The sequence below is a fragment of the Cohnella herbarum genome (assembly GCF_012849095.1).
GTDB lineage: Bacteria > Bacillota > Bacilli > Paenibacillales > Paenibacillaceae > Cohnella > Cohnella herbarum.
This window is the reverse complement of sequence record NZ_CP051680.1, coordinates 403,700-1,326,445: the sequence shown is the minus strand read 5'-3', so window position 1 is coordinate 1,326,445 and position 922,746 is coordinate 403,700. Positions and strand designations below refer to the sequence as shown.

Below are 922,746 nucleotides of genomic sequence, written 5' to 3'. Positions count from 1 at the left end.
ACATGGAAAGAGTAAAGGAATAGATAAAGGAATGAAAATACGGAAGGATGAAGCCTTTCGTACTCGTACAAAGAAAACCGTTGTGTGACAAGACACCTTCAGAACCTATAAAGGCGTCGAACCTGTTTCGGTGTCAGACAGAACTTTTGCGCTGGAAAGTTCAGCCGATATGAGCGAGTCTTGTTGTATTATAAAAAAGTTTAGCGGAAAGTTCTCTATACCAATAAAAAGCAGATCAAGGAACGTAAAGTTCTTTGATCTGCAACGGATATGCCTTATTCCAATAATCCTATCTTATCGTAAACTGCATTCGAAACAATGCCATCCTGAATCAGATTATGATCACGTTGGAATCGTTTCAATGCATCGGTTGTACTTGCACGAAACTTTCCGTTGCAACTGCCACTGAAATAACCGGCACTCTTTAATCTGGATTGTATAAGTAAAACGTCAACTCCAACATCCCCTTCAGCTAATTTCCGCGGTTCTCTTAATAGTTCCCCTAATACATGCCCATAAATCGTTACTTTTGTACCGATTGGGATCAGGTCAAATAACTTAAGGATATCCTGGTTGCGCATTCGGATGCAGCCGTGACTTAGATGTTGACCAATGGAATTAACTTTATTCGTACCGTGTATTCCATATATCCCCCAAGGGACGTCAAGTCCAAGCCAACGAGGTCCGAAAGAAGGTCCCCAATTCTTACCCTTGGATCTTATTCTGTACTCACCGACCGGGGTCGGTGTTAAGGGAGTACCTACGGACACAGGGTAGACCTTGATTGTATGGTCTTGTGACTTCACAACCAGTCGATGTTGTTGGGGATATACCTCAATCGTAAGTTTTTCTTGTTCCGATGTGATCGGAAGAGTTGGAGCGGCATAAGCAGACCGATCTTCCAGCCCAAGACCAATACAAAATAAAAACATCATTATAGAAATGCCAGCGGTCGAAAGACGTTTGTTATTCATTTAAAGTACGTTACCGCTTCATCTCCTTCACCGGTTGCTGATGATCAAGTTGGTAAACAGACAGGCGTTATCGACGTTAATCAGATTTTCCATTCATGCCTTTATTTATTCGAGAGATGAGTTGATAAAACTGAAAATATAGGGGTATCTTATCCATGGTCTGTACTCGTACTAAAAGGAGGATGATTGATGTGACGAATATTCGCGATATTATGAGTAAGGATCTCAAGACCGTAGACTTAAGTAATAATGTGTTCGACGTCGCTATGCTGATGAAGAACCATGATATCGGTTTTGTACCCGTAGTGGATAAGGGCAAACTGATTGGCGTCGTGACGGACCGCGACCTTGTAATACGCGGCTTTGCGAACAAGAAAACAGACGTATCGACGATCGAAGAAGTGATGACCAAAGGGAATAGGAGTATTTCGCCGGATATGAGCATTGAAGATGCTGCCGATCAAATGGCCAAGCAAAAAGTACGTCGCCTAACGGTAGTTGAGAACGGCAATTTGGTCGGGGTCGTGGCACTTGCGGACTTGGCCGTTCGGCAAATATCCGAAGATAAGGCGGGGCAAGCGCTTAGCGAAATTTCCGAGAATGTAGATCACTCTGTTCTTCAATAACCCCCCTATCGTATGTCAATGGCTAAAAGCCCTCGAAACCTCGGGCTTTCAGGCTGTCGAGAAAGTCTCAACGGCCTTTCACCGACCGCGTTCCTGACCATAAGACGATTAGCTATAGCTAAGGAGCTTGCCGAGTGGCGGCTCCTTTTTCGTTTGTTGAAGTAACTGGCAGGTTACGATGTTCGCAAAGAACGGTTTATTCCACAATATTCATAAAATCGTATTGCACTCATTCCGTTGATAAAATCGTTATTTTCTGGCTCGGGCAAATCTTGTCTTCGGCGGTTGTGATCGATCAGAAAAGGCTTGGCGAGGCAACTCCCGTTCGATGGTCGGCACGATCACGGTACACGATGTTCAGGCTGCTGTCGTATCTCGATGAAAGGCTGATGACCGCAGAACCAGCGGAGCTTGACAAGCAATTGTTCTATGATTCCGTATTGCGTGAGCCGTCCGACTTAATTAACGTAACGCATACGGTGTTCGATCACCCTCGGTTGCTGCAAAAACCGCACAGCATAGAGCAGTCCGGCTCGACGATGCGGATCATCCCGTCCTCCGAGTTTGCGATTCGGGCGAAAACGCCCCTGCAGAAGGAGGCATGGAAGCTGCTCAGCTTCCTCCTGTCCGACTTTTCGGTTTGACAAGAATACCGCTTTTACGTCGTCGAGATCGACGCCCCGATATGAATGGGCGAACATGAGCGATATGAAACGATGAATTGACGTCGAATGGTGTAAGAAATCATAAGACTCTATCGACAAAATGATTCTACTCAAGTAGAATGTAAATATGTGATTCTACAGCAGTAGAATAAATATGGACGAGGTGCATTCATTTGGTTATGAAGCTATTCGATAGCGAGCTTAATATTATGGAAATCTTGTGGAAAGAAGGCGCTACCCCCGCAAAGAGAATTGCAGAAATTACAAAAGAAAAAGTGGGTTGGAGTAAAACAACAACATATACCATCATCAAGAGATGCCTTGATAAAGGGGCGATCGAGCGGCATGAGCCTAATTTCGTTTGCCATGCGCTTGTTACACGAGAGCAGGCCCAAGAACACGAAACTACGGAACTTATTAATAAAATGTATGATGGTGCCCCCGATAGACTGATTGCTTCATTATTGGGACAGAAACGACTGTCGACTGAAGAAATCAGCCGCTTGAAACGTCTTATCGATAGCATGGAATGAGGTGAGGGAATGTCGTTACTTCAAATAAGTATCTCGGCTTCCGTCTTTATTTTTGCAATTATTTTCTTACGTTCCTTGCTTATTCACAAGCTGCCCAAAATGACCTTTATGTTTCTTTGGGGTGTTGCACTAATTCAATTGCTTGTACCTGTTTCAGTTCAATCGCAATTTAGCATTTTTACGGCTGCGGAACATTTAAGCAGAACGTTTACAGCGCCAAAATTGATTTCTACGCCGGAAAGTTCAACATTTGTTAATGGAACTACGGTCATCATGCCACCAATTACAGAACATGTGACCGCGCCCATTATGCCATTGAAGGCGGCTTCACGAATATCGCCTATTGTATGGGTGTGGTTAGTTGGTTTTACGTTGTGTGCTTTATTTTTTATCATTCCGCATTTAAGGTATCGCAAAATCTACAAAATGGCTGTTCCTATTAGAAACGATTTTATTAGAAAATGGCAGCATTCGAATTTATTATGGCGAGATGTTCAAATCAGGCAACTAGATATTATTTCAACTCCGCTTACCTACGGTATTTTTCAGCCTGTTGTACTCTTGCCGAAAAATTTAGATTATGACGATGAGAAACAACTTGCGCTTATCCTGACCCACGAACTTACGCACATCAAGCGATTCGACATACTGAAAAAATGGATTCTTGCCGCTAGCGTATGCGTCCATTGGTTCAATCCTTTAGTATGGATCATGTATATTCTTGCCAACCGTGATATCGAGCTATTCTGTGATGAAACAGTCATACGGAAATTTGGAGAAAACACGAAACCTACCTATGCTAGGGCCCTTGTACGTTTGGAAGAAAAGAAAATCCGTTTGTCGCCGATGATTAGTAGCTTTTCCAAAAACTCAACCGAAGAAAGGATTATATCGATTATGAAAACCAAGAAAATCACTACTCCCACGATGCTGCTCGCTATTGGGCTTGTAGCCGGTGTCGTTATTATCTTCGCGACTTCTGCATTGGACAAAACGGATGTCGACAATTCTACAGCCGAACCTTCAGCCGAAATCGTGCCCGCATTATATCAAGGGGCCATCACTACAGCAATAGTGCCCGCATTATCTCAGGGTGCCACCATTACGGATTTAATGCCGCACGATTTAACATTCAACAAGAAATACGATGTACCGAAGTTGATAGATAGCCTTATGGCTTCAAAGTATCGCGCGGTTTATATGGACAACGAAATATATTTACGGGTCATGATGGATAACACAATACAGATAAGCAAAGATCATGGCGCGGTTTGGAAAAAATATGAAACGGATGAAGTCGATGCAAAAGATTTTGCTAAATGGCTGTTGATAAATGATCCGATTCCGGGCTATTCCATGAAAGAAGTTCAGAGTCGCTTGGCAAACGGGGCAGAAGTAAAACATTTAGTGTTTGAAAATATAAAGGAAATGTATTTCATAATCGACAGGAACGGCGTACAGATTGAACTTGTGCAGCCTGAAAAAATATCTTCCGTTCTGATCGACGGTCAAAGAATGATGATTACTTCCGCTATATCAGCCCAGATGCTGAAATCATTTTATGACTTGTTAGTGTCGAACAATATACTTTCGGAAACTCATGCAGATCAAGATTATTCGGAAAGAATGAAGTATCTTGAAAAAAATCTCCCAAACTTTATAATGACGAAATAAAGGGGTTACCGTTTTTTGAAGAACTAATGTCGGACGTCAAGAATGTGTACAGATTAAGGCCCGCGTAAATCGCTGGTTTTTCTGTTTCACAGAGAACCAACCGATATTCGTCCATATTGTGCAGCTAAGTAATGATTTAATGAAATTTTTAAGTCAAAATGATATCAAATCGGAAATATGAAAATCTAAATATGTGTTTTATCTCTTGATAATGAACCATTTTTATTACTGGCTAAAATTGGCGGGGAAGAACGTTATAGCGACAACGAAAAAGTATATTTCTATAATCTGTTGCCAAGACATTGCAAAACTTCAGAAGAAGTGAAATAGCGAAATACCAACCCTAACCTGATGAATCAAACGGCTTGCATGCTGTTGATTCGTGAGCCGCAGGGCGGCTTACAACCTTTCTGGACGTTGAAGACAGGAATTCTGTTCAACGATAGTGAAATATAAGAAAACAATAATATGAAAGAGGGAATGTAAAATGGGGAAAATTGTCGCTTCGATCTATCTATCTCTGGACGGAGTCATGGAAGAGCCGGGGGGTTGGCACATACCTTATTGGGATGATGAAATGGCCAATTTCCAACGTGATGTGTTCTATCCGAGCGACGCGCTTCTTCTTGGGAGAATTACTTACGAAGGTTTTGCCGCAGCGTGGCCCAAGGAAAAGGGGGAGGGGGCCGACGAGATGAATTCCATGCCCAAGTATGTGGCTACAACAACGCTAGAAGAACCCCAATGGAATGCATGTTTCATTAAAAACAACATTATAGAAGAAGTGACCAAGCTTAAGGAGGGAATTCATCAGTTTCTGATTTATGGTAGCGGTCAATTGATACGCACCTTGATGAAGCACAATCTTATCGACGAGTATCACTTTATGGTTCATCCAGTAGTATTAGGCAAGGGTAAACGACTCTTTACGGAACAGGATCAAATCGACTTGCAACTGATAGGCGTTAAGACAACATCGACTGGTGTGGTCATTTTATCCTATCAATCCGCAAAATGAGTTGCCTGAGCAGTTCAAGGTGAGGCTGCTGCGACGGTCTTAACCGAAAGACAAGCATAGGCAAACCTTTCGCTGATATAGAATTTCAATCGATCGTGCACACCAAAATGGAATTTAGAATTAGGCTGCCTATTGGTGGCCTTTTTAATTAGAAGGGGGCCTGGTGAACGTTATTTAATCGGTACATATTCTTGACACCCGACACTTGTCCATTGCTGCTGCTATAGAACAACAACTATCGGGGGACAAGAACATACAGGGGCTCGATTTTTGAATTCTTGAATGCACCATTCAACTCCAGGCATCCACTGTTCCATACTTCGCTGGATTTCATTATTTTTTTGTACAGTTACCTGAGGATTTTATCACGTTTATTACGTTTTCCCAAGTGTTTCCATCCACGATATAAAAGTTATTGTGACATAAAGTATAAATCCCCTCAAGAGACGAGGGGACAACCATGCTCAGATTTTGAGACTATATACAGACTTACTCGATATGGTGGGTTGTTCCTAAAGACGTAAGAAAAATGACATTTTATGAAAAAAATAATATAGAAAAGGTTATTTTTTGGCTAATCCCTCTGGGACAAAAACCTGGAGAGAAAGAGAATTACTTCATCACCACATTCATGCCCAGGCGTTGGGTAGTGATAGTGCTTCGCAATCTAATGAAACAATCAATATACGAACTGAAAAGCAATAAGTGGTTACTAAACTTTACTGCTGAGCCTAAGAAATGGCTTTGTAAAAAATGGAGTGTCTCGATATGATGGATTTGAACAAGGAGGCGCTCTTGTTATGAAGTTTAAGCAATCAGACGCACAACGGATCGAGCAGATTATCCTTTCGCATCTCGTAGTAGTGATCGACATGGCCAAAGAAACTCATATGGAAATATTATAATTTTTTTCATCAGATTTTCCGACAAGAGAGCACCAGGAATCCAAATCGATGTGAGTTTAGCCACCATGCCAGACAGGGGTGGTTTTTTCAATTTGAAATATTTTACTTATTTTTTTAAGAACCATACTTTAGTAGGTAGTGAGGCCTTACACAATTCGTTATGTTGAATCTATGTTCAGTGGAAGGAGAGTCAATGAAAGCAATTATACAAGAAATATATGGACCAGCTAGTGTGTTAACTATTTACTTGAATAGGGATTACAACTTTTAATTTATGAATGGAGATTAATATGAATACACAAAATAAAGCACAAAATGCACTGGAAGACATCAAAGTCAGTTCGAAACTGAAGATTGCTACGCTGTGGGCGAGTTTTATGTTTCTCTATATTTATGTTGATTATTTCGCCTTATATATGCCGGGCAAAATAGAAGGTATTCTGGCAGGAAAAATATTTATATTTGACATTTCTTATGTCTTTCTATTGATAGCACTGATTTCGGTAACAATTCCAGCTCTTATGATTTTCCTTTCTGTTGCCCTGCCGGCAAAATTAAGTCGCTGGGCAAATATCATTATTGCAGCGGTGTATATTCCCTATACATTGTTTAATTTGACAGGAGAGGCTTGGGTGCACATGGTGTTTGGCGCTGTTGTAGAAGTCGCTCTTCTTTGTCTAATAATCTGGTATGCATGGAAATGGCCTTCTTCGTTGGCCAAATAGATAGAAACAATAATAGCTGGACTAAGGGGCCACTGAAAAAGTTCAAAAGTACGAAAATATGCAGACTGTCGAGATTGTTTCGGCAGTCTTTTTTAATTTTTCAAATGTTTAATGCGGCCTTACACGGCGCTATACGACCTCATCGTGCCTAAGGATAACATGCTGCGGAAGATCAACGAACTGGAGGACTTCTCCTTCGTCTACGACGAACTGAAAGCAAACTACTGCTTGGATAACGGCCGCAATGCCATCGACCCTCTGCGGATGTTTAAATATTTGCTCCTTAAGCTATTTTGGTGAATTGCATCCGCCTACGCTGCATGCGATTGACGCACCAAGGCGCAAGATTCAGAAAATTGGTGATGCTGCTCAAATGACAATCTTGCCTTGCAGCATTTCGGATTTGCGTAATATTCTTACGTCCGACGCAAAGAATGATGCCATGAGAACTTGACGATAGGCGGGTAGAGAGATACCATAATAGTGGAATATATCCTTTATCTAGGAATTGTGGTTTGTGGTGAACAACAATTTCTCCATTAAGGTCGGATGTCCTCTTTCTATTTATCCTTTCGACGAAGCTTCTAAAATCCTGTCTTTAACTTAGTTTTGTCGACAGCGAGATTTTTGCAACACTCAAGCAATGTAGTCACTTCTCGAATACGAAGCAAGAGTAAAAGTAAAGTTCAGAGGTTTTCAATAGAATTGAACTAACGGAGAACAAGAAGTAAAGAAGTACTATCCACGAGAGAAGGGAATGCTTTTTGCTGCAGAGATACTTTAGATCAGACCAAGAACAATTGGAAGAGTTCATGAAAATTATGTATGATTCCAGAGGATATGTCTTTGATCCTGACGGGTCGCACTCAGATATTAGAAGTATTGAACTTCTATATTTTGAAACAGGGGGTGGATTCTGGTTATTAAAGGAAGGACATAGCGTTATTGGGACTATTGGGTTAAAGGGTATTGATTCTGAAAACAGAATCGGGGAAATAAAAAGGTTCTTCGTCTTACCTGAATATCAAGATAAGGGTTACGGCAAAAACATGATGAGCCAAATAATAGAATTTGCAAGACAATGTGGATTAATAAAGCTGAGGTTGGACACTGAGAAACAATCATATAAAGCGATGTCTGTATTTCGAAGTTTTGGCTTTTATGAGATACCAAAATACAATGATAATGATACTGCTGAAATATTTATGGAATTATCCATTGTGTCATAACGAATTTGAATTATTAACACGATCGTGCTAAATTTTTATCCATGAGTACTAAATCCTGCTTATTTATTCGGATTGAGGCTGTCCGCTTCATTGCATATTTGCAAGCTTGAAGCCGGGCTTCCTCCAACCTGATCATGGACAAGCTGAGACAATCCAAACGCCGCGCGCTTCCCGTTGACCTGTTCGATCCGGCCGTCTCCCGACTTTGGGGCAATCCGGAGGATCGGCTCGTCCGCAGAGATACCCTTCGACTGTGCTTCATCGCACTCCTGCAGACCTTGCCTCCGCGGCAGCGTGCGGTACTCATTTTGAAGGATGTATTTGAATGGTCCTCCAAGCAGATCACGGAAACGCTGGCAATGTCGCCGGCAGCGGTGAACAACGCCTTGCAAAGAGCTCGAGAGACGATGGACCGGGCGCAACTTCGCTCGCACGTTCAAAACTTCATTCATACGCCATTATTTTCGCGATTTGGGCTGCCTGAGCGAATTGACCGATGAATTTCATCATTGGCTTACGTCTATATCATTGAGAATAACCAAACGACGAATATCTTGAGAGAGGTGTCTATTTAAAATGGAAACGAGTCAACCGACGAAAGTAACCGTGCAAGCCGTCATTCAAGCCCCTGTCGAGAAGGTATGGCGCTATTGGACCGAACCGGATCACATCACGAAGTGGAATCAAGCATCCGAGGACTGGCATGCGCCGAGAGCCGAAAACGATCTGCGGGTCGGCGGCAAGTTTCTGACACGGATGGAAGCGAAGGATGGCAGCATGGGCTTTGATTTTGGCGGTGTCTACGATGTCGTGAATCGGCATGAGGCGATCGGCTACACCATGGAAGACGGAAGAAGAGTGGATATTACTTTCGTTGATCAAGGGAATGAGACGAAGGTCATTGAAACGTTCGATGCAGAAAGCTCCAATCCCGTCGAGTTCCAGCAAGCAGGCTGGCAAGCCATCATGGACAATTTCAAAGCCTATACCGAACAAAACTAATCATCGCGAAGAAGACGCCGGGGAAGATGCCCGGCGTCTTTCTTTTTGAACCCTAGCTAGTACGAGCGTGCTCTCCGTTAGCCTTAACCTTGTGCCGCATCCATGTTCATGTAGTTAATGGCCCACAGATGGCCGTCCAAGTCCACGAAGCCCCAATGATACATGAACCCATGATCTTCAGGACTATGATGATCGACATAGAGGTACCGATAATCTTGAAAAGAAAGTATTTAATGAAATCTATGATAGTACAAAGTTGATGTATAATGCAGTAAGCTCACATTTACTGAAAACGGTTCTTAGGGAGCACAAGTCTTGCATAAAAAGATTATTTAATTTTGATGTAGATGCAGAACCATTATGTCCGTATGCCTATGCCTATGTTCACTGGAGAAAACATCCACGTTTTACGTGAATGGGAGAGATTAAATGATTATTCAAATGGACGAGAGGAGGTACCTGTTAAGTTTAGGTGTCTCACAGCAACAAAATGGATAGTTAATCATGTTTGTACCTTTTGGTTATGAACCATTTTAATAATTGGTTGAAGTTTGCTGGAGAAGAAAGAAATCTTAATAAAGAACGCGTATATTTTTATCACATGTTGCCAACTCAATTCAAATATAGAGATGTACCTTACTACCTAATTCAAGTTCCGAATAAAAGCACATCCAACAATTCAATCGTGATGCATTGGTGGATTGAAAATGATCTAAGCAACTAAAATATCCATGTCCGTTTAATACGGTCAAAAAACGTCGTCACAGACATACCAATAGTAAAGCCGATAACGGACAATTCTGATCTCAGGAGAGTCGTTCTTTATCCTAAAGGTTTCGAACGGCTTCTCCTATGGCTGTTAATTCTGAGACTTGGACTAGGAACTATTTTGATCGTACAAAAGAACATGAACGAGTGAAATACAAAGCTTCGGACAAACATTAGTTCAAATGAACAGCGACAGTCTAGGACTTTATTTTCTTGTACTTTGCTGTCGCTGTTTCAACTTTTAGGGTCAGTCTAAAACTTATTTTATTGAGACTGACGGTATAACAAATCAAAAAGCGCATAGGACAATGGTGTCTAGTCTAATACTTTATTTTCTGGTGACACGAGTAACGCAACATGGTTCATAGGTGAAACCATTGCTACCTTTCACTCTCGTAATCTATATAGCAATGAGTTTTGATGATACTGCTCGTCGATAGACGAAGACTGGTCATGTAACTTGTGACCAGCCTTTTTTATACGTTAAGGGTGTACTTGTGGAATTATGGAACCGGATAAGACAAGCCGTCATAACCTGTGGATACGAGCGGTCATGAACGCTCGATTAAAGCATGGGGGTGTATGATGACAACTCAAGCGAAAAGCGTATCGTATCAAATCGATCTCGCCGAGTTCGGAATCTACAATGACGGGACGCAGGCGGAGGCAACGACGGCTGGCATTAACGCAGCGATTACGTGGGCGGTCTCGGAAGGCTACAATCATGTACTACTACCGGCGGGTCATTACAAAGTGAAGATGAGCTGGACGAATTTGTCGGCGATTGTAATGCCGAGTAACCTTCATTTTGAAATGGCCAAAGATTGTGTCATTGAAATGGAAGGCAACTCTTCTCCGAACTATAATGTTTTTCAACTTAGGGGAGTGCAGGACTGCCAAATCTCCGGAGGGAAGGTTATCGGGGATAAAACAACGCACATTTACGACCTATTGATTGGTTTCGAGCGAGGTGGCGTGAATGCGGATGGTTCCTTAAATAGCGACCCGAATTGGATTCGCAGCCAAGTGCTCGACCGATTCGAGCATCCGGGGTTGTTAGCCTCCTTCCGGTTATGGAATACGGCGGGATTGGCAGTATCGGGCTATTCTTTCTATCAATACAAAGATACGATATCAAGCGCGACTTTCGTCGGGTCTCGTAATAACGGGCAATTCGCACCGGGCTCGCCTACGGGTCGAGGTTGGTTTCTGAATCCCGACATGACCGCTAACAACAAAATGATCTACGCAATTAACATCACGGGTCTTGGACTAACTGATCCGGAGATTGCCGCTCTGAGTTTGAAGGTGGATAACTCCTACTTCACGCATGAAGGTGGCTACGGGTTCGGTTTATTTGGCGCGAATGGGGTAGAAATCTCCGGCGTGGAAATATCCAATTGCACAGGCGACGGGATTATGACAGGCTGGCTGCAGCATCATAACAATCCGGCGGACTACATCCAAGAAGAGATGGGTTCGCGTATTATCATTAGCGAATGCGACATTCACCATTGCCGGAGACAAGGCATTTCGTTGTGCGGCTCGAACGATGTTCGGGTACAAAACAATTCGATCCATCATATCGGATTTGCCGACGATGGCGTGACGAGTGATTTTCGTAACGGAGTAGCGCCGATGTTCGGCATTGACGTTGAATCGATGGTCGGAGAGACGAACATCCCTTACAAGACGCCGGACCAACCGATCGGTTTAGAGCTGAATTATCGCCTTTATATCGATAATAACCATATTTACTCCAATAACCGCGGTCATTTCGTCAATTGCGACGGTTATCATATTACGCTGGAGAACAATATTTTCGAAGGGTACAATGTCGGGGGCATCAGCTCTTACTCCAATCACCGCTACGTAAGCTTCCTGAACAATACTTTTATCGGGTGTCAACTTTCCGTACAAGGGGATAACTTTGTGAATGGCGGAGTGTTTCACAATGCCAACCTGAGAATGGCGGATGTGCGCGGAGCGGTTGTTCAGAACATTCAAATGATAGACAGTAACTTCTATGGGACGAGCATATACGGATATTTCGGAACTCCGTCTGTAAATGTGGCAACGGGTACCTTCACCTATACAACTGCCCATGAAATGGGAAATGGCGCCCAAATTTGCTTTGAACAATGGGTGGGCAGAGTACCGGCGGGAATTAGCGTTGACAAGCTGTATTACACGGTTAATATTACGGCTAATAGCTTCCAAGTGTCGGAGACGAAGGGCGGAGCAGCTGTCGTCATTACGGATGCGGGCGAGGCAGGGTTCAATATTAGCAGATACAATTACGGACGATGTTATATTTCCAATGTGTCCATTGAACGGGACTGGCGTTCCGATAATGCGTTAACCCCTCAGTTCAGCATTACGATGACTGGTGCTGTTATCCGTAACATCACGGTGAAAAACTACGATGTAAGCGTGATGGTGCCCCAGAACTATGTTGGGCGTCCGAACACGGTTGAAGGGTTGACCTTAATTGAAGGCACGGCTCGCTTCGAAGGCACCGAGATTTCCAACAGCCAATTCATGCGGGCGAAGAGCACGGCGCTAGGTGCGATAGACGTCATACTAGGTGCTAATATGAGTCAATTTACACGCAGAGTACTTGCACAGGGCTGTCGTTTCCATCGGCTTGGCGTCGTGCTGGACGGCAATTCGCTCGTGACGGACTGTCAGTTCGTGAAGTCTGCTATCGGTAAGGCGAATAACAGCAATAAGGCGATCGTCGCCAACAGTTATATTGAGAACACGAATGTGAATGGCCACTGGCTTACGCAGGCGGATTCGCTGACGCTTGCTAATAACGTGTTCAACAATGTCGTTGTGCAAGGGACGAGCCCTAATGTAAAGCTGGTTGGGAACAGTGTTTTGTAGAACACACATGAGCGGATCTATCGCCTTATAAGACAAACCACCAACCTTCCCAAGAGCCATTGGGATACGGTTGATGGTTTTTTTTCGTACGATTGCCACCTTTTCATTAGAAGCTGATTCCTTGGAACGCAGGCGATCATAAACTGGGTTCCCTTGAGAGAGGCGATAAAATCGAGTCGTGGCTTTATACAATGGCCAAGCGCAAGTCGATCGATTTTGTTTGAACATCATCTTGTTTCGAATTTTAATAACAGGTACTCACCGATTTTGCCTGGCAATGAGTGGCCTCGGCCACTTTCCAGCAGTCGAGATCGATTCGTCCCCACAAAGATAAGCCAGAATAGCAACTGAAAGACAGCGAGCGCTGAGAGGCCAAAAGACTTGCGAATGCCAGCCGCCAGAAGCAGTTTTCCGACTTTCGAAGATGTAAAAACAGACGAAAACCGAGGCTGGTCAGACAGGGAACGATGGTGTACCATAGATTTCTAGAGAAAGAAAAAACACGATTTATCCCTACAGCCACAGGGGATTCAAGCTAATTTCGCGTTGCTAAAGCTGAGTTATTAATTTAGAGCTTTTTTTGGGAGGAATAAACTGTGATTGTAAGTACAAAATTTCAGATCCCCCATATACGAAATACTCTTGTTTCCCGTCCGAAGCTGATACGCAAGCTTAACGAGGGGATGAAAACCAAGCTGATGCTTGTTTCCGCGCAGGCTGGTTATGGAAAGACAACAGCTTTATGTGAATGGGTGAAACAATGCAGCGCGCTTGTTGCGTGGGTCTCTTTAGATAAGCATGACAATGAGTGGATTTCATTTTGGAGTTGCGTAACGGCCTCCATTCAGGAGAGAATCCCTAGCTTTGGCCAAACGATTGGGTGTCTTCTTGAGAAAGGACCTTCGGAACCTCCAGCGTCTATGATTATGGAACTTTTGAATGAATTGAATCATATAACCGGTGAACTGGTAATCATACTCGACGATTATCATGTCATTGAACTCCCCGATATTCACCAATCATTGAGCTACCTACTGGAACATTTACCTCCGCATATTCATCTTTATATCGCTAGCCGTACCGATTTGCCGATTCCTACTACCAGACTTCTGGCGAAGGGTGAAATGCATGATATCCAAATGCATGATTTGCGCTTTGAACTGGATGAGGGGTTTGTATTTTTTCGAGATACGACGGATTTATCGCTAACGAAAGGGCAAGTAACCGAGCTGTTCCATCAAACTGAGGGTTGGGTCAGCGGATTGCAGCTGGCGGCAATCTCTCTGAAACGCAGTACTAATATAAAGCAGTCCATCCGGCAATTTACGGGTCAACAGCATCATATATCCGATTACTTGTTGGAAGAAGTGTTCCTGCATCAGTCGGAAACAATGCGTTCCTTTTTATTGGAAACGTCCATTTTGAGTAGAATGAACCATTCTTTATGCCAAGCAGTAACGGGTCAAATGAACAGTCAAGAGCAATTGGAGAGACTGGAGCAGCTAAATTTATTCATTATACCTTTAGACGAGGGACGGAATTGGTATCGATACCACCATTTACTTTCCGATTTCTTGCGACAGTTAGGGTCCAGAACGGATTCGGACAAATGGATTCAAGTGCACATCCGCGCGGCGAATTGGTTGGAAAAACATGGGCTCGATGAAGAGGCGGTGGAGCATTATTTAGAAGGCCAACAGTTTGCGGATGTTATTCGGTTGATCGAGAAAAATCCCCCTGCCTTGATGCAATCGAAGAGTGCTGCGTTGATGAGGTGGGTAACTGTTTTACCTGAAAGCTCCTTTGCGGAGAAGCCAATGATTGAAATGTTTTATATAGCCGTAATGATGCTAGGAGGTAAGTGGGAAGCCGCTTTTCAGAGAATGGAGCAAACCAAAGTCCGGTTTGAAGCACTGCAAGGGAAATTATCCGATGTAGATTGGAATAAGGTTATGGGTAATATCTATTTCTATTGTGGTATGGCCTCTTATATCCAAAATGACTTTGTGCGAGCATCGGATTATTTGGCCCTTACAGAACGATATATGCCGGAAGGAAGCTACTTTCAGGTGATGGGGGTAAACCGGTATGAAGGGTACAGTAAGAATTATGATCAATTAACTTTAATCAAAGATCTGTATGCGGCGGAAGACTTCATTTTGAAATGGATTAAAGTATGGGAGCATAAAAAGGATTATCCTTTTATCGGATATTTTTATTTGGCATATATCCATTTGCTGTATGAGTGGAATCGGTTGGAGGAGGCGGAATTTTACTTCAGTCAGTCATTGGGGCGCATAGACCATCAGCCTCTTGCACGAATTATGATCCAATTGGGCATCGCTGCATCGCGGATTGAGCAAGCCAAGGGAAATCCAAAGCGAGCGTCCGAACTATTGGTGCAATTGAAGTCGAAAATTGATTCACCCGATCATGCTTTATTTATTGTGAAAATCGAAACGGAACAAGCTTATCTATCTTTGCTTCAAGGCTCGCTCCAAGATGCGCTTGATTGGTTGCAAAGGTGCGGTCTTGCGCACACGGATGAGGTTTCGTTGAATCTTTTGGCAGAGCATCTGATTTTGGCTAGAGTGCTTGCGGCGTGCGAACGAATAGAAGAAGCGCTGTACCTGTTGGAAAGATTATATCTCTTGGTGAGCAAGGGCGGCTGTCTCCGTGATCGCACAAAAGTATTAATTGTGCAAAGCGTGACGCTATGGCATTCGGGTCAAATGGAGGCTGCGCTCATTCAATTGGGCACTGCTTTGGATTTGGCCAAGCCAGATGGATATATTCGTAGTTTTATTGACGAGGGTATTGTAATGGCGGAGATGCTTAACGCTTATTCCAAGGTTCAGCAAGATAGCAATTCTTCTTCGGGTTCCTATGTAAAGCAACTGTTGCGCGCTATGAATGATACACCAGAGGTTGATCAATCACCGAAAGGAATACTGACAGGGCAGGAATATAAAATTTTGCTGCTAATCATAGATAGGTTGATGAACAAGGAAATTGCCGAGAGTCTGAATATTACGGTAGATACCGTGAAATTCCATATTAAAAATATCTACAAAAAGCTTGAAATAAACAATCGTAAACAAGCACTGCTACTTGTAAAGCAATTATAGAGACTTGGTTAAAATCCCTATCCTGTTTTTAAAAAACCTACCCCTGGCGGGTAGGTTTTATTTTGTTTATTTTATTTTATAGTAGAGGAGAATATTCGAATCTAGACAAAGGTGAGTGAAACCATTATGAACAAACGTTGGATTGCTTTATTAATGGCATTAATTATTCTATTTGGGATGATCCCTACTTTTGCTAGTGCTGCTTCTACTGATCATTGGGTTAATCGGAAACCTGATAACCTTGTTACCAGTAATCAGGCCGTCTGCTACGGCAACGGCAAGTTTATGGCGGTGACTGATGAGGGAGCCATCTTAACCTCGAGTGACGGAACAAGTTGGACGACTTACAAACCGGCAACTACATTCAATCTTTCTAGTATCAGTTGCGATAATGGCAAGTTTGTGGTTGTGAGTAGAGCTGGAGATGCATCGTCCTCTAGTGATGGAGTGAACTGGAAAACTGGTTATACCATAGGTACTTATGTACAACTTTGGGGCGTTAGCTACGGCAAAGGCCTGTATGTGGCAGTGGGGAGCAAAATTGTTGTTAATAGAGTAGGAGCCATATACACCTCTACGACTAGTGAGACGCCGGACTTATGGACGGATCGCAATGTAAACACCACGTCAATACTTACGGGCGTCACCTACGGCAACGGAAAGTTTGTGGCGGTGGGGCAATATGGAACGATACTGACCTCCAGTGACGGAGTGAGCTGGTCGAGCCAAAATTCGGGCATTGCGGCAGATCTTAAAGGCGTCAAATACCTAAATGGTAAGTTTGTGTCCTGGGCACGAGACGGAAAAACGATACTGACCTCCGTTGACGGAGTGAGCTGGAGTAAGATCACCACGTCGGGCATTATCTGCGCGGAATGTGAGATGATAAATTCTGGTGTCCTTCTGAGTGTCTCCTACGGAAATGGTACGTATGTGGGGGTGGGACCCGTTAATTCTATCTATACCTCCAGCGACTTAGTGAATTGGACGAAAATCTATGGGGGTAGCGGGTCTCTTAATGGCGTCACTTACGGCAACGGCACGTTTATCGTGGTGGGTAACAGAGGAGACATATTTCAAAATATTGATATGTACAAGATTACTTATAACGGTAATGGCAGTACGGGAGGAACCATGCCAACGGATAGCAATCCGTACGCGCAAAATGCAACGGTAACCGTATTAGGAAACACGGGAAGTTTGGTGAAGACGGGCAACACCTTCGCAGGTTGGAACACGGCAGCCAACGGAACAGGAACACCCTATGTGGCAAATGCAACATTCGGCATGGGAGCGGCGAACGTGACGCTGTACGCGCAGTGGAAGGCCAACCCGACATACACCGTAACGTATAACGGCAATGGCAGTACGGGAGGAACCGTGCCAACGGATAGCAATCCGTACGAGCAAAATGCAACAGTAACCGTATTAGGAAACACGGGAAGCTTGGTGAAGACGGGCAGCACCTTCGCAGGTTGGAACACGGCGGCCAACGGAACAGGAACACCCTATGCGGCAAATGCAACGTTCGGCATGGGAGCGGCGAACGTGACGCTGTACGCGCAGTGGACGGTCAACCCGACATACACCGTAACGTATAACGGCAATGGCAGTACGGGAGGAACCGTGCCAACGGATAGCAATCCGTACGAGCAAAATGCAACGGTAACCGTATTAGGAAACACGGGAAGCTTGGTGAAGACGGGCAACACCTTCGCAGGTTGGAACACGGCGGCCAACGGAAGTGGCACAAGCTATGTGGCGGGCGCTACTTTCACCATGGCAGCGGCGAACGTGACGCTGTACGCGCAGTGGACGGTCAACCCGACATACACCGTAACGTATAACGGCAATGGCAGCACGGGAGGAACCGTGCCAACGGATAGCAATCCGTACGAGCAAAATGCAACGGTAACCGTATTAGGAAACACGGGAAGCTTGGTGAAGACGGGCAGCACCTTCGCAGGTTGGAACACGGCGGCCAACGGAACAGGAACACCCTATGCGGCAAATGCAACGTTCGGCATGGGAGCGGCGAACGTGACGCTGTACGCGCAGTGGACGGTCAACCCGACAAACACCGTAACGTATAACGGAAATGGCAGCACGGGAGGAACCGTGCCAACGGATAGCAATCCGTACGAGCAAAATGCAACGGTAACCGTATTAGGTAACACGGGAAGCTTGGTGAAGACGGGCAACACCTTCGCAGGTTGGAACACGGCGGCTAACGGAAGTGGCACAAGCTATGTGGCTGGCGCTACTTTCACCATGGCAGCGGCGAACGTGACGCTGTACGCGCAGTGGACGGCCAACTCTGGTGGCGGTAGCGGTGGCATCCCAACACCACCAGATGACAGCAAAGTAATCTCAGAGAATGGTGAATTATCGCTTCCCGCAGGCAAAACGGGTGAGGTTAGTTTGGGAAATGCAATCACAATAGATATTCCGGCAAATGCAACGGACAAAGAACTGAAATTAACTATTAAACAACTTACTGGAACTCAAGATCTTCTAACGGATGAAGACGTTCTGGCTAGTCCGATCATCGAGATTCTAAAAAATTTCTCAGAGAACTTCAGTAAACCGGTATCACTGACTTTTAAGTTTGATCCGACAAAATTGAGCGGTAATAAAAGAGTAGTCGTGTTCTATTATGATGAAGTGCAGAAGAAATGGGTAGAAGTTGGCGGAGTTGTTAGGGGTAATCAGATTACCGCAGAAGTTACCCACTTCACAAAATTTGCGGTAATGGTTGTAGGGCAAGCAACAAGTGAGCCAGAACCAACGATTAACTTTAGCGATTTATCCGAACACTGGGCGAAGGCAAGCATCAAGCAAGCGGTAAGCAGCGGAATCGTCACTGGATATCAGGACGGCACGTTTAAGCCGGACAAAACCGTGACTCGTGCGGAATTTGCCGTCATGCTGATGAATGCTTTGAAGACGGAAAGAGCGGGAGCGGCTCTGACGTTCACAGATACAGCGAAGATCGGAAGCTGGGCGCAGAAAGAGGTCGCACAAGCGGTACAAACAGGCATTATTAATGGCTATGAGGACGGTACTTTCCGTCCAGCTGGGGAGATTACACGTGCAGAGATGGCAGCGATGATTGCGCGTGCTTTGGGTAAATATAGCGAAGCGAATGCCACAACTACTAGCTTCGCAGACGACAAGGACATTCCAATGTGGGCAAAAGCTGCGGTTGCTTATGTAAAGCAAGCAAGTATCGTGCAAGGGAAAGGCGACAACCAATTTGCCCCTGGAGACCATGCAACAAGAGCTGAGGCCGTAACTGTTCTGCTGAACATGCTGGCTCAAAAGAGCAAGTAAAGTAAAAGGGTTATCCTTAAAGCGGTTAAATTAACTGCTTTGGGGATAGCCCTTGCCTTATTTCGGCGAGGCATTTAGCATTTACGCCCTGGCAAAATGCGATTTCTTCAACAACCCCGTTTCCGAAAACGGAGCGTGAAACCGCAAGGGAACGCCCCGTTCCTCTATACGGAAGTCGAGGCGACTTAAGTCTTTTAGAAGAGAAAGAGTAAGTTAATAATTATTGTTGCTTCAAAAAAAAAAATTACAATCAAATACCTTGTCATTGGTTCTTATGTGACATATGTATAAAATACGGGTTTTGTGAATAAGACTTAGCAATAAGTAAAAGGTGTGTGTCTGCAATAAACCATTTGATGAATCGATTCTATAAAGCCCAGCTTCCAGCTTTGGTTGGGCTTATATTTTTTCCACCATCAACATCTCCATTATTTTTCTGACGACATGCTTAGTCCGCTTTGAATGTCCGTATTAACTGAATGAAAGCATCTGCTGTCGATCGTTCGAAATCTATAGTCGAGACGATGTTCCCGCCGGTTGCAACGAATGCCCCGTTTCCACCAACCATAGGGTAATGATGCATATGAAGCGGTATGACCGGCAACAAATCGCGAATAGGTCTAGCGGAGGCGAAAATAATTTCAAACCCTTCCTCGGCAAGACGATCTAAAGCGTTTATCATCATTTTAGTTAACGGCTTACCTTTAAAACAAATCGTCCCGTCCAAATCAAATACAATTTTCACTTATTTGCCTCCTTCGTTTTTCTTATCATATCAATTTCTTGTATGATAAAAAGGACAGATGTCCAAAAAGGAGCAAAATACGCATCTATGAAACTCATTGTCGAACAGTTTACATCGCTATTTCTCCATGTTCCACCTTGATCAATTTTTCTCGCGCCCGGAATCGCTTCCTATTCAGATTCGCGCTTACGAGCGAAATGAACGGGTACTAACAGAAGGCGATGAATTGGACGGGCTGTATTTTCAGGTCGAAGGCCGCACGAAGGTATCATCCAGCGTGATTACGGGAAAAACGTTACTTTTGCGTTTTTGTTATCCGTTATCTATTTTTGGCGATATCGAATTCTGGCAAAAAGTCGTTGTGCAATCTCAAGTGGAAGCCGTTCAACCCTCGACGTTCTTATTCATTGACAAGCGCATCGTTGAAACGGAACTCATGAAGGATCCTGTTTTTTTGAATAAACTATTGTTTCATCGCATCAAGAATCAACTTGCTTTCTTCCGTGGAAGAAAGATTGGCGAGTTATTTGTTAACGACACGACTTAAGAACGATTTCGGAAAAGAAATAGCGACCTCGGATTATTACGAGATCGCATCTCTAATCAAAAGTTAAGAAAACATTAGTCGTATTAGATTGGAAGCGATTGGATGAACTCTCGAATGGGCTTCGTTATGAGTAAACATCGCGACTCGTGTTTATAGATAGCGATCCGATGACCGATCGCCGCGGCTAACTTCCTTATTAATAACCCATTTCCTTTAATATTCTGGATAATGTACGCAGTCTTTCACCGATCATCTCGCCATCATCGCTTAGCGCCTGGTTAAACAGCTTAATGTCTTCGCGAATGTGTTCGTTGTCCGTGCACACTTCGACGGTCATCGCATCCCCTTGTAGACCGATCCTGTCGATGACGGGTTTCTCGGGATCGTATAAATTATCGTACCGATAAGCGTCTTGAAAATGTTCAATGGTCCTGCAGATCAGAATGGATAAATCTAGAACGCGATGAAGCGGCAACTCCTCCGATTGTCTGGACCATTTTTCCCCCGTGTATCTCCATACTTTGGCGGATATATCGATCTTCCCTCTGTCGTTCCATTGGGCGAGTCCTAGAGAAATCCCCTTAGCGTCCGTATTTCGTGCGATTCTGCCGTCGATCTGCTCGTAGTTTTCCGACACGATTACGGGTTTATGTTTCAATGTGGTTGGTATTTTCATGTTTATCCCTCTTTTGCATTCACTGATTTACTAAATTACTAAGTTACTGAGCAACAAATTCATTTTATACGGTTACGCTCCTTACGTCAATTCAGTTGGGCAGCATAGCTTTTGGCAAGTGCGGATGAATATTCCGATCCGGAGCTGGTACATGGTTTCAGATTCACCGTAAACACAAATGTTGCACCTGCCTCATCGGCCGTCGAATCCATTCGTAAGCTACCGCCCATAAGGTTCACTAGCGTATTACAGATGGCGAGCCCTAATCCCGTCCCCCCGTATTTACGGTTTATCGAAGCATCCGCTTGTGAAAAGGGTTGAAACAGCCGTCCTACGATATCAGAGGGAACTCCGATTCCTGTATCTTTAATCGTAAATTCGATCAAAACAGAGTTCTGCGTCTCTCCGATCTTGCTAACGACAAGATACACGCCTCCCTCATCCGTGAATTTGATCGCATTACCGACTAGATTCAGTAGAATTTGCTGTAATCGGTTAATATCTCCTCGAATGAATTGCGGCAGTTCCGGATCTATTACATAAACCATCTCTAACTGTTTCTCCTGAAGCTGGGAAGTAAACATATCGCGGACTTGTTCCACGCACGCGGTGAGTAGAAATGACTCTTCCTCCAGCTCAAGACGCTCCGATTCCATCTTCGAGAAATCGAGCACATTGTTCATGATGGACAACAAAGTGTTCCCGCTATTCATCACCACTTCAGCCAGCTCATGTTGCTTCTCCGTAAATCCGGAATCGAGCAAAATATCTATCATCCCGATTACGCCATTTAATGGCGTACGAATCTCATGGCTCATGATCGCGAGAAAATCCGTTTTGATTCTAGAAGCTTGTTCCGCCATCTCTTTCGCTTGAAATAATTCCGCTTCTCTTAATTTCCGATCGGTAATATCTCGAACTGTACACGCGAGCAAGGAAGAGTTTTCATTAGATTCGCCCAATTGAATTTCTGCCGGAAATGTGGATAAATCTTTTCGGTGAGGCGTCACTTCTCTTACCGTTCCGATCCAATCTTGATAATTGCTCCCTAAGGTCGGAAGTAATAGCTTGATCTCTTGTCCAATCAATTCCTGTCTGGAATATCCGAACATTTCTTCTACGGCAGGATTCGCTTGTAAAATGGTTCCTTTGGAAGTAAAGATCATCATCGAATCGATGGATGTTTCCATGATAACGCGCGCTTGAGCTTCAGACTTTCTCAATTGCTCGGTTGTTTGCACCAAGTCACGGTTAATGATCTCAAGTTGGTTAGACTGTTGTTTTAACGTTTTTTGTACATCATACAACTGGACGAAACCTTGGATCTTGGATTTTAACACATAGGGGATAAACGGTTTGACCATATAATCAATTGCCCCGGCAGAATAACCGGCGGAAAAATGCTTGGATTCATTGCTTGACGCGGTAATGAAAATGATCGGAATACTTTTAGAATTGTCGTAAGCTTTAATATGACGCGCCGTTTCGAAGCCGTCCATTCCCGGCATCTGGACATCGAGTAAAATAACTGCAATTTCATTCCTTAACAAACAACGAAGAGCTTCGGGACCGGAGTAAGCGCGTATCAATCGATAGGGTTCGCTCTCCAGCACTGCTTCAATGGCCAGCAAGTTTTCGGGATGATCATCGACTAACAAAATATTAATGGGATAGTCACGTTGCATAGCCGTCGCCCCCCTCCTATTATTTCTCTTTCCGATATAGCTTTTCTTTAATATCGATCGATTCGTAACAATCCTCATATCCGCTGAATTGGATGGACTCCCGGTCGCCTAATGCTAGAAAGCCAAACATGCTCAAACTTTCATGAAATAAACGATGGACTCGGTTCTGCAAGTTCTTATCGAAATAAATCATCACATTCCGGCAGAAAATGACGTTAAACTCATTAAATGACTGATCGGTCACTAAATTATGCCGAGCAAACACGATATTTTTCATCAAGGAGGGGTTAAAGCGTGCCGCATTGTAATGTACGGTATAGTAATCCGAAAAGAATCCCGTTCCTCCGGATTGAATGTAATTTTGCGTGTATGCCTTCATATTTTGTAAAGGAAAGATTCCCGATTTGGCTTTTTCTAACACGTTCTCATCAATATCGGTGGCGTAAATACGCGCCTTATCGTAAAGCCCTTCTTCTTGAAGAAGGATCGCCATGGACAACACTTCTTCGCCTGTTGAGCAACCTGCGTGCCATATTCGGATATGGGGATACGTATGAAGAAACGGCACAACCTTTTCCCGGAAAGCCAGGAAGAGGGAAGGATCACGGAACATTTCCGTGACATTCACCACCAAGTTAGGAAGCATTAGCTGCATTTTATCCGAATTATGCAAGATCTGCTCGATAAGGGCAGCTATATTGTTTACTCCAATATTGCGCATTCCATGTCGAATTCGGCGCCTTATCGAATCATAGGCGTAGTTCCGAAAGTCATAGCCATACATTCGGTAGATGGCTTCCAACAGTAGCTCCACTTCAATTTTTTCACGGTACTCCTCTTCCATTGTCTTCAATTCATTCATAATTCCTACGGCCTCCTTACGCGTACAACCATACCTTCAACAAAGATAGCAATTTCACGGTATCGATCGGTTTACTAATATAATCGGACGCTCCAGCATCCAGACACTTCTGGCGATCCTCTTTCATTGCTTTGGCCGTTAATGCGATAATCGGAAGTTTCTCGAAATGGGGCATCGCCCGAATCTCCTTCATCGTTTGGTACCCGTCCATCTCCGGCATCATAATGTCCATCAGGATCAAATCGAAACTTTGATCTTGCCGCAGAATCTCTAATGATTCTTTACCGTTTTCAGCAAAAGTAACGTCCAAGTTATAAGCGCTCAATACATTGGATAATGCGAAGATATTACGCATGTCGTCTTCTACCAAGAGAATTCGTTTTCCGACAAAAGCGGTTTCGTTGCTATACAGCTTTTTCAACATCTTACGCCGTTCCTCAGGTAAGTTCGCTTCCACCCGATGAAGGAACAAAGCAGTTTCGTCAAAGAGTCGTTCTTGCGATTTTACGTTTTTGATAATAATACTTTCCGCGTACTTCTTCAGTTGGATTTCTTCTTTTCTATCCAATTCCTTGCCGGTATATATAATGATCGGAAGCTGCAGCAACCTCTCCGTATGTCTTATCAGATCGAGCAACTCGAAGCCCGAAATATCAGACAATCCCAAATCCATGACCATACAATCAAAGTGTTCCGTCTGAAGCTCCTTGAGCGCTTCCTGGCCAGTGGAAACGGCGGTAATGACTACGTCGTCATGTCCAATCAGTTCCACCATGCTATCCCTCAAGACAATATCGTCTTCGACGATAAGAAGACGCTTGAGATCACGTTTCATGAAGGATTCGATTCGAGTGAATGCCTTGTCGATAGTTTCTTTATTGACCGGTTTCTTCAGATAAGCCATCGCTCCCATCATCAGTCCTTGCTGCGGTTCATCAATAATGGAAAGGACATGAATGGGAATATGCCGAGTGTCCGGGTGTTGCTTAAGACGTTCAAGAATCGACCAGCCATCGATAACCGGAAGTTGAATATCCAGCATGATCGCGTCTGGTTTGTACGCATGGGCAAGCGCCATTCCCGTATCGCCTTGCAACGCGACGATTCCCTTGAACTCGCGGGATCGAGCCATTTCCAGAATAATCTTGGCAAAATGGATATCGTCCTCGATAATAAGCAGCACTCTGTCGCCTGGCTTGATCTCCGCTCGGTCGTCTTCCACTTCCGAACTCAGAAGCAGTTCCGGGTTGTTTAGTTCAATTCTTGGAAGTAGTATTTCATCTGCAAGCGGAGCGACAATGGATCCCGATGCGGCTGTGCTCACTTCCTCTGAAGCAAAATGAGGAGAACTCATCCGGGACTCCGGTATATATAGGGTGAAGGTGCTTCCTTCTCCTTCATTGCTTTCTATCTCAATGCTTCCCCCTAACAGGGCAGAAAGCTCGCGGCTGATCGTAAGTCCTAAGCCAGTTCCGCCGTACTTTCGACTCGTCGTACCGTCAGCCTGCTGGAAGGCTTCGAAGATGACTTCTCTCTTATCCATAGAAATGCCAATTCCAGTATCGGTAACGGAGAAAGCGATGAAATGATCGTGTTCGGAAGAGTTGCCTACGGACGTACCCGATCTATGTATTCGTAGCGCGACATGACCTTGATTCGTAAATTTAACGGCATTAGATAATAAGTTTTTCAAGTTTGCCGGAGACGATGACCATCCGTGTAGATGGCTTCAGGCAAAGATTGTTCGAGATGAATGTGGAAATCGATGCCCTTGTCATTCGCCATCGGTTGAAAAACTCCCCAAAGGCTGTCTTTAATCTCTTCAAGGAATACGGGCTCCATTTCGACGATCATTTGACCGGATTCGACTTTGGATAAATCCAGAATTTCATCAATAAGCCGAAGCAAATCGCTTCCTGAAGTATGAATGGTTTTAGCAAAATCGATTTGCTTCGGATGAAGATTGCCTTCGATATTATCAGCCAACAGCTGTGACAAAATAAGCAAGCTATTTAATGGCGTCCGCAGTTCATGCGACATATTAGCTAGAAACTCGGATTTATATCGGGTTGCCGAAATAAGTTCGGCTTTCTGTTTTTCAAGAACGGCATTTTGTATTTCTACCTGCTCGTTTTTTTCTTCCGTTTCCTGATTGCTCAGCAGCAATTGTTCCTGTTGGCGTTTCAGGCGCTCTTCGGACAGCTTTAGCGAATCATTGGAAGCTTTAAGCTCATCTTGTTGGGCGATTAATTCCTCCGACTGAGCTTGCAGCTCTTCTGCTTGTTGCTGCAACTCTTCGGTCTGGGCTTGCAGTTCTTCCGATAAGGCTTGCGAATCCTCCAATAAACGCTGAACTTCCATCTGAGTAACGACGCTGTTCATCGCAATGCCCAAGGTTTTCGAAGTTTGCTCTACCAGTTGCTGTTGTAAGGGAGTGAATGCTTCCAAAGAAGCTAACTCGATGACGCCTTTTATTTTGCCTTCAAACGCAATGGGCACGATTAGAATGCTTTTCGGTGAAGATTGTCCTAATCCCGTAGTAATTTTAATGTGATTTTCCGGAACCGAATGTAACAGGAAGGTACGCTTCTCAAGCGCGGCTTGTCCCACGATCCCTTCGCCGATTCGAAATCCGGCTATCGAATGAACGTCTCCGGAAGCTGCAAAAGAAGCGATCATCGTTAGATTATCTTCAGAACGACGATAAAATACGCCATGCGAGACATTCAACAAGTAGGCCAACTTCGTAATAGCCGACTGCGCTAATTCAGAAATTTGCGAATGTCCTTGGAAGGCCGTTCCAACTTCAGCAATGCCGGTTTGAAGCCAATTCTGACTTTCGTGACTTTGCAATAGCTGATTCGTCGCTTCCCCAAGATCCTGGATCTCGTCTCGGGTCGTAATCACGATTCTTCTTGCGCTTAAGTTCCCTTCCGCGGAAGCAATGTCTACGATGGTTTTGGCGACTTGTTTAATCGATTTAACAATCGTCCCTGAAATGACATAGGAAACCACAAGGGAAATTACGGTTACGATTAGTAAAATGAGAAACAGGACTACTTTCAGATCCGCATTTCTTTGATTCAGAATATCAGACCGTTGCTGGGTTAAAGCCTTTTCTATCATGCGGAAATCGTTCAGTTGGGATGAAATCCGATCCAGAATTACTTTTCCCGTGTCCGCCTTGTACAAGCTCAAGATTTCCTGCTCTTTGTTTTCATTCTTGAGTGCGATAATCGGCTCACCCATCGTTTCAATCCACTGTTCGATATTGGTTTTGATTGCATCTAGGTTCGTTTGTTGACTCGGATTATCGGTTACGAGCTGGAAGAGCTGCTTATAATCGGCCACCCACATTTCCTTGGCCATCGTATAGGGGTCCAAATACCTCTCTTCGCCCGAAATAATATATCCTCGATGTCCCGATACCATATCCAATACTTGTTTTTCAATTTGATTGGATAAATTATGGACTTCGATATCGTGGTTTGTAATAAACTTAATCTCTTTATCCATCGAATCGATTCGATCGCTTAGAATAAAAATAGATAACCCCAGGCAAATGATGATAACAAGATAACCTAGTACGATTTTGGAACGAATGCTGAATCTCGTATTGAACATCCTACTCTACTCCCCTATGCCGCTCAGGTATGATGATCTTTGCTATGGTCAAAGACCGTTTATATTATATCATTAACAACAATACGAAAGTACGGAGTGGTCAAACATCTTCACAGCTTAGTCCTATCTAATTCGGGTGCCAAAATAGAAAATGCACCAAGCCAAAACTTTGGCTTAGTGCATTATTTAGTGGTACAGCATCTCCATCAGATCATTGTATTCATCCGATAGTAGCTAATCGTATAATGAGAGAAGGAACTAGAACCCATTAACCTGAAGCGTAAAGCTGGGAGGAATTGATATGACCGCGGAACCATACGATGTTTCACCCCGAATACGGGCTTATTTGGATCGAATACAATATGCGGGCTCCGTTGATGCCAGCCTGGCTACGCTAACTCGACTTCAGGAGCGTCATGTGCTTGCAGTGCCCTATGAGAATCTCGATATTATCAACGGCACTCCTCTTTCTTTAGAGCTAACGGATCTCTATGACAAAATCGTTCTTCGTCGCCGCGGAGGCTATTGTTTCGAACTAAATGCGCTGTACGGCTGGTTGTTAAGAGAGCTTGGTTTTACCGTTACCGATCTGTTTTCCCGCTTCTGGCGAGATGTGCCGGTAACTCCCCCTCAACGCAGACATCAAATCTTAGTCGTGCAATTGGAAGATCACCGTTATCTATGCGACGTTGGAGTCGGCGGAGTCGCCCCTCGCCAACCGATTCGATTAACCGAAGGGCTGAATCAGCAACAAGGCGATGAAATCTATCGATTAATGAGAGACGAGACTTACGGCTGGTTGTTGCAAGAACGCAAAGACGAGCAATGGAGATTGATTTATTCCTTCACGGAAGAACCGCAATTCCCTACGGACTACATTATGGCATCCTATTGGTGCGAGAACTCCCCGGATTCCAATTTCAACAAGGTACCGATAGCCGCTATCCGCACTCCTGAAGGCCGTCATTCGTTAACCGGTAAAGAATTCCGCACATTTACGGACTCGGACGCCACCATTTACACCGCTCAAACGCAAGAAGAGTTTACTTCGGCATTACGAACGTATTTCGGTATCGAGATTGCCGCTTCGACTCGACAGTTCGACTAGACGTTGGGAGGCTATCTCGGCTAACAATGCGGATCCTAGCGGAATACATTCCTCGTTCACCGTGAATTTCGGATGATGCAGGCCGTAAGCCCGATCCGCATTCGTCTCGGGGCCGGACCCCAACCAGAAGAAGCATCCAGGCACAAGGGCTAGATAGACGGAAAAGTCTTCTCCCGCCAACGTCGGCTGAGCGGTCATTCTACGGTCCGAACCGATCACGGTATCTACGACGGCATCTACATGGAGAACGGGGGCATCGTGGTTAACCAACACAGGCACTTGGCGAATGTAGGTTAACCGGACCTTGCATCGATATCCTTCAGCGATTCGATTGACGATACGTTCGATTCTCTCGGGTATTTGCTCTTGAACGCGAGGATCGAACGTACGTACGGTTCCGGTCATTTCGCAAGTTTGCGGAATGACGTTATTCGCGTCTCCCGAACGAATGCTTCCGATCGTTACGACGACAGGCTCGAACGGTGAAGCTTCTCTGCTGATGATCGTTTGCAGCGACATCACGATGGCCGATGCGCATACGATCGGATCAATGCTTTGATCGGGAATCGCCCCGTGTCCTCCTTTCCCTTCGAGAGTAATTTCGATTCGATCGACGGAGCCCATCATCGCCCCGTGTCGGGTCGCGACCATTCCCGCGGGTAAAGTCGGAAGATTATGTAGTCCGTAGATCTCGTTAACGCCGTCCAATACCCCTTGCTCGATCATGGCTTTCGCCCCGGCATTGATTTCCTCCGCCGATTGAAAGATCAAGCGGACCGAACCGTGCAGTTTCCCTCTGTCTTCCGCAAGCAGCTTCGCAGCTCCTAACAGGATTGACGTGTGCGCGTCATGTCCGCAAGCATGCATGATTCCCGGACGTACCGAGCGATAGTCGAGTTCCGTTTCCTCCTGAATAGGCAACGCATCCATATCGGCTCGCAGCGCAACAATCGGGCCTGGCTGCTCGCCGCGAATGTCCGCGACGATTCCATGGCCGCCGACTCCTTCTCGATAGGGAACGCCGATTCGCGTAAGCCGTTCGGCGACTTTGGCTGCCGTTTCGCTCTCTTGAAAGCTTAATTCGGGATGGCGGTGCAGATCTCTTCTGAACTGGATCAACTCTTCCGCGATCGCCTGGCCTCTAAGCAAAATACTCATGACTTAGTCGTGCCTCCCTTACCGTATAGTCGATTCATGATTTTACGGCCTGTGGGCGTTTGGGCTAGACCGCCTTTCGAGGTTTCTCTATGTTTCTCCGGCATGGCCGTACCGACCTCAAGCATGACCCCGATGACTTCATCAGAGGGAATTACGCTGCGCACGCCGGCGAGCGCCATATCCGTCGCGGCCAGCGCGGTTACCGCACCGAAGCCGTTTCTTACGATGCACGGGATCTCTACGAGTCCGCCGACCGGGTCGCAGATGAGACCTAACGAGTTTTTGAGCGCCAAACCTACCGCATGAACGGCTTGCTCGGGCGTTCCTCCGCGAAGCTCGGTAAGCGCTCCGGCCGCCATGCCGATTGCGGAACCGACTTCGGCTTGACAGCCTCCTTCGGCTCCCGACACGAAGGAGTTGTTCGCGATCACGTAACCGATAGCGCCGGCGGCGAATAGCCCATTCACCAAGATCGCATCGTCCCAGCCGAATCGGATCTGAGAGCTGACGAATACGCCGGGGATGATTCCGCAGGAACCCGCCGTCGGCGTAGCGATAATTCGTCCCATCGAGGCGTTCACTTCGGAGACGGCCAGCGCGTAGGCCAGCGCCGAGCAGGCTTCCGAGCCTAACGAAGACGTGTTGTTCTGCAAATGGTTCATAACGCGCTGCGCATCTCCGCCTGTAAGTCCGCTTCGGGATGTCGTGTCTTCTTCGAGTCCCTTGCGCACCGCTTCCTTCATGACTTGATAATACGATGACATCTGTTCAATCACGTGCAGCTCGGTCTTTCCCGTTTCCTGGGCTTGCTCCATGACCATTAATCGTCCGATGGACACCGATTCTTCCCGGCATAACTCAACCAGTTGCTCCAAGGTGGAGAATCTCAAGATGACCCCTCCCTGTTCGTAAGATCGATCACGCATACGCGTTGCACGTTCGATAAACTTTCAATTCGCTCGATCACAGGGCCGGGTATCGCTTCATCACTCTCGATCACGGTCAAGACGTCGCCATTCCTGGATTTGCGATCGACTTCCATATACCCGATATTCATCTTCCCATCCTTGACGATTTCCGTCATCTCCGCGATCATGCCCGGCCTGTCGGCGTGAAAGATCAACAACGTCGGATACACGGCCGTGAATTTCACTTCAAAATGATTGACGTTCAGGATTTCGACGTTGCCTCCGCCGATCGAGCATCCCGTGACTGTTACGGTTCGATCATCGCGCTTCAGAACCATTTTCGCGGTATTCGGATGAACTCCCATCGCTTGTTCCTTATGAAATCTTATGTTGATTCCCGCTTCGGAGGCTAACCGAAGAGCCTCCCTGATCCGCTGATCGTCGGTATCGCAATCCAATAAACCGGCGGCTATGGCGAGGTCCGTGCCGTGCCCCCGGTAAGTATCCGCGAATGATCCGTAGAAGTAAATATCCGCTTCCTCGGGTAATCCGCCGACGATTTGTCTCGCGATTCGTCCTAACCGAACAGCGCCGGCGGTATGTGAGCTAGAGGGTCCGATCATGCTCGGACCGATAATGGAGAAGACGTCCTTGAATCGCAATGCTGAACCCCCCACCCAAGTAAGAACTATTCGTCGGCAAGCCATTCCTGCAGATGAGCGGCGACAAACTCATCGTCATTCAGATGCGGATATTGCGCGTATACGCGATCGATATCTTCCGATTGGCCCGGAGACAGCTTCTCGTCCGGATTAAGGCACCATGTCCCGTTCAATAAGCCTTGCCTTCGCAATACTTCGTGTATACCGGGTATGCATCCTTCGAAATGATGAGCGGGATCGAAGAACGCCGCATTAGAGTCTGTGACTTGAATATTACGCGTGAGCCATTCTTTGGATAATTCCGGGTTGTTCCGAACCGTCTTGATCTCTTCCATCAGCTCGACGGCTTTGTTCGTCCATACCGCCCAATGTCCAAGCAATCCGCCCACGATCGCTTTTTCCACGGGTCTGCCGTCGATATCGAAACGGTAAGTCGTCAATAAATCGGCGATGATATTATCGTCGTTCCCCGTATAGAGGGCAATCTCGTCACGCCTGCTCGAATAACAGACCGCGCGAACGACGTCGATCGTCTGGTAGCGGTTAAACGGCGCCATCTTGATCGCGACGACGTTAGGGATCTCTGCGAATTCGCGCCAAAAATCATAGCTGAAGATTCTGCCGCCGACGGAAGGTTGCAAGTAGAAGCCGATGACGGGAATCAATTCCGCGACGCGCCGAGTTCTCTCCAGAATATCCCGTTCGCTCAGGCCCTTGAGGCCGCCCATGCTGAGAAGCGCCGCTTCATAACCAAGCTCTAACGCGATCCGGGTTTCGTTTAAAGCTTGCTCCGTCGGTCCGCATATTCCCGCGACTTTAATGAACGGGCGCTCAAGATTAGCTTTCGTCACTTCTTCCGCCGCTAATCTCAAGATCGTCTCGTAAAGATCGTGTTCCTTGTCCCGAATCTCGAATTGCGTGGAGTGTACGCCTACCGCGATTCCTCCCGCTCCGGAAGCCATATAGTATCGGGTTAGCGCCCGTTGATGTCTCGCGTCCAGCTTACGATTCTCATCCAAGGCTAGAGGATGAGCCGGAATAACGAGTCCGTCATGAAGAGCTTCGAACAATTCCCGTGACAATGCGTTACCCGTAGCCATTAGAATTTCCCCTTCCGTTCTTGGAAATGAGTCGGCTTGTTCCATGTCGACCCGCCATGTTTCACCCATTCCGCCGTCCAATCGATCATCTGCAGCAAAGATACGGTCGGATAGCCGAATAGTTGATGGGATTTCGATGCGTTGTTCAACAACGCGGTATCCGACTCGACTCCTTCGAAGATCGCTTCCTTGCCGATTCGTTTCGCGAATTCATTAGCCGCCCAGCGTATCGACAAAGTCTCCGGACCGGTAATGTTCATAATGGAAGGCGGGTTGGTGCATTGCGTTAAGCACCTTAGCGCCATCGCGTTGGCATCTCCTTGCCAGATTACGTTAGCGAAGCCCATCGATAGATTAATGCTCCGCCCTTCGTTAATCGCTTTAGCCAATTCCAGAAGCACGCCATAGCGCATATCGATCGCATAATTCAAACGGTACATCACCATCGGCGTTTGGTTCTTATTGGAGTGATATTCGAAGATTCGCTCCCTTCCGAGACAGGATTGCGCATACTCGCCTAATGGCTCGGGCGAGACGGATTCGCTGGCTCCTCCTCCGCTAACGGGCAGGAACGGGTAAATATTGCCGGACGAGAAAACGACGATCCGGGATTCCTTAAACTTCTCCGCTACCCTGCCGGGCAAATACGTATTCATCGCCCATGTGAAATGTTCGTTGCCCGTCGTCCCGAACTTATTGCCTGCCATGTAGATGACGTTCTCGACGTTCGGAAGTCCCTTCAATGCTTCATCGTCCAACAACTCGCAGGAAATCGTTTCGACGCCTGCCTCTTCCAGTTCTCGGCGCGCTTCCGCATTGGAGAAACGGGAAACCCCGATGACGCGTTTGGCTAGATCTCCTTCGCGAATGGCGTTCATTGCGAGCCTGGCTAAGCTCGGGCCCATCTTGCCTCCAACGCCTAACAGAACGATATCTCCATTCACTTTAGCTAAGTCTCTTATTAACGCTTCCGAAGGCTCGGCTAGTTTGGCTTCCAATTCCGCTACCGTTCTCATCGTTCATTCCCCCTATAGATCGTTCATAGCCCTATGATACGACTAAGTTTTATATAAAGACAGGTCTTTATGTTGTCTTTATATAGCCAAGGAAAAGCTCGGGGACGTTTTATAGAGACTTATCCATCAGGAAGGAGAAACGATAAATTTGCCGCGGTCGCCCCTTCGGAACTTTCTCTATTCCGGCGATCTCGACTAATCCGTTGTCGGTCCACAACAGTAACAGACGATGGGCGCTTCTTACGGTGATGTTCAGCATCGAAGCAAGATCATGCACCTTATACTCGTATTTACTGAACTTGGCCATGTGAGTGAGCAGCTTGCTTAAATAAGCGCTAGTCATTCCGGCATCCTCCGCCTTCTTGATCAGCTCCGCATCCGTCGGGGATAAGATCGATTGCACCGGGTCCGCCATCTCGAGCGGGCCGATTAACGTCGAATCTTCCCGTACGATAAAGCAGCTGTTCCCTCCCGCTTCCTTGGCTTTGCGTAGCGCGTTTCTAGCGTTCGTGCCCGCTTCGTTCGCGGAAGTACCGAACCCGATACCCAAGCTTAGAGATAATCCGTAAGATTTATTCGCATCCTTAGCTAGGGGAATCGTCTTGTAACCGCCGGTTTCCCTTTCGAAAATCCCCCTTGTCGTAAAGAACAGGTACTCGTCTCCGCCTAGCGACGTTAAATATCCGTCCAGAGACTCGACGTACCCTAGCACCATTCGGTGAATGTCCAGCTTCAGCTTCTGAATCTCATGTTCGCTCCCTCGCTGCATGACCAGCTTGCCGAAGTCGTCCACGTTAATCATCCCGACGACGATCTGCGATTCTTTCCCCCTGCGAGACTCCGTGGATAGCAACGCTCGTTCCAGCGTTACGATGATGTCTTGTTCGGACGGCACCAACCATTCGTTCGGCGCTTGCATGTCGTTTAACCGATCGGCGACATCCTCCGATCCGGTCAAGGCGATGGTGCAGTTCCCGGCATCCATCTGTTGCTTATGAAACGAGACGAGCTTCTCGGGAGAAGAATACGCAGGTCCATCATGGACAATGACCCGCGTATTTTCCAATCCTAAGTCCTTCAACGTTCTTATGACCATCGCTTTCGTGAGCGTATCCACGGATATTCCGCCTTCAAGCTTTCCCAATTGCATGGCACGGAATAACGCTTTGTATAACCCTGCGCCCGTAAGCGGAATGTAGTGTACGGGCATCGAATGCGGCAGCTTCTCTTTTACGCTTCGATGGGGCAAAGGCCCGGACAGAAGGATGACTTCAACCTCGGAGCTCAGTTGCTCGGCAACGAGCGGCGTCGACTTCTCATGCTCCACAATGCGGACAACGGGCAAGAACGTCGGAAATGATTTAAGGACCGAAAGCGTTTTGTCCACGACCGTCTGCGTTCCGATAATGCCTATCTTGATTTGCAACTACATTCCCCTCCATCGCCTTGCGTGATGTTCACCTTGAAAATGAAGATACTTGCTTAATATAGCGGGATCTGATCAAAAGGAAGTAAATCGCTTGAATGAGAACGAATGTTCCCAATACGAGAAACGATTCCTTGATCAGCGAATACTCGAACATCCGTTGCATGGAGGTCAGGGCAACCGCGCCGTGAACGAAAGCGACGCCGATCGGTACGAAGAATAAAATCAGCAGTTGTTTTGTCAGAATGGAGGATAATTCCCGATCGGTCAATCCTAACTTCGTAATCGCTTTGAATTTCGCCTTGTCATCCGGCATATCGGCGTATAACCGGAAGTACAGGAAGCTGCCGGAAGCAACGAAGAATACCGCGCCGATAAACAAACCGATGAAGAGGATGATTCCGAACACTTGGTTGATCTGGGCCAATTCATAGGCGGCGGATATAAACCGGTCGCTGCTTCCCGAGAACTTCTCCTCCAGCATCTTGCCGATATTTTTCGTTTTTTTCCACTCTGCGACGTCGAACGCATAGAACGTGTCCATGTTCTCGTGCTTCAGTCGTTCGAATCTCTCATCCGATAAGACGTAGTAATTTTCCGAAATCGGATAAGTGACGGAAGGTTGAATGCTGACGGGCACCAGTTCTTGCCCATTCTCGAGCACGACGGTCATCTTCGTAAGAAGTTCGTCTTTCGAAGGATTATCATAATACACCATGACCGTCTCGTCGCCCTTTAAGTCGACCGGTTTCTCGCCAGCCGCAGTCGCAATGGCGTTGAATTCGGCCGCTTTGACTGCATATACGCTGCCCTTCGCATTGGCTAACGACTGAGTAGACATCGAAGCTTGCAGCAGCTTGTAATCGTAACCCGCTTCATTCAGCGCTTTCTCAATCTCGCTTACAGCATTCTGCGCTTGATCTTTAGTCGATCCGGATGCCGTATATTCGAACGCGAACGGTTGTTCCGATGCGAAGGTGTTCGTGACCATCGTCTTGAAGCCGACCAGCGAACCGATAGCCGAGAATGCAACGGTAGATAGGATCGACACCATGAAGAACGTTCTAGCATTATCCTTCATGCGATAGGCCAGATCGGACACGAACAGCATATTCGTTTTGCGCCAGAAGAACGAGCGGTTGTTGCGGCTCTTGCCGATAACGTACACGCTAAGCTGCGTGAATAAGAAATAGGTTCCTACGATCACCATTAACGTGACGGGAATCATCACCATGAATACGACCATTCCCTTGGCGATTAAGGCCATCGCGTAACCGGCGCCAAGCAATACGATTGCGAACAAACTCAGGAGCCTCGATGCTTTCGGCTCTTTCTTCGGCATGTTGCTGCCTTTAATCAAGTCGATCAGCTTGTTGCCGCGAAGGATGATCACGGTAAACATCGAAATGACGACGAACAAGACGAGGAATGCGGCAAAGGTGAGCCCCAAGGCTTCCAAAGGCATATAGAACGGCAACGATTCGTCCAGACCAAGCAAGTTTTCGGCCGAGAGCAGCATGAGTTTGGCCATAACAAGCCCGAGCCCGATGCCCGTAACCGTAGCCGATAAACCGATTAAAACATTTTCAAGGAAAACCATTCCCCTCAGCTGCGTATCGGTCATTCCGAGCATAACCATCAAACCGAATTCTTTTTTTCTCGTCTTCAGAAATGCGCTCATCGAAAACAGCACGAAGAAAAACGAGAAAGCGTAGATCAATCCTTCGGCGAAATGCATAGCCGTCGAGACGTTGTTGTGGACGTTCCCGTTTTCCATATCCGGATGAAAAGCGAACACGGCATAGACGAAGAAAGCCATGACGGAGAAGGCGCTGCTTAGAAAATAGGCGGCGTACGTTCGCTTGTTGCGCAGGACGTTGTTAAACGCGAATTGTCGAAAGGTCATGCGCGTTGCCTCCCATCAGCGACAATACGTCGATAATCTTCTGGAAGAACGCTTGCCGGCTTTCCCCACGATTAACCTCATTAAATAACTGCCCGTCTTTGATGAAAATAACCCGATGACAATAGCTCGCCGCAACCGCATCATGCGTGACTAGCATCATCGCCGTTCCTTCATCGCGATTAATTGAGCTTAACGTCTCCATGACGTCCTTGGCGGCTTTGGAATCCAAGTTTCCGGTTGGCTCATCCGCAAACAAAAATTTCGGCGAATGAATCATTGCCCTGGCGATTGCGGTCCGCTGAGCTTGTCCCCCGATATTTCGTAAGTCCGTTTCTTCAGAATCGCTTCAATCCCCAGCTTCTTGGCGATCGCTGCGACTTTCTCCTCCATAACCTTGACCCGTTCGCCCTCTAACGTAAGGGGCAAGACGATATTTTCTTCCACCGTTAACGTGTTCAGCAGATTGAAATCCTGGAATACGAAGCCGAGTTCCTTGCGGCGAAAACGGGCAAGCTCGGCTTTCTTAAGCTTGTGGGGGTTACTGCCGTTAATGAGAACTTCGCCGGTCGTAGGCGTATCGATCGCGGCCACCAGGTTCAGCAGCGTCGTTTTCCCGCTTCCGGACGGACCCATGATGCCGACGAATTCACCTTGTTCAATCGATAAGCTAATATCGGTCAGGGCTCTGGAAGGAATCTTACCGCCGTAGATTTTGTTTAACTGATGTACTTTAAGCATCTCCATTTACGTTCTCTCCTCTAGCGTTAAGCAGCTCGTAGTCCGCTTCTAAACCGAGTGTAACGGATGGAATAAAACCGCTCTATCGATTTGCCTTTCATCTCCCTTACAGCTATGTAAGGTATGAATTGAAGGTAATGCGAACTAACGTTCCCTCTCCTACCTCCGACTCAAGCTCTATTCCGTGGCCAAGGCGGTTGGCGATCTCTTGCGCGAAATAGAGTCCCATTCCGGTAGATTCCCGATATTGGCGACCGTTATCCCCCGTATAGAAAGGTTGAAAAATGCGTTTGCGGTCGGATAGCGGAATGCCGATCCCGTAGTCGCGGACTTCCAGGTAGGCTTCAGAGCCCGTAACGGCCGAAGTAAAAAAAACTTTCTGATGGGATTCGGCCGAGTATTTGATCGCGTTCGTGACGAGCTGACCGATCATGAAACCGAGCCATTTCGCATCGCTCTCGACGGAAAGCCCGGGGTCCACTTTCAGATCGGGGTACACCTTGCTGACGATAAACAAACGTTTGTTCTCATGTATGACATTCTCGATCAGCGCACGCAGGTTGACAGGTTCGACCTTGAAGTCGCGTTCGAACGTTTCTAGCCTTGCCGCGTACAGAACCGTTTCGAACCCCTTCTCTAATCTGTCCGTTTCCTCTAAAATGCTTGCCGCCCGCGGATCGTTCCCTTCCTCCATCATTAACCGAATGACCGATAACGGAGTTTTCATCTGATGCACCCACTGATTCATGAACGCCAGATGATCGTTGCGGGATTTCTCCGCTTGCTTGAGCTGCTGTTGGTAATGTCCGTATTGCGCTTGAAGCAGCACGTCGACCGCTTCGGATAACGGCGCCGTACCGCCTCCGTGAATGGATTCGTCTAACGTTTCCATAGGAGAGGAAAGTTTAACGTAGAGCGATTTGTGCGTCGCGTATCGGTACATCAAATAACCGGAGAGCAATACGAGTCCAAGGAAGATCGAATAAAGACCCGTTAACAGATTGCGATAACCGTCCAACCAGTAAATCAGGAGAATGATGAACAATTGAATGATATGTAGAAAGACAAGCGGCAGATGCTCGCGCAAGAACAGCTTCATCGGTTACTTCCTATTCTCCCATACGGGCAAAAGTCTGTAGCCGGATCCCCTGACGGTATCCAATCCATCCTCGATGCCGAATTCCTGAAGCCTCTTCCGCAAGCGGGTAATGTTCACGTTTAACGTATTCTCGTCAACGAAAGCCTGATCGTCCCATAGTTTCTCCAACAAAACTTCCCGACTGACGACGCGCGGGGTTTCGGATAAGAGAATCTCGAGCAGGACGGATTCTTTCTTCGTTAACGTCGAGCGGTTACCGTTAAGCTCTAACTCCAATCGTTCCGGATAGAGCACCAGACCGGAGTGCTTGACCACCCGCTCCTCCGTATTCGTCGCGTATTCGCCGTAGGAGCGTCTTAATTGACTGCGGATCTTAGCCATTACGACTTCCAAGTGGAACGGCTTCGTGACGTAATCGTCTCCGCCGTATTCGAGCGCCATCACTTGATCCATTTCTCCCGATCGCGCGGATAGAAATAAGATCTGACACATGGAGACGGAGCGGATTTGCCTGCACCAATAGAACCCGTCGAATTTAGGCAAATTGACGTCCATCAAGACGAGATGCGGATCATAGGACTTGAAAAACTCAAGAACGTTGCCGAAATCTTCGACGACGCCCGTATCGTAACCGTACTTCTCCAAGTTCGTCTTCAGAATATCCGAGAGCTTCGGATCATCCTCGCAGATCATGATGCGATGCAATGCGGTCACCATCCTTTCCTATGTAGGAGCAAGTCCCGACGGAGGTCGGGGTTTCTTCTCGACTATCGTCTTGAGAAATAACTCAACTTTGGTGCGTTATCCGGCTAACGCGATTGCATTAACATGAGGTTATATCCATTGTTCGCCAAGAAGGAGTTGCCTTCAATGAAAGAAGAAGATATCTATATCGTGTTGACCGGTACGGGAACTCTGTTCAGTCAGACGATCAAATGGTTTACTAAAGCTCCTCTGAACCATGCCTCCCTTTCGTTCGACCAAGATTTAAAGGAAGTATATAGCTTCGGAAGAAAGAAGGTCAACAATCCGTTCTTGAGCGGCTTCATACAAGAGAATTTCCAAGCGCCTTTCTTACATCAAGCGCACTGTGCAGTATATCGTTGCAAGGTTGGATCCCATAACTACGAGAGGATGTATCAATTCGTAACCGAGATGAGGAAAAATCGGGAGCGGTATAAGTATCATCTGCTGGGATTGATAGGCGTTCTGATCAACAAAAGAATACCGCGCCAGGATGCGTATTTCTGTTCGCACTTCGTCGCTTCGGTCTTAGAGCAAAGCAGCTTTCGCCCGTTGAATAAACCGGCGCATTTCGTGACCCCGGAAGACTTCGCGAACACGTTATCATCGAATGAAATCTACCGAGGCACGGTTTCGGGATATTTTAATCAATTTCACAATGAAAGACAACGTGTCCTAACCGCGTAGTCGGCAAACTACATTGGCGATTACGCGGATCAACGGTCTTTGAGCTTTTGCTCCACCGATTGCAGCTTTTGCTCCATCGTCCCATGCTTGTCCCTGCGATCGTCGATCGTAATCGAAGTGGATACTCTCATAGCGCCATTCTCGAACGGAACTTCATGCATTCGTCTAACTACGCTTAATAAATCCTCCAAGTCTCCCTCGATAATCGTGCTCATCGGCGTTAATTGAAATTTGACCCTTTCGCTATTTTGCTCTAACACCTGGTGTACGGCAGCAACGTAATCGCTGACGCTTGGAGTACCTGTTCCTAAAGGAACGATCGTCACTTGCACGATGGCCATGATTAAATCTCCTTTATCGCTCTACTGTTGATTATGATACGGGCATTGCCGGGCTACAAAATCGGGTTTAACTTCTCTCTCCTTTAATTCGCCCCGATTCCAGATCGGAGTCGCTGCCGGAGACATCGGCGGAATTAGCCATGACCAACGCGCATTTACGCTACGGCCATTCTCTTCTTCGCGCTTCATGAACCTCATGAACTGCTCCGCGGCCGTATGGTGATCGACGATACTTACTCCGTTCGACTTATAGGAGTGAATGACGGCCGCGTTCAATTCAAGAAGCGCTCGGTCTTTCCACAAGGTAGTGTTCGTGCTCCGGTCCAATCCGAGCTTATCGGCGATAGCCGGCAGTTCATCGTAACGATCGGCGTCCGACAAGTTGCGCGCCCCGATCTCCGTTCCCATGTACCAACCGTTAAACGGCGCAGCCGTATAACGAAGACCGCCGATATCCAGCACTTGGTCCGATAGAATCGGAACGGCGTACCACTTTAAGTTCAATTCCACGAAATTGGCGATCTCGGGATGCACGATTTCAACTTCTTTAATATAAGCTTCCGGTATCGGGAACCAACGGGGCTCACGCTCATTGATCTGCACGACAAGCGGCAAAATATCGTATTTCGTTCCTTGTCCTCGCCAACCGAGCCGCAAAGCTTCATTCGTAAAAGCAATGGAAGCGGGATCTCCGACGATGCCGCTCGGAGTGTTGTAACCCGCGTATCGGATAAGCTGGTGGTTCCATATCCGAATGCTTTCGCCATGCGCTTGCTCGGGAGAGAATACCGTAAGAGTCGGCTTTATTCGGCCGTTGTTCGTGGCGTAAGCTATATGTCTTAACAAGGCATCCGCTACGGCTTCCTCCGTAGTCGCGCCTCTCTCGTCGATCACCTCTAAGGATTCCCAGAACAATCTGCCGATACAACGGCTGTTGTTGCGCCAAGCCAATCGTGCTCCATAGGTAATTTCTTCGATCGTATGGCGGTATGTTCCGGTTTCTCTGAGCGAACGCGCGACTTCTGTCAGTCTGATCTCGCAATCTTCCGAGCTGCGCCCCGTCTCTTCATGGAACAAACGAATAAATTGTTCTGCTTCGCGTTCTATCGTTGTAGTGTTGGTATTCATATCATTAATGGCATTAATCATGTCGTCGTCTCCAGTTGGTTTACATAACATAAGTTATGATCTATTGGTTAACATAATTTTTATTATGAACATTATCTGTTTTGGTTTTTCTTAAGTTTTCGTCGATCCCAGTAACTAAGAAGGATCCACAGGATCGTACCTGCGATGTAGATTGGAAAAACGATAACGATTAACGTCGCGAAGTCTCCGAGGTCATCCCATTCCCCCGTATTCCGCAACACCGCGTTAAGAAGCACTACGATCCCGATCGCATAGATCAAGAATGGCCACCATTTTCTTTTCCATGCGGCAATCAAGGGTAACAACAACATAATCATCCACGTCACGACGTATACAGGACCGTTCATCGTATCTCCGCCCTTTCGTCTTGCGGAATCGCAGGTCCCCTTCATTGTATCAAAATCGAGCATGCGTCGCATCGGATCATGGGTAATGATGAAATATCGTCAATAGTCCGATTATTATTGGGGGCCACTACTCTTGAATATTTCTATAACACCCTTTACAGTTAAAATATACCGAACGAGGTGAACCGAACCAATGAATCTGCAGAAGCGCAAAGACCGAGAAGAACTCGACCAACGAATTCCGAGGATGCCTTGGTACGTAGAGAAGTTCATGAATTATAAGCTTCCCGATCTCTCCCCCTCCTCCTTATTGGAGTATATCAGAGATTACGAAGCCTTTCTGTCGTGGTTAATGGCGGAAGGCTTAACTGCTGCCGATAAAATGTCCGAGATCCCGCTTATCGATCTGGAACGACTGCATATGGACAGCGTCGATAACTTCCGTATGTTCCTCGCGACGAAACGGGACAATGCCAACACGAAGACGACGATCTCTCGCAAGCTCTCCTCCCTGCGTTCGTTGTTCCATTATTTAAGCCAAATTGCCGAAGACGAGGAGTTTTATCCGCTCCTCAAGCGCAACGTCATGGCTAAAGTATCCGTTAAACGAACGCAGAAGCCTAAGGATACCGCCGCTAAGCTGGAAGGAAAATTGCTGCAAGAACAAGAAATCATCGAATTTATTAACTACATTAAACAAGATTACGCGCACGATGTGGCTACGAACAAACAAGCCATCTATTCCCATGAACTCAACCGGATCCGCGATTGCTGCATCGTCAGTCTCATTCTTAACTCGGGGCTTCGGGTGTCCGAGCTCGTCAATCTGAACTTGGATGACGTCGATTTCAAGAAACGGCTAGTTTACGTCTATCGCAAAGGGAAGAACGACGATACGTTCAAGACGCCCGTCTACTTTCGACAAGATGCCATCAGCGATTTAGAGGAATATCTAAATCAACGGGAGTCGCGTTATAAAGCCCCGAAGAGAGAAAAAGCGCTGTTCTTAGCGATCGCTAACGGGAAAAAAGAAGGTTCTCGCATGACCAAACGCGCTATTCAGGAGATGGTCATGAAATACGCGAGACGGTTCGGCAAGCCCTACCTTTCGGTACATAAGCTACGGCATTCTTTCGCCACCGACTACTATTTAAGCAATGATCTCTACAAGACGCAGGAGCAGCTAGGCCATGCTTCTCCGGAAACAACCCAGATCTACGCGCATCTCACCGACAAAACGATGGCCGAAGCGATCGATCGCCGCAAAGCGGAGGATGGTCAGCGCTGAGTTTGATTTTTTAGAGAACCCACTTCCGATTTATAGAAGTGGGTTCTTTGGGTGTGGGTTTTCTTTGATAGATTGACGTATTAATACGATTATGCATAAACGCAACTGTGCGATAAAGCACACCTTTATTACTCAATTACCGCACCATAGTTTACATAATTAAAATTATGATCATATGTTGTCTTCATGCTAGAACTATTGAATGACTCAGATCGCCCGAACCAACCGGATCATTTCCAAGCTTCCCTTCAGCGCCATAAGTACAATCATTATCTTCAGCCAAGAGATCACGTCCGGCTGATAGATGGTTGCAATATGCCATACCGGCACGACTTGAGTCATGCTCAATGTCAGAATAATAAACAGACCTGCAAAATTCAGAACAATTTTTGATATCACTTGGATCGATAATTTATAATAGCCGGAATTGTCAGAGCTCAACGGTCCAAGGCAGCGCTTCGCAGTTCGTGCGGTCGTGTACAGTAACCATGCGCTAAGTAAGAATATTAAACCGTTTACAAGCCAATATTTCTGCGAAATGCTTAGAAAAGATCCTCCCGTCGGTTGATCATTCAGCATGTTTATCACCCCGGAAGCGATGTGCGTAGACGTGATGATGTGCGATTTGAATAAAGTGGAATCGATCGCGTCTAGCACGTTAGCGAACACGATAACTCCCAATTGTTGTTCGGGTACGATATACGTTTGGGCTTGGAAACCGATCGAGCCCCCCGGTTGACCGATAACCGGCATCCCGTTAATGCGACCTGTCATCCAACCCATGGCGTACGTTCCCGGAACAGGCTCGGTCTGCATAAGTCGAATACCCTCAGAAGAAAGCACGGTATGATCTTCATATCGGCCGCCGTTCATTTGAGCAATCAAGAAATGGCTCATGTCCTCCGCGCTTGTATAGAGATAACCGGCCGGCGCATCCCCCGGAATATAAACATAGGGGCCGTCGTAGGGAACATTGTAACCGAATATTCGTCTGTATGGCGTAGCCAGTCCATGTTCGGATGCTTCATCCAGCGTGACGAAGCTGTTATTCATAGACAAAGGACTGAATATATGCTCCTTCACATAGTCGCCATAGGACTGTCCGGATACTTGTTGCACGATATAGCCGAGCAGAACATAATTCGCGTTCGAATACCTGTAGGGGTGTTCGGTTTGCTTGGCGTGTTTTAAAAACTTTTCAGCGTAAGACAAAGCGTTATTCTCAATAGCATCTTCTTTTTGACCGTTGACGCTTGACAGCGTGTTGCTAAAAGTCGAGATTTGGGTGAATCCGCTTGTTTGGTTAAGTAATTGACGTACCGTAATGAACGCTGCACCGTTATATTTAGTGGGGATGTAGCGTTGTATGGGCGCATCCAAGTCGATTTTTCCTGCTTCGGCAAGTTGCAGAACGGCCATAGCGGTAATCGACTTGCCTATCGAACCTAATCCGAAAGGGGTTTCGACTGTTACGGGACGGCCCGATGAATCGGCTTTACCATATCCCTTAAGGTAAAGAATGCGATCCTTCTGTACAATCGCGAGAGCCAGCCCCGGAATGCGTTGTCGTTTCATTTCACGAGCGATATATGCATCTAACTCGGAGTAGACTGGAGTTCCTGGTCGCTCTACTTGCATGTTTCCATCGCTTCGCGTCGAGGCGAATAGAGGGAAAACGAACAGACCGCATAAGATTATAGCAATTATTCTCTTTCTCGTTTTCATTCCATCCGATCCCTTCTTACCTTACTGTAAATTACCCGAATTTTACCGAATTGCATAAAAGCTCTGAAGGCTAATGCCGCAAATCTTTCTTGCGAATCAGAACCAGACAAAGCACGGCGCCGATTGCCAGAATCAAAGAGGCGATCTTGATAATATCGATCGTTCCGTCCACGAAGGATTCGCGAGCAATGTCGCGGTATGTGTCAAACAGCGGGTCTTTCTGGAAGATAGCGGCAAACTCCATGCCCGCCAGACCGTTGCTGCCTGCAATCGGGCCTGCCGACTCGATCGCTTGAATCGCTTGCTCCTTCGCCGATTCATCAAGCTGGCCGTTCTGCAAAGATTGGATTCGGTCCGTAACAAGAGAAGTGAATCGACTGGACAGTATGGCCCCATAGAGGGCAATGCCGAATGCGCCGCCCATCTGCCGAGCCACATTGCTCATGCCGGATGCCATACCCGCACGTTGCGCCGGTACCGTTCCGATTGCCAAGTTAGAGATAGGCGGATTAATCAATCCGCTCCCGATTCCGGCAATAATAAATCCGGGCAATAGAACAATCCAATGGGCGGGATCGTTATGATGCGATAGGAATGACATCGAATAAACCCCGATCGCCAGCAATGCCATAGAGACAACGACGAGCCGTTTCGGGCTTGTTTTGCCCATCAATGCGCCGGACAACGGACCGAATAGCAGAGCCATTGCGGTAAACGCGATGAGCTTAACGCCTGTCTCCAGCGCATCCAAGCCAAGAAAGCTTTGCAGGTAAATGCTGAGATTGAACAACAACGCATACATACCGGCGCTCAGACAAAAGGCGGCAATCGCGGAACCCGTAAAGCTGGGAATTTTGAATAAGCGAGGATCGACCATCGGGTGCTTTAATCGCAGTTCGCCTAGGATGAATACGACGAGAGCAAGAATGGAAACTCCGAGCAGCCGCCACACCTCCGGAGAGGTCCAGTCGTTGCCTTTATGATTGACCTGTATCAATCCGTAGATGAGACAAAACATGAAGACGGTGAAGGCAATGAACCCGAACAGATCGATTCGGCGAGCTGCAGTCTCGTCCTTGGACTGCTTGACGGCCCATAACGAGAGTAGAATCGCCACGATACCGACGGGAATGTTCACATAGAAGATGGATTCCCACCCGATATGCTTAACCAGAATACCGCCAATTACCGGGCCGATCCCCGTAGCCAATCCGCTTACGCCGCCCCATATTCCGATTGCGATTCCGCGCTGCTTCCCGCTGAACGTCGCCGAGATTATCGCCAGCGATAACGGCGTCATTGCGGAAGCTCCTAGACCTTGAATGCCTCTCGACAAATTCAGCATCGTAATATCGTCTGATAATCCGCATAACAGCGATCCGATTGTGAATACGGCTATACCCAACATAAATAGCGTCTTCCGTCCGAATATATCGCCCATCCGGCTCGTTGTAACCAGCGCCACGGCAAATACTAAGGTATAAGCGTTAAGTATCCATTCCAACCCGGAGAAATCCGTTTGAAGATCGCTTTGTATAGCTGGCAAAGCGACATTCACGATCGTAACGTCCAGCAAAGCCATGAATAATCCGAGACATACGGCGACGAGCGCCCACCATTTTTTCTCCGCGTCCTTATCCGCCTTACCAGTCGTCGGCATAACCATTCCTCCTCATCCCCGCTTTAAATCAAATGTGTGACATGCTAAAATGAAATTGCATGTATCGATTATAAAAAAATGGTGGTGACATGTCAAATGCATTTTACCTATTACGAGTCGTTATCCGTAAATCTCGCGGTCGACCTCATTAATACGCTTTGTCCCGTCACGGATACGGATAATTTGTCGACGCCTGAACAATTAACGCAATTTCTCGTCGAGAGCGAGAAGCATGTGCTGGATTTGGTATCGGAAAAGAATAGAGGCTTGGATGGGGATGCCGTCATCGCTGTCCTTCGAAATACCGTTCAATCGTGGCACGTTCGTTCAGAGGATGTTGAGAACGTGCGAGCTCTCAGAAAATCCTTGCGCACGGCGTTCGAGCTGGCCAAAGAACAGAAAGCACAGGATATTGCGGTGCTCTTGAACGAGCGGTTGCGTTTGAGCGGGGCGACGCCAAGAATTAGCTGGCACCATGGGCCCTACCATCTGCATTTCGAATCGGCGGAGGATGGGTGCGCTCATTGGTTGGCTACGACGACCGCAATGGGGCTCGCTTTTGTATTGATTGAATTCGGAACGGAGAGATTCGGAATTTGCGCCTCTGCTTCTTGCCAGAAAGCCTATATCGATACATCCAAAAATAAATCCAAGCGTTACTGTTCCGAGGCATGCGCTCACCGTGAGAGCGTGGCGGCTTTCCGTAAACGCCAACGTTCCAAGAACTAGACATGACCCGCTTACCTCTATAAGGCCGACTCAGTGTTACTTGCAACTGCTTTCCCCGACTTCTTGATTGCAAACTGTTGAACGGAAAAGCCAAAGAGGGCAGCAACTACAACCTGTTGCTGCCCTCCGACCCGCATCCGGCGGCGGGCCTCCTTGTCAGTTAACCGTAATCTTCGATTAGCGATATTTTTCCTTCTTCAATTCGAAATACGGATTTCCCTTTCAGTTGCATCCTATCCCCCGCTATTAATCCATTCGGCAAATCAACGGCCAGTATACCTTCATAATCAATTATCGCTTCAATTTTGCCGTCTATGGCACGCCAATCTATGATTGTCTGACGACGGCTTGAGAAAATCTTAGTCGAATTTTCCGCGAGCTTTCTAAACTCTTGGACACCATGGGTCTCCACGTTCACTACACCATTCGAAAAATTTCTGAACAAGATATCCTTATGTAAGAGATTAATCATCCCCGGGACATCTAACGAATTATAGGCCTCGACATAGGTATCAATGATTTCTTTGGTCTCTGAACAAATGAAAGTCATAATCGCTCCTTAATGAAAAAGAATATATAGAAAGATGAGATATAAAGATGCTCGATCTCTAATTTCGACCAGAAATCATTTCTTTCCTGCCGCTGCGGCCATAGTTTTCACTCAGTCATCCGCCGTTCCCCCTGCATCCTGCTGCCGTCTCCACAGCCGGGCATACAGGCTATTATACGTAAGCAATTCGTCATGACGGCCCTGCTCCACGATCCGCCCCTGATCCAGCACGACAATCCGGTCGGCATTCTGCACGGTCTTGAGCCGGTGAGCGACAACGATGACGGTTCGGCCTCGAACAAGCCGATCTATCGCTTTCTGAATCTCCGCTTCGTTTTCGGGATCGAGAGAAGCCGTTGCTTCATCGAGTAGAATGATCGGCGCGTTTTTCAGTATCGCCCTGGCAATGGAAATTCGCTGTTTTTCGCCGCCCGAAAGCGTGCTTCCGCCTTCTCCTACCCTCGTGTCGTAACCGTTTGGCAACTTTAGGATAAAATCGTGACAACATGCAAGGCGCGCCGCCTCCTCGATTTCCTCGCGCGTAGCGTCGCTTCGTCCGAACCGGATATTGCCTTCGATCGTATCCTGAAAGAGATACACATCCTGAAACACCATGGATACTTTGCGCAGCAACGCTTCCGGGTCCATGGCTTGAATATCCTCTCCGCCCATCGTCACTGTCCCCTTTTCCGGGTCGTAAAACCGGGCAATAAGCCGAAGAATCGTACTTTTACCGCTACCCGAAGGTCCGACCAATGCGGTGAAGGAGCCTGCAGGCATGCTTACGCTCACGTTTCTCAAGACCGGTTGATCCCGATAGCCAAACGTAACCTGTTTCAATTCGACATCATGATCCGCTGGGGGCTGCCGCTCTCCTTGCATGATCGGCTCCCGCAAAAGCCGCACGATGCGTTCGCCCGCTTGCTCGAGATAGCGAATCTCCGCATATCCGGCGAGCGCTGTCGTCAGCGGATCGAATATTCGGGTTCCGATGATCAGGAATGCCACGAAGGTGACGACATCCAGACTTCCGACGAGCAGCAGATGAACGCCGGCCATGACCATCAAGGTCAACCCGGCACGAATACAGGTAACCGCCCCTATTACGATCGGACCCAACATTCCTTCGAGGCGGATGCTCTGCCGCATCAATTCCCTGAAAGACCTTTCAAGTCGGGCAAACCGTACACCGGTCAAGTTATAAGCTTTGATCACCCGGATTCCGTTCAAATATTCTTGCAGCCTATTGGATGCTTCTATCTTGGCTCGCATATGCCGCTTACCGAGTTTGCGCTGAATCCCCGAAGTCAAGAGCACAAGCAGGATGGCTACCGGAAGCGCCGCGAACAGGCAAAGCGCCAGGCGCCAGTCGAGGAAAAACAGGCCGATCAAGGCCAGAACCGGCATGACGGCGGCTCCGATCATCTGCGGAACCAAGTGGGAGATGCCATGTTCCAGCATCGCGAAGTCGCCCACCAGCATATTGGATAGCTCGCCCGGATCTCGCTTGTTCAGGTACCCGAGCGACAACTTGCGCAAATGCTCTGCAAGCAGCGATCGTCCGTCCGCCGCCGCGCTATACGCATCGCGGTATTGGGCACGATAGGCGGGAATTTCGCAAACGAACAAGAGAATAAGCGAAACCGCCAGACCGCCGCACACCCACCAAAGCCGTGCCGTATCGAGCGGCAGATCGGGATGGACAAACGGGTTAAAGATCAATTTTGCAGCTCCTACGAGCAGCATAAATGGGATTACGCCAGCCAGATTGGCAGTGGTCGTGTAAAAAACAGGTTTGATCAACGAGCGCGGATTATCCGCCGTAATGTTGTTTAGCACGCTCATGTTCATCTTCCACCTCCTCTTTACCCATATGCCATTGTGCCGCTTGGCTATAGGAACGCCACATACGTCCGTACAAGCCGTTAGCCGAGATGAGGGTTTCATGCCTTCCCCGCTCGACGATTCTCCCGCTTTCCATCACGAGAATTTGCTCCGCATCCCGAATGGTGGACAGGCGGTGAGCGATAACGATGACCGTCTTGTTTTTCATCAACGCTTTCAACGCCAGTTGCATCTCATGCTCGTTCTCGGGATCGGCAAATGCCGTAGCTTCATCGAGCATAAGGACGGGAGCGTTTTTCAGGATCGCTCTGGCCACGGAGATTCGCTGTTCTTCTCCGCCGGACAAATACACGCCTCCTTCTCCAATCAAGGTGTCATATCCGAGCGGGAGGTTCCCGATGAACGCTTGGCACTGCGCCGCCTTCGCCGCGGCGTACACATCTTCCGTCGACGCGTCCGGCCTTCCGATCGCGATATTGTTGTACACGGTGTCGTAAAACAAAAACGATTCCTGAAACACGAACGCGACGGTGTTCATCAGATCAGAAGTCGCGATTTCGCGGATATCCACATCGCCGATGCGAATCTCCCCCGAGTTCACGTTCCAAAAACGAGGCACTAGGTTGGCCACGGTCGACTTTCCCGCTCCGGACGGGCCGACGAGCGCCGTCACTTCCCCTTGGCGGGCGGTGAAGGAAATGTCCGTAAGGGCATCGTTATTCCCCAAGTCCTTTCCATACGAAAAATAGACATGATCGAATGAAACATCGAATGAAGTCGGTTGCCGCGAACGTTCAGGTTCCGGAACTTGCCCTTCCGACAATATGCGGTCGACGCGCTGAACGCCTTCATGAATATCCCTGAGCGTTTCGGCAAGGAACATGATTTTGAACATCGGGGTAGATATACTCGGAGCCATGACCAAGAAAAACAGCAGAACGGAGGCGAAGGCGACGCCCCCCGGATCGCGGCTCAACAGAAACACCCCGACAGGCAAAATAAACGCGGCAATCGAGCCGAGCATCACTTTGAAAATCAAAGTTCCCGTTTGAAACTGATTCGTTAATTTCACGCCATAGTCACGATAGCGAATCATGTCCTGATAAAACTGTCGAAACGAGTGCACGGTTTGCCCGAACACTTTGACAGCCGGCATCCCCCGCACATATTGGACGGCGGAAGCATTCATCCGTTCCAACGAATCATGGCATTGTTTGAGATTTTCTCTCGTCGTTGACCCGCTGATCAGCGCGATCTGAACCGTGAAACCGACGATAATCGGCAAGATGCACGCCAGCGCCAGCCAAACATTCAGCGTAAACATTACGACGAACATCAACATCATGGTCACGGCAGCATGAACGAGATCCGGCAAATGATGGGCAATGAACGTTTCCGTTTTCTCCACGTTTTGTTCCAGCGTTTTCTTGATGGCACCCGTCGATTTGCCGTTTAGCCAGCCAAGCGGAAGTTTGCCGATATGGTCGGCAAGCTTGACTCTGAGACCGTAAAGAATACGAAAAGCGGCGATGTGCGCAATCATTCCTCCCGCGTACGTCGTGATCAAGCCGGTTGCAAAGCCGATTAGAGCGATAATGCCCCAACGGATCATTTTCTCTCCGTCCGCCGAAGCCGGGAACGCCGCGTGTTCCAACAACTCTTTCAGAATGAAAAAGACGGAAGCGTAAGGCACCAGCATGCAAACGGCGCTAAGCGAACATAACAAACCGGAGACGATCATCAGTCCGCGCTTCTCTCCGGCGATTTCCAGCAATCGGGTCATCCCCGTTTTATTTGACATTATTCTCTTTCCCCTCAGCGGCGGTTTAACTCGGCTAAGTCGCCTACGGCGCCAATAACGGAAGCGTATCGCATGGTTTGTCTCTGAATCGGCTCATAAGACGGCCATGGGATGGAGACGCCCGGGTTGCCGGTTCGAATAAATCCAATCCAAGCGCTTTGAATAACGGACGTTAAATCAGCAACAACCTCAGGATTAGCGCCTTGCAATATCGGTACATTCTTGTAGGATTCGAAATTCCCGAATATAAACGGCAGTTCTAGCCCATGGCAGGCTTTAAAAGGAGAACCGAACGGTGCCCAATCCAACTGATACACCCAAGTACGCGAGCCGGTATTATGAATGGCATCCGCTAACCTTAGAGAGGGAAGCAGGAAAGTATAGTCAGTAATCAAGTCAGATACCAGATCGATAGTCGTACTGCCGGGTCGTCGACGGCGGTATCGCTCGATTACTTCTGCTTTCCCGGTCAAAGCAACGAAACGCTCGTTAACCAAAGCCGGATCGAGGACTTTAACGTTTCCCAGAAGAATATTTGCTTCCTCTCTATTGGTACCCAAAATGAGATCAATACCTGCTTCGCCGGCACCTATTGCCGACATCTCGATAAATCGATCTACCGTAGAAAGGGAATCGATTACAGGCATAAAAGGGAGATTAATTTGACCGAAGCGCTCAATTTCCTGAGCCAATTTTACCGTTGCTTGGATGATCCGAGTAGGTGACAAGGTATTCAATTGAGCGATAATTTCTTGCGGATTACTCTGATTCACATTTAAGATTTCCAGCAACCGGCTCCCATTTTCAGTTGCTTTTGCTACCGATAATGGAGCAAGACTCGCGGGCGCGCTCTGTAAAATCGCTCTTTGGAAAAGACCTCGCGCCTCTCCCATGGCCAACAGGCACATAATGGCATGGGCTCCCGCGGATTGCCCCATGACCGTAACCCGATCGGGATCGCCGCCAAAATGCGCAATATGATCCTGAACCCATTTGAGAGCCTCGAGGATATCGGAAATTCCCATTTTCCCATCGCTAACCCCCGGAAAATGCAAGAATCCAAAAGCGCCGAGCCTGTAATTGACGCCTACGGTAACTAGATTTCCATCCTTGGAAAGCTCCTCTCCATCGTACCAGTCCAGCGACCCGGCCCCGGTCATATAATGTCCGCCATGCAACCAAACGACAACGGGACGTTTCTCATGATCTATGGCAGGGGTTGTGATCGTGAGCGATAAGCAATCTTCCCCTTGAGGCGGCTCGGAAGATTCTCCGATGGCTTGACGTAATGGAGAAGGCGGTTGCGGAGCGATAAAGCCATGATGACTTGCATCTCGAATTCCGGTCCATGCAGAAACAGGGCGTGCCTGCGAAAAGCGATACTCTCTCTCGGGCGCGTCGGCATATGGAACTCCGCGAAACTGAATGACCTCATTTTTTCGAATCCCTTGAAGCGAGCCAAGAGAAGTTTGTACGATACATGATTCGTTTTTCATAGAAGGGTGCTCCTTTTCTTAAAATGATATAGACGTTCCGCGATTACGGATAGAAATCGTGGATTAAAGTCTCCTTTCGCAACCGATACTACGGAGCCTATGTGAACTTAACATGAACCAAATGGGATTAAATGTTAAAAAGACGAACGGATTGTTCGCCTTTTCTCTCAGTCGGAATTCGATTGTAGGGGTCGAGTTACATGGCCGGCAGATAAACGGAAACCTCCGTGCCTTTGCCTGCGGTGCTGTCTATCTCGACCCGGCCTCCGTGCAATTCGACAACGCGCTTTACGATCGCGAGTCCAAGCCCGCTTCCCCCCGCTTCGCGGTTGCGTGATTTATCGGCCTTATAGAAACGTTCGAAAATTCGCTTGCGGTCATCAACGGCAATTCCGATTCCCGTATCCCGAACGACGACTCCGATTTCGCCGTTTCCGGATTGAAGCTCGATGGAGATATCGCCGTCCTCCGGAGTAAATTTAATGCAGTTGCCGAAAATATTGAGCCATACCTGGCTCAGCAGATCTTCGTCCGCATGGATTGCCGTTTTGGGCAGCTCGAGGTGAATATTTAGGCGTTTGGCTGCCCATTGCGGCTCCATGGCTACGACTATACCCCGCAGCTGCCTGTCAAGCCGAACGAGCGACGGATGGAACGGATGAGGGTTCGAATCCATCGTGGTCAAACGGAGCATGTTCTCGCTAAGCCGTGACAGCCGCATGCTTTCGTGCCGAATGATGTTCAGGCAGCGCCGTTGTTCGGCTTCATCGAGACCGTTTGTTTGCAAGATGGAGACAAAACCCGAAATGGACGCCAAAGGCGTTTGTAATTCGTGGGACACGTTGGAAACGAACTCCTGCCGCATCCTCTCGACTTGGTTCAGCTCGTCGGCCATTTGCTGAAATTGCTCCGACAAAACGCCCAATTCATCTTTGCTTTTCGTCTGAAGAGCGATGCTAAAGTCTCCTTTGGCGATTTTTCTGGTTGCGGCCGTCAATGCTTTTAAGGGCTTCACCACTACGCTTGTAAAGAGAATGAACTTGGTATTGGCAATCACAATCGTGACCAAAATCAATACGCCCAAAATCATGAACAGCAGAGAAATTTGAGAACCTTCCGGATGGATCACGAGTGCCATCTGCTCGTCGGCCGTTTGTAAAGGGAAACCCATATGCAAGCTTGTCGGTAGGGGCAGAACGGATGTGCGCCTAACGACTTCGGCACCGTCCTGTACGCGGCCTATATCCTCGTCGGAAAGGTTGGGCTTGCTTGTGGAGCCATATGCGTAGCGCAATCCGTTCCGATCGTATACCCATAAGGATATCTTCTGCTCGTCGGACAAATGTTTAAGAAAGCGGCCGCGTTCGTTCGGCTCCAATCGGGAAAAAACTTCCGATATTAACCCGTTACGCACCGAGTAATCGTGATGTATGGATTGCGTGATTTGATCTTTAAACAAATAAACGGTAATCGGAATGGCACTTCCGAGACCTATCGCCACCGCGACGAAAAAGAGCAATACGATTTTTAAGTATAAGCTCTTAATCATAGTTTTCCATCTCTAACCGGTATCCGAGACCGCGAACCGTTACAATTCGAAAATGATGGGTATAGTCGGCAAACCGCTCACGCAGCCGCTTGATATGAACATCGACCGTCCTCTCGTCCCCTTCGTGGTCGAATCCCCATACCGCTTCGATGATCTGATCTCGCATAAAGATTTGGCCGGGATAGCTTGCAAGCTGATATAACAACTCGAATTCCTTAAGCGGCAAATTCCAACTCGCGTTGCCGTCCGATACGGTTCCCCGAAGCCGGTCCAGCTTAAAACCGCCTAATTTCACCATCTTCTCGGCCGTAATCCGGTATCGGCGCATCACTGCTTTAATTCGGACCACCAGCTCCTGCGGATCGAAAGGTTTAACCAGATAATCGTCGGCGCCTAAGCCGAATCCCTTCACCTTCTGACTCGTTTCATGCTTGGCCGTGATCATGATAATCGGTAATTCGGAGTTCATAAGCCGCAGCTCGCGACATAAATCCCATCCGTCCATTACGGGCATCATGACATCAAGCACGACCAAATCCGCAGGCGAGCTTTCCATTTCCGCAAGCGCCTCTTTGCCGTTTATCGCGCCACGTACGCGATATCCTTCGTGTCTTAATAGGATTGAAATCATTTCCAGCAAATGCGAATCATCTTCAACTACGAGTACGCTTGTCATAACTAATGCCTCCTTAATAATCCAGCCCAATTATAGCATTAGGGGATTCGTTGCGTAATATCTGTAAAATATCAGTCAAGGTGATAGAAATGCTCTTACGAAGAAACCTCTTCGTTAGGTCGGATACTTCAACAAAAAAAACTGCCGCAAGTTGCGACAGCTCGTTATCGATGATTTGATTGCGATTATTTGGTAACATGGATATCGATTCCGCTCTTCGATGTGGAATCCGTCCCTACGTATGCGGTCAATTCGCAGGGCTCAAGCATGAACTTCATGTCGCGATTCCAGATCGAGAGCTGCTCTTGATCAAGACGGAACGTAACCGTTCTGACGGCTCCCGCTTCTATTACAACTTTCTCGAAAGCTTTGAGCTCCAACAGACGACGGGTTATGCCGGATTTCCGGGATTGGATGTAAAGTTGAACGGTCTCCGCTCCCGCCCTATCTCCGGTATTCGTCACTTCTACGCTTAGCTCGAACGCTTCTCCTTCTTGCAGTTCCTTCACGGTCATCGACGGCTTGTTTACGCGAATGTCGCCGTATTCATAAGACGTATAACCCAGTCCGTATCCAAAGGGAAACAGTGCCTCGGATGGCATATCGACGTAGGGTCTAGGCCGCCCCGGATTTTTCTGATTATAGTAGACGGGCAACTGCCCCGAAGAACGCGGGAGCGATACGGGAAGCTTCCCGCTCGGAGCGACCTTGCCGAATAATATTTCCCCGATTGCCTGTCCGCCTTCCTGCCCCGGATACCAAGCGCACAGCAGAGCATCACAAGAATCGACGATATCGGTCAGCGCGTGAGGTCGTCCTTGGATCAGCACGACGATGACGGGCGTTCCGGTTGCCTTCACTTCACGGACCAATCTTACTTGCCAACCTCCTAGCCGGAGATCGGCCAAGTCTACGCCTTCGCCGCAATCCATCTCGGAACGATCGTTCTCCGAAACGATAGCTTCCCCGTTACTATCGAACTCGCCGCCGAATTGACGAGCACTGCTGCCTCCGAGTACCAGTATCGCGACATCCGCATGGTTAGCGGCTGCAACGGCTTCCGCTATATCGCTTTCCGCTTTATCTTGTATTCCGCTGTCCGACTTATCCCGTATTCCGCACCCAAGTCTATACTCGATAATGGCATCTGAAGGAGCGTTATTCTTAATCCCTTGCAATATGGTAGATCCGGCGTCTTTGCGTTGAACGCTCGTATAGTCCCCGAGTTGATTATAGATACGATCCGCGTTAGGGCCAATTACTGCTATTCTTTTGTGCGAACCGTTGAGCGGTAATAGATGATTTTCGTTCTTCAGCAACACGATAGACTCGCGAGCGACCTGAAGATTAATTCTGCGAAAATCGGGATTGCCTACTACCGATTCAGCCAGTCGCTCATCCGTATAGGGCTGATCGAACAGCCCGAGTCTGAACTTCAAACGCAACACCCGCTCGACCGCGCGATCAATGTACGTTTCTTCAACTTCGCCCTGCTTCACGGCTTGCTCCAACGTCGTGAAGGCGGTATCCCACAAGCTCAGATCAACCCCGGACGTCAGCGCCAGAGCCGCCGCGGCTTCGTAATTGCCGGTTAGCGCAAGCAATCTATCCAGCGCGCAACCGTCCGCCATCACGATACCTTCGAATCCCCACTCTTCGCGGAGGATACCGGTAAGCAGCTTCTCGTTCACATGGCATGGTATGCCGTCGATTTCATTGTAAGCGGCCATGCATCCGGCAGCACCGGCTTCGATTCCCGCCTTCGCTGCCGGCAAATGAATTTCCCTCAGCTCCCGCTCTCCGATCGAAGCCGGACCGGCGTTGCGACCTCCGAGGCCAGTCCCTTGCGCGCATAGATGCTTAAGAATCACCGCTACTTTATCGGGGGACTTCAATTGCTCGCTATCCGTCCCTTGCATGCCTATTACGACAGCCGAGGTCATTCGCGACGCCAGATAGGGGTCTTCCCCATAACATTCTTCCGTTCGCCCCCATCGCGGATCATGCAAAATATCCAACGTCGACACCAAACCGAGATGGGCGCCGCGCGCGCGAATCTCCGCGGCGACATGCGCATAGGCTTGCGCGATCAAATCCGGATTCCACGTAGAACCGATTCCCAGATTCACGGGCAGCAGAGTTCCGTCAAGCGCTTGATGGCCATGCGGGCTTTCTTCCGACAGCAGAACGGGAATGCCCAGACGCGTATTTTCCATGACGTATCGTTGCACCCGATTGGCGATTTTGGCATTGTCGGGAGTCGGAATTCCGTTCTCGAAATGAACCTCGGACCACGGATCGGCGCGGAATAAACCGTAGAGCGCCCCCATACCGTCTCCGAATTTCACTTGGTCCTTGAATTGTTCCGTTAATTCGATCCCGTCTGCATTCCGTCGGTAAGCATTCCATCCGTACATTTGCTGGTTGAGCTGTCCGACCTTCTCCTTCAACGTCATCCTGGGAAGGAGGTCGGCGATCCGTTCCTCCGTGGAATACGTGCTGATCTTGTATTTAGGTAACACGATTCGGTTGGCCTCCAATCGACGTCGTTTTAGTGGTTCGCTTTTAACATCCTATAGTCTTTGGGCGTCATTCCCGTATAGGTCTTGAATACCGTAACGAAGTACTTGTATTCCTTATAGCCGACCTGTTCGGCGATCTCGAACACCTTGTCTTGGGTAGTCGTCAGCAATTGCTTGGCATGCTCGATCCGAAGCTCGTTCATATATTCCGAGAAGCTCTTTCCCGTGCCTTGTTTGAAAATATAGCTGAAATAACTAGGGGTGATTTTCAGCCATGCGGCGACTTCGAACGCTTTCAAGTCGTTGCGGTACTGGTCGGCCAAATATTTCTTTACTTTCTCGATGATCCAATAGGACCTATCGACGCCGTTCTTGTCGATGAGCCGAAACAGTTGTTCCATCTCGGCCATAACGACCGCTTCAACGAGTTCATAGGAGTTGTACGAATTGAGATCGGGAGGATCCCAGCGCCCGTGCTCCACATCCATTATTCCGCTTTGGCGCAATCTCTGGCGCAATAGGGTGAAGAGCTCATCGCATCCGGCAATGATTTCGTTTAGTAGAAAGCGATTTTCGCGGTAGTACGTAAACATGATCTCGTTAAGCGACTTCAATTCGCTTAAATCTTGTTTGAATAACAACGGAACGAGCAGTTGAACACTCTTGGCATGATTATAGTTAGGCAGAACGCGACTGCTGTCCATCGGATCGCGGTATTCCGGCAACAACAGAGCTACGTCTTCGAGTACATGATAACGGAGGATTTCCTCCGCTTCTTTACAAGCTAGTCCGGTCGTTTCCGAATGTTCGCTAATTTCGGACACCCCGCAGTAGAGAGAATGTTCTCCCTGCCATGACCGGAGCATTTCTTCGAGCGCTTGATTCCATTTGGCCGCGCTGAGTTCTTCGTTCGATACCGCCAACGTATACAGAAGATTCGGATGGTCGAATACGGATATGCTTCGGATGGCAAAGCTCTTCAGGCAGCTCTGCACATGGTTGATCCATTGCTGCTGAATGTTCTCGTATTGCAAGGCGGACAATTCGGCTTGCCAGTCATTGAATTCCGCGATTTGCGTCGTTAAGATTCGATACGGTTTCCCCGCTAAAAAGGCGGGCGGAGATTCCTTGACGTAAGATAACGAGTTGTGAATGCAATTGGATAGCCACAGCTCGTCCTCTTTCTCCGAACTCGAACCCTTCTCGTCGCGAATACGTTCCAAGACTCGGCTGACCGTACCGATGAGTTCATCGATTTCTACCGGCTTGAGCAAGTAATCGTCGACGTTCATGCGTAACGCTTGTCGCGCGTATTCGAAATTTTCGTATCCGCTTATGACGATGACATGTACGCCGGGGAACTTCTCGTTTAATTGCTCCGTCAGCTTTAGTCCGTCCATTCCATCCATCCGGATGTCGGTTAACAGCAGGTCGACCTCTTCGCTTTCGACCTTCCGCAACGCTTCTTCGCCATCATAAGCTTCTCCGACGACGTGGATTCCCAAGCTGTCCCAGTCGATCGTATATCTTAGTCCTTCGCAAATGATCGGCTCGTCGTCAACGATAAGCATCTTGATCTTATCGGCGTCCGCGGAGCGCGTATTACTCAAGATCATCGCCTCCATTGAATTCCTTGTAGGGAATCTTTAATCGAATCCATCCTCCGACTCCCGAATGCTCTACGACCTCGAGGCCGTAGCTTTCGCCGAAATGTATCGATAACCGTTCATGGATATTTCTCATTGCTCCAGATCTGCCTTCGTCCTCTTCCGCATGCGGATTCAAGTTGCGAATCGTATGAACCGTATCCTGACGGAAGCCTTTGCCGTTATCTTGAACGTCGATCCATATCGTATCGTTAACGACATAACATTTCACCGTGATGACGTTTAACGGTTTTTTTCTGTCATACCCGTGTTTAAGGAAGTTCTCGACCAAAGGCTGTATCGTCGCTTTAAGCGTGACCGCTTGCGAGATCGTAGATTCGGTGAAGAGCGAATATCGGAACTTGGCAGCCCCTAATCGCTTTTGCTGTAAGAACAAATAAGCATGAACGAACTCCAATTCCTGCAGAATCGTCGATTCGTAATTACCGTTACTGAGACCTAACCTGAAGAATTTGGAAAACATCTCGATGAGATGACTCGATTGCTTCGCTTTCTCTAACCGCGCCGTCCAGCGGATCATATCTAATGTATTGTATAGGAAGTGTGGATCCATCTGGTTCTGCAGAAGCTTAAGCTCGGATTCGCGTTCCCTAAGCTCGAGCTTGAATTTGTGTTCGATCAGTTCTTTAATCGTGAGCACCATTTCATTGAACTTCCGGTTAAGCTCGGAAATTTCGTCATTGGATTTGATCGGCACATGAGCGTTGAAGTCGCCGAGCTTGACGCGATTCGTCTCGATCTTAAGACGAAGAATGGGACGGATGATCGTATATTGGAAGCCGATCAAACCAAGCCATCCGAAGAGAAGTATCGCCGCCAAAATCAAGTTCATAATGAGCTTAACGCTGCGGAATTGATCGTTAACGATCTTCTCCGGGATCATCGCGAAAATTTTCCAATTCGTATTCTCCATCGGATGGTAGAAGGTTAGCATCTTCTGTCCGTTAACGGAGGAAGTTACGAAATCTTTGTTATTGTCATTAAATAATCCGAGAAGCTTCTCGTCCGGCCTATAATTCAAATCGCCGGTTGAACGGGATTGGAGGATATTTTCTCCGTTCTCTCCAATCACGTACAAATAACCGGATTCCTTCGCTATCCCGCTTTCCAGCAACTGAATGACATTGGATTCGTCGAGTCGAATGACTAGACGGCCGAGCGGAAGCGTAATTTGATTGTAGGAATTTAGTATTCTGAACATGGAGACGAGCCTGACATCCCCGGTCCAGCCGCTATAACTAGGGTATCCCTCGCTCCATACGATTCCGCCCCTGCGGGTTTCCGCCTTGCGAAACCATTGATCTTCTTGTCCGATGATCGGCTCGCCCATCTCGACGGTATTGCCGTTAAACCCGGTAATGGAGATCGACTTGATATAATTTTTGTTCATTAATTGAAAAGTAAGGAAATTCTCGATATTGCGTTTGTGATGAACCGCTCTCTCCGCGCTTAACGGAGGATCGATCCGCAGTAACTCCTGCATGTCCGGATTAAGGATCATATAGTCGGCGATATTCTCGACCAGGCTAGTCTGTTCTTCCAGCCGTCTTGTCACGGAATCCAAGTTCCGCTTCGTGCTTGTTATGAATTGATCGAGCAACACTTGATTAAATCGAAGCTGAACGAGAACTCCGACGCCTAACGTAGGTAAGATGATGAAAAGCAAAAAGATGAAGAACGCTTTCTTCTGCAGACCGAAATTTCTGTTTTTCCAAGGAGTAACCCGCATTGCCTGATTCCCTTCTGCTTCGGCCAATACGGGGATCTGACGATCAACCCTTAACGGAGCCTGCAGTCATTCCGTTCACCAATTGCTTCTGTAACAGCAAGTAGAAAATAAGAATCGGAATAAGCGCAATCGTTATTGCCGCCATCTGCAACGTAAGGCTTGCCGTCTCGACGCCGACGAAATTGGACAATCCAAGCGGCAACGTCTTCAGCGCGGATGAGCTAAGCAGTACTAGCGCGAACAAGTATTCGTTCCAATTGTAGATGAAGTTCAAGATGATAACCGTCGCGAGAGCCGGTCTCGTAATCGGTAGAATAATCGACCAGAAGATCCGGAATACGCCTGCGCCGTCCATGACCCCGGATTCTTCCAAGTCTTTCGGAAATCCTCTCATGAACCCTTCCAAAATAAAAACGGTCAAGGAAAGATGGAACGCCGTATAAGGTAAAATGAGCGATAGGTGAGTATCTAGCAAATTGATTTCTTTCATGATCATGAAGATCGGAATAAGCGTCGCATGAATCGGTACTAGCATACCCAACAAGAACAACGCATACGTAAATCCGCGAAGCTTAAACTGAAATCGTGCCAAGAAATACGCCGCCAGCGCTCCCAATAATACCGTAACGATCAAAGATACGAAAGTAATGATAATACTATTTACGAAATAAGTGCTCATATTCGCGACTTCCCAAGCTTTGGAGTAGTTCGAGAATTGCAGTATTTTAGGGAACGAGAACGGGTTAGCGGCGTACTCCTGCTCCGTCTTGAAGGAATCGACAACCATCCAGAATAGCGGGAATACGTTAACGATCGCGAACAAACTCAGAAACGAATATACGAATACTTTGAACGTCAAAGACTTTTTTTCCACTGGGAATCCCCCTTTCTTCAAGCATCCTTCTCTTTGGCCACCCGGTTTACGATGCTTACGACGATCAGGCTGAATAGAAGAATCAAGACCGATACGGCGCTACCGTATCCGAAACGCATATTCATGAACGCGTTGTTGTACATGTAGATCGTCATGACTTCCGTGACGTGCGCAGGGCCGCCGCCTGTCATGATTTGAATCAGATCGAACACGCGGAAGGAGTTGCTGATGCTGTATACGGCCGTAACTAGAATCGTCCCGCGAATCATCGGAATCGTAATAAGCATTGATTTCTTAAACCCGGTTGCCCCGTCTAATTCGGCAGCCTCGTTAACTTCTGTAGGAATGTTCTGCAACGCGGCAAGAAAAATAACCATGAACAACCCGCAGTTCTGCCAAATGTACGTGATGCTGATCGAGATTAGCGACCATGAAGTATCGCCTAGCCAGTTCTGACGCCAGCTCTCCAAGCCGATCGAACTAAGAATGCTGTTTAACATCCCGTATTCCGTGTTGTACACCATCCCCCAGATGAGGGAAACCATTACGGACGAAATGACGACGGGCAGAAACCCGATCGTACGGAAAAATCCCGCGCCTCTCATCTTGCGATTCAGTAGTAACGCCAAAAATAAACCCGCCGGAATTTGACCGACAATCCCGGTTAACATGATGAATACGTTATTCTTAACGGTCATCCAGAAGATGTCATCTTTGAAGATTTCCGTGTAATTGTCGATGCCTACGAATGCCATCGGCTGGATCCCGTCCCAGTTCATCACCGAGTAATAGGCTGACATCCCTATTGGGACGACGGCAATTCCCAAGTATATAATTAACGCGGGCAACAGACCGAAAAAAATAGCGTATTTCGTTCCTTTAAGCGTATGCACAACGAGATTCCTCCTTCTCTTTAACAGCCTTAGTGGATTGGCCTATGGAATGAAGAAAACCCGGGTTACGGGTTTTCTTCTACCATTGTTTTTGAACGATTCAGAACAGTGCGACTGGGTTAAATTACTTTAGGTTATCTAGCGCCGTTTGAACGTCCTGAGCGACTTTCTCCGCAGTCGAGACGCCGACCGTAATCGCTTGAAGTCCGTTCTGCATGACGTCCGTTATTTGCGTAGGAATGACGCTATCGAATACCGGGGACGTACCGTTGCCCGTCAATGCGATCATTTCCTTCAGATACTTACTGGCGTCTTCCGGAATGTCGACTTTAGCGGGAACGACTACGCCTTTGCTGATCAGCTCTTTATAGAGCTCTTCGTTCACGAAAAATTTCATGAATTCAAGGGCGGCTTGTTTCTTCTTCTCGTCTAATTCGCTGTTGATCGCGATTCCGAATTGTACAACACCGGCGCTTTTCTTGGCGTCGCCCAAACCGCCTTCGACGCTTGGCATCAATGCGATACCGAATTTGTCGCCTTCCTCGTTCGTAATCCGAATACGGGAGTCGACCGTGGAGGAAGAAATATGCATCGCGGCTTTGCCTTGAATGAAGTAATCTTGCGCTTGCACGGAGTCCATGTTGTTCGCGTCCGTGTTGAACGCTTTCAGTTTCGTTAATTCTTCGATGACGCTAAGCGCTTTGACGTATTGCGGATCCGTGAATTTCGCTTCTTTGTTCAGCACCTTCTGCAAGAAATCGCTACCTACGAAACGTTCTTGCAACGTGGACAAGATGGAGGATTGAAGCGGCCATTTCTCTTTATTTCCGAGCGAAATCGGCGTAATATTTTTTTCCTTCAATTTCTTAACGGCATCAATGAATTTATCGTAGGCGTCCGGGAATGCTTCGTAACCGATGCTTGAGAACATTTCTTTGTTGTAGTACACAATGTCGACGAAGGTTTGTTTCGTTGGGATCGCATATTGCTTTCCGCCTTGATTAAACCCGGCTAGAGCGTCTTCCGGCAGGATAGAGCTCCAATTCGCCATCTCGGAATCGATCGGCAAGAGCAAATCGCCGGCTACGAGCGGTTGCAGATCCGCGCCCGGCCATACGACGTTAATATCCGACAAGCTGTTAGCCGCCGCTAGCGTACGAAGCTTGGTTTTATACTGAGCGGAAGCAACGCCGTCCTGTTTTATGACGATATTCGGATGGGTTTTCTCGAATTCGGCGATACGAGCTTTGTAGACTTCGTTGTCCACGTTCGGCGAAGTCCAAGGATGCATGAAGCTAAGAGTGACTTTGTCTCCGGAATCCCCGGAGCTCTCCGCTGCGTTGTTTCCGTTGCCGCATGCAGAGCTGACTAACGTGGTTAAAGCGACCGTACCGACCAGCATGACCTTTTTCATCTTTTTCGATGTTCTCATGTTTTACCCTCTTCTCTGTTGTTGTTCACTGCCGATAAAGGTTACAAACGATGGCCTATTATCTGTCGAACCTTGTGACAAGCTTATTATAATGCGCTTTCTTTTCCTGCCATATCCGACGAGATCAAGATAACATCCGAATTATTTAAGTGATTCTTGAGGAATTAGATATTATCGGATATTCATGGATACCTTAACTGGCATCCGGTCCTTTTCCAAAGCGAAATCGCTTACATCGTCGACTTAAGAGAAAATAGCGTAATCGAACGCTATCCCTCTCTTCTCGTTTATTGCGGCTCGTTCAAGATGTACTCGACCAGCTCGTCCAGCGGCACGGTAGCAAGCGCGATCGCCGTATCCGTAACGCCGTAATAAATATAGAGCAACCCGTCCTTAACGACATTGCCGGTCGGGAAAATGACGTTAGGAATTTGGAAACCGAACTTCTCGTAATAGGTTTCTGGCTCCATGATGAAGTTATTCGTTCTCGCGATCACTTTCTCGGGATTGTCCAGATCGAGCAACAAAGCGCCGACTCTGTAGACCGTGTTGCTATCCACTCCGTGGTATAGAACCAACCAACCTTTGTCCGTGCGGACCGGCGGCGTAGAACCTCCGATTTTCTTGGATTCCCAGCTTTGATTCTCGGCTTTGGCTAGCAATTTCGGTTCGTCCCAGTTGATAAGGTCGTCCGAATAGCTAATCCACATGGCCGCTTTTTCCGTACCGTAAGCTTCGCCGACATATTCTTCGGGACGACGCAGAAGAGCGTATCTTCCGTTGATCTTCTCGGGGAACAGGATGTTGTCGCGATCATTAATCTCGAGCGGGGTCGTATCGCACAGATACTCCCAATGGATAAGATCCTTGGAAGTCATAATCCCGGAGCGCGTTAACCAATGCTCTTCCTTCTCACCCCACCCGTCCGGATATTGCGGGATAGAACGTTCCGGAATGCCGGCGCCGGTTGGATAATAATTCATCGCGCAAGGACGGAGCGCATAGTTCAAATAGAAAGTATCGTCGATTTTTACGATTCGCGGATCTTGAACGCTTCCGTAGGGAAAACCTAACATATCCGGCGTTACGATCGGCTCATCCTTCACGTGGGTGAAGTTAACTCCGTCGTCGCTTTCCAATAGACCAAGGAAATTCTTGCAAGGAGTAAGCGAGCCCGCGGTTCTCTCGATCATATAGAACTTATCGTTATCGATAATTACGGCAGGGTTGAATACGGTTACTTTACGCCATTCGAATAGGCCGGGAACAACGATCGGATTGTTCGGATGTCTTGTGATTTGCATGGAATGCCTCCTGAAGGGAAATGGTTTCGACTTAAATCGACTGTCTCTCCCTGATTATAGCTTGGGGCTCAGACGCAAAATATCCCATGGATTACAGAAAACATCCGAAGAATAGGAATGAAATATAAAGCCGAATCGAGGTGCGCTATGGAATATCGAATCGAGAAAGATTCATTGGGAGAAGTGAAAGTTCCCGCGGATAAGCTGTGGGGTGCGCAAACGGAGCGAAGCTTGGCCAATTTCAAGATCGGCACGGAGAAAATTCCGTTGGAACTGATCCGCGTGTTCGCCCTGCTTAAGAAAAGCGCGGCCATCGTTAATCTGGAGCTCGGTAAGTTACATCGGGCGAAAGCCGATGCGATCGTAACCGCCGCGGACGAGGTCATCGAAGGCCGTTGGGACGACAACTTCCCGCTGGCCGTCTGGCAAACCGGAAGCGGGACGCAATCGAACATGAACGTGAACGAGGTGATCGCTTACCGGGCGAATCAGTTGCTCACCGAGCAAGGCATCGACGAGCGCGTTCATCCCAACGATGACGTGAACCGGTCGCAGAGTTCCAACGATACGTTCCCGACGGCTATGCATATCGCCGCGCTAATCGCTGTCGAAGATCAAGTTTTACCGGCGATCGAGAAGCTGAAGCTCACATTGGAGAACAAGAGCAAACAATTTTCCGACGTCATCAAGATCGGGCGAACGCACTTGCAGGATGCTACGCCGATTACGCTCGGCCAAGAGATAAGCGGTTGGGTACACATGTTGGAGAAGACGCATCGGATGATCAAGGAAAGCTCGGAGAGCTTACGCGAACTTGCCATAGGGGGAACCGCGGTCGGCACCGGAATTAATGCCCACCCGTCTTTCGGCTCGAAAGTGGCGGAGAAACTAAGCGAATTATCGGGGAAATCTTTCTTGTCCGCGGATAATAAATTCCATGCGCTTACGAGCCACGACGAGCTTGTCTACGTTCATGGCGCGCTTAAAGCGTTGGCGGCGGATCTGATGAAGATCGCTAACGATGTCAGATGGCTGGCAAGCGGGCCAAGGAGCGGAATCGGCGAGATTACGATCCCCGCGAACGAACCCGGCAGCTCCATAATGCCGGGAAAAGTGAATCCGACCCAATCGGAAGCGATGACGATGGTCGTCGCTCAAGTGTTGGGGAACGACGTGACGATCGGGTTCGCGGCGAGCCAGGGGAACTTCGAGTTAAACGTGTTCAAACCGGTTATCATCTTCAACTTCCTGCAATCCGCAAGGCTGCTCGCCGATGCGATTCATTCATGGAATGACCATTGCGCGGTAGGAATTGAAGCGAATTTGTCCGTTATCCAAAGCCTCCTGGAGCGCTCCCTCATGCTCGTAACCGCGCTGAATCCGCATATCGGATACGAGAACGCCGCATCCATCGCCAAGACGGCGCATAAGAACGGGCTCACGCTTAAGGAAGCGGCACTGCAAAGCGGATTGCTCACGGAAGCGCAATTCGACGAAATCGTACGCCCCGAGCAAATGATCCATCCCAAATAAAGCGAGGGGCTGATGCCCCTCGCTTTACCTACATAGATGACTTTTAGAGATTGAAGGTGACCTGAACCGCATGAACAGAATTAAGATGATAAGGATTCTATGCCTACTCCTAGTCTTCTGTTCTCTATGGCCATTGGATAAGAGTGCGAGCATTCAAGGGATTCCCGTTGCCGCAGCGGCTCGCGCGCTCCAACCTGAATATGCCAAGTGGGGCCGGATCGCGATGATGCATACGAAGGAAAAATATCGAACCGCCGACATCGTCGATTATTTGCATGTCGGACGTACGCAAGTGAGCCCTGCTATCGCGGAAGAAGTATTCCAATTGTGGTTAAAAGACGGTTCGCGCGAGTTCGGCGTTCGGGTAACTATTCGATTCTATTCGGCGAACGACCAGGTAATCTTCATTAGCGATCAAGAAACGTCGAGTTAATTCGTGTCCGCCTCCGCTATCCTTTCATAGAAAGTAAGCCTATTCCCGAATGGGTCCGTCAGAATCATACCCCCTTTAAATTAAAGAGATGACGACTTATTTTTTATCGCTTGCGTAGAGTAATGGCCATTCTCGTAAATGAGGCAGTTCAATTGCATGCCGTAAGCGCATCCGCCGTCAATGCCGATCTTATCCTCTTGAAACCAAATATCGGAAACGCCGTGAATTTCCATCGCTCTCGTATGACCGAAGACGACTTTCTTATCCACCTTAGTCTTCGCGCGTATAAAATCATTCTTAATGTACATGAAGTCCAGTAGCGGCTGATCCTTCCAATTCGGATAATGGGGATTCAGACCTGCATGGACGCAAATGTGGTTCTCGTCTTCGTAATAGTAAGGAAGCTCATTCAGGAAATGGATATGATGCTCGTAGTGGGCTCGGATATGACTTCTAGCTTGCAACATCCGCTCTACGTTCATATTATCGCCTATGAAATCGCAATAACTATGTAAGGTCTGCAGCCCGCCATGCTCCATGAATTTGGCTTGGACATGCGCGTCTTCCGTCAGAATGAGATCTACCAATCTCTGATCATGGTTTCCCCGTAAGGCAACCGCGCCGTAATCTTGAACCAGCTCCATGACCCGCTCGACGACCTCTCTGCTCCTAGGGCCTCTGTCCACGTAATCCCCTAATAGAACAAGCTGATCGGACGAGCTATCGAACGCGATTTCTTCCAGTAACCGATTTAACGGGACAATACAACCGTGAATGTCGCTAATCATGATCGTTCGCGTCATAGGCTCACCTGTCCCTCGACCGCTTTTCTCATTCCGACTCCGGCAATTTTACCTTGATCATAACTCTCTATGATTCTGAGATCGAACGGCGTAAACCCAAGCTTATGGTAAAATAATAACGCTCTCGTATTCGTGTTATGGCATACCAAGTTAACCGTCTTAGCTTGGTGCTCCACCGCTGCCCTGTTGAGCATCGCTTGGATGAGATAACTTGCGGCACCTGTTCCTCTGCTCTCCGAACATACGATAACATTGCCGATCCAGCAATCTACACCTGCGTTCACATCGTACAGATTGCTATAACCAACAACCTCGTTCGAATCCGTAACGACAGTCAGAGACTTTCTCTCGGTTGCCGCGGCGGTCAATTGTTCGGCTGTTAGCGGATAATTTCCCTTAGGATACATGTAAAATAGTTCATCTCGATTTCGCGGAAAAGAGGCGATTCGATGAAAATCCGATAGCGTCGCATCGCGATACTGAAACATGGCGGCCTCTCCTCTTTCTCTATTAATGATATTAATAACCTCTTCATAAATTATTCAATGTCGAATGGAATATCCCTTCAAGATCAACTAGGTTTTATCGGCGAGAACGCGATAACTAACACAGCGAGTAAGGCTAACCCGGCAAAGCTAATCTGCCAATTCATCCATTCGGTTACCGGTGGGCTTTTCTCGTGATCGCGGAGCTCACCAAAGAGCCGGTAAGATTTAAGCAGCTTCAAAGATCAAAACACAGTCTCGAACGGACACATTAAGGCTTCTAGAGGAAACGGGAGTCATTCGAAGAGAAGTATTCCCAACCGTCCCGGTTACGGTTGAGTACTCGCTAACGCAAAGCGGGATCGGGTTTCAATCCGTGTTAAAGGAAATGGACATTTGAGCGACGAAATGGGGCAAACCTGCGGATAAGCCGAGTTGAACGCATAACGAATAAACCGCCCACTTCTTCATAGAAGAAATCGGCGGTTTATTGAATTTTGTTCAAGTTTATACGTTTAATTCCTTAACGAAAAATAGTTCGCCAATGCCATCATTAATGCCATTAATAATACCGCATTCCTTGAACCCTGCATGCCGATGCCAATGTTGCGGGTCGGCTTCATCCGCTTGCGAAGAACTATATAGCTTGCTGATTCCGCGCTCTACTAAGTCTTTCTCGACGAAGGCTAATAGCCGCTTGCCGATCCCTTGTTTCTGATGAGTCGGGCTGACTCGAATTAAGCCGATGTACGGGAACTTGGACCAAAGATACTCTAAACGAATAAATCCAACCAGCTCGTTCCGGAAAAGCGCGATAACGAATTCCTTGTTCTGCAGCTTCCATTGTATCTGCTCCGCGCTTAGAGCGGTATCCGTCTCTATTACTGCGTTAAGATCCGAACTATCGGCGAAACGTATCAAATACGATATCGGAGTCTCCTCCTTTCTGACTTACATTAGGCTTCCGGGAAAAGCGGTGTCGACAGGTATCGTTCCCCCGTATCCGGTAGCAGCACGACGATCTTCTTGCCCTTGTTGGCAGGTCTCTTGGCAATTTGCAGAGCGGCGAATACCGCGGCGCCGGATGAAATGCCGACCAATAATCCTTCGCTTCTAGCTAGCTGTCTGGCGGTTTCGAAAGCATCCTCGTTTTTGACGGGATAAACCTCGTCGACGACCGATGCATCATAGTTGTCCGGGATAAAACCGGCGCCGATGCCCTGAATCTTGTGAACGCCTTTGGTCCCGCCGGATAACACGGCGGAATCGCTTGGCTCAACCGCAATGATCTGAACGGAGCTTTTGCGCGATTTCAGAGTTTCTCCAACGCCCGAGATCGTTCCTCCAGAGCCAACTCCGGCGACGAAGATATCTACTTCCCCGTCCGTATCTCTCCAGATTTCTTCCGCGGTCGTCGTTCTATGAATGGACGGGTTAGCCGGATTCTTGAATTGTTGCGGCACGTAAGCGTTAGGAAGCGAGGCTGCGATTTCATCCGCTTTTCGAATCGCGCCCGCCATTCCCTCCGTAGCCGGGGTAAGAACCAATTGGGCGCCAAGAGCTAACAAGAGCTTCCGACGTTCCACGCTGAAGCTCTCGGGTAAAGTAATAATGAGCTTATAACCGAGGGCGGCAGCCGCGAAAGCAAGTCCAACCCCAGTGTTACCGCTAGTCGGTTCAACGATAACGGACTCTTTGTTAATGACCCCTCTATCCTCGGCATCTTTAATCATCGCGAATCCGATTCTATCTTTAACGCTTCCGGCCGGATTGAAGTACTCCAGCTTTGCGATGAGAGTTGCCTCTATTTCATGACGATTTGAGAAGTTGAATAACTCCAATAAAGGCGTGTTGCCGATCAAGTCCGTTAGATTCTTAGCGATTTTAGTCATGTGTCTACTCCGTCCGAAATTATTCCAACTATTTTAGTCGGTTATAATATCAGTGTAGCATTGTAGGCGGACCTAATCAATGAACCTGCGGTTATGGACAGGGCAATCGCTTATGACACTGTTTAAAAGATGAGTCATCCTCGAAGGGATAACTGTAACTGTTCCCTCCTAGCTGGAGAACAAGCGAAATAGCGGTGCCCAGCACCCTTATTCCTCCAGAAACCCGCTCACGGAACGAAATAGCGGTGCTCAGCACCCTTATTTCTCCAGAAACCCGCTCACGAAGCGAAATAGCGGTGCCCAGCACCCTTATTTCTCCAGAAACCCGCTCACGAAGCGAAATAGCGGTGCCCAGCACCCTTATTTCCAGAAACTCACTCGCGGAACTAACCAGTGGTGGGTTGTTTCGATTTCGTAAGCGATTCCCCTGGCTTATGGACGCATGAATCCTCCTTATATCCGATCAACTTCCTGCAGCTCTTCCTTGCGGCAGTCTCTTCATGAATCGATTCGGATCATGTTCGAAACCATATTGTTCATATAAACCGTGCGCATCCAATGTTCCCAGTAAACCAAGCATCCACTCGTAGTCCTCGTTGCCGACAATCGTTTCGATCAACTTTTTGCCAAGCCCATGTCCTTGATACTCTTTTAAAATAAAAACATCGCACAAATAAAACATCGTAGCTCCGTCCGTAATGATTCGCGCGAAGCCTACCTGATTATCGCCATGATATACGCCGTAACAATCGCACGCTGCTATCGCTTTTAACGTTCTTTCCGGCGCTCTCTTATTCGCCCAGTAACTCGTTGCAAGAAAATCAAGGATGACTTGGGTATCGAGTTTGCTTTTATCGTTCGAGATGCTGTATTCATTGAATTGAACTTCAATCATGCGATCACCTGTTTCGATAGATTTAAGCTTAGAAGTTACAATAATTATCCGTTGTCCCGGGACTCCAAGTCGTTCCAATAGTCTAAATCACCATATTCAAATACACGATTCCCCTCTTGATTCACTGCCGTAAACGTTACTGGACTATGTAGACTCTCTTCCATGAACGCATACCAGATCTTCTCGCTACCGGCGTCTATGACAGTCGCTTGTTTGTTATTTTCGCTTACGATCGTAATCCGAGAGATCTCATCGTCCTGGACGATTCCGAAGAGCAAGTGAATCTTCTCCTGCGCTTGAACTATGCCAGACCATGCTATGCCGCTATCCGGGTAAGGAACAACGAATCCCACATGTTCAATCGCCGAATAACGATAAAACCGTTTGCTCACGGATGCAACATACACGCCTTGCGTTGTTGTTGTCGTATAGAATGCCAATGTCTTCTCATTATCTTTATGGACGTGTAATAACTGATTAAAATTCGGAACCTTTTTGGCAAGCACTTCATTCAATTGAGTGGTTATGGGTTTGCTAGTCTGCGACCAAAAGTAGATAACCACGGACATAAGAGTCGCGATGGCGAGCACGTACGTACGAAACTTTATGTTTCTCATCCAAGCCTCCTTAACCCTTCACCCTACCTCCGGTTCTAACCAACCATTCCCCGGTTTCCCAATCCGTAAGCTCGGCGGACGTCGGTCGATAATACAAGTCGAATCTAAAGCCGATGTCGTCCTCCCAAGGGTGGCGAACAACGACTGACCGGAAGATATCCGCTAGTCCAGGAATTGCAAATCCGATCGGTTCCGGTAAAATAAGCTCCATTTCCTCCCTAGTGACATCTGTTTCTAAGGCGAATTGGAAGATCGGTTTATTCGTATACGTGTCATAGACCAGCTCGAATTTGGGCGTTCTTTTCACATTGAACTCAGTGATCTCCGTAGCATATTCGGTTTCGTCCGCTGGAATGATGAAAGGCCAAGGCGCATCCGGATAATAATAGAGGTTGCATACCTCCGAAAGCCCGTTTATGAATTCGTCCCAGACAGTAGGCGAAATGATTGTGGCCGGAATGTTAACGCCGGTATGATCGATTCCGGTGATTCTTCCTTTCAATTGTTCGTAGAGATAAGGAAGCGTATTACCACTTGCTACGTTTGAGGTGCCAGCAATAGGAGTTATTGGTGCATTCTCGGTTTCTATTAAGCTGAAATTAGAGCCCTTACTCGTTATGGCTATGTTGCCGAAGCTTAAATGAATGTTCTGATCAACAGCTAGTTGGATTAGCGGGAACGGATGGGTTCCTCCTTCAAACCGGGTACTTGGCAAAGCGGTTTCCGCGAATGAAGGTTCAAATCCTTGGTTGCGATAAGAAGGAATTCCGGAAAGTAATCGAAGAAACAAGCTATTCCATTGCCGCTCTTTTTCATTCGTGTTCGGAAAAACAAGGCTAATCTGCTGAAGACGCACCATTAGATTGGACCTCCCATTTTTTACTATCTATCCGACTAATGCAAGTATTAGACCAATTGTACCTTAGAATCGAAGCAGCGGCAGCCATATATGGAAAAATAATGTCCAAGACTGTCGCTCCAAAGTTGAACTAGCGTGCCTGTTATTGGTATGACTTTCTTAATCAGCGAGAGCACGTTTTATGTTCGCTTTTGCTTCATCGATTAACCTTTCATCATGATCATCTATTGCCTGCATCATGATTAAAATCGGGATATATATGGCAATTAATCGAGCTAATATCTTCGTTTCTTCATCAACTTCCCCGTATTCTTCGAAAAAGCTTGAACGCGCATCCGGAGGTAAAAAGCTATATACGACATTCAAATCGCAAGCGGGATGTCCTATATTGATATCTCCCCAGTCAATAATCCCCGAGACTTTGCCATTCTCATCGACCAGCATATTTTTAAAATGAAGGTCACCGTGAAGAAATACATCCTTTTGCTTCACCTTTTCAGTCGTTAGCTGTTCCAGATAATTCGATAATGCACGATATTCTTCTTCGCTGAAATGAAGGGCAATGTCGGAAAGGAATTTCTGCATCTTTTCCTTACGAGTCGCAATATCGGTTAGATTTCTATGGTCATGTTGCACTCCGTTTTCTTGGGCAATTTGCACGGGGAATGCATGCAAGCTTTTTAAGAATATCGCGAGCGTTGATGCTGAAAGCTTACGCTGCTTGTCAGTCAATCCGATTGGAAATTTTCCGGATAAATAAGGGTAGCCTAGGAAGGGTGCTGGAAAATCATAATTCCCTGCACCAAAAAATATGGGCTTCGAGTATGCAATGGATAAATAATCTTTAAGCTTAGGCAGTATCTTTCCTTCCATCCTTAAAGAATGAATGGCAACTTCTCTTCTTGGAAATCGAAATACATATTCGGTTCCTACAAGATAAACCGTGTTATCCCAGCCATGCCCTAGCTTTTTTACGCTTTTTGAAGCTAACTGCGGGAACTGACTGGTTATTAATTTATGCGCCAAATCATCCGACACTTCCCATTCTGCATCCCATTGATTCGAACTTCCCATATCCCTTTATCGACTCCCTTGCAATATAGTAAATCTGCTCACCTGACTTTGACCTATTTACCACATGATACCATGGATATTATCTTCTGTTTATGAACGACCTCACCGCTCCCTATCAACTTGCCAGTTTGGAGAGGCCGCCGCGTGAGTCTAAGTCTTTATTTTCAGCGCACAAATCGTTTCGTATTAAAACTATTAAGCCCCCTAAATGAATTGGAGAATGGCTAGGGAAATAAGGTAGTATTTCATTAGGGGGGCGAGCGGAAATGAGACAGCGAAATAATGCCTTTAAGGAAGTACGTTACAAAGCAGCACAAGAGGCTCTTGCGGGAATGAAAGCAGGCGTGCTGGCCAGAAAGTATGACGTGACTCCGAAAACAATTAGAGCATGGGTAGTGGAATATCAAGAGACGTTTGGGGCAGATTCATTGCCAACGATCGACGAACGAGTTATGGAGTCCAAGCGACTTGCAGATCTGGAAGAAAAGTACGAGCGTGCATTAAAGGCGTTAGGGCAAAAAGAGTTAGAGATCGAGGTGCTGCGCGAACTCGTAAAAAAGACGAACCCTGCCTCAATGACAAACTCGACGTTGCCCAGACGTTCATTGAGCAGGGACATACAGTAGCTAACATCTTAAGCATTGTGGGGGCCGCGTCTTCGACGTACTACGAACGAAAGAAAGCATCACGTGAGGATACAACTACAGAAACAAAAATGCCACTCCGAGGACGCCCTGTAACTAAGCATTCTCTAACGGTTTGCGGAAACGTAATAAGTAATGCACAGATTGAAGAGTGGTTAATGGAGCTGGTGTCTGGCGAAGAGCATAGCTACGGCTATCTGTTGTTAACAGAATGCTTACACGTACAGCGCCAACTCATCATCAATAAGAAAAAAGTGTACCGCCTCTGTAAGAAGCTCGGTATTCTTCATCCGCAACGACGTAAGAAGGTTCACTATCCAAGGCGCCTAGCACGCAATCACACGATAACAGGTTCCAACCAAGTCTGGCAGCTCGATATTAAGTATGGATACGTTGCGGGGTATGATCAGTTTTTCTACATCGCAGATATGATCGACGTTTACGATCGCAGTATCGTCGGCATCCATATCGGTACGAATTGCGAAGCCAAACACGTATGCGAAGCTGTGAAAAAGGCGTTACAGTCACGTCTAAAGCCCGAAGAGAGCAAGCCGATCATTCGCACCGATAACGGCCCCCAATTTATCAGCAAGGCGTTTGGAGAGTTATGCGAAGCAGAGGGAATTATGCATGAGCGCATTCCTCCAAAGACACCTAATATGAATGCATACATCGAGTCCTTTCATGCCACCCTTGAGCGAGATCTGCTTGGAAAAGAGAGCTTTGAATCTTTTCAGGAGGCACACGAAGCTGTACGGAATTACATTGATTTTTACAACAACCGCCGCATGCACAGAAGCCTGGGAAAACGGTCCCCAACGGCTTTCATGAAGTGGGTGGAGCAAACGACTGATTCTTTAGAAAAGTACACTCGAGCCGTTTAAGAATCGAAATCCTGAGGAAAACGCTAGTAAACCAAGTATTTTTACGACAGCAACGTATTTCATCAGTAATACTCCGGATTTAGGGGGTCTAACCGAAAATGGGCTTCGGAAATACAAAAAAGGAGCCACCGAAGTGACCCCTTGCTGCTTAGTACAATTTCTTAAGCGCATCCGCGCTAAACGGAACGAGTTCCTCGAATTTCCCCGTACGGACCTTCTCCGCCCACGCCGGATCCACCAGCAAAGCGCGTCCGACCGCGACCAGATCGAATTCTTCGTTCTCCAAGCGGGTCAATAGCTCGTTAATATCCGAAACGCCGGCGTTATTCCCTCTGAATGCGCCAAGGAATTCCTCATCCAGCCCGACCGAACCTACTGTAATCGTCGGTTTGCCGGTCAACTTCTTGACCCAGCCCGCGAAGTTAAGGGTTGAGCCTTCGAACTCGGGTTCCCAGAAGCGACGAGTCGAGCAGTGGAAAATATCGACGCCCGCGTCGACCAGCGGTTGCAAGAGCTGAGCCAGTAGTACTGGAGTTTCGGCAAGTTTAGCATCGTATTGGGCCGACTTCCATTGCGACATCCTAAGAATAATCGGAAAGTCCGGTCCAACCGCTAGGCGGCAAGCTTTGACGATCTCGACCGCGAAGCGGGCACGCGCTAACATGTCTCCGCCGTATTCGTCCGTACGTTGATTCGTTCTTTCCCAGAGAAACTGATCGATCAAGTAACCGTGCGCGCCGTGCAGCTCGATTCCGTCAAATCCGATTCTCTTCGCATCCGCAGCCGCTTGCGCGAACGCTTGAACGATGTAGTCGATCTCCTCTTTCGTCATCGGATCGTTCACTTTCTCGCCGTTGAGGTTAAGACCGGAAGGGCCGATGGACGGCGCATCCGGATGCGGTAAAGATCCGTTGCTTCGAGTCATTCCGACATGCCATAGCTGAGGAACGATTTTGCCACCCGCCTCGTGAACGGCGGCAACGACATGTGCCCAGCCTTCAAGCGCCTTCTCGCCATGGAAATTCGGTACGTTAGGATCTCCGGAAGCCGCGGGATGATTAATTAAAGTCCCTTCGGTAACGATAAGACCTACTCCGTTCTCGGCCCGACGTTTGTAATAGGCTGCCACATCGGGACCCGGCACTCCGCCTGGCGAGAAGCTGCGAGTCATCGGCGGCATAACAATTCGGTTAGCTAGCTTCAATTTCTCCGATATAAAGGGTTTAAACAATGCGTCAACGGTTTGCGATTGTACAACAGAGTTCGATTTCTCCACGTATTTCCCTCCAAATTGGTTTTCTGTTTATCGTATATCCAAATATACATAATTATAGATATACGTTCTTAAAGAAATTAGCTTAGAATGAATTCCAAGCTATATCTCCTCGAGGAGTCGATCCTTGAATTGCTGAATACCCTTCTCGTCGCGCCGGTAATAAGTCCATTGGCAATGTCGCCTGGACTCCAACAAACCGGACTTCTGCATTTTGACTAAGTATCCGGATATCACGGACTGCGCTAATCCTGCTTTATCCGCGATAGAGCCTACGCAGATTCCGCCTGGAAAATCGCAATCGCTCGGCAAATGGCTTTGAGGACCGAAATGAACCTCGGGTTCCTTCAGCCATTCCAGAATCTTTAGTCGCGTCTCGTTCGAGAGTGCTTTGATAATCAATAAAGTATCCATAAACAGAGTATATCTATTTTTATAGAAATGTAAATACCCAGTTGAATTTTATTATGTTTGGGCTAACATAATAATACCTGCGGTTATCGATACCGAAGCGAGGATGCGACCTTTTCCTTGACGTTCATGTAAAATAAAGACCCCCATCAACGTACCGAAGACGGTTCCGATCTCCCTCATTGGCGCTATCTGCGAGACAGGCATAAGCTCAAGCGCCTTTAGGAACAGAATATAACTCCCCGGTGCAAGCAATCCGCCTAACAAAATGGTTTTCCAATTTACCTTCCATTCTTGGCGAATACCTTGCGATCTCATCACGATAGTCGTCAAAGCTAACAAATTACCCACGTTGGACGCCCAGTTAAGCGTAAAGGACGGAAAATACTGCAGCGTTACCTTGTCCACGATCGTATAGGAAGTCGTCATCACTCCGACTAGTAATGCGATTAAGATCGTTTTATCGACAATTTTACGAAAGATTCTCCCCTTCGCTTCGCCAATAAGAAAAATGCCGGAAACAATGCACACGATTCCGATCCAACCAAGCAGAGAAAGGGATTCGTTGAGCAGAAGAACGCCAAATATGGGCACAAGCAAGGGACTCGTCCCTCTAATAATCGGAAACACCTGCGATAGGTCTCCGATCGTATACGATTTAGCCAGCAACAGGATGTAAACGCCATGAAGGATCATACTCGCCGCGAGTAACAGCCAACCAACGAAGGGCACTTGACCGATCGTGGGAAGTTCGACAAGGACGAATGGAAGAAAAATAAGGATAGCCGCCCACTGGCAAAACCAGAGAAAGACGTTTTTGTTGATGCTCTTCTTCGTAAAGAGATTCCATACTGAATGGGCTAAGCCCGATAAAATAACGAGACCAACGGCGAGATTGAACAGTGTCGGCACCTTCTTAACGCTTCATTTATTATCACCCGTAAGGGGATCGGCTAACCGTTCATTCAACCGTTGAATCCAGAGTCCTTTATCATCGGCAATTAAAGTGTCCCATTGCAGGTCTCTTGGGGGAGCAGATTCTTCTCTTGATCGTCAACGAATAGAAATCCATTCCCAGAAGTCTTCTTCTTTTATTTTCCCGCACCATAATGAATCTCTGACTTCTTGTTTGAATTTGGATTTAAGCCGTTCATAAGAAACCCCTGCGGTTTGTGCGAGTTCATCCCAAAAGCCTGGAGAAAGATTCGATAGGAGAACTCCTGCGACATCTATGACGAGATTATATTTAACCATATTAATAACCTCCAGGCGGACCTTACGGGATCAAAGGGGTTGAAAGAACTCGAATAAGATCCTGCAGTTTCCTAATCGTAAACTTAGGATTATGCTCATCGGTCATTCGTTCGTCCGTTCTGTTATAGAAGCAGAAATCGACGTCAGCATTTTTCGCGCCTTGATAATCGTAGGCCAAGGAATCTCCGATGAACAGAACTTCCCTGTTGCTTAAACCGAGCTCGCGCAATGAAATATCAAAAATTTCTTTTCTCGGCTTGCCAACCCCAACTTCGTCTGAGACTACGATGGAATGAAATAACTCATAGACATTCCCTGCCGTCAGCCTCTTCTTTTGCGCTACGCTAATCCCATTGGAGATAATACCAAGCTTATATTGGGATCCCAGAGAATGAAGCACTTCTTGGGCCCCGTCTTCGAAATAACAAGTATTGCAAAAATAATTCCAATAGGTGTTGGTAAGCAATTCATGCTGAGAAGGAGACAGATTAATCGAATCGCGGAATGAGCTTATTAGCACCTCTTCAATCGATTTGTGGGAACCTCTCTTATTCGTGAAATCCATCCAATGTCTAAAGTTATGTTTGGTGAATGACTCCCAAAACGCTTCCCACATGGTGTCTTCGTCCACGAATAGATTGTGATCGCGAACGGTTCTCTTCATTGAATCCAACTCGCTGAACGAATAATCTAACAGAGTATTGTCTAAGTCAAATATGATCGCCTTGTACATAGTCTCCTCCTCGCTTGTAATGCTCTTCTCCAAATTCGGTATCTAATAATCTACACTAGCGACAATTATTTTGTCTATATTTAACATTAACGTTTATTGGAAAATGCTAACAGCGCAGGCTCTGCTTTTACCGATTATTGCGGATTTTTTTAATTCTGAAACATGATATAATATTCGTAATCTTGTCAAAACGGCTCAGATGGAGGTGAACTTGGCTGGACAATTTATTCGACTTGCTTCACCTAGCACTCTCGATCGGACTCATCTCTTCCGTATTGTTTCTTCCGATCAATTCCTTTTCTACGCAAGAGATTCGCTGGAGTCGTAAAGCTGCCGCCGCCGGTTCAACTTTGTTTGTACCTGCCAGACAAGCGCACCCCAACGGTATTCAGCGCTGGATAGCACGCGCCGCCCGACGAAAAGAAGCGCCTGATGAAGATGCCAATAGTCCTTTCCCACATTGATATTCATACATTCAATTAGGGAGGACTATTGTGAAAAAGATATTGAAGCTACAAAAAATGGCGAAACATATTCTCGTCCTATTAATCGGAATGATTCCGGTCTTTCTGCTCAGCGGATGCTCGGCAGGATCCCCGTCAAACCCGATTAATTCCGAATCGCATGGGATATTTAACCACTACTTTATTTATCCGTTTTCGATATTGATCAAATTTTTCGCGAATGCGTTTCACGGAGACTACGGTTTATCGATCGTTCTGATGACCTTGATCATTAGATTCGCGATTATGCCGCTCATGATGAATCAAACGAAGAAACAAATAGCCATGAAGGAAAAAATGGCCGTCCTCCAGCCGGAGTTAAACGAACTTAAGATGAAGTATAAGAACGACGTTAGCGCCGAAGCCAAAAAGCAACAGCAAGCCGAGATGATGCAGCTCTACCAGAAGCACCAATTCAATCCCTTAAATATAGGCTGTTTGCCGATGCTTATCCAATGGCCGATCACTCTCGCATTCTATTACGCTATTCGTCGTACGCCAGAGATTGCAGCCCATGACTTTTTATGGTTTAGCTTGGGGAAACCGGATATGATATTGCCGTTTATTGCAGCTGCGGTTTATTACGTTCAATTCCGCGTATCGCAGTCCGTTTCGTCGCAATATCAGCAAAATCAGAACAACCAATTGGCTTTCATTGGATTGTTGTCCCCGATTATGATGGGTATGTTCTCTTTTGCAATGCCGGCCGCGTTGCCGTTATATTGGGCGGTTGGCGGTATATTTATTATCGTACAAACGATTGTACTCAATAAAATGTACGCAAAGCCGATGCCGCAAGTAAAAGCCTCTCTAGCGGAGTAGACGATTAGTAATAACAAAAGCCTAATCCACCGCCATTATGCGGAAGGGATTAGGCTTTTGTTGTATGGGCGTTTGATTCAGTCGTTAACCTTGATTTCTAGAAAACAACGTCGGAAAATATGGACCCTCGAATTTCTGTCCTTTCTTAGGACGGGGGCCGAGGAATTTAGCATTATCGTGAGCTTGGACTCTTCCATTATAAGCGGTTTCTCCAGGCATTAGATGAGCGACGATAGACAATCTCGGGTCATCGGTAGAGTTTGCTCCGGAGCCGTGGAACGTTAATGCGTGGTGAAAGCTTGCTTGACCGGCCTTAAGTATGCAGGGCTCCTCCACCCAATCTCTTCCGTCGGAGTATTTATTCCGTAAGTGGTCCATGTCCTGATTAAAGAAAGCGTCGCTGTCCGGCACAAGACCCCATTTATGAGAACCGAGAATGGTCATCATCCCGCCATTAGTCAAATCCGTATCTTGCAGCGCGATCCACACGGTTACCATATTCGTCGTGCTGGCACATTGCCAATAGCCAAAGTCTTGATGCCAACCGACGTTTCCAACTCCTGAAGTTCTTTTTCCGATACCGGGCTTATAGATAACCTGATCGTGCCACAATCGAATTTCTTCCACTTCGAGTAGATCTGCCGCCCATTCCCCCATAAGCGGATCCGTTACCGTGTCGCGTACCTCGTCGTTAATCCACCATCCATTATCGAATTTGCGCAGGGCGTCCGGGTTCGCTCCGGGCTTATAGGCATGCATCGGGTATCCGTCGCCATCGTAATCCCCCGACCAGATTCGTTCGTGAGTTTCGCGCAGACGTTCGATCTGATCATCGGATAACAACCTCGGACTTATCCAGTAACCATCGCGGTTAAACGTAATCTTATCCTGTTCGGTTATGCGGTATTGCCTGTTTGCTAGCGTCATGATCGTTTCAGGCCTCCTAAATTCGAGTGGTTTCGTTCTCATCATAAGCCACTCAGCCCCTATTGACGTTCGCACGATTGGAAAGTAGATTTAGAAACATGGATAGTTAGAAAAACATTGGACGGGGGCACGGCAGTGCGAATAGCGGAAAGAAGATGGACTTGGGGGGAAGCAGTGAACGAGGTCCCTGAATTTGTTATGCTTGGGCATGACGACCTCCTAAGAGCGATGCCTCTAGTCGATCACGCTCATCCCGGCTGTTACGAATTCGTATTTATCGAACGAGGCAAAGCCAGTTGGGAAGTCGGGGACGAACGTTTCGATACTCAAGCAGGGGACGTATTTCATAGCCGTCCGGATGAAATTCATCGCGGCGGATTCCATGTTATCGAGCCATGCAAATTCTGGTGGTTGATCATTCGCGAACCGAATCCGCGGGATTGGCTCCGGCTTACCGAGGCAGAGAATCGAGACCTCGCCGAGACTATGAGCGCTTTGCCGCGTGTGCAACATGCGGGCTTTCAACCTCTTGAGGCTTTTCGCGGACTGCGTTATGCGCTTGAATCCGGAATGAATCTCCGCAGCATGGCTGTTCGGCAGGCAATCCAGCAATTGCTGCTTCAAATTACCGTGCCCTACTCCGGCGATATAGCGATTGCAAGCGATTTGCTCGGCCAATTCGATAGATTGATCCGACGAATGGAAACGGAGCCGGAATGGAGACCGACGGTTGAACAACTCGCCGAATCCGTAGGGATCAGCGTTTCTCATTTCCATCGCACCTTCCGAGCCTATACAGGTTTCCCTCCCACCGCGTTTATGGAGAGACAACGTCACAAGCAAGCATGCCGTCTGTTATCGGAAACGAAGGAACCGATCACGGATATCGCTTTTTCCCTCGGCTACCCTTCCAGCCAGCATTTTGCCACCGTCTTCAAACGTTTTTACGGTTTAACGCCGACTCAGTGGAGAAGTCGGTCTTACAGCAGATAGGTCTAGCTGTGTCTTAAGCTTGAACTGAAATGTGTTTTTGTCTTAATTCCGACCCCTTCTGCACGCGGGTGTCATTTTCTAACGGCTGCCACGGCCGCTATTTTGACGAAATCTAGTGTAATTAATTTCTAACGGAGCTGTGCGCCTCTATTTATGCTCAAAGGGCATGTTTTTACTAGAAAACAAGCAAATAAGAGCGCTCATTTCCGTCCCTCGTATTTAAGGGTTTTTCTCACGAATGCTCACTCATTCGCAGGATTTCAATGACTTAGATGTCAGGTGGGTCGATAGGGGCGTAGGGCTGACGGCCGTCGATGACACGTTCGGGTATGCGGGAACAGAAGTCGCGTTATATCGCACTTCGCATTAACGCTCTGCTGCACGCTCCACTTGTCCCCTTGGAGGTTCACCCTCCCATGACTCAACGGGTCTTTGCCCTTACATTCCTTCGTTGTACCTGTCCAAGGCGTGGAGACCGATTACGTTTAGAAGACGGGTCAATTGCCCTGACGGAACTGATACTCGGTTCTCTGTGCGTTCTTTGTCATTGAAGTCCCACGAATGGGTCAGTATTCGTAAGTTGTTCGGTGTGCTGGGTGTTGCTTGTGACTACGCGACCAACGTATCTTGCGATCCGCTGCTATACATTTCTCCACGTTGAATCATGCCAATTAAAATGCGTGCGAGCTTTCCAATGAGCTTGAAGATGGAATACATCTTCGACATGCCTTTAAGCTGGTTACGGGCGTGCCAATGTTTGAAGTCTGAATTCTGCCGCACTAAGCTCAGCATCCCTAAGTACAAATACTTGCGCAGCATGCTGTCGCCCCGCTTGGAGAGCTTAATCTGGCCCTTGTGTTTTCCCGATGTTCGTTCCGCCAGATTGAGACCGGCTCGGCGCAGCAGTTGCCTTCCATGGGCGTAGTGATGCAGACCGCCTGCGCAGCCAAGCAAAGAGGCAATGGTGATCGTGCCTAGACCGTGTAAGCTGCGGAGTTGCTGCACAACGGGCACCTGCTCCAAGAGCGCCTCTATCTCTCGCTGCATCTCTTCGAGTATGAGTTGCGTCTCTTTGTAGACATGCAAAAGGCGAAAGATATCGTGCCGCGCGGCATCGTTTGTATTGGATTTCCCAACACTGTGTGCTGCCGCGTTCAGCAGTTCTACAGCCTTTGCTTTGCCACTGGCTCCAGCTACGCGTCGCATCCCCTGGCTTCGCCATCCCTCCATCACCTCGTCAGCATTCAGTTGCTGTAGATCGACAGGCAGTGGAAAAGCCTTTAATGTTGCTAACGACCGGACACCGTCCCATTCTAGGAATACGCTTCGGAACTCAGGAAAGTACAAGTCTATCCAACGCACGATGCGATTACCTAAGGCGATGGACTGCCCCACCCAGTATTCCCGAGCGCTCATCGCGGCCTTGATTCCGTCAAATACAGGCTCTTGCGGCGCGTAGTTTGTGTAGTAGCCTCGGCTGACGACATCGGCGATGACGAGCGCGTCCTTCGGGTCGTTCTTAGATGGACTGTTGTCGCGGTTTTCCTTATTGCGATGCGTCGTTACCGGGTTCACCAGCACGACCTCGATGCCTTGCTTTAGCAGCCAGTCAGCGAGATTATGCCAGTAGTGGCCTGTGGGCTCCATGCCGACAAGGAAAGAAGTTTTGCCATGTTTGGCCCCCGCCTCCTGCATCCAATGGAGCAGCTTCTGGAATCCGGCTTCTGTGTTCGTAAAGGAAACGTGGCGCGGCGTTAGCGTCCGCCCGCGAAAATCCGTAACCTGTGCGGCATGTACATCTTTAGCGATATCGATCCCTACGATTGCATGATGACTGGTAATTCGTTCAATACGTTGATTTGTAGCGTCGTTTCGAGTAGACTTCATTTTAAGCGCCTCCATGATGGGTTTTAGGGCATTGACCCGTGACACCCCCATCATACGAGGCGCTCCTGTTTTTGTCTAAGTCCAAATCCTAGGCCCTACAGGAATGTTTAGATTTTGAAAAGAGCCTTTTTGAGCAATATAACGGCTACTGGCTCCGTTAAAGAAAAACAGTATGAGTACAATCCCGTTATCCACCCAACCTCTTCCCCTACATTTCGACGATTTACCCAACATTCCCTTTTATGGATATCTCGCACCCGCAAATAAAAAGACGCATCCGCTCAAAAAGAGCCGAATGCGTCCCGCCATAAACCATTGATCTTTCACCTTACAAGGTGTCTCAAGCTAAGCTGCAACAAATCGTCCTCAATCCGCTCCAGCCTCCGAAGCCCTTCATACGCGGATCTGATCTGCTCCCCAAGTACATTCTCGCCGTCCACTCCATCGAGATAACGTCCAAGAAAATGCAGAAATACGTCCAGTATTCTGAGCTGGACAAGAAGCGGAACCGCTTCCGCTTCCGCCTTCTCCAACGTCAACTGTTCTCCGACTCCGCGCAGAAACAGTTCTACTGTGCCTAGAGCTTCTTCATCGCTCAATAACCCCGATACGATAACCGCGAACTCCATCGCTCTTAAATCCCAGGTACAGAATTCAAAGTCAAGAACGGCCGCAAGCCGATCATCGCTGCCATCGCCACTGACTAACGAGTTAGAGTGATTAATGTCTCCGTGAATGAGCTGATGCGGAAGCGTACGGAAGCTCGGCAAGTAACTTCGGTATCGCTGCAAGGCTTCGCCAATGGCAAGTAATGCATCAACTAGGGCTTCCTCCCGGAACTCAATCGGTGGCGCGAAGCAGAACGCCGAGACTGCGTCGGGCGTACATAAAGGATGTGCCGAATCCATCTCGTAATACGGTGGATAGATCGGTTTGCCAACATCGCTTATCTGAGCCAAGGATCTGCTCAATTGTCCTGCCGCAACACCGAATGCATACCCAATCTCCGCTTTCCCCTCTTCCGGTCGTTGCCCCTCGATATAGCTAAAGAGGCAAGCAATCCGTTCGCTACCATCCTCAAGCCGGACAATGGTACTCCCATCGAAGCAACGAATAGGCATCGGAACCTTAAAGGGCATGTCCACCTTATTTAAGGCCATTAACAATCCGTGCTCATAACGGATTTTATCCTCGTCTTTATGAGTCTCGTAAATTCGAAGAACCCACCGTCGCCCTTCGGCCTCAATGAATCGCGTCGTATTGTTCCAGCCGGATTGCCCCTCTTCGATCGTCCATTCCCCGCTGGCAAAATAATTACGCAAGACGTTCTCGAACGGCAACTTACTTCCCTACTTTCTCTACGACTCTATCGATGGCATTGGCGAATTCCTGGTTATACAATGTCAATCGCCAGAATGAAGCGCCTTTCAGTCCATAACGCTTGGCTAACCCCAGCTTATCGTCGACAGATTCCGCCGTTTCGCTCCCTAGGCTGATCCCAAGAATCAACTTGTCAGCCGGAATCCCGCTGTTCAAGAGCAGTTCGATGGCTTGCTCAACTTTATCATTAGGTTCGGGAGTGCGGATCGGCGTTCCTTTGGCATGGTAGTCATGAGCCATTATGACAAGATCGTCGGCGTATTTCGCTAAAGTGGCGTAATCATAACCTTTGTATGCGCCATTGGGGGGAGGAACAGCCACAGAAAGCTTCACTCCGATAGCCTCCAATTTCGCGTCAATCTCTTGAACGTACTCGTTCAACAATTTCTGTTGCCCGATCGGATCAAGCTTTAATCCTAACCCCTCGTAATCGAGCAATACGCCGCCGAAGCCGGTATCGGATGCCAATCTTACAATGTTGTCGATCGAATGGTTCCGCAAAGTCTCGTCGCTAAGCATCTTCGTTAACTCGCCCTTGCCATCTACCGAATAGACCATGAGGTAAGGACTTGCCCCTTGAGCGGCGGAACTCGTCACGAGCGATTCCGGCGTAATCTCTCCGGCAGCTTCCGGCCAATTATAATCGACGCCTTCGAGCGTTAATTCACCTTTCTCGTCTATCCGCGTCCAGCCGAATGCGACCGAATCCATCGCCGCGATTCTATCGCGGTTCGCGAACGAACCCATCGCATAGAAGGCGCGAAGATGTATCGCTTTTTTCGCGGAGACGATCGTCACCGTTTGAGTAGCTTTGCTCCAGCCCACCTTCGCACCGAATTGCGTGCCGAAGAAATTCAACGGAATGAGCACCTGCTGGTTCACGACGAGAGGCGCGGCTAACAACTCCACAACCGTGCCGTCTACTTCCGCTTTTGGCTGCCCTAATCGCAAAACAACATTTTTATTAACGCCATTAACTTCACCCGCCGCCTTTACGGTCTTCATTTGGCTATCCCACGTCACATTAATCCCTAATGCGCGAGCCAACGACCGAAACGGAACCATAGTCACGTTGTTCTTAATGACCGGAACGGCTCCCAGCTTAAGCGGAACGTCATCCAGTACGACTTTGATTTCAGCATTAACAGCTCCGGCCGGCGAAGAACCGAGCGTGGAGCTGCCTAGAAAAGATAATCCCATAATGATAGCCGAAGCCGATTTTCCCCATCGATTCATCGCTTATTCTCCTAATTCCTCTTGCTAGAATAGGAGAATTATAGCAAACCTTCCTAATAACCGTAACCGCCGGACGACCTATTTTCCGAACTCCGGTTTTACCCAATAACGCTAACTTTCATTTTCAACCACGCCCAGTAACGGCGAATACATCATGAGCGAGTGATTTTCCGTAATCTCATCCTCCCGCAACCAATCTCCGTCCAATGCATAGACGTCCCGATATAACGTATTATGCCGAATATATCCGCCCCATGGCTCCGAGGTGATCAGATGATCTTTTTCCTTCACCTCGTAACGATATCTCGAAGGCTGCTCAGCAAGCCAGCTCCCGAACAAATACTCTCCATCCAATCGCAGCCGTAACTGATAAGTGACGGACGTGTCATTCGTTATGCGTAAATCCCGATAGTTATAGGAACAGGTTGCACCGCTACCGAAAGGCTGGGTTCGGCCTGCATCCGGAAATACGTCGTAGCTATGCCGGTGCCGTTCCGTTACCGTCAGCTCCGTGTGCAGCGTCATCCAATAGATGAGGTTGGACAACTGGCACAAACCGCCCGCAACCCCGGTACGAACCTCTCCGCAAAATAAGATCATCCCGTCCACGTAACCTTTGCGTCTAGTCGGTTTGCCAAGCAAACGCCAGTAGGAGAACGTCTCTCCCGGGCGCAGCAATATTCCGTCTAACCGCGGTACGGCAACTTGAAGATTAACGATTTTATTGCGTTGCAGCCACATCTCCGTGTTCGCGAGTTTCCTTACAAGCGGCGTCCGATGCCGCATAACGGCATATGGCAGTTCATCGACGCTCTTCTCTCGGGCAAATGTAACGTTTCCGAAAACCCATTCCAAATACCGTCTTGACGTATAAGCCCACTTGCCGACCCGAAGCCGGATGGGAGATCTGGGGATCGGCCGAAGCTCGGGCATCATTGCGTATCTTCCCCTTCACCGTTCCTTTTTCCAGCCCAGGAAGCCTGCTCTCCTCTGGCCATCTTCCAATCGGATTTCAGAATTCCCATCTGAATGACGTCCGAGTATTTCCCGTTTTTGTACTGCCTTTCGCGCTGGCGTCCTTCCTGGATAAATCCGCAGTTCAAGTAACTCCGAATGGCTCGTTCGTTGAAATCGTACACTTCCAGTTCCAGTCGGTTCAGATTCATCTCGAGAAACGCGAAGTCGATCAACAGCTTCATCGCTTCCGTCCCGTATCCGCGCCCGAGGTTCTCCGTCGACCCGATTACGATTCCGATCTTGCCTACGCGATTTTTCCAATCGATGGAATCCAGGTTCACTTGTCCGATATACGCCTCCGTAACGGGATCCGCAATAACGAAACCTCTGCTGTCCGAGCTGCCGTCAAGCATAGCGTCCAAATAAGCTTCCGTAGATTCCAAGGCGTGCGGATAGAGGAAAATATCCGAGAGGTGCATCACGATTTCCCTATCGTTCACCCATTGGCGCATCCAAGGAAGATCCTCGCTTCGATATTCCCTCAGCATGACTAACGTCCCTTGAAGTCGCGGCATCGTTACACCTCCTTAGCGATCGGATCGTCCAGCAGAATCCCCTGATCAATCGATCTCTGCACGATTTCTTGAGTAAATTTCCATAACGTGTCCGATGCTTCTCTGACCGGATCTAGCCTCTTTAGCACCTGCGACTTTACGATTCCGTTCTTCAGCCAGCTTACGCCACCGGTGTAATGATTATGGATGACCGGCTGCAAGCGATCTAACGCGGCAGCGTATTTCGCTTCCTCGGTCAGTCCGTCTTCGAATTCCCGCCACAGCGACATCCATTCTTCTCTTTGATCTTCCGGAAGCATTCCGAATAGTCGGTCTGCCGCTGCTTGCTCTCTCTCTTCTTTATCCAAATACCCTTGCGTATCGTAAGCGAAAGTATCGCCCGCATCGATCTCGACCAAATCGTGAAGCAGCAGCATTCGGATAATCCGATGCAGATCTAATTCGGGGTCGTTCGCGTGTTCCAACAAGACAACGGCCATAAGCGACACATGCCAGCTATGTTCGGCGGTGTTCTCCAGACGGCTTTTATCCATTAGAAAGGTTTTGCGAAGCACGTTCTTGAGCTTGTCGATTTCCACGAGAAAAGATATTTGCCCTGTTAAGCGTTCATTGTCTATCCATTGGTTTGCCATATGCGATTTCCCTCCGTCTATTCTGTCCAACCATTGTAACATGGTTACTTCTTCTAATCACCGTTGCGATCATCGATCTCTTTCTTTCGAGCCTTTGCTATCGTTCATATTTAGTTCATATAACGCAATCATAATAAACCTCATAGCCGTAGAACTGCATCCCTGCAAAAAAACACCCCAAGGTATGATGGATTTCGCTTGAAAGGTTCTCCATAATGGAAGAATAAACCTAGACGATCGAATAAACCCCTTGTAAACTTCATCTTCCATAAGAAACGAGGATTCGCCAAGCCATGTCACGAACAAGTAAATCTACGGATCAATCCGCCAAACCGATAAAGTACAATTGGAAATCATTCATCACGCTCATCAACAAAGCCAAGCCTTCCAAGCCGATGCTTGCCGTCGCTCTCTCCTTCAGCCTGATCTCGACCGTCGTCGGTCTATTCGTCCCGTTATTTACGAAAAATCTCGTCGACGGGTTTACGTTGGATTCCCTGGAAAGTTATCAGATCATCCTCCTCGTCTGCGTGTTCGTCGCCCAGACGATCGCGAGCGGCTTGTCGATCTATCTGCTGAACAAATTCGGTCAGCAAATTCTATCCGGCTTGCGCGATCTGCTCTGGCGGAAGCTGCTCTATTTGCCGGTCGCCCATTACGACAAGGAAGAAACCGGAGGGTTGATCAGCCGGGTAACGAACGATACGAACGTAGTGAAGCAGGTCGTCTCCGAGCATATGTCCGGATTTATTAACGGGATCATCTCGATCGTCGGCTCCATCATTATTTTGTTCACGTTGGATTGGCAGATGACTCTGCTCTTGTTAGTTGCCATCCCCCTTACGTTGTTCATCATGATGCCCCTTGGACGCAAGATGCATCAGATATCGCGTAACATGCAGAACGAGACGGCAAGCTTCACTTCCGTATTAACCCAAGTTCTGTCCGAAGTCCGCTTGGTCAAATCCTCGAACGCCGAGCCCATCGAATACGAGCGGGGCCGTTCAGGAATCGATAAGCTATTCAAGTTAGGCGTACGCGAAGGAAAGATTCAAGCGTTCATTGCTCCGCTTATGGGAATCGTCATCATGACCTTAATGGTCGTCATTATCGGTTATGGCGGATTGCGCGTATCCAATGGATCGATTTCCGCAGGCGAATTGGTCGCTTTCATCCTTTATCTCATTCAGATCGTGATGCCCTTAGGACAGATTACGGCCTTCTTCACCCAATTGCAGAAAGCCATCGGAGCTACGGAACGCATGATCGATATTCTCGGTCAAGATGAGGAAATCCATGATCTAGGTTCGCAAGTCCCAACGGAGGATTCCGCCATTCGGATGAAGGAGTTAACCTTCTACTACGACCAAGGCGATCCGATCTTGAAGAACGTCAACTTCTCCGTACCTTCCGGTAAAATAACGGCGCTCGTCGGTCCGAGCGGTAGCGGGAAGACGACTTTATTTTCCCTGATTGAACGGTATTACGAACCCCAGCACGGGAGTATTGCTTACGGTCAGCAGGACATTAACGACTATTCCCTGACCTCATGGCGCAGCCAGATTGGTTACGTTTCGCAAGAAAGTCCTCTGATGTCCGGTACGATTCGGGAAAATATTACGTACGGACTAGATAGACCCGTCAGCGACGAAGAGCTTAGAGAAGTTGCGAGGATGGCTTACGCGGACGGATTCATCGATGATCTGCCCGATCGATTCGATACGGAGGTCGGAGAACGCGGAATGAAGCTATCCGGCGGCCAACGGCAACGGATCGCAATCGCGAGAGCTTTGCTTCGCAATCCGCGCATTCTGATGCTGGATGAAGCGACTTCCGCGCTGGACAGCACTTCGGAGAGGGTCGTTCAGGAAGCGTTGAACAACCTGATGAAAGGCCGCACGACGCTAGTCATCGCGCATCGCCTGTCGACCGTCGTCGACGCGGATCAGATTATTTTCCTCGATAAGGGCAGTATTACGGGAATCGGCACGCATGAGCAATTGGTCGCCAGCCATTCGTTGTACCGGGAATTCGCGGAACAGCAGCTTCGCTATCAGGAGCAATTAAGTTAATCGGGTTACTTAAGGAAAGGTGGGGATGAACATGACTCGAATTCTCGTCGTCGACGATGATCCGCATATTCGCGAGCTTGTGAAGGTATTTCTCGTACAAGAGGGGTTAGAAGTTACGGAAGCGACGGATGGGAAACACGCCCTCCGCCAATTGGAAACGATGGCGGCGGATCTCGTCATTCTGGACATCATGATGCCTAATATGGACGGATGGGAATTATGCCGCGAATTACGCGAGCATTACGAGATCCCTCTGCTTATGCTCACAGCCAAAGGAGAAACGGCGCAAAAGCTTAAAGGTTTCCAGCTCGGAACGGACGACTATATGGTTAAACCGTTCGAACCCGTCGAACTTGTCGCGCGCGTTAAAGCTCTGCTCAAGCGCTACAAAATATCGATCTCCCAGAACGTAGCGGTCGGGAGCGTTCAATTGAATCGTCAAACCTTTTCCTTATTGGCCGATTCCCAACCGGTTACCATTCCGCTTAAGGAATTCGAACTGTTGTTCAAGTTGGCCAGTTACCCGGGCAAAACGTTCTCCAGAGAACAGCTTATCGAACAAATCTGGGGATATGATTACGAAGGCGACGAACGTACCGTGGACGTTCATATTAAACGACTTCGCGAAAGGTTTCCCGATGGGCAATACGGCTTCCGAATTACGACGATTCGCGGTCTTGGTTACCGTTTGGAGGTATCGTCATGAGGCAACAGCGGAACCGAAGTCACCATGATCGCCATCCTCGGGAGCATAAGGAGCACCAGGAGAATCAGCCGTCCGGGAGAGGTTGGCGGTTAGGCTTCTATCGCGAGAGCAAGGAACAGCGACAGCGGATGAAGGAGATGGGCAAACAATTCAGGCCCCCGCGGAAACATATATACATCATTCTCGTGTTCATTCATGCGGCCATCGCCTCCTGTTGGGGGATTGCTTACGTTATTATGGGAGCCATCTATCGAACTTGGTTTCCGCAATTCGGACACGGTCTGCTACGTCAATATTTAACGGTATTCCTATGCTTCTTCGTCCTCTTCCTCTTGATGACGTTGGTTCGCTTGTTCTACGCTCCCGTTCGCCAGCAGATGGATTGGTTCTTGCAGATGATCAATGCGATGAAGGAGCTATCCAAAGGGAATTTTAACGTTTCTCTGGAAATGAACAAGAAGTTCATCGGACAATTCGGACCGCTGGTTTCCGGCTTCAACGAGATGGCTGTGGAGCTTAACCAAATGGAAACGATGCGTCAGGAATTCATTTCTAACGTCTCGCACGAAATTCAGTCGCCTCTTACTTCCATTGCCGGCTTCGCCCGCGCGTTGCAGAACGACAGCTTATCGCCGGAAACGCGGAAGCATTACTTGGACATCATCGAGACGGAAAGCAAGCGGTTGTCGCGGATTAGCGATAATCTGCTCAAGCTGACCTCGCTGGAATCCAATCAGCACCCCTTCGAAGCCAAACCCTATCGGTTAGACCGACAAATCCGTCATATCATCTTGTCGTGCGAACCGTTGTGGCAAACGAAGTCGATCGAGATGGACGTCGAATTGCCCGAGCTTACGATTAGCGCGGACGAAGATTTAATGAGCCAAGTATGGGTGAATCTGTTGCACAATAGCATTAAATTTACGCCTGAAGGCGGTACGATTCGCTTGCGGCTCGCCAGGAAACAGGATCTTATTCAATTGGATCTCATAGACAGCGGCAAAGGAATTTCGGATGAAGCCCTTCCCCATTTGTTCGAACGGTTCTATAAAGAAGACAAAGCCCGCGATCGTTCCGGTGGCGGCAGCGGACTGGGGCTGTCTATCGTACAGAAAATAGTCCATATGCACGGAGGAGAAGTATTCGCCGGTAACGAACCGGGATTAGGCGCTATTTTCACGATTCAACTCCCCCTGAAATAGAACGGTCACCCCTTCGTCCCGCAAGCTTCCGCCGACAGATTCGCCGGAAGCTTCTGTAGGACGAAACGAATAAATAAAGCTTGAAGCTCGCGCATCGAATTCGTTCTTGTTTTGCCTAACATACACCTGAAGCGACCTTCCAATTCTTGAACAGTGCTTTGCATAATCTTAGCGATTTCCTTGTCCTCGAATCCGAACAGCAAGTAAAGCCGCAGCACTTCCTTCTCGCTCCCCGTGAAATCGTACCTATCCCCGAACGCATCGTAGATTTCCCCCGCTGCCGTTTCCGGCTCTTCTATGACTTGCCATTCCATCATGTTCTTAAACAAATTCCTTAACACCTCCATCGCAATTAAAGTTGGGTCTGTCGATTCATGTCTTCATTCGTTATGATAGAGACAAAGTATTAAAAGATTTCCATAACATGTATTTGTTTTCTATGAAAATTGCTAATAGTGCGAGTTCAAAAAGTCCGGTTTTCAGCACCGAGAAGGTTGAAAGAAGCTTAGGGACTGAGGAACGGAGCGTAGGAAGAACCTACGTGAGTACCGAAAGGCCCGGCTGAATTCAAGATTCGATGTCGAATCTGCTCCCAGCCTAAGCTTCGTGATCAAAATTGGACTTTTTGAACAACCTCTAATCGTGCGAGTTCTGTCTGATCAAGTTCATCCGGGGGTGCTTATACGCATGTTTCGATCCCTTCACTTAAAGATTGCGATCGTGTTGGTCTTGATAAACGTCGTTTCCTTCGCTTTGATCTCCCTTATCCAATACGAAACTTCCATTAAACAAATGAATAATCAACTTATCCGCCACAGCTTGGCGAATCTAGAGAGTACCGTCGCCAACTTGGATACTTTGCTGGACTTACGGGTGAAACAAGCAGAGCTTCTGAGCGAGTCTATCCCCCAGCTCTTGGAAACCACCGAACTCAAGCTAGCCTTTCTACGAGATAAACTGAATCAAACGGACTTTTCGATGGAATGCATCGGAATCGCCGGCCAAGACGGAACGATGAGCCTGGTAGATGGAACGGTTCAGCAAGTTGCCTCAATGGATGCCTACCAGCAAGCGCTTAAAGGGATCGGCTCATTCTCTCCAATGATGCTGGATCCGCACGGCAAGCCCATCTTATGGCTTATGGTCCCGCTGCATAATTCCAGCAACGGCATCGTGGGCGTCGTCGGCTTGGTGCTGGATCCCGCGCAATTATTCGGAGAGCAATTAACGCTGAGCTCCTCCGATTATACGGATAGCGAAGTCATTCTGATCGATCGGGATACCAACCTTCTCTACTATAGGGATACATCCTTAATCTTGAAGCGCAATTATATGAAGGACGAGCCCGCTCTGCGAGACTTCGCGGTACGACTCCAGAACAGCGAGGAAGGATACGGAGAAGCCAGCGTATTCGGTCGCGTTCTCAAGATGTTTTACGTGAAAATGCCGGACAATGATTGGTATGCCGTATTCTCGGTATCCAAAAAAGAGTTCGAGGCACCTCTTCGACATGCGATATGGTTGAACTTGGGACTCACTGCGTTAACGGAAATCATTCTCGGTATTTGCCTCTATTTTATAAGCCGACGTTACATTCTTAATCGATTGAAGCAAGTCGTATTGGTTACGAAGAACGTCGCGGCGGGCAACTTTTACCCCGAACCGCTACGTATCGAAAGCCTTGACGAGATGGGTATGCTGGCCAGCTCCGTCAACGGCATGATCGATAATTTGCAGGATTTATTCGAGCCCTTCCAAGCTTTCATCCGTCACAATCAATATGCTATGATTGTGACGGACTCCCAATTCGTCGTGACTTCTTTCAATAAACGTGCCGAGGAGATGCTAAAGTACGGGGAAAACGAGATCATCGGAAGAAAAGCTCTGCTGCAATGGCATGATCATGACCAGTTGCTCGCGAGAGCGAAGTTTTATTCGGACAAGCTAAAACGTACGATCACGCCGGACGAAGCAGTGTTGTTTGTGGATTCCCACAAAGGCTTTATACCCAATTGGGAGTGGACATGGATCAACCGCGACGGCGTCAGAATGCTAGTGTCGTTGAATACGAGCATGATGCGATATCCGAACGGCAAAATTAAAGGTTACGTACTGATTGCGAGGGATATTAGCGAAATTAAGAAAGCCGTCGAGACGAATACCCGGTTATCGGAAATCTTGGAAAGCGCGCATGATATGATCGCTTCTTTCGATATGCGCGGAAGCATTTTCTATCTCAATCAGGCCGGTTATTCCTTCCTGGGTATCGAATCCTTGAACGAAAACAACAATCGCTTAAGTCAATATATGCCTATTCCGACAACGGTCCGATTCGCCGACGGGTTATCCGAAGCCCAGAAGCTCGGGTATTGGCAAAGCGAGATTGAAATTATCGGTGCTAACAACCGGTCTCAATCTGCGTCGATCACGGTTGTTTCCCATCAGACGGACGATGGACAGGATACGTTCTTCTCCACGATCGTCCGAGACATCTCCGACCAGAAGGAAATCGAGAGACAGCTCGTCAAAGCCAAAGATGAAGCGGATGAGGCTAACGAAGCGAAGAGCTCCTTCCTAGCCCGGATGAGTCATGAAATCCGCACCCCGCTTAACGGGATTATCGGATTAACCTACCTTCTTCAGCGGACGGAGCTAACGGAGCTTCAAACGGATTACCTTCGTCAAGTATCCGAATCATCGCAGAATCTGCTGCGAATTCTCAATGACATCTTGGATTTCTCCAAACTCGAAGCAGACAAACTCATTCTCGAGCAAGTGCCGTTCCGTTTAGAAGAAACTTTACATCGTCTAAGCGGCATCTTCTCCGTTCTTCTCGGCCCGAAACCTGTCGACTTCATTATTCATTTAGACCCTCGAATACCGGAATGGATCATCGGCGATCCGACACGCCTTGAGCAGGTGCTATTGAATTTGGGCGCTAACGCGATAAAGTTTACGAATTTCGGGTTAATAGAGTTAATGATCATACTCGTTCGGATGGACGAGGGGCAAGCGACTCTCCACTTCAGCGTGAAAGATACCGGAATCGGCATGACCGATCAGCAACGCGAACAATTGTTCATGCCGTTCGTTCAAGCCGATCAGAAAACAAGCCGTAAATTCGGCGGAACGGGGCTTGGACTGGTCATCTCGCATACTCTGGTCGATCTGATGGGGGGACGGATAACGATCGAGAGTGCAATCCATGTCGGCAGCGAATTGAGCTTCGAACTCGTTTTCCCCGTAAATAGTCAGAAATCGATGCCGATAACGTTGCAGCCTTTCGAGCTTAAAGTCGTCGTGCTCGAGGATCATGATCGCGTTGCAGAGCATTGGCGCGTTCTACTCTCATCGTTCGGATGCGAAGTTGTAACTCTCTGCAGTTGGGACCAAGCGATGCTCTTGTTGAAGGAACGGAAATGGGATTTGTTCATCGTCGATATGGAAGCGGAAATCATGCATGGAGAAGAAACTTGGATGAACTGGAAGTCTCTATTGGATGAGCACGGCGTCCAAGTCATTTCGTCTACGAGTTTGCTTGGTAGAGACGCATTGCAGCAATTGCCCGACGAATACAAACCCGCTGCCGTATTGGTTAAACCGGCTTCGTCATTACACGTTCGGCAAGCGCTGCAAGTGATACGCAATCGAACAATGGAAATCTACGACAAGGAACGGTACGCCCCATCTTCCCTATCGGATGGATCGGTGGAATCCGCCCGCTCGATCGACTCTTATGGGACAACTCGCAGACCGCGCATTATGGTCGTAGACGATCAAGTGATTAATCGATTGGTCGCTAATCAAATCTTGGTGGCGCATGGGTTCGATGTGGAACTGATCGAGAGCGGCGCCGATGCTTTGGCTTTCCTTGAGGCGTATCCGTCGCGAGTGGATCTCATCTTGATGGATCTTCACATGCCGGATATGGACGGCATTGAAGCAACGACATTTATTCGCAGAACATTCAGCGCGGAAGATCTTCCTATCGTTGCGTTAACTGCCGACATGACGAAAGATCGGCATGTGAAATGCTTAAACGCGGGAATGAACGATATCGTTACGAAACCGATTAAACCGGAGGTCCTGTTCACGGCTCTTGGCAAATGGCTTCCTTCCCTCCCTCATCCATCTATCGAACGCGTTACGCAACTCGACGAAACCTGGGAAGACACGCCTTATCTTAAGGTATCGCTTGCCTTGCAGCAATTAAACGGCAAGAGTGCCTTGTATTTAAGACTACTGGACAAATTCCTTCTCCAGTATTCGGACATGGAAAATAGTCTTAACGCTTTGCTGAACGATAAGGATAGCATAGGTGCAATCCGTCTCGTTCATTCTTTAGGAGGGGCCGCGGGTCACCTCGGAGCGCTGGCCATTCAAGAAGCGGCAACGAAATTGGAAAGCGCTCTCTTAAAAGGGGAAACCCCGACATTGGAAAAGACCGATCTCCTAAGGTCGTTTAATGAGGGAGTAGCCTCTATGCAGCAACTCTTGTTCCTAAAAAGGAGTTAGACGAACGGCTTTCGACAATATATAATAGATTTGCCAACCCAAATGTTAGCAAAGTATGAGTTTTCTTAACAATTTGTTAAAGGGTGTGCTAATGATGACGAGAGTACTTGTTATTGAAGATGATCCTATCATCGGAGAAATGCTCACCCTATATCTCACAGAGGAGAATTTCGAAGTTCAGCGCGTAGAATCCGCGCGCGAAGGAAAATTCTCTCTTGGAACCTTTAACCCGGATATCTTGCTGCTCGACTTGATGTTGCCGGATGCTAGCGGGACGGAGCTATGCGCTGAATTCCGGCAACTTACAGCGATCCCCATTATCGTGATCTCCATGAAGCCGTCGGTAACCGTACGCATTCAAGCGATCAGCAACGGCGCGGATGATTTCCTGGTTAAGCCTTTCAGTATGCAGGAGCTTAAAGTTCGCATGGATGCCGTATTAAGACGCACCGCTAATTTGCGCACGGTTCCGACGAGTCTCGCTCATTCGCGCGAAACCTCGCAGAGCGGAACGGAAGCGCAACGTGGACTCGTGTTGGATTTGGAACGAAGAACGATTGTCTTGGACGGCGAACATATCGAGACGACCTTCTCCGAATACGAGATTATGAAACTGTTCTATCAACATCCTAACCGCGTATTCAGCCGCGAAGAGCTAATCAATGCCGTTCGAGGCATCGATTCGTTCATTAACGACAGGGCAATCGACGTTCACGTTACGAATTTAAGACGCAAGCTGGAGAAGAATCCGAAGGAACCGCAGTTTATTAAGACGGTATGGGGAGTCGGTTATAAATTTATCAAACAATAGACCATACATAATCGAGAAAGGACTCCTAGCATTAGGGAGTCCTTTCTTTATTTTCCATCCTAATATTTGTCCATTAACTTTCTAAACTTTTGGATGTCATACTATAGGGATCTAATTGGCATGGAGGAATGTTGGTGCTCGGTTGGAACAGTATGATGAGTCTGATTCACAATGCCGTTGCGCATTATGCGTATAGCCTAGCAATCCTCTTCTTTATCGCGTCCGTTCTATTCCTTTATTTTATGAACGTGCAGAAGATTCGACGACGCGGGCTTGTTTTCGACGGTCTCCCGGGGGTGCTCCACTCTAAACCTTTCACCCTTCAGCTTCGGAAGAAACTGAAAACCCGTGCCCCCTTTTATTTAATCCTATTAACAATAGATGAAATCAAGACGATAAACACGAATGGCATTGGAGTAAGGAACGAGTTGCTGCAACAAGTCGGCCGACGATTGACGAATTGGCTTCCTCCGAGCGGTTCCGCTTGCCGGCTCGAAGGTGGCGAGTTCTTAATTTGTCTCCCGTTCCCTTCCGCGAAAAAATTCAAGTTTACCGGCGTTGAATATTTGCAAGAAATGGAAACGCTTTTATCCGCACCCTATCTGATCCAGCATAAGCTCCATCATCTCTCAATGAAGACGGGAATGGCGAAATACGCAGGAGAAAAGCTGACGATAGACCAACTTTTGTCGCTTACCTACTCGTCATTGCATCAAGATACAGTTAACGGAATGAACCATGCCGTCCTATACCATGAGAAGTACGCAGAGCAAATCCGTCGTCGCACGCTTATCGAGGTTTATCTTAGGGACGCCCTGCTGGAAAATCAATTTTCCATGCAATATCAACCGCAGTTTGAGTTGCATAGTGGAAAGCTCAAAGGATTCGAAGCGGTGCTGATCTGGATTCACCCGGAGCTGGGGAATATCGCGCCGGACGAATTCATGCCGATCGGCGAAGAGAAGCAGCTCCTTCTCCCCATCTCGGATTGGATGCTCCGACAAGCTTGCCATATGCTTCGACGCATGACGACCGGATCATCCCCGATCACGATATCCGTTCCGATCTCGAGCTCGCAATTGTCGAATCAACGATTTGCGGAACAGATCGAAGACTTATTAAAGGATACGGGCTTGAGGGCTGAACGGCTTGAATTAGAGTTGATGGAAAGCATGCTGATGCATTCGAAGGATATAGCGGATAGCCAGTTGAATAGACTGCATCAATTAGGCGTCCGATTGGTATTGAATGGAGTCGGAAACGAATATTTCAAGATGAAGGAGATCAGCAAGCTTCCGTTCTGCCTCCTCAAGATCGACGGGAGCTTCATTCGGAACATCGGACACCCATCCGAACAACAAGAGTTCGAATCTTTAATTCATTCCGTTAAGCAGAATCGTTACGAGGTCCTCGCGGAAGGTCTCGAAACTTACGAACAGCTCGTGTATTTGAAGAAACTCCGTTGCGACTTCGCCCAAGGTCTCTTGTTCAGCAAACCTTTGCCCGAAGCGCAACTTCCTTCCCTTATTCATGCGGTTATTCGAGAATAAATCCTAGGAGAGACCGGCGTGCGCGTTACCAGCCCATTCGCTTACGAAGGGAAGTAATATGCGCGACATGATGACGACCGTGCCAAGCGTAGGAACCGAGAGCGTAATCTAACCGGATCGTTAGCTTCGATCCCGGATGATAGAACGTTCTTGCATAGTCTTGCTCGGACATCGAACGAAGCAACATTACCCAGCGTTCATGCAATGCCGCGATCAACGTTGTCGACAGCTCAACCGGCGCTTTCGTCGTATCGTCAAGAAGCGCCCAGCGATCTTCGTAATAGGGCCTGATCGTAGGCTGCTCTTCCGTCAACGCGAGCTTAAACCGGGTGAAGCTATTCAGATGGCTATCCGCGATATGATGGGCGACCTGCCTTATCGTCCAACCATCCGGCCGATAAGGCGTATTCAATTGATCTTTGCCGAGACCTTCTAACGCGGAAGCGAGCTTCGTCGGCAAGCTAGAGATTTCGGTGATCCATTCCTGCCTCCGTTGGGGCGTGATCTCATCTTCATGTTCGAACTGTCCTATCGGATACCTTAAATCTTGAATCATCGTTCGCGTCACCTTGACTTTCCGTTCTAGAAGTATTTTCTCGATAAAATCCGCTTTCGCTTCGGAATAAGCTTCCCGATCGCGCCTAAACCGTTCGGCTAATCCAATCTTTAATTCCCCGTAAGCCATAGCCCAGTCTCTTCGTTCAAGAAGAGCGTCACGGAATGCAAGCTGCTCCTCATAACGAGGCTCCCCGACCGGGAAAAGATGAAGATGCGCTACCCTTCTATCCTCGGCGGCTTTCACGAAAAATCTGCGGTACGGTCTTAAATCCAATTCCGGCGGGACGTAATTCCACCCTTCAGTCCTTAAGGTTTCGGCAACCTCAAGTATTCGGTCATATGACGAGATTCGAGCCATAATGTCGATGATCGGCTTCGCGGGTAAACCCGGAATCGCCGTGCTTCCGACGTGCTCGAAGTCGGTAACTCCAGAGGATTGCAATAAATCTTCCAATCGGGCGATCATGCTCTCTCCTGCTGCTATCCATCGCGGATTCGCATCCGCAAGCCATACTTCCTCCATGGCCCATTTCGGCCACCGGTCTGAAGAGTTAGACATTCATCCATCCCCTTTACGGCTTACTTACTTATGGTCAAGCTTTCATGGCCTCGGTTTGCAGAATCGCCTTCACCGCGGAGACGAACGCTTCCATCTCCTCATCGGTACCGATGCTAACTCGCAAGTATTGATCGATCCTCGGTTTATTGAAATAGCGGACGAGGATTCCCCTGCTCTTCAATGAAGCGAACAATTCCGGCGCCGATCTCTCGGGGTGTGTAACGAAAATAAAGTTAGCCTTGGACTCGATGGCTTGAAATCCAAGCGGTTTCAAAGCCTCTATCGTCCATTCTCTAGTAGCGATCACTTTCCGGTTGGTATTCTCGAAATAGGCTTGATCTTCGATGGCCGCAACCGCTCCCGCCAACGCTAACCGATCTAACGTGTAGGAATTAAACGAATTTTTAATTCGATTTAAGCCCTCGATCAAGTCCGGATGCCCGACCGCCATCCCAACGCGAAGTCCGGCCAGCGAACGCGACTTCGATAACGTCTGGACGACTAACAGATTGTGATAGCCGGCAACTAAAGGCACGACCGATTCTCCTCCGAAGTCGACATACGCCTCGTCTACGATGACCACCTGAGATCGATTGGCTTCAAGAATCGTCTTAAGTTGGTCTACAAGCATGAACCGTGCCGTCGGCGCGTTAGGATTCGGTATAATGATGCCCCCGTTCGGGATGCCGTATTGCCGCGCATCGATGTTGAACTGTTCGTCCGTTGGAATCGTTTCGTAGTTGATTCCGTACAGTTTCGCGTAAACCGGGTAGAACGTATAAGTAATGTCCGGAAATAGAATCGTTCGATCCGCCGAGAAAAATGCCGGAAAAGCAAACGCCAGAATTTCGTCAGAACCGTTGCCGACGAAGACGTGTTCCTTGGTTAACCCGTAGTATTGGGCCAAAACTTCTCTTAAAGGCTCGCAGGTCGGATCGGGGTACAACCTTAAGTCGGCGTTCGTCGCCGCTTGAATCGCCTCTATTACTTTAGGAGACGGCGGATAAGGATTTTCGTTCGTATTTAGCTTTATATAACGTTGGTCCTTCGGCTGTTCGCCGGGCACGTAAGGAACCAGGGATGCCGTTAATTCGCTCCAATATTGGCTCATGATTTCGCCCTCCTCGCATGAAGTTCAACTCATGTAGATTATACAATTTCACTGAATCCAGGTCTACTATTAACCGATGAACTGGTTGACGATATACAAACATTATTATATATTGTCTATTGTTAGATAAACATTATTGGGATGTGTTTGATTCGTGAGTATTTCGGATGTTTTCTGGAATTCATCGTTGGAAGAGTTGAAGCAAGGCTACGTCAAGGATTCCGAATTTTTCGTTTGTTTGCTGTGCGGCAAGAGAACTGAGAACGGAATTGTCTATCCGGATGACGGCGTCTATTACGACGCGGAGAAGTATATGCGTAAACATATCGAGAGCTCGCATCATTCGGTGTTCGACTATCTTATCGGATTGGATAAAAAGCTTACCGGACTTACCGATCACCAGAACGGTTTGCTTCGGTTGTTCCACCAAGGTAAGAGCGACGGCGAAGTTCAGAAGGAGCTTGGCATCGGCAGCGCCTCAACGATCCGTAATCACCGCTTCGTGTTGAAGGAGAAAGAACGCCAATCCAAAGTATTCCTCGCATTGATGGAATTGCTGAAAGACAAAGACCGGCATGCGCCGGCAATCGTCAATGTTCATAAGACCGCTAGGATGGTTGATGAACGGTATAACGTCACTTCGGAAGAGGCCGATAAAGTTTTGAAGAAGGTTTTCCCGAATGGTACAGACGCTAATCTGTTTACCTTCGATCTTCAGGAAAAGCATAAGCTCATCGTATTGCGGGAGGTTGCCAAACGTTTCAGCGCCGATCGTATTTATACGGAGAAAGAAGTCAATGAAATCCTCATGACGGCTTATGAAGATTATGCGATATTGAGAAGATACTTGATCGAGTACGGATTTATGGACCGCGAGAACGATGGGAGCCGGTATTGGCTTAAAGAATAGGAGTCGATGACAATGAAAAGCAAAGAAGAGCGCGCGAATCTGGTTGAACAATACTCGAAAATTCCGATCGAAGGCGGAGTATTCCAGATCAAGAATACGGTTAACGGCAAAATACTCGTCGACAAAACCCCGAACTTCAAGTCTCTTAACGGAAGAGCCGTCTCGCTTCGGTTAGGAAGCGAGACGAACAAAGCTCTACAGAAGGAATGGAACGAATTCGGCGAGGATGCTTTCGTAATGGAAATTCTGGAAGTGCTTAAACCAAGCGACAATCCCTTCGTCTCTCAGAAAGACGAGCTGAAGAAATTGGTCGAACATTGGATCGATAAGCTCCAGCCTTTCGGCGACCGGGGTTACCATACGATCAAACCGGAGACAAATAACGGCCCGAAATAAGCTCGGTTTCCACCATTTTCGCGCCCGATTGTTTCAAGATCTTAAGGTTCTCTCCTTCAGCCCCCATCCACTTTACGCCAAGGACGATTCCTTCCGTTGATCGGGCTGCGAATAGAAAGCTGAACATTTCCGGAGAGATCTGAGCTTGGTCGTCTACTCTCCAAGTCGAGTTTTCGTTGTAAACGGCTGGGTAATCCATGAATATCCATTGCTCCTTATCCCGAATAACCAAGCTTGCCAGCATCTGCTCTCCTTGTCTGGCGAATTGCACGAGATAAATCTGCTGCCCTTCATCCGTTGTAGCCATATGCCAGCTATGATCGATCGCCCTATCCTTGGCCTTGGAAATCTGTTCCGTTACGGAATTCGACGGAACCTGATCGCTGGCCGGGGATAGTTTCGTTAACGATCGGATTTCGAACTGAGCGTCGTTTACTAACAAATAACTTTGATTCGGCTCCGCCTTTCCCTCAACCGCCTCGAATATATCGCCCTCTAAGTGATTGAAATTTTGCGCCGATTGCCGGCCGTTATCCCCTTCGGAGCTTGCTTGATGCCGTCTGTAACGGATGGAAATCACGGCGCCGTTCTCTCCTACAGCCTTGTTTAATTGTTTCAGAACATCATCGCTTAACGTTGTCTCCTGTTCCGATTGACTCGGCAGCGTAATCATCATCTTACCTTGGCTATCCGCAAAACCGAAAACGCTCTCCACCTTACTCAGTTCGAGCAATTCCGACTTTTCGGGCGAGGGTTGCGAAGATGAGGTTGGGGACGCGGATTCGGTCGGAGTTACCGATGATGGTACCGTTGCGGAAGGCGTTTGACCGGATGAACTCTCGTTCGGTGTCGCGGTCCCGTTACATCCTGCAATCGCAATCAATAAGACGGACATCAACAATTTATGGCTGAGTTTATTCATATGCCCTCCATGGTTCGCGAAATGATCGTTTCAATATCGAAAGTTGATCCCTAACCGTTAGTATACCAGTTAAACGGAGAAACATTGTTCATATTGAGTTTTAACCTTCCTCCGGCTTATAATAACAATTAGTGTGCTAAAACGATGACTAAAGAAAAGGTGTCTAATCATGAGTATTTTAACCGTAACAAAATTAACTCACGGTTTCGGCGACCGTGCCATATTCAACGATGTTTCGTTCCGCTTGCTTAAAGGCGAACACGTCGGCTTGATCGGCGCTAACGGCGAAGGCAAGTCTACGTTCATGAATATTATTACCGGAAGTCTGGAACCGGACGCGGGTAAAGTCGAATGGTCCAAAAAAGTTCGCGTCGGATATCTCGATCAGCATTCCGTGTTGCACAAAGGGATGACGATTCGCGACGTTCTGCGCGGAGCGTTCCAGTATCTCATGGATCTCGAGACGGAAATGAACGAAATGTACGACAAGATGGGCTCGGCCACTCCGGAAGAACTGGAAGCGTTGCTCGAAGAAGTCGGTACGATTCAAGATACGTTGACGAATAACGACTTCTATCTGATCGACGCTAAGGTCGAGGAAATCGCCCGCGGTCTTGGACTCGGCGATATCGGATTAGACCGGGACGTTCACGATCTGAGCGGCGGACAACGCACGAAGGTGCTCTTGGCAAAGCTATTGCTGGAGAAGCCCGACATTCTTCTTCTCGATGAGCCGACCAACTACTTGGACGAACAGCATATCGAATGGCTTAAGCGTTATTTGCAGGAATACGAGAACGCGTTTATTCTCGTATCTCACGATATTCCGTTCCTCAATAGCGTAATCAATCTTATTTATCATATGGGCAATCAAGAATTGAATCGATACGTCGGCGATTACGATAACTTCGTTCAATTGCACGAAGCCAAGAAACAACAGTTGGAATCCGCTTTTAAGCGCCAACAGCAAGAGATCGACGATCTGAAGGATTTCGTTGCCCGCAACAAGGCACGCGTCTCCACTCGCAACATGGCGATGTCCCGCCAGAAGAAACTCGACAACATGGACATCATCGAATTGGCGAGAGAGAAACCGAAACCGGAATTCCGCTTCAAGGAAGCCCGGACGTCCGGACGACTCATCTTCGAAGCGAAAAATTTGGTTATCGGATACGAAGAGCCGCTATGCCGGAATATCGATTTGCTTATGGAACGCGGACAGAAGATTGCTATCGTCGGAGCGAACGGCATCGGTAAGACGACGTTATTGCGGAGTCTTCTCGGGCAGATTCCTCCTCTATCCGGTACGGTGAAGCAAGGAGACAATCTGTTTATCGGTTACTTCGAACAGGAAATCAAAGGCGGAGCCGACGAAATCTGTATCGAAGCCGTGTGGAAGAACTTCCCTTCAATGTCTCAATTCGAAGTGCGCGCCGCTCTGGCGAAGTGCGGACTAACGACTAAGCATATCGAGAGCAAAGTATCCGTGCTAAGCGGCGGCGAGAAAGCCAAAGTTCGGCTCTGCAACCTGATTAACAAGGAATCGAACCTGCTCGTGCTCGATGAGCCGACGAACCATCTTGACGTCGATGCCAAAGATGAGCTGAAGCGAGCTCTTCAAGCCTACAAGGGAAGCGTCTTGTTGATCAGCCATGAACCTGAATTTTACCGGGATGTCGCGACGGAAGTGTGGAACTGCGAATCTTGGACGACAAAAGTGTTTTAAAACCGAAGGGACTGCCCGACAAGCCTTATGCTTGCGGAGCTAGTCCCTTTTGTCTTCGTATTATCGCCGAACGTTAATATGTCTTTTCTTTCTGATTATGATAATCAACAATGTCATTTCTTGCGTTTCCCCCTCATAATCAAGCTAAACCTTTTTCCCCATCATAACCAAATCTCTTTCTATTCCGTCCATGTTCGCAACCCCGGGTAACAGTCCCCACTGCTCGAACCCGAATTTACGCAACAATGCCAAACTCGGTTCATTATGTCCGAAGACCAGCGCTACAATATTGCGGATATGTAATCTCGGGCACTCCTCGATTGCTTTCTGCAAGAATAGACTCCCTATCCCTTTCGATCGGCTCTTAGGAGAAATATAGATGCTGATCTCGGCTGTCGCATCATAGGCGGCTCTTGCATGAAATTTAGAGAAACTTAACCAAGCAATAATCTCGCCACCGGACTTCATCACCCAAAGAGGTCTATGCTGATCGTCGTGCTCCTCGAACCATTGAATCCGGCTTTCGACCGTTACGGGCGCTAAATCCGCGGTAACCACTCGGCTTGCGATAGTCGTGTTGTAGATCTCCACGATGGCATCTAACTCGTCTCTCGTTGCATGAACGATTTCAAACGGCTCTTGCATAAGCTGTTCCTCCAATAAAGTTACGCTGGGATGGATCGTCAACAACTTGATTATAGCCTTTCCATCAAGCTTGCTCAACGGATTCGATTCTCGGATTCTTAACGACTTATCCGATTCCAACCCCGAAATGATAGAGACTGATGAACGCGAATATGGCAAGCACCATTGCTGATCCATAGTTAATCCATTTGAGCGCATGCGGAGTAATCGTCCTTTTTATTAGCCCTACGACTAAACATAAGATGACCCACCATGCGGCTGATCCCAAGAACACGCCGAGCACCAGCCATAGCGACGCGCTTGAACCTTCGGAGAGGTTCATTCCCGAGAAAATACCCGCGAAAGAGACGATCGTGATCGGGTTCGTCATCGTCAGCATGAACGTCGTCGCATAGGTCGGCCAATATCTTCGTCCCGGTAGCTTTACGGTTTCAACCGTCGTAACGGGGGCCTTCGCGGTACTATAAGCCAGATAGAACAAGAATAAGGCGCCGATTAGATTCAACGCAATCGCTTGATCGGATACAAAATTCGTAACCATCGTAAGTCCTAACGCCGCGATTAGTCCGTAACACGCATCCGCCGTGGCGGCTCCTAAACCGGAAACTAAACCGAATAAACGGCCTTGATTTAACGTTTTTCGAATACAGAGAAGTCCTATGGGGCCGACCGGCGCCGCTATGGAAACCCCGATAATCAATCCTTTAACGATTGCCGACATTGCCAACGCTAACCCCCGGACGACTATTTTATCTTGCGAAGATACGATCATTCTATCAACTCAACGTAAGATAAGCATAATGTATCATAATCGCTAATAAACATCATCCGTTTCAACAGTCGACTTACCCCAGCATCGCGGCTTGCCGTTTGTACTGGTCCTCTAACACCAAACAAGCCATCGCTTCAACCACGGGTACTATTCTCGGGCAAATACACGGGTCATGGCGGCCTATGGTCTGAATCTGCTGCTCTTCCCCTCCGTCGTTAATGGTTCTTTGCGGAACGGAGATGGACGAAGTCGGTTTAACCGCAATCCGGAAAATAATTTCCTGCCCCGTGCTTATTCCGCCGAGAATTCCTCCCGAGTGGTTGCTCAGAAAGCCGTCGGAGTTCATCTCGTCGTTATGTTCGCTGCCGAGCATGGAAGCCGCGGCGAATCCCTCTCCGAACTCTATCCCTTTCACCGCGCCGATGGATAACATCGCTTTGGCCAACTCCGCGTCCAGTTTATCGAATGCCGGTTCTCCTAGACCCGGGATAACTCCGCGAATACGGCACTCCACGATACCTCCGCAACTGTCGCCCTTCTCCGCTAGTTGCTCGACTTTCTTGATCATCTCAATGGCGGCGACAGGATCGCAAGCTCTCATTGCATTATTCTCGATGGACTGCTCCACGAAGGATCGGCAAGCGATTCCCCCGACTTCTTGCGTATAAGCGACCACGCTCACTCCCCTGCGCTCCAACAGTTTGCGAGCCACAGCCCCTCCTGCGACTCTGCCGGCCGTTTCTCGACCGGATGCCCTTCCGCTGCCTCGATGGTCACGGATACCGTATTTCCGTAGATAAGTGAAGTCCGCATGCCCCGGGCGAAAAGAGTGTTGAATGTCGTTGTACGCATCCGGCCTCATATCGTGATTATTCAATAAAATAAAGAGCGGCGTCCCCGTCGTTTTCCCCTCGAATACGCCAGACAGAATGTGAATGATATCATATTCCTTGCGGGGAGAGGTCACCGAAGATTGACCCGGTTTTCTGCGATCCATTTGCTTCTGTATATACTCCGTATCCAGCTCGACCCCCGGCGTCACTCCATCCACGATGACGCCTACCCCGGCTCCATGCGATTCCCCGAAAGTCGTGATTTTAAACGTTTCCCCGAACGTATTCCCGGCCATAATGATTATCCTCCTTCAGATGAGTTCAATACTTAACTTGTATTCCCAGTGCGGCAATTCGCTCGAAATAATCGGGACAAGTTTTCGAGACGCAGCCCGGATCCCCGATTTGAACACCATCCACCTTTGACCCGATTAGAGCAAGCGACATCGCCATTCGATGGTCGTCATGGGTATCTACGGCCGCTGGCAACGGTTGACCAGGATATACGGTCAGTCCGTCATGATGCTCGTCAATCCGAATGCCCAGGTTGCGAAGCTCCGAACAGATCGCGCTAATGCGATCGCATTCATGATGTCTAATATGAGCGGCATCCGATAACGTGATCGGAGCATCGGCGAAAGGTGCCATTGCCGCGAGCGTTAGCGTCTGATCCGAAAATTTTCTCATACTCATCGTAAACCCACCCTTTAACTTCTCAGGCCCCTGAACTTCGACGAAGTCTTCTCCTCGGTAAACGGAACATCCCATTCGTTCCAATACATCTAGAAACTCGATATCGGGTTGACGAGTTCTCGCGGCATGAATGCCATCTATCCGCACGCGTCCAGCCGTGAGTGCGGCGAGCGCCCAGAAGTAACAACATGCGGAAACATCCGGCTCGAGCGAAATGGATCGGGCTTTATACTTGCCTGTCGGGATTATGATCGACTGTCCGTTATCCGATACTTGCGGCGATATGCCGAATGCGTTCATCATTTCGAGCGTCATCTCCACGTATTCCCGCTGTACGACCTCTCCGTCTATTTGGACGGTTACCGGTTGTTTAGCATAAGGTGCTGCGAGTGCTAATCCGCTAATAAATTGGCTGGAAACGGAGCCGGATATTCCGACTTCGCCACCGGTTAATCCCTTAGCTTCAAGCGTGAAAGGCAAATAGCGCCCCGCTTCCGGGTATTCGACGTTCGCACCTAATCGTTCAAGCGCGTTCAACAAGGGAGTAAGCGGTCTTTCGCTCATTCTCTTGCTCCCATGGATTGTCCATGCGCCATTCCCGATTGCCAACGCTCCGGGTAGGAAGCGCGCAACCGTTCCTGCCGCGCCAACGTACAATTCGCCGGACGGAATAGGCCAAGCACCGCCACAACCCTCGATCGTTACGGATTCGTCCTCGATGTCCACTTTAATGCCGAGCTTGACTAGACAATCTATACACCAATAAGAATCGTCGCTTCGTAACATTCCTTCGATTCGCGATGTACCTTCCGCTAACGCGGCAATTATCAATGCGCGATTTGTCAGACTCTTACTCCCCGTTAACCTGATCGTACCGTCTATCGCTCCCTTTGACGGACTAATCATCACGTTTCGTTGATCATTATTCGTACACCATGGAGAACGTTCCTTGCGGATTGGCATTTGCGGGTGCGGATCGACATCCATTTCATCCACCTCTTCGTTGTTCGAGTGATTTAACTCGAGTATAATGAGTGAAATGAAATAAGTGAAATCACGAATTTCGCGATATGACATAGAGAGGAGTTATACCAGATGTTTAACTTGGAATGGTACCGCATATTTCTGCATACCGCGCGAAGCGGCAACTTTACGAAAGCCGCGCAACAATTACACGTCACGCAGCCTTCCGTCAGTTACGCGATTAAACAAATGGAAGAGACCTTAGGGCTAAAGCTGTTTCATCGGTTATCCAAAGGGGTCGAGATGACAGAGGAAGGACGGGCATTGCTGCAGTACGTAGAGCAGTCGTTTGCGCTGTTGGATGCCGCAGAGAAACACGTGCTTGATCTGAAACAGCTAACGGAAGGCGAGATTCGTATCGGGGCAAGCGATTCGCTGATCAAGCATCTATTGCTGCCTCAGCTTAATTTGTTTCATGGCGAATATCCCAACATTCGTATTCGTCTTACGCACGGGAAGACGCCCGATATCACGCAACGTCTTAAAGACGGGCTGATTGATTGCGCGATCGTACATATGCCTATCCATGATCCGCAGGTGACCGTGCAGAAATTAGCGATGCTGGAGGATTGTTTCGTGGTTGGGGAGGTCTATCGGGGAATAGCGGGAGCTCGGTTATCGGCTAACGAACTAGCGGAGCTTCCCTTGTTATTGCACACTCCGGGAAGCAGTACGCGAGAATTCATCGAGCAATGGTTTGCCGTTAAAGGATTATCGATCAAGCCGGACATTGAGCTGGGGAGCGTCGATCTGCTCGTGGAGTTCGCGAAGCAAGGGTACGGCGCGGCGTTCACGTCTCGTTCTTTCGTGGAGCAAGACCTGCTTGACGGCAAATTATTCGAGCTCCGAATAGAAGACATGCCCCCTCCTCGTAGCATTGGACTTGCCGTTCGCCGAGACATGCAATTATCGATAGCGACCGAACGATTCGTGCGGCTCCTCCAAGCGATGACGGAGCGATAGATCTTTCTTGAAATTACTTAATCTCCGGATGGATTATTTATTCCAAGACAAGCGAGGAGGATTGCTTGTTGCACGTGAATCAGATCGCGCTTGAACGCATGACCGGCGAAATAGTCGGAGTTAATCGCATCATCGCTCACTTCTTCGTTCCTGAAGAACGGCGGGCAAGGATTCAGCAACGCACCTTCATTCGCCAATTTCATTCTGTCCAAAGTGATCTGGTAACGATCGATATATGCTCTTGTTCTAAAAGGTGCAGGCAGAGAATCCGTTAGCACGATATCGCTATTCTCCAATACGGCTTCTAGCTCCGTATGAAAACGATAGTTAAGGTTATCCAAGCTTAACCGTTCGCCTTCCACGCACGCATGGTTAAAGTTCAAATCCATTGCTTGAGCGATATGTCTCCATGAATTGCAAATATTCCCCGCCGGACCTACGAATGTATAAACCAATTTTCGATAATCGCTTCTCATTCTACTGATCCGGTATAAGTCGCTTATAATCTCGCAAGGATGATTGACCGAACTCATCGCGTTAATAACGGGGATCGTTGCCTGTTCCGCCAGTTCCTTCATTTTGTTGAAATCGGCGTGCCTTACGATTACGCCATCGCCCCAATTCTGGATATACTGCATGACATCCTCCAGACTCTCCCTCTTGTCCAACGTTTCCGGAGGAAACAGAATACTATCGCCCCCGAGATCTTTAATTCCTTTCTCGAAAGTCAATCGGGTACGAATGCTGGATTCGGGGAAAAAGAGCACGAACGTGCGACTGCTTAAGATAGACGAGTTCCTGTTCCGTTTAAGTTGGTCGGCAGCATCGAAGATGCCCAGGATCTGTTGTTCGGAAAGTTGATCGATGTTCAAAAAGTGCATTTTCATTCCCCACGCTCCTTCCTCCGGAGTTTCCATGAAGGGCTCTCCCCTATTCGAATTTCTTCCCAAATCACCATTTCTCCGCAACCGCGAGGTCTAAGCCGAATACTTCCAAGAACAACCGGTACAATCGTTCGCAATTGCCATCCCCTCCGCAGAACGCGGGTGATAAGGCGACGGTAATCAGATCATAGGAATAGAGATCTCTTAAATATTCGAGTTCCTCTCTTATCTGCCTATCCGGTTTCAACTCCACGTTAGCCGGATCGCTCGGATCGGCTTTGAATACGTCCAAATCCAAATCTAAAATGACGGAATTAGCAGGTTCAAATACCCGCAACCTATCGGAATCGCTTGAGATCATCGCTTTGAATTCCGCGATCGACTCGAATCTCTCCCCCGCATAGTCTCGCTCGGCTAGTATTTCTTTCACAGGCTTCAATTGTTCGCCGTTCATATTCCAATTGGACAGATCGAACGGATCCGATTCATCCGCTTCCTTAGGGCAGACGTAGATAATCCGATCGATCAACCTTGCCGCGAAACCGGCCCAAATGAAATTATCGATCTCAAGTTCGCCGGCCACTCGCATATAATCCGATACGTCGTTCATATGCTGCAGGCCCGGAGCGACGACGCCATCCCATGTATCGTCCAGATGAGCGTCGACATGCAACAAAGTCGTCCGCGGGCCTATCCACCCCGCCTGCTTCGCCATCGCCCAAGCCGCGAAAGCCCATTGGTGGTTTCGGGTAATATAAACCCTCCTCCTCGGAAAACAGACCCGATAATCGTGCTCGAACATACCTTTTCCTCCTGAGAACTAACCTTCTCCTCTACAACTCTAGTTGATCCAGGTTAATATCCCTTATCGATGTCACGACTCGATCCGCCGCGGTCAAATCTTGATTTCCCGAATTTTCGTTCACGTACCCGATACACTTCATTCCCGCTGCTTTCGCCGCTCTGATTCCGTTCCTGGAATCCTCAATCACGACGCAATCGCTTGGCGACACGCCTAAGAGCTTCGCGGCTTCAAGAAATACATCCGGCGCCGGCTTTCCATTCTCGACCTCTTCGCCGCTTACGATGCTGCTGAAGTAATGTTCGATTTGAAATTTAGATAGAACTTCGGCAATAAACAGCCTAGGCGATGAAGAAGCTAGGCCGATCGGTACGTTAAGCTGCTTCAATTCGCGAAGAAGATCCACGATTCCATCAATAGGCGCAATAGGACTTTCCTTCAAAATTTTGATTTTTGTCGAGAGCTGGTAGTCTATTATTTCCGCTACGGACTGAGACAACTTATATTCCTCGATAAGAATCGTCCACATTTCCGGATTCGTCATCCCGACGAATCTTTCCAACTGTTCTTTGGAAATCTCTGTCCGATAATGCCGCATCGTGAGAATATCGACTTCGAAATGAATCGGCTCGCTATCTATGATAACCCCGTCCATATCGAATATAAAAGCTTTGAACATGAACAACTTCCCCATCCCATTCGTCTATTTGCGCTTAGGTTTCGCTCTGTTTATGTAGGCATCTCCGATGATGCTCTCGATCTCTTCCCACCGCGCGTCACGATCCAATCTTATTCCAATCCACCCTAGATGCGCAACATATGCCGGCAAGAAATAGACGTCCGGATTGGATTGAACGAGTATCGTTTGAACGTCCGAATCCGCAGCGCACCATAACGCGATTCTACCGTCGCCGTGGTGATTGTCGTGGTATTGAACGAAGCTTTTTTTCTCCTTGTAGAAGAACGTCGGAGCGCCATGGCTTAATCTTTCGCTAACATTCGGGAAAGACAAGCACAATTGCCTAATCCGTCTAAGCAAATCTTGGTGGAACGGCGAATCAACGCCAAGCTTGTCCGTATCTGCCATATAACTCTCTCCCTTTTCCTTTCTGTTTCATACACCGATTCTATCCTACTCGTTCCTATGGTATAATTTTCTACAGATTAGCCAGAACAAAGGGGAACGAATTCATGGAAGGAACTGAAAAAGAACACTTGCGGATCTTGCTTGCCGACGACCATCCGATGTTACTCGAAGGCCTGATCTCGATTCTTCAATCCGAAGAAGGATTTGAAGTGGTCGGGCAAGCAGCGGACGGGCAGGAAGCGATAAGATTAGCCGAGCAGCTACAGCCGGATGTTATCTTGATGGATTTCAAGATGCCCGGGAAATCCGGCGTCGATGCGACCCAAGAGATCATTGCGACATCGCCTCATATCGGCATTCTAATCTTAACGATGTTCGACGACGATATGTCCGTCTTCTCCGCTATGAGAGCGGGAGCCCGCGGTTACCTGTTGAAGGGAGCCCGCAGGGAGGAAATCGTCCGCGCCATTCGTACGGTCGGAGACGGAGAGGCGATCTTCAGTGCGACGATCGCTCGCAAAATGATGTTTTACTTCGACGCCATGACCAAAGATATGCATAGAAACGCCCTATTCCCGCAATTAACGGAACGGGAAAAAGAGATTCTGGAATGGATCGCGATCAATCTCAGCAACCAGGAAATCTCTCAACGATTAGGGTTATCGCTGAAGACCGTCCGGAACAACGTTTCCAATATTCTGAATAAATTGCAAGTCGCGGATCGCACGCAAGCGATCATAATGGCCCGCGAGGCCGGACTCGGGAACGGTTCGGGAGCTTAGTCCGATGCCTTAAAGATATCCCCGACCTGACTGGAACGATCCCACTCGTTAACCTCTCTGGTAATATCCGCCCCGCCCTGCTCGTTCCACTGACGAACGAAGTCATCGAAGGATTCGATGGGGACGTTCCCGTAGATCATCTTAAGCATCGTCTCCTTCTCGAGCTTCTGCAGCAACGCCCATTTGAGAGTCATCGTCGGCGTATAGGGTCCTACGAATTGATTGCTGTGCGAATATTTCACTTGGCTCAACGTAACGAGTTGCCCCTCCAGGAAATTGCGGGAAGTCGTGCCTGCCATTTTCCTCTCAAAGGGGGTGTTGTTGTTGCCTTTAAGCACCCTGCTTTCTATGCTTTCCCCCTGCATGACGCCAGGAGGCGTGCTACCAGGCGCAATTAGGAAAAAATTCGCGATCGTGTTCGTTGCCCCGTCAAATTCATAATCGTATTTCCCGTCCTTTAAGAGATAATCGTAACCATCCGCGTAACCGTTGGCAAAATCGGATTCCAAATCTTCGATCAACACTCCGTACACCTGATCCATATAAGCGAACATAGCATCCATATAGGAAAATCCCTTACGGAAAAAATAAGCTCCGTAAGAAATCTGGGAACCGATCTTCCCGATCTTGCCGTCCGGTCCGGCCGGATATGGAATCGGCTTGATCTCGAAATCGGGTTCGTCGATTTTCATCTCCTGTAATGGCCACCCCCCCATCCATCCGGGGCCGGATATGATACCCGCTTTACCCGACATGAATAGCTGAACCGCCTCCTGCTCGTCGTGCGTGCCGAAGTTCGGGTCCAGGTAACCTAGACGGTACCATTCATTCAGGTGCGACAAAGCTTTCTTGACCGAGGGTTCGACGGATCCGTAAGCAAGCGATCCATCCGCCTTGCGATTCCATTGGAAGGGTTGATCCCCGTACATACCGAATAACAAAGAAGCATCGCCCATCCAACCGTTTAACGTGCTCTTGCCGGAAAGCGCGAAGCCGATCGTATCTTGTTTGCCGTTGCGATCGGGGTCGTCATAGGTGAAAGCATGTAGAACCTTCTCAAGTTCCTCGATCGTCGTAGGCGGAAGCAGCCCGAGCCGATTTAACCAATCTTGCCTGATCCATAGGATAGGCGAGCCTACCTTTTCATCGGAGATTTGCGGAATGCCCCAGATCTTCCCTTTATACGTTACCGTCTTCCACACATCGGGATTTTTATCGTAAGCCTCTTTAATGCGTGCCGGGGCAGAGGTACGGAAAGCCTCTTCTATATCCATTACCTTCCCCGACTCTACCAAATCGCCCAGTAGATCCGGAATACTCTCATGCATGACGAACAGCACGTCCGGAAGCTCCTCGTCATTAGATAAAGCCAGCTTGATTCTCGTAGACAACCCCTGATTCTGATCCGATACAACCCACTTGTTCACCTGGATAACGCCAAACCGGTCTTTAGCCCATCGCGTAATCGGGTTATTTTCCATCGTATCGTCAAATCGTAATATGTCGTAGTCTCTCAAGGCCTTCGCCGTGGTGACGATTACCGGAGGATCGTATTTGACTTGCGGTATAGCTTCCAATGGTCCTATTGTCTCAGTCACCGAAGATGTGCAGCTCCCAATGAAAAGACACGAAGCCATCATGAGGAAGGGGACCGTTTTATTGAACGATTTAATTTTCATCCTAACACCCGCTGCCTACAATGGAATTTGTAAAGTCAGAAGAGAGCCGACGCGTTCATCCTGGCTCGCCTTAAGTTCCATATTGCCGCCAAGCTGCTTAACCCGTTCACGCATGCCGGTTAGCCCTAAACCCGGTTTCTCCCCATCGAACGAAGCCCCGTTATTCCACAGCTTAAAAAGCAATCGTTCGTCCTGGAAAGTCAGATCGAATTCGAATTCGTTCGCTTTGCCGTGGCGCAAACCGTTCGTTATCCCTTCCTTAAGAGCAAGGCTAACGATTTTGATACACAAAGGATCTATGATCGTAAAAGGCAATTCGATGGAAGACGTTATCGAGACGTTAGCCAATGCCTTGACTTCGGATAGGTAACGCTCAAGTTCGACTTCAAGATCAAGACCTTCATCCTTGCTCTTCATCGTGCTTAGCGCTTGACGAACGTCCGCAAGTCCTTGCCTTACGAGTTCCTGCGTTTGCTTCACCCGCTCCAAGCCGCCTTCTTTCTTCGTTTCCAGCAGCCTTTCGGCAATTTCCAACTGCACGATCGTGTTCGTCAGCGTGTGTCCCAGAATATCGTGCAGGTCGTATGCGATTCTTCTGCGTTCCTCCAGCACCGAAATTTCAGAAGCCTGCTCCAACCATTCCATTCGGGATCGCTCCAACATCTTTCTTCTCTGATTGTTCAAGAGATCGCTAACGAGCGGCAACAATTCCTCATCCCGAACCGGCTTAAGCAAGTAATTCGATGCCTGCAATTCGATCGCGCGCCTGGCATATTGAAATTCCGCGAAACCGGTCAGCAGAATACAATCGATATCAGGCCAGCCCTCGCGCACTTTCTCGATCAGTTCGAAACCGGACATGACGGGCATCTGAATATCCGTGATAAGAAGATGGATCTCCTGATTGCTCAGAATATTCAACGCTTCAATTCCCGAATGGGCTCCGAACACTTGACTCACCCGGTACTTCTCCCAAGGAATGGTCGTCATCATACTCTCGACAAGATGCTTATGATCATCCACTATCAATATTGAAAAAATAACGATTCCCCCTGCTAAAGCTTTTTCCATCGCAATTCGACCTTCAAACCGCCGCCGTCCGATGGCGATACTTTAACGCCTGAATCCGAGCCGAATTGGTAGCGCAGCCGTTGATTCACGTTCCACAACCCGACATGTCCATCGTCTTTAACGGAACTGTCCAGTCGCAGATTGATCTCCGCGCATTCTTCTTCCGATAATCCCATTCCATCGTCCGTCACCGTAATCGACCACCATACCTCCTCTTCGATACCGGCAATTCGAATGGAGCCGCCTCCGAGCTTGGACTCCAACCCATGAACGATCGCGTTCTCGACGATCGGTTGGATCAATAACCTCGGAATCGGCATATCCAACAACGAATCGGGGACATCGACGGAATACTGAATGTTATCCAACTGATAATTCATAATATCGATATAAGAAGTAACGAACGCGATTTCATGCCGAACCGTCGTCGTCATCGTGACGTTACGCGTCGTATATTTATAATAATCGGCCAAGCTATAGGCCATAGAGATGACCGGCTGCGTTCGATTCATTTTCGCCATGCTCACGATATACGCCAAACTATTATGTAGGAAATGAGGATTAATCTGCGATTGCAATTGTTTCATGACCGCTTCGTTCGAACGTATCTCTTCCAAGTAAACTTTCTCGACGAGATGCTGAATCTGCTTAGCCATTTCATTGAATTGGAAGACTAGCACTTGGAATTCCTTGACCGGTTTCTTGCGGAAGCGCTCCGAGAAATTTCCGCGCTTCAAGCTCAGCACGCTCTCGGTTAAATGTTTAATCGGAAGCTGTACGTTCAGATGCAGCAAAATAACGCTTACAGCGCCGAACGTCAACAGAATCGCCACGATAATGTAGAAGAGCTGGCGACTCTTCGTCACGGGTGCCAAAATGTCTTGCAGCGGCACGTAATCGATCACGGTCCAGTTCAGCTTCTCCGACTTGTTGAAATAGACAAGAAATTTCTTGTCGTCTAGCCGTATCTGCTCGTGATTGGCAATAGCCGACGATTGCTCGAAATCATAAGATTTCGTTATGAGCTCGGCCATCTCTACGTTCGCCGAGTCGTTATATACGAATTGGTCGGAGTTATCGTAGAAGAAAGGATCGTTGTTCCCCTCGAGCTTATATTCATCCAGCAGCGAAATCAGATTATCCTCCATGAGATCAACTTCCACGATGATGGTTGCCTTATCCGGATTAGAGAGGCTCTGGTAAGGCTGAACAAAATGACGGGTAAACGCCCGTTTGGTTATTCCGCTGTCCGTAATCGTTCTTAACGTCCAACGGGTGCTTAAGTTATGCTTCAAATACTCAGCGTCGTAAACCAGGGGACCGTCCGAGGAGACTGCGTGTCGCGAAGGCGGTAAATAGACGTTAATTCGACTCATTTTGTTAACGGATAGGCTGAACAACCCGAGTTTTTGTTCTATCGTCTCTAGTAAGGTAGCATATTCAAAGCGATTCATCGTATTCGAATATAAGGCGAATTTGGTGAAATCGGGATCTTTCGAAATCAAGTTCGACAGGTTCGACACCTGGTCCATCATTCCTTCGATTTTCAGCATGAACTGACTTAGCCGATCCTCGTTGGCAATGTTGATCTGGTTCGTGATGACTTTAGTGCTGAGTTGAGTGGAGTATACGAACAATAGAATAACCGGGGTCATTAGAACGAACAGAAGCAAATACATCTTGGTTATGAATTTCATGAATCCTCCCGGATATCCGGCTTGGATGTAGAGATATCTCGAGTATACCATATCGAATATGCCGATAGAATAAATTGTTATTCGGAGCTATTTTCGCACAATTACTTCCAGTAATTAGTATTGAATCTCCTCGTCCTTTTTCACCCGATAACCGACCGTAATGCTTCCGATCATCCCGTTATCTTCCGTTACCGATTTTCCCTTATCGAAATCATTTAAATATTTGTCGTTCCATAGTTGTACGTAGTAAAGTCCTCTAACAAAATAATACTTAGTCCGATCCTTTGCGACTTGACTGAACCCCTGATCTGCTAGAATCTCTGCGGCTTTCTCCATCGGATCGCCGGCTTTGAAACCGAATAAAATATCGGACGAGTCGGCCGTTGTCATCGTCTTCACCAAAGACGACCGACCTAACGTTTCGGAATATCGGCCGGATACGTCTAGCTTGGGATATATAAAATTCATCTCGCAGCCGAAACATCCAACCGTCGGGTCTCTTCCCATTCCATAGCGATTTACGATCTCCGATCTGTCCATGAAGAGATGAATGCCGTTAAATTCAATACCGATCATTTTCTGCTTGAATCGATAGGCTTTCGTTTGTTGCAGAACTTCATAGACTCCATAGACAAGCAAAAGAACGATCAAAACCGCGCATGTAACGATGAAGCTTTTGCGCTTCAGAAAATACAACTGGGGAGAGAGCCGGAACGGTTCCGGTTTCTTAGCAAGGTTGCCGTTCCCGTGGTCAAGTCCGCAACTCCAGCAATAGACCGGATAATCCCTATGATTGCATCGCAAGCACAAGGGCTTATCGCAATGACCGCATCTGAGGAGCGACGCTTCCGCCGGATGATAGTAACAACTCTCCATTCCCTCATCTCCCCCGTTACCTCTATCCCTTACCTCGCAGGCGAACAGCCTACGCGATCGAGACGACGTTTGGCTTCCTCGTACACTTCAGCCGATAATGAACCTTTAAGTGCATAACGAACGTTGTCTTCCAAATGTTGCGGATTTTTCGTACCGACGATCGTCGTCGACAATTTCGGATGCGTTAGGGTAAATCTCAGCAAAAAACCCGTACGGCTCTCTCCCTCGTCTAACAGTTCGTCCAAATTCGCGAGCTCCCAGATCGACCAACGATCCATCGAACCTAATCCGGCACCCGGTTCGCCGCGACCGACTCCTCCGCGCACGATCACTCCGGCCCCTTTTTCCCCTGCCTTGACGATGATCTGTTCGTGCTCCCTCTCCAATGCCGAATACGGGATTTGGAAAGTATCGAAATCTCCCGTTTCGATATAGGAAATAATGTGCGGCAGATAGGTCGATATCCCGATCGAACGAACCTTGCCCGTGGCCTGAATTTCCTTCAGAACGTCTACGAGTCGGCCCTCTTCCGTCTGTTGCAAGGTCGGTCCATGAAGTTGCAACAGATCTATGTAATCGGTTCTCATCCGCCGCAAGCTCGTATCGACGTTATGCAACAGATTATCCCTTGTCCACACATGCGGAGTTTCGTCATGATCGCCGTGATCGACCAACGTACATCCGCACTTCGTCGCCAGGATATATTCGTGCCTCCGATGACTAATATACTTGCCGATCAACTCTTCGCTTCGACCGTAATCGTACGAGGTATCAATGAAATTAATCCCTTGGTCAAGCACCGCGTTTAGAATCCGTTCCGATTCCGAATCGGTTACGGGTCTGCCGTTCCATACCCGGGGACCGCGAATTTCCATCGCCCCGAAACCTAGCTTGGTGACTTGCAAATCCGTTCTGCCCAATTTCGCTTTTTCCAACACTCTAATCACGCTCCTCTTTTCCGTTTTGTTCCTAGTTTTATTGTACTGGAAAACTTTACGTAAATTAAAGCTAATTTCATTGGTGGATAGACGATGACACTGAATACTTAATCAAAGTTATCTACATCCTAATCCGAAGCAAGCCTGTTCAAGGAGAGGAGAAGTCGAATGTCGACAACCGCGAATAATTGCGATTTCTCGCCAATGAAGAAAATCATCAAAGAAGATATCCAGCAAATGATCGAGAACTTGGGCGCCTTGATCGAAATTCTCGATCAAGACGGAGATTGCCTGCTGGGCGATTTCGAGAAAGTCAAAAAAAACTTTCAGCATATCGAATCGAGCGCGGCCACCTTTTATTTGAACTGTTATCTCTCGCCCTACATAGAACGGTATACGGATCTGTCCCTTTCCATCCGCAGTTTGTCCGACAGAAGACATGGCGCCTTGATTGCCGTCGAACGCAGCGATCCGCTGGATAGCTTGCTTCAGCCGGGCATTCCGATAGGCGCTCCGATCACGCACTCCCTGCTGGAATCCATATTCTATCCCGGCAGTCCGTTGCATGACGGAGCCGTGCATATTAAAGCCAATCAAATCGTCTCCGCCAAAAACATACTCCCCTTGACGGGCGCTCAAGGAAATGACCGGATAACGGGCACTCGTCATAGAGCCGCTGTAGGTTTGTCGGAACTTAGCGACGCCATTGTGCTTGTCGTTTCGGAGGAAACAGGCAAAGCCTCCTTCGCGAGCAAAGGACAGCTCTATTCGGTGATTTCACCGTGAGAGACGCTTAACCGGGCAACCTTTTCCGATGTTTAAACCTCGTTTCCGCTGACAATACTACATTGCGTAATCAATAATGCCGACCGGAATAGATGGATATCACCCTACTCAGGTTGATGGTGGAGGAACACGATGGAAGCCCGCAAGAAATGGGATCTACTCTCGATAGCATCGATTCCTTTAACGATGACGCTTGCCAACTCGATGCTTATTCCGGTATTGCCTGCGATGCAGAAGGCACTGCGCATCAGTTCCGTGCAAGCAAGCTTGATCATTACGGCTTACGCTGCCGTTGCCATCTTGTTTATCCCGCTGGCGGGCTATTTGTCGGATCGGTTCAGCCGAAAGGCGGTTATTCTTCCAGCGCTGCTTCTTGTGTCCGTTGCCGGTCTGGGCGCAGGTTTAGCCGCATTATGGATAGATCGGGCTTATTACTATATTCTGGCGGCCAGGTTGTTCCAAGGCTTAGGTTCGGCAGGATGCTTCCCCGTCGTCTTGCCGCTGGTTGGCGACTTGTTCCGCAGGGAAGAAGATGTCAGCAGCGGATTGGGCTTAGTGGAAACCGCGAACACGTTCGGGAAAGTCGTCAGCCCGATCCTCGGAGCGACGCTGGCGATCTGGTCGTGGTACATTCCTTTTTTCGCGATTCCCGTGTTTAGCATGCTTTCGTTCGTGCTCGTTTTGTTTTTGGTCAAATCGCCGTCGAAGGATAAAGATGCCCCTCCCGCCAGCCTAAGAAATTTCCTTAAGTCCCTCTTCGCTATCCTTCGGTTAAAAGGCAAATGGCTGTACGGCATCTTCGCGATCGGTTGCATTAGTATGTTTATCGTCTTCGGAAGCTTGTTTTATTTGTCCGAGACGTTGGAAAATCTGGGTACGAAACCGATCATTAAAGGGTTAATTCTGGCGATCCCGCTAGCCGGGTTATGTCTCGTCTCGTATTTAAGCGGCAAATGGATCGGTCAGAACAAGCGAATCATGAAGTGGACGAGTTTGCTTGGATTAGTACTGTCCTCGGCTTCGTTGTTCGCCTTAGCTCTCATGGACCGGGAGCAAACTTGGTGGATCGTGCTCCTGCTAGCCGTCGCATCCGCCGGTATCGGCGCCGCGCTTCCGAGCTTGGATGCTCTCATCACCGAAGGAATAGACAAAAAACAACGAGGCACGGTTACCTCGTTGTACAGCAGCATGAGATTTATCGGAGTCGCCGCCGGGCCGCCGGTCAGCGCATTGTTAATGCGAAATTCGATGTCGAGCTTGTTCCTCGTCATCGCTATTGCAAGCTTGGGCGCCGCGCTTATTAACGCTTTCGCGATTCGACCCGGACAGAAGAAAGATTGATCGAGCTTTGCGTTGTAACTTTTTTCATGAGAAGTTAATAAAATCGCTAATTACCCGAAACAACAATTCCTTCTCCGTGCTTCTGATATTATGACCCGACCGGGAGAACTGTTGTACCTTGAGTTTGCCGTTCATGGATTTGTATTGCTTGATTCCCTCGTCGTCTAACAGACTGCCTTCAAGCATTCCTCGCAGGACGAGCATTCTCTTATCGAAAGGGTAAGCGAGCGTTCTCTGAATCGATTCGTTTCCGATTCCCCTCACGGCCTCCGGACGAATGTTTCTTTGTCTCGAGAACGGAATCAAATATTGATGGATGTATTCATCCACCCAACCGGCGGGCATCTGCTTGTGTTCCGCTGGATAATCCTGCAAGACCAATGACATGATTTGCGAAGCGTTGTTCCCGGCATATCCGAGCGCATAGGATACGCCTCTCGAATATGCGAAGAGATGAAAGCGATTCAATTGTGCATCCCTAACCACGGCTTCGATATCCGATATATGCGGCTTTAGATCATACCCCGAATCAGGCGTACTGCTCTGTCCCCTGCCGCGGAACGACAAAGCGACGCACGTCCTGGGCGATAAATATTCCATGAGCTCCATGTATTCTTCGGCTGTTTCGGACAAACCCGGACAGATGAGGACAGGTACGGACGATGAATGCTCGTTTGCAACTAAATAATGGATTCGAACTCCATCGTGATCGACGAAACTAGACCGTACCTCCAATGACGCTCACCTCAGCCTTCATGGATATCGTTCGCAATCGTTTGCTCGCGCTCGCGTTTATTCTTTAATTTCTTTCTCCATAATAACACGATTACGATAATGGGAACGGCTATGGCGAAAATATACAAGCTGACGTCGTGAACCATGTTTTCCGCCGCTTTGCCGTAGAAATAGAACAAAACACCGACCGCATAGAATTTAACCGCTCTTCCGACAGCAGCGTAGATCAATAGCCGCCAGAGAGGAAAATTCATTGCCCCGGATAGGATGGTGAACACTTTGAATGGGATCGGCGTGAAGGAACCGATAAGAATGGCCGTCTCCCCGCTTTTTTGAAACATTTTCGTCGCGGAATCGACCCATGACTTCTTCAGTAATTTATACAATACGGAATGGCCTAACAGCTTCCCGAGCATGTATCCGAACGGCGTTCCGATCAAACAAGCGATGTATCCTACGGTAGCCAACCATAGCGCGTTCGAAGGGTGAAGGAGACTAAGCGGAACTTGGAGAAAAAATGCGGGAACCGGGAAAAAAACCGCGTCGGCGAAGGAATGGATAAACAACCCCCACACGCCGAAATCCAGTAAATAATCGATGATGTCCTGAACCATGGCTGCATACTCCTATCAAAGCTTCTCTCATTTTGTAGAACATCACGCGTTTCGTTATCGTAATAAATGAAATGTCCATATAAGCATACCGATCGAGCTCGACATACACAATGATTCTAAGTCCAGACCTTAACTAAGACCTAAGACGGGTTATAGGCAAAAAAAGACGACTCCCTATACTACGGGAATCATCTAAATAAGTTACAAAAATTTTAAATGGACGGCATGACGTTGCCGCCGCTGACCGGTACGTAAGCTCCCGTAATAAAGCTCGCCAGATCCGAAGCAAGGAAAGCGACCGCGTTCGCGATCTCCTGATCCGTTCCTCTACGCTTGAGAGGTACGGTTTGCTCATAGGATTCGCTGTGCTCCGTTTTGTTCGCGCGATCGCGCTCGCTGATCGTCCAACCCGGCGCCACTTGGTTTACCGTAATTTGGTGTTCGCCGATTTCCTTGGCCAGAACGCGGTATACGCCGTCCATCCCCCTCTTGCCGGCAATGTATGCCGATTGGGTCGGGAAATTTTGCATTACGCATTCCGTATTAATTCCTACGAATCTTCCCCATTTCTGCTCCATCATGGCCGGAGCGAACGCTTTAGCTAAATATACGCTCTGCATGACGCATGAATCGAATTGGCTCGCGTAGTCTTCCGGCGCCTGTTCGAGAATGCTCGTCCACTGGTACTGCACGACCGCGTTAGCGACGACGATATCGACGGTACCTAGGTTTTCTTCGATAACGGCTTTCATTCCAAGGATAGATTCCAGGTTCGTAACGTCCGCCTGCACGATGACAGCACGACTCCCGAAGGAATGTATCTCATCCTGCAATTCGAGCGCTTGCGCTTCATTGCTGCGGTAATGGATCGCGATGTTAGCCCCGCACTTCGCCAGCGTTCTTGCCATTACCCGGCCAAGTTGCCCGGTGGCTCCCGTAATTAACGCCGTCTTATTCGTCAAATCGATCTGCATGGAAGGAATCCCCTTTCTCTACTCTCCTTCCATGATAGGCAATTTTAAGCTAAAAAACAACAAAAGCCGCGAGGTCGCGGCTCCCTGTCTTACATATATTTGGCGATCAAATTTTCGTAAACCGCCTTCGGGCGAAGCCCGACCAGCTTCTCGACCGGAACGCCGTTGTGAAACGCGATCACGGTCGGCATCGACATCACGCCGAACTCGGATGCAGCATCCGGCGACTCGTCGCAGTCTACTTCGAGTACGGTTAGTTTGTCGCCATACTCGTTGCCGAGTTCATCCAGAATCGGCTTCAGCACTTTACACGGCGGACACCATGTCGCCCCGAAATCGACCAAAGTGACGCCTTGTTGTTTCAAGTTCGTCTGTAACGTGTTCTCATTGACGGCTAACATAGTCATTCCACTCCTCCAATACCGGGTTTATAGATCTTCCCGTATCGATCGAATTCGGTCCTCCAGGTTCGATTTGATCTGGCTTAACAAATGAATTTGATCGTCGATTTCCTTTAGCTTCGAGTTGAAGATGGGCAGCACTTCTTCGCAGAACGCTTCCTTGTTCTTCAATACGCAAGTGAGGAAACTGGCGATTTGTTCCGTCGAGATGCCAAGCGCCAAATAAAACCGAATCGTACGGACTTGTTCTTCCGCCAAGGGGGAGTATTCCCGGTAACCGTTATCCATCCGAATCGAAGTCAGCAGCTTCTGCTGCTCGTAATATCTTAAGGAACGAATGCTAACTCCGGTTCGCGCGGACAATTCCCCGATTTTCATCTTAGTTCCCCCTTCGGCGATCGATACAAACCAAGTATAAACCCTGACATTACTGTCAGGGTCAAGCGGAAATATTAATCCCTTTCGTAGATCGAACCCGAGCGGCTAGCGAAAAATTCGGCGTATACTTTCTCGGCGTAAGCATCCGTCATGCCCGAGATATAATCGGCCGCAAGCCTTTCCCATGGCCATTTTTCTTTCTGCGCCTCGTAGCTTTCCACCCAATCCGGCGGAATGATCAAGCGACCCGTCTCCTCTTTCTTGAAGCTCCCCCATAGCCGTTCGATCATCACTTCGCTTCGCTTATGGAGCCGCTGAACCCTGAAATCTTTAATTAACGTCACCCACGCAAGCTTCTTCAAGATTTCGATCGTTCGCATCAGCTCCAAGTTTTGTTTGCCTTCGCGGACTAACGTAACCTTCTTCCATCCCGTCTCGGGATCATCGATGATGCCGACTTCGCTCGCGAATCGGCGCACCCACCGAGCCTTCATTTCACGCCGCGTTCGCGAGGGCTCGCGATCGCACTCCGCGTATATCGTTTCCCATTGCTCGAAGTAATTCATGAGAACCTGCTTGACCATTGCGGCTTGATCCACGTTGTCCCAATTCGACTCGGAATAGCTCGGGTCGTCCGTTATTTCTTTAAGCACGTGAGCGACAAGCCGGTCGTCTTCGAAAAACACCCGATCCATCTGAATCTTGCCTGCCCGGATTCCGTCTTCCAGATCGTGGGTGGAATAAGCGATATCGTCGCACAAGTCCATGAGCTGAGCTTCCAGCGTCGCCATGTTGCCTGGCATCCCCCATACTTGGCGCAAGTGCTCGATTCCTTCCCATTCCTTGCGATAGACGCCTTTCAGTCTCCCGGGCTCATCTATGCATTGCGGATATTTGTTAATGGCAAGCAGCACGGAAGCCGTTAGGTCCAAACCGCTGCCGCTTCCCGCCCGTTTCTCCAGAAACATCAGAATCCGGAAGTTCTGCGCGTTACCTTCGTACTTCAAACCATGCTCTACCTGAAGAAGGCGGTTCAGCACCTCTTCCCCCTTGTGGCCGAACGGAGGATGGCCTAGATCATGAGCCAGCGAAGCGCACTCCACCACATCGGGGTCGATCATCAGGCCCGGGTGCTCCTTCTTCGACAAGTACTCGAATTGTTTAACCAATCGACGCGCGACTTCTCTGGCAATCTGGGATACCTCGAGCGAATGGGTAAGTCTCGTTCGGTAGTAATCCCCGGATCCCGCGCCGAACACTTGAGACTTGCCTTGCAATCTTCTGAACGCCGGCGATTGAATGAGTCTGGCATAATCCTTCTCGTATTCGTCGCGGTCTTCGCCAGAGTAGATATTTTCCGTATCGTACAGCCTCATTTTGCGTACGTTCATCCCGTTCCCTCTTTCCTACATATGCGTGTTCAAAAAATCAGGTTTTCAGCATCGTCTATAAGCCGAAAATGTTCGTTTTCTTCTCCATGAACTGGTCTTGGATAATATAGGTCCACGTACGGGAAGGCACCTTCAACCCTTCCTTCTCCCAATCGATCTGATCCTGAGAGTCCTTGGCGTTCAGCTTGCTTAACGACTTAGCCGTTTCCTTCTCTATCTTATCCGGCAACTGTTCGAATGCGTGAATGATCCGGTGATGGAATTCGTCGACAGGATTTCGGTTCGCCAAGCTTTCCAAGTGAATTCCCTCGCGAATATAGGAAACGTATGCCAGATGATCCGACCAGCCCCGGTCGATGTGGTACAGTCTGGCGTACTTCTCCGCTGCGCTCATCGAATCGTCGTTGTGCAATACCTCTTCGCGCTGCAGCTGATGAATCCGGCGCTGCTCTTCGACCATGTCGGAGTACTTGTTTAACGTCTTGCGCATCTCGAAATTTTGCCCCATGACGACCCGTTGAATGTGGTCCGTCTTCTTATGGAATACGGACGCTTCCAGTTGTTCGTCCTGTTTCTTCGTCCGATAGCCGGCTGGAATCGCCTTCTCGATACCGAAACGGCTGATCAGCTCGTCCTCCAAGCAAACATAGAAGCGAGACGAACCCGGATCTCCTTGCCTGCCCGCGCGGCCTCTTAATTGATTATCGATCCTTGCGCTCTCATTCATATGCGTGCCGATGACGTATAGACCGCCTAACTTGGCCACTTCTTCCGCTTGCTTCGGCTCTCCGCCGCCTAGCCGGATATCGACGCCGCGTCCCGCCATGTTCGTGGATACCGTTACCGCGCCTAGCTCTCCGGCCTTGGCGACGATCTCGGCTTCCTTCTCGTCGTTCTTCGCGTTCAACACGTGGCAAGGGACGCCCGCCTGTTTCAATTGCTCTGCCAATTGATCGGATTCTTCGACGCTGCTCGTTCCGATCAATATCGGCCGCTTCGTGGCATGTACTTCGGCAATCTCTTTCACCAGCGCTTTAAGCTTCGCTTCTTTATGGGTATAAATACGGCTTTCGTAGTCGATGCGGATTCTTGGCCGGTTCGGCGGAATTTCGACTACGCTTAAACCGTAGGTTTCTTCGAATTCGTCGGCGGAATCCTGCGCGGTCGCGGTCATTCCGCTGATCTTAGGGTACAGACTCAGCAAATGCTGCAGCGTGATCGTTCCCAATATTTTACCGGACGACTTCGTTACCATGCCTTCCTTCGCTTCCACGGCGGCTTGCAGGCCATCCGGCCAATGTCTGTTCTCCGCGATCCGCCCCGTATAGAGATCAATCAGTTCCAGCTTTCCGTCGCGAATCATGTAGTCCACGTCTCGCTTTAACAACGATTCCGCGTGTAGGGCACAATTTAATGCCGTTAACAAATGACTATTATGCGATTCGTATAAGTTGCCGCTTCTTAAGAGCTGCTCGGCTTTCTCGGCTCCGGCTTCCGTCAGGAACACGTTGCGCTTGTTCTCGTCGAAGTCGTAATCCTCCCCGAGCGTCAGCTGCCTCGCCAAATTAGCCATTCGGCTACCGTCACCGCCCGTCGTAGCGACTTCTCCTGCGATCACGAGAGGGACTCTCGCTTCATCGATCAAGAGCGAATCGGCTTCATCCACGATCGCGTAGTGAAACGGACGATGGACGATATCTTTCGCATTCATCGCGATCGTATCGCGCAAATAATCGAATCCTGCTTCCTTGGCCGTCACGTAAGTAATGTCCGCTGCGTAAGCTTGCTGTTTCTCTTCCGTAGACATCCCATCCTTAACGAAACCTACGGTTAATCCGAGGTAGCGATAGACCGGGCCCATCCACTGGGCATCCCGCCCCGCCAAATAATCGTTGAACGTAAGAACATGTACGCCTTTGCCTTGCAGAGCATTCAAGTATGCAGGCATAACGGCGGCAAGCGTCTTGCCTTCGCCCGTTTGCATTTCGACCAAATGTCCTTCGTGAAGGGCGACGCCCGCCATATATTGCACGTCGAACGGCCGCATTCCAAGCACCCGACTGGCCGCTTCTCCGGCGAGCGCGTAGGCTTCCACGAGAAACTCGTCCAATGGAACTCCGCTTTGCGCTTTGCTTTTCAGCTTTAACGATTCGGCCTGCAATTTATGATCGTCCCATGATTGCATATTCAATGCGCCGATATCCCGCAGTTTGTCCGTATACGATTTGAGTTTATGCTGCACGAAACGATCTTTGACCTTCTGAACTAGCTTGCTCGCGAAATTCATCGGCTTTAATCCTCTCTGTAAAAAACGATAATGACTTTATTATAGAGATTACGTCAAACATTTCATAGCGTTGCAACGAACGCCAATATTTGTCGAGCTTTCATTAACAATGAAGCATCCTACCGGGATCGATCATTGCGCGTTTTGCAACCAAATCTCTTTGAAGTCCATCCACCCTAACGAGTTAAGCCCTACTCCCTTGACCGAAGGATGACTAAAAGTACTTTGCTTCTTATGAAGGAGGAAACAAACATGCGATTCCTCCCGCAGTCGATCTTCGATGCCGTCTAAGACGCGACGCCGGAATTGCGGATCCCTGCTAGCTAGCGATAGGTCGATCTGCTCCAAAATCCATTGATGCATTCGCGGATGAAGATGCTCCCTCAGAAAATTCCCCGACTGTTCGTAGTTCTCGATCTCGCATACTTCATCTACGGCGAAGATGACATTAAACAGTATCCCGTCCACGTTAGGCACCACTCTCGGTTTCCTTACGGTAAAATACGTCTCCGTCTGAACTTTCAGATTAATTCCGAATTCAGCGCAACGTCTTTCGATCCATCTCGCGTCCGTTTCATTGGATCCGTAAGTACACAGGATAATCTCCTCGCCAACATAGCCTGACTCCGCTAACAATCTTTTCGCTTCATCGGCGTCCGACTCTTCTTCCATGTGAGGAGTAAGCTCGGTAGGGCGGAAACCTCTCGCCGGATACATTCTTTCCTCGCCCAGATCTTCGATCAACTGCTTCCTGTTCAACATGAGTTCGAAGGCGCGTCTAAATCCATAGGCTTGTTGAGGCCCTTGCTTCTTCATATTCCAAGAAATCATCATGCACCCGCGACATAAGGACTCCAGCTTGTTCCACCTGTCGCTGTCGCTTTCGCTTTGATCCATCTGATTCTGATTATGAACGAGTTGCTGCCAATGGGCGCCCTTGGAAAGTTTCGCGGTTTCTTCCGGCATGAAAGCGATAATCACGCGATCAAGATGAGCGCGGCCGGAATAATAGTCGGGGTTAGCCGCCAACTCGCAGCAATCCTGTGTCCATTGGATGAACCGGAAAGGTCCCGTTCCTATCGGTTTATGCCAGAATGCCGCTTCATCGGCTTGCACTAACTCTTGCGGCAAGATCGATAGCCCCGCCGTGCCGACATACCTCAGAAAGATATGATTCGGGCGATTCAATACGATGCGAACCGATCGCGGGGAGATGCAATCCACTCTAAGAAGTTCGCGCGTTAACCACTTCTGCGGAGTGTCATCGCGTACCCGTTCCAGCGTAAACTTCACGTCCTCGGGCCGAAGCTCCCTGCCATGGTGGAATCGAATGCCTTTACGAAGGTGGAACGTCCATTCCGTTGCTTCCAAGTTGGATTCCCATGCATGAGCTAAGCCGGGTAGGATATTGCCCGTATAATGATCGTACTCTACCAGACGATCGAACACTTGCCTAATGACGTGCGAATCGAAAGCGCAGTAGACTCTCGACGGATCTGTCGTCAATAACGGCATATATACCGGAAATCTCAACGTGTCCGCCGAATGATTGCCGTTCGTATGCTCGGCTTGATAACCGAAATGATCGTTGAGCCAATGAACGAATCGATCGGTCGCCATCGTTCCGTCGCTGTTCGATCGCAGCAGTTCGAACGCCTGCTTGTACTCTCCTTTACGCGCCATTTCTTGTGCCCAATTCATCAAGAGTTCGTTCTTATCCCCTAGAAACGCAAGCCGCGAAACATTGCCTCGCCCTCGGCCGGGATGCCAAGAAATCAAACCTTCATCCACGAGTTTGCGGATAATGATCTTCGCGTTTCGAGGCGTGCAGAACAGCGCGCTTGCGACTTCGTCGGCCGAAACCTCAATCTCGGCGCGGCTTTCCGCGTTTATCCCCCATTTATTTAGCAACATTAAATACTTTTCCGCCGAATTGTGCATCAATGGAAAACCTCCCCCGTATCGGGTTCATTTTCGACATTTCGTAAAAGGGGAAATAGGAAACCGGAACTGTTCACTTTTTTTCCTCTTTTACTTACAGCATAATCAAATTCATAAAGCATCGCAAGGAGGCAGTCAATATGTTTAACCATTATCAAGACTTACGAGACTTGTCGGAGCAACGTCACGCGGAATGGGAACGGTTGATTCAAGAGCAATCGGATCGGCAACAGTGGGAATCGGAGCATCGTTACAATCGGGGAGCTCCCTTACGAGGACTATCGAAAATACTCCCTTCGAATTGGTTTAATCGGATCGACAGAAACCAATCCGCGAATGCAAAAGAGGGCAACTCTCGTTGCCCTGCGACTTTGCCGAATCACTGAACATCCTAACAAGAAGATCATGATCGTTATTGATCGTTATTGCGCCACACTCTAATCGTCCTTAGTCATCGCCTTAGTGTTATTCGCCTTGCTCAATCGTAATCGAATAGGTTGCCGGCTCCCAATCCACTTTAGCCCCAATCGTCTCTCCGATCACCCTTAGCGGCACCATCATGCTTCCTCTTAAGGAAATCGGCTTCTGATCGGAGGGAATCACTTTGCCGTTAACCGACGTTTCGCCCGTTACGGAGTTCAAGACGATCGTCGTATCTCCTTTGCTCGCCATTACCGATCTTGTAGGAACGTCCCATTTTACTTTTACGCCTATTTTCTCGAAAACGCCCCGAAGAGGCACGTAGGTCGATTGATTGACGACGATCGGCGGAACCGGCATAGTTACTTCTTCGCCATTCAATACGATCCGAATCGGATTAGGAATCGGTTGAGGCGTTTCGATCCTTTCATCTATTACGCCTAAGCCTGTATTGCCAAAAAAATTCTGTCCCCAAGACATCACGCGTCCGTCTTCCAACAATGCGAAATGATGACTCCAGGCATCGCTTACCTTTGCGGCTTTTTCAATTCCGCTAACCTGTTTATACGTACCGCCGTTTTGGTCATTTTGCCATTGCCAGACTGTGCCGTCCGATTTCACGGCGGAGTAGGAGGATATCGAGATGATGTCCGATAGATCTTTCACTTGAACCGGCTGCAATAGAACGGTTGATTGATCGGGAGAATAATTACTCCACGTCCATACCGTACCATTAAAGCTTAACGCAACTCCCTTATCTCCGGCATCGGCAACCGCGGCGAATTCGCCGTTACCCGTTAATCTGGCAGGCGGGCGAACTTCATCGGTCGCGTTAGCCGTATATTTCTTAATGCCCCAGGACCAAATCACGCCGCCGTTATCAAGCGCAATCGACCCGAATTGACCCGCATCGAGCGCGACAATTGGTGGCAAACCCTCGACCTTAACCGGTAGTAGCGCGTTATTACGAGAATCGATGCCTAGTTGCCCTTGATCGTTTCCTCCCCATGCCCACACCTTTCCTTCTTCGTCTATTGCCAAACCGTGAGTACTACCGGCGGAAATAGCTTTAATGCCCGATAATCCTTTGACTTGAATAGGCTCAAGACTTATATTGTCGTTTTGTACGCCGTTTCCGAGCTGACCATGTTCATTCGCGCCGCTTGCCCATACCGTTCCGTCTTTTTTCAATACTAAATAGAAGCGATCGCCCCTCGAAATTTGTTTCACTTGCTCGATAGGTAATTTGACCGGCGAGAATGCGGATGAATTCGCGTAATAAACTTTGGACGCATTATACGCCCCCCACGCCCAAGCGCTCCCGTCTTCCTTTACCGCAAATCCGTCGAACTGCCCCGCTTCTATCTGCGTTACATTCGAGAAGAGCTTATTGGATGGAGTCGATAACTCTTTCCCGCTCGCATTGGAGGACCAGGGAAATCCCCATTCGGCTAAAAAGGCTACGATCAGCACCAATATCATTTTCCATGACCAAGTTTTACTTACTTCCACCTTCGACCACTCCGTCCTATTTCTAATTTCTAGTCTCTTCGATATAGACGTAAATTTTCCAGAAAAGTTGTAATGCGACTAATAGACTGAACGAAGAAAGCTAGGCTTGGTTTCTAACGGCAACCACAGCCCCTATTTGGTCGAAAACAAGTGTTTTAAAATTCTAATGGAGATACGAGCCCCTATTTATGCTCAATGAGCAAGTTTTCACTAAAAAACACGCAATAAGAGCGCGCATTTCCGTTAGATTTTGAAAAGAGCCTTTTTGAACAGAATAACGTCTGCTACCTCCGTTAGATGGAAGCTGGTTTAGCGAGCCCAAAATACTAAGCGAATCCTAATGCGATTTCCCTACGGGGGAACGTTAATTCGGTAAAAATTTCAGAAATAATAAGCGAAATTTCTAGAACACAATTTCTGGAACAAAAAAAACGAGCCCGGTTGCTCAGGCTCGATCGCACGCTTCATATATATTTCATCAGAATGTTCTCCACATGCTGCAAATGCTGCTTCATCGTCTGAGCCGCAAGCTCGGAATCCCGATTCCGAACCGCTTCGTAGATTGCAAGATGCTCCCGGTAAAGCTGCTCCGCGACCCGTTGATTCGAATAGAGCTCCACTCGGCGAATTTCCCGGATCGCGGTTTCCAACTGGTTCGCGATCGATTCGAACAAACGAAGCATAATCGAGTTGTGAGTCGCCCTGGCTAACGTGAGGTGGAAAAGGAGATCCGTTCGTTCGCCTTCGAGATCGTGTCCGACCGATCCTTCCATCTCTTGAATGAGCGCGGCGAATTCCGCCAGATCTTGATCCGTCCTCTTCGTCGCCGCGATCGCCGCATTGGATACTTCCAACGATTGACGCGCTTCCAGCAACTCCAATAAGGTGCTTCTGTTCATCCGCAAGGAATCCAACTCGGGCAGCGAAATATCCGTCGTAGACGTCGGCGCGTTGTTGATGACCCGACACCCGCCGCCCTGGCGGATTTCGATAAGCCCCATCGCTTTAAGAGCGCTTAAAGCTTCTCTTGTCGTCGAGCGTCCCACGCCGAAGCTCTCGGACATTTCTTTCGTCGAAGGAAGCTTGTCGCCGACTTTAAGCTTGCCGTCCACGATCATCCGCAGCAACTGATCCTTGATTTCCTCATAATGATTCCGCTTCGTTAACCGGGTCATCTCCAACCGATCTCAACCTCCGTCTCATCCAACGATCAGCGCGTATACGACTCCGGGACCGTGTACGCCGATCGTCAGATCGTTCTCGATGTCCGAGGAACGGCTTGGGCCGGAGATGAAATGGATACCTGCCGGCAAACTCTCGCGCCCGCCTTCGTCGAATCGAACCATTACTTCGCCCATTCGTGTCTTCAACCGATCGACGGGAATAATCGCCATTAGTACCGTAGGCAGCAAACTGACGGAACGCCCTTTGTTCTCGGCCGACAACACGACCATCGAGCTCGTATAAGCAGCCGCGTGATCCACGAGCACGACACCAATATCCGCTTCGGCCGCTCTCGCTTTCCACTGCTCTTCGGGATCGGTATTCCATACCGATATTTTAGCGTCGGGCAGCTCGGATTCCAGTCCGAGAGCCTCGAGCTCCGGTTGATTCTGCCGAATGAGATAGTGAGCTCCCATCTCTGTCGCTTTGTCCGCGATAAAACGGCGAACATCCTCCATCGAACCCAAGCGCTCCACGTGACCGCCTACGCTTTTGAAATTTTCCGTAAACTTGTCGATTCTTTCTTGCTCGTTCCATTCGTAAGCGTTCCAGAAGTCGGGAGATCCCCGGTATGGATGGCGCGGAGGCTCGGAAACCATCGGTCTTCTCAGCTTGGCGGAGATGCCGTCCATGAAGCTGATCTGCTTGGAGCGAGATTTCGCTTCCATTTCCTTTAACCACTCTTGATGGGCTTTAGCTGTGTCCATGTCCGTCGTGGCCTCCTTTCGCGCGATCCTTAACGATTTGCTCCATCCGGTTCTTCATATCCGGAGCCATTTCCTTCAGACCGTTGCGAATTTCCGCGTCGAGCGTTCCCCATTGATCGCGGAATGATTTTTTCGGCAAACTCGGCGTAACCCTGTAAGTGTTCCAGCCCTTCAACGGGCCGACCTTCAGGCGAATTTCGCCATCGCGGGCAACGAGCTTCTGACCGAATTTACCGAGCTTCAAGATGGTTTTGAACCGTCCGGATTTAGACAACAACGTCCCGAAGCCCGCCATGCCGGCTCCCTCGATCTTATTCCCGTGGCCTGCTTCCACTTTGCGCCTGCGCAAATAGACGAGCATATCGTGCAGCGGAATTTTCACCGGGCACGCTTCGTAACAGGCTCCGCACAAACTGGAGGCGTTCGCGATATCGTCCCATTCGGCAATGTTCTTCTGCAGGGAAGGAGTCAAAACGGCTCCGATCGGTCCGCTATAGGTTCCCCCGTAAGCATGGCCTCCGATATGACGGTAAACCGGGCAAGCGTTCAAACAAGCGCCGCAACGGATACAGTTCAGCAGCTCTTGAAACTCCGGGTCGCCAAGCTGTAGAGATCGTCCGTTATCGACGATAATGATATGCATTTCATCCGGACCGTCCGCATCTTCCGTCCGGCGCGGCCCCGTGATCCCCGACATGTACATCGTCAACTTCTGTCCGGTCGCGGAACGAGGCAGCAAAGTCGCCATGACTTCCAGATCCGCCCAGGAAGGAATAATCCGTTCCATTCCCATAAGCGTAATCTGCGTTTTCGGCAGCGTGGTAACCATGCGCGCGTTGCCTTCGTTCTCGAACAAAACCATCGAACCCGTCTCGGCGATCGCGAAGTTGCAGCCCGTCATTCCGATATCCGCTTCCAGGAATTTGGCGCGTAATCTTCTACGAACGTAACCGGCTAGAACCTTCGTATCCGCTTCCAGCTTCTCTCCCGCGTCTTCGGACAGCAGATCCGCGATCTGGAAGCGATTCTTGTGTATCGCCGGAATAATAATATGAGAAGGCGCTTCTCCGGCCAATTGAATAATGTATTCGCCGAGATCCGTCTCGATCGCCTCGACGCCGATCGATTCGAGGGCATGGTTCAGATGAAGCTCTTCCGATACCATCGACTTCGATTTCACGACGGATTTGGCGCTTTTTCTCTCCGCGATCGATAGCGAGATGTCGACCGCGTCTTGAGCGGTATCCGCAAAATGAATATGAACGCCGTTCGCGCGGGCATTGTTTACGAACTCGTTGAGATAGTAATCGAGATGGGCGATCGTGTGAAGACGGATTTGCCGTCCGCGCTCGCGCCACTCTTCCCAATTGCCGTGCTCTTCCGTCGCTTTCAGCTTGCCGTTCTTTAACCTCTCGGTCGTAAACTTAACGGCCTTGCGAAGAAAATCGTTATTCAGCGCTAACTCCGCGCGCGCCTTAACCGTCGCTCCATCGGGATGCGCCGTTGCTCCGTGACCCATGCTACTTCACCCCTTCGTATAGAAGCTCCGCCAAGTGCATGACTCGGACCGGTTCGTTGCGATACCGCAGGTTGCCGCCGATATTCATCAAGCAAGCCATATCCAGCCCGACCAACACCTCGGCTTCCGTTGCTTTGACGTGATCGGCTTTCTCCGTGACCATGGCGCCGGAAATGTCCGACATCTTCACGGCGAACGTTCCTCCGAACCCGCAGCAATCTTCCGCATGCGGCAAGGGGACGAGTTCCATCCCTTTTACGTGGCTCATCAGTTCCATCGGTTCGTCTTTAACGCCGAGGATTCGGCTGCCGTGACAAGAAGGATGGTAGGTGACTTTGTGCGGGAACGTCGCTCCGACATCCTTCACGCCCAACACTTGAACGAGAAATTGCGTAAACTCGTAGGATTTGCTCTGAAGCTTCATCGCTTTCTCGTACATGACTTTATCGTCCTCGAACAGCTTCGGATAATGGTGAATCATGCCCGTGCAGGAGCCCGACGGGGAGATGACGAAGTCGCAATCCTCGAACGCTTCGATGATCGTCGTCGCGGTTGCGCGCGCTTCCTTCCAATAACCGCTATTATAGGCCGGCTGTCCGCAACAAGTCTGCACTTTAGGAAATTCCAAATGAACGCCGTATCTCGCCAACAACCGGACCATCGCTTCCCCGACTCTCGGGTAGATCGCATCGCTTAGGCAAGTTATGAATAAGGAAACTTTCATGCTGCACCTCTCTTAATCAGCTATTAGTTTCATATTATCAGGTTATCAGACATGTTTAAAGCGAAAAATGCGGAAAACTTAACGCGAGATTTAAAGGGAATCGCACCTGATACGTTCCACGTTACGATTCCCTTTATAGCTTGCTTAGTATACCGTTCAAGAGTCCTAAACCGTAATGACGGTGATTCCTTTGTTTTCGAGCTGTTCGATCGTCTCCGCTGCCATCCTGCGATCGGTAATAATGACATCTACGTCGGATAGATCGGCAACGTGAGTAAACGCCTGCACCCCGAATTTGCTGGAATCCGCCAACAAAATAACCTCGTCGGCCATTCCGATCATCCGTTGCTTGATACGCGCTTGCAGTTCGTTGGATTCGCTGATTCCCCGGTCCAGGTGAACGCCTTTGCACGATAAGAACACTTTATCGACATGGTAAGCATCTAACGACCTTTCCGCTAGAGGGCCGACGAAGGATAACGAACGCTGGGCAAGGATGCCCCCCGTCGAGATCACTTCGATCTTCTCCTTGCTGCTAAGCTCCGTCGCGACTTTGATCGAATTGGTTAACACGGTTAAGAAGTCGTCCGGTACGTCCGTTGCCATATACCAAGCCGTCGAGCTTGCGTCGAGCAGAATCCGATCTTTGGGTTGAATCCGCTTGATCGCTTCCAGCGCGATGCGTTTCTTCTCGTCCGCGTTCGTGATTTCACGAACGGCGTAAGGAATTTCCGGATGCAACGTCGCATCCTTCACGCTCACCGCTCCTCCGTGGGAGCGGCGAAGCCGCCCCGCTTGCTCGAGGCGATCCAGGTCTCTGCGGATCGTCTCTTCCGTCACTTGGCACAGATCGCTCAACTCGGATACCCGTATGCTTCCTCTTTCGTTCACCAGGCCCACAATTTTCTCATAGCGCTCCGCAACTAGCATGTCTGCCCTCTTTTCACGAACCTATATTATTCAGTCACACCCGTTATCGTAAGGAACCGGATATATGCCGCGTTCCAAGCTTCGCTTTCCTCCGGTTCGTACACGGTGATCGGGAAAGATTCCCGAATCGCTCTGCGCGCTTCCCAGATGTCCGCGAACTCGCCCCGGGCAATCCATTGTACGACCAAATTCCCGATCGCGCTACCCTCGGAAGGTCCTGCCCACACCGATTTGCCGATCGCGTTAGCCGTCCATTGACAGAGCAACGTATTCTGAATGCCTCCGCCGACCATGTGCAAACCGTTAAAGCTCTGTCCAGACAACCGTTCCGTCAATTCGAACACCTGCCGGTATTTCAGCGCCAAGCTTTCCAGAATGCAACGAACGATCTCGCCCGTAGTCTCGGGAGCCTGTTGGCCGGTTTGTTGACAGTATTGCGCAATGCGCGACGGCATGTCGCCCGGCGGAAGGAACAACGAATCGTCGGGATCGATGAAAGCAGCGAACGACTTCGCGCCCGAAGCCATCTGAACCAATTCGGGGAACGAATAGGATTCTCCTGCTCTTTCCCATTCCCGGCGGCATTCTTGTAAAATCCACAAACCCATGATGTTCTTCAGCAGCCGGTAAGTATCCGCCACGCCGCCCTCGTTCGTGAAATTCAGCTTCAAAGCGAGATCATGAAGAACAGGCTTATCCACTTCCGTTCCCATAAGAGACCATGTTCCGCAGCTCAAATACGCGAAGGACTTCTCCGTAGCCGGAACGGCCGCAACCGCGGAGCCCGTATCATGCTCGGCTACCGCATACACCGGAATCGACGGAATGCCAAGCTCCTCGCAGACGGAAGGTTGAATCGAACCGGCTTTTTCCCCCGGTTGCAATACATCCCCGAACCAGGATCTTGGAAGGTCCAGCAGCCGCAGCAACTCGGAATCCCATGTCCCTTCGATAGGATTGAACAATTGCGTCGTCGTTGCGTTCGAGAATTCGTTATGCATTTCGCCGGTCAAGAAATATCTCAGAATATCCGGAATCATTAAGAAACGGTTGCCGTCCTTGAGTAACGGCGATTTTGCTTCTTTTAGCGCGTAGAGCTGGTAGATCGTATTAAACGGCAGAAATTGAATTCCCGTGCGGGCGAAAATGACGTGAGGAGGAATTCGCGTAAACAAGCTCTCCATGGCGCCTTCCGTATGACGGTCCCTATAATGATAAGGGTTTCCGATCAATTCTCCGTTCTTGCCGATGAAACCGAAGTCGACGGCCCACGAGTCGATGCCCATGCTATGCAGCGATATGCCTTGATGCTTGGCTTTCAGGAGCCCTTGTTTAATCTCATGATAAAGCCGCAAAATATCCCAGTACAGGCGGTCGCCCACTTGCACCGGATCATTGGAGAAGCGATGAAGCTCCTCCACCTCGATCTTGCCGTCCGTCAGACGGCCAAGCAACGCTCTTCCGCTGCTTGCGCCAAGATCAAACGCGAGAATGTCCGACATTAAGATCACCCTTATGTTATGTTAAACTCCGCGTTTCAGCAGCACTTCATTCTCGTAGCTTTTCACTTCGGCGAGCCAATCTTCGCGAACCGGAACGCCCTTCTTCGCGCAGTAATAATCCCATATCGCTCCGAACGGATACGATTTGAATTCTTCCGTCAAGGCGAGACGAGTCGTGTAATCCCCTTCGAGCTCGGCTTTCTTCAGCGCTTCGATCGGATCAAGCATACCGCGAAGCAATGCTTTGATCGTATTGCGCGTTCCGATTACCCATGCCGCGACGCGATTGATGCTTCCGTCGAAGAAATCAAGGCCGATATGGGTTTTACCCAGTAAATCGCCGCGAACGAGTTCCCGTCCGATCTCGATCAACTCGTCATCGAGCGTAACGACATGGTCGCTGTCCCAACGCATCGGGCGGCTCACGTGAAGCAAGATGCCGTCGGCGAACAGAGACAGGGAGCTTAGCTTGTTCGAAATGACTTCCGTCGGATGGAAATGACCCGCATCAAGGCAGATCAACTTGTTGTTCCGAATGCCGTAACCCATGTAGAACTCATGCGATCCGACTACGTAAGCTTCCGAACCGATACCGAAGAGCTTGCTTTCCACGGCATCCAAGTTATGCGCCGGGTTCAACTCTTCCGCGAACACCTCGTCAAGAGCGGCCTTAAGACGTTGTCTTGGCGCTAAGCGGTCAACCGGAACATCCTTGAAACCGTCCGGTACCCAGACGTTCGTCACGCAAGTTTGTCCGAGCTGCTCGCCGAAGTACGCGCCGATCTTGCGCGAAGCTTTGCAGTGATCGATCCAGAACTTGCTGATCTCCGGATCCGGGTGGCTGAGGGTAAATCCGTCCTTGGACTTCTCGTGCGAGAAACAAGTCGGGTTGAAATCCATGCCTAACCCTTGCTCCTTAGCCCAATCGACCCATTTCTGAAAATGCTTCGGTTGAAGCTGATCCAGCTCCACCTTCTCGTCCGTGTCCGCGTAGATCGCGTGAAGATTCACTTTATGTTTGCCCGGGATCAAGGAGAACGCTTTCTCGAGGTCGGAACGAAGTTCATCCGGCGTCGTAGCCGCTCCAGGATGATTTCCCGTTACCGAAATTCCACCGGTCAGATCTTGATCCTTGTTCAGAAACCCTTTAACGTCGTCCCCTTGCCAACAGTGCATCGAGATCTTAATGTTTTCCAGTTGCGCCAGCACCTGGTCTACGTCGATACCATGCTGTGCGTACAATTCTTTGGCTGCTTCGTAGTTGCGAACGATTTTCTCTTGCATGCGTGATCCTCCTTGACCGATCCGGTCTACTTAATTGGATGTGCCATAACGGACATCAAGGCGTTCTCGGCTTGTGTCGCGTCCAGCCGACTATATTGCACGATAATCGGGATATCGCTTTGAACTTCGATAGCGTAGGGAACGCCGACCGGAATCAGCGTCCCTTCTTGGTGTAGCGAGCTTGTTCTAATATGTTTAGTGCGTCTAGCCGCAACGACGACCATAATATCTTCCATCGGATCGCGATCTTCGAAGTAAATCGAAATTCGCAGCAGTGCATCTTCCGAAGCCGTATTCAGTACGCAAATCGATTCATGACTCGTTAACTGGCCTGAGCTGACCTCGGGAATGTAGCCGTCCGGAATGTACCAGAGCTTTTCCCCGCGTGGTCTATGCATGTGCGATCCCTCCGATTTATCGAGTAAATGCCGCCGGTACTCCGCCGTCGATCGTCAGCATGCAACCCGTCGTTTTGTCGGACTTGGAAGACGCGAAGAACGCGATGCCTTCCGCGATGTCTCTCGGGTAAATGTTGACGAGCAGCGTCGTGCGTTTGCGATAGTGCTCTTCCAGTTGATCCGGCTCGATTCCGTAAGCGGCCGCGCGCTCGGTTCTCCAGCTGCCGTTCCAGATCGCGGAGCCTTGAAGGATCGCATCCGGCAAAATCGTGTTGACGCGAATGCCGAACTCTCCGCCTTCCGCGGCAATACAACGCGCAAGATGTGCTTCCAAAGCTTTAACGGAGCTATATGCGGTTGCGTTCTTACCTGCGTAGATAGAGTTTTTGGAGCCGATGAATACCATGTTCCCGCCGATAGCTTGCTCTTTCATCATTTTGAACGCTTCGCGCGCAACGAGGAAATATCCCGTTCCAAGCACGTTCATGTTCAAGTTCCACTCTTTAAGAGAGGTTTCTTCGAACGGGCTGGAAGTCGCAAGACCCGCGTTGTTAACGATGATGTCGACGCCGCCGTAAGCTACGGCCGTTTCCGCGTATGCGGCTTGGATGAGCTCTTCGCTCGTTACGTCTACTTTAACCGCAAGCGCGCGGTTCTCGCCATACTTTTCGTTAATTTCCGCCGCAACCTTCTGCGCGCCCTCGAGATTCAAGTCCGCAAGCACGACGTGAGCGCCTTCGGATACGAGTCTGCGAGCCGTTTCGCTGCCGATTCCGCCTGCTCCGCCGGTGATGAAAGCAATTTTGCGGGAGAATTCCGCCTCTGCGGGAGCAAGGGACAATTTGTAAAGCTCAAGCGGCCAATATTCCACGTTGTAGGATTCGTTCTCGACTAGGGAAACGAATTTGCCAAGCGCGGTTGCGCCTCTCATAACCGCGATCGCGCGGTGGTACAACGCTCCGCTCACTTGCGACATCGCCCAGCTCTTGCCGGTATTGATCATCCCGACTCCCGGAATGAGGATAACGCGAGGAGCCGCTTCGAACATGACGTCTCCTTCGTTCTTGTTGCGTTCGAAGTAAGCTTTGTACATTTCTTTGTATGCCGCTACGCCTTCTTTAAGCTTAGCTTTAAGTCCTTCGACGTCGTCCGCGTTAGGAGCCCAATCGATGAACAACGGAACGACTTTCGTGTGGACGAGATGATCCGGGCAAGCCGCCCCTACTTGGGATAATGTCGCGGAATCTTGACCGCCGACGAATTGCAGCACATCGTCCGCATCGTCGAAGGAAAGAATCATTTTCTTCGCGTCGCTTACCGCGCCGCGAATCGTAGGCATCACTTGAGCCGCGATGCTCTTGCGAACTTCCGCTTCGAGCGTCGGATGTTTCACGCCGCCGAATACTTTCGCTTCGTTGATGCGAGCTTCGATGAAGTCTTCCGCTTCCGTGATGATCTTGATCGTTTGTGCGTAGCACTCTTCGGAAGTGTCTCCCCAAGTGACCAAACCGTGTTTCTCCATCAGAACGAGCTCTGCTTTCGGGTTGTTCAGCACGCCTTCCGCGATCATTTTGGACAATGTGAATCCTGGACGAATGTAAGGCACCCATACGAAGCGATCGCCGAAAATTTCTTCGGCGAGTTGTTTGCCGTTATCCGCGCAACAAAGGCTGATGATGGAATCCGGGTGCGTATGGTCTACATGTTTGTATGGAAGGAATGCATGAAGCAAAGTTTCGATCGAAGCGCGGGGATGTTTAGCGTCGATCATACAATTCACTAAATAGGCAACCATATCTTCATCGGACATTTCCGATTTTTCGAACAAAGGACGGATATCATCTAGGCGAAGGCCGGTGAAGTTGCTCGCCTTCATCGAAGCCAAGTCGGATCCGCTGCCTTTTACGTACATAACCTCGGTATCGCGACCGCGGAAATCTTTGACGATCGTTTTCGTCGATGTATTGCCGCCGCCGAAATTACATACGCGACGATCCGCGCCAATGATGTTGGAGCGATATACGAGTTGATCCAATCCGCTTTGCTTTTCTGATGCTTTCGATGATTCCCACAAGCTCTGTACCATGATGATACCTCCGAATTTGTTGTTTATTTAGGCTTGATTTCAGTTTATCATACCCGTTTGTGTTTGAAAACCATAAATACAAAAACAAACAAAGATTTTGAATCACATTCAAAAATGTAATGTGAATGGATGCAAAAAAAATAGAGCTAACCGTAAGGTCGATTCGGACCTCAAAGATTAGCTCTATTCATAAGCGTATAATAGCGGATTACAGCCCTTTTTTGTTCGGCAAATAATGAAGCGCCCTAATGAATCTGATCGTTCTCGTCTTGGCGCGCATGACGATGGAGTGGGTTTCCGCGCGGTCGTCCGGCAAATATCTTACTCCGCCTAGGAATTCCCCCGGAGTGACGCCGGTCGCCGCGAATATGACGTCGTCCGTTCCGATCATGTCTTCCATCGTCAACACTTTATAAGGATCGTCGATTCCCATCTGCAAGCAACGTGCGTATTCGTTCGCATCGGAAGGCATTAATCGGCCTTGAATTTCGCCTCCCAGACATTTCAACGCGGCAGCGGCGAGCACTCCCTCAGGCGCGCCTCCCGATCCGACGTACAGATCGATGCCGGCTTCAGGGAACGCCGGAGCCATCGCCCCCGCGACGTCGCCATCGGACAGAAATTTTATTCTGACTCCGACTTTACGCAACGTCTTGATCAACGCTTCATGCCTGACCCGGTCGAGCACCATAACGGTAAGTTCGGAGACGTTCTTGTTCAAGATGTCCGCCGCTTTGGCCAACGTCACTTCCATCGGATCCGTCAGGCGCAGTCTTCCGACCAATTGCGGACCGACGGCGAGTTTCTCCATATACATATCCGGCGCATGCAACAGATTCCCCTTATTCGCGATGGCGATAACGGACATCGCGTTGTTCAAACCCTTCGCCACGATTTCCGTTCCTTCCAGCGGATCGACCGCAACGTCGACCTCGGGACCGTTCATGCTGCCGACTTGCTCTCCGATATAGAGCATCGGAGCTTCGTCCATCTCTCCCTCGCCGATAACGACCGTTCCGTTAACCGATATCGAATCGAACATCGCCCTCATCGCCGATGTCGCCGCTCCGTCCGCATTGATTTTATCTCCACGGCCCATCCATGGCGCGGATGCCAATGCCGCCAATTCCGTAACTCGTACGATCTCCAATGCTAACTCTCTCTCCATATAACGCCCTCCATATCGCGAAATCAACTTATATAATGTATATCATATTATTATTTATGTTACAATATTAAAACAATAATCCGCATAATTGAGGCACAAATTGGGCCTAATTGCACAATAGTATACCTGCGATATGAGACTTCCGCTCTCTTAGTCGGAAATTCCGACTATGGTGGGGCAAATCAAAAAACCTAAAAAGGTTGGTACAAGACTAATCCCTTGTACCAACCTTTTTAGGTTAATTCGCGCTCAAACGAGCTTAATATGAAGCAAGATCATTTCGGAACGGCTGCCAATCCGAATCGGCGGCCCCCAGGATCCGAAACCCGAGGATACGATGACATGCATCGCCCCTTTTCTCATATAGCCCCAATCGAGCTCGAACAGTCTCTTCGTGAACAAGTGGTTCGGAGCGAATTGTCCCCGGTGGGTGTGACCGCTCAGCATAACGTCCGCTCCCGCTTCCGCGGCTTGGGCGAACTTCGTCGGCTGGTGATCGATCAGAATGATCGGTTTACTGCCGTCCAGCGGACGTGTTAGCTCGGCAACGCTCTTTCTCGAGCTATCCATGGACTCGGCGGTTTTATCTTTGCGTCCGACCACGAACAGCTCTCCACCGATGTCCGCCGTTTCGTCTTGCAGTACCCGGATGCCGATCCGTTTCATTTCTTCGACATATTGATCGATATGACCGCCGAAATATTCATGATTACCCAGCACGGCAAATACTCCGCGCTTCGCTCGTAACTGTCCAAGCACCTCGCCCATCTTGTTTCTTATGAACGGTTCGATAGAATCGTCGATCACGTCTCCGGGCAACAAAACCAAGTCCGGCTTTACGTCGTTCACCCATTTCACGAGTTTGGCGAGATGTCTGCGACCGACCACGTTACCCAAGTGAATATCCGATGCCATCGCGATCGTCCATTCGCGTTGGCCGCCTTCGACCGGCGGCTTGGCGATTTCCAACTCGTATTTGCGCACGATCGGACTCCAAGCGTTCCATGAACCGATCGCTGTCAGCGCGATCAGAACAATGACGATAACACCGTTCGCGTACAGCGCGTAATCTTGAAGGTTAGCACCCGATATCCATAAAACGAGTTTAATCAAATCCGATACGGCGAACAGGATCAATCCGGCTTCCATGATGAAAATATAATAGGAACCGATCACCTTCAACAATCGGCCGACAGGTTTCGCGAATTCGGGTAACGGAAAACGTCCGGCAATGTAACCGTAAGCGACAATTCCAAACGTAATCCAGAATAGCCAAGGCGATACCGTGATATTGACGTCATCGAGCCATTCCGTCAGATGCCATCCGATATAAAAGTTAATGCTAGAGTATACGATAATTAGAAAAACGAAGAGCACGATCATTCGAGGATGGATTTTCATCTGCGCGGCAATCTCCCTACTCTCTCTATTAAAATACTGAGAAGATTATAACACAGATAGAACCCCGAACCGAAACGGCTCGGGGTTCTATACGTTTAACCTTGGGAGAGTATGCCTTGCGGCCGATCTTGCATGATCGCTCGAGACCAACGCTCTACGTCATAATGGATAATCGGCCGACTTATTTTTAACTCGTGCCGTTGGCGCAGAAGATCCCGGGTACGGAACAGAACGGATTTGACCGTCGGAATCGTGCTTGCCATGTCCGTTGCGATCTCCTGCATCGAATACCTGAAATACGTGAACAGAAGCCACATCTCGATATTGCGCCTCGGGAACCTCTCGGACAGCCATTCAATCGTGCTGCGGATTTCCACGTAATCGTTATCCGTATAGTATGCTTTTGACGAATCGACGACAGCGACCGCTAACCCTCTCCGCCTCTGGCGCTTCCGACAATCGTCGATCCACAAGTTTCTGGCCACCCTGACGAGAAATAGCTTCACGTCCAAATACGGCGCGGAATGCACGAAGAATACCATCGCTTTTAATTGGGTCTCCTGAAACAAATCCTCCGCGTCCCATTTCGACTTCGTCAAATAGTGGCAATATTTTTTTAGATCCACCAAGTGCGGGGATACCCATGTATCGAATATCGTATTTACGTCCATGCGAGATCCCTTTCCTTCAAGTCATGATTTCGGAGCGATCCCTACGGTTTGTCCGTCTTTCAACGCATGTTGACCCGAAACGATCAAACGATCGTCTATCTTCAAACCTTCCAATATTTCCTGATATGGCCCGTTGATCCGTCCCGGCACGATTTTCCGTTTTTCCGCCTTGTTCCCGTTGAGCACGAATGCAAAGGTTTCCGTGCCTTCCCTTACGATGCTGAGTGAAGGAATGGCTATGACGCTTTCCTCCTCCGGAGTCGTAAGTTGAATTTGAACCCGAGAGGCCGGCTTCAAGGACCGGTCCGTATTCTCGACCTCTAATTCGAAATCGTACAATTTCGTGCCCGCGTCGGGAAGCTCCGACAAATAAACGACTTTCGCTTTCCTCTGGCTTTCGCCGTCGCCAGCGTTCTTGAATACGATTTCCCGTTTGTTGCGCGCTAATTGCGCGGCCGTTTCCGTTAATTGCGCCTTGAGCTTCACTTTCTCGGTGTTCTGGACGACGCCGAACGCGCTTCCGGCTTGAATATTCGACCCCGCATCGGCCTTCACGTCGGTAAGAATACCGCTTGCGGGCGCTTTGATTTCTCCATTCCCCCAGGAGTGAGCTGCCTGTTCCAGACTTAGCCTCGCCGTCTCCACGTTCGCTTTCAAGGCTTCGGAAGCTTGGTTCCCTTGTAAAGCTTCCAATTGTTTAAGCGCAACGGCTAAACTGCGTTTCGTCTCGTCCTGTTCGGCTTCCGTGCCTTCCCTAGCCTGCATCTTCAGCTTATCCTTGATCGAGTTCACCGTATTGGTCAGCTCCAATCGTCTCGCGGATAACTCCGCTTCCGAGTTCAGAAGCGATGATTCCGCGTTCTTAAGAGCCGCTTCGGCTCTTTCCTTCTCGATAAAAGCATTCTTGTTGTCGATAATGGCAATGACGTCTCCCGCGTTGACCTTATCCCCGTTTCTCTTGACCAAGCGCAGCAACATCCCGCCGGCTTCCGCCGTAATGTCTACCCGCGACGATGCGCTAACTTCCGCTAGCTGCTCTCGCGGTTCTCCCATGCTTATCTTGGCAACCGCCTCTACCTTAACGAGAGCTTCTTCGCTCACCGCCGCTGTCGGTTGTTCCGCTACGTTGGCGGAAGTGGAACATCCGGAGAGATAAAAGGCGCTGGCACTTAGAAGCAATAGAATAATCGTCTTCTTATTGTTTAACTTCGATTGTCGCTTTCGCGTTTCATGAATCCACATAGATCGTGACTCCTTTTTTATAAGCTTATATCCTCGCCGGCAGTCGTTCTGTTCTTACGATTAAACATTCGGTTTAATCTCGCTTTGAACGATTCGATCAGCTCATAGATGATCGGAACGACGACTAACGTTAATATCGTGGACGTGATCAGACCTCCGATGACGACGACGGCAAGCCCTTTGGAAATGAGCGTGCCATGCGACAGTCCAAGAGCCAACGGAACCATGGCCGCAATCGTAGCGCCGGCGGTCATGATGATCGGACGCAGTCTGACTTTGCCCGATTCGATTAGCGCATGACGCGCGAGATACCCTTCTTTTCTCAGTTGCTGGGTACGATCGAGCAAGACGATCGCATTGGTGACGACGATGCCTATGAGCATAAGGAACCCGATGAGAGAAGTAATATTGATCGATTCCTTCGCGATCCACAATCCGAGCAAACCGCCGATAACCGCGAGCGGCAAGGAAAACAAGATGGCGAACGGCGTGCCCGCGTTCCCAAAGCACAGCACCATGATCAGATACACGATCGCGATTGCCGCGCCCATAGCGGCGAACATCTGCGTGAAGCCTTTGGCCATATCGAGGCTAACGCCGCGAATCGTCGTGGATACTCCGGATGGAAGCTCTAGCTGTTCGAGCTGGCTCGACACTTTCGAGCTAATCGCCGCTTTGTCGTTCGAATCTATCTTCGCCGTTATGCTGACCATCAGCCTTTGACTCTCGCGTTGCAACGATAACGGAGATTTAACCTCTCCTAGCTTGGCGATCTCGTTCAAGTGAACGATGGTGCCGTCCGCAGCTTGAATCGGCATTCGGCCTAATTGATCCAACGAATCTTTATCCTTCGACGCAAGCTCGACAGCCGACTTGAATAAAGTGTTATCCAAGCGAATATTGCCTAATTCGTACTTGGCGATCCATTCCGCGACAAGACGCTGAACGCCCGAAACATCTAATCCGAAGAGATTCGCTTTGGAAGGAGAAACCGCGATTTGAATTTCCGTTTTCGCGTCCCCCAAGCTATCTTTGATTTCCTTCAGCTCGGAAAATTGTTTCATTTCGTTCTTGATCGTCGCGGCTGCTTGTTCAAGCATCAACTGATCCTCGCCATAGATCACGTACACGAAATCGACCGATGATGAACCGCTTCCCCCGGCCAGAGATCCGGACATGACTTCGGAGCCTTTAGGAAGTTGATCCGCGATCAGCTTGCGATAACGCTCCTTGACCGTATCGGGGTCGACGTCATCGTTCACTTGCGTGATCAGCTCGATCATGTACGGGACGCGCTCTTCAGACCAGCCGTAACCGACCAACGATTCCACGAAAGTAAACATCGACCGATCATTCTCGTCCTTCGCTTCCAGCAACATCGTTTCAAGCTGTTTCGCCTGCAGATCGGTGCTGTCGAAGGAGGTTTCATAGGGAAGCTTGATCGAATAATTCATTTGTTTAACGGGCGGGCCTTCAGGGATAAACCCTTTAGGAAGGTTAGGCACGGTAAAGACGATCGTTAGGATGAACAGCAATCCGGAAAGAAGCAACGTTTTCATTCGATGGGTTAGGCACCAAACTAACGTTCGTTCATAGAACGAAACCAATTTGCCTCCCTCATGCTCTTTCGTGCCCATTGCCTTGGCGTTGCGAAGCACCATCAATTTCGCCATCATCGGGATAACCGTCAGCGAAACGAGCAAGGAAGCCAACAACGCGACGGATACCGTAACCGCGAACGGTCGGAATAACGCTCCGATAATTCCGGTTACGAAGGCGATTGGCAGGAACACGCCGACCGTAACGAACGTAGACGAGCTTATTGCCATAGCCACTTGTTTAACGGCCAGAAGAACAACCGACTCGTTCCTTTTCTGCGCTTTCTGGAGATTCGCGTAGATACTCTCTATGACTACGATACTATCGTCCACGATCCGTCCGACCGCGATGAATAGTCCGCCGAGAGACATAATATTTAAGGTGATGTTCAAGTAATTCATAACGACCAGCGTCAACAAGACGGACAGCGGAATGGACACGATGACGATAAGCGTCATTCTCATATTCCGCAGAAATACCAAGATCATCAAGGAAGCCAGAATAATGCCGAGAAAGCCTTCCTTTAGTAATCCGCTAATCGATTGTCTGACTTCGTCCGCGCTATCGTACACCGTATTAAACGAGATCCCCGGAGTAGACTTCTCCCAGTCGCTGATCTTTTGTTTCGCTTCATTGGAGAAATCGACCGCGTTCGTGCCTCGCGACATGTACAGGTGAATACCGATAGCAGGCTTATCATCCAACCTCGCGATAAAACTGGATTCATTAATCGCTTCGATATCGGATATATCCTTGATGAGCAACGTTTGCCCCGTCGGCGTCGAGATTTCCAAGTTCTCCAGATCGTAAAGACTGTTCAACTCCCCCTTCACGCGGGCGATCTGCGAATTGCCGTTGAACTTGACGATTCCGACCGAACCGTTCGTCATCGCGGATTGTATCGCGTTCGTAACCATGGATGGCGTTAACCTATAAGCGGCCAACGCTCCTCCGTCTAACCGGATATCGAGAGAGGACTTTCGGGCACCGATCGTATCGATATGATCGATCCCGCTTATCGATTCGAAACCGGGCTTTAATTCCTTGTCGTATAGCTCATCCAGCTCGGTCTGAGTCATTGAGTCGTTCGCATGAACGGCCAAATAATACGAAGGAAAAGAGGCGTAACCCACGGTCGCGACTTTCGGTCTTCCGGCTTCCTTGGGCAGGCCGACTTCCTGAACTATGCTCTCTAGGTCTTGCTTCGTCTTCTCGACGTTAATGCTTTCTTTAAACTCCAGGTTAACCGTCGAGTATCCGTCGTTCGACGACGAACTCATCATCGTTAACCCGGCTATGTTGGCAATCTTGTCCTCGATCGGTTTCGTGACCAAGTTCATTACGTCTTGCGGCGAGGCTTGATACTCGGTAACTATGTAGATAAACGGAAAAGAAATATCCGGCATGTTCTCTACTTTAAGCGAGCTGCCCGCGTAACTTCCGGCCCCTAGCACGATTGCGATCAAGATAAACATAGCCGCTACTTTGTTCATGGAAAACTGGATTAGTGCCTTCAACAGGTAACCCTCCTGCAAATTCGATTCGTTATCTTCGTCATTTCCCTGGCAGAACTTCCCTCCCTCTCCTGCTTTGCACAAGCTTAATACAGAAATATGAATAAACTATGACGAAATGGAGGCCTTCCTTTTTTTCGCATAAAAAAACGTCGGTCCAAAGGTTTCCCTTTGCCGACGTTTTTTTGTTTATGGCATTAAATACGATGAGGCAGCATAACGGTAACGATCGTTCCCCCGCCCGGGTTATGATTCAGCGTGACGGTTCCCCGGTGCCTAGTGACGATCTTCTTGACGATCGCAAGCCCCAAGCCGCTGCCGGGTTGGTTCTTGTTGTGCGATTGATCCGACTTGTAAAATCTTTCGAAAACTTTCCGTTGATCTTCTAGCGGAATTCCGATCCCGTTATCGGCGACGAACACTTCGATCAAATCCATATGCTGAACGATGCGAATATGAATAATACCGCCTTCCGGCGTAAATTTAATACTGTTTCCGATCAGATTAATCCATACTTGATTCAATTGGTCTTCGTCGGCTTTGATTTTCGTTTTAGGCAAATCCAGACGCCATTCCAACGACTTAGCGGACCACAGCGGTTCGCTGGACAAGACGGCTTTGCGAATTTGCTCGTCCAGATCGTACAAGCTAGGTTCGAAAGGATGACGCTGCGAATCCAACGAAGCCAGCTTTAATAAATTGTCGCTAAGTCGGGACAATCTCTCGCTTTCGTTCTGGATAATGGTCAAATAAAGCTTTCTTTCGTCGTCGGTGAGGTCGTCCCGTTGAAGCGCCTTGGAAAATCCCGAGATGGAGGTGAGCGGCGACTGGATTTCATGAGAAACGTTCGATACGAAGTTCTGCCTCATCGTTTCGAGTTGCTTCATCTCGCTTGCCATATAATTAAAGCTCTTCGCCAATTGTCCCAGCTCGTCTTTCCGCTTCTCCCACTTGAGCTCGATATCGAACTCGCCTTTGGCCATTCTCTCGGCTGCCGCTTTCATCCCTCTGAGCGGTTTTACCAAGTACCTCGCACCTATGAAAATAATAAAGCAACCAACCAGCAGATTAAATATCAAAGCTATAAAGAGCATTAGCAGGGAGTAATAGACTACGGTTCCCTCGGAGATTTGGATAAACAGAGCGTATTTCTCGCCCGACTCCTCGTGAGGAAGCCCAACGACAAGCTCGGTCGGCGCAACTTCCATGCCCCTGTAAGTTCCCCCGTCCAACACGGAGCGTACGACTTCATCCGAGATAATATACAGATCGGCCGGCGGATTGCCTACCTCCGTCTTCAACTTCCCGGTACTGTCGTAAACTCTAACCTCGTATTTCTTTTTGAGCTTTTCTTCCTCTAATGCGATTTCAGCATGATCGATACCGTTGGCTCGGTAAAGTTTCTGTATGCTTATCCCGTCTTTCATCAGATTCCTTTGCAGCCTATTGGCATACTGATCCCCTATGGTCTCGATGAGGGAAAGCGCAATATAGAAAGTACTGACTAGTCCGATGATTACGGCGACCAAATAGGTGAGCACAACCCGAAAATATAGCGTTTTGATCATTCGTGAACCACTAGCTTATATCCAAGCCCACGTTTGGTCTCGATCGCGAACGAACCGTTCAGTTCGGCAAACCGATCCCTTATCCGTTTAATATGTACGTCTACCGTTCGGTCGTCTCCAAAGAAATCCGCCCCCCACACTTGCTCGATCAGATCGTTCCGCGTAAAGATCTGACCCGGATAACTGGCAAGCTTGAACAAGAGATCGAATTCCCTTAACGGCAGAGATATAGGTACATCATCGATGACCGCCTCGTACCGATGTTTATCGAGCAAAACTTTACCGATCTGTAGCTTCATGGCGGTATGAATCTTGTATCGTTTAAGCAGCAGCTTTACCCTCGCCGCCAACTCCAACGGATCGAACGGCTTAACGAGATAATCGTCGGCGCCGAGATTAAAGCCTTTGAGCTTATGATTGGTTTCGCCTTTGGCGGTCACCATCAGAATCGGCATCTCCGGATAATCTGCCTTAAGTCGGCTGCACAGCTGCCATCCGTCCATCTTCGGCATCATCACGTCTATGATCGCCAGATCGATCTTCGTTTGACCGACTGCTTCCAACGCCTCGATGCCATGGCATGCCTTCGAAATCTTAAAGCCTTCCCTTAACAAATAAAACCGAATCAGTTCAAGAATGTCCGGGTCGTCGTCGACGATCAGGATGTTGGCCATCTCTATAATCCTCCCGTATGCGAATGCTCCACTTCTTATACGGTAGACTATGGATTCAGGTTCCCTACTTCCTCAACCTTTCGACAGAAGCCCTTGAGGACGGTCCTGCATGATCGCGCGCGACCAGCGTTCCACGTCCAGATGGATGACCTTGCGGTGATCGGCGAGACCGTTTCTGTCGCGAAGCTGTTCGCGAGTTCGGAAAAGCACCGATTTAACCGCGGAAATCGTACAATTCATCGCTTCGGCGATTTCTTGCATCGAGTAGCCGAAGTAGTTAAACAAAAGCCACGTATCGATATTCCGTCTGGGGAACCGCTCGGCCAACCATTCAACGGCGCTGCGAACTTCTACGTAATCGTTATCGCTGTAATATGCGTTAGAAATATCCGTATGCATATATCGCCTTCTTTGCCGTTTACGGCAATCGTCGATCCATAGATTTCTAGCGACGCGAACCAAGAAAGGCTTCACATCCAAATACGGTTCCGTATGCAGGAAAAAAACCAAAGATTTCAACAGAGTATCCTGGAACAAATCTTCCGCGTCCCATTTCGACCGCGTCAAGTAATAACAATACTTTCGAAGATCGTCCATATGCGGCGCGATCAGCCGTTCGTATTCCGGAATGATGCCCAAGCGATTTCCCCTCCTTCCCATGAGTCTGAGCCTGAAGCAATATCCCTTATTCGAACCGCAACGCTTCAATCGGCTTAAGCTTAGCTGCCTTATTCGCCGGGAACATTCCGAAGACAACTCCGATCGCCACGGAAAAGACGAACGCTATAAGAATAATGTTGGCCGAGAATACGATGTCCATATCGAATGCCGAAGAAGCGCCCTGCGCGGCTCCGACGCCGATTCCTATGCCAAGCAAACCCCCGAGTCCGCTTAGTACCATCGATTCGATCAGAAATTGGATAAGGATATCCCGTCTCTTGGCTCCGATAGCTTTGCGAATTCCGATTTCCCGCGTTCTCTCCGTTACGGAAACGAGCATAATGTTCATAATTCCGATTCCCCCGACGAGCAGGGAAATTCCCGCGATTCCCGCTAAAGCCAGCGTTAACGTATCGGATACCGAAGTTAGCGTCGACAGCGCATCGCTTTGATTAAATACCCGATAACTATCGGTGTTCCCGCGGAAATGATCGCTCAACTCGGCTTCCAACCCGGTCACGACCGCATCGATCCCTTCGGTAGATTCGACCTGAACGTAGACAGTCCGTACTCCTTTGGATTTGAACAACCGCTCGGCCGACGTTTGGGGAATCATCACGACTTCATCGTTCGAGCCCGTCGTCGTGCTGCCTTTCTCGGCCAGTACGCCAACGACTTTATAGCGCGTTCCTTGGATCAAAATATACTCGCCCACGGGACTCGCGAAGCCGAAGAGGTCCGTCGCCGTGGTCGAGCCGATAACGGCAACCTTCTGGTAAACGTCGAGGTCGATTTGCGCGAGGAATCGTCCCGAAGCGACCTCGTATTCCCTCACATTCGCATAATCCGCATTCGTGCCTACAACGTTTACGGTTACGCTGGTCGTTCCGTACTTCACCGAAGAACTCTGCGTGCTAGCGGGAGCGATATATTGAATCCCTTCCACTTTGTCCGCGATCGCGACGGCTTCGCTCGCTTTTAACGTATTGGTCGAACCCCGGCCGACAATGCTCACCGTGAGCAAGTTCGTTCCAAGACTTTGCACTTGCTCGGTCACCGATTTCGTCGCTCCTTGCCCCAGAGCGACGAGAGCGATAACGGCCGTAACGCCGATAATGATTCCGAGCATCGTCAGCAGCGAACGGAGTTTATTGGACAGAATGCTCTTCATGGCCATCTTAAACGCTTGAAAGAAGTTCATTCCGTCCGCCCTCCTCTTCGTTCAACATCCCGTCCATGATCTTCACGACCCGTTTCGCTTGCCGCGAAATGTCCGGATCATGGGTAATGAGCACGATCGTGTGGCCGAGGGAGTTCAGATCCTTAATGAATCCCATCACTTCCTTGCCGGTTCTCGTATCCAAGGCGCCGGTAGGCTCGTCGGCAAGCAAGATCGGAGGATTGCCGGCTAGCGCTCGCGCGATCGCCACGCGCTGCTGTTGTCCCCCGGACAACTCGACGGGACGATGGTGAATCCGCTCCTCCAGTCCGACTTTCCTAAGCGCTTCGATCGCTTGCTCCTTCCGCTCCTTCGCGGACACTCCCCTGTAGATCAGAGGCAGCTCCACGTTCTCGATGGCCGTTAGTCGGGACAACAAGTTAAACCCTTGAAAAATAAAGCCGATCTTACGGTTGCGGATTTCCGCGAGTTTGTTTTCCCTTAATCGGCTAACTTCTTCGCCGTCTAACCAATACTCCCCGGAAGAAGGCGTATCCAAACAGCCGATCACGTTCATAAGAGTCGATTTCCCCGAGCCCGAGGGACCGATAATGGCAATAAAATCTCCTTGATTAACGGTTAACGAAACGTTATCCAATGCGTTAAGCGTCTCTCCGCCCATGCGATACTGTTTACTTAATCCCTTGATTCGGATCAAGGGAGCTTCCGGCTTCGGCTTCGTGGTCATTAGCGCGCACCGCCCGCCGCTGCACCGCCGCCTCCGCCGGTAGATTGACGGCCGCCTCCGCCGCCCTGGAAGCCGCCTCCGCCACCGGGGAACCCTCCGCCGGCACCGCCGCCGAACCCTGCGCCGCCAAAACCCGGAAAGCCGGCTTGCATGTTCGAGTTAGAGCTTGAACTAGCGACCGTCGGAAGCACGACGAGGTCGTTCTCGCTTAGCCCAGATAGGATTTCGATCTGATCCTCGTTATTAATGCCGACCTCGACCTCGACTCTGCGAGTCGATGTAACGCTGCCGGACGCATTCGCGTTAGCTCCGCCCGCTCCCCGATTCGCCATGAACTGCTCGCGCATAGCCGCGCGTTCCTCTGTGGTCATGTTCTGGAAACGATCGGCGTTTCCACCTTGCCCGGCTTGGCCTTGCTGACCTTGTTGCCCTTGTTGACCTTGCGGTTGCGGTTCCTGTTGCGGAGGTTCGCCTTCGGCACCCTGCCCGGCTTGGCCTGCTTGCCCTTGTTGCGGCCTCGTCCCCGCATTCGCTCCCGCGGTTTGCGAGCCGTTCGTTGAAGCGCCTGTTCCTCCCGCGCTCGGAACCATGACGAAATATTTCCCCTGCGAAGATTGCACCGCTTCCACAGGAACATAGAGGGCATCCGTTTTCTTATCCGTCATGATGCTGGCTTCCGCGGACATTCCCGCCTTTAAGTTTTTCGCTTCCGATAGAATAATCGTTACGTCGAACGAAGCTACGCCGTTGCTCGCCGTGCCTTCGTTCGCGATCGCTTCCACTTTTCCCGTGAACGTCTCTTCCGGCAACGCTTCGACTAGAATCTGAGCTTCTTGCGCGAGCTTCACCTTAGGAATATCCAGCTCGTCGATGCCGACGACCATCTTCAGCTTGGCGAAATCGACGATCTCGCCAAGTTCGCTATTCGGGCTAATCGAGTCCCCTGCTTGTACGTTGAAGGTTTCCAACACGCCGTCAATCGGAGCAACGATAGGATCGATGCCTTCTTCCGTCTTCAGAGAAGCGATATCCGCCTGAGCCATCTCGATATCAAGCTGCTGCTTCTGAATGCTCAACACGAGCGATTCGCGTTCCTTGTCATCGGCTGCTTCCTTATACTTCGTTTGCAAATCCGTAAGCTCCAGCTTCTTCTTCTTTAGATCGATTTCCTTGCTTCGTACCTGATCGGAAGTATCGTCGTTCTCGTATGTAATTAGCACTTGTCCTTTCTTTACGCTGTCTCCTTGCTTGAAATTCACTTTCAGCGCTTTTCCCGCCGTGCTCGCTTTCAGGGTTTCGCGCGCGAAAGGCTGCACGCTGCCCGTACCGCTGACTTTCACTTCGATCGTGCCCTTGCGGACTTGCGTTGTCGGGAAGCTTGCGGCCAATTGCGTGTCTTTCTTATCGAAGAACCGGAGACCACCCCAAGTTCCCGCCCCTAGTACGATGACTAGAGCAGCTATCCATATGATCTTCTTCTTCATCCGAATGCTTCACCTTCGCTTTTTATCGTCTTAGCGAACATTATGGAAGATGAACCTTAGTTCAAGATGAGTGCCCGCTGAATGTTTTCTGAATGCCTTCAGGTAACCCTCAAGAAAAAGAAATTCAGTATTCTTTCAGTTTTCTCTCAGCCAAAGTTAAGCAAATTAGCTCATAATGGTAGTCATAGCGTAGAGATCGGGTTGAAATTCGCGTATTTTGTTGGAGGAATGAACATGTCGCAGCAAGGAAAAGGAATCAAAATCATGGTCGTGGACGACGAGCCGAACATTTTGCAGTTTCTGGAGCTTGGTTTAACGAATGAAGGCTATCAAGTGGCGACCGCGCAAGATGGACAAGAAGGCATTGCCCTCGCCGAGCGATACAACCCGCACGTGGTCGTTCTGGACGTCATGATGCCGGGGATGGACGGCTTCGAGGTTTGTCGGGCTTTAAAGGCCGATAAGCCCGTAGCCGTAATCATGCTTACGGCCAAGGAAGAGATCGAGGATCGGGTTAAAGGCCTTAATCTCGGAGCGGACGATTATATGTCCAAGCCCTTCGGCTTCGGGGAATTGCTTGCGCGTATTCAAGCGCGCGTGCGGAACCAATTTCCTCACCTGCTGAGCGAGGTTGCGATCGGCCCGTTCGCGATCGATGCCGTTCGCAAAGAATTTCGATACCGGAAACGTATTCTCGATCTGTCGCCTACGGAGCACGAATTGCTTAAGTATCTCGTGTTAAACCACGGTCACGTGCTCAGTAAAAGCGTAATACTCGATCAAGTGTGGGGCTATGATTTCGGCGGTGAGGAGAACATCGTGGAAGTGTACATCCGATCGTTAAGAGATAAGCTCCAGGATCGAGAGCATAGAGTGATCAGGACGATCAGGGGAGCGGGCTACCGGGTGGATCTCCTATGAATCGATGGAATAACGCGTTCAGCCGCATTCGAGCGATCGTATTTCCCCGCTCTCTTCGCTACCAACTGTTATCCCGCATTTTGTTTATCTTAGCCGGTCTGCTGCTGGTCATCGGGCTTTTTCAATATTTTTTCATGGAACGTTTTATATATCAGAATCGGGCTGCCGGCATACAAAGACAGATTCAATCCGTTCCCGGGGAGTTATGGGAAAGAGTTAACCCCCAAATGCGTAGAAGACCTGCAGAAGCGTTCATTTTCTTCCCTTCCGCTTCCGTCGCTTATATGAACAAAGAAGGCAAATTCACGGTCATATCTCCAATGAACGCGACGTCAACGGACTCCGTTCCTCGTTTGAGTCAAGAAGTGTATAACGAAGCTTTTAATCACCCGCGAAGAGGCAAGGTTATTTATTCGATCGTACGCGATTCAACCCTTGGACAGCAGTTAGTGGTCGTGCAACCGGTCCGTTCCTTCTCCGGCATTGACGGAGTCGTGCAAGTTAGCATGAGCACGAAACCTATGACGAACGAGCTGAACCGACAATTTCTGTTGTATCTGGCACTAGCATTGGCGGCTATCTTCGGCGGCCTCTTTACGTTCTTGCCTGCCATTCGCAGAACGTTAACCCCGCTATCCCGAATGGTAACTACCGTCGAACGCATCGATTCGGGCAAACTGAACGAACGGTTACCGGAGAACGAGCAGCCGATGGAGATCGATCGGTTGTCGCATTCTTTTAATCGCATGTTAGAGCGCCTCGAGACTTCTTTCCGCGCCGAGCAAGAAGCGAAGGAGCAAATGCGCCGTTTCGTCTCCGATGCGTCGCACGAGCTTAGAACTCCGTTAACATCCATTCACGGCTTCCTTGAAGTGTTGCTCAGAGGCGCGGCTGCCGATCCGATCCAGTTAAACAAGGCGCTTAGGAGCATGCATGGAGAGTCCGGAAGAATCAATAAATTAGTCGTCGACTTGCTTCAATTAGCGAAGCTGGACAGGGAGCCCGAGATCAAACGATCGCCTTGCGATCTTGGAGAGCTGGTTCGGGAGATGGAAGAGCAACTGCTCTTGTTGGGAGAAGAGCGCGAGGTTACGATAGAGGCGGACTCGGGTATTCTCATCCAGGCGGATGGCGATAAAATCAAACAAGTGTTGCTGAATTTATTCCAGAACGCAGTGCAGCATACCGATCCGCATTCCGGTAAAATACGGATCAAGGTTATTCGGACGGATGACGGAATCGAGACGACTGTCCAAGATAACGGAACGGGAATTTCGGCCGAGCATCTTCCCCATCTGTTCGAGCGTTTTTATCGCATCGATAGCTCTCGCGCGCGTAAATACGGAGGGGCGGGCCTTGGACTCTCCATTACGAAATCTCTAGTCGAACTTCACGGGGGAACTTTAAACGTAGAAAGCCGCCTTGGGGAAGGCAGCTTGTTCCGGGTCACTTTCCCTTTATGATCTCTCTAGCTGTTGCACGCCCTCGAATAGGGTAGCGATATAGAGATGTTGGTCATCCACGTCCACATCCGTCACTTGGACGCCGATTTTTAAGGCCATTAATGAAATCTGATTTCCGATCCGACTAACGCGGTACAATCCGCGATCCGAGCAAGCGTACACTTCGTCGTCCCGCGTAACGACGGAGAATATGAACGTATTGCCCATTCTGTAACGCTCGAACCCGCCCCGCTGGTTCCCCACGAGGAGATCTCCATGTTCGGTCGCCCCGATAATTCTACCGTGGGAAACGGCCAGGCTGGTCACAGCGGACCCGTATTTGAAATTCATCCAAGTCGTCGTGAGACGATCCAGAATCGATATTCCCTCATTCGTTCCGAGAACGACATATTGCGGCAAATACAAGAAATCATAGACGATGAGATCCGAGCGCATCATAAGATGCCACTCCGCGCCTTCTGTGAACCATAGTCCGCAAGACGTTCCGGCAAGTCCGACTTCGCCGAATTCTTTATACTGATAACAGCCGACGGCTAACTCCGTTGAATTCCATAATCCGTCCTCGTTATAGAACAATCCTTTATTCGAACAGGCATACAGCCTATCTACGTACACTTGCAAGCGATTAATATGCGTCTGGTGCGGCAGCCCTTCGTTACTCTCCGTCCATTCGCTATCTATTTGCCTCTTATATACGACGCCTTGTCCAAGCGGAGCGGCTGCCAGTAAGTCGGAAGACATTTTCTTAACCGATGAAAAATGAAACACGAGTCCCCCAGCGTTCGCGGATACTTGCATCGAATGAACCCAACTCCTTCAACCGGGCAACGGTGTATGATAGTGTTCATTTTAATTGATAATGATTATCAATGTCAAATATTTTGAAAAGAATTGTCTTTCTGCGTCAATAAAAAAACCGTTCCGGGCACGATTTTCTCGCGCCGGAACGGCAGATTCTACTTCTTACTTAAGCTCAGGCATAGGTAAAAATAATAGATTGATAGGCAGCATGCTGCCGTTCGCAGGCGTGAACGTGATATCAACCGATTCTACGGTATCGCCCGACTTATAGAGCATCCCGACTTCGTTCGGGTTTCGCAATATACTATCGTTCGTTGCGTAAACAACTTTACCGTTAATGGTAAAGGCGCCTGCATAATGTCCTCCGCGCGGATTAATCGCGATCGCGGTATGCGGTTGGACGTTGCTTAACCGAATCGTGTACAGAACGCCATAGTTCCCCATGTTCAGCACCGACGTTCCCGTCGTTTTATCGATTCCGGTCAACCGGGTATCTTCTACGTTATCTGCTAGAATCATCCGGCTTTTCACGTCGCCGATCGTCTGGTTCACGTACATCATCCGGTTGGCGTTCTCAAACGTTCCGCGAATGTGTCTGTCGTTGCTAGGCAGCACTTTCAGGTATGGCAACATGCTCATGACTTCACGGTGTTCATCGACTACGATGACTTGGAACTTGAGATTCGAGTTCATTTGAACGTCCGCGAACATGGAGTATACGTCGCCCGGACGAACTCTTTTGTCGCTATATTCTTGAAAGATCAGTCTGCTCTCTCCAGCCGGAATCTGCAAATAGGAATACGTCGGATTCAATACCGATTCGAGGAATCTCCCCGTAACCATGCGGCCTACTTGCGATACGATCGGATTAGGTCCGCCGATCCCTTTCGCTCCCATCCTTACTGTAGCCGTTTCGGCGTTCTCGTTCGTTAAGAGCACGTAGATTTTGACCGGATTCGAACGGCCGTTCAGATTATGGAGCAGGAATCTTACGTTGCCGCTTACCGTGTCTTCATAATAAATTCCTTCTTCAAGAATCGTTTCCGGACTATTCGCCCTAATTAACGTTTGTTGACGGTCATTAATCGAGTAAGGCATCTTAGGCAAAGATAATACGGATGGTCCGCTAATTCCGAACTTGTCTCCGATTGCCGTATATAGCAGATCGAACTCTTCTTTCGTGTAATGCGTTTCTTCCGTGATCGTGATCGTTTTCGTATATTCGTTCACGGCACCGTTAGCATCCGTTACGGTTAAAGTGATGTTCTGCGGTCCCGCTACGAAGAACCCGCGTTCGTTATTCGTCCATACCGTGCTGGCGATCCGATTCTCGTCGTCGGTACTTAGGTCGGTATACGTAATGAATTCTCCCATTTTATACGTATCTTTGTCCGTATTAAATTGAGCGACGGGAGGTTGATTCGGCGGTCTGACCGTAATCGTAACCGTATAAGGATCACTCCAAGTTCCTCTTTCATCTTGAACCCAGTGGCTTATCGTATAGGTTCCCGCTTGGTCGAAGATCGCGTTGTTGTTCTCCCAGCGTTCGTCGATAATCTTAAGGCCGCTTGGATGGTACGACTGATTCGTATATTTAACTTCCGTTTGTTGCGCGTATGGATTCGTATCCGATACCGAGAAATTCGCAACCGGTTTGGAAGCCCATGTCAGTACGACTTTCTTCTCTTTAGGAAGGTTCGTCAACGTCAATCCGAAGCTCTGGGCTACTGTGCGCAACGGAATCATAAGCGTGCCTTTGAGCAAATAAGGAGCGCCGGCGTTAGTCTTAACGACTCCGTTTAACGTATAAGAAGGATTGCCTGCCAACAATTTAATTTCATTAATACCGTTAGACAACGTGTACAGCTTGCTCTTGGAATCGTATGCGATCGTTCCGTAAATCTCGTTCATGATAGATCTTGCCGCGACGTAAGATACGCCTTTCGTTGCTGTAAGAGGTTGTGTCGCCGTTACGGTCTTGCCGTTGTGTACCATGATTTTCGAGCCTTGCGTCAGTTCTAGCTTGTCCAGTCCGTTAGCGCTATCGGCGGCATGAACCGGGAGTTGAATCGAGAATAACAAAAGTGCGGAAAGAAATAACAACAAATACTTTCTTTTCATAGCGTGCTCCTTCTAATCTAGTCGATTATGTGTGTCTGTAACATTTAATCATAAGTATTTACGACAATACCGGACAAAGGTTGCTATATTCATAGAATTTAAACAAGAATGAAATAAACGGCGAGATCGGCAACGTCGGATTACAAGCTCTTGCGCATGCGTACGTGCCAAATATTCGCATCTAAGAAAGGCTCTGCCGATTCCGTCACATAACCTAACTTCCGATAAAAATCTTCCGCAGTGCATTGCGCGTCCAGCAACGATTGTTTGTACTCTTGCCGCTTAGCTTCCTCTTCCATCTCCCCTAGAAGCACCTTCCCTATCCCCTTGCCGCGATAAGATTTCAGGACGGCAATTCTCTGCATCTTGGCAACGCCGGGTTCGAACGTCTTGAAGCGCCCCGCCGCAATCGGCACATCGCCCTCCAGGACGATGAAATGGCTGCACGATTCAGGCGATTCGTCATATTCGTCCATCTCAAGCTCCCTCGGTACGCCCTGCTCGTTCACGAATACTTCGACGCGAACATCGAAGGCTTGTCGTAATTGCTCTTCCGTCTTCACATGTACGATTCTCATATCGTCAGCCTTTCTATGTTTGATCGACTTCTGCGGACAAAGCCCGGACGCTCGTCTATCCAGCATACCGGATAGGCCATAAGCGTTCAATGCATTTGTTCGCTCCAATTTATAGCATAAAATCGGCATAGCTAATCCATAATAATGGAAATTGCGAGAAGAAGGGAGCTGCGACATGCCGCAAGCCAAGATTAATGTGGTACAGGCCATGTTTCTGTTTAATTTGGCCGTAGGCATTACGAACCATGTCATCGTCGTTCCTCTGATCTTGCAAGCCTCTCATCGCGATGCGTGGATCAGCGCTTTGTTCGCTATTCCGCCGCTCATCCTGTGGACGATTATCTTGTATTACATAATGAAGCTCACGAAGCAGCAATCCTTGTTCGAATGGTTCAGAAGTCATTACAATTCCGTTGTGGCATGGACCGTCATCCTGCCTCTCATTCTGTTATGTATCGCGATCCTATTCGTTACTCTCCGCGATACGTCCGCATGGACCAAGATTACTTACTTGCCAAGAACTCCATTCCCCATCACCGTCACATTGTTTGCCCTGAGCGGCATCATTGCGGCGATATCCGGCCTGAGGACGGTTACGATCGCGGCAGGGATCTTGCTGCCGGCGGTGATTCTGTGCGGCCTATTCGTCATGAGCGTCAATTATCAATTCAAGGATTACTCCTATTTGAAGCCGATCTTTACGCAAGGATATGCTTCCATTCTACATGGCACGGTATATACTTTAGGCGGTTTGGTCGAATTCGTGCTCCTGCTCGGTCTGCAACAGCATCTCAACAAGAAATTCCGATTGTCCTCGCTGCTGGTGCTTACGGTTGCCGTAACCGGATTGGTATTCGGACCGATCATCGCTGCGATCTCGATCTTCGGTCCCTACGAATCCGCCGATCAGCGGTATCCGGCATTCGAGCAATGGCGCATGGTTCTTATCGGCAAGTTCGTCTCTCACCTTGATTTCTTATCGATCTACCAATGGATCTCGGGATCCATGATTCGAATTTCGCTCGCCTTTTACCTGTTGTTCGATCTCCTGCAAATGAGCCGCAACAAATGGAAAAGCGCCTATATGCTCTTGACGGGGGGCGTACTTATTTTCTGCGTTTCCCAATACAAGCTTAGCGACTCGCTTTTCTACTCATTTCTTAAGCAGCTCTATTTTCCTATTGTTATGATGTTTTTCTATGTATTCCCGTTCGCGTTACTTCTGCTCATTCTCATTAAACGAGGTAAACCCGCATGAATATGAATAAATTTTTTCGTAAAACGTTTTATTACGGCAATGACAAATCCAGCCATGGGAATGAAAAAGAAAAGGCCGATCTCGCATTAGACGACTTGGATCATTCGAAGCTGTTCGAATTGTTCTGCGATGCGGAAGATGTCAACATCCATTCCTATTTCAAGGAGAACGATTCGGAGTATCCGAATCCTCTGTTGATATACTGCGATGGCATGATCGATTCCAAACAGCTTAACGATTTTCTGTACATGCAGTTAAGGAAGCTGCTTACAATTCCGCCTTCGGACGACACTAAGCGTTTATCGGACATCCCGTTCGAAACTCAGAATATGCATCGCATCGTGGAGCCGCATGCCGTTGAAAACCTTGTACAGCAAGTGTTCTCGGGTAATTTGGTGTTATTCTTCGAAGAAACGCGCGATCTGTACGCGATTCAGATGGCAAGTCCGCCTCAACGCGCGCCAAGCGAATCCAATACGGAAATTTCCGTTAAAGGCCCTCGGGACGGATTTACGGAATCGATCGATACGAATGTCGCGCTTATTCGCAAGCGTCTTAAGACGACTACTTTAGGCATTGAATATTTCCAATTGGGAAGTCGAAGCAAGACGTCGATCGCGCTCCTATACATGACCGATATTACGAACCAAGACTTGCTCAACGAAGCGAGAACCCGATTGCAGAAAATAGAAGTAGACGGCGTCCTCTCCAGCCAGCTGCTCGAAGAAGGATTATCCGATGCCTCCTATTCCCTGTTTCCGCTGATCGAGTATATCGGAAGACCCGATTATATTACCGACAGCTTGCTTAGGGGACGTTTCGCGATTATCGTAGACGGCTCGCCCATGGTTCTGATCGGACCTACGAATTTATTATCGCTGGTCAAATCCCCGGAGGACATTCACCTTCCGTTTTATTACGTCACATTGGAAAGACTCTTAAGATTAATCGGTTTGTCCGTCGCCTTGTTCTTGCCCGGCTTTTATGTAGCGATTACCTCCTTCAACTTGGATCAGATCCCTTTTCCGCTACTTGCCACGATCGTTATAGCCAGGCTCGGCCTTCCGTTATCGGGACCGGTCGATCTGTTTCTCATGATCGGGTTGTTCGAGCTATTCCGCGAAGCGGGCATGCGTCTTCCCAAAGCGGTCGGCCAAACCGTTGCCGTCGTCGGAGGTTTGATCGTCGGCGAAGCCGCGATATCCGCCGGAATTACCGGACCGACGACGCTTGTCGTCTCCGCGACGACAGCGGTTGCGACTTTTACGCTTGTGAATCAGTCGCTGAGCGGTTCGGTAACGGTCATTCGATTCGGCGTGCTCGCATTAAGCTGCATGTTCGGGATGTTGGGCTTTTTCCTTTCCGTGTTTTTGCTGGTCGTCTATTTATCGTCGCTCACCTCGTTCGGAGTTCCGTTTATGTCGCCTCTATCGCCGATACGGTTCAGGGATGTCGTCCATTCGATCGTGTCGTTGCCTTCGAAGATGTACAAGAAAAGACCGGCTACGTATTCTCCCGACGACTCTACCCAGCAGGGAGATAACTCTTGATGAGGCGCTTAAAGTTGATCTTGCCGTTCCTTGGCTTGAGCCTGCTGCTCACCGCCTGTTGGGATATTAAGTCGTTGCAGGACGTCAACTACTTCACGGGCATCGGCATCGATTATTCGGACAATACATATAAAGTCTACGTCCAACAGCTCGATTTCGCCAGCGTTGCCAAATCCGAAGGCGGCGGCAAGAGCGATAAACCGGCAACGGTATGGATCGGCAGCGCCGAAGGAAAATCGATCTCTCAAGCGATCGTCGAGTTATACCAGACGACGCAGCAAACCGTATTCTGGGGACACTTGAATGCCATCGTGCTCTCCGAGAGCACATTAAAACATGGTGAGCTTCTTGGCGTTATCGATTCCTTGATCAGATATCCGGAAATCCGTTACACGCCTTGGGTGTACGGAACGAAGGCCGATATTAGCGATCTGTTCACGACGAAGCCTTTTTTTAACTTGTCGCCGATCAACTCCATCCTGCATTCTCCGGAAACGAATTATAACCAACGGCCGATTATCGCTCCCATGAGATTATCCCAATTTATTAGGGAAATGAGGGAACCGGGACAAACGGCTCTCCTCCCCTCGCTGAACGTTTCCGATAAGACATGGAAACGAAACGAAAAGCCGGATCCCAAACTGGAGATTGACGGGATCTTTGCCATTCGTAATGTTGGTTACACTTCTTGGGTAAATGACAAGGAACTGCTCGGCATCAGATGGCTCGTAAACAAGTCGCAAGGTTCACGAATTACCCTTAATCAGGGCGATCAAACGATTGCCGAGCTTAAGCTTGCTAAACCCAAATCCAAAGTGCGGGTCGACATGGTCAACGGAGCGCCCGTATTTAAAGTCGGTATCAAGGTAAGCGCAGCGATCATCGAACTATGGGAGATGAGGAGCGAGGCAGATTTGGAACAACTTGCCGGACAACTTATCGCCGAACAAGTGCGAACGGCTCTTCGGGTAGGGATAAACAAGAAGGTCGATCTCTTGAACTTAGAACATGACTTTTACAGAAAAAAATACAACGATTGGAACAAACTAACCTCGGCAGGCAAATCTCCTCTCCTACCGATTAACCTAGGAGAAGTGAAAGTGTCCGTTAAGATCGTTCAATCCGGCATGTATAAATTCAAGAGAAAAATGACTCCTTACTAAGCGATCAAGGTGCGATCAAGGTATCGAGACGCTCAAGCTGCGCAACGAGATCGGATTGGGAGAAACCTTCTCCGATGAACACGGCTACGTTATTCACGGCTTTCTGAGGAGTGATACGAAGAAAATCAACTTCTCGATACGCATATTGGAACAAGAAGAGACTAGCCGTATCCTGAAAGGCGACAATGCCTTTGGCGCGATAAACGTTATCGGGAAGTTGCTTCAAGAAGGCTTCGAACCGTACGCTATCCACGCCTCCTTTGAAAAAGTAGGTCACGACGTTCACGTGGTCATGCGGCGACGCATGATCGTGAACATGACGAGTATGATCGTGATCGTGAGAATAATCGTGATCAAGGTCGCAGTGCTCATCTTCGCAATGTTCATGGTGGACGGAGTCGGCGTCCGTATTCAAATCGATCGCTCCGTGATCGGCATATAACACTTCGGGAGCGACTTCGCTTCTCGTCGTCTGGACGATAACCGCATGCGGGTTCCAATCTTCAAGCGCGTTTCTTAGCTCTTCGAGATCGTCCGAATGCACCAAATCGGTTTTGTTAAGAACGAGCACGTTCGCCGCGCGAATTTGCTCCTTCATCAGTTTGAAGGTTTTTCCCGATCCGATACGAAGCTTATCGAGCAAATGGCGACCATCCACGACGGTGATGACATTCTTTAGCTCCAATTTGGCGTACAAGGAAGCCTCCGTAACGCCATCCATGATCTCGAGCGGCTGGGCTACGCCCGTGGACTCGATCCAGATGACGTCCGGACGGTTTTCCTGCGCCAACTGCACGAGTTCAAGCCCTAAATCCCCGCGGCTCGTGCAGCAGATGCAGCCACCGAGCAGTTCGGACATTGGAATGTCTTTCTCTATAAGTTGACCTTCCACGTTCACGTCTCCAACCTCGTTCAGCAGTATGGCCGGCTTCAAACCCCGACTTTTGGCATCGTCCAATATTCGATTTAACAGCGTCGTCTTGCCGCTTCCCAGAAATCCGGTTAACACATAGACCGGGATGACTCTGTCCATCATGATGTCTTGCTCCTTCCGAAATTTAGAAACAACCGGGGTGCATACCGGTCGATATAGCGATGCGATTCCAACTATTAATGACATTAATCGCCATGATGATATTCCAGTTGATGGAGAGTGACGAATATATCCTGGACGACATCTTCCGCTTCCGCTACCGTGCCTAACATCCGGTAAGCAAGCTTAAATAAATCCTCTCGATACATCGGATATAATTGTTCGATTTGCATTTTATCCCATCCTTAGAATCATCGGATAATTCCGCGTGCGGTTCCAATAGCAAAACCTCTCCGATAATACCGGAGAGGCGATGAACCGGATTCATCCGTAAAGTTCGGACTTACTCCGCGTCTTGCGGATGTCCCGTTTCTACGAGTTCGACCGCGGCTGCATTCGCTTCCACTTGCGCGATATCCTTGCAGCCTGGTATTACGCAGGTAACGGCCGGATGATTCAGACACCAAGCGAGCGCCCACGCGGCCATATCCGTGCCCTGTGGAACCTCATCCCGTCCGATCGCTTGCACTTCTAGCATCTGCTGCTCGAGTTGAGCGGCATCCCGTCGCGATCTGACGTCATCGGTAGCGAACGTTGCCCCCGGCTTATACTTTCCGCTTAATAAACCGCTGGCAAGCGGAACGCGGGCCAATACGCCCAGATTCTGCTCAATGCAGGAAGGGAACACTTCCGTCTCCGGTTTGCGATCCAGACGATTGTATACGACTTGTATAACTTTCGCGTTCACGTTATTCGCTTGCGACGTTTGATGAATATTCTCGTTAGAACCGATCGAGATACCCAGATGACGGATTTTGCCGGCTTGGACTTGCTTGTTCAGCGTTTCCCACAGCTCGCTCCGATCGAAGGAAGCGTCAGGACCGGAATGGAATTGATATAGATCCACATAGTCGGTCTTCAGCGCTCGAAGAGACTGCTCAAGCTGATTAACGACTTCCCGCGAATCGAATTCGTCCGTTCGTTCGAAGTTTCGATGGAAATGGTGGCCGAACTTCGTAGCCAGTATCCATTCACCGCGGTTCCGGCTAATGGATTCGCCGATAAGCGATTCGGACAAGTGATCGCCATAACATTCCGCGGTATCGATGAGGTTAATTCCTAGCTCCTGAGCTCGGTTTAATATGCCATCCGCTTCCCGTTGCGAATAAGTTCTTCCCCATTCGCCGCCGAATTGCCAAGTTCCTACGCCTACGACGGATACCTTCAAGCCTGTTTTTCCCAGCCATCGATATTTCATTCGGCTTCACTCCCTAATTAAGACTCGACGCGAACGGCCGTACCGCTGACCGCAACCATCAGCATACCATCCCGAATGACCTCGTAATCGATGTCTACGCCGACAACCGCGTTCGCGCCTAAGCTCTTGGCTTGATTGGTCATTTCGCCGATCGCGATATCCCGCGCTTCCTTCAGTTTATTCTCGTATGTACCCGAGCGTCCTCCGACGACATCGGTAATGGAAGCGAGGAAATCCCGGAAAATATTCGCCCCCATAATCGTTTCTCCGTTAACCAATCCATAATAGGAAGTAATGCGATAACCTTCCACGTTGGGCGTTGTCGTAACGAGCATACGATAATTCCTCCTTCGGATATTTAGACTTAAGCTTCCTCTATTTTACCATAGGCATTTAACCGCACCAAATGTTAGGACAGATATCGGCTGTTTCCGTAAATGAGCAGAAATTGCTCCTTCGCCCTTTCCCGCATCTCGTCGTCGAACCCTCGAAGTTCGTTCAACAGAGCAAATCGATCCCCTTGCGACTTCTCCCCGCCGGCATATAGCAACCACTGAGCAAGATCATCCGTCGCGCGCAGACGGTCGAAGGAATGATGATACCATATAGAAGCTCTTTGCAAATAAGCTTGCGCTTCGAACGGATTCAGTTCGATCACTTTCGTGAAGGAGTCGATAGCGTCGTCATGCCGGTCGAGATGATTATAGATCAACCCCAGGTTAAAATGCCCTTGAGAGTCGTCCGGCAACAACTTGGCATAGGTTAACGAATCGATCAAAGCCGCTTCATGATCGTCTAACCGATATTGGATTAATCCCCTTAACCATGTCAGTCTGGCATTGTTCGGATCGAGCGACAGACCGCGATTGCAATCCTCGAGCGCATCGGTCAGACGGTCGGCCGCCATACGACAGCGCGCCCTGCGGTCGTAGATTTGCGGATTATCAAGTTCTTGCGCCAAGGCTCTCGAATACTCGACCTCGGCTAAATCCCAATTTCCCATCCCGACGTAAAGCTCGCCCAGCGCGTAAGCCGTCTTGCTTTCCTTCAGCAGGTTTTCGTCCAGCTTAATGGCGGATTGAATGTCCATCATCGCCTCTTCATAGCGATCGTCCATATATCTTGAGAAGCTGCGACGCATATAGAAATCCGCCGTTTCCTCAAGCTGCAACGCTCTCGTGTAAGCCTCGTCCGCCTCTTGAAAGTTATTGGCGTCGATCGCGATTTCCGCCCGTTGCTTCCAGTTGAGCGGATCATCCGGCTCCATATCGGTTAACTCCGCGTTTTCCGAACGCGCTTCCTCGTAGTGTCCCGCTTCGCGCAAGGCATCCGCAAGCCAGTATCGGACAACCGTATTTTCCGCGAAATGGCTTTTGGCCGATTTAAGTACTTGTATCATTTCCTCATACAATCCTTGCGCGCGATGCGCGGCGCTCAGTTCCAGATAGGCGGGCAACCATAACGGATTATTGTCCTTCAGTCGATGGAGCAAATCCGAAGCTTCTTCGTAACGTTCAAGCTGCCTGAGCAGATTGCCTTTACGTAATTGAAGCTCCGCTGCTCCCGGGAACGACTGCAGAGCAACATCGATTGAATTCAACGCTTGGGTTAACTCGCCTTTAATCTCGTGCAATCTGGATTCGAACAACCGGAAGCCGTATTCATCCTGCGCGCCCTTAATGAAGCTCGCTACCGCAGCAAGAGAATAATTGGTTCTTTCTTTCAGAATAGCCGCACCGCGATCATTCAGCTTCTGCCATTGTTCTTGCAGCTTGACGGCTTCGGAAAGAGCGGTTTGCGCTTCTTCCACCCGATTCATTTGCTCCAGCGCCTGGGCTTGCCTGTAATAATAGTGCGGTATCGCATTCGAAGGTACGGAAGCCGCCTGTCTATAACAGTTTTCAGCATCCTCGAAGCTGCCTAGCTTCATGTATACATTACCTAGCTCATAATAGGTGGACGCTTTCGAGTCTTCCCTTCTTCCAAGAGCCTCTTTGAAATCGCGAACCGCTTCCTTATATTCTCCCCTGTCATAATGGGCAATCGCCCTAGTGTACCAATAAATATACGGCTCCGAGTCGAGCTTGATCGCCGCGTTCAAATCCGAGATCGCTTCATCCTCTTTACCCATCTCGTTATAGATATGCGCGCGACGTTCGTACGCCGGCGGATGTTCTTGTTTCTTTAGCAACGACGTCAACACTTTGAGAGCTTTATCGGAATGACCGTTATCGTGCAACAGTCCCGCATAGTTCACGCGTTCGTCGATCGTCATCTTCTCGACGCCCCATTTTTCGTACCAACGGAGAGACTGAGTCAGCTTCTGTTGTTTATGAAGTCTTAGCGCCATCCAACGGGCAAAGGAACTAACCAATAACATCCCCTCCTATAGAAGCAAAAGCCGCCGAGAACCTCGGCAGCTTTCTTATTCTGTGAATTCTCCCGTCGTTTCCATTCCTTCTTCGACGGCGAATTCGAAATCGTCAATGTCGAACAGTTGTACGGGAATCGCGTTCTGCACGACTTTATCCTGAAATTCGATTTGATCGGTGAGCACCGGACTTTGCAAGCGAAGCGACATAAGTAAGATTTCCGTTTCGATCGGATCGAACAGTTCTCCGTATTGCATATTCTCCGCCGCGTTCACGATGACTAGCGAGACGTGATCATTGATAGGCAGAGGCGGACTTTCTCTCCATGGAGCCATAAGCGCGCGCTCTATCTTCTTTTTATTAAACGGATCTTCGAAAAAGCTAATCATTTCGCCGATCTTAGATTTCACGTACGCATCGTCGTCCGCTTCCGGCATGACCGGTTCGGGACTGTCTTTCATATCGTAAAGCTCCATGACCGAAGTATAGGGTAATCTATATTCGACTGGACGCTTAGGCAGAAGCAACTGCCCGTAGATCGCGATCATAACCGCTTCGATAACAAAACGCCGACTCATCTTTGTATTTCCCTCCCATAAAGCTTCCGCGGTCTTGCGCATTGTTTCTCATTATATCATAAAATGCCGAGCGTATTGCCACACCGTACGGTATAATATTCAAAGATTGTTGCCATATTATCTCTGTTAAGGAGCTGTAAGGGATGTCAGAGTCGACCTTCCAACATTATATGCAACTCGATCGGCAAGAAGATGAGCAAACGTTCGGTTTAACTCTGGAAGCCGCAGGATATTTTTCCTTCTATACGTTCATAGACGACTTCCGCAACGGATTGAAAAAATATTCGGATGACGAAGCGGAGCGTTATCGGTTAAAGCTTGCTAGGGCGCGCCAATTGTTTCCTTGGCCCGAACGGTTTAGCCCGTCGTGGAGCGAAGTGTGGGAGGAATTCGACCTGATCCTGCGCTCGAAGAACGATGTGCTCGCTAACATTCCGGCTTCCCGTAGGGACGGCGAATGGCAAATCCTGCTCGATAATCCCTATTCCCATCAACAAGTCGTTTGTTATCCAAGCCTGCCTTTTCTCGAAGCGGCTTATATGTACGGCTATTTTCAGCGGGAGCTCAAGCCTCACGAATGTTTGAAGCTGCAGAAGGTGATGGAGCTCATGAGCACTAACGGGCGTAAGGAAGCTTCTATATTTCCGGATGTTTAGTCTGTAATCCTATATTGCAAGCATAAACGGCTTCCGCTGTCCTTTAGGATGGCGGGGGACAGCGTCGTAAATACCATTCGGAGCAAGCTTGCCCGTCATGTTATGCTAGTAACAGGTGGCTCTAGCAAACTTAATATCGAGAACAACAGCTTCTTCATAATATTATTCTCCAGGAAAAGATTTAAATTGTTGACTTACCTACTTCGTGCCAATCGTACTCGAGAAGAATAGGAGGCATATACACGGGCATCAGCCAATGATATTGAGCATCTTCCCCAAGCTGACCTAACCAGAATCTGCCTTTCGAATCTAACTGCATTTTCCATTTACCACTGGCTACAGCGATGCCACTTAGGACTTTTGTCACTGCTACTTCATATGAAAATTCAGTGCCTTTGTCTTTTTCGATTTGTTCCAATGTAAATTGAGAAGTTATTTGCTTCTCCGTTTCCATTTCATCGGTTTGTTCGGAGTCCCAGAGTTCTATAAACCGACAACCTTTGAGTTTATGCTTCTTCACTAGATTTACGAATAAGTCAGTAACATAAACATCTGTTTCACTAGTTTCCGGTAGTTTAAATATTAAAGTGTCATTGGGAATCTTTTCTGGTAAAAACACATGATTTAAGTAACAAATAAAAGCGCCAGTTGAGAGTCTTTTTGCAGTAGACTTGTCTGAGTTCACGCAATCAATAATATTAGTAACATTAACCAGCAACAGATCAAGTTCTTCATGCGCTACAGGTAAGAATTCAGCTTGATAACCAATTTCGTAGCCAATCTTCACAAAAGTCTCTCTTGTGCATACCGGAACACCATCCCTGAAATTAGGAAAATCTACATATTTCCCGTTCTTCAAAGTAATAAATTTAATAGGCATCCAACTTTCCTTAATGGGACTTCCATTAAACTCAGTCCTTATTGGGTGCCCTAGTTCCTTGGCTTTTTTCTTATCGTATGTTAGCTTTTTACTTTCATCATCCGCAGTTAACTGCCAAATTTTCATATCTAATCAACCTCCAGATAATTAAAGGTTTCCAATGGAAAGTTTACCTTTCAATAGAACATTTCTAAATTCCTCAAAAGCCTTAAGTATTCCATCTTTGCCTGTTATTTCCCCAGCTTTGATTGCATTGTAGACATATCTAAAGTACTCATTAGTATGTTCTACATTGTGCGTTGCAAGAGTTTGGCCATCGATAACTACTTTAGATTGTCCAGGCATTTTAGGTAGATAAACACCATTTGCAGAAGAATTAAAATCTATCTGGTACTTTTTATCAAGATGAATGTCAGCAAACTCATTTGAATGGTTGAAAGCAACAATATGATGTGCATGCCAACCAGCCGGCTTTTCAATTCCCGTCATTTTTTTCTCAGCTTCGAGAACTTTACTCGGTTCACCCTTTATTCCAGACTTCAAATCTGGTGATACATTAGCATACTTTTCTAATCGACAAGCATCCAATAGATTGTGAGTTAGATACCCTGTTTGGATATATAATAAGTATGGTAGTCTCCGACTGTGGATAGTTGGAAAATGTCTTTATCAGCATTCAATTCCATTGAAACATAATTCTGATCTTCAATAGATTTATCTTTGAAATAATCGAACTTATAATTAGTATCAAGTTCAACCGCAGAGTCGTAAGGAGTCAGGTAATTACGTATGTTACTACACTCGAATAACTCCCAAAGTTACTGGAAGTATGAGTAAGGCCGTTAATTACAGGTTCGCTAACCTTAAAATCGCGCTTAATTCGGATAATAAATTTGCCTTTAGGTTTATTACTGTATACACTCTTCGTAACGTTAGCTTGATCATATTATTCCTCTCTTTTTAACAATTGTTGAAATTAAGTAATATTGTCTAATTAGATGAAATTTCGTAGTACATAACCAATTTTTTCCTATTTTTATCCTTAAGGAACTCTCAATCATTAGGAGTCTAATGTTAATGTCCAAAATACCGCCCCAACTCACTTTGAATCTCAACTATTTATCGCAACAAGTACCCAAATCGAAGATCGACTACTGCGAAGTTTTCCTGCGAGATCGAATCGTTTTTGCCCATGCGCGTAATTCCCACTCGGCGGATAAACTGCATAAGATCAACTCGATTACCAAAAGCGTCCTCTCCCTGCTTATCGGAATCGCGATCGAACGCGGAGAAATTCCGAGCATCGATACGTCCATCGCCGATTATTTCCCCAAAGCCCGAGGCACGCCGAAGGAAAAAGTCACGATCGAGAATTTGCTCACGATGACGCCGGGATGGGATTGGCCGGAGATGGGAGACTGGGGCGGGCTGCCGAATCCGATGATTACGAGTCCGAATTGGGTTGACTTTATATTGTCTCGGCCGATGCTCCATTCCCCCGGCACGCGGATGTACTACGATTCGGGAAGCTCGCACCTCTTAAGCGCAATCTTGCAGAAAGCTACGGGGATGACAAGCGCGGAATACGCGGAAACTTTTCTGTTCAAGCCGCTCGGAATCGAGCAATACCGTTGGTACTCCGATGCCAAAGGCATCATAATCGGCGGATTCGGTCTGGAGCTGAGAGCTCCGGATTTGATGAAAATCGGACAGCTGTCGTTAGGTAACGGCCGATGGCATAGCGAACAAGTCGTTCCCGAGCTTTGGATTGTAGAGAGCACGAAGCCGCGTTTTCATACTTATGATCATATCGGGTCTTATGGCTATCATTGGTGGAGCATGTCCGACGAAAACCGAGAGCCGTTGACTCCCGTTGTTTACTTTGCCATGGGGTATGGCGGCCAGTATATTTTCGTCGTTCCCGAGCACGAGATTATCGTTACTTTCGCGAGTACGTTATACAAGCAAACCTTTCTTCCCTATCGGCTGTTCAAGCAAGTTTTGGGAATATATACTAACTAAATCCATCGTCCCGATGGAAAAACCCGCTACACAGACTACTTGACGCTACCAAGAATCTGGCCTAAGTGCTGGAATTAGTCGATTTTTTCGAGTAACTCTCGTAGAAACTAGCTACCGCGCTGGAATTAGTCGATTTTTGAGGCTGTCGATTTAATGTATATAACTCATTTAGGATCAAGGATCTATCCTAAAAGTGGCTGCCAGATCAATTGATAGCGATTTTCTTTTTAAGAGACGGCTGACCTCAAACAAAAATCGATTTAAAGCGGAGTGTGAATCGGGTTATCCCCAGTTAATCGACAGCCTCTTTTTTCGAGTAACTCTCGCAGAAACTAGCTACCGCGCTGGAATTAATCGATTTTTTCGAGTAACTCTCGCAGAAACTTGCCACCTCGCTGGAATTAGTCGATTTTTTCGAGTAACTCTCGCAGAAACTAGCCACCTCGCTGGAATTAGTCGATTTTTTCGAGTAACTCTCGCAGAAACTAGCCACCTCGCTAGAATTAATCGATTTTTTCGAGTAACTCTCGCAGAAACTTGCCACCGCGCTGGAATTACTCGATTATTTCGAGCAACTACGAAAAACAAGCGCCCCGGGAGTTCAACCTCCCGGGGCGCTTGTTTACTTATCCGTTACCCGCAGACTCCGTCGCGGAAATGACTCCGTCGCGATAATAAGCGACTCTGCGAGGGTCGTTGCGCAGCTTGACATTGGCCATCTTCGCTTCATGCTCGGTCAGCTCCAGCGGCGACCACTCCGTCACATCTCCAGCCGGATCATCCGGAGCAATGCCCGCTTCAGCTAAAGCCTGCGAGATTTCTAACGGTCCCGAAGCGGACTCCGTCAATACCAGGCCGTAATAAGCAAGTTTATAACCGTTTCGCTGAACGCAGGAGAGCAGCGTCCCCGTCGGCGCGTGTATGAAAGCGTAAGGCATGCCCTCCAACCCCGTTCCTACAAATACGGATTTTCGTGCTTCGCCTTCAGCATGTTCCAGCGCCGTTCGATCTCATTCTCGAACTCCCGCAACGTCTCCGCGTATTCCGGCTTCGATAGATGTTTCGTTTTGCCCATCATCTTCAGCCAATCGCCAACGGGCACCCTTTTCCCTTTTTCCTCGGGGTTATAGGTAATCGTCGTGACCCCTCTCTCTACCTCGTAGAGCGGGAAGAAACAAGTGTTCACCGCGTAATCGATAATATCCGCGCCGTCCTTATCTTCCGATAACCAGTTCAACGGACAAGTAATGAGAATTTTACCATAGACCATCCCCACGTTTTGCGCGTACCACTGGGCTTTGGCCCCCTTCCTTACGAGATCCACGGGACTTGCTTCGCTCCCCGTGAATACGTAAGGGATGTTCGTCGCGGCCATGATCTGCGCGGTATCCTTGTGATGGAACACTTTACCGCCTTGATGTTTACCGACGTTGGAAGTCGAAGTGCGGTGACCCATCGGCGTCGAATAGGAAAGCTGGGCTCCCGTATTCATGTAGCCTTCGTTATCGTATTCGAGAATGATCATTCGATGGTTACGGAGGGCGGCTCCGATCGCCGGTCCCATTCCGATATCCATTCCGCCGTCGCCGGTAATCATGACGAAAGTAAAATCATCCTTCAAGCCGAATTCATCCAGCTCTCCCCGGCGTTTCCGCTCATGGAACATCTCGACGACGCCCGACATCGTAGCCGCGCCGTTCTGGAACAAGTTGTGGATGTAAGTCGCTTTGTGCGCCGAGTAAGGATATCCCGTCGTAACGACCATCGCGCAGCCCGTATGGAACAAGGCGACGATATCGCCCTCGATTCCTTTGAAGAACAGCTCCAAACCGGAGAAAATACCGCAACCCGGACAAGCGCCGTGCCCCGGCGCAATCCGTTTCGGCTTCTTCGTCAAGGAACGAAGCGGCGGCACCCTCACGTTCACCTTACCCGTCGTTTCGTCCTGCGTCACCGTGATCAGACCCGTTTTCAGATCCTCGTACTTCATCGGCTCCAGCACCCTCTTCGGTGCTTTGTCCGGATCGCCCGCCGTAATGCCATGGTAATCGTACGGCTTCTCGACGAAACCTTTGTCCATCGCTTCGATCGCGAACTCGAACATTTTCAAGCCGTCCTCGGCGTAGAAGTCCTTGCCGCCCAACCCGTATATCCGGCTAATGACCAGAGTCGTCGAATTGCCGTATTGCTGCAAAGCCGCCCGCACTTCCATGACCATGTTGCCTCCATGGCCCCCATAGGAGTCGGAACGGTCGCCTACGGTGACCGCTTTGACGTTCTTAAGCGCGTCCGTAATCGCCTTAGCCGGGAAAGGACGGATAATATTCGGCGAGATCGCGCCCGCTTTAATCCCTTGAGCGCGAAGCTGATCGACGACGTCCTTAATGATCTCCGCCGAAGAATTCAACAGGAATACGGCGACATCCGCATCCTCCATCCGGTACAATTCAAGAATCGGATATTCCCTGCCCGTCAGTTCCGCGTATTCCTTCTGGATTCTATCGAACACGGCTTCCGCGCGATACATCGCCAAGCTCTGTTGATAGCAGTTGTTAATGTAATCCGGCTCGTTCATATAAGGCCCGACCGTAATCGGGTTATTGCGATCGAGTACGTGCTTGAAGCCTTCCGGCGGACGTTCGCCCACGAACTTCTGAACGTCTTCGCGATGCGTGAAGGTCATTACCCGGCGCTTCTGATGGCTCGTAAAATAACCGTCGGACGCGACCAGCACCGGCAAGCGAACTTCCGGGTCTTCCGCGAGCTTAAGCGCGATAATGTTCATATCGTACACGGCCTGCGGATCGCGACAGAGCACGATCGGCCAGCCGGTATTTAACGCGAAGTATAAATCCGAGTGGTCGCCGTGAATGTCGAGAGGACCCGACACGGAACGGCATACGAGATTCATGACCATCGGAAACCGCGTTCCGGATTGTACCGGCATCTGCTCGAGCATATACAAGTAACCGTTAGCGGACGTCGCGTTGAATACGCGGCCTCCCGCAGTCGATGCCCCGTAACATACGCCTGCCGAGCCATGCTCCCCGTCCGCGGGAATCAAGACGATATCGTGCTGACCGTTCGCTTTCATTAAATCGAGAAACTGCGCCACTTCCGTCGATGGCGAAATCGGGAAATACCCCATTACATGATAGTTAATCTGGTGTGCGGCATATGCGGCCATCTCGTTGCCTGATTCATAGACGATTCGTTGCTCCACGGTACCTTGACGGCCCATTTCCTTGCGGATGTCGATCGACATTTCAGACTCCACCTTTCCTATCGGTTTCTCGTTGAACGAAACGCTAGAAGCTCTATCTCTTAGAGAAGCTGTTTAAATCGCCAAGTGAAACTTATGAGGCACTCGATGACCGTCCGCGTAGCCGTCTTCCTCCAGTTCCGAGGACAGCGCTTCCGTCGGGCAAGCTTGCACGCATTTCAAGCAGCCTTTGCAATATTGATAATCGATCCCTTGCAGGAACATTTGCGGTCGGCCTTTCTTGTCCGCCTGCTCCTCCCACACGAAGCAGAAGTCCGGGCACACGTTGTCGCATGCCGCGCAATGAATGCACTTGTCGTCCGCGAAGTGCGGCATCATCCCCGCTCGCGAAATGCTTAGATCCTTCAGGATGCTGTTTCCCGGATTGACGACCAACCCGCCGATCGGCTGCGTCTCGTACCCAAGCACCGGCGTGTCCATTCGGATGAAATCCGGCATCGCGTCTCCTTCCGCTAACGAATACGATTGAAATTTCACTTCGTCATACCCGCGTTGGAACGTGTTTAAAGCCGGTTGTACGGCCGCCGGGTACTTTTTCTCCAAGGATTTACGAATAACGCCTTTCATGAACTCCGCGTCCAAAAATCCGCATAACCGGAACAATCCGCCTAACATAGCCATGTTCACGCGATTGTTCTCGCTCATGGAGATCCCGGTCGCGTCGACCACGGCGATAATGCCGCCTTTCAGTTTGAGCTGATCTTTAAGCTGAGCTGGCGATTTCTTGGAGTTGACAAGCACGATGCTGTCTTCGTACATCCCGGAAATAACGTTGATCGTCTTGGACAGGTTTTCATGAAAAATGCCGATCACATGCGGTCTTTCGACTGGTGACGTATCCCGAATCCGCGTATTGATATCGCAGAATCGAATGTGCGCTTTCACCGGCGAGCCTTTCTTCTCCGAACCGTAAGAACTGAAGCTGACTCCGTTCAATCCGACTCCCATGACTCCCGCTTCCGCTAGCATCTTACCTGCCAGATTGGCACCCAGCCCACCGATGGACTCCAGACGAATTTCAAAAAAGCCGAGCTCGTTTACCTTAGGCAGCATAACCATGACGTTCTGTAATCCCCTTTCGCGAGTAAATGGAGGATAATTCAGAAAATTGGCAATATACAAACATTAATTATTTCGCTATAAAAAGCAGAAATCCTCCCGTCGATGTGAAAATACGGCAAATCTTGCTGTCTTTCTCATACGGACAAGCTTGCTTGCAGATTCTGAAGGTCCTTCCATCCGATAAGTCTGACACGCTCTGCCTCGAGAGCCTCGCGAACCTCCTCGTCTTGCCAGAAGGCGATCTCCATTCCCCTTTTATCCGGATGACCGTGGAAAGCTCGAAGTTCATCCGTTGGCCGTGCCGGATGAGAGATCCACTCCGTTACGCCCGGCAATAAATTACGGATTAATTGGACGCCTTCCATCTTAACCGATTCATATGTTTCTCCCCAATTGAGGCGATATTCGGGGCCAAGCACGTAATCGGGAAGCACGATTCCGCGGTCGTCCGCTTGGCGTACCCTGATCTTAGCGCGATCGCTAAGCTCCGTCGGGATGACTCTGCCCCCAACCGGCATGAGAAGCCGAGGCAACCGGAAAGGAAGACCGTATCGCGCGCAGACGTCAAATGCGATCGGCAACAGATCCTTCCCCGAATGAAATCCGTATAAGCTGCCCATATGATTGTCGGCGTGCGATAACGTCAGACCCGATCTTAGCGCCGCTTCCGTCTGGGCGATCAATTCGTGCCGTACTTCTTCGGGGTCCGCTCTTCGCTCGACTTCGGAGATCGTTTCGGGAAACCATCCATCCCGCCCGCTCAAGCTACCCGTCGCACGGCTTCGGCAAATCGGCCCCCATCGATAGAGAGGCCATTCGCTAGTTAACGTCCAGTGAACCCCGACATCGGCATCCGGGGCGACGGATTGAATAAGCGCGGACGCATCCGCGGACCAAGAGCAGTTCATCATAATCGTAGTAGAGCTAATCTCCTTGTTCGATAATAGCTCGACAATCGTCTCGTTCACGCTGCGGCAAAGCCCGAAATCATCCGCATTCACGATCAGCAACTTTTCCTCTTTTCCGTAACCCAATCGCTGCGCCGTGTTCATCGTCCATCGCCTCCCTGCTACTATTGTATGATCGCGGAAGGCAGCATTAACCATTATGGAACCCAATATTATGGGAAAAGAGTCGGAAAATAAAAAGACGGAGAAAGTAAAAGCACTTTCTCCGTTCACGATATGCGATACTAACTCGTCTTCTCCGTCGAATCGAATCCCGCGCCTTGTTCCAGTTCGACCCGGTTCCTCCCGGAGCGCTTAGCTCGATACATAGCCTCATCCGCTAGACGGAAAAGTTGATCCGCATTATGGGCAAACCCCGGATAGTGAGAGACCCCGATCGAAAGCGTCACCGCGGAGCCTGTAGGACTCTTCGTTTCCGCCATAAATTTACGAATCAATTCCGCGTCCTCGATCGCCTTATTAAAATCCTCGTCCAACACCAGAACGACGAATTCTTCGCCGCCGAATCGGCAGCAAACATGATTTTCGCCAAACAAACGTTGCAAGGAGGACGCTAGATACTTGAGCACATCGTCGCCCTTGTCATGCCCGTACGTATCGTTAACTTGCTTAAAGTTATCCAAGTCCATAACCAACATGGAGAAGGAAGCTTTCTGCGCTATCCAATTTTGTACGAAATGATCCATCGTCCGTCTGTTGAATAACCCCGTTAACGGATCCGTCTGCGCTTCGATAGACAAGCTCTCGAATTGATAGCGGAAATGGCGTATCGCTCTGGCCAACGCTTTGTGGAGTACGTTAGCTTCATAGTTCCACGCGTTGATCTTAGGCAGTTCGTCCGAGCTGCTTTGAGTCGGAGACAGCAAGGTTGCAAACTGCGCCAATTTGGAAAAAGGAGCAGCGACTTTGCCAACGATCCAGTAGATAACGGCCATGAAAATTAGCAACGCAGGTAACATGTATAGCACGATTTTCATTACGAGTTTGCGGGTCGAATTCAAAACGACATCGGTTGGCGTCTGGGATACGATCCCCCATCCCGCTTCCTGAATGTAAGAATAGCTAGCCAGCATGTCGTTACCCTTCGTGTTGATAATGCGTTTCGTACCGCCGTTGCCAGCCATCAAGTCGTTAATAACTTCATTGCCGACGACGAGTTCGCCGATCCGATTCGGATCCGGATGGTAGAGCAAACGACCGGATGAGCTAACCACGTACGCATAAGTACCGTTATCTTGAGAAGGCGCGGTTCCGAGTATCGTCTGAAAAATATTAGTTTCGTGAAGGCGGATAGAACCGCCGATATAACCCGCATATTGGCCGTTGGCATCCTTGATCGGTTGACTGATCATGACGATTAATTTATTCGTCCCGGATAAGTAAGGCTCCGATATGAGCGGGCGCTGCTCCTTAATCGCTTGCAAAGTGCCTACTGAATTGACCTTGGTACCCCTCGCGCTCGGTTCTACGTTAGAGCCTTCGACAATGTGGCCGTTACTATCGACGATGAATACCGCGTTAAAAGAAGGATTGCCGCGTTGGAACCGTTCCAATTGCTCGTGAAGATCCTCTCGGGTTAAGTCCTTAGATAAATATTCGCCGGTGACTTGCAAGCTTTGTTTCATATTTACGAACAAATTGTTCACGGTATCCGATATTTTCTCCGTATACACGTGATTCAATTGAAACGTCGTTCGGGTAAGGGATTGCTTCTCGCTCCTGTAAGCAATCACCGTGCTAATCACAACCGTTGCCAATACCGCAATCAGAACGATGGTGTTGACCGTTGATCTTAGCGTCAAACCTTTCTTCGCTCGCATCTCTCCGTTAATCCCCCGTTAGCAATTTATTCGAAGATTCGTCTTCCGTGTCCGACTCGACAATTCGACGAATTTCTACAAGACCCTGCTCATTATTCAAGTTCATCATAATCCTCATCTATAATAACAGACATTGTCTTCTTTGGGTTGACGTTATGCGTTAATAATTGGAATTGATCCGGCATAATTAAAAATTTTGAATTTTTTTGTCGATCTCCTATAACGCGACAAGCCCCCGCAAATTTCTTCGGGGGCTTGTCGTCTTGCTATACTTCTTTATTCGTTCACGAGTCGTTCCAATCTTTTCGAGAACGTATTTACCCAGCTAGCGGACAACGCGTCCACGGCTAATAATTTGCGCAACCCATCGATGTCCTCGCGATCCTTATGCATGACCCGGTTAGCTTCCTCGACCGTGATCCTGTGCGGATGAACCTGAAGCGGGAGCAATTCGTCGCCCGTCTTCACTTCGCCTTGCTTCAGCACGCGGAAGTAAAATCCCGTCGCGCCGCTAGTCGTAACGAGCAGCGGAAGCTCGTCCAAGCCCCACCGCATGGCCAGTTTCCAGCATGGCTGGCGAGGCTGACTGATCTGTACGACCGCAGTCCCGATACTAAAGGTGTCTCCAATATGAACTTGCGATTCGTTCATATGCGCAACCGTGAAATTTTCCCCGAACGCGCCGTATTCCAAGGAACGATCCAGCTTGGCTTCCCAGTGCTTATAATGATCGTAACTATAAACGCAAACGGCTTTGTCGACCCCGCCGTGATGAACGAGATCGGCTTGCTCGTCTCCTTCGAACCCAAGCTCGCCGAGCGCTAGCGCACGGTCGACTTTACGCTTATCGATTCCCGACGTCGTTTCCTTGCCTTTGTAAGTACCCGACCGTACTTTACCGATATTTAATGATATTAACGGGTATGCGGATAACAATAATTCGTTGGTTTCCAAGGGTAATCGAATCTCCTTCACGCGATTTGTCCAGTCGATTGAATAAGCGCGGCTCGCAAACGCCACGCTAACTCATGTAACATCATCGATGAACGAAAGGTGGACGGGCATGCCTACTTCCAAACGACGAAGAGAAAGCACTTGGAAAAGCCGCAAGCAGAACCAACAACCTCACGGTAAAATCACTTCGCTGCATGAGTTGGCGAACGAAACGAATCCGGAGGGGAAAACCGATCCGACATCGTAGTTACCGAGCAAGCAAGACTTGACGCCAACAGCCTTAATCATCTGCTGGCGTCGGGTTTTTACGTTAATCGGATTTTCTCGGAAGCGGTTAATCTTCTTCCTCTGATGTTGATAATGAGCCTGCCGTCTTGCATCCCCCATATTTCGTCGGCGAATTTCTCGGCAAGTTCCACGCGGTGCAACGCGGCGACGATCGTCGTTCCTTTGTCGTGGCACAGCTTCTTTAACGTTTTCATCATTTCTTCCGACGTATGCGGGTCCAAGCCGGATACCGGCTCGTCCGCAAGCACAAGGCGTGCGCCATGGACGAGCGCGCGCGCGATGGCGATCCGTTGGCGTTCTCCCCCGCTCATCCTCTCGACCACTTGCGAGGCGCGCTCCATCAGGCCAACATGTTCAAGCATATCCATAGCGCCCATATGATCGTCACTACGCACCATGCCCGTAACTCTGCGCCATAGAGGCGTCTGTTCCGAGGCTCCGATCAGCACGTTTTTGAGCGCCGTCTTTTTCTCGTACATAAGCGGCTTCTGTTCCAGATAAGCGATTTGCCGGCGAAACTTCATCTTGGCGAAGAAGCTGGCCTCCATGAGATCTTTACCGTCTACCTTGTATTCCCCCGAAGTCCATACTTCCTTCAGGGCAAGCGCCTTCAGCAATGCCGACTTGCCGCTGCCGCTAGATCCGACGACCGCGATGAAAGTGCCCGGTTCAAGACGAGTATTCACATGATCCAATATCGTTTTACCCTCGGGAATTTTACGTGTTAATCCAGAAATTACGATCATAGCTGCCATTTCCCCTCAATCAATATAAATCTAGTTTAAGCCATTATGTAATCTCTTGCCATACGAACAAATGTTTGCTATAATCAAAACAAGAACACATGTTCTAATTCATGTTTCTAATAGGTGGGATAATGGATGGTGAAATGCGAACATCTCCGTTACTTGGAACCTGCAAGAGGTTCCAGACCGTCTCGAGACTTAACCTTCAAATTTTACGACGACGGCAAGCTCGTCATCATCGACAACGACACCGGGAATACAATGAGCCCCCGCGAATTAACCGGGGGCAGCTACGACTTCTATGTCCGGCAACGCATACGTCTGATTAAACGCAACTTAGCCGAGAAGATTGTTAAATATGCTTAACGCTTGTTTTACGGAAGGTTTTTATTGATCCCGTTCAGGCTTGGCGGATATCGAAGCATCTTTCCGATTTGCGCTGCTTGCTCTGTGTCTTTAGCCTTCATGTTGTTCCGTTGCTCGATCTGACTTTTGTTTTTAGTCATTCGTTATCACCTCCAGCCCTTCGGTGAACCGAGGGGTTTCTTTGTAGTTTTCCTCTTTCCTCTCATTTACAAACCCGATTTATCGCGCCATAATGAAAAAGTACAACAAAATAATGCATGATTACCGGCAGCCGACACGTTTAAACCGACCTCCGGATATTCTGATTGATGTCGGATTTCGCATTAGAGTTAGGAGCATCCGTATGAAACAAAAAATCATGTTCGACCTTGACGATACGTTAGTCCATTGCAATAAATACTTTCATTTCATTTTGGATCAATTTGCCGACTTGTTGTACGCATGGTACTCTTCTGCCGGAATTACTCGCGCGCAGATCATAGCTAAACAATTGGAAATCGATATCGCCCGGGTTCAAGTTCATGGATTTAAGAGCGAGCATTTCCCGCAATCCTTAATCGACACTTACCGTTACTATCAGAACGTAACCGGGCGCTCGGCCTCGCCTGTAGAGGAAGATAAGCTGTGGAAGCTCGGAAACAGCGTGTACGAGCTTGACGTCGAACCGTATCCAGCTATGGATGAGACTTTGGACTCCCTTGCCAGCAGCGGTCATGAACTGCATCTGTATACCGGCGGCGATTCCCTTATCCAATATCGTAAAATCGAGAGCATGAATCTTGAACGCTATTTCCAAGATCGGATCTACGTCCGACTGCACAAAAATACCGATGCGTTAGAACAAATATTGAAGGATGGCAAGTTCAATAGAGCGACTACGTGGATGATCGGAAATTCGATCCGTACCGATGTTCTCCCTGCCCTCCATTGCGGCATTAACGCCGTTTATTTGAAACAGGAAACGGAATGGACGTTTAATGTGTTACCGATCGACGCCAAACCCAGCGGGGCGCTATTGACCTTAACGGAGCTGCCTCAAGTTCCTCCCGCCATCGACGATTACTTGAACGAGTTCGGGATGAGAATATCCGGTTAAGCACCGCGAACCTAAGACGATTCCCCTTTCCCCTAACGACAAAGCCGGGCAAACTGCATGAGCAGTTCGTCCGGCTTTGTCGTTACTGGGATTTAGGTAGATTATTTAATTTATCGAATATTTTTCGAACGCCTACCGACCATAGAGGATCCTCGGCATACGTTTTATTAAACCAAGTAAACGGATCATGTCCTTCCGGTCGGCTTTTGGCAAGCTTCACGATAAGTCTGGATGCGATTCCCGCGGAATTATGAATGTCGGTATTATATTCCATCCAACTGTGGCCAACGTTAAAAGGATTGTTAGCGATCAGCTTGGCGTCTTTGCTCGTCTTAGGAACGAATCCTTGCTCCTGCCCGGTAATCGCGAACAGCAATAGCGGATGGATGTCGTATTCCCTCGCGTTGTCTACGATTGCGCTGAAATAAGGATCTTCGGCGAGCATCGAATCTCTGCTATTCAAGTAGGCTTTTAATACCTTTGCGTCGATTTCCGTATATTGTAGCCGTTCGGGCATACCGACGTCCGGCAGCGGTTCAGGCAACTTGGCGACGACCTGCGGCACGATCATGCTCTCGGATTCCGCGGCTTCCGGTTTCTGGATAACGAAGCCGATACCCGTACCGCCAATTACGATGATCGCGGCTAACATAGCCATTACGGGGATCTTGGTTAACCATTTGCGGAGCGTCGCTCCGGATGGCGGATTACCCTGCTCGAGGACGACCGGCAACTCTTGCACCAGAGCTAATCCATTAGCCGAGCTTCGGACTAATCTGGAAGCCAATTGTTCTTCGTTCCACTTGCCCGGGGCGCGTTCGTTTACCCAGATAAGAATAGGCTCTAATATTTGTTCTCCGAAGGCGCTATCGTCCGAAAATAATTCCGCGCACAGATCCAATACGTCCTCAGGCTGTACGTCTCTCTGTTCGCCTAGCAAGCAGCGGGCGATCAGCCGGTCTACCATTTGATTTTTCATCGCATCCGGTACTTTAGGCAAGCGCTGCTGCAACGTTCTGCGAATGGCGTCCGCCACGATTTCCGCCCTGCGATTGCCGGGAAGAGGTGCATACTTCGTATGTACGTATCGACGAATCGTATTAATATCCGTCGGCGTAAGCACCGCCGCGCTATCCATGACTTCGCCCCCAGTCGACCAATGAATGCTTCATCAGTGTACCATAGAGGAAAGTTTTGGGGGAAGCCTGTCCATCGAACCATTTGCAGACGGCATACGTGAATTAACGCGACAAGTCGCTAAATCCCGACGGTAGATGCCGCGGAGGTAATCGCCGAATGAACTTCTTCGGACCGAATAAACGCGTTAATCTGATCTTTCTCCCATTCCGTCAATTGGTATTCGCAATCGCAACCTTCATCCAACGTGACCAGCTGTATCGGATGACCGTCGTGCGTGCAGATCGCCATGATCGTAAAATCGATCAAATCGAGCGGAAGCGGCGTAAGCTCCGATGTCTCCACCTTTATCGTGACATCGACCCATTGGTTATCCCGGCGCTCCGCTTCGAATTGAAATCCGATAAATTTGAGCTCTTTCCATTCTTCGTCACCGTATCGAATCATGCGTATTGCTCCTTTCTCGCGAGAAGAGGCCGTTCCAAGTCTGTCGGAACGACCTCATCTGCTCGTTACATTGCGATTGCGATTAAGGAAGCTGCGTGCTTCCCATCAAGTACTTGTCGACTTCGCGAGCCGCTTCGCGACCTTCGTTGATCGCCCAGACGATCAAGCTTTGTCCGCGTCTCATATCGCCCGCCGCGAATACTTTATCGACGTTCGTCGTATATTTGCCGTATCTTGCTTTAACGTTCGTGCGACGATCCGTTTCCAAGCCAAGCTGGTCGATGATCGTACGTTCAGGTCCTTCAAAACCGACCGCCACGAGAACTAGATCCGCTGGCCATACTTTTTCCGAACCCGGAATTTCTTCGTAAATTTTGCGACCTTGCTCGTCCACGTAACGGCGAATTTGCACGGTATGCAGCTCTTTCACGTTACCGTTCTCGTCGCCGACGAATTTCTTCGTCAACACGGAGAAGGCGCGGGGATCTTCCCCGTACAAAGCTTTCGCTTCCTCATGCGCGTAATCCAAAGTATACACGTTAGGATATTCCGGCCAAGGATTGTTTGCCGCATCGCGCTCTAACGGAGCTTTAGCATGAGTACCGAATTGCGTAACGCTTGCGCACCCATGGCGCAATGCGGTTGCCACGCAATCCGTTCCCGTATCTCCGCCGCCGATGACGATTACGTTTTTATTGTGCCCGGAAATATAAGTTCCTTCCTGCAGGCCGTTGTCCAGATAGCTCTTGATCGTGCTATTCAAGTAGTCCATCGCTTGGTAGATCCCTTTAAGCTCATGCCCTTCGACGTTACCGATCGGCCGGGCTTTCGTGGCGCCGCCGCACAGTACGACGGAATCGAATTGCTCAAGCAGCTCTTGCGAAGAAATATGTTTGCCGATTTCCGTGTTCACGACGAATTGCACGCCTTCCGCGGCAAGCAAGTCCACCCGACGCTGAACGATATCCTTTTCCAGCTTCATGGAAGGAATCCCGTACGTCAGAAGTCCGCCGACGCGATCCGCTCTTTCGTAGACCGTTACGGTATGACCCGCTTTGTTCAGTTGGGCTGCCGCCGCCAATCCCGCAGGTCCCGAACCGACTACGGCGACCTTCTTGCCGGTGCGCGTCTTCGGAGGCTGCGGAACGACCCAGCCTTCCTCGAATGCGCGGTCGATGATCGCTTGCTCGATCGTCTTGATCGTTACCGGATCGCCGATCAGCCCGACCGTGCAGGAGCCTTCGCAAGGAGCCGGACAAACGCGTCCCGTAAATTCCGGAAAATTATTCGTCTTGTTCAGCCGTTCGTAGGCTTCTCTCCAAAGGCCGCGATAGATGAGGCTGTTCCATTCAGGTATCAAGTTATTGACCGGGCAGCCGGAGACGCTTCCCCCAAGCTCTATTCCGGTATGACAATAAGGGGTCCCGCAATCCATGCAACGAGCGCCTTGCGTGCGAAGCTGCTCTTCGGAAAACATCCGGTGAAATTCTTTCCAATCCTGGATTCGAGTAAGCGGGTCGCGGTCGCTAGGAAGTTCCCTTTTATATTCCATAAATCCCGTAGGCGTGGACATCTTCTTTTCCTCCATCTGTCGGTTTCTTCGCTTGTGCGTCTTTGCAACATTTGTTGTCGATGATAGAACATCCTATCAAAAGAAACATGCAGTCAGAATGGATTATCCGTAATATTGTTTGTACTATTTCGCAATTGCCCGTTCATAGACGCAAAATGCAAAGGGCAGAAGGTTTTTATCGTCTTGCGTTCCCACTTCCCGAGAGACGAGCTTCCATTCCTCACGGTCGAAAAAAGGAAAATAAGTATCCCCTTCGAAATCCTGGGCAATCTCCGTCAATTGCAATCGATCCGCGATTCCAAGCGCCTGTTTATAGATATCCCCGCCGCCGATGACCATTAACTCGTCCTCGCCGTATTTGGCGATGGCTTCGGGAATCGTTCTGACCAGCTCGCAGCCTTCCGGAGCTTCTTGGAGCGTCCGCGACAAGATGACGTTAGTCCGGTCTTTCAAGGGTTTCCCTAATGATTCAAAGGTTTTACGGCCCATTAAAACCGGTTTGCCGATCGTATGTTGCCTGAAATATTTCATGTCGGCAGGCAAGCGCCATATCAATTCGTTATTGTTGCCTATTACCCCGTTGGAGGCAACCGCCGCTATTAAAGTAATGGTCATTTGTCGCCCTCCTCGTCCGCAAATTGTTCATTGCGCATTTAACTATCGGAAATATCAATTAAACGGCTACCGGAGCCTTAATTCCCGGATGATGCTCGTAACCGACGAATTCGAAATCCTCGAACTTATAATCGAAGATGGAGTCGGGCTTACGTACAATATTCAGTTGAGGCAACGGAAGCGGATCCCGCGTTAATTGCAGCTTCACCTGCTCCAGATGATTGCTGTAGATGTGGACGTCTCCGCCGGACCAGACGAATTCTCCGACTTCCAGGCCGCATTGCTGGGCGATCATATGGGTTAACAAGGCATACGAAGCGATATTAAACGGTAGCCCTAGGAACGTATCGACGGAACGCATCGTAAGCATGCACGACAGTTTGCCGTCCGCGACATAAAACTGGAATACGAAATGGCAAGGGGGAAGCTTCATTTCATCGATGACCGCGACGTTCCACGCGCTAACGAGATGCCTCCGGGAATTCGGATTATTTTTAATCCCGTCCACGACCTGCTGAATCTGATCAATGACTCGGCCGTCCGGAGTTTCCCAAGCACGCCATTGCGAGCCGTATACGGGACCTAAATCTCCGTTCTCGTCGGCCCACTCGTCCCATATCCGCACTCCGTGCTCTTTCAGATAATGAATATTCGTATCGCCTCTCAGAAACCACAACAGCTCGTGTACGACCGATTTCAGATGGATTCTTTTAGTAGTGACAAGCGGAAATCCTTCCGATAAGTCGAACCTCAATTGCCTGCCGAATACGGATAACGTCCCCGTACCCGTCCGGTCTCCTTTTGACGTGCCGTTGTCCAACACATCTTGAAGTAAATCTAAATAATTGCGCAAGGAAAACACACCTCGACGTAGGATTTTGTTGTTTATTGTACCATCCGGCTTGTCACTCTGTCGACGAGAACCGCTGGGACCGCCTTTTCTTGCGTTGTTCGTAACGCTCGGGCGCGCTGTCGAATAGCTTCCGCTCCGCTTCGTTATCGGGGATTACAGGCGGTACGGGAACCGGTTTGCCATTCTCGTCTACCGCTACGAACGTGGAGAAGGCCGTGCAGGTCACCCTTCGGTCGCGCGTGAACAGGTTTTCCGCCCGAACGACCACGTATACCTCCATGGAACTGCGGTTCGTCGAGGTAACGAACGCTTCCAATTCCACGGCTTCCCCCATTCGGATCGGCGCCAGAAAATCGAGGCTATCCGTGGAAGCCGTAACGACGGGTTTGCCGCAATGTCTCATCGCGGAGATCGCGGAAATTTTATCGATGTATTTCATTAACGTTCCGCCGAACATCGTCCCATGATGGTTCGTATCCGTCGGGAAGACGAGTTCCGTCATAATCGACCGCGATCGGCTGACCGGTCTTGCTTCCTCGCTCATAAGCCATCTCTCCTTTGGCGAATGCCACTCTTTAATCATATGAAATAAACCTTTATGAAGGAGCTTCGCGCAGCGCGAGAAGCCTTCCCTTCATAAAGGTTCTATGTTAATCGCTTAAGATTTAGGAGCCAAAGTGTGGATCGGGTGACCCATGGCAAGCTCGGCCGCATCCATCGTAATCTCGGCCAATGTCGGATGCGCATGAATCGTCAATGCGATATCCTCGATCGTTGCGCCCATTTCGATAGCGAGTCCTAGCTCGGCGATCATATTGGATGCTTCTACGCCGGCGATTTGCGCGCCGAGCACTAAGCCGGTATCTACGTCGTGAATGAGCTTCAGGAAGCCGTCCGCGCCGTTCAGAGTTACCGCGCGACCGTTGCCGCCGAACGGGAACTTGCTGGACTTCACTTTAAGCCCTTTTTCCTTCGCTTCTTTTTCCGTGTAACCGACGCTTGCGCATTCCGGATCCGAGAAAGCAACGGCAGGAATGCACTTGTAATCGACTTTGGACGGCAATCCGGCAATCGCTTCGGCGGCGACTTTCGCTTCGTAAGAAGCTTTGTGCGCTAGAGCAGCTCCAGGAACGATATCGCCGATCGCGAAGATGTGCTTGATGTTGGTGCGACATTGATCGTCGACCTCGATCAGGCCTCTCTCGCCGACTTTAACGCCGATCAGTTCCAAACCAAGCTCTCCGTCCGTATTCGGACGGCGACCGACGGTCACGAGCAAGTAATCGGCCGTAACCGACTTCTGCTCTCCGCCGACTTCGTACGTTACGGTAACTTCTTTGTCGGTTTGTTCCGCGCCCTTGGCGAGCGCTCCGTTCACGATGTCCACGTTGGACTTCTTCAACTTCTTCACGACAAGCTGGCTCATGTCTTTGTCGAAGCCCGGAAGAATCGTATCCGCGCCTTCCAGCACGGTTACTTTCGTTCCGAATTTGGAATACATCTGACCAAGCTCGATGCCGATGTATCCGCCGCCGATGACGATCAGGCTCTTCGGCAATTCAGGCAAGCTGAGCGCCTCGGTCGAAGACAAGATACGGCCGCCGAACGGGAAAGGCTTCAACTCGATCGGACGGGATCCGGTCGCGATGATGCAATTCTTGAAACGGTAACGAGGCGCTTCTTGGTCATTGAACAAACGAGCTTCGTTCTCGTTGATGAACATCACTTCGCCGTTGAACATTTCGACCTTGTTCGCTTTCAGCAGCATTTCCACGCCGCCCGTCATTTTGTTAACGACGGAAGTTTTGTACTCCTGCACTTTACCGAAATCCACGCTGACTTTCTCCGCGGACAATCCGAAATCGGAAGCATGAAGCATCGATTCGTAATGATGAGCGGAGTTGATCAGAGCTTTGGATGGGATACAACCGACGTTCAAGCAAACTCCGCCGAACTTGGCTTTATCCGCGATGATGACTTTCTGTCCTAATTGCGCGGCACGAATCGCGGCTACGTAACCGCCAGGTCCGGCGCCGACGACTAACAAGTCGATATCTAGAGAAGCGTCCCCTACGACCATGGATTACACCTCCATAACAAGCAGTTCAGGATCGCTGAGCAGCTGTTTAATGTAATTTAAGAAATTTTGCGCCGTAGCGCCGTCGATGATACGGTGGTCAAAGCTTAACGACAAGGCCATTACGGGAGCGGCAACGATTTCGCCGTTCTTGACGACCGCTTTCTCGGTAATGCGTCCCGTTCCGAGGATAGCGACCTCCGGGAAGTTAATAACCGGCGTGAAGAACATGCCTCCGGCAGATCCGATGTTCGTAATCGAGATCGTGCTGCCTTTAAGCTCGGCCGCGGTTAATTTGCCATCGCGACCGCGGGTTGCAAGATCGCGGATTTCATTCGCGACGGACCAAACGTTCTTGCGATCCGCATCGAAGATCACCGGAACGATCAAGCCGTTGTCCGTGTCGGTAGCGATACCGATATTGTAGTATTTCTTGTAGACGATCTCGTTAGCCGCTTCGTCGATCATCGCGTTCATCGCCGGGAATTCGCGGCAAGCCGCCACCAGCGCCTTAACGATAAACGGCAAATACGTCAGCTTGACACCCTTCTTCTCGGCTACGGGTTTAGCTTTCGTGCGAAGAGCTACGAGACCCGAAACGTCGACTTCGTCCATAAGCGTCACGTGCGGAGCCGTATAGACGGATTTAACCATCGCATTGGCAATCGCTTTGCGGATGCCTTTGAACGGAACGCGCTCTTCGACGCCCGGTCCGCTAACGGACGCGGCAGCTTTCGGAGCCGCGCTAACGGGAGCAGCAGCGTTAGCCTCCGACGCGGAAGCCGCTTCGGCTGCTTTCGGCGCTCCGCCGGAAGCGAATCCGAGCACGTCGTCCCGAGTGATACGTCCGTTCTTGCCGCTGCCGGCTACTTCGGATATCGCTACGCCCTTCTCGCGAGCAAACTTCCGAACGCTAGGAGTGGCAAGAACCAATCCTCCGCCGGACGATGGAGCCGCAGGCGCTGCAACAGGGGCAGCAGCTGGCGTCTCAGCCGGTGCTTCGACCGCCGATTGTTGCGCCGGTTGGCCTTGCGTATCCGCTCCGCCCGTTGCGCTGTTGCCGCTTGCGCCGCCAGCCGCTTCGGCATGCGATTCGGTTGAAGGTCCTTGATCCGGAACGTCGCCTTCCGCTTCGATGATCGCGACGACTTCGCCTACGTGCATAACCTGTCCGTCTTTGGCGCGCACTTCGACGACCTTGCCGTTAACCGGGCAAGGAACTTCTACGATCGCTTTGTCGTTCTGTACTTCCATAATAATATCTTCGTCTGTTACCGTCTGTCCCGGCGCGATATGCATCTTGACGATTTCGCCTTCATGCAGCCCTTCGCCGAGCTCCGGGAACCGATATTCGAATCTAGTCACACGGAACCCTCCTCAATTAGAACTGAAGAACCTGATTTGCGGTTTTCACGATACGCGCGACCGACGGCAACCAAGCATCCTCGATTTGCGCGAATGGATACACCGTATCAGGACCTGCGCAACGAAGCACGGGTGCTTCCAAGTGCAGAATTGCTTTCTCGTTGATTTGGGCAATGATTTCCGCTGCCGCTCCGGAAGTCTTTTGCGCTTCCTGAACGACGATTGCCCGGTTCGTCTTCTGAATCGATGCGACGATCGTATCGATATCTAACGGTAATAGCGTACGCAGATCGATAACTTCGGCGGAAATGCCGTTTTTCTCGAGCTCGTCCGCAGCCTTCAGCGAAGTATGCACCATCAAGCCATAGCTCAAGATCGTGATGTCTTTACCCTCGCGAACGACTTTCGCTTTGCCGATCGGCACCGTATACTCGCCTTCCGGAACTTCGTCGCGGAAAGCATGGTACAAGTTCAAATGCTCCATGAAAAATACAGGATCGTTATCGCGAATAGCAGAGATCATAAGACCTTTGGCATCGTATGGATTGGAAGGGATTACGACTTTGATTCCCGGGGTTTGGATCGCCAAGCCTTCGAGAGAATCCGTGTGCAACTCCGCCGCTTTAACTCCGCCGCCGAAAGGTGTACGGAATACGATCGGAGAATGGTAACGTCCGCCGGAACGATAACGCATCCGAGCCGCTTGTACGAACATTTGATCCAATGCTTCATAGATAAAGCCTACGAACTGAATTTCGGCAATCGGACGAAAGCCTTGCGTTCCGAGTCCGACCGCCAGACCGCCGATCGCGGATTCCGCGAGCGGCGTATCGAATACGCGCGTTTCTCCGAACTCTGCTTGCAATCCTTCCGTCGCGCGGAATACGCCGCCGACTTTACCGACGTCTTCTCCGAATAGAATGACGTTAGGATCGCGTTTAAGCTCAACGCGCATTGCGTCGCGAATCGCTTCTTTCATATTCATTTGAGCCATGCTGCTAAACTCTCCTCGCCAAGAGCGATCTGTAGCGTAAGCGATCGATCGTCGCCCGCCAGTCGACTCGTAGATTTATTGGAAATCGGCTTTTTGCTCTTCAAGATGCGCAGGGGTCGTTTCGAACATCGAATCGATCAAGCCCGCCACGGTCATTTTTTCCGTTTGCTCCGCTTTCTTGATATGCTCGTTTACCGCGTTTTTCGCTTCTTCTTTCACGCGAGCCGTATCTTCTTCGGTCCAGAGCCCTTTTTTCTCCAAAAACTTGCCGAAGCGAACGAGCGGATCCCTCAAACTCCACTCTTGCTCTTCTTCTTTGGTACGGTATTTGCTCGCATCGTCAGCCATGGAGTGCGGACGGAAACGGTAAGTCAACGCTTCGATCAACGTCGCGCCGCCGCCGTTGCGACCGATTTCCGCTGCTTCTTGTACGGCGGAGATGACCGCTAACACGTCCATCCCGTCGATCTGTTGACCGCGAATCCCCGCCGCTAAAGCTTTGTGCGCGATGGATTGAGCGGCTGTTTGTTTAGCGAACGGCGTCGTAATCGCATAACCGTTGTTTTGCACGAAATAAACGACCGGCAGGTTAAACGAACCGGCGAAATTCATGCCCTCGTAGAAATCGCCTTCCGATGAACCGCCGTCGCCCGTATAAGTAATCGCGACGCGTTTCTCGCCTTTAAGCTTGAAGCCCATGGCAATTCCGGTTGCGTGCAAGATCTGAGCGCCGATAATAATTTGTGGCATCAACACGTTAACGCCTTCCGGAATTTGTCCGCCGTGCTGATGACCGCGGGAATACAGGAAAGCTTGATAGAGCGGTAAGCCATGCCAGACAAGCTGAGGCATATCGCGGTAACCTGGGCAAACAAAGTCTTCTTTCGTCAACGCGTACTCGCTTCCGACCATTGTCGCTTCTTGTCCGGATACCGGAGCATAGAAACCAAGACGGCCTTGGCGACCGAGATTAACGGCGCGATCGTCCCATGTACGGGTGAAAACCATGCGATACATGATTTCCTTTAATTGATCGTCGGACAGCTTAGGCATACGTTCCGGATTGACGACTTCGCCCTCCGGAGACAATACTTGCAAGGGTGTAACGTCTTCGGACCTAACTTCGTGCGATTGGGCTCCGGTTTTGACGACCGGTGCTTCCGTGGATACTTTGCTCATAAGGTTCACCTCATCTTTAATTGTGGAAGAGGGCTTTCTGTTATAGAATTATTATATCCCTGTTTAAGTGATTTGGTCAAAGAAAAACTCGAAAAATCCTTTATTTATATAGCTTTTGCCACAATCATGTTTGTATAACAGGAATGTCATTATTGTAATACAGTGTAATACACTCGATCCGCTTCAGTCTTCAATTGGTTTGCCCATGCCCGTGATTTCCCATACCTATCAAGGAGGTTTGTCCGATGAGCGACAATCCGTTATACAAAAGAACGATCCATAAACATGAAATACCAAGCGAATTATTACCGGAAGGAAACCGCACGATTCGCGTATATTTACCGCCCGGTTTTCAACAATGGATCAGTTATCCTGTCGTTTATTGCCAGGACGGTGAAGATTTTTTCAATTTCGGACGCATTGCCACTCATTCCCAGCGCCTAATCCTGGAAGAAGACTGGGAGCCGTTCATCATCGTCGGCGTCGATGTGGACAAGAAGCTGCGTACTTCGGAGTATACGCCGGATGGCGACCGTTTCTCTCTATATACCCGTTTTTTCGCGGACGAACTCATTCCTTGGGTTGAATCTCATTATCCCGTCCGCGACGTCCCCGGGCAGAGAATTCTGATCGGAGACTCTTTGGGAGGTGCCGTTTCATTATCGCTAGCGCTCGCTTATCCATCGTTATTTAACCGGATCATCTCGCTCTCCGGAGCCTACTACGAAACTTATATCGCGCAAATCGATCAAGCTTCTACATTAGACCACTTAACCCTTTGGATGTTGGTTGGTCTGCAAGAAAACGAATACACGACCGATAGCGGAACTTACGACTTCGTAGCATTAAATCGGGAGGCCGTACGACGGCTTGAACAAAAAGGGGCTAAGCTGAGATACCTAGAAAAAGACGGGGAACATAAGTGGGGGTTCTGGCAAAACGAAATACCGGAAGCGCTGGCCGCTTTTCTCGGACCAACGCCTCTGTTCGAATCCTAATCGTGCATCAACCTTACTCCGTACGAGGAGGAAGATGCTTGTCCATCCTATCAAGCAGACGCTTTACATCCTCCTCGCTACGGGATCCTTGTTCGCGAAAGGCCAACAATTGTTCCCGAACGAAAGCTTCCGTCTTCGCATAGTCCGTCTCGTCCTCGATAGCTCCGTTCGGATCGTACCAGACGAATCCTCCATGGGGTCCGTTGCGAAGGTAAGAACGGTCCCACTGTGTCGGATATTCGATAAGCGGCGCGCCAAGCGCGAGCGCGATCACGTCATCATGCTCTAGCGGAAGTAAATGATGGTACTCTTCCTCCGCGCCGCCGCCTGCCACATGAATATGATAAACCGCGTAATGCAAATAATGTTCTCCGGTTTCCGTATCTTTGATGACCCGGTATAGCTCCGTCTTATCCTCTTGCAACGTTTTTACCGGCTCCGAACGTCGGGTAAGTTCCTCTTGCGTGACAAGTCTGATGTTCTTAAAGGACACGGGCAACGGCGCGGAAGGGCTACTCTCCGATTGATCAGACCGATTGTCCATCTTTCAGCCTCCCCTTGATCGACTCGAGCAGCTTCGCGCTACCTTCCTTGACCATCTCGTACACTTCTTCGAAATTTCCCGAATAATACGGATCGGGTACGTCTTCCATCCCCTTCTCCGGCAGCAAGGACAGAAACCGAATAACCTCAGCGCGAGAAGACACGCCAAGCTTGTCCCGAATATCCCGTTCGTTCTTCGTATCCATCGCCACGATAAGATCGAAATTCCCTCCGTCTTCGACGGCAATCTGTCTCGCTCTCATATTATCGTAGGAAATCGAATACCGGTCGAGCAGCTTACGTGTCCCTTCATGCGGCGGATGCCCGATATGCCAATCTCCGGTTCCGGCCGAATCGACGTATATTTCGTTCTCTAAGTTTTCCTTCTTAACCAAATCGCGAAACACCGCTTCTGCCATCGGCGAACGGCAAATGTTGCCCAAGCAAACGAAAAGCACGGAATAACTCATGACTGACCTCCTGATGAACCGCGCAACGAACGGCGCGGAAGCTTCCATTTATAGTAGACGGATAACATCCTGAACAAGACGACGAGCATGAACAACGCGAATAATTCCCACGGCTTCTGCAGATCGGCCAACCCGATCGCCAGTCCCGCTCCGATTGCCCACATCGCGTAGATTTCGTCGCGCAGAACGAGCGGTTTGCGGCCGGCCATAATGTCCCGGACCATCCCTCCGCCGATCCCCGTGAGCATGGCAGCCACCATGACCGCGCTGAGCGGGAGATTCGCCTTGACGGCGTACAATGCGCCTTGAATCGCGAAAGCGGCCAACCCGATCGCATCGAAGAAGGCCTCGCCCTTTTTCCAATGATGAATTAATTTGATCGGCATGAGGAAGACGATAAGAATAGCGATACCCGCGGTTTTCAGAAACAAGCCCTGGCTCCATAGCGTCGTAACGGGTACTCCGATCAGCAGGTTACGTATCACTCCGCCTCCGAATGCGGTAACAAGACCTAATACGAATACGCCCAAGATGTCGTATTCCTCTTCCATCGCAACAATCGCTCCGCTGGCGGCGAAGGCAATCGTGCCGATCAAACTAAATACGTGAAATACGTCCCATTCCAACTTAAACTCTCCTTCGTACGCTACAATGCCTGCCAACTACCGTTTACCCCGCTCATGGCTCGCGACAAATGTCGATTCCTATGAATTCTTACTCATTGTAGCGGGTAGCCTAGCTATTCCGCAACGGTATTTTTCCGTTATACTGATTGAGATGATTTTCCTATTTGAAAGCACTTCAGGAGGTACCTGCAAAATGTCGGATACGAGTCTCATGCAAGCCCGCGCGCTTATATATACCGGAGGTCAGCTAGGGAAATGGGCTTTGGATGAGCTGTCGGACGGCGATTATATTATCGGTGCCGATCGCGGAGCCGATTTTCTCGTTCAAAATAACGTAACTCCCCACCTTGCCCTCGGCGATTTCGACTCCGTCACTCCGGATCAAATGAAGCGTATTTCCGAAACGGCGATAGAGTTGTTCACCTGCGATCCGATTGACAAAGATTGGACGGATACCGAACTCGCGGTTCGGCAGGCTATCAAGCGGGGTTTCCGGCGAATTGTCCTCTTGGGCGCCTTCGGAACCCGCTTCGACCACGGATTAGGTAACGTGCATCTGCTACGGCATGCCCATCAACAGGACTGCAGCCTTACCATAATCGACGAGAATAACGAAATTCGGTTATGTACCGATCAATTGAGGGTAGAACAAAACCCTCGGTTTCCCTATATTTCTTTATTGCCATTAACGATCGAGGTAGAGGGCGTGACTTTGGAAGGGTTTCGCTATCCGCTCCATCAGGCAACTTTACGAATCGGATGGTCTCTCGGGATTAGCAACGTGCTGGAAGCTCCGGTCGGAACGATTCATATGACGAGCGGTTTGCTGCTCGTCATTCGCAGCCGCGATTAAACAAGGAGCTTCATCCCTGTCACGGCGAGCTGAACGCTTGGCGGGAGCCCGTAATCCTTATGAACGTCCACGTCATGAGACAGATGGGTAAAGACGACTTGTTCGGCCTTCGTTTCTTCCGCAAGCTTAAGCCCTTCTTGCATGTCGTATACGGATCGCGTATCCATAGGGTATGGTTCCATCGCGAAGCTCGTTCCCAGTATCAGTAACGAGAGCCCGTTCAAGGGCTCTTTTTGCGCTGGGGTCAGATTAATCGCATCCGAGCAATAAGCCCATTTCACCCCGCTCAGCGCATTCTCGAAATGATAAGCATAAGAGTTGCCGTTTTTTCCGTGATTGACCTTCCATGGCGTAATCCTCCAATCGCCATACATCATGCCCCCGTCATTATCGGTCATCGCCAGCTGTTTTTCGATCCACGGGAACCGGGAGCGTATTTCAGCGAATACTTCGCCGGGAGCATATAACCGCGCCGTCTCCTCGCTCCACCGGCATGCGTCCGCCCATTCGGTCAATCCGCCGATATGATCGAAATGCGCATGGGTCAAGAGTGCTTGGGATATCCGTCTAATCCCCAGCCCCTCCATCTGCGCCCGCCAATCCGGTCCGCAATCGAGCAACAGCGGCGTCTGCCCCTCGTCCTCCAACATAAGCGCCGAACGAAATCGGCGGTTCCCCCCGTCGTGCGTGCTTCCATGCATACCGGACATTCGCAATAAACTCTAGGCGTTCCCATTGAATCTCCCGTGCCAATAAACGTGATTCGCATTCAAGTGCTCCTTCGTGAACCGTATATTTTCTAACCGGATAGGAAAACATTTACAAGAACTTTTATTCATTCTAACTGGGGAGGAATTTTTTTGAAAAATCAAACCTTCTCCCTGCTGCAAGTCAGTTTCATCCTATTTCTATTCATAGGCATGTTGAATCACGTGCTTGTCATCCCTTTGTTGCTCGATGTATCGGGAAGGGATTCGTGGTTATCCGCGATTATGGCCTTCCTGATCCTGATCCCTTTTTTCCTTCTGGTTGCTTTTATTTCAAAGTTAACTAAACAACAACCTATCATGTCTCATATCGCGCTGCGTTACGGACGGTGGGTGTCCCGGTCGGCCTGCTGTTCCCGATCTTGGAGAACGGTACTAGCGAAGTCTGGAGGGGAATCGCCTATGCGGGTTCGGGATTAACCGAAGTACTGTTATTATTGTTCGCAGCATCGTATTTCTACTTCGATCAAGAAAAGATACGTCGTTCTGATCGGTTTCCTGCTCGCAGGCTTAACGACAGGCCGCTTAATGGGAGGAATAGCCGAATTCGGCCCGATCGAAAGCGCACTGCAACGTTATCCCGCTTTCGAAGAATGGCGATTGGTTAAAATCGGCGCGTTCATCAGATTGAGCTTTACTTTAGTGCTTATATCGGAATTTTTCAACAACAAAAAGGCCGTGCTTCCGATCGTCTGCTTACTCCTCTTCTGCACGATCCTTCTTCCGGTAGGAGATATTACTTTTATTGGATTTCTGCAGAACTATTATTTTCCGTTAGCCTTCTACACTCTCTTGATGATGAATTTGATCCTCCTGATGCTCTCGGCAATTCCCCACAAATCAAAACAGGTGGAAACCTCATGAAGCAATACAATACGATTCAAAACATAGCCGATAGCTACTCGCATTGCGACGACGTTAAGCGGGAGATCGTTCCGTTCACGAAGACGACTCAAATGACGCTTCTGTATTGCCATGCGCTCTGCGACGAGAAAATGATCAGCCGAACGATCCTTCCCCAGATCAGGCGCCTCTATCAACAGAAACTGTTAGAAAACCCGGAAGACTTCGAAAAACCATATCGGACTTCAGATGAGCATCTTGGAACAAACGGACGTGTCCAAGACGAACGCTCTCCTCTTCTGCGGTTCCATTCTTGTAGGGTTCTCTCATATCGATAAAATCTACTCTTTCTATATCCCGGATATCCCGGCTCGCCAGACGGAAGAAACGAACATCGAAGTATCGATCAGAGGACCGAAGGATGGATTGGTCGAAGCCATCGCGACCAATTACGGGTTGATAAGAAGAAGACTGCCGGTGGAGACCGTTGCGTTCGAGACGAGAGTCATCGGCACCAAAACGAATACCAAAGTCGGTTTGATATACGATGTCGAGAAAATAGCCCCAGAAACCTTGCAGCTTATCCGAACGAAACTGGAGCAACTCGAGGGACAAAAAATCGAAGAATTAATCAGCGCGACGCGGCTTTAAGGGCTTTCTTCAAACGGATGGCTATTCAGGTTACAATGACGTGCCAGATATCATATAAATCGGGTGTTTTTCGCATGCAAGGCGTTATTTTGATGAAGCGATCAATGCGTTGCCTGAGTCAAACAGCACTGCTCCTGTAGCTGCGAAAGAGGGCTTGAACTTATGTAATCAATTATTTGCCATTGAACGCGATATCCGGCATTTATCTAATGAAGAGCGATATACGATACATTTAGAACGAAGTCGACCCGTGTTGGTTGCTTTTTCAACATGGCTTCATATAGGGTTTTGGCAGCTCGCTTGAGTGAGTACTGTTTTTATGGGTTAGCTTGGCTCCGTCCCTTTTTTGCCATTTCCACGTCCTGCGGGTTGGTCGCAAAAGAAAATACATAAGCGTAGGCCGTTTGAAGAGCAATTTTGAAAGGACGGGTCGATTTGCGGGTCTTGGTTAAGAGCTGCCCTCCCTGTAGACTGGTTATAACTGCACAAGCTAGTTCAGCCGGGTCAGTCTCGGCCCGAAGATCACCCCGCTCTTTCATCTTGCTAAATCCATCAATAAAGTACTGCTCCCATTCATCAAAAGAATGCACCAGGGCCACCCTGGCTGTCTCGTCCTGATCGGCTAGTTCGCTAGCCAGTGAACCGATCGGGCATCCTCCCAAGCTCTCGCTGCTTTCCTTTAAGTCTATAATCGTCGTTCTCCATTTTTCTAGGTTTTCCCAGGTGTCCAGATGTTCCAGGAGAGGCAGTTGCGCACCCAGCACATTGACGGTTTGCCGCTCAATAACCGCCAGGACCAATTCTTCCTTATTAGCAAAATAGTGATAGAGCTGGCTTTTACTAACAGAAGCTGCGACCCTCATATCGTCCATACTGGTACCCCGGACGCCTTTTTCGTAAACAAGTTGGGCTGCCTGATTCAGAATACGCTCTCTACTGTTCTGCCCGCGTGAAGTTAAAGACCTGTTGTTTGGCATAAGCTTTCTTCCCTCTTCCTTTCTTATTCTTTTTGCAGTAATCTCCTATCCTGAAAGTATAGCACGATTTTCACCAATATTATACCATGTACTGGACTATTCGGTCCATTAATGTTACTATGGACTAAGTAGTCCATTTTGCATCACACACAGTTCAAAATCAGCAAAGCAACCCTAACCTAGAAGGAGAATACACATGGAACATTCGATCGCACTCGTCACAGGCGCCACCTCCGGGCTCGGTTATGCGGCAGCCCGCAAGCTCGCCATCGAGGGCTACCGCCAGGTCATCGTCACCGGGCGCAGCCTGGCCCGGGTTCAAGAAGCGGCCGCTCAACTCGCGGCTGAGACCAAGACACAGGTTTTCACTCCGCTAGAGCTGGATCTGGACGCACCGACCAGCGTTCAATCCGCCCTCGCCGAGCTGGTCAAACGAGGTCGGCCGGTTGATTTCTTGCTGCTCAATGCGGGGCTGGTTCCCTTCAAGCAGCGCGAGATTACCGCGACGGGCGTCGAGGCATCTCAGGCCCCGCTCATTGGTCATCATGAACTGACTGTCGGGTTGCTCAATACCAACCTGCTGAGTCCCGACGCGCGGATTGTTATCGCCGGCGCGGAGCCTGCCCGAGGGGGCGTGCCCATGTTCAAATACACCGACCTGCCCGCCTTCGCGGCCAAGTACCATCAAGGCGACCGAACCGCCGCTGTTGAAGCCCTGATTCGCAACGGGCCGAACGTGAAGTACGTGCCCAACAATGCGTATGCCGACGCGAAGCTGATCATCGCTTGGTGGGTCGCGGCGTTGGCGCGCCGGCTGCCGTCCGGCATGGCTGTGTACGCTGTATCGCCCGGTGGGGCGACCGCCACCAACGTGAAGCGAAGCGCTAGCCCTCTGTTGAAGTATGTGTTTATCCCAATCGTGAACCTCATTCCCGGCATGAACCAGACGCCGGAGACCGCGGCCAGTCGCTACATCCAGGCGTCGGAGTTCGGAACCGACGTCTCAGGGCAATTCTTCGCCTCGGCCAAAGGGAAGTTCTCAGGCCCAATCGAGGTGCAGCTCGAGCCCCACCTCCACGATCGCGCCAACCAGGAAGCCGCGTGGCAAGCCGTTGTCAAGGTCTCCGGCGTCGACTTGTCTTAGTGTCTCCGGCGTCCTTGTCTTATCGTACTAAACAGTTCACAATCAGCTAGGCGTCGCTGGCGTCGCAAGGAGAGTACGCATGGAACGGTACAAAGCGAAGCGGGCGGTGATCATTGGCGGCACGAGAGGCATAGGGCTCGCGACGGCGAAGATGCTGAAACGCATAGCGGCGCACGGTATCCTCAATTACTAGGTAAGCGTCAAATATCCCCTTATCCGGAATTCCGGATAAGGGGATATTTGACGCTTACGAGAAAGAAATGGAAGCCATGATCCGTAAATCGCCACTCGGATTGGAAGAAATATATTCGCGACCGTGGAGGCGTAGGCGCTACGAATATTTCCACGATCGCGGTCGACGTGAAATTCAGCCACTCAGGCAAGTACAAAGCGCGTACTTATTAGGTTACAAAGGCAGAAGAGCGACTTCATCTCTTTCTCCAAGCTCTCCGACCATATCCACCCATTCCTTGGGCTTATTCGGAAGAGCGGAATAATATTGTTTAAGGAATTTAACGACCAGCGATGAGGGCAATTGCCGTAACGATTCGTCCGCCGGGAAGAAGCCGAGGTCCAGTTCGGTAACCGCCTTGCCTTCATGATCCCATGAAGGATGCACGTAGGGGAAATCCAGCTTCTGGTATCCCAGGTGCGACAGCACCTCCCGCCTCACGGCCGGATGCATCGGAAGGACATTCCCGAATTTGAACGACGTTACCGCATGCGGCCGATAAATTTCCGCGAACATGCCGATCGATTCCGTTCCGCTCTCGCGTTGCAGCCTTTGCAAATCCTTGGCTCGCTGTACATATAAGAAACGGCCGATTCCTAAGCCCATCGTTCCGATAATCGTAAAATCGGTCATTGCCACTCGCATGTCGGGATAATAACGATATTCCGTCGCTCCGACGACATTACCGTTATGCAAGGCAACGTATACGTGAATGTCCGGATCCTCGATTGGTTCCTTCCATAGTCCGAATTCCAGCACTTCCTCGGCAGGAAAAATCGAACTCATCAGTTGGTGCATTGCCGCAAAATTCGGATCCTCTATCGAACTTACTCGAATGTATTCCATCGTTATCTCTCCTCGTAGGTTGAGTCAGTCAGACGATTCCGTTTACCCGGCTTTACCTTCGCTAAGTCCCCCCTTAACTCGATTAGACATGACTAAATACCCCGTACTCACTTCCTATATTATAGGAAGTCGTCGACAAGGGGCAAGTCCAATGATTCACGTAATCTGTTCAATTTGAGGAAATGAGGAAGAAATGCACAGCGGATGAGAAAATTCTCATTTCATTCTAAGAATGCGCTTCTAACCGTTCCGACGCGCTGTATTGCTCTCTTCTTGGTAATCATTAGGGGAAGCGAATTTTGTTATACTCGGGAATAGGTGACAACTGAATAACGATTACGATGGAGGTAACAACATGAGCTTCACACACACACTCGCCCGTAAAGTAGCCGGCGTCAGTCTATGCGTCGCCATCGGCTTCGGCGGCCTTGCCATGGGACAAGCCCCGCAAGCATCCGCTGCAACGAAAGCCGATAAAATCATATCGCTTGGCAAAAATTACTTAGGAGTTAAATACCGGTTCGGAGCCCCTTCCGGCTCTACGTCGGCATTCGATTGCTCCAGCTTCACCCAGTATATATACGGCAAATACGGAGTTAAATTACCGCGCGTCTCCAGCTCGCAAGCCAAGAAGGGTTACGCCGTCGCGAAGAGCAACTTGAAGAAAGGCGATCTCGTATTCTTCAGGGTTGCTCGTACAGGCAAAAACATCGGCCATGTCGGCGTTTACGTCGGCAATAACAAAATGCTTCATACTTACGGCAAACCGGGAGTAACTTATTCTTCGATCAATACGAGCTATTGGAAATCGCATTACGTGACTGCCCGCCGCGTACTTTAATTCCAAGCTCTCATCTCTCACTTTAATTAACGTCTGCTCGTAAATATAAGTTGCATTGAAAAACCGGCAAATATCGGTAATATCCGATATTTGCCGGTTTTTGGTTTGTACGGTCCCATTAGATTTTACGCGGGAATTGGATGGAAATCGTCGTGCCGTTGCCAGCCTTGCTGTATACTTCCACGTTCCCTTCGTGGATGTCGATGATCTTCTTCGCGATCGATAGACCGAGACCGCTCCCGCCCGTCGAACGGTGGCGAGCTTCGTCCACCCGGTAGAATCGTTCGAACATATAGGGAATCTCGCTTTCCGGGACGCCGATGCCGTAATCGGTCACTTCCAGCTTAATTCCCCCCTTCTGCGAACGAATCCGCACATCGATCGGTTCTTTGCTGTACTTGATCGCATTATCGATCAAGATCAACAGCAATTGCCTTATTTTCTCCTTGTCGCCCCTCATATGGACGGAATGATTATCGGAATGTACCCTGATCTCTCTCTGGAACGTTTTCCCCAGCACTTCCGACAGCTCCCGCACGACTGTTGTCACGTCGAACCGGGAGACGTCCAACCAATTGTCCTGTTCCGCCTCAGCTAAGGTCAGCATCGAACGGATCAGATTTTGCATGCGTTCGCTTTCCTTCGAGATCGCTTCGATGGCCTCGTCCCGAACTTCGGCGTTGTCCCTGCCCCAGCGCTTTAACATATCCGCATAGCTGGATATGACCGTAAGCGGAGTTTTGAGTTCATGGGATGCGTCGGCTACGAAATGCTTCTGATGCTCGATCGTTCGATCCAGGCGATCGATCATCTGATTAAAGGCTCTCACCATCTGCTGCAATTCGACCGATTCTTCCCGACCGTTCAGCTTAACGCGGTAAAGCTTACCGCTTCGGTCGATCTCTCGCATCGTCTGCACCATCTGGCCGATCGGTCCCGTTAGACGGGAAGTGAACCAATAAGTTCCGAAGATGGCGAACACGATCGCTCCGATGCTCGTTACGCTTAATGCCCCCAACAAAATTTGCAAATAACTATCGAGAACGGTCAAGCGACGAGCCGCCTCTACCGTGCCGATCAAGTGTCCTTGATCAAAAAAAGGCATCGATAAATAAAGGACCCGTTGACCGTTAATTTGGCGAGTTTCGGATTGATTGTAAGCTTGCATTTGCGCTGGAATCGAGAGCAACTCTTCATCCGTGCCGACCTGATTGACGATTCGGACGTCGCCGGTTACGATTCTCAGCATTTCGTTGTAGTTGTACATATCGCTCAGTAGCTTCGGATCCTCGAACCCTCGCATTCCCTGCTTGCGCAACGTCTCGATGACCAGATCGGCTTTATTCGTTAGCAGTTGCAGTTCGCCGCGCGTCGTAACCCGGATCACGAAAAAATAAACGAAGATGTTGTACAAAATCAAAATGAAGATAAGCCAGAAAACCGTGAATAGAGTAAACCTCGATCTTAGGGTCATGCATCCGGCTCCTTCAGCATATAACCGACGCCGCGCACCGTGTGCAGAAGCTTATGTCGGTAACCTTTGTCCATCTTTTGCCGCAAGTAACGGATATAGACGTCTACGACGTTCGTATCCCCGATATATTCGTAACCCCATACGTCGGACAAGATCTCGTCTCGCGTTTTCTCGGAATTTTTGTGTCTTGCCAAATATAGCAACAGCTCGAACTCCCGAGGGGTTAAGTCGATGGAATGATCCTTCCGGTATACTTTGCGGGTCAAGAGCTCTATCGACAAATCCCCGATCCGGATGACGTCTTCATTCTCTCCTTCGCGGGAAGCTTTGAATATTCGCAGCAAGTTACGAACCCTCGCCAACAGCTCCTCCATCGCGAACGGTTTCGTAATATAATCATTCGCGCCATGCTCGAAGCCGCTTACTTTATCCGGCACGGTATCTCTCGCCGTTATGAGGATTACGGGAACCGCTCCGTCGTTCTGCCTTAATCTGCGCAGCACCTCGATCCCGTTCAGCTCGGGCAGCATAACGTCCAGCAATATGAGATCCCATTCCCCTGAATTCGCCATCTCCAAGCCTTTGCGGCCGTCGGCAGCCCGGCCAACGTTATACCCTTCATGCTCCAGTTCCAATTCCAAAATTCTCGCGATCGCATCTTCGTCTTCGATAATCAATATATTTTCATTGTTCATATCCGTCACCTCATGGTTAAAAGTTCAAATTCGTTAGCCATCACAAGACCGCGGCCGTAACGATAACGACCGACCGGCAACGTGGCGTTCTATGGGCGCGCAATCGAGTGGTCGGCCGCGTTAGATGCCGTTTCCTCCCCGTATTTAAGCGATTCTCCCAACTTTATTGTACCACGACTGTCAAAGCCTTGGAAAATCCGTCGAATAGAACCGTGAGCATGCTGAATTTGAACCGTTCTGCTTATCATCGCAAGCTAATCGATTCGACCCATTCTGAGCACGCCTCGTCGATTTTGTTCGCCGCGCGAGAGTCCGAAGGCACGCCTTCTCCACGCCATAAAGCATTTAACGTCGCCGATCCCGTAAGATCGGGTAAAAGAATGTCCGGCTTGACCGGAAACAGATTAAGCCATTGTTTCCGGTCCGGAAACGGTTGATCCCGATTGGCGATCCAAACGTTCCGAATTCGGCGTTGCTTCGTTTGACTAAGCAACTCCATGCATGAGGCTTGTCTGCGGGCGGACCATTTCGCGGGATAACAATCCGCTACCATGGCAAGCTGATCGACCGATCTGATCAACCATTCCTTTAGAAGAGGCTGATCCCATCGGCTGGACATGTCGAGCAAGACGATAGGCGAGCCGAGTTTTCTGAGCCATTTCGCGAAGGCGCTATCGGGTAACGGATTGTTCGCCTCGTTCGGATTAAGCGGGTAATAAGTCGCTTTCCCACTGCGCCATGCGGGAACGGCTGCTTGCTGACCGTTCCCGTGCGCGAAGACGGCGCCTCTAGGCATTCTTCTTTCCCCGTTCAAATAGGCGTAGAGCTCCGAGTCGCTTCCCGGACACTCTACCATCGAATGGGGTATCCCTTTCCTGGCAAGCGCGGACGACAGAGCAACCGATGCGAAGGTCGCTCCTGCTCCCGCATAGGCCGAAGCAACGGCGATTACCGTTACTTTGCCGTTGTTTCCGTAATCTTGCGGGGCATAACGATCATGTATGAACTCGTGAGAGGAACGACGGGCTCGGGTGCCTTCCTCCGCATCCCGTTGGATCGCCTTGATCTCGTCAAGCAACTCGAGGGCGGATTGCGGCCGACCCTCTGGCTGACTAGCCAATAAGCGATCCAACAATAAAATAAACGCAGCCGGGACATCGTCCTGAACGACTCGCTTGAATTCACCCTGATGACGGATCGCAAACTTTCCCCCGGAGAGCAGAAAATAGGCAAGAGCTCCTAAACCGTATATATCGGTACGGCTATCGGATTGCTCTCCCCGAAGCTGTTCGGGAGCGGCGAAGCCCGGCGTGCCAAGCTGCAACGTGTCGTTCGACATATGTTCCCGATATCTGCGGGCAATTCCGAAATCAACGAGAATCGCTTTATTGTGGCGGTCCAACAAGACGTTAGCCGGCTTCAAATCCCGAAACACGATCGGCGGGGTTTGCGAATGCAAATAGATCAGCACCTCGCACAGATCGGCCAGTACTCCGAGCACGAAGGCGAAGGATAACCGATAGCCGTAACGTTCGAATCTCTCGGCTATCGTATCTCCCGCGATATAATCCATGACGATGCAAGCGACCCCCTCCGCGTTCGGAGGGAAATAATCGACGATCGCCGGCAAATTCGGATGATCTAACACGCTTAGCAACTGCGCTTCGGGCAAGAACGATCTCCGTTCTTCCGGAAGCGGACGCGTCAGCTTAAGCGCTACGTTCTTCCCGCCGAGCCGAATGTCCTCCGCCAAGTAAACGCGCCCCATCCCTCCTTTGCCGATCGGCATAGCGATTCGGTACCGCTCTGCGAATAGCTGTCCAGGCAGTAAAACAAGATCCGCTTCAAGACGTTCTTCCATCCTCGTCCCCCATTTCTGATCGAGCAAATAAAAAAACCGCACACGGAGCGGAGCCTTGACGTTGCAAGGTTTCGCCCGTATGCGGGATGCTTTCCCGGTACGATTGCTTATTTTCTCTTCACCCACATTGTAACTTCTTCCCGGTTATGAAACAACTGCTTTACTTTACGGATATCGAACTCATGACTGTAATCCTCCATGAGATCCTGGATGCTTTGGAACGGCTTGCGATACATTAACTTCAACGTGATGATTCCGGTGGCTCCCGCCGAAAGGACATGAGCCAGCTCCGATACGATGCGAGCCGTATGATGAGGATCCCAGCTCATATCGCATACCATCAGATCGAACGTACCCGGAGCGAAGGAAACGTCGGCCGCATTGCGCCGGATATGGCGCAAACTCGGATGAAGCTCCAAGGACGGATCCATCTCGGCGGGATCGACCGCGGTAACCTTCAGACCTCTCTCGAGCAGCACGGACGTCCATCCCCCGGGCGCGGCGCCCAGATCGAGCGCGTTCGAGAATCGATCCAGCGGCAAGTTAAACGCGCGCTCCGCTTCCAATAGCTTAAATGCGGCGCGAGAGATCAGGCCTTCGTCCTTCCGGAATCGAACCGCTCCTCCCGGCCAATCCGACAAATTATCGCGCGGCAGCGAGCAGCCCAGATACAATTTCTTCTTCGTCGCATAGACGGAAACAATCCAATCCGCTTCCCGCGCCACCACTTCCCCACCCAGCTCCTTAATAACCGGTGCGATAACGTCTCGGCCTTCCGCGGACGTATAAGGGAACGGGCTATTCTGTTCCTTGCGAACTTGGATTGCGATCTTCTTGCCTTGTGCTCGATTACCCAACGTAGCCGCATACGCTTGAAGCAATTCATCCGTTTGCTCGGGGCTACCCGTCAGTTCATTCTCCGCTTCTACGGGGAACAAGTGCCGCAGGAAAATCGGTTCCTTGCGGCGCAACTCGGTCAGTAACGCTTCAGGATCGTGGTCGCCGCTCGTGAAGGAGAAAGTTTCCCCCGGCGCCAAGCCCGAAACCTTAGTGCCTCGTATGCGTCTCCGCAGCTCTTCCATAGCATAAGGAGAGAAGCCGGGATTCGCCGTTCCGACGTAAGTGATCATCGAGATTCCACCTTCCCGACCTCTATCCAAGGCCGGTCATCCCTCCATTTGATATCGATAGGAAGGTCGTAAGCTTCTTGTAGATTGTCCGGCGTAAGCACATCCCGTTTGTTGCCCGTCGCGACGAGTTGACCATCGGCCATTAATGCCACGTGGGTGAACAAAGGTACGATTTCTTCAATATGATGCGTTACGTATAGCATAGACAAGTTATGAGTAGATAACTCGGATAAGGCATGCAAAAATTTCTCCCGTTCGAACAAGTCTAAACCGGCGCAAGGTTCGTCCAAAATGAGAAGCTGAGGAGAAGCCATCATCGTTCGGGCCAACAGTACTTTCTTGCGTTCGCCTTGCGAAAGAGTACCGAACGGTTGCTCGGCCAAGGAACGCAGTCCAACCCGCTCCAGCTCTATGTAAGCCCGTTCCTTCACTTCATCCGCTACTTGTTCGTAAAAACGCAAATAAGCGAAAGCTCCGCTTGCTACGATTTCCCATACCGGGTCTCTTAGCGTCATTTTCTCGATCAAAGAAGGACTGATGTATCCAATTTGCTTGCGAACTTCACGTACGTCGACTTGCCCGTAACGATTGCCTAACACGTCGATCTTGCCCGAGGTCGGAAACAAATACCCCGTAATCATCTCCAGAATCGTGGACTTTCCGCATCCGTTGCGTCCTAACAATGTCCAATGTTCACCCGGATTGACCTTCAGGTCGACGCCGCGAAGAATTTCCCGTTCACCTCTGCGAAATGTTAAGCCTTGTAAATGGATCATCTGCGATCTCTCTCTTTCCTTAACTGGTCCACGATCTCCGTGACGGAGGGGAACCTGTATTGTTTAATCCAACTTCCGTTATTGCGCTTAATCAATAGACAAGGCACGCTTTCGATCTGGAACATCTGGGCCAAGTCCGGCATGACGTTAATATTCGCCGACCTCAATTGCACCTCCGGCACGATTTCGGTCGCTACCGCCAACATGCGGCGTGCCGCCAAGCAAGTTCCGCAAAGCGGCGTGTGGACGAATAGCGCGAACGGCGCGGGAGTAAACGTCCATTCCCGTCTCCAATTCGCCGCCTCCCATTCACGCATGGCCGCTGCCCCCCGATGCGATGGCTTGAAGCAAAGCAACGGGCATCGGACCGTCGTGAATCGTTGCGCCTTGAGGATTGGCAGCCCTTAGTGCTTGCACCATCTGCGATCTGCCCATCATGCTGGAAGAATGAACGAATATTCGTTTCGGGTATTTCCCGCTAACCACGATACCCTGAACGACCGCTAGACCGTTCGGCTGGCCGTACCCCAGCTCGAAATCGAGCGATAACACGTCGACGTCGCTGACGGACAGCAGCAATAAACATTCTTCTGCCGAACGCGCGACGACGAATCCGCGCGGGCACGGCCTAATGTCGTCTAAATACACGTTAATCATCCCGACGCCTCCCCCGACAATTGCCGTACAAGCTTTAGCTGATCCCGATGCGGTGCGGTTTCCCCCGCGGGCGTTTCCAATACGAACGGCACATCCCTTAGTTCGGGCGTAGCGAACAAGCTGACCAAACCTTCGCGGCCGATCCACCCTTCCGCGATCGCGGCGTGCCGATCCTTGCGCGACCCCGACGGATACCGGGAATCGTTCAAGTGAACCGCGCGAACCGCGTCCCAGAACCCGAGCTTCCTTGCCCGGTCCGCGAAATCAGTCCAGCCTCCCGGCTTCCATTCGCCGCTAGCGAACAAATGACAAGTATCCAAGCAGAAGCCGACTTTCTCCGGCTGCTCGACCAAAGAACGGATTTGCATCAATTCCTCCGGCGTCGTCCCCATCGACCCGTGATCTCCTGCTTGATTTTCCAACAGAATTTGAGCCTGTCCGTTCCAAAGCGCATTAACGCTATTGATCCATTGTATTACATTTCGATAGCCCTGTAACGGATCTTTCCCCTTGTAATGGCCGAAATGGACGACTACCCCGATGGACCCGCATGCTTCGGCGATCTCTAGATCGTTAAGCGTACATAAGGCCATGCGTCTTGCCGCATCTCCCTCCGACGCGGGATTAACGGGATAGGGCCCGTGGGCAATCGATTGTATCCCGTTCAACCCGCACCATTCCGCGCATTTCGCGGCATCGGTTTTATCGAACGATTTTAGTTCTAAAGTACGAGGATTTTTCGGAAAATATTGAAACGCCGTTCCCCCGATGGCTACCGCGTTTTCCGCGGCTTTGCGATATCCGTGCCTGGTGCTAACGTGGCTGCCCGCTCTGATCATTTAAGCTTCCCGCTGACAATTCGGACAGTAAAACATTTTGCGACCCGTTAGCGTTTCGAATTTAATTTCCGTGCCGCATTCGTAACAGGGTTCTCCCTTGCGATCGTAAACCCGGAATTGCTCGTTGTATCCTCCGGTTACCGTGTCGTCCGGGGTTAGCGGATGCTCCATGTAACCTCCCGCTTCCTTAGCCACGGTAAGTACTTTCCGCATCGAGTTATAGAGGCGTTCGGTCTGCGAATCATCCAATCCGTTCGCGGCGGCTGCCGGATGAAGGTTCGCATCGAAGCAGATTTCATCGCTGTAGCTGTTGCCGATGCCCGCCAAGAAACGTTGATCGGTTAGCGTCGTCTTCAACTTGCCTCTTTTCCCGGAGAGCCGCTTCCGAAACGCTTCCAAGCTCAATCGAGGATCGAATGGATCCGGACCGAGCTCCTTCAACTGTTCGATGGCCGCCTTGGCCGTAATACGGTGCAAGTACCCGAGTCGCAATCCGCCGAAGTAGAGGGAAGATCCGTTCCCGAAAGTTAGGATGACTTGAAAATGACTGTCCTTCTTCGGTCCTTGTTCGCCGTAAGCTAACCACCCGCCAAGCATGAGATGTAGATGCAAGCGGTGTCCGTCATCCAAATGGAACAACAGATGCTTCCCTTTGCGTTCCACGAACAAGATCGTTTTGCCGATCAGCGCGGCGATAAACACATCCGCGGGTTCGTTGATCGTAGCTTCGCGATTAACGGTCGCCCCCGTTATTCTCTGACCGCACAGCAACGGAGATAATTGCGAGCGATAATGTTCCATTTCCGGTAATTCCGGCATTTGAGTTCTTCCCTTCTGGTCGTATATGCATCGCTATTCAAGCCACATAAGCAAAGTTATGAGAAATCTACTTCATCACTTCGTTCAACAGTCGTTCCACTTGCTCGGGCCCGTCGCAGACCGCATCGGGCGTTACTCCGGCCGCCTCGCAATGCTCCTGCCAGTTCTCGATCGTACATAACCCGGTTAACACGAGTATGGAAGGACATCCGGCGTTACGGGCCGCTGCGAGATCCGTATAGGGATTGTCGCCGATAACCCACGAACGGTTCGGAGCGGTTCCGGCTATCTTCAAGGAGAAATCCATGATGATGTTAGAAGGTTTGCCTATGACGATCGGCTCGATACCCGTCGCGGCTTGCAATACCGCTCCAAGGCTCCCCGCACCCGGGAGGAAGCCATCGTCCACGGGCAGAAGGCGATCGGGATTCGTTTGCACGAATACGGCGCCATCCAGCAGATGTTTAACCGCGATTCTAATCTGTTCATAGGTCAATTTGCGGTCCAGACCTTGTACGACCAACGCGGCGCGACGATCATCCGACGGAGAATCTCCAAGGAGATGAAGATCGGCCGCTATAAGCGCTTCGCGAAGTCCTCTTTCACCTATAACGTATGTATCGGCACCGGGATAACGCGACTTTACATAATAGGCAGCCGCCGAGGCGGATGTGACGATCTCCTCTTCTTTCGCCGAAATCCCCATGACTGCCAAATGGTCCGCTACCTCCAACGGGGTTCGGGTCGAATTGTTGGTCACGTATAGGCAGGGTATTCCTCTATTATGCGCATTGGCGATTAATTGATCGGCACCCGAAATCGGTTCGTGCCCGCGGTATAACGTACCGTCCAGATCGAACAATAACGCTTCGGGTAACGGTAAATCCTTGCTTAGTTTGCTATTCGCCAAGATGCTCATGCTTACTTCCTTTCCCGTGACACTTTGTCCCGCAATCTTAAGACTCTGTGCTGCAACGATTCCTTCTCTTCTTTGCGCTTCGCGGCATCGCTATGCAGCCGCGCTCTACGATGTGCCAATTCCAAAGCTTTCTCCGCATAAGTTAACGCCATTAATAATTGTTTATCGCGGTGCTCATAGTAGATGGCCAGTTCCACATGCGCATCCAGTTTAGGTACCGCGGAGTTTTCCGCAATCTCGGCCCACTTTCTCCACAGAGGCAAAGCCCGATCGTGCCGTCCCGCGCGTTTATGTCTCGCCGCCAAAGCCAACGGCCAACCGCTCCCGTAGGCAACGTCGTCGTCCATCCCGCTTAACAGGGCGTACAACCGCTCGGCCTCTTCCGTTACGCCATGGAGTTCAAGCCAGCTTGCCGTCCGGAACAGTTCTTCTCCCTCAGTCGTCTGTATCGTATCGGGATCGGGTACCCCGCTTAGCAATAAACCGAAATGGACCGAAAGCGAAGCCAACGTCAAAATGTCCTTCTCGTTATGCGCGTACACGCCATGGAGGTGAGAAGCGTTGCCGTCGCTTAAATATTGAAAATACAATGCGGGAGCAAGGGAACCCGGCACATCGTGGCCTCTCTGAATGCCTAATCTGGCTTCTTCCACCATGCTGAGCCGACAAGAAGGCAACGTATTGCGCCACAATGCCCGCGACGGATGAAGAAAGTCGAGATGTCCCGGTTCCTGGCCGCTTTGCCGCCACCCGTTCAGAATGAAGCGGTTGACGAGTACAGGCCAATCGAACGTCCTTCCATTATAAGTAACCAGATGGGTTTTGTCTTTCATATGCTCGAGCAAATAAGTCAACATCGCCCTCTCTTCGCCCGGATTGCGGATCAAGGTCTGCTCGACGATGAAAGCTCGATCGGTGTAATAGCCGAATCCGATCATGAACGGTACGTTGCCCGTGCCGACGCCGAGTCCCGTCGTTTCCGTATCGAGGAATAACAGTCGCCGAGGTTCTATCGTCTCGGGCTGATTTTGCCGATTCTGCCGCATCGCGATAGCGCTTAAATGCGAAGCGCATTCCAGCAAGTCGGTCAATTCATGTTTCCCGTGGCGATAAGGCAGCGGATATTCGATTGTCCTCAATAAAAATTGGCCCGCTTCGTTCTGTTTAAGTTCGACTCCGATTTGTTGAAATTCCGGCGATAGTTCCGGAACCTCCGTCTGAATCGTCCGTTTTTCAAGAGCCTCTACAGGTTCCGCGGACGCGGTCGTATCCGTAGGCGGAGTCGGAACGCCGGAGGATCCGGAAGAACGCAGCCGACCGAGCTTCTCCCTTAATCCGCTCATAAGCTTGTCCTCGTCCCTTGCAGGAGCGCCATTGCCCAATCGTTGCCGAGATTCATGATAATAGATTTAACAACTGAACGCCTTTTTGTTTCCCGTTGATTCCGGCTATCTCCATTCCGATGCATGATGGACACCCCTCCTTGCATGGGCATTTGCGAATCAGATTTTTGGCCGCGTCCCTTACGTCGTCGAATCTCTTGTACACGTCGTCAGCCAGGCCGATACCTCCAGGGTAATGGTCGTAAATAAATATGGTAGGCAGTCCTGACTGGGCTGCTTTAATTTGCGGGGTGACATGAATATCCCCCCGGTCGCACATGACTAACACGGGAACGATATGCTGCAAAACGTTCGCAATTCCTAATAGCAGTTGCTCCAACGTCTTCGTTCCCAACTCCGGGTCTACCTCTTTCAATTCCAACCATGCAGCGCTGGTATGCAGTTCTTCTTCCGGTAAATGGATTTTCCCGGAGCCGATATTTTCGAAAGTCGTTAATTTGATTTTCTTAAAAATCGTTGGGATCATATTAACGGCGACATCGCCGAAATTTACGGCAGCCCGTCCCCTGTCATTCGTCCTGTCGATCTCGAGCACTTTCAAATTGACGGCCAGATTTGCGTCCGTGTAGTATTCTACGTCAACCTCGCGTACGTAGGCCTTCTTGTGCTCCCAGTCCAATTTCTCTACTTGGAACTGGACGCCTTCATGCAAATATATCGCTTCGTCGTGCAACAAGGTCATCGCGCTAAACCGATCCATTTCACCTATGATCTTCACGGCGGCGACATTCGACTGGTCAATGATTACGACGTTTTCCTGGGAAGCCGATCGTAGGCTTATCTCGCTTGCTGGGAACGATTGCGATGCCCAATGGAAGGTATCCCCGTTTCGATGCAAGACCCTCTCTTCTTGTAAATATTCCAGAATGTCCGTAACATCCAGCGGGCCGAATTCCTCGGTCGTCTTAAAAGGCAGCTCATACGCGGCGCAACGCAAATGATCGACTAGAATAATTAAGTTCTCCGGATTAATCCTCGCGTGCTCCGGCGTACGGTCGAAGAAATATTCCGGGTTTTGCACGATATATTGGTCAATCGGCGTCGAACTGGCCACCATAATGATTAAAGCTTCCCCATGCCTGCGCCCAGCGCGACCCGCTTGTTGCCATGTGCTGGCGATGCTACCCGGGTAGCCCGTCATCACGCAAACTTGCAGTTGCCCGATGTCCACGCCCAACTCTAGCGCGTTCGTGCTGACCACGCCCAGAATTTCGCCTTCCCTTAAACCTCGTTCGATTTCCCTGCGTTGCTTCGGCAGGTAGCCGCCTCGATATCCCCGAATGGACTTCGAACCGATTTCATTCTTAACCAGCTCTTGAATATGGCTCAAGATGATCTCTACCCGCACGCGGCTGCGCGCGAACACGATCGTTTGGATTTTATTTTTCAGGAATTCCTTCGCCAGTTTGTTCACTTCGACCGTTGAACTCTTTCGAATGTTCAACGCGGCGTTCACTATGGGCGGATTGTAAAAAACGAAGTGCTTTCGCCCGCGCGGCGCCCCATTATCGTCGATTAGTCGCATCGGGCTGCCGGTAAGCTGTTCGGCCAATTCCTTCGGATTGGCGATCGTAGCCGATGTGCAGATAAAGACAGGATCGCTCCCGTAAAATCGGCAAATGCGCTTCAGCCTGCGGATGACGTTGGCCACGTGACTGCCGAATACGCCACGGTACGTATGCAGTTCGTCAACGACGATAAATTTCAAATTTTCGAACAGGCTAACCCATTTCGTATGATGCGGTAAAATGGCGGAATGCAGCATGTCGGGATTCGTGATGACGATATGTCCGGCAAGCCTTACGATCTGCCTGATCGCCGGCGATGTGTCGCCATCGTATGTATAGCTTTTAATGTCGATGCCCATCTCGTCGATGATTTCGTTTAGTTCGCTTTTCTGGTCTTGCGCCAACGCCTTCGTCGGGAACAGGTACAACGCACGGCTTGTATCCTCTTGCGCGATGGCCTGCAATACCGGGAGATTGTAGCATAACGTTTTACCCGAAGCGGTAGGCGTTACGGCAACGATATTATCCCCTGCGTTAACCGCTTGGAATGCGGAATGTTGATGCGTATATAGTTCACGAATGCCGCGCCTGTGAAAAGCGTCCTTAATACGCGAGTCGACATGGTCGGGAAAAGGCATCGATCGGGCATCTTGAGGCGGGATTTCATGCCAATTTATAATATTCTCGTTTGTTCTTAATTCCTGTATTAAGTCAGGTAACGTTTTTCGATTCAACATTTCAACGGCTCACCTCGTATACGCTCCATTTTAGCGAATATCTGTTCGGATATCCAGTTGAAAATGTAACATCCTTCGCTTCCGCCCTCGATTTCAACGACAAAAAAGAGCCGTTTATCGGCTCTTTCGAATGGAACGGCAAAATCGAATCTTTGGTTCTGTTGCATGTTGCCCTGCGTTTACGCCGCAATCGGTTACGAAGCTTACGAAACGCCGATCAGATCGAAATAATCGACGATCAGCCGGCCGTCGGCTTCCCCCAGCACAATATCGTTGCTGCCCGCATTCAGCCGAAGCGCGATATCCAGCGTTACGAATTCGTCAGGCTCGGTCGACGCCGCCGACAATATCTCGGCTTGCCCGCCATTTGCCAACACGTTGAAAGCAACGCCCTTTCCTGAAGGATTGGACACCGAAAACCTAAGCGCGTAAGTTCCCGATATCGGCACGTTGACGTTCGCGAACGTAGCCGAAGCGTCCGCGCCGTTCATTTCCATAACGCCCCAACCGGATGCCCGGAAATTCACTTTGGACTCTGATCCCCCTCCAGCCTGGGCATTCTCCGCTTCGAACCGGACGACTTCGATCGCCTCGATCTCGACATCCGATTCGCCGGATCGCAACGATATCGCATTAACTCCTTTGTTCAGCATGGCGGTAACATAGGCGTACCCCGTACGTTCGCCCTTTGTGGCGGTCAATTCAACGACCTTCGTCGCGCCCCCGTTTACCTTAATATCGACGGTTTGAACGGCGCCGGAAGCGTTCCGGTAATGAATGAGCAACGGCGCATCGGCATCTATGCCGGACGGAACGTCCTCGAACGTCAGCCACTCCCCCGAACGGTCGGCGTGCTCCGCGAGCATCACCCCAGAGCCTGCCGGCACGCGTATGGCCGTGTCCAGCGACAACGGAGCGCCGAAATGCGGCGTTCCGTCTTCTTGCCACGTCACCTTCTGCGCGCGCGCTTTGCGATTGTTCCACCCGTCGGTCATTCGCGTCGTCGCATGATAGACGATCCAATCCTCCGAACCGTCCGGAGAAGCGACGAACGAGTTATGGCCCGGACCGTATACGCCGGCTTCCTCGTCCATCTTCAACAGCGGCTGCTCGGATTTACGCCAATTGGCAGCCACCAGCGGGTCGGCGCCAGGTTCGAGCGCCAGCATGCCCAAGCTATAATACGGCGTCCAGCTTCCCGCGCCGGAGTATACGATAAATACTCGCCCGTCTTTTTTCAATATCGCTTGCCCTTCGTTAATAGGTCCGCCGGCTTGTTCCCATTCCAGCGTCGGTTCGCCGAGCAGCACGCGCGGGCCGCTAATCGTCAGAGGATCGCTCATCGGCGCGATGTACGTGTTCTGGCTGATGCTCTCGTCGCCTTCCCAGCCGGACCATACGAAATACAGCTTCCCGTCATGCTCCATCGCAAGGCCGTCGATCGCCCATTTGTTCGTCTCGTCGGCAATTTGTCCTTTGAACGTATACGAGCCGAGCGGATCGTCGGTATCCGCTGCGAGCGCATACATCCGGTGATTCGCGTTGTCCCCGTCGTCGGCCGCGAAATAGATGTACCAATTGCCTTGAATAAGTTGAATTTCCGGAGCCCACAAATTCGACGAGTACATCGTTCCCGCAGGGGACTGCCAGACTGCTTTGCGCTGGGCTTGGACGAAATCGATCGTCCTCGATTTCAAAACCATAATGGCTCCGCTTTTCATAACCGTCATATAATAGTATCCGTCTTTGAAGACGACGCTTGGATCCGGCGTGTCGAAGTCGGCAATCGCGCTTTTGACCAGCGTGTTCTTAAAGGTTCCTCCGAATCCGTTATAAGCAACGATAATGTCCTCTGCCTTGTCCTCCATGGAATCGCCCCTTACCCAGTACGCCGCGCCGATACCCAGAAGCAAGCAACACGCAACGATCCATAAGATGAACTTCATCTTGATCGATTTCAACGGACATCCCATCCTTTACTTCCATTTTCAGCGATTATTACTCCTTCAGCGAACCGAGCATAGCCCCTTTGACAAAGTATTTTTGCAAGAAAGGATACACCAACAGGATCGGAAGCATGGCGACGATGATGATGCCCGCGCTCATCATTTCCGGCGTCGTAGCCAAGTTCAAGTTCACGTCCGTGTTGCCCATCATGTTGTTGATATTCTTTTTGACGACCAAATTTTGCAGCAGCACTTGAATCGGCCACAATTCCTTGGAGCGCAAGTAAATCAAAGCTCCGAAATACGAATTCCATTGTCCGACGGCATGAAAAAGGCCGATCGTCGCGATCACCGCGGTCGACAATGGGAGTACGATCCGCCAATAGATGCCGGCTTCGCCGCAGCCGTCGATTTTGGCCGCCTCCACGATTTCTCCGGATACGTTCTGGAAAAAGGTTTTCATGATAATGATATTGAACACGCCCGTCAAACCGGGAATCATGAGCGCCCACAGCGTATCGAGCATGTTAAGCGATTTGACGAGCAAATATTCGGGAATGAGCGGCACCGGGAAAATAAACGTGATAATCAAAAATCCCATCGCCCATTTCCGATACGGCATAAAAGGACGAGAAAGGGCGAAGGCGGTCATCGAAGTCACGATCAGCGTCAGCAACGTGCCGAACGCCGATATGTACACGCTGACGCCCATCGATCTCCAAATTTCTTTCATCGCGAATATTTTCTCGTAGACGACGACCGAAAACCCTTTCGGCCAAAAAGAAACGAGCTTCGCTTGCGCGTAGATCGGATCGCTCAACGATACCGCTAACAGATGGACGATCGGAGCGAGCATCATTAAGCCGACTACGGCAAGAAGCGTACCGTTTACCGATTGAAATACGCTTTCTTTTCTGCGCATGACACCCTCCTAATACAGGCTTTCCCCTGTCGCTTTGCGGCTGAAGGCGTTGAGCGCCACAAGCAAAGTAATGCCGATCACGGCTTTAAACAGCCCGATGGCCGTCGTATAGCTGTACTGTCCGCCTACCAGTCCGATATTATAAATGTAAGTATCGAGCACGTCGCCGACTTCGAAAACGAGCGGATTTAGGAAAATGAGCAATTGTTCAAGGTTCGAATTCATGACGCCGCCAACCCACAACAATAGCAGGACGACCATCGTCGGGAGCAAGCTTGGCAGCGTAATGTACCAAATCTGCTTCCATCTGCCGGCTCCGTCCACGACCGCGGCCTCGTATAAATTCGGATTGACTCCGGACAGCGCGGCCAAATAAATAATCGTTCCCCAACCGACTTCTTTCCAGATGCCCGTACCTACCAGAATCGCGATGAAATGGCTCTTGGAAGTGACGTAATCGATTTTGGGCAAACCCAGCAACCCGGCCCACTCGTTAACCAAACCGTTGATCGACAGTAAATTGATGAACAAAGAACCGACGATAACCCATGACAGAAAATGCGGCAAGTAAACGATCGTCTGGATCGATCGCTTGAACGCCATCGCCCTTATTTCATTTAGCATCAATGCTAAAAGGATGGGAGCGGGAAACCCGAATAGAATGGAAACGAAGCTTAATCGGATCGTGTTCCAAGTGATACGATAGAAATCCTCATGGGTAAACATTCGCGCGAATTGATCCAGACCGACCCACGGACTGCCCCATAATCCTTGAAAGATGTTGAATTCTTTGAACGCGATGATGTTTCCGACCATCGGAACATACTTGAAGATAAGAAAATACAATAACCCCGGCAACGCGAACAACAACACGACTGCCTTATCGTTCCTAGCCGCCACCTTGGACATCGGGATCACCCGTTTCGCTCGATGTGATGAACGGGAAGCGGTCTCCGTTCGGTTCCGCTCCCCGTTCGAATGCTTTAGTTATTTGTTGCGAGACTCGTTATACCACTTCGTCGCGTCTTCGATCGCTTGGTCCCCGCCGCGTTTTTTCCAATTCGCGACGAATTTATCGAATTCGTCGATGCCTTTTTCCCCGGTCATCACTTTCAAGAACATTTCTATGAACAGACTGCCGAACGGGTAAAGTTCCGGTTTTTCCTCGAACGTTTTGAGCGTCGGAATGCCGATCACGTGATCCATGACGAGGGAGTCCGACAGTTCGTAACCGGCTACGATCTTGTCGCCTTCCGGCAACTGCTTCACGACGTCCGGATTGTTCAACCCGATCTCGCGCGTATTCAGCGTCAACTGATACATCTGGAATGTGTCGTTATCCGAGTTTTCTTTGCTTCCGACGTCGTATTTGACTTCGCCGTTCTCTAACGTGTAGTTGTGGCCCTCGATGCCGAATTTGAAAAAGCGGTCGGCCTCCTCGGATGCCCATGTCCAATCGAGGAACTTGATGATCTTTTCCGGATTTTTCACGCTCGACGGAATGACCCAGACGAAATAGATGCCGTCGCCCTTCATTCCGTATCCGGTTTGGCCGCGCGGTCCTTTCGGCGGAGCGATGAACGATACGTCCACTTGGTCGGGCTGGTTGACGAACCATTTCGGACCGTTCGTTTTGCTGTAGGAAGGGTTGTATTGATACGTTTCTCCCGCCCAGCTTCCGACTTTGCCGTTATAAATATCCGCGCGGAAATCGCTCTCTTTTTTGGTGACGAAGTCCGGATTGACATACCCTTTCTCGAACAGCGTGCGGTAGAATTGGACCGCTTCTTTCATTTCGGGGCGGATCATATCCGGGATCAACTGTCCGTCGACTTCGTGCCAGACGCTTGGGTGAACCCCGAAGCTTTGGAAGAAAATCTCGCTGAACCACATGTTCTCGAACATTTCGATGCCATACTCGTCGTTCGGATCGCCGTTGCCGTTCATATCTTCCTTCTTTACCGCTTCATAATAATTGAGCCAGTCGTCCAGCGTTTCAGGAGACTTCATGTTCAGCTTGTTCAGCCAATCTTGGCGGATAAAGGCGATCCTAGTATTGCCTGCCCCCATCAATACCGGAATGCCGTATATTTTACCGTCTTTGCTCACACGCTTGTCTTTCCATATTTCTTCCGGAATGTCGTTCTTGAGGTTAGGTCCGTATTGGTCCAGCAAAGGACCGATTTCGGTGAACGCGCCGTTATCTACGGCACCTTTATGTTCGCCGGCTTCGATGGATGCGGTACGGATCAGATCGGGCAATTCGCCGGAAGCGAACCGCAAGGAAAGCTGCTGGCCGTAATCGGCATGGCCTAAAATTTCGATGTCCAGATCATACCCGGACAGCTCTTCGAGTTTCTTGATATACATGTCGTTTTTAGCGTCCGCTTGTTTCGCGTAAGCCGCCTCGGAATGCGATAATACGATCGATATTTTATTGTCGCCCGACACGCTAGCGCTGTTTTTCGTTTCTTCATTCGATCCCGCGCTTGCGGTTTCCTTGCTACCCGTTGTTCCCTCGGATTCGTTTTTATTGCCGCTCGCGCATCCGGCCAATAGAGCGATTACGACTAACATGATAAATAGTTTCTTCAAGGACTAGACACCCTTTCTCGCATTAAGATGTTCGAACCGTCTCTTTCCCTTATCGACCCCGTTAGTCCTCCTCCCTCTGAAAGCGCCTACATTCACTTCACACAAATCTTAATCTTAATTCGGAAGGCGGATAGGACTTTTTTTGCAGAGCGAAGACATTATTTTCTAAGCCCATACAAAAAAATAGACCTACTCCCGCCCTAAATGAAGCTCATCCCGATCATTTTCGACAAATGGGGCCGTTAAGCTCGTTAAGGATACCCCCGGTTCCCAACGATTAATGGAATTGCGACAATCCGTGTCGGCTCCTGCGCTTTCCCGGGAAACTATTTCGCGTTTCCGGAAATACGAAAAAAACCGCCTTCGAAGCCCACTCCGCTTGGAGAAGGTTCAAAAGACGGTTCATATACTGCCGATGGCATTTATACGTATGGGGCTTCCCACGTTTTCTTGTACCAGCCGATTCGTTCGTTTACGACGTTAAGTTGGTCGTCCAACTTCACTTCCGCTCGATAAGGCCAATCTTTAGCGCGCCAGAATCTAAGATCCGTCCAGATGACCAAATACCCGCCGTCCGGTTCACGCGTCCAACTTACGTATTCTCTTTTCGCGAATCCATGAAGCGTTCTTACCGAGCTGACATGACGAGTAGCCTCGATGCAAACATGCGGAGAGATAAGAGGCAAACGTTTGGTAGGAAGCCAACGTCTCCCTTCGATGAAACCCATTTCGAACCCGTCGTCCGTCTGAACGACGTATTGCCAACGAAACCACCATAATCCCGGAAGAACATGGACGGCACGCCAACGTCGGTATCTTCTTCTCACTCTTCGCAATACGACCCCATGGTGCAGGAATCTCCAAGCGATATAGAAGAGCGTTGTCCCCCATGCAATCGCGCAAGCCCATAACGCATAACGTTGGCCTCCAAAAATTCCGAAGGCAACCGCCGAAACATGGACGACCACCAGAAAAGGATCCGTTAAACACAATATATCCAAATGAAGCCATTCTTTGCGAAAGGGCAGCAGGCATTGTACCCCGTATGCATTCGTCCAATCGAAAAAGACATGCAGGGCGACGGCGGCGAACGCAAACAGGGTCAGAAGCAGCAATTGATCCCCAACGCCCCAAGCCCAAGAGGCTAGCGATCCGATAAGACCTGCCCATATGAACCAAGCAGGGATCGAATGGCTAGTTCCGCGGTGATGCTTAAGATACGAATCCTGGCTTTTGAAGCGTACGACGGAATCCAAATCGGGCGCGTGCGATCCGACGAGCGTAACGGTTAGAACGGCTGCCGCTAGATGCGGATCGGATGCGACCTCAGGACTCATAAACCCCAATCCCGCCAACGTAGCTCCGAATAACAAATGTGAACCGGTGTCCATCCCGATCCTCCTCCCTTCATTCCCGCTAGCATAAGCGTAACGGATAACTGTTAGGGAGAGATCAACACTGCGTTCGCATTTCATTATTTCGTGCATTCGCATTTCACCGGAAATTTCTTTCAACTTAATACGACGATCTTATACTTTCTCAACGTTAAAATATTGCGCTTCCGGATGGGCGAATACCATCGCGGACACGGATGCTTCCGGCTCCATCATGAAGCCTTCGGTCAAATGAACGCCGATATCTTCCGGCTTCAACAGCTCGAAGAGCGGGCCTTGATCCTCGAGATCCGGGCATGCCGGATAGCCGAACGATACGCGGATGCCTTGATAGCGGGCTCCGAAACGTTTCTTCATCGTCATATCGGCCGGGTCCGGGAATCCCCAATTATCCCTCATAATCTGATGCACCCGTTCCGCGAGTCCTTCGGCGACTTCGAGAGCCGTGGCAAGCAACGCATGGGAACGCAAGTAATCTCCGCTTTCCTTCCACTTCTCTCCCTGCTCTCTCGCGCCTTGACCGGCCGTGACCACGAGGAAGCCGACGCTGTCCATGATCCCGCTCTCTACGGACTTCAGGAAGTCCGACAGGCATAGAAACGGCTCGACCTGTTGGCGCGGGAACGAGAATCGCTTCAGCACGCGGGAACGGTCTTGCGGATCGTAGATCAAAATATCGTTTCCTTCGGACTGCGCCGGGAAAAAACGGTACATCGCTTGAGGATTTAACCAGCCCTCCGTCTGCGACTGTCTCATGATGTCGTCTACGGTTGCCTTCAGATTGACGGTCCGCTCGTCGCCCGCGGCAAGCTGCTCTTCGACGTTGCCCTTTAACCCGAGATGATGTCCGAGCAACATTTGCATATTCACGTAAGGCATAACGTGAGCCAACGGGTAGTCGCGCAACACGTGGCGGTCGAAATCCGGCGGAGTAAAGATCGGAGCATCAGGCGAGATGTTGGAACGTCTCGCTCTCGTCAGCTCCGGAAGCACCTTCGCCGGCTGATCGGCTTCTTCCGCCAGCTTCGCTTGCGCCGCCCAGTGCTCTTCGATTATTCGAGCCCGATGACCGGGATCGCTAAGCTTATTCGCGATGTCCAAGCCATCCATCGCGTCTTTCGCGTATAGCACGACGCCGTCATATTCCGGCGCGATGCGGTTCTTCGTGAATTTGCGCGTTAACGCCGCTCCGCCGACGAGGATCGGAGCATCGATTCCCGCGCTGCGCAAATCCTGAGCCGTGATGACCATCTGTTGCGCCGATTTCACGAGCAAGCCGGACAATCCGATGGCGTCCGGATTTTCCCTGCGGGCAGCTTCGATGATTTGGTCCGGCGGAACCTTGATGCCGAGGTTTATGATTTTATAGCCGTTGTTGGACAAGATGATCTCGACGAGGTTTTTCCCGATATCGTGCACGTCGCCTTTAACCGTTGCGAGCATGATTTTCCCTTTGACCGCCGACTCGTTTTTCTCCATATGCGGTTCTAACTGGGCAACCGACGCTTTCATGACTTCCGCGCTTTGCAGCACTTCCGCTACGATAAGCTCGTTGTTATTGAACAAGCGGCCGACTTCTTCCATCCCGGCCATCAGAGGTCCGTTGATGATCTCGAGCGGCGCGTATTTGCCCAGTGCTTCGTCTAGATCGGCAACCAATCCGTCTTTGGAGCCTTCGACGACGTAACCGGATAGGCGCTCCTCGAGCGTAAGATTGTTTACTTTCTCCTTCTTCTGGGCTTTCTTATCCCGGAATGCGGCAACGAACGCCGCCAGCGTCTCGTCGTTCGTATCGTAGATCAATCGCTCGGCAAGATTTCGCTCTTCTTCCGGAATCGAAGCGTAACGTTCCAGTTTCTCCGTATTCACGATGGCATAATCCAAGCCCGCTTTCGTGCAATGATACAGATACACGGAGTTCAGAACTTCCCTGCCCGCATCCGGCAACCCGAACGAGATGTTGCTGAGCCCTAGAATCGTTTTCGCTTTCGGATATTTTTCCTTGATCATCCGGATGCCTTCGATTGTCTCTACCGCGGAACCGATATACTGCGGATCCCCGGAACCGACCGGGAACATATTCGGATCGAAAATAATATCCTCTGGGTTCATCCCGTATTTGTTAACCAATAGTTCATAGGATCGAGTCGCGACTTCCATTTTCGCTTCCCTGGATACCGCTTGCCCCCGCTCGTCGATCAGAATACAAACGACGGCCGCTCCATATTGATGAATTAAGGGAAGAATCTTCTCGAATTTCGATTCTCCGTCCTCAAGATTAATGGAGTTAATAATCGCTTTTCCTTGAGAGTATTTCAACCCTAACTCGATGATATGGTCATAGGTCGAATCCAGCATAAGCGGAACTTTGATTTTCTTCGTAACCATCGGCAAGAACTCGTTAACCGCATAAGCCTCGTCGATATCGGTATCCTGCAAGTTGATATCGATGACGTGGGCTCCGCCTTTCACTTGAGCGCGGGCGATATCGGAAGCTTCGTCGAATTTGCCTTCCTGAATCAGCCGTTTGAACTTGCGCGAACCCGAAATATTCGTTCTTTCCCCGATCATGATCGGACGATTATCTTCTTCAATGTAGACAGTCTCGATACCGGATACCGCGGCCGGATGCTCGCCTGCGATTTTCCTCGGGGCTATGTCTTTCATCGCTTCGGCCATAGCCGCGATATGGGCAGGCGTCGTTCCGCAACAGCCTCCCGCGATATTGATCCAGCCTTGCTCCGCGAAACCCTTTAGCTTCTTCGCTAACGATTCCGGAGATTCGTGATAGTGTCCGTTCTCGTCCGGCAATCCGGCATTCGGATAACAGCTAACGGCTGCATTCGCCAAGCCCGACAACGTCCGGATATGATCGCGCATGAATTCGGGTCCCGTAGCGCAGTTAAGTCCCATCGAGATCGGTTTCAAATGTTCTAGCGAAATATAGAACGATTCGATGTTCTGACCGGCCAGCGTCGTACCCATCGGTTCGATCGTGCCGCTGATCATGATCGGAAGCTCATATCCCATCGTCCGGAAAGCTTGCCGAGTTCCGATGCTAGCCGCTTTAACGTTCAGAGTATCTTGGCAAGTTTCGATCAAGATGCAATCGACGTTGCCTTCCATAAGAGCCAGTACTTGCTCCTCATAATCTTGGATTAGTTGGTCGAACGTCACGCCGCCCGTAACGGAAAGCGTCTTCGTCGTTGGACCTAGCGCTCCAGCTACGAAACGGGGTTTTTGCGGAGTCGAATATTTATCGCAAGCCTCTCTAGCCAATCTAGCCGCGGCTAGATTAATCTCTCTGGCCTTCTCGGGGATATCGTACTCCGAGAGTACGACTGCCGTCGCTCCGAAAGTATTCGTCTCGATAATATCCGAGCCTGCTTCCAAATAAGCTTCATGGATTCGGGAGATCACGTCCGGGCGCGTCAGTACCAGGATTTCGTTACAACCGTCCAGATCGTCGCTGCCGAAATCGTCCGCGCTTAAATCCGCTTGTTGGATCATCGTGCCCATCGCGCCGTCCAAGATGAGAATTCTCGAATTCAAAGCCTCTTGCAGAGACGGTTTATTTTGCGTTAAAGTCATAATTGAGTCTCTTCCCCTGTCTGTCAAATCATTAAACTCTATAGTACCAGAATCATCACGGGACGAAAAGATGTATAGTCGACAGCTATCCGGAATTGGACTATAATAAAGGCACAAATTCTTATTGGGAAAAGAGGAATTAACGATGGCACAAATTCGTATTCGCAATACTAACGAACGTATCGAAGGTGAAGACCAAGTGCTTGAGTTCCTGACAAAACAAAACGTTTTGTATGAGCACTGGGATATTTCCAAGCTCCCCGAACAACTTCATAATAAGTTTACGTTAACGGACGAAGATAAGAGCGCGATTCTTGCCGCTTACGACGAAGAGATTCGTGAAATTGCCGGAAGGCGCGGCTACAAGGTTTGGGATATCGTTGCCCTTTCGGAGGCGACGCCGAACCTGCCGGAAATTCTGAAAAAATTCGAGCAAGTCCACACCCATACCGAGGACGAAGTACGCGCCATTACCGCCGGTCGCGGAATCTTCATTATTAAAGGCGATGAACAAACGGGTTACTTCGACGTCGAGTTAACGGTCGGGGACGTCATCTCCGTACCGGAAGGCCAACCACACTTCTTCACGTTGATGGATAATAAAGCGATTGTCGCGGTTCGCCTCTTCATCGAGCCGGCAGGCTGGGTAGCGGATCCGTTCGAAGACCCATCATTCGTTAAGTAATAATCATACGCTCCTATCAGATATGGAAAAGCGCCCCGTTGGGACGCTTTTTTCTTTACGCTTGCCTATTTAACGTATTCAACAGCTCATGAAGCTCGGTAAGACTCTTAATCTCATACGTCGGAATGATTTCGTCATTACGTACGGCGTCATGGCGATTAATCCAAACGGACGTCATGCCAATACGGTTAGCGCCTAGAATATCGGTCGTCAACTTGTCTCCAACCATAATGCCTTCGTCTGCCTGGATGCCGATTTGCTCCATCGCGTGCGCGAAAAGCTTGGAAGATGGCTTGCCTTCGCCGAAATTTCCGGAAATCACGATGGAATCGAAGTAAGGAATAAGATCGGGCATGCCGTCCAACTTTTCCTGTTGAAGGTCCGGTGATCCGTTCGTCAGAAGCAGCAATTTATATTTGCCTTTAAGTTCGTCTAACACGGAGAACGTTTCTTCGTATACGTATTTCAGTTGGCGTCTTTGCGAGAAAAAGTTTGCCGCCAACCGGCTGCCAAGCTCGGGATGGTCAACGCCGAGCGCCGCCAGCCCTCTCGTCCAAGCCTGAACGCGGTATTCCGGAGCCAATTGCTCCAGCTTGCGGAACATCGGATGCTCGCCTCGCTCGAATTTCCCCCATAGCGCCTCGAAAGGGTTAATCCCGATCATTTGCGTAAAACCGTAAGTTTCATACGTTTCGTAGATCGCTCTTGCTTCACGGCGAACGGATGCTTCAAGCTCGTCTTCATTAACGCCTGCCTCTTCCGCGGCCAACCGGCAAGTATGCTTAAAAGCTTCGCTAACGCTACGGTCATCCCATAGCAATGTATCGTCTAAATCGAACATAACCGCCTTAACCGACATTGAGCTTTCTCCTCACTTTGCTTTTACTTCCCAATCAATATGATGAAGATCCGTGAACGTCTTTAATCTATCGGCCATTTTATCGATCGGATAACGGTTCATTAACCGGGAAAACACCCAATTCGCGCCTTTAACGGATTCCACGATGACATAACCCGGCTGAATCGTGATTTTGCGGATTTCCGTAGGACGCAAGGTTTTGTAGCCGGTAAATTTACGGGTCTCCAGCGTATCGCGCGATACTGCCAAATACGGACGGCGAAAATAATAGAAAATACCAAGAACGATGTAACAGCTGACCGTCACCCAGAACAGCGTCGGATCTTGCATGAAATTATCCGACCAAGGCTGCGCCAGCGTAATATAAACGATAATCAGCATCAACAACAAGATCGGAACGATATAGTTCCGTCCTTGAAATCTGTCGATTTGAGGAGTTTTGGCGCCGATCCCCTTCTTGCCTTCTTTTCTGCGACGCTTGTTGATGACTTTAGAATTTTTCTCTACCATCCGTTCCCATGAGCGGGACATAAACTTCCTCCTTATTAATGCTTAATTGTAGGTTCGCTCGACTCGTCAACGATTTCGATGCGATCAAGCTCTTGACGGAAATTTTGCTTAAATATTGAAATATATTGCCGACGGAGTTGATCGCGTTCTGCAAGCTCGCTCTCATTTAAGCCCTCGGTTTTATTTTTACGTGAGAGTTCGTTAATTCTGTTAATAATTTTGTCCATTTCCATAGTCCTTACACACCCCTTTCATCACCTACTCTACTTTGCCACTTTCGCCGATAGATTGTCAAGAAGAGCAGAACGACAAAAAAAGACCGAAAATGCCCGGTCTGGAAGTGATGTAAAATAAAGGCTAAAGCCTAAGGTAGAATATCCGCTGGAATAATCAGTGCTTGACCGACCTTCACTTCCGAGGAAGTCAATCGATTCCTCTGAGTGATATCATGTACGGCTTGACGGGTATCTAAGGAATCCTTCATATGAAGCTTCGCAATATGCCAAAGCGTGTCCCCGCTGTCCACGGAGACAACAATCTCCTCCGCTGTTGCAGGCTTAACTTCATTAGAGGAAGCGGATGTATGGATAAGCGTAAAGCCGCTAAAAAGAATCAGAAAAGCGAGTAAGAAAAACAATGACCTCGCGAACTTCCAGCTACGAATAGAAGCAGCACGCGATCTAACAGAACGCCCCGACGAATAAGGAGCAGGTTTATGTATTGCCGAAACCGATGATGATCCGACTGCAACCCATGAATGCACCATAATCTTCACCCCAAACATTTGTTCTGGTGTTATCGTAACACGAACGTATGTTCATGTCAAACAATTTTTGGAACATTTGTTCTGAGGAACGAATGTTTGTGCGAACTCGGGTTCTGTGTTATAATTTGTCATCATGATCTAATACATAGGGAGGGCTCGGCGTGTCCAAGATGTCCAATCGCCAGAATTCCATACTCGAATTCATCAAGAATGAAGTCAGGGAGAAAGGGTATCCCCCTTCCGTTCGCGAGATCGGAGAAGCCGTAGGGCTCGCTTCCAGTTCCACCGTCCACGGTCATTTGGATCGCTTGGAGAAGAAAGGCTTGATTAGGCGCGACCCCACTAAACCTCGGGCAATCGAGATTCTCGGGGACGAGGACGACTCGGTGTACGGAATTTCTTCGTCCGTTCGCCAGATTCCCCTCCTTGGTAAAGTAACGGCGGGCGTTCCGATCACGGCCACGGAGAACATCGAAGAATATTATCCGTTGCCCGTGACCATGGTCGGCGATCAGCCCGTATTCATGCTCTCCGTAATGGGAGACAGTATGATCGAAGCCGGTATCCATAACGGCGATTACGTTATCGTGCGTCAACAACCGACGGCGATGAACGGAGATATCGTCGTGGCGATGACGGACGAGAACGAGGCTACGGTCAAGACCTTCTACAAAGAACGGGATCATATCCGTCTCCAACCGGAGAATTCCAGCATGCAGCCGTTACGTCTAACGAACGTCAGCATCCTGGGCAAGGTAATCGGATTAATTCGCTCCTTCATGTAAACGTAAGATTAATAAGGGCACAACGAACAAGAGCTGCAGGGTTGGCCGGAATTCCGACCTCCATGCAACTCTTGTTTTATTACTATCGCGCGCCTACTTTGCCGGTTCTTCATCAGCGTTCTCCAGCGCGGGAAGTTGAATAACGTAACTATCCGACATATGAAGAAGATCTAACGCCGTGTTATACTCTTTCTCCGACAGTTTGCCTCCCGTTCCCGAATTCGGATTTAACGAATAGGTCGTTCCGTCGTCGTAAGCGATTCCCGGGATGAAAAGGACTTCCCCGTTTATTACCGAGCCCGATGGCAGATAATAACGTTCAGGCAATAAGTTAACCCTGTTATTCAGTAAATCTTGACCGAAATGGATTTGATTCTCCAAGGAAACCCCTAACAAATTCGCGATGGTCGGAAGAACGTCCACCTGTCCGCCCGTTTGCGTAAATTCGACAGGCTGAGTTTTGCCGGGCGCCGCGATCACTAACGGGATATTAATCATATCCGTATAGCCGTATGGGTGTCCGTATATTTCTTCCATCAGTTCCTTATCGTCATCATCCAACGAATACATCGGCAATCCAAGATGATCTCCATATACGACGATCAAGCTGTTGTCCCATATTCCCGATGCTTTCAGTTCATCAATGAATTGACCCAGAGCATAGTCCGCATAGCTTTGCGAACGGATGTAATCGCCTACGAACGTTCCTTCATATCGCTCCGGGAGTTCGATTCGATCTTTTTCCTCCGGCGTCGTAAACGGGTGATGCGCCGTCATCGAAATCACGTGAGCGTAGAACGGATTGCCCGACTGAGACATTTTGTCCAGCTCGGCCGCCGTTTTCTCGTATAACACCTCGTCCGATGACCCGAAGAACACGGAGTCTTCCGTACCGAAGAAACTTTTGTCGTAATACCTGTCAAAGCCTAACGCTTTGTACAACTCTCCCCGATTCCAGAACTCGACCACGTTCGTATGGAAAGTCGCGGTGTCGTATCCTTGGTCTTTCAATAACTTCGGAAGACTCGGCAATTGTCTGTCTACGTACTTCATCGTAGCCGCTCCGCTCGGGGGAATGTAAGTCGACGTATTGACGACATACTCCGCATCCGAGGTGTTTCCTTGACCGACTTGCTGATAAAATTTCGAGAAGTACATGTTTTCTTTAGCCAGTCGATTGAGAACCGGCGTAACTTCCTGCCCGTCCAACTTTAACCCGACCAGAAAGTTCTGGAACGACTCCAACTGAATGACGATGACGTTACGTCCATTCGCCAACCCTTCGTACGCTTTAACCCCATTCGCTCCCTCAACGGAAGTGACCCCTTTTAACCGATTGATCGATAGTTGGTTGATCTCTTCTTGTTCCAGCGGTTCCGGTTCTTTGTCGCCGATGAGCGTATAAGCCTCGTAATTCAGTATGCCCATGACTTCGGCTTTCTTGATTTCGTTCATGCTTGCCCGGTTAGGGACAACGTTAAACAAACATACGGCGAGAGAAATCACGAACAACGCCAAATATACTTTGCGGTTGCTCCGTACGGCCGTGCTGCTTTTCCATACTTTAGCCGCCTTGCGACGAAACAATACATACGCCAGTACGAGCACGTCGGTAAAAATAAGCAAATATTGCGGGTCCAACAGCGAAATCACGCTATTGCTAACCGCAGTAACTTGATTCACTTGTTCCAATGCATGATAAGTGGCTATAACGCCATAATATTTGTAATACATGATGACCGAGAAAAATAATAGTGTCAGCAGTAGATTAACTAAAACATAGATTGCTAGCTTTCTTTTGGTCGCGAACCATTCGATCATACAAAAGACAAGCCACATAAACGGGAGTTCCGTTGCTATCGTAGCCCAAGACGGACCGCTCTCGAACACGACCATCCAAGCGAGTTGACTCTTAATCAGTAAAATGATCGAGAACAGAACAAAAGGTTTTCGGTATAACTGCGTTAAATCCATAGTACCTCCCCCTTTCCTCAATCACTTATTATGTAATCCATTTTTCGATTAGTCAAACATGAACAACCGAAAAAAACGGCACTGTATACGCCGTTTAAGCGAATACAATGCCGTTTATCTGTAACTCTCAGCTTAATACATCGTCAAGTACTGATCGCGTTCCCACTGGTGGACTTGCGTACGGTACATATCCCACTCGATTTCTTTCAGCTCGTAGAAATGGCTTAGAGCGTGATCGCCTAACGCTTCGCAAATGATGTCATCGCGCAGCAGTTCGGCCAACGCTTCCTTCAGGTTGATCGGAAGACTAGGAATACCGGCGTCCTGACGCTCTTCTTCGCTCATCACGTAGATGTTGCGGTCTACCGGAGCAGGAATCGACATCTTGTTGTTAATTCCGTCCAAACCGGCTTTCAGCATGACCGCTAGCGCCAAGTAAGGGTTAGCGGCCGGATCCGGGTTACGAACTTCGATGCGCGTGCTAAGACCGCGGGAAGCCGGAATCCGAATCATGGGACTGCGGTTGCTGGCGGACCATGCGACGTAACATGGAGCTTCATAGCCGGGAACAAGACGCTTATACGAATTGACGGTCGGATTCGTGATCGCCGCGATACCGCGGGCGTGACGAAGCACCCCTGCCATGTATTGACGGGCAATGCTGCTTAATCCGAGTTTGTCGTTCGCATCGAAGAACGCGTTCTCGTCGCCGCGGAACAACGATTGGTGGCAGTGCATGCCGGAACCGTTCATGCCGAACAACGGCTTAGGCATGAATGTCGCGTGCAAACCATGCTGGCGCGCGATCGTCTTCACGACGAGTTTGAACGTTTGAATTTGATCCGCCGCTTTAATGGCTGGGGCGTATTTAAAGTCGATTTCATGTTGACCCGGAGCGACCTCGTGGTGGGAAGCCTCGATTTCGAAGCCCATTTCCTCGAGCATCAGAACGATATCGCGACGGCAGTTCTCGCCTAAATCCGTCGGCGCTAGATCGAAGTATCCGCCTTGGTCGTTAAGTTCCATCGTCGGGTTGCCTTTGTCATCGGTTTGGAATAGGAAAAATTCCGGCTCGGGACCGACGTTCATCGTCGAGAATCCCATATCTTCGGCTTCTTGAAGCGCGCGCTTCAGAATACCGCGCGGATCGCCCGCGAACGGCGTGCCGTCCGGCATGTAGATATCGCAGATCAGACGGGCGACTTTGTTCTCGGTTACCCAAGGGAACACGACCCATGTGCTAAGATCCGGATACAAATACATATCGGACTCTTCGATGCGAACGTAACCTTCGATCGAAGAACCGTCGAACATCATTTTGTTATCGAGCGCCTTCTCCAACTGGCTGAAGGGTATTTCCAAGTTTTTGATCGAACCGAGCAAGTCGGTAAATTGCAAACGAATGAAACGAACGTTCTGTTCTTTGGCAATCCGGGTAATGTCCTCGCGTGTATAGTTCATGACAACCTCCTAGGATGCTTCATTTATCGTTTTTATTTGTTTTTGAAGAAACGGGAAAGCTCGCCTTGAATCAATGACACCTGACCGGGTCTCTTGCCGGTCATCAGCTGTTGCTTGAGCATCCGGTGAAGCTGGGAATCGCTCATCTCGCGGCGCTTGACTTCCGACACCTCGTTGATGATCGTTCCGTCGTTCTCGTCCTGACCGACAGGATTCATGACTTGTTTAATCCCTGCGATATTTACGCCCTTCTCGATCAACGACTTGATTTCCATCAAGCGCTCTACGTCGTTGAAGGAGAACAGACGTTGGTTGCCGTCCGTACGGGCAGGCTGAATCAGTTCGTGCTGCTCATAATAGCGAATTTGGCGGGCGGTCAGGTCGGTCAGCTTCATTACGATGCCGATCGGAAACAACGCCATATTCCTGCGAATCTCGTCGCCCATGTCATACCAACCTTCCAACTTATCATGTAATAATTGAAATCACTTACATTGTACCCTTGCCCCCAAAACATGTCAAGGCATGTAAGGTTTCTGGCGGCGAAACTCACAAATATCCGCGTTTCCGAAATTCCCGCAACGTTCCCTTTACAGCGAACTTCACATGGGCGTAAGTTAAGCCCCCCTGCATATAGGCAATATAAGGTTCGCGTACGGGAGCGTCGGCGGATAATTCCAAGCTGCCCCCCTGAATGAAGGTGCCGGCGGCCATAATAACGGGATGCTCGTAACCGGGCATATCCCATGGCTCAGGAACGACGTGAGCGTCCACCGCGGCCGCTTTCTGGATCGATTGCACGAAATGAACGAGAGGTTCCGCCGCGCTGAACCGGATCGCTTGAATCAAATCCGTCCGGGGATCGTTCCACCTCGGGTGCGTTTCGAAACCTAATCGTTCGAAGATCGCCGAAGCGAAAATGCTCCCCTTAACCGCTTGTCCTACGAGTAACGGGGCAAGAAATAATCCTTGGAAGATCGAACGGGTCGTACCGAGCATAGCTCCGACTTCCCCGCCGATTCCCGGAGCGGTCATCCGATACGCGGCAAGCTCGACCAACCGCTGCTTACCCGCAATGTAACCTCCGCTCGGAGCCAGTCCCCCTCCGGGGTTCTTGATCAGGGATCCTGCCATCAGATCTACGCCGACCTCGGTCGGTTCTCGTTGTTCCGTGAATTCTCCGTAACAATTATCGACGAATACGATTCCGTCCGGTTGAATCGCTTTAATCCGGCTAACCATATCGGCGATCTGGTCGATCGTGAACGAAGGACGCCAATCGTAACCCCGAGAACGCTGAATAGCGAACACTTTCGTACGCTCCGATACGGCAGCGCCGATCGCTTCCCAATTCACGCTACCGTCCTCTAATAAGGGAACGATCTTCGTATGTACGCCCCAATCCGCGAGCGAACCTAATCCGTCGCCAGGCTTGCCGATAACCTTATGCAACGTATCGTATGGCCGACCCGTAACGAACAAAAGCTCGTCTCCAGGACGTAAGCAGCCGAACAGAGCGGCGGATATCGTATGGGTTCCGGAAACGAGATGAGGTCGAACGATCGCCGCTTCCGCTCCGAATACGTCCGCGTACACCAGATCCAACACCTCGCGTCCGCTGTCGTTATAACCGTACCCGGTCGACGCCGCGAAATGAAAGTCGCTTACCCGATGCTTCTGGAAAGCGTTAATGACTTTCTCCTGGTTGTTCTCCACGATCCGATCCATTGCGCGAAGCCGAGACGACGCTTGCTCCTCCGCGGCTTCCGCCCATTGTTCCCATAGGTGTTCGAAATCTACATGATCCTGATCCAGCATGATGCTCTCCCTTTCAAGACAATTCAACCGTAATATCGCAGGAATTTACTCCGAAGCTCTAAAGGCCTCTAACGCCCGGCCTGATTTCTCCATATCCGCCGGGTTGAGCCTGACCGTAAGGAGAAGCCAATCCTCATCCGTCTCCTGACCCAATACTTCTCCCACGCGATAGGCTAAAGCGGCTAAATCTCCGCGGGATGCCGGAATGCGAAACTCCGCGACTTCCCCGAGAATGCGATCTTCGATAGCTTCCCTTAGACGCGACATATCCTGTTCGACGAAGGCGTTCACGCGGATCGTGTCCTGCCCCCCGGTAAGCATGGATAACGCGGTCTCTGAACTCAGATCGATTTTGTTATAGACGATCAACATAGGCTTGCCGCCCGCTCCAAGTTCTTGCAACACTTCGTCTACGACTTTCTGTTGCCTAACGCGCATCGGCGAGGAAGCGTCCACGACGTGCAGCAGCAAATCGGCTTCGGCCGCTTCCTCCAACGTAGCGCGGAAGGCGGCTACGAGATCATGCGGGAGGTTCTGAATGAATCCTACCGTGTCCGTCAGGATGATTTCCTTGCCGCTTGGCAAGGTCAAATTACGGGAAGTCGGGTCCAATGTAGCAAATAGCTTGTCCTCCGCCAAGACGTCCGCGTCCGTAAGCTGTCTAAGCAACGTCGATTTGCCCGCGTTCGTATAACCGACAAGCGCGACCTGAACCGCGCCGACTTTGCGTCGGCGCTCCCGGTGCAGATTGCGATGGGCCGTTACCGTTTCTAACTGTCGCTTCAATTCCGTGATGCGGTCCCGAATGTGCCTGCGATCGGTTTCCAGCTTTGTCTCTCCGGGACCTCTCGTACCGATACCCCCGCCTAAACGCGACAGGTTCTTACCGTGACCGGACAATCTCGGCAGCAGATAGGAGAGCTGAGCCAGCTCAACCTGAAGAATCCCTTCCCGCGTTTTGGCTCGCCCAGCGAAAATATCCAAAATAAGCTGAGTGCGGTCAATGATCTTCATATCCAATACTTCTTCCAGGTTTCTCACCTGCGCTCCCGAGAGCTCTTGATCGAATATCGCCGTCATCGCGCCGGTCTCTTCGGCCATCTCGCGGATTTCTTGCGCTTTGCCTTTACCGACGAAATATCTTTTATCCGGTACGTCCAGATTTTGCATGATCGAATCTATAACTTCTACGCCCGCCGTTTCGGCTAGCGAAGCAAGTTCTTCCAACGAATGCTGCGGATCGGCTCCCGATCTTCTTACGTGGTCGGTTACCAGGCTGACGAGCAGAGCTTTCTCCTGCTCCCCGGCTCCCGTATCATAGCTGCTTTGTCGCATCGGCGGCCCTCTTTCTTTCTGGTTCGTATTATAAACTCCGTACGTCTTCCGGACGCAACGCCATGAGCTCAAGCCGCCCGGGAGATCCGGCCGGATATTGAGAGAGCAATCGCACGGCCTGATATCGGATAGCCCGCTCCAACACGTTGCGAACGTATCTCGCGTTGCTGAAATCGAAGATGGACTCCGACTTTTCATGAATAATCAACTGGCGCAGCTTAAACAAAGTCTGCGGCATCAACGTATAATCCCGATCCTTGGTCATCCCTTCGGCAATCAGCATAAGTTGATCGACCGTATAATCCGGAAATTCCATTTGAATCGGAAACCGCGAAGGCAAACCCGGATTCGTCATCAGGAAAGACTCGATTTCCAACGTGTACCCCGCCAAAATAAGCACGAATTGATTTTTGTAATCTTCCATCGCCTTAACGAGCGTATCGATCGCTTCTTTGCCGAAGTCCTTCTCGCCGCCGCGGGCCAAGCTATAAGCTTCGTCGACGAACAACACGCCGCCCAACGACTTCTTAACCAATTCCCTAGTCTTCTGTGCCGTATGGCCGATGTATTCGCCGACGAGGTCGGCTCTTTCCACTTCGATGAGATGTCCTTTCGCGAGCAACCCCATACTCTGAAACAGCTTCGCGATCAGTCTGGCGACCGTCGTTTTCCCCGTACCTGGATTCCCTTTGAAAATCATATGAAAAACTTGCGCCTGGGCTTGGAGGTTAGCTTCATTCCGGTACTGCATGATTTGCAATAAGGCGTATATTTCGTATACGAGCTCCTTAATGTTGTCTAACCCGACCATTCGGTCGAGTTCCTTCTGCCACTCCACCCACGGACCGGATTGGGGCAAAGATTTGGCGTTGCCGGCGATATCCGCCGCGATTCCCATACCGGAATTCATGTCCGGATCCGCATTACGCAGAACGACGTTGATTTGCCGAGATGGTCTCTTCTGCGCGGCCGAAGCTTCCCTCGGTTCCGATGTGCTTGTTTTAGCGTTCATCAAGCTTCACCCCATATGGCTTGTGTCGACGAATTTGCCGCAATACCAATGTATTCCGTTCGTCCGATCCCTAGTCATAGGAAGAGCTTCGTTACTAGCCATTTCGTATAAGCCAGAACTTCCCTCGATTGATGGTAAGCCATGTTCAGCACATGCGATTCCGTTACGCTAACTTGAACGGGCTTCAACCCGACCTTCTTAGCGATATCGGCCGCCCTTGAACCATGGTAGTCATGCGTAACTACGACCGCTTTAGACCAATCGTGCTGCCGCATGATTTCTTGCGCGAAAATAAGGTTCTCATACGTGCTTCGCGACAAAGAATCCATAATGATCGAAGCTTCGGGAACGCCTTGCCCGACTAAATAGTCGCGCATGCCTTCCGCTTCGGTGATCGTGGCGCCGCCGCTATCCAAACCTCCGGTTACGATGAAGTGGCTGAACGTGCCGTCGCGGTATAATCCGAGCGCATGGTCCAGCCGTTCCCGCAATCCCGGACTCGGTTTGTCGTTCCATAACCTTGCACCAAGAACTATGCCTACATCCGCGCTTATCGGGGTTCCCGGTTTAGGCGTACCCTCGAATTTGGTAATGACGAAATAAAGCGATAGACACCACGCTAGCAAAGCCAATAACCCGATCGACGATACCCATAACAATGGGCGAAACCACCGCGATCGGCGATTACGCGACCGGGATATGGAAGATGAAATAAGCGGCTTCCCCTTGGCGAATCCGTTCATTAAACGGTTCCTTTCTCCCACCCCAACTTATCCAGCAACTGCTTTCTATGCGTTAAGCTCAGGTCGAAATACGGGAATTTATTTTGATTGATCAAATCTAATAAACGAGCCGCGGTCTTCTGCGCCATCGCCGAATCGCGCGGAGTGATCTGGCCCTCGTCCAACGCTTCTTCCAACTCGTCTTCGTCCAACAACAGTTTCTCTCCGGTCGGCAGAACGACGATGTCCAGAAACAAATCATCGAACCACGGCACTTGTTGATCGGTCAGTCCTTGTACTTTGCAAATATCGATGTACCACTGCACGACCTGGTCCTTGTCGTCGAACATCGTCGTCACCACGAAGTGCTCTCCCCGCGGAAAATGCTGCATCCATAAATATCCGCGATCCGCTAAACACATTCTTCGCCCGTTGTATTCCTTCCATAAGGGATCCCTCAGCTCATGGATTCGATACATCGTTACGAAACCTCTGAACTGAGGCTCATCCATCGGTATGCACGCATAACTCTTCTTTAATATTCGCCGCCAATTCGCCCGATCCGAAAATTTACGTTTCATCACGTCTTTCCTTTCCTTCAGTCCAACGTTATATTCTGAACACGCGTTGCCCGCACGGCAACTCAATATAATCAAAGCTTACCACAACTTGCCTTCTCGAACCAGTTTCGCTCTCCTTTCGCAGGGCAATCGCATCTAACATCTCCATTACCGTTTAAAAACAAAAAAGCGTTGGTAAAGGACTATGTCCTTGAACCAATGCTTTTTCGTATTAAGCTTAAGGCAACGGAATTTCTTCTGCCGGCGTATCCGAGCTAAAGCCTTCAACCGGAGTATCGGTCGAAACCGGCGGTTGCGTTTCCGGCGGCGTAGGCGTCGGAGTCGGCGTTGGGGTTGGCGTCGGAGTCGTCCCAGGAACCTCGATTTCGATCGGCGGAAGCGTCGCTCCCGGCTCGCCGGTTTCGCCCGGCGGCGGAGTTTCGCCACCCTCTCCCGGCGACGGAGTCGGTTCCAAGCCGGTAGTAACGGTCACCGTAACGGTCTCCGAAGGCTCGCTTTCCAACTTCTTGTCTGCCTGATAAGCCGTTACGTAGTAACTGAACGTTTGATCCGGCAAAATCGCAAGATCGTCGAAAGTCTCGCTCTCAACCTGGGCTAATAGCTTGAATTCGGCCTCGCTAGCCTCCTTGCGGTAAACCTTATAAGTGACGTCTTTGCCTTCGACGGCCGCCCATGTCAGTTCGACCGAAACGAATTCCGGAGAGTAAGCCGCGATCAGACCGCTAACGCCCGGAAGCTTCTGTTCCTCCTCTTCCTTCATGCCGCTAGGCGTAGGGAAGCTCTTACGCTCCACTCCTTCAAGCGCCTTCGACATGACGGCCGAGAAGAGCTGCGCCGATTTACTGCTGCTGGAATCCAGCAGATGATCTTTATCCGTTTTGTCATAGCCCATCCAGACCGCTGCCGTCCATTCCGGCGTATACCCGACAAACCAGGCGTCGCGGTTTTTGCTCGTTTTATATCCCGGAATCCCGGCTTGCGTCGTACCGGTTTTACCGGCGACCGTCCGGCCGCTGATGCTGGCCTTCGTCCCGGTGCCTCCTTTTTGCGTGACCCCCTTCATCAATTCGGTCATATAATAGGAGGTATTCTCGTCCATGACTTGCTTCGCTTTCGTACTCTTATACTCGTATACCGGTTTTTTCTGGCTATTCTCGATTTTCAGAATGCTGTGGGGATCCTGCAACGTCCCCCCGTTAGCGAACGCGCCATAGGCTCTTGCCATCTCAAGCGGGGTAACCCCGCGAGTCAGACCGCCTAACGCGGTCGAGAGATTGCGGTCTTCCTTCTCGAGCTGGAACCCCAGCTTCTCCGCGAAATCGAGCCCTTTGCCGATGCCGATTTCATTCAGCAACCACACCGCGGAAACGTTACGCGATTCCTTGATCGCTTCCTTCATCGGAATGGCTCCCTTATAGCCGTTCGTATTGGAAGGACAATAATCTCCATAGCACTTTTTAACGTCCTGCACGAGCGACCAAGGGAAGAAGTCTCCCGTCTCGACGGCAGGGCCGTAATCCATGATCGGCTTAAAGGAAGAGCCCGGCTGGCGTTGTTTCGTTACGCGGTTCCAGCCTTGCTTCTGGTAATCCCGTCCGCCGACCATCGCGATCAATGATCCGTCATGCTGGTCCATGATCACCATGGCTCCCTGCACGATGATATCGTCCTTGCTCTTATCGAATCGGTCGGCATTGGCGAATTCATTCTCCATGGCGATCTGAGCTTTCGTATTGATCGTCGTCGTGATCCGATAGCCCGCGCTGAGCAGCTCTTCCTCGCTCTTGCCCGTTTTCTCCATCGCTTCGTCCAATACGTAATCGATGAAAGTCAAATATTTCGAATTAGCGGTTTTCGTGGCCGACGTCGGTTTGTAAACCACTTTAGCCGCCTTTTCCTTCTCCGCTTCCGTAATCAGGCCTTGGTCGAACATCAGCTTCAGCACGACCGCTCTGCGATCCATCGACTTCTCCGGATTTTTGACCGGATTATTAGCGCTAGGAGCCTTAGGCATGCCGGCTAAAGTTGCGATTTCCCATATTTCGAGTTTATCGAGCGGTTTATTAAAATAAAACTTCGCCGCCGTTTTGACGCCGTATTGACCGTTACCGAAATAAATCCGGTTCAAGTACAGCTCGAGAATTTCCGGTTTCGTTTTTTGCTGTTCCAGAGCCAAGGCGATCGATGCCTCGGTTCCTTTACGGAACAACGTTTTGTCTGCATTCAAGAATAAGTTCTTGGCAAGCTGCTGCGTAATCGTACTGGCGCCTTCCACCGCGCTCCTCGCGATGACGTCCTTCACGAGCGCCCGTCCGATGCCTAACAAGTCAACGCCGCTGTGTTCGTAGAACCTCTTGTCCTCCGTCGCGACGAACGCTTGCTGAACGAGCTCGGGAATTTCTTTGATCGGCACGAATTCCCTGTTGCCTTCGGCCATCGATAGCTTACCGATTTCCTTATCGTTCTTATCTACGATGATCGTCGATTGAGCCAAATTCAATTTATTAATGTTGGCGCTAAGAATGCGTTCTCCATTCAAGATGATAAGCAAGTATCCGACGACCGCGCATACGATCGCGAACAAGGCTACGAAGAACAACCAGATAAGTGCGGCTTTTTTTCTCCCTTTGCGAGGACCTTTTCCCTTCCCTTTGCCCTTGGCTTTACTGGTGTTGGAACCTCTGCGACTACTGCCCGATTGGCTTGGAACTTCAGGATGGTTCATCTTGTTCTCCCCTTCTATCCATACTCTCTCTAATCTCTAATTTACCCAACATAAACGACTTCACCCATTGACGGATAAAGAAAGAACAACCCGGTGACGGGTTGCTCATGTGCCGGCCTATTCTGTTAGACGCTTCTCTGTAGAGAAAAGTTTCACATGCGCTTGTTCGTGCAATCCACGCCCCCAAGCGGGGAGCGATATACGCGGTTGGAATCGCAGGCTCAGAACATTTTCCTTGCGACGAGATATCAGTTATCAGAACCGCTATCTTGCTGCATGAGAGATACGTTTCGCTGCGGCATAAACGTGCTGATCGCATGCTTGTATACCATTTGCTGGCGTCCCTCGCTATCGATTACGATGGTGAAGTTGTCAAAAGCGCGGACAACGCCGCGAATTTGAAACCCGTTGGTCAAATAAACAGTGACCGGAATGCTGTCTTTGCGAAGTTGATTGAGAAATGTATCCTGGATGTTAATGGACTTGTTCATTGGCCGTAAACCCCCATCGCCACAAATATTTATGAACAAATATATTCAATGTCAATCTGAAACTTTCCTGCTATTATAGCACATATCCTCGGGAAAAGATCGCTGTTTTTTCCGTCTTCCCCAATATCGACCCACTCTAACGCTTTCATGTGACGAAACCAGCTCAGCTGACGCTTGGCGAAATGCCTCGTATCCCGTTTAAGAATCGCGACCGCTTGCCCGTAATCGGTTTCCCCCGCCAAGTATGCCACGATCTCTTTGTAGCCGAGCCCGCGCATCGAAACGGCGTCTCTGGGCACTCCCGCAGACAATAACGCTTGAACTTCTTCGACGAGACCGGCATCCATCATTTGATCGATTCGTTGCTCTATACGCTCGTACAATTCCGCCCGATCCATCGTCAGTCCGATGATGCAAAGCCGATAGGGGGACTTCTTGTCGTCACCCCGCGACTGGTCTTGCGTTTCGGATAGCGGTTTACCCGTTAGATGAAACACTTCGAGCGCGCGAATCACTCTACCTTCATCGTTCGGGTGCAGCTTGGCCGCCGTGATCGGATCAACGGCTTCCAATCGATCATGCAACGCTTGGGCTCCCTGCTCGCGCGCGAAAGCTCTCATCTGTTCCCGGAATGCCTCATCCGCTCCGATATCCTGAAATTGAAATCCGTAGCAGACGGACTCTACGTATAATCCCGTACCCCCCACGATAAATGGAATTCGGCCTCGGCCATGGATTTCTTTGATTTTCTCGGTACACAAGCTCTGAAATTCGGACACGGAAAAAGAGTGCTCCGGTTCGCAAATATCGATGAGATGATGAGGAACGCCTTCTCTCTCGTCAGGCATGAGCTTTGCCGTGCCGATGTCCATACGGCGGTACACTTGCATCGAATCCCCGCTGATGATTTCCGCGTTTAAGGCATGCGCTATTCGCAAGCTTAACGCCGTCTTGCCAACCGCGGTCGGACCGACCAGGACAAGCAACGGAGGACGATCGTCCCTCGTTTCGTTATTCAATGTCTATCACTCCGTATGCTACCGAGGATGCGGACGCCCGGGCCAGGCGGAAGCCTAACCGTTCGAACTGGCCGCTGGCGCGATGATCTTTAAGCACGACTTTCTTGCGGGCTACCCGCTTCGCGTCCCGGACGGTTTCTGCCGACAGGGCGGCGCGCAGAGCCTGCGATCTTAGCGGGACCATCGAACTGGAAGTCGTAACCGGCCGATCGAACATCGGATCGAAGTATACGACGTCCGCGCTGTTGTCTTCCATTCGGGACAAAATCTCTTCATGATGGCCGAGAACCGGTTCAATCGTCCTCATCGCGCGATCGATATCCGCCAAGCCCGTTTCGTATACGCGCAGTCCCTCTCTTACGATCGCGTGCAACACGTTCGAGGCTTCCATCGCAATGACTCTGCCTTTTTCTCCGACCGCGTAACTGAACACTAACGAGTCCGAGCATAGTCCGGCCGTACAATCCAGCACCATATCACCCGATTGAACCCCGGACACGGTCAGCAGCGTATCGTTCCCGCCGGATCTTAGTCTCTTCAATCGTACAAGCGCCATGCTCGGATGAAAATAAAACGGTTGTTGCCCTTCCAACATGAGCCGTATTTCTTTTTCTCCGACGACGACGATTTCGTCGTCCTCCCACTTCCCGTGCATCGACCGAATCGTCTTGTTGGAGCGCGGAACGTAACGCCCCTCCAACTCGGCCGCCAATCGAATCGCCCGGTCGACGATGACGGCTTCCGGATGTTCCGATGTCGTTACGATCAAGACGTCACCCGCTTAAACATTTTCTCCAGCTCGTAAGTACTAAAGCTCACGACGATAGGTCGTCCATGCGGGCATGTGTACGGTTGACGGCAAGCCGCCAAGCGTTGCAACAGCTTCTCGCCCGACTCCCTCGTTAAAGCTTGATTCGCTTTAATGGAGGCTTTACAGGAGCACATAATCGCCGCCTTCTCCCGCAACGCGTGCAGATCGACGCTTCGTTCTTGAATGATCCATTCCGCCATTTCGCGTACGACCGCCGCCTCGTCGCCTCCGGGAAACCAATGAGGCACCGCGCGGATAATAAAGGTATTGCCGCCGAAATCCTCCATGTATACGCCCGCGCTCTCGAAAGCGGCCAATCGCCCGCGCAGAACCGCGCATTCGTCCGGAGCGAACTCCAACGTTACGGGAAGAAGCAGCTCTTGGCTGGCTTCCTCCGGGCGTCCGAATTTATCGTAGTAGAATTCGTAGTGAATGCGTTCGTGCGCGGCGTGCTGATCGATCAAGTATAAGCCGTTCACGTTCTGGGCGACGATATAGGTTCCATGCAGTTGTCCGATCCAGCTAAGCTCCGGAAACTCCGGAACTCGCGGCTGAACGTCCGGAACGGCAAAAGCCGATTTCCAAATCTGTTCCGGAACTTTCTCCACGACCGGTTTCTCCGCCCACGGCGACCCTCCCGAATTATCCGAGCCGTAAGATGTGCCGGGTTTATTGGAGGAGTACGAATCTTTCGAGCCGTTATAGGGCTTGGAAGGATTGGCAGTCCTCTCTATCGGATCATTCAGAGCCGCATAGTTGTCGGATTGATTTGACGGGAAGAACGAAGGACTTGCGTATCCGGCTTTTGTTTCGGCAATGAGGGACTCCATCGCTTCGAGCTCCGACGCTGCCGCCAGTTCCGAAGATACCGGTTTAAGCGAAGGCTCCACGGCGGGAACTTGGAAACGGATCTGATCCTGCACCCACGTATTCGTCTTAGGCGCTCGCACAGCCGCTCCTGACGGGATATAAGCTTCGGTGCTTAAGGCTTTCTTAATCGCGCTTTCGACGAATGCCCGCAATTCGTTTTCCTTGCTGAACCTGACTTCCAACTTAGCGGGGTGAACGTTCACGTCCACCAGCGTAGGATGCATCTTCAGATCGAGCACGGTTAGCGGATAACGGTGCAGCGGCAGCAACGTATGGTAAGCCTGAAGCAGAGGCTGAGCGACCGCCTGGCTGCGGACATATCGTCCGTTGACCAGAACGGTGACCGCGTTGCGGTTCGCTCTCGTTTCCGTTGGCATGGCAGTCAGCCCGATTAGGGTATAGTCGGGACTTTCTTCATTGACGGCGATCATCGCTTTCGCCGAAGCCGTTCCGTATATGGCGGCCACGACTTGGCGGAGATCGCCGTTCCCCGGCGTTCGAAGCAACAAATTCCCGTTGTGGGAAAAAGTGAACGCGATGTCGGGGCGGGCGAGCGCTTGACGATAGACGACGTCGGACAGATGGCCCAGCTCCGTCTGGATCGTCTTCATGTATTTCAGTCTTGCCGGCGTGTTGTAGAATAAATCCTTAACAACCATTTCCGTGCCCTTAGGAGCGTTCGTATCGCGATTGGCCAGCATATTGCCGCCTTCGATTTCAAGCAGTCTGCCTAACCCGCTATCATCGGTCGCGCTTACGCATTTAACTTTGGCAACGGCCGCGATACTGGGCAACGCTTCGCCCCGGAATCCGAGCGTCGCGATCTGAAACAGATCCTTGCCGCTCGATATTTTGCTCGTCGCGTGACGCTGAAAGGCGAGCAGCATATCGTCCGGCTGAATGCCGCTGCCATCGTCCGCTACCCTAAGCAGGTTAAGGCCGCCCTCTTCCGCCGATACGTCGACGCGCGTCGATCCCGCGTCGACGGCGTTCTCGATTAATTCCTTCAGTACGGAAGCCGGCCGTTCAACCACCTCTCCGGCCGCGATCTGATTCGCTAAATGTTCATCAAGCGGGCGAATGATCCCCATGCCGACTCACTCCTTCGGGACGATGACGCCCATCTGTTAATAAGGCTATTCTAGCTCGCGGCTAACTTGATCGTCTCTCCCGCGGCAGAGTAGGTAAACCCGGCAAACCATTTTTTCAACAAACTGACGTCGATGTTCGATTGTCCATCCTTGATCTTCAGACGAGAATCGTTCGTCTTGATCGTTTGAACTTCGTCGCCTTTAGTCAGTGTATACGTATGTTTCTTGGAATCGTAAGTCAGCTTAGCGCCGATGATCGACGAGGCCAGCTTGAGATTCAGGAACCAAGTGGACTTATCCTTCCAAGCCGCATCCGGTTGAGCCATTCGGACCCCATTGATCGTTAATATGCCTTTGCTGGCCGTAAGCGACAGTTTCTGTCCGCCCGCCAATCGGAACGCTCCGATTAATTGTTGCGCGGCTCCGTTTAATACGAGATTGGGCGTTAAGCCGACTTTGTCCACTTTCTTGCCCGTCGGAGTATAATACTCTTGAATCGTCACCTTCAACATACCGCCGCTCTGGACGGGAATAATCGATTGCACGACGCCTTTGCCGTACGTCTTCGTACCGACGAGCTTAGCGACACCGTACTCCTGAAGGGCGCCCGATAGCAGTTCCGAGGCGCTTGCCGAGTTGCCGTTAACGAGCATGACAACGGAATACGGCTTAACGGACCCGCTAATATCCAGCGGATGATCGACGCCGTCCCGATCGCGAAGATGGGCGAGAACGCCTTCCTCCACGAACAAACCGGCTATTTCTTTGGCGGCATCCACATAGCCGCCCCCGTTGTTGCGTAGATCGAAGACCAGCGACGTTAATCCGTTCTTCTCGAGCTTCTCCAATTCTTCTTTCACTTTGGTACCCGCATCCATGGTAAACCCGGACAATGCGAGGTATCCGACGCCTTTCTCGAGCATCTTCGTCGTAACGACCGGCATCTGTACCTTCTTGCGGGTAATTTTGAATTTCAAGGCTTTGCCTCCGCGGGAGATGCTAAGGGCGACTTCCGTGCCCGCTTCCCCAAGAAGCTCTTTCTGAATTTCCGCCGTGGATTTTCCTTTGAACGATTTGCTGCCGGAGCCGACAAGCAGGTCTCCGGGCTGTACGCCCGCGGTTTCCGCCGGGCTGCCGGAAATCACGTCTTCGACGTATACGGCACCGTCTTCTTCGACCATGACGATTCCGATTCCTACGAACGTTTGCTCTAATGAAGAATTAAAAGATTCCCATTGCTCGTTGTCGAAGTATTGCGTATAAGGGTCGTCTAACGTTTTGACCATCGCTTCGATTTCTTTGTCGGTTAACGCTTCTTCGTTAGGCTTGCTCAGATGGTATTGCTCGAGAAGCTCGCGAACTTCCTCCACTTGATCCGTGGTGGCTCCAAGCGCGGCCGGCGCCCCCGTTGCAATCAGAGCTAAGGCAAGTACGAACGAAAATATAAGGCGTAATCTTCTGATCGAGTTCATGTATGTTCCCCGCTTTCCGTCAATTGGTTCCTCGCGTCGTTTAACCATTCCAACGCTTGCATCGGCGTCATTCTCATGACGTCAAGCTTGCGAAGCTTGTCCAACAGCTTATCGTTCGCGGTCGATTTCGAAGATTTGACCGCAGGCGCGGGTTCGCCGAACATAGCCAACTGAACGACGTCTTGAGCTGGAGCTGAGGCTGGTGCTGGTGCTGGCGCAACAATCACCGGAGGTGTCCTAACCGCGGAATCCGTATAAGCCGCCGCCGTTTCCTTCACGACCGCCCGATCGGGAGTAAGTCCGATCTCGAACGATCCATGTTCGTTCAGCAACGTATATGCCCGCGATACGATCGTCTCGGGCAACCCCGCCAGCTGCGCGCAATAGATCCCGTAGCTGGAATCCGCGGCGCCGGGCACGAGCTTCCGCAGGAAAGTGACTCCGTCGGCGCTTTCTTTGACGGCCATGCATCCATTCCTTAACCCCGTTAAAGATTGCTCCAGATGAGCCAATTCGTGAAAATGGGTCGAGACGAGCGCTTTGCAGCCGATATGATTATGTACGTATTCGATTACCGATTGGGCGATCGCCATCCCCTCGTCCGTCGAAGTACCGCGTCCAAGCTCGTCGATGATGATCAAACTTCTCTTCGTTGCTTGTTCCGTCATCACTTGAATGTCCTTCATCTCGACCATGAACGTGCTTTGTCCGCCGACGAGATCGTCCGCCGCCCCGATTCGCGTAAAGATGCGATCCACGAACGGCAACACCGCCCGCTTCGCCGGAACGAAGCAACCGATCTGCGCCATCAGGCAGATCATGGCCACTTGACGCATGTACGTGCTCTTACCCGCCATGTTCGGCCCCGTAATGAGCAGGATGGAACCCTCGGAAGCCGTTAACGACGTTTCGTTAGCGATGAATACGCCGTTCTCGTTCACCGATTCCACGACCGGGTGACGGCCGTCCTCGATTGTCAGATCGTATCCGTCGCCATCCGTCCAGCTAGGACGGGCATATCTGCGTTCCGCGCTCGCCTCCGCGAACGCTTGAAGCACGTCGAGCGCGGCAATGCTCTCCGCTAGCCGTTGCAATCTTGCCATCTGGCCCGCGATGCTGTCCCGCAAAGCAATGAAGCTCTCGTACTCCAGATCGAACATGCGATCTTCTGCTTCTAATATGAGCGCTTCCTTCTCTTTAAGCTCCGGCGTAACGTATCTCTCGGCGTTCGCAAGCGTCTGCTTCCTCTCGTATCTGCCTTCGGGCAGATTTACGAGATTCGCCCGGGTCACTTCCAAATAGTAGCCGAACACTTTGTTGAAACCGATCTTGAGCGATTTAATGCCCGTAGCTTCCCGCTCCTGGCGCTCCAATTCGGCGATCCATTGCTTGCCGTTCTGGCTGGCCTCGCGAAGCTCGTCCAGCTTTTTGTCATAGCCGGGACGAATGATTCCTCCGTCCTTCAGCGTCACCGGAGGCTCGTCCGCGATCGCGAGTTCGATCGCTTGGGCGATATCGTCGCAGGAATCCATTCGGTCCGCGAGAGCGTTAAGCGGCGTCGCGTTTAATCCCCGGCAAGATTGCTGGATAGCCGGAATACGCTTCAACGAATTTTTCAGCGCGTTCAAATCTCTCGCGTTCGCCGTTCCGTACGCGATTCTCCCGGCGAGTCTTTCTAAGTCGTACACCTCGCCGAGATCGTCTCGAAGCTCCTTGCGTTTGATCCAATCGCCGTGCAACGCCTCTACGGCATCCAATCTGCGTTCCGCTTCCGCCTGGTTAAGCAAGGGCTGATCGATCCAACGCTTAAGCAGTCTAGCGCCCATCGCCGTCCGCGTGCGGTCTAGTAGAGAAAGCAACGAACCTTTGCGCGAGCGATCGCGTACGGTTTCCGTAAGTTCAAGGTTTCGCCTAGTGAAAGCGTCCAAGGACATATAGGATTCCGAATCGTAAGCTTTGATAGAACGTAGATGGGTGAGCGACCTCTTCTGCGTTTCATCCAAATAAGAGATTAAGCGCGCTACCGCTTGCTGCCTTACGGGTTCGTGCACGCTCCACGGTTCTTCCGGAAATTGATCGGCCAATCTCCTCAGATCCGCTTCTTCCCGCACAGTAGTGAGGACGGCGCGCGACGTTGGATTTAGATCCGCGTTAATCGCGGCGATCGAAGCTTCGTCGCCGACGGCTTCCGACGGCCTGTAGACGTTCATGATATTTTTGACGGCTTCGTTCGATTCCGCGAAAGAGGTCACGTACAGTTCACCCGTCGTCAAATCGCAAGCCGCGATCCCGACTCTCGCGCTTTGCCGAGCGGCGCCCACGATAAAATTGTTCGAGGCGTCTCCGAGCATTTTCGAATCCATGACCGTCCCCGGCGTAACGATCCGAACGATCTCGCGTTTCACGACGCCCTTCGCGCTCGCCGGATCTTCCACCTGTTCGCAGACGGCAACTTTGTAGCCTTTGTCGATTAGTCGAGCGATATAACCTTCCGCGGCATGATGGGGAACTCCGCACATCGGAATCCGTTCTTCTTGCCCGGCTCCCCGACCCGTTAACGTAATTTCCAACTCCCTCGAGGCGGTTATCGCATCCTCGAAAAACATTTCATAGAAATCGCCAAGGCGAAAAAACAGCAAAGCATCCTTCGCGGTCGCCTTCACCGATAAATATTGTTCCATCATGGGGGTATATCCAGCCATGGTCTTCCTCCCGGTATCATAAGCAGTGGCTAACAAGTTCAATATCTCATTATACCAAAAATGAATTGTGCCGGGACAGTTCGTGTCCAAAAAGATATGGCTAGTTCATTCTCAGCAACCGTTCCGTCCGGCTTAACTGGCTCATATTGGCGGCGCCGATACCGAACATCGCTGCTTTCAGCTCGAATTCCAGCCTATCGAACAGTTCCGACAACCGTTCCGCGGAATGTAGCGCGGGAGCAAGCAGAGATCTGCCGAAGGAAGCCAAGTCGGCGCCGAGGGCGATCGCTTTCGCGGCATCCACGCCGTTCGCCAACCCTCCGCTCCCGATCACGTAAGCATCCGGTACCGCCGCCCTCGTCTCCGCGATGCATTCCGCGGTCGGCGTTCCCCAGTCCTCGAACGCCTTGGCGGCCTCGCGCGTTAAGTGATTTGCGGAACGGTGCTTTTCGACTTCGATCCAAGAGGTGCCGCCCGCGCCCGCAACGTCGATGAACGATACCCCCGCGTCAGCCAGCTTGCTTGCGGTATCTCCGTCGATTCCCCATCCGACCTCTTTCACGCCGATCGGAAATTCGGCTTCGCGACATAAGCGCTCGATCTTATTCAATAGCCCGCCGAAATTGTTATCCCCTTCGTTCTGGAACAATTCCTGCAAACCGTTCAAATGCAAGACGAGCGCATCGGCATCCGTCATTTGTACCGCTCTGCGGCATTCCTCGATTCCGAAGCCGTAGTTTAACTGAACCGCGCCCAAATTCGCCAGCAGCGGTACGTTAGGCGCATGTTGACGGACTTGATAACTCCGCGCGGTAGAAGGATTAGCGATCGCCGCGCGAAGCGAACCGAGTCCCATCGCCCAGCCTTTGCGTTCCGCGGCTTCCGCCAATCTCACGTTTATTCGGCCGGCTTCGTCCGTTCCGCCGGTCATGGAACTGACCATGAACGGAACTCTTAACTTGCGATTAAGGAATTGGGTTGAAGTATCGATTCCGTTAAAGTTGACTTCGGGTAGCGCGAGATGACGGAATCTATACCTATCGAATCCCGTTCCTTCACCCCTGCCTTCCACGTCTTCATGCAGGCATATCTCGATATGTTCTTTTTTCCTGCGGCCGATATCCGGCTTTTCCCCCGGTACTTGCCCCGTCTCTGAATTCTTGATCGCCCTCGCACCTCTCGAATAAGTAACTGTTAAATTAAGCTTGTCCAACAAAAGCGGGAAACTACACAAAAGCTTGTTTTCATTCTAGACAACCTGGCATAACAACGACCGTCTTAAAGAATCGGGATTCGCCACTTCAACCGGATATCGCTGCTCTCGTCCCAGCTTCTTCCTCGTTCGATCGAATCGAACAGAAAATCGATCGGCTCGCGATAAGCGAGATAACCGTTCGTGCGAGCCAATACTTGTCGAACCCGTTCCATAGCTACCAATAATAACGTACGATCGCCTTGATAGAAAGCATCCCGATATCGCTCTTCATCCAGCGGTCGGTCCGATGCGAGTTCCCGGGAATGTTCCGCGGCGACTTTGGCAAGGGCGAATGCCCCCAGCGCAAGCCGCGGAGAAACAAGCCAACTCGGCGGCGTCCGATATTCGAAACCTCCATGCGACTGGCTTCTAGCGTCACCGAGGAAGCCGTATCGAGGACGTCTTCGCGCGGCCTCTCGCGGTTCTAGCAGACGCAGCGGCAACGCTAGGGCATTGTCGAGCGCGCGTAACCGCTCGTTCGTCAAAGCCACTCCGCTGAGATGGACGTGCCCGCCGAGCGGCAATCCGGGAACGGGTAAAGCTCCGGCTTTCCAAGTGAGGGAGCTCCCTATCGTACGCTCGGCGGCGACTTGAAGCAATCTTCTCACGTCCGAGGTCAAGCTTTCCGGATAGAGAGTCGGTCTAGGCCTTAGTTCGACCAACGGCCAGCGTTTCTCGCCGCGAATCCGGACGGAATCGGCTCCCGTGTCTCCTTCTGGCGTAAAATAACGAGTAGCCGGGACGACCCGCCCTTCCGGCGAAAGCAGCACGAATTCGGGGTCGGCTCCGAGCTTTGCCCGAACGCCATTCGACGTCTCCTCGGCCCAAACGGCCGAGAAACCGCGTATGACTTCATGAAGGGTAGGGATAACTTCTTCTCTCGCCTCTTTCAGGAATGGCGATACTCCGGTAATGCTAAGTTTCCCGCCTTCGGTTAGTAACAAATCGACTTGACCGTAATCAAGCCCTAACATGTACAGCGCGCGAACGGATAGTTTTTCGGCGGGTTTCCAAATGGCATGCTCGCTAGTGATTTCGGACTTATCCCAAAGATTTCGTTTATATTTTACGTCATTAAATTTTTTGGCATTCGGGAATACGCGTCTCATTTCAATGGCTGCGCGCCCCCATACCGATACCGAGATCGGCGTTCCGTCCCGCTTCCCTGCACCGAATCTTGCTGGCAAGCCCTCCCTTCGCAAGCGCCGTTCCAACTCCTCGCGCGGCAATGAGGCGACTCTGGAAGCGGCAGCGTTCATGAGCCAAGGGGATACGGACGAAACGACCGGGTTCATGGAACCGACAGCCGCGCCCTCGGATTCTCCGACGATCATCACGCAGTCGTTCGGCTTCGCGAGCCGGAGATCGCGTATTTCGGGAAGCTCTAATCGCTCTAGAGCCGATCTTCTATTCCCGCTCTTGCCGCAATAGATCCACAAGGTACCCGCTTCCGACCTATTAACCACTTCGCGTCCCCCTTACGCAACACGGGAAGGGCCGTCCCGCAGGCGGCGCATGAACGCCGAAGCCGAATGACCCTTCCCTATGTTTGCCGCTGCTGCAATCAGGCTTATCCCGTTGTTCCGACAGGGCATTCGCCCTCGACTATTGTTCCGTCTCTGCATAGACTTAAGTACCGGCCGATGACCGAACCGATTACAAATCGTCTTCCAGTAAATCGGAATCGAGATCCTCGAAATCTCCATCGTCACCAAGGCCGAAGTCCACTTCTTTCCCATCGTCGTCGAATCCGTTCGGATCGACTACGACGCACACCTTAGTTTCCGCCACCATCTCCACGGCGAATTCCCGTTCGACGCGGATGATTACGGATGAACCATTGGAACTGATCGTCGCTTCCACGCAATTCGGTTCCTGCGTCGCTTCCGCAGATACCTCTTCCGTGGAAGAGCGATGTTTCGGATCTACGTACGAGAGGGGAACGAGCTCAACATAAGAGATCGTTTCTTTCGCGACATCGGTTTGAGAGTTTTTGTTGTACGAATACCAGATGTTAATATCGTAAGACCCGATTACTTCGATTCCGTCCCCTGATTTCACCGCTTCATATTGATGATTGATGATCCACGCGCCCAGAATACTGGTCGGGTGGTGCGGCGGCGTTACGGTGTGGGTAATCGTCGAGAACTTACGGCCTTTGCCGCAAACCGCCTTCGTGATGATTTCCCTGCGCTGCAGCCGTTTATCCGCAATAGCCATTTCAGTAGACCTCCTCCATACGATCAAGTCACTTAAAGTCTATGCAGGACATTCGTCTAGAGTGACAAAAATGTATCGAAGCAACCCGCAACCGTTTCCCGGCGCCGTTGGATTCGTTCGCCGAGATAGACTTTACTTTTCATTGTATGATCGCATGGGCAGAAGTTGACTTCCGTTTTTTTTCCCGGCTGGCAATCTCTAAATAACGACTTAATTCGCGGGTTAACTGGAACAACGAAGATCGGATCTCGAACTCGTCCCTCGTCTGCGGCAACGGCAGCCCCCTGAAGCTTTTCTCCAGCTCCGTCAGCATCCGTTCGGTTTCGCCCTCGTAATAGTCCGACTTCACGTCTTCGGTCAAGCGATCGAACAGCACCGCTATCAGATCCGCTTGCGGGACGTGCCTCGAGACGAAAGCTACCGACTCCATCATCAGTTGAATAGATTCCAGTTGTTGGCGCCGCATTTGAAAGTAAAGCTGCCAAGGCTCGTCCTGGGGGATCAGCCTGTTTTCACGCGCCCGTTGCGCGACTTGAACCCCTTCCTCGATCGCCGAGCTTGTCATCAGCACTTCCTCGCCATCCCATAACGTATCCGGAAACCGCAAATGCATGGCCAAGTGCCGGAAAATATCCGAAAATCCTTGCTCCGTCCGCTCCCGAAGCGTTATTAGCGTTTTATTCTCCTTAGGCATATACACGAGATTAAAGATCGTAGCCCAACCGAGTCCGATAGCGAGCAGCTTCAGCTCCGTCAAGATCGCAACCGTCGTAACGTCTCCGAACGCGAAGAGATGGAACACGATGACGGATCCGGTTATGATTCCGTCCTTGAGCCCGGTTCTGGCTAACAAGGGGTAAGCTAGAATGATGTATAAGGCTAATACCCAGAAATAAAATCCGATAAATTCGAACAATGCCGAAGCTAGCATCAATCCTAATAAGGAAGCCGTAAACCGAGCGAATACGGTCTTGATTCCGCGCCAACGCGTCGTATCCACGCCTAAGATCGCAAGAATGCCGGCGGACAGCGAATTGTCTACCCCTAAGAGATAGGCCGTATAGATCGCCGCCAGCGTAGCCAATGCCGTTTTTATGACGCGAAAGCCCATCTTGACTCCTCCCGGCGAGTACCTCCCATGCAACGGGACGGATATGAGTTTCCTCGTCTCCGCCCCGTTCTCGAGCTATTCCAATCGATAGATTTCCCGATATTTATTTTCCAAATAATCGCATAGATAGGAAGATTGAAGCGATTGTCCGCTAATGCGCTCGATAATCTCCGCTGGCCGCTGCAGCTTACCGTATTGGTATACTTGCTCCGTCAGCCATTCCTTAAGAGGAAGCAGCTGCCCTTCGGAGATTTGCCGATCCAGATCGGGTAGCTTCTGGCGCGCGACATTCATCATTTGCGCCCCGTACATATTGCCGAGCGAATAGGAAGGAAAATATCCGAAAGCTCCGCCGGACCAGTGAACGTCTTGCAGTACGCCTTCGGCGTCGTTAGGAGGAGTAATGCCGAGCGCTTCCGAATATTTCTTGTTCCACACTTCCGGCAGGTCGCGAGGGTTCAAATTTTCATTAAATAACATCTTCTCGATCTCGTAACGGATCATGATATGTAAATTATAAGTCAGTTCATCCGCTTCGATCCGAATCAGCGAAGGCTGAACGACATTGATCCCCCGGTAGAAGGCTTCCGCGGTAACCCCGTCCAATTGACCCGGAAAATGCGCCTGCAAATCCGGCAAATACCGTTGCCAGAATCCAAGGCTGCGCCCGATCATATTCTCCCATAGCCGCGACTGCGACTCATGGATGCCCATGGAAGTTCCCGTGCACAGAGTCGTACCCGCGAGGTCGGAGCTAATATTTTGCTCGTACAAAGCATGACCGCCTTCGTGAATCGTACCGAATAACGCGCTCGTAATGTCGTCGGGCAAATACCGCGTCGTAATCCTTACGTCTCCGGGACTCAACCCCGTCGCGAACGGGTGGACGCTCTCGTCGAGCCTGCCGGCTTCGAAATCGTAGCCCATTTCCTTCAGAATCAGTTTGCTGAATTTCTTCTGGGCTTCCTTATCGAAGGTCCCTTCCAAGAAGGAAGTATCCGGTTGATGTTCGGATTGCGCGATTCGCTCCGCGAGCGGCACTAAACGTTCCCTCAGCTCTCCGAAGAGACGATCCAACTCGAGCGTCGTAAGACCCGGTTCGTACATATCCAGCAATGTATCGTATGGAGTCGTTTTCACTCCCCATAGTTCGATGAATTGGCGGTTAATCGCAATGATTTTCTCTAAATAAGGCACGAACCCCGGAAAGTCGTTGTTTTCCTTCGCTTCTTCCCACGCGGATTCCGCTTGCGAGGTAAGGACGACGTATTCCCGGTACAACTCGGGCGGAATTTTACGGTTGCGTTCGAATTCCTTGGCCGTCTCCTCGACCAGACGTCGATCGATTTCGCTTAATTGACTATGTTGTTCGGGTTCGCTCAGCTTCGCAAGCAACTGTCCCATTTCCGCAGAGGTAGATAGTCTGAACGTCTCCGAAGAAAGCGCGCCGACGGCTTCCGACCGAAGCTCGATTCCTTTACGCGGAGCGCCTGTTCTCATATCCCAATATACAACGCCTAAAATTTCTTCGTATTGTTTGATTTGTCCGATTAATTCCCGAAAACGCTTCACAGGGGAAACTACCGCTTGTTCCGAGGCGCTCATGAGAACACGTCCTTTCCATGCAGAATATTGTCAACTTGATCATACCTTCCGCAAAATTTATAATCAACTTACCTGATCGTTTTTCCTGCAAGTTGCGCCAAGTCTTAAACGAAGGAGAATCCTTAATATGATCATCCAATGGAGCGAACAAGCCATTGCGGAAGTACAAACCAGATTCGGCGAAGACGCTCTTACGTGGAAACTCGTTTCAGACTCCGAAGGTTGCGGATGTTCGATGAACGGAGTCGCGACGTTATGGGCGATCGACGCGCCCCTGGATGACGATCTGCCGACGCAAAGCAATCGGCTAGCGGTTTGGTACGAGAAGCGTCACGAAGTGTTTTTCGACGACGTCATGCGCATGACATACGATCCGGACAAACGCGCTTTCAAATTAGCGAGCGATGGACAAATCTACACTAACCGATTAATGCTCATCGATAAAAGAACGGCAAAAACCTTGATCTAGGTAAACCAGGAGGAACCACTGTGCGAAAAATGGATGAAATTATGGCTTATAATAAAGAATTCGTACAAAGTAAAGGGTATGAAGAATACCTCACAACGACGAAATTTCCGGAAAGACGTATGGTTATCGTCACTTGCATGGATGCCCGGTTAACCGAGCTTCTTCCCAAAGCGATGAATTTGAAAAACGGCGATGCCAAAATCATCAAAAACGCCGGCGCAATCTTGACGTCCCCTTTCGGTAATATTATGAGAAGTATTCTTGTCGCGTTATATGAATTAAACGCGCATGAAGTGTTTATCATCGGTCACCATGAATGCGGCATGACGGGGATCGATCCGAACAACGTCGTCGCGCACATGGAAGCACGCGGCATAGAGAAGCAAGTGATCCATACGCTTCGCCATTCGGGAATCAATCTCTTCCGTTGGCTAACGGGCTTCGACAGCGTCAGGGAGAGCGTCGAGAGCAGCGTCGATATCGTTCGGAATCATCCTTTGCTTCCTCCGAATACGCCGGTTCATGGTCTCATCATCCATCCCGATACGGGCGAACTCGAAATGGTCACCGATGGCTACGTTTATCTGGAAGCTCACGGTTAAGCGCTTTGCGCTTAGCCGATTCCGCCCTCGCCAGCACGACTTCGCTTCGATCCCGCGTGAGGTGGCGGTGAATGACGTCGTTCCCTGCCTCCAACCCCGGAATCCCCCACCGATAGCCAAGCTCCGAACAGCGTTGCTTAGCCGATTCTAGCAAGCCGTCATCGCGAATCGGCAACTCGATATCCGAATAAATCGATTCCGCGTTCGTCCATTCCTCTATCTTTTCCCTCAGCTTAACGACGAGCTTCTCCCCATCAATGCCTAACTCGTCGAAGAGCCGGGGATCGGCTTCCTCTACCGCTTTACCCATCAGTTTAACGGCACCCTTCCGATTTCCTCTCCGGGCATGATACAAGCACACGGGTATCCGAATGAGAACGAGCCAACAAGAAACATAAGCGGATTCCGGGTGCTCCTTCCAGTACTCCTCCATAATCTCATGGCATTCGAAGTAATCGCGTGAGCCGTTGTACTCGGCTAAATATTGAATATATTCATCAGGATACCGGGTCGTCTTCATTGTCTTGCTCCTTTTTTATTCGTTAAAACGTTCGTTAAGTTAAGCATACCGCAAAATCGATTCGCGGGCATCCACTTAAATCGTTGAAACCGGATCGGCTTTCATCCGTAAGTAATAGGGTAAGATTTCAACTTATCAACAGGGGGAACAAACACGATGTGGAAAAAAGCACTGATCGTACTCAGCCTATTTGCCTTTACGTTTGCGATAACGGCGCCTGCCGATCACGCCGACGCAAAACCGAGATCGTTCAGTTCAGGCAAAAAATCGTTTAACAAAACACCAGCGAAATCACAAGATAACGTGAGCAAAAGCTCAACGACAAATAAATCGTCTTCCACAGCCGGAACGCCCAATAAGCCAGGATTTTTTAGCGGCGGAAGCTTTATTAAAGGAATGATGATCGGCGGTTTCGCAGGACTCTTGTTCGGCGGAATGTTCGGTTCGGGTTTCTTCGGCAACATGATGGGATTCTTGATTAACGCTTTGGCCTTGTTCGTCTTGTTCATGGTGTTCAGAGCCATATACGACGCCTTCAAGCGCCGGAGACAGTCTAATTCCTCCAATCAACGCCGTTGGTAACCGAATATGAGAATAGGCATGGATCATATCGTCAACGCCATTTGCCTCCATCTCGCCGAACGCCATGAAGTTCCCGTTCAATCCGTCGAAGTAGAGCTGCTCTACGACGAGGATCGAGGCTTCAGCGCGGAGACGTGGATTCAAGGCCGCAGCCGGTTCCTGATCGAAGCGAACATCAAGGAAGCGATCATCCGCTACGTCTTGAAAGAATTCGGCCAACGCGTCTACCCTTCGCAAATTCGACTGGACGTCGAAGACGAGATTTGGGCCGATATCGAATAATAGACGGACAAAGCCCCGACCGGTCAACCCGGTACGGGGCTTTGTCTATTCGATACAAATAACATCATTAATAATTATACTGTAAATTTACGAACGATCGTCTGAAGATCCTTGGCAATGCCCGATAACATCTGCGAGGATCTTGTCATCTCTTCGCTCGAAGCCAATTGTTCCTCCGTCGAAGCCGCGACTTGTTGCGACATGCCCGCGGTTTGCCTTGCGATGTTGCCCATATTCGCGATAGATGCCGCGACTTCCTCCGAGCTTGCCGCAAGCTGTTCGGCTGCAGCAGCCGCTTCTTGCACCCGAGTAGATACTTCGCCGGAGGAGACGACGATTTCCTTGAACGCCTGCTCGGCATGCTCTACGGCGATGACGCCTTCTTGAACTTCCGCAAGGCTTCTCTTCATCGTATCGGCTGCGGATGCCGTATCTTGCTGAATGGACGCGATGAGCTCGATAATCCCTTGCGTGGATTCATTGCTCTGCGTCGCCAATTTGCGCACTTCGCCGGCGACGACCGCGAAACCTTTGCCATGTTCTCCCGCTCTGGCAGCCTCGATTGCGGCGTTCAAAGCCAGCAAGTTCGTACGATAAGCGATATCGCCGATCAACGACGATATTTCGCTGATTTGCGCGGATTGCTCCTCAAGCTTGCGAATCGTTTGGCTTGCGCGATCGACGGAGCCTTGAACGCGATACATTCTGTCCGTTACCTCTTCTATCTTCTCCAACCCGCTATTCGCGCGAACGGTGGATTGCTGAGACAGCTCGGAAACCTCGCCTGTCGTTTCCGCGATACGCTGAACGCCATCCGCCATCTCATCCATGACGCGTCCGACTTCGGTTGCCGTTACGGCTTGCTCCTCCGAACCTACCGCTACCTGACCGATCGACTCCGATACATGGCGGGCCGCTTCGGAATTCTGATCCGAGCTCGCGTAGAGCTGCGTGGATGCCGTCGCGACGGAAGTCGCGGCGTCTTGCATCTGTCTAACCGACAGTTGAAGATTCGCTAACGTCTTGTTGACGGATTCCATCATGACCCCGAATTCGTCCTTCCGATTAATGACGAGCGGTTCAATCTTCAAATCCCCCGCGGATATTCGATTCATGATTGCGGTAGTCGCCTTCAGCGGCCGAGTCAAGTTAACGATCAAGGCCCAAGCGAGCGCTATAAGTACGATTAAGATCACGATACCTAGATATTGTAGGCTCGATGAAGTGTCCTTATAGATAACATCGCTATCCTTCTGGCTTTGCAATGCACCTTCATGGTTATATACGATCAACGAATCAACGGTCGCTCTTAAATCGATGAACGCTTGCGAGACATCTTTGGTTGCCTGAGCAAGCTCTTCCTTGCTGGCCGTCTTCGATTTACTCGCTTCAAGTCCGACCTGGAAACGCGCCCAGGCTTCCTTAAGCGCTTCGTAGTCTTCCTTGTCGCCGTCGCCAAGCGTTTCCTCGTATTTCTTGATGTTACTATCGATTGAAAGAATATAGGCTTTGCTGGCTTCATCGAGCTTCGCTAGCTGTGCAGCATCTTTCGTAGTTAAAGATTGGTAGTAATTCCCCATATATTGCTCGATGTTCATATTTACTAGACTTATCGTCTCGATCCCGAACATCCAATACGTCGTAATCTCTTTCGTAAACTCTCCCATTTTCTTGATTTGGGTTAGTCCGCTTACTCCAAGCAACACTACAAACGCAAATACGATCAAAAAAGAGCCAAGTAGCTTCGTCCTTACTGATCTCATTATTCTCCCCCTGTTGTTTGACGCATTGGCAAAAATATGCACTAGCTACTGATATCATAGAAGGGACGATTCTAAAAAACCAATAAAATTCTACTTAAATTTACAAATAAAGGGCTTTATCGCAGGAATAAATATTTCCGATTGATAGGATCTCCCGATTGATTGTCCTATCGAATATGATTTTACGAACCGTCCCTTCGAGATTATCGACTTGGATATTTTCGGGGTAACGGGTAATGATATAATGGGATTGTCATGCATGAATCCAAAATCTACGATTTAGGAGTGAATTTAATGGCTATCGATGTATATTTGAATTTTAATGGAAATTGTCGCGAAGCAGCCGAGTTTTACGCCGAGGTATTCGGTTCCGAGAAACCCAATATTATGACTTTCGGCTCATCGCACCCTAATTCGGACTATCCCATTCCCGAAGAGGCGAAAAATTTGGTCATGCATACCCGGCTTAATCTTGATGGAAGCACCGTTATGTTTTCCGATGTTTTCCCCGGGATGCCATTCGTGGAAGGAAATAATATCAGCCTCTCCATCGTGAATAAGGATATCGATAGAATCAAATCGCTTTTTCACAAACTGAAAGAAGGCGGCACCGTGGGAATGGAGCTTCAGGAAACGTTCTGGAGCAAATGCTACGGGAGTCTGAAAGACAAGTTCGGAATCGGATGGCAGTTTAACTATGATAATGGCGAAACGATGGGCATGTAACCGAATAAAAAAAAGAGAGGCTGCCCCGGAAGCGATACGCTTTTGGGGCAGCCTTCCTATCAAATGTGCTGCAAGGAGCTCTTCGCGCCTCCGAAAGGAAAAGCCATCGTAATCACGGCCCCGCCTTCTTTGCGATTGCTCGCCGCAATCCGTCCGCGGCAACGCTCCACGATCGCCCGAGAGATCGCAAGACCTAACCCCGTCTCTCCGTCTTTTCCCTTCACGAAGCGATGGAATAAATAAGGCAACAGAGCGGGCGAGAATCCTGCCCCGTCGTCGGTTATCGAAATTCGGATATCGTCGTGTTCTATCGCTACGTCAACGATTATCCGTTCTCTAGCATAACGCGAAGCATTCGATACGACATTCAGTAACGCTTGTGAGATTTTATCCCGATCGGCCCAAATGTTCATCGGCGATTGATTTTCTTCCTTTTGCTTACCTCCATATTGTATCTGCATCTCGAGACCTTTCTTGAGAAGCAGCGGATTAACTCTCTCGCGAGTTTCCGTTAACAGATCGCGCACGTCCACTTCCGACAGTTGAAAAATATCCTCTTCGCTGTCCAGCTTCGCCAGCAAGGTCATTTCCGTTACGATATTTTTCAATCTGCCGCTTTCGCTTAAGATAACGTTTAACCCTTTCGTTGCGCCCTCGCCTTCGAATACGCCGTCCCGTATGCCTTCGGCATAACCCGCGATCGACATGAGAGGCGTCTTCAGTTCATGCGAAGCATTTTGGAAAAACTGCTTTTGCGCCTGATTATACCGATCTAGCTCTCCTGCCAGATCATAGACGGTTTGCGCCACCGCACCGATCTCTCCTCCGGCCTTAACCAACCGTACTTCCGAAAACTGCCTGCTCTCGACTTTCTTCAGCTCTCCCCTTAGTTTCATTAACGGCTTAATGAGCTTGTTCGTTATCAGTAGGCTCATGATATATACGATCGCTCCCGAAACGCATAGAACGATCAGCAGCCTTCCGAGCAAAGCTTGTTCTATCGCGTTGATCTTGCTCATCGGAGAATATAACGTCAACGTCCCTTGCGGAATGGCCGTCGCCGAAACGACGTACCGGCTGTCTTTCCCTTCTATGAGCTCACGTGCTCCGATCGTTTGGTCCGAGTCAATCTGAACGGCGTTATTCTGAGAGACCGTTAATTTAGAAATCGGTATCCGAGTCAGCGTCGCTGCTTTCGTGGGCACATTCCCGTAAACGACGTTGCCTTGTTTATCCGTTAATATCGCCTCGACGTTATTCGCTACGACCGGTTGAATATCCTGAAAGGTCGCGATCGTAGTTTGCTCGCTTTTCTCTAGATCTACGGATTTCAGACTGGCCGTCATTTGTGCGCCTATCGCCTGCATTTCTTGTTTCTGTACGCCGACGAAATGATCCAACAGCACGTAATGGTTAATGATCGCCGTTACCGCGATAACGAGCGCGATCAACACTCCGAAAGCCAAATTAATCTGGTGAGCCAGCTTCATGCTACTGTTCGCCTCCTTCGTTCCGTAATCGATACCCGTGTCCCCACACCGACTCTATAGGAAGATCGTCCATTTTTTTGCGAATCCGCTTAACGAGGTGATCCACCGCCCGGTCGCTGCCGAAATAATCGTCGCCCCATACCAGAATGAGAATCTCATCTCTCGTGAACGCCCGATTCGGACGCTCGGCGAACATCTTAAGCAACGAGAATTCCTTGCTAGTGACTTCAACCTCTTCTCCGAGCCAACGGACTCGTCTCTCCTCGACGATCAATTCAAGCTGGCCGACCTCGATTCGAGGGGAAGATTGCAGCTCTTGGGCGTTCTCCTCGGAGCCGCGAGACTTGTACCACCGTTGCAGATGGCGTTTAACCCGGGCAACCAATTCGCGAGGGCTGAACGGCTTGACCAAATAATCATCGCTACCCAGTTCCAGGCCGAGGATCTTATCGACCTCGTTGTCGCGCGCGGATATCATAATGATCGGAACCTCCGCTTCGCTGCGGATTCTTTTACAAAATTCGTACCCGTCCATTCCCGGTAGCATGACATCGAGTACCCACATATCCGGCGGATCATCGTGCCACTGCCTTAAAGCTTCTTCCGCGCTTTCTAATCCGACCGTACGGTAATTCTCTTTGCTCAAATAGGCTTCCACTAACTCGCGTATATTCCGATCGTCGTCCACGACCGCTATTAAATAGTTGTTCATGAGTTAACCTCCAGCTTAATTCTAAGCCTATTATAACAAGCGTATGGGCGCAGCTGGGGCTTGCCATCGATTTTCCACAATTCAACCAATGTTGTGCCATCGTTGGGCAATAGACTGAATCTTGTAAGACAAACCAAGCCCAAGAGGAGATGTTGTAAAATGAAAAACACGACCATGTTCAAGAGAATCGCTATGTCCACCATGCTGATGTCCGCCATCGCCGCACCGGCTTTCGCCAATGCCGCAAGCAATCCGATGGCCGATGTTCTGCCCGCCGCTACGATTAAAACGGATAAAGTCGCAAAACTCGTTCCAGCGCTTAAAACGATTCAATTCGCCGATCCGTTGGAAGCCGCACGACTTTACGCTCCCGAGACGCTGGAAGATTGGAAAGTCACGTTGGACAAATACAACAAGCTGAATAAAATAAGCGAAGGCAGAACTATATCCTTAGTCGATGCCAAGGGCACGATTAAACTTTCCGATAACGTCGCGAATGAGATTAAAGTCGTCGATTCCGTTAAAGCAACAGCGGCAAGCGTAAGCATGGAAAAAATCGATCTCGGACAATATGAAATCAAAGAATTACCTTCAATTAAACCCGCTCCTGGTTCCGATGTAACCATTACGTTGTCCAAAAACACCACAGGCAGCACAGTGGGTACCAAAGCTACGCGCATAGACGCTATAAAACTCAATACAGCTAGCGCTGCCGCAGTTTCCGCAACCGATAGCAGCCCGATTTTCTCCGGCCAGGTCGCTTTGTCTAAAGCCTTGGAATCAAAGGATGCCGCCACGATTAAACCTGTGCTTGCGGATCTCCTGCAAGCTTACAAAGATGAGGTCGCGAAACAATAACATAACGAATTTCTTCCGCTCCCGCTCTGCCTATAGGCAGGGCGGTTTTCGCGTTGTTCCCTTCAACCGTCGACAGTTTGCCATTATTATTCCACATTTGAACCAATGTTGTGCCATCGTTAGGGGTTAGACTTGATCCTATAGGACATACCAACCAAATAATCCAAATGGAGTTGATCATATATGAATTCAGTTACCCGGTTCAGAAATATCGCGATTTCAGCATTGTTGCTCTTCGCTGTCGCTACGCCGATTTATTTCGCCAGCGCTGCGAACGGCCCCATGGTCAAGCAATACGTAACGAAGATGGGAGCAACGGAAAAGCATATCGCGAAAGTCAATAAACCCTTTGCTCTCATGAATACGGTAGTTTTAGCTCACCGAGTAACGGATGATTAGGCCCGGACAAAAGAAAGAAGCTGCTCAAAAGATCGCGCTTTTGAGTCAGCTCCGGCTTATTGGAAAAATATTTTATTTCGAACTCCACAGCTCAACGCGGTCTTTGACGTATTTCTCATAGCCGTCTTCCATTTTTTCAACTCCGGCTTTATCCAGATCCTTCATGTAATCATCCCAAATTTTGTCGAAGTTTTCTGGTTTAGCCAGGATTGCTTCGGGAATTCGCTTCCATGTAATGTCCTTCATCTTATTCGCCAGTATAGATACTTCGTCCTCGCCGGGAATCGAGATATTCCATGCCGCGCCGTAGGCTTTAACTTTGAATTCGCTCTCTTTCGGGAATAAATCTTTCCAAGTCGTTGCATTGTAAGCGGCAAGCGTCTCCTTCTCTACGTCGCTATAGCCGATAACCAATTGCTCAGGGAAGTTTTTCGTGTAATAGTTGCCCGTTTCGTCTTTGGCGCCATCGCCGTAGTGAGCCATCATATTCCAGTAGAAGCCGATACCCGTTTCTTTCGTGAACGCAATATTGTCATTGTTTATACGGTCTTGCACCTCTGCCGGAACGACGCGTTTTCCGTTTTCGACGACGTAGTGTTTGCCTTCGATTCCCCAGTTATTCAGAATTTGACCTTCGTCGGAAGCCAAGAAGTCGAGGAATTTAATAATACGAACCGGATCTTTAGCCTTACTGGAAATAGCAATTCCGTAACCGCCCATAAATCCGGTTGGCCAGAACGACGGTTCTTTGATATCTTTCGACATCGTAACCGGATAGTGACCATAGGTTTGATCGAATTTACCAGCCGTTTTCAAGGCTTGCTGAGCGTCATTATAATCCCAATCTTGGTCGATGAGACCAAGAACGCGACCCGTCGCGACTTTGGCTTTGTATTGATCGTACTTCTGAACGAAGCTCTCTTTATCCAGCAGGCCAATATCATTCATGTGATTCAACCAGCGGAAATATTCTTTCTCCTCCGGACGACGGAAGTGATAAGTAACTTCGAAGGTCTCTTGATCGATGTAGTATTCTCCGTCATCGGAAGCTCCGGTCGTAGCAACCGCCGGATTCGTAACGGAAATGTACATATGCCAATCGTCCGCGTTTAAGGATACTCCGATGTTCTTGTTGCCGTTCTCATCCGTCGGATGTTTCTCCAAGTAAGCTTTGATAACGTTTTCGTAGTCCTGCACAGTCCGAATTTCAGGGTAACCCGCTTCCTTGACGACGCGATGCTGAAGCTCGAATCCGCCGCCTGCTACGAATTTTTCTTCTTTGACCGCTGCCCAAGTCGGAATCGCGTAGATCGATTGGTCGGCATTCGTGTATTTGGCGCGAACCATGTACTCGCCGAGTACCTTTTTAATATTCGGAGCATGCTTATCGATGAGGTCGGTCAGATCGAGAACGGCACCCGCGTCGACCAGTTTGCCGATATCGCCTTTCGCCGCGATAATGTCCGGGTATTCTCCGCTTGTCGCAATTAGCGCTACTTTCTGAGCAGGGTCTCCAACAGCGAATTCGGCATCCAACGTTACGCCCGTTCTTCTCGTAATTTCCTTGCTTACGTCATCTTGCATATTGTTCCAGTTCGGATTCGGGTCTTCGCCGAAGTAGGTAAACGTAACCGGGCTTAAATCTTCCTCTGCGGGTTGTTCGCTCGCTTCAGCCGAGTTCGCGTTTGTTTCCGTCTTCGTGCCCGTATCGGACTGGACCTCGTTCGTAGCTTTGTTATTGCCGCTACATCCGGTAATGAGGCCGACGAGCAACGTAATCGTTAGAAAAATAGTAGCCTTGGATTTTAGTCTGAACATCCGTTAAACCCTCCCATATTTTTGTGTTCTATTGTATAAACAGGGCTTGCCTGCGAATACCGAGACGAATACGCCTTAGCTCTTAACTGCGCCTAACGTCATTCCTTTAACGAAATACTTCTGAAGGAAAGGATAGACGACGAGGATGGGAACCGTGACGACGATGGTAATGGCCATCTTGATGGACTCCGGAGATACCTGGGCTATCATCTCGGTCAAGTTCTTGCCTCGGAAGCTATCGACGTTGGTTGTCGTGCTTTGAATGACTTTCATCAACTCGTATTGCAGCGTAGTCAGATGATCTTTGGAGCCGTTATACAAATAAGTGTCGATCCAAGAGTTCCACTGCCCAACCGCAATGAAGAGGGCTATCGTAGCAAGCGCCGGCTTGGTGAGAGGCAGGATCACTCGCCAATAAATCGTGAAATCGTTCGCGCCGTCCAGCTTGGCCGATTCCTGCAATGCGTAAGGAATTCCGTCGATGAATGAACGAATGACGAACACATTAAACGCGCTAACAAGTCCCGGAAGCACATATACGGCGAACGTCCCCATCATGTGGAGATCTTTAATCAAAATGTAGAACGGGATTAATCCCCCGGAAACGTACATCGTAAGAGCGAGAAACGTGGACACGAATTTCCGCCCCTGAAAATCTACCCTGCTTAAAGTAAAAGCGAGCATCGAAGCGCTTATCAATCCGAGAAGAGTTCCGATTACCGTGCGCAGAATGGATATTTTCAAGCCGGTCATCAAGCCCGAAAAAGCAAATATCGTCTCGTAATTCTTTAATGTAAATTGCCGAGGATAGATCGTAATCCCTCCGCGAACGCTATCGATTGAATCGTTAAGCGAGATGGCGAGTACGTTCAGAAACGGATATAAGGTAATGACGGTAACGAAGAGAATGAAGACGTACACGAAAATATCGAAAAGGCGATCCGTCCATGGCGTGCCTCTGGCTAATTTGATCGTTCCCATCGGGCCCCCTCCCTACAAGATGCTTTCTTTTGTTATTTTTTTGAACAATCCGTTCGCGGTAAAGAGGAGTATTACGGCCACGACCGAGTTAAACATATTGATTGCCGTACCGAACGAGTACCTGCCCATTCCCAAGCCGTAATTCAACGAATATAAGTCTAGCGTTTGCGAATAGTCGCGCACTAAATTGTTGCCTAGCAAAAACTGTCTTTCGAATCCGATACTTATCAAGTGGCCGATCGAAATAATAACAAGAATGATAATCGTGGACCGGATACCGGGAAGCGTGATGTTCCAAACCTGCTGCAGCCGACTTGCTCCGTCTACCTTCGCCGCCTCGTACAACTCCGGGCCGATTCCGGCGATCGCCGCGAGATAGATAATGGCGTTCCACCCCGTTTCCTTCCAAATATCGGAAGCGGTCACGATCCCCCAGAACAATTTGCCTTCTCCCATAAACTGAATAGGCTCCTTGATCAAATGAAGACCCATTAAAACATCGTTAACGATGCCGTTGTCCGTCGAAAGCATTTTCGTCACGATTCCCGCCGCGACAACCCAGGAAACAAAGTGAGGAAGATAAGAAATCGTCTGGGCAATTCTCTTAAACACTTGATGTCTGACCTCGTTTAACAAAATGGCAAAAATGATAGGGATAGTGAACCCGGCTATTAATCCCATGACGCTCATCGCGAGCGTATTGCGCAGCACCTGATAAAATTGCTCGTCCTGAAACAGTTCTTTGAAATAAGTCAGCCCTACCCACTTCTGGTCGAAAAACGAAATGCCCGGCTTAAATTTCTGAAAGGCCATCGTCCAGCCCCATAGCGGCAAATAACTGAATACGAATACCCAAGCAACGAATGGCAACGACATCAGGTACAAGTATTTCTGCTGCGCAAACACGTTCCAGAAAGATTTCTTCTTCCGAACCGGAACATAATCCGATGAAGTTGTTACCGCTTTCAACTGGATCCCTCCTTGCTTTATGTATTTATGATATCGGAAATAAAGCGCATACAAAACCCGTATAATTGAACATGAATTCATATGGAAATTGCACAATCGCGAAGCGAAACCCATTACTTTTTACGAAAGGAAGAGGGAGACACGCCCTCGTATTTTCTGAATTTGCTGTAAAAATAGTCCACGTTCGCAAAGCCGACCTTCTCTGCCACCTGAGCCACTTTAACCCCTTGATTCAGGAGCTCTTTCGCTTTCCTAATTCTCACTTTGTCGACAAAAGTATTGAAATATTCCCCTGTCGTCTTCTTGAACACCTTGCCCAAGTAGGCGCTATTATAATTAAAGACATCCGCTAACGTGTCCAGTTTTAGGTTCTCATGGGAGTTGCGTTCGATTAGATCAATCATTTTCTTCATATGAATTTCCATGCTCGCATTTCCTTCGCTAGGCATAAAACCGTTAAGAAGTTGAATCACATACCGTTTAAGGGAGTCGTACGGCGATTGTTTATAGATCTCGAGAATCCCCTCGGACAAAGGCTGTTTTCTTACCTCTATCTCGGGGCCGCTCTCCAGTAACCTCCCTCTTACGAGCGTGATCAATTTCGTGAATTGCAGCTTGATAGATTCCTCCGAGTACCCCTTCTCGATTAGGGTTTGACCCCAGTCCGAAACCAACTTCTCCACAACCTCTTCTTGACCGATCTTAATCGCAAAATAAAGCTTGTCGACAATCGATGCAGCGTTGAGAGGCTCCTCATTTTCGTGCTGAACCGGGATTCCGACGGGAGCGAAATCATCCGTAATCAACTGATCGGCAGCATAGAAAAACCGTAAATCCAGCAATTTTGCGGCCTTCTCATAAGAGAGAGCGATTTCGTGAAGCTGCTTGAAGCTGCCCCCCGAAGCTGCGGCAAACGTCATATCATGAGCCTGAGCTAATGCCGAAAGCTCTTCGTAGATCTTCTTTTTCGTCAAAGGGTGATGTAAATTTTCCTTAAGCATCAAGCAGAAGTAGGGCTCCATCCAGAACGAAATTCCCCTCTCCGCATCGTCGAATCGTTGTGAACAAGCCTGTTTGAACATCGTTCGCCCTGCGGAATCGATTTCTCGACGGTTTCTTCCCTGCAGTGTAATAAGCACGATTTCATAACCGTCCCAGACTAACTCCGCAGTCTCCGCATCTGCTTGATAATGACCGGCTTCGACCTGATCTCCTGACGCCAGCAGGGATTTTACCAGCAGCTCCTTTTTCGATCCTTCGTGCATATCCGCCCTCAGTTTATCCGACCTCTCCGCGTCCAGCACCGTTTTCAGCTGAATCAGATGTTCGGTGAGTTCCTCTTCGTCCACAGGTTTTAATAGATAGCCGGCGATATGCAAATTAATCGCTTTCTTGGCGTAAGCGAAATCGGCATACCCGCTCAAGATCAATACGTGAAATGGAATATCGCTGTAGTTGCGTAAAGCTTGAATAAGCTCTAATCCGCTCATTCCAGGCATACGAATGTCCATAATCAATAGGTTTGGGGCATACTGCTTAAATTTCTGCAATGCTTCTCTGCTATTCGAAGCCACGTCCGCCACTTGAAAGCCGTATTTTTCCCATTCGATTAAATTCCGCAGGCCTTCGCGAATCGTAGGTTCGTCGTCCGTAATTAATACGCTATACATGTAAACCGCCCCCTAAAGGTATCTTAAATCGAATGCTCGTCCCCGACTGCCAGCCGCTCCATATCGTTAACCCGTATTCCGAACCGTAAGACAATTGGAGCCTCATATGGACGTTTCTTAATCCGATCCGATGGAGCTCATCGTCTTCCTTGTCGTCAATGGATTTCAAGAGCGACTCCAACCTTTCCCGAGACATGCCTACACCGTTGTCATAAACTTCGACTTCAACGAATTTCTCGGACAATACGGCTTTAACGCGAACGAATCCTCCTTCTTCCCTTTCCTCTAGGCCATGAATGACGGCGTTTTCCACCAATGGCTGGATAATCAGCGGCAGTATAGGTACCGCTTCGGCAAGAGGATCAATCCGCAATTCATAAGCCAAACGATCTTCATAACGGAATTTTTGAATGTCCAAATAGCACCGAACCATATCGATTTCATTTCTCAGAGGTACGGTCCGATTTCCGGCTTCAAGATTTTTCCTCATCATCTTGCCGAGCAGCCGAACCACATTCGAAATATCGGACTGTCCCTTTAAGTGAGCTTTCATTCGGATCGATTCCAGCGCGTTGAATAGAAAATGCGGATTGATTTGACTCGCCATCATTTTGAATTTAATTTCGTTTTGCTTCGATTGAAGTTGCTCCTTCTGATGATTGGAAATCTTCACCTCGCTAAGCAACTCGTTGATACTGAACACCATAGCGTTAAATTGCCTGGATAGCTGACCGATTTCATCCTTTCCGTCGATATCCATGGCGATATCCAAATTCCCGGTAGCGGCTTTCGTAATGTATTTGCTTAATCTAAGCATTCGCTTGGACAATAGCGTCGAGAAACCGTAAATCATAATAAGAGCGACAAGCAAGCTGATCGATATCACGATAACGGCCATCCGGCTAATATAATTGGCGTCTTTAACGATGCTGCTGATGGAGACGACGGAAATAATGCGTATACCGTTCAAGCTTGAATCCGGATTGAGCGGTTCGATCTGAACCCGCGATGCTTCCCCGTCGATGACGGCTTGAAAGCTTCCGTTCTGCTTATCCATCACGCTGGGGTCGTAATGGATCTCTTTGAGCGTCTTCCCGATTCGCCCTGGCCGGTTGGCCGATACGATAAGGTTATTCTGATCCACGATCATCGTCTCGTAAGATTCTTGATTCAGAATAGAATCGAGCATTCTGGAGTTAACGTTAATAACGAGCGTTCCGTAGTCGTTTTTAGACAAAAAATCGATTTTGCGAATCAAGCTTAAATACTTTTGATGGTCCCGTTCGTCCTCGATGTAATTCCAGCTAATCAGTCCGCTGCTCTTGATCGCGGTTTGATACCAATCGGTTTCGATCACGGATTTGGAAGGTTGAATAAATTCCCAATTGTCCAGCAAAGTTTTATTGCTGATATAGAGACGGATGTTAGAGATTTCTTTGTAGAGGCGAATTTGATCCTTAATATCGGGATAGTTCTGATAAGCTTTAACGACATCGTATACGGTTTCGTATTCGCTCGTTGCCACATTCATCAATCGATTATCGGAGGATAAACGGTATGAGATGTCATACGCGACATTAATGACCTCCGTCGTTCTTTTCTTAACCCGTTCCAAGTTGATCGACGTTTGCTCCAGAGCGTTGTTAAGCGCTCTGTGATGAAGTTCTGTCGTAAGAAATACTCCGACTATCGTAATAGGAACGAATACTACCACTACGAACGATAGAATAAGCTTATTGCGAAGCTTCCAGTTATTGAAAATACCGATTAAGTAATGCATGGTGGCAGCGCTCCGTTTTCATCAGATAGCATTACATTTAATAATAATTTAGATCGTTATTCCCACTAAAGTGTAAGCGCTTCCTAAAATGAATTTTATTTATTGCTAAACCTATCACACAACATATACTCAGAAGTATAAATCAGCATGCTGCCTAAAAAACACTTTAAAATTTGACATGATTTCATATGAAAATTTCATATTTGGTTCCAGGGGAAACCGGTAATTGAATCGATTCATTTCCGTTCGTAAATCGCCTATAATTATTAAGGAATAATTTATTAGGGAGGTTTATTTTGTGGCTAACAAGGAAATGATCCATTCGGTTATTTTTAACCTTAAACATGCTAAAGGATCGGAAGAAGAAACCCGCTTCATCGAAGACGGGCGTTCGATTCTATCTTCAATCCCCGTTGTGAGAGATTTCAAGGTATATCGGCAGACAAGCCCGAAGAACGAATTCGCGTTCGGATTTTCGATGGCATTCGACAACGCGGCGGATTTCGAAGCCTATAACGCCCACCCTCTGCACGAGAAATTCGTCAAGGAACGATGGGAATCCGAAGTCGAGAACTTCTTGGAAATCGATTATCAAGAATAAAGCCTGCAACGCAAAGAGCTGTTCCGCTTAGATCTTCGGGATCTAAAACGGGACAGCCCTTTGCGTTTTATGTACATGGCATCATTTATCGCGATCTCATCCGTTACAGCATTGAATTCGTCGCGGCGATAACGAATTGTTCGAAAAAAGCATCGTCTTCTTCCAATCGTTCGTCTACCGCCTGAATTTCGTCTTCGCTTCCCGGTTGGTTGCTGAAATTCAGCGCGTAGCTCCAATTGTTTCTGCCGTTGTTGCTCTGAATCGTTACTTCGTACGGCTGCTTATGTTGCTCGACTTCGAACTGAACATGGCCGACGTAACCTGAATCTTCGCTTTGGCTCATCTTAGCGTTAAGGATGTTCACCTTCATTTCCTTTCACCCCCTAAACATGATACATTATGTATCCCAATTTTACAATACTCTAATCAATCTTGACATCTTTGGAGGAAGAAAACGACTAAATTACTGAGATAATGTATCATAATAAGCAGAAAACGTTTCCTAACCCCTTGACACGATACATTATGTATCATAAATTACTATTAGATACTCTATCTGGTGTCAAGGAGAAATTACGTATGAATATGGGAGAACGGCTGCGAGAATTGCGGCTTCGCCGCAAGATTTCGCAGGAAGAAGTAGCCCGGCATATCGGCATAACCCGTTCGGCATACAGTCATTATGAGATCAACAATAGACAACCGGTTTATGAGACGCTTATTAAACTGGCTGCCTACTTCGATGTGTCATTAGACTACATTATAGGAGGCAATCAACACAAATCAAAGTCCGAAATCGGCGGTATGCCGGATGCCAAAGAAATTCTGTCTTTATTTCAGCACATGAATCACGAGCAAAGGAAAAAATCGATTAATCTCATTACCGATTTCATGAGCCAAGAACGCAGAGTCAATGACAGCGGATAGCCTGATCCTTACTTAGCCGTCATCGGCAACAAGATTCGAAACGCGCTTCCGCCCTCTTGCGGGTTAAACGCGCTAATGGTTCCGCCATGCAATTCCACGATTTCCTTGGCGATCGATAAGCCTAACCCGCTTCCTCCCGAGGACGAATGACGCGACTTATCCTTTTTGTAGAACCGATCGAAAATGTGGGGCAGGTCGCCAGGCTCGATCCCCGCTCCACTGTCTTCGACTAGCACCTCAACCTGTGAATGAACCGAATCCGTACTCATCGTAATCCGGATGGTCCCGCCGTTAGGCGTGTACCTCACGGCGTTATAGAGCAGGTTCGCGAATACCCGATCCATTCGGAGAACGTCGATCGTGACTGATTCGCTTAGCGTTTCCTCTGGAGCCAGCGCGCACGAGAAATCGATACCTTTGGATTGCATCTCCATCTCGTACTGCTCGGTCAAACGTTCCTTCCAATCGGCTAGCGGGATGTTCTCCAGCGTGAGTTCGACTTTCTTCGCCTCCAGAACGGAAATGTCGAACAAATCCTGAATGAGCGAATTAAGCCCCTCTACTTTCGATAACATTAGCTTTATCGTATTGTCCCGTTGCGCCGGTTCGGAGATAACGTTGTCCTTCAATGCCTCCATGTAGCCTTGCAACAACGTGATCGGCGTCCGCAGATCGTGGGATATGTTACTTACGAGTTGCGTCCGCGATTGCTCCATCCGTTCCAACTCGACTTTCGCTTCTTCCAAAGTCTGGTACGAACGTTGCAATTCTTCCGTCCGTTCTTCGATCTTCTGCTCCAAAGAGTTGTTCCACTCGGTCAATTCGCTCGACATTTGCTCCGCCCGCTCGTACGTTAACGAGAATCTCAACGAAATGATAAAGGAATTCATAACGATGAGAAACAACAATCCGAATGGCAGTAGATCAATGGATATCCACCAGCCGTTATAGATAAGCATGTCGTTCACGATCGTGAGGACTAAACCCGCCACGCCGATTAAAGAAAGCCATGCCCCTTCCCTCTTGCGGTGGGCCGACAGCACTAAGCCTACAAGCGCCTTCGCGCTGAATATTAATATATAGACCTGAAACACCGGCAACCACGAAGTAAACGTAATCGGTTTCAGCAAGAGCACGCTTATGATCAATAGGGCAGCGATCCAACTGCTTAGCTTATACCATATCCGCTTAATCTCGCAGGAATACATCGATTGAAAAAAAGCAAAGCCAGCCCACCCTGCCGTCACGATTGAAATATACTCCAATCGGGTGGCAAACTCCCAGGTCATGACGTCGATCCATTGCAAAACGTACCCTTCGCCCATCAGCCCCATTCTTATTCCGACGAATAGGCATAAGATCGAGAACATGAAGTTCGCGACTTCTTTCCGTCGGACAATATAGAGCCCCATGTGGTAAAAACCGATCATGATCAAGCAGCCCAAGACGATTAATTCCTGAGCGGCATGCTTAGTCTGAAGCTTCTGAATATGATCTACATTGCCGATTACGATCTCTGTTCGGATACCGCCGTCCCTATGATCGAAATTGGCTACGATAAGCTCCAAATCCGTACGGTTATCGTTCGCGTTGAAGTATACGGTCGCAGGCAGCTGATAAGGAACGGTATCCCCGCCGTTCAGGCCGGCTATTCCGCGAGTCAATTCGATTTTGCCGTCGATCAGCAATTGATAAGCCGTAGAGATATTCGGCAATCGTATCGCCAGCATCTCTTTCTGCTTCTTATGCAGTATCGTTAAGCCGTATTTACCGCAACCTTGCCTTTTCAGCTCGGTTTCGTTGCTTGGATTCGTATTCCCCCAGATTCCCGGCACCTCGAGCGTAGACCCCTCGAAGCTCGTCTCCCCATCAAGCTTGGTTGGAGCTATCAACCACTCGAAGCTCCACTCTCCGTTTAGCGGAACGATGCCGTCCTTTTTCCATGACCACGAACTGAGATCGATGATCCCGTTCTCCGCTTTAGGTATCGGCTTGTCCGCTTGCGCTGAAGCCGTACAGCCGCTTGAGACAGCCCACAGAACCAATATGGCCAGCACCCGCCATGACGCCGATAACGCGTTTCGGGACACCTTGCACCCCACTCCTCAGCTCATCTTGACCCAACCGCTGCAATAAGTATTCGAACGTCATTGTAACGGTGCATTGATTACTCGTCAACGCTTTCGTTATAATAAGTCATCAAGACTCTTCAATGTGGGGGGAAAATAATGAAGAGTTCGGAAACTACGATTCTCGTCGTTGACGACGAACGGGAAATTACCGAATTGATAACCCTGTATCTCGAACGGGAAGGCTACGCCGTATATACATCCGATAATGGGTTAGACGCCCTTAGAATCGCAACCTCGCTCGTTCCGGATCTTATCGTATTGGACGTATCTCTAGGCAAGATGGACGGGATCGAGGTTTGCCGCGAGCTGCGCCAGGGAGCTTGCGCCGACGTGCCGATCCTGTTTCTAAGCTGTAAATCCGAGGATAGGGACATCATCCGCGGCTTATCGGAAGGCGGGGACGATTATATTACGAAGCCTTTCAGCCCTAGCCAGTTGGTTGCGAGAATTCAGGCGCATATTCGCAGGCGCAGAACACGGGAAAGAACTCCCGAAGACCAGGTCGCTCAGTTGTGCTTTTCCGGACTGGAGATCGATTTTAACAGTTTGGAGGTTCGATTGGAAGGCGAATTGATCGCGCTATCGGCCAAAGAATTCGAGCTTCTAAGCGTGTTAGCCCGGCAACCGAATCGAGTATTCCCACTGGAAGAGCTCTATCGTCGCGTCTGGCAGTCGGATAGCATGGGCGATACGAGAACGCTTATGGTTCATATCAGCAATTTAAGAAAAAAGATGGAGCTAGACCCTGCTCGACCGCGCTGGGTACAGACGGTACGCGGCTTCGGATATCGGTTCTGCCCGACGAACGCTTGCGACGAGCAAAGCGAAATACCTAATTGACGACAAAAGGACGAATCGAAGATTATGCAAATGGCACAGGATTGGCTAGACTACGAATTAATCGATACGGGTAACGGAGAAAAACTCGAACGCTGGGGCGATATCATTTTGCGGCGCCCCGATCCGCAGATTATTTGGCCGCTCAAGTCGGAACACGCGGATTGGAAACAAGCCGACGGCCATTATCACAGAAGCAGCAGCGGCGGCGGGCAATGGACGTACAAACGCTCCCTTCCGGAAAGATGGAACATCTCTTACGGACCGTTAAAATTCCATATTAAACCGACAAGCTTCAAACATACCGGCTTATTCCCCGAGCAAGCGGTTAACTGGAGTTGGATGATGAATAAAATCCGCGAAGCTAACCGGCCTATTCGCGTTCTTAATCTATTTGCTTACACCGGGGGAGCGACGGTAGCGGCCGCTTCGGCAGGAGCGGACGTATGCCACGTCGATGCGGCCAAAGGAATGGTGCAATGGGCGAAGGAGAACGCGGAGCTTTCCGGACTCGGTTCCGCGCCGGTACGTTATATTACGGACGATGTCTTCAAATTCGTGCAGCGCGAGGAGCGCCGGGGCCGTCAGTACGAAGCGATCATTATGGATCCTCCTTCATACGGACGCGGACCTAACGGAGAGACTTGGAAACTGGAAGAGAATCTATTTCCTTTCTTGGAATCCTGCATGGGAATTTTATCGGATAAGCCGTTGTTCGTGCTCGTTAACTCCTATACGACTGGACTATCGCCGACCGTTCTTAACAACCTGCTTAATCTGTCTATTCGTCGGAAATTCGGCGGCAAGCTAGATTGCGGAGAAATCGGCTTGCCTATTACCCGAAGCGGAATGACGCTGCCTTGCGGGATCTATGGGCGCTGGGAGAGCGAAGATTAAAGTGCCGATGAATAACTGTACGAGCGTGGATATGAAAGCTGAAAGATCGCTGGGGAGCTTCGGCCATAGCGTTAGCAATGTTAAGAGTTTATTGGCGATAAAAAAAGATGGAGTTCTGCGAGGAATGCGTCAAGCCGTGTTTGTCAGCTTCTGGTTGTTAGCGATCGTGCTAACGGCCTGTTCGAACGGCTCGCCACCTTCCTCTGCTCCTTCGCAGAAGCCGGCACTTCCGACGCCGACTCACTCTCAAGCTCCTTCCTCGCCCGCTGTGACGGCTTCGGAGGAGCCTGTCTCATCTCCGTCCTTACCCGCAGAGCCGGAGATCAGAGAAGCAACTTTGCTCGCGGTCGGAGACATCATGGTGCATATGCCGCAACTTCCGGCTTATTACAACGCCGCCAAACAGACGTATGATCTTAAGCCTTGGTTCTCGCAGGTGAAACCGCTCTTCCAACAAGGCGATTGGGTTATAGGCAATCTGGAAATGCCGATCGCCGGCAAGGATTTGAAAATTACCGGATATCCGCGGTTTAATTCGCCGATCGAACTCGCGGATGCGATTGCCGACGCCGGTATTCAAATGGTTTCTACCGCCAACAATCATTCGATGGACCGCGCGTTTCCCGGCGTGAAACGAACGCTTGCCAACGTGAAGAAAGCCGGCTTGGTCCCGATCGGAACGGCTGTTAGCAAGGCCGACCAACAGCGGCTGATCATCGAGGAAAGAAACGGCATCCGAATGGGTTTTCTCGCTTACACCTACGGCACGAACGGTATTCCCGTTCCTGAAGATAAATCGTTTGCCGTTAATCTGATCGATCCGGTCGTCATGAAGAAAGACATTGCGCGTCTTCGCGAAGCCCATGTTGACGTCGTTACGGTCTCTCTGCACTTCGGACTCGAATATCAACGCTTGCCGAACGAGCAGCAGACGAAATTAGTCCGCGAGTTGGTGAAGGCCGGGGCCGATATCATTCTCGGCTCCCACCCTCATGTCGTTCAGCCCTACGAAGAAATCGACATCCCTGCCTCGGAAGCAGATGACGGCATCTCGCGTCGCGGGATCGTCATCTACTCTCTCGGCAACTTCATCTCCAACCAGACCGGCAGCTGGAAAGACGTCGGTTTGATATTCGGAGTAAATCTAGTCAAAACAACTCAGCCGGATGGAACGTCATCGATTCATTGGAATAAGATCACGACCGAACCGACCTGGGTGCATATCGCGTGGAAAAATCAAAAACGGTATTATACGATCGTTCCTATGAACAACGCTCTGGCGAAAAAGAATATTCCCGGGCTCGCCGAGAAAGATTACGCCAAAATAAAGACGCTCTTGAGCGGCATCAACAAGCATCTCAAAGCTCTTCAACCTTCGCAGTCATGACCGGTTCGCTTAGGAGCCCCGTGCGTTCATTCGCTCGGGGCTTTGCTGTGATCCTTCAGAAATGCCCTCGATCCGCCCCGACCGCAATTTAGACTACCTGATGACAAGGAAGAAAAAAAACAAATAACCTGCAAGACCGCAACACGGTCCGACAGGTTATTCGAGCGAGCTCTGTGATTAACTCCTAAATAAAATCGCATTATCAGCCATCAAGATGAGATTGCCGAAGATTCGGAGTGAATTTGCTCGGTCTCTTTGGCCGAATCGGTTGCAACTTCATCCGCATTCGCGCCTGTAGCCGACGCGTTCTTCCGTTCGGTTGCCGCGAGAGACTCTCTTGTTCCGGCTACTTTGCTCATCAAATACACCAGTAGCTGACGGTTATGACTCGATACCAGTTCCAGCGAGCGGTTGACGATCGCGCTGCGAACGGCGACTCCCCTCTCCACTTCGGAGCGTCCCAGCTCCGTCATGGTTACCCATACGATCCGACGATCGCTGTCGTCCCTGTTTCTCTCGACGAGCCCTGCGCGCTCCATACGATCAAGGAGAGTCGTAATCGCGGCAGGCGTCGTTTCCAAATGCGGGAGCAAATCCGATGGCTTCATAGGCTCATGCGCTTGCAACAACTCGAGTACTTCCAGTTGGCCTGCAGTCAATTGCGGAGCAAGTTCCGCTTCCATCTGCGCGTTCCAATCCTTCGTGAGCTTCGTCCAGCTTTTCACAAAATCCGCCGTATTATCCATAGGTATGCCCCTTTCATCCCGAACATTGCCTTCTCCTTTATTATACTCAGGCCCTGTGTCGAAAGATAGATTAATGCAATTAAATATTTACGACATAAATCCGCATAAAAGCGAACGTCGCGACAATTCATGACATATACTGGTTTCGAAATATGGGTGAACGCGGAGAAACCTGCCTGACCACATGAACCGACTTATGCAGATACGGAGAAACCTAACTGGCCTTATCAACCGAATTAAGCCAATGCGGAGGAATCTTCCTGGCCGCTCCGACCGATTTTTCGCCTTAACGATGGCAAATCGGAGGAACTGTAGCTTAAGTCGTAAATAATATTGATCAAGTAAATCCAAGTCGTTACCTTCAAAAAAATCATAAAATTAATAAAATCTTATTCGAGTAAGCTTTGAACGTATAAGGAGGCGAGTCCGATGACCTCTTCGGAACAAAAAATCAAGATGATCGGCCAAATGGCTCAAGACGCGGGATTAATAGAAGACCCACAATGGCTGGAACGGCTGAATGAGCCGGTGACTATGTGGGTCGTATTGGATCTCTTGTTGCGATGGATCGATCGTACCGAGCCGAATAACGGCCCCTACGATTGACGGATCAACATCGCCGTTGCCGTAACATCAAGTGGAGAGCGGTTTAACGAATGCTTCCGTCAGTACGTCTCCGCGATCGACGGCCGTCATCAGCTTGCCTTGCCCTTTGCGATCGTCAAGCGGCGCGCTCTCGGAGACGAATTCGGATACCGAACCGTTTGCCGTTAACGCAAGCAAGCTGACGGCTTCCTTAACGTGGAAAGCGGCGACGAGTATCGTGCCGTTCGGACGAACCCGTTTGCCTTCCTTGAACTCGAAGGTTTGAATGCCTTTGCCGCCTCTGCCCTGTTGCGGGTAATCCAGGACAAGCGAACGTTTCGCGTAACCGTAATCGGATAAGACGAGAACTTCCCCTTCGTCTCCGATCACGGGAATCGCGTCGGCTAATTTATCGCCTTCTTTAAGCGTAATCCCTCTAACGCCCCCGGCGACCCTGCCTTGCAAGCTGACTTCCGCTTGGTTGAAGCGGATGCTCATCCCTTGCTCCGTAACGAGCAATAGATCGTCAGGCTGATCGGACCGGAATACTTTAATGATCTCGTCCCCGTCGGATACTTTGCAAGCCGCGATAGCCATGCTTCGCGTCGTTGCGTAATCGACGAGCGGCGTCCTTTTCACTTGACCGCGTCTCGTGACGAATACGAGCATCGGCCCTTCTCCGTTGACCGATTCGCCTTCCGCTGCCGCAGAAACGAAATCGGCCGATTTGGCCGTTACGATGCCGACAATTCGGTCATCCTTGGCAAGTGGAAGCAAATTCACGATTGCCGTCCCCGTGTCTTTCCACTTAAATTCGGGAATTTGGTGGACCGGCAGCAAATAGTAGTAACCTTTTTGCGTAAACAACAAGAGCGGATCAAGCGTGTTCATCCCCATGCTCCAACGGATGACATCGCCTTCTTTAACCCCGGCGCTGCCGATTTCGCCGCCCGAGCGGGTGAAGGACAGCAGGCTCGTCCGTTTGATATAACCTTCGCGGCTAAGAGTGATTAACACCTCTTCCGCCGGGACCGTCACCTCGAGGTTGACTTTGATTTCTTCGACCTCGCCCTGAATGACGGAACGACGATCAATGCCGTATTTATCGCGGATTTCCGTCAGTTCGTCTTTGATGACATTCATCAGCTTGCGAGGGCTTTCCAGAATCGCGCGTAACTGGGCGATTTTCTTCATCGTTTCCGCGTGTTCCTTCTCCAACTGGTTAATCTCCAGGTTGGTCAGGCGATATAATTGCAACGTAAGGATCGCATCCGCCTGACGTTCGGAGAAACCGAACTTGGCGATCAAATTGTTCTGCGCGTCCATCCGGTTTTTGGAAGCTTTGATCGTCTCGATGATCTGATCCAATAGATTGAGCGCTTTAACGAGCCCTTCCAAGACGTGTGCGCGGTCTTCGGCTTTTTCCAAGTCGTATTGGGTACGGTGGGTTACGACTTCCTTCTGGTGGGCCACGTAAGCTTCAAGAATCTGTTTGATCCCTAACTGACGCGGAGCTTTGTTAACGATAGCCACCATATTGAAGTTATAAGCCGTCTGAAGGTCGGTTTTCTTAAGCAAATACGCCAAAATGCCTTCGGCATCTACGTCCTTCTTCAACTCTACGACAATGCGCAGGCCGTTCCTGCCGCTCTCGTCCCGTACTTCGGCAATGCCCTCCACCTTCTTCTCCATCCGAAGGTTATCGATGGAGTTAACCAGCTTGGACTTGACGATCTGATAAGGAATTTCGGTGATGACGATCTGTTGCTTGCCGCCCCGCATATCCTCGATAACGGTCTTGGACCGAATATAGATTTTACCTTTTCCCGTTTCGTAAGCTTCGCGAATTCCGTCTCCGCCCATAATCAGACCGCCGGTCGGAAAATCCGGCCCCTTGACGATTTCCATTAACTCTTGAACGGTCATGTCCGGTTTATTCATCAGCGAAACGCAAGCATCGATAATCTCGCGCAAATTATGCGTCGGGATTTCGGTAGCGAATCCGGCTGAGATTCCCGATACTCCGTTGACGAGCAAATTCGGATACCGGGAAGGAAGCACGACGGGCTCCTTGGCGGTATTATCGAAGTTATCCTTAAATAAAACCGTTCTCTTCTCGATATCGCGCAGCAGTTCCATTGAGATGTGGGACAAGCGCGCTTCCGTATAACGCATTGCCGCCGGCGGATCATCGTCCATCGAGCCCCAGTTGCCATGGCCGTCTACGAGCATATGCGCCATTTTCCATGGCTGCGCCATCCGGACCATACCTTCGTAGATCGAAGAATCGCCGTGCGGATGATAGTTGCCCATCACGTCTCCGACCGTCTTGGCCGACTTCCGATACGGCTTGTCCGGCGTATTGCCGGAATCGTACATCGCGTACAGAATACGACGCTGAACGGGTTTCAAACCGTCGCGAACGTCGGGAATCGCGCGATCTTGAATAATATATTTAGAATAACGTCCGAAGCGGTCGCCTACGACCTCCTCCAGAAATGCCGGTAAAAATTGCTCAAGTAGGCTCACTTATATATCTCCTTCAGATTTTACGAATTTGAACGATAGGATCGGACACCTGGCATGGAGCCTTTTCCTCCTGATACTATTCTTCATACTCCGTGAAATCAACGTTCTCGATAATCCAACGTTTCCGAGGATCGACCTTGTCGCCCATGAGAGTAGAGACGCGGCGCTCCGCTTTGGCTGCATCTTCGATCTGCACCTGAAGGAACGTGCGGGTCTCGTAGTTCATCGTCGTCTCCCACAGCTGATCCGGATTCATCTCGCCGAGACCTTTGTACCGTTGCAACTCGGCTCCTTTGCCGATTTCCTTCATATAATTGCTAAGCTGATCGTCTGTCCAAGCGTATCGCACCGTCTCTAGCTTTCCCGATTTCCTCGTCAGCTTATAAAGAGGCGGTTGAGCGATGAATACTTTGCCCGCGTCGATTAACGGCTTCATATAGCGATAGAAGAACGTCAGCAGCAACACTTGAATGTGCGCGCCGTCCGTATCTGCATCCGTCATGATAATGACTTTCGAGTAGTTGCATTCCTCTACTTCGAAGTCCGATCCGATACCGGCGCCGATTGCCGCGATAATCGCTTTGTACTCGTCGTTCTTCAGAATATCAACCAGTTTGGACTTCTCGGGATTCATCGGTTTGCCCTTAAGAGGCAAGATCGCCTGGTACTTGGAATCCCGTCCTTGTTTGGCCGAACCGCCCGCGGAATCTCCCTCCACGATAAACAACTCGTTGCGGGTGCTATCCTTGGACTGTGCCGGGGACAGCTTGCCGCCGAGACTTGCGCTCTCGCTCCGCTTCTTGCCGCTACGAATTTCCTCGCGTGCTTTGCGCGCGGCTTCGCGCGCCTTGGAGGCTTGGACCGATTTGCGGATCAATAATTGCCCGACTTGAGGATTTTCCTCCAGGAATACGGTCATCTTGTCCGCGACGATCGCATCGACCGCGCTCCGCGCGGAAGCGCTGCCGAGCTGGTCCTTCGTCTGTCCGACGAATTCCACTTCCGACATCTTAATATTGATAACGGCCATTAAGCCTTCGCGAAGATCGTTTCCTTCGAGATTTTTGTCCTTTTCCTTGAGCTGCGCCGTCTTGCGGGCATACTCGTTCATGACGCGGGTATACGCAGTTTTAAAACCGGTTTCGTGCGTACCGCCGCCGCGGGTCGGAATGGAGTTAACGAACGAAGCCAACGTCTCCGTATAACCGTCGTTATATTGGAGCGCGACTTCAACTTCGATTTCATCCTTCTCCGCCGTAAAATGGATAACGTCGTGAAGTACCGATTTTTCTTCGTTAAGGAATTGCACGAATTGACGCGCTCCGCCTTCGTAGTGGTACGTGTCCGATTTGCCGCTGCGTTCGTCCTTGATGTTCACTTTCAAGCCCGAGTTTAAGAACGCGATTTCCTGCAGTCGTTCCGACAACGTATCGTAGTTCATGCTGACGTGACCGTGGAACACTTTCGGATCCGGTTTGAAGGTAACCTTCGTGCCGGTGCGATTCGTGTTGCCGATCACTTCCAGTCCGGTAACGGGCTCGCCGACATGCTCGATTCCTTTGTCGTCGACCCATGTCTGGAATCTCATCTTATGTATCTTGTTATCCCGGTAAATCTCCACCTCGAGCCATTCGGACAAAGCGTTCGTTACGGATGCGCCAACTCCGTGCAAGCCTCCGGATTTCTTGTATCCTCCGCCGCCGAATTTACCTCCGGCATGCAAAATCGTGTATACGACTTGCGGAGTCGGTATTCCGCTCTTGTGCATCCCCGTCGGGATTCCCCGGCCATTGTCGATAACGGTAACCGAATTATCGGAATGCACGATAACGTCGATTTTCGAACAAAATCTCGCTAAATGCTCGTCTACCGCATTATCTACGATTTCCCACAGCAGATGATGAAGCCCCGACGCCGTCGTGCTTCCGATGTACATCCCAGGTCTTTTGCGTACCGCGGTTAATCCTTCAAGAATTTGAATATCATCCGCGTTATAATCGCCGCCCGCGTTTGCGGCGTTCTCAGTGAATAGGTCGAATTGATCGGTCACGAATGGACCTCCTTGCTCGTCTCTTGCGCTTGCTTACGCAAACGCACTACCCTTCATTCTAATTCAAGATGTCTTGCTTCGTAAAGACGGTGAATGAAACAATAAGCGCCAAGACGCCCCAAACCCCTAATACCGCCAGCGAAAAACCAAGCGTCATCCCCTCGATCGGAGGCGGAGTACCCCTTAAATAAGACGATAATTCCAAATTCACGTTAAACAAATATTTGGCGCTTTTCCAAGAAGAAGCCATGTTCGCCAAGATCGTTCCCGCGATAATCGTCGCCATCATCGTCACGAAACTCGCCGCCGTGCTCCGTACGAGAACGGACACCATCAAGGCAATAATCGCTACGACCATAGCGGAAAACCAGATGAGTCCTGCCTGCATCAGCAAGTAAACGCCTTGGGTAACGGCATGAACGCCGCTCGTATCCACGTCCGCTCCTTGCACCTGAAATCCGACGAACACCGGCTCGCCCCAGCCCTTGTAGCCGAATACTAAACCGGAGATCAAATAACAGAGCAGCACGGTCGTAATCATGATCAGGGATACGTACAAGGTTAGCGAAGCAAGCTTAGCGAACAAAATACGCCACCTGCGAACGGGCCGCGTGAGCAGCATCTTGATCGTACCCGTCGATCGTTCCGAAGAAACGAGATCCGACGCGATAGCGAGAACCATCAGCGGGATAAACAGCGTGACCGCATTATCCATGAACCGGCGGGTGAACGTAACCGCGTTCGGCGATTCCGGATTAATATCGTGATCCAAGTAATATTGCAGCTGCTGCACGAGCGCTCTGCGCCATTCTTTCCATTCCTCCGGTATCCGGTCGCTGCTGAGCGCGTTCGTATTGTCCGTGATGCGGCTTTGCAGCTCCGATCGCCAATCCTCGTGAAATTTATTCGCGCTGTTCTGGGCGATCTTCATCTGGGCATAGACGAAAATCGGAATCAGAATCATTAAGATGAGCACGACGACGGCGAACCTTTTTTTCTTCCATACCTTTAACGTCTCGTTCTGAATCAATGAAAGTAGATTAGCCAATTTTCTCCCCCTCCGTCAGCTTCAAGAATAGCTCTTCCAGGGAAGGCGCCACGCGTTGCACGGAGCTGACGGCGATGCCCGCGGCTACGAAACGGTTAACCCATTCGCTGACGCGTCGCTCGTCCATAATCGTAACGATAGGTTCATGAAGCGTCGACATCAAGGCTTCGTCGATCCGATGAACGTCGTCGGACACGAGTTGTACGCTAGTCTCGGCTTCTAGCATTTGTTTGGCGATAGACGGTTGATCCACCTGCCAAACCGTGTAGGTTCCCGCTTGGGACACCAATTCCTCCACCTCTCCGACGGCGATCACTTCCCCGCGCGCGATGATCGCGACGCGATCGCACATCAGTTGAATTTCGCTCAGCAAGTGACTGGAGATGAACAAGCTCATGCCGCTTTGCGCCAAAGTACGGATAAATTCGCGCAATTCTTTAATTCCTTTGGGATCCAAGCCGTTCGTCGGCTCGTCCAGTATGAGCAGCTTAGGGCTGCCTAATAGCGCTTGCGCGATGCCTAGACGCTGTCTCATGCCTAAGGAATAGTTTTTCACTTTATCGTGAATTCTCTGATCGAGACCTACGATCTCGACGACTTCCGAAATTCTTTCGATCGTAATGCCGGCTTGCATGCGTGCGAAATGCTCGAGATTTTCCCACCCAGTCATAAAGCCGTACATTTCCGGATTTTCCACGATACAGCCGATATGCGAGAGAGCCCTCTCCGGATGAATTCCGATATCTTCTCCGCAGACGATGATTTTACCCGCCGACGGCTTGATTAAATCGACCAACATGCGGATCGTAGTCGTCTTCCCCGAACCGTTAGGCCCTAGAAATCCGAAGATTTCGCCCGCGTATACGTCGAAGGAGACGTTATGAATGATCGGTTTGCGCCCGATGTTCTTCTTTAATCCTTGAACGGACAACACCGTTTCTTTACTCGCTATGCTCATCGTCGCTTAATCACCCCGTTAGTGTTATTGCAGAGCCTGTACGATTCTTTCGGAGATTCGGGTATAGCCTAGGGCATTCGGGTGAAAATGGTCCGAGGAAAGGTACTTCATCAAGCTAAACTCGAATAGATCGTAAGTCGGCACGACCGTCGCGTTGCCGTCCGCTTTAGCGAAACGGAACGCATAATCGTTCCACAGCGCTACCGCTTCGCTTCCTTTTTGATTCATCGCCGGGAGATCATAGAAAGCGTTATATAACCCGACGTATACGATGCGCGCCGTAGGATTCAGCTCTCTGATTTTACGGAAAACGCCCTCTAGGCGCGTCTTCGTCTCCGGTATCCGCTCTAGCAGAAGTTCCGGGGACAAGTCTCCTCCCTCTGCCAGCGATCCGCCGTTCTGGGCAACTTGGAACAAGTCGTTGCCGCCGATCGTAAACAGAATGATGTCCGCCTTGCCGATCGCATTTTTATAGCCGCTGACGTCCAAAAGCTCAAGGAGTTGGTCTGCCCTTTGTCCATTGATCGCCATGTTGTTCACCAAATGAACGGGCTTGTCCAATTGTTTCGACAGTCCCTCGACGACGCGATTAACGTATCCTTCTCCCGTCGAATCTCCCGTTCCTTTCGTCAAGGAATCTCCGAGGGACGTTACGAACAGCTCTTGCTTCTCGTTCCAGTCCCCGCCGGTCGCGGTTTCGGGTTGCGATGCTTTAGGCAAAGCTAGCCCCACCTTCGGGAACCAGGTGTCTTTTAACGCCCATCCGAATCCCGTAATCATGACCAGCATGCAGATTAACGTTGTCCAGCCTAAGATTCGCCACAACCAAGAAGTCGACTTCATGCGATTTCCCCCATTCTTGCTGACTTAAGCATAACCGGAATTTTCCTGCTGATGTCAACGATAACGGTTCTTGCGACAATTTTCAAATTCTCCTCATTAACAAAATAAATAAGCCCGCGCAATAACGCACGGACTCAACAAATCGCAATCAAATAGATCCCACGCTCAAGATTACCAGTCGCTCTGTTCCCACCAACGCACGAATGCTTGGTACAGCGTATTTTCGGTAATCGTCATGGACATAAGGAATAATGCTGCATTCTTCTTTTTCCTAAGCATCAGCAGGATTATGACCCCAGCGGGAACGAAAATCATCATAATGACCATCATTCCGTAAGTTGCTTTATCGTTAGAGTCTATCCCGAACAAAGAGGCTAGAGAGCTCCACATGAAAAATGAGATTAGAAAAGCGAATGGTCCGAAAAGAACGCCAGATACAATCCATTTAAGTTTATTACGCTCGCCCTCCATGGAACACCTCCTCGATGGATCTAATAAATCCATCTTAGAGCGCGGCGCGAGTTTGAAATAGTTCCAACTTTTTATGGTACCGTAATTGCGTAACCTGCTATTGCTTCCCTCTAAACCTGTTATTGCTTCCCCCTAACAGAAGCGGTGGCCGTTATTCTGCTTATAAAGGTTCTTTTCAAAATCTAACGGAAATGGGCGCTCTTATTTGATTGTTTTTCAGTAAAAACATGCCCTTTAAGCATAAATAGAGGCTCCGTTATGTCGCCCCCGGAAGTCGGTTTCCTGTTTCTCAACGGTGGTGAGCACCGTTATTTCGTGCCGGAATCCGGTTTCCGGCTGCTTAACGGTGGTGAGCACCGTTATTTCGTCCCTGAACTCGATTTCCTGTTGCTCAACGGTGGTGAGCACCGTTATTTCGCCCCGGAAGCCGGTTTTCGGCTGCTTAACGGTGGTGAGCACCGCTATTTCGCCCCGGAAGCCGGTTTTCGGCTGCTTAACGGTGGTGAGCACACTGGCGTTGCATTAAAGTTAACACAAAAATATTTACTCTATAAATTACTATATATGTAATTAAATGATGTATTTTCGTGGAGGGAAAACAAAAAATCCCCTATTGTAGTGGTGTAGGTTGCAATCCGTACACCATTACAAAGGAGACTAGCCGTCCTTGAGTGTATCGGATTCTACAACTATTCGTCAATGTTTATCTTTGTTGCCTCTTACTGATTTTACTGCCCTATGCTTGGATTAACGCGTTCGTAAGCTTCGGTGCGCTAACTTACTTAAAGTCTTCGTTGCTGCTCAAATCTGTGGTTGGGATTCTCTACGTCGTATCCAAGAAGAGATTGAAGCCGATCCTCTCTTACAAAATGAGTTTGGTTGCGCCATTAGTGCATCACAACTCAGTCGACGTATCGATGATTTCCCAAGTTGTGTGCTCGAAGCCTTGTTCCATGCGCTTCTTTCACGCATTCATCAGACAGCGGCCCAACAAAAGAAAATACCGTCCAACAAACTCTTCATTATCGATTCCACGAATCTGCGCTTGCCGCATCAGTTGGCCGATTGGACTTATGTCACAAGGCATCGTAGTGGCGTGAAGGTACATACGCGTCTAGTTGTTTTGTCAGACGGGTACTGCTTTCCAGACCGCGTGGTACCGTCGACAGGAAATGTGAGCGACTACGAAGGCTCCGATTTACTTGTCGTCGATCCTGACGCGACATACCTCATGGATCGAGGGTACGTCAGCTACCGCCGAATGGATAGGTGGCTGGAGCAGAACTGTCGATTTGTTCTTCGGATTAATAGCCACCATTTGGTCAAACAGGTGCTCGAAGAATACCCGACAGATCCTTCTGACCCCGGCTTACTTCGTGATGCTATTGTTTACCTGGGCGGGACATTTCGCTGGATGGAGCATCCCGTGCGCATAGTGGAATTTAAGGATGAAAAAGAACGTGTATACCGTGTTGCCACTTCCCGTTTTGATCTCTCGGCTAGGGAAGTTGCGGACCTATACCGCCAACGGTGGCAAATCGAGCTATTCTTTCGCTGGATGAAGCAGCATCTGAAGTTCGCCAAACAGTATAGCTACAAGCCGCAAGCCGTCTGGAACCACATTTTGCTTGCAATGATTGCTTATAGTCTGATGTTTCTGATGCGCATGCAGACACAGAGTGGGAACTGCTACGATTAGTACGCGTGTATGCTTTTCGAAGTTGGAATGCATTTTTAGCCGCTGCAAACAAACGTCCAAGTAGGAAGACGAAAGGTCGCCAAAAAAACAAGCATCCACCGAAACAGCTAAAGCCAAATGGATGCGAAGTTGCATTAGTGAAACCTTCAAAGATGCAAAGACAACAATAAACCCAAAATTTGGATAATGCAACCTACATCAGCTTGCAGGTTCCCTTTTTTGAAACTGGTGCAGCAAGTGTGATGTAAAATATTTCATAAAAGTCCTTATTGAAGAAATTGCAATCGTAGCGTCAAGTTTCATGCAACGCCAGTGTGGTGAGCACCGCTATTTCGCCTCGGAAGCCGGTTTTCGGCTGCTTAACGGAGGTGAGCACCGTTATTTCGTCCATGAAGCCGGTTTTCAGCTGCTTATCGGTGGTGAGCACCGCTATTTCGCCCCGGAATCCGGCTTCCTGTTGCTTAACGGTGGTGAGCACCGCTATTTCGCCTCGAAAGCCGGTTTTCGGCTGCTTAACGGTGGTGAGCACCGCTATTTCGCCCCGGAAGCCGGTTTCCTGTTGCTTAACGGAGGTGAGCACCGTTATTTCGTCCATGAAGCCGGTTTTTCAGCTGCTTATCGGTGGTGAGCACCGAAATCCGGTTTCCTGTTGCTTAACGGTGGTGGCCGCCGTTAGAGCATAAGCCCCAATAACAAGCTCGTTAAAAACAACCGTCCTTCCGGACCCGATGGCCCGAATGAACGGTTGTCGCTAAGCTATGCCGAGAGAAAACGATATTGCGCGTCGACCAAATTGCGATAATGGCCGGGACGTTTCATGAGTTCCTCGTGATTGCCTTGATCGACGATCACCCCGTGATCCAGCACGACGATGCAGTCGGCATGGCGAATCGTAGACAATCTGTGCGCGACGATAAAGGAGGTGCGTCCTTGCAGCAAAGTCGCGAGCGCCTCTTGGATGCGCAATTCCGTCTCGGTATCAATGCTCGCCGTCGCTTCGTCCAGCACAAGAATGCGAGGATTAGCAAGCAGCGCGCGGGCAAAGGATAACAGCTGACGTTGGCCGACGGAAAGAGCGTTTCCTCGCTCCTCTACTTCCGTGTCGTAACCGTTCGGTAAATTCGCTATAAAATCGTGAGCCTTCACCGAGCGGGCGGCAGCCTCGACTTCCGCGTTCGTAGCGCCTGGACGGCCGTAGCGGATATTATCCCTGATCGTGCCGGAGAAAATAAACGTATCTTGAAGCACGATTCCGATCTGGGAGCGCAAGCTCTCGATAGATACGTCTCTTACATCGATTCCATCTAACAACACTCTTCCCTCTACCGTATCATAGAAGCGGCAGAGCAGATTCACGATGGTGCTTTTTCCCGATCCGGTGTGCCCGACCAAAGCGACGGACAAGCCTGCCTTCACGTCCAGGTTGATTCCGCGTAGAGCCGGACGGTCCGTTTCGTATCCGAAAGTAACGTTCTCTAGCTTAACGTTTCCTTTCAGTTCGGGAATAGTAAGCGCATGTTCCTTCTCGGGCACGGCCGGCTTCTCGTCCATGAACTCGAAAATCCGTTCCGCCGAGGACATCGAGATCAATAGCTGGGAATACATGTTCCCCAACCTCGTAATCGGCTCCCAGAAGCTTCCCACGTACGTGATAAAGGCAACGAGCACTCCGACGGTCATCGCACCCGATTGGATCAAATACGTTCCGTACAAGAGCAGGATCAGCGTTCCGATCGCCGAAGTAATTTCGATGACCGGGCCGAACAGCTGATTAAGAGCGGATGCCCGATTCCAAGAGCGAATGTTGCTCGTGTTCATGCGGTCGAAAAATCCGATGTTTTCCTGTTCTTGAGCGAAAGCTTGAGTGACTCGGATGCCCTGTATGCTCTCGTTCAGATGGGAATTGATCCGCGACTGCTTAATCCGGACGACTTGCCACGCCATGCGGATTTTTTTGCGTAACGTGGACGATGCGATGAACATTATAGGCACCGTAATCATGATCGCCAGGCCTAACTTCGGTTCCATAACGAGCAAAATAATCGTAATCCCGATCAGTTGGAAAATATCGATCGCCGTGTTCACGACCCCGTTCGTGAACATATCCTGCAAGGAGTTCACGTCATTCGTAACCCTTACGAGCACTGAACCCGCAGGACGTTTGTCGAAAAAACGAAACGATAGCGATTGAATATGTTTGAATAACGCGGCTCGCAGGTCGAAAATCACTTTCTGGCCGATTTCGTTCGTCTGCTGGATCGTGTACCTCTGAGCCCACCATCGCATACCATACATGGCTAACATGGTAGCGACCAAGATAACCAGCAAGGTGACGTTGCCGTCCCCGTCCTCCGGATGAATGGCTCGATCGATCGCCATGCTCATCAGGAACGGTATCGCGAGCCTAGCCAGCATCCCGAACACCGTCATGACGAAAATAACCCGGGTAACCGCCGATTGATAAGGTTTAACGTATGTGAACAGCCTGCCGATTTGCTTCCAGTTAAACGGTTTTTCGATTAATTCATCGTCTTGGTATACGAACTTGCGACTCATCCCGTCACGCGCCTTTCCGCAGAACTTTCAGAGACTAGGGACGGATTATCCAGCTCTTCCGGACGATCGGCATATTGAATCCGGTACGTCTCGCGATACAGTCCCGGCTGTCGCACGAGCTTGTCGTGCGTTCCCCGTTGGATCGTATGGCCGCGATCCAGTACGATAATTTCGTCTGCTCGGCGTAACGAAGAGATCCGGTGCGCGATCATGAACACCGTGCGACCCGCCATAACCGAACGGATCGCCGTCTGAATTTCATGCTCCGTTTCCATGTCTAAAGCGCTAGTCGCGTCATCCAGAATTAGAATCTTCGGTTTACTTAACAATGCCCGGGCGATCGCGATCCGCTGCTTCTGCCCTCCCGATAACCCCATGCCGCGCTCGCCGACGACGGTTTCATAGCCTAGCGGAAGCTCGCGGATGAATCCGTCCGCTTGCGCTAACCGCGCGGCTTCTTCGATGTCTTCCTGACTCGCTTCGGGGAAGCCGTAGCAAATGTTTTCTTTGATCGTCGTGGAGAACAGGAACGACTCCTGAAAGACGATCGCCGTTTGGCTACGTAAACTGGCGAGTTCAATGTGGCGAATGTCGACGCCATCCAATGTTACTGATCCTTCTCCTACGTCGTAAGCCCTGAGCAACAACCCTACCGCCGTCGTTTTCCCAGAACCCGTGCCACCCAGCAAACCGATGACGGAACCCGCAGGAGCATCGAGATTAAATCCGAGCAACGCGGAAGGCGCATCGTCCCTGTTCGTATAGCGGAAGCTGACGTCATCGAATCGGATATGTCCCTTAACGGCATCCGCGTCCAATTCGAGACTGTTTTTCGTATTTTTCACCGCGATCGGTTGATTCAACAGCTCCAGTAAACGTTCCCCGGAAGCTTTGGATTGCGTGTAGTTGTTAATCTGGAACCCCAACGTCCATAGAGGAGCTACGATAAGGCCTAGCATACCTGTAAGCGCGACCAAGTCGCCTAGAGTCAACGACCCGTCAATGACTCTCCAACCGCCCACGAGCAGCAATGCAGCGACGCTTAGGTTAGCGATAAACTCGATCATCGGAAAATACTTCGCCCAGACACCTGCCAAATGAAGGTGGTTATCGCGGTAATCCACGTTTTCCTTAACGAATTTGTTGATTTCGAACGGCTCTCGCGCGAACGATTTGACGGTTCTAACCCCGGTAATATTCTCTTGAACGCGAACCGTTAGCCGTCCGACCGCGGAACGGATGGAACGAAACACCGGATGGATGTTCTGTTCGAACCGAATGGCTACGTATCCGAGTACGGGAATGACCGCGAAAGTCATCAACGTTAGTTTCCAATCGATGTAGAACATCATTCCGAAGCCGAAGACGAGCAGAAATCCCGTATTCAGCAGTTGAGCGAACCCGAAACCGATAAAGTTGCGAATCCCCTCGATATCGGCCGTCAGACGCGACATCAGATCCCCCGTTCTAGCCGTGTCATAATAAGAAAAAGATAATTGCTGAAGCTTCTCGTAACACCCGTTGCGCAAGCGGTACGCTAGCCGGTTACCAAGTCGCCCGCCGCTAAAGCCGTGAACGTACTGGAAACCCGCTTTCAAGAAAATGATGCCTACTGCCGTTAACGACAGCGCCAGAACGCCTCCGTATTCACCGGGAATGATCATGTCGTCGATGAGCTGCTTGAGCAGCAGAGGGTATACCAATCCGAGTGCAGTTGCAATCGCCAGTCCGACGACGGACCCCCATAGAAAGCCTTTATCTTGCCAGTAATACGATTTCAATGCCCGAAAAATATCCAAAAATGGTCCTCCCCTCACTGCTTTCTACGGCAGTTTAGCTCAATAGCAACTACGCGGCAAACTCGTTAAAAGGCTCTATTCGACACTCCGCCGGAAGCTAGTGCGTTGAAGGCTACACATGCACCGAATATCTCCGAAATCGTCGCTTTTCGTACCGAATATCCCCTGGTTGATACGCGTAACAGAGGAAAACTAAGGCAAATTCAGAAAAGGCCATCTCCTATCCGGAAGACGATAGGAGATGGCCTTTTTTGATTATTATTGCCTGATTTTCCGCCACTGCTCTTGTAAATCCGCTAATATACGCTCTTCGCCCGGCTCGCGAAGCGTTTGGCTCATGCTTAAAGCAAACGCGGCGAGCTGATCCGACCATTGTTGCGACGAGGTTTTCACCGCAAGGAATAGCGTAGACTCCGCGTTATCGTTCCATTTCGGCTGTAACGCTCCTATCTCGGCGTCGATCGTTCTAAACAAGAGTTCGTTAAGCTCCTCCCTAAGCGATGCCGCCCCTTCCTTCTCGAAGAAGTGCTTCGGAGAGCGGAAGGCGCCCCACAGCTGCTTCGTCTCGAAAGTCGGACCGTTTGCGAACAATTCCGGCATCGGCAGATCCAATACCGGACGTTCTGACGCTTCCGGAGAAAAGCCCTCCCTCTCCATGTCGGCAACTCCGGACAACGCGCCCAGCGCCTTCTCCGTCATCGAATGAATCGTTCCTTCCAGGCGCAAGCCGGCCGCCCGAAGCTCCTGAAGCAAATCTTCGCCGAGCGAACGTTTAAGATCCTCGCCGCAAGCCAGGAGCAATTTTTTCAAATCCCGTCCATCGTCTTGGAGCACGGAAGGATGGAATGCCGACTGGAAATGCTCCTTGAACCTGAATTTGAGCCGCTGACGCAAGTGATACAGCTGTTCGCCGATTTCTTGATGCAATGGCTGAACGGTCGCTTCCGGAACGTTATCCGCTCCTTCGCTCTGCCATCTCCGCGCTTGCTCGCGCAGACGCTCCGCTTTCGATTCCCTTGTCGCGGCGTCTTCGTTAGCCGACTGCAGCCAGCTTTCCAGCAACTTATCGACGCGGTCCAGCTCCTTATTAGCCGAAGCGAGCGCCAAGCCGCCGAGCTCCTCTTCGGAGAAGGAACGGAATGCGCTCTCGAACGCGGCAATTCCCGAAGATTGCAGCATTTGCGCGCTCCTCGAACGTTTGGCATGCAAGCCGTTCATGCTGGAAACCGAAAATAACCTCGGCTTGCGAATGCCGTGCTTGAGAAGCTGGGTGGCCACATGCTCGCGTACCGCTTCCAATTCGACTTCGGAGGAAGCTAAGTCGGCCGCGTTAATAATGAAAAACATTTTATCGAGCTCGAACACGTCCTTCACGTTTCCGAGCTGATTCAGGAATTCCCTGTCGGCTTCCGTGAAGGCGTGGTTGTAGTACGTTACGAACAGAACCGCGTCCGCGTTCTTGATATATTGAAAGGCAACTCCCGTATGCCGGGCATTAATCGAATCCGCTCCTGGCGTATCCACGAGCACGGCACCGCTGCGCGTCAACGGAGAGTCGACGAACAAGTCGATCTCGGCAACGAAACAAGAAGCTTCCTCTTCCGCCGCGAACCGCCGATACTCTTCCTCTTGTACCGTAAGCTTCTGCCCTAACAATTGCCCGAACCGGCTCCAGCCTTTGGCCGCTGCCGTCAGGAAAGCGAGATGAGGCCTTCCGCGGGGATGCAGCTCGCTGGCTGTTATCGGGTCCTTCAACGTAAGCAGCTTCGCAATATCCGACCCGGCTTCGGCCAACTTCTGCTTGCTGACGCCGATACGTCCCAAGGAATGCTGAATATCGCTCAAGAAGCTTTCCGACGTCTTCATCGTAACGAGCGCGGTACCGTCCGCATGCTCGCCGGTTGGCGCAAGTATCCGGTTTATCGTAGCCGTTGTCGGATTCGGGGATACGGGCAACGCGGCTTTGCCGACCAACGCGTTAGCGAAGGAAGATTTGCCCGCGCTGAAAGCGCCGAACAACGCGATCGTGAAGCTTCGATTTTTGAATCTCTCCGCTTTGACCTGTAAGCCTTCCGCGACGCCCCGCAGCGCCGGCACTTGGGCTAGCAGAGCTGCAGATCGCTCTAACCTCTCCGCGGCGCCTCTCGGAGCCCCGAGTCGACCGGACGGCTCCGAGCTCTCGATCGGACCCGTCTCCTTGCCGCCGGAAACTCCCTCTTCGGTGTATTCTATAGATAGATCGTCCGAATCATAGGCATGATCGCTCGCGAGCGCGAAGCTGTCGAGACGATCCATTGAAACCGGAGCGGGGGAAGGTAGCGTCAATTCCGCGTTATCCGAAGGGGACGGCAGCAGGCCGAGCAAATTTCGCTCTTCCGAGCGTTCATCTTCTTCCAGTCGCGACAGCTCGTTTGCCGTTGCGTCCTTCTGGGCGACTGCGGCAAGCCGTTGCTCGATCGCCTCTAATCGAACGTTTCGTTCGGGCTGATCTCTTAGCTCAAGTTCGTCGATCCAATGGAACGCGGCTTTGCGGTATACGGCTTTCAACTCGGAGCTGATCTCGGCCGAGTAGTGCAAAGTCGCTTGACCATCCGATCCCGCGCCTGTTTTTACCAACTGCTGAAGCCATTCTCCCGTAATCGGCTTGAATCGGGCTGACAAAGACGACTCAAGCTCTTCGCCCGTTAGACCCGATTGTTCGGCTTCCTTGCGCAAAATCTCCTTCAGATGACCGGTGACGTTCGCCGATACCTGACGGTTGAAATCATCCGAGAGCCGTTCTAAGCGAGCAGCCTTCTCCGCTTCCGTCTTCGAAGCGCTGGCCAACCAGCCCGCCTTAAAACCAGGCTGCATGGCAACCAACACTTCCAGCGCTTTCTCGCGTGTTTCCGCCGGGGTCAGGTTCGCATTGTTCAGCAAGCGTTCCAAGTCCGTCCTTACCCGCGCCTTACGCCGATCTCCCGACGACGTGATCTCCGCCCGGGTATGCTCAAGTTCGTTCCTTAACGTTAATCTCTGTTCGGCTTCGCCATTGTCTCCAAGCTCGCCGAGCAACGCTTCTCTGCGAGTCTCGTTTTTCTGATGCAAGGCGTCCCGGTATTGCTCAGCCAGATGGCGCGCCGATCGGTCGGCGCTTCGCAGCATTAAACCGTTAGCCAGCGGCTGGAGATCACGGATAAGCTGGAGCAGTTGCTCCCATTGGGATAAAGGATGTTCAGGTTCGCGCAAAGATAAGAACAAGGTAGCCGCCGGCGCAATATCCCAATTGCTCAATGCTTGGCCAAGGCTTTCCCGGAATTCCGCGAAAGAAATCTGGTCTTCCCGGTGCTTATCGATCTGGTTAACGATCAAATAGGTCGGTTTCCCCCATCTTGCCATGCTCCTAAGGAAACGGAAGTTGACTTCCGATTGGACGTGATTATAATCGGTCACGTAGAAAACGACGTCCGCGAGATGAAGCGCGGATTCCGTCGCCGCCCGATGGGCGCCGTCCGTCGAGTCGACACCCGGCGTGTCCACGATCGCCATGTTGTCTCCGAGCAGAGGAATCGGATAGGAAACGCGGATCGAAGTCACGCCCTCCCCGTCAACCGCGAAGTCATGAAGCTGTTCGACGCTGATCTTACGCGGCGGGAACACCTTTCCGTTCGTATCGCGGAATTCGGTTTCCGCGAACGGGGCGCCGTTCACGACCGTTACGACGTTCGCGCTCGTCGGAATCGGCGAGGCCGGGAGCAACGTAGCTCCGCATAACGTATTGACCAAAGTTGATTTGCCCGCGGAGAAATGTCCGCAGAACGCGACCGTAAGCCGACCGAAGCCGAGTTTCTCCGACAACTCGCTGAATTTCTCCGCTTGGACCGGAGCATCGTGGGCTGCCGCTCTTGCGGACATCTGTTCCAACGCTTCGCGAAACCGGATAATATCGGATGATTGCCGATGATCTAATGTTTGGGATGGAGCACTTATGCCATTCTGACTCACGAGGTTACGCTCCTTTTCTTCAATGCCGCTTTCATGCGGGATTTGCCTTCCTTGCAATGCTCTAGGAGCGGACAAACTTCGCATTTGGGATTTTGGGCCTTGCAATGATACCTTCCGAAGAAAATCAACCGATGATGCGTGATCGTCCACTCCTCGCGTGGAACTTTGCGCATCAGCTTCTTCTCCACCTCGAGCACGGAATCGTCAGCTTTCGCGATGCCTAGTCTCTTGGAGACGCGCTCAACGTGCGTGTCGACGGCAATAGCCGGAACATCGAACGCATTGGACATGACGACGTTGGCCGTCTTCCTCCCGACCCCTGGCAGCTCCGTTAACTGTTCATGCTTACGAGGGATTTCACCGTCGAATTTATCGATAACTAATCGGCACAGCTTCTGGATGTTGGCCGCTTTATTACGGAACAATCCGATTCTGCGAATATCGTTCTCGAGTTCTTCCAACGGAACGTTCAAATAGTCTTGCGGAGTTCGGTATTTATCGAATAATGTAGCCGTCACTTTATTGACGGTTTCATCCGTGCATTGCGCGGACAACAAGACGGCGATGGTCAGCTCGAACGGATTGCGATGGTTAAGCTCGCAATGGGCGTCCGGAAACATCCCGGCTATCGTATTCAGAACTTGTCGTATCGTTACGGCGTTCATAGGCGCTCCTTCAGGAATGAGAAATTCATAACAAGTTTACCGGAAGTTTCGTTATGCGGCAATATTGGTTTGTCAGGAGCGGGTCAAATCGTGGTTCTATAGCACCGGGAACGGGATAAAATCATATGCTGGCAATAGCTTAGGATGACGGCATGGCAAGCCATTCATGATGTTCTCGGAAAGGGGAGAAATATCCTTGATCCATTATGCCGCGATCGGCGATTCCCTGACCTCGGGCATTGGGGATCTGTTTGGCGGAGGATTCGTACCGAAATATAGCCGTTTCATACAAGACACCTTACACAGCCAGGTCGTTTACGAGAAAATGGGCGTATCGGGGGCTAGGTCGGCCCGCATTCTATCCATGGTCAATTACGACCATTCGGTCAGATCAATCTTACGCGTTGCCGATATCATAACGATCACGGCTGGGGGGAATGATCTGCTTGACGCGGCAAAAGCGTTTTCCTATCAAAGGGACCCGGATGTTTTCAAACAGGCGCTAGCGACAAGCATTCAGAACATCTCCAGCGTTCTATCCGTTATTCGACAATTAAAATCCGGCAGCAAACCCTATTTGATCCGAATGGTGGATCTCTATAACCCCTCGCCCTCTTTCCCCGAATCGGATTACTGGATTACTCGGTTCAATAGCCGACTCGAGAGCTTCGAAAACTGGAATCTGAAGGTCGCGAAAGTATTCGCCGCGTTCCAAGGGAACGAAAGCGAGCTACTCTGGTTGGATCGTTTCCACCCGAACAGCCGAGGCTATCGCGTTATCGCGGAAGCTCTTCATAAGCAAGGCTACAAGCCGCTGGGCTAAGCGAACCCGAACAAACAAACAACACCCCGGTCGTAACGGCCAGGGTGCTGTTTGTTATGAAGGTTTTGAACCTATTTTACGATCTCGAGCACTTTGCCGCGCAAGATGTAAACCACTATCGAATCTTCTTTTTTCAGTTCCGACAAGCTCATTGTCCGGGTTCCTTGATGAATGTACGTTTGCGGAGTCAGCGTATATACGTTATTAGACTCGTTCAAATTCACCTTATACACCGTTAATTTATTTAACAGCGTATCCGTGTGGTAGACCGTTTTGGTTGCGGCCGGAATGATCTGAATGATCGTCCGGTCGTTCTCGTCAACCCGAATCTCCACGCGATCGTCGGCTTTAATCGATGATAACGAGCCTAGCGTGACATTATCCTTCGTCACGATAGGTGCGGTTGCGAACGATTTGGTAATCGTCGATCCCGATGACAACACGAGGTCGATCGAAGAAGCGCCGGCGTTTACGGACGCCACCTTGCCGAACGTTGCGGACACCGCTTTTGCCTTAATCGGAGTTTTACCTTTGAAAGTCACGTTAATCATGGCGACATTCGATTGGTTCAAGGCATTCAGGCTAGTCGCTGCACCGTTCTCGTCCTGGAGGATAATCGGCGTCGCGCCGCTTACATACCACTCATCGGTCGCGCCGGTATCCGTCCGCTTAACGCGCAGTTTATTGTTCGCAAGATCAGCCGGCGTGTAATCGAACTGAACGGTTTTCTCTAACTGGACTTGAATGACTTGCTCCTGGGTTACATAATCCATGACCGCGGTAATTTTATCTCCTACCTTAATATCGAGATAAGAAGTACTGTTTTGGCCATAGATCTCCACGAACATGCCATAAGTAGGATAAGGCAACGTAACGATACTGTTAGAACCTAGATCAAGCTTTATCGTTTTAGCCGTCACGTTATGTTCCAAGACAGTTCCGGAATATTGCGATACGATCGAAATTGTAGCCGCGCTGGAAGAATTAAATCTGACGTTGATTTTTTTACCTTTTGTAATATATTGTTCGGCTTCTTTTCTTGTAATTTTCTTACCGTTCAGATCAAAACGCGTCGAATCGTTAATAACTAACGGGATCGGCTCGTTCTTCTTAGCGGGATCCGTAACGATGAGCACGTTATCCGCAGCTAGGTAGTTGGATACCGTAACGCCGTTCATTGAGTTGAGCGAACGATTAGTAACCGTAATTTCCGATACTTTATCGCTATCGTTTAATTTAAGGGAAACATTATCCCCTTTAACCAAGTCATCGAGCGAAACGTCCGTTAATCCTTCAATCTTGACCACAACGTTCGTGGCCATATCTTTCGCTCCCAGTTTTCCATCGACTCTATACTGGATCGTGTTTCCGACTTTGTCCACGAGAGTTAATTCGCCCGTAATCGGCGGCTGAACCTTCTTCGTTACGACGATGCTCGTAACCGATCCGTTCTTGACCTCGTAAGTGATCGCGTCGCCGACGACAAGCTGATCTAGCGCCAAGTTCGCGTTGTTGTATTTTAGCGTCGCGGTGGCTGACACGGGGTAAGTATCTACGACGCCTGCTGCATCCTTTACCTGCAGAGAAGTTAAGTCGCTCGCATTCCATACCGCAACGGTACCGGTTCCCGATTTGTTCGTTACGGATTGATTCACGGTGAGGGAAATGATTTTGCCATCGGCGCCCGTTGCCGTCGTCTCTACGCTGAACTTCACCGGAACGTTAAGAGGTAGATTAGCTAAGGTCAACGCTTGTCCGTTAATGTCTTTAAACGCAGGCAAGTTTTGACCGTCATAATCGAACTTCTTGTAATCGCTGCCGATTAATACCGTTAGTTTGTTTTCCGCTTCCGTCACAAGAGTTAGCGTACCCTCGTAATTTTTTACGTTTGCCGATTCGCTTGTTTGTTCCGCATAACCGACCGTTCCGTCGCTCTTGCTGATCAAAGTCACGTTGCTATACAACAAGAGATCGGAAATCGTGCCGGTTTGCTCCGATTTGTAACCGTAGATGGAAGCCGTTGGAGACAACGTGTACTCCTTCACGATTCCGTCCGGATGACGCAGAGTTAATTTATTCGCGGAAACAGCCATTAGCGAACCGACGACTTGACCGGAATACGGCGCGGATATTTTGTCTTCGGCGCGGCTGAATAACGTGGATGCCATCTCGCGCGATACGGGTTGAGCGGGTTCGAACTTCCCATTGATACCCGACACGAGTCCAGAGGAAACCGCAACGTTAACGTAACCTTTCAGTCCGGCGCCGATACTCGCGTCATCGCCGAAAGAAGTGTTCTGCGCCTTCGCCAGCTCGGCTTCCGCATCCTTGCCGATCGCTCTTACGAGCAAGCGCGTCATCCACTCCCGCGTAGCCGGACTGCTTCCCCACTCTTTGCCCGTTTCTTTCTCCGCCAAATCCGTTTCTTCGCCGATAAGCAGAATTTTTTTCTTCAACGCTAATTTTATGTATGGCTTATAGTCTTCTTTAATAACGAGTACGGTTGGGAAAACGAGAGCCTCCGTTTTGTTGACTTCTTGCTCTACGCCCATGAACCTAAGCGCTATAATAACCGCTTCTTGGCGAGTGACCGGTTTGGTCGGACTGAACGTTCCGTCCGAGCCGCCCTTCAGTATGCCTTGCAAAGCCAATTTCGTAATATGTTTCTCCGCCCAACCCGGCTTAACGTCCGAGAACGGCGACGCGGCAGAGGCTGAAGATTCGGTCCAGGAAACCCCCGAGATTACGAGCGATGCTGCTAACAAACCGGTAACGCTTTTCGAGATTTTTTTGTTCATCGTCAAAATTGTCCCCTCTCCCAAGATACAGATATACCGGCCCCCTTAGGGGCCGGATGTCTTAAAATAAATTCAACTGTTGCTTAATGCCCGTAGAGATGGCTTGCGCGACGCGATCTTGCAGCTCGTTCGTCCATAATTGCGGCTCGTCGATCTTGCTTGACAAGTAACCGACCTCGAGAAGAATCGCCGGCATCGTCGTTTTCCTGGTCACGCTTAGGCTCTTGTAACGAACTCCGTTGTCCTTAAGGCCGGTGACCGGAGCATACAAGGAATGCATTAAGTTCGCGAAAGCTTTGCTTTCCTCGCGGGTATAATAAGTTTCCGTTCCGTTAGTCGCCGCGGTGTAGCTATTCGCGTGGACCGAGATGAATAGATCGGCTTTCAAGGAATTGGCCAGCGCAGATCGGGAATCCAAAGTCGGGAAAGAATCATCGGAGCGAGTAAGCACTAGCTTGATTCTCTCGTCTCCCGCCAGCAAATCTCTCACTTTAAGAACGACCGATAGATTAAAATCTTTCTCCGGACGTTTCGATATGCTAATGGCGCCGGGATCCGTTCCGCCGTGTCCAGCATCCAGAACGACCGTGTACAACGACTTATCGGGCTGCGGTTTCTTGAGCAGTATCCTCAGTTCGCCGGCCGTCGGATCATTCACGAGCTCGTAATCCCAGTTCTGATTCAGATCAAGCACGAACCTAGGGGATTTCACCGTTTCTCCGAACATCGAATACCGAATCGATTGCAACGCTTCATGTCCCGTAACGGGAAGTTTGCCTTCTTTTGCGAGCGCGAAATCGACCGTAGGCAGAAAACCTGCTATGTATTGGGTATTCGGAATATCGATAACGATTCTCTTAGGATTGTCGAGCTTAAACGCGTTAGGAACGGTAAACCCGTCGTATTTCAGCACGACCGCATCCGTCTCGTAGCGAACCTCATAGAGATTTCCCGAAATCTTCTGCTCGACCGGAGGGATTTCCGGCGTCGTTGGAGGAACCGTCTCGCTTCCTCCGCCAGGCGTTTCTTCTTCCGGATCGACGATGCCGATCAAACCGCCGCCCGGAGGATCGGTAGGTTTGTTCTCTCCGTTGTTTCCGCTCTCCCCGCCGTTCGACGAGTATAGAAAAGCGGATTTAATTTGATTATCCCAGAAAACTTGGACGCCGAGAGAGTCGCCGAGAAATCTAAGAGGAATAAGTATGTTTTGAGAAACCAACAAGGGCGGCTTAACCATTTCCTGCGGTTTGTTATCGAGGTATGCCGTCTTCTGGTCCAACGTCATGACCAGTTGCTTGGAACCGTTCGATACCGTCACCTGTTTTTTCTTATTGTCGTAATCTACCTTGTATCCCAAATTGGATGTCGCGATGCGTACGGGAATCATTACCGTCTGACCCACGACGATCGGAGGGACTTGGGGCTGTAAAGCTTTGCCGTCCAGTATAAGCTTGGGCGTTAACGTCTCCGCTTTGGCGGCGCTAACGATGCCTGCACTCAGGAACAGCATGCCAGTGACGACGAACAACAAGACTAACCACTTCTTCATGCTTCACCTCGATGTAAAAAAAGATTTGCGAACTTTGCCGAATGAAGTACGAGTACCGCGGCTTGTCCACCAACCATTAGACGTCGAGAAACATGAAAAGTTGCGAAACGGAGGAAAAAAAGACCCTTTGTCCCGAATTTTGCCGAATCGGGGACAAAAGGCCTTCCGTACTGCCTGAAGCGGCAATTTATGGCAGGTAACTCGATTAAGCGTTAACCGCTGCGGCGCGTTTCGCTTCGTAAGCCGTGATCGAAGCTTCGTGTTTAAGCGTAAGACCGATATCGTCCAAGCCCTGCAACAGGAACTGGCGGCGATGCTCGTCTAATTCGAACGGAATGTTCAAGCCTTCGTTGTCCGAGATCACCTTGTTCTCAAGATCGACGACCAACTTGTAGCCTTCCGTCGCTTCCGTGCGCTTGAACAGATCGTCGACTTGCTCTTCGCTCAGCTTGATCGGCAGAATGCCGTTCTTAAAGCAGTTGTTATAGAAAATGTCCGCGAACGACGGAGCGATAATGCAACGAAATCCGTAATCCATAATCGCCCATGGAGCATGCTCGCGGGAAGATCCGCATCCGAAGTTGGCGCGAGACAGCAAGACGGAAGCGCCTTGGTAACGCGGTTTGTTCAGGTTGAATTCGGGAATGACGTTACCCTGTTCATCCCATCTCCACTCGAAGAACAAAAATTGACCGAATCCGCTTCTTTCGATTCTTTTCAAAAATTGCTTAGGAATGATAGCATCCGTATCTACGTTAACCCGGTCAACCGGGGCGACAAGTCCGTTTAATTGTACAAAAGCTTCCATAGTGTTGATCCTCCTCAGATTGCTACCGCTAGCCAGCAACGCTAGGTGCGCTCGGTAGTCAAGTTACGCCTTCACTTCGGATTTGAAATCCCACGTGCGAACATCGACGAAACGTCCTTGAACCGCCGCCGCCGCAGCCATTTCCGGAGAAACGAGATGCGTGCGTCCGCCGCGGCCTTGACGGCCTTCGAAGTTACGGTTCGATGTCGATGCGCAACGTTGGCCCGGCTTAAGAACGTCCGGGTTCATCGCCAAGCACATGCTGCAACCCGCTTCGCGCCATTCGAAGCCCGCCTCTGTGAACACCTTGTCCAGGCCTTCTTTTTCCGCTTGAATCTTAACGCGACCGGAACCCGGAACGACGATTGCCGTTACTTTCGAGCTTACCTTGTGTCCGCGCGCTACGGAAGCAGCCGCTCTCAAGTCCTCGATACGTCCGTTCGTGCAAGATCCGATAAAGACGTAATCAATCTCGATGTCGGTCATCGGAGTGCCCGGTTTAAGATCCATATACTCAAGCGCGCTTGCTGCCGCTTTGCGCTCGTTCTCGGTCGGCAGGTTCTCGGGTACAGGTACGGTAGCCGTGATGCCTGTTCCCATGCCCGGGCTTGTGCCCCAAGTGACTTGGGGAATCAGAGCGTCAACGTCGAAGTCGATCACGGAATCGAATTCAGCGCCTTCGTCGGTGCACAGTGCTTTCCATTGCTCGACGGCCGCATCGAAAGCGGCGCCTTGAGGAGCGTATTCGCGACCGCGCAAGTATTCGAAAGTCGTTTCGTCCGGAGCGATCAATCCGGCGCGGGCGCCGGCTTCAATGGACATGTTGCAGACGGTCATGCGCTCTTCCATCGATAACGAACGAATGGCTTCGCCCGTGTACTCCATAACGTATCCGGTTCCGAAATCCGTACCGTATTGCGCGATCAGACCCAGAATCATGTCTTTCGCCGTAATGCCCGGTTTACGTTTGCCGTTGAAGCGGATTACCATCGTTTTGGCTTTCGATTGTTGCAAGCATTGCGTAGCGAGAACGTGCTCTACTTCGCTTGTTCCGATACCGAACGCCAACGCGCCGAACGCGCCATGCGTGGACGTATGGCTGTCTCCGCATACGATCGTTTTGCCGGGATGAGTCAAGCCGAGCTCGGGTCCCATAACGTGAACGACGCCTTGGTCGATCGTGTTCAAGTCGTACAGCTTAACGCCGAATTCTTGGCAGTTGGTCGTTAAAGTATCCACCTGCTGCTTCGAAATCGGATCGGAAATGTTGAAACGGTCTTTCGTAGGTACGTTGTGATCCATAGTCGCGAATGTCAGTTCCGGACGTCTTACTTTGCGTCCGGACAAGCGCAAGCCTTCGAATGCTTGCGGAGATGTTACTTCGTGCACCAGATGCAGGTCGATGTAAAGGATGCTAGGCTTTCCTTCTTCAGCGACGATGACGTGGTTGTTCCAAATTTTCTCGAACATTGTTTGTTTACTCATGTCTCTGTTCACCCCAATAGGAAGGACTCTTTTAAGAAGTAGTTCAAAAATGCTGAAAACCTGACTTTTTGAACACTCACTTTAAGTTGAATCCATCTTAACATTTATTCTTTCATTGTTCCAAGATATAATATCTATAAGGTTAATAGTTCCAGACTATGAAGCACCAATAAACACAGTTAATGAAAAGAGGTTATGGTGATGGAATTCCGTCAATTGCTGTATACGATACAGATCGCGACCGAAAGAAACTTCTCCCGCGCGGCCGAGAAGCTTCATATCGCCCAGCCCTCCCTTAGCCAGCAGTTGTCGAAGCTGGAGAAGGAATTAGGAGTGCTATTATTCAAGCGGAGCACCAACTCCGTAGAGCTTACTCACGCGGGCTCCGTCTTCGTCGAGAAAGCCCAACAAATCGTCGACATGGCGGATCAACTGCGCAAGGAAATGGAAGATATCGCGGATATGCGCAAGGGACGGCTCGTCGTCGGCAGCTTACCAATGACCGGATCCCACGTGCTGCCGCAAGTCCTCCCCGTCTTCCGGGAATCTTATCCGAATATCGAAATCGTGCTGATCGAAGAATCGACCAGACGACTAGAGCAACTAACCGCCAACGGGGGCACGGACGTGAGCTTGCTCTCTCTCCCGCTCGTCGAGCCTTCGCTTGCTTATTTGCCGGTTATCGAAGAAGGCATCTGCCTCGCCGTCCCGCCGGATCATCCGCTAGCCGAGCCCGAGTTCAAGGACGCGATCATTCCGATAGCCAGACTGCGAGACGAGCCGTTCGTTCTATTGAAGAAAGGACAAGGCTTCCGCGCGATCGCCCACGATTTATGCCAATCCGCCGGCTTCGACCCGAGAGTCGTTTTCGAGAGCGGCAATATCGAAACGGTCCAGTCGCTCGTAGCCGCCGGAATGGGAATCGCCTTCTTGCCAAAAATGGTCACCCGCAATGACTGGCAAGGACGTGCCCCGGTATACTTAACGTTGGAGGGAAACCCTACGAGGACGCTCGTTATCGCTTATCGGAAAGGACGTTATTTGTCCAATGCCGCCGAGGCCTTCATTGCGACTTTCCGGGCGACGTTAGAGAAAATCGCGAAGTAGATGAACATACAGAGTGCGCTGAGTTTAGTTACTCGAAGGGGCGACACCTTCACTCGTATATCGCCGGTCTGCGATCCGAGAATACCGGTATTCGGCCCCTGACTTCGTCAACAAGCGCGAGGTCGACGTTCGCGACTAGGATCGTCTCCTTCTCCTCGGCTTCCGCGATCACTTCGCCCCATGGATCGATGATCATGGAATGGCCGAAGAAATTCGCGCCGCCGCTCTCTCCGACCGTATTGCATGATACGACGTACATTTGATTCTCGATTGCCCGCGCTTGCAGCAACGTCCGCCAATGGTGCAAGCGAGGATGCGGCCACTCCGCCGGAACGAACAATATTTTCGCTCCGCCTAAAGCCAGCTTGCGCGCCAACTCCGGGAAACGGATGTCATAACAGATCATCGCCGCTGCCGGGGTACCTTCTAATTCGAAATGTCCGGGAATGTCCCCCGCTTCCAAGTGCAAATGTTCGTTCATGAGCTGAAAAAGATGGATTTTACTATACTCCGCAACCGACGTACCTTCCCTGTCGAATACGTGTATCGTGTTCGTTACCGCATCGCCTCGCAATTGAGCGATGGAACCGGCCAGAACGTTGACTTCGTATTTTCTGCAAAACTCCGAAACGATAGCCTTTGTACGTTTTCCATCCGCATCAGCTAACGTCGCTATTTCCGTTAACGCGTAACCCGTGTTCCACATTTCGGGAAGGATAATCAAATCCGGCTTGGGATCGAGCGCGGCTGCCTCCTCCAGCTTCGCTTCCATTTTCGCAAAGTTCGCTTCGGGATTTCCGGCTTCAATATTCATCTGGATCAGCGCAAGGCGCAATGGGGTTGACATCTCGATTCACTCCTACCGTTTACTTCGCGTTCGCTATGACTCCCATCGTACTGCATAGACGGATATACGGCAACTTGAAACGAGCGAATTAATAATTCCTATCCGTTAACTCAGATTTTTTGTAAAAACATCCTTAAATCCGTTGCCGAGCAGGTTTCATTGTGCTACATTCATCGTATCCAAAACTTATGCATGACGGAGCGTGACGATTCAGCATGACCTTTACTATTGCACCGGCCAAAAGGCTTCAAAAGTTGCCTGAGCAATTTTTCGCCGCATTGGTCGCCAAAGCCAACGCAAGAGCGGCGACCGGAAGCGACGTCATCAATCTCGGACAAGGAAATCCGGATCTTCCGACGCCTCCGACGATCGTTCGAAGACTGCAAAGCGCAGCGGAAAACGCTAAATATCACAAATATCCGCCTTTCCGCGGATTTCCTTTTTTGAAAGAAGCCGTCGCCAAGCGATATTCGGAAGACTACGGAGTAGAGTTGAATCCCGAAACGGAAGTTGCCGTCCTATTCGGCGGTAAATCCGGTTTGATCGAGATCAGCCAATGCCTGCTCAATCCCGGCGACGTATGTCTCGTTCCGGATCCGGGATATCCCGATTATTGGTCGGGTGTAGCGCTTGCCGGCGCCGAGATGTCATTCATGCCTCTTAAGGAAAAGAACGATTTTCTTCCGGACTATAGCGCCATAGCCCCGGCTGATCTCGAACGCGCCAAGCTTATGTTTCTCAACTACCCCAACAATCCGACTTCGGCGACGGCTACGCCTGAATTTTACGAACAAACCGTCGCTTTCGCCAAGAACAACGGAGTTGTCGTCGCTAGCGACTTCGCTTACGGAGCGATCGGCTTCGACGGCAATCGCCCGATCAGTTTTCTGGAGACGCCGGGCGCCAAGGAAGTCGGAGTCGAGTTTTATACGTTATCCAAATCGTATAACATGGCCGGATGGCGGGTCGGTTTCGCGCTCGGCAATCCGGAAATCATCGAAATGATCAACCTTATTCAAGATCATATGTATTGCAGTCTTTTCGGCGGGATTCAAGAAGCAGCGGCGGAAGCGTTATCCGGCTCTCAGCAATCGGTACGCGAGCTGGTTGCTACTTATGAAAGCAGGCGTAACGCGCTCTACGGAGCTCTCGAGGAGATCGGTTGGAAAGCGACCAAACCGGCAGGCTCTTTCTTCTGCTGGCTCCCCGTTCCGAAAGGCCATACTTCGATGTCTTTCGCCGACTTGTTGCTGGAACAGGCCGACGTCGTCGTAGCTCCCGGCTCCGGATTCGGAGAAAACGGAGAAGGTTACGTGAGACTTGGCTTGCTCACAACCGAAGACCGCTTGCGCGAAGTCGCGGCTAGAATCGGAAAATTAGGGCTGTTCTAAACCGTGAACATTGCCCCTCGTTTCTTTACAAGCCTTATGGGGCATGGTATTCTTAGGATAATTCGACGCCGATCGGAATTCGGCGCGGCCATATGAACGCATTGACGGGAAACGAATCGGATTCGGACATGTTCAGAGAGTAAATTTCTAGGCTGAGAGAATTTACCTTGTCCCCCGCTTCCCCCATCCCCGAGCGGACGGCGATGAGCCGGACAGTTCCTGCTGTTATCAGGGTCTTGAGAGGACGGTTGCCTCTATTTACAGGTGCCGTCAATGAAGGTGGTACCGCGGAAGTTAAACTCCCGTCCTTTGTTTAGGACTGGAGTTTTTTGTATGGCTTGATAAGGGGTTGAACTTATGGGAAAACGTATCGTTGTCAAAATTGGAAGCAGCTCTCTTACTTCGGACGAGGGCGGATTAAACCGTCAACATGTTCGATTTTTCGCGGATGAACTCGCCTCTTTGCATGCCGACGGACATCAAGTTCTGTTAGTCACTTCGGGCGCTATCGCGGCTGGTTTCCGCCGTCTCGGGTATAGCTCCCGACCGAAGCTGGTTCACGAGAAACAAGCGGCCGCCGCCGTCGGCCAAGCGCTGTTAATGGAAGCCTACCAAGAGGCCTTAAACGCAAGCGGCGTCATCGCCGCCCAAATTCTGCTTACCAGACCCGATTTCAGCAATCGAAGCCGGGCTCAGAATGCGACGAGAACGATCGAAGAACTGCTGAAACAGCAAGCCATCCCGATTATTAACGAGAACGACACCGTCGCCGTGGACGAAATCAAATTCGGCGAAAACGACTCCTTGTCCGCGCTAGTCGCTAATCTGGTTAAAGCCGACGGCTTATACATCTTGACGGACATGGATGGCGTCTATACCGGGGATCCTCGTAAAGTTCCGGATGCCGTAAGAATCGAACGCGTGGAAGTTCTATCCGACGAGTTGTACCGGATCGCCGGCGGAGCCGGTTCGTCCGTGGGCACCGGCGGCATGCGTTCCAAGATCGAGGCGGCCCGCATCGCGATGCAAGGCGGCGTTCCTCTCTTCGTCGGACGCGTATCCGAGCCGGGCGATCTCCTAGCGGCGGTCGCTGGACACGGCAAAGGCACTTATTTCGCCTCTTCTCTGCATTCCCTGTCCGCCAAGAAACATTGGGTCGGGTTTCTCTCCGTCCCCCAAGGCCGGATCGTCGTCGATGCCGGAGCCGAGGATGCCCTGCTCAACAAAGGCCGCAGTTTGCTTCCCGCAGGTATCATTGCCGCCGAAGGCGAGTTCCACCCCGGAGAAGTCGTGGAAGTCGTCAATTCCGATGGCCGGGTGCTCGGCCGGGGCGTAACGCATTATACCGCATGGCAAATTACCGCCGTTGCGGGCCTATCCAGCGAGGAAGCAATGAAACGAGTCGAGGTCTCGAGAATAGAAGTCATCCATAGAGACGAATGGGTCGTATCAACCATGATCAAGGAGGCCAATTCCCATGAGTGAAGTAAAGACGAAAGCCAGCTCGGCCAAGAAAGCCGCAGCCGTGCTTAATAGATTAACGACGGCACAGAAAAACGAGGCATTGCTTTTGATGGCGGATGCGCTCATCGCAGAACAAGACACGATTTTAATCGCTAACGAAGAGGATCTGGCAAGAGGAAGGGAACAGGGCACCTCATCCTCCCTGCTGGATCGGCTGAAGTTGACGCCTGCAAGGCTGAACGATATTGCCGAAGCGGTAAGACAGATCGTCGAGTTGCCCGATCCGGTCGGCGATTTGCTTGAAACCTATGAACGCCCGAACGGCCTGTTCATCGAGAAAAGACGCGTACCGCTTGGCGTTATCGGCATCATCTATGAAGCTCGTCCTAACGTGACCGTCGATGCAGCCACTTTATGTCTCAAATCGGGCAATGCCGTCGTCCTCCGCGGGGGTTCGGCAGCGATCTCTTCCAACAGAAGCATCATCGCCGTGCTTCGCGAGGCTTTATCCCGTTCCGCGATTCCCGCGGATGCGCTGCAACTGATCGAAGATTCCAACCGCAGCTCCGTAGACGAGATGCTTAAGCTGAACGGCTTATTGGACGTTATTATTCCTAGGGGCGGAGCTTCCCTTATACAGAACGTCGTGCAGAACGCGACCGTACCCGTCATCGAGACCGGCGCGGGCATTTGCCACACGTACGTCGACGAATCGGGCCAGTATGCAATGGCTGAAGCGATCGCCGTAAACGCCAAAGCTCAGCGACCTTCCGTATGCAACTCCATGGAAACCCTGCTCGTTCACGAATCGTTCGCCCGTCTTCATCTGAACGCGTTAGCGAACAAATTCCGCGAGATCAACGTCGAGCTTAAAGGCTGCGGCATCGCTCGGGATATCGTCCCTTGGATAAACTCGGCCACCGATGAAAATTACGCTACGGAATATAATGATTACATTTTGAACATTAAAGTGGTAAAAGATTTAGACGAGGCTTTGGAACATATTCAAAAATTCGGTACCCGGCATTCCGAATGCATCGTCACCGAGAACGAGGCTAACGCGGAACGATTCCTGCAAGAAGTCGACGCGGCAGCCGTCTATCGCAACGCTTCGACCCGTTTCACCGACGGCTTCGAATTCGGCTTCGGCGCGGAAATCGGCATCAGCACTCAGAAGCTTCACGCGCGCGGACCGATGGGTCTTCCCGCTCTTACCTCAACGAAATACCGGGTCGTAGGCTCGGGACAAATCAGATCATAGGAGCGTGCCAAGCCATGTCAAATCGCGATGCCTCCTCTTTGGGGAAAAACACCCTAATTTTCTACGGTGCGGGTTCGATGGCCGAAGCGATATTGCGAGGTTTAGTCGAAGCTAGCTTAACCTCCCCCAACAACATTACGGTCATGAACCGGTCTAATGCCGATCGTCTTCTGGAACTCGAACGCCAATACGGCGTCGTGCCGGCAACGACCGAGGACCTGAAAAAATCCGCTTTAACTTCCGCGGACGTCATTATTCTGGGAATGAAGCCGAAGGACTCGGCGAATGCCATTAAAGCGTTGCAGCCCCTGCTCCGTCCGGAACAGCTTATCGTCTCGGTTATTGCGGGCTTGTCGATCTCCACGATCCATCAGCTATTGGGACGCGAGCAGCCGGTCGTCCGCACGATGCCGAACACGTCAAGCACGATCGGTCTGGGCGCGACGGGAATCAGTTTTTCCGCTTCCGTCTCCGCTAGTCAACGCGAGTTTGCTCTTGCCATGTTCAATGCCGTCGGATTAACGGCGGTTGTCGACGAGCCTCTAATCGAAGCCGTCAACGGCGTATCCGGAAGCGGACCCGCTTACGTCTATTACTTAATGGAAGCGATGATCAACGCGGGCGTTCAGCTTGGTCTAACTCCCGAAGCGGCCAAAGACCTTACCGTTCAAACCGTGCGGGGCGCCGCTGAAATGGTGTTTACCACGGGAGAGAACCCGGGGGAGCTGCGGCGTAAGGTCACTTCCCCTAACGGCACGACCCAGGCGGCCATCGAAACGTTAGATCACTATTCCTTCCAAGAAGGCATGAACAAAGCGATCGTACGCTGCGCGGACAGAGCCCGCGAGATGGGCGACGCGATTCGCGCGGAAGCCGTCGATAGCAAGTAACATCCAGAGTAACAGCCAGTACGAGTCGCATCGTAATCAGCTTAGAAAGAAGGTAGCGCGAAATGAGCAATTCCTATAGTCATGCAACGTACCGTCTCTACGACGATAAAGCCGATTTCGATAAAAAAGCGCAAGGGATCGCGGTAGGTTTAACCGTCGGAAGCTGGACCGAGCTGCCTGAAGCGGCCAAAGATGAAATGCGGAAACACCTTGGCCAAGTCATATCCGTATCCCCTTACGAACCGGAAGGCGTTCAACCAGGTGAACGTTACGCAGACATTACGATTGCATACCCTGACGCTAATTTTAGTCGGGATATTCCCGCTTTTCTGGTGACGGCATTCGGCAAGCTTTCGATGGATGGCAAAATCAAATTAATCGATATGCAGCCTTCTACCGAATTCCTAAGCGCGTTCCGCGGACCGAAGTTCGGAATCCAAGGCGTTCGCGATCTTCTTGGCGTACATGACCGCCCGCTCGTCATGAGTATTTTCAAATCGGTCATCGGCCATGATCTAGCCAACCTGCGCGAACAGTTTCTGCAACAGGCGCTAGGCGGAGTCGATCTCATTAAAGACGATGAAATCTTGTTCGAGAATCCGCTCACTCCGCTCGAGAAAAGAGTCGAGGCTTGCATGAGCGCCGCTCGCGAGGCCGAACAGGTAACCGGACAGAAGCTGCTCTACTTCACGAACTTGACCGGCTCTACTTTCCAACTCAAAGCTAATGCGAAACGAGCCATTGCGGCTGGCGCGAACGGCTTGCTGTTTAATGTACTCGCGTACGGCTTCGATGCCTTGGCGGAACTGGCCGCAGATCCGGACATCAACGTTCCGATCGCCGCTCATCCCGCAATGGCAGGTGCCCTGTATCCTTCCTTGCATCACGGAATTTCGGCTCCGCTCTTGCTAGGTAAATTAATGCGGATCGCCGGCGCGGATCTGTCCCTGTTCCCTTCGCCGTACGGCTCCGTGGTCATGCCGAAAGCGGAAAATCTCGCGGTCATGGAAGCCCTGCTGACCCCTTCTCTTCCGCAGAAGCAGACTTTCCCCGTTCCTTCGGCGGGTATCCACCCTGGCCTCGTCCCATTAATCATGGGCGATTTCGGACCTGAAGTCGTCGTGAATGCCGGCGGCGGCGTACACGGTCATCCAGGCGGATCCGCCGATGGCGGGCGCGCCTTCCGGCAAGCCGTAGATGCCGTAAGAAGCGGTACGTCGCTTGAACGATACGCCGAAGATCATGAACAATTGCGCATCGCGATAGAACGCTGGGGGGTAAGAACATCTTGAGCAACACGACATCACGATTTCCGCGCAAACCCGTATTGTTCTGCGATTTCGACGGCACGATCACGCTGAACGATAATATCATCGCCGTAATGAAGCATTTCAACCCGCCGGGCTGGGAAACGATCGTTACCGATATTTTGAACGAGAGCAAAACGATCCAGCAAGGCGTAGGAGAAATGTTCGCGCTTCTTCCAACCTCGATGCGCGAAGAAGTCACGGCTTATATTCTGAACAACGCGGGAATCCGGGCAGGATTTCCCGAGCTGCTGGAATGGTGCAAAGCAAACAATGTACCCTTCTTCGTCACGAGCGGAGGCATCGATTTCTTCATCTACCCGCTGCTTGAACCGTTCGGAATACCCGCGGATCACATCTACTGCAACGGCAGCGACTTCAGCGGCGATACGATCGAGATCACTTGGCCGCATGCCTGCGACGACGCATGCGATCACGGGGGATGCGGGATGTGCAAGACAGCCGTTATTAGACGGTTTCCAACCGACGAATATTATCGGATCCTGATCGGAGATAGCGTTACCGATTTTGCCGGCGCGAAGATCGTGGATCTCGTCTTCTCCCGTTCGCATCTTACGGAGAAATGCCAACAGCTCGGGCTGCCGCACATTCCGTTTGATACGTTCCACGATATCATTCATCATCTCGGGCAAGGAGGGCTGAAGTCATGAGCGGCTTTACTCGGATCTCCCTGGAAGAAAAACGCCGCGTGCTTGGCGAATTTACCGAAGTGAAGGCCGAGTTTGCTTCCCGCGGTTGGTTCGCCGGTACGGGCGGCAACCTATCGATGCGGATCGGCCCGTATTCGCCCGAACAGTTTTTTTTCGCGGTGACGGCAAGCGGCAAAGACAAAACCCGTTCGACGCCGGAAGATTTCCTGTTCGTCGACCAGGACGGCACTCCCTGCGAGACGACTTCGCTCAAGCCTTCCGCCGAGACGTCGCTTCATCGCGAGATTTACCGTCTGACGGGCGCAGGCGCGATTTTCCATATCCATAGCGTGTTCAACAACATCGTCTCGGAATGGTTCTGGGATCGTCGCTCCGTACCGATCGAAGGCGTTGAATTAATTAAGGCGTTCAACATCTGGGACGAGGATGCCCGCATCGACGTTCCGATTCTAACCAATTACGCCGACGTTCCGCGCATCGTCCCGGAAATCACCGAAAGACTCGATCCTCGGATACCCGGCTTGCTGATCCGCAAACATGGCGTATGCGCATGGGGCAAGGACGCTTTTGAGGCAAAAAAACATCTCGAAGCATTCGAGTTTCTGTTCGAATACGTTTACCGCTGGGAGTTGCTTAACAACCGTAAGTAATCTCTCTATGCATAACAAAAGTCCAACCGTCATCTGCCCCACGGCAGGCAACGGTTGGACTTTTTATTTAGCTTTGCTTTCCTTGTACGCGCGAGTCGATTGTCTCAACCTGAGCAATATTATTTACGCAATGGAATACTCGCACAAGATGAGTATGTCCTCGATCAACTTACTATTCAGCCTCGAATGCCCATCGATCGATATTTTCATCGGCACAGGTAACTCGGCGATATTCGTCTCGGTAGCATATAGCTTCCACTCGCCTGCACCCTGCCCAGCGATCGCAACTTCAAACTCTGCGATTGGGAGCCCATGCAGCAATTCATCGTTTCTCAGGAATGTCGCCGTGATTGAAGAGTCGGAACCCGGCGTGTCAAGCGATAGGATTAGCGGCGATCCGCTGCCTGGATAATTGATGTCCTCCTTCAGCTTCAGGTAGCATTTCAATCGTTCGATTTTCAAGCCGCGTCCTCGGTACTTGTAAGGGAAACGTTCTTTTTCCAGTTTCAACAATAGCGTCTGCAACGTTTCCGTACCGGACGGATTCATGAATCTGTGCCATTCCGTGGAAAATTCGTGGCGGGCGCTGAACAGCCGTTGCAAATTCGGTTGCGCTGGTAGCGATTCCGGCGGATTCATAGTCGTTCCCTGCGGTACGACTTCATCGAACGCTGCGCTTGAGAAAGCAGCTTTTCTTAATGCGTCCCCGCCCTCTTTCGCCGTATAGCTTAAGCGAAGAACAATGTCGGAAATGGAATCGAAGTCGAAAGCATTCGTTTCTGTCGGAAGTTCCAGCCTCCATTCGGAAACGGCTCCCGCCCCTTCGAACGGAAGGTACCTTTCATCCCGAAACGATAATTCGAATAATCCGGCATCGTTCTGAGCATGACTGAAAGCAATCGATTGGACGGCGGAAAAATCGTTCAGGAATCGAGGGTCTTCCGGTTGCTGTTTATAAGGTGCCACAGAACTCTTGCTTATCCGAATCCTGCTCGACATAAGCGTAAGCCGGCCATGAACGCCGGTGTAAGGCCCGGTAACGCAAGGAACGGTTATGCTGATCGATTTAATCCTGCGCATGTAGTGACCGGGATGATCCATGTCGAACAACGCTTCCGGCAGCATGATCGTGCAAGCCCCCGTTTCCCTTAGAGAGATTAGCGCGATCGGGTCCAATTGAACGAGCGAAATCGATTTCGTCAATTCATAATCGCGAGAATTTTGATCCGCGTAAGCGGCCTCCAGCCGTTTCAAGTCTAAATGCAGACGCTCCCCGGCGAGCAAGCCTTTGCGCAAGCTGTCCCAGTAGCCGAACTTGATAAACCCGGAATCCGTTAATCCCCTCTCGAATCTATACGCTTGTTCTGCTCGTTTGGCCGCATTGTAAGCCAATTGATAGGTTTGAAAAAATAAAGTCGTCAATTGGGTGGCCATCCACTGATATAACTCTCGTCCAGTATATTTCTCTTTGAGAAATTGTTCCATCTCCTCCGCATGTTCGATTTGCTTCTCTTGATTGGCGAGTTCGCGTTCCGCGGTAGCTTTACGAATTTCCGCTGCGGCGATCTGAGAATCGATCTGCCCCAACTCCCTGATGGCTAGTTCCGACTGCAGCTTCCATTCTTCCGCTCTTCGTTTATGACCAGCCATCGTTCCGCTCATAGAAGCTGTCGTACCGAGGATGGAGGAGAGCGTGTTCAACGCGCGGCTGAACGACTCACCGGCATTCCCGCCGTGGGAGCCCCCGTACTCCGCTACAGCTACCGGACTGGCAGCCCAACCTGCTGCGCCGACTAGAACGTTCGGAACAGCATGACCGACAGACGAAGCCAGGTTAGCAATTTCCGCTATACCCTGCAATATTGCCGAACCGCCCATCATTGCCAATTGGGCTATCTCGAATGCATTCATGAAATCCAGGTTTTTGTAATGTTTATACCTGTAATCGATGACGTTTCGGGATTTATAAAGTCCTTCCAGCGCTTTATCCGCTTCCTCGATTTGCTTCGTTCTGACTTGACGGATTAACCGATATAGGGTCGTTTCATGTCGAGCACGCAAGGCTCCGAGTTCCTCAGAGTCTTTCTTCTCGAGCGCGGACAGAAGCGCGGCCCCCAACGACTTTACTTCTGCACACAATTCCAAAGCTTTCGGCAGAACAGCAGAGAAACGGTAATAGCCAAGAGGTTGGTTCAAATCCGATAGGACCGAATCCGATCCGGCACCCGCGCTTGCGGCTCTGACAGCCGCGCCGGGATCGATCGGAGCTTCGAACAGGGCTAGTCGACGGGCTACACCATCGAGATTTAAGCCGTTGCGTATTTTATACAGACGATCCTCGACCGTATCCCAATAACCCAATAGCTTATCGTTCTTAGGTATGCCGAAGTATAGCGATCTTCCCACGCCGTATCCGATAGGCGTACCGGATGCGTTAACGGCCGGCTGTACTTTAATATATGGAAACTTATTCTGGACATCGACAAGCGCGTTAGAGAAATCATCCAATCCCGCATAGCGAAGCTGATCATACGATAGAGCCGGCGCTACCGTTAATTCCGGTATCCGCTCCGGCCGCGGTCCTAATAAATTTCCTGCCAAAACATAGAGCTGGGTAGCTTCGTTAATTGATTCCATCGTATCGCGAGAGAATAGATCGTCCGCCCATGCAATGACAGTGTCGATATACTTCATGACGACAGCCTTTTGATAGCTGCTTACTCGCATACGCGCAATCCGGTGCGGCTCGAACGGGTTCGCTCGCCACTCGGAAATTTGGTTCTGCAGTTCCTTCTTGACGTTAGGATCGCCGTTCGGTTCAGCCAGAATCTTAAGCAGCTTCCATATTCTGTTTTCTTCCGTGTTCTCGTTGAAGGGTAAGAAACGCCAATATTTGCCCGGCGAAGATTCGTCCGAATCGATTGTCGGATTAAAGACGTACTGATACCATTTTAAAGCGTCCTCATAACGCTTTTCTTTGGATAGCCGGTCTGCAAGAAACAGCGGGATATGAAAGAATAGCTCCCAATTGTATACCGAGTATGCACCCTTATAATCGAAATCGACGTCCTCGCGAACATCCTGACTAAAAACGACGTTCGAAGTAGGCTTATACATCGATTCGAATATCGTATTCCCAGACGTTTCGTTTGTCTTCTTTTGAGTATTAAGCGATAAAAGTCCATCTACCCCTCGTTCGTTGTACACCTTAACGAAAGCGCGTGTAAGCGGATGAAATAAGATTTCATACTCGACCTTGGGATCAGACGTTTCCTGATACTGCTCGGCATAGTAGGTTCGGTAATAATCCTGCTGAACATACGTAAAATCCTTGCGACTATCGTTGAATGCGTAATCCACTTGATCGTGCGGAACGACCAATCTAAGCGGACGTTGAGCTTCATTCATGATGGGGACTAACCTTTTATAATAATATCCCGTTTTTCCATACGGGATATCTATGGTTGTATTCACGTCCGATTGCAGGAACATACCGGTCATTTGCAGGTTCTCTGGCGCCATTGATCTCACAGTTCCTCCCGCATAGACAACGCTCGTTGTGCTTTTGCGCGTTTCATTAAAGACAATAGTGCCGTGTTGGTCACTTATGATATTACCGTAATAACTTCCATGACTCCCGGTTTCGCGAAAATTTTTCATAATATCAATGCCAAGATTGCCTTGAGAGAATATTCGCGGCGCCAGAAAGTAATTAAGCTTCATTACCTCCTCGTCGTCGTCACGAAGGAGCTTCTGCAAGAAAGTTCCTTTGTCCGATACTCGCTTAGCCGACCAGCTGTTATTGCGAAACTCCGACCACCCTAGCTTCAACAGTAACTGTTCCTGAGTGGAACCCCCACCTTGACTGGTCGGTACGTTGTCCTTGGGCAACGCTGTTTTCTCCGTGATCCCCCAGAACAAATAGAGGCTGGAGTTATATAAGCATGGCACCAAATGATCACCTTGAATGTCCAAGTCTATCTTATTCCATGCCGTCCAGCTTCCCCGCTTTTTCAATCGGTGATAATACACGTGCGGAACCGAAAACGTTCGGGCAAACACATGCACCTGGTCCCCGGTACGGTAAATCGCCCGAACGTCTAATCTCGCGATTTCGTCTAATTGCACCAAATACTTGCCGAACGCCTGCTTGACGTTGTCAGCGTTAATATCGTTTTGTAAAATCTCATTTTCCAACTCTTTGTAAACCTGAGTTTTGTCATCGCGAAGCTCAGGCTCCACCCAATTTTCCGGATAGAGGAAAATCTTGCGATTTGCTTCCCAGTTGCGATAATTTTTCAACCATTCCCATTGTTTGGAATCCAGTGCCTTAGGCAATACGCCAGGCTCCAGATTAAGTAAACTACGCTGCACGAACAGTTGTACCGACGAGATCGCTTGCTTGATTCTGGATGTCTTCATATCCGCGTTCATCTCGACATCGATCAAAAAATATTCGAATAACTGGTTTCCGTTAACGATACCGTTGGACTTTATAGGCTGAAGTTGCAGCACGAAATCGACCAAAGCTTCGCGCCACTGTTCACGTAGCCTATTCTCGATAACGGCTGCTGTTTGGCGCCAAGACACTTCGCTATAACGAGATTTGGCTGCGTTCTTCACTTCGAAAGCGAGGTTCGAGTCCGGTAGTTCTTTCGTCCAGGCAATCCACTTCACGGCAGGCACTCTTAAACGTTCCGTTAGTCGGATGGAAGCATAAAGAGAACTAAGTTTCGCCGGATTAGAAAAATGGGATACCTTTAAGTTCCAACCGTTCGGGCCGCACAATGCCTGGAGATCCGCTTGCTCCCAACCCGTCATCTCCCCTAGTCTTTTTAAGATGATATCAAGCGACATGCCCTGTTGTTTCGCAAGCGCAAACAGTGTAATCAGTTTATGGCTACCCGGAACTAGAACATCACGGATAGAACGATATTGCATCAACAGCTGCCACTGTTGGAATAATGCAAGCAATGGCTCCCCCTGCGGCTCATGCGTAATCGGAAACAGATTGAAATCTAACCCAAGAAAATCTGCCTGTTGGGTATGGAAATAGGAGATTTCTTCAGTCTCAAGTTCCAATCTTTTCACAAGTAGCAATGTTTTATGAAGCTTTAAATAGCTTCCTCGAAAGGCAGGGCTGTCTAGTTTAAGAAAATCTTCAATGATCGCTATTGACGGCTTCTGCTCGTTCGTCGATCTTAATACTTCTACGGTTAAATTCGTAGTGATCGGTACCGAACAATCGAAAACGTCGGCTAAAGTCTGAATAACGAAATTGCGTTTCAAAATCGCTTTTGTCGTATTTTCGCTGTCCTCGACGGAACCCGATTGCTCAATCCCTATGAACCCTGCTTTTAGCGTTTCGGCAAGCTTGCTAATTGCAGTCTCCGCAGGAGCCACAGGCTGCGACTGCGCTTCCCGGTTTCGGTATAGGTAAGAAAGTTCACCAATGCTGAATCCGGACGTCTCAACCTGCTTCCGCCGTTCAATCAACCGTAACGTATCGGAAGGCGACCGGAACGGAGATACTCCCGTCAACCGGATTAGTGCCGCGCATTCGGATACGGAAAGAGAAAGCAAACGGCTTAGCAGTGCGTAACGATACAAGGACGACAGATTGGCGAGTGTCAACATGGCTTTAGAATCTGATAAGCCCGTCTCTAATCGAATCACGCGGAGATCGTTTTCCTTCAATCGAAGCACCGCGAGCAATTGGGTTGTTTTCGATTCCAAAGGTAGCAAATGACCGCGAATTTCCTTACCGCCGCTTAATAAGGAGAAATCCGGATCCGGCGGATTCATAAGCGCTTTGTTCTGGAACACCTTATGGTACAGAGAACCTTCGTCTTGCGTATCGATTAAGCTCCATAGCGCAAGAAGCTCTTCAAGAGATGTCCTCCCAGCTCCAAGCTCATCTTGAACCCGTTTCAAATCTGCCAACTTGACAAGGAAAGACTCCCGTTCACGACCTAGCGCGTGCAGCATTTTATCCAGCTCGCTAATCGTTACCCTGAGCTTACGCCTCAACCTAAGAAACCGGTGAATGTCCCTTAGCGGTGCGAAATTGTCCTTTGTTAAGTTTCGAACCACCGTCTGATCAAGATCGCAAGGATCTGTTTGAGCGGCCAGCAAAATGTTAGGCGAATCGGGATTGGTGTTAATATATCTGGTTTCCAACAGTTCCATCAATTCTTCGTACTTAAGGTCCGTTCGCTTAAGAAATTCCGGGACACGAGCCAGATGTTGATCCCATGATAGCGAATACCTAAGTTGATCGGCGGGAATATGTTCTAAGACGTTGTCGTTTTCCCACTGCAGATGAACCCACGCGGCACTGCCGCCTCCGCATCGATATTCAAGAACGATCGGATATGCTTGGCCTGCTACCATTTGAATGACATTCGATTGGCTATGCGGAGGATTTTCTTCATTATAGCAATCGAACAGCTTCTGCCCGTTGAACCAGAATCGGTGTCCTCGGACCGTATCCACGTGGAGAACCTTTGATCCTGTCTTACTCGGAACGATCGTTCCTGTCCAACGAACGCTGAACTCCGCCGGCAATGTTGGAGCTGGCCGGCCATCGTCCCCCCAAGAGAAATTGAGTTGGGGATCTATTCGGGTAAACACGGGAGTGCCTGTCAGATTGGCGTTCGCGTAATAAGAACCGAGCAGTCCTAATCCCTTAACCGTACTTGACGGATAGCCGAAAAACTCCCAGATCTCTCTTTCCAAACGCCCCATCCATATGTTGCGTTCCGTGGAGGAAAGACCCAGATAATCTCCGGCCATCGCGTATTCGGGATGCTGATCCTTAAATGTAGAGACCAGCTCATATAAATTCGACCCCATACTCGCTAAGTATTCGCGGGTTGTATGCAAATGCCGATCGTAGGGCAGGGTGAATGGGAATACGGCATGCTTAAGGGCCGTCGCTGCGCTATTGGAAATACTCTCGGGAAATGACGAGCTGTATTCCCTACTAACGTTCAAGTCTTCGCCATCGCTGCCTGGCGCCGTATTATTCACGACAGAATATCCGTGAGTAATATAGCTCTCGAGAACCTCGTTAACCAGATCAATGTATGGGATCACGATATTCGTATTCTCGCAAGTGAGTTTAAGATGCTCCAAATCAGGTCTATGTCGGCGTAGAACATCAATCGGTCTCTCCGTCACCCCGCTCGGTAACGTCTTTGGATTCAAAAATTGCAGCAAATCTACGAAATAGGCTGCTGCGCTATACACTGAACGGCATTGTTCGCAATCGCACATGTCAATCCTTCCAAACAACGCTGCCCAGTCGGGCAAATCTTTCCGAAGCTGCTCCGATAATGCCGTGCCGCCCAATGCCGCAGGCATAATATCGTTCATGGCTTGATAAGCGGACGTATACAAGTGGGTAGCAGTCGCATGAATCTGCTCCGCTTGCGCATACACTAGTTTCGCATCCCCATCGCCTCCTAGCTCTTGTTGGAACTGCTCTACGAACGCTTCCTCGCTTAGACTGACGACGTTCATCGCCGAATCAAGGCCGCTTTGCATCAATGCGTTCATGTGATCGACTTGCGGGCTGATCTGATAAACCCGTTGCAAAGCTTTCAATCGAGATGCGACCGCCACTTTCATGGAATTGTCCTCATCGGTAAGCGCCTGCTGATCGGATCCAAGATATTCGTCGATAACGGTTACGTCCAAATCGAAATCGACAGCTTCCTCCAGAAAGCGAGCAAGTCTTTCACGGATCGGATTGCGGAATTGTCCCGTCGTATTTGCTTCCTCCAACGCGACTTCCATATCGAGTTCAGGAAACATGTTCTTTTCCCTGCGAAGCATTTCTTCGTAAGCTAAGTCCCGAACTTCATCGTTTCGGGACTTAGCTTGTTGAAGCGACTGACGATTATGCGTGATTTGCGGTTGAGTGGACAATAGACGGGCTAACTGCAAATTCAGGTTCGTGTTCTCGGAATCCTTACCGTCAGCTTGCTCTGCTTCAAGAAGTATTCCTTTCTCGTGTTTGTCTTTCAAGCTGAATTCTTGAACTCGCCGGAAAGACACTTCAAGTTCCTCGTCATCTGATTCGGGAATTCTATTGTGACGCACCGCGTTATGAAGCGCCTGCTCCCAATCCTGCGAGGATTGAGCGGCCAGACCGTCCATGGAATCCGGCATACCTCCCCGCAATAGTCCGTAATAAGTCGAAGGGGATATGGCTTCGTTCTCTTGATGCAACCGTTGCGAAGCGATCCAAAAAGCCACATGACGAAGCGGTATTCCGCTAGTACCGGATAAATATTCAACTTCCTCCTGCGTGAGCTTGAGGGGATCCGCTTCTGCAAGCAACATCGGTAATGCGGATTGAAGCCGCCCCCATTCCGTTCCTTCTTGTTCGACCGGAAACAACTGGATCGTAAACGATTGCTGTGATTTGGCGCGATAGGCGACTTCCGATTGGTAAGGCTGATAGTCAAGTTCCGGGTGCGATGCACGCACAAGAAGATCGATAGTTTTTCTTTCCCTTAGCCTTGCCGTTTCCCGATCGTAAGTAATCGCGAATCTCCCGCACTCGTCGGTTATCGCACTTCCGATTCGGACTTCCTCCATCAAAGACCGACTGTACAACTCGATAACAACGCCTTCAAGCGCACGGCTACCTTCCGATACGACGCCATAGACGCCATCTTGTGCCGTACTATTCGAGGTTGGATTCATAGTGTTTGCTCCTCTCAAAAAGCATCATGTAATCGTTCTCTCCTTCAACGTAACGGAGTAGTTGGGTAACAGCCAGTGACGCTCGTCACTAAAATTTGTAATTATTTTTCCGTTTTGTAATGTCAACAAACGAATCTGAATAATCTTGAAACTCATTATTTTGTCGAAATAACACGAAATTTTCAATTGAATGCGATTGGATTCTTGTATATTCCCGCGATCGTCATTGCCTCATAACTAGATTTTTGTCGAAAAATGAATGTGACTTCAATGACAAATACAAATAAAACCAAAGGGCTCTGCGGGAATTGATTCGCAGAGCCCTTTGGCTTCGAGATTGCAAGATTTATTCGACGGTTATCCCGGTCACGGATAAAATGCCGGACATTAACGTCCGGCTCGGAATTTCTGGGCATGCAGACGGGCTTCCTCGACGTTCGTGACGCGGTTGCGGCTCCATCCCAACAAAATTCGATCAATGTAATTAAAATGAAGCTTGCCGGCGAATACCGATTCCTTCAGCGCGAACCGAATGAGCTCGTCGGCGTATTGATCCTGGTCCAACCAGCCGTTAATCGTCTCGTATTCGAACGGAGTTAGCGGACGTCCGAACTCTTGTTCGAACAGAACGAATAGATTGCTCGATCCCGACACCGTCGCATTCGGCCTTAGCGCCGATGTTTCGGGTTGAATACGTCCTATCGTTGCTCCGGTTTCCTCTGCCGCGTTCCCCGTATTTCCGCGAATCGGCAACTCCCCGGCCGCCAGCATCTGCCCCATCTTCTGGAACAGTCCGGCAAGATTATACTTCTCGGATTGTACGCCCGTCAGAGGATCGAACACTTCGTCGATCGTAACGAAACCTAGTTTCATCAGCTTCTGCAGCGTTTGCCCCACGATCGCGGGCGAGCATCCTAGACGCTCCTGAAGCTGCTCGATCGTCGGAAAATCATTTTGCTCCAGTTGGCGATAGGCGATCAAATGGAGCAGCAGCATTCCTTCGGTATCGTTCAGCTTAAGCGCGCGATAAGTGCGTAGCAAGGCGTACGGGATACTGACGGAGCCGTCCATAAATGCTTCCGCCATCCCTCTTGCCAGCGAATTGCGATCATTATTCATGGCTAGGACTCCCCTCTCTGTATAATGAACAAATTCAATTTACGGATACAATCGATACAACGTACGCGGGAAAGCAATCGTCTCGCGAACATGATCCAGGCCGCATATCCAAGCCACCGCTCTCTCTAGCCCCAGCCCGAACCCGGAATGCGGAACCGACCCGTATCGGCGCAAATCCATATACCAGCCGTAAGCTTCTTCCGACAGCTCATGCTCCTCGAACCTGCTCGCCAGCAATTCCGGATCGTCGATTCTTTGCGAGCCCCCGATAATCTCGCCGTAACCTTCCGGAGCGATCATGTCCGCGCACAATACGACTTCTGGCCGATTCGGGTCGGGCTTCATATAGAACGCTTTGAAGCTTGCCGGATAATGCGTGATGAACACCGGACGATCGAATTTCTCGGCAATGGCCGTCTCATGCGGCGCTCCGAAATCTTCTCCCCACGGCAGCTCCATTCCGATTTCTTTAAGCAATTCGAGCGCTTCGTCGTAAGTAATACGCGGGAAAGGCGGCAGAACCCGCTCTAATGCCGTTACATCCCTCTCCAGTACCGCTAGCTCGGCTCTGCACTGGCTTAACACTTGGCCGACGATATGAGCGATGAACTGCTCCTGTACAATCAAGTTTTGTTCATGATCGACGAAAGCCATCTCCGGCTCGATCATCCAGAATTCGATCAAATGACGGCGCGTTTTGGATTTCTCGGCTCGGAAAGTCGGTCCGAAAGAATAGACTTTACCTAGAGCCATCGCAGCCGCTTCCATGTATAGCTGTCCACTTTGCGTCAAATACGCGTCTTCCTCGAAATACTTCGTATGAAACAAATTCGTCGTTCCTTCGCACGAGGAAGGCGTTAACACCGGCGGGTCGACTAACGTAAAGCCGCGCTCATCGAAGAAACTTTGAATCGCGGAAATAATGACCGCCCGAATGCGAAGGATCGCACGTTGTCTAGGAGCACGCAGCCACAGATGACGATGGTCCATCAGAAAATCGACGCCGTGCTCCTTCGGCGTGATCGGATAGTCTTTGGCGATTTGAATAATCTTGATTCCGGTAACGGATAACTCGAATCCCGAAGAACTGCGGGGTTCTTCACGGACGATCCCCGTCACGTAGAAGGAGCTTTCTTGCGTCAGCTGCCCCGCCCGTTCCCATACGGATTCTTCGACTTCCGCTTTAACCAGGACGCCCTGGATGTAACCCATTCCGTCGCGAATTTGAAGAAACTGGATCTTTCCGCTTGAGCGCTTTCGGGTTAACCAACCTCCGAAAGTAACCGTCTGTCCGACATAGTCGCCGATCGTAGCCAAATCTATTCGATCCATGACTTCGCCCTCCTCTTTAATCAATCGGATTAAGCTTGCGGTAGTTGGAGCACCAGCTGATAAGTATCCCTAGCGATCAATAGCTCCTCGTTCGTCGGCACGACCAATACGCTAACCGCCGATTCATCGGAAGTGATGCGTCTTGGTTCCGAGGATCGCACCGAGTTCCTTTCATTATCGACGACAACGCCGAAGAAAGTCAGTCCTTTACACACTTCCTTGCGCAGCACGTCCGAATTCTCGCCCACGCCAGCAGTAAACACAATCGCATCCACGCCGTCCATCGCCGCGATATAAGCGCCGATGTATTTACGAATCCGGTAAGCGTACATCTCGAACGCGAGTTTAGCTTGCTCATTGCCTTCGTTCATGGCTTCCACGATTTCCCTCATATCGCTGCTGATACCGGAAATCGCAAGCAAACCGCTGTGCTTGTTCAACATCGAGTTCACTTCGTTTAACGTTAGATCCTCTTTGTTGATCGTAAAAGGGACGACGGCAGGATCCAAGTCGCCGCTGCGGGTCCCCATCATGAGCCCCTCAAGAGGAGTCATTCCCATGCTCGTGTCGTACGATTTGCCGTGCAGAATGGCCGCGCAACTCGCTCCGTTGCCGATATGACACGTGATCAACTTCAATTGTTCAAGCGGTTTTCCGAGATATTCCGCTGTCCGTTTACTTACGTAGTCGTGAGAGGTCCCGTGGAAGCCGTATCTGCGGATCTGATGTTTGCGGTAAAGTACCGTCGGAATCGCGTACAGATACGAGCTCGGCGGCATCGTCTGATGAAAGGCCGTATCGAATACGACCGCCTGCGGAACTTCGGGCAAATTCGCCTCGACCGCCATGATTCCCATCATGTGGGCCGGATTGTGCAGCGGAGCTAGATCGAACAGCTTGCGAATTTCCAGCTTTACGCCTTGATCCACGAGAACCGATCTGCTGAAGGATTCTCCGCCGTGAACGACGCGATGTCCGACGGCCTGAATGTCCTGAATGTTCCGTAGCACCCCGAATTTGCGATGCGTCAGCATATCCAATACCTTCTTGATCGCGGTCGTATGATCCAGTATTTCGCTCACTTCGCGCATTTCCGGTTGATGCTCGACTTCGTGGGTCAAGATCGAGGAATCCATCCCGATTCTTTCCACTCTGCCTTTAGCCAATACGTCTTCGTCCTTCATATTGTAGAGCTGATATTTGAGCGAGGAACTCCCCGCGTTAATTACGAGTATATTCATGAGAGTCGTTCACCATCCTTGTCGTACTTGAAGAAACCTACGCCGCTTTTGATTCCCAATTGTCCCGCTCTGACCTTCTTCTTGAGCAAGAAAGAAGGACGGTATTTCAATTCCCCGTATTCTCGGAACATTTTTTCCAGGGCGGCTAACACCGAATCCAATCCGAACCGGTCGGCCATCTCCAGCGGCCCGTGCTCGAAGCGGTATCCCAAGCTCATAGCATCGTCGATATCTTCGGGGGACGCAACGCCCTCCTCTAACAGATGTAGCGCTTCGTTGATCAGCAAACAGATTAACCGCGTCGTAACGAAACCGGGCGACTCGTAAACCATGACGCCTTTCTTGGCCAGATTATCGACGATAAAAGCTTTCGTTTTGTCGAACGTGGCATCCGAGGTTTGCAAGCCCCGAATAATCTCTACGACGTCGATTCTGAGGGCAGGATAGACGAAATGCATGCCGATAACCCGTTCCGGGTATTGACTCGCCCCTGCTAGCTCGGTCAAGCTTAACGTCGACGTGTTACTTGCGAGAACCGTATCTTTCGACACGATTCCGTCCAGTTGACGCAACACTTCCATCTTGCTTTCCAAATCTTCGCTTATCGTCTCGATAACGAGCTCGCAATCCGCCAAGTACTGCAACGACGTTTCCATATGTATACGATTTAACGTCAACTTTTTTTCCGCCGCCGTAATCGCCCATCTCTCCATCTGCCGATCAAGACTTTGCTCGAGCATTTCCCTTGCCGATTGAAGCTTTTCCGGCGTTTTCTCTACCAGATGCACGTCCAGTCCTTTGACGGCAAGCATCTCCGCTATACTCTGACCCATTGTTCCCGCGCCTACGACGCCTACGATCTTAAACATGATGTCTTTCCCTCCAAACCATTTAAGACGGCATTTGCCGTTAAACTAATAATAAGATGAGTATACCCCGCTCGCATTGAGATTTGTCACAATGCAAGCTTATTCGGGTATTCTCATCTTATCATAATCCGGACTATTCTGCCGAAGTCGCGAACCATTTGCTGAACAACAGCTTCCAGTTCTCGACGTACTTTTCTTGGGTCGCCCATTGCACCATCACGATCGATTCATTCGGTTTAAGGGACAGCGTAACGGTTTTTTCCGTTCGTTCCGTCTGAGGCAATTGGTATGGAATGAGCTTTAGCTCGTTGTCGGTCACGATGATGGCGATATCCTCGTCTTGCGAGGTAAACGCATCTACCGCTTGCGATTCCAAGCTTTTGACTTCATCCCAAGTTAATGCCAGCGGGTCGTCTTTCACGATCGCCTTGGACAACTGAACGGAAACGTTCGGCCAACTCGCGATTTCGGTCTCGTTCGTCAAGAGCGAAGTAGAACCGGGCTGCTTGGCTACCCATGAGCCAGGCTCGCGGGCAATCGCCCATTGGTCGATCTGCAGCTCGGATTCGTTCGTGCCTAGCGCACGGGCAAGGGTGAAATTGCCTTCGGCTAAAGCATTGTTATTCTCATAACGAACGGCCGGGGCGAGATTGGTTACCTGGTTGACCCATACTTCGCTGCGATCGACGGTATTGCCCTTATCTTTCAGGTTTGTCGTCTGCATGATAGACACGAATTCGTTGCCGGCATATAGCAGCTTCTCGCTCTGACTCATAGGCTTCGCCACAAAGGGTTGATTTACTTTCTTTTCTACGCCCGATTTCAGAGCCACAAGCAGTTGGGTTCCATTGCCCATCGAATCCGGAACGGCATCTATTTTCCAGAAATTCGACTTATAAGGCATCCAGATCCCCGAACCGCTCTTCACGAAGGATAGCTCGTTATTCTCGGGAGCGACGAAGATCGTCCGATACTCGCTTGACGTTCCTTGCGCTTCATCCGTTCTTAACCCGATCACGACCGCGGAATGCGGAACCGGATTAATATCGCGATCCTTGCTTGCTTGCGCGCTAGCCGAAGCTTGATCCGTCGGCAAGGTGAGCTTCTGGGAGGAATCTCCCGACAAGCTCTTCCAATTCAATAGGCCTACGACCGCGACAAGCAGTACGAACGCCGCGCTTATGGCTCCCATTCGAGTGTACCAAGGCCGGATCGTTCTACGGCTGGGCTTATCGAGATTATCGTTGATTCTTCGGCGCAAATTGTCGTCGAATCCATTCCGAGTCAGCGGACCGCGCTTAAGCTGTTCGAATAAATCCTTATCATCCATCAGCGGCTCGACTCCTTCATCTTGGATAATTTTTGCCGGGCATGAAACATTCGCGATTTTACCGTCCCTTCCGTAACGTCCAACACTTGGGCGATTTCTTTTAATGAAAGCTGATTATGCGCATAAAGGATAATGACTTCTCTGTACTTCTTAGGCAAATCCAGCACCATTTGCCACATGTCGTTCACGACCGAATTCTCCACGACGTCATGTTCGACGGAATGGCGCTCCCCGTAATCCTCTACCACGTCCGACAAGGTGACTTTGCGGAAGAAAGCGGATCTTTGGAAATCGATCGATGTATTGCGCGTGATCGTGAGCAGCCAAGTTTTCACCGACGCATCCCTGCGAAAGGCATGCATGTTGCGGAATACTTTGATAAATACCTCTTGGGTAATATCATCGGCCATGTCCCATTTGCGGGTAATGCTATAAGCGTAGTTCCAAACGTCTTTACCGTAAGCCGTCATCAATTCGTTCAACAAACCCTTGTTGTCATCGCTCTCAACCATATATTTAAGGAAATCGAAATTACGCTGGGAATCCAATGTTGCCACCTCATCTTCCTTTAGACGATTCAAAAAGGCACTAAGTTCAATGCTATCATAAAAATTATTAAATTTCCTGCTTACATTCTTGCGAAAACCTTAAGAAAACATAAAGAGACTTCCCTTATGGTTGAAAAAAGAGCTCTATAAAAATAAAAGGAACCAAGAAGGCATGTCGCCTTCCGAGTTCCTTTAGCTAGGTACAATTTACCAAGCGACTCAAGCCGCCTGACCGCTCAGAATTTCGCGAAGCTGCTGGCCGGATAAAGTCTCTTCGCGGATGAGATGATCGAGCGAAAGGCTGAACGAATGCTTGTGCTTTCCGAGCAGCTCTCTCGTCCGTTCAGTCAATGCATCCAAGATTTTACCGTTTTCCGCCGACCATTGCTCTTGCGTTAAAGCTTGCGGATGAATGATGCCGAGTTCCGACATCCCGGATTCGATCATCGTTCTGACGATGCTCGTCGCTTGCTCGAAATCTCCTCTGGAGCCCGTGCTGCGGCCGCCGTAGAAAATTTCTTCCGCTACCGCTCCGCCGAGAGCGATCATAATTTGTTCCTCGAGAACCGTGAGCGTATATAAATAACGGTCCTGTTGCGGATGATGGCGAACATATCCTAACGCTTGACCGCGTGGCGTCAACGACACTTGAGCGACGCTTTCGGGACGTACGTTCTCCGCCACGATCGCATGTCCGAGCTCATGGATGGCTACGCGTTCGCGTTCCTCGCGGGTCGTCTCCCGATCCATCCGCTCTCCCATCATCACTTTATCGATCGCTTGAGTCAGATGCGCCGCCGATACCGACTCGGACTCTTCGCGCATCGCGTAGATAGCGGCTTCGTTCATGACGCTTTCGAGCTGCGCTCCGGAAAATCCGAAGGTCTCTTCCGCTATTTGCCCAAGAGAAACGTCCTTGGCGATCGGTTTGTTGCGGGCATGCAGCTTCAAAATGTGCTCTCGGCCGTTCTTGTCCGGAAGATCGACCTGAATTTGGCGGTCGAATCTACCCGGGCGCAGCAAGGCCGAATCGAGCAATTCCTTACGGTTCGTCGCGGCGATGAGAAGCACCCGAACGCTCTCGTCTCCTTGCACGCCATCCATCTCGGTTAACAGTTGGTTAAGGGTTTGATCGTACTCTCTATGCTGACCGCCATCCCTTTTCCCGCCGATGCCGTCAATTTCGTCTATGAAGATAATCGCGCTATTGCGCTTTAGCTTTACGGCTTGCTGCCGAGCTTCCTTGAACAAATCGCGGATTCTCCCCGCGCCGACGCCGACGTACATTTCGACGAACTCGCTGCCGGATGCCGCGATGAATGCCGAATGAGTATACTGGGCAGCCGCTTTGGCCAGCAACGTTTTCCCCGTTCCCGGAGGTCCCGTCAATAGGATGCCCTTTAACGGCCGAATGCCGAGCTTCTGAATTTTGTCGCGATGCACGAGAAAATCCAATGCTTCCGTTAATTCCCTCTTCGGTTGATCTTGTCCGCCTATATCCTCGAACGTCAAATATTCGGGCTTACGCGCGGCCGATTTCTTACCGGCAGCTCCCATCGCCAGGCCGCCTCTGGCACGCGTGAGCATAAACACAGCGCCGAACAACAACAATCCCATCACCATAATGGCCGGAGGCAATCCGACATATAATAAGAAAATAAACAATACGATAATCGCGCCGATCGCCATTTCCTTCGCGTATGACCCTATTTTACGCATTCGGCCACACTCCTAACATCGCCGGTTGTCGCGGCAGAACGATGAACTTCGCCGCATCTCCGTCGCGCATCGAGATATATACGTTATTCTCGTCCATATCCGTCATTACCGTAACGCCCGGGAACTGCTTGGACAAGTTAGCCATCGTATCCCTTATCCCCGAATACTTGCGGTTTTCCATCGCTTCCGCTACGTCGAAGAGCGAATAGCTCCAAGCTTTCTCCAACCGCTCGTTCGTTTGCGAATCATCGCTGGTCGTAGCAGCCAACTCCAACTTCTTGCCGCCGATCTCTCCAGCACCGTTCTGCTTGATCTGGCGATACACTTCGCTTAAATTCGCGTCAGGCGCAAGCTTCACTTTCACTTTCACGATTCCAGACGTCATCTCGACTTCGGCGGATTGCACGCCTTCGACCGATTTGGCAACCCGGTCAAGCGGCTGTTCCACGCCGAAATGACGGTATGCGAACCATCCTCCGAACAGTATCGCGGCCGTTAACGCCGCAGTTATCGTAATGGGCAATATTTTAATTTTATTCATTTACCGATCCCCCTCTAATGTGTTTTCTATGATGGCTTCGGGACTGGTCAGTTTTGGTCAGACAAACGATGCGAATCATTCCGATGTCGTTCATGAGTACAACTAAGAGTATATCAGGTTTTGATAGACGAATCGTTAGAGGATGATTGGAAAACAACCAAATCATCGCCTATTCCAAGCAAAAAATCGCCGAAGTTCCGCCTATGGAAGGCGAGAAATTCGGCGAAATCGGCTATTCCTATGTTGCTTATTGAATGGATAATACGTAGGTCTTAAGTAATTTGCCATCTTGGAAAGAGAAGAAATCCAACGACTGATGCTCTTGGCTCTTCTCGTTCCAATAACGAACTTCCCATGCCGGACCATTCATGAACCATCCGGGTATGATTCGAATCGGAGTTCCGGAATGCTCTTCGGCAAATTTAGCGAGCATCTGTTGCTCGGAAATATTCTCGCTTATCTTTTTCTTAATTAGCTCGTCTTTGCGCTCCCAGATCATCCACTCCGTGCCTTCGGAATCTTTGCCGGTGACGACCCAGACCGTTTCGTCCCACGTATGGCTGACCGCTTCGTCTACTTCCGCGAGTCCTCCCTGCGCCTTGGCGATTCGAATCGCCTGTTTCTCCGCGCTGCGATACTCCGAATCGGCCGAACGGACGAACAGTACCGCCGACACCAAGACGAACACGATAAAACCCGCCAATACGATTAACCATCTTCCGAGCGAAAGCGAAGGCATTTTCCGTTGTCCTTCACTACGGCTTAAATTCATCCCCGTAACCTCTGGAAGCAACGCTCCGCTTCCGCGAGAATTTTCTCCTCGTCAAGCGTTAACAGTTGGCCGTTGCGAAGCAATTGCTTCCCGTTTACCCATACGTGAGCGACGTCAGAGCCCCTTGCCGCATAGGCCAGATGAGAAACGTAATCCGTATGCGGCACAAAATGTGGTTTCGTAAGAGACAATGCGATGAAATCCGCTTTCATCCCTGCTTTAAGCTGCCCTACCGTATCGCCTAATCCAATGGAACGGGCTCCGTACACGGTTCCCATGCGCAGCGCTTCTGCTGCCGGAATGACCGTCGGATCGCCTGAAACCCCTTTATGAAGCAATGCCGCAAGCGTGATTTCTTGGAACAGATCCAGATTGTTATTGCTTGCCGCGCTATCCGTGCCTAGCGAGACGGTTACGCCGGCTTTCAGTAGCTCCGGCACTCTGGCAACTCCGCTCGCGAGCTTCAAGTTGCTGACCGGATTATGAGATACGGCCACATTACGTTCGGCAAGCAGCGCGATCTCTTCATCGTTCAGATGAACGGCGTGCGCCACTAGAGTCGGACGGCTAAACATTCCGAGACGATCCAAGTGCTCTACCGGACGGAAACCATAGTCTCTAACGTTCTGCTCTACTTCCGCAATCGTCTCCGACATATGCGTGTGCATAGGCAAATCGAGATCGTGAGCCGCTTCGACGAATTTCAAAATAAAATCCGGCGGGCAAGTATAGGGAGCATGAGGCGAGATCATAACGCTAACTCGTCCATCCGCTTGACCGTGCCAGTCTTTGGCGAATTGGATAGCGTCGGCGAGCTTAGCCTTCTGCACGTCTTCGGGACATAACCCGATAACTCCTCTTGTTAGGCTAGCGCGAAGTCCCGATTGCTCTACCACTTCCGCTACGCGATGCATATGATCATACATGTCCACGAATGTCGTCGTACCGCTCTTAATCATTTCGGCCGCGGCCAACGAAGAGCCCCAGTACACGTCATCGCCCGTATATTTCGCTTCCGTCGGCCACATGTGATTTTGCAGCCAATCCTGTAGCGCAAGATCGTCCGCTAACCCGCGAAGTAACGACATTCCGGCATGACCGTGCGTATTTACGAGACCGGGCATGAACAGCAGCCCGCTGCCGTCCATGACTTCCGAAGCTAACTCTTTTTCCTTATCCGGTGCCTCGCCCTCTCCCAATCCGGCGATTGTACTTCCTTCTACGGCCATCCAACCTTGAAATTTAGAGAGTTGATCGTCCATCGTGACGAAAGTTCCATTATTAATTAGCAGACGAGTCATTTCGTTTCGTCTCCTTCCGTTGATCCGTTATTATGATCCATATAGTAAGCTAGGCTAAGCAGTTCAGCCGTAAAATCCGCATTGTGAATTCGTACGCCCGGAGACGATTTGAGCACGACGGGAGCGAAATTCAAGATCCCGCGTATGCCGGCGGCAACGAATTGATCCGCTACGTTCTGGGCTTCCGTTGCCGGCACCGTAATGATCCCCACCGAAATATCCAATAGTTCGACCGAGGAGCACAGATCCTGCATAGGCTGAACGGTTAAGCGATTGATAAGCGTTCCCTTCTTGCTTTCGTCCGCGTCGAAAACGGCTACGATTTTCATATTATCTTTGATATACATGCTGTAATTGCATAACGCTCGGCCCAGATTCCCGGTTCCGACCAAGGCAACGTTCATCGTCTTGTCCAATTTAAGAATATGACGGATTTTCTCGATCAAATAATCCACGTTGTAACCAACGCCTTTGCGGCCGAATTCGCCGAAATACGCCAAATCTTTGCGAATCTGCGCCGGATTTAGATCAAGCTTCTCCCCTAACTCCTGAGAGGAAACCGTTTGAATGTTGCTGAAGCTAAGCTCGTTCAGAAATCGCAAATAAATCGGTAATCTTCTAACGACGGCTTCGGAAATTTTAATGGGCTTCATGTTTCTCTCCCTCATCTTGGACGGCGGACGCGGCCGAATTTAACCATGAGCTGACTCTTGCGGCCATAGCCGACGTAGGCAAATGCTCCATCTTAGGACCCGGTAACGAGTATAAGAAATATTTGCCGTAATTCGTATCTATGACCCTCGTATCGTAGAGAATGACGATTCCTCGATCCGTTGCCGTACGGACGAGCCGGCCGAAGCCTTGTTTGAAGCGAATCACCGCTTGGGGAAGCGACAGCTTCATGAAAGGATTTTTGTTCTCGGCCAATAGCTTCTCCGACTTGGCTTCGGCTACCGGATGATTCGGCGGTTGGAAAGGCAATCTTACGATCGCAAGGCAGGTTAACGCATCGCCCGGAAGGTCGATTCCCTCCCAGAAACTGCTCGTTCCAAGCAACACCGAGGCGGGCTGCTTCACGAACTGTTGAGTCAGCCGGCTTCGGCTTCCGCTATCCATGCCCTGGCCTAATACTTGAATTCCGCTTGCCTCAAGGCGATCCTTGAGCGGGCCGTAGACGGTCTTAAGCATGCGATGGGAGGTGAACAGCACAAGCATACGGCCTCCGACCGTAATCGCCATTTCCTGAAGTGAATCGATCAGCGCGCTTATGAACACCGCCTCGCCGTCTCTTCCCTTAATTCCGGGAAAGTCCCGCGGGATAAGAACGAGCGCTTGCTCGCGGTAACGGAACGGCGACGGTAGCATCGCCGTCTTGAGCCTTCCGCCCTTCTCCGCCTCGTCCAATCCGAGCTGCTCAGTGACATAGCGAAATGATTTGTCTATCGTCAGGGTAGCGGAAGTCATAACGACGCTCGACTTGCGGTCGAAGACTCCTTCTTTAAGCAATTCGCTTACGTCCGCGGGAACGCCGTAAATATATACGGATCTGCCCCGGTACTGCGAATGTCCTTCCAGCCAATAAACGAACTCGGGCTTGCCCAATGTAACGAATGATTGCGTATCCGCCCTAATGTTCGCCAAATCTTTTAAGACGCCGCTTAAATCGGTCAACATCCCTTGCATGCTGAGCTCGTCGGCATCTTCGCGCATATCGACGGTTAGCTTCTCCAGCGGCCGAATGAAATCCGATAGAAGCTGGATCACGTTGTTGCCGTCCACGGACAAACTTTCCCATTGCTCGGGCAAGTCCTCATGCTTCAGTCGCAAAGTGAGATTTCCTGTTTCATCCGCTGCGGCGTTGGCCGTAAGCAATTGAAACAATGCGTCCATCCAACGTTCCCATGCTTCCCGAATCTCATGGACTTTAGGCACTAACAATTCGAGTTTCTCCGTCCAAGCACCCGAATCTCCCGTTCCGAGTGACGATACCGAACCGATAAGCTGAGGGAGCAATCCCGTTCTCGCATCTTTCCACACCCGTTGCAACGGTATGGCTAACGAGGAATGCCCCGTCTTCTGACCCAGATGATGACTGGCTACCTCTTCGAGATGATGGGCCTCGTCTACGATTAACCGGTCGTATGCCGGTAACAGCCGATGCTCGGCTCTCAAATCTGTGAACAGCAAAGCATGGTTCGTAATGATTAAATCCGCTTTGCCGGCTTCTTGTCTGGCCCGATGATAGAAGCACCTTCTAAACCACGGACAAGCTCGGTTAAGACAGGACGCCGCATCGCTGGATACCGCGTCCCACTCTTCCTTATTGCGAACGCCGATATTCAGTTCTTCGGATTCGCCTCTCGTCGTTTCGCCAAGCCATACCGTCATTCCCCCGCGGGTCACGGCTTCTTCCCTGCCGAAGGCATGCTCGGGTATTTGTTGACGACTCTCGAACTTCCTCAAACAAAGATAATTATTGCGTCCCTTAAACACCGATGCGCGAAAAGGAACCGGAAGCGCTTGCTGCAATAAAGGCAAATCCCGCTCCCTAAGCTGTTCCTGAAGTTGAATCGTATGCGTGCTAACGACGACTTTTTTTTCTTCCTTCAGACCATAATAGAGGGAAGGCAGCAAGTAACCTAACGATTTGCCCGTGCCCGTTCCCGCTTCAACCAGCAGATGCGAATCTTCTTGCAGCGCATCGAATACTTCCTGAAACATAATATCTTGACCTTCCCTCGACTCATAGGAAGGAAACATCGTTTTCAGATTCGCCTGAACCGCCGCTAAGTATTGTTCGAAATCCATTTCGTTGAGCTGTTTCGCCGTATGCTGGGATTCCTCTTCGGAACGCGAATCTTCGCCCCAATCCCCTACGTTCATGGCGAATTGACGGAAGTGGTGAATACCGTCTTCGGGTATAAGAGGTTGCGTCTCGCGCCAGTTGAGAGTGTCGGCGATGAGCCAGCCCAGATCGTTGCGATCGGGATCGAACATCCCGGACAATCTTTGCAAAGTGAAGAGAGGAAGATTGCGAAGTTTGTTCAAACATAACAGAAACAACTCGGCGGTCGCGACCGCGTCGCTGTCCGCTTGATGCGGCCGGTCATGATCGATGCCGAGCGTCTGCGTAAGAGACGTCAATGCATACGAAGGCTGCGTCGGATAGACCAATTTCGCTAATTCCACCGTATCCAACATTCTGCCCGAGAATGGCAAATAACCGCTCCGATCTAAGGCGGCTTGCAGGAAGTGCGCATCGAATTCTACGTTGTGGCCGATGAGAATAACATCCTGCAGCATCGGGACGATTGCGTTGAGCATCTCTTCAAGCTCCGGCGCTGCATGAACGTCTTCGTCGCGAATGCCGGTGAGACGGGTTATTTCCTCCGGAATCGGCTTGTTGGGGCGTACAAAGCTTGCATACGTGGAACAAACGGCACCCGCATCATCGATTAGCGCGAGTCCCGTTTGTATGATTTCATCTTTATCGGACGACATGCCCGTTGTTTCGAAATCGAGCACGGCAAATTTCATTCCAGACTTCCTTTCCTTCCGGCACGCAGAACGTATATAGCGATGCTGTCGATCCTTAATTAGACGATTAGACCTGAACTAAAGTTTGTAACTCCGCGCTTCCGAATTGCAGCTGCAATTGTCCGTTACCTTGCTGGAGAGATTCCAGGTTCAGCTTGGGATCAGGAAAAGCAGGATCGGTCTCCAACGCTTTGCGGAAATAGCTCTGAGCTTGTTCGAGATGCGCGTAGATCGCTTGAATGCAACCTAGCGCGTTGAACGCGATCGCCTGCAATCTTCGTTCTTCGGCAACGGCGGCGATCAATTGAAAATGCTGTTGGGCTTCGTTCCATTGTTTCATGTGCATGCGCGACATGGCAAGGAACAACCTCGCGCACACGAAATCCGGATACGACGTAACAGCGTCCTCCAACTGCTCCGAAGCGTGCTTAAACATGTGAAGCTTGAAATAGCCTTGCCCTTTGACGAACGAACCCAAATATTTGTGCGGTTCTGGTGCGATGGCCGGTTGCTGTTGCATATCCCGGAACGTTCCCATTTTGTCTTCGAACTGAAGCCATGATTCAATAATATCATCACTTAGCGTTTTGAGCATGTCCCATTGTTGCCGAAGAGCGTTTTTTTCTTCCCCTGTAGCGAGCGGATAGCGATGGATTATAGCGTCGAGCGTCTCGTTCATCGTAGCGAACCATTGTCGAATCATGATCGTTTCGTTCCCCCCTACACGATTGTGTAAACAATCGACCTCCTGAGCGACAGCTTCGCGAGTGAAACTGTACTGCTCATTCTTCGTTTCGAGGAGTACTTTCATACGTGTTACAAAACGGTCGAATGCGGCTCTTCCGCCAACAATTTGACAACATGATTATGTTCATCCATTATCGCGACCCTTGGATGGTGTCGGCGAGCTTCTTCGTCGCTCATTAAACCGTAGTTGATAATAATGACTTTGTCGCCCGGCTGCACTAGCCTTGCGGCCGCCCCGTTCAAACAAATGACGCCCGATCCTCTTGGGCCCGGAATCGCATACGTCTCGAAGCGCGCGCCATTATTATTATTAACGATCTGAACTTTCTCATCAGGCAAAATATCGACCAGTTCAAGCAAATCCTGGTCAATCGTTACGCTTCCGACATAATTCAGGTTCGCTTCGGTTACCGTCGCTCTGTGTATTTTGGCTTTCATCATTTGGCGAAACATACTTCAGCACCTACTTCCGCTGGATTTAGCAGCCTATTATCGATAAGTCGGGTTTTCCCGAAACGGACGGCAACCGCGATAAGCAATTCCTTTTCGACCTTGATTAATGGCCGATTCGTATCCGTCGGGCTTAAATCAGGATACGTCAGAACTTCCGCGTAATCAATATCCGCGAGCGAAACGCCGTTAATTTCTGCCTTTAGACGTTGAACGAGTTCGATAGCTGTTATTCCCTCTTGCATCCAATCCGCTACGTGAGACAACGATCGGGACAATACGAGCGCTTGTTTCCTTTCTTCGGATGTCAAATAGACATTACGCGAACTGAGCGCCAGCCCGTCTTCTTCGCGTACGATCGGACATGGAATAATTTCTACCGGGATATTCAAATCCTGCACCATGTTGGAGATAACGGCGATTTGCTGGGCATCCTTCATCCCGAAATAAGCCCGGTTCGGCTGGACGATATTGAACAGCTTCGTAACGACCGTCGCGACGCCGTCGAAATGACCCGGGCGGCTCGCGCCGCACAATCGTTCGGTCACGTCCGTAACCGTAACGTTGGTCACTCGTTGCCGCGGGTACATTTCCTTCACTTCCGGAAGGAAGACGATATCCGCGCCGGCTTCCGCCGCAACTTGGATATCCCTTGTCTCGTTTCTCGGATATTTATCCAAATCCTCGCCGGGTCCGAATTGAATCGGGTTCACGAAAATACTAAGAACCGTTAATCCGTTATCGGACGCGGAGCGCCGCAGCAAGCTGGCATGCCCCTCATGCAAGTATCCCATCGTTGGGACGAAACCTACTGAGCTGTTGGACGGATCGGACATTCTGAATGCCGCGATTTCTTTTCTCAACACGGCGATCGTTCGAATGATTTTGGGAGTCATTTTCCTTCCCCTCCGTACAATTTGGATAGGTTAGTCGAAGTCGAGGATTGATCCAACGGGAATGAATGCTTTTCTTCCGGAAAAGCTTTCGTTTTCACTTCGTCTACGTATTCCGTAATCGCGTTCCGAATGGTATCTCCGATATTGGCGTAGCTTTTGACCATCTTCTTGTCGCGAATACCGGAGCCGTAGCGGAGAATATCATGAAAAACAAGCACTTGGCCATCGCATCCGCGACCTGCGCCGATCCCGATAGTCGGTATGCCGATGGAGCGCGTCATAGCCGCCGCCAGCTCCTCCGTAACGAGCTCCAGCACGATGCCGAATGCTCCGGCTTGCTCCAACGCTTTCGCGTCTTGAAGCAACTTCTCGGCCTCTCCGCTATTCTTCCCTTGTATTCGGTATCCGCCGATCTGATGCACGGACTGCGGCGTTAACCCGAGATGACCGAGCACCGGAATTCCCGCCGACGTCAACACGCGTATTTCATCCGCCAGTTCGGCCCCGCCTTCGAGCTTAACAGCGTGGGCTCCGCCTTCCTGCATTAGCTTGGCCGCGTTGCGCAAAGTCGATTCGGTTCCCAGACGGTAAGTCGCGAACGGCATATCGGTTACCACCATCGTATGGGGAGCTCCTCTAACGACCGCGCGGGTATGATAGATCATATCTTCTAGCCTTACTGGAACCGTCGTATCGTATCCAAGAACGACGTTGCCGAGCGAATCGCCGACCAAGATGATGTCGACGCCCGCTTCCTCCGCCAGCATCGCGGAAGGATGATCGTAAGCCGTGAGCATGGCGATCGGTTTGTTCTGATCTTTCATTGTTTTCAGTTTCGGTAAGGTCAATGCGCTTTTCATGGGGATATCCTCCTAAGGATTACAGGATATAACAACAAAAAAACCTATTTTGCCCATGAGCAAAAAAGGTCGCCATTCAACATAGAACGTCCTTCACGTCCTTCTGTCTCGGTCCTTTCGGCTCAGAGCAGAATCCGCCGCGAATCATTGACGGTATTCAATTGCTGTTCGTACTTTCATTGTTGATTACATCATTGCATTTCATGCGTTTAAGTTCGGGCAAGTGCGGTTCGCTACGATAGCGATACCACCTTGCACAGCGATTATACCAGATATCGGGTTCGCCGTCTATGATCTGGCATCCCATGATCTGGCATCCCATGATCTGGCATCCCTACATCGGGCATCCCTTCATCAGAGAAACCAAATAACGCTGTCCCCTCACACACTTAATTCCACCAATCGAGTCACTCTAGAGCAATTAGTACCGTCTCACACACCTAATTCCATAAATCGAGTCACTCTGGAGCAATTAGTACCGTCTCACACACCTAATTCCTTAAATCGAGTCACTCTGGAGCAATTAGTACCGCCTCACACACTTAATCCCTACAATTGGATTACTCAGACATACCAAATACAGAAACACTTCTAAACCTAAGCAATTGCGGTGCTCAGCACCCTTGGATTTTTTTCATTTTCGTAGTCAATAATCAATCACCCTAATCCACTCGCGGACCGACTTCTCCGATTTCCGCCGAATAGATCGTGCGAAAGCTTCCGTCCTTCATCTCGACCTGCAATCCGCCCGTTCCGTCCAGTCCGCGCGGTATGCCTTGAATCGGTCCTTGCGGCGTATACAGCAACGTCTCGTTGTTCAACGTAACGGAATGGGCTTCCCACAAAGAACGGATCGGCGCGAATCCCTGTTCCATATAGAGGTCGTACAGCCGCTCGAATTCGTCTAGAATAGTCGCGATAAGGTCGCTACGATTAATCGTTTTTCCGGAGGCCATCTTAAGCGAAACGACTTTCTCTAACAGTTCCTCCGGATAGTCTTCCGCTTCCAAATTTACGGAAATCCCCAATCCGACGACCACGTAGCGAAGCCTCTCGTCTTCAGCGGCCGATTCCAACAATATTCCGCTTATCTTTTTGCCGCCGACAAGCAGATCGTTCGGCCACTTGATTCCGATCTCGACGGGAACTTCGCGAGAAATCGCCCTGCTTAACGCAACCGCGGCCAACAAAGTTAATTGCGGCGTCATTTGAAGCGGTACCGACGGACGGAGCAGCAAACTCATCCATACTCCTTTACCCGACGGCGACACCCAATGACGCCCCATTCTCCCCCGTCCGCTCGTCTGCTGCTCGGCAATGACTAGCGTGCCTTCTTCCGCGCCTTGCTCGGCTAAGCGACGAAGCTCGTCCTGAGTCGAAGGGATAACGTCGAGGAGATGTAGCTTGCGTCCGAACCGTTTCGTCCTCAGCTTAGGAAGCAGCTCTTGCAAGGACAGCCGAGAAGGTTTGCCGGTTAAACGATAACCTAAGCGTGGTACGGCTTCGATAAGATAACCGTCCGCTTCCAGCTTGCGAACCTGTTTCCATACGGCGGTTCGGCTCACGTTCAGCTTGCGGCTGATTTCCTCGCCCGACACGTATTCTCCGGCTTCCGCCTCCAGCAAACTCAGTAAATTTTGTTTACTCATCGGTTCCTCCCGCTTCATCGCACGCGTTCTCCGCAGCCTTCAGCAGAGCTTGCTTCTCGTTAGGAACTTCGCCGAACGCTACCCATTCCAGCAGATCCTTCAGAACTTCCGTTATCCACGGGCCAGGAGCTTTGCCTAAATAGGCGGACAATTCGTTCCCGCGCACTTTAAGATCGCTTATCGCAACGACCGGCATTTCTTCCAACCATTGCTTGGCTTCCGTCCAAAATTCGGTTTCCAGAGCTTCGCTCATGGCCAACCAGTCTTCAGCCAACGAACGGCCTCTAGCTAACACGGTTAGAACCCAACTTTCCCAGAGCTCATCTTCCTCGTTCAACTTTAGCTGCTCGTTCATCCCAACTAAACCCGAGATGCGGGCGACTCTGCGGGCACTAAAACGTAACGCGCGGCATAGATCGGAACTATCTTCTTCATTCACTCCCATGCCCGAGAGCAAAGCCGCCCACCGAAGATCGGGATCCGAAATGGAAGGAAGTTGCATTAGGTTACCCATCGAGCCATCGTCCGTAAAATCCATTCCCCACTTGTCCCATTCCGCAGGCATCCCGTTGAAACGATAACGTTCCGCCGCTTGTCTGAATGTTTCAGGTAAAGTATCCTTCACGTGAACCAGCAGACCGCTTTTGAATAAATAATGACAAGCTTGCTCCGGGCCGCTACCGGCTATCATCTTGTCCCATTCCGCGCTTACCCGCTCCATCGCCACAAGACTCAGCTTCGGACGGTGTTCGATAATTCCCTGCCACACTTCGGGTAAAATCATAAAATCCAATTCGGACGCGAAACGAATCGCCCTAAGCATTCTCAACGCGTCTTCTCCGAATCGCTCCGACGCCTCTCCGACGCAATCCACCACGCCTGCCCGCAAAGCATCCTGACCTCCGAACGGGTCGACGATCTCGCCTGCCGAGCCGAAAGCCATTGCGTTAAACGTAAAGTCCCGCCTAGCCAGATCCTCGCGAACGTCCTGAACGAACGCGACTTGATCCGGCCTGCGGGAATCGGTAAAGCCGAACTCTTGCCTGAACGTCGTCACCTCGTACGAACGCCCGCCTTCCATGACCGTCACCGTGCCATGCTTCAGCCCCGTCGGCAACGTTCTCGCGTACAAAGCAATGACCTCGTCGGGCGTTGCCGACGTCGCGATATCGATATCGTGAAGCGCTCTTCCAAGCAACCGATCTCTGACGCAGCCGCCTACTAGATAAGCCCGGTGTCCGCTCGCTTCGAGCTTGCGGACGATGTCCAGACCTTCCATCCATAATGATTCATCTTGGGTATTCGTTAGTTCCATTATTGTTCCTACCCCTTCGATATTTCGGTCGCATTCCGCGAATTAGACGTTGCATACGGGAACAGATAGCGGGAGGGGCATGCCAAGCACGCGATAATAGATTTCCTCGTATTGCGCGGTTATCAGCTCGTCGCAGAAAACATGATGAGCCCTCTGAATGCAAGCTTCCCTGAATTCGGCATAAAGTTTCTCGTTCGTCAGCAGCTTCACAGCATTTTCAGCCATTTCGTCCGTGTTGCCGATAGTCGACAGGTACCCGGTTTTCCCGCTCTGAACAAGCTCGGGAATGCCTCCCGCGATGGAACCGATCGTCGGAACGCCGCATGCCATCGCTTCCAAAGCGACCAATCCGAAGCTTTCCTTCTCGGACGGAAGCAACATCAAATCCGCGATGGAGATCACTTGCGCCACGTCATCCTGTTTACCCAAGAAGTGTACGCGATGAGACAAACCCATGGCTTGAATTTTAGTCTGAATTTTCGGCAAATCCGGCCCTTCTCCCACGAGCACGAGTCTCGTTGGCGTTCTGGCGTTCACCTTGGCGAAAATGTCGACCACGTCCATCGTCCGCTTCACGGGTCTGAAGTTGGATATGTGCATCAGTACTTTCTCGTGGGGCTCCGCGTAATCCCTGCGCAAGTCCGTACATTCGCGCGGGTAATAAATTCGTTTGTCCACGAAATTGTAGGTCAGATCTATAGGCTCCTGAATATCCAGCAGCTCTCTCGTTTCCTTGATTAAATCGCGGCTGACCGCCGTTACCGCATCGCTCTTGCGAATGCCGAACCGAATGATGTCTTTAAGCGTCTCATCCTGCGCCAGAACGGTAATATCCGTTCCGTGAAGCGTCGTAACGACCTTCAGATCGTCCCCCGCCATTTGTTTGGCCAAGATGGCGCACACGGCGTGAGGAACGGCGTAATGAACATGAAGCAGATCGAGCTTCTGAAGCCTTGCGACTTGATTCATTTTACTCGCTAACGACAGATCGTATGGAGGATAACGAAACACGTAATAATCCGATACTTCCACCTCGTGATAGAAAATATTGCGGTGGAATTTGCCTAACCGGAAAGGCATGCTATGCGTAATAAAATGGATTTCGTGACCTTTCTCGGCCAGCAATTTGCCAAGCTCAGTCGCGACAACGCCCGAGCCTCCAAGCGAGGGGTAACAGGTGATGCCGATTCTAAGCGGACGATTCATATCGATTCCTCCTAGCCCTGAAGCTTCTCTCGTTATTATATTCCGATAGGTTTCGTCATTAGAAGCGTTGAACCGCAATCGGTCCTTTGGAAATAAAACCTTCCGCGAACGGATATTTCATAGCTTGCCCAAGTAAGCGGTCTCTTGCCACGATATTGTCTAAATACGCTCCCGTCAGCGGCGTTTCGACCCAATCCGCTTCGCTGCTTCCGGGCATAAATTGCGACCGATAGGCTTTTAACGCATTCATTTTGATCTCATGAACTTCGCTCACGTCGATGAGCAACTGCGGAGTGTGCGCATCGTTAATGAAGTAGAACAGCAATTGATCTACCGTCCAAGCAGGCAGCTCCGGCATATACCGTCTAAGCTTGGCGTTGAACACCGCTTCCTCGGCCATTCGGCTGCAAGTGACATGGTCCGGATGCCGATCCATATGATAAGGAGCGAATACGAGCCTAGGTCGATACTTCCGAATGGCTTCCACCATCAAATCCGTTTGCTGGGCAATGACGGCAAGTCGACGATCGGGCAAGCCAAGATTCTCGCGCACGGCCAGGCCAAGCACGGATGTCGCTTCGGCAGCTTCCCGTTGCCGGGTTTGCACGTTGCCGTTAGAAGACAATTCGGCGTAGGTGAGATCGATCATGCCGACCCTATATCCTTCGCGAACGTGCTTGGCTATCGTTCCGCCCATGCCGATCTCCGCATCGTCGGGATGCGCGGCGAATACGAGCATATCCAATTGATCGTGATGATTATGACTCATTTTACGTTTAACCTTCTATTCCCGGTTTATATTTATGTACGAGCTCTCGCCATGCGAAATCTCCTCGTTCCAGCGCCTTGACGAGCAATTCTCCCGTGGCGACGTTCGTCGCGACCGGAATGCCTTGAACGTCGCATAAGCGCAACAGCGCGATGATATCGGGCTCATGCGGCTGCGCCATTAACGGATCTCTGAAGAAGAGAATCAAATCCATCGTATTCTCCGCGACTCTCGCTCCGATTTGTTGGTCCCCGCCCAGAGGACCCGACATAAATCGATGAACGTTTAAGGACGTATTCTCCATGATGCGGGTGCCGGTCGTCCCCGTAGCATATAGTCGATGATGTTTCAAAACGTGTTCGTATGCGATCGCGAAATTAACCATTTCTTCTTTCTTGCGATCGTGCGCGATAAGTGCGATATCCATCATGGAAACCAGTCTCTCCTCTTAAGAAAGTTAATCCATCAAGTGCTCGAAACCGTAAACCATGCCGGTCACGTTCATGATTTTCTTGATCGCCGTATTGACTCCGGGCATGTACCCCGCCCTATCGTAGGAATCGTGGCGAATTTTAAGCGTTTGGCCGAACGCCCCGAAGACGACTTCCTGTTGGGCGAACACGCCCGGCAATCGAACGCTATGTATACGGAATCCGTCGTAGTAACCGCCCCTAGCCCCTTCGATCACTTCTTCCTCGTTAGGGTTTCCTTGGCGCAGCTCTTGACGGGCTTCGGAAATCCATTCGGCGGTCTTGATCGACGTTCCCGACGGCGCATCGAGCTTCTGGTCTCCATGGTATTCGATGATTTCCACATGGGGAAAATACTTGGCGGCCATCGCGGAAAATTTCATCATGAGAATAGCCCCGATCGAGAAATTCGGCGCTATCAGTCCGCCTATGCCTTGCTCACGACACTGCTTGTCCAATGCGGCAATCTGTTCCGGAGTGAAGCCGGTTGTCCCTATTACGGGACGAACGCCGTAAGCGAGCGCCGTTTCCGTATTGGGCATGGCCGACTTTGGATTCGTGAAATCGACTAATACGTCAGGACGGTTTGCCGACAACGCATCGGCGAGATGCGGAGTCACGATGACGCCGGAAACGGACTTGCCGACAAGCGTCCCGGCGTCGACCGGACCTGCTGATCTATCTATGGCCGCGACGAGCTGCAACTCGGAATCTTCTAACACCATTTTTACGACTTCGCGTCCCATGCGGCCGCCCGCTCCCGCGACGGCTACGGTAATTTTGTGCGACATGCGATCACCTATTCCTTCTAGAATGATAGTGCGAATATTGTTGTTTGAGAAGGCGTCGCCTCTCGGCGCGCACTTCGTGCAACAATCGTTTGGCCTCTTCGTGCTGCGGCTCCAGTTGCAAAGCATTCCGCAAACAATCGAGAGCAAGCTTATAATTCCGTTGCATCCGGTACAAAATGCCCAGCAATAGATTAGCTTCCGCCGATAGCGGGTCGAGTTGCGATGCTTCCTTTAGCAACGCGATGCTCTTCTCGACATCGGGCGAATCCCCCGCCAGCAAATGCCTCGCGTTGGCTATACGCGCCTTGGACATGATGACCCGAAGATTAAGCATATAGATCGGATCGTTCGGTTTCAATTCTACGGCCCTGTGGGCGTACGTCAAGGCCAACGAGAGCTTGCCGCTCCTTGCGCAGGTAATCGATCCGCTGTGGTAGTAGGCCGCGTTCTCGGGTTCAATCTCGATCGCTTGCCCGAACCAGTGAACGGCTGATTCGAAATCCCCTTGATAGATGGCTTCGTACGCTTGCCGGAGGCACGTTTCCCCGTCCATGCCGACCATCCTCCCTTCGATGTGGGGATAGTTCAGCATATGACTCTTAGCCGTTATCGGTGTGCTTCTTCGTCCATCTGTCCGCATCGCGGGTGTTGAATTTATGCATCACCTTGCGGTGCGCCTCGGTCAGGTCTATCCCTAACGAATTCGCGAAACAAGTGACGATAAACAAAATATCGCCAAGCTCCATCTCGATCGAATTATCGGCTTCATCCTGCTTCTTCGGCTTCTCGCCGAAATGATGATTCACTTCCCGCGCCAATTCCCCGACTTCTTCGGACATCCTGGCCAACATGGACAGCGGGGAAAAATAGCCTTCTTTGTATTGCGAAATGTAAGCATCCACATCGCGTTGAATATCGGCAAGCGTACGCTCCGTCAACGCTAAATCGGTTATGCGAGAGTCTCCCATGTTTCGTTTCCTTTCATGAAGGTTTCTCTCCTATGTTAGCGTAAGACGTTTGCGAAAACAAATGCATTTTTACAAGAATCGACCCATTTGCCGTATGCCAAATAAAAAAGCCGCATCCGTCATCATGACCGGAGGGCTTCCTTAAGTACACAGATTACTAACGATTACTCTAAACGCTCTATTTCTTCCATTTCTTGAGCCATCGTTGCGCCGCGTCTTCGGATTCGATCGTTCGCGATGAACCTCGGCCTTGACTTCTTCCCGTAAACTCTTCGACTTTATATCTTCTCCACCCGACCCAAGTGAGAATTGTCACGATAAAAGTCCCCATCATCGCCGACCAGCCCCATGATGGCGGAGTCATTCCGACGGGAGGCACGAGAGCGGTCGAAGCCGCGTCATCTTCCGGGAACAAACCGTCCAGCGCCTCCTGCAGCGGCGGGATCGTACCCAATAACAGTTCGGCAGAAGGAGATTCCGCGCGGTAGACGCGTAAAGCATAACGGATTACCGAGTCGCTCCGTTCGACTTTCCAAGGTTCGGTTTGAAGGATCGCCGACGTACGAATGAGATCGTAATGCTGCTTTAGTTGTTCGAAAGCGAGCAGCGACGTTCGTGAAGCAAGACCCGCGACCGCCGTCTCGCGAGGCAAAGAATCGCCGAGTCTGACCAAATCGTCCCGTAAAATTTTCCTGTAGCGGTGCCACAAAGGTTTCTCGGAATGAACTATGGCGTCGGCGGCTAGTCTCAGCGAAGCGGCAGCCGATTTCCATTTCCGTTGATCCGGTTCCATAGCGGAAGCCGTTCTCTTCAGCTCGGTTATATTATGGGCTAGAGCCAGTATGCCTTCGGCAGTCGCGATTTGCTTCAGTGGCAAGCCGCGGAACTGTTGCTCCAGTTCGTTCAGGCTGGCTCGCGCATGTTCAAGCTTGCTTTCATTGATTTCTTCGTATAAGGTTTCCGTCGACGTTAAAAATCTTTCATATGCGATGCGGGTAGCCGAATCGCCAGCGGATAGGCGGTTACCAGGATCGGCTTGGCCGTTATCTACGGAAATCTGCCCTCTCGCGATCGAAGGGGCAACGATAAGCAAGCCTAGCGAACAAAGCGTACTTACCAGTATTAACGACACCCAACCGCGCCGCCGCACTCCTATTTTAAACAAAAACACGGACATCCCCTCCTTACCCCATGGATATGAGAGGATGTCCGCGTTTAGAACGACTTGTCCGAGGCGATCTTCTCCTCCGCGAAAACAAACTTCGCTATCGCCGTGGCTAAGACGCTGAGTGCCGTTAATAAGAAAGTAAATAAGCCAACGTAGAAGATATCGTCGTACAATTGCCTTGGCAGATACGGGAACACGTCGTACGTATAATCTACCGTATCGTTCAAGAACGTCCAGGCTGCCGCCGCGAGCAGGGCGATGCCTCCGAAAGTAAAGAAGCGCGCATAGAGCAGCGCCGTTACCGCCATGGCCGTATGTCCGATGATTAACATCCAATCCTCCCATTGCGAGGATGCTCCTTGCGCTTGTCCTGCGAAGATGATTGCAGTCGCCCATATGCCGTACTTGACGGACGTTACGACTCCTAGCGTCTCGATGACGCCGCGGACTCCGTTCACCCATGCTATCCGCGATCGGTTCGGAGAAATCCACAACCAAAGAACGGCGAGCGCGAAAAAAAGAGAAGCGGTCGGGCTATCGGGCACGAACGGGATTTGCCAATGCGGCTGCTCGTTCCATGTCGCGGCCAACTGATCTTTGTACCAATAGTAACCGTATATCGTTCCCGGAACGTAGATCAGCATAAGGATCAGTAAAGTCGTGGGATGCAGCAATATACTACGAGAAATCAGCCATTTCAGCCAACTCATCAGACTACTCCTCTCCAAGTCGCCAACTTATTAAAAAAACCTGACCAATTACGGTCAGGTTTAGAGCAGTGCGAAGATTACTCCGCCGCCTCTGCTTTTTGCTTGGAAAGCCAAGTCGCGATTTGATCGATTTGTTCGGCCGTCAAATCCGCTTTGAACGCAGGCATCATATCGCCTTTACCGTTCGTAACGATCTCAACGAGCTCTTCTTTGCTCAGCGTGTCTCCGATCCCTCTCAAGGCAGGACCGTTCCCGCCTTCAAGCTCGGCGCCGTGACAAGCGATACAAGCCGCTTGCGTCATCGTATCCGTGAACGCCGGATCATCGGCGGCTACCATCGCAGGGATTTTCTCCTTGCCCGGTATCGGACGAGGCAAGCCCTTCTCAACGGCTTCTTCCGCTTTAATCTCGCGTTCGATGTGCTCCGGTACCGTACCGGTTGCTTCCAACTCGTGCTGGTAGTGATCCCACGAAACCCAAGTCAGGTAAGTGACAGCCACCAATGAAACGATCATCAGCGACGAAGCGATCGGACGACGATAGAAGCGACGCTCTTTGCCCGTATCCAAGAACGGAGCCAGCAACAAAGCGATAAAAGGTATACCGGATAAGCCGAGTACGCCAAGGACGATAAAATCTCCCGATGCGTAAGGATATTTCAATAATTGATACAGGAACAGGAAGTACCAGTCCGGCATCGGGATGAACGCGCTGTTCAGCGGATCCGCCGGATAGCCGAGCGGAGCCGGTTCCGCAATGACCAGAGTCAAGAATCCGACCAGTGCGACTACGCCGACCATCCACTCCTTGAGCAGGAAGTTCGGAATGAAAACTTCCGATTTACCCGGAAAAGCAGTGTAGTCCGGAGGCGTCACATTGGAGTAATCGCGTTTGCGAATACGCGAATCACCGACATATAGAATTTTTTCATTTGGATCATGTTTATGTGCCATCGCTAGTCACTCCCCTCTCTTACAGCGGCCCGGAAATGCCCTGTTTTCGAATCATAAAGAAGTGTCCTGCAAGCAATGCCAACAAAGCTCCAGGCAAGAAGAACACGTGGATTGCGAAGAAACGGGTCAGCGTTTGGGCGCCGACGATCGTGCCGCCGTTCATAAGCTCCTTAATATACTCGCCTAAGAAAGGCACGGCTCCCGCAATTTCAAGACCAACCTTCGTCGCGTAATACGCTTTGTTATCCCATGGAAGCAGGTAACCCGTGAATCCAAGGCCCAACATGACGAAGAAAATCAACATTCCGACTACCCAGTTCATTTCACGAGGCGCTTTGTAGGAGCCGGTGAAGAATACGCGCAGAGTATGTAGGAACATCATTACGATAACAAGACTTGCTCCCCAGTGATGCATCCCCCGCACGATCGCGCCGAAAGCGACTTGATGCTGCAGGTAGTCAACGCTGTAGTAGGCGTTGATGATATCCGGGACGTAATACATCGTCAAGAACATCCCCGAGAGGATTTGAATGACGGTGATGAAGAACGTCAATCCGCCGAAACAATAAACGAAAGCGGAGAAGTGATGCGCGGGGTTAACGTGCTCAGGCACCTCGTGATCCGCGATATCTCTCCACATCGGCGTAATATCTAGACGTTCGTCGATCCAATTGTACATGTTTTTGAACATGGGACGAGACGCCCTCCTTCTAAACGCGACTATTCGGTGCTATAGGTCCGAGATATACCCAACCGTTTTCCGTTCTGACTTCGTACTCGTCTAACGGCTTCGGCGCAACTTTAAGTTGTTTGCCGTCTTTCGTGTAACGCGCCCCGTGGCACGGACAGTGGTACTCGTTTGGCGCTTCTTCGCCGCCCCAGCTCACCATGCAGCCCAAGTGCTTACATACGGGTGACAGCGCGTACACTGTGCCATCGTCGCCTTTCGTGATCCAAGCGGCAAGCTTCGGATCGCTTTCGTACCAACCGTCCACCTGGTGAATTTTGAATTTCACCTCGGTAGGTTCCTTCGTTACTTTGCTTTCCTCGATGACTTTGACGAATCCTGCTTTTTCTTTCTTCTGCAATATAGGATCTACGGCAAAGCGGATCATCGGTAAAATGGCCCCGCCGGCCATGAAGGCTGTTGCTCCGCCAAGCGTATACGCTAGAAATTGACGTCTTGACATTTCTTTGCGCTTCGCCGGTTTGTGCGTGGTTTCTTGCTGCTTATTGTGGTCCATTCGTTCTACCCCCTTTGCCACATCAATCTCGCGTCCGGTACGGACTTTAACATTTTGTTCACAAGGACATAACTATAATAGCCCACGCGCTATGGAGCGTCAAGAATAGGGGCGGGACTTTCGTTCGCCGACGGGAATCACACCACTAAAATGTTCTCAAATTGTCACATTTCACCGTGGGCGTGTCTGCCTATTGTTTACTCCGGATAGCCAACCTTATGCGTTAAATGAAGCGATTTTCACGTTATTGCCGTCATCGCTACCCCGAAACCCCGCGCCACAGTTCAGCGACGGCTTTACTTATCCGGCCCGTATCCGGCTCGTCCTCTCCGTCAAGCGGTTGAATGATCAAGTCGGCCTGAAGTTGATCCCCTGCCTCCAACGCTTGGCCGCTTACGACGATCACGTAACGAAACCCGAGTTTCTTCCATCCCGCAATCAGTCGATTAATCGAATCCGATTGCGCCGAACCCTCTTCGTCGTAGTGGAATGCCGGCATCGTCACCGTTCGTCCACGGAACGCTTGCTCCAACGGGGATAACCATTGCCCGGCTCGAGCAACCTTCTCCGTAGCCTCCCAGGGCGCTTCTCCTCCTTTGAGTCCGGACAAAGGAATCAGACAAGTGTCCAAGTAAGGTTGCAGATCCGGCCAGCTATCCGCATCGATTTCACTGAATTTCATGTTTACTGTTCACTCCTTGATTCCATTAAGCCATTACGTTATGTAAGCAATGCTTGCCGCTGTTTAATCGTACTCCAAATCCCTCAACAATTAAAGCGTCTTTTCACGGCCGCAGTAACAGCGCTTACGATCGGACGCAAAAACCCGGCCAAAGATTGGCCGGGTTCATCCGTAGTAAACCGATATTAATCGATCGTATCCGGCTAACTCTGGATCGTCTTCAATTCATCGGTCAAACGCCGAAACGATTCCACGTCTCCTTGCGCAAGCGCATCATCGATCGCATGATATATTTTCTCTGTCCGGTAATTGCGCAGCGCTTCGTCCAGGACCATTTCTGCCGCCAATCCCAGCATCGTCTCATAGGCGACTTTCATGTTGTCCATTCGTTGCACCTCCGAATCCGGCGTTAGGTTCCTATTTAAGCATATTCATCGATGACAGCCTCGTTCAAGACGATAGCCCCTATGCCGATCAATGTATTTTTGCCTATCCGCTTTATACCGTTTAAATTTGCGGTTTGCCCAGATGCAACGTATCTTCGAAGGCCAACGCATTTCCGGAAACGAGCAATTTGCCTTGCGGGGTAATCCTTACCACGCTTGCTCCCTCGGACGTTTCCCCCCAACGAACGATACCTAGATGCATTAGCATGGCAAGCACGCGTCGCTCCAAAACGTCTTTTTGCGTATCGTAATAATAGGATCGGACCAAAGGCTGCAAAATTTCGAAAATGGACTCCACCGTTACCCACTCGGCCGACAATCGCATGATCCATTGCGTCAGGGTAGGCAGATTCGGGACCGCCGCTTTGTACAGGCGAAGCCAAAATCGATATAGCTTGGTCGGATCGGGATGAGTGAAGCCATCCGCGATATTGCGACCGCTCTCAGTTAGCGTTAAGCGCTCCGGTTCTTCGACGATGTACCCTTCGTAATACACGAAATCGTACAATAGAGAAAATCGATCCGGATAATCGCGAAACTTACGGCCGTAACCGAACCGCCAGCCAGCCCGGGTAGGCATTTCCTCATGAACGGAGAGGTTTTCCAGCACCTGCGTAATCTGCCTCTTGTACATGACGCTTTCCGAAGTTAACGGGACGTCGTTATCTCTTACATACCGTAAAAAATGTACGATGTCTTCCATGAACAGGCTTCTCTCGTCTCTATATACCGGCGGTTCTTCCACGATAATCAACGAGGAGCGATATCTCTTCTCCAGCACTTCCCGCAGCCTCAACTTTACGTCTTCCGGTACTTGATACAACAAACGCGTTTGCTGGGAGAATCCGTTGAACAACCAACCGAACTTCTTGAATCTCGAAATGGAATGCCGCGCCGTTTCATCTGGACCGGGAGGCGGCTTTGGAGCGGCGTTTTTCTTTTTACGGGAACGACTTCCGCTTGCCGGCGCCGCAAGCGCGGGATCTTCCGGCGGCTTTGCTTCGATCGTCTTGGAATCTCCGCTCAGCGCTCTAGCCTTTAACTCTTCCAAGCTATAAGCCGTTCTGTCTTCGAAGATTAACGAGTTTAAGAACCTCAAGTCGTTCCCCATCATCTCGCCGACTCTAGACTCCATGACGTCACGCCTTTGAACGGTCGCCAGAATCGATTGGATCAACTCGTTCTTGGAATGGCTGCTGCAAGTACAGTCGTACGTTTCGGCGATCGTTGTCAATTCGGAAATATCCGCATATACAAGCATATCGGCCAAATTCATCGGCATTCCCCGCTTTTGTGGAGGATTTACTGTACAGTATGGGCGCGAGAATCCTGTCTTAAACGTCAACATACCGAAAAGCCGCTGAACGCAACATCCAGAAAACGCAAAAAACCCGGTCGAATGACCGGATTTGTTACTTCGTCGTTTTGATTTCCGCATCCGATAGATGCAACGTGCAATTGTGGAGCAGCGATTTCCAGCCCTCGGGTTGACGTTCAAGTATCGTTAACGACATGTTCCTCAGATGCGAATCTTGGAGATCGCGACATAACGATTGAAGCATTCTGGCGAGGAAGCTTCCATGCGTTACGATAAGCCAAGCTTCTCCCGGGTGTTTCTCAATGAGTTCGTCGACGAACTCATGGCCGCGAGCGCGAATAATCTCGTCGCTTTCTTGATCCGGCACTAGCTGGCGCCAATCCTTGCCCCACCTGGCCAACCGTTCCGCTTCGGTCGTTCCTTCCGCGGCCCCGAAGGACCGTTCTCTTAAACGGATGTCCGTCCGCAGAGGAATTCCCAATCGCTCGGATAAGATTTCCGCCGTCTTCCATGCGCGTTGAAGATCGCTGCAGTAGATGCCATCCCACTGTCCGCCTTCGTTGCTCAAACGCTCTGCCAGCAGGCGAGCCTGAGTTAACCCTTCTTCGCTGAGCGGAATATCGGTCACGCCTTGAATGATGCCCCGTTGATTCCATTCCGTGATCCCGTGTCGCACCCAGCCGATCCGAGTCTCTCTCTTCATGAGCGAACCCGCGAAAACCAGTTCAGGATCAGAAGCGTCATAATCATCCCGATAATGGATAGGGCAACCCAATATTCTGGCATTGCCGGAGAGACGTTCAACATGATCGGATCGCTCAAGCTGGCAACGGGAATGTCGAGGTGAGCGCCGTCCCCGTTCTGATATTTAACCGCAAAAGCATTAGCCCCCGAAGCGTCGCTGCCCGGACCTCCGAATTGACCGAACGCGGTATATAAAAATCCGCAGATAAATAAGGCAAACATAGCCGCTAGTACGCCAGCGACCTTCCTTCTAAAACCGAACGAAAACGAATACGTCCGACGGAGCGTCGGCATATACCATTTCTGTTCGGCGTAAATCCGATTCATGACGTTCTGATTCAACCAAGCCGTCGTTACGACCTCGTCATCCTGTACGTCGCTATTCGGCAGCTCTTGAATCAATAACGCGCTTTCTTCCCAAATGCTGAATTCTTCCGCGCATTCTTTACATTCATGAACATGCAGATCGACGGCGAGTCTCTCGGCGGAATCCTCGGGCAAATCACGATAAATCCCAAACCATTCTCCGGCTTCTTCGCACTTCATCGCAGCTTCATCTCCTCGTACTCCTTCATCATGGCCGGTTCTGTAAAGTACGATTCCAACTGTGTCTTCACACTGGCCCTGGCCCGGAATAGCAACGATTTGACGGAACTGACCGTCTGTCCTAAAATGTTGGCGATTTCCTGATAGTCCATCCCATCGTATTCCCTCAGAATAAGCGCAGATCGCTGTTTCTCGGGTAAGCTGTTGATGGCGTCACGAACCATGGAAACCTTCTCGTTGCGCAGCAAACGCTGCTCGGGTGCCTCTTCTGGAGGGGCGGCTGGTATGTATGTGGAGTCGTCAAGTGAAATATGTGCGGCTTTCTGCTTGCGCAATTCACTTAGAACCGTATTACGTGCAATCGTATATAGCCAGGTAGAAAAGGATGCGTCCACTTCCCGAAAGGAATGTAAACTTCGATAAGCCTTGTAAAAGGTTTCCGAGCTCATGTCCTCCGCCAATATTTCCAGTTTGGCGCTCTTTAGCATATGGTAGACGAAAGACAGAATCTTCTTCTGATATCGTCCCATAAGCGTAGAATACAATTCTACGTTGCCATCTTTAATTTCCCGTATTAATTGGGAATCGGTCATCATATCCGCGACCCTCCCCCCATGTCAGGGTGAACGTTCGCAGCCGGTGGATTAACATATTGTACCGGCCAAAAACGAAAAAGTTGCGCCAATCGGCGCATTGAATTTTTTTTACTATTCAGGAAAGCTTAAACAGTTCATTTCATTCTGAATCTTATCCCGTATAAACGTTCTCCCGCCATCCTCAAGGACCGCATAAATCGTCTGCGCTCGTAAGCCAGTATTTTACAAATACTATATGCTATTGTATCACAGGAATAGGCGTTTGAAGCTTAAAAATTTCTCAAATTTTGCAGAGGAATACGTTTTTTCATGCTTATTTTCTAGTTAGACACGCAAATAAGCGAAACCTCATCTTGTCTCCTTGAGCGAATGAGTCGCATCAAGATACCGGCGACGATTCGGAAACAGACCGTAAACGGATATCCACTGTTAAAAGCAAAAAAAAACCACCCTAATGGGTGGCTGCACATTGTGCAAGAATTGGATAGGAGTGGAGAGAAACCATACTGTACTTTTATTATATGTATCCGTTTACATTTTGTCAATAAGCGTTTTCATTTTATTTTGAAACGCTTTCAAATTGCTTGTAAGCGTTTTACAGCTTAAATGAAAATATCCGCCATCTAAAAGCGATGGCGGATGATCGTTCGTTATTTACATGTGAACGTCATATTGCAATGATTTCAATAATGCCGTTGCCCGATCCAAATCCTCGGATAGCTGGAACGACAGCCGGAGAATGCCCGGTACGTCTTCCCTGCTCTCGATGATTTGCAAGTTGCTCAGATTGATTTTGGCCTGTCCGAGCTCCGTCGCGATCTTGCCGATGATGCCGGGATGATCCGGAACGTCCACGTAACATTCGTAAATAGAAGTAATCATTCCTTTGCGCCGCTCCGGGAGCTGACTCCGGAATTGACCGGCTCTGCGGAATTGTTCCGCGATCCCTTCCCCGTCCTCTTGTTCCAATAGGTCGGCGAAACGATCGATCTCCTCCTGCCAATCGCGCACGAGCTTAAGCATTACGTCGCGATTGCTAAGCAAGATGTCCCGCCAGATCATCGGGTCGCTGGAAGCGATCCGGGTAATGTCCCTAAACCCGCCGGCCGCGAGTCTTCGGTACAATTCGTTCGATTCGTTGTAGCCGGCGATTTGGTTCACGAGCGCGACCGCGATCATATGGGGCAAATGGCTGATCGCTCCTACGATATCGTCATGCTGTACGGCATCGGTCTTAACGATGTGCGCCCGCGTCCATTTCAATAGTTGCTCCAGCTTGCCTACGTCGCTTTCCGAAGTCCCCTCAGCGGGCGTTAACACGTAGAACGCGTTTTCCAGCAGGTGAAGGCTCGCGGCTTCAACGCCGGAACGCTCGGAGCCCGCCATCGGATGGCCTCCGATGAATACGGCACCTTGCAAAGACAGCTTTATCGCGTGATGAACGACGGATGCTTTGGTGCTCCCGACGTCCGTTATGATGCAGCCAGGCTTTAGAGGCAGACGCGACAGTTCGTCCACGTATTCCTCCAGGCGCCCTACCGGGACGCATAAGAAGAGGAAATCCGCGTCCTTGGCCGCCTCCGCAACCGATGTCGTCGCCCAGTCCACGACGCCGCGGGCAACATACTTCTCCGTCGAGGCCAGATTAACCGAATGTCCGACGACTTCGACGCCCGGTCTGCCTTTGAAACACAAGGCTAAAGAGCCTCCGATGAGCCCTACTCCGAATATCGCGATTTTTATCGGGTTCGATTCGTTAAATGCCTTAAAGTCGCTAAACTCTCCGCTCATGCCTTCACACCTTTACCGCGATTTCTTGCAGTACAGCCGTAAGGGCGGCGATGACCTTCTCGTTCTGCTCTTGGTTGCCGACCGTGATGCGAACGTACGTCGGATATAGCGAATGACCGGCACGAATGATGATCCCTTTGCGGAGCAGCGCATCGAACACTTCCTGCCCGGATCTCTTCACGTCAACCATAATGAAATTTCCGTGCGCCGGAAATGCGGTCAAGCCGAGCTCTTTGAATGAAGCATTAAGATAAGCTAATCCTTTACTGTTCTCCTCGCGGCAGAAAGCGATGAATTCCTCGTCCTGCAGGGCGGCGAGCGCAGCGGCTTGGCCGATTCTGGACGTGTTGAACGGCTCCCTGACTTGGTTGATGCTGCGGATTACTTCTGAACGGCCAATACCGTAACCGACGCGCAACGAAGCTAAACCGTAAATTTTCGAGAACGTCCTTAACAGGATTACGTTCGGATATTGTTTCAATAGTTTGATGCCATCCGGGAATGACGGATCGACAACATATTCGCAATAAGCTTCGTCAAGAACGACGAGGACATGGCTTGGTACCTTGGATAGGAACGATTCCACTTCGTCTGCCGAGTTGATCGTTCCGGTAGGGTTGTTCGGATTGCAAACCCAGACGATTTTGGTTTTGTCCGTCACGCGCTCCAGCATAGCCGGGAGATCATGAGTACCGTCCTTCAAGGGAACTTCGATGATCGTCGCGTTCTCTACCTTGGCGTTATGCTTGTAGATCGGGAAAGTCTGATCGGCCATGATCGTCTCGTCCCCGGGCACGAGAAAAGCGCGGGCGATCATCAGAATGACTTCGTCGGAGCCGACGCCGAAAATAATCTGATCGGTGTTCACGCCATGATGCTTAGCCAGCGCATTCGTTAATTCAACGGCCGCGCCGTCAGGATATATGCTGATGTTGTTCTCGATCTCGTGCGCAATCGCTTCCTTCACTTTCGGAGAGCTTCCGAACGGGTTTTCATTGGATGCGAGCTTGATGACTTCCGTCAGTCCAAGTTCCCTCTTCACATCGTCTACGGGTTTGCCTGGCTGATACACGGGCAGATTTACGATATTCGGTTTCGGTTGCATGGGATTCCCTCCTGAGATACGACAAACGGAGCGTTAAGAGTTCAGCCATTGAGGCTGAACTTAGTCGCTCCGTATGGATATGTGTTTTCTATTGTGACACATTGGCGCTGCACTGTACAGATGCCATTTAGAGGTTGTTCAAAAAGTCATCAATTGATCACTAGTCGACCCGCGGCTTTAAGCCAGCTATGAAGTCCTGAACGTTCTTAATCCCTTGTTTGCGCGATGCCGGATCCGGCGCGGTCAACAACGGCAAAGCTTCCTCGACTTGGCGAACGATCGCGCTGCCTACGATAACTCCGTCGCATTGGCCTGCAAACCTTTCCGCATGTTCGCGCGAAGAAATTCCGAAGCCGACGCAGATCGGAACGCTCGCCGCTCTGCGCACCGTGCTCAGGAACGCGTCGATCCCCTCATGGAACGTGGATCTTACGCCGGTGACGCCGAGAGAAGAAACGCAATACACGAATCCTTTGGCATTGGCGGCTATCCGTTCTACGCGCGCTTCGGATGTCGGCGCCACTAACGGAATGAGATGTATGCCGTGCTCTTCCGCTAACGCTCGCACCTCGGAATCCTCCTCCAGCGGCAAATCCGGAATGATCATCCCGCTGAAGCCATGCTCCTTAAGAAGGTCGAAATACCGCCCGAGCCCTAGCTGAAGAACGGGATTGAAATAAGTAAATAATATAAATGGAAGCTTAACTCCTCGTTCCCTGGCTCGAGAAGCGACGGCCATGCAATCCGTTAAGCTGATCTTATTCTTCAGCGCGCGTTCGGACGCGCGTTGAATGACGGGGCCATCCGCCAGCGGATCCGAATAAGGAATGCCGAGCTCGATCATATGGGCGCCGGCTGCTTCGGCCGCCTGAACGAGCTCAACCGACGTATCCAAATCCGGGTCTCCCATCGTCATGAACGGAATGAGAGCCGTTTCCCCTTTCGCTTTCAGCGCGGCGAATACGGAATCGATCGCGTTAAGATTCGGTGCCGTGCTCATGGTTGTTGTCCCTCCTCTAGCGCCAGATAACTCATGATGGACTCTACGTCCTTGTCTCCGCGTCCCGACAAGCTTACGACGATGATCTCGTCCTTGCTCATCGTCGGTGCGATCTTAAGCACTTGTGCGATGGCATGCGCGGATTCGAGCGCCGGAATAATTCCTTCCATGCGGGATAACGTAGACAGCGCGTCTAGAGCTTCTTTGTCCGTAATCGGGACGTATTCCGCGCGTTTAATATCTTTGAGATAAGCGTGTTCGGGTCCGATTCCCGGGTAGTCAAGCCCGGCGGAGATGGAATGTGCCGGGAGCACTTGTCCGCCTTCGTCTTGAAGCACGTAGCTCATCGAGCCTTGAAACACGCCCGGACGGCCTTTGGTCATCGTTGCGGCATGCTCGTCGGTATCTACGCCGCGTCCTGCGGCTTCAACTCCAAGCAAGCGCACTCCTTCATCCTCAATGAAGGGGTGGAAAATTCCGATCGCATTGCTGCCTCCGCCAACGGCGGCCACGACGACATCCGGCAGTCTGCCTTCCGCTTCCAGTATTTGCTCCCTGGACTCGATTCCGATGATCCGTTGAAAATCGCGAACCATCATCGGATAAGGGTGAGGGCCCGTGACAGATCCGAGAATGTAATACGTGTCGTCGACGTGGCTGACCCAGTAACGAAGCGTTTCGTTGCAGGCATCCTTTAACGTCCGGGTTCCCGAAGTAACCGGTACGACCTCCGAGCCCAGCAGCTTCATCCGGAAGACGTTCAGCTGCTGACGCTTCGTGTCTTCTTCTCCCATGAATACTTTGCATTCAAGCCCCATTAATGCGGCGACCGTCGCGGAAGCAACGCCGTGTTGTCCAGCTCCCGTTTCGGCGATGACCTTCTTTTTGCCCATGCGTTTCGCGAGTACCGCTTGTCCGATCGTATTGTTGATCTTGTGCGCTCCCGTATGGTTAAGATCCTCGCGTTTCAAATAAATTTTAGCGCCGCCAAGTTGCTGCGACAGTCTCTCCGCATAATATAGCGGCGTCGGGCGACCCGAGTATTGTTTAAGCAAATAACGGACCTCTTCCAGAAAATCGGGATCGTCCTTATATTTGAGGTAGGCTTCCTCCAGCTCGATTAGCGCGTTCATCAACGTTTCCGGAACGTATTTTCCGCCGAAAGGACCAAAGCGTCCGTGTTGATCAGGTACTTGACTACTCATGTGCTTTTCACCCTTTCTACGAATGCGGCGATTTTGGCGTTATCTTTTACGCCGTCCGTCTCCACGCCGCTGGAGAGATCAACGCCATCTGGATGATAGGTTGCGATTAACTCTTTCGCGTTATCGGGATTTAACCCTCCCGCGATGAACAATTGCAATCCATTGCGGATCGCGGCTTCCTGATAGGAAGGGATAACCTCCCAGCGAAAAGCTATCCCGGTTCCCCCGCCAGCCGTGTCGATGAGAATCGTCGAAACCGCATCTTTGTAAGCTGCTAGACGCTCCGTTCCGAATGAAGGGTCCACGCTATCGTCGATAGCGGGTAACGCACGCCACACGTCGACTCGGAAGCGTTCGCGAACCTCGCGACAGAACTCCGGAGATTCGTCGCCGTGCAATTGAACGACATCCAACGGTACGATGGTCAGCGTCTCTTCAAGCTGTTCCAACGTCGGGTTTACGAACACGCCAACGGCTAAAGGCCGCTTTCCTTCCGCCATAGGTACTTGCCGAGACGCTTCCAGCAGTTCGGCAGCCCGCCGAGGCGTCAATTGCCTTTTACTTCTGGCGAACATGAAACCGATATACTCTACCGGTAAACCCTTCATTCCGTACAGAGTCGCTTCTTCCTTTATACCGCATATCTTCACTTTGGACACTGACGCGGGCTGTTGTACGTCGCTCATCCGATCGCGCCTTCTTTGGCCACCGGACCCAGCAAATCGTTAACCGCATCCTGCACGTTCGCTTGGCGCATGAAGTGCTCTCCAACCAACACGGCCTGCGCGCCCGCTTGGCGAACGAACGCTACGTCGTCCGTCGTGGAGATGGCGCTCTCGCTAACCGCGACGATCCCTTTCGGCATCAAACCGATCAGTTCTTCCGTTACCTTCAAGTCCGTCACGAACGTTTTCAAATCACGGTTATTCACTCCGATTAAAGACGCTTTGCCGATCTCGAGTACCGTCTCGAGTTCCGGACGGTTGTGAACCTCGACAAGCACGTCAAGTCCCAAGTCTTGGGCAAGCGTATGGAACGACGACAGTTGGCTTTTCGTCAGTATCGCCGCAATCAGCAATATCGCATCCGCGCCAATGAGCCGTGCTTCGTAGATCTGACGTTCGTCAATCGTGAAGTCTTTGCGCAGCAGGGGCACATTCACTTGCTCGCGAATTCGTTTCAAATAATCGTTGCTGCCTTGAAAATAATCCGTATCGGTCAGAACCGAGATACAATCCGTCCCGGCTTGCTCATAAGCTTGGGCTAAGCTTACCGGATGGAAATCCGGTCGGATCAGACCTTTGGATGGACTTGCTTTCTTAACTTCCGCTATCAAGCCGACCGGACGGTTACGTCCGATTAGCGCCCACTCGAAGCCAATGCACGACTGAAGATCGGCGATCGTCCTCTCTGCTTGAGAGATGTTTAACGATTGTTTAAGCGCGATAACCTCTTCCCGTTTGGTTGCTACGATGCGATCAAGAAACATGGCTCACTTCTCCCGTCGTTGCGATCCATTGCTGTAATTTACTTTCCGCTTCGCCGGAATCTATCGTCGCGGCGGCGATTTTAACGCCGTCCGCCAATGTCTGAGCTCGTCCGGCGACATAAATGCACGCACCGGCATTCGCTAGAACGACGTCCCGATATGCGCTTTTCTCGCCGCCAAGCACTCTGCGGATAATCTGCGCGTTCTCGGCCGCGTTTCCGCCTTGCACGGCTCGCAAGGATATCGTGGTTAACCCGAGCGATTCCGGCGTGATGTCATACGTCGTCACTTCTCCATCGCGCAGCTCGGAAACTTGGGTCGGGGCCGACAAACTGATTTCGTCCAAACCGTCATAACTGCCTACGACCATCGCTTTTTTCAGTCCGAGGCGCGACAGCACTTCCGCTACGGTCGCCGTCCGCGTCCGATCGTATAAACCGATAAGCTGGCGATCGGCATTAGCCGGATTCGTTAGCGGTCCAAGCATGTTGAATATCGTACGAACCCCGAGTTCACGTCGCGGTCCCGCGGCATACTTCAGGGCAGGATGATACAGCTGAGCGAACATGAAGCAAATGTTCGTTTGTTCCAGACAAGCCGCCGCTTGTTCCGCCGTAAGATTAATATTGACGCCGAGCGCTTCTAGCACGTCTGCGCTGCCGGCTTTCCCGGACATGGCCCGGTTGCCGTGCTTGGCAACCCGAACGCCTGCCGCGGAGGCAATAATCGCCGATGACGTGGAAATATTGAACTTATGAATGCCCGAACCGCCCGTACCGCATGTATCGAGCAGATCGTGGTTTTCCGTCGTAACTCGGTTCGAGAATGCTCGCATCGCTTCGGCAAATCCGGTAATTTCATCGACGGTCTCGCCCTTCATCCGAAGCGCGACAACGGTGCCTCCGATCTGAGCGGGCGTCGCTTCGCCCTTCATAATCGTGGTCATCGCTCCGTATGCTTCATCACGCGTCAAATCGTCGCCGCTCGTCAGCTTCGCGAGAACTTGCGGCAAGCTTACTGTCAAGTCATCCCTCATATCGCCTGATTCCCCTTCCCTTAGTCGTAATCGAGATTCGTCCGACGGTCGCCGGCCAACACGGTCGAGAATTCGCTCGGACTCCGCTTGACGGAACCCGCTGGAGGAAAAGCCGCTTCCGCGGCGCGGATCGCCTTAAGCATTCCCTTAGCCTTGTTGACCGTTTCTTCGTATTCGTTCTCCGGAACGGAATCCCATACGATTCCCGCTCCCGCTTGCACATAGGCTTTGCCGTGTTTGAAAATAATCGTTCGAATCGTAATGCAAGTGTTCAAGTTGCCCGAAAATCCGAGATAACCAATCGCCCCGGCATACGCGCCTCTCGCCTCGTTCTCCAACTCGGCGATAATCTCCATCGCTCTTAGCTTCGGAGCGCCCGATACGGTCCCTGCCGGTAGACAAGATAAGAACGCGTCGTAGAAATCTTTGTCCGGACGCAGTTGACCGGTCACGTTGGAAACGATGTGCATTACGTGCGAGTAACGTTCGACTTCCATATAGCTGTCGCATTTGACGGATCCGAAGGTGGACACTCTGCCCAGATCGTTACGGCCTAAATCTACGAGCATGACGTGCTCCGCGCGCTCTTTCTTGTCGGCCAGCAGTTCCTTCTCGAGCTCGAGATCTTGCTCCGGCGTTCGGCCGCGCGGCCTCGTTCCGGCGATCGGCCGCGTTTCCACTTTGCCGTTGTCGACTTTGACAAGCAGTTCCGGGGAAGTCCCCACTACGACTTCATCGTCTAGTTTAAGCAAATACATGTACGGCGACGGATTCATCGTTCTTAGAACGCGATAGACATGCAGCGGATCTACCTCGGTTTCGATGTGGAATCGCTGGGACAGCACCACTTGGAAAATATCTCCCGAGCGAATGTACTCCTTCGCCTGATTGACGTTATCTAGGAACTGCTCCTTCGTCAGGTTCGAAGAAATTTCCCCGAGATCCGGATCTTGAGGCGGAGCGCCGCGCGACGGTTGTACCGGACTCGGTTGTTGAATTCTGCGAATCGTATCGTCGATCGCGTTTAACGTATCTTTGTACGCAAGCTCGAGCTGCGCATCAGTAGCTTCTTCCGGCACGTGCACGTTGCCGATGACGAGTACTTCTTGCTTAAAATGGTCGAAAACGATCACTCTATCGCAAAACATGAACTGCATATCGTCCATCGTGAGATCGTCTTTTTTGTGCGGGGGCAGTTTTCGCTCGTAATATTGCAGCAAGTCGTATCCGAAAAATCCGATCGCCCCTCCCGTGAACGGAGGCAGTTCGGGAAGCGCCGGGCTGCGATAGGAACGCAGTTTCTCGCGCAGTAGTTGCAAGGGTTCCGTAGTTTGATGAGACTCTATTTTGCCGTTCTGCTCCAGCGTAAGGTGATTTTTCTTCAGCTTCAGCACGAGGAACGGATCCGTACCGATAAATGAATATCGCGCCCATTTCACTCCGCCTTCCACGCTCTCAAGCAGGAATGCCCGCTTATCTCGGCTTAAATGCTGGAACACCCGAATCGGCGTTTCCGTATCCGCCAGCAATTTCCGAACGATCGGAATGACGTTAAATTGTTTAGCCATTTCTTTGATTCCTTGCAGCTCCAGCTGGTCCATGTTCTTCTCTCCTTTGTTAACGATCGTTCGCCTTGTAGCTAAGGCGCCAATCGCATCTTGTTCGCCGGTCTGCCGGGCAGGTCGATATCGGAAAATGCCATTAAAAAAGCACCCCTGCTAGTCGCAGAGATGCGTATCGATCGATAAGTTAAGTTACGCCTCCATCGCGCGCATAATCATGCTGCGCCCAATGAACCGGCTACTCCGCTCATCTCTTCTCATCTCTGCTAGGCTCGCATCCGCGTAAGTTGCCGTCCCTGTGGCCGACCGTTCCGCTCTGCGTAATATGTATCTTAATATAGCATCCCTTCACAATGATCGTCAACACGCTTTTATCGGAAAATGTAGCTTGTTCGCTCATCTCCTCCGCTCATCGAATCTCTCTCCTGTGCATCGGTCCATTCGATCCATTTAATACTCTGCCTACTCTACTTTTGACTATTCGTCTCTGTATCGGGTATCGTTACTTAACTAACTAAATGCCGTTGGTGACTACAACTACAGGCTCCAAGCGGATTAGCCGCTCTATTTCCTCCCAAGGCCCTCTTTGCTCGATTTAAAGCGGCACAGCCGCTCTATTTCCTCCCAAGGTGCCTCTTCGCTCGATTTAAAGCGGCACAGCCGCTCTATTTCCTCCCAAGGTCCCTCTTTGCTCGATTTAAAGCGGCGTAGCCGCTCTATTTACTCCCACGGTGCCTCTTTGCTCGATTTAAAGCTGCATAGCCGCTCTATTTGCTCCCACGGTGCCTCTTCGCTCGATTTAAAGCGGCGTAGCCGCTCTATTTACTCCCACGGTGCCTCTTTGCTCGATTTAGAGCGGCATAGCCGCTCTATTTGCTCCCACGGTGCCTCTTCGCTCGATTTAAAGCGACACAGCCGCTCTATTTGGTGTTCCTCATCTACCATAGAACTTTACTGGCATCTTCTTCTAAAACATACTCGTGATTCCTAGATAGTCCCCCGTGTAGAGGACGAAATTAATTGTTTCGCTTCCAGTTTCCGAAGTATGTCTCTACAGAATTCTGGTCCCTTCTGCAAACATTCCCTAACATCGCTCATACGAATAGGGCGACACAAGTACATTGCATATCTAATTACCTCTCGTTCGTATAAAGAAACAGTTTGATAGGAGACTGATCCGGCATTCGCGCCAAGCCTGCCATATATCTCGTATAGATTTCTTCTGCATTGTTCCGGTTTCTTGTCCATTTCGTCGTAGGTGAAAGGTGTATATTTGATACCGTACGCAACCATTGAACGAATCTTTAGCTTCTCGAAATCGAACCGTGGCCGAGTGATGGACTCCGCATGCGATACAAATCCTTCTCCCTCGAAGCCTAATCGAAATGCTTCTTCAAATGCGTCAATATAAGCTTTAACGCCCGTTAGCGTCACGATTTCCTTTTCCAAAATTAAGCCTTTGAACGTTTTCCGTACTGGCCATATAATGTCCATCAGCAGCTTGCGCTCTCCTTCCCCCTGTTTCTTCAACTGCTCCAAACGCATCCCGGTCGCTTGACGCATCTGATCATCCAACAACTGTTTGTACTCTTTTTCAACTGCCGAGAGGGACATTCCATTCGCTCCTTTATCAGGTGTATTATCAAAAAAAACGCCGTTACCCTCCGAAGAGAGAAACGGCGTGTGCTTCACGCTTTATACAATAAGTTCGATATGAATATAGAGTAACCAACCAAAGCAAAAAGGGCAAGATTAGTTTAATGATGAAGGTCTTGCCGGTCTTGCTCACTACCCTAAGAAAGCCCCTTACTTAGCCGCGAGATCCGGGCGAAGAGCTTGCGCTCTGTTCAGATAAACATGGCGGATTTCTTTCTGGGACGCTTCCGTGTTCACGAGCACCATGAGACGGATGCACTTTTCCAAGCTGCCTTTGACGGGCACTTCGAGAGAACACATCAGCGGAACCAGCTCCCAGCCTGCCATCTGACGAATGGCGCGAGCAGGGAACGTAGCATCCAGATCCTGAGTAACCGTAATAAATACGCTCGCAATATCTTCCGGATCGAAATGATTCACTTCCAAGATTCCGTTCAACAACTCGATCGTCGCGTCCAGAATCGGGCCTTCTTCGTTTAACTCAACCGTAATCGCTCCACGGATTCCCCTTACGCTCATGGCTGTTCATCCCCTTCTCTTAATCCGTCGACAATTTCCGTAACCCACGCGGATGGTACATCATTGCGTATTTCCACGCTTCCGATGGCCGTAGGAACGACAAACACCATCTTTCCTTCCGAGAACTTCTTATCGTGAAGCATCGCGCTCATGATTTCATCCGTACTTAAGCTAGATGGAATACGGACGGGAAGACCGAATTTCCGAAAAATTCGTTCCGTCTCCACGGCAATGTCCGGAGAATAGCCGAACTTCGCCGCCAATCTTGCCGATCCGACCATTCCGATGGCGATCGCTTCGCCATGGAGCAATTCGCCGTAACCGCCGACCGCCTCTAAAGCGTGGCCGATCGTGTGGCCGAGGTTTAGGATCGCGCGCAAATCGTTCTCGCGTTCGTCACGCGAGACGACGATAGATTTGACCTTGCAGCCCTCGTACAAAGCGTAACCGAGAGCTTCAGGTTCTAATGCAAGCAAAGCCGAGGCGTTCGTATCGCACCATTTGACGAACTCTTCATTCCAGATCAGTCCATGTTTGATGACCTCTGACAGTCCGGCGCGAACTTCTCTCATCGGGAGGCTCGCTAGCGTATCCAAATCGTAAAGCACGAACTCCGGTTGATGGAACGCTCCGATAATATTTTTCGCTAGGCGGTGGTTAACTGCGACCTTCCCTCCGACGCTGCTGTCATGCGCCAGGATCGTCGTCGGCATTTGAACGAACCGTACTCCGCGCATGTAAGAGGCTGCCACGAAACCCGCAAGATCGCCAACGACTCCCCCGCCCAACGCGATGACGGTCGACTTGCGATCCAATCCCGCTTGCAAAGCCGCGCCGACCAGTTCGTCCAGCATTTCAAGAGATTTCGAGCTTTCGCCTGACGGTACGACAGCCGTAGTAACCGAGTATCCAGCCGCAGCAAGGGACTCTTCAACCTTCTCTGCATACAAGTCCACGACTGAACTGTCCGTTATGAGCAGGATCGGAGATTTAATGGGAAATCCGCGATCCAGAAAATACTTTCCCGTCTGAGCGATCAAACCTGTACCGATAATAATCGGATAAGAACGTTCTCCCAGATCTACCGTTAACTCTCTCGTTCCGGCCGCCATCAGTATGCCTCGACCTGGCGAATATAGTTGTCCAAGTTCGCCCGAATTTCTTCGATCGAGTCACCGCCGAATTTCTCCAAGAACGCCTTGGCCACTTCCCAAGTCACGACATGTTCCATGACAACGCTCGCAGCAGGAACGGCGCATGCATCGGAACGTTCGACTTGCGCCGTGAAGGGCTCTTTCGTGTCGATATCCACGCTCGCCAGCGGTTTATATAACGTCGGGATCGGTTTCATTACGCCGCGCACGACGATCGGCTCGCCGGTCGTCATCCCGCCTTCGAATCCTCCCGCCCGATTGGACGCGCGGTGGAAACCTTTTTCCGCCGTATGCAAGATCTCGTCATGCACCTTGGACCCGGGAATACGCGCCGCTTCGAACCCGATTCCGACCTCGACGCCTTTGAAAGCATTGATCGAAACGACCGCTTGCGCGATTCTTCCGTCTAGCTTGCGATCCCATTGAACATGGCTGCCCAGACCGACCGGCAATCCGGTGATGATACATTCGACGACTCCGCCGATCGTATCGCCTTCCGATTTCATGCGGTCGATTAACTCTATCATTTTTTGTTCGGCGTCTTTGTCCGCGACTCTTACCGGAGATTCCTCGGTAACGGAGATCAGCTCATCGATCGAAAGATTAGGCGTTGCCGCCACGACTTCCCCTATCGAGACGACATGCCCCGCGACCTTGATTCCGAACGCAGCAAGCAACTGACGGGCAATCGCTCCTACCGCGACGCGCGCGGCCGTTTCCCGAGCGCTCGAACGCTCGAGTACGTTACGCAAGTCTTTAAGATTATACTTCAATCCGCCGTTCAGATCGGCATGTCCGGGACGGGGACGGAACACGCGGCGTTTCGCTTCGTCGCTTCCCTCGACAGGTTCAATGTTCATTACGGAAGTCCAATGTTTCCAATCTTTGTTTTCCACGATAACCGCAACAGGCGCACCGGTCGTGCGGCCATGTCTGACTCCGCCGACGATCTGAGCGGTATCCGTCTCGATCTGCATTCGGCGGCCGCGGCCGTGTCCTTTTTGCCGGCGTTGCAATTGAAAATTAAGAGCCTCGAAATCCAGCTCCAGGTTGCTAGGTAATCCTTCGATAATTGCGGTAAGCTGCGGTCCATGCGTTTCTCCCGCGGTTAAATAACGTAAACTCAACTCAGGTTCCTCCCAATTGGTAAGCCTCGATTAGCCACGCTAGCCGTGAACATCTTTGACCATTATAGTACAGCGTTAAAGCGTTTGACAAGAAAACAGCCCGTCATGTACGGACGGACTGTTTCTTATCGGCTTTCTGACGAACCACTTTAGATTCCCTCATATATCCGAGCAATTCCACATTGTCTAAACCTAATATCTGCGCGCATTCCTGCACGGAAATCAACCCTCGCCGGTACGCGGCAATGACTTTGCGTTTGTCCATGGTTCCCTCCGTGTGGGCTCGAATAGCCTTATTATCGGTTGGGAGCCTATGTAACATACGCTAATTCACGCGGCGGTAAAAAAAAGTGTCGGCCGTCTCCATGCCGTATTGTCCGGGAGAGAAGATTTGTTCGGTGCTGCCGACGAACAATAAGCCGCCCGGTTTAAGCGCTCGAGCGAATTTACCGTACAAGATATGCTTCGCTTCCTCGGTAAAATAAATCATGACGTTCCGGCATACGATCAGATCGTAATGATCTCCGAAATTGTCCAGAAGCAAGTTTTGTTTTTGCAATTTTATCGCTTTCTTCAATCGTTCGGACACCGCGAAGGCACCGTCGCTTGCGGCAAAATATTTGTTCTTGAACGCTGCCGGAACATCCCTCAACGATCGTTCCAGATAGACGCCTTCTTTCGCTTTCGCGAGAACGCCATCGTCGATATCCGTCGCAATCAAAGACGTCCGCTCCAAAGCTCCCAGGGAATCCAATATCATTGCGAGCGTATAAGGCTCTTCTCCCGTTGAACAAGCCGCGCTCCAGATACTGAGGCGAGAAGAGTTCTTCATCATCTCGGGCAGAAATTTCTCCATCAGCACTTGCCAGCGATTAGGATTACGCCAAAACTCGGAAACGTTAATCGTCATCCGATCTAGAAACTCGTTACGCAATCTCGCATCGCTCGATAACACCGCGAAATACTCGTTAAAATTCTGATAACCGTATTTCATCCGCAATGTCGTCAATCTTCGACGCATTTGATTTTCTTTATATTGCGATAGATCGATGGATGTCAGACGTTTGATGTTAACGATGAATTTAGCAAAATCCTCGTCCTCCGAAACGCTTAATCCGCCACTTATATTGGCACGAATGTCTCCCATGACGTTACGCGCTCCCCTGTATCGTTATCAACCGGAATTAGCTTCAAAATCGTATATGACGCGGCTTAAATCCACACTTGAATCGCTTTGTCGTAAGGAACCAATTCCTCTTCGGTAAAAAAGATACCGATCTCGCGCTCCGCGTTATCTTGGGAATCCGAGCCGTGAATCAAATTGAAGTTCGTATGTATGGCGAAATCGCTACGGATCGTTCCCGGGGCTGCTTCAAGCGCATTGGTTTTGCCGATAAGCGCCCGGCACAATCCCACGGCCTGATCGCCCTCCCAAACCATAGCGAATACGGGACCGGCCGTTATAAACTTAAGCAGCATTTCATAGAAATCTTTGCCTTTGTGTTCGGCGTAGTGTCGCTCTGCGCGCTCCAACGAAACGTTCATGAGCTTGGCTCCGACCAGCTTTAATCCTTTGCGTTCGAATCTGCCGACGATCTCGCCGATCAATCCCCGCTGCACGCCGTCCGGCTTAATCATTAAGTAGGTTCTTTCCATCTAGGCCTCTCCTTTCGTTGCATCGATCATTGTATGTTTGTTTAGACCGTATTCCCTATTTTACCATAAAAGAGAGGCGTTAATAACTTCGTTTCGCCACGAATCGAGCGATATCGGCCAAATTTCTCTTCGCCGGAATATCCGGCAGCGATTCCAGGGCTTTGAGCGCTTTCTCTATGTAACGATCCGCCAGGTCCTCTGCCGGCTTAATGCCGCGACTCGAACGCACCAGCTTAACGGCGGGAGCGGAGTTCGCAGGCCCCTCGCCGTCCCTGATCGAATAAATTTCCTTTAGAAGCTGAGGTTTAAGGGAATCATCCTCTAACGCGAACAGAACGGGCAAAGTGATATTCCCTTGACGCAGATCGCTTCCCGGGGGTTTGCCGATCGCTTTCTCGGTACCTCTAAGATCGAGAAGGTCGTCTATAATCTGATAAGCCATTCCCACGTTGTAGCCGAAGCGGTATAAAGCATGACTCGTGCGGGCAGGCGCATCCGTCGCCATCGCTCCGAGTTGGCAGCTTATCGCGATGAGCAAGGCGGTTTTCCGCCTGATCCTGCGCAAATAATTGCGAACGCTTTGCTCCACGTTAAAGAAATCGCGAATCTGCTCCATCTCTCCGATGCACATTTGCACCATCGCACCGGATAAGATCTGATGGATTCTCGGTTTTGCCAGATCCGAAACGACAATAAGAGCTTTCGCGTAAATATAATCGCCCGTGTACATCGCGATTCGATTGTCCCATTTCGACTTAACGGTCAATTGCCCGCGGCGGGTATCCGCATCATCGATGACATCGTCGTGAACGAGCGATGCCATATGAATGAGTTCCAAGGGCACCGCTACTTTTTTGAGCGTATCGATCGAGTAATCGCCGAACTTGCCCGATAGAAGCACGAAAACAGGTCTAATCCTTTTACCTCCCGCCTTAAGCAAATGCAACGACGTTTCGCTTAGTATAGGCAGATCGGAGGTAACCGTTTGAACCATTTGGTCTTCTATCGATTGCAAATCCGATTTCATAGCTGCGTAGAGTTGCATGATTTTCATAAGTTCACCTGCGGTTCGGTAGGTTATCAATAACGCGTGAATCAGGCAGTTCCAAGAGCTCGATCTCGTTCGTCATTAATCCAAGCTCTCTTGCATACCGGAAATAAAGCTGAAGTCCGGCTTTCTGTTCCGTTCCGAAATCATGGCATAAGTTACGGAAGTAATTGTGCCAATATTCCGACGTTCCGCCGATTTGACTCATTGCTTTCGCAATGATCGGATTCATGTCGCGAGCGGACATGCTTTTGCTCTCAAGCAGCCCTTCGTAGATCCCTCGTATCGCTTCCGGATAACGACGAGCCGTATCCTTATGAACGGCCCAAACCGCGTACGTCATCCACTGACCGGTCCATAGGTTCCATACTTCGCCTAGATCCAGCACTCGATAACCATGATTACTCCACGAAGCTCGAATCGCATGGTCTCCTATGAGCAACGCCGCGTCGGCATTTTCGAGCATCTTCTCCAGCGAGGGCTCCGCATCCTCGTAAATCGGCTTGCCTCCATAAAATTTCTCCATGATGATCTTAAGCAGGTTAACGGAAGTCGCGGAAGTCGTCGTAAGAGCAATCTTGCCATGAATCACTTTCTCCAGCGGAGATTTCAAGAAAAGCAAGATCGATTGGACTCTTCCGAAGGAGCTTACGGACAGTTGAGGCAACAAATAGTAAGATTCCGACGATATCCCATAAGCGTATGAAGAAACGGCCGCTATATCGATTTCTCCTGCTCTCAGCTTACGGTTGAGGGTAGCAGGCATGTCGGAATGCACCTCCGTTCGGTACTGGAGAGCATCCGGATCGAAATGATGAAATACAGGCCAGGCGTTCGTATAAGAAATTCGACCGAGCTTAATCGGCCGATCGATTCCATTATTCATTGGGTTGTCCCCATCTTTTATATAGATTATGTTCAATGCCCATGCTATCCATAACTTTGCCGACCAAGAAGTTTACGATATCCTCCAAAGTCTGTGGTCCGTTATAGAACGCAGGCATTGCCGGAATCATCCGTACTCCTAGGCGGGCTAGTTTGAGCATGTTTTCCAAATGGATCGCATGCAGCGGCGTTTCCCTTGGAACGATCAGCAATGGCCGGCCTTCCTTCAGCATGACGTCCGCCGCCCGAGTCAGCAAATTATTCGACGACCCGTTGGCAATGGCGGATAGAGAACCCATAGAGCATGGGATAATGACCATGCCTTCGCATCGGAATGAGCCGCTTGCGATACTGGCGCCAATGTCGTTAAGCGGATGATAAGTCATCCGCCCTTCCGAAACCGCATTTTCGAAATGTTGATTCAAACCGTCCAACCGATGGGAAGCATCCCAGCCCAGCTCTTCCTTCAACACCCTCCAACCCGCGTCGGAGATGACTAGATGCACATGTAAACCCGATTGAAGCAATTGGCGGCAGAGCGTAATTCCGTAGATGGCACCGCTAGCGCCGGTAATACCGACAACCCATCTTGTAGGCCCTTGGTCTTGGCCTGATAAACGTTGTTCCGTTACCATGATTTTACCACCACCAGATCGATGAACGTAAATACGAAAATTACAGCGCTAAGCACGCCGTTCATCGTAAAGAAGGCAGCGTTCAACTTGCTTAAATCGTTCGGCTTCACGAGCCTATGCTCGTATAAGAGCAAGGCTGCCGCGACGATCATTCCGGCGAAATACCACCAGCTTAGATCCGTTATTACGAGCAGCAAGGCAAAGCCTGCAGCCGTAAGCGCATGAAACAACCGAGCGATGCCTAGAGCGCGGGCTATACCGAATCTGGCCGGGATGGAATGCAAACCTTCCTCGCGATCGAATTCCATATCCTGGCACGCGTAGATGGTATCAAAACCGGCAGTCCATAACGCAACGGTAATATAAAGAATGATAGCCGTCCATGACACGCTTCCCGTAACCGCAATCCAACCGCCTAAAGGAGCCAAGCCGATCGTTAAACCTAAGATAAGATGGCAAGCCCAAGTAAATCTTTTGGTATACGAGTAGAAAACTAGGAAAAATACGGAAAGCGGCAGTAACTTGACCGCTAAGCTATTCAACTGCGACGCGGCCCAGAACAATAAAACTAACGAAATAACGATATAAATCAAGACGTCTTTCGATTTCAGCAAGCCGGCCGGTATGGCCCTCATTGCCGTTCTTGGATTCCGGGCGTCGATCGACTTATCGATGACGCGGTTTAACCCCATCGCGGCCGTGCGAGCTCCGACCATCGCGAGTAATATCCACCCGCATTCGCTCCACTCCGGTAGTCGTTTCTCAACGGTTACCGCGCCTAATATCGCGCCTACGAAAGCAAAAGGCAAAGCAAATAAAGTGTGCTCGAACTTAATCATTTCAAGAAAAACGCGAAGCTTGGCAATCATGCGCCTTCATTTCCCTTCGTTCCGATGTGCAGCGCCCCGACCCCGCCAGATAACGGATAAGCCTTCACGTTGCGCATTCCGACCGTGCGAAATAGTTCTGCAAGCTCCTGCAAATCAGGGAAAGTCTTTAAGGACTCCGGTAGCCATCGATATTGATCTTGTCTTTTCGCGAACCATTTACCTAGCAACGGCAGAAGCTTCTCGAAATAAAAATAAAAAATAGCTTTGAAGGGCTGCCAAGTCGGTTTGGACATTTCCAAACAGAAAATTTTACCGCCAGGCTTGACTACCCTTTTCATTTCTTTAAGCGTTTTGACGATATCCGGTATATTCCTGAGACCGAATCCGATCGTAACGTAATCGAATGAATTGTCCTCGAACGGAAGATCCATCGCATTGCCTTGAATGAGCGATATTTGCCCGCCCAGACCCAGCTTATTGACCTTCGCTTGTCCGACGTCCAGCATGTTGCGACTGAAATCAAGACCGACGGTTTTTCCTTTACCGCTAGCCCTTGCAAGGGCTATTGTCCAATCGCACGTACCGCAACAAAGATCAAGCGAAGTTTGGCCTGGCTGAACTTCCATCTTGCGCATCGTGAACCGACGCCATGCCTTATGCCTTCTGAAACTTATAATATCATTCATCATGTCGTACTTGGGCGCGATGCTCTCGAACACCTCGTGTACGTGCTTCTGTTTGGATTCTGCGTCCATCATGATTCGTTATCCCAGCTCCTTCAACACAGTAGCCCGTTGCTGTCCAGTCGCCTGCAGGAATGGCTCGATCAAAGGCTGAAGTTCGCGCATCAACTTGTCCGATTGGAGTTTCTGAAGCAAGGCTTGCAGTTGACTCGTCGATTGGCGCAGCAAACTTCCTAACTTATCCGCAACGTCGTATTTGTGTAACATCGTCAGTAACAAGCTATAGTCTTCCTTGCGATCCTCGAGCAGGCGGCGATCCTCCTCGGTACCCTCTTGAAGGATGTGCCATACGCCCCAGCTTCCTTCCAGCGATGACTTTTTCTCCACTTTGCGAAGCTCCTGCAGCAAAACTTCGCAGCGGCTGAAGCGCTCGACGAGCTCCGGCCAAACCCGTTCATATAACCCGCTCATAATCCCCGTAAACGAGAGGAAAAGCCCAGACTTAATCTCTGCGCCGTAATGGAGATATTCTTCCGCGTTCAATTTCATTTGCTTTACTTTTCCGTAGAAGCTCATCTTAATCCGGTTAATGCTGCATATCGCTTCGCTAAGATGACGCATCGTCTCGATTTGTCCGGCTTGCGATAACAAGTGGTAGAAGCGACTGCTGAAATAATCGCCCGCAAGAACCTTTAACTGCTGAGCGCGCATCCCCCGCATTCCGCTATCGGAAGGTTCAAGCGCGTTCTCGACCGAATCGTGGGTATCTAGCCCCATTTGAACGAGCGAGGTGACGATCGACAACAACTCCTTATGCGAAACCGCATTCGGCTGATGGCTCAACACCGAGTATAGCAAAGAAATCCTGCCATCCGGAAACTCTGGCAATTCCGTATGCAGGCTAATCATTTCATGGTTCATATACTTGTTCGCCATCTGGGAAATCCGAACTCTATTCATTGCTTCCGCCTCCGAACATGCTGCCAGGCCAACTAACATCATGGTTCATTTCAATTATTATAACATAACCTAGTTAGGCTCGCATAAGCCTAGGACTTTGTTCATGAATTTGCAAAATTTGCGATCCAACGCTTGCCGGACGGCGTAATGGAAAGTCTCAAGTTCGATTCCAAATTGGAATGCAACCGGAATTCGTTGTGACTTATCTCCGTCAATTCCTTGTCGGACCAATCGCTCCTGCGGGTTTCCGCTGCCAGCAGCAGAATTCGTTGATCTCCCTTATCCGCAAACGCCCTAATCAGAACTTGTTTGACATTATGTACTTTTTCGTAAGAAAAAATAATCAATTGACCCATATCGACCCAAACCTTCTCCGGATCGTATCCGAGCAAATCGATCGTTAGAATGGAGTGGTCCCATCCGACTTTCAAGATTTGGTTACTCAATTGCAGCTTGGAAACCCGATCCACCAAGGTGTCGTCCGTTAACATATTCGTTTGTTTCGGCTGAAACACGACGACTGCGTTTTTGCGCTGCCGAACGCTCTCCTCGAAGAAAGGCAACCGACTGAGCATGAACACCGCAACGATCCCGATCAATAGCATAACCCCGTATTGTTTGAATCCGAAAACAGGCACGGCGATTTCCCCTTTCTTGAGAGGCTCCTCCTTACCCATTGTACAAACAAAAAGGGCAGGCTATGCCTGCACTCCTAAGAGAGGTTGTTCAAAAAGTCAGAATTTGATCACGAGGTTATTCAGGAAGCGGAATCGACATCGAATCTTGAATTCAGCCGGGCCTTCCGGTGCTCACGTAGGTTTCTCCTACGCTCCGCTCCTCTTTCCCTAGCTTCATCCAACCTTCTCGGTGCTGAAACTCTAACTTTTTGAACTTCCGAATCATTTGAGGTTGTTCAAAAAGTCGGAATTTGATCACGAGGGTATGCAGGAAGCGGATTCGACATCGATTGTCTAAACGTCCGTATCGATCGATCCGTGTTTCGTCAGAATCGTCGCTTTGCCCCTGATTTTCATCGCCGAGGTATGGTCCGTGAATTGAACGATAAGCACCTCGCCCTTATCCAGCTTCTCCGTATGGTGAAACTTCGTATCTTGTCCCCGGGTTAACCCGATGACCTGTACTCCGCTGTCTTTGGCTTTAATCACGATATATTCTTGCTGTTCCGAGTCCATTATCTTAGACCTCCTTCTTAAACTCCATGATGAAGGAAAAGAGTGAGCGATGTCAAACAAAAACTGTCTACTCGCGCGACGAATGCGAGCAGACAGTCAACGGTTCTAATGGTCGGAACGGAGAGATTCGAACTCTCGACCTCACCCACCCCAAGGGTGCGCGCTACCAGGCTGCGCCACGTCCCGTAGGCACCATGCTTCCGCTTCCGCTAGACCGATGGTGACTAAACAAAATAAGTTCGCTATGTAACCGCTTTTCGTAGATACAGCGCTAATTATATCACGCGGCCGAACGCGCTCGCAAGGGTTCGCCGCGCGGTTATTCCGCGTTTAATGCAATCCTATCTATCTCTCGCTACGATTACGAATTTCACGCCTAATAAAACGAAATAAGGCGCACAGCCTAGAAACTAGGCGTGCACCCTATCGTAAATAACGAACGGTCGGATGTAGAGTTTCATTTAAAAAACTAGAAATTCAGCTTATGTAACCCGATCGGACCTATTCGTTATCTATTTAATGCCGTCTTTAAGCGCCTTACCCGGCTTGAATGCGGGGATTTTCCCGGCCGGAATTTCGATTTCCACACCGGTTTGCGGGTTGCGCCCTTTACGAGCGGAACGTTCGCGAACCTCAAAGTTACCAAACCCTACTAATTGTACTTTATCTCCGTTCTGCAGAGCTTCGGAGATGACGTCGAAAACGGCGTCAACCGCTTGAGTCGCATCTTTCTTGGATAGATCGGCCAACTCGGCCACTTTGGTGATCAATTCGGTTTTGTTCATAGCATTCACCTCCCATAACGGCACAATGGCATGTTATCTGTTTATCCGTTTCAACAGAAATTATACACTTGCAGGACGCGAAGTTTCAAGCAGGACGCGTTTTCCCGCCTTTTTCGTCAAGCTTTTCTGCGATTAAGATGGATAAAGGTGACGGCAAGCGCAAGAACGAGCACCGCTCCTTTAATAATATCGTTCGTATAATATTGAACATTCATCATCGTTAATCCATTCACGAGGACGCCCATTAGGATAGCGCCGAAAAAGGTCCCGATAATGTTAGGACGTCCTGCCGCGAAAACCGAATAACCGACGAATACGGCCGCGACGGCTTCCATGAGCATCGGAGTACCCGCATCGACTTGTCCGGATCCGATACGCGAAGCGAACAATATACCGCCGATGGATGCGAAAATACCCGAAGCGACGTAAGCGAGCGTTCGTACGCGCTTAACCTTAAGACCTGACAGCCTAGCCGCCTCTTCGTTGCCTCCAGTCATGATCATCTGCCTGCCCCAACGCGTATATTTGAAGAATACGTGAGCGGCGATGACCGCCAGCAGCATCAGCACGACTGGGAAAGGAACGCCTAATAGCTTGCCTTGACCGATCCAGAGAAACGATTTGCTCATCACTCCCGGAGCGGTCGACCCGTCCGGCATCGGCATATTATTGTAGATCGAATAACCCTTCGTATACGTCTTATGAATCCCGTTGACGATGTACATAACGGCTAGCGTAGCCAACAAGTCCGGAATACGGATCTTCACGATCAACAAAGCATTAAGCAGACCGACCAGCGCCCCGACCGCGATCGGAACGATTAATACGACGATAAGCGGCATCTCGAACCATACCATCATCGTAGCCGTTAGCACGGTTGATAAGGACACCGTCGAACCGACGGAAAGATCGAAACCGTCGACCGTTAACGATATCGTGACTCCGATCGCGACGAAAGTAACGATGGAGATCGAACGTAGGATGTCGGTTAAGTTGCTGTAGGTGAAGAAGTACTCGTTCCTGATCGAGAAAAATAAGATGACCAATCCGATGAACACAAGCGCGCCGTATTTGAATGTAAACGGCAGAAGATGTTTTTTCACGCTAATTCCTCCCGACCCGCGCTGGCGTAGTACAACAGATCCTCTTGCGTTGCTTCACCGCGGTTGAATGATTTTACGATAATGCCGTCGCACATGACCAGAATCCGGTCCGCCAAACCAAGCGCTTCGGCGAATTCGCAAGTTAAGTACAAGATCCCTTTGCCTTGCTGCGCCAGCTTTCCGATAATGCGGAAAATATCGCTCTTAGCCCCGACGTCCACGCCCTTCGTAGGCTCGTCGAAGAGAAATACTTCCGCTTGCGTGCCGAGCCATTTGCCGATCGCGACTTTCTGTTGATTCCCTCCGCTTAAGTAAGCGGTGAGCTGCGATACGGAAGACGTCTTGATTCCCAAATCCGCAATCTGCGAGTTTGCAAACCCCCGCTCCGATTTTCCGGACAGGAACCCGAGCCGGCTAATCGACTTAAGAATCGGCAAGCTTAGATTGTGCAGAACGGACTCCCTTACGAGAATGCCTTCCTTGCGTCGTTCTTCCGGAATTAATGCGATCCCGGATCGCACCGCATCCGCCGGCGTGCCGAGCCGCGCCGTTTGACCCGCTACGCTTACCGTTCCCCCGTCGAGTAGATCGGCTCCGAAGAGAGCGCGGGACAATTCCGTCTTACCGGCGCCGACCAAGCCGACGATGGCCACGATTTCACCGCGCCTCACCTCTAGATTAACTCCTCGCACGCGTTGTCCGGAACGTAAGCCTTGCGCCGTTAGCACGGGTTCTCCGATCTCGGCGGGAAGCTTCGGAAACTCCTCCTCAAAACTTCTTCCGAGCATCGCCTTAACGACTCCGGCCATATCGATGTCCTCTTTGCGTTCGGTCAATACCCGTTCTCCGTCTCGCATAACCGTAATCCGGTCGCAGATTTGAAATACTTCCGGCAATCTATGCGAGATAAAGATGACTCCGATACCTGCATTCTTCAAACCTTGCATAATTTCGAACAGCTTATCCGCCTCTTCCAGACTTAACGGAGCCGTCGGTTCGTCAAGAATGACGTATTTGGCTTTCTCCGCAAGCAACCTCGCGATGAGCACCAACTGCTTCTCCGACAAAGTGAGATCCCTAATCAACGCTTTAGGAGACAGTTTTAATCCGATTTGGTTAAGAACGGCCGCGGCCTCCTCATGAAGGCTCCCCCACTTCAACCAAGCTTTCCCCTTCGAAGTCGCAAGCTGATCAAGAAAGATGTTCTCGGAAACGCTTAAATGCGGAACGAGAGACGTGTCCACCTCTTGATAGACGCAATGAATGCCCGCTTGCTTGGAATCGGAAGGGGACCGGAAGACGTAAGTCCCATCCTCTACTTCAACATTTCCTGCGTCCGCCTCGTAAGCGCCGGACAATATTTTCATCAACGTGCTTTTACCTGCGCCGTTCGCCCCTAACAAAGCATGGATCTCGCCGCTTCTTACGTTGAAATCGACGTTCTTCAGGGCCGAAACGCCGGCGAAAGCTTTCGAAATGCCTTTCATGTTCAATTCGGAGTGTTTACGAATCGTTGTCATAGGTGAGTCCTCTCCTTTCCTGACCGCGTGCGAATAAAAGCTCGTTATGACAGCAGGAAACGGCGCGGTTAATATCCGCGCCGTGCCGTGCATTCCCTAACCTAACTTTATTTCTATCCGATTATTTGGCGCCAACGGAAGCTTCCAATTCTTTCAGGTAATCCGTGTTTCCGAGTTCGCTGCTGCCCCAACCATCAACATATTGGGAAAGCTCCGCGGTCGTAATCACTTTATCCTTCGGAAGAGAGTCGCGGTGTACGAATACCGGCTCAAGCTGTACGACGGCATCCGTCGTGTCGCCGTTTAATTTCTGGTACAAGTATCTCACTTGAACGGTACCAATGGAAGTCGGATCAACCGCAGCCGATGCAACCCATGGGTTAGTCGGATCTTGAATCATTTTCAAATCCTCGTCGCTAAGGTCGATTCCGTATACTTTGATTTCATCGCGTCCGGCTTGTTTAATGGCGTTAGCCGCACCTTTCGCGAATTCATCCCAAGCTGCCCAAACCGCCGTAATATCGCCTTTGTTCGGGTATTGTTTCAATACGGCTTCCAGTTTATTTTGCGTATCGAGCTGCGGATTGCTAGCATCGCCGAAAGCGGCGATTTCTTTAATATCCGGGTATTTCTCGATGAACGCTTTGTACGAAATTTGACGGCTTTCCATTGGAGGGAAACCGGCTACCCATACTTTAACGATATTCCCTTTGCCGCCCGCTTCTTCAGCCAGCTTCTCAAGCGTAAACTCGGCAAGCTGTTGGTCGTTCTGGGCGAGGTTCGTTACGCCTTCGAAAGCTTGCAATCCGGAATCGAACGCTACGATCGGAATGCCGGCCGCTTTCGCGTTGTTCACGCCGTTCGTCAGCGCCGCAGCATCGCCATGGTCGATTAGAATTCCGTCGAACTTCTGGTTAACCGCGGAATCCAAGTTAGCGGCCAATTTAGCAAGGTCGTTATCGGAAGACAATACCGTAACTTCTCCGCCGAATTTAGCGACTTGTTTCTTTACTCCGTCAACGTACTGAGCGGAAAACGTACCTGTGTTGAAACGCATAACGAGCGCGATTTTCTTACCTTTCAATGCTTCCACCGAAGAAGCGCTTTCCGAAGGCTCCGCGGATGCGGATGCCGAAGCGGACGGTGTCTCCGATGCGGATGCCGAACTACCGGCATTGTTCTCTTCCTTATTGCCGCAAGCTGCCAGCACCAGTACCAATACGAGTGCCAATGCAAGCCAAGTGCTTTTGAATTTCCTTTGTGTCATTTCATTATGCCTCCCGTTTCTCTCTAGCTTAATATGATAAAATTACTATAAACAGATAATCCGAGTATGTCAATCGGTTTTTAAGTTTTTATTCCTTATTTAATAGACTCTATCAGTTACGCCATCCATCATTCTAGGGCATTTCCCTATTCATGACAAGAATGATTGTGTGATTTTCTGCGAATCGCCAGCTCGTAAATGCTTACATTTCCTGCAATGGACGTAATCTCCCTAATAGAGCATTCGTACGACACAAAGTCTATATAGACCAAAAAGCGCCAAGCGCTTCGGCGGATTATCTACCGCTTCAGCGCATGGCGCAATTTCTATTCGGAATTAAAGGATGATAGCGATCAAACCGCCAGAACCTTCGTTGATAATACGTCCGAGCGTTTCCTGCAATTTGTAACGGGCATTGTCCGGCATCATCGCGATTTTGCCCTGAATGCCTTCCCTTACGATCGAGTGAAGCGAGCGTCCGAAAATATCGGATTCCCAGATTTTGATCGGATCCTTCTCGAAATCCTGCATCAAATACCGGACAAGTTCCTCGCTCTGTTTCTCGGTTCCGATAATCGGAGCGAATTCGGACTCTACGTCGACGCGAATCATATGGATCGATGGAGCCGTCGCCTTCAGCCTGACTCCGAAGCGTGCGCCTTGACGGATCAACTCCGGCTCGTCGAGAACCATCTCCGCGAGCGAAGGCGCAGCGATTCCGTATCCGGTCGTCTTCACCATCTCGAGCGCTTCCGCGAACCGATCGTACTCGCGTTTCGCGTGGGAGAACTCTTGCATGAGCTGGAGAAGATGATCCTTGCCGCGGATCTCGGTTCCGACCACTTCCATAAGGATTTTATCGTACAACTCGTCGGGCGCATACAGATCGATCTCCGCGACGCCTTGCCCCATGTTCATGCCGCTAAGTCCGGCGCGAGCTACGAAATCGTATTCCATGAATTGCGCGACGACCCGCTCGACATCGCGTAAACGGCGGATGTCTTTGACGGTTTCGCGTACGGAGTTCTCATAGCTCGTGCGAAGCCAATGACCTTCGCTAAGTACCATGACCCAGCTAGGCAGGTTAACGTTGACTTCATGTACCGGGAACTCGTACAGCACTTCGCGAAGCACGCCGATGACTTCTTCTTCTCCCATCGTTGCAGCGCTTACCGCCATAACGGGAATATCGTATTTAGCGGCTAGCTCATTGCGAAGGGATTGCGCTTCTTCGCTCTTGGGCCGCGCGGAGTTTACGATTAACACGAAAGGTTTGCCGACTTCTTTTAACTCGTTAACGACTCTTTCTTCCGCATCGATATACGAACTGCGCGGAATTTCCGCGATCGTGCCGTCCGTCGTTACGACGACCCCAAGCGTGGAGTGCTCTTGAATGACTTTGCGCGTACCGATCTCGGCCGCTTCCTGGAACGGAATCGGATCCTCGAACCAAGGCGTCGTGATCATGCGCGGTCCGCCTTCGTCCTCAAAGCCTTTTGCTCCTTCGACCGTATATCCGACGCAATCCACGAGGCGAACGTTAACTTCCAGACCTTCGGCCACTTTAAGCTGTACCGCGTTGTTCGGCACGAACTTAGGCTCGGTCGTCATGATCGTGCGACCCGCCGCGCTCTGAGGCAGTTCATCGATCGCCCGCACCCGATCCGCTTCATGAGCGATATTAGGCAGTACAACGGTTTCCATAAACCGCTTGATAAAGGTCGATTTGCCCGTACGGACGGCACCCACGACCCCGAGGTAGATATCACCGCCGGTGCGTTCGGCGATATCTTTGAAAATGTCCACTTTTTCCACTGAGATTCCCTCCCATCGTAATCGCGAAACTTTCGTGACCCGCCATCAGGGCGGAACTCGTACACGAACTTGGACTGGTAACATTGTATGTACGAACGCCGGGATTATGACGCTGCACGCACAAAATGTTTGCCCTGCCGGCTTACGCCCGCCGGCGCTCCTGTTGTTTCCCCCATGAGCATATGAAATTAGAGAGAGACGTATGTCTACTTTTTTAATATTTTTTCCAAAATGATAGTAAAGGTAGCAGGTTCAAATAAAAAACCGCATTCCCGATGTCGTATAGACCTTGGAAATGCGGCTTATGCTTGCAGTATGATTCTCTTACTTTATCGGGTTAGAGACTGCCTGAGGTTCTCCTTCTACCCAATGGTAAACAGGCGAACGAACCGGTACGTAATACGACGCTTCAATCAGCACCCGTCTCAGATCGTCTTCCGGCTTTGGAGCGAGCTCCGACTTCTCGACCGCGGTGACGATATCTATGCCATAATCGACGAGAACCTGCCCTTGCCCGTCTACAAGCAAGTTCAAAGATTGTCGAGAATACATGCTTTGAATATCGACGGCTTTAATGGCTAGCTTATCGAAGTCGACCAAGGCGTATCCCGGGTAAACTTCTTCCCCTGCCGGATTTCGATTCGCATTTTTCGACCGATATTCATTCACCTTCTTCTGAACGTCGTTCACCTTCTGAAAGACCGTTAAATCCAACAACTTAACCTGCGGCTTCGTTTCCTCGTCAATGATCAGAAACTGATAAGAACCGCCACTCTCGAAAGCGGCCGATGGAACGCTCGAAATATAACCCATTCTTTGAAGCTTTCCGAAATCCACTTTATATTTTTCGTAAACCGGTACCGATTCCTTGGCGTTCTGGATTGGCAACAGCTCTGTTTGCTCTTGGTATCGGTCTACCGCATCCTGAACCGTTAGTATCGCTTCCCTAGCCGAAACATTGCCGCCCGGCGTTTGATCGTCCGGGTACAGGCAGCCTGTCAAAGAAATCAGAATTAGGCTTAACATCCCTAAAGCTATCGTTCTAGGCAGTTGACGCACCTTCATAATTAATCCTCCTGTAAAGCATTAATTCAACCAATCGTCTTCCTGCTGCTGTTCTGCTAATCTCTTGCGTATGGCAGCCTTTAACGGATCCTCGGGTACGGACACGGTTACCGAATTTCTCGTTCGGGCTTGGCAGGAAAGCCTGACTCCTTCAGCCAACATGGACGAGCCTAGCTTGCGGGATTCCGCAACGGTTGGCGGTTGCAGAAATTCCGCCTGATCTTCCGCAACTTGGACCTTGCACATGAGACAGCCCGCGACTCCGCCGCAACGCGTGCGTATCGTGACCCCCGCGCGTCGCGAAGCGTCTAATAGCGTCGTACCGGGCCGTACGTTGACCGATTTGTTATCCGGCAGAAAAGTAACCTTATGTGGGTTCGTCATCCTTGCTCCTTCCTCGAAGCATGGAGATCAACCTTCGCCTGCCAGCCTTAAAGCCTCCGCCGCAACGCTAAACGAGATCTCGTTTCTTCTTATGAGTTGTTGCAACAGAGGCAAATGCCTCCGCGGATCTTCAGAAATCAAACGTCCCGCTTCGGCGGCACGATCTCCACGCTCGCGAAGTAAATTAAAGATCAGTTCATGGCCTAACGGAATGATAGCGACAGAATGGTAAGCCACCTCGATTCTATCGCTGCCGGGAAACAGGAATTCGTCCACTTCCGTCAAATACTCGGATTGCAACGCGGTTACGCGAAAATCCCCGACCAATTCAACCATCGTATCCTCGATGCGGTAATGCGATAGAATCGAATGATATCGTTCCGTTCTATTCTCGCTCGGTCCGTCTAACCTATAATCACGCAATTTCTCATCCACGGATGCAACCGCATTGCCATCCACATAGATGTCCAAATCGCTAGGAGCACGCTCCAAGATCGCTCCTCGCAGCGCTAAACCGGTGCTGCCTCCGACAATCCAACGAGCCTGGCTACCTTCCAGCATTGAAGCCAATTTGGCAAGCGCGGTATCCGACGCAACGTTCTGCATGCCATCCACTTCCATTCCATAAGCAAGGTTCCAAGATTAGAATACCCTATTAACACCCGCTAACAATTCGATTCAAAAATAAGTTTTGTTTTTCGCCGTTATTTCGCCTTCTTTAACGACGGTCGCTTGACAACCTAACCGATATCCGGCTTCAAGCTCCTCGGGTCCTAGCCTGTCCCACTCGGCATCGTTCACTTCCGACAGCCGTTCGGCGCCTTCCAAGACAATACATCTGCATTTCGCGCACGTTCCGCGAGAGCAATTATATTGCCAATCCACCGATGCCCCTTGCGCCAACTGCAGCAGGCTTTTGCCGATTTGCGATTCCACGGTTTTGGTGAGGGTTCGTCCGGTTAAAGTAATCATAGTATTTCCCTCCGCGCGATTTTACATATAATGCGGCATCCTCTTAGATCAGGGACAGAAGTCCGCAAATAACTCCATATATCAGCATAACGATAGCGACTAGCGTCAAAACTAGACGAATCCAGCCTTTGGTCTTGTTGCGCGCGTATGTAATGATAAGAGCGGCTAACACCATCAAGCCTATGCCGATCATGGAAACCCACATTTTACCCATCGCATCCAACTTGGCGGCGGCAAAGGTTTGTAACATTATGTACATCTATGTCTTCCTCCGTCTTCTTAACAACCTCAAATGCATAACATTATACCATTCTCAACGAAATAAGACAAAAACGGTTGGTAGATAAGCCCATCTCTCCCGAAAAAAAGATGCCCGCCGCAAAATGCAGGCAGGCATCTTCATTCATTTCTTGACCATCATCTTAACGAGCGACTCCAAGCTGTTCAAGTTCATCCCGCTTTTCTTGACGGCGTTAACGATTTCCTTAATCGTTTCCTCCGACACAGGAATGTTAGCCATCGCCGAAACTTGTTTGATCAGAGCTCTGATTTGCGCTTCGCTTTGCAAGGTGCTTGGCGTTACGTTGCTGGCAATCTTTTTGATTGAATTCTCGGAAATATTTTTCCCGGCTTTTTTGTTTACCGCGCCAAGCAGATCTTTAGGAAATTTGTCCATGCTTCCCCTCCTCCGGGTGTTTGCACTGCATCCTATGAGGAGAAGAGGAGAAGCGTGTGGGCGTGTTTCTTGATTAGCCTTTGAACCATTTATCTTGCGAAGCGGTCGCGATTTCCTCGATTTCATGGGTACGAACCCGCCCCATTAGCGCTCCGACAGCTTTCTCCGGAGGAATCCCTTCGAACAGAACGGCATAGAGCTGATCGGTGATCGGCATCTCGACTCCGTGCTGTTCCGAGAGAATGTGGGCCGCCTTCGTCGTTCTGACGCCTTCTACGACCATTCCCATTTTCGTCAACACTTCCGCTAACGGCAGACCTTGAGCGAGCATAGAGCCCGCTCTCCAGTTCCGGCTGTGCTGGCTCGTACAAGTCACGATCAAATCCCCGACTCCGGCTAGACCGGCGAACGTCAACGGATTGGCCCCCATAGCTGCGCCTAACCGCGCAATCTCCGCAAGGCCGCGAGTGATCAGAGCAGCCTTGGCATTATCTCCGAAACCAAGACCGTCGGACAAACCTGCCCCTAGCGCAATAATATTTTTGATCGCGCCGGCCGTTTCGACTCCGATAAGATCGGGATTCGTATAAACGCGGAAGTAGGATTCATTCATAAATAGATCTTGAGCCGACTCCGCGCAGGCGATTTCTTTGGAAGCGACGACAATCGTCGTCGGATGACGATTAATGACTTCCTCCGCATGGCTTGGACCGGACAGAACAACGATTCGTTCCTCCGGCCTGTCGAGCTCCTCTGCAAGCACGGTAGACATTCGTTTCAGGCTGTCGCTTTCGAATCCTTTGGTCGCATGGATGACAAGCGCTTCTTTATGTAAGTGGGGAGCGGCTAGACGAGCCACATCCCTCATAGCCGAAGAAGGCGCAACGAATAAGACGGCTTCCGCGCCGTTTACGGCTACGGCCATATCCGTCGTAGCCGTAATCCCTTCCGGTAATGTCGCGCCGGGCAGATATTTCTCGTTACGTCTCTCGCGGTTGATTTCGTCCGCCTGAGCTTGATTACGAGTCCATAGCGTTACCAAGTGGCCATTGTCGGCCAATACGCGCGACAGTGCCGTCCCCCAGCTCCCCGCAACGATAACGGCAATCTTCTTATGCGCCATGAGGTTCACCTTTCTTGCTGCTCCCCAGCTTGTTCTCCGTACCGTTCAGCAGCTTAACGATATTTTTACGATGACGTACGATCGCCAATACGGCGACGACCAATGCCCCCCAAATATAAGCCGCATCCAGATCGAATACATAAAACAATATCGGAAGCCATACGGCGAAGATCATCGATCCAAGCGACACGTATCGCGTAAATACGATAACCAGAATCGCTACGATCCCCGCGATTAACGTCGGAAGGAACGCCCAAACGATTAAAGCGCCGATCGTCGTCGCGATTCCTTTACCGCCTTTGAAGCGGAAATAGATCGGCCAATTGTGTCCGCCGATCGCCGCAAGACCACAAGCTACCGAAATCCAATCGTTGCCGTCGCCAAGCCATATTCCTAAGCCAACCGCAACGGAGCCCTTCGCGATATCAAGCAAGAACACCGCGATGGCAGGCCCTTTCCCCAATACCCTAAGCGTGTTGGTTGCTCCCGCGTTCCCGCTCCCATGATCGCGAATATCGATTTTACGAAGCCACCGGGCGAACAAGATGCTGAATGAAATCGAGCCTAACAAATAGCTGACAATAACCGCAACGATCGCGATAAACGAATTTAACACGCCGGTCTCCCCTATTCCTGATCTGATTTCTTACGAGTGAACAATCTAAGCGGAGTTCCTTCAAACTCGAATGCCGCGCGAATCTTGTTCTCCAAGTAACGCTCATAAGAAAAGTGCATCAATTCAGGGTCATTAACGAATATAAGCAACGTTGGCGGCTTGACGGCTACCTGAGTCACGTAATTGATACGCAATCTGCGGCCTTTATCCGTCGGCGGTGGGTTAATTGCAACCGCGTCCGAAATAATATCGTTAAGCACATTGGTTGGAACCCTTAACGCATGCTGCTCCGCAACGCGGTTAACGACCGGGAACAGCTTCGTTAACCGATGCTTCGTTAAAGCCGACAAATAGACGACAGGAGCGTAAGACATGAACAAGAAATGATCGCGGATCGTATTCGTGAAGTGCTGCATCGTTTTATCGTTCTTGTCGACGACGTCCCACTTATTGACGACGAATATAGCCGCTTTTCCATTCTCGTGCGCGTATCCGGCGATATGCTTATCTTGGTCGATAATTCCTTCCTCGCCATTGATGACAACGAGAACCACGTCTGCTCTCTCGATCGCTTGCATAGCTCTCATGACGCTGTACTTCTCGGTCGATTCATAGACTTTGCCGCGCTTGCGCATACCGGCGGTGTCGATCAACACGTACTTCTGTCCATCTTTCTCGAACGGAGTATCGATCGCATCGCGAGTCGTTCCGGCGATATTGCTCACGATTACGCGTTCTTCGCCTAGAATAGCATTGACGAGAGACGACTTGCCGACGTTAGGACGACCGATTAACGCGACTTTAATAATATCGTCGTTATACTCTTTCTCTTCCTTAACGGGGAGCTTATTCACGGCGGCGTCAAGCAGATCCCCGATACCTTGTCCATGAGAACCCGATAAAGGTACGGGATCGCCGAAACCGAGTACGTAGAACTCGTAGATATCGTCCATCCGCTGCAAATTATCCACTTTGTTCACCGCAAGCACGATCGGCTTATGGGAACGGAATAACATTTGCGCGACTTCTTCGTCGGCGTTCGTTACGCCGGCTTTGGCGTCTACCATGAATATAATCACGTCGGCTTCTTCGATGGCGAGCTCCGCTTGAGCGCGAACGGAACGAAGCAGGCTGTCTTCTCCATCGATCTCGATGCCGCCTGTATCAATTACGCTAAAGGATCGTCCGTTCCATTCACCAGTGCCATAGATACGGTCGCGAGTGACGCCCGGCTTATCTTCTACGATAGCGAGTCGGTCACCTATGATCCGGTTAAAAATCGTGGATTTGCCCACATTGGGCCTTCCGACGATGGCGATTACGGGTCGTGCCATATTTCCCACTCCTCAACATGTCAAACAGCATTGCCCATCCTTATGATGGATTCATAAAAAAACACTCACAACTTTCATCATATCAAAAATCAGTCGGCTTGGCTAACGAATATTGCCAACTCCCCCTATCCGTCATTGTCTCTTCACGATGATAAATAAATCCTCGTCGATCAAATGCGCCGCGCAATCCATGATTTTCTCCAGCAAATGCGCGATTTTCTGAAGCTCCTCCCGGTCATTCGCGAAGAATATCGGCGATCCTCCCCCGACTTTCTGCCGATTCGTCGTGACGACGCCTACGATTTTAGCCACTTTGCTTCGCCTCCGTGCTCTTCCGGTTCGCTTCCGTCGGCATTCTCACCGCAGCTTCCAGTAAAGGTACGTTGCTTACCGCCTGATAGGCTTTATCTACATCCTTCTCCCGGGGCAGAACCAGTAAACCCAACTTCCCCGTGCGCAATCCCAGCTTCGCGATCGGCATCAGAGCCGGGTCGCCGTCATCGCGATACACGCCTAATCTAGTCGAAACATCATGCAAGATCGCTTGGCGCTGGCCGAGATTGGCGATCGTTACTTTAGCGTCGTCGTTCTTCGGCACGAGGATAAAACCGATTCCTTGCTCCCGGATAATCTCCCTGTTCTCGTCTAATCCAACGTTCATCATATAGACGTCCCCAACGTAAAGATTCGGTCCATCCAATCTGATCGGAGCCATCTCAACATGAGCGATATGGGATATTTTTTTGCCTTTCATGAAATAGTGCGCAACGAGCAGGGATGCAGCCCCGGCTAACAGACCGGCCCACCACCCCACCCACATCACGAATACGCTGACCATGAACGCAGTGAGTATCGCCAAGTAATTACGACCCTCGAATACGACCGCAATCCCTTCAATATAAGCGGCGCCTCGAGGAACCAACTCCAGATGATCGATCGCCGTTAACGTATTCCGCTCCATATTTCGCACTTCACGGAATTGTTGCGCCGCGAGCGAGAGAAACGTGATCGCCGTGTAATCCTTGTTAAACAACGCTGGAACGGCAACCGCCCCCAATGCCCCGGCTATTAACCCGAGCGAGAGGTGGATGATTTTCCCGTGGGGATAAGCGGGATATTGCCTGTAATCGCTGCGGAGCATAAAAATTCTCGCGCCAAGCCCGAAAGCCGCCCCCATAATTACGCACATCATATCCCTGTGGGATTGAAACCATTCGAACATCATAGACGCTGACCCCCTCTTCTCGTGCCTATCTTCGGTATCCATTTTCTCGCGAATTCAATCAGAGCCTTGACGGTCAACGCCCACAGCTGGGAGAATAACAAGGCAATCCACCATCGTTCCATCCATTCCGAAGCTCTCATTTCGAATACGGAACCGGAAGCCGCGATCAGTAACGCCGATATGCCTTCGCTTAAATACAATCCCGCGGATATGGCCAACGCCTGTTCGGAAACGTTGCGAAGAAGAAGCGCCGATAACCATCCCAGGACAATCGCCGCCCCCCACGGGTCGAAATAATGCGATAATCCGGACGGATAAAAAGCCATGCGGCTCATAACCGCATAAATCGAACCGATTAAAACTCCCGTAGACAGCGCAAGCCACCTTCGGTTCGCATTCATCCTGCACGCCAATAGTACAACCGTGATAAACGTCCAGCACCAGGCTCCATTAATCGTTAAACCCGGAATCGCCGTTATCTCGCTTAACCATGCCAATGGCCATATCGCCAGAAACACCCCTACGGCCCAATGAGGGATCTCCGCGGGCGCTTCTTCCCTCCACCCGCTCCACCAAAGAATCGTCGCCATCAACCACAAAAACACAGCACCGAACGCCGGTGGCATTCCCCCACCTCCTCGTCGTTAGTATGCGCCGCAAGGAATGGTAATCATGCCCTTAACGTCTGAATAAATAACGAAAAACGGTCTCCGTAGGAGACCGTCTTTCGAATAGTTAGCAACTTACTTGGAAGTCGCCCGAATTCCGAGCGCCGTAACCATATTGCGGAATACTTGCGTATTATCCATGTAACCCGCGAAAGCTTGCGCTCCCGGGCCGGAAGCGTTAACCGGCACGTCGTCGAAGGTATGAACTTCAACCGATTCGTCGTGCGGAATGTTACCCGGCAGATGAATTCCGTTCGGATCTTTGTCCGGATTAGCGATGAACCATGCTTTATCTTTCACATTCGGATCTTGAATCGTCGGATTAACGGGAACCGGGTTCGTCAAGTAGTCCTCGTTATAATCCGGATGGTTCCCCCAACCTACCGCTATCTTCCAATTCGAATCCGGGTTGTCCGGGAACCCGTCCTTGTTCGCATCTACATACGTCGGAAACTTGGAATCCGCGTACGTACCTACGAGCTCGCGCAATTCATCGGCGCTTTTTCCAGCAGCCGCAGCCGTATCGTAAGTTCCGTTCAGCGTCATCGAATGGCCGTGATCCGAAGTTACGATAATTAATGTGTCCGGATGTTTGAGCGCGTATTGTTTCACTAAACCGATCGTTTTATCGAACTCTATCGTATCCCATATCAATCTTTCGAAATCCATCGGATGCGCCATTTTATCGATAGACGCGGCCTCTACCATTAAAAAGAATCCGTTCTTGTTGTTATCGAGAACGTCGATCGCTTTGGTCGTCATTTCCATCAACGTCGGTTGGTCCGTATCTTGACCGACGATCGCCGTATTGACCGGCTTCGTATACTCCCGGTCGAAGTAGACGTTCATGTTGCCTTTCTTAAACAAGCCGAGCAATTGGTTTTTGTTCGTTACCTTGTTGAGCTCGGTCGCGTTCGTAACGTAAGAATAACCCGAGGACTTAAACGCGTCGATCTTATTCTTCCCGTCTTTACGTTTGCCGCCTTGATTTTCCGGCAAGAACCATTCCAATCCGCCGCCCATCAGAACGTCCGGACGGGATCCCGGCTCCAAGAACATATTCACGATCTCTTCGGACGTGCTGCGTTTGCGGGTATGGGTTGCCATCGCCGCTGGCGTCGCATCGGTGACATCCGCCGTCGTAACGATACCCGTCGCCATTTTCTTCGTGCGTTTCACGAGCTCGACGATATTTTCCACTCTCGGATCGTCCAACGGATCGGACGTATTGTCCGGATATACGCCTTCGGCGTTAACGGCCGTTTTGTGGCCAGTCGCGTAAGCCGAAGCGGAATTCGCGGAATCCGTTACGATGGAATCCATACCCGATGTCGTAATCAAACCCATGTAGTCCATCTTTTCCATTTCCAGCCAGCCCTTGAACTTTCCTTCGTCGATTCCTTTCGATACGACGCGGGCAGCGGTACGGATGTTCGCGCTCATGCCGTCGCCGATGAAGAGAACTACGTTTTTCGCCGTCTTCGCGTTGCCTACCGTTTGATACACTTCGTAACCAACGGATTTGGCAATCGATTTACCGTCTACTTTCGCTGTCGCTCTAATCGTAATCTTTTCCGCTTTAGGAAAGCTTACATTTTTTATCGTGAATTCAGCGCTTTTCTCGTTCGCGTTCGTGCGAACCGCTTTTTTACCGAAATAGGTTTCCGCGTCTTTCCCGTTTACCGTTACCGATAGCGCGTCTTTCGAAACGACCGCATCGTTTAATTCGACTCGGAAATCGAGCTTTTGCCCCGCAAGAACGATTGCCCGATCGATTGGAAGGATCGTGATGGAAGGCTTTGCTTCCGCGGCCGCTGCGGAAGCGATGCCGGATACTGCGGAAGTCACTACGAGCGCGGAACTAACAAATAAGGCCACAAGCTTGTTCTTTAACATGAACACTAATGATTCCCTCCTCATAATAGCTCTTACTCGTCCATTGTAGATGCTCAATGTAAAATCGAATCCCGCTTTAACTTCGGATTGTGTTAAATCCAACAAAAAAAGAGCCAATCTTCAGCCCGTATTACGGGAAAAGATCAGCTCTTCGGATTTGAATCGCTCTTATTTGAATTTGCTCAGCTTGTCGCCGAATTTTTCGCCTAGGTTAAAGCTCATGCTTTCCGCAGGCGGCAGGTTACTTTCTTCGCGAGGAGCGCGCGGAGCACGAGGCTCGCGAGCTTCGCGTTCAGGACGAGCCGGCGCTTCTTCCGTTTCTTTGATCGAAAGGGAAATACGTTTTTCCGCAGGGTTGAAATCAAGCACTTTCGCTTGAACTTCTTGGCCTTCCTTCAACACTTCGAATGGCGTCGCAACGTGACGGTGCGCGATTTGCGAAATGTGAACGAGACCTTCAACGCCGGGAGCGATCTCAACGAATGCGCCAAAGCTAACAAGACGTTTAACTACGCCCGTTACGATGTCGCCAACGTTGAATTGTCCGTTAGCGGAATCCCATGGACCCGGTTGAGCCGCTTTGATGCTGAGAGAAATTTTGCCGAGGGAAGGATCGACTTTCAGAACCTTAACCTTCACGCTTTGTCCTTCAGCTACGACGTCCGCAGGGTGGGCAACGTGCTGCCAAGCCATTTCGGATACGTGTACGAGACCATCGATACCGCCGATATCCACGAACGCGCCGAACGGAGTAAGGCGTTGGATTTTGCCATCCAACACTTGACCGGCTTGCAGGGAGCTCATGATTTGTTGCTTTTGAACTTCATACTCTGCATCCAGCACGTCTTTAGCCGAAAGAATGACCTTGTTGTTCTCGCGGTCGATTTCTTTGACTTTGACTTTTAACGTACGGCCTTTGTAAGAAGCGAAGTCTTCGACGAAATGACGTTCGACCATAGAAGCCGGAATAAATCCGCGAACGCCTACGTCAGCTACCAAACCGCCTTTAACGACGTCGGTAATCGCGACTTCGAACGCTTCGCCGCTTTCGAACTTCGCTTGAAGTTCGTCCCACGCGCGCGGGCTGTCGACTTGGCGTTTAGAGAGAACGAGCGATTCTTTGGCATCGTTGATGCTCACGATCTTCGCTTCTACTTCTTGGCCGATTTGTACCGCTTCGGCAGCATTCTCCAAGTTAACGGAAGAAAGCTCGCGCAACGGAATAACACCGTCGTATTTATATCCAAGGCTAACATACGCTTGGTTATCCTCGATTTTGACTACCGTACCTTTCACGGTGTCCCCTTTCTTCAAGGTCACGAGATTTTCCAGTGCATCTTGGCTTACCGTTTCCGTTGCTGTTTCCGTTACCGGTTCGGCGGCCGCCGTTTCCTGGACGTTGATTTCTTCAGACATGAAAATTACCTCCTCAGTTCTACCCCAACTTTATTTAAACCCGCTCTAGCGGCGCTTAAATCTTACTTACCCTAAATGATGAGAACCAAATAATACCTCTAGTATGAGGGTTTATCGCCGGAAACATGCATCGATTAAGATGCCGGCTGCCCCGTCTTCATCATTTCCCGGATTCGGGACATGATCAACTCGGTCGCTTCCTCCATACTTTCGGTCGTGCCTTGCTCAGCATATGGACCTAGATCAATGGGTGCTCCATACACCGCGAGCATCTTGCGGAACGGACGATACTGCCCAACTAACGCGACCGGGACGATGAGAGCTTTGGAACGGATTCCCATCGTAACGGCTCCCCGTTTCCCCATGCCGACCGATTCGTTGCGCGTACCTTCCGGAAAAATCCCCATCACGTTACCGCCCTGCAATAGAGTGATAGCCGTTCGGATCGCTTCCTTGCTAACGCCCCCGCGTTTAACCGGGAACGCGCCCACGGCTCTTATAAGCGAGCCGAAGAGAGGAATGCGGAACAATTCTTCTTTAGCCATATAATGAACTTTGCGGGGCACCCATACCCCCAAAGTGATGGGATCTTGTAAACTCTTATGATTGCTACATAAAATAACGGGTCCTTCGAGCGGAATATTGGATACCCCTCTAGCTTCCAACCTGTACAGCAGCAAGAACAGCATGCGTAGGATCATCCTGCAGAATCGGTATAACATAATCTACTTCTCCTCCGCCAAAATGGTTCTTGTCGCCGCAAGTCCCCATTGTACGATTTCTTCAGCCACTTCGTCCACCGTTCGACCCGTAGAGTCGATCAGGCGAGCATCAGGAGCTTGAAGGAGAGGCGCGATTTCCCGCTCCTGATCCAGTTGATCCCTTCGGGCGATTTCCGCCTCTAATTGATCTAAAGTAATATCCGCGTCCGGGCCTAACTCCAAAAATCGGCGCGTCGCCCTTTCCCGCGGAGTTGCTGTCAGGAAAATTTTCAATTCGGCATCCGGCAATACGTGCGTGCCGATGTCGCGCCCGTCCATGACGACGCCTTTCTGTTGCGCCATGCGACGTTGGAGTTCGGCCATGCGCTTGCGGACGCCTTCCAACCGGGCGACATATGAAACGTTGCGATTGATCTCCAAAGATCGTAGCCGCGAGGTAACGTCTTCATCGTCCACGATAACGCGCTGCGTATCGGAACCCGGCAGCAATACGATATCCATCTCATGGGCCAATCGTCCTACAAGCTCGTTGTCCTCAGTCGAGAACCCCGATTCGAGCGCTTTAAGCGTTACGGCTCTGTACATCGCGCCCGTATCGACGTAAATATATTGAAGAGCGCTGGCAACCATACGGGCAACCGTGCTCTTTCCCGCTCCCGCAGGCCCATCGATAGCGATATTGATTTTGTGAGAATAAGATCCATTCATGAGATGACGACTAGCCTCCTACACGCCAACAACCTGATGTCACTAGAAAAAATAAGGCAGGCAGAGCCTGCTAAGAATGAGAAAATTATACCACACAGCACCCATGGATGCAAAAACTACGCCGTTCAAGAGCTAATGCGCGATGTCGTGGAAAGGGATACCCTCGGATTCGTCCGTCGTCGTCAGCCAATGCCTCGCCGCAGGAAATTGCAGAACCAACTGAGATACAATCAATAGAACGACGAGCACGGCGATCCCGCGAACGAATAAGCGTTCCAGCCGATCCGACCAAGCCGTAAAGACGGATTGGTATTGCTCGTTCCCGTTATCGTCCATCGTTTCCTTTCCGGCTTCCATGCGAGCATAGCTCCTTCCGGGCTAATCTTTGCGATTATCCAATTGACGCTCGAAACAGAAACGAATGATTTTCTGTTGATCCGAATCGGCGATATCCTGAAACCGCATCATGATTAAATTTTTGTCGGGTTCAATGGGCAAAACTCTCACGACTTCGCCTTCGAATTTCGCGTGCGCGATCGTCCCGCCCTTATAGTTTAATAATAGCCAACAAGTTAGGACGCCATTCTGCACAATCGGTCTATTTCGTTCGCAAGTAAAGGAGACGCCTCCCCCGCCCACGTCTTCGGTAATCGCCAGGAACCTAAGCTTCTCTCCGATCCTCACGGCCAGCTCCAAGTTCGCTTCCACTCGGAGATAGCTTCTGCGCTGATCTTTGGTGATCTCTTCAAGCTCCGGCTTACGAATCGCCACCAGATTAACCGCCTCTTTGCGGTAACCCGTTACAACGCTTGGGAACAAATGCTTGACTCCCTCTTGCGTAAAAAAATAAACTTGCAGCTTCTCTCCCGTTTGGGTTCGATACAATTTACGGCTCTTTTCGTCTAACGGAATCTCGATGTAAATGTTCTGGTTGTCCACATCCGCCACGCGCGAACGCAGCGTTAAGGGTTCTGTATCCGTTTCGGTCTGTATGTACATTGTCTGATTGATTTTCGGAAGCAACTTTGACCCTCCATCCAGCATGATCGGAAATTTATTCCTCTCGTTACGCTTTATTATAGCATGCGAAGGTATTTAGGGGAATGAACGGATCATACAAAAGAGGCCGTCCCTTGACCTTATCAGATCATTCGGGACAGCCTCCGCGGCTACTCGTTTACTTGGCTATCGCTTTGGCGGATTCGGGGATTTCCTCGATATTTTCCTCTAATCCCGTCTCCGCGCTCATGAAGATCCTGTATCTGTGATCGTTGACTCTGCCTACAAACTCATGGCACAGAATCGTCTCGCGCATATCGTTCTCGATAACGGCCAAAGAATAATCCTCCACGCGGAATTCCGGGTTCAACCCTTTCTGCGCTTGTTCCTTCGATATCTTCGCTTTCCCCGGAGTGAGCAGCTTCTTCGCAAAAACGTGATCGGAAGCTTGCAGGCCTACGCCTTCTCCGTTATCGAGAGCTACCCTGACCGTCACTTTGTCCGGATAGATCTTAACGCCGTCGATCGTTCGAACATAGGTGAATACGGCGACATGATCGTACTCGTCGTAAGTGATCGGCGTCATATCCTTATAATCGTGCCTGATCAGGAATTGGGAAGCTTTATTGCGGGCCGTATCGAAATCCAACTTACGGCTCTTTACCTCCCGCGGATTCATGAACCAGAGGAGATGGCCGCCCTTGCGCGTATAATCCAACTGGATATTGGCACCGCCCTGTCCCTTGACCGTTACGGTGTAAGCTTCCATATCCGACTTGCTGCCGTCCTCCGTAACCTTGGCATCCGCTCCTCTGGCTTGATGCCCTAGGAAATCCAATGCCTTCTTTTTAATCTCTTCCATCGTCATGTTTTTGCCGTCTAATCCGGCCGTTGACAGCTTACGGTCGGCAGACATAGCCGAAGGTCCCCAATCCGTCTCCGGATAGGCTCCCATTTGCTTGTCCATGGCCTTAAACCCATCGATGATCGTATTGTCGTTCGGGCTATTCTCGCTAGCCATGGCGACCTCGACATCCATCCAACGAAGATGATCGGAGATGACCGCATCTTGAACTTTACCAAGTTCGAGATTGACCGATTCGGCGGTTTTGTACAGCGACTTCATCGTCTTCAACTCTTCCGGCGTCAGCGGCTGTTTAGTAAGATCCCTCACCGCTGTGCGATAGGCGAAGCTTGATATGCGAGTCAAGAACTCCTCCGCTTTGTTAAACGGGAGCATCGCCAGAGGAAGCTGATTAATCTCGTTCTGCGCTTGGCTGGTTAATCTCCAGACGTTCACCAGTCCTTTGCGTTGCATCCCTTGCGAAGCCGACGATACGGCTAGCGTTTGCCCGAGTTGATCGTGCAGTCGGCCCATATGGTGACTCAAATCATGAAAAGCGCGTTGATACTGATTCTCCGCTTTAATGAGAACCGAGTTTTTCTCCTGATGCTCCTGATATCCCCAAACAATAGCGCCGATAAAGAGCAATGTTGCAATCGGGAACAGGATGGAACTTAAACGAGCATACATGAAACGCCAACCCCTTTCATTCCCAAACGGTATGCCGTTATTGTGGGAAGAAGGTTCCAACTTTATTCGCCCAACGGCATAACGAAAAGAAGAGGAAGCTTCATCTCTTCAGATGAGCGCTTCCTCTTCGATTTCGAAATCTACGGCATTGCTGCACAAGCATTGTTTAAACCCGGTGTCGACGCGTCCTCTTTCCTTGCGTCCCCGCAAAATAAACTTTTCGTTGCACCGATTGCACCTTATCGTAACTTTATGACGCTGAGACAACGGATTGTTCCCCCTCTACCGGATATTCCCACACCCAGTATGGACGGATCGATCACGATTTAATCTCTTCTTCCCTCTTTAAGAACCGGAACGGAGATACGGCATTGGCGCTGTTCACCTTTCGCATTCCGCCGAACCACAATAAGAACATAAACGGAACGACAAGCCAGATCCAAGTCGAAGGAACGGTTAACATCAAGAAATCATATACGCCATGCCATACTGTCGGCAAGAGGAAAGCAAGCCACAGATGGAATCTTACGTCCTTGCCTACGGAGAACTTCGCTTTCCCGAGCGAGTATCCCATGAATACTCCGAACAATGCATGTCCCGAAACCGGCAGAAGCGCCCTCATCATGAGCGTACCGAACGTTGCGGGTTCCAGGAAAGCATACAATACGTTCTCCAATGTAGCGAACCCCAGCGATACGGCAACGGCATAAACGATTCCGTCATACGGTTCGTCGAACTCCGTATGATTGTATATGATGTGATACAGAACGAACCATTTGAAAAATTCCTCTACGCCCGCGGAAATAATAAACGAAAACGTAAATGGAGATTCACCCCACCAAATCATCAAGCTGCGCTGCACGATCATGATCGGCAGAACGATCAACATCCCGGTCAGGAACATCTTGAGTACCATCGATACCGGTTCCGTGTCATAGCGATCTTTCCAATAAAAATACGCCAGCAAAGCAACTCCGGGCGCGATCGCCGCCGCCAGAATCGATACGAGTAGCATCATCCGTTCCCTCCTCTCCGCTTATACCATTATAACAGCAAATCGCGGCGGATAAGAAAAGAACATTTGGTGAAATAGGGATTTTCTTTAAAACGCAAGCATAAACGGCTTTCGCCGTCCTTACGGAAGGCAAAAACCGTTTATGTCGGAGAACGATTCAGAGGAGCAATGCGTATTTTATGCTAATTGAACCATTCGACAAAGCCCCGGAGTCCGGGGCTTTGTCGATATTTGCTGAATCCGTTATCGGTTTCAGTTCGCGAAATTCTCCGCCAATACTTTGACGGCTTTCTCGCCGATAATGATTTTACCGTACTCTTCGAGTACGGCGGGGGTAATGGAGGTGGCTTCCCCATATTCCGCGAGCACGGCGATTAATGCGTGATAACCCGAGCTTTCCAGCCCTGCGGGATCAAAGCAAAGAACCCATTGGTTCTGATAACGGTACATTCTTCCTTCTTCCGTTAAATGACCGACTAACGTCTTCGCGGCACCGATGGCGTCTTCAATGTCCCTGAATCGATATATAATAGCTTCGCTCTGCTCGAGCGTAACTTCCAATTCATAAACTTCTTCTTCATCCTCGGTCGCGGAGTCCCCGTCCCTATCCAGTTTCCCTCTCGTGACGATGACGACCATTCCCTGAGCCGGCATGGCGAATACTTCTACCGCTAACGGGCCGGAAGCATCGAATCCGAGCTCGTTGTACGCTTGATCCATCATTTCGCTGAATAGCTCGTGAACCTTAGGAATTTCTCGCCACATGTCTTCCTTCTGGATCCCGCGCTCAGTCAAATCATCGAACGTGAGGAAAATCCGAATTTTGTCTTGGCTAAGCCGCTCCATCCTCATGACAGGATCCTCCTTCTGTGGGTGATAACAGCTTATGATTAAGCATATAATGCGTGAATGAAACTTTCTTGAAACCATGTTATCACTTCTCCCATCGAAATGCACTAGGGAAAACCCTCGAAAAACAAAAAAACGGCACCGTTCCAACCCCTTGGAGGGAGGACGATACCGCCTTCTTTACGCAAAATTCCCCTAAATTCGATGTTGTCCGTTCTCTTCCAGAATCGAGTTGATTTCATCGCTCGCTTCCGGATCTTGCGAGATCAGCTTCTGTACTTCGTCTAAACCTTCTCCATGCGATGAGGATTTTGACGAGGAGAACGAGGACGAGGCCGAATGACGATCTTTATCCGTTTCTCGCTTGAAGCTACTTGCGAATTTCATGTTGAATGCCTTCTCGATGGCATCGTCTTTCATGTCGTTCATTCGCTGCTTCATGTTATGCCCCACGGTTGATGCTATGGCAGACATCGTTTGATTGCGTTGAATCATCATGACGATGGCCGCACCCGCTAATCCACCCATTACGAAAGTCCCGATTTTCATTTTGCCACCTCCTTATTAACCTTATTGTGACCGGGTTCGGGCAGGACATGCTCCATCAAAATAAGGAAGCGCGTCAACTGTCGAAATAAGGGTAAATTATGTTACAATCCTTTTGAATGAGCATAAAAAGGTGCTGAAAACCTGACTTTTCGAACTTGTATTTAAAATAACGGAGGTTATCCCAACATGAATCGACGGCTTATCGTTTTCTGCTCGACCGTTTTATTAATTAGTCTTGTCGCTACCGGATGCGGAGGTAATAACTCCCCCATCGAATCGGCCTCATCTTCTACACCCCAGACGGAGACGGCTCCCGCAGCGCCTTCCGCTTCTGCGCCAATTCCAGAATCGCCATCGGCAAGTCCGTCCGCTTCCGAATCCGCGCAGCCATCCGCCACGCCGGAGCCGACCGAAATCGCCAAAACTTACAAAATGAACAAAAACTATTTCATCGTTCCCATCGACAAAGAGACGACCGAGAAAAAAGTCGTCCTTCTCACTTTCGATGACGGACCCAAAGATAAAGCAACGCTGGAGCCTCTATTGGATACGCTAGATAAGCATCAAGCCAAAGCCATATTTTTCGTGAACGGTTATCGTGTTAAAGCAAACCCGGAATTGCTGAAAACGATCGACGAACGCAATCAAGTGATCGGCAATCATTCGTGGGATCATATTTCGCTGAAGAAGGAAAAGGCTCCGAAAATCAAAGAACAAATCGAGAACGTACAAGCTATCGTCAAGGAAGTCACGGGAAAAACCCCCGTATTCTTCAGACCTCCGTTCGGTGCTTCCAACGATTACGTTCGCGAAGTAGCCAAGGATAACGGTTTGCTATTCATGACGTGGTCCAACGGTTCGCTCGATTGGGATATGAACAAAACCCCGGAAGCCAAAAGGCCCCAAGCCGTTATCGACAACGTAATGGAACAGCTGAATCCAGGCAGCAATATTCTTATGCATGAGCTGCCATGGACTGCCAAAGCCTTGGATGATCTGTTGACGCAGTTGGAGCAGAAGGGGTATACCTTCGTTGACCCTAACGCGATCGACACGGAGCTGTAAGTTAATAACGACTAAATCAATATTGTTGCGATTGACCCCACCAGAGCAAACCGACCACTAGTCCCGTGAACAAGATAACGAGTACCAAATAAAACCATTTCGATAGTTGTCTTCGCCTAACGGGATAGTGCACTTCAGAGCGAGGCGGCATCCCGATTTCCGGAATACCCGAGCTGGCGGCGGCTTCGGCAATAGCCGCTTCCAGCTCTTCTATTGTGTTCGGTCCATCGTTAGCCTTGGCCGGCGGGCCGAAAGCCGACTGTTTCGCCGCGACGTATTTACTCCATACCGATGAAGAATCGTCGTCTTCCTTCATTTCTCTTCCCTCCGAAAACGTATGATGCAGCCCATCACGAAATCCACTAAGAAATGCGCCAATATTGGCGCCCAGAGCGTCCCCGTCTGAATGTAAATCCAACCTAAACCGTAACTGATCGAGAAAACCAATCCCGTCGGAATCCAATGGCGCAAATAACGGACATGGATCGCGGCGAACAAAATACTCGTCCAATACGGCCCAATCGCATGTTGGATGGCCCCCCGGAATAACGTTTCCTCGCAAATCGCGACGAACAAGGAAATAACCGCGATATGCCAAACCGGCCTCTTGCCGAAAATCCTTTCGTTGACCCCCCCGTCATCCGCTGCTTCTTCTGGCACGAATCGGGAAATTCCAAGATCGAACAGCAACACAAGCAGCGCTAATCCGGCTCCCCACCAAATAAAATCATACGATATCGGAAATTTGAAAAAGTCAAGGGGGTTCCTACCCTGAAATAATACCCACACGATACCGATAATAAGAGTAAGCACCTGCGTTACATATAAATTGATTAATAACATCTTATCGTTCAACTGATCAACGGTTACTTTGCGAATTTTGATGTTGCGAATGTCGAATTTTCTCATGTTACCTCGAATGATGTGAATTTTGTATGTTCAAGTGCTATGTTTTTTCCTATACTAGGACTACTAACCAATCCCAAAGACCGTTTAAAGGAGCAACCGATGGAAAAGCGTCTGAATCGATCTGATCTCATGTTCTCACTAGCTTTCTTACTTATGCTTGTCATCGCGGTTGGCGCTTTTTTTTACGGCGTTAAAGTCGGCACGGATCGTACGGAAAGCAAGTACGCAACCGAAGAAGTTACCGAGGCCGTCGCCTCCCCGCAGCCGAACGCCTACCAGCAGCAAGATTTAGTTTCTTTCTATCATACCGTATTTTTGTCTTATCGTGAATTTCAAAACGATTGGTTCGCCGCCCAGAATAAATGGCTGGCCGATCCAACGGCCGACAGGGCGTCGTCCATGAAGGAATTAGCTAAATCCGCCCAGAAAAAGTACGATGCGATTAAAGTCGTAAACGTTGCGCCGATCTCTCCGCAGCTCAAAAATTCGCAAACGAGTTACTTAAAGAGCCTTAAGTTGTTCCAAGAAAGTTTCTCGGCGCTCGTAGGTACCGCTAACGAAGGTACTGCGGATACGGTTCTAGATAAGATCAATGCCGATTCCTTCTTCAAGGAAGGCCGGACCAACGCCTTGGAGGCGCAAAAAGAGTATTACAGCTCCATGCTTAAGTGGGCGGCTTCCATTAATTCCGATATCGACGGCGATTATGTCGGTCCCGAAGTCGTCTCGCTAACGGATTGGAAGAAGATGCCTCTAATCGTCAAAAACAAACTGGCGTCCGATTATCTGTACAAGCAAGCCAATCTGACCGATTACCTGCCTCACGACTTGACCGCCCGTATCGATCAATTCATCAGTTCCGGTCAAGCCGGCAAGCGGAAGATCAAAAGCTTCAATTCGATCGCCGAATTGCTTACGAGTACGGAAGCAGTACGAAACGGCGATTTTATCGGAATGAAAACCCGTTTCTACGAGAACGAGCAATTGCCACAGCTTCCATTCTTCTTCCAGGGAAAATGATCTCCTTGGAGGAAGTATCGGCTTCACCTCATTTTGTCTCACTTTCGCCATTGCAATGCCTATCCCGTTGCTATAAAATAGGATAGGCAATTGGAACCGTGCTCGTGCGTAAGGCGATACAGGAATAGAAGTGACCTTGCGGAGTCACCCTCTACGCACCGTTTGCCCGCTACATGCGGAGCTCGGGGTTGAGGGTGTTTTCTATATATTGAAGGAGGGTTCCACATGTTTAAAGTATTGGTATCGGATCCGATTAGCGATTTAGGGATTTCGCTCCTAGTCGAAGCATCCGACATTTCCATTGACAAGAAGACAGGGTTAAGCGAAGACGAGTTAGTCGCCATTATCGGCGAATACGATGCATTGCTCGTTCGCAGCCAAACCCGGGTTACGGAAAGAATCATGAGTGCCGGCAAGCAATTAAAAGTTATCGGAAGAGCAGGCGTCGGCGTCGATAACATCGACCTTGATGCCGCTACCAAACGCGGAATTATCGTTATTAATGCTCCGGATGGAAATACGATCACGACGTGCGAGCATACTTTCGCCATGATGATGGCCGTTGCGCGCCACATTCCTCAAGCATACTTAAAAACGGTCGGCGGAGTATGGGATCGCAAATCCTTCGTCGGCGTAGAGCTTCGCAACAAAGTGCTCGGAGTACTGGGCATGGGCCGTATCGGTAGCGAGGTTGCGGCTCGCGCCAAAGCGTTCGGCATGGACGTCCTTGGTTACGATCCGTTCTTAACCGAAGAACGCGCGGAGAAAATGGGCGTTCGCAAAGCTTCCGTCGAAGATATCATTGCCGAAGCCGATTTCATTACTGTCCATACGCCGCTAACTCCGGAAACTCGCCATATGATCGGCAAAGAGCAGTTCGCTCGCATAAAGAAAGGCGTTCGCATCGTAAACTGCGCGCGCGGCGGAATTATCGACGAGCTCGCGCTTGTCGAAGCCATCGACGCCGGCCAAGTTGCCGGAGCAGCGTTCGACGTATTCGAAGAAGAACCGCCTGCTGCGGATCATCCATTCTTATCGCATCCGAAGATCATCGTAACGCCTCACTTGGGCGCTTCCACGATCGAAGCCCAAGAGAACGTCGCTATCGACGTCTCGGAGCAATTGCTTCATATTCTTCGCAACGAGCCGTTCAAGAACGCGGTTAACATGCCTCCGGTAGCTGCCGAAGTTCTTGCGAAACTCGAGCCTTACTTCTCGCTCGGCAAGAAGCTCGGAAGCTTCGCCGCGCAGATTGCCGTCGGTCCCGTGAAGGAAATCGCGGTAACCTATGCCGGCGATTTGGCGGATGTCGACACGCAACCGTTAACTCGCCACATCGTGGACGGAGTTCTCTCCTTCCACCTCGGCTCCGATCAAGTAAACGTCGTTAACGCGATGCATCTTGCGAAGAACCGCGATGTTAACATCGTCGTCACGAAATCGCACGCTTCCAAAGGCTTCACTAACCAAGTGAGCGTAACGCTCCGCACGGACAAAGAAGAGCGTCTCGTAGCCGGAACTTTACTTAACGGCTTCGGACCGCGGATTACCCAAGTGGACAAATTCCCTGTAGACGTTGAGCCTCAAGGTCATATTCTACTTATCTCGCATCATGACAAACCGGGTATCATCGGTCGCGTAGGTACGCTTCTGGGAACGAAGGATATCAATATCGCTACGATGCAGGTCGGACGTAAAATCGTCGGCGGCGAAGCGATCATGGTGCTGGGCGTTGATAAAGGCGTAACCAAGCAAGTGTTAGCGGAAGTGTCCGCTCTCGCGGACCTCAACAACGCTAAGGAAGTTCATTTGTACTAAAGAATAGATTCGCAAGTAAAGGGCCGACAGCTTGGTAGGAGTACCTACCGAACTGTCGGCCCTTTACTTGCGATAATCTTATACTTTATTTTTTACGAGCAATACGATCCCCAGTTGAGTGAATGCAGCCACCAGAATGACGATCGGCAGCATCGGCGAATTTACGTCGCTCGCGAATACGACTTGAAGCAGCATAGATGCGACGCGGCCCGTATTCAGAAAAAACTCCCGAATGACCACGGATTCGATCCGGAACATCCCTCTCAGCGGTAAACCGTCCATGATTCTATAATAGTAGGAAGTCAACGTGTTAATAATCAAAGGAGCCATTAAAGAGTAAATCGACATGAATAGAATTACCGTCCACAGTTGAATATCGAACAGGAGAAAGCTTGCGCCGCCAATGATTAATAGCGAGGACACGAACAAGTCGCGTCGGATATTGCTTTGCCCTTTTCTGCGAGAGATGTAGAACCCGGTCAAGATCGTTAGCAAGGCGAAGAGCACGGCCAAATAACCGACGCGATCCTCCCTGCCAACCGCTTGAAACATCAAGATATTCGGCAGGAACAACATAAGCCCCTGAAATAAGCCGAGAACGAGAAATCCGAGCAACGATAGAACCCACAGCCGGTTTTTCTTCATCATCTGACCCGAATATTTCAAATAGTACGTTCGGTGGTGAGATTCGATTCTCTTGATCCGCAGGCTGAAAAAAGAAGCAACCGCGAACAGTAAGGATGCGGCCGAGAACGTTAGCAAATACCCTCGTAGCCCTTCGAATAGGCTGATCAGGAAACCCGATAACGCGGGTCCCGCCAATCCGGCCGAGTTGAACACGATCATGTTAATGCCCAAATACCTGGACCGGTTTTTTGCCTCCGTCACGTCGTACATCAAAACGAGGTATCCCGTCCAATACAAACCGAGCGCGAATCCGTTAAAGGCGGCAAACCAAGGGTAGTACGTAACGACCTTCTCTTGAGCGAAAATAACGACAAGAAAAAAGACCGTGATCAACGCAATGCCTAAGCGATACGTGACCATTCGATCTTTCTTCTTCGCAATCCAACCGCCGATCGCGAATGCGAACGGCGTCATGCCATATACGATGATATTGAATACCGCGTTAATGACCAAATCTTCGGTAAGGCGCCATAAGTATAAGTTCAAGAACAACCCCGACATCGAAGCCCCGAATTGAAAACAACCATGAATGAATAACGCAACCCGGGCTTCCGTCGACAACGGATGTTCGGACACGGCTTTCGTTCGATGACGGAACGTCCAATTCAATCGAAAATTCATACCGATTCCTCTTCTTAACGCAGGGATGCACTGCTACTTTTCTTGCGTGGAGCCGCAACGGGCAACGTGATCGTAAAGGTCGTTCCTTCTCCCGGCGCGCTGACCGCGCTTATCGTGCCTCCGTGAGCGGTGATCAGGTTCTTGACGATGGCAAGCCCAAGTCCAGTGCCGCCGGTCGTCTCTCTCTTACGGGCTTTGTCCGCCTTGTAAAACCGTTCGAAGATATACGGTAAATCTTCATGCGGGATGCCTTGGCCTTCGTCCATCACTTTGAGTTCCAGCCAGTCGCCCTTCGCTTTCTCGATCCGCGATGCGCATATGGTGATGGATGCTCCGGAAGGCGTATGCCGAAGCGCATTGTCCATCAGATTCGTCAGCACCTGTTCCAGCCTATCCGCATCTGCCGCCTCCAAGATCAACGACGGATCATCATCGGATTTGGTCAGAGAAATTTGGCGTTCCTTCGCCAATGCTGCGAATTTGCGATAGACGCGCGACAGTAATCCGTTAACGTCTACCGGTTGGAAATTCATCTCGAGATATCCGGCTTCCATCCTCGCCAAATCCAATAAATCCTTGACAAGCCTCCCCATTCTGAGCGACTCGTCATGGATCACCTGCACGAGTTCTCTGCGTTCCTCGGGAGTAGCCGCGATATCGTCCATCAACGCTTCGCTGTACCCTTGGACCATCGAGAGCGGCGTTCGGATCTCATGCGACACGTTCGCGACGAAGTCCTTGCGCATTTTGTCCACGCGGAACTCCTCGGTTACGTCCCGCAACACGGCAACGGCTCCTCTGACCGAATCCGTCGAAGCGAGCGGAGTCATCACGACCGACCACACCCCGCTCTTGACGTGAACTTTAACGGTCAATTCCTTGCCCCGCGTAATAACGTTGCGGAATGTTTCCCGTAAAGGCCCCGGTACGTTGGCATCCCGTTCGGGCACATCTTCGTCGGACCAATCCACCGAACCCCAATCTTCCAACAAATATTGCCCTTGAGGATTCGTGAGAATAACCTCGCCTTCCGCATCGAACGAAATAACGGAGTCCGTCATACTCCTGAGAACGCTGCTCAAGTGATCTCGTTCGTGCTGAAGATCGCGAATGAGCGTATGAAGCTCCGAGGCCATCTGGTTAAACGTGTTTGCCAATTCCCCGATCTCATCCGATGAACGGATCGCGACTCGGGTCGTATAATCGCCTTGAGCGACCCGGTTCGCCGCATCCTTCATTTCCCTTAACGGCTGGGTAATCTTCGTCAGGAGGAAAAAGGCGAAAAAGGTCGTCAGCAGAAATCCAACGATCCCCGCATAACTGAACAATCGCTTGATCTCAGCCGGATCGGTAAACGTTAAATCGATATATTCCAGCAAAAACAATCCCAAAGTAATGATGACGACCGCGACTAAGCCGATGATCGTCAGCCACATCTTGCCGACGACCGTTCTCCAGATCGCCATAATTTACTTCGCTGCCTCCAGCTTGTAGCCTACGCCCCAAACCGTCGTAATCATCGAAGCCGCTTCGGCCGAGACACGGTTTAACTTCTCGCGAAGCCGCTTCACGTGGGTATCAACCGTACGTAAATCCCCGAAGAAGTCGTAATTCCATACGTCTTTCAGCAGTTCTTCGCGAGAGAAAACTTTGTCCGGCGTGCTGGCCAAATAATGCAGAAGCTCGTATTCCTTCGGAGTCAAGTTCACCTCTTGACCGCTGGCGGTAACGCGATGGGCATCATGCTCGATGACCAAGTATGGAAATACGATATTGTTGCTCGTATTGAGCTCCTTGGATAAGAAAGCCGTTGCCGACGAACGGCGCAAGATCGCTTTGATCCGGAAAATCACTTCCCGCGGACTGAACGGCTTAACGACATAGTCGTCGGCGCCGACTTCGAAGCCTTGCACGCGGTTGACCTCTTCGCCCTTAGCCGTAAGCATCAATACGGGAGTGGCCTTCTGCTGGCGCAAACGGGCGCATACCTCGATGCCGTCGATTCCCGGTAACATGAGATCGAGGACGATTAGATCGAAGTCTTCCTCTTGGGCTTTCCGCAGCGCGGTTTCCCCGTCTTCCGCCTCATCGATCACATAACCTTCCTTCTCCAAATACATACGGAGCAAACGGCGAATTCTTTCCTCGTCATCTACGACCAATATCCGATTTCCTGTGTTATTCATGCTTACGCACTCCTCTCGGCTCTTACCCTTAATTATGCCACATTAAACTCCGGCATAAGAATGCAATCCGGCGATCACGAGATTTACTCCGACCAAAGTAAACATTACGACTAAAAAGCCGATGACCGCCAACCAAGCCGAACGGGTTCCCTGCCAACCTTTCGACAATCGGAGATGTAAATAGGCGCTGTAAAAGAGGAAAGTAACGAGAGCCCATACTTCTTTCGGATCCCATCCCCAAAATCTGGACCAGGCGATTTCCGCCCAGATCATCGCGAAGATGAGCGCTCCTAACGTAAAGATCGGGAAACCGATCGCAATCGCGCGGTAGCTGATTTCTTCCAGATCGTCCGGATCGATATCGGACAGATGAGGATGAATGACCGCGGTCAGTTTCTTGCGAGCAATCAATCTTAGTATACCGTAAAGGACTAATCCTGCGATTACGGACCAAATCACGGTATTCAGCTTACGTCCCGCGTTCACACCGTTAAGCCAGGACGGGGATTCGAATAGCGGTTCGCTCATCCCAATGAACGATTGAAAGGAGATCGTATCGCTATTGTAAGGCGCCACGATAGGCGGAAGACTGTATATGACTTCTTTGACCTCGGAATTCGCAATCCCGTTCTCGTCGATCGTAACGGTCTCTTGGCTGAACTTGGATTCATAGCCCGCTCCGCGGAATCCGAACACGGCAACGAGGAACCCGACGAGCACGATGATGACGAAGAGGGAGAACTCCGTCCAGAATTGGGCGCGTCTGCCCGCTTTGTCCGTGCGAGTGAAGTCGACCACGCGGATCAACTGCATCAAAGCAGCCGCGAATCCGACCGCGAAGAAAGCTTCCCCCGTAGCGGCTGTCGTCACGTGGATTTTCAACCAATAGTTATTCAGGGCCGGGATAAGCGGCTGTACTTCGGAAGGGAAAACGGATGCATAAGCGATAATAATAATGACCAGGGGAATCGCGAACGCGCCCAAAATCATATTACGGTAAATCAGATGTACGATAATGAAAGCAAACATGATCGCCATTCCGAGGAAGGTCATGAATTCGTACATATTACTCGTCGGAATGTGTCCGCCGCCGTACCAACGCGTAAAGAAGAACGTAAGATGCGCTACCCAACCGACTACAGCTGCCCCGAACCCTATTTTGCCCCAACGATTCGTATGATCCTCGGGCTTGCGGTTACTCCAGCGCTTGCCTGCTACGGCGATTGCGAAACAAATAAATGAAGCGCAATATAAGTAAAATGCGACAATAAATGCATCACTGCTGAAATCTAGCCACCACTTCAACGTTCATTCCTCCTGTTATCTAACGACTTGGGAGATACCTCGATGCCCGTTCGCCCCAAAGCCCATGCAACGTCAACCCTTAAGCCGAAGCTGTTCTTATTCGTGTGTCCGCCCAACGATAGCTTACCATCGTCAATCCGAAGCCAGATACGCCTGTGTTGCCAGTAGAAGCCCATAATAAGGCCGATCATCGAGATCCCGGCACCCACCCAGATATATGGCATAGCCTTGTCCATCCGGATGTTCAGATAAGTCGTATATTCGGAATACTTGATATTGTTCATTTTACCATCGACGATCGGGTTTTCCACCTTAATAGAGAAAATTCCCGTACTATCTCCCCGCTGCTGGAAGCTTTCGTTAAGAAGTTTCTCGTAATATTTGCTTTTCTCGCTCGGCATCGGGAAATAAATATAGATTTCGCCTTGCGGTTGAACATTCGGGCCTTGGATTCTGAACACGAAAGCAGGATTGTTCGGCTCCCGCGTCTTCGTCATCGGTCGACTCTGTTCGTCTAGGCTGAAGTCCGGATAATAATCGTTAAGCTTTAACGTGTACTCCCCGATTTTATACTCCTCCGCCGGATTGTCCATCAAGAGATCGAACGAACCGATTGGCTTGCCTGTTGTAGTATTCAATAAAGAAGGATGTACGGATATGAACCGGACGCGTTCCTGGAAGCTATTCTGGTACAATTTCAAGCCATCGTAGGAAAGCGCGCTATTCACGCGAATACCGTGCTGCTTGACCTCTTTCAGAACCGGTTCCTTGATCGGATCATCGCATGATTCCGTGCATTCGTACAGTCGGGCTTTCGTCTCGTATAGCTTAACGACCTTCGTGCCTTTCTGATTGTTCGCAAGCTCTTCCTCAGGGTAATAATCCACGGTGAACTTATCGTTCTTCACGTAATAGTTCGTTCCGGGAATCTGTCTCGTCTCTCCTTCATAGAGAGCAAGATATTGATCCATGTGCCATGCGGGAATACCGCGCCCCAAGACGGCCAACAGGAAAATAATAAGTCCGATATGGTTGATGTAAGGACCCCAGCGGCTAAATCTGTTTTTCTCCGCGAGCAACGCTCCGTCTTGTTGCCACACGCGATAGTGTTTCTTCTTAAGCTGCTTACCGAAATCGGTAATCCAAGCTTCCTGGTCTCCCGGCAGCGCTGCCGAATAGACGACCTGTTGGCGAGTAATAAACTGAAGATGCTTGCGGATCTGCTGCTTGGATAATGCGCGATAAAGCGGGAGCACCCGGTCGAGACTGCAGACGACGAGCGATGTCCCGATCATGACGAGCAGCGTAACGAACCACCAGGATTCATAAGTTCTCGATAACCCTAGAGCATGGTAGATGACGCCGATCGTACCGTGCTGTTCTTTGTAATACGCTGCGAACTCGGAATTCTCCGTTAAATTGATCAATGTACTCTCTTGTTGAAAAATCGTCCCGAGAGCCGCTCCGATCAGCGTGATTACGATCAAATAAACCGCGATTTTGACGGATGAGAAAAAGTTCCAAATCCGGTCAACGATATGAGGGTTCGCTTTTTGCGATCTCCTTGCTACCCCGTCGTATCTCATTTCTAGCGGTACGTTCTGGTCGATAAGTAAATCTTCAACGAGAGGTTTACCGCACGACTCGCACAATACCGTCCCTATAGGGTTCTGATGTCCGCATTCGCACTTGGTGTTCTGAAACAACTGTGAAGCCCCCTTAACGTTCCGTTCACGACTTCATCAGCCGCTCCACTCGCACTTCTATCTCGTCCTCGGTTAATAAGCCGCCGATGATGACTTCTTGAATCTTCCCGCTTCTGGCAATGAAGAAAGTCGTCGGATACTGCTTAAGGCCGTATGCCTTCTCCGTCTTCTTGTCCTTGTCCATCAGGATCGGGAAGGTGACTCCCACTTGTCGAATGAAGCTTTCCGCGGTTAATCGGTCCTCGCTTAAGTTGATTCCGATAAGCTCCAGTCCTTGGCTGTTCCATTTCTCGTATTGCTTCTGAAGGGCTGGCATTTCATTTCTGCAAGGCGGGCAAAATGTGCCCCAGAAATTCACGATAAGAGGCTTCCCCTCGTAGTCCTTCCATTCATGAACCTTGTTGTCCAATCCGGCTAGACGGAAGTCAGGGGGCTTATCGCCTTTCTTAAGCACGACACTTTTCGAGAACAACGAATTGCCGATCGCGAATCCTCCGACAAGGAGCACGACGGCCAATATTATGTATTGTATTGGTTTTCGGTAACGTCCCATTCGAGTCTTCTCACCACCTGTATCCGATATTCTCATTGTAGCGATTCGATTGTCTAGTATCAATCGACACTCACTCTTTAGTATAAGCTGATTTCACGGGAATTCATCTGGTTTGTTTGTCTAATTTAGTACAATGCAATCCATTATCGGTTAGTGTGAATTAGTGTGGTTTGTCGATTTATTGTAGGTAAAAAATGAAAATAAAAAAATGCCGCATGCTGTCTATAGAACAGTGCGGCATTTTTGATATTATTCATTTTGATTCACTTGAAAAATACGAAAATCAGATTCTTTCCAGACTTACGACTTTCGCGACCGACTCAATCGGGTTTAATCTTTCTCAGTTTGATTGAAGACAGGACATCATCGTTCAATGCTGCAGGCAAATCAGAGTTAGAACCTAACCAAAAGTCACCATAGCGCTCCATGATCAGCACGTCCCCGCACCGGTAAAAGGTATGAGTAGGTCCTTCTTCTTTGGGACTAATATAGTACCCATTTAACCACACTGCTTCAATCGACTTATCAAACAACATCTGTATATGGTCTACTTTTCCTTCTATCAGATAAAGATGTTTGCAGCCAAAAACAACCTCCTGTAAACAAAAACTTTTCAGAAAATGATATAAAGAGTCATTTACAATGGTATATCCCTCTGCATTGTCATCCCAAAGCAAGTGCTCGTCACAGTAGACAGGGGAATCGTTGTTGCCTGCCTCCACTTGGCAAGTCCAGTTTGCTTGATTTTCTTCAAGAAACGTGACCTTATCCTGATCCTTCTTCAGTCGCTCCACCGAATAAAGACAATCCTGCTGTTGAAATATCTCTGGTGAGTTCTCGAGGTGATCGTCCGAACCATCTTTCCAGCGTCCTGCAAACGCATATAATTCATACAACGCCTTTGGCAGATACGCTGGAATCTCGTCCACTGGCACACCGTAGGAACTGTCATACCTTCCGTACCAGTTGATTAGAAAATCCTTCAGATCGTCTAGTTGATCTGTATCTTTCAGCAGCATTATAATTCCTCCTGTCTAACTTTTCATTACACAACCGAACGCAAAAAGTAGTACTTTCAAAAAGTTAACGTTTTGGAGATAGAAAATGTTTCAAATTCTAGCCCGTTTATTGCGCTATTCTGCCTGTTAGCTTAACGCCCGCCACCAGTCTACAACTTTATTTTCCGGTCTAATACTTTATTTTCTCGGAACAACATCATCATGCCGCACTATTCAATTTTCAATGATCAGAGATTGCTTCGCATAATGTGTCTATTGTTCACTTGTTCACTAGTTCACTAGTTCGCTTGTAGGTTTAGTGTGTCTCCCATTTATCCCGGGTTATCTTTTATGACTTTTCACCTGTTCCGATGTGTTTGATATTCTGGTGTAACTTTTAACATGATGGGCAGAACTTTTTTTGGATTAGTAAGTTATTAGCTTTTCCGTTTATTTAATAGTGTTAATTGGTGTTAAATTGCATCCCGTCGTGTTCGCATCGTTATGTACGAATAAAAAATGATCCTTTAGCGAATGATTATTGGAAAATCCTTAGGAGGAGCCACGCTAATGACTGAAAACAATCAGTTCCTCGATCCGCCTATAGCTCCGCAGAACCGAAGCGACGAGCCTGAGCAATCAAATCTTGAAGAAGAAAATTTCGAAGAAAACGAAATATTTGACCATCAGAATGAAGGGTATAGATCCATCTGCCGAGAATAACCATCGAACAAGGAGGCGTCACCATGAGTGAAGAAAAACATCATGAACCAACGATCGCTCCAAGTATCGATACTCATAACTCCTTAGAAACTGAAGCGAGCGACAAAGAAAAAGAGAACGGCGATACAACAGAAGTCACGCGCCTTTACCTTGATCGAACTCCAGAGGATTAAACTCAAAAAAACACCGGAGTCAAGGGCAAGAGCCCGGCCTCCGGTGTTTCACATTGCGCGAATCAATACTGGCGCTAGTCTTCGCTAGTTTCGGTTGCTTCCGACCCCGGAGCGACGGCGACTCCCGCTACCGACTCGAGAAGCTTGCTGATTTCAGCAGGGGTTAATCTGCGGTTTTTGCCGCGTTGCAGATTTCCTAAAGTTAAACCGCCGAAAGAAATTCTTTTCAGTCGGGTAACCGGATGGTTAATCGCGTCGAACATCCGGCGAACTTGGCGATTGCGACCCTCGTGGATCGTAATCGTGATCGTTGCGAACTTCTTCTCCGGATCGATATCGTGATATTCGACCTCCGCAGGCGCCGTTATCCCATCCTCGAGCTTAATGCCCTTCTGCAATTTCTCCAAAGCGTTCCCATGGGGAACTCTCTCTACGGTTGCATGATAGGTCTTAGGCACATGATGACTCGGATGGGTTAACTTATGGGCAAGATCTCCGTCGTTCGTCATAAGCAATAGTCCTTCGGAATCGTAATCCAATCTTCCGACCGGATACAACCGTTCCTTGATCTCTTTCAAATAATCGGTTACGACGCTTCTGCCTTGGGGGTCGGATACGCTAGTGATTACCCCTTTAGGTTTGTTGAACATGATATAAACCTTGGCTTCCTTTTTGATCGCTTTACCGGAAACCGTAATGGCATCCTTAGTTGGATCGGCCTTTACTCCAAGCTCGGTTACAACCTCGCCGTTAACCGTCACTTTACCGGCCGTTATGAGTTCTTCGCATTTCCGTCTTGAAGCAACCCCGGCATTGGCGAGAACCTTCTGTAATCTTTCTTCCACGGTCTTTCACCTCACCCACCATCATACCAATCCGAACAGCAACCAGCAAGCGGCAACGGCGGCGAAAAACCCGATGAAGTCCGAAAAGAGTCCTACTTTTAAGGCGTAACGGGAATTTCGGATACCTATCGCTCCGAAGTAAACGGTCAAAACGTACAGCGTCGTGTCCGTGCTCCCTTGAATCGTCGAAGCGATTCGGGCGACGAAGGAGTCCGGGCCCTGTTCTTTAATCAGATCGGTAACGAAAGCCAGCGAACCTGCGCCCGTTATCGGGCGTAGGAGCGCTAGCGGTAGCACATCTCCGGGGATACCGAAGCTTTCGAACAGCGGCCTTGCCAATCCGATAATCGCGTCCATCGCACCCGATGCGCGAAACATGCTGATCGCCGTCATCATGCCGACCAAATGAGGGATGATGCTAATCGCGGTCTGGAAACCGTCTTTAGCCCCATCGATAAAAGATTCGTACACAGGAACTTTCCGAAGCGAAGCGTACAAAGGAATGAATGCGATAAGCACGGGTATGGTCCATGTCGAGATAATCTGGATTAACGATATCAATTCTTTCAACCTCCCCCAATTGGAGCGGTCGGCTTACTTAACGAAACCGGATGAACGGCTCCCTCTCGATGAGGTAAGGTCGTCTTCGGCGTCATTGTTGGCGGAGTCTTATTTTTGCGACGATACCATCTGTCGGCTAATATCGCTGCCCCTGTAGATACCAGTGTAGCAAGCAGAGTCGGCGCTACGATTTCGGCCGGATGAACGGAACCGAAGTTCATCCGGATCGCGATGATCGTCGTCGGAACGAGGGTTATGCTTGCCGTATTCAAAGCTAGCAACGTACACATCGCCGGAGTAGCGACCGTCGGGTTCGGATTGATTTTCTGCAGTTCCTGCATCGCTTTGATCCCCATCGGAGTTGCTGCATTGCCTAACCCAAGCAGATTGGCGCTCATATTAGATAGAATGTAACCCATTGCGGGATGATCCGCGGGTACGTCGGGGAATAACTTCCTGACGACCGGGGCCATGAAGTTGGCTAACTTCCGAACGAGCCCGGCATCCTCCGCGATTCTCATAAGTCCCATCCAAAACACAAGAATGCTGATTAGACCTAGACAGACGGTGACACCCGTCTGAGCGCCGCCGAACGCCGCTTCCGCGACTTTTTCCATTTTCCCGTTAGCCGCTCCGAAAATGACGCTGACCACGATCATCCCCATCCAAATCCAATTCACCATCCCTTATTCCCCCTTTTGCAGAAACAGTGCTTGAATCGTCGTCTTGATAGATGCGATGAACGTCATTTTCGGGGCTGCGGGTTGAGCGACGGAAGGCTCCTGGCTCTGTTGATCGATCTGGGCTTGTCCCGGTCGTAACGCATTGTCTTGCTGCTTGGGTACAGTTTTATCTATAAAAGGTACTGTTCCGATCACGCGATCGTTCAGAACGAATTTAAGCTGACCTCGATAACCTAAGTTATAGTGAACGGTTCCTTCGCGCAGACGCGCTAACCGAATTTCAAGCTGCTCGCGCTCGCCCTTGGCAAAAGGATAAACGAAACTATTCGTAATCTGATATGGATATCCGGAAATCGGTTCGCCGGACTTCGTAACGGTCGACAAAGGAAAGTTAGCGAAGCCGTAGTCAAGCAAGTTCCGATGATCTTTCCAGTCATCCCCATCGTTCAGGGTAACCGCAACCAGTTGCTGACCGCCGCGGGTAGCCGAACTAACCAACGTACGTAACGCTTGTTTGGTATAGCCCGTCTTAACTCCATCGGCTCCCTCGTACATCGTGAGCATTTTATTTTTGTTTACCCATTTATAATCCCAATCTTCGTTCGGATTCGGTGCCGATTTCACCTTCGTCTTGACGATGCTCGCGAATTCCGGGTTATGTAAGGCATAAACCGTGAGTTTCGCCAAATCGTTAGCCGATGAATAGTGCCCTTGCTCGTCCAAACCGTGCGGATTCGTAAAATGGCTATGGGTTAACCCGATTTCGTCCGCTTTTTTGTTCATCAGGAACGCAAACCCTTCGACTGAACCTCCGACATGCTCGGCGATAGCCGTCGCTGCATCGTTACCCGAACGCAGCATTAACCCGTATAACACGTTGCGCAGCGTAATTTTCTCTCCCGCTTTTAGATACAAGGAAGACCCCTCTTTGCCTGCCGCTCGGGCGCTGACCTTAACTGCGCTATCGAGATTGCCGTGTTCGATCGCGACGATAGCGGTCATGATCTTAGTTAGGCTAGCGATCTTCATCGGTTCGTCGCCGCGCTGACTAAATAAAATGCGCCCGGAAGTCACGTCCGCGAGCGCTACGGCCCGCGCGTGATTGCTTGGCGGTTTAGGCAAATTCGTTTTGTCTGCGGTTGGGGGTGCATTCACTGCTGCATATGCTCCGGTGTTCACGCTGATCATTAGTAATGGAACGACAATTAAACCCCTCCACAATTTGTGCGATAAGCGTTTCTGGGCCATGGTAACCATCCGTTTCCTCCTTGGGCGACCAGCCCGTCCATAGGACGCTTGCTTGTACCCCGTTCAAAGATCTTGTCACCATTTTATGTAAGCATGTCCGAAAGTATGTTTGAAGACGGGTTCGAAGTGGGATGCGGGAGGTGCATGGGGAGTTGTGAAGGGGGGTGAGCGGGGCGGAGGAGGCGAGATTGCCTTTCCCCCTATCCCGTTCGCTCAGGAGCTCCAAAGTAACTCTTCATAATATCCTATTTAAGTTAAGAAACAGTCATTGAAAAAAAAGCGTTGTTGAATAAAATTGACAGTGGAACAAAGCCATGGAATCTCCCTCTTTTCGATCTGTTAGGGATGAAGCTCAATCAAGAATGTGCTCCCGATATTCCTGAGGCGTCATCCCGAAGTAATTTTTAAACACCTTGATAAAATAATGAGTCGTCTGGTAACCCAACTGACTGCCAATTTCGTAAATCTTACCGTCTGTGCTTTTCAGCAGATGAGCCGCCCGCTCCAGCCGGTATTTCATGATATATTCGTTGAGATTAACGCTCGTCTCCGCCTTAAACAGCTTGGACAAGTAAGCAGGGTGCATTTTGATGTGATCTGCGATTGCCTGCAGCGACAGATCGCCGCCGTAATGCTCGTCAATATAGGAGTACACTTTCTCCAGCACGGGAACCTTGGGATTCTGGACCCCGCCGCCAATCGTCTCTTTCATGCGCTGCAACGCGACGAGCGCCCACGCCTTGAACTGCTCCACGGAGCCTCCGATCATCGACTCCGGATGTTCTCCGCCGGAGTCTCCGGTTATTTCGCGCAGACTCCGGCCACTACGGTGGGAGATCGATTGGAACGAGCCGGCGATCGTGAACACCGCCTCCCGCGCGTATTCCTCGGAAAGCGTCCACTTGACCGCCAGTTCCGCGAAGATGCGGTCCAGCTTGTCCGCGGCCTGATTCCAACGTCCGACTTCCAGCAATCTCAGCAACGTCGGCGGTTCGTAAAGTAAGTTTATATGTCCCGAAATCGGCGTAACGGACTGCTCATCGATCGCAGCTACGTATCCAGCCGGCTGCATCTGCCGGCTGCGAAACGACTCCTTCAGCATGAAGTAAGGCAGCGTTATTTGCCCGGGAAAGCTCCACCTCCGCGACGCAATCAGAATCGACACCTTGCGGGACATCCAACGCAACACCTGACGCTGTACTTGCCAAGCCAGCCGCTCCAGCACCTTCACGCAGACGACCGGTTCAGCCTGATCATCCGTTTCGCCGACCGGCTTGCAAATGAATACGATCCGATTCTCGTCGTCCTTACAGTGCCAAAGGACAAACTGGGGACTCATCAATTCTTCGGTAATGTTGACGATTCCGTATTCAAACAACGACTTGTCATATGAGCTCAAACCGACTTCGGGAGCAAGCAGGACTGCAAACATTAGACATTCGTCCCGCAGACGGAATGGGCTGTCCAGGTCGGCAAGTTTTGCGGCCAGCGTCGGACCCGTCATCGGCCGTCCGCCTAGCAATTGCGTAAGCAGATCGCTTCTGAACGCCGGCAGATAGGAATGAAGCGTATGAATGTTTTTCCGGTACGTTTCCGCGGTTTCTGCCTCGTTCAGTACTTCCCGCGCCAGCACGGCGACCGTTTCCTGCAATTCGTCGAAATCGACCGGCTTCATCATATATCGGGAAGTGTTCAAATTTACCGCCTGCTTTGCATATTCGAAATCGGCGTATCCGGAGATGAGCACGCATCGGGTTTTCGGCGACAGTCTCCGCACCTGCTCGATCAATTCAATGCCTGTCATGCCGGGCATCCGGATGTCGGTAATGAGCAGATGAATCGTTTGGCGGCGCAGAACCTCAAGCGCTTCCGTTCCCGAATAGGCCGCATGAGTCCCGGTCACCTGGCAGGAAGTCCAATCGATCGTTCGCAGCATGCCAGCGACCTGATCCGGATGATCGTCAACGATCAAAATGTCCAGCATGCCCAACCTCCTCCTTCGATGTTTCGTCCTGCTGACGTCCGGATTTCGGAATGTTTATTTCGACGAGCAAGCCGCCCAGCGGGGACTGAGAGAATACGAGACCCGTCTCTGTGCCGTAAAATCGCCGCAAACGCTGATGGATATTCCACAAGCCGTAGCTTCCGCGTCCCTCCGGCGTTTCCTCCATACTCGTTTCCAAGTCGGCGACCTCGGTATGAGACATTCCCATTCCGCTATCCTCCACGACAATCCGGAACGCGCTCGCGCTTTCGCTGCCGGTTATGCGAATCTCTCCGACTCCTTCTTTCGCTTCAACACCGTACTTGATCGCATTTTCCACAATCGGCTGCACGATGAGGCGGGGAATCACGAGCCTTCCCATCGACTCGGGCATATCGATTCGGTATATCAACCGGTGGATTTGCATTTTGTATATTTCCAAATAGTTGCTGATCAGTGCCATCTCCTCCGACAGCTCCGCGAAGGGCAGATCGACCCGGGTTGTGTACCGATAATATTTGCTTAAATGCTGGGTAACCGCTACGATCGCTTTCTTGTTGTCCAATTGCGCCATACTTTGTATAAAGGCAAAGCTGTTGTATAGAAAATGGGGATTGATTTGCGATTGTAACTGTTTCAGTTGGGCATCCTGCCTATCGAAGCGTTCGGAGTACACCTTCTCGATCAGATGCTGGATTTCCTCGGCCATCAGATTGAATTGAACGAGCAGGTAGTCGAATTCGTTGTTCCTCTTGGCGATCATCCGGGTTGAATACTCGCCTCTTTTCAACCGCTTGATGCCGTTCATCAGCTGTACAATAGGCAACTGCACGCTACGATATAGAAATGAAACCGAAATAATTCCAAGCAACAGCAGCAGCCCGATCGTTACATAGAATAAGTTGCGAATGTTCGATATCGGAGCAAGGAGATCGCCGACAGGCGTCAAATCGATCAGGTACCATCCCAGTGCAGACGATTTATCGTAATTCATAATATATTTACGGCCGTCAAGCGAAACGAAGGAATAACCCCGATCAGCAAGCGCAGTTCCTTTCAACGCGGCAACGGCGTGTTCGATCAAATCCGACCGACCGCCGCTTCCTGTAATCGGGTCATGACTCGGCGTATACAAAAAAGGCAAGCCCGCGCTGCCCTCTTGGAACCGATCCAGCATTTCGGACATGCTGCCCGAGGCGATTGCCACTTCGACGACCATGCCTGCTTTGGAGGGGTCCCCATCCACAAGAAAAGGATGCAGCATGTGGCGAATGAAGTATAGCTGTTCTCCCGCGCTACCCGAGCGGAACTCCGGCACCCAGCTTTCGTATCCCCGTTGCAGGAGCTGTTCAGCGTCGGCCGGACGAAAAGGGTTCGTGGACACGCCGACTCCGGTTTCCGGTGAATAGACCGAAATCTCATTGTTCCAAACAAGGGCACTGCTTTGGATCATCAGCTTCTCCGTTGCCAGCTTGCGGGCGCGCAACCGCTCGAAGTCGCTGCGGAAATCGCTAACGTGTCTCAGTTCCAGGAAGTCCGGATCTTCGGCAATTACGAAGGCTATTTTCCACAACTGATCAAGCCCTTCATTCAATTCGCGGAGAAAGAAGGACAGCCGGTTGGCATTGCTGCTTATTTTCTCTTGCTGGACGACTCCGGTGCTGACCGAATGGGAATAACCGTAGACGAGCAATACCGGAATCGCCAGCGCCAGCAGGACGATCGCATTTTTGTTGAACACGCTGAGCCGCATTGCGCTCCTCCAAAGGGGAAACTATTCTTTCACCGAACCGATCATGATGCCTTTAACGAAATATTTTTGCAAAAACGGGTATACGAGCAAAATCGGAATGGCACTGACAAAAATTTGCGACGCTTTGACAGTACGATTCGACAGCATCGCCAATTTTTCCTGCGAAATTCCTGTGTTGTTGAAATTTTCCTGGACGATAATCGTATGCAGAAAAGTCGACAGCGGGTATTGATCCGGTTTCGTTAAATAAATAATGCCATCGAAAAAAGAATTCCAATGCGTGACCATCGTAAACAATGAAAGCGTCGCGATGACGGGCGCCGACACCGGCAAAAACACCCGTACCAGCGTTTGAATATGCCCGGCTCCGTCGACAACCGCTGCCTCCTCCATCTCCGCCGGGATGCTTCGAAAAAAGTTGATCATCAGAATTAAATTCCAGACATTAACCGCTCCCGGAATGACAAGAGCCCAGATCGAATTCGTCAGATGGGTTTCGCTTACGATAAGATATGTGGGCACGATTCCGCCGTTAAACAACATCGTAAATATCAGGTACCAAGCATAGACCCCTCTACCGGGAAATACCCGGCTTCGCTTGGACAGCGAGTAAGCCGCAAGGGTGATGACGACCATGGAGACAACCGTTCCGAGAACGGTTCGCTCGATACCTATAAAAAGCGCGTTAGAGAATTTATCGTTACCGAAAGTTTCCATGTACGCAGCCGTTGTAAAGTCTATCGGCCACAGCGTTACTAGGCCCCCTGTCGCTGCCGCACGAGAGCTGAGAGAGACTGCGAAAATGTGAAGAAGCGGCAGGATACATAAAAGGGAAAGAACGGACAAGAATCCGTAATTAAACACCTCAAACGTCGAATAACCATTGTTTTTCCGTGGCATTACTCCCATCCCGTCCTAGAAAATTCTATATTTAGCATACTTATAGGCGACCCGGTAGGCGATTACGATCAACACGAAGCCGATCGCCGACTTAAACAGTCCTACTGCCGTACCGAAGCTGAAATTCCCGCTCTGCAGCCCCACTCGGTATACGAAGGTATCGATAATATCCCCTTTCTCCATGACAAGAGGATTGTACAGGTTTAGAATTTGATCGTAGCCGCCGTCCAGCACCCTTCCCAGAGACAGCGCAGCCACCACCGTAAATATCGGGGCGATGCCGGGCAAAGTCACGAACAGCGTCTGCTTCCAGCGGCCAGCTCCGTCGATTTCCGCCGCCTCATATAGAGAAGGATTAACGCCGGCTATCGCAGCCAGGAAGATGATTGAGGAAAATCCGAACTCTTTCCAGATGTCCGACAAAACGATAGTAAAGCGGAACCAGTCGCCGTTCGCAAGAAAAAATATGGGTTCTACACCGAGAAAACCGAGAAAACGGTTGACCAGTCCGCCTTGAATCGACAGCAAGTCGGTTAGTATGCCGCCCAAAATGACCCAGGACATAAAATGCGGCAAATAGACGAGCGTCTGTACTGACCTTTTGAACAGCATGTGCCGAACTTCGTTCAGCAGCAGAGCGAACATCACGGGAATGGTCAACTGGGTGCCTATTTTCATGATGGAAATAAGCAGCGTATTAAATAAAACCTGTTTGCTCTGCGGATAAGTAAACAAGTACCGGAAATGATCTAGACCGACCCAGGGCGAATGGCGGAATCCTAGCCAAGGCTGGTATTCCCGGAACGCCATGGGAAAGCTCATCAGGATGGGCGCATATTGGTACACAAGGGAGATGACCAGTGCCGGAAGCAACAGCAAATGGAGCGGCCACGTTTTGCGCAAATAGACAAGTGTCCGGTTTTTATTGGCTACGGACGCCAATTCGTTCATTATCTTTCGTCTCCTCGCATTGTGAATGGGAGAAGTCATAGATTCAGGGAACGGTACTCTATGACTCCCCGCTGCCGACCCTATTGAGACGCTTTAAACCACTCGTTCACTTCTTTGGTGACGGCGTCTCCGCCGTTCGCCTTCCACTTGCTAACGAACTCGTCGAAGTATTCTACCGGCTCCTCTCCGTAAATAATTTTCAAATAGCTATCGGTTGCAAGTTTCGTGAGAAGTTCGCCTTTAGAGAGCATCGTTTTCGTCGCTCCGGCGAAAAACTCGTTGCGGATCGCTTTGGCGTTCTGATTCATGCGTATGACCGACGCATCGAGTTGGGCTTTGTTCATGCCGCTGGCGCGAACGTCGAACTCGTTTTCCGGCTCCGCTGTCGGGTTGTCCGAATACTTCTTGTAGCTGGCATCCATTTGGTACGGTATACCGCGTCCCGGCAAACTCATCGGAAGGTTGATGCCTTCACCTAGACCGTCCGGAATCGGCCATTGTTCCTGCGGTACGCCGGCTTCCTTGAAATTGCGGCGGACGATTTTGCCGTCCCATTTTACGTAATCGTAACCTTCGTACCAGCCGTCCTTGAACTTAGGCAGCCAGTAGGGATCCTCTTCCCCGAAGCTTTTGGCGTACAGCGTGTTCAAGTAAGCAAAGTAAGCTTCCATCTGCTCGAAATCTTTGCTGAAGACGACGTAATTATTCGCGATCTGCTTCTCGGCGCGGCCTACAAGACCATCTGGCCCACTTGGCAGCGGGTAAGGTCTGAAGGACGCTCCGGGAACGTTTTTCTCCAGATCCTGCAGCGGCCATCCTCCCATCCACGAAGGACCGAACACAACGCCGGCCTTGCCGCTGGCAAGCAGGTCGACCGTCTGCTCCGGAGCCTTGAGCCCGGCTTCCGGATCGATATAGTTCTTGCTTTTCCAGTCGCTTAGCTTGGCAAGGAAGTTTTTCATGGAAGGATCGATTACGCCGTTCGCTAGATTACCATCTGCGTCTCTGCGCCAAAACTGCTTCATGTTGGCCGTATCGGCCATTGCGGCGGAGAAGGCTCCCACCAATCCGTCAGCCGAAGCCATCCACTCGAACGGGGAATTTTTCAGCGCAACCGAAAGTCCAATCGTGTCGTCTTTACCGTTGTCGTCGGGATCGTCTTCCGTGAACGCTTTGAGCACCGCCTCCAACTCGTCAATCGTGGCCGGCGCTTTAAGCTTCAGCTTCCGCAGCCAGTCCTCGCGAACCCACATGACGGTACCCTCGTCTCCCATGTAAAACTCGGGTAATCCATACGTTTTGCTGCCCTGCTTGACTGCGCTGAACACATCGGGATATTGCGCAAACAACTTCTTGAGATTCGGCGACGCATACTTCTCGATCGCCTCGTCGAGAGGCTGCAGCTTGCCTGCCTGAATCAAATTGCTCGCCAACTCGGCGGTAGGCGCCATCACATCGGGCAGCTTGCTGTTGTCGACCATCATGAGGCGGATCTTCGTATTGAAGTCATCCTCGGAGGCGACGATAAAATCGAATTTGACGTTAATGCCCATTTCGTCCTTCATCCATCGCAAATGCACGTTATTTTCGAGCGATTCACCCTGCTTGAACTCGTTGGTGACCGGAGTATGTATGACCGCGGTCGAAATCGTAACAGGCGGATCGAATTTGACGCGGATTTTGCCGCCATCCGCCGTGTTACTCGTCTCACTGCCGGTTTCGCTAACCGTCTCGCTGACGGCCGGCGTCGATGAAGCGGCGGTCGGCGCCCCCCCATCGTTTGCGCCATTACTGCACGCCGCAAGCAGTCCGGTTAACAGAGACGCTGCGGTACATACGGCGATTAAACGTTGCCTAACGAAGAGCTTCAAGTGGTTTCCCCCTTATATAAATGTTGTCTTCCGTTTTTTATTCTAGAGCCCCGTAGTGCCCTTTGAAATACAACGTTATTAAGGGAATAACAAAAAATCGGGAAATGTTTCAGCGGAATCACGAACAACAAAAAACCGGCCTAAGTGGCCGGTTTGGCAAACATTCGCCTATTATCGCTTAAGATGAGCTCCGTCAAAATCATCCCGGTAGATCCAAGCATCGGCCAACCTACATAATGTTGTTTGACGAGTTGGAAGTTACCGATGGAATGTTATCGCCCGATTCCGAAGAGGCGCTCTTCTGGAAAGCATTTTTTAATTTGTCTACCCACTGCGGAGCGGCATCGATCAAGCGCTCTAGGAGGTGGGTCTGATTATCAAGCGGAACGACTTTGACGCCCTGAGCCCCGACGACCAGAAAAGCAATCGGAGTAATCGACACGCCGCCGCCGCTTCCTCCCCGAACGGGAGCGAAACGGAAGCATTGTGCGCGTCTTGACCTCCGGACTTATTCGAGGTTCCTCCGGATGACATCTCGTCGATACCGTTAAATTCACTGCCGCCGGCCGCAAATCCGAATCCGACTTTGGAAATCGGCAGAATGACGCTGCCATCGGGTGTTTGGACTGGCTCTCCGACGATCGTGTTGACATCCACCATATCCTTGATGTTTTCCATGGCGGTTTGCATAAGTCCATTAATGGGGTGTTGATTGGACATGATTATCTCCTCCTTTCGTGTACCTAATTTGCCCGATTCGCATGGTGTTTTATGCGCCCGGCTTCAGGCTCTCTGCTTCCAACGACGCCTCAATTACGCTTCTTTAGGAGCGGTTAGCCAACTTCGCCAAGCGCGAATGGCTTTTCCGAATCGAATCGTATTCGTTCCAAGTTTCATAACGGCCCCCAATGCGGAGATTACGCGGATTCTAAAATCCGCTTCCCAGATGACGGTAAACTCGGCAGAGGAATAATTCGGCGTCACTCGACCATGCGGTTCCGTTTTAAGAGTCAAATATTGTCCCGCTACACCGGATGCGCAACCGGACACCGCCCATAACAAGCCAGTAACGACGGCGGTCGAAGGAGCGTCTCCAGTCCCTACCCGAAAATCCAATCGCCATCGGGTACATTCCACTTTTTTCGCGGTTTGTCTCACCCATCTTCGGAATTTATTCGTGGACATCAAGAGCACTCGATAAGCTCTGACATAACGAAGTATCGTCCCTCTGTTAATCATCCGCTTCTTCTGTTTCTGTTTATGCCCGGCAAGATTGTCTTCCCTTTTCTCACGGTAAACCACGTTCCAGCCGCGAATAACGATAGACGGCAAGATGACCTGGTATTGAAACAGACCGTATACGGCTTGAATGACGACCACGAGCTGATCCAAATGACCGCTGCGCGAATAACGTACCCGGACTCTTATCCGCGAAAATAACGCAGCAACCAATCCTGCGACGACAAGCAATACTGCGATCCAAAGCCAGAAGGCCATACTTCCCCCGCCTTTCCTAGGGTAGTATGACCTTCTGGCATTTCTTCATTCCTATAATAGGCAGTTCAAGAAGTTTCCTTAAAGAATATCCAATTTGCTCTCAATCCGAATCCAATTCCCTGTCCATATCTTCCATGGAAAGCTGTCGGCCTTCGATACGATCGAACAGCATTTTCGTTCTTTCTTCCAACTCGTCGTCGCCTTCCGAGACTGTCGGTTCCGGCAAGCTGGCGATGCTCGCCAACCCGAAATAATCAAGAAACGACTTTGTCGTGCCATACAGAATCGGTCTGCCCAACGCATCCGCTCGGCCTTTTTCCTCGATCAAGTCTTTGTTAACCAAGTTATGTAAGGCCCGATCGGCTTTGACCCCGCGAATCTCTTCGATTTCCACCCGCGTAATCGGTTGCCGGTAAGCGATGATCGATAACGTTTCCAACGCCGCTTGCGACAACGAAGATCTCGCGGGGGAATAGGCCAGCTTCTCGAAATAGGGAGCGTGCTCGATGACCGTCGTCAACCGATAGCCGCCGGCCACTTCGGCAAGTCGAATTCCGCGGTTTTTCTTGTTTAGCTCCTTCTGCAAATCCTTCAGTACGTCTTTGACGACTTCGACATCCGTCTCGACTACGTCCGCGGCGGTCTTTGCGGTAATTCCCTCGTCGCCGGAAACGAACAGCAGTCCTTCAAGTACTGATTTCAATGTCGAGTAATCCATTATTATCCTCTCTCCCCGTCCACGACAACACGATTTCATCGAACAAAGCGCCTTGATGGCAGGAAATCCATTTCCGCTTCATCAATTCGAGAATGGCGAGAAAAGTAACGACGATCTCTTCGCGATCATCCTCGTCCGTCAACAATTGCGAAAATAATAATTTCCCGTCAAAGGAGCGGCTTTTTAGCGTTTCGATGATATCGAAAATCCGGTCCTTCACCGAGATTTCATCCTTGCGGATCGAAGATACCCGGTGCCTTCCGGCCAGTCTCCGCATCGCTTTCTGGAATGCGTTAACGAGATCGTCCACGTGAAGTCCTTCTACCGGATTGGTCTTTAAGACTTTCTCGAACGGCGTTAAATCCGTAGGTTCCCGAGTGTAGACCTGGCTTCGGTCCCATTCCTTCTCGCGAAGCTGCCCGGCAACCGATTTGAATTTACGGTATTCCAGCAACTTACGGATCAATTCCTCGCGCGGATCCAAATAATCATCGTCGTCGACCGTCAACCAAGGCTCCTCGGTCACCGGAGGCTTCGGCAGCAATTGCCTGCTCTTCATCGAGAGCAGGGTTGCGGCCATCACGAGAAACTCGCTGGTAATATCAAGCTCCAACTCCTGCATGGCCGCCAAATACTCCATATATTGATCCGTAATTTCATTGATCGAAATATCCTGAATATCGATTTCTGCTTTGTCGATGAGATGGAGCAGCAAATCGAGCGGCCCTTCGAACGTTTCGAGCTTGTAGAGCATTGCCACGCGGGTTTCTCCTCCTGCCTAAGCCTGCTTTCGATCCCGAATCCACGCAAGAAGCGGATTCGACATCGCTGCAAAGCCGACTTATTAAACTCTCTTACACGATTATAACAAATTAACCCGATATCGCGCGCGTCAAATTCGCCATTTCGATCGCGGTCGTCGCGGCTTCCCAGCCTTTGTTGCCCGCTTTCGTGCCTGCGCGTTCAACCGCTTGCTCGATGCTGTCCGTCGTCAACACACCGAAAATCGTCGGAACGCCCGTTTTCAGCGAAATCGCCGCCACGCCCTTGGCAACCTCGTTGCATACGTAGTCGAAATGCGGAGTAGAACCGCGGATTACCGCGCCAAGCGTAATTACAGCGTCGTATTTACCGCTCTCTGCTAGTTTCTGGGCGATAAAAGGAATTTCGAACGCTCCCGGGACCCAAGCGATCTCGACTTCTTTTTCTTCCGCTCCGTGACGTTTGAGCGCATCCAGCGCTCCGCCTAACAATTTAGACGTAATGAACTCGTTAAACCTGCCGACCACGACCGCGTATTTTAACCCCTTGGAAATTAAGTGACCTTCGTAAATGACTGACATATTTTTCATCCTCTCAAATGTTTGTAATTTAGTATTGTTGATTAGATTTCATAATCCTTATCGCCTTTGAATGACAACAAATGTCCTAGCTTCGCTTTCTTGGTGTGCAAGTATCCTGTATTGTCTTTGTTCTCGGTCATCTGAATCGGTACGCGCTCGACCACGTTAAGTCCATAGCCTTCCAAGCCTTTGATCTTACGGGGATTGTTCGTCATAAGACGAATATCCTTGATCCCGATATCCTTGAGAATCTGGGCGCCGATTCCATAATCCCGAAGATCGGGAGCGAACCCCAATTTGATATTCGCGTCGACGGTGTCCAACCCCTGCTCTTGAAGTTCATACGCTCGCAATTTATTGATTAAGCCGATTCCCCGGCCTTCTTGGCGCATGTAGAGCAATACTCCGTTGCCGGCTTCGTCGATCTGCTTCAGCGCGGCTTCCAGTTGAGGACCGCAATCGCACCGGTGCGAGTGGAAAACGTCCCCGGTCAAGCACTCCGAGTGCACGCGGACAAGCACCGGCTGCGACCCGTCGATCGTGCCTTTGACGAAGGCAACGTGCTCCTTATTGTCGACTTCGTTCGTATAGGCAATGGCTTGGAAAGTCCCGAAGTCCGTAGGCAATCTCACGTCGACTTCCCGTTTAACGAGCTTTTCCTTCTCGTTGCGATAATGGATCAAGTCTTTGATCGTGATCAGCTTAAGGGAATGCTCTTGAGCGAATACTTCAAGATCAGGTAGCCTGGCCATCGTGCCGTCTTCCTTAATAACCTCGCAAATGACGGCCGCAGGCGAAGAACCGCACATTCTGGCAAGATCGACCGCCGCTTCCGTATGCCCCGCTCTTCTTAGTACTCCGCCTTTTTTGGCGATGAGCGGAAAAATATGTCCAGGCCTGCGGAAATCGCTAGCCCTTGCAGCGGGATCTATGAGGGCTAGAACGGTTTGGGAACGTTCCGGCGCGGATATGCCCGTCGTAGTCGAAACATGATCCACGGACACGGTAAACGCCGTTCCGTGATAATCCGTATTGTGACTGACCATCGGCGGCAGGTCAAGAGCTTCCGCTCTTTCTTGCGTGATCGGGGCGCACAACAACCCCCTCGCTTCGCGGATCATAAAGTTAATAACCTCCGGGGTCGCTTTATCCGCAAGAGCTACGAGATCCCCTTCGTTCTCGCGGTCTTCGTCGTCTACGACGATGATGACTTTTCCTCGCATAAGATCGTAAATCGCGTCTTCTATCGAATCAAAATGACTTTGTACCATGTCTGTCTCGCTCCTTTCACATAAAACCATTATCACGCAGAATGGACTCCGTTAACCCGCCTGAACGGCGACCGGGCTGGCTATCCCGCATGTTCAATAGATGATCGACGTATTTGCCTAGAATATCGCATTCGATATTCAAAGTATGTCCCGCGTTTTTGTGTTGAAGCACGGTTTCCTTCAGCGTGTGCGGAATAATCGAAACCGTAAACCGACAGTTCTCTCTGTCGACCGATACGACCGTCAGGCTAATCCCGTCAAGCGTAACGGAGCCTTGCTGAACGACATGCCTTAGCAAACTCGGATCGTTAGGTTCAATCGTGTAAACGACAGCGTTAGCCTCCGCCGTTCTCTCTCTGATCGTTCCCGTTCCGTCCACATGCCCTTGGACAATGTGCCCGCCGAATCTTGCCCCTGCCATCATCGCCCTTTCCAAGTTCAGCGCGCTGCCGGTTTGGATAGCGTGCAAGTTCGTCAATCGGAACGTTTCCGGCATGACGTCCACCGAGAACGTATTGCGATCGAAATCGACCACGGTCAGGCAAACTCCGTTAACGGAAATGCTATCGCCCATCTTCACGTCTTCAAGCACCTTGGAAGCGGAGATGCTAAGAATCATGGCTTCCCCTCGACGCTGTACCGATCTGAGCGTGCCCATTTCTTCGATTAATCCAGTAAACATATTTACTCCTCCTTCAGATCGGCTGCAGCGGGAACGTTACCGGAAGAATTGACTTCCGGGTAACCCGTCACGCACCAATCATCGCCGAAAGCCTGCATCGTGACTCGCTTTAACCGCAACGCGGCAGACATCTCTTCGGGGCCCGTGTACTCGAATGCGGAGGGAGCACCGGTTCCGCCTACGAGAATAGGCGCATAAAAAAGCATAAGCTTATCTACCAACCCCGCTTCGAGCATCGCGCCGTTCAAGACGCCTCCACCCTCTAACAGGATAGAACCGATCCCGTGCCCGCCCAGCTTCGACATCGCTTGCGTCAGATCGACGCGCTCTCCGGTTCCGCAACGCCATACTTCCGCGCCTTTCTCCCGAAGAAGTCCGGCTTTGTCCTCATTGGCTTGCTCTGTCGTCAATACGATCGTTGGAGCAGCTTCATTCAAGATGCGAGCCTCCAAGGGAACTCTAAGCTTTGAGTCGACAATGATCCTCGTCGGGTGTAATGCCGGGACGCCCAACCTCGTCGTCAACTCCGGATCGTCCGCAAGCACCGTACCGGCTCCCACCATAATTCCGTTATGACGATGTCGCAACGTATGAACGGCCTCTCTCGATTCCGCTCCGGTGATCCAGCGGCTATGTCCGGTTCTCGTCGCGATTCGTCCGTCTAAGGACAAAGCCGTCTTTAAGGTCACGAAAGGTAATCCCGTTACGATAAACTTGTTGAACGCCTCGTTTAGCTGGACGGCCTGCGCTTCCAGAACGCCGACTTCAACCTGTATACCCGCGTCCCTCAACCGCCGAATGCCGCTTCCGGCCACTACCGGATTCGGATCGATGGAAGCGACGACTACCCTTGCTACCCCTTCGAAGATAAGCCGATCGCAGCAAGGCGGCGTCTTGCCGTGATGACTGCAAGGCTCAAGCGTCACGTATGCGGTTGCTCCCTTTGCTTGCTCGCCCGCCATATTCAAAGCAAGCACTTCCGCATGCCCTTCGCCGCGTTTCAGATGAGCGCCCATCCCGACGATTCGCCCATCCTTCACGACGACGCACCCGACTACGGGATTCACTCCGGTTTGTCCGGAGGCGCCCCCCGCTAGATTCAGCGCTAATTGCATGTAAAATTCATCATTGAGCAATTCCATGCCCGCCACTCCTCTCCCGTTTAGGAGCAAACAGAAAACCCCCGAGGACGAAACCTCGGGGGTGGTAGATGCACAGCGATAAATAGACCTTCAGGTCATGTCTCGAAAAGCAAATCGAACAGAAGCTGTAATGAGTATTAAACGACAAAAGTCGCTTAAATACAAACTGAAACAGCCTGTCACAGTCACAGGTTTGTGAAAAAAAGAACAATAACGATCAAAGTAGTTCTTCCATTCCGTCTGCCTGCGGCTACGATGCTTCTATGGACACGGCTTGGCCGCTGCGCTTCCTTCTCCCATCCAGACTATAACTGTCGGTCCCGGAGTTTCACCAGGTCCACCGCACCACGCTCGCCGGTTAATCCGGTAGCAGCGATGACGGGTCACGGACTGACGGCAGCTTGCTAGCCTACAAAATTCGTAAGCAAGCTCTTGCTACCGATCACCGTCGGTGGGGAATTACGCCCCGCCCCGAAGGTAAGCAACTTATTGTCAAAAAGTGTACCATCCCTCCAAGCAAATTGCAAGCGATACACTAGGAATTAACTGTCAAGTCATTCGAATGACAAGCCCCTCGTGCCAGAGGAGCAGAGAAAAACCCGCGTCCCGCCTGAGTAGGCTTAGACACGGGTTCAATTCGACTTCTTCCGATTAGCTTACGCGAATCGATTCCATCTTTTCTTGCCCTTTAAGGGCGTCCACATGCTCCATGCCGGAAGAAACTTTACCGAATACGGTATGAACGCCGTCAAGGTGAGGCTGCGGGTTAAAGCAAATGTAGAACTGGCTTCCGCCGGTGTTCGGACCGCGATGCGCCATAGCCAAGCTTCCGCGATCGTGTCTATTTTTGTTATGCTCGCAATTGATGGAATAACCGGGTCCGCCGGTACCGTTGCCGTTCGGACATCCGCCTTGCGCGACGAATCCAGGGATGACGCGATGGAACGGAATTCCGTCGTAGAACCCTTCGTTCGCGAGTTTTTCGAAGTTAGCTACGGTGTTCGGAGCGTCCTCGTCGAACAATTCCAATCCAATCTCGTTGCCGTCTGTCATTTTGATAACCGCTTGTTTAGACAATTGAGTCTCCTCCTTAAATCATTTCGCCTTATTGTACAACAAGATGCGGATGGAAAGAAAGCCGTGGCATCTTCAATTTCCTTCCCGTTACTGACTTGTCTTGAACACTTTGAACGATACGGTCGTTCCTCGATCCGCGCTGCTCCTGATTTGGAGCCCTTGCCCGTAAAGCTGCTTTAATCTCCGATCCGTATTAAGCAACCCGATTCCGTTATCCGGGTTACCCGCAGGGATGTCGAATATGGATTTCAACTTATCCTCCTCGATGCCTACGCCGTTATCCGAGATGGACACTTCCGCGTATTCGTCGTCTTCAACGACTTTAATGTGGATGGCTCCTCCTTGAGCTCTTTTCATAAGACCGTGCCTCACCGCATTTTCTACCAACGGTTGAATCGTAAGCGGGGGGATACGCAACAAACTCGCTTCATTCACTTCCCATGTCACTTGCAGTCTCTCTTCGAACCTCTCTTTCTCGATATACAAGTACGAACGTACGAGATCAAGCTCGTGATTCAATGTGACTAGCTGTTCCGTATTCTGGAAATCAAAGCTGCTTCGCAAATAATTGCCGAATGCTTCTAGCAGCGAACGCATTCTGGATGTATCTATCTCGCTTAGCGCGGCTAATGCCGTCAGCGTATTAAACAAAAAGTGAGGCTGAATTTGCGCTTGCAGCCATGCAGCCTCCAATCGGAGCCGCTCACGTACCGACTGCTTCAGCCCGGTAAGGGCTTGTACACGCGATCTCAGCGCCAACGAATCCACGGGTTTGGTCACGTAATCATTTGCGCCTGCTCTAAAGCCGGCTTCGATATCTTCGGATCGGCTCCTCGCCGTGAGCAATAATATCGGCAGCTCCGAGACGGAGAAACGTTCGCGAATCGCTTGCGTTAACTCATACCCCGACATTCGGGGCATCATCACGTCGCTGATGACGAGATCCCAATCTCTCTTATCGATTAACGCGAGCGCGGTCTCGGCCGAGCTCACCGTCACGACATCATAAGAATCCCGGGGAAGAATATTCGTCAGAATGCTAAGATTAACGGAATCGTCGTCTACGGCCAATATACTTGAGCGCTTGTCGCCGATCATAACGTCCGGCTGATCAGCGAATTGTTCGGCTAGCTCCCCGATCTCGATTTCCTCGACCGCGGCCGCGATAAGCAATGTCGGATGCTCGTTTATCCCAGACTCGGAATAGGGTTCGGCGATCGTCAAGTCAAAAGTAAACGTCGTCCCCTGCCCGATTACCGAACTGACTCGTAACGCGCCGCCGTGGAGTTCCACGAGTTGCTTGCTTATGCTTAACCCGAGCCCGATTCCGCCGGCAATGGCCGTCATACTGGAGTCGCCCTGTTCATAGCGTTGAAAAATCCGATCTAACGTTTCTTTATCCATGCCTATGCCCGAATCCGTTACCGAGATTTCGGCTTTACCGTTCTTATAAACGCAATCGATCGTAATGTGACCGGCGTGCGTAAATTTCACCGCGTTGTGCACGAGATTAAACATGATCTGAAGGAGTCGATTCTCGTCGGCCATGATCGGGGGGAACTTATCAGGTACGGCATTCACAAGGTTAACCGGTTTGTCCTTGACTAAATACCGGACCATATCGAATACGCCCAACACGAGCGGTTGAATAGCGGTCGGAGCAGGATGCAGCACCATACCGCTTTCTTTTAAGCGATTCAGTTCCAGCAGATCCGTCAATAGAAGCGACATCCGCTTACCGACGGAAACGAGCGTTTCCAGCTTGTTCGTATTGTCCGCATCTAACTTATCCGCGCCGGTATCCAGCACGGACTGGGCGAAGTTAATCATGCCGTGAAGCGGATTTCTCAATTCATGGGACGTATTCGCCAGAAAGTCATCCTTGAGCTTATCCGCCTTCTGAAGCTTCTCGGCCAACTTCTGCGATTGCATCGACGCCCGGAAAAAACGCTTGAACCAAAACGCCGCAAGCACCAAAAAAGTAACGATCAGATCGATGGGATAATAATTCAAGTCGGTCCAGAACCTATTCTTAATTACACCCCAAATCGCATTCGATAATAGCGTGGTAGTTCCAAGCAAAAGAAAAACGATATCTTTATCGCCTCTTGAGGCCGATCGAAGAATAATCGTCGGAATTATTTTTCCAGGAATCAGAAGAATAGGTAAATAAAACACTCCCGCTTGAATGTTAAAAGATACCGGTGCAATCAAGATCACGATAATGGTCAAACCGGCAAGAACGAGGAAATACTTAAATGTTATGACTTTCGTATACTCCGGCAATAATTGCAAGACAAACCGAAGGAGAAACAGCCCGACTAAGATCAGCGATATGTACTGTAGCTTAATCCCCCACGAATAATTAATTGGAAACCATGTTAACAATAGCCGATCGTCATCGGTCAAGGTCATGATTATCGCGCTAAAAATAAGCATAATGAATGAAATCAATATTTTTTTAGTCGTCCCGATAAAATAGAGAATGCAAGCATAGACCGCATGGAGGAAAAGCAAGAAGCCGACTAAGACTTGGGCGCTGATGGAAAACCACTTTTCATTCTGAATCGCATTGCCGTCACCGAATTTAATGGAACGAAAAATACCTCCCTTCACGGGATTCGAATAGTTGGAAACGTGAATGACAACATCGAGAATTTGGGAATTCGTTGTATAAGACTCCGTATACGGCAAGCTTTTCGGCGTATATTCCGCTGGATTGGACGAGGGTTTGCCTGCATGGCCGACCAGGCGACCGTTAACGAACAACTCGGATGAGTTGGTAATCCCGGTTACCCTAAACCCATAGCTTCTTTCTTGATCCGCTGAATCCACCAGAATTCGTAATCGATAAGAACCGTAACCAAGCATAGAGCTTGAATCCGAAGTCAAAGAAGCTTCCCAGCTTCCCGGGACTTGGATATAAGCGGGTTGGGAATTATTCTCCGGGTTCGAACCTTCATTCGCGATCAGCCGTAGAGGATAGAACTCCCATTCGCCATCCAACGTTATCGGACGATTGGACTCGAAGTCCCAATCCCGCAAATCCATAATGCCTTGCACGGCATGCGGATGATTCGGAGGAGCTTGGAAAGATATCCATAATAAACGAATGCCTGTAAGAACAAGCAGGAATAGTGTTGTAATGATAAGCGTTTTTCTTTTTGTCATACTCTCTTTTTTCGACACGGTCGGCGGTAATCCTTCATCGCTCGATTGCGTTGATCCCTTCTACCTAACAAAGACACCGTGTCCGAAGGTTCGGAGACGGTGTCTTGATGATTGCGGATTGGATGATGATTTGGATTATTTCGCGATCGGCTGCTTCTGCAAACGTTCAGGAATGACATCGTTGCCCACGATATTGTGGTAAGTTTCCCTAGCGACTACGAGATCCGCCTTGCCGTCTTTCACGAACACGACAGCCGGGCGACGGATCCGGTTATAATTGCTTGCCATCGCGTAGTTATAGGCACCCGTGCAGAAAACAGCCAACAAATCTCCCGATTGGACGGATGGAAGTTTCAAATCCCAGATCAGCATATCGCCGCTTTCGCAGCATTTGCCGGCTACGGAGACGATTTCTTCGAGCGCATCGTTCGCGCGATTAGCAAGAACCGCCTCGTACTTGGATTCATATAACGCCGGCCGCGGATTGTCCGTCATGCCGCCGTCAACCGCGATATATTTACGAACGCCAGGGATGTCTTTGCTTGTCCCTACCGTATACAACGTCGTTCCCGCGTCGCCGATAATGCTGCGGCCCGGCTCGATCCACACTTCCGGCAACGCGAAATCCGCGTTCTCGCAAGTCGTGCGCACCGCATCGGCGATAGCTTGAACGTAAACGCCGACAGGAAGCGGTTGATCGCCTTCCACGTAACGGATTCCGAATCCGCCGCCAAGATTAAGAACGGTAAACGTGTGGTTAAGCTTGTCGCGAATTTCCACGGCGAAAGCGGCTACCTTCTCAACAGCCATGCGGAAACCTTCCACTTCGAAGATTTGCGAACCGATGTGGGAATGTACGCCCAGCACTTTCAGGTTCGGCAAACCGATCGCGGTCTCGATCGCCTTGAACGCCGTTCCGTTGCCAAGATCGAATCCGAACTTGGAATCCTGTTGGCCGGTTGAAATATAATCATGCGTATGGGCTTCGACTCCCGGCGTAATTCGCAGCAATACGTTTACGCGTTTGCCTTTGTCCGCGGCCAAAGCATTCAGAAGGTGTAATTCGTTAAAGTTATCCACGACGAAACAGCCGATTCCCGCATCCAGAGCCATGTTGATTTCCTCCGGAGTTTTGTTGTTTCCGTGGAAGTGAATACGCTCGGCCGGGAATCCGGCTTGCAGCGCCGTATACAATTCTCCGTCGGATACGACGTCAAGACTCATGCCCTCTTCTTCCGCTACCCGGCACATCGCCATTACGCAGAACGCTTTGGAAGCATATGCCACTTGATGGCGGAGCCCCGTCGAACGGAACGCTTCCATGAACTCCCTCGCGCGTTGGCGTACAAGCGCCTCATCCACAATGTATAATGGCGTTCCAAACTCCTGAGCCAAGTCCGTAACGTCACAGCCGCCGATCTCTAGATGACCTTTGCCGTTAATTTTACTAGTTCCATGCAAAAACATAACTGATTCCCCTTTGGCGAAATTACCGGCAGCCGTCAAAATTCGACTATTATCCGGCGTTTGCACGATATAACATGAGTATAGCGGAAATCCTCTTGCGGGGAAATGGAGGATTTGCCACAACATTTGCATTATTAGCGGCAGATCGGAGGTTCCAACCGTGATTGAAAGCTTGGATTAAACGGGTTGCTTACGATTTTTCTTCGTCCGATATAACGACAACCTTTTCTTGTTATTCGTCAGAGGCTGGCGGAAAAGAATGTTTCGCAGCGCAGCCGCGTTAAAAGGCAGGAATGGCCATAAGTAGGGTGCGTTAAAGGATCTCTCGAAGGTCAGGAACAAAAACACGAAAGTCGTCACGACGACGAATCCGATTTCGTGAAAGAAAAATACGGCCAACAGAAGTGCGAGCCTAATGATTCGGTTAGCCAACCCCAGCTCGTAACTCGGAGTCGCGAACATTCCGATTGCCGATACCGACATATACAGAATAACTTCGTTAATGAACAATCCGGATTTGACGGCGATATCTCCGATCAAGATCGCGGATAACAAGGTCATTGCGGTTACGAGCGGTGCCGGCGTGTGTACGGCTGCAAGCCGCAGCAGATCTACGCCGACTTCCGCGATCAGAAACTGCAGAATAAGCGGGATTTGACCGACCTTGTCCGCGCCGATGAACCACAGCCATTCCGGGCGCAAAGCTTGCCTGTCGTTGAACAGAAACCATAGCGGCATGAGGAAGAGAGATGCCATTATTCCCAAATATCTGACCCATCGCATATAGGTTCCCATAAATGGATTCTGACGATTTTCTTCGGCATGCTGCACCAGGTCGAAATACGTCGTCGGCAACAAAATCGCGCTAGGAGACGTGTCGACGATAACGGTCACGCTTCCGTCCAAGAGTTGGGCAGCGACAACGTCAGGCCTCTCGGTATAACGGACGAGCGGGAAGGGACTCCAACTGCTGCTTACCGTCATCTCTTCCAGTTGCTTGTCCGCCAGAGGGATTCCGTCGACGTCGATTGCTTTGATTTTATCCCTTATCGACTCCACCAGTTCGTTGTTCGCGATATCGTCGATATATCCGATGCAAACATCGGTTTGCGTGCGCCTACCTACCTTCAAAATCTCGAATCGTAAATTCGGATCGCGAAGCCGTCTTCGAATGAGCGCGACGTTCACGAGCAACGTTTCCGTAAATCCGTCTTGGCTGCCCCGGACGACTTTCTCGAGCGAGGGCTGTTCCGGATTGCGGCCGGGAAAAGATTTCGCGTCGATAATTAATGCGGCAGCTTCGCCGTCAACGTAGAAAGCCGTGTTGCCCGCAAGGACGTCGTCGATCATTCGCGGGAAAGAGGTTGTTTTCTGGATCTGTACTGCCGTCAAATATTGCTCGAGAAAGCTATGCATCGCATCATGATCCAGATTGCTATCCGGATCTATGTAAGAGAGTCGCTTGAGAATTTCCATAAGCGAGACGTCTTTGGCGAATACGCTTAGAAAGAGCAGAGCGACCCTTTTTCCTCCGAACACCATCTCGCGAACTTGAACCTCGAAGCTTTTATCCAAGCCGATGTGTTGTCTCAACAGTTCTTTCCAACTATCTATATCGTCCGGAATATGCTGTTGGGATTTGCGCGCTTGCTCGGATGAGTTCGGATCTACCTTCTTCCTCCCTGCGGGCTCTGCTTTCTTGCCGCGATCTTCATTATCGTTATGTTGTCCGCTTGGCGGATAGATCCCGGGATGACCGGCATGCTCCAAATCCATGCTGCCATGTTCCGTCGTTTCCATCGTTTACACTCTCCTTGCGTTACTTTCGTGATCAAAAAGACCGGGTTTTCAGCACCGGAAAGGTTGGATGATATTCCTTACGGGTGCAACAACAGCCAGTCGACTAACGATCCCGTAACCTTCCCCAGCACCATCGCTATCAACAACGGGAATAGGTACGGCTTAAGCTTGAACCTCTTCGATACGATAGGAATGACGTTGAGCACCTCCGTCAATGCGGCAGCGAACATGCCCACGAACAAGCCTTGAAATATCGCGGGGAGCAACAGCGCCTTGGCCGGCAGCTTATAAGACCAGTCGAACAAATCCGCGCAAATCCAATACAACGATCCGAATAAGATGCTAGACTCGAACAAGGACGAACGTCGGTAGGCCCGGGTTAATTGGACAAGCCGGGGGATCAGATCCAGGACGATCAACAGAGCGACGAACGCGCTTCCGACAGAAAAGCCACCGGCCAGTCCGATGACCATGACCAGTACCCCCTCCAAATAACTCAATCCCCGTCTCCTCCTGCCTGACCTTCGTGTTTTTTCCGGTACTCTTCCGTGATGACGTAATGGTTCACGTTCTCCTGGTACATGAACATTTCGACTTCTAGAGGATTCGGTTCATCGTTTAGCCGTTTACGCAACAGTCTGTTGAAAAACAATAACATGCCCATCCCTACTCCGATGGAATACGGAATTTGAAACAACCAAGGATGCGAGTAGGAATGGCCGGTTATCAATTCCGTAATTCGGCGCTGAACGGCGGGCATGTTCACGTCGGCATGAAAGTTCATCATCGCCATCCCCGATCCGAAGAAGAGCAGCAACCAAGCCAGTATCAAGATGACGATTCGCGGCTTCACTTCACCTTCCGGAGAAATCTCGAGCAGCACGTGCGGTTCTCCGAACGTCTCGATCATCATCCCCGGCTCGGCTTCGCGGATTGCCTTGACGACCTGCAACATATCGATGAGCAGCAGATTGCCGTCCTTCTCCGTTATGCGGTGCAACGGCAAGCTTCGCAAGCTCATCTGCAACCGATCCTCGGTGACCAGTCTAGCTACGTCGCCTAAGGTGACGACCGAGCGTGGACGAACGACGGCCCTGCGCCGCATTCGGACGTAAACGACCTTGGACTCCGTAGGCGAAAGTTCCACTGACGACTCCCTCCTCTTGCGATCAGTCCGCTTAGTATGGAGAATAATCGTCCAATATAGTCGGAAAACGGAAAAAAGGTCTGTGGTCGACCGCCGCATTCGCGAGATTTCCGACGACATAGCGGTGCCCAGCACCGTAATACGGGGCTGGGCACCGGTAGTGTTCCGTCTTAAGAATGCCGCGACGCGTAAAGCTTCGTCATTGAGCGATCTGATCTTTGATATTTTGCAGGATCTTTTTCTCCAGGCGGCTAACTTGTACTTGGGAGATCCCAAGTCTTCCGGCAACTTCGGACTGCGTTTGGTCGCGGAAGTAGCGGAGATAGACGATGAGACGCTCCCGATCGTTCAAGCCTTGAATCGCTTCGGTTAGAGCAAGCTTATCGAACCATCTCTCTTGCGACTCGTCGGCAATTTGATCCATCAAAGTGATCGGATCCCCGTCGTTCTCGAACACCGTCTCGTGAATGGAAGCCGGCGGTTTATTCGCCTCTTGGGCAAACACGATTTCTTCCGGCGTGACCCCGATCTCTTCCGCCACTTCGCTGATCGTCGGAGCTCGCCCGTTTCTCTTCGACAGCTCGTCTTTCACTTTCCGAACGCGATTAGCCATTTCTTTAAGCGATCGGCTAACTTTGAGGGTACCGTCATCGCGCAGAAATCTTTGAATCTCTCCGATTATCATCGGAACGGCATAAGTAGAGAACTTGACGTCGTAGGATAGGTCGAATTTATCGACCGATTTCAGCAAGCCGATACAACCGATTTGAAACAGATCGTCGCTATCGTAGCCCCGGTTCGAGAACCTTTGCACGACCGACCATACTAAACGGATGTTGCTATTCACGAGCGTATCACGCGCGGTCGTATCTCCGGATTGACTAAGCGCAATCAGGCGCTTTACTTCACTGTCATCCAAGTATGCCGGCGCAGAAGATCGTTTCCATTCTGAATCCATGCCTCCAACCCCTGCCGCACGGTTTTTAATTGAATAAAGCTTTTTTCGACTCGATCCGTTTTTTCATCCTGAGGGAAGTTCCGCCAGACTCCGAGCTGACGACTTCGAAAGCATCCATGAAGTTCTCCATGATGGTGAATCCCATTCCGGAGCGTTCCAGTTCCGGTCGGGAAGTGAAAAGCGGTTGACGCGCAAGCTCCAAGTCTTCTATTCCTTTGCCTTGGTCGCTGATGGAGATCGTTACCGTATCGCCATCGATTTCGGCTTCGACGTATACGATCCCTTCGGAACTTCCGTCATACCCGTGAATGATCGCATTGGTTACCGCTTCGGACACGACGGTCTTAATCTCGTCTAGTTGCTCCAACGTTGGATCCAGTTGCGAAACGAATGCGGCTACCGTAATTCTGGCAAAAGCTTCGTTCTCGGATCTGCTAGTAAACGAAAGCTTCATTTGATTATGTCCGCTCATGATACAACCTCCAGACTGGCGACGGCAGAACGTTCGGTATCGTAAAACGATAGAATCTTAAACAGCCCGGATAACTCGAACAATCGTTTCACGCTGGACTGTGTGTCGCATACGACCATTTTGCCGCCGCGGCTCTTAACAAGCTTATACCTTCCAAGAATAACGCCAAGCCCGGAGCTATCCATGAAAACGAGATCTTTCAAACTCAGAACGACGTGATCGCACCGTCCTCTTAAAATCGCGTCCTCCATCTTGAATCGAACGATGTCCGCCGTATGATGGTCCAGCTCCCCTCTCAAACGGACGATCAAAACATTGCGGTGCTGCTCCAGCTCGACCTGTAAGCTCATGCCCATTTCCCCTTCCCCGATTGCGCGAGCTAAGCTCGTCGCGCTTGCTAGACCGATGCAGCGAACTTCAAGCTCATAGATCGATCTTAACGCTCTTGCATCGTCACCAATTCTACGAAAGGCTCTACCATTCCTGCCCCCCGACAAAACTAGAAGCAACGTTACTTTTCTCGACAAAACACGACAAATTGGCGGTGACGAAACTCCCGTCAAACCGCCAATAAAACGCTAGTTGGAGAAGAACAAGTGGCCTGTCGTTCTTCGGAGCATCGTCCACCAGCCGGCTTTAGCGACCGCCACTGGCGATTCCACCGGGAATTCCGTCAATACTTCCGAACCGCGATAGACGACCAGCTTCCCTAGCGGTTGACCGATCTCTATCGGAGCCTTGATATCCGGGTTCAGAACAAGCTCATGTCGGATTCCTTTGCCCGCGTCGCCTTTCTTAAGCAATACGCTGTAAGAATGCTTCGCGGTCAACGGGATATGATCGACCTTGCCCTTCTCCACGGATAAAGTTCCGATCGGATCGCCTTTCTTATAAATCTGAATGTTCGTATATTGCGCGAAAGCATAGTCGAATAGGTGGGAAACTTCCGCATTGCGGGTTTTCGTATTCGGTTCGCCCATGACGACCGCAATCAAGCGCAAATTGTCTCTACGAGCCGTTGCGGACAAACAAAACTTCGCTTCGCTCGTAAAACCCGTCTTCAGTCCATCCGCGCCGCTATAGAAGCGAACGAGCTTGTTCGTATTGACGAGCCAGAACGGTTTAGGACTGCTTTTGCGCAGATAGTCTTGATAGAGCCCCGTATATTTCGTTATATTCTCGTATTTAAGCAACTCGCGCGACATGAGCGCAATGTCATGCGCGGAAGAGACATGGCCTTCGGCAGGCAAACCGTTGCAATTGGCGAACTTCGTGTTCTTCATGCCAAGTTCTTGGGCCTTTTCGTTCATCATGGCTACGAATTGTTTTTCGCTTCCGCCTAGCTTCTCCGCAAGAGCAACCGAAGCATCGTTACCCGAAGCAAGAGCGACGCCTTTCAGCATCTCATCGACGGTCATTTCCTCGCCCGGTTCAAGAAAAATTTGCGATCCGCCCATCGATGCGGCATATTCGCTCGTTTGAACCTTATCGGTAAGTTTCAACCTACCTTCATCGACGGCTTCCATTACGAGCAACATCGTCATGATTTTCGTAATGCTTGCAGGCGGTAAAGCTGCGTTGCTGTTTTTCTCGTAAATAATCGTTCCGCTGTCCGCATCCATCAATATCGCCGATCTTGCGCTTGAGGCCATATCGGTGATCGCTTTACCCGACGATGGCTCTTTCGCCGAGACAACAGACGGGATGATCAGTGAAGCCGTTAACGTCAAGGCTAGCATCCAAGCCAGCGAGCGCAAACCCGACCCCTGTTTATTTGTACAGGCCAAAATTGGCTCCCCCTCCTACGGCCGATAAACGGCCAAGTATTTTCTTCCCTATAGTTTGTCCTTTCAATATGGAAAATATTCCAGTCGGGAATTCGCTTGCTCTCATTCGGCTGTAGAAAGCAATCTGCAGAAATCAAAATGAGGCGGAGCAGGAATAACCCTCCTGCTCCACCTCATTTGAGAAATACTATTCGATCTTATAACCGGGTTGGATTCGCAGCTGTTCCAACGACTCCGAACCAAGCTCGTCAAGTCGCCATATCGCGATATTTTGTATGCCCTTTGCCTTCGCCGCATCGATCCATTGCGATAAAGTCGTTCCGTCCGCATACCATACCGTGTGCTTCACATTATCTGAATCATTGTATTCGAAGTGCAAACTACCGCTCGCTTTGTCCCTCTCGGGAGTCGATTCGCTTCTCGTCGCAAGCTCGGATGCTTGCTTTTCCGTGATTCCGACAGCTTTACCCGTCCCGGAATGCCAATCAAATCCTCCACTCGATAAAGCGATATACGAATTTCCAGGAACTTTTTTCATTCTTGTCGCATGCTTCCTGATAAATGCGGCGTCCGCTTTCGGTCCGGGTCCACTATGACCACCGTATAAATTATAGGCCATCATAACATAAGCGGGACCTTTCGGAAGCTTGATCCGTTCGATTGGCGCCCGCGGCTCCAATACGACTCTCAGAGATTTGCCCTTCTTCTGTAACCGGTAATCGAGTTCGTGAATAAATTGAGCGAATTTGGGCCAATCTTCTTCTGCTATTTTCTCGTAGTCGAGCTCCGCCCCCGTAAATCCAAAAGTTTCCAACGCGGCAATGATTTCGTCGATATGTCGGCTACGGCTTTCCCAGTCGGCAACCAATCTCGTCACTAGCGAAGTATTTTTCTGCGAATCGGTGTCATTAGGATATTTGATGTCGTTAACTACAGTCAAATAAAGGTCGTTCAATTCATTCTGCTCAGCCAACTGTTTGATTCTGGGCATTGCTTCGCGGAATTTGTCGGTAAGCAATAGAGAATCGGACTCATCGAAATATGCGGCAAATACCTGCAAACTCGTCAGCCCTCCGGCAACGACCTCCAAGTCGTTCGTCCCAGCCTCCCAGCGCCAATCTGCAAGCCATGCGGACCTTTCCGTTATTATTTCGGTCTCCTCTTGCTTCTTAACAGCACCGAAAACGTCTTGAATAAATAAATACAGCATGATCGCGGCGATGACCGTGGAAAGAACGGCAACGCGTCTACGCGGATGAGATTCAGCGATTTTCATGCGTCTCACTCCTATTAGCTATTTAGAACGTTTCGATCATCCAATCGACGGTGGAATCGAGCCCTCGCTTCGCTGAACTGAGCCACTTCTCCAGTCCCTCAAAAGAATTGCTATAGAGCGTTTCGCCTCTTTGTCCATCCTGCTTCTGCAAGACTACCTTGAAATCGTCAAACACCCCGTCGTAGATATCGTCCTTTTCACTCTGTTTGTTAAATTCCGACTCGATCGCAATCATACCCTTGTCGATTGAAGCATCGATATCGCGGTCGATCGGCATCTCTTGGCCATCAATCAAAACTTTCATGTCGTTCCCCCGCAAGGAAATGCCGACTTTCCTCTTATTCGCGATATTTACGGGGTACTGGCTTTCCTCGGTCAAATCCACTTGCGACGTTTGCGTTTTCGAATAGACTGTCGCCTTATTCAAGGCGAGGTCGGTATCTTTCCAGTCGATCTCGTCCAATTCCGATTCTAGCAGTTTTTCGATCGCTTGTCCGGGTTTCTTCTGTTCGACAGTCAGAATGTTGTTATCAAGGGATACGCGGATAAACGAATCCTTCCGGCTATCGTGCCTAGCATAGATCGACTGCCTACCGACGACGTTCCCGGCCAAGTCGGCCGTGATCTCTACGTCCCGGTAATTGTCGCTTTCTTTCAACGCGAGAAACCCGCTTCTTGAAGGTTCGGACGTAAGCGCGATTCGGTTATCGAGAAATTCGGCCGCTCCCCGAATAGCGATCCAATCATCCGCACGGTCTGAGTCACCGGCCAAAAAATTCATCTCCTGTCCGGTGTCCTTCTGTATTTTCATTAGCAAATGGTTCGTGTACCAATACGGAGCCGGTTGAACCCGGGTCAGATCATAAACGTCGTTATCCTTGCCGTTAAACGATACACCTTCCCGATTATAGTGCATTTTGAAAATTCGTTGAATGTTGACGTTGTTCGCATCCGATACAAGCCGGTTCTTTCCTTCGTTCAAAGCGTTCGCGTGCATAATCATATAGACATTCGGTACGAAGCCGAGCCTGTCCGTATAGATTTCCTCCATCAGCTTGTAGTCTGCTGAGATCCGCTTCTCCATCTGACTCCGATCTTCGGTCGGGATCATGTCGGCATCCCGGATGAAATCCATTAAATAATGGTTGTAGTAATCGATTTTTATTTTATTCTTTAATTCGTTCTCGTCTTTCACGCCTATGAAATTGTTCGCGCTGTCGACAATATTAATATAAGTAAGACGATAGCCATTGCTTCCTAATTCCCAGTAACCGTTTTTCATCATTTTCTTCATATCCGATGGCTGAAGGAACTTGCGGTCGCTATTGCCCATTTTATTCGCATAGGAAAGAAACGTCGCTTTAAAATTGTATTTTTCGAGCAACGGCTGGGAGAACAAGCCGGAATCGTTGCGACCGTCCTCGAAAGACAAGAACAGCGCCTTGTCCGGAAGTTTCTTTCCTTTATGGTAAAAGTCCAGAACGTCTTGCTGTGAGATCGTGACATACCCTTGATCCTTAAGCGCCTTGAGTTGCTTGTCCAATTGTTTCTTCGCGATCAGCTTCGGAGTGCCCGAACGGCTGACTCCGAAATAGGACAAGGCGACGAAGCCTTTATCATTGCTCCACTTCTGCCGATTCGGTTCCGTATATTTTTCCACGTCCACCAGTGCATGGAACAAAACGAAGCCGACGAGAAGCAGTACCGAGAACTGGATGATCGTCTTCGCAACTTTGACGCGATTTTTCTTTCTGTAGTCAAGGGCAGAACTTTTTTTCCTGATCCACATTTCTGCCTCTCCTTATTCCTGAATTCAATCAACCGCTAATCAGAACGGCAAGCCGATTCTCTCTTTGTTTTTTTGCTTCCGAGCCTCTTTCTTATTCTTCGCTTCGATATCCTGCGGCGTTTCCCTTGTTCCCCAAGTCGACTTCCAGAAGGTGACCCACGCGACGGGCATTTGCCACAGCAGTACGAATTCATAGAACACACAAAAAACGAGACCGAACACCCACAGTTTGCTTTTGCGAAACAGCAAATGCGCGAGACTCATGAGCATAGCCATCAACAACAACCCCATCAGGAACGTACCCGGAAAAACGTTGTGAAAAAGCGGCACATAAACGAGGTTGTACAACACGATGACAGGAGCGGCTATTGGCACAATCAACCCGATGAGGAAGAAGAGGGCCATGAAAGGCTCTTTACGCCAAATAAACGCGCTCGCACGCAACGACTCCCTCAGCCACGAGCGCTTCCACCGCATCTGCTGCTTCAGGAATACACCCATGTTCGACGGCACGATCGTGGAACAGATTGCCTTGTCCTGATAACCCGTGCGATGAGTTTTCAGAATAAAGTTGGTCATGCTTCGATCGTCGCCGAATGTTGCCGGTTGACCTAGAAATTTCTGGTTCAGCCACGCATCGGTATGTTTGACGATCAGATCCTTGCGGTAACAGGACAATGGTCCGGATAAGCATGTCACGCTGTCGAACCAAGATTCAGCCGCTTTCATAATACGGAAGGCGATGTAATATCGAACCGTCTGAAGCTTCGTGATGGAGTTCGTGTATTTGTTCTCCACGTCCGTTCGCCCGGCTACGCCGCCCATCTTCGGATCTTGGAAAGGCTGAACGAGGTGCTTGATCGCGGACGGTTCCAGGAAACTGTCGGAATCGACGAATACGACCAGATCGTGCTTAGCCATCTTCACTCCCTTTACCAAAGCTACGCGTTTGCCTCCGTTCTCCGGTAAGACGTGCATTTTGACTCTTTCCTTGGTCCCAAACCTCTCGGCTTCTTTATGAATTAACTCGATCACTTGGGAAATCCGCTCCGCGGAATTGTCGGTCGATCGGTCGTCGACGACGATGATTTCGAGTTTATCGACCGGATAATCCTGATTGACGCAACTAAGTATAGTCCTGTGGATCCACTCTTCCTCGTTAAAACAAGGAATAATGATCGACACCCCCGGCGTATATTCGGCATTAATTGGTACATCTCTGTACAATGCGCCGAACATATAACGCGACAGCAAAAAGGCGGCGGCGATTAAGCTGTATAAGTATAGCAAGTAGTTATACTTGAAATAAATGACGCTTTCTACCCGCATGAGCATCACGAATCCGGCCGCGATGAACAGCATACCGCTGGCCATGTATACCGAGTAACCCCAGCGTTTCCTCTGGAAATATTCCGTCAGAGGCTTCACGAATTCAAAAGCAAGCATCAGCCGCAGTCGGCCGTCTTGCTCCCTGGTGAACGATCGAACGACCTGCGCATGCGTATGTACGCCCGACTCGAAGCCTTCAGGCATCGTGCCCGGAGGAAGCCGGAAGCGAATGTTTACCTTGTCTCCGATTTGAAACGCGTCGTTATCCGAATCGAGTTCGATCAGAATGCCAGTCGAAGATATATCCACAGATCGGCCCTTGACGCCTTGCTTCTTTCTTTTCCCCGGGGCTACGAGCAGAACCTCGAAATCCGCTACGTAACGCAAACTTAGCAACCTCATCTTCTCGAGATGATCGGAGTCCCGATCGTTTAAGCTCGACTGATCGCCTTTAATTCCTCTCCGGTCGACCGAAGCGCGAATTCGTTCCGGATCCGGGACATGGGATAACGTACGCCTGTCCTCTCTCGGAACCGTCAGCACTTCTTCGATCCGTTTCTTTTTTTTATATAACACCTGATAATCTCCAATCCGCTAATCCGTTCTTCATAAGCTCCAATAATGATAGCCGTTATTCTCGAAATCCGACTTTGAGTAAACGCCTTTAATGTCTACTAATACTTTCGTTGAGTCCGGGATGAACATCGCCTCGAAGTCGCAAACGTCCATCGAAGCGAAACGTTGATGGGGCACGGCTACAACGACGACGTTCAGATCCTTCATGTCGCCCATGTTCGTCAATTCGATTCCGTATTCCTCGTAAACGTGATTCCTGTCTACCAACGGATCGGCTATCAACGGCGTAATGGCATAGTCGTTCAATTCTTGTATAATGTCGGTCACCTTCGTATTGCGGATATCCGAGCAATCTTCCTTGTATGCTAAACCGAGAAAGCCGATTCTCGCATGACCGATGTCAATCTTAAGCTTGACAAGCATTTTGATGATATTCTGCGCGACGTATTTGCCCATGCCGTCATTAATATGACGACCTGCGAGAATAATCCGGGAGCGGTACCCGGTATCTTCGGCTTTGTAAGTCAAATAATAAGGATCGATACCGATGCAATGCCCTCCTACGAGGCCGGGCTTGAAGTTCAGAAAATTCCATTTGGTCGCTGCGGCTTCCAGCACCGCCTTCGTTGGAATTCCCATTTGATTAAACAACATCGAAAGCTCGTTCATGAATGCGATGTTGATGTCGCGCTGCGCGTTCTCGATCACCTTGGCGGCTTCGGCGACTTTTATGCTTTCGGCCTTGTACACGCCGGCTTCGATAATCAATTCGTATACTTTGGCTATCGTATCGAGCGTTTCCCCGTCCATACCCGCAACGATCTTCACGATGTTTTCCAGCCGGCGCACTTTATCTCCCGGATTAATCCGTTCGGGTGAATAGCCGATCTTGAAATCCTTCCCGCAACGCATACCCGATTCGGCTTCCAGAATGGGGACGCACACTTCCTCCGTCACTCCCGGATAAACGGTCGATTCGAAGACGACAATGGCATCCTTGCGAAGCTTCCGGCCAACGAGCCGGCTCGCGCTCTCGACGTACTGCAGGTCCGGGATGTTCCCGCTCTGGATCGGCGTCGGTACGGCGATAATAAAAAAGCTCGCACGTTCCAACTCGGACTCGTCATACGTAAAAATCGCCGTGCTATTTCTGATTGCCGCATTCCCTACGTCGCCTGTCGCATCAATTCCGTTCCGATAGCCTTCGATTTTCTTCTCGCTCAAGTCGAAACCGATGACATTCACCCGCTTAGCGAAGGCGATCGTAAGCGGCAGACCGACATAGCCTAGTCCGATGACCGCGATCGACTGCATTCTGTCGACGATCTCCTCATACACTCCCATGTTAATCTCTCCCATTTCCCTCTATTCCTTCAATCCGATCATTTCCGCCATCTTAACGAATTTATAACCTTTTTTCTTCAAACGTTCGATCACCGTCGGTAATGCTTCAATCGTATGAGTGTCATCGAGCATGTGAAGCAAAATAACGCTCCCGTTTTCGGTTTTCTCCATGATTATGTTCACGATATCTTCCGCGCTTATGTTCTTGTCCCAGTCGAAAGTCGTTACGTCATACAGCGCGATATCGGGATATCCGGTCGCGGAAATGATTTTCGCGGACTTATCGTCGATCTCGCCCGTCGGAGGACGAAACAGCATCGTCGGCTTCTGCTGGATCGCTTCCGTGATCACTTGATAGGCTTTAACCACGTCCTCCTGCAATTGCTCCGGCGTAAGATTCGTTACGACAGGATGGTCATACGAGTGATTGGCCACTTCATGGCCTTCCTCGATCATCGCCCGCGCCAAGTTCGGATTGGCTTCCAATCCTTTTGCGCGAATGAAGAACGTGGCTTTGACATCATGTTCAGCCAAAATATCCAATATTTTCGTAATCGTATAGTCAGTTCCCCAGTCGTCGAAAGTCAATGTGATCATTTTTTCATCGGTCACCGCATCGTAAATCAAGTTGTATTTCGCATTCTGGTAATCCGGATTCATTTTTACGACATCGTATCCTTCGATTTGGTCCAGCGGCTTCCTTACGCCGCCTTGGGCGATCAAGTCGCTCAATGGGATAAAATCATATCCGACGTCCATTGCGGCTTTGGCGATGACCGGTATTTCCTTGAGCAACTCACCATTATCCTCCGTATCGAGCGTAATAATGCCGCCACGGGTAATATACTTCCTAATGTACAACTCTTTCTCTATATTGTTCTCACCTTGCCAATTACGCAGGAACAAGCTGTACACGACTACGGCTTCCATCCCGGCATGAGCCGCAGCAAGCCGAATGTCATCCGTATAATCGCCCGATCGCGTTCTGACATATTTAGTCGAAATTCCAGTTTCTTTCTTGATGATTTCGTTGCTTAATTGGATTTCTTTATAGATTTGCTCGTAGCTCAGCTTCGTCATATCCAGGCGGTTAAGTGTATTGTTCTCGATCTCGTGTCCTCTCGACACGATGGACTTCGCGATGTCCGGCTCTTCCGCGACCCGCATTCCCGGAACGAAAAACGTAGCCTTGATACCGTATTTGTCCAGTTCGTCCAGCAAACGTCCCATCGTATCGCTGTCTGCCATTCCGTTAAAGGTGAGGGACAATTTCTTCTTTGCCGTGTAAACGAAAGGATAAACTTTGCTCATCGGTCCGTCATACCGGACGATACGAACTTCCTTCGTCTCCGTTACATTCTTTCCGTCCCCATCGGCGCCACCGAGAAGACCGCAAGCGGTAAACATGGTCATGGCCAGAGAGAGTGCGACAATCTTCATTCCCATTTTTCGAAAAATAGGCTTTTTTGGTTTTTCCATAACTAGGAACTCCTTCTGCTGCTATTATTACAAGTCACTATATTGAATGGTTCCTTAGACCCATTAATGAAAACTTAACATCCAACAAAATAACCATTTTCACATTTTATCAAGGTGATCTGAACATTTTCTAAACATTTTCACCGTAAATCGATATTTTTCGCGAATTCCGCGATCCAGTTGTTAGTTTTCGGCTTGATCTGGACTGGATGAATAACGACAAACATCTCAGCCTTGGGGATATGGTGTGCCGAATTCAACAAAGTACTTCGTGCAAATCATAGTCTATGCGTACCAGTAAGCCATGGAGAAAAAGCCGCTATTCGACACCCTTAAGCATCTAAAGATACCAGCCTAATTCGCTGTTGCCTTATTTCTGCTATAGGATGCTGTCCATGAACTATTGAATTGACTTGTCTTTGGGATAGGCAAATATTGATCTTCGGTTGCTTCTTCACCTTTTCCTGCGGTAGCGACAATCCTTTCCTCGTTTCAGCTTATAACCCAGAAACTCGGATCCCCATTTGATGTGGGTTCTCTTATTTTTATCCGGGTGAAGCGTCAGTCCGAGCGACTCAAGTATCGTTCTTGCATCTCATATCGCCTTTGCAGCTTACGCCTGAGTCTTGCAGAAAACCACTCAATCGTCGGCAAAACGCGTCAGACGATATCCTTTGCCCGTCATCTCATGATCGAACTGATTCAGGTAGGTGTTACTGTCCTTTAGGGATGAATTATATTCCAATCGAAGCGCTCCACGGCGATCTTGTCCAGTTTTTGTTCAGTTGTATATAATAAAATTTTAAGTTGAACGTTTCTCTAATAGAGGTTTATGTGATAATTTGTTATTAACATTCAGGAGGATCGCCGTGAAAATTGTTCCTTATCTATTGATCGCTGCGGGAATAGTCCTGTTCGTATTTCCTGTGGCTCGAGAGTACATAAACGAACGTGAGCAGCAACAACTCGTGCGAGAGTTGGAACGCAGTATCGCGCCTGCCGATTCGAAACCCTCCATCGATTCGGAAAACGCTCGGCTCACTGAATTGCTCCAATCCGGCCTTGAAGGCGCAACGGAGGAAGAAAGTGAACGTCCGACTATCGAGGAACCCTTGCAGACTCTGGACGATAAAACGATCGCCATCATCGAGATCGACAAGATCGATTTGAAATTGCCTGTTCTTGAAGGAGCGACGACGAAAAACATGAAGGTCGGAGCGGCTCATATGACGGAAACGGCGCAGCTCGGCGAAATCGGCAACGCGGCAGTCGCCGCTCATCGCGCCCACACGAAGGGACGCCTCTTCAACCGGCTTGACGAAATAGAGATCGGAGACATGATCGACATACGGATGCGGGATGGCAAAGTCATGTACCGCGTGACTGAGATTAAAATCGTCGAACCGACCGATCTATCCGTACTGAATGGCAACCAGAGCGACGCTATGCTAACGTTGATTACATGCGATCCGCTGGTCAATCCTACTCATCGTCTAATTGTGCACGCGATCAAGTCGGAAGAGTAAACTTGCAATCGCGACAAAAAAACCAGCCAGGATCAAAATCGATCCTGGCTGGTTTTATAAATTCAAGGATTTAATAAAATTTAACGGGCGTATAGTCGTTGGCTTTCTTATCGAACGTAACCTTCTTCGTCCCTTTGCTCAGCCCGGCATCAACGGTCGTATCGACGACGACCCATTTGCCGTTCAGGTATACTTCGTTCCAAGCATGATACTCATCCACCCACTTCGTCGTCCCCATTGCCAGCTTGGCGGGGATGCCCACGCTTCGCAGCATGGAGGCATACAGCGTTGCGTATCCATAGCAGATCGCTTTGCCCGAAGTTAACGTTCCGTCGATATCCGGAACGTAATCCGAAGTGACCGTACGGGCAAGCGCTTTGTCGTAACTCACATTTTTCACTATGTAATCGTAAATCGCTTTGGCCTTTTCCTCGTCCGTTGCCGCGCCCTTAGTTAGCTCCTTCGCTTTATCCGAAGCCTTGTCCGCTGTGAGCCAATCGATGTTTTGAACGGAATTCAGGAAGACGTCCGGGGCATTCGTCACGGCTAGTCGAATTTTTTCCGCAAGATTCACCCGATAGGATTTGCCCGCCACGTTCTCCAGTACGGCAACCTCGTATTCCCCGTCTCCCATTTGAAGCGGAAGCCAAACCGTTTGTCCGTCTTTGGAGGTATTCAACGTATAAATATAATTAGAGCTGCCCTTCGATACTTTCGCTTTCGTCACAACGTTCGTCTTGCTGGCAAGACGAATCCCGACCATCCCTTTGTCCACTTCGGAAGTATCCAATGTGACGGCATTCTCTCCCGAATTCGCGAAAGCAACCGCGGGAATGGTTACGAACAGAACGAGAGCTGCCAATAATAATCTTGTTGTTCTCAACATAGAAGATAGAACTCCTTTCGGTAGCTGGCTGCCATCCTCCAAGAAAGGGAAGGCCCTCTAGCTTTGCGTCCCTGCCTTTCAGCAGGTTTGCCGTTATCGTGAAGATTCTTCTTAATAAAACAAAAAAAGCCGAGTCTTTCGGTAGCTGGCTGCCATCCTCCGAGAAGGGAAGGCCCTCTAGCTTTGCGTCGCTGCCTTTCGACAGGTTTGCCGTTATCGAGCTTGCTTTACTACTAGAATTGTAACAAATAATCGTTGGAAAGACAAGGAAAAACCTGCCGGATTCCGACAGGTTTAGTCTTTTTCTCTCTATTTTCTATTCTCTATTTTCTATTTTCTATTCTCTCTTGATACGGAATATTCTCTTGCGGTTTAATAGGACAACTCCCATTGCGACAAGAGCAAGTCCCGCGAGCTGGAGCGGCAACGAGCTGCTCTCCCCCGTTTTCGGAAGCGTTTTGCCCGGCGCTTTGCCGTCAGGGTCTACGCCGCCTCGAGGCACGTCGTCCACGTCGATGTCGACGAGGATTTCTTCTTCGTTGCCGTCTTTGTCGGTTACGATGATGGTAAAGGAATCTTTGCCTTTATAGTCTTTATCGGGCGTATACTTCCATTTTCCATCCGGCGTAACTTTGACGGTTCCGTGCTTCGGTTTCTCGCCGACTTCGACTTTGCCGCCTTTCGGAACGTCGACATCGCCTTTCACCGGCTTTTCGTTCGTTGTTTTTTCCTCGATCTTAGGAGGATGAACAGGTTTCTCAGGATCTATCGTCGGCACCGGAGTTGGTGTCGGCTCTGGGCTTGTCGTAGGTCCCGAAGTCGGAGTCGGTGTCGGCTCTGGACTTGGCGTTGGTTTCGGAGTTGGCGTCGGTGTCGGTTCAGGTGTCCAAACTCCTCCTGAGCTCTGTCTCTCGTTTGTTTTTTCAACCAATACCGCCGTCGTCTGGGTCTTAGTGATCTCGAAAGCTACCGGCGTTTGATCCAAGCGATAATCGTAAGGAGCTTGAATTTCTACCAGTTGATACTTGTTAGGCGGTAGATCTTTCAAGATCAACTGTCCGTTGACGTCGGTCGTAAGCTTGGCAACGTCAATGCCCGGAACGACCTCGTAAATCGGGTTGCCTTGAAGATCAAGCAACAACGTCTCGGCTCTTAGTTCAAATACGGCTCCGCTAAGCACGAGACTTTTATTTGAATTGAACTTTGTTAACTGGACCGAACGATCGTTTTCTTTGTTTTCAATGATTAACGGCGTCGTCGGCTGATGGATGGAAACTTTGGTTTCTGGTACTTCAATAACAAAACCATCCGCCTTCGTCTCTACTAACGTATATAAGCCGTATGCCAAATTCTCAAACTCCAACGTGCCGTTTACATCGGTCGTGCCCGTGTCGACGACAACGTTCGCGGCATTGCGAAGCTCGAAGTCTATGCCTTTCAACAGATCGGAATGATCTTTGGCGTTAACTTTAGTAATGACAAGCGATGCACCGGAACCCAATGTATTCGGTTGAGTAAGAGCTACAATCTGCGTCTGATTCGCAACTATCGGAACCGAGATCGGCGTTGGATCCAACTTGTAGAACAACGGCGCCGCGATTTCAACCAAAGTATAATTTCCGGCCGCCATATCTCCGTATGCGATTCTTCCGTCGTTGTCCGTTGTAAGCGTAGCGATGAGTGCATTGCCGGAATCGCGTAATTCAAAGACTGCGTCTTTCAACTTTTTCGATGGATCAACCGAATCTACCTTAACGAGCTCGAATCCTTGACGAATGATTTTATTCGTAATGTTGAAAGGTGCACCTTTGAAGTCAATTATTTTTCCTGCGGCATAATCAGGATCAAGGATATACCCGCTCGGAGCCGATATCTCTTTGAGCTTGTAAGGAAAACCATCCGTATCATGAAGTTTGTATTTTCTGGAAGTGGAAGCTTCACCATTCGCATCCGTAATCAGCGTTTCTAAGAGAGTTAAACCCGTAGCATTCCAGAGCTCAAACTTAACTCCCGGAAGCGGTCGGTTAAGATCATCCACTTTGATAATCTTTAACTTATCTCTTCCGTTTGATGCACCTCCGCCGGCTCCAGCCAAGGAAACTAAAATCCCTTGTTGATTTCCTTGTCCGACTACCGAAACCGACTGTCCTTGATATTTAAGGTCGTTGGTAAGCCTTTCCCCGCTGTTGGCGTTAATGTAAGAGTCATACTCGAGAATATAAGCGGTTTTCACGTCGTTCTTAAATGTCAGCGTAAACGTGTTCCCTGTCACTGCTAGCGTATAATCGCTTGCAGCTACCGGATTTCCCTTAGGAATATTGCCGGAATTATCCGCAGGCAAATTCGTTTCGTACAGCTTTAAAGTATCCGTCAGCAGGAATTGATTATCAGTAGTTGCCGATAAGGTATCCGTTAAAACGGAACCAGCGGCAATATAAGACTGACTCGGGTTGATGGTTACTTTCCATTTGGCGATATCGGTATTTCCGACTTGGCTGCCCGACTTTTGAACGTATTGCCCGCCGTGTTTAGGCGTTACTGTTGCCGACATTTTGAATAAAATCGGACCCCCGACTCCGTTTTGCATTTTCGCATCATTGGAATAGTTGCCTGCTATCGGAGAGTTGTCGCCTAAGCTTGTTTTATACTGAATCTGATAAGCCGAGTTAATAGGACCAAGATCCAAAACAAAGCTCTGATTGATAGCGTCCAAAGTAAATTTACCATTAGGAATCGAGACCGAAAGACCCTCTGTTATCGAGTTATTGCCTGGATTTAGCGTTAAGTGCTTAACCTCTAGAGAGCCGTCGACGAATTTCTGATTTCCGGTATACTTGTCGCTAATGATCGCCGGATTAACGGTATGCAAATTGTAGTTCACGTAGATCGTCCAAGTGATCGTTTTATCTTTGGCGCTGTATTCGCCCTTTTTAAACCCGTTCTCAAGCGTAAAGTTTTGCGGCGTTACCGTAGCGGACTTCGTAATCGGAGTTTGCGCTACATTGTTCTCTTTCCAGTTTATCGTCGCCGTATTCTTGTATTTATCTTCAAGCGGCTTACCTGCCTTAGGATCGAACAATGTCGTAAAGGTAATAACCTGTTTCGTGCTTATCGATTTACCGGGTTTCAAACTAATCTTAAAGCCGGTTTTGTAATCCGGATCCGCAGCGAGCAAGAAATCGGTGGACGCGATATCTACTCCGTTAATCTTTACGGTAGCAGGCAGTAATTCCATATGCATATCCAAGTAATTGTCTGCAATGACAATGTCGGTCATCGTCTTCAAGTCTTGGTTGACTGTAATCTCCCATTCGATCGTTTTAGCCTGGAAGTTTTCTTTACTGACTTTTTTATCGAAAATGACTTCTTTGTAGTCGGCATCGTCTTCTTTCGTTATGCCGCCTCCATAAACCGTGTTCGTAACCGTCACATCATCATAAATGCGTTGTTGCGCTTCGGTTTGATAAACGATGTCGTATGCCTTGGTTACCGGATCGTGGAATTTCAAGGAGAACCCTTCGTCGTAATCCGTGCCAATGCTTGTTAAGGTATATTGGCTCGGATCGACGAGAGCCCCTCGCGTGCCTTGGCCGCTACTGTCGATCGCTACTTCGTATACGGCCATCGTAACGCTGACGACTTTTTGGTCGACCGTATTAGTAGTTGCGAATTTATCTAAGATTAACGCATCAGCCGCAGCGATCGCTTGCTGATTATAGTTGTATTGAATCTGCCATGTGATCCTTTGTTTCTCGGAATCGTAAGCGGTGTCCTTCTTGTTCAGCGGTTCGTTAAAGCTGATCGTGGCAGTAGCGTTTTTACTCTGCGACGTCATTCCGGTACCGGTCAGAACCGCATTGTTCGTATATTGGATGCCGGTGAACGGTGCCGTCGTCGGAGCGGGAACGCTCGTCTGGTAAGTCACGCGAAAAGCTTTATCGATGTTGCCTAGGTTTATCGGAAATGAAGGTGCGGTCGTGCACGGTTTTAGCGAATTAAGCTCTACTGTTCCATCCAGTTGAACTTCCAATTCGCAAATATTGATATTGCCTTGCAACGTCAACCCCGTTGGAAGAGTATCGTTAAGTACCGCATTATTAATCGTATTTTCAGCTTGATTAAATTCGACGGTCCAATCAATGACGTCCGAATTAAAGCCACCTTTGCTGGCTTTCCCTGTTTTTTCGAGGCCGTCTTTAGCCTTATTTGCGAATTTTATATCGATATCAGCCTTGTGGACTGAACTAAAATCGATTTTTTGTTCCAGGCCCCCGTCTAGTTTAGATTTGTCGAATTTCAACCAAACGTAGAAATTACCCTCAATTCCTTGTTGTCCGTTAATACTGTCATTGAAAGTAAAAGTGACCGTTCCGGCCGTAGTCACGACGAATGTCCCGACGCCGCCCGTTAAGTTCCCGGTAATCGGACTCTGAATATTAAATACATTCGGAAGAGAAAACGTATACGTATCCCCGTCCGAATAATCATGGTTATCCGGTAGCTCCCAGTCATAAATAGCCGCCACGAAATTGTTCACGTCCGGCCGATTCGGCAATACTAGACTGTTTCCGTTCAGATTCATGACCGCGCCGGTAAACGTAGGTTCTTCATCGTACATTTTAACGCTTGTAATCAGATGTTGATCGTCCTCGATTTGTTTGCCCGCAGCATAAGAACCCGGAGCCACAAACAACTGAGTCACCAACTGCAGAAATAACGCTACAGCGACAAAAATCGCCAGCTTTTGCTTAGCTTGCCTAACCCTTGCTTTACTCATTCTCGCTCTAGTAACTCTCACATCATCAATCCTCTCAGTAATATTACTGTTGCACAAGAGCCTCTGATATCCATCGGATCACCAGATTTCCGGCGTGGTGTGACTTTATATCGTTCGGTCCCGGATTCTCCGCATGCAGAACAAGCCCATAATAGAATAATACTCTTCCCTCATGAACAAAAACTGAAAATATTCTGATATTCGACAGCAAGCGATTCTTTGACTATACCATTAACATTTTGACATCCGAACACTTGTTTGGTATATTAAGTAAAGATCATTCAAGGAGGGCTCATATGTCAGACGAACGTCTTGTTAGAATCGAAGATATGATGGGACAATTAATCGGCATGGTTGGCAAAGTACTGAGCGAGCAACATGACATGAAACAGGATATACACTCAATGAAACAGGATATACGCTCAATGAAACAGGATATGCAAACAATGAATCAGAGTATGGAACGCGTAGAGATCGAACAAACGAGGTTCAACGATTCCGTAGCCTATTTGCTGGACAAGACAGCTCAACACGACCACGATATTCACGGACTCAAGAGCCGTGTATTAAAATTATAGATCTCATGCTCTTAATTCCCCTTTTCAATAGAAATACAAATAAGGAGCTGCCCCTCATCCTCTTTCGATGACTTGGGACAGCTCCTATTTTGCAAACCCTCTACATTTTCGGGATAACGTTCAACACGAGCGACAAGAACTGCTCTTTCACCTGTTCCGTCGTTTCCATGACTTCCTCGTGCGAAAGCGGCTGATCGAGGATGCCCGCCGCCATGTTGCTGATGCAGGAAATCCCGAGAACTTCGATTCCCGAGTGCCGCGCGACGATAACCTCGGATACGGTTGACATGCCCACCGCGTCGACTCCCAACGTGCGGAGCATGCGAATTTCCGCCGGCGTTTCGTAGTTCGGACCAAGCAGGCCGACATAGACGCCTTCCTGAACAGCGAAGCCCAACTCCGCCGCGGTCTCCTTCGCAACTTTGCGCAGTCGCGAGCTGTAAGCGTCGGACATATCCGGGAAGCGAACGCCCAGCGCATTGTCGTTAGGTCCGACCAACGGATTACGTCCGGTCAAATTAATATGGTCGGATATCAACATCAGATTGCCGGGCTTATAGTCTAAATTCACGCCTCCCGCGGCGTTGGTCACGAGCAACGTCTTTACGCCTAGCGCCTTCATGACGCGTACCGGCAATGCGGTCCGCTCGGGTTCATATCCTTCATACATGTGGAACCGGCCGCGCATCAGAACGACGTTGCGCCCTTGCAGCTTACCGATAAGCAGCTCCCCGGCATGGCCTTCGACCGTCGACACGGGGAAGTGGGGAATATCTTCGTAAGGAATCGATACCGCATCTTCCAGTTCGTCCCCAAGTACGCCTAAACCCGATCCAAGAATAAGTCCGATCTCGGGGCGAACATCCGTAGTAGAACGAATGAATGCCGCCGCCTCTTCAATAATTGCTTTCGATGTTATGTGTGTCATCACTATCTCTCCTCGTCCTGCGATTATTTATTTTAATCCTTCGAGAAAACTCTTTCCATGCGTATTCAGTTCAACTCCGAAATTATCGGCAATCGTTGCGGCTAAGTCCGCGAAACTCGCCCGATCCGCTAACGCCCCGGCGCTCTTGAAGCTAGGACTCCACGCCATCAACGGTACATATTCGCGAGTATGATCCGTTCCGGCATGAATCGGGTCATTGCCATGATCCGCGGTGATGATCAAGAGGTCGTTTTCCTTCATCGCGTTCATCAGTTCGGGGAGCGCTTTGTCGAACTCCTCCAACGCGCGGCCATATCCTTCCGGATCTCTCCTGTGCCCGTAAAGCGAATCGAAATCGACCAGGTTCGTGAATAATAGCCCTTTGAAATCGGACTTCATTTCTTTTAACGTGATCGCGATACCGTCGGTATTGCTCTTCGTCGGAGCAGAACGCGTGATGCCTTCGCCGACGAAAATATCGTTGATTTTGCCGATGGCTACGACATCCAACCCCTTAGCTTTTAGAGCGTTCAACACCGTCGGCTGAGGCGGCTTTACGGCGTAATCATGGCGATTCGACGTCCGTTTGAACGCACCCGGCGTGCCTATGTAAGGACGGGCTATGACTCTCCCCACCGAAAATTCGTCCTTCATCGTTAACCTGCGAGCAACCCGGCAAGCGTTGTATAGCTCCTCTAACGGGATAACGTCTTCGTGGGCAGCTAATTGAAACACGCTGTCCGCGGATGTATAGACGATCCAAGCCCCGCTTTTCATTTGCTCCGCGCCGAGTTCGTCTAGAATCTCCGTGCCGGAAGCCGGCTTGTTGCCGATGACCGATCGGCCTGTTTGGTCTTCGAATTCCCTTAAGAGCGCTTCGGGAAACCCGTTCGGAAACGTTCGGAACGGCGTATCGATCCGCAGCCCCATCAACTCCCAATGTCCCGTCATCGTGTCTTTCCCGACGGACACCTCAGCCATTTTCCCATGGTACCCCTTAACGGAAGGTTCTGGCTGCCAATCTCCCAACTTCGCGATGTTGCCTAAACCGAGCTGACGCATATTCGGCAAAGCGAGCCCTTCGACTTTCTGAACGATATGGCCCAAAGTATGCGAACCGGTATCGCCGTAGTGCGCTGCATCCGGCAACTCCCCAATGCCTACGCTATCCAACACGATTACTGTTATTTTCTGATAAGCCATTCGGTCGTTCCCCTTTTCTGTATTCGATCAACGTCGCGCTCTAGGATGATTTCTTTCGTATACTTCCTTGATTTTCAAATTCGCGGAAGTTTGGTACATCTGCGTCGTGGAGGGATCCGAATGTCCAAGCATCTCCTGAACCGCGCGAATATCGGCTCCGTTATCCAATAAGTGCGCAGCGAAGGAATGCCTCAACGTATGAGGCGAAATGTTTAATCCGATTTGGCTTGCATACTTCTTCATGACCTTCCAGAATCCTTGACGCGACAACCGAAAGCCCATGTGATTCAGAAACAGCGCATCGTTCGGCTTATCCGGATCGGCAAGGCGAGGACGACTTTCTTCCAAGTATTTGGCAACCCATGCCGTACCTTGATCGCCGACGGGAACCATTCGTTCGCGCCCCCCCGAACCCAAGCATAGCAAAAATCCCATGTCCAGTCTAACGCTTCCGATATCGATCATAATCAACTCGGTTACCCGCAAGCCGGTTGCGTACAACAGCTCGAGCATCGCCCTATCCCTGATACCGATATCGTTGCTCGTGTCCGGAAGCTCCATCAGCTTATCCAATGCGGCGATCTCGACCGTCTTGGGCGGTTTTCGGTCCGCTTTAGGCGTTTCAAGTTGGATGGACGGATTATAATCGAGCGCTCTCTGTATCGTCAAATACTTGCAGAAGGAGCGGATAGATACCATTCTTCGGGCTACCGTCGCCGTCGATCGGCCTTGCTTGCGCAATTCGTTCAAATAAGCGTTCAAATGATGCGGCTTGAGTTCGTTCGGAAGAAGGACCCGATCTTTCTCCATCTCGTCGACGAAATCCGTCAGATCCCCGGAATAGCTCTGCAGCGTGTTTCGCGAAACCCTTCGTTCTTCTATTAGATAAGTAAGATAGGATCGCAGCCAGTTTCTCAACTCCATGTCTAATTCCCTGCCTATCGCGATTGAGGTTTGCTGACTAGATCAATATTCCACACGCGACGGCGAAATTCCTTCCGAAAATCTCTATTCCCCTAACCAATAAAATAAACGCAGCCTGTCTCCGGGAGAGCTATTCGGATCGTTGCCTTCCCCCGTCTGAAATACTTTCGAGGCTCGTCCCTCGGGTACTTTATACGGATCCGACGGCTTTAACCAACTCTGAAACCACCCCATAAAACCGTGAACGAAAACCGTTAACGCAAGAAAAAGGAGCGTAAACTGCAATCGCTCCCACCACTTGTCCATAGGCTGCTTCATCCCGCTTCTCCCCTTCTTGTCCGTTCTTTCTAAACCGTATGAGGAGAAACGCGAAATCATGTCACCATAAGCCTTCCAGCGGCGTATAAGGCATCCCTACCGCACCCGCTACCTGCGGATGCGTGATCGCTCCACGATAAGCGTTCACTCCCAATGCGAGCATGGAATTGTAGTTAATTGTCTCTTGGAATCCTTTGGCGGCAAGCTGCAAAATATAATCGATCGTGACGTTCGTCAGCGCAAGCGTGGACGTACGCGGAACTGCGCCGGGCATATTCGCGACAGCATAATGAATGACGCCGTGTTTCTCGTAGATCGGATTCTCATGGGTCGTCACGCGATCGATCGTCTCGATGGAACCGCCCTGATCAACGGCGACGTCTACGATAACCGCGCCTTTCTTCATCGTCTTGACCATCTCCTCCGTTACGAGCCGCGGAGCTCGGGCACCCGGCACAAGTACGGCGCCGATCAGCAAATCCGCTTTGCGGACGGCTTGGGCGATGTTATAAGGATTGGACATCAGCGTACGCAACCGCCCCTGAAATACGTCGTCCAGATAACGCATCCGATCGCCGCTTTTCTCAAGCACGACAACTTCGGCCCCGAGTCCGAGCGCCATCTTCGCGGCGTTCGTCCCAACGATGCCTCCGCCCAGAATAATCACTTCCGCGGGTGGGACGCCTGGAACTCCGCCCAGGAGCACTCCTCTGCCCCCTTGGAACGCCTCCAAGTATTTGGCTCCCTCCTGAACCGACATGCGTCCCGCCACTTCGCTCATCGGGGTCAACAAGGGCAGACTGCCGTTCGGCGCTTGGATCGTCTCGTAAGCGATCGCGGTAACCTTTTTCTCGACTAAAGCCTGCGCCAGCTCGGCTGCGGCCGCTAAATGCAAATAAGTAAACAAAATCTGGCCTTCGCGGAAATGAGCGAATTCCTCCGGCAATGGTTCTTTCACCTTCACGATCATATCCGCGCCGCTCCATACTTCCGCGGCTTCGGCAACGACGTTAGCTCCCGCTTTTTCATATTCTTCGTCGGAGAACCCACTGCCCTCGCCCGCTCCGCGTTGCACGATGACCTTCTGTCCTTGCTGCACGATCATGACGCATCCCGCGGGCGTTAACGCGACGCGATACTCTTGCTTCTTGATTTCTTTGGGCAATCCGATAATCATTTTCCCATCCCCCCGCCATCCGGAATCGCTATCCTCATTACATTTTCCCCGGGTAACAAAAATATGTGTTTCATTTTTCCCGCATGCACATTCTCTTCGATTTACCCATACTTTACTTACAGAAAACGGCCAAGACCCGCCTAGGAGGATCAGCGATGAAAGATTTGGCAAAATTGCTGTGCTCGTCGGTTAAACGCAAGAACTCCTTTCGAACGGAACGGAGAAACATCGTGTTCCATCGCGAGCAAGATTATCGCCGTTGCTTGAATCGGCTTTCCGCGGACGGGATCAAACCGGTTAAAGCCATCGATTCGATTCGTTTCATCTGCTGTCATGCCGATCGCGCGCATAGTTGGAATCATCTTCACGACCATCCTCGGGTCGCATACGTTGAGCGCGATCGCAAAGTAAAAGCTCACGGAATGCGCGCATGTCCTATAGCAGTACCTATCGTTAGAGCGCGGATTCCGTGGAATATTAACCGGGTTCAAGCCCCGCAAGCGTGGAAATCCGCTCGATTCGGCTGCGACGTCAAGGTAGGCATTGTCGATACGGGAATCGCCCGCCATCCCGATTTGCGGATCGCCGGCGGAGTGAATACGATTACCGGCAAATCTTTCGCGGACGATAACGGCCATGGAACCCATGTCGCCGGAATCGCCGCAGCCACGGGCAATCGCCGAATCTACGGGATCGCGCCGAGAGCTAAGCTTTATGCCGTCAAAGTGTTGGACAATGAAGGAGTCGGTTTCGTGTCCGATATCGTGGAAGGAATAGACTGGTGTTTGTCGCGCGGAATCAAGATCATGAACATGAGCTTCGGGTTAAACGGCGATAGCCAGCTTCTTAAAGACGCGATCCGCAGAGCGAGAAAACAAGGAGCGGTTATCGTCGCATCGGCAGGTAACAGCGGATCGCTGTTCAAGCAAATCGACGCTCCGGCGCGTTATCCGGAGACGATAGCCGTAGCGGCGACGTCGCGGTCGAACCGCGTGGCCGACTTCTCCAGCAGAGGGAAAGGAATCGACATTGCTGCGCCAGGCGTTAAAATATTGTCGACATGGCTTAACGGAACTTATAAGCGGGAAACCGGCACCTCTATGTCTTCCCCGCACGTAACGGGGGCAGCCGTGCTTCTTCGCGGAATTAAACCCGGTATGAGCCCGTCGGAAGTCGCCAGAAAAATTAAGAAAGGCGCGTTGCGTATTCCCGGGGGCTCGAACGCAGTGGGGTGCGGTCTGCTCCAGATCGCCAACGCCGCAAAAGCAAAGGGCCGTAAAACGAGTTAAACCAGTCGTTCCCGACCGTCATCGTTATGTTAGAATAGAGCTATTCACGTTGTTCCGAAAGCGTTCATCGAGCATTGCCGAGGATTCATCGTCCTCTGTTCCAAGGCCCGGTCCAATCGCCGGGTCTAATTAAGTTTTTTGATAAAAAATGTCCTAAGAACGCTAATCTTAAAGATCTCGAATGCCGATGATCATGGATAGGTGGAAGGAGGAAAGAAACGACGGATGAGAGCGATTTTAGTGGATGACGAAGGTCTAGCTCTGAGAGATCTGGAGAGACAATTAAGTAAAATTCCAGGAATGAGCGTCGTCGGCGCCTTTAAATACGCGGGAGAAGCGCTTGATCATATGGCCGAATTAAAACCCGACGTCGTGTTCCTCGATATCGAAATGCCGGAAATATCTGGAATCGAAGCTGCGGAAAGAATTAGGACGATAGATAGCGAGATCGATATTGTATTCGTTACCGCTTACGAGGAATACGCAGTTAAAGCCTTCGAACTGGCCGCGTTGGATTACGTGCTTAAGCCGATTAATTCGGATAGGCTGCAGCGCACGATCGATAGAATCTCCCAGCACAAACCGAACCACTTGGATCAAACGCACGAGCCCGATACGGCCGTGGTCAACTGTTTTCAAAGATTGCAGATTAGCTACGGGAAACCCGAGCCCTTCTCTTGGCGTACCGCACGCTCCCAGGAACTGTTCGCTTATATGATATACAAGAGAAATCAGCCCGTACGCAAAGACATTCTTCTCGAGTTGATGTGGCCGGATATCGATTACAAGAAAGCCTACACGCAGTTGTACACGACGATCTATCAAATACGCAGATCCCTTGAAGCGGCGGGCATCAGCATTCGGCTTACCAACAGCGGTAACGATTATTATTTGGATCTTGGGAACAATCTTTACGATGTGCAGGAATGGGAGAACGCGCGGCTTGTTTTGCCCGAATTGACTTCGGATAACGTCGCGCTGCACGTTCAGTGGCTCGAGGGTTACGCCGGAGATTATTTGTTGGAAAATGATTATTGGTGGTCGGAAAGCGAACGTCAGAGGTTGAGAGACCTTTGGTACAAACATGCTTTGGCCGTCGGACAAGCTTATCAGGAAGCGAATCTTTCCAAAGAAGCGCTGTTACATTACGAAACGATCGAGAAGAAATTCCCGTTCACGGAAGAGATTTACTTTATTATCATGAAGCTTCACGCCGAGAACGGCGACTTGCATCTGTCCGGCAAGAAATACGAACAGCTTCTCGAGATGCTCCGAGAGGAATACGGGATGGAGCCCTCCTCTTCGGTTCGACAATGGGCCGAAACTTACTTAGACTAGCAAAGGGAGGCCTCGGCCTCCCTTTTCATATTCGCATAGCATAGCTTTTATCCCAAGAGCTTCTCGATATCAGGTCCGATTTCAAGCGGTTTGACGGAAGAATCGTATTGTTTCACGACCTTCCCTTGACGATCTACGAGAATCTTGGTGAAGTTCCATTTGATCTCTTCGCCCGTCTGTTCGGTCAAGTACCGGAAGATCGGATCGGCATTCGGACCTTTCACTTCCACCTTCTCGAAGGTTGGGAAAGTTACGCCGAAGTTCAAGCTGCAGAATGCTTCTACTTCGGTCGCGGTCCCGGGCTCTTGGCCTCCGAATTGATTGCAAGGGAAGCCGAGAATAACGAGTCCTTGCTCTTTGTAAGCTTCGTATAGATTCTGAAGATCGCCATATTGCGGCGTAAAACCGCATTCGCTCGCGGTATTGACGAACAGCACGACTTGATCTTTATACTTGCCGAGATCAACGGATTCGCCATTGGGTTTGCGGGTCGTAAAAGAATAAATGGACATTTATATTCCTCCTAGGGGTACTTGCTGAACTTTTTTAAGCATATCGGTAATACGTTCGCGAAGTTCGGTCGCTTCTTCTTGCGAAACGCCGGCCTGGCAAAATAACTTCTCCGGAATATCCGTTGCCCTATCTTTCAGGTTGATCCCTTGTTCGGACAAAGCGATAATAACGCTGCGTTCGTCCTGCTTATCTCGCTTGCGGGTCAGAAACCCCATTTGCTCCAGCTTCTTCAGCAGAGGCGTCAACGTTCCGGAATCCAGGTACAAACGTTGCCCTAACTGTTTAACCGTAACTTGATCTTCTTCCCATAACGCCAACATCGTAATGTATTGCGTATAGGTTAGCCCAAGCTCGCGCAAGAGCGGATGATAGAGTTTCGTGATTTCCCTAGCGCACGCATATACCGCGAAACACAATTGATTGTCCAGCTTCAATGCCGAGCCGGTATCCATTCATGCCTCCTGTCCCTCGTCGTCGGGACGAGAAATTGATTGCATACAATTTAATCGCCTTTACTATAACATCGGGATTATAGCCTGTCAAAGGCTTGACACTCACCATATAGATTGTATACAATTAAATTTATAGCGATCTATTTCTGATTGATTTTACTTCAATTCCTTAAGGAGGCGTTAACCATGTCCGTTTACGACATAGAGATTAAATCCGCGCGCGGTGAAACGACGGATCTAAGCAACTACGAAGGAAAAGTCATGCTCATCGTAAATACGGCCAGCAAGTGCGGCTTCGCTCCCCAGTTCAAAGGCTTGCAACGACTTCATGAAACATATGCGAATCAGGGATTGGCGGTCCTCGGGTTCCCTAGCAACCAGTTCGCCAATCAGGAGCCGCTCGAGGGCGACTCGCTTGCCGAACATTGCCAGATCAATCATGGCGTCACGTTTCCGCTCCATGCGAAGATCGACGTTAAGGGCAGCGGGATTCACCCGTTATACCGTCATTTAACGAAATCGGCACCGGGTTTTCTCGGACTTAAAGGAATCAAATGGAACTTCACCAAGTTTCTCGTCGATCGCCATGGCAAAGTCGTCAAACGTTTCTCTCCAACCGTTACGCCGGACAAAATCGAAGGTCAGATTCAGAAGTTACTGCAACAAAAATAAATCGAATGAGCTTGAACGACTAAATGAGGCTATTCCGAATGTTATCGGAATAGCCTCTCTTTTATTCATGCTTATTATTCGTTATCGGGTTCCGTTGGTGCTTCCGCTTGGCATTTCGAGCAGACGCCTTGAAAATCCAGACGATGATCGAGTACGGTGAAGCGGTATTCCAGCTCTAGTCGTTCTTCCAATGGACCCAGCCAATCTTCCATGATTTCCGTCATGGAACCGCATTTTACGCAAATCAGATGATGATGGTGATGCTTGTTGCTGTCCGTACGCAAATCGTAACGGGCTACGCCGTCTCCGAAATTCATTTTCTCGACGACATGCATTTCGCTAAGCAGTTCAAGCGTTCGGTAAACGGTCGCAAGGCCGATTTCCGGAGCCTTGTCTTTTACGAGCATGAACACGTCTTCCGCGCTAAGATGATCTTCTTCGTTCTCTAGCAGTACTCGAACCGTAGCTTCCCTTTGCGGGGTCAGTTTATAGCCCTGAGACTGCAGTTGTTGTTTGATTTTTTCAATGCGGGCTTCCATGATTTCCCCCTCCGGTCGCTTGTGCACTTCCCTCCATTATAGGGTGAGCTTATTCGATAAGTCAAACTTCATATCATAATTTAGAAGAAAGGGAAGAAATTTCTGCGGAAACGACGGTCGGCGTTACTCGTTCCAATAGGATCGGAGATAGAAAAGCCTCATATAACGAGGCTAAACAAAGCATAATCAGCATCAGCGCCGTAACCGCGGAATGAGCTAGAAATGGCGGAAGCAGCTGACCTTTGCGGCGAAATAATCGTTCCCGAACGACAAAATAAGCGAATCTAGCGGCAGAAATGCTGGCAATCACTAACGCGGGAACGACAATGGCGTTCTGCGGCGCCGTGGCGACGAGGAAAAAGAATACGCCTTTCCAAGCTAGTTGCTGGGCTAACAAGGCGACCGCAAATCCGATCAGCACGCCTTTAAGAAAATCAAGCACGAGCACGAGCGGCAGTCCTATGACCGATAGGCCGAGAAACCAAATTAACATCAGCCATTTTCCGTAAAACCAGAAACTTTCCCAGAACGTCGTCGACGGCGAGATTTGACCCGAATCCTTAACGGCCGACAGGTATACGCCTAAATCGTCCGCCAGTTCCTGCTGCTGCTCAAGCGTTAACGCATTAACGAGCAACGCCCCGAAGATCGCCCCAACGACGATCAGCACTCCCACGAATACGTACAGATTCAAATTGTCCCGAGCGGATAAATTCCATAATCGAAAGTTCATCCGGGTCCCCCCCCCCTTGTCCACCTATCACGGCCTATCCCGTGCCTATAAGTATGATGGACAAGTCGGATTTATGATTGAACGATGCTCCCGTAGCTTCCCCCGCTCCCTGCCGCGAAGACCGCATTTCCTTCTCTGGCACCGACGATGAGGTCGGCGATCTTGTCACCCGTTACGATGGCGATCCGATCTCTTGGAATCCGATGAAGTACTTCCATTTCCGTCCCGATTTCCTTGAATAATCGCTCACGCTTGGCTGGTCCGACACCGGGGAAAAAGGACAACGGAACTTGCGGAAGATAAGGAGGTCTGCCTATCGGCTGCCGCGATTCCCTTCTGTCCGCTAGTTGCAGGATCCGCCCGGACACACCTCGGATTAATTTCGCGCTTCCGCAGGAAGGACAAACGATAGAGGATTCCTCCGTCTCCGGCACAGCTTGCTTGCAACCGTTGCAATAAGTCGTATGATACTTGCCGAGACGAGGATGAAGACCGTAATTCGCAATGATCCGACGGCCGTCTCGTCCCTTCAATGCCATCGAAAGTTCCGCGAAAGTCGGTTCTTTCAACAATATTTCATTGCATTCCCGACCGATCATTCCGGTAGAATGCGCATCGGAGTTCGTAAGGAACGGGTACTTGTCCAGTTCGGATAACAAACCTGCCATCGTCGTATCCGCGCTTAGCCCAAGCTCGATCGCCGCGATGCCTTCCGGATCGAGACGATCCGACAATCGGTCCGCCGAGCAGCCCAGAAGCCCTCTGTGCGGCGTGAAAACGTGTGCGGGTACGAGAATGCCTCCCCTAGCCAACAACTCCTGTTGCAGTTCTCTAGCCGTAACGCGAAGTCTCTGGGAGCTCAGATTAATATTCGTCATGAGCGGTTTCATCCAAGAGGTCCATTCCTGCATCGCGCCGAGGTCCGGCAAATAGCCGAGTAAATGAAACGGCCCTCCGCCCTCGTCTTTGACCTCCATCTCGATACCCGTCACGATCGTCGTATCCCGGTATCGAATCCCGCCTCCCGCGACCTCCTCCATCTCGCCGGAGTCGAGACAATCCATAATATCCTTCTGTACGGGAGGGGAATGGCAATCGATTATTCCGATGAGCTCGATCCCTTTGCGTTCGGAGGCTTCGCGCGCAATGTTCAGGAAGGTGAGATCTTTGCTTCCGCTGATCTTAACCGGTTGTCCGTCTTGGCTTCGTCCGATATGAACGTGTAAATCCGCGAAGTAAGGCTTCAAGATGGGCGTATCTGGTTCGAGTGATTTCATGTTCAGAACGAGCCCGTCAACGTTCTCAGACGCCAAGCGTAGACGGCCAGTAACGTTTTCGCGTCGCAGATTCTGCCCTCCAGAATATACGTCAGAGCCTGCTCGAGCGTAATAGCTTCGCAAGTCAAGAACTCCTCGTCGTCCAAGCGAACCGTTCCTTGTTCAAGATCGTCCGTAAAATACAAATGAACGACCTCTTCCGCGAACCCCGGAGACGTGGAGAACGACTGTAAGTGCTTGATGCTCTTAGCACGGTATCCCGTTTCTTCCTCTAATTCCCTGAGCGCTGCCGCTTCAGGTTCTTCACCCGCGTCCAATTTGCCCGCTGGGATTTCCACTTGAACCTTCTCCAACGGCTTGCGGAATTGCTCCACGACGAGCATCTTGTTATCTACGATAGCTACGACCGCTACGGCCCCCGGATGCCGTACGATTTCGCGAGTCGCCGTTTCACCGTTCGGCAAACGTACCGTATCGACTTGCAGCGAGATGATTCTCCCTTGAAAGATCGGTTTGCTCTCCAGCGTTTCTTCGTAAAAAGGATGTCGCGTCGAATGATTATCCTTATTCATATAAGTGCCTCCCGCCTGTCATGTTTATCGTTGATCGCGCATACCTTCAAGTTAAAGGCTTGTCCATCCAATCCGAGATCCATAATCGGCGGCGGACTTCCCATCGAGGAGGTACACAATAAATGTTGAAAAAATATATCGCGCCTTCCAGGCTTCAACTGGTCGGCAAAGCATGGGAGATCCGGCATGCACTAAGACAGGAAAAGAAACTTCGCAATGGAGGAAACATCACCTTAATCGACCTGCTTTCCTTCGGCCAACAAGGCCCGACGGCTAAGATTGGTAAGTAACCGAATCCAAAAGTGGTGGTGCAGGATTTAACCCTGCTCCACCACTTTTTAAGTTCGATTCATGCGATCGATTATCTGTTCAATGTTTCTTTAATAATCGCGAGCACGAGTTCGGCCGCCTTCACGAGATCATCCGCTTTAATCTGTTCCTTCGTCGTATGGATGTGCTCGTAACCTACGGCCAGATTTACGGTCGGAACGCCGTTGCCGTTAAACATGTTCGCATCGCTGCCTCCGCCGGACGAGAAAGTACGCGGCGTCAGACCGATCGCTTCGATCGCCGCTTTCGCCACTTGAACGACTTCATCGTTATCGCCATAGGAGTATGCAGGATATATCGTCGTCGTTTCAAAATCGAATTCAGCCCCGAATTCTTTAGCCGCGCTTTCCACCGCTTCGCGCATCGTCTCGATTTGACGATCCATCTTCTCTTGCACTTGACTACGGGCTTCGGCGTAAATTTTGATCGTGTCGGTGACGATGTTCACTTCTCCGCCGCCTTCGAATCTCCCGATATTTGCGGTCGTCTCGCTGTCGATCCGTCCAAGCTTCATGCGGGAAACCGCCTTGGAAGCCACTTGGATCGCGCTAATCCCGTCTTCGGGATTCACGCCGGCATGAGCGGCTTTACCTCGAATCGTAATATACTGCCGGGAATTCGTCGGCGCGGCAACGGCGATCGCGCCGATCTCGCCGTTTGAATCGAGAGCGTATCCGAACTTCGCGCGCAGCCGGGAACCGTCCATGGCGCGCGAACCAAGCAGTCCCGACTCCTCGCCGGTAGCGATTACGAATTGGATTCCGCCATGCGGCAAATCCTGGTCTCTCAGCACCCGGAGAGTTTCGAACATCGCGGCGAGTCCGGCTTTGTCGTCTGCGCCGAGAATCGTCGTTCCGTCACTGCGGATATAACCGTCTTCGTCTAGGCGAGGCTTGATTCCCTTGCCCGGCGAGACAGTGTCCATATGAGACGTGAACAGAATTGCCGGAACGTTCTCGTAGCCCGCCTTAGCCGGTAACCAAGCGAATAGGTTCCCTGCTCCGTGACCGATCTTCTCCGCGACGTCGTCTTCGACGACTTCGAGGCCGAAAGCTTCGAACTTGCTCGTCAATACTTTGCTGATTGCCGTTTCGAATTTCGTTTCGCTGTCGATTTGCACCAATTCCATAAACTCTGCCAATAACCGATCTTTTTGTACCATGATCTTTCCTCCTGACGAAGCTTTCGTTACAATAGTATCGTGGACAAGCTCAAAAAGAAAGGATGTTTCACGATGAATAAACGTTTGTTTAAGGTCGTAATCTACGTCACCTTGGCGGTTATGCTCATTTCCACTTTGCTTATGAGCTTAGGCTCTCTGCTCGAGTAGACTTATCGTAACCGAACACCTCGGCGAAATAAGGAATAATTCGATGGCCGATTTCTTCAACCTGCAATTCTTTCCCTGTTAACGTTTCTAGAGAAACAATGCCGTACTCCGTAATCCCGCAAGGGATTATGCCTTGAAAACCTTCCTGCTCGACGTTCTTCTTGACGTTAAGCGCGAACCCGTGGCTCGTGACGAATCCTCGCCGAGCGCGGGCTTTATTGAATTTGACGCCAATGGCGGCGATCTTCGAATCACCTACCCATACGCCGGTATACTCCGGTTTTCTGCTGCCCGCGATCCCGAAATCCGCTAACAGCATGATGATGACTTCTTCCAGATTTCTTAAGTATTTGTGCAAGTCCAGACCGACGGCATCCAGATAAAGCAAAGGGTACCCGACCAACTGTCCGGGTCCATGGTACGTTATGTCTCCGCCCCGGTCAATCTCATAGAGCGCGATCCCTCTACGCGTCAGTTCTTCCTTGCTATACAGTAAATGCTCAGGGTGACGATCCGAACCGATCGTGTACGTCGGCGAATGCTCCAAAAGCAACAAAGATTCGGAGCGCTCTTCGCGATCGATTTCCTTGACAAGCTTTCTTTGAAGCTCCCACGCTTCTCCATAGTCCAGCCTGGACAGCCACTCGGTTTCCAGCGTATTCATCCCGATAGCCCCCTTCTCGAAGTACCTTATCATTGTAGCTTATCGAAAACAAACACTGCAATCCCGGTCAGCTTGACCCTGATCCCTATTCATAAACTGTCATGTAGAAAACCCGGCGCATCGCGACAACGCAATGAGCCGGGCTTTATTCTTTTAATACAATTTGGTATCCAGAGTGTAGCTCTCCAGGTTTTCCTTAACGCGTTGGAGGAACCGTCCGCAGATCACTCCGTCCAGAATGCGGTGATCCAGCGACAGACAGAGGTTCACCATCGAACGGACGCCGATCATATCGTTGATGACGACGGGCCGTTTGACGATCGATTCGAAGGTCAGAATCGCCGCTTGCGGATAGTTGATGATCGGCTGAGTCAGAATCGATCCGAACGATCCTGTGTTGTTCACGGTGAACGTTCCTCCCTGCACGTCGTCCAGCTTCAGCTTCCTCTCCCTTGTGCGACGCGCTAGATCGTCGATCTCGTGGGCGATACCCGCGATGTTCTTCTGATCCGCATGGCGGATGACGGGAGTTACGACCGAATCTTCCGTTCCGACGGAAAGAGAAATATTGATGTCTCTCTTAACGATAATCTTGTCGACGGCCCAGACGGAATTCATAATCGGATAATCTTTGATCGCGTTCACCGCCGCTTTAATCAAGAACGGCATATACGTCAAGTTGATCCCTTCCCGCTTCTGGAACTCTTCCTTCAGCTTGTTGCGAAGAACGACCAAATTCGTGACGTCTACTTCGATCATCATCCAGCCATGCGGAATTTCGCTGACGCTTTGCCGCATGCGGGTCGCGATCGTGTTGCGGATCGGCGTGATATCGATATAGTATTCCCCGCGACCCGGCAATTCTTGTCCTTCCACTTCAACGGAAGGAATACGCGGAGATTCGGATAAGTGCATACCCGTAGACCGAACTTGGATTTTAGGATCCATAGGAGCAAGCGATGATTGCACGGATGGAGTTGTCGCCAGCGGATTCGCCGCCGATGCTGATCCCGAGGCCGCAGCCGCGAGCACGTCTTTGCGAGTAATCCGTCCGCCTTCGCCCGTTCCCGGTACGCGGTTAAGATCAATGCCGTTCTCGGCTGCCAGCTTTTGCACCGCTGGAGAATAGCGATGACGCATCGGCGCGTTGGCGTCGACCTCCCCTCCGTATGTAGCGGGGGATGGCTTGGCGGATAACGATGATGGTTGGCTTGTCTGCGTAACCTCATCTGTCCCGCCTACGCTCGATTCATTCGTTTCGGTTGCAGTTGCTTCGATTTCCACTAAACAAATCGCCGAACCTACTTCTACGGTTTCTCCCGCGCCGATCAAATGCTTGACCAGCGTTCCCCTTACCGTAGAAGGCAGTTCCGCGTTGACTTTATCCGTAATAAGGTCGCAAATGGGTTCGTACATATCAATGCTGTCTCCAGGCTGTTTCAGCCATCTGTCGACCGTTGCCGATACGAGCGATTCCGCCAATTGCGGCATCGTGATTTCAATAATTTGTTTGGCCATATCCTTGTTCTCCTCCCGGTAGCGGTCTCTTGCTTAGTAACGCGCAAGCTCCAGCATCGCGGCTTTGACCTTATCTTTGTTCAGCAGGAAATGCTTTTCTCCCGGCGGATTGATCGGCATGGCAGGCACATCAGGCCCGCATAGCCGGCGAATCGGAGCATCTAGATCGTATAATAGCTCCTCGGCGATAATCGCGGACACTTCCGCGCCGATGCCTCCGGTTTTGTTGTCTTCATGAATAATGAGGACTTTGCCTGTCTTGGCTACCGCCTCCAGAATCCCTTCGCGATCCAGCGGTTGGATCGTACGAAGATCAAGGATATGAGCTTCGATGTCATGTTCCTGGGAAAGTTCGTCCGCGGCTTGCATGGCAAAGTGAAGAGGCATGCTGTAGCCGATCACCGTGATGTCGCTGCCTTCTCGCATGACGTTCGCTTTGCCGATCGGTACGATGTAATCCTCATCGGGCACTTCGTCCATGATCAGACGGTAGCATTTTTTGTTCTCGAAGAAGATGACCGGATCCGGATCCCGGATAGCCGCTTTCAGCAATCCTTTCGCATCGTATGCGGTTGCCGGGGCCACGATCTTGAGTCCGGGCGTTCCGAAGAATACCGACTCCGGACACTGGGAGTGGTACAATCCGCCGAATACGCCTCCGCCGATGGGAGCTCGGATAACGATCGGGCAATCCCAATCGTTATTGGAACGATAGCGAATTTTGGCCGCTTCGCTAATGATTTGGTTCGTCGCCGGGAACATGAAATCCGAATACTGCATCTCGGCGATCGGCTTCATTCCCGCCATCGCCGCACCGATGGCTACGCCTGCGATCGCCGACTCCGCGAGCGGGGCATCGATCGCGCGTTGTTCGCCGAACTGCAATTGCAATCCTTTCGTCGTTCCGAATACGCCGCCTTTCAGCCCTACGTCTTCGCCCATAATGAAAACATCGCTATCTCGTTCCATTTCTTCTTTCATCGCCAACCGAATGGCATCGATATATTCAATGACCGGCATTATCTTTCCTCCCCGCTCTGCTCCGCGTATACGTAGCGGAATGCGTCTTCTACAGGCTGGAAGGCTGCTTTCTCCGCATATTCGTTGCCTTCGTCGATAGTCGCGCGAATGTCCGCCTGCAATTTTACTTCCTGTTCCTCCGACCACAATCCAGCGTCCTCAAGATACTTTCTATATACCGGCAAGGAATCCTTGCCTCTATGCAAGTCGACTTCTTCCTTTGTCCTATAGGCAAGATCATTATCGGAAGTAGAATGCGCGGTGACCCGGTAAGTCATTATCTCGATTAAGGTCGGGCCTTCGCCCGCAACCGCGCGATCGCGGGCTTCTTTCACGACACGATACACTTCCAGCGGATCGTTGCCGTCCACTCGGATTCCCGGGAATCCGTAACCGAGAGCACGATCGCAAATCCGCCCTCTCGTTTGTTTGGCAAGCGGCATCGAGATGGCATATTGATTGTTCTCGCATATGAAAATAACCGGCAGCTGATGAACTCCGGCGAAATTACAGCCTTCATGGAAATCTCCCTGATTGCTGGATCCATCTCCGAATGTCACTATAGCTACGGACGGCTCCCCTCTCATCTTGGCAGCAAGAGCGAAACCCGTCGCATGGGGAACTTGCGTCGTTACTGGGCTGGAGCCCGTCACGATACGAAGCCTTTTGCTGCCGAAGTGACCGGGCATCTGCCTTCCGGCGCTGTTGGGATCCTCGCCTTTCGCGTAGACGGATAGCATCAGTTCTTTGACCGTCATTCCAAGAGACAGTACGAAGCCGTAATCTCTGTAATAAGGTAGAAACCAATCGTTCTTGAGATCCATAGCGAAACCCATCGCTACTTGCGACGGTTCTTGCGTAATTCCCGAAATATGAAAGTTAACCTTGCCTGCGCGTTGCAATAATTGACCCCGCTCATCGAAACGACGAGCAAGCATCATCGTCTTGTACATCTCGACAGCGCGTTCATCTGTCAAGCCGAGCGCGGTATGCCGAAGGGTTTGCTGGACGGAACCGGATTGTTTCATAGGCGCGTCCTCCTGCTTTGGTTTAGTTTTATAACCTGGTCTTAATACTTGAGCTTAAATCCTATTATACTCCGACCGAAAGCAAAAAGAAACGCCCAACCCGCGCGTACGAATGAAATCGCCTAAATCGGTTTTTCATCCGTCAACTTAAAGACAAGTGTCCTCCGGTCGAGCATATCTTTATGTTTAAGCTTTATCTTTGTCGTTAGCCATGTCCTGCCGCGCCGTCAAGCGCCTGCATCACTTCCTGCATCGCTTCGGACAAAGTCGGATGCGGATGAATCGTACGGCCGATTTCCCATGGTATGGCATCCAGCAATTTCGCTAACGAAGCTTCGGCTATAAGCTCGGTCGCATGCGCCCCCACGAGATGAACGCCGAGCAGATCGCCCGTAACCGAATCCGCGACGACCTTCGCGAAGCCCTCGCTTTCTCCGTATACCAATGCTTTGCCGAAAATACGCAGAGGCAATTTTGCGGACTTCACTGCGAATCCCTCGGCTTTTGCATCCGCTTCGGTCCATCCGATCGAAGCTGCCTCCGGCCGAGAATAAATACATCTCGGGATGTCCCGATCGGCGGCTCGCGAAGGCTTATTTCCCGTCATATGTTCCAGTGCGACAGCAGCTTCATGCATGGCCGCATGCGCGAGTTGTACGCCTCCGATGCAATCGCCGATAGCATAGATATGGGACTCTCCCGTTTGCAGCGTATTCGGATTCACTTTTACGAAGCCTTTTTCCGCCTTGATATCCGTATTCTCGAGTCCTAAGTTTTCCACGTTCCCTTGCCGTCCGACGGATACGAGCATCTTCTCCGCCGTTAGTTTTTGAATCTCGCCTTTAACGTCCACTTCAGCGTGAACAGCAGAATCGATAAGCTTGCACTTAGTCGCTTGAAGAGTCGCGTTAACAACGATCTTTACGCCTCTTTTCTGCAGCGATTTCGCGATTTCCGCGCTAACGTCCTTATCTTCCGTCGGCAAAATGCGATCCGCCGTCTCGACGATCGTAACTTCGGTTCCGAAATCGCTAAGCATGGAAGCCCATTCCACGCCGATAACGCCGCCGCCAACAATTAGAATAGATGATGGCCTATTCGTCCAATCTAACGCTTCGTCGCTTGTTGCGATATGCTCTCCGTCATAAGCTAGACCGTCTAGTCGGCGAGGACGGGATCCGGTTGCTATAATAACGTTTTTCGGGACAACGGTTTCCGATTGCCCGTCAGGGAGTTCTACCGCAATAGCCCCGCTCCTAGGAGAAAAAATAGACGGTCCGATTACTCGAGCGCTTCCGTTGATAACTTCGATCCGATTCTGTTTCATCAACGACTGCAGCCCTTTATGAAGTTGTTCGACGATGCCGTTTTTACGATGAATTACCGTCTTCCAATCGACGGATACCGAACCTTCCGGCAAAGAAACGCCGTATGATGCTGCTTCTCCGATCGTAGAATATACTTCCGCGCTTCTTAATAACGACTTGCTTGGTATGCAGCCACGATGCAAGCAGGTACCGCCTAGCTTGTCCCGCTCGATAATAACAACGCTTCGGCCGGCTTGCGCCGCTTTGACCGCTGCCGTATAGCCTCCCGGCCCGCCGCCCACGATGGCGACATCGACTTCGATTGGCATAGTTTCCCCTCCGTATGTAAACTCTCGTTTCTTATTGTACCTTTTTTTAGCGCCAGGGACAAAACTCAGTTGAAACTCTCTTGGCTCGTTCTCCTTCTCATGCTCATGCTCATGCTCCTTTCTCTATATCCCCTTCGCTCAGAAAATAATCATCCATCCCATGTCTCCACCAGTCCCACAATCTATACGACGGTATCCCCGTCCTCAGAAGTCGATCACACTCTCTATTCCATCAATCCCCGTTCACCGACTTCTATATCCTCTATTCCACTTCCTTTCTACGGTATCCCATTCGCTCAGAGAGTTAGTAACTTGTACCCTGTCTCTCAGTCTCCGCTTTCTTGCTTAGTCATCTATCACCGCCTTACTTCCTCAGCCTGCTACCTCAATTTTCCTATCCAGCTTACTTCTTCAGCCTCCTCCCTCAATTTTCCTATCCAGCTTTCTTCTTCAGCCCGATTCCTCAGTTTTATTCCTCAACCTTCTTCGACGGTATCCCCCTAACTCAGAACGAAAAACGCTCTGAAATTTTTACAATTTTTTTAAAATTCACTTTAAATAAGAACGCATGTTTGCTATAATTAAAATAAGAACAAATGTTTCCATTCAAAACTCGGGAAGGTGCCATTGTGAGCATAAAACTTGCTGCCGAGAAATTCGCAATATTTTGCAAACGATTCGAGACGGAACAGGATTGCTTACCAGCCTTGTTCTCTTCAAAATGGCCCACAGGATATGTTTGCCCTCGTTGCAGACACCCTGAGTTTTATCTCATTTCTACGCGCAGGCTGCCTCTATATGAATGCCGTTCTTGTCGCGCGCAAACCTCCTTAATATCCGAAACTATCATGGCAGGCAGTCGCACCCCCATTCATCTATGGTTTCGGGCCATATACCTACATACCCAACCAAACTCTATTAATGCCCTTCAGCTATCCGAAGCTATTGGAGTTACTTATAAAACAGCCTGGTTAATCTGTCACAAAATTCGTCACGCGATGGGAAAAGCTGAATCTGAACAATTCCTTTCAGGAATAGTTCGCGTCTCGGACTCTGTCTATTGCAGAAGACTATCCGCCTCTTTTGATTGGCATAAACAAGAACAACCCCTTTTAGTCGGAACTTCCGATGATGATGCCAGGAATATCGCCAAGCTAAAAATAAAACTTCAGTCAAAATCTCCTTTAAAAGATAAATATGATTGTCCCGACATGACTCCATTTATCAAGGAGTTTGTTGATCCACTCGCCGCACCTCAGGTAATCAAAACAAGACGCTACGGTAGAAACATGAATAAATCGTTGGCTTGGATGGGATATGACGTAACATGGTGGATTGGAAGGATATTTCGCGGAATTGGTCCAAAGCATTTACAAGCTTACCTCAATCAGTTTTGCTACTCTTGGAATCATAGCGGTCGAAGTTTATTCAAAAGCCTACTATCCGACTGTGCGCGTTTTTCACGAATTACTTATTCGGATCTTACCCATACATCGGCTGTAACTCGCTCTTCAAGACATTCTAGGGACCACATGCGAATTTCATCGAAAACTGGATAAGTTCCCCCTTCTAATGAGTCCTATCTTTACTGGAGGAATTTCGAATTCGATTCTCATTCGTGGGTTTGGATTCGAGAAGTTGATTCTCATTTTAGAGCGTTTGAATCTCCATATACGATTATTAATTTAAATATCGTTTTTCGGACAAAAAGATCTTTAGCATTAATTGTTTTACACTGTGTTTGGTTTGGTATTTATTCTGAAGAAAGGGGATAGCGTCAAAAGTGGCCGAAAATTAAGGCGGCTGGGAGCTGAAAATCATTAGGCGAATAGAAAAAATAGGTGAAGATCACTCTCGACAGATTGCCAATAATAGTGCTTTATACTTAACTTTGACGCTTCTACGCCTTAAATCTCAACTTTTCTCCACTTTTGGTTTGGTCACTCCTGAGCGAAGGGGATACTATCAAAGAGGGCAAAATGTAGGGTGGTCAATTTTATGAGTTCCTGAGTAGAAGGGATACGGAGAAAGTGAGCTTTTAGTAGTGGGAATATGGAGAAGGTGAGCTGTGAGCTCCTGAGCGGAAGGGATATGGAGAAGTCGAGCTGTGAGTTCCTGAGCGGAAGGGATACGGAGAAAGAGATTAAGCAGGATGATGAGATGAGATTTAAGGGTTGAGATTTAAAATAAATTGAAATGAAAAAAAGCAGCGACCATCAGAAGGTCGCTGCTTCGAGGTGTAGCATATGGTTTATTTACCGATATCCATTTTTTCGTTGAGGATTTTGGAGATTCCTGTGTTTCTAGCAACGGTTGAGTTGTTAAGGAAAAGGACGTCGGTGATTTTTTGTTCGGTCATAAAGTCGATGATATTGCCTTTATAATGACGCGGATCCAAGTAATATACTTTTTCAAAATGCGGGATTAAGAACGGAACAAATGCGTTAGCGTAAGAATCTTTGATGACGACGATTCGTTTGCCGTTTTTGTTGTCCGTCTTGATTTCTCCCCAAGGATAATCTCCGCCGAGGAATGTCGCATAGAAGGTGCTGCTGTTTTTGGCATAGTTCGGATCGACGGCTTTGCGTTCGATCGCTTTGCCGGTAGACGAATACATCGTGTAGGTGTTTTTGACGAACGGCGTGTAATAGGTCAGCGTATCCGGGTGAGACTTCAATTTGTTACTCTTGCTTAAAGTCTGCTTGTACGCCGTACCTAGGAAGCCTTCAATTTCGCCTTTTTTGTATTTGTCTAACGGAACCGCCGTTTCGCCGATCGAGTCCATGAACTTCGCGTAAGCATAATAAGCGCCAAGAGCCGTCCAGTGGTGATCCGTGCGGAAATAGATATATTCGTCCTTGTGTTCAGCCAGCCCACCATAAGCGTCAACTTGGCCGATCTTGGCATCTAAGCGAGAGTTTATGTGCGCAAAAGCGTCTTTCTGCGAATCCGATAATTTCTTAAAATCTTCGTTTATCGGAAACTCGACGGATGAAGGAGCAAGCAGCGAGTATACTCGAACCTTGGGATCGACCAAACTACTAAATCGATTCAGAGCATCGGCGTACATCTCGGCAGCGGGTGCCGAGAATTTGAAGGCGATATAGGCCCGATCCTTCAACAATAAATAATTGCTGCTGTTTACTTCGGATACGGAGCTGCCCGTGCTATCGCCGTTCATGTTATCTCCGCCCTGAGAAACGATCGTTACCCCTTCTTCTTCAGGAAACCCTCTGAGCTCTTTCAAACTCGTTCCGACTTCAACCAACGCGGTTCGATAAGCAAAGTTATCGGAAAAATAATTATCGAAATCCCGCGTGTACTGACCTTCGAAAAAGCGATCGACCGTGAATTCCGGTTGCTTGGCAAGTTCGCGTTGCTCAAGTTTGGAAGCTTCTTCGGATTGAGAATGGGGACGCAACAGATTGACGGCGGCTACTCCGAATATGAACACCAAGAAAAATATGAGATTGAGCTTGACCTGTAATTTCATCTTCACCCTCCTCGTTAGAACCGATAGTAAAGAAACGGATTATACGTACTGCCGATAAGCAGTATCGTTGCAACGATAAGAATCGCGATATTCAGCACCGGTACGCCAACGCCATGTAGTCCGGCGCCAAGCTTCGGATTGGATTCCGCCAATCGCGTAAACGTCCATTTCATAAGCGGCGTAGACGCGATGATCGCTACAAAAAATAACAACATATTGTCTTTGAAATAGATCTGCAGCTCAAGCGTGTACAAAGCCTTATTATCGAGACCGAACATGATAAGCAATGCCTTGACCGCTTCGTTAAGATCGGTAAAGTAAAACCATACCCAACCGATGAGCATCATCAGTACTCCGTACACATGGGAAACGAAGGCTCCCGCCTTCTCCAACAATTTTCCGAGAAACACTCTTTCCAAATAAATCAGCAAGCCGAAATATAGCCCCCAAATGATGAAGTTCCAGCTCGCGCCGTGCCAGAATCCCGTAAGGAACCAGACGACAAACAAGTTACGCAAATAAAACCTTCGGTTTCCTCCGAGCGGAATATATACGTAATCCCGGAAAAACCCTCCGAGCGACATATTCCAGCGCCGCCAGAATTCGCCGGCCGACTTCGACACATACGGATAGTTGAAGTTCTCGCGCAAATTAAACCCGAACATTTTACCCAAACCGATCGCCATATCCGAATAACCCGAGAAATCAAAATAGATTTGCAGGGCAAACAAACATACGCCGAACCAAATCCCCAGTACGGATGCCGACCCGGAGCTTGGGTTGAGGATCTGTTCCACGCTCTCCCCGAGTAAGTTGGCGATGATTACTTTTTTCCCGAGACCGATCATAAAGCGAGTTATTCCTTCGCTAAATCCAGCCATCGTCACTCTCGGATTGTCGATCTGCTGCTCGATATCCGAGTAACGAATGATCGGACCCGCAACGAGATGCGGGAAGAAGGAAACGTAGAGCAATAGCTTCTTAGGCGATCTTGGAGCTTTGATCGTTCCTTTATAGACGTCCGTTAAATAACAAATGATTTCAAAAGTAAAAAAGGATATCCCGATAGGTAGCGTTACCTCTGGATGTGGGATATCGAACGGTAATATCGCGTTAACGTTATCGACCAAAAACCCCGCATATTTGAAAAATCCTAATATTCCGATGTTAACGGCAATCGCGACGATATACTGCGCCTTCGCGATCCAGGTCCCCCTATATTTTTCTATACCGAGGGCAAATAAGTAACCTATCATCGATGCTATTAATAGTAATACGATCCAAACCGGCTCTCCCCAAGCATAGAAGGCAAAGGAAAAGAAGATCAGAATCCAGTTGCGATAAGTCGTATTCTTGAAAACGAAGTACGCAATGAGTAAAATCGGCAAAAACAAGTACAAAAAGAATAAACTGGAAAATACCACTCCCGATTCTCCTCTCTCTCTCTATTTCTTGTGTCATAATACCATAGGTTTTTGTCTGATCATAGGGGATTTGATAGGTGATTGATGGCATTCATGGACATTGCTCCATGAAATCGTTATGATAAAGAGATTGGAAGGAGGGCATTACCATCCTATGAAATTGGTTATCCAACGCCTAATCGCCATATTATTACTCGTTATTCCCGGCCTCTCGGCCGCATATGGCTTCTTGTTAATGAAAGACGCGTTATTCGATTATTTCGCAAAAATGGGCGACGTCGATACGATTACTCCCGATTTTTCATGGGGAATGTTCATAGCCGGCGCGGTTCTTTTTCTAATCGGCATCGGCTTTATAGGCGGCTGGATATTCTTCCGAGATCGTAAGCACAATTATTTGTCTTCGCGATTCCGGCCGAAAACTCCCCGCCCTTCGAGACCGTCCAGCTCGGACAATCCTGATCGGACGTAGGAGTAAGTCCGCGTATAAGGCTCTATCTCCTTAGCGGGAATAGAGCCTTTGCGCTTTATGTTCTTCGGTATAACTAACGAACCTACTGTTATAAAAGTTGCTTAGACGTCCCTGTAAGTATTTCCATAGACCTCGCGATCGCCTGTTTACGTACTCTTCTGTCCCTCTCCTCGCCTTCTAGCTCCCAAAACCGTTCATCGGCGAACAAATCGAGCAAAACGGTTTTCGCAGCTTTAATAGCCAGTATTTCTTCGGTTAACAAATGCACGCACAGCGAATAGCAAAAAACTTCTACGGCTTTCAAGCTCTCTACGCGGTTCCGATACTCTCTCATCATAAGCTCTCTTTCGCATAATCAAGCAACTTCTTCGTTTCCTCGAAGCGTGCTTCGGGAGTGCTTGCGCCCATGACCACCGTAATGTATCGCCGCCCATCGATGATCGTCGTTCCCGTAAAACAATAACCGGCCTGTTTCGTATAACCTGTCTTCAAGCCGTCGTTGCCCTTCGTCCCGAACCTCTGCCCCGGAAGCATTTCGTTCGTCGTCTTCAGCAGATCCGGTTCACTTTCCGCAGACGCAGTCGCTTTCTTGGTGATCTTCAATATTTCCGGATGAGTTTCGATTAAATATCTGGCCAGCAACGCCACGTCCTCGGCCGTCATTACCGTATCGCCGTCAGCTGCCGCCGTAGCATAACTCTCGATGTCTGTACTCGACAACCCCGTCGCGTTAGCGAAATAAGTATCGTCCGATAAACCGATCTCTTGCGCCTTCTGATTCATCCGTTTCACGAATTCGGTTTCCGATCCGGCAATATTTTCGGCTAAAGCTACGGCTGCGTCATTGGCGGAATGAATGGCCATCGCATCGAACAGCTCCTTGACCGATACTCTTTGCCCTTCGGTTAACTCCATTCCGGCTCCGCCTACTTGAGCTGCATATGCGCTCGCAGCGATCGTATCGTCCCATGCAAGCTCGCCGGATTGAATGCTATCCAATATAAGCGTTTCCGTCATCATCTTGGACATGCTTGCCGGCGGAAGGGCTTCCTTGCCGTTGCTCGTATATAACCATTTGCCGGTGTCGGCTTCCATCATGACTGCGGATACGACCGCTAAACTAGGACCCGGTTTTTTCGATGTGCTTATTTTCCCCCGAATGTCTACGGCCCACCCCAGTAAAACCATTACAGCAACGATAACGAATAGCCTTTTCCATCTCATTAAAACCAACCTCCAGTACGATAAGCGATAAGCCGTTCTCTATATCGATTATTGTACAGGCCACTTTTTAAACAAAGCGAAAGCAAACCATAAGATTATCTTAAGATGGGTAGGACGGTAGTCGGACAAGTTTTACGACAATGGGAGCCTAATCCTAAAATTCGTACTGTCTCCATCGCTCGTAACCGAGATCGTACCGTTATGCTTCTCGACAAGACCTTTGGCTATCGCTAAACCTAATCCCGTCCCCCCGTTATTTTCCGATCTGGATTTGTCCACGCGGTAAAATCGATCGAATAAATTGGGCAAATCGGCAGCAGGAATCGCATCCCCGTAATTCACGATCTCGATGATCGCCGATTCATTTTGCTTGTTCAAGTAAATATCGACTTTCTCGCCCGCATTCCCGTACGAGATGGCATTCGATAACAAATTCTCGAACACCCGGACAAGCTTGTCGGGATCTCCTTCAATCGTTAACTCGTTAACGTTCGTAATTAAATTCCCTTTCATTTTGGCTGATTCCAACGTCAAGCGATAATGAACCAGCAGTTGATTCATCATCTCTACCAGGTTAAAATTTTTCTTGTTCAAAGGAATGACGTCATGGCGCAGGCGAGTGTATTCAAACAGATCGTGGATCAGCACGTTGAGCCTCTCGGCTTTGGCGTACGCGATTTGAACGTAATGGCGCATCTCTACCTCGTCGCGATACCGGTCGTGTTCGACCAGCCCCAAATATCCGAGAATCGAGGTTAACGGAGTGCGCAAATCATGGGAAACGTTCGTGATAAGCTCGTTTTTCGTTTGTTCCGTTTTCCGTTCTTCGTCGAGCGACCGTTTCAGCTCAAGCACGAGCAAGTTCATGTTTTCCGCGAGCAGAGTCACTTCATTGTTTTGTTTAACGGGGACGGTATGGTCGAAATTCCCCTTCGAAATATAGGCTACGGATCGGCTTAACTTGTCATAATAACTAAACCTTCTCCAATTCAGCGCTATCATATATACGATAAATAACACGAAACAAGCTAATATGATGACCGGCATTTGTCCGAACAAGTCGGCAATCCCCCGGAGAAAAGATCTCGAGGAATAGTCGTTCCTAGTCATTCGTTCCACGATAATGACGGACATAAAACTGGTGACAATTGAAAGCAACGCGCTTATAACCATCTGCCAAGCTAATCGCCAAGCCATGCGGACCGCGATATTAGAGTTCAATTTTATAGCCAACCCCCCATACGGTCGTGATCAGCTTCCTGCCCATCTCTTCTTCGAGCTTATCCCGAAGCTTGCTGATATGAACCATTACGGTATTGTTCGATTCGAAATACTTCTCTTTCCATACCTGTTGGAAAATATCTTCCGCGCTGAATACGCGTCCCGGATTGCTTGCCAGTAAATAAAGAATTCCGAATTCTGTCGAAGTCAGGTGGACGGGATTACCGCGTACTTCCGCGGTATGCGTCGATTTGTTGATCGTCAGCTCGTTTATCTTCAGTAAGCCCTCTTCTTCCGGAGAAGCGGCGGATTGATTACCGTACTGGTAAGCCCGTCTAAGCAGGGTCTTGACCCTAACGACCAGTTCCAAGGGATTAAATGGCTTAACGACGTAATCGTCGGCTCCGGTCATCAGACCCAGAATCTTGTCCATATCTTCCGCCTTCGCGCTAACCATCAGGATCGGGATAGACCCGGTTTCCCGAATACGTCTGCACACTTCCATTCCGTCCATCTTGGGCATCATGATATCGAGCACGATGAGGTGAAAGGAACGATTGGCGAGCTTCTGTAACGCTTCCTCCCCGTCATGGGCTTGTTCCGTGTCAAAACCTTCATTCCGTAAATAAATATCGATTAAGTTGGCGATTTCGCGGTCATCGTCAACGATTAATATCGTTTTGGACATTTACAGTCTCTCCTTTGCCACACCGCGAATGCGGTATGTACGATCATTGTTCGTACCTATCCTTCCCACTATACCGCAATCCAACGTTGCTTGTCCTATGATCGGGCAAGGTTTTAGACTTCTTAAGGAAGCCTTAAGATTTGCTTTAGCAACGAGTTTCCGCAGACGAGAAAAAACAGCTTGTCCAATGCCCGCCAATCGACGGGACGAGACAAACTGCCAGGGTAGTTCTAATCTTATTGTCCGGCTGATTGGGAAGCGGACGGCGATGCTTCCGGGGTTGCTTCCGGAGATGCGCTAGGGCTAGCGGAAGGGCTTGGCTCTTCTTTTTTCGCTAACAGGTTCTCGTAATTTTTATCCTTCTTCAATCCGTCTAACCAAGCTTGGGCTTCCTTGTTCATTTTCTCGTTCCAGTAAGCTTGACTCACTTTATCCTTCACCGTGTCGTACTCAGGGATAACCGCTTCCTTCACGTCGGTCAGCTTAATGATGTGGAAGCCGCTTTGCGATTGCACGACTTCGCTCATTTCGCCTTTAGCCAAGGCGAATGCCGCATCCTCGAACTCAGCGTGCATAACGCCGCGACCGAAGAAGTCGAGATCTCCTCCCTTGTCCTTGGAGCCCGGATCCTGCGATTTCTCTTTCGCCAACGTCGCGAAATCTTTGCCGGCCTTCAATTCGGCGAGAACGGCATCGGCGTCTTCCTTCGTGCTCAGAAGAATGTGCGAAGCTCTTACTTCTTTCGGCGTTGTGGCGAAGGTCTCTTTGTTAGTATCGAAGTAAGCTTTCAGATCTTCCGCTGTTGCCGGATGTTGGCTTTCGAACAGCTTTTTGATTTTCAATTGCGGCTTGATTTGTTTTTCCTTAAAATCATCTAGCGTAAAACCGGATTGTTGCAGTGCCGCATTCAAATCGTCGTCGCTTGCCATGCCGTATTGCGTCTTAATAACTTCGATTTCTTTGGCGATATCATCGTCCGTAATCGTTACGCCAGCTTTCTCGGATTCCATGTCGATTATTTTCGTTTGGGCGAGACCGTCTACTAAGGAGATCAAAGATTGTTCTCCCATTTGGTTGGAAATCTCATCGATTAAATCCGATTGTTTAATCGTAATGCCGTCCATCTTGGCCACCGTCTCGTTACCGCCCGATGGATTCTTGATCAGCACGAACACGAGAGCCGCAATCGCGATGACCGTTATAATCCAGGGTACGACGACGGAAGAGTTATTGCGGACAGGGGCGGCGGGTTCGCTCGCAGCGATTTCCCGATTAACTGGAGCCGCTTCGAGAGTTCCATCGTTCTCTAAGTTATTCTCGAGCTCTCTCTCTATTTGCTCATTGTCTACCTGTTGTTGCTTATCGTTCAATTCATTCTCGTTGCGTTCAGTCATGTTTAATATTTCCTCCTCGTTTTTACAATCGACTCATTCACTATATCAGAATTTCGGATTATTACCTTAAAGACTCCTAAATTTTTTGCGGAATTGCGTAGGCGTGCAGTCATAAATCGACCTGAACTTCTTGCTGAAATAGCTAAAATTGTCCATTCCGACTTCCAAAGCAGCTTCCGCTACGGAGATTTTGGCGGTTTGCAATAAATACGCCGCTTGCAGAATTCGGTAATGATTAACGTAATCCATAGGCGTTTTTCTCATGAAAGATTTGAAGACTCGGCTGAAATGGCCGACGCTCATTCCGGCCACCGCTGCTAACTTCGGAACGGTCAATGGTTGTCCGCAATTGCTTTCTATATAAGAGACGACGCCCTTCAATCTATCCATCGTCTGGGTATCCACGGCATGGGCAGGATCTCTCCGCGTCCATTGATTATGGCTAATCAGATCCGCGAAAAGAGAATATAGCTCGGCTTTAATCCGCAATTCTTTCGCCGAATCCTCGGATTCAAACAAGCGATAGATGTCGTTGAGATGTCGTAAAACAAGCTCCCCCCATAACGTCTTTCTCCCGAACACAGAAGGGATAACGGCATCTCCTCGCTGCAAGGGCTGAAGAAAACGCGTAGATATCCCGTCTCTCGCTTCGGTCAGCCAATCCATATGAAAAACGATCGCTTTATAGGTGCAAGGCGAAAAATCCAGCGAATAGCCCCCGTGAACTTCCCCGCCGGGTACATACATTCCCTCTCCCTCGCTAAGCTTATAGATAGCCAACCCGATTTGGAATACGGCTTGTCCGCTCATCACCCACAGAAATTCGGCTTCGTCGTGCCAATGATTATCGAGAATCGTATCCGAATCCACATGCACCTGTAGATACGTGCCTAGCGGAAATTCGGGCGTTCCGTGCCTGCGATTTTCACGCAAATGTCTTTGATCCATATTAGTTTCTCCAAATAATCATAATATTGTTAGTAATGAGCATGATAATGCAAGATTACATAGATATTAATCAATATAATGTTATTCAGATCACAAATTCAAGTGCTTCCTATAGAAGGGATGAAATCGATGAAATTTACGGACGGTTATTGGATGACAAGGGAAGGTTACCAACTCTTAAGCCCCTACGAAATTCATGACGTGCGCTTAGGTAATCAATCCATAACGGTATTCGCTACCCATCGCCATCTTGAAAACAGAGGAAATACGCTTAACGAGCCTTTAATGACGATGGAGTTTTCTTCACCGTTGTCGAACGTCATTCGCGCAAAATTTTATCACCATAAAGGAAAAGTTCGAAAAGGCCCCTCCTCGTTCGATCTGCTCCCGAATGGCAACTCTGATGTCGTGATCGATAACAACGAGCAATTCGTCAGCTTAACAAGCGGCGATACCACAGTCAAAATAACGAAAAAACATCCGGTGAAAATCACGTATACGTACAAGGAAAAAATATTAACGAGCAGCGGAACGCGCTCCACCGCTTATGTCAAAGGGGACAACGGCAAACACCATTTCCGCGAACAATTATCCTTAAGCGTAGGAGAAACGGTTTACGGTCTCGGGGAAAGATTCACTCCGTTCGTCAAAAACGGACAAGTTGTCGATATCTGGAACGAAGACGGAGGTACCGCTTCCGAGCAAGCTTATAAAAATATTCCTTTTTACGTCACCAACCGCGGTTACGGCGTATTCGTCAATCATCCGGAGCTCGTCTCGTTCGAGGTCGGTTCGGAAATCGTATCCAAAACCCAATTCAGCGTGGAAGGCGAATGCTTAGAGTATTTCCTGTTCGGCGGAGAAACTCTCAAAAACGTCTTGCAGAACTATACCTCGCTAACCGGCAAACCCGCCTTGCCTCCAGCTTGGTCGTACGGTTTGTGGTTAACGACTTCCTTTACGACCAATTACGATGAAGCAACGGTCACGAGTTTCGTGGAAGGAATGGCAGAACGCGATCTTCCACTGGCCGTGTTCCATTTCGACTGCTTCTGGATGAAGGAGTACGAGTGGTGCAACTTCGAATGGGATGAGCGGGTATTCCCCGACCCGGTCGGAATGCTGCAACGTCTGAAAGCGAAGGGCTTGAAAATATGCGTATGGATTAATCCGTATATCGCTCAGCGCTCGGCATTGTTCGACGAAGGGATGAAAAAAGGATACTTGTTGAAACGGGCCGACGGCAGCGTGTGGCAATGGGATCTATGGCAATACGGCATGGGTATCGTCGATTTCACCAATCCCGAAGCTTGCCAGTGGTTTAAGGATAAGCTGAGCGCCTTGCTGGATATGGGCGTGGATAGCTTCAAAACCGATTTCGGCGAGCGGATCCCGACGGACGTCGTCTATCACGACGGCTCGGATCCTCAGCAAATGCACAACTACTACACGCAGCTCTACAATAAAGTCGTATTCGAGCTGCTTGAGGAGAAACGCGGAAAAGGCGAAGCCGCCCTGTTTGCCAGATCCGCAACCGCGGGCGGCCAGCAATTCCCGGTCCACTGGGGCGGCGATTGCGAAGCGACTTACGAATCGATGGCGGAAAGCTTGCGCGGCGGATTGTCGCTCGGTCTATCCGGCTTCGGATACTGGAGCCACGATATCGGCGGATTCGAACAAAGCTCGCCTCCCGACTTGTACAAGCGCTGGGTACAGTTCGGCCTGCTCTCCAGTCATAGCCGCCTGCACGGCAGCACGTCTTATCGCGTGCCATGGCTCTACGACGAAGAAGCCGTCGACGTGTTGCGTTATTTCACGAAACTCAAAATGCGTTTGATGCCTTATTTATTCGGTAAGTCGATCGATTCCTCGAGCATCGGAATTCCGCTGATGAGAGCGATGGTACTCGAATTCGGCAACGATCCGACTTGCGATTACGTAGATCGCCAGTATATGCTCGGAGACTCGCTGCTCGTCGCTCCGATCTTCAATCCGGAGGGCGAATCGAATTATTATCTCCCTCACGGAACTTGGACTCATTTTCTTACGGGGGATCAAGTTCAAGGAGGAGCGTGGCGGAAGGATCGCTTCGATTACTTCAGTCTGCCGCTCTATGCTCGCGAGAACAGCTTAATTCCGGTTGGTCAAGAAGAAAACAAACCGGATTACGATTATGCGGAAGGCGTGACTTTGCACTTATTCGCGCTGCAAGACGGGGCAACGGCTACCTCCGTCGTACCGACGATTAAAGGCGAAGCCCGATTGACGGTAACGGCTAAGCGTCAAGGCAATACGATTACCGTATCCAGCGAAGGAAAAGCAACTAACTGGAGCGTACTGCTTCGCGGAATCGATGCGGTCTCAGGCGCCAATAACGGTCAAATTAGCAACCACGATCAAGGTACGATCGTCGTGCCGGATAGCGGAGCAACAACCATCGTGATCACGATCTAAGATCTTAGCTTTCACAACAAAGAGCTTGCCGACATCCCTCTCTCGGGACGGGGCAAGCTCTTTAATTATGCTATTTCGATGTAGAATCTGCTCCTTGCCTAAGCGTCGTGATTAAAATTGGACTTTTTGAACAACCTCTTAAGGCTCTACGCCCCATTGCAGTGTGCCTGAAATATAGGCAGGCGTTTTGTTCCAATCTACATAATTCGTATCCACTGCGTCAAAGGAATAATCCCCCGTCTGCGTATAGTTCGTCCAGTCGTTCTTAGAGATACGGGACTGAATATCGATACTCTGGCCTGCCGCCAGATTTCCCGCCGCGCTCGTAAATCCGATTTCCAAGTAATAATCCGCGCCCGTCTTGGCGGTCGCCAGCTTCACGAAAGATCCGGTAACGTTGCTGCTGCCGACTTGGGACCAGTCGCAGAAAAAGTTTTGCGCTTTATCCCCGTCGATCGTGTAATAGTATCTGATCTTTACGGTAGACAGAGCGACTGAAGATGCGCTTGTGTTCACCAGCTTAAACCGAGGATTGATTGAATTCAGCGTCGCTCCGAGCGAACCATTGTACATCTGCACTTTAACCGAACCCGGAGTAACGACCGTCGTATCTACGATGCCGATCGCCAAGACCGGGTCGCTGCCCGCGCTGAAATCGAACTGCAAGCTTGTCGTCCCGACGGCCTGAGCGGCTAGATACGCTTTCTTGATCGTTACCGTATTGCCCGCAACCGTATAATCCGTTCCCGATACGAGCGCGACGGTTCCGTTCTTGATCGCGCTTAACGTATTTCCGTTCAGCGTCATCGTAACCGCAACGTCCGCCTGGTTAGCCGTCTTCTTGTCGAACGATGCGCTTGTCGGCGTTATGGCCGAATTTGCTACGCTTGTCGTATCTACGATACTGACGAGCAGTGCCGGATCGACGCCCGCGCTGAAATCGAACAGCAAGCTTGTCGTCCCGACGGCCTGAGCGGCTAGATACGCTTTCTTGATCGTTACCGTATTGCCCGCAACCGTATAATCCGTTCCCGATACGAGCGCGACGGTTCCGTTCTTGATCGCGCTTAACGTATTTCCGTTCAGTGTCAGCGTAACCGCAACGTCCACTTGGTTAGCCGTCTTCTTGTCGAACGTAGCGCTCGTTGGCGTAATCGAGGAGTTATTCGATACGTTAACCGGATCTGCGTATAATATCCCTCTTCCGTTCGAGCCCAGGTATACGCGACCATAGATTCTGGGATCACCCGTGATCGCCATGTTAATCCGCGCATATTGATGCTGGTCATCGTTAATTCTGACCCATGCAACTCCCCCGTTATCGGAGCGGAAAACGCCTCGTACGCCATCGATCTTGGCTACGGTATATAACGCGACGTAACTTTGGCCGGGAGCCGCTTTGCCGTAACCGATCAGATCGGCTTCTTGTACGTTGGTCAGCTTAGCGAAAGTCGTGCCGGAATCCGTGGAGTGCCATATCCCGTATTTGCCTTCGGTACTGTTGCCGCCGGCGAACCAGATATCGCCTTCGATTCCCGGTACGGCCTTAAAGCTGATTGAGGCTTCGTTAGGCAGCAGCGCGGGAACGACGTTAGTCGGCAGTCCCGTAGCCGCGGTTTGCGCAAAGGTTACGCCTCCATCCGTGCTGATGTAGAACTTGCCCTCGAACACGGCATAGAACTTGTTGGAATTCACGCGGTCGGACGCGACGACCGCCTTCGCCGGGACGCCGGTACTGGCCGTCCATGAATTGCCGTTCGTCTTCGAATAAAACACGCCGACGTCTGAGGTACTCCAAACGTAAGAACTGCCGTTTGCCGCAACGGCAACTGTACCTCCGCCCTTGGTCCCCGACGGTTCGGCATTCCCCTTGTACCACGTTGAACCGCCGTCGTTCGATATGCCTACCGACTTAGCCTGTGGATCGGCCGTATAATCGGCCATGCCGACCCGCACGATCTGACTCGGGTTCAGTTCCGCGAAATCGATGCCGTAAGTGGTTGCGTACGACGGACTGTTGAAGGTCGTCGCCGGCGGAGCGGTCAGGTCGTTATGCCGGAATCCCGTAACGTCCCCTACCGCGCTCAGCAGATGGGCTCCCGAAGGCGGACTGATGAGACCTAATACGGCCATTTCTTCGATTCCCTTGGCCATGACGGAGATATTGACTTTACTGCTCGTTCCCCAAGCCGCTAGGTTGTTCGTACCGTATATCGTCGCTCCGGTTCCGTACATCATTCGGTTAGAATTGAACGGATCGATCTCCAAGTCGCCGATCATCCATCCCAGCTTCAAAGCCGGAACCGGAGGAATATCCGGGTCTCCCGAATGGAGCCATGGAGCCTCGCTTACATCCTGCGTATACTTCAAATTCCGATTCGGATAACCGTTCCATTCCCAAATTCCCGTCCAAGTCGCTCCGCCGTCCGTACTACGGTAGATGTTCGCATCCGGCCACCAAGAGTTAAGCGTGGCGACCATGACCGTATCCGGGTTCTGGGCATCTACCGCCAATCCGCCGTAACCGAAGTAATTATCGCTGCTCGTGCTGGGAAAAGGGCTGATTTTCGTCCAGGTACCGGCAACCGTATCGAACTTCCAGACATCCCCTTTAGCTCCATCGTAAGGACCTACGCCGTCGCTGTAGGAAATATATAACTTGCCCGTCGAAGATAATACGCCGTGATGCGGCAAATATCCCTTCGGTTGTCCGGGAACCGCCGACCAAGTCGCGCCGCCGTCCGTGCTGCGGAACACGCTGTTACCTAGATCGGCTACGCCGACATAGATCGTTTGAGTGGCATTCCCGGCTGAACCCGTCAATTTATCGAACGTAATCCAGGACAGACCTACGATTCCGTTCGCATAGTCGTTCGTAGGATCTTGAATGTAAGTTCCCGTATTCGTGAAACTAGTTACCTTATTCCAGGTTACTCCGGAATCTATGCTTTTCCATAACCCATTGCCATTTCTCGCTCCGAAGTACAGAATGCTATTTTTGTTCGGATCGATCACGAGACGTTCCCCCATCGAGCGACCCGGCATATTGCCGCCGACTTTGAAAGGAAGCGGCGTAGATTGCCAAGTCGCGCCCTGATCGTTGGAACGCATGATCTGCCCGTTCGTATCCCAATGGTTCGTGTACGTTCCGGTAGCCATATATACTTTGTTCGGTTCAACCGGATCGGTGGCAAGAGCATCCACGCCGTTCTTGTTCCAATCCACCCAGCCGACCGAGTCGGAGATTGAGATCCAACTACCCGTCGCTTCATTCCAGCGATAGGCGCCGCCAATATCCGTACGCGCATAGATGAGGTTTGGCTGCGTCGTATTATAGATGATGCCGGGTACGAATCCGCCCCCCGCTCCGGTGACCACATTAGCCCAATTGTAGGCTTCCGTGCCAGCTGCCGAAGCTTTCGATGGCATTCCGACTAACGAACTTCCTACGAGTATCGCGCTCAAAACAACGGTGCTCATTCCATAGAATAACTTTCTGAACATAAACATGCCTCCTCTTATTCAAGTTTTCAATGAAATTGTAATCGCTTACATTCTCTATCGGGGAAAAGCTCTGCAACGAGTCGAATCTAGATGTCGTCGTTACGGACGCATTTCGCCATCACATTATCTTTCACCTCCTTTCAACTATTGGGATCACGATTTCCCGTTTACGAGCTTGGACACTTCCTCGGTAATTCGATCTCCCCCTTGTCGTTTCCATTCGGCGACGAAATCGTCGAATGCGCTAATCGGCTCATCGCCCACGATGATTTTCAAGAACGTTTCGTTTTCCAGCTTTTGCAGCCCCGGCCACTTCGTCTCCATCGTCTTCGTCGTGCCGTAAAATATTCCGCGCACCTGAACCATATCCGTCGTATATAACAAACCGCCGCCATATTCGGATGCTTTAGCCGCTTTCCAGCCGTCCATGTTTTTCTTCGGATTTTCTTTCTCCGCGACGGACTGCTCGTATACTTGCTTCGTATCCGGATCGAGAGAGGTTGGATCGATTTCCCCCCTCAACGCTTTCTGGACGTTAACGTAACGCTGGGTAATCGCATCCGCATAATCGAGCAGCAGATCGAACGGATAGTAGCTGCGCAATTGAATGCCGGTCTGCGCGGAGAAGTCGTCCAGACTTTTCACTTCCGCCGAATTCGGATCCTGCCTTCTCTCCAAACGGGTGAACACGTTCAACATTTTCACGACGGCTTCCGGATGCTCGTAACCTTTACGAACGACGAGAAACCGATCGGTCGTCGGAGACATGTGCGTAATAAACATTCCCTCGGAGTCTAAAGGTACCGCGAAAGCCCGCCACTCGGCTTTCGTATCGTTGGAGACAGCTTCCGCGAGCGGCCAGTACGGCGTCCACCATGGACCGAAAAACATCCCCGTCTTATTAGCGACAATCGGTTCCTGCGCTTCCTTGTACAATACGAATTGGTTGTCGATGATTCCGCGTTCGTACCAATCCGCCAACTTCGCCAACGCCAGTTTGTTCTCCGGAGTAATCGAGCCGTATACGACTTGGCCGTCGCCGTCTTTGATCCAATTTTTCGGAAACGCATGGTATGCGCTAAACAGCGTATCGAAGTCGTTCAAACCTGCCTTCTGCTGACCGTGTACGACTTTCTTATCTCCCGGCAGACCGATCGTGTCCCGCTTCCCGTTGCCGTCGGGATCGCGTTCGATGAAGTCCTTGGCAATCCGTTCGAGGTCGTCGAACGTCTTGGGCGGTTGAAGATCGAGCTTTTCCAGCCAATCTTGCCTAATCCATAATAATGACGGGGCATCCGCCTCGATCGCAACGTTAGGCAACCCGTAGAGCTTACCGCCGAACGATGCCTCTTGGAGCGCAATCCCTTTTGTCGAATCGTACATCGCCTTCACCAAGCTTGAACCGTATTGCTCGTATACTTTTGTCAAATCCTCGATCATCTCGTTCTCGACCAATTCTCTCAACTGGTTACGATCGACGACCATAGCGTCCGGAATATCGCTGCTGTCGATGGAAAGATTCACTTTCTGAATGAACGCTTCGTCCCGTTTCGCCTCCCATGAATGCGAGACCTTAATGTTCGTGATCTTCTCGAAATACCGGGATACCGGGTTGTTGTCGTTCGTTTCCCCCGTTGCGTTTTTCTCGTCCGGAATTTTGAATCCGATATTGATCGAAATAGGCTCTTCGTATTTCCCGTACGCAGGATCATCCTTGATCGAGGGGATCGGTAGCGTTTGCAGGTTTCTTACGCCCTTCTTTTCCGAATTGCCTCCACTTCCATCTCCATTTGCGTTCGAGCACGAACTAAGCAGCACGGCAACCGCAATGATAACCGTCATCCGTTTCGCTTTCATAGCCGGACCTCGATTCTGTTATCCTTACAGGTCACGCTTTCATTATAGTAGTTCGACCGGACAAGCATGGATAGAAAACGAGCAGCAATGACCGGAGAACCGTCCTCTGTTAACGAACGAATTTCTAATCCCTTCAAACCGATTCCCCACCCTTCGCCCGAAATTCCGTCGGCAGCTTCCCGACTTGCTCTCGAAATAGCTTGCTGAAATATTTATCGTCTTCGAAGCCGGCCATTGAAGCGATTTCATAGATCGGGAAAGCCGTTTGAACGAGCAGATCCTTGGCTCTATCGAGCCTCATATTTCGAAGTACGACCCCGAAAGATTCTCCGGCCATCTTGGCGAAACATTGGCTGAAGTAACTTCGGCTCATGCTGACATGCCCGGCTACGTCGGCTTGATTTATTTTCTCTCCCGCGTTCGCCCTCATGAACCGAATCGCGCGGATCAAACACAACATCACTTCCTTGGATAACGACAATTCGATCATCCGAAGCTGCACGAGATCGGAGAACCTCTTCAGCCATCCCTTCCACCCGGTCCAACTCCGGATTTTACTTTTCTCCGCCAACAATTTAGACGCGTCGGCGGGTTGCAGTAACAAACCGCTCCAATCTCTGCAGAGCGACTCGGCGAACAATAAGACCGCATCCGAACTTGGCATTTTCTCTCTCGCCGTTTGCATGAACACGTCCCATTCCGATAATTGGAGCGTCCATTTCAAATCCAAACCGTAATCGATTCGATCGTCTTCCGCTTTCTTTTCTCCAATGCCTTCGGCGTTAAGCTCCTCGCAGCGAACTTTTACGGGTTCCTCTTGATCGGCTTTGTAGAACAGCAAGTGGGGAAGTTTGCTTACGAATTTAAGCTTCATATCTTCGCTGGATTGGTTTTCTAATCCCGATACGATCGCGACTTGCCACGAAGAGACGATATCGCTGCCTAAATCCCGTTGCAGCTCCTCTTGAGAAGGGGGATGCACCAGCTGAACCATCCACATCCGATCAAGCTGTTCCAGAGGATTTCGGCGCACGACGCCTAGCTGGAATAGTTCTCCCGCTTCCTTCTCCGGAACTAAAGGAATGAATAACAGAACCGACGAAGCGGCAAAATGTTTCGTCTTTCCCGCGGTCAGGAACGTAGCCCGGCTTCCCTCCTCCCATTCGAACCGCTCCACGATCCGATGGATCACTTCATCCGCGTTGTCCATCTCTAGCAATGTTTTGACGATATAATCTATCGACCCGAGGCGCAGAGCCTCCTGCACGAAATCGAATTCGTGATGGCACGTCAATACGACCGACTTCACCCTGGGGAATCGTTGCCTTAATTGTTTAATCAGCTCGAAGCCCGACATGACCGGCATCGTAATGTCCGTGAAAACCAGGTCCGCCTCGACCCGTTCCAACAATTCCAGGGCCGATCGGCCGTCTGCGGCTTCCCCTACCATTACGATTCCGAAACGCTCCCAATCGATCAAGGAAATAAACCCTTTGCGAACTAACTTCTCGTCATCGACGACGACTGCCCTAATCATCGAACTCCTCCTTCCTTTTCCTCGGAATGACGATGGACACTTTCGTACCCGCACCCGGTTCGCTTTCGATCGTAAACCGGACCTTGTCTCCGTAGAACGTTTTCAACATTCGATTCACGTAGGAGAGACCGATACCTAATCCCCGACGCTTAGACCCTTCGTCGTCGTCAAGCAGCTTCTCGATCGCCTCGGGTTCCATGCCCTCTCCGTTATCTTCGACGCGCAGCGTAACATGGTCCTCTCCGAGTGAACGGATCGTAATCGCGACTCTCCCGTTTCTCTCGCTAACTCCGTGATAGATGGCATTTTCCACGATCGGTTGAAGCAAGAATCTTGGAACGGCTACGTAAACCGCGCTGTCATCGACGTCTACATGGAATTCGAACTCATAATCGTACCGAATTCTCTGGAGCTCCATGTAATGATGCAGAGCTTCGATTTCTTCGCCGATCGTGACGATCAGGCTTTGTTTACCCAAATTATAGTGCAGCACTTTCACGAGCAAAGTTACTAATCTATCGATTTCCTTCTGGCCGTTCAGACGCGCGAGCCATTGGACGGTATTCAGCGTATTGTGGAGAAAATGGGGATTGATCTGGCTCAGCAGCTTCTCGATTTCGAACTGGCTCTTCTGCTTCTCGTTATGCGCGACGGCATCGATCAGATCGTTGACTTGGGTTTTCATGTTCTGGAAATTGTTCAAGAGGAGATCGAATTCTTCGACATTCGTGAAGGACACAGGATTCATGCGGTTTTCGGCCATTCTTACGATTTCCACGTTCACTTTGCGAAGCGGCCTATAGACCTGCCTCCAGATCAAATAAGCTAACAATCCCGCGAAGAGTAGCGTGGACATCGCCAAAATAATCATTTTCGCGATCCATGCATAGATCTCGCTGTTAAAAGTCGATTTCTTCACGGCCGTAATCAATTGCCAGCCTTGGGGACTCTCGTAACGGAACAAATGATATCCTTTGTATTCCCTATGATCGCTTGAGGAGTGATCCCACGATAACGTCTGAATCCCTTCCGGAACGTCATTGTCTTCCATATAAGTGATTTGTCCCTGCTCGTTGACTAGCAAGTGGTTTACCTTCATGCCGTACGATTGCTGACTCAATATTTTGCGGAATAAATTGTAGTTCGTCTCCAAATAAATATAGACCTCTTGATCCCCCGTCACGCGTACGACTCTAAGACCCGAGAACACGATGTTGGAGCCGTCCTTGTACATCGTCTTATGCGGGCCGAAATATTTCGCTCCGTTGTACGTCATGAAAGTCGGCAGCTTGCCGCTGTCGAAGCCGGGATCGATGCTAAGGTTGGTAAATAAGATCTGTTCGGAGTTGCCCGGAATAAGATAAGCCGTTAACCCGAGATAAGGATTCGTAAAATTAACGAGATTCATCTTCTCGTTAATAGAAGCCATGATTTGGGATTTCTTATAAATTTGTTTTTCTTGCAGGAACGAAGAAACCTCCTGAACGATTTGCCCGTCCAATGCAAACTGCTTGGAAGCGAAGTCCAAGTTATTAATCGTGTTCTCGAGACTGGCAGCCTCTTGTTGCAAACTCGCGCTTATCCCGCTTTGGATCTTCCCGGTGAGGATGGAATAGATGGAAGAATAGGTAAGAACGCACACCAAGAGCAGAGGCAATAAGCATCCGATCATCAAATAGACGACTAGCGTTCTCCTTAAGGATCGGGTCGCGAATCGATTCCGCCATTCGAGTTGATTGATCATTCCGCGTTTCTTCTTCCTCTCGTTCGCTCCGTTATGCTCGCAATTATAACATATAACCTAGATTCTGGGATTCAGAGAACGCAATCTGGCAGAAGGGTTTCCCCCTCCTGCCAGATCCTATCGTTCATATAACGAATATCGTTATTTTACGCTTTTGCGAGCTTCGAACAGTTCTTCCGCTTTCTTAACTGAGAACGCCATAACCTCGTCGTAGCCTAAGCCCTTCACTTTATCGAGCATTTCCTGCTTCAGCTTGTTATATTGGTCGTCGTTTTTCGCGTATACCAATTTCCATGAGTACTGCTGAATGACGGTGCCGATCAATTTGTTTTTCTGTTCCAGCGTCTTATCCATGACGAGCGGCTCTTTACCCGTAAAGCCTTGCGGGGCAACCGCGATTTTGTTGTTCTTGACGAAATACTCCTTGGCTGTCAGCACGCCGTACTTCTCGCGCCAACTGCTTTCCAACTTGCTGGGATTCCGTTTGAGCGACGATTCCCACAGGTTGTGATCGTAAGGCTCGTTCGTCTCCGGATTCAGCTCGGCCGGTACGACGAAGGAGAAGTTCATTTGATTCGCGCCGTAATAGTAATCTCCGCCGCCGAATTCCTCGGGGATTTTCGTGTTCTGTTGATCCGCGTACGCCGTAATTCCGAAATCCGTTACGAACGGTTTGCCGTCCGCGCCGATGTCCCAAGTTAATCCTTTAGGACCGTTCGGAACCGCGGTGCCGCTACCGGCCGATAACATCGCGCCTTCCGGCGTGTACATCCAGTTGATGAATTCCATGATCCGTTTAGGATCCTTCGCTTTAGCGCCGATGGAGATAATCCCGTTACCGCCGTAAACGTTAAATCCGGTGGAATACATTACTTCTTCCTTGAACGGAACGGTTTGGAAACCTTTACCCGCCGCTTTGTTTTCTTCGGTATTGTAGTTCGCGGCTCCGAGCCACGGGAACCAAGAGAACAACAAACGACCGTCTTTGTATTTGGCTACGACGTCATCGAATTTCTGGGTCAAGGAATCCGGATCGAGCAAGCCCATCTGATTCGCGTCGTAATAGAGCTTCAAGGATTTCATGTACCAGCTTTCCTCCGAGAGGAAGTCGTAGTATTTATCCTCGTCCGCCTTCGTGTACAATGCGGTATCGACAATCTCGTCATAACCGTACATGTTGGCAAATTGCTTCGCTAGCGTCATCTTGTAGTTGCCGTCCCAGTCGGACCAGAGCGAGAACGCGTACGTTTTCTTGCCTTGCGCGTTCTTAGGCTCAAGCTCTTGCATCTGCTTCAAGACGGGAAGATAATCCGATGGACTGTTAATCTCGGGCGCGCCTACTTGTTGGTACAAGTCCCAGCGTAGATCCGGTCCCCACGTCATGTCTTTCCCTTCGGACGGACCGCTCGGATTGCTGGCAACGTTGTTGCCAATCCCATAGACGGAAGTGCCTCCGCCGAAAGCGATCTTCGCTTTCTCGATCGCTTTCGGATACGTTCCGATAATGTCCTTGCCGTAAGTATCGAGAAGCCCATCCTTCGCGAGATCGAGCAGTAAACCGCCCTTGATCGCGTTAGGGTAATTATTCTTGTCATCGCCCCAGATAACGATATCTCCCAGATCGCCGGAAGCCATCAACGCCGCGATCTTCGTATCGCCGCCTGTAAGGTTGGAAGCTACGATATCCAGCTCGATGTTGAATTTGTCTTTGATCGCTTTCGCGAACCAACCTATCTGCGGTCCAGCGTAGTTCGCCGTAGTCGAGAACACGGACAGCTTGAGCGTCTCGGAGTGATCGAGTCCCGTGTCCGCCGGACTAGCCGACTCCGACTCGGATGCCGTCGCGGACGGTTCGGTTGACGCCGAGCTTGACGCAGGTGCCGTACTCGCGGATTCCGATGCCTTCGGATTGTCGTTTCCTTTACTGCATGCGGCCATGACGACAACGATCATGATCGACAGCATGACAATCAGCGTTCTTTTTAATCTCATTTCGGAAGTGCCTCCCTTTATTTGAAGTGCTGTATTAGTTCAACCCCCGGTAAGGGTGTAAACCCGATTTAACCCGTTTCATCTACCTGCATTAGCCTTTAACCGCGCCGATCAGAATGCCTTTCACGAAGAAACGTTGGAAGAACGGATAAATAATGAGAATCGGAAATACGACGATCATCGTGACGGTCATTCGGACGGAACCCGGCGTTTGCATATGCTGCACGCTGGCGGCCATATCCTGCGAGTTCCGGATGAGCGCGGCCAAGGATGTCGATTCGTTCAAGTAACGCCACAGCAGGAATTGCAGAGTGTAATATTTCGTATCCGTCATCAGGAACGCAGTATCGATGAACGAATTCCATTGGGTAACTGCGGAAAATATCGTAATCGTCGCGAGAATCGGCGTAATGAGAGGAACAATAATGCTCCCGAATATTTTCAAGTATCCCGCACCGTCGATGGCCGCCGACTCTTCCAAGGAAGGGGGCAGCGCCTCTATGAATGTTTTGACGAGTATAATATTGAAAGGGGTAATGATCGTCGGAAGCACATACGCCAAGTAATTGTTCGTCAAGCCGAGATTGTTCATCGTAATGTACCAGGGGATTAAACCCGCGCTGAAATACATCGTAACGATCAGCATCCGATAGATCAGCTTGCGAAGCCACATCTCGTTCTTCGTAAATAAGTAACCCAAGAAGGCGGATGCCCCTACCGTAAGAAGCGTTCCGACTACCGTTCTGTAGATCGAGACGTAGGCCGCTTCGGCCAATCCGTCGATCTTCAACACGTTCATGTAGTTATCGAAATGAACTTCTCTGGGGTAGAAAGTAATATACCCTGCCGCGCTCAGATCGTTGGAGCTGATCGTGTTGATGAATAAGTAATAAAAAGGATAAATGCATGTCAGCGTAAATAATGCGAACAGCGTATAGTTAATCGCTTGAAAAGCGATGCCGCCAGTAGTTGTTTTCCTCATCTTCCGCATACCGTCTCTCTTCCTCCCCTTAGATGATAGATTCGCCCCGCACGATCTTGGACATCGAGTTGGCCATGAACAACAGCATGACGCTGATGACCGACTTCAGCATGCTGACCGCCGTCGCGAAAGGGAAGTTGTTGGCGAACGCGATATTGTACACGTACAGGTCCAACACCTCGATCGAATCTTTGTTCATCGCGTTCTGGAAGGCGAAATACTGATCGACGCCATTGTTGATGAAATTGCCGATGGACAGAATGAGAAGAACGAAAAACGTAGGAATGATGCCGGGCACCGTAATATGCCATATTTTCCGAAAACGGCTCGCTCCGTCCACTTCCGCGGCTTCGTATAATTCTTGGTCGATTCCCGTAATCGCGGCGAGATAGAGGATAGCCCCCCAACCTAGCGATTTCCACCAATACCAAGCGATCATAGTCAGCCAGATATTCGAGTTGGTAGCCAGGAAGTTGATTCCTTCCTCGATGAATCCCAGCTTAATCAACAAAATATTCACGATCCCGTTATCCACGGAGAAGAGGGTGAATGCCAAAGCGTAGACGAGAATCCAGCTAATAAAATTCGGAATCGTCGTTAGCGTCTGAACGATTTTGCGGAACCAGGCCGTGCGGATTTCCGATAACAAGATCGCGAACGCCACGGGAAATACGGAAGTGATAATGCCAAGCGTGCTCATCGCTACCGTATTCTTCATGACGCGCAGAACCTCTTCCATCTGGGTCGGATTTTGCGCGATCGACTTAAACCATTTCAGGCCGACGTAAGGCGTGTCGGATAACGGAATGCCGGGAGTGAAATCGTAGAAGGCATAGATCCACCCGCTAATCGGCAAATAGTAAAAGATAAAAGTCGTTACGAGAAAAGGAAACGCCATAAGGAACAACTTGTATTTGTTCGGTAGCGTTCGGCATTTGCCCGTTCCGCGGCTTTTATGGCTTTCGATGGGCGTGGTAGGTAAGGCCATGGCAGTCGTCTCCTGTCGCTTGTTTTGCTCACGTTTTTATTGTAAGAGAAATAATCGGCGGGCGAGAGCGACAAGAGCCTCCATACGTCGGACAACGGTTGGCAATCAACGAACGAAAATCTCACCCCGTCGAACCGATTTCCCTCCTTCTCCTCTTTCTTAGCAAAAAAAGAAGCTTGCCCGCAAACCGTTATCGGCTTGTGGCAAGCTTCTTCGCTTATTGCATATTACGCGTTAATTCGTATATAGTCGATTCTCGGTCATCGTAACCAGTTGGGCGCGGATTTCCTCTAAACCTGCCGCAGCTTCCGCCCACCAGGCTTCCGATGAAGGGAAACGGTGTTTGATCGTTTCTACTCCGCCATAAGCCTGATCCAGCTTACGCAATTGTCGCGAATCTTCCGGTTGAGCTCTTTTCTCTCGATTAAGCATTTCTCCTACTTCCCTATATAAGCGTTCAATAAATAAGCTTCCGTTCATCTTTTCCATTGCTCCTACCTCCTGCGCCCAATGTTTTCTTGGGCTTTCTCTATTTATATGAGATTAAACAGCAACTTCAGAATCGAAACATCATTTAACTTGAATTAAGTTTAGCCATCGACAATGTTATTTCCAACTCTATCTATTTTTCTCACAAAACAAAAAAGAAACAATCCAATGTTCCACCAACAAAATATGCCATAATTGGAATCATAATAGAATAGGCTTACAAGGGCGGTCGGCTATTCTCCCGGGAGGGAGGTGATGCCGCGGAAGTTAAGGAGACACTGACGCTAATGATTTCATTTGCGACATTGAAGTATTTCATGTTGAAATATTCTGTAAACAGATATCAGCTAATTAAAACTTCAAATCGTCTTCTTCCTATAATCAAACAAAAAAACACCACTCCCTATTGGTTTTGTTTCAACCAATAAAAAAGTGGTGTTTGTGTTTTCCTTACGCCAAGCCTCCTAGCTCACCTTATGCTCAATCCGGAGCTTATCGGCAACCATCGCGATAAACTCGCTATTGGTCGGCTTGGATTTCGCGATGTTGATCGTGTAGCCGAACAGATGGCTGATCGAATCGATGTTACCGCGCGTCCAAGCGACCTCGATCGCATGGCGGATAGCGCGTTCGACGCGGGATGGCGTTGTTTTGAACTTTTCGGCGATGGCCGGGTATAACGTCTTCGTAATCGCGCCGAGAATTTCGATGTTGTTGTACACCATCGTAATCGCTTCGCGCAAATACTGATAACCTTTAATATGCGCCGGAACGCCGATCTCATGAATGATGCTCGTGATATTGGCGTCCAGATTTTTCGGCTTGCCGATCTGAACGATGTTCGAACGATTGCTGCTTGAAGAAGATGAAGTCGTTACGGAGGAGGCAACCGAGTTACCGCCGGCTAATTGGCGAATCCGGTTAGCTAGAACATCCATATCGAACGGTTTAAGTATGTAGTAAGAAGCGCCAAGTTGCACCGCGCGTTGCGTAATGTTCTCCTGTCCGAAAGCCGTCAGCATAATAATCTTGGGCATTGGCGATAAATTTAAATCCCGCAATTTCTCCAGGACGCCAAGTCCGTCCAAATGCGGCATGATAATATCGAGGATCATGACATCCGGTACCCTACGTGTTTCTTCCAGTTGACGGATGACCTCTTCTCCGTTGTACGCGACTCCGATGACCGTCATATCATCCTGCTCTTGGATGTACTCTGATAATAAATTCGTAAATTCTCGGTTGTCGTCTGCTAGGAACACTTCAATACGTGGCAATGTCTGGTCCTCCCTTTCTCTGTGCGAGAATAAATTGACGAAAAACGATCATCGTTTCTCTGTTTATCCGTTTTCGACATCGCCTTTCGGTATTCCTTCTCGATTGAAAAATTTTTCTTTATTTATTTATTAAAATCGAATATAATATTTAATTTACGTCAGAACACGTCAAATCATGATTTTTTTCGCATATTTTCGACAAGGGTTTGTCTTCTCCCTGATAATGCAAAATCTAAGGCGTTAAACCGCCTTAGAAGTCGCTTGATCTGCATTTAGCATAATCCCCGCATCTTGAAGCATCCATTCGATGAAGCATCCATAGCCGGAAGAAGGATCGTTTACGAACACATGGGTAACCGCTCCGACCAATTTGCCGTTCTGAATAATCGGACTTCCGCTCATGCCTTGCACGATGCCGCCCGTACGTTCCAACAACTTCGGATCCGTGATTTTGATCACCATGCCTTTGGTTGCGGGAGACGATTGCTTCGCGACGTGCACGATCTCGATATTAAATCGTTCCACCTTCTGCTTCTCTACGACGGTCAAGATTTGCGCCGGCCCTTCCTTCACTTCTTCCGCGAATGCGACGGGCATCGGCTCGGGATTATACGCGTGCTCCGGAAGTTCCTTCATCTGACCGAATATTCCGAAAGGAGTATTACGCTCCACGCTGCCAAGCGTACGACCCCCTTTAATGATATTCGCTCGTTTCTCGCCGGGTTCTCCGTTCTGGCTTTTGGAAATGGAGTTCACGCTGGATTGCAGAATTTCTCCGCTTCCTACGACGATAGGAGATTGAGTATCCATATCCGTTATGACATGTCCCAAAGCGCCGTACACGCCTTGATCCGGAGCGTAGAAGGTCAATGTGCCGACCCCAGCCGCGGAATCGCGTATATACAAGCCTAGACGCCACGCTTTGTCTTCCTCGTCGAATGCGGGATTCAACGACGTCTTGAATCGTTCCTTGCCCCTTTGCACTAACAATTGCAAAGCTGATCCGTTACGCCCGGCCGTCTCGGCGATCGGAGCGATCTTGGAAATGTCGTTGCAGGCTTGACCGTTAATTTCGACGATGAGATCGCCAAGACGTAACTTGGCCTCCTCGCCGGGCGATACTTTAGCGTTCGTCTTCGTTTGGACCAAATGATGTCCGACAACCATAATTCCCGCTGATTTGACCTTAACCCCGATCGTCTGACCGCCAGGAACGACGCGCAAATCCGGCACGACTTGAAGACGAACCGTTTTGAACGGGATTTTACCGAATAGCTTAAGCTTTAGGTTCGTTACGCCGCTATGCTTCGGTTGAATGGATAAAGGCTGACTGAGATCGACGCGCACGGAGGCGTGATTGCTTCCGTTAATTCCGGCGACTTGCGGATTCAAGCTTCCCTGGGCATGAACAGGCATGGCATAGTGGAGCGATACCGCTTGTCCTTGAAATAGCCTTAATTGATTGGGAAACTTCGCGAAATGTTGAAAAGGCGTTGAGCAGACGGCGATGCATAGCATAAGAACGACAACGAGACCTAAACGACGTTTCCTGGAGTGTTTCTGGTACAAGTTCTCACGCTCCCCTACAGTCTGAACCGGCTCTTTGTATGTCGCCGATAACGTACCTATAAGGTAACCGTGCCTTGCCTCTTTTATGTTCCCAAAAAGCTTCCTTTTCGTTTGTTTTTTCGCGCCATTACGCGTTTTTTCGTTGTTCGGCCAAAGTAAGCATTTCTTGTGCATGATGGCGAGTTTTTTCCGTCACTTCCACCCCGCCCAACATCCTTGCCAATTCTTCGACGCGTTGCTCTTCAGACAGCTCCGTGACTGAAGTTTGAGTGCGGTCTTGCGAAGTCACTTGCTTATATATTTCGTATTGATGGTCCGCCATGCAAGCGACTTGCGGTAAGTGAGTAATCGCGAAAACCTGGCAATGGCGAGACAGCAAAGACAGCTTCTCCGCAATGGCCTGTGCGGCTCTGCCGCTAACTCCGGTGTCGACTTCATCGAATACAAGAACGGGAATTTTATCGATTTTAGCGAAGATCGCTTTAAGGGCAAGCATGACCCGGGACATCTCTCCGCCGGAAGCGATCTTAGCTAGCGGTTTAGGGGGTTCTCCCGGATTGGTCGAAAGAACGAATTCGGCGGAATCCGCTCCGGTACTCGTAAGGGCGGCTGTCCCCAGCTTCACCTCGAACACTGAACGCTCCATTTGAAGATGAGCAAGCTCCTGCTCGATTTGTTTAGACAAATCCCTGGATGCCGATCTTCTGATCGAGCTTAATTTGTCCGCGCTCGTTTGGAGCTCCTTATGCAAAGCCTCTTCTTGCTCGGTTAATTCCTTAAGCAGTTCGTCCCGATTATCGAGCTGATCGGTTTCCGCTTTGATTTTGGTTTGGTAACTTAAAATGTCTTCGACCGTCTCGCCGTATTTCCGTTTCAATCCGTGCAGAAGGTCTAGTCTCTGCTCGATTTGGGCGAGTCTTGCCGGATTAAATTCGATTCCTTCTTTATAATCGCGCAGTTGATACGCGCTATCTTCCACTCCATAATAAGCGGACTGTAATTGCTCCACTAGCGGCTGCAGCGTAGCCGGGTCGACCTTAACGATATCCTGCAGCTTCGTCAGAGCTCGCGAGAGCGCTGCTAATCCCTTGGTCCCGTATAACAGGTCGTAAGCTTCCGTAACGGCATCGGTCAATTTCTCCGCATGGGATAGCTTGCGTCTTTCGTCGGCAAGGGATTCATCTTCTCCCGCTTTTAATCTCGCCGCCGCGATTTCCTCCAATTGATACCGGTACAGATCAAGCATCTGCATGCCCTGACGCGACTTTTCTTCCAGCTCGCGCCGTTCTTTGTTCACCGCTTGATATTGCTGATACAGCTTGCGATATACCGATTTCTCGGGTTGAATTTCTTCGGCCGCGAATAAATCCAACCATTCCAAATGTTTATCGATCCTTAGCAACGATTGATGCTCATGCTGTCCATGGATATTGACCAGATGCTCGCCGACTTCTCTTAGCATTGTTAAGGTCACGCTCTGACCGTTAATGCGCGCCGATGACTTCCCATGAGACAAGAGCTCTCTGCGGATCAGCAAGGTTTCTTCCTCGTCCGCTTCGATGCCAAGACGTTGAAGCGTCTCCCATACGGGATGTTGGCGCGGCAGATCGAATACCGCCTCGATATCGGCGCGATCGCAGCCGTGGCGAATCATTTCGGCAGATCCTCTGCCTCCAGCCGTCAAAGTCAAGGCATCGATAACGATCGATTTACCGGCACCGGTCTCGCCGGTTAGCACGTGAAAACCAGGGTGAAACGTAACGGATACATTCTCGATAACAGCCAAGTTATGGATGGATAATTCCCGAAGCATGAATTGCCTCCTTGATCCTCAATCTCTATTGGTAATCGTTATTGCATCATCTCGTAAATACGTCCCAGTACGTTCTCGCCTTCGAGCTTCGTCTTGCTGATAAGCAGCGTAGTATCGTCTCCGCCGATCGTGCCGATGATTTCCGGCCAATCCATGCCATCGATCAGCGCCGCGATCGTGCCGGCCGTTCCCGGAAGGCATTTCAATACGACCAAATTATCGGCAGAGTCGGCATTAACGAAGTGATCAAGCAATGCGCGCTTGAGTTTATGAGCTGGATTGAATCGTTGATCTTGCGGCATCGAATATTTATATCTTCCGTCTTCAAGCGGAACCTTGATCAACTGCATTTCTTTAATGTCGCGCGACACCGTCGCTTGGGTGACTTGCATGCCTTCCATGCTAAGCGCGTCCACGAGCTCCTCTTGCGTCTCGATTTCACGCGAACTGATTAATTCCCTTATTTTACGTTGCCGTGGTCCCTTCATTCCTCGCCAGCCTCCACTTTGAATCGTACAGTTTTTAATTGCTTATCGTGAGCTACGATCACGATCCCTTCGCAATCCGGGAACAATAACGCATAGACGAGCAATCGCTCGCGTAACCCACTCGCCGTCCAATCCATCGGTTGTCTTGCGCGTTCCATCTTAACCAGATAATACTTGTGGTCCTTAAATGCCAAATAATCGAAATAAAGCCTTGTAGGCATCGTAGGCCCGTCGTTCAAGACAACCCCGAGCGAGATACGATGTTTGCCCGAGAGCACTTCATAATCTTGCTCCCTCAGAAGTAATACGGTTTCGTCTTCTTCTACCCCGCCCGCAAGCGCCAGTTTTCTCAGCCGCGAACCGGGAGGTTCGTGCAACCAGCGGTCAAACCGTCTGAAAACCCACCATACCATAATTGCCGCGGCGACCAGCATAATGATCCAATCTCCGAACTTATCCAAACTCCGACCTCCAAATCATTCCGTCAACGGGAGGAAAATGGGCTGTATGGACATGATGTTCAGTAGCTCTCTTTTCTTTCGAGATCGGACCTTAATAATCCTCTTTCACCAAGCTATGAAAAACCCGAAGCTCGCCCTGCGGGTCCGGATCTTGTCCTCCGGCCGATCATCGGCAGCTCCGGGTCATCCGGGCAAAGTCTATCAAGCATAAACGGCCTCCGTCGTCCTTTGGGATGACGGGGGAACTTTTATGTCGGAGACATTTCAGAAAAGTAAAGCGGTTTTTTACTTTCTGAAATGTGGGAAATCATGACGTACCTCTGCGGAACGTGGAACTTGCCTCGTCGACGGTCTGCTTGATCGTATGGCTTAACGTTTCTTCCGTGAGTTCAGGCAGAGGTTGGCCTTGCTTGGATAACACCCAGTAGGCCAGAAATTCGATATTCCCTTCCCCTCCGGTAATCGGCGAATACGTGAGCCCTTTTAACTCGAACCCGAGTTCATTCGCGGAAGTAAGCACCTCCCGAAGGACGCTCGCGTGCACGGCAGGGTCACGGATGACTCCGCCCGTCTTGCTGACCTGCTCTCTTCCCGCTTCGAACTGGGGCTTGATGAGCGCAACGGTCCTACCGCCTAATTCCAGCAATCCGGCAAGAACCGGCAGAATGAGCTTAAGCGAAATAAACGAAACATCGATCGAAGCGAACCCGGGTTTCGGTCCATTCAGCTGATCCTCCGACATATGCCTGAAGTTCGTACGCTCCAGCACCTGCACGCGTTGATCTTGACGCAAGGAGTAGTCTAATTGATTGTATCCGACGTCGACGGCATATACGCGCGATGCGCCGTTCTGTAACGCGCAGTCCGTAAACCCGCCCGTTGACGCCCCGATATCGATCATGACGACGTTATTTAAATCCAATTCGAAATGCTTGATCGCCTTCTCCAGCTTTAAGCCCCCGCGGCTAACGTAAGGATGGAGCGCTCCCTTGACGGTTATCGCTGCGTCGCGCGGCACTTTCGTGCCCGCTTTGTCCATCCTCTCCGTTCCGATGAAGACCAACCCGGCCATGATGGCGGCTTTGGCTTTTTCCCGGCTTTCGTAATATCCGAGCTCGAGAAGCAAAACGTCTAAGCGCTCTTTAGAAACGGTTGTTTTTTCCATTAAGTGGCCCTTTGCCTTTTGCGTACCGCGAGCGACGCCAATTGTTTGGCAATCGATTCAGGAGTTAAGCCGGTTTCTTCGCGTTGTTCCTTGATCGTTGCATGCTCGATGAACCTGTCGGGTACACCCGCAAGACGGATGGAAGCGGGATTAATCCCTTGCATGGCGTAAAATTCAAGAATCGCGCTACCTAAGCCGCCTTGAATCGTCCCTTCTTCGGCGATCAACATCGGAATCTGCTCCTTGCTCATTGCAATCAGCATTTTCTCGTCCAACGGCTTAACGAACCGGGCATTAATGACCCGGATGTTGATACCGTCTCGCTTCAACAATTCGGCTGCTTCCTCCGCGACTTGAACCATCGGTCCGATTGCCAACACGGCCGCATAATCACCCTCGCGTACCGTTTCCCACGAACCGATCTCGATCGGTTTCATTTCGTCGTCGAACCCGACGCCCGTTCCCGCGATTCTAGGATAACGAACCGCGATCGGTCCGCCGTCGTAATCGACAGCCGTCTTTAACATGTTTCTCAACTCGTTCTCGTCTTTAGGCATCATCAGAACCATGTTGGGAACATGCCGTAAAAACGCGATATCGTAAACTCCGTGATGCGTCTCGCCGTCCGCGCCGACGAAACCGGCCCGGTCGATCGCGAAGATCACGTTCAAATTTTGCCGGCAAATGTCGTGCACGACTTGATCGTATGCCCGTTGCAAGAAAGTCGAATATACGGCGAAGACGGGCTTCATCCCTTCCATCGCCAGCGCCGCGGACATCGTAGCCGCGTGCTGTTCGGCAATCCCGACATCGATCATCCTGTCCGGATACTTTTCGGCGAATTTCAGCAAGCCCGAACCTCCCGGCATCGCGGGAGTCACGGCAATAATTCGCTTATCTTGATCAGCCAATTCGATCAAAGCGTTCCCGAACACCTCCGTATACATAGGTGGACCGACAGGCTTGACGACTTGACCGGATTCAATTTTGTAGGAACCCGTAATGCCATGCCATTTATGCGAATCGGCTTCCGCCGGAGAATATCCTTTTCCTTTCACGGTCAGCACGTGTACCAGCACGGGACCTTCTACGTTGTCCGCTTGCTTGAACGTTTCGAGCAATTTATTCACGTCATGACCGTCCACCGGCCCGAAATATTTCAATCCGAACTCTTCGAACAACATGCCGTCCGGCGCGATGAGATACTTTAAGCTGTCCTTCACGCGATCCGCCGTACGGGCTAGCTTGCCGCCGATCGCCGGCACTTTGCGCAGCAGCCAGTCTAATTCGTCCTTCGCCTTGCGATAGATTTTCTCGGAGCGAACTTTGCCCAAATAATTGTGAATGGCGCCGACATTCGGTGCGATGGACATTTCATTATCGTTCAGCACGACCATCAGCTTGCGTTTCTCGTGACCGATATGGTTTAAAGCTTCAAGCGCCATACCGCCCGTTAGCGCTCCGTCGCCGATTATCGCGACGACCTTGTTCGTGCCGCCTTGATGATCGCGCGCCAAAGCCATCCCGATCGCCGCGGACAGGGATGTACTGCTATGGCCGGCTTCCCATACGTCGTGCTCGCTTTCGTTGCGTTTCACGAATCCGCACAATCCGTCTTTCTGCCGCAACGAATCGAAGCGGTTTTGCCGCCCCGTTAGCATCTTATGAACGTAGGCTTGATGTCCGACGTCGAAAATAAATTTGTCCTGCGGACTGTTATACAAATAATGCAACGCGATCGTCAATTCAACGACGCCTAGATTCGGCGCGAGATGACCTCCCGTTGCAGATAATTTCTGAATTAGAAAATGCCGAATTTCTTCAGCCAACTGAGGAAGATCGGGTAGCGTTAATTTTTTTAAGTCAGTTGGACTGTCGATATGCTCGAGCAGCAAGTGGTGTTCCCCGCTTTCCCCAAATGGATATTACCGCTAGTATAACATATCTCCAAACAATGCCCAAACTTCAACATCGTTAGTGGATACGCGACAACTTGCCCACGCGTAATAAGCCCGAATAGCAACTGAGCGTGGTACAACTCAAACGCTATAGGGGCTAAGGCGTCTTCGTGTTAATGGTCTCGTTTTAACAAATAATCGGAAATTTCGATTAACCTGTCCGGTTTTGCCAATCCGGCCTTCATTAGCGCTTCGTTCGCTTCTTTCGTTAACTCCGCGACCCGTTTACGGCTTTCGTCCAATCCGATCAAGAACGGATAGGTCACCTTTTCTTGCCTTTCATCGCTCTTCACCGGCTTGCCGAGCTTATCCGCGGAACCGGTTAGATCGAGGATGTCGTCTTGAATCTGGAACGCCAACCCTACGTTCCGACCGAACAGTCCGAACGCTTCCAACTGCTTTTCGCTCGCTTCGGCCGCATGACCTCCGGCTCTAAGCGAGAATGCGATCAAATCGCTTGTTTTATGCAAATGGATGTTCTCCAATTGTTCAAGCGAAGTGACGCCCTGCTCTCCAAGCATATCGTCTACTTGACCGCCGACCATTCCGGATAATCCCGCATACTTGCTCAGCTCGGTAACAACGGAGAGAACGCGCTCCGGCGGTACTCCGTGCTTCAAGGCATCCGTAGCAACGTGGAAGGCGTGAGTAAGCAATCCGTCCCCGGCCAATATCGCCATTGCATCGCCGAAAACCTTGTGATTCGTTAGAATTCCGCGTCGGTAATCGTCGTTGTCCATCGCCGGCAGATCATCGTGAATAAGCGAGTAGGTGTGAATCATCTCTACCGCGCATGCGAACGGCATCGACTTTGCCGCCGATTGTTCGTCGCCCTTGACCGCTTCCGCGGCGGCAAGAACGAGAATAGGACGTAATCTCTTCCCTCCGGCAAGCAATGAATAATCCATCGCTTCAAGAAGCCTGACCGGAATAGACCCATCTTTAGCAAAAACCGATCGCAGCGCCGTTTCCACTAGATCCTTCTGCAACTGTAAATAAGTATGTATTTCTACCGAAGTCGTCACGTGAATACCCCTTTGCCTCCTGAAGCCTTAGGCTTCTTCTTTCGTCGCTACGAAAGGCTTGCGTTGAAATCCGCCATCGCCTTCCACTAACGTCTCGATGCGACGTTCAACCTGCTCGAGCTTCTGACCGCACAAGCGGGACAACGACATCCCTTCTTGAAACAGCTCGATGGCGGTTTCCAGCGGCACGTCTCCGCTCTCCAGCTTGGCAACGATCGTTTCCAGCGTTTCCATCGCCTGCTCGAAGGTTAAAGCGGGCGCTTCGCTTTCTTTAGCGGAATTACCCGCAGTACCGTTCTTAGCCATTGGTTCGCTCCTCCCCATGAATGCCCCAAACCTGGCAATCCAATTTGCCGTCCGTCAATCTTACGCGGATCAAGTCGCCCGGTTGCACCTCGTTAATCGTACGAACCAACGATTTCTCCTGCTCGTCATATACTAAGCTGTATCCGCGCGCCATTACCTTTAACGGGCTCAAAGCGTCCAAATGGCGAACGATCGAGCCGTACTGGCTTTGGCGCTGGCGAAGGATACCGTTCATGGCAAGCTCCAACCCTCTCGTCGCCGAGACGATCCTCTTGCGGGCGAACGCCGCCTGCTGATTCGGATTAACCGCGGACAATCTTCCTTTCAAACGCGATAATCGCTCCTGAGCGCGGGATTGTTCGGTTCGAATCCGATATTGCAGCCGGTCTCTTAGCCTGTCCAGGCGCTCCGCTTGAACGAGCAAGCTTCTCCTTGGCTGCGTGAAATACGGAGATCTCGCCGCATGCTGCCAACGTTCCCTTGCCCTGCCGAGCAAAGCGGACAGCGACTTCGTCATTCTCTGCTCCAGATGCACCAAGCCCATCATAAGCTCGCCCGTATGTCTTACGGCAAGCTCCGCGGCTGCCGTAGGCGTAGGCGCTCTTAGATCCGCCGCGAAATCGGAGATCGTGAAGTCGGTCTCATGGCCGACGGCGGAAATTACGGGGATTGCCGAAGCCCGAATCGCTCTTGCGACGGCCTCTTCGTTAAAAGCCCATAATTCTTCAAGCGATCCGCCTCCCCGTCCGACGATCAGTACGTCCGCTTCGCCATGCGCGTTCATCGCTTGGATCGCTTTGACGATCGACGGCGCTGCGCCTTTTCCTTGCACGGATACGGGATACAGCAATACGTGCACCCCGGGATTGCGACGCTCGAGCGTGATCAGAATATCCCGCACCGCCGCCCCTGTAGGCGAGGTAATTACGCCTACCGTACGCGGATAAGACGGCAATTGACGCTTAAGATGTTCAAGGAATAGGCCTTCCGAATCGAGTTTCCTCTTTAATTGCTCGAAAGCCAAATACAAGCTCCCGATGCCATCCGGTTGCATCGCCGTCGCGTAAAATTGATATTGCCCGTCTCTTTCGTATACGGAAACGCCGCCGCGCGCCAACACTTTCATTCCGTCCTTCGGAGCGAATGGAAGCCTGGCGTTATAGGAGGCGAACATGATGCATTTCAGTCTTGCGCCTTCGTCCTTCAGCGTAAAATACATATGGCCGCTGGAATGGAACGTAAAGTTGGATATTTCGCCTCTTAGCCAGATGTCTTGGAGTCCGGTGTCGCCTTCAAGCTTCATCTTAATGAGGCGGTTAATGTCGCGAATGCTTAACGCGCGCGCCGGGTCCATCGCTTGGCTCCTTCCTATCTCCTTGCTTGTTTAGCAGATTTAAGCGTATTCGCCATCAACATCGTAATCGTCATTGGACCGACTCCGCCAGGAACCGGCGTTATCCAACCGGCCACGTCGAGCACGTCGTCGTAATCTACATCTCCGCAGAGCTTACCATCCGGCAACCGATTCACGCCTACGTCGATCACGACGGCTCCCGGCTTAACCCATTCCTTCTTCACGAGCTTAGGAACGCCTACTCCGACGACCAGGATATCCGCTTGGCGGGCAATCTCTGCAATGTTCGGAGTACGCGAATGGCAGATCGTAACGGTCGCGTTCTCTCGTAGCAGCAGCATTGCTACCGGCTTACCTACGATGTTGCTTCGACCGATGACCACCGCATGTTTACCAGCGGGGGAATTCCCCGTCCGCTTCAACAGCTCGATCACGCCCGACGGCGTGCAAGGCAACAAAGCGTCGTCGCCGATCATCAGGTTACCGACGCTTACCGGATGGAATCCGTCGACGTCTTTCTCAACAGAAATCGCGTCGATGATCGCTTTTTCTTCGATATGCTTCGGAAGAGGCAACTGGACGAGAATGCCATGAATGTTCTGTTGTTCGTTATATTTTCCGATTAGCGCAAGCAGCTCTTGTTGAGTCGTCTCCGCCGGAACCCGGATCACTTCGGAGTGATAGCCGAGCTGTTCGCAAGCTTTCGCCTTGTTCCTTACGTACACTTGCGAAGCTGCGTCCTCGCCGACTAGAATGACGACCAACCCCGGAGTAACGCCCTGCTGCTTCAATTGCTCGACTTCCTGAATCAATTCTTCGCGGATCGAATCCGATATTTGTTTTCCGTAGATGATTTGTGCGCTCACAGCTTGTCGCCCTCCTGCGATTGTTTGTCTTCTCTCTCTCTCAGCATGCGTCCAAGCACGCCGTTCACGAATTTCCCGTTCTCTTCTAAGCCGAAATGCTTCGCCAGCTCGATCGCTTCATTGATGACGACCTTAGGCGGAACGTCCTTGCGGAACATCATCTCGTATGCGGCCAAACGCAAAATTTGCCGATCAACCCTCGATAGGCGATCGACCTGCCAGCCCGTCAAATAAACGACGAGACTTTGATCAATAATCTCTTGGTTTTCCTTAACGCCTTGCACCAATTCGCGAGTGAATGCGTCGATGTGCTTCAGTTCGGCAACATCCGTACCGATCTCGTTGTCTTGACGCGCTTCCTCCATTACGATATTGACGGCCTCGTCGCCGGTCACGCCGTTCATCTCTATCTGGTACAAACTTTGTACCACGATTTCCCTTGCGAGTCTGCGCTTCATGTATCCTCCCGAATGCTTCTTATCGTTCAAGCTCTGTTACTTTTTATTATGATGCTTTTAGAGGTATCTTAACTTAAGCCAATAAAACAAAAAAACCCATGAGCATCTATTCCATCGGAAACTGCGGAGCCTGGCTTGCGCTCCGCCGTCCCTGCCTGGGCAAGAACATTCACAGGGATTATCGTGACCAAGGCCAACGGTCGGCGACCCAATCCGTCAATTTCTCGAACGGTAAGATCGGCCCGCGCCGTTCATCCTTATGTTTTCCAATCCAATAACCGATGCCAATGAGCAAAGCGCAGAAGAGCATATCCCAGAAACCGCTAAACAAATAAATGATGCCGAACAGTAGACCTGCCGCAATCCCCGAGATTCTTCCCCCGTAGGATTCCCACCAGACTTTCCACATAGGCGGTTCTCCCCCCTATTCTACACGGCTCTTAAAAGTAGTTGGCGCTTGAGTCACGTTCGCGATGAATACGGAAACTTCCGCGACCGGAATACCCGTCGCCTCTTCGATCTGCTGAGATACCGTGCGCTGCATCTCTTCGGACATCGTCGGAATGGAGCCTTCTCCGTCTACGAATGCCCTGATCAGAATACCCAGTCCCGCTTCGGATACTCTGACTCTAGCGCGCAAGTCTTTAACGCCGCGCGTCCGGGAAGCGGCTTTAAGCGCCAGATTCTCGACCGTTTCAACCGAAATCCGAATGTCGCCGTGCTCCGTCCGCTGATTGATGGAAGGAGCGGAGTTGCTGTCGCGCCGGACGGAGACCACCAGGAATCTTACGCTGATCAGCAACAGGATGACCGCAACGCCGATGACGGAACCTTGTACTGCGCGTACGTCGCCGGTAAAGTCGGATACGACTTCTTTCAGCCAACTTTCCGAAAATCCGCCGCTAGCGGCGGCGATGGCAACAACCGCAACGATCCCTATTGCCAAGCTATAAAAGAATAGAAGCAGCCTGTCCAATACTTTAATCAACGTAAGAGCCTCCCTGTTCCCTTTTAAAGGTAGTTCGAAAAGTCATCTTTTGATCACGAGGTGAAGCAAGAAGCGGATTCGACATCGAATCTTGAATTCAGCCGGGCCTTCCGGTGCTCACGTAGGTTTTCCCTACGCTCCGCTCCTCTTTCCCTAGCTTCATCCAACCTTCTCGGTGCTGAAAACCTGACTTTTCGAACTTCATTTGAAGAGGTAGTTCGAAAAGTCATCTTTTGATCACGAGGTGAAGCAAGAAGCGGATTCGACATCGAATCTTGAATTCAGCCGGGCCTTCCGGTGCTCACGTAGGTTTTCCCTACGCTCCGCTCCTCTTTCCCTAGCTTCATCCAACCTTCTCGGTGCTGAAAACCTGACTTTTCGAACTTCATTTGAAGAGGTAGTTCGAAAAGTCATCTTTTGATCACGAGGTGAAGCAAGAAGCGGATTCGACATCGAATCTTGAATTCAGCCGGGCCTTCCGTGCACCTGTCTTAAATTGTACTCCATGAGTGCGAAAAAGGCCTCTGCGAGAGTTCCCTGAAGGAAATTCTCGTCAGAGGGCCGTCATCCGCAGACCGGAGGTTGTGCCGTTTGCCGCAAAAATCAGGTAGCGGTTACGACTTATCGGACACGTACATGGGATTCATCTTCTTCGGGCTTATCGGCCGTTTTGAAGTGAACGTCGTGAATATGTACGTTAACTTCTACTACATTCAGTCCGGTCATCGTCTCTATCGAGCGTTTGACATTACGTTGAATTTCGGATGAAATTTCCGGTATCCGGCGTCCGTATTGCACAATGATCGATACATCGACAGCCGCTTCGCGCTGACCGACTTCTACCTTCACGCCCTTCGACATGTTCTTGCGACCCAACATCTCGGCGATACCGGATGATAGTCCGCCGCTCATGCCCGCAACGCCTTCTACTTCTACCGTCGCTAGTCCGGCGATCACTTCGATAACTTCCGGAGCGATCTCAATGGTGCCCATGTCCGTCCGTTCGTAATCAGGGACAATCGTTTCCATGCGTAGTTCCACCTCCACATGCTCGGCACAAATCTAAGTAAGTCCGAGCATTCGCCTTCACTACTTATAAATATAGCATTCCCGGATTATTATGACAAACGCTTGGCCAGAAATAAATTCTAGAATCCATTTTCGGACGAAACTTCGCTATCCCCGTTGATGTCATGCTCTTCCAAAAACTTAATATCGAAAGTACCTTTGTTAAAGATCGGATGATTCATAAGCTTCAAATGGAAAGGGATCGTCGTCTTTACCCCGTCCACCATGAATTCGCTTAGCGCCCGTCTCGTTCTGGCAATCGCTTCTTCCCGAGTCGGCGCCCAAACGATCAGCTTGGCGATCATCGAATCGTAATGCGGTGAAATCACGTACTGCGGATAAGCGGCGCTATCCACGCGCACTCCGGGACCGCCCGGCGGCAAGTAGAAGCCGATGCGTCCGGCGGATGGCATGAAATTGCGCTCCGAATCTTCCGCGTTAATCCGGCATTCGATTGCCCAACCGTTGATCTTCACGTCTTCCTGCTTAAAGGAAAGCGGGGCACCTTCGGCGATGGCGATCATTTCTTTGATTAGATCGATACCCGTAATCATTTCCGTCACGGGATGCTCCACCTGAATACGGGTGTTCATCTCCATGAAGTAAAATTGGCCGTCCGGCCCGAGCAAATATTCGATCGTTCCCGCCCCGGAATAGTTCACCGCGCGGGCGGCTCTAACGGAAGCTTGGCCCATCCGATCGCGCAGTTCGGGCGTCATAATCGGGCAAGGCGCTTCCTCGACCAATTTCTGACGACGACGCTGCACGGAACAATCGCGCTCGCCGAGATGCGCCACGTTACCGTGTTTATCGGCGATGATTTGAATTTCGACGTGTTTCATTCCCGTCAGGAACTTCTCTAGATAGACGCCAGAATTGCCGAACGCCTTCTCCGCTTCTTGCTGCGCGGTCGTAATCTCGCGAACGAGCATTTCCTCGTTCTCCGCGATTCGGATACCGCGCCCGCCGCCGCCCGCCGTCGCTTTAATGATAACGGGGTAGCCGATCTCGCGGGCGACGCGAATCGCGTCGTCGAGATCTTCCAACAATCCGTCGGATCCGGGAATAACCGGAACGTCCGCATCCTTCATCGTTTGCTTGGCAACCGCTTTGTCTCCCATGCGGCTAATCGCAACAGACGAAGGACCGATAAACGCAATATTGCAAGTTTCGCAGATATCCGCGAAATCAGCATTTTCAGAAAGAAATCCGTAGCCCGGATGAATGGCGTCGCAATCCGTTAACGTTGCTACGCTCATAATGTTCGTTAAGTTCAAATAGCTATCCTTGGACGCCGTCGGTCCGATACAATACGCCTCGTCGGCCAAACGTACATGCAACGATTCACGGTCGGCTTCGGAATACACCGCCACCGCGGTAATTCCAAGTTCCCGGCACGCACGAATGATCCTCACCGCGATCTCGCCGCGGTTAGCAATCAAAATCTTATTAAATTTCAAGATGAAATCCTCCTCGGGATTATTCCGGCTTCACTAGGAATAGCGGTTGGCCGAATTCGACGAGCTGTCCGTTCTCCACGAGAATATCCACGATCTCGCCCTTCACTTCCGCTTCCAAAGGATTCATTAGCTTCATCGCCTCTAGAATACATACGACCGTTTTATCGGAAACTCGGTCGCCGATGTTCACGAATGAAGAAGCATCGGGCGATGGGGAACGATAGAAAGTGCCTACCATCGGTGATACGATGCGGTGAAGGTTGGAATCATCCGCAGCGACTGTTTTCGTTTCCGGTCCGGGTCCGTTAGCAACAACGGGTGCCTGAACGGTCGGCTGGCCTTGCGGCAGGTATGTATGAGAAAGGTGGGGCGTTTGCACGTTAACGACTTCCGTGCGTCCCGGTTTGCGAATCGACAGTCGCATTCCTTCGTTCTCAATTTCCAATTCGTGTACGGTTGTTTGGTCTACCAGTTTGATCAATTCTTTAATTTCGCTCAGCTTAAACATCTCGGTCACTCCTTGATTCGGGATTCCCCCGTCTAAAGAAAGCATGTTCGATCCCACAACGGAACTATTATACCATAATCGACCGAAATGGAAAGAGTTATGCCCTCAAAGGTAATCTCAGCGCGAATAGGGAACGGGGAGACTTCCGGAAAGTAGATTGGTCATCTACCTTCGGGATCGCCTCCCCGTTATGGCTCCTCACGTTCTTAGAACCTATTGTTGCACGTACTGTACGGTGACTCGTTCGGGAGATACGTCGAGCTCTTTCGTAGCCATGTCGATAATGTTGATGGCTTGCTTCTTCTCTAACTTCTCGCTAAGAACGATGACTTTGAAATTCGTGTCTTCCTCGGCGACGACCGCGTTCTCGTAGTCTTGCAGCAATTTTTCTTGCAGGCTAGTAATGCGGAGATCCGTTTCTTCCAAGCGGTTAAGCTCTTCGAACGCCGCGGATGCTTCTTCCGGGGTTGCCTTTGACGTTTTCGCGACGATCGCGGTAAGTTTCTCCGCCAGTTCGCTTGTTTTCGTCTGCTGCTCCAGTTGGATCTTGTCTAACAGTTCATTGCCTTTCGAGTTGTTGATCCCCTTAAGAACGGCTTCGTCTCCGGGTGAAAGACTTTCCGCGCCCGCCTCTTGCCCAGGGGACTCTTCGGAAGCGACTTCGCTTACCGTCCCATCCGCTTTCACTCCCGTCAGTTCATCCGTAAGGGAGTCGACTTGGGTGACGCTTATGCCTTCCGGATCGGCCGAAGAACTCACTTTGCCGTCATCGCCTAGTAGTTGCGATGCTTCCGTGCCGCTAGGCGTCGTAGGCGCATCTTCCGTAAATAGGTAATAGGCAGACAGGATTACCATTAAGCTAAGCATCGATACCAACCATATGGTTTGGCGTTTGTTGTTCATCTTTCCATTCCTCCCAAGATCGTATAATTTTGAATTCCAATCAAGTTTTACGCGGGACGACGGAAATCCGATGGATCGGAACGTCGACTCCGCGGGAAACCGCTTCGGCGATCAGCTTATGAACGGTAGCGTTCTCCGCGCCCTTCGCCACGATGAAGACGCCGCGGATTCTGGGCTTAAGCTTCTTAACGACAATCGGGGATTGATTACCCGACACTTCGTAGAGCACCACTTGGCCATCCTTCGAAATATCGGTAATGTGCCGTTTGGCTCCGTTGCGATCGGTTTCTTCGGTAATGGTCGACATCATCTTCTCGTTCAACTGGACGACCGTTTCCTCCGTCGAGTCGACCGTGACCAAGACGTCCACCGTCCCAACGCCGACCACTTTCTCCAATAAATCCTTCAGCCTTCCTTCGTACTCGGTTTCGATATCCGCGAAAGTCGTTCCCTTCTTCTCTTCGGTGCCCAAGAAGGTTTCCTGCTGCGGAATATCTTCGTCGCGAGGCGGGGAAAGATCCGGATCTTTCTGCGGATCCACTTGCTTGACGTTCATGAGGGAAGCCGCAAGCAACATGGCGGCGCCGATCAATCCGATCAGCACGAGCCACCGGAACGCTTTCACCCTGCGCGGTCCTCCCGAACCTCCGCCGATAAACGATTCCAGTTGCTGTAACCACTTTGCCATTTCGCACCACCCCCTTTAACCGTCTCATTTTCACTAGATCTCCGCAGGTTGTTTCACTTCGACGATACTAACCGGCAAGCCGTATCTACTGGAAATCAGAGCCGAGATGCGTAAGCGGGTTTCGCGGTCGGCCTGACTTTCCTTCTGAACCTCGGGTTGTTTCTCGCTAAGCGCTTGTTCGCCCGCCATGACCGGCTGAACCGTCCCCGTTTCCGTAGAGGTCGACCCTTTCGGTTCGCTAGGCCATCCTTCAACGTCGATGCGGATGTCTACCGGCTCGATCGGCTCAACCTCCCGAACCGAAGAAGAATCCGGCTGACCGGAAGATTCGGCTTGCAGCGGCTCGAGCATGACAACGACTTTGGCGACGGTCAATTCCCCGTCCGCCCCGCGTGCCAACTCGACGTCCACTTTCCGCACGCCCCGCTCCTCGCTTTGCTCCACTTCGTTCCGTATAGACGTTTCGAGCTTGGCGGACACCAGCTTCGCGGCTTGCACCTGCTGCTTATCGCGAAGCTTCGCTCCTTCTTCCTCGATCATGGCCAACTGGGTAGCCGCCCCTTGAGGAGACTTCTCCACCGTTGACAGCCCTTCGGCAAGTTTGCTGGTGAAGTCGCCTTTCATCCAATTCAAGATCGGCGTCGCCAGAGTCAACAGAATGAACAAACCGGCAACGAGCCGGACGTACCTTTGCATCGTACGGTTCGGGAGCAGCAGATCGATAAGCGCGGCGAGCAGGATAACCGCGATAATCTGGCGAAGCCAATTCGACAGCCCCTCCATTAAATCCATTGAGCGCCCACCTCCCTAGTCAGCGAATCATGAGAGCCGCGTTTCCCGCGGTCAATATGATCGTAACCGCTAAGAAGAACATCAAGCCGACCGAAGCCAGCGCCGCGAAAACGTAGATTAGCGTCTTGCCGATCGTTTGCAAGCAATGGACGATCGGCGTATCTCCGAGCGGCTGCATAACCGCCCCGGCGAGGTTGTAGATCAGGGCTAACGTCAATATTTTCAACGCGGGAAACGCGCAGAGGAATAACAAGACGATCACTCCGGTCAATCCGACCGCGTTCTTAACGAGCAAGCTGGCCGACATGACCGTATCCGTTGCGTCCGAGAACATTTTGCCGACGACGGGCACGAAATTTCCGGTTACGAACTTGGCTGTTCTAAGCGCGACTCCGTCCGTTACCGCACCGGTCGCCCCTTGAACCGACAACACGCCGAGAAACACCGTAAGCAAGATGCCGAGTATCCCGATCCCTACGTTGCGCAGCAGATTGGCGAGTTGGGTTACCTTATACCGATCGGTAATCGAGCTGACCAAATGCAACACCGCGGAGAAGAACAAGAGCGGAAATACGACCAAGTGCACGAAAGTTCCGACCGTATGGATCATGAACACGATAAGCGGATGAAGCACCGCAACCGAGGTGACCCCGCCCGTCCCCGCCAGCAGCGTCAAGAGCAACGGAACCATCGCGAGCATGAACTGCACCATTTTCTCGATGGCTTCTCCCGCATACGAGGTTGCCGTGCGAAAGCTGTTCACCGCGAGGATAATCAGAACCATATACGCGATTCCGTAGGCGACTTTGCTTACCGCATTCCGTTCGAACGCGTTCTGCATCGTTTCGAGCAGCATAGTGAACACCGTCAGCAGTACGATCGTGACCAGCAGCTTTCCGCTGTATAGCACCTCATGCAGGAAAAATTTCGCCAGTCCGACGAAGGCTTGGCTCGCGCTCCATTCCTGTCCCTGGGGGAACATCAGTTGCCGCAACTCGGGTAATTTCCCTTCCGGAAAATAACCTCCGTATTCTCCCTTCAGATCGTTCCAATATTTCTGGATTTGCCCAAGCTCGACGTCTTCGCTTTGTTGTTTGGCTATATTTCCGGCCGTATCGTCCGGCGAACCCGTTACTTGCTCTGCCGCCGCATGGTCGGAAGCTCCGGAAACTCCCGTTTCCGCGAACGCCCGGGACTCTCCAAAGCCGATCAAGAGCATGATCATGAACAGCAGGATGGCGAAAGGTAGAATGACGAAGCTTCTATTTAATCGTATCTGCCGAAGCATGTTCACCCTCCCGTCCCGCGTTCGTCAAGCCGGCAGCAAGTTCAGCACCGTTTCGACGATGACGCTGATGATGGGCACCGCCATGACCAGAATAAGCATTTTGCCGGCGAATTCGATTTTCGTTGCGATACTCTCAAGACCCGCGTCCCTCACGATTTGCGCCCCGAACTCCGCGATATAGGCAATTCCGATGATTTTCAGCATCGTCTTGAGATACACGCTCGGGATTCCCGAACGGTCCGCAAGCTCTTCCAACACGGAAATCACGTCATCGATCTTTCCCACGAACGCCAGGAATATCGCGACTCCGACGAACGCGGCCAACAGGTAAGCGAACATCGGTTTTTGTTCCCGGATGACAAGAATGAGCACGGTCGCTAGAAACCCGATACCGACGATCTGAAGGATGTCCACCCGTTTTCACCTACTGGAACAGGAAAATCGTTTTGATTTCCTGGAATAAATCGTTAAGCATGCGAACGACCATGAACAGTACGACCACGAATCCGATCAAAGTCACCCAATGCGCCATATCTTCTTTGCCCATCTGCTTCAACACCGTATGAATCATCGCCACGATGATGCCGATACCGGCGATTTGAAATATGGTGCTGATGTCGATGTTCATCGTTATGGCCTCCTTGACTCTATCCCCGCGCCTTATAACATCAAAATGACGACTAACGCGGCCCCTAGCATTCCCAAACTGCGACTTAGCTTCTCGTAACGGAACTGGTCGTCGCGAGCGGAAGCTTCTTCGGCCTGCAATTGAATCGCGGTCAGCCGAATATGCTTGAGTTGATCTTCCCGCCCGCTCCCTCCGAGCGTAGCGCCCAAGCGAAGTAAAGCCTCTTTCTCCGCTTTCTTCATCGCGGTCGCCTGCCATTGCCCGTTAACCGCACGCTCCCAACACTCCCGTACGGTTTCTCCGGATTCCAATGAATCCTCGGAAAGCGACTTCGCAATGGATGCGAATATTTCGGACAAAGGCCGAGGAACCAGCTTCGATATTCGCATTAACGCTTCCGGCAGATGGGTTTGACCGTAACTGATCTCCGTCTCCAGGCGTTGTAGCGCGTGGAGCAGTTCCCGGATCTGGCGAGGTCGAGCCGCGAAACGAGCCGCTTGCAGAAAACCGATCATCGTCCCGGCGAACAGAACGAGCAACACGCCGGCGAACTTAAGCATCGTCGTCACCGCTTGCCCCCCGGGCATCCGGAGAGCGAATAACCGGCATCGGTCTGGATTTAACGGTCACTTCGACGGAAGATGACGATGGGGATTTAACATTAGCGTAGTTGGACTCCCATGGCGCGTCCCGCGGAGTAGCCCCTATCGTTCGGCTATAACGCCGAGAGGATTCTTGCATCGCCTCTTCGGCCGTAACGATTCGGTGCTCCACCTTCTTACCCGATCGAGACAGAAAGACGTAGGCTCCGAACACTCCGTCCGCCGCGAGTTTAGCCAATACGGGTCTGGAGAAAACGTCCGCGATATCTTTGGCATGAGCGGTAGCCAATACTCTTACGCCTGCATGAATGGCTTCGTTAATGGCATCCGCGTCCTCCGGGCGCCCGATCTCGTCTACGACGATGATTTCCGGAGAAAGCGACCTTAACATCATCGTGATCCCTTCGGCTTTCGGACAAGCGTCCAGAACGTCGCAACGGGGACCGAGATCGAAAGTCGGAACGCCTCTCTCGCTGGCTGCGATTTCCGATCGTTCATCCACGACGCCGACTTTGCGGCTGTCCCAATCCTGCGCGGCGGGATGGTTCCATTCCCCCGAGCTCAGGCAACGGGCCAAATCCCGGATCAGCGTCGTTTTCCCTTGCTGCGGAGGCGAAACGATCAACGTATGGCGTATCGTTCTAGCTTTGAAATCTAGCAACCCGGGAAGCACCTGCGCGCCGAAACCGATGCGTGCCCGAGCGATACGCACGTTAAAACCTGCGATATCCCGCAGGTGAGATACGAGACCTTTGTCCAGAACCGTTCGCCCCGCAAGTCCGATGCGATGCCCTCCGGACACTGTGATGTATCCTCTGCGCAACTCTTCCTCCGCCGCATAGATCGAATGGTTGGTAACTCTCTCCAGCATCGCCCGGCTTAGTTCCCTGCCCGGAACGAAGGCTTCCTTGTGTTGCTCCGTTAACGTTCCGTCCTCGCGAACGAACGCGTAGCGGCTTCCGTAACTGATTTCTAGCGGCCGATTCTCGCGCAAGCGGATCTCTTCCAACGATTCCCTAGCAAATGCCGGCATTCGCTCCAGTACTAGACGCAAGGAAGTCGGGAACAGCTCCATTATAGGTTGCGGCAACTAGGCTCCCCCTTTCCGCCAGAAGTTGGTCTTTGCTGTTTCATATGTATGCTTGGACTGCCGGATTATGCCTGCTTGGCCGAACGCGACAGAGTAACGCCGATAAGGTCACTTTCTCAGAATGCCTATTAATAGACAGCCGACGCCTGCGAGAATCCATATAAACTTGGAGGGAGACAAGCTGTTCGCCAAACCGACCAGCCCGATCGTCGTCGTCGAGATCAGCACTAACGGCCCGACCAATGCCAGCATGGAGTTGACCGCCAATGCCTTCTGAACGTCATTCAAACGAATCATAATGATCGCCGCGATTAATTCGATGCTTCCGGACAGCACCCGAAGCATGGCCATGCTAAACGCTGCTTTATCCATAACCTGTCCTCCTCGATAGAACCTCGATACTAACTCTATGCGGATTCGCTATACAACTTGTCTCATCCGGCGGATAACTTTATGCGCGTGTTCAAAAAGTCGGGTTTTACGTATTTTGAACTCCTTCTCTGTGCGAATTCTCTTCATGGCAGATCACCTAACAATAGGCAAGTGCATATATTGGCTTGTAAAAATCCACCTTGTAAACTAACGAGGAGAGTTGAACATGGAAACAGCAACCCTTAAATCCATTTGGCCCGAAGGTCTATCGGACCCAAGCGGACGAAGGCAATCCAAGCCCCGCACGAAGGGCCGGACGATGATCATCGACAAAGGACTCGGACTACACGAGTTCACCGATTTACTAGCAACATCCGGTGAATTCATAGACATCGTTAAATTCGGTTTCGGCACGTCTCCCTTATATCCGATACCGGTTATCCGCAATAAAATCGAGCTGGCGATCAAACAAGGCATTACCGTCATGCCGGGAGGCACTCTTCTCGAAGCGGCGGTAAGATTGGATTTGGTTCCCGGTTTTTTCCGTCAAATTCTGGCGCTAGGATTCACCGGCGTCGAAGTGTCGGACGGCACGATCGAGATGAGCCGCAACTTGCGCGACGATCTCATCAAGGATGCTAGAAGCCTAGGTCTTAAAGTGTTCACCGAATATGGCAAGAAGCTGTTCGGCTCGCGGATCGACGCGCATGATTTCGCCGTTACGGCGGAACGGGATTGGGCTTGCGGAGCGGAGTTAGTGACCGTAGAGGCTAGGGAAACCGGGAAAGGCGTCGGTTTGTTCGACGAGCAAGGAGACTTCCGGGACGGGGAATTGTCTTATATCCGAAGCGTGATTCCGAATTTGGACCGGGTTCTATGGGAAGCGCCGCTCAAAGAGCAGCAGGTGTCGCTGATCAAAGCATTGGGACCCGACGTACATTTGGGCAACATCCCCGCTCACGAGGTCATTTCTTTGGAAACGATTCGCCGGGGATTACGTTCCGATACGTTCGAATTGCATCAGGTGCCTTATTACGATTACATGATTTGATTTCGATTTCGCCGCTCCGAGCGAGCCTCGCGTTCTAAATGCGAGGCTTGTTCCATATCGTGTACCATCTATCCAATCGGGAGCGTGTCGCCGTTATGTACGGAGAGCTGGTACTCGTCATATTGATCCTCATAGGCTTGATCGGAAGATCCTCCATAATCACGACCGCGGCCTGCGTCTTGCTGATCATCAAGCTTACCCACCTGGAGCGTTATCTCCCATCGATCGAAAGAAGAGGCATCGAGCTAGGTTTGCTCTTCCTGACGTTAGCCGTACTGGTCCCCTTCGCCTCTGGGCGGATCCAGCCCAAAGATATCGTCGTCGCTTTTACGGGTTGGACAGGCTGGGTTGCGCTTGCAGGCGGGGCGATCGGTGCCTATCTTAACAGCCGCGGGCTGGATACGTTGAAAATGGATCCCCAGCTCATCGTCGGCATCGTGATCGGTTCCATCGCCGGCGTAATTTTTCTGCGGGGCATCCCGGTCGGTCCGCTCATGGCGGCGGGGTTGACCGCCGTGATCATTAAAGCGGTTCAATTGCTGATTGGAAAATAGGGACGCTAGTTCCAAAAGTAACGCTGCGGCTTATATTTTGCGGGGATGCTACTGGGGGAAAAAAGAAATAAGCCTGCTGAGCAGGCTTATTTCTTTCTTCGGCGCCTATTATGGTGATTTAAGCCTGCTGAGCAGGCTTATTTCTTTTTTCGGCGCCTATTATGGCGATTTAAGCCTGCTGAGCAGGCTTATTTCATTCTTCGGCGCCTATTATTGTGATTTAAGCCTGCTGGGCAGGCTTATTTCTTTCTTCGGCGCCTATTATTGTGATTTAAGCCTGCTGAGCAGGCTTATTTCATTCTTCGGCGCCTATTATTGTGATTTAAGCCTGCTGAGCAGGCTTATTTCTTTCTTCGGCGCCTATTATGGTGATTTAAGGCTTATTTCTTTTTTCGGCGCCTATTATGGCGATTTAAGCCTGCTGAGCAGGCTTATTTCTTTTTTCGGCGCCTATTATGGCGATTTAAGCCTGCTGAGCAGGCTTAAATCTTAACGACGGTCTTGCGGGCCGCCAACGTAGGCGGTATCCGCCGTATCCAAACCGTACGCCGTGTGAAGCGCGCGTACGACGTCTTGCACGGGTTCGGCGGAAATCACGCAGGAAACCTTGATCTCGGAAGTGCTGACCATCTTGATGCTGACGCCTACGCTCGAGATCGCTTCGAACATTTTCGCGGCAACGCCCGGATTCGACACCATCCCCGCTCCTACGATCGAGACTTTCACCAAGCCTTCTTCGTAGGTCGCATCGCGATAAGGAACGTCGGATTTAATGCTCGCCAGAACGTCCAACGCGCGTTGGCGATCGGCTAAAGACACCGTAAACGAGAAGTCCGCTTTACCGTCTTGGACTCCGCTTTGAACGATAATATCGACATCGATGCCATGATTGGCCAAAGCCCCGAACATCTTAGCGAGAACGCCCGGCAAATCCTCTACGCCCAGCACGCTGATGCGGGCTACATTCTTATCAGAAGCAATTCCTCTAACGACTATGCCTTGTTCCATTTCCGCGTCCTCCCGCACCAACGTGCCTTCATTATTCGTAAAGCTCGAACGAACGACCAGGTTTACTTTATTATGCTTGGCGTATTCAACCGCGCGCGGATGAAGCACCGCCGCGCCTAGGTGAGCGAGCTCAAGCATTTCATCGTAGGAAATTTCGTTTAGTTTTCTAGCGCATTTCACGACTCGTGGATCCGTGGTGTAGATGCCGTCGACGTCCGTATAGATTTCGCACACGTCGGCCTTAATCGCAGCCGCCAACGCCACCGCGGTCGTATCGGAACCTCCGCGGCCAAGCGTCGTAATTTCTCCGGCTCCCGTCATCCCTTGGAAACCGGCCACGATTACGATGTTGCCTTGATCCAGCGAGGCAAATATTCGCTCTGGTGAAATATCGTTAATGCGCGCTTTGGCATGTATATCTTCGGTAACGATTCCCGCTTGCCAGCCGGTATACGATTTCGCTTCATGCCCAAGATTGTGGATGGCCATCGACAATAAAGCAACGGAAATTTGTTCGCCGGTCGTCAGCAGCATATCCATCTCCCTTGCGGGCGGATTCGCGTTAATCTCGTTTGCTTTGTCGATCAGATCATCCGTTGTATCTCCCATCGCCGACACGACGACGACGACCCGGTCTCCCTGCAGCTTTTTATCGATAATCCGCTGCGCCACGCGACCCATTCGCTCCGTTGTGCCGACGGAACTTCCGCCGAATTTCATAACGATCAATGACACCGGTAGTCACTCCCCAAGTCAACATTCTACTCCTACTCATACAGCAATATATTATAGCACAAGTGCAATGGCCCAAATATATAAAAAATCCCCGTTTTCGCAATATTTCGCGAACACGGGGATTCAAATCTCGGATTATGCGCGGGAAACGTATTTGCCTTCGCGCGTATCGATCGTCAAGACGTCGCCTTCGTTGATGAAGAGAGGAACTTGAACGGAGAAACCCGTCTCGAGCTTAGCGGATTTCGTAGCGCCCGTAGCCGTGCTTCCTTTGATTCCAGGTTCCGCTTCGACGACTTTAAGATCGACGCTGTTCGGAAGATTGATTCCGAGTATATCCCCTTGATAACTCGTAATATTAACGGTCATATTCTCGGTCAGGAAGTTAACTTCCCACTCCAGCTGCGCTTTAGTCAGCTCGAACTGATCATACGTTTCGTTATCCATGAACGTGTATTCGTTGCCCGAGTTATACAGGTATTGAACCCCGCGGTTCTCGACATGAGCGCGCACGACGTTCTCGCCCGCGCGGAACGTTTTCTCGACGACGTTGCCGTTGCGCAGATTCTTCAGCTTAGAGCGCACGAACGCGGCGCCTTTACCCGGTTTGACGTGCTGGAAATCGAGCACCGTATAGAGCCCGCCTTCTACTTCGATCGTTAAGCCTGTCTTAAATTCGTTTACGGAAATCACTTAAATACTCCTCCTGTAGAGACGTTGCTCCATGATTAGTCCAATACGATTAAATTTTTGGGCGAGCTTGTCAACACTCGAATACCCTTCTCGGTAATGACGACATCATCCTCGATTCTCACTCCGCCGAATCCGGGAAGATAGATACCGGGTTCGACCGTTACCGTCATTCCCGGGACTAGAACGATATCGCCTGTTAATGACAGCCGAGGCGCCTCATGAATTTCCATCCCGAGTCCGTGTCCCGTCCCATGGCCGAAATATTCACCATAACCATACCTTGTGATGATATCTCTCGTCAAGGCGTCACCTTGCTTGCCCGTCATTCCGGGGACAAGATGATCCAGGGCATATTGCTGTGCTTCTTTGACGATTTCGTAGATTTCGCGATGTTTATCGCTTGGCTTGCCGACGACGACGGTTCGCGTAATGTCCGAGCAGTATCCGTTATAGTATGCACCGTAATCTAGCTTAACGAATTCGTCGCGGCCGATGAGCCTATCGCTTGCGACCCCATGCGGCAACGCCGAACGTTCGCCGGATGCGACGATCGTCTCGAACGAAGAGCTCGTGGCGCCTTGGGAACGCATGAACACTTCCAGTTCAAGCGCGATGGACTTCTCGCTTACGCCAGGTTTGATATAGCCCAGAATGTGTTCGAACGCCTTATCCGCTAAGTCGGCGGCTTCCTGCATAATCGCCAGCTCGCTGTCTTCTTTGATCATCCTCAGCTTCTCTACGATTCCTTCCGAAGGCAACAGTTCAACCGGACTTAGCGTTTTCTCCATCGCCGTATAAGCGGCGTAAGTAACGTCCTGCTCTTCGATCAACAGCTTGTCGACGTTCCATTGTTTCAATAACTCCGCAACGGTCGAATGGACGGACGCCCCGTGCTCGACGATCTGGAACCCTTGAGCCTGCTGAGGGGCTTGCGCCTTATATCGGAAATCGGTTACGAGAGCCGCACGATCTGCAGTAATTAGGACGACTCCCGAAGAGCCCGTAAAGCCGGACAAATATCTACGGTTGACGGGATGAGTAACAAGAAGTGCGTTTCCTTCCGATTTGGCGATTAATTCGCGCAATCGTGTTACACGATTATTGGGCATTGGTTATTCCTCGCTTTCGCGTGAGACGGATGTTCCGCCCTCTAGTATGGTTTGTCTAGTTGTGTTAGCCTCGGATGTGGCGGCATAAAGCTTGCAAACCAAGCTCGTAACTATCCGGTCCGAATCCCGCGATCTGACCGATCGCAACCGCAGCCGTGACCGAAGTGTGCCTGAACGCTTCCCGCTTGTGGATATTCGAGAGATGCACCTCGACGGCCGGCAAACCGACGGCCGATAATCCGTCGCGCAATGCATAGCTCGTGTGAGTCAACGCTCCGGGATTAATAAGTATACCGTCATGCTTCCCATACGCCGCGTGAATTTCGTCTAATAACGAACCTTCGTGATTAGACTGGAAAAAATGTAATTCGGCGTCCAGCGTCTTGCCTAGCCTAATCAGCCTCTGTTCGATTTCCGCCAGCGTAACCGCCCCGTAAACTCCCGGCTCGCGAATCCCCAGCATATTCAAATTCGGTCCGTTAAGCACCAAGATACTAAGCATTTCCTATTCATTCCCCCCGCTCACGGCCGTGTAGCCTATACGATACCCGGTACATCCATGGCCGACTAAAGTTCATCAGACATTGTACCATATAAGGCAATGCTAGAAAAAGGGCGAACGCGGCCGTCTCCAGGGAAATGCAATAGACTTATATTAGCAACCGCCTCGACGATCGTTTAAACCGAAGCCTGCGGCGACCCCTTGGCCTGTTTCTTATTAGGCTCGCGTTCGGCTTCGTTGTGCAGTTCGAAAGAAATGCTGTACCCGATAAAAACTCCCCATGAGAGGAACAAACAGAAATCCGTCACGATACTGCTCCAACCGATTTGTTTGAGGAGCGGAACCGCTCCTATAATCGGTCCCAGCCATGCATAGACGATTCCCCACCATCCCGCGCCGAACAACACGCCCGGCCAATGCCCCTTTAATCGACCCAATATCAACAAGTATGCGAGCGCCGCGAGCACCGACATCAGAACGAACATCGCCAAACCGCCCGCTTGCCAGTAAAAACCTGTTAACCACCGCCTCGGGACAAAAGGATCCAACAGGAAGGCTTGCGTTACTTTCGTAAAATTCAAACCCGTTGCCAGCCACCGAACCAATCCCCAGATCAATCCGGCGAAAAATCCGATTTTCATGCTAAACAAAATGGGATGCGTAGGCGCTGGACTATTCTCTTTATTGCCGTTGTTTTTCGCGGTGTTCCTCTCGTTGCTTTTATCGTTGTTATTCTCGCGTTCGGCCGCATCGTTACCCGTTGTCATGCTCCCCATCCTTATACTCGTTTGGAAAAACTGCGGATTAGTATTCCCCAATGCCTGCGTACTAATCGCCGCGGTAGCGGTTCATTCCATTCCCTGTGGCTTTCTACCCTTCAATCTTGTAAAATAGATGTACTTGGGCGTATCAATGTCTTCACCCAGAGTTTCTAAGATAAGCAGGTGGTCAACGATGTCTGATCAATCAACCGCGGTTTACGGCGGACAGGCTGTAATAGAAGGCGTCATGTTCGCAGGGAAGAATGTTCATGTTACGGCGGTTCGCCGCAAAGACAAACAAATAACGTTCTTGGAAGTCCCCAAGAAACCGACACCTATTTTATCGGCAATCAAGAAAATCCCTTTTATTCGAGGAATCGTCGGTATCGTCGAATCCGCGGCGAAAGGCTCCCAGCATCTGACCTACTCCGCCGAAGCCTACGCGGAAGACGAATCGGGACCGGAAGAAGCGGCAAAGCCGAAAGAAAAGGACCGCTGGAATCTCACCATGATCTTAGGGGTAGCGCTCGTAGGTATACTTTCCTTCGTAGTAGGCAAACTAATTTTCACATTAGTGCCGGCATTCGTTGAAAGTTTGATCTTTGGCCAAGCCTTCGAGAATAAGATATTGCACAACCTGTTAGAAGGCGCTATCAAAATCGTTTTCCTGCTCGTCTATCTCTGGTTCATATCCCAAACTCCTCTCATCAAGCGATTGTTCCAGTACCATGGGGCCGAGCATAAAGTCATCAGCGCGTACGAAGCAGGTTCAGAATTAACCGTCGACGCCGTCCAGAAATTCAGCCGACTTCACTACAGATGCGGTAGCAGCTTCATCATCTTCACCGTACTCGTCGGCGTTATTATCTATTCTTTCTTCACATGGGACACGATGGGCGAAAGAATCATTCAGCGCATTATTCTGTTACCGGTCGTTCTCGGCGTATCCTACGAAGTGTTGAGATGGACGAACGCTCTCCGGGATATACCGGTACTGAAGTGGTTGGGAGCTCCGGGATTGTGGCTTCAACTGCTCACGACCAAAGAACCGAACGACGATCAAGTAGCCGTATCGATCGCGTCGTTCAACCGTATGAGAGAATTGGATCGTCAGATCAATCCGGCGATCGCTCTTGCCAAACAAGCTTAGATTTACCGCACGATAAAGATTCGCTTGGGGCGCGTTGCATAATTCGTCTCACAGGAGGAGGATGATGAGTATGAGAAACCGAATCCAACCTTGGTTTGCCGTCGTACTCGTATTCATGGCCATCGGTTTGGCTTCAAGATTGTTGCAAGGCTCCGTCGATTCTTGGCTGATTCCTCTAACCCTTGTCGCCATCGTATTCCTGCTGTATAAGTTTCCGCCATCCCGGTGGAAGAGCATTCCGAATCGCGGCCGCACTTCAGTTCGCGGCGCACGGCCAGATATACGACGAGCCGCCGCCAAACCCGACAAACGGCGCTCATCGCCGTTCACCGTCATTGAAGGACGCAAAAACAAAGACGACGAGCCGCCTCGCTACCATTAACAAAAACCGCTTCCGACGCAGGAGTGTATTCCTGTCGCGGAGGCGGTTTTTTTCTAATTAATCATATGCCCAGCATTGGAAGATGTTTTCGGGTATGGTAAGTGAGAGACAATAAAATGCATTGTTTTAATTCATCTACTGGTATTTCTTCGTTTTCATCGAACACAATCGCCCGATTGCCTTCATAGTTGAATTTTTCTCTATAAAGCTCCTTGAATGTGTCGACCAGCTTCGTATTGCAGTTAAAATACATTGCATATCGATGTGGGGTTGACTTTTTCCAGTCTATTCTGATTGTACTCCCCCTTTTTGCGATGTAACTAGGTTCACCCCATTTTAGTGTCTCTTCCACTGTATCAATGCCTGTTGTCTCTGCTGCAGTATCCAGAATTAATTGGCGAAGAAACAACAATTTCTTCTGAATGTGTTCCGGGTAATGGTCGAATACTGCTGCCACCTTCGTGTTGTCGATCGCCCGCAAACAGATCATTCCTTCCCTTATTTTTTCTTATCTAAGTATAAATCGGTCGGTAAGTCATGGGGGCGAAAACTTTGAGCTGATCTCCTCATGTCCACTTTTGAACAGCCGGAACTGTTCTTTCTCCAGACAGTAGGCTTTCAGGTACCATTGCTTTCCCTTGAGAATGAGAGTATGAGGGCTCGACAATACGGTGTGACATTTCACCTGCGGCATTTGGTATAGTTGAATCTCGTTATTTGACAGCTATCTACCGATTCCTCGAGCAACTGTAGTTTTGGTTGAAGCCATTCGTTGCCGGCCCAGGGCGAGAAGTCGATCAGCACGCGATTTGTCTTATGCAGGAATTGTTCGGAGTATGCGTGCGGGATTACGCTTTGAATCTTCTCCATCAGTTGCTGATGCTGATCTTTTTCGTATGAGGTGGAGATGCTGCGCAGGGCTGTGACGATGGCAGCGAGCTCATCATTGGTCAGCACATTGCTGTCTAAGCGGTAGCCATCCGCCAATCCGATGCCTCCGTTCGTTCCCTGGGGATAAGAGCCTTTCCAGTTTCATAATATGTACCCTCCATCACGATGGATCAGTGCGAAACCAAAACCATTTTAACATAAAAAAAAGACCCATCCTAAGAAGGGTTTCGTTGAGGGTTGGTGCGGTCAGTTGGATGGATCATGTAATTCTTTTACGGACTTTTCGATATCGATACTCGGAGAGTGCCAAGCTTGCGGTCCCAGCTACGGAAGAACTTCTCCCCTGCCGCGATTCCGGATTGATACAGCTCTAAGCTCTTTTGCGGGGTCAGATTAAATTGAGTCGTGCTTACCCCGAGAGTCGGGATCTTGATCGTGCGAATGGCATTATGCTTCTCGATGTACCGTTCATCATGGGCGCTTAGCATCGTTTCGAACATCGCTTGGAACATCGACACCGGTCCCGAGATCGGGTGAGGTTGAGTATCCGAGCGACCGACCATCTGAAAGCCGATGACGGGGATGCGCGACTCCGCCGGCACATTGTCCTCGAACAACCATAATGGAAAATTACTAAGAAGCCCTCCGTCAACGACGTATGAAAACTTCGTACGCACCGTATTTTTCTTGCGTTCCTTAGCCGGTTGCTTCAGGATAACCGGATCGAAAAAATAAGGTATGCTCGTACTCATTCGTATGGCCTTCGCAACCGGAAACGATTCCGGAGCGATTCCATAATGAACGATGTCTTGAGGCAATACGATCAATCTTCCGTTCGTAATATCCGAAGCGACGATTCTTAACTTGCCGTTCGGCAAATCCCCGAACGTCTTAATTCCCTTCTCCGCTAGAACGCTCGCGATCCACTGTTCTATTGCGTCTCCCGAATACAATCCTTTGCACAGCCATAACCTGACGGCCGGCCCGATCAATTTGATATCGAAAATCGGATTCCGTCGCAACAAAGTCTTGAAGGGCTTCTTCTCGATAATTTCCTTCATCTCTTCCGCTCGATACCCGGCTGCGATCAATGCAGCGATTATGCTTCCCGAGGAAGTGCCAGCGACCCGATTAAAAATAACGCCGCACTTTTCCGCCGCATATACAGCGCCTGTAAGCGATATCCCTTTCACGCCTCCGCCCTCGAACACCGCATTAACCGGAGTCGTCTGCATGGACAATCTCCTCCCGCCGTGCTTCTTGCCCGCGCCCACTTCGCTTCCATTCGCTCTCGATTAAATCCATATGCGCCGAATTTTCACTCTAACACAATTAAAAAAGCCGCTTATCCCGCGGAACATCCGCAGGAAAGCAGCTTTGGCATTGTAGCTATGTACTTTGCGACTCAGTCGTTATCCAGCTCGGCGCGTAATTTGCTTAATTCTTCGCCGCGGGAAGGATCCCGATTGAAATATTCGACTAACGTTTCGATGCACGTTATGGAATCCCAGCTTAGATGATGTTCGATTCCTTCAACGTCGCCGTAAATCTTATCTTCCTGGACTCCGATGATCTGCAGGAAGTTCTCCAGAAGCAGATGACGGTCTACGAGCCGTTTTCCCATCTTCTTCCCTTTGTTCGTTAAGACAAGGCCTCTGTATTTTTCGTAAATTAAATAGCTGTCCTTATCCAACTTCTGGATCATTTTCGTGACCGATGAAGGATGCACTTCCAGCCCCTCGGCGATATCTGAGACCCGGGCGTACCCTTTCTCTTCAATCAACCGATAGATCCGTTCCAAATAATCTTCCATGCTTGGGGTTGGCAACGCAAGTCCCCCTTTCCTCCAATATCATACACTGAGCCATAGGGGCTGAGCAAGTCCGAACTGTCGAAAAGAATCGGAGACGACCCGATATCGCATAATAGTTTGAACAATGCGGACTAAGCAGCCAATCATCCTAAGGAGGCAAAACCTGATGAGCAAAACTCCAATTGAATTGCCGACTCGCGCCGGGAAAGAAACCGCCTTATTCGTACCAGAGCTTGTTTACTTCGAGCCGTCTGCTCTGGACTACCCGAAAGGCCGGCGCATTCTCGATTGGGTCAAGGAACGAGGGCTCCCGTACCGAATGACGACCTCGCACAACCGGATTACGAATTTGCCGGGAGATTCGGAGCTTGAACAATATAAAATTTCCAAACGCACCCTTGTCGTCGGAATTAGGAAAACCTTAAAATTCGACACATCCAAGCCGTCCGCGGAATATGCGATGCCGCTCGCGACCGGGTGCATGGGACATTGCCATTATTGCTATTTACAAACGACGCTGGGAGCCAAGCCGTACATTCGAGTATACGTCAATATGGACGATATCCTTGATGCGACCAAAAAATACATCGAGGAACGTTCGCCCGAAATCACGCGATTCGAAGCCGCTTGTACGTCGGATCCTATCGGTCTCGAGCATCTCACGGGCTCCTTAGCCGACGCGATCACGTTCATGGCAGACCAGCCGCTCGGCCGTCTTCGCTTCGTGACGAAATTCCATCATGTGGATTCGCTGCTTCCGCTTAAGCATAATGGCAATACCCGCATTCGCTTCAGCGTTAACGCCGATTACGTCATTCGCAACTTCGAGCCCGCTACGTCCCGCTTTCACGAGAGAATCGAAGCCGCTGGCAAGATCGGCCGGGCAGGATATCCTTTAGGCTTCATCATCGCCCCCATCATCTGGTACGACGGCTGGGAGGAAGGTTACGCGGAGCTGTTGGAGAAACTATCGCAAGCACTCCCTCCCGATGCAACGCGCGATTTAACGTTCGAGCTCATTCAGCATCGGTTTACGAAGACGGCCAAAACGATAATCGAAAAAAGATATCCGAAAACGAAGCTCGAAATGGACGAAGCGAAGCGGAAGAAAAAATGGGGCCGCTGGGGACAGCACAAATACGTCTATCCCGACGAACAAGCGGAAGCGCTCCGCGAATTCATCACGGAGCGCATTTTCGAACATTTTCCGAACGCGAAGCTCGAATACTTCACCTAATGATTAACCGAGCCAAGCCGGCGTAATGGATTGCAAATAAATCGTGATCGAAGTCATCTTATCGGTAAAGAGAAGAATACCCATCAAGATCATGATCGCTCCGCCGATCTTCATCAGCAGGCTGGAATATTTCAAAATCCATCTCGTCGAGCCCAGGAAGAAGGCAAGCACGAAGAACGGAAGCGCAAATCCTAACGAATACGCGGTCGTGAGTCCCGCCCAAGTACCGGGATTACTGGCAGCCAGCAATAGGATAGAGCCTAGAATCGGGCCAACGCAAGGGGACCACCCCGCCGAGAAGCCTATTCCGAATACGAAGGAGCCCAAGTAACCGGCCGGTCTCCATTTCATATTCAGCTTACGCTCCTTCATGAGAAGATGCGGTTGGAATATCCCCATTAGAAAAAGTCCCATCAGTACGATGAAGATTGCCGATATTTTGCGGATCGTATCCTGATAGTCGCGGAAGACGTCGGCGAACACGTTGGCCCCATAGGCAAGCGCGAAAAAGACGACCGAAAATCCGAGAATAAAGAAAAAAGTATGGCTCATCGTCTTAAACCGCATGCTGCGGCTTGTATCGGTCTTGATCTGATTAACGGATACGCCGGTAATATAAGAAAGATAAGCAGGATAGAGCGGCAAGCAGCAAGGGGAGATGAAGGAAGCGAGCCCTGCAGCGAAGGCGATTCCCACGTTAACGTCTGCCAAATCGATGTCCTCCTACGGGCTAAGCCCGAATAATACGTTTCGTCATGATCGATACCGCCAGAATGCCGATCAACAGAAGCACGATCGTGCCTCCCGGAGCTAAATTCCAAACGCCGGCGAACCATAAGCCCGCCAGTACGGCGAGCTCGCCGATGATGACGACCAGAATGATCGCCGACTTGAAACTGCGCGACAACGCAAGGCTGCAAGCAGCCGGAATCGTCAGTAGCGCGGAGACTAGCAATGCGCCGACGATCTTGATCGAAGCGCTGATCACTAGCGCCGTCAAAATACTCAGCATAATGTTGAAATATTTGACCGGCAACCCGCTAACCGCCGCCGCATCCTCGTCAAAGGTGAGTAGGAAAAGCTCTTTCTTATGTATAAGCACCATTGTGAGAACAATGACGGTTACGGCGGCGATAACCAATAAATCCGTACGGTCAAGCGTATAAATACTGCCGAACATATACGAGGTTACATCTAAATTAAAGCCCTTTCCCATCGTAAACAGCAACGAAGCTAAGGCGATTCCTCCGGACATAATAATCGCGATCGATAATTCGGCATAAGTTCGATACATGCGGCGCAGCATTTCTATGGCGAACGACGCCAATATCGCGAACACTAACCCGACCGCCACAGGGTACACTTCAATCAAAAATCCGAGCGCGACCCCGGCGATGCTGACGTGAGCGAGCGTATCTCCGATCATCGCCAACCTTCTCAACACGAGAAACAGCCCCATGAGCGGAGCCGTCACCGCGATCAGAGCGCCCCCGATCAAAGCCCTCTGAAAAAATTCAGCCGTCAAAATATCCAAGCTTGTCTAACCTTCTTTCCGCAGGGAGTGCAGCAAATCCGTGCCTTCGCAATTTTCCAGATCGTGAGAATGACGGACGTAGAACGACAGCTTGCCGCTTCTTTCTTTCGGCTCCTGTCCCAAATAAGAACGTACCATATCCATGTCGTGGGAAACCATCAAGAACGTAATGTTGTGCCGTTGGTGCATGTGTTTGATCATGTGAAAAAAGTTCGTCTGCGTCTCGATATCGATTCCCGACAAAGGCTCGTCCAAAATAAGGAGCTTAGGATTATTGATCAGCGCACGAGCAAGAAAGACGCGTTGTTGCTGGCCGCCAGATAGCGCTCCGATTCTCTTATCGGCGAGGTCTTGGATTTTCAACGCTCCCAAGGCGTCCTCGCATCGGCCGGCATCTTCGCTCGATATTCTCCGGAACAGCTTCTTGCGGCCGTACAATCCGGATATAACGACTTCCCTGACCGTCGCGGGAAATAACGGGTTGAAATGGTTTCTTTGCGGAACGTAACCGATCAGGTTCCAATCTTTAAACCGTTCCGCCGGAGTCCCGAACAAAGAAATACTGCCGCTCTGAGGACGCGTTAATCCTACGATCATCCTCAGCAGCGTCGTCTTCCCGGCTCCGTTGGATCCGATTAAACCGACGAAATCCCGTTCCATGATCTTAAAGGAAACATCCGACAGGATGACTTGGGAGTCGAAGGAGAAAGACACTCCGTCCAGCCGGATGATCTCCTGATGGCATCCCGCCTGTTGCAAATCCGCGCTCGTGTTCATGGAGGGCCCTCCCCTTCTCTTTTTATCGCGTTCGTGCATGATGATATACTTGCTTCTATGCGTGCTTCCGCCCGCCTCATATCTCTTCTATGTTAGATTACTGAAGAGCCTTCTGCAAGTTTTGCAGGTTTCGTTCGCTGAGGGTGAAGTAGTTTTCCCCGGCTTTTTGTTGTTCGGGAGTTAACCCTTCCAAAGGATTAAGCACGAGCGTATCGACTTTGGCTTCGCTCGCCAACGTGTTGGCCAACTGTTCGGAGACAAGCTCCTCGAAGAAAATATACGGAATTTCGTGCTCCTTCACGTATCGGGCAATCGCAAGCAGATCCTGCGATCTCGGCTCCGCTTCCGGCGAGAGGCCCATGATCGCGATCTGATTCAAGTCGTAGTCGCGGGCCAAGTAGCCGAAAGCTTGATGGGATACTACGATATCGCGCCGCTTGTATCCGGAAAGCTCCCGAGTATACTTGTCGTCCAGTTGCTTGATGCGCTGCTCTAAATCCGCATAACGCAGCTCGTATTCCGCTTCGTTGGCAGGGTCTGCTTGAACGAACGCATCGCGAATGTTAGCTGCCATGACCAACGCCGAACGCGGGCTGACCCATGTATGAGGATCGACCCCGAGATCGGAATGCCCGTGCTCTTCCTCGGCGTCATGCTCATCTTCATGGCCCTCTTCATGCTCAGGATTTCCTTGAATAAGCGAAATCCCTTTACTGGCTTCCACGGTTATGACTTTGCTGTCGGAGCCTAAACCATGAAGAAAATCGTCTACCCAGCCCTCTAGCCCGGCACCGTTATATAAGAACAATTGCGCTTTGGAAACGGAAGTCAAATCCCGGCTTTTCGGCGTCCACTCGTGAGGCTCGACCCCCGCGGCGATTAAGTTCACGACGTGAGCTTTGTCTCCGCCGATTTCCTGCGCGAAGTAATATAGCGGGTAGAAACTCGTCACGACGTTGACTTTCCCTTCCGCCAGCCCGGCTTCGTTGTTTTTGCCGCAAGCCGATAAGCTCGCGCCGACCAATAAGAGTATCGCTATAATGACTAACTTCGACTTATGCAGTAGTCTCGGTCTTCCGTTTACAGTACCTAATATTCGCATTTTGAATCTCCTTAATCGTAATCATTATTATTAACAAAAATGATTATACCCCCCTACCCGTGCAGTGTCAACAAAATTGAGGCATAAAATACGGAAAAAACCACGCAGCATCGATGCTGCGCGGTTTACATACTTACTGGACGGGGACCGTAATCTCCAACTCGGGGATGTATTGTTTGCCGTCCTTAGTGGGAATAAACGGTTTAACCGTCAACTCCTTCGGACGCGTTCGGTAAGGTTCGAACAGCGAGGTGTATACAAAGGAATCGCCTTCGCCACTCCCGCTGCCGCCTAGGCTGACTGGAGTTGCTCCGTTCTCGTCGACGATATCGAACTCGATATTAAGAAATCCCGTTATTTTATATTTATCCGGAATGGCTTCCGCAACGTCTTTGATATCCTTTTTCCCGGGACTCTTAATGATGACTTCGAGACGGGTCGTTACCGGAGTCAACTCGATCCGATCAAGCTGAAACTGTATATTGTCGTGAGTTTTGACCGTGGAAGAGGTAAGAGCAATACTTTCGGTACTCGTCGCAACGGGAATATGGAATTCGAACGCATCGTCTATTTTGGCGTATTTCACGACTACCGTGAGATCGAATCGGTCTGGAGCTTTGATCTTGGCACTATGTAAAGCGCCCACAATGATGGAATTAGGAGCCTGCTCCCCTGCTGCGCGTAACGAATATCCCGTGTTAACCGATTCTCCGTTAATTAGGAATTCGATATGGTTAGGCTCTACATTGACTTTGGGAAGCGGAACTCCGTTCTCGTCCAACTTCCTATCGCTCCATGCCTCATACAATGTTGTCTCCTTGCCGTCCAGACCTTCGTCCGTTAGAACGAACGATAGCCGAGCCCCGTCGAAAACCAGTTCGGAGATGCTGAGAGTGACTCCGTCATGAGTAATTCGCTCATTGACATCTTTGGTCAACCCCTGCTCATCGGCAGTACGCAGACCGAGATCGCCCGCCAGTCGAAATACGCTTTCAATAGCGGGAATTCGCTTTAAGGCCTCCGCCATCGCCGGAGACACGAATCCGGAACCGATCAAGGCGATACAGACCGCCGCTATTGACGCTGCCGTTATCATCAGACGGAGCAGATAAGGCCGGCGCTTACTCTTATGGAGAGTCGGAGTTATTCCTTCCAACGAAGCGTAAGTCTGATCCATGCGCAACCGGACGGCTTCCGGAAGAATTTCGGCTTGCCTGGCTTTCCATTTGCTTATTTCATTGTCCAAATCGACTTGACTCATAATTCAACTTCCTTTCCATGGAATCCGTCAGCCATTGGTTTAAGCTGTTTCTGGAACGGTGCAGCCTGCTCTTGACGGCCCCTTCGGACGTCTCCATCAGATCCGCGATTTGGCGCAAAGATTTGTCCTGAAAATAATGAAGAATTACGATCGTACGCGAGATTTCTTCCAATCGCCATATGGCATCCCAGAGATCGATATGGTCATCTTGCGAGGAAGGTTCGGCGAATTGCTGCAACTCGTCCACTGCAACGCTATCTAAACGTTTGCGAATAATCGAATTGCATTCATTAATTAGAATTCTAAACAACCAAGTGTTGAAAAAGTTGGGCTGCCGAACGCTCTTGATCGATTTGTAAGCTTTTAATATGGCCTCCTGCATGGCATCCGCACAGTCTTCATCGTTCTTTAGGATGGCTTTAGCGATATTGTACATTCGAACTTCGACTTTCTTAACCATTCGAATGAAAGCTTCATGCTGTCCCGACTGCGCCAATCGTACCTCAACGTCCAGATCGATATCCAAGTTAAAGCTCCTTTCTTCAAAATGTGGGCGACAAAGGCGAATCTATTAATTAGATCGCGGAGGCGTCGGTATGGTTACTGCGGAATAATAATTATTTTAAAATAGAGCAAAAAGGCGGTACAAGGAAAGTCCCTGTACCGCCTGCCGTCTTGCCGGTTTATTTCACGATCGCGCCGTTCGGCATGCCGTCCGGTACGGTTGCCAGCGTCAGTTGATCCCCTTGAGACGCGGCGAGCACCATGCCCTGCGACATCTCTCCGCGGAGCTTCACCGGCTTCAGGTTGGTGACGCAAATGACTTTGCGGCCGACCAACTCTTCGGGCTTGTAGAACTTGGCAATGCCCGATACGACCTGCCTAACCTCGAAGCCGAGATCGAGTTGCAGCTTAAGCAACTTGTCGGCTTTCGGAATCGGCTCGCATGCGACGACCTGCGCAACCCGCAGTTCGACCTTCATGAATTCGTCGATCGAAATTTCAGGCGCCAGTTCCGGAGCTTCGTCCGTTGAAGATGTCGCGCTTGCGGTTGCCGTAGCATTCGCCGTGCCCGCCGAAGCCGCTCCCTCAGCGGCAACCGCCCCTGCTCCACCCGACATCATCCCGGCGATCCACGCGACTTCATCCGCCAATTCCAGGCGAGGGAAGATCGGATCGCCCTTACTCGTCTTCGATCCCGCGACCAAATTGCTGAATTCCGCCAAGCTCTCCCAGGCCGTCAACGGCCCTTCTTCAATCCCTAGCTGCGTCCAGATTTTGCGCGGTGTTTGGGTCAGAAACGGTTGAATGAGAATCGAAACGATCCTCAGGCTTTCCGTGAGATGACCCATAACGGAAGCAAGCGCCGATCTGTTCTCTTCGTCTTTGGCAAGGGTCCATGGTTTCGTTTCGTCGATGTACTTATTCGTCCGACCGACAAGCGCCCAGATCGCGCCCAACGCGACGGAAAATTCCATATTCTCCAGCGCCGTTTCCACTTTCTCTACCGTAGCTAGCGCGAACTGCTCCAGATCGTTATCGAACTCCGTCGACCCCAGCTCGAATACGGGCAGTACGCCGTCGAAATATTTGTCGACCATCGCTACCGTTCTATTCAACAAGTTGCCTAGATCGTTCGCGAGATCGTAATTGATCCGTTCCACGAATCCTTCCGGAGTGAACGCTCCGTCCGCGCCGAACGGGACTTCGCGAAGCAAGTAATACCGCACCGCATCGAGCCCGAAGTGCTCGATCAGCTTCGCCGGATCGACGACGTTGCCTTTCGATTTGGACATCTTGCCGTCCTTCATGAGCAACCAACCGTGCGCGAATACCTTCTCCGGTATCGGAAGATCGAGCGCCATCAACATGATCGGCCAATAAATCGTATGGAACCGGACGATTTCCTTGCTCATCAGATGAACGCTTGCCGGCCAGAATTGGCGGTACAGCTCATCGGAATCGGTGCCGTATCCTAACGCCGTGATGTAGTTGGACAATGCATCTATCCATACATAGATAACGTGTTTCGGATCGCCCGGAACCGGAACGCCCCAACTAAACGTCGTGCGAGATACGGCCAGATCCTCCAGACCCGGCTTGATGAAGTTGTTGATCATTTCCGTTTTGCGGGATTCAGGTTGAATGAAATCCGGGTGGTCTTCGTAATAAGCCAGCAATCGATCGGCGTATTTGCTCATCCGGAAGAAATACGACTCCTCCTTGACCAACTCGACCGGATGCCCGCTGTCCGGACTTTTTCCCCCGATGACCTCGCCCTTGTCGTTCCGAACGACGTCAGTCAGTTGCGTTTCGGTATAGTAGGTTTCATCCGAAATGCTATACCAGCCTTCGTACTCGCCTTTGTAGATATCCCCCTGCTCAAGCAGCTTCGAGAAAATCCCTTGAACGACCTTCGTATGGCGCGGTTCCGTCGTGCGGATGAAATCGTCGTTCGTTATTTCTAGCTTGCGCCACAATTCCTTAATGCCCACGACGATGTCGTCGATGAATTGTTGAGGCGTCTTGCCCGCCTCTTGAGCTTTGCGCTCGATCTTCTGACCATGCTCATCCGTCCCCGTCAAATAACGCACGCTGTAGCCGCGCAACCGTTTGTAGCGGGCCATCGCATCCCCTGCTACCGTCGTGTAGGCATGGCCGATATGCAGCTTATCGCTCGGGTAATAGATCGGCGTCGTAATGTAAAATGATTTGTTCGCTTCCGTCATCGTTTCCAGCTCCTTAATCGATTTAAAGACAAAAAACTCCCGTCCGTATGGGACGAGAGTTGTTACTCACGCGGTACCACCCAATTTCCCCCCGCTACTCGAAAATGCGAAGGCTCATTAAGAACCGTCCATAACGCCGGACTAGCGTCTTCCCCTTACAGACGAATGAATACCTTTCAAGGCACCCCTCCTGCTCGAAGACGATTCCTCCAGGACCATTTTCCAAAGCTGCCCTATACCGGTTCTCAGCTACTCCGGCTCTCTGCGATAGGTGTCCTGCTTCGTACTTATCCCTTCCAAGGAAAACTTGATATGTTCCGTTCGCCAAAATATAACCGACAAGCTTCACCTATGTCAAGTGCAGTGGGTTGGTGCAATGGGTTGGTGCAATGGGTTGGTGCAATGGGTTGGTGCAGTACATCGCTACAGTTCAACGGTACAATCGGTTCAGTTCAACGATATAGTGCAACGGTAGTACAACGACTTTGTACAGGACATCGGTACAGTTCAACGGTACAATCGGTACAGTTCAACGATATAGTGCAACGATAGTACAACGACTTAGTACAACGACTTAGTACAACGACTTTGTACAACGACTTTGTACAGTACATCTGTACACCGGCTTGGCGCCGCAGTAGAAATGCATTAGTACTCACTCTGTATTTAGGCTCGAAACACTTAGCCGTGCTTGACGTATTCAAGTTTCCATCTAACGGAACCAGTAGCCGTTATTTTGCTCAAAAAGGGACTTTTCAAAATCTAACGGAAGCGGGCGCTCTTATTTGTATGTTTTCCAGTGAAAGCATACTATTCTGGGTAAAATAGCGGCGTACAGTTCCGTCCCTCGTATTTAAGGGTTTTTCTCACGAATGCTCACTCATTCGCAGGATTTCAATGACTTAGATGTCAGGTGGGTCGATAGGGGCGTAGGGCTGACGGCCGTCGATGACACGTTCGGGGATGCGGGAACAGAAGTCGCGTTATATCGCACTTCGCATTAACGCTCTGCTGCACGCTCCACTTGTCCCCTTGGAGGTTCACCCTCCCATGACTCAACGGGTCTTTGCCCTTACATTCCTTCGTTGTACCTGTCCAAGGCGTGGAGACCGATTACGTTTAGAAGACGGGTCAATTGCCCTGACGGAACTGATACTCGGTTCTCTGTGCGTTCTTTGTCATTGAAGTCCCACGAATGGGTCAGTATTCGTAAGTTGTTCGGTGTGCTGGGTGTTGCTTGTGACTACGCGACCAACGTATCTTGCGATCCGCTGCTATACATTTCTCCACGTTGAATCATGCCAATTAAAATGCGTGCGAGCTTTCCAATGAGCTTGAAGATGGAATACATCTTCGACATGCCTTTAAGCTGGTTACGGGCGTGCCAATGTTTGAAGTCTGAATTCTGCCGCACTAAGCTCAGCATCCCTAAGTACAAATACTTGCGCAGCATGCTGTCGCCCCGCTTGGAGAGCTTAATCTGGCCCTTGTGTTTTCCCGATGTTCGTTCCGCCAGATTGAGACCGGCTCGGCGCAGCAGTTGCCTTCCATGGGCGTAGTGATGCAGACCGCCTGCGCAGCCAAGCAAAGAGGCAATGGTGATCGTGCCTAGACCGTGTAAGCTGCGGAGTTGCTGCACAACGGGCACCTGCTCCAAGAGCGCCTCTATCTCTCGCTGCATCTCTTCGAGTATGAGTTGCGTCTCTTTGTAGACATGCAAAAGGCGAAAGATATCGTGCCGCGCGGCATCGTTTGTATTGGATTTCCCAACACTGTGTGCTGCCGCGTTCAGCAGTTCTACAGCCTTTGCTTTGCCACTGGCTCCAGCTACGCGTCGCATCCCCTGGCTTCGCCATCCCTCCATCACCTCGTCAGCATTCAGTTGCTGTAGATCGACAGGCAGTGGAAAAGCCTTTAATGTTGCTAACGACCGGACACCGTCCCATTCTAGGAATACGCTTCGGAACTCAGGAAAGTACAAGTCTATCCAACGCACGATGCGATTACCTAAGGCGATGGACTGCCCCACCCAGTATTCCCGAGCGCTCATCGCGGCCTTGATTCCGTCAAATACAGGCTCTTGCGGCGCGTAGTTTGTGTAGTAGCCTCGGCTGACGACATCGGCGATGACGAGCGCGTCCTTCGGGTCGTTCTTAGATGGACTGTTGTCGCGGTTTTCCTTATTGCGATGCGTCGTTACCGGGTTCACCAGCACGACCTCGATGCCTTGCTTTAGCAGCCAGTCAGCGAGATTATGCCAGTAGTGGCCTGTAGGCTCCATGCCGACAAGGAAAGAAGTTTTGCCATGTTTGGCCCCCGCCTCCTGCATCCAATGGAGCAGCTTCTGGAATCCGGCTTCTGTGTTCGTAAAGGAAACGTGGCGCGGCGTTAGCGTCCGCCCGCGAAAATCCGTAACCTGTGCGGCATGTACATCTTTAGCGATATCGATCCCTACGATTGCATGATGACTGGTAATTCGTTCAATACGTTGATTTGTAGCGTCGTTTCGAGTAGACTTCATTTTAAGCGCCTCCATGATGGGTTTTAGGGCATTGACCCGTGACACCCCCATCATACGAGGCGCTCCTGTTTTTGTCTAAGTCCAAATCCTAGGCCCTACAGGAATGTTTAGAATTTAAAAACAGTTGTTTTCGTAAAAATAACGGCTGTCGCAGCCGTTAGATATTAAACCTCGATTTTGCGTTACCCCCGCTTAGCGCCAGCACCCTTATTCCTCCAAAAAACCTGCTCACGGAGCCAATTAGCGGTGCCTAGCACCCTTATTTCTGCAGAAACTCGCCCTCGGAGCCCAATAGCGGTGCTCAGCTATTAAGCCCCCTAAATGAATTGGAGAATGGCTAGGGAAATAAGGTAGTATTTCATTAGGGGGGCGAGCGGAAATGAGACAGCGAAATAATGCCTTTAAGGAAGTACGTTACAAAGCAGCACAAGAGGCTCTTGCGGGAATGAAAGCAGGCGTGCTGGCCAGAAAGTATGACGTGACTCCGAAAACAATTAGAGCATGGGTAGTGGAATATCAAGAGACGTTTGGGGCAGATTCATTGCCAACGATCGACGAACGAGTTATGGAGTCCAAGCGACTTGCAGATCTGGAAGAAAAGTACGAGCGTGCATTAAAGGCGTTAGGGCAAAAAGAGTTAGAGATCGAGGTGCTGCGCGAACTCGTAAAAAAGACGAACCCTGCCTCAATGACAAACTCGACGTTGCCCAGACGTTCATTGAGCAGGGACATACAGTAGCTAACATCTTAAGCATTGTGGGGGCCGCGTCTTCGACGTACTACGAACGAAAGAAAGCATCACGTGAGGATACAACTACAGAAACAAAAATGCCACTCCGAGGACGCCCTGTAACTAAGCATTCTCTAACGGTTTGCGGAAACGTAATAAGTAATGCACAGATTGAAGAGTGGTTAATGGAGCTGGTGTCTGGCGAAGAGCATAGCTACGGCTATCTGTTGTTAACAGAATGCTTACACGTACAGCGCCAACTCATCATCAATAAGAAAAAAGTGTACCGCCTCTGTAAGAAGCTCGGTATTCTTCATCCGCAACGACGTAAGAAGGTTCACTATCCAAGGCGCCTAGCACGCAATCACACGATAACAGGTTCCAACCAAGTCTGGCAGCTCGATATTAAGTATGGATACGTTGCGGGGTATGATCAGTTTTTCTACATCGCAGATATGATCGACGTTTACGATCGCAGTATCGTCGGCATCCATATCGGTACGAATTGCGAAGCCAAACACGTATGCGAAGCTGTGAAAAAGGCGTTACAGTCACGTCTAAAGCCCGAAGAGAGCAAGCCGATCATTCGCACCGATAACGGCCCCCAATTTATCAGCAAGGCGTTTGGAGAGTTATGCGAAGCAGAGGGAATTATGCATGAGCGCATTCCTCCAAAGACACCTAATATGAATGCATACATCGAGTCCTTTCATGCCACCCTTGAGCGAGATCTGCTTGGAAAAGAGAGCTTTGAATCTTTTCAGGAGGCACACGAAGCTGTACGGAATTACATTGATTTTTACAACAACCGCCGCATGCACAGAAGCCTGGGAAAACGGTCCCCAACGGCTTTCATGAAGTGGGTGGAGCAAACGACTGATTCTTTAGAAAAGTACACTCGAGCCGTTTAAGAATCGAAATCCTGAGGAAAACGCTAGTAAACCAAGTATTTTTACGACAGCAACGTATTTCATCAGTAATACTCCGGATTTAGGGGGTCTAACCGCTCAGCACCCTTATTCCTCCAGAAACTCGCTCAAGGAGCCAAATAGCGGTGCTCAGCACCCTTATTACTCCAAAACCCTGCTCACGGAGCCAAATAGCGGTGCTCAGCACCCTTATTTCTCCAGAAACTCGCTCACGGAGCCAAATAGCGGTGCTCTGCACCCTTATTCCCCCAGAAACTCGCCCTCGGAGCCCAATAGCGGTGCTCAGCACCCTTATTCCTCCAAAAAACCTGCTCACGGAGCCCAATAGCGGTGCTCAGCACCCTTATTCCCTTAGAAACTCGCTCACGGAGCCCATTAGCGGTGCCAGCACCCTTATTCCCTCAGAAACCGCCCCTCGGAGCCCAATAGTGGTGCCCTGCACCCTGATTCTCCTGTGAAACTCGCTCGCCGGTGCCCAGACCCCCTCATAAGCGACTACCCCGGCTTATCGCCCGCAACGTCATTTCTTGTTCTTCGAAGGAGGGACCGGATCATAACCGCCGCGGTGGAACGGATGACATTTACTGATTCTGCGAACGGCCAAATAAGAACCTTTTACCGCACCGTGAACTTCGATCGCTTCCATCGCATAGGCGGAACAAGTCGGCAAAAAACGGCAAGAAGGCGGAGTTAACGGCGATATAAACGTTCTGTAAAATCGGATGGGCGCCTGCAAGGTGCGACGGGCGATCTTCATCAGGCTTCCTGCATGGATGTCGATTTCGCCGCAGCCTCTTTGCATTCGCCGCAATAACCGAACACTTCGAATTTGTGCTTCACGACCTCGAAATCGCCCGGAACGTCGGTTTCCGACATCGGACAGAATCGGATCGGCAACGTCTTCTCGCATTGCAAGCAGATCATGTGATGATGGTGATGCTCCTCCTCGCAGCTAAGCTTGAACTTCACCCCGTCCTCGAACATGACCTGCTCAACGACGTCCATATCGAGCAGCAGCCGAAGATTGCGATAAACCGTGTCGAAGCTTAACCCCGAGTATCCTTGCTGCATATGCTCATACACTTCTTTGGGCGTTAAGTAACCCGCGGCGGCTTCGAATAATTTGACCATCGTTCTCCGTTGTTCCGTTATCCGCAGCCCTTTCCGGGACATCCGCTGCATTATGTCTTCAGTCGCTCCCAAAAGAAAACCTCCCGTTTATGCTTTGTCCTTTTACTATGAAGGAAATGAGAGTTTCAGTCAAACGCGATTGTGGGCGAGCCCAATAGGCCTTTGAACAGTTCGAATAGGGCAGTTGATCGTATACTGTACAACATCCCTAGGAAGGAGCTTGATCAGAATGTCCGACTGTCCAAAATGTAATGGTAAAGCGGTCTACGATCCGCCGCAAACCGTGTACGAGGATTACTACCATCCGCAACAAGTCGACGTTATCCATCAAATCGAAGTCATCAAGAGGCATCATTGCGTACCAGTATACAACCATGTCACGACCGTCTCGGTCAAAGACGTCTACTGCGGAGATTTCGAAGGTGGCGAACGCGGCCTACGCACGGCAAGCGTGAGCAGAAAACGGAGATAAACTCTCCGTTCCCAGGCTGCCCAGATAGCCGCAATAACCGGCTGTCTGGGCAGTCTTTCCGTTCGGAATATCCAACCCCTACGCATAACAAAAAGGCCATCCCCCCGAAAATCATCCGGTACGAACAGCCCCTAGCTTGCTTTACTTATCCTCACGAGAAAAAAGTGTTAACCACGACGACTAGCCCGATGAACGAAAGCGCCGATAGCCCCATGAACACGCTGCCTTGTTTCTTCCTCAGTTGGAAAAACCGTAAAACTCCCAAGCTCAAGAAAGAACCGATCGCCATGATGAAAACGATTCCCGTGATGAACAGCTCCGGCGATACTGCCGATACGTCTACTAAATCCACAACCGTTGCCCCCTAGCAGCCCTACTCTATCCAGATCGATACTTCTCTGAACATTATACCGATTTACGACTGGATAAACAATTCGTATTCCGATTTTTCCGGCGGCCTCCTCTTAAACCGAACGACGAGCACCCGATCCTTTTTCATCGTTGCCTTGCCTGTCCGTGCATAAACCAAATAAGGCAACCTTATTGATTTCTTGAGATCGCCGGGTAATCCTTCGATTCTAAACCGATCCGGCGTCGCGAATAGCTGCAGTTTCCGAGGATCGGTATCCGGCGTTAGACGGATGTACACGCTGACGGATTTGGCATCTTGCTTCGTTTCCATTTGGACCGAACTTTGAGCTTTGACCCGGGCGTCGGACTTCGATTTCTGCAAAATATCTTTTACATATTGATTGATCCAATTAGACTCCCCTTTCGCGTCCCAGTTGGCCGCCAATTTCCAGGGGATATCTTTGCCTAACAGCTGTTGAATGTCTTTCCAATCCGGAAGCGGTCCGCTATCGAAAAATGAACTCACGGCGTTATCCCTCCAACGACCATCGCCGACGCATACCTCGCCGACCAGGTGCTTTCTATAACCCAACATATGTATGGGTGATCCCTCCGGTGCACGGCACGGCTTAACAATCCGATGCAAAGAACCTCTGGGCTCACGCGTTCATACACTGTTGCAAGAGCCCATTGCGAAGGAGTCGTTATGCCCATGCCATGCATCATCGGCAATGTCAAAATCCTAAGCGTCGGCGGAAGCGGCGTCGTGCAATTCGGTGACACCATTCAGATTTCTCCGTCTAGTATTTCCAAAACTTATGCCGGATCAGGGTCCTTCCTTACGGGGGATTTATCTAGAAGCAACAACGCGATCAGCGCCACGAATACGAATGATCCCGACGTTCAAGACTCTTCCGAGAACAATGTTGGAAATTCGGGGGTCATCTAATGAATTGGAACATAAATCAAACCATAACGATTGGCCAACTTAGAGTAGACGCCGTTACGAACTCCTCCGTGCTGCAGATCGGCAGCAGCGGCAGCATTCGAGCTTTGTCTCAATTGTATAATTCGGGAGGCTTCAAAGAGCCCGCTCCCGAGCTTGAAGAAATCGGCGCGGCCAGCAGCGCTTTATCGCTCGTTCCGCTACCGAATCCAACGTGAGAGGGGGGCTCCCGATGAACAGGCCCATACAGCAGCCCTATCTATGGAACGGCGTATACCAACAACCGATGCAACCGCCCCCCCTGCCGCCGCCAGTAATTCCCGATTACCAGACCCTAGTACAACGTCTCTGCCAATCCGAACAAAAGTTGATTCAAGTTTCGGAACAAATTGCGAGTTTACAGAAGCAAATCGATGACCTGAAGAGCAAAACGCCGTTGCACGTTGAATACCACTTCGACCAATTGAAAATAAACCGTCTCGAAGGCACGCTGAACGTCGGCCTGAGTCCGCAAGGCGTGGAAGGCATCGAGTCGTTCCAGGCGCCCGACCCCTCCTGTTGGAACATCCATTCCGATCAGCCCGACGAGCCTCTCCCTCCGATTCGCGCTCTCCAGAACGAAATGTCGGAATATATGCGTAAAGACTCGGCGAACGTTCTTCTCGAGATGGAGAGGCAGCAAGGCGTACAGCTTGATCAGGCTCATCGCACCGCGGTCATCGAAGACGTTACGAAACAACTTAACGATCGTGTGCATTATTACGCCAAGATGAACGCGTATCCGGGTAAAGGGACGGAGGAAGAGCGGTTGAAATGGAACGAATCCATCAAAGAAAAGACCAGACGGGACATTCAAAGCGCATTCTCGGCTTATATCGGCAAGCTTAAGAAAGGCGGCGAAGCGCCCACATGAATTTCCCGATAACTGTTAACGTGACCAACGGACCGGTGAACGTCGGCTCGATTTGCCTTCTCGGCGTCTCGAGTTCCTCGGCGTTACTGTTCGGGGATACGGAATCGCTCACGTTATACTCTTATTTCGACACGCCTCCCGAGTCCGTTATCGTCGGTTCACTAGCTCCGCTTCCAGCTCTTCCGGAGGAAGATAATTCATGAGTATCCAATGCAGGAATACGACCTTGAAATGTTTGTTCGTGAATACGGTTAGTACCTCGGGCATCGTGCAGTTCGGCGACAATCAAGAGACCAACCTGAAATCCAAAGCGTTGGCCGTCCAACGGGCTATCCCTAATTACGAGGACGACGAATTCCGGTTTGCCTCTTACCCGATCTTCTCTCTTCCCAAGTTGACTTTGGAGCCATGCGCAACCGTGAATTTCTCGAGCTGCTCCCCGCCGTCGAATTCGAACTTCCGAGTTGGTTTCGTCCGTACGCTCGGCGTATCCGCTTCTTCCTTGTTGCGAGTCGGTACGAGCGGGCCTTTGCAAGCGGAATCGCGCATTAAACATATCCGTCAGTACAACAACGTGGACACTGGCTGAAAAACAGACAATATTTGTCCTCGGGGTACAAACGTACAGGATTCCCGATGCCCCCCGCCATATGCTGACAATGTAATTCGCCATCACGCATACAAGAACTCGGGAGGTTTTCAACAATGGGTTATCCGGTTGCAGGTGCAGCTACTGGTTGTGGTTGCGGTCCTATTAATAACGGCGGAGGCATGGGCGCTGCCGCATTCGCTCTAGTTCTCTTCGTTCTCTTGGTCATCATCCTTCGGGCAGCCTATTAATCCCTTAGACGCCTACTAAAGAACCCGCTTTGCCATCGCGGCAAGGCGGGTTTTTCAGCGGATTAATTACTTTCCTAACGTCCCCGGCGTAATCTGACCTAGCTTTAACGCCAAATGCAATTGCAGCCGATCTTCGGGATCGTCTAGCGATACGCCTAAGATCGATTGAACCTTGTCCAGCCGATACACGATCGTGTTGTAATGCGCGAATAGCTTCTCCGAAGTCAGCTTAATATTGCCGTTGCAACGGAAGAACATTTCCAATGTTTCCATAAGCCGCCCTCCGCCTTTACGATCCGCTTGCTGAAGCGGCAAAGCGAAGCGGGTAAGAAACTGCTCCCTTTCCTCCCCGGAAGGGATTAAATAGAGCAACGAATATACGCCGAGACGATCGTAAGGAACGATCTCGCCCGGCAGCTTGCATACCTCGGCAACTTGACGGGCTCGCTTGGCTTGCGCCCAGCTTCCGGGCAAGCCATCGGCACGCTCGACGATCCTTCCCACGTATAGATTCAGCTCCCGCTCGCCTAGAAGCATACGAAGCTCGGCTAGCAGCTTCTGAATCAATTGCGAGCTCGCTTCGTCCCGTTCGGATCCCGCCGGAAGCAGCGGAACGATCGGCAGCACCAATGCCAGCTCATCCCCGACCGGAGCTGCCATTAATCCGTCCACCGTGCGAAGCTTCTCCGATCTTAAACGCCTTGCGACTTCCCTAATCTTCCCGGCCGATTCGAACGTTCGCCATCCGACCAGAATCGCGCACATGGGGGTCCCTTCGGTGACCGTGCAGCCGCATACGTCCGCTCGAAGCCTCCAGTCGGTCGCCGAGACGATTTTGCCCGAAAGCCAATCCTGAAGAAATTGATCAAGGTATTTCCCTTCGACCTCTCGTACGGCTTCCAGATTGGCAAGCTCCAATCCCGCCAACGAAGATAAACGATCCACGCTTAGCGCGTCGATCGGTTGAATTTCCCTGTTGCGCTCCACTAGCACCAAGCAAGCTTGCTTTAACTCTTTCATCGGTATTTGATTCACGTAAGTTCGATACGCATTCTGTAAATGAACGAACCCGCTGATCGAACCCCGTCCGACTTGCCTATAGGTGAGCGACTGCAATAGCGGCCATACCTCGGTCGGCTCCGCCGTCCTCAGACTTTTGGATAGCCACGGCTTATCGCTCTCCCGAACGACGGCAACCGGATTGTCGAGCATATCTTCCATGGCGTCCAAGAACGTATATAAGCCGCTTCCATCCAGCAGAAGGCGGGTCATGCTTTGTATTCGGTTTTGCAAGTCTGCGAGCTGCGAGGTTTCTTGCGCCAACACTCGTTCCATAATGCTTCTAACCAAGTCCGCAATGACGGTATCTGCAGGAAGTTCCAACAGCGGCAGGCCTTGCTTCTCCGCTTCTTGCACGACATCGAGGGGCAACGGTACGTTGCCGCCGTTTCCTTGGATCCCTAGAGCGGCAACGCCTCTTCTGACAAGCTCGGGAACGATCTGCCTTAATCGTTCAGGTTCATCCCACAAAGGATATCCCGTCGTCATCAGAAATTCTCCCGGCCTAACCCAGGATAACACATCGGGATCCTCCATTACGTTTACCCGGGTAATAGGCCGATTCAAGCCTTGATTGCCGGCAAGTAACCGGGTATCTTTCAGCATGGGAAAAGCAAGCAGATTTTTAACCGTAAATAGGGCTTCCTCCGAATGGCTTCCGGGGAGCATTTCCTTACGCGGCATAATGGCCATGGGGCTGCCTCCTTCATGAACGCCTAACTAAGTTTAGAGGGATTTACTTGAAAGTCTAAAAGAGTATCCGCTTTACGCCAGTTAATAAAGGTAACGCTGAACAGGTTATGTTATCAACAAATGCCCTTATGTAATATAATATTACACAATTAATGCAAAGTCTTTATAGTTTATCGCTAGTAATATGGATATTTTTATGTATATTTGCACTATTTCAGTAGATTAAAATGCGATTAGCGTTACTTTAGATAACATTATTTATCGAAAATCAATCCAATGACTTAAGCGAAGCAATCTGAAAACGGCTTCATTCCTGCTTGTCGTAATTCGCCGGCAGATGATATCGTATACAATTATTAACGATTATCTCATGGAAGAAGGTACCCCTTTGCCGCGCCAGCTGACATTTCCCCTGCGGAGAAGATGGAAAATATCGACGATCCTAATCGCTTCCTTCGTCATTATGATCTCGCTCCCGATTACCTTGATCGCAACTTATACCGTCAATTCATTCGAGACGATCCTCCTGAACAACGCGACTTCCCGCGCCATGCAGACGTTAGAGCAAATTTCTTATACGGTGGATTCCAAGCTCCGATTAATGAAAAACACGATGGCCACGATCGCCAACGACCGGGAAATGATCACGGCGGCATCCTCCGTCCATTTTTCCAAAGCAAAGCAAGAACAACTGGAGCTCAGCAGGAAGTTGGAGTCCAATCTTCACAGCTACTTTCACTATACCCCCGACGTCATCTCCGTCATGTTCGCGTTCGAGGGCAAAGGGATGGACAGCTATAAGCAAAACTTGGCGATCGACGAAACGAAGATGCGCAACCAACAGTGGTTTCGAGATGTGCTCCTCAACAAAAATAAAGTACACATCATGGGAACCGAGACGAACACGGCCATGTTCCCTGACGACGAACAATTCATCAGCGTCGCAGTGGCTCCGAATTACAGCAAAGCTTTCTTCAAAGTCGAAATGATCTATTTCGTCTTTAACGCAAGCGAAATTACCGAACTGCTGGAGACCAAGGTATCCGATGCCGGGGATACTTTCGTCCTGAATGCTTCAGGCTCCGTCCTCGCCTCGTCTAACGCCGAGGCGATGAGGAGCGGCTTAATCGGAAATCCCCACTTTAGACAAGCCATCGAAGATCGGAGCGGCCATTACGTGGAAAACATTGACGGACGACAATCTTTCGTCGTATATCGATCCTCGAGCCAAGGCTTTAAGTACATACAGGTATACTCATACAGCGATATGGTGGAGCAGATCAACGCCATGTACAAGCGTATTTTGGCGATATCCGCGGCCGGGCTGATCGTGTTTCTGCTCGTTTCCTATTTGCTCGTTCGAAGTATCGTTAAGCCGATCGGCTCCCTCGTTAACCAGATGGCCGCCGTTAAATCGGGCAACTTGAAAGCCAAGATCAAGGAATCCGGCCCCGTCGAAACTTATGTTCTCGGGGTTACCTTTAACGAGATGGTATCGCAGCTTAAAGCCTCGATCCAGGAAATCGAAGATAAGGAAACTCAGAAGAGGTTGGCGGAGATCGCCTCACTACAATCGCAGATCAATCCGCATTTTCTCCTGAATACCCTTAACACCATCAAGCTGATGGCTAGCCTCTCTAACGCGGGCAACATTCAGAAAATGACGGAGGCGCTGACCAAGCTCCTATCCTCCGCCTTTAACCGCGGAGGCATGTATACGACCTTGGAGGACGAGATCAAGCTCCTGGACTATTACGTGCAGATTATGAAAATCAGATACGGAGACCAGTTCGATATTCGTTACGAGATCGATCCGCATACGAGATCGAATCGCATTCTAAAGCTGCTGTTGCAGCCGATCGTCGAGAATGCCATCATTCACGGTCTTCACGAGCGGGAAGTACGAGGATTGATTCAAGTCGAAGGCACCACCATCCGCAACGTCTGCCAGATCGTCGTACGGGATAACGGAAGAGGAATGAGCCCCGAGGTGATGCAGCGCCTGTTGGCCGCGAATGAGCCTAACGATCAGGAAAGCTTTAACGGCATCGGATTAAAAAACGTTCATGACCGTCTGAGATTGAACTATGGGCCGGCATTCGGCATCACGATAGAGAGCGAACAAAATAAAGGCACGATCGTGACGGTCGTATTGCCTTACCTAAGAGAGGATGACGAACATGCTGAGAGTATTGATCGTTGACGATGAACCGATATACAGATTGGCTCTGCGAGAGCTCATTCGTTGGGAAGATTACGGCTGCGAGATCGTCGGGGAAGCTTCCAACGGGCTGGATGCCCTAAGATTAGTCACCTCTCTGCGCATCGACTTAGTCATTGCCGATATCCAGATGCCTATCCTATCCGGGATCGAGTTTCTGAAGCAGTTACGGGAATCGGAAGAAGGCCGCAAGATCGCCGTCGTCGTGCTCAGCGCCTACTCGCAATATGAGTATGTTCGCCAGGCTTTCGTATATGGAGTACACGACTACATAATCAAGGAGGATTTGAACGCGGAACTCGTCGGAGAGACGATCGAAAAAACGGTCGGAAGAATCGGCGAGGCGAACGATAAGAACGAACAAATACAAAGAGAAAGTCTCGCCCGCTCGGAACGAATGAAGGAGGAAACGCTTCTCTCCATCCTCCTCTCCGAGACGCTCCCTCAACCGGACGACACATTTGCCGAGGTATGGATAAATGCCGCATCCGGTGCCAAGCACGTCTTATGTTGTTTGTTCATCGAACGCGGTATCTCTGCGGAGAACCGAGAATTGGACAGTCAGCGAAGCCGTCTGATCTCTCATTCCATTCGTCAAGTAGGCGAAGGCTACCGCCTTGAACCCGTTATCGCTAGCGTCGGCGCGCGCGAATACGCGCTGCTATTCCGAATTCCCGGATCGTCGGGTGAGCTTCAAGCGCGAGAAATCATAACGGATACGGCGAACAAAATCATAAGCCACATTCGCGACTATATGAATTTATCCGCTACAGTCGGCGTCTCGAAGGCTTGCATCTCAAGAGAAACATGGCCGGAGCAGTACCGATTGGCCAGACGATGGGCCGAGGCCAAATACTATCTCGGCGCCGGACGGGCTTACTTCGAAGAGGATATTGCCGGTTATCCGAGTCAATTGCAAGAGAACGCCTGGGACACGCAGGCACTCGTGCACGACTTGGAATCCGGCAATCCGGAATGGCGCAGCAAGCTGGACGCCGGACTTGATAAACTCGCTAAAGCCTATGGAGTTCCCGTCGGGACGACGCTCAAGACTTACCAAGCTTTACTATGGGAAGTCGGTTCTTTGCTGTACTCCAGAGGACTGAACTGGACTGATATCGGCGAGCGGAACTCCCCGGCGGAGCGGCTCTCGCACTTCGAGAACGCGGGCCAATTGAACATTTGGTTCCGTTCGTTGATGCAAACCGTCATCGACAATATCGATCCCAAGAAACGAATTCTGGAAAACTCTCCCCCGCTAGTCGACAAGGTAAAGAAGTGGATCGATCGGCATTATCAAGAACCGATATCCTTAATGCTCGCCAGCGAGGCAGCCGGAATTAGCGAAAGCTATTTAAGCAAAATATTCGCCAAAGAAACCGGAGAAACGTTCATCGAATACGTGACCCGGAGAAGGGTGGAGCAAGCGATCCTCTTTATGACAAGCGGAATGAAAATATACGAAATCGCCGAGAAAGTCGGATATCCGAACCAGGGTCATTTCAGCAAAATTTTCAAGAAGGTGACCGGGAAAACCCCTCTGGAATATCGGGAGCAAATGCTTTCCAAATGACTGTTCCGATTTCTCCAAGGATAAAAAGAGAGAAGAAAAGAACAAGGATGTTCATATGAAAGCGACATCATTCCCGATAGAATGATCTTCGAAAGCGATTACAACCAACCATTGGGAGGGCTTACAAAGATGAAAAGAAAGTCACGGGTCACGTTATTGCTGACAGCCGCGCTGGCGTCGTTCACCGTCCTATCGGCATGCGGCAACAACAATGAAGGTAATTCCGCATCGCCAACAGCAACGTCAGCAGCATCGCAAGCAAGTTCACAATCCGCATCGCCGCAAGCCAGCAAAGAAAAGGTTACTCTGAAAATGGCCATCTGGGATTCCAACAACGATTTCTTGACTTATCTCGAAGATAAGGTCAAGGAATACGCTTCCGTAGATCCCAACGTCAACGTAGAGCTGGAAACGTTCAAATCCGACGGCGACTACCTCCAAGCGATGAAAGTCAGAGCTACGGGCAACGAGCTTCCGGATATTATGGGATTGAAACCGAACTGGTTGTCCGATTTTAAAGAGCAGCTCATACCGTTGGATGGAGAAGCTTTCGTCGGCAAAAACAAATACGCTGGCAAATACGCGATCGACGGCAAAGTATTAGCCGTTCCAACCACGTCTTTTCCCGAGCTTGTCTACTATCACCCAAGTATTTTCCAAGAACTAAACCTGCAAGTACCGTCGACTTGGCCGCAATTGATCGATGTTCTGACGAAGATCAAAACGAACAGCAAATACATCCCTTATGCCATGGGCGGCAAGGATGCATGGCCGAACTATCCGTTCAACGAATTCCTTCCGCAGATCGTCTCCGGTTCGGAATCCTATCTGAGCGATATCGCGAAAGACGACCAGCCGTTCTCAGACGGCAAACCTTTCAGCAAAGCTTATAAACAAATCGAACAGCTGTATTCGAGCGATGTTATGGGACCGGATCCGCTTGGAATCGGTTGGGATCAAGCAACCGACTTGTTCACTTCCAAGCAAGCGGCCGTCATTGCCGCAGGATTATGGTTCGCGCCTACTTACGAGTCCAAAGTCGGTAACATCGACGACCTTGCCGCTTTCCCGATGCCCTATCGCGAATCCGAAAACGAACCGCTTAAGCTTATGATGTTCACCGATCACTTCTATGGCATCACTAGCGGATCGGAACATCAGGACGAAGCAAAAGCATTTTTGAACTGGTTCTATTCTCCCGAAGTTTACCAAACGTATATCGACGCTCAGAAGCTCGTCTCCACGGTTGAGGGAGTAGAGTCCAACGTCCCTTTCTTAAAACAGTTTTACGCGAGCAACAAAAACGAAGTATTCACCTACATCCCCGGCGACGCGGAGTATACGAGAATTTCGAACGCAATCCAATTGGACGTGAAAGCAATCGGTCAAGACATGATCGCCGGAACTAAGGTTGACGACATTTTACCCGATCTGAACGAGAAGTGGACGAAAGCCAAAGCCGCTAAGTAATCCAATATTGTTAACAACACGACTGGAGAAAGCCTCTAACAAGGCTTTCTCCAACTGATTAAGGGGTTGTGGAATGAGTTATTCCTTGCAAAAAAAGCTGGTCGTCGTCTCCTTCCTGTTCGTACCCGTGGCGCTTCTTCTTCTCTTCTTGCTCTATCCATCGCTTCGATTGCTGCAATTCAGCTTGACGGATTGGAACGGTATCAGCAAAAGCTTTCATTACGTAGGATTCGAGAATTATATAGACGCGTTTAGTAATCCGGACGTATGGAAGGCGCTAACGAACAACTTTCTCTATTTCGGGATCCATGCGATATTCATCCCCTTAGAGGTTATGATAGCCGTATTCCTTAACAATAAAATGCGGGCCAGCAACTTCTTCAGGTCTATCGTATTTATGCCCTACATTCTGAACGGAGTAGCCGTCGCTTACTTATTCAGCTTCCTCTACAATCCGATCAACGGTCCGTTCAACGCGTTGCTCGAGTCGCTCGGATTGGAAAGTTGGATACAAAATTGGTTAAGCGACAAAAGCGTCGTAAACTACTCGTTGATCGTCGTCTCCTTGTGGAGATTCAGCGGTTTGCACGTAATCTTGTTTCTCGCCGGGCTGCAATCCATTCCGAACGACTTATACGAGGCTGCCACAATCGATGGCGCAGGCCCTCTGAAGAAGTTCGTACACATCACGCTCCCTAGCATATCTCGAGTGATGGAGATCGTCCTGTTCTTGAACGTTCGGGGTGCGTTGCAGGTGTTCGATATTCCGTTCCTGATGACCCAAGGCGGACCGGGACTTGCGAGTACGACCTTCACGGTATATACCATTCAAACCGCATTCAAATACAACAATTACGGTCTGGCATCATCCCTCGCGATTATTTTAATGCTAATGATCATCCTATTCAGTTATTTCCAAGGCAAATTGTTCAAAGGGAAAGGGGACTAAACATGAAACTTACCTATCGAACCCGCTCCCTGCCCCTGCTGTATCTCTTGTTCGCGTTCATTACCGCCATCGTGCTTTTTCCGATTCTGATCAACGTATTCACCGCCTTCAAGACGCCGGGAGATTTAATGAACTCGTCTCCTCTCGCATTGCCGAAGGAATGGAATTTCGGTAATTTGAAGTCGGCATTCGAGAAGGGCAACATGCTGGTCGGATTCAAAAACACGGGCATACTCGTCTTGGTCAGCGTGTTCCTTAACACGATTCTCGGAGCCATGACGGCCTATGTTCTGAACCGCTTCGACTTCCGATTCAAGCGGGTGATCATGAGCTTGTTCATCGTCGCCATGGTCGTACCCTTCTATACGACCGAAGTCGCTCGGTTTCAAATTATAAAGGGCTTCGGATTGTACGATTCGATCGGCGCTCCGCTACTGATCTATGCCGGAACGGATCTGTTGCAAATTTTCATCTTCCTTCAGTTCATCGAGAAAATCTCGTCGCAGCTGGACGAAAGCGCGATGATCGACGGAGCCTCGTACGTCGGCATATTTACGCGTATCATTTTCCCGTTGCTCCTGCCGGCTTCCGCCACGTTAGGCATCATTAAAGCGGTCGATATTATGAACGACATGTATATCCCCTACCTATACATGCCGTCCAAGGAACTGCACACGCTGTCGACCTCTCTTATGTCCTTCGTAGGGCAGCGAGCATCCAGCTTCGAGCAGCTGTCAGCCGCCATCTTGATCGTGATGATTCCGACCTTGCTCCTTTACTTATTCCTTCAGCGCTACATTTTTACCGGAATTACCGCGGGAGCGGTCAAAGAATAAATAACCCGATCAAACGAAAGGACAGCTCCCCCGTCTAACGACGGTCGGAGCTGTCCTTTTCGCATTATTATCGGGTAGGTTGCCCGCAAGCCGGGCAATAATGGCTATCGGCGTATAACGGAGTACCGCAGCTCTTGCAAATCTGGCGTTGGTCGACGTGGCTTTTCTCCTCTTGCCCTTCATCGAAAATAGCTTCCGAGGAATCCAACGCGGTATCATCGGGCACATAAGGATCTACCTGTATCGGTTTCTCGACTACGATCGGATCCGGGAACCGATGGCCGCAAGACGAGCAGAATCTCGTATCCTCCGCCACCCGCTTGCCGCATACGCAATCTTTTTCGTTGCGAATCGCTTTGATCCGCTCGTCCAGCAGGGCGATCTCCGCCCGAATGGCCGTAATTTCTTCGCACTTCGGGAGAACTTTCGCTTGAGTCGAAGATAGGTCTTGCGCCTCATAACCTTCATATACGGATTCGCCGATGATCGCGAACAATTTATCGATATCCTTACGCTTACCGGAAATCTGTGCATTTAACTTCGTAATTTCCACGGTTTGTTGCGCCTTCTCCGTTGCCGTCGATACCCCTTTGCTTACGGAGTCCGTAATCTTCTTGAAAAAACTCATCCATAATCGCTCCTCTCTACTGCTTATTATCTCATACGGCCGAAGATTAAACATGGTTCCAGAAGCCTTAATCAAATATTGGAAATGAATGGGTCGCCCTAGATAGGCTACGCAAAAAAAACTCCCGCATACCTAGCTTGCGCATGCGAGGAGTCTTCCCGAAACGATATTAAGCTTCTAATCGAATGATCCACAAATCACGTCCGGGGAGAATCTCGTCTCCCGAAACGATTTTGCCGCTTAGCAGGTCGATTCCCGCTTGTTGCCCCAACGATACCGTAGAAGCTTCCGCATTGTGATTAAGCACGAACAGGTAGCTCACTCCGTCCTTTACGCGTAAGGTCGTCTCGATGCCGCTAGGAGACGCTGCGACCAAAGGTTCGATGCCTCGCGAAGCGCACAGCTTCGGCAGCCAGTCTTGAAGGAATTCCGCTTCCGGACTCGTCGCCACGTACCACGCTTCCCCCGCGCCGAATTTATTCACCGTCAACGCAGGCATCCCTTTGTAGAAATCTTCGCCATACTCGGCAACGACCTTGGCTCCCTCCGAATGAATCAAGTCGCATAACATTCCGCAGCCGTAAGTTTCTTTAAGCCCATCGACGGACGAGCGGACGATCATCCGATTGCTTTGCGAAGGAAGCAACGCATCGATTTCCTCGGACCAGATCCCGAGTAATTTACGCAGCTCCCCGGGATATCCGCCGAGCGAGACGATATCGTTCTCGTTAACGATCCCGCTGAAATAAGTCGTGATGAACGATCCGCCGGCTTGAACGTAAGCTTCCAGCTTACTTGCGACGCCCGGCTTAACCATATACATTACGGGAGCGATGACAAGATCGTACCCGCTAAGATCCGAATCGACGCCGATCACGTCTACGGCAATATTCGCTTGGTATAGAGAGTCGTAATACTTGTGAAGCTCGTCGACGTATTTCAGCGCGACGCTTGGTCCGCTGGACAGTTCAACCGCCCACCAGTTTTCCCAGTCGAATAGAATGGCGACCTTCGCTTTCACTCGCGAATCCAGCAATGCGTCGCCGAGCTTGAATAGCTCCGAGCCGAGCTCGGCGCTTTCCCGGAATACGCGCGTATGCTCGTGGCCGACATGCTCGATAACCGCTCCGTGATATTTCTCGCAAGCCCCGATCGAGCGACGCAGTTGGAAGAACATGACCGTGTCCGCCCCTCGGGCTACCGCTTGGTAGCTCCACAGCCGCATGACTCCGGGACGCTTCAAGGAGTTATACGGCTGCCAGTTCTGCTGGCTTGGCGTTTGCTCCATTAGCATGAAGGGTTGACCGTCCTTCAGTCCGCGCATCAAATCGTGCATCATCGCGGTGTAGCTATAAGGCGTATCTAACGATGGATAGTTGTCCCATGAAACGACGTCCAGGTGTTTCGCCCACTTGTGGTAATCCAACTCTTTGAACGCGCCCATCAGGTTGGTCGTTACCGGGATGTCCGGAGTAAACTTCTTAACCGCGTCGTACTCAAGCTTATAACAGGCCAACAGGCTATCCGATTGGAAGCGGCAGTAATCGAGAGAGATTCCTTGGAAATTCGTCGCCGTACGACCGTTCCAGCCTCTCCATTCTTCGCTCAGCGCGTTCGGAGGAACGATCTCGTCCCAATCGTAGAAAGTATGTCCCCAGAAGTTGGCATTCCACGCTTTATTCACGGCATCTATAGACCCATAGCGTTCTTGCAGCCATTTCCGGAAAGCTTCCGCGCAATTATCGCAGTAACAGTAGCCGCCGTATTCGTTCGAAACGTGCCAGATCAGCAATGCGGGATGGTCCTTGTAACGTTCCGCCAACGTTTCGGCCATCTTCACGGAATATTTCCGATACGTCGGACTATTCGGGCAAGAATTGTGGCGCCCCCCGAATTTCCGCTTCCGGCCGTCGAAGTCCACCCGCAGCACGTCCGGGTATTTCTTCGCCATCCAAGCCGGATGCGCGGCGGTGCTGGTCGCCAAGCATACGCCAACGTTGTCGGCATGGAGCTTGTCCATCATCTCGTCAAGCCAACCGAACTCGTACGTCTCTTCGTCCGGTTGATTGTTCGCCCACGCGAATACGTTTAAGGTAGCGACGTCGATGCCGGCCAGCTTAAACATTCTTAAATCCTCGTCCCAGACCGGCTTTTCCCATTGATCCGGATTATAATCCCCGCCATACCATATTTTCGGTTTCTTCGTATTAATCATGCTGACACCTCATTGTTACAATGTGATAAAATGTCGTATCCTCTCTTATTATATGTTTAATTATTTCGTTATCCTATATAATAAAAATGAAATCGCATATAACAATATGGAGGTTCGAACATGCACCGAAGAGCCGTATTCCCGACCCCGTCCGAAACGATGCCCCTGCAGATGGAAACGATCGGGTTTAACCACGATCAAGAGCCTATCCACCGTCCCGAAGGTTATCCGTTCTTCCATTGGCTGCAGACGCTTGAAGGCGAAGGAGAGCTCATCGTCCAAGGAAAAGCGTTTAAGCTGCCCGAACGTTCCGGCGTATTGCTCCACCCGCATGCCCAGCATCGCTATTTCGCCAAAAGCGCGACGTGGAAAACGTATTACGTGACCTTCACCGGTTCGCTGGCCACGAATCTTGCGATCGACCTTCACGGGACTTTCACCGACAAAATCCAATGGGATCGCAACGACGATGAAATCACGTCGCATATCGAGCATATGCTTCAACTCGCGGAGTCGGGAACCGATGCGTCCGGGTGGAAAAGCTCCGCCGAATTGTACCGATTCCTGACCTTACTCAAGACGAACGGAACGAAAAACAACCTTCCCTCCCTAACCCGCCGCCTGGAGCGAGTTCAACAGTTGCTAGATTGGCTGGAAATAGAATATGCCAACCCCGAGTTGGGATTGGCAATGATGGCGGAACAGTTGGATGTCGGCGAGAGGCAGATGAACGAGCGATTCCGGGAATTGTTCGGCCAAACCGCTTATGCGTATTTGATTCAACTCCGGCTTCGCAAAGCTAAAGAATGGCTGCCCTCCCGTCCGGAGTGGACGGTCCGCCAGATCGGCGAAGCGGTCGGCTTTCGCGATGCAAGCCATTTCGTCGCCACTTTCCGGCAAAAGGAAGGGATGACTCCGGAGAAATACCGGAGGCTCCACGGCTTTTCGCCGTTATGAATGTCCAGACTCTGCCGCTTGCGCATTCTGCAGCCGATTACTTCCTAACGTAAATAAAGTCACGTATACGATAAGAATGAGCATTCCGAACAAGATCGTGAATATCGCCGCGTCTTTGTTAATCCCTTCCAGAACCCCTTCGATTAATCGAAAGGGATTAAACAACACGTCCCAGCTATTCAATCGGGTCACTCGCCCTAAATAGACTCCGAATCCGCCCAGAAACGACACGACCACCACGAATATCCATCCGATCCAAGAATGAACGTAATGGCTGACGATGGAATGGAAATGCCGCATTGAGATGTAACCAAGCAACAGACCGCACCACGAGAACAGAAAAAACAGCACGAGATCAAACCAGAAACGCAAAGTTTCCGCTAAATGTTTATCGTAATTCGGGTTGGACACCAAGTGAATAAAATCCGTCGTCAAGTAAGGCGCGTTAGGATACAGAAGAAGCCATGCCACGCCGAGAATCGTCAGGCCGATGGCCAAATCCCATCCTTTGGCGACTCGGGTAAGCAGCAGCGCCAAAATCGAGAAAATCAGAGGCAACCATGCGAGGAACAGATTCCACAGCAAGAAGCGGTACTGGAAATAATCGACCTCTTGAACTTCCCGTACGTAAATCAGCAAAGCGCATAAGAGCGATGTTCCGATGAGCACGAAAAACATCGGATCGAAGATCGGCGAGGCGAACTTGGGAACATTCGATTTTCTCAACTATGCACCTCCTTTCACGTCCACAACTATCACATTCAATAGGAACCGCGAATATGGGAATGAACTCTCTCGTCGTAAAACGCTTTTAATTTCTCTTGTTCAACATTCGAAAAAGAAGCTACGGCTTGCGCGGCAAGATTATCTTCGACTTGCCTTACGTTCTTGAAGCCGGGAATGACGCAAGTGATTTCCGGACGATCCAGAATCCAGCGCAACGAGGCGCGCGTCATGCTTTCGCGGCCTTCGGCGATCCATGCCAGTTCCCGAGACAACTCTACGCCTTTGGCGAACGGCAATCCGCCGAACGTCTCTCCCACGTTAAAATGTTGTCCGTCCCGATTGAAGTTGCGATGATCGTCGGCCTCGAAAGCGGACTCGCCCGTGAATTTCCCGGTGAGTAAGCCGCTGGCGAGAGGCAGTCGAACCAGTAGCCCGGCTTCGCGTTCTCTTGCCTTCGGCAGCAACTCGGCGATCGGCTTCTGACGAAGCAGATTAAAGATAATTTGCAAGGCTTGAACGCCGGGCTTCTTCAGACAAAACAAACCCTCCTCCACGCTTTCCACGCTTACGCCGTAAGCACGGATCTTCCCTTCCTCCTGGAGCTTGTCCAATACTCCGAATACGGATCCTTCTTGCAAAATGGCAAGCGGCGGGCAATGGATCTGATAGAGATCGATCGTCTCCCGTTTCAATCGTTTCAAGCTAGCCTCGCACCATTCTCGTACTTGGACTTCCGAGTAGGTTGCAGGATCGCCGATATCTCCCGCCCGACAAAACTTCGTGGCGATGTGAATCCGATCTTCCTTGCCTTTAGTTGCCTGCGAGAGCAATCGTTCGCTTCTCCCATCGCCGTAAACGTCAGCGGTATCGAAGAAATTGACTCCCTCGTCCATCGCTTTGTCCAGCGCTCTCAAGGACTCCTTCTCATTCGTCTGACCCCACGAACCGCCGATGGCCCAAGTTCCAAAGCTGATTTCGCTGACGTTAATTCCCGTTTTCCCTAGCGGACGATATTTCATAGGTATTAATCTCCCTTGGTCATGATAAGTAGATTTATGAACGCGTGTTCATTCATTATTGTATATTCTACCAAAAGAATAAGCTAAAATGAAATCCGGTATGCGGAGGAACCCGACTGTCGGGATATCATTACCCGAACTCTTCTCCAGGCAAACCGTTACTAGTATGATACCCTCCCACGAGGAATAGAGCGGCTGCAAGTCAATTGTGCGAAAGCGCATAAAAAAGGGAACCGGCATAGCCGGTCCCTTCCGTATCGCGCATATCTTTTTCCGCGTTTCCTATTTATCCCTTGCCGTCGCTTGTTTCCAACTGCGCTCGTTTACGCACGTATTTGCATACGGTAGAAACGTAAGTCGCGTGAGACCAAGTGAGCGGCGCTACCGACAACGGAGAACCTGTCTCCGGATGGACCTGCTCGGGCAAATTCCCGCCTGGCAACGCGAACGTCGTCACTTTCTCGAGCGTCCTCCGCGGCTCGGCCAGATCATCGAGCGATTTGGCCGTTTCGATCTGGAAGCCCGCTACCCACAACGTACAAATAATCCACGGATTTCCCGGCACCTTGTCGATATCATCGGATTGCCGGAAATAGTAATCGTTCGTATACCTCGCGATGCCTCCAACGTCGGTATGGATGCGCAGCTTCTCGGAAATCGCATGCATCGTTCGAGACACCTTATCGTCTTCCGCCGGGAAAACCCCGAACTCGAACAATCCGAACAAGCTGCTCTCCACGGTCATATCCTTCACCCAACGACCGTCCTGATAGACGATTCCGCGAGCGTAACGCCCCGCCTCTTCGTCCCACAAGTGCGTCACGATGCCTTGCTTGATTTGCTCGGCTACGACCCGGTATTGATCGCTGCGGTCGTAATCGCCGAATAAATCGGCGAAGTAAGCAGCAGCCATCAACCCCCCGTATACGGAAGCAACCGTATACGTCCATATGCCATAGCGTTCTTCCCACAGATCGTAACTCGGTTTCGGCAAGCCCAAGTCCGGTTCCATATACTCGCACAAGAACGCCGAAGCTTTGCGAATCAACGTGCTGTACAGTGCTTGCGGCAGCTCGATCTCGCCGTGACGGGCATAATCTTTCCAGAGCGCGTACAGCACAAGCGCCGTTTCGTCCTCTTGAATCGGCAGCCGAGGCACCCCTTGCACGACATAAGGATGCCAGCTTGAGCCTACCGTGCCGTCCGGATTGTACTTGTGATGCAAGTACCCTTCCGGAGACAGATTTCGTCCGCAGAAGTGAAAGAAAGAAGCGATCGTTCCGTGGTAGCCGGCAAGCGACATCGCATCCGCGATCAAAGCCCCGTCGCGGGGCCACATGTAGCTGTAGTGGTCCCGGTTATATTGCAAAATATCGGTGTCGTTCGCGGCTAGAATGGCTCCCCGTTCGTCGATCTGAGTTCTCACGATCAACAAACTATGCTTAAACTGACGGCTAACGTGGGCGGGCAGATCGCCGAAACGCTCGCCTACGCGCGACAGCCAGTGATTCCAGTAAATGACGATGCGGCTCAGCAGCTTCTCGGGATGGCTCTCTTGTACATACTGGTCTAGACGCTTCACTTCTTCCATATCCGTTCCGACGGACATCCAGTAATAGATCGTTCTTTCGTTGCCGGGCGGAACGATCGTACGGAAGCTGATCGTACTGTCGACCGAGCCTTGAGAGATCGAATTGCCCATCAACTCGCCGTCCTCGGCATCCCTCCAAGTCCCTTCTGCCGACTGGAACCGTTTGATGCCGGTCGAGAACTGATAGATGCCGCCCTTCTCCGATCTCCCGTTAAACATAAAGTACGAAGATCGCTTATAGTGAAACAGCGTCCGATTGGCCGGGTAGAAGGCGGCCGTATCGCCGACTTCGTTGCCGTCGATCATGAGATCATGGTGGAAAAACACCCGGACATCCTTCTCGTTATCGCTTAAATTCCTCACCACGACGCGTTTCAAGTAGATGCATTCCCGTTGATGGATGCCGTCGTTGAGCTGTAGCTCCAGTCCGAGACGATCGTTGCGCGCGGTCACGTTAGTCACTAACGAATCCTCGATATAACCGAGCTCGATGACCCATTCCGGATCATCCAGCCACGAGAAATCGCCGTTGCTCCATACGCCGAAGCGGCACGCATGACCTCCTACATGATTCAACTGTCCTACGAACGGAAAATAAACGTCGCGAATGTAACAGTTTCTGTCCAAATTGACTAGCATTTTTCCATTTCCAATGACCAGATGACGAGCCATGCCAATCCCTCTCCTTCTTAGCTGACGAGTTCGCGATATAGTTTGTAATAGAGTCGTGCAGACGATTCCCATCCATAATCCTTCTTAGCTCCGTTAGCGACGATCCGGTTCCAATGCTCTTCCTCTCCGAAGAACGATAAAGCGCGCCGAACCGTATATAACAAATCATGCACGGTCGGAGGGCCGAAAGTAAAACCGGTCCCTGTTCCGGTATATTCGTTATACGGCTCCACCGTGTCGCGCAGCCCTCCCGTCTCCCGAACGATCGGGACGGTACGATACCGCAGAGCGATCAGTTGGCTTAAGCCGCAAGGCTCGAACCGCGAAGGCATCAAATACAAGTCGGATCCGGCGTACACTCTGCGCGCCAAACCTTCATTGAATCCGAACCATAACGCGATCTTATCCCGATGTCGCAGCAAGGCGTCCTGCAGCATCTGTTCGATTGCCGGTTCACCGGATCCGAGAATGACCAACTGAATATTCATTTTCATCAACTCCGGCAACGCCTGGCCGATCAGATCGAAGCCCTTCTGGCCCGTCAGCCTAGAGACGACGCCGAGCATCGGCACCGATTCGTCTTCGGGCAAACCAAGCTCCCGCTGCAACGCCGTTTTGTTCAGCCGTTTCTTGACCAAGGAATCCCGATAAGGCACGGCGATATTCGGGTCGTTCATCGGATCGTACACTTCGGTATCGATTCCGTTCACGATGCCCCACAAGTCATGCGACCGCTGTCTAATGACGCCATCCAACTTCTCTCCGTAAGCTTCCGTCTGAATTTCATAAGCATACGTATTGCTTACGGTGGACAGCTTGTCCGCGAAGCGAAGCCCCGCTTTCATGCAGCTAGCCGCTCCGTAGAATTCAAGACTGTCCTCGGTGAACGAATCGTCTCCGGTTGCCAATAAATCCTGCAGAAGATCGCGCGAGAAGACGCCTTGGTATTGCAAATTATGAATGGTGAATACCGTTCGGATGTCCCGATAACCCGGTCGGTTCGCGTATCTGGTTTTTAAGAGGAAGGGAATAAGACCCGTTTGCCAATCGTGGCAATGAAGGATATCCGGCAGAACGTCCAGCTTCTCCAACATCTCGAGAACGGCAAAGCTGAAGAACGCGAATCGCTCCGCCTCGTCCCCATAGCCGTATAGATAACCCCTCTTGAAATAAAATTCATTGTCGATCAGCAGAAACCGAACCCCGTCAACCGTAACTTCTTGAATGCCGCAATATTGCCTACGCCAGCCAAGCTGAACCTCCATGACGAATAGTGTCACGACTTTATCGGCGATCGCCTTCGGAATTTCCCCGTACTTAGGCAACACGACAGTAACTTCTACGCCTCGCTTGGCGAGAGCTTTCGGAAGGGCGCCGACAACGTCGGCCAGCCCGCCCGTCTTCACGAGCGGCATCGCTTCGGACGCCGCAAACATGACCCGCATGAATTCAACTCCCGTTTAAATGACTTTCCGTTTCAACGCAATGAACGGCATTTCGATCGATCCTTTAAGCTGTTGAGAAGCACGGATTTCGACTTCTTTGTCCAAAATGCAATTTTCCAACGATCCGTTCTCGCTGATCACGCCATTCTGCATGACGATGCTATTGCGAACGACGGCACCCCTAGCGACCTTAACGCCGCGGAACAATATGCTGTTATGAACCTCGCCCTCGATGTCGCAACCGTTCGCCACAAGAGAGTTCGTAACGTCCGCGCCGTTACGGTAATGGGTTGGCGGTTCATCCTTAACCTTCGTATAGATGGAGCCCGGTTGGAAGAACAGCTCTTTCCAAACTTCCGGCCTCAGCAGCTCCATGCTATGTTGATAATAGGCGGCAATATTGTTGACGACGCCTAACACTCCTTCGTGCAAATAGGCGTTGACCTGCAATTGGTTCAAGCGGGATAGAATCGAGTGGCGGACGAAATGATCGCGACCTTGAGCCAACGACGTTTCCACCAGATCGAGGAGCAAGTCCTTGCTTAACACGTACATCTCCATAGATACGATATTGCTATCCAACCTGCCGAAGTGATCTTGCATCTCGACGATACGTCCCGCTCCGTTCACCTTCGCTTTACGCGCAAGACCCGGCATCCCTTCCGGGGCATTCTTGCACACGACGGTAATGTCCGCGCCCGTCTCCCTGTGCTGGTCCAATACTTTGACGAAATCCACGTTGCAAACCATATGACTCCGGGAGATGACTACGTAATCGAGCGGACTGCGGTAGAAGTAATCTCGATTGCGGTAAAAATGGTACAGATCTCCTTTGCCGAAGTCCGTTTGATCTTCCATCGAGGGAGGAAGGACGAACAACCCGCTCTGCTTGCGATGCAAATCCCAGTTGCTGCCGGAACCCAGATGATCCATGAGCGAGCGGAATTTCCTGTGGGCGAAGACGGCCACCTTCGGAATACCGGAATTCACCATCGAGGAAAGCGTAAAATCGATCAGCCGATACCGGCCCCCGAACGGCACCGTCGCCAAGCATCGATTGGCCGTTAAAGCTTCCATCTCGTCCGCTTCGTGAATTAAATTAATGACTCCCATCATAGGCAATTTCATACCGGCTCCGCCTCCTTAAGCTCCGCCAACGGGCGGATCGTCTCTCCGCTTCCTACGACCGCGATATCTTCGGCTTCCACGCTGCCGACTTCGCAGCCTTCCCCGACGATCGCGCCTTCGCCTACGATCGCGCGAATGACTTTGGCGTCCTTGCCAATGATCGCTCCCGGCATAAGTATCGAGTCTTCGACGATGCTTCCTTCCCCAACTCGCGCCCCGTGGAAGAGCACGGAACGATTGACCCGGCCTTCGATGACGCAGCCTTCGTTAATTAGCGATCCTTGAACCTTAGCGGTCGGAGCAATATACTGAGCGGGCTGATTAGGGCTTGCCGAGAATATGCGCCACGATCTGTCGTTTAATTTAAGAGAAGGTTTATCCTCGAGCAAATCCATATTCGCTTCCCACAAACTATCGATCGTCCCCACGTCTTTCCAATAATCGTCGAATTGATAGGAGAATAGACGGGCTTCCTCCGCCAGCATCGTCGGAATGATATCTTTACCGAAGTCGTTAGAAGACGCTCGATTCGCCTCATCCCGGATCAGAGCTTCTTTTAACACCGGCCAACTGAACATGTACACGCCCATGGATGCAAGATTGCTAGTCGGCTTCTTCGGTTTCTCCGCGAATTCGACGACGCGCCCTTCTTCGTCGACGCTTAGAATTCCGAACCGGCTGGCTTCCGCCCACGGAACGCTAATGACGGCAATCGTCGCGTCCGCTTCGTTCTTTTTGTGCGCATCCAACAACAGGTCGTAATTCATTTTGTAAATATGATCGCCGGAAATAATAAGAACGTACTCCGGATCGTAACGTTCGATGAATCCTAAATTTTGATAGATCGCGTTCGCGGTCCCCTTATACCATGAACCGCCCTTCTGACGGACGTAAGGAGGCAGCACATGCATCCCGCCCTCCCGCCGATCCAATCCCCACGGCGTTCCTATCCCGAGATGCTGAGTCAATTCAAGCGGTTGGTACTGAGTGAGCACTCCGACGGTTTCGATGCCGGAATGTACGCAATTGCTTAAAGTAAAGTCGATGATGCGGTATTTTCCTCCGAAATGAACGGCCGGTTTAGCTAAGTCCTTAGTCAATACGCCCAATCTGCGTCCTTCTCCGCCGGCTAGCAACATAGCGATACACTCGTTCTTGCGCATGAGCTTCACTCCTCTCCAAGTAAAACGGCTTCGCCGTCATCAAGCCAAATGATCCTTGCGTCCGATCATGCCGATTCTGACTTCCAAAGCAATATGGATAAAGCGGGAACGGGAACTTCGATACTATGGGATTTGCCATGCATAGGAATATTCTGCGCTAGAATCAGGGACGGCGTTTCATAACCGCTTCCGCCGTAATCGGACCGATCGCTATTGAGCAGCAGTCGATAATTCCCCGGTTTCTCCACGCCGACTCTATAGACCGGGTACTTGTCTCTCGAAAAATTGCAAACGGTGATGATAGGCGATTCGGATGTTTGTTCCATACGTTGAAATGAAAGCATGCATTGCGAAGCGTTGTTGACATCGATCCATTCGAACCCGATCTGTCGGTGATCGCTCTCCCACAAAGCCGGAGTATCGAGATACATCCGGTTTAAGTCCTTCACGAACCGATGCATGCTGTCGTGCAAGGGATATTGAAGCAAGCTCCAATCCAATCCGGCGTAATCTTTCCACTCGTCGAATTGTCCGAACTCCCCGCCCATGAAGAGCAGTTTCTTGCCGGGATGCGTCATCCAATAACCGTAGAATAGGCGAAGATTCGCGAACTTCTCGTTATAATTGCCGGGCATTTTATTCAATAAAGATCGTTTGCCGTGAACAACCTCGTCGTGCGAGAGGGGCAGAACGTAATTTTCGGAGAAGGCATAATGCAGGGAGAACGTAATAAGAGAGTGCCGGGAAGGGCGGTGGGCAGGATCGGTCTCCATGTAACGGAGCATATCGTTCATCCAGCCCATATTCCATTTGTAGTTGAAGCCGAGACCTCCAAGATAGGTGGGCGATGTGACTGCAGGATAAGAGGAAGAATCTTCTGCCATCATGAGACTCTCGGGATAATAGTGAAATACCGTTTCATTGAGTTTACGGAGAAAATGAAGCGCCTCGACGTCATCGGTTCCTCCGTAACGATTTAAGGTTCGCATAGATTCGGGTTTGTCGAAGTTCATGTCGATCATGCTCGCAACGGCATCGACTCTTAAACCGTCGATATGATAGACGTCTAACCAGAACAATGCGTTAGAGAGGAGGAAACTCTGGACTTGCGGTTTGCCGAAATCGAAAGCAAGCGTGCCCCATAACGGCTTCTCCGCGCGCCGGAAATCCGAGCTCTCGTAGAGCGCCGTTCCGTCAAACAGCCTAAGACCGTGATCGTCCTTGCAGAAATGCCCGCATACCCAGTCCAGCAAGACGCCTATTCCGCGCCGGTGGCACCGATCGATCAATTTCATTAACCCTTCGGGAGGACCGTAACGGCTCGTAGCCGCATAATATCCCGTCGCCTGATAACCCCACGAACGATCAAACGGATGCTCGGTGATTGGCAATACTTCAATGTGGGTATATCCCATTGAACATACATAATCGACAAGCTCATTAGCTAATTGTTCATAATTGCGAAACTGTTCCGGAGCATCCATTCGCCAAGATCCGAGATGTACTTCGTAGATCAGCATGGGTTTGGAATAAGGCGGATTTTTCTTTTTATCGTCCATCCAATCCCGATCGTGCCATGCATGATGATGTAGAGAGGTTACCACCGAAGCGGTATTAGGTCGCAATTCGCTCTGAAAGCCGAACGGGTCGGACTTTAGTTGCCGCACGCCGTCGGCATTCACGATCTCGTACTTGTAGCTCGCGCCTTCCCGCAACCCCGGACCGAAACCGACCCAGACGCCGGTTGTTCCGAGCGGGGACAGCCTAACACTCCGATCGGAGTCTTGCCAATCGTTGAAATCGCCGACAACGGATACCTCCCGGGCATTAGGTGCCCACAAGACGAATCGAACGCCGAACTGACCATCGAATTCCATGAGATGAGCCCCGAAAGTGCGATAGGCGCGAAACAGCTGCCCGGTATTGAACAAGTACAGGTCGTCGGATGAAACCAACGCCGGCGAAGCCTGCATGCTTAGTCACCTCCCGATGGTTAGGGCTTGCGTGATGAACTAGAAATGTTTGCTCAGCGTCAATTACGTTAACTACCTGTAAACTTTCCTCACAAATTACATGAAACTTACACTTATTATAGCGAATGTTATGAAAAGATTCACCTCATTTTCAAAAAAGTCGCAAGAAAGTTCATGGATTCGCATCCACGACATCCTATGTTTATGTTAATCCACTAATTCGTATTCCAAGCGTCATTTTCCTGCCTACGTTTATTTTTGTTTGCTATGAGTTAAATTGAGAGTATAAAGTAAAGAGATAAACCCGTTCGAGAAGGAAGGTTAAAATCACTCATGCCACAAGGAAAATGGTTTCGCATCGGATATGGAATCATCGTCATTTTACTTATCGCTTATTTAGCTTCGCGGGTCGACTACCTCTTCGATCCGATCGGAGCGGTTCTCGCCGCCTTGTTCGTTCCGATCGTCATCTCGGGCATGTTCTACTACATATTTCGTCCGCCCGTACAGTTGCTGGCCAAGCGATTACCGCTCTCGCTTTCGATCGTCATCGTCTATTTGGCCTTTCTAGGCCTGTTGTTCCTCTTCTCCTTGGTCATCTGGCCTCCGATTAGGGAACAGTCGATCAACTTGGTACAGAATTTCCCCAAAATTCTGGAAACGGTCAAGGATTGGCTCGTTTCCGTCCAAGAAAAAGAGTGGGTAAGAAACATAAGCAAGGACGAAGCTTTCTCTACCGAAAATCTAACGTCTCAATTAACAAGCGTTCTCAACGATATTCTGAATTCCGTTGTCGGCAGCGTAAGCAGCATGTTCAACATGATCATGAACTTCTTCTTATTGCTCGGGCTCGTTCCTTTCATCATCTACTACATGCTCAAGGAAGGACACAAATTTCCGGCGCTCGTGCTTCGCGTTCTCCCCGCAAGGCTACACGGAGAAGCGCTTCCCGCGCTTAAGGAAATCGATACATCGATCGGTTCTTTTCTCATGAGCAAGTTAATCACTTCGCTTATTATCGGTACGCTGACCTTCATCGGGTACTTGTTCATCGATCTCCCGTATCCGTTACTTCTCGGGCTTGTCGCTGCGATTACGAACGTTATTCCTTATTTAGGGCCGTTGCTTGCCGCAATTCCTACGGTTATCGTCGCGTTGACGATCTCTCCGCTCGCAGCTATAGAGGCTTGCGTCATCATCGTAATCTCCAATCAGATCGAATCTAACATTATCGCCCCGAAAATCATGGGCAAACAGATGAACGTCCATCCGCTCACGATCATGCTGCTTGTCATCGGAGCCGGAGCAATCATCGGGCCGCTCGGCATGGTGATCGTCGTTCCGACGTATGCCATCCTCAAGATTATCGCTTTGCGAGTGTACAACTTTAACAAGAACAACCGGATCGACGAGGGACCGAAAATATTCCCTCCTTCTTCAAAGGGTTAGTTTTATGGGTAAAACAAAAAGGGTTAGTAGAAGGCGTCCTCCTTCTACTAACCCTTTATTTACAAAATTATTTCCAAGCAAGGTGGCTCCAGCGAAGCTCGTTGCGGAATTGAACGGGATTCGTGTTCTTGTCGATAACAACGCACTCTATGCCGACGATTTCAGCGAAATCGAGCATCTGCTCCGTCGTAACGGCAAAGGAATACACCGTATGGTGAGCGCCCCCGGCCAATATCCAAGCTTCCGCTCCCCGTTGCAACGACGGCTGCGGCTTCCATAGTACTCGCGCGACGGGCAACTTAGGCATCGCTCTATCGACGGCCACGCCATCCACCTCGTTCACGATCATGCGGAAACGGTTGCCCATGTCGACTACGGAGACGTTAATGGCCGCTCCGCCTTTGCCGTCGAATACGATTCTCGCAGGATCGGCTTTGCCCCCGATTCCAAGCGGATGCACTTCGATACGCGGCTTGGATGCAGCCAATGTCGGGCACACTTCGAGCATGTGCGCGCCGAGAACCAACTCGTTGCCGGGTTCGAAATGATACGTGTAATCTTCCATGAACGAAGTATCCACGCCGCCGGCGATTATTTTCACGAGACGGGTTAGAGCGGCCGTTTTCCAATCGCCCTCTCCCGCGAATCCGTAACCTTGCTCCATTAAACGCTGAACCGCCAAGCCAGGCAATTGCTCCAGACCGTGAAGATCCTCGAACGTCGTCGTGAACGCCGTAAAACCGCCTTCCTCCAGGAACGACTTGAGCGCGATCTCGATTCGCGCTTGATAGGCGATCGCATCGCGAATCGGACCCGCAGAACGTCCTTCTTCGACGATATCGTATTTATCCGCATACTCTTCCAGCAGCTGATCGACGTCCCCGGCCGACACCGCGTTTACGCGCTCCACCAGATCGCCTACCCCGTAACCGTTCACTGCCCAGCCGAATTTGATTTGCGCTTCGACTTTGTCTCCTTCGGTGACGGCCACTTGCCGCATGTTGTCCCCGAATCGAGCTACCTTGAGTTGACGGCTCTCCGCGTAAGCCGCCGCCGTACGAACCCAACCGCCGATTCTGCCGCGAACTTGAGAATCCTGCCAATGACCTACGACCACTTTGCGGGCGATTCCCATGCGTGCGCCGATAAATCCGAACTCGCGGTCCCCATGCGCGGCTTGGTTCGTGTTCATGAAATCCATATCGATCGATTCCCATGGGATATCGCGATTATATTGCGTATGAAGGTGAAGCAACGGCTTGCGCAGCTCGGACAACCCCGCAATCCACATCTTCGCCGGGGAAAACGTATGCATCCAAGTAATGATCCCCGCGCAGCTCTCGTCCGAGTTCGCTTCTATGCAGATCTGGCGAATCTCCTCAGGCGTCTTAACGACCGGCTTGAACAGAATCGGATACGGAATGCCGGCATCGCTCGTCAGGCCGTTCGCCATTTCTTTGGAATGGGAGGCCACCTCCTCCAACGTCTCCGGTCCATACAAGTGCTGGCTTCCCGTAACAAACCAGAAAACATAAGGTTTCAATTGCAGCATAAGGAAATCCTCCTAAGTGTCGGTTAATTTGTTTGTCCAACTTGTACGTACATGATCACAATTTCATTTTACAGCGATATTGCTATAATGACAATCTATTATTTAGTGCGAATGCTGTATTTGCATGTAAATACGCCTGAATGTATCTATGTTGTACATACGAGTTGCGTCGTTGAATGATGCGAATAATTATTTTCGTATGCAACATGAACCCCCGATAGCCGCTTTGAGCGACCGATATGGACTCTCTTCCTCGCGTTACTCCTGCTATAGTCGGAATTTCCGACTATGAGAGGGTGGTTGGGGTGTTTGGCCTCGCCATAGTCGCATTTTGCGACAATGAGGAGGTTGTTGGTTGGGTTTGGCTCTCCATTGATGCATTTTGCGACAATGAGAGGGTGGTTGGTTGGGTTGGCCTCACCATTGACGCATTTTGCGACAATGCGAGGGTGGTTGGTTGGGTTGGGCTCGTCATAGTCGCATTTTGCGACAATGATGGGGTTGTTGGTTGGGTTGGGCTCGTCATAGTTGCATTTTGCGACAATGATGGGGTTGTTGGTTGGGTTGGCCTCACCATTGACGCATTTTGCGACAATGCGAGGGTGGTTGGTTGGGTTGGGCTCGTCATAGTCGCATTTTGCGACAATGAGGAGGTAGTTGGTTGGATTTGGCTCACCATAGTCGCATTTTGCGACAATGAGGAGGATGTTGGTTGGGTTGGGCTCACCATAATCGCATTTTGCGACAATGAGGAGATGGTTGGTTGGGTTTGGCTCACTATAGTCGCATTTTGCGACAATGAGGAGGTTGTTGGTACAGTTTGGCTCTCCATTGATGCATTTTGCGACAATGAGGAGATGGTTGGTTGGGTTTGGCTCACTATAGTCGCATTTTGCGACAATGAGAGGGTTGTTGGTTGGGTTGGCCTCACCATTGACGCATTTTGCGACAATGAGGAGATGGTTGGTTGGGTTTGGCTCACTATAGTCGCATTTTGCGACAATGAGGAGATGGTTGGTTGGGTTTGGCTCTCCATTGACGCATTTTGCGACAATGAGAGGGTTGTTGGTTGGGTTGTGGGCTCACCCTCATCCTCCCGCTAACCAGAAAAAAGAACCGCTCCAAGAGCGGTTCCCGGCGTTCCAGCGGCTCCTAAACGGTTCCGATTCGCCTGTCAAAAAGTAGGCAGATTATCTAAGTTGTTATCTGTTCGACCATCGGGATCCGAACGTAAATGCTCGTCGCCGTCACGGCCCTTAAACACGTTTACGTTCTCGATTTGATCGTTCTTAGCCATCTGCTGCGCTTCTTTATAGCCGACGACTTGCCCCGATGACAACTGAAGCTCGACGATATCTCCGTCACCGTTCTTGCGGACGGCCACGATTTGCTGCCTGCTGTTTTGTTGATCCATTTCGACCACCTCCAAGAGGATAGTCTTTGCAGTCGATCGGAATAATATGCCCAAATTCCAAAAAATTTGGTTTCCTCCCGACCCACGCAAGTAACTAACTCACGTTAATACGCTGAGCCGCCAACTAACTAACTCAAGAGACTACCAGCCACCTCATCCCGCCACCAATCGCGTACCATCTTAGCAAGAAACGTTTATGCCGGAGAGGCTCAGAGATGGATTAAACGAATTTACATACATATTTATTCTCGAACGAACCGCCAAACGTGGCTTTGGTAGTCGCCATGAAGACGGGGAATCGGCAACCCGGCGTTCATGAGCTGATCGCCCCCGTAGACGGCGCCGTTATCGACCAGGCGATATTTGGCAGATGGATCAAGTCCCTTGAACTTAAGCCAGTCCAGCGGAGCAGCAGATTCCGCCAACACGCGAATATACGCGGCGAAGGCTTCCGAACCGCCTGCCGCTACCATCATCCAAGCGGTATCGTTGCCTTCGAACGGACTGCGCAGCCGATAGAAATCGCCAAACTGCACCAGATGGCGGATTTCTTTGTACTGCTGCACCTGTACCTTGACCAAATCTTTCTCGTCGTCGGTCATTTGCGCTAAATCCAATTCATATCCGAAGTTGCCCGACATGGCGACATCCCCGCGGGTCTTCAGCGAAGTCATCCGGTGTACTTGGTGATTAGGCACCGCCGACACATGAGCGCCCATCGTGCTGATCGGATATACCAAGCTCGTGCCGTATTGAATTCTTAAACGGCTGACGGCGTCCGTATTATCGCTCGTCCAAGTCTGAGGCATGTAATACAGCATGCCCGGATCGAATCGGCCGCCGCCGCCCGAACAGCTCTCGAACAAGATGTCCGGAAATTCCGAAGTGATGGCTTCCAGAACCTTGTAAAGTCCCAGCATGTAACGATGCGCGGTTTCGCGCTGCCGCTCCGGCGCCAGCAAAGCCGAACCGATCTCCGTCATGTTGCGGTTCATGTCCCACTTGACGTAAGCGATCGGCGCCGAACGAAGCACGGAGCCGACCGACTCGATCAAATAATCGCATACGTCGTCACGGGAGAGATCGAGTATCAGCTGTTGGCGAGCTTCCGTTCTTCTGCTCCCGGGGACGTGCAAACACCAGTCCGGGTGCGCACGGTATAAGTCACTGTCCGGAGACACCATCTCAGGCTCGAACCATAGTCCGAACTGCATTTCGAGACGATTCACGCGCTCTGCTAAATCCGCCAACCCGCCAGGCAGCTTGCGGTAATCCACCTTCCAATCGCCTAGAGAGGAATTGTCGCTATCCCGATGCCCGAACCATCCGTCGTCGAGCACGAACAGCTCGATACCCAATTGTTGTCCGGCTTTGGCGATCTGCTCTATTTTATCGGCATCGAATTGGAAATAAGTCGCTTCCCAGTTGTTGACGAGCACCGGTCTTGTCCGATCCCGATGCGATCCGCGGCACAACCGGCTTCTATACAAACGATGGTAAATTCGCGACATTCCGCCTATTCCTTCGAACGAGTAAGCCATAACCAGTTCGGGAGTCTGGAACTGCTCTCCCGGCTCGAGTCGCCATTGGAAATCGAAAGGATTAATCCCCATTGATACGCGAGTCGTCCGGAACTGATCGACTTCCGCTTGAGCGACGAAACTGCCGCTATATACTAAGCTGAAGCCGTATGCTTCGCCTTGGTCCTCATCCGCATTCGGAGATAGGAGAGCGATGAACGGATTTTGCTGATGGCTGCTCGAACCTCTGCGGCTTTCCACCGATTGCATTCCCGGAACCACTTGCCGGCGATAAATATCTCTTTCCCTCGACCAAGCTCCGGATAATTGCAACAAATGAAACTTATCGTGACGGAAATCCACGCTCCCGCTCAAAGCACGCAACAAACGCAACGTAGTTCCGCCTTTATTCACAAGCTTCGCCGATCTAACGATCGCATCATGTTCTTCGAAAACGGTATAAGAAAGCACGACATGCAGGCCGGTCTTTACGTCCTGTAGCTCCAGCTCCAATGTCTGAGCCTCTTCGTCCCTCTCCGTATACGTAGAAGGTAGCCCTTGCAGCTTTGGTTTGCCGGCAATGATCCGATGTTCGACATAGGCGAGCTCCGTGATCGTCGTTCCGTCTTCTAGCTGTACTTGATAAGCCGGATGGCGGAAATCGCTCGCGCCGTATGCCGGATACTCCTGCGGAAGCGTATCGAAAGATACCGAGCGATCATCCGGATACGGATTCGGAGAAAACGATGCCCGCTCCTGAAAGTCAAACATGCCCTCCCATGGCGCATCGGACACCTTGCGTCCCCAGTAGGCATGCATAGGCACGCCATAGTTGTTCAATTGAATAACGTAGCTTATATTCGGTCCTTGCAGATGAAATACGCGATGTTCCGCGTTGTATCGGATTGCCATCTTATTATTCCTCCAACAAATTCGGTAAGGATATCTATATTATTCGTTCGACCGATCACGTACTAATCGACTATTCCCTGGATGACAAAAGAATAACCGTACGTTCGATTCGCGAACAAAGTATAATCGGCGTGCGTGCGCGCTCCCCAACTGTCGTCTCCGCCGACGCCCATCTGCCTGTAATTAACGCGAACGACCGTTTTCTCCGATGCCGGCAACAGATGCTGGTGATCATATTGTTCCAACTCGTAAGGCGTATACGGTAGCGCGTTAAGCTCGAACAGCGGAGCGCCTACGATCCTGATTCCCGCGCCGACACGATTAGTCAACGTCGCGTAACGTACGTCCGTTTTATTACCCGTTTCCTGCGGTCTCAAGTACGGAGCCGCCTGTTCGTTCACCTTGCCCGAAAATAGTCCCAATCGGGCGCCCGTGCTGCGATCCCAATAATTCTCGTGCGGGCCTCTACCGTACCAAGTTATCGTATCGAACGAAGAGTCCATCTCGAACAGCATGCCGATTTCCGGAATTTCCGGGAGCCCGATGCCAGGTTGAAGCGCGAGCCGTACTTCGATCTCGCCATTCCCGCGAATCGTATACGTAATCGAGCATGCGGAGTCCGGATTCGTCGGAAGCAAGTAATGCACGGTGATCTCGGCTCCCGATGGAGCGACTGCGGTCGTTATCCTCGTAAGCTTGCGCTCAAGTCCGGCTTCCCTCCAGATCGCGCAGCGCACATGATGCTGATTGCCCCTATCGTTGTCCGTATACGCGCGCCAAAAATTCGGAACTAATCCTTGTTTAAGCAGTTCCGTTCCTTTCACTCGATAAGACACTAAATCGCCGGTATTCGTATCGAAGCTGACGGAGAAACTTTCCCCGCTAGCGATCCATCGTTGTCCGTTAGAATCGATTTTTACGTCGGCAGCCCCAGAACTCATGTTCACGTCTATGGTAGACTGCGCTTGAATCGGCAATACGAATTGTTCGTAAGCCATTTCGTGGCCTACCGTAGCCCAAGCTGTGTCCCGTTTCAAAACAAGGCTCAGCGTAAGCACGAATTCATCGCCGATGATGGCAGTCCGCGGATAGAAGCGGGAGAGATCCAACGTTGCCGATTGACCCGGCTCCGCTTCCGCTTCCTCTTTCCCTTCGCTAACGAGTACGCCGCCGTTCTCCACTTTCCAAGCCAATTCGTACTCGTTCAGATTCGTGAACAGGTTGCGGTTCGTCACGATAAACCGGCCCTCGGCTAAATTCTGCGCGGCGAATTTAACGTTCTGGTAGCACTTTTTGACTTCGTACAGCTTAGGGGACACCGTGCGATCGGCGAAAATCAGTCCGTTGCCGCAGAAGTTGCCATCGTGCGGAGTCTCGCCGAAATCGCCGCCGTAAGCCATATGGCTCGATCCATCCGCTGCCGTCACGCGTATCGCCTGATCGACCCAGTCCCAGATAAATCCCCCTTGCAGGATCGGATACTTCTCGAACAGCTCCGTGTATTCGGACAACCCGCCGCAAGAATTCCCCATCGCATGACTGTATTCGCATAAAATGAACGGCTTGGAAGGCGCCGGTTTCCTGAGCGCGTACTCCTCGATATCCCGGGGTTTCGTATACATCTGGCTCTCGATATCGGAAGCGGCTTCCGACTTGCGGCAATGGAAAACCCCTTCGTAATGCACGACGCGCGAAGGGTCTTTAGCGCGCAAATAATCATGCATATGCACAAAGTTATCTCCGCCCCAAGCTTCGTTACCTAACGACCAAATGACGATGGAAGGATGGTTCTTGTCCCGTTGCAGCATGGAATTGCAACGATCGATCACGTTAGCGCGCCATTCAGGTTTGCTTGCCGGTACCGTATCCAGTTCTTCCTGCTGCCCATACTCCCATGATCCGTGCGTTTCCAGATTCGTTTCGTCGATGACGTACAGTCCGTATTCATCGCATAACTCGTACCATCGCGGATTATTCGGGTAATGCGACGTACGGACGGCATTGATATTGTGCGATTTCATCAACCGAATGTCCCGGATCATGTCCTCTTCGCCCAGCGCGCGGCCCGTATCGCAAGAGAACTCATGGCGGTTAACGCCCTTGAACTCGATGCGCTGTCCGTTGATGCGCATCAACCCGTCTTGAATCTCGAATACGCGGAATCCGACTTTGCAACTGACGTACTGAACGGCTTTTCCTTCCCCGTCCAGCAATCGAAGCACAAGCGTGTATAGGTTCGGTTGTTCCGCGCTCCATTTCAAAGGATTGGCGACGTCGACGATTCCTTGGACTTCCGCCTTGTCGTTCGGACCCGAAGCTACGTCGATCCTCATCGGGCTGCGAAGCACGGCTTGCCCGCTAGCGTCGTAGAGCTCTGCTTCAACGGTCATCGCCCCTGAATTACCGCCGAAATAACGATTGACGGTAGCCTCGACTCTTAATTGCGCATCACGAAACCGATCATCCAGATCCGTATGCACGAAATAATCGTAAATATGCGAATCCGGCATCGCGAACAAGTACACATCGCGAAATATTCCGCTCATCCGCCAGAAATCCTGATCCTCTAGCCAACTCGCATCGCACCAGCGGTACACTTCTACCGCAAGCTTGTTCTCGCCCTCGATTAAATACGGCGTTAAATCAAACTCCGCCGGCGTGAACGTATCCTCGCTATAACCGACCAAATCTCCGTTCAACCATACGTAGAAAGCCGACTCCACCCCTTGGAAACTAATGAATACCGGCTTGTCTTTCCAACCTTGCGGAATCTCGAACGTCGTCAAATAGGAACCTACCGGATTATACTTCGTTGGAGCGAATGGCGGCTTAAGCGACTCGGAATCGATCCAAGGATACCGGACGTTCGTATATTGCGGATAATCGTAGCCTTGAAGCTGCCAATGTCCCGGAACCGCGATCTCGGCCCAGTCGCTGTCGTCGAAGCCTTTCTCGTAGAAGTTTTTAATCCGCTTGTCCGGATTTTCCGCGAACGAGAATTTCCACTTTCCGTTCAAAGAGGCATAATAATCAGACGATTTGCGATCGCCTCTTAACGCTTCCTCAAGCGTGTCATAAGTAATGAAAGTCGCATGGGCATCCAAGCGATTCAATTGAAAAATTTCGGGATTGTTATTCCACTCCGGATAACCGTTAGCAGGCGGAGAGTAAATCCATTTTGTCTTGGACAAGTCGCACACTCCCTATCATAATGTAACTATATTCGTATTATAAAATCATTTTCATCCCATTTATATTTAAAGATTTTCGTATAAGTATCAAAATATGAAGGAGACAATCGAAATGACCATTCCTTCTTTTCCAATCGTGACGGAGACGGACGCCCAATTGCCGCTCTATCTCACCAGCATCGGACATTGGGAAGCCCAGGAACGAACGAAAAGACCCGTCGGTTTTCCCGATTTTCAATGGCTGCAGGCGTTATCGGGAACAGGCGAACTAACGGTTGGAGATCAACGTTATGTCGTTAAACCGGGCCAAGGTTTTTTCCTATTTCCGAACGAAGCTCATGCCTATCGCGCCCTTCTGGAACCTTGGGACGTCCACTGGATTTCTTTTAACGGAAACCTTATGCCTTCCCTTCTGAAGCAAGCCGGCATCGAACGCTCCGGAGTATTCACGACGACCGCCCCGGATAGTCTTATTACGCACATGAAATCCATTTACGCGATGTCTCTGACCGGCCATCCTTTCATGGGTATGGAATGCTCCAAATTGCTGTACGCTTTTCTCCTCGATCTGATGAGGAACGTCTGGACCAGTTCCCCTTCCGCCGCCGATAACTACATGAAGCTTCATCCCGTCACGCAATATATCGAGGCCCATTATGATCGGACGATTACGATAGACGAGATGGCCCAATGCATCGGGATAAGCTCTCAGCATCTCTGCCACTTGTTCAAGATCACTTTGAAAATGCGGCCGATGGAGTACGTGAATCGGGAGCGGATCAATAAAAGCAAAGAATGGATGTTTCGCGAACCGGGCATGAAAATGCAAGAAATCGCCCCGCTCGTCGGCTTCGAAACCGCTAGTTATTTTAGCTATGTTTTTAAGAAGGTGGAAGGCATGAGTCCCGAGCAATTCAAGAGATCTCATGGTCGTTAGAAAGGGGCAATCGTTCGGGCGATTTGACATCGCAAGAGCGATTGGTTAGCATATAGTCAAGATGTTGACTAACTGAGGAGCAGCCATTGTGGACAAAGAAGAACATTTGCACGGCCGCGTGGTTATGAATATTTTCCGATGCTCCAATTTGCTCGAACGCGTCGGACGCAAACTCGTAGCCAAGGTCGGACTCACGAGCGTACATCAGTGGTTTATTCTTGCCGCGCTGTCCGCGGAGGACTTATCTCTGAAGCAATTAGGGAAAAATACGCATGTGACGAAACAGAATATGACCGGCATGATCGAGCGTCTGAAGCACAACGAATACGTAACGACATACGAAGCGCAGGAAGACCGGCGGATCACTCTCGTGCGATTAACCGAGAAAGGCAAGCAAGCTCTTGCGCAATTGGATGGCATGGGGTATCAAAGCAACCAAGAATCCTTGAATTGCCTCCGGTTGGAAGAGCTTAATTCCTTTAACGGTTGTCTGCTTAAATTAATCGAGAATATGGACGACGATAACTCCTGCCCATGAGGAGGAAATAAGCAATGTCTACGAAATCTTCATCCGTCACTTTCTCGGTATTGGATCTGGCTTCGATCGTCGAAGGCAGCACCCCGGCCGTTTCTCTTCGCAATACTCTTGATCTGGCCCAGCATGCCGAGAAATGGGGATATCACCGCTTCTGGCTCGCGGAACATCATAACATGCCGGGAATCGCAAGCTCGGCCACGTCGGTCGTCATCGGCCACGTTGCTGCCGGCACGTCGACGATTCGGGTCGGTTCAGGCGGCATCATGTTGCTCAATCACGCCCCGCTAGTCATTGCCGAGCAATTCGGCACGCTCGAATCGTTGTTCCCGGGCCGAATCGATCTTGGCCTCGGCAGAGCTCCGGGCTCCGATCAAGCGGCTTCCCGCGTGCTACGTCGGGGCTTGGCAGCAGGCGGGGAAGATTTCCCCGAGCTCTTAAGCGAGCTTCGTTCCTACTTTAATCCAGAAGCTGGAACTTCGAACAACATCGTACGCGCCATCCCTGGCGAAGGTCTGAACGTTCCAATCTGGTTGCTCGGCTCTAGCGGATTCAGCGCTCAACTGGCCGCGCAGCTCGGGCTTCCGTTCGCTTTCGCCAGCCACTTCGCTCCGGATTATTTGATGCCCGCGCTGGAACTGTACCGCAGCAACTTCCGTCCGTCCGCCGCGCTGGATAAACCGCACGTTATGGTCGGAATCGGCATCACTGCGGCGGATACCGAGCCTGTCGCGAAATGGCTTGCCACCTCGCAGCAGCAAGCTTTCCTTAATATGATCCGCGGACGTTTCGGACAATTGCCTCCTCCTGTCGACAGCATGGACGGCCTCTGGTCTCCTCACGAAGAGGCCGCACTGCGCAGGCAATTCGGCTATGCCGTCGTCGGAGATAAGACCCAAGTCCGCGACAGACTTCAAGCGGTCATTGAACAAACGGGCGCCGACGAGCTCATTATCGCATCGCAAATCTACGATCATCAAGCTCGCTTGAGATCTTACGAGATCATCGCCGAAGTGAGACAGGAGCTTCTCGCTAACTAAGCAACGATGATTACCGTCATATCTTCTATATAGCCAAGGGCGTATCCGATATTCGCATATCGGGGTACGCCCTTCTTCGTCTCTATTTCCCCCAAATTGTTTACATTGACAACGCCGAGAAGAGGATGATATTATCGTCACTATTAATACATAGTATTCTTATGAATATAGGAGGTTTTATAATGAAAAACCATTTGAGAATCGGCTCCAAACTTGTACTCGCAACAGCCCTTCTGTTCTCTGCGTCAGCCGTAAGCGTCCCGTCCCGGTCTTCGGCAGCAACGGGCACGGCGCCTTCCGTTATCTACGTGCCGTCGGCGCTCGTTAAAGAATACGGCGTTTTCCTGAAAGACAAATATAACATCGCATTCGGACAGCAAGTCACGACCGGTCAGTACTCCGCGGCCGTGAATACTATTCTAGCCGCATCCTCGGTTGAGGTAACCGCTACCGGCAAAGCAACGACTCGGCTTAAATCGCTGGATGCCTTACAGCTTGCGTTGAAAGCAGCCGATCTTGAAGAACTCGCTTATACATACCCAACAGCTAAAACGAAGAAATCGCTCTCCAAACTGAAATTAAATTGGAAATCCGATGCTTATGCATCCAAACAAGCCCAAGCGCTAGCCGCAGCCGTCGATACGGGACTCGTTCCATCGGAGTTTTACGGAGAAATCGGAAGTAACGGTACGGTTTCCGCATCGCTTGCCACCTTCCTTCTAGGTAAAGTGCTGGAAACTAAGGGGCAATACAAACGCTATATCGGTTATGCGTCGGATTCGGATATCTATGCCAAATTAAACGATGCTTACCGTACTTCGGATATCATCAAAGCGCCGGACCTTCGAAACATCGTCGACGAAGCGCTTAAGCAAGACCTCGTAACCGGCTATAACTTGAAAGACAGCCGTTACGACGCCAACTTCGTGAACTCCCTCTCGCTCGTATACGGACACTCCGATTTCAAACACGCGCTTCAGCTCATCGGGTTACTTCGCAGCGAGAACATAAATGCCAAAGTCCAGTTCGAACCGAAAACCTCCGCCTTCATCTACTTGAAGGAATGGGGCGAACCCGGCGTCTCCGATTTGTTCGAAGTCGTTCAGATCGAGAACGGCAACTATATCGAATACGCGAAGGAATACGATCTGGCCTTCGAATTCGCGACGACCGCCGATAAATCCCGTTTCGATCAAATCGTGCTTAAGTTCGCCAAGAAGAACGAAGACAATCAACCCGGCCTCATCTACGGATCTTGGTGGCAGCCGCTATATTATTCTTTGACCGAGCTTAAGAACTATAAGATCATCTCCAACAACAAAATAGAAACCGGCAATTACTACGCGCAATCCTTCTCCCTGAAAGAGAAGTCCGCGGCCGTAACAGCCGGTTTCAAGAAGTTGGATCCATCCGTCAAAGTCACTAATTACGATTTCTGGGTAGACGGTCCGTTCTTCAATTATTTGAATGGCGAATCTAAGTAAATCTAGCTAATCATCAAATTCCGCTGCTTGGCTTCCACAATGGAACGGCTGAATGCGGAAGCGAGCCCTTCAAGGTAAACATAATCCGTCACGCCGATAATTTCCCGTTCTCCCGAGGAGAACGCCAAGGATAATTTATGAACCGGTTTCACGAAGATGTACACCAACACGTTGGCAATGAGTCCTAGCAGGCCGATAAGCGTGACGATGGAGTGAAATCGGAAGTCCCAAATGAATCCGGTTGCGATCAGCAACAGTTCAATGACTAACAGCGTATATGGGATCTGTTTCCTTGTTTTGGTCAGCTTAATCGAACAAAGGTGTTGGATCGCAAATCGCGTGTTTCCACTGATGAACAACTCCTTGGTGATGGTAAAGTGATTATCCTTATAGATCGGTTGGTTTTCCATCGTCATTCCTCCTCAAGGATCGGTTCATACAAGTAATTTCGACGTGCGATTGGAAATACCTACCTCATATTGATAAAAAACAACCAGCCCGCGCTCCATTGGAGTCGCGGGCTGGTTGTTTGGGGTTATACGGTCTTTTTTATTCGTAAAGTACGGCTTTCACGTCTTCGTTATCGATATTGGATTTGTCGTACCATACGAAGCCGCTATCGATCAACGGATCTACTTTCTCGCCTTTAGCCGCGGCTACGGCCGCTTTTACCGTTTCATACCCGATGCCGACCGGATTCTGAGAAACCGCTCCCGCCATCAGACCGCTTTTAATCGCATCGATTTGCGCTTTACCGGAGTCATAACCGATTACGACGATTTTACCGGACATTTTCGTTTCCGTCACCGCGTTGACGACGCCGATCGCGGAACCTTCGTTAGTACCGAAAATACCTTTCAGGTTCGGATACGCTTGCATGATCGCTTTAGCGGCATCCGTTGATTTCAGGTGATCGCCGCCGCCGTATTGAATATCGACGATTTTGATGTTCGGATATTTCTCTTTCATACGATTCACGAAGCCATCGCGGCGATCGATTCCCGTACGGCTCGTTTGGTCATGCGCTATGATCGCGACTTCGCCTTCTCCTCCGATCAATTCAGCCATTTTCTCCGCCGCGATGCCGGCTGCCGTTGCGTTATTAGTGGCTACCGTGCTAACAGGAATGTCGCTTTCAACGCCCGAGTCGAACGCCACGATCGGAATGCCGCTATCTTGGGCTTTCTTCAGCAGAGGGATGGATGCTTGGCTATCAAGCGCTGCGAAACCGATCGCGCTCGGTTTTTTGTCCAATGCGACTTGGAACATTTCGAGCTGTTTATCAACTTGCGATTCCGTTTCCGGACCTTCGAACGTAATTTCCACGTTCAGCTCGGCAGCGGCTTTCTCCGCTCCGATTTTTACAGCTTGCCAGAATTGATGCTGGAAGCCTTTGGAGATGATCGGGATGTACATTTTCTGTCCTTCCGCAGGAGCTGCGGATTCTGATTCCTTAGCAGGCGACGACGAACCGCCTTTGTTGTTATTGTTCGATCCGCAAGCGCTTATAACTAGAACGAGTGCCAATACCGCGAATAACCATACCTTTTTCATTTTCATGTCCCCTTTAAGTGAATGATCAATGCATAATTTATATAATCTCCGATGGAGACCATACCAGAGTTAGGCTTTGCGGCGACGGATGATGTCCGCGTACACCGCCAGCAGAATAACGAAACCGACAACGACCGTCTGCCATTCTTGCGGCACCGACATTATCCGCAACCCGTTCGTGAGCACGCTCATGATCAAGGCCCCGATGACCGTTCCGATAATCGTTCCTTTACCGCCGTTAAGCGAGGTCCCGCCGATTACGACGGCCGCGATAGCTTCCAACTCATACCCCATACCCAGCGAGGGTTGGGCCGAATTCAGGCGCGATGCCATCAGAACGCCCGCAAGCCCCGTAAACAAACCGGTAATGACGTAGATAATGATTTTCCATTTCTGAACGTTAACCCCGGAAAGTCGCGTTGCTTCCTCATTGCTGCCGATCGCGAAATTATAACGGCCGACAATGGTACGGGCTAATAAGAGACTGCCTATAACCGCTGCTAGGAAGAAGACGAGTACGGCGTTCGGAATATCGAATCCCGGTATGAGATCGCCCAGTACGGAGCCGAGCGCAATTTCCATGAACACTTCGTCGTCCGTGAAATAGATCGGCTTCGTTCCGGATATGACGAGCGCCAGCCCTTTGGCAATCATCATCATGGCCAGCGTAGCGATGAACGGCGGAATGCCCAGCCTCGCTATGACGAAACCCGACACTAAACCGCAAGCCGCCCCCGTAAGCAAACCGCCGATAATCCCGACCCACACCGGCAATCCCCATAAGGTGATGAAGACGCCCGTCATAACCGCGCTTAGCGTCATCACCGTGCCGACCGATAGATCGATGCCTCCGGTAACGATAACGAACGTAACGCCGAGGGCAAGCACTCCGATTACCGCGGTCGACAGCAGAATTCCGACGATGTTGGAGAAATTGAAAAAGTTGCTTGAAGCTAGCGAGAAAAATATAACGAGTAAGATTAAACTTCCGAACGCTAGAAACTGCTGCAATCCCGAATTGAACGCAATCGGTTTCTTCCGTATCGCTACAGGTGCTTCTTTCATGAGGATTCCTCTCTTTCTTTGCCGGTCTTAGCCTACCCGGTCCGTTGCGTAGGTCATGATCTGTTCTTGCGTCGCTTGGTCGTCATTGATGAGCTCCCCGGTAATCCTGCCTTCGCACATTACGATAATCCGATGGCTAAGCCTTAAGATTTCAGGTAGTTCAGAGCTGATCATAATGATCGATTTGCCGGATGCCGCCAGGCTTTCGAGCAGCATATAGATTTCGCTCTTGGCTCCGACATCGATGCCTCGCGTCGGCTCGTCGAAAATCAGAATATCGCAATCCCGCGTCAACCATTTGCCGATAATGACTTTCTGCTGGTTGCCGCCGGATAAGTTTTTCAAACTTTGACCGATGCCGGGCGTCTTCACCTTCAATTCCTCGACGATGCTGTTCGCCGCTTCTTTCATTCGATTGTCGTTCATCCAGCCCATTCCGATCGTGAATTTGTTTAACGTCGCCAGTGCGACATTCGTCTTGACGTCCATTTCGAGCAAACAACCGAAGTGTTTCCGATCTTCGGACAAGTAGCCGAGACCGTGTTTAACGGCTTGATCGGGGCCCGTAATCCGAACTTTATTCCCGCGAATGTAAATTTCCCCCGAGTCGATCCGGTCGGCTCCGAAGATGGCGCGAGCCGTTTCCGTCCTACCCGCTCCGACGAGGCCGGCAACGCCTAGAATCTCTCCCTTGCGGAGCGAGAAGCTTACGTCGCGGAGCACCTTTCCGCGATTCAGGTTACGCACCTCTAACACCGTCTCGCGCTCGCGATTGTTCCGGCGGTCCGGCTTGACCGGCTGATAGATCTCTCTTCCGACCATCATCGCGATAATCCGGTCAATGCTAACCTCAGCGGTCGGAACCGTATCGATATAGCTGCCGTCGCGCATTACGGTAATGCGATCGGTAATTCTTTTCATTTCCGCCATCCGGTGAGAAATATATACGATTCCGACCCCTTTGGCCCGCAACCGTTCGATCATCTTGAACAATTCCTCGATCTCGGCATCGCTTAGCGCCGCGGTCGGTTCATCCATGATCATGACCTTGGACTCGTAGGAAATGGCTTTAATAATCTCGACCATTTGCTGTTTGGCTACCGTGAGTTCGGATACAAGCGTTGTCGGCTCGATGTCCAAATTCATCTGTTTCAATAAAACAGATGTTTGTCGATTCATCTCTTTGTCGTCCAGGAACAAACGAAACGCTCTGCGTGGCTCCTTGCCCATGAAGATGTTTTGCGCCACGGTAAGATCGTGAGCCAGGTTTAGCTCCTGATGAATCATGCTGATTCCTAGATTCTGGGCTGCCCGCGTATCGGGGATATCTACCTCTTTGCCGAGATAGTGAATTCGCCCTTCATCCTTGCGATATACGCCCGTCAGTATTTTCATCATCGTTGATTTGCCGGCTCCGTTCTCGCCGATGAGAGCGTGAACCTCGCCCGATTTCAATTCGAATCGGCTTTGTTTCAGCGCGTGAACCCCGGCGAAACGTTTCTCGATTCCTTCCATTCTCACGATAATTTCACTCATCGCCTCGTCCCCCCCCAACTCCTTGTTCTTGTTGTTGATCTTAACTTTACACGCATCATCGAAACGCTTACATGTGATTTCTTACTGCAAAAGTCGAATAATTTTGGGGATCAAGCATAAACGACTTTCGCCGTCCTTAGGGATGGCGGAGGAACGTTTATGTCGGAGGTGATTCAAAAATGAGTATCGTGAAACTTATGAATTCTGAATCAATAAAAAAAAGCGATTTCGAAAAGTCATCGACCGACCTTTCGAAACCGCTTTTAGTTTCCTACGAAGGGGAACAACAACTTCTGATTTTCCTCTTCGTACATATTTTGTTTGGTGATCAGCAACGAGCCCGTATCGACCCGTTCGGGAATTTTGTTCCCTCTTACCGCGTCCACCGCGATTTTAATGCTTAAATATCCCATTTGGAAAGGCCGTTGGATGACCGTCGCTTTAATAATCCCTTCATCCAGCAGCTTGATCTCGTTGAAGGAGCTATCGAATCCGATCAGCTTCACCTTGTCCTTCAAGTCCAGCTCTCGGATCGCTTTGCCGGCTCCTACGGTCGTCGGCTCGTTCAAGCCGATGATGCCAAGCTTCTCGGAATCGTCGCTCAAGATTTGTTTGGCCATCAAATAGGCATTCTGCTCCGATCCTTCAACGTAAAACGTGTCCAACAGCTCGATATTCGGATTGCCGGCGAGCACCTCGCGAATTCCCTTCTCCCGATCGATATGCGACGCTGCGTTCTTAACGTAACTGATAATCGCGACTCTGGAGAGCCCCTCCAACTGCTGCTGCATCGCTTGCCCGGCTTCTTGTCCGGCTTTGACGTTATCCGTAGCCACGATGCTTTGGGCGACTTCGGAATTAATGCCCGAATCGACGATAATGAGCTTTATTCCGCTTTTCTTTACTTCTTCGGCGATAGGAACCAGTCTATCGTAATCGTTCGCCGCCAGCACGATGGCATCCGGCCGGTTCAAGATCGCCTTCTCCACGAGAGCGATCTGCTCGTCCACGTCCGTTTCGGCCTTAGAACCCCATACCTCGACGTTCGTATCGAACTCTTGGGACGCTTCGTGTATCCCATCGACCAGCACTTGCCAGAATTCGATCGATGCATCCGTCGACTTAATAATGACGGTAACGTCCAGCGGTTTTTTCTCTGACAGTCCGGTGAACCAGTAAACCAAACCGACGATCGCGACAAGAAGAAACGCGATGGCTCCGATGGATCTCTGGGTTTTCCAGGGCATCATTGCTCCTCCTCCGTGCGGGAATGAAGGGCTTTAGGCATACGAATATGAACGGTCGTACCTTCGCCCGGGACGCTCTTGTAGGACAATCCGTATTGCGCGCCGAAATAAAGTTGAAGCCTCTCATGAACGTTACGAACGCCTACCCCTCTGCCTTCCTCCGCATCCGGAGAAGGGAGCAGAAGAGTTCTTAGCTTCTCTTCATCCATGCCCTTACCGTTATCTTCGACGATCAAATAAATATCCGTATCCGTTTCCTCGGCGGATATCGTGATCAACCCGGGCCCCTGCTTCATCTTAATGCCGTGATAGATCGCATTCTCGACGATCGGCTGCAGAATAACCTTAATGGTCAAATAATTTCGCACCGAATCATGAATTTCGATCTCGTAATCCAGTTTATTCTTGTAGCGCATCTTCTGGATCATCAAGTAATTCGTAATATGCTCGATTTCCGTTCGGATCGACACAAGTTCTTCTCCCTTGCTAATCGAAGCCCGAAACAGCTTGGCTAGCGCCGACGTCATTAATACGACCTCGCGGGACTTGTCGTTCTCGGCCATCCACACGATCGAATCCAAAGTATTATAGAGAAAATGCGGATTGATCTGGGCTTGAAGCGCGTTAATCTCGCTCTTACGCTTCTGTTCCTGATCCTGCACGACTTGCGACATGAGCTCTTTGATTTTTCCGACCATCATATTAAACGCTCTGGCTAACCTGCCGATTTCAATCGTGGTGGGAACTTCTACATGAATGTCGAAGTTGCCCTTCTCCACTTCTTTCATATGGTCTTGAAGCCGTTTAATCGGACGGTTTACCCGCCGCGACAAGAAAATCGAAATAATAAACGCGAGAATGATGACGATGAGTCCGAGGATAATAAAGGACAACCGAACTTCATTCTGGTTATCGACGAGTTCGTTGACGTACGAAACCCCGACGATTTTCCAACCGAAGTCGGAATCCCTCACCGTATACATTCGGCTATTGCTGCCTTCATCGCTGGTGAAAGTCCCGTTCTTAATCTCGAGTACCTTGTCGATCATCTCCGACTTTAAGTTGCTATAGATTAACTGTTGTTGCGGATGATATACGATTTTCCCGCTCGAATCCACGATGAACAGATAACCTCTTTGACCGAGTCGGATTTCCTTCACCATGTCGTTCATGACGCTGAAATTCAAATCGACCAAGAAGACGCCAAGCTTCGTCTGCCCGTCCCTGCTAATTAATTCCCGGCTTAACGACACGACCCAAGGATAACGATCCTTGAATACGGGTTGCACGTGGGAGGGAGAAATTACGCTATCGCCGCCAGCTTCCTTGGCATGCTTATACCAATTCAAGCTGGTCAGATCGATGTAGGGATTCAGCTCCAAGTCCTTCCGACCGGACACGAATTGACCCCCGTAACCGATGACGTTAACGGACGAAATATCCGTTCGGGAAACGAGCATGGACCCCAGCATGTCGGCTACCGCTTCCTTCGCCTTCTTCTCTTCCAGCAGGCTATTAAAATGCGTAGTCGATAGGTACTGTTGCACCGCGTGATTTCCGACCACAAGATCCGACATGCTCTTCATGCCGTTCACGTAGGATTTAATGTTGTTGTTCACTTGTTTCACAAGCTCCGTCGTATAGGCTTGCGCCTTCGACTTAACGGCCTCTTTGGTCAAGTAGTACGAGGTGATGCTCATAATTAAAATGGTGATTAAGATCAAAATAACGAATGCGAGCACCATATTCGTCTGAATGCTGCGTAACCGAGAAAAGATGCCCATCGTTCATCACGCTTTCCCTGTCGTCAATTTATTGCGATATTCCGTCGGCGTATCTCCGGTATGCTTCTTGAAAGTTCCGCTAAAATAATGGGGATCGCTATACCCGACGGCATAAGCGATTTCGTAGCTCTTCATCGCCGATAAGCTTAACAGTTCCTTCGCTTTCTCCATTCGGATATGCGTTACGAATTCAACGAAAGATCGTCCATTATAAGTTTTGAACATGCTGCTGAAGTAGCTTGAGCTTAACGCTACGTGCTGTGCGACCGACTTTAAGGATAATTCCGGATCCGTATAGTTTATTTTTACGTATTCCATCGCTTTAGCTATCTGATTAGCGCTCTGATCTTCGCGAGTGCTCCTGATCATCGACACCGCGTTCCCGCATAGATCCCTCATCCAAACTTCCATCTCGTCCAAATTCGTCATTCGGTTGATGTCGGTCACGGGATTAACGCCTTCTCCGAATACGCTCGTAGCTTGACTATTTACTTCATATAAGGTGTGCATCATAGTCAGCAGAATACGTTGGAGATAAATGTAACAAATATCAATCGGATAAACATGCTCGCGGAACGTAGTGAACAGCTTCCTGATCCAATCGTCCATTTCCTGCGGCGTTCCGGTTTTGAGTTTCGTAATCAGTTCGCCGTCCCAAGCGACGACCGACAACAATTCCGGACGTTCGCGCTGTTCCATATCGGTAATTCGGATGATCTCGTTCGCCCCGATCACGTACCGGTAATCCAGCGCGGACAAGGCCGATTGATGGACGAGCGACACATCGTCCTTCACGGTACAGGAGCGGCCGATTCCGATCGAAATCTTGATCGGCAAATACGAAGTAACCGCGAGATGGATCTCTTCCGCCGCCTGCATTGTCAGCTCCTGCAGCTCGTCGTCGGTATTTCCGGACACCAGGACGATCACGCGATTTTCCCTATCCCGGAAAATTTCCGTCCCCTCGTATTTCGACGTAATCTCTTGCGCGATATTGTATACGGCGAAACGGATCAGCTCTTGATCGGACAACGTCGAAGGCAACGTCCATTCGAATTCATCCACGTCGATGACGAGTTCGGTTAACAAGGAGCCGTTCCATTGGATATGAAAATATTCCGAGCTGGTCTCGATTTGTTTCTCCGTCATCCGAGCCGTAACGAGCCGTTCCAGGAATCGTTCCTTCAGCAAGGGGAGGTTCGCCGTCAATTGGCGTTTCAACTGCTCGTAATCTTGAACCTGCCGTCTCTCGAGATCCAATTCCTGAGCCAGTTTCCTTATAATCGCCTCTAGTTCAGAGGCTGTAATCGGTTTCAAAATATAATCCACGGCTTGCAGCTTAAGCGCTTGCTGGGCGAAATCGAAATCGTCGTAACCCGTAAGAATAATGACCTTGACGTCCGGGTATCTCTTAGCCAGCTCGCTGGTGAGTTCCAGTCCGTTCATGAACGGCATTCCGATATCGGTCAACACGACGTCCGGCGTTTCGCGCTCGATAAATTTCAGAGCTTCAAGCCCGTCTTCGCAATCTCCGATACAGACAAAACCGAGCTGTTCCCAATCCATCTTTTCTATAATCGCTTCCCGTACCAATGCTTCATCGTCTACGATAAGCAGCTTGTACATGTCATCCCCGCCTCTTGATGTCCTAATGGGCTACGGACTCTACCGTTAGATCGCTATTAAGCGTACCGCTTGAAATCGAAATACATCTATCGTAATCGGATACGAGCATAAATGGAATGTAAAAATATCCGATAAGAGTAGAATTTCTTTTTATTCGATTCTCATTCGGACCAAAACGCCAAAAAACCGGAAAGCCAAAGGCTACCCGGTTACACCGAATAAGGGATTTATTTTATCGCGATATAGATATCGATCTGGGCGTTATCCGGATCCGCGCTACGCTCGTCGTACAGTTCGAAATCGCCCGTGAACGTTCTTTGCAATGGCGAAGTGTCCGCCCATTTCCAGATTTGCTGCCATGCCTCTACGACTACCTGGGTTGCTGGACCTCTCTTCGTCGTAAACACGGCATACCTCGACGCCGGAAGCACCTTCGCCTCCAAACCGTCCGGAAGAGATCCGATCTCTGATACTTTACAACCGATTAACAACTTATAGTTGCCATCCGAGCCGTTCTCGTAATCGATGTAACAGCCGTAAACCGATTGCTTCGATGATTCAGCCACATTCGGAATCGATTGCTGAACGCCTTCCTTCCAGAACCGCTCCCATAAGCCGCCGATCTTGGCTTCCGCGCTCCATTCTTGTTTGTTGGACGTAGTCGTCGCAATTCCTGCAATAATGAGCTCGTCCACTTCAACCAGATGAAAGGAAGCTACTTCGGTCTCATGCGTTGACCAGCGTTTCAAATCCGGTAGGGATCCTGCTAGAAGCCCTCTTGCGGTTTGTTCCTCCATCCCCTGCTCGACTAGGAATGGAACGCAGTAGCCGACCATGTCGTCCACGGTAAAGTCGGGTTGGGTAAATTCGCCGTTCGCATAACAATAGATGCAATAATCCTGAACCGCGGCGCCTTTCGAATCCGTTCCGCGAATCTCGGAGCTTGCTAGCGGCATCCCGCAGCTTTGGCATTGCAATTCAATCTGTTGTTGAGTCATTTGAATCTCTCCTTATCTTTAATGCCTTAACTATACAAGGAGTAACTTGACAACAGATTGTCAGGTTTACGTTAACGGATCATATATTTTAGCGATATTCCTCGCGATCTCTTGAACTGTATTTCGAATATGTTCCGGTTCCAATACTTCCACGTCTTGACCGAAGCCGAGTATAAAACCGTACAACCAGCGATCCTCCGGAAAATGAGCGGTGACGACGTACTTTTCTTCCGCTTCTTCCCCCTCTTGACTCGCTTCATTCGCCTTCTCGGCGACAAGCGCTTCGACGCCGAACCATTCCTCCGCCAGATGCCTCGCTTTCCGATGAAATCGTAGTCGCAACGCGATTGCGTTCGCGTTTGAAGCCCAATCTTTATTCCACGGAATTTGATCGAGCGAAATATTCTTCTTTACGAAAAACCGCTCCCTCACTACGACGTCCTTCATCCGAAATAACTTAAACAACCGAAATTGTTGCCGATCGAGACAATAAGCGTACAAATACCACGTTTGCTTCTTCAACACAAGCGTATAAGGTTCGATCGTTCGATCGGATACTTCCCCTTGCGCGTCGCAATACACAAAGCCTACCTCTCGCCCTTCTTCCACCGCTCTCTTTAACTTGGCAAGCTTGTCCTCTAAGTGACCTTGCCGTCCCCATGGAGATAGATCGACGATAAACTGTTGCGTTCGAATTTGAAATTGCTCCGTCTCCGCTTCGGGAACGATGCTTTGCATTTTCTCCAGCAGCACCTTATGGTTCGGGTTATCGTACGTCGTCAAGACGCTCTGCAACGCGGTCACTATCGCCACGAGTTCATTGTTGGTCAGAACGTTGCGATCGATCCGGTACCCTTCCGACAAGCCGATTCCCCCGCCTGCCCCTTGATAAGACACGATGGGGATCCCCGCTTGATTAATGAGATCGATATCCCGATAGATGGTGCGAACCGACACCTCGAAATGATCGGCCAGCTCCTTCGCTTGAATCATGCGACGATTGTTTAACAGGATAATGATTCCGAGTAATCGGTCAAGCTTCATTCTGCTCACCCGTTCTTAGCGTTTGCGGTTCGATCAACACGTCTTCGGCAATGATATGCAGCTCCATTAAAGGCATATCCAATAGAACATGAAGCTCGAATCCGAATTCATTCGCGTATATTTCATCGTAGAGCCACCAGGCGCCGACTAGACCTTCGGGAACCGCCAGCTCGGTTACTCCCCGAAAAGTTAATCTTACTTCGGTGTAATAATGATAGCTCCCGCTGCAATCCAAGGTTAGGACGAACGCATCATCGGAGAAGCTTTCATAAGAAAGCACGATGGCGTCATGAAGTGATTTCTCGTGTAGTTGCGTTGCGTTTTGGGGAAGCGTGTCTTTTATTTGATCGTAGCCGTTGCGATAATTTTGGCTGATTATTTTCATCCGATCGTTGTAGTCGCATTTCCAACGTTCGGACATTTCCCTAAGTTCCCTAGAAGGGAACACGGATATAATCGTTCCGTCATGAATATAGGGATGGAAGGATTCCGGAAGAAATCGGAGTAGATCGGCTTTGCGAAATTCCAACTCTTCTTTGCGCATTTTCTCGAAATCCAATCCTTTTGCTGTGTACCCAGCAACATCTTCTTCCCAATCCTGCTCCGTTTCCGGAAAAACCAAAAAACCTCTTACTTGCATTTCCGCATACCATGATTTCGTGAAAACCTTCAATTCGGCACCCCCGTTAGTTCTAGGGTACCATAATTGTGGTCAATTCACGTAGGCTGAAATGAAAAAGGGGCTGTCCAATTTGGTATATTACTAGACCGAATGGATGCCCTTCTTCTTCATTTATGACGATCCACCCGCCTTAAAACCCTACTTCCCGCTGTCCTTGATAATTAATTGAGGAACTGCTGTGGCGATTCAACTTACCGGCCCATATGCAATAGCCTGCGCCAACATAAGAGAGTCCCCAGAAGAAAGCGAACCACTCCCCCCACGGAAGCGCCATGGATAACAGCATCAGCACCATTAATCCGACAACCCAACGGGGAAACACTTTCGCTCTCCAGGTCAAGATCGGCAGAACGACTGCGCCGCCCAATATGCCGATGGAACCAACGAGCTGAGTCACGCTGTACACTAAGGAGGTTTCATTCTCGAAGTTTGCATCATGCAAAAACGCCCATAAAATCGGCATCGTCAGCGTATTGCCGATCATAATGCCAAGTACGGTAATTAGACCAAGGACGCCGGTCTCCTTGGATTGCACCGTATAGAGAACGATGCTGACATAGCCCATAAAAATACAGGCAACGAGTCCGAACAAAAGCTCTGGCGTGCTGTTGAAACCCCACATTATGCTCGATGGCGTCATTCCTATCCTTATGATACCGGCCAAGATGCATCCGAGCCCTAATCCTCTAATCATTCTCTCAGTGATCATTACGCGTTCCTCCGATTGATAATATTAAATATAACTCTCCCCTAGTGTAGTTCGAGCCGATTCCTTTCTTCCAGAGTCGTAAATTCCCTATATTAAGGGTATACAAACAGGGTAATTCCGGGAAATGAGCGCCGTACCCCGGGAAAACCGTTCGTGCCTGTATGCAATGAAAAGCGAGATTGTTACAATAAAGGCAATGCGATTCACACGGAAGGAAGTAAGGACGCGATGTCATTACACGGACTGAACCCAAGCCTGAAAATGCGATTCCGTAAGTCGCAAAGTCCCCTAACGACGATCCTACAGACGATCGTCTTATTGCTCGGCTTATTAACGTTTATGTCCTACGTCAACTTCATTCCGGAATACTACGATAAACTCGTAACGAAATGTTTGCTTCAAGGCTGCGGGATATACAGTCCGGCCCCTCCTACCACAGAAGATTTGCTTCATGCCAGCGGGCTGTCGGTCTCTAGCTACGCCGTCTTGTTCGTCATCATCGATACCGCTTTTACACTGCTGTTCGCTTGCGCGGCGTGCCTAATTGCCATCAAGGGGCGACGCGAGCCGATGGCATTGCTCGGATCGATTATGCTGATTTCCTTCGGAGCGACCTTTCCGCAGCTTGTCCACACCGCCTCCCAAGATCAGCAGCTATGGGGATACTGGTTCTCGTGCATTTCCACGATGGGCTGGATTTCGCTTTTCCTGTTTATCTGCCTCTTCCCGAACGGTCGTTTCATGCCGAAGTGGACGATCATACCGGTTATCGTCTTCGCTTCCGTCAAGATCATAAGCGAAATATTCAAAGATACCGCGTTAGACCATAATTATTGGCCTCTTCCTATCGTCATTGCCCTCTTCGTCATCCCGATAGGCGCGCTCATCTATTCCCAGCATTATCGTTATCGCGCATGCTTGAACCGGGAACAACGGCAACAGACCAAATGGATCGTATACGGCTTTTCCGCGAGTTTGATCGCCTTTGTCGTGATCAGTCTGTTTTTCGAGCCTAGCCTTTACGATACTCCCGTTGCTTTTGTTTACTTGAACGGCTTTCTGCACCTGTTTCTGCTTATCCTTCCGCTTACTCTGACATTCGGGATTCTAAGAAAACGATTATGGGACGTTGACCCCGTCGTGAAGCGGACTCTTGTCTATTTCTTGCTGTCGGCTTGCATCGTAGCGCTATATAGTCTGTCCATTGTCTTCTTCGGCAAAATGTTTCATTCCGAGAATCGTTTCCTCCCCTCCCTGATCTCAACGGTAGTGGTAGCGATCCTATTCGCCCCGCTCAAAGAGAGGCTTCAACGTTCCGTGAATCGAATGATGAAGGGGCGTCACGACGATCCTTTCGGCATGCTGTCCGACCTGCGAAGCTTGCTCGTTAAACCGTTACCTCCGGAGGAGATGTTGGATACGATCGTTCGGTTCATCCGCCAATCCTTAAGGATTCCCTACGCGGCAATTGCCGTCGAAGTGAAGGGAATCGATAGAATCGCCTCCTCCGATTCAGATGGAGAGGACATAACGGAAAACCAAACTTTTCGAATTATACATCGCGGCGAAGAAGTAGGCGCTCTCATCGTGGCCAATCGACCGGGAGAGCCCTTCACGTCGGAAGACCTTCGACTGCTGGACGTACTCCTAGGCCATGCGGGTCCAATTATAGAGAACTTCACGATGACTAGCGGCATGAGGCTGCTCGCCGAAGATCTTCAACGATCTAGAGAAAAACTAGTCATTGCCAGAGAAGAGGAAAGGAGAATGATCAGAAGAAATCTTCATGACGAGCTCGCCCCTCGGTTGGCGGCCCTCGGACTCAATGCGACTGCCGCGGAAATGTACGTGAGGCGCGATCCTGAGGCGGCAACGGAATTGTTGTCGGAGTTGCGCCAAGTCATTCGTTCTACGGTCGAGGACATTCGAACGCTTGTGCACGATATGAGGCCGGCCAGCTTGGATGAATGGGGACTCGTCGGGGCCATTCAACAGCGAATTGAAGAACTGACCAGACCGATCCGATTGTTGGAAAATGAGCAAGGCACGACGAGCGGGTTAAATATCGAATTCCGCTTTCCGCAGCATTTGCCTGCCCTGCCTGCCGCCGCTGAGGTCGCAGCCTATTGGATCGCGACGGAATCGATCGCGAACGTCGCCCGCCACTCGCAAGCCACCCAATGTACGGTTCGACTCGCGATGACCTCTGATGAGATATTGAACATTGAAATCATCGACAACGGAATCGGCATAGACGAACTTAGGATTCCATTCGCAAACGGCGGAATCGGAATCAGTTCCATTCGCGAACGGGCATCCGAGCTGGGCGGTCTATGCACGATCGAGCGGCTCCAGACCGGAGGAACCCGCGTGGCCGCCAGTATACCCGTACTCACCGAAAGGGGAAATCCTTATTTATGAATATCGTCATTGTCGATGACCATCCCATGTACCGAAACGGAATCCGGAATCTCATACAAGCAACGGACGATCTGGTCATTATCGGAGAAGCCGGCACAGGAGAAGAAGCCGTCCGTTTAGCGGAAGCCTTGCAACCCGATATGATGCTAATGGACATACGCTTGCCCGATATAGACGGCATCGAAGCGACCCGTCGAATTAAAGATCTCCATCCTCGTATTCACATACTCATTTTGTCCATGCACAAGGATGACGAATCGATCTTGCCGGCGATGAAAGCCGGTGCTAGAGGTTATTTGCTGAAGGAAGCCGACGGCACGGAGCTGCTGCAAGCGATTCGCATGGTCGGCAACGGCAACGGGGTGTTCAGTCCGGATATTGCCGGACGAATGGTCGACTTCCTCGAAAAGCGCCCTAAATCGACGAATCCTCTATTCGATCAGCTTACGGGCAGAGAAAAAGAAATACTCCACTGGGTTTCCGAAGGGTATAGCAACGCGCAAATTGCCTTGAAGCTTCATCTAAGCGTGAAGACGGTAGCGAATAACGTGACGAATATCCTGAATAAGCTTCAGGTCGCCGATCGGCATGAAGCTAGGCTTTTGGTGAAGTTGCCGTGGGTTTAAAATGAAAAAAATCACCCTAACGGGTGACTCCTTTTGCTAAACTTTTTTATATTTACACTATTTCTGACTCTGCCTGAGTAAACTGCACATACCTGCATAACCCAATAACGGATTGAAATCGAATTGGAAATGCTGGGCAATTGCGTACGCAACTGAAATTTGAGCGACAGATACACCCTTGTGCGTTATTGCTATAACCCCGCTGACAACGACTATCCATTTATTGCTTACCCTATAATGCATTGGCACAACCGGGGAAGGGGTAGGTCCCTCTTTATCGGGCCGAAAAAGTGTAACGGAACTCACAGCCCTTATTTTGCTAAAAAAGGGGCAATTCAAAATCTAACGGAAGTGATTGCCCTTATTTGCCGATAATCCAGTGAAAATGGACCATTTAGACACAAATAACGGCGTGTAGCTCCGTTAGAATATCAAAACCTCTGTTTTCTTCAAAATAGCGGCGTACAGATCCGTTAGAACTCCAAATGCTCGTTTTCTTCAACATTTCGGAACCCCGCTTCGTTCAGAAAATATTTCCAATCTATTCGTTGTCGAAGCAAGCCTACAATAGCCCGTTTATGCTTGACTCTATTTTACTTGAACAACGCTTTTTCAACATTGTACTTGGCCTTGAATTCGTTAATAATATAAGTTTCATAGATTTCCCGGTGAACGGGATCCTCGACGAGGCACACTTCGATCTTAACGACTTCGTCTCTGTGTTCTTTGATCGCGGATACCGTATCCTCGAAATGCTTCTTGATTCTCGGTCTTAGCTTCCGGGCTTTGCCGACGAACAGTAACTCGTCCTTGTCGTTATAGAACATGAAGATTCCGCCCAGTTCCCTTGTAATCAGGTGAAACTCGGTAAACCCGTAAATATGGCTTTCTTTAGGGTCGTTTTGTTTATAAATCGTAACCTCTGGCGTCGGAACTGTAATTTGGATCACCTTGCTCACGTCCTCATTTATTTATGATTTAACACATTATCTTCCAACACTAAACTTGCGTCCCCATACTCTTTAATGATATGGATTTCTCCCCATGCGCACAGAGCATCTAGAATAGGTTTCAAGCTAACGCCGTATTCCGAAAGCTCGTATTCCACCTTAGGGGGAACTTGGTTGTAGCTGATTCGATTGACGATTCCGTCTTGCTCCAATTCTCTTAGCTGTTGCGTCAACATTTTCTGCGTGATCGATGGGATCAAGTTCTTGAAATCGCACGTTCTTTTTTTCCCATACGTGAGATGACAGAGAATGACGCATTTCCATTTGCCGCCGATCACATCCAACGTAGCTTCAACGGATATATTATATTTTTTATGGGCCATGGACAACCCCTCCTAACGAAAAAATAAGCGGATTTTCGTGCGAATGGCAGCTTTTATTACTTTTTAGTGCCTAGAGTACTTGTAATTGCGTACTGTTCACCTCAAACCGAATACCCCATAATAACATCTACCGGCCGGTGATTACCATACTGGGGAGTGGAAGCCGATTACGGCATTGTTCTATATGTTTACCATCCAAGCCGTCGTGCTGCTTGTTCTGACGTTTACGGCCCCGTTCTAAACGGCGGGATTCATTACGATCCTGTTCATGGGATTGTTCGCGTTCATGAACGTACCGGGTCTTCAAGTTTATGTCGTAACTTTGGCGAAGCGTTATACGCCTACCATTTAATAACATCCGAGAGATCGGGAAATCAAGCAGTCGTTTGCGCGTTTCTTCTCCCGACGCTTACCGATAATACGAAGCTAAGCAATAGAACGATAAAGGCTAACAAATACGGATAGTTAATATCCACATCGAACAACATTCCTGCAATGACGGGCCCGACGATGTTGCCGAGACTCGTAAATGCCGAGTTCAAGCCCGCGACGTATCCTTGTTGATCGCGAGCCAGTAAGGACATCTGGGTGCTAACGGCCGGGCGCAAGATATCGATGGACAAGAACACGATAAAAGTAACCGCGAAGATCATCCAGAAGCTGCTTACGAATAACGTCAACAGGACGAATAGGCTTGCCGCAAGCAAACAAGTCGAGATCACTCGCTTCTCTCCGAACCGCTCCAATATCCAGCCGAACGCGGTAAGCTGCACTACCGCTCCCGCAATGGAGCCGAACGTGATAATAAAAGCGATATCCTTCGGCGTAAATCCGAATTTATGGTCGACGAACAGGCTGAAGATCGTCTCGTAGTTCGCTAGCCCGAAGGACATGACGAACACGATAATCAAGCTTAAGAAATAAGGTTCGCGGTAAGAGTAGATCAACTGCGACAGTAAATTCCGATTTTTTGCCGGCTTGGCTGCGCGTAATTTCGCGCGTTTGTAGGCCGGTAAAGATTCCGGCAATATAAACGCGGTAATTAACCCGGCGACGAGACCGGCTACCGCCGCGCCATAGAAAGGTACCCGAACTCCGAATTCGGCTAGATATCCGCCAATCCCGGGACCGATAATAAATCCGGTCGTAATCGCGGCGTTCATGAACCCCATGCCTTTCGCCCGTTCTTCGTCGGAAGTCACGTCCGCCGTATAGGCCATGACCGCAGGCATAATGAGAGCGGCGCCGATTCCTCCGAGCATTCTGGCAACGAACAGGAGAAACGCCGAGTTCGCGGCTCCGAAAAGCCATTCGGAAAGGGCGAATACGATCATCCCGATGACGATAATCCATTTTCTGCCCAAGGAATCCGATATTCTTCCGGCTAAAGGCGAAAATAAGAGCTGGGTTAACGAGAAGGCGGCAACGAGCAATCCGACGATACTTCCACTAATATCCAGTTCGGTCATGAACTTCGGCATTACCGGGATGACTAATCCGATTCCGGTAAAAACTAAAAACAAGTTAAACATGAGGAGCAACAGAGCTCCTCTATTCTTTAATAACAAAGACATGATAATGACCCCTAACTTTCTAAGTTGACTTTCGTGCTGTGATCGCGTTTTTGAAATACACTATATTTATACTGAACATTCATTCTATATTATGACGTGAAAAAGCCCTGTTCGGTTCAAGGTGAACTTTTGGAAATTCCGTGCAGGAACACTTCGATGGCGGATTGATATAACGCAAGCGCATCCTGCCGGTTCGCTTTACGAGAATGTTGGCTGAGCCCGATCATTAAACTATCGAGGATTAGCGCAAGATTTTCGACGTTATTTTTCTCGAATTCACCGTTATCGATACCTTGCTGCAGCAGTTTTTGATTAAATTTCAAATAACCCGCCATCATCTCGGATATTTTCTCTTCGGCGTCGTTCGCTTTCTCGGAGAAATTAAAAAACTCGTCGGCCGCTTTCGTAAGCGGATGGTTCAGGTTTTCAAGCACGAGATGCTCCGCCATCCCGTACAGCTTCTCCTTGGACGTCTTGAAGAGAGGCTCCTTCTCGTTCCACTTTATTTCCCAATCCCGATCCCATTCTTCGATCAAATATAGAAACAAGCCTTCCTTACTCTTAAAATGATAATAAATATTGCCAGCGCTGCTCCCGGTAGCGTGAACGATATCTTCAATGGACGTCGCTTTATATCCCTTTTGAACGAATAGCGCTTTCGCCGCATCCGCTACTCGTTTTTTGGTTTGCTCGCTTTGAATCTTTTTCTTATTCATCTTATCCACTCCGTTTTCTTGAGCGATCGATCGGTTCACCCATTCAACACAAAAGATACTGAACATTTATTCAGTATCTTAACTAAAAACTTAAAATTATGCAAGTTAATCATTCGTTCGATGCATTTTTCGGAAACCAAGGGATAAATCGATTCGTCTCTCGCTTGTACTGGGCATAATCGGCATTACCGGCATAACGCTTATCCAGGAAAGGCACTCCGGACACTTTCACCAATAATAGGTTCATGAACAAGGCGCTTAATACGCTTATCCAACCCAGATGTATCGGGAGCACGATAAGGAATATTCCCCACCACATCGTAGCCTCGCCAAAATAATTGGGATGTCTGGTATACCGCCACAATCCGCTTTTAAGCACGGCTTCTTTATTCGGTCTCGTTTTCTTAAACCGCTTCAACTGATAATCGCCAATGATCTGGAACAAGAGACCGATGATCCAGATCATCATGCCCGCCCAAGCCCAGACATCCAAGCTGTTATCCGTCTGATCCGCATTCACGGCCATTATCGGATAGGCTAGTAGTATCATAAACAATCCCTGCATCATAAACACTCGGAAAAAGGCAATCATCCTAGCATTCTTACCCCACGCCTTGCGAAAATTGGCATAGCGGAAATCTTCTCCTCGTCCGATAGCGCGAATCCATAAATGAATGGCTAATCTTAGCCCCCATATCGTAACCAACAGGAGCATAACGAGCTGTCTGGGCTCATAACCGTCACGGTACAAAAAACTAACTATTGCTATGATAACAAAACCAATTCCCCAACCGATGTCTACAATGGAATTGTCTTTCATTATCTGCGCAACGATAAATAGAATCACCATAAAAATCATAATAGCTAATGCGTTGATTACATAGAGCTCGCCCATTCGCTAATCCCCTCTCCGATTGTCGTTCGCCAGCAACATAGCTACGCTAATTGCTCCTTTACCTGCACTAGCCCCAATGACAGGCGATACATCTGAAATGTAAAGGGGCTTGGCCCCAGTGATCGATTCCGTAAGTTTCCTGCACCGCTCTATCTCTTCGCTAGCTCCGGCATGCAAAAGCACATACTGCGCAATATCGTATTTCTGGTGAATCTGCTCAAGCATTCGAATCATCTTGCCCATATTAGACTTCCGGAACAACGTCTTTCCATAAAGAACCGATTTCCCCTCGCCATCCAGTGAAACGATCGGCTTCATATTCAACCATGCCGCTACTTTACCCTTCAGCGGACTGACTCTACCGCCTCTCACCATATATTTAAGCGTGGGGACGCTAACCAATATTTCCGATTTAGGGATTTGATCGCGCAGCAGCTTCTTAATCTCTTCGATAGATGCACCTGCCGCAATCGCTTTTGCTGCTTGCAATACAATTAGTCCTAGCGCTCCGGATAACGTTCGGGAATTGAAGACATGAATTCTCGAGGAGTTCACTTGTTTAGCAACGGTACTGCAAGCATCATAGGTTCCGCTTAAAGCACCGGACACATGAATAGACACGACTTGATCATAATGGTTCAGCAGCTCTCGATACTTTCGTGTAATACTCTCGGGAGATGGCTGGGAGCTCTTGGGTTGAATGTCTGATGATGCTAATTTATCGTAAAAAGATTCCGGTTTCAGTGTCACTTTGTCCAAGTAAGATGAGTTTCCAATTTGAATTTGAAGCGGTAGCAGATGAATCCGGTGCTCATCCATGAGTTGTTGCGGAAGATCGCATGCAGAATCCACAAGTAGAGCAATCGATGCTTTAGGCGCACTAATCATTTCATGCTGGCGCCTCATATCATCTACTTTCTGATACACAAGGGTACCCTTCTGCGCGAGTAAATCGGCGATTTGATCCGGATCATTCGTATGGATATGTATTTTCCCTTGCTTATCATCGCCTACGGAGACGAGGGAATCTCCTAGCCTTGCAAGCTCCTCCTTTACTGGGAAATAGTCTGTGTCCCAATTCATCAGAAATTCTGAACAATACCTATAGCCGTTGTCATCATAATGTGATATTAGGTGGTTAATCTCCATCTCATGCCCCTGCTGGTAGGTTTCATACTGGTAAGCGGCTTCCGATTCCGTCCGTTCAGCTTTGGGCTTCTTAATCTCCGTAATGAATCCGTATAGGAAGTGAACGAAGCCTTTGGCACCCGCGTCAACTACGTTATGCTTTCGAAGGATGTCCATTTGAGTCTTAGTGTTTTCCAAGGAAATACAGACTTCCCCATAGGATTCGATCAGCATTTCTTGAATTCCCACAGTACGGTCAACATTGCTCCTCATTACACGAACCCAAGCTTTCATTACCGTTAGAATAGTACCTTCCTGCGGAGAAGCGACAGCTTGATAAGCCTGCTTCACCGACTGCTCACACATATCGAGGAAGTGTCTCTGTTTTAACTCCTTATTATTTAAGAGAAAGTTACACATCGAAATAATAAACTGCGAGAATATCATCCCCGAATTGCCGCGCGATCCGCGAAGACATGCAGACTTTAATTGCTTTAAGGTCTCACTGGAAGGTTCCTTCCACCTGGACTCCCTAATAATCGTTTCCATGAGATAAGCAAGGTTACTCCCCGTATCTCCATCGTTTACGGGAAACACATTAATGGAATTCAGCTCTTCCTTATGACGGATAACTTCATTAGCCCCGCACAAAATCAAATCGTGAAAGGTTCTGCGGTTCATCAGTTCCACAATGCTTCCTCCCTGTATAACTCTTGATCGTCTTTTATTCATAGAAGTGCAGGATAAGCTAGAATAGTGTCGAAAAGAAACCGATAGACATTTCATTCCAATCACTAGGACGTGACTCCATGACGCAATGCTCTAATTGTTCTCCTGCAAATCCGATTTATGAAATAAAGGTCACCGGCGAACCAAACTTGATTATTCTCCCGCAAATTATTCCTTTTCTAAGATCTAGAGACTCCCTAGTATGCTCTACAGAAGAGACGTTGTTCGTGAATGAAGCCGGGATTTCGGATTTAGTCGACTTTTGCCAGGATCATATGGATGTCGAGCAGCTAACCTTTCGGTTAAATGATGGATCATGGCAGCCTTTCAGGGAAATAAGAGAAACGCTTTCTTCCCGATGGGTGGATGACATCATTCTGCAACAGCGCGTGATCTGTTATTCCCAACCGATTGTCGACGATCAGGGCTCAGTCTACGCCCATGAGATGCTTGCTCGCTTTGTACAAGAAGACGGAAGCCTGCTATCTCCGTTAACGGTATTCGAGGCGGCTAAGCATCGTAACCGGTTATACGCTCTCGATCGGTTATGCAGAATGACGGCAGTTCGTTCTTGTAAAGGATTGCAAGGCAAAGTGTTTATTAATTTCATCCCGACTTCTATTTATTCTCCGCAGCATTGCCTGCAATCCACCATTCAGCTGGCACGCCAGCTAAACATAAATCCATCGATTTTAGTGTTTGAAGTCGTGGAAACGGAGCAAGTCGAGGATTTAGAACATTTGAAAAGCATCCTGGGTTACTACAAGGACCATGGCTTCCAGTACGCACTAGATGATGTTGGCGAAGGTTTCAGTACGATCGAACTCTTGCAACAATTAAAGCCCCATTACATGAAGCTCGATAAAGGTTTCGTACAGGGCGTCGCAATCAGTCAAGAAAAACAAAAAATTGCAACAGCAATGCTCGAAGCAGCCCTTCAAATCGATTCCGTTCCATTAGCCGAAGGGATAGAGAACGAAGCGGACTTTGCTTGGCTTCGCGATAACGGATTCAAGCTATTCCAGGGATATTGGTTCGGGAGACCCTCTCCCGTTGCTTGAATGATGGTTCGGCACCCCGGATTAAAGAGCAAGGCCAAACTCCTTGGCTTGCGTATCCAACAGGCGCGCAGCTTCACCGATGCCCATGAATTCATTGACGTTCTGCTGTATACGGATCTGACTTTCGCTAACGACAACCTGTGAATGCTTCGTCCCTTTGGCGATTTGCTGCACTTGAGCGACGAAGCCCTCCACGTATACGTTTACTTCCTTCGTCGTTTCCTGTACTTGACCCGCTAACTTACGAACTTCGCTAGCAACCACGTTGAAGCCGCGCCCATGCTCACCGGCATGTGCGGCTTCTATTGCCGCGTTCAAAGCTAAAAGGTTCGTCGTATTCGCAACTTCGCGGATCGTTCGAACCAATCCCCGAATGAAGTCTGTCTGTTTTTCGAGTTGTTGAAGTGCAATCATATTTTCATTGGCGCCCTCGACAACTTTCCCGATAGCCGATTCGACTTCGTGACTTCGAGAAATGCCTTGCTGGGCACGATTTAATAGCTCCTCGGACATAAGCAACATTTTTCTCGTGACTTCCGCCTTCGCCTGCTCTCTTAAGTTAATGTTCGTGGCGATTTTTAGAATGGCTTTCACTTGGCTATCCTGATCTAATATGGGCATATAAGTCGCTTCAAGCCAGATCGACTGACCATCCTTGGTAACCCGCGCAATTTTATCCTGAAAAGAATCCCCGTTTCTCAAACTCTCCCATAATTTGAAATAGTCGGCGCTGTTCACGAATTCCTGAGTACAGAGCTGTCTATGATTCATCCCCGTCATCTCCGTGGCGCGATAACCCAGCGCCCTAGCCAAGTTATCATTTGCCCATAGCACTTGACCCTGTCTATCGAATTGAATCATGGCAAGCGACTGCTCGACCGCTGCGAGGACTTCACGCTGATCAAGTACTTGAGTAGACGAATAAAGTTCGCGCTTCCCGTTAATCATGTAGAGGATCTCCTCTTTTGTATAGTTTATTGTATAGATTTACGTATAACATTTAACTCGAATTATACGAAACCTATACAATATTTGCAAGTATTTTCTACATAATTCGAGCATTTTCAAATTTAAAGCCTTAAATGATAGTCATTTTGTATAGATTATGTATAATTGTGTTAGGGGAGGGGAGGAAATTAGATGTATAGCATTAAGAAGGTCTCCGAACTGCTGGGCATCCCCGTCGTCACCATTCGAGCTTGGGAGAATCGATACGGAATTATCACCCCCAATCGGAGCGAAGGCGGACATAGATCGTTTAGCGAAGAAGACATTAGTAAACTTAGATATTTGAAAAAACAAATGGAAGAGAACGGAGTTAAGATCAGCGAAGCCGTTCATATGCTGCAACAAGAAACTTCTCTTGTTAATGTCGAGAAAAACACAATATCCAACCCCGGTAATACTTACGATAAAATGATTGAAGAGCTATATGACGATTTAATCGCCTATAATACTTCGCAAGCTAACGAGACCATCGACCTTGCCTTTTCCATGTACGAATTCGAGAACGTGTTTCACTATATCCTCGTTCCCGTATTGCATAGAATCGGATCAGATTGGGAATCCGGTCTCCTGAACGTTACTCAGGAGCACTTTGCCTCCCAAATCATTTTACATAGGTTTAGTCAGCTCTTTCGAATTCTCCCGATTGACCAGCGGTTACCCAAAGTACTTGCCTTCTGTCCGGAAGACGAGCATCATCAAATTGGTTTAATGCACTTTACTCTATTCTTGAAGAAAAAAGGACATGACGTCATCTACCTCGGTCCGAATACGCCCGTTATCGGACTGTCTAGTATCATTAAAATGAAAAATATTTCAATCATTACGATATCGGTTACCGCCTCTAAACACATAGAAACGGTTTATCAATGGATCGAGTCCACGATTCGGGAATATCCCACTTTAAGGATCGTCCTCGGCGGATCGGCGTTCGAGCAGCACCATGCGCCCTTGCAGCTTCCGAATGTCCATTACCCGGACCACAAGAGATGGGATGATTGGTATGAATCCGTCTTCTTAACCACGTAGTGTATCCTACTGCCTGGGCGTTAATTGACAGCAGTAAAGCATAAGGAAGCTGATCTTAAGCATTGGCGCAGAGCAGTTCCTTACTCTTCCGACTGAATAGGTCTCCACCGGCTCTAGTCGAGCATGCGCGATCGCGCAAAAGGAATGCGCGGTTCCCCCGCCAAACGCCCTCTCCTACGGATTTCAGGACTGAACCCGGATGATAGCATAGTGGGTACAACCCTAGACCAAAGGAGATTCCCTATGAAAAAATTCGCCATCCTCACTCTTGCCACGACGCTATTATTTCCCTCTACCTCTCTAACTGCTCTAGCTGCCGCCCCGAAAGCGAACCCTTCCGTCGGGACCCTGGACAAGGCCGACGTGAAGACGTTCGCTCAGCAGTTTTTCCAGCAGAAAGAAGTGCAAGATCAACTGGCGGGTGCCGTTCTGGTCGTCGTCAAAGACGGAGAGGTGCTACTGAACGAAGGGTTCGGCTATGCCGATATCGCCGCCAAGAAACCGGTCGATGCCGATAAAACCCTCTTCCGCCTAGCCTCCGTATCCAAGCTCTTTACCTCAGCGGCCGTCATGCAATTGGCTGAAAGCGGCAAGCTCGATCTGGACGACGACGTGAATGCTTACTTGCCCGACTTGAAAATTCCGAACGAAACCGGATTTCCGCTCACCTTAAAACATCTCATGACCCACACGAGCGGTTTCGACAATGGAGATACGACCGATTCAGGCAAATTATCAACGTTGAGCGAATTCCTAAAGGAATCCGTTCCGACAATCGTGCGCAAACCGGGCGAAACGTTCCGATACGACAACTACGGCTTTACTTTGCAAGGCTACATCGTCGAGAAAGTATCCGGTCTTCCTTTTCAAGAATATATGGCCCAAAAAATGTTCAAGCCTCTCGGGATGAACAACAGTAGCTTTATTTTCACCGAGAAAGTGAAAAAAGCGATCGCTACTCCTTATGACAGCACGCATAAGCCAACTCAACATATTGCCAACGTACCTGACAGCGCGCCCGAAGGCGGGATGTTCTCTACGGGGGCCGACATGGCCAAGTTCCTCCTCGCAATGCTGAACGGCGGCCAAGCCGGTAATGAGCGAATCCTTGCCGATGCTTCGGTGAAGGAGATGGAGAAGAGAAGCGTTACGATTCATCCGGATATTCCGGGAGTCGGCTATGCCTTCGAATCGAACTATCCGAAAGATTACAACGGCTACGCGGTAGTGGAGAAGGGCGGCGACTTGCCCGGCTTCCATTCGAATCTTTGGCTGCTGCCCGAGCAGAACACCGGAATGTTCCTCGCATTGAATAGCGACAAGGGAAACTTGCGTATGCCTTTCTTCGAACAATTCATGAGCCGCTATTTCCCTGAGACTGGCGATGGACCGACATTGTTAGACCCAATGCCGACCCAACAGCAGCTTATGCGTTTCGAGGGGTTATATCGCCACATACGAACGCCAGCTTTGTTATCTCGCATTTCGGCCTCGGACGGGGCATTGATCGTCGAAGATATTTTCGGCAAACACGTTTTGCGGCAAGCGGGCGACTTGCTATTCTACGACGAGGAGGGAACTCCCGCCGGATTTAAGCTTGATGCGGACGGGAACGTAGCTTACTTCTCCTATAACCTTACCGATAGTTGGTCGGAGAAACTCCCGAAGCCTCCGAAATTCAATGATGTTGCCGATGATCATCCTTACGCCAAGTACATTTATGATCTCGTTCAAATGGGAGCCATTAAAGCGGGGACAGACCGCTTCGAGCCGTCCAAGCCGGTGACTAGAGGCCAGTTCATTGCTCAGATTATGCCTCTAGCCGGTTTCCAGCTTTCGACTCAACCTTCATCGTTCATCGATTTGAAAGGAAGCCCATATGAAGCCGTCATTCAAACGGCGTTCGAGTTCGGCGTCGTGCAAGGGAATCCGGGCGGCACATTCGGCCCGGAACAACCGCTTACTCGCGAACAAGCGGCTACCTTCGTCTGGCGATTAGCCAAGATCGGCCTGGGCGCCGCTCCGGTGCAAGCCGATCTGGCCGGCCCCGTCTCCTATTGGGCATCCGAAGGCGTTCAATACGTTGTCGGACGGCAGCTATACGGTCCCGACGTAAAGCACTCGACGGGTCCTGTAGACTACAGACCGAAAGAAAATATGCTCAACGAAGAAGCAGCCGCGTTAATCTATTTACTCCTACAAAAACTTTTATAGCTTACAAGATCGAGAAGCAAGCGATTCAAGACGAATCGCTTGTTTTCACTTATACTGGTTGAAGACTTGTTCAAAGGATCGTGAACTTCGTGAGCTTCTTACAGCATCCGCGTATAAAACGCTTATTCCTATACGGTTGCCTGGCGATCTTTATTTGCTCGGCTTCCTATATCCAATTCCATTCGTTAACGACTCCATTTTCCGGACTCGAGGTCGAGAAAAATTCCTCTTCGGAATGGACGATTTCCGGCATCCAGAGAGATTCGATCGCCACGGAGTGGGAAGTCGATCTCGGCGATCGGATCCTATCGTTCGATGGTCGGCAGGATCCGAAGCTTTTCGTAATCGATGAAGTCAAGCTAGTGAACGGCGCCAAAACAATCGAAGTCCTGGACAAAGAAGATCAACGGCGATCGATCGTGATCAAGCCTACTCGTACTGACATATTCGAGAATAGCTTCGCGTTTCTTATGGAACTGTTTCTTATCGGCGTCGGCTGTTATGCCGTCTGGAGGAAACCGGAGTCCCGCCTCATTCGCAGGTTCTTCTTGCTGAACGTAATGATCGCGTTCTCGATTATCTCCTTGTTCTCCGACGAGCTGTATTTGTCCAACTATTTGTTCCTTTATTGCGCCATTTGGGTGCCTTACGTGATGCTATCCTTTTATTTGCTGTTCGCGTTCCGGTCTATGTACGCTAGATTCCGTTCTCTGCTGCTCGGCTTTCGGATTTACTCGATCGCCTATTCCGCGTTTACCACGTCGTTCACGGTCCGGAAGGAATCGTACGCTTGGGTGTCGGATACGCTCAACGTCGTCCTCATCGTCACGTTAATTCTCATGGCGGGGATTACGGCATTTTACTGGACCCGATTCGACCGGATCGAGAAAAATCAGCTGTTCATCCTGTTTCTCGGCATATTCACCAGCCTAATGCCCTATGCGCTGCTATACGCCATTCCCCATCTCGTCTGGATGGACTATTTCGTACCCGCGGAGTACGCGCTCATCGGTCTCGTTCCGATATCCGGTACGTTAACCTATCTGCTGATCCAGCGCCAAATGATAGACTTGAAATTTTATATCCCCAGCTTAGCTTTACATAGCTTCTACTACATCTCGGCGCTAACCCTATTCGTGCTAGCGGCGAGCTGGAACTCCGTTGTTTATGCAGTCGGTTTGTTCGTCCTATTCGGATTGCTTACCTACGTCTATCGCCGCCTGCTAGTCCGTCTGCGCCGGAAAGAGGACCGCAAGAAGGAATGGATAGAGAACCAGAAGCTCCGCCTTTCCTTGCAGATGGCCGAGAAGAAAAACATCCGCGACATTCTTAAGCTGTTCGCCGACCTCGTTCACGATATGATCGAGGTACAGGGTCTTGCTCTAGTCTATATCGACGAAGATGACCAGCCCATTGTGTACAGCACGGGGATCTACGAAGGAAAATGGACGTTCGGGAACGCGGAAACGCCCGACAACAACGATTGGAGCAGCAAGAGCGAGTTCGCCCGCGTCATGGAACTGTCGCACGGACCGAATGAACAAAATCTAGGCTACCTATGCCTGGGTCCGAAAAGCAATGGTACGTTGTTCTCCTCGGAGGAACAGCGAATCGTCGAGAAGTTTCGCGTCGAAACGATACAGATGCTAACGAATGCCCGAATGCTGTTTCGCATGCAGCACGAATACGAGCAAGGCAAGGAGCAGATAGAACACCATGAACGCCGGTTTCGCGACTTCCGGACGTACAGTCAAATGCTGCTCGAAGCCAGAGAATCCGAGAAAATCAGAATCTCCTACTTCCTGCACGACGACTTGCTTCAGAATCTGATCTTCCTGTCTCGCGACTTAGAGGAATTGCACGACACGGGCCGGCACGAGCAGGAAAGAACCGCCACATGGCTGAAATGCCTATACGACTCGCAGCGCAGCATCCGTTCGCTGAGCGATAACCTATACCCGCACATTTTGGACAAAGGAGATCTTCATGAGGCGCTTCGCTGGTTACTCCGCGACATGAACCGCCAGGAAGAGATAGCCGTCACGCTGCATTATGAGCCGCCGTCCCCGGAACCCTTTCCTTCCTTCGTGAAAGCAAACCTGTTCCGTGCCGTACGCGAGCTGATCGTCAACGTGTTCAAGCATGCGGAGGCATCGGAGATGCAGGTCCGAGTCTGGATGAGCCGGGATTGCATCTATTGCAGCGTCACCGATAACGGCAAAGGTATTCCGCATATCTCAATCCCGCGGCAATTCGTCTCGGGCGGCGCCCGATTCGGTCTATTATCCGTTTGCGACCAGATGGAGCATTTGGGCGGTTCGACCGAAATCGATTCCGTACCCGGTCAAGGTACGTCGATTACCCTTAAGCTACCTCTTATCAAGGAGAGATTACCGAATGAACGATAACATACGCGTCTACTTGCTGGACGACCACCCCCTGGTGCTCGAAGGGCTGAAAAATCGACTCGATTCCGAGCCCGGAATCGAAGTGCTGCACACGTTCACCGACCCTCGCGAATTTATCGCCCAAACCGAGCTCTATTGCCCGGACGTCGCGCTAATGGACATCTCCTTGCCCTACATGGACGGATTTCAGTTGGCCCGGTTGCTGAAGGAACGGTACGGCAACTCGCTTAAAATTATTTTACTGTCCGGCTACACTTACGAAGAGTTTTACTATAAAGCTTACAAGATCGGCGTCCATGCCTATCTATCGAAGCAGTCATCCTATGGGAAAATCATCAATGCGATTAAACAAAGCATGCTGGGTCACATTCTCATTCCAGAGAATATCGGAACGACAAAAGATTCGAACGATGCGTTGACCGCTGCCGAACGGGAAGTCTTGCAGCTATTAGCGAAGGAGAAGACGAACAAAGAGATTGCTTTGGAACTGGCTATCAGTCAACGTACCGTTGAATATCACCTAACTTCGATCAATCAGAAGCTTGAGGTGAAAACGCGCATCGGAGCGGTCGTGAAGGGGTTTGAGTTAGGGGTTCTGTCTTTCTTGAAAGAGGAGTAAAACCGAAGCGCTCAACGCTTATTCCGCAGCTCCTGAATATCCAAGGTTAGCGGGGGGCGCTAGCCCCCGAGCTCATCTTGGGCGAAGATTCAGTTCAGAAGGTTATTTAGGCAACAAAGAGGAATAATTCCTTCGCATGGCATGAAGTTGCTTAAGCTTCTCCATTGCCGCCTCTCCGCGTTGTCCCGCTAGGGATACCGATAGACTCTCAACGACGGATAACGGGGCGACGAGCGAGTGAAACGCATCCGCTTCTCCCCGGTCGACTTGCAGAACGATATCGCTTTCGTTGATCATATCCGATACGAGAAGATCCGTTACCAGAATCGTCTTGTACCCCGATTCGGTTGCCTGATCCAAGATAACGGTCGCTTCCGGGGATTTGCGGACGAATCCGAAGAAGAGCACGACATCCTTCGGCCCGGCATGCACAAGGGTTTCCAACAATTCATGCCCGCTCTGGGCCATGATTCGAACTTCCATGCCGATTCGATTCAAGCGAAATCGCAATAAGTCGGTCAGACACGAGGTCGAGCCCGGTCCGTGAACGTATATTCGTTGCGCCTCGTTCAGAGCTTCCACCGCTTGGTCGAAAGCTCGACGAGAAATCCGTTTTGTCGTTTCCTCTAGATTAACCACGGCGGAAGTCATCATCCTTCCAAGCACTTCTCGTTCCGTTTGCTCCAAGACGTGCTGCATCTTGCGCGCCGGCGTCGAATGTTGGGTTTCTTGCAAATATTTCTTAAACGATTTCAAATTATCGTAACCGATCGATTTCCAGAATCGCGATACGGTGGCGATGCTGACGCCTGCCTTAGCCGCAATGTCCTCTTCCGTATAGAACGGAATTCGTTCGGGAGATTTCGCAATGAAATCGGCGATTTTCTGCTGGCTTTTGGACATTCGATTTAACGGCATCTCGAATTCTAGCGTGTTCATGGGGATCCTCCAATAGAGTAAATAACCAGCGATGACAAATGGCGAAGATTACACCCTCATATTGTAACTTCTTCAACCGGCTTTTCCAAACCCGTTCATGATATCGCGAATACCCCGCTCTGCTTCAACAGCTTTTTGACCAGATTAGCGGCCTTTACCTTCGTTTCCAGACATGCGGATACTTCGATCCGATATCGTTCCTGTCTAATACAATCCGCTAAATCCGCGACCGTGTCGTAATCGGCATCCAACCGATTCATCACGCTGCCGAACTGTAAGGGATGGTGCGTATCGCTGCCTGCCACGACAGGAACGCCGATGGAACGTGCCAAATCCTTAACTTCGTCTCTCATTCCCGAGCCGTAAGTAAACAAATCCTTAGCGTTGAGATCGAAACCGTCGAGCCTTCGGAGAGTCGTTGCCGCATGTTGCGTGAGCGGGTTGCTTTGCCGATGCGGATGTGCGCCGAATCGCGGCAGCGAAAGTTCATCGCACCAGTCGAGCAGCCTCTCGAATTCGACGAAATTACTAGCATCGGTATGGGATTCGAGTTTCGAGCGCAATGCCAATATCGAATCCCGGGTTCCTATGACTAGAATATGACCTCCCAATTTAACGTCGACTTCCATCCCGGGAAACACCTTAAATCCGTCCACGTCGTAATAATCGTCCTTGTACTGAAATTGCCGGTCTAATTCCTCATAGATGTCATGAAAACGATAGGTATTGAAGTGTTCGGTCATCGCGATGGCATCAAGCCCGTTTAGTCTAGCTTCTTGAATGGTTTCCTGAAAATATTCCAAGGAAAACTTTGTTTTTTTAGATAACTTCACATGGGCATGAAGATCGATATTCATTAGGGATTGCTCCTGTCTTTACGAATTAAATATGAAATTGATTGCCCAGCCAGAATACGAAAGCTACGTATCCTACGGATAGCGCAACGAAAGCGTAATCCCGAGGGAGAATTTTCAAGTAGGCCAGCTTAATGCGCTTAACCTTCGGGTCTTTGATCGCGTATGTGAACCCTTTCACTTCCAAAGCCTCGACGGTTGTCCTCGTGCGCTTGGCGGTGTTGAGAATGAGCGGATAGAACGCCAATACCGATATTTTGCCAATGTAGATTATCGTTCGCCAGCCTAGCCATCCTCTGCGCAGCGGGGCGCTTCCTCTAAGCCTGTAAGAGTAAAGCAAATTATTATATTCTTCGATTAGGATCGGCAACATTCGATAGCCGTACGCGACGCCGAAACTGAACTGGGCCGGCATTCCAAGGCTTAACAGCGCATCGCTAAGCTTCTCGGGGTCCATACTGGAAAATACGGCTATGCTTGCCAAGGCGATGACAAGCAGCTTCAGGGTTAACGTGGAAAGCGCCCAAGCGGCGGATAGACCTCCGCCGAAAGCTAACGCAACGATCAGCATATATGCCGTATCCGTGACAAGTCCGAACGCCAGCACGATAAGGACGAGAACGCTCGGCTTCGAAGTATAAGTAAGAATAGCGATGGCTAATAGCAGCCCGATGAGAACCGTCTTGTTATGAATAAACCAAGGGGCGATCGCGAAGAAAGAGTACCAGCCGATCAGCATTCGAGGATCGAACTTGGAAAGGAAAGTCATCGATTGGCCATAGGCCGTTCTTAACAGTTCGATCTTGACTCGCTCTACGCTCAGCTTTTCCCAGATCGTGGATTTATGAACGGTTTCAACGACTTCCATAGGAAAACTCCTCTCGCGGCGCATGCTGCATATAAGTTATGAATTGTTGTACGGATAGACAAGCCGGAACGATATCGAGCCGTTGGCATAATTGAATGATTTGCGGAGCGACCAGAGCGGCCTTGTCGAGAATTTCCGGATGTTGAAACACGGTGCTGCTGTCCGTATCGAGAAGAATACGTCCTTCGTTCATGACGATTACCCGGTTTGCCCAGTCCGCCACAAGTTGCATATCATGAGTCGCTACGATTACGGCTTTGACATGGTCGTGCAGCTCCTCGAACAACAAGGTCATTTCCTTCCGGCTTGCGATGTCTAGACTTGCGGTAGGCTCGTCGAGCAGCATGACGGTCGGACGCATAGCCATCCCGATCGCCAGCGAAGCGCGACGTTGCTGACCGCCGCTTAACAGTCTTCCGTCTCGCTCTTGCAGATCCGTGAGCTTAAACCTTCCTAACACCTCGTCGACGAAAGCCTCGATTCCTTCCTGTTTCCTAGCCTTCAAGAAGTAGGCAACATCCTCGCGGATGTTATCGGCGATGAACATTTCCTCCGGATTCTGAAAGAGAAACGCAACCTGGTCGGCTAACTTCTCGGGAGACGTCTTGCGAGTATCTTGACCGCAAACGGTAACCGCACCTTCCCATGGACGGCGAAGTCCCGAGATTAATCGGAGCAAAGTAGACTTACCCGCGCCATTATTGCCTATCAACGCGATTCGGTCGCCATCGTGAATACTCAAGTCCAATTCCCGAATGATCGGCCTTTTCTTCCGATCGATGCCTTGATATCCGCTGACGACTTTGTCGAAACGGACAAGCGTCTCTTTAGAAGTCGGAGCGGCACTCTCTTGCTTGGCAGCAATCGAAGGAAACGTAGCCCGCTTGAGAATAGGCGCCCAATGGGCTACGGCTTCCTCGATCGTAATCGGGTACGGGATTCCCCGCTCCGCCTCTCGTACGCCGCGTAGCGCATGAAACGCTTGAGTCACTTGCGGTGGCTGAATGTTCATCTCGTTTAGATCCGCCACTGCCGACAATCCTTCGGAGACCGTCTTGACCCAGCGAACTCTGCCCCCTTTCTCCATGAGAACGATCTTCCGGCAATAATCGGCGATGAATTCCGTGTGATGCTCGATAACCACGATCGTTTTCCCATACTTCTCGTTTAACAACTTGAGCTTGTCATAGATCATTCGTGCATGCGCGGGATCAAGCTGGGCTACCGGCTCATCTACGACGATGACTTCGGGGTTCAGAGCCAACGCCGCAGCCAGCGCGGCCATATGCTTCTGCCCGCCGCTTAACTGCCAAATCCATTCGTTGCGCAAATGCTCGATCTCGAGCATCTCAAGCGCATGTAATCCGCGCTCCTTGTAATCCTCGTATCCGAAGTTGAGCGGCGCAAAACAGGCTTCGTCGTAGACGGTCGGCCGCACCAGCTGATTCTCGAAGTCTTGGAATACGTAAGCTACGCTCTTCGACAGCTCGGCGACGCTCCGTTCCGAAGCGGAGAAACCGTCAATGACGATGGTTCCCTCCATATCGCCGGAATAGTATCCCGGGATAAGACCGTTAAAGCATTTGCACAGAGTCGTCTTGCCGCTCCCGTTACTCCCGGCGATCGCTATAAAATCACCGCGGGATATCGAAAGGTTAACTTGATAAAGAGAATCGATTTGCGCGCCCGGGTAACGGAAGGTCACGTTGTCGAGTTGGATGATGGGTTGATCTTCCGTAGACTGGTGTGCCATTAAACCGCTTCCCCTTTCCGTTTACCCGCTCTTCTGTTCACCGCCCATACTAACGTGACGATAAAAATAACCGCCGCGACGCCCATGCTGATCCAGATCGCGCCATTTCCCATATCCGCTAAAAATCCCGATTCCCAATCCACCAAGTTGATGTCCGACTCCGCCATGAATTCCGCTGCGCCGGCCGTTGCGAATAGAAGAATGCTCAGAATAAGCAGTCGTGGCGTTACGAATTCGCCGACCGATGCGGATGCCCGTCCATCGCGCGGCTTCATGCCAAGAAGCGGCTCTACTTTGCCATAGAGGCGCGGTACCAAATATAAGGTCGGAAGTAACGCGAATAAGGTTCCCGAGACGACCATCGCATTCAGGAAAGCGAAGCCCTCGACGGCTAAGACGCTTTCGGGCAGTCCGGAAACGGCTTCAAAGTCCTCGATTCCGAAATAAACTTTGCCGATATCGACAATCGTGCCCAGCAATTGATCGATCCCTATCGCAACGTAAGCCGCAATGGCTAGCTGTCTTCTGTTGGTTGGATTCGTTACGAGCATCCCCGCGATGAAGATCGCCAGCGAGAACTCGATGAATTTCTCCAATTCGCCTAACCCTCCGAATTGACCCAGCAGCAGCTCCCCGAATATCACTTCTCCGAAGCAAGCTCCGAGCGCAGCGTAGAGGGGGTTAAACAAGATCGCGAACAACAGCGGAATGAAAATGAAATATTCGACCTTAAGCTCCACGGGTCCAAGTTTCACTTCCGGAATCAGTTCGGTAATCATGTTGGATATTCCGTACAAGGACATCGACAAAATGAAAATCATAAGCTTCTGTTGCGAAGTTAACTCCCAGCGTTTCTTCATGGGTCCAGCGTTCATCTTCGTTCCTCCTAAAGATATGGTTGTTCCGGCCTTCTCTATCAGGATAGGGTTGATTTGTTATCAGATCGTTAACACAATATGTTTTATGCATTAAATATTTTCATATAAATTTACATGAAAATTATTTTTCACTATAATGGATTTATCACGGATCAGCATTTTGACAAAGGAGCGGTAATAAAGTGAATATCGATTTGCATACGCACGCCAAGTGGTCCAAAAACATCGATTTTTCTTATGATTATTTTTGCAACATGATTCAAGAAGCGGGTAAATCCAAGTTGGATGCCGTAGCCCTGACAGAGCATTTCAATACGCGACGGTTTTACGACATTTACGATACGTTAGATAAATGCTTCAGGTATGAAGGGGATCATTACTTAGTCGAAGGGGTTAAAGTATTTTCAGGGATGGAGGTTGACGTACGGGAGAAGGGTCACATTCTCGTCATCGGAACGAGGGAGAACGTGATTAAAGTACGTTCACAGCTAGACGGTCATACGGAGGAGAACGATTATATCGAGTTGTCTCGCCTGCTCGATCTGAGCGACGAGATGTTCTGTCTGAAGATCGGGGCGCACCCTTTTCGAGAGTTGAATCCGCTTGGGCACGTGAATCCGGAACTGCTACGACGCATGGATGCGTTCGATCTGAATGGAAGAGACTTGCACCACTACGGATTGGAGATGGAAAATAAAGTAGTCCGTTTCGCTGAAAGTATGGGAATCCCCGTCGTTGCGGGCAGCGATACCCACCAGCCTTTGCAGTTCGGAAGCTTGTATAACCGATTCGAACAAGACTGCGATACGATCGGTCAACTGCGCAATGCCATCCGTCAAGGTAAATACGATTATCGAATTTCCGAGCAGCTCCATACGAAGGTGCAATCCGCCGAAGCCGAGCAATCTCAATACAAAGCACAACACAAGAAAAATAGGGTTATCGCATAAAATTAGCTAAATATTCCCGATACGCTGAGCCGTTCTCAGCCATATACGACTAACATGGTGAGCTTCTCGGTCACTTAACCGCCTAGTGGAACTTGCTCATAAATCCAATCTATTTGAATAAGGGGCTGTCCCGAAAGGAAAGATTCCTTTTGGAACAGCCCCTTATCGGGTACAACTGCGCTCTTATTACTTACGACTTATTACTCCGTGATAACGCCTTTTTTCAAAATCAAGTTCGCGTACAGCGCGCTTTCACCGGTCGCGATTACGGCGTAAGCTTTCTTGGCCCGTTCGTAGAACGCGAAACGTTCCACTTCCTCGAAAGGAGCCTTATTGCCGGTACGCGATTCGATTATTTCTCCGTAAGTATTCCATATCGGCGTTTCCACAGTATCCCCCGGCATGACTTGCATTAAGGCTACGGGTTTGTCTACGTAAGGATCCAACGGGAAAAGCCGAAGAATGGCGTCGAGCAGTTCCGGAATGCCGTGACCATCCGCGCGGATTAATCTTTGCGCATGGCTCGCTCCCGGAAAATTGCCGTCCGCAATGACGATCTCATCGCTATGCCCCATCTCCATGAGCACTTTCAGCAGTTCCGGCGAGATTAAACTCGATATTCCGATTAGCATCTGTCGTTCCTCCTCATTATACTCGGCCGAAACCGACGAATTTCTCGTATGCGGCGGACCAGTTCGCGTCCGTGCTTGGTTCGTAAACGCTGATCGGGAACGAATCCGCGACGAGTCGGCGCGCCTCCTGCAAATCCTTGCATTCGCCGAGGGCAACGAGTTGCATCAGCATGTTGCCGATCGCGCTCGCTTCGATCGGTCCCGCCCATACCGGCTTACCTAACGCATTGGCGGTAAATCGGCATAACAATTCGTTCTGAATGCCTCCGCCGACCATATGAAGGCCCCCGTACCGCTTATCCGTCAGCATCTCCGCTTGCTCGAGCGCTTGGCGATATCGAAGCGCTAAGCTTTCCAAGATGCAACGGATGATCTCCCCTTCGGATTCGGGAATCGGCTGATTCGTTTCTTCGCAGAAGGAACGAATTTTGTCCACCATGCCGCCAGGAGCGAAAAACCGCGGATCATCCGGGTGGATCAGGCTGCGGAAAGGCGCTGCCTGCTCGGCTAAGCGGACCAATTCCGGGAAGCTAAGCTCGTTGCCCTTCTCGTCCCATTCGCGTTTGCATTCCTGCAAAATCCACAAACCCATAATGTTCTTCAGCAATTGATACGTTCCGCCGACGCCGCCTTCGTTGGAGAATTCAAGCTCCATCGTTTCTGTCGTCAACAGAGGTTGCGACATCTCCGTTCCGAGCAGCGACCAAGTACCGCATACGAGGAACGCGAACGGCTCGTCTCCCGCGGGAACCGCGGCGATCGCAGATTCCGTGTCGTGCGTTCCGACCGCTACCGCTTGCATGGCGGGAACGCCCAGTTCTGCCATGACTTCAGGCGCAAGCGGGCCTACGATCGTCCCCGGATGGACAGGGTTAAGGAACAACCGGGACGGAATGCCCAGCTTCTCCATGAGCTCGACGTTCCAGGATTGCGTACCCGGATCGTAGAGCTGTGTCGTCGTGGCCATCGTGAACTCGCACGATTTCACTCCGGTCAACAAATATGTCAATAAATCCGGGGTCAGCAACAAGGTTTGTGCGACGTCCAGCTTCGGAGAAGCCGCCTTCTTCATCGCGTATAGTTGGTATAACGTATTAAATGGCATGAACTGCAGACCGCTCTGGCGAAACAAGGCTTCCTGCCCGATCAAACCGTTTACTTCCTCGATAAGACCGTCCGTATGAGAGTCCCGATAATGATAAGGATTGCCTAATAACTCGCCGTTCGCATCCAACAAACCGAAATCGACTCCCCACGTATCGACGCCGAACGTGGAAGGCTCGTATCCGTTCTGGAATGCCAGACGAATCCCCTTCTTCATCTCATGCAACAGGCGCAACGTATCCCAGTGCAAATGCTTCCCCACTTGGATCGCATGGTTCGGAAAACGGTGAATTTCCGAGACTTCCAGCTTGCGCTTGCCTTCGGAATCGTTCGCTAACCGACCGATAAGCGCCCGTCCGCTGCTGGCTCCCATGTCGAACGCCAGTACCGTCGTTCCCGTGGTCATCGCCAATCCCTCCCTTTTTCGAAGCGGGAGCTTCTATTTCATTTTTTGCAGCAGCTCGATCCGGTAAGCTTCACTCTCGAGGGAAGCGATTTCTTCGAATTCTTCCTTCGTTAGCACTTTCGGTTCCTTGATCGCTTTGGCGATTAGGAAAATCTTGGCGCTCTCTTCGACGACTTCGGTGCGATAGTAGGCTTCGCGCAAGTTACGTCCCGTCGTAACGAGACCGTGATTGCCAAGCAAAATCGAGGAATGCTCGATTTTCTCCACGACGGCATCGGCTAGCTTATCGGTTGTCGGCAGTACGTAATCTACGTATACCGTTTTGCCTACAAGCGCGGCTTGGTCCGGGAACATAATCGGCAAATCTTTCTCCACTAACGTAAAAGCGATGCAATAAGGCGGGTGAGTATGCACCATTGCTCCGATATTCGGATTTTGGCGATACGCGTATAAGTGCATAAGAACTTCGGAGGAAGGACGAAGACCGATGTCGGTAATGTGACCGGTCTCGATATCGACTTCCACCCATTGCTCGGGTTGAATTTCATCTAACGCGAAGCCGCTCGGAGAAAGATACATTTTCCCTTCGAATCGCGCGCTCAGATTGCCTCCCGGTCCTACGACAAGCTTGTTGGATACGGTTTTTTGCGCATACTTGCACAATTCAAGACGAATATCTTGGCTGCTCATAATATTACTCCATTCTGTAGACAGACAACCGCCGCCTGCCTCTTGTAAGAAACAGGCGACAGCGTCGTCGAATTATTATTTGTAAAGCGGTCCGAAGTTGTCGCAAGCGCGATAATCCGCGCTCTCCGCGTTGTCCGTTCCGAACAAGCCCCAGACGCGCGGACGGAAGACTTTCTCTTCCGCTACGTTGTGCATGCTTACCGGAATGCGCAGCATCGATGCGAGCGTGATCAGGTCCGCGCCGATATGGCCGTAGCTGATCGAACCGTGGTTAGCTCCCCAATTGTCCATTACGTCATATACGCTTTTGAAAGAGCCCTTGCCCGTGATGATCGGCGCGAACCAAGTCGTCGGCCACGTCGAATCCGTGCGCTTATCAAGCGTATCGTGTACGTCCGCGGGAAGATCCACGGAGTAGCCTTCTGCGATTTGCAGCACGGGACCGATTCCTTTGACTAAGTTCAAGCGTGACATCGTCATCGGCATACCGCCCCGTGTCAGGAAGTCGGAGGAGTAACCGCCCCCACGGAAATATTCTACGGACGCCGGGCGCCAAGACGTCGCGTCCAGACATCTCTGCGCTTCTTCCGAAGAGATTTCCCAGAACGGCTTCATCGCAGGCTTGCCGTCTTTCGTTTGTTCGCCCGTTCCGTCCATCGTCGCGGATCCGGAGTTGATCAAATGCAGGATACCGTTCGCGGCGGCGCCTTCCAGCTTGTGGCCGGTTACGCGTTCTACCGAGTCAGGGCTCCAATACGTCCGCACGTCAGCGAAAATTTGCGCCGTGTTGGTCAACAAGTTGCCGAACAACATAACCGCGCCGTTCAAGCTGTCGTTCTCGGTCGCGACCATATAAGGAGCGCGGATTCCGTTCCAGTCGAACGAGGAGTTCAGGATCGTCTCCATGAAGTCACCGTTAGGGAAATGGTCCGTCCATTGGCGTTGGCCTTGGAATCCGGACACGATCGCGTTATGCCCTTGCGCTTCTTCGCCGAAGTCCAGCTCGGCCAAGCGCGGGTTGCCGATCATGAGATCGCGCGCGATGATGGTCATCTTCACGACCGTTTCCCAATCTTTATCCTTCTGCTCGCGCGAAGTTTGCAGCTGCGGCGGATTGTTGTCCGGGCCTTCGATGCAATTTTCCTTAACCCATGCGAACGCTTTCTCATACTCGATTGGATCGTAGATTTTTTCTTCCATGCGACGAACGAATTCGCTCATGTCGATATATTCGGTGCGAAGACCCAAGTATTCTTGGAAGAAGCTATCGTTCACGATCGAACCCGCGATTCCCATGGACACGGAGCCCATCGACAGATAGGATTTTCCTTTCATGAGAGCGACCGCGAGTCCGGCTCTCGCGAATCCGAGCAATTTACCTTTCACGTCTTCCGGTACTTCCGTCGACCCTGCATCTTGTACATCGTTCCCGTAGATGCCGAACGCAGGCAGACCTTTTTGCGCGTAAGCGGACAATACCGCCGCCAAGTAAACCGCACCCGGACGCTCCGTGCCGTTAAAGCCCCATACCGCCTTAGGTACGGATGGATCCATGTCCATCGTTTCGGTTCCGTAACACCAGCAAGGAGTAACCGTTATCGATACGCCAACGTTTTCTCTAGCGAATTTGGTTGCCGCTGCCGCGGATTCCGCTACGCCGCCGATCGTCGTGTCGGCAATGACGCATTCGACGGGCGATCCGTCGGGATAACGCAGATTTTCGGAAAATAATTTCGCAACGCCGATAGCCATATTCATCGTTTGATCTTCTAGAGACTCGCGAACGCCTTTGCGTCTGCCGTCGATCGTAGGTCGAATCCCGATTTTCGGAAATCCGCCGTTCCATCTGAAATTTTGCTCAGCCATGATTAAAAACCTCCAAAGGTAAAAAATAATGTTACCGATAACCTTAAATTATCAGGGTAAACGCTTGCTGTCAATTGTTTAATTCAGTAATATAAAAATAGCATATAGACGACAAGGAGCTTACCCTATGGTTACAATCTACGACATTGCGGCCAAAGCCGGCGTCTCTGCGATGACGGTTTCCAGAGTTATCAATAACACTGGCAAGATTAGCGAAAAAACGAGGGCGAAAGTTCGCAAGGTCATGGAAGAGCTGAACTACGTCCCCAATCATATGGCTCGCAGCTTGGTGCTCCAACAGAGCAACGTTTTATTTTTGCTCATTACGGACATCACCAACCCTTTTTACACCACGTTGGCAAGAGGCGCCGAGGATGCGGCCAAAAAATCCGGTTACCGCCTGTTATTCGGCAACTCGGACGAGAACGTCGAGAAAGAGAAGGATTACGTGGACACGATCTTAGCGACGAGAGCCGATGGCGTCTTGGTCGCGCCGGCTGGCGATCCTTCCTTACCGCACTTGGAGACGCTCCGCAAGCATCAGGTGCCGTTCGTGCTGCTGGACCGCGAGGTACCCGGCATGGACAGCGACGTCGTGTTAGGCGACAGCAAGGAAGGCGCACGTAAGCTAGTCGATCACTTAACGTCTCATGGGCATAAACGGATCGCGCTCATCAACGGATCTCCTCACATTTCCAGTGCCCGGTTGCGTTTGGAAGGCTACCGCGAGGCGTTAAAGCTGAACGATCTCGCTTATGACGAGAACTACGTGCTGGAGACCGCTTTCGAGCCGCGAAGCGATTTGTCCGATATCGAGAGCTGGCTCGATCGCATGGATCCGCCGCCGACGGCCATCGTTGCGGGAAACAACGTGCTCGCCGTAGAGGTCATCCGTACCTTGCACGCACGCGGACTCAGCGTACCGGACCGGATGTCCCTCGTATGTTTCGACGATCTCGGCCCCTATTCCGAGATTGACCCTTTCCTGACCGTTATTGCTCAACAAGCCTATCAGTTCGGATATCTAGGTATGCAGATGCTCGTCGACCGTATTCAACAACGCGGTGAAACGGGACTGCCCTGGAAAAAAATCGTCTTACCTGCGGATATGATCGTCCGGCGATCGGTAGCGGCGGTGGATTGAATGTGCTGGAGTGTGGAGATGCGTAGGCGTAGGGGAGTTGCTTGATTTTATCGAGTAATTCTTGCGAATTTGGTGCCGCGGCGCGGAATTACTCGATTTTTTCGTGTAATTCCAGCTGAATCGCTCCTCCGCCGAGGAATTGTTCGATTTTATCGAGTAATTCTTGCGAATTTGGTGCCGCGGCGCGGAATTACTCGATTTTTTCGTGTAACTCTGGTTGAATCGATCCTCTTCGGCGGAATTACTCGATTTTTTCGTGTAATTCTAGCTGAATCGCTCCGCCGCCGAGGAATTGTTCGATTTTATCGAGTAATTCTTGCGAATTTGGTGCCGTGGCGGGGAGTTACTCGATTTATTCGTGTAATTCGTGGAAGTTTGAAGCACAGCGGCTAGATAGACGGTTATTCCGCACATCTCGCTTACTCATCGCCCATTCTCACACTAGTTAGACGGTTTTTCCGCCCATCTCGCTGACTCATCGCCCATTCTCACACTAGTTATACGGTTTTTCCGCCCATCTTGCTGACTCATCGCTCATTCTCACACTAGATAGACGGTTTTTCCGCACATCTCGCTGACTCATCGCACATTCTCACACTAGTTAGACGGTTTTTTCGCACATCTCGCTGACTCATCGCACATTCTCACACTAGATAGACGGTTTTTCCGCACATCTCGCTGACTCATCGCCCATTCTCACACTAGATAGACGGTTTTTCCGCCCATCTCGCTGACTCATCGCTCATTCTCACACTAGATAGACGGTTTTTCCGCCCAACTCGCTGACTCATCGCTCATTCTCACACTAGATAGACGGTTTTTCCGCACATCTCGCTTCAAGTAACTCCATCGCCACACACATTCCCATTATCACTAACAACAAAGAGCCAACCCCTTCGACGACTCGCCGGGATTGGCTCTTTCTTTACGGTATCCTCTTGCCCACTTGTTCTCTCTTATCCACTTACCCTTCCAACCAAGCGGTTTTTTCCGTTCCCGGAACCCGTTTACCTGCGGAGGGTTGCATGTCGGGATAACCGACATAAATAAGTCCGACGATTTGTTCTCGTCCGGCAAGCCCGAATGCCGCCTTCATCTTCGGATGGTAGGCAGGATCTCCGGTGCGCCAAACCGCACCGAGTCCACTAGCATGCGCCATGAGCAACAAGTTTTGCACGGCCGCGTGCGCGGCGGCGAGTTCTTCCCTGGCATCTACTCTCGGAGCGTCCGATGGCACGCATACTGCGGCGATCACGACCGGGGAGCGGTAGGCTTTCGCCACTTCCTTCTCGAGACGCAGCGCGCGTTCTTCCTCGCTTAATTCCTGCATCGTGTCCGCGGCAATGTCGGCATAAGCTTGACCCAGTACTCTCCTGCCTTCTCCGGTCATGACGACAAATTTCCAAGGCTCGGTCGCAAAATGATTCGGAGCCCAGACCGCTGCCTCGATCATTTTCTCGATCAATTCCTTCGGTACCGGCTCGTTCTTTACTTTCCCGATGCTGCGTCTTCCGCGAATGATTTCTTCTAAGCTTACCATCCTAATCTTCCCTTCGTACTCGCGCCTAAGTTACCCCACCTGTTGTTTCAGGCTTCCGCCCGTAAACTGGCTGTTGTACAGATCCGCGTAAAATCCGCCTTGGGCGAGCAGTTCGTTGTGCGTGCCCTTCTCGATAATACTGCCCTGATTCATGACCAGGATCAAGTCCGCATCCCGGATCGTGGACAGACGATGCGCGATCACGAAGCTCGTTCTGCCTTGCATGAGCTCGTGCATCGCTTTCTGAATGTACACTTCCGTACGCGTATCCACGCTGCTTGTCGCTTCGTCGAGAATCAGAATGGCCGGATCCGCCAAGATTGCTCTGGCGATCGTCAACAATTGTTTCTGTCCTTGCGACAAATTGGATGCTTCTTCATTTAACACTGTATCATAACCTTCAGGCAAAGTACGAATAAAATGATCCGCATGAGCGGCTTTCGCCGCCTCGATGATCTCTTCCTCTTTAACCCCTTCGCGTCCGTAAGCGATATTGTCGCGGATCGTTCCGTTGAATAGCCACGTGTCCTGCAACACCATTCCGAACAAACTCCTCAGATGTCCGCGTTTCATCCGCGTGATATCCGCTCCGTCGATCGTAATGCTGCCTTCGTTAACTTCATAGAAACGCATCAGAAGGTTAACCAACGTCGTTTTGCCCGCACCGGTCGGTCCGACGATCGCAACCATTTGCCCGCTCTTCACGTCGATGTCCATATTTTCGATCAGCATCGCATCGGATTGATAACCGAAAGCGACGTCCTTCATCGCGACTTCGCCGCGCGGATTAGCGAGCTTGAGGTCTTTCCCTTCCGCTGCTTCCGGAATCTCTTCCTCTTCGTCAAGCAGTTCGAACACGCGCTCCGCCGAAGCGATCGTCGACTGGATGATGTTCGCGATGTTCGCCGTCTGAACGAGAGGCATCGAGAATTGCCTTGCGTATTGAATGAACGCTTGAATGTTACCGATCGAGATCGAACCCTTGGCGACCATGATCCCGCCGACGACGCTGATGAATACGTAGCCGATATTGCTGACCATGCTCATAAGCGGCATAATGTTCCCGGATACGAACTGCGCCCTCCACCCCGATTCGTACAACCGCTCGTTGATCTGATCGAACTTGGCGACGGAAATGTCTTCTTGCCCGTACGCTTTGACGATCTTGTGTCCGGAATACATCTCCTCGACATGTCCGTTAAGCTGACCCAATTCCATCTGCTGCGTTTTGAAATGTTTCTGAGAACGGCTTGCCGCGCCTCTAATCACGATCATCGACAGAGGTAACGTCAGCAGTAAGATTAAGGTTAACCATGGACTGATCGTAAGCATCATGACGATAACGCCGATGATGGTGATCAGCGAAGTAATCAACTGAGTGAGGCTTTGTTGCAGCGTATTGCTGATGTTATCGACGTCATTGACGGCTCGGCTCAGTATTTCACCGTGCGACTTGCTATCGAAATATTTCAGCGGCAGCCTGCCGAGCTTATCGTTGACTTCGTTACGCAAACCGTAAACCGTCTTCTGCGCGACGCCCGCCATAAGGTATTGCTGGATATAGCTGAAAATAGAGCTGACCAAGTATAACCCTGCCAAGAAGACGACGATCTGCCATATCCCCGGGAGATCGAAATGCGCGTTCGGATCGCCGTTCAGCTTGCCCATCATGCCTTCGAATAGCTTCGTCGTCGCGTTTCCCAACACTTTAGGGCTATAGATCGCGAACGCCGTACTAAGAATAGCTGTAATCAGCACCGCTAATAATTTCATCCTTTGAGGGCGCAAGTATCCGCTCAGCCTGCGAAGAGTTCCTTTGAAATTTTTCGCCTTCTGCGGAGGCATTCCCATGCCGCCCATACCGCCGCCCATGCCTGGCCCCATCGGTCCTCTGCCGGGGCCGCCCGGAGCAGGGCCTTTGCTTGGCATATTATGATTGCCGCGATTTTCACTCATGCGATCTCCTCCTCGGACAGCTGCGACGATACGATCTCGCGATAGACGCTGCAGCTTTCCATTAGCTCCCGATGATTGCCGATTCCAACGATCCGGCCCTCATCCAATACGATGATCCGGTTTGCGTCCATCACCGTGCTCACCCGCTGCGCAACGATCATGACGGTCGCTTCGGTAGTTTCGCTTTTGAGCGCCGCCCTCAGCTTGGCATCGGTCTTGAAATCGAGCGCGGAGAAGCTATCGTCGAACAAATAAATCGAAGGCTTCCTCACGAGCGCCCGAGCGATCGATAACCGCTGTTTCTGTCCGCCGGACAAATTCGATCCGCCCTGCGAAATCTGCGCCGAATAACCTTCCGCCATACCTTCGATGAAATCTTCAGCTTGGGCGGTAACCGCGGCGTGACGGACTTCCTCGTCGGTTGCGTCGGTTTTCCCGTAGCGGATATTGTCCGATACCGTGCCGGTAAACAGGAGCGCCTTCTGCGGAACAAGTCCGATCGCCGAACGAAGCTCGTCGAGCGACAAGTCGCGCACGTCCGCGCCGTCTATGCGGATCGCTCCTTCTTCTATGTCATAGAATCTCGGAATCAAGCTAATGAGCGTGGACTTCCCTGATCCGGTTCCTCCGATGATCGCCGTAACTTCGCCCGGTTTAGCTTGGAAGGATATTCCCGAGATCGCGGGCGACTCGGCACCCGGGTAACGGAAGGATACGTTCTCGAATTCCACTAAACCTTGCGAGCGACGCTCTCCTCCAGCTCCGGATTTCCCGCTATGACCTCTGCCTTTTTCCAAGATAACTGGCTCTGTATTCAGCACTTCGTTGATTCTGACCGCAGAAGCAGATGCGCGCGGAACCATAACGAACATCATCGATACCATGAGAAGAGAGAACATGATTTGCATCGCGTATTGCAAGAACGCCATCAAATCGCCCACCTGCATATTTCCTTCGCTGACTCGGATACCGCCGAACCAAATAATCGCGATTGACGAGAAATTCAGGATCAGCATCATCATCGGCATCATGAACGCCATGATTTGATTGACTTTGATCGCGGTTTGCGTGAGATCTCCGTTCGCTTCCTTGAAGCGTTTCGTTTCATGCTCGAAGCGATTGAACGAACGTATGACGCGGATTCCCGTCAAACCTTCGCGAAGCACTAAATTCAACTTGTCGATCTTCTTCTGCATCACTTTGAAATACGGAATTCCTTTGCTCGCGATGAGAAATATCGTCAAGGCAAGAATCGGAATAGCTCCGACGAAAACAAGCGACAAATGAGCATCCTTTGAGATTGCCATGATCAAACCGCCTATGCACATCATCGGAGCAGCGACCATCATGCGCATCATCATCATAAGAACCGTCTGCACCTGCGTAATATCGTTGGTCGTGCGAGTGATCAGGGAGGCCGTCCCGATCTTGTCGAACTCCTGCAAGGAGAAGTTCTCGACGTGCCTGAACGTTTTGCTGCGCACGTCCCTTCCGAAACCGGAAGCGACTCGTGATGAGAGGTAACTCGCCGCGATCGACACCAGCGTGCCTATGGCCGTAACGGCTAACATGAACCCGCCTATTTTCCAAATATACGGAGTATCTCCCTTCACGACGCCGTCATTAATGATATCCGCCATCAATGTCGGCAAGTACAGCTCGCTAAGAGACTGCATGAGAATAAGCGCCATAACCGCGGCAACCGCCCAACGGTAAGGTCTGAGGTACCTAAATAGCTTAAGCAATCTGATCAACTCCGTACCTAATGGATTTATTGCAACTTAACAATATGTAAAAATGATAATATGACGCCATTATGAACTGAATATGAACGGAAAACAAATGGAGGGCCGATTCGCTCTCCCAATATCGCCTTTTAGGCTGCGCAAGAAGACTGTCCGCTCCTAAAATCATGACCGGTTGTTCAATTTTTTATGAATAAAAAGCCGTAAGCCTTAGACCTATTCGGTCGATGGCTTGCGGCTTATGTGTACTGATTTCGCTCGGGGCATTCTCTAGCTATAGAATAACTGATCGGAAAGAATAAGTCTATTTTTTATTCAAATTATTCGTTATATTTTTACTGCTGCTTCCGCGGGCAGAAAATGAAGATGCGCATCTCATGAATTTGTTAATGGGAGAATATTAAATGTTAAATGAGAGTCGAAAGGCATTATTCATTACGATCGGTCTTATCTTGGGATTGATTATGTCCTCATTGGATCAAACGATCGTATCGTCCGCCATGCCGACCATAGTTAATCAATTAGACGGCATGACCTTGTACAGTTGGGGATTCTCTATTTATATGCTTGTCTCGACAACGGCCATGCCCATCTATGGCAAGCTTGCGGATTTATTCGGAAGGAAAAAGGTTTATCTAATCGGGCTGACGTTATTCCTGATCGGCTCGGTTTTGTGCGGAGTAGCGGGCAGCATGGAGCAGTTTATCGTTTACCGGGCGATTCATGGTCTCGGGGCGGGAGCGCTTATGCCGATCGCCTTCACGATTATCGGTGATGTGTATCCTCCCGAGAAACGGGGAAAGTTCATGGGGCTATTCGGTACAGTATTCGCGGTTTCCAGTTTATTGGGACCGACCCTCGGTGGAGCGATCGCGGAACATTGGGGCTGGGGATGGATATTCCTAATTAATCTTCCCCTTGGAATAGCTGCATTCCTTTTCATCTATGTCTCGCTTAGAGAGAGCAGAAACGGAGAAAACCGTTCGATAGATTGGCTTGGGGCTGCATCGTTTACCGGAGCGATCGTGTCCATCCTGCTTGCTCTTATCTTGATCGGAAACGATCAAGGATCGAGAAGCCACTATTCATGGGACTCCTCGATTATTCTCATCTTGCTCGGAGCAGGCTCTATGTTATTGATCTTCTTCTCATGGATTGAAACGAAAGCCAAGGACCCGTTTATTCCGCTTCGGTTGTTTAAGATCCGAGTTATCGCTTACGGAAATATTGCGGGATTCTTCATGAGCGCGGCGATGTTCGGCGCTATCGTGTATATTCCGTTATTCGTTCAAGGCGTTATCGGGGTTAATCCGACGCTCGCCGGATTTATTCTAACGCCACTCCTGTTATCCGTTGTTGTAACGACGACGATAGGAGGGAGATTACTTGCCAAGGTGTCATACCGGGCGATACTCGTCCCAAGCTTGCTTTTAATGGGAGTCGGTTTTTATTTCCTAAGCCGGATGAACGCGGATACGAGCGAGATAGAAGCCATAGCCTATATGGTCGTCACCGGTCTTGGCATGGGCGCGGTTTATCCGACTCTCGGTACGGCCGCGCAAAGTGCTGTCGATATCGCGGATCGTGGGACCGCTACTTCTTCATCCCAATTTTTTCGTTCGATCGGCGGCACGATCGGAGTTAGCGTGTTCGGAAGTATATTAGCGATCAGAATGGACATACAATCGGCGGGGGCATCAGGTGGTTTCGTCGATCAACGACTATTACTGGATGCGGAAACTCGCGGCGCTCTAACCGGTGCTGTCCTGTCCGATCTTCAATCGCGACTAAGCGAATCGTTGGGTCTCGTATTCGAAATCGGTATGATTCTTATTGTCTTCGCGTGTATAGCTTGCTTGATGATCGGAAATGCCAGACTGGTGCAACGAAATCGGAAAGAGGCATAACTACGCCCCTAAAATCATGACCATTTATTCAATTTTTTATGAATAAAAAGCCGCAAACCAACGACCGATTCCGTCCGAGGCTTGCGGCTTTATTTGTGATTTGTCCGTTTGTGATTTGTCGGTTTGTGATTTGTCGGTTTGTGATTTCTCGGTTTGCACTTTATCATTCTGTTACTTGAATCCCAAGCATGACTCAACGAATCTTACGATCGACGAAAAAAGGTCCGAGCGGAATAAACGCGGCAATTACCGCTACTACGGACATTAAGAAAGACAGCTTCCGCACGATCAAGGCGTTGAGAATCGCTAATAAATACAAGACGAACAAAACCCCATGCGCCATACCCACGTATGTAACGACTTCCGGAATATCGCCCCAATATTTAAGCGGCATCGCGATTAACAATAAGACCAAGAACGAGATAGCTTCGACGGTACCGATAAAGCGCAACCGACCGATAGGCGTATTCAACATGCTGCAACCCCCGATATGGCTTGTATAGCTATATCATACCAACGGTACTTTCGGATTGCTGTGAATAAGTTGTGTCATTTCGTCGAGATACGAACTTTAACGCTTCCCTTGTGCTTAATGGCGAAAGCGAAGTTTCCGCAACAAAACGACGCACCGACGCTTCATCGGTTTTCGAATACTCTCGAAGAGCCCATCCGATCGCCTTGCGGATAAAAAACTCGTTGTCGTCTTTACATTGTCTAATATATTCGAAGAGCTTTTCCGCATCGGTTCGCTCCCTGTATCTCAATTGATACAAGATCGCGGTTCGACGTAACCAGAAATCGTCCGACTTCATCCATCGTTCCGTATATTCCGGAATTAATTCCGGATACCTCATCAGGTGGTCGCCCATCGTATGGGAAGCCAAATAATCGACCGTATCCCACCACGATTTCGTTGTCACGAGGGTTTCGAACACATCGATGTCATCCCTCTTCGACTGCTTACCATACTTCTCTAAGAAAGCCATCGCCACGTTCTGAAACTCCCGTTCAGGCAATTGCCACAATTGCAGTACAACTGCAAGGAGCTCTTCTCCGGCAGGTATTCCATATTCCGCCCAGAATTGTTTCGTCAAGCTCGTACGCTCCGGCGTCTTCAAGCCGAGGAACGGATACTGGTTACGCATATAGTTTTCCATCGGCTTCGCTTTTCCCGGGTCCGCATGTTGCCTAAACCACGCTGCGAGATGATCTACGTAGCTTTTCATTATCCTCGTCCACCGTCCCCGCATTTAGAAATTCGGATTGAGCCCTACCCGATCGGCAACCGTTCGCATTTGCGCCGGGAGAGGCGCCTTGAACTCCCGCCCGTCCGGAAGGACGATTCGCCATGCGTGCAGAAGCTGATGGTTGACGTCTCCGTATCTTTTGCCGCCGTATTTGATATCCCCGAGAAGAGAATGCCCGATATCTTGAAAATGGGTGCGGATCTGATGCGTCCGGCCGCTGATCAATTCGATCTCGACGAACGAATAAGCGTTGCCGGTCTGAAGGACGCGATAGCGCGTCTCCGCCGACTTCACTTGCTCCGCTCCGCCATGCTTCTCGACATCCGTTTTGTCTCCGACGACGTGCGTACGGTTTTTCTTCTCGTCGCGAATAAGATCGCCTGAAAGCGTGCCTTCACCCGTAAGCTTGCCTTCGACGATCGTTACGTAGTATTTTTGCAGCTCATGCTTCTGAATCCATTGGTTTAATTGGTGCAGCATACCCGCGGTCTTCCCGACGAGTACGATGCCGCTCGTATTGCGATCCAGTCGATTTGCCGTAGCGGGCATGAAGAGCGGGCTATCCAACTCGCCTTTACGGTACAAATAAGCATGAACCCGGTTCACGAGCGTATCCTTCTGATCCGCTTGATCGGGATGCGTCAGCATGCCGACCGGCTTCATGACGACCATGAGTTCGGCGTCTTCGTACAAGACGTCTACGTTGGCGTTCACCCCGACGTACTTCGCCTTCTTCTGGCCGATACTCGCTTCTTGATAAGCCGCTTCCTCTACGTACAAAACCAATTCGTCTCCGGCAACCAGCTCGTAGTCCTGTTTTTTTCTCTTCCCGTTCACTTTTACTTTGCCGGAATCGATCATTTTGTATATTTGTCCCAATGGAATGTTGGGCATTAGATTTCTGAGGAAGCGATGCAGTCTCTTGCCGCCCTCCGAGGGGGTGATTTTACGGTTAATCATGCCTGTTATCTCCTCTGACTGTAATACACGCGGATTTGAATATCTTGATTATAGTTGCCGAAACCCGATCCGTACAAAGTTAATCCGCCCACATGGGTCGCATCGTCCTCGACCGCGAATCGCAGCGTCCAGAAGTGCTTTTCCAGTCGCAGATCGTCTAACGTAGTGTCCGAGATTTTCTGCCCGTCCATGTAAGTGCCTTGCCGGTTCACCCGAAGCACCTTCCACAGTCCGTATTGATTTAGAGGGATCGTCCACCATTCCGGAGTAAAACGGCCTCTGGCGTGCGCACCGTAATCTCCCGGGCTCGTCCACTCCCCTAACCGAATATCGTTAAGGTAGAAACGGATGTCCGACGGCCACTGGTCGTTCGCTCCGGGCGCTTCCGACGCAAGCTCCAGCGAAATCTCCAATTCTTCCGGCTCTTGGCTAGGCAACAAATAGTTCGGCATCTTATATTCCACGTAACCTTTACCGAACCAAATGATGGCGGCGTTCACTCTTTCCGGATCTAGAAAATAACGAGGATCGTCATATTGACCGACCAGCTTCTCGCGCGTTGCCAGACCGCATGTCGGGTAAACCTCGAAGGAGGTATAATGCCCTACGGGAATATGCTGCTCATAAAACGTTCTTTCCGTTACCCCTGCCTGAGGAAGCACGATCTCGACGCTTGTCTCCGCCAAAGAACAAATCTTGTGCGTGCCGCCTTCCTTGCGAACCATATTCGTATCGATCAAGCCCGCTAGCTCGAGCTTGCGGACATGCATCGTTAGAATCGCGCTGCTCAGCTCAAGCCGCTCGGCGATTTCCTTCAAGTTCATCGATTTCTCCGCCAGCAGCTCCAATATCCGAAGCCGCACTTCGCTTGCGAGCGCCTCGTATAAGGGAAGCCACTTACGGTCGGTATTCGCTCTAATCATCGAGGAACTCCCCTTCGTGACGGACCATATTCGTTCATATCCACAATCCTATCGCCTTAAATTAATATAAATATAAATCCTTCAAAGATCAAATGAAATTATTAAAAGGCTATTGCAAAATTCCGATTGTTCTTGTTAAATAGGTTTTGAACAGTTGTTTTAGTTTATTGATTAATAATTATATTATTTCAAGGAGAGATATTCATGTCCCATCAGGCTAAAATGATCGTCGACAAAGACTTCGTCATCTCCCGGATTGACGACCGCATTTACGGTTCATTCATCGAGCATCTCGGTCGCGCCGTATACGGCGGCATCTACGAACCGGGACACCCTGCCGCCGACGAACGCGGATTCCGCAAAGACGTCCTCTCCCTCATTCAAACGCTTCGCGTGCCGATCATCCGATATCCGGGAGGAAACTTCGTATCCGGCTACGATTGGAAGGATGGGATCGGTCCTAAAGACCAACGCCCAAGCCGGCTTGAGCTGGCCTGGAGAACGGTGGAACCGAACCAATTCGGCTTGAACGAATTCGTGGAGTGGTCTCGGACAGCGGGTACCAACGTCATGTGGGCGATTAATCTAGGAACGCATGGCGTCGACGAAGCTCGCAATATCGTCGAATACGCGAATCATGTCTCCGGATCTTATTGGAGCGACTTGAGGATTAGTCACGGTTATCGCCAACCTCACGCGATCAAGACATGGTGCCTCGGCAACGAAATGGACGGTCCTTGGCAGATCGGCGCGAAAACGGCGGTCGAATACGGCAGAGTCGCGGCCGAATCGGCGAAAGTCATGAAATGGGTCGATCCTTCCATCGAACTCGTCGCTTGCGGCAGCTCCGGCAAAGGAATGGCTACGTACCCGGAGTGGGAAGCAACCGTACTCGATCATACTTACGAGCATGTGGAATTCTTATCCTTGCACAGCTATTACGGTAATCACGATAACGACACCGCGACCTTCCTTGGACGATCGCTCGAGATGGAAGATTTCATCCGCAGCGTAGTGGCCACTTGCGACTACATGAAAGCTAAGAAGCGCAGCAACAAAAAGATGCAGCTCAGCTTCGATGAATGGAACGTCTGGTTTCATTCCAACGATGCGGACAAGAAAATCGAACCTTGGCAAATCGCGCCCCCTCAATTGGAAGACGTCTATACGATGGAAGATGCGCTTGTCGTCGGTTGCTTGCTGATCGCATTGTTGAAAAACTCCGATCGCGTGAGGATGGCTTGCTTGGCCCAACTCGTCAACGTCATCGCTCCGATCATGACGGAGAACGGCGGCCAAGCTTGGGCCCAGACGATCTTCTATCCTTACATGCACGCATCCGTGTACGGTCGCGGCCAAGCGCTCGTTCCGCTCGTGCAATCTCCGAAATACGATACGAAAGACATCACGGACATTCCTTATTTGGAATCGATCGCCGTATACGACGAACAAGCGATGGAAGTAACGATATTCGCCGTAAACCGCGATTTGACGAACTCCCTTCCGTTAGAGGTCGATCTGCGCAGCTTTGGCGCTTGCGATATTCTGGAGCACATCGTCCTCCAGAACGACAATCTCAAGGCGACGAACACCGCAAGCGAGCCTAACCGCGTTACGCCGAAAATGACCGGCAATGCTACGGCTGACGGCTCCAAAATCAACGCAACGCTAGGAAAAGCTTCTTGGAACGTTATCCGCGTTCGTCTACATTAGAAACAGATAGCCTCGAAGGAACATCGGAAATTCGATCGTTTCTTCGGGGCTAAATTTTTTGTTGTGACTTATTATAATTTTTTTAGGAAAGTTACCCAAAACGTAAAAATCTATGCTATACTGAAAGCGCTACCAAGCAACATCATTCTAAGGGGGAATTGGAACGATGAATGCAGCACTGCAGGAGAAAAATGTGTATGAGGATTTTGACGCTCGACAAGACACGTTGTTCTTCAAAGTAGGAGCACATGGATTAATCAGCTTTCACGGACGGAATTACAACATCAAAAAGAGAATGTCCGCCGACGAAAGAAACCGCCTGATTGCGGATTCCACCACGTTTTTCCGCGTTTCATCGGATTGTTATGTGAACGTTCGGAACATTTCAGTCATCGGTGAGCACCATATTTTCTTCGGAGATACTTCCAAACGCCTATCCTGCTCCCAACGCAAACAACAGATGATTCGCCAATTAATCGATCAATAAGCGGTCTACTAAACCGAAACGCAATTCAAACGAACAAAGCCTGAGTGAACCATGGGATATCGCATCCTTCGGTTGACCCAGGCTTTGTTCGTCGTTGCTTGCCTGGCTCGTCTAAACCCATGTGTATTTTTACCTTAGAATGCTTATTCTAACTCCAACTAGCAACGACCAGATCGTTACGTACGCGGAGGTATTATGCCCATTGTAGAGGTAAAGGAACTAACGAAAATCTTCGGAGCCGAGCCGGAGAAGGCTCTAGAACTCCTCGGCCAAGGTCTTAGCAAAAAAGCGATATTCGAAAAAACGAAAATGACGGTCGGCGTCAATCGCGTTAGCTTTCGCATCGAGGAAGGCGAAATCTTCGTGATCATGGGACTCTCCGGAAGCGGAAAGTCGACTTTGGTTCGGCTATTAAATCGTTTGATCGAGCCGACAAGCGGCAGCGTATTGATCCACGGCAAAGATATCGTCACCTTGAACGCGCAGCAGCTTCGGGAAGTCCGGCGCCGGAGCATGGCTATGGTGTTTCAGAAGTTCGCGCTCTTCCCCCACAAGACCGTGATCGAGAACGTCGAATACGGTTTGGAAGTCAGAGGAACGGAAAAGCAAACCCGACTCGAGAAAGCGATGAGTTCTCTTAAGCTTGTCGGGCTGGAAGGGCTGGAATCCCGTTATCCCGATCAGCTTAGCGGAGGCATGCAGCAGCGGGTCGGGCTTGCCCGGGCGCTTGCCAACGAGCCGGATATTCTTCTGATGGACGAGGCGTTCAGCGCCTTGGACCCGCTTATTCGCAAGGATATGCAAGACGAACTGCTCGAGCTTCAACATAATATGAAGAAAACGATTATTTTCATCACGCACGACCTGGATGAAGCGCTCCGGATCGGAGATCGGGTAGCTCTCATGCGCGACGGATCGGTCGTGCAGATCGGCACGCCGGAAGAAATCATGATCAATCCGGCCAATAAATTCGTCGAACGTTTCGTGGAAGACGTCGATCTGTCCAAAGTGCTGACGGCTTCCCATGTCATGCGCAGACCCGAGACGATCAGCCCCGATCGCGGCCCTAGGGTAGCGTTGCAGCTCATGCGAGATAGCGGAGTTTCCAATCTCTATCTTGTCGATAGAGCGAAGAAGCTTATCGGAGTCATAACGGCGGAAGACGCCGCAGCTGCGATCAAAAGCGGACAAACTTTAATGGATATCGCGATCCAAGACGTTCCGACTTTCCGTCCCGATCAGCATTTAAATGAGCTGTTCGAGATCGTCGGAAGCAGCCGTATCCCCGCTGCGGTCGTAAGCGATAACGGACGGTTGCTCGGCATTATCGTAAGAGGAGCCGTCCTGTCCGCCCTGTCCGGCAACTCCGACGACAACGTGACTGGAGGGCCTCCGCATGCATAAGATTCCTCTCGATCGATGGGTGGAAACGATCGTCGAATGGCTTGGCACGAATTTCAGCTTTCTGTTCGATCTTCTATCCGCCATCATAGGCGGGACGGTTAACGCCTTCTCCTCCCTTCTGCATCTGTTGCCCGCATGGATCATTATCGCGCTTCTTACCTTGCTGGCTTACCGGTTAGGACGCTGGACGTTAGCTTTGTTCGCGTTAATCGGTCTTCTGCTCATCTGGAACTTGGGATTCTGGTCTCCTACGATGGATACGACCGCTCTCGTGCTAACCGCTTCGCTCGTTTCTCTCGTCCTTGGTCTTCCGCTTGGAATCGCATGCGCTAGATCGCGAAGCGTTCAGAATACGTTAACTCCGTTGCTCGATTTCATGCAGACGATGCCCGCGTTCGTTTATCTGATTCCGGCCGTTACCTTTTTCGGACTAGGCGTCGTACCGGGGGTTATCGCTTCTGTTATTTTCTCCATCGCGCCCACTATCCGGTTAACGAATCTCGGAATCCGTCAAGTACCGGAAGATCTGATCGAAGCCGCCGATGCCTTCGGTTCTACTCCGGGGCAGAAGTTATTTCAAGTTCAGATTCCGTTGGCGCTGCCGAACATGATGGCCGGAATCAATCAAACGATCATGCTTTCCTTATCCATGGTTGTCATCGCCTCCATGATCGGCGCGCAAGGGGTCGGAGCGGACGTGTACCGGTCCGTAACGCAGCTCAACACGGGGAAGGGCTTCGAGGCTGGACTTGCCGTCGTTATTCTGGCTATCTTAATGGACCGGATGTCCCAGAAGCTTGTAAGTCCGAATCGCCGGAAAAGTAAAAGCTGGCTAAGAAGCGCCTCGTGGATCGCCGGAAGCTTGGTCATCGTATTAGTTGCAGCTTGGATATACAGCAGCGCTTCAAATGAGGAGAAAAGCGGAGGAAATCGCGTTGGCGAGCAAGTCGGTTTTCGCATCATCGGGATCGATCCGGGTTCGGGCCTAATGAAAGCGTCGGCGAAAGCTATCCAGGATTACGGTCTGGACGGCTGGACTTTGTTGGAAGGATCGGGGACGGCAATGACGGCCGCATTGGACAAGGCTTACAAGAACGAAGAGCCTATCATCGTCACGGGATGGACCCCGCACTGGATGTTCGTCAAATACAAGTTGAAGTATTTGGAGGATCCTAAAAAGTCTTTCGGGGAAAGCGAAGAAATCCATACGATCTCCCGACTAGGGCTTGGCAAGGATAAACCTTCGGCGTATCGGATGCTCCAACAATTTCATTGGGAACCGTCCGATATGGAAAAAGTCATGACTCTAATCAGCGGCGGGACAAGTCCGGAAGCGGCCGCCGAGAAATGGGTAGTGGATAATCCAGAGATTGTCGCCGAATGGATCAAGGACGTTCCTCCGGCTTCAGGCGAACGCCTCAAGCTGGCTTACGTCGCATGGGACTCGGAGATCGCCAGCACGAACGTCGTTAAAGCCGTATTAGAGTCCAAGCTCGGATACAAGGTCGACATGCTCCAAGTAGAAATCGGACCCATGTGGGCAGGTATCGCGAACGGAGATGCGGACGCAATGGTCGCTGCGTGGTTGCCTACGACTTCGATCGACTATTACGATAAATATAAAGGAAAATTCGAGGATTTAGGTTCTAACTTAGCCGGGACGAAATTAGGATTCGTCGTTCCGAACTATATGGACGTTCAATCCATCGAACAGTTGAAACGGTCTTGAACGGAAAAACCGCCCGCGGACGGGAAGATATCGTTTCTTCCTGTCCGCGGGCGGTTATTTTTCAAGGAGTCATGAGCTCCATGATCAGTCCCGCCGTCTCTTCGATCGCTTTCTCGGTCACGTCGATGACCGGACATTTCAATCGATCCATGATATCGGAAGCGAATAGGAGCTCCTTCTCAATACGATCCATCGAAGCATAGTTGGCTTGGCTCGGCAATCCCAAAGCTTTTAAGCGTTCCGTGCGAATCTTGAGCAGCCGTTCAGGCTGCATCGTCAATCCAACGACCAACCTACTGGACGCAGCGAACAGTTCTTGAGGCGGCTTTACCTCGATCGTAAGCGGATAGTTGGCCGTCTTGATCCCTTTATGCGCCAAATAGATGCTTAGCGGCGTTTTCGAAGTTCGCGATACGCCTACCAGCACGACCTGCGCTTGCAACAATCCCCTGGAATCTTTACCGTCATCGTACTTAACCGCGAATTCGATCGCCTCGATTTTACGATAATAGTTTTCATCCATCTCATGCAGCAAGCCGGGCTTATATTTGGGAGAATCATTAAACGTGTCGATAAAAGCTTGCATCATCGGCCCCATGACATCGACTGCGCGAACACCAAGACGGATCGTCTCTTCCCTCATCGTCTCGCGAAGCTCCGGTTGAACGAGGGTATAGGCAATGAAGCCGCCCGCCGAGAGCGCCTCTAGGATGATCGCCTTGATCTCGTCTTCATGTTTGAGGTTTCCGTACCTTTTGATCTTAACCTGCTCGGTCGCGAATTGTCGGGCAGTCGCCCTCGCGACGGCTTCCGCGGTTTCCCCTACGGCATCCGAACATACGTATATGATTTTCTGTCGTTGCTCCGACATCCCATTTCCCCCTACTCAGCAATAAACCCCGAGGTCAAATCCACCAATGCTTGCGTCATATTGGTTTTTGTAATTCTTCCGACGACCTCGAGTTGGCCGCGATCACCGTGAGCGTTCACGACGGGCATGCCCACCACTTGATGATTCAGCATTTTCTTAGCGGCTTCCAGCAAAGTGTCATCGGGAGTAACGAACACCAGACGAGGCACTCTTGTCATGACCATACTGATCGGAATGGCGGCAGCGTTCGGATTGCCTAAAGTGACCTTCAGCAGATCCTTTAGAGAAACCATGCCCGTAAGCGCACCCTGCTCGTCCGTAACGGTCAGAAACCCGGTATTTTCCACGAACAAGGAAATGACGGCATCGTTTACCGTCGCGCTCTCGACAATGACGACCGGTCGGTTCATGACATCTTTGACCTTCAGATTCATGAGTTTCTCGCTTTGCTGTCCCGTAGAGGTCATAACCTTGCCTAGAAAATAACCCACCTTCGGCTTGGCGTCGATATAACCGAGCATCACTAATACAGATAAGTCCGACCGGATGGTCGGACGGCTGATCCCCAAACACTCGGCGATTTGCTCGCCGGTGATGGGGGCGTGTTTTTTGACGATCTCGGTAATCGATAACTGTCTAACCGTGAGTTCGATAACTATCTCACTCCTTCATTACTCTTTCGAACGAATAGCGGTCGGTCGTTAAGCTGCGAATCGGCATTGATCAACCTTGTATGGAAGCTACTTTCTCCCAATCCTTCAGGAATCGTTCGATTCCGCTATCCGTCAACGGATGTTTCCACAGCACCGGGAGAAGCGTTCCGGGAATGGTAGCGATATGAGCGCCCGCTAAGGCAGCTTGTTCGAAATGGCCGACGTTCCGAATGCTCGCGGCGATAATCTCGGATGCCAGACCGTATTGGTCCAGTACTTGTCGCAAATTCCTCACCAGCGCCATGCCGTCCACGCTAATATCGTCCAAGCGTCCTACGAACGGACTAATGAAAGTCGCGCCGGCTTTCGCGGCTAGCAAACCTTGCGCAACGCTGAAGATCAGCGTGACGTTCGTCTTAATGCCTTCCGATGCCAGTTGGTGCGTCGCTTCGAGTCCGGCTTCCGTCATCGGAAGCTTGATTACGACGTTAGGTGCCCATTGCGCGATCTCGTGCGCTTCCTTCAGCATGCCTTCAACGTCGAGGCTGATCACTTCCGCGCTGACGGGTCCTTTAACGATAGCGCAAATCTCTTGAATGACGTCTTTGAAAACCCGGCCTTCTTTGGCGATCAAGCTTGGGTTCGTCGTTACGCCGTCCACTAATCCCAATTTGACGATACGTTTAATCTCTTCCACATTACCAGTATCCAAATAAAATTTCATCTACTTTATATCCCCCTCTGAAACTGAGCTTATCCTCGCTATTTATGGTATACCACAATCCTATTTATGACACAATATTTATCGTTATTCTTTTAATATGTTGTCATAATTTCATGCCAACTTTTCTGAGGTCGAGTACTCCAAAAAAAACTACGACTGACGAATTAACTAACAAGGATTTCCATTAGCCTCTGTCGAAGATAATTAGAACTCACTTTGACGGAGGTTTCTCATGCCATTGCCTAAGAACCGAATCATTCCGGAACAAAAGATTTACTTTAAACCAGAAGTTACTTGTTGTGTTCAATGTGGTGGAAAGTTGAAACGAAGTCACACAGCTTGGAAGAAAAATATATCCACCTTACATGGTGTCATTCAAGCTTGGAGCATGGCTTATGTATGCGCAAATCCAAGCTGTTCATTTCCAAAAACCTACTACAAATCAGTGGAAGCAGATTCACTGGCTATGAAGCACACTTCATATGGTTTTGACGTGCTTGCTTTAGTTGGTCAGCTACGTTTCAAGCATCATATGACCATAGCTGAGATCACGGAAGAACTAACTGGACGGGGTGTGGCCACATCAGAGCGAAATGCCCAAAGACTTTATGAGCGTTATCTGACGCTATTGCGTTCAAGTGTAACGGAATTTGTAAAAGAACAGCTTAAGCAGGTTGTCGATCTACGTAAAGGAATTATGATCTCGATGGATGGTGTGCAGCCAGAGAAAGGTAATGAAACCCTGTATGTTATTCGAGAAGTATTCAGCGGAACGATTCTTGTCGCCAAGAACGTCAAAAGCAGTTCTACTGAAGAACTAAAAAGTCTTATTCAACCCGTTATCGATCTTGGATTTCCAATCATCGGAATCGTGACAGACGGACAACAGTCTATTCGGCTTGCCATGGAATCCCTGCTTCCTGAAGTGCCCTATCAGTACTGCCAGTATCATTACTTGAAGGATATTGCCAAGCCCATTGTAGAACTGGATCGGAAATTAAAAACCGGCATCAAGAAAAGTCTCCGAGGAATCCGAGCTATTGAACGGAAGCTGGTTAAAGACAACTCCGAGGATTCAGAAATTGCGAAGGATTATCTAGCCGCTGTGCGCTCGGTACTACTTGAAGATGGGAACCCTCCTTTAGATTTGCCAGGCATTCGAGTGTTTGAAACATCCGAAGTCATACAGGCATCGCTGCTAAGCTGCCTGAGTAAAAAAAGAGCCATCTCTACTCCAAAACGTATTTAGAATTTTCAGTAAACTTGAAGAGTATCGCTCATTGTATGAAGAAGTAAAGCGCTGGTCATACGCTCTACAGCATGTCGCCACCGTCCTCAATCCCACAGTTGACCAAAGCAGCGATTCCGTACGGTTCCATATGCATTGCTTACTTCAATGGCTAGATGTAACTTACTCAAAAGAATCCGACCATCCGATGTTATCTAATTTAAAGAGTTACACAAAAGGGTTTTGGAAGGGTTTGTTTACCTGTTACGACTACCCTTATCTTCATCGTACGAATAATGACCACGAAAGATTTTTTCGTAAAACGAAGACACGACACCGTAGGATGACAGGACTCCGAAGCTGGAACGAATATATCGTCCGCTCCGGAGAGTTTGTTGTGTTCGTCGATGATGCACTCCGCCAAAGCAATCTCATTGAACGACTTCAAAGTGTAAGCTATGCCGAATTCCAAAACGAGCGGCAAAGATGGTTTCGTCGATTAGAGGAAACCACCAAACGTCGACGATTTAGAAGAAACCCTGCAAAGTATCTTCAAGCACTTGAAAATAAGTATTGCATGTTAATTGGTCAGTCGTAGAAAAAAAAAACGACGCTCGTGAGCGCCGTTCTCATAATCCTCTCGCTGTTTAGACGAGGCTTTAGTTTGTGATATCGCTATCCATCCCCGCTCCGCGAAAATTCCCTAATGTCCGATCTTGGTGCGCTCCTTGCCCTTGTCGGATTCTCCGGCGTTTTTGTTGGCGGCATCGCGATCTTGTTGCATCTCTTCTACGGTTTTGACTTTCAAACGCGCCGCGCCGCGATATCCTTCGTTCGTCGGGATCAGGTTGCCGGACGCGAGTCTTTGCTTGGCTGCGGCGATCGCGTCGCCATACTGCGGCAACCAGCTTTCTTGCGCGACGAGCATCTCGTCGACCATTTGCCAAATCTCTTTCGGATTGCACACCGCTCCGACCAAAGGATCCATCATGAACGCTTGACGAAGCAGCTTGTCGTCGCCATGGACGGCCGCCTCGACCGCCAGACGCTGTACGGAAATGCTGACATTGCATACCGCGGCCGGTCCAAGCGGCAACTTCCCGACGAGCGGCATGGAAATCCCGTTGCGATCCACGTACCCAGGCGCTTCGATAATCGCATCCTCGGGCAAGTTCGCGATCACGTCGTTGTTCCTCACGTTGAAATGTCCACGGTATACACGGCCGGTTTCCAATCCTTCGATAATGTAGGAGCCATGCTCTTCTCCCCGCTCTTCGGTGGCGTATTTCATCGCGGGCTCTTTCATCCAATTCGGGAAATCCGTCTCGAACCAATTACGCCCCTCCGTGCATACGCGCAAATACCCGCCCGTCTCGCCGTTAATCCAGTTGCCGAGGTCAATCCATTGTTCGATCTCGTCGGGACGTTTGCGGTACCATGGCACATATTCGCTCAGATGACCGTTCGACTCGGTGCTGTAGTAACCAAACCTCCGCAGCATATCGATCCGAACCTTCTCCGTCCGGCTAAAATCCGGATGGTTCTCGAAAGCTTCAAGCAGCTTCCCGGTTAAATCTTCTCCGTTATGACGAATTTGAATATACCAAGTTTGGTGGTTAATGCCCGCGCAAATGATATCGACTTCTTTTTTCTTCAACCCGAAAGCCTCGGCGATCTGCCAATGCCCACCCTGTACGCCATGGCAAAGTCCGATCGTTCGCACGCCGCCGTATTGATTGCACGCCCAAGTCAGCATCGCCATCGGATTCGCGTAGTTCAACAGCAAGACGTCATCCGCCGCGACCTCGCGGATATCTTGGCAGATTCGAAGCATTTCCGAAATCCCGCGCTGTCCGTACATAATACCGCCCGCCGACAACGTGTCGCCGACGCATTGATCGACTCCGTATTTTAACGGGATGTCGACGTCCGTCGCGAATGCTTCGAGTCCTCCGACGCGTATTGTGCAGAATACGTACTTAGCTCCGGCTAAAGCCTCGCGCCGATCTGTCGTTGCCTGGATCCGGATCGATAATCCGTTCTCCGTAATATCCCGTTGACAGAGTTCGGTTACCATCTCGAGATTATGCGAATTAATGTCCGTAAAAGCAACCTCGATATCCTTGAATTCGGGTACGCTCAATAAATCCCGAAGCAGTCCGCGAGTAAAGCCGATGCTCCCCGCGCCGATGAACGCAAGCTTAAATGCCATCATTCCAGTCCTCCAAGTCGTTGTTAATGAAATTCAATCGATGAATTCATTGTAACTAGACTGCAGACGGAAGCGTTATCAAAATTATGACTATCTCTAGCTCAACCTGTCAGAAATTATCACTTTACGAATCCATCAATCGTTGAGTATTCATGGATTTGCGGAATTCTATCGGAGTCAAATTCGTGTACTTCTTAAATAAAGCGTGAAAATACTGCCGACTACCCACTCCTACGTAATCGGAAATATCCGCGACCGGGATATCGGTATGAAGAAGAAGCATCTTCGCCTTCTCCATCCTTACGGCCGTCACATACTCTATCAGAGTTTGGCCGGTTTGTTTTTTGAAAATCCGTTGCAAATAACCCGGATGTAAATTCACACGCGCGGCGATATCGTTCACCGATATTTGCCGATCGTAATTCTGGTGAAGAAACTCTATGCTCTGTTTCACGTAATGCTCCGCTTGCTGCCATCCGTTGTTTTCCGCTTCGCGCCTTAATCTGCTAATCCGAATGAAAAGCTGAGACAACAGCATCCTGTCCAATAACCCTCCGTCGCCGCCGCGTTTATCCAGCTCCAACACTAAGCTTTTTAACGTATGATACACTTCATCCGGATCTTGCAACATCAAATAAGTAACGGGGGATGCGACCATCTCGCGGAAGGTTACTTCCTCATCGGCGATTTGCTTTATCGACGGAAACCCGCCCGCATGCTCTTCGAAACCGAACTCGACGTTCAGCATGCGACAGGTTTGCTCGACGACGAGCCTATGCGGAACGTTAGCATCCAATAAAATAAACTCGCCCTTGGTGAGTTTAACCGCCGCAAGGCTGTCCGTTCCGGCATCCCATTCGACTATACATTCTCCTTGCATGACGTACATAATCTCGGTGGAATCGTGTTGGTGAAAGGCCATATGGAACCCTTCCCATTGTTTGAAATAATACGCATAAATGCGCGGAGAATAATCCTTCTTCAATAAATCCGCATCGAAAATACTGCCGTTGCCCATCGAACCCTCCTTCCCTACCGTCTCGGGATAGGGTGATTTCGTCTTTTTAAATATGGACAATACCGACTTAAGAAGTCAACCGATTACTTACACAAACAATTACATAACATATACCTCACAATAACAATCGCAGCATTTAATAGATAGTAAATTTGTGTTATATTATTTAACACAGTATTTCCAAAGGAGTGAGTAGAGGATGGGATCATTTTACCTTTTGTCAGCGTTGCCTAAGGTCGATCTGCACGTACATCTCGATGGCTGCATTAAGCCTGCCACGCTTCTTAAGCTCGCCGACCGCCAAGGCATCGCATTACCTTCGAACGTCATATCGGATTTGGTTCCATACGTGCAGGTTGGAGAAGATTGTACGAGTTTGACGGAGTATTTAACGAAATTCGAATTCGTGCTTCCTTTTCTGCAAACGAAAGAGTCGTTGGAGCAGGTAGCTTACGAGGTCGTCGAACAAGCCGCCGAGCATCGAATTAAATATATCGAAGTCCGCTTCGCCCCGCAGCTTCACCGCGAGAATGGATTATCCGCTGCCGACGCCATTTCCCACGTCATACAAGGGTTACAACGAGGAGAAGAAGCATTCGACGTGAAAGCGAGAGCAATCGCGATCTGCATGAGGAACCATTCCGTCGCTACGAACTTAGAAGTGGTGGAAGCCGCTTCGCTCTTTATTGGACGGGGATTGGTCGCGGTAGACTTGGCGGGGGATGAATCGTCTTACCCGACCACTCTGTTCCGGGAAGTGTTCGCGTTAGCGCGCGAGCTCGAAATTCCGGTTACCATCCATGCAGGCGAAGCCGCGGGACCTGACAGCATCGAGGAAGCCGTGCTTAACCTGGGAGCTCGCCGGATTGGGCATGGCGTACGGTTGCGCGAAGACGCGAACGTGTTGAATTTGATTAAAGACCAGAAGATCCCCTTGGAGCTTTGCCCGACAAGTAACATTCAAACCAAAGCGGTGAACGGATGGGACGTTTATCCGATTAGGGAGTATTTCGATCAAGGAATCGTATTTACGGTTAATACGGATAACCCGGGCGTATCCGGTACGGACATTACGCGGGAGTATCGGGTGATCTCCGAGAAATTCGGGTTCACGTTGGCGGAAATCACGAAGCTGATTCTGAACGGGGTAGACGCTTCCTTCCTAGAGCCCGAGGAGAAAGCTGCTTTGAAAAGGGATTTCGAGCTCATCTTGATTCAGCTCGGCGTTTACGAGTCGAGCGAGCCGTTGAACTAAGCGATAAGAGAGCTCCTCCAATCGCCATCCGAGGCATCATTGGAGGAGCTCTCTTTTCTGCCATATCCCAACCTCCTGCAATGCTACAGGTACTTATTGCGATATTCGGTCGGAGTTACGCCGTATTGCTTCTTGAAGCTCTTGAAGCTCTCCCGAAAATGATCCTGATCCGTATAGCCGATTCGTTCGCAATCTCGTAACTCCGATGAAGCGGATTTTTGAGCAACCGGGCGGCCTCCTCCATCCGAAGGCCGATGATCAGTTGATTAAGCGTCAAGCCGGTCACGTCCTTTCATGCGTGTCATTTTTTATCGTTCGGCTCGTACCTCCAGAGTGAATGTTGTGGTTGTGGCCATCTATTAACGCAGCGGTTCTACGGCGATCTTCATCCAAAACCGCTTCTCTTCGTTCGGTTGGAGAGAGATGCAATTGTCGTGGCGGATGCAATCGCGGATATCCGAGAACCAGGACGTGGAAGGCTCCAATGCCACCGTATACGCCTCGTTGTCGTTATTAGACCAATAGCGCAAACACGGAAACAAATCCCGATCCCAGTCAAGCCGCAGCTTGACGTTCAGACCGGGATTGTCTATTCCTACCTCCTCCCGGGAGCGAATTCGTATCGGAACGTAACACGTTTCTCCATCCGTCATCCTCGGCTCGATCTCTAGCAGATTTTTTCTTTTGCCGCTGACGAGCTCGACCGAAGTGATTTCCTCCTCGAAATTCGACAACGGCTCGTTCCGGTTCCGCTCGTAGCGCAAAACATTAAACGCGATGCTGTCTTTCGGGAGAATGACCTTGGCCTTCTCGTCGATCAACGGCCCGCCGAATGCCGGATGATGCGTCCAAATGAAGCGAACGACGTCGCCGTCCGTATTCGCGATTCGCTCGGTTATCCGAATCTCGCTCATTCCCGCCGATAGGCTTATCGTTTTTTCTATATTAAGCGGCGTATAGGGAAGCATAAGCCGGCAATGGAGCGATACGCTTTGCCCGTTCTCCCAGTCTATCCGATAAGCCCAGGGGACGCCTGCCGACTCCCCTTCCTCGCTCGGGCCTACTTCTCCACTACCGAACAAAGCTCTGTTCGGGATGATCTCCTGCCATCCTCCCGGGTACCCTTCCGCATAATGAACGAGTCTCTTCTCCCTGAAATCTCTCCCCTCATAGACGGTTAAACCGTCATGCGTTCTCATCAACAGATCCAGATTCAACGGTTTATAGACGAGTTCCCAGATGTCGGTGCCTTTGCCGACCAGAACGACGGTTCGCAACCATTCGTTCTCCAGATGGACGGCTTGTATTCCATTGATAAGCATTTCTGTCGCAATACAGGTTCCGTTCATTCCGTCGCCCCTTCCTTAGACCGGTATCGTTTGCTTCAGAACGAGCGTGGCGTACGCCTCCAGAACGATTTTCTCGCCAACGGGCTCCTCGCGAATCAGGTCCGTCCAACCCGCTCCCTCCGTCCAATCCATGTTCATCTCCGTATCGACCGGATTATGATTCAACAGAAACAGATAACGTTTCCCCTCGTCCTCCCGAATGGTGATCTCCACGCCACGCGGCGCGTTCGGGCATGGAGCGGCAATTCCGGCGTCCGAACAAATCGCCAACAACAGCTCCCGCAGGAACCGGTCCTCCGGATGCGCGGATACATAGTAGGCTTCGCCTCGGCCATATCGATTCCTAGTCACGGCCGGCCGCCCCGCGTAGTAATCCTCCCTGTAAACGGCTATCGCCTCCGCTCCGTTCAACCGTAAGACTTCGCCCCATTTATCCGTTCGGAAGCTCATCCCGTCATTGCGTTCGATTCGGTTGGACATCTCCGGCTCGAGCGCGTCCGCTTCTTCGACGATAATGCCGAACACGTCGTCGATCGGGCGCAGAAACCCTCCGTGTTCAACGACGTCGCAGCCGTTCACCATTCCGCTGTTGTAGCTCATGACCAGCTTTCCCCCGTTCTCCGCGAAGGAACGCAGGTTGTCGGCGACACCCTCTTCGAACATATACAGCATCGGAGCGATGGCTACCGCGTAACCGGACAAATCGGAGAGCGGATGAACGATATCCACGGGAATATTCGCTTCGTACAGCGATCGGTAATAGTCGGTAACGATGCGGCGGTAGTCGAGATCTTGGCTTGTTTTGTTCCAATCCACCAGCCATATGAGTGAGACGTCGAACAGGATCGCCGCTTTGGCATGAATACCGGTCCGCAGAACTTCGTCCAGCTTAGCCAGTTCATGGCCGAGTTTGCCGATTTCCCGATAAATCCGGTTGTCGGATTCCGTGCCGTGGCTCACGAGCGAGCTATGGTATTTCTCTACGCCTCCGCGGCTTTGCCGGAATTGGAAGTACATGATCGCTTCGGCTCCCCGCGCAACGGCTTGATAGCTCTGCAGGCTCATCATTCCCGGACGCTTGGCCGGATTGTAGGACTTCCAATTTACGTTGCTGGCGGCTTGCTCCATCAGCAGGAACGGGGACTTCTTCAAGCTGCGGAAATAATCGTGCTGGAAGGCGGCCCATACCGCGTAATCGCGATGCGGCGGATAGGAATCCCAAGAGATTACGTCCAAGTGAGGAGCCCAATCGGAATGAATCTGACCCAAGAAGTCGATCGAATAGAAATTGGAAGTGACCGGGATATCCGGAGTGATCCGAACGATCTCGTCCTTCTCTGCCAAGAAACCTTGCAGGTTGCTATCCGACAAGAAACGTTGATAATCGAGACTTACGCTCGTATGCGTCATTCCCCGAGCGGCGGCATGATCTGATCCCAGTCGGATTTGAATAGACTCCATTGCCGCAGCTGCCAACATTCGTTCAACCGCTCAAGCGTCCCGTATTTATTCCGAAGCCAAGTCCGGAACGCCTCGGCGCAGTAATCGCAGTAACAGTGCAAGATGCATTCGTTGTTCACGTGCCACATCATGAGATTGGATCTATTCCCGTACTGTTCCGCTAACGTTCTTGCGATCTTGCGTATTTCCTTGCGGTATAGAGGATGATTAGGGCAGTAAGCTTGCCGGCTCCAATGCGCGACCCTTTGACCGTTTTCGTTCACCTTCAACATCGTCGGATTTTTGCCGAACATCCAGGACGGAGGAGCGGCGGTCGGGGTGGCCAACACGACGTCGATCCCGTTCCGTTCCAACGAATCGAAGACGTAATCCAGTTTGGCAAAATCATACGTATCTTCCGATGGCTGGATCATTCCCCAACCGAACACGTTCAGCGTAACGGCGTTAACGCCGATTTCTTTCATGAGGACCATATCCCGTTCGATGATCTCTATCGGCCATTGCTCGGGATTATAATCCGCCCCGTACATGACGCGGGTCCGTCTTTTCTTGTTTTTCATCGCGTTCGCCTCTTTTCAATAAAAGGCGGGCATCCGGCCCTTAAGCCGAATACCCGCCGTGTTTGTAACCCGCGATCGGGCTTATTTCGTTGCTAAAAACTCGTCGATCTGTTTCTGCAACTCGGTTTGGATTTTCTTCAAGTACCCTTCGCCTTCGGATTTAAGCTTGTTCCACGTTTCCGTAGGATCCGATACGCCGTTGAACAAGGAGGAATAGTATTTGTCCTCGATCGCATTGTATAGGGAAACTTCGTTCGCTACCGGCTCCGGATTAAACGAGAATCCGGTCAACTTGCTAGCGATTAGATTGTCCGCGACGGTATTGAATTTGAAGTGCTTGATCGATTCGGGATCCAGCCCCGCATTCAAACGGTCAAGCGTCGGATTCCAAACCCATGCGTAAGGGAAATAGCCGTATTTGCTGTCCGGAAGCGTCTTGTACTGATCGTCGCCCATCGCCTCGTAGTTTCTGCCCTCGATCCCGTATGCCAGCAGATCGTAGTTTTCTTTCTGCGCCGTCCAGTTTAGGAACATCATAGCGCGTTCTTTGTTTTTGCTTACCTTAGGGATAGCTTGGAAGTTCGCTTGTTTGAAGCTAGTGGTCATTTTGCCTTTTTCCAGCGGCATGAAGGTAACCGCCTCGACTTCTGCTCCCGGCACGTTCTTCGGAACCGACGTGATCATGCTCGTCGGTACCCCGAAGTTGTTCGTCGCGTAGATCGCCACGTCGCCGGATTCGAATACGGCGTTCGCGTCTTTGATGGCCAGCACGTCGGGATGGATGAGGCCTTCCTTGTAGAGCTTGCGGGCTTCTTCGATCCAGGACCATACCGTCGGATTCATTTCGTCGAACAGGTTGTACACGATGCCGTCGTTATTTTTGTAGTGCAAGACGATGCTTTGGCCTAAGGCATCGGATCTCAGAATTTCCGGATCGCTCGTCATGAAGGCTCTGAACGCTCCCCATGAAATATCCTTCATGCCGGGTTGGCCGCTCGCCAATATCGGAATGATATTTTTCTCGTTTTCTTTGATCTTGTAAGCGAAAGCGAGCAACTCATCATAAGATTTAATAGGAGCTACGCCGTATTTCTCCCTCAGGTCTTTGCGTACCAAATACGTTCTTCCGTCGAGATGGGAATTTCCGAGCGGAAGCGCATAGATTTTTCCTTGGAACTTATTCGCGTCGAACATTTGCTGGGATCGAACCGCGACGGCGTCTTGACCGTATTGAGCCAACAGATCCTCTAGAGGCTCATAATACCCGGCGGCGATCATCTGCTCCATATGCAGCCAAGGCGCATCGAAGATCAGATCGACGTCTTCGCCGGATGCGAGCATCACTTGCGTCTTCGAAGCTAGGTCGGAGAAGGGAACGAATACGAGATCCAGCTTCACGTTGATCGTGTCCGCCATTCTTTTCTCGGCTTCTTCTATGATCAGATCCATGTCCGCCGGACGGTCTCCCGGAAGGATAATCTTCAGCGTAACCGGATCCAGCTTCCCACCCGTAGCGGGCGCCGACGAGCTTGGCGCCGCGTTCGTTTCGGAGCTTCCCTCGTTATTCGAATTGGAGCTGCAACCGATTAATGCAAGCATGATCAATAATACCGATAAACCTACTGCTAACGTCTTTTTCATAATGCTGCTTCAACCTCCCGATGATGGTGATCTATCAAATCATAACCGGATCTCTCCGGGACAAGCCTGATGATTAGCCTTTAAGAGCGCCGATCGTAATGCCTTTAACGAAAAATCTTTGAATGAACGGATACAGGAAAATAATAGGTCCGATCGTTAAACATACCGTAGCCAATTGTACCCCGTAGGTCGGCACCGCTTGCGAATAGTTCGTCTGGCTTCCTCCGACGTAAGAGCTGATATTGACGTTCGAGATGATCTGGCGAATCATGATTTGCAACGGATGCAGCTTATAATCGTCGATGAACAGCAGCGCCAGATAGAAATCGTTCCAATACTGGAGCGCGTAAAACAAACTCACCGTGGCGATGACCGGCTTCGAGATCGGGATGATGATCCGGAAGAAGATGGACAGGTCGTTCGCTCCGTCGATCGTCGCGGCTTCGTTAATCTCGTAAGGCAGCGTTCGGAAGAAAGAAACCATGATGAACGCGAAGAACGGATTCAGCAGATACGGGAGAATTAACGCCCAAAGCGTATCCTTCAGCCCTAACGTGCTAGCGATCAATATATAGAAGCCGACGAGGCCGGCGCCGAACACCATCGTGAAATACGTCATGAACGATAAGATTCTGCGATATTTGACTTTCGGATGCGCCAGCACGTAAGCGTACATGGACGTAATTAGAATGGCTAGGCAAGTTCCGGCGACCGTTACGAAGACGGTAACCAGATAACTGTTCATAATCTGTTTGCCGGCCAGCGTGTATTGGTAAGAATACAGCGAGAATTCTTTCGGGAACAACATCATGCCGTTTAGCTTGATACTGCTTTCCGTCGCGAACGAATTCACGACGACCAACCAGAACGGAATGATGCAGAGGAGGGCAAATATCGCAACGAATGCGTAGATGCCGATCACAAAGCTTCTTTCGAGCACGGATTTGTCTTCCTTGACGCGATTTGCCATCGGTTGCTTCCCTCCTAGAACAAGCCTGAATCTTTGTCGATTTTTTTGGCGATCTGATTAAAGATCAGAATCGTGACGAGCCCCATCACCGATTGGTAGAGCACGACCGCGGAGGATTTGCTGAAATCGCTCAAGATCCGAAGCGCTCTGTACGTATAGGTATCTATGACGTCCGTCGTAGAATATAAGGCGCTATTATCGCCGACAATGCCGTAGATCATTCCGAAATCCCCGTAGAAAATCCGGCCGATGCCTAGCAAGCCGAGAACGATGACAACGCTTCTGATTAACGGAATCGTGATATGGATAATTTGCTGGAACCGGGTCGCCCCGTCTATCCTCGCGCTCTCGTAATATTCGCCCGAGATGCCCGTAATCGCCGCGAGAAAAATAATGGAGTAGTAACCCGCGAATTTCCACACGTAGATAAGGGTCAAGAAAGCCGGCCACACTTCCGCTTTCAGATACCAGTTGATCTTTTCCGCCCCGTAAGCCTCCAATGTCCGGTTGACCATCCCGTCCGTCGTGTTCAGGAAAGCGAATGCCATCATGCTAACGACCAGCCAAGATATGAAATAAGGCATGAAGATAAACGATTGAGCCAGCTTCTTGAAGAGCGCGTGGCGAATTTCATTCAGGAACAGGGCCAGCAGCAAGGCGATTCCCAATCCGAAAACAAGAAACAATCCGTTAAGGAACGCCGTATTGAAAGTCACCTTGTACCAGTCGGAGCTCATGAAGAAAAATTTGAAGTTATCAAAACCGACGAATTTGCTTCCCCACAACCCATCCGCCAGCCTGTACTTCTTGAAGGCGATGAGATGCCCGGATAGCGGAACGTAAGCGAAGACGATCAAGAATAGCAGGCCGGGTAAGGCCAATAGATACAAGTACTTATTTTTCGTAATTTCTCTGATAAAGCTCATCTGTTCACCCGCTTCTGTTTCGTTAGTGTGTTCCTCTCGTGGCTTAATCATAGGTCGGCTGCCTAAGCGCCGTATAGTTCTGATCTAGGAAAAACGGTGCTGAATCCGGCAAAACCACGGGTTTCTATTGCGGAAACGAGGTTCGGAATCCGGCGGTAGCAAATCAGATCGTTCAAAAAAACGCCCCCGGCACTAGGCCGGAAGCGCGCTGCAGGTGAATGCCCTTATTTCTTGTCCCGGAACTGACTCGGCGTCATTCCCGTCGCTTTCTTGAACGTCGTAAAAAAATGACTTTTCGTCTGGAAACCCGACCGTTCGCCGATATCCGTTACCGTCCAATCCGTCGTATCCAGCAATCCCTTCACCCGATTGATTCGCTCTTCCATGATATAATCGGACAGCGTCGTCTCGAATACTTCCTTGAATAGCTGACGAATATATCGGGTGGATAAGGAAACATGCTCCGATATTTCGTCTATCGTCAGCAATGGATCGTTCAAGTGGGTTTTCACGTATTCCACGATTTCCGTTACGATCTCTTCGCGGCGGCTGGACCCTTTCTTATTGCTTAAGTCGCCTATGATCTCAAGTAACTCTTGCTCGAGCCACCCCTTGATACCGCTTAAGGTATCGTACCTTTCCAATATACTCTCGATACCTTCGACCGACTCCACGGACGGCAATTTATTGAAGGTTTTGAACAAAGTATATAAGATCAGGGACACCTGGAACTTGCTATCCGCGTAATGCATCGTCTGCATATGCCCGAACAACTGATCCATGCTTACCGCGACTTCCTCCGTTTTCCCCATTCTGACTCTCTTGATCAGTTCATCCAACAGCTCGGCGTCGGGCAATGGCTGAATCCGTTCCATATAGGCTTCGAAATCTTGCTCCAGGTAAATCTTGTCCTCCCCGGAAATGAACTTCAACATCGTCAACTCGTGAATATGCTTGTATATGCTGCGTAGATCGTCGCCATACGAATGGTCGCCGCTTACCGCGATCGTCACGCGAATACGGGTCCAATCTTGGATCTGCTTGGCTACGTCCTCCAGCATTTCCACTAGTTTGCTCATCTGTACGTTCGAGCCCGATAAGAGAAGAGCCAGATGATCGCCGCCCAGATCGACGGATTGCGCATGCCATTTCCGATTCAAAATCTCTTCGGCGATATTGCCAATTGCGTATTTCATGAGCTTCCTAGAGGCGAAGTTATATTGATCTTCGAATAGACTGTATTCGTTGATACGAATGACGCCAAGATGTAACCCGTCGCCGGCGAACAACTCCGTCTGCTCTCGGAGATAATGTTCGACCGGGGCTATGAGCTTTCCTTGGACGATCCATTGCCTTAAGTATTCGAGCTTGATGACGCTCTTATGTTCCCTCATGGACATATCCATCTTATCCACCTGATCCGCCAACATCTCGATGCCGTACCGGATCACTTTGTATTCTTCCCTCGGACCTTCATTGTTCGCGTTCTTCAATTGCAATCCGAACTTCATCTCCAATTGATCCGCCAGCTGGGAGAACGGCTGGTAGGTACGACGGGAATTCCAGAACAGGATAGCCATCAGAAGGACGACGAAGGAAACGGCGAAAATAAGCATTTTATTCCGGAACGAATTGAAATCGGCGAGAACCAGGTCGTATTTGGCGATCTGGTACAACGTCCATCCTTGCGGCACGATCTGCGCGTATTGAATCGACCATCGCTCGCCCTTGAAATGATAAGCGAAGCTTCCGGTATTGCTGGTCGATCGTTTGGCAAGCTCGACATATAGCTCTTCCGTATCTTCCGAGCCAAGCATAAGCTTACCCTCGCGATCGAGAATGAAGGATCTAGTCCCGGAGGACCGATTGTCTTTAAGCAAATATTGTTGCAGCAGATGAATATCCATGAGCATGACCAAGTACCCGAACGATTGCTGTCCGGAAGGCACGGTCGGTATGATCAAAGCAAGCTTTTTCTGCCCGTTCGATTGATAATTAAAGAGATTCAAATAAGATTTCCTAGTTTGATTCACGATGTCCAGTATCGACTGATCCGAAAACCGAGCAAACGTCGAGATGCCGAACTTCTGGTTAATCGCATGTTTCGTACGCATATTGAACATGTAGATGTTCTCGATGAAAGGCTCCGTCGTCATATAGTTGGCGGCAGCTTTCATCGCATCCGTCTGATGCTCCGGCGTTTCCTTGTTATCCGTCAGCCAGAGCTGGATGCTCTTGTCTTGATACATATTCAACCCGTACCCGATCATCTTCTTGAAAATGAACTGCGAATTTCCTTGCGCATGGGCGACTTCGACTTGATTAGCCTTATCGATCTGTTTCATCGCGTACGTAGAAAATTGCCGGGATATGATATAGACGAAAGGAATCGATACCAGGGAAAAGAGTATGCACAGCGCTAGAAAAATACGAATATACTTCTGCCTGGGAATGAACCGCCTCATCGTATCCCTCCTCACTTCGGAAAGTATAGAGCCAAGCCGTCTAAGTTACAAGTTCTATAAACGGAAATAGAGTGTTCGATTAGGAACTTATATAAATGTCTGGCATCCAAGGTTCCCAATAAACGAATGCTAGGTCTAGCAGCTCTAACTCCAGCAACTAAAAACTCCCGATATTAAATAATACAGAAAAACTTGTACACCTAAGTGTATTATTTACAACTAGTTTGGGGAGTTTTTCTCGCTTGAATAACTAAGTGTAAAACCTGCAACTAGTTCAAGCAAATATTTCGATTGAATAAGAATTCAATCAAACTAAGTGCATGTTTTACATTTAGAAGGTGAAAACGAGGAATTTAGGTCAATCTAACTGCATATTTTACACTTAGGTTTTTAGTATGAGATGAAGCGTGTAAGCATTTTCTGTGAAAGTCACAACTGCTTGTTGTAGTTTGCTGCATGTCCGGGTTGCGGTTAATCTTTTGTATCTATCGATTAGCACCGCTGCCGATCGTACTTCATCGCAAATAAAACAAGCTGGCTCCCGTCACGTACAGGAACCAGCTTGTTTTATTACGAGCATAACGGCTTCCACCGTCATTAGGATGGCGGGAAAACGTTTATGTCGGATACACATCGGAAAAGCATGCGCAGCGTCATGTAATCTGATAGGTTAAAAATATTAGACCGTCTTCGCTCCCTGAACCTCATTCACGTACGCTTGGGCCAGCTTCCTGACTTCATCGAATTTCCCTTCGCTAATGAGCTTCTTGTCGATGATATTACCGCCCAAACCTACGGCGATCGCTCCCGCATCCAGAACCGAGTTAATGTTGCCCAAATTGACGCCACCCGTCGCGATCATCGGAATATGGTTCAGCGGAGCCCGTACTTCCTTCAAATAGTTAATGCCTAGCGTGCCCATCGGGAACAGCTTTACCGCGGAAGCGCCGGCTTTGTACGCGCGAACGATCTCCGTCGGCGTCATCGTGCCCGGCCACATCTCGATGCCCTGCTCGACGGCGTAATAAATCACTTCTTCGTCCAAGTTCGGCGAAATCAAATACTTCGCCCCCGCGGCTACCGCTTCCTTGGCTTGACCAATATCGAGAACGGTGCCCGCTCCGATCTGCAACCGACCATCGAACTTTTCGCGGAGCTTCGAGATCATGGGCAGGGCGCCTTCCGAATTTAACGTTACTTCCAGAAATACGATCCCGCCGTCGGCTAATGCTTGCGCGGTCGCCAAACCCGGTTCCAAGGCAACGCCTCGCATGATGGTTACGATTTTCTCTCGTGTTAAGGCTTGCATAATTTCAGAAGGCATTGGAAAGCTCCTTTAGCGGATGGTATTGGATTCCCCCATTGTACCACCGCTTTCCGTCGCGCGAAACCTCCGAACTACTCCGGTTCACCGTTTAATGCGGCCCGCTCCTTGGTTAAAGCCTCCCACATTCCGTTCAGATAGACGGCTCCCAAGGCGCGGTCGTACAACCCGTAACCCGGTTTGCCGGTTTCGCCCCAGATCATGCGACCATGGTCGGGACGAACGGGACCCTCGTAGTTAACGTCCCTCAGCGCGCGTACGATCTCCGCCATATCAAGCGATCCGGCCTTGGACAAATGAGCCGATTCTTGGAATGAACGCTCTCCCGTATGTTTAATATTCCGAGCGTGCATGAAATTGATCTTGCCCTCCGCGCCGAATCTGCGAACGAGCGCCGGAATATCGTTGTCCGGATTCGCTCCGAGGGAACCGCTGCACAGACACAACCCGTTCACCGGATGGTCGTAAAGCCGGACGAACCTGCGCAAAGCGGCTTCGTCCCTAATGATTCTCGGAAGACCGAAGATCGGCCAAGGGGGATCGTCCGGGTGGATCGCCATTAGCACCCCGACCTCTTCCGCCACGGGCATGATCGCCTTCACGAAGTAGGAAAGGTTGTCCCATAGCTTCTCTTCGTCAACCGCGGCATATTGATCGAATAACCGTCTAAGATCCTCTTTCCGATAGCTGCTATCCCATCCCGGCAGTTGCAGTTCGCCGCTTAGAGGATTCATTCGCTGAACGACTTCTTCCTCGTAGATCAACGCGTTCGAGCCGTCTTCCAGCTCGTAATCGAGCTGCGAGCGCGTCCAATCGAACACCGGCATGAAATTATAGCAGACGATGCCGATTCCTGCCTGCGCCAGATTACGGATCGTCTTCCCGTAATTGTCGATCATCCGATCCCTATCCGAAAGCCCTAACTTAATATGCTCGTGCACCGGAACGCTCTCGATGACGCTAAGCGACAACCCCGCCGCCTCGACCTTCGTCTTCAGCTCGACGATTTTCTCAAGCGGCCACTCCTCCCCTACCGGAACGTCATAGATCGCGCTCACGATGCCGGTCACCCCGGGGATTTGCCGGATTTGCCACAACTTTACCGGATCGTTATCTCCAAACCATCGAAAGGTCATCTGCATCCCTTTCAACCTCCTTCGTTATCTTCTACCGTTGAATTAAATCGTCATCGCGCCGAATCCGCCGTCAACCCGTAGCAGCGAACCCGTCACGAAACCCGAAGCTTTCGCCGATGCCAAATAAACGACCGCCCCCTGGAGCTCCGATGCCTCTCCGAATCGTTTCATCGGAGTATGCGCCATAATGGACGCCACCCTCTCTTCCGATAAGATCGCCCGGTTCTGCACCGCCGGGAAAAATCCCGGAATGATCGCGTTGACTCTCACCCCGGCCGGAGCGAATTCCCGCGCAAGAAATTGCGTCATATTATTAACCGCCGCTTTGGACACCGAATAGGTAAACACCCGCGACAGCGGGGTCGTAGACGACACGGACGACAGGTTAATAATGCTGCCCCCGATGCCCCGTTCAACCATGGATTTGCCGAACACCTGACAAGCCAGCACGACGCTCTTGGCATTCACATCGATGATATGATCCCACTCGTCTTCCGCTATTTCGAAGAAAGGAGTCGGACTATTCACGCCAGGGCAATTCAACAAAATATCGACGCCGCCCGTCCAAGCCGTCACCTCGTCCAGCAACCGCTCGAGATCCTTCTTGGATGTCGCTTCAACCCCGTAACATCGCGCGTTTCCGCCCGCAGCTTCGATCCGTTGACGAACCGGCTCCGCGTTGTCCGCCTTGCGCCCCGTTAACGCCACGTCCGCGCCATAAGCGGCAAGTGCTTCCGCCATCGCTCCGCCTAAGGTGGAAGAACCTCCGATTACGACCGCCGTCTTGCCCGTTAAGTCAAATAAATTCATTGCCATCCCCCGCCTTATGCAACGTCAACCGATCCGACTTCATTTGTTTTTTATACTGTTCCGGCGTTAAGCCCACGTGCTGCTTAAACAGTCTGCTGAAATGCGCGAGATGCTTGAAGCCTAGCCGGAACGACACCTCCGTCACGGCCAAGCTCGGATAAAGCAGAAACTGTATTTTCGCTTCGTTGATGCGCTTCCGGTATACGTACTCGAATATGGTGACTCCCGTCACTTCTTTGAATATTTTCGCCAAATACGATTTGCTCAGATGAAGCTCGCGTTGCAGGCGCTCCATGTTCAGTTCTTCGTCTGCGTATCGATCCTCTAGCAAAGCCATCACGTCTTGCACGGACTTCTCTTTATCCGAAGAAAATTCCCTCTGCTCGCTTAGAGGCTGAAGGCACAGATCATAGACGAAATGTAGCAAATCCACGAACGCAAGCAGCATTCGACCGGCACCGACGTCGTCCCCCCGTTGCTGATAACGATGCATCGTGAGGAGTATCCGTTCAAGCTCTTCTTTATCGTCGCCGCGCAAGCTAAGCCTGTAATTCTTGAAGCGTTCGAACGGCTGCATGATCGGTACCGCATGCGGAAGCTCCAAATAGGGACGAAGAATCGCCGGGTCGAAATGAATGATCGAACGAATGTACGGTACGGCGGGATCGATCTTCGGACAGTGGAGAGTCATCCCGTACATGAGAATAAGATCTCCCGGAGCAAGGTTGTAAATCTGATCCCCGATCAAATAATTGCATTTGCCTTCGTGAAAATAATACACCTCATAGAAAGTATGCGAGTGAAACACAGGCTCGAATACCCCCGTAGAGCGGTAGCTATATTCAAACATCAGGTTGAAGCTCCTCCAGCAAACCTCCGATATACTCGACAAAATGGTTGAGCATCGCTTCGGAATCCGCGAATTGCTTGCTGAAATCCTCGACTCCCAAGTAACCGTCGTACCCGACCGCAATCAGATCGTCGATGACCTGCCGCCAAGGTACCATACCGTCTTTCAAGCCCGCCCACTCCGAATGCCAGATCAGGCTGCCGTCTTCGGCTTTTCCCTTGACGCCCCAGCCTGCGTTCTTCACGTGCACATGAGCCAAGTACGGACCTAACAATTCCAACGACATCCGATAATTTTCGAAGCCTTCGTGTACCGAATTGCCTGGATCGAACAGAACTCCGATGAATTCGGGATCCAAGCCCTCGACTAACCTGCGCGCGCCCGAAGCCGAGGCGCCGATCGTCCCATGATGAATCTCGATCAACCCTTTAACTCCGTATTTCCGACAGAGGTTTTCCGCATCTTTCAGATAAGAACGACCTAGCTCGAACAGCTCGTCGAACGATTTGCTGCGATCGTAACCCGGAACGCCTAAGCGGATACACGACGCCCCCATATATCGCGCGGCTTGAAGCACTTTCTCCGTTGCCTCCAAATCACCGGTTCGCAAATACGGAGTCACGCTGACCGTTGATAGTCCGTGAAGACGCGCGGCATCCTTGAATCTCTCGAGTTCCGCTTCGCCACCGGAAGGAGCTATCGTGCACCTGTTGTTGCCCCAGAAGGAAGGCTCTTGGCTTTTCGCTTCCGCTGAAGTTTCCGTATACCGCCATTCGATTCCGTGCAGTCCCGCCTTCTTAGCCGCGGCAGCTAGCTGCACCGGATCCATCTCGGGCGTTGCGACCGTAAACACCGATAGTTTCATCTTTCGTAATCCTCCTCTGTACTCCTGATTTTACACGCTACTATTCGATTCGAATCGCTTTCGCTTGCGCTTGCAAACAAAGCTCGGCTGCCTTGAATGCGTGCGCTTGGGACATCGCGATCTCCGTACGGTTCAGACCGTCTAGCAGAAGCTCGCCGAAATACGGGAAACCAACCTTCCCGGCAAGATCCATGTGAAACTCGCCTTCTCCATTAACCAGGTAGAGCTGATCTCCACCCGCGTCGCGCGCGATATCGACGTATTTACGCAATTCGATATAACCGTTCGTCCCCATGATAATCGTTCGGCCGTCCCCCAAGTCGACAAACCGTTCGGAGTGAGCCAATCCACGCGAAAATAATTCGTAGCCCCATTGTCGCCGACCAACGTCGCGTCACCGTAATCCTCAAGCTCGGGATACCCCTTGCAATTGTAATTGGCGACTTTACTATGAAGCACTTCGGCGTTGCCGCAGCCCGAGTAATAGAGAAACTGTTCGATTTGGTGGCTGCCGATATCGCACAGAATGCCGCCGTACTGCGCCTTCTTGAAAAACCAGTCCGGCCTCTGCGACGCATTCAATCGATGCGGTCCCAGCCCCAGCACTTGAACGACTCGCCCGATCGCGCCGTCCCGAATGAGCTGACCGGCGAATACCGCGCTTTCCACGTGCAGTCTCTCGCTGTAATAGACCGAATATTTGCGACCCGTTTGAGCCGCGGCGCGCTTCGCATGCTCCAATTGCTCCAAAGTCGTGAACGGGGTTTTGTCCGTAAAATAATCTTTGCCGTGTTCCATCGCCCTTACGCCAAGCGGTCCGCGATCGCATGGAATGGCAGCCGCGGCGACTAACGTCACTTCCGCGTCTTGCAAGATTTGCTGCTCCGACGAAGCCGCTCGGACATGCGGGTACGTCTCGATAAACTTGCGCACTTTGTCCGGATCGGGATCGTATACCCACTTCAAAGTAGCGCCGGCCTCAATCAGCCCATTGCACATGCCGTAAATATGACCATGATCGAGCGACATTGCCGCGAAAACAAATTCCCCTTGACTAACGACCGGCCGAGGTTTGCCTTGCGGCGCATAGTTCATGCCATTGGCTTGGGACATCGTCATTCTCCTTATCTTATCTGCTGGAATTGGCCGATAACGCGATTTGCTCTTGCAGTTTCTCGTAAAATAAATCTTCGTCGATCGGGAGATCTACCCAGGTATCCGTCCAGGTGGACAACAACATCGCGTTGGAAATCGTCAATCCTTTGATTCCGTCTTCTCCCGGAGCCAGCAATGGCGTTCCGTGCAGGATCGCTTTCGTCCAATCCCGCGTAATTTCCAAATGCTGAGCTCCGCCCGACGCCACCGGAATCTCGCATTTCCACGCTTCCGGCTGCGCGAACGGAATCGTGTTGCTTTCGTTAAATTCCGACTCCTTCTGCCGCAGACGCCAGAACGTCATCTTCTCGTCCTCTATGACGATTTTGCCGCGATCTCCCGAAATCTCAAATCGGTTCGTACCCGGACATTCATGAGTCGAAGTGACGAAAACCCCCGTCGCTCCGTTCTCGTATTCCGCATATGCGGTCACATCGTTCTCCACTTCGATATTGCGGTGCTTGCCGAACGAACAGAAAGCGCGAATCCGCGTCGGCATAAGTCCGGTCGCCCACTGCCACAAATCCAGCTGATGCGGATCCTGATTGATGAGCACCCCTCCGCCTTCTCCTGCCCACGTCGCTCTCCATCCTCCCGAATTATAGTACGCTTGTGAGCGGTACCAATTCGTAATAATCCAATTCATGCGCCTAATCTCCCCAAGCTCTCCGGACGAGATCAGCTCCCGCAACTTCATGTACAACGGGTTCGTCCGCTGGTTGTACATGATTCCGTATACTTTGCCGCTAGCCGCCGCAGCTTCGTTCATTTCCCGCACCTGCCGGGTATAGACGCCCGCCGGCTTCTCGACGAGCACGTGAAGTCCGTGCGAGAAAGCTTCGATCGCCTGTTTCGGATGATCATAGTGAGGAGTGCACAACAGTACGCCATCAACGGCGCCTGAGCTGAACATCGCTTCCGGAGTATCGAAGGTCCTGACGGCATCTCCCCATTGCTCCTTCGCAAGCTTCAGACGGTCCGGGCTAATATCGCTTACCGCCGCCAAAACCGCTCCACTTACTTGACCTTCAATCAAATACTTCGCATGCCCCGTCCCCATGTTCCCTAAGCCGACAATACCGATTCTAACGATATCCAACAGGTACTCGCCTCTTTCTGCGCAATTTTTGCTCCTGTTGCCATTGTATCATTGTTAACTGTGAATGAACTTCACTCTTAGGCGTGATTTTGGAAGATCATTTAACTGTGAGTCTACTTTAACTGCCGTTGTTGAATATCAGGCTCTTTATTGCTCATCGCAGACATTATTTAAGTAATTCCCGCTGGCTTGGTGCTAAGTCGGGGAATTGCTCGATTATTTCGAGTAATTCTCGTTGTTTTGTTTCCGTGGCGGGGAGTTGTTCGATTATTTCGAGTAATTCGGGCGAGTTTGGTGCTACAGCGAGGAATTGCTCGATTATTTCGAGTAATTCTGGCTGATTTGGTGCCCTGACGGGGAATTGCTCGATTATTTCGAGTAATTCTTGCAGGTTTGGCGCGACGACGGAGAGTTGTTCGATTATTTCGAGTGACTAACCATTTTCGCAACAATTCGAAAAAAACCGCCCCCTAAGGGACGGCCGATCCACGATTCCGTATTTCACACCCGAAGTAAATAAATGACAACGGTAACCGTTATAATGCTTAGCGCTGTCGATACGAGCACCGACTGGGACGCAAAATCCTTCTCGTTGTCGAACTCCACGGCAAGCAGCACACTGGATAACGAGGTCGGTACGGCCGACGAGACGATAAGCGCCGCTGCCACGAGCTTCTCCACGTCGAAGATTACGACGACGCCCCAAGCCAGCAACGGGCCGACCAACAAACGCAGCGCCGAGGCGATGCCGACATCAAGCGCAAGCTTGCGACTGAGCCCGCCTTTCATGCTCCCGAGTTGGACGCCGAGCGTAAATAACGCCATCCCGATAAAAGCGCTCGACAAGTAGCCGACCGATATATTCAGGAATTCGGGTAAAGGAACGTGAAATCCGCGCAGCATCAAGGCAATCGGAATGACGTAAATGACCGGCATCGATAAGATCGCCTTGCGGATTTCACGCCAATCGGCTTTGTGCGCATTTACGCTGTAGATGCCGTACGTATTCGGAATTAGCGATTGCATCATCATGATAATAATCTGAACCGACAACGTGTATGGATTACCCGCGAATGCAAGTTGATTGATCGGGATCCCGTAATTGGCGCTATTGTAGAAAAGCACGCTATTTCTCATCGCCGCTCTCATGCCGCCGTCGTATTTGCGCAATCTTACGACCGCTTCCAGCAAGCCGTACTGCGCCAACATGAACACGACGAAGAAGAGCAACACTTGCCCGAACAGCTGCACCGATATCGCGGTTCCGTACAGCAGCTCGAACATGATCGCGGGAGAAAACAAATAAAAATTCAATTTGGAAAGCGTCTTAATATCCAGCGTAAAAATGCGGTGCAGGAGAATTCCCAGTCCGATAACAAGCGATAACGGAAGTACGTTGTTCGTGAGTATATGTATGAAAATGTCCATGCGGTCTATTATGCTCCCCATTCCGTAAACCGTCAAACCTTTATATTCGTGCTATACTATCCCTATCGCATCACGTATTTCACTTGCAAAGGATGGCGTACAATGGCTTTCGGCATTAAAAGAGAGGAACTGAATGCGTGGAAGGCATCCGTCGCGAGAGGAGAAACCGCCTTCTTGACCCACTACTGGTTCGATGCCCGATTTCCGCAATTTAACACAGTGACGAAAGTCGGCAACGCGAATATGGAACGCTTAAAAGAATGGTGCATAGCCAACGGACTCAATCCGAAATATATCCACAACCGTCCGCCGTTTCCCCATTTTGATCTCATGGGGTCTAAGCAAAGGGAAATTCTCAAGAAAGAAAATCTAACCTTGCAGCTGGAGAGATTCCGGTTGCACGAATAGAAACCGCCTCCCTCGCATGACGCGAGTAGCGGCGGTTTCCCTCTCTGCTAACCTCTTAACTTCTATTCCACTCAAACCCGACTTTATTTAAGAACGCTCTGGCTAGAACGACATGACCCGTTTGCGTCGGATGAACTCGGTCCCAAGCCAGCGTAGCGGCGTATAGCTCCTTGAGCACGACGTTAAACGCAGCCTGCGTATCAATGAACAGCGTTCCCGTTTCCTGCGCGATCTTCTTCACGATCGCCCCGTACTCGTCCATCGTGCGGCGCATCGCATCCTGCTCGTTGCTTTCCAAGTAAAAAGGCGTCATCAGTACTAAGTTGCCCACTTTCGGCTTCGTGCGTTCGACCAAGGAACGGAGAGTCGTTTCGTATTTATCGGCATAGACATGCCATTCTTTAATGAACGGGGTGTCGTATTGGCGCCATACGTCGTTCGTACCTATCATGATCGACAGCCAATCCGGATTGTGGTCGAGTACGTCTTCCTGCCATCTTGTCTGCAGATCGACCACGTTGTTCCCGCTGATCCCTTGATTGACTACGCGAATGCCAAGCTCCGGATACACCGCTTGCAGCATAGCATCCACTATGGAAACATAGCCTTTTCCTAATGCTCCGAACAGTCCTTCGCCCGCCGGCTTCGCCCGGTCGCAATCCGTGATCGAATCCCCGATGAATAATAGCTTCTGACCCTTATGCAGCAACATCGTCTCTTCTCCCTTAATCGGTTCAATTGTTCATTGCGGCGCTAAAACACCCTCATTGTACAATTTTATTTCCTCTTAGGATAGATAAATTAACAATTTTGCCACTACTCCGCGATTGAAGAGATCAATCCTTTAAGTTTATCCGCGGAACGATGCAGCAGTACCCTCTCGTCGTCGGAAAGATGAATTTTCATGACTTCCCTCACGCCCTGACGATCGACGATGCAAGGCACGCCGAGGAACACATCCGATATGCCGTGATAATCATCCAACAAAGTAGAGACGTTCAATACGGCGCCTTCGTCCCGTAAAATCGCGGTACAGATCCGGTCAAGCGCTAGAGCGATCGCGTAATATGTCGCTCCTTTGGCACTGATGATCTGATAAGCCGCATCGCGGGTATTCGTAAAAATATCCTCTTTATCGTCGTCCTCCAATTGCAATTGCGCTCCCGCTACGTTCGCCAAACTCCACAGAGGCAGCTCCGAATCGCCGTGTTCCCCTACAATATGAGCATGAACGCTACGCGGATCGATCTGCAACTTATCTCCGATCAAATAACGGAAGCGCGCGCTGTCGAGCAACGTACCGGATCCGATTACCCGATTGACGGGCCATTGCGATTTGCGCCAGGAAAAATAACTCATGATGTCGACGGGATTGGAAGCGATCAATAGAATGCCATGCGAATTATGCTTCAGCACTTCCGTTATAATGCTATCGAATATAGCCGCGTTCCGTTTAAGCAGATCGACCCGGGTTTCCCCTTCTCTCTGCGCGGCTCCGGCCGTAATGACGATAATATCGGCATCCCGGCAATCCTCGTAAGTGCCTGCCCACAGCTTCGCTCCCCCAAGAAAGGCATGCCGTGATTCATGTCCAGCGCATCCCCGACCGCTTTCTTATGATTGGAGTCGATCAGTACCAGTTCGTCTACCCGATTTCTAAGCAGCAACGTATACGCTGTCGTCGAACCAACCGCTCCCGCTCCGATGATGACGATTCTTGTTTTATTAGCCATTTTCAACACGCTCCAATTGGTCTAATCTTCCATAAAAGGCTTATTCACATAATCGTACATAAATCCCATTAGCAAAGCGCCACCGACTATGTTACCTAACGTAACGGGAATGAGATTGTGCAAAACTCCGCCTAAAGAAATCGTTCCCGGATGGTCAAGTACTAGCGCGATGGCGAACGTACATAAGTTTGCGATGCTATGCTCATACCCCGAGATGAAGAAGCAGAACACGAATAGCATCATGGCGAACATTTTGGCGCCGTCGCTCTTCATCGACATGGGAACGAAGAAAGCCAGACAGACGAGCCAATTACACAGAATTCCCCGGAAAAATAATTCCACCATCGGCGTGTGCATCTTCTTCTCGACCACGCTAAGCAGAAAACCGTTAACGGAAGAGTCGTCGAACAGTCCGGTCGTATAGATGAGAAAAGCGAACACCCCGGCGCCCAAGACGTTACCCGCGTAAGTCCACGTACAGAGATTCGCCGCCATGCCGGCTTTTATTTTCCGGCGTAACGCGGCATAGGTGAAATAGAACGTGTTTCCCGTAAATAGATCTCCGCCGCCGTAAGAGATCAAGATGATCGCGGCTCCGAAAGTAATAGCGGCCATCGGATAAGTTAGTGGCGAATGTTCCGCGTAAAAAAAGCTCCCTGTCTTGAAGGCGACGATAACCCCGAAACCGATGAACATGCTCGCCAACATAGCGCGCGCAAGATACCGCAATCGGCTGTCTTTGTATACTTTTACTTTTTTTAAGGCGAGCTGTTCGACTTTCAATAATGCTTCCCTCTCCATACAACTCCCCCCTCAACGTTCCTATCTTCTCGATTGAGATGGATGCGATGGATTGACTGTATCAGATTGACGGAATTAAAACTGTGAGATTGGTCACAACTCCGGATTCGACGGATGACTCCCGAATTCCTTCTTCCATTTGCCGTTAATCCATGTGATGAGGAAGCTAATCCCTCCAAGGATAAGCAGCGCGACGACTTTGTAGATCATATTTTCGCTGTCCAGGTCCATGAAGATCGCTTTGCTGGCCACGATCAGTAAAACAATGGCGCCGAAAATACGGAACAGCATTTGTTGACGATAAGCTCCCCATAGGAACAGAAGCATTGCGTAAATGCCCCACGACACGGAGAGCGACAACTGGAGAAGCCGATCCGTCGAATCGTCGAAATAGACGATAAACACATTCTCGATCTGCACGGTCAGCAATCCTCCGACGATGAGATGAGCGAACAGCGCGAATAGATTCGATAACAACTTTTCGTTTGCGGCGGACATTGCGAATACGATGCCTTTCGCCGAGAAATAGAAGCCGATAGCGGCGAGCAGCATCCAAGCCAACGCTCCCCAGTTCAGGAACGGGATAAACGTACCGAACCACTCTCCGCGCAGGGTCTCCCAGGTAACGACAAACCAATAGCAACCGACGATTAGCCATATCGCGATAGACATTAAGCTTGCAACCGGCAATCGTTTGATCTGACCTGCGATAGCAAGCGCTGCGGCGATTCCACCCCAGACGAATACGTTGATAATCGGTTTCGCATCCAACCCGCTTCCGAGATTGGACGCGGCCATCAGGAGCAAGAGCAGCCCTCCGATCGCATGGCTCGCCGAAGCCGTTTGAACTTGTTTAGTAAGCTTATAGATTACGGCGCCCGAGCCCATATAGACGATGCCGATCAAAGCAAGGATATAAGCATAGTGCAGATCGCCGTGAAGGATGACTATCGACCAGCAACCGAACAAGACGCCGTTCGCCAAACTCAAGTAAAGATTCCATCCGTCGAAACAACGGTTATTGATCCAAGAGGAGATAAGAAATCCGATGAGGTAAAAAACGAATGCGGCGACCGCGTAACGGAACGGCATGCTCCACAAGCCCTCGGTCGACGGGACGAAGTGGACGAAATAAACCGCATAGACGATCCAAGTTCCGAAGAACGCGTGAATTCGCAGCTCGCTCCATTTTTTCGCGATGCTCAGAAAGAAGAACGCCGAATTAAGGACGAATAAGTACAAGAACAAAGTAAATACTTGATCCGTCTCGGGCTGCATGAACAACGGGGAAAGCAAACCTCCCGCAAGCGCGATGTTCATTAGAAGCCTGGAATCGAACCGGTAAGCATACACCGACACTCCCGCCGTGACGGCGGCCATTCCGATCAACACCGTCATCGGACTCCATAACCCGTAGTAAATTCCGGCGAAAGAAAAAGTCGCATATAAGATACAGGCTCCCAGCCCGATCATAATCTGCACGCTGGATATCCATTTGTTGTTGCGATTGGCCAATGCTAAACCTGCAACGCACAGCGCTGAGCCGCTTAGCAAACCGAATCCGATTTTCATGCTGTCGGTGATCCAGCCTTGATCGATCGAATATTTGAATAAGGTGACGAACGCGGCCAAGATGAACAGGACTCCGAGAAGCGATGTCCAATGTTTACGTATCATGAGCTCCATAATGCGATTAGCCTCCTATGATTTCGAGTTTGGGTTTAGTTGAAGGACGCGATACCGATGAGATACTTACTTGATGACATGAGATACGAACTTGATGATATGAGATACGAACTTGTTCGATGAGAAATGAATTTGATAAAAACTTGATGCCGGCGAGATACCAAAGAGATCTAAATGTGATACTTACGAGATTCAAATGACATGCAAGATACATTCGAGATTTAAACTTGATACCTAAGAGGTTAGTCTCTTAAGAATTCGAATTTGGGTACCGGGCATGAGGTACGCGCCATAACCGATCTGCGAGTCTTACGATTCCGAGCAGCGAAAAGCATAAAATGAGCGCCACAAGCTCCAATTGGAGAAGGTACCACGGCCACGGAGCAAGCAGGTCCAGCATCGAAGCGGTGTCCGGCTTGCGGGCAAGGAACATAAAGTTGCTGCCGGTCATGACGTTCGTTATTGCGGCGGGGATCGCCAGCACGTGCAGCCACCCGAGCGCTCGGAATACCGACGCCGCCGTCGGTCGATAGCCTTCGATGACCGTGAGGAACACGCTTGCACCTACGATTGCCCCATGAGCGATGAAGAAGTGGAAAAAGCGGAATTGCGGATAAGAGACATCCAAGTTCGGCGTTATGAGCGCTTGGAATGCGCCCATGATCCCGAGGAAAAAAGTAACTTCGTAAAGTTTACGGTTGCGGGTCAGGAGCAGCACCGCGGATAACCACATCATGATGCTGCATAGCTGGAACGGCAGGGAGTACAGGCCCCAATTATTCGTGATACCGTACCACGCTTGAAGAGACAACTCGCAGCCGACGAGGATCGCCACAAGCGCATACCTCGCGTTACGGTTAGCTCGAGATCCGGTATCTCGCAATCTCTTGCGAAAGACGATAATCCCGATTACGAATATCGCGGCTATCGCCACCCCTAATCCGTGTGCCGGCGAAAATGCTTCGAATGCCATCTAAGTCCCTCTTTTCCGCTAAGTGATATCCATGCGTGATCAACCCTATTTCATCTTCATTCTAGAAAATCGGCGCAAAAAAAATAGTACCAACTTTATATGGTACCCTTGGGATAGAGGAAACAAACCAGGCGGTGGGGTGGATGCGGCAGGTGCATTTGCGGGGAGATTTCGTAGATTTAGAGCGCGGGATTTGGCGGATTTAGAGCGGGATTTGGACCTCTGTCAAGAAAGTGGACACGCTATAAGAGCGTTTATTTAATACTGGTATAGTACTGGGCTTCGAATTGCGAAGGTGATAAGTAACCTAGCGAACCATGTATTCTCTTACGGTTGTAGAAGAGCTCAATATATACAAACATCTCTTGTTGCGCCTGCGCCTTCGTTTGAAATTTCGTACAGTAAATAAACTCCTTCTTCAGCACGCTGTGGAACGATTCGATACAGGCGTTGTCGTAGCAGTTACCTTTGCGGCTCATGCTTGCTTCCATGCCATATTGCTTTAACCTTTCACGGTATTCATCTGATGCATACTGCGAACCCCGATCAGAGTGGTGTATAAGCCCTTTGGGAGGTTTGTGCGTACTGTATGCCTGATCAAGCGCTGCAAGCACTAAATCGGTTGTCATTCGGTCTGCGAGCTTCCAGCCCACAATCTTACGGGTATATAAATCCAGAACGCTGGCGAGGTACAAACGGCCTTCACGGCACGGTATATAGGTAATATCGGTTACCCAAATCTTGTTAGGTGCAGTCGTCTTAAAATTCTGATTCAGCACGTTTGGTGCTATAGGTTGATCGTGATTCGAGTCAGTGGTGGTCACTCGGAATTTCTTAGATACACAAGAACGTAAACCATTCTCATGCATGATTTTCCCTACTAAACGTTCAGAAACTGTCCAACCTTCTTTTCGTAGAAGTTTTGTGATTTTAGGGCTACCATACCTGTTGTGAGCGTCTAGGAAAAGCCAGGTGATTCGCGCCAATAGCGCTCTGCGACGCTTCTGATAACTGTTCTGGACGGTCTTCTCCAAGAGCCATTTATAGTAACCGCTCCGTGATACACATAGAACTGTGCACATCTTCTCCATTCGAAACTCGGAGCGATGATCTTCGATGAACTGGAACCTTAGTTCCTTTCTTTGCTGAAGATGTGCATGGCCTTTTTTAGGATAGCGATTTCTTCCTTGAGATCCTCAATCGTGCGTTCTTGCTCCATCAGTTGCTTATCTTTCTGGTGAAGGGTCGCACGATCTACAAGCGGTTCATTCTCAAACTTGCGGTACTTGGTCATCCACTGTTTTAACGTACCACTTGGGATGTTTAAATCTTCTCCGATCTGGGGCAATGTCTTTGTCTGTTCCTGAATGTATTTAACAGTCTGTTCTTTAAACTCTTCACTGTAATGCTGTCTCTTCTCACCCATACCGGACACCTCATCTTCTTATTGTTTTTTATTATCTGTTAGTTCTTATGAGGTGTCCACTTTCTATTCTAGCTGCAATTTGGCGGATTTAGAGCGGGATTTGGCGGATTTAGAGCGGCTACGCCGCCTTAAATCGAAGGATCCAGAGTCTTTCGCGGATTTAGAGCGTCTACGCCGCTTTAAACCGCCTGTACTAGGGACTTTCGCGGATTTAGAGCGACTACGCCGCTTTAAACCGCCTCTTCTAGGGACTTTCGCGGATTTAGAGCGTCTACGCCGCTTTAAATCACCTTTTCTAGGGACTTTCGCGGATTTAGAGCGTCTACGCCGCTTTAAACCGCCTCTTCTAGGGACTTTCGCGGATTTAGAGCGTCTACGCCGCTTTAAATCACCTGTTCTAGGGACTTTCGCGGATTTAGAGCGGCTACGCCGCTTTAAATCACCTGTTCTAGGGACTTTCGCGGATTTAGCGCGACTACACCGCTTTAAATCGCCTCTTCTAGGGACTTTCACGGATTTAGAGCGACTACGCCGCTTTAAATCGTAGGGTCTGGTTAGTTTGGCGGTTCGGGTTACTTTCGAGGATCTAGCCCGACTAAGTCGGGTTAAATTGGCGGTTCGGGTTACTTTCGAGGATTTAGCCAGACTACGTCGGGATACAGTTGATTAAATCAACTGTAAGCGGCCATCCAACCTCGCTCAGTGCACATTAAAACAATCCCTTCTCCTTCGCCTCTTGAGCCGCTTCTTTTGAGCCTTTGGAGCCTAGTTTCTTAAGGATGTGGTTGATGTGGTTTTTGACGGTTCGGATCGAGACGACGAGTCTGCCCGCGATTTCCGTTTGGGTGTAGCCTTTGTCGATGAGCTTTAAAAGCTCTAATTCGGAAGGCGTAATGAGATCCTGCATTTTCTTAGCCTCGAACTCCCGCTCCATCCGTTTCAAACGACGAAACTCCTCACGCATTCGATCCGCTGCTGCCGAGCTAATCGGAGACTCCCGACGCGCTGCAGCTTTAATCGCATCGGGTAGTGCAACGTAATCGGATTTAATCTGATAATCGATGGCACCTGCTTGGAACGAGCGGAAAATAAGGTCTTTCTCCTCCATCGAAGTTAACATGATCACTCTGGCACCGATCGTTGTTGCCACTTCTTCAGCTAGCCCTATCCCCGCCGGTACTCCGTTCAACATAATGTCCATTAAAACGACATCCGCCGAATTCACACTAGACTCCTCAACCATTGCATCTTGAGCGCCTGCAGATTCAACATCCATCGAGTTCACAATCGACGTTCTCTCTAGAGCTTGCCGCACGCTTTCCGGATTATCCGCCGTAAAAGTAACCTCGATACCGGCTTGCGCACCTAAATAGGCGCTCAGGCCGCGAAGCCAGTCCTTATCATCTTCGACGATCCAAACTTTGACGCTATCCACTCGCTTCTCCCCTTTCCATTCTCGGATGATTGTTTGACACTATCTATTCGCTTCGTCGATTAGGCTCCATCCCACTCCCTGAACAAAAGGGATAATGGCTAGTGGGATGTACGCTTACTTCCACTCTCACTCCCTGAACGGAAGGGATAATAGCTAGAGAGGTTGAGCAGTAACAAAATGTTCGCTCGACTTTCCCCGTTCCATACTCCCATTCGCGTAACCGATTCCCCTAACGCAGTCTCCATCCCACTTCCTGAATGAAAGGGATAGTATCTAAAGAGATCGAAAGGGATAATAACTAAAGAGGTTGAAAGGTTGCAGGAAGATCTGAAGAAGTTGGTCTCTTAACGGCGAGAACCCGACGCTTAGAAAAAATCAAGTAAACCCGAGTGCCTACGCCTTTCCTGCTGCGGATCGCCAGAGATCCCCCATGCTTCCGCATGACATGATACGCATAAGGCAACCCGAGTCCGAAATTCGCCTCTTGACCGCCTTTCGTCGTAAAGAAAGGTTCGAGCGCCTTGGCCGACGCCGACTTATCCATTCCCGGTCCGGTATCCCGAACTTCCAAAGTCAGCTCTCTTTTCCCTGCGCGCAGCGTGATAAATAGATGACCTTCTCCGTTCATCGCATCGATAGCGTTGGATATGAGATTATTGAGCGCCTCCGCGACTTGCGCCGGATCCAACGTGCACTGCCAACCCTCGGCGATCGAGACATGAAGCTTTATTTTCCGCAATAACGGTTCATGTTGCTTTAACGTTTCCCTTATAAGAGCGTCCATCGAGACCTCTCTGGGCCGGATCTCCAAATCCTCCGTGCGGCGATGAACGCGTGAAATCATCTCTTGGATATGATGGGAAGCTTTCTGGACAACAAGAATATCTTCTAACAAATCCTGCTGATTCGTCGATTCGGCATAGGCTTTCATTTTGTCGGTAAATAACCGCATTTTCCCCGCGTCGTTCTTGATCGCATGATGCAGAATCGCCGTACCCGAGGTGACCACTCGCAGCGTGGAATCGCGTTTGCGACGATCGATCAGCACCCTAAGCCCTAGAAATCCATAAGTGAACAATCCGATCAAAAAAACCGCAACGCCGATGACGACGAACCAAGTATTGTACTTCCACATTCTAAGCATGCCGAAGCTCGGAAGAACGTAGCTCATCAGCATGGCGAACAGAACCGGCGGCAACACCGCCAAGCAAATCATCCAGTGGGAATGGGATATCGAGAAATGGCGGGATCTCTTGGACAGAACGAAAACCGTGCCGAGCAGAATATAGGGAACCGCCCACCACACGATAACGGAATGGGTTACCGGATACTTCTCATTATACGGGGGCGTAAAAATAACGCTCAACGCAATGGGAATTAGCAAGGCAATATAAACCGCCCACAGCTTGGAGCGGGACATGTTCAAGGGAAAATAGGCCATCCCGAATATCAAATAAAAATAAGGAAGCCCATAATAAGAAACCAAAGATGAACCGGCTTGTACGGTATACAATGCATCTTCAAAACGTTGTTGCGGATGATACGAATGGAGATAAGGAATAAATACGTCGGCCAGCGTCGCGGCCAAAGCCCCTGCTCCCCCGCATATAGCCACCGCGCCTAACGAGCGGTTAACGGGAGAACGGGGATCGGCTACCCACAAGATCAACGCTACCGTCCATAAAGCAATCCAGACGAAAAGCATCGGTCAGAGCTCCTAACTTACTTAGAATTGCTGTCGTTCAAGCCACGTTCCGCACAAGGATGTCCATGTAGCCACATGAGAATCCTCTTCGGCCAAGCCTAACCCGTGACGACCTTTCTCGTAAACGTGCAACTCGAAAGGAACCTTATTTTTGCTCAGCGCGCTTGCGAAAAGAATCGCATTCTCTACGGGAACGGCTTCATCGTCCGCGGTATGCCAGAGGAACGTCGGCGGAGTATCCGGCGTCACTTGACTCTCGTTGCTTAACGCATCTACCATTACCGGATCGGATTCGACGCCTAATAAGTTCATCCGGGAACCTTCATGGGTAAAAGGCGGTTTGAGCGTAACGACGGGATAACATGGAATAATAGCCTCCGGTCGGCAAGATTCGCGATCGATAGGATCCTCCGCGTCCGGGTTGCCGGAATCGTAATGAGTTCCGATCGTTGTCGTTAAATGGCCTCCGGCGGAAAATCCGAGTACGCCGATTTTGCTTCCGTTAATGCCGTAGTCGTTCGCGAAATGCCGCACGTACCGAACGGCTCTCTGAACATCCTTGAGCGCGCAAGGATATTGATAAGGCGCAACCCTGTAACGTAGTACGAAGGCAGCAATGCCGATGCTATTGAGCCATAGGGCAATCGGTTCGCCTTCATGATCGGCTCGCATGCCGTAAGCGCCCCCGGGACAAACGATAACGGCTCCTCTGCCTTTCTCCGCAACCGGATAAGCCTGTAACGCTGGAATATCCTCATCTCCGCTGCCTTGCGCCCCAGGAGCAACCCCGGTCCAAAGTCTGATCCACTCTCTGTTTACGTCCGCCAATTGTGATCACTCGCATTCTGATAGTTTACTAGTCTAATAGTAACATTGTAACGGCTTACATGGGATACAACAACGCTTAGTTACATAAGGTTGTCGCGTAAAACCCTGTTCGGCGCTTCCCCCTGAACAGAGCAAGAAGCCGCCCCCGTTAAGCTGGGACGGCTTCTTGCCTCGACTGCTATCGACTACTAAAACTTAATTTCCCGTCACCTTCCAGGACGAAATTCCCGTCGAGGTTGTCGCCTTCGCGGTGACGTTCACACGTATCTTGTTCGTAGACACCGGCGTGAAGGTCGTCGCATTGTACTGGTTCGCCAGCAAACCGAGGCCGACCGGACTCGCTACGTTAACCCAAGCCGTGCCGTTCCAATATTGGATCGTATACGAAGCCGGGAGATCAATTCCTTGATCATCATCGAACCAGTAAACATCGACGCCGGAAATCGTGTAATTCTGAGCGAAATCGTACTGCACCCATTGCGTCGTATTCGGATTATCCCAGTTTCCATAGATAGGATGTCCACGGTCGATCGAACTGGTCGGCGTATACCCGTCGTTAAGTCCGGTCAGACTTTCCCAGCTGGAGACGAACGAGGTCGTAGCCGTGCCTAGAGGAGCGATGTTGGAAGAGCTCGGACTACCGTTAAACAGCGTGCCGATTTCCGTTACGCTGAGCGCTCTGCTATAGATCTGGAAATCGTCGACTAGCCCGTTCAGGTACGGATCTCCGAACTGGGATTTACCGATGTAATTCAAGTTGGTCGTACCTAAGCTCGATGGCTTAAGCGTCATGCTCGCATTAATCGCGACTTGAACGCCATCGACGTAAAGCCGTCCTGTCGTTCCCGTAAGAGTAACGGCAACATGTTTCCATACTCCCGTCGGCAACACCGGCGCGTTCAATACTTGCTCCGAACCGTTGCCCCCTGTCGTAATCGCAAACCTGATGCCCGCGCCTCCGGCTTGCGGAGCGAGGAACATGTAGTTACTTGTTCCCGTGCCGAAGTCGAATATACGCGCCCAGTTGCTTAAGCTGTTTACTTTAACCCACGTCGCGATCGTAAAGTCGTTTAGATTGCTTACGATTCCGTTAGGTAAGTTTGCGTAAGCATTACTTCCGTTCAGGCTTAGAGCATTGCCCGCATGTCCGGCCGCCCATGTCGTCCCTCCGGTTAACGTTGCGTGCTTGCCATTGCCGGACGAATCGCTCGCCGCTGTTCCGCTTGTCTCGTTAAACAAATATTTGGCGACGACTTCCGGAACAGGTAACGATGGATTCACGGTATGGGTTACCGTCGCACTGGATGACAAGCTGCCGTCGCTGGCGGTTAATTTGAATACGTACGTCCCCGCAACCGTCACGGTCGCCGTCGTATTCGCCGCGCCGGCGTTCGCGAAGGTCGCCGTCCCCGGACCGCTCTGAAGACTCCATGCCGTCGTCACCGTTCCGCTTGGCAAGCCGTCGTCGGTTACCGTACCGGCAAGTACGACGCTAGCCGGCAAAGTAAACGTCCCGTTCGTTCCCGCGTTCACGACCGGTGCCGTATTCGCCGGAGGCGTCCCTTGCTGAAGCTTCACGTCATACGTGGCTGCAGTTCCCACGTTGATGCTGATCGTCGCCTTGTTGCCGCTCGTTACGTTAACGCTTCCCGCTGCCGCGTTGTTCACCAGAATATTGTAGGAACCGGCGGCAAGACCCGAGAACGTGACTTTCGTCGTGTGCGCCGTTCCCGGCGTCGTATTCGACAACGTAAAGTTGACGTAGTTCTTGGCGATAGCCACGGTAGCCGCGGAGTACTTGTCGCGTTCCAGTTCCATGCCGAACTTCTCCGTGATCAAGTTCAACCGCTGGAATACGCCGTCTTTCGGGATGACGGAGTAATTACCGCCGCTAGACGACACGTCGCAGCCATAGCAATATAAGCCGAAGATGGGATCCACCGCGACGTCGGAGCTCAAAATCTTAATCGCTCCGAACAAGCCCAAATCCGCTTCTCCCGACATCCCTCTCCAACCGTTCTGCAACGGTCCTCCGCCATGTCCGAGAGCGCCGTAATTCCCTTTCTCCGCTTGATAAGTCCAAGCTACCGCTCCGATATTGGCCGGATCCGAGCTGATCTGACCGGAATTGATCGCGCCGACGTTGGCTATCTTCGCCGCATACGACATGCGCTGCTCGACTTCCGGCGTCGCGGAATGATTGCGAATCCAATCGTCCATCGCGTATCCCGCCAACGAAACGGTATATTGGAAGTTCCACCAATTCTCCCCGGTAATCGTAACCGGATCCGCGTAGTAATACCAGACCGGCATATGTCCGCGGGCGGCGCGCGTTTTGGCGTTGATCTTGCTTTTCATCGTCGTATTGTTGTTCATCTTCGCCAGAGTGTACACCGCTTCTTCGCCCGTATTGTCATAGTTGTATTCGGAGCCGTAAGGGTATGTCGTATTCTTGAAGTTGTTGTATTTCGTCGCCATCTTCGCGATGACGTCGTTCGCTTGCGTCGTATAACCTTCGTCTTGCAAGGCTTTAATGATTTCCGGCGTCGTTAGCTCTCCCATCAATCCCGTATTCCAGTTGTAAGCGACGGGACCGTCGTATAACGCTTTGAAAATGTTGTAAGCCCGCAGCAAGTACGTGTTCCTCGGTTGAATATAAGTTACGGCGTTCGGGTACAGCTTCGCGATCTTATACATGCTGAAATACGTATTGTAGATGTGGGGGTAGGCGTAACCGCGGTAGGTCGGAGTCGTGTTGGGAGCAGGCATCAGAAAATCGTAGATGAGGTAATCCGAGTGGTTCGTGGCCATAAGCGAGTTCCAGATGGCCGTTTCCAAATACTGATCGACCGCGATAATTTCCGAGGCGACCGGCGTCTGAACGTTTTTCTCTGCCAGAAACTGTCCGTGAGTGTACCCCCAATCGTCTCCCCAGCCCCAATAACCGTTAAAGACGTTCCGCTTCGCTTTCGTGTCCATCATCCAGTCGTCGAAAACTTTGTCTTTCAACTGGCCCGGCGCGTTCCATTGCGTGCTGTTGACCATGAAGGTGGAGTGTCTCTGCAGAGCCGCGTCTATCGGTTCGATCGCGTAAAATTGCAGAACCGTTTTCTCGCCGCTGCCGTAATTAACCGTAATGTTATTAGGTCCGAGACGGTTAAGCGTAAGCTCGTAGACGTTGTGTCCACCCGCAGCCGCGCCAAGGGAAGCGATCACGGTATCGGCAGGATATTGCGCGGTAACGGAAGTGATCGCCTTCGAAGTGCGCAAGTCGAATTTCGCCTTCATGTTCGTCGCGAACATCATTCCGGGAACCGCCGTAACGTCGATGAGTCCCTCTACATAAAGCTTATCCTTTACCGCGTTCTCGTTCGCAACCTTGAAAAATTTAAACGAGTAAGTTTTGCTTTGATTCGGCGCCAAAATCAAACTCGTGTTCGGGAGGTAACCCCGGTTCGTGCTCTTAATGACGTTCGAATGAATGTAGAACACGTTCAAACCTTCGACCCAGCCTCCTTGATCCATCGCCCATTTGCTGCCGGGATGCTCTTCGATCCGCCAACGGTCTTGATATTCGAAGCCTGCTCCCGTCGTCGCATCGGGGATCATCAACAACGAGGGTCCGATTCCGCTCGGCCTTCCGACCGTAATATACGAGCTGTTATTCCCTACGAATGAATGGGTTAAAACCCGGGTCTCATAAATTTCCTCGTTGTTGCCGCCCGTCCAGAACTCGTTAAACGGGAGCGGCAAGCCGAAATCGCCGATTTCGATCGATTGCGTACTCGTATTCGTTACGTTGATCGACCAGAGCAAATAATCGTTCGCGAGCGAATAAGTCGACACGACCTTGAAGTTTTTGATCCCTTCCGCATTGGACGCGTTCTGATAGGTGACCGTTACCGTATTTCCGCTCTGGCTTTGGGTTCTGCCGTCGGCGGATTTGCTCGTCCAAGCGTTCGTCCATGCTCCCGTTCCGAGTTTATATTTAAACATAAGCTCGCCCATCCACTGGTGGTCTGCCGTGTTCTGATTAGGAGCGTTCGTGCCGTTCATTACGTAGTTCGTCGGGAAGGTATCGCCAGCCAGTTGCAACGACGTAATCTCTCCGTTCGTGCCCGTTTGAATATTAAAGTTACTATTGGAGATCGTGTACGCGGAAGCGAACTTAGGCATGACGATTAAAAATAGAGCAATTACGAACAGCATAGCCGCAAATAAAATAAAACGATTCGATCTAGGCTCCGCTTGCGTGATCATCAACTGTTCCTCCTTGGTTTACTGTTTATTACAGTTGGGTCTCCTCCTTCTGGTTGTCGAAAAACTCTCTCTTCCTTTCGCGGTTTTATCCGACTGGCATTCACCCCCTTTCGGCGAAAATAAAAACCCCGTTCCTCAAAGCGCATGCGATAGCCTGCTAGAAGGAATAGGGTACGGAAATCGAAGCGGAATAGGATGGATAAGGACTAGCGAATGTCGAACAACAGAAATCTAAACGTTTAGATTTTACTATGAAAAAAAACTAGCTAGTGCGGGGAGGCGCTACGGAATCTCTTTCGATGAGTCTGCATTTCGGCATCGGCTTGAGTTCTGCCTGCTCGCCCTTAATAAGAAGCGAGAGCGATTCCATTGCCCGGTATCCGATTTCGTGGAGCGGCAAATCCATAGTCGTAATGCGAGGAATTAAATATTCGCTGAATTCCCGGTTGTCGAATCCGATAACGGACAGATCCCTCGGAATTTGAATGTTCATCTCGGCTGCGGCGCGCATAACCCCTACAGCCATCACGTCGTTCATCGCCAAGATGGCCGTCGGCCTGACTTCAAGCTCGAATAGTTCTCTCGTCAGCCGGTAACCGGATTCGGCCTCCCAGTTGCCCATCTTGATCAATTGCGGATCGAACGGCAACTCATACTCCGTCACCGCCTTGTAGAAACCGTTAAACCGAAGCCGGGACGGGATCGAGTCCATTGCCCCGCTGATGATTCCGATGCGCTTGTGTCCTTTGGTCACCAGATAAGTCATCGCTTCGTACGAAGCTTGTTCGTCATGATACTGAATCGATACATCTTTCTGCGTATAACAATAGGTATAGACGATCGGTTTCCCGGAAGTATCGATCAAACCCGTCAAATCGCGGGGGTGAACGCCGATATAGATAATGCCTTCCACTTGTTTGCTCAGAAGCTCGGAAACGGCATTGTCCGCATAGTGGCGATAGCTTTCCACTCTATCGAAGTCGCGACCGATTCTCTTGTCGAGCCGCAAGTTCGTCAGCAGGATGTGCATGTCCATTCGGTCCGCGCAGTCGTTGATCCCGTCTATGATCTCCGGCACGTTAAACACGGTAACGTCCTCGGCAATAACGCCGATCGTATTCGTGCGCTTTCGTTTAAGACTTTGGGCCGCGTTATTCGGCTTATAGTTCATCTCTTCGATCACGCGAAGCACCCGCTCGCGAGTCTTGAGCTTCACGTTGCGCGTTCCGTTAAGAACATACGACACTGTAGCGGTAGATACGTTCGCTTTCGCCGCGATATCTTTAATGCCGATCTCGGACAAGCCTACACCTCGTTTATAGATTTAAACGTTTAGATTGCTTTAACCTCGTTATATCATACAAGTTTATTTTTTTGCAAGCGCTTTTTTTGGGAAAGAAAATAAAATAAGGCAGGGAAACTTCCCCTGCCTTATCAAGACATCTCTTTATTTCTCCTTAAACGCTTCGTTGTAGCAACGTCGGCATACGGGCTTGTAGTCCTCGCTGCCTCCGACCTGGATTTGTTCTCCTTCATTGACGGGGACGTCGTCCTTGAACCGAATGACCATCGTCGCTTTGCGATCGCAATACCAGCAGATCGTTTTGATTTCTTCGATTTTATCGGCATAGACGAGCAGATTGTAGCTGCCCTCGAACAATTCGTTCTGGAAATCGTTCTTCAAGCCGAAAGCCATCACCGGAATGTTCAAGTCGTCGACAACCCGGGTTAGTTCCACGATATGATGTTTCTTCAACCATTGCGCTTCGTCTACGAGGATGCAGAAATAACGACCGGATTCCGCGATCATTCGCTGAATGGTATCGAACAAATTCGTGTTCTCGTCCACCGGAATCGCGGGTCGCGTAAAACCTACCCTTGATCCTACCTTGTCCGAACCGTTCCGCGTATCGATCGAAGGCGTGAAGATCAATACCGGTTTGCCTTGTTCTTCGTAATTGTGCGCGACTTTGATGATTTCGAACGACTTGCCGCTGTTCATCGTACCGTATTTGAAATACAACTGAGCCAATGTGCTACCTCCGCAACGATGATAATAGATAGCAACCATTATACAACAGTTGGTCAAGCTGCAATAGAGATTTGTGTCGTTTTTTCATGCCTATCGCTTGCCTAATAGGTCGGAAATCATCACTTTCCTTCCTGTCTTGGAGCTCTCTATCGCGCCGAACACCATCGCCATGCTATGAATATTGTCGCGGCAATCCGTCTCGGCCTTCCGTCCTTCGGCGAGTGCGGCGAACATTTCGTCCAAGCAGCTTTCGTGACAAGATCTCCGTTGCTCCGGCACAGCGGTGTCTATCCGAACAGAATCGCGAATGAATTTGCCTTCCTGGTCGCCGGGTGCAACGGCTTCGGCATATGGGTTGCTTTCGCCATCCCAGATGGCCGTCCCCTTCTCTCCCGTCACGCGCCACGAAGCTTCCCAAGACGTCGGCGCTCCTTCCGCGCACCATGATCCCCGATAGCAGAATATGGATCCGTCCGACATTTCGAAGATGCATACGGCCGCGGCCTGTCCCGCATACCATGACCCGGCGGGATTGAACTCTTGACAGTATACGGATACGGGATCGGCTCCGAGAATAAGTCTTGCCTGATCGAAAGTATGGATCGCCATATCAAGGAGCAGCGGGCTATCCATGGCATCGCGAAACCCGCCGAAATGCGGCCCCAAGAAGAAATCCGCGCCCGCGTAACCCGGCTTTCCGATCTGTCCGGAAGTAATGATTTCTCGCAAAGCCCGAATTCGAACGTCATAACGTCGATTCTGCATCACGGCATGCGTACGTCCCGTCCTATCCGACGTCGCGATGACTTCCTTGCACTCGCTTAGCGTCTCGGCAAGCGGTTTCTCCGTGAACACGTCGCACCCTAACTGCATGGAAGCCGTGCTGATGGCATAATGGCTGGCAGGTATCGTAATATCGAATACGAGATTCGCGCCGGTTTCCTCTATCGCTTGCGAAATATCCGTAAACGTACGGCAGGTAATCCCGTGCCTGTCCGCCATCGCTTGCGCGAACTCCAGCTTAATGTCTACGAGCGCCACGATTTCCGTGTCCGCGCGTTCGATTGCGTATTTCACCCAAGTATTCGCCATGCCGCCGCAGCCTGCGACGGCGACTCGATATTTTACCGTCATCTATTCTCAATTCTCCTCTACAAGATCCATTCTTTTATTATTTCCACCAATGGTTATCTTCTTCGTTACGCCCGTCAGGCATCGGTTCGTTCCACTTAAACTTCTTAACCTCGCCGTTCAGAATCCACTCCGCCGGACACGTCGTCGTCAACCAATCGAGCGGTTCTCCGGGCGGAAGGGGTTGAGAGGCGATCCTAAACGCGCGGCGCAATTCCTCCGCCTGATCTTCCGTTACGCGATCCGGGTCCGCGGAGACGAATAGCGGAGTGCCGCTTCCCGCGAGCAATTCCAGCCACTGCCGATTCTGCTTCCATGAAACGCGGTCCGTGATCCCGATGCAATCCGCGTCGTGACTATAGAAAGCTCCATGCTGAGGCATCCTGAACGCCATTGTATTAATGCCCATATACCGCGTTCTTTCCCATGACTTGCCGCTCGTATCGTCGCCGGTTCGTTGAATCTCGAAACATCCCGCGGCAAGATGACTCACCGTATTGCAGCCGATGATGACGCTACGACCTGAAGCAGCGGCAATCGCGCGATACAAGTTTCCTACGATCTCCGCGGAAGTCCGGCTCCCGTCCCCGAAGGGAACATCAATCGCGTTCACGTTGCCTTTCATCTCGAAGCCCCAGAGACCGAACAGATCGAACGTCGTGAAATCGTGTTTCAGCAGCTCGTAACCCCATCCAACCATGCGGGCAATAAAGTCCGAAATGTAGTCCAGCACTTCCGGAAGGCTCGGGTCGAGAATCGCTCCCCCTGCCGTCCGGTACCGGATCCAACTATCCGGTATTTCCGGCGAATCTCCCGAGACAAGCAAAGGCCTGCACCATAGGCCGGGACGCACGCCGATCTCTTTCATCTCGCCCGCAAGCCTGCCCATGTCAGGAAAACCGGAATTCCCTTCCCATGGCCCTCCATTGCAGGCCCCTCCTCCGCTCATCGCTTGCCAACCGTCGTCGATAATCATGAAAGGCCGATGGCCTTCGGGCGGAGCTAACGAAGCGATAAAACCGGAATCGCGTAAAATTTTCTCATGCGTACTATTCCCGTAAGCGTAATACCAGTTATTCCCCCCGTAGATCGGTTCGGTTGGCAACACCGGATTGTCGCACATAAGGGCGCAGAAGCGTTGGGCGACCTTAAACGGCGTTTCACCGTTTTTTCCTTCCATCGTCACTACCGTAGCGGCTAACAGCTCCCGATCTTCCAGAACAACCCCTCTATTGCCGCTTCTCACGTCCAGCGTAAGCGTAATGCCTTCCCTATCCAGTTCCCAATAGCAAAAGGCGCTCGCGCCGGTTTTCACGCCGTAGCCGCAACCGATATGCCCGTCGAAAGTCAGGAAATACCAGGGCATGACTCGTTCCGGAACGATTCCGCGCCATTCCAGATCGCCGTAAGCCCGCTCCCAATGGTCCCCGAGAATATGAAGACCATCACAGGAGATACTCGTCTCCCAACGGACTTTGATCGTTGTTACGGGAGTTGCGCCTGATGCTAAACCGATCGTCAGCCCCACGGACGACGATAACGTTCGAACGCGGATATCGTCTAGATTCCAAGTTCCGGACGGGTGAGAGCTTAACGCTCGCCATCCCGATTCGGTTTCGACGGAAATCCGGTTCGGAATCGTCAAGAGATCAATGGCCAATACATACATCTCCATTCTCGCGAGTATTGCAATATCGAACCTTTACAGCGGATAATGCAAGTATACGTTTCTTGTCCGTATTCCGATATAACCAACGGAGTCGAGTATTCGATAAGCAATTAACCAAATGAGACATCGATCAGGAGAAAATGAGATGAGTGTTCAGCGCGCCCCCGTACCGGAAACCGTTTCTATATTTCCGAACCTTAAGAACGAAACTTATTTGTACGGCGCGCATACGGCCGAAGTCAGCCGAGGATGGATCTGCAATCGTCACCTTCATCACTTGATGTTCGAGATCAACCTTGTGATCGAGGGCTGCCAAACATGCACGATCGGCGAAGAGGTTATCGAGCAGCATCCGGGCGATCTCGTCATTATCCCGCCCATGCAGTTGCACGAGTTCAAGCTTGTCCAATCCGACGTTATGCGGTACTTCGTCTTCCATGCCCAAATCTCGGACGCCGATCTCTTGCGCCGAATGGCGATTTCGAGGCCGAATTACGTGCCGGTAGGACATTCGTTGAATGAACGGATCCGTCCTCACGTCTTAGAGCTCATGAACCAATTGAAATTCAACTCCTCCAAATCGGCTATTTTCCACCGCCTATTCGCGTTCTTGAACGAACTCGAACTCTATTACGTCAATGAATCGCCGCAGGACGCTTCAACCCGAACGTCCGATTCGCTCGCGGATCAAATCGCCAGGGAAATCGAGCAACTGGTCATCGCAACCGCGGAGGAAGAAGATAGAGCTCCGCTAACGAACTGGCTGGAAACCCTATCGCAGAAGATCGGGATAAGTAAACGCCACAGCGCTCGGGTGTTCCAAGAAACTTATCGGATTTCGCCGCGAGATTATTTGGCCATACTTAGGAGACAGGAAGCAATGCATGCTCTGTTAAACGGAAGCGACAGCCTCGAGCATATCTCTCGCCGGATCGGTTTCGAGAACGTTCAAAGCTTCATCCGGCAGTTCATGAAATGGACGGGGACGACCCCTGGCGCTTATCGGAAGAGCCATCGGGACGATTTCTACTATTTAACGCCGTTGGAAGAGCGATAAAAAGAGGCTACGCCCCCTCGCTAATGAGCGGTGCATAGCCTCGTCTATCGTTCTCGCCTAGCTTCTCACGAGATGCACGATCTGCAAGAAAGCCTCCACGATTCGCGGTTCGAAGTGAAGTCCTTTCTGTCTCTCGATCTCCGTAATTGCCTCTTCCGACGTCCAAGCTCTTTTGTAAGGTCGCTCATGGGTCAGCGCATCGTAGAAATCGGCGAGCGCCACGATCCGCGCCTCTATCGGAATCTCTTCGCCCTTAAGCCCGTACGGATATCCTGAACCGTCCCATTTCTCGTGGTGAGACCTCGCGATCGTCCCTGCCAGCTTCAACACCTTAAAATAACTGCCTTCCAGAATGCTCTCGCCGATCGTCGTATGCAATTTCATCCGATCGAATTCATGGGGCTCGTACCTGCCCGGTTTCAACAGCAGTTCGTCCGGGATGCCGATTTTGCCGATGTCGTGCAGGGGAGCAGCTTTGCGGATTAAATCGACGTGCGGTTCCGGGAGTCCGATGCGGCTAGCGATGAGTCCGGATAAATCCCCGACTCTCTGCGTATGCTGTCCGGTCATATCGTCTCGATATTCGGCCGCTCGTCCGAGCACCTGCAAAATTTCGAATTTGGCTTGCTGCAACTCGTTCGTACGTTCCAATACCTTGTCTTCAAGCGTGTTCTTATGCTGGAGCAACTGCAAATGTAAGTACCGCGTCCGAAGTAAATTATTGATTCGAAGAATCACTTCGGTGCGATCGTAAGGCTTCGTCAGAAAATCGTTAACTCCCGCTTGCAAACCTTGTTGTCTCGCCTCGGGGGTCATATCCGCGGTAAGCATCAGCACGGGCAAGTAATTATCCGCGTCGGATTGCTCCCGAATCATTCTAAGTACTTGCAGGCCGTCCATCCCCGGCATATGCAGATCGAGCAAAATAATGTCCGGATCCAGCTCCGTTAAAATGTTCTCGATTTGCAACGGATCCATCGTGCTATGAATATGATTAAAGCCCGCCCGGCTTAAAATTCGCTCTAATAAACTAATATTGTATTCCTGATCGTCCACGATTAATATTTTGGATAGCTTGAGCTCATCCATAGCTGTGTTCTCACCTTTCAACATCATTTCTTAGCCAATGCCGTTTCCATTTTCTCGATCAGACGCGCCAGTTCGATCGGTTTCGTATCGAAATCATCGCACCCCGCCTGGAAAGCCTTCTCTCTGTCGCCGGCCATCGCGTGCGCGGTCAAAGCGATAATCGGAATTCCCTTGGATTTCGGAGAATCCTTCAATATCCGGGTCGCTTCCCAACCGTCCAATACCGGCAAGCTCATGTCCATTAGGATCAGATCCGGGCTTAATTCTTCGGCAAGCTCTACGCCTTGCTTACCGTCCTCGGCTAGCAGAACCCGATACCCTTTGCGGATAAGGCGCCGGGATAACATATCCCGGTTTAACTCGTTATCTTCGACTAGCAGTATCGTCTGTAGTTCACTCATGCTCCTTGGTTACCTCCATGTAACGGCGAATTTCCGTCAATAGCGATTTATGATCGAACGAGCCTTTCTGAATAACGCCCTTCACGTATCCGTTCAATTTCGTCCGATCGTCCAACGTGATGGATTTCGCCGTCACCACCACGATCGGAATCTCGCCCCAGCGCTCCTGCTTCCGCAACGCCTCGACGAATTGAAATCCGTCCATCTCCGGCATCATGAGATCGAGCAAGATCAAAGACGGCTCCGCCGTCTCCATTTGTTCCAAAGCTACTCTACCGTTCGACGCTTGCTTCACGGCGTAGCCTTCCTTCTGCAGCAGCCTAGTCATCAATTCGCTTGTCGTTGCATCATCCTCGACCACGAGCACGGAGTGCTCTTTCCGGTCGGAGATGTATTTATCCATTATCGAAATGAGTCTATCTTGCTGCAACGGCTTAGTCAGAAATTCCGAGGCGCCAAGCGAATACCCGAGCTGCTTGTCGCTAGTCATCGACATAATCACGACCGGAATGTCCGCCAATTCCGGATCGCTCTTCAGCGCGGTTAATACGCTCCACCCGTCCATACTGGGCATGAGGATATCCAGGCAGATCACTTTAGGACGAAGCTGCTTCGAAAGCTTAATGCCTTCTTGTCCGCTTTCGGCGAATGCAAGCGTCCAGCCTTCCTTAGCAAGATAGCTTCGCAATATTTGCTGATTGATCGGCTCGTCGTCGATAAGAAGAATGCTAACTTGGCTTGTTTCCTCCTGCGCGGCTTGGACGTTATCGTCCGATAGATTCACGACCGCTACCTCGTTGGTTAGAGAAGCCGGAAGCCAACAGGTAAAAGTGCTGCCCTGTCCATACTCGCTTTCGACGCCGATTTCCCCGCCCAGGATCTGGCAGAAACGCTGGCTGATCGCAAGGCCGAGACCGGTGCCGCCATATTTGCGCGTCGTAGAAGAGTCGGCTTGAGTGAACGGCTGGAACAGCTTGGCGATTTGCTCGTTCGTCATGCCGATTCCCGTGTCCTGCACGCTGAAACGATAACCGGATTTGTTATTCCGGGTTTCGCCGCTCACTTCGAACGTAATCGTACCGTCCTTCGAGAACTTGCTTGCATTGCTTAGCAAATTGAGCAGAATTTGTCGCAGCTTCGTAATGTCCGTATTCATCACGCCTTCGACGAGCTTCGTCCGCAATCGATTTCCGTTCGCTTCGATTAACGGATTAACCGTCGTGATCACTTCCTGCACGAGCTCCGACACTTCGCAAGTTTCGAAATACATATCCATTTTTCCGGCTTCAATCTTTGAAATATCCAGAATATCGTTGATCAAGGCGAGAAGATGTTTGCCGGATTTGCTGATTTTCCCAAGATCCTCCGTAAAGGTCGGTTCGCAGAGCTCCTCCGATTCCTCCATCAGCATCTCGCTATAACCGATAATAGCGTTCAGCGGCGTCCTCAACTCGTGGCTCATATTGGCTAGGAACTGACTCTTAATCCGGTTCGCTTGAATCGCTTCGTCGTGAGCCTTCTCAAGCTGCGCGGTCCGTTCCGCCACCAATCGTTCCAGGTTTTCGTTTAATTGCAGAAGCTCTTGATTGATCGAATGGATTTCTTTTTGCTTACTCCGAATTTCCGAATCTTTGAACGAGAACCGCTTGGAAATGAAAATTCCTAACAAAGAAAGACCGAGCGTAAACAAGGTCCCCCCGGCTATAAAATAAGCAAGCCATTGCTGATCCAACGTCATGCCTGACGATAAGGCGGATTTGCTTCCCAGATGAAACCGGCTTGCGGTCATGCCCGTATAGTGCATTCCGACGATCGCCGCCCCCATAATGAGCCCGCTGCCGAGCTTCTTCCATACGTCGCCGCGTCCCCCGCCCTTACGGAAGTAGAACGACAACCACAATGCAACAATTGAGGCGACGATCGCAATGACGATGGATAACGAAAAGTAGAACGGATCATATTCGATATCGATCTGCATGGCTGCCATACCGATGTAGTGCATCGCCGAAATCCCGGTAGCCAGCATTAATCCGCCGCCTAACAAATGTCCGGCCGTCATTTGATCCCTGCTCACGACGAACAAAGCGATGAAGGAGGCAACGATAGCCGCTATCACCGACACGAATACGATGACAAGATCGTACGAGACCGGCACATGCAGAGAAAAAGCCATCATCCCGATAAAATGCATCGACCAAATGCCCATCCCCATCGCTACCGCTCCGAACGAGAGCCACAACCATCTGCTCTTCCCCTTCGTCGCCGTAACTCTGCCAGCCAAGTCCAACACGGTATAGGAAGCCACAACCGCGACGATATACGAAAAAATAACGAGTATCCGATCATATGTACCCTGTACATGATTCATAGATTCCATAGCTTCCACAGCGCACACTTCTTTCTTCCAGCACAAAAAAAGACAATGATTCTCCCCGACCCTGCTGGAATATATTTCACGAGATTCATCCAAATTGAACCATAGATATCGACTTTAATCAACATTTTTCGACTTGAAGCGATTGTGGCTGATTGGCGCTTATCTTTGATCGTCCTCGGTCAGCGGCAAAGAGCCCAGCAAACCCGTTTCGTACCCTTTCACGACGGCGCCGATTCGAGACTTGACTCCAAGCTTCTGGTTTATTGCATTCAGATGGTACTCCACGGTTCGTTGGCTAATGGAAAACAATAGCGCTATTTCCTTGTTGGTCTTCTCCTCTGCCACTTGTTTCAGCACCTCTAGCTCAGCGGGCGTGAGAGGATCTACCGCTTTCGCGAGCATCTTTTCGGAAACAAGGGCGTGTCCCAGCATACTTTGCCTAATCGCGTTAATGATCTGAGCATACGTGCTTTGCTTGGACAAGTAGGCATGTACGCCTAACTCATAGGCTTTATTATAAAATTCATCGTAAGTGTAGCCGGACAACAAAATAATTTTCAGAGAATGACCATACCGCTCCTTAAGCGCTCTGCCCAGTTCAAACCCGCTCATATGTGGCATGAAAATATCCATAATCAGCACGTCCGGCCGACAGTCTTCAATTCCGGCAAGCAGCTCTCGCGGATCGCCAAAGGTTCTCGGAACCTCGATATCGGGCTCCTTTTCTAACCGATTTCTCAAGCCCTCCATGACAAGGGGATGGTCGTCAAGCAACACGACTCTAATTTTCCGTTGCTCCTTTTCCGAAATCTTCATCGTCATAAACCTCCTTATCAAGCGGAAGGATAATCGTCACCGCGGTTCCCCTGCCTAGCTCGGAATGAATGTCGATATCCCCTCCGAGACGGCGAATTTGACTATGCACGGATAGAAGTCCGAATCGACGCTCGCCCGGAACGGCCGAATCAAGCACCTTCGATACATCGAATCCCCGTCCGTTGTCCTTTATTTCACAATAAATCGTATGTTCGTCTTCCCACAAATGAATCGTCATCTTCTCCGCTTGAGCGTGCTTGAACACGTTATAGACGATTTCCCGAATCGATCGGAACAAGCCAATCTTAACCGTCTCGCGCTCCAACTCCTTCGTCTTAAGCTCGTATCGAAGATTCGCGCTCGTATCGCCTTTTTCCTTCATCGTCCTAAGCAGCCATTGCAGTGCTTCCTTCAGGTTGCCTTCATCGATAATGGGAGGATATAACTCGTCGCATAAAGCTCGAATATCTCGTTGGGAATCATAAACGCACTTTAGCCAAACGGCGACCTCTTCCTGGGAGGCCGAACCCGAATCGTGAAGCTCCTCCAAATCCCGCGATAAAAAAATCAAGTTTTGCAGCAAGTTATCATGAAGAAAATTGGTCGTGCGCATTCGATGGGACTCCAACTCCTCCATCAGAGCCTCGCTATCATACGAAACGTCGGACATTGTTCGCCCGCTTCGCATCAACTGCTCCCTAGCTAGCCTATCATCTCTATAATACTCGGACAGGCGCGCCGTTTCCGTCAATATTCGAACAGCATCCTCGCCCGCCTCGAATAGAATTTGCTCCTCTTCGTCCGTTAACCGCAAGTGATTAGGCGAATACCCTAGACATAAGAATCCGAGCGTCTGCTCCCCGTTATCATCTGAAAGCGCGATTACTTTATCGAACCCAAAATGCTGCGCCAATTGTTCCGCGCTGATCTTACCGGCAGCAACGACCGCATTCTCCGTTCCAGAGTAGATTCTCGTAGCATATGCATAAGTACGACGATCTTGCCGCCAGATTAAGCAAACTCCCCCGATATCCATCATGCCATGAAGGCTATAAGCTACTCTTTTCATCCGATCTCGGATCATCTTCTTCTCCGACAATCGAATGGACAAGCTCAGCTTCTGCTGCGACATCCAGTTCTCCCGTAGTCGCTCGGCCCGGCGATGATGTAGCAAACTTCTTGAACTTATCTTCATCGTTAACAAGCTTCGGACAACGAGCAGATAGGTCAATAATCCCGAGAAAGGAAGAAGACCGATCAATGCGTAACTGAGCGGAATGATCGCCTCGTTTCCGAGGAGTACCGGAACCGCATACAAGAACGTAAGCGGCGTCATGCTCAAGAATAGCCCGGAGAACAGCAGCAAGAGCTGGTTTCTTTCTAATCGATGAAACGATTTCCAATAAAAGAGCGTAATGCACGCCAACGTAATAAGGGTCAACACAGTCGACAGATTTAAGAGATCGGAAACCCACTTCGATACCTCTCCGCTGCTGGCAATCAGATAAATCATGTAGGCGGAAAGGGCAATCGAATACATTCGAATGGCGAGCAGCAGCTTACCGAATCTGGAATGCATAGCGCGAAACACGAACAGGAGATAAAAGGAAAAGATCAGATAAGGCAGCCAAATCGCGCAGGAGGTGACAACGATGTCGGACAGGCTTTTCTCTCTGGAGTAAATCGTTAGCACGATTAAAGCCATCGTATAATTTAACGTATAAAATTGTCGTATAACTCGCGATTCCGGCTTGGCTCGAACGGCATTCCAGCCAATGCCTAGCAGCATCGCCTCCATTATTAAGGAGACGACCATGACGGTGAAATCCGCCCGTCGGGCTTCCGCTCTATAGACGAGTCGCTGCCCGTCCCGCTTCTCCACGACGATGCTCACGGCTTTCGTTAATTCAGCCTCCGCGCCCTTTACGTATAATCTCGGATAGGGGTTGCCTTCAGCGGAAAGAAGCCGGTCGCCAGGCTGTATTCCCCAGTCCAATGCCTTTCCGCCTTCGTTAACCGCTATCACGACGCCGCTTGTGGCCGTAGCTTGAGAAAAAACAATGCCTATGTAAGGAGCTTTAATAGATACTAAATGGACATAGGAAGCAAAAAGAACAAAACAAACGATAGAGAGAATAATCCCTCTTTCCGCTTTGCTCTTGAATTGAAACAGGCTTGATTGTATCATTGTCGATCACCCAATTCGAGTATAACAGATCTTATCCGATAGATAGGAAATAGAGCAAACATGCCCGCAGGATCATGTTTGCTCTATTCTCTTCCCTACGGAAATCGGTAAAACATAGCCGCGGCTTCTTGACGAAGCATAGGCTGTTTGGAACGATAATCGACCTTACCCTCGGCATCCTTAACGACTTCCGGCCCATAGTAGCCGCGCGCGACCACGTTTTCCACCCCTTTAATGGCCCACGGGTCGGTATCTCCCTTTAATTCGGCTTCGAGCGGAACGGCTCCCGCGGAACCGAGACCGATCAGAAGCGCGCGAGTTAACGCCATAGCCGCTTCTTGCCTAGTCATTGGACGGTTTGGCTCGAATCGCCCCCCAGGCGTCCCCTTGATGATGCCGTATTCTAATGCGGTTTGAATTTCGGAAGCATAGCGTTGGTTGTTCGTATCTACGAACAAACTAGGTTCATTAGAAAGCGGATCCCCGGCTAAAGTCATTAATTGACCAACGAATTCGGCACGCGTTATAGTCTCTTCCGGCCTGAAGGCCGGTTCTTCCTCTTTCCGAAGCAGGCTCTGCTGCTGTGCGTAATAAATGAATTTTGCGTACGGATGATTGTCCGGCACATCGGCGTAGAGCTTTCTATCCGGCAATCTTTCGGACCAACTATCCGCCTTGCTGTAGGAAAAATAAGCGATGTTTCCCTTGTCGTCTTCTTTGAAAGCAGCAAGCTTGCCTTCTGAATCCCGAAATAGCAAAGGTTCAATCGGAATAAGCTCATGCTCTCCATTAGAATCGTTGACGGTTAAGCCGTCGTCATGCGCCGTGATCCCGTAGTGCAAATATTTCATTCTCAGGTCGCTGTATTCCCCTTCAAACCGCTGAAGCTGCTGCCTCTTGAGATGAAGCGGAGTCAAAGTTTCAGTTTCATTTGTTTTAGGATAGTAGTGATCCATAAAAGCTTGAATCAGCGCCGCTCGAAGCTTCTTGGCATCCCGCGTGCTATTCAGCGCCACGAACAGGCCCGCCTTACGGTCCGGAAGCAGCCACAAGTGGGATTGAAACCCCGAGGAAACACCGCTTTTATCTACCACATACTGACCATTGTTCAAGCTTGGATACGATGACTCGAATCCATAGCCGACTCCCGGAATGCCGGGATGAATCGAGACGCTTAGCCGTTGCATAGCGTTAATCGATGTCGCGTTCAGAATCGAAGAACCGGAACCGATCGCCTTGCCGCCGTTTAATTGCGCCAGCATAAACCTTGCCATATCCGCTCCCGTCGAGATCATTCCCCCGTCCGGCAAGATGCTCGGAATCGTAGCATACTGAGGAAGGGGATTCCCTTCTCCGTCATACGGAGTTGCCATCCTGGATTGAACATTCGGAGTTAGCGCGAATGAGCTGTTTACCATGCCGAGCGGGGTAAAAATTTCGTTAGCGGCAACCTTTTCGAAAGGCTTGCCTGTCACGCTCTGAACCGCATAACCTAGCACATCATAACCGTAGTTATCATAGCGGAACGCTTCGCCAGGCTTGCGAACGACCGTCGGCAGCTGCTCTTTCACAAAGCTTTCCAACGGTAACGGAGCTTCCGAAGGATCTCCCTCATCCTCCGTCCCATCCGTGTAATCGAAGCCGCTTGTATGGGTCAACAGATGCTTCAACGTTAATGTCGTCCCTGTCCGATTAGGAATGCTAACCCCTGCCATGTATCGGTTCACGTCGGCATCAAGGTCTACCTTCCCTTGTTCGGCAAGCTGCATCACGGCCGTTGCCGTTATCGTCTTCGAAATCGAAGCTACCCGGAACAACGTACGGTCGGGATCAACAAGCGACCGAAGCTTTAGATTAGAGTAGCCATACCCCTTATTAAGCTGTACCTTATCTCCGCTGACTATTGCAACTACCGCGCCAACGAGCATCGTTTTCACATCGGCCCGTCGAAAAAACCCGTCCATAAAATTCTCGACCTCATGGGGATCGGATGGCCCGTTTGATTGTGTTGCCGGCGTACTTGCATAACTATTCGACGGAATAGTCAAAGCGATTACGAGCGTTACGCCAAGCAAGCTTCGAAACGTTCTTGTTACAATGTTCATGTCGTTGCTCCTTATGAATGTCTACTGGAATGACTTCTTAGTAAACATACCATTCAAGCAAATCTCACCGAATCCGTATGCTCCGCAAGATTGTAAAGGAACTTACGCACGATTAATTGCGCGATCGCGCAATGAAGCAGCGACAATTATGATTGCGCCCATGCTTGACGCACGTAAAAAAGCAGCCAACGCCAGTGGCGAAGCTGCTTTTCTTTTCCGCAAAGAACTCAAAATCGGTTAGATTTTAACGAGCGACAACGACGAGTGGACTTCCGCGATGCAATCCGGTGTTTCCCAGGCGATATTTTCCACGAACGGCGTCACGGGGTAGGTTCTGAAATCGGCGTCCGGCAGAGATTGAAGCAGCGACTGAAGCATTTCCGTCCGAGTTTCCTTCGGATCGAGCCACAAGTCCATCGCTTCTTCATCCAATATAACCGGCAGCGTGTGGTCGGTATCGAATGCGGATCCCCTCGTAATGACGGTGCACATCGGAAACTCGTTTTTCTCCGAATCGAGCCATACATCGTAAATACCCGGCATCGCGAACGTTGCTTTCTTCCGATGGACGGCTCTCCAAGCGCTTTTGCTCTTGCCTTCCTGCTTCCAAATGTAGAATCCGCTGCAAGGAACGACGCATCTTTTCTTCGTCAGCATCGTTCGCAAATATTGCCGGTCTCCCAGCGTATCCACGTTCGCGTTGATCGAGTTTTTGCCCCAATAAGGCATTAAACCCCACCGGTGCTGGTTCAAGCAGCGTTCTTCGCCGATCTGCTGAATAATCGGAACCTGTTGGGTCGGCGCGATATTGTAACGCATGAAATAGGGAACATGAACGCTGTCGATGCGGAAATCCTCAGTCAGATCCGACAGCTCCGCCGTTAACGAATATCGATTACACATACGCATCAGCCCATTTCCACGGAATTTATTCGTATTCAGTGTGGGCTTATCAGAGGTAAATTATGTGTAAGGCAACCTTATTTTATCAAACTTTACTTACCGTCCTTCTCTAACGTTCACGATCGTTTTCTCGCCATTCACCTCGATTTGCCATTTGCCGGGGGTATCGAATTCCAGATTGCCCGAGAACTGAGTAATCGGAATCAGATCGTTAGCCTGAATAAACTCACCACCGCTGTGAAACGTGAAGCTGCGAACCTCATCCTCGTTATTAAAGGGAAAAGCGCGTACTTTTACAGAATCGCCTAAGTCGTGTCCCTGTACGACGAGTAGCGTGGTCAAAGTCCCGGTAACCGCATCGTCCTTGGAGACTAGAAATCGGGCCGTATCGGTATGGATGTATTCGTCTTTTACGGGAATGACGATCGAAGCATAAGGCTGCTCGTTAAGCATCACGTCCAATCTCCATTTTCCTTTGCTCGGAAAAGGATTGAAATTCGTGACCGCGTGAGCGTCCGCCCCGTTAATGGGGCTGCCGAGCGTCGATTCATTGGCTAGAAACTTCTCTCCCGTATCCAGGTTTACCGCCGTAGCCGTCAATTGGGCTTTGTTAAGCAGACTAGGATCTCCCCATGCATACCAGAAAATTTTCGAGACCGTCTCATAAGACTTCGCTACGATTTCGTAATTTTCCGAAAATGCGATTTTACCCTTAATGCCTCGGAGACGATCGGAGTAGATCACGCTGCCGTCTTTAGCGACTAAATCAAACTTAGGACTCAACTCCGTAGTGCTAGAGGATATCGGAGGACTCTTGGAAACCATATTGCTGTAAGAAAATTTTTCCATAATAGCAGGTATCAAAAACAGGCATACCAGCAATACCGGAACGGAAGCGACAAGAAGCGCGTTCTGCCAAACTCTATTTTTCTTGACATTCTGCTGCTTTTGCCCATTCAATCGTCTAAGGTTGCTAAGAATCGTTTGCTCCGCATCCGCACTCAACTGCTTTCTGGGCATTTGTCTGATCCGCTCAAGCAAGTCCATCTCATTCTCTTCCCGTAGCAAGTTTCCCGCCTCCTTCTAACGACTCGTATTGGATTCGTAGTTTCTTGATCGCCCGATGTAACGTTACGTTAACCCGAGTAGCGGTCCAATTCAGAATTTCCGCCGTTTCGTTAGCCGAGAAGTCTTCCATCACGCGCAGAAGCAACACGTCTCTATACGTGCGCTTGAGCTTCATCAGACAGACATACACGCTTTGCAGATCCTCGCGATGAAAATGAATTTCCTCCGGAGTCGGGACGGACACCGTTTGCTCTCTTCTCAATCGATGCCCTAGCAACCCGATCCTCTTCCTCTTTCTCTGGTCGTCCATGGCAACGCGAAGGGCGATTGAGAATAGCCATGTTTTCGGACTCGATCTTCCTTCGAAACGATGCAAACCTTTCATCGCTTTCGCGAACACGTCCTGAACGAGGTCCTCCACCTGATTCTGGCCCGTATAGTAGACAAGGAAATGATGGACATCGGACCCATAGGTCAGAAACCACTCCTCGATCTTCGAATATCCGTCCATTTGCCCCTCCCATCCGCTTCCGCGATCTTTATATGGAATTAGACGTCGGTTTTGCTCTATCATTACACTTTTATTATAAAAAAAATAGCGACCCCACGGGCCGCCTAATCGAATACGGTATTTTAATTTAGCAGCGCGGCAGCAACGACTATCAAAACCAAAAATAATGTCGAGCTCACATACATGAGACGAACGGTCAGCCTGATGTGGTCGGCCTTGAGCGGTTGAAGGGGCTCGCCCATTCTAGCCCTGTCCGATGCTACGCCTTTGTAATAGTTGAGGCCGCCAAGCTGTACGCCCAAGGCTCCCGCTACCGCGGATTCGGGGAAACCGCTGTTCGGACTCGGATGCAGGCGGGCGTCGCGGTTCACCGTGCGTAGAGAGCGCTTGAACGGCAGGCGGAGCATCGAAGCGGCGATCGCGATGAACAACGCCGAGAGCCGAGCCGGAATAAAGTTGGCTACGTCATCGAAGCGCGCCGATGCCCAACCGAGATCGAGATATTTGTCGTTCTTATAGCCGACCATCGAATCGAGCGTATTCGCCGCACGGTAGGCCATGGCAAGCGGAGCGCCGCCGATTAACGCGAACAATAGCGGGGATAGGATGGCGTCAACGATATTTTCCGCTACGGTTTCTACCGCCCCGCGCGTAATCTCGCTTTCATCCAACGTATCCGTATCGCGACCTACGATCATGGACAACGCATGCCTGGATTTCGGCAGATCCCGTTGCTTAAGCAAACGATAAATGTCCATTCCGGCATCGCCTAAACCGCGTGTCGCGATCGTCGTAGAGATCAGCCAAGCTTCCATCCCATACGCGAGCCAAGGGTGTAACCGGAATAACAAACCGATCAACAGCCAAGTAAGCGCGAAAGAACCTCCGACAAGCACGATCGGATATGCGACCCCGGCTATCTTCAACGCTCTGCCCCTCGAAGACCCGGAACCGCCGCAAAGCTTGCGGAACCACCTCTGATTAGCCAAATTGCGCAAAGGTCGCTCCAATTTACGAATAATATATCCCATCCCGACGACAGGGTGAGGCAGCGCTCTCGGATCTCCGACCGCCAGATCGATAATAAACGCGCTGGCGATAATTCCCGCTTCTATCATAATAGGGGTTCTCCCTGCGTCCGAACCGCTTCATATACTGCTTCGTACGCAAGCCGACCGATCGCGTTGCCGATCGTCGTCGCCGCCCCGGCATATTGATGGATCGGCGCGTAAGTATCCGATTGACTCACCGCGACGAGGACGGTGTCGGTCGTCGTTCCCGTCGCAACGCGATCATGAGCGTAATCCTTCACTTTCAAATCGTCCAAGGCGGCGCTCTTCGCTTCCGTTGCGCTAATGATCGCGTTCACCATGGCGCTATGCGTCATCTTGCCATCGACGAAAATCATAATATTGATCGTCCCCGGTACGTATGCCGAGAAAGTCTCGCGAACAAGACCGGCTCTGGCCGCGTTACCCGTTCCCGCGGATGCGCAGACCAGCAGCTTAAACTCGTCTCCGTTCTCTTCGGCGAAGGCGCTGTGCGTAATATGAGCGGCAGTCTGCAGTCCGATCGCCATATCCGGCGGGTATCCCCACAGGTGCATCTCTTCACGCATCATCGATGCGGGATCCGAGCAATTATAGGTTAAGGGCACCTTCCAGTTCACGAATCGATTCGCTTTGCTAGCCCCGCCGCGATAAGGCGCATTGCTGAGCACATCGTAGATGTCATCGCTGCGGATTAGGACATGGCCCTCATTCGCGACATAGCGAAGTTCCAGCTCCGGCCATAAGGCGGATCGATAGACCGTAACCGTACGATCGCGAAAAGGTTGTGTCATCTATGTTCTCCCGCCTGTCTATAGATACTTATTCTAAATCGTTGGCTTACCCATGACAATCGCTTACGAAATTAATGCATATCGAGTCAAGCGCGAGCTGTACGATAATTTCGGATAATTTTACCGCTAGTAACGCCGACGAAACCAACTTATCTATACCGCGTTAGCTTGGAAACAGGGCTAATGCATTAGAGTGTAGCCTATCTATTTTTTCTGCACCGACTAAGTGAGGTTATTCAAAAAGTCCAATTTTGATCACGAAGCCTATCTAGAAGCGTACTCGACATCGAATCTTGAATTCAGCCGGGCCTTCCGGTACTCACGTAGGTTCTTCCTACGCTCCGTTCCTCAGTCCCTAAGCTTCTTTCAACCTTCTCGGTGCTGAAAACCGGACTTTTTGAACTCGCACTAAGTGTATTTTGTACACTTAATCTAAGGAAAATATCTCTCATCTACAGACTAAGTGCAAAAAGTGCAACTAGATGTGCGGGTTTGAGGTGGATGACATGAAATGCGGTAAACGAGTTGTACGAAATACAATTAGATGGAGTGAGTCGGCAATAACCCAGAACTAAGTGTAGGAAATACACTAAGATTTATTTGATATTGGCAGACAACAATTCTAATGCGTCAGCCCTAGCTGGGGAAATGGTAATGCTGCTTGAATTCGTGAGCGATTGCCCGTTGGCTTACCCGAAATGATTGACTAGAATCAGAATGATCAGCAGCATAAAAGTTTCCATCGCTTCAACAAGAGCGCCGTAAGCATCTCCGGTAAAGCCGCCTAACTTGCGCACGATAAATCGTCCGAATAGCCACGCGGCAACGATGACTGCGCCTATCGCTACCCATCCGATGAATCCTGCGATGAAATACGCAACGGCTAGCAGCAAGAGCAGATTAAGCACGAGGCTAGCTCGATTTACGCCTTGTCGCAACCCGGTGCCTAAGCCTTGAACCTGTATATATGGGAAAATATAGATAACGCCAAGAAGCGCAAACCTTGCTACCGCCGGCACCATTGCGACTATGGCGAGTTCGTCATGAATAACGAGTTGCTGCAAGGCCGCAACCTTCAGACCGATGAGAACGATGGCCGCGACGACGCCCATGGCTCCGACTCGGCTGTCTTTCATAATTTCAAGCATCCGTTCACGGCTGCGGTAACTGCCCAAACCATCCGCTAAATCCATCCAGCCATCCAGATGAAGCGCTCCGGTCAAGAAGATCCACGAGGCTACGATTACGACTGCGGACACCGTGAAACCAAACGATCCGAATCCGAGCTCCGCAAGCCAACCGACTAACCAAATGACGGCTCCGAGCATAAGACCTACGACAGGGTAGTAGCGAGGGCTGTTATCCCATCCCTTCAGGGTCTGAGCTTTAGCCGGAACGGGAAACCGGGTCAAGAAGCCGACAGCCTGCCAGAATGCGCTCATCCCTTTAACCTCCAAGGCAATCCGCTAATAACGGCAATAACCTCATCGGCTTGGTCAGCAAGCTGCTGATTTACCTCGCCTACGACGTCTTGAAACCAACGCCCGAGCGGGGTCATGGCTACCCCACCCCATCCAACCTCATCCGTGACGATGATGACCGCGACCATTTCCGACTGTATCAATTCCGCGAGGTATTCCCGAATTTGCGATTGGACGAACTGCGTCGTTTCAACGTCTCTGCATCGCTCTTCCGGGACGGCCATTAATTTATTGCCGATCCATGCAGATAACGAGTCGACAAGAATGACGCCATATCCCCGATAGGCTGCCGTGGATAGTTCATCCGGAGCTTCCAACGTGTCCCACGAAGACGGACGGCGTTGCAGATGACGTTCGATTCGCATATCCATTTCATTGTCGTATCGCATACCGGTAGCTACATATAGGACTCTGTCATTAGAAGAAGGAACCATGGAGTGCTCGAGCGTAAGCTTCTCGGCATATGCGCTTTTGCCCGAACGAACGCCCCCGGTGACCATGACGATTTTCATTCGGCAACTCCCCTCCCTTCCCGCTCGGCTTCCCGATTCGCTTCCCGGAACGTTTGCAATAACCGTTCGTTATGTTCTCTGCCGCGTACCGCGATCCTGATGTCTCTCTCGGTCAACCCTTCGTACATGGCGCAGCTTCGGATCATAACGCCTTTAGGACCTAACGCCTGCTGAAGCGAGCTTGCCGTCCATGCCTTCCCGACCCTGACGAGCAGAAAATTCGCTTCCCCGGGCCACACTTGCCAACCGAAGCCGTTCTTGATCTCCTCTTGCAGAAAATCCCTCTCCCGCGCAATAAGCTCGCGCGTCCTTCTTTCATATTCGGCTACATCCGGGTGCAGGCATGCTTGTCCGGCGAGGAGAGCCAAGCCGTTAACGCTCCAAGTGACCTGCTTGCGCGTCATCTTCCGGACGAGATTAGGAGCGGCAATCGCATAGCCGAGACGGAGACCGGGAATCGCGTAAAACTTCGTCATCGAATGGATCAGAATGACATGGGGATATTGCTCAAGCTCGGGCAACAGCGTTACGCGCTCATCGGGAGCGATAAAATCGATGAAAGCTTCGTCTAAGACAAGATAAGTAGAAGCGCGTTCCGCGAACCGGGCGACCGTTCGAAGCTGGTCTAACGTATAGGTCAACCCCGTCGGATTGTTCGGGTGGCCGAGGAACAGTAAATCTACCTTTTCCAGGAGCGGCAGGAGATCGTCCGGGTCGGCTTGAAAGCCGTTCTCTTCTTTGCCCACGACCGTGAACACTTCCGCCCCGAAATGCTCCGCTAATTGCGCGTACTCCGAGAAACATGGAGCGACTACGCCGACCGAGCGGATATCCAAGCCAAGCAAGGCGAGAGCCATGTTTTCCGCAGCGCCGTTGCCGATGATCAGATGATCCGTCGCGACGCCAAGCTTATCTGACAGCAACCGCTTCAGCTCGCGATGTGCCGGATCCGGATAATTGACGATCGAACGAAATCCGTTAGAGAGGGCACCCATCACTTGAACAGGCGGACCTAACGGATTAATGTTCGCGCTGTAGTCGAGCCATTCGCTCGAAGGAATACCGAATCGACTTGATGCGGTTACAAGGTCTCCCCCGTGACCGAAGGGCTCCAATTCGGTTCCGATAGGGCTGTCGCTCATTGTCCGTTCTCCTGTCCCGTTGCTATGATTTCATATACTTTAGGCATGTTCATATACCGGCGCACATGGTCGGCTAAACGATCGAACTCCGCTTCGCGCAGCCCGTTAAAGTTTAATAGCCCTTCGAGCGGCATCCAGCCCTTACCGGATCGGATCGCGTTTAACCAATTGCGCCGGAACTCGTCATTATGCAATATTCCGTGAATATAAGTTCCCCATACTTTGCCGTCCGTCGATCGAGCCCCTTCATGATACAGGGTTTCCGAAACTCCAGGTTCCCGCTTTAGTCCGATGCTCATCGGATGTTCTACGGATTGGATAAAAGAGGTGATTCCCATATGGATTTCGTATCCTTCGATCGGTACGTTCATCGGGAATGTACGTCCATCTTCAGTGCTATTATCGGCGCTATTTTCACCGATTCTCCATCCGATCGCTTGGCCGAAGACGCGCTCCGTCTTCTTGTCCGGCGAGAATACGGTTTCCATCGGAAACAAACCAAGGCCGGCTAAATACTCGTTGCCGGATTCGATGCCATCCGGGTCAAGCAGCTTTTGTCCAAGCATCTGATAACCGCCGCAAATGCCCGTGAGCCATCCCCCTTGTTCTCGATGAGCGAGAATGGCTAGATCTAGCCCCGTTTCCTTAAGGAACAAAAGGTCTTCCGCCGTGTTTTTGCTCCCGGGGAGCAGGACAATATCGGGTTGTCCGAAATCTTCGACCCGAGTCACATACCGCACGGACGTATCCCTCTCCGCGAAGAGAGGATCGATGTCCGTGAAATTCGCAATGCGCGGAAACCGGATGACCGCGATGTCCAATCGCTCTTCATCCGTCCCGGCAGCCAAGGAAGAGGTCTGGATCGACAAGGAATCCTCCGATTCCAGTCTCAGTTTATCGATATGCGGAATGACGCCGAGTACCGGTTTGCCCGTCCGATTTTCCAACCAATCCAGACCCGGCTGAAGCAGCCCGACATCGCCGCGAAATTTATTGATGATAAACCCTTTTACCCTCGCCCGTTCATCCGGCTCTAGAAGCTCCAACGTTCCGACGATCGAAGCGAATACGCCTCCGCGGTCGATGTCCGCGACCAGAATAACCGGAGCGTCCGCCCAGCCCGCCATTCTCATGTTCACGATGTCGCGATCTTTAAGATTAATCTCCGCGGGACTGCCCGCGCCCTCGAGGATTATGACATCATACTCGGCGCGAAGCCGGTTCAAGGCTTCCCTCACGATAAGGCCGGCTTCGGCTAAATATTCGTTGCGGTAGCTGAATGCGTCCATCGTGCGGTACGGCTTTCCGTGCACGACGACTTGCGAAGCTCGATCCGTCGTCGGCTTGAGCAAGATCGGATTCATGTCGGTCGTGGCCGCGATGCCGCAAGCATCGGCTTGCATGCCTTGCGCGCGTCCGATCTCTTTACCGTCGGGCGTCACGTAGCTGTTCAGCGACATGTTTTGCGATTTGAACGGGGCTACGGCATACCCGTCTTGAACAAGGATGCGGCATATCGCCGTCGTCAGGATGCTTTTGCCGACATCCGATGCCGTCCCTTGTATCATCAACGTCCGCGCCGGTCGATGACCCGCGATAACATATTTATCCGTCATGATTGCGACACTCCCGCGCTCTCGAACGTTGCCATTTCCCGCATGATCTTTCCTGCCGCGTCGATCAAATGAAAGCATAATACCGCACCCGTACCTTCGCCAAGACGCATATCCATGTGAATCATCGGGGACAATCCGACCGCTTCCAGCATGCCGGCGTGCCCTTGTTCCAGAGACATATGTGATGCCATCATGTATGGCAAAGCTTGCGGAGCAAGGCGGCCGGCGACAAGTGCCGCGGCCGAAGAGATGAAGCCGTCGATGACGGCTACGGCGCGATTGGCGGCAGCGCCTAGTATGACGCCGACGAGGCCGGCAATCTCTAGTCCTCCGAGCTTCGCGAGGACGTCGAGAGGATCGGCCGGGTCGGCGGCGTTCACTTGCAGCGCGCGCTCGATGACGCCGCGCTTATGCCGCAAGCGGGCATCGTCGATGCCCGTGCCGCGGCCAACGGCTTGCTCTAGCGGGATTCCCGCCAGAGCGACAAGCATGGCGGCACTCGGCGTCGTGTTGCCGATGCCCATCTCTCCCGTCGCGAACACGCGGGTTCCCTTGGCGGCGAGCTCGCACACGAGGTCGTAGCCGACGCGGATGGCCGCGACCGCTTCTTCCCGGGACATCGCAGCTCCCTTCGCGATGTTCGCGGTGCCCTTGCGGATCTTGCGCGACACAAGCTCCGGGTGCTGCAGATCCGCGTTTACGCCGATGTCCACGCAGACGACATCCGCTCCCGCATGGCGTGCCAGCACGTTAACCGCAGCTCCGCCGCCTAAGAAATTCAGCACCATCTGAGGCGTGACTTCGGCTGGGAACGCGCTAATACCCTCTTCGCACACGCCATGATCGCCCGCCATAACGATAACCGCTTTTCGGGACAGATCCGGGAGGCTTTCTCCGGTTATCCCCGCCGCTTGCTTGGCGATAGCTTCGAGCTTGCCCAGGCTGCCGGGCGGCTTAGTCAAGCTATCCAGCCGAAGCTGAGCAGCCTCCATCGCATCTAAATCCATTGGTTTAATGGATTGGGTCATAAATTGCAGTTGTTGAGAGACGTTCGGAGTCATGAGATCATTTCCTCTCTCGATCGTTTTATGTGAAATAATCCGTTACTTTAGCGCACTGAGAGTACCTTACCTCCACCTACGGATGCCCGGCGCTGTCTGTTTGTTCACCGACCCAGCTCGCAGCGCACTCAAAGCACCTTATCTTCATCGTTTCATACTCAGAATTGTACCGAGCGTTAATATGAGTAGAATTTCATCGAATGGTAACCCGTCTAATCGTTCCAAAAAACCCTAGACCGCAAATCACGGACTAGGGTTCAGCAAACAGGGAATTGGAATGTTATCTTTCGCTATGTAAATTCCCGAGTGAGCCGTATCCTTATCCGCGAAGGAATTCGTCTGCCGCGCCTAGGGCAGGTCGTCTGACTGATAGGATTCCGACGGAACTCGCCAGTCCATTCGCCGAATCCGAGCGGAAACTATGCGAAGGCCAAATCCTATTCCACAGTGGCGGGACCGTACCGGATTCGCACCGGCTTCCCTTTTAACCTTAATCGTTGCTTTCGATAAGGCACCCATAGGCATATTAAACTATTCAATTGGTACGAGTTATCGATCACTTGGAATTATAGCCCGCCCTATTCGTGAATGCAATCATTTAGATTAGTCATCATTTAGATTAGTCACAATAGAAACACAATCTCCATCCCCTCGCGATCTTTTCCATTATCTTCATTACAGTCACTCTTCCCAAAGCAGTGACGTCCGCGAAGTACGCTTTTTTGCTTATATTGGTGGGATTCCTTGGAAATTAATTGTATAAATCCATAAATTTATTTACTTCGAATGATTAGATGAGTAAGTAGCTGGTTTTTCCTAGAGTCGACGCAATGAGCATGTTCCCATCAATCGGTTAGGCGCCAAAGGGGTTCACTAACCACTTTATCTTTCCGAATTTGTGGCTTTCTCTAAGCTTCCGGCGGTTACGCGACCACACGCGCTACCGAATGGAGCACCAATTGAGCCATAATGGAACTATTCCGTTCAGACAAGCACTTTTCAACTTAAGAATTAACCCATGCGGTTGCTTATTTTTCACTCATTTGATACAATTTGTATCATGATGATCTGATTCAGAGCAAGGAGTGAATTCATGGGTCCCGCGCATAAAAAGAGTTTAATCGTTTCGATTGCCATCCTCTCTTTATCCCTACTCGTCGGATGCAGCCAACTTGCCGAATGGATTGACGGAAAAGGTGCCGGCCAGTCGGACCAACAAACCGCGAAGACTGCGCTTGCCCACCAACCTAGCCCGACTCTACCTCCCGATGTACCGACGGATATCCCGATTCTAGAAGGCGCCAAAGGAATATCCGCAGTACGAACAGGCGACGGAGTAACTAAAGGAGACGGCTTCTATCAGCTCTCGTATCAACTAGCGACCGATTTCAAGGACACGGCACTACGTTATCGTAAAGTACTTGCCGATAATAAATATAACTACGAAGACGAGCCCGTAACGGATAGCGTCTCCCTTACCGGGAGCACGGCCTCTTGGATCTTCTACATCACGATTGCCAAATCTTCTAAGATGCCGGGCGAAAGCTCAGTGACGATCTCTTATACGAAATAAGATTGGATGCGATCGCGAAATGGAACGGCAGCTTCTCTTGGGAAGAGATCAAGAAATCCAGACGTTCTTCCAACATCTATCGGCTAATAACGGCCAGAGTCGAATTATTAATATTTATGGAAGCGGAGGTATCGGAAAAAGCTACTTGTTGGATGAATTCCGGCGTCTCAGCACGGATGCACGCAGCAAATTTCTATTGCTGGATATTCCGATCTTCACCCGTAATCCTCCCGAGTTTTGTTTGCATCTTCTGCGTCTGCTCCGTTATCCTATCCCATCCATCCAAAGCACGGAAGACCTTAATCATCTGCTCGACTTATGCCTGAATACGATCCGAAATACTTCTAAAGACAACAAACTCGTTCTAGCTCTCGACACGTTCGAAGAGGTCGGCGAAATGGAAAATTGGCTGCGAGAACAATTCGTCGCTCATCTGGCCCCTTCCGTGCTCCTCCTTATTTCCGGCAGAACTCCCTTAAACGCTCAATGGTATGCTCAGTCTTCTCAGCGTCAAAGGATAACTCCAATGCCTCTCGGAGAATTGGATTACGACTCGGTCAAACAATTGCTCATGCGATCCGGGATTCATCAAGATGATCTTATTAACCGGATTTGGCACAGAACCGGCGGTCACCCATTAACGCTTAGCTTACTCGCCGCAACGGCGTTAACCGCTAGCTTACAGGATGAAACATACATGGATGACGAGCTTCTCAATCGCCTTGTGCCGATCTGGTTAAAGGAAATTCCGAACGTTCTTATGCGCGAGATCGTCGAAGCCGCTTCCGTCTTGCGACATTTCGATCATCAGTCCCTATCCTATGTATTGGGAAGACCCGTCGCGACGGAGTATTTTCGCAAGCTGATCGGTTATTCGTTCGTCCGCAAGGTCGAGCAGGGGTGGTTGCTGCATGATTTATTCCGCAATGCCATCAATGAAAATATGAGATTGCTTGTTCCGCAAGATTACGATCGGTTGTGGAAAAGATGCGTTCTATACTATTACGAAAAAATCAAAAACTCTGCGCGAGATAAGCTGGAAGCATGGGAAAATATCGAGTGTTTCTATTACATCGGCGATAGACTGATCCAATCGTTCTTTTTCCAGACTTCGATCACCTACTCGATAGAGCCTCTATCGGCGTCGAATCGTGCCGAAGCCGAACGATACATCGCGCAGCGCCATGCTACCGCCAAGGAAACACAAGTCCGGTACGTGGACAAAGCGACGAACGAAGAAGTCGAGTTCAGTATTACGGTCCGGGACAGCCTCTATGGATTAAAACATGTCGATCTGGACGAGCTCACCGAGCTCGACCCAAGTTTCGTTACGCTAACCCGTAATACACATGGCACGATTTGCGGTTTATCGGTCATTATCCCCATTAACGAATATACGCTGGACTACTTGAAAGCCAAACCGCTTTCATCGAACTACTTCAACCATCTGCCCGAATCTAAGCAAAACGAGTTAAAGGTGCCTAGATCGTCCAGAGCGGGGTATTTTATCAAAACGCTCGACACCTACGATTTCGCCGACCCTACAATGTTGCAATCATCCGGGATCACCTTCATTACCCATATGTTATCTCCCGGTTATATCGTTGCTTCGCCTCCGCCTCACCCTTTGTCTCAAGCCATCATCTCGAGCTTAGGATGCGAAGAATCCGGCGTTGTCCACTACGACTACGACGAACATACGCCCACCCCCGTCTTCGTTGCCGACACGCGCGGAGATAAACTTCATCCCTTTCTGAATACGATGATCGCTTCGCTCGGTTTGCTAGAAGAAATCGAACAAAAGGATCAGCACCCAACGCATCTGACGGATCGCGAGAAGGAGATCATCGAACTGTTAATCCGAGGATATTCCAATATTGAAATCGCAGGTTTCCTCTTCGTAAGTGAAGCTACGATCAAAAAACATCTTTCAAACATCTTCAAGAAGATGGACATTAAAAACAGGGTGCAACTCGTCAACAAATACGCGGGAATTCAGCTTTCGGATACTATCATTTAACAATCAGCAATCGTATAAAACCTCCAACTCCGCACGTTAAGCGGCGATGGAGGTTTTTCATGGGCATGAGAATTACTTTAACTGAAATCGGGTCACGACCGAGTATCCGTAGACGACAATTTCGTTTCCTTGTTTGCCGATATAGTCGGGACCGTCTTTTAACGCGACTCTGTCGAGCGTTTTGCCGGTTCGCTTATCGATCTGGTAGAGATAATCCTTCTCCGCCGTAAAACCGTAGCCGGACAAGATGACATCCCCAACGACTTCGAAGCTACGGGCATTGCCGACTAGCGATGCGGATCTCCATAACGTTTTATTGTCGGATAGACGGATCGCCGTAACGTATCCATTCATCCCCTTGGAACTCTTGGCATATGTCCGATGGCTATTCGAAACGTAAAGAATGCCATCCTCTTCGTAAGCCCACTGGATTTGCTCATAAATATAATCGTAATCGGCCTTCAAGTATTTGGGTGCATAAGCGTAATTGATAAAATCGTAAGCATACAAAACCTTCGTCATCGACTTGTCCATAGCGACCAGGTAACGGTTTTCGCCGAAATCGCGTCCGTAGATGAGAAAAACGCCGTTTTTCCCCTTTATCGCCCTAACGAGCATCTCTCCTCGATATTCGGTTGGAGTTCCTTCCGGCAAATTCCCGGCAATGGACCTATAGGAATTCGGAACGGTGTATTCCTTGTCCGCGAACAAGGCGTAATCCTCGAAACTCTGGTCGAACGGGAGGTTCTTAACGGATTTCTTGGTCAACGATAATTTCACGGTTTTCTTTGACTTAGGGCCGGCGTCCGCGAACTTGCTCACGTAATACTGGAAAGGCGGCTTCGGCAGAACTATCGGTTCCAATTCGGCAAGCCCAACTGACTCTTTCGCTTCCGGCTGTGCCGCATTGACGATTAGCGTCGGGCATAGAGCGATCCATAGCATAATAAAACTTAACGAAAATTTCAGTTTCCCCACATTTATAGCTCCTTCCATTACTTTCCGCTATCTCCTATTCGACAACCGTCCGGATTCCCCCTTTTTTTCCATTAAAAAAGCCAACCCCGTCCGCCCTAAGGCGATCATAGATTAGCTTGATTTCGATAAACGCATGCTGAATCAATAGGTTGTCCTACTCAAAATAATAAGTAAATCCGATCGCCCCGACGCCGGTATGCGTACTAATGATCGGCGTCGTGTCTTCGATACTGATCTTATCGAATCCCGTCATGGCGACGATGGAGTCTTTCAGCTTCGATGCCAGTTCGTAACCAGCCGCATGCACAAGCCCGACTCCTTTGATCGCTTTGCCTTTCACGTCCTCCGCAAATTGCTTCGCCAAATAATCGATCACATGCGCTTTGCTCCGGACTTTCGCGACAGGCGTATACTCTCCCCCGTCTAACGTGGCGATGATCTTAATCTTCAGCAAGGAACCGATCCAAGCTTTGCCTTTGCCGATTCGGCCGCCTTTAACCAGATTGTCCAGCGTATCGACGACCACGAACAACCGGGTTTGAAGACGAATCTGTTCGAGTCTTTCGAGGATTTCAGCCATGCTTCGGCCTTGCTTCGCCATAGTTGCGGCTTCCAACACTTGAAATCCGAGTGCTTTCGTAATATATCGGGAATCCACCACGGTTACGTTAGATTCGGACATTTCCGCGCCCATCTCCGCTGATCGCACGGTCCCGCTCATTTCACCGGTCATATGAATTGAAAGAACTTGGCTACCATCGCCGCCCAGTCGATCGTATACTTCAAGGAAAGCGCCTGCCGGAGGCTGGGAGCTCTTGGGAAGCTCCTTGGACTTCTGCATTTTCTCGATAAATTCCGTCGGTTGAATATCCACGCGATCGAGAAACGTTTCATTATCAATGCATAAGGATAACGGGACGACTTCAACGCCGTACTCCTGTAAAATATCATCGGATAGATCGACGGTAGAATCGGTTACCACTCTAATCATGCTCAAGGGTCAGCCTGCTTTCACTTGATGTTTTTCAATGCTGTGGCTATCCCATTAGTCTATCATTCCGCGCTAGCCCATCGCAACTTTCCTTCTATTTCCTAATATACTTAAACGCGATTAAGAAGCTGACGAACAGTACGAATGCTCCGAACAAGTACGGCAAATTCATATGAACGTCAAATAAAATTCCCGCAAGCGCCGGTCCGAAAATATTGCCGAGGCTCATGTAGGCGTTATTCATCCCCGCTACGAATCCTTGATCCTCGCCGGCTTGTTTCGATAACAAGGTGTTTAACGTAGGACGCATTATGTTGTTGAATGTAAAGAAGAGCATCATAATGATCAACACGTAGAAGAAATTTCCCGACAAAAGCATAAGCACGAGCGCGACCGCCGACAACAGAAGCGTGTAATCCACGATCGCCTTTTCCCCGAAGCGCCTAGTTAGCCAGCCCGATAACACCAGTTGATTAACGGTGCCCAGCAGAGAGCAAACCATGATCAGAATGGCGATATCCCGAGTAGTAAATCCATATCGTTGCACGACGAATAGCGGAAATATCGCTTCGAAATGCGTAAGGCCGAACGTTAGAGCAAAAACGATAAACAAAAGAATAAAATATTTGGATTTAAACGACAACGCCAGTTGCCGAAACACGCTTTCTCTTTTATCCTTGGATTGTCGGCGCCTCAGCCTTTGTTCCGGGGATAAAGATTCCGGTAACAGAACCAAACTGCATAACATCGCGACTAGACCGATTCCCGCAGAGGCGAAGAACGGCGCCCGTATCCCGAATTCGGCAAGTAACCCTCCGACTCCCGGACCGATGATGAATCCGGAAGACATGGCTGCGCCTAACAGCGTCATACCTCTGCCTCTTTGCTCGTCCGTCGTAATATCGGCCAAATAAGCCATAATGGAAGGAATCAAAGCCGCGGAGCCGATTCCTCCGATTAACCTTGACACGAAAAGTATCGTCAAATCGCCTGCTACAGCCGCCAAGAGATTAGACAGCGCGAACAAACTAAGTCCGATAACGATCATCGGTTTGCGGCCGTATTTGTCCGACCACTCGCCCGCGATCGGCGAGAACATGAATTGCGTCAAACCGAAAGCCGAAACCAAGTAACCGGCGGCTTGTCCGCCGGCGTCGAATTCTTTCAGAAACTCGGGCAAAACCGGAATAATAAGGCCGATGCCAAGCATGGCCAGAAAAATATTAACCAACAACAGCGTAAGCGACGTCTTCGATGACACGAATTTCTCTCCCCTGTTACCCTCAAGATGTAGAAGGAAAGGATAGGCTACTAACCGTGTCAGTGTCAAGCATAACTTGTACCCATTTATGTCTTGCGGTAACTAACCTTGATACTTGTTCAACAGCTCTGTCTTTAATTCCAATATCGAACGGCTGAAATAGACGCGATACATTTCCGGATTCAACTTGCGGAGATGCTCGGGCCAGAAATGGCCGAGTTGGTCCTGATGAAAGCTTCGCGCTTCATCCAACTTAGGCAACTCGTAGACTAACTCTCCCTTATCGAAAATAGGTTGCAATAGTGCAATCGCTTCATAATTTTCAACAAGTATAGACCGGTGAGGATGAAGCGGATCGCTTAGCTTGATCGGTTGCCCCTTGCGAATTTCTTCCTCTTCCTCGGGTAAACACATATAGTCCGCAACCGCCATTCCAGTCTGTCGGTTCACGACACGATAGACTTCCTTCACGCCTGGATTCGATATTTTCTCCGGATTGCCCGAAATCTTGATGACCGGCTCCAAGATGCCGTTCTTCTCTCTTGCGACGAGTTTATATACGCCCCCTAAGGAAGGCTGATCGAAAGCCGTAATTAATTGCGTTCCGACGCCCCAGACGTCGATTCTCGCGCCCTGCGCCTTAAGCTCGGCGATGATGTCTTCGTCAAGATCGTTGGAAGCCACGATTAGCGCATCGGTGAATCCCGCTTCATCCAGCATGCTCCTCGCCCGCTTAGACAAATAAGCCAAGTCGCCGCTGTCGAGCCGGATTCCTTTCAGACGTTTGCCTCGCTGCTCCAGCTCCTTTGCGATCTTGATCGCGTTAGGAACGCCGCTCCTTAAAGTATCGTACGTATCTACGAGCAGTGTCACATGATCCGGCAAGGCTTCGGCGTATTCCTTGAACGCCTCCTCTTCGCTATCGTGACCTTGAACCCAGGAATGCGCATGCGTGCCCGAACTCGGGATGCCGAATAGCATGCCCGCGCGCATGTTGGACGTCGCATGAAACCCGGCGATATAAGTCGCCCTAGCTCCCCAGACCGCCGCATCCGCCTCCTGCGCGCGACGCGTCCCGAATTCAAGCAGGCGTTCATTCGTCGCGACTTGTTTAATCCGAGCCGCCTTAGTCGCGATCAGCGTCTGATAGTTCATGAAGTTCAGCATCGCCGTCTCGATAAGCTGCGCTTCGAACACGCGCGCTTCCACCCGAACGAGCGGTTCGTTCGGAAAGACGAGCGTACCTTCCCTCATCGCGAACAGGTTGCCCGTAAATTTGAACTTCCTCAGCTCCAAGAGGAAATCTTCATCGTATTTTTCTTCTTGCATACGGAGATATTCGATTTCCTCGTCGTTGAACGCAAGCGATCGAATGTACGCGACTATCCTCTCCAACCCCGCGAATACGGCAAACCCATTGCCGAAAGGCAGCTTGCGAAAATACGCTTCGAACACGGCCTTCTCGTTCATCGAGCCCCTTTTCCAGTGCGCGTACATCATGTTGATCTGATATTTATCCGTATGTAGCGTTAGGTTCGCGTCATTCATCGGTGCCTCTCCCCTTGTTTGCAATCCGAGCGCCAAGCACCTTCTCGAAATGTCCGATCGCCCACTCGTGCCCTAACGGATTGAAGCTAGCTACCGCGTCTTCGTGGATGATCATGCGGAACCCCTTATTGTAGCCATCCACGGCAGTGTGCAACACGCAAATATCTGTGCAGACGCCGACAAGGTGAATTTCAACGATATTTCGCTCGCGAAGCCTCTGTTTCAGATCGGTTCCGCAGAAAGCGCTATACCGTTTCTTATCCATCCAGTAAACAAGCCGCTCATTAGCGGCATACCAATCTTCTAGCTTGCCGTAGAGCTTCCTGCCCTCCGTTCCCCGAATGTTGTGGGGAGGAAACAGCTTCGTCTCGGGATGATAAGCGTCTCCTTCCTCGTGGAGATCTACCGCCATTACGATGTCGTCTCCATTATTGGCGAATTGTTCGACAATCTCGAGGATCCGAGTCTCGATCTCAACCCCAGGCTTACCGACAGGCAGCTTCCCGACAACGAAATCGACGGTGTAATCGATCACGATCAATGCTTTCATTTGCGGCCCTCTCCTTATTTTCATCTGAGTTGATGATATGATTTTGACAGGATCAATGGTTAAAAAATAAAGCCTAGCTGTAAATGGACAGCTGAGGCTGGTATTCCGTAAAACGGTAAAGCTGCGCGGATCGTTGGGAATAGCGATTCGATCCTTTGGAGTTACCGTAAGCGTCCTTTACAACTTCCAGTATACCCTTACGGCTTTGCGTAGAAGTGATTTTTCGAATGAAATTTTTTTCGACGAAATCCGGAACGACCGTCTCGATTACTTGATACAGCTCGCTCATCGTAAATTCCTTCGGCAGGAACTGCTTGGCGATCGTAGTCGTTAACATTTTTAGCCGAATGTGCTCCAGGGCATCCCGTATAATCCGATTATGATCGAAGGCTAGCGGCATCTCCAATGCCTCGGAGACAGGAACCAGCTTCACGCCTGCCGCATCGTCCGCGGCTTTGCGATTCGAGAGATAGGCTTCGTTCACCAACGCGAAGAACGCATGGGAGATCATCCACCCTCTCGGATCCCTGCCCATCGAGCTGTATACGTTGAAGTACTCAATATGAATTCCCTCTACTCCCGTTTCTTCCCTCAGCTCGCGTTTGGCGCATTCATGAATCGTTTCCGTCTCGGTGGCGAATCCTCCGGGCAATGCCCACTGATTGGCGAAGGGCCATTTTCCCCGTTCGATCAGCAATACCTTCAACTCTCTAATAGGGAGCGATTTCTTCCTGGATAAGCGCTCCCTCGAAGTAATCGTAAAAATAACGATATCCGTTGGCGCCCCATCCGGCGTTCGATATTCGGTAGCCGTATCATTCATTGCGTTGTTCATCGACTTCATCTCTTCCGCACCCGCTTTCCGCGCTAGAACCTATTTAGTATCTAAAAAATTCCGCTTTGCTTCGCAAATCCTTCGATTTGGCGCGTAGTGAATCCGTAGAAGCGGATATTTCTTCCATAACCGCCGTCTGCTCCTCCGATGCCGAGAACACTTGCTGCGCGCCTAAACGAATTTGCTCCGCCACTTCGGCGACAAGTCTCGCTTCGTTTAATTGATCGGTAGCCTGTCGCGCTTGCACGATAAGATCGCCGGCCATCGTTTCCACGATTCCGACCACATGCTGCGCCTGTTCGTTAACCTCATGGAATGCGGTCGCGAACTCTTCCCCTCTTCTCGCTTCCCGCTCCGACACTTCGTGCTGCGCGCGGATATGTCCGACCGCCCGCGTCACTTCGCTCTGGATTTGCTGGATGAGCTTACGGATATTCTTAACCGAGACGGCGCTTTCATCCGCAAGCGATTTAACCGATTGGGCGACCACATCGAATCCTCTGCCCTCTTCGCCGGCTCTTGCCGCTTCGATGGAAGCATTCAAGGCGAGCAAATGCGTTTGGTCGGCTATGTCGCCAACGACGTTAGAGATCGCGCCGATTTCATTCGCATATCCGCTAAGCGTAGCTACGACGTCCATCGCATCCCGGTTTAACTCCGTCAACTGATGCATGCCTCCGACTAATGAGCGGAACACTTCCTCGCTTTGCTTCGCGGCATTGTTCATATGCCAAGCCCGCTCTCTCGCGGCGTTAGCTTCCTCGCTCATACGATCGGCCGCATGCGACATTTCCTCGACGTCATGGTGCAGTCTGTCTGCCGAGTTCGCTTGCCTTTGCGTCCCCGACGTTATCGCCTCCGACTCGTTCGTCATCTGCTCGATCTGTCCCGTCGCCTGACCGATCGCTTCTTGCAATTCCTTCACATGAGTATCCGTAAGGCGGGTATTGTCCTTGATCTCCGTGATGATCGTCTTAAGTTGCCCAAGCATTTGCCCGAAAGCTTCTCCGAGCGTCTGAAGCTCGTCGTTCGAACGGCTCGTAGCAACCTTAACTCCAAGGTTTCCCGTTGCGGCTTCCTGCGCGGCAGCCGTTAAAGCTAATAGCGGCTTCAATAGCCATCTCGCGGCGAAATAACCGAATAACCCAGTCCAGAAAACGCCGATAAGAAGCGTAAGGAGTACGAATAGCCACCCGGGTATTCCCGTGAACATATCCTTAAGCACGAGCAGGAAAAACGCGCTTGTCCCGTATGTAACCGAAGAAGCGACCGTGATGCCGATAACCATTTTCTTAACGATGCCGAATTTGCTGTGCATTCCGTTTCTCCCCCGATGCCTAGACGTCTTCCTATTCTAACCTTGAGCAGGGGAAGGACACTGTGATCAATATCACACTTCAATTTCATTCGCCAACATGTTAAGTTAACTACAGAAAGAAAGGTGATCAGAAATGCATGTTCAACTGTTCTTAGGGTTAGCGACTGTTTTTGCCGCTATAATTGTATTCATATACGCTTATGGATTTACCATCGTTCCTAAACGCTTGTCCATAACCCGACTTGAGGTTTATTCCCCGTCTCTTCCGGAAAGCTTCGAGGGAGTCACGCTCCTGCAATTCAGCGATACCCATCTCGGCCCCCAATTCACTCTTCCTAGACTTCGGCAGCTCGTCGACGTTATTCAAACTATACGTCCGGATATCGTCGTGTTTACCGGAGATTTGCACGATGCCGGAAGTGCAGATAATATCGCCAAATATGATCCTTCTCCCCTATTGGCAGATATTCAAGCCCCGCTAGGCAAATATGCGGTTTACGGCAATCACGATTTCGGATACGGAAGGAAAACTCGGAGCTCCGGTTCGTTCCTTAGCCGCGCGGGATTCAAGATGCTCGTCAACGAGAGGGAGAAAATTACGTTACCCGGCGGCGATTCGATTACGATTGCCGGTCTGGATGATTACGTACTTGGCAAGCCGAATGCTGAATCTACTTTATCCAAACTGGATAAAGACGGATTTAATATTTTGCTCGCTCATGAACCCGACGTTGCCGACCGATTGACGCGGTTCCCTGTCGACTTGCAACTATCGGGACATAGTCATGGGGGGCAAGTGTCGCTTCCGCTTGTCGGAGCTTTGGTCAGAACCCGTCTCGGAAGGAAGTACCTTAAAGGAAAGTATCTCATCCATGACAGCCAGCGAAAGGAACGGCCGTACCTGCTGTATGTCAACCGGGGGATCGGAACGACTCGTATTCCGATTCGGATCGGCAGCGATCCCGAGCTAGCGGTGTTCACGTTGCGGGGTAGCCCCTCTAATTCCTCCCACAGCACATCTTTGCGGTTCTGAGCAACGGTTACTGGCGGGAAAACGGACTTGCGGAGCAAATGTGTGTATTGTAAGCCGCTTCGAGCTTTCTAATTGGTTGGATATCTAGGAAAAGTGTGCTGTATGCCGCTGCGAGCGGTCTAATTGGTCAGATATCCAGGGAAAGTGTGCTGGAAGCCGCTGGGAGCGGTCTATTTGGTCGGATTCCGAGGGAAAGTGTGCTGGAAGCCGCTGGGAGCGGTCTATTTGGTCGGATTCCGAGGGAAAGTGTGCTATAAGCTGCTGTGAGCGGTCTATTTGGTCGGATTCCTAGGAAAAGTGTGCTGGAAGCCGCTGTGAGCGGTCTATTTGGTCGGATTCCTAGAGAAAGTGTGCTGGAAGCCGCTGTGAGCGCGGTCTATTTGGTCGGATTCCGAGGGAAAGTGTGCTCTAAGCCGTTGCGAGTGATCTGATTGGTCGGATATCTAGGAAAAGTGTGCTGTATGCCGCTGCGAGCGGTCTATCTGGTCGAATTCCTAGGAAAAGTGTGCTGGAAGCCGCTACCAGCGGTCTAATTGGTCAGATATCCAGGGAAAGTGTGCTGGAAGCCGCTTAGAGCGGTCTAATTGGTCGGATTCCTAGGGAAAGTGTGCTGGAAGCCGCTTAGAGCGGTCTAATTGGTCGGATTCCTAGGGAAAGTGTGCTGGAAGCCGCTGTGAGCGGTCTAATTGGTGAGATAAAGCAACAAGAAATTCCGCTTTAGTGTGATAAAGCGGAATTTCAGACTATAGTGGGAGTTATCCTGTTTGCTCGATTTAAAGCGGCATAGCCGTTACTACTCAGGTCACTCTTTTTCCCTTCTTAGTCTCGATACTCTTAGTTGCCAATTCCGAATTTACTCTGTTGAAAGGAAGTATGGCGAGTGCGCCGAAATTAGGGCAAAATGTGCCTTGTTGAACGGAAGTATTTCCTCCCAAAGTGCCTCTATGCTCGATTTAAAGCGGTATAGCCGCTCTATTTCCTCTCAAAGTGCCTCTTTGCTCGATTTAAAGCGGCATAGCCGCTCTATTTCCTCCCAAAGTGCCTACATGCTCGATTTAAAGCGGCACGGCCGCTCTATTTCCTCCCAAAGTGCCTCTTTGCTCGATTTAAAGCGGCATAGCCGCTCTATTTCCTCCCAAAGTGCCTACATGCTCGATTTAAAGCGGCACGGCCGCTCTATTTCCTCCCAAAGTGCCTCTTTGCTCGATTTAAAGCGGCACGGCCGCTCTATTTCCTCCCAAAGTGCCTCTTTGCTCGATTTAAAGCGGCACAGCCGCTCTATTTCTTCCCAAAAGTGCCTACATGCTCGATTTAAAGCGGCACAGCCGCTCTATTTCCTCTCAAAGTGCCTCTATGCTCGAATTAAAGCGGCATAGCCGCTCTATTTCCTCTCAAAGTGCCTACATGCTCGATTTAAAGCGGAACGGCCGCTCTATTTCCTCCCAAAGTGCCTCTTTGCTCGATTTAAAGCGGCACAGCCGCTCTATTTCTTTCCAAAGTGCCTCCATGCTCGATTTAAAGCGGCATAGTCGCTCTATTTCCTCCCAAGGTACTTCCAGACCGCTTTTTATAAGTAACCAGCAGCATGTTGCAAAAAAATGAGGCGGCACGGGAATAATCCCGGACCGCCTCATAATCGTATTTTCTCGCCAACAAATCCTAGTCTCCAGCCTAGAAATCCAAGACTCCAGCCAAAGCATCCAAGTTTCTCTCGTTCGACTCAGCCTATGCCATTTTATGATTCCAGTATGCTTTGCCCAATGTATTGCCCTTCCCGTAAGCCGCCCGGACAAGCGAATAGTCCGCTAGCGATATGGGAGACGTATTCGTTCAGCGCATCTTTGCTCTGCATAAGCTTCAGCATCGGCAACAATTGCTCATCGGGGTTTCTCTGATAACTTATAAACAACAATCCCGCGTTCACGTTACCTGTTCGCGGATCGACTCCATCCGTGTAAGAGTAACCTCTGCGGTGGATCAACTGCTTCGATTCCTTGGCCAGCCGCACATGCGACGCGATCGGCATTTTCGACGGATCGGGCTTATCGAACTCGCCCTTCGTCCCGTAGGCTGCGCCAGACTCCTTATAACGTCCGAACGTATCCTCCTGATCGGCTAACGATGACCGATCCCATACCTCAAGAAACATCCGTACTTTGCGATAAGCCATGTAGGTGCCCCCGCGCATCCAGTCCGGTTCGCCTTCGCCCGCCCACACGACGTCTTGATAACCGCCTTCAGACTGATGAAGTTGGTTGGCGGTTCCGTCCTTAAATCCGAACAGGTTACGCGGAGTTTGTCCTCCCGAGCCGCCGCTGATGAAGCCTTCCTGCATCCAATTCAGCGTAGCCGCCCCCATCGAGAGGCGAATGAAGTTGCGCAATGCGTGAAAAGCGACCTGTTGATCCTCGGCGCATACTTGGATGCAAACGTCTCCGCCTGACTGGGAAGCATCGAGCTTATCGCTCGGCATCCGCGGAATATCCTTCAAATATCGAGGAAGCTTACCGGCGATGCCGAATCGATCTTTGCCATCCGCGCTGAAGAAGGTAGGGCCGAATCCGAAGGTCACCGTTAATTTCGATGCGGGAAGATCCAAAGTCTCTCCCGTATCGCTCGGAGGAAGCAACGGATTATCTCCCGTCTGCATCGTTCGGCCAGCCATGCTCAGATCGCTAAACTTCGTCCAATCGCGAAGGACCCTAATCAACGTTGCACGATCCGCGGTCGTAATTCGAAAGCTAGCGAGATACATATACGTTTGCTGCGGGGTAATAATCCCGGATTGATGCTCCCCGTACATGGGGATACGATCTTCCGTCGGATCGTTGCCTGCTACCGCCTTGCTTGTAGGAGAGACAACTTTCTCGATCGCGGCCATTCCCGATGCCCCGATGGCTAAACCCACGCCTACGGAAGCGGTTATTTTAAGAAAATCGCGTCTTGAGATTCCTTCTTGTTTGTTACCTGTATCCATTTCCCCACCCCATCTATGCGTTACAGGATGCTGGCCGTTTGGGACATCAAGTTCGATAGCTGGCTGATTTGATCGCTGATGAGACGAATTTGTTCTGCCGTTAACTTATCGTAGCTGACGTAATGTCCCGTCGTTTTGTGTCCGCGGAGAGTTTCCTCAAGCAATAAGAATTGCTGATCCAATTGCGTTCCCAGGTCGGGATTTTTCTCGTTAAGAGCAGGAATAATAGCCAAGTACACCGATTTCGATCCATCCACGTTAGCCGCGAAATCTACAAGATCGGTATGGGAATAGATTTCCTCTTCGCCCGTAATTTTGGATATCGCCGCTTCGTTCAAAAGTTCCATCGCTCCTGCGACCATGGCTTTCGGTTCCAGTTCGATCGTTTTTACTTTCGATTGCAATTCTTCCGTATCTTTAACCAATTGATCAGCGTATTTCTCCATACCCTCTAGGGAATTATCCGACCAGAGCGCCTTCTCGAGTCTATGAAAACCGGTCCAAGTGCTTTCGTCCTCTACGTCCGCTAGGCGGGCATCGATTCTCGGATCCAAATCTCCGAAGCTTTCGGCGATCGGTTCGATATTTTCGAAAAACACGCGCGCCTTAGGATACTCGAGCTTCGCTTTCTCCGCGTCGCCCGCTTTAACCGCTTCAACGAATACTTTTGTCTGAATGACCAGATTATCCGCTTGTTCCTCTACGTAAACCTTGTAATTCGCAACTGCTTTAGTAAGAAGCTCGGAGGTGCTGCCCGTCGTTTCTTTGGCGTTAAGAAGGCTAGTCAGCGCAACTTGCAGCTTCTCGGCCGTTACTTTCAACGCATCGAAATCCACTTTGTCGTATGCCGAAGCCGAGAAGATCGGTAATTCGTATTTCTCGACTTCCGTATATTCGATCGGGAACAACTGACGAACCGAATTCTCGTAAGCTAACCATGCCTCGTTGATTGACTTCCCTAGACGTTTGACTTCGTCGGCATCCTTCTTGTCGATCGCTTCTTGCAGCTTGGCCGTTTCCTCTTGAAGCTTGGCCGTCCCCTGTTGAATGGCGCTCGTATCTCCGCCCGACGCTTCGGATTGCTGGCTAGCGCTTGGACTTGAGCTTGCAGTCCCTGCCGCAGGCTCGCTGTCATTGTTTTTACCGCAGGCTCCAAGCACTAGTGTCGCTACCAAAATAACGCTCGCTAATTTCATTTGTCTGTTCATTCTATTTCCCCCGCTTAGTTCATTTTTGTTGCAAGTATTTTCAATTCTTTGCCTGCTGATCTGCTGGTCATCTTCTGATAGACGACAACGATTGCCGCGATCAATACGAATAACAATTGCGGAAGCGTGCTATACCATGATGGATATAAGCTAATCGATAGCTGCTCCGGCAAGTACTCTTGTACCGTGGATGGAATCACGCCTGCCATCTGCAAGCTGTGGATCCCCGATCCCATAAACTTAAAGCATAAGTAAAAGACGATAACGCTGGATACTAGGAAAACGGGCCGTACCGGCAATCGCGTTCCGAGCTTGATCATGATAACCGCGAATACCGCGAGAATCCCGAACCCGGCGGCAATTCCTACCGCTAACTCCACGCCCGGCATCTTATTGACCATGCCGACTAAGAAAATCACCGTCTCTAGCCCTTCGCGCACGATCGCGAAAAAAGCAAGAAGAGCTAACGAGATCATCTTTCCGTTCGTGAGCGCTTGCGTACTCTTCGATTGCATGAACCGATTCCAGCGTTTCACGTCGGAATTGCGATGTAACCAATAACTGACGTACAGAAGCAACAAGCTCGCTCCTACGCCCGTCCAGCCGTTGATCAACGAATTGTTGTGACCGAACGTGCTCGAAGACAATAAGAAAGCGACGGCTAAACCAAGCGCAATGCATACGAGCACTCCGGCGCTCGATCCGACGATGACCCATCGTTTGGCGGGTTTGGAATCCGCTCTCTTGGCGTACATTAACAAGGTCCCTACGACCAACAACGCTTCAAGCCCTTCCCGGATCGGAATCAGGGCCGCGTCCCACCAAGAGTATTGGGCATCGATGAGCGGAGTCAAGGAATCGATCATTCTATCCACGATCTGCCTAGCTTCATCCTGTTTACCCTCGTTCGACAAGTAAGCATCCATTAAAACGAGATCGCGCTCGGAATGATTGTAAACGGTTTGCGACTTGCTTACGATATCGCCTTCGATGGACAACCACTGACGCTGGAGCAGCTTTACAGCGCTAAGCGCTTCCGACCAGGATTGCTTCTCCATCAGATCGCCGGCTTCCCTCAGCTTCATGACGTAAGCGCTCAGCGACATCCTTTGTTGCCCGTCGTTATCGACATAAGCGCCGTCCGAGTAATTCCGAAGCGAGAATTGCAGCGCACCCGCTTCTTCCTTAGCTTTCTGAACGTCTTTATTCAAGAAGGCCAAAGAAAGACTCGCCATCTGGCGGTCGATCTCGAGCGCCATGTCCAGCGAGTTTTGTTTGACGTTCTGCTTATTGGCAGCCCACCATTTCTTGATGGAAGCAAAAGCAACCGCACCTTGGTCCAAGTTCCCGGATTCCAGGTTGGCGAATAGATCATCGGATTGCGCGAGTGTCGTTCCGATGGGTTCGTTAGCCGCAGCTGCATTCGTTTGCGCAACCGGGAAAAACAACAGAAAAAGGGACGCCATCAAAATGATAGAACTAACCAGCGGAAACGATAATTTAACTGTCCGACGGTCTGTTGTTTTCATTTCGAATGCGCCCCCGATTGTAATCTTGATATCGTCGTAATGACATTGATAACCGTTCTCAGTACAAGGGTTTATTATATTCCTACTGCTTCAAGGTGTCAATCGGGTTTTTTGGGATTTTACATTTATTGCGCCACTCTAATCGTTACGATGTCCCTTTCCTCTCCGTTGCCCTCTCTGATAGATCCATAGATAGCTTCCGCCATACGAACGCGATCAACAATACGAGTATCGCGGTAGACAAGGGAAACCAGCCGAGTCCCAACGAGCCCCAGATCGGCAACATCCCTTTGACGGCTTGAACCCCTATTAACATCTCGCCCGCGGTGTACCCTAGAATAGCCGAACCGACCCATACGACGGCCGGAAACCGGTTCAGAAGTTTCAAGATGAGCTGACTCCCCCATATAATAAGCGGGATGCTGAGCGCGATCCCTGTCGCCATGAGCCATAGCTCATTCTTGGCGATGGACGCGATCGCGAGCACGTTATCCAAGCTCATGACCAAATCGGACACCAATATGATGCCTACCGCCTTACCGAGCGAGCCTACGCCTTTCACTTCCTTCTCCGCCCCATCGTCCAAGAGCAGGTGAATCGCGATGTACAACAGAAGTACCGCGCCCACGATCTGCACGGCCGGAATGTCCAGCAGAGCGACCGCCGCAACCGACAAAACGATCCGAAGACCAACCGCGCCGATGGCCCCCAGCCATATCGCCCGATTCCGCATCCGCTCCGGCAGATTGCGGCTCGCCATCGCGATCACGACGGCATTGTCCCCGCTAAGGACGATGTTAATGAGCAATATTTCCAATAACAAGATTAGGTTTTCTAGCATATCGATCGCCTCTTATCCTCTATGTAATATCTTAATCTTAAACGTATGTATCATTCCCCAATCCCGGATTTTAATTCCGAAAGATAAAAAAACAGCCGCCCCGTAAGCCATAAGGATGGCTATCGTGACGACCCTACCCGAGGAAATCCGGGGTTATCGATATGGACCGATCTGATCGATCGGGTTGATCGGATGGATCTAGTTGAACTGGCCGATAGGGCGGATTCCCATAGGAATGTCGCAATTTCTCCCGAATTAATGTTATGAACGCATTGGCGATCGGAGATAAAATTCTATTCTGAGCCGTGCAGATGGCGATAGGCCTTCTAAGTTCGAGATCCGTAACTTTTACCCTGGACACTTCGCCGCGGTCGATGAATTCCTTGACGGCTAACGACGATAACAGATTGGCCCCGTAACCCGCTCCGACCGCCTTGATCGTTTCGTAAAGCCCGTTGAGCTGCATACCGATCTTCGGTTGCCTTACGTTATAGGTTCTGCACATGGAAAGAAATCTTTCCCGGGTCGAGCTTCCCTCTTCCCGGATGACGAAGGTTTCTTCCATCATTTCATGCAACGAGACTTCCCGGTTGGCAAGAGGGTGCCCCGGCGGCACGATAAACCATAATTCGTCGTCGAACAAGTGATCCCAATGGATGTTCGGCCTCTCCCAGCCTCCTCCGATGATCGCCACATCCGCGCTATGATTATTTACTCTATCGAAAGCCATCTGGCTATTTCCCGTGACGACGTTTATTCTAACGCTCTCATGCTCCGATTTGAAGAAAGCAATCCACTTGGGAAGAAGTACGGTTGCCGGTAAATACGTCGCCGCAATCGTCAGTTCACCGCCGTCCCCGCTCAATAGATCCTTCATTTTCGTCTCAATTTCGTGTTCCACGGCAAGCATTTTACCCGATAATTCGAAGAGCTCCTTCCCCGCGTAGGTAAGTCCGATTCCCCTTCCATCCGGCTTCACGAGCTTGATTCCCAATTCCTTCTCCAGTTTTCTTAGATGCTGGGTCACGGCCGGTTGGCTAATTCGCAGTTCATCCGCTGCTTTTGTTACGTTGCCGTTTCGTGCTACGAAATGAAATACTTTTATGGCGTGTAGGTTCACTTACGATCATCGCCTCCACGAATCATTAGTTTTACTTATCAATAGAGTTCAATTATATATTAGTAACTTGCTTTGCGCTGTATTATTTTTGAACCATGGACATTGAAAATAAACAAAAGAAACACGTTCTCCGAATGGCGTGGATAACGGCGCTCTGCTTAATGGGCGACTCGATGCTGTATATCGTCCTTCCGCTGCACTGGAAGGAGGCCGGGCTTGAATCCCTGGTGCAAGTCGGAGTCGTTCTATCGGTCAATCGATTAATCAGATTGCCCTTGAATCCGATCGTTAGCCGGATCTACCGGTATATCACTTTGCGGCAAGGATTAGGAATCGCATTCGTCTTAGCTATTATTACAACCGCCTCTTACGGAATAGCGGATAGTTTTCTGTTCTGGATCGGCTTGCGCGCGCTTTGGGGATTCGCTTGGTCCTTGTTGAGATTAGGCGGCTACTATGCCATATTGGATCTCCAGACGGAACGGAATCGGGGTCAACTGTTCGGGGTTTATAACGGGCACTACAGGGTGGGTAGTCTCGTCGGGATGCTGCTCGGCGGAGGATTTGCGGAACTGCTCGGGCTCCGCGCCCTCTCATTGTTGCTAGCGGCGCTAGCTCTCTGCGGAATTCCGATTTTTTTAAAAATGCTCCCCTTTGCCGCTATTCGGGACAGCCAAGATGAACATGCTACGGAACGGCAGTCAACGTTTAAAAAAAACAAGCTGGCCTTATTCAAGACGAATGGCGTCCTCAGCTTGTTGGTCACGGCATTGGGATCCGCCCTGATCTTCGAGGGGATGTTCGCGTCCTTGCTCAGTAACTATATCGAGAACAAACAATTAACCGCCACCTGGCTTGGCTTTACGATCGGGGGAGCTCTTCTATCGGGAGGACTTCAAGCTATGCGATGGGGATGGAGTCCGTTTCTCTCGCCTTACGTAGGCCGGCTAACGGATCGTAAATTCCATGCGATACCGATGATCGCGATCAACCTGATCGCGTCTTGGATCCTGTTGCTTGCGTTCCCTCTATCCATGCCGTTAGCCGCATGGATTCTCGTTACCTTAGGCATATTGCTATGCTCTACGTTCATCAGCACGTTGTTGGATTACCTTGCGGCCTCCGTTGCTGCTCGCCAAGAAGGCGATAAACGAGACGTCATCACGGTATATTCCATTACATTGGATCTAGGCGCGGCGCTTGGACCGGTAGCGGCGTTCTGGATCGTGGAGAACGTCGGGTTTTATCCGATCTATTGGGGCTCTGCAGGCGTTTTTATAGCCCTTTCCATCTACTGGTTTCGCAGAAATCAACAGCGATCGAAGCCAACCGAGTCGATGAAGCAGAATTCCGCTTAACACCGTTTAACACCGAAGCCAATTACGCAAAAACAAGCCCGACCTTTCCTCTCCGGAGAACGGTCGGGCTTAAACTTGCCGTTAACGGGATAACGCCGAGTTTTTCTCGTCGAACTTGGCGTTATGCGAAGAAACCGATGCCGCCCTCGGTGCTTCTGGGTCCAAATAGCGCTTAGCGCCGTTTACCGCAAGTGCCGCATCCGCGAACGCTCCCGCGATGAGGTGCAGCTTGCCTGGATGGTCGGCCGTATCGCCAGCGACGAATACCCCGGGAATATTCGTCGCCAGCTTCGCGTCGGCGCGAATATTCCAATCCCCCATCTCCAGCCCCCAATCGACGATCCTTCCGAAGTCGCCGCGCAAGCCGTGGTTAACGATGACCGCGTCCACCGCTAACCTTTCCGGCGGTTCCGAAGGCTGTCCCTCCGAATCCAGTCGCGCGATCGAAACCTCTTCGATCCGGTCTCCGTCGCCGTGCAACTCCTTGATTGCGTACGGCGTGCGAACTTCGACGGACGACTCCTTCATTCGTTTCACGTTCAGCTCATGTCCGGTAAACCGATTGCGACGGTGTACCAAGGCGACGCTAGCGGCTACCCGCTCCAACTCGTTAGCCCAATCCACGGCGGAATCTCCGCCGCCGGAAATCAAAATCCGTTTCCCTCGATAAACTTCCAAATCCGTCACCGAGTAATGAAGGTTGGCCGCCTCAAATCGCTCCGCGCCTTCAATCGCCAGCTTTGCTTGCTTTAACGCGCCATGTCCGACCGCCAATATCAACGAGCGCGTATGATGACGCTCCCCTCTGTCCGACGTCACTACCATCGTTCCATCGATCAAGCGCTCCAATCCCGCAATCTGCTGTCCCAGCACGATCGTCGGTTCGAACGTCATCGCCTGCTCGATCATTCGCGAGGTGATCTGCCCGCATCGGGTGGGAGGCACACCGCCGATATCCCAAACGATCTTATTCGGATACATCACCGTTCTTCCGCCTAGCTCTTCCCTGGCCTCGATCAGCTTTGTTTTCATATCCCTCATTCCGCCGTAGAAAGCGGCATATAGTCCCGCTGGGCCACCGCCGATAATGGTCAAATCGTATAGCTCCGATTCCCCGTTCATCCCGTTTCCTCCCCTCTCCGTTTCTATCCCTTTTTACGTCTGAACAGCAGATACATGAAAAAAGGTGCGCCGATTCCTGCCGTAAACACGCCCGCGGGAATATCGAGAGGTTGAAACAGCATTCTTCCCGCAAGATCCGCCAATAGCAATAAGATCGCTCCAAGCAGAGCCGAAACCGGAATAAGTATCCGGTAAGAACGCCCCGCTAATCTCCTCGCCATATGGGGTGCCAGCAATCCGATAAACGAGATCGTCCCGGCCACCCCTACCGCCGCGCCCGCAAGAGCGACGCTATAGAATATGAAGACCAAGCGGCTAAGCTGAAGGCGGTTTCCCAAGCCGACGGCAATCTCGTCTCCCAGCGACTGCACGTTCAATTCCCTCGCATGCCATAAGGTCAGGGGAAAGAACACGGCGATCCACGGCCATAGAGCGTTAATATAAGACCAGTTGGTGCCGTAGATGCTTCCCGTCATCCAATTGAGCACTTGCGCTGCCAAATACGCCGGACCGCTAATGAGCAAGAACATCGTAAGCGCGCCCATCGCCGTCGATATGCCGAGCCCGATCAGAACAAGCCTGAATGGCGACACTCCCTTGCTCCAAGCTAACGCATAGCTAAGAAGGGCGGTAACGAAAGCGCCCGCGACGGCAATCCATGGAATCCAATGAATGCTGTATCCCGTAAACAAGGTCATGAAGGCAACGACGGCTACCGACGCTCCCCCGGTGATCCCGACGAGATCCGGCGAGGCAAGCGGGTTGCGAATGACGCCTTGGAGCACCGCTCCGGAAACCGCCAAAGCTGCCCCAATCAACAACGCGGCTACGATTCGCGGCAATCGGAATTGCATGATAATAAGGTCGCTACCTTCCGCGTTCCGTCCGACGAGAGAGAGAATGATTTCTTTTAACGGTATGGTTACTCCGCCCAGAGACAAACAAACCAAACTCAAGAAAACCGTTAAGAGGCATAGCCCGATCAGGAGGACGATCGATTTCCGCGTTCGTTTTCTATGCATGTTTCCTCCTTCTCGCGACATGAATCAGGAACGGAACCCCGATCAATGCCGTTGCGACGCCTACGGGAACTTCCTTAGGCATCAATACGAATCGCGAAGCGATATCTGCCGTCACTAACAGCGTCGCGCCCGTTAACGCGCAATAAGGGATTAACCATCGATGATCATTCCCCACTAAGTACCTGCATAAATGCGGGACGATCAGTCCGATGAAGGCAATGGGTCCTGCTACGGATACCGAGCTTCCCGCTAACAGAACGACTGCAACGGCTGCGATCACTCTCATAAGCATGATCCGTTGGCCGAGGCTTTTGGCGCTATCGTCTCCTAAAGCCATCACGTTGAGCGTGCCCGATAGCAGAACCGCGATGCATAAACCCGAGAGCATATAGGGGAACACGATCGACAGATGATCCAATCGCCTATCCGAGACCGAACCGATCATCCAAAATAAGGCCGACTCCAAAGACTCTTTATGAATGAGCATCAAGCCCGAGGTGACCGAGGAAGCGAACGCCGCGATAGACGCTCCCGCAAGGGTCAGCTTAACCGGATCGAATCCGCCCCTCTGTTGAGCTCCCAAAGCATAGACGCATACCGAAGCGGCGATAGCTCCCGCAAAGGCGACCCAGATCATCGTTTGCATCGATAACGACGACCCGAAAGCTACCAATCCGATTACGATGAACAAAGCCGCGCCCGAATTAATCCCGAAGACGGAGGGCGAAGCTAACGGATTCTTCGTCATCACTTGCATGATCGTCCCTGCAACGGCGAGACTGGCTCCTACCGCGGCCGCGATTAAAGCACGGGGAACGCGCGTCGTCGTTAAGATAAGATGTTCGTTGGATCCATCGAAATGTCGATAAGCCAACCACAAATCGTTTAATCCGAAACGGTGAATCCCATACAACACGCTGCAGATCAAGCTAATCAGCAGCACTGCCAATCCGATTCCAAGGCCGACAAGCTTGCTCTTGCGGCTTCTCATTGCTAATGCCATTTTCCGCACACCTGCCGCTGAAAGAATAACAAGCCGACGCGGTTAAGGCGTCAGCTTGCCGATTCAACAATCCCGACTACTTCACTTCGAAATATTCGACGAGCTCATCCAGAAGTAAATTCGCCGCTTCATAACCACCGGCGGAATTCCAAATCGCTTCATCCACTTGAATGACTTTATTGTTCTTGGTTACTTCCAAATTCTTAAACAACGGATCGTTCATCCATTCCTCCACGACCTTGGAAGCATCCGTCTTGCCGGGAGCCTCCGACACGAAATAGAACAGAACATCCCCGTCCATGCTAGGAATCATCTCCTTGGTCATGACCTCGATGAAGGAGTCCTTGTCCTGCGACGCAGGCCGGGCAATTCCCAATTGGCTCAAGAGAACGCCGGAGAAAGTTTGCTTCTGATAGATCCTTACTTGCGAAGCAGAGAATCGGGCAACCGATACCTTCGTAGCCGCCTTGTCGCCAAGCTTGGCTTTCACTTCCTCAACCCGCTTGTCGAAGGCTTCCATCGCTTTTTCCCCTTCGGCTTGCTTATTGACCGCTTCCGAATAGAGTTTAAAGTTGATTTTCCAGTCCCCCGCTAAATCTTCGGAGAATACGGTAGGCGCGATTTGCTTCAGCTGCTCGTATATTTTCTCCTGACGGACTTTATTTCCGATGATCAGGTCGGGTTTAAGGCTAGCGATCAATTCGACGTTCGGCTGCAGTTCGTCGCCGACTGCCGTTACGTCAACCATCTCGTCCTTGATGTGATCGTACCAAGGATCTCCGATCCACGATTGGACGGCGCCAACGGGTTTAATGCCGACTGCCAGCAATGCCTCGGTACCTTCGTTCGTGAGAATCACGACCCGTTTAGGAGTGCCCGTCAGCGTTTCTTCGCCCATTGCATGTTTAACGACCCGCGGAGCTTCGTTCTCGGACGATGGGCTAGCCGTTTGCGTTGCGGCCGCCTCGCTTCCGCTTGGCGACGCTGCTCCTCCGTTCGTGGAATTCGAATTCCCCGCGTTGGACGCACAGGCGCTCAGAATTAACGTGAAACAAAATAACAAGGTTGCCGCCATTGAAACTTTGGACTTTCTGTACATATGTAAGTCTCCCCTTCTGTCGATACGTTGATAATGATTATCATGCTCATTAACAATATAACGGCGAAGGTTTTTCGCAACAATGGGATATTTGGACATCCGGGATGGATTATTTCGACCGAAAGCCGTCTTTCGAGCATTTTCCTTAAAGCTTGTCGGCGAAAGTCCTTCGGCCTTCTTGAATATTCTGCTAAAATAATAGCTATCCGAATAACCGACCCACTCCGCGATTTCTCTTAACGTAAACTCCGAGTTAAGCAGTAGCTCCTTGGCCTTATTCATTCGGACTTGTATTAAATAGTCGATTGGACTCGTATCCATCTGGCTCTTGAACATTCTCAGGAATTGTCTGGAATTCAGATCCAGCATGTCGACAAGCGACTCGAGCGTTACATGGTCCTTGTAATTCTCGTGAATATATCGGATCGCTTGAGCAACCGGATCCGGTTTGACCGGGTGAATCCCTTGATGGCTCAATTGCCGCATCATTTCGTGAACGAATTGATAGAATAGCGCTTTGACGTATAATTTATCTACCGCTTCCGTTTGACGCCAGATTGCGCCCATTAATTCAACCTTATGGAATAAAGCGATCGGATAGTGAGGATCGAATCCGTATTGCATGAGAAAAGGATTGTTGTTTTCCATCATACGCACTAGGTCTTGCCGACTCGGGAGGGGCAGGAACGCCTTGTATAAAATCAAGTAATATTCGAAAAGCTCATCGACCTCTATATCGAGGCACATCCCTTTCCCGCCGTGCAGCACATGGAATCGTTTCGCTAAGGTCACCTTGCCGTCCCACTTCACTTGCGCGCTACCGCGGACGATATATAGATAAGCGCTGGAGGGCAGCCGATAAGAGCGCAACTCCTCTCCGCTCTTCAAGAGGATACGGCGTACGTCGATTACCTTAACCGAAACATGATTCCACAGCACGATGTGTTCGTTCAGATTCATTGCCTTGTTTCCATCCCTTCTAGCCGAATGTCCTTGTACATGATTATAATTGAAAATAATTATCATTATCAATAGAGTTCGTTGATTACTGAATGAATACCGATGATCATAGAATAGTGGAAGTGTATTTGGAGGAGGCTTATCCGACCATTGGATTACATGACCCATACGCTGTTCGGAGTCGCTATCTATGGCGCGCTGAACAAACTCAATATGGATACGAAAACGAAATGGGCACTGTTCGCCACCTCGGTCGGCGCTAACGTGATCCCCGACATCGACGTCCAATGGACAAGAGCGAGCGCGGATTATTTAATGTCGCATAGAGGGTTTACCCATTCATTCTTTATGGTTCCCGTCTGGGCAGCTTTGTTTTCCTTCTTGAGCTATGTTGTATTCCGCGTGCTAGACCGTCGAATATTCCTCACGGCCGTTACAGGGGTGCTTCTGCATATTATTAGCGACTGGTCGAACGCTTGGGGGATCGGACTATTCGAACCCTTTGTATCAAATAGGTACGCCGGCGGTTTTATTCCGAACAAAGGGTATATTTTCTGGGGGTTCATGGCCGTTCTCCTTCCATTCTTCGCGCTGTATCGCGCGAAAGAACATCGGCAACGGATATTCCGCGTTTTCTGGATATTGGGGGCCGTTTATTCCGGCTTCCAAATCGTTCATTCCGCTTACGTATACATGGATTTGAAGAACGAAGGCTACTCCCAAGTCGCCATCCGAGCGGATCGGTTGCCCGGGGGCATCTCTTATTACGCCAAAAAAGACGACATCGTCGTCGAAGGCAGACATGAAGTTGGCGGAGACAGCGGGATTGTTCAGACCTATCGGAACGACCCCGTGGACGTTGAGCAACTGCGCCGATACCGTCCCGCTAGGGATCTTCTCTTATTCGCGCCTTTCGTCGTCACGCAAGACGAAGGCGATCGAATCCGCGTTTTCGATCCGCGCTTTGCGGGAAGGGTATCTATACTCAGCGTCGATGTCCCCAAGACGTAATATCTCTAGCCGGATCCAAGTCACATGGTCACTTCGTTATCCTTGCCATGGCTCCCCGGTTTCCTATAGACCGTAAAGAAAAACACCGCCAGCAGAACTATACAGAATCCGGCGTACGATAAGATCAAAACGACATTGTCGATATCCGGAATGAGAATCGAAGAACTAATAATCGCGAACAACCATATGTGCGAGAGATTCCCGATGATGGAAGACCATATATAAGGGATCATTTTCACCGGGGAAATCCCTGCCATGAAGGAGATCAGATTATTAGGCATAATCGGAATCGTCCGCAGCAGAATAATGGCCCATAACCCGTACTTCTCGAAGCGAAGCTGCCACCTTCCGTACTTCTGCAGCCGTTTCTCCCATTTGCGAAGCACCCAATTCGCGAACAAGGACCGGCTCACCCAGAACACGACGACTGCCGCGACGGTTCCGGAAATCCAACTTGCCATAATGCCGTTGACCAGTCCAAGCGCGGAAATATGCAGCATGATTATCGTTGCGAAAGGGAAAAGACCGAGAAATCCCTGAATGATTCCGAGCGGTATTGTAATGAGTAAAATCCACAATCCGCTCAGTCCCGTGAAAGCGACTAGCGCGTCTATCCAACCGTTAATCGTCTCGCCCATCGCGTTTATCTCCTAACCGTTAATTCCTATGTTTCTAATACGAATTGTAACATGATCCCGTTCCAATTCCATCGTAAATCTTTACTAATCCGATCGTTCCATCAAGTCCCACCGATGTCGATTTTGCTCCAACCGGGGATGGAGTCGACTCGGTTCGGACGACATCAGCAATCGAATTTTCACGATCCATTCCTCGAAGGAAGCGAACGATGCGAATTGGTTCGCCGTCTGCGGCGTGACTAATAGAAAATGCGGGGCAGGCAACGTCTCCGTCAAGTGCCGAAGCGCGGAATCGATCGGAGTGTATTTCTTTCTTTTCCCCTCCCAGCCGTCGATCGCGATCGCTATCCGACCTCTTTCCGGCTCCCATTCGCGAAGAAGCTTTTCCCGCTTGTAATAAGGACTCACCGGTTCCTTGGACATTCGCTTGGCGGTCTCCTCATGGATTGGGTATAATACGAATTTCGCGAAAGACCGAGCGACGGCAGCTTCTAGCGCAAGATCCAGTTCCTCTTCCGTTGTTTGCTCGAAAGTATCATAGTAGATTAACGTACCTTTTTCCCGATCTATCGGCGGCTCATAGCCAAAGGGAACCTTCTGCGGTTGAGTATTCATCATCGCGACCTCCGATTGGGACAGTTGTATAGTAGCATTCCCATGCTCTTTAATAATATTGGCTAACGATTAAAGATGCCAGTCTACAGCAATAACGACTATAACGAAAAACGCAGAATCAAGGAAAAGCCCAAGATTCTGCGTTGTGTTGGCGTACCTTAATTTAGTAGATATTCGCTCTTACGATTTCCGGTAATGGCTTCGTTTGGTTGGTCATACTAGATTTACACATGGGACAGAGCGGCATTTGCGAGAATGAGAATTCGCTCCTCAACCAGCAGTTGCAATCCTGATTGGAACAGATCCAAATTTGCGTATCTATCATATTTACGGCGACAGCATTTTGCTTGCTTCGATAAAATTTAGCCAAGTCCAACTGCCCCCTCTAGAGATGAGTTCATTGTTACTGTCCCGTTGCTTTCTTCAGCTGTTTCTTAGGTCGGCAAAATTTACATACCTTTACCGAAACGCCGTCTACGACTATTCCTTCGTAAAGTAATTTAATACCCGTTCTTGCGCAGCGAGGGCATTCGCCCCTGCCTTTCGATTCAAGGCCTGACAACACATTTCCACGAGTTTTGGTAGCCATCTTTCATTTCCTCTCCCTTTTGCATGATTTGTACGTTCCAACGGTCGACTTTGTACGAAACCTGTCCCCAAGGCTTGGGGAATAAGACAGAAAACATAGCATCACCACCTTGCCCATTTAATGTAAAAAGTACCCATACAAAGAATGAAGACACCTCGCTCTGGCGCGAGATGCCTCAATTCATATAGGGTACCACATTTGGAAACGGATATCAACTTTTATAAATATTATCCATTTAAAGTAAAGATGTATATTTTATTACTTCTGCGCTTGATCTACCGATGCAGCTTCATATCGGGCATCACTTGCCTTCGTTAATCGCCCGAATGAGCTCGACCGGCAGCTTCGGTACCCGATCATAGGTCAGCATACCGTTAATTTCCTGCTCGACGTCGGTTAATTGGGTATAGCAATAACCTTGCACGATTCCCGATTTCAATAGGGGTTGAATGACGGCACGGAGGCGTTCGGCGAAATCTTCGTCGTTGTCCGCTCCGGAATATCCCCAGCCTTCCCAATCGCTTTTCTTATAAGCGATCCCGCCGAACTCCGTCACGAGTATCGGTTGACCGGCATAAGGAAAGCCCTCTACAGCAAGTTTTCTATTGGCCGGCATTGCGCTTACCGCGTTATCCACGGAGCCGTAACGTTCCTCCAACACCTCTCGGCTTGATTCATAATCGTGAATGTTGAATAGATCGGTCCGAACCATTTCCCACCCGTCATTCGAGATGACCAAACGCATCGGATCAAGAGACTTCGTCAAGTGGTACATCGTTAACGCATGCTGCTGTTGCCGCTTGTCGATCTGAATGTTGGGTACGCCCCAGCTTTCGTTGAGCGGTACCCATACGACGATGGACGGGTGATTGTAATCGCGGTCGATAGACTCTTGCCACTCGTTGACGAACCGGCGCACGTACTCCTCGCTATACGCATAGGCATTCGCGGCCTCGCTCCATACGAGCAATCCAAGCTTATCGCACCAGTACAAGTATCTAGGATCTTCGAGTTTCTGATGCTTGCGCGCGCCGTTAAAGCCCATCGCCTTCGTTAATTCTACGTCTTGCTTAATCGCTTCGTCGCTAGGCGGAGTCAGGTTCCCGTCCGGAAAATAACCTTGATCGAGTACTAACTTTTGGAAATACGGCCGGTTATTCAAACAGAATTTTCCGCTTTCTATGGAAACTTTGCGCATCCCGAAATAGCTCTCCACTTCGTCGATCACCGCAATGCCATCCAGCAACGTCAGCTTGACATCGTACAAGTTCGGATTCTCGGGGGACCACCAGCGACCCTTGGAGTGATCGTTGAAATCCGTCAGCCTAACGGTTCTCGTTTCCTGGGGGTTGTTCACGACCACCACATCGCGGGAAACCTCATCTCCGTTAAACGAGATTTCGATTTGAAGGCTTAGTTCAGCGCCATTCCGCGGAAGTCCCCGGATAAACAGTTGCATCTCGATGTCGTTGTTGTCGATATCCGGAGTAAACTTAACCTTGTCCACGTAGGAACGATTAACCGCTTCCAGCCAAACCGACTGCCAAATCCCCGTCGTTCTCGTATAGAAAATGCTCGCGGAGTCCGCCAGCCAATACTGCTTGCCTCGCGGCAAGGTGACGTCTTTGCTGTAATCGACCGCTTTAACGACCAACGTATTCCCTGTCGGCTTAAGCGCGTCCGTGATATCGGCGTGGAACGGCGTATGCCCTCCTTCGTGTTGGGCCACAAGCTTGCCGTTTACCCATACGGATGCTTCATAATCGACTGCTCCGAAATGGAGAAGAATTTGTTTGCCGGCATAAGAGGCGGGCACTTCCAGCGCGCTCCGGTACCAAACCGTATCGTGAAAATCCGGATCCGCGATTCCGCTCAATCGGCTTTGATACGCGAACGGGACTTGAATGCGACTGCCCAGCGGCCGGTCGCCTTTGTACCAGCCCTCGCCTTCGCCGATTCCATGATCGTCGAATTCGAATTCCCATTGTCCGTTTAAGCTTAACCAGTCCTTCCGAACGAACTGAGGACGGGGATGTTCAGATCGATATTGCTCCGTCATTCTTTTCTCTCCTTTATTTAACCATTTAATTAATTAAATAATACATAAGTTCATTACATAGTGATATTATTAGATAAATAAAGGTTTAAGTCAATACGGAATTGTTTGATTAACCTACAGGTTATATAATGGTGAAATTAACGCGAAGGAGTTTTCATATGAAGATTCAAGTTTCTCCTCTTAACCTAGGCTACTTCGAGTGTTTCGCTTCCGAAACGCGATTGCGCATGATAGAGCTATTAGATCGTAAACCTATGAATATTAAGGAGCTTGCCGCCGAATTATCCGTTTCCTCCGCTATCGTCACGAAACATGTCCAGAAGTTGGAGGAAGCCGGCATCGTCGGGACGGAAAGCCTAACCGGACTGCGCGGCAGGCAGAAGCTCTGCCGTCTTCTGCCCGATGCCGTCACGCTGCAATTCAGAACGCCAGACCCTCAGGTCGGACGCCAGTCCTCTATTTCCATTCCCGTCGGCCAGTACTCCGAATTCCAAGTTAAACCGACTTGCGGACTGGCTTCCGAAAGCGCCATTATCGGGTACTTCGACGATCCCCGTTATTTCTCCGATCCCGATCACGTCAAAGCCAAACATATTTGGTTCGCCGGAGGTTACGTCGAATATCGGATTCCGAACTACCTTGTCGGCAATCAGTCGGTCCGCAGCATCACGCTCTCTCTCGAGCTCTGCTCGGAGGCTCCGGGTTTTAACGAGAATTGGCCGTCCGACATTACGTTCTCGTTCAACGGAGTCGAAATCGGCACATGGACATGTCCGGGAGATTTCGGAAGCAAGCCCGGAGCGTTCACTCCGAAATGGTGGAAGTTCGGAACGCAACACGGCTTGTTAAAAACGATCTCGGTGCGAGCCGACGGTACGTATTTGGACGGCGTTCGGCTTTCGGGCATGACAGTCGACGGGTTAGGCATTAAATACGGCGAAGATATCCGCTTCCGAATCGCGAGCCACGAGAATGCGGAGCATCCGGGCGGCGTCAGCCTGTTCGGCAAGCATTTCGGCAATTACGACCAAGAGATCGAAATCGATCTGCACTACTAACGCAAAAGCCGCGACTCTACGAAAGCGTAGAGTCGCGGCTTTAACTTTATCCTTATTGAACTTCTTCAACCATGCGGTTCGTGATGCTGCCCAATCCTTCGATCTCGATCGTGACGACGTCGCCCGGTTTCAAATATACCTGCTTGTCTTCCGGGTACCCCAGCACGACGCCTTCCGGAGTTCCGGTCAAGATGACATCGCCCGGCTCCAGCGTCATATGTTGGGAAATATAGCTGACGATCTCGTCGCAATGGAAAATCATATCCGAAGTATTGGAGTTTTGCCGGACTTCTCCGTTGACGATACATTTGATCGTTAGATCGTTCGGATTCGCGATCTCATCGGCCGTGACCAAGTATGGACCCAGAGGGCTGAAGCTATCCAGACACTTCCCGAGCATCCACTGCTGGGTGCGCAGTTGAAGATCCCGTGCCGACAAATCGTTCACGTTGCAATAACCGAACACATGATTTAACGCGTCCTCTTTAGCGACATACTTGGCTTTTTTCCCGATAACGATCGCGAGCTCCGCTTCGTAATCCACTTTGTCGGATACTTTCGGCAACGGCACGTCATGTCCGTGTCCCGTGAGCGTATTGGCAAATTTATTAAACAGGATCGGGAATACCGGGATCGCGGCGTTCGTTTCCTCCGCGTGTTTCCGGTAGTTCAAGCCGACGCAAATCATTTTGTTAGGGCGGGTGACGCATGGCGCGTAATCGATTACGCTCTCGTCAAGCAGAATCTGGGCGTTCATTTCCCCTGAAGCGAGAAGCGCCTCGACGTAAGCGGCAAGCTCGGATACGGCTTCATCGCCTTTGCCGATCACTTCCATAATGTCTTTCGGAAGCGCGGAACCCTTCGGGGAAGGGAAGCCCTTCTGCGCCTCGATCAAGTCGATCAGTCCCCGATCCGTCCGGATCGCCAATCGGCTTTCGCCGTCTTTCATCCAAGTTACGAGTTTCATGATGTTCCTCCCGCTGCTCCTATTTTGTTATACCCGGTTGACCGGCGACTGTAACGGCTCGCCTTTGGCAAACCGCACGATTTCCTCCGCGGCTTGACGCTGCAAATTATCTATCGACGCATCCGAGTAATACGCAGCATGCGGGGTTAGAATGACGTTGGCGCATTGGCGCAGCGGATGATCAGCTTCCAACGGTTCCCGTTCGAATACGTCCAATGCCGCTCCGTCCAGCTTTCTCGCTAACAAAGCACGGGCCAAGTCGACCGTGTTAATCAAACCTCCGCGCGAGGTATTCACGATCCACGCGTTCGGTTTCATCCAAGAGAGCGACTGCTCGTTGATCATATGATGGGTTTCGGCGGTCAACGGAGAGTGCAGCGACACGGCGTCCGCCACGCTGAGCAACTCCCGGAGAGACGCGGCTTTCTTCACGCCTAACTCCGTCGCTTTATCTTCGCTCAGATACGGATCGTAAGCCATGATCTCGAATCCGAAAGGTCTCATTCGCGCGGCTACGCGGGCTCCGATCCGTCCGAACCCGACCAGGCCGATGATGGACTCGTCGAATTTGCGGATCGGCTTCGCGACCTTCTCGACATTCCATTCGCCTCTGCGAACCGACGCATCGAATGCGACGATCTTGCGCAAACCCGACAATAGGAGAGAAGCCGTATGATCCGCCACTTCATCCAGACAATAGGATGGGACGTTACACACGGTAATGCCGAGTTCCGTCGCGGCTTGAACGTCCACGTTGTCGTAACCGATTCCGTATCGGACGATCAGCTTGCACGACTTCCAGCTCTCCAGCACTTCGCGGGGAGCCGGGGAGAATTGCACCAATACAGCCGTCGCGTCTTTCCCCGCTTCCTTCATTTCCTCGATCGTCTTCGCGTTAAAGCGCTCCAACGTCAGACCGGCGCCCGCGAGAACTTCGCGTTCCGACTGATCGCTCGTAAAATTGCTATCCGTTATGACGATTTTCATAGTTTGCATTCCTTTCCTTATAGAACAACCTCTTATTGCAAATTCACGAACATGCCGCCATCTACAAGCAAGCTCGATCCCGTAACGAAATAAGCGTCATCCGATGCGAAGAACACGTAAGCGGCGACAAGGTCTTCCGGCTGTCCGAGCTTTCTGACCGGCGTCCGTTGGATGAAATACTCCCGTTTGACGGGATCGGCGAGATCTTCACGGTTAATGTCCGTTTCGATCGCGCCGGGGAGCACGGAATTGCAAGTAATTCCGTGCGGTCCGAGCGCGACGGCCATGCTTTTCATCATGTTCTCGATAGCCGCCTTCGACGGACAATAATGGGTTTGCGTCGAGCCCCCTACCCATGCGCCGATCGAGCTGGTCGAGACGATTCTGCCTTTCGTCCCCTTGAGCACCATATGATTGGCCACGGCTTGAGAGAATAGGAAGGTGCCTTTCTGATTCACGTCCGTGACCCTTTCCCACAAGGAAATCGGCATCGTCAGGAAATCATGAAAGGGGCATATCCCCGCGTTGTTGACCAAAATATCGATATTCCCGAAATAAGCAACGGACTTCTCGACCGTCATCAACACTTGTTCCTTCTCGGAAACGTCGCATTGAAGATAGAGCGCTTGCCCGCCTAAGCTCGCGATCTCCGCTACGACTTCCATGCCGACGGACTGCGGCTCGTCCGATAAGATGACGACTTTGGCGCCTTCGCGCGCGAAACCCATCGCCACCGCTTTGCCTATTCCGCGGGATGCCCCCGTAATCAGGGCTACTTTGCGTTCAAGTCTCATCTCGTGCACCTCCCCGCGATGAATTATATGAATCGGTATTCCCGAACCTTATCTTCATTAACTTCGATTCCGAGGCCAGGCGCTTCCGGAGCGACCGCGTAGCCGTCTTTGTGCTTGATCGGTTCGTATACGAGTTCGTCCTGCATCGGGTTAGGCAGAGGTTTGTATTCCATTAATAAACAGTGCGGCGAAGAGATCGACAGATGGATGCTTGCGGCCGACGTAATCGCGGTGCTCCAAGCGTGCGCGTTAAACTTCCTCTTCTCGGCTCCCGTCAAGTTGATGATCTGGCGGAAAGCGGTGATGCCTTCCACCCTAGCCGGATCGACTCCGACGACGTCGACGATGCCGCTCTTCAGCAACTTATGGTAACCGTCCACGGTCCATTCGCGTTCTCCCGTGCCGATCAACGTCGAGGTCGCCTCGCGCAGTTGACGGTGAGCTTCGATATCGCTCGGATGGAAAGGCTCTTCGATCCAATGAATGCCGTATTGCTCGAAAGCTTTCGTCATACGGATCGCATGGGCGACATCCCATTTCACGTTGTTGCCGATATCGATGATGAAGCCTTTGTCGTCGCCGATTCTCTCTCTGACCGTCCGCGCGAAATCCTGATCGTAGCGCGCTTCCCGACCGAGTCGGGCTTGGCCTTTCTTGCCGAAACCGACCTTGACGGATTGATAGCCTTCTTCCATATAACCGTAGATTTCCGCGGCGTTCTCTTCATGGGTCGCATGCTTAACGTGAATGCTCGCGCACGAAGGCAGCTTGTCCTGGACTTTGCCCCCGAACAGCTTATAGAGAGGTACGCCTAGCGCTTTGCCCTTAATATCCCACAATGCGATATCGATGGCGCTGATAGCGAACGAGGCAATGCCTCCCTCTCCGTACCACCATACGTGACGTTTCATTTGATTCCAGATCGCTTCCGTCTCCGTAGGATCTTGGCCGATCAACATCGGAGCGAAGCCATGCTCGATGAGCACCGTCACGGCGCGAACCGCTTCCGGCCACATCGCGATGCCTTCTCCCCAGCCGACGAGTCCGCAGTCCGTCTCCACCCGCACCAAAGCCGCGTGGCGTAAATTTCCATTATCGTTAGGCTCCGGGCAACGGATGCCGTAGGCTTCTATTTTCGCGATTTTCATAGGATCACCTCAGGTACAAGCCGCCGTTAACATCCAGCGTTGCTCCGGTAATATGCTTGTTCGCGCGATCGGCGAGGAACAGAACCGCATCCGCGACCTCGTCCGGCAATCCGACTCGGCGGCATGGCGTGGAAGCCACGATCCGGCTCATCGTGTCTTGCGGGAAGTCTGCGATCATCTCGGTGTCGAACGGACCGGGCGCAACGGTGTTGACGCAGATTCCGGATGGAGACAACGCGTTCGCGTACGATTTGGTCAGAGCCAGAATGCCCGCTTTGGCAGCGGCATAAGGCGGGGTCGCGATCGCGCCGCCCGTGAAGGCGCCGACGGAACTGATATTGACGATCTTGCCGTATTGCTGACTTTTCATGATCTCGGCGACCGATTGAATCGCGAAGAAAGTGGCCTTCATGTTAATGTCTACGACGTCATCCCAGTAGCTCTCCGTTACTTTGTCATAGGAATCCATTCCGCAAATGCCGGCGGCATTAACGAGGACGTGGATTTCTCCTTCTCGCTCGACCGCGCTTTGTACCCAGCTTTGCAGTGAAGATATGTTTCTTACGTCGACCTTATCGAGAACGAGATTTCCATTCTCGGCTTCCGGGAAAGAAGCGCGCATCGCCCCCAGGTTGCGATCGCTCCAATCGCTTGCGTACACCTTAGCGCCGGCATCCAGAAGTTTTCTGACCAAAGACATCCCCAGACCGCCGGAACCCCCCGTTATTAATACGACTTCGTTCGCAAATTCCCATTTCGCCATGATGATCTTCCTCTCCAATCCGCCGATCGCGGTTTATCTTTAGGATTTCAAATAATCGTGAATGACTTCGCCCATCGGAAGATCGAAATCGCAAACCCAATAATAACCGTCCATCATTTCCCGAACAGGCAAGTTATGCACCGGAGCCTGAGCGTTCGGGCGGATTTCCATCGTAGCCGGTCCGCGCCAGCATTCATGCACGACGAGATTGCTGAACGTGCGCGCCGTCAATTGGTGAATGGCTGGCGTTCCGTCGATATGGGGGATGATTTTCAAATTAATATTCGTCGTAAAAGGAATCGCGCTCAGCATCTCTTCTCTCGAAGATCTTCTTTGCTTGTAAGCCATCGTTCCCGTGATGATGTCGATCCCGTTGCGCTCTACCTTGCCGACGATCAGATCGTCCACGAATTTAATGGACGGATTGCCGGATTTCTTCGGTTGTCCGTAGATTTCTCTTCCGGCGGCGATCGCGCCGTCGTTCCCTAAATACAAGTATGGCGAGTAAGCGCCCAGAATATCGGTACCCTTCAACCGAACTTGCACTTGAATAGCCGATTCATAGTAGTTGCCGAACCATTCCGCGTCCGTCATATGATAGAAATGTACGATAACGAGATCGTCGACGGCTTCCAGCGGGTCTGGCAAAATCCTTTCGATCGCGGCGCGATCCGTGCGGTATAAGACGGTCAATATTTCATTCTTGCGAAACTGTACGGGAAACCTTGGGATTAACGGATTATCAATAGGGGTCGAAAAAGACTTCACGACTTCATCCCTTGAAATGCTCATGTTGAATTCCTCCATCGAATAGGGATTTAGTTAGACGACTTTGCCGCCGGGATGGCGCACGAATGCTTCCGGATCATATAAAGGCAATACGATGCCGCCGATTTTGCGAATTTTATCATAGCTTCTAAGCGTTTCTTCCATGCTTTCGTTAATGCCGAGCGGAATATTCTGCTCAATATTGCGATATTTGAAATAACAATCAGAGATAATCACTTTGCCTTGGTCGGTGTCGACCACGTACGCCATGCTGCTCCTGTGGTGGCTTCCCGTGAAGAACGAAGCAATGCCGGGCAGAACTTCGCTATCCTCGTCTTCCAGCAAGACGATGCGGCCGAACGCCTCGTTCATGACGTAATCGAAGATCGGATCGGCCATATAGATGTGCTTGGGTAACCGGTGAACATAAGGCTCCGGAGCCAAGAAATCTACCCAGCCTTTACGCCCCAGCACGATCTTGGCATTCGGAAACAAGTTCAGATTGCCCGTCGCGTAGGTCGTGAGCGGGGTCACGAGAACGTAATCGACATCCTCCGGCTTCACGCCGTAACGTTCCAATGCCCGTAGCGGCTGCTCGTCTTCGCTCACTTGTAACGCATGATTGGCATGGACGTTCTCCACCCAGAAGTCGCTAAGCTTCTTGTAGTCGGCGGGAGGCCCGCTGTTGATCAGAATCGTCTTCCCTTGGCCGCGAATCAGAACCATGGAGAAGACGATCTCCTCCCATCGGTCCAGATGATCGATGTCCATCCAATTGATCTCGATAGTCGGCACTTGGGTTCTTCCCGCTTGAATGATATCGACGCTGTAGGTCATGGAAGGTCGCCCTCTTTCATCCTATTTGTTATCGAAAAAGAAAACTTCGTTATCGACGGGTTGGACAAGCGACGTTCCGCCTTCGAAAGGCAGCATGATGTCCTTCATATAAGCCTGCCATCGCTCGTTCGCCGGATCCTTATCCAGTTCGGCCATTGCGTAATCGTAATCGTCCGCTTCCATATAAGCATAGAGGCCGTTGCCTTGCATGAAGATGCTGTAACTCCGGATGCCAACCCGTTTAAATGCGTCCAGTAAATCGGGAAATACCGCTTGATGGCGCTCTACGTACTCTTGTTCCGAACCCGGCTTGCATTGCAGCTTGAAAAAATGTCTTCCCATATCGATACCTCCGCTTGCTTACTATTTTTTGCGCAGCTTCTGCACTTGATCGATCGCGACGGCCGCCAAGAGAACGAAACCTCTAGCGACTTCCTGCCAATAAGACGATACGTTCAGCAACACCAGTCCGTTGTTCACCGTTCCCAGAATGATAACGCCGAGCAAAGTACCGATGATCGTTCCACGTCCGCCCGCCAGCGAGCAACCTCCCAGAATAACGGCGGCGATAACGCTCATTTCGATCCCCGTAGCGGCTTGAGGCGCCCCGGCTCCCAATTGCGAAGTCAGAATCAAACCGCCTAGAGCCGCTGCCAAGCCGCAAATCAGATAGATCAACATTTGATTTCTACGAACCGGGATAGCGGCCAGCCGGCTTGCGACTTCGTTGCCCCCGATCGCGTATACCGTTCTGCCGAAAATCGTATGTTTAAGAACGAAATATGCAATGATGAAAATAATAATCATCAAAATGAGCGGGAAAGGGATACCCAGCAAATAGCCGCGGCCCAAATACTTGAAATCCGCCATCGAACTCGTCGATCCGCCGCTCATTACGAACGCTAATCCGCGGCCGATCGACATCGTGCCTAACGTCGTGATTAAAGGGTTAATCTTAAGGTAGGTAATCAAAAACCCGTTCAGCAATCCCATGACGACCCCGATGCACAGCCCGGAAATAATCGCGAGCGGAAGCGATCCCGACGATTCGTACACCTGTGCGGTTATGACCCCCGTTAGCGCGACGATAGAGCCGATCGACAAATCGATACCGCCGGATATGATGACGAAGGTCATCGCGACGGCGATAATTCCCAAGATCGAGGTCGCCAAACCGATGTTCAGGAAGTTGTTAACGGTTAGAAAGTACGGTGACTTAAGCGAAAAGAACACGACGATAATGATGTACAAAATAAGAAGTCCGACGCCGGATTTGAGTTGGAATCCTTTCGGTTTGTTGATTTCCCCTGCTGTCGCTTGATTGGATTTCATTGCGCGCCTACCCCCATTGCCGCGGATAACAACGATTCTTGATCGAAATGTCCCCGCATCAGCTGTTTGTTGATCGTTCCTTCACTCATGACAATGACGCGGTCGCAGATCGACTCTAATTCGGTGAGATCGGAACTGATTACCATAATGGACAAGCCATCGTTTCGCAATTCGTGCAGCAATTGATAAATATCGGCTCGCGCGCCGATGTCCACGCCCATTGTCGGATCGCATAGAATCAATACTTTCGTCTTCTCCATCAACCAGCGGGACAAAATAACCTTCTGTTGATTTCCTCCGCTCAAATAACGGATTTCCCGGTCAAAGCTGCCGGAAAGCTTGATCTTAAGCTTGCCGATCCAATGGCTGACGATCGTTTCTTCCTTTTTCCGGCGGAAAAAACCGTATCGGGAAACGGACTTCATATGCGACAACGTCAAATTCTGCTTAACGGACATATCGAGGACGAGTCCGGCCATTTTGCGATCCGGTGGAACGTAAGCGATTCCGGCCTTCTTGGCGTGCACGGGCGATTTGATTTTCACTTTATGACCGTCGACCGTAATCTCTCCGCCGTCCAGCGCCAGATTTCCGAACAGCGCTTTACCTAATTCCTCTTTGCCGGAGCCTAGTAAACCATATACGCCTACGATTTCATGAGGAAACATTTCGAGCGACACGTTGCTGAATAGTCCGTTTTTGGTCAATGAATCGGTTTTGAGAACCGGCTGTTTCCCAGCCGTGATTTGAGCGCTGGCCGCGTATTCATGCTTGACCACCTTGCCGACCATCAAGTTAACGATTTTCTCCGGCGTATAGTCCCGGGTTTCTCCTTCGCCTACCTTTTCTCCGTCTCTCATGACCATAATGTCGTCGCAGATCGTCATGATTTCATCCAGATGATGCGAAATATATATAATGGAGACGCCTTTTTCCTTCAAGCTGCGAATGACTTTGAACAAGTTGTCGACTTCTTTGGCAGTAAGGGCGGCCGTCGGTTCATCCATGACTAGTATTTTCGCTTCTTTGGACAGCGCCTTCGCGATTTCCACCAACTGCTTGTCCGCGATGCTGAGCGTTCCCGCAATGTCGTCCGGGGACACGGTGCTGCCAAGCAATTGAAGCAATTGTTCCGAATTGCGCCTTAATGTGCTCCAATCGATCTGAAACCCGTTTTTATAAGGAAGATGCCCCAGATAAATATTTTCCATGACCGTTAATTCCGGCAAATAATTCAGCTCTTGATAAATAACGCGAATCCCTTTTTTAGCGGCATCAGACGGCGTTTGAATGGCTACGGTTTCGCCTTCGACGATGATTTCGCCGTCGTCCTTGGCATAGTCGCCGTTTAAAATTTTGATCATCGTCGACTTGCCTGCCCCGTTCTCGCCGAGCAACGCGAGCACCCTGCCCTTTTTCAAGTTGAGCGTGACGCCTTTGAGAACGACGTTGCCGGAGAACGACTTCCTGATGTTATGCATAATTAAACGATCCGGTGTAGTCATTGTTAATCACCCTTTACGATTAGAGAGAGGACTAAGCGAACTTAATCCTCTCCCCTCAGCTTTAGATTAGTCCGGATAGTATTCTTTCAAATTGTCTTTGCCGATAAACACGTGCTCCATCAAAATCTCTTTGCCTACGTCTTTGCCTTGCAGCATATCGATTGCGGCGTTAATCAGGTATTCGCCGTATTTCTCGGGGAAGTATCCGGTGGAACCGACGAACGGCGTATTTTCTTTGGCTAACTCTTCGCGACCGCGTTGGTCGGCACCCTGACCTACGATAAGCGCATCGTTCGTGCGTTTCGCGATTTCAAGCGCGGCTACGGCTCCTAAAGCGGTATCATCGTTGATGGAAAGAATAGCGATATGCTTAGCGTTCGGGAGAGTCGTCAATACGTCCGTGATCAAGCGTTTCGCTTCTTCCAGCGTGTTCTTGCTATCCAGACGAATGATGTCTTCGTCTTTGATGTCCGGAATGACGGATTTAAGGCCTTCCAATTGACCGCTCATGCGCAGCGCCGGCACTTCGCCGGATTGCGGCAATTCGAGCATAATGACTTTGTCGATTTGACCGTTCCATTTTTCTTGAGCGGCTTTACCGATGGCTTCTCCGGCGAGAATACCGGCTTGTTTGTTGTTCGCGCCCATGAATACCGCGCCGTTCATCGGAATATCGATCGCGATAACCGGGATTTTCTTCTCGTTGAACTTATCCATGATCACTTCGCCGAATTTGGCATCACTTTGGAACTCGATCGCGAGATCGACTTTCTGCGTGATAAAGTTCTCGGCGTTGGACAACGCGGTTGCTCCGTCCGCCTTATTGTCCGCCGTAATCAATTCGATGCCTTTTTCCTTAGCGACTTTCTCGATGCCTTTACGAACATCTACGAAGAAAGGGGCATTTTCGGCCAGATTCGCGAATCCGATCTTGTACTTCGTTTCGGCAGCCGGCGAGGAAGCGCCGGCAGAACCTGCAGGCGAACCGGATGGCGAGGCGTTGGAATTATCATTGTTCGAGGAACATCCAACGACGACCGCCCCGAACATGCTCGTTACGACTAGCAAACCCATCGTTTTCTTTAGAAATCCGTTTTTCATACTTGTTACTCCCCTTCTAGGTGTGTTGTGTATTCCGGATGACGTATGACAATTGCCGTTTGCTTGCCGCACCTCACCTCCAGTAAGAATCTACTCCTCTATAGTTACAATTGAGCCAAATGGCCCCCGTCGATCAAGATCGTCGTGCCCGTTATATAAGAAGAATCGTCCGATGCGAGGAACACCGCGGCGCCGGCGCACTCTTGAGGTTGTCCAAGTCTGCCTAACGGAATTTTCTGGTGATATCTATCCAAGTTACCCGGCTCGGAGAAAAAATCGGCATTAATATCCGTCACGATCGTTCCGGGCGCCAGATTGTTAACGGTGATTCCGTAAGGAGCCAATTCGATGGCCATTCCCTTGGTCAGAATGTCCACGCCGCCCTTGGCCGCGCAGTAATGCGTCTGCGTCGCATTGGATTGGAATGCCCCCACGGAAGTGACGTTAATAATCCTTCCTCCGCTTCCTTGCTCGACCATCCGCTTAGCCGCTTGTTGGCTGCAATAGAACGTCCCGGTCAGATCGACTCCCATCGTCCGTTCCCAAGCTTCTCTGGATATCTCGAGGAAAGGCATGAACCAGCAAATACCGGCGTTGTTGACGACGATGTCGATGCCGCCGAGTCCTTGGACCGTTTCTTCGATCATCCGGTCCACGTCGTCGTACTTTCCGACGTCGCCTTGTACCGTGATCGCTTTACCTCCTCGACTTTCGATTGCGTCTTTCAACGCTTGCGCGCTATTCGCATCGCTCAAATAATTAATCGCGACGCAAGCGCCTTCATTTGACAGCGCTTCCACGACGGCCCCGCCGATCCCGCGCGATCCTCCCGTCACCAACGCCCGTTTCCCTTTAAGCTTCATAGTTGTTCCTCCTCTAGATGCTATTGATTAACTTTAATTGTTTTTATCCGTTCGATCCGACAGCATGACTCCTCCGCGAGAGACTCGTTCTTCGTCCGTTTCGTAGAAGTGGATCGTAATCCACTCCGGATCGACGCCGGTCTCCCTGGAGATCACTTCCGTAATTCCTTTGGCAATGTTTTTCCGCGACTCGATACTTCTGGTCTTCATCGTAACCGCTATGGCCGGCATCGTTTATTCCTTCTTTCTTGGAGGTTTGACAAGCTCTGCGCAGGAATCTCTCTTGACCAATTCCGTCGAGACGACCAAATTGAATACTTCGTTGTTAGAATCTCCCACGTTCAATCTTTTCAGTAACATGTAAGCGATTTGTTTGCCGATCTGGATCAAAGGCCTCTTCACGACCGTGATCGCGGGCGACATGAGTCGCGTAAAGTCCGAATCCTCGAACCCGATAAGCGACAATTGCTTCGGCACATGGATGTTATGCTCTCGCACGCCTTCTACGCAACCGACCAACAATTGATTGCTGCCCGCGATCAAAGCGGTAACTTCACCTTCGCGCAACAACTCTTCGAACGCTTGTCTGCCGTACTCCACCGTAAACGTTCCGCGTTTGATCCAATCGGGTTTCACTTTGAGTCCTTTCAGCTTCATCGCGTCATGGTAACCCCGAAGACTTTCCCGGCTTGGCCGAATATCCTTGTCGCTCGTAACGAAACCGATATCGGTATGTCCAAGGGAGATCAAATACTCGACCGCCTGACGAATGCCGTTGTAGTAGTCGGAATAGACGGCATCGGCTTGAAATTGCTGATATTCCCGGTCCAGCAGGATAAACGGAATGTTGCTCTTCATGATCTGCTTGATCGTCTGTTCGTCTTCATCCGGAAAAGAAATGATCATGCCGTCGAACTTCCTGATCCTGAAAGCTTCAAGCACTTTCTCCTTCACCTTGTCGTTGCCGGTGTTGTACAGAAGCAGATTAAATCCGTTCTGTTCGAGCTCTTCGTGAATCCCTTTGGCGATCGTCGAGAACGCTACGTTGGAAATGTCGTTAACGAAAAACGCGATCGTCTGCGTCCGCTGCGTGCGCAAGCTTCTCGCCAGCGAATCCGGCTCGTACCCCAATTCCGCGACGCTCCGCTCGACGGCCATCCTCTTGTCCTTGCTAACGCCGGGCAGATTATTGATTACGCGGGATACGCTGCCAATCCCGACCCCCGCATGACGAGCTACGTCTTTAATCGTTACCTTCTGATTTTTCAATTGAGCACCTCGTCCACAATAATTGAATCGATTCCAGTTATTTATATTGAGTTCCAGTAAACAACACTATTTTTCCATACATCACCAAAGCCTTTAATTCCTCGCTTTGTTGTATTCATAATAATAAAAACGCTTACTAAAAGTCAACAGGTTGTCGCCATTTTCAAAAATATTTTGGAATCGATTCCAGTTTTACGACATAAACGCGCCGAATGTCGTGTAATCACCTAGAAGAATCACCTTGTCAGTCGTCTTCTGAACAACGACTACGATTTTGTTTACGAATACGTAAAACATTAAAAAACGGCCTCCGCCTTCCTTTAGGATGGCGGGGACCGTTTGTGATCGGAGGTCAGTTCACTACGTTGATTCCAGTCTAACGGAAGCAGCGGACGTTATTTTGCGCAAAAAGGCACATTTCAGATTTTAACTATTAAGCCCCCTAAATGAATTGGAGAATGGCTAGGGAAATAAGGTAGTATTTCATTAGGGGGGCGAGCGGAAATGAGACAGCGAAATAATGCCTTTAAGGAAGTACGTTACAAAGCAGCACAAGAGGCTCTTGCGGGAATGAAAGCAGGCGTGCTGGCCAGAAAGTATGACGTGACTCCGAAAACAATTAGAGCATGGGTAGTGGAATATCAAGAGACGTTTGGGGCAGATTCATTGCCAACGATCGACGAACGAGTTATGGAGTCCAAGCGACTTGCAGATCTGGAAGAAAAGTACGAGCGTGCATTAAAGGCGTTAGGGCAAAAAGAGTTAGAGATCGAGGTGCTGCGCGAACTCGTAAAAAAGACGAACCCTGCCTCAATGACAAACTCGACGTTGCCCAGACGTTCATTGAGCAGGGACATACAGTAGCTAACATCTTAAGCATTGTGGGGGCCGCGTCTTCGACGTACTACGAACGAAAGAAAGCATCACGTGAGGATACAACTACAGAAACAAAAATGCCACTCCGAGGACGCCCTGTAACTAAGCATTCTCTAACGGTTTGCGGAAACGTAATAAGTAATGCACAGATTGAAGAGTGGTTAATGGAGCTGGTGTCTGGCGAAGAGCATAGCTACGGCTATCTGTTGTTAACAGAATGCTTACACGTACAGCGCCAACTCATCATCAATAAGAAAAAAGTGTACCGCCTCTGTAAGAAGCTCGGTATTCTTCATCCGCAACGACGTAAGAAGGTTCACTATCCAAGGCGCCTAGCACGCAATCACACGATAACAGGTTCCAACCAAGTCTGGCAGCTCGATATTAAGTATGGATACGTTGCGGGGTATGATCAGTTTTTCTACATCGCAGATATGATCGACGTTTACGATCGCAGTATCGTCGGCATCCATATCGGTACGAATTGCGAAGCCAAACACGTATGCGAAGCTGTGAAAAAGGCGTTACAGTCACGTCTAAAGCCCGAAGAGAGCAAGCCGATCATTCGCACCGATAACGGCCCCCAATTTATCAGCAAGGCGTTTGGAGAGTTATGCGAAGCAGAGGGAATTATGCATGAGCGCATTCCTCCAAAGACACCTAATATGAATGCATACATCGAGTCCTTTCATGCCACCCTTGAGCGAGATCTGCTTGGAAAAGAGAGCTTTGAATCTTTTCAGGAGGCACACGAAGCTGTACGGAATTACATTGATTTTTACAACAACCGCCGCATGCACAGAAGCCTGGGAAAACGGTCCCCAACGGCTTTCATGAAGTGGGTGGAGCAAACGACTGATTCTTTAGAAAAGTACACTCGAGCCGTTTAAGAATCGAAATCCTGAGGAAAACGCTAGTAAACCAAGTATTTTTACGACAGCAACGTATTTCATCAGTAATACTCCGGATTTAGGGGGTCTAACCGTTAACGGAAGCAGGCGCGCTTATTTGCATATTTTTCAGTGAAAAGACGGTCTTTAAGCATAAATAGAAGCGCTCATTTCCGTTACATTTTCAAAACACTCCTTTTCGACGAAATAACGGCACTGGCCGCCGTTAAATTCTAAAGCTCGATTGTTAGAGGCTACATTGCAGCTACTCCAGCGCAAGCTACACCCCTCGATTGTTCCATTACCTAAGATTGTATGAGCCACTGTTCGGCATCGGGGCGATGATCGAATACTCTGAAGTCGTTCCCCTTATTCGATTCGGCGATTAGTTCTTTGAACTTGCCCTGCAGCGTTTTATCGCCCGGAATGACAAGCGCCGCCTTCATGCGATAGTTGACGAATTTCTGCAGCACATGGCCCGCCAACCCGGATCTCAACTTGTAGAAGTCCTCGGATAACGAATCTGCCTCTAGCAGAATCAGTTCCGTTCCGTGCTCCCAGCAAGCGGAGATAAGATCCAATACGTCCTGCTCTTCCCGGATCTGCGTTTCCGAGGAGCCTAATTCGATCGCTTTTTTTCCAGCCAGTTCAATTACGGTATAGTTCAACTTCTTGTCCTCCTTCTGAACTTGGAATAACGTTTCTCTCAGATGTTGCGTCCATCTCAGTTCGTTCTCGTACGAAGAAATCAAGTTCATATGAATCATGTTCCAGATCGTCGCTTCTCTATCGCTTCGCTGTGGAGACCAAGCGGTTGCTCTAGAATTCTGTTCCTTGAGCAAGAGCATTTGCGCACGAATTTCTTGTTCATAGTTATCGATCAGGACGGATAGTTCCTCCGAAGTCAAGCTGTTCGCCCAAGCGAGCTGCAGCAGAAACGTTTTCTTGAATTCGGGGGGCTCCGCCGGCAACAAGATCCGACGCCTCAACTCGGCCAGCCCTTCGGCGGTGATCGTATATATCTTTTTGGAAGGGGCACCTTCCTGATGATGGGTCTCGTTCGTCACGAACCCGTCGTCAAGAAGCTCGACCAACACTTTGTAAATTTGATTGTTGTTCCCCGACCAAGGCATAAATGGGGAATCTTGAATGATTTTCTTGAGGTCGTATCCGGTTGCGGATTGACAACTCAACAGCCCTAAGATGGCATTCGTAATCGACATCGTGCTCTCACACCCTTACATCAATATCATAGGTTATTTGTAACATATGTTGCTTTAGTGTGTCAATCTTTCGACTGAAATAGGGTATATCTCAGGTGGGCTACGCCTATTAGATCACCGGATCTTGGAATAAACCTCTCAGCACCCTGTAGACCAGGAACGGCTAATTTCGGCCAACCAATGGGAAATAGAGTCTATAGCTAAGCATAAAACCTGCAACCAGTTCAGCTGATTATTCAATTGAACACGAATTCTGTCCATTTAATTTACGTTTTACATTTAGAGGGTGGAATTGAGGGAATCAAGTCAATCAAATTGTACCTTTACCCATATCCTATTGTATTATCGAAGTTCCTCGGTGCCGGCAAAATCGAATCGCAAACTTTCTATTGATTTAACCGTAGTAATAGATGCACAATGGTAGAGAACGGTATAAACTCCCAATTTACCAAAGCGAGGATGAGATTAATGAAAGACAAGTTCAAGGGTCTTGTCGTAGGCCTGCTAGTCGGTTCCATGATTACCGGCTCCATGGCTTACGCAGCGAATAGCAAAACGATTAACGTCATTATCCAGGATTTGAAATTCAAGCTCGACGGTACCGCCAAGCCAAGCGCCAACGCATCGGGAATTATCTACAATAACTCGGTGTACGTTCCAATCAAGTCCGTCTCGGGCGCGATCGGCAAACCCGTGACTTACGATGCGAAGACGGGAACGGTATCGATCGGCACTTCGGGGATCGCCGTTTACCAAGGGGGCACGGTCACGCAAGCGGAGTTGGATACGTTCTTGGCGGCGAACGCCTTCTACTATGGACAAGTCGCTCCTGCGGATATGCAGCTCGCGGTGAAGCAACTGATCGCCATCAAGCTGCTCGCCGCGAAGAGCGAAAAGGCTCTAAGTAAAGAAGCAGCTAGCACCGTAGCCGCAAGCATACAACAATTGACGGATATTTTCGGATCTGCCGAGACGGTTGCGGGCGAGTTGAAGACGGCGAAGCTGACCGAGGCCGGGCTCAAGCTTTTCATTAAACGACAATTCCTAGCGGGTAAGACGCTCGAGAACATGATCGACAGCGCAACCCTGCAAGCGGAATACGATCGCGCGCGCAAAGCCGACTCGGCAGCATTCGTTAATGCGAGCGTGAGGCATATTCTGATCGCAACGACGGATAATCAAACCGGCGAAGCGATTCGCAAGGACGAAGAAGCGCTTGCGCGGGCTAAGGAAGTGCTGGCTAAGCTTAAAGCGGGCGGAGATTTCACCGCGCTGGCCAAAGAATATTCGGATGACCCCGGATCCAAGGACAAAGGCGGATTGTACGCGGAAGCGCCTTTGACGGGGTATGTCGAGCCATTCAAGAAAGCCGGAGCGGAACTGCCGCTTAATCAGATTAGCGATCCGGTTAAAACGGATTACGGCTATCATGTCATGAGGGTAGAGTCGCGCAACGTGCTTACGGTAGAGAAAGCCAAGGATCAACTTCTCCCCGGACTGCTTAACCAAGCGTTCCAGAAATATATCGACAATGAAGTACCTAAGTTAATCAAGTCCATCAACGTTACGAATAAGTAAGAGCTCAGGTTCGAGAAGTCGTTTTACGTTACGATCGCACCAAAAGAAGAGGCTGCCACCTACTGGGTGCGACAGCCTCTTTCGCTTCTCTAGTACGTTTCTTTCTTGCCGATAGGTTTCGCCGAGGCGTAGTATTCCGCGAATACGTCGGCAAAAGCTTTAGCCGTAAGCAGGCTTTCTTCCAACGTATTGTTCACTCCCCCGATTTCCAGCAACAAGCTTCCGGAAGATACGGACTGGTTGTATTCCCCGTTTCCTTGATGTGCGCTCTTCAATAATATCCCTCGGGACAATCCCGGGTACTTTTTGTTCAGCAGGGCGTTCAGCGCCTCTGCGAATTTCTTGTTTTCCTGATGATTGGCATGTCCGGTTCCAATAACGAACAGGATTCGGGCATAAGACTTTTTGCCGATCGTCGCAGTCGTCTTGGAACGAGGAACATCGGAGTCGCGATGAATATCGAAGAAATATTGCAATTTCGGATTTTCCGCTCTGGCTTTATCGACGGCTTTACGCGATTCGGAATACGACTTCGTGTAACTCAATTTTTTGACTTTCAGATTATTGGCAAAGTCATCTTTGGCTACAGTTGTTACGATCCCTTTGGCCTTCAGTTGCTCGGAGATTTGCGCGCCGACCAGCGTAATATTAACTTCGGGGTCGTCGACGGATGAACCGCGAGTTTGGCTGGCGACGTTCTTCCAAGATTCGAGATTGTGAGTATGATAGATGTACACTCCGCTATCCGCGCTCTTGCATTGCTGTTGGTTAGTTTCCGTAGATCGGCCAGGCGACTCGATCTTCACGACCCACCCCGCGACGTAAGCCGTTGCCCCCTCCGGAAGCTGTACGATAATCCACTCCCCTTCGGAGCCGACAACAGGAAACGCGTCTCCCGTCTTCGCTTTCGCTACGATATCGAATTCCAGACCCGGTCCGTTTCGCAGATTCGTATTATCGTCGAACCTTACGAAAGCATCCTTATCGGTTATGACTTCTAGATTCGTACGCGTCAAGTTACCGGGAGTGCAAAGATTGCCCGACACTCCCGCTCCGGCATTGACGACCCAGCCTGCGACATAAGCGGTACCGCCGTCGGGAAGCGATACGTAGTACCATTCCCCGGTGGAACCGAGGACGGGATAAGTTTCGCCCGGTTTGGCTTTTCCTACGATCTCGTAATCTATTCCTGCACCACTACGTAGATTAGTAACGTCGACGATTCTCACGATAGCCTCTTCTCGCAGGCTGTTGTCATTCTGTTCGATTAGCCCGATACGATTATCTACCTTATTGACTGACTGTACAGCCCCGTGTGCCACATCGGCCGTACCCAATTGCCAAATTAACAGAAGGGCTCCGCTCAGCAGCATATAACGCAACGTAAATCTCCCTCTCTCTGTCGATTATGCTTCGTACAAAATTCGACATCGATCGAGTAGACTCCTTCTATCCCTTCTCTCTATATCAGCAAATTATTTTATTTTTCGGCGAGAAATCTACAATCACAGAACAAACTTCCAGAGAAGCCAGCATATCAGGTGTCATTCGGAATATTCGTCGTTTCGTGCGTTTGTAATACCATACTTGCAAGATGACCGAAAGTTGCTCCGCTAAATAAACCGAAAATAGGATGGGGTGAACCCGTATCCCCCATAAAGGCTCACGCGGGGTGAATATTGTAAAGAAATAAACCTATTAAACAGCCGAAGTCACAGTTCCCTTTCCGTCTAGTTTTGGCGGTTGCTTCAATAGGATTAATCAATAGGATTAATCAATGTCCGCGATCATCCAGTCCTCTTCTGTTCCCTTCCACTTCACAAATACATATTGATTATTCACCTTTTCTTTTTCCATAAAGATATCTTCCGTCGGTACAACCGCCATAAAGTATCTTTTATGCTCGCTAATCGAAATATCGGAAAGCGGCTTAATCGTTAGAAGCTTATACTTAGGAAGTCCGGTAATCGGACTGTTCGGCATAAATAACTTCAAATACTCTTCGGAATTTTGTTCGTGAACATATTTAATTCTAAGGTTGAATAATTTAACGATTTCCAACGCATCAGCACTGTATTGGCTCTCGTCCAAATACTGTGGAGCTTCACCTGTAGAAGCATGTCTAGAACCACAAGATTGCAGGATGATCGCTGCGACGATTATTATCAGAAGTTTCTTTATGTTCCTCACATCCCCTAGTTATAGCTTTTCTCCAACTAGTATGAAGCAGCCTACTCGATACGCATCTTAACGATAAATTTCGATTTGGGTAGATAGTAAAACTCTATCACTTTATCTTCATGCTCATCCAAACCTTTATGCGTGTTCAGCAATTTAATATTATTTACCTCAATGTCCTGAGTCTTATCCCGTCTGGTCATTCTTTCTAGTATGTTCGGTACTCCCGTTACTTGTCTGTAATCTTTAGAAAAATAGGAACCTATGTCCGCAAAACCATTGACCTCTCCAGAAAACACCATCGATAACGTCTTCATAAATTTGCTCCTCAAATAAACACCACGAATAACAGGATTATACCAAAATAATGAATATACTGGATGATTTTGTCGAGTGCACAAAACAAGACGCCTATCCGCAATGGACTGGCGTCTTATTTCGCTAGCGATAGGATGATCAAATTCTTCGCACGATATCCTGCTTTTTATCATTGACAACCAATTGAAAGATGTCCGGACGGCTGTAATGCCCGACCACATCAAAATCAAACCGGCTTTGCGTAACAAGGGAAAGATCAAGCGTCGCCAATAGAACCCCTTCCTCGTTATAAAGAGGCTCAACGACATAGTCGCCAAGAGGCCCTACGATAGCGCTGCCTCCTCTGCTCAAAATGTCCGCGTCTTCCTCGATATCCTCATATCCAGCCAAATCAGCAGGATACGAGGCTTTAGTTGCAAACTGATTACAGGAAACGACGTAACAGCGCCCTTCGCAAGCGATATGGCGGATCGTAGACTGCCACGTATCGCGGGCATCAGCAGTAGGCGCAATATAGATGTCGATCCCTTGCGCGTACATAGCCGTCCGGGCAAGCGGCATGTAATTTTCCCAGCAAATCAAACCGCCCACTCTGCCGAACGGCGTGTCGATAACGGTAAGCGTGCTCCCGTCCCCTTGTCCCCACAGGAGACGTTCAGAACCGGTAGGTACGAGCTTGCGATGTTTGCCAAGAACGCTCCCATCCGGTCCGACGTATACGATAGAATTATATAAAGTTCCTCTGCTAAACTCCTTATCGCGCTCTACGACGCCAATGATCAAATAGACTCCCAGTTCCTTCGCCAACTCTCCGATGAGATCGGTCTCGGTGCCCGGTATGTCGATGGAGCTTGCCCAGTAACGCTCCCAATCCCGTCTCCCATCGGCCGTACGGCTTCCGACCCGAGCGCCGAAGCTCAGACCGCGCGGATAACCCGGCAAGAAGACTTCCGGGAACACGATCAAATCCGCTCCCCGCGCGGCCGCCTCTCTCGACTTGCTCGCAATCTTGTCCATCGCGGATTGTTTGTCGAACAAGATAGGCACGGACTGAACTACGGCTACTGTCGCATGGCTCTTATTCATTTCACCATCCCTTTCCGTATCGTTTCGGCGATTTCATTCTTTCCTACTTAACTAATAGGATAAGTGATGATAGATAAAAACAAACCATCCAAACTCCGAAAAATAATGCCCATCCATTCGAACCAACCAATTTATTCAGAGACAGACCCTCCATGTTCAACAAATCGATAAACATCTGTCATCGGCAGGATGCAAACGAATTCTGAATTTCGGAAAATCGGTGGTATGATAACAATCAATATGAGGTTCGAATACCGTCTAGGAAGGTGATTGTCATGTGGAAACCTGACCGCCAAAGCAAAAAAACGCTATATGAGCAAATTGCCGACCATCTGGAGCAAAGAATATCGTACGGCGAATTTCCGCCCGGCAGCCTTCTTCCCTCCGAAAGAAAATTGGCCGAGCAATTGGACGTTAACAGAAGCACCGTTATTCTGGCATTCGCAGAGCTTCGCTCGATGGGCATTATCGAAAGCCGGACGGGAAGCGGAACGCGAGTAAGCAAGAGTAAATGGGGTGCCACCCCTAAACATACACCGAACTGGAGAAGATATGCCGAAGGAGGAAGCTTTCTGCCGAATTTGCCTTTTATGCGCAAAATTCGCGAAGCGTTGACGCAACAGCCTTCCTTGATCGATTTCGCAAGCGGCGAGTTAGCGGCGGATCTCGCTCCGGTCGATGAAATTGCCAAGTTAATGAGCGAGCACAAGTATACTTCTTATTTGGGTTACGATAATCCGCAAGGCTATATCCCGCTCAGACAAGATTTGGTTTCTTTTCTTGCTCGGTATCGCGGCATTCGAACGACGGAATCGTCCATCCTGATCACTTCCGGATCGCAGCAATCGTTGTATCTGATTACGCAGTGCCTACTGTCGCCGGGAGACGCCGTCGCGATCGAAGATCCTTCCTACTGCTACTCTCTGCCCATGTTTCAGTCCGCGGGACTTCGGCTGTTCCGTCTTCCCGTCGACCAACATGGCGTGCGTCCGGACGATATTCGCGCCTTGTACAAGAAACACCGGATCAAGATGGTTTTCTTGAATCCGAATTACCAGAATCCGACGGGGACCGTACTCGGCGCCGAGCGACGCAAACAAGTGCTTGACGTGGCTAGCGAATTAGCGTTGCCTATCGTGGAAGACGAACCCTTCAGCTTAACAGCTTACGAGGGAAATCCTCCCCCGCCGCTTAAATCGATGGATACGGTCGGGTCCGTTCTCTATATCGGCTCCTTCTCCAAGATAGCCGCTTCCGGCTTGCGTATCGGATGGATGGTCGCTCCTCGTTCCATCGTGGAACGGCTCGCCGATGCAAGACAACAGATGGACTTCGGACTAAGCGTGATTCCGCAGCAGGTGGCTGCCCAGTTCCTGAAGTCGTCCCATTTCGAACCCCATCTGGATCGCTTGCGCATCCAATTGCAATATAAGCGGGACTTGATTATCGAAGCGTTGCGGAAGGAGCTTCCCGATCTGGTCACGTTTACGGCACCGGAGGGAGGATTGCATTTGTGGTGCAAGCTTGTTCCCGAAGTTCATGACGGTAAACTGCTGGATGAAGCCATCCGTAAAGGCGTTGTTTTCGTACCCGGAAGCGTCTACGGCTCCGACTCGGGTTTCGTCCGATTTACTTACGCAAGAGCGACGGCAGAGGAAATCGGCTTAGGGATATCCGGATTCGCGGAAGCGTTGAGGGAGCTGATCGATGAACGGTCCTGCCTAGACTAAACCGGACTATGCTAGATGAATCTACCGCGCTTAAACAAACAACCGCCGAGATTGGATACTCGGCGGTTGTTCGGCGTCTATTTCAGCTGAACCCTTAACCTTGCAAAGCTTTAACGTCCCTGACGATCTTATCGTACGGCGTATTTTCCATACCGTCGTATTTAGCGACAACCGTACCTGACTGATCGACTAAGTAGAAGGCGGTGCCGTGGATCACTTGGTCGGAGGCAGCGTCATTCGAGATCGGAGCCTTAAAGGAACGCAAAATGAACGACTTGATTTCATCGAAAGTATACCCGGTCAAAGCGTTCCAATTGGTGAAATCGACATCGAATTTTTCAAGATAACTTCTTAACGCCGCCGGTGTATCCCGCTCTGGATCGACCGAGAACGAAATGAGCTCCGCTTCTACTCCGGCAGATTTCAACCGTTTCTGTAATTCAGCCATATTCACGGTCATCGTCGGACATACCGTCTCGCAGTACGTAAAAATGAAGTTGGCCAGCCATACTTTCCCCTGCAAATCCGTCAAGGAAACCATCTGCTCATCCTGGTTCATATACTCGAAAGGTTGAACCGGATAGTTAAGCTGATTCGGCTTCCCGCTGCCGCAGGCAGCTGTCACGACTAGAACAATGGCCAACATACCGGCTAAAATGGCTTTTCTCACACGGATGCCGCCTTTCTATTTGAATTTCACTAACCACTGCACCACAACGTCAAGCTCCTCGTGACTTAGCCTATTCTGATAGGAAGGCATTCCCTTAGAGCCATCCCGGATAACCGCCAGCAATTGCTCTTCAGTTAATCGAGATCCGACCGCTTGCAAGCTCGGCCCTACCCGGCCGCTCAAGTCGGAAGCATGGCAAGCGATGCATAGCTGTTTGTACAAATCTACCGCATCCCTATCTGCAGACGTTGTTATGCTCGCCTGAAGAACGTTATCGTCCTTTTTCAGTCCGCAGGCACTCATTAATAACAGTACGATCAACCCGATTACGAAACCGTATTTTCCGTATTTCTGTCTCATCGTTACTCCCTGCCTCTCGACACAGATGTGAATGGTCTCCCTCTATACCGCCACCATGTTGTACATCATGATCCACATCGATCCGGCAACTATGACGAGTAAAATCACAAGTCCAAATACTAATGAAATCAGATTGTATCGCGGCTTCTTCTCTTCGCGCAGATGCATGAAGAACAACAACTGTATGGCCAATTGCAGGACAGCGAACACCATCAGCATGATGGCATTCGCCCTTCCCTCCAGCCAACCGTTCATCACAATCGCAATCGGAATAACTGTCAGCACGATGGAAAATACAAAGCCGAGCGTGTAGGCTTTGAAAGAGCCGTGCGTTTCTTCCGGAGAATGGGTCATTTCCTTATGTGCCATGATTTAGCTCACCCCCATTAAATAAACGACCGTGAACACGAAAATCCAGACGACGTCAAGGAAATGCCAGAACAAGCTAATAATATTCACTTTTCGTTTCGTGACCGGCGTAATTCCTTTGCGTGCCAACTGAATCATTAACCCGCTCATCCAGACAAGCCCGACAATGACATGCAATCCGTGCGTACCTACCAAGGTGTAGAAGGCGGATAGAAAAGCACTCGTCCCCATCGTTGCCCCTTCGCTCACCAAATGAATAAATTCGCTGATTTCTAGCCCGATGAAGATCGCGCCTAACGCGGTAGTCACTCCTAGCCAGCCGATCAGCGCTTTAAGTTTTCCCCTATTCATCGCCAGCAGAGCTAGACCACACGTATAACTGCTAGTCAGCAAGATGAATGTGCTTGCGATAACGCCGTTCATTTGGAATAGATCGTCAGGCCCCGGCCCGCCGTTCGTGTTCCCTTGCAGAACCATATACGTTGCAAAGAACGTGCCGAATAGAATCACATCCGTCATCAGGTAAATCCAGAAGCCGAACGTGCGCACCCCTTCCAAATCCACATGGTCGTGATGCTCTGCATGCAAATCGGCTTGATTTACATTTTCAGGCGTATGAGATTGAGCCATTAGTTCGTCACCCTGCTTTCCGCTTCCGTGCGTTCGATCTCATCCACGGGAATGTAATAATCCGTATCATAGTTGAAGGAATGAGCGACCATACATGCCGCTACGCCAGCTAATCCGGCAATGATAAACCACGTCCAGTGAAAGACAAACCCAAAACCGGCGACGAAGAAGAAAGCCGATATGATAATTGGAATTCCCGAGTTTCTGGGCATATGGATCGGCTCAAGCTTCTTCGGAGCTGCCGGAACGAATTGTCCCTGTTTCTTGCGCAGCTTCTCCTCCCACCACTCATCTTGCTCCGTAACTTGCGGCAACACCGCGAAGTTGTAATGAGGAGCCGGGGAAGCAATCGACCATTCCAGCGTTCGTCCATGTTTCCACGGATCGCCCGTCTTGTCCAAGTTGTCTTTACGATGCTTGACGCCATGCGCAATTTGCCAAACTTGGAAGAGGAAAGCAATACCCATCAAGAAGGCGCCAATCGTCGATACCAGGTTGAGGTCACCCCACCCTTTGTCCCATCCGTATGAAAAGACCCGTCGCGTCATCCCCATCAGCCCGAGCACGTATTGCGGCATGAAACAGAGATAGAAACCGATATTCCAGAACCAGAACGCCCACTTGCCAATGCGCTCGTTCAGCTTAAAGCCGAACATTTTGGGCCACCAGTAATACAAGCCCGCGAAGTAACCGAATACGACGCCGCCAATAATGACATGATGGAAATGAGCGACTAAGAAGTAACTGTTATGAAACTGGAAATCGGCCGGGGCTACCGAGAGCAGCACGCCCGTTAACCCCCCCGTCACAAAACAAGGGATAAATCCGATCGTCCATAACATCGGCGTCTCGAACGTGATTTTGCCTCGAAACATCGTAAACAGCCAGTTGAACACCTTGGCGCCCGTCGGGATGGCGATCAGCATCGTCGTTAGGGCAAAGAAGGCATTCACGTTCGCCCCCGTTCCCATCGTAAAGAAGTGATGCGCCCATACAAGGAACGATAAGAGACTTATGATCATCATGGCGTACACCATGGACTTGTATCCGAACAGCTTCTTCTTCGAGAAGGTCGCAACGATTTCCGAGAATATTCCGAATGCGGGAAGAACAATAATATATACCTCGGGATGTCCCCACATCCAAATCAGATTGATATACATCATGGGATTGCCGCCACCGTCCAGCGTAAAGAAATGCGCTCCGCCATATCGGTCCAAAAACAGCAATGCTAGCGTCGCCGTAAGGATTGGAAAAGAAAAAATAATCGCAATACAGCTAGACAGCACCGACCACGAGAACATCGGCATTTTCATCAGCTTCATGCCCGGCGCGCGCATTTTCAGAATCGTCGCAATAAAGTTAATCCCGGTCATCAGACTTCCGATACCCGAAATCTGAATGCCCCAAATGTAGAAATCTTGTCCGGGACCCGGGTTGTACATTAGTTCCGAATAAGGCGGATAAGCCAGCCATCCGGCATCCGGGGAACCTCCGATGACGAAGCTCAAGTTAAACAGCATCGCTCCGAAGAAGAACAACCAAAAGCTAAGCGCGTTAAGGAACGGATAGGCGACATCCCTTGCTCCAATTTGGAGCGGAACCATCACGTTAAACAAACCGAACATAAACGGCATCGCCATAAACAAAATCATGATTACGCCGTGCGTAGTGAAAATCTGGTTATAGTGATCCGGCAGCAAGAAGTCCAGCTCCGGAACAGCAAGCTGCAACCGCATCAGAAGCGCGTCTACGCCGCCTCGGAACAACATCAGAAAAGCCGATAAAATGTACATGATTCCGATCTTCTTATGGTCGACGGTCGTCAGCCATTCCTTCCACAGCCATTTCCACTTTTTGAAATACGTTAATACCGATACGAGTGCGATAAGCGTCAAAGCAATACTGACGTCCGCTCCATATATCAACGGATCGCCCGTTACGAAAAACTCGGAAGCGAAGCTTTTCACTTTCTCCCACATGAGCAACAACTCTCCCTTACCTGTAGATTGCTATCAAACGATTGCTTATTCTTCGAATTGAAACTTTTTCGCTTGTTCCCAAGACAAACCATGATTGTGGGAGGCGCCGTATTTGGTTACCGTCATTTCGAACAAGCCTTCCGGGAAGGAAGAAAAGGTTTGTACTGCCGAGGTTGAAGGCTCGACCAATTGCTTGTACCCCTCCAATGTTAAGGCTGACGATGTCTCTTTAATCCCGGCTACCCAATCATCAAATCGATCGCGGGTCATCGATTCCACGTCAAAGTACATATCGGAGAAATGAGTCCCCGTAAAGTTAGCTCCCGATCCCCAATATTCCCCGACCTCATCGGCCTGTAAGTAAAGCGTCATGGCCATGCCGGACATCGCGTACATCTGACCGCCGAGCTGCGGAATCCAGAAGGAATTCATTGGAGAATCGGCTGTAATTTCAAATCGAACCGGGACACCCTCCGGAATCTTCAGCTCATTCACCGTCGCAATTCCTTGCTCCGGGTATTGGAACAACCATTTCCAGTTCAAGGAAGTGACCTGAACGGTTATCGGTTTCTCGGCCGATTCCAGCGGCTTGGAAGGTTCAAGCGCGTATGTGCCTTTCACTGTAATCACGGCCAGAATGAGGATGACGATAATCGGAATGCCCCACCAGACCACCTCTAGTCTCGTACTGTGCTCCCAACGCGGCGTATACGCGGCTTGTCTGCCTTCTCTTTCTCGATAACGCCAGATGATGATCGCCGTCATGACCAGCACGGGGACAATGACGATACAGCTCAAGATCAATGAGACGATCATCAAATCCATCTGCTGCTCCGCGATCGGTCCTTTAGGATCCAGTACGACGATATTTTTCGTGCATCCGGTAGTGAGAAGCAACAGAATCGGCATAAGAACCGCCGCCATCCGCTTCGAAACTTTGGATAATTTCATATTTTTCAGCTCCTATCGACATCCACTCGTTCTTGAATCCACCTCACTTTATAAGAGAACGATCAAGGTGTCACCAACCGCTGAACGGTAACTTACAACCAACCATGTTCAACAAATTGCAACAAACGGCGAGTTCATAGATCGGAGCAACAAAAAAAAACCGCTTCGGTTGAACCGAAGAGGTTTCGTTTAGCGGTTAAAACAAGCGGCATGCTCCATTGCAAAGCGAAATGGATGGTTACTTTTGCGAAAAATCGTTTTATATTCATGCCACGAGACTATTGCGATATTCGGGAGATAGGAGTTGAACGTTGTGCTAACGGAACAAACTTTGCACGGCATTATCGTACCCATCATCACGCCGTTTAATCGTCGCGGAAATTTGGATATCAAATCATTCAGAGATATGGTTAAACGTTTGGCGAACAACGGAGTACACGGTCTTGTCATTGACGGGACGACGGGGGCGTCGTCGGCCATCGAACTCATTGAATTGAAAACCCTCATCTTAACGGCGCGCAAAGCAATGGGAGACATTCCGCTCATCGTGGATACGGGCTCCAATAACATCGCAACGACCGTTACAACAACGGTATGGGCCAAATCGCTTGGCGCCGATGCGGCCATCGTGGTCGCGCCTAGCTTCGATCGCCCTTCCCAGCAAAGCATGATTCAGTATTTCCATGCCTTATCCGACGCGCGGCTTCCGATCATTCTCCATGACCATCCTCGGCATACCGGGATGACGTTGGAGTTAGAAACGATACAAGAAATTACGCGGATGGATCATATTCTCGGCATCAAGGATAGCACCGGCGATATTAAGCGATGTTTCAAGCTCGCTCGATACTTGACCAAACCGATTCTATGCGGCGAAGACGAGCTTTTCTTTGCTTCGCTCTGTTACGGAGGGAGCGGCGGAATTATGGCCAGCGCTAATCTGGATAGCGATCAGTTCGTTCAAGTCTATGAGCTGTACCGGTTCGGCAAAATCGATCAAGCCAATCGCTTATTCAACCAATTGCTCCCGCTCATCCAGTTTCTGTCCTCGGAACCGAATCCCGCTCCGCTGCAATGGCTTCTCGCCGAGCGCGGGCATATCCGTTCAGATCGGCTTCGCCCGCCCGCGACGACTAAAAGCACTGTAGCGGAAATGTAAACCGTCTATGGTAGAAAAAATGTACGCTTTACAAGCTCGGACCGATCCGGTTAATGCTGAATTCCTGGTGACCCAATACTTCCGCCTTCGTCCACTTCCCTTCGGCAACCTCCACGATTTCATCCCAAATGCGGTTGCCGGCTTGCTCCAGACCCAATTCGCCGTTTAACATGCCGCTTACGTCGACGTCCATGTTGTCTTCCATCGTCTTGTACGTGCGCGGATTGCCGGTAATCTTGATGACCGGCACGACGGCCGCTCCCGTCGGGGTTCCCCTCCCGGTCGTGAAACAGACGATATGCGCGCCGCCCGCCGCCATGCCCGAGACGCACTCGATATCGTTGCCCGGCGAGTCCATGAAATACAATCCGCCTTCGGGAATCGATTCGGCGTATTCGATGACGCCTTGAATCGGCGCCGTTCCGCATTTGCTAATGCAGCCAAGGGATTTCTCCTCGATTGTCGTCAATCCGCCCGCGATATTGCCGGGGCTCGGATTGCCGCCTCGCATGTCGGTGCCCATCCTCTCGATTTCTTTCTCGAAGCGATCGACGATCTCGTAGAGCTTGCCGGATGTCGGTTCATCCGCGCAACGGCTCGCGAGGATGTGCTCCGCTCCGATAATTTCCGTCGTCTCTCCGATGACGATCGCTCCGCCCGAGGAGATGACGTTATCCGCCGCATACCCCAGCGCGGGATTCGAGGATAGGCCGGATGTCGCGTCCGAACCTCCGCATTTGACCGCCACCTTCAGCTTGCTTAACGGAACGGTCGTTTTCCGCTGCCGATCTAGCTCGGCTTTCATCTTCTTGGCCAATTCGACTCCGTGTCCGATCGCTTTCACGGACCCGCCGATCGACTGGATATCGAACGCGACGACCGGCTTGCCCGTTTCCCGAATCGCGTCCGCCAACGCCTCCGGATCGACGACCTCGCATCCCAAGCTAATGATGATAACCGCGCCTACGTTCGGATTTCGGCCGGTTCCGGCGAGGACGTCGAACGTGCGGCTTTTGTCCGCGCCGATCTGGCTGCACCCGTGCTGATGCGGAATGGAAATCGTATCCGGCACCATCTGCATAATGCGATTGCATACCTGGTTTGCGCATATAACCGTCGGGATAATCAGTAAATGATTACGAATGCCGATGTCTCCGTTTTCTCTCGCGTATGCCTCTATCGTTCTCACTCGTTCGCCCCCTTGCCGGCCTGATCTCCGCGTCCTCTTAAGCCTTCGATGTTATGCACGTGAACGTGGCTCCCCGCTGCGATCTCCATCGTCGTTCTGCCTATCACTTCGCCGTATTTGCAAACGTCTTCGCCTTCCCCGATATCCGATACGGCTAACTTGTGTCCGAACGCCACCGTTTCGAGCAGCTTCACCGTCCGGTTCTCCAAGCCGACGCTAAAGCTAACGGTTTCTCCGGCTTCCAAATCCCTAAGCGCGGTCGCGACATGATCTCTTTCGTTCATGACGATGGCGTCCGACTTCGGAGCAATTTCATGAGCCATTTTGGCACCGCCGCTTCCTTAGAATGTGCTTGCTTTCGTAGTGGAAGGACACCACCTCGACTGAATAAGCTCTTGCAATAATACTTCTCTTGATTGTTCCGTATCGATGTAGCGCAAGGCTTCGACGGCGTGACCTTGTACGTAACGATTATTGTCTTCAAGCGCTTCGGCCAGATGCGGAATCGCTTCCTCCGCCGCCGAACCCAGCTTAACTAGCGAGAGGCCCGCGGTGAAACGGACGGCAGCGTCCTCGTCCTTCAAGGCGTCAATCAAGCCGGACACGGTCGATTCCTTCGCCGCTCGGCCTATCATGCCTAGCGAATCCGCGATCGTGCGGCGGACTCTAGGCGTCTGGCTTGCGAACAACGATACTAATTTCGCGGCCGATCCGGCTGCATAATACCTTAGCTCCCCGAGGGCGAAAGCGGCATGATTCACAATAGGTTCACTGGCAGCAGAGTCCAAAGCCAAGGTCAAACCGTTAACGGCTGCTGCCCCGCAAGCCGTTAAGCCATACGCTGCACGGAGCGACGCGCGTTCGTTCGAAGCTTGAAGCACTTCCAACAACGCATCCCGACCTGTATCTCCAGCCGCCGCTAGCCGATAAGCAGCTTCAAGCGCGGCGCGTTCATCGTTGCTCGACAGATCGCCCGCCAGTCGCGCGACCTCTTGTTCGCTGACGCGATTCATGCCGTATCTGCCTCCAATCTCGCCGCGCAGCCAATTCCACGTGTCCTGCCAGAGTTCGGGATGGGGCGTCCCCATAGCTAAAGCCGATTCGGGAACGGACCATTCGCCGCTTCGGTTATCCCAAGATGGACTTTCCGGCGCAACCGTCCTCATGAACTCGAATTTCAGCATATAACGAGGTTTGCCGAGCCGGTTCCGAGTCGAGCGATGCCATATGTCGTAGTGGATCAGCACGAAAGTTCCGGCTTCTCCGTTCGCCGTGACCTCTTCCGCTGGGTCGTCTTGTTCGAACGTGCGGGATTCGTAATTTTGACTGCCCGGAACGACGCCCGTCGGTCCCAATTCAATCGGCGTATCCTGCGGAAAATACATGATCATCGCCCACCAAGGATGGTGGTTGCGAATACGGTCATATCCCCAATAGCTGTCCTTATGCCAACCGCCCGCCTTCGGCATCGCGTTATGATGGCAGTGTCTGTGCGTATGCATCAGATAGTTCGGTCCTAACACGCTAGTGAGCGCCCCGGTAATGACCGGATGTTCGAACACTTTCCTCAGCTCGCGTATACGCGGCAAGATATTGTTGCCCGGATTTCCTTCCTCCTCGTGCACGGTGTCTAGCTTTTCAAGCAATCTGGCGTGGAACTCTGGCGAAAAATCCGTTTTTAGCAACAACACTCCGTCTACAATAAAAGCTTTCATTTGCTCATCCGACAACAATTGCGGTTCTCTAGCGATCATGTTCGTTGTACCTCCCCTGAGTGGATAACCCCATTATAGGGAAGCGAGCATCGGCGAGGAATGGAAGAAGCTAAGAAGGAAGTGTGCAAAACTAAGCATACACATCGGAACTTTCATCCATTAGAATAGTAGACAGATCGACCCGGCCAATGCGACTGGCAGACGGAGGGAGGGCAACTATGGCATCCGGTAAAAACGAATTAGCGATATCCGAATTGCTGCATAACCTACAAGTCGAAGTATCTTCGGTGCACTTGACCCACGTCTCACTCGATTGGCGAGACTCCGACTATACGCCCGATTTCAATAAACTATACTTTATCCTCGATGGCGAAGGATGGATTCGCATCGCGGACAAGCAATTCCATCCGCGTCCTGGCCAGCTTTGCTTGATGCCTGCGTATGTCAATCAGGGCTATTCCGTCGTAAGCGATCAACCGTACCGTAAATACTGGTGTCACTTCACGACGAGAACAGGTTCGTTCGATTTATTTCAATGGATCGGCGTTCCGTTCTGCATCGATGTGCAAGATCCGGATAAAATAACTCGCTTGTTCGAACAATTGATCGAACCTTCCGGCAGTTCTCCAATCGTTACCCTGATTCGGCAAAAAGCCGCGATGCTGGAATTGTTGGCCGCCTATTTGGAACAGGTCCCCGTTCAAGTGCTCCAGCACCGCAACGAGGAAATCAAGCGACTAAACGTCATTCACGACTACGTGGACAAACATCTTCAATCGAGCGTCAGCGTCGATGATTTGGCTTCCTTATTGCACTTGCATCCTAACTATTTTATCGCCTATTTCAAGAAGCATTTCGGCATTTCCCCGCTCAAATACGTCAACCGCAAACGCATAGAGAAAGCGAAAACGCTGCTCATGACTTCCGCGCATAACGTCAAGGAGATCGCGGATCTAACCGGCTTTGCGGACACGAACCATTTCACGAAGTTTTTTCGCAAGGAAACCGGATTTAGTCCGACGGAGTTTCGCGCCATCTACGGCTAGAACGATTTATTGGCGGCGTGATGGGATTTCGAAAACAAGAGATGGGTGGAAACAATATGAAACCTAAAGTCGTAGTTACACGAATGCTTCCCCCTGAAGCCATGGGGATGTTAACCGATAGATACGAGGTTGTCGTGTGGCCGGAAGAAGATCTCCCGGCATCGCGCGATTTTCTGGAGCTCGAATTACCTGATGCTCATGCTCTGTTGTGCTTGCTCACGGATCGTATCGACGAAGAGTTGCTATCGAAAGCCCAGCAGCTCAAAGCGATCAGCACGATGGCCGTCGGCTACGATCATATCGATATCCAAGCCGCCCGGAAACGAGGAATCACGGTTACGAATACGCCTGATATTTTAACGGAAACGACGGCGGATCTGGTATTACTCTTCTCCTGGCTACCGCCCGGCGAGTCGTGGAAGCTTCCGACTTCCTGCGTCAAGGAAAATGGCAAACCTGGTCCCCCATGCTTCTGACCGGACAAGACGTATTCGGCGCTACTCTAGGCATCTTCGGGATGGGAAGAATCGGCGAAGCCGTGGTCAGGCGGGCTTTAGGATTCAATATGAAGGTTGTCTATCATAATCGCTCCAGAAAACCGGAAGCAGAAAATCATTACGGAATAACTTACGCAACGAAACAGAATCTGCTCGAACAATCGGATTTCGTCCTTATCTTGACTCCTTATAGCTCCGAAACCGCAAATATGATTCGGTATGAGCATCTGACTCTTATGAAACCGACGGCCTGCTTAATCAATGTCGCGCGCGGCGGGATCGTCAACGAAGCCGATCTGTATCAGGCGTTAGTAGACAATCGAATATGGGCGGCCGGACTCGACGTCTTCGACGTTGAACCCGTACCCACCGACCATCCTCTGCTTTCGCTTGAAAATGTCGTGACGCTTCCGCACATCGGGAGCGCTAGCATTCCAACGCGCAAGAAAATGGCTGCCTTAGCCGCGGCTAATATCGTAGAGGTGCTATCCGACAGACCTCCGCTTAGTCCTGTTACATAGATGCTATGAATATATGCCAATTTTCTATAAAGAAACAACCAAATCGGTACCCCAGTTTAATGGTAGAGTAGGCTTGTATACTCAATCGATTCCTAGACAAGGGAGATGGCTTTCGGTAATGTCGAAAATCAAAGCAGGCATGATCGGTACGGGTAATATTAGCGGCATCTATTTTTCCAACGGCAAACGTTTCGAATCTATGGACATCGTCGCTTGCGCCGATATCGACGTAGAACGCGCCCAAGCCAAAGGGGCGGAATACGGGATCCGCGGTTGTTCCGTGGAAGAGCTGTTAGCCGATCCCGAGATCGAGCTCATCATCAACTTAACGATTCCGCAAGCCCACGCCAACGTCTGTCTGCAAGCGCTTGAAGCCGGCAAACACGTTTATGTGGAGAAACCGCTCGCCGTTACTCGCGAAGACGGAAGAAAAGTGCTTGAGTTAGCTAAAAGCAAAGGCCTATATGTTGGCTGCGCTCCGGATACGTTCTTGGGAGGCGGCATTCAGACTAGTCTCAAGTTAATCGAGGACGGCTGGATCGGAACGCCGATCGGCGCTACCGCGTTCATGCTCGGAGGCGGTCCGGAGGGCTGGCATCCTTCTCCCGAGTTTTTCTATCAGGTAGGCGGCGGTCCGATGTTCGACATGGGGCCGTACTATTTGACGGCTCTGATCGCATTGTTAGGTCCGATTAAGCAAGTGACGGGAATGACGAGAATCTCTTATCCCGAACGAGTGATCGGAAGCCAACCGAAATTCGGGCAAACCATTCAAGTCGAGACGCCGACTCATATTGCAGGTGTTATGGAATTCACTTCTGGTCCGATCGGAACGATCCTGACCAGCTTCGATGTCATGGGCGGTACTCAGCTTCCAAGAATCGAAATATACGGCAGCCAAGGTACGCTAATCGTGCCGGATCCGAATACTTTCGGAGGTCCCGTGCATATTCAACGGGCCGGGGCACGGGAATGGTCGGAAATCCCGCTGTCGCACGGCAAATCCGAGAATGCTCGCGGCGTAGGGGCGGCAGACATGGCCAAAGCCATCATGACGGGCCGCAAGCATCGCGCTAACGGCGAAATGGCTTATCACGTACTTGAAGCGATGCACGGATTCCATGATGCTTCCGCCCAAGGCAAGCATTACTTGATGCAGAGCACTTGCGAGAAACCGGCGGCTCTACCGATCGGGTTATCGGATTTCAATTTGGATTAGAGAATAGTTACAGAAACAGCCCGTGATCTGCATGTTCCGATTGGAACAGTAGATCATGGGCTGAATTTTGTTTATAAAATTAGCTTTTACCCTTTCACGGCAGATCCAACCGTCATCGCTTTCTCGACTTGTTCGCTGAACAGAATGTAGACGAGTACGGTCGGCAATGAAGCGATCGTCATCGCCGCGCCCATAGCGCCCCAATCCGTCGTGAATTGGCCTTGGAAAAACTGCAAACCTAACGGCAACGTCTTGAGTGATTCATCCGAGATTAGCATGAGCGCAATTGGATATTCGTTCCATGCGGCGAGGAAGACGAAGATTACCATCGTCGCGATGGAAGGTTTCACGAGCGGCAGCATGATCTTGTAGAAAGTCTGGTATATATTAGCGCCGTCAAGACAAGCGGATTCTTCCAATTCGTTCGGTATCGTACGGAAAAAACCGTAAAACACCATCGAGGAAAAGGAAATGTTAAACGCGATATAAGGAATGATCAGCGATGAATAAGTGTTTGTCAGGTTGAAATCGCGGACCAGGATGGCTAGCGGAATCATGATCACCTGTACCGGAACGAACATGCCTACCACAATGTACATTTGGGCAATCGTTTTTCCTCGCCAACGAAGCCTCGCCGCCGAGTATGCGAACATAACGGCCAAGACGATCGTACCGACCACCGTAATAACCGTAACAAATACGCTATTCAGGAAATACTGAGGTACGTTGAATTCCGAGATCGCCGAAGTATAATTTTCGAAGCGCAAGTTCGTCGGAAAACCGAACGGATTCGTTACGAAAATCTCGTTGTTGTCCTTAAGAGAATAGAAAAGCATCCACACTAATGGATATAAAGAAATGATCGCGTAAAGCCACAAAAACAATTGGAAAATCGGATTGCTCTTACGAATTTTCAACCACATAACCTGACCTCCTTTCTAATACACGATGCGATCTCGCGCAATAAGCTTGTTGATCGCGAACGTCACGATCAAACATTCGATGACGAGGAACGCGGCTGCAGTCGTTCCGTAACCGAATTCGCCGACCCGGAACGCGGAGCGATACATCATATAGGTCAAAGTGTAAGTATCCGTACCCGGTCCGCCGCCCGTCATGATTTGCATGTTGGCGAACGCGTTCAAGCCCCCGGTAATCGCTAAAATGAAGCAAAACTTGTAGGTTTCGGCCATAAGCGGGATCGTAACTTTCCAATGCGCTTTCCATTTCTCGGCGCCGTCGATCTTCGCTGCTTCAAGATATTGCTCTGGAATCGAATTCACCGCCGCGAGCAACAGCGCGAAGTGATATCCCATGTTCTGCCAAGCGTTAACGGCCGCCACCGCATAGATCGCAGTCTTGCCATTCGACAACCAGTCTTGACGATAGGGAATCCCAAGCGTTTCGAATATTTTATTGATGAGGCCGTATTCTCCGTTGTACATCGCGAGCCAGAGTTGGCAGACTACGGTGACCGAGAGAACGACTGGTATGAAATAACTCACCCGCAGAAACTTTCTTCCCCGAATTTTCTTATTCGAGATCGTCAACGCAAGTACGGTTCCGATACCGATCTGAAGCACCGCCAACATAGCGGCGAAGATGGCCCCGTTCTTCAAGGAGGTATAGAACAAGCGGTCTTCGAACAGTCTGATGTAGTTGTCCAGGAAGATGAATTTGCCCGGATTCAAGCCGTCCCAATCGTACATGCTCCGATAGAACACTTGCATTGTCGGCCACATCACGATGACGGTAAAAAGAACAATCGTCGGCAAAGTAAATAGAAGAATGGCGGCTTTGTTCCCCAAAAACTTATTCATGATTTCGCTCCTTGCTCACCCATAAAGAAAGCCACTTATACCCCTTACGTATAAATGGCTTTCTCTAGAATTAGTCTGTCATTCTCGTTAACTTACTTCATCGCGCTCTCAAGGTCGGACACGAATTGTTCCGCCGAATACGAACCACTGAGCAATGCTTGCGACGCGTCTTCAATCGCGGCTTTGAACTTCGTGTTCGATAATCCCCAAGCGAATGCCGTCGTACTCGTAATGTTAGGTAGATCCTTGGCGAGCTGTTCCATCATCGGATCGAACGTTTTAACGATCGGTTTATCAACTTTAGTCGATACGATTGGACTGCCCTTCTGCGTATATTTGAACTCCGCGTATTTCAAAGCCATGAAGCTAGCGACTTTGGTAGCCAGTTCTTTGTCTTTGGTGTTGGCCGATACGGCGAATCCGCCTGGAGTACCGCCGCCGCTGAACGCCAATTTATTGCTTTCGTAAGTAGCGGCATCCGGAGCAGGATAGTACATATAGCCGACTTTATCTCCAAGTGCTTTCGTCGAAGCTTCGATTTCCCATTGGCCGTTAACGAACATCGCCGCTTTGCCTTCATGGAATAAAGCTGCAGCTTGATCATAGTTCAAGTTGGTTGCTCCCTTAGGCAGCAATCCAGCTTTAACAAGATCGGCGATATCCTGTGCGGCTTTGACGTAAGCCTCGTCGGACGGTTTCGCTTGGCCTTTGTCCAAAGCGCTGATGCCCGCAGGATTATATCTTGTCGCGAACATATCGAAGAATGCGACATCCGGCCATTTTTCTTTGGCGAAAATGGAAAGAGGCGTAATGCCTTTCGCTTTGAACGCGTCGATCGCAGCATGCATTTCTTCGAATGTTGTCGGCACCTTTACGCCATTTTGCTCGAAGAGCTCCTTATTGTAAAACAACAGAATCAATTCGTTACCAGCATAGGGGAACGCATACACATGGTTATCGTCGGTATAAAGCGTATTCATTGCGCTCGGTTGCATTTTATCTTTGAATCCAAGCTTGTCTACGTATTCATCCAATTGCAGAATGTTGTTGGATTGACGGAAAACGTTAATCTGATCGAGTCCCACGTTAAAAATATCGGGTAAATTGCCCGTCGCTGCATACGTTTTGAGTTTCTGGCCATCATCTTGAGCTTGGATCTCTAGATCCAATTGAACGTTAGGCATTTCTTTGGACAATTCGGCAACCGCATAATCGTAATACCCTTTCGTATCCTCATCGGAATATTGCGCGTAAATCCGCAGTTTCGTTACGCCTTCTTGCGCGTTGCTTGCGGAGCTTTCCGCATCATTCCCCTTATTGGAGCCGCAAGCCGCGAGCGCCATAGTCAAGGATAGAACCACGCCTAGCGATAGCGCTTTTTTCATCTTCTTCATCTGTTGAACCCCCGAAAAATTGTTCAAACACTCATAGCTGATCATCTCTTATTGGAGATAGGTTTAGTATATCGGGGCTGCTGCATGAGCTAAATGGACTAACCGCGCAACAATTGGACTATCCGCGCTTATTCTCGTAGTCTCTTGGCGAAGTTCCGTAGTATTTCTTGAAGGCGCGACTGAAATACGCCGGATCTTGAAATCCGACCCGCTCGGCGATATCGGAAAGCTTATACTGACCTTCAAGGAGCAAAGAACGCGCTTCTTGCATTCGCCTTTGCGTAATGTAGTCGGTAACGGTCATCCCGTGATTTTTCTTAAACACGCCTCTTAAATAACTCGGGTTAATGTAAACCTGCTGCGCGAGGGTTTCCACCTTCAACTCCGAGTCCATATATTGCTTGTCAATCAATTGTTTGGCCGTTTCGGCGATTTTACCGGATTTGGTTTGCTTATGCTGCTTCATGTATTCTATCGCTCTTAAATACATATCAATAATCCAACGTTGTACGCCTTCAATGGAATGTTGCTGCATAATATCGCTATAAGGGTAAAACTCCTCCCCGAAGCAATCCTCTATCGGATGGCCGTTCTCGGATACGCAGGAGAGACAAATCGACACTAACCCCATGCATATCGTATACACGTAATCGATAGAAAAGCGATCCTCGCGAATGCCTTCGAATATCGTATGGATCTTATTTTTCACGCTATCCGAATCGCCCATTCGCAGGAAAATAAGCAACTCCTCGTTCATTTGAGAAGGAATAAACCCGCTGGCAAATCCTCTTACGCCTTCTACGCTGTCGTCATATCCGATCACCCGATCGGTACCTATGACAAACTTGTAACGCAAAGCGTGAAGAGCTTCAAGATAGGATGCGCGTATTCCGGAGTAACTCGAGTGCAACGTCCCTAAGCCGATCGTAATCGCGAATTTCAAATATTTCTTGATTAGGATACAAAGCTGTTCATAGCCTTCCTTAACCCTAGAAGAACCATAGTCTACTTCCTCGGGTTCATAAATACATATAATACGACCTTCCGGACCATTGAATACCATGTGGTTCCCATTCAAGTGAATCGTTTCGGACAATATATTGGCGACGGCGAATTTCCACAACTCTCTGTCGCTCACGTTTCGCCACTTCGAATCCATAAGGTCGATTTCAATGCAAGCGACTTGAAAGCAGCTTGAAACATTAGCAATTCCGAAATCCGCCAATCGGTTACGGATTTCCTCGTTCTTGAGATATTCACTTTCAATCAGGCTGTTTAAGAAACCTTCCTTAAGCATAACTTCATTGGCTTTTAGCGTTAATTGTCTGTCTTTGGTTTCTTGTATCTGGGATTGCAATTTCAGCAGCGTAAGCAATAATTCTTCTTTGGTAAACGGTTTGAGCAAGTAGTCTTCTACTCCGAGCTTGATGGCTCGTCTTGCGTACTCGAATTCATTGTGTCCGGTTACGATGATAATACCGACCCCGGGACTAACCTCCTTTAACTTCTCCGATAGCTCAAGCCCGTCCATAAAGGGCATATTAATATCCACCAAGGCGATGTCCGGTCGAAATTCCTCCATCATCTTAAGCGCCTCGATCCCATTACGTACCTCGCCGCAAATTGTAAAACCGTATTCCTCCCAAGGCAACACGATTTTTAAGAAATCGCGGAAAATAGCCTCGTCGTCCACGATCATCACTTTAATCATAGGCTAACCCTCCAAATGTCCCGCCCGAAGGCAACGTTATCGTCACGGTCGTCCCTTTGCCTAATTCGCTCTCAATTGTTAATCCGTACTGTTCTCCGAACGACAGGCGAATTCGTTCGTTAACGTTACGCAAGCCAAATGACATCTCTTGTTTCAACTCACGGCTCGAACCCGGTTCTTCAACCGGCGACCGAAGCAACATCCGAATTTTCTCAGGCGACATTCCGACCCCGTTGTCCGATACTTTGATGTGAATTAAGCCATACTCAAGATACCCCCGGACATGGAGATGGCCTTTATCCTGTCTCAGCTTCAATCCATGATAAATTGCGTTTTCGATTACCGGCTGAACCGTTAATTTGAGAATCGAGTGAGGGAGAATCTCTTGATCCACTTCGATCGAATACGTGAACACATCCGAATAGCGAATGTGCTGAATGGCTAAATAATCTTTTAAGATGCGCACTTCTTGCTCAATCGAGATAAGTTCTTTCCCTTGATTCAACGTCAAACGATAGAAGTCCGCCAACGCTTTGGTCGTCCTCTGCACGTCTTTAATTCTTCCCATTTCGGACAACGCATAGATCACGTCCAGCGTATTGTAAAGGAAATGCGGCTTGATCTGCGATTGGATGAGCGCCAGTTCATATTCCCGCTTCTGCTTTTGTTCGAACTTGATATTCGCCAGCAGACTTTTAATCCGCCTTGTCATCTCATTGAATCCAGCCGCAAACAAGCCGAGTTCGTCCTTAGATTCTATCGTTAACCGTCCATCCAGATCCCCTTCTTGGAACCCCTTCATGCTCTTGGCAAGTCTCACGATGGGATTAGCGATCCATTTTGAGAGATAGGCGACTCCAATCGCCGCGAATAGAACGCACACCCCCGCAATCATCATCAAAGTAATCTTGATCTGCTCAAGATCGGTCGTGAGCGCTTTAAGCGGCGTTACGCTTACTAGTTTCCAACCGAGCTTCTCGAAACTTCGTATCGTAAGCAACGTCTTTTCGCGATTAATATCCTTTATATCCGCAGACTGAATGTGGCTGTTCACCCACGACAACAGATCGGAGTTTCCAATGGGAAGTAAGAGATCAACTTTTTTGCTTGCGGAGACTACGTTACCGGATGAGTCCACGATTAAGTATTGCGCAGAAGGTTCCGCATTCATCGTCTGCAGAACAGCGGACAATTTGCTTTCTTTTAAGTTCAAAAGCAAAATACCCAACGTTTTTCCCGAGTTAATATCGACGATTTTTTTCCCAGCTGTCAGCACGGGGGCTTGTACGTCCGTAACCCAGTATTCTCTGCGTTGCATTGGCAACCAGATTGTGACTCCGTTCGTATCATCTATCGATTGATACAGTTCATTGCGTACTCTCAGCGGCTGATGCTCTTCAATTTTTGGATGAGAACCGTAAATTCTTCCCTTAGTGTCAATGAATAAGGCAGATTCGACATCGGGAAAGACAAGCAAAGCAAGACTAAGCTGCGTCGTTATCGCCGTATACCTAGATAGATCGAAATCGCTGGAGAGATCCGATTTATTCTCAATCGCACGATTGAGGTTTAAGGAAAGCATATTCGCGCTGCTCTCAACGTTAGCCAGCATACCGTTCAGACGACTAATGATCAACGCGGAATTATCCGCGAAACCTTTCGCCGTCTTATCGACGACGACCTTAGAATAAACCGCGTTCCCCGTGTAGCCCAATACAAGAAAAGGAATCAGAAGCAGCGGAAGATATACGAGCAAAATCTTGGTCCGTATTCGGCGATCCCTGAACCAACCGCCGTTGTGTCTCTTATGGTTCGTCATACCCCTGATTCTCCTCTGCTAACGGTATGATGCGCGGTCTTGTGTTTAAATAGTCGGTCGTTAACGTATTGCAAAATTGCGTCAAGCTTGATCCCGTGTTTTTCTTGAACATTTTGCCGAAAGTATGGACATCCGAATAGCCCACGTTCCTCGCGATTTCGCTTACGGATAAATCCGTTTGAATCGCAAGCTCTTTAGCCTTCTGTATCCTAACCCATGTCAGGAACTGCATCGGCGTCATGCCAAACGTTTTCTTGAAGATCAAGATCATATGGTTACGGCTTAAGCCGGTCACACCTTCAAGATCGCTATGTCTAACCTCTTGGTGATAGTGGGTGATCAAGTAGTTTTTGAGCAAGATGAGCTTGGCATGATTAGACGCGCCTCCGGCATTTGCTTCTTCTTGTCCTTTGCCTTGGCTGGCTTCGGCAAGCACCTGCATAAGCAATCCCTGGCATTTCAACTGCCGATCAAGACCTGGATGGCTGTAGAGCTGAACGATCTCTCCTAGTTTGCGTTCGATGGGTTGTCCTGTGAAGTTGCCAAGATGATGCCGATCTTGAAATAGCTCATCCAAAGGAAAGCTCGTTTGCCCAAAATGGAACACGATGGAGATGCAGACATACGGGTGATTCTCTACCGTTCGTATCGAGTGTTGCTCTCCGGGACGATGAAATAGCAAGTCTCCCTTCACGGTTACGTAAGACCCTCCCGCGACCGGATATTCCGCCATTCCGTTTAAGACATATTGCAAGGCATATTGTTTTAAAGTGCGATTCTCGATCAACCAACCCTCGGGAGCATGGAAACTGTGGGCAAGCGTAATGTAGGGCGGGCAATGGTAATCGCTCATCCACGCCAACGTTTCCGATGGATTCATTTCGATTAAATCGATATTAGAGATACCGTTCGCTTTATTCAAGAGCTCTCTCCTTTCACTTCGAATTCTTCGAATCCTTCTCGCTATACGATCGTGATTTTGGCAACCGATTCATTCTTTTCGTCTAAATACTTTCCTCACGGAAGGAACTAAGATAAGAAGAGTAAACCATCATAACACACGAAAAAGGAGTGCACATCATGTCACAAGCAAACCATAACATATTGATCGCTGATGCGAAAACCCATACGGCGATCACGGAAGAACAAGCGCAATTTTTCCGGGAAAACGGATTCCTCATTATCAGGAACCTTCTGGAAAACAAGGAGTTGCAAGTGCTGCAGGATGAAATGCAAACTTTACTCGATCGCGGAATGAGCGGCGTCGAAGGCGACAATGACTACCAATACGGCAAAGGAACGAAGAGCGGCGGCAAAGTGCTTAAACGAATCGAATACGTCGTCGACAAAAGCGTTCCGACTAGAGCTTTGCTTGCCCACCCATTCGTCTTGAATTCCGTCGAGAAGCTTCAAGGCAATAACTTTATCCCGACTTGGGACTCCATGGTCATCAAGATGCCGAACGAAGGCATTATCGTCCCATGGCATCGCGATGCCGAACGCCCGGTTGGTTGTGCCGATGATCGCCCGATCTTTAACGTAGACTTCTACTTGGATTCCGCGGATATTAAATCCTGTCTATGGGTCATTCCGGGTAGCAACCTTTGGACGATCGAAGCTTCCAAGGAACGTTGTAGCCGCGAAGGCTTCGAGACTTCCGATGCCATTCCGGTACCGTTGGAAGCGGGAGATGCGATTCTCCATGACATTACTGTCGTCCATGGATCTCCGAGCGGCGATGGCAACGCGCTTCGCAGAACGATATACTTCGAATTCCGTCCTGGAGAAATCGAACTGGAATTCGGTCCACATAACCGGGAATATTTATCCCTTAAACAACAAGTACTGCTCGAATGCATCGAGACTCGGAAAGCGGCATCTTATATCGGGAATGAGAAACCTTACGAATATAAACCCTCCGGAGAGTTGTCGATTTCCGGTACGATCAAACCGAATACCTTCCGTTACCCGCATGAAGAATACTGGATCGGTCAATAATGGAAGCCCTAGCTACAAGGAAAGAACTCCGTCTAGACATCCAACAATCTTGGTGGTCGATGAACGGGCTTGGCTCAACGCTTAGAGAATGGACGATCGAAGAGAAATTCGAGAAGATCGCGGAAGCCGGGTTTACGGGAATCCAAGCGGGATTGCCGGCCGATGCGGATAAAGAGAAATGGCGCAAATTGCTAGACGAGTATTCCTTCAGCTTCGGAACGGGCGGTTTTCCTAGCTGTGGCGAAGGGTTCGAAGCTTATGCCAAAGAAGCGGTCGAATTCGGCGCAAGTTATATCAACTCGCAGGTCATGGATAGTTTTGTTGTCGGAGAAGCGGCGGTATCGTTACTCCGACAACTTAACGATATTGCTAAGGAAGTTGGAATTCCGCACTATGTAGAAACTCATCGGGGGCGTATTACGCAAGATCTTTTGCGCACTTCGAGTTACGTAGATTCGCTTCCGGAACTAAGACTAACGATTGATTTCTCCCATTATATTGTCGCAGGCGAGATGGACGGATTTGCGACGGACATGGAATTGAAAGCGGAAGAGCACCTGGACAAACTTCTTCGCCGCGCATCCAGCATTCATGGACGGATCTCGAACGGCCAACAAATCCAGATCATTAGCAATGATCATTCGGAAGATCCGAATACGTTGCGATTCTTGCGATGGTGGGCAACGGGAATGCGGTACTGGATGGGGTCGGCATTAAATGGGGAATCCTTCCCATTCGTGTGCGAAATCGGACCCGCGCCATATGAGATACCCTTGAACCTTGTTACCCCATCTGACGATCCGAACTATCGCTGGCAGCAATCGCTTCGAATGAAGAAGCTTGCAGAGCAGGCGTGGTCACTTAGTTGGTGCAAATGAGGGAGGATTTTTATACTTTCACATCCGAATGTCCTAACATGTACCTCCGACGAATATTTCATATCCTTCAGCATTTAAGCAAGAGCCAGTCTAAGCTTATGAAGCTCGTCCCGCTAATAAAGTCAAAGCGAACTTGTGCGCAGTAACTCCTTCGCCCTTTCGGTTCTTCGTTTTGTCAGATACTGCGATGGAGTAATGTCTTTGAGCTTTCAGAATAAACTGCTAGTGTACGAGAGAACGAATCCAAACTGTCTGGGCAACGTTTCATTGGACATGTAAGAAGCCGAGCCCCGTTCAGGGCTCGGCTTCTGCTTTCGCTTATCACTACTTCGATAATTAATTCGAGCCAGCTTCTTGTTGCTTAAGCCGGGCAAGCCGCTGTATGTTGGCAATCGTACCGCCGTCGACGCGGATGTCCGTGCCGGTAATGTACGAGCTCGCGTCGCTGCATAAGAAGGCGACCGTCGAAGCGATACATACGGCGACGGAACCCGGCTGCGCAAGCGACAAGAACGCTTACAGCGGCAAAATAGATGATGAACAGCTGAACCAAATAACGTCGATCGAATCCTATCGACGATGCCGCAAGTTCACGATTATTCGTGACTAGTCGGACGACGCATCATCTACCGCTTCCCCACCCTCGTCTTTTATCCTCAAGAAATAAGCAAGCTGCTCGTTCATATATTCCGGACTGCGGGCAAAACCGTCCTCGCTCCATTGAACGAGCAAGCCCATAATCGCATTGGCCTGATAAGCGATCAACAATGGCATATCCCCATCGCCCCATTGATCAACCATCGAGTTATCCTGCATCAAGCTTTTTATTTTCACAAACAACGAATAGTAATAAGACAGCGGCGATTTTTTATCGAACACGATCTCGTAGAACGGCTGGTATTTCTTCACATGGTGAAAAATGCGAATCGTCGACGGGTCGAGATGGCTTGAAATTAATCGGGAAACATGCCGGTAAGGCTCGATATACGAGTCCTCCAAATCTTGAAGCAAATGATGAAGATGCTCGTCGAACAAATTCCCGATGTCCTTATAGTGTAAGTAAAAGGTACCTCGATTTATACCGGCCTCGCGGCATAGGGTGGACACGGAGATCGACTCGAGCGTTCTTGTTTTTAATAAAGCCAGGAGAGCTTGATGCAATGCTTGTTTCGTCTTGACGACTCTTAAATCATTTTCATTCATGTCTACGCTTCCTCGCTTGATTACAACGGCTTGTATATTATGAAGTGTATTATATTACGTTATCCCCGAAAATGTAAGAAGGCTGCGAGCAGCGATGCTGCTTACAGCCTTCCGAGTCGAACAAGTCGTGTCCACTTCAATCAGAATCCTGCCGTCCAACCGCCGTCCGCGGCGAGAACCGCGCCGTTCACGAAGCTCGATTCATCCGATGCAAGGAACAGAGCCACTTGCGCGATTTCTTCCGCTTGACCGACGCGGGGAATGACGCCTTGCGTTACTTTCGTGCGCGAGGCGCCGAATTCGCTCACGTTGGTCATCGTCGAAGCGATATTGGTCATCGTCGCTCCCGGAGCGATCGCGTTGCAGCGAATGCCTTGTTGAGCGTACATGAATCCCGTATTTTTCGTGATGCCGATTACCGCGTGTTTGGATGCCGTATAAGCAACGCCCGCATGCGCGCCGCTGAACCCGCCCGTCGAGGCCGTATTCACGATGACGCCTTTTCCTTTCTCCAAGAAGATCGGAATCGCTTTGCGAATCGCGCGCATGACGCCTTTCGTATTCACGTCGAAAATAAGATCCCATTTCTCGTCGTTCACGTCGCCAACGGCTGCCATATTATCCATAATACCCGCATTGTTAACTAGAATATCGAGCGTTCCGTATTCCGTAACCGCCAAGTCGATCATTGCGTTAATATCGTTCAGGTCGGCAACGTTGGTTTTTACCGCGATTGCCGTGCCTCCGTTCGTTCTAATCCCGGCTGCAACTGTTTCCGCGCCATCGATATTCAAATCCGAGACGACGACTTTAGCTCCCTCTTTCGCATAGAGCTCCGCGATTGCTTTGCCCATGCCCGATGCAGCTCCGGTAACGACCGCTACTTTACCATCCAAACGCATGATGAATCCTCCTCGCAAATTTTAGTTAATCAACAGTTGTTCAATAAAATTATAATGAAGTTGGTTAGGCTTTGTCAACTTTGCGCGCGAACTGAATCATTTAGAAAAAGCACCACGAGAAATCATTGAAATCATCCAATGGTTTCCTCGGAGGTGCTTCTTGTAACATAAGCTCTGTCTTCTTCAAACGCCATACGGTCAGCTAATCTACTATTCTATAGCAGAGCCGTTATCCGGAATTTTTATACTGTTCATTTTCACTTTACTCTTCAGTGTCTTATATTCATAACTTACAAGATAGACTTTATCTTTCTCAATAAGAGAACGCAATCTTATCCATCAATGATAAAGACTGCCCGAAGGCAGCCTCAATCTCTTACTATGGAATGAATTAAGGAGCTGTCCCCCATACGATCGTGCCGCTTTGCAGCAGCGTGATTTTATTCCAGTCGGCGAAAGCCGTCTTCGTGCCGTCGAAAGAATAATCGTTCGATTCGTTAAAATTCGACCAATCGGACTTGGAGATGCGGATCTGGATATCTCCGCTCTGTCCGCCAGCCGCGATCGAGCCGGCGCCGGAGCTGAACGACAGCTCAAGGTACGTATCCGTGTTCGTTCCCGTCGCGCTAGCGAAAGCTCCGCTTATGTTAGAAGCTCCAACTTGCGCATAGTCCACATAATAGTTTAATGAAGCGGTCGTGGTATCTTTAGTGAAATAGTAGCGAAGCTTGACTCCGCTCAGACTGACGGCGCTTGTGCCCGTATTCTTAATGTTAAGCGTCGCGTTAATCATGTTGTCGTTCGGGTTGACGTTATTCACCTTGTATTGCCCGACGAGCGTACTCGTCCCGCCTCCTCCGCCACTCGGCGTCGCGCTGACTTGCGCCGAATTGCCGCTCGTTCCCGCGCTATTCGTCGCGCTGACCACATAATAGTAAGTCGTGCCATTCGTTAAGCCTGTATTCGTATAGCTCGTCGTAGTGACGCCCGTTGCCACGTTCGTGAAAGGTCCTCCGCTTGTCGTCGAGCGCTTCACCGTGTAGCTCGTCGCTCCGCTCGATGCCGCCCAACTGAGCGCGACTTGCGCGTTGCCTGCCGTAGCCATAAGTCCCGCAGGCGCAGCCGGAACAGGAGTTCCAGTTCCGCCGAGATACTGCTTCAGCCATGTCATCGCAGGACGTTCAGCACCGGAGCTAGTCACCAAATGTGTATTTTCTCTCCACGTTTGGCCTTGGATATAACCCCACAGCGTGATGCCTTTCACGTTCGGATTCTCCCATAGAACCGGGAATTTCTCGGAGTATCTCGCCAATTGCGTTGCATCATCGCCTGTAATATCAAGCTCCGACACGTAGATCGGAAGCCCTGTCGCGGAAAGCGTGTTAAGGACGCTGTTCATCGTGCTTACCGACACCGTATCCATGTTAAAATGGTGGCACTGAATACCAATGCCGTCGACCAAACCTCTACTCTTCAATAAATTAATGATCGCGACATATTGGCTTGCGGCATTAGGATCGCTAATGATCCCGTATTCGTTAATCAGTAATTTGGAATTCGGAAAAGCGAGTCTGGCTTGCTCGAACGACCAAATGACCCAATCCCACCCCGTAGTCCCGTCGCCGCCGATCGCGTTCCGGAAGGAAGGCTTGGCGTGCAGCGGTTCGTTAACGACATCTACGAATTCCGAGTCTCCGTACTTTTGAGCGGACGCTTGAATCCACTGGATGACTTCCGCTTTTTGGTCGGCCGCCGATAGACCTCCGATCCAACCCGGCTCTTGGCTTCCCCATACCAAGGTATGGAATTTAAACGGGAATCCGTTACTCTTCGCGTAATTGTAAGAGATGTCCGCTTGAGTCCAGCTCATCGTGTTGCGAGTTCCTTCGACGGAACCCCATTTGGTAGAGTTCTCGGGAGTCACTTGGTTCCAGTAGGTTCCGAAGTTGGAAGGAACGCTGCTGCTAATGACGTTTCCCAGAAACTTAGGGCCGGTTGCGAGCCCCGCGCTTGCTTTCTGCGATGATCCGAACAAGAACAAGGATAAGACCATAGCGAACACGACAAGCACATTTATTGACTTTGACTTTACCGATAACATAAATTCGCCTCCCTTAATCAGTTGGAATTCTCCGAAACATTATGCCTCGTTTATGAACACGCTCCTATCCGCTAGTTACGCACCCCCTCTAATTCCTCTTTACTGAATAAATAGCGCTTTCATTCAATATTATAAAAGTTGCATTCGATATGATATACACGGAAAAGTATAGATTTTTCTCAATTAAATATAGATTTGTATAAAAATCCTAATAAATCAGCTTAATCATCGCCGCTGAAAAAGTCATTTTTATGAAAAAAACACAATTCCCCCGAGTTACAGGGAGATTGTGCCTTCTCTCTACTCCAGTTATCGGAGCATTATTTTCTTAGTCGACCAGGAAGCCGCATGAAATGTTTATTACATTCCCCGTAATTGCTCCCGCCTTGTCCGAAGACATGAAAACGGCAGTCTCCGCGACTTGCTCAAGGGTTGGAAGTCGCTTCAACAACGTCCCACCTGCAGCGCCGGCGAGCATCTCGTCAAGGGTGATACCCGAACTCTTCGCATTCGTTTGGAATATTTCCCTGCTGCTGGAGGCCGAATTCGTCGACTCCGGAATGGCATGAGAACGAAGGGTGACCACGCGGATATTATCTTGAGCCAATTCTCCGGCCAAATTACGGGCGATCGCTTCCACTCCGGCACAAGCAACGCTGTGACCTATAAATCCCGGTCCAGGCATGCGCGAGGCGGGAGTCGTCAAGGTTAGAATCACTCCCGATTGTTGCCGTTTCATATGCCTGGCTGCTGCCTTAGAGGTGATGAAAGTAGACTTGGTATAGACGGATACCGGAAGTTCGAATTGTTCCAAGGTCATGTCCAAGAATCCTTTGTCCTGCACATGGACAATCCCGATTGCATTCAGAACGATGTCGACGGTGCCCATTCTTCTAACGATATCATCCACATGAGCCAGCGTCGCGTCCTCGTCGAGGGCATCCACCCTATTGATTTCCGCACGGCCACCGGCCGCTTTGATTTCCTCCGCGACTATCTGGAGCTTGGCCAATGTGCGCCCTGCCAGAAATACGTTTGCTCCTTCGGCGGCGAACGCTCGGGCAATCGCTCCTCCAACGGCTCCCCCGCCGCCGTAAATGATAGCATTCTTATTGTTAAGCAACATGTTATATCCTCCTTTTTTTGTCATTATAGCATCGACATTTCGGGAAGAGGTTCAATGTATTTGATTCGAGACTTCAATGATTCCAATACGAAATCGTAGAATATCCGGCATGCCGAATTTGGCTTTAAATCGGGCGAATAGCATAACATGCCGCACGTTAAATCGATATCCTTGTGGTTTACTTGACGATAAACCGTCCCTTCCGGCATTGGACATAGGGCTATCAACGGAACAAGCGCGACGCCAAGCCCTATCTGCGCATAATATTTGAGGGCGCTTATGCTCCCGATTTCCATCGTATCCAGCGAATCTGTCCCGGTATCGTGCAGGATTGTTCCAAGCTTCATCCTGTAGGGGCAGTTTTCGCCGGTAATTAACAATCTATGCTTCTGAAGATCGGCTATCGTTATTACTTCCAAGGCTGCTAGTGGATGTTCTGTAGCCATTAGCGCAACGAACGGTTCCTCGAAGATCGGCTCGAAATGAATGTCCGTACCAGGCAGCGGCGGTGTACCGATCGCAAAGTCCAAGTCGCCTTTCCGAATGCGCTCGCATAACACCGTAGTGGGGGCAATTTCAATGGAAATACGAATATTCGGGTAATTCGCAAGAAATGATTTGACGATCATAGGTAGACGAAAGCTCGCGGTAGGCTCTACGACGCCAATTCTAACTGAGCCTGATTCGCCCGAATGGACTGCAATCAGACTCGTCTGTAGCGCTTCGATATCCTGCAATATTTTCAAGCTCTTCTCATAAAATAAATTTCCGGCATCGGTTAAACGAACCGTTCTTCTGCTCCTATCGAAGAGCGGCAGACCCAAAGTCGACTCTAGTTTCTGAATTTGCATCGTTACCGACGATTGAGAATAGTTTAATTGCTCCGCCGCGCGGAGGAAGCTTCCTGACCGTACGACATGATGAAACGTATTGATCGCCCTGATATCCACGAAGCTTCACCTTTTCTCTTCTTTTTCTCCATCATACACGATTAATAGTAGTTTCTGACATCATCATTTCTGCTGAACTTATAGGCGGCCACTAGAGCAAACAAGTAGGAATAATGATCATGTTCTACAAATCCCACATTCAATCATGCATAATCTGATGACTTGCAGACATCCAAACTGGTATCATCCCTATTTTTATGCAAACGAAAAGAAGCTGGGACTAATATCCTCAGCTTCAAACATATCAATCATTAGTTTATCTATTCGCAACCAATTTCTTAAGTAACTTTATGTCGGTAGTATGGGAGTCTACAGTAACAGCAAGTTCGTTAAACGTTGAATCATGTTCGGTATTCTTTCCAACTTGTTCGAAGGTTGCATCAAGCTTGCTCTCGATACGATCAAGCTTCAAATCTAACGCATCCATTCTTGATGAAACTTCATTTCTAAGAGTTTTAATTTCTCCGATTACTTGCTTCAATAGCTCATCGCTCATATGTTCAACTCCCTTCAAATATTATAGCATAAGCTCTGTTATTTTCGGCAAATTGCGCCTTTCTAAAGGGAATTTATTAACAGAATAATTTCTCACGAATTACAAAAATGTAAGTTATTCGTAAGAAGAATTAATAGGTGATATAAGTCTGGAAGAGTAAGATGGAGCGGCTTCTTTGTTTGCCGGGGAGTAAGCTAGCAATTCGTTGTAACTCTCCTGTACAACCAGGAAAACTGACCAAGATGAGGTCGGTTTTCTGGGTAAAGCTGAGCCTGTATCTGCTCAACTATGACTATTTCTTCGACTTTTCCTCAATCATTTTTACGACTTCTTGGATTTGCAGCTTCAACGAAATGGCATCATTTCCCCAGAACAGGTCGGGATCCAGTTTAAATACTCGGTCTTTCTTTACGGCATCTAACGATTTCCAGACGCCTTCGTTCTCGCCCCACACTTCGGAAATTTTCTCGCCCTGATCTAGAAAAATATAGTCGCCCGCATAGTCGCTTATGACCTCGTAAGAAATTTTCCTGTGCGTTTCTTTTCCTATCATTTCCTGTTTCTGCTTCTCTGGCGGCGTCAACTTTAAATGAGTGTGTATGGCCTCGCCCCCGCGGTATTCGCCATCTGCGTAAATATAAAATCCGCTGTCGACGACGAACACGCCCATTAGCGCAAAGGTGTCCTCAGGCTTGATGATTTCGGCAAGCTGCGCCCGAGATGCCTCCACCGTCTGGTCGAAATCGGCCAGCCACTGCACCGCAATATCTTTTTTTGCCAAGCACATCGGCTAAATAACGAAGTTAATCATGGACACCGTCAAAATGATCGGAAGGGATCACAATCGTTGGCGCAATTTTTTCATACTGCTCGATAACTTCCGAAATGTGATATTCCAAAATTAATTAGAAAAACGGAGCAGCGAACCCGCATAACTCCGTTATTGTTTTTCCATATTTAATTGAAAAGCCATAAAGAGCTCTACTTCGTATACTTCAAGTTTTCTTTGAAATCCAGATTATCGCGAATGTTAACCCGGATGACGATCTCGTGCCGCATCTTCGGATACCAGATCTGCTTCCAATCTTTCAACTGCTGACTGGACATTCGGGGTCGGAAGTTCTGGCCGCAGCCGAGAATGTCCGCCTTCAAACCGCGAAGCTTGACCGAGATGGCGGTTGCTCGGGCTTGGAGCAAGCTTTCGAGATCCTTGGCAACTTCCTCGTTCGACTTTTCTTTGTGATTCTCGGTAATGACGACATCCATTTGGATGCTACTCTTCAGAATCGGACCGGAAGACGGCCACCTCGCTTTATTGCGAATGTTCACTTTCTTGATCAGAACGCTCGCGTCCTTGGTCAACTCAATCGTTCCTCCGCTGTACTTTTCCTGAAAAATATTGTTTATAAGCGTTTCCTCCCGGCTTAGAACTCCGACCATTCGGTCTTGGCTAATAACCGCGGAACCTTTGAATTCGAACAGAGTCCTCCTGCCCGCTTCCAGGATGGGAACGGCAAAGTCTTCCGTATAGGAGTGGGCGCTGCGGAACGCTTCCCATAACCTATTGATGGTAACGTTTGGCGTCCAACCGGCTTCTTCGCTGAAGTAATCGTATGAAGAAACCTCGGGAGTCGGTTGGATCTGATGAAAGAGCGTCTTCTCGAAATCGCCCGATACGATGGCCACCATGCTCTTTATGGAGATATCATTGGCCCGCATCGCGAAGTCGACGATATCTTCCAAGCTCTTCTGGGCCAAATCTTGGCTGATCAAGAATAGCCTTACGTGTAGCAGGTCAATCTCCTTCTCCGACTTCGTTCGGATCAGGTCGACAGCTTTGCTGATCGACTTAGATTCCCCTTCTAGAAATTGCGTTCCTCCTTTGACATTGGGAACCTGGAAGATGATCTTGTATTTGCCTTCTTGCCCGGCACTAATTCCCATGACAACCGGTAAAAACCGCTTATTAATATCTTTGATGTCCCAACAGCCGCTAAGAGCGATAATTATCATAAGCAAGAGAGGCAACCGAAATAAGGCGATTTTCAAGCAGGACGCCCCCTTCGGCGCAAACTTGTCAGAAAAATCACTAACGGGACGATCACGATGCTGTACAAACAAAAAACCACGTTCACCGTATCTAAGCGATTCAGGGATGTTACGTTTCGAATCATCAAATTAAAGCAGAAAGCCACTATTCCGATGAAGACCAAGATCCATTTGGGTGGGAACGGCACAATCAGTTTACGTACAATAAGCATGATCATCCATACGGTAACTGTGGCTTCCAGAAAGCTGACCGCGCTGGAGGCGACGATATAGAACGTGGGCAACCAGTCGAATACGACCCACTCCACGTCGATCGTATCCGAAGCGATAACGGGAGGATGCTCCAATATCGATAGGCATTCCTGTCCGAACACGAAAAGTGGAACGTAGACGACGGCAAGATAAAAGAAGGTGACAAGGATCAAGATCGGCCACAGGCTCCTCATCGTTATCGGTTTATCCAGGGTCAGCATACCAAGGAATAGAAATCCGCTATTGGCATACATACTCACGTAGAAAGAAGGTTTAGTAACGAAAGCAGCAGTGGAATCCCATATCGGAAACGCGTTAAAGTAATCGAAGTTCCGAAAGCTGATGATTAAGGAGAAGAAGACGAACGGAACGAACAAGAAACAGACGGCAACGCTCAATCGTATGATCGCGGACATTCCCTTGCTCGCCGCGTAGAGGGGCATAGCCACATATATGAGTGTCGTTGCCCATAAGGGCGTTTTGGGAAGCAGAATAATGTTGATCTCGATGATTTGGTAACGTACTAGAGAGATCAAGCGACAAGCGAGATAGATAATAACGGGCAGAAGCAACAGTAGCGCCCCCCATTTCCCGAGCGCGCTTGCTAGAACATCTACCATCTGTCTCCCCTTGGACACGGCCATTCCTTTCATATACATCCACACCAAGAAGAATTCCAGCAGACACCCAAGAAGAATGGGTTCCCAATGCCCCTTCGACGTCGACTCGATGATACGGACTGAATAGATAGACATACCCGCCGCCAGATGAACCTGCATGAATAGAATGAAGACCATCCGCTTAGTCATAAGAGGCTTGTCCTTTCAAATTGAGACTCAAATATGGAACGGCGATAGTGTTGAGTCCCGCCAAATAAACGCAGAACCAGAGTATAGAGATTTCCAAGCCAAAGACGCCGAACAACGTGCTAAGTAGCAAAGCTCCGTATTTGAAAAGTCGGATTCCGACCGTATTCAAAAAGCCGGCCACGGTAAAATTCGCGATCGTCGAAGTCGCCAGAATAATAATAAGCAGATTGCTGACCAATTGAGCTTGAACAATCGCTTGTCCGAGAATAATGCCCCCGATCATTGTGATCGTTGGGCCGATGCTCTTCGGAAGCCGGATCGTCGCTTCGATTACCATCTCAATCAGAATCAGCATAAGTACCACTTCCACAATGGACGGATAGGGGACGCCTTCCCTGCTCTTGGCAACGGAGAGAGCCAACTGGATGCGAAGAAGTTCGGGGTTAACCGCGTTCAGTATAATGTAGAAACTAGGCGTGACGATGGAGAAGAGAATGCCGGCGATGCGGAGCGCCCGATAGAACATCCGGAACAAGCTCGGATTGTTCAGATCGGATTTGAGCGCCCATAAATCTCGGATAATAGCGGGAAATGCCAACGCATGGGGGAATTGATCGATGAAGACGATCACCTTTCCAGCATGCATATTTTGAACCGATTCCTCGGGAAGTTCCGTCGTTAAATACGTGGGAACAAGCGATATCTTAGGCTGCTCAAGCGTCTTCAGTAAATCCGAGACGTTATGGATATCGTTGCGCAGGTTCTTGGAAAGCTTCGATTTCATGAATTTGACGACATTCGGATTGGCTTCCCCGCCTACGTAGACCAGAACGATCTCTCTGAGTCGGCTGGTCCCAGTCACGAAGGATTCGACTATCAAGTCCGCTCTTCCCATCCTCTTACGAATAAGGCCAATATTCGTATTTACGTCTTCCGTGAAGGAGTCGAACGACGATTGGAGCGGCTGCTCCGTCTGAGCCGGCACGATCTGCCGATTGATATCCAATCCTACCGGCAAGATTACGATAGGAGCTTCGTCGTCCGTCCGGCGGACGATCACCTTCCCCGCTAACAAGGAGTTGAGCAACATTTCATGCGATGGAGGGACTGACGTCGACGTTTCAATCAATCGTTCAATGGTCGAGAGCGTCTCCGGCAGGTTTACGAGTGATGACAAGTAATATAGGGTCGTCATTTGTCCCCGCAACGGAAATGTTGCTGCCTTAAAGTCGGCCATGGCTCCCATCCGATCGAGAAGTCCCTGCTCCCAATCCGTCCTTATCGAATGCTTCATCCTAACCACCCCTTTTCCATAATTTGCACAACGCTACATGCAATTATGCGTACATAAAAAAACCACGACTCTGAATTCCGAGCCATGGCGATTTGTGTGTTTTCAACCAATCAGAAACAAAAAACTATTCTAGCAAAAGCCAAACGGTACAAGTAACTCCCCAATCTTTCACCATCAAAGATTCGTGGCTGAACGTTAAGTTTCACACGAAAATGATTTGTCAATCTCGTGATCATCATCGACATCATCATATTATTTTCATTTCCATTTTTATGATTGTTAAACGATAATAAGGTTATTATCGTTTCAACATAAACACTATATAACTCTAACTTAGTCGATCGGAGCGGAATCTCTTAAATGGACATGGATTTTAAGCGGCTTATTGATCTTTACGGCCAGCCTGGGGCCAGAGATGAATTTCAAAATGTGTGCTACACAATGCTACAAAGGAAGTTTAATGAAAATGTACATAAGATGAGAGAGAATCCCGGAGACGAAGGGATTGACATATACGTTGGGGATTTTTCTCAACCAATCGATGTTTATCAATGTAAGTTTCTACTTAATGATTTAAAATATCAACAGATAAATAATTCATTTGAAAAAGCAATTACGAATACAAACTATAAAATAAAATCTTGGACACTAATGATTCCTAAGGATATGGACATAAAAGAGAGAACGAAATGGACAAGCTGGAAGAAAGAACGTGAAACAAAATATAACATCAAAATTAACCTATTCGATCAGAGTCTCATTATTGATAATCTTAAAAAGCATAATATTTATGACGAAGTATTCAAAATCACTGAGCGCATATTATTACAGCAAATTCATCAAAAAATAGAATCTGCAATGCCTGCCCACAAAAAACATATCTCATTCATTCTTCAAAAAACGTCAAACTATTTATCGCTTAGGATTACTGTTTTTAAAGATCTTTATTTCAACTCGTACGATGTAAAGAGTTTCTTCAGACAAAATCAAATTAGTTCATTTCACGAAATGTTTCAGAACGCAGACACCAAATCTAAATTCTTGTTTGATGAAATTGATAATCTCATCAAGAAAATAGAAGAAGATGATTACCAACTTGCTTATATGTGCAGACAGTTCATTTATATGGAGAAAATCTATATCGATCAAATTGAAGATGATCTGCATTATTCCGATGAATACTTATTAAATCTAAAATCTTATGTTTTTCAAGTCTCTTTGCAGAAAATCATTTGGAGCTTAGAACAAGAGGCGCATTCAATTCGTCAATATCTATCCGATACAGAAACCCCAAACAGTGAAGTTAATGCAATTTCTGAGTTTGATTGGCGGGACACAATTATTACATATAAAGATCGTTCTGATATTCTGAAGTTACTAGCTATTCATGTTATTTCACTAAATCATAAGTTCTCCAATGAGAGTTTTGAAATCTTTTATAACAAAGCTGATAAATTGGCTTTAAATTTCGGTTTATTCTTGGATAGTTCGATTATTCGGAGCTCAAAAACTCCATATCCAACGAGTATTTCAGAATTGATCCAATATGTAAAATATAATCACACAAAAATAAATGAAGTAGGTGAATTTGTCTTTCATACGCATTCTTGCAATGTTATTTGCCTTGAAGAATTGGATACAAAGGCAATTGATAAACTACACAAACTTAAGAATGCTGGCAACATCAAGTATCATTACTTTATAAATGAAAATCGAGTGGATAAGTTCAAAGCTAAATTACCCTCAGATAAAGAAGAATTCGTAAAAATAATGACTCTGAATGATTATTCTAACTTAATACAAACCCACCAGGAGCAAATAGAAACGCTGCTTAAATATCCTTCAGAACAATTAAGCGATAAATTGCTCAGCGGAGTCATGTATGATGGGAGTTTGTTTACCAGTAATGATAATGGTTTTGTTATTAGAAAAAATAAAAGTCTACAATGAGCATAACATGTAAACATATTGATCATTCGATTGCGAAATTGAAGTTGGACATGTCACCGCTATATCCACTCGGTCTTGGCGTTTTCACATGTACCAGCAGGTGCCGCCGCCTACATGCTTCTGATGTAGGGATATTTTCCATTCAGGAGGAGAAAATCTACTGCAATCGCAACGCAATAAATGCCCGTTCGTATTATGAAGTCAGCCAGTTTTTAAGGGAATGTCCTACAAGGACATTCCCCCTAATTCGAGAATTACAGAGTCGGAACATTCACATCATCCACATTGATGTGTCCGAATCCTCCCGTCGAGTTGTCGACGATCTTGATATAACTTGCAGTTCCGATATAAGCAGCCGCATTCCATGTTACGCGACTATACGCTTCGTTGTTGCTGCCGGTCGCCTTCATTAACTCAACGCCGTCTGAAGCGCGAACCAGAGCAACGTACAAATTGTTGATATCATTCCCGCCGCCAATGAGGAAATCGATTGCTCCGTTTCCGCCAAGCGTAAAGGTTTCAGACTTGAGGACTCCGACCTGGCTGTCTCCTCCGTCCTTAAATCCCCATAGATGGTAAGAACCATTTTGATTAAAGGGACCTCCCCACCCCCAATTCACATCCGTAGTGACGTCCGCAGCGCTGAATGCATTACCGCTGACGACTGTCCATCCGGTCAGGTTCCCGCTCTCAAAATCGTGGTTGGTAATCCCCACGGACGAGGATACGTTCGTCGTTATCGCCACACTGTTGCTAAAAGCGGATAGGTTCCCTGCCGCATCCGTTGCTTTAACCGTGTACGTATAGGCTGTGCTTGCCGATAATCCCGTGTCTGTATAACTCGTTGCTGTGCTGTTGCCTACTTGCGTCCCATCCCGGAAGATGGAATACCCAGTAACGCCTACATTGTCTGTAGAGGCGCTCCAACTCAGCGTGACCGAATTAGAAGACTTGGCCGGCGACTGCAGATTGGCCGGTGCGGTCGGCGCAGAGGTGTCCGGGTTGGTAGTCCCTGTCGACACATTCACATCATCCACATTGATGTGTCCGAAGCCTCCCGTCGAGTTGTCGACGATCTTGATATAACTTGCAGTTCCGATATAAGCAGCCGCATTCCATGTTACGCGACTATACGCTTCGTTGTTGCTGCCGGTCGCCTTCATTAACTCAACGCCGTCTGAAGCGCGAACCAGAGCAACGTACAAATTGTTGATATCATTCCCGCCGCCAATGAGGAAATCGATTGCTCCGTTTCCGCCAAGCGTAAAGGTTTCAGACTTGAGGACTCCGACCTGGCTGTCTCCTCCGTCCTTAAATCCCCATAGATGGTAAGAACCATTTTGATTAAAGGGACCTCCCCATCCCCAATTCACATCCGTAGTGACGTCCGCAGCGCTGAATGCATTCCCGCTAACGACTGTCCATCCAGTCAGATTCCCGCTCTCAAAATCATGGTTGGTAATCCCCACGGACGAGGATGCGTTCGTCGTTACCGCCACGCTGTTGCTGACGGCGGACAGGTTCCCGGCCGCATCCGTTGCTTTAACCGTATACGTATAGACTGTGCTTGCCGATAATCCCGTGTCTGTATAGCTCGTTGCTGTGCTGCTGCCTACTTGGGTCCCATCCCGGAAGATGGAATACCCAGTAACGCCTACATTATCGGTAGAGGCGCTCCAACTCAGCGTGACCGAATTAGAAGACTTGGTCGGCGACTGCAAATTGGCCGGTGCAGTCGGCGCAGAGGTGTCCGTGGCCCCTCCTTGAACGGGAACTAGGAAATCATCCACGTTAATATGTCCCCATGCATCTGTGCGTTCATCCATGACTTTAATATACATAATGGTTCCAATATAGGCTGTTGCATCCCAATATCTTCTGGTATAGCTCTCCGTCTCTCCTTTGGAGCTTTGCCAATTCCAATAGGTTCCAGGGCCGGTGGATCTGAACAATTCTTTTCCATCGGAAGCCCGGATGAAGGATACATACAATTTGTCAATATCGGAACCGCCGCCTACCAAGAAATTGATTTGTCCATTCCCGCCTAACGTGAAGTTTTGCGATTTGAGAACTCCTACTGCCGCTTCACCTTGTTTAGCACCCCAGAGATGATAGGTGCCTTTATGATTAAAAGGCTGCGAACCCGAGAATACCGACTCGCTGGTAACAGAACTATCTGAAAATGCAGTTCCGCTTTCCACAATCCAACCGCTTAGATTTCCGGATTCAAAACCGCCGTTTGTCAAATTTGTGGAGGTTGGAACAGAGACTACGGTAACCTGGGCTGTGTCCGTTTTCGCACCATCACGCGTTGTGGCTATTATCGTTGCAGTACCGATTGAATTTCCAGTAACTACGCCGTTCACGACCGTCGCTACATTGGGATTGCTCGAACTCCATATCAGGTTTTTATTCGATGCGTTTGATGGCGTAACTGCTCCGTATATCTCCTTTTTCCCGCCGACCGATAATTGAATGCTCTCAGGTGAGAGATTCAAACCGGTAGCAGGTACCTGCGTGTACGCGGAATTCATTCTCCAGACCTTTAATGACCTGACAACGATTGAACTTGCGTTCGCGTCTCCCCATAATTGCAAGCCTTTGGCATCGTTACGAGTGGAATAGGTTCGCGTTGTGATGGATTTTAATCCATTTAAGTAAGACTCCACCATGGATTTGTCCAGATAAATATGAAGTTTTACGTTTTCAGAGCCGATATCTACCGTTCCCTTCTGGATGCCTTTGTTGGTTCCGGCAACCGTCTTGGTCCGATCTACTCCATACTCATCCGTACTGTAATTGTAGTACAGCAGGGTTTCTTCCTCACTATTTGGAGATTTCCGGACTTTAATCCCTACTTGATCTGCCGATCCTCTGGCGATCTCCATCACAATTTCAAGTGTATCGCCTGATACAGCTGAAAGAACGGAGTTTGCAGCAGCAAAACTAGTATCACTCGTGATATTCACCAATTGTTGCCCTCGAAGGGACTGCAATTCATCAATCGGTTCAATTCCAAGTTTTCCGTCCGATCGAAGACTTATTTCAACCGGAAGTCCGGCATTATGAGCCCAGCCTGATTCGGATTCTTCCTGAGAGGAACGTTCACCTTGTGCAATCGTAAACATGATATTCCGTTCTGTTACCGGGTCGATAAATGCGCTTGGCCCCGTGAACTTGAAGTCGCCAAAATCCATTAATTGAGGAGTAGGCTGATCAGGTATAAACTTCGCAGTAATGCTGTTCCAAGTACCAATCCAGTAATACACTTCGACGTTTGCGCCCGATCCGACCGGACTAATTGCAAGAAGATGCTTCCCGTTTCCTAGTGGCAACAATACAGGGAGTTCCCATACCTGACCTAGATAAGGATAAATAGAGGGATTAGAGATATACAACGGACCGCGATAAGTCCAGTTCATTAAATTGGGGTCTGTTGTGGAATATACAGCTGCGGTTCCTCCTTGACTATCTGTTCCCGTACCCATTAGCATGAACCATGTCGATCCGTCTTTAAATACATAGGGGTCCCGGAACTCTCCAAGTTTACCTTGCCCAGGCTGCTGAGTTACGGCAAGTTTGGACTCTTTCACCCAGTTCATTAAGTCGTTATCACCGTCTTGCTGAACCGTGCTTCGAGCAAGTCCCATATTCTGATTACTATTAATGTACGGTTTAGAATCGTTGCCGGCAGTAAAAAAGAGAGTCGGATTCCCGGAGTCGTCCACAACAGCACTTCCTGACCAGACCCCATCCGGATCAACCTGGAAAAGTTCCGGAGATAGTGCCGGTGGAAGGTCTCGCCAATGCACCATATCGTCACTCACCCAGTGACCCCAGTGCATATTATGCCAATATGGCCCATGCTGATTATTCTGATAGAAAAGGTGATATTGGCCATTGTAATACAGCGGTGCATGCGGCTCATTCATCCAATGGCCTGGAGCGATGGCGTGATAGATGGGGCGGTATTTGTCCCCATCGTATACGCTCCGGTCGAAGGTTAGATTAGGAGTTGGAAGATTACCTCCTAGTTGTGTCAGATCACTCTGAAAAGAACTTTGCACTTCCGTGGCAGTGTAAGCTCCGCTACTGATTTTTAATTCATCGATAAGTCCGTTAAACATATTCAGAGGAAATACACCTAGTTGCGTACTCTGGTTGTTTTTGCCAATCAGCAGTTGATTGGTCGAAGGGGTAATCGTTGAATTAATTGGTATATTGCGCGATGCGACTTCCTTCCCGTTTAGATAGAGCTTCATTGTACCTAAAGCGCCGTCGAATGTAGCGACGAGATGCGACCATTCGTATTTGGGAAGCGGCTCGTATGCCCACACTTCATACCAATTTCCATTCGACCCGATTTGGAACGACCAGGTTCCGCCGCGAAACACGCCAAGCAGAAATCCTTGCTTGGCCGACTTATCATGCTGGTTTACGATTGCTGACAAAACTCCGTTATCGCCCCATTCATAAGCCCTAGGGGCGACCCAAGTCTCGATGGTCATTGCCGAAGAAGGCATAGCAATCGAATTATGCGTTACCCATGTGGAGTAGCCGTCAAACAATAAAGCACCATTGGAGATACCGTCTTCTCTCCATTCCGGATCACTAGATGGTTTATATACCGCGTTATTAAAGACATAGTGGATGGCGTCATTCGTATTTCCTACCCACTCCTTTGTTGTTTTCCCGCTCCCCTCATCAAACTTCCACTCTGCACTTGTAACAGCTGCCGCTTGGGTATAGGAATAAATCGGATAAGAAACAAATACTACTGCGATACAGAGGACGAGTCTTAACCATTTCGAACAAGTGGACATTTCATTTCCTCCTAAAATGGGTTTTTTCTAACCATAGCGTTTGAATGGAAACGTTTACATAAGCGATTACATAAAAATAACCTCCTTTCTCATAGACTACTAATACCGCCAATGTTTCTAATAAAGTTCCTGACCATCTATGATATCTTCCGCAATAGAAAAAGATTGCTCCGCCTCGAATCCGTCTAGACGATCGACTTTGTAAAGAAGGCAAGCTGCCTTAGCAACTTGCCTTCCTGATCTTAATTGCTTTTGCTTGAAATGCTTCTTTACTGCGCCATCAGTTTTGACAGAACCTTCGCGCTTTCTGCACGACTTGCCGTATCCATTGGCACAAACCGGTTGTTGTCGCGGCCATTGATAATGCCAAGCGCTTGCGCTTTTGTTACTGCATCCTGCGCCCAACGGCTGACACTTTCTTGATCGACGAAGCCTTTTGCGCCTACCTTATTCACCTCAGTGCCTTTGATCCGCTCATAGGAGCGAATAAGCATAACTGCCATTTCTTCTCGAGTGATAGTCTCATTCGGCGCGAACTTGGTATTGGAACGGCCATTCACGATTCCCGCTTCGCTGGCTGCTGCCACATCGTCAGCGTACCAACTCGTGGATGCCACGTCGTTAAATCGCGCAGTTCCTTGGGATTTAAGACCTAGAGCACGTACGATCATCGCCGCGAACTCAGCGCGAGTAACTGATTTGAATGGTGCGAAATGCGTTTCATTGACGCCTTCAATGATATGTTTTGCAGCCATTTCCTTTATGACTTCCGCCGCCCAGAACGTATCGTTGACATCTAAGAAGGACTTGTCGAAGCTAAGAACCACATATTTACCGAAGTGGCTGATTTGCACTTCCATCTTGCCGTCGACAATCTTGCCGCCTACATACTCCATCGAACCGTCATCGGTGAAGTAATAGATGCCAAGGAGTTCTTTCTTTGAATTACTATCGACTTTAAGCGAAATCGTAATCTTCTCGTCAAATTGGGATAATTTCGTCTCTGATCCATCCTTATTAATGATAACGAGCGAGAAATCCAGCATAGTTCCGGCAGCCGTTAGATTCGCAAAAGCCTTTCCTCCCGCTTTATCAAGGAGCGTAGTTCGATCCGTTGCAGACACTGGTTCCATCTTCAAGGAAATCGTCGCATCTTTCAGTTGATCTGCCGGAAGGTAGCTTTGTAGTTTGAGCAGTACGCTGCCTGGAATTTTAACCGTCACATTGTCATTTGAAATCTCGATTGTATTCTTTTTATTGATGGCAGCTGCATTAGCGGGAAGAAGTACTTGTGTAGCACCATTAGCAATTGAAACGGCGACTTTGCCATTGCTATCTGCCTGTGGCAGATTCACGACATCCGGTCTCGGATTAGTTGTCGTTCCCCCATTGCCTGGATTGCCTGGATTGCTTGTGCTGCTTAACGTTATAGGAACATTTAGATTATCAAAATTGATATGCCCCCAGCCGCCAGTAGCCTGATCGACAACCTGAATGTACAGGTTCTCCCCCTTGTACGCTGATGCATCCCAGATTACGCGTTGATAGGTTTCGTTGTTGTTCCCGGTCGCTTTCATTAGAATTTGTTTGTCGGAAGCGCGAACAAGCGCAACATAAAGATTCTCGATATTTGAGCCTCCGCTAACTAAGAAGCTGATCTTGCCGTTTCCGCCTAACTTAAACGATTGTGACTTCAAGGATCCTGTTGCACCATCTCCAAGCTCAGGAGTAAATCCCCACAGATGGTAACGCTCGGGATCTTTAGCAACCCATGCTTGACTGAATGGACCGCCCCAGCCCCAATCATTCACCTTTACAACGTTTTGGTTTGAAAAAGCATTGCCTTCAGTCGTCCATCCGGACAAATCACCATTCTCAAAATCGGCATTCGTCAGATCCCCGACGGATGTTGCTTGAACTTCAGGAGATGGCCAGTTGGCTGGAACATTACTCCCATAAGCGGAGTTCATTTCCCAAACCTGCAATTTCTGAATGGAAACCTCTCCGCCTTCACTCCAAATGTTAAGACCAAGCGCATCTCCGCGAGTCGGATACACTCGGGAAGTAATGCTATTCTTCCCGTTAGCGTAGGCCTCGATCATCGAGCGATCAAGATAGATATGCAGCTTCAACAGATCGCCGTCGAGCTCCATTTTGCCGTTTTGAATACCTTTTTGTACGTCAGGATTCAGAGAAGATTTCCACCGATCAAGATTCAAAGTCTGATTGTCTGTGTCATAGAACAACTTGGTCTCCTCAGAACCATCTGCTGTCTTCCGCAACGAAATACCGAACTTTTTCGCTGTATTTATTTGGGCTTCCAGCACTACTTCCAGCATATCGCCTTGAATTTGATTCAGTTTTGCATTGGCAGCGCCAATGGTTGTCTGAGACACATCTACCAGCTTCTGACCGCGGAGCGACTGCAGTTCCGGAATCGGCTCTACGCCAAGCGTATCGTCGCTGCGCAGGGACAACACGAGCGGTAATCCGCCATTATGGGCCCAACCTGCATCATAATGCTGCTGCTCCGTACGTCGATCTTGCGCAATACTGAACAAAATCGAACGGCCATCACCATCCACCATTCCGCTTGGTCCCGTAAAGTGTTCGCCGTAATCGAACAAGCGAGGTTCTTCATGATCGGGTACGAATTTGTTATTCGCTTTATCCCAGGTACCAATCCAATGGAACACATACTTTACATTATCGGCGTCATATTGAGCGAACCAAGGGTTAATGAAGAAGGCGTACTTCATCGTCCCGCTGCCATCCTTGCCTAATGGCAGAAGGATAGGAAGTTCCCATACTTGACCGGTCTTATGGTATTTCTCATAATTTCCGACGAAGAAGGGGTGTTGGTAAGTCCAGTTAACCATATCGTCGGAGGTATACAATAACGCTGTTCCGCCTACGTTTTTAATTCCCGAACCAACAAGCTGATACCATGTACCCCCGTCTTTCCAAATGTAAGGATCGCGGAAGTTGCCGTACCACACTTCGCCTTCCGCCGCAGACAAGTTAGGCGCTTGAGTCGTGACCGGCGTTCCATTATAAACCCATTTCTTCAGATTAGTATCGCCGTCATCCTTGTAGGTACTTCTTGCCAGTCCCGTCGCCTGGTTAGGTGTCGCAGCGTCATTCCCAGCCGTAAAGAACAGAGCCGGATTGCCATTTTCATCGATAGCCGCGCTGCCAGACCACACCCCATCCGGTGTTTCCGAGCCGCCATCCGGTGCAAGGGCTACCGGCATATCCTTCCAATGAACCATATCATCACTTACTGCATGCCCCCAATGAATTTGGTGCCAATAGGGCCCTTGCGGGTTAAACTGATAGAAAATGTGGTACTTGCCTTCAAAGTATAGCGGCGCATGCGGTTCATTCATCCAGTGACCGGGCGAAATCAAATGATACTGAGGCCGATAACGGTCACCATCATAATCGCTGCGATCAAAATCCATGGAAGGTGTTGGTGCGATGCCACCTGCAAAGCCAGATGCAACGGCTTGGTAGTCGTTTTGAATCTCCGATTGAGTCAGTGCTTTATTAAGAACCTTCACTTCATCGATCATGCCGTTAAACATATTGGCGGTGAAGACTCCGTTGATCAAAGCACCTGAGTTATTCTTACCGATCATAAAGTCTGTGTTCGCCGGCGTGATAGAGAGTTTTTTCTCCGCAGTGGCAGTTCCTACTAGCTCACCGTTTAAATACAATTTCAGTTTTCCTTCGGTTTTGCTGTAAGTAGCAGCAATGTGAGACCACTCGAATTTTTTAAGCGGTTTATTGCTTGCTGCCCATACTTCAGTCCATTTCCCGTTAATCCCTACCTGGAACGACCATTTGCCATGGCGGCCCATTCCCAGAATATATCCTGCTCGATTCACATCGTCATATTGATTTACGATAGCGGACAGTTTTCCTTGATCGCCCCACTCGTAAGATCTTGGAGCAACCCAGGTTTCGATTGTGATTTCATCTGTGGGTTTGGCGATTTCATTCGCAGGTCTAGCAACCCATGTGGAATAACCATCAAATAGTAAGCCATTACCAGCAATGCCGTCTCTCCACAGTGGTTCGCTGTTCGGTTTGTATTTGGCATCGTTAAATACATAATGAACCGCGTCGTTCCGATTTCGGACTTGATCCATCGCCGCTGTTCCTTGACCCTCGTCGAAACGCCAATTCCCGATCAAACCAGAACCCCTTACCTGAAAATCGTCGACATTGAGATGTCCAGATGGATCCTGATCCACGACTTGAATATACAGCTCTTGGCCTAGGTAAGGCGTTACATCCCAATTTACGCGGGTATACGCTTCCGATTGATTTCCGGTAGCTTTCATTATCACGGAATGATCCGAAGCTCGTACCAAAGCCACAAATAGAGCGTTTTCATTCTTTCCGCCGCCTACGAGGAAATTGACAAATCCGGTGCCTCCTAGTCGGAAGAGATTTGAGGTTAAGGTTCCCGTTTGTTCGTCAGCTTTAACGTAGCCGGATACATGATAGACGCCTTCTTGTCCGAATGGCGTTGGAGTGTCTCCGAAACTGGTTTGATTCGTCACTGCACCGGAAAACGCATCGCCTTCCGTCGTCCAACCGCTTAAATCGCCGGTTTCGAAGCCTGGATTTTCAATGGTCTCAGGGATTGCCGAGTATAAGTTAGTTGCCAGAACGCCATCAGTCGGAACGGATACCTGATAGGTTAAGAAGGCATCAGCAAAGATCATCCCCCAATCCGAAACAGCGTTGTCAACAATTTCAAGATATAAGTTATCATCAATATGATTGGACAAATCCGCCTTATACTGCACCATGTTAGCAAGCCTCATCCCCTGGTCAATATTTGGGAAGTTGGCATCTTTGAACTCCGTATTACCATAACGGGCAATCAGTTCATCCGTGTCCGCATTGTAAATATTAACGTGCACAAGATTCGTGTTTTTTCCGCCTCCAAGTCTAAACGTAATCCAGCCCGAACCACCTAAGGTAAAAGTAGAAGATCGCAAAACACCCGTTTTTTTCTCGTCATACATCCAGCCGTCAAGATGGTAGCTGCCTTCCTGATTATAAGGAATATTCTCGGCCCACCATGTCGTATCACTGGACACGCTACCCGGTCCGAAAGCATTGCCGGCGATTATCGTCCAGCCCAGTAAGCTACCCGATTCGAATCCGGGATTTCGCAATTCATAACGAACAGGGTTATACAGGTTTTTGGCAAGCACGCCATCGTTCGGTGTATTTGCGTGATACGTTTTGAAATCGTCGACGAAGGCAACTCCCCAGTCGCTCGTTGCATTGTCTACAATTTCGAAATAAAGATTCTCGCCTAAATACGCACGCAAATCAGCTCTGTACTGAACCATATTCGCCAATCGAAGACCTTGATCAACGTTCGGAAAGTTAATATCGGCGAATTCGGTGTTGCCGTAACGCGCTACTAACTCATTGGTATCGGCATCATATACGTCTACATGAACCAAGTCCGTATTTTTGCCTCCGCCTATTTTGAACGTGATCCAGCCAGTTCCGCCCAACTTAAACGCGGTCGAGCGCAATTTACCGATCTTATCTTCTGGATATTTCCAACCGTTCAGATGATATTGACCTTCTTGGTTATACGGAATGTTTTCATTCCAATAGGTCGTTTCATTCGATACGCTGTCTGGACCAAATGCTTCCCCTTCAACGACTGTCCAGCCCGATAGATTACCCGTTTCAAATCCAGGGTTTTCAATCTCTTTCACCCCTGGATCATACAAATTATCAGCCCTTATTCCTTCACTTGGTTTCGTCTCATGGTATGTATCGAAGGAATCGGCGAACAGCAAGCCCCAATCTGAAGTACCCTTATCTACAATATCAATATACAAATTTTGTCCAAGACTGCTGCTTAAATCCGCCTTGTATTTCACCAGATTTGCCAATCGCAAGCCCAGTTCTACTTTTGGGAAATTTGCATCGCTCCATTCCGTATTCCCGAATCGAGCAATTACATCGCCTGTGTCCGCATTACGAACTTCAATATAGTCCATATCCGTATGTCTTCCACCGCCGAGCATAAACGTAATCCAACCGGAACCTTCCAGTGTGAAAGTCGATGACCGAACTCTACCGATTTCGGTTTCCTGATACCTCCATCCATTCAAATGATAGACACCTTCTTGCTGATAAGGAATCCCTTCCGCCCAATACATCGTTTCATTAGAAACGCTGTTGGGTCCAAAAGCGCTTCCATCAATGACCGTCCACCCAGTCATATCTCCGGTTTCAAATCCTGGGTTCTCAATCGTATTCGAATATACCGCTGATGTAACAGACGCCGAATCGTTATTACCACTTGATTCAAATGGTATTGTATCTTCGGCATAGACCCTGTCGATACTTCCAAAACATCCTGTGGAAATAAGTATGGATAAGAACATGGAGAGAACTAAGCCTAAACGAATTGACTTTTTTAACATGCTTTAAAAACCCCCTATTAACCAAATAAAGTGCTTACAAATTAAAGTGCATTAATGAATCAAAGTCATGGAAGCAATAAAAATATAAGGGTTGAGAGGCAACGTGATCGACAAAACTTCTTTAGGCTTGGCGGCGATGTCTATTTTTGGATGAAAAGTCCGGCGAGAACGGGAATTTTATTCCCCTGCTTATCTCTTCGATAAGGAAGAGTGACGCCGATTTCCTCCGAAGGAAACAAATCATTCGTGAAAAATAAACGCTCCCAAAATCAGATACCCGATAGAGCTTCTCCTCCGTTTTGCCGTCGACATATGAAATCGTTCGGGGTCGTCGTTCTAATAATTTTATCGTGGGTGATTTGTAATTGGCGCGTTAGGACGCCGTCCGTCAAGGATTTGGTAGGAGGTGTAAAAACAAAAGCGGCGGCGCCGGGTCTCTCAAATGATTGCTTGATAATCTCTGCGGGAATTTACCCTCGATGATGTATGCTCCAAACGAGCTTGCCGATTCGTTTCATCATAATGTTGTACAGCAAACAAATGATAGTTATTACGACTCGTTTGGTAGCCGTAGCACCATGGAAGGCTATAGGTTTCAGTTCCAGGTATTAGAAAAGATCCATTGGAACGGCTTATTGTACGCTTGAAGCACGGAGCATGCCAGCGCATCGGCACAATTGCCCCAAGTCGTATAATGCAAATCGGGAAGTTCTTTCAATAAGGGTTCTTGCTTCAGCATTATTCGTCATTTCCTTTCGATTTGGAATAGACGTCGAGAAGGCCGCTCCCTATTCAAGTCGTAGCTTGCTTTAGAAACGGCCCCTCGCTGCTATACCATTCCTTTTCTCTCAGTAGGTGACCTCATGCTTGATTCCGTATGAATGGACTTCAGCGGATAATAGACGAAGGTATTTACCTTCACCTCCCCGCCTTTGCTGTAAAGCGCTACCCCCATGCTGGATGGATCAGGGAAAATAAGATCGGTTAGTACAACAAGTCCGTCCTCGGCAAACACTTCGACAGACGAACGGTCGACGATAATGCGCATTTTCATCCGATTCCCTGCCGTTTGCAAAGCAGCTCCGTGTTTGCACGGGAATGTATCGTGGAAGCCGGACTCGCCGGAACGTGTACGGTCGATAAACAGGAAACCCGATGTAGCTTCGAAACCGATCACCGTCTCCTCTCGGTCGGACCTGCAAACTTTAAGCCCGAATTCCGTCACATCGTCCCAAGTGAATTCCGCTTCGATTTCATAACAGTTTCCGCTAAGATCGAACAACACCCGCTCTCCCGCCACGTATGTCCCGGGAGGCAGCGATATTGGCTCGCCCCGCAATTCGCTCAGCTCTTCGAATGGCTTCGAAACCATACGTATGCCTTCCGCCGTCCTTGTCAAGGAGATCGTACGCGGGATCGTCATCGCGCTGCGCCATTCCACGGTCGGAGTGTGATTCGCGTACTTCCAATTGCTCATCCAGCCGATGAGAAGACGGCGGCCATCCTGCTTGGGTACATCTGACCATGTGACGGCGGCATAGTTGTCCCGTCCGTGGTCCATCCACAGGATCTCTTCCGGATCCAAATCATTCGTGAACGTATGTCCGTCGAAATGGCCAATAAAATATTGAGTTCGAGAACCTTCGGGGGATTCTGGATCGTCGCCTATACTGACAAGCAACACCCACTTCGCGTTCTCGGCATTGCCGTCGATGGGAAGTTCGAACAAATCGGGACATTCCCAGACGCCTGCGTGTGAACCTTCACTCGCTCCGAATTTACCGGTGAGTGTCCACTCTTTCAAATTCGCGGACGCATAGAATCGGGCATGGTCGCCAGCAACCAGCACCATTACCCAATGTTTTGCATCGTCGTGCCAAAACACCTTCGGATCACGGAAATCCGTGATCTCGGCGTCGGCAAGCACCGGATTACCTTCGTACATCGTCCACGTTCGGCCTCTATCCTTGCTATAAGCGAGGCTCTGTCTCTGCCTTGGCCGTCCGGTAACCCGCTCTCCGTCGATTACATAGGCGTCGTCTTCGGTATCCGGATACGTATCCGCATGCGTGAAGACAGCGACAAGTCCGGTCCCACCGTCGAAGAAGCCGCTTGTATCGTTCCAGTCCACGACGGCGCTGCCAGAGAAGATATTTCCGTTGCTGTCCGGTGCCAGCGCAATTGGAAGGTGTTCCCAATGAGCTAGATCCTTGCTTACCGCATGTCCCCAATGCATCGGTCCCCACACGTTTTTATCGGGATAATGCTGGTAAAACAAATGATATTCTCCTTCGAAATAGACGAGCCCGTTCGGATCGTTTAACCAACCCGACTTAGGACTGAAGTGGAATTGAGGCCTATATTTGTCTAGTTTCGTTTGCGTATTCACCGTCAACATAATCTCTCCTATTTCTGTTAATGCTGGCATCGCCGGGATTGCGCCTTTCTTTGTCGTGGCTAGGGCTCCGACCGCGTTGGCGAAGCGAGTCATGGCGTAGAGTTCATCTTCGCCAAGATCGTCGATCCGGCAGCCTCTTTCCAACAGCTGATACAGAAATCCGCCCAAAAAAGCGTCCCCTGCACCTGTCGTATCCACCGCATCCGCCGGAAATCCGGGAACAGAGAACGCAACGTCTCCATTTCTTACGAAGCAGCCCTTCTCCGCCTGTGTGACCAGAATGATACGCACGCCATATTCGCGGAAAATCGATTGGGAACCCTGAACAAGGTCGTTCGTCCCGGTGATGAATACAAGTTCCTCTTCCGAAATCTTGAGCACATCTGCAAAGGTTAATCCGATCCGAATCTTCTCTTTTGCGTGTTCAAGAGTATTCCATAACGCGGTTCGCAGATTGGGGTCAAATGACACCACAGCCCCGCTCGCTTTTGCGATCATGACCGCTTTTTTCGTCGCGGTTGACGCCGGTTCGTTAGTCATGGATATTGAGCCGAAATGAAAGATTTTCGACCTTTCCACGATCGAACAATCGACATCCGTTTCGGTTAGAAGCATATCCGCGCCCGGATTCCGCACAAAGCTGAACATTCTGTCTCCGCGTTTGTCCAAATGAACGAAAGCAAGCGTGGTGCTCGCCTCTTCGGTTCGGACAACGCCCGATGTCTGAATGCCACATGCCTCCAGCGTATCAGTCAGAAAGCGGCCGAACGGATCATCGCCGACTTTGCCAATGAAAGCCGTCTTTTTGCCCCATTTCGATAACGCCGCTAGTACGTTGGCGGGTGCACCGCCCGGGTTCTGCTCGAACCTCGCGTTGCCGTTGCCGGACGAGCCCACCGGCGTAAAATCGATCAAGACTTCTCCAAGCGACGTGACATCTAGCATCTCTCTCCACCACCTGCTTCTCTCTATGTTCCAAAATATGAACTTTCAACTTTCAAAGCTTTACGGCTGAAAAATCGGCAGCATGCTCCAGATTCGAAGCGATTCGATTCGTAGCTCCGCGTCCGCGAACAGCCGGATGCCGTCCGCGTCCGTCCGGGACGGATACGTTCGGGTCGTGAGGCTCTTCAATCCGTTCGCGTAGGTTTCAATCAGGGATCGGTCGACGAAGATTCGCATATGCAGAGGCTCGCCACGCAATTCCAGCGAACCTTCCTGAATGCCGTTAGGTCGTTCCCTCGAATCCAATGTCGAGTGGTTCCTGTCTACGCCGAGCCGTTCCCGAAGGCGATCGTAAAAGAGTTCAATTTCCTCTTCACCTTCCGGTGAACGCCGAACCGACACGCCATAACGGTTCGCGGAACCGACTTGGAAAACGATATCGATTTCCAGCAAATCGCCATGGATATCCTGTAGCCGCCGATTCGCCTCATCCATGGACACATCCGACAACTGAAGCAGCAAACGGTCCCGCAATTGCTCGACCTCTCGGATCGGCTCGACCCCTAACCTGCCGTCATTCCGCAAGTGAAGTGAAACCGGCATTCCAGCGCTATGGGCCCATCCGCTGTCGTATTCCAATTCGGATGTGCGTTCCCCTTGTGCGATCGTGAAGAGCAGTGACCGTCCCGTGATCGGATCAACCATGCCGCTCGGTCCCGTGAAGTGAATATCCCCGACGTCGATCGGTCGCGGTTCATCATCGTCCGGAATAAATCGTAAATTTGCCGCATCATACGTTCCGATCCAGTAATGCACGATCATCTTCGCCCCGGTACCCCATGGGCTGATCAAAAAGACATGTTTGCCTGTATTTCGTCCGCCCTGTTTCAACGGCAGCAGGACCGGCAATTCCCATCCAGTTCCCAAATGAGGGTACTTCGCAAAATCACTGACGCAAAACGTTCCTTTGTAAATCCAATCCTCCATATTCTCCGAGACATAGACGAACGCCGTACCGCCCCGTTCGATCAGACCGCCGCCGACCAACATGATCCATCGCCCGTCTTCCTTCCAGACGAACGGATCGCGAAACATCCCTGGCAGCGCTTCGACGCCTTGCGGTTGGACTGCGAGCGGCGTTTGCCTTTTTACCCACCGGACCAAATCCGGATCTCCGTCTTCAACGAACGTGCTTCGAGCAAGCGCTACACATTGATCGGGATTCAGATTGAAATTCCCCGCCGTATAAAATAGCGCCGGAACTCCGTTCTCATCAAGCGCCGCGCTCCCTGACCAAATACCGTCACTATCGATGCCGGGTTCGGGAGCGAGTGCCGGCGGCAGATCCCGCCAATGAACCAAATCATCGCTTACCCAGTGACCCCAATGGATCGATTGCCAGAAGGGGCCTCTCGGATTGGACTGATAAAACAAATGATAACGGCCGTTATAATAGATCGGAGCATGAGGCTCATTCATCCAATGGCCTGGAGGGCTGAGATGGAATTGGGGCCGATGCCGGTCCCTGCTGAACAACTCTCGCGAAATCGTCAGATGTTCCGAAGGAATTTCTGGAATTAGGCCCCCATGGAGTTCAAGCGCTTCCCGATATAAATGGAGTACTTCTTCCCCTCGCAAGCTCCTGGAATAAATTCGGACTTCATCCATGAGCCCGTCGAAATGATTCTTGACGAAAGGTCCGTCCAACATCGCCTCTTCGTTATGGCGCCCGACGAGCAAATCGGCTTCGCAGGGAGAAATGCTTGCCGCCCCCGGATGGGTCAGACTAGCGGCTTCTACTCCGTTGAGAAATAGCTTTAATGTGCCGTTTCCTTTATCGTAGACGGCAGCCACGAACGACCACCTGTTTTTCGGAATTGGCCGGTCATGGCACCAAACTTCAACCCATTCGTTGCCCAGTCCAAGCTGCAACGACCAGGATCCGTGTTTGTAAAGCCCGAATACGTATCCCTGCCGAAGATCTCTATTATGCTGGTTCACAATGGGGCAAAGCCGGTGATCATGGTCAATATCATAGGTACGCGGCGCAATCCAAGCGGCGATTGACAATGCATCGGTTGGTTTTCCTACTTCACCTGACCAACGGCGGATATAGGTTGAATACCCGTCGAAAGACAAGGCGGTTCCAGATAATCCCGGCCGCCAGACCGGATGCTGCGGTGGCTGAAACCGCCCCTTGGCCAGTGCAAATGTAATGTTGTCCTCTTTGCCGGACACGATGTCCCATGCCTTGTTTCCTTGCCCTTCGTCGAACGACCAGCTTGCGATCAAAGAATGTTCTCCTTGGTCTGTATACAAAACTTGTTTCCTCCTGTACTCTGCCTTTACAGGAACAATAGGAGACTAGCCGGAACAGACAATGTCAGTTCCGGCCAGCTACTATAGACTCAATTGGACAGATAGATTTATTTCTGTGCTGCAATATAACGGTCGTATCCGGCTTGGTGCACCTTCAGCAATTCTTGAACGCCCATCTTATCCAGGGTCTTTTGGAATTTGTCCCAATCATTTTCCACGCCGCCGCCAAGCAGCCATTTAGCGCGCATCTTGTTGATGTAGTCGGAAATGTCCGGCTTCAGACGTTCGATGACTTCCAATTCTTCCTCAGTGAAGAAGATGTTCGGGAATTTTTCTTTTTGCATTTGTGGTAAGTAGTATTTACTGATATCGTCGATCCTCTCTTGCGCACGCGGCTCAATATAACCGACTTTGTCCGTCATGTCAGTGAGGAGAAGACCAATACCGTTGGAAACCGCCGAGGATTGTCTGAACTCGCCCGGGTTTTCAATTTGCTTTTGAACCAGCTTGCCGCTGGCATCTTTTTCGAACCATACGCCGATCGGACCGAAGCGCGCTTGGGCCGCCATCTCAGGCGCGTAGAATTGATCCAGCCACGCCGCAGTGATTTCCGGATTCTTGTTGTCTCTCGTAATAGCCGGACCATTGCGATCAAGACCGTCTCCGCCGTTTGAGAATTCCACGACCATATCTTTGAACGGAGGAACGTGAACCCAGTGTTTGCCTCTTTCGGGGCCTGCTACGTCGTTTTTGTCCCACCAGATCATCGCGCCAATCGTTTCATCCGGCGTTTTGCCTCGAGCGAAGTACGTATCGTAGTCGTGCGTAAACGCGTCCAGATCAACCAGACCATCTTTGAACCAGTTATGCAGGTAAGCCGCAGCTTGCTTGAAGCCTTCCTGTTGAGCGGAAACGGTAACTTTCCCGTTGTCTACGTTTAGGTGATCCAGAAAAGTGAAGTTGTTCGGACGGTACGTTTTGTCCGGCACGCCGAAGGCGCCGAATAGATAGCCGATGTCGCCGGTCCAGAAGTTGTCGATGTAGGTCAACGGAATTTCGTCGGCTTTGCCGTTTTTGTTCGGGTCTTTCGTTTTAAACTCTTTCAGGACATTCGTGAACTCGTCGATCGTCGTTGGCATTTGCAGGCCGAGATTGTCGAGCCATTCCTGGTTAATGTACAGGAAGTTAGGCTGAGAACCGATGACTTGCTGGCCGGAACCAATTTCTTCGCCGACAGGCAACGCATAGATATTACCATCCGGCGCTGTTATATAAGCTTTGATATCAGAACGGCGATCAAGGATCGCTTTCAGGTTAGGCATATGCTTGTCGATCAGATCGTTCAGCGGAACGATCGTTCCTTCTTTACCGTATTTCAGCAACTCGATATCGTTGAACTGTGACGGGAAGAAGAAGTCCGGCAGACTGCCGGAAGCGAGCAGCAGGTTGCGCTTCGCGATAAAGTCAGTGTCTACGGTAGTGTCCCACTCGATGTGAACATTCGTGTTTTTCTCGAGCTCTTTGATTAGCGGTTGCTCGTTGAAATCGCTAGGCGCGAGAGGAGGTCTTTTTGCTACCCCCTTCAATGTAATTTGCTCTTTAAGCGGGAATTGACCTACGGCTGTTTCGGATGCCTGTGCACTTGCCGACGGTGCGCTACTTGCGCTTGTCGAAGGTGATGAGTTGTTGTTGTCGTTGCTGCCGCTGCATGCGGAGAGTACCAAGGTCAAACCCAAGATGCCTGCCAATCCGAGTGAAGATTTTCTTTTCATTTGTACAAAACCCTCCCTTTGATTATCTTTAATCACAAAAACGGTCCTGCGACTGATCCGCGGTCTCCACCGAGGAAAGAATCACCTCCTACCATAGTCAACAGATTCGTTTACTCCTCAGCCCTTGACCGAACCAATGAACACCCCTTGAACGAAATAGCGTTGCAGGAACGGATACAGGATCAAGAGCGGAAGCGCCGCGACGATAATGAGGCCATATTTGATTAAACCTACGATCCGCTGCTGCTCGACAGCCTCCTGAAGGTCGGCAACCAAATTCCCGCTAGGCTGGTTCTCTATGAGAATGTTGCGCAAGATTAACTGCAACGGAAATTTGCTTTGGTCTTTAAGGTAAATCAGCGCATCGAAAAATCCGTTCCATTGTCTTACAATCGCAAACAGCACGAGTACGGCGATAATCGGTTTTGATAACGGCAGCACGAAACTCCAGATATATCGCAGATTGGTACAACCATCCATGTTCGCCGATTCGCGAATTTCCTCCGGAAGCCCCTGGAAGAAGGTCCTCGCGATAATGATGACGAAGGCGTCGACACACGTTAGGAGAATGACCGGCCAAATCGTATCCACCATGTGCATCTTCCGAACCTGAAGATAGGTCGGGATCAAGCCTCCGTTGAAAAACAAGGTGATTGCGAAGAAGAGCATGAACACGTGTCGGCCGTAGAAATCTTTCCGCGACAACGGGTAGGCTGCCATGATGGCAAGCGCGGTGCCGATGAATGCCGACAAGGCGGCATACACGATCGAATTCCGGTAACCGATCCAAATTTCTTTGTTACCAAAAATCCGCTCGTAACCTTCGAAGGTGATTCCCTGCGGGAACAACCAAACTCGGCCGGTGCTGACCTGATTCGGATCACTGAAGGAAGCGATCAGAATAAAATAAAGCGGATACAAAATCATGAGCGTAAATCCGATGAGAAGCGTATAGTTTGTAATATCGAAAAGCACGTCACTGGCCGTTTTTCTTTTCATTGTAAGCAAGTTCGATTCTCTCCCTTCCTAAAACAAGCCGTTTCCACTCATTTTTTTGACTGCCCGGTTGACGATGAACAACAGGATCAAATTAATAACGGCATTAAACAAACCGATCGCCGCAGAGAAGCTATATTGCGCACGCTGAATCCCGATTTTGTACACGTAAGTCGGAATGATTTCGGACGTGTCCACATTAATGTTGGTTTGCATGAGAAACGCTTTCTCGAAGCCGATGTTCATCAGATTGCCGACGGCTAGAACGAATAGCACCACGATGGTTGGCATAATGCCGGGAATATCGATGTGCCGGATCCTCTTCCATTTATTGGCACCATCCACGACTGCCGCTTCGTGCAAAGAAGGATCGATGCCGGCCAAAGCAGCCAAGTAGATGATGGAAGAAAACCCAGTCGTCTGCCACACTTCGGTAAAGACATAAATCGGCCTGAACCAAGCCGAATCCGCCATAAACATAACCGGCTTGCCGCCGAAGGCCATAATAATATGGTTTACGATACCGCTGTTCGGGGACAGGAACACGAATACCATGCCGACCAGAACGACGGTCGAGATAAAATATGGAGCGTAGATGGAAGTCTGCATAAACTTCTTGAGCTTCTGGTGCGTTACCTGATGCAGCATGAGCGCGATAAGGATCGGAATCGGAAACGCGATGACAAGAAGCAACAAGCTTAAGTAAACGGTGTTTAGAACCACCTGATCGAAGTTATAAGATTCGAAAAAACGGACAAAATGATCGAAACCGATCCATGGGCTGTCCCAAACCCCTTTGGCTGCGGAAAAATCTTTAAATGCGATTTGAACTCCATACATGGGCATATACCGGAAAATGATGAAGTAGGTGACCGGAAGCAACATTAACAAATAAAGCTCCCAATTGACTCGAATTCGTTTTAGACGATTTTGCACTGCGAATTCCCCCGTTTTTGTAATAAAAACGTTTACGTAAACGTTTTTATATATTTCCGAAAATAATGCTAGCCATAAATAGAAAAAATTTAGGCTAGCACGAGCCTCGCATAATCAGTGTCGTTGGAAGGCGGTACTCGATCCCTTCATGCTTATCCGAATTCTCAATTCGTTGAATCATCGCTTCGGCCGCCTTTACGCCGATTTCAAACGAAGGCTGTCGAATTACCGATAGCGGAGGAGTCGTAATTTTCGTCCAATCGTAGTCGTCGAATCCGATGACGGCTAGTTCCTCCGGCATTTTTATTTTTTGCTCCTGAAGGTATGCCACAACCCCCATGGTCAACACGTTGTTGGCCACAAATAAAGCGGTAATGTCAGATGAGGCAATAAGCTCTTTTGCGCATTCGTATCCGTTTTCAAAACTTGCATTCGCTTCCCTCATAAGCGACGGATCGAACGCTATGCCGCGATCGGCTAATGCTTTCTTGTATCCTTCCAATCGTTCGTTGCTCGTGGATATTCCTAGTGTGCCCGTAATGAAGCCTATTTTTTCATGCCCTTTATCCAATATTGATTGAACCGCTTTCAACGAACCTCCGAAGCCATCAGCCAAGACGTAATCGCCAGGATAGCCTTCAGACTTTCGGTCAATAAACACAACCGGGTAATGGGAGCGGACCGTGTCGTTCAAATAACTCGCATCATCGGCAATGGACGCGATAATCAACCCGTCGATCAATTTGGAATTGAACAGCTTGATCTGCTCTTTCTCCTCTTCGAGTTCTTCCGTAGCGTTGTTGCTAAGCAGCAATTGATATCCATGCTGTTTCAGTGTCTTCTGAATGCCTTGCACAATCGTCATGAAGAAGAAATTCGAAGTATCAGAAGGAAGCATTGGAACGATCAGGCCGATCGTGTTGGACTTCTGACTTCTCAAGCTTTGGGCAACTGCGTTGGGACGGAAGTCAAGCTGTTCCATGGCGCGGAACACTTTCGATTTCGTCTTTTCGGATACGAATCTTGTACTGTTCACCACGTGGGAAACGGTTGCGATGGATACTCCAGCGGCTTCCGCCACCTCTTTGATGCCGGCATTCATTCGTTCCCTCACCTCTCAGAAAAACGTTTACGTAATCGTTTTTATGAACTCAGTATAAACGCTTTCAAGAGATGCTGTCAACAACTTTTACTCGATTTTCACCAGGATTCGACGGTTTACTAGACTACTAGAGTTTACCAAGATTTCGGTTTTGAGCGTCTTTTCGTCTAGAGGATCCACACATAATTCACCAACTAATTCAAACACTTGGGCAAAAGCAGGCTCTGTTTTTAATCCGCTTTCCTTGAGTCGCAAAATCTCCTGTCACCTCTCTTTGTTCTGCTAGATTCGGCATCCCATTTGTTCAATATTGATCTAGTTAAGCGTTTACGTAAACGTTTTATTTATCTGATGATGATTTTATAATACCTCTTATTTTCCTTTTGATTCCTGACCTATATTGAGAATCAACCTCTGATCGTCTCAACCTTCACCTGTTTGAATTGAGCATTTCCCTGACTAACGAACAAACCAAGCTTGCCTCGTTCGATATCGTACATTCTTGCGCTCATTGCAACTTCCCCATTGACATAGATCTCGCAGATTGAGCCATCGATAAAGATTTGAAGTTTATAGTCTTGGTCGGGCAATAGTTCGATCGGACGTTCTAATTCAACCTCGTAAGGGAAAGTCTTGCCCCCATCCTCGCTCTGCATGATTGGTCCTCGAAATGTAACTCTATTTCGCTGTGGCTCAAGCGCGATATAGTATGCAAAATCCAGTCCCCTCCCCGCACGCAACATGATGCCTGTCCCCTGCGTATGTTCCGAGAACCGTATTTCCATCGATACTTTGCATCGATCCGGCAAATCTTCTTGCGACAAACTGGCTGCAAATGCATATGGAGATTCGCACGCGTACTCTAGAGACGAAGACGTCCACGTTCCGGTGATCCATTCCAGATGAAGCGGCTGCTCGACTGCAAATGCCTTATTCACCGAATCCGGAACCTTGACCGCAAGTGTACCGTCCGGACGCTGGATGATCTCATGGACAACCAAATTTCCGCCCCAATCCCATGTATCATAATCTTTACCGACGTACTTAGGAGGATTCCACCCGAATAAGTCGTCATTCTTCGTCGGGTTCCAGCCGAACAAATAGCGCTTTTGCCCGTCCGAAGCCGACTTTGCCGCATAATATGCCCGACCATCGAATGTATCGAACTTTGGCGTGATCCATGGACCATTCGCCGAGCGGCTCATGCGGTAGAAGGTGGCGAAACGGTCTGTGTAGTTAGAGTATACTAGATACCACCATTCTCCCATCCGAAACATTTCCGGGCATTCATGGGCCCCTACATGAATATTCGGAGCATAGAGGGGCTCACGATAAGACCACTTCCTCAAGTCCGGTGACGTCAGCAATGCTACGCACCCTTTGCGATTTGAAGGTCCCTTAGCCATTGCGGCAAGAAGCATCCAATATTGCCCATCCTCTTCGTTCCAAAATACGAAGGGATCCCTCCAGTCAGACATTTCGTAAATCTCATTATCCGCGGAGAAAGTATCCTCTGGAATCGGCGTCCAGTTCATGAGATCCGTTCCGATTGCATGGCAGACTAACTGCTTTCCTTCGGGAAAAATACAATAGAACAAATGATAGATAAGCCCGACTTTTATAACGTGCCCCGTTCCTCCAAGTACATTAATAGCCCCATATTCCCTATAATTACAGAAGTCGTTCGTTGTTATCAAATGCCAACCATTATCCAAACCTTCTCTGTAATTCTCTCTCCAACCGTGAAGATAAAATAGCTTAAACTCTTGATCTTCATAATAGGGGATCACGTCTCCGACCCAAGCATTCTCAGGACGATAAAAAAATTCCTTCATAACTGTAGCCTCCCGTTAAGATTGAGAACCGCATTTCCCGATAATAGTTATTACTACTCTTGAATGATGATTACTCTTCATAATTCCGGCAACTACCGCAAACCCTATGTTAGTTGCCATAGGGTTTGCAGGTTCCGTTAAATGTCCATTTTTCCTTCCTGACAATCTTCGTATGCGGACTTCATTTCCCATATCGTAAGCGACTTGACTACTGTCGACGCGTCACCTAGAAGCTTCAAACCCTGCGCGTCATGCCGGAAAGGGAATATACGCGTCGTCAAACTTTTAATTCCGTTAATGTAAGACTCGATCATGGATTTATCCAGATAGATGTGCAGTTGAAGATTGCCGCCCTCCAAATCTACCGGACCGCCTTCAATGCCTTTCTCCACATCCGGCTCCATACTCGACTTATTTCGATCCGCCATGAAGCTTGCATTCGCTCTGTCATAGAACAGCAACGTTTCTTCCATCTCGTCAGGTGACACGCGAACCTTGATCCCAAATCGTTCGGCCTCGCCCGGTTCAAGCTCAAGCTCGATTTCAAGCATGTCGCCTTCAATTTCTCTCAGCCGTTCATTCGCCTTATCGAGAGGGAGATCTGACAATTCAATCAATTTACGGCCTCGTAAGGTTTCTAGCTCCACGATGGGCTTGACGCCTGGCCGACCGTCCGGACGCATCCCGACCTCTACGGGGAGACCGGCATTGTAGGACCAACCGAGTTCATTGCTGATCCTCGGGCTCATGGCGAAAATGACGCTGAATAGAATGATTCTTCCGCTTGGATCCACAAATCCACTCGGCCCGATCCAGTGCTCTCCCACATCGAACACCTGTGGCTCCTCTTCGTCAGGAATAAAAACCAGACGATCCCGGTCCCAAGTACCAATCCAGTAGAAAATATATTTGCAGTAGTGCGGGCTTGCTTGCAAGAACCACGGATTAACGATAAAAATGTGCTTCTGTTCACCTTTTTCGGTCTTATAAAATGGGAACAGGAGCGGCAGTTCCCAGGCATCGCCTGTCTTCGGGTACTTTTGCGAATCGCCGACATAGATCGGATTTCGATAGGTCCAGTCGATCATGTCCTCCGACGTATACAACAATGCCGTTCCGCCTTTTCCCGGTATGCCGGACGTCACGATCATATACCATGTCTTCTCTTCCTTCCATACAAAAGGGTCTCGAAAATTCCCAGGAAGGCCTACCCCTTCCGGTAAGACTGCGACATACTCGGGGTGCTTGATCCAATCTACCAAATCGTTGTTCCCATCCTGCCCGAACGTACTTCTCGCCATAGCTACTGATTGATCTGGATTCCTTCGTTTGTTGCCTGCCGCATAGAAGATCACCGGAACGCCATCGTCATCGACTGCCGTTCCGCCGGACCAAATGCCATCAGGGTCAATATCGCCTTTTTCCGGAGACAAGGCAAACGGCACGTCGCGCCAGCGAAGCATGTCCGGGCTAACTGCATGTCCCCAATGTATCTGATTCCAGTAGGGGCCTTGTGGGTTATGCTGATAAAATATATGATATTGTCCGTTAAAGTACATCGGCCCATGAGGCTCGTTCATCCAATGCTCCGGCGGTATAAAGTGGTATTGAGGTCTATGTCTGTCGCCGTCGTATCTGCTTCTGCGCTGAACGGTATCCGGCTGGTTCTCGGGAACTCTTACACCCCTGGCTTCGATCTCCTCCACCGATAAGGCCGCATCGTACAAGCAAAGCTCGTCGATGATACCATTGAACATATTGGTTGTAAAAACACCGTGCAATACACTCGGCTTATTGTTCTTTCCGACGAGCAATTCGACGGGTGCAGGCTTGATTTCCATTTCCGATGGAATACTTCGCAATGCCACCTGTTTTCCGTTTAACAAGAGAACTAAGTTGCCTTTCACTCCATCAAATACGGCGGCGACATGTGACCATGTATCTCTTGGAATCGGGTCTGCCTCGGACCAAACCTCGTACCACGCATCTCCTGTCCCGATTTGAAAAGACCACCAGCCATGTCGAAACATCCCCAGCACAAACCCCGTCTTGGTCTCCCGATCATGTTGGTTTATTATTGCGGAAAGTCTTCCCCCGTCGCCGTGCTCATACGAACGAGGCGCAACCCAACATTCAATCGTCATCGACTTGAATGAGCGCGTATCGGATGGTGCGGAAACCCAGGTCGAATATCCGTCGAACAGAAGCGCATTGCCTTTGACCCCCTTCACCCAAAGCGGGTCGCTAGACGGTTTATATTTCGCCTCGTTGAATACATAATGAATATTGTCCTCACGTCCAGTGCAGTGCTCACGAATCAGATTGCCCTTGCCTTCGTCAAAACTCCAATGCGCGATTAAATTATTCTTCAAAGCGAATCCCCCAATTTATCGTTATTGTATTTTGGTCCGTCATGATCCAACGTGTCATACCCGATACGTTCTTCTAGTTCTATAGGCAAATACCGGTCTGTCGTACCGCGAGTTTGGTACCAGTACACCGTTGAGGCATAGAGGCATCGATTGACTTCATCCCATTGATTCGCTTTATATTTCTCAATAAAGCCTTCGAATGATTGCATGAACGGAATATTGTCACAGATATGGAACCGGTTCACTGAAGTATGGCCATTTCCATCGATCTCGACATAGGGTTGACTAGCAAACGCACTGTCGAACATAGGGAAAGGGGGTTCGGCTGCCCAAGCATAACCGATATAGTCCTCACTCCCCGTTCCGAAAGTCGATGGAAATGTCTCTCCGTCAACGAAAAACTTCTCGTCTCCTTCCCCCCACCACCAATCGATTGTTTTCCGGTCCCCTCTTCCGTACCACCAAGTGTCAGCATCTTGTTCGGGCTTTTTCCATGCATTATAGACATGAAGATGAACGCCGCAGAATCGGCCTGGGCCTTCGGCCAGCAATAACGGCCAATCCGGCCAACGGTCTCGCCCCGCCTCATACCGCTCCTTCTCCAGATCAAGAAATTCGTCTCGGTGCCATTTAGCATGGAACCGCAGCAGCTTATCCGTATGCTCCTTCATCACGTCTACGATTCGAATATCGATCTCGAGCGTCTGTAGTTCAGGTCCGTCATTTGCGATTTCAATCATAGCGCCATCCGAGAAGGGCATGTACCAGTGGCAATAGAATTCAAGTTCGTCCATCCCCAATGGCAGAGCGCGATATGGCTTAATACCTGGAGCGCTACCAAAAAAGTCACCGAGCGGTGCCCAGACAGAAGGCTTGTCTACACGATCCCATTTCATGGAAATAACCATTTGCCTCAATGCATTTCGCTGTTGCTCCTCGGTTTTTTGAGCTAAGTTTGTTCGAATACGGATCATGGAGATAGCACCTGCACCAGTATGGTCTAAGACAACAGTTTTATCACCAGCCGGTACGGACAATCTTACTGTCCGATCAAAATGCTGCTGATGCTGCGGTCTCCGCCTCCCCCGCCCTTGAAGAAATCTGTCCGCTTCTGCAAGAGCTATAGATGAGTCCTTGTCGAACTTGCCGGAGAACTCTGGCATCTGCACATCCTTTGGGAACTGCGTATATGTGAAGTGATAATAATTTCCCCAATCCTTGTCGAGCACCACTTTGCAATGTTTCTGAAAGGGAATTGGGATATAACTGTTTCTTCCACGAGACAGAATAGGCGCTAAATTCGGGAAATTCGCCGGACAACTCTCATCACTGAATTTATCAAAAAAATCGCTGAAGGGTTTGTCAATGACCGGTTCCTCGCTATTGTCGAGATATATTCGAATATGCCCTTCACCCGGCAATGCAGACCAGACTCGCCAGATGACCCCCGGCCCCTCTAAATCACAAGCCACGATACCGCTGTCTTCAAGGCGTATATAGCCGCCCCCGTCTTCATTTGCTCCCCAGTTCTCATAGCATCGAGTTTCCTCATTGTAGACGGAGCTTCGATCAAAGCTCGAGAAACTTCCGCTTCTTTCGCCGGGTATAGGCGGAACGGCCAGCATTTCAAGGTTGAACAATCGTTCGACCAAATCGCGGTACGTATATGATGTTTGAACTGGTTGCATGCTCTCACTTCCTTTCATTCTTTAAGTCAGACTGAAAATGGATTGCATTTGGATTCCCTTTTAGACCTAGCACATGAACATCAGCCTCTCGACTCACCTCCAAGTTGCCTTGATTAATGATAGAATAAACCTTATAGTAACCATAAGGTCAATAGACATCTCACCATCATGATAAAAATACGATCTTCCATATTTAGGGGTGTAATGTATGAAGAAAAAATTCAAAATCGGAGAACTTGCAAAAATTAAGAGGATCGATGCTCAAACCTTAAGGTATTATGACCAAATCGGCCTTTTGTCTCCCGATCTTATAAATGAACAAAATGGCTACCGTTTTTACTCTGAAGAGCAATTTCTTGAAGTTGACCATATCAAATTTCTCAAATTGATCGGATTATCGTTGGATGAAGTAAAGCAATTCAGAGAAATAACGAGTCTTAAGGAAGCAATTAATAATCTTAGATATCAGCAAAATCAATTCGAAGAACAAATTGCTAAGATGCAAACCGTTGCGAAGAGGTTTGCTTTCATCCTGGATACAATTGAGGAAAAGGGCAGCTATTTTGAAAAGTTTAAGAATGGGATAGAAATTAAAGAATGTTACTCGATTCGAGGGGTAATCGGAGAATGCCAAACAGTCAGTGATTGGTTTGATTTCGAGGCCAAATTACAAGAATTAATAACCCGCTTTCCGAATTACTCGGAGGTCGGTCATAATCACGGCCTGACCTATATATATAACGAAAAATACCTGCATACTGCGAATGATCTACTGATTGAAAAGGTCATTTTGCCTCTTGAAAAGGAGTTCCGGGGTGACGCCAACGTTGAAGAATATCCCCTGGGCGTTTGCATCGTCGCCTATCATAAAGGTGAAAACGATAAACTAATACACGTCTTCACCGATATCAGGGAGTATATTGCAGTTAATAAACTGAATATAAGAGGAGATATTATTATGACCTCTATTATTAGTAGTTTTATTGTGAAAAACGAGAGCGAACATTTAGTCGAAATACGAATTCCATTGGCGTAGACCGATATATAAAACGCGGTCTAGTGTCTGGAGAAAATAAAGTGAGGATCTGGGCTATTTCCCCCGACGTGAACGGACGCCAAACAAAAGAAGAAAAAAAAGAAGAGGGATAAAATCCCCCTCTATCCTCAATTACACTTACTATATCCGCAATTCCCGCAAGTCTTACAACCCTCAACATTCAGCAGTGATGCCGATCCGCAAGACGGGCACAAATCCTTAGAAGTATACGCCGCTCGCGACTTGTCCGAGAGGACGTTGTAAGCAGTCGCCGCGATCGGAGTTTCCAGAGAAGCCGCGTGTTCGTGATCTACCATGCCAGCGTGGGTTTCAAGCGCTTGAGCGACCGCGTCCGCAATGGACTCGACGCGGTTCGGGCCGAAGCCGACTGCGCCGGAGCCTCCGATGCCTTTCAGATGTTTCACGAGAAGCTGGACTTTGTTGCCGTGATCCCCGTAACGCAGGAACAACGAGCACACGCGGCCGAGCGCTTCCGCCATGGCGAATACGTCGGAACCGGCTTTACCGACGTTCAGGAAAATTTCTCCCGGCGTGCCATCGATATCGTTAACGGTAATATACGCCATGCCGAACGGCGTATTGTATTTGTAAGTCGCTCCGCGAAGAACTTTTGGACGGCTCTTGTATTGTTTGTCGAACACTTGCTTCTGCTCCGGAGTCACGCTGACGTTAAGCGCCGAGTCCAGAGTTTCCACCGGACTTGGACTTGCTTCCGCAACCGCCGCGACCGTTGCCGCTGGAGCTTCCGCTTTCGCCGCATCTTCCTTCTTGGCGTCTTTAGTCGTGCTGAGAACTTGAACGTCGCGACTGCCGTCGCGATAGATCGTTACGCCTTTGCAACCGAGCTCGAATGCCATCTCGTACAGCTCCGCCGTCTCTTCGACCGTGAAATCGGACGGGCAGTTCGCCGTCTTGGAGATCGAGCTGTCGACCCAGCGTTGAATCGCGGCCTGCGCGCGAATGTGATCTTTCGCGGACAGGTCCATCGCGGTGACGAACCACTCCGGAAGCGTTTCGCCCGGATGGGCGTCTTGCCATTCCTGAGCGATCGGGACAAATTGCTTATCGTAGCCTAAACGGCTTTGACGGAAAAACTCAAAAGCGAAATAAGGTTCGATTCCGGTAGAAGTGCCCACCATCGTACCCGTGGAGCCCGTAGGCGCTTGGGTAAGAACGGTAACGTTGCGCATCCCTCGTTTGGAAACGGCTTCGCCGACTTCCGGATAAGTCTCGACCATATTTTTCATGAATCCGCTTTGCAAGTATGGCTCCGCCTCGAATGCTGGGAAAGAACCTTTTTCCGCAGCAATCTCCGTGGACGCGAGGTAAGCTTCGCGTGCTATGAAGCCATATAACTTATCTAGGAAATCCATGCTTTCCGTGCTGCCGTAGCGGACTTCCAAACGAATCATCAACTCCGCAAGCCCCATCGTTCCTAGACCTACGCGACGCTCGTTCTTCTGGTTTTTCTCGTTCTCGGGAAAATGATATGGCGTCTTGTCGATTACGTTATCCAAGAAACGAGTCGAGTAACGGACAACCTTAGACAGCTCATCCCATGCGACGTCGTGGTTCTCCTCATCGTAGAACTTGGACAGATTAATCGCCGATAAATTGCACACTCCCCATGCCGGGAGTCCTTGCTCCCCGCACGGATTCGTACAAATAATCGGGTTAAAATACCAGCTGTTGGACATTTGGTTGTAGTATTCCATGAATACGACGCCCGGTTCAGCCGATTTCCATGCGCCCTCGATAATGCTGTTCCATACGTCGCGAGCGCGAACGGTCCGATAATGGACGACGTTCTTGCCGAGCTTCTTCCACTTCTCCAGATCTCCGTCCCATAGCGCGTCGTATTCCGGATCCTTGGAATCCGGGAACACCAAATCCCAGTTCGCGTCTTCCTTGACCGCCTTCATGAAGGCGTTGCTTACGCATACGGACAGATTCGCGTTCGTGACTTGGCCCATCGTCTGCTTCACGGTAATGAAATCCTCGACGTCCGGATGCCAGTCGTTGATCATAAGCATCAATGCTCCGCGACGGCTTCCGCCCTGTTCGATCAACCCCGTCGTATAGCTGAACAATCCGCCCCAAGAGACCGCCCCGCTGGAGGAACCGTTCACGCCTTTGACGATCGCACGGCGAGGACGCAACGACGACAAGTTAATGCCCACTCCGCCGCCGCGCGCCATAATTTCCGTCATCTCCGTCAGCGTCTGCATAATGCCGCCACGGCTATCATGAGGCGACGGGATAACGTAGCAGTTAAAGAGCGTCAATTCTTCGCTCGCTCCCGCACCCGCGGCGATCCGTCCGCCCGGAACGAGCTTCCAGTCGTCCAGCAGCCAGCGGAATTTCTCCGACCATTCCTTCTGCTTCTCGGCGGAATCCTCGACGGACCCCATCGCGTTAGCGAGGCGCGTCCACATTTCCTCCGGCGTCTTCTCAATGGTTAACGTCAATTTCTCGACGGTAGATTGCACTAACTCTCCGTTACGAAGCTTAACGGTTACTTGTTGTCCATCGCGTTCCACGACTTCCCCTACGTCTTTGGCAGGAAATTTAGGATCATCCTTCGTGAGCACAAGGACGACATCCCCAACCTTCGCGGCGTTGGAATCGGCATTCTTCCATGCATATCGATCCAAAAATATTTTCTCGCTAAGTCCTTCCAACCGACTTGCTTGCATCGTTTTCAATCCGGTACACCCTCCCGAATATCAGATTAGAATTGCAACATCACACGGCCCGCAACACTTCATGCCATACCTAAATTATACAACATATTGTGTTTAAAAACCATTATACATCACCATATATAGTGAAAACATAGGACAATCAGATCATTAGTCGAAAACGGATGAAATAACGAGGAAGCGCTAGAACGAACCGGATACGGCTCGATTTTGCATCCTTGTTATGAATTCTCGCCGTTTGCTCATACTAAAGAATGGACATGATATTCTAGCTTTACAATAACCCTTCGAAACTTCACCTATACGACATCGGTTAAGTTATCGCCCAGGAGGAACTCTCGTTGCGCAACCCTTTCTCTTCCCCCGCCGACCCGCTGTCCGGCGCGGTTTCACCTGCCGTCCAACTGCCGCCAGAACCGCCAATGGCACCCGATATCGAGGAAGGATCTTCGGCCTCCGTTCCTCAACCTTTCAAGTCTCCGGCCAGCTATTCTTCCGATCCGGCCCCCCGCAAGCTTCATGCGTTGGTAGACATGCACGTCGATCGCGGAGCTTTCGAAGAATTGGAACGTCGCTCGGACCGCAACGGTCCTTGGGACGATTGGGCTCTATACCAACTCAGCTTGGAAGCCGAAGAAGCCTCTCTCGTTACGGATTTCCATGCGTTGCAATGCCTTACGCTGCTTCCGCATTTCGAACCGTTGCCGCATCAAGTCGATACCGCCCGCAAAGTCCTCCACGAGATGCGAGGCCGCGCGATCTTAGCCGATGAAGTCGGCTTGGGCAAGACGATCGAAGCCGGACTTATTCTGAAAGAATACCTCATTCGCGGCTTAGTGAAGAAAGTGCTCATCCTCGTTCCGGCATCGCTCGTTCTGCAATGGGTTCGCGAATTAAACGGCAAGTTCGACATTCCCGCCATCGCGCAGCGGAAGGCGTATACATGGGACAACGACATCGTCGTCGCCTCGATGGATACGGCCAAACGCGATCCCCATCGCCAGATGCTGCTAGACAACGAGTTCGATCTGATCATCGTGGACGAAGCGCACAAGCTGAAGAATAAGCGGACGGGCAACTATCAGTTCATTAACGAGCTTCGCAAAAAGTATTGCCTGCTGCTAACCGCTACGCCCGTTCAGAACGATCTGTCCGAGTTATATAACCTCATTACCCTGCTTAAACCCGGCCAACTTGGCGGAGAAGGCGACTTCGCCGCTAACTTCGTCGCCGATCGCAGAGTGCCTAAGAACGAAGCCAAGCTGCACGAAGCGCTCGGGCAAGTGATGATCCGCAATCGTCGCAGCGACGGCGGCGTCGAATTTACGAAACGGGTCGTCACGAACGTCCCGCTTCGCCTCTCTCCCGAGGAGATGGCGCTCTACCAAGGCGTAACCGACTATGTCCGCAAGCACGCGACGACCGAGAACGGCGACTTAACGAGCATGTTATCCCTCGTCACGCTTCAACGCGAGGTTTGTTCCAGCCGGGATGCCGTATTTCTTACCCTCATTAACTTGTTTAAGAAAACGTCCGAGGAATCGCCGCTTCGCGCCAGGATTTGGGAGATCGTCGAGCTCATCCGCAGCATTAAATCGAACACCAAAGCGGAGAAGACGATGGAATTGATTCAGAACATGAACGACAAAGTGATCGTATTTACCGAATATCGCGCCACCCAAGAATACTTGCTGAAGTTTTTCAAAGAACACGGACTCACGGCCGTGCCTTACCGAGGCGGAATGAACCGCGGCAAAAAAGACTGGATGATGGATCTCTTCCGCAGACGCGCGCAAGTGATGGTGGCCACCGAAGCCGGAGGCGAAGGCATCAACCTGCAATTCTGCCATCACGTCATCAACTTCGATCTCCCTTGGAACCCGATGAGGGTCGAACAGAGAATCGGTCGCGTCCATCGCCTAGGACAAACGGAAGACGTGCAAATCTTTAATCTGTGCACATTGGGGACAATCGAAGAACACATCGTACATCTGCTCCATGAGAAAATCAATATGTTCGAATTGGTTATCGGAGAGCTTGACGAGATCATTCAACAGTTCGAGAAAGAGGAATCCCTGGAGCGCCGGTTAGCCCAGTTGGTGCTGGAATCCACGGATGGAGAGGAACTGCGCAGACGGATCGACGGACTCGGAGATACGTTGCTCGCAACGAAAAATCAACTGCATCGGGAGAACAAGCCATGAATACCAAACAAATCCACAAATTCGTCGTCGCTTATTTGGATTCCACCGGCAGCCATTTTATCGAGAAAAGCCCAAGTCACGTGACGGTTAAGCTCTCGCCCGATGCGGACAGAGCGTTATCGAACCGCCCCTATTATTGGAGCTTCGTCGATCGGACAGGTTCCGTTCCCGAGACGATGACTTACAAATGGTCATTCGAGAATCCCTCCATGGCGGATAGAGCTGCGGCCACCCCGATCACCTACGTCATGACCGAATCCGGCAGGATCATTCAAGAGGACGTTTATTTCGGATCGAGGCGCCTTCAGCAATTGTTCGAAGCGACCTCGCTGGGAGGACGATGCGTCACGCTGTTCGAAGAGCCTCCCCGCGGCAGAATCGATCCGTTAAGCTCGCTACCTTATACGGCATGGCTCGGGGTGAACTTCAAGGTCGGCTTCGAATGCGACATGAAACGGGAAGAGATCTACGGATGGGGGATTTCGCTCGCTACCGGGGTTATCAACGAGAGGTTTATGGAAACACTGAAGGTTAAGAAGCTCTCGCCCCGGCTTCCTTCCAACATCCATTTAATGAAGAATGGTATGTCGCTTCGCAAGGGGATGAATCAATTAGAGCTAACGATGGAACGCAAGCTCAAAAATACCGATTTTTCCTGGGCGGTAGAAGCGGAGCAACGCCGGCAGGACGAGTTGGAGCGGATTCGGCAGTATTACTTGCCCATGTTAGACAATATGGGGCATCCGGATCAGAAGGAACAGAAGGAAGCCGTAACCGCTCGATACAAACAGAGAGAAGCCGAGATCGACTGGCAGTACCGTCCTAGAGTGTCTCTGACCGTCATGAACTGCGGAATTTTTCATCTTCCCGGCATTCATTAGCCTTTGCGGGAGATAAAGCGCGTCTAATCGGCAAAAATAGAACCTTCGGACTTCCCTGCGCCTGACAGGTTACAACAGTCTCGGCAGGGCTTGTCCTTTACAATTACATTATGTGTTCAAAAATTCAGGTTTTCCGCCAAAATAGCATTCCGTATCCACTCCATTAAATAGCAGGTGATGCTCCCTTGTTTTCTCGTCGTCTATATCGGCTTAGAGCGTATGCGCTCCCACTCATCGCGATGCTGCTCATCTTGTTCATCGGCTCAATGCCGGCCTTAGCTTCGACTTCGTCTGTGGCGCTATCCCAAGCTTCGCAGCTTCCTTCCAAGCTTGAACAACAAGTTAAAGCTTGGGTCGAACGGTTAGCGGAGCAGAAACCTTTCAAAGATTGGCAATCCGCCGACCCGCAGATCGAAGCGCTTGGCCCCGGAACGCACAGTTGGCTCGTGCTGTTTACGAAAGAGGGCAAAGATATCGGATATATGGTCGTTCATGCGGTAACGGATGGTTCGTTCCAACTTGGCGAATACGGCACCGGTCCTTACTCGCTCTTCTCCCAGCAGCTGATGAAGCAATCGTTGATCGACAGCGGACTGATTACCGGCGAAGATCAAGCGATAACCGCTCTCAAGCATTACGCTCATCCCTTCGCCGCCGCTTGGGAAATTACGATCGGTCCAGAAACGTTCTGGTTGGATGCGAAAACAGGGGAACAGCTTCCGCTAGACGCGGAGACATGGCATCGGTTGTTTCCAGAAAACAAAACCGAATACTCGGGTGCCAAAGACAAAGACGGTCAACGGCCCGTTTCCCTTCGCGTGAACGAATCGTTCGATGCCTACGAGAAATTAACCTGGCTCACCAAAGAAGCGCCCTTTCCCGTGAAAGACGCTGGCAAGCTGCAGAAACGCTTAAACAATAAGCAGCATCTGCGATATGTAACGGAACCGTTCGGCGACGCTATGCTGTACGCCGTGCCCGTCGTCGGATATCAGCGTTGGTCGAACGGCCGTATGGATGTGGCAATCGACATGCAAGGAACCCGGTTTATTCCCCTGGACGCCATGCTAAGCAATAAAGGTCTCTTCTATCGATAAGAAGTCGGATTCGCGGAGCGTACCTCGGGGTGCGCTTTATTTTTCTTATCGGCTCTGCTTCCCCACCACATCATAATCCCCATCGGAGCCACTCCGAACCATCTCGTTAACCACGGTTCCTTGCTTATTTTTCTGCCCGGCATCGCATCGTCGGTTTGTTCCGCCTCGGAAGGCGTCTCGATATATTTAACGACCTTCTCCGTCATGTACTTCAAGTATTCCGATCCATCCATCCTGCATCCCTCCCTTGGGTATAGCATGCCCGTTTTGCCTGATCGGCAATCCTCCCCCACGACGATTCGAATTAGTCAATTCCTTCCCGATGCCTGCATGAGGTTCAAGGATTTGAGCCACGATAAGATAAAATAAATAAACGGAGGAGAATCCGAATTGTCCCGATTCCTATTATTCCTTGCGGCACTCTTGCTGCTAACCGGCTGGAAAGGCGGAGGGGAACCGCCCCACGTGAAACGCGCGTTGCCGACCGCCGACGTCATTATCGATGCCGGACATGGCGGAATCGACAGCGGCACCCACTGGAACGACGTTCTCGAGAAGGATATCAACCTCGCCGTTTCCCGCAAACTGTATTTACTGCTCCGCAGCCACGGCTTCAAGGTCATCTTGAACCGAACCGGCGATTACGCGCTTAGCGACGATAACCGTTGGCATGTTACCCGCTCTAGGCACCGTCGCGATCTCTCACAACGAAGAGGGCTATCCGACGAGATCGGGGCTACAGTGTTCGTGAGTATCCATGTCAATTGGTCCAAGAGGAGCAAAAGAGGTCCTCTCGTCATTCACCAAGCCGAAGGACGGAGCGCGATACTGGCAAGCTTTATTCAGAATAGCTTGAATCAACAGCAAAATAGGCACCGTTTACCGCAAGTAGCCAACAAATTTTATTTGTTAAACCGCGTTCAGGTTCCCAGCGTGATCGTAGAGACCGCTTTCCTTAACGATCCGGGCGACCGGGCGATGCTCACCTCGGTTCCCGGACAGAATCGGTTAGCCGCGGCGATCGCGAACGGAATTATCGGTTATTTGAGCTTCAGCCCTTGATCGAACGCTTCGGGCATCGGCAGTAATTGCGTTAGCGGGACGAACGTCGCTCTGGTCTTCAAATCCGGAATGGCGTTCCTCAGAACGCTCGAAGTGTAGAGACCCGGCGCGCCGACATGGCCTATGACGATACAGCGTTCATTTTTCGTCAAAAACTTCTTCACCTCGGCGATTTGCCGTAAGACATGGTTCTGGGTATATACATCGTCTAGGAACACGTCGTTGTGCAGGGTGACCAAATCAACCTCCTTGGCGACTTTCGGAACGACGGTTTTGTATGACGTGCGGCTGTCCAAGAAAAATAAACCTTTCTCTTTGCACACTTGAAGCACGACTCTCATGACCCGACTGTCCGCCGTCGCCTTGGAGCCCATATGATTATTCATTCCGATCGCATGCGGCACGTCCGCAATCGCCGCCTCGACGCGTTTACGGATTTCCTCGTCCGGCAAATCCGTTGTTATCGATCCCGGTCCCAGCCAACTGCGCAACCCTCTGACGGGCTCCATTGGCAGGTGTACGATGACGTCGTGCCCCTTGCGATGGGCGGCTTCCGCATCCTGCTTCGTCGTCCGCAGGAACGGCATGACGGCGACGGTTAATCGGATGGGAAGATCGAGCATCTGCTCCGTCCCTTTCATTCCGTTACCGAAATCGTCGATGACGACCGCGATTTGCCGTTTCACCGGCTTGTCCGCCGAAGCGGCATTCGGATTGCCCGCTTGAGCCGTCAGTCCTCCGAACAGCAGTCCGACGCACAGGATCAGTGCGATTTTCCACGGGATTATGCGAGTTGTATTGCTCATAGGTTGTTGTCCTCCATCACCATAGGGGTTTGGTCTACGAATCCTGATCTTCATTATTATGAGCAATTCTGGTAAATTTTATTTGTTTGCTTATAATCGTAAAACCTCCCGACGACGGTCGGGAGGTTTTACGGATAAACCGATTAGATTCAGTGCTTAGTAGCCGAGCGCCGCTCTTGCTTTTTTCCATCTTTCGTTTAGACCGTCGTAAGCTTTTTGCAAATCTTTGGCAACGATCAGGTCTTGCGTCGTTTTGCCGACGAACAGATCGATTTCCGCTTTGTTCGCGATTTCGTTGAATTTCGGATCGCCTGCGACGTCTTCGAGGAACGTAGGGTTGAACGATTGGAATTCGGCCAATTGCGGAACGTTAGGCTTTTGCGATTTGTACACCGGCATGAAACCTTGGGAATCAATAAAGCCGGATTCTTTAACGAAGAATTCAACCCAAGCTTTAGCAAGCTCCTTATTCTCGCTGTTCTTGCTCACTCCGATCATATAATCTGAACCGAGCGGAGCGTTGTATTTTCCGCTGTTGTCATACGGTAATGGGAAGAAACCGATATCTTCGGATTTAGCGCCGGCGCCGATCAATTGAGGGATGACCCAGTTACCAAGGAAGTACATTGCCGCCTTGCCAGATGCGACTTCTCCCTTGGACATTTCCCAGTTGTTCGTTGCCAAGTCTTTCTCTACGTATCCTTTTTGAACGAGTGTACGGGCAATATTCATGAGAATGCCCCAAGCGTTATCCACTTGCCAAGGAGCATCGGAAGTCACGAATTGATCCGTCCATTTCATGTCTCCGGCAACGTATTTAATGGAGCCTTCCGCCCAGTTGCCGATCGGCCATTGCGCGCCGTAGTTCATGTACAACGGAATGATTCCCGCTGCTTTCAGCTTCTCGCAAGCCGCATAGAATTCATCCAGAGTCGTCGGTACTTTATCTACTCCGGCTTTGGCGAACGCTTGCTTATTGTAGACGATGCCTTGAGTATTCACGCCTGTGGAAAGCCCATAGCGTTGTCCTTCATGCAAGCGCATATCCGCAAAATACACATCTTCGAACAAGGATTCCGGAAGCGGTTCGTAGTAGTTCGCTAGCTCGGTATTCGGCAAGCTGGAATCGATCATGTTGACATCGCCGGCTTCGCCGGTCGTTAGACGGACTTTAATATCGTTAGCATAGTTCGTGATCCCTTCGAACTCCACTTCGGCGTTCGGAAATTTCGCTTTGAAAGCCTCGGCGTATTTATCGAATGTGCCGTCGTCGATCAAATCCGTGCGATGGGACAAAAACTTGATTTTACCGCCAAGCTCGGCTGCCGGTTCTTCGCTCGGGCTCTCGCTTGCGCTTGCACTGGCAGTTTCGCTTACGCTCGCAGAAGGTGAAGAGGACGCGGACGAAGATGAGCTTTCGTTGTTATTACCGCCGCCGCAAGCAGCGAGCAATACGGTTGTCAAAATCATAGTCATTGCGAGAAGCAGTGATTTTTTCATCTTTAGTGATTCCCCCATAGCTTGATTTTTGGCGATTTCCGTTCCTTGTAAAGGAACTTTGATATCGCTTACATCCTTCATTATAGAGTTTTTGTTCGCTATGAAAATGCCTTATATTTGTTTTTATTGTTCCTGATTATGATAACAAATAAATAATTTTAGGTTACAAACGATAACAAACGAGGCCGCCTCCGTTATTGCGCAACAGAGTCGGCCCCATCATTATACACGATAAGTATTAAGGAATTAATCGTTCAGAAATGCATACTCCGGCTGCTTCATAAGCTCGAGATTGCTGAAAATCAGCTTCGTGCGTTGCTCCAAGCTCGCGCGAGAACGAAGCAAATCTTCCGGCGTATTCAGGCAGGCATCCACGAGCTTATCGACCGTCGTGGCGGCGACATGAATTCGGGTGTCCGAGGAGGCGTAATAGATATAGACTTCTCCGTTGTCCTTGGCGATCAAGCCGTTGCAGAAGACGACGTTAGATACGTCTCCGACACGTTCGATCCCTTCCGGCGCGATCAGATGTCCCCCCGGCGCATGAATAACTTTGTTCGGCTCATCCAGCGCCGTCATGAATATGTACAGCACGTAACGCAAGCCAGCAGCCGTATTGCGAACGCCGTGAGCGACGTGGAGCCAGCCTTCCGACGTCTTGATCGGAGCCGGGCCTTGGCCGTTCTTGACTTCTTTAATCGTATGGTATTGACGCTCGTCCACGATGACTTCCTTATCGACGATTGCCGGATTCATGCTTTCCGACAAGCCCCAGCCGATCCCTCCTCCGGAACCGGCGTCGATGAATCCGTCCTGCGGGCGGGTATAGAACGCATACTTGCCGTTGACGAACTCCGGATGAAGCACGACGTTACGTTGTTGCGGGGAAGGCGTTTGCAGATCGGGCAACCGTTCCCAATGCACGAGATCTTTCGTGCGAACGATTCCCCCTTGCGCAACCGCGCTGGAAGTATCGCTAAGCGGTACCAACGGATCCTTGCGTTCCGTACAGAACAAGCCGTAGATCCAACCGTCCGCATGTTTGACGAGCCGCATGTCGTACACGTTGGTGTCCGGGTTTTCGGTTTCCGGCAGCAGCACCGGGTAATCCCAGAACTTAAAGCCGTCTACCGGACTGTCGCTTTCCGCGACGGCGAAGAACGACTTGCGGTCCACCCCTTCCGCTCTGACCATGAGATAGTATTTGCCGTTAAGCTCGATCGCCCCCGGATTAAACGTCGCGTTGACTCCGATTCTCTCCAGCAGGAAAGGGTTCGTCTTCGGATTGAGATCGTAACGCCAATGGATCGGCGCATGTTCCTTCGTCAGAACCGGAAACTCGTAACGTTCATACACGCCGTTATTGTTCGCCGCCGGACGATTGGGCCGTTTAATCAGCTTGTCGTGCTCGCTTTTCAAAGCTTTAAGTTTCGACATGAAATCGCTCATGAATGATTCCTCCGTTGAATGAGATGCGCCAATCTTTCCAAGCCTTCGAAACAAGCTCTGCTATTATGATAAGGACATTTCCACCGATCGACCTTCGCATAAGAACGATTCGGCACCCCGTCGCGAGAAACTTGCCAATGCCATTCGCCGTTCTCGTCATCGATGATGAACGTTTTCGTAAAACTCCAACTTTTCATAGCGGCTCTAAGCATCGCTTCATTCCCGGACAATTGATACGCGTTCAAGAATCCGACCATCGCTTCGGCTTGCGGCCACCAATCCTTCGAATCGTCGATATGTCCCTTCCCGTCCGCTTCGTTATAGATGCCGCCGTCGCTGTCCGTACCTTCCGCTAGCGTCGCTTCGGCCATAGCATAAGCAGCCTCGTTTACTTTGCGGATCCGCGCATCATCGCCTAATACTTCCGCGGCTTCGCACAGCAACCAACTGCCTTCGATATCGTGGCCATAGGAAACTTGCTCCGTCTTCGAATTCCACTCATCGTCGAAAAACAGCTTGAAATGGTTATTATTCGAATCCACGATAAGTTCGAGATGAATGTCGATCAATTCCGCAAGCTTCATTCGCAAGCCTTCCGGCTTCCACGCTCTGTATAGATTCGTATAAGCTTCCAGAACGTGCAGATGAGTGTTCATGGATTTACGTTCATTCAAGTCTTTGCCGCTTAAGCTAAGATCGTTCGTCTCCGTCCAATCTCCGGCTAACGCTTCGATATATCCGCGATGAACGCTGTCCCAAGCATGCTTCTCGATCAGCCGATACAGCTCCTTAGCCCATGAGAGAGCTTCTTCCGATCCCGTTGCGCGAAAATATTCGGATAACGCATAGATGACGAAAGCTTGGCCGTACACTTGTTTCTTGTCCTGAACCGGATGGCCGAAGGCGTCCACTATCCAGTAGAGGCCTCCGTGCTTCCGATCTCGGAATCGTTGGCCGAGTTCCTCATAGGCTCTGTCGGCGATGGTTCGATAGGCTTCGTCCTGGTAAACCCGGTATGCCGTCGCGAACGTCCACAGGATGCGGGCGTTGAGCACCAAACCTTTGTCCGCATCCGGCTTGATGCTCATGTCGCTGCCGATTTCTCCGACGAACCCGCCGTTGCGCTCGTCAATCGTATGCTTCATCCAGAAGCCGAGGATGTTCGACTTCAGTTCCTTTTCCAATTCGGCGCGCCATCTTTCTAACGTCAGTTGATCGTTCATTCGCGCTGCCACCTCCGAAAACCCTTATTTCTTGGACGTATAATAGTTGCGCACGATGGTCTCCGCTTTTTTGCCGAACATGCAGTAATCATCGTTGCTTGATGCTTCTTCCCGCGAATACAGCTTAGCCGGCCAATCCCAGAGCATGTATCCCCTCATCCACTCCCGACGAGAACAAGCCTCGAACATCGCCGAATAATACGCTTCTTGTTCTTCCTCGGAAGGTCCTCCCGGCAATGACCAATCGTTAGGCTTAAGGCTTGATCCTTCCCTGCTCGGGCAGCCCGTTTCCATGAAGAAAAACGGCTTGTTCCATTTGGATAACGCATTCTCGATCCGGTCGAGCTGAGACTCCCATTGGTCGATCGGGTAGTAACCGCTGGACGAGATGATATCGACCGCATCCCACCACGTCACATGATCCTCTTGGTACTTATCGCAATTGTAAGTAATCCATCCGCTGTATACCGCTCTGACCTTCGCGATCAAGTCTCTCCATTCGGCTTCTCTCGAGTCGGACTGCACCATCTCGCAGCCAACGCAGAACATTTCGCAGCCTTCTTGTTCGGCGATCTTCGCATAATGGACGATGAACTCCCCGTATGACGCGAACCATTCGCTCCAGCTAGGCTCTCCTGGTACTTTCTGCCGGAAAAAACTAATATGAGCGCGCCAAGTTCCATCCGCGCAATTCACGACCGGTTTCAAACAAACCTTCATGCCTAACGACTTCGCATTGCGGATCGCCCATCGCGTTTCCTCATCCGTAACGGTTGGCGCTTCGCGATAAGGAATCGTCGTCGATTGGGCTGTCGCTTGCTCCGCGGATAAAGCGATCGCTACCCAATTGACTCCCATGGCGCTCATCCGGAGCATGGAGTCTTCCGCAATTGGTCCCATCCAAGTCCCGCGTACGCCGGTCCAGCCCCAGGTCATTCCGTTCACCGTTTCAGCCCATTGACTCATGCAGTCCCGCTCCCGACTTATAGCTAACAAATAATTTTGTTAGCTATTTGTTTTTATTAATAGATAACAATACTCAAACAAATTTTATCATCGCAGGTCGTTTTGTCAATCGTTTTCTGCTCGATTGTTAGCTATTTTCATGAGTTAAAATATTTCATGAAAATAACAAGATTTGATCGCATCCCTACACATCTTAGGGGCTTAGGTAAATATAAAAAAACCGTCTCCAACAAAAAGTAGAAGAGACGATTTCATTTAAATTGACTCAATATTTATAAGTGGAATTTCCAGTTCGTTCTGAACGAAGCTCATGTCAGAATCTCTAGATACTAATGTAAACTCATGGAACACCACTGTCGCAATAATGAGAGCATCCGGGGTACTTTCATTAATAAGAATGGCAATCGCAATATTAGTATCCAGTAGATACCCTTTACTCATAAATCCCAGTCCTCACGTGACTTGTTAACCTCTTCAAGAAGTTCTTTCCCTCGCTCTGGTGTTAACGAACCGGCTGCCTCCAAAAGATCATCAATGGAGTAATCGTCTTCTTGAACTTCCACTGTCTGCATCTCAAGGTCAATCAATACACGCGAATTATTAATATTGAGTTTTTGAAGGATGGACTTTATTTCACTCGCTGCTTGTTCATCCATTTTTTTGGGGATCATTTCTATCCCTCCATTGTCATACTCGATTAAATCTCAACGTGCCGATACGAAGTCGATATCTTTACTTTCATCCGCCACCACTTCACCATAATTCAAGCCGCGGATTCCATCGGTTCACCCGCCCGCCAGATAGCCTAAAATCTGCCCGTCCACCTGCAACCTGTCCCCACGCCAACCTTCCGACCCTTCAGCCTCAGTTCGGGGCGGCTGCAGTTGATTCGCGGAGGACGATTTCTCCCGCGAGCAGAATCTTCTCCTTCGGGCCGTCCGGGTGGGCGATTCTCCAGAGCAACGTTTCGACCGATCGCTGACCCAGCGCTTCCTTGTTGACGTGCACCGTGCTTAAAGTCGGCGAAGACAATCCGGCATCCTCGATGTTATCGAATCCCGTCACCGACACTTGTCCCGGGACATCGATCCCCATACGCATAAGTACGGTCATGACGCAGATCGCTATGGAATCGTTCGCGCATACCAAAGCCGTCGGTAGCTCGCCTCTTCCCTGATCTTCACGTAAAATTCGCTCGATCTGCTCCGTCATCTCCGAGCGGTTAACCCCCTCAAACTGTAGCAGTTCCTTGTTCTGCGCATGCTCCACGTTCTGTTCCTCCAACATCGAACGGAAACCGAGCCAACGATCGTAGAAGCTGCGCGAATAACGGATATTGCCGACGAATTGCAGCTTGCGATGCCCGTTGCCAAGCAAATAATTCGTAGCTCTCCGGACGCACTCATAGTTGTTCATGAACAGAACGTCCGAGGGAATAAGCGAATCCTCATGGTCAACGAGTACGAAAGGAATTCCTAAGTTGCGAACTTCGAGCAGCAATTGGTTGGAGATGAGCCCCACGCCGATTAAACCCAATACCGCCTCCGGGTTAATCAGCCTCGAGAAATTATCGGTGACATGTTCGGTTACGATCATCATGCCCAGATGATTTTCCTCCAGACCCGTCGTGATCCCGTCGATGATCCGTCCCCAGAAGCTCGACTGCCGGTTCTGCTCCCGAACGTTCGGAATGAGTACGATAATCGTATTCCGTTCGGACGAGGGAGGTTTGTTCGGGATATTGCGGCTAACGATAGGCTTATTGCGTTTCTGAGAGAAATAACCGAGCTGCGTTGCCGCCTGAATGATCTTCTCCCGGGTATCCGGACTGACCCCGGATTTGCCCGAGAGCGCTTTGGACACGGCGAACTTGGATACGTTCACGTGGTCGGCTATCTGTTGCATCGTTACTTTTTTCGACATGATCTCTTTCACTCCGCCCATTCGAATCGACGATAATAACAAATTCTTTTGTTATCATAACATACCCGTTTCGTTAGCGGTACTTTTCGGCAGCGGTACTCTCCGTAAGAGGTACTCTTCGTCGCCGAACGAACCGATCCAGCTTATTTGACGGCTCCATTCGTAACCCCGGCGAAAATGTAACGTTGGAGGAACAAGAAGATCAGCACGGTCGGGATAAAAATAATGAGAATGCCAGCGGAAATCACGTTAAGCTGCGCCGCATTCGGACCGACGAAGCTGTAAATGGCCGTTGAGACGACTTTGAGCTTCTGCGACGGCATGTATAAGTACGGCGTGTAAAAGTCGTTGTAGATCGAAATTGTCTTCAGGATGATTAAGGTAGCGGTGGCGGGAGCGAGCAACGGGAAAATAATCGAGCGATAGATTTTGAATAACGACGCTCCCTCTACCATCGCGTTCTCGTCGAGATCCTTCGGAATGCTCGCGACGAATTGCAAGTAAATCACGATCTGCAGCACGTCGGCGCCTAAATACAGCAACATCGGAGCTTTGATCGTGTTATACACGCCAAGCGCCTTAATGACGCTAAACGTAGCCACTTGCGTCGTGACTAGCGGGATCACCTGAGCGATCAGATACAAAGCCATAATGGGCTTCTTCAAAGCGAAGTCGAAGCGACCGAGCGCGTAAGCCACCATCGTTCCGATAATGACATTCCCCGTTAGCGATACGGCCAAGATGACGAATATATTCTGAAAACCGAGCCCGAGCTTGCCGACTTTGAAGACCCGTTGAAAATTTTCGAAGTTAAAGAAGTCATGCGGGAGGCTCAGCCCGGATTGATAGAATTCGACCTTTGTTTTGAAAGCGCCGACGAAGACCGAATAAATCGGGAAAAATACGATGATGACGGCAACGAGTAAAGTAAAGTATTTGAAGGCTTGGACGTAACCCGGAGTTTTTACCATCGTCAATGATCCCCCCTGAACAGCACTTTTCTCTGGATGAAAATAAAGAATAGTACGATGAAGAGCAGCACGACGGCCATCGCGGACGCCAATCCGAAATTCTCGAATTTGAATGCCATATCGACCGTCTGTATGACGAAGGTAGAAGTACCGTTAGCCCCGAGCATCATAATAAACGGAATATCGAACGCCTCAAGCGCTCCGGTCAAGGTGAGAATCAGCATCAGCTCGATGACTCTGCGCAGGCTAGGCAACGTAATGAACCGGAACGATTGCCAACTGGACGCGCCGTCGATCGTCGAAGCCTCGTACAAATCCTTAGGAATCGACTGCAAAGCGCCGAGAAAGATAACCATGCTGAGCCCGAAATACTTCCACATCGAAATGAACGCCAAGGAAAAATTCACGAGGTGGGGGTTTCCCAGCCACAGCTGCTGCCAGGACTCCAGCCCGATCGCACCCAAGAACACGTTAAGAGAGCCGTATTCGGCATGGTATAGATTCTTAAACATAATTACGGTCGCGACGCTATGCAGAACGTACGGCAGGAAAAGCAGAACCCTAAAGACGTACTTCCCGCGCAGCCGTCCGTTAAGGACGATCGCGAAATAAAGCGCGATCGCGGTTTGCAGAACTCCGCCGCCGAAATAGTACAAATTGTTCTTGAACGCGCCGAAGATTTCCGGTCTCATAAGAATTTCCTTGTAGTTCGCGAATCCGATCCAGGTCTGATCGTAACCTAACCCGTCCCAATCCGTTAGGCTGAAGTAAAACAAAGCCGCCGCCGGATACAACGAGAACGCGCACAACAACGCGACGGGAATGGTAAGAAACCCGAACAGGATGATGTATTTCTGCGTTTTATAGCTGATGTTCATCCTTAAATCCCCCTAATCCTGATTCGTCTATTTAATCGAACGTCCATTAAGCAAACGCTTTCAGTATGATTATAGCGGGTTTTGTTATTTAATTTAAGGTGTTGTGTTTGTTTTAATTGTCTTCAATTTAGATAATATTCACCTAACACGATCCTTGAATTCTTTCGGGGTACATCCGACAACCTTCTTGAACACTTTGTTGAAATAAGCCGGATCCGCGTATCCGACCCTCTCTCCGACCTCGTACGTTTTCAACGCGTTCTTCTCCCTAAGCCAGTCTTTCGCGCGATCGATCCGCACCGAGATCAAGAAATCGGTAATCGTCTCCCCGGTCTCGGTCTTGAACAGCTTGCTTAAATAACTAGGAGTCAAGTACACTTCCTCCGCGAGTTTGTTCAGTTCCAGCTCCTCCGAGAAATGCTGATGAATATACTGCTTTACGGTTTCGACTACCCGATTCTCCTGCCGGGACTGACGCAACAGAACGAACAGCTTGTCCACTTCCCCGAGGAAATAGGACGAGAATATTTCCTTGTTTCCGTAATGCCCCGGTTCGCAGGAAACGCTCCTTTCCTCCTGTTCGTTCCTTTGCTCCGGCATATACCTACCGATTAGCGCCAACACCGTCTCGCAGCCTTCGCGCAGTTCATTCCAACCCGGCATAAGCGCTATACATTGCCGAAACCACCGTTGAACGGCTTCCTGAGCTTTAACATAATCGGATAAAGCCATCTCTTCTTGGAATTCGCTATCCAACAAAACAAGCAAATGCTTGATGGAATGTGGCTTCCGCGATTTTCTAGCGTAATCGGAGAATGCCCGCTTGCCCGCATCGTACCAAGCTTGTTGCATCGCTTGATCGCCTTGGCGGAACGCTTCGCGCAGCCAAGTCGTACCGCGAAACACATCGCTGCCGCCTATACGCGCTTCTTGGTTAACGGGCAATCGGTGCAGCAGCGTCTGACCTAGCTCTCTCACCCGATCCGCATGCTCGGAGTTATGTATTCCTACAATCAGGATCATTCGCTCGTCCCATTCCAGCAGAACCGATTTCGGTAACCATGCCGCGGTTACCGAGCTCATCTGCTCGTGCGACATTCGCGGGTTTCCGCGCAGCACGAACACGGCATAAGCGTCTTGAAACAACGGCCATTGCTCCAATTGACGGCAAGCTTCCAGCCTTATATGCTTGGGCAACGATTCCGCATCATTGAACAGCAATAGCTTCAGCCGCTCATCCTGATTTTCTTTGATCATCGCATATTCCTGTTCCAGCTTATCTCTCACTTGATAGAGCATTTTCGCAAGCTCTGCTTTGTCGACGGGCTTCAGTAAATAATCTTGGACTCCGAAGCGAAGCGCTTGCCGGGCAAAGATAAAATCGTCGAACCCGCTAATAATCGCGAGTTTCAATCCGGGATATCGGGCCTGCAACTTCTCTATAAGCTCTAATCCGTTCATGACCGGCATCTTGATATCCGTAATGACGAGATCTACCGATATCGCATCGATTCCCGCCAACAATTCCTGAGCCCCCGCGAAGATGCCGGTCACATGAAATTCTCTGCCCGCTTGAGTGATCAGCTTGGCCAGCCCTTTACGGATTCTTTCTTCATCGTCTACGACGACTATGTTAACCATGTCACTGATCCCCTTTCGTCATCGCGCGGGGCAGCCGAACCGTAACCGACGTCCCCGCTCCTACCGCGCTTTCGATGCTTATTCCATAGTTTTCGCCGAACAACAGCTTTAATCTCTCGTGCACGTTGCGCAATCCGATGCCTCGACCGTTGTTCTCATGCGCTGTCTTAGGTTCGTTTAACCTTCTTCGCAGACGAGTCAGATCGGCCTCCGACATTCCGACCCCGTCGTCCGTAATCGTAAACAGATGATCCGTCCCCGCCTGCTCATGAACTAACCGAATGATCATGGCGGGCTTGGACTCATCCATGCCATGATAGAGCGCGTTCTCCACGATCGGTTGAAAAAGAAGCTTCATGACGGGCAAATCGGGATCGGTTACGTTAACGATCTCCAGCACGAACCGATTGCCATATCGATAATTAAGCAGTTGCATGTACATGTTCAGATGCTCAAGCTCCATTCTAAGAGGTACCTTCTCCGTTCCGGTCCCCATTCCGTATCGAAGCAGTTTCCCGAGCAGCTGCGTCATGTCGCTCACTTCGACGTCATCGTTAATGACGGCGGTCATGCGAATCGATTCCAAGGTGTTATAGATGAAGTGCGGGTTGATCTGGTTCTGTAACGCTTCGAGCTCCGCTTCCTTCTTGCGTTGACCGGCCATATACACGTCCTCTACCAAGCTCTTGACGCGTACGATCATCCGGTTGAAGGCGCTGCCGACTAACCCGATCTCGTCTCTTCTTCTTACAGGGAACGTAACGTCGAGGTTACCCGTTTGGACGACCTTCATCATGCGTACGAGAGACCGCAGCGGTTTCGTTAACGTAAACGTGAAAATAAGCGAGATCAACAAGGCGAAGCCGATAATCAATACCGCCGATACTAACGTGAACCCTCGAATTCTAAGCGCGTCCCCCATCAATTCTTTTTCCGGGATCGTAATGAAGATTTTCCAACCCGTATTCCGCGATTGCTCATAGATCGTCAGAACGTGCTTGCCGTCTATTGTCGTATGGAAGCTGCCTTCTTCCCCCGATGCTTGGAGCATGTCGCCTGGATTCATGTTCTGCCCTAAATATTTCTTCTCGCTGTCGTAGACGACCCGCCCCGTATGATCGACGATCAACGTCGTTCCGTGCGTCGCTTTGTCCAGATCCTTGACGATGTTCTCGATCACGATGATATTGGCGTCTACGGCGATCAGTCCCAGAGATTCGTAAGTCGTATCGATGATCTCCCGAACGATCGTGAAGACGTAACGGCTACCCGTCGTATTCCCGCTTACCTCTTGCGTGCTGACCAGGACGGGATAGCCGTGGGCATCGTAGGCGAGCTTCCTCCATTCCGGGTACACCGATTTCAAGTCCGGACGCACGCCGCCGCTCTTCGTCACGAAGTAAGAATGTCCGTAACGATCGAACAGATAGACCGTGTTGGCGCCGTTCTTAATGTTGTTCAGAAAATAAATACTGCCTTCCACGCGCCTGAGCAACTGGAGTTGTTCGTCCGAAAGCGCCGTCCTTCCGGCGTTCAAATCCGTGCCGATATCCTTAGACTTCATGGGAAGGCTTTCATAATAGCGGTTAGATTCCTTCAAACCGGATTTAATCTCCGCTAAGTACGAAGGAATGATCGAGATTTTTTTCATATCTTCCATGTAGTCATCCAATTTACTGATCATAAGATCCGATACTTGGGAAACATAGGTGACCGTATTGCGTTCGATGGAGTCCGTGTAACGTTGGGCGGAAATATAACTAAGCACACCTATGGGCAAAATAATCAAAAACAAAAAGACGACGAACAGCTTCCCTTCCATTCTGTCCGCCGGCCAAGTCAGTCTCTTCTTTACCCCGCGCCAAAATCCGTTCATCCCCCGACGCTCCTTCATCTATAGGCAACAAAAGGCGATCTCGCCTCTAGGAGAGTCACCTTTCCGTTTGTCGGTATCAGTTTATCATAATTTTATGCTAACAAATATGATTATCCACTAACTTGATCACGCATGTTAAAATGTTAGAAAGAGGGGGACGATCATCATGGAGCTACTGAAGAATAAAATCATAGAAGAAGGACTCGTACTTAGCGATCAGGTACTGAAAGTTGATTCGTTCCTGAATCACCAAGTCGACCCCCGACTCATGCGGGAGATCGGCCGAACGTTCGCAAGCCTGTTCTCGGAATCCGGTATTACGAAGATCGTAACGATAGAATCGTCCGGAATCGCTCCGGCTGTTATGACGGGGCTCGATCTTGACGTTCCGGTCATATTCGCTCGTAAAAGAAAATCGCTAACGTTGCAGGACGACTTATATACGGAGAAGGTCTATTCGTTTACGAAGAAGGAAGAAAGCGAAGTATCCGTTTCGAGGAAATTGCTGTCGCAGGGCGATCGAGTGCTGCTCATAGACGACTTCTTAGCTAACGGAGAGGCGGCATTAGCGATGGCCAGAATCGTTGAACAAGCGGGCGCGACGGTAGCCGGAATCGGAATCGTCATCGAGAAGGCATTCCAGAACGGCAGCGGCAAGCTGCGCGAACATGGCTATCGGGTCGAATCGTTAGCGCGCATTGCATCGTTGGAAAGCGGCTCAGTCGTATTCGCTGATTAAGCAAAAGCGGCCGTTCCGCAAGCCGTTAAATCAGCTTGAGGAACGGCCCTTATCTACGTTAAAGCTGATTACCGCGCTTCGTCGCTGCTCCGGCTGCGCATGCCCGCAAGTCCGAATAAACCTAGCAAGCCTAACCAACCCCAGTTGAAGCTTCTTTTAGCCGTCGTTTCCATCGCTCTGACCGTATGGTTCGTGCGAGTGGTCAGGTTCGTATTGTAAGGCCTGTAGGTGTTGCCGTATGGTCTGTACGTGTTCATTCTCGTCGAATCGTAAGCCCCGTAATTGCCATCGGTGCCATACATTCCATAATTGCCGGTCCCGTACGTTCCATAGTTCCCCGTGCCATACGTTCCGTAAGATCCCATACCGTTCCCGGTACCCGTACGCGTACCGTTTAAGTTGTTGTAATAGTAGCCGTTTGACGGCGTTCCGTTAGGCATCATTCGATTGGTCATTCCATTCCCCGTGCCCGGAGAATACGTCTTGTTAATGCCAGGAGTGCTAAGCGGCGTTACTCCGTCCGTCTTCGACTTGCTGACCGTCGTTTCGGCGAAAGCAGGAATCATAAGAACCATGGCAAGACACCCGAACATCATAAAGCCGACCAGAAACTTTTTCAAGCGAATAACCTCCTCGATATAATGATTTACGCTCCTTAAGGTCTCCTCGGCAAAATAAATTATTCTGCGCAAATCATCCATTTCAGCTATACTTTGAGGATAATGTAAGACATCAGACAGGAGGTGGCACATGAGTCGGCAATCGCAAGCCAAACAACCCAATCCGCTTATTCTGTCCGTTCTCGGTCTAATATGCGTTGTTTTCGGAGTTACGGATTTGTTCATCGACAGAGTATGGATCGGCATATTTCTAATTGCAGTCGGACTCCTCGTGGGGGTTAACGGAATTCGTCGTTATGCCGCATTAAAGAAACGGCTGCGCAACGGATAATAAAGAAAGAAATACCCTGGACGTGACGATAATCGCCATGCTCGGGGTATTTTTGATTATGTCCTTTGTTTTCCATTGAAGCCGAGCCATTTCAAGGAGTCCGCATAACGCTTGGGAGAAAGTCCCTCCGATTTCTTGAACAGCTTGCTGAAGTAAAACAAATCTCCGATTCCCACGCGTTCGGCAATCTGTTCCACCGTTAACGTATTTTCCCGGAGGAGCCTCTTCGCTTCCTCGAGTCTAAGATGCAACACATATTGGGCAACGCTTTGACCTGTCGCTTGCTTGAACAACGTTCCGAAATATTTAGGCGACAGCATCGCTCTGGCGGCGAGCGTCGGGAGGGTAATTTTTCCGGTATAGTTTTGTTTCATATAATGGATGGCATCCAGCATTACGTCCGCGTGAGAATGACCGATCCAGATGCCTTCTTCCGTCGTTAACTCTTGGTCGATCAACCCGATCAGATTCAGCATGGAGGACTTCAGCCCGATCTGGGCATTGGCCCTCGTATCTTGAAAGCGCGCGTTTAACTCCCTGAATGCTTCGAAAAACTGATGCACGCGGACGGGAGTCATCCGTTCCGGAATAACCATATCGATCAGTTCGGCATCAGGCCGGGCCAGCAGCCAATTCGCGTCAGGCGATGCTTCATCCGACTTTCGGTCAAGATATACTCCATAAGGTGAGAAATCCGCCGATTCCCCCAGGAATACATAGTCGAAATGTACCGCAAAGCAATGCATAGGTTCATCGTCCGAAACGAACATCTCGTTCGCTCTTTGCGGACGAATGTAGAGTAGATCGCCGGGGTTCATGACGTACGTCTTATCCTCTATTCTGAGCGACCCGCTTCCCTTCACGACATAGATGAATTCGTGATCGTAAATGTACCTTTCCGGATTATGGGCACCTGGAGGAATCACGACTTCATGAACGAAACGGACGTAGGGGGATAACGTTCTATAATCGACCCGATAAGCATTTACCATTTTCGATCACCCCATAGTTGTTCGACTTCCGTATTTTTTCCCATTATATCACGCGGCAATTCCTTTAATCATCGGGCAATCAAAGATTCGACTTTATTACAAAAAGTTGCGAAGTCTCTCCATCCCATCTTTCCTCATCGTCTTGTACGATAAGAGCGTACCCATTACGGAGGAGGAATTAGATCATGAACGCCAACACGCCAATTACGGAGAAACACGTTGATTTCTATCGCGAGAACGGATTCGTACAAGTCGATAACATGCTTACGCCGGATGAACTCGATCAATTGCGGGAATACCTTGAAGAAGCGATGCATGCCGACAGCGATCGTTCAGTGAAAACCGACAAAAAAGACGGACTTTATTATCGGGTGTTAAATCAGAAAGTCAATACGTGGAGAGATCATGGCGGAATGGGGAAATTCTCCTTTCATGATCGATTCGCGCAATCCGCTCTCGCCTTGACAGGGGCGAATGAAATTCGTTTTTTCCATGACCATGGTCTCTGGAAGATGCCTAACGACTCCAAACCGACGCCTTGGCACCAAGATACGCCTTACTGGCCGATCAATGAAGCCGACAAGGGGATGTTATCGATCTGGATCGCCCTTGACGATGTGAATGAACAAAATGGCTGCATGGCATTCATTCCTAAATCCCATAAGCTCGGCAAACTTACCGGAATCGACTTCCTCGAGCCGCAAAATATTTTCGATTACGTCGAAGGAGGCCAGCTCGATGACCGCAAACCCGTCGTCGTACCGCTTAAGGCCGGAAGCTGCACGTTTCACAATGGATTAACGTTCCATTATGCTCACGCGAATATGACCGATCGTCCCCGCAGGGCGCTCGCCATCATCTATATGCCGGACGGCATCACGTTCAGCGGTGCTGACCACGCGATTACGCACAGCTTGAATTTGGAGAAAAACTCGGCGATTAAAGGGCCTTTGTTCCCTCTTCTGGCTACTCGCGACTCGTAATTATGACGACTTATCGGCAAAACAGCAAGAAGCCGTTCCTTGAAAGGGACGGCTTCTTGACTTACTTCTATATAACTAACCCGCTCGCGGTTAGGATACGGCTTTGCCGGTTCTCTTGCAAGGCTTGCTGTTGTTCTTGCAGGTGTGGTATACCCCTCTGAAATCCAGACGGTGGTCCGTGACTTGGAAGCCATGCTCGCGCATGAGTTTTTGCTCCAAATCCTGAAGCCAATCGTCTTCGATCTCTTCCAGCGCTCCGCATACTTTGCAGATCAAGTGGTGATGCATATGCTCATGACCTTCGATACGAAGATCGAACCGGGCTACGCCGTCACCGAAATTCATTTTCTCCACGATATGCAATTCCGCGAGAAGTTCTAAGGTACGATACACCGTGGCAAGACCGATATCCGGAAATTTTGATCTCACTAACATAAATACATCTTCGGCGCTCAAATGATCTTTTTCATTCTCCAGCAGCACCTTCAGCGTAATTTCCCGTTGGGGAGTCAACTTATAGCCCTTCACCGTCAATTGCCGATTGATCTTGTCGATTTGTTCCACGATATCCATCCTACCCGAACACCTCCGCTCTTCCAAAATACATTCATTTCTTCTTAATCATAGCGGAATCGGCATAAAAAATCAAAGCTAGGATGAAAAGAGAACGGCAACCTATTCCCGAATATTCGACGGAAATCCGCTTAAGCGCGGTCGTCTTTACGAGATTAAGGTCGGACATCGAATAAGTACAGGCTCATACGCTTTCGGGAGAGTTTCGGATTAGTTGGGCTTCAACAGTCTTTATGCACATTTCCACTTTTCCCAACCAATTAGACCGCTACCAGCGGCTTTCGGTTCACTGTTCCTCGATTTTCAACAAGTTCTCCGATTTCAGCTTCTAAGAGACGTAACCTAGCAAACTTGTGCACCTAAGTGTAAATTGTACACCTAGTTTGGGGATTTTATCTTGCTCAAATGACTAAGTGTAAAACATACAATTAGTTCAAGCGAATGTTTGTAACACAGACGAAATCAATCAATCTAAGTGTAAATTTTACATTTAGAAGTTGGAAAAGAGGGCTTTAGAAGAATCTAATTGTACATTTTACACTTAAGTTTTAAGACGTGTGTGCTATTCCCATTTATTTTTTTCTATTCAGACCGATATTGCAAGAAAAGACGACACAAGGATAACCTCCCTCATGTCGCCGAATGGAGCCGGCTAAAGCAAACTCGCGTATAATCGGTTCATTTCCTCGATCGTAGCCTTGGTCGGCAGCGCGCGACCGGTTAAAGACTTGCGAAGCATTTCATTCACGATAATCCCGGCTTGTTCCTGAAATTCCGGAAAAGCCCGATTGCGCGGTCTCATGTAACTTTGCTCCATCGTCCGACGCGTCGCGGCGAAGAAGTCGCCGCTATCAGCGTTCGTCCGCTCATCCGTCCATGCCGCCGAATGTCCCGGCTGTCCCCCGGCATCGAAATATAAGGTACGCTGAACATTCGGGCTTGCCGCGAACATCGCAAACTCCGCTGCGGCCGAAATGTGCTTGGATCTGGCAGACACAGCCATCCCCACGCCTCCGAGCAAAGCGTTTTCCGGGCTCCCCGTCGTTGAAGGAATATCGGCAAACCGCAACCTGCGACCGTCGGCGACAGCCGCTCTCGCATAATTCGTATATCCGAAAGCAAGCGGAACGTATACGATCTCATCGGTTGCCGCCATCAGATCGTACATCTGGATCGGATTCGACTCTAGAGAAGACTCGTGTAACAACGGAAGCAGATCGAGCATGATCTTCAATGCCGCTTCGCCGGTTGCGTGAGGAATGCCTTCGCGTTCGTCGAAGAACGATTTTCCTCCGATATTGGCGCACAACGATAGGAAGCTGCACATCGCATCCGTCGGACAGAGCGGCCAACCGATCTTACGACCGCTGGGCAACGTGGCAGCTAGCTCGACAACATCCTTCCAATCGGTCGGCAATATCCGGTCCATGAACAGATCCGGCCGATAGGACGCCACTTGAGCGGCAGCGTCGACCGCAAGAGCCCATTGGCGGCCGTTCCAATTGTAACTGGAATGGCTAGGTCCCACGCTATTCGCTTGCTGATCCGCCATATACGATTCCGGAATCCATTCCTCCAACGCAACCAGAACTCCCTGAGAGCAGCTAATTCCGACATGAGGATGATCGATGAGAATAATGTCGTATTCCATAGCCAGTTCATCTACCGGATAATCACCGAAATCCTTAAGCGATCGCCGATCCCAAGTCAGCATCACGTCCGGTCGTCGCAGTTCCCTGAACTTCTCCGACGCGAGCAGCAACGGAGCATAACCCCGCTCGTGATTCCATGTCATTCCCTTGAGGGTGATCAACTTAGATAACCCCTTTTCCTTGCATCTCGGCAATGCTCCCGCCGTCGTAACCCAATTCCTTCAGAATTTCCTCGTTGTGTTCCCCGACCATAGGCGGATGGCGCACGATCTCGCCCGGCGTCTCGCTAAACTTGACCGGAATATTGACCGTCTTCACGTCGCCCGCGGTCGGATGCCGATAGGTGGCGAACGCCTCCAGATGAACGGCTTGCGGATCTTGTTCGACCTCGAGATGGTTTTTCACTTCCGATACCCACATGTCCCTTTCGAGCATTTTCTCCACCCAATACGCCGTCGTCTGCTTGACCACGCTTGCCTGAATGCGGAAGAACACTTCGTCCCGTTTGTCGTAAAGCGTATCGGGATCGTTATAATCGTTCAACCCTTCGTCTTCCAACACTTCCGCCAACACCGGAATCGGATTAACGGAGATGCACATATGTCCGTCGGAAGTTTGATAGATTCCGAACGGAGCCGACTGACCCGGATGCGCGATACCCGACATCGGGCGTTCGAACAGCTTACCCGAGTTAAGGGTTACCGCGAATTCCTGAAGCTGGTGGGTGATGAGACATTGGAACAGGTTGATCTCGATTTTCTGGCCTTTGCCCGTACGCTCCCGATAATAGAGGGCGGATAAGAGCCCGTATACGATGTTATAAGCGCCTAATTGATCCGCGATTCCGGTTCCGAGAGGAGTCGGCGCAGCATCCGCGCGACCGGTTAATGTCGCCAAGCCGCTCAGGGATTGAATCATAAGATCTTGTCCCGGGCGATCGACATAAGGACCGTCTTGTCCGTAGCCCGTACTGGAACAGTAGATAATCTTGGGATTGATTTTCTTCAGATCCTCGAAGCCGAAACCAAGCTTATCCATGACGCCCGGACGAAAATTTTCGATGACGAAGTCGCATTCCGCCGCCAGCTTATAAATAATTTCTTTCGCTTCGCTAGATTTGAGGTCGAGCGCAAGCGACCGCTTGTTGCGGTTGAACGCCATAAAACAAGGGGATTCCGTCCCCCCGACCCAATATTTAAGAAAGGACCATTGCCGATAGCTGTCGCCGCTGCCCTTGCGTTCGACCTTAACGACGTCTGCCCCTAGATCTCCAAGCATTTGCGTCGCGAACGGCCCTTGCAGCAAATGGGTGAAATCCAGAACCTTAATGCCTTTCAATGCCTTTTCCACGAATCTATCACCCTTTCTCTTGTCCGATTACGCCTTATCCGCTTGCCAAGCCCATCCCAATGTACGTCGTTCTCCCGCCCTCAGCCCCTCCGCATCGGCACCCGTCCATTCCGAAGACAAGGGCGAATTATAGGCATCCGAGATGCAGTTCCATGGTTCCAACGACAAGGCGTCCGCCCATTTCGGCTTGAACACGACCAGATAAGGAAAACCGCTGTCGCATTCGAAGCCGATACGTACATCGCCATCCTTCATGCTCATTTGTCTGCTTGCGGAACCTTCCGCCATCCGGAACACAAAGTGATCTACGTCCGAGGGCAGAAGATCCAACGTCATGCCATCGCTCAATTTCCCGCATAATTCCGTAGGGACAGGTGTCTGACGGTTGAGTCCGTCAGCGTCGGCGATATACTGCAGGCGGGTCGGGGCCGTGATCTCGATCTCTTCCGGCTTCCCCCGAAACTTAAAGTAAGGATGCAGTCCAAAACCGAAAGGCGCTTCTTCGTTTCCGCCGTTGAATGCTTCCAACTCCCCGGATATTCGATTGCCGGTTAATCTCCAATGCATTCTGAGCAACACCGCATGCGGATAATAAGCGCCTTGAGCCTCGGTGGCCTCGAATCGATATTCCGCAGTAGCCGATGCTCCGTTCTCGTCGTCCGCTTCAAGAGAAACGATCTGCCACTGCCGCATGCGAATTTCTCCGTGAAGGTGATATTCTCCATCATGAACCGGATAAACATAGGACTTGCCCCGGAAAGAAAACGCTCCGCCCGCTATGCGACCAGGTGGCCATAGCAGCGGTACTCCGAATTCCGAAGAGCGGGCTCCGAGCGTCGCCAAATCCGGAGGACCTTCGATCGTTTCGTGCCCTCCCAGACGGCAACGGATCAAATTGAATCCGATAGAGGGAACGATAATCGCAATCGAATCCTGCTCCCGATCCGCTAGAACGATGACGGCATGCCCTTCCCGGACATCTTCGTAAGCCTCATAACCCATTTTGACACCCCGAATGCAAGCTTATTTTCCTATGAATACGGGACTGCGCTTCTCGACGAAGGCCGCGATTCCCTCTTGCGCGTCGGCGCTGTAAAATAAGTTCGCCAGATAGGCTCTATCGTATGCTTGAGCCGTTTCCAAGCTCGCGTCTCGCCCTTCGTTTACGAGTTTCTTCAAGCCTTGGACGGCTAGCGGTGCTTTCTCCGCGATTTCCTTAGCCAATGCGGCTGCCGTCTCGAGCAGCTTTTCCGGTGCCGTCACTTGATTGACGAAACCTAGCCCCGTCCCCTCCTGCGCGGTTAAGAATCTGCCCGTCATGAGCATTTCTTTGGCCGCGTAAGGTCCGATGGCGCGAAGGGCTTTCTGCACGCCGCCGCCCCCCGGAACGAGACCTAGCTTGACTTCCGGCAACCCGAATTTCGCTTTCTCCGAGGCCACGATTAGGTCGCACGCGAGCACGATCTCGAATCCGCCGCCGAGCGCATAGCCGTTAACCGCCGCGATAACCGGCTTCGCGCATTCCTCGATCGCCCGGTACATGTCGCGTCCCTTGTTCTGGAACGAGAAAAAAGCCCCTAAGTCGAACCCGCTATATTCTTCGATATCGGCGCCCGCCATGAAGGCTTTGCCCGTTCCGGTCAAGATAACCGCGCGTACGTCCGGTCTTTCTTGAATACGACGAAAGACATCCGTTAGCTCGGCCATCATCACGCCGTTCATCGCATTCAGCTTAGCTTCGCGAAGCAACGTCAAAGTGATGACCCATCCGGTTTGTTCGACTTTGATATATTCGTAAGTTTGATCGTTCATTTCCATATCCCCCTTGCTGTCATTCGCCTCTAACCGACTGTCCGCCATCGGCCACGAACGTCTGCCCCGTAATGAACGATGCGGCATCGCTGCACAAATACAACACCAAATCGGCGATTTCCTCGGGTTGTCCGAATCTTCCTATCGGATGCGCGTCGTTCCATAGACGGATCAACGCTTCCGGATCGTCGACTTCCTCGAATATTTTCTCGTTCATCGGCGTCATGATCGTACCCGGCGCGACGGCGTTAATCCGAACGCCTTGGCCTGCGTACTGCACGGCAGCCTGCCTCGTGAAAGCAAGAATGCCTCCTTTGGACGCGCTATAGGCCGCCCAGCCCATGAAACCGTTAAGCGCCTGGGTCGACGAGCAATTCACGATAGAGCCTTTGCCTTGCTTCCGCATGTAAGGGATCGCATATTTGCAGCCGCGGAATACGCCGCCCAGATTAATATTCAGCACTTTGTGCCAATCCTCATCGCTCGTCTCGACCGCTTCCCCGGCAATGGCCACTCCGGCGTTGTTATACAGAAAATCGAGCCTGCCTCGAAGGGCATGAGCTTGCTCCATGAGCCGTTTCATTTGCTCGTCGCTTCCGACGTCAACCGGGAAGAAATGGACGTCTTTTCCTTCTTTGCGGAGCTCGTCTTCCAATGAACGGCCGCGCTTCTCGTCCAAATCCGCGATGACCGTCGTTGCGCCCGCTTCCGCGAAAGCGCGAACCGCCGCGCCGCCGATGCCCATCGAGCCGCCCGTCACGACCGCAACCTGCCCTTTAAAATGAAAATTCACGTTAGTCGCCAATCGGGAACCCCCTCTTCCAGGTATCGCTTCGAGCCTCATTAGATGGAAGCTTCGATACTTGTAATGATATCGGGTTCCCGTCGGCGACGTAACGTGACGGGTTTTACTTTTCTTCTATTCTTTTTAGGTATTTGACAGACTTCGGTGATCGGCAGGCGTTATGCCGGTCAAATCCTTGAAAATCTTGTTAAAATATTTCACGTCGGCATAACCGACCGCCTCGCTCACCTCGTATACCTTCATATGAGTCGTCTGGAGCAAATGACGGGCGCGGGCCACTCGGAGCTGCATCAAGTATTTGGTGAAAATTTCTCCTACCTCTTCCTTAAACAATCGGCTAAGGTACGAAGCGTTAACGAAAAATCTGTCGGCGAGCTTCTGCAAAGAGACTTCATCCTGAAAATGATCTTCTAAATAACGAAGAACGTCGACTATGAGCTTGCTCTTGCGATGAGTTCTGTTTAACGCGGCATTCGAGACCACATCTTTGAACTCCGCCGTTACGTATTCCCTAATCTCGTCCAACGTATCGAAAGCATAGACTTTGCCCAATCCCGACTCCGGGTTTCGATCCGATCCGGAATCCGCCGATTGATCGCGCGTCTCCCCTAAAATCTTGTTCATGTCCTGCCAGATGTCGTCCAGGTCCTGAGCCGAAACTTTATTGCGGCCGATTTCCTCGAATAAACCCGCAAGCAACGACGTCGTTTCTTCCTCATTGCCCGAGGCGACGCAATTGAACAGACGCTGCTGCAATTCCCGGTTAAACAGCTTGCGATTGTCTTCGAGCGTCAATCTTTCGTAGAACGTCGCCCGGTCGTTGCCGAAATACATTTTCATCTTGAGCGAATTCAGAGCTTCCATATAAGCATGGAATACTTCGCGCTCCGAATCGTGCTTCCCGCTGACCCCTACCGATACGGTAACCTTGATAAACCGTTTCACGCTCTCCCGGATTCGTTCGACCAAGCTCTCCGCCTCGGCCGTATCCGAGCCGGCTTCACACCAGATCGCGACTCGCTCTTCAACCCCGAACAAGTAATACTGAAGTCCGCTTTCCTTGAAATATTCTTCGACGATATTGCGGATCCCGTAATAGAGGAGCTCCATATCCCTATGGCTATACCGTTCAAGCAGAGCATACAGCCTATCGACCTCTAGCAGAATCACGACGAAACGCTCCGCTTTCCATTCGATCCCAAGCTCCTCGCGTTGTTGCCTCACGGAAATCTCATCCGCTTTCCTCCCGGAGAACCAGTTCGCAAGGAATTGCTCCCTCAGCCGATGTCGGTCTTGGTTCCACTTGGACTCCTCGGCAACCCTTCTATGGCGTTCCGCTTGCCTTTCGTTCTTCCGGCGGGCAAGCCGCAGAAATAATTGAAGCATTTCGTCATCATTAACCGGCTTCAGCAAATAATCGTTCGCATCCAGACGCATTGCCGTTCGCACGTAATCGAAATCGTCGAATCCGGTCAGCATCACCTTGGTCGTCTCCGGATGCGACGTCTGTATACGGGCCAAGAGCTGTAACCCGTCCAAGATCGGCATGCGAATATCGCACAGCAAGAAATCCACTTTCTCAGATTGCAAAATGTCGTAAGCATCTTCCCCGTTGCCAGCTTCATGAATTCGGGTAATGCCGCACAGTTTCCAATAGTCGGCTTTAACGAGCACTTCGCGCATCCAGCCTTCGTCTTCCACGATCAGTAAGCTATACATGGGTACCTCCCGCCGGCTTAGGTAAAGTCACTTCCAAAGTCGTGCCTTGATCCGGTTGGCTATAGATTTGCAATCCGTAATTTTCACCGTAATAATGCTTGATTCTGTTGTTAACGTTGCTCAGTGCGAATATCTGATTCGAGGACTGAACGCCCGAACGCAGGTATTCCCGAACTTCCTCTAAACGTTCCGATGACATGCCGAGACCATCGTCGCTTACCGTAAATACGACGTCGGCGCCTAACCGGTAGCCGGTCACCGATATCGAACCGTTCCCCTTCTTCATCTCTATCCCATGAATGATGGCGTTCTCCACGAGCGGCTGAAGCAGCAGCTTCAACACCGGCATTTCCATCAGTTCGTCTTCCACGTCGATCGTCACGTCGAATTTATCGCGATACCTGATTTTCTGAATCCGCAAGTAATACTCGATATGTTCGAGCATTTCCCTCACGGAAATCCAATCGTCCCCCTTCAAGCTATGGCGGAAGAAGTGGGATAAGGCGTAAGTCATTTCCGTTACTTCGTTTACCCCGTGAATTTTGGCAATGGAATAGATCGAGTTAAGCGTATTGTACAGAAAATGGGGGTTAATCTTCGATTGCATCAGCTTCAGCTCGAATTGTTGCTTCATCAGCTTCTCTTCGTACAAATTTCGGACGAGTTGCTGTAGGTTCTCCGTCATCGTGTTAAATCCCGAGTACAGAATACCGAATTCGTCTTTCCTCTTCTCTTCGATCTGATAATTAAAATCCTTCTTGCCGACGAATTGCTTCATCGCGTTCAATAACCGGAACATTGGACTATAGATGTTTCTCATGAACAGGAACGACAGCACGAGCGCCGCGGCGACGGCGATGGCGGCAACGGCCGCGATGTCGTTGCGCAGGTTGACGATCTCCCTGTTCCAATCTTCCCTCGGCACGAATGCCATATATTTAAACCCGGTACTCAACGAGGTGTTGAACACGACGAGCAGTTCTTTGCCTCCTACTTCCTCGGAGAAGCTGCCTTCCTTATTCTCGTCGATCAGCTTCATGTTCCGAAGAAAAGCGGGTTTCTCTCCGAAAATAACGGGAGGAAACGGCGTATCCCCACTTCCTTCCGTCTGGCTTAAGCTGCGTCCGTCGTCCGTTAGCACCAACGTCTTGATTCCGTTTTCGTTGGCGTTGATTTTTTTGATATAATCCGATATCGTGCTCTCGCTAACGTGAAGGAATAACACGCTGCCGTCGTCCGTCGGATCCAATTGGATCGGATACGTAATAAAGTTCGCTTTCCGCGTCATATACGTGAAACCCGCTTCGTTTTCCAGAAACCAATGCGGAGAATCCGCTTCCCTTTTTACCAAACCCTCGATATGCAAGACTTCGTTGTTCGGATAGAAATACATCGTCTTCTCCGACGTAAGCAGCATTCGGTTGCGGCTATTGTACAAGCTGATCGAATAGATGTTATGACCCGATATTTGCATCGAGTTCATCTCGTTCATAATTTCATTGATGATCGTAAGATCGCCGTAGTCGGACAAATCGATGTCGCGTTGCAGAAACTGCCGGTAAGCGAAATTAATGAGAAACGGAGTCACGGTATACCGCGACTCCTTAAGGACCGATTCGATGCTCTCTTCCAACGTCCGTAGATTGGTAGAGACTGAATCGCTGACTTTATCTTCGATGATCGCCGTCGAGCTCTTGTAGGTGAAGAACGAAACGACCCCGAGCGGCAAACAAATCAGGATCAGGAAATAAACGATCAGCTTGAAACGCAAACTGTGCATGTTCATGGCGTAAGAGCTCCTTTGTTTGCGTGCATACTGAGTATTTAACCTTTTGTAGCCCCTTCCGTCAATCCCGAAATCAGTTGCCGCTGAATGACGAGGAACAAAATGAACACCGGAATCGAGATCAGAATCGAAGCCGCCATCATCGTTCCCCAATTCGTCTCGTACTGTCCTTTGAAATCCATTATGCCGATCGGCAGCGTTCTCTTGGACGGATCCGTCATGAACACGAGCGAGAACAAAAACTCTTGCCACGTAATCAAGAAGACGTATGCGGCGGTCGCTCCGATCCCCGGCCTTAAGATAGGCACGATTACTTTAATGAATGCCTGCAGCTTCGAGGCGCCTTCCATCATGGCCGACTCTTCCATATCGATCGGTATATTCAACATAAAGCTGCGGAGCAGCCAAACAGCCACGGGTACGGTGAACGCCATGTAAGCCAGAATGAGTCCGGGATAGGAATTCAATAACCCGAGCGAGCTTACGATTTTGTACAAAGGAATAACGATGGCGCTAATGCAGAACATCTGGCTAACCAAGATGACGTTCAGGAAAAATTTCCTTCCCGGGAATTCCAACCGGGTAAAGCTGTAAGCCGCCAGCACCGACACGATGATGACCAATACGCAGGTAACGACGGAAACGAACAAGCTGTTCAAGAAGTAATCGGCGAACTGTTGATGCCGCAAAGCCGCGGCGAAGTTGGACAGCGTAATGTCCTTCGGAATCCAGACGGGCGGGATCGTGAACAACTGGTCGGACGACTTCAAGGAAGTCGAAAGCATCTGCATGAACGGAAACAAAGAGAAGAACAGCAGCGCCGCGATTCCGACGGCGAACATAATCCGAGAGCCCATACGCTTAATCATCATATCGATATCCCTCAATTTCTTTCATTCTTGTGCATTTGCCGGATGAGTATTAAGCTGATCAGGAAAATAAAGATAAAGCTGACGACGGATACGCGCGAAGCTTCGCCGAAGTTAAAGTGGCCGAAACTCAACTCGTAGATGTAAGTAGGAGCGATATGCGTCGAACGAATCGGTCCCCCGCCGGTCAAGACGTAGATCATCTCGAAATAATTAAACGTCCAGATCGAGACGAGCATGATGACCGTCTTCAATACGCCGGAGATCGAGGGAAGCGTAATGTGGAAAAATTGTCTCAATCCGTCCGCTCCATCGATTTTCGATGCTTCGTACTGATCGTGCGGAACGCTCTGCAGCGCGGCCAGCAACATCAACATGGCGAACGGGAACCCTTTCCATATTGCGGCCAGAATAACGGAGAACATCGCCAGCCCCGGAGTTCCTAGCCAATCCGTCGCATGTTGTCCGAAGCCCAGCTTCGCGATCAACGAATTGAGAAATCCGAACTGCGAATCGTACACCAATCTCCAAGTCAACGCGGCGATGACGCCCGGCAAAACCCATGGAAGCAACACGAGCACGCGTACCAACCATCTGAGCGGAAATTTGCGGTTAAGCAACAATGCCGCGCCAAGGCCGATTGCAACTTGGAAAAAAGCGACGCAAGCCGTCCATACGATAGAATGCTTGCCTATCTTCAAGAGCTCGCCGTTCTTGAACATATCGACGTAACCGGATAAACCGATCCATCTCGGCGCCCCATGGGAGAGATCCGTATCCTGTAACGAGATTTGAAGCGAATACATCAACGGAATAAATAAAAGTACGAGCAACAACAATACCGATGGTCCTATCAACAAATATCCCAACAACGTCGAGCGTGTCTTCATGTCTTCACTCCCGTTAATTCCGTCCTTGAATAAGAAAGAAGACGCTGCGCGAGAAACTAGGCGTATCCGTGGCAGCGCCTTCTTTGTGTCGCATTGCTTTGAATCTAGACGACCTTTATTTGTTCAGAAGCCCGTTGATTTTGTCCGCGGCTTCTTGCAGCGCGTCTTTAGCGCTCATGTTACCCGTCATGACCTTCTGCGTCGCTTGCAGCTGCAACTCGGCGATCGCCGGGTAGTTCGCTACGTTCGGACGGTAGGTAGCCGTCGTCAGTTGCTGGTAGATGACGTCCGGAAATTGGCGCTTCTGATCCAAATATTCTTTCGCCGCTTTCTTGTTCGCGGGCGTCAACATCGTGATGTTCTTCTGATTGTCGTAGTTGGTCGAATACTGAATGAATTCCCATGCCAGATCCTTGTTGCTCGAGTTTGCGTTGATCGCGAGGTTAAAGCCCCCGAAAGTCCCGATCGACTGTCCGCCTTCAGGCTTCGGCAAGTTCGCGACTCCGTAGTTCATGTTCGGAGCTCTCGTCTTGATCGTGTCTTGACCCCATTCCCCGTACATCGTCATCGCGGTTTGACCGCTCGTGAACAGCGTCATCGCATCTTCCTCGTTCTTGCCGACGCTTCCCGGAGGACTAATCTTGCTGATGTCCGCCCAGAATTGCAGAGCTTTCACGCCGGGCTCTTCGTTGATCAGAATTTTCTTGCCGGACTCGTCCAGCAATTTACCGCCGGCCGCAACCGTAAACGCATCCACCAGACATTGCACGGATTCGCTGCTTCCAGCCCAGTTGGACGCGCCGTATTTGCCGTCCTTCGTCAGTTGCTCGCCGTACTTGAGGAACTCTTCCCAGGTTACGGGCGGTTTCTCGGGATCAAGACCGGCCGCTTTAAACATATCTTTGTTGTAGTAGAGAACTCCCCATACTCCTACGTCGAACGGAACCGCATAGACGTTGTTCTGGAACGAACCCGCGCCCCATGCCCCGTCGAAATAATCTTCAGCCTTCACTTCCGACTTTCCTAAGTAGTCGTCCAGGGGCACGATGTACTTCGCCGCCGCGTATTGGGCGACCCATACTTGGTCTAGCAACAGAATGTCCGGACCTTCTCCTCCCGCCACGGCGGGAAGCAGCTTGCTCTTCAATTGATCGTAAGGGAAAGCCGTAATTTGAACTTCCGCGTTGAATTTTTCTTCGAAGGATTTCGCCGCGTTTTCTTGCGCCTCTTGAATGTTCGTATCCGCTTGTTGCAGCGTCCACACGACTAAGCTTTGCTTCTTGCCGGTTGCTTCTTTGGAAGGAGCCGCGGAGGAAGCGCCGGAAGCGCCTGGCGTACCGGAAGCCTCGGTGCCATTCCCGTTGTTCGATCCGCATCCCGCCAAGACCGATAGAACGATGCTACATACAAGTGCCAGTTGCCCGATTCTTCTCAATTCAATTTCCCCTTCGCCTGTTTATTTATGGCCTGCTTACAGTATAAGAGAGCGTGGAGGGGGCAAGAAATCCGTCGCATCTTACATTTGTTCTACTATTTTTACCTCTATCGGCCTTTGAAAGTCAATAAAATCGAAGCTTACGATATGAAGGGTAATCTTATCCCTGCCGAACTGATACGAAAAGGGACCCTAACATGAATCGTTATGGTCCCTTGAAATATTGTTAATGTCCTATTATTTCTTCGCTGCTTGGAAAGCTTGGATATACTGGGCAGCGCGCTTCGCGACGAGACTTAGGTCTCCTTGCTTCACCGCTTCGGTCGTAAGATCGGAGCCGATGCCGACGGCCACCGCTCCAGCGGCGATCCATTCGCCTAGATTATCGAGCGTCACCCCGCCCGTAGGCATAATATTCGCTTGCGGCAACGGACCTTTGATCGATTTGATCATGGAAGGCGAGCTGCCCGGGAACAACTTAACGACGTCCACGCCTAGCTCGAGAGCCTCCTGAATTTCCTTGATCGTCATGACCCCGGGCATTACGGGCACCCGATAACGGTTGCACAATGTAATCGTGGCTGGATTAAGCGCAGGTCCGACGACGAATTCGGAACCGCTCAAGATAGCGGCGCGCGCCGTCTCCGGGTCAAGTACCGTTCCAACGCCGATAATCGCGAATTTGCTTGGATCGTTCGTTGTGCTGGAATATTTGGCGGCTAACTTCTCGATGGCCGTTAACGCCGAGGGTACCGTCATCGTTACTTCGATCACTTTAATTCCGCCGGCGATCGCTTGCTCCGCCATTTCGTATACTTCGTTCGCGTCTTTGCCGCGTAATACCGCTACGACTCCATTGTCGACGATACTTTGAATCAATTTTAATTTTTTCATGATTTCTATTCCCTCCGAGATCATATGAATGTTATCTATCTTTCAACATGCGCTTGGTTGTTAAGGATGGCATTCACATCGGCTTCCGTAGGCAGCCCTTCCCAATCGCCTTCCATTTGAACGACGAGAGAACCTACTAGATTGCCTAACCGAACGGCTTCGACGAGCTCGTATTCGCGCAGAAGTCCCGAAATAAAGCCCGCGCAGAAGCCATCCCCCGCACCAATCGAATCCACGACGTGTTTTACTTTGAAATAAGGAACCGCCGTTACTTGATCCTTGTCGACGAGATACGTCTCATCGTCTCCGCCTTTGACGATCGATACGGCGCGCAGTTGTCTCAGACGATCAACGATCTCGTCGAAGTCGTCCGTATCGTACAACAACTTCAACTCGTCGAGCCCCGGAAGGAAATAATCGGCCTCTTCCGCCAGTTGCAGCAGCACGTTTCTCGCCTCTCCCAACGGCCATAGCTTTAACCGCAGGTTAGGATCGAAAACGATTTTGACGCCGTTCGATCTGGCGATTTTTATCGCTTCCAGCATCGTCTCGCGACAGCTCGCGCTTAAAGCCGGAGTTATCCCGGTGATATGAAGCAGTTTGGCTTTAGAAATGTAGCTCGCATCCAGATGTTCAGGTAACATCGTGCTTGCCGCCGAATTTTTCCGATAATAGTAAACCGATGTTTTTCCCGATAATTGCTCGCGCAGCATGAGTCCGGTTGGAGCCTCATTGCTAACGCGCGCTCCCGAGACATCGACGCCTTCTCCGCGGATTTTTTTCAGAATCATCCTGCCTAGAGGATCATTCCCCAGAATGCCGAACCAGCCAACGCGATGCCCGAGTCTCGAAAGACCGATCGCTACGTTGCTTTCCGCTCCTCCGAACGATTTTTCCAGACTTCCGCCGTACTCGATCCCCTTCGAGCCTCCTAATAACAATGCCATCGTTTCGCCGAACGTGACGACCTCCGGGTGGAAAGCCGATTGCTCCTCTGCCATACTTTGCGCCATATTTCCGTTACCTCCCGGCTTGTGTATCCTCTTTCTTATTGTTCATCCGCCACCAGACTTCGTTCATATGCCTAATAAACTTTTGCTCGATTAGGATTTCGTCTCCCGTTTTTAACACTTCGATGAGGGGCAGATGGCTTTCCGCGATGGAAATCAGATTCGGAAAATAAATCTTGTTCGTGATCGCCAGAAACCTCTTCATCTTCACGGTGATCTGATCCCACAGTCTCATGATCGATCGGTTGCCGGACTTAGCGAAGAAAAATCCATGGAAGTCCATGTCCAATTCAATGAATTTGAACAGATCGTCCTGACCGGCCGCGTAGATCATCTTTTCGCAAATTTCGTTCAACTGGTCATAATCCGCCGGCTCAAGCAACGGAATCGAGCGCTTAATCGCGTTCCACTCGATCAACTCCCGAAGCTCGTACAACTCTTCCAACTCATCCTGCTTGATCTCGGATACGAATGATCCCTTATTATGTTTGCTATCCAATAACCCTTCCTGCTTCAGCCGCTCCATCGCTTCCCTTACGGGCGCTTGACTGATCTTGAGGGCATTGGCGATATCCAAGACGAGCAACCTGAATCCCGGATAAAACTCGCCTTTTACGATCGACTCTCTCAGGGCAAGATACACTTGTTCGCTTAATGAATTGCCTCGTTCGTCCAAGCGAAATGGAATGGAAATCCGCCTCCAACTTTATCGATACGATTATCGATAATATTATCGATAAAGAAATTATAGCAAGCGGGTTAGGCAACGTCAATTTCAAATCGCAGCCGGTGCGGTAGAAATTGACGTTGCCGTATCCGACCGTTCGGCGGCGGCAAGGTACTTTCAGTGCGCTTTGAGTTACTGCATCCAATCATGCGGCTCTCTCCCCCTCACAACAAGAAAACTCCCCAAGATTCTTGGAGAGTTCCCGCCAAACCATCGATTTTCCAATTAACTAACTCCCGCCCATTGACAGAATCAGTCGCAAAATAACGGAACGAGTTGAATGCCTTCCGAAGATATGCGTACGAGGCCTTTGTCTGAAATCCGCAGCGTCGGAATGACGACTAACGCTAGCAAGGACAAAGTCATGAAGGCGTAATTGAGCTCGCATCCCGCTTCGACGAGCGCGCGGCTAATCGCCGCGGATTGCTCCGCCGCGATCTCGTAAGGCTCCGCCGACATCAATCCGGCAATCCGCAGAGGGAATAACGTCGCGTTCCCTTCCGTTACGACGGCAACGCCTCCTTGCATCGCGATGACCTCGTTGGCGGCCTTCGCCATCAACTCGTCGGAATTGCCGATGACCACTAGATTATGGCTATCATGGGCGACTGTCATCGCAAGAGCGGCAGGCATCGTAAACCCGACATTCGCCAATAAGCCGATCGAACTGTTCCCCGTCCCATGGTGCCTCTCGAATACGGCAATTTTACACAAGCCGCTGCCCTCTTCCAATACGACCCGCGAATCCTTGACCGGCACGTTTACGATTTCTTCCGTCGTTTCCACGTGGTTCTCGATGACGCCGATGACGCGAACGTTAGCCGAACCTTCCCGGATCGGAGCTTCCACGACAAACCGCTCTGCGGATAAGTCCGCGGTCAAATGAATCGAATTCATGACCTGTTGCGGATACTCGTAAGCAGGCAACTCGGTAATCATCCTACCATTCTCGGCGACGACCGTCCCCGCCGCAATAGTCATCACCACGTTCACGTCCGCAAGGTTGCCGTCGAGCAGGATGATATCGGCATAGTTGCCGGGAGAGATGGAACCGACGTCCCTCGCCACGCCGAATCTCTCGGCGGTATTCAACGTCGCCATCTGGAAAGCCGTAATCGGCTTCACCCCTTGGCGGATCGCATCGCGCACGACGAAATCCATATGTCCCTCCGAGCGAAGAGATTCCGAGCTTCGATCGTCGGTGACGAGCATCATCCGCCGGGTATCGAGGCCGTATTCCGTATGGGCCTTGACCGTCCCCGCCACATCGTGCCAAGCGGAGCCCCGTCGCATCTTCGCGTACATTCCGAGACGAACGCGCTCGATAACGTCTTCGGGCGTCACGCATTCGTGGTCGCCCGTAATGCCGGCAGCCGCATAGACCGGCAGCCTCCAATCGTTCGCGGACCACGTAAAGTGTCCGTCCGCTATTTTGCCCGCGGCTAACGTCGCTTGCAATATTCCCATCATATTATCGTCGCCGTTTACGACTCCCGGGAAATTCATGACTTCGCCGAGCGCGATCATGTCTTGTCCCCACGCAAAAGCTTCCGCCACTTCCTCCGGACCGATCGAGGCTCCCGTCGTTTCGAATGCAGGTCCCGCCGCGGGTACGCATGACGCGACTTGCAAATAAGCGGCCAGCGGAGTACCGCGAGCTTCCTCCAACATCAGGCGGATTCCTTCGATTCCGAATACGTTCGCCATCTCGTGCGGATCGAAGAAACCTCCGGTCGTGCCCAGCGGCAATACCGCTCGGGAAAATTCCGTCACGGTCAGCTGCGTGCTCTCGATATGGCAATGTCCGTCCAACAACCCCGGAGCGATATATTTGCCGCCCGCGTCCACGACCTTCGTCTCCGCTCCGATCATATGCGAAACGTCTCTGCCCACATAGGCGATCCGGGATCCTTGAATGCCAACGCTCATTCCAGGCAAGATTTCCCCCGAACAGACGTTCACCAGCTTGCCGTTCGTAATCGCCAACGTCGCCGTCTTATTTCCTCTGCCCGTCGCTACCAAATCCACCAGGTTATCCGCTAGCGGAGTTCTTTTAAATCGAGTCATGCTCATTCCCCTTCCAACCATCGTCTGTATTCATTATGCCACAAGACGGCTATGAACACCCGATGGTCGAAATCTCGACCTCATCTCGTTAGCTCTCCGCTAATGATATGTATATCGGCCGCGATATTCCGATAGGGTAATCGAGATAGATTCGAACTGCTGCAGCCCGGCGTATCGACCTCGATCGACAAGGCGGCAAGCTCGCCGAATGCGGTTCGCCAAGCTACGGCCGCTTTTACGACGATAAAATCGTAACTTGACGGATCTATTCCCAAAGTCCTGACGTGATTAATATCCCAAGGTGGCACCCGTTGCTCCGTCAGGACGACGAGCGATCCGTCTCCCCGTTCCAGCTCGACGACCGCTGTTTTCCCCATCTCCGCCGCCATTCCGGTCATGTAAGGTCCGTTATGTTTATAACGGCCATCCGATAGAGCGCGGATCGTTCCGGCAATGCGGACCGGTTCTCCGTGAATAGGAGGTTTGCCGAACAACCGATCCGTCTTCCCGCCGACATCATAGGAATAGGCATTTCCGACTCCCGCGGCTTCCGCCTCGGCTACAGCTTGCCCGTCGCATAGAACGACTAAGAACGAATGCTTCCGCTGTTCCAACAGCTCGTGAATGACATGCGTTGCGTCCGCTGGAGATCCGGCGCCGACATTATCGGAGGATTCTACGAGAACGGTAGGGAATAACCCTTGCCGAGAGGCTTCTTCGATAGCCGATTTCGCGCTGAATAAGACCGGCGCGAATCGATCCTGATTTTTCAATAACCACTGCGAGAGCTCATCGCCGATTTTCCTAGCTAACAGCGGATTTCCGTCCGTCGTAACGACGAAAGTAAAACCTGCGCAGCTAACGTCCGCGAACGCGAAACCTCCCGCCGCCGTCACGTTCAGAACGTCGGTCTTGCTCTCGTACGCATATGCCATATCCATAAGCTCCGACATCGGAGCCTGGTTCGTATTCATTAATGTCGGAGCGATAAGAACGCCCGGTCTAGCCAAATAACGCGTAGGACGAACAGTGCCTTCGAGAAGTTTACGCAACAATTCGCATGCCTCGAGTCCTCGTTCGTACGCATCGATATGCGGATAGGTATCGTAGCCGACGATAAAATCCGCAAGGTCGGTCATCTCCTGGCTCATATTAGCATGCAAATCGATCGTCATAGCGATCGGCTTACTCCCGAGAACGGCGCGTAATCTCCTCAGCATCAGCCCTTCTACATCCTCGACCGTTTCGCTCGCCATCGCCCCATGTACGATCAGCAATAGCCCATCCAGTCGATCGGCCTGGGCGGCAACGGATTCGATCAAGGTTTGTATGATTTTGTCCATTGCCTCGTCTTCTACCATTGAGGAGGGCGTCGTATACGTGTAAAAAAGAGGAATCATTTGCAATCCCAAAACTTCCGTGGCGTCTAATGCCGCTCCCATGCTCGTTCGAGTTCCTTCATAGGCTTGCCTGAACGCGTTTTCCCCTTCATGCCACTCTCGTTGAAAGTCGGACAACCCGGTTACTCCCGGGGCAAAAGTATTCGTCTCGTGAAAACATCCGGCAATTCCGATTCTCATTGTCCAGCCTCCCTGTAAAGCCGATTATTTGCAAGTATTGCGATTGTTCGTACTTCATAATTTCTCGATGATAACAGCAACCATGACTGCGATTTTCAAGTATAATGTAAGGGACAAGTCGTTCAGGTTTCATTGCCTTATGAAATAGGAATGGAACCGAACCTGATTTTCAAATCAACTGAAACCGGAGGAAAATCTTCATGAAGTTAGTAAGAGTAGCGGTAGTCGGCTGCGGCGCCATCGCGCAACGCAGACACATCCCCGAGTTCGCTTCCAATCCGAACGTAGAACTCGTTGCGTTCGCGGATCCGGTAATCGAACGTGCGCAGGAGATGGCGAATCAATACGGCGGCAAAAGCTATGCCAGTTACGAAGATTTGCTCGCGAACGAAAAAGTGGACGCGGTAAGCGTGTGTACGCCGAACTATCTGCATGCGACCGTATCCATTGCCGCCGCGAACGCCGGCGCTCACGTACTCGTTGAGAAGCCTATGGCAACGACCTCGGAAGAAGGCGAGCAAATGATCGAAGCCGCCCGCCGTAACGGCGTCTACCTCATGGTCGGACACAATCAACGTTTAATGCCTCCGCACGCGAAAGCGCGCGAACTTCTGGAGTCAGGCAAGCTCGGTAAAGTGTTGACGTTCCGCACCGCTTTCGGCCACCCTGGACCGGAAGGTTGGAGCGTAGACGGCGGCGATAGCTGGTTCTTCCGTAAAGAAGAAGCCATTATGGGCGCCATGGGCGATCTCGGCGTGCATAAATCCGACTTCATTCGTTATTTGCTCGGCGACGAAGTGTCCGAAGTGGGCAGTTTCATCAGCACTCTTCATAAAGAAGGAACCCAAGTGGACGACAACGCCACTTGTATCCTTCGCATGAAGAGCGGCGCGATCGGTACGCTCGTAGCGAGCTGGACGCAATATAAAGGCGGAGACAACAGTACCGTATTATGGTGCGAGAACGGCGTGATGAAGATCGGTACCGAATCCGGCGAAGAAGTCATCGTCGAACTTACGAACGGAACGGTCGAGCATTACAAGGTTGGCGCTATGGCGACGAACGAGAAACAAGTTCCTAGCGGCGTCATCGACGCTTTCGTCGAATCCATCTTGACGAACACCCCTCCGAGCATCTCCGGGGAAGAAGGATTGCGTTCGCTGCAAGTTATTCTGGCGGCATTCGAATCCCAAGCGACCGGAAAGATCGTATCTCTGTAACCGTGAATAAATAGTGCATAAAGCCGTCCTCGACTTGCGAGGGCGGCTTTATCTATACTACCGGCTTCACGGGCCATAAGCCTAGAACGTGAAGCGGACATTCAACGAAGCCGGAATCGTTATTTCGTGACTTGAACCTGAATCTTATCGCTGGAAGTCGAGCCCGCGGCGTTAATAAGTTCACCGCGATACTCATAGGTGCCGATAGGCTTGCCGCTGATCTCTACGACGGCCGACTGGGCTTGCGGCGTACCGGCTACAAGCGTACGTTCATCGACGAGAACGTCATTCTCGTACAACCGATAGGTCGTTCCGTTCATTCCCCACCACATATTCATCTGAACGTTGAAGTTACCGTCACCGTCCCAGTTATTGCTCGATAGGACCGGTTTTGCGGGCGCCCCTTGCGAGACGGTGACCGTCCATTCGTCGCTCCTCGTCGTCCCGAACGCATTCGTAAGCTCGGCATAGTAGCGGTAAGTTCCGTTTGCCTTGCCGCTAACGGTAGTGGTGGCCGATTGAGCTTGCGGCGCATGATCAGGCAAAATCTGAGTGTCGATTAACGTATCGTTCTCGTAAAGCTTGTAAATTCGACCATTGTTGCCCCACCACTGGTTCATCTTAATGTTGTAATTTCCATCGAGCAGTCCCGTATCCTGACCGTTGTCGTCGAACAAGACCGGTTTCCCCGGAACGCCGGTGCTGTTCGTCGCGATATTGTTCACGGTAGCCGTCGCCGTACCGGAGTTACCCGCAACGTCGACGAATTCGAAGTTAAAGCTGCCGTTGAACAAGAATTCGTATCCGTCCGCTCCTCCGTTGTTCGTAATCGTAACCGCCTCGCTCGGCGTCATCGTTGCGGTTACGCGATCTTGGTTCGGCGCGGTCTCGCTGTATACGACCAAAGCGGTTGGCGAAGTTCGGTCGATCGAAATGACCTCCTGCTTAGCCTGCTCCACGTTTCCGGATGAGTCCGCGCTCCGATATTCCAACGTATGAACGCCGTCCGCCGAGATCGCGAAAGGTCCTCCGTAGACCGTCCAATTGCCGCCGTTCAGGCGGTATTCCGTGCTTACCGTTTCATTCGCTACCGCCGTCGCTTGCAAATCGACGGTCACCTCGGAAACGTACCATCCTCCCGTCCCGTTAGGATGCGCCGGATTAAGCGAGATCTCGGTAACGGGCGGCTGATCGTCATCTTCGTCGAACAGCTTGTTCACGATATCCTCCGAACGATTGTCCTCCACGTCGCGGGATAGTTCGAACCAGCTGTCGATATGCGTGTACAGTTGATCGATCTCCGCTCCGCTCAAAGTATCCAGGTTCGGAATCAGACTGCCGTTCGTTTGACCTTGGGTGATTAACGGCTGAACTTTCTCGGCGTAGAAGCTCGCGTTCTCCGCGTCTCCGTTTAACCACTTCGCTTCAAGCAGCGGGATGGCTTCATTGAAAGCTTCCCAAGCTTGCCGGATCACGTTTTTCTGAATAGCCAAGCGCGCGGATGCCGTCGGAGTTTGGAAATCGAGCGTGTTGAACCGTCCGACCTGATGGACTTTCCCTCCCCATGTCGGGGAATTCGAAGGAGACCATCGAATCATGGAAAACTCCCAATCCTCGCCGTTCAACGGTACGTACTTGTAAGCGGCCTTCCAGGGGATGAACAGCACGGAGCCCCATCCGGTGGGAAGTTCTTCGTTGTCCAACGCGATATTGCCCTTCAATGGAACGTTATTGCGATAATCCGTTTGCCATTCGTAATATTGAACATTGCTGTCGTTCGTCTCGAAGATCATCTGGTGATACGGAAGATCTCCCTGTCCGTACTTCACGAAAAACTCGATCGAACTGTTTTTCCACTTGTTGGTCGCGTCTTTCTCTTGTTCGTTAGACTGAAAGAACATATAAAGTCCGTCATCGCGGTACACCATATAGAATCCCGTATCCCGCGGACCGCCGGGCGCAATCGGCGTCTCTACCCAATATTGCACGAAACGGTTTTCCTTGTAAGCCGGATCGTTCAGGTAAGCGCTGTTGTACCAAGCCGTAGGCGTAGACAAATCCTCCGTCGCGTAAGTGACTTCATAGACCAGCTTGTTGACGTTCGCATTCGCCGTTGCCTGTTGAAAGGTTGAAGTCGCGAGGAAAATCATCGACAACAGCAGGCCGCATCGCTTCGCTTTTCTCCACATGGGCATTCCCTCCTTAATTCCCGCTCTCGGAATCTATCAGCTTCATGATGTGCGAAACCATCTCCAAACGAATCAAATCCGACTTCACGGCGCGCTCGTCCATCGTTTCCAACCAATTCAACGCTCTGTTCGCGATCGCGATTCGCCCTGCGTCTCCCGATGCTTGAGCATCCGCGGCTAACTGCTTCAACTTCGTCGCGTAACGAATATCGTCTAAGCCTTCGCGGAAGCCTTCCCATGCCAGAGTGTCTATGACGTCCGTCTGCGTCGGATACACGAAACCGAAAGAACGGTACGTCGCGTCAACGTAATCGGACCAGGCGCTAACTTGCGGACTTTCAAAGTACCAAATGTAATTGTAAACCGCGTCATAGTTTGCCTTATACAACCACATGCCGTGCCGTTGACGCATCAGATCCGGATTCTCGGGTCCCGAATGGGGGTGCGCGTAGTTGGTAATGATCTTGTCATCTCCAAGCGCATGCCATGCATCGGCTTTCTCGCGCGTCGGATCCCCGAACCAATTGAGGAAATCTTCCGTCGTCTCCAGATTGAAGTGGGTTTCGTGGCCTGTCGCGAACACTTTGGCGCCGACATCGTCCTTGACGAACTTCCACATTTCCTGTTGCCAGAGCAGCCGGTTCCATTCCGCTTCGTCCCATGCGTCGAAATAAATGTTGGTGTGTCCTAACGCTTGCGAAACAAGATTAAAGGCTTGCTGAACGTAATTCTTAGCCGGGATCAAAGTTTGCTGGTAGACGGCGTACCGTTGATCCATGATCGCTTGATTGGCCGGAGTCGGATTCGCCTCGTATGCGTTTTTGGCTTGCAAATACAGCGTGAATTTCGAATAGTCCTCGTTGGACGGGAACAGAGGCCCGGCGCCGAAGAGCGGATTCAAGTCCATCCCCGCCTCTTGCATCAACTCCAGCTGACGGAGAAATACGCTTGGATTGTTCAGGTTAACGCTGGCGTTCGTAGGCAAATTCACGACGTTATGCTCGACTAGGTTCCGATAGGAATTTAATAGTCTCGTTTCCGCAAGAGCTACGTTGTTTCCGTTGCTGTCCAAGGCGTCTTTTAATCTAACATTGTGGTACAGCATCGTATAAAAGTCTTTGTCCAGGTCGTAATACGTTTTCGGAGACGGCAACTCGAACGGAAGCACGCGGATTTTGAGCGTCAGCTGCCCGGCGGGCACTCCATCCGCCATGATCGCGATCGCTCCGGTGTAGACGCCTTCCGGCGTTCCGCTCGGAACTTTGGTCGTAATCCACATTTGCTTCGACTCGCCCGCTTTCAGTTCGATCGGCAGCATGACCGGGCTGTCCTCGAATTGTGAAGTATAAGACGAGAAAGCGGCTGGGGGACTACCCGACACGTCTACGTATTGCGGCCCTGAGGGCTTATTGACCCGTACGGAATTGCGTTTCGTCTGATGATTCGTGCGAACGAGATTCTCGTCGTGAAGCAGCAGTTCCGGAATCAGCACGTCTTTGGAATCATCGAAAAAATAACTTTGCCATGCCGTCCCGCCTTGATACCACGTGTTCACGACGCGCAGGTCGACGGCATCGGAAGGGATCGTGCCTGCAGAGCCTTGAAGATCGTATACCGCGAAAGTGACCGAGTTCGAGTCGGTAAGCGGAGCCATGACGAATGACGAAGCTTCGTACTCCCCTTGCGCCGATACGACGCGGATCTGATCGCTGATCGCCCCATCGGTCGGAAGCGTATTCGGAAGACGCTTCTCGGGACTCAGCGCGGGTGCGCCATACACGATAAACGGCGTATTCGTCCATAACCCGGGAACGGATTCGGCATCCTTGGCTAATTTAAGGGCGTACACCAAATGTTCCTTCGTCTTTAACCCTACTTCTTGCGATACGGTAGCGGAGGAGATCACCGTAGCGGCATCATCGCGAACGTTTGCCAAATATGTCTTCAGTTGCTGCCTGTTCGTCGCTTGAACTGCCGTATCGAGTTGTCCATTCAGAGCTGTCAATTCCGACAATGACCATGTCCCGCTCGTTGAAGCGCCTGTGCCCGAATTCGCCAGCGCGGTAGACGACATTGCCACAATCATACAAGCCATGATGATTGCCGACCAATAACGTTTGCGCATAATCGTAATCACTCCTCATCGATAAATAAGTTCACCTCGAGTTCAACGGAAAACGGACGTACGACCAGACTAAAATGTAACCGCATACATGACTTTGAACATTTTTCGCGAATTTCCCCCTTTCCGCTGTCGGCGACATCAGGCGAATTTCTAGTAAATTTTGTTATTACGTTTCACATTATAGCATAATGTTTATATATGTAAATTATTTATTTCATGTATATAAAATAAATTTACGAAAATAAAGTTTCCGGCTCTCGAAAACGATAAAATTATCGGCCTCAGTCGACAGGTTAAAGCACCCTATCTCCCTATCGACAAGTCGCGCGGAGTACGGTAATATGGTTGTGTGTTTCATATTTATGAATCTTTTTCTCGAAGGGTGTTATCTGAATGGGACAACAAACGCCAAAGGTCAAGTCAGCGGATCGCGTATTGGATATATTCGAACTGTTTACCGGTGACAAGGAATCCTACAACCTCACCGAAATTTCCAAAGGATTGAACATGCCTCCCAGCAGTACTTATTTAATTCTGCAAAACATGTTGAACCGGGGATACTTGGAAACCGACCGTTCCGGCAAGCAATTCCGCATCGGCTACAAGCTCTTCACGATCCGTTCCGGTTACATGCGCAGCTCTAGCTTGACCGGGGAATTTAATATGATCGCCGAGAAGATTATCGACGACCTGAACGAGACGACTAGCCTGGCTATTAAGGCAGGAAGCGATCTGCTCTATATCGGGGAGAAGGTCAGCACCCATGCGCTTCGCTTTAACCCTAACGTCGGATCCACTTTACCGCTGCACGCAACGGCTTCCGGCAAAATCATGTTGGCCGATCTGTCCATGGAGGAGCTCCGGGCGCTCTATCCGAACGATGAACTGGAGAAGGTAACCGACAAGACGATTTCCACCTTCTCGGATCTGCTCAAGGAGCTGAACAAAGTACGCACGCAAGGATTCGGCTACAACATGGGCGAAACCGTCGATGGCGTGCACTGCGTAGGCGGAGCCATTCACGATGCGGATGGCCGCACCGTCGCGTCCGTCAGCATCTCTATTCCGGTAGTCCGGATAACCGGCGAAGTATGGGGCAGAGTGCACGATTGGATCAAGCGTTCATGCGAAGAGCTCAGCACCAAAGTTTACGGACAACAACACTAGTATTCGCATACGACAGGAAGGCCGACTAGATCCCTCAGAATCTGGTCGGCCTTTTTATCTGCTTATCATTTTCTGCGACGCTTAATCACGCCTCCCGGTAGTCTCTCGGGGTCACGCCGATCTCGCGGGTAAAAACGCGGCTGAAGTACAACGGATCGTGAAAGCCTACCTCCAGCGCAACGACCGATACCGATTTGTTGCTTCCCCTTAACAGTTGCATCGCCTTGTCCAGCCTAACCCTCGTAATATATTCGACCGGAGAGCACCCCACGTACTTTTTGAACAACACCGAGAAATAACTTCTGGATAGCGACACTTTGCGAGCCAACTGTTCCCGCTCCAACGACTCGTGATAGTGGTTATTAATATAATTCACGCAATCCATGATCGACCGTTCGGCAGAATCGTCCTTCTGACGCTCAACCAACTGTTCGCCGATGCGAAGGATTAATTGATAGAATAACAGCTTGGCTTGACCGGAGTAACCTTCCTGCCTCTCCGACCAAACGCGATAGAGGAGCTGCATATCCGATCGCAACCCCCTATGATCCATCATGGGCACGACTAGATCGAACGGCAAACGCTTCTCCGGCGATTCCTCGAACCCGGTCGGCTCGTCTTGCCACTTAATCAGTTTATAGTCGTATTCGATCATAAAATACCGAAGAGGTCCCGGAGGGGAGTTACGGATAATCAATTTGCGTTTAACGGGAATTTGCGCGATACTCCCTTCCGCCAGCGGGTAAGAGTGTCCATCGAGCTCCATGACGCCTAAACCCTCATAAACGTAGAACAAGCATAGCTTGCCGGTCGATTTCTTGTACAACTGGGTACCTTGCGTCTCCCAATGATCCAGTTTTCCGTGAATGACATCCAGAATATGCGGATAGAAACGGTCAAAAAAGGCGTACATGGGCATCTCCCCCACCGATTTTACAAATATAAAATCATTTTTTAACTTTTTATCCATAACAATCAATTAATATTCCATATACCCTGCCCGCATTTTTCTGCAAAATTGAATAAACGGCTATTCATCATCTCTACGCCTTTTTTATCAGAATCTTAGGGGGTTACATGAATGATCAACAAATCTCGGATATTCGCCTTACTACTCGCCAGTTTGATGCTTCTCACGGTGGTGCTCTCGGCATGCGGCAACAATGACGCTGCTTCATCCTCCAGTCCGCCTGCTTCTGAAAGCGCTTCTCCTTCTGCGTCGCCGACTCCGGAACCGACGCCCGCTCCAACTCCGACGCCTGAACCCGAACCCGCTAAGATCGAGTTAAGCGTATTCGGCTCCATCCCGGAAGAAGCATTCGAACCGCAGATCAACAAATGGGTTACGGCGAAATATCCGAATTTCAATCTGTCCTACAATTGCGCCTGCATCCTTAACATGCCGGATTTGAAAGCGCAAAAAGGAATTACGCCGGATATTGTTTATGGAGCCGCCGAAGGCGATTTGCGGGTGCTTCTGGCCGATAATCTGCAGACGGACCTGACTAGCCTGGTCGACTCCGGAATCGTCGACTTGAACCGGTTCGATCCCGTTTCCATCGAATCAGCCAAGAATTACTCCGGCGGTAAACTCTACGGGCTGCCGGAAAGCTCCAACCCGATGGTGTTGTTCTACAACAAAGACATTTTCGATAAATTCGGAGCTCCTTACCCGACGGACGGCATGACCTGGGATCAGCTTTACGACCTAGCCAAGAAAGTCACCGGAACGAAGGAAGGCGTGAAGTATCGCGGTATTAGCATGTTCTATCGTTTCGCCCTGCTGAACAACGAGCTCTCCCTTCCGATAATCGATGCCGAATCCGGCAAAGCGGTCGTGAATAACGATAGTTGGAAAAAAATCTTCGACAACCTTTCCCGCTTCTATAAGATTAAAGGCAACATGGAAGGTTACGAGGCGGACTCCGGTCTCGAGCTTAGCAAATTCTACGAGCAGAAAAATATCGCCATGGTCCTCTCGCTCTCGACCAGCTACAAGCGGCCCGGCTTCGATCAGCTCAATTGGGATATGGTCGCCGCGCCGACCTTCAGCGACAACAACGGCGTCGGTTATCAATCTTTCCCGACGATGATCTACATTACGGATACGGCGGCTAACAAAGAAGCCGCATTGCAAACCGTAGGCGAACTGCTATCCGATGAAGCGCAACTAGCGGCAGCCAAAGAAGGACGGCCTACGCACCTTCTTAACGAAGAAGTTCGCAAAGCGTTCGGCGCGGATGTTCCGTTGCTTCAAGGCAAGAACACTTCGGCCGTCTATTTCAATAAGTTCGCTCCCACGCCGGCGATTCATCCGACGCTTACATTGAACTATGCATCGATTCTAACCGTTGAATTCGAGAAGGTCCTTCGCGGAGAACTGGATTCCGCTAGCGCCCTGAAGTCGGCGGAAGTTGAACTCAACAAAGCGGTAGAGATGGAATTAGCGAGCAAAAAGTAAGTATGTTAGCTTGCTAGTGAAAGTTGGCTGATGGTAGGTAGACAGCTGGCAAGCTCGCAAGAGGTGCGATAATGGAGCTATCCCGAACACTCAGGGATAGCTCCTTCTTTCTCTTCGGTATAGCTTGTGGTGTGGCGGTGGCGGTGGTTGGTTTAACGCCCTCTAAAGTCGGTTTTTCCGTAACAGCTTAGCTTTTAGGGAGTAATTCAAGGCACATTTTTGCCTACTTTCGGCGCACTCGCCATACTTCCGTCCACAGAGGTGCATTCGACCTTGGCAACTAAGAGTATCGGACTAAGAAAGGCAATAAGAGTGACCTGAGTAGTAACGTTTTTCCGACTATAAGAGGGCGTTGGTTGGTTTGATGCCCTCTATAGTCGGTTTTTCCGACTATAAGAGGGCGTTGGTTGGTTTGATGTCCTCCTTAGTCGGTTTTTCCGACTATGAGAGGGCGGTTGTTGGTTTGATACCCTCTATAGTCGGTTTTTCCGACTATAAGAGGGCGTTGGTTGGTTTGATGCCCTCCATAGTCGGTTTTTTCGACTATAAGAGGGCGTTGGTTGGTTTGATGCCCTCCTTAGTCGGTTTATCCAACAATAAGAGGGCATAAGTTGGTTTCTTGCACGCAATATCGTTGGTTTCGCCCCAAGCCGCCTTACTCGACCAGCCCAGTCCGTTCAATGCCTTCCGTAAACCAACGCTGGGCGATCAAGTAAATCAGGAGCGGGGGAAAGATGATGAGGAACGCGCCCGCCATCTTGGGCCCTTCCGTGACCGGATCCTGCCCCATCCCCGCGCTGAAGTTAATCGCCTTGTTGCCGAGCAGCTCCATCTGCATCGAGCTTAACCGCAAGGAGAGGGGAGTGAAATCTTTGCTAAGGAACAACGCCGCCTCGTAGCTCATGTTCCAATACCAGACAAACGAGAACAAGAACACGACTAAACATGCTCCGCCGGCCAGCGGCATCATGATCCGGAAAAACAAGCGGAAGACGGAAGCCCCGTCGATCTTCGCCGCCTCCTCTAACGCCTTCGGCTGCGAAAGGAAAAATTGCCGGAAAATAACAATGAACAGAGCGCCCCGCAAGCCTTGCCCGAATAGAGCGGGAACCAGAAAAACAAAAGGCGTGTTAATCCATCCGAGCTCGCTATAGATCATATAGAGCGGAACGATCGTCAGCTGCGGCGGAATGAGGAAGGCAAGGAGGATCAGGAAGAAAAACAAGTTTTTCCCCGGAAATTTCAGCCTTGCCAGCGCATAACCCGTCAGAGCGCAGGTGAACACCTGCAGGATGGAACCGAACAAAGCAATCGTCATCGTATCCACGAAACCTTCGGGATAATTGAGCCCTTTCCATGCATCCTTGTAATTGTTAAAGTTCAATTCCCGCGGAATCAAGCCGACAACCGGATCGATCATATCGGCTACGCTTTTCAAGCTGGTGGATATCATGTACAGAATCGGTTTCACGTACAAGAAGGCAATTACGGTCAACAGCGCAAGAATGACCAGTTTGGCGATTAACCCGTCTTTCACGTTTTGCCCGAATACCAGCCTCTTCAGCTTCTGCGTCTTCCGATGCGCAAGCGTCTCCGTAATATCCAGCTTTACTTGCTTATACGCCTTTTCCAGTTTCATCGTCCCTCGCTCCTTCCTCTTGTCGCCCGATAAGTCAGCCCTAAAGTAATTCCAAGCAGCAGCAAGATGATAACGAAATACAACCAAGCCATTGCGCTGGCGTATCCGTAACCCGTTGTCGGCGAGAACATATTGTTCCTGACGATTTCCAAAACCGGATTATAAGGAAACGTAAACAAGTCGACGATCGTATAAATCGCGTTCAGTCCGATGAAAGGCAGCATCCCCGGAAAAGTAATCTTCCAGAAGCTTTCCCAAGGCGAGGCGCCGTCTACTTTAACCGCTTCGTACACCGTTTTCGGGATCGTTTGGAACCCGGCGATGAAAATCAAGATTTGTACGCCGGAGTACCATAGGATGATTACGGCTTTGCTGAGAATCCCAAGAAGCATGTTAGACGTGTTTTCGCTGAAATATTGACGAATAATGACATCCAGATTGTACTGGTCCATGAATGGCAACCCGCCCGCGCCTTGCTCGAACAGTTCCATGATGACTTGCCCGGTGGCGAAAATAACGGGAAGGAAGAAGAGCGCGCGCATCCATCCTCGTCCGGGAAACTTCTCGTTCAATAGCAAGGACACGAAGAAGGAAAAAATGAGAATAAGCGGGATAATCAACAGCACTTCCTGCAAATAAGTGAGCAAAATGATCGGATAAGTATTGTTCTCGATGAGCATCCGGCGAAAATTGTCCAACCCTACCCACGTATATTTGAAACCTTCGCTCGTAATGAATACTTGGTTAAAGCTGTTCCATAGCGACCAGCCGACCGGAAACGCCACGAACGCGATAAATCCGATTATCCACGGCAGCATGAACAAATAACCGATTCCGTATTCCTTCCAGCGGAACTGCAGGATCATTTTGCGTCGCGAGGTTTTCCCATTCATCCTGCTTTCCCTCCCTCGACGCTGAATTGCTTCGTCTTATAGTCTACGGTAACTCTCGTGCCGTTCTCGTAAGTCGTCGCATAGATTCCGTCCGCCAACTTCTCGTGATCCACGATCTTAAGATGATATACCGCGGCCAACTGATCGAACTTCTCGTAGTCCTCGACGATACGGTCTTTCCAGATGGCGTATTGACTGCTGTATACGTTTTGGAAATCCGTCCTCTTCAACACCCTGCTCTCGGCATAAGTGAGCTTAAAAGAAGGAACGGCGCCATACTCGATCGCTTTAAGTAATTCATCCTCGTAAATATCGCGCGTATTGCCGGCTACCGTCGTATAAGCGACCGTACCGTGAACGGCGATCGGATAGACGGGGACTGTCTCATCGATCATAAGATCGCGGCTCGAGGAGTACGGCAGCCCATCGATATAATCGACATGCTTCAACGCATACTGCTCTCCCCTCGCGACACTTACTACGTTTAATTGTTCGCGAACGTAGTCCAGCAATTCCTGATAGTAATACACCGTATCGCTTCGCGTGAGCGGATTATTCGAACGATAATCGCTGAAGGTGATGCTCCCCGGTCCGTCGACGTAATGGATGCCGTCGATTCCGATTTCCTTCAGGACGTCGACGACTTGCTTCTGCTGGCGAACCGCTTTCACCGGATTCACGATGAAGCTGTCTCCCTCTCCCGACATAACCGTCGAATCGATACTGCGTATCCCGTCCGACTTCTTATAGAAGGAACTGTAATCCTCTTCCTTCCATGCCATGTAATCGTCGAACAGAACCTTGATCCCCTTCTCGTGCATATTTCGGACGAATTGCTTGGCGCCTTGGATGCCGCCGATCTTGGATACGATCGGGAATCGCTCGTCCGTATACGCGTGGCCGCTGTTCTGCCAGCCTTGATAGATCACGTTCATGTTCGCTACGCCGGCTTCCCGCAAACCGTCGACGATCTGCTCGGCCTCGTTAAACGTTGTGGCCGCTTCGTACCCGTTGCTGCCGAATTGCGGTTTCGTTCCTCCGCCGACAATAGAGAGCATTAACGGAATATGATCCGTAGTAGGCAACTGGCCGCCGAGTTGTCCGCTTTCTTCCAAATAATCGCGGTATGCGTTCGCCATACCGACGTAATCCGCCTCTTCTCCGGATAACAGGCGGAATTCCACGCGACGATCCTCCCGGCTTCGTTCCACCCGGATCGCTTTCACCGTTTCTTTCGTTATTCCGCTCACTTTGCGACCGTATTCCTCGCGATAATTAAAGCTAACGCTTACCGAATGATACTTCGAGGCATTACCCGGCGTAGCGGCTTTAATCTTGGCCGTATACGGACCTTCCTTCACGATCGCAGCGAAAGCATGGTCGCCGCGCTTCAAACCATATAAAGGAAAGGCGATTTGTTCGCGCCGGACCTCGTTCTCCTCTTCGAAATTAATCTGCGCGGGATCGTCTCCATAGACGGGAAACTCATAGCTGCTGCCGATTGCCGGCCTGACTCGATCATAATAGATCAACCCGCCCGGCCCATCCGGCACGAACAGATAACCCGTGTCGCTCTTAGCGGATACCGCTCCGAAAAAGGGCAGAAGATGGATCGAGTAGATCAACCGATCGCCCGATTCCTGAATGCCGTTGCTCGGAATGGTCGCTTCCATCCCGCGACTGGTAAGCTTGTATTGGATGACGAAGGAAATCTGCTCTTTCCCGTACGTATAAGTCGCTTGAACGCCGAGATCATCCATTAACGTATAGGATACGGAGAGTCCCTTGGTCAATGAGTTCAACGAAGTGCGCCTAGTCTGACCGGCTGCGACCACCTCAACGACGAACGGCGACTGCAAGTTTTCCAGCAATGCTCCCTTAACGGTTTCGTTGGCCAACTGCTCTTTCGACGGATTGCTCCGCCATTGATACCCGCTTTGCTTATCCATTACGGCAATCTGGCTCGTCTTCGGTTCAAGCCATAAAGCGAAATCCCCATTGTCCGCCACCTGCGCGAAGCCTTCCTCGTTAACGGTGCCCGCTTGCCATGCCGCCCCTTCCATGACGGATGCGAGCTGCGCGATCGGCGGACTTATCCCCATTTTTTGCAAAGAAGGAAGCGTATCTCTCCTGCTATAGATGACAGCCGCTGCCGCAATGACAATAACGATCGCGATCAACAGAGTCAGCCGGGATTTGCGGCTTGTCGGCCATAAGGTTCTAAGCACGGAAGATCACCTCCCGGTAGATCTGCTTGACGAAATCATAGAAGTTATAGGCCAAACCGCCGATAATCATAACGAACACCCATATAACCCCGATCGTTAACAACGTAATAACCGCATTCTTAATTGCTTCGGTGAAATCGAAATTATGGATGACCTGCGTCATCACGAAGAACAGAACGATAATCCAGATCCACATGATCCGATGAGCCAGATCTATGATGATCCATTCCTCTTGCACGACGAAGTTAGTCAGAATCGTTGCCGGAATCATAACGACGATGTAAGGAACGATGGCAAAGGTACTCGCCTGCAGAACTTCCCTGAATCTGCCTTCGCCGCCTTTAACGGCGCTTACCAGATAATTCGCGATGACCCAGGTCACCCAAGGGACCACCTTAAAGGCTAGCGATAAGCGAATATTATAATCGCCGAGTTCGAATGGATATGCGATAAATCCGGAGGCGAAAACGGACCAGAGATGGACACCGATCGCCGATACGATAATGAAGATGAGCACGGCATACGAGACGTTTCGATCCTTCAAACGATAAAACCCGTTGTAAGGATGAACGATCAAATACAAGGCGTCCCTCAATTCGCCCGCATACTGCCGGACTTTGTCCGGCCAAGTTCGCTTGCGAACGAACGCCGCCGTCCGTCTCGCTCCGAATATCAGTCCCCAGATCCCCACGACCAACACTACTACCATCAGCAAGAAATTGTGTTTCAGCCACTCGTACCGGATATACCAGAAAGCATTGGAATAACCTTCCGCATCATTCGACTGCTTGAAGTAATCCAGCGCCGTCCGATAATCGCGATCATGCAGCGCAATTTTCCCCAAGCCGTTATAGGCGATATTGAGCATGCCGTTCTGACGAATGACTTCTTCCCAATAAGATCGGCTGCGGTCGTAATCGCCTTCGAAATACAAATGGGCGGCCGTCATGTACGTATCTCCGAAGTTCGTTCGCTTAAAGATATGAATCAAATTGGAAGCATTGTCTACGACCCATAGTTCGTTGTTGCTGTTAATGTCGATACTGATGCCATAATCGGTAATGCCGAGTTGTCTAGCGCTCTTCTCGGTCGAGCCGAAGTAGAACATCACCTCGCCCGTCGGATCGTAAACCGAAATGTTGACGAAATCATCGCGGTTAAGTCCATACATGAAGCCGTTGCTATCGATCGCCGTGTCCACGAGATGCGGCTCCCAGAACGCTTTATTACGGAAGGCATCGAATCCCCCGGCATTCAGTTTCTTGATCTGCCCATCGCTCGCCACCCCCGAGCTGGTCGTCAACAGGAAACCGTCATCGGCGAGCGACACGTTCTGTATCGGATTCGGCTGCTTCGAGATTTCCTGCGCCATTTGAACTTCGTTCAACAGAGACCGTTTCAACCGGTCCATCCAGCTCAGCTTCGCCTTGTTCGCTCCGAAGAAACCCGTAAATTCGCCTTCCGGGTTCATTCTTAGCAAGCCAAGGAACGTATCTTTAACGACGATATACATCACGCCGCGGCGGTCTACGACCAGCTTGGTCGGAAGAAAGTGATAATCCGCCGTGAGCGCTTTCGAATCGGGCTTCTTAAACTCGCGATCGAAGCGGCCGTCGCTCGAATAGCGGACGATCGTTTGGCCGCCCGTATTCGCCGCGTAGATCATTCCGTCCTCCGACACGAATACGCCTTCCGGTTGATTCAACTTTCCTTGTCCGTCTTCTTGGCCTATGCCGCGAACGAATTCCCCGTTTGCATCCAGTTCCACGATTCGATTGTTGCCCGTATCCGCGATATACACGTGGTTATCGTCCGCGATGAATACATCGCTAGGCGAAGATAACGCCCCTCCAGCTCCGTTGCCATCGATGACCCGATCCGGCACGTAGATCGGCTGCGTGGCGATCATTCCGGAATTGAGGTCTCTGTACCATGTGTAATACGGAAGCTGTGCCGAGGCGAACTGCGGGAAGAGCAAGCCAAGCAAACATAAGATGGCTACCGTTTTAATAACGATGCCATTCAGGGAACGACTGAACATCTGCAACCCCCCTCTCTTCTCCGTCGTTCATTTCACGCCCGAATGCAGCATCGTTTGAATCATTTTTCGTTGGAACAGCAGGAAAATAATTAAGTTGGGCAGGAACATCAGCAGACCGATGGACGAGCCGATGCTGAGCTGCGCAACCCCCGGAATATTCAACGTCATCGCTTCCACGTAGTAAGCCAGCGTCTTCATCGTTTCTTTGGTCATATACAACGTAGAGCCTTCTACGTCCATGTACACCGTTTGGAAAGTAATAATGGCCGCCGTAGCGACCGCGGGCGAAGTTAACGGAATGATGATCCGCATAAAAATATACATGTCCGTTGCGCCGTCCAGCTTCGCCGCCTCTAGGAGCGAATTGGGAATTTGATCGATGAACTGTTTCATCAGGAACACCGCGACCGGCGAAGCAAGAAAAGGAAGAATGTGCGCCAAATACGTATTCTTAAGACCCAATCCGCTCACGATCAAGTAACGGGGAATGGCGACCGTCTCCGGCGTAAACATCAACGCGATCAGGATCGCGCCCATAATGAACGCTTTGAAGTGAAATCGATGTTTGGACAGCACATAGCCGGCCATCGTGCTGACAATAATGACCGCGAAAGTCGTCGTAAGCGCAATGACGGCGCTGTTGAATAAATAACGGGTAAACGGCACGACCCCGGCGGAAGTATGAAGAAACAGCTGCTCGAAATTGAACAGCGTCGGATTCTTCACGAAGATTCTCGGCGGAAACAGGAACAGCTCGTTCAGAGGCTTGAAGGCATTATTAAAGAGAAAAATAATGGGCAGGAACATGAAAATTCCGATGACGGTAAGGAACAGAATAAGCGATACCCGAGAAAGGGTGAAATTCCTGCGTATGGATAGCAGCATCTATTCATCCTCCTTCGTGCCGAACACCCAGTAGCTTAGCTTCATGATCGCATAGCTCGCCAGGAGCAGAACGACGGATAACGCCGAAGCATAACCCCATTCGTATCGGAGGAAAGCGTAATCGTAAATATGATTGTTGATGAGATGACCCGCATATTGCGGCGTAATCGTCATGCCAGTTAGCGCGCTCGATATGGAGCCCGCTTTGATCGCGCCGACGATCGCCATAACCGCGCTGAATAACATCTGCGGTTTCATGCTCGGGATCGTAATGTAGTACACTTCCTGCAAGCTGTTCTTGATGCCGTCGATTCGGCCGGCTTCATAGAGCTCGGTGTTCACGGTTTGCAATCCGCCGAGCATCGCCAGGAACCCGACGCCCATGCTGGTCCACATCGTGACGACGATCATGATCGTCATTAAATATTTCGGATCCTGCAGCCACAATTGCGGAGTCTCGATCAGTCCCAAGCTCAGCAAAATATTATTCAAGTAGCCAATGCTGTCGCCGCTGAAAGTCGCGGTCCAGACCATTGTAAGCGCTACGCCCGCAACCATCGACGGGGCATACAAAGCAAGCGAGAAATAATCGCGGATGCTTCTCGGCAACTGATGAATCAACCAAGCGAATATAAAGGAAAGAATATATCCGCCCGGACCTACGACAAGTGCAAACTTCAGCGTATTCGGGATCGTGTATTTCATGAATACGACGTCTTGGGTGAACATGTAGATAAAATTGCTGACCCCGATGAAGCGCGGGAACGCGAAACCGTTGAAGGAGGTCAGACTGAGCAGAACGGCGACGACGACCGGAATGATAATGAAGCAAACGAAGCTAAGCAAGAAAGGCGCCAGAAACAAATACGATAAGCGATCCGCCCAGCATTCTCGCAGGAACCGCTTAAGCTTGGCTCCATACCCTTTGTTCGGAGTAGACGACCGGCTGATAACGACTTCTGTATGGCTCACGGGTTTCACGGCGTACTCCTTTCATAAGGTTTGTCATATGGAGCGATATGAAGATCATCCTTGGGCGTCAGCCCGAATTCCTCTTGCTTGCGCATCATTTCCCGCGATAGAGACATCTCCGATTGCTCCAACGCTTCCCTGGCCGGCATTCGTCCGACGACCACGTTGTTCCAAGCAAATTCGATCTCTCTCGCCAAATAATAGTATCCCGGCACGTACGGCATATTTTTGACCCAACGATCCTGCTCGTTGAGCGCCGCCAGATCTTCTTCCGGCCATGGAATCGTCTGCATCGCTTCTAGATTGGCCGTATTCCAGCGATAGGCGATGCCCGCGAACGACTCGATATCGCTGCTATACCTGCTTTGCACATCCGCCGAAGTCCACCATTGAATGAATTGCCACGCCTCGTCCTTCCGATCGCTCTTGTTCAGCATCATGATGGACGAAGGCTCCTGCAGCCTGACCATGGATTCGTTATGCGACCATCTCGCAACCGAGCCATCCGGCTGCTTGATGCCCGGGAGCGGAAGCATTCTCCATTTCCCTTCGATCTCCGGCGCGCCGACCGTTAATTGAATGTATAGGTCGAAGTCGGCAACGCCGATCGGAATGTCTCCGTTCCGAAAATGATGGATAAACGCCGGAATATCCTTCGGCAGATTGTATTTGCTATACCAATTCGTCCATTGCTTGAAGGCCGCTATCCCCTCTTCCGAGGTGAGGCTCGGCAGCATCCCGTTCGATTGATAGAATTCGGCGCCATGCTGATAGAAAGGAATGTGGAAATTTTTCTTCGGCAAATTAAACGTTAATCCGTTTTCTTGCAACGTCGGCAAGATGTCGATGACATCGTCCCACGTATCCGGCGGATCCAGTTTCAACTCCTCGAAAATATCCGTGCGATAGAACATCATATAGTAGTTTTGAGTTTCGGGCAGTCCGTATAATTTACCGTCGTACTCGTAAGAACGCATGAGACCCGGATTGAAGCGCTTAAACACATCCTGGAATCCGGGATAGGCGCTTAAGTCCTCCGCGGAACCGCGCATCGCGAAATCTACCGGCGTTTCGAGCGGTACTCCGAGCGCCAAGTCGGGCTGATCTCCCGCAACGTTGCCCAAGAGCAGCACGTTCGTATTCGGAACCAGATTAATGTTTACCTTGATGCCGGTCTTCGGAGTAAAGTCTTGCTGGACCATCAATTCGAGCAAGTCCACGTAGTCTTTCCCGCGCTGTACCCATACGGTCAATGCATCCTCGTCGTCCGCCTCGATCGAATCGTATTCCTGGAAGAACGATCTGAAGAAATTGGCCGTCGAGTAGCTCACCTTGTTCCAGGTGCTCGGGGACTTTAATCCGGTAACGGTTTCGGGAGTTCTCACGACCAAATAATCCAGTTCGATCGACTGAGCCTCTATCGTCTGTATCCAAGTATTGATGCTCGTTCTTACCGTCGAGAATTGCGTCACCCGATTGGGAATATCGTTCATGCGGCGCAGCAATTTCTCCAAGCGGTCCGCATTGACCCGCAACGCCGTGACCGAATCGGTTTCCGCCTGATTCAACCCGTTTAAGTAGTCGCATATCGTAAGCAGTTCGTCGACGATCGATTGCAGTTTCGTTTCGAGCTCGGGGTCGTATTTGCGAAGATCCCAGGTGCGGGCTTTATCGACATTCTGATCGCCGTCGTACCCGTAGTTACCGGTAATCGCGCGGATATCCCGTTCGATCGCCGTCAGCCGATCGTTGATATCCAGCAACGATTGCGTAACCGGGCGGATGACCGAGGTGTCTACGGCCATCTCCAGCAGATGTTTGCCCTCCGTCAGGTAGAACAGATACGGGCTTCCCTTCTCATCGGCCAAAGACTGAATTCGAAAAGATTTATTAGGCGCGAAACGATAGCTTTGCATTTCCCGGAACGGAACCTTGCCATCGAGCAGCACGGTACGGTAAGCGCTCGATCTGCCGTTAAAGCCTTGATAATATTTCGCGTCGATCGCGTAATATCCGGTCTCCGGTACGGAGATCTCCCACCCGATCCGCTCTCCGGGTTTCGTCCAGTTCGCTCCGCCGATCGTATTATATACGATTTTCCCCTTCGGATCGGGAGAGATTCCCGGCTCGGCTTCGCTTTGCAATTGAATGCTTACGGCGGTTTTGCTAACGAAACGTTCCGCTTCGAAGACTTCATACCACGTCTCCTCGGCATTGCCCCCGGGAGATTGTCCGCTCAAGTATTCCGAGTAAGCAGGTACCTGCTCCGGCGAAGCCAACGTAATGGAATGCAAGGTTAAAGACTCGCGTTTACCGACAAGCCGAATCGTATGGGAACCGGCTTTCAAAGCCCAACGAAGCGGTTCCGAGCTAAGCGAATAATTCGTCACCCGCTCGGAGCGCCAATCCAGCAGTTCATCTTGCACCGGGCGAATCTCGTTCCCTATCCCGTTGCGTTCATACGGATACGCGCTATCCTTCCATAACCTCTCTAAGCTGACCCGCTCCGCTTCTTCGAACGGATACTTGCCGTCGATCTGCACCCCTCGAACGATCGAGGAGAAACCTCCTTTCAGAGGCGCGTAATCCATAACCATCTCATAGATTCCGTCTTCCGGAACTTCGACTTGCCATTCGATCCATCCTTTGGCATTGTTCCAAACGATGACTTCCGTCCCTCTCGCTTGATCCTCCCGGCTTTCCACCCGCGCTTCCGAATCCGATTCCGTATAGTCGGAAGCCATGACCGTAATCTCCTTACCGGCCGCCGGCTTGTAAGCTTTATATTCTTCGCTTCGAATCCATTGCACGTACGACGGGGCACCGCTTTCTTCGGAACGTATGCCGGACAATACGTCTTCTTCCGCTATCACGGGATAATCTTGAACTTCTTTCGGTCCCGCCCCTAACAACAACGCGAGTACGACGCCCAGCAAGACGATACCGCATATCGCGATTATGGAGCGGTTTCTCTTACGCCTCACCTTCATCACTCCCCTAGGCACGCTAGCGATAATCCGCTGTCTCGATCGAAGAAATGAGCTTTATCCATGCATAGAGCGAATGCGACCGAATCTCCGGGTTCTATCGGTGTATGCGCTTCCGCGCGCGAAATGAGATTTTCTTCCCCTAACTTTGCATAGAGGAACGTATTCGATCCTAACGGTTCTCTCATTTGAACGGTCGCGGATACGATCCAATCCGGATAACGCTCGAGAGCCCAAGATTCGCAAGATACGTATTCCGGTCGAATGCCCATCACGACATTACGCAATGCGTTATTAGCGGAGCGAATAAGCGGAAGATAACTATCCGGTAATCTCATTTCCAATCGTTTGCTTCTAAAATAATACCGGTCGTCCACGGACACGATCATTCCATGAAGGAAGTTCATTTGAGGCGTTCCGATAAATCCGGCAACGAACAGATTGCGAGGCTCGTCGTATAACTGCTGGGGAGGAGCAACTTGCTGAATTCGTCCGTCCTTCATGACGACGATGCGCGTCCCCATCGTCATGGCTTCCGTCTGGTCATGGGTTACATAGACCATCGTCGTTCGCAACTCTTTATGAAGCTTGCTGATCTCCATTCGGGTCTGGGTGCGCAGCTTGGCATCCAGATTAGATAACGGTTCATCCATTAGGAATACCTGAGGCTCCCTGACCAATGCGCGTCCCAGCGCCACGCGTTGCTTCTGTCCCCCGGAAAGCTGATTCGGTTTCTTCGTCAGAAAATGGGAGATTTCCAGCATCTTAGCCGTCCGATTCACGCGCAGCTCGATTTCGCTCTTTGCCACCTTATGCAATTGAAGCCCAAGTGCCATGTTCTCGAAAACCGTTAAATTCGGATAAAGCGCATAATTCTGGAATACCATCGCGATATCGCGATTTTTGGGCGATACGTAGTTCATGAGTTTGCCGTCTATGTAGATATCGCCTTCGGACACTTCCTCAAGACCCGCCAACATGCGCAACGTCGTCGATTTGCCGCAACCGGACGGCCCTACCATAATGAGAAACTCTCCATCCTCAATATCCAAATGAAAGTCTTTAACCGCCGGATCCGCCTCGTCTTTGTAATATTTGTACACGTGGTTAAATGCGACGTTCCCCATAACTTTCTCCCCCACGATTGTTTTTTGTGAAAAGATTTCAAGTACATGAAATAATGATAACAAATAAACATAATCACGTAAACCTATAAAATACAATAGATTAAGATCGATATTTGTGCGATTAGTACCATTAATGAAGAAAACCTTCCCGCATCGGGAATCTTCTCTTCACCATTTTATTGAATTCAATATAATTCATACGTGAAATTTATTCCTTGACATGAAATCATGTCGTGTTACAATTCAAATATGACAGCCCTTTCATGCAAGATGCTTTATCCCGCTGTCTATATGCCTTATCTATCTATTGGGGGAGTGTGTGGGCCAATGAATCCGGTTCCATTAAGAAAGCGGTTTTATTTACTTAGTTTGATGACTATTCTCGTTTTACTGCCTTTGTTGGCAGCTTGTTCGAACGGCAACTCCTCGGAATCCGCGTCATCCTCTACGAGCCCAAGCCCTACGAAATCGCCGGCAACCGCTTCGGAATCCGCAAGCGCGACGACGGGAGGCGATCACGAGCCGGTAACCTTAACCGTTCTGACTTGGTTCGTCGGACCCAATCAAGCTTTGTTCGATAAGTTTCATGAGATGTATCCCTGGATTACGATCGAAGCGAATACGAAAATCGATAAAGCAGTCGTCAACAATGTCATCGCGGGAGAGAAAGCCGACCTCGTTTTTCTTGATGCCGGGTTATCGCAATGGTTATCGGGCGACTTGCTTGAAGATTTAACTCCTTATATCGAGAAGGACGTCCGGATTCAAGGGACTTCGATGGCCGATGGATTCATTGAAGCGTTCCAAACCGGCGGCAAACAATGGGTCGTTCCCTACTCCGATATCCCGATGTGGATCGTCGTGAATAAGGAAATGCTTCATAAATACGGCATGGAAATGCCGGGCAACGATTGGACCTATGATGATCTGCTAGAGATGGCGAAGAAAGCAACGGATCCGGTCGCCAACGATTGGGGCATCAGCGGATTGGTCGACGAATTCACGAGCATCATGACGATGGCCAATGGAAGCGCCCCGAATTATCGTTACATGAATGAAGACAATAGCGCTAGCTTAGTGAATACGCCCGCTGTGTTGGAAGATTTGAAATGGTCGCAAGAACTCACGACCAAATGGCATGTTCGACCAAGCGACATAGAGAGAGAGAAACTGGGCATGCAAGGCGATTCCGTCGAAGTGTTCATGCAAGGCAACTCCCTATTCACGCTCGGTGCCGACTGGAACCTGGAAGCGCTCAAGAACGCCGACTTCGAATGGGATGTGCTGCCGATGCCGGTTGGCAAAGCCCAGCAAGCGACCGTCCACCAAGCGGGAGCGATCGGAATTCCGAAGGCTTCCAAGCACAAAGAAGAAGCATTCTTGTATATCAGTTTCCTCTTCGATCTCGAAGCTCAGAAGACGATGATCGAGAACGGAAGCGGAGCTTGGGTTCAAGATAAGACCTTGTACGACTACTACGCCGAAGTACCGATGTGGCAAGGCAAGAACGTAGACGCCATCCGCATGAACACGGAAATGTGTTGTTTCTCGCGCGACCCTAGCGTTGCCGACCTTGTTACTTTAGTAGACAACGTTAACGGTCCTATCGCCGGGATGATTACGAAAGGCGGCGATTTTAGCACCCGCATACCTGCGGTAGAGGCCTATAATTTGAAAGCTGCAGAAACTAGAAAAGCACTTGGCTGGTAAGCAGCGGGGAGGAACATGTCTGTTGAATATGAATTTCAAATATGGAATGGATGAACTTCCATTCTCTCCTGCCACCCCGTCCGATTCGCATCTGTTCGTTTCCGGACAGGGCGGCACCGACCCCATAACCGGGGAGGTGACCGCTGACGATCTCGAAAGTCAGACCGTTCTAACCCTGCGAAATATCTCGATTATATTAGCGCAATCGGGACTAACGCTGGAAGATGTCGTTAAAGTGAATATTTATCTCAAAAACCGTACCGACTACGAAACCTTCAATCGCATTTACGCCCGCGAATTCCCGCGGCCTTATCCGGCAAGAACTCTCGTCTATTGCGATCTCAACTTCGATCTCCTCGTAGAGATCGATGTCGTTGCCCAACTGCGCAAGCAGGCAAGATGAAGCTAAGCTAGACGGCTTATCGATCGAGAATGGGAATACGGATGGAAGAACAACGCCCGGAGGATACTTTTCCTTCGGGCGTTGCTGTCGAATGATCCTTCCAACGAACGGTTTACGATACCTTGATTCCGCATGCCATCTGTGCGATTTCTTGTTCTGAGAGTGCTTGACGGAATACGGCTAAGCCGCCGATCCGTCCCGCGTAATAATTGCCAATCTCTCCCGAACGGTCTACCGCGCCGACCGTGAAGTCCGCGCCGTCTTCCCCTCCATCATACAGGCCGCCTCTATACGAATAAGGATTAAACGTTTCCCTCGTATCCAACTTGCCGTTCAAGTAGGAGCGAGCATATTCGCCGTCGTAGGTGAAAGCGACGAACTGCCAACGATCAAGCGGGACGGGGGACTGTCCGATGGAAGCGTCCATGCAGTATCGATATCCGGGCGTCGGACCGCCGATCGACGAGACATGGCCGCATACCTGCTCCCCACTATCCCAGATCGCCAAGTTCAAGAATAACCCGTATTGCCGTTTCTCGTTCGTCTCATTCCATATACCGGCGATAAATTCGCAATGACTTCGCGCCGTAGCGCTTCTTTTCACCCATGCCGCCACGGTTACTTCCGCATTCCGTCCGTGAATGTTCAAGGCAAACGCCTCGTTGCGCGGGACGCTAAACCAATCGCCTTCCCGCAGGCTGGCGCTATAGGGACCGAATATCCCCTCTTCTACTCGCTCGATGGTTCCGGACATTTCCCGCAACTCGATCGCATTAGGACCTTTGGATACCCTTCGTTCGCCAGCCGCCTCTTGAAAATCCCAGAAAGCAACGAGCGAAGGATGATTATGAAGTAACGAGGAAGTTGTCGTCATTGTTCCTTAACGACGCTCCTTTCCCCGCTATCCATGGATTGGTATGTACGAATAAGCCACGCCGTTACGCTCCGGCTAATGGCTGCCAAATATCGTTCCCCCCGCTCCTTCGTCGCCTTATTCGGCGCATCGGTGTAGCCATCCGCGCCGGTCAGCTCCGAGTGGCGGCCTATGAACGTTCCTGGAGGGCCGGAATTTATCCATGCCCGCTCATCGTGTTCATTACCGCCTAACTCCGCATGAACCAAATCTTCCCGCAACGCCATGATCGCCGAAGTTTCGAATCCGCCCGCATGACCCGGAACCATGCCGACTTCGTCGGCATTCTCCTTGCGAAGTTCTTCCCGCGAGAGGCTCCAATACGACGCCGACGCCGTCCATATCGGATGTTTGACCGCAAGGTCGTTAGCCGTCTGATGCATGATCGGCTCGTTGCCGCCATGCGCGTTCAGAAACGCGATCTTGCGAAAGCCTCCGGAAACCAGACTTTCCCCAATGTCTCGCAGCATCATGAGATAGGTTGCCGAAGAGAAGGACAACGTTCCGCCGAAGCGGATATGATGATCCGAACAGCCGATAGGAATTACCGGACAGAGCAGGATCGGCACGGTTCTCGCCGCTTCTTCGATCGCTTCGGTAGCAACGAACTCCCCGATGAAACTGTCCGTGAATACCGGCAGATGGGGGCCGTGCTGCTCGGTTGCCGCCAGGGCGACGACCACCATGTACCCTTCCTCGGCTTTCAGCTTTAATTGCTCTCTCGTGTGTTCGTGAAATAAGTAAGATTTCATCGCGCCTTCCCCTTTCTCGCTCATTTCCACATCCCCCAACATCGTCCGGGATGCTCCACGGTAAACACCTGTACGTTACCGACATCCGATACGGTCACGTAACAGTGTTTGCCTTCCGGTCCGCCGAAGGTCAGGTTGGTGCAGTCCGTTCCTTCCAATCCGATTTCCCTTAACGGTTGGCCTGTTGGAGAGATAACCGCTATGACCCCTTTGCCGAATCGGGTTACGTACAAGTTTCCCAGCATATCGCAACGCATCCCGTCCAGCAAATGATCGGGAAACTCGATTAACAATCGTTTGTTGCTAATCTCTCCATCCTTATTCAGATCGTAAGCCCAAATTCTACGCTGCACGGTTTCGTTAACATAGAGCACCGTATCGTCGGGGCTAGTCTCGATACCGTTCGTCGTACCCATGTTCGCTTCCAATAACGTTACGGTACCGTCCGTATCGATACGCCACATGTTTCCGGTGCCGTCGTCCCAATTCGGATCGCTGGCATAAATAACGCCTTTGTTCGAAATGGCGATATCGTTTGGTTGATTCATCCGAGGCTCATGGGCGTGAATGGACAGATGCCGCGTCGACATGTCCACCTTCCATATGTTGTGATGGACGAAATCCGCGATAAACATGTCGCCTTCCCGATTAAATCGGATGCCGTTTCCGATGCTCCCGTTCGGCAGTTCGATGAAAATACTTTCATCTCCCTGCGGCGTTATCCGTCCGATCGTCGCCTGCTTCTCGTAATTAACCGCGTACAGGTTGCCGGCACCGTCGCAAGCGGGACCTTCAATCCCGCTGGTGAAGCTTCCAGGCAACGTTAGCGCCGCGCTGACGTAATCCATGCTCTCATCCCCCAAGTTGTTCGGATTCGCCTTCGACTTCAATGGAATCCTCCGTCTACCCGATAACTAGCGCCAGTAACGTAAGAAGAAGCATCGGATAACAAGAAAGCCGCGACCTCGTTAATCTCGTCCGCGGCACCGCTTCTACCCAACCGCGCTTTCGTTCTAATCGCGGCTTTCTGCTGCTCGGATTGGCGCCCGATTGCCTCTTTCGTATCGAAATCCCCGGGCACGAGCACGTTGGCGCGAATACCGTGCTGCGCGTAGTCCGCCGCCACGACGCGCGTCATCTGATCCACTCCGGCTTTGGCCGCGCCGTATGCCAAGCACCCCTCGGACACGATCTGTCCCAGAATCGAGGAGGTGTTGACGATAGAGCCTCCCCCGATCGGATAAGCAGAGGAATGGCGTACTTGCACAATAAGAACGTACTCGTCAACGTTCCTCTTATCGAGTTGTCCCATTCCCCTAACGACATGTCCAAGATCGGCTTCCATCCGCTCGTGTAGACGTTGTGATACGTGCCATCCAGCCTGCCGATACGTCGATCCGCATCGGCGATGACCGCCATGACCTCTTTTTCATCGCACATATCCGCCTGCTTGAACATCAAACGGGACTCGCCGTATCGTTCTTGGAGAAGACCGATTTCGGGGTAATCGTTCAAAGGAGCGCGATCGCAGCCATATATCGTTGCTCCGCGCTCCAGAAACATCCCGATAGCCGAACGACCGAGCGTACCTAGACACCCCGTAATCAATATCGCCTTGTCCTGTAACGTATTCACTAAGATCACCTGCCTACAGTAGTTATGGTTACATCGGTTCATTACTCGTCGCGCTTGGCAAAGGGTAACAACGAATTTCGTAAATGGCGGCAGAAAGATCGCCGTTCGTAGCCTGAATGACCACGCGCAAGCGATCTGTCGTTACCGGTGTATCCAAAGTAACGACGCGCCTACGCTGATAGTTGCCCAGCAACTTCGCCAGCACAATCCAACGGCCGTCTACGCTGGCTTCGATCGCAACATCCTTCGGACATTGCGGATCCTTGTAGAACGCGGGGTACAGCATATATCCGCGGAGCAACTGGCCGGGGAAAGTCAGTTCGATGACGCCTAGCTCGATAGGTTGTTCCCACGTCAGCTCCAGCCACTGAGGCAGTTGTTGCGCAGGGTCCGAACGCCATAGATTCGTATAGCGATAAGGGCGCGACACCCCGCTAAGCACGTTACTTGCTTCGTAACAGGCTTGCGGAGGTTCAACCTTCAAGCTCATCATAACGCCTTGGCCGAACTTGCGCATTTTCCCTTCTCCGATCTCATATGCGCTAACGTGTCCCGGTTCGATCGAGGTTGACGAATGCCAACCGACGAACGGGTTCGCGAGCAAATCCAGCCGAACGTAAGAGCCTCGAAGTTCCCGTACATCCAGGTTCACGTTCCATTCCGCCCAATGCTCCAATCCGGGCGGTACAGATAGAACGGTTGAAGCTAGCGGCAGACCCGGTTCGCATCGATAATCCCATAGATGATCGACCGCGTAAATCCTCGCTTCAATGTGTTGCGCCGTGTCCGAATCGTTACTTAAGCACACCGACAGAGAATCGATGCGATCCGCTCCGATCGCGATCCATTGTCCGCGGGTAGCGGTCAAAGCATCCTGCCGCGAATCCGATTCGTTCCGTCCCGGAACAGGTCCGACCGGGGCAAGCTTAGCTGCGCTGCTTGCACGGACCGAAGCTTTGCGGGCTAAGTCGTCGGGATCGTCATTGACTGCGTTAGGCAAGAAGCAACCATCGCGCAGCAATGCTTGCTGAACATCCCCGATATTCCTTTCCGGTACTTCGCGAACGTGAAAACCGCCTTTCACTGCCAGCGCCGCCGCCGTACCCGCAGCTTGCCCCATCACCGCCGTCGTTCCCATCACCCGAACCGCGCCGAGCGCCGCATGCGTTACGCTAACGTTGCGCCCTGCCATCATCAGATTGTTCATGTCTTTGGCTATGAGAATTCGCAAAGGGATGCCGAACGGCCCCACATAACTTTTCGCCATATAAGTTTGATCCCCTTGTTCTTCCACGGCGGATTTCTCGCTGTACTCCGCCATCAGCCCTCCGGGCTCATGCAGATCGATGAACCATCCTCCGAACGCGACCTCATCCGGAAATACCGTCTTCCGCAAGGGATCGTGCTCCGTCATTAAATATTCGCCGATAATCCGTCGACTCTCCCGCTTGCCCGGCACTTGCCCGATCCAGTCCAGCGCGTAATTTTGCGCTTCCTCGCGCAAGACCGGATCTCGATTCTTGATATAATCCCATACTCCGAGCACGTGCCGGGTTAATTCATGCCGCAACGTCTCATTATCATGAATCGTATGCCAAGGCAGCGACAATTCTAGCCACCAGAATCCGCTGTACGGGTTAACTCCCCTGCCTCGTTTCCAGAAAAAATCCGGATCTTCGTATCGAACCGCCCAATCCGGCGCGGCGAACGGCACCGGATGACCGACGTTCTTCGCCTTAATGTGAATCGAACTGCCCATCACCGCATCGCTCGCTTGATCCGGGGCATGGGGCTCGCCGAATTCGTCCCGGCCTTCCGTTCCGTATCTCCACTTGCAGCCCGCGAGCGCCGCGACGATCCCGTCGCCCGTGCAATCGATGAATGTAGTTCCTCTTAGATGCAGCTCTGTTTCGGCATGACCGACGCGCGCGATGACCGTCTCGACCGTACGCTCGTCGCTCATCACGACGTCCGTAACGGTAGAATTCAAGCGAAAGGTTAATCCCGGCGTCTTGACGGCCATGTCGTACATCACCATATCCCAGACGCTGTTGATATAGCCGTTATCGAATATCGGGCTTTCGTGATTCAGCGCGCGCTCCTCGATGAGCAACTCGGATATGATCCCCGTCTCACGCGCATAGGCATGAAAACTAGCCGCGCCTTGCGGAGGAACGCGGATTTCCGACGAACTGTTGCCGCCGAACACGGGGCGGTCTTGCACTAGACACACTTTCGCCCCATGACGCGCTGCTGCGACAGCCGCGGAGAACCCGGCTAGCCCTCCTCCGCATACCACGATATCGTATTGCTCCTCCACAATGCGCATTCCGGTCGTGATCCGTTCCGTTCCGCCCATTTTCTAACCTCCTTAAGGAAATGCGATTCCGCGATACCGAATCACGCAGCCGTACAATTCCGCGGACCCCACGTGCAGGCAATCGTCTTCCTTTCCATATGCCAATCGGGAAATGTGATGGATGTTGCCGAATTCCGACGGTAGGGCATTCAGCTCTCTATTGTCCTTAATCATCCGAGGTCTTCCTAGATCGACGAATCCATGCTTTCCCGAAAAATGAAACACATGCCCCGCTTCCTTATCGCCGCCATAGATTCCGAGCACCTCATCATTGTCCATTCGAATGAAGTCGCGCAGCTCGCCATTGGAATACAGTCTGCCGTAAACGGTTCTGTCCCGCAGATCCGGAGTCAGGCTGAACAGTAGGCCGTCTCTTGTTCCCGCCACGACGGTTCCATCGGACAGAACCGCCCCTCCGGTAATCGTCGCTTGGAACATCCGGCCTCTGATGGAAGCCGCTTTAACCGTCAATGTCTCGATACGTTGATCATTAATCGAATACATAATAATTTCGTCATTCCGGCCGCTCAGCAGCAATCTGTCGTTATCCAGCTGTACGATATAACCGTCGCGCGGGTCGACTTGGATCGGACCGAGTCTACTGAAGTCGTTCCCGGCGCATACGAATAAGAAGCCTTCTCTATCACTTGCAAGCAACTTCCCTTCCTCAAGCACGGCATGAAGTTTGATTAAGCCGTTCTCGAGCGGAACAATCGTCTCCTCCCAGCTCCCTTTCGTCAGGTCGATCAAGAGAATACGATGATCCGTCGTCAGCACGGCCGCTTTATTTTCTTCTATTGAAAGGCAACTTAAGGGAGCGCCCCCGTGGTAGATCGTCTTTATTTGCAAAGGACAATCACCGGCAAATTCGGATTCGGTGAGCATGACGCTTTCTTTGCCTCCGACGGTATACAGTTTGCCGTTAATCGCGCTCATATGTTTGACCGCCGTATCCTTCCAGTCCATATGCCGATGCAAAGGTAACGTACTGACCTCCCGTGCCGCTATGTGCATGAAAGCCGCACTGCCAACGCCATTGTAATCCGATTCGTAGTAAGGCGTCAGAGCCGCGTTCGGCGTCTCCTCTCCCGGCGGTTGAAGCTTATCGACATCTACGGCAAGAATATAAGGAGAAAATTGTCCGCATACGTCTACCATATGAAGCAAGCCGTTATCGTCGAAGATCATTTCGCAAATATATTGGGAATCCTTCCCGCCCCACGTGATCAATCCCAGATTTTCCGGCTTGCCGCCTCGCAGGAGATCCCAGCGCACCAAACGGATCGGACGGTACTCGTCATGCGTCTTCAATCCATAGTAAATAACGAAATTCTCGTCCGCCGCGAAGCCGCCGATGCCATACCCGTTAACCGACGGGACGTCCGAAGGCAGAATCGAGCCATGACGCGTAACTTCCAACGTCTCCGGGTGCAATTCGATGATCTCGCCGTCCATATTGCCGACCAAGAGCAGCGTATCCCGCGGAGTATGCAGCGCGAAAATAAACTGTCTGCGGTGTTTCGTCCCGCTCGGCGGATGAAAACGAATTTTCAAATCCTCTATCTCGTCGTTCTCGGGATCGTACCTCCAGAAGCTTCCGGTGTAGGAGCTTCCGTAAAACCGGCCTTTCGCATCCTTCACCAACCGGCACGAAGAAAATTCGGACACTTTGCCGTAATCTTTCACTTCGTTCGTCTCTAGATCGATTCGATAGAAATGGCCTCTCATATACCCTAGAAAATAATAGTATCTTGGATCATTGCCGAGCATACCGCCGTAGATGCTTTCCCTAGGTACGGGAATTCCTTTGATCTGCACTTCGTTCGTGTCCGGATTCACGAGCATCAAGATCGACCCGGGATACCCTTCCCACGGATGCTCGTAATGCTGTTCGAACATCCATTGCCGATGACCGGGCGCCGGAGCCGTATTGTGCGTCGCCATAATAAGTCTTCCGTCCGGCATGAAGTCGATACTCGTATGAATTTTACTAGGGGGCATTTGCGCCGGATCGACGATCCAAATGTTCGCAACGTCGAACATCAACCGAAGATCGCCTGTAGTCGGATAATATTCGTAGAGCAACGCCGTTAAAGGCTTTTCGTTTTCCCCGCACACGCTCACATAGAATCGGCCGTCCGGCGAACGTACGAAATCCCAGACGGCGTTATGTCCTTCTTCATTCGGCAATTGGGTAAACCGCGCATGATGCTCGGGAATACCGGCTAGCAAATTCGGTTTCAAAGCTATTCCTCCTCAAGGGCGACTTGTGACGTTATCGATAAGTAATGCCTAACCTCGGCGTATCCAGCTTCTTTCCCTCATATAGCGAATCCATGGCGTAACAGATCATTCCGGTCGTCAGCAGCGTGCGCTCAGCCGGGAACGGGGGACGGCCATCGATGATCAAATCTTCGACCATGCGGGTCAATCGTTCGAAATGGGCGAACGGCCGATCCAAGTCGCTGTCGCAAAGCGCCGCCGTTATTTGACGATGGCGATCGCGGAAAGCGAAGCTCCAATGCTCGGTGAGCCGCTTAAATTGGACGATGTATCCCTTCGTACCGTCCCGATACTCGATAATGAACAGGGCAGGATCCGGCTCGACTTCCCTTGGATGAATCCCGGGCAAATTCGGTATCGTCTTAAGCGCATACAATAAGAGATCCTCCGGCCATTCACCCCGATCCATCGCCGCCCACGCTTCGCCATCGGTACCACGCAGCAATTGAACCGAGCGAACGCCGGTTTCTCCGCCCTTTCTCCGTTCGGTAAGCGATTGCATGACTTCCATCGCGTGAATGCCGTAACCTTCAAGCCCGCCCGAGCTGATGACGACGACTTCTCGCAAGTCTCTCAGTTGGCCCATGTCAAACTTCGGAATGTGGTCGCAATGCGGAATAGAGGAGCCTCCCAAGAAGGGGATTCCTCTGAATTTCATCGCGTCGTACATCCATAGAGCATCGTCATAATCGTAAGCCAGATGTTTATCGGAGAAGATCGGGACCGTCAGCCCGAGTTCGTCCAGCGCGGCGATCGTCTCCTCCAGGAATCTCCTGCGCGGATACATCATCTGCTCCTTCTCGTTCATCGGATAGTCGCCATGCTCGCCGATGAGGATAACTCCGTCGATCGGCTCCGCGCGATGAGACGCCCTAATAGCCTCTCTAATCGTCGAGCAGATCGGTATTCCCATCCGTTCTGCCTCATCCCTGCTCATGTCATTCGCGGGGAACTGATCCACGTAGAGAGAGACGACCTCTACTCGCGGATGATAGTTTAACCTTCCCAGCAGCCGTCCGACAATGACTTCAGCGTGGGAATTGTAACGATATTCGGTTACGATCGCCGCGACTCTTTTCCTACCGCTGCCGCTCACTTGTTGTCCTCCCGACATCGCCGATTGTATTCACTAGCGCGCTAATAAGTGAATTTTATCTTCGATCCTATTTATAGTCAATAATTTTTCACAAATGTATAAATATTTCTACATTGTGTTGAAATCGATGGCGATTAACGCTAATAAAACGTATTTATTTTCATGGATATGAAACGGTTTGGTTGTAGATGGGGATTTTGCGCGTATTAAAGCCATCAGTTCTCCCTTAGTTGTGGAGTACTCCTTCGGGAATCTAATGTCGCTTTTTGCGACAATGGGCGGGGCTTTGCTCGTTTGCCCAGCTCTAAAGTCGCTTTTTGCGACAATGGGCGGGGCTTTGCTCGTTTGCCCGGCTCTATAGTCGCTTTTTGCGACAATGGGCGGGGCTTTGCTCGTTTGCCCAGCTCTAAAGTCGCTTTTTGCGACAATGGGCGGGGCGGCATTGCTCGTTTCGAGCGATATATTCTCTGACAACGCAAGAAAAACCGCCAGTTCTTCCTGGCGGCCGTTCGTTTTATCGGATTGGTATGGTTTCTCGATTGGTATGGTCGTTCGACTAGTTTGGCTTCCCCAAAGTGATGACCACGTTGCCCTTTTTACGCCCTGTATCGACGTATCTATGCGCCTCGGATATCTGATCTAGCGAGTAGCGCCGGTCGATGACCGCTTTGATTTTCCCGGCCTCGACGAGTTCTTTGAGAAAATCGAAATTGGCTTTGTTCTGTTTTAAGCCTGCCGTCGTAAATTTCGCTCTTTTGCCGCCGGTCACGGTCGTCCACAACATCCTAAGCAATATTCCCATCGTTAGAACCGTGTTGAGATAGACTCCGTTTGGCTTAAGCGATCCTTTACTTCTGGAAAACGAACTTTTACCGACCGCGTCGAAAATGACGTCGTAAACTTGACCGATCCTGGTGAAATCCTCTTTCGTATAATCGACGACCTTGTCAGCCCCAAGGGATTTCACCAATTGTACGTTCGCCGTACTGCATACTCCGGTAACTTCGGCTCCATAATATTTCGCAAGCTGTACGGCGTAAGCCCCCACGGCACCGGAGGCGCCATTGATCAGAACCTGCTGCCCGCTCCGTACATTCGCAAGATCCCTAAGGAACGTCAACGCGGTTAATCCCCCGTCACAGACGGCCGCGGCATCTTCATAGGTTGCGTTAGCCGGTTGAATGGCTACCGTTTTCCCTTCGGGCAAACAGATATATTCGGCATGCGCGCCGAATTGATTCGGACTCATGCCGAATACCCGGTCGCCTTTCTTGAATAACTTCACAACGCTGCCGACCGCTTCTACTTCGCCGGCGAATTCGACGCCTTGCCGCGGGTTTCTCGGTTTCGTAAGGCCGAATACGAGTCTTATCATGAAGGTGTCGGCCTTACGAAAGGCGCAATCCGACGGCCCCACAACCGCGGCATGTATTCTGATCAGTATTTCGTTGTCCTTGGCCGTAGGTTTCTCCACCTCTTGAAGCTGAAGAACGTCCGGAGAACCATATTGGGTGCATAGAACGGCTTTCATGTATGATTTCCCTCCCTAGACCCGGCCACTTTTCGGCACGCCCCGAAGGGAATGCGGAAATGCCGAATCGCGTCTGGATCGAAACTCAATCCACAAATAATATAGCTAATCCGCAACGTTTGCGTATAGCTACTTAAGTACTGTTTGGGGAGGGGGAAGTTCAATTAATCGCCTACATCGTTTCATGAACCCTCTCATTGGTTAGGAAATTCCTGGTAACTAGCCAGTTGCCGGAGCCTACTCGGCCACTGCTCCCCCAGAGTATCGGAGTCAACCAGCTCGCTATTATGACCGTCGCGCCGGATTCAGCCTGACTGGCGTACTGCGGTCAACGTTTCGACAGAAAGTCGAGAACCCGCTACCACAATCAATTTCGGCTGACCGAGCTCCTGCTCAGTGACAGTTTCATCGAATACAAGCACATTGTTCATGGGGTCAAATAACGAATGTACCCGATGCTCGGCCTCGAAAACGGTACCTCTCTCCAGCGGGAATCGATCTGCCGCAGTGTTCGCTTTCAGTTGATGTCTGGGGAACGAATATCTCGAAATAAACATACAGCTCCCATGTGCCGGAATCGTTCCATGGCTGAGTAGATGCCAGACTTGAAAAACGCTTAGGCTAGCATCCTCAGCCCGCAAATGGCGATTGCCGTACAATCGTTCATTCTGGCCATAATTGCTGTCATCCGCATAAATAAACACGATATCCGCATTCGCCTCCGAATGGCTCCATTCCAATGGATGCTCCGGCACAAATTTACGCGCGAATTCATCCCAAACCTCGCCAAACTCGGTCTTCAGAAATCGTACAAATAATTCTCCAGCAGCTTGGTGACTCCAATTTTCTGTTGGACCGTTCCCTGCTTGTCCGACTTCAAAATAGGATCGATTATCGCGGTATTGGTCATGATCATGAGCGCCGCATCCGCAGCGCCATCCATAAAAGTCTGGGGGTTCTCCATGGAATGCTTTAGCGCTGTTTCCATCATATCCATCCCGTTCTGTTCGATCATTTCCGTGAATTTGTTAATCGTAAATACGGAAATGATCGTTGTCGGCGTGATAATGAACACCAGCAGCAAAATCAGAATTTGCGAACGAACGCTTCCGAATATATTCCACTTTTTCAACATCTTCATGTCACCTCCTATAAGTAAGCGTTAACATAAGTTGCAATAATTCCAATCACGAATAAATGGAAACGATCGTATTTAAACAACCTTCCGAAGAATTGTTCTCTCCGGAAGGTTACTCACGATCTATTAATCGAATTGATATTAGACTTATAGCGTGCTTAGGAATTCATAAGTGCCCGAAGCGATATCGAATTTCAAACAATTCTCGGCTTCTCCCGATGCCGTACAGCCTCGCAAAGCAGTGTCCTCAACCGACATACCGTTAACGGATACAGCACCTTTCGGAATCCATACGGTAGCGGTCGTATTCGGAGGAATCGCGACAACAAGGCGGAATGGCCCTTCGCTTTCCTGCTTCCAATGCGTAGAGATCGTGCCGTATAACGATTCGTAGGATGCTTCCACCTCAGTCAGCGTTCCACCCGGACGCGGGCGAATGATGGCGTGACGGAAGCCGGACGCAGCTGCGTCCGTCTCGATCCCCGCCATATATCGATACATCCATTCGCCGACGGAGCCTAGAGAGTAATGATTGAAGGAGTTCATGGATGGCGTCTGGAAGCCATTGTCCTCCGTCCAACCGTCCCAACGTTCCCATATCGTCGTCGCACCGTGCTTGATCGAATACATCCAAGAAGGAAACTCCTCTTGGGTTAACAGCTGGTAAGCGACATCCAGTCGACCATTATCCGTAAGTGCCGGAAGTAAATAACCTACTCCTAGGAATCCGGTAGACAGTCGGTCACCTCGCTGCTTAATATCCGCCGTCAGATGCGCAACAGCCTTCTCTCGAAGATCATCGGTCAATAAACCGAATTGCAGCGCCAATACGTATACGGTTTGAGTGTGACCGCGGATAACTCCCGCTTCATCGACGAACGCCCCTCGGAAAGCCGCGGCAATATCCGCGAACAAAGCTTGATAATGCGCCTCGTCATCCGTTCTGCCTAGAACGCCCGCAATACGCGATAGCAGCTGCGTACTGTATGCAAAATAAGCGGTTGCAAGCACCTCATTCGGCGTATCCGCCCCGATCGATAACCAATCTCCGTAATTGGCGTAGTCCGGACGAACAAGGTTAGTTGTGGTGCAACGCAAATATTCAACCCAACGTTCCATGGCCCCATAGTTCGCTTCCAGAATACGCGTATCTCCATACATCAGGTACTGGGTCCATGGAATAACGACCCCCGCATCGCCCCA

The 922,746-nt window shown here is 50.2% G+C and carries 812 protein-coding genes, 1 tRNA gene, 17 pseudogenes and 4 riboswitches (2 of these 834 only partly in view); of the genes and pseudogenes, 178 read left to right on the top strand and 652 right to left on the bottom strand.

The features are described 5' to 3' along the window. Window positions 1–88 carry the 3' portion of a polysaccharide deacetylase family protein gene (locus HH215_RS05675; protein ID WP_254450381.1) on the top strand. The gene continues 713 nt to the left of window position 1, outside the view, so only the last 88 of its 801 coding nucleotides appear in the window; its start codon lies off the left edge, out of view; it ends in the stop codon at window positions 86–88. Window positions 89–275: 187 nt separating this feature from the next. On the opposite strand, the gene HH215_RS05670 is transcribed toward HH215_RS05675, so the two are convergent. Beyond that, window positions 276–935 carry a L,D-transpeptidase family protein gene (locus tag HH215_RS05670; protein WP_375140509.1) on the bottom strand — a complete coding sequence of 220 codons (660 nt, stop codon included), beginning with the start codon at window positions 933–935 and terminating at the stop codon, window positions 276–278. A 221-nt stretch (window positions 936–1,156) separates the two neighbouring features. Between HH215_RS05670 and HH215_RS05665 the strand changes: the two genes are divergently transcribed. The 10 genes and pseudogenes from HH215_RS05665 to HH215_RS05620 all read left to right on the top strand — a co-directional run bounded on the left by HH215_RS05665 (window position 1,157) and on the right by HH215_RS05620 (window position 9,351). Continuing rightward, the gene (locus HH215_RS05665; RefSeq protein WP_174887604.1) at window positions 1,157–1,600 is read left to right on the top strand and encodes a CBS domain-containing protein; all 444 of its coding nucleotides are present in this window, start codon (window positions 1,157–1,159) and stop codon (window positions 1,598–1,600) included. A gap of 134 nt (window positions 1,601–1,734) precedes the next feature. Then, window positions 1,735–2,244 carry a hypothetical protein gene (locus HH215_RS05660; protein WP_169279012.1) on the top strand — a complete coding sequence of 170 codons (510 nt, stop codon included), beginning with the start codon at window positions 1,735–1,737 and terminating at the stop codon, window positions 2,242–2,244. A gap of 200 nt (window positions 2,245–2,444) precedes the next feature. Further along, window positions 2,445–2,798 (top strand): BlaI/MecI/CopY family transcriptional regulator, encoded by a 354-nt coding sequence (locus HH215_RS05655; protein ID WP_254450543.1) that lies wholly within the window; start codon window positions 2,445–2,447, stop codon window positions 2,796–2,798. Window positions 2,799–2,807: 9 nt separating this feature from the next. Continuing rightward, window positions 2,808–4,472 carry a M56 family metallopeptidase gene (locus HH215_RS05650; protein ID WP_169279010.1) on the top strand — a complete coding sequence of 555 codons (1,665 nt, stop codon included), beginning with the start codon at window positions 2,808–2,810 and terminating at the stop codon, window positions 4,470–4,472. Between the two features lie 487 nt (window positions 4,473–4,959). Beyond that, window positions 4,960–5,490 carry a dihydrofolate reductase family protein gene (locus HH215_RS05645; protein ID WP_169279009.1) on the top strand — a complete coding sequence of 177 codons (531 nt, stop codon included), beginning with the start codon at window positions 4,960–4,962 and terminating at the stop codon, window positions 5,488–5,490. Window positions 5,491–6,685: 1,195 nt separating this feature from the next. Beyond that, window positions 6,686–7,120 carry a DUF6326 family protein gene (locus tag HH215_RS05640; RefSeq protein WP_169279008.1) on the top strand — a complete coding sequence of 145 codons (435 nt, stop codon included), beginning with the start codon at window positions 6,686–6,688 and terminating at the stop codon, window positions 7,118–7,120. Between the two features lie 111 nt (window positions 7,121–7,231). Beyond that, a pseudogene (locus tag HH215_RS05635) lies at window positions 7,232–7,417 on the top strand (transposase); the annotation flags it as partial. A 467-nt stretch (window positions 7,418–7,884) separates the two neighbouring features. Continuing rightward, on the top strand, window positions 7,885–8,349 hold the full coding sequence (locus tag HH215_RS05630) for a GNAT family N-acetyltransferase (protein ID WP_169279007.1): 465 nt from the start codon (window positions 7,885–7,887) through the stop codon (window positions 8,347–8,349). A gap of 134 nt (window positions 8,350–8,483) precedes the next feature. Further along, window positions 8,484–8,849 carry a sigma factor-like helix-turn-helix DNA-binding protein gene (locus HH215_RS05625; RefSeq protein ID WP_254450380.1) on the top strand — a complete coding sequence of 122 codons (366 nt, stop codon included), beginning with the start codon at window positions 8,484–8,486 and terminating at the stop codon, window positions 8,847–8,849. A 76-nt stretch (window positions 8,850–8,925) separates the two neighbouring features. Further along, entirely contained in the window at window positions 8,926–9,351 is a 426-nt protein-coding gene (locus HH215_RS05620) for an SRPBCC family protein (RefSeq protein ID WP_169279006.1), read from the top strand. 83 nt (window positions 9,352–9,434) lie between these two features. Here the strand turns inward: HH215_RS05620 and HH215_RS36800 are convergent. Next, window positions 9,435–9,542: pseudogene (locus HH215_RS36800) on the bottom strand (glyoxalase/bleomycin resistance/extradiol dioxygenase family protein); the annotation flags it as partial. A gap of 1,159 nt (window positions 9,543–10,701) precedes the next feature. On the opposite strand from HH215_RS36800, the gene HH215_RS05610 reads away from it, so the two are divergent. The 3 genes from HH215_RS05610 (at window position 10,702) to HH215_RS05600 (ending at window position 19,469) form a co-directional block, all read left to right on the top strand. Continuing rightward, a complete protein-coding gene (locus HH215_RS05610) occupies window positions 10,702–13,008 on the top strand; it encodes a right-handed parallel beta-helix repeat-containing protein (protein WP_169279005.1) in 2,307 nt (768 codons plus the stop codon). A gap of 596 nt (window positions 13,009–13,604) precedes the next feature. Continuing rightward, a complete protein-coding gene (locus tag HH215_RS05605; protein ID WP_169279004.1) occupies window positions 13,605–16,136 on the top strand; it encodes a winged helix-turn-helix domain-containing protein in 2,532 nt (843 codons plus the stop codon). Window positions 16,137–16,262: 126 nt separating this feature from the next. Continuing rightward, entirely contained in the window at window positions 16,263–19,469 is a 3,207-nt protein-coding gene (locus tag HH215_RS05600; protein WP_310735554.1) for an InlB B-repeat-containing protein, read from the top strand. Between the two features lie 448 nt (window positions 19,470–19,917). Here the strand turns inward: HH215_RS05600 and HH215_RS05595 are convergent, their stop codons facing one another. Continuing rightward, a complete protein-coding gene (locus HH215_RS05595; protein ID WP_169279002.1) occupies window positions 19,918–20,214 on the bottom strand; it encodes an HAD hydrolase family protein in 297 nt (98 codons plus the stop codon). A 226-nt stretch (window positions 20,215–20,440) separates the two neighbouring features. Here HH215_RS05595 and HH215_RS36285 point away from each other — a divergent pair, with 226 nt between their 5' ends. Beyond that, entirely contained in the window at window positions 20,441–20,761 is a 321-nt protein-coding gene (locus HH215_RS36285; protein WP_254450378.1) for a cyclic nucleotide-binding domain-containing protein, read from the top strand. Between the two features lie 196 nt (window positions 20,762–20,957). Here the strand turns inward: HH215_RS36285 and HH215_RS05585 are convergent, their stop codons facing one another. From HH215_RS05585 to HH215_RS05565, 5 genes are all read right to left on the bottom strand, one after another. Further along, a complete protein-coding gene (locus HH215_RS05585; RefSeq protein WP_169279001.1) occupies window positions 20,958–21,437 on the bottom strand; it encodes a DUF6530 family protein in 480 nt (159 codons plus the stop codon). Between the two features lie 86 nt (window positions 21,438–21,523). Further along, window positions 21,524–23,122, bottom strand: coding sequence for an ATP-binding protein (locus HH215_RS05580; protein WP_169279000.1), 1,599 nt, complete (start codon window positions 23,120–23,122; stop codon window positions 21,524–21,526). A 19-nt stretch (window positions 23,123–23,141) separates the two neighbouring features. Beyond that, a complete protein-coding gene (locus HH215_RS05575; protein WP_254450377.1) occupies window positions 23,142–23,984 on the bottom strand; it encodes a CheR family methyltransferase in 843 nt (280 codons plus the stop codon). 16 nt (window positions 23,985–24,000) lie between these two features. Next, the gene (locus HH215_RS05570) at window positions 24,001–25,677 is read right to left on the bottom strand and encodes a response regulator (RefSeq protein ID WP_254450376.1); all 1,677 of its coding nucleotides are present in this window, start codon (window positions 25,675–25,677) and stop codon (window positions 24,001–24,003) included. Then, the gene (locus tag HH215_RS05565) at window positions 25,674–27,608 is read right to left on the bottom strand and encodes a CHASE3 domain-containing protein (RefSeq protein WP_169278999.1); all 1,935 of its coding nucleotides are present in this window, start codon (window positions 27,606–27,608) and stop codon (window positions 25,674–25,676) included. Before HH215_RS05565 ends, HH215_RS05570 begins: the two co-directional genes overlap by 4 nt. Window positions 27,609–27,909: 301 nt before the next feature. On the opposite strand from HH215_RS05565, the gene HH215_RS05560 reads away from it, so the two are divergent. Continuing rightward, on the top strand, window positions 27,910–28,716 hold the full coding sequence (locus HH215_RS05560) for an arylamine N-acetyltransferase family protein (RefSeq protein ID WP_169278998.1): 807 nt from the start codon (window positions 27,910–27,912) through the stop codon (window positions 28,714–28,716). On the opposite strand, the gene HH215_RS05555 is transcribed toward HH215_RS05560, so the two are convergent. The 10 genes and pseudogenes from HH215_RS05555 to HH215_RS05510 form a co-directional block, all read right to left on the bottom strand. Then, window positions 28,663–29,874, bottom strand: coding sequence for a M20 metallopeptidase family protein (locus HH215_RS05555; protein WP_169278997.1), 1,212 nt, complete (start codon window positions 29,872–29,874; stop codon window positions 28,663–28,665). The two genes, HH215_RS05560 and HH215_RS05555, sit on opposite strands and share 54 nt — an antisense overlap. Continuing rightward, window positions 29,871–30,764, bottom strand: coding sequence for an L-serine ammonia-lyase, iron-sulfur-dependent, subunit alpha (gene sdaAA, locus HH215_RS05550; protein ID WP_169278996.1), 894 nt, complete (start codon window positions 30,762–30,764; stop codon window positions 29,871–29,873). The genes HH215_RS05555 and sdaAA overlap by 4 nt, the downstream gene beginning before the upstream one ends. Continuing rightward, window positions 30,761–31,444 carry an L-serine ammonia-lyase, iron-sulfur-dependent subunit beta gene (gene sdaAB / locus HH215_RS05545; RefSeq protein WP_169278995.1) on the bottom strand — a complete coding sequence of 228 codons (684 nt, stop codon included), beginning with the start codon at window positions 31,442–31,444 and terminating at the stop codon, window positions 30,761–30,763. Before sdaAB ends, sdaAA begins: the two co-directional genes overlap by 4 nt. A 26-nt stretch (window positions 31,445–31,470) precedes the next feature. After that, a complete protein-coding gene (locus HH215_RS05540; RefSeq protein ID WP_169278994.1) occupies window positions 31,471–32,544 on the bottom strand; it encodes a dihydrodipicolinate synthase family protein in 1,074 nt (357 codons plus the stop codon). Further along, window positions 32,544–33,560, bottom strand: coding sequence for an NAD-dependent epimerase/dehydratase family protein (locus tag HH215_RS05535; RefSeq protein WP_169278993.1), 1,017 nt, complete (start codon window positions 33,558–33,560; stop codon window positions 32,544–32,546). Before HH215_RS05535 ends, HH215_RS05540 begins: the two co-directional genes overlap by 1 nt. 109 nt (window positions 33,561–33,669) lie before the next feature. After that, window positions 33,670–34,986 carry a GGDEF domain-containing protein gene (locus HH215_RS05530; protein WP_169278992.1) on the bottom strand — a complete coding sequence of 439 codons (1,317 nt, stop codon included), beginning with the start codon at window positions 34,984–34,986 and terminating at the stop codon, window positions 33,670–33,672. Window positions 34,987–35,017: 31 nt separating this feature from the next. Beyond that, complete coding sequence (locus HH215_RS05525) at window positions 35,018–36,892, bottom strand: FtsX-like permease family protein (RefSeq protein WP_169278991.1); 1,875 nt, start codon at window positions 36,890–36,892, stop codon at window positions 35,018–35,020. Beyond that, window positions 36,867–37,636 (bottom strand): annotated as a pseudogene (locus HH215_RS05520) (ABC transporter ATP-binding protein). The gene HH215_RS05525 and the pseudogene HH215_RS05520 overlap by 26 nt, the downstream one beginning before the upstream one ends. Before the next feature lie 106 nt (window positions 37,637–37,742). Next, window positions 37,743–38,729: a sensor histidine kinase gene (locus HH215_RS05515; protein WP_169278990.1), complete on the bottom strand. Its 987-nt coding sequence runs from the start codon at window positions 38,727–38,729 to the stop codon at window positions 37,743–37,745. Window positions 38,730–38,732: 3 nt separating this feature from the next. Further along, a complete protein-coding gene (locus tag HH215_RS05510) occupies window positions 38,733–39,434 on the bottom strand; it encodes a response regulator transcription factor (protein ID WP_169278989.1) in 702 nt (233 codons plus the stop codon). Between the two features lie 165 nt (window positions 39,435–39,599). Here HH215_RS05510 and HH215_RS05505 point away from each other — a divergent pair, with 165 nt between their 5' ends. Beyond that, window positions 39,600–40,160: a hypothetical protein gene (locus HH215_RS05505; RefSeq protein ID WP_169278988.1), complete on the top strand. Its 561-nt coding sequence runs from the start codon at window positions 39,600–39,602 to the stop codon at window positions 40,158–40,160. A gap of 29 nt (window positions 40,161–40,189) precedes the next feature. Here the strand turns inward: HH215_RS05505 and HH215_RS05500 are convergent, their stop codons facing one another. The 3 genes from HH215_RS05500 to HH215_RS05490 form a co-directional block, all read right to left on the bottom strand. After that, complete coding sequence (locus HH215_RS05500) at window positions 40,190–40,501, bottom strand: MTH1187 family thiamine-binding protein (protein WP_169278987.1); 312 nt, start codon at window positions 40,499–40,501, stop codon at window positions 40,190–40,192. A 21-nt stretch (window positions 40,502–40,522) separates the two neighbouring features. Next, window positions 40,523–41,650: a nitric oxide synthase oxygenase gene (locus HH215_RS05495; protein ID WP_254450375.1), complete on the bottom strand. Its 1,128-nt coding sequence runs from the start codon at window positions 41,648–41,650 to the stop codon at window positions 40,523–40,525. 71 nt (window positions 41,651–41,721) lie between these two features. Beyond that, on the bottom strand, window positions 41,722–41,997 hold the full coding sequence (locus HH215_RS05490; protein WP_169278986.1) for a hypothetical protein: 276 nt from the start codon (window positions 41,995–41,997) through the stop codon (window positions 41,722–41,724). 193 nt (window positions 41,998–42,190) lie between these two features. Between HH215_RS05490 and xerS the strand changes: the two genes are divergently transcribed. After that, the gene (xerS, locus tag HH215_RS05485) at window positions 42,191–43,285 is read left to right on the top strand and encodes a tyrosine recombinase XerS (RefSeq protein WP_169278985.1); all 1,095 of its coding nucleotides are present in this window, start codon (window positions 42,191–42,193) and stop codon (window positions 43,283–43,285) included. Between the two features lie 207 nt (window positions 43,286–43,492). Here xerS and HH215_RS05480 read toward each other — a convergent pair whose 3' ends face one another. Together HH215_RS05480 and HH215_RS05475 are read right to left on the bottom strand one after the other, a co-directional pair. After that, window positions 43,493–45,010, bottom strand: coding sequence for a serine hydrolase domain-containing protein (locus HH215_RS05480; protein WP_169278984.1), 1,518 nt, complete (start codon window positions 45,008–45,010; stop codon window positions 43,493–43,495). Between the two features lie 70 nt (window positions 45,011–45,080). Beyond that, on the bottom strand, window positions 45,081–46,670 hold the full coding sequence (locus tag HH215_RS05475; RefSeq protein ID WP_169278983.1) for an MFS transporter: 1,590 nt from the start codon (window positions 46,668–46,670) through the stop codon (window positions 45,081–45,083). A gap of 96 nt (window positions 46,671–46,766) precedes the next feature. Here HH215_RS05475 and HH215_RS05470 point away from each other — a divergent pair, with 96 nt between their 5' ends. Then, window positions 46,767–47,399 (top strand): CGNR zinc finger domain-containing protein, encoded by a 633-nt coding sequence (locus tag HH215_RS05470; protein ID WP_169278982.1) that lies wholly within the window; start codon window positions 46,767–46,769, stop codon window positions 47,397–47,399. Between the two features lie 160 nt (window positions 47,400–47,559). Here HH215_RS05470 and HH215_RS05465 read toward each other — a convergent pair whose 3' ends face one another. The 13 genes from HH215_RS05465 to HH215_RS05405 form a co-directional block, all read right to left on the bottom strand. Further along, complete coding sequence (locus HH215_RS05465) at window positions 47,560–47,949, bottom strand: nuclear transport factor 2 family protein (RefSeq protein WP_169278981.1); 390 nt, start codon at window positions 47,947–47,949, stop codon at window positions 47,560–47,562. 111 nt (window positions 47,950–48,060) lie between these two features. Further along, window positions 48,061–49,794: an ABC transporter ATP-binding protein gene (locus HH215_RS05460; protein WP_169284241.1), complete on the bottom strand. Its 1,734-nt coding sequence runs from the start codon at window positions 49,792–49,794 to the stop codon at window positions 48,061–48,063. Further along, window positions 49,763–51,595 (bottom strand): ABC transporter ATP-binding protein, encoded by a 1,833-nt coding sequence (locus HH215_RS05455; protein WP_169278980.1) that lies wholly within the window; start codon window positions 51,593–51,595, stop codon window positions 49,763–49,765. The genes HH215_RS05460 and HH215_RS05455 overlap by 32 nt, the downstream gene beginning before the upstream one ends. Window positions 51,596–51,609: 14 nt before the next feature. Then, a complete protein-coding gene (locus HH215_RS05450; protein WP_169278979.1) occupies window positions 51,610–53,091 on the bottom strand; it encodes a carboxylesterase/lipase family protein in 1,482 nt (493 codons plus the stop codon). Between the two features lie 196 nt (window positions 53,092–53,287). Continuing rightward, window positions 53,288–54,640: a sensor histidine kinase gene (locus tag HH215_RS05445; protein ID WP_169278978.1), complete on the bottom strand. Its 1,353-nt coding sequence runs from the start codon at window positions 54,638–54,640 to the stop codon at window positions 53,288–53,290. Then, window positions 54,633–55,316: a response regulator transcription factor gene (locus tag HH215_RS05440; RefSeq protein WP_169278977.1), complete on the bottom strand. Its 684-nt coding sequence runs from the start codon at window positions 55,314–55,316 to the stop codon at window positions 54,633–54,635. The genes HH215_RS05445 and HH215_RS05440 overlap by 8 nt, the downstream gene beginning before the upstream one ends. Window positions 55,317–55,501: 185 nt before the next feature. Continuing rightward, on the bottom strand, window positions 55,502–57,838 hold the full coding sequence (locus HH215_RS05435) for a glycoside hydrolase family 3 N-terminal domain-containing protein (protein WP_254450374.1): 2,337 nt from the start codon (window positions 57,836–57,838) through the stop codon (window positions 55,502–55,504). A gap of 29 nt (window positions 57,839–57,867) precedes the next feature. After that, on the bottom strand, window positions 57,868–59,448 hold the full coding sequence (locus tag HH215_RS05430; RefSeq protein ID WP_254450373.1) for a response regulator transcription factor: 1,581 nt from the start codon (window positions 59,446–59,448) through the stop codon (window positions 57,868–57,870). Beyond that, window positions 59,441–61,234, bottom strand: coding sequence for a cache domain-containing sensor histidine kinase (locus HH215_RS05425; protein WP_169278975.1), 1,794 nt, complete (start codon window positions 61,232–61,234; stop codon window positions 59,441–59,443). Before HH215_RS05425 ends, HH215_RS05430 begins: the two co-directional genes overlap by 8 nt. A gap of 43 nt (window positions 61,235–61,277) precedes the next feature. Next, window positions 61,278–62,108 carry a carbohydrate ABC transporter permease gene (locus tag HH215_RS05420; RefSeq protein ID WP_169278974.1) on the bottom strand — a complete coding sequence of 277 codons (831 nt, stop codon included), beginning with the start codon at window positions 62,106–62,108 and terminating at the stop codon, window positions 61,278–61,280. Window positions 62,109–62,125: 17 nt separating this feature from the next. Next, the gene (locus HH215_RS05415) at window positions 62,126–63,001 is read right to left on the bottom strand and encodes a carbohydrate ABC transporter permease (protein ID WP_169278973.1); all 876 of its coding nucleotides are present in this window, start codon (window positions 62,999–63,001) and stop codon (window positions 62,126–62,128) included. A gap of 124 nt (window positions 63,002–63,125) precedes the next feature. After that, a complete protein-coding gene (locus tag HH215_RS05410) occupies window positions 63,126–64,433 on the bottom strand; it encodes an ABC transporter substrate-binding protein (protein ID WP_169278972.1) in 1,308 nt (435 codons plus the stop codon). 287 nt (window positions 64,434–64,720) lie between these two features. Next, window positions 64,721–65,737 carry a glycoside hydrolase family 130 protein gene (locus tag HH215_RS05405; protein WP_169278971.1) on the bottom strand — a complete coding sequence of 339 codons (1,017 nt, stop codon included), beginning with the start codon at window positions 65,735–65,737 and terminating at the stop codon, window positions 64,721–64,723. Window positions 65,738–65,884: 147 nt separating this feature from the next. Here HH215_RS05405 and fumC point away from each other — a divergent pair, with 147 nt between their 5' ends. Both fumC and HH215_RS05395 read left to right on the top strand, forming a co-directional pair. Beyond that, the gene (fumC, locus tag HH215_RS05400; protein WP_169278970.1) at window positions 65,885–67,270 is read left to right on the top strand and encodes a class II fumarate hydratase; all 1,386 of its coding nucleotides are present in this window, start codon (window positions 65,885–65,887) and stop codon (window positions 67,268–67,270) included. A 70-nt stretch (window positions 67,271–67,340) separates the two neighbouring features. Next, window positions 67,341–67,703, top strand: coding sequence for a YqzG/YhdC family protein (locus tag HH215_RS05395; RefSeq protein ID WP_169278969.1), 363 nt, complete (start codon window positions 67,341–67,343; stop codon window positions 67,701–67,703). 80 nt (window positions 67,704–67,783) lie between these two features. Here HH215_RS05395 and HH215_RS05390 read toward each other — a convergent pair whose 3' ends face one another. Then, on the bottom strand, window positions 67,784–68,506 hold the full coding sequence (locus HH215_RS05390; protein ID WP_169278968.1) for a metallophosphoesterase family protein: 723 nt from the start codon (window positions 68,504–68,506) through the stop codon (window positions 67,784–67,786). Then, window positions 68,503–68,994 (bottom strand): GNAT family N-acetyltransferase, encoded by a 492-nt coding sequence (locus tag HH215_RS05385; protein WP_169278967.1) that lies wholly within the window; start codon window positions 68,992–68,994, stop codon window positions 68,503–68,505. Before HH215_RS05385 ends, HH215_RS05390 begins: the two co-directional genes overlap by 4 nt. A 152-nt stretch (window positions 68,995–69,146) precedes the next feature. On the opposite strand from HH215_RS05385, the pseudogene HH215_RS36950 reads away from it, so the two are divergent. Continuing rightward, window positions 69,147–69,391 (top strand): annotated as a pseudogene (locus tag HH215_RS36950) (winged helix-turn-helix transcriptional regulator). Between the two features lie 107 nt (window positions 69,392–69,498). On the opposite strand, the gene HH215_RS05375 reads toward HH215_RS36950, so the two are convergent. From HH215_RS05375 to HH215_RS05350, 6 genes are all read right to left on the bottom strand, one after another. Continuing rightward, window positions 69,499–69,912, bottom strand: a complete 414-nt coding sequence (locus HH215_RS05375; protein ID WP_217362277.1) for a GNAT family N-acetyltransferase — start codon at window positions 69,910–69,912, stop codon at window positions 69,499–69,501. Window positions 69,913–69,947: 35 nt separating this feature from the next. Next, window positions 69,948–70,883, bottom strand: coding sequence for a cysteine synthase A (gene cysK / locus HH215_RS05370; protein WP_169278966.1), 936 nt, complete (start codon window positions 70,881–70,883; stop codon window positions 69,948–69,950). Between the two features lie 463 nt (window positions 70,884–71,346). Then, complete coding sequence (locus HH215_RS05365) at window positions 71,347–71,778, bottom strand: GNAT family N-acetyltransferase (protein ID WP_310735553.1); 432 nt, start codon at window positions 71,776–71,778, stop codon at window positions 71,347–71,349. A 44-nt stretch (window positions 71,779–71,822) separates the two neighbouring features. After that, complete coding sequence (locus tag HH215_RS05360) at window positions 71,823–72,395, bottom strand: hypothetical protein (protein WP_169278965.1); 573 nt, start codon at window positions 72,393–72,395, stop codon at window positions 71,823–71,825. A gap of 10 nt (window positions 72,396–72,405) precedes the next feature. Then, on the bottom strand, window positions 72,406–73,254 hold the full coding sequence (locus HH215_RS05355) for a hypothetical protein (RefSeq protein ID WP_169278964.1): 849 nt from the start codon (window positions 73,252–73,254) through the stop codon (window positions 72,406–72,408). A 159-nt stretch (window positions 73,255–73,413) separates the two neighbouring features. Next, on the bottom strand, window positions 73,414–74,328 hold the full coding sequence (locus HH215_RS05350; protein WP_169278963.1) for a phosphotransferase: 915 nt from the start codon (window positions 74,326–74,328) through the stop codon (window positions 73,414–73,416). A 266-nt stretch (window positions 74,329–74,594) separates the two neighbouring features. Here HH215_RS05350 and HH215_RS05345 point away from each other — a divergent pair, with 266 nt between their 5' ends. Then, window positions 74,595–74,954 (top strand): helix-turn-helix domain-containing protein, encoded by a 360-nt coding sequence (locus HH215_RS05345; protein ID WP_169278257.1) that lies wholly within the window; start codon window positions 74,595–74,597, stop codon window positions 74,952–74,954. Between the two features lie 17 nt (window positions 74,955–74,971). Beyond that, window positions 74,972–75,856, top strand: coding sequence for an IS3 family transposase (locus HH215_RS05340; protein WP_169278256.1), 885 nt, complete (start codon window positions 74,972–74,974; stop codon window positions 75,854–75,856). A gap of 148 nt (window positions 75,857–76,004) precedes the next feature. Here HH215_RS05340 and HH215_RS05335 read toward each other — a convergent pair whose 3' ends face one another. From HH215_RS05335 to HH215_RS05315, 5 genes are all read right to left on the bottom strand, one after another. After that, window positions 76,005–77,132, bottom strand: a complete 1,128-nt coding sequence (locus HH215_RS05335; protein WP_174887603.1) for an NADH:flavin oxidoreductase — start codon at window positions 77,130–77,132, stop codon at window positions 76,005–76,007. A 99-nt stretch (window positions 77,133–77,231) separates the two neighbouring features. Continuing rightward, entirely contained in the window at window positions 77,232–77,543 is a 312-nt protein-coding gene (locus HH215_RS05330; RefSeq protein WP_169278962.1) for an ArsR/SmtB family transcription factor, read from the bottom strand. Window positions 77,544–77,594: 51 nt separating this feature from the next. Beyond that, window positions 77,595–78,452 (bottom strand): DMT family transporter, encoded by an 858-nt coding sequence (locus tag HH215_RS05325; RefSeq protein WP_254450372.1) that lies wholly within the window; start codon window positions 78,450–78,452, stop codon window positions 77,595–77,597. A gap of 141 nt (window positions 78,453–78,593) precedes the next feature. After that, the gene (locus HH215_RS05320; protein ID WP_169278961.1) at window positions 78,594–78,794 is read right to left on the bottom strand and encodes a hypothetical protein; all 201 of its coding nucleotides are present in this window, start codon (window positions 78,792–78,794) and stop codon (window positions 78,594–78,596) included. A 22-nt stretch (window positions 78,795–78,816) separates the two neighbouring features. After that, window positions 78,817–79,527 carry an HAD family hydrolase gene (locus HH215_RS05315; protein WP_169278960.1) on the bottom strand — a complete coding sequence of 237 codons (711 nt, stop codon included), beginning with the start codon at window positions 79,525–79,527 and terminating at the stop codon, window positions 78,817–78,819. A 494-nt stretch (window positions 79,528–80,021) separates the two neighbouring features. Between HH215_RS05315 and yidC the strand changes: the two genes are divergently transcribed. Beyond that, window positions 80,022–80,852, top strand: coding sequence for a membrane protein insertase YidC (gene yidC, locus HH215_RS05310; RefSeq protein ID WP_254450371.1), 831 nt, complete (start codon window positions 80,022–80,024; stop codon window positions 80,850–80,852). A gap of 84 nt (window positions 80,853–80,936) precedes the next feature. Here yidC and HH215_RS05305 read toward each other — a convergent pair whose 3' ends face one another. Then, the gene (locus HH215_RS05305) at window positions 80,937–81,779 is read right to left on the bottom strand and encodes a phytanoyl-CoA dioxygenase family protein (protein WP_169278959.1); all 843 of its coding nucleotides are present in this window, start codon (window positions 81,777–81,779) and stop codon (window positions 80,937–80,939) included. 135 nt (window positions 81,780–81,914) lie between these two features. Here HH215_RS05305 and HH215_RS05300 point away from each other — a divergent pair, with 135 nt between their 5' ends. Both HH215_RS05300 and HH215_RS36695 read left to right on the top strand, forming a co-directional pair. After that, window positions 81,915–82,772 (top strand): helix-turn-helix transcriptional regulator, encoded by an 858-nt coding sequence (locus HH215_RS05300; RefSeq protein WP_169278958.1) that lies wholly within the window; start codon window positions 81,915–81,917, stop codon window positions 82,770–82,772. A 238-nt stretch (window positions 82,773–83,010) separates the two neighbouring features. Then, a complete protein-coding gene (locus tag HH215_RS36695; protein ID WP_256376626.1) occupies window positions 83,011–83,142 on the top strand; it encodes a hypothetical protein in 132 nt (43 codons plus the stop codon). A gap of 239 nt (window positions 83,143–83,381) precedes the next feature. On the opposite strand, the gene HH215_RS05295 is transcribed toward HH215_RS36695, so the two are convergent. The 6 genes from HH215_RS05295 to HH215_RS05270 all read right to left on the bottom strand — a co-directional run bounded on the left by HH215_RS05295 (window position 83,382) and on the right by HH215_RS05270 (window position 89,439). Next, entirely contained in the window at window positions 83,382–84,659 is a 1,278-nt protein-coding gene (locus tag HH215_RS05295) for an IS110 family RNA-guided transposase (protein ID WP_169284195.1), read from the bottom strand. Window positions 84,660–84,982: 323 nt separating this feature from the next. Beyond that, the gene (locus HH215_RS05290) at window positions 84,983–85,999 is read right to left on the bottom strand and encodes a phosphotransferase (protein WP_169278957.1); all 1,017 of its coding nucleotides are present in this window, start codon (window positions 85,997–85,999) and stop codon (window positions 84,983–84,985) included. A 1-nt stretch (window position 86,000) separates the two neighbouring features. Beyond that, on the bottom strand, window positions 86,001–87,275 hold the full coding sequence (locus HH215_RS05285) for a stalk domain-containing protein (RefSeq protein ID WP_169278956.1): 1,275 nt from the start codon (window positions 87,273–87,275) through the stop codon (window positions 86,001–86,003). A gap of 111 nt (window positions 87,276–87,386) precedes the next feature. Further along, window positions 87,387–88,211: a VanW family protein gene (locus tag HH215_RS05280; protein WP_169278955.1), complete on the bottom strand. Its 825-nt coding sequence runs from the start codon at window positions 88,209–88,211 to the stop codon at window positions 87,387–87,389. Further along, window positions 88,208–88,807 (bottom strand): GNAT family N-acetyltransferase, encoded by a 600-nt coding sequence (locus HH215_RS05275; protein WP_169278954.1) that lies wholly within the window; start codon window positions 88,805–88,807, stop codon window positions 88,208–88,210. Before HH215_RS05275 ends, HH215_RS05280 begins: the two co-directional genes overlap by 4 nt. A 2-nt stretch (window positions 88,808–88,809) precedes the next feature. After that, window positions 88,810–89,439: an HD domain-containing protein gene (locus tag HH215_RS05270; RefSeq protein ID WP_169284234.1), complete on the bottom strand. Its 630-nt coding sequence runs from the start codon at window positions 89,437–89,439 to the stop codon at window positions 88,810–88,812. A 293-nt stretch (window positions 89,440–89,732) separates the two neighbouring features. Here HH215_RS05270 and HH215_RS05265 point away from each other — a divergent pair, with 293 nt between their 5' ends. The 3 genes from HH215_RS05265 to HH215_RS05255 are packed head-to-tail and all read left to right on the top strand — an operon-like array spanning window position 89,733 to window position 93,419. Continuing rightward, window positions 89,733–91,511, top strand: coding sequence for an ABC transporter ATP-binding protein (locus HH215_RS05265; protein WP_169278953.1), 1,779 nt, complete (start codon window positions 89,733–89,735; stop codon window positions 91,509–91,511). 31 nt (window positions 91,512–91,542) lie between these two features. Beyond that, window positions 91,543–92,217: a response regulator transcription factor gene (locus tag HH215_RS05260; RefSeq protein ID WP_169278952.1), complete on the top strand. Its 675-nt coding sequence runs from the start codon at window positions 91,543–91,545 to the stop codon at window positions 92,215–92,217. Continuing rightward, on the top strand, window positions 92,214–93,419 hold the full coding sequence (locus HH215_RS05255) for a HAMP domain-containing sensor histidine kinase (RefSeq protein WP_254450370.1): 1,206 nt from the start codon (window positions 92,214–92,216) through the stop codon (window positions 93,417–93,419). Before HH215_RS05260 ends, HH215_RS05255 begins: the two co-directional genes overlap by 4 nt. A gap of 5 nt (window positions 93,420–93,424) precedes the next feature. Here HH215_RS05255 and HH215_RS05250 read toward each other — a convergent pair whose 3' ends face one another. Continuing rightward, on the bottom strand, window positions 93,425–93,748 hold the full coding sequence (locus HH215_RS05250; protein WP_169278951.1) for a helix-turn-helix transcriptional regulator: 324 nt from the start codon (window positions 93,746–93,748) through the stop codon (window positions 93,425–93,427). 358 nt (window positions 93,749–94,106) lie between these two features. Here HH215_RS05250 and HH215_RS05245 point away from each other — a divergent pair, with 358 nt between their 5' ends. The 3 genes from HH215_RS05245 to HH215_RS05235 all read left to right on the top strand — a co-directional run bounded on the left by HH215_RS05245 (window position 94,107) and on the right by HH215_RS05235 (window position 100,295). Continuing rightward, complete coding sequence (locus HH215_RS05245; RefSeq protein ID WP_169278950.1) at window positions 94,107–97,934, top strand: response regulator; 3,828 nt, start codon at window positions 94,107–94,109, stop codon at window positions 97,932–97,934. Window positions 97,935–98,025: 91 nt separating this feature from the next. Then, complete coding sequence (locus HH215_RS05240; protein ID WP_310735552.1) at window positions 98,026–98,745, top strand: response regulator transcription factor; 720 nt, start codon at window positions 98,026–98,028, stop codon at window positions 98,743–98,745. 134 nt (window positions 98,746–98,879) lie between these two features. Then, a complete protein-coding gene (locus tag HH215_RS05235) occupies window positions 98,880–100,295 on the top strand; it encodes a GGDEF domain-containing phosphodiesterase (RefSeq protein WP_169278949.1) in 1,416 nt (471 codons plus the stop codon). Window positions 100,296–100,320: 25 nt separating this feature from the next. Here HH215_RS05235 and HH215_RS35930 read toward each other — a convergent pair whose 3' ends face one another. The 3 genes and pseudogenes from HH215_RS35930 to hisC (HH215_RS05225) all read right to left on the bottom strand — a co-directional run bounded on the left by HH215_RS35930 (window position 100,321) and on the right by hisC (HH215_RS05225) (window position 102,523). Continuing rightward, window positions 100,321–100,851: a YfiT family bacillithiol transferase gene (locus HH215_RS35930; RefSeq protein ID WP_174887672.1), complete on the bottom strand. Its 531-nt coding sequence runs from the start codon at window positions 100,849–100,851 to the stop codon at window positions 100,321–100,323. Window positions 100,852–100,893: 42 nt separating this feature from the next. After that, window positions 100,894–101,376: pseudogene (locus HH215_RS35925) on the bottom strand (GrpB family protein); the annotation flags it as partial. 70 nt (window positions 101,377–101,446) lie between these two features. Then, window positions 101,447–102,523, bottom strand: coding sequence for a histidinol-phosphate transaminase (gene hisC, locus HH215_RS05225; RefSeq protein WP_169278947.1), 1,077 nt, complete (start codon window positions 102,521–102,523; stop codon window positions 101,447–101,449). Between the two features lie 154 nt (window positions 102,524–102,677). Between hisC (HH215_RS05225) and HH215_RS05220 the strand changes: the two genes are divergently transcribed. Next, window positions 102,678–103,433 carry a DUF2087 domain-containing protein gene (locus HH215_RS05220; RefSeq protein WP_169278946.1) on the top strand — a complete coding sequence of 252 codons (756 nt, stop codon included), beginning with the start codon at window positions 102,678–102,680 and terminating at the stop codon, window positions 103,431–103,433. A 12-nt stretch (window positions 103,434–103,445) separates the two neighbouring features. Then, entirely contained in the window at window positions 103,446–103,829 is a 384-nt protein-coding gene (locus HH215_RS05215) for a GIY-YIG nuclease family protein (protein ID WP_169278945.1), read from the top strand. On the opposite strand, the gene HH215_RS05210 is transcribed toward HH215_RS05215, so the two are convergent. Continuing rightward, the gene (locus HH215_RS05210) at window positions 103,798–104,751 is read right to left on the bottom strand and encodes a hypothetical protein (protein WP_169278944.1); all 954 of its coding nucleotides are present in this window, start codon (window positions 104,749–104,751) and stop codon (window positions 103,798–103,800) included. The genes HH215_RS05215 and HH215_RS05210 overlap by 32 nt on opposite strands. Window positions 104,752–104,920: 169 nt before the next feature. Here HH215_RS05210 and HH215_RS05205 point away from each other — a divergent pair, with 169 nt between their 5' ends. Next, window positions 104,921–106,477, top strand: a complete 1,557-nt coding sequence (locus HH215_RS05205; protein ID WP_169278943.1) for an ABC-F family ATP-binding cassette domain-containing protein — start codon at window positions 104,921–104,923, stop codon at window positions 106,475–106,477. Window positions 106,478–106,621: 144 nt separating this feature from the next. Here HH215_RS05205 and HH215_RS05200 read toward each other — a convergent pair whose 3' ends face one another. From HH215_RS05200 to aroA, 4 genes are all read right to left on the bottom strand, one after another. Next, the gene (locus HH215_RS05200; protein WP_169278942.1) at window positions 106,622–107,122 is read right to left on the bottom strand and encodes a GNAT family N-acetyltransferase; all 501 of its coding nucleotides are present in this window, start codon (window positions 107,120–107,122) and stop codon (window positions 106,622–106,624) included. Between the two features lie 106 nt (window positions 107,123–107,228). After that, entirely contained in the window at window positions 107,229–107,843 is a 615-nt protein-coding gene (locus HH215_RS05195) for a LysE family translocator (protein ID WP_169284231.1), read from the bottom strand. Window positions 107,844–107,967: 124 nt separating this feature from the next. Beyond that, complete coding sequence (aroC, locus tag HH215_RS05190; protein WP_169278941.1) at window positions 107,968–109,023, bottom strand: chorismate synthase; 1,056 nt, start codon at window positions 109,021–109,023, stop codon at window positions 107,968–107,970. A gap of 25 nt (window positions 109,024–109,048) precedes the next feature. Further along, window positions 109,049–110,407: a 3-phosphoshikimate 1-carboxyvinyltransferase gene (gene aroA / locus HH215_RS05185; protein ID WP_254450369.1), complete on the bottom strand. Its 1,359-nt coding sequence runs from the start codon at window positions 110,405–110,407 to the stop codon at window positions 109,049–109,051. Between the two features lie 108 nt (window positions 110,408–110,515). Here aroA and HH215_RS05180 point away from each other — a divergent pair, with 108 nt between their 5' ends. Next, complete coding sequence (locus HH215_RS05180; protein WP_169278940.1) at window positions 110,516–111,406, top strand: LysR family transcriptional regulator; 891 nt, start codon at window positions 110,516–110,518, stop codon at window positions 111,404–111,406. A 17-nt stretch (window positions 111,407–111,423) separates the two neighbouring features. Here the strand turns inward: HH215_RS05180 and HH215_RS05175 are convergent, their stop codons facing one another. From HH215_RS05175 to HH215_RS05160, 4 genes are read right to left on the bottom strand one after another with little or no spacing between them, the layout of a single operon-like run. After that, the gene (locus HH215_RS05175; RefSeq protein WP_254450368.1) at window positions 111,424–112,323 is read right to left on the bottom strand and encodes an ornithine carbamoyltransferase; all 900 of its coding nucleotides are present in this window, start codon (window positions 112,321–112,323) and stop codon (window positions 111,424–111,426) included. A gap of 34 nt (window positions 112,324–112,357) precedes the next feature. Continuing rightward, window positions 112,358–113,092, bottom strand: coding sequence for a peptide arginase family protein (locus tag HH215_RS05170; protein ID WP_169278939.1), 735 nt, complete (start codon window positions 113,090–113,092; stop codon window positions 112,358–112,360). Window positions 113,093–113,123: 31 nt separating this feature from the next. Beyond that, complete coding sequence (locus tag HH215_RS05165; protein WP_169278938.1) at window positions 113,124–113,771, bottom strand: HAD family hydrolase; 648 nt, start codon at window positions 113,769–113,771, stop codon at window positions 113,124–113,126. A 24-nt stretch (window positions 113,772–113,795) separates the two neighbouring features. After that, on the bottom strand, window positions 113,796–114,179 hold the full coding sequence (locus HH215_RS05160; protein ID WP_169278937.1) for an MmcQ/YjbR family DNA-binding protein: 384 nt from the start codon (window positions 114,177–114,179) through the stop codon (window positions 113,796–113,798). A gap of 104 nt (window positions 114,180–114,283) precedes the next feature. On the opposite strand from HH215_RS05160, the gene HH215_RS05155 reads away from it, so the two are divergent. Then, entirely contained in the window at window positions 114,284–114,961 is a 678-nt protein-coding gene (locus tag HH215_RS05155; protein WP_169278936.1) for a response regulator transcription factor, read from the top strand. Here HH215_RS05155 and HH215_RS05150 read toward each other — a convergent pair. The 5 genes from HH215_RS05150 to HH215_RS05130 form a co-directional block, all read right to left on the bottom strand. Continuing rightward, complete coding sequence (locus HH215_RS05150; protein WP_169278935.1) at window positions 114,958–116,559, bottom strand: extracellular solute-binding protein; 1,602 nt, start codon at window positions 116,557–116,559, stop codon at window positions 114,958–114,960. The genes HH215_RS05155 and HH215_RS05150 overlap by 4 nt on opposite strands. A 96-nt stretch (window positions 116,560–116,655) precedes the next feature. Further along, on the bottom strand, window positions 116,656–117,711 hold the full coding sequence (locus tag HH215_RS05145; RefSeq protein ID WP_169278934.1) for a response regulator: 1,056 nt from the start codon (window positions 117,709–117,711) through the stop codon (window positions 116,656–116,658). Beyond that, the gene (locus HH215_RS05140; protein WP_169278933.1) at window positions 117,696–119,408 is read right to left on the bottom strand and encodes a cache domain-containing sensor histidine kinase; all 1,713 of its coding nucleotides are present in this window, start codon (window positions 119,406–119,408) and stop codon (window positions 117,696–117,698) included. Before HH215_RS05140 ends, HH215_RS05145 begins: the two co-directional genes overlap by 16 nt. Before the next feature lie 114 nt (window positions 119,409–119,522). Further along, window positions 119,523–120,284: a B-box zinc finger protein gene (locus HH215_RS05135; protein WP_169278932.1), complete on the bottom strand. Its 762-nt coding sequence runs from the start codon at window positions 120,282–120,284 to the stop codon at window positions 119,523–119,525. Window positions 120,285–120,313: 29 nt separating this feature from the next. Further along, a complete protein-coding gene (locus HH215_RS05130; protein ID WP_254450367.1) occupies window positions 120,314–121,222 on the bottom strand; it encodes an aldo/keto reductase in 909 nt (302 codons plus the stop codon). Window positions 121,223–121,390: 168 nt separating this feature from the next. Here HH215_RS05130 and cdaS point away from each other — a divergent pair, with 168 nt between their 5' ends. Together cdaS and HH215_RS05120 are read left to right on the top strand one after the other, a co-directional pair. Next, window positions 121,391–122,008, top strand: coding sequence for a sporulation-specific diadenylate cyclase CdaS (gene cdaS, locus HH215_RS05125; RefSeq protein WP_169278931.1), 618 nt, complete (start codon window positions 121,391–121,393; stop codon window positions 122,006–122,008). A 132-nt stretch (window positions 122,009–122,140) separates the two neighbouring features. Continuing rightward, a complete protein-coding gene (locus HH215_RS05120; protein WP_169278930.1) occupies window positions 122,141–123,349 on the top strand; it encodes an MFS transporter in 1,209 nt (402 codons plus the stop codon). A gap of 24 nt (window positions 123,350–123,373) precedes the next feature. Here HH215_RS05120 and HH215_RS05115 read toward each other — a convergent pair whose 3' ends face one another. The 8 genes from HH215_RS05115 to HH215_RS05080 form a co-directional block, all read right to left on the bottom strand. Beyond that, window positions 123,374–124,084, bottom strand: a complete 711-nt coding sequence (locus HH215_RS05115; protein ID WP_169278929.1) for an alpha/beta fold hydrolase — start codon at window positions 124,082–124,084, stop codon at window positions 123,374–123,376. Between the two features lie 11 nt (window positions 124,085–124,095). Beyond that, window positions 124,096–124,698 (bottom strand): YqaA family protein, encoded by a 603-nt coding sequence (locus HH215_RS05110; RefSeq protein ID WP_169278928.1) that lies wholly within the window; start codon window positions 124,696–124,698, stop codon window positions 124,096–124,098. A 212-nt stretch (window positions 124,699–124,910) separates the two neighbouring features. Then, complete coding sequence (locus HH215_RS05105; RefSeq protein ID WP_169278927.1) at window positions 124,911–125,672, bottom strand: SDR family NAD(P)-dependent oxidoreductase; 762 nt, start codon at window positions 125,670–125,672, stop codon at window positions 124,911–124,913. 89 nt (window positions 125,673–125,761) lie between these two features. After that, on the bottom strand, window positions 125,762–126,079 hold the full coding sequence (locus HH215_RS05100) for a thioredoxin family protein (RefSeq protein WP_169278926.1): 318 nt from the start codon (window positions 126,077–126,079) through the stop codon (window positions 125,762–125,764). Window positions 126,080–126,100: 21 nt separating this feature from the next. Next, on the bottom strand, window positions 126,101–126,451 hold the full coding sequence (locus HH215_RS05095) for a MerR family transcriptional regulator (RefSeq protein WP_169278925.1): 351 nt from the start codon (window positions 126,449–126,451) through the stop codon (window positions 126,101–126,103). Window positions 126,452–126,525: 74 nt separating this feature from the next. Next, window positions 126,526–127,842 carry a deoxyguanosinetriphosphate triphosphohydrolase family protein gene (locus tag HH215_RS05090; protein WP_169278924.1) on the bottom strand — a complete coding sequence of 439 codons (1,317 nt, stop codon included), beginning with the start codon at window positions 127,840–127,842 and terminating at the stop codon, window positions 126,526–126,528. Window positions 127,843–127,897: 55 nt separating this feature from the next. Then, a complete protein-coding gene (locus HH215_RS05085; protein ID WP_169278923.1) occupies window positions 127,898–130,129 on the bottom strand; it encodes a preprotein translocase subunit SecA in 2,232 nt (743 codons plus the stop codon). 132 nt (window positions 130,130–130,261) lie between these two features. Further along, window positions 130,262–132,070, bottom strand: coding sequence for an ABC transporter substrate-binding protein (locus HH215_RS05080; RefSeq protein WP_254450541.1), 1,809 nt, complete (start codon window positions 132,068–132,070; stop codon window positions 130,262–130,264). A gap of 140 nt (window positions 132,071–132,210) precedes the next feature. On the opposite strand from HH215_RS05080, the gene HH215_RS05075 reads away from it, so the two are divergent. Beyond that, window positions 132,211–132,456: a hypothetical protein gene (locus HH215_RS05075; RefSeq protein WP_169278921.1), complete on the top strand. Its 246-nt coding sequence runs from the start codon at window positions 132,211–132,213 to the stop codon at window positions 132,454–132,456. A 79-nt stretch (window positions 132,457–132,535) separates the two neighbouring features. Here HH215_RS05075 and HH215_RS05070 read toward each other — a convergent pair whose 3' ends face one another. From HH215_RS05070 to HH215_RS36005, 21 genes are all read right to left on the bottom strand, one after another. After that, window positions 132,536–134,002, bottom strand: coding sequence for a stalk domain-containing protein (locus HH215_RS05070; RefSeq protein ID WP_169278920.1), 1,467 nt, complete (start codon window positions 134,000–134,002; stop codon window positions 132,536–132,538). A 464-nt stretch (window positions 134,003–134,466) separates the two neighbouring features. Continuing rightward, the gene (locus HH215_RS05065; protein WP_169278919.1) at window positions 134,467–135,183 is read right to left on the bottom strand and encodes a FadR/GntR family transcriptional regulator; all 717 of its coding nucleotides are present in this window, start codon (window positions 135,181–135,183) and stop codon (window positions 134,467–134,469) included. An 18-nt stretch (window positions 135,184–135,201) separates the two neighbouring features. After that, window positions 135,202–135,933: a LutC/YkgG family protein gene (locus tag HH215_RS05060; protein WP_169278918.1), complete on the bottom strand. Its 732-nt coding sequence runs from the start codon at window positions 135,931–135,933 to the stop codon at window positions 135,202–135,204. After that, window positions 135,920–137,452 (bottom strand): LutB/LldF family L-lactate oxidation iron-sulfur protein, encoded by a 1,533-nt coding sequence (locus tag HH215_RS05055; protein WP_169278917.1) that lies wholly within the window; start codon window positions 137,450–137,452, stop codon window positions 135,920–135,922. The genes HH215_RS05060 and HH215_RS05055 overlap by 14 nt, the downstream gene beginning before the upstream one ends. A gap of 1 nt (window position 137,453) precedes the next feature. Continuing rightward, on the bottom strand, window positions 137,454–138,176 hold the full coding sequence (locus HH215_RS05050) for a (Fe-S)-binding protein (RefSeq protein ID WP_169278916.1): 723 nt from the start codon (window positions 138,174–138,176) through the stop codon (window positions 137,454–137,456). 165 nt (window positions 138,177–138,341) lie between these two features. Next, window positions 138,342–139,106, bottom strand: a complete 765-nt coding sequence (locus HH215_RS05045) for a DeoR/GlpR family DNA-binding transcription regulator (protein ID WP_169278915.1) — start codon at window positions 139,104–139,106, stop codon at window positions 138,342–138,344. A 26-nt stretch (window positions 139,107–139,132) separates the two neighbouring features. After that, window positions 139,133–140,608, bottom strand: a complete 1,476-nt coding sequence (locus HH215_RS05040; protein WP_169278914.1) for a rhamnulokinase — start codon at window positions 140,606–140,608, stop codon at window positions 139,133–139,135. A gap of 21 nt (window positions 140,609–140,629) precedes the next feature. Next, entirely contained in the window at window positions 140,630–141,892 is a 1,263-nt protein-coding gene (rhaA, locus tag HH215_RS05035; protein WP_169278913.1) for an L-rhamnose isomerase, read from the bottom strand. A 26-nt stretch (window positions 141,893–141,918) separates the two neighbouring features. Continuing rightward, a complete protein-coding gene (locus HH215_RS05030; RefSeq protein WP_169278912.1) occupies window positions 141,919–142,290 on the bottom strand; it encodes a sensory rhodopsin transducer in 372 nt (123 codons plus the stop codon). 16 nt (window positions 142,291–142,306) lie between these two features. Continuing rightward, window positions 142,307–144,376, bottom strand: coding sequence for a bifunctional aldolase/short-chain dehydrogenase (locus tag HH215_RS05025; protein ID WP_169278911.1), 2,070 nt, complete (start codon window positions 144,374–144,376; stop codon window positions 142,307–142,309). A gap of 208 nt (window positions 144,377–144,584) precedes the next feature. Next, window positions 144,585–145,544, bottom strand: coding sequence for a class II fructose-bisphosphatase (glpX, locus tag HH215_RS05020; RefSeq protein WP_169278910.1), 960 nt, complete (start codon window positions 145,542–145,544; stop codon window positions 144,585–144,587). Window positions 145,545–145,793: 249 nt separating this feature from the next. Beyond that, a complete protein-coding gene (locus HH215_RS05015) occupies window positions 145,794–146,945 on the bottom strand; it encodes a metallophosphoesterase (protein ID WP_174887602.1) in 1,152 nt (383 codons plus the stop codon). Window positions 146,946–147,040: 95 nt separating this feature from the next. Beyond that, the gene (locus tag HH215_RS05010; protein WP_169278909.1) at window positions 147,041–147,616 is read right to left on the bottom strand and encodes an RNA polymerase sigma factor; all 576 of its coding nucleotides are present in this window, start codon (window positions 147,614–147,616) and stop codon (window positions 147,041–147,043) included. A 21-nt stretch (window positions 147,617–147,637) separates the two neighbouring features. Next, window positions 147,638–148,858, bottom strand: coding sequence for an efflux RND transporter periplasmic adaptor subunit (locus HH215_RS05005; protein WP_169278908.1), 1,221 nt, complete (start codon window positions 148,856–148,858; stop codon window positions 147,638–147,640). Window positions 148,859–148,875: 17 nt separating this feature from the next. Beyond that, entirely contained in the window at window positions 148,876–151,974 is a 3,099-nt protein-coding gene (locus tag HH215_RS05000) for an efflux RND transporter permease subunit (RefSeq protein ID WP_174887601.1), read from the bottom strand. Between the two features lie 194 nt (window positions 151,975–152,168). Further along, on the bottom strand, window positions 152,169–153,539 hold the full coding sequence (locus HH215_RS04995) for a HAMP domain-containing sensor histidine kinase (protein WP_169278907.1): 1,371 nt from the start codon (window positions 153,537–153,539) through the stop codon (window positions 152,169–152,171). Further along, the gene (locus HH215_RS04990) at window positions 153,536–154,213 is read right to left on the bottom strand and encodes a response regulator transcription factor (protein WP_169278906.1); all 678 of its coding nucleotides are present in this window, start codon (window positions 154,211–154,213) and stop codon (window positions 153,536–153,538) included. The genes HH215_RS04995 and HH215_RS04990 overlap by 4 nt, the downstream gene beginning before the upstream one ends. Window positions 154,214–154,285: 72 nt before the next feature. After that, a complete protein-coding gene (locus HH215_RS04985) occupies window positions 154,286–154,852 on the bottom strand; it encodes an RNA polymerase sigma factor (RefSeq protein ID WP_169278905.1) in 567 nt (188 codons plus the stop codon). 46 nt (window positions 154,853–154,898) lie between these two features. Continuing rightward, the gene (locus HH215_RS04980) at window positions 154,899–156,074 is read right to left on the bottom strand and encodes an ABC transporter permease (RefSeq protein ID WP_169278904.1); all 1,176 of its coding nucleotides are present in this window, start codon (window positions 156,072–156,074) and stop codon (window positions 154,899–154,901) included. Next, window positions 156,052–156,780, bottom strand: coding sequence for an ABC transporter ATP-binding protein (locus tag HH215_RS04975; RefSeq protein WP_310735550.1), 729 nt, complete (start codon window positions 156,778–156,780; stop codon window positions 156,052–156,054). The genes HH215_RS04980 and HH215_RS04975 overlap by 23 nt, the downstream gene beginning before the upstream one ends. After that, window positions 156,780–158,264 (bottom strand): efflux RND transporter periplasmic adaptor subunit, encoded by a 1,485-nt coding sequence (locus HH215_RS36005; RefSeq protein WP_217362276.1) that lies wholly within the window; start codon window positions 158,262–158,264, stop codon window positions 156,780–156,782. Before HH215_RS36005 ends, HH215_RS04975 begins: the two co-directional genes overlap by 1 nt. 234 nt (window positions 158,265–158,498) lie before the next feature. Between HH215_RS36005 and HH215_RS04960 the strand changes: the two genes are divergently transcribed. Both HH215_RS04960 and HH215_RS04955 read left to right on the top strand, forming a co-directional pair. Next, on the top strand, window positions 158,499–159,185 hold the full coding sequence (locus HH215_RS04960; RefSeq protein ID WP_217362275.1) for a response regulator transcription factor: 687 nt from the start codon (window positions 158,499–158,501) through the stop codon (window positions 159,183–159,185). After that, window positions 159,182–160,648 carry a sensor histidine kinase gene (locus HH215_RS04955; protein WP_169278902.1) on the top strand — a complete coding sequence of 489 codons (1,467 nt, stop codon included), beginning with the start codon at window positions 159,182–159,184 and terminating at the stop codon, window positions 160,646–160,648. The genes HH215_RS04960 and HH215_RS04955 overlap by 4 nt, the downstream gene beginning before the upstream one ends. On the opposite strand, the gene HH215_RS04950 is transcribed toward HH215_RS04955, so the two are convergent. The 3 genes from HH215_RS04950 to HH215_RS04940 all read right to left on the bottom strand — a co-directional run bounded on the left by HH215_RS04950 (window position 160,643) and on the right by HH215_RS04940 (window position 164,148). Further along, a complete protein-coding gene (locus tag HH215_RS04950) occupies window positions 160,643–161,446 on the bottom strand; it encodes a hypothetical protein (protein WP_169278901.1) in 804 nt (267 codons plus the stop codon). The two genes, HH215_RS04955 and HH215_RS04950, sit on opposite strands and share 6 nt — an antisense overlap. A gap of 165 nt (window positions 161,447–161,611) precedes the next feature. Next, window positions 161,612–163,570 carry a copper amine oxidase N-terminal domain-containing protein gene (locus HH215_RS04945; RefSeq protein WP_169278900.1) on the bottom strand — a complete coding sequence of 653 codons (1,959 nt, stop codon included), beginning with the start codon at window positions 163,568–163,570 and terminating at the stop codon, window positions 161,612–161,614. A 140-nt stretch (window positions 163,571–163,710) separates the two neighbouring features. Beyond that, entirely contained in the window at window positions 163,711–164,148 is a 438-nt protein-coding gene (locus HH215_RS04940) for a GNAT family N-acetyltransferase (RefSeq protein WP_174887671.1), read from the bottom strand. Between the two features lie 175 nt (window positions 164,149–164,323). On the opposite strand from HH215_RS04940, the gene HH215_RS04935 reads away from it, so the two are divergent. The 3 genes from HH215_RS04935 to HH215_RS04925 are packed head-to-tail and all read left to right on the top strand — an operon-like array spanning window position 164,324 to window position 168,119. Then, entirely contained in the window at window positions 164,324–165,406 is a 1,083-nt protein-coding gene (locus HH215_RS04935; RefSeq protein WP_169278898.1) for a GerAB/ArcD/ProY family transporter, read from the top strand. After that, a complete protein-coding gene (locus HH215_RS04930) occupies window positions 165,403–166,956 on the top strand; it encodes a spore germination protein (RefSeq protein WP_254450366.1) in 1,554 nt (517 codons plus the stop codon). Before HH215_RS04935 ends, HH215_RS04930 begins: the two co-directional genes overlap by 4 nt. Further along, window positions 166,956–168,119, top strand: coding sequence for a Ger(x)C family spore germination protein (locus HH215_RS04925; protein ID WP_169278897.1), 1,164 nt, complete (start codon window positions 166,956–166,958; stop codon window positions 168,117–168,119). The genes HH215_RS04930 and HH215_RS04925 overlap by 1 nt, the downstream gene beginning before the upstream one ends. Before the next feature lie 4 nt (window positions 168,120–168,123). Here the strand turns inward: HH215_RS04925 and HH215_RS04920 are convergent, their stop codons facing one another. The 6 genes from HH215_RS04920 to HH215_RS04895 form a co-directional block, all read right to left on the bottom strand. After that, the gene (locus HH215_RS04920) at window positions 168,124–169,155 is read right to left on the bottom strand and encodes a CobW family GTP-binding protein (protein WP_310735549.1); all 1,032 of its coding nucleotides are present in this window, start codon (window positions 169,153–169,155) and stop codon (window positions 168,124–168,126) included. Between the two features lie 83 nt (window positions 169,156–169,238). Beyond that, window positions 169,239–169,385, bottom strand: a complete 147-nt coding sequence (locus tag HH215_RS04915) for a sigma factor (protein WP_169278896.1) — start codon at window positions 169,383–169,385, stop codon at window positions 169,239–169,241. Window positions 169,386–169,495: 110 nt separating this feature from the next. After that, entirely contained in the window at window positions 169,496–170,410 is a 915-nt protein-coding gene (locus tag HH215_RS04910) for an aldo/keto reductase (RefSeq protein WP_169278895.1), read from the bottom strand. A gap of 17 nt (window positions 170,411–170,427) precedes the next feature. Continuing rightward, window positions 170,428–170,745: a YbjQ family protein gene (locus HH215_RS04905; RefSeq protein ID WP_169278894.1), complete on the bottom strand. Its 318-nt coding sequence runs from the start codon at window positions 170,743–170,745 to the stop codon at window positions 170,428–170,430. A 74-nt stretch (window positions 170,746–170,819) separates the two neighbouring features. After that, window positions 170,820–172,784: a tetratricopeptide repeat protein gene (locus HH215_RS04900; protein WP_169278893.1), complete on the bottom strand. Its 1,965-nt coding sequence runs from the start codon at window positions 172,782–172,784 to the stop codon at window positions 170,820–170,822. 51 nt (window positions 172,785–172,835) lie between these two features. Then, complete coding sequence (locus HH215_RS04895) at window positions 172,836–173,360, bottom strand: ADP-heptose synthase (protein WP_169278892.1); 525 nt, start codon at window positions 173,358–173,360, stop codon at window positions 172,836–172,838. A 143-nt stretch (window positions 173,361–173,503) separates the two neighbouring features. Between HH215_RS04895 and HH215_RS04890 the strand changes: the two genes are divergently transcribed. After that, window positions 173,504–174,016 (top strand): hypothetical protein, encoded by a 513-nt coding sequence (locus HH215_RS04890; RefSeq protein ID WP_169278891.1) that lies wholly within the window; start codon window positions 173,504–173,506, stop codon window positions 174,014–174,016. 181 nt (window positions 174,017–174,197) lie between these two features. On the opposite strand, the gene HH215_RS04885 is transcribed toward HH215_RS04890, so the two are convergent. After that, window positions 174,198–175,022 carry an imm11 family protein gene (locus HH215_RS04885; RefSeq protein ID WP_169278890.1) on the bottom strand — a complete coding sequence of 275 codons (825 nt, stop codon included), beginning with the start codon at window positions 175,020–175,022 and terminating at the stop codon, window positions 174,198–174,200. Between the two features lie 21 nt (window positions 175,023–175,043). Next, entirely contained in the window at window positions 175,044–175,385 is a 342-nt protein-coding gene (locus HH215_RS04880) for an AHH domain-containing protein (protein ID WP_169278889.1), read from the bottom strand. Window positions 175,386–175,973: 588 nt separating this feature from the next. Here HH215_RS04880 and HH215_RS04875 point away from each other — a divergent pair. Continuing rightward, entirely contained in the window at window positions 175,974–176,918 is a 945-nt protein-coding gene (locus HH215_RS04875; protein ID WP_169278888.1) for a serine hydrolase domain-containing protein, read from the top strand. Between the two features lie 626 nt (window positions 176,919–177,544). On the opposite strand, the gene HH215_RS04870 is transcribed toward HH215_RS04875, so the two are convergent. From HH215_RS04870 to HH215_RS04845, 6 genes are all read right to left on the bottom strand, one after another. Next, window positions 177,545–177,856, bottom strand: coding sequence for a hypothetical protein (locus HH215_RS04870; RefSeq protein ID WP_169278887.1), 312 nt, complete (start codon window positions 177,854–177,856; stop codon window positions 177,545–177,547). Window positions 177,857–177,873: 17 nt separating this feature from the next. After that, entirely contained in the window at window positions 177,874–180,183 is a 2,310-nt protein-coding gene (locus HH215_RS04865) for a thiamine pyrophosphate-dependent enzyme (protein ID WP_169278886.1), read from the bottom strand. A gap of 72 nt (window positions 180,184–180,255) precedes the next feature. Then, on the bottom strand, window positions 180,256–181,260 hold the full coding sequence (locus HH215_RS04860; RefSeq protein ID WP_169278885.1) for a 2-oxoacid:acceptor oxidoreductase family protein: 1,005 nt from the start codon (window positions 181,258–181,260) through the stop codon (window positions 180,256–180,258). A gap of 137 nt (window positions 181,261–181,397) precedes the next feature. Then, a complete protein-coding gene (locus tag HH215_RS04855; protein ID WP_169278884.1) occupies window positions 181,398–182,315 on the bottom strand; it encodes a polysaccharide deacetylase family protein in 918 nt (305 codons plus the stop codon). A 140-nt stretch (window positions 182,316–182,455) separates the two neighbouring features. Beyond that, window positions 182,456–184,051 (bottom strand): sensor domain-containing diguanylate cyclase, encoded by a 1,596-nt coding sequence (locus HH215_RS04850; protein ID WP_169278883.1) that lies wholly within the window; start codon window positions 184,049–184,051, stop codon window positions 182,456–182,458. Between the two features lie 276 nt (window positions 184,052–184,327). Next, window positions 184,328–185,005, bottom strand: a complete 678-nt coding sequence (locus tag HH215_RS04845; protein ID WP_254450365.1) for an MOSC domain-containing protein — start codon at window positions 185,003–185,005, stop codon at window positions 184,328–184,330. Between the two features lie 109 nt (window positions 185,006–185,114). Here HH215_RS04845 and HH215_RS04840 point away from each other — a divergent pair, with 109 nt between their 5' ends. Continuing rightward, window positions 185,115–185,252 (top strand): DUF6254 family protein, encoded by a 138-nt coding sequence (locus HH215_RS04840; protein WP_169278882.1) that lies wholly within the window; start codon window positions 185,115–185,117, stop codon window positions 185,250–185,252. A gap of 58 nt (window positions 185,253–185,310) precedes the next feature. Here HH215_RS04840 and HH215_RS04835 read toward each other — a convergent pair whose 3' ends face one another. Next, complete coding sequence (locus HH215_RS04835; protein ID WP_169278881.1) at window positions 185,311–186,039, bottom strand: phosphonate ABC transporter ATP-binding protein; 729 nt, start codon at window positions 186,037–186,039, stop codon at window positions 185,311–185,313. 135 nt (window positions 186,040–186,174) lie between these two features. On the opposite strand from HH215_RS04835, the gene HH215_RS04830 reads away from it, so the two are divergent. Beyond that, window positions 186,175–186,405 carry a hypothetical protein gene (locus HH215_RS04830; protein WP_169278880.1) on the top strand — a complete coding sequence of 77 codons (231 nt, stop codon included), beginning with the start codon at window positions 186,175–186,177 and terminating at the stop codon, window positions 186,403–186,405. A gap of 8 nt (window positions 186,406–186,413) precedes the next feature. On the opposite strand, the gene HH215_RS36690 is transcribed toward HH215_RS04830, so the two are convergent. Next, a complete protein-coding gene (locus HH215_RS36690) occupies window positions 186,414–186,545 on the bottom strand; it encodes a hypothetical protein (protein ID WP_256376698.1) in 132 nt (43 codons plus the stop codon). A gap of 203 nt (window positions 186,546–186,748) precedes the next feature. Between HH215_RS36690 and HH215_RS04825 the strand changes: the two genes are divergently transcribed. Beyond that, window positions 186,749–187,501, top strand: a complete 753-nt coding sequence (locus HH215_RS04825) for an HAD family hydrolase (RefSeq protein WP_169278879.1) — start codon at window positions 186,749–186,751, stop codon at window positions 187,499–187,501. Window positions 187,502–187,583: 82 nt separating this feature from the next. On the opposite strand, the gene HH215_RS04820 is transcribed toward HH215_RS04825, so the two are convergent. The 10 genes from HH215_RS04820 to pdhA all read right to left on the bottom strand — a co-directional run bounded on the left by HH215_RS04820 (window position 187,584) and on the right by pdhA (window position 197,741). After that, window positions 187,584–188,639 carry a hypothetical protein gene (locus tag HH215_RS04820; RefSeq protein WP_169278878.1) on the bottom strand — a complete coding sequence of 352 codons (1,056 nt, stop codon included), beginning with the start codon at window positions 188,637–188,639 and terminating at the stop codon, window positions 187,584–187,586. Between the two features lie 119 nt (window positions 188,640–188,758). Next, a complete protein-coding gene (locus HH215_RS04815; protein ID WP_169278877.1) occupies window positions 188,759–189,085 on the bottom strand; it encodes a hypothetical protein in 327 nt (108 codons plus the stop codon). Between the two features lie 82 nt (window positions 189,086–189,167). Beyond that, window positions 189,168–190,658 carry a glutamate synthase subunit beta gene (locus HH215_RS04810; RefSeq protein WP_169278876.1) on the bottom strand — a complete coding sequence of 497 codons (1,491 nt, stop codon included), beginning with the start codon at window positions 190,656–190,658 and terminating at the stop codon, window positions 189,168–189,170. A gap of 123 nt (window positions 190,659–190,781) precedes the next feature. Next, entirely contained in the window at window positions 190,782–191,273 is a 492-nt protein-coding gene (locus tag HH215_RS04805) for a dihydrofolate reductase (RefSeq protein ID WP_169278875.1), read from the bottom strand. Between the two features lie 58 nt (window positions 191,274–191,331). Next, window positions 191,332–192,126 carry a thymidylate synthase gene (thyA, locus tag HH215_RS04800; RefSeq protein ID WP_169278874.1) on the bottom strand — a complete coding sequence of 265 codons (795 nt, stop codon included), beginning with the start codon at window positions 192,124–192,126 and terminating at the stop codon, window positions 191,332–191,334. Window positions 192,127–192,178: 52 nt separating this feature from the next. Then, on the bottom strand, window positions 192,179–192,670 hold the full coding sequence (locus HH215_RS04795; RefSeq protein WP_169278873.1) for an acyl-CoA thioesterase: 492 nt from the start codon (window positions 192,668–192,670) through the stop codon (window positions 192,179–192,181). Window positions 192,671–192,784: 114 nt separating this feature from the next. Further along, window positions 192,785–194,206 (bottom strand): dihydrolipoyl dehydrogenase, encoded by a 1,422-nt coding sequence (gene lpdA / locus HH215_RS04790; protein WP_169278872.1) that lies wholly within the window; start codon window positions 194,204–194,206, stop codon window positions 192,785–192,787. 3 nt (window positions 194,207–194,209) lie between these two features. Further along, window positions 194,210–195,568, bottom strand: a complete 1,359-nt coding sequence (locus tag HH215_RS04785) for a dihydrolipoamide acetyltransferase family protein (protein ID WP_169278871.1) — start codon at window positions 195,566–195,568, stop codon at window positions 194,210–194,212. 16 nt (window positions 195,569–195,584) lie between these two features. Continuing rightward, window positions 195,585–196,562 (bottom strand): alpha-ketoacid dehydrogenase subunit beta, encoded by a 978-nt coding sequence (locus HH215_RS04780; protein ID WP_169278870.1) that lies wholly within the window; start codon window positions 196,560–196,562, stop codon window positions 195,585–195,587. A gap of 75 nt (window positions 196,563–196,637) precedes the next feature. Further along, window positions 196,638–197,741: a pyruvate dehydrogenase (acetyl-transferring) E1 component subunit alpha gene (gene pdhA, locus HH215_RS04775; RefSeq protein ID WP_169278869.1), complete on the bottom strand. Its 1,104-nt coding sequence runs from the start codon at window positions 197,739–197,741 to the stop codon at window positions 196,638–196,640. 245 nt (window positions 197,742–197,986) lie between these two features. On the opposite strand from pdhA, the gene HH215_RS04770 reads away from it, so the two are divergent. Beyond that, complete coding sequence (locus HH215_RS04770; protein ID WP_169278868.1) at window positions 197,987–198,739, top strand: alpha/beta hydrolase; 753 nt, start codon at window positions 197,987–197,989, stop codon at window positions 198,737–198,739. Window positions 198,740–198,752: 13 nt separating this feature from the next. On the opposite strand, the gene HH215_RS04765 is transcribed toward HH215_RS04770, so the two are convergent. From HH215_RS04765 to HH215_RS04755, 3 genes are read right to left on the bottom strand one after another with little or no spacing between them, the layout of a single operon-like run. Then, window positions 198,753–199,283 carry a hypothetical protein gene (locus HH215_RS04765; RefSeq protein ID WP_169278867.1) on the bottom strand — a complete coding sequence of 177 codons (531 nt, stop codon included), beginning with the start codon at window positions 199,281–199,283 and terminating at the stop codon, window positions 198,753–198,755. Continuing rightward, window positions 199,267–199,752 carry a low molecular weight protein-tyrosine-phosphatase gene (locus HH215_RS04760; RefSeq protein ID WP_169278866.1) on the bottom strand — a complete coding sequence of 162 codons (486 nt, stop codon included), beginning with the start codon at window positions 199,750–199,752 and terminating at the stop codon, window positions 199,267–199,269. The genes HH215_RS04765 and HH215_RS04760 overlap by 17 nt, the downstream gene beginning before the upstream one ends. After that, window positions 199,749–200,378: a trimeric intracellular cation channel family protein gene (locus HH215_RS04755; RefSeq protein WP_169278865.1), complete on the bottom strand. Its 630-nt coding sequence runs from the start codon at window positions 200,376–200,378 to the stop codon at window positions 199,749–199,751. Before HH215_RS04755 ends, HH215_RS04760 begins: the two co-directional genes overlap by 4 nt. A gap of 193 nt (window positions 200,379–200,571) precedes the next feature. Here HH215_RS04755 and HH215_RS04750 point away from each other — a divergent pair, with 193 nt between their 5' ends. Continuing rightward, window positions 200,572–201,231: a thiamine diphosphokinase gene (locus HH215_RS04750; RefSeq protein ID WP_254450364.1), complete on the top strand. Its 660-nt coding sequence runs from the start codon at window positions 200,572–200,574 to the stop codon at window positions 201,229–201,231. Here the strand turns inward: HH215_RS04750 and HH215_RS04745 are convergent. Next, window positions 201,228–202,000: pseudogene (locus HH215_RS04745) on the bottom strand (MBL fold metallo-hydrolase). The gene HH215_RS04750 and the pseudogene HH215_RS04745 sit on opposite strands and share 4 nt — an antisense overlap. 91 nt (window positions 202,001–202,091) lie before the next feature. Here HH215_RS04745 and HH215_RS04740 point away from each other — a divergent pair. The 4 genes and pseudogenes from HH215_RS04740 (at window position 202,092) to HH215_RS04725 (ending at window position 203,796) form a co-directional block, all read left to right on the top strand. After that, the gene (locus HH215_RS04740) at window positions 202,092–202,418 is read left to right on the top strand and encodes a hypothetical protein (protein ID WP_169278864.1); all 327 of its coding nucleotides are present in this window, start codon (window positions 202,092–202,094) and stop codon (window positions 202,416–202,418) included. Between the two features lie 108 nt (window positions 202,419–202,526). Then, entirely contained in the window at window positions 202,527–202,862 is a 336-nt protein-coding gene (locus HH215_RS04735) for a hypothetical protein (RefSeq protein ID WP_169278863.1), read from the top strand. 213 nt (window positions 202,863–203,075) lie between these two features. Further along, a pseudogene (locus tag HH215_RS04730) lies at window positions 203,076–203,492 on the top strand (spore germination protein); the annotation flags it as partial. Between the two features lie 58 nt (window positions 203,493–203,550). Then, window positions 203,551–203,796, top strand: a complete 246-nt coding sequence (locus HH215_RS04725) for an IS66 family transposase (RefSeq protein ID WP_169284220.1) — start codon at window positions 203,551–203,553, stop codon at window positions 203,794–203,796. Between the two features lie 13 nt (window positions 203,797–203,809). Here the strand turns inward: HH215_RS04725 and HH215_RS04720 are convergent, their stop codons facing one another. After that, the gene (locus HH215_RS04720) at window positions 203,810–204,469 is read right to left on the bottom strand and encodes a TetR/AcrR family transcriptional regulator (RefSeq protein WP_169278861.1); all 660 of its coding nucleotides are present in this window, start codon (window positions 204,467–204,469) and stop codon (window positions 203,810–203,812) included. Between the two features lie 196 nt (window positions 204,470–204,665). Here HH215_RS04720 and HH215_RS04715 point away from each other — a divergent pair, with 196 nt between their 5' ends. Beyond that, window positions 204,666–205,613: an SDR family NAD(P)-dependent oxidoreductase gene (locus tag HH215_RS04715; protein ID WP_169278860.1), complete on the top strand. Its 948-nt coding sequence runs from the start codon at window positions 204,666–204,668 to the stop codon at window positions 205,611–205,613. Window positions 205,614–206,019: 406 nt separating this feature from the next. Here the strand turns inward: HH215_RS04715 and HH215_RS04705 are convergent, their stop codons facing one another. Next, entirely contained in the window at window positions 206,020–206,691 is a 672-nt protein-coding gene (locus HH215_RS04705) for a GNAT family N-acetyltransferase (protein WP_169278859.1), read from the bottom strand. Between the two features lie 355 nt (window positions 206,692–207,046). On the opposite strand from HH215_RS04705, the gene HH215_RS04700 reads away from it, so the two are divergent. Next, on the top strand, window positions 207,047–207,532 hold the full coding sequence (locus HH215_RS04700; protein WP_169278858.1) for a C40 family peptidase: 486 nt from the start codon (window positions 207,047–207,049) through the stop codon (window positions 207,530–207,532). A gap of 118 nt (window positions 207,533–207,650) precedes the next feature. Here the strand turns inward: HH215_RS04700 and HH215_RS04695 are convergent, their stop codons facing one another. The 18 genes from HH215_RS04695 to metH form a co-directional block, all read right to left on the bottom strand. Then, complete coding sequence (locus HH215_RS04695) at window positions 207,651–209,006, bottom strand: sensor histidine kinase (RefSeq protein WP_169278857.1); 1,356 nt, start codon at window positions 209,004–209,006, stop codon at window positions 207,651–207,653. Then, window positions 209,003–209,701 carry a response regulator transcription factor gene (locus HH215_RS04690; RefSeq protein ID WP_169278856.1) on the bottom strand — a complete coding sequence of 233 codons (699 nt, stop codon included), beginning with the start codon at window positions 209,699–209,701 and terminating at the stop codon, window positions 209,003–209,005. The genes HH215_RS04695 and HH215_RS04690 overlap by 4 nt, the downstream gene beginning before the upstream one ends. 244 nt (window positions 209,702–209,945) lie before the next feature. Next, window positions 209,946–211,562 (bottom strand): serine/threonine protein kinase, encoded by a 1,617-nt coding sequence (locus HH215_RS04685; RefSeq protein ID WP_169278855.1) that lies wholly within the window; start codon window positions 211,560–211,562, stop codon window positions 209,946–209,948. A gap of 107 nt (window positions 211,563–211,669) precedes the next feature. Continuing rightward, entirely contained in the window at window positions 211,670–212,692 is a 1,023-nt protein-coding gene (locus HH215_RS04680; RefSeq protein ID WP_169278854.1) for a 23S rRNA (cytidine(2498)-2'-O)-methyltransferase RlmM, read from the bottom strand. Further along, window positions 212,689–213,468, bottom strand: a complete 780-nt coding sequence (locus HH215_RS04675; protein ID WP_169278853.1) for an ABC transporter ATP-binding protein — start codon at window positions 213,466–213,468, stop codon at window positions 212,689–212,691. Before HH215_RS04675 ends, HH215_RS04680 begins: the two co-directional genes overlap by 4 nt. Then, window positions 213,465–213,785, bottom strand: a complete 321-nt coding sequence (locus tag HH215_RS04670) for a thioredoxin family protein (RefSeq protein WP_169278852.1) — start codon at window positions 213,783–213,785, stop codon at window positions 213,465–213,467. Before HH215_RS04670 ends, HH215_RS04675 begins: the two co-directional genes overlap by 4 nt. Further along, a complete protein-coding gene (locus tag HH215_RS04665) occupies window positions 213,778–214,125 on the bottom strand; it encodes a cyclic-phosphate processing receiver domain-containing protein (RefSeq protein WP_169278851.1) in 348 nt (115 codons plus the stop codon). The genes HH215_RS04670 and HH215_RS04665 overlap by 8 nt, the downstream gene beginning before the upstream one ends. Further along, the gene (locus HH215_RS04660; RefSeq protein ID WP_169278850.1) at window positions 214,122–214,964 is read right to left on the bottom strand and encodes a deoxyribonuclease IV; all 843 of its coding nucleotides are present in this window, start codon (window positions 214,962–214,964) and stop codon (window positions 214,122–214,124) included. The genes HH215_RS04665 and HH215_RS04660 overlap by 4 nt, the downstream gene beginning before the upstream one ends. After that, complete coding sequence (gene mutM, locus HH215_RS04655; RefSeq protein ID WP_169278849.1) at window positions 214,965–215,783, bottom strand: bifunctional DNA-formamidopyrimidine glycosylase/DNA-(apurinic or apyrimidinic site) lyase; 819 nt, start codon at window positions 215,781–215,783, stop codon at window positions 214,965–214,967. Between the two features lie 67 nt (window positions 215,784–215,850). Continuing rightward, window positions 215,851–216,702: an HAD-IIA family hydrolase gene (locus tag HH215_RS04650; protein ID WP_169278848.1), complete on the bottom strand. Its 852-nt coding sequence runs from the start codon at window positions 216,700–216,702 to the stop codon at window positions 215,851–215,853. Window positions 216,703–216,704: 2 nt separating this feature from the next. Next, window positions 216,705–218,045 (bottom strand): ribonuclease H-like domain-containing protein, encoded by a 1,341-nt coding sequence (locus HH215_RS04645; RefSeq protein WP_169278847.1) that lies wholly within the window; start codon window positions 218,043–218,045, stop codon window positions 216,705–216,707. A gap of 52 nt (window positions 218,046–218,097) precedes the next feature. Beyond that, entirely contained in the window at window positions 218,098–220,350 is a 2,253-nt protein-coding gene (locus HH215_RS04640) for a DEAD/DEAH box helicase (RefSeq protein ID WP_375140486.1), read from the bottom strand. 203 nt (window positions 220,351–220,553) lie between these two features. After that, window positions 220,554–222,311, bottom strand: coding sequence for a family 43 glycosylhydrolase (locus HH215_RS04635; RefSeq protein ID WP_169278846.1), 1,758 nt, complete (start codon window positions 222,309–222,311; stop codon window positions 220,554–220,556). 37 nt (window positions 222,312–222,348) lie between these two features. Next, window positions 222,349–223,218, bottom strand: a complete 870-nt coding sequence (locus HH215_RS04630) for a carbohydrate ABC transporter permease (RefSeq protein ID WP_169278845.1) — start codon at window positions 223,216–223,218, stop codon at window positions 222,349–222,351. 9 nt (window positions 223,219–223,227) lie between these two features. Beyond that, the gene (locus tag HH215_RS04625) at window positions 223,228–224,127 is read right to left on the bottom strand and encodes an ABC transporter permease (RefSeq protein ID WP_169278844.1); all 900 of its coding nucleotides are present in this window, start codon (window positions 224,125–224,127) and stop codon (window positions 223,228–223,230) included. A gap of 78 nt (window positions 224,128–224,205) precedes the next feature. Then, complete coding sequence (locus HH215_RS04620) at window positions 224,206–225,813, bottom strand: extracellular solute-binding protein (protein ID WP_169278843.1); 1,608 nt, start codon at window positions 225,811–225,813, stop codon at window positions 224,206–224,208. A gap of 422 nt (window positions 225,814–226,235) precedes the next feature. Then, the gene (locus tag HH215_RS04615) at window positions 226,236–227,204 is read right to left on the bottom strand and encodes a metal-dependent hydrolase (RefSeq protein WP_169278842.1); all 969 of its coding nucleotides are present in this window, start codon (window positions 227,202–227,204) and stop codon (window positions 226,236–226,238) included. Window positions 227,205–227,342: 138 nt separating this feature from the next. After that, complete coding sequence (gene metH / locus HH215_RS04610; RefSeq protein WP_169278841.1) at window positions 227,343–230,798, bottom strand: methionine synthase; 3,456 nt, start codon at window positions 230,796–230,798, stop codon at window positions 227,343–227,345. A 145-nt stretch (window positions 230,799–230,943) separates the two neighbouring features. Between metH and mtnD the strand changes: the two genes are divergently transcribed. Then, window positions 230,944–231,483: an acireductone dioxygenase gene (mtnD, locus tag HH215_RS04605; protein ID WP_169278840.1), complete on the top strand. Its 540-nt coding sequence runs from the start codon at window positions 230,944–230,946 to the stop codon at window positions 231,481–231,483. 55 nt (window positions 231,484–231,538) lie between these two features. Here mtnD and HH215_RS04600 read toward each other — a convergent pair whose 3' ends face one another. The 4 genes from HH215_RS04600 to HH215_RS04585 all read right to left on the bottom strand — a co-directional run bounded on the left by HH215_RS04600 (window position 231,539) and on the right by HH215_RS04585 (window position 233,378). Next, window positions 231,539–232,342 carry an HAD family hydrolase gene (locus HH215_RS04600; protein WP_169278839.1) on the bottom strand — a complete coding sequence of 268 codons (804 nt, stop codon included), beginning with the start codon at window positions 232,340–232,342 and terminating at the stop codon, window positions 231,539–231,541. A 12-nt stretch (window positions 232,343–232,354) separates the two neighbouring features. Continuing rightward, the gene (locus HH215_RS04595) at window positions 232,355–232,873 is read right to left on the bottom strand and encodes a hypothetical protein (protein ID WP_169278838.1); all 519 of its coding nucleotides are present in this window, start codon (window positions 232,871–232,873) and stop codon (window positions 232,355–232,357) included. A 14-nt stretch (window positions 232,874–232,887) separates the two neighbouring features. Next, window positions 232,888–233,085, bottom strand: coding sequence for a DUF896 domain-containing protein (locus HH215_RS04590; RefSeq protein WP_169278837.1), 198 nt, complete (start codon window positions 233,083–233,085; stop codon window positions 232,888–232,890). Between the two features lie 131 nt (window positions 233,086–233,216). Then, entirely contained in the window at window positions 233,217–233,378 is a 162-nt protein-coding gene (locus HH215_RS04585; RefSeq protein WP_169278836.1) for a LysM peptidoglycan-binding domain-containing protein, read from the bottom strand. Between the two features lie 401 nt (window positions 233,379–233,779). On the opposite strand from HH215_RS04585, the gene lexA reads away from it, so the two are divergent. Beyond that, entirely contained in the window at window positions 233,780–234,403 is a 624-nt protein-coding gene (lexA, locus tag HH215_RS04580; protein ID WP_169278835.1) for a transcriptional repressor LexA, read from the top strand. A gap of 93 nt (window positions 234,404–234,496) precedes the next feature. Here lexA and HH215_RS04575 read toward each other — a convergent pair whose 3' ends face one another. From HH215_RS04575 to HH215_RS04480, 20 genes are all read right to left on the bottom strand, one after another. Beyond that, the gene (locus tag HH215_RS04575) at window positions 234,497–236,377 is read right to left on the bottom strand and encodes an LTA synthase family protein (RefSeq protein WP_169278834.1); all 1,881 of its coding nucleotides are present in this window, start codon (window positions 236,375–236,377) and stop codon (window positions 234,497–234,499) included. A gap of 132 nt (window positions 236,378–236,509) precedes the next feature. Then, a complete protein-coding gene (gene glnA, locus HH215_RS04570) occupies window positions 236,510–237,838 on the bottom strand; it encodes a type I glutamate--ammonia ligase (protein ID WP_169278833.1) in 1,329 nt (442 codons plus the stop codon). A gap of 32 nt (window positions 237,839–237,870) precedes the next feature. After that, a complete protein-coding gene (locus HH215_RS04565; RefSeq protein ID WP_169278832.1) occupies window positions 237,871–238,284 on the bottom strand; it encodes a MerR family transcriptional regulator in 414 nt (137 codons plus the stop codon). 103 nt (window positions 238,285–238,387) lie between these two features. Next, window positions 238,388–239,656: a methionine gamma-lyase family protein gene (locus tag HH215_RS04560; protein WP_169278831.1), complete on the bottom strand. Its 1,269-nt coding sequence runs from the start codon at window positions 239,654–239,656 to the stop codon at window positions 238,388–238,390. A 45-nt stretch (window positions 239,657–239,701) separates the two neighbouring features. Further along, the gene (gene hflX / locus HH215_RS04555) at window positions 239,702–240,991 is read right to left on the bottom strand and encodes a GTPase HflX (protein ID WP_169278830.1); all 1,290 of its coding nucleotides are present in this window, start codon (window positions 240,989–240,991) and stop codon (window positions 239,702–239,704) included. Window positions 240,992–241,019: 28 nt separating this feature from the next. Continuing rightward, window positions 241,020–242,003, bottom strand: coding sequence for an AAA family ATPase (locus tag HH215_RS04550; RefSeq protein ID WP_169278829.1), 984 nt, complete (start codon window positions 242,001–242,003; stop codon window positions 241,020–241,022). A 74-nt stretch (window positions 242,004–242,077) separates the two neighbouring features. Continuing rightward, window positions 242,078–242,662, bottom strand: a complete 585-nt coding sequence (locus tag HH215_RS04545) for a YdcF family protein (protein ID WP_254450362.1) — start codon at window positions 242,660–242,662, stop codon at window positions 242,078–242,080. 83 nt (window positions 242,663–242,745) lie between these two features. Beyond that, window positions 242,746–243,306: a ribonuclease FAU-1 family protein gene (locus HH215_RS04540; RefSeq protein ID WP_169278827.1), complete on the bottom strand. Its 561-nt coding sequence runs from the start codon at window positions 243,304–243,306 to the stop codon at window positions 242,746–242,748. Between the two features lie 217 nt (window positions 243,307–243,523). Continuing rightward, window positions 243,524–246,031 (bottom strand): transglycosylase domain-containing protein, encoded by a 2,508-nt coding sequence (locus HH215_RS04535; RefSeq protein ID WP_217362274.1) that lies wholly within the window; start codon window positions 246,029–246,031, stop codon window positions 243,524–243,526. A gap of 248 nt (window positions 246,032–246,279) precedes the next feature. Beyond that, window positions 246,280–246,522 (bottom strand): RNA chaperone Hfq, encoded by a 243-nt coding sequence (gene hfq, locus HH215_RS04530; RefSeq protein WP_115993032.1) that lies wholly within the window; start codon window positions 246,520–246,522, stop codon window positions 246,280–246,282. A gap of 29 nt (window positions 246,523–246,551) precedes the next feature. Beyond that, window positions 246,552–247,541 carry a tRNA (adenosine(37)-N6)-dimethylallyltransferase MiaA gene (gene miaA, locus HH215_RS04525; protein WP_169278826.1) on the bottom strand — a complete coding sequence of 330 codons (990 nt, stop codon included), beginning with the start codon at window positions 247,539–247,541 and terminating at the stop codon, window positions 246,552–246,554. Next, entirely contained in the window at window positions 247,534–248,310 is a 777-nt protein-coding gene (locus tag HH215_RS04520; protein ID WP_169278825.1) for a class I SAM-dependent methyltransferase, read from the bottom strand. Before HH215_RS04520 ends, miaA begins: the two co-directional genes overlap by 8 nt. Continuing rightward, the gene (mutL, locus tag HH215_RS04515) at window positions 248,307–250,313 is read right to left on the bottom strand and encodes a DNA mismatch repair endonuclease MutL (RefSeq protein ID WP_169278824.1); all 2,007 of its coding nucleotides are present in this window, start codon (window positions 250,311–250,313) and stop codon (window positions 248,307–248,309) included. Before mutL ends, HH215_RS04520 begins: the two co-directional genes overlap by 4 nt. A gap of 50 nt (window positions 250,314–250,363) precedes the next feature. After that, entirely contained in the window at window positions 250,364–251,785 is a 1,422-nt protein-coding gene (locus HH215_RS04510; protein WP_169278823.1) for a S41 family peptidase, read from the bottom strand. Then, window positions 251,782–254,487: a DNA mismatch repair protein MutS gene (mutS, locus tag HH215_RS04505; RefSeq protein ID WP_169278822.1), complete on the bottom strand. Its 2,706-nt coding sequence runs from the start codon at window positions 254,485–254,487 to the stop codon at window positions 251,782–251,784. The genes HH215_RS04510 and mutS overlap by 4 nt, the downstream gene beginning before the upstream one ends. A gap of 100 nt (window positions 254,488–254,587) precedes the next feature. After that, window positions 254,588–255,703, bottom strand: a complete 1,116-nt coding sequence (gene fni, locus HH215_RS04500; RefSeq protein WP_310735548.1) for a type 2 isopentenyl-diphosphate Delta-isomerase — start codon at window positions 255,701–255,703, stop codon at window positions 254,588–254,590. 62 nt (window positions 255,704–255,765) lie between these two features. Continuing rightward, window positions 255,766–257,208 (bottom strand): putative amidoligase domain-containing protein, encoded by a 1,443-nt coding sequence (locus HH215_RS04495; RefSeq protein ID WP_169278821.1) that lies wholly within the window; start codon window positions 257,206–257,208, stop codon window positions 255,766–255,768. 190 nt (window positions 257,209–257,398) lie between these two features. Further along, the gene (locus HH215_RS04490; protein ID WP_169278820.1) at window positions 257,399–257,962 is read right to left on the bottom strand and encodes an outer spore coat protein CotE; all 564 of its coding nucleotides are present in this window, start codon (window positions 257,960–257,962) and stop codon (window positions 257,399–257,401) included. A 139-nt stretch (window positions 257,963–258,101) separates the two neighbouring features. Next, window positions 258,102–259,073: an aromatic acid exporter family protein gene (locus HH215_RS04485; RefSeq protein ID WP_169278819.1), complete on the bottom strand. Its 972-nt coding sequence runs from the start codon at window positions 259,071–259,073 to the stop codon at window positions 258,102–258,104. Window positions 259,074–259,148: 75 nt separating this feature from the next. Beyond that, complete coding sequence (locus HH215_RS04480) at window positions 259,149–260,678, bottom strand: carboxypeptidase M32 (RefSeq protein ID WP_169278818.1); 1,530 nt, start codon at window positions 260,676–260,678, stop codon at window positions 259,149–259,151. A gap of 127 nt (window positions 260,679–260,805) precedes the next feature. On the opposite strand from HH215_RS04480, the gene HH215_RS04475 reads away from it, so the two are divergent. Further along, on the top strand, window positions 260,806–261,147 hold the full coding sequence (locus HH215_RS04475; RefSeq protein ID WP_169278817.1) for an iron-sulfur cluster biosynthesis family protein: 342 nt from the start codon (window positions 260,806–260,808) through the stop codon (window positions 261,145–261,147). Between the two features lie 20 nt (window positions 261,148–261,167). After that, complete coding sequence (locus HH215_RS04470; RefSeq protein ID WP_169278816.1) at window positions 261,168–261,749, top strand: beta-class carbonic anhydrase; 582 nt, start codon at window positions 261,168–261,170, stop codon at window positions 261,747–261,749. Here HH215_RS04470 and HH215_RS04465 read toward each other — a convergent pair. Then, window positions 261,712–262,269, bottom strand: a complete 558-nt coding sequence (locus HH215_RS04465; RefSeq protein WP_169278815.1) for a DUF309 domain-containing protein — start codon at window positions 262,267–262,269, stop codon at window positions 261,712–261,714. The genes HH215_RS04470 and HH215_RS04465 overlap by 38 nt on opposite strands. Before the next feature lie 156 nt (window positions 262,270–262,425). Between HH215_RS04465 and HH215_RS04460 the strand changes: the two genes are divergently transcribed. Both HH215_RS04460 and HH215_RS04455 read left to right on the top strand, forming a co-directional pair. Next, window positions 262,426–262,851 carry a hypothetical protein gene (locus tag HH215_RS04460; protein ID WP_169278814.1) on the top strand — a complete coding sequence of 142 codons (426 nt, stop codon included), beginning with the start codon at window positions 262,426–262,428 and terminating at the stop codon, window positions 262,849–262,851. An 18-nt stretch (window positions 262,852–262,869) separates the two neighbouring features. Further along, window positions 262,870–263,133 (top strand): DUF2653 family protein, encoded by a 264-nt coding sequence (locus HH215_RS04455; RefSeq protein WP_254450361.1) that lies wholly within the window; start codon window positions 262,870–262,872, stop codon window positions 263,131–263,133. Window positions 263,134–263,207: 74 nt separating this feature from the next. Here HH215_RS04455 and HH215_RS04450 read toward each other — a convergent pair whose 3' ends face one another. After that, complete coding sequence (locus HH215_RS04450) at window positions 263,208–264,896, bottom strand: methyl-accepting chemotaxis protein (RefSeq protein ID WP_169278812.1); 1,689 nt, start codon at window positions 264,894–264,896, stop codon at window positions 263,208–263,210. A gap of 294 nt (window positions 264,897–265,190) precedes the next feature. Between HH215_RS04450 and HH215_RS04445 the strand changes: the two genes are divergently transcribed. Continuing rightward, a complete protein-coding gene (locus tag HH215_RS04445; protein WP_169278811.1) occupies window positions 265,191–265,622 on the top strand; it encodes a VOC family protein in 432 nt (143 codons plus the stop codon). A 59-nt stretch (window positions 265,623–265,681) separates the two neighbouring features. On the opposite strand, the gene HH215_RS04440 is transcribed toward HH215_RS04445, so the two are convergent. Both HH215_RS04440 and HH215_RS04435 read right to left on the bottom strand, forming a co-directional pair. Then, window positions 265,682–267,112 (bottom strand): sensor histidine kinase, encoded by a 1,431-nt coding sequence (locus HH215_RS04440; protein ID WP_169278810.1) that lies wholly within the window; start codon window positions 267,110–267,112, stop codon window positions 265,682–265,684. A 1-nt stretch (window position 267,113) separates the two neighbouring features. Then, window positions 267,114–267,824, bottom strand: a complete 711-nt coding sequence (locus HH215_RS04435) for a response regulator transcription factor (RefSeq protein WP_169278809.1) — start codon at window positions 267,822–267,824, stop codon at window positions 267,114–267,116. Between the two features lie 159 nt (window positions 267,825–267,983). On the opposite strand from HH215_RS04435, the gene HH215_RS04430 reads away from it, so the two are divergent. Together HH215_RS04430 and HH215_RS04425 are read left to right on the top strand one after the other, a co-directional pair. Further along, a complete protein-coding gene (locus tag HH215_RS04430; protein ID WP_169278808.1) occupies window positions 267,984–268,682 on the top strand; it encodes a hypothetical protein in 699 nt (232 codons plus the stop codon). Window positions 268,683–268,865: 183 nt separating this feature from the next. Beyond that, on the top strand, window positions 268,866–269,081 hold the full coding sequence (locus HH215_RS04425; RefSeq protein ID WP_169278807.1) for a hypothetical protein: 216 nt from the start codon (window positions 268,866–268,868) through the stop codon (window positions 269,079–269,081). Window positions 269,082–269,153: 72 nt separating this feature from the next. Here HH215_RS04425 and HH215_RS04420 read toward each other — a convergent pair whose 3' ends face one another. From HH215_RS04420 to HH215_RS04400, 5 genes are all read right to left on the bottom strand, one after another. Next, the gene (locus HH215_RS04420; RefSeq protein ID WP_169278806.1) at window positions 269,154–270,899 is read right to left on the bottom strand and encodes an ABC transporter substrate-binding protein; all 1,746 of its coding nucleotides are present in this window, start codon (window positions 270,897–270,899) and stop codon (window positions 269,154–269,156) included. A gap of 75 nt (window positions 270,900–270,974) precedes the next feature. Further along, window positions 270,975–271,880: a carbohydrate ABC transporter permease gene (locus HH215_RS04415; protein WP_169278805.1), complete on the bottom strand. Its 906-nt coding sequence runs from the start codon at window positions 271,878–271,880 to the stop codon at window positions 270,975–270,977. 12 nt (window positions 271,881–271,892) lie between these two features. Beyond that, window positions 271,893–272,849, bottom strand: a complete 957-nt coding sequence (locus HH215_RS04410) for an ABC transporter permease (protein WP_169278804.1) — start codon at window positions 272,847–272,849, stop codon at window positions 271,893–271,895. Between the two features lie 113 nt (window positions 272,850–272,962). Beyond that, window positions 272,963–274,519, bottom strand: coding sequence for a response regulator transcription factor (locus tag HH215_RS04405; RefSeq protein WP_169278803.1), 1,557 nt, complete (start codon window positions 274,517–274,519; stop codon window positions 272,963–272,965). Continuing rightward, window positions 274,512–276,299 (bottom strand): sensor histidine kinase, encoded by a 1,788-nt coding sequence (locus tag HH215_RS04400; RefSeq protein ID WP_169278802.1) that lies wholly within the window; start codon window positions 276,297–276,299, stop codon window positions 274,512–274,514. The genes HH215_RS04405 and HH215_RS04400 overlap by 8 nt, the downstream gene beginning before the upstream one ends. Before the next feature lie 298 nt (window positions 276,300–276,597). Here HH215_RS04400 and HH215_RS04395 point away from each other — a divergent pair, with 298 nt between their 5' ends. Then, on the top strand, window positions 276,598–276,900 hold the full coding sequence (locus HH215_RS04395; protein ID WP_169278801.1) for a Dabb family protein: 303 nt from the start codon (window positions 276,598–276,600) through the stop codon (window positions 276,898–276,900). A gap of 103 nt (window positions 276,901–277,003) precedes the next feature. Here the strand turns inward: HH215_RS04395 and HH215_RS04390 are convergent, their stop codons facing one another. After that, window positions 277,004–277,270 (bottom strand): hypothetical protein, encoded by a 267-nt coding sequence (locus HH215_RS04390; protein ID WP_169278800.1) that lies wholly within the window; start codon window positions 277,268–277,270, stop codon window positions 277,004–277,006. 209 nt (window positions 277,271–277,479) lie between these two features. Between HH215_RS04390 and HH215_RS04385 the strand changes: the two genes are divergently transcribed. After that, window positions 277,480–277,827 carry a helix-turn-helix domain-containing protein gene (locus HH215_RS04385; RefSeq protein ID WP_169278799.1) on the top strand — a complete coding sequence of 116 codons (348 nt, stop codon included), beginning with the start codon at window positions 277,480–277,482 and terminating at the stop codon, window positions 277,825–277,827. An 8-nt stretch (window positions 277,828–277,835) separates the two neighbouring features. Here HH215_RS04385 and HH215_RS04380 read toward each other — a convergent pair whose 3' ends face one another. Next, window positions 277,836–279,917: a sensor histidine kinase gene (locus HH215_RS04380; RefSeq protein ID WP_169278798.1), complete on the bottom strand. Its 2,082-nt coding sequence runs from the start codon at window positions 279,915–279,917 to the stop codon at window positions 277,836–277,838. Between the two features lie 138 nt (window positions 279,918–280,055). Between HH215_RS04380 and HH215_RS04375 the strand changes: the two genes are divergently transcribed. The 3 genes from HH215_RS04375 to HH215_RS04365 all read left to right on the top strand — a co-directional run bounded on the left by HH215_RS04375 (window position 280,056) and on the right by HH215_RS04365 (window position 283,080). Next, window positions 280,056–280,799, top strand: a complete 744-nt coding sequence (locus HH215_RS04375) for a response regulator transcription factor (protein WP_169278797.1) — start codon at window positions 280,056–280,058, stop codon at window positions 280,797–280,799. A 24-nt stretch (window positions 280,800–280,823) separates the two neighbouring features. Further along, window positions 280,824–281,693: a class I SAM-dependent methyltransferase gene (locus HH215_RS04370; RefSeq protein WP_169278796.1), complete on the top strand. Its 870-nt coding sequence runs from the start codon at window positions 280,824–280,826 to the stop codon at window positions 281,691–281,693. Between the two features lie 124 nt (window positions 281,694–281,817). After that, window positions 281,818–283,080, top strand: coding sequence for a CapA family protein (locus tag HH215_RS04365; protein ID WP_169278795.1), 1,263 nt, complete (start codon window positions 281,818–281,820; stop codon window positions 283,078–283,080). Between the two features lie 209 nt (window positions 283,081–283,289). Here the strand turns inward: HH215_RS04365 and HH215_RS04360 are convergent, their stop codons facing one another. Further along, window positions 283,290–283,826, bottom strand: coding sequence for a MarR family winged helix-turn-helix transcriptional regulator (locus HH215_RS04360; RefSeq protein WP_169278794.1), 537 nt, complete (start codon window positions 283,824–283,826; stop codon window positions 283,290–283,292). Between the two features lie 429 nt (window positions 283,827–284,255). Between HH215_RS04360 and HH215_RS04355 the strand changes: the two genes are divergently transcribed. Next, window positions 284,256–284,432, top strand: a complete 177-nt coding sequence (locus HH215_RS04355; protein ID WP_169278793.1) for a hypothetical protein — start codon at window positions 284,256–284,258, stop codon at window positions 284,430–284,432. A gap of 27 nt (window positions 284,433–284,459) precedes the next feature. Here the strand turns inward: HH215_RS04355 and gyrA are convergent, their stop codons facing one another. The 6 genes from gyrA to HH215_RS04325 form a co-directional block, all read right to left on the bottom strand. Beyond that, window positions 284,460–286,940 (bottom strand): DNA gyrase subunit A, encoded by a 2,481-nt coding sequence (gyrA, locus tag HH215_RS04350; protein WP_169278792.1) that lies wholly within the window; start codon window positions 286,938–286,940, stop codon window positions 284,460–284,462. 76 nt (window positions 286,941–287,016) lie between these two features. After that, window positions 287,017–288,990 carry a DNA topoisomerase IV subunit B gene (gene parE / locus HH215_RS04345; RefSeq protein WP_169278791.1) on the bottom strand — a complete coding sequence of 658 codons (1,974 nt, stop codon included), beginning with the start codon at window positions 288,988–288,990 and terminating at the stop codon, window positions 287,017–287,019. 58 nt (window positions 288,991–289,048) lie between these two features. Next, on the bottom strand, window positions 289,049–290,038 hold the full coding sequence (locus HH215_RS04340) for an ABC transporter permease (RefSeq protein ID WP_169278790.1): 990 nt from the start codon (window positions 290,036–290,038) through the stop codon (window positions 289,049–289,051). Then, window positions 290,031–290,996: an ABC transporter ATP-binding protein gene (locus HH215_RS04335; RefSeq protein ID WP_169278789.1), complete on the bottom strand. Its 966-nt coding sequence runs from the start codon at window positions 290,994–290,996 to the stop codon at window positions 290,031–290,033. The genes HH215_RS04340 and HH215_RS04335 overlap by 8 nt, the downstream gene beginning before the upstream one ends. A 24-nt stretch (window positions 290,997–291,020) precedes the next feature. Continuing rightward, a complete protein-coding gene (locus HH215_RS04330) occupies window positions 291,021–291,839 on the bottom strand; it encodes a GDSL-type esterase/lipase family protein (protein ID WP_169278788.1) in 819 nt (272 codons plus the stop codon). 171 nt (window positions 291,840–292,010) lie between these two features. After that, a complete protein-coding gene (locus tag HH215_RS04325; protein WP_169278787.1) occupies window positions 292,011–292,310 on the bottom strand; it encodes a hypothetical protein in 300 nt (99 codons plus the stop codon). 258 nt (window positions 292,311–292,568) lie between these two features. Here HH215_RS04325 and HH215_RS04320 point away from each other — a divergent pair, with 258 nt between their 5' ends. Continuing rightward, complete coding sequence (locus HH215_RS04320) at window positions 292,569–292,880, top strand: hypothetical protein (RefSeq protein WP_169278786.1); 312 nt, start codon at window positions 292,569–292,571, stop codon at window positions 292,878–292,880. Between the two features lie 196 nt (window positions 292,881–293,076). Beyond that, window positions 293,077–294,009, top strand: a pseudogene (locus HH215_RS04315) (IS4 family transposase); the annotation flags it as partial. Between the two features lie 292 nt (window positions 294,010–294,301). Here the strand turns inward: HH215_RS04315 and HH215_RS04310 are convergent. The 5 genes from HH215_RS04310 to nth all read right to left on the bottom strand — a co-directional run bounded on the left by HH215_RS04310 (window position 294,302) and on the right by nth (window position 303,013). Then, entirely contained in the window at window positions 294,302–294,604 is a 303-nt protein-coding gene (locus HH215_RS04310; protein WP_169278785.1) for a hypothetical protein, read from the bottom strand. A 161-nt stretch (window positions 294,605–294,765) separates the two neighbouring features. Then, window positions 294,766–296,565: an ABC transporter ATP-binding protein gene (locus tag HH215_RS04305; RefSeq protein ID WP_169278784.1), complete on the bottom strand. Its 1,800-nt coding sequence runs from the start codon at window positions 296,563–296,565 to the stop codon at window positions 294,766–294,768. Beyond that, a complete protein-coding gene (locus tag HH215_RS04300; protein WP_169278783.1) occupies window positions 296,562–298,364 on the bottom strand; it encodes an ABC transporter ATP-binding protein in 1,803 nt (600 codons plus the stop codon). The genes HH215_RS04305 and HH215_RS04300 overlap by 4 nt, the downstream gene beginning before the upstream one ends. A gap of 258 nt (window positions 298,365–298,622) precedes the next feature. Then, the gene (locus HH215_RS04295; RefSeq protein ID WP_169278782.1) at window positions 298,623–302,348 is read right to left on the bottom strand and encodes a dynamin family protein; all 3,726 of its coding nucleotides are present in this window, start codon (window positions 302,346–302,348) and stop codon (window positions 298,623–298,625) included. Next, a complete protein-coding gene (gene nth, locus HH215_RS04290; protein ID WP_169278781.1) occupies window positions 302,345–303,013 on the bottom strand; it encodes an endonuclease III in 669 nt (222 codons plus the stop codon). Before nth ends, HH215_RS04295 begins: the two co-directional genes overlap by 4 nt. A gap of 196 nt (window positions 303,014–303,209) precedes the next feature. Here nth and HH215_RS04285 point away from each other — a divergent pair, with 196 nt between their 5' ends. Continuing rightward, window positions 303,210–303,836 (top strand): GDSL-type esterase/lipase family protein, encoded by a 627-nt coding sequence (locus HH215_RS04285; RefSeq protein ID WP_169278780.1) that lies wholly within the window; start codon window positions 303,210–303,212, stop codon window positions 303,834–303,836. Between the two features lie 71 nt (window positions 303,837–303,907). Here HH215_RS04285 and HH215_RS04280 read toward each other — a convergent pair whose 3' ends face one another. From HH215_RS04280 to leuC, 4 genes are all read right to left on the bottom strand, one after another. Further along, complete coding sequence (locus tag HH215_RS04280; protein WP_169278779.1) at window positions 303,908–306,634, bottom strand: S-layer homology domain-containing protein; 2,727 nt, start codon at window positions 306,632–306,634, stop codon at window positions 303,908–303,910. 61 nt (window positions 306,635–306,695) lie between these two features. Continuing rightward, the gene (locus HH215_RS04275; RefSeq protein WP_169278778.1) at window positions 306,696–308,183 is read right to left on the bottom strand and encodes an N-acetylmuramoyl-L-alanine amidase family protein; all 1,488 of its coding nucleotides are present in this window, start codon (window positions 308,181–308,183) and stop codon (window positions 306,696–306,698) included. A 205-nt stretch (window positions 308,184–308,388) separates the two neighbouring features. Beyond that, window positions 308,389–308,991, bottom strand: a complete 603-nt coding sequence (gene leuD / locus HH215_RS04270) for a 3-isopropylmalate dehydratase small subunit (protein WP_169278777.1) — start codon at window positions 308,989–308,991, stop codon at window positions 308,389–308,391. Window positions 308,992–309,054: 63 nt separating this feature from the next. Beyond that, window positions 309,055–310,476, bottom strand: a complete 1,422-nt coding sequence (gene leuC, locus HH215_RS04265; protein ID WP_169278776.1) for a 3-isopropylmalate dehydratase large subunit — start codon at window positions 310,474–310,476, stop codon at window positions 309,055–309,057. A gap of 201 nt (window positions 310,477–310,677) precedes the next feature. On the opposite strand from leuC, the gene HH215_RS04260 reads away from it, so the two are divergent. Next, a complete protein-coding gene (locus tag HH215_RS04260; protein WP_169278775.1) occupies window positions 310,678–311,583 on the top strand; it encodes a LysR family transcriptional regulator in 906 nt (301 codons plus the stop codon). 49 nt (window positions 311,584–311,632) lie between these two features. Here the strand turns inward: HH215_RS04260 and HH215_RS04255 are convergent, their stop codons facing one another. After that, window positions 311,633–312,430 (bottom strand): carbon-nitrogen family hydrolase, encoded by a 798-nt coding sequence (locus tag HH215_RS04255; protein WP_169278774.1) that lies wholly within the window; start codon window positions 312,428–312,430, stop codon window positions 311,633–311,635. A gap of 215 nt (window positions 312,431–312,645) precedes the next feature. Here HH215_RS04255 and HH215_RS04250 point away from each other — a divergent pair, with 215 nt between their 5' ends. The 7 genes from HH215_RS04250 (at window position 312,646) to mtnB (ending at window position 320,064) form a co-directional block, all read left to right on the top strand. Further along, entirely contained in the window at window positions 312,646–313,821 is a 1,176-nt protein-coding gene (locus tag HH215_RS04250; protein ID WP_169278773.1) for a pyridoxal phosphate-dependent aminotransferase, read from the top strand. A gap of 357 nt (window positions 313,822–314,178) precedes the next feature. Further along, on the top strand, window positions 314,179–315,306 hold the full coding sequence (gene proB / locus HH215_RS04245; protein ID WP_169278772.1) for a glutamate 5-kinase: 1,128 nt from the start codon (window positions 314,179–314,181) through the stop codon (window positions 315,304–315,306). Further along, window positions 315,299–316,546: a glutamate-5-semialdehyde dehydrogenase gene (locus HH215_RS04240; protein ID WP_169278771.1), complete on the top strand. Its 1,248-nt coding sequence runs from the start codon at window positions 315,299–315,301 to the stop codon at window positions 316,544–316,546. Before proB ends, HH215_RS04240 begins: the two co-directional genes overlap by 8 nt. A 14-nt stretch (window positions 316,547–316,560) precedes the next feature. After that, window positions 316,561–317,436 carry a pyrroline-5-carboxylate reductase gene (gene proC / locus HH215_RS04235; protein WP_169278770.1) on the top strand — a complete coding sequence of 292 codons (876 nt, stop codon included), beginning with the start codon at window positions 316,561–316,563 and terminating at the stop codon, window positions 317,434–317,436. 62 nt (window positions 317,437–317,498) lie between these two features. Beyond that, window positions 317,499–318,728 carry a 2,3-diketo-5-methylthiopentyl-1-phosphate enolase gene (locus tag HH215_RS04230; RefSeq protein ID WP_169278769.1) on the top strand — a complete coding sequence of 410 codons (1,230 nt, stop codon included), beginning with the start codon at window positions 317,499–317,501 and terminating at the stop codon, window positions 318,726–318,728. Next, window positions 318,725–319,414, top strand: a complete 690-nt coding sequence (locus tag HH215_RS04225; RefSeq protein WP_169278768.1) for a 2-hydroxy-3-keto-5-methylthiopentenyl-1-phosphate phosphatase — start codon at window positions 318,725–318,727, stop codon at window positions 319,412–319,414. Before HH215_RS04230 ends, HH215_RS04225 begins: the two co-directional genes overlap by 4 nt. Next, window positions 319,411–320,064: a methylthioribulose 1-phosphate dehydratase gene (gene mtnB, locus HH215_RS04220; protein ID WP_169278767.1), complete on the top strand. Its 654-nt coding sequence runs from the start codon at window positions 319,411–319,413 to the stop codon at window positions 320,062–320,064. Before HH215_RS04225 ends, mtnB begins: the two co-directional genes overlap by 4 nt. Before the next feature lie 123 nt (window positions 320,065–320,187). Here mtnB and HH215_RS04215 read toward each other — a convergent pair whose 3' ends face one another. The 88 genes from HH215_RS04215 to HH215_RS03780 all read right to left on the bottom strand — a co-directional run bounded on the left by HH215_RS04215 (window position 320,188) and on the right by HH215_RS03780 (window position 407,391). Beyond that, window positions 320,188–328,779, bottom strand: a complete 8,592-nt coding sequence (locus HH215_RS04215) for a Tc toxin subunit A-related protein (protein WP_169278766.1) — start codon at window positions 328,777–328,779, stop codon at window positions 320,188–320,190. A gap of 387 nt (window positions 328,780–329,166) precedes the next feature. Further along, a complete protein-coding gene (locus HH215_RS04210; RefSeq protein WP_169278765.1) occupies window positions 329,167–329,898 on the bottom strand; it encodes a DnaD domain-containing protein in 732 nt (243 codons plus the stop codon). Window positions 329,899–329,937: 39 nt separating this feature from the next. Beyond that, window positions 329,938–331,230: an asparagine--tRNA ligase gene (asnS, locus tag HH215_RS04205; protein WP_169278764.1), complete on the bottom strand. Its 1,293-nt coding sequence runs from the start codon at window positions 331,228–331,230 to the stop codon at window positions 329,938–329,940. Between the two features lie 29 nt (window positions 331,231–331,259). Continuing rightward, window positions 331,260–332,471 carry an acetate kinase gene (locus tag HH215_RS04200; RefSeq protein WP_169278763.1) on the bottom strand — a complete coding sequence of 404 codons (1,212 nt, stop codon included), beginning with the start codon at window positions 332,469–332,471 and terminating at the stop codon, window positions 331,260–331,262. Beyond that, window positions 332,468–333,343 carry a 3-hydroxyacyl-CoA dehydrogenase family protein gene (locus tag HH215_RS04195; RefSeq protein WP_169284217.1) on the bottom strand — a complete coding sequence of 292 codons (876 nt, stop codon included), beginning with the start codon at window positions 333,341–333,343 and terminating at the stop codon, window positions 332,468–332,470. Before HH215_RS04195 ends, HH215_RS04200 begins: the two co-directional genes overlap by 4 nt. 130 nt (window positions 333,344–333,473) lie before the next feature. Next, window positions 333,474–334,670: a hypothetical protein gene (locus HH215_RS04190; RefSeq protein WP_169278762.1), complete on the bottom strand. Its 1,197-nt coding sequence runs from the start codon at window positions 334,668–334,670 to the stop codon at window positions 333,474–333,476. After that, window positions 334,670–335,218 carry an RNA polymerase sigma factor gene (locus tag HH215_RS04185; protein ID WP_254450539.1) on the bottom strand — a complete coding sequence of 183 codons (549 nt, stop codon included), beginning with the start codon at window positions 335,216–335,218 and terminating at the stop codon, window positions 334,670–334,672. The genes HH215_RS04190 and HH215_RS04185 overlap by 1 nt, the downstream gene beginning before the upstream one ends. Before the next feature lie 219 nt (window positions 335,219–335,437). Beyond that, a complete protein-coding gene (locus HH215_RS04180) occupies window positions 335,438–336,928 on the bottom strand; it encodes an AAA family ATPase (RefSeq protein WP_169284215.1) in 1,491 nt (496 codons plus the stop codon). Window position 336,929: 1 nt separating this feature from the next. Continuing rightward, window positions 336,930–337,478 (bottom strand): hypothetical protein, encoded by a 549-nt coding sequence (locus HH215_RS04175; RefSeq protein WP_169278761.1) that lies wholly within the window; start codon window positions 337,476–337,478, stop codon window positions 336,930–336,932. 247 nt (window positions 337,479–337,725) lie between these two features. Continuing rightward, the gene (locus tag HH215_RS04170; RefSeq protein ID WP_169278760.1) at window positions 337,726–338,250 is read right to left on the bottom strand and encodes a cell wall elongation regulator TseB-like domain-containing protein; all 525 of its coding nucleotides are present in this window, start codon (window positions 338,248–338,250) and stop codon (window positions 337,726–337,728) included. Next, complete coding sequence (locus HH215_RS04165) at window positions 338,247–339,551, bottom strand: amidohydrolase (RefSeq protein WP_169278759.1); 1,305 nt, start codon at window positions 339,549–339,551, stop codon at window positions 338,247–338,249. The genes HH215_RS04170 and HH215_RS04165 overlap by 4 nt, the downstream gene beginning before the upstream one ends. Continuing rightward, window positions 339,548–340,204 (bottom strand): redox-sensing transcriptional repressor Rex, encoded by a 657-nt coding sequence (locus HH215_RS04160; protein WP_169278758.1) that lies wholly within the window; start codon window positions 340,202–340,204, stop codon window positions 339,548–339,550. The genes HH215_RS04165 and HH215_RS04160 overlap by 4 nt, the downstream gene beginning before the upstream one ends. Then, the gene (gene dinG / locus HH215_RS04155; protein ID WP_169278757.1) at window positions 340,191–343,088 is read right to left on the bottom strand and encodes an ATP-dependent DNA helicase DinG, 3'-5' exoribonuclease type; all 2,898 of its coding nucleotides are present in this window, start codon (window positions 343,086–343,088) and stop codon (window positions 340,191–340,193) included. The genes HH215_RS04160 and dinG overlap by 14 nt, the downstream gene beginning before the upstream one ends. 67 nt (window positions 343,089–343,155) lie before the next feature. After that, entirely contained in the window at window positions 343,156–343,791 is a 636-nt protein-coding gene (locus tag HH215_RS04150; protein ID WP_169278756.1) for a hypothetical protein, read from the bottom strand. 113 nt (window positions 343,792–343,904) lie between these two features. Then, window positions 343,905–344,288, bottom strand: a complete 384-nt coding sequence (gene panD / locus HH215_RS04145) for an aspartate 1-decarboxylase (protein ID WP_169278755.1) — start codon at window positions 344,286–344,288, stop codon at window positions 343,905–343,907. Continuing rightward, a complete protein-coding gene (panC, locus tag HH215_RS04140) occupies window positions 344,273–345,181 on the bottom strand; it encodes a pantoate--beta-alanine ligase (RefSeq protein ID WP_169278754.1) in 909 nt (302 codons plus the stop codon). Before panC ends, panD begins: the two co-directional genes overlap by 16 nt. Next, window positions 345,178–346,041, bottom strand: a complete 864-nt coding sequence (panB, locus tag HH215_RS04135; RefSeq protein ID WP_169278753.1) for a 3-methyl-2-oxobutanoate hydroxymethyltransferase — start codon at window positions 346,039–346,041, stop codon at window positions 345,178–345,180. The genes panC and panB overlap by 4 nt, the downstream gene beginning before the upstream one ends. A 662-nt stretch (window positions 346,042–346,703) precedes the next feature. Further along, the gene (locus tag HH215_RS04130; RefSeq protein ID WP_169278752.1) at window positions 346,704–347,690 is read right to left on the bottom strand and encodes a biotin--[acetyl-CoA-carboxylase] ligase; all 987 of its coding nucleotides are present in this window, start codon (window positions 347,688–347,690) and stop codon (window positions 346,704–346,706) included. Then, complete coding sequence (locus HH215_RS04125) at window positions 347,683–349,005, bottom strand: CCA tRNA nucleotidyltransferase (RefSeq protein WP_169278751.1); 1,323 nt, start codon at window positions 349,003–349,005, stop codon at window positions 347,683–347,685. The genes HH215_RS04130 and HH215_RS04125 overlap by 8 nt, the downstream gene beginning before the upstream one ends. A gap of 42 nt (window positions 349,006–349,047) precedes the next feature. After that, complete coding sequence (gene bshA, locus HH215_RS04120; protein WP_169278750.1) at window positions 349,048–350,211, bottom strand: N-acetyl-alpha-D-glucosaminyl L-malate synthase BshA; 1,164 nt, start codon at window positions 350,209–350,211, stop codon at window positions 349,048–349,050. Between the two features lie 58 nt (window positions 350,212–350,269). Next, complete coding sequence (gene bshB1 / locus HH215_RS04115) at window positions 350,270–350,980, bottom strand: bacillithiol biosynthesis deacetylase BshB1 (protein ID WP_169278749.1); 711 nt, start codon at window positions 350,978–350,980, stop codon at window positions 350,270–350,272. A gap of 7 nt (window positions 350,981–350,987) precedes the next feature. Then, entirely contained in the window at window positions 350,988–351,407 is a 420-nt protein-coding gene (locus HH215_RS04110) for a methylglyoxal synthase (RefSeq protein WP_169284214.1), read from the bottom strand. Between the two features lie 30 nt (window positions 351,408–351,437). Further along, window positions 351,438–352,241 carry a 4-hydroxy-tetrahydrodipicolinate reductase gene (gene dapB / locus HH215_RS04105; RefSeq protein ID WP_169278748.1) on the bottom strand — a complete coding sequence of 268 codons (804 nt, stop codon included), beginning with the start codon at window positions 352,239–352,241 and terminating at the stop codon, window positions 351,438–351,440. Window positions 352,242–352,245: 4 nt separating this feature from the next. Next, entirely contained in the window at window positions 352,246–352,794 is a 549-nt protein-coding gene (locus HH215_RS04100; protein ID WP_169278747.1) for a tetratricopeptide repeat protein, read from the bottom strand. Window positions 352,795–352,840: 46 nt separating this feature from the next. After that, window positions 352,841–353,209, bottom strand: coding sequence for a nucleotide pyrophosphohydrolase (locus tag HH215_RS04095; RefSeq protein ID WP_169278746.1), 369 nt, complete (start codon window positions 353,207–353,209; stop codon window positions 352,841–352,843). Window positions 353,210–353,387: 178 nt separating this feature from the next. Further along, window positions 353,388–354,380, bottom strand: a complete 993-nt coding sequence (locus tag HH215_RS04090) for a sporulation protein YpjB (protein WP_169278745.1) — start codon at window positions 354,378–354,380, stop codon at window positions 353,388–353,390. Between the two features lie 44 nt (window positions 354,381–354,424). Beyond that, on the bottom strand, window positions 354,425–355,087 hold the full coding sequence (locus tag HH215_RS04085) for a DUF1405 domain-containing protein (protein WP_169278744.1): 663 nt from the start codon (window positions 355,085–355,087) through the stop codon (window positions 354,425–354,427). A gap of 77 nt (window positions 355,088–355,164) precedes the next feature. Then, window positions 355,165–356,040 carry a menaquinol-cytochrome c reductase cytochrome b/c subunit gene (locus HH215_RS04080; RefSeq protein WP_169278743.1) on the bottom strand — a complete coding sequence of 292 codons (876 nt, stop codon included), beginning with the start codon at window positions 356,038–356,040 and terminating at the stop codon, window positions 355,165–355,167. Between the two features lie 19 nt (window positions 356,041–356,059). Then, window positions 356,060–356,731: a menaquinol-cytochrome c reductase cytochrome b subunit gene (qcrB, locus tag HH215_RS04075; protein WP_169278742.1), complete on the bottom strand. Its 672-nt coding sequence runs from the start codon at window positions 356,729–356,731 to the stop codon at window positions 356,060–356,062. 19 nt (window positions 356,732–356,750) lie between these two features. Then, window positions 356,751–357,284: a Rieske (2Fe-2S) protein gene (locus HH215_RS04070; RefSeq protein WP_169278741.1), complete on the bottom strand. Its 534-nt coding sequence runs from the start codon at window positions 357,282–357,284 to the stop codon at window positions 356,751–356,753. Between the two features lie 259 nt (window positions 357,285–357,543). Beyond that, entirely contained in the window at window positions 357,544–357,966 is a 423-nt protein-coding gene (locus HH215_RS04065) for a DUF2487 family protein (RefSeq protein WP_169278740.1), read from the bottom strand. Between the two features lie 203 nt (window positions 357,967–358,169). Beyond that, window positions 358,170–358,352 (bottom strand): IDEAL domain-containing protein, encoded by a 183-nt coding sequence (locus tag HH215_RS04060; RefSeq protein WP_169278739.1) that lies wholly within the window; start codon window positions 358,350–358,352, stop codon window positions 358,170–358,172. A gap of 121 nt (window positions 358,353–358,473) precedes the next feature. After that, window positions 358,474–359,688, bottom strand: coding sequence for a hypothetical protein (locus HH215_RS04055; protein ID WP_169278738.1), 1,215 nt, complete (start codon window positions 359,686–359,688; stop codon window positions 358,474–358,476). 136 nt (window positions 359,689–359,824) lie between these two features. Then, window positions 359,825–360,433: a histidine phosphatase family protein gene (locus HH215_RS04050; protein ID WP_169278737.1), complete on the bottom strand. Its 609-nt coding sequence runs from the start codon at window positions 360,431–360,433 to the stop codon at window positions 359,825–359,827. After that, window positions 360,430–361,020: an anti-sigma factor family protein gene (locus HH215_RS04045; protein ID WP_169278736.1), complete on the bottom strand. Its 591-nt coding sequence runs from the start codon at window positions 361,018–361,020 to the stop codon at window positions 360,430–360,432. The genes HH215_RS04050 and HH215_RS04045 overlap by 4 nt, the downstream gene beginning before the upstream one ends. Continuing rightward, window positions 361,017–361,613: an RNA polymerase sigma factor gene (locus HH215_RS04040; RefSeq protein ID WP_169284213.1), complete on the bottom strand. Its 597-nt coding sequence runs from the start codon at window positions 361,611–361,613 to the stop codon at window positions 361,017–361,019. The genes HH215_RS04045 and HH215_RS04040 overlap by 4 nt, the downstream gene beginning before the upstream one ends. Before the next feature lie 657 nt (window positions 361,614–362,270). After that, window positions 362,271–363,407 carry a prephenate dehydrogenase gene (locus HH215_RS04035; RefSeq protein ID WP_169278735.1) on the bottom strand — a complete coding sequence of 379 codons (1,137 nt, stop codon included), beginning with the start codon at window positions 363,405–363,407 and terminating at the stop codon, window positions 362,271–362,273. Between the two features lie 4 nt (window positions 363,408–363,411). Continuing rightward, a complete protein-coding gene (hisC, locus tag HH215_RS04030; RefSeq protein WP_169278734.1) occupies window positions 363,412–364,512 on the bottom strand; it encodes a histidinol-phosphate transaminase in 1,101 nt (366 codons plus the stop codon). Window positions 364,513–364,672: 160 nt separating this feature from the next. After that, window positions 364,673–365,512, bottom strand: coding sequence for a tryptophan synthase subunit alpha (trpA, locus tag HH215_RS04025; protein ID WP_169278733.1), 840 nt, complete (start codon window positions 365,510–365,512; stop codon window positions 364,673–364,675). Then, window positions 365,509–366,717 carry a tryptophan synthase subunit beta gene (gene trpB / locus HH215_RS04020; protein WP_169278732.1) on the bottom strand — a complete coding sequence of 403 codons (1,209 nt, stop codon included), beginning with the start codon at window positions 366,715–366,717 and terminating at the stop codon, window positions 365,509–365,511. Before trpB ends, trpA begins: the two co-directional genes overlap by 4 nt. Continuing rightward, the gene (locus tag HH215_RS04015) at window positions 366,714–367,403 is read right to left on the bottom strand and encodes a phosphoribosylanthranilate isomerase (RefSeq protein WP_169278731.1); all 690 of its coding nucleotides are present in this window, start codon (window positions 367,401–367,403) and stop codon (window positions 366,714–366,716) included. The genes trpB and HH215_RS04015 overlap by 4 nt, the downstream gene beginning before the upstream one ends. Further along, complete coding sequence (gene trpC / locus HH215_RS04010) at window positions 367,400–368,206, bottom strand: indole-3-glycerol phosphate synthase TrpC (RefSeq protein WP_169278730.1); 807 nt, start codon at window positions 368,204–368,206, stop codon at window positions 367,400–367,402. The genes HH215_RS04015 and trpC overlap by 4 nt, the downstream gene beginning before the upstream one ends. Then, on the bottom strand, window positions 368,196–369,242 hold the full coding sequence (gene trpD / locus HH215_RS04005) for an anthranilate phosphoribosyltransferase (protein ID WP_169278729.1): 1,047 nt from the start codon (window positions 369,240–369,242) through the stop codon (window positions 368,196–368,198). Before trpD ends, trpC begins: the two co-directional genes overlap by 11 nt. Window positions 369,243–369,262: 20 nt before the next feature. Beyond that, complete coding sequence (gene trpE, locus HH215_RS04000; protein WP_169278728.1) at window positions 369,263–370,843, bottom strand: anthranilate synthase component I; 1,581 nt, start codon at window positions 370,841–370,843, stop codon at window positions 369,263–369,265. A gap of 948 nt (window positions 370,844–371,791) precedes the next feature. Beyond that, window positions 371,792–372,496 carry a hypothetical protein gene (locus HH215_RS03995; RefSeq protein ID WP_169278727.1) on the bottom strand — a complete coding sequence of 235 codons (705 nt, stop codon included), beginning with the start codon at window positions 372,494–372,496 and terminating at the stop codon, window positions 371,792–371,794. 114 nt (window positions 372,497–372,610) lie between these two features. Next, window positions 372,611–372,979 (bottom strand): chorismate mutase, encoded by a 369-nt coding sequence (gene aroH, locus HH215_RS03990; protein ID WP_169278726.1) that lies wholly within the window; start codon window positions 372,977–372,979, stop codon window positions 372,611–372,613. Next, on the bottom strand, window positions 372,976–374,091 hold the full coding sequence (aroB, locus tag HH215_RS03985; protein ID WP_169278725.1) for a 3-dehydroquinate synthase: 1,116 nt from the start codon (window positions 374,089–374,091) through the stop codon (window positions 372,976–372,978). The genes aroH and aroB overlap by 4 nt, the downstream gene beginning before the upstream one ends. Further along, entirely contained in the window at window positions 374,091–375,260 is a 1,170-nt protein-coding gene (aroC, locus tag HH215_RS03980) for a chorismate synthase (protein ID WP_169278724.1), read from the bottom strand. The genes aroB and aroC (HH215_RS03980) overlap by 1 nt, the downstream gene beginning before the upstream one ends. A 103-nt stretch (window positions 375,261–375,363) precedes the next feature. Continuing rightward, window positions 375,364–375,525 carry a hypothetical protein gene (locus tag HH215_RS03975; RefSeq protein WP_169278723.1) on the bottom strand — a complete coding sequence of 54 codons (162 nt, stop codon included), beginning with the start codon at window positions 375,523–375,525 and terminating at the stop codon, window positions 375,364–375,366. A gap of 60 nt (window positions 375,526–375,585) precedes the next feature. Next, entirely contained in the window at window positions 375,586–376,407 is an 822-nt protein-coding gene (locus HH215_RS03970; protein WP_169278722.1) for a CheR family methyltransferase, read from the bottom strand. Between the two features lie 65 nt (window positions 376,408–376,472). Beyond that, window positions 376,473–376,916, bottom strand: coding sequence for a nucleoside-diphosphate kinase (gene ndk, locus HH215_RS03965; RefSeq protein ID WP_169278721.1), 444 nt, complete (start codon window positions 376,914–376,916; stop codon window positions 376,473–376,475). A gap of 79 nt (window positions 376,917–376,995) precedes the next feature. Continuing rightward, a complete protein-coding gene (gene hepT / locus HH215_RS03960; RefSeq protein ID WP_169278720.1) occupies window positions 376,996–377,970 on the bottom strand; it encodes a heptaprenyl diphosphate synthase component II in 975 nt (324 codons plus the stop codon). Window positions 377,971–377,974: 4 nt separating this feature from the next. Then, on the bottom strand, window positions 377,975–378,850 hold the full coding sequence (locus tag HH215_RS03955; RefSeq protein WP_169278719.1) for a menaquinone biosynthetic enzyme MqnA/MqnD family protein: 876 nt from the start codon (window positions 378,848–378,850) through the stop codon (window positions 377,975–377,977). Continuing rightward, window positions 378,843–379,484 carry a UbiX family flavin prenyltransferase gene (locus HH215_RS03950; protein WP_169278718.1) on the bottom strand — a complete coding sequence of 214 codons (642 nt, stop codon included), beginning with the start codon at window positions 379,482–379,484 and terminating at the stop codon, window positions 378,843–378,845. The genes HH215_RS03955 and HH215_RS03950 overlap by 8 nt, the downstream gene beginning before the upstream one ends. Then, the gene (locus HH215_RS03945) at window positions 379,478–380,353 is read right to left on the bottom strand and encodes a UbiA-like polyprenyltransferase (protein ID WP_169278717.1); all 876 of its coding nucleotides are present in this window, start codon (window positions 380,351–380,353) and stop codon (window positions 379,478–379,480) included. Before HH215_RS03945 ends, HH215_RS03950 begins: the two co-directional genes overlap by 7 nt. Further along, the gene (locus HH215_RS03940) at window positions 380,350–381,069 is read right to left on the bottom strand and encodes a demethylmenaquinone methyltransferase (protein ID WP_169284212.1); all 720 of its coding nucleotides are present in this window, start codon (window positions 381,067–381,069) and stop codon (window positions 380,350–380,352) included. The genes HH215_RS03945 and HH215_RS03940 overlap by 4 nt, the downstream gene beginning before the upstream one ends. 9 nt (window positions 381,070–381,078) lie before the next feature. Continuing rightward, complete coding sequence (locus HH215_RS03935) at window positions 381,079–381,957, bottom strand: heptaprenyl diphosphate synthase component 1 (RefSeq protein WP_169278716.1); 879 nt, start codon at window positions 381,955–381,957, stop codon at window positions 381,079–381,081. A 101-nt stretch (window positions 381,958–382,058) separates the two neighbouring features. Continuing rightward, entirely contained in the window at window positions 382,059–382,595 is a 537-nt protein-coding gene (locus HH215_RS03930) for a hypothetical protein (protein ID WP_169278715.1), read from the bottom strand. A 333-nt stretch (window positions 382,596–382,928) separates the two neighbouring features. Further along, window positions 382,929–383,150: a trp RNA-binding attenuation protein MtrB gene (gene mtrB, locus HH215_RS03925; protein ID WP_169278714.1), complete on the bottom strand. Its 222-nt coding sequence runs from the start codon at window positions 383,148–383,150 to the stop codon at window positions 382,929–382,931. Window positions 383,151–383,259: 109 nt separating this feature from the next. After that, window positions 383,260–383,336 (bottom strand) — tRNA-Pro (locus HH215_RS03920). Window positions 383,337–383,662: 326 nt separating this feature from the next. Then, window positions 383,663–383,935: a non-specific DNA-binding protein Hbs gene (gene hbs / locus HH215_RS03915; protein ID WP_169278713.1), complete on the bottom strand. Its 273-nt coding sequence runs from the start codon at window positions 383,933–383,935 to the stop codon at window positions 383,663–383,665. 116 nt (window positions 383,936–384,051) lie between these two features. Next, a complete protein-coding gene (locus HH215_RS03910; protein WP_169278712.1) occupies window positions 384,052–385,038 on the bottom strand; it encodes an ABC transporter permease in 987 nt (328 codons plus the stop codon). Beyond that, window positions 385,035–386,558 (bottom strand): sugar ABC transporter ATP-binding protein, encoded by a 1,524-nt coding sequence (locus tag HH215_RS03905; RefSeq protein WP_169278711.1) that lies wholly within the window; start codon window positions 386,556–386,558, stop codon window positions 385,035–385,037. Before HH215_RS03905 ends, HH215_RS03910 begins: the two co-directional genes overlap by 4 nt. Window positions 386,559–386,679: 121 nt before the next feature. Then, window positions 386,680–387,825, bottom strand: a complete 1,146-nt coding sequence (locus HH215_RS03900; protein WP_169278710.1) for a sugar ABC transporter substrate-binding protein — start codon at window positions 387,823–387,825, stop codon at window positions 386,680–386,682. 336 nt (window positions 387,826–388,161) lie between these two features. Then, a complete protein-coding gene (gene spoIVA / locus HH215_RS03895) occupies window positions 388,162–389,640 on the bottom strand; it encodes a stage IV sporulation protein A (RefSeq protein ID WP_169278709.1) in 1,479 nt (492 codons plus the stop codon). 324 nt (window positions 389,641–389,964) lie between these two features. After that, window positions 389,965–390,705 (bottom strand): YphF family lipoprotein, encoded by a 741-nt coding sequence (locus HH215_RS03890; RefSeq protein ID WP_169278708.1) that lies wholly within the window; start codon window positions 390,703–390,705, stop codon window positions 389,965–389,967. Window positions 390,706–390,726: 21 nt separating this feature from the next. Further along, window positions 390,727–391,089, bottom strand: a complete 363-nt coding sequence (locus HH215_RS03885; RefSeq protein WP_169278707.1) for a 2Fe-2S iron-sulfur cluster-binding protein — start codon at window positions 391,087–391,089, stop codon at window positions 390,727–390,729. Between the two features lie 27 nt (window positions 391,090–391,116). Beyond that, the gene (locus HH215_RS03880; RefSeq protein ID WP_169278706.1) at window positions 391,117–391,695 is read right to left on the bottom strand and encodes a nucleotidyltransferase family protein; all 579 of its coding nucleotides are present in this window, start codon (window positions 391,693–391,695) and stop codon (window positions 391,117–391,119) included. Between the two features lie 72 nt (window positions 391,696–391,767). After that, on the bottom strand, window positions 391,768–392,061 hold the full coding sequence (locus tag HH215_RS03875; protein ID WP_169278705.1) for a 2Fe-2S iron-sulfur cluster-binding protein: 294 nt from the start codon (window positions 392,059–392,061) through the stop codon (window positions 391,768–391,770). A gap of 43 nt (window positions 392,062–392,104) precedes the next feature. Continuing rightward, window positions 392,105–392,320, bottom strand: a complete 216-nt coding sequence (locus HH215_RS03870) for a DUF2768 family protein (protein ID WP_254450360.1) — start codon at window positions 392,318–392,320, stop codon at window positions 392,105–392,107. A gap of 144 nt (window positions 392,321–392,464) precedes the next feature. After that, window positions 392,465–392,737, bottom strand: a complete 273-nt coding sequence (locus HH215_RS03865; protein WP_169278704.1) for a stage VI sporulation protein F — start codon at window positions 392,735–392,737, stop codon at window positions 392,465–392,467. Window positions 392,738–392,810: 73 nt separating this feature from the next. After that, window positions 392,811–393,860, bottom strand: coding sequence for an NAD(P)H-dependent glycerol-3-phosphate dehydrogenase (locus HH215_RS03860; protein WP_169278703.1), 1,050 nt, complete (start codon window positions 393,858–393,860; stop codon window positions 392,811–392,813). After that, entirely contained in the window at window positions 393,850–394,476 is a 627-nt protein-coding gene (gene plsY, locus HH215_RS03855; RefSeq protein ID WP_254450359.1) for a glycerol-3-phosphate 1-O-acyltransferase PlsY, read from the bottom strand. Before plsY ends, HH215_RS03860 begins: the two co-directional genes overlap by 11 nt. Window positions 394,477–394,487: 11 nt before the next feature. Continuing rightward, the gene (gene der / locus HH215_RS03850; RefSeq protein ID WP_169278702.1) at window positions 394,488–395,810 is read right to left on the bottom strand and encodes a ribosome biogenesis GTPase Der; all 1,323 of its coding nucleotides are present in this window, start codon (window positions 395,808–395,810) and stop codon (window positions 394,488–394,490) included. A 132-nt stretch (window positions 395,811–395,942) separates the two neighbouring features. Beyond that, on the bottom strand, window positions 395,943–396,122 hold the full coding sequence (locus HH215_RS03845) for a capping complex subunit for YIEGIA (protein ID WP_169278701.1): 180 nt from the start codon (window positions 396,120–396,122) through the stop codon (window positions 395,943–395,945). Beyond that, a complete protein-coding gene (locus HH215_RS03840) occupies window positions 396,115–397,032 on the bottom strand; it encodes a YIEGIA family protein (RefSeq protein ID WP_169284209.1) in 918 nt (305 codons plus the stop codon). Before HH215_RS03840 ends, HH215_RS03845 begins: the two co-directional genes overlap by 8 nt. Then, on the bottom strand, window positions 397,032–397,661 hold the full coding sequence (locus HH215_RS03835) for a hypothetical protein (RefSeq protein WP_169278700.1): 630 nt from the start codon (window positions 397,659–397,661) through the stop codon (window positions 397,032–397,034). Before HH215_RS03835 ends, HH215_RS03840 begins: the two co-directional genes overlap by 1 nt. 117 nt (window positions 397,662–397,778) lie before the next feature. Next, window positions 397,779–399,599, bottom strand: coding sequence for an alkaline phosphatase (locus HH215_RS03830; protein ID WP_254450536.1), 1,821 nt, complete (start codon window positions 399,597–399,599; stop codon window positions 397,779–397,781). A gap of 168 nt (window positions 399,600–399,767) precedes the next feature. Continuing rightward, the gene (gene rpsA, locus HH215_RS03825) at window positions 399,768–401,015 is read right to left on the bottom strand and encodes a 30S ribosomal protein S1 (protein WP_169278698.1); all 1,248 of its coding nucleotides are present in this window, start codon (window positions 401,013–401,015) and stop codon (window positions 399,768–399,770) included. Window positions 401,016–401,149: 134 nt separating this feature from the next. Next, complete coding sequence (locus tag HH215_RS03820; RefSeq protein ID WP_169278697.1) at window positions 401,150–401,737, bottom strand: lysophospholipid acyltransferase family protein; 588 nt, start codon at window positions 401,735–401,737, stop codon at window positions 401,150–401,152. 3 nt (window positions 401,738–401,740) lie between these two features. After that, complete coding sequence (gene cmk, locus HH215_RS03815; RefSeq protein ID WP_169278696.1) at window positions 401,741–402,445, bottom strand: (d)CMP kinase; 705 nt, start codon at window positions 402,443–402,445, stop codon at window positions 401,741–401,743. A gap of 132 nt (window positions 402,446–402,577) precedes the next feature. Then, window positions 402,578–402,802, bottom strand: a complete 225-nt coding sequence (locus tag HH215_RS03810; RefSeq protein WP_169278695.1) for a hypothetical protein — start codon at window positions 402,800–402,802, stop codon at window positions 402,578–402,580. A 21-nt stretch (window positions 402,803–402,823) separates the two neighbouring features. After that, on the bottom strand, window positions 402,824–403,468 hold the full coding sequence (locus HH215_RS03805) for a flagellar brake protein (RefSeq protein WP_169278694.1): 645 nt from the start codon (window positions 403,466–403,468) through the stop codon (window positions 402,824–402,826). Between the two features lie 154 nt (window positions 403,469–403,622). Further along, window positions 403,623–404,978, bottom strand: a complete 1,356-nt coding sequence (ypeB, locus tag HH215_RS03800) for a germination protein YpeB (protein ID WP_169278693.1) — start codon at window positions 404,976–404,978, stop codon at window positions 403,623–403,625. 108 nt (window positions 404,979–405,086) lie between these two features. Then, window positions 405,087–405,245 (bottom strand): hypothetical protein, encoded by a 159-nt coding sequence (locus HH215_RS03795; protein WP_169278692.1) that lies wholly within the window; start codon window positions 405,243–405,245, stop codon window positions 405,087–405,089. Window positions 405,246–405,297: 52 nt separating this feature from the next. Further along, entirely contained in the window at window positions 405,298–405,993 is a 696-nt protein-coding gene (prsW, locus tag HH215_RS03790) for a glutamic-type intramembrane protease PrsW (protein ID WP_169284208.1), read from the bottom strand. A 252-nt stretch (window positions 405,994–406,245) separates the two neighbouring features. Beyond that, window positions 406,246–406,845, bottom strand: a complete 600-nt coding sequence (locus HH215_RS03785) for a genetic competence negative regulator (protein ID WP_169278691.1) — start codon at window positions 406,843–406,845, stop codon at window positions 406,246–406,248. Between the two features lie 192 nt (window positions 406,846–407,037). Further along, complete coding sequence (locus tag HH215_RS03780; protein ID WP_169278690.1) at window positions 407,038–407,391, bottom strand: hypothetical protein; 354 nt, start codon at window positions 407,389–407,391, stop codon at window positions 407,038–407,040. Window positions 407,392–407,577: 186 nt separating this feature from the next. On the opposite strand from HH215_RS03780, the gene HH215_RS03775 reads away from it, so the two are divergent. Then, on the top strand, window positions 407,578–408,456 hold the full coding sequence (locus tag HH215_RS03775; RefSeq protein ID WP_169278689.1) for a polysaccharide deacetylase family protein: 879 nt from the start codon (window positions 407,578–407,580) through the stop codon (window positions 408,454–408,456). 16 nt (window positions 408,457–408,472) lie between these two features. Here the strand turns inward: HH215_RS03775 and HH215_RS03770 are convergent, their stop codons facing one another. Next, a complete protein-coding gene (locus HH215_RS03770; RefSeq protein ID WP_169278688.1) occupies window positions 408,473–408,772 on the bottom strand; it encodes a hypothetical protein in 300 nt (99 codons plus the stop codon). After that, the gene (locus HH215_RS03765; RefSeq protein WP_169278687.1) at window positions 408,769–409,365 is read right to left on the bottom strand and encodes a CPBP family intramembrane glutamic endopeptidase; all 597 of its coding nucleotides are present in this window, start codon (window positions 409,363–409,365) and stop codon (window positions 408,769–408,771) included. The genes HH215_RS03770 and HH215_RS03765 overlap by 4 nt, the downstream gene beginning before the upstream one ends. Before the next feature lie 99 nt (window positions 409,366–409,464). Between HH215_RS03765 and HH215_RS03760 the strand changes: the two genes are divergently transcribed. Beyond that, window positions 409,465–410,385: a hypothetical protein gene (locus tag HH215_RS03760; RefSeq protein ID WP_169278686.1), complete on the top strand. Its 921-nt coding sequence runs from the start codon at window positions 409,465–409,467 to the stop codon at window positions 410,383–410,385. Window positions 410,386–410,610: 225 nt separating this feature from the next. Next, complete coding sequence (gene serA / locus HH215_RS03755) at window positions 410,611–412,203, top strand: phosphoglycerate dehydrogenase (protein ID WP_169278685.1); 1,593 nt, start codon at window positions 410,611–410,613, stop codon at window positions 412,201–412,203. A gap of 78 nt (window positions 412,204–412,281) precedes the next feature. On the opposite strand, the gene HH215_RS03750 is transcribed toward serA, so the two are convergent. The 7 genes from HH215_RS03750 to HH215_RS03720 all read right to left on the bottom strand — a co-directional run bounded on the left by HH215_RS03750 (window position 412,282) and on the right by HH215_RS03720 (window position 420,280). Next, window positions 412,282–413,511 carry an MFS transporter gene (locus HH215_RS03750; protein ID WP_169278684.1) on the bottom strand — a complete coding sequence of 410 codons (1,230 nt, stop codon included), beginning with the start codon at window positions 413,509–413,511 and terminating at the stop codon, window positions 412,282–412,284. Between the two features lie 14 nt (window positions 413,512–413,525). Further along, the gene (locus HH215_RS03745; RefSeq protein ID WP_169278683.1) at window positions 413,526–414,977 is read right to left on the bottom strand and encodes a HAMP domain-containing sensor histidine kinase; all 1,452 of its coding nucleotides are present in this window, start codon (window positions 414,975–414,977) and stop codon (window positions 413,526–413,528) included. 3 nt (window positions 414,978–414,980) lie between these two features. After that, window positions 414,981–415,697: a response regulator transcription factor gene (locus HH215_RS03740; RefSeq protein WP_169278682.1), complete on the bottom strand. Its 717-nt coding sequence runs from the start codon at window positions 415,695–415,697 to the stop codon at window positions 414,981–414,983. Between the two features lie 42 nt (window positions 415,698–415,739). After that, complete coding sequence (ccsA, locus tag HH215_RS03735; protein ID WP_169278681.1) at window positions 415,740–417,002, bottom strand: cytochrome c biogenesis protein CcsA; 1,263 nt, start codon at window positions 417,000–417,002, stop codon at window positions 415,740–415,742. After that, window positions 416,999–418,708 (bottom strand): cytochrome c biogenesis protein ResB, encoded by a 1,710-nt coding sequence (gene resB / locus HH215_RS03730; protein ID WP_169278680.1) that lies wholly within the window; start codon window positions 418,706–418,708, stop codon window positions 416,999–417,001. Before resB ends, ccsA begins: the two co-directional genes overlap by 4 nt. 25 nt (window positions 418,709–418,733) lie before the next feature. Then, entirely contained in the window at window positions 418,734–419,261 is a 528-nt protein-coding gene (locus HH215_RS03725) for a redoxin domain-containing protein (RefSeq protein WP_169278679.1), read from the bottom strand. A gap of 320 nt (window positions 419,262–419,581) precedes the next feature. Beyond that, entirely contained in the window at window positions 419,582–420,280 is a 699-nt protein-coding gene (locus HH215_RS03720) for a hypothetical protein (protein ID WP_169278678.1), read from the bottom strand. Between the two features lie 549 nt (window positions 420,281–420,829). Here HH215_RS03720 and HH215_RS03715 point away from each other — a divergent pair. Together HH215_RS03715 and HH215_RS03710 are read left to right on the top strand one after the other, a co-directional pair. Continuing rightward, window positions 420,830–420,982: a hypothetical protein gene (locus tag HH215_RS03715; protein WP_169278677.1), complete on the top strand. Its 153-nt coding sequence runs from the start codon at window positions 420,830–420,832 to the stop codon at window positions 420,980–420,982. Between the two features lie 23 nt (window positions 420,983–421,005). Further along, complete coding sequence (locus tag HH215_RS03710) at window positions 421,006–421,155, top strand: hypothetical protein (protein WP_169278676.1); 150 nt, start codon at window positions 421,006–421,008, stop codon at window positions 421,153–421,155. A gap of 74 nt (window positions 421,156–421,229) precedes the next feature. On the opposite strand, the gene HH215_RS03705 is transcribed toward HH215_RS03710, so the two are convergent. The 32 genes and pseudogenes from HH215_RS03705 to HH215_RS03550 all read right to left on the bottom strand — a co-directional run bounded on the left by HH215_RS03705 (window position 421,230) and on the right by HH215_RS03550 (window position 458,276). Next, window positions 421,230–422,000: a pseudouridine synthase gene (locus HH215_RS03705; protein ID WP_169278675.1), complete on the bottom strand. Its 771-nt coding sequence runs from the start codon at window positions 421,998–422,000 to the stop codon at window positions 421,230–421,232. A gap of 21 nt (window positions 422,001–422,021) precedes the next feature. After that, the gene (locus HH215_RS03700) at window positions 422,022–422,561 is read right to left on the bottom strand and encodes a spore maturation protein (protein WP_169278674.1); all 540 of its coding nucleotides are present in this window, start codon (window positions 422,559–422,561) and stop codon (window positions 422,022–422,024) included. A gap of 5 nt (window positions 422,562–422,566) precedes the next feature. Further along, entirely contained in the window at window positions 422,567–423,244 is a 678-nt protein-coding gene (locus tag HH215_RS03695; RefSeq protein WP_169278673.1) for a nucleoside recognition domain-containing protein, read from the bottom strand. 3 nt (window positions 423,245–423,247) lie between these two features. After that, entirely contained in the window at window positions 423,248–424,492 is a 1,245-nt protein-coding gene (locus tag HH215_RS03690; RefSeq protein WP_375140508.1) for a D-alanyl-D-alanine carboxypeptidase family protein, read from the bottom strand. Between the two features lie 352 nt (window positions 424,493–424,844). Next, a complete protein-coding gene (locus HH215_RS03685) occupies window positions 424,845–426,476 on the bottom strand; it encodes a response regulator (protein WP_169278672.1) in 1,632 nt (543 codons plus the stop codon). After that, on the bottom strand, window positions 426,454–428,229 hold the full coding sequence (locus tag HH215_RS03680; protein ID WP_169278671.1) for a sensor histidine kinase: 1,776 nt from the start codon (window positions 428,227–428,229) through the stop codon (window positions 426,454–426,456). The genes HH215_RS03685 and HH215_RS03680 overlap by 23 nt, the downstream gene beginning before the upstream one ends. A gap of 21 nt (window positions 428,230–428,250) precedes the next feature. Further along, window positions 428,251–429,129, bottom strand: coding sequence for a carbohydrate ABC transporter permease (locus HH215_RS03675; protein WP_169278670.1), 879 nt, complete (start codon window positions 429,127–429,129; stop codon window positions 428,251–428,253). Between the two features lie 15 nt (window positions 429,130–429,144). After that, window positions 429,145–430,080, bottom strand: a complete 936-nt coding sequence (locus tag HH215_RS03670) for an ABC transporter permease (RefSeq protein WP_169278669.1) — start codon at window positions 430,078–430,080, stop codon at window positions 429,145–429,147. An 80-nt stretch (window positions 430,081–430,160) separates the two neighbouring features. Then, window positions 430,161–431,951: an extracellular solute-binding protein gene (locus HH215_RS03665; RefSeq protein WP_169278668.1), complete on the bottom strand. Its 1,791-nt coding sequence runs from the start codon at window positions 431,949–431,951 to the stop codon at window positions 430,161–430,163. 229 nt (window positions 431,952–432,180) lie between these two features. Continuing rightward, window positions 432,181–432,671: pseudogene (gene ytfJ, locus HH215_RS03660) on the bottom strand (GerW family sporulation protein). A gap of 93 nt (window positions 432,672–432,764) precedes the next feature. Beyond that, complete coding sequence (locus tag HH215_RS03655) at window positions 432,765–433,448, bottom strand: DUF2953 domain-containing protein (protein ID WP_169278667.1); 684 nt, start codon at window positions 433,446–433,448, stop codon at window positions 432,765–432,767. Between the two features lie 100 nt (window positions 433,449–433,548). Next, entirely contained in the window at window positions 433,549–434,166 is a 618-nt protein-coding gene (gene scpB, locus HH215_RS03650) for an SMC-Scp complex subunit ScpB (RefSeq protein WP_169278666.1), read from the bottom strand. Then, a complete protein-coding gene (locus HH215_RS03645; protein ID WP_169278665.1) occupies window positions 434,135–434,926 on the bottom strand; it encodes a segregation and condensation protein A in 792 nt (263 codons plus the stop codon). Before HH215_RS03645 ends, scpB begins: the two co-directional genes overlap by 32 nt. A 112-nt stretch (window positions 434,927–435,038) precedes the next feature. Further along, window positions 435,039–435,509, bottom strand: coding sequence for a 6,7-dimethyl-8-ribityllumazine synthase (ribH, locus tag HH215_RS03640; RefSeq protein ID WP_169278664.1), 471 nt, complete (start codon window positions 435,507–435,509; stop codon window positions 435,039–435,041). Window positions 435,510–435,550: 41 nt separating this feature from the next. Continuing rightward, entirely contained in the window at window positions 435,551–436,780 is a 1,230-nt protein-coding gene (locus HH215_RS03635) for a bifunctional 3,4-dihydroxy-2-butanone-4-phosphate synthase/GTP cyclohydrolase II (RefSeq protein ID WP_169278663.1), read from the bottom strand. A gap of 16 nt (window positions 436,781–436,796) precedes the next feature. Next, window positions 436,797–437,462 carry a riboflavin synthase gene (gene ribE / locus HH215_RS03630; protein ID WP_169278662.1) on the bottom strand — a complete coding sequence of 222 codons (666 nt, stop codon included), beginning with the start codon at window positions 437,460–437,462 and terminating at the stop codon, window positions 436,797–436,799. A gap of 2 nt (window positions 437,463–437,464) precedes the next feature. Further along, window positions 437,465–438,604 carry a bifunctional diaminohydroxyphosphoribosylaminopyrimidine deaminase/5-amino-6-(5-phosphoribosylamino)uracil reductase RibD gene (ribD, locus tag HH215_RS03625; protein WP_169278661.1) on the bottom strand — a complete coding sequence of 380 codons (1,140 nt, stop codon included), beginning with the start codon at window positions 438,602–438,604 and terminating at the stop codon, window positions 437,465–437,467. Between the two features lie 284 nt (window positions 438,605–438,888). Further along, window positions 438,889–439,087, bottom strand: a riboswitch (FMN riboswitch). Window positions 439,088–439,255: 168 nt separating this feature from the next. Further along, entirely contained in the window at window positions 439,256–439,681 is a 426-nt protein-coding gene (locus tag HH215_RS03620) for a peptidylprolyl isomerase (protein ID WP_169278660.1), read from the bottom strand. Window positions 439,682–439,768: 87 nt separating this feature from the next. After that, entirely contained in the window at window positions 439,769–442,852 is a 3,084-nt protein-coding gene (locus tag HH215_RS03615; RefSeq protein WP_169278659.1) for an ATP-binding protein, read from the bottom strand. 135 nt (window positions 442,853–442,987) lie between these two features. Then, a complete protein-coding gene (gene lysA / locus HH215_RS03610) occupies window positions 442,988–444,319 on the bottom strand; it encodes a diaminopimelate decarboxylase (protein ID WP_169278658.1) in 1,332 nt (443 codons plus the stop codon). A 177-nt stretch (window positions 444,320–444,496) separates the two neighbouring features. Further along, window positions 444,497–446,119, bottom strand: coding sequence for a spore germination protein (locus HH215_RS03605; RefSeq protein WP_169278657.1), 1,623 nt, complete (start codon window positions 446,117–446,119; stop codon window positions 444,497–444,499). A gap of 77 nt (window positions 446,120–446,196) precedes the next feature. Continuing rightward, a complete protein-coding gene (locus HH215_RS03600) occupies window positions 446,197–446,619 on the bottom strand; it encodes a stage V sporulation protein AB (RefSeq protein ID WP_254450357.1) in 423 nt (140 codons plus the stop codon). Continuing rightward, window positions 446,616–447,266, bottom strand: coding sequence for a stage V sporulation protein AA (locus HH215_RS03595; RefSeq protein ID WP_254450356.1), 651 nt, complete (start codon window positions 447,264–447,266; stop codon window positions 446,616–446,618). Before HH215_RS03595 ends, HH215_RS03600 begins: the two co-directional genes overlap by 4 nt. A gap of 199 nt (window positions 447,267–447,465) precedes the next feature. Further along, a complete protein-coding gene (gene sigF / locus HH215_RS03590; RefSeq protein WP_169278655.1) occupies window positions 447,466–448,224 on the bottom strand; it encodes an RNA polymerase sporulation sigma factor SigF in 759 nt (252 codons plus the stop codon). Between the two features lie 25 nt (window positions 448,225–448,249). Beyond that, window positions 448,250–448,696, bottom strand: a complete 447-nt coding sequence (spoIIAB, locus tag HH215_RS03585) for an anti-sigma F factor (protein ID WP_169278654.1) — start codon at window positions 448,694–448,696, stop codon at window positions 448,250–448,252. Beyond that, window positions 448,693–449,046 (bottom strand): anti-sigma F factor antagonist, encoded by a 354-nt coding sequence (spoIIAA, locus tag HH215_RS03580; protein ID WP_169278653.1) that lies wholly within the window; start codon window positions 449,044–449,046, stop codon window positions 448,693–448,695. The genes spoIIAB and spoIIAA overlap by 4 nt, the downstream gene beginning before the upstream one ends. Window positions 449,047–449,274: 228 nt before the next feature. Further along, window positions 449,275–450,435 (bottom strand): D-alanyl-D-alanine carboxypeptidase family protein, encoded by a 1,161-nt coding sequence (locus HH215_RS03575; protein WP_169284205.1) that lies wholly within the window; start codon window positions 450,433–450,435, stop codon window positions 449,275–449,277. A 235-nt stretch (window positions 450,436–450,670) separates the two neighbouring features. After that, window positions 450,671–451,759, bottom strand: a complete 1,089-nt coding sequence (locus HH215_RS03570; protein WP_169278652.1) for a glycosyl hydrolase family 18 protein — start codon at window positions 451,757–451,759, stop codon at window positions 450,671–450,673. A gap of 22 nt (window positions 451,760–451,781) precedes the next feature. After that, on the bottom strand, window positions 451,782–453,548 hold the full coding sequence (locus HH215_RS03565; RefSeq protein WP_169278651.1) for a polysaccharide deacetylase family protein: 1,767 nt from the start codon (window positions 453,546–453,548) through the stop codon (window positions 451,782–451,784). A gap of 39 nt (window positions 453,549–453,587) precedes the next feature. Continuing rightward, window positions 453,588–455,453 carry a glycosyltransferase gene (locus HH215_RS03560; protein WP_169278650.1) on the bottom strand — a complete coding sequence of 622 codons (1,866 nt, stop codon included), beginning with the start codon at window positions 455,451–455,453 and terminating at the stop codon, window positions 453,588–453,590. 30 nt (window positions 455,454–455,483) lie between these two features. Then, complete coding sequence (locus HH215_RS03555; protein WP_169278649.1) at window positions 455,484–456,797, bottom strand: nucleotide sugar dehydrogenase; 1,314 nt, start codon at window positions 456,795–456,797, stop codon at window positions 455,484–455,486. Window positions 456,798–456,818: 21 nt separating this feature from the next. Further along, window positions 456,819–458,276, bottom strand: coding sequence for a polysaccharide deacetylase family protein (locus HH215_RS03550; protein ID WP_169278648.1), 1,458 nt, complete (start codon window positions 458,274–458,276; stop codon window positions 456,819–456,821). Between the two features lie 869 nt (window positions 458,277–459,145). Between HH215_RS03550 and HH215_RS03545 the strand changes: the two genes are divergently transcribed. Further along, window positions 459,146–459,802 carry a class D sortase gene (locus tag HH215_RS03545; RefSeq protein ID WP_169278647.1) on the top strand — a complete coding sequence of 219 codons (657 nt, stop codon included), beginning with the start codon at window positions 459,146–459,148 and terminating at the stop codon, window positions 459,800–459,802. A 70-nt stretch (window positions 459,803–459,872) separates the two neighbouring features. On the opposite strand, the gene HH215_RS03540 is transcribed toward HH215_RS03545, so the two are convergent. Beyond that, window positions 459,873–460,688, bottom strand: coding sequence for a transglutaminase-like domain-containing protein (locus tag HH215_RS03540; RefSeq protein WP_169278646.1), 816 nt, complete (start codon window positions 460,686–460,688; stop codon window positions 459,873–459,875). 16 nt (window positions 460,689–460,704) lie between these two features. After that, a riboswitch (cyclic di-GMP riboswitch) is annotated at window positions 460,705–460,790 on the bottom strand. A 35-nt stretch (window positions 460,791–460,825) separates the two neighbouring features. Beyond that, window positions 460,826–460,910, bottom strand: a riboswitch (cyclic di-GMP riboswitch). 115 nt (window positions 460,911–461,025) lie between these two features. Then, entirely contained in the window at window positions 461,026–465,486 is a 4,461-nt protein-coding gene (locus HH215_RS03535) for a collagen binding domain-containing protein (protein ID WP_169278645.1), read from the bottom strand. 275 nt (window positions 465,487–465,761) lie between these two features. Between HH215_RS03535 and HH215_RS03530 the strand changes: the two genes are divergently transcribed. Continuing rightward, window positions 465,762–466,043 carry a hypothetical protein gene (locus HH215_RS03530; RefSeq protein WP_169278644.1) on the top strand — a complete coding sequence of 94 codons (282 nt, stop codon included), beginning with the start codon at window positions 465,762–465,764 and terminating at the stop codon, window positions 466,041–466,043. A 100-nt stretch (window positions 466,044–466,143) separates the two neighbouring features. Here the strand turns inward: HH215_RS03530 and HH215_RS03525 are convergent, their stop codons facing one another. The 5 genes from HH215_RS03525 to ald all read right to left on the bottom strand — a co-directional run bounded on the left by HH215_RS03525 (window position 466,144) and on the right by ald (window position 470,593). After that, window positions 466,144–466,971: a purine-nucleoside phosphorylase gene (locus HH215_RS03525; protein WP_169278643.1), complete on the bottom strand. Its 828-nt coding sequence runs from the start codon at window positions 466,969–466,971 to the stop codon at window positions 466,144–466,146. A 27-nt stretch (window positions 466,972–466,998) separates the two neighbouring features. Further along, a complete protein-coding gene (locus tag HH215_RS03520) occupies window positions 466,999–468,174 on the bottom strand; it encodes a phosphopentomutase (RefSeq protein ID WP_169278642.1) in 1,176 nt (391 codons plus the stop codon). A gap of 27 nt (window positions 468,175–468,201) precedes the next feature. Next, a complete protein-coding gene (locus HH215_RS03515) occupies window positions 468,202–469,098 on the bottom strand; it encodes a site-specific tyrosine recombinase (protein ID WP_254450355.1) in 897 nt (298 codons plus the stop codon). Between the two features lie 84 nt (window positions 469,099–469,182). Then, complete coding sequence (locus tag HH215_RS03510) at window positions 469,183–469,416, bottom strand: DUF4227 family protein (RefSeq protein WP_169278641.1); 234 nt, start codon at window positions 469,414–469,416, stop codon at window positions 469,183–469,185. 61 nt (window positions 469,417–469,477) lie between these two features. Continuing rightward, window positions 469,478–470,593: an alanine dehydrogenase gene (gene ald / locus HH215_RS03505; protein ID WP_169278640.1), complete on the bottom strand. Its 1,116-nt coding sequence runs from the start codon at window positions 470,591–470,593 to the stop codon at window positions 469,478–469,480. Between the two features lie 155 nt (window positions 470,594–470,748). On the opposite strand from ald, the gene HH215_RS03500 reads away from it, so the two are divergent. Then, complete coding sequence (locus HH215_RS03500; RefSeq protein WP_169278639.1) at window positions 470,749–471,882, top strand: S8 family peptidase; 1,134 nt, start codon at window positions 470,749–470,751, stop codon at window positions 471,880–471,882. 225 nt (window positions 471,883–472,107) lie between these two features. Continuing rightward, complete coding sequence (locus HH215_RS03495) at window positions 472,108–473,220, top strand: response regulator (RefSeq protein ID WP_169278638.1); 1,113 nt, start codon at window positions 472,108–472,110, stop codon at window positions 473,218–473,220. A 47-nt stretch (window positions 473,221–473,267) separates the two neighbouring features. On the opposite strand, the gene HH215_RS03490 is transcribed toward HH215_RS03495, so the two are convergent. Both HH215_RS03490 and HH215_RS03485 read right to left on the bottom strand, forming a co-directional pair. Further along, window positions 473,268–473,732 carry a glutathione peroxidase gene (locus HH215_RS03490; protein ID WP_169278637.1) on the bottom strand — a complete coding sequence of 155 codons (465 nt, stop codon included), beginning with the start codon at window positions 473,730–473,732 and terminating at the stop codon, window positions 473,268–473,270. Further along, window positions 473,733–474,185: a MarR family winged helix-turn-helix transcriptional regulator gene (locus HH215_RS03485; RefSeq protein ID WP_169278636.1), complete on the bottom strand. Its 453-nt coding sequence runs from the start codon at window positions 474,183–474,185 to the stop codon at window positions 473,733–473,735. A gap of 186 nt (window positions 474,186–474,371) precedes the next feature. Between HH215_RS03485 and HH215_RS03480 the strand changes: the two genes are divergently transcribed. Beyond that, on the top strand, window positions 474,372–474,857 hold the full coding sequence (locus tag HH215_RS03480) for a glutathione peroxidase (RefSeq protein WP_169278635.1): 486 nt from the start codon (window positions 474,372–474,374) through the stop codon (window positions 474,855–474,857). Window positions 474,858–474,931: 74 nt separating this feature from the next. Here HH215_RS03480 and fur (HH215_RS03475) read toward each other — a convergent pair whose 3' ends face one another. The 4 genes from fur (HH215_RS03475) to HH215_RS03460 all read right to left on the bottom strand — a co-directional run bounded on the left by fur (HH215_RS03475) (window position 474,932) and on the right by HH215_RS03460 (window position 477,978). Beyond that, on the bottom strand, window positions 474,932–475,396 hold the full coding sequence (fur, locus tag HH215_RS03475; RefSeq protein WP_169278634.1) for a ferric iron uptake transcriptional regulator: 465 nt from the start codon (window positions 475,394–475,396) through the stop codon (window positions 474,932–474,934). 73 nt (window positions 475,397–475,469) lie between these two features. Continuing rightward, window positions 475,470–476,129: a stage II sporulation protein M gene (spoIIM, locus tag HH215_RS03470; protein ID WP_169278633.1), complete on the bottom strand. Its 660-nt coding sequence runs from the start codon at window positions 476,127–476,129 to the stop codon at window positions 475,470–475,472. Between the two features lie 71 nt (window positions 476,130–476,200). Beyond that, on the bottom strand, window positions 476,201–477,406 hold the full coding sequence (locus HH215_RS03465; protein ID WP_169278632.1) for an endonuclease Q family protein: 1,206 nt from the start codon (window positions 477,404–477,406) through the stop codon (window positions 476,201–476,203). A gap of 2 nt (window positions 477,407–477,408) precedes the next feature. Then, window positions 477,409–477,978: an NUDIX domain-containing protein gene (locus HH215_RS03460; protein WP_169278631.1), complete on the bottom strand. Its 570-nt coding sequence runs from the start codon at window positions 477,976–477,978 to the stop codon at window positions 477,409–477,411. A gap of 125 nt (window positions 477,979–478,103) precedes the next feature. On the opposite strand from HH215_RS03460, the gene mciZ reads away from it, so the two are divergent. Beyond that, window positions 478,104–478,268, top strand: coding sequence for a Z-ring formation inhibitor MciZ (mciZ, locus tag HH215_RS03455; protein WP_169284203.1), 165 nt, complete (start codon window positions 478,104–478,106; stop codon window positions 478,266–478,268). A 71-nt stretch (window positions 478,269–478,339) separates the two neighbouring features. On the opposite strand, the gene HH215_RS03450 is transcribed toward mciZ, so the two are convergent. Beyond that, window positions 478,340–479,470 carry a M20/M25/M40 family metallo-hydrolase gene (locus tag HH215_RS03450; protein WP_169278630.1) on the bottom strand — a complete coding sequence of 377 codons (1,131 nt, stop codon included), beginning with the start codon at window positions 479,468–479,470 and terminating at the stop codon, window positions 478,340–478,342. 72 nt (window positions 479,471–479,542) lie between these two features. Between HH215_RS03450 and prli42 the strand changes: the two genes are divergently transcribed. Continuing rightward, window positions 479,543–479,638 (top strand): stressosome-associated protein Prli42, encoded by a 96-nt coding sequence (gene prli42, locus HH215_RS03445; RefSeq protein WP_169278629.1) that lies wholly within the window; start codon window positions 479,543–479,545, stop codon window positions 479,636–479,638. On the opposite strand, the gene lipB is transcribed toward prli42, so the two are convergent. The 5 genes from lipB to lpdA (HH215_RS03420) all read right to left on the bottom strand — a co-directional run bounded on the left by lipB (window position 479,610) and on the right by lpdA (HH215_RS03420) (window position 485,504). Beyond that, window positions 479,610–480,302: a lipoyl(octanoyl) transferase LipB gene (gene lipB / locus HH215_RS03440; protein WP_169278628.1), complete on the bottom strand. Its 693-nt coding sequence runs from the start codon at window positions 480,300–480,302 to the stop codon at window positions 479,610–479,612. The two genes, prli42 and lipB, sit on opposite strands and share 29 nt — an antisense overlap. Window positions 480,303–480,455: 153 nt before the next feature. Then, window positions 480,456–481,820, bottom strand: a complete 1,365-nt coding sequence (locus HH215_RS03435; RefSeq protein ID WP_169278627.1) for a dihydrolipoamide acetyltransferase family protein — start codon at window positions 481,818–481,820, stop codon at window positions 480,456–480,458. A 33-nt stretch (window positions 481,821–481,853) separates the two neighbouring features. Then, window positions 481,854–482,840, bottom strand: coding sequence for an alpha-ketoacid dehydrogenase subunit beta (locus HH215_RS03430; protein ID WP_169278626.1), 987 nt, complete (start codon window positions 482,838–482,840; stop codon window positions 481,854–481,856). Continuing rightward, entirely contained in the window at window positions 482,840–483,868 is a 1,029-nt protein-coding gene (locus HH215_RS03425) for a thiamine pyrophosphate-dependent dehydrogenase E1 component subunit alpha (protein WP_169278625.1), read from the bottom strand. The genes HH215_RS03430 and HH215_RS03425 overlap by 1 nt, the downstream gene beginning before the upstream one ends. Window positions 483,869–484,073: 205 nt before the next feature. Continuing rightward, on the bottom strand, window positions 484,074–485,504 hold the full coding sequence (lpdA, locus tag HH215_RS03420; RefSeq protein ID WP_169278624.1) for a dihydrolipoyl dehydrogenase: 1,431 nt from the start codon (window positions 485,502–485,504) through the stop codon (window positions 484,074–484,076). Between the two features lie 629 nt (window positions 485,505–486,133). Between lpdA (HH215_RS03420) and HH215_RS03415 the strand changes: the two genes are divergently transcribed. Then, on the top strand, window positions 486,134–487,063 hold the full coding sequence (locus HH215_RS03415; RefSeq protein WP_169278623.1) for a transposase: 930 nt from the start codon (window positions 486,134–486,136) through the stop codon (window positions 487,061–487,063). Between the two features lie 692 nt (window positions 487,064–487,755). Here HH215_RS03415 and HH215_RS03410 read toward each other — a convergent pair. Next, window positions 487,756–488,997: a DHHW family protein gene (locus tag HH215_RS03410; RefSeq protein ID WP_169278622.1), complete on the bottom strand. Its 1,242-nt coding sequence runs from the start codon at window positions 488,995–488,997 to the stop codon at window positions 487,756–487,758. 14 nt (window positions 488,998–489,011) lie between these two features. Next, window positions 489,012–490,421 carry an MBOAT family O-acyltransferase gene (locus tag HH215_RS03405; RefSeq protein ID WP_169278621.1) on the bottom strand — a complete coding sequence of 470 codons (1,410 nt, stop codon included), beginning with the start codon at window positions 490,419–490,421 and terminating at the stop codon, window positions 489,012–489,014. Window positions 490,422–490,575: 154 nt separating this feature from the next. Here HH215_RS03405 and HH215_RS03400 point away from each other — a divergent pair, with 154 nt between their 5' ends. After that, window positions 490,576–490,893, top strand: coding sequence for a DUF2627 family protein (locus tag HH215_RS03400; protein WP_169278620.1), 318 nt, complete (start codon window positions 490,576–490,578; stop codon window positions 490,891–490,893). A 333-nt stretch (window positions 490,894–491,226) separates the two neighbouring features. Here the strand turns inward: HH215_RS03400 and HH215_RS03395 are convergent, their stop codons facing one another. The 5 genes from HH215_RS03395 to HH215_RS03375 all read right to left on the bottom strand — a co-directional run bounded on the left by HH215_RS03395 (window position 491,227) and on the right by HH215_RS03375 (window position 496,368). Beyond that, entirely contained in the window at window positions 491,227–492,117 is an 891-nt protein-coding gene (locus tag HH215_RS03395) for a D-alanyl-D-alanine carboxypeptidase family protein (protein WP_254450354.1), read from the bottom strand. Window positions 492,118–492,249: 132 nt separating this feature from the next. Further along, window positions 492,250–493,338, bottom strand: coding sequence for a sensor histidine kinase (locus HH215_RS03390; protein WP_254450353.1), 1,089 nt, complete (start codon window positions 493,336–493,338; stop codon window positions 492,250–492,252). After that, window positions 493,328–494,026: a response regulator transcription factor gene (locus tag HH215_RS03385; protein ID WP_169278619.1), complete on the bottom strand. Its 699-nt coding sequence runs from the start codon at window positions 494,024–494,026 to the stop codon at window positions 493,328–493,330. The genes HH215_RS03390 and HH215_RS03385 overlap by 11 nt, the downstream gene beginning before the upstream one ends. Before the next feature lie 236 nt (window positions 494,027–494,262). Beyond that, window positions 494,263–495,420, bottom strand: a complete 1,158-nt coding sequence (locus HH215_RS03380; RefSeq protein ID WP_169278618.1) for a peptidylprolyl isomerase — start codon at window positions 495,418–495,420, stop codon at window positions 494,263–494,265. Between the two features lie 66 nt (window positions 495,421–495,486). After that, entirely contained in the window at window positions 495,487–496,368 is an 882-nt protein-coding gene (locus tag HH215_RS03375; RefSeq protein ID WP_169278617.1) for an AraC family transcriptional regulator, read from the bottom strand. 129 nt (window positions 496,369–496,497) lie between these two features. On the opposite strand from HH215_RS03375, the gene yicI reads away from it, so the two are divergent. Continuing rightward, window positions 496,498–498,822, top strand: coding sequence for an alpha-xylosidase (yicI, locus tag HH215_RS03370; RefSeq protein ID WP_169278616.1), 2,325 nt, complete (start codon window positions 496,498–496,500; stop codon window positions 498,820–498,822). A 138-nt stretch (window positions 498,823–498,960) separates the two neighbouring features. Here the strand turns inward: yicI and HH215_RS03365 are convergent, their stop codons facing one another. The 34 genes from HH215_RS03365 to HH215_RS03200 all read right to left on the bottom strand — a co-directional run bounded on the left by HH215_RS03365 (window position 498,961) and on the right by HH215_RS03200 (window position 535,042). Next, window positions 498,961–502,326: a X2-like carbohydrate binding domain-containing protein gene (locus tag HH215_RS03365; RefSeq protein WP_169278615.1), complete on the bottom strand. Its 3,366-nt coding sequence runs from the start codon at window positions 502,324–502,326 to the stop codon at window positions 498,961–498,963. A 153-nt stretch (window positions 502,327–502,479) separates the two neighbouring features. Then, window positions 502,480–504,183, bottom strand: coding sequence for an extracellular solute-binding protein (locus HH215_RS03360; protein WP_169278614.1), 1,704 nt, complete (start codon window positions 504,181–504,183; stop codon window positions 502,480–502,482). A gap of 133 nt (window positions 504,184–504,316) precedes the next feature. Next, window positions 504,317–505,720 carry a response regulator transcription factor gene (locus HH215_RS03355; protein WP_169278613.1) on the bottom strand — a complete coding sequence of 468 codons (1,404 nt, stop codon included), beginning with the start codon at window positions 505,718–505,720 and terminating at the stop codon, window positions 504,317–504,319. Next, window positions 505,713–507,464: a sensor histidine kinase gene (locus HH215_RS03350; protein WP_169278612.1), complete on the bottom strand. Its 1,752-nt coding sequence runs from the start codon at window positions 507,462–507,464 to the stop codon at window positions 505,713–505,715. Before HH215_RS03350 ends, HH215_RS03355 begins: the two co-directional genes overlap by 8 nt. Window positions 507,465–507,605: 141 nt before the next feature. Continuing rightward, window positions 507,606–509,456, bottom strand: a complete 1,851-nt coding sequence (locus HH215_RS03345) for a type 2 periplasmic-binding domain-containing protein (protein ID WP_169278611.1) — start codon at window positions 509,454–509,456, stop codon at window positions 507,606–507,608. A gap of 91 nt (window positions 509,457–509,547) precedes the next feature. Next, window positions 509,548–510,447 carry a carbohydrate ABC transporter permease gene (locus tag HH215_RS03340; protein WP_169278610.1) on the bottom strand — a complete coding sequence of 300 codons (900 nt, stop codon included), beginning with the start codon at window positions 510,445–510,447 and terminating at the stop codon, window positions 509,548–509,550. 19 nt (window positions 510,448–510,466) lie between these two features. Beyond that, window positions 510,467–511,426, bottom strand: a complete 960-nt coding sequence (locus HH215_RS03335) for an ABC transporter permease (protein ID WP_169278609.1) — start codon at window positions 511,424–511,426, stop codon at window positions 510,467–510,469. 234 nt (window positions 511,427–511,660) lie between these two features. Then, window positions 511,661–511,915, bottom strand: a complete 255-nt coding sequence (locus tag HH215_RS03330; protein ID WP_169278608.1) for a hypothetical protein — start codon at window positions 511,913–511,915, stop codon at window positions 511,661–511,663. Window positions 511,916–512,379: 464 nt separating this feature from the next. Continuing rightward, on the bottom strand, window positions 512,380–513,192 hold the full coding sequence (spo0A, locus tag HH215_RS03325) for a sporulation transcription factor Spo0A (RefSeq protein WP_169278607.1): 813 nt from the start codon (window positions 513,190–513,192) through the stop codon (window positions 512,380–512,382). Window positions 513,193–513,432: 240 nt separating this feature from the next. Beyond that, window positions 513,433–514,761, bottom strand: a complete 1,329-nt coding sequence (gene spoIVB / locus HH215_RS03320; protein ID WP_256376692.1) for a SpoIVB peptidase — start codon at window positions 514,759–514,761, stop codon at window positions 513,433–513,435. A 127-nt stretch (window positions 514,762–514,888) separates the two neighbouring features. Then, window positions 514,889–516,574 (bottom strand): DNA repair protein RecN, encoded by a 1,686-nt coding sequence (recN, locus tag HH215_RS03315; protein ID WP_169278605.1) that lies wholly within the window; start codon window positions 516,572–516,574, stop codon window positions 514,889–514,891. Window positions 516,575–516,612: 38 nt separating this feature from the next. Continuing rightward, a complete protein-coding gene (gene ahrC / locus HH215_RS03310) occupies window positions 516,613–517,062 on the bottom strand; it encodes a transcriptional regulator AhrC/ArgR (RefSeq protein ID WP_169278604.1) in 450 nt (149 codons plus the stop codon). Next, window positions 517,059–517,523: a hypothetical protein gene (locus HH215_RS03305; RefSeq protein WP_169278603.1), complete on the bottom strand. Its 465-nt coding sequence runs from the start codon at window positions 517,521–517,523 to the stop codon at window positions 517,059–517,061. Before HH215_RS03305 ends, ahrC begins: the two co-directional genes overlap by 4 nt. Window positions 517,524–517,830: 307 nt before the next feature. Continuing rightward, window positions 517,831–518,688, bottom strand: a complete 858-nt coding sequence (locus HH215_RS03300) for a TlyA family RNA methyltransferase (RefSeq protein ID WP_169278602.1) — start codon at window positions 518,686–518,688, stop codon at window positions 517,831–517,833. Continuing rightward, window positions 518,688–520,583, bottom strand: a complete 1,896-nt coding sequence (dxs, locus tag HH215_RS03295) for a 1-deoxy-D-xylulose-5-phosphate synthase (RefSeq protein ID WP_169278601.1) — start codon at window positions 520,581–520,583, stop codon at window positions 518,688–518,690. The genes HH215_RS03300 and dxs overlap by 1 nt, the downstream gene beginning before the upstream one ends. 176 nt (window positions 520,584–520,759) lie before the next feature. Then, window positions 520,760–521,671: a polyprenyl synthetase family protein gene (locus tag HH215_RS03290; RefSeq protein WP_375140485.1), complete on the bottom strand. Its 912-nt coding sequence runs from the start codon at window positions 521,669–521,671 to the stop codon at window positions 520,760–520,762. Window positions 521,672–521,698: 27 nt separating this feature from the next. Beyond that, a complete protein-coding gene (gene xseB / locus HH215_RS03285; RefSeq protein WP_169278600.1) occupies window positions 521,699–521,977 on the bottom strand; it encodes an exodeoxyribonuclease VII small subunit in 279 nt (92 codons plus the stop codon). Further along, window positions 521,970–523,331 (bottom strand): exodeoxyribonuclease VII large subunit, encoded by a 1,362-nt coding sequence (xseA, locus tag HH215_RS03280; RefSeq protein WP_169278599.1) that lies wholly within the window; start codon window positions 523,329–523,331, stop codon window positions 521,970–521,972. Before xseA ends, xseB begins: the two co-directional genes overlap by 8 nt. 14 nt (window positions 523,332–523,345) lie before the next feature. Beyond that, on the bottom strand, window positions 523,346–524,197 hold the full coding sequence (gene folD / locus HH215_RS03275) for a bifunctional methylenetetrahydrofolate dehydrogenase/methenyltetrahydrofolate cyclohydrolase FolD (RefSeq protein ID WP_169278598.1): 852 nt from the start codon (window positions 524,195–524,197) through the stop codon (window positions 523,346–523,348). Further along, window positions 524,194–524,655 carry a transcription antitermination factor NusB gene (gene nusB, locus HH215_RS03270; RefSeq protein ID WP_169278597.1) on the bottom strand — a complete coding sequence of 154 codons (462 nt, stop codon included), beginning with the start codon at window positions 524,653–524,655 and terminating at the stop codon, window positions 524,194–524,196. Before nusB ends, folD begins: the two co-directional genes overlap by 4 nt. A 178-nt stretch (window positions 524,656–524,833) precedes the next feature. Then, window positions 524,834–525,064 carry a DUF2273 domain-containing protein gene (locus tag HH215_RS03265; RefSeq protein WP_169278596.1) on the bottom strand — a complete coding sequence of 77 codons (231 nt, stop codon included), beginning with the start codon at window positions 525,062–525,064 and terminating at the stop codon, window positions 524,834–524,836. Window positions 525,065–525,079: 15 nt separating this feature from the next. Further along, window positions 525,080–525,643, bottom strand: a complete 564-nt coding sequence (gene amaP / locus HH215_RS03260) for an alkaline shock response membrane anchor protein AmaP (protein ID WP_169278595.1) — start codon at window positions 525,641–525,643, stop codon at window positions 525,080–525,082. 621 nt (window positions 525,644–526,264) lie between these two features. Further along, window positions 526,265–526,672: an Asp23/Gls24 family envelope stress response protein gene (locus HH215_RS03255; protein ID WP_169278594.1), complete on the bottom strand. Its 408-nt coding sequence runs from the start codon at window positions 526,670–526,672 to the stop codon at window positions 526,265–526,267. A gap of 119 nt (window positions 526,673–526,791) precedes the next feature. Next, window positions 526,792–528,171, bottom strand: a complete 1,380-nt coding sequence (accC, locus tag HH215_RS03250) for an acetyl-CoA carboxylase biotin carboxylase subunit (RefSeq protein ID WP_169278593.1) — start codon at window positions 528,169–528,171, stop codon at window positions 526,792–526,794. Between the two features lie 19 nt (window positions 528,172–528,190). Beyond that, window positions 528,191–528,679: an acetyl-CoA carboxylase biotin carboxyl carrier protein gene (accB, locus tag HH215_RS03245; RefSeq protein WP_169278592.1), complete on the bottom strand. Its 489-nt coding sequence runs from the start codon at window positions 528,677–528,679 to the stop codon at window positions 528,191–528,193. Window positions 528,680–528,892: 213 nt separating this feature from the next. Beyond that, entirely contained in the window at window positions 528,893–529,582 is a 690-nt protein-coding gene (locus HH215_RS03240) for a SpoIIIAH-like family protein (protein ID WP_169278591.1), read from the bottom strand. 40 nt (window positions 529,583–529,622) lie between these two features. Then, window positions 529,623–530,270 carry a stage III sporulation protein AG gene (gene spoIIIAG, locus HH215_RS03235; protein WP_169278590.1) on the bottom strand — a complete coding sequence of 216 codons (648 nt, stop codon included), beginning with the start codon at window positions 530,268–530,270 and terminating at the stop codon, window positions 529,623–529,625. Between the two features lie 33 nt (window positions 530,271–530,303). Beyond that, on the bottom strand, window positions 530,304–531,062 hold the full coding sequence (gene spoIIIAF, locus HH215_RS03230) for a stage III sporulation protein AF (protein WP_169278589.1): 759 nt from the start codon (window positions 531,060–531,062) through the stop codon (window positions 530,304–530,306). 19 nt (window positions 531,063–531,081) lie between these two features. Beyond that, complete coding sequence (spoIIIAE, locus tag HH215_RS03225) at window positions 531,082–532,350, bottom strand: stage III sporulation protein AE (protein WP_254450352.1); 1,269 nt, start codon at window positions 532,348–532,350, stop codon at window positions 531,082–531,084. Between the two features lie 24 nt (window positions 532,351–532,374). Further along, window positions 532,375–532,764 carry a stage III sporulation protein AD gene (spoIIIAD, locus tag HH215_RS03220; protein ID WP_169278588.1) on the bottom strand — a complete coding sequence of 130 codons (390 nt, stop codon included), beginning with the start codon at window positions 532,762–532,764 and terminating at the stop codon, window positions 532,375–532,377. Window positions 532,765–532,774: 10 nt separating this feature from the next. Continuing rightward, window positions 532,775–532,978 (bottom strand): stage III sporulation protein AC, encoded by a 204-nt coding sequence (gene spoIIIAC / locus HH215_RS03215; protein WP_094050916.1) that lies wholly within the window; start codon window positions 532,976–532,978, stop codon window positions 532,775–532,777. 32 nt (window positions 532,979–533,010) lie between these two features. Next, complete coding sequence (gene spoIIIAB, locus HH215_RS03210; protein ID WP_169284198.1) at window positions 533,011–533,538, bottom strand: stage III sporulation protein SpoIIIAB; 528 nt, start codon at window positions 533,536–533,538, stop codon at window positions 533,011–533,013. Next, window positions 533,531–534,670 (bottom strand): stage III sporulation protein AA, encoded by a 1,140-nt coding sequence (gene spoIIIAA / locus HH215_RS03205; RefSeq protein WP_254450351.1) that lies wholly within the window; start codon window positions 534,668–534,670, stop codon window positions 533,531–533,533. Before spoIIIAA ends, spoIIIAB begins: the two co-directional genes overlap by 8 nt. 108 nt (window positions 534,671–534,778) lie before the next feature. Further along, window positions 534,779–535,042 carry a YqhV family protein gene (locus HH215_RS03200; protein WP_169278587.1) on the bottom strand — a complete coding sequence of 88 codons (264 nt, stop codon included), beginning with the start codon at window positions 535,040–535,042 and terminating at the stop codon, window positions 534,779–534,781. A gap of 226 nt (window positions 535,043–535,268) precedes the next feature. On the opposite strand from HH215_RS03200, the gene comA reads away from it, so the two are divergent. The 3 genes from comA (at window position 535,269) to HH215_RS03185 (ending at window position 537,140) form a co-directional block, all read left to right on the top strand. Continuing rightward, window positions 535,269–536,093, top strand: coding sequence for a phosphosulfolactate synthase (gene comA, locus HH215_RS03195; RefSeq protein ID WP_169278586.1), 825 nt, complete (start codon window positions 535,269–535,271; stop codon window positions 536,091–536,093). Between the two features lie 95 nt (window positions 536,094–536,188). Continuing rightward, window positions 536,189–536,647 carry a DUF441 domain-containing protein gene (locus HH215_RS03190; RefSeq protein ID WP_169278585.1) on the top strand — a complete coding sequence of 153 codons (459 nt, stop codon included), beginning with the start codon at window positions 536,189–536,191 and terminating at the stop codon, window positions 536,645–536,647. Next, a complete protein-coding gene (locus tag HH215_RS03185) occupies window positions 536,637–537,140 on the top strand; it encodes a hypothetical protein (RefSeq protein ID WP_169278584.1) in 504 nt (167 codons plus the stop codon). Before HH215_RS03190 ends, HH215_RS03185 begins: the two co-directional genes overlap by 11 nt. Here HH215_RS03185 and HH215_RS03180 read toward each other — a convergent pair. From HH215_RS03180 to HH215_RS03160, 5 genes are all read right to left on the bottom strand, one after another. Then, window positions 537,137–538,390 carry an aspartate kinase gene (locus tag HH215_RS03180; RefSeq protein ID WP_169278583.1) on the bottom strand — a complete coding sequence of 418 codons (1,254 nt, stop codon included), beginning with the start codon at window positions 538,388–538,390 and terminating at the stop codon, window positions 537,137–537,139. The genes HH215_RS03185 and HH215_RS03180 overlap by 4 nt on opposite strands. 135 nt (window positions 538,391–538,525) lie before the next feature. Continuing rightward, complete coding sequence (efp, locus tag HH215_RS03175) at window positions 538,526–539,083, bottom strand: elongation factor P (RefSeq protein WP_169278582.1); 558 nt, start codon at window positions 539,081–539,083, stop codon at window positions 538,526–538,528. A 35-nt stretch (window positions 539,084–539,118) separates the two neighbouring features. Continuing rightward, window positions 539,119–540,192: a M24 family metallopeptidase gene (locus HH215_RS03170; protein ID WP_169278581.1), complete on the bottom strand. Its 1,074-nt coding sequence runs from the start codon at window positions 540,190–540,192 to the stop codon at window positions 539,119–539,121. Between the two features lie 64 nt (window positions 540,193–540,256). Continuing rightward, a complete protein-coding gene (gene aroQ / locus HH215_RS03165) occupies window positions 540,257–540,694 on the bottom strand; it encodes a type II 3-dehydroquinate dehydratase (protein WP_169278580.1) in 438 nt (145 codons plus the stop codon). A 176-nt stretch (window positions 540,695–540,870) separates the two neighbouring features. Continuing rightward, window positions 540,871–541,461, bottom strand: coding sequence for a YqhR family membrane protein (locus HH215_RS03160; RefSeq protein WP_169278579.1), 591 nt, complete (start codon window positions 541,459–541,461; stop codon window positions 540,871–540,873). A 187-nt stretch (window positions 541,462–541,648) separates the two neighbouring features. Between HH215_RS03160 and HH215_RS03155 the strand changes: the two genes are divergently transcribed. Together HH215_RS03155 and HH215_RS03150 are read left to right on the top strand one after the other, a co-directional pair. Continuing rightward, on the top strand, window positions 541,649–542,605 hold the full coding sequence (locus HH215_RS03155) for a DUF1385 domain-containing protein (protein ID WP_169278578.1): 957 nt from the start codon (window positions 541,649–541,651) through the stop codon (window positions 542,603–542,605). Between the two features lie 70 nt (window positions 542,606–542,675). Beyond that, window positions 542,676–542,987, top strand: coding sequence for a hypothetical protein (locus HH215_RS03150; protein WP_169278577.1), 312 nt, complete (start codon window positions 542,676–542,678; stop codon window positions 542,985–542,987). A 61-nt stretch (window positions 542,988–543,048) separates the two neighbouring features. Here the strand turns inward: HH215_RS03150 and HH215_RS03145 are convergent, their stop codons facing one another. The 5 genes from HH215_RS03145 to mntR all read right to left on the bottom strand — a co-directional run bounded on the left by HH215_RS03145 (window position 543,049) and on the right by mntR (window position 545,706). Then, window positions 543,049–543,468: a DUF1801 domain-containing protein gene (locus tag HH215_RS03145; protein WP_217362272.1), complete on the bottom strand. Its 420-nt coding sequence runs from the start codon at window positions 543,466–543,468 to the stop codon at window positions 543,049–543,051. A 54-nt stretch (window positions 543,469–543,522) separates the two neighbouring features. Beyond that, window positions 543,523–543,681, bottom strand: coding sequence for a WYL domain-containing protein (locus tag HH215_RS36945; protein WP_375140484.1), 159 nt, complete (start codon window positions 543,679–543,681; stop codon window positions 543,523–543,525). After that, window positions 543,669–543,974: a hypothetical protein gene (locus HH215_RS03140; RefSeq protein WP_169278575.1), complete on the bottom strand. Its 306-nt coding sequence runs from the start codon at window positions 543,972–543,974 to the stop codon at window positions 543,669–543,671. The genes HH215_RS36945 and HH215_RS03140 overlap by 13 nt, the downstream gene beginning before the upstream one ends. 176 nt (window positions 543,975–544,150) lie before the next feature. Continuing rightward, entirely contained in the window at window positions 544,151–545,113 is a 963-nt protein-coding gene (locus tag HH215_RS03135) for a patatin-like phospholipase family protein (RefSeq protein WP_169278574.1), read from the bottom strand. A gap of 170 nt (window positions 545,114–545,283) precedes the next feature. Next, complete coding sequence (gene mntR / locus HH215_RS03130; RefSeq protein ID WP_169278573.1) at window positions 545,284–545,706, bottom strand: transcriptional regulator MntR; 423 nt, start codon at window positions 545,704–545,706, stop codon at window positions 545,284–545,286. A gap of 151 nt (window positions 545,707–545,857) precedes the next feature. On the opposite strand from mntR, the gene splB reads away from it, so the two are divergent. Further along, window positions 545,858–546,928, top strand: a complete 1,071-nt coding sequence (gene splB, locus HH215_RS03125) for a spore photoproduct lyase (protein WP_169278572.1) — start codon at window positions 545,858–545,860, stop codon at window positions 546,926–546,928. A gap of 3 nt (window positions 546,929–546,931) precedes the next feature. Here splB and HH215_RS03120 read toward each other — a convergent pair whose 3' ends face one another. The 7 genes from HH215_RS03120 to metG form a co-directional block, all read right to left on the bottom strand. Then, a complete protein-coding gene (locus HH215_RS03120; protein ID WP_169278571.1) occupies window positions 546,932–547,639 on the bottom strand; it encodes a cytochrome c biogenesis CcdA family protein in 708 nt (235 codons plus the stop codon). Window positions 547,640–547,658: 19 nt separating this feature from the next. Further along, complete coding sequence (locus tag HH215_RS03115; RefSeq protein ID WP_169278570.1) at window positions 547,659–548,462, bottom strand: metal ABC transporter permease; 804 nt, start codon at window positions 548,460–548,462, stop codon at window positions 547,659–547,661. Window positions 548,463–548,468: 6 nt separating this feature from the next. Beyond that, on the bottom strand, window positions 548,469–549,239 hold the full coding sequence (locus tag HH215_RS03110; RefSeq protein WP_169278569.1) for a metal ABC transporter ATP-binding protein: 771 nt from the start codon (window positions 549,237–549,239) through the stop codon (window positions 548,469–548,471). Window positions 549,240–549,336: 97 nt separating this feature from the next. Next, a complete protein-coding gene (locus tag HH215_RS03105) occupies window positions 549,337–550,341 on the bottom strand; it encodes a metal ABC transporter solute-binding protein, Zn/Mn family (RefSeq protein ID WP_169278568.1) in 1,005 nt (334 codons plus the stop codon). A gap of 133 nt (window positions 550,342–550,474) precedes the next feature. Further along, window positions 550,475–551,602: a DUF4179 domain-containing protein gene (locus HH215_RS03100; protein WP_169278567.1), complete on the bottom strand. Its 1,128-nt coding sequence runs from the start codon at window positions 551,600–551,602 to the stop codon at window positions 550,475–550,477. Further along, window positions 551,577–552,128, bottom strand: a complete 552-nt coding sequence (locus HH215_RS03095; protein ID WP_254450350.1) for a sigma-70 family RNA polymerase sigma factor — start codon at window positions 552,126–552,128, stop codon at window positions 551,577–551,579. Before HH215_RS03095 ends, HH215_RS03100 begins: the two co-directional genes overlap by 26 nt. Window positions 552,129–552,285: 157 nt before the next feature. Continuing rightward, window positions 552,286–554,331: a methionine--tRNA ligase gene (gene metG / locus HH215_RS03090; protein ID WP_169278566.1), complete on the bottom strand. Its 2,046-nt coding sequence runs from the start codon at window positions 554,329–554,331 to the stop codon at window positions 552,286–552,288. Between the two features lie 872 nt (window positions 554,332–555,203). On the opposite strand from metG, the gene HH215_RS36685 reads away from it, so the two are divergent. Further along, window positions 555,204–555,335: a hypothetical protein gene (locus HH215_RS36685; protein ID WP_256376625.1), complete on the top strand. Its 132-nt coding sequence runs from the start codon at window positions 555,204–555,206 to the stop codon at window positions 555,333–555,335. Window positions 555,336–555,574: 239 nt separating this feature from the next. On the opposite strand, the gene HH215_RS03085 is transcribed toward HH215_RS36685, so the two are convergent. After that, the gene (locus tag HH215_RS03085) at window positions 555,575–556,852 is read right to left on the bottom strand and encodes an IS110 family RNA-guided transposase (RefSeq protein ID WP_169284195.1); all 1,278 of its coding nucleotides are present in this window, start codon (window positions 556,850–556,852) and stop codon (window positions 555,575–555,577) included. A 379-nt stretch (window positions 556,853–557,231) separates the two neighbouring features. Here HH215_RS03085 and HH215_RS03080 point away from each other — a divergent pair, with 379 nt between their 5' ends. Beyond that, entirely contained in the window at window positions 557,232–557,591 is a 360-nt protein-coding gene (locus tag HH215_RS03080; RefSeq protein ID WP_169278257.1) for a helix-turn-helix domain-containing protein, read from the top strand. Window positions 557,592–557,608: 17 nt separating this feature from the next. Next, window positions 557,609–558,493, top strand: a complete 885-nt coding sequence (locus HH215_RS03075; protein ID WP_169278256.1) for an IS3 family transposase — start codon at window positions 557,609–557,611, stop codon at window positions 558,491–558,493. Between the two features lie 538 nt (window positions 558,494–559,031). Here the strand turns inward: HH215_RS03075 and yidD are convergent. Both yidD and HH215_RS03065 read right to left on the bottom strand, forming a co-directional pair. After that, the gene (gene yidD / locus HH215_RS03070; protein WP_169278565.1) at window positions 559,032–559,268 is read right to left on the bottom strand and encodes a membrane protein insertion efficiency factor YidD; all 237 of its coding nucleotides are present in this window, start codon (window positions 559,266–559,268) and stop codon (window positions 559,032–559,034) included. Further along, complete coding sequence (locus HH215_RS03065) at window positions 559,268–559,714, bottom strand: Fur family transcriptional regulator (RefSeq protein ID WP_169278564.1); 447 nt, start codon at window positions 559,712–559,714, stop codon at window positions 559,268–559,270. Before HH215_RS03065 ends, yidD begins: the two co-directional genes overlap by 1 nt. A gap of 157 nt (window positions 559,715–559,871) precedes the next feature. Here HH215_RS03065 and HH215_RS03060 point away from each other — a divergent pair, with 157 nt between their 5' ends. Next, window positions 559,872–560,114 (top strand): hypothetical protein, encoded by a 243-nt coding sequence (locus tag HH215_RS03060; RefSeq protein ID WP_174887600.1) that lies wholly within the window; start codon window positions 559,872–559,874, stop codon window positions 560,112–560,114. Window positions 560,115–560,265: 151 nt separating this feature from the next. Here HH215_RS03060 and HH215_RS03055 read toward each other — a convergent pair whose 3' ends face one another. Further along, window positions 560,266–560,466 carry a hypothetical protein gene (locus HH215_RS03055; RefSeq protein WP_169278563.1) on the bottom strand — a complete coding sequence of 67 codons (201 nt, stop codon included), beginning with the start codon at window positions 560,464–560,466 and terminating at the stop codon, window positions 560,266–560,268. A gap of 63 nt (window positions 560,467–560,529) precedes the next feature. Further along, a complete protein-coding gene (locus HH215_RS03050) occupies window positions 560,530–560,991 on the bottom strand; it encodes a hypothetical protein (protein ID WP_169278562.1) in 462 nt (153 codons plus the stop codon). Between the two features lie 186 nt (window positions 560,992–561,177). Here HH215_RS03050 and HH215_RS03045 point away from each other — a divergent pair, with 186 nt between their 5' ends. The 6 genes from HH215_RS03045 (at window position 561,178) to HH215_RS03020 (ending at window position 563,164) form a co-directional block, all read left to right on the top strand. Beyond that, window positions 561,178–561,414 (top strand): spore germination protein, encoded by a 237-nt coding sequence (locus HH215_RS03045; RefSeq protein ID WP_169278561.1) that lies wholly within the window; start codon window positions 561,178–561,180, stop codon window positions 561,412–561,414. Then, window positions 561,414–561,629, top strand: a complete 216-nt coding sequence (locus tag HH215_RS03040) for a spore germination protein GerPB (protein WP_169278560.1) — start codon at window positions 561,414–561,416, stop codon at window positions 561,627–561,629. The genes HH215_RS03045 and HH215_RS03040 overlap by 1 nt, the downstream gene beginning before the upstream one ends. A 14-nt stretch (window positions 561,630–561,643) precedes the next feature. Further along, complete coding sequence (gene gerPC / locus HH215_RS03035; protein WP_169278559.1) at window positions 561,644–562,324, top strand: spore germination protein GerPC; 681 nt, start codon at window positions 561,644–561,646, stop codon at window positions 562,322–562,324. Then, window positions 562,321–562,527, top strand: a complete 207-nt coding sequence (locus HH215_RS03030) for a spore germination protein GerPD (protein ID WP_169278558.1) — start codon at window positions 562,321–562,323, stop codon at window positions 562,525–562,527. Before gerPC ends, HH215_RS03030 begins: the two co-directional genes overlap by 4 nt. Continuing rightward, window positions 562,524–562,913 (top strand): spore germination protein GerPE, encoded by a 390-nt coding sequence (locus HH215_RS03025; protein WP_169278557.1) that lies wholly within the window; start codon window positions 562,524–562,526, stop codon window positions 562,911–562,913. The genes HH215_RS03030 and HH215_RS03025 overlap by 4 nt, the downstream gene beginning before the upstream one ends. 116 nt (window positions 562,914–563,029) lie before the next feature. Then, entirely contained in the window at window positions 563,030–563,164 is a 135-nt protein-coding gene (locus HH215_RS03020; protein WP_169278556.1) for an MYXO-CTERM sorting domain-containing protein, read from the top strand. 66 nt (window positions 563,165–563,230) lie between these two features. Here the strand turns inward: HH215_RS03020 and HH215_RS03015 are convergent, their stop codons facing one another. Beyond that, window positions 563,231–564,916, bottom strand: a complete 1,686-nt coding sequence (locus HH215_RS03015) for a PucR family transcriptional regulator (protein ID WP_169278555.1) — start codon at window positions 564,914–564,916, stop codon at window positions 563,231–563,233. Window positions 564,917–565,304: 388 nt separating this feature from the next. Between HH215_RS03015 and HH215_RS03010 the strand changes: the two genes are divergently transcribed. From HH215_RS03010 to HH215_RS02990, 5 genes are all read left to right on the top strand, one after another. Continuing rightward, complete coding sequence (locus HH215_RS03010) at window positions 565,305–567,119, top strand: cache domain-containing sensor histidine kinase (protein ID WP_169278554.1); 1,815 nt, start codon at window positions 565,305–565,307, stop codon at window positions 567,117–567,119. Next, entirely contained in the window at window positions 567,097–568,710 is a 1,614-nt protein-coding gene (locus HH215_RS03005) for a response regulator (RefSeq protein ID WP_169278553.1), read from the top strand. Before HH215_RS03010 ends, HH215_RS03005 begins: the two co-directional genes overlap by 23 nt. A 129-nt stretch (window positions 568,711–568,839) precedes the next feature. After that, window positions 568,840–570,180 (top strand): ABC transporter substrate-binding protein, encoded by a 1,341-nt coding sequence (locus HH215_RS03000; RefSeq protein ID WP_169278552.1) that lies wholly within the window; start codon window positions 568,840–568,842, stop codon window positions 570,178–570,180. 73 nt (window positions 570,181–570,253) lie between these two features. Then, window positions 570,254–571,129: a carbohydrate ABC transporter permease gene (locus HH215_RS02995; protein WP_169278551.1), complete on the top strand. Its 876-nt coding sequence runs from the start codon at window positions 570,254–570,256 to the stop codon at window positions 571,127–571,129. A 2-nt stretch (window positions 571,130–571,131) separates the two neighbouring features. Next, complete coding sequence (locus tag HH215_RS02990; RefSeq protein WP_169278550.1) at window positions 571,132–571,965, top strand: carbohydrate ABC transporter permease; 834 nt, start codon at window positions 571,132–571,134, stop codon at window positions 571,963–571,965. A gap of 67 nt (window positions 571,966–572,032) precedes the next feature. Here HH215_RS02990 and HH215_RS02985 read toward each other — a convergent pair whose 3' ends face one another. Next, entirely contained in the window at window positions 572,033–572,593 is a 561-nt protein-coding gene (locus tag HH215_RS02985) for a zinc ribbon domain-containing protein (protein WP_169278549.1), read from the bottom strand. Between the two features lie 169 nt (window positions 572,594–572,762). Then, complete coding sequence (locus HH215_RS02980) at window positions 572,763–574,808, bottom strand: beta-galactosidase (protein WP_169278548.1); 2,046 nt, start codon at window positions 574,806–574,808, stop codon at window positions 572,763–572,765. Window positions 574,809–574,928: 120 nt separating this feature from the next. Between HH215_RS02980 and HH215_RS02975 the strand changes: the two genes are divergently transcribed. Beyond that, a complete protein-coding gene (locus HH215_RS02975) occupies window positions 574,929–575,765 on the top strand; it encodes an AraC family transcriptional regulator (RefSeq protein WP_169278547.1) in 837 nt (278 codons plus the stop codon). Here HH215_RS02975 and HH215_RS02970 read toward each other — a convergent pair. From HH215_RS02970 to glgB, 7 genes are all read right to left on the bottom strand, one after another. Next, window positions 575,760–576,491 carry a DUF1361 domain-containing protein gene (locus HH215_RS02970; RefSeq protein ID WP_169278546.1) on the bottom strand — a complete coding sequence of 244 codons (732 nt, stop codon included), beginning with the start codon at window positions 576,489–576,491 and terminating at the stop codon, window positions 575,760–575,762. The two genes, HH215_RS02975 and HH215_RS02970, sit on opposite strands and share 6 nt — an antisense overlap. A 35-nt stretch (window positions 576,492–576,526) precedes the next feature. Then, the gene (locus HH215_RS02965) at window positions 576,527–577,510 is read right to left on the bottom strand and encodes an aldo/keto reductase (RefSeq protein WP_169278545.1); all 984 of its coding nucleotides are present in this window, start codon (window positions 577,508–577,510) and stop codon (window positions 576,527–576,529) included. A 286-nt stretch (window positions 577,511–577,796) separates the two neighbouring features. Then, on the bottom strand, window positions 577,797–579,773 hold the full coding sequence (locus HH215_RS02960) for a glycoside hydrolase family 15 protein (protein ID WP_169278544.1): 1,977 nt from the start codon (window positions 579,771–579,773) through the stop codon (window positions 577,797–577,799). A gap of 17 nt (window positions 579,774–579,790) precedes the next feature. Beyond that, the gene (gene glgA, locus HH215_RS02955) at window positions 579,791–581,218 is read right to left on the bottom strand and encodes a glycogen synthase GlgA (RefSeq protein WP_169278543.1); all 1,428 of its coding nucleotides are present in this window, start codon (window positions 581,216–581,218) and stop codon (window positions 579,791–579,793) included. A 15-nt stretch (window positions 581,219–581,233) separates the two neighbouring features. After that, window positions 581,234–582,346, bottom strand: a complete 1,113-nt coding sequence (glgD, locus tag HH215_RS02950; protein ID WP_174887599.1) for a glucose-1-phosphate adenylyltransferase subunit GlgD — start codon at window positions 582,344–582,346, stop codon at window positions 581,234–581,236. Continuing rightward, window positions 582,343–583,509 (bottom strand): glucose-1-phosphate adenylyltransferase, encoded by a 1,167-nt coding sequence (locus HH215_RS02945; protein WP_169278542.1) that lies wholly within the window; start codon window positions 583,507–583,509, stop codon window positions 582,343–582,345. Before HH215_RS02945 ends, glgD begins: the two co-directional genes overlap by 4 nt. A 65-nt stretch (window positions 583,510–583,574) precedes the next feature. Beyond that, the gene (gene glgB / locus HH215_RS02940) at window positions 583,575–585,482 is read right to left on the bottom strand and encodes a 1,4-alpha-glucan branching protein GlgB (protein ID WP_169278541.1); all 1,908 of its coding nucleotides are present in this window, start codon (window positions 585,480–585,482) and stop codon (window positions 583,575–583,577) included. Between the two features lie 333 nt (window positions 585,483–585,815). Between glgB and HH215_RS02935 the strand changes: the two genes are divergently transcribed. Continuing rightward, the gene (locus HH215_RS02935; protein ID WP_169278540.1) at window positions 585,816–586,931 is read left to right on the top strand and encodes an AI-2E family transporter; all 1,116 of its coding nucleotides are present in this window, start codon (window positions 585,816–585,818) and stop codon (window positions 586,929–586,931) included. A gap of 67 nt (window positions 586,932–586,998) precedes the next feature. Here HH215_RS02935 and araA read toward each other — a convergent pair whose 3' ends face one another. Beyond that, window positions 586,999–588,483 (bottom strand): L-arabinose isomerase, encoded by a 1,485-nt coding sequence (gene araA, locus HH215_RS02930; protein ID WP_169278539.1) that lies wholly within the window; start codon window positions 588,481–588,483, stop codon window positions 586,999–587,001. Window positions 588,484–588,722: 239 nt separating this feature from the next. Between araA and HH215_RS02925 the strand changes: the two genes are divergently transcribed. Continuing rightward, complete coding sequence (locus tag HH215_RS02925) at window positions 588,723–589,586, top strand: hypothetical protein (protein ID WP_169278538.1); 864 nt, start codon at window positions 588,723–588,725, stop codon at window positions 589,584–589,586. A 71-nt stretch (window positions 589,587–589,657) separates the two neighbouring features. Here HH215_RS02925 and HH215_RS02920 read toward each other — a convergent pair whose 3' ends face one another. The 3 genes from HH215_RS02920 to lacZ form a co-directional block, all read right to left on the bottom strand. Continuing rightward, on the bottom strand, window positions 589,658–589,897 hold the full coding sequence (locus HH215_RS02920; protein ID WP_169278537.1) for a DUF3892 domain-containing protein: 240 nt from the start codon (window positions 589,895–589,897) through the stop codon (window positions 589,658–589,660). 242 nt (window positions 589,898–590,139) lie between these two features. Further along, window positions 590,140–592,329, bottom strand: a complete 2,190-nt coding sequence (locus HH215_RS02915; RefSeq protein ID WP_169278536.1) for an alpha-galactosidase — start codon at window positions 592,327–592,329, stop codon at window positions 590,140–590,142. 62 nt (window positions 592,330–592,391) lie between these two features. After that, window positions 592,392–595,520 carry a beta-galactosidase, LacZ type gene (gene lacZ / locus HH215_RS02910; protein ID WP_169278535.1) on the bottom strand — a complete coding sequence of 1,043 codons (3,129 nt, stop codon included), beginning with the start codon at window positions 595,518–595,520 and terminating at the stop codon, window positions 592,392–592,394. A gap of 112 nt (window positions 595,521–595,632) precedes the next feature. Here lacZ and HH215_RS02905 point away from each other — a divergent pair, with 112 nt between their 5' ends. The 4 genes from HH215_RS02905 (at window position 595,633) to HH215_RS02890 (ending at window position 599,516) form a co-directional block, all read left to right on the top strand. Then, complete coding sequence (locus HH215_RS02905) at window positions 595,633–596,457, top strand: AraC family transcriptional regulator (RefSeq protein ID WP_169278534.1); 825 nt, start codon at window positions 595,633–595,635, stop codon at window positions 596,455–596,457. Window positions 596,458–596,545: 88 nt separating this feature from the next. Next, window positions 596,546–596,995: a MarR family winged helix-turn-helix transcriptional regulator gene (locus HH215_RS02900; protein ID WP_169278533.1), complete on the top strand. Its 450-nt coding sequence runs from the start codon at window positions 596,546–596,548 to the stop codon at window positions 596,993–596,995. Window positions 596,996–597,009: 14 nt separating this feature from the next. Further along, complete coding sequence (locus HH215_RS02895) at window positions 597,010–598,032, top strand: LLM class flavin-dependent oxidoreductase (RefSeq protein ID WP_169278532.1); 1,023 nt, start codon at window positions 597,010–597,012, stop codon at window positions 598,030–598,032. 182 nt (window positions 598,033–598,214) lie between these two features. Next, window positions 598,215–599,516 (top strand): hypothetical protein, encoded by a 1,302-nt coding sequence (locus HH215_RS02890; RefSeq protein ID WP_169278531.1) that lies wholly within the window; start codon window positions 598,215–598,217, stop codon window positions 599,514–599,516. Between the two features lie 2 nt (window positions 599,517–599,518). On the opposite strand, the gene HH215_RS02885 is transcribed toward HH215_RS02890, so the two are convergent. From HH215_RS02885 to HH215_RS02835, 11 genes are all read right to left on the bottom strand, one after another. Further along, window positions 599,519–599,926, bottom strand: coding sequence for a DUF6232 family protein (locus tag HH215_RS02885; RefSeq protein ID WP_169278530.1), 408 nt, complete (start codon window positions 599,924–599,926; stop codon window positions 599,519–599,521). A gap of 139 nt (window positions 599,927–600,065) precedes the next feature. Then, window positions 600,066–601,076: an ABC transporter substrate-binding protein gene (locus HH215_RS02880; protein ID WP_169278529.1), complete on the bottom strand. Its 1,011-nt coding sequence runs from the start codon at window positions 601,074–601,076 to the stop codon at window positions 600,066–600,068. 63 nt (window positions 601,077–601,139) lie between these two features. Continuing rightward, window positions 601,140–602,135 carry an ABC transporter permease gene (locus HH215_RS02875; RefSeq protein WP_169278528.1) on the bottom strand — a complete coding sequence of 332 codons (996 nt, stop codon included), beginning with the start codon at window positions 602,133–602,135 and terminating at the stop codon, window positions 601,140–601,142. Window positions 602,136–602,162: 27 nt separating this feature from the next. Further along, window positions 602,163–603,671, bottom strand: a complete 1,509-nt coding sequence (locus tag HH215_RS02870; protein ID WP_169278527.1) for a sugar ABC transporter ATP-binding protein — start codon at window positions 603,669–603,671, stop codon at window positions 602,163–602,165. 263 nt (window positions 603,672–603,934) lie between these two features. Further along, window positions 603,935–604,921 carry a substrate-binding domain-containing protein gene (locus HH215_RS02865; RefSeq protein WP_169278526.1) on the bottom strand — a complete coding sequence of 329 codons (987 nt, stop codon included), beginning with the start codon at window positions 604,919–604,921 and terminating at the stop codon, window positions 603,935–603,937. Further along, window positions 604,918–606,702 (bottom strand): cache domain-containing sensor histidine kinase, encoded by a 1,785-nt coding sequence (locus tag HH215_RS02860; protein WP_169278525.1) that lies wholly within the window; start codon window positions 606,700–606,702, stop codon window positions 604,918–604,920. The genes HH215_RS02865 and HH215_RS02860 overlap by 4 nt, the downstream gene beginning before the upstream one ends. A 6-nt stretch (window positions 606,703–606,708) precedes the next feature. After that, window positions 606,709–608,328 carry a response regulator gene (locus HH215_RS02855; RefSeq protein ID WP_169278524.1) on the bottom strand — a complete coding sequence of 540 codons (1,620 nt, stop codon included), beginning with the start codon at window positions 608,326–608,328 and terminating at the stop codon, window positions 606,709–606,711. 227 nt (window positions 608,329–608,555) lie between these two features. Continuing rightward, window positions 608,556–609,326, bottom strand: coding sequence for an effector binding domain-containing protein (locus tag HH215_RS02850; protein ID WP_169278523.1), 771 nt, complete (start codon window positions 609,324–609,326; stop codon window positions 608,556–608,558). Window positions 609,327–609,392: 66 nt separating this feature from the next. Further along, complete coding sequence (locus HH215_RS02845; RefSeq protein ID WP_169278522.1) at window positions 609,393–610,370, bottom strand: helix-turn-helix transcriptional regulator; 978 nt, start codon at window positions 610,368–610,370, stop codon at window positions 609,393–609,395. After that, the gene (locus HH215_RS02840) at window positions 610,360–611,043 is read right to left on the bottom strand and encodes a DUF4085 family protein (protein ID WP_169278521.1); all 684 of its coding nucleotides are present in this window, start codon (window positions 611,041–611,043) and stop codon (window positions 610,360–610,362) included. The genes HH215_RS02845 and HH215_RS02840 overlap by 11 nt, the downstream gene beginning before the upstream one ends. Before the next feature lie 139 nt (window positions 611,044–611,182). Further along, window positions 611,183–611,761: a hypothetical protein gene (locus HH215_RS02835; protein ID WP_169278520.1), complete on the bottom strand. Its 579-nt coding sequence runs from the start codon at window positions 611,759–611,761 to the stop codon at window positions 611,183–611,185. 228 nt (window positions 611,762–611,989) lie between these two features. Here HH215_RS02835 and HH215_RS02830 point away from each other — a divergent pair, with 228 nt between their 5' ends. Then, complete coding sequence (locus HH215_RS02830) at window positions 611,990–614,182, top strand: GAF domain-containing sensor histidine kinase (RefSeq protein ID WP_169278519.1); 2,193 nt, start codon at window positions 611,990–611,992, stop codon at window positions 614,180–614,182. Then, window positions 614,179–614,808 carry a response regulator gene (locus HH215_RS02825; RefSeq protein ID WP_169278518.1) on the top strand — a complete coding sequence of 210 codons (630 nt, stop codon included), beginning with the start codon at window positions 614,179–614,181 and terminating at the stop codon, window positions 614,806–614,808. Before HH215_RS02830 ends, HH215_RS02825 begins: the two co-directional genes overlap by 4 nt. Window positions 614,809–615,401: 593 nt before the next feature. Here the strand turns inward: HH215_RS02825 and HH215_RS02820 are convergent. Together HH215_RS02820 and HH215_RS02815 are read right to left on the bottom strand one after the other, a co-directional pair. Then, complete coding sequence (locus tag HH215_RS02820) at window positions 615,402–615,758, bottom strand: nucleotide excision repair endonuclease (protein ID WP_169278517.1); 357 nt, start codon at window positions 615,756–615,758, stop codon at window positions 615,402–615,404. A gap of 17 nt (window positions 615,759–615,775) precedes the next feature. Beyond that, complete coding sequence (locus tag HH215_RS02815; RefSeq protein ID WP_169278516.1) at window positions 615,776–616,141, bottom strand: winged helix-turn-helix transcriptional regulator; 366 nt, start codon at window positions 616,139–616,141, stop codon at window positions 615,776–615,778. 163 nt (window positions 616,142–616,304) lie between these two features. On the opposite strand from HH215_RS02815, the pseudogene HH215_RS02810 reads away from it, so the two are divergent. Further along, a pseudogene (locus tag HH215_RS02810) lies at window positions 616,305–616,487 on the top strand (MFS transporter); the annotation flags it as partial. Between the two features lie 28 nt (window positions 616,488–616,515). On the opposite strand, the gene HH215_RS02805 reads toward HH215_RS02810, so the two are convergent. From HH215_RS02805 to HH215_RS02790, 4 genes are all read right to left on the bottom strand, one after another. After that, window positions 616,516–617,715, bottom strand: coding sequence for an MFS transporter (locus tag HH215_RS02805; protein WP_169278515.1), 1,200 nt, complete (start codon window positions 617,713–617,715; stop codon window positions 616,516–616,518). 116 nt (window positions 617,716–617,831) lie between these two features. Next, window positions 617,832–618,431 carry a TetR/AcrR family transcriptional regulator gene (locus HH215_RS02800; RefSeq protein ID WP_169278514.1) on the bottom strand — a complete coding sequence of 200 codons (600 nt, stop codon included), beginning with the start codon at window positions 618,429–618,431 and terminating at the stop codon, window positions 617,832–617,834. Between the two features lie 109 nt (window positions 618,432–618,540). Then, window positions 618,541–619,326 carry a DUF1295 domain-containing protein gene (locus HH215_RS02795; protein WP_169278513.1) on the bottom strand — a complete coding sequence of 262 codons (786 nt, stop codon included), beginning with the start codon at window positions 619,324–619,326 and terminating at the stop codon, window positions 618,541–618,543. Window positions 619,327–619,329: 3 nt separating this feature from the next. Further along, window positions 619,330–621,240: a DegV family protein gene (locus HH215_RS02790; RefSeq protein WP_254450533.1), complete on the bottom strand. Its 1,911-nt coding sequence runs from the start codon at window positions 621,238–621,240 to the stop codon at window positions 619,330–619,332. 170 nt (window positions 621,241–621,410) lie between these two features. Between HH215_RS02790 and HH215_RS02785 the strand changes: the two genes are divergently transcribed. After that, window positions 621,411–622,244: an EAL domain-containing protein gene (locus HH215_RS02785; protein ID WP_254450349.1), complete on the top strand. Its 834-nt coding sequence runs from the start codon at window positions 621,411–621,413 to the stop codon at window positions 622,242–622,244. Window positions 622,245–622,265: 21 nt separating this feature from the next. Here HH215_RS02785 and HH215_RS02780 read toward each other — a convergent pair whose 3' ends face one another. Beyond that, window positions 622,266–623,192, bottom strand: coding sequence for a methyl-accepting chemotaxis protein (locus HH215_RS02780; RefSeq protein ID WP_169278510.1), 927 nt, complete (start codon window positions 623,190–623,192; stop codon window positions 622,266–622,268). Between the two features lie 192 nt (window positions 623,193–623,384). On the opposite strand from HH215_RS02780, the gene HH215_RS02775 reads away from it, so the two are divergent. The 4 genes from HH215_RS02775 (at window position 623,385) to HH215_RS02760 (ending at window position 629,519) form a co-directional block, all read left to right on the top strand. Next, the gene (locus HH215_RS02775; protein ID WP_169278509.1) at window positions 623,385–624,278 is read left to right on the top strand and encodes a MerR family transcriptional regulator; all 894 of its coding nucleotides are present in this window, start codon (window positions 623,385–623,387) and stop codon (window positions 624,276–624,278) included. Between the two features lie 243 nt (window positions 624,279–624,521). Continuing rightward, window positions 624,522–626,492 (top strand): serine hydrolase domain-containing protein, encoded by a 1,971-nt coding sequence (locus tag HH215_RS02770; protein ID WP_169278508.1) that lies wholly within the window; start codon window positions 624,522–624,524, stop codon window positions 626,490–626,492. An 89-nt stretch (window positions 626,493–626,581) separates the two neighbouring features. Beyond that, complete coding sequence (locus tag HH215_RS02765) at window positions 626,582–628,900, top strand: sensor histidine kinase (protein WP_169278507.1); 2,319 nt, start codon at window positions 626,582–626,584, stop codon at window positions 628,898–628,900. Next, entirely contained in the window at window positions 628,890–629,519 is a 630-nt protein-coding gene (locus HH215_RS02760) for a response regulator transcription factor (protein ID WP_169278506.1), read from the top strand. The genes HH215_RS02765 and HH215_RS02760 overlap by 11 nt, the downstream gene beginning before the upstream one ends. 102 nt (window positions 629,520–629,621) lie before the next feature. On the opposite strand, the gene HH215_RS02755 is transcribed toward HH215_RS02760, so the two are convergent. From HH215_RS02755 to HH215_RS02735, 5 genes are all read right to left on the bottom strand, one after another. Beyond that, window positions 629,622–630,458, bottom strand: a complete 837-nt coding sequence (locus HH215_RS02755; protein WP_169278505.1) for a MurR/RpiR family transcriptional regulator — start codon at window positions 630,456–630,458, stop codon at window positions 629,622–629,624. A gap of 95 nt (window positions 630,459–630,553) precedes the next feature. Continuing rightward, window positions 630,554–631,315, bottom strand: coding sequence for a PHP domain-containing protein (locus HH215_RS02750; protein WP_169278504.1), 762 nt, complete (start codon window positions 631,313–631,315; stop codon window positions 630,554–630,556). A gap of 25 nt (window positions 631,316–631,340) precedes the next feature. Next, the gene (locus tag HH215_RS02745) at window positions 631,341–632,180 is read right to left on the bottom strand and encodes an energy-coupling factor transporter transmembrane component T family protein (protein ID WP_169278503.1); all 840 of its coding nucleotides are present in this window, start codon (window positions 632,178–632,180) and stop codon (window positions 631,341–631,343) included. Beyond that, window positions 632,167–633,933: an ABC transporter ATP-binding protein gene (locus HH215_RS02740; protein ID WP_169278502.1), complete on the bottom strand. Its 1,767-nt coding sequence runs from the start codon at window positions 633,931–633,933 to the stop codon at window positions 632,167–632,169. Before HH215_RS02740 ends, HH215_RS02745 begins: the two co-directional genes overlap by 14 nt. After that, window positions 633,933–634,808 carry a DUF8171 family membrane protein gene (locus tag HH215_RS02735; RefSeq protein ID WP_254450348.1) on the bottom strand — a complete coding sequence of 292 codons (876 nt, stop codon included), beginning with the start codon at window positions 634,806–634,808 and terminating at the stop codon, window positions 633,933–633,935. The genes HH215_RS02740 and HH215_RS02735 overlap by 1 nt, the downstream gene beginning before the upstream one ends. Window positions 634,809–634,993: 185 nt before the next feature. Between HH215_RS02735 and HH215_RS02730 the strand changes: the two genes are divergently transcribed. Further along, window positions 634,994–635,761, top strand: coding sequence for a PHP-associated domain-containing protein (locus tag HH215_RS02730; RefSeq protein WP_169278501.1), 768 nt, complete (start codon window positions 634,994–634,996; stop codon window positions 635,759–635,761). A gap of 200 nt (window positions 635,762–635,961) precedes the next feature. Here the strand turns inward: HH215_RS02730 and HH215_RS02725 are convergent, their stop codons facing one another. The 4 genes from HH215_RS02725 to HH215_RS02710 all read right to left on the bottom strand — a co-directional run bounded on the left by HH215_RS02725 (window position 635,962) and on the right by HH215_RS02710 (window position 640,459). Further along, window positions 635,962–636,393, bottom strand: coding sequence for an RbsD/FucU family protein (locus HH215_RS02725; RefSeq protein ID WP_169278500.1), 432 nt, complete (start codon window positions 636,391–636,393; stop codon window positions 635,962–635,964). Window positions 636,394–636,409: 16 nt separating this feature from the next. Continuing rightward, the gene (locus HH215_RS02720) at window positions 636,410–637,903 is read right to left on the bottom strand and encodes a rhamnulokinase (protein ID WP_169278499.1); all 1,494 of its coding nucleotides are present in this window, start codon (window positions 637,901–637,903) and stop codon (window positions 636,410–636,412) included. A gap of 33 nt (window positions 637,904–637,936) precedes the next feature. Continuing rightward, the gene (locus HH215_RS02715) at window positions 637,937–638,593 is read right to left on the bottom strand and encodes a class II aldolase/adducin family protein (RefSeq protein ID WP_169278498.1); all 657 of its coding nucleotides are present in this window, start codon (window positions 638,591–638,593) and stop codon (window positions 637,937–637,939) included. 75 nt (window positions 638,594–638,668) lie between these two features. Beyond that, window positions 638,669–640,459, bottom strand: a complete 1,791-nt coding sequence (locus tag HH215_RS02710; protein WP_174887598.1) for an L-fucose isomerase — start codon at window positions 640,457–640,459, stop codon at window positions 638,669–638,671. Window positions 640,460–640,586: 127 nt separating this feature from the next. Here HH215_RS02710 and HH215_RS02705 point away from each other — a divergent pair, with 127 nt between their 5' ends. Next, a complete protein-coding gene (locus HH215_RS02705; protein WP_169278497.1) occupies window positions 640,587–641,603 on the top strand; it encodes a LacI family DNA-binding transcriptional regulator in 1,017 nt (338 codons plus the stop codon). A gap of 964 nt (window positions 641,604–642,567) precedes the next feature. Here the strand turns inward: HH215_RS02705 and HH215_RS02700 are convergent. Genes HH215_RS02700 through HH215_RS02690 form a run of 3 tightly spaced genes read right to left on the bottom strand, consistent with a single transcriptional unit; the run spans window position 642,568 to window position 646,844 of the window. Next, on the bottom strand, window positions 642,568–643,143 hold the full coding sequence (locus HH215_RS02700) for a nitroreductase family protein (RefSeq protein WP_169278496.1): 576 nt from the start codon (window positions 643,141–643,143) through the stop codon (window positions 642,568–642,570). 30 nt (window positions 643,144–643,173) lie between these two features. Further along, window positions 643,174–645,099 (bottom strand): ABC transporter ATP-binding protein, encoded by a 1,926-nt coding sequence (locus HH215_RS02695; protein WP_375140483.1) that lies wholly within the window; start codon window positions 645,097–645,099, stop codon window positions 643,174–643,176. Further along, window positions 645,096–646,844 (bottom strand): ABC transporter ATP-binding protein, encoded by a 1,749-nt coding sequence (locus HH215_RS02690; protein ID WP_169278495.1) that lies wholly within the window; start codon window positions 646,842–646,844, stop codon window positions 645,096–645,098. Before HH215_RS02690 ends, HH215_RS02695 begins: the two co-directional genes overlap by 4 nt. A gap of 404 nt (window positions 646,845–647,248) precedes the next feature. Between HH215_RS02690 and HH215_RS02685 the strand changes: the two genes are divergently transcribed. Continuing rightward, complete coding sequence (locus HH215_RS02685; RefSeq protein ID WP_169278494.1) at window positions 647,249–648,751, top strand: MDR family MFS transporter; 1,503 nt, start codon at window positions 647,249–647,251, stop codon at window positions 648,749–648,751. 193 nt (window positions 648,752–648,944) lie between these two features. On the opposite strand, the gene HH215_RS02680 is transcribed toward HH215_RS02685, so the two are convergent. The 4 genes from HH215_RS02680 to HH215_RS02665 are packed head-to-tail and all read right to left on the bottom strand — an operon-like array spanning window position 648,945 to window position 651,881. Further along, on the bottom strand, window positions 648,945–649,226 hold the full coding sequence (locus HH215_RS02680) for a DUF3817 domain-containing protein (protein ID WP_169278493.1): 282 nt from the start codon (window positions 649,224–649,226) through the stop codon (window positions 648,945–648,947). A 28-nt stretch (window positions 649,227–649,254) separates the two neighbouring features. After that, on the bottom strand, window positions 649,255–649,977 hold the full coding sequence (locus tag HH215_RS02675; RefSeq protein WP_169278492.1) for a DNA alkylation repair protein: 723 nt from the start codon (window positions 649,975–649,977) through the stop codon (window positions 649,255–649,257). A 24-nt stretch (window positions 649,978–650,001) separates the two neighbouring features. After that, the gene (locus HH215_RS02670) at window positions 650,002–650,958 is read right to left on the bottom strand and encodes an RluA family pseudouridine synthase (protein WP_169278491.1); all 957 of its coding nucleotides are present in this window, start codon (window positions 650,956–650,958) and stop codon (window positions 650,002–650,004) included. Between the two features lie 5 nt (window positions 650,959–650,963). Continuing rightward, complete coding sequence (locus HH215_RS02665) at window positions 650,964–651,881, bottom strand: ArsR/SmtB family transcription factor (protein ID WP_169278490.1); 918 nt, start codon at window positions 651,879–651,881, stop codon at window positions 650,964–650,966. Window positions 651,882–652,085: 204 nt separating this feature from the next. Between HH215_RS02665 and arfA the strand changes: the two genes are divergently transcribed. The 4 genes from arfA (at window position 652,086) to HH215_RS02645 (ending at window position 657,214) form a co-directional block, all read left to right on the top strand. Further along, window positions 652,086–653,594 carry an arabinosylfuranosidase ArfA gene (arfA, locus tag HH215_RS02660; protein WP_169278489.1) on the top strand — a complete coding sequence of 503 codons (1,509 nt, stop codon included), beginning with the start codon at window positions 652,086–652,088 and terminating at the stop codon, window positions 653,592–653,594. Window positions 653,595–653,760: 166 nt separating this feature from the next. Then, window positions 653,761–654,081, top strand: a complete 321-nt coding sequence (locus tag HH215_RS02655; RefSeq protein WP_169278488.1) for a hypothetical protein — start codon at window positions 653,761–653,763, stop codon at window positions 654,079–654,081. Window positions 654,082–654,276: 195 nt separating this feature from the next. Further along, window positions 654,277–655,485, top strand: coding sequence for a quaternary amine ABC transporter ATP-binding protein (locus HH215_RS02650; RefSeq protein WP_169278487.1), 1,209 nt, complete (start codon window positions 654,277–654,279; stop codon window positions 655,483–655,485). Continuing rightward, on the top strand, window positions 655,478–657,214 hold the full coding sequence (locus tag HH215_RS02645; protein WP_169278486.1) for a glycine betaine ABC transporter substrate-binding protein: 1,737 nt from the start codon (window positions 655,478–655,480) through the stop codon (window positions 657,212–657,214). Before HH215_RS02650 ends, HH215_RS02645 begins: the two co-directional genes overlap by 8 nt. Window positions 657,215–657,275: 61 nt before the next feature. Here HH215_RS02645 and HH215_RS02640 read toward each other — a convergent pair whose 3' ends face one another. The 3 genes from HH215_RS02640 to fsa form a co-directional block, all read right to left on the bottom strand. Next, window positions 657,276–658,085 carry a pyruvate, water dikinase regulatory protein gene (locus HH215_RS02640; RefSeq protein ID WP_169278485.1) on the bottom strand — a complete coding sequence of 270 codons (810 nt, stop codon included), beginning with the start codon at window positions 658,083–658,085 and terminating at the stop codon, window positions 657,276–657,278. Between the two features lie 11 nt (window positions 658,086–658,096). Beyond that, entirely contained in the window at window positions 658,097–658,711 is a 615-nt protein-coding gene (locus tag HH215_RS02635) for a helix-turn-helix transcriptional regulator (RefSeq protein ID WP_310735609.1), read from the bottom strand. Window positions 658,712–658,808: 97 nt separating this feature from the next. Then, window positions 658,809–659,462, bottom strand: a complete 654-nt coding sequence (gene fsa / locus HH215_RS02630) for a fructose-6-phosphate aldolase (RefSeq protein WP_169278484.1) — start codon at window positions 659,460–659,462, stop codon at window positions 658,809–658,811. A 232-nt stretch (window positions 659,463–659,694) separates the two neighbouring features. Between fsa and HH215_RS02625 the strand changes: the two genes are divergently transcribed. After that, the gene (locus HH215_RS02625) at window positions 659,695–660,711 is read left to right on the top strand and encodes a transposase (protein ID WP_169278269.1); all 1,017 of its coding nucleotides are present in this window, start codon (window positions 659,695–659,697) and stop codon (window positions 660,709–660,711) included. Between the two features lie 682 nt (window positions 660,712–661,393). Here the strand turns inward: HH215_RS02625 and HH215_RS02620 are convergent. Both HH215_RS02620 and HH215_RS02615 read right to left on the bottom strand, forming a co-directional pair. After that, window positions 661,394–662,902: an alpha-glucosidase/alpha-galactosidase gene (locus HH215_RS02620; RefSeq protein WP_169284189.1), complete on the bottom strand. Its 1,509-nt coding sequence runs from the start codon at window positions 662,900–662,902 to the stop codon at window positions 661,394–661,396. 124 nt (window positions 662,903–663,026) lie between these two features. Then, window positions 663,027–663,920 carry an AraC family transcriptional regulator gene (locus HH215_RS02615; RefSeq protein ID WP_169278483.1) on the bottom strand — a complete coding sequence of 298 codons (894 nt, stop codon included), beginning with the start codon at window positions 663,918–663,920 and terminating at the stop codon, window positions 663,027–663,029. A gap of 199 nt (window positions 663,921–664,119) precedes the next feature. On the opposite strand from HH215_RS02615, the gene add reads away from it, so the two are divergent. Next, window positions 664,120–665,175 carry an adenosine deaminase gene (add, locus tag HH215_RS02610; protein ID WP_169278482.1) on the top strand — a complete coding sequence of 352 codons (1,056 nt, stop codon included), beginning with the start codon at window positions 664,120–664,122 and terminating at the stop codon, window positions 665,173–665,175. 115 nt (window positions 665,176–665,290) lie between these two features. On the opposite strand, the gene HH215_RS02605 is transcribed toward add, so the two are convergent. The 16 genes and pseudogenes from HH215_RS02605 to HH215_RS02530 form a co-directional block, all read right to left on the bottom strand. After that, window positions 665,291–665,452: a hypothetical protein gene (locus tag HH215_RS02605; protein WP_169278481.1), complete on the bottom strand. Its 162-nt coding sequence runs from the start codon at window positions 665,450–665,452 to the stop codon at window positions 665,291–665,293. Between the two features lie 82 nt (window positions 665,453–665,534). Continuing rightward, window positions 665,535–666,524: a DUF4432 family protein gene (locus tag HH215_RS02600; RefSeq protein ID WP_169278480.1), complete on the bottom strand. Its 990-nt coding sequence runs from the start codon at window positions 666,522–666,524 to the stop codon at window positions 665,535–665,537. A 15-nt stretch (window positions 666,525–666,539) separates the two neighbouring features. Next, the gene (locus HH215_RS02595) at window positions 666,540–667,985 is read right to left on the bottom strand and encodes a beta-galactosidase (protein WP_169278479.1); all 1,446 of its coding nucleotides are present in this window, start codon (window positions 667,983–667,985) and stop codon (window positions 666,540–666,542) included. After that, a complete protein-coding gene (locus tag HH215_RS02590) occupies window positions 667,931–668,545 on the bottom strand; it encodes a beta-galactosidase (RefSeq protein ID WP_169278478.1) in 615 nt (204 codons plus the stop codon). The genes HH215_RS02595 and HH215_RS02590 overlap by 55 nt, the downstream gene beginning before the upstream one ends. An 81-nt stretch (window positions 668,546–668,626) precedes the next feature. Then, on the bottom strand, window positions 668,627–670,186 hold the full coding sequence (locus tag HH215_RS02585) for an ABC transporter substrate-binding protein (protein ID WP_169278477.1): 1,560 nt from the start codon (window positions 670,184–670,186) through the stop codon (window positions 668,627–668,629). A gap of 73 nt (window positions 670,187–670,259) precedes the next feature. Further along, complete coding sequence (locus HH215_RS02580) at window positions 670,260–671,156, bottom strand: carbohydrate ABC transporter permease (protein ID WP_169278476.1); 897 nt, start codon at window positions 671,154–671,156, stop codon at window positions 670,260–670,262. Window positions 671,157–671,170: 14 nt separating this feature from the next. Continuing rightward, the gene (locus tag HH215_RS02575; RefSeq protein WP_169278475.1) at window positions 671,171–672,082 is read right to left on the bottom strand and encodes an ABC transporter permease subunit; all 912 of its coding nucleotides are present in this window, start codon (window positions 672,080–672,082) and stop codon (window positions 671,171–671,173) included. A 224-nt stretch (window positions 672,083–672,306) separates the two neighbouring features. Further along, a complete protein-coding gene (locus HH215_RS02570; protein ID WP_169278474.1) occupies window positions 672,307–674,547 on the bottom strand; it encodes an AraC family transcriptional regulator in 2,241 nt (746 codons plus the stop codon). 679 nt (window positions 674,548–675,226) lie between these two features. Then, window positions 675,227–675,871 (bottom strand): bifunctional 4-hydroxy-2-oxoglutarate aldolase/2-dehydro-3-deoxy-phosphogluconate aldolase, encoded by a 645-nt coding sequence (locus HH215_RS02565; RefSeq protein WP_169278473.1) that lies wholly within the window; start codon window positions 675,869–675,871, stop codon window positions 675,227–675,229. Between the two features lie 74 nt (window positions 675,872–675,945). Next, the gene (uxuA, locus tag HH215_RS02560; protein ID WP_169278472.1) at window positions 675,946–677,013 is read right to left on the bottom strand and encodes a mannonate dehydratase; all 1,068 of its coding nucleotides are present in this window, start codon (window positions 677,011–677,013) and stop codon (window positions 675,946–675,948) included. A gap of 36 nt (window positions 677,014–677,049) precedes the next feature. After that, window positions 677,050–677,817, bottom strand: a complete 768-nt coding sequence (locus HH215_RS02555; protein ID WP_169278471.1) for an SDR family oxidoreductase — start codon at window positions 677,815–677,817, stop codon at window positions 677,050–677,052. Further along, window positions 677,804–678,667 (bottom strand): AraC family transcriptional regulator, encoded by an 864-nt coding sequence (locus tag HH215_RS02550; RefSeq protein WP_169278470.1) that lies wholly within the window; start codon window positions 678,665–678,667, stop codon window positions 677,804–677,806. Before HH215_RS02550 ends, HH215_RS02555 begins: the two co-directional genes overlap by 14 nt. Beyond that, window positions 678,660–679,532 (bottom strand): sugar phosphate isomerase/epimerase family protein, encoded by an 873-nt coding sequence (locus HH215_RS02545; RefSeq protein ID WP_169278469.1) that lies wholly within the window; start codon window positions 679,530–679,532, stop codon window positions 678,660–678,662. The genes HH215_RS02550 and HH215_RS02545 overlap by 8 nt, the downstream gene beginning before the upstream one ends. A 40-nt stretch (window positions 679,533–679,572) precedes the next feature. Continuing rightward, a pseudogene (locus HH215_RS02540) lies at window positions 679,573–680,645 on the bottom strand (Gfo/Idh/MocA family protein). A gap of 16 nt (window positions 680,646–680,661) precedes the next feature. Continuing rightward, complete coding sequence (locus HH215_RS02535) at window positions 680,662–681,786, bottom strand: Gfo/Idh/MocA family protein (protein WP_169278468.1); 1,125 nt, start codon at window positions 681,784–681,786, stop codon at window positions 680,662–680,664. A gap of 501 nt (window positions 681,787–682,287) precedes the next feature. After that, window positions 682,288–683,214, bottom strand: a complete 927-nt coding sequence (locus HH215_RS02530) for an AEC family transporter (RefSeq protein WP_169278467.1) — start codon at window positions 683,212–683,214, stop codon at window positions 682,288–682,290. Between the two features lie 102 nt (window positions 683,215–683,316). Here HH215_RS02530 and HH215_RS02525 point away from each other — a divergent pair, with 102 nt between their 5' ends. Beyond that, entirely contained in the window at window positions 683,317–683,622 is a 306-nt protein-coding gene (locus HH215_RS02525; protein WP_169278466.1) for a hypothetical protein, read from the top strand. A gap of 55 nt (window positions 683,623–683,677) precedes the next feature. On the opposite strand, the gene HH215_RS02520 is transcribed toward HH215_RS02525, so the two are convergent. From HH215_RS02520 to HH215_RS02455, 15 genes and pseudogenes are all read right to left on the bottom strand, one after another. After that, complete coding sequence (locus tag HH215_RS02520; protein WP_169278465.1) at window positions 683,678–684,334, bottom strand: SGNH/GDSL hydrolase family protein; 657 nt, start codon at window positions 684,332–684,334, stop codon at window positions 683,678–683,680. 104 nt (window positions 684,335–684,438) lie between these two features. Continuing rightward, a pseudogene (locus HH215_RS02515) lies at window positions 684,439–685,355 on the bottom strand (L-lactate dehydrogenase). A 21-nt stretch (window positions 685,356–685,376) separates the two neighbouring features. Then, window positions 685,377–686,156 carry a formate/nitrite transporter family protein gene (locus HH215_RS02510; protein WP_169278464.1) on the bottom strand — a complete coding sequence of 260 codons (780 nt, stop codon included), beginning with the start codon at window positions 686,154–686,156 and terminating at the stop codon, window positions 685,377–685,379. 93 nt (window positions 686,157–686,249) lie between these two features. Then, the gene (locus tag HH215_RS02505; protein ID WP_169278463.1) at window positions 686,250–687,842 is read right to left on the bottom strand and encodes a DUF2339 domain-containing protein; all 1,593 of its coding nucleotides are present in this window, start codon (window positions 687,840–687,842) and stop codon (window positions 686,250–686,252) included. Between the two features lie 250 nt (window positions 687,843–688,092). Further along, entirely contained in the window at window positions 688,093–688,815 is a 723-nt protein-coding gene (locus HH215_RS02500; protein ID WP_169278462.1) for a YwaF family protein, read from the bottom strand. A 254-nt stretch (window positions 688,816–689,069) separates the two neighbouring features. After that, window positions 689,070–689,936, bottom strand: a pseudogene (locus HH215_RS02495) (IS3 family transposase); the annotation flags it as partial. An 8-nt stretch (window positions 689,937–689,944) separates the two neighbouring features. Continuing rightward, the gene (locus HH215_RS36000; protein WP_169281813.1) at window positions 689,945–690,241 is read right to left on the bottom strand and encodes a transposase; all 297 of its coding nucleotides are present in this window, start codon (window positions 690,239–690,241) and stop codon (window positions 689,945–689,947) included. A gap of 709 nt (window positions 690,242–690,950) precedes the next feature. Further along, window positions 690,951–691,676 (bottom strand): response regulator transcription factor, encoded by a 726-nt coding sequence (locus HH215_RS02490; protein ID WP_169278461.1) that lies wholly within the window; start codon window positions 691,674–691,676, stop codon window positions 690,951–690,953. A gap of 298 nt (window positions 691,677–691,974) precedes the next feature. Then, entirely contained in the window at window positions 691,975–693,381 is a 1,407-nt protein-coding gene (locus HH215_RS02485; RefSeq protein ID WP_169278460.1) for a sensor histidine kinase, read from the bottom strand. A gap of 21 nt (window positions 693,382–693,402) precedes the next feature. Next, complete coding sequence (locus HH215_RS02480; RefSeq protein ID WP_254450347.1) at window positions 693,403–694,209, bottom strand: alpha/beta hydrolase; 807 nt, start codon at window positions 694,207–694,209, stop codon at window positions 693,403–693,405. Between the two features lie 195 nt (window positions 694,210–694,404). Further along, complete coding sequence (locus HH215_RS02475; protein ID WP_375140482.1) at window positions 694,405–698,469, bottom strand: DUF5695 domain-containing protein; 4,065 nt, start codon at window positions 698,467–698,469, stop codon at window positions 694,405–694,407. A 262-nt stretch (window positions 698,470–698,731) separates the two neighbouring features. Next, on the bottom strand, window positions 698,732–699,772 hold the full coding sequence (locus tag HH215_RS02470) for a LacI family DNA-binding transcriptional regulator (RefSeq protein WP_169278459.1): 1,041 nt from the start codon (window positions 699,770–699,772) through the stop codon (window positions 698,732–698,734). A gap of 144 nt (window positions 699,773–699,916) precedes the next feature. Further along, the gene (locus HH215_RS02465) at window positions 699,917–700,501 is read right to left on the bottom strand and encodes a thymidine kinase (RefSeq protein WP_169278458.1); all 585 of its coding nucleotides are present in this window, start codon (window positions 700,499–700,501) and stop codon (window positions 699,917–699,919) included. 90 nt (window positions 700,502–700,591) lie between these two features. Beyond that, window positions 700,592–701,635 (bottom strand): Gfo/Idh/MocA family protein, encoded by a 1,044-nt coding sequence (locus HH215_RS02460; RefSeq protein WP_169278457.1) that lies wholly within the window; start codon window positions 701,633–701,635, stop codon window positions 700,592–700,594. A gap of 37 nt (window positions 701,636–701,672) precedes the next feature. Then, complete coding sequence (locus tag HH215_RS02455) at window positions 701,673–703,301, bottom strand: alpha-amylase family protein (protein WP_375140481.1); 1,629 nt, start codon at window positions 703,299–703,301, stop codon at window positions 701,673–701,675. Between the two features lie 145 nt (window positions 703,302–703,446). Between HH215_RS02455 and HH215_RS02450 the strand changes: the two genes are divergently transcribed. Continuing rightward, complete coding sequence (locus HH215_RS02450; protein WP_169278456.1) at window positions 703,447–704,358, top strand: AraC family transcriptional regulator; 912 nt, start codon at window positions 703,447–703,449, stop codon at window positions 704,356–704,358. Between the two features lie 57 nt (window positions 704,359–704,415). Here the strand turns inward: HH215_RS02450 and HH215_RS02445 are convergent, their stop codons facing one another. The 16 genes from HH215_RS02445 to cobT form a co-directional block, all read right to left on the bottom strand. Continuing rightward, entirely contained in the window at window positions 704,416–705,447 is a 1,032-nt protein-coding gene (locus tag HH215_RS02445) for an HD-GYP domain-containing protein (protein ID WP_169278455.1), read from the bottom strand. Between the two features lie 23 nt (window positions 705,448–705,470). After that, entirely contained in the window at window positions 705,471–705,848 is a 378-nt protein-coding gene (locus tag HH215_RS02440) for a response regulator (RefSeq protein WP_169278454.1), read from the bottom strand. Beyond that, a complete protein-coding gene (locus HH215_RS02435; protein ID WP_169278453.1) occupies window positions 705,841–708,216 on the bottom strand; it encodes a response regulator in 2,376 nt (791 codons plus the stop codon). Before HH215_RS02435 ends, HH215_RS02440 begins: the two co-directional genes overlap by 8 nt. Window positions 708,217–708,384: 168 nt before the next feature. Beyond that, window positions 708,385–709,041, bottom strand: a complete 657-nt coding sequence (locus HH215_RS02430) for a response regulator transcription factor (protein ID WP_169278452.1) — start codon at window positions 709,039–709,041, stop codon at window positions 708,385–708,387. Further along, window positions 709,007–711,229 carry an ATP-binding protein gene (locus HH215_RS02425; protein WP_169278451.1) on the bottom strand — a complete coding sequence of 741 codons (2,223 nt, stop codon included), beginning with the start codon at window positions 711,227–711,229 and terminating at the stop codon, window positions 709,007–709,009. The genes HH215_RS02430 and HH215_RS02425 overlap by 35 nt, the downstream gene beginning before the upstream one ends. A gap of 95 nt (window positions 711,230–711,324) precedes the next feature. After that, window positions 711,325–713,334, bottom strand: coding sequence for a serine hydrolase domain-containing protein (locus HH215_RS02420; protein WP_169278450.1), 2,010 nt, complete (start codon window positions 713,332–713,334; stop codon window positions 711,325–711,327). Between the two features lie 237 nt (window positions 713,335–713,571). Next, window positions 713,572–714,243 (bottom strand): SOS response-associated peptidase, encoded by a 672-nt coding sequence (locus tag HH215_RS02415; RefSeq protein WP_169278449.1) that lies wholly within the window; start codon window positions 714,241–714,243, stop codon window positions 713,572–713,574. 90 nt (window positions 714,244–714,333) lie between these two features. Beyond that, the gene (locus HH215_RS02410; RefSeq protein ID WP_169278448.1) at window positions 714,334–715,305 is read right to left on the bottom strand and encodes a hypothetical protein; all 972 of its coding nucleotides are present in this window, start codon (window positions 715,303–715,305) and stop codon (window positions 714,334–714,336) included. Next, the gene (locus tag HH215_RS02405) at window positions 715,286–715,816 is read right to left on the bottom strand and encodes an RNA polymerase sigma factor (protein WP_169278447.1); all 531 of its coding nucleotides are present in this window, start codon (window positions 715,814–715,816) and stop codon (window positions 715,286–715,288) included. The genes HH215_RS02410 and HH215_RS02405 overlap by 20 nt, the downstream gene beginning before the upstream one ends. Window positions 715,817–715,938: 122 nt before the next feature. Next, window positions 715,939–716,934 carry an adenosylcobinamide-phosphate synthase CbiB gene (gene cbiB, locus HH215_RS02400; protein WP_169278446.1) on the bottom strand — a complete coding sequence of 332 codons (996 nt, stop codon included), beginning with the start codon at window positions 716,932–716,934 and terminating at the stop codon, window positions 715,939–715,941. After that, window positions 716,931–717,659 (bottom strand): adenosylcobinamide amidohydrolase, encoded by a 729-nt coding sequence (locus HH215_RS02395; protein WP_169278445.1) that lies wholly within the window; start codon window positions 717,657–717,659, stop codon window positions 716,931–716,933. The genes cbiB and HH215_RS02395 overlap by 4 nt, the downstream gene beginning before the upstream one ends. A 689-nt stretch (window positions 717,660–718,348) precedes the next feature. After that, window positions 718,349–719,101, bottom strand: coding sequence for an adenosylcobinamide-GDP ribazoletransferase (cobS, locus tag HH215_RS02390; protein ID WP_169278444.1), 753 nt, complete (start codon window positions 719,099–719,101; stop codon window positions 718,349–718,351). Beyond that, window positions 719,098–719,652 carry a bifunctional adenosylcobinamide kinase/adenosylcobinamide-phosphate guanylyltransferase gene (locus HH215_RS02385; RefSeq protein WP_169278443.1) on the bottom strand — a complete coding sequence of 185 codons (555 nt, stop codon included), beginning with the start codon at window positions 719,650–719,652 and terminating at the stop codon, window positions 719,098–719,100. The genes cobS and HH215_RS02385 overlap by 4 nt, the downstream gene beginning before the upstream one ends. Beyond that, window positions 719,649–720,794 (bottom strand): threonine-phosphate decarboxylase CobD, encoded by a 1,146-nt coding sequence (gene cobD, locus HH215_RS02380; RefSeq protein WP_169278442.1) that lies wholly within the window; start codon window positions 720,792–720,794, stop codon window positions 719,649–719,651. Before cobD ends, HH215_RS02385 begins: the two co-directional genes overlap by 4 nt. After that, window positions 720,791–722,410 carry a cobyric acid synthase gene (locus HH215_RS02375; RefSeq protein ID WP_254450346.1) on the bottom strand — a complete coding sequence of 540 codons (1,620 nt, stop codon included), beginning with the start codon at window positions 722,408–722,410 and terminating at the stop codon, window positions 720,791–720,793. The genes cobD and HH215_RS02375 overlap by 4 nt, the downstream gene beginning before the upstream one ends. Next, window positions 722,407–723,471: a nicotinate-nucleotide--dimethylbenzimidazole phosphoribosyltransferase gene (cobT, locus tag HH215_RS02370; protein ID WP_169278440.1), complete on the bottom strand. Its 1,065-nt coding sequence runs from the start codon at window positions 723,469–723,471 to the stop codon at window positions 722,407–722,409. Before cobT ends, HH215_RS02375 begins: the two co-directional genes overlap by 4 nt. A 335-nt stretch (window positions 723,472–723,806) precedes the next feature. Next, window positions 723,807–724,006, bottom strand: a riboswitch (cobalamin riboswitch). 558 nt (window positions 724,007–724,564) lie between these two features. On the opposite strand from cobT, the gene HH215_RS02365 reads away from it, so the two are divergent. Then, a complete protein-coding gene (locus tag HH215_RS02365) occupies window positions 724,565–725,044 on the top strand; it encodes a hypothetical protein (RefSeq protein ID WP_169278439.1) in 480 nt (159 codons plus the stop codon). Between the two features lie 19 nt (window positions 725,045–725,063). After that, window positions 725,064–727,064, top strand: a complete 2,001-nt coding sequence (locus HH215_RS36795; protein WP_169278438.1) for a helix-turn-helix transcriptional regulator — start codon at window positions 725,064–725,066, stop codon at window positions 727,062–727,064. Window positions 727,065–727,136: 72 nt separating this feature from the next. On the opposite strand, the gene HH215_RS02355 is transcribed toward HH215_RS36795, so the two are convergent. The 7 genes from HH215_RS02355 to HH215_RS02325 form a co-directional block, all read right to left on the bottom strand. Next, entirely contained in the window at window positions 727,137–728,042 is a 906-nt protein-coding gene (locus HH215_RS02355; protein WP_169278437.1) for a hypothetical protein, read from the bottom strand. Between the two features lie 154 nt (window positions 728,043–728,196). Beyond that, window positions 728,197–729,039, bottom strand: a complete 843-nt coding sequence (gene fakB / locus HH215_RS02350; RefSeq protein ID WP_169278436.1) for a fatty acid kinase binding subunit FakB — start codon at window positions 729,037–729,039, stop codon at window positions 728,197–728,199. 88 nt (window positions 729,040–729,127) lie between these two features. After that, window positions 729,128–730,294 (bottom strand): MFS transporter, encoded by a 1,167-nt coding sequence (locus HH215_RS02345; protein ID WP_169278435.1) that lies wholly within the window; start codon window positions 730,292–730,294, stop codon window positions 729,128–729,130. A gap of 102 nt (window positions 730,295–730,396) precedes the next feature. Continuing rightward, entirely contained in the window at window positions 730,397–731,842 is a 1,446-nt protein-coding gene (locus HH215_RS02340) for a nicotinate phosphoribosyltransferase (RefSeq protein WP_169278434.1), read from the bottom strand. Next, a complete protein-coding gene (locus HH215_RS02335; RefSeq protein ID WP_169278433.1) occupies window positions 731,835–732,392 on the bottom strand; it encodes a cysteine hydrolase family protein in 558 nt (185 codons plus the stop codon). The genes HH215_RS02340 and HH215_RS02335 overlap by 8 nt, the downstream gene beginning before the upstream one ends. Window positions 732,393–732,465: 73 nt before the next feature. Next, the gene (locus tag HH215_RS02330) at window positions 732,466–733,227 is read right to left on the bottom strand and encodes an NUDIX domain-containing protein (protein ID WP_169278432.1); all 762 of its coding nucleotides are present in this window, start codon (window positions 733,225–733,227) and stop codon (window positions 732,466–732,468) included. Window positions 733,228–733,270: 43 nt separating this feature from the next. Then, window positions 733,271–734,545 (bottom strand): methyl-accepting chemotaxis protein, encoded by a 1,275-nt coding sequence (locus HH215_RS02325; RefSeq protein WP_169278431.1) that lies wholly within the window; start codon window positions 734,543–734,545, stop codon window positions 733,271–733,273. Between the two features lie 133 nt (window positions 734,546–734,678). On the opposite strand from HH215_RS02325, the gene HH215_RS02320 reads away from it, so the two are divergent. Together HH215_RS02320 and HH215_RS02315 are read left to right on the top strand one after the other, a co-directional pair. Next, entirely contained in the window at window positions 734,679–735,578 is a 900-nt protein-coding gene (locus tag HH215_RS02320) for a metallophosphoesterase (RefSeq protein WP_169278430.1), read from the top strand. A gap of 764 nt (window positions 735,579–736,342) precedes the next feature. Beyond that, on the top strand, window positions 736,343–736,954 hold the full coding sequence (locus HH215_RS02315; RefSeq protein ID WP_169278429.1) for a hypothetical protein: 612 nt from the start codon (window positions 736,343–736,345) through the stop codon (window positions 736,952–736,954). A gap of 359 nt (window positions 736,955–737,313) precedes the next feature. Here the strand turns inward: HH215_RS02315 and efeB are convergent, their stop codons facing one another. The 5 genes from efeB to HH215_RS02290 form a co-directional block, all read right to left on the bottom strand. Then, complete coding sequence (efeB, locus tag HH215_RS02310) at window positions 737,314–738,555, bottom strand: iron uptake transporter deferrochelatase/peroxidase subunit (protein WP_169278428.1); 1,242 nt, start codon at window positions 738,553–738,555, stop codon at window positions 737,314–737,316. 20 nt (window positions 738,556–738,575) lie between these two features. Continuing rightward, window positions 738,576–739,763 carry an iron uptake system protein EfeO gene (gene efeO / locus HH215_RS02305; protein ID WP_169278427.1) on the bottom strand — a complete coding sequence of 396 codons (1,188 nt, stop codon included), beginning with the start codon at window positions 739,761–739,763 and terminating at the stop codon, window positions 738,576–738,578. A 14-nt stretch (window positions 739,764–739,777) separates the two neighbouring features. Further along, window positions 739,778–741,292 (bottom strand): FTR1 family iron permease, encoded by a 1,515-nt coding sequence (locus HH215_RS02300; protein WP_169278426.1) that lies wholly within the window; start codon window positions 741,290–741,292, stop codon window positions 739,778–739,780. A gap of 145 nt (window positions 741,293–741,437) precedes the next feature. Further along, on the bottom strand, window positions 741,438–742,133 hold the full coding sequence (locus HH215_RS02295) for a TerC family protein (protein ID WP_169278425.1): 696 nt from the start codon (window positions 742,131–742,133) through the stop codon (window positions 741,438–741,440). Window positions 742,134–742,266: 133 nt separating this feature from the next. Further along, on the bottom strand, window positions 742,267–743,253 hold the full coding sequence (locus HH215_RS02290) for a LysR substrate-binding domain-containing protein (protein ID WP_169278424.1): 987 nt from the start codon (window positions 743,251–743,253) through the stop codon (window positions 742,267–742,269). Window positions 743,254–743,387: 134 nt separating this feature from the next. Here HH215_RS02290 and HH215_RS02285 point away from each other — a divergent pair, with 134 nt between their 5' ends. Then, entirely contained in the window at window positions 743,388–744,611 is a 1,224-nt protein-coding gene (locus HH215_RS02285; RefSeq protein WP_169278423.1) for an MFS transporter, read from the top strand. A gap of 81 nt (window positions 744,612–744,692) precedes the next feature. Here the strand turns inward: HH215_RS02285 and HH215_RS02280 are convergent, their stop codons facing one another. The 4 genes from HH215_RS02280 to HH215_RS02265 all read right to left on the bottom strand — a co-directional run bounded on the left by HH215_RS02280 (window position 744,693) and on the right by HH215_RS02265 (window position 749,817). Continuing rightward, complete coding sequence (locus HH215_RS02280; protein ID WP_169278422.1) at window positions 744,693–745,733, bottom strand: NAD(P)/FAD-dependent oxidoreductase; 1,041 nt, start codon at window positions 745,731–745,733, stop codon at window positions 744,693–744,695. Between the two features lie 23 nt (window positions 745,734–745,756). Continuing rightward, window positions 745,757–746,755, bottom strand: coding sequence for a FecCD family ABC transporter permease (locus HH215_RS02275; protein ID WP_254450345.1), 999 nt, complete (start codon window positions 746,753–746,755; stop codon window positions 745,757–745,759). Further along, window positions 746,748–747,758 carry a FecCD family ABC transporter permease gene (locus HH215_RS02270; RefSeq protein ID WP_169278420.1) on the bottom strand — a complete coding sequence of 337 codons (1,011 nt, stop codon included), beginning with the start codon at window positions 747,756–747,758 and terminating at the stop codon, window positions 746,748–746,750. The genes HH215_RS02275 and HH215_RS02270 overlap by 8 nt, the downstream gene beginning before the upstream one ends. A 76-nt stretch (window positions 747,759–747,834) precedes the next feature. Beyond that, a complete protein-coding gene (locus HH215_RS02265; protein ID WP_169278419.1) occupies window positions 747,835–749,817 on the bottom strand; it encodes an AraC family transcriptional regulator in 1,983 nt (660 codons plus the stop codon). A 159-nt stretch (window positions 749,818–749,976) separates the two neighbouring features. On the opposite strand from HH215_RS02265, the gene HH215_RS02260 reads away from it, so the two are divergent. Beyond that, complete coding sequence (locus tag HH215_RS02260) at window positions 749,977–750,828, top strand: metal-dependent hydrolase (RefSeq protein WP_254450531.1); 852 nt, start codon at window positions 749,977–749,979, stop codon at window positions 750,826–750,828. Window positions 750,829–750,848: 20 nt separating this feature from the next. Here HH215_RS02260 and HH215_RS02255 read toward each other — a convergent pair whose 3' ends face one another. The 5 genes from HH215_RS02255 to HH215_RS02240 all read right to left on the bottom strand — a co-directional run bounded on the left by HH215_RS02255 (window position 750,849) and on the right by HH215_RS02240 (window position 754,729). Next, window positions 750,849–751,466 carry a TVP38/TMEM64 family protein gene (locus HH215_RS02255; protein ID WP_169278417.1) on the bottom strand — a complete coding sequence of 206 codons (618 nt, stop codon included), beginning with the start codon at window positions 751,464–751,466 and terminating at the stop codon, window positions 750,849–750,851. Between the two features lie 84 nt (window positions 751,467–751,550). Further along, on the bottom strand, window positions 751,551–752,081 hold the full coding sequence (locus HH215_RS02250) for a hypothetical protein (protein ID WP_169284186.1): 531 nt from the start codon (window positions 752,079–752,081) through the stop codon (window positions 751,551–751,553). Window positions 752,082–752,244: 163 nt separating this feature from the next. Continuing rightward, window positions 752,245–752,451 carry a cold-inducible protein YdjO-related protein gene (locus HH215_RS02245; protein WP_256376686.1) on the bottom strand — a complete coding sequence of 69 codons (207 nt, stop codon included), beginning with the start codon at window positions 752,449–752,451 and terminating at the stop codon, window positions 752,245–752,247. 33 nt (window positions 752,452–752,484) lie between these two features. Then, window positions 752,485–752,670 carry a hypothetical protein gene (locus tag HH215_RS37225; RefSeq protein WP_510549636.1) on the bottom strand — a complete coding sequence of 62 codons (186 nt, stop codon included), beginning with the start codon at window positions 752,668–752,670 and terminating at the stop codon, window positions 752,485–752,487. Between the two features lie 301 nt (window positions 752,671–752,971). After that, on the bottom strand, window positions 752,972–754,729 hold the full coding sequence (locus HH215_RS02240; RefSeq protein WP_169278416.1) for a glycoside hydrolase family 2 protein: 1,758 nt from the start codon (window positions 754,727–754,729) through the stop codon (window positions 752,972–752,974). 158 nt (window positions 754,730–754,887) lie between these two features. Between HH215_RS02240 and HH215_RS02235 the strand changes: the two genes are divergently transcribed. Beyond that, window positions 754,888–755,787: an ArsR/SmtB family transcription factor gene (locus HH215_RS02235; RefSeq protein WP_169278415.1), complete on the top strand. Its 900-nt coding sequence runs from the start codon at window positions 754,888–754,890 to the stop codon at window positions 755,785–755,787. 52 nt (window positions 755,788–755,839) lie between these two features. On the opposite strand, the gene HH215_RS02230 is transcribed toward HH215_RS02235, so the two are convergent. From HH215_RS02230 to HH215_RS02165, 14 genes are all read right to left on the bottom strand, one after another. Further along, window positions 755,840–756,754, bottom strand: a complete 915-nt coding sequence (locus HH215_RS02230) for a fumarylacetoacetate hydrolase family protein (protein WP_169278414.1) — start codon at window positions 756,752–756,754, stop codon at window positions 755,840–755,842. A gap of 27 nt (window positions 756,755–756,781) precedes the next feature. Next, window positions 756,782–757,741: a C-terminal binding protein gene (locus HH215_RS02225; RefSeq protein WP_169278413.1), complete on the bottom strand. Its 960-nt coding sequence runs from the start codon at window positions 757,739–757,741 to the stop codon at window positions 756,782–756,784. A gap of 32 nt (window positions 757,742–757,773) precedes the next feature. Then, a complete protein-coding gene (locus HH215_RS02220) occupies window positions 757,774–758,535 on the bottom strand; it encodes an SDR family NAD(P)-dependent oxidoreductase (RefSeq protein ID WP_169278412.1) in 762 nt (253 codons plus the stop codon). Window positions 758,536–758,558: 23 nt separating this feature from the next. Continuing rightward, window positions 758,559–759,683 (bottom strand): mandelate racemase/muconate lactonizing enzyme family protein, encoded by a 1,125-nt coding sequence (locus tag HH215_RS02215; RefSeq protein ID WP_169278411.1) that lies wholly within the window; start codon window positions 759,681–759,683, stop codon window positions 758,559–758,561. A 4-nt stretch (window positions 759,684–759,687) separates the two neighbouring features. Continuing rightward, on the bottom strand, window positions 759,688–760,446 hold the full coding sequence (locus HH215_RS02210; protein ID WP_169278410.1) for an SDR family NAD(P)-dependent oxidoreductase: 759 nt from the start codon (window positions 760,444–760,446) through the stop codon (window positions 759,688–759,690). A gap of 39 nt (window positions 760,447–760,485) precedes the next feature. Continuing rightward, the gene (locus HH215_RS02205; protein ID WP_217362271.1) at window positions 760,486–761,238 is read right to left on the bottom strand and encodes an acetoacetate decarboxylase family protein; all 753 of its coding nucleotides are present in this window, start codon (window positions 761,236–761,238) and stop codon (window positions 760,486–760,488) included. A gap of 30 nt (window positions 761,239–761,268) precedes the next feature. Further along, window positions 761,269–762,051: an MBL fold metallo-hydrolase gene (locus HH215_RS02200; protein WP_169278408.1), complete on the bottom strand. Its 783-nt coding sequence runs from the start codon at window positions 762,049–762,051 to the stop codon at window positions 761,269–761,271. Window positions 762,052–762,072: 21 nt separating this feature from the next. Then, a complete protein-coding gene (locus tag HH215_RS02195; protein WP_169278407.1) occupies window positions 762,073–762,393 on the bottom strand; it encodes an L-rhamnose mutarotase in 321 nt (106 codons plus the stop codon). Between the two features lie 21 nt (window positions 762,394–762,414). Beyond that, complete coding sequence (locus HH215_RS02190) at window positions 762,415–763,383, bottom strand: ABC transporter permease (protein WP_169278406.1); 969 nt, start codon at window positions 763,381–763,383, stop codon at window positions 762,415–762,417. Next, window positions 763,380–764,888, bottom strand: coding sequence for a sugar ABC transporter ATP-binding protein (locus HH215_RS02185; RefSeq protein ID WP_169278405.1), 1,509 nt, complete (start codon window positions 764,886–764,888; stop codon window positions 763,380–763,382). Before HH215_RS02185 ends, HH215_RS02190 begins: the two co-directional genes overlap by 4 nt. A 66-nt stretch (window positions 764,889–764,954) precedes the next feature. After that, window positions 764,955–765,989, bottom strand: coding sequence for a sugar ABC transporter substrate-binding protein (locus tag HH215_RS02180; protein ID WP_169278404.1), 1,035 nt, complete (start codon window positions 765,987–765,989; stop codon window positions 764,955–764,957). A gap of 104 nt (window positions 765,990–766,093) precedes the next feature. Beyond that, window positions 766,094–766,852 (bottom strand): SDR family NAD(P)-dependent oxidoreductase, encoded by a 759-nt coding sequence (locus tag HH215_RS02175; protein WP_169278403.1) that lies wholly within the window; start codon window positions 766,850–766,852, stop codon window positions 766,094–766,096. A 33-nt stretch (window positions 766,853–766,885) separates the two neighbouring features. Next, window positions 766,886–767,083: a tautomerase family protein gene (locus HH215_RS02170; protein ID WP_169278402.1), complete on the bottom strand. Its 198-nt coding sequence runs from the start codon at window positions 767,081–767,083 to the stop codon at window positions 766,886–766,888. 3 nt (window positions 767,084–767,086) lie between these two features. Further along, window positions 767,087–768,121 carry a LacI family DNA-binding transcriptional regulator gene (locus tag HH215_RS02165; RefSeq protein WP_169278401.1) on the bottom strand — a complete coding sequence of 345 codons (1,035 nt, stop codon included), beginning with the start codon at window positions 768,119–768,121 and terminating at the stop codon, window positions 767,087–767,089. Window positions 768,122–768,625: 504 nt separating this feature from the next. On the opposite strand from HH215_RS02165, the gene HH215_RS02160 reads away from it, so the two are divergent. After that, the gene (locus HH215_RS02160) at window positions 768,626–768,985 is read left to right on the top strand and encodes a helix-turn-helix domain-containing protein (RefSeq protein ID WP_169278257.1); all 360 of its coding nucleotides are present in this window, start codon (window positions 768,626–768,628) and stop codon (window positions 768,983–768,985) included. A 17-nt stretch (window positions 768,986–769,002) separates the two neighbouring features. After that, on the top strand, window positions 769,003–769,887 hold the full coding sequence (locus tag HH215_RS02155; protein WP_169278256.1) for an IS3 family transposase: 885 nt from the start codon (window positions 769,003–769,005) through the stop codon (window positions 769,885–769,887). Window positions 769,888–770,192: 305 nt separating this feature from the next. Here HH215_RS02155 and HH215_RS02150 read toward each other — a convergent pair whose 3' ends face one another. Continuing rightward, the gene (locus HH215_RS02150) at window positions 770,193–771,110 is read right to left on the bottom strand and encodes a PadR family transcriptional regulator (RefSeq protein ID WP_169278400.1); all 918 of its coding nucleotides are present in this window, start codon (window positions 771,108–771,110) and stop codon (window positions 770,193–770,195) included. A 468-nt stretch (window positions 771,111–771,578) separates the two neighbouring features. Between HH215_RS02150 and HH215_RS02145 the strand changes: the two genes are divergently transcribed. Next, on the top strand, window positions 771,579–772,688 hold the full coding sequence (locus tag HH215_RS02145) for a peptidylprolyl isomerase (protein ID WP_169278399.1): 1,110 nt from the start codon (window positions 771,579–771,581) through the stop codon (window positions 772,686–772,688). Between the two features lie 89 nt (window positions 772,689–772,777). Here HH215_RS02145 and spoIIP read toward each other — a convergent pair whose 3' ends face one another. From spoIIP to HH215_RS02120, 5 genes and pseudogenes are all read right to left on the bottom strand, one after another. Further along, the gene (spoIIP, locus tag HH215_RS02140; RefSeq protein ID WP_254450530.1) at window positions 772,778–774,061 is read right to left on the bottom strand and encodes a stage II sporulation protein P; all 1,284 of its coding nucleotides are present in this window, start codon (window positions 774,059–774,061) and stop codon (window positions 772,778–772,780) included. A gap of 166 nt (window positions 774,062–774,227) precedes the next feature. Beyond that, window positions 774,228–774,396: pseudogene (locus tag HH215_RS36265) on the bottom strand (phospho-N-acetylmuramoyl-pentapeptide-transferase); the annotation flags it as partial. 62 nt (window positions 774,397–774,458) lie between these two features. Further along, on the bottom strand, window positions 774,459–774,878 hold the full coding sequence (locus HH215_RS02130) for a hypothetical protein (protein ID WP_169278397.1): 420 nt from the start codon (window positions 774,876–774,878) through the stop codon (window positions 774,459–774,461). A 41-nt stretch (window positions 774,879–774,919) separates the two neighbouring features. Then, complete coding sequence (locus HH215_RS02125; protein WP_169278396.1) at window positions 774,920–775,183, bottom strand: hypothetical protein; 264 nt, start codon at window positions 775,181–775,183, stop codon at window positions 774,920–774,922. A gap of 139 nt (window positions 775,184–775,322) precedes the next feature. Then, the gene (locus HH215_RS02120) at window positions 775,323–776,270 is read right to left on the bottom strand and encodes a carbon-nitrogen hydrolase family protein (RefSeq protein WP_169278395.1); all 948 of its coding nucleotides are present in this window, start codon (window positions 776,268–776,270) and stop codon (window positions 775,323–775,325) included. Between the two features lie 275 nt (window positions 776,271–776,545). Between HH215_RS02120 and pdxR the strand changes: the two genes are divergently transcribed. Beyond that, window positions 776,546–778,000, top strand: a complete 1,455-nt coding sequence (gene pdxR, locus HH215_RS02115; protein WP_169278394.1) for a MocR-like pyridoxine biosynthesis transcription factor PdxR — start codon at window positions 776,546–776,548, stop codon at window positions 777,998–778,000. 94 nt (window positions 778,001–778,094) lie between these two features. Here the strand turns inward: pdxR and HH215_RS02110 are convergent, their stop codons facing one another. The 6 genes from HH215_RS02110 to cyoA are packed head-to-tail and all read right to left on the bottom strand — an operon-like array spanning window position 778,095 to window position 782,962. Next, window positions 778,095–778,670, bottom strand: a complete 576-nt coding sequence (locus tag HH215_RS02110) for an SCO family protein (protein WP_254450344.1) — start codon at window positions 778,668–778,670, stop codon at window positions 778,095–778,097. A 15-nt stretch (window positions 778,671–778,685) separates the two neighbouring features. After that, window positions 778,686–779,030: a c-type cytochrome gene (locus tag HH215_RS02105; RefSeq protein ID WP_169278393.1), complete on the bottom strand. Its 345-nt coding sequence runs from the start codon at window positions 779,028–779,030 to the stop codon at window positions 778,686–778,688. Window positions 779,031–779,072: 42 nt separating this feature from the next. After that, complete coding sequence (gene cyoD, locus HH215_RS02100) at window positions 779,073–779,399, bottom strand: cytochrome o ubiquinol oxidase subunit IV (RefSeq protein ID WP_169278392.1); 327 nt, start codon at window positions 779,397–779,399, stop codon at window positions 779,073–779,075. A gap of 3 nt (window positions 779,400–779,402) precedes the next feature. After that, window positions 779,403–780,029 (bottom strand): cytochrome o ubiquinol oxidase subunit III, encoded by a 627-nt coding sequence (cyoC, locus tag HH215_RS02095; RefSeq protein ID WP_169278391.1) that lies wholly within the window; start codon window positions 780,027–780,029, stop codon window positions 779,403–779,405. Continuing rightward, window positions 780,029–782,011, bottom strand: a complete 1,983-nt coding sequence (locus HH215_RS02090) for a cbb3-type cytochrome c oxidase subunit I (RefSeq protein ID WP_169278390.1) — start codon at window positions 782,009–782,011, stop codon at window positions 780,029–780,031. Before HH215_RS02090 ends, cyoC begins: the two co-directional genes overlap by 1 nt. 45 nt (window positions 782,012–782,056) lie before the next feature. Further along, a complete protein-coding gene (gene cyoA, locus HH215_RS02085; RefSeq protein ID WP_169278389.1) occupies window positions 782,057–782,962 on the bottom strand; it encodes a ubiquinol oxidase subunit II in 906 nt (301 codons plus the stop codon). Between the two features lie 313 nt (window positions 782,963–783,275). On the opposite strand from cyoA, the gene HH215_RS02080 reads away from it, so the two are divergent. Next, window positions 783,276–784,121, top strand: a complete 846-nt coding sequence (locus HH215_RS02080; RefSeq protein WP_169284183.1) for a dihydrodipicolinate synthase family protein — start codon at window positions 783,276–783,278, stop codon at window positions 784,119–784,121. 28 nt (window positions 784,122–784,149) lie between these two features. Here HH215_RS02080 and HH215_RS02075 read toward each other — a convergent pair whose 3' ends face one another. The 3 genes from HH215_RS02075 to HH215_RS02065 are packed head-to-tail and all read right to left on the bottom strand — an operon-like array spanning window position 784,150 to window position 787,064. Then, window positions 784,150–785,310, bottom strand: a complete 1,161-nt coding sequence (locus HH215_RS02075) for a UxaA family hydrolase (RefSeq protein ID WP_169278388.1) — start codon at window positions 785,308–785,310, stop codon at window positions 784,150–784,152. Then, window positions 785,307–785,633 (bottom strand): UxaA family hydrolase, encoded by a 327-nt coding sequence (locus HH215_RS02070; RefSeq protein WP_169278387.1) that lies wholly within the window; start codon window positions 785,631–785,633, stop codon window positions 785,307–785,309. Before HH215_RS02070 ends, HH215_RS02075 begins: the two co-directional genes overlap by 4 nt. Window positions 785,634–785,651: 18 nt before the next feature. Continuing rightward, window positions 785,652–787,064, bottom strand: coding sequence for a HEAT repeat domain-containing protein (locus HH215_RS02065; RefSeq protein WP_169278386.1), 1,413 nt, complete (start codon window positions 787,062–787,064; stop codon window positions 785,652–785,654). A 179-nt stretch (window positions 787,065–787,243) separates the two neighbouring features. Between HH215_RS02065 and HH215_RS02060 the strand changes: the two genes are divergently transcribed. From HH215_RS02060 to HH215_RS02050, 3 genes and pseudogenes are all read left to right on the top strand, one after another. Continuing rightward, window positions 787,244–788,071, top strand: a complete 828-nt coding sequence (locus HH215_RS02060; RefSeq protein ID WP_169278385.1) for a helix-turn-helix domain-containing protein — start codon at window positions 787,244–787,246, stop codon at window positions 788,069–788,071. Between the two features lie 56 nt (window positions 788,072–788,127). Next, a pseudogene (locus HH215_RS02055) lies at window positions 788,128–789,089 on the top strand (2-hydroxyacid dehydrogenase). 118 nt (window positions 789,090–789,207) lie between these two features. Next, on the top strand, window positions 789,208–790,308 hold the full coding sequence (locus HH215_RS02050; protein ID WP_169278384.1) for a Gfo/Idh/MocA family protein: 1,101 nt from the start codon (window positions 789,208–789,210) through the stop codon (window positions 790,306–790,308). Window positions 790,309–790,394: 86 nt separating this feature from the next. On the opposite strand, the gene HH215_RS02045 is transcribed toward HH215_RS02050, so the two are convergent. The 6 genes from HH215_RS02045 to HH215_RS02020 form a co-directional block, all read right to left on the bottom strand. Continuing rightward, window positions 790,395–791,231, bottom strand: coding sequence for a carbohydrate ABC transporter permease (locus tag HH215_RS02045; RefSeq protein ID WP_169278383.1), 837 nt, complete (start codon window positions 791,229–791,231; stop codon window positions 790,395–790,397). A 15-nt stretch (window positions 791,232–791,246) separates the two neighbouring features. Continuing rightward, window positions 791,247–792,128, bottom strand: coding sequence for a carbohydrate ABC transporter permease (locus HH215_RS02040; protein ID WP_169278382.1), 882 nt, complete (start codon window positions 792,126–792,128; stop codon window positions 791,247–791,249). A gap of 92 nt (window positions 792,129–792,220) precedes the next feature. Then, window positions 792,221–793,522, bottom strand: coding sequence for an ABC transporter substrate-binding protein (locus HH215_RS02035; protein WP_169278381.1), 1,302 nt, complete (start codon window positions 793,520–793,522; stop codon window positions 792,221–792,223). 118 nt (window positions 793,523–793,640) lie between these two features. Continuing rightward, window positions 793,641–795,233, bottom strand: a complete 1,593-nt coding sequence (locus HH215_RS02030) for a response regulator (protein WP_169278380.1) — start codon at window positions 795,231–795,233, stop codon at window positions 793,641–793,643. Further along, the gene (locus HH215_RS02025) at window positions 795,226–797,052 is read right to left on the bottom strand and encodes a sensor histidine kinase (protein ID WP_169278379.1); all 1,827 of its coding nucleotides are present in this window, start codon (window positions 797,050–797,052) and stop codon (window positions 795,226–795,228) included. The genes HH215_RS02030 and HH215_RS02025 overlap by 8 nt, the downstream gene beginning before the upstream one ends. Further along, window positions 797,039–797,974, bottom strand: a complete 936-nt coding sequence (locus HH215_RS02020; protein WP_254450343.1) for a helix-turn-helix domain-containing protein — start codon at window positions 797,972–797,974, stop codon at window positions 797,039–797,041. Before HH215_RS02020 ends, HH215_RS02025 begins: the two co-directional genes overlap by 14 nt. Window positions 797,975–798,132: 158 nt before the next feature. On the opposite strand from HH215_RS02020, the gene HH215_RS02015 reads away from it, so the two are divergent. Then, entirely contained in the window at window positions 798,133–799,050 is a 918-nt protein-coding gene (locus tag HH215_RS02015; RefSeq protein ID WP_169278378.1) for a phytanoyl-CoA dioxygenase family protein, read from the top strand. Then, window positions 799,050–799,928 carry a sugar phosphate isomerase/epimerase family protein gene (locus HH215_RS02010; protein ID WP_169278377.1) on the top strand — a complete coding sequence of 293 codons (879 nt, stop codon included), beginning with the start codon at window positions 799,050–799,052 and terminating at the stop codon, window positions 799,926–799,928. The genes HH215_RS02015 and HH215_RS02010 overlap by 1 nt, the downstream gene beginning before the upstream one ends. A 336-nt stretch (window positions 799,929–800,264) precedes the next feature. On the opposite strand, the gene HH215_RS02005 is transcribed toward HH215_RS02010, so the two are convergent. The 11 genes from HH215_RS02005 to HH215_RS01955 all read right to left on the bottom strand — a co-directional run bounded on the left by HH215_RS02005 (window position 800,265) and on the right by HH215_RS01955 (window position 811,110). Next, the gene (locus HH215_RS02005; RefSeq protein WP_217362270.1) at window positions 800,265–800,438 is read right to left on the bottom strand and encodes an SDR family oxidoreductase; all 174 of its coding nucleotides are present in this window, start codon (window positions 800,436–800,438) and stop codon (window positions 800,265–800,267) included. 96 nt (window positions 800,439–800,534) lie between these two features. Further along, on the bottom strand, window positions 800,535–801,131 hold the full coding sequence (locus tag HH215_RS02000; RefSeq protein WP_169278376.1) for a TetR/AcrR family transcriptional regulator: 597 nt from the start codon (window positions 801,129–801,131) through the stop codon (window positions 800,535–800,537). Window positions 801,132–801,271: 140 nt separating this feature from the next. Then, a complete protein-coding gene (locus HH215_RS01995) occupies window positions 801,272–802,033 on the bottom strand; it encodes an SDR family oxidoreductase (RefSeq protein ID WP_169278375.1) in 762 nt (253 codons plus the stop codon). 391 nt (window positions 802,034–802,424) lie between these two features. After that, a complete protein-coding gene (locus tag HH215_RS36790) occupies window positions 802,425–804,134 on the bottom strand; it encodes an endo-1,4-beta-xylanase (RefSeq protein WP_169278374.1) in 1,710 nt (569 codons plus the stop codon). 328 nt (window positions 804,135–804,462) lie between these two features. Next, complete coding sequence (locus tag HH215_RS01985; RefSeq protein ID WP_169278373.1) at window positions 804,463–805,260, bottom strand: SDR family NAD(P)-dependent oxidoreductase; 798 nt, start codon at window positions 805,258–805,260, stop codon at window positions 804,463–804,465. A gap of 23 nt (window positions 805,261–805,283) precedes the next feature. After that, window positions 805,284–806,210, bottom strand: coding sequence for a LysR family transcriptional regulator (locus HH215_RS01980; RefSeq protein WP_169278372.1), 927 nt, complete (start codon window positions 806,208–806,210; stop codon window positions 805,284–805,286). Window positions 806,211–806,466: 256 nt separating this feature from the next. Then, window positions 806,467–806,706, bottom strand: coding sequence for a hypothetical protein (locus HH215_RS01975; RefSeq protein WP_169278371.1), 240 nt, complete (start codon window positions 806,704–806,706; stop codon window positions 806,467–806,469). Between the two features lie 292 nt (window positions 806,707–806,998). Beyond that, the gene (locus tag HH215_RS01970; RefSeq protein WP_169278370.1) at window positions 806,999–807,487 is read right to left on the bottom strand and encodes an ABC transporter substrate-binding protein; all 489 of its coding nucleotides are present in this window, start codon (window positions 807,485–807,487) and stop codon (window positions 806,999–807,001) included. 200 nt (window positions 807,488–807,687) lie between these two features. Next, window positions 807,688–808,755 carry a Ger(x)C family spore germination protein gene (locus HH215_RS01965; protein WP_169278369.1) on the bottom strand — a complete coding sequence of 356 codons (1,068 nt, stop codon included), beginning with the start codon at window positions 808,753–808,755 and terminating at the stop codon, window positions 807,688–807,690. After that, window positions 808,752–809,816 carry a GerAB/ArcD/ProY family transporter gene (locus HH215_RS01960; RefSeq protein ID WP_169278368.1) on the bottom strand — a complete coding sequence of 355 codons (1,065 nt, stop codon included), beginning with the start codon at window positions 809,814–809,816 and terminating at the stop codon, window positions 808,752–808,754. Before HH215_RS01960 ends, HH215_RS01965 begins: the two co-directional genes overlap by 4 nt. Next, complete coding sequence (locus HH215_RS01955; RefSeq protein ID WP_169278367.1) at window positions 809,809–811,110, bottom strand: spore germination protein; 1,302 nt, start codon at window positions 811,108–811,110, stop codon at window positions 809,809–809,811. Before HH215_RS01955 ends, HH215_RS01960 begins: the two co-directional genes overlap by 8 nt. A 360-nt stretch (window positions 811,111–811,470) precedes the next feature. Here HH215_RS01955 and HH215_RS01950 point away from each other — a divergent pair, with 360 nt between their 5' ends. Further along, window positions 811,471–813,060 carry a hypothetical protein gene (locus HH215_RS01950; RefSeq protein WP_169278366.1) on the top strand — a complete coding sequence of 530 codons (1,590 nt, stop codon included), beginning with the start codon at window positions 811,471–811,473 and terminating at the stop codon, window positions 813,058–813,060. Window positions 813,061–813,314: 254 nt separating this feature from the next. On the opposite strand, the gene HH215_RS01945 is transcribed toward HH215_RS01950, so the two are convergent. The 13 genes and pseudogenes from HH215_RS01945 to HH215_RS01890 all read right to left on the bottom strand — a co-directional run bounded on the left by HH215_RS01945 (window position 813,315) and on the right by HH215_RS01890 (window position 840,719). Then, complete coding sequence (locus HH215_RS01945; protein WP_254450342.1) at window positions 813,315–817,883, bottom strand: GH32 C-terminal domain-containing protein; 4,569 nt, start codon at window positions 817,881–817,883, stop codon at window positions 813,315–813,317. Between the two features lie 269 nt (window positions 817,884–818,152). After that, entirely contained in the window at window positions 818,153–824,356 is a 6,204-nt protein-coding gene (locus tag HH215_RS01940) for a GH32 C-terminal domain-containing protein (protein WP_169278365.1), read from the bottom strand. Between the two features lie 595 nt (window positions 824,357–824,951). Then, entirely contained in the window at window positions 824,952–825,095 is a 144-nt protein-coding gene (locus HH215_RS01935) for a hypothetical protein (RefSeq protein ID WP_169278364.1), read from the bottom strand. Between the two features lie 90 nt (window positions 825,096–825,185). Beyond that, window positions 825,186–827,699, bottom strand: coding sequence for a PfkB family carbohydrate kinase (locus HH215_RS01930; protein ID WP_169278363.1), 2,514 nt, complete (start codon window positions 827,697–827,699; stop codon window positions 825,186–825,188). A gap of 60 nt (window positions 827,700–827,759) precedes the next feature. Next, on the bottom strand, window positions 827,760–830,018 hold the full coding sequence (locus HH215_RS01925; protein ID WP_254450341.1) for a GH32 C-terminal domain-containing protein: 2,259 nt from the start codon (window positions 830,016–830,018) through the stop codon (window positions 827,760–827,762). 107 nt (window positions 830,019–830,125) lie between these two features. Beyond that, window positions 830,126–831,790 (bottom strand): extracellular solute-binding protein, encoded by a 1,665-nt coding sequence (locus tag HH215_RS01920; RefSeq protein WP_169278362.1) that lies wholly within the window; start codon window positions 831,788–831,790, stop codon window positions 830,126–830,128. 117 nt (window positions 831,791–831,907) lie between these two features. Further along, window positions 831,908–832,789: a carbohydrate ABC transporter permease gene (locus tag HH215_RS01915; protein ID WP_169284180.1), complete on the bottom strand. Its 882-nt coding sequence runs from the start codon at window positions 832,787–832,789 to the stop codon at window positions 831,908–831,910. Between the two features lie 27 nt (window positions 832,790–832,816). After that, window positions 832,817–833,722: an ABC transporter permease gene (locus HH215_RS01910; protein ID WP_254450340.1), complete on the bottom strand. Its 906-nt coding sequence runs from the start codon at window positions 833,720–833,722 to the stop codon at window positions 832,817–832,819. A gap of 94 nt (window positions 833,723–833,816) precedes the next feature. Further along, window positions 833,817–834,824, bottom strand: a complete 1,008-nt coding sequence (locus HH215_RS01905) for a LacI family DNA-binding transcriptional regulator (protein ID WP_254450339.1) — start codon at window positions 834,822–834,824, stop codon at window positions 833,817–833,819. A gap of 87 nt (window positions 834,825–834,911) precedes the next feature. Continuing rightward, a pseudogene (locus HH215_RS36785) lies at window positions 834,912–835,088 on the bottom strand (DUF4269 domain-containing protein); the annotation flags it as partial. 143 nt (window positions 835,089–835,231) lie between these two features. Continuing rightward, window positions 835,232–836,659, bottom strand: a complete 1,428-nt coding sequence (locus tag HH215_RS01900; RefSeq protein WP_169278361.1) for a glycoside hydrolase family 32 protein — start codon at window positions 836,657–836,659, stop codon at window positions 835,232–835,234. A 137-nt stretch (window positions 836,660–836,796) separates the two neighbouring features. Then, the gene (locus HH215_RS01895; protein ID WP_254450338.1) at window positions 836,797–839,031 is read right to left on the bottom strand and encodes a GH32 C-terminal domain-containing protein; all 2,235 of its coding nucleotides are present in this window, start codon (window positions 839,029–839,031) and stop codon (window positions 836,797–836,799) included. Beyond that, window positions 839,028–840,719: a glycoside hydrolase family 172 protein gene (locus HH215_RS01890; protein WP_169278360.1), complete on the bottom strand. Its 1,692-nt coding sequence runs from the start codon at window positions 840,717–840,719 to the stop codon at window positions 839,028–839,030. The genes HH215_RS01895 and HH215_RS01890 overlap by 4 nt, the downstream gene beginning before the upstream one ends. 208 nt (window positions 840,720–840,927) lie before the next feature. On the opposite strand from HH215_RS01890, the gene HH215_RS01885 reads away from it, so the two are divergent. Continuing rightward, window positions 840,928–841,755 (top strand): MerR family transcriptional regulator, encoded by an 828-nt coding sequence (locus HH215_RS01885; protein WP_169278359.1) that lies wholly within the window; start codon window positions 840,928–840,930, stop codon window positions 841,753–841,755. Between the two features lie 128 nt (window positions 841,756–841,883). Here HH215_RS01885 and HH215_RS01880 read toward each other — a convergent pair whose 3' ends face one another. After that, the gene (locus HH215_RS01880; RefSeq protein ID WP_375140507.1) at window positions 841,884–844,472 is read right to left on the bottom strand and encodes an adenosylcobalamin-dependent ribonucleoside-diphosphate reductase; all 2,589 of its coding nucleotides are present in this window, start codon (window positions 844,470–844,472) and stop codon (window positions 841,884–841,886) included. 428 nt (window positions 844,473–844,900) lie between these two features. Here HH215_RS01880 and HH215_RS01875 point away from each other — a divergent pair, with 428 nt between their 5' ends. The 3 genes from HH215_RS01875 to HH215_RS01865 all read left to right on the top strand — a co-directional run bounded on the left by HH215_RS01875 (window position 844,901) and on the right by HH215_RS01865 (window position 848,660). Next, window positions 844,901–846,682 carry a DEAD/DEAH box helicase gene (locus HH215_RS01875; protein WP_169284176.1) on the top strand — a complete coding sequence of 594 codons (1,782 nt, stop codon included), beginning with the start codon at window positions 844,901–844,903 and terminating at the stop codon, window positions 846,680–846,682. After that, window positions 846,679–847,563, top strand: a complete 885-nt coding sequence (locus HH215_RS01870; protein ID WP_169278357.1) for a YqhG family protein — start codon at window positions 846,679–846,681, stop codon at window positions 847,561–847,563. The genes HH215_RS01875 and HH215_RS01870 overlap by 4 nt, the downstream gene beginning before the upstream one ends. Window positions 847,564–847,748: 185 nt before the next feature. Further along, on the top strand, window positions 847,749–848,660 hold the full coding sequence (locus tag HH215_RS01865; RefSeq protein ID WP_169278356.1) for a hypothetical protein: 912 nt from the start codon (window positions 847,749–847,751) through the stop codon (window positions 848,658–848,660). Here HH215_RS01865 and HH215_RS01860 read toward each other — a convergent pair. Beyond that, on the bottom strand, window positions 848,651–848,893 hold the full coding sequence (locus tag HH215_RS01860; RefSeq protein ID WP_169278355.1) for a YqzE family protein: 243 nt from the start codon (window positions 848,891–848,893) through the stop codon (window positions 848,651–848,653). The genes HH215_RS01865 and HH215_RS01860 overlap by 10 nt on opposite strands. A 157-nt stretch (window positions 848,894–849,050) precedes the next feature. Between HH215_RS01860 and HH215_RS01855 the strand changes: the two genes are divergently transcribed. Next, window positions 849,051–849,722, top strand: a complete 672-nt coding sequence (locus HH215_RS01855; RefSeq protein ID WP_254450337.1) for an N-acetylmuramoyl-L-alanine amidase family protein — start codon at window positions 849,051–849,053, stop codon at window positions 849,720–849,722. Here the strand turns inward: HH215_RS01855 and HH215_RS01850 are convergent. The 11 genes from HH215_RS01850 to HH215_RS01800 all read right to left on the bottom strand — a co-directional run bounded on the left by HH215_RS01850 (window position 849,701) and on the right by HH215_RS01800 (window position 862,955). Beyond that, entirely contained in the window at window positions 849,701–850,528 is an 828-nt protein-coding gene (locus HH215_RS01850) for a divergent polysaccharide deacetylase family protein (RefSeq protein WP_169278354.1), read from the bottom strand. The genes HH215_RS01855 and HH215_RS01850 overlap by 22 nt on opposite strands. Window positions 850,529–850,684: 156 nt before the next feature. Then, the gene (locus HH215_RS01845; RefSeq protein ID WP_169278353.1) at window positions 850,685–852,028 is read right to left on the bottom strand and encodes an ABC transporter substrate-binding protein; all 1,344 of its coding nucleotides are present in this window, start codon (window positions 852,026–852,028) and stop codon (window positions 850,685–850,687) included. A gap of 246 nt (window positions 852,029–852,274) precedes the next feature. After that, window positions 852,275–853,477, bottom strand: coding sequence for a glycoside hydrolase family 130 protein (locus HH215_RS01840; protein ID WP_169278352.1), 1,203 nt, complete (start codon window positions 853,475–853,477; stop codon window positions 852,275–852,277). Continuing rightward, on the bottom strand, window positions 853,474–854,700 hold the full coding sequence (locus HH215_RS01835; RefSeq protein ID WP_169278351.1) for an AGE family epimerase/isomerase: 1,227 nt from the start codon (window positions 854,698–854,700) through the stop codon (window positions 853,474–853,476). The genes HH215_RS01840 and HH215_RS01835 overlap by 4 nt, the downstream gene beginning before the upstream one ends. A 24-nt stretch (window positions 854,701–854,724) precedes the next feature. Continuing rightward, complete coding sequence (locus tag HH215_RS01830; RefSeq protein WP_169278350.1) at window positions 854,725–855,666, bottom strand: glycoside hydrolase family 113; 942 nt, start codon at window positions 855,664–855,666, stop codon at window positions 854,725–854,727. A 437-nt stretch (window positions 855,667–856,103) separates the two neighbouring features. After that, window positions 856,104–856,337, bottom strand: a complete 234-nt coding sequence (locus HH215_RS01825) for a hypothetical protein (RefSeq protein ID WP_169278349.1) — start codon at window positions 856,335–856,337, stop codon at window positions 856,104–856,106. Window positions 856,338–856,530: 193 nt separating this feature from the next. After that, entirely contained in the window at window positions 856,531–857,589 is a 1,059-nt protein-coding gene (locus HH215_RS01820; protein ID WP_169278348.1) for a LacI family DNA-binding transcriptional regulator, read from the bottom strand. A gap of 143 nt (window positions 857,590–857,732) precedes the next feature. Further along, window positions 857,733–858,560, bottom strand: coding sequence for a carbohydrate ABC transporter permease (locus HH215_RS01815; RefSeq protein ID WP_169284174.1), 828 nt, complete (start codon window positions 858,558–858,560; stop codon window positions 857,733–857,735). A gap of 2 nt (window positions 858,561–858,562) precedes the next feature. After that, window positions 858,563–859,438 carry a carbohydrate ABC transporter permease gene (locus HH215_RS01810; RefSeq protein ID WP_169278347.1) on the bottom strand — a complete coding sequence of 292 codons (876 nt, stop codon included), beginning with the start codon at window positions 859,436–859,438 and terminating at the stop codon, window positions 858,563–858,565. Window positions 859,439–859,576: 138 nt separating this feature from the next. After that, entirely contained in the window at window positions 859,577–861,079 is a 1,503-nt protein-coding gene (locus tag HH215_RS01805) for a response regulator transcription factor (RefSeq protein WP_169278346.1), read from the bottom strand. Window position 861,080: 1 nt separating this feature from the next. After that, a complete protein-coding gene (locus HH215_RS01800; protein ID WP_169278345.1) occupies window positions 861,081–862,955 on the bottom strand; it encodes a sensor histidine kinase in 1,875 nt (624 codons plus the stop codon). 166 nt (window positions 862,956–863,121) lie between these two features. On the opposite strand from HH215_RS01800, the gene HH215_RS01795 reads away from it, so the two are divergent. Next, window positions 863,122–863,694 carry a xanthine phosphoribosyltransferase gene (locus HH215_RS01795; protein ID WP_169278344.1) on the top strand — a complete coding sequence of 191 codons (573 nt, stop codon included), beginning with the start codon at window positions 863,122–863,124 and terminating at the stop codon, window positions 863,692–863,694. A 68-nt stretch (window positions 863,695–863,762) separates the two neighbouring features. Here HH215_RS01795 and HH215_RS01790 read toward each other — a convergent pair whose 3' ends face one another. After that, window positions 863,763–864,314: a WGxxGxxG family protein gene (locus tag HH215_RS01790; protein ID WP_169278343.1), complete on the bottom strand. Its 552-nt coding sequence runs from the start codon at window positions 864,312–864,314 to the stop codon at window positions 863,763–863,765. A gap of 130 nt (window positions 864,315–864,444) precedes the next feature. Here HH215_RS01790 and HH215_RS01785 point away from each other — a divergent pair, with 130 nt between their 5' ends. Next, window positions 864,445–864,645 carry a hypothetical protein gene (locus HH215_RS01785; protein WP_169278342.1) on the top strand — a complete coding sequence of 67 codons (201 nt, stop codon included), beginning with the start codon at window positions 864,445–864,447 and terminating at the stop codon, window positions 864,643–864,645. 56 nt (window positions 864,646–864,701) lie between these two features. On the opposite strand, the gene HH215_RS01780 is transcribed toward HH215_RS01785, so the two are convergent. Continuing rightward, complete coding sequence (locus tag HH215_RS01780) at window positions 864,702–865,637, bottom strand: AraC family transcriptional regulator (RefSeq protein ID WP_169278341.1); 936 nt, start codon at window positions 865,635–865,637, stop codon at window positions 864,702–864,704. 185 nt (window positions 865,638–865,822) lie between these two features. Between HH215_RS01780 and HH215_RS01775 the strand changes: the two genes are divergently transcribed. Then, entirely contained in the window at window positions 865,823–866,620 is a 798-nt protein-coding gene (locus HH215_RS01775) for a phytanoyl-CoA dioxygenase family protein (RefSeq protein ID WP_169278340.1), read from the top strand. Between the two features lie 90 nt (window positions 866,621–866,710). Here the strand turns inward: HH215_RS01775 and fur (HH215_RS01770) are convergent, their stop codons facing one another. The 16 genes from fur (HH215_RS01770) to HH215_RS01695 form a co-directional block, all read right to left on the bottom strand. Next, complete coding sequence (gene fur, locus HH215_RS01770) at window positions 866,711–867,193, bottom strand: ferric iron uptake transcriptional regulator (RefSeq protein WP_174887596.1); 483 nt, start codon at window positions 867,191–867,193, stop codon at window positions 866,711–866,713. 652 nt (window positions 867,194–867,845) lie between these two features. After that, window positions 867,846–869,006 carry an extracellular solute-binding protein gene (locus tag HH215_RS01765; protein ID WP_169278339.1) on the bottom strand — a complete coding sequence of 387 codons (1,161 nt, stop codon included), beginning with the start codon at window positions 869,004–869,006 and terminating at the stop codon, window positions 867,846–867,848. Between the two features lies 1 nt (window position 869,007). Continuing rightward, window positions 869,008–870,195, bottom strand: coding sequence for a CaiB/BaiF CoA transferase family protein (locus tag HH215_RS01760; RefSeq protein WP_169278338.1), 1,188 nt, complete (start codon window positions 870,193–870,195; stop codon window positions 869,008–869,010). A 27-nt stretch (window positions 870,196–870,222) separates the two neighbouring features. Continuing rightward, complete coding sequence (locus HH215_RS01755) at window positions 870,223–871,197, bottom strand: aldose 1-epimerase (protein WP_169278337.1); 975 nt, start codon at window positions 871,195–871,197, stop codon at window positions 870,223–870,225. Window positions 871,198–871,218: 21 nt separating this feature from the next. Beyond that, entirely contained in the window at window positions 871,219–872,007 is a 789-nt protein-coding gene (locus HH215_RS01750; protein ID WP_169278336.1) for an enoyl-CoA hydratase/isomerase family protein, read from the bottom strand. Window positions 872,008–872,026: 19 nt separating this feature from the next. Further along, window positions 872,027–872,812, bottom strand: a complete 786-nt coding sequence (locus HH215_RS01745; RefSeq protein WP_217362269.1) for an SDR family NAD(P)-dependent oxidoreductase — start codon at window positions 872,810–872,812, stop codon at window positions 872,027–872,029. 123 nt (window positions 872,813–872,935) lie between these two features. Then, entirely contained in the window at window positions 872,936–874,531 is a 1,596-nt protein-coding gene (locus HH215_RS01740) for a response regulator (protein WP_169278334.1), read from the bottom strand. Further along, on the bottom strand, window positions 874,524–876,317 hold the full coding sequence (locus HH215_RS01735; protein WP_169278333.1) for a sensor histidine kinase: 1,794 nt from the start codon (window positions 876,315–876,317) through the stop codon (window positions 874,524–874,526). The genes HH215_RS01740 and HH215_RS01735 overlap by 8 nt, the downstream gene beginning before the upstream one ends. Before the next feature lie 38 nt (window positions 876,318–876,355). Further along, window positions 876,356–877,189, bottom strand: coding sequence for a carbohydrate ABC transporter permease (locus tag HH215_RS01730; protein ID WP_169278332.1), 834 nt, complete (start codon window positions 877,187–877,189; stop codon window positions 876,356–876,358). Between the two features lie 11 nt (window positions 877,190–877,200). Further along, on the bottom strand, window positions 877,201–878,076 hold the full coding sequence (locus HH215_RS01725) for a carbohydrate ABC transporter permease (protein WP_169278331.1): 876 nt from the start codon (window positions 878,074–878,076) through the stop codon (window positions 877,201–877,203). A 115-nt stretch (window positions 878,077–878,191) separates the two neighbouring features. After that, the gene (locus tag HH215_RS01720; RefSeq protein ID WP_169278330.1) at window positions 878,192–879,511 is read right to left on the bottom strand and encodes an ABC transporter substrate-binding protein; all 1,320 of its coding nucleotides are present in this window, start codon (window positions 879,509–879,511) and stop codon (window positions 878,192–878,194) included. A 237-nt stretch (window positions 879,512–879,748) separates the two neighbouring features. After that, entirely contained in the window at window positions 879,749–880,405 is a 657-nt protein-coding gene (locus tag HH215_RS01715) for a bifunctional 2-keto-4-hydroxyglutarate aldolase/2-keto-3-deoxy-6-phosphogluconate aldolase (protein ID WP_169278329.1), read from the bottom strand. Window positions 880,406–880,440: 35 nt separating this feature from the next. Next, window positions 880,441–881,418 (bottom strand): sugar kinase, encoded by a 978-nt coding sequence (locus tag HH215_RS01710; RefSeq protein WP_169278328.1) that lies wholly within the window; start codon window positions 881,416–881,418, stop codon window positions 880,441–880,443. 7 nt (window positions 881,419–881,425) lie between these two features. After that, window positions 881,426–882,058, bottom strand: coding sequence for a GntR family transcriptional regulator (locus HH215_RS01705; protein ID WP_169278327.1), 633 nt, complete (start codon window positions 882,056–882,058; stop codon window positions 881,426–881,428). 336 nt (window positions 882,059–882,394) lie between these two features. Next, window positions 882,395–884,215 carry an adenine deaminase gene (locus tag HH215_RS01700; protein WP_169278326.1) on the bottom strand — a complete coding sequence of 607 codons (1,821 nt, stop codon included), beginning with the start codon at window positions 884,213–884,215 and terminating at the stop codon, window positions 882,395–882,397. Between the two features lie 74 nt (window positions 884,216–884,289). Further along, window positions 884,290–885,789, bottom strand: coding sequence for a M81 family metallopeptidase (locus tag HH215_RS01695; protein WP_169278325.1), 1,500 nt, complete (start codon window positions 885,787–885,789; stop codon window positions 884,290–884,292). 200 nt (window positions 885,790–885,989) lie between these two features. Here HH215_RS01695 and HH215_RS01690 point away from each other — a divergent pair, with 200 nt between their 5' ends. Continuing rightward, the gene (locus tag HH215_RS01690) at window positions 885,990–887,009 is read left to right on the top strand and encodes a Gfo/Idh/MocA family protein (RefSeq protein WP_169278324.1); all 1,020 of its coding nucleotides are present in this window, start codon (window positions 885,990–885,992) and stop codon (window positions 887,007–887,009) included. Window positions 887,010–887,128: 119 nt separating this feature from the next. On the opposite strand, the gene HH215_RS01685 is transcribed toward HH215_RS01690, so the two are convergent. Next, entirely contained in the window at window positions 887,129–889,198 is a 2,070-nt protein-coding gene (locus tag HH215_RS01685; protein WP_169278323.1) for an OmpL47-type beta-barrel domain-containing protein, read from the bottom strand. A 13-nt stretch (window positions 889,199–889,211) separates the two neighbouring features. Beyond that, the gene (locus HH215_RS01680; protein ID WP_169278322.1) at window positions 889,212–891,323 is read right to left on the bottom strand and encodes a hypothetical protein; all 2,112 of its coding nucleotides are present in this window, start codon (window positions 891,321–891,323) and stop codon (window positions 889,212–889,214) included. A gap of 393 nt (window positions 891,324–891,716) precedes the next feature. On the opposite strand from HH215_RS01680, the gene HH215_RS01675 reads away from it, so the two are divergent. Next, on the top strand, window positions 891,717–892,490 hold the full coding sequence (locus tag HH215_RS01675; protein ID WP_169278321.1) for an IclR family transcriptional regulator: 774 nt from the start codon (window positions 891,717–891,719) through the stop codon (window positions 892,488–892,490). An 85-nt stretch (window positions 892,491–892,575) separates the two neighbouring features. Here the strand turns inward: HH215_RS01675 and HH215_RS01670 are convergent, their stop codons facing one another. After that, window positions 892,576–893,403 (bottom strand): helix-turn-helix transcriptional regulator, encoded by an 828-nt coding sequence (locus HH215_RS01670; RefSeq protein ID WP_169278320.1) that lies wholly within the window; start codon window positions 893,401–893,403, stop codon window positions 892,576–892,578. Between the two features lie 168 nt (window positions 893,404–893,571). Here HH215_RS01670 and HH215_RS01665 point away from each other — a divergent pair, with 168 nt between their 5' ends. Further along, window positions 893,572–894,951, top strand: a complete 1,380-nt coding sequence (locus HH215_RS01665; protein WP_169278319.1) for an ABC transporter substrate-binding protein — start codon at window positions 893,572–893,574, stop codon at window positions 894,949–894,951. Between the two features lie 655 nt (window positions 894,952–895,606). Here the strand turns inward: HH215_RS01665 and HH215_RS01660 are convergent. From HH215_RS01660 to HH215_RS01625, 8 genes are read right to left on the bottom strand one after another with little or no spacing between them, the layout of a single operon-like run. Then, window positions 895,607–896,590, bottom strand: coding sequence for a carbohydrate ABC transporter permease (locus HH215_RS01660; RefSeq protein ID WP_169278318.1), 984 nt, complete (start codon window positions 896,588–896,590; stop codon window positions 895,607–895,609). After that, complete coding sequence (locus HH215_RS01655; protein ID WP_169278317.1) at window positions 896,587–897,483, bottom strand: carbohydrate ABC transporter permease; 897 nt, start codon at window positions 897,481–897,483, stop codon at window positions 896,587–896,589. Before HH215_RS01655 ends, HH215_RS01660 begins: the two co-directional genes overlap by 4 nt. After that, a complete protein-coding gene (locus HH215_RS01650) occupies window positions 897,480–899,711 on the bottom strand; it encodes a DUF5696 domain-containing protein (RefSeq protein ID WP_169278316.1) in 2,232 nt (743 codons plus the stop codon). The genes HH215_RS01655 and HH215_RS01650 overlap by 4 nt, the downstream gene beginning before the upstream one ends. After that, complete coding sequence (locus HH215_RS01645) at window positions 899,704–901,752, bottom strand: YIP1 family protein (RefSeq protein WP_169278315.1); 2,049 nt, start codon at window positions 901,750–901,752, stop codon at window positions 899,704–899,706. The genes HH215_RS01650 and HH215_RS01645 overlap by 8 nt, the downstream gene beginning before the upstream one ends. A 27-nt stretch (window positions 901,753–901,779) precedes the next feature. Further along, a complete protein-coding gene (locus HH215_RS01640; RefSeq protein ID WP_169278314.1) occupies window positions 901,780–902,637 on the bottom strand; it encodes a carbohydrate ABC transporter permease in 858 nt (285 codons plus the stop codon). Then, a complete protein-coding gene (locus HH215_RS01635; RefSeq protein ID WP_169278313.1) occupies window positions 902,638–903,618 on the bottom strand; it encodes a carbohydrate ABC transporter permease in 981 nt (326 codons plus the stop codon). Continuing rightward, window positions 903,615–906,593 carry an extracellular solute-binding protein gene (locus tag HH215_RS01630; RefSeq protein WP_169278312.1) on the bottom strand — a complete coding sequence of 993 codons (2,979 nt, stop codon included), beginning with the start codon at window positions 906,591–906,593 and terminating at the stop codon, window positions 903,615–903,617. Before HH215_RS01630 ends, HH215_RS01635 begins: the two co-directional genes overlap by 4 nt. A gap of 5 nt (window positions 906,594–906,598) precedes the next feature. Then, the gene (locus HH215_RS01625) at window positions 906,599–907,723 is read right to left on the bottom strand and encodes an ABC transporter ATP-binding protein (protein WP_169278311.1); all 1,125 of its coding nucleotides are present in this window, start codon (window positions 907,721–907,723) and stop codon (window positions 906,599–906,601) included. 327 nt (window positions 907,724–908,050) lie between these two features. Between HH215_RS01625 and HH215_RS01620 the strand changes: the two genes are divergently transcribed. Beyond that, on the top strand, window positions 908,051–909,433 hold the full coding sequence (locus tag HH215_RS01620) for an extracellular solute-binding protein (protein WP_169278310.1): 1,383 nt from the start codon (window positions 908,051–908,053) through the stop codon (window positions 909,431–909,433). A gap of 28 nt (window positions 909,434–909,461) precedes the next feature. After that, on the top strand, window positions 909,462–909,836 hold the full coding sequence (locus tag HH215_RS01615) for a RidA family protein (protein ID WP_254450528.1): 375 nt from the start codon (window positions 909,462–909,464) through the stop codon (window positions 909,834–909,836). A 112-nt stretch (window positions 909,837–909,948) separates the two neighbouring features. On the opposite strand, the gene HH215_RS01610 is transcribed toward HH215_RS01615, so the two are convergent. The 11 genes and pseudogenes from HH215_RS01610 to HH215_RS01555 form a co-directional block, all read right to left on the bottom strand. Next, window positions 909,949–910,710 (bottom strand): LamG domain-containing protein, encoded by a 762-nt coding sequence (locus HH215_RS01610; RefSeq protein WP_169278308.1) that lies wholly within the window; start codon window positions 910,708–910,710, stop codon window positions 909,949–909,951. After that, a complete protein-coding gene (locus tag HH215_RS01605) occupies window positions 910,707–911,525 on the bottom strand; it encodes a creatininase family protein (RefSeq protein ID WP_254450336.1) in 819 nt (272 codons plus the stop codon). Before HH215_RS01605 ends, HH215_RS01610 begins: the two co-directional genes overlap by 4 nt. Next, window positions 911,522–912,349: an SMP-30/gluconolactonase/LRE family protein gene (locus HH215_RS01600; protein WP_169284171.1), complete on the bottom strand. Its 828-nt coding sequence runs from the start codon at window positions 912,347–912,349 to the stop codon at window positions 911,522–911,524. Before HH215_RS01600 ends, HH215_RS01605 begins: the two co-directional genes overlap by 4 nt. 101 nt (window positions 912,350–912,450) lie before the next feature. Further along, window positions 912,451–913,178, bottom strand: a pseudogene (locus HH215_RS36260) (SDR family NAD(P)-dependent oxidoreductase); the annotation flags it as partial. Further along, the gene (locus tag HH215_RS01585) at window positions 913,165–915,495 is read right to left on the bottom strand and encodes an FAD-dependent oxidoreductase (RefSeq protein ID WP_254450335.1); all 2,331 of its coding nucleotides are present in this window, start codon (window positions 915,493–915,495) and stop codon (window positions 913,165–913,167) included. The pseudogene HH215_RS36260 and the gene HH215_RS01585, both read right to left, overlap by 14 nt. Window positions 915,496–915,507: 12 nt before the next feature. Further along, window positions 915,508–917,739 (bottom strand): hypothetical protein, encoded by a 2,232-nt coding sequence (locus HH215_RS01580; protein ID WP_169278306.1) that lies wholly within the window; start codon window positions 917,737–917,739, stop codon window positions 915,508–915,510. Between the two features lie 31 nt (window positions 917,740–917,770). Further along, window positions 917,771–918,874, bottom strand: coding sequence for a hypothetical protein (locus HH215_RS01575; RefSeq protein ID WP_169278305.1), 1,104 nt, complete (start codon window positions 918,872–918,874; stop codon window positions 917,771–917,773). A 556-nt stretch (window positions 918,875–919,430) separates the two neighbouring features. After that, window positions 919,431–920,405: an NAD(P)-dependent alcohol dehydrogenase gene (locus HH215_RS01570; protein ID WP_169278304.1), complete on the bottom strand. Its 975-nt coding sequence runs from the start codon at window positions 920,403–920,405 to the stop codon at window positions 919,431–919,433. A 305-nt stretch (window positions 920,406–920,710) separates the two neighbouring features. Then, on the bottom strand, window positions 920,711–921,145 hold the full coding sequence (locus HH215_RS01565) for a hypothetical protein (protein ID WP_169278303.1): 435 nt from the start codon (window positions 921,143–921,145) through the stop codon (window positions 920,711–920,713). Between the two features lie 59 nt (window positions 921,146–921,204). Beyond that, the gene (locus HH215_RS01560) at window positions 921,205–921,546 is read right to left on the bottom strand and encodes a hypothetical protein (RefSeq protein WP_169278302.1); all 342 of its coding nucleotides are present in this window, start codon (window positions 921,544–921,546) and stop codon (window positions 921,205–921,207) included. A gap of 144 nt (window positions 921,547–921,690) precedes the next feature. Further along, window positions 921,691–922,746 carry the 3' end of a family 78 glycoside hydrolase catalytic domain gene (locus tag HH215_RS01555; protein WP_169278301.1) on the bottom strand. It continues 1,668 nt past the right edge of the window, so only the last 1,056 of its 2,724 coding nucleotides appear in the window; its start codon lies beyond the right edge, outside the window; it ends in the stop codon at window positions 921,691–921,693.

What these genes read in the sequence shown, in the direction of transcription:
- spoIIAA (WP_169278653.1), bottom strand. Translation starts at nt 449,046, where the DNA reads ATGAGCTTACAGGTCGAGCTGGAGCAGCACCGCAATGTTTTGATCGTC.
- HH215_RS05460 (WP_169284241.1), bottom strand. Translation starts at nt 49,794, where the DNA reads ATGAGCGTGCTAAACAACATTACGGCGGATAATCCGCGCTCGTTGATC.
- HH215_RS05155 (WP_169278936.1), top strand. Translation starts at nt 114,284, where the DNA reads ATGGAAGGAACTGAAAAAGAACACTTGCGGATCTTGCTTGCCGACGAC.
- HH215_RS05010 (WP_169278909.1), bottom strand. Translation starts at nt 147,616, where the DNA reads ATGGACGTAAATACGATATTCGATACATGGGTATCCCCGCACTTGGTG.
- HH215_RS02890 (WP_169278531.1), top strand. Translation starts at nt 598,215, where the DNA reads ATGAAAAACCATTTGAGAATCGGCTCCAAACTTGTACTCGCAACAGCC.
- HH215_RS04200 (WP_169278763.1), bottom strand. Translation starts at nt 332,471, where the DNA reads ATGAATATACTCGTAATTAACGCGGGGAGTTCCTCGCTCAAATATCAG.
- hflX (WP_169278830.1), bottom strand. Translation starts at nt 240,991, where the DNA reads ATGCGACAAAGCAGCTATGATACGGGAGCCGGGGAGCAGGAGAAAGCT.
- HH215_RS03575 (WP_169284205.1), bottom strand. Translation starts at nt 450,435, where the DNA reads ATGCTAGCCTTGACGTTAACGGCTTCACTGATCATCCCGTCTGTTGTC.
- HH215_RS04885 (WP_169278890.1), bottom strand. Translation starts at nt 175,022, where the DNA reads ATGAAAATTTGGCAGTTAACTGCGGATGATGAAAGTAAAAAGCTAACA.
- HH215_RS04535 (WP_217362274.1), bottom strand. Translation starts at nt 246,031, where the DNA reads ATGAACCATCCTGAAGTTCCAAGCCAATCGGGCAGTAGTCGCAGAGGT.
- HH215_RS04425 (WP_169278807.1), top strand. Translation starts at nt 268,866, where the DNA reads ATGAATTCAGTTACCCGGTTCAGAAATATCGCGATTTCAGCATTGTTG.
- HH215_RS04715 (WP_169278860.1), top strand. Translation starts at nt 204,666, where the DNA reads ATGGAACATTCGATCGCACTCGTCACAGGCGCCACCTCCGGGCTCGGT.
- nusB (WP_169278597.1), bottom strand. Translation starts at nt 524,655, where the DNA reads ATGAAGCGCAGACTCGCAAGGGAAATCGTGGTACAAAGTTTGTACCAG.
- panC (WP_169278754.1), bottom strand. Translation starts at nt 345,181, where the DNA reads ATGACTCCCAAAATCATTCGAACGATCGCCGTGTTGAGAAAAGAAATC.
- HH215_RS02860 (WP_169278525.1), bottom strand. Translation starts at nt 606,702, where the DNA reads ATGGGCATCTTTTCTCGGTTACGCAGCATTCAGACGAATATGGTGCTC.
- HH215_RS04420 (WP_169278806.1), bottom strand. Translation starts at nt 270,899, where the DNA reads ATGTTCAGACTAAAATCCAAGGCTACTATTTTTCTAACGATTACGTTG.
- HH215_RS05450 (WP_169278979.1), bottom strand. Translation starts at nt 53,091, where the DNA reads ATGAAAAACGAATCATGTATCGTACAAACTTCTCTTGGCTCGCTTCAA.
- glnA (WP_169278833.1), bottom strand. Translation starts at nt 237,838, where the DNA reads ATGAACTATACACGCGAGGACATTACCCGGATTGCCAAAGAACAGAAC.
- HH215_RS04835 (WP_169278881.1), bottom strand. Translation starts at nt 186,039, where the DNA reads ATGATCGTAATTTCTGGATTAACACGTAAAATTCCCGAGGGTAAAACG.
- HH215_RS04095 (WP_169278746.1), bottom strand. Translation starts at nt 353,209, where the DNA reads ATGGGAGACTCTCGCATAACCGATTTAGCGTTGACGGAGCGTACGCTT.
- HH215_RS04325 (WP_169278787.1), bottom strand. Translation starts at nt 292,310, where the DNA reads ATGGAGGGCGAGCGTAATAAACTTAAATGGATTGTATCTGGCGTTCTT.
- HH215_RS05470 (WP_169278982.1), top strand. Translation starts at nt 46,767, where the DNA reads ATGCATTTTACCTATTACGAGTCGTTATCCGTAAATCTCGCGGTCGAC.
- HH215_RS01805 (WP_169278346.1), bottom strand. Translation starts at nt 861,079, where the DNA reads ATGGTTAACATAGTCGTCGTAGACGATGAAGAAAGAATCCGTAAAGGG.
- HH215_RS02975 (WP_169278547.1), top strand. Translation starts at nt 574,929, where the DNA reads ATGCACCGAAGAGCCGTATTCCCGACCCCGTCCGAAACGATGCCCCTG.
- HH215_RS02045 (WP_169278383.1), bottom strand. Translation starts at nt 791,231, where the DNA reads ATGTGGTTGAAAATTCGTAAGAGCAATCCGATTTTCCAATTGTTTTTG.
- ribE (WP_169278662.1), bottom strand. Translation starts at nt 437,462, where the DNA reads ATGTTTACTGGATTAATCGAAGAAATGGGCACGCTCAGATCGGTACAG.
- HH215_RS04190 (WP_169278762.1), bottom strand. Translation starts at nt 334,670, where the DNA reads ATGGATGATAAGGATTTATTCGAACAGCTTAAGCGCGGTCCGCTGACT.
- HH215_RS04980 (WP_169278904.1), bottom strand. Translation starts at nt 156,074, where the DNA reads ATGAACTTCTTTCAAGCGTTTAAGATGGCCATGAAGAGCATTCTGTCC.
- HH215_RS05390 (WP_169278968.1), bottom strand. Translation starts at nt 68,506, where the DNA reads ATGACGCGAACGATCATGATTAGCGACATTCACGGTTGTATTGTCCCG.
- HH215_RS04805 (WP_169278875.1), bottom strand. Translation starts at nt 191,273, where the DNA reads ATGACCATTACTTTAATAGCGGCGGTTGCCTCCAACGGGGTAATAGGC.
- add (WP_169278482.1), top strand. Translation starts at nt 664,120, where the DNA reads ATGGGATCATTTTACCTTTTGTCAGCGTTGCCTAAGGTCGATCTGCAC.
- HH215_RS03380 (WP_169278618.1), bottom strand. Translation starts at nt 495,420, where the DNA reads ATGACTGAACGCAACGAGAATGAATTGAACGATAAGCAACAACAGGTA.
- HH215_RS02150 (WP_169278400.1), bottom strand. Translation starts at nt 771,110, where the DNA reads ATGTCGATTACGAATGCCATCTTAGGGCTGTTGAGTTGTCAATCCGCA.
- HH215_RS02920 (WP_169278537.1), bottom strand. Translation starts at nt 589,897, where the DNA reads ATGGATCAACAAAACAGCAGGCAGCAAATCGTGGCCGTCCGCAAGAAC.
- xseA (WP_169278599.1), bottom strand. Translation starts at nt 523,331, where the DNA reads ATGGACCCGGCGCGCGCGTTAAGCATTCGCGACATTAACCGCCTCATT.
- cobS (WP_169278444.1), bottom strand. Translation starts at nt 719,101, where the DNA reads ATGAGCGCATTCTGGCAGGCTGTCGGCTTCTTGACCCGGTTTCCCGTT.
- HH215_RS01625 (WP_169278311.1), bottom strand. Translation starts at nt 907,723, where the DNA reads ATGGGGAACGTCGCATTTAACCACGTGTACAAATATTACAAAGACGAG.
- HH215_RS04990 (WP_169278906.1), bottom strand. Translation starts at nt 154,213, where the DNA reads ATGGCCAACATCCTGATCGTCGACGACGACCCGGACATTCTTGAACTG.
- pdhA (WP_169278869.1), bottom strand. Translation starts at nt 197,741, where the DNA reads ATGAGCAAAGTATCCACGGAAGCACCGGTCGTCAAAACCGGAGCCCAA.
- HH215_RS05670 (WP_375140509.1), bottom strand. Translation starts at nt 935, where the DNA reads ATGATGTTTTTATTTTGTATTGGTCTTGGGCTGGAAGATCGGTCTGCT.
- HH215_RS04370 (WP_169278796.1), top strand. Translation starts at nt 280,824, where the DNA reads ATGCAAATGGCACAGGATTGGCTAGACTACGAATTAATCGATACGGGT.
- HH215_RS03495 (WP_169278638.1), top strand. Translation starts at nt 472,108, where the DNA reads ATGAGAGCGATTTTAGTGGATGACGAAGGTCTAGCTCTGAGAGATCTG.
- HH215_RS05395 (WP_169278969.1), top strand. Translation starts at nt 67,341, where the DNA reads ATGAACAGAATTAAGATGATAAGGATTCTATGCCTACTCCTAGTCTTC.
- HH215_RS04440 (WP_169278810.1), bottom strand. Translation starts at nt 267,112, where the DNA reads ATGAAGCTGGCTCACCAGATTAATTTGGCTTTCGGAGTGTTGATCGCG.
- HH215_RS02240 (WP_169278416.1), bottom strand. Translation starts at nt 754,729, where the DNA reads ATGACGGAGCAATATCGATCTGAACATCCCCGTCCTCAGTTCGTTCGG.
- HH215_RS05565 (WP_169278999.1), bottom strand. Translation starts at nt 27,608, where the DNA reads ATGTTCAATACGAGATTCAGCATTCGTTCCAAAATCGTACTAGGTTAT.
- HH215_RS03865 (WP_169278704.1), bottom strand. Translation starts at nt 392,737, where the DNA reads ATGGACAAATTTCCTAAAGATCTGCTTGGCGCGGTAAACAAAAAAGCC.
- HH215_RS05640 (WP_169279008.1), top strand. Translation starts at nt 6,686, where the DNA reads ATGAATACACAAAATAAAGCACAAAATGCACTGGAAGACATCAAAGTC.
- HH215_RS03330 (WP_169278608.1), bottom strand. Translation starts at nt 511,915, where the DNA reads ATGGAAAAGATGAACGGAAGCTTATTTATTGAACGCTTATATAGGGAA.
- HH215_RS04660 (WP_169278850.1), bottom strand. Translation starts at nt 214,964, where the DNA reads ATGATCAGAGCGGGCAGCCACGTTAGCACCAGGCACGGATATCGCAAA.
- HH215_RS05195 (WP_169284231.1), bottom strand. Translation starts at nt 107,843, where the DNA reads ATGTCGGCAATCGTTAAAGGATTGATTATCGGGGTTTCCATAGCGGCG.
- mtrB (WP_169278714.1), bottom strand. Translation starts at nt 383,150, where the DNA reads ATGGACTCGGAACAGCAAGAATATATCGTGATTAAAGCCAAAGACAGC.
- asnS (WP_169278764.1), bottom strand. Translation starts at nt 331,230, where the DNA reads ATGGATCGAATAGATTTGGCTACGATCGGCGACTATGTCGGACAGACG.
- arfA (WP_169278489.1), top strand. Translation starts at nt 652,086, where the DNA reads ATGTCCCATCAGGCTAAAATGATCGTCGACAAAGACTTCGTCATCTCC.
- HH215_RS02120 (WP_169278395.1), bottom strand. Translation starts at nt 776,270, where the DNA reads ATGAATAAGAGCCATGCGACAGTAGCCGTAGTTCAGTCCGTGCCTATC.
- leuC (WP_169278776.1), bottom strand. Translation starts at nt 310,476, where the DNA reads ATGAGTAAACAAACAATGTTCGAGAAAATTTGGAACAACCACGTCATC.
- qcrB (WP_169278742.1), bottom strand. Translation starts at nt 356,731, where the DNA reads ATGTTCAAAAACATGTACAATTGGATCGACGAACGTCTAGATATTACG.
- HH215_RS05175 (WP_254450368.1), bottom strand. Translation starts at nt 112,323, where the DNA reads ATGGAAACTCCGGAGGAAGGAGCGTGGGGAATGAAAATGCACTTTTTG.
- HH215_RS01730 (WP_169278332.1), bottom strand. Translation starts at nt 877,189, where the DNA reads ATGATGATTAAGCGTATGGGCTCTCGGATTATGTTCGCCGTCGGAATC.
- HH215_RS04595 (WP_169278838.1), bottom strand. Translation starts at nt 232,873, where the DNA reads ATGTCCCGCTCATGGGAACGGATGGTAGAGAAAAATTCTAAAGTCATC.
- HH215_RS03375 (WP_169278617.1), bottom strand. Translation starts at nt 496,368, where the DNA reads ATGGATCAAAGACATTTGCGTGAAAATCGCAGGCACGGAACGCCCGAA.
- HH215_RS03435 (WP_169278627.1), bottom strand. Translation starts at nt 481,820, where the DNA reads ATGGCCAAACAAATTATTGAAATCACGATGCCGCAATTGGCGGAATCG.
- HH215_RS01960 (WP_169278368.1), bottom strand. Translation starts at nt 809,816, where the DNA reads ATGACTAAGCGGATGGTCTTCATTCTATTCATGCAGGTTCATCTGGCG.
- HH215_RS04125 (WP_169278751.1), bottom strand. Translation starts at nt 349,005, where the DNA reads ATGGAACTAACGAATACCCAAGATGAATCATTATGGATGGAAGGTCTG.
- HH215_RS05215 (WP_169278945.1), top strand. Translation starts at nt 103,446, where the DNA reads ATGAAAAGCAAAGAAGAGCGCGCGAATCTGGTTGAACAATACTCGAAA.
- HH215_RS01755 (WP_169278337.1), bottom strand. Translation starts at nt 871,197, where the DNA reads ATGGGTTATGAGGCTTACGAAGATGTCCGGGAAGGGCATGCCGTCATC.
- HH215_RS01845 (WP_169278353.1), bottom strand. Translation starts at nt 852,028, where the DNA reads ATGAAAAAATCACTGCTTCTCGCAATGACTATGATTTTGACAACCGTA.
- HH215_RS05275 (WP_169278954.1), bottom strand. Translation starts at nt 88,807, where the DNA reads ATGCCGCGACTTCAAGGGACGTTAGTCATGCTGAGGGAATATCGAAGC.
- mutS (WP_169278822.1), bottom strand. Translation starts at nt 254,487, where the DNA reads ATGGCTGGATATACCCCCATGATGGAACAATATTTATCGGTGAAGGCG.
- HH215_RS02570 (WP_169278474.1), bottom strand. Translation starts at nt 674,547, where the DNA reads ATGAGGCGGTTCATTCCCAGGCAGAAGTATATTCGTATTTTTCTAGCG.
- HH215_RS05495 (WP_254450375.1), bottom strand. Translation starts at nt 41,650, where the DNA reads ATGATTAATGCCATTAATGATATGAATACCAACACTACAACGATAGAA.
- HH215_RS05025 (WP_169278911.1), bottom strand. Translation starts at nt 144,376, where the DNA reads ATGGTACAGAGCTTGTGGGAATCATCGAAAGCATCAGAAAAGCAAAGC.
- HH215_RS03450 (WP_169278630.1), bottom strand. Translation starts at nt 479,470, where the DNA reads ATGGTACAAAAAGATCGGTTATTGGCAGAGTTTATGGAATTGGTGCAA.
- lpdA (WP_169278872.1), bottom strand. Translation starts at nt 194,206, where the DNA reads ATGGTCGTAGGGGACGCTTCTCTAGATATCGACTTGTTAGTCGTCGGC.
- HH215_RS02655 (WP_169278488.1), top strand. Translation starts at nt 653,761, where the DNA reads ATGAATGCAGCACTGCAGGAGAAAAATGTGTATGAGGATTTTGACGCT.
- HH215_RS02680 (WP_169278493.1), bottom strand. Translation starts at nt 649,226, where the DNA reads ATGTTGAATACGCCTATCGGTCGGTTGCGCTTTATCGGTACCGTCGAA.
- HH215_RS05045 (WP_169278915.1), bottom strand. Translation starts at nt 139,106, where the DNA reads ATGCTAGTTGCGGAGCGCTATGAGAAAATTGTGGGCCTGGTGAACGAA.
- HH215_RS01560 (WP_169278302.1), bottom strand. Translation starts at nt 921,546, where the DNA reads ATGAAGATGTTGAAAAAGTGGAATATATTCGGAAGCGTTCGTTCGCAA.
- HH215_RS04430 (WP_169278808.1), top strand. Translation starts at nt 267,984, where the DNA reads ATGAAAAACACGACCATGTTCAAGAGAATCGCTATGTCCACCATGCTG.
- HH215_RS04945 (WP_169278900.1), bottom strand. Translation starts at nt 163,570, where the DNA reads ATGAAAAGAAAGTATTTGTTGTTATTTCTTTCCGCACTTTTGTTATTC.
- HH215_RS05490 (WP_169278986.1), bottom strand. Translation starts at nt 41,997, where the DNA reads ATGAACGGTCCTGTATACGTCGTGACGTGGATGATTATGTTGTTGTTA.
- HH215_RS04320 (WP_169278786.1), top strand. Translation starts at nt 292,569, where the DNA reads ATGTCGCCCCCGGAAGTCGGTTTCCTGTTTCTCAACGGTGGTGAGCAC.
- HH215_RS05245 (WP_169278950.1), top strand. Translation starts at nt 94,107, where the DNA reads ATGTTTCGATCCCTTCACTTAAAGATTGCGATCGTGTTGGTCTTGATA.
- fur (WP_169278634.1), bottom strand. Translation starts at nt 475,396, where the DNA reads ATGGAAGCCCGCATTGAAAAAATCAAACAACAACTGCAGTCTCAGGGC.
- HH215_RS02825 (WP_169278518.1), top strand. Translation starts at nt 614,179, where the DNA reads ATGAATATCGTCATTGTCGATGACCATCCCATGTACCGAAACGGAATC.
- HH215_RS04065 (WP_169278740.1), bottom strand. Translation starts at nt 357,966, where the DNA reads ATGAAATTCAGTGAAATCGATGCGGATAGCTGGCCGGATCTGCAACCT.
- HH215_RS01795 (WP_169278344.1), top strand. Translation starts at nt 863,122, where the DNA reads ATGGAGCTACTGAAGAATAAAATCATAGAAGAAGGACTCGTACTTAGC.
- HH215_RS02060 (WP_169278385.1), top strand. Translation starts at nt 787,244, where the DNA reads ATGGCATCCGGTAAAAACGAATTAGCGATATCCGAATTGCTGCATAAC.
- HH215_RS03395 (WP_254450354.1), bottom strand. Translation starts at nt 492,117, where the DNA reads ATGAGATGGAAAAGGCTATTCGTTATCGTTGCTGTAATGGTTTTACTG.
- HH215_RS05200 (WP_169278942.1), bottom strand. Translation starts at nt 107,122, where the DNA reads ATGCAAGAGCCGTTTGAAATCGTTCATGCAACGAGAGACGAGTTAGAT.
- HH215_RS03565 (WP_169278651.1), bottom strand. Translation starts at nt 453,548, where the DNA reads ATGTGGATCAGGAAAAAAAGTTCTGCCCTTGACTACAGAAAGAAAAAT.
- HH215_RS05240 (WP_310735552.1), top strand. Translation starts at nt 98,026, where the DNA reads ATGATGACGAGAGTACTTGTTATTGAAGATGATCCTATCATCGGAGAA.
- HH215_RS04210 (WP_169278765.1), bottom strand. Translation starts at nt 329,898, where the DNA reads ATGAATAATGATCGCAATTCGCTGGCAAGAGGGATGGCGGAAGCATTT.
- HH215_RS03080 (WP_169278257.1), top strand. Translation starts at nt 557,232, where the DNA reads ATGAGACAGCGAAATAATGCCTTTAAGGAAGTACGTTACAAAGCAGCA.
- HH215_RS05365 (WP_310735553.1), bottom strand. Translation starts at nt 71,778, where the DNA reads ATGATTGAAGTTCAATTCAATGAATACAGCATCTCGAACGATAAAAGC.
- HH215_RS04070 (WP_169278741.1), bottom strand. Translation starts at nt 357,284, where the DNA reads ATGGACCACAATAAGCAGCAAGAAACCACGCACAAACCGGCGAAGCGC.
- HH215_RS02440 (WP_169278454.1), bottom strand. Translation starts at nt 705,848, where the DNA reads ATGAGTGAACTACAGACGATACTGCTAGTCGAAGATAACGAGTTAAAC.
- HH215_RS02050 (WP_169278384.1), top strand. Translation starts at nt 789,208, where the DNA reads ATGTCGAAAATCAAAGCAGGCATGATCGGTACGGGTAATATTAGCGGC.
- HH215_RS04950 (WP_169278901.1), bottom strand. Translation starts at nt 161,446, where the DNA reads ATGCAAGTATCCGCGAACGCTGGGGGACTCGTGTTTCATTTTTCATCG.
- HH215_RS03940 (WP_169284212.1), bottom strand. Translation starts at nt 381,069, where the DNA reads ATGGACGCAGAATCCAAACAGAAGCACGTACACGAGGTGTTCGAGAGC.
- HH215_RS04475 (WP_169278817.1), top strand. Translation starts at nt 260,806, where the DNA reads ATGATCATCCAATGGAGCGAACAAGCCATTGCGGAAGTACAAACCAGA.
- HH215_RS02770 (WP_169278508.1), top strand. Translation starts at nt 624,522, where the DNA reads ATGAAAAAATTCGCCATCCTCACTCTTGCCACGACGCTATTATTTCCC.
- HH215_RS05560 (WP_169278998.1), top strand. Translation starts at nt 27,910, where the DNA reads ATGACCGCGGAACCATACGATGTTTCACCCCGAATACGGGCTTATTTG.
- HH215_RS02195 (WP_169278407.1), bottom strand. Translation starts at nt 762,393, where the DNA reads ATGGGAAGACATTTTTTCAAGCTGCAATGCAAGCCGGGTTCGGAACAA.
- HH215_RS02395 (WP_169278445.1), bottom strand. Translation starts at nt 717,659, where the DNA reads ATGACACAACCTTTTCGCGATCGTACGGTTACGGTCTATCGATCCGCC.
- HH215_RS04305 (WP_169278784.1), bottom strand. Translation starts at nt 296,565, where the DNA reads ATGAGTCGCAAGTTCGTATACCAAGACGATGAATTAATCGAAAAACCG.
- spoIIIAE (WP_254450352.1), bottom strand. Translation starts at nt 532,350, where the DNA reads ATGCTTCGGCAGATACGATTAAATAGAAGCTTCGTCATTCTACCTTTC.
- HH215_RS04480 (WP_169278818.1), bottom strand. Translation starts at nt 260,678, where the DNA reads ATGAGCGCCTCGGAACAAGCGGTAGTTTCCCCTGTGAAGCGTTTTCGG.
- HH215_RS05075 (WP_169278921.1), top strand. Translation starts at nt 132,211, where the DNA reads ATGTTTAACCATTATCAAGACTTACGAGACTTGTCGGAGCAACGTCAC.
- araA (WP_169278539.1), bottom strand. Translation starts at nt 588,483, where the DNA reads ATGCTGCAATTGAAACCTTATGTTTTCTGGTTTGTTACGGGAAGCCAG.
- HH215_RS03540 (WP_169278646.1), bottom strand. Translation starts at nt 460,688, where the DNA reads ATGTTGAGAACAACAAGATTATTATTGGCAGCTCTCGTTCTGTTCGTA.
- HH215_RS02180 (WP_169278404.1), bottom strand. Translation starts at nt 765,989, where the DNA reads ATGAAAAACGGATTTCTAAAGAAAACGATGGGTTTGCTAGTCGTAACG.
- yicI (WP_169278616.1), top strand. Translation starts at nt 496,498, where the DNA reads ATGAAATTTACGGACGGTTATTGGATGACAAGGGAAGGTTACCAACTC.
- panB (WP_169278753.1), bottom strand. Translation starts at nt 346,041, where the DNA reads ATGAAAAGCGCATTGACCTTACCGAAACTGAAAACAATGAAAGATCAG.
- HH215_RS03480 (WP_169278635.1), top strand. Translation starts at nt 474,372, where the DNA reads ATGTCCGTTTACGACATAGAGATTAAATCCGCGCGCGGTGAAACGACG.
- glgB (WP_169278541.1), bottom strand. Translation starts at nt 585,482, where the DNA reads ATGCAGGCTTCGCCGGCGTTGGTTTCATCCGACGACCTGTACTTGTTC.
- HH215_RS04935 (WP_169278898.1), top strand. Translation starts at nt 164,324, where the DNA reads ATGCCGCAAGCCAAGATTAATGTGGTACAGGCCATGTTTCTGTTTAAT.
- HH215_RS01870 (WP_169278357.1), top strand. Translation starts at nt 846,679, where the DNA reads ATGAATACCAAACAAATCCACAAATTCGTCGTCGCTTATTTGGATTCC.
- yidD (WP_169278565.1), bottom strand. Translation starts at nt 559,268, where the DNA reads ATGAAGATCGCCCGTCGCACCTTGCAGGCGCCCATCCGATTTTACAGA.
- HH215_RS02320 (WP_169278430.1), top strand. Translation starts at nt 734,679, where the DNA reads ATGCATGTTCAACTGTTCTTAGGGTTAGCGACTGTTTTTGCCGCTATA.
- HH215_RS02880 (WP_169278529.1), bottom strand. Translation starts at nt 601,076, where the DNA reads ATGAAAATGAAAAAGGTATGGTTATTCGCGGTATTGGCACTCGTTCTA.
- HH215_RS04645 (WP_169278847.1), bottom strand. Translation starts at nt 218,045, where the DNA reads ATGAGCGGATTAAGGGAGAAGCTCGGTCGGCTGCGTTCTTCCGGATCC.
- pdxR (WP_169278394.1), top strand. Translation starts at nt 776,546, where the DNA reads ATGTGGAAACCTGACCGCCAAAGCAAAAAAACGCTATATGAGCAAATT.
- HH215_RS04360 (WP_169278794.1), bottom strand. Translation starts at nt 283,826, where the DNA reads ATGGATAATACGGCGGATTTTGTGAAAAGCTGGACGAAGCTCACGAAG.
- HH215_RS04110 (WP_169284214.1), bottom strand. Translation starts at nt 351,407, where the DNA reads ATGGATATCGCACTTATCGCGCACGATCGCAAGAAAGAAGAAATGGTT.
- HH215_RS36790 (WP_169278374.1), bottom strand. Translation starts at nt 804,134, where the DNA reads ATGTTATCGGTAAAGTCAAAGTCAATAAATGTGCTTGTCGTGTTCGCT.
- HH215_RS02620 (WP_169284189.1), bottom strand. Translation starts at nt 662,902, where the DNA reads ATGGCATTTAAGCTTGCGTTCATCGGCGCGGGGAGCATCGGCTTTACT.
- HH215_RS01665 (WP_169278319.1), top strand. Translation starts at nt 893,572, where the DNA reads ATGATCAACAAATCTCGGATATTCGCCTTACTACTCGCCAGTTTGATG.
- HH215_RS05105 (WP_169278927.1), bottom strand. Translation starts at nt 125,672, where the DNA reads ATGCAGATCGATTTGACGAATAAGACGGCGTTAATTACGGGAGCCACC.
- HH215_RS02775 (WP_169278509.1), top strand. Translation starts at nt 623,385, where the DNA reads ATGTATAGCATTAAGAAGGTCTCCGAACTGCTGGGCATCCCCGTCGTC.
- HH215_RS05650 (WP_169279010.1), top strand. Translation starts at nt 2,808, where the DNA reads ATGTCGTTACTTCAAATAAGTATCTCGGCTTCCGTCTTTATTTTTGCA.
- HH215_RS02450 (WP_169278456.1), top strand. Translation starts at nt 703,447, where the DNA reads ATGAGTGTTCAGCGCGCCCCCGTACCGGAAACCGTTTCTATATTTCCG.
- xerS (WP_169278985.1), top strand. Translation starts at nt 42,191, where the DNA reads ATGAATCTGCAGAAGCGCAAAGACCGAGAAGAACTCGACCAACGAATT.
- HH215_RS04675 (WP_169278853.1), bottom strand. Translation starts at nt 213,468, where the DNA reads ATGATCCATTTACAAGGCTTAACATTTCGCAGAGGTGAACGGGAAATT.
- spoIIM (WP_169278633.1), bottom strand. Translation starts at nt 476,129, where the DNA reads ATGAACTTTCGATTATGGAATTTATCCGCTCGGGACAATTTGAATCTG.
- bshB1 (WP_169278749.1), bottom strand. Translation starts at nt 350,980, where the DNA reads ATGAGTCATAATCATCACGATCAATTGGATATGCTCGTATTCGCCGCG.
- HH215_RS03240 (WP_169278591.1), bottom strand. Translation starts at nt 529,582, where the DNA reads ATGAACAACAAACGCCAAACCATATGGTTGGTATCGATGCTTAGCTTA.
- spoIIP (WP_254450530.1), bottom strand. Translation starts at nt 774,061, where the DNA reads ATGCTGCTGAGCGGAGCCCTTCTGTTAATTTGGCAATTGGGTACGGCC.
- HH215_RS03030 (WP_169278558.1), top strand. Translation starts at nt 562,321, where the DNA reads ATGAATTTCCCGATAACTGTTAACGTGACCAACGGACCGGTGAACGTC.
- HH215_RS05455 (WP_169278980.1), bottom strand. Translation starts at nt 51,595, where the DNA reads ATGTCAAATAAAACGGGGATGACCCGATTGCTGGAAATCGCCGGAGAG.
- HH215_RS05085 (WP_169278923.1), bottom strand. Translation starts at nt 130,129, where the DNA reads ATGAATTTCGCGAGCAAGCTAGTTCAGAAGGTCAAAGATCGTTTCGTG.
- HH215_RS01750 (WP_169278336.1), bottom strand. Translation starts at nt 872,007, where the DNA reads ATGAACGATCAAACTTACGAATATATCAAAGTCGAACAAACCGGATGG.
- fsa (WP_169278484.1), bottom strand. Translation starts at nt 659,462, where the DNA reads ATGAAATTTTATTTGGATACTGGTAATGTGGAAGAGATTAAACGTATC.
- HH215_RS03490 (WP_169278637.1), bottom strand. Translation starts at nt 473,732, where the DNA reads ATGTCCATTTATTCTTTTACGACCCGCAAACCCAATGGCGAATCCGTT.
- ndk (WP_169278721.1), bottom strand. Translation starts at nt 376,916, where the DNA reads ATGGAAAGAACCTACTTAATGATTAAGCCGGACGGCGTGCAGCGGGGA.
- HH215_RS03830 (WP_254450536.1), bottom strand. Translation starts at nt 399,599, where the DNA reads ATGTTAAAGAACAAGCTTGTGGCCTTATTTGTTAGTTCCGCGCTCGTA.
- HH215_RS04100 (WP_169278747.1), bottom strand. Translation starts at nt 352,794, where the DNA reads ATGGACGGGGAAACGTGCCTCCGGCAAGCGTACGAAGCCATCTATCAA.
- HH215_RS02925 (WP_169278538.1), top strand. Translation starts at nt 588,723, where the DNA reads ATGGACTCTCTTCCTCGCGTTACTCCTGCTATAGTCGGAATTTCCGAC.
- trpB (WP_169278732.1), bottom strand. Translation starts at nt 366,717, where the DNA reads ATGAGTAGTCAAGTACCTGATCAACACGGACGCTTTGGTCCTTTCGGC.
- HH215_RS03465 (WP_169278632.1), bottom strand. Translation starts at nt 477,406, where the DNA reads ATGAAATCACTCGAACCAGATACGCCCATCTTGAAGCCTTACTTCGCG.
- HH215_RS03530 (WP_169278644.1), top strand. Translation starts at nt 465,762, where the DNA reads ATGTCAGACGAACGTCTTGTTAGAATCGAAGATATGATGGGACAATTA.
- HH215_RS02530 (WP_169278467.1), bottom strand. Translation starts at nt 683,214, where the DNA reads ATGGACATTTTCATACATATACTCACGAACAACGTACTTCCGTTATCG.
- HH215_RS03335 (WP_169278609.1), bottom strand. Translation starts at nt 511,426, where the DNA reads ATGGCCTTACCTACCACGCCCATCGAAAGCCATAAAAGCCGCGGAACG.
- HH215_RS03510 (WP_169278641.1), bottom strand. Translation starts at nt 469,416, where the DNA reads ATGAAGCAGCCTATGGACAAGTGGTGGGAGCGATTGCAGTTTACGCTC.
- HH215_RS02650 (WP_169278487.1), top strand. Translation starts at nt 654,277, where the DNA reads ATGCCCATTGTAGAGGTAAAGGAACTAACGAAAATCTTCGGAGCCGAG.
- HH215_RS04310 (WP_169278785.1), bottom strand. Translation starts at nt 294,604, where the DNA reads ATGGACGAAATAACGGTGCTCACCTCCGTTAAGCAACAGGAAACCGGC.
- HH215_RS03000 (WP_169278552.1), top strand. Translation starts at nt 568,840, where the DNA reads ATGAAAAGAAAGTCACGGGTCACGTTATTGCTGACAGCCGCGCTGGCG.
- serA (WP_169278685.1), top strand. Translation starts at nt 410,611, where the DNA reads ATGTTTAAAGTATTGGTATCGGATCCGATTAGCGATTTAGGGATTTCG.
- HH215_RS04130 (WP_169278752.1), bottom strand. Translation starts at nt 347,690, where the DNA reads ATGAGTAAACAAAATTTACTGAGTTTGCTGGAGGCGGAAGCCGGAGAA.
- HH215_RS04690 (WP_169278856.1), bottom strand. Translation starts at nt 209,701, where the DNA reads ATGAACAATGAAAATATATTGATTATCGAAGACGAAGATGCGATCGCG.
- HH215_RS03500 (WP_169278639.1), top strand. Translation starts at nt 470,749, where the DNA reads ATGAAAGATTTGGCAAAATTGCTGTGCTCGTCGGTTAAACGCAAGAAC.
- HH215_RS02670 (WP_169278491.1), bottom strand. Translation starts at nt 650,958, where the DNA reads ATGATTAACCGTAAAATCACCCCCTCGGAGGGCGGCAAGAGACTGCAT.
- HH215_RS05080 (WP_254450541.1), bottom strand. Translation starts at nt 132,070, where the DNA reads ATGCACAATTCGGCGGAAAAGTATTTAATGTTGCTAAATAAATGGGGG.
- HH215_RS02595 (WP_169278479.1), bottom strand. Translation starts at nt 667,985, where the DNA reads ATGGAGTCTATTCAAATCCGACTGGGATCAGATCATGCCGCCGCTCGG.
- HH215_RS03770 (WP_169278688.1), bottom strand. Translation starts at nt 408,772, where the DNA reads ATGAAGGAAGACGACGATTCTTCATCGGTATGGAGTAAATACGTCGCG.
- HH215_RS02675 (WP_169278492.1), bottom strand. Translation starts at nt 649,977, where the DNA reads ATGAAAAGCTACGTAGATCATCTCGCAGCGTGGTTTAGGCAACATGCG.
- HH215_RS04630 (WP_169278845.1), bottom strand. Translation starts at nt 223,218, where the DNA reads ATGCGCAGAAAAGAAAGCGTATTTCAATCGGTAAACGGTACGCTTCTT.
- HH215_RS04760 (WP_169278866.1), bottom strand. Translation starts at nt 199,752, where the DNA reads ATGAGTTATTCCGTGCTTTTCGTTTGCTTGGGCAACATTTGCCGTTCG.
- HH215_RS04055 (WP_169278738.1), bottom strand. Translation starts at nt 359,688, where the DNA reads ATGAATTTGGCCGATATGCTTGTATATGCGGATATTTCCGAATTGACA.
- HH215_RS01930 (WP_169278363.1), bottom strand. Translation starts at nt 827,699, where the DNA reads ATGCTAGATGTCACGTCGCTTGGAGAAGTCTTGATCGATTTTACGCCG.
- HH215_RS01660 (WP_169278318.1), bottom strand. Translation starts at nt 896,590, where the DNA reads ATGAAACTGGAAAAGGCGTATAAGCAAGTAAAGCTGGATATTACGGAG.
- HH215_RS02455 (WP_375140481.1), bottom strand. Translation starts at nt 703,301, where the DNA reads ATGTATGTATTGGCCATTGATCTCTTGACGATTCCGAACCGGATTTCC.
- HH215_RS03615 (WP_169278659.1), bottom strand. Translation starts at nt 442,852, where the DNA reads ATGACAAAAAGAAAAACGCTTATCATTACAACACTATTCCTGCTTGTT.
- HH215_RS03840 (WP_169284209.1), bottom strand. Translation starts at nt 397,032, where the DNA reads ATGTTCGAATGGTTTCAATCCCACAGGGATATGATGTGCGTAATTATG.
- HH215_RS02385 (WP_169278443.1), bottom strand. Translation starts at nt 719,652, where the DNA reads ATGAAAATCGTCATGGTCACCGGGGGCGTTCGTTCGGGCAAAAGCGCA.
- HH215_RS02485 (WP_169278460.1), bottom strand. Translation starts at nt 693,381, where the DNA reads ATGCTTTTCGTCTGGATTGCTTTATGGACGGTAGCGTTGATCTTGTGG.
- HH215_RS03695 (WP_169278673.1), bottom strand. Translation starts at nt 423,244, where the DNA reads ATGGTGAATTGGATTTGGATGGGGATGATCGTGGTCAGCGTCATTTTC.
- HH215_RS03485 (WP_169278636.1), bottom strand. Translation starts at nt 474,185, where the DNA reads ATGGATACCGGCTCGGCATTGAAGCTGGACAATCAATTGTGTTTCGCG.
- HH215_RS02210 (WP_169278410.1), bottom strand. Translation starts at nt 760,446, where the DNA reads ATGGCGAAATGGGAATTTGCGAACGAAGTCGTATTAATAACGGGGGGT.
- HH215_RS02510 (WP_169278464.1), bottom strand. Translation starts at nt 686,156, where the DNA reads ATGGAGAGGGAAGCATTATTGAAAGTCGAACAGCTCGCCTTAAAAAAA.
- HH215_RS04275 (WP_169278778.1), bottom strand. Translation starts at nt 308,183, where the DNA reads ATGAAGAAGTGGTTAGTCTTGTTGTTCGTCGTCACTGGCATGCTGTTC.
- HH215_RS04150 (WP_169278756.1), bottom strand. Translation starts at nt 343,791, where the DNA reads ATGATTCGACAATGGTTCGCTACGATGAACGAGACGCTCGACGCTATA.
- HH215_RS04540 (WP_169278827.1), bottom strand. Translation starts at nt 243,306, where the DNA reads ATGAAACGTAAATTTTCGGATCGGGCGAATTGGCGGCGAATATTAAAG.
- HH215_RS04695 (WP_169278857.1), bottom strand. Translation starts at nt 209,006, where the DNA reads ATGACCCTAAGATCGAGGTTTACTCTATTCACGGTTTTCTGGCTTATC.
- HH215_RS02915 (WP_169278536.1), bottom strand. Translation starts at nt 592,329, where the DNA reads ATGGCAATCCGATACAACGCGGAACATCGCGTATTTCATCTGCAAGGA.
- HH215_RS02365 (WP_169278439.1), top strand. Translation starts at nt 724,565, where the DNA reads ATGGGTCCCGCGCATAAAAAGAGTTTAATCGTTTCGATTGCCATCCTC.
- aroB (WP_169278725.1), bottom strand. Translation starts at nt 374,091, where the DNA reads ATGGCGGCCGGAACGAGAGAGTTAACGGTAGATCTGGGAGAACGTTCT.
- HH215_RS02600 (WP_169278480.1), bottom strand. Translation starts at nt 666,524, where the DNA reads ATGAACGGAACCTGTATTGCGACAGAAATGCTTATCAATGGAATACAA.
- HH215_RS05665 (WP_174887604.1), top strand. Translation starts at nt 1,157, where the DNA reads ATGATTGATGTGACGAATATTCGCGATATTATGAGTAAGGATCTCAAG.
- HH215_RS01815 (WP_169284174.1), bottom strand. Translation starts at nt 858,560, where the DNA reads ATGGTAAAAACTCCGGGTTACGTCCAAGCCTTCAAATACTTTACTTTA.
- proC (WP_169278770.1), top strand. Translation starts at nt 316,561, where the DNA reads ATGTCAAATCGCGATGCCTCCTCTTTGGGGAAAAACACCCTAATTTTC.
- cbiB (WP_169278446.1), bottom strand. Translation starts at nt 716,934, where the DNA reads ATGATAGAAGCGGGAATTATCGCCAGCGCGTTTATTATCGATCTGGCG.
- HH215_RS02105 (WP_169278393.1), bottom strand. Translation starts at nt 779,030, where the DNA reads ATGAGACAGAAATACGGAAAATACGGTTTCGTAATCGGGTTGATCGTA.
- HH215_RS02270 (WP_169278420.1), bottom strand. Translation starts at nt 747,758, where the DNA reads ATGGCATTAGCAATGAGAAGCCGCAAGAGCAAGCTTGTCGGCCTTGGA.
- HH215_RS02805 (WP_169278515.1), bottom strand. Translation starts at nt 617,715, where the DNA reads ATGTCTTTGTTATTAAAGAATAGAGGAGCTCTGTTGCTCCTCATGTTT.
- HH215_RS03905 (WP_169278711.1), bottom strand. Translation starts at nt 386,558, where the DNA reads ATGACAACGATTCGTAAACACTCCGAATTGAACATGAAAGGCATTTCG.
- HH215_RS02835 (WP_169278520.1), bottom strand. Translation starts at nt 611,761, where the DNA reads ATGATCACTGAGAGAATGATTAGAGGATTAGGGCTCGGATGCATCTTG.
- HH215_RS02850 (WP_169278523.1), bottom strand. Translation starts at nt 609,326, where the DNA reads ATGACTCAACAACAGATTGAATTGCAATGCCAAAGCTGCGGGATGCCG.
- HH215_RS01935 (WP_169278364.1), bottom strand. Translation starts at nt 825,095, where the DNA reads ATGCTGAAGCAAGAACCCTTATTGAAAGAACTTCCCGATTTGCATTAT.
- HH215_RS03970 (WP_169278722.1), bottom strand. Translation starts at nt 376,407, where the DNA reads ATGGGAGACATTCGTGCCAATATAAGTGGCGGATTAAGCGTTTCGGAG.
- HH215_RS02845 (WP_169278522.1), bottom strand. Translation starts at nt 610,370, where the DNA reads ATGAAGCTTGACCGATTACTCGGAATCATTATCCTGTTAAACAATCGT.
- HH215_RS04865 (WP_169278886.1), bottom strand. Translation starts at nt 180,183, where the DNA reads ATGTCGATCGACATCCGCAAGGAAATGGGCCGTCAAGGTACCGTGGAG.
- HH215_RS04700 (WP_169278858.1), top strand. Translation starts at nt 207,047, where the DNA reads ATGAGCTTCACACACACACTCGCCCGTAAAGTAGCCGGCGTCAGTCTA.
- glgA (WP_169278543.1), bottom strand. Translation starts at nt 581,218, where the DNA reads ATGCGGGTCATGTTTGCGGCGTCCGAAGCGATGCCGCTCGTGAAGACG.
- ald (WP_169278640.1), bottom strand. Translation starts at nt 470,593, where the DNA reads ATGATTATCGGATTGCCCAAAGAAATCAAGAAGCAAGAGTATCGCGTC.
- uxuA (WP_169278472.1), bottom strand. Translation starts at nt 677,013, where the DNA reads ATGCAGATGACCTTTCGATGGTTTGGAGATAACGATCCGGTAAAGTTG.
- HH215_RS05410 (WP_169278972.1), bottom strand. Translation starts at nt 64,433, where the DNA reads ATGAGAACATCGAAAAAGATGAAAAAGGTCATGCTGGTCGGTACGGTC.
- HH215_RS35930 (WP_174887672.1), bottom strand. Translation starts at nt 100,851, where the DNA reads ATGATTCAAGATTTAAGGTATCCGATAGGACAGTTCGAACATGAAGAT.
- HH215_RS02205 (WP_217362271.1), bottom strand. Translation starts at nt 761,238, where the DNA reads ATGAGCATTTCAAGGGATGAAGTCGTGAAGTCTTTTTCGACCCCTATT.
- mutL (WP_169278824.1), bottom strand. Translation starts at nt 250,313, where the DNA reads ATGGGGATCATTCGCCCGCTTGATGAACATTTAGCGAATCAGATCGCG.
- HH215_RS04685 (WP_169278855.1), bottom strand. Translation starts at nt 211,562, where the DNA reads ATGGAAGAACGTCTTGAAGCGGATCTTGTTTTACTGCCTGGACAGCTA.
- scpB (WP_169278666.1), bottom strand. Translation starts at nt 434,166, where the DNA reads ATGGATTACTCGACATTGAAATCAGTACTTGAAGGACTGCTGTTCGTT.
- HH215_RS04795 (WP_169278873.1), bottom strand. Translation starts at nt 192,670, where the DNA reads ATGAGCGAGGAAGCAAGACCGGTCAGCCGATCGCGGTCGATTATGACG.
- aroH (WP_169278726.1), bottom strand. Translation starts at nt 372,979, where the DNA reads ATGAGCGTAAGGGGAATCCGTGGAGCGATTACGGTTGAGTTAAACGAA.
- HH215_RS01950 (WP_169278366.1), top strand. Translation starts at nt 811,471, where the DNA reads ATGGACATGGATTTTAAGCGGCTTATTGATCTTTACGGCCAGCCTGGG.
- HH215_RS04435 (WP_169278809.1), bottom strand. Translation starts at nt 267,824, where the DNA reads ATGAACAACTATTTAATAGCGGTCGTGGACGACGATCGGAATATACGC.
- HH215_RS03810 (WP_169278695.1), bottom strand. Translation starts at nt 402,802, where the DNA reads ATGGAAGCCGGAAAGGAAACGATGGACGATAACGGGAACGAGCAATAC.
- HH215_RS04680 (WP_169278854.1), bottom strand. Translation starts at nt 212,692, where the DNA reads ATGATCACTTACGTCGGAACGGCGAATCCCGGCTTCTCTCCTTATGCT.
- HH215_RS01955 (WP_169278367.1), bottom strand. Translation starts at nt 811,110, where the DNA reads ATGAAGCATTCGATAAGGACGGATTGGGAGCAGGGACTTCTCGATCGG.
- HH215_RS36685 (WP_256376625.1), top strand. Translation starts at nt 555,204, where the DNA reads ATGCTCACTCATTCGCAGGATTTCAATGACTTAGATGTCAGGTGGGTC.
- HH215_RS02025 (WP_169278379.1), bottom strand. Translation starts at nt 797,052, where the DNA reads ATGACGAACCATAAGAGACACAACGGCGGTTGGTTCAGGGATCGCCGA.
- rhaA (WP_169278913.1), bottom strand. Translation starts at nt 141,892, where the DNA reads ATGCAAGAGAAAATCGTTCGCAACTACGAAGCAGCCAAAGAATTGTAC.
- cdaS (WP_169278931.1), top strand. Translation starts at nt 121,391, where the DNA reads ATGTCGACAACCGCGAATAATTGCGATTTCTCGCCAATGAAGAAAATC.
- prli42 (WP_169278629.1), top strand. Translation starts at nt 479,543, where the DNA reads ATGAATAAACGTTTGTTTAAGGTCGTAATCTACGTCACCTTGGCGGTT.
- HH215_RS04255 (WP_169278774.1), bottom strand. Translation starts at nt 312,430, where the DNA reads ATGTCAACCCCATTGCGCCTTGCGCTGATCCAGATGAATATTGAAGCC.
- HH215_RS05315 (WP_169278960.1), bottom strand. Translation starts at nt 79,527, where the DNA reads ATGTACAAGGCGATCATATTTGACTTAGACAATACTCTGTTAGATTAT.
- HH215_RS02815 (WP_169278516.1), bottom strand. Translation starts at nt 616,141, where the DNA reads ATGGCCCATAAAAAATATAATATATCCGTTGAAGCTACGTTGGATGTG.
- HH215_RS02500 (WP_169278462.1), bottom strand. Translation starts at nt 688,815, where the DNA reads ATGGCATTCGAAGCATTTTCGCCGGCACACGGATTAGGGGTGGCGATA.
- spoIIIAG (WP_169278590.1), bottom strand. Translation starts at nt 530,270, where the DNA reads ATGGCAAAGTGGTTACAGCAACTGGAATCGTTTATCGGCGGAGGTTCG.
- HH215_RS05255 (WP_254450370.1), top strand. Translation starts at nt 92,214, where the DNA reads ATGAGGCAACAGCGGAACCGAAGTCACCATGATCGCCATCCTCGGGAG.
- HH215_RS04870 (WP_169278887.1), bottom strand. Translation starts at nt 177,856, where the DNA reads ATGCCTTACGCTTTCATACACGCGCCGACGGGGACGCTGCTCTCCTGC.
- HH215_RS04560 (WP_169278831.1), bottom strand. Translation starts at nt 239,656, where the DNA reads ATGCTGGATCAGGATCATGTAGATTTCGAACACCTATGGGAACAATGG.
- HH215_RS01735 (WP_169278333.1), bottom strand. Translation starts at nt 876,317, where the DNA reads ATGAACATGCACAGTTTGCGTTTCAAGCTGATCGTTTATTTCCTGATC.
- HH215_RS01830 (WP_169278350.1), bottom strand. Translation starts at nt 855,666, where the DNA reads ATGAGTCAATGGGCTGAAACGGTGAACGGAATGACCTGGGGCTGGACC.
- HH215_RS01945 (WP_254450342.1), bottom strand. Translation starts at nt 817,883, where the DNA reads ATGTCCACTTGTTCGAAATGGTTAAGACTCGTCCTCTGTATCGCAGTA.
- HH215_RS02375 (WP_254450346.1), bottom strand. Translation starts at nt 722,410, where the DNA reads ATGACGGATAAATATGTTATCGCGGGTCATCGACCGGCGCGGACGTTG.
- HH215_RS04230 (WP_169278769.1), top strand. Translation starts at nt 317,499, where the DNA reads ATGAGCAATTCCTATAGTCATGCAACGTACCGTCTCTACGACGATAAA.
- HH215_RS04915 (WP_169278896.1), bottom strand. Translation starts at nt 169,385, where the DNA reads ATGCAAATCGAACAATTATATCCGATGTATCGAGAGGATTTATTTAAG.
- HH215_RS02870 (WP_169278527.1), bottom strand. Translation starts at nt 603,671, where the DNA reads ATGAGTGAAATTATCGTGAGAATGGAAGGAATCGAGAAACGTTTCGCC.
- HH215_RS01675 (WP_169278321.1), top strand. Translation starts at nt 891,717, where the DNA reads ATGGGACAACAAACGCCAAAGGTCAAGTCAGCGGATCGCGTATTGGAT.
- HH215_RS03685 (WP_169278672.1), bottom strand. Translation starts at nt 426,476, where the DNA reads ATGCTGGACATTTTGATCGTTGACGATCATCCGGATCAGGTCGCTGGC.
- HH215_RS02615 (WP_169278483.1), bottom strand. Translation starts at nt 663,920, where the DNA reads ATGGGCAACGGCAGTATTTTCGATGCGGATTTATTGAAGAAGGATTAT.
- HH215_RS04450 (WP_169278812.1), bottom strand. Translation starts at nt 264,896, where the DNA reads ATGAGATCAGTAAGGACGAAGCTACTTGGCTCTTTTTTGATCGTATTT.
- HH215_RS05345 (WP_169278257.1), top strand. Translation starts at nt 74,595, where the DNA reads ATGAGACAGCGAAATAATGCCTTTAAGGAAGTACGTTACAAAGCAGCA.
- HH215_RS02255 (WP_169278417.1), bottom strand. Translation starts at nt 751,466, where the DNA reads ATGGGCGAGACGATTAACGGTTGGATAGACGCGCTAGTCGCTTTCACG.
- HH215_RS01600 (WP_169284171.1), bottom strand. Translation starts at nt 912,349, where the DNA reads ATGGATTACGTCAGCGCGGCGCTAACGTTGCCTGGAAGCTTCACCAGC.
- HH215_RS01640 (WP_169278314.1), bottom strand. Translation starts at nt 902,637, where the DNA reads ATGCTGCTATCCATACGCAGGAATTTCACCCTTTCTCGGGTATCGCTT.
- HH215_RS04405 (WP_169278803.1), bottom strand. Translation starts at nt 274,519, where the DNA reads ATGTATAGCGTATTAATTACGGACGACGAACCTACGATTCGCGAAGGC.
- HH215_RS02260 (WP_254450531.1), top strand. Translation starts at nt 749,977, where the DNA reads ATGACCCATACGCTGTTCGGAGTCGCTATCTATGGCGCGCTGAACAAA.
- HH215_RS01785 (WP_169278342.1), top strand. Translation starts at nt 864,445, where the DNA reads ATGAGTCGGCAATCGCAAGCCAAACAACCCAATCCGCTTATTCTGTCC.
- HH215_RS01820 (WP_169278348.1), bottom strand. Translation starts at nt 857,589, where the DNA reads ATGTCGAAAAAAGTAACGATGCAACAGATAGCCGACCACGTGAACGTA.
- HH215_RS01920 (WP_169278362.1), bottom strand. Translation starts at nt 831,790, where the DNA reads ATGAAAAGAAAATCTTCACTCGGATTGGCAGGCATCTTGGGTTTGACC.
- ypeB (WP_169278693.1), bottom strand. Translation starts at nt 404,978, where the DNA reads ATGTATGCTCGTTTAAGTTCCATCCTGTTCCCGATTGCAACATTGCTC.
- hisC (WP_169278734.1), bottom strand. Translation starts at nt 364,512, where the DNA reads ATGCAACCGAAACCGAATATCGTAAATCTGCCCGTGTATCAGCCAGGC.
- HH215_RS03425 (WP_169278625.1), bottom strand. Translation starts at nt 483,868, where the DNA reads ATGAAACAATCCGGTTCCGTCCAGCAAACCCTTCGGCATACCGCGCTC.
- HH215_RS03060 (WP_174887600.1), top strand. Translation starts at nt 559,872, where the DNA reads ATGTCCGACTGTCCAAAATGTAATGGTAAAGCGGTCTACGATCCGCCG.
- HH215_RS04930 (WP_254450366.1), top strand. Translation starts at nt 165,403, where the DNA reads ATGAATATGAATAAATTTTTTCGTAAAACGTTTTATTACGGCAATGAC.
- HH215_RS02330 (WP_169278432.1), bottom strand. Translation starts at nt 733,227, where the DNA reads ATGAACAACGCAATGAATGATACGGCTACCGAATATCGAACGCCGGAT.
- HH215_RS04250 (WP_169278773.1), top strand. Translation starts at nt 312,646, where the DNA reads ATGACCTTTACTATTGCACCGGCCAAAAGGCTTCAAAAGTTGCCTGAG.
- HH215_RS03460 (WP_169278631.1), bottom strand. Translation starts at nt 477,978, where the DNA reads ATGAATAAGGATAATCATTCGACGCGACATCCTTTTTACGAAGAAACG.
- HH215_RS04640 (WP_375140486.1), bottom strand. Translation starts at nt 220,350, where the DNA reads ATGTTGAATCGAAAAACGTTACCTGACTTAATACAGGAATTAAGAACA.
- HH215_RS04670 (WP_169278852.1), bottom strand. Translation starts at nt 213,785, where the DNA reads ATGCGTGAATGGGAGGCGGCGAATTGGAGACGGGAATGGACGTTTACT.
- HH215_RS05015 (WP_174887602.1), bottom strand. Translation starts at nt 146,945, where the DNA reads ATGAAAATCCATCCTCGAATGATCGTGCTCTTCGTTTTTCTAATTATC.
- HH215_RS02760 (WP_169278506.1), top strand. Translation starts at nt 628,890, where the DNA reads ATGAACGATAACATACGCGTCTACTTGCTGGACGACCACCCCCTGGTG.
- HH215_RS01875 (WP_169284176.1), top strand. Translation starts at nt 844,901, where the DNA reads ATGGCACCCGATATCGAGGAAGGATCTTCGGCCTCCGTTCCTCAACCT.
- HH215_RS04035 (WP_169278735.1), bottom strand. Translation starts at nt 363,407, where the DNA reads ATGAGCGGAGAGTTTAGCGACTTTAAGGCATTTAACGAATCGAACCCG.
- HH215_RS04875 (WP_169278888.1), top strand. Translation starts at nt 175,974, where the DNA reads ATGTCCAAAATACCGCCCCAACTCACTTTGAATCTCAACTATTTATCG.
- HH215_RS03955 (WP_169278719.1), bottom strand. Translation starts at nt 378,850, where the DNA reads ATGAATAATGGAATCGATCGGCCGATTAAGCTCGGTCGAATTTCTTAT.
- dinG (WP_169278757.1), bottom strand. Translation starts at nt 343,088, where the DNA reads ATGAAATTTGCCGTGCTCGATTTCGAAACAACGGGCATGTCGTCCGAT.
- HH215_RS04895 (WP_169278892.1), bottom strand. Translation starts at nt 173,360, where the DNA reads ATGAGTCGGCGTTTTGTTATCGAAGCGGTTATGATCGCGATCTACGGG.
- sigF (WP_169278655.1), bottom strand. Translation starts at nt 448,224, where the DNA reads ATGGATTCAGAATGGAAACGATCTTCTGCGCCGGCATACTTGGATGAC.
- HH215_RS03635 (WP_169278663.1), bottom strand. Translation starts at nt 436,780, where the DNA reads ATGGTACAAAGTCATTTTGATTCGATAGAAGACGCGATTTACGATCTT.
- HH215_RS01570 (WP_169278304.1), bottom strand. Translation starts at nt 920,405, where the DNA reads ATGAAAGCCGTTCTATGCACCCAATATGGTTCTCCGGACGTTCTTCAG.
- HH215_RS01655 (WP_169278317.1), bottom strand. Translation starts at nt 897,483, where the DNA reads ATGAATGGGAAAACCTCGCGACGCAAAATGATCCTGCAGTTCCGCTGG.
- HH215_RS02475 (WP_375140482.1), bottom strand. Translation starts at nt 698,469, where the DNA reads ATGATCACGCAAGCGGAGCCTAGATCGAATCGTTTTATTTTATTTGCG.
- HH215_RS04215 (WP_169278766.1), bottom strand. Translation starts at nt 328,779, where the DNA reads ATGAATCCAACCTCGAATAGTACGGCACAAGATGGCGTCTATGGCGTC.
- HH215_RS03860 (WP_169278703.1), bottom strand. Translation starts at nt 393,860, where the DNA reads ATGGCGCATAAGAAGATTGCCGTTATCGTTGCGGGGAGCTGGGGGACG.
- HH215_RS05285 (WP_169278956.1), bottom strand. Translation starts at nt 87,275, where the DNA reads ATGAATCGATGGGGAAAATCGGCTTCGGCTATCATTATGGGATTATCT.
- HH215_RS04840 (WP_169278882.1), top strand. Translation starts at nt 185,115, where the DNA reads ATGCCTACTTCCAAACGACGAAGAGAAAGCACTTGGAAAAGCCGCAAG.
- HH215_RS02735 (WP_254450348.1), bottom strand. Translation starts at nt 634,808, where the DNA reads ATGAACGCTGGACCCATGAAGAAACGCTGGGAGTTAACTTCGCAACAG.
- HH215_RS03835 (WP_169278700.1), bottom strand. Translation starts at nt 397,661, where the DNA reads ATGCCACCGGCGTTCGGTGCTGTGTTTTTGTGGTTGATGGCGACGATT.
- HH215_RS02035 (WP_169278381.1), bottom strand. Translation starts at nt 793,522, where the DNA reads ATGAAGAAGATGAAAAAAGCGCTATCGCTAGGCGTGGTTCTATCCTTG.
- HH215_RS04615 (WP_169278842.1), bottom strand. Translation starts at nt 227,204, where the DNA reads ATGGACACCGGTTCACATTTGTTATTCGGAGCTACGTTGGCGGGATTG.
- HH215_RS01670 (WP_169278320.1), bottom strand. Translation starts at nt 893,403, where the DNA reads ATGTACGCCTTTTTTGACCGTTTCTATCCGCATATTCTGGATGTCATT.
- HH215_RS02460 (WP_169278457.1), bottom strand. Translation starts at nt 701,635, where the DNA reads ATGACGGTAAAATATCGAGTCGCCGTCGCAGGCTGCGGCGGCATGGCG.
- HH215_RS04240 (WP_169278771.1), top strand. Translation starts at nt 315,299, where the DNA reads ATGAGTGAAGTAAAGACGAAAGCCAGCTCGGCCAAGAAAGCCGCAGCC.
- HH215_RS03525 (WP_169278643.1), bottom strand. Translation starts at nt 466,971, where the DNA reads ATGACACACATAACATCGAAAGCAATTATTGAAGAGGCGGCGGCATTC.
- cobD (WP_169278442.1), bottom strand. Translation starts at nt 720,794, where the DNA reads ATGAGCGACAGCCCTATCGGAACCGAATTGGAGCCCTTCGGTCACGGG.
- HH215_RS01800 (WP_169278345.1), bottom strand. Translation starts at nt 862,955, where the DNA reads ATGAACGGATTTTGGCGCGGGGTAAAGAAGAGACTGACTTGGCCGGCG.
- HH215_RS03820 (WP_169278697.1), bottom strand. Translation starts at nt 401,737, where the DNA reads ATGTTATACCGATTCTGCAGGATGATCCTACGCATGCTGTTCTTGCTG.
- HH215_RS04375 (WP_169278797.1), top strand. Translation starts at nt 280,056, where the DNA reads ATGAAGAGTTCGGAAACTACGATTCTCGTCGTTGACGACGAACGGGAA.
- HH215_RS05160 (WP_169278937.1), bottom strand. Translation starts at nt 114,179, where the DNA reads ATGGCAGATACGGACAAGCTTGGCGTTGATTCGCCGTTCCACCAAGAT.
- HH215_RS02010 (WP_169278377.1), top strand. Translation starts at nt 799,050, where the DNA reads ATGGAAGCCCTAGCTACAAGGAAAGAACTCCGTCTAGACATCCAACAA.
- HH215_RS01695 (WP_169278325.1), bottom strand. Translation starts at nt 885,789, where the DNA reads ATGAGAATCGGAATTGCCGGATGTTTTCACGAGACGAATACTTTTGCC.
- HH215_RS02725 (WP_169278500.1), bottom strand. Translation starts at nt 636,393, where the DNA reads ATGCTAATCGGAATATCGAGTTTAATCTCGCCGGAACTGCTGAAAGTG.
- HH215_RS02325 (WP_169278431.1), bottom strand. Translation starts at nt 734,545, where the DNA reads ATGCACAGCAAATTCGGCATCGTTAAGAAAATGGTTATCGGCATCACG.
- mutM (WP_169278849.1), bottom strand. Translation starts at nt 215,783, where the DNA reads ATGCCGGAATTACCGGAAATGGAACATTATCGCTCGCAATTATCTCCG.
- HH215_RS03340 (WP_169278610.1), bottom strand. Translation starts at nt 510,447, where the DNA reads ATGCGGAAGATGAGGAAAACAACTACTGGCGGCATCGCTTTTCAAGCG.
- HH215_RS04040 (WP_169284213.1), bottom strand. Translation starts at nt 361,613, where the DNA reads ATGACCGATTCCCAATTAATACGGGAAATTAAAGATGGCAACGTAGAA.
- HH215_RS02430 (WP_169278452.1), bottom strand. Translation starts at nt 709,041, where the DNA reads ATGAAGATTTCGGAAAAGGAGCAACGGAAAATTAGAGTCGTGTTGCTT.
- HH215_RS05110 (WP_169278928.1), bottom strand. Translation starts at nt 124,698, where the DNA reads ATGGTTCAGGACATCATCGATTATTTACTGGATTTCGGCGTGTGGGGG.
- HH215_RS02700 (WP_169278496.1), bottom strand. Translation starts at nt 643,143, where the DNA reads ATGGTAAGCTTAGAAGAAATCATTCGCGGAAGACGCAGCATCGGGAAA.
- HH215_RS02220 (WP_169278412.1), bottom strand. Translation starts at nt 758,535, where the DNA reads ATGAGACTTGAACGCAAAGTAGCCCTGATTACGGGGGCATCCCGCGGA.
- HH215_RS02885 (WP_169278530.1), bottom strand. Translation starts at nt 599,926, where the DNA reads ATGGAAAACCAACCGATCTATAAGGATAATCACTTTACCATCACCAAG.
- HH215_RS05480 (WP_169278984.1), bottom strand. Translation starts at nt 45,010, where the DNA reads ATGAAAACGAGAAAGAGAATAATTGCTATAATCTTATGCGGTCTGTTC.
- HH215_RS04960 (WP_217362275.1), top strand. Translation starts at nt 158,499, where the DNA reads ATGTCGCAGCAAGGAAAAGGAATCAAAATCATGGTCGTGGACGACGAG.
- HH215_RS01690 (WP_169278324.1), top strand. Translation starts at nt 885,990, where the DNA reads ATGAAGTTAGTAAGAGTAGCGGTAGTCGGCTGCGGCGCCATCGCGCAA.
- HH215_RS04820 (WP_169278878.1), bottom strand. Translation starts at nt 188,639, where the DNA reads ATGGATAGCGCGGCGGTGCTTACGCCGACGGATATTAATACGATTCGT.
- HH215_RS03400 (WP_169278620.1), top strand. Translation starts at nt 490,576, where the DNA reads ATGAAATTGGTTATCCAACGCCTAATCGCCATATTATTACTCGTTATT.
- bshA (WP_169278750.1), bottom strand. Translation starts at nt 350,211, where the DNA reads ATGAATCGTCCGCTTAGAATCGGCATCACCTGTTACCCCTCGCTTGGA.
- der (WP_169278702.1), bottom strand. Translation starts at nt 395,810, where the DNA reads ATGGCACGACCCGTAATCGCCATCGTCGGAAGGCCCAATGTGGGCAAA.
- HH215_RS05030 (WP_169278912.1), bottom strand. Translation starts at nt 142,290, where the DNA reads ATGCATAGACCACGCGGGGAAAAGCTCTGGTACATTCCGGACGGCTAC.
- HH215_RS03950 (WP_169278718.1), bottom strand. Translation starts at nt 379,484, where the DNA reads ATGGTAACGGAACAACGTTTATCAGGCCAAGACCAAGGGCCTACAAGA.
- HH215_RS02550 (WP_169278470.1), bottom strand. Translation starts at nt 678,667, where the DNA reads ATGTTTGAATATAGCTACCGCTCTACGGGGGTATTCGAGCCTGTGTTT.
- panD (WP_169278755.1), bottom strand. Translation starts at nt 344,288, where the DNA reads ATGTTTCGCCAAATGATGAAAGCCAAAATACACAGAGCGACGGTAACC.
- aroA (WP_254450369.1), bottom strand. Translation starts at nt 110,407, where the DNA reads ATGGATGTCGATCCGCACCCGCAAATGCCAATCCGCAAGGAACGTTCT.
- HH215_RS05180 (WP_169278940.1), top strand. Translation starts at nt 110,516, where the DNA reads ATGTTTAACTTGGAATGGTACCGCATATTTCTGCATACCGCGCGAAGC.
- HH215_RS36005 (WP_217362276.1), bottom strand. Translation starts at nt 158,264, where the DNA reads ATGAAGAAGAAGATCATATGGATAGCTGCTCTAGTCATCGTACTAGGG.
- HH215_RS04975 (WP_310735550.1), bottom strand. Translation starts at nt 156,780, where the DNA reads ATGACCACGAAGCCGAAGCCGGAAGCTCCCTTGATCCGAATCAAGGGA.
- HH215_RS02425 (WP_169278451.1), bottom strand. Translation starts at nt 711,229, where the DNA reads ATGATACAATCAAGCCTGTTTCAATTCAAGAGCAAAGCGGAAAGAGGG.
- HH215_RS04330 (WP_169278788.1), bottom strand. Translation starts at nt 291,839, where the DNA reads ATGAAGTCGACTTCTTGGTTGTGGCGAATCTTAGGCTGGACAACGTTA.
- HH215_RS02855 (WP_169278524.1), bottom strand. Translation starts at nt 608,328, where the DNA reads ATGTACAAGCTGCTTATCGTAGACGATGAAGCATTGGTACGGGAAGCG.
- HH215_RS02405 (WP_169278447.1), bottom strand. Translation starts at nt 715,816, where the DNA reads ATGGACGGATATTCGAAGATCGAGGAGTGGTTTCTGACCTATGGGTCC.
- HH215_RS05440 (WP_169278977.1), bottom strand. Translation starts at nt 55,316, where the DNA reads ATGACAAGCGTACTCGTAGTTGAAGATGATTCGCATTTGCTGGAAATG.
- HH215_RS05330 (WP_169278962.1), bottom strand. Translation starts at nt 77,543, where the DNA reads ATGGATACTTTATTGATTATCAAAGCACTCTCGAACGAGACGCGACTA.
- HH215_RS01860 (WP_169278355.1), bottom strand. Translation starts at nt 848,893, where the DNA reads ATGGATGGATCGGAATACTTGAAGTACATGACGGAGAAGGTCGTTAAA.
- HH215_RS05265 (WP_169278953.1), top strand. Translation starts at nt 89,733, where the DNA reads ATGTCACGAACAAGTAAATCTACGGATCAATCCGCCAAACCGATAAAG.
- HH215_RS02235 (WP_169278415.1), top strand. Translation starts at nt 754,888, where the DNA reads ATGAAGATTCAAGTTTCTCCTCTTAACCTAGGCTACTTCGAGTGTTTC.
- HH215_RS01715 (WP_169278329.1), bottom strand. Translation starts at nt 880,405, where the DNA reads ATGAAAAAATTAAAATTGATTCAAAGTATCGTCGACAATGGAGTCGTA.
- rpsA (WP_169278698.1), bottom strand. Translation starts at nt 401,015, where the DNA reads ATGTCTGAAGAAATCAACGTCCAGGAAACGGCGGCCGCCGAACCGGTA.
- HH215_RS02740 (WP_169278502.1), bottom strand. Translation starts at nt 633,933, where the DNA reads ATGGCACACCAGTCTACGGAAGATCAACCCATCATCCAACTCGACAAC.
- glgD (WP_174887599.1), bottom strand. Translation starts at nt 582,346, where the DNA reads ATGAAATTGCCTATGATGGGAGTCATTAATTTAATTCACGAAGCGGAC.
- HH215_RS02985 (WP_169278549.1), bottom strand. Translation starts at nt 572,593, where the DNA reads ATGAGTTTTTTCAAGAAGATTACGGACTCCGTAAGCAAAGGGGTATCG.
- HH215_RS05060 (WP_169278918.1), bottom strand. Translation starts at nt 135,933, where the DNA reads ATGGACACAGCTAAAGCCCATCAAGAGTGGTTAAAGGAAATGGAAGCG.
- HH215_RS03385 (WP_169278619.1), bottom strand. Translation starts at nt 494,026, where the DNA reads ATGTCCAAAACGATATTAATCGTTGACGATGACCGCGAAATCGCCAAC.
- HH215_RS05385 (WP_169278967.1), bottom strand. Translation starts at nt 68,994, where the DNA reads ATGTTTCAGTATCGCGATGCGACGCTATCGGATTTTCATCGAATCGCC.
- HH215_RS02505 (WP_169278463.1), bottom strand. Translation starts at nt 687,842, where the DNA reads ATGGAGCTCATGATACGTAAACATTGGACATCGCTTCTCGGAGTCCTG.
- hepT (WP_169278720.1), bottom strand. Translation starts at nt 377,970, where the DNA reads ATGAAAATCATGCAACTCTACGCAGCTATGAAATCGGATTTGCAATCG.
- HH215_RS02520 (WP_169278465.1), bottom strand. Translation starts at nt 684,334, where the DNA reads ATGTTGCTGCATAAGGGTCAGAAGCTATTATTCATCGGGGATTCGATC.
- HH215_RS05050 (WP_169278916.1), bottom strand. Translation starts at nt 138,176, where the DNA reads ATGAAAGTTTCCTTATTCATAACTTGCCTAAGCGATGCGATCTACCCG.
- HH215_RS02435 (WP_169278453.1), bottom strand. Translation starts at nt 708,216, where the DNA reads ATGAATCATGTACAGGGTACATATGATCGGATACTCGTTATTTTTTCG.
- HH215_RS01780 (WP_169278341.1), bottom strand. Translation starts at nt 865,637, where the DNA reads ATGGTAAATGCTTATCGGGTCGATTATAGAACGTTATCCCCCTACGTC.
- HH215_RS03765 (WP_169278687.1), bottom strand. Translation starts at nt 409,365, where the DNA reads ATGAGAAAATTCGACATTCGCAACATCAAAATTCGCAAAGTAACCGTT.
- HH215_RS02125 (WP_169278396.1), bottom strand. Translation starts at nt 775,183, where the DNA reads ATGAAGACGTTATCGATGGTGTTTTCTGGAGAGGTCAATGGTTTTGCG.
- HH215_RS05525 (WP_169278991.1), bottom strand. Translation starts at nt 36,892, where the DNA reads ATGACCTTTCGACAATTCGCGTTTAACAACGTCCTGCGCAACAAGCGA.
- HH215_RS36695 (WP_256376626.1), top strand. Translation starts at nt 83,011, where the DNA reads ATGCTCACTCATTCGCAGGATTTCAATGACTTAGATGTCAGGTGGGTC.
- cobT (WP_169278440.1), bottom strand. Translation starts at nt 723,471, where the DNA reads ATGACTCCGAACGTCTCTCAACAACTGCAATTTATGACCCAATCCATT.
- HH215_RS05205 (WP_169278943.1), top strand. Translation starts at nt 104,921, where the DNA reads ATGAGTATTTTAACCGTAACAAAATTAACTCACGGTTTCGGCGACCGT.
- HH215_RS02895 (WP_169278532.1), top strand. Translation starts at nt 597,010, where the DNA reads ATGTCTACGAAATCTTCATCCGTCACTTTCTCGGTATTGGATCTGGCT.
- HH215_RS04925 (WP_169278897.1), top strand. Translation starts at nt 166,956, where the DNA reads ATGAGGCGCTTAAAGTTGATCTTGCCGTTCCTTGGCTTGAGCCTGCTG.
- spoIIIAC (WP_094050916.1), bottom strand. Translation starts at nt 532,978, where the DNA reads ATGAACATCGACATCAGCACCATATTTCAAATCGCCGGTATCGGCATC.
- HH215_RS02710 (WP_174887598.1), bottom strand. Translation starts at nt 640,459, where the DNA reads ATGGCTGAGCAAAATTTCAGATGGAACGGCGGATTTCCGAAAATCGGG.
- ribH (WP_169278664.1), bottom strand. Translation starts at nt 435,509, where the DNA reads ATGTCAGTCATTTACGAAGGTCACTTAATTTCCAAGGGGTTAAAATAC.
- HH215_RS01615 (WP_254450528.1), top strand. Translation starts at nt 909,462, where the DNA reads ATGAATTTCAAATATGGAATGGATGAACTTCCATTCTCTCCTGCCACC.
- HH215_RS02695 (WP_375140483.1), bottom strand. Translation starts at nt 645,099, where the DNA reads ATGAGTGAAAATCGCGGCAATCATAATATGCCAAGCAAAGGCCCTGCT.
- HH215_RS04335 (WP_169278789.1), bottom strand. Translation starts at nt 290,996, where the DNA reads ATGAGCATAGCGAGTAAAGAAACGGTGTTGTCCGTTCAAGGATTAAAG.
- efeO (WP_169278427.1), bottom strand. Translation starts at nt 739,763, where the DNA reads ATGAACAGACAAATGAAATTAGCGAGCGTTATTTTGGTAGCGACACTA.
- HH215_RS01885 (WP_169278359.1), top strand. Translation starts at nt 840,928, where the DNA reads ATGAAGAAAAAATTCAAAATCGGAGAACTTGCAAAAATTAAGAGGATC.
- HH215_RS05270 (WP_169284234.1), bottom strand. Translation starts at nt 89,439, where the DNA reads ATGGCAAACCAATGGATAGACAATGAACGCTTAACAGGGCAAATATCT.
- HH215_RS04920 (WP_310735549.1), bottom strand. Translation starts at nt 169,155, where the DNA reads ATGATGGACAGAGTCATCCCGGTCTATGTGTTAACCGGATTTCTGGGA.
- HH215_RS03360 (WP_169278614.1), bottom strand. Translation starts at nt 504,183, where the DNA reads ATGAAAGCGAAACGGATGACGGTTATCATTGCGGTTGCCGTGCTGCTT.
- HH215_RS01835 (WP_169278351.1), bottom strand. Translation starts at nt 854,700, where the DNA reads ATGAACGATCAACTGACGTTAGAAAGATGGCGCGCCGAATTGGAAAAG.
- HH215_RS05620 (WP_169279006.1), top strand. Translation starts at nt 8,926, where the DNA reads ATGGAAACGAGTCAACCGACGAAAGTAACCGTGCAAGCCGTCATTCAA.
- HH215_RS03710 (WP_169278676.1), top strand. Translation starts at nt 421,006, where the DNA reads ATGAGTGAAGAAAAACATCATGAACCAACGATCGCTCCAAGTATCGAT.
- HH215_RS05505 (WP_169278988.1), top strand. Translation starts at nt 39,600, where the DNA reads ATGAAAGAAGAAGATATCTATATCGTGTTGACCGGTACGGGAACTCTG.
- HH215_RS01810 (WP_169278347.1), bottom strand. Translation starts at nt 859,438, where the DNA reads ATGAACATCAGCTATAAAACGCAGAAATACATCATCCTGTTCGGGTTT.
- aroC (WP_169278941.1), bottom strand. Translation starts at nt 109,023, where the DNA reads ATGGCCGGGAATACGTTCGGGGAAACGTTTAAAATCACGACTTTCGGG.
- cysK (WP_169278966.1), bottom strand. Translation starts at nt 70,883, where the DNA reads ATGACTAAAATCGCTAAGAATCTAACGGACTTGATCGGCAACACGCCT.
- HH215_RS04260 (WP_169278775.1), top strand. Translation starts at nt 310,678, where the DNA reads ATGGAATTCCGTCAATTGCTGTATACGATACAGATCGCGACCGAAAGA.
- HH215_RS02040 (WP_169278382.1), bottom strand. Translation starts at nt 792,128, where the DNA reads ATGAATAAGTTTTTGGGGAACAAAGCCGCCATTCTTCTATTTACTTTG.
- HH215_RS05090 (WP_169278924.1), bottom strand. Translation starts at nt 127,842, where the DNA reads ATGAACGTACGCAAAATGAGGCTGTACGATACGGAAAATATCTACTCT.
- HH215_RS02420 (WP_169278450.1), bottom strand. Translation starts at nt 713,334, where the DNA reads ATGAACATTGTAACAAGAACGTTTCGAAGCTTGCTTGGCGTAACGCTC.
- HH215_RS04165 (WP_169278759.1), bottom strand. Translation starts at nt 339,551, where the DNA reads ATGACTCGTCTGCTAATTAATAATGGAACTTTCGTCACGATGGACGAT.
- HH215_RS05445 (WP_169278978.1), bottom strand. Translation starts at nt 54,640, where the DNA reads ATGATTAAGAGCTTATACTTAAAAATCGTATTGCTCTTTTTCGTCGCG.
- lysA (WP_169278658.1), bottom strand. Translation starts at nt 444,319, where the DNA reads ATGTTTTTGCATGGAACTAGTAAAATTAACGGCAAAGGTCATCTAGAG.
- HH215_RS04510 (WP_169278823.1), bottom strand. Translation starts at nt 251,785, where the DNA reads ATGAACTCGATCAGAAGATTACGCCTTATATTTTCGTTCGTACTTGCC.
- HH215_RS03605 (WP_169278657.1), bottom strand. Translation starts at nt 446,119, where the DNA reads ATGGAAACGACGGAACATGGCAGCATGGATTTGGAGCATGCCGGTCAT.
- HH215_RS02640 (WP_169278485.1), bottom strand. Translation starts at nt 658,085, where the DNA reads ATGTCGGAGCAACGACAGAAAATCATATACGTATGTTCGGATGCCGTA.
- HH215_RS04910 (WP_169278895.1), bottom strand. Translation starts at nt 170,410, where the DNA reads ATGAAATATCGATGGCTGGGAAAAACAGGCTTGAAGGTATCCGTCGTA.
- HH215_RS02795 (WP_169278513.1), bottom strand. Translation starts at nt 619,326, where the DNA reads ATGGGCGAGCTCTATGTAATCAACGCATTAGCTATTATGATTTTTATG.
- HH215_RS05475 (WP_169278983.1), bottom strand. Translation starts at nt 46,670, where the DNA reads ATGCCGACGACTGGTAAGGCGGATAAGGACGCGGAGAAAAAATGGTGG.
- HH215_RS03900 (WP_169278710.1), bottom strand. Translation starts at nt 387,825, where the DNA reads ATGACACAAAGGAAATTCAAAAGCACTTGGCTTGCATTGGCACTCGTA.
- HH215_RS01975 (WP_169278371.1), bottom strand. Translation starts at nt 806,706, where the DNA reads ATGAGCGATGAGCTATTGAAGCAAGTAATCGGAGAAATTAAAACTCTT.
- HH215_RS05140 (WP_169278933.1), bottom strand. Translation starts at nt 119,408, where the DNA reads ATGAAATTCATAACCAAGATGTATTTGCTTCTGTTCGTTCTAATGACC.
- HH215_RS03570 (WP_169278652.1), bottom strand. Translation starts at nt 451,759, where the DNA reads ATGAAAATCGCTGAATCTCATCCGCGTAGACGCGTTGCCGTTCTTTCC.
- HH215_RS05095 (WP_169278925.1), bottom strand. Translation starts at nt 126,451, where the DNA reads ATGAAAATCGGGGAATTGTCCGCGCGAACCGGAGTTAGCATTCGTTCC.
- HH215_RS03740 (WP_169278682.1), bottom strand. Translation starts at nt 415,697, where the DNA reads ATGAATAACACAGGAAATCGGATATTGGTCGTAGATGACGAGGAAAGA.
- HH215_RS04085 (WP_169278744.1), bottom strand. Translation starts at nt 355,087, where the DNA reads ATGAGTTGGCTGAAATGGCTGATTTCTCGTAGTATATTGCTGCATCCC.
- trpC (WP_169278730.1), bottom strand. Translation starts at nt 368,206, where the DNA reads ATGTTTCTTGATCGCATCGTAGCAACCAAACGGGAAGAGGTTATCGCG.
- HH215_RS04280 (WP_169278779.1), bottom strand. Translation starts at nt 306,634, where the DNA reads ATGAACAAAAAAATCTCGAAAAGCGTTACCGGTTTGTTAGCAGCATCG.
- HH215_RS02625 (WP_169278269.1), top strand. Translation starts at nt 659,695, where the DNA reads ATGCCATTGCCTAAGAACCGAATCATTCCGGAACAAAAGATTTACTTT.
- xseB (WP_169278600.1), bottom strand. Translation starts at nt 521,977, where the DNA reads ATGGCTAAGAACGGTACTGCGGGTAATTCCGCTAAAGAAAGCGAAGCG.
- HH215_RS02875 (WP_169278528.1), bottom strand. Translation starts at nt 602,135, where the DNA reads ATGAAAGAAGCACCTGTAGCGATACGGAAGAAACCGATTGCGTTCAAT.
- HH215_RS03045 (WP_169278561.1), top strand. Translation starts at nt 561,178, where the DNA reads ATGCCATGCATCATCGGCAATGTCAAAATCCTAAGCGTCGGCGGAAGC.
- HH215_RS04735 (WP_169278863.1), top strand. Translation starts at nt 202,527, where the DNA reads ATGGGAGGAATAGCCGAATTCGGCCCGATCGAAAGCGCACTGCAACGT.
- HH215_RS03020 (WP_169278556.1), top strand. Translation starts at nt 563,030, where the DNA reads ATGGGTTATCCGGTTGCAGGTGCAGCTACTGGTTGTGGTTGCGGTCCT.
- HH215_RS03430 (WP_169278626.1), bottom strand. Translation starts at nt 482,840, where the DNA reads ATGCCGGTCATTGAATATATCGATGCCATTCGGTTGGCGATGAAAGAA.
- HH215_RS03365 (WP_169278615.1), bottom strand. Translation starts at nt 502,326, where the DNA reads ATGTTCAGAAAGTTATTCTATGGAATGAGCACCGTTGTTTTGAGCGCG.
- fumC (WP_169278970.1), top strand. Translation starts at nt 65,885, where the DNA reads ATGGAATATCGAATCGAGAAAGATTCATTGGGAGAAGTGAAAGTTCCC.
- HH215_RS03880 (WP_169278706.1), bottom strand. Translation starts at nt 391,695, where the DNA reads ATGCAGAACGTTGCGTCGGATACCGCGCTTGCCAAATTGGCTTCAATG.
- HH215_RS05585 (WP_169279001.1), bottom strand. Translation starts at nt 21,437, where the DNA reads ATGAAAATACCAACCACATTGAAACATAAACCCGTAATCGTGTCGGAA.
- HH215_RS05165 (WP_169278938.1), bottom strand. Translation starts at nt 113,771, where the DNA reads ATGTTCAAAGCTTTTATATTCGATATGGACGGGGTTATCATAGATAGC.
- HH215_RS04600 (WP_169278839.1), bottom strand. Translation starts at nt 232,342, where the DNA reads ATGTCGGTTAAGGCGGTTATGTTCGATTTAGACGATACATTGCTATGG.
- HH215_RS02995 (WP_169278551.1), top strand. Translation starts at nt 570,254, where the DNA reads ATGAGTTATTCCTTGCAAAAAAAGCTGGTCGTCGTCTCCTTCCTGTTC.
- HH215_RS01840 (WP_169278352.1), bottom strand. Translation starts at nt 853,477, where the DNA reads ATGAGCGATTTCATGTCGAAACTTAAAGCTTTGAAAAGCGAGCACGAC.
- HH215_RS05515 (WP_169278990.1), bottom strand. Translation starts at nt 38,729, where the DNA reads ATGAAGCTGTTCTTGCGCGAGCATCTGCCGCTTGTCTTTCTACATATC.
- HH215_RS02000 (WP_169278376.1), bottom strand. Translation starts at nt 801,131, where the DNA reads ATGAATGAAAATGATTTAAGAGTCGTCAAGACGAAACAAGCATTGCAT.
- HH215_RS02340 (WP_169278434.1), bottom strand. Translation starts at nt 731,842, where the DNA reads ATGAATGACGCGAACCTAACGCTACATACGGATAAATATCAGATCAAC.
- HH215_RS05575 (WP_254450377.1), bottom strand. Translation starts at nt 23,984, where the DNA reads ATGAATGAATTGAAGACAATGGAAGAGGAGTACCGTGAAAAAATTGAA.
- HH215_RS02175 (WP_169278403.1), bottom strand. Translation starts at nt 766,852, where the DNA reads ATGAAGCTTAAAGGGAAACGGGCGTTGGTGACGGGAGGATCGCGCGGG.
- HH215_RS03745 (WP_169278683.1), bottom strand. Translation starts at nt 414,977, where the DNA reads ATGGCGATCTGGAGAACGGTCGTCGGCAAGATGTGGCTGACGATCATC.
- HH215_RS05055 (WP_169278917.1), bottom strand. Translation starts at nt 137,452, where the DNA reads ATGGGTCACGGAGCAACGGCGCATCCCGATGGAGCGACGGTTAAGGCG.
- glpX (WP_169278910.1), bottom strand. Translation starts at nt 145,544, where the DNA reads ATGGAGAGAGAGTTAGCATTGGAGATCGTACGAGTTACGGAATTGGCG.
- HH215_RS05170 (WP_169278939.1), bottom strand. Translation starts at nt 113,092, where the DNA reads ATGTTCGAGCACGATTATCGGGTCTGTTTTCCGAGGAGGAGGGTTTAT.
- hbs (WP_169278713.1), bottom strand. Translation starts at nt 383,935, where the DNA reads ATGAACAAAACCGAATTGATCACCAAAGTGGCCGAGTTGGCCGATCTA.
- HH215_RS03945 (WP_169278717.1), bottom strand. Translation starts at nt 380,353, where the DNA reads ATGATTGCCAAGCTTCGCGTTTTTCTTGAAATGATTAAGTTCGAGCAC.
- HH215_RS01775 (WP_169278340.1), top strand. Translation starts at nt 865,823, where the DNA reads ATGAACGCCAACACGCCAATTACGGAGAAACACGTTGATTTCTATCGC.
- HH215_RS04460 (WP_169278814.1), top strand. Translation starts at nt 262,426, where the DNA reads ATGTGGAAAAAAGCACTGATCGTACTCAGCCTATTTGCCTTTACGTTT.
- HH215_RS02750 (WP_169278504.1), bottom strand. Translation starts at nt 631,315, where the DNA reads ATGAATATCGATCTTCATGCCCATGTGAAGTTATCTAAAAAAACAAAG.
- HH215_RS03200 (WP_169278587.1), bottom strand. Translation starts at nt 535,042, where the DNA reads ATGGATAAAGCAGCGTTTAGCATGGCCATGCTTCGGGTGCTGTCCGGA.
- HH215_RS05580 (WP_169279000.1), bottom strand. Translation starts at nt 23,122, where the DNA reads ATGCAACGTGACTATCCCATTAATATTTTGTTAGTCGATGATCATCCC.
- HH215_RS02335 (WP_169278433.1), bottom strand. Translation starts at nt 732,392, where the DNA reads ATGAAAGCATTGATCGTGATCGATTACACCGTCGATTTCGTTGTCGGG.
- HH215_RS04390 (WP_169278800.1), bottom strand. Translation starts at nt 277,270, where the DNA reads ATGAAGGTGAACATCCTTAACGCTAAGATGAGCCAAAGCGAAGATTCA.
- HH215_RS02300 (WP_169278426.1), bottom strand. Translation starts at nt 741,292, where the DNA reads ATGAAAACAACAGACCGTCGGACAGTTAAATTATCGTTTCCGCTGGTT.
- HH215_RS04625 (WP_169278844.1), bottom strand. Translation starts at nt 224,127, where the DNA reads ATGTCCAAGGTGGCGGCTAGGAACGATAAGGCAGTCGTGTTGTTGTTC.
- prsW (WP_169284208.1), bottom strand. Translation starts at nt 405,993, where the DNA reads ATGCTACTCGTATCGATTCTGGCGGCGGCGATCGCGCCCGGAGTTGCT.
- HH215_RS02720 (WP_169278499.1), bottom strand. Translation starts at nt 637,903, where the DNA reads ATGACCACGGGAACGACGGTACTGGCGTTCGACATGGGAGCCAGCAGC.
- HH215_RS04905 (WP_169278894.1), bottom strand. Translation starts at nt 170,745, where the DNA reads ATGCTCGTTACGACAACGCCCAACGTGGAAGGTTATCGCATTACTTCC.
- cyoA (WP_169278389.1), bottom strand. Translation starts at nt 782,962, where the DNA reads ATGAAATTATCCAAAGTTTCGAAGCGGATGGCGGCGGTTCTTATGCCG.
- HH215_RS02705 (WP_169278497.1), top strand. Translation starts at nt 640,587, where the DNA reads ATGGTTACAATCTACGACATTGCGGCCAAAGCCGGCGTCTCTGCGATG.
- trpD (WP_169278729.1), bottom strand. Translation starts at nt 369,242, where the DNA reads ATGAGGGATGACTTGACAGTAAGCTTGCCGCAAGTTCTCGCGAAGCTG.
- HH215_RS05320 (WP_169278961.1), bottom strand. Translation starts at nt 78,794, where the DNA reads ATGGTTAAATATAATCTCGTCATAGATGTCGCAGGAGTTCTCCTATCG.
- spoIIAB (WP_169278654.1), bottom strand. Translation starts at nt 448,696, where the DNA reads ATGAGCGGACATAATCAAATGAAGCTTTCGTTTACTAGCAGATCCGAG.
- HH215_RS02565 (WP_169278473.1), bottom strand. Translation starts at nt 675,871, where the DNA reads ATGCCTTCTGAAATTATGCAAGCCTTAACACGAGAGAAAATCGTAACC.
- HH215_RS01825 (WP_169278349.1), bottom strand. Translation starts at nt 856,337, where the DNA reads ATGATCCCCAAAAAAATGGATGAACAAGCAGCGAGTGAAATAAAGTCC.
- HH215_RS02145 (WP_169278399.1), top strand. Translation starts at nt 771,579, where the DNA reads ATGAAAGACAAGTTCAAGGGTCTTGTCGTAGGCCTGCTAGTCGGTTCC.
- HH215_RS04765 (WP_169278867.1), bottom strand. Translation starts at nt 199,283, where the DNA reads ATGGACAATCGGTCTGATCAATCGGAGAGTAGCCCTTCCGCGCCGTTG.
- spoIIIAB (WP_169284198.1), bottom strand. Translation starts at nt 533,538, where the DNA reads ATGCTTAAGTTCGCCGGCGTGTTGCTCGTTCTGTTCGCCGGGACGATG.
- HH215_RS03750 (WP_169278684.1), bottom strand. Translation starts at nt 413,511, where the DNA reads ATGAATTTTCGATTGAATTGGACGTTCCGTCATCGAACGAAAGCCGTG.
- HH215_RS04855 (WP_169278884.1), bottom strand. Translation starts at nt 182,315, where the DNA reads ATGAACACGGCGCAGCGATTGGGTTACGGAAAAGAGGAAAAGTTGCTG.
- HH215_RS05355 (WP_169278964.1), bottom strand. Translation starts at nt 73,254, where the DNA reads ATGGTGCGTCTTCAGCAGATTAGCCTTGTTTTTCCGAACACGAATGAA.
- HH215_RS03715 (WP_169278677.1), top strand. Translation starts at nt 420,830, where the DNA reads ATGACTGAAAACAATCAGTTCCTCGATCCGCCTATAGCTCCGCAGAAC.
- HH215_RS03720 (WP_169278678.1), bottom strand. Translation starts at nt 420,280, where the DNA reads ATGCTGCTGAAAGATACAGATCAACTAGACGATCTGAAGGATTTTCTA.
- HH215_RS04455 (WP_254450361.1), top strand. Translation starts at nt 262,870, where the DNA reads ATGGATCATATCGTCAACGCCATTTGCCTCCATCTCGCCGAACGCCAT.
- HH215_RS02215 (WP_169278411.1), bottom strand. Translation starts at nt 759,683, where the DNA reads ATGAAAATCGCGAAAATAGAAGCCTACGGCATCCGTTGCCCGGAGCCT.
- HH215_RS02415 (WP_169278449.1), bottom strand. Translation starts at nt 714,243, where the DNA reads ATGCGTATGTGTAATCGATATTCGTTAACGGCGGAGCTGTCGGATCTG.
- HH215_RS03160 (WP_169278579.1), bottom strand. Translation starts at nt 541,461, where the DNA reads ATGACAACGGGTAACGATGCGGCCGAACGCGAGAATAACAACGATAAA.
- mtnD (WP_169278840.1), top strand. Translation starts at nt 230,944, where the DNA reads ATGGCACAAATTCGTATTCGCAATACTAACGAACGTATCGAAGGTGAA.
- HH215_RS03085 (WP_169284195.1), bottom strand. Translation starts at nt 556,852, where the DNA reads ATGAAGTCTACTCGAAACGACGCTACAAATCAACGTATTGAACGAATT.
- HH215_RS04400 (WP_169278802.1), bottom strand. Translation starts at nt 276,299, where the DNA reads ATGCATTACTTAATCGGTATTTTCAATAACTGGAAGCTTCGCAATAAG.
- HH215_RS02780 (WP_169278510.1), bottom strand. Translation starts at nt 623,192, where the DNA reads ATGATTAACGGGAAGCGCGAACTTTATTCGTCTACTCAAGTACTTGAT.
- splB (WP_169278572.1), top strand. Translation starts at nt 545,858, where the DNA reads ATGAGCAAAACTCCAATTGAATTGCCGACTCGCGCCGGGAAAGAAACC.
- HH215_RS03870 (WP_254450360.1), bottom strand. Translation starts at nt 392,320, where the DNA reads ATGTACATAATGTTACAAACCTTTGCCGCCGCCAAGTTGGATGCGATG.
- HH215_RS03150 (WP_169278577.1), top strand. Translation starts at nt 542,676, where the DNA reads ATGAGAAACCGAATCCAACCTTGGTTTGCCGTCGTACTCGTATTCATG.
- HH215_RS02225 (WP_169278413.1), bottom strand. Translation starts at nt 757,741, where the DNA reads ATGAAAATCGTCATAACGGATAGCAATTTTACGAGCGATCAGTCGGAA.
- HH215_RS02070 (WP_169278387.1), bottom strand. Translation starts at nt 785,633, where the DNA reads ATGGCTCATGAAATTGCTCCGAAGTCGGACGCCATCGTCATGAACGAA.
- HH215_RS01890 (WP_169278360.1), bottom strand. Translation starts at nt 840,719, where the DNA reads ATGCAACCAGTTCAAACATCATATACGTACCGCGATTTGGTCGAACGA.
- HH215_RS03135 (WP_169278574.1), bottom strand. Translation starts at nt 545,113, where the DNA reads ATGCAGACGACTCCGGTTAATGCGGTGTTCGAGGGCGGAGGCGTGAAA.
- proB (WP_169278772.1), top strand. Translation starts at nt 314,179, where the DNA reads ATGGGAAAACGTATCGTTGTCAAAATTGGAAGCAGCTCTCTTACTTCG.
- HH215_RS04940 (WP_174887671.1), bottom strand. Translation starts at nt 164,148, where the DNA reads ATGAGAATCGTACATGTGAAGACGGAAGAGCAATTACGACAAGCCTTC.
- HH215_RS01645 (WP_169278315.1), bottom strand. Translation starts at nt 901,752, where the DNA reads ATGTTCAGTCGTTCCCTGAATGGCATCGTTATTAAAACGGTAGCCATC.
- HH215_RS01995 (WP_169278375.1), bottom strand. Translation starts at nt 802,033, where the DNA reads ATGCGTTTGGATGGTAAAGTAGCGGTCGTTACCGGAGCTGCATCGGGC.
- HH215_RS01725 (WP_169278331.1), bottom strand. Translation starts at nt 878,076, where the DNA reads ATGAAGACACGCTCGACGTTGTTGGGATATTTGTTGATAGGACCATCG.
- HH215_RS03875 (WP_169278705.1), bottom strand. Translation starts at nt 392,061, where the DNA reads ATGATTACTTTAACCGGACGAACCCTCACCAAAACCGTGGAATCGCAA.
- HH215_RS02755 (WP_169278505.1), bottom strand. Translation starts at nt 630,458, where the DNA reads ATGAACACGCTAGAATTCGAGATGCCGTTAAATCGAATGTCCAAAAGC.
- ribD (WP_169278661.1), bottom strand. Translation starts at nt 438,604, where the DNA reads ATGGAATTGCTCAATGATGAATTTTACATGCAATTAGCGCTGAATCTA.
- HH215_RS01900 (WP_169278361.1), bottom strand. Translation starts at nt 836,659, where the DNA reads ATGAAGGAATTTTTTTATCGTCCTGAGAATGCTTGGGTCGGAGACGTG.
- HH215_RS04490 (WP_169278820.1), bottom strand. Translation starts at nt 257,962, where the DNA reads ATGGCTATTGCGGATAAACGGCTGCAGCGCAGGGAAATCATCACGAAG.
- spoIIIAF (WP_169278589.1), bottom strand. Translation starts at nt 531,062, where the DNA reads ATGGATTTAATGGAGGGGCTGTCGAATTGGCTTCGCCAGATTATCGCG.
- HH215_RS05500 (WP_169278987.1), bottom strand. Translation starts at nt 40,501, where the DNA reads ATGGCCATCGTGCAAGTGACGATCGTTCCTTTAGGAACAGGTACTCCA.
- HH215_RS01585 (WP_254450335.1), bottom strand. Translation starts at nt 915,495, where the DNA reads ATGGGCGGAACGGAACGGATCACGACCGGAATGCGCATTGTGGAGGAG.
- HH215_RS04995 (WP_169278907.1), bottom strand. Translation starts at nt 153,539, where the DNA reads ATGATCAAAACGCTATATTTTCGGGTTGTGCTCACCTATTTGGTCGCC.
- HH215_RS05120 (WP_169278930.1), top strand. Translation starts at nt 122,141, where the DNA reads ATGGAAGCCCGCAAGAAATGGGATCTACTCTCGATAGCATCGATTCCT.
- HH215_RS37225 (WP_510549636.1), bottom strand. Translation starts at nt 752,670, where the DNA reads ATGGCTACCAAAACTCGTGGAAATGTGTTGTCAGGCCTTGAATCGAAA.
- HH215_RS02090 (WP_169278390.1), bottom strand. Translation starts at nt 782,011, where the DNA reads ATGTGGGAGAAAGTGAAAAGCTTCGCTTCCGAGTTTTTCGTAACGGGC.
- HH215_RS02030 (WP_169278380.1), bottom strand. Translation starts at nt 795,233, where the DNA reads ATGATTAAAGTGATGATCGTGGACGACGAGGCTATTTTCCGCGATTTC.
- HH215_RS04890 (WP_169278891.1), top strand. Translation starts at nt 173,504, where the DNA reads ATGTCAGAGTCGACCTTCCAACATTATATGCAACTCGATCGGCAAGAA.
- HH215_RS03110 (WP_169278569.1), bottom strand. Translation starts at nt 549,239, where the DNA reads ATGAACACGAGCGCGGATTTGCAACAGGCGGGATGCCATCAGGAGATC.
- HH215_RS05350 (WP_169278963.1), bottom strand. Translation starts at nt 74,328, where the DNA reads ATGGGAAGTTCGAATCAATGGGATGCAGAATGGGAAGTGTCGGATGAT.
- HH215_RS03890 (WP_169278708.1), bottom strand. Translation starts at nt 390,705, where the DNA reads ATGAAGGTGCGTCAACTGCCTAGAACGATAGCTTTAGGGATGTTAAGC.
- HH215_RS02445 (WP_169278455.1), bottom strand. Translation starts at nt 705,447, where the DNA reads ATGGATGAGCTCAAGCTATCCAAAATATTAATCGTGGACGATCAGGAA.
- gerPC (WP_169278559.1), top strand. Translation starts at nt 561,644, where the DNA reads ATGAACAGGCCCATACAGCAGCCCTATCTATGGAACGGCGTATACCAA.
- hfq (WP_115993032.1), bottom strand. Translation starts at nt 246,522, where the DNA reads ATGAACAAGTCCATTAACATCCAGGATACATTTCTCAATCAACTTCGC.
- HH215_RS02990 (WP_169278550.1), top strand. Translation starts at nt 571,132, where the DNA reads ATGAAACTTACCTATCGAACCCGCTCCCTGCCCCTGCTGTATCTCTTG.
- HH215_RS02525 (WP_169278466.1), top strand. Translation starts at nt 683,317, where the DNA reads ATGGCTTTCGGCATTAAAAGAGAGGAACTGAATGCGTGGAAGGCATCC.
- HH215_RS03345 (WP_169278611.1), bottom strand. Translation starts at nt 509,456, where the DNA reads ATGAGATTAAAAAGAACGCTGATTGTCATGCTGTCGATCATGATCGTT.
- HH215_RS02715 (WP_169278498.1), bottom strand. Translation starts at nt 638,593, where the DNA reads ATGAGCAGCCAAGATATTCGTCTTGAATTGTGCAAGTATGCGCAAAAA.
- HH215_RS02285 (WP_169278423.1), top strand. Translation starts at nt 743,388, where the DNA reads ATGGCGTGGATAACGGCGCTCTGCTTAATGGGCGACTCGATGCTGTAT.
- HH215_RS04650 (WP_169278848.1), bottom strand. Translation starts at nt 216,702, where the DNA reads ATGAGCATCTTGGCGAATAGCAAACTAAGCAAGGATTTACCGTTACCC.
- HH215_RS04815 (WP_169278877.1), bottom strand. Translation starts at nt 189,085, where the DNA reads ATGATTCGATACGGTGACGAAGAATGGAAAGAGCTCAAATTTATCGGA.
- HH215_RS03670 (WP_169278669.1), bottom strand. Translation starts at nt 430,080, where the DNA reads ATGAACGAATTGGCGTCCGTAGCCAATAAAAACCGGACACTTGTCTAT.
- HH215_RS02280 (WP_169278422.1), bottom strand. Translation starts at nt 745,733, where the DNA reads ATGAACGGGGAATCGGAGCTATACGATTTGACCATTATCGGCGGTGGC.
- HH215_RS03300 (WP_169278602.1), bottom strand. Translation starts at nt 518,688, where the DNA reads ATGGAAAAAACAACCGTTTCTAAAGAGCGCTTAGACGTTTTGCTTCTC.
- HH215_RS05260 (WP_169278952.1), top strand. Translation starts at nt 91,543, where the DNA reads ATGACTCGAATTCTCGTCGTCGACGATGATCCGCATATTCGCGAGCTT.
- HH215_RS03255 (WP_169278594.1), bottom strand. Translation starts at nt 526,672, where the DNA reads ATGGAAACGATTGTCCCTGATTACGAACGGACGGACATGGGCACCATT.
- HH215_RS01605 (WP_254450336.1), bottom strand. Translation starts at nt 911,525, where the DNA reads ATGAGCGAGAAAGGGGAAGGCGCGATGAAATCTTACTTATTTCACGAA.
- HH215_RS02275 (WP_254450345.1), bottom strand. Translation starts at nt 746,755, where the DNA reads ATGCATAGAAAACGAACGCGGAAATCGATCGTCCTCCTGATCGGGCTA.
- trpA (WP_169278733.1), bottom strand. Translation starts at nt 365,512, where the DNA reads ATGAGCACGGCACCGAATCTTAACGCGATCGATTCCGTATTCGCCGCG.
- HH215_RS05465 (WP_169278981.1), bottom strand. Translation starts at nt 47,949, where the DNA reads ATGACTTTCATTTGTTCAGAGACCAAAGAAATCATTGATACCTATGTC.
- HH215_RS01915 (WP_169284180.1), bottom strand. Translation starts at nt 832,789, where the DNA reads ATGAAAAGAAAAACGGCCAGTGACGTGCTTTTCGATATTACAAACTAT.
- HH215_RS02190 (WP_169278406.1), bottom strand. Translation starts at nt 763,383, where the DNA reads ATGAAATCCAATCAAGCGACAGCAGGGGAAATCAACAAACCGAAAGGA.
- HH215_RS04860 (WP_169278885.1), bottom strand. Translation starts at nt 181,260, where the DNA reads ATGGTTATGCTGCCTAAGGTAAACGAGCTCGGCTTTTTTGAAATTCGT.
- metH (WP_169278841.1), bottom strand. Translation starts at nt 230,798, where the DNA reads ATGACTTTAACGCAAAATAAACCGTCTCTGCAAGAGGCTTTGAATTCG.
- comA (WP_169278586.1), top strand. Translation starts at nt 535,269, where the DNA reads ATGGAAACAGCAACCCTTAAATCCATTTGGCCCGAAGGTCTATCGGAC.
- efeB (WP_169278428.1), bottom strand. Translation starts at nt 738,555, where the DNA reads ATGGATACAGGTAACAAACAAGAAGGAATCTCAAGACGCGATTTTCTT.
- HH215_RS01940 (WP_169278365.1), bottom strand. Translation starts at nt 824,356, where the DNA reads ATGTTAAAAAAGTCAATTCGTTTAGGCTTAGTTCTCTCCATGTTCTTA.
- HH215_RS02665 (WP_169278490.1), bottom strand. Translation starts at nt 651,881, where the DNA reads ATGATTAGAGCGAATACCGACCGTAAGTGGCTTCCCTTATACGAGGCG.
- HH215_RS04575 (WP_169278834.1), bottom strand. Translation starts at nt 236,377, where the DNA reads ATGGATTTAACGCAGTTATACCGAAAACCTTTTGTTCTGTTCTCGATC.
- HH215_RS03170 (WP_169278581.1), bottom strand. Translation starts at nt 540,192, where the DNA reads ATGCCCAATAATCGTGTAACACGATTGCGCGAATTAATCGCCAAATCG.
- HH215_RS05360 (WP_169278965.1), bottom strand. Translation starts at nt 72,395, where the DNA reads ATGAGAAACATAAAGTTTCGTACGTACGTGCTCGCCATCGCGACTCTT.
- HH215_RS04565 (WP_169278832.1), bottom strand. Translation starts at nt 238,284, where the DNA reads ATGGGCGACGAGATTCGCAGGAATATGGCGTTGTTTCCGATCGGCATC.
- HH215_RS02580 (WP_169278476.1), bottom strand. Translation starts at nt 671,156, where the DNA reads ATGGCAAATCGCGTCAAGGAAGACAAATCCGTGCTCGAAAGAAGCTTT.
- HH215_RS02960 (WP_169278544.1), bottom strand. Translation starts at nt 579,773, where the DNA reads ATGGCTCGTCATCTGGTCATTGGAAATGGAAAAATGCTAGTCAATTTG.
- HH215_RS01850 (WP_169278354.1), bottom strand. Translation starts at nt 850,528, where the DNA reads ATGAGCAATACAACTCGCATAATCCCGTGGAAAATCGCACTGATCCTG.
- HH215_RS04050 (WP_169278737.1), bottom strand. Translation starts at nt 360,433, where the DNA reads ATGAAGAGAGAGACTCGGATCGGCTGGGTGCGACACGGGATCACGGAA.
- HH215_RS03105 (WP_169278568.1), bottom strand. Translation starts at nt 550,341, where the DNA reads ATGCGAATATTAGGTACTGTAAACGGAAGACCGAGACTACTGCATAAG.
- HH215_RS02945 (WP_169278542.1), bottom strand. Translation starts at nt 583,509, where the DNA reads ATGCGCAAGAACGAGTGTATCGCTATGTTGCTAGCCGGCGGAGAAGGA.
- HH215_RS02250 (WP_169284186.1), bottom strand. Translation starts at nt 752,081, where the DNA reads ATGAATACTCAACCGCAGAAGGTTCCCTTTGGCTATGAGCCGCCGATA.
- hisC (WP_169278947.1), bottom strand. Translation starts at nt 102,523, where the DNA reads ATGAGCCAATATTGGAGCGAATTAACGGCATCCCTGGTTCCTTACGTG.
- HH215_RS05005 (WP_169278908.1), bottom strand. Translation starts at nt 148,858, where the DNA reads ATGTGGATTCATGAAACGCGAAAGCGACAATCGAAGTTAAACAATAAG.
- HH215_RS36795 (WP_169278438.1), top strand. Translation starts at nt 725,064, where the DNA reads ATGGAACGGCAGCTTCTCTTGGGAAGAGATCAAGAAATCCAGACGTTC.
- HH215_RS04080 (WP_169278743.1), bottom strand. Translation starts at nt 356,040, where the DNA reads ATGGCACATAAACATGATCCAAATGAAAAAATTCTATATGTCGGTGAT.
- HH215_RS05135 (WP_169278932.1), bottom strand. Translation starts at nt 120,284, where the DNA reads ATGGAGAGTTGTTACTATCATCCGGCGGAAGCGTCGCTCCTCAGATGC.
- HH215_RS04175 (WP_169278761.1), bottom strand. Translation starts at nt 337,478, where the DNA reads ATGAATAAAATTAAAATATTGCCCATTACGATAACTGCGGCGTTAACG.
- HH215_RS02295 (WP_169278425.1), bottom strand. Translation starts at nt 742,133, where the DNA reads ATGCTAGAAAACCTAATCTTGTTATTGGAAATATTGCTCATTAACATC.
- HH215_RS03680 (WP_169278671.1), bottom strand. Translation starts at nt 428,229, where the DNA reads ATGCGGCTCAGCGTGTTCAACAAAAATGCGATCGTCCTGCTGGCGCTG.
- HH215_RS03040 (WP_169278560.1), top strand. Translation starts at nt 561,414, where the DNA reads ATGAATTGGAACATAAATCAAACCATAACGATTGGCCAACTTAGAGTA.
- HH215_RS03265 (WP_169278596.1), bottom strand. Translation starts at nt 525,064, where the DNA reads ATGTGGAAAGTCTGGTGGGAATCCTACGGGGGAAGAATCTCGGGGATT.
- HH215_RS04590 (WP_169278837.1), bottom strand. Translation starts at nt 233,085, where the DNA reads ATGGAAATGGACAAAATTATTAACAGAATTAACGAACTCTCACGTAAA.
- HH215_RS04015 (WP_169278731.1), bottom strand. Translation starts at nt 367,403, where the DNA reads ATGAGCGACGTACAACAGCCCGCGTCAGTGTCCAAAGTGAAGATATGC.
- HH215_RS02935 (WP_169278540.1), top strand. Translation starts at nt 585,816, where the DNA reads ATGCCACAAGGAAAATGGTTTCGCATCGGATATGGAATCATCGTCATT.
- HH215_RS03355 (WP_169278613.1), bottom strand. Translation starts at nt 505,720, where the DNA reads ATGATTAGGGCAGTCGTCGTCGATGACGAGAAGTTAGTTCGCAAAGGG.
- HH215_RS03520 (WP_169278642.1), bottom strand. Translation starts at nt 468,174, where the DNA reads ATGGCTTATCAGAAAATAACAGTAATCGTGTTGGATAGCGTAGGCATT.
- HH215_RS04465 (WP_169278815.1), bottom strand. Translation starts at nt 262,269, where the DNA reads ATGAAGACGACCCGGTATCCTGATGAATATATTCAATATTTAGCCGAG.
- HH215_RS03675 (WP_169278670.1), bottom strand. Translation starts at nt 429,129, where the DNA reads ATGCCACGGAAAAACAATGGTTATTCGACGTTTGAGGTGTTTAATTAC.
- HH215_RS36945 (WP_375140484.1), bottom strand. Translation starts at nt 543,681, where the DNA reads ATGCCGCAGGTGAAATGTCACACCGTATTGTCGAGCCCTCATACTCTC.
- HH215_RS02790 (WP_254450533.1), bottom strand. Translation starts at nt 621,240, where the DNA reads ATGAAATGTCTATCGGTTTCTTTTCGACACTATTCTAGCTTATCCTGC.
- HH215_RS05645 (WP_169279009.1), top strand. Translation starts at nt 4,960, where the DNA reads ATGGGGAAAATTGTCGCTTCGATCTATCTATCTCTGGACGGAGTCATG.
- HH215_RS05600 (WP_310735554.1), top strand. Translation starts at nt 16,263, where the DNA reads ATGAACAAACGTTGGATTGCTTTATTAATGGCATTAATTATTCTATTT.
- nth (WP_169278781.1), bottom strand. Translation starts at nt 303,013, where the DNA reads ATGAACGCCGTAACGATACGACAAGTTCTGAATACGATAGCCGGGATG.
- HH215_RS04060 (WP_169278739.1), bottom strand. Translation starts at nt 358,352, where the DNA reads ATGGACAACATGAAAGTCGCCTATGAGACGATGCTGGGATTGGCGGCA.
- recN (WP_169278605.1), bottom strand. Translation starts at nt 516,574, where the DNA reads ATGCTTCGGGAATTATCCATCCATAACTTGGCTGTTATCGAGAATGTA.
- HH215_RS03410 (WP_169278622.1), bottom strand. Translation starts at nt 488,997, where the DNA reads ATGAAATTACAGGTCAAGCTCAATCTCATATTTTTCTTGGTGTTCATA.
- HH215_RS03155 (WP_169278578.1), top strand. Translation starts at nt 541,649, where the DNA reads ATGTCTGATCAATCAACCGCGGTTTACGGCGGACAGGCTGTAATAGAA.
- HH215_RS02545 (WP_169278469.1), bottom strand. Translation starts at nt 679,532, where the DNA reads ATGAAACTATCGGTGTTTACGGTCGCAACGCCCGAGATGGATCCGGTG.
- HH215_RS01985 (WP_169278373.1), bottom strand. Translation starts at nt 805,260, where the DNA reads ATGTTGCTTAACAATAAGAATGCTATCATTTACGGCGGCGGGGGAGCC.
- HH215_RS03555 (WP_169278649.1), bottom strand. Translation starts at nt 456,797, where the DNA reads ATGGGAGTGTATGAGGAGATCGTCGACAGAATGCAGTCGATCGCGGTC.
- HH215_RS04720 (WP_169278861.1), bottom strand. Translation starts at nt 204,469, where the DNA reads ATGCCAAACAACAGGTCTTTAACTTCACGCGGGCAGAACAGTAGAGAG.
- HH215_RS05535 (WP_169278993.1), bottom strand. Translation starts at nt 33,560, where the DNA reads ATGAGAACGGTAGCGGAATTGGAAGCCAAACTAGCCGAGCCTTCGGAA.
- HH215_RS36000 (WP_169281813.1), bottom strand. Translation starts at nt 690,241, where the DNA reads ATGGGTGAGAAGAGACAGCATTACAGTGAAGAGTTTAAAGAACAGACT.
- HH215_RS04045 (WP_169278736.1), bottom strand. Translation starts at nt 361,020, where the DNA reads ATGAAGTGCGAAGAAGCCGGAGAATGGTTTGGGATTTATCGTGATTTG.
- HH215_RS05305 (WP_169278959.1), bottom strand. Translation starts at nt 81,779, where the DNA reads ATGACGCTAGCAAACAGGCAATACCGCATAACCGAACAGGATAAGATT.
- HH215_RS01685 (WP_169278323.1), bottom strand. Translation starts at nt 889,198, where the DNA reads ATGTGGAGAAAAGCGAAGCGATGCGGCCTGCTGTTGTCGATGATTTTC.
- HH215_RS05100 (WP_169278926.1), bottom strand. Translation starts at nt 126,079, where the DNA reads ATGACTATGTTAGCCGTCAATGAGAACACGTTACAGACGAACTTGAAA.
- HH215_RS03975 (WP_169278723.1), bottom strand. Translation starts at nt 375,525, where the DNA reads ATGGACAAACGCAAAGTCATTGCCGCGTACCGGCGAGGGTTGATTTCC.
- HH215_RS04160 (WP_169278758.1), bottom strand. Translation starts at nt 340,204, where the DNA reads ATGAAGCCCATTAAAATTTCCGAAGCCGTCGTTAGAAGATTACCGATT.
- HH215_RS02160 (WP_169278257.1), top strand. Translation starts at nt 768,626, where the DNA reads ATGAGACAGCGAAATAATGCCTTTAAGGAAGTACGTTACAAAGCAGCA.
- HH215_RS01710 (WP_169278328.1), bottom strand. Translation starts at nt 881,418, where the DNA reads ATGGCGCAAAGTATGGCAGAGGAGCAATCGGCTTTCCACCCGGAGGTC.
- HH215_RS02230 (WP_169278414.1), bottom strand. Translation starts at nt 756,754, where the DNA reads ATGAAACTCGTAACTTGGATGAAAGACGGCGAAAGCCGATTGGCGATC.
- HH215_RS02265 (WP_169278419.1), bottom strand. Translation starts at nt 749,817, where the DNA reads ATGAATCTGAACGAACACATCGTGCTGTGGAATCATGTTTCGGTTAAG.
- metG (WP_169278566.1), bottom strand. Translation starts at nt 554,331, where the DNA reads ATGACGGAAGCGAACAAATCATTTTACATTACGACGCCGATCTATTAC.
- HH215_RS03100 (WP_169278567.1), bottom strand. Translation starts at nt 551,602, where the DNA reads ATGAGTCAAGTCGATTTGGACAATGAAATAAGCAAATGGAAAGCCAGG.
- HH215_RS05425 (WP_169278975.1), bottom strand. Translation starts at nt 61,234, where the DNA reads ATGCGGGTTACTCCTTGGAAAAACAGAAATTTCGGTCTGCAGAAGAAA.
- HH215_RS02585 (WP_169278477.1), bottom strand. Translation starts at nt 670,186, where the DNA reads ATGAAAAAGACGTTAGCAGTAGGTTTATCGGTATTATTGATCATGCTT.
- HH215_RS03515 (WP_254450355.1), bottom strand. Translation starts at nt 469,098, where the DNA reads ATGGAGTTGAGAAACTGGCTGCGATCCTATCTTACTTATCTAATAGAA.
- cyoD (WP_169278392.1), bottom strand. Translation starts at nt 779,399, where the DNA reads ATGGCACATAAGGAAATGACCCATTCTCCGGAAGAAACGCACGGCTCT.
- HH215_RS04780 (WP_169278870.1), bottom strand. Translation starts at nt 196,562, where the DNA reads ATGGCTCAAATGAATATGAAAGAAGCGATTCGCGACGCAATGCGCGTT.
- HH215_RS05145 (WP_169278934.1), bottom strand. Translation starts at nt 117,711, where the DNA reads ATGGAAAAAGCTTTAGCAGGGGGAATCGTTATTTTTTCAATATTGATA.
- HH215_RS04385 (WP_169278799.1), top strand. Translation starts at nt 277,480, where the DNA reads ATGAATATGGGAGAACGGCTGCGAGAATTGCGGCTTCGCCGCAAGATT.
- HH215_RS01740 (WP_169278334.1), bottom strand. Translation starts at nt 874,531, where the DNA reads ATGTATAGCTTACTGATCGTGGAAGACGAAGGCTGGATGCGCGAAGTG.
- HH215_RS04170 (WP_169278760.1), bottom strand. Translation starts at nt 338,250, where the DNA reads ATGAATTTAAGCCGTAGTGAAGGACAACGGAAAATGCCTTCGCTTTCG.
- lipB (WP_169278628.1), bottom strand. Translation starts at nt 480,302, where the DNA reads ATGAATACGCTGGAAACCGAGTGGCTGTCCAGGCTGGACTATGGAGAA.
- HH215_RS02645 (WP_169278486.1), top strand. Translation starts at nt 655,478, where the DNA reads ATGCATAAGATTCCTCTCGATCGATGGGTGGAAACGATCGTCGAATGG.
- mtnB (WP_169278767.1), top strand. Translation starts at nt 319,411, where the DNA reads ATGAGCGGCTTTACTCGGATCTCCCTGGAAGAAAAACGCCGCGTGCTT.
- HH215_RS03550 (WP_169278648.1), bottom strand. Translation starts at nt 458,276, where the DNA reads ATGGAAAAACCAAAAAAGCCTATTTTTCGAAAAATGGGAATGAAGATT.
- HH215_RS03025 (WP_169278557.1), top strand. Translation starts at nt 562,524, where the DNA reads ATGAGTATCCAATGCAGGAATACGACCTTGAAATGTTTGTTCGTGAAT.
- HH215_RS04705 (WP_169278859.1), bottom strand. Translation starts at nt 206,691, where the DNA reads ATGGAATACATTCGAGTAAGTTCGATAGAGGATCCGAATTTTGCGGCA.
- aroQ (WP_169278580.1), bottom strand. Translation starts at nt 540,694, where the DNA reads ATGCTTAGTATCTTGGTGCTTAACGGACCGAATTTGAATATGCTGGGG.
- HH215_RS03190 (WP_169278585.1), top strand. Translation starts at nt 536,189, where the DNA reads ATGTACGGAGAGCTGGTACTCGTCATATTGATCCTCATAGGCTTGATC.
- HH215_RS04550 (WP_169278829.1), bottom strand. Translation starts at nt 242,003, where the DNA reads ATGAACGCTAAAACAAGCACATCGGAACCGAGGGAAGCTTCGGCCGCG.
- HH215_RS02555 (WP_169278471.1), bottom strand. Translation starts at nt 677,817, where the DNA reads ATGAATTTATTTGACTTAACGGGCAAGACGGCGGTCGTAATCGGAGGT.
- leuD (WP_169278777.1), bottom strand. Translation starts at nt 308,991, where the DNA reads ATGGAAGCTTTTGTACAATTAAACGGACTTGTCGCCCCGGTTGACCGG.
- HH215_RS01610 (WP_169278308.1), bottom strand. Translation starts at nt 910,710, where the DNA reads ATGACGACAACTTCCTCGTTACTTCATAATCATCCTTCGCTCGTTGCT.
- HH215_RS03655 (WP_169278667.1), bottom strand. Translation starts at nt 433,448, where the DNA reads ATGGCCTTCTGGCTTTGGATCGCAGTATTGCTTGTCGTCGCAGGATTG.
- HH215_RS05210 (WP_169278944.1), bottom strand. Translation starts at nt 104,751, where the DNA reads ATGAATAAACTCAGCCATAAATTGTTGATGTCCGTCTTATTGATTGCG.
- HH215_RS04445 (WP_169278811.1), top strand. Translation starts at nt 265,191, where the DNA reads ATGGCTATCGATGTATATTTGAATTTTAATGGAAATTGTCGCGAAGCA.
- HH215_RS03005 (WP_169278553.1), top strand. Translation starts at nt 567,097, where the DNA reads ATGCTGAGAGTATTGATCGTTGACGATGAACCGATATACAGATTGGCT.
- HH215_RS04355 (WP_169278793.1), top strand. Translation starts at nt 284,256, where the DNA reads ATGACCTCTTCGGAACAAAAAATCAAGATGATCGGCCAAATGGCTCAA.
- HH215_RS02590 (WP_169278478.1), bottom strand. Translation starts at nt 668,545, where the DNA reads ATGAAAAACAAGAAAAGACGGACCCGCGTCATGTACGGGGCGGATTAT.
- HH215_RS03015 (WP_169278555.1), bottom strand. Translation starts at nt 564,916, where the DNA reads ATGGCCATTATGCCGCGTAAGGAAATGCTCCCCGGAAGCCATTCGGAG.
- HH215_RS01880 (WP_375140507.1), bottom strand. Translation starts at nt 844,472, where the DNA reads ATGCAAGCAAGTCGGTTGGAAGGACTTAGCGAGAAAATATTTTTGGAT.
- HH215_RS03690 (WP_375140508.1), bottom strand. Translation starts at nt 424,492, where the DNA reads ATGGCCCAGAAACGCTTATCGCACAAATTGTGGAGGGGTTTAATTGTC.
- HH215_RS02745 (WP_169278503.1), bottom strand. Translation starts at nt 632,180, where the DNA reads ATGGAAGTCGTTGAAACCGTTCATAAATCCACGATCTGGGAAAAGCTG.
- HH215_RS02575 (WP_169278475.1), bottom strand. Translation starts at nt 672,082, where the DNA reads ATGAGCTTTATCAGAGAAATTACGAAAAATAAGTACTTGTATCTATTG.
- HH215_RS05040 (WP_169278914.1), bottom strand. Translation starts at nt 140,608, where the DNA reads ATGTCGGACATTCTCGCGTTTGATCTTGGCGCAAGCAGCGGAAGAGCG.
- HH215_RS02965 (WP_169278545.1), bottom strand. Translation starts at nt 577,510, where the DNA reads ATGAAATATCGTCCGCTAGGGAAAACGGGAATTAACGTCAGCGAAATC.
- HH215_RS02905 (WP_169278534.1), top strand. Translation starts at nt 595,633, where the DNA reads ATGACCATTCCTTCTTTTCCAATCGTGACGGAGACGGACGCCCAATTG.
- HH215_RS36690 (WP_256376698.1), bottom strand. Translation starts at nt 186,545, where the DNA reads ATGACTAAAAACAAAAGTCAGATCGAGCAACGGAACAACATGAAGGCT.
- HH215_RS02865 (WP_169278526.1), bottom strand. Translation starts at nt 604,921, where the DNA reads ATGATGCCCTGGAAAACCCAGAGATCCATCGGAGCCATCGCGTTTCTT.
- ahrC (WP_169278604.1), bottom strand. Translation starts at nt 517,062, where the DNA reads ATGAAGGGACCACGGCAACGTAAAATAAGGGAATTAATCAGTTCGCGT.
- HH215_RS05540 (WP_169278994.1), bottom strand. Translation starts at nt 32,544, where the DNA reads ATGGCTACGGGTAACGCATTGTCACGGGAATTGTTCGAAGCTCTTCAT.
- HH215_RS02015 (WP_169278378.1), top strand. Translation starts at nt 798,133, where the DNA reads ATGTCACAAGCAAACCATAACATATTGATCGCTGATGCGAAAACCCAT.
- HH215_RS05295 (WP_169284195.1), bottom strand. Translation starts at nt 84,659, where the DNA reads ATGAAGTCTACTCGAAACGACGCTACAAATCAACGTATTGAACGAATT.
- HH215_RS05555 (WP_169278997.1), bottom strand. Translation starts at nt 29,874, where the DNA reads ATGAGTATTTTGCTTAGAGGCCAGGCGATCGCGGAAGAGTTGATCCAG.
- HH215_RS03725 (WP_169278679.1), bottom strand. Translation starts at nt 419,261, where the DNA reads ATGGGACGTTACCGAAAACCAATACAATACATAATATTGGCCGTCGTG.
- HH215_RS04665 (WP_169278851.1), bottom strand. Translation starts at nt 214,125, where the DNA reads ATGATTAACGTGTATTTAGACGACATTAGGCCGTGCCCGCGCGGATTC.
- HH215_RS02800 (WP_169278514.1), bottom strand. Translation starts at nt 618,431, where the DNA reads ATGAATAAGAAAAAGATTCAAAGCGAGCAAACCAAAAAACGAGTAGCG.
- HH215_RS03785 (WP_169278691.1), bottom strand. Translation starts at nt 406,845, where the DNA reads ATGAGGATGGAGCGGCTTAGCCAAGACAAAATTCGGATTTTCCTCACG.
- HH215_RS02170 (WP_169278402.1), bottom strand. Translation starts at nt 767,083, where the DNA reads ATGCCGGCCATAGCGGTTACGATGAAGACCAGAAGTATCGAGTCGCGG.
- HH215_RS05610 (WP_169279005.1), top strand. Translation starts at nt 10,702, where the DNA reads ATGATGACAACTCAAGCGAAAAGCGTATCGTATCAAATCGATCTCGCC.
- HH215_RS05405 (WP_169278971.1), bottom strand. Translation starts at nt 65,737, where the DNA reads ATGCAAATCACAAGACATCCGAACAATCCGATCGTTGTTCCCGGCCTA.
- HH215_RS02065 (WP_169278386.1), bottom strand. Translation starts at nt 787,064, where the DNA reads ATGATCGCTAGAGAACCGCAATTGTTGTCGGATGAGCAAATGAAAGCT.
- HH215_RS02185 (WP_169278405.1), bottom strand. Translation starts at nt 764,888, where the DNA reads ATGACTACACCGGATCGTTTAATTATGCATAACATCAGGAAGTCGTTC.
- HH215_RS04415 (WP_169278805.1), bottom strand. Translation starts at nt 271,880, where the DNA reads ATGGGAACGATCAAATTAGCCAGAGGCACGCCATGGACGGATCGCCTT.
- trpE (WP_169278728.1), bottom strand. Translation starts at nt 370,843, where the DNA reads ATGGACCAGCTGGAGCTGCAAGGAATCAAAGAAATGGCTAAACAATTT.
- HH215_RS03780 (WP_169278690.1), bottom strand. Translation starts at nt 407,391, where the DNA reads ATGAAAATCGGGACTTTCGTAATGGGTGGATTAGCGGGTGCGGCCATC.
- HH215_RS01680 (WP_169278322.1), bottom strand. Translation starts at nt 891,323, where the DNA reads ATGCGCAAACGTTATTGGTCGGCAATCATCATGGCTTGTATGATTGTG.
- HH215_RS02685 (WP_169278494.1), top strand. Translation starts at nt 647,249, where the DNA reads ATGTTAAATGAGAGTCGAAAGGCATTATTCATTACGATCGGTCTTATC.
- HH215_RS05655 (WP_254450543.1), top strand. Translation starts at nt 2,445, where the DNA reads ATGAAGCTATTCGATAGCGAGCTTAATATTATGGAAATCTTGTGGAAA.
- HH215_RS04955 (WP_169278902.1), top strand. Translation starts at nt 159,182, where the DNA reads ATGAATCGATGGAATAACGCGTTCAGCCGCATTCGAGCGATCGTATTT.
- HH215_RS05280 (WP_169278955.1), bottom strand. Translation starts at nt 88,211, where the DNA reads ATGATGCCCGAGCTTCGGCCGATCCCCAGATCTCCCATCCGGCTTCGG.
- HH215_RS02200 (WP_169278408.1), bottom strand. Translation starts at nt 762,051, where the DNA reads ATGACCTACAGCGTCGATATCATTCAAGCGGGAAGAACCCAAGTGCCG.
- HH215_RS04830 (WP_169278880.1), top strand. Translation starts at nt 186,175, where the DNA reads ATGGTGAAATGCGAACATCTCCGTTACTTGGAACCTGCAAGAGGTTCC.
- HH215_RS03775 (WP_169278689.1), top strand. Translation starts at nt 407,578, where the DNA reads ATGAATCGACGGCTTATCGTTTTCTGCTCGACCGTTTTATTAATTAGT.
- HH215_RS01700 (WP_169278326.1), bottom strand. Translation starts at nt 884,215, where the DNA reads ATGAGCATGACTCGATTTAAAAGAACTCCGCTAGCGGATAACCTGGTG.
- HH215_RS03350 (WP_169278612.1), bottom strand. Translation starts at nt 507,464, where the DNA reads ATGATCAATCAACTCGAATGGCGGAATCGATTCGCGACCCGATCCTTA.
- HH215_RS02980 (WP_169278548.1), bottom strand. Translation starts at nt 574,808, where the DNA reads ATGATTAATACGAAGAAACCGAAAATATGGTATGGCGGGGATTATAAT.
- HH215_RS03760 (WP_169278686.1), top strand. Translation starts at nt 409,465, where the DNA reads ATGGAAAAGCGTCTGAATCGATCTGATCTCATGTTCTCACTAGCTTTC.
- accB (WP_169278592.1), bottom strand. Translation starts at nt 528,679, where the DNA reads ATGTTTAAGCTGAGCGAAATTAAAGAATTGATCAAACTGGTAGACCAA.
- dapB (WP_169278748.1), bottom strand. Translation starts at nt 352,241, where the DNA reads ATGTCGCACAAAATTACCGTAGCCGTCGCGGGAGCGGGCGGCCGCATG.
- HH215_RS04365 (WP_169278795.1), top strand. Translation starts at nt 281,818, where the DNA reads ATGCGTCAAGCCGTGTTTGTCAGCTTCTGGTTGTTAGCGATCGTGCTA.
- HH215_RS05625 (WP_254450380.1), top strand. Translation starts at nt 8,484, where the DNA reads ATGGACAAGCTGAGACAATCCAAACGCCGCGCGCTTCCCGTTGACCTG.
- cmk (WP_169278696.1), bottom strand. Translation starts at nt 402,445, where the DNA reads ATGAATGGATCTTATTCTCACAAAATCAATATCGCTATCGATGGGCCT.
- cyoC (WP_169278391.1), bottom strand. Translation starts at nt 780,029, where the DNA reads ATGGCTCAATCTCATACGCCTGAAAATGTAAATCAAGCCGATTTGCAT.
- HH215_RS01620 (WP_169278310.1), top strand. Translation starts at nt 908,051, where the DNA reads ATGAATCCGGTTCCATTAAGAAAGCGGTTTTATTTACTTAGTTTGATG.
- lpdA (WP_169278624.1), bottom strand. Translation starts at nt 485,504, where the DNA reads ATGCCAATCGAAGTCGATGTCGCCATCGTGGGCGGCGGGCCGGGAGGC.
- HH215_RS03935 (WP_169278716.1), bottom strand. Translation starts at nt 381,957, where the DNA reads ATGAATAGAGTTCGGATTTCCCAGATGGCGAACAAGTATATGAACCAT.
- HH215_RS04825 (WP_169278879.1), top strand. Translation starts at nt 186,749, where the DNA reads ATGAAACAAAAAATCATGTTCGACCTTGACGATACGTTAGTCCATTGC.
- HH215_RS04810 (WP_169278876.1), bottom strand. Translation starts at nt 190,658, where the DNA reads ATGTCCACGCCTACGGGATTTATGGAATATAAAAGGGAACTTCCTAGC.
- fur (WP_174887596.1), bottom strand. Translation starts at nt 867,193, where the DNA reads ATGGATATCGTGGAACAAATCGACAAGATCAATCGGCAATTGACGGTG.
- HH215_RS04750 (WP_254450364.1), top strand. Translation starts at nt 200,572, where the DNA reads ATGTCGGATACGAGTCTCATGCAAGCCCGCGCGCTTATATATACCGGA.
- HH215_RS04770 (WP_169278868.1), top strand. Translation starts at nt 197,987, where the DNA reads ATGAGCGACAATCCGTTATACAAAAGAACGATCCATAAACATGAAATA.
- HH215_RS01905 (WP_254450339.1), bottom strand. Translation starts at nt 834,824, where the DNA reads ATGAATGCCGGCATCAAAGAGGTGGCGGAAGCCGCTGGAGTATCCATC.
- HH215_RS02830 (WP_169278519.1), top strand. Translation starts at nt 611,990, where the DNA reads ATGTCATTACACGGACTGAACCCAAGCCTGAAAATGCGATTCCGTAAG.
- HH215_RS03885 (WP_169278707.1), bottom strand. Translation starts at nt 391,089, where the DNA reads ATGACGAACCCACATAAGGTTACTTTTCTGCCGGATAACAAATCGGTC.
- HH215_RS04880 (WP_169278889.1), bottom strand. Translation starts at nt 175,385, where the DNA reads ATGACGGGAATTGAAAAGCCGGCTGGTTGGCATGCACATCATATTGTT.
- HH215_RS04485 (WP_169278819.1), bottom strand. Translation starts at nt 259,073, where the DNA reads ATGGGCTTTCGCGTCATAAAAACGGCATTGGCTACGCTGGCGGCGATC.
- HH215_RS04850 (WP_169278883.1), bottom strand. Translation starts at nt 184,051, where the DNA reads ATGCGAGCGAAGAAAGGTTTGACGCTAAGATCAACGGTCAACACCATC.